This window comes from Pararhizobium sp. LjRoot235, from assembly GCF_964254145.1.
GTDB lineage: Bacteria > Pseudomonadota > Alphaproteobacteria > Rhizobiales > Rhizobiaceae > Pararhizobium.
Map to the genome: position 1 here is coordinate 3,221,898 of NZ_CAXUSP020000001.1, position 899,073 is coordinate 4,120,970.

The window sequence follows — 899,073 nt, forward strand, 5'->3', positions numbered from 1 at the left end:
CTTCGGCACCGACTGGTAGCCGCCTTCGGTGATGGCGCGGGCGCCATAGGACAGGCGCTTGCCGCCCTCGAAGGTGCCGCGGATCGCCGGATGCGTCTTGAAGCGCTGGAATTCCTCAAACGGATTGAGATAGGGGTTCTTGTAGTTGAGGTGAACGACGAAGCCGACGGCGACCAGGTTGTCCTCGAGATGATAGAGGAACGAGCCACCGCCGGTCTTCATGCCGAGCGGCCAGCCGAAGGAGTGCTGCACCAGGCCCTGTTTGTGGTTCTCCGGCTTCACCTGCCAGAGTTCCTTGATGCCGATGCCGAATTTTTGCGGCTCGCGGCCCTTCTGCAGATCGAATCTGGCGATCAGTTCTTTGGCGAGTGAACCGCGCACGCCTTCGCCGATCAGCACGTATTTGCCGATGAGTTCCATGCCGCGGGCGAAATTCGGGCCAGGCTCGCCGTTCCTCTCGATGCCCATGTCCCCGGTCGCAACGCCGATCACTGCACCCGCATCATTGTAGAGCACTTCGGTCGCGGCAAAACCCGGATAGATCTCGACGCCGAGCGCCTCGGCCTTTTCGGCCAGCCACCGACAGACGAGACCAAGCGAGACGATGTAATTGCCGTGATTGTTCATCAAGGGCGGCATGGCGAAGTTCGGCAGGCGCAGCGACCCGGCGGGACCGAGCAGCAGGAACTGGTCGTCCGTTACTTCGGTCTTGAAGGGATGCCCCTCCTCCTCGCGCCAGCCCGGCAGCAACCGGTCGATGCCGATCGGATCGACGACGGCGCCCGACAGGATATGCGCGCCGACTTCGGCGCCCTTTTCCAGGACGACGACCGACAGCTCCGGATTGACCTGCTTCAGACGGATGGCCGCTGATAGGCCCGCCGGACCGGCGCCGACGATCACCACGTCGAATTCCATGCTTTCGCGCTCGGGCAGTTCCATCGCCTCGGTCATTTGATTGTCTCCAGTCCTGTCCCGGCGTTTACCCGGTTTGTTCCCAATTCTTGAATTCCGTCATGACAAATACAGGAAACCTTGTCGAGCCGGTCTGCGACAGCGGGCCTGCGAATTGCGCATGAGGTCATGCACTGCGCACCATAATATATAACGTGTACGTAAACGTCAAAATTTGTTGGTGCACTGTGGGATGATGCGGCTTACCTTACGCCGCCGCCAGCCCTGTTGCCGAAGTCGATCTTCCAGGCCGCAAAATCCAACCACGCCTTGCTTTTGCCCTCTCCCCGTGCGAGGAGGCGCGCCTCAAAACGCGTAACGCATTCGCCATCTGCGAATGCCCCCTACCCCGACCCCTGCGTGCGATGTCCGGCGTCAATTGACGATGCGGCGTTTCGACGCGTGGGACTGAAGAACATGCACTGATGAGCACTGGAGACACTTATGACCAAGGCCCTCGGCTTCGATTTCGGCACGACCAATTCGGTGCTCGCCGCCTCGCATGGCGACACAACCCAATCGCTGAGTTTTACCAGCACCGCCGGAACCAATGACTCCATGCGCACGGCCCTGTCCTTCATGAAGCACGCGCAGTTGGGTGCTGCGGCCGTGAAGATCGAGGCCGGACAGGCGGCGATCCAGCAGTTCATCGACAATCCCGGCGAAGCACGCTTCCTGCAATCGATCAAGACCTTTGCGGCAAGCCCCCTCTTCCAGGGCACGCTTATCTTTGCCCGGCGCCATGGCTTCGAGGACCTGATGCGCTCCTTCCTGACACGGATCGCGGACTACGCCGGTGATGGCTGGAAGCAGGAATACGGCCGCATCGTCGTCGGTCGACCGGTGCGGTTTGCCGGCAGCAATCCGGACGAAAAACTGGCGCTCGAACGTTACGACCGGGCGCTGTCGTCGTTCGACTTTCCGGAAATTCACTACGTCTATGAACCGGTGGCAGCCGCCTTCTATTTCGCCCAAAACCTGAAGAAGGACGCGACCGTGCTGGTCGCCGATTTCGGCGGCGGTACGACGGACTATTCGATCATCCGCTTTGAAAGCCATGCGGGCGAGCTGACGGCGGTTCCGGTCGGCCATTCCGGCGTCGGCGTCGCCGGCGATCATTTCGACTTCCGCATCATCGACAACGTCGTTTCGCCACTGATCGGCAAGGGCAGCCAGTTCAAGAGCTTCGACAAGCTGCTCGACGTGCCCTCCAGCTACTACGCCAACTTCGGCCGCTGGAACCAGCTGTCGATCTTCAAGACGCTGAAGGATTTTGCCGACCTGAAGCAGTTGGTGCGCTCGGCCGTCGAGCCGGAAAAGCTCGAAACCTTCATCGATCTCGTCGAGCACGATGAGGGCTATCCGCTGTATCAGGCAGTCTCTGCCACCAAGATGCGGCTGTCGCGCGAGGAGGAAACCGAGTTCTACTTCGCGCCGCTTGGCGAAAAGAGCCGGCGGACCGTGCGCCGCAGCGATTTCGAACGCTGGATCGCGCCCGATCTGGCCCGGATCGAGGAGGCGCTTGACGAGGTGCTGGCGACAACGAATACGCCAGCCGGCGGTATCGACAAGGTGTTTCTGACCGGCGGCACATCCTTCGTGCCCGCCATCCGCCGGCTTTTCGAAAACCGTTTCGCCGGCGATCGCATCGAAAGCGGCGGCGAGTTGCTGTCGATCGCCCACGGACTGGCTCTGATCGGCGAGCGCGACGATATCGAGCGCTGGACGGCCATGGCTGCGTGAAATGGCAGAGGACGCGGCGACTTTTCCGCTTTCCCGGCGATCGGCCGTTCTGTAGAAGGTAGAGCATGATCTCCAGCGACAGGATGACACCGGCCGAACTTGCCGCCCTTCTGCATTTCCATGCGGAAGCAGGCGTCGAATGGCTGCTGGAACAGGATCCGGTCGATCGTTTCGCCGAGTTCGTGCAGGCAAAAGCGGCGCGTGGCAACATCGGCTCGCAAGCCGTGCAAAAAACGCAGACCTTTGTACAGAACGATACGCCACGTCCGTCAACAAATCGGGACACTTCCAACCCGTCTGGCAGTCGCATGGCCACGTCAGCGGCCGCCGTCCCGCAAATGGCCATCCCGGACGAGCAGGCCATCGTCGAGGCACGTTTTGCGGCCGAATCGGCCTCCTCGCTTGCTGAATTGAAGAGCGCCATGGAGGTGTTTTCGGGCTGCAACCTCAGAAACAGCGCCCGCAACATGGTGTTTGCCGACGGAAACCCGTCGTCCGGCATCATGGTGATCGGCCCGATGCCGAATGGCGATGACGACCGGGAAGGCGTTCCCTTTTCCGGAAAGCAGGGGCAGATGCTCGACCGCATGCTGGCGGCAATCGGGCTTGACCGGGCCTCGGTGCTGCTTACCAACGTCATTCCCTGGCGGCCGCCGGGAAACCGGGTGCCCTCGCCGCGCGAGACCGATATCTGCCGGCCCTTCATCGAGCGCCAGATCGTCCTGGCGGAGCCTCGGCTTATGCTTGTTCTCGGCAATTTCGCCGGCCGCTTCTTCTTTGGTGGCACTGACACGATCCATCATATGCGCGGAGAATGGCGCGACGTCCCGGTCGGCGGACTGACCATCCCCGCCTTCGCCACGCTCCATCCGCAGGACCTGATGTCAGCCCCGGCGAGCAAGCGCCTCGCCTGGCAGGACTTGCTGGCGTTTCGTGCCCGGATTCGTGGTTAAGAGCGTCTCAACGCCTATCTGCCTGATTTATGAACAAACAATGAAGAGAGACATGCGGCCTACGCATATCAGCAACGCGAAATGATGCATTGCAGAATCGATGCTGCATCGCAATATACGGTCACGGGAGGACTGGAATAAGGAATTGAACCATGACCGCCCGTTTTCGTCCTCTGCACAGCGGCTTTGAGACGCTCCGCTACGCCGGTTCGGCGCTTCGCACCCCCTTCGCCAGCTTCGGCTCGGCGGCGAACGAACAGATGACTGCCGCAGGTTACGGCCGCACCACGCGCCCGGCGCAAATCTTTTCCGAATTCATCCAGCGTTGATAGTCAAGGGTGCGCGTCGCTTCATGCGCCCTTGCAGCATTTTCAGGTTTTAAGGGAATCCGATCATGTCAGCATCCATCCGCTCGCTCCGGGTTCTCCTCGATGACATCGGCACGGCGGTGCGCGCCTCGCGCGAATATAGCTGCCTCAGCTTGAATGCGCCGGCGAAACAGGCGGACAGGCTCGCCAACAGTGCCTTGCTGCCGAAGTAACGCGGGTTTACGTCCGGAAATTCTTCCGCCCCTACATGGCAAATAACTCACGTCATGGTGAAAAAGGCCACAGCGCCCTTTGACACCATTTCCGGAATTTGATTGATGGAATTTCCTTCAACCCTTGGTCGATTCTTCAATCACGATTTCCCGGAGTTTGCAAATCCATGCTGTTTCAATCGATTTTCATTATGCGCGGCAACTGGCAATATTACCTGACTTTCATCCTGATATTGCTCGGCGCCTATGCATTCGATGAAATCGACGGGAAATCGACGTCCGGCGGCGCAACATTCTGTTTGTGGGTGATGCTGGCGCGATTTGTCCACATGGCGGTGCTCTTCAACGGAAAGTTTGGTGAACTCAATTTCAGGGACCGGAAGTTCGGGACGTACTTTCTTGCCTTCGGACTTAAGGTCGTCGCGCTGATGATATTGAGTATCGTGATCACCTCACCCGTCCTTTTCATGACGATGCGAAAATCGGCGGGATCATCCACTGGGCCGGTCCTGTTGTTTATCTTGCTAAGCTCGTTCGTCTACGTTTTGATCCTTTCATTTTTGGGTACATGGCTTCCAGCGGCGATCTACGGCACCGGAAAGTCCATCTTGAACGCAGCGAAACGCGGATTACCTACGTTTTTTTCAACTTTCGGGCGGTTGTTTTTCGGGATTCTCGTTTTGCAAATTGCATCGCTTGCTGTAGCAACGGCGGGAAGCATCGTCTTGTCTTCGGCTACCGTTATCGTCAACGGCATGCCGAACATCCCATTGATCCTTGTCGTCGCATTCAACCTTTCCATCCAGGCCTTCAGCGTGACCTACGCCGCTGTTGTGCTGTCCAACCTCTACATGGTTAGTGAAGGATTGGCTCCAATTGCAAGTTCCCCGGCGAATGCATAAACGGCAAGACAGCGGGTCAAATGAGCCGCCGCATTGCCCTCGCGGCACCTTTGCGCCACGCCCTGTCGCAATCGACAAGGCAGGACAGATTGTATAGAGCGACACTCGTCCTTCGATTCCAAGGGCGGCATGCCGTGCAATCCCGACAGTTCTGACCGCGCAACCGCTCCAACCAGTTTTCAGCACCTGCCTGACCGCTTGATCCCCATCAAGCCTCCGGCAGATACGGCCCCCGGGAGCGTCCATGCTGGCCAGCCTCAGATCCGTGTTCAGCCTGATCCTGTCGACGCTGCTGATGATGGTCGGCTTCGGGTTGGCGAGCTATGTGCTGCCGGTGCGCTCGGTGGTCGAGGGTTGGTCAACGCTGATCATCTCGCTGATCGCCACCGGCTATACGCTCGGCTTCACCCTCTCCTGCATCGTCACTCCGAAATTTGTCGCGCGTGTCGGCCATGTCCGGGTCTTTGCCGCGCTGATCACCTTGCTCAGCATCGCCATCCTGATGTGCGGACTGGTGGTCGACTGGCGCGCCTGGATCTTCTTCCGCGCTATTTCCGGCTTTGCCATCTCGGGAAGCTACCTCGTCATCGAGAGCTGGCTCAACGAACGGGTGACCAATGAAAATCGCGGCATGCTGTTTTCGGTCTATCTGATCACCACCATGGTCGGCACGATCGGCGGGCAGTATCTCGTGCCCTTGGGCGACCCCACGAATTCCTCGCTCTTCATTCTCTGCGGCGTCCTGTTTTCGCTCGCGCTTTTGCCGACAGCGCTATCCTCGTCCGCCATGCCGGCACCGCCTGCCCAGGCCGATTTCGATGTGCCGGGCCTTTTCCGCCGCTCACCGGTCGCGGTCGTCGGCGCCTTTCTTGCCGGGGCCATGGCCGGCGCCTGGCTCAATCTCGGCGGCGTCTTCACGCAGAAAATCGGCCTTTCCACCGCCGAAGGGGCGACCTTGCTGGCAGCCCTTCTCACCGGCAGCGCGATCTCGCAGATCCCGATCGGCCGGGCGTCCGACAGAATGGACCGCCGCATCGTCATGGTCGCCTGCGGTATCGTCGGGGTCGCGTCCTGCCTCGCCATGGTCGCTTTCGTCGATGCAAGCCCGATGGCGCTTTACATGATCGCCGCCTTCGTCGGCTCGGTGCTGTTTCCGATCTATGCCCTCAATGTCGCCCATGCCAACGACCTTGCCCGGCCGAACGAATATGTCGAGGTCTCCTCGGGCATGATGATCACCTATGGCATCGGCACGATTTCAGGCCCGTTGATGGTGGGTCCGGTGATGGACAGGTTCGGTCCCCCTGCTCTTTTCGTGGTGCTTGCGCTCTATTTCGCGCTCTACGCGGCCTATGCAACGCTACGCATCGCCCGGCGCAGCCAAAAGGACGGCCTGGTCGCGAAGACCGACTTCCAGGCAAACACCGTGCCGACGCCGGGCATGGAGGCAGTGAATGCGATGAACCAGGCGATACGCCCCGCCGGCCTCGTCGAAGACGACACGGCTCCGGCAACATCATCCTGACCCTGCCATCCTTGCTTCTATCCCTGTGGCGTGACGTGCTTGCGCGCGCCTCGGCGCTCGAGACCCAGCCGATGTTCCCGGAAAATGATGAAGATGCCGGCGCCGACCACGATCGCCGTACCGATCAGCATGACACCGGTCGGAACATCGTCGAAGAGGAAATAGCCGATGATCAGGCCGAGGATAATCGACGTGTATTCGAAGGGCGCGATGGTCGACATGTCGGCATAGCGATAGCTCTGCGTCAGCAGGATCTGCGCGACACCGCCGCAGAAACCGGCCCCCATCAGAAGCAGGAAGGAATTCCATGACAGCGGCTGCCAACCGAAGGGCAGCGTCAGCAGCGAGAAGCAGGAGGCCGAAAGGGAGAAATAAAGCACGATCGTGTGCGTGCGCTCCTTGGCGACGAGTTTTCGCACCAGCACCATCGCGACAGCGCCAAATGTTGCCGATAAAAGCACCGCCAGCGCGCCGAGCGCTTCCCCGGATCCGAAGCCGCCATCGCGCAGCAATGTCAGGCGCGGCCAGGTGATGATCATCACGCCGACAAGGCCGATCAGGACCGCCGACCAACGGTAGACCCGCACCGTTTCCTTGAGAAAGACCGCCGCAAAGACAACAGCGAGCAGCGGCATCGCATAGCCGATGGCGATCGCCTCCGGCAGAGGCAGATGCACCAGGCCGTAAAAGCCGAAGCTCATGGCGAGAATGCCGATGAAGCCGCGAGCCAGATGGCCGAAAATATCCTTGGTGTGAAAGGCGGTGCGCAGATGGCCCTTGAAGGCGAGGTAGGCGAGGATCGGCACCATGGCGAAGGCCGAGCGGTAAAAGGTGATCTGGCCCGTGGCGATCCCCGTGCCGGCCGCCTTGATCAGCGTCGACATGCAGACGAAAACCAGTACGGACAGGACCTTGAGGGCAATGCCCTTCATCGGGTGGGAAAATTCGGCATCCATATGCGGCACGCTCAGCGGACAAGACGGCAGCGAGCCGAAAGCAAAAGCACGACGGGCTGCGGGGAGGATGCGAGCGGAGAATCCGTCGCTCAGGCGGGATTAGTCTAGCGCGTGATGAACGGAAAGGGCGATCAATTTTCTTGATGTGAGGCGGAAATATTTGATGCCTCCGCGTCAATGTCCTACGCTGGAACCAGCGGCAGAAAGCGCTGCGATCGTCGGCGGGTCAACAAACATGAACGTCCGCCGGGAATTTGCGCAATCTGTGCCAAAAAGACACGCCCGATTTAAATATTGTTAGGGCGAATTTCGTAAGTCTCTGATGCAAGATTTGGGAGCGGGACAGATCGGACGGACGGGAACACAGCGCCGGCCACCGAAAAGGACCTATCCTACCACGCCGAAGCTCCGCAGAATGCGCAGCCTCTTCACGATGACCAAGCCTCTTCCCGAGCATGATATAGCGGGAGATGCCAGCGGGACAGACAATGCGAACAGATACGGGCGAAATCATTCATCTGGAAGACTACCGGCCAACGGATTTCGTCCTCGAGAGAGTGGATCTCACCTTTGAACTCGACCCGAAGGAAACCAAGGTCGAAACGCGGCTGATCTTCCACCGGCGCGAGGGCGTCAGCGCGGAAGCGCCGCTGATCCTCGATGGCGACGAACTGAAGATGACAGGCCTGCTGTTCGACCAGGAAGAGATTCCGGCGGCAAATTACGAAGTGACCGAAGACAGCCTGACCATCCGCAACCTGCCGCCAACAGCGCCTTTCGAGATCACGGTCACAACGGAACTCAACCCGGAAGCCAACACCAAGCTGATGGGGCTTTACCGCACGAGCAATATCTATTGCACCCAGTGCGAGGCGGAGGGTTTCCGCCGCATCACCTATTTCCCGGACCGTCCCGACGTGCTCGCGGTCTACACGGTCAACATCATCGCCGACAAGGAAACAGCGCCGCTGCTTCTGTCCAACGGCAATTATCTCGGCGGCGCCAATATGGGCGACGGCCGGCATTTCGCCGCCTGGTTCGATCCGCACCCCAAGCCGAGCTACCTGTTTGCACTGGTCGCCGGTGATCTCGGCGTCGTCGAAGACACCTTCACGACGATGTCCGGCCGCGAGGTTGCGCTGAAAATCTATGTCGAGCATGGTAAGGAGCCGCGCGCGATCTACGCCATGGATGCGCTGAAGCGCTCGATGAAGTGGGACGAAGAGGTCTTCGGCCGCGAATACGATCTCGACATCTTCATGATCGTCGCCGTTTCCGACTTCAACATGGGCGCGATGGAGAATAAGGGGCTGAATGTCTTCAACGACAAGTACGTGCTTGCCGATCCCGAGACCGCGACCGATGCCGATTACGCCAATATCGAGGCAATCATCGCGCATGAATATTTCCACAACTGGACCGGCAACCGCATCACCTGCCGCGACTGGTTCCAACTGTGCTTGAAGGAAGGCCTGACCGTCTATCGCGACCACGAATTCTCGGCCGACCAGCGCTCGCGCACGGTCAAGCGGGTCGCCGAAGTTCGCCATCTGAAGGCCGAGCAGTTCCCGGAGGACGCCGGCCCCCTCGCCCATCCGGTTCGCCCGACAAAATACCGTGAAATCAACAACTTCTATACGACGACGGTCTACGAAAAAGGCAGCGAAGTCACGCGCATGATGGCGACGGTGCTTGGAGCGGACCTCTTCAAGGAGGGCATGGACCTCTATTTCGACCGCCACGACGGGCAGGCGGTGACGATCGAGGATTTCGTCGCCTGCTTTGCCGAGGTCAGCAAGCGCGACATGACGCAGTTCTCGCTCTGGTATCATCAGGCCGGCACGCCGCTCGTCACCGCTTCGACCGCTTATGACGCGGCCAAGCAGATCTTCACGCTGTCGCTTGAGCAGATGGTGCCGGCGACGCCCGGGCAGAACGCCAAGGAGCCGATGCATGTCCCGCTCAGGCTCGGGCTGTTGTTGGAAGACGGCTCCGAGGCCGCCCTTTCTTCCGCCACCGGCGCCGAAATCACGGGCGACGTTCTGCACCTCGTCGAACGCAAGCAGACCGTCACCTTCACCGGCATCGTCTCGCGCCCAGTGCTGTCGCTCAACCGCGGCTTCTCCGCGCCGATCAACCTGCATTTCGAGCAGACACCGACCGACCGCGCCCATATCGCCCGGCATGAAAGCGACCTGTTCGCCCGCTGGCAGGCTTTGAACGACCTCGCCCTGCCGAACCTGGTGGCAGCGACTGCCATAGCCAGGGAAGGCGCAAAGGCAAGATGCGACCGGGCGCTGATCGACGCGTTGCTCGCTACGGCGGCCGATGCGCGGCTCGAGCCCGCCTTCCGGGCTCAGGCACTGGCCTTGCCAAGCGAGGCCGACGTTGCGCGGGAGATCGGCAGCAACAACAACCCGGATGCCATCCACGCGGGACGTCAGCAGATCATGACGGCGATCGCGAAAGCGGGCCGGGATATCTTTACGACCCTCGCGGACGAAATGGTGGTCGATGGCCCCTTCAGCCCGGATGCGGCAAGTGCCGGGCGCCGGGCACTGCGCAATACCGCCCTTTCCTATCTTGTCTATGCCGAAAACCGACCCGGCCGGGCGCTGGGAGCATTCAAGTCGGCCAACAACATGACCGATCTCAGCCAGGCGCTGACCATCCTCGCCCACCGCTTCCCCGATGACAGGGAGACGGTCGAAGCGCTCTTCGCGTTCAAGACACGCTTTGCCGACAATGCGCTGGTCATAGACAAGTGGTTCACCATCCAGGCGACGATTCCCGGGGCGGATGCGCTCGGCCGCGTCAAGACGCTGATGGCCGATCCGCTGTTCAACAGCTCCAACCCGAACCGGGTCCGGGCACTCGTCGGCACCTTCGCCTTCTCCAATCCCACCGGCTTCAACCGGGCCGACGGCGAAGGCTATCGTTTCCTCGCGCGCCAGATCCTTGATATCGACGCGCGCAATCCGCAGTTGGCCGCGCGCATCCTGACCTCGATGCGCTCGTGGCGGTCGCTGGAGGACGTCCGAGCCGAGCATGCGCGCAACGCGCTGCGCGAGATCGCCGCCGCGCCGAAGCTGTCCGTCGATGTCAGCGACATCGTCGAGCGGATGCTGAAAGGCTAGGAATTATCAAGCGGATGCCGCCGAACACCCCGCGATTGCGGGGTTTTTTCGTCTTTTGTGTGCGCGCCGTCCGCAGCAGTATGATTTTCCAATGACGATAAATGGTTAATAAAGTTTTACATTTTCCGCTGGACAAGCCGAATCACAATTGATTCATTGGGTCAGGTTCGAGCGAGCGGCGCATCGAATCACATGAGGACTTACAGAATTGACGAAGATGGCGGAAGCGCAGCGGGGACGCGCGGCCGGCGAGCGGTTGCGGCCAAAATTTCCAGGTTTCCTGAACCTGGAGAAGGACGTCATCCAGCACGCGCGGATTTTTAGGGAGCCGGCAGCGCTGCGCCTTGCGCGCGCCGAGCCGCTGCTGAAGCGTTCCATCCCGATCCTGATCACCGCCTTCCTGCTCGTCGTCGCGATTTCCCGCGTCAACGGCATCATGGTCGAACATGCCCGCATGGAGGCAAGTTCGCGCCAGACAACGGTTCTTGCCGCCGCGACCGCAAGTGCGGCCCTGCAGGGAAACGCCGCGACCCTTTTCGACAAGGCTCAAAGGTGGGATGTAGAGCAGCGCCTCAGCACCTTCCTGCCGCCAGATATGCTTGAGCCCGGCGCGTTCGTTTTGACCATTCGCAATGACGGGCGAATTTTCGCAAGTTCCGCGGAGGGCGTCGCCTATACCGGGCGCACGCTTGCGGCTGTCGCGCCGGAAGTCGCCGCCTTTCAATATTTTGGCGAGCGGTCGACAGTGATGAAAACCTTCATCGGCGACGTCGAACATGTCGTCGCGCTGATGCAGGTGCCTGGCGGTGCCGGAACATTGCTCGTTGCGACGCCGCTGGCGCGGATCGAAAAGCTTTGGCGCGACGAGGTATCGTTGAACGTCACGCTGTTTGCCGGCATCTCGGCCATCCTGCTCGTCGTGCTCTATGCCTATTACATCCAGGCAAAGCGCGCCCGCGACGCGGACCAGATTTTTGCTGAATCCAACCTGCGCGTCGAAACGGCGCTGTCGCGCGGCCGCTGTGGTCTTTGGGATTTCGACATGCCGAACCGGCGCCTCTTCTGGTCGCGGTCGATGTACGAAATGCTCGGCATGGCTCCGCAGAGCAGCGTCCTTTCCTTCGGCGACGCCGCCCGGCTGATGCATCCGGATGACGGCAGTATCTACAAGGTCGCGCGCACCATCGCCAAGGGCGATGCCCGGCAGATCGACCAGGTCTTCCGGATGCGCCATGCGGAAGGTCACTATGTCTGGATGCGCGCCCGTGCGCAGGTGATCCGCACCGCATCCGGCCGCGTGCACCTGATCGGCATCGCCATGGATGTGACCGAGCAACACCGCCTGGCGCAGCGTTATGCCGAGGCCGATCAGCGACTGGCTGACGCCATCGAGTGCACCTCCGAGGCTTTCGTGCTCTGGGACAAGAACGATCGCCTGGTTATGTGCAACACCCACTATCAGCAGGCCTACAAGCTGCCGGACCACGTTCTCGTGCCCGGCACCGAGCGCTCCGTCGTCAACGCGGCCGCAGCCCGCCCGATCATCGAGAGGCGGATTGCCGATCCCGACCGCTCCAATCATTCGCAGACATCCGAAGTCCAGCTCGCCGACCAGCGCTGGCTTCAGATCAACGACCGGCGTACCCGCGATGGCGGGCTGGTTTCCGTTGGCACGGATATCACGCTGCTGAAGCGCCATCAGGTGCGGTTGCGTGAATCCGAGCGCCGTCTCATGGCGACCATTGGCGACCTCTCGACCTCCCGCATCACGCTTGAGCGTCAGAAGGCCGAACTCTCGATTGCCAACGCCAATTATCAGGCCGAGAAGGAACGGGCCGAAGCGGCCAACCGGGCAAAGTCCGAATTCCTTGCCAACATGTCGCATGAACTGCGCACGCCGCTGAACGCCATTCTCGGCTTCTCCGAAATCCTTCAGAACAAGATGTTCGGCCCGCTCGGCTCCGAGAAATACGACGAATATTCCCACGACATCCATGACAGCGGCAAACATCTGCTGAACGTCATCAACGACATCCTCGACATGTCGAAGATCGAGGCCGGGCAGATGAAGATCAACCGTGAGACGATCGATCTTGCACCGCTGATCGAGGAGACGCTGCGTTTCACCACCATCCCGGCGAAGCAGAAGAACATCTGTGTCGACCAGCAGGTCTCCTCCGGCCTGACGCTGGTTGCCGACCGGCGCGCGATGAAGCAGATATTGCTCAATCTCCTGTCGAATGCCGTCAAGTTCACCAATGAGGGTGGCAAGATTTCGCTCAGGGCCCGCAAAGTGGCCGGGGCGGTGACGCTCACCATCGCCGATACCGGCATCGGCATCCCGCGGGCGGCACTCCAGAAGATTGGCCAGCCCTTCGAGCAGGTACAGAGCCAGTATGCCAAGAGCAAGGGCGGCTCCGGCCTCGGTCTGGCCATTTCACGGTCGCTGACCGATCTGCATGGCGGGGCGATGAGGATTCAGTCGTTGGAAAACATCGGCACGATCATTTCGGTCAGGATTCCCGACGCGGCCACTAACCGCACCGGAAGCGAGAGCTCTGCTAAAAAAAGCACAGGGCAAGACCAGGCCGATAAGGACAGCGAGTGATCCCGGAAACGGCGCCTCCGGGATCGAACTTCAGTCCAAATTCATGGCAGCGAGTATCGTTTCGGATGTGCTAACTGGAACTCAGGATATAGCGTCGATTGGTGGTGAGCGCCGGGCGCGCATTCATCGAATAGAGCGCCGTGAATTTCTTGATATCGGCTGCTGCGACCTCGATCGGGTCCTTCGCCACCATCCAGTCGACGATTTCGGAGCAAGGCGGCGTGGTCAGCGAGCCCTCATAGGCCCAGTATCTGAGCGACGCGGGCAGCAGGCCGCTCGGATCGGTATCGTCGACCGCCGCTTCCTCTCCCGCCTTCGCCGGAAAGGCAGCGGCGAGCTTCGCAAAGGTGTTGTTTGCCGCGCCCGGAACAATGAACACGCCAAGCACGCCAAGCGCACCATTTTTCTCATTCTTGTGCACGAAATGCGCCTCCATCGGGAAATGCCTTCCATCAACAAGATGCTCGCTTGGCGCGTGGAAATGATACTGCACGAGTTCATAGATCTTGTCGCCCCGGCGAAGCTTGCTGCCAGCCGGCACCTTGACCTGGATCGTGTGCCCGTTGTTTAGGACGGTTCCGCCCTTCTTCCATTCCGTCCTGATATCCGGCATATCGGCCTTGATCGCACCGGTAATATCGAGCGGCGACTGCTGCGAGCCTGCCGAGCAAGCGGCATTCTCGGCGCTCAGTTCGCCCCAATGCTCAGGCCCCGCCTGGCCTTCATAGCTCCAATGCGCGCCCTCGGCCGCGAAGGCCCCTTTCGTGCAGAGCGGGCAGGCGGCCAGCAAGGCCAATCCGCGTAGGAAACTGCGTCTTTCCATGTCTAATCCTTTAGGAATTGAAACTCACGGCGCTCTGCATCCTCAAATGTGCAGGAAACCGCAACGCGTTGAATTTCTGCATGATTCAGTTCTTGAGCCAGTGCGGATACAAGAATTCATGCAGTTATAAAACCAGCCCCGGAGCGGCATCTTTCAAGTAAGGACCGCACTGTCAATTCCCCAGGAACGAAGTACGAGAAAATGTTCGCAAAAGCGAAAAAAGCTGCGCAACTTGGATAAGCACAGGCGCTTTCGCAAGGCTTGCAGCCATGGCGGAATACCTGGTGGCCGGCGATCTTCCCTATGTGTTGATCACGGTCGCCTGAAATATCCGCCGCACCGCCTTGGACAAGCGTCGAACGTCTGCTTCCAGATGTTTCAGGTCCGGAGAATCCCCAGCCCGGCAAACGAGGTCGATCAGCCCGGAAGGCGCTTGCGGATCAAAATCGCCGTCGACGCAGAGCCGGATGATCTGCGACAACTCCGTAAAGAGCGTCAGCGCTTCGATCGCCGTACCGAGATCGTTCGGATCCATCAATGCGCCGCCCATGGCCTTCAGGACATCGGCGGTATGCGTTCCGGACAGCGGCGGCGAAATGCCCCTCGCCGGTGCGACCAGCGCGAGGTACTGCGCCACGAACTCGATGTCGACGAGCCCGCCCGGAATAAGCTTGAAGTCCCAGATTTGATTCGGCGGCTTTTCCTTGTCGATCAGTTCGCGCATTTCGATAACGTCGGCAGCGACTTTCGCCACATCACGTGTCTTCCCAAGGATTTCCGCGAAGATCGCCTCCGCCTCGGCGACCAGACCGGCATCGCCGCAGACGCACCGCGCCCGCGTCAGCGCCATGTGCTCCCAGGTCCACGCCTCTTCCCGCTGATATTTGGCGAAGGCGTTGATGCGGGTCGCAACCGGCCCCTTGTTCCCGGAGGGTCTCAGCCGCATGTCGACGGCGTAAAGAACACCCTCCGAGGTGGGCGCGGCGAGAGCGGAAATCAATCGTTGGGTAATGCGGGTGAAATAGCGCGTCGGATCAAGCGGTTTCGCGCCGTCGGATTCCGCCGCGTCGCTGTCGTGATCGTAGAGGACGATCAGATCGACATCGGAGCCGGCGGTCAGTTCGTGGCTGCCGAGCTTGCCCATGCCGATGACGGCGACACGCCCACCGGGAAACTTTCCGTGCGCGGCATCAACCTCACGCAGCACGGCGTCCAGTGCTGCCGCAATGATCAGGTCGGCGAGATCGGTAAGCGCATACCCCGCCTGCACCCCGGTGATCACCCCCGTCAGGAGCCGGATGCCTATCAGAAACCGCTGCTCGGAAGCCGTAATACGCAATCGGTCGAGAATGTCCTCGTAGTGCCGCGCGCCGGAAAGGAAGCTGTTGATGCGATCAGCCAGATACGCACGCGTCGGCAACTCCACGAGCAGGCGCGGATCCAGCATGCCGTCGAAGACATGCGGCTTGCTGGCGATGATGTCAGCAAGCCTCGGCGCCGACGACATGATGTTGACGATCAGCGAAAGCAACCCGGGATTATTGCCGAGCAGCGAGAAAAGCTGGATGCCGGCTGGCAGGCCTGCGATGAACTGGTCGAACCGGAGCAGCGCCTCGTCGGCCCGCTTGTTTTCCCCGAATACGTGCAGAAGTTGCGGCGTCAGTTCCGTCAGCCGCTCGCGCGCCTCCACAGATTGCGTTGCGCGGTAACGGCCATAGTGCCAGGTGCGGATGGTTCGCGAAATATCCTGCGGCCGCTCGAAGCCGAGTTTACTCAAGGTTTCCAGGGTGTCCGGATCATCCTTCTGTCCAGTGAAGACGAGGTTGCCCGTCTCCGCCGAAAGTTTCGCCTCCTGCTCGAAAAGCTGGGCATAGCGGCGCTCCACCGTCTTCAGCACACGCGACAATTCCGCCGAGAACGATGTGACGTCGGCAAAACTCATCATATAGGCGATACGCTTGAGCTCCGCCTCCGTCGCCGGCAACACATGCGTCTGCTCGTCGCGCACCATCTGCACCCGATGCTCGACATCGCGCAGGAACCAATAGGCGGAAATCAGCTCATCTGCGGTTTTCGCATCGATCCACTTGGCCCGCTCCAATCCCTCGAGCATCGGCTCGGTCGCGCACAGCCTTAGTTCCGGCATCCGGCCGCCAGCGATCAACTGCTGCGTCTGGACGAAGAACTCGATCTCGCGGATGCCACCGCGGCCGAGCTTGATGTTGTGGCCTTTCACGGCAATCTCACCATGCCCCTTATGGGCGTGGATCTGCCGTTTGATCGAGTGGATGTCGGCAATCGCGGCATAGTCGAGATATTTGCGGAACACGAATGGCGTGAGTTCGCGCAGGAAGGCCTCGCCGGCCTTCAGGTCCCCGGCAACTGGGCGGGCCTTGATGAACGCCGCCCGCTCCCAGTTCTGTCCCCTGCTCTCGTAATAGAGCATCGCCGCCTCTACGGAGATCGCGAGCGGCGTCGCCCCGGGATCTGGCCGCAGGCGCAGGTCGGTACGAAAGACATAGCCGTCACCGGTTCTCTCCTGCAGGATGCGGATCAGCCGGCGCAGCAGCCGGCCGAATGTTTCGGGCGCTTCCTGTGGATCGATGATCAGCGGCGCCTGCGGCTCGTAGAAGACGACGAGATCAATATCGGAAGAGTAGTTCAGCTCAAAGGCACCAAGCTTGCCCATGCCGAGAACCACGACGCCGGAGCTTTCGCTCGGTTGTTCCCCATCGACGACCTTGAGCTTGCCGGCGTCATGCGCGCTGAGCAGCAGGTGATCCATCGTTGCCGAGACGGCGACACCGGCGAAATCGCTGAGCCAGCGCGTCGTTTCGCGCGCATCGAACAAGCGTGAGAGATCGGCCAGCGCAATGGCGAATGCGATATCACGCTTGGCGTTCCTGAGCCGCGCCATGATCTCGGCATCCGACAAGGGTTTGCCGGCCTCAGCGCCTCTCCAGGCGTCCCTTGCCGTTTGAATGCATCTTTCCAGGTGCAGCGCGATAGGCTCGGCCAGAGCCCGAACGAGCACCTGTGGATGCGAGACCACGGTATCCCGCAGATAAGGCGACAGGGACAGAGCCGCGACGATGAAGTCCTTCAGCGGCGTTTGCGAGGTTAACAGATCGGCAATTTCCGGATGCTGTTTGCCGATATCCTTGAGACTGGAGAGGACGGACTTCGCATCCGTCTGGCTCATCGGCCGCAAGGTGCATGTGGCAATATCCGCCAAACGCCGCATATCCGTCTGCATCGTCGCCCTCCTAAGCAGGTTTCGACTTCGGCTCCCATGCCTATCAGCCGGCGGGCTTCGCGAAAACCATGCTGGCGGTCAAACCATGATTGTTTTCAGCATCCGGCACCGTATCGCTCAATTCCAGGCGCCCCTGATGCATCTCCATGACGGCCTCGACCAGTGACATGCCAAGCCCTGTTCCCGGCTTGCTGCGGCTTTCGTCCAGCCGCACGAAACGAGCTACGACATCGCCGCGCTTGTCCGCCGGAATGCCGGGTCCATGGTCTGCCACCGATACCACGATCGTCCCATTACGTTTCGCAAGGCTGACCTTGATCAGCGGATGGTCACTTCCCTCTGAATATTTGATGGCATTGTCGATCAGATTGCCGAGCGCCTGCCCGATCAGCTCGCGATTACCGGACACGTGGATATCGGGCGGCACATCGGCTTCCAGCTTCAGCGCCTGTTCGTCGGCCAGCGGTTCGTAGAGCTCGACGCAATCGGCAACGCTCTGTGAAAGATCGACATCGCTCATTTCCGCAGCCGCCGACCCCGCCTCGACGCGCGAAATCATCAAGAGCGCGTTGAACGTGCGGATGAGTTGATCGGATTCGCCGATGATCTCTTCCAGTGAAGAGCGGTAACCGGCATTCGTCGCCTTGTGTGCCAGTGCCGCCTCCGCCTTGTTGCGCAGGCGCGCCAACGGCGTCTTCAGGTCGTGGGCAATGTTGTCGGAAACCTGCCGCAAGCCCTCGTTCAGCTTTTCGATCCGGCCGAGCATGGCGTTGAGCGATTCCGAGAGCCGGTCGAACTCGTCGCCGGAGCCGCTCATCGGCAGCCGCTGCGACAGGTCGCCGGCCATGATCCGCGTGCTGGCATCCGACATGCGGTCGATCCGCCTCAGCGCGTTCCGGCCGATGGCAAACCAGATGATCAGCGCGCCGACACCCATGATGCCGAGGGCAACGACCAGCGCCTGGCGCACAAGCACCCGAAATTTCTCCGGCTCCTGCAGGTCGCGGCCAACGAGGATGCGCAGCCCGTTGTCGAGCACCAGGACATGCGCAAGCGCCACATGGGTCTCCTTGCGGCTTTCGTCGGTGTAGCGCTGATAGCGGAAGGCTTCGCCCGTCCAGCCCTCCTGATCCAGAAGCCCAGGCTGCAGAGAAGCTACGTTGCCGGCAAGAATTTCACCGGTCGGCCCGGCGATAACGTAGAGATTGGCGCCTGGCTGGCGCGCGCGACGTTCGAGCGTCCGCAACAACCCATTGACGCCCGCCCGGCTGTAGATCTCCTCGATCTGGGAAACTTCCGTCGCCACCGCATCCTGCGTCTGCTGCTCCAACAGCCGCTGCGACATGGCCGTGACGTAAAAGACGAGAAAGGCTGCGCACAGCGAAAAAAGCAGGAGATAGAGCGCCGAAAGGCGCAGCGCGGTCGTGCGGAAGAGAACGCGCAGTCTGCTCATGCCTCGGTGCGTCCATCTTCCTTGATCATGTAGCCGGCACCGCGAACCGTGCGCAGCAGCGGCTGGTCGAAGTCCTTTTCGATCTTCGAACGCAATCGCGACACATGCACGTCGATGACGTTGGTCTGCGGATCGAAATGATAGTCCCAGACATTCTCCAAGAGCATCGTGCGCGTCACGACCTGGCCGGCATTCTTCATCAGATATTCGAGCAACCGGAATTCACGGGGTTGCAGGAGAAGCTCGCGCCCCTGGCGGCGTACCGTGTGCGAAAGCCGGTCGAGCTCCAGATCGCCGACGCGATAAACCATGTCCTGCTCCGGCGCGCCTTTGCGGCGGCCGAGCACCTCGACACGGGCCAGAAGCTCGTTGAACGCATAGGGTTTCGGCAGGTAGTCATCACCGCCGGCGCGCAGGCCGGTCACGCGGTCATCGACCTGACCAAGAGCTGACAGGATCAGCACAGGCGTATGAACGCCCTTGCGGCGCAACTCGGAAATGACGGAAAGCCCGTCGCGGCGCGGCAGCATCCGGTCGATGACCAGCACGTCGTAGCTATTCTCGGTGGCCATGAACAGGCCGCTTTCGCCGTCGCTGGCCTGATCCGAGACGATCCCCGCCTCGCGAAACGCCTTGGCCAGGTAGGCGGCGGCCTCCAGGTCATCTTCAATAATCAGAATCTTCATGCGGATGACCATAGTCCCGGACCCCTGTCTTCCACAACCGTTGCCTTCGGGAACTCGTGTCCGCCTGCTGCGTCGTGCAGCAGGCAAGCCTGGCCCGAAACGCCGGGCGCCGCGAAAACCTTGTCAAGAGGTCCGCGGCGCCCGGTTGTTCGATGGACCGGGTTAGCCCTGGCTGATCGGCAGCGCCACGAAGCGGCTGGCGTTATCGGCCTCGATCTGGAACAGCGCCTTGGTGCGGCCGTCCTTCCTGGCTTCCTCGATCACCTTGAGGATGTCGTCAGCCGACTTGACCTCCTGGTTGTTGACGGAAACGATCTTCTCGCCTTCCTTCAACCCGCGATCACTGGCGTCGGAGTCCGGATCGACCGAGGAGATGGTCACGCCGTTGCCGTCCTCGGACGGCGTCACCGTGACGCCGAGATCAGCCAGCGCCTTCTCGCTCGAAGGCAGCTGCTCTTCCTGCTGCTGCTGGTCGGGACCGGCGGAGGCTTCCTTGGTTTCGGCCGGCAGCGTGCCGATTTCCAGCTTGACGCTTTCGGCCTTGCCATCGCGCCACAGCTCAACGTCAACGCTCGTGCCGGGGCGCATCCTGGCGATCGTGCGCGCCAGTTCCCGCGGGCCCTTGATCGTGTCGCCGTTGACGGCAGTGATCACGTCACCCTTCCTGATTCCGGCCTTTTCACCCGGCGATCCAGCCTGCGGTTCGACAACCAGCGCACCGCTTGCCTCGGCAAGGCCGAGCGATTCGGCAACGTCCTTGTCGACCGGCTGAATCTGCACACCAAGCCAGCCGCGGGAGACTTCGCCGTCCTTTATCAGATCGGCTACGACATCCTTGGCGACGGATGCCGGGATAGCAAAGGCGATACCGACGTTACCACCGGACGGCGAGAAGATCGCGGTGTTGATGCCGACCACTTCGCCATTGAGGTTGAAGGTCGGGCCGCCCGAGTTGCCGCGGTTCACCGCAGCATCGACCTGCAGATAATCGTCATAGGGACCAGAGCCGATGTCGCGGCCACGGGCCGAAATGATGCCGGCAGTCACCGTACCGCCGAGACCGAACGGATTACCGACAGCGACGACCCAATCGCCGACGCGTACCTTGCTGTCGTCGGCCCAGTTGACATAGGAGAACTTGCGCTTGTCATCGACCTTCAGCACGGCGAGATCGGTGCGGCTGTCCTTACCCACCAGCTTGGCATCGAGCTCGGAACCGTCGTTCAGGATAACGGTGAAAGCCGAACCGTCGGAAACGACGTGGTTGTTGGTGACGAGATAACCATCCTCAGAGATGAAGAAGCCGGATCCCTGCGATGTCGGGCGCAGGCGGCCAGGCTTGCCGTCGCGAGGGCCATGGCCCCGTTCGGCGCGCTTGTCGTTATCCGGGCCGCCGTTCGGGCCGCCGAATTCCTTGAAGAAGCGCTTCAGCGGATGGTCATCCGGAAGTTCGTCCAGGCCGCGGCCGCCGAAATCGAAGCTGAAGCCGTTGCTGACTTCGTCGGAAACTGGGTTGGCGCGCGACTGAACACGAACGGAAACGACAGCAGGCGAAACAGCGTCGACCACGTTGGCGAAGCTCGGAACCTGCGGCGCTTCGATCTTCACCGGAGCGGCAAAGGAATGGGTGACGGCGGCGGGAATGCCGGTCGAAAGCATGACAGCCGTGATGCCCGCAACGGTCGAGGTCTTCAGAATGGTCTTGAGGGAGGGACGCAGTGCGTTTGTCGTAAACATTCGATTTGCCTTTTCTCTTCATGTGTCTGGCTGACTGGAGGAACAGCCGTTGAGAAAGGAATAGCCGAACGCACCTTACTGACTTGTGTCTGAAAAATGAACTTTTGGTAATGTTGGGGTCGGTAGTCGGTAGTCGGAGAAATTGGCGTTCAATCGCCACAGCCCTGCAACTACTCACTGTCCCTCAAGACCGCATCCAGCTTTGCCCGCTCTTCGTCCGACAGCGGCGTTCCGGTCGCCTTGCCGCTCCGTCGCCGGGCGGAGACAATCATCGCCACAGCACCCGCCAGAAGCAGAACGATCGGTGCGCCCCACAAAAGCAGCGTCTTTGTCTCGAAGCGGGGCTTGAGCAGCACGAATTCGCCGTAGCGAGAAACGAGATAGGTGATGACCGCCTCGTCGCTGTCCCCGGCGGTGATCCGCTCACGCACAAGAAGGCGCAAATCCTTGGCCAATTCCGCGTTCGAATCGTCGATCGACTGGTTCTGGCAGACCATGCAGCGCAATTGCGCCGAGAGCGCCCGGGCGCGCGCCTCGAGCGCCGGCTCAGCCAGGACTTCATCGGGATTGACGGCAAAAACCGGCGACGCCGACAGCAACAGTAGCAGAACGAGGACCAGCCGTCGGATCATTGCGCAGGCTCCAGAACGGGCTTTTTCACTTTCTTCGCCCGCGACGGCGCGCCGATCCGCAGGCGCCGGTCGCTCAGCGAGACCGCGCCACCCATCATCATCACAAGCGCGCCGCCCCAGATGCAAAGGATCATCGGTTTCCACCAGATCCGCACGACAACGCCGCCGTCCGCCATACCATCACCAAGCGAAACGTAAAGCTGGCTCAAACCGAACGTCTTGATGCCCGCTTCGGTGGTCGGCATCCGCCGTGCCGTATAAAGGCGCTTTGACGACCAGACCTCGGTCACAACGACGCCCGCGCGCATGACGGTGAAATGCCCGGACTGCTCGGTGTAATTAGGCCCCTTGCCGTCCCGCAATCCGTCGAAGCGCAACGTATATCCGCCAGCGTCGGCCATCATGCCCGGCTTCATTTCGACAATATGCTCGGTCTGGAAGGCGGTGACTGCGACAATCCCGATCAGCGTGACGCCAAGCCCGATATGCGCCAGCGCAGTTCCGAAAACCGAGCGCGGCAATCCCGCAAGACGCCGCAGCGCCACCGATCCCGCCACTTTGCCGACACCGGACCGCAGAAACAGTTCCGTCAGCGAACCGGCGATCATGTAGGCTCCCAGCGCCAGCCCGAACAGTGCCATGACCGGCCCGCCATGCTGCGCATAGTAGATCGCACAGCCGGCAACCAGACCGATCGCCACTGCCACGAACAGCCGTTGGCCAGCCCCGAGCAGGTCGCCGCGCTTCCAGGCCAGCAACGGTCCGAACGGCACCGCCAGCAGCAGCGGCAGCATCAACAGCCCGAAGGTCATGTTGAAGAAGGGCGCGCCAACCGAAATCTTGGCACCGGTCAGCGCTTCCAGCACGAGCGGATAGAGCGTACCGGTCAACACGGTGGCCGCCGCGGTCGTCAGGATCAGGTTATTGAGAACCAGCGCCCCCTCGCGCGAAATCGGCGCGAACAGCCCGCCCGCCTTGAGATGCGCAGCACGGAACGCGAACAGCGAGAAGGCGCCACCGATGAAGAGGATCAGGATCATCAGAATGAAGACTCCGCGCGTCGGATCGGTCGCAAAGGCATGAACCGAGGTGAGCACGCCGGAGCGGACGAGGAACGTGCCGAGCAGCGACATCGAGAAGGTCATGATCGCAAGCAGCACGGTCCAGATCTTCAGTGCCTCGCGCTTCTCCATCACCAGCGCCGAGTGAAGCAGCGCGGTCCCGGCAAGCCAGGGAATGAAGGAGGCGTTCTCGACCGGGTCCCAGAACCACCAGCCGCCCCAGCCAAGCTCGTAATAGGCCCAGTACGATCCCATCGCGATGCCCGCCGTCAGGCAGGTCCAGGCGGCGAGCGTCCAGGGCCGCACCCAGCGCGCCCAGGCCGCATCGATGCGGCCCTCGATCAGCGCCGCAACGGCAAAGGAGAAACAGACGGAAAATCCGACATAGCCGAGGTAAAGCAACGGCGGATGGATGGCCAGCCCGATATCCTGCAGCACCGGGTTGAGGTCGCGTCCCTCGCCCGGCACGTCGACGAGCCGGTTGAACGGGTTCGACGTCAAGAGAATAAACAGCGAAAATGCGCTCGCGATCCAGGCCTGAACGGCAAGCACATTGGCTTTCAGCGTATCCGGCAGATTTTCCCCGAACATCGCGACGAGCGCCGAAAAGAAGGTCAGGATCAGCATCCAGAGCAGCATGGAGCCTTCATGATTGCCCCAAACGCCGGAGAACTTGTAGATCAGCGGAATCTGCGAATGCGAATTTTCCCAGACGTTCTGCACGGAAAAATCCGAGGTCACATGGGCATAGGTGAGAACGCCGAAGGAAAGCGCGACGAGCAGGAAGGTCGCCTTCGCCGCGACCGTGCCGATCTCCATCAGCGCCCGGTCGCCACGCGCCGCACCGAAGACGGGCATGATCGCCTGCAGGACCGACACGCCAAGCGCCAACACCAGCGCGTAATGACCGAGCTCGATGATCATTGGATGTTTTCCTTGCCCCCGAGCGATACGCCCTGTGCCTTCAGCCGGTCCGCCACGTCCTTCGGCATATAGGTCTCGTCATGCTTGGCGAGCACTGTATCGGCCACGAAGACCGGGCTGCCTGCCACGAAGGCTCCTTCGGCAACAACGCCCTGCCCCTCGCGGAAGAGATCCGGAAGAATGCCCGTGTAAGTCACCGGCACGCGATCCAGGGTATCGGTCACGCTGAAGCTCACCGTCATGCCGTCGCCGCGTTTGACCGATCCCGCCTCGACCAGCCCGCCCAGCCGGATGCGGGTGCCCGGCGCCAGATGCGCCTTGGCAAGATCGCCGGGAACATAAAAATAGGCAACGGCCTGGCTGAAGGCGAACATTACCAGGAGCACGGCGGCGACGATGAAGCTGACGCCGCCGCCGATGATTGCCAGACGCTTCTGCTTACGGGTCACTTCACGCCTCCATCCACCGTCAGGCCGAGTTCGCCTGCCAGAGCCAGCAATTGTTTGCCCTGTTCGCCTTCGGCCGGAAAGGCGCTCAAACCATGTTTCAAGGCCTCGGCAGCCTTGTCTTTCTGCCCAAGCACGGAATAGGAACGGATGATCCGCATCCATCCATCGAAGTTTTTCGGATCGTTCTTCAGTTTTTCGGAAAGGCTCGCGACCATGCCTTCGATCATGGCGTTGCGATCGCCGGCATTGATGATCTGCGCTGCGGCGACGTCATCGGCCGTAGGACCACCCAACGCGGTACCCACCTGATCCCCGGAGGGGACAGCGCCGTCAGCCTTGAGGCTGGCGATATGCTCGTTGACGAGCGGCAGCCAGGGCGCGTCCGCCGGGGATGCCCTGACGATCTCCTGGAACGCAGCGAGCGCTTCCGCGGCCATGCCTTGCTGTTTCAAGGCCAGCGCCAGATAGAATTGCGCGCGCGGATCGTTCGGCTCGATCGCAAGCGATTTCCGCAGTGCCTCCTGCGCCTCGTTCGTGATCAAGCCGCCGGAAAGCGCAATCAGGCTCTCGGCATAGCCGCCGAGGCGCGCGGGCGTCGGCCCGAGAATACGGAGGGCATTGCGAAAAGCGGCGGCAGCATCCTCGATCCGGCCGCTGCGATAGTAGATCGGCGCCAGAACATCCCACCCTGCGCCGTCTTCGGGGTTGGAGACGAGCTGCTGTTCGGCCCGCGCGATCAGAATATTGATGTCGTCGCCCGGATTCGCCAACCGCGCCGCCAGCGGCGCATCCGGCAGGTCCGGATTTCCCGTCCTCAGGTAAAGACAGAGGCCGATGGCGGGCAGGACGAGAACGACAGCGATCTGCGTCAGCCGGTTGCTCCTCCGCGCAGGCTGGGCGGTTCCCGCGGCCTTCACCGCATCCGTCGCCGCCAGCAGCCGGCGCGCCACTTCGGCGCGGGCAAACTCCGCATCCTCGCCAGAAATCAGGCCGTTCTTCTCGTCGCGCTTCAGCTCCTCGAGCTGGTCGCGATAGACTTCGACGTCATGGGATTGCGGAACCTCTGCGCCGGCGGCAGCACGGAGCAGCGGGAGCAGCAGGACAACGGCAACAGCCGCCGTCAGGGTGGCAACAAGGATCCAGAACAGCATGTGCGCTCAATTACTATGCGCGACACGCCATTCCAATCGGAAAACGCTAAATGACGGAAATTTGAGGCGTTTCGCCGCAATGCGAGGCAGATGTCACGTCAGCGGCGTCCAGGTGCCGTTCGGGTTGCGGCAGGCGGCACCGCGCGCGATGCTGGCCAGGCCCTTGATCGTCACCGTATGGCTGTACTGGCGGCAGTTTTGCGAACCGACCTGATAGGGTGCCGCGGCCACGACGGTACCGCTGATGCCCGATCCCTCCCAGACGACCGGCTGTCCGCCGCGCGCCGCTTCCAAGGCGCGGTATTCCGCTTCCAGCGCGCGCTGTCGGTCGGCCTTGCTGATCGAAAGACCGGCCGTTCGCCCGATCACACCGTCGCCCAGCGCCGCGATATAGGAAGCCGACGTTTCCGGCGTCATGGCGCCAGCAGTCTTGCCGGCATCACGCGTGGCGCAACCAGTGAGCAGCGACGAGGCAATCAGGCACGCGGCTGCGGGAGCGGAAAAGAGCGTGGTGAAACGGGCCTGGTTCTTCATCGTGCGGGGCTGCTCTCGCGATTTCCGTTGTATCGGCTCGCCATGGCCGGCGAGACACCGATTCCGTGGCTGACCACCTTTTTACATTCCGCGGCTGGCCAGGCAACAAAGAGCGAGCCCAAAGCTGAACCGTTTCGAGATTTTGCCCGTAACTCAGTCAAAAAAGTCACGCCACACATGAACGGGGCGTCCCATCATGAGACAGCCGGTAGCAGGATCCGCGCATTCAGCCCGCCGCGCGGACCGCGTGACAGATCGAGCGTCCCCTGATATTCCCCGGCGATCTCGCTGACAATCGAAAGTCCGAGCCCCGTGCCAGGCTTGCTTTCGTCCAGCCGCCTGCCGCGCTTGATCGCCACGGCGATCTGGTCCGGGTCAAGACCGGGACCATCATCGTCGACCTCGATGGCGATCCAGCTCCGCCGCCCCGGGTCCCTGCCCTGCAATCCCTCCGGCGCAATCTGCGCCGTGACGCGCACCTGGCCGGAGGTGTAACGCGCGGCATTGTCCAGGAGGTTGCCGACCGTTTCCTCGACATCCTGCTGCTCCATCGCAAGGACCAACCCGGGCGTCGAGACTGTCAGCAGGAAGGTCTTTTCCGGATGCAGCCGGCGCATCACCCGCACCAGCCGCTCCAGCACCGGCTCGACCTCGGTGCGCGCCAGCACCGACTCGCGCTGGGCGGCGATCCGCGCCCGGTTGAGATAGGATTGAACTTGCATCTGCATCGCCCCGGCCTGCGCCTTGACGAGATCGCCATGCGGCGCCTCCAGCACCCGCGCCTCGTTCATGAGAACTGCAATCGGCGTCTTCAGCGAATGGGCGAGATTGCCGACCTGCATGCGGGCACGCTCGATGATACGGCGATTGCTGTCGATAAGGGCGTTGACTTCGCTTGCAAGCGGCTGAATTTCGCGCGGAAACTCGCCGTCCAGCCGCTCGCTCTCGCCGGCACGGATCTTTTCGAGCGAGCGGCGCGCCTGATCGAGCGGTCTGAGGCCGAAGAGGATCGCCAGCGCATTCATGCCGAGGCCGCCAAAACCGAAGATCGACAGGGCCAGATAGAGATTACGGTTGAAATCGTTGATGTCGGCTTCCAGCACGTCTCGATTGCCCGCAACCCGGAAGCGGGCCGTATGCCCCTGGATGTCGAGCACGACTTCCGTCTCGGCCACTTCGACTTCGTTATTGAAGGAATCGACCGTTGTATAGAAGCGCTCGTAGCGGATATCGAACGGAACGTCATCGAGGCTGGCAATCGGCAGCTTGCCGGACCCCAGCGAGGTCGACATTAAGGGCGGCGTATTGAATTCGCCGATTGGCTCGACGATCCAGTACCAGCCGGTCTGCGGCTGCGAAAACCGCAGGTCGCCCAACTGCGGGCTGCCGGCCAGCTCCGACTTGTCGTTGACGACAATCGAATTGATGACGTTGTAGAGCTGCGCGCGCAACAGGTCCTGAAAGCCGCGCTCGGAGCCCTGCCGGTAAAGCGCCGAAATCACCAAGCCGATCACCACCAGCGCCGCCACCGCCCAGACGGTGGAGACGAGCAGTACGCGCGCGGTGAGCGATTGCGGTCGCAGCCTCATGGATAAGATCGATGCGGCTCGGGGCGAAACGTTTCGCGCGCCGGGCCAGCGCATGCACGCATGGCATGCTTCGGCGTAGCGAATGTGAAAAGCCCGTTGGTTTCGGTCATGTCGATCCCGCTCAGGATTTCGCTTCCTTGCTGGCCATGCCCGGCGGCTGCATACGATAGCCGAGGCCGCGCACGGTCTCGATCAGATCATTGCCGATCTTCTTGCGCAGCCTGCCGACAAAAACCTCGATCGTGTTGGAATCGCGGTCGAAATCCTGGTCATACATATGCTCGACCAGTTCGGTGCGCGAAACCACCTGTCCCATATGGTGCATCAGATAGGAGAGCAGCCGGAACTCGTGCGAGGTGAGCTTCAGCGCCACGCCGTCGACAGTCGCCTTGGAACCTTTGGTATCCAGGCGGACCGCCCCGCAGACGATCTCCGAGCTTGCATGCCCGGCGGCCCGCCGGATCAGCGCCCGGATACGCGCCAGGACCTCTTCGACGTGGAACGGTTTCGTAACATAATCGTCGGCACCCGCATCGATACCAGCGACCTTGTCGCTCCAGCGGTCGCGCGCCGTCAGGATCAGAACCGGCATTGCCTTACCGGCGCCACGCCATTTTTCAAGCACGGTGACACCGTCCATTTCCGGCAGGCCGATATCGAGTATGACCGCGTCATAAGGCTCGCCATCACCGAGATAATGGCCTTCTTCGCCGTCAAAGGCCTGATCGACGACGTAACCCGCCTCCTTCAACGTATCCGTCAGCTGACGGTTGAGGTTGACGTCGTCTTCGACCACCAGAATGCGCATGAACAGACCTTTTCCCTTTCAGCGAGCGCCCGTCCGCCGGATCGAGCTGCGCGCTGCCACACGAGACTCAATGAATATCCTATTCGATCCGGTTCGAGAACATTTTCGATGTGCGCCTGCGGCTCCGTTACATCGGCACCCGCATCGTCACCTTCTTCGGCCGGCCGCCATTGCCGGGAATGAGAACGGTCACGACACATTGACCGTCGCTGGTCGGCTGCGCAGACAGAAGTTCGCCGCCGGTCTTTGCCACCACCTCAGCGGCAGCCTGGCCGCAATCGCCGTCCACCTCGACAACCGCCGATGGCACATCAATCGCTGGCGGCGCGAATCCGGAAAGGCCCGCGGCTAGCGTTGCTATGATCAAGGGTGAGGACATGGACGCACTTTCGACTTGGGAAGCATCATTGCAAATTTAATAGACGATACAGTCTGAATGGCAAATGAATGTCCTTCTAACGCCGCGATTTGCCCCTCATCGGGCATATCTCTAGCGCAATCGCTTTGTCGCCGAAATTCGGCCCCAGATTGCCACCAGCCCGCCCGCCGCGGTAGCAAGTGCGGTCAGGCCGTCCACCAATCCACTCTGGTCGTCCAAGCCTATCTCCACCCCGAGAAGATGACTGCACGAAGCAAGGATCGCAACCACGCCACCCCACACGGTCTTCGACATATACCAGTTCTTCAATTCACCCATCGCATTGTCCCTTTCCGTTTGCTGCTTGTTTCCGTCACAGGTTCAGCGTGGCCTGCGCCGGTACCCCAAAGGCAACCTTCTGCCCTTTCTGCCGCACGCGGACCGACAAGACCGTCTGCTGTGTGCCGAAATCGTCCATTTCAAACGCGGCCGCGTAGGCGAACACCGGTTCGGACACATCCACGGCCCGCTTCACCGTCAAGCCATCGAGAATTTCGATCCGATAGCGCTCTAGCGGTTCGTCCAGCGCAACGTCGCCGTCCAGCCAGTGATCGGCATCGCGCCGGGCGCAACGGGTCCAGTTGATCCGGATGCCGCCGCTTTCCAGACGTCGCGCCCGCAGGTGCACCGGCGCAACCGGCGTTTCGGCCCTCAAGCCACCGGCGAATGCGAACGGCCCGGCCGGCCCGGTCGTCTGCCCGCCCGCCTCCACGATCCAATTGATCATGCGCCCAGCCTCGTCGGCACTCAGCCCGAGCGGTTTGAGCGCCGCATTGAGTACGACGCAGGGCGCGCCGACGCTGGAACCCGCCATCGTCGCATCACTCGTCCCGTTGAGCCCGCGCAGAAGCTTCGATAGCCGCCAGCGCCCGGCAGCGATTTCCTCCGCAACGCTGAAGCCGATCACCTCCCAGACGCCGTTCTCGGCAAGGATCGCGATGCGGTTCTGCCCGTTCAGCACGGACAGTCGGCCCGCTGAAGACAGGCCGCCGAAATGCAGGTCGAGCGTGATCGTCCGGGCCGCGTCGAACCGGCCCAGCACCCCTTCAGCCAAAGCCTCTGTCAGCGCGCCCGTCTGCGCCGGCTGGTCCAGCCTCGCGCGCGCTTGATATCCTTCCGTGGTCGCAGACGACGAGAGCAAAGCGGTGCGCCAGGGCCGCGCGAAGACGGCGCCCCGGGCAAAACTGGCCACCTCGCCGGCCTCGTATTGCGGCAGATCCATCAGATGCACGACCGGCGAAAACCCGTCCGAGGGCGTGCGCGGCCGATCGACAGAGCGCGCTTGCGGGCTCGGTCCTCCGCCACCGCTCGACGGCACGAAGGCCCGTGCCTCGACGGAGCGCACCGCCCCGTCCTCGATCCGGCCGACGATGAAGTTTCCTGCAGGCCCGTCATCGAGCGCCCCACCCTCGAACGCAACGACATCGCCCGGCTCGAGGTCGATCGCCGCCGGCGAAAGCGAAAAACGGATACTGCGGCGCGAAATCTGATGATCCCGAAGTGCATCCTCGACGGCAGATGCGGCCGCGCCGTCATGCATGGCGCCGGGCACGGAAAGGCGCAAGACCCGGTCATTCGCAGGCGTCACGCGCCGCGACCGGGTCGTTGTCCGCTCATAGGCATTCGCCGGATCAAGATGATCGAGAATCGCCTCGCTGCCGAAATCGCTGTCATGGCCGCGCATCTCCTCGAACAGCGGCTGCTTGTCGATGTCCGCCAGCACCGAAATCGGCCGCGCTTGTGACGCCTGCTTCATGCGCGAACGAAACCGCAGGGTCGCACCCTCTTCCACCGCATCGATCTGCAGTGCCGCCATCAGCGGTTCCAGCACGTCCCGGGCCGAGGCCTGCTCCGATTGCACATAGCCGCTAAGATCGCCGCTGACGAGCCGCGTGTCGCCAGTCTTAAAGCCATGATCGGCAAGGATGGCGGCAATCACGTCCGCTGCTGTCGATGCCCCGAGCCGTCCGTTCAGCCAGTGCCCGGTCTGCCAGTTGCCGCCATCGGACCAGAGGTCCGTATTCTCCGGAAAGGCCGGCACCGGCCGCGCGTCCCAGGTCCAGACGAACATATGATCCGGATCGACGCCATCAGGCGCATCCGGCCCCTGCCAGAATGCATGCTGCGCCTCCAGAAAACGTCGCTGCATAGCGTCACATCGGGCGCCATTCGAAAAATACGGAACCGCCGTCTCCGACGATTTCGGATCGGTGAAGACATTCGGCTGATTGGCCCCCTTGTCGATCGCCGGGCAGCCAAGCTCGGTGAACCAGACAGGTTTGGAGGCCGGAACCCATGACGTCGGCGTCGTCTGCTCTGCGCCGCCCACCCGGTTGCGATGCGCCCGCCCCCACCAGTTGGCGATGTCCTTGTAACGATAGACCCACGGCTTGCCCGCCAGCCCATCCGTGATCGGCGTGCGGACCCGATCCCGGCGATCCGCATCATCCGCATAATACCAGTCATAACCTTCGCCGGACGCGACCATCGCCCGCATCGCGTCGGCGTCTTCCGCAAGCGCAAATCCATCCGGATTGCCTTCGGAAAGATCGCTATCGCGCCAATCGGAAAGCGGCATGTAATTGTCGATACCGATCGCGTCGATACCGGCCGATGCCCAGAGCGGATCGAGATTGTAGTGGACGTTGCCCGAGCCATCGGCCGGGTGATAGCCGAAATACTCGCTCCAGTCGGCCCCGTAGGTCAGCTTGGTCCCTGCGCCGAGAATGGCCCGGACATCGCCTGCCAGCGCAATCAGCTGCTCGACGAATGGAAAGGCGCCTGCCCCATCGCGCAACTGTGTCAGCCCGCGCAACTCCGAACCGATGATGAAACCATCGACGCCGCCCGCCACCTGCGCCAGTAAAGCATAATGAAGGATCAGACGCCGATACCCCTCGTCGGCAGCCGCCGACGTCACCGAAGACCCGGATACCGAAAAATCCCCGGCGTCCGTCGCCCCGCAGAATGCCTCGACCTGCACCCGCGCCGCAGCCGACTGATCGGCGGTCCCCGGCAGTCCCGGCGCCGGATGCGACGTGATGCGCCCGCGCCACGGATAAGCCGGCTGGCCCGTCCCGCCGTAGGGGTTCGGCAGCGTGTTGCCGGCCGGAATGTCCATCATCACAAAAGGATAGAGATAGACCTTCAGGCCCCGCGCCTTCAGGTCGGCGATTGCCGCCGCAACGCTGGCATCGCTCGGCGTGCCACCATAGGCCGGCCCGCCGTTATTCCGGCTGACCACCATCGCCTTGCTTCGCGCTGTTCCCGAGACCGACCACGGCCGGCTTTCGTCGTCGCGCGCCGCCGTCTCGACGCCCGGCAAAATTCGGCAATGACCCGTCCTCAGATCCGTCCCGAACCAGGAGACCACCAAGGCCACGCGCTCAAGATTGGGGCAGAGCGCCTGCAACTCGTCGATCGACGCGCGCCAGTCCGAACTCGCATGGAAAACATTGCGGTTAATCAGCCGGCTCGCGCCGGCACCCGTCTTTTCCTTGACGACGGCCGGATCGTAGCCATGCTCGCTCGAGCCCGGAATGATCGTCACCGCCCGGATCGCCCTTTCCAGCGCACCAACCGGCCTCAGCACCTCGAACTGGATCACCGGAATGCGGTTGCCGTAGCCGTCCAGCGGAAAGCGCTCGAACACCACATAGGCAAGCCCCCGATAGGCCGGCACCTTGCCAGTTCCCTGCTTGGCCTCGATCAGCGGATCGGGGAGCTGGTCCTGCGTCCCGCGATAGAGCCGCATCTCGACCCCGCTCAGGTCGATCTCGCGCCCGTCCGCCCAGACCCGCCGCACGCAGGCGATCTCGCCCTCGCAAATGCCGAGCGCGAAATTGGCATAATACCTGAAGGTTTCGACCCGTGGCCCGCTCGCCTTGCCGCCCTGCCGCTCGACGCGCACCTCCTCTTCGAACCGCGTCGCCCAGATCAGCGTGCCGCCGATCCGCACGGTTCCATAGGCCCGCGTGATCGCCGTTCCTTCCTCCGCCCCCGGTATGCGCGCGTCACCGAGGCGCGTACCGGAGATCGTCGTCATCCCGTTGATGATCGAGCGGTCAATGACCGACCCGGCAAGTGCACCGGCAGCGCGGCCCAGCACCGCGCCGACCGGACCGAACACGCTGCCGAGTGCCGCGCCCGCTGCCTGCAGAAGGATGGTTGCCATCGATGTCAGACCTTTTCGGGAAAACGAAAAATCCCGCCGATGCGCCGCCGCCACGACGGCACGAGCGCGGATTCGATCACTGCCGCCTGCTCATAGGCGTGAATGAAACGGTCGGAGGCGCTCAAAATTCCGGCATGTTTGGCCGGCAGCTCCGGCCGCCAGCAAAACAGCACGAGATCGCCCGGCCGCATCTCAGCCACCGCGATCTCCGCCCCGAAATGCCGCCGCGCCGCGTCCCGCAGCCGATCCTCGCCGCTGCGTTCGGCCCAATCCGGCTGATAGGCCGGCGGCAGTTCCGGCTCGCCACCATGGATCTCGCGCCAGACGCCCCGCACCCGCCCCAGGCAATCGCAGCCGACACCCTTGAGGCTCGCCTGATGCCGATACGGCGTCCCGATCCAGCTTCGCGCAGTCTCGACAATCCGATCCGCAAATGCCGACGATACTTGAAGGACAGGGCTATCGCAGGCGGTTTTGCGGCTATCTCCCTCTTCTCCCCGGCGGGGATAACGTGGCCCGAAGGGCCGGATGAGGGGGGCGGTTTGCACCGAAATCGCAGACAAAGCCCCCTCATCGCCTCGAGGGTCGGCGCAAAGCGTCGGGGTGGGGTGATCCGCCGAACTCATCTCACTCATAGAGCGCCCGCCCGTCATGCACCGTTTCCCCATCCGCATAGCCGAACGCGAAATCCGTTCCGGGCATATGAGGAAACCCCTGAAAATTCAATGAGTTGGAAAATTTCCGGCGACAGGTGGCAAAGCTCTTGTCGCACCCGGCCGTCACCGTAAACGCATCCCCCGCGGCAAGCGGCAGCGGCGGCGGCAGCCAGAGCGACAGCGTCACTGCGCCATCGTCCTTCCGGTGGTCCTCGATATCGCAGACATGCCCCGTATTCGCCCCCGTCGCGAACCGAAACACCCCGTATCGGTAGAACCCCGCTGTTGCCGCATTAAGCCCCGTCACCCGCACCCACGTCTCGCCAAGAACGGTCGCAACCGCACCCTGGCCGCGATAAGCTGGATTATCGAGATTGACCTTGCAGCGCCCGTCGCCAAGCACCGCGTCGCAACGGCGCCCGTAAATCCGCCCCTGCACCTGATCCAGCCGATGCGTCATCCGCCGCAATTCAGCCCGGAACGCCCCTCCTGCCCTGACGACATCGCCGATGTCCTGCACACGCAGCAGGACATGCTGCTCCGGCGCCTGCCAGTTCACCTGGAACACCTCGACTTTGGCGCCGTCATAACGGCCGGCGAGCACATCCGCCTCGCTGATCGCCGCACTCGAAAATCCGCCCGTAACCTCGCCCGCCTCGACCGAAAGCCCGTTCGCCGCCTCGCTGTCGGCCGCCTGGAAACCGCTTGCGGCCAGAAAATTTGTCCCGGCGAAAGTGAGATCATGGTCATGCTCGGTAAATCCAAGCACAACGCCATCCCGCCGCGTCACCCGCCAGCAATGGCACATTGTCGTGGCGTCGCCCGAAAGATGCGCGGCAAGCGCCGTTGGAAGCGTTCTCATGGCTTGATCTCCACCAGAGGAATCGACGGAATACGCCCCGCCTGGAATTGCGCCAGATCGACCTCGATCCGGTCGGTATCGAAGCGCACCGGCACATCGAATTCGTAACCGGCGTGAATTGCCGCGCCGCTTGCCGGAATTTTGGCGGGTATGAACGTCACCCTGCCGGTCGTGGCATCGAGCGCAAAATCGCCCGGCCCCGCCAGGACGCCGCCCACAGAAACGGCCACGCTCCCCGCCACCGGCTTTGCGATCTCGCGGACGCTCGCGCCGCCCGCATCGCCATAGGTCTTGATCAGCTGGAAGGTTGCGGTCACACCGTCCCCCGTCCCGATCCCCGCGTCGTTCGCTGTCACCGTGTCGCCGGGCCGACAGGATTTGAAATCAAGCGGATCACGAAACCGGAAGCCATAAAGCTGCCCCGCCCGCGCCTCGAAAAATTCAAGCACCGCATAGAGGTCTGCGATCGACTTGATCCCCGACCCCGCATCATAGTGCCGGCGTGCATCGCGCCAGCGCCGGTTGCGGTTTTCCCGCCCGTTCGAAAGGCTGACGATATCCGTCCGCCTGACCGGCCCGCCGCTCGTCCCGAGCGCCAGGCGCAAGGGAAACCGGACCTCGTGAAATCCTGTCGCCATGATGTTTCCCGTTGTGTCTTGAATCGGTTGGCTGGAAGTCTTCAGGGATCACTGGATGCAGCGCCGTGGAATGCCCCTCATCCGGCCTATCGGCCACCTTCTCCCCGTAAACGGGGCGAAGGGACAAGCGGCAATCTCCGTCGTTGCATATCCGCCTGCGGAGGACAGCAAGCTCGGTCGTCCCCTCTCCCCGTTCACGGGGAGAGGGCTAGGGTGAGGGGCATCCGAGGACGACAAGGCATCAGAAACAATCTCAAAGCCCCCGCCGCCCGCGCCCGACCGTCCGCGTCAACATCGCGGCGATCTGGCCCTCGGATTTGCGAAAACTCTGCGCGTCGGATGCGGTGACGTTGAAGACGACATTCATCGGTGCCGCACCGCCCGAAGCGGCCACACCAAGCGAACCATCGGATCCGCGTTTCAACGGCAAGATCGCCTCCGACCCCGCCTCGCCCATCAGCCCCATCTCTCCGCCCATCGGAAAATAAGTGGGCGCCGAAACGACACCGCCGGCGGCAAAAGGCGTCACCCGCCCCGGCACCCCGCCATCGGCAAAGGCTGTCGTTCCACCCAAGCTCCCCGCGAGCCCCGACAAGGCCGAGCCAAGCAGCCCCTCCAGCGGCTTCAAGCCCGCCGAAAGCGCGATCTCCGTCAGCCTGAGGCCAGCGCTGCGCAAGACATCTTCCAGACCCTTGCCGCCGCGCGTCGCCGAAGCCAGAGCACCCGTCAGTGCCGAGCCGAACGAGCGCGAGCGCCGCTCCAGATCGTCGAGCACATCCTTCAAAGCCTCCGCATCGTCCGCCGCTGCGGAAAAATCCGTCTCGTTGGTCATCGTGTCTCTCCTGCTTCTGCCTTGGCGACAAAATTCCCTGCTCACTACTCACTACTCACTATTCGCTATTCGCTGCCCGATCCGGAAACGCCCCCATCAGCGCCTCAAGCCCGGCGCGCTCCGGCACTGAAGCACGCGGCCGCAACCCGCCCAGCGCCGCCTGCAGCTCGCGCGGCGTCATCGCCCAGAAGTCCTTCGCTGGAAGCCGCAGCAGGCAAAGCCCGGCATGCATCGCCGCGCCCCATGGAAAGGGTTGAGGCCGATGATCCCGCTCGCCCGCTGCGGCCCTCAAGGGTTTGGCAGTTCCTCCGCCCCGCCGAAGGTCGCCGTCAGCAATTCGGCCGTCAGGCGAGCCAGCCCGGCAATGCCGCCCTCGACGCTCATCACCGCCACGTCCTCGTCGGAGACCAGATTGCCGCCGCCACGCAAACCGGCGCCGAGGATGCGGATCATATCTTCCGCCTTCAGCCGGCCGGAGGAAAAACGAACCGCAAGCGCCATCAGATTGTCGGCCGCGAATGCTGTTTCCAATTCGGCCAGGCTGCCCAGCGTCAGGCAGAGAATCCGCCGCTCGCCACCGATCACCGCCTCCACCTCGCCGCGATGCCGGTTGGCCCGGCCCGTAGCCATATTGTGCCGCGCCATCGTCAGAGCGCCGTAAAGGTCAGCGCGCCGGCGGATTCGAGCGCGGTCTCGAACAAGATCTCGCCATTGTACTGGCCGGAATATTCAAGCGCCGCCACCTGGAAGGCCCCCGTCAGCGTGCCGAAATCCGGAATGACGATCTGCCAGTTGAGGATCGATCCGTTGAAGAAGGCTGCGCGCACCAAAGCATCCGAACTCTGGTCCTTGAAAATACCGGCACCCGAGACGGAAGCCCGCTGCACGCCCGCCCCGCCCAGCAGTTCCCGCCACCGTCCGGCCGATTCCGCGTCCGTCGCATCGACCGTTTCGGCATTGAACGCCAGCCGCTTGGAGCGAAGTCCCGCCACCGTCACGTAGCTGCCGCCATTGTCGATCTTCAACAGAAGATCCTTCCCCTTCTGCGCCACCATGCCTTGATCCTTCCTGAAACGAAAAAAGCGCCCGATGGGGCGCCGACAACATGCTCCTCAGCGAAACGTCACTCCGTCACCGCCCGAAACACCATCTCCGCAATATGCCCCTTAACCTTGGCGTTCCTGCCAATCCGGGTGCGCCGGTGAAACAGGCTGACGAACGCGAAGCCGTCGAGCACAAGTTCGGCGTCATCCAGCAGAACCCGAACGCGTGCCGAAATCTGCTGCGCCGACCGGTTGCCGCCTTCGCCGGTGCGAACCTCCAGCGTCACAAGATGCTCTTCGCCCGCTTCGCTCGCGGTCGAGGCATCGCGGCTCTCCAGGCTGACAATCCAGACGCCGGGCCGGTGCGACGCCGTCTGCAGATGATCCCGCACGCCGCCTTCCCCGATCAGCGCGATCAACGCGGCGTCGCCTGCCAACCTCTCAAAAATCGCCTTCTGCAAGGCCGCCGCAGCGCTCATTGTCCCTCCTCCGTGCACTGGCAAATGAGATACCGCCTCATCTCGTCCGGGTCGTAAAAAGCCCGCACGACGAAAATCCGCAGCCCCTTGCGAAACCGCATGCCCGTCGCGAGGTCGTCACGAAAGCGGATCCAGAGGCGGTGCGTCACCGCGAAAATCTCCTCAGCGCCGCGCTCCTCCTGCTTGACCGAGACCGGTTCGATCCGCGCCCAGAGAGATGCAACGGGTGCAAAACCGGACACGATACCGCCCTGCCCGTCGCTTACGTCCTCGCGTATCTCCAGGGTAAGCCGCGCCGACAGCTGCCCGGGATCGAGGGTGGTCGCCCGCATGGTCACAGCCCCCGCCGGCGAAACGGCGCAATCAGCCGGTCATATCCGGCAGGCACCGCCGCCGGCTGGTCGTCCAGCGCCACCGCGCCACGGAACTCGTAGAGCAGCGCCAGATGCAACAGCATCGCCCGCTTCAGCGTGTCCGGCACGTCGGCGCCGGTCGCGCCGAAACCGGCGGAAAAATCGATCTCGATGCCATTGATCGCCCGTCCCGGCTTAGGATGCTCGGGCAGGACAAGCCGCGCCGGACGCGCCTGCCCGTCAAGCACGAAGCCGGAAACGTCGATCTCGCCCGGCATGCCGTCCGCATCGTAAACCGTAACCGCTTCAATCGTTTGCACCGGCCCTCTGAAAATCTGAATCACGCGCGACCGGGGCCAGTCGTCGAGATAAAGCCGGAAGGTGCGGGTCAAGAGCGCCAGCCCCGTCTCCCGCTCCAGGTGCTCGCGCACCGTGCGCATCAGGGATGAAATCAGGTCGTCCTCGGCGCTGCCGTCGATGCGCAGATGCGCCTTCGCCTCGGCCAGCGTCAGCGGCTCGCCTGCAGACGGCGCCAGTTCCGTAATCGTCATGGGGATCTCCGTCGTGCGTCGGGGAAATGGGCGGACGCGGCGGGAGGGAGCCGCGTCCGCCCTCGCGCCATGCGGCAGGGAAGGCCGCCGGCGCGAATGATCGACATCCTTCTGAGAAAGGGTCGCCTTGCGCCTTTTTCAAGATGTCGCGAATTTGACGAGCTTGATAGCCTCGAAATTTTGCACCCCGCCGCCGACGCGCTTGGTCGTGTAGAACAGTACGTAAGGCTTGGCGGAATAGGGATCACGCAGCACCCGCACCCCGGTCCGGTCGACGATGAGATAACCCGCAGCAAAATTGCCGAAGGCGATCGAGGTGCTGTTGGCGGCAATATCAGGCATGTCCTCGGCCTCGGCGATCGGGAAGCCCATCAGCGAGGCCTGCTGGCCCGCAGCCGCCGGCGGGTGCCAGAGATAATTGCCGTCGGCATCCTTGAACTTGCGGATTTCGGCTTGCGTCTTGCGGTTCATCACGAACGAGGCATTCTGCCGGTGCCCGGCCTTCAGCGCATAGATCACGTCGATCAGCGTGTCGGAGGGGCCGCTCGCCTTGAAAGCGCCGGCGGCACCCGTGGCGATATAGCCGATATTGCCCCAGCTCCAGCTCGCCTCGGCGACGTTGGTATAGCTGAGGAACCCCTTCGGCTTGTTGGTGCCATCGCCGGTAACGAAGGCCGTGCCCTCCTGCTCGCCGAAAGCGATATCGACCTCGGAGGCGATCCAGTTCTCGATATCGACCGCCGCGTCGTCGAGCAGTGCAGCCGTCGCCGCCGGCATGGCGTAGAGCTCCATCGTCGGGAAGGACAGCTCGGCCAGCTGCGGTGTCGTCGTCTGCGGCCGCGCCGCCGTCTCCGCCACCCATCCGGTCGCCATGCCGGCAAGCGCAAACGGCTTTTTCAGCACCGCGCCCGAAACCTGCCGGACCGTCGCCATACCCCGGATCGGCGAAACCACCGAAAGGCGGCGGCCGATCTCGCTGTCGGTCTCGTTCGGCACCAGGTAGCCGCCATCGCTCGCCGAGCCGATCGAAAGCGCCTTGGCCTCCAGCTCACGCAGCGCCTGCTCGTCGCCGCGGCGGATGTAGCTTTCGAAAGCCGCCTTGTGCTCCGCCGCTTCGAGACTCGTCTCGCCGCTGCGGCCGAGGGCCGGGCGTGCCTTTTTCAGCGCCATCTGGTCGATCAGCCGCTTCTGCTCGTCCATGCTACGCGAGATGCGGTCCATCTTGTCGCGGGTGACGACATCGGCCGTCAGCTTGCTTTCCAGCTCCCCCAGCCGCCGGTCATTGGTTTCCTTGAACGCCTCGAAGGCACCCATGAAATCCTCGAAGGCGGCGGTCATCGTCTCCGGCGGCCCCGTCTTGATCTCAGGGGCTATCTTGATCTCAGGCGCACCCTTGATCTCGGGCGCCACACTGCTCGTCTTATTCATTGGCATATCCTTGTTTCAGAGCTTCATCATCCGGGCCGCCCGCCGCATGGTGCGCACGAGCTCCGTTTCCTTGTCGCGGAAGAACCGCGCATTCTTGACGTTCGAGACCCTGGCCGATGGCAGCATCGGAAAGGTCACGATCGAGATTTCCCAGAGGTCGGCTTCGAGGATGCGGCGCACGCCGCTCCTGTCGGTTTTCGCCTTCACGGTCTGGAAGCCGATCGACAGCCCGTCGAGCGCGCCCGCCTTCATCAGCTGGTGCACCTCCTTGGCGCGGGTGACGCCGGGCGAAAGCAGCCCCTCGACATAGAGCCCGCGTCCATCCTCGCGGATCGTCTTCCAGGCGCCGAGCGGCTCGCCCGGATCGTGCTGGAACAGCATGCGCACGCCCGCGGCGCCACGCCGGGCAAGAGACTGCGCAAAGGCCCCCGGCTCGATCGCATCCTTGCCGAGGTCGACCTCGCCGAAGATGCTGGCATAGCCGGAAAAACGCCCCTCGCCGGTCACCCCGGCAAGCGTCAGATTGGCAAACTTCTTCGTTCGCCAGACAGGCAAGCTGTCGGTCGTCATGTGATGTCTCCGATATCTGGAATGCGGCGCCGGTTGCCGCCGTTATCTTCTGCCGTAGCGTTCCGCTACCCGCGCCACGGCGCCGAGCACCCACCAGGCCGACAGGCTGGCAGCCGCCGATCCGGTCAGCATGACCTCGGTGCCGGACAGACTGCCGGCAATGCCGAGCTTGGTCACAATCCACAGGCCCACGGGCCCGCCGAAGATCAGCCCGCAGAGCAGGCCGCTAAAGAAACGAGAGCCCGCCTCGCGCTTGCCCTTCGGCAGCATGTAAACAAGCGACACGGCAGCGCCTGCCGCAGAGCCGATGCCCTTGGCCGCCCAGAGGCTCGCATCATTGCCAAAATCAGCCATTTGTTAAGCCCTTGATGCTACTGTTGGAATTGATCATTGCTGACGCAACCGCAACCTTCTCACCGAGGGTCAGGGATCGCTTGACGCTGCGTCAGCCACGGAAATTCCCGAGTCTTTTGAATCGCTTGGCCACCCCTCTTCGAAGAGAGATTCACGGCGCTCAGAATTTGATTCAAAGCCGTGGGAGATTGAGTCCGGATCGCCCGTCAAACCTCTGAACCATTGTGCAATTCAGCCTCGCGGCAGTCCTCAATACCCCACCGCCTGCCGCTTCTCTTCGTCCGTCAGGAAATCCGCGTCCTTCATCCGTGCCCAGACCTCGCTGCGCTCTCCCGTCAACCCGGTCACCTGGTCGAGGTCCGGCACCAGCTTCAGCGCCTCGCCGAAACGCGCCGACAGCCAGCCGGACAGCGACGAGGCCGTGCGGCCGATCAGCGGCAGCACCGTCAGACGATAGAAGGCCCGGTTGGCCTCCTGGTAGTTGGCATAGGTGTTGTCGCCGGGAATGCCGATCAGCATCGGCGGCACGCCGAAGGCGAGCGCCACGTCGCGCGCCGCCCCGTTCTTCGCCTCGACGAAATCCATGTCCTTCGGCGAAAGCCCCATCGCCTTCCAGTCGAGCCCGCCTTCGAGCAGCAACGGGCGGCCCGCCCGCATCGGCCCTGAATAGCCCTCGTCGAGCTCCGTCTTCAGCCGGTCGTACTGGTCGGCCGAAAGATTGCCGCCCTCCTTCGGCTGATAGACGAGCGCGCCCGAAGGCCGGGCCGAATTGTCGAGCAGCGCCTTGTTCCAGGTCGCCGCCGCATTGGAGAGATCAAGCGCCATCTGTGCTGCCGCCAGCGGCGGAAATCCTAAGTGATCGTCGAGCGGATGAAAAAGCCGCAAGTGCAGCAACCCGCCCTCGCCCGCCGCGATCCGCCGCACATGATTGCCGACTCGGTAGTCATAGGCCTCCGGCCAGCCGTCGCGTCCCTCGCGAATGCTCACCCGGTCCGGCCGCAGCAGATGCAGCTCGCGCAGGTCCTCGCCGATATTGACCGCATCGACATAGGCATTGCCCGAGAGCAGCAGATGGCCATAGAGCGTCTCCAGGAAATCGACGCCGGCCATGCGGCCATTCGGCCGCGAGAGCAGCGCAAGCAGCGGGTGCTCACTGCGCTCCTCGGTCCCCTCGTAGAGCAGCAGCGGCACCGCTGCCGCCGCTTCCGAAATCAGCCTGACGGCCCGGTGCGCCACCGGATTCTTCATGAAGCCCTCGCGCGCCAGCGCCGCATAGGACCGCCCGGTCCAGTGCGCCCGCCCCTCATGCGCGATCGCGATGAAGCCGGAAGCAGCCTTTGTTTCGCGCAAGCGCTCACTCTCCGCCGGGCGCCGCCACGGCAGACGAAATGGATTTTTCATTGTCTCGATCCTCGAATGCACCAGTGGGTGGGTCTGAAACCGCAATAGCATCTCCCCCACAAGGATGGAGATTGGGGGACTCGTGTTTCCGATGTCCCCCTCAAGGGGCAGAACATTGCATATCGATATTGCGGCTTGCTACCTCTTCTCCCCGCGGGGAGAAGGTGGCGCGAAGCACCGTATGAGGGGGTCGGCTGGCTCCGAAGTTGCCGAGAAAAACCCCTCATCGCCTCGCATGCGCTCGGCACTTCTCCCCGCTGGGGAGAAGAGGGTGCCTGTCGCAGCGCCTTCGATCCACAATGCGACGCCAGCCCTTCCGTTGACCGGGGAGAAGTGGCCGGCCTTCTTCTCAAACAAAGAGTGGCATCATTCGAACACAGCGCTTAAGCGGCAGACCGGCCGACCGCCGGCGGCGCGCCCGATGCCAGCCTGAGCGCTGCGAGATACTGTTTGCCGTAGCTCGCCACCAGCTCCGCCTTGTCGCGGCCGTTGATGATCCGCCGGGCGCCCGTCCAGCTCTCGCGGGAAAGAGAGAAATAGTCGCCGAGTCTCTTGCCGGTGAAGGCGCCGCCCTGCATGCCCGCAAACAGGATATCGACAGCGACCGCAAGCTCCATCGCCCGCTCCGGATGCGCCACCAGGTCGATCCCCGTCGCCGCCGCCATCTTCGCGTAGTTCTGCCTGTGCGTCAGTTGCACCAGCCCGCGCCCGAGCCAGCTTTTGCCGTCCGCGTCCCGCCGCCAGTAGGGCGTGGACACCGACGGCAGCCGGCCCTTGTGGAACTGAGCCTCGAGAATGGCGATCGCCCGCTCGTCGCTCCTGGCAAAGGTCTCGCGCAAAGGCTGCATCGTCCGCCCCGTCTCGTGATGCGCGGTCGCCAGCATATAGGCGAGCCAGCGCCTGTCCGCCGGCGCCGGCATCCGTGCCCAGCGATCGAGAATCGCCGTCAACCCGTCGACCTGGCCCTGCTTCAGGACTTCGTCGAAAAGTGATGCACGTACCGCTTTGAAAAAGATTGCCCTATCCATCGCTGTTCTTCCTCCACTGCCGTTCACCAGGTCGGAAAAAAGTCGTGTCTCTAAATCGATTTAACCGATTTAAATCGTTTAAAATATTTAATCTGCTGATTTACTTTGTCTTTCGGATGTGGAACTTGAAGACAGTAATATGACATTGCCCTTTCATCGAGGAGGATCGCATGAACGCAGAGACGAAGATACAAGCCGACCCCACCCGCGCCACTGTCCCCCAGCACATCCTCGACCGCTTCGAAAACGCATGGCAGCAGATGCGCCTCAACGCCTCCTCCGCCCAAAAGCCGTCCACCAGTACCGACGACAAACGCTGATCATCCCATCCTGATTTCTTCCACCGCATTGCCTCGTCCGGCCCGACGTTTCGGCGCCTCGACGCCACCGGTGGCTGCAAAACCAAAGAGAGGATCGCCCATGCCGGCCCAGCAAATCTCCCAGGCCCAGTTCGAACGCCTCGAAAACGAATGGCGCCAGATGCGCGAAAGCGCTTCCGAAACCCCAAAACCTTCCCCTTCCACGCCGCGCAAATAGCCGAGCGTGCGCTCCTCTTGAGGGGGAGGGTCGGAGCGAAAGCTCCGGGGTGGGGTGACTTTCCGCGACACGCAAATGGATCACCCCCACCCGCGACTTCGCCGCGACCTCCCCCTTCAAGGGGGAGGTAGATCAAATCCCCCTGACCCGCGGCTCGCCGCCGCCTTCCAGCATCAGCGCCGTCAGCGCCCAGACCAGCGCGTCCAGCCGGTCCGGCGAGCGTCCCGATGATAGCCCGTCCGGGCCGAAATCGCACATCTGGTCCTCAAGCACCGGAAACGAGCCGGCATGCACAACCCGCCCCTGCTCGTAGAGCGCGGCGACCGGTTCTGCCCGCAGCCATTTTCCGCGCGAGGCCCTCACCGCCGTCACCGGCAGTTGCGCGTCGATGCCCTTCAATACCGCCTGCACCATGTCGCCGCCCTGGTTAACCTCGGCAACGATCCGGTCGGCATCAAACCGCCGATAAGCCTTGACCACGGCACCCGCCCATCCGGCCGGGCTCGCGCCCTCGACCGAGCAGTCCGCCAAAACGACGCCGCGCCCGGTCCGGTCGAGGCCTGCCACAATGATACCACAACAGGATTCCCGTCCCATGCCAGACGGCGGATCGACCGCGACGACGATGCGGCCGAGCGGCCCGGCGTCGCGCAGCTTCAACGCCTCGATCGCAGCCCGCGACCAGAGCGCATCCTCGCGGTCCTCGATCATCTCGCCGTCGAGTTCCTGCCGCCCGAGCCGCGTGCCGCCATAGCGCCCGGCCATGGCGTCGAGAAATCCGGGCGCCAGATTCTTCGCATTGTCGCTCGTGCGGATTGTGCGCGTCAGCGTGCCGGGATCGGCGATCAGCGCCTTCAGGACCGGCACCGGCCGCGGCGTCGTCGTCACCAGCGCCCGCGGATCGTCGCCAAGCCTCAGCGCAAACTGCAGCATGTCCCATGTTTCCTGCCCATGTTTCCATTTGCCGAGTTCGTCGCACCAGGCATAGTCGAACTGCGGCCCGCGCAGGCTTTCCGGGTCCTCGGAGGAAAAGATCTGCGCCACCGTGCCGTTCGGCCAGACGAGCCTGCGCCGCGACGCCTCGAACTCCGGCCGGTTTTTCCAGGCGATCCGGCAGATGCCGGAAACGCCGTCGATCATCACCTCGCGCGCATCCCCCAGCGTCTCGGCCACCAGCGCGATCCGCAAGCCCGACCGAGCGGTTTTGCCCGCCGCCAGTTGCTGCACCCATTCGGCGCCCGCCCGCGTCTTGCCCGATCCGCGCCCGCCCATCAAAAGCCAGACCCGCCAGTTGCCGGAGGGCGGCATCTGTTCGTCGCGCGCATTTTCCGTCCAGCACCGCATGAACCTGAAGAGGTTCGGTCCTGTATGGATTGGTTTTCCCACAGTCTCCTCGACCGTGGCGCTGCCAACTCCGGCCAGCGGCTCCGCAGTGCTCGGCAACGGGCCGCCCTCGTCCGCCACTTTCGGCCCCCTATCGTCGCCGTCTGGCGCTGCATCGTATGAGGGAGCCTCAACCGCCACGCCGTCATCCACCGCTTTGGAAGTCGTTAGCGGCGGCGTAAGTCCAGCGTCGAGTGCCTCGATCAGTTGCCGGCCATTGTTTCGCCCTTCCAGCACTTTGCCCATTTCCCGATCGAGATCATCTTCCAGCTCGAAAAACTGCCGCGCCGCGTCGACGAGCCACGGCTCAGGAGGGTCCGCCGCCTCGCGGCACGCCGACGGCGTCCGTAGCAGGCGGGTGCTCTGCCGCAGCATTCTTTGCCGCGCCTTCAGCTTCTTGGCGCTCTCGCGACAACCGGATGGCCCGCTCCTCGACGCGGTTGTTGAATTCGCGCACAAGAGCGTCGTACCCTTCTTCATCCAAATTCTGCTCCGCCTGCAGTTCCCGGTCGCGGACGATCGTCCTCTGCAGGCTGTCGATCTTTTCGAGTGTCCGCACGATCAGCGACATCGCCTCGATGCTCGCCTTGGCGTCGGCCTGGATCAGCTTGCGATCGATGTCCCCCTCGGCCTCCGCCTCCCGTTCACGCGCCGCCTCGCGCAGCCGCTGGAACTGCTGCATCTGCTCGCGCAGTTCCTTGGTCATGCCGTTCAGCATGTCCTGCAGATCGTCGAGCGAGGTGCGCTCGGCCTTCGTGTCGAGAATGACGTGCCGCGCCATGGCCTCGAGTTCCGCCTCGCCGCCCGGCCGCAAGCCATCATAAACCGGCGCCTTCGGCCAGAAACCAAAGAACTCCGGATCGAAATCCAGATCAGATGTCATCGCAATGTCCTTGAGAGCAGCGTATCGTTACGCCGATGATGCAGGCGCCGGATATCACCCCTCCCCTTGAGAGGGAGGGTCGGAGCGAAGCTCCGGGGTGGGGTGACCCTTTCGAAGAGAGGGCGAAACCGCCACCCCACCCGCACTTTTCCGACTGTGCCATAACCCTATCAAACCACCGTCACGGCTTCAAGGATTATTTTCCTATACGGGATAATTTTCTTAATTTTGTACATTTAGCGATGCGTGGTAATCTTCCGCCATGAGAGCCGAAGACTTGGAAAAGCGGGCTTTGAGCCTGCCGGGCGCGGTGGAAAGCGACCATTTCGGCAAACGCGATTTTCGCGTTGGCAATCGCATCTTCATGTCCCTGCCGGAGGCCGGCCGTGCCGTCTTCAAGTTCACGCCCGATCAGCAGAGGATGCTGATCGAAACCGAGCCCGGCGTCTGCGCCGCCGTCCCCGGCGGCTGGGGCGAAAAGGGTTGGACCTCCGTCTGGTTCACCGATGCCGAAGAGGACATCATCGACCACGTGATGGAAACCGCCTGGCGCAACGTCGCCCCAAAAAACCTGCAGAAAAACGAGGTAACCCTGCAGAAATCCGAGGAGCCTGCCGAATAACCCCGCGCTTCAGCCTTTTGCGCCTACCATCAGCGGCCACTCCACCAGATAGTCCTCGAAATCCTCGACATCGACATTATCCTCGCTCACCGTGCGGCCGCGCACGGAAATGCCCGCCTGATGCACCGTCTCCGGGTCGCCGGACACAAGCGGGTGCCACCAGTAGAGATCATGCCCGTCGCGCACCAGCCGGTAGCCGCAGGTCGGCGGCAGCCAGGCGAGCGTCTCGACCTCCTCCGGCGTCAGCCGGATGCAATCGGGCACCGTCGCCTGCCGGTTCGCATAGTCCTTGCAGCGACAGCTCTCGCCATCGAGCAGCGTGCAGCCGATATTGGTCCAGGCGATCTCGCCCGTCTCCCAGTCTTCAAGCTTGTTCAGACAACAGAGCCCGCAGCCGTCACAGAGGCTTTCCCACTCCGCAGTCGTCATCTCAGCCAGGCTTTTCGTCTTCCAGAAGGGCTCGGCGCCCATGATTTTCACACTTTCAGGTGTTGGATTTCAGCGACAATTTTACAAAAGATTGCCGGTTTTTTAAGGCTCATTATCGATATCGCCATAGAATAGAAACCCGCCCCATGCAAATATCGGCCGGAGATGCCGAGCCATCAGGACGCGAGACCGCCGTGCAGGATCCACGCCAAGACGACAACCGGACGGAGGAGGACAGCGGCCCGCCGGATGACCGCCCGCGGAAGCGCCATATCCTGCTGCGCATCGACAGCTGGATCGATTCGACCGTCTGGAACGCCGGCTTTAGCCTCGGCGTCTGGTGGGAGGACATCACCATCTTCTTCCGCCGCTTTACCGTGCGCGGCTGGAAAAAGGCGCTGTTCGAGGTGCTCGGCGAGTGCATGACCTGGGGCACCGCCGGCTCCGTGCTGATGCTGGCGCTGGCGTTGCCCGCCTTCGAGGAGACCAAGGGCAACTGGCGCGCCCAGAGCGATTTCGCCGTCACCTTCCTTGATCGCTACGGCAACGAGATCGGCCATCGCGGCATAATCCATGAAGATTCCGTGCCGATCGACGAGCTGCCGGACACGCTGATCAAGGCGGTGCTGGCAACGGAAGACCGCCGCTTCTTCGACCACTACGGCATCGACTTCCTCGGCCTGTCGCGCGCCATCTCGGAAAATGCCCGCGCCGGCGGCGTCGTCCAGGGCGGCTCGACGCTGACGCAGCAGCTGGCCAAGAACCTGTTTTTGTCGAACGAGCGCACCATCGAGCGCAAGATCAAGGAGGCCTTCCTTGCCGTCTGGCTGGAAAGCAACCTGTCGAAAAAGGAAATCCTGCGGCTCTATCTCGACCGCGCTTACATGGGCGGCGGCACGTTTGGCGCGGCCGCGGCCTCGCAGTTCTATTTCGGCAAGGCGATCACCGATATCAATCTCGCCGAAAGCGCCATGCTCGCCGGCCTGTTCAAGGCGCCGGCGCGCTACGCACCGCATGTCAACCTGCCGGCTGCCCGCGCCCGCGCCAACGAGGTCCTGACCAACCTCGTCCAGGGCGGCCTGATGACCGAAGGACAGGTGATCGCCGCCCGCCTCAACCCCGCGACCGTCATCGATCGGGCGCAGGTCCGTGCCCCCGATTTCTTCCTCGACTGGGCCTTCGACGAGGTGCAGCGCATTGCCGCCCCCTTTGCCCAGCACTCCCTCGTTGTGCGCACCACGATCGACATGGGCCTGCAGCAGGCCGCTGAGGAATCGGTTGAATCGAGCCTTCGGCAATATGGCGAAAGCTACAAGGTCAAGCAGGGCGCGTTGGTGATGGTCGAGAATGGCGGCGCCCTGCGCGCCATGGTCGGCGGAAGGGACTACGGCGAAAGCCAGTTCAACCGCGCCACCAAGGCGCTGCGCCAGCCGGGCTCGTCCTTCAAGGTCTACACCTACACGGCCGCCATGGAAAAAGGCTTCACGCCGGAATCGGTGATCAGCGACGCGCCGATCACCTGGCGCGGCTGGTCGCCGCAGAATTACCGCCGCAGCTATTCCGGCCGCGTCACGCTTCTGACCGCCATCGCCAAATCGATCAACACGGTTCCGGTCCGCCTCGCCAAGGATGAACTCGGCACCGAGATCATCGCCGCCACGGCAAAGAAGATGGGCATCGAAACCCCGATCCGCACCGACAAGACCATGCCGCTCGGCACGTCGGAAGTGACGGTGCTTGACCAGGCGACAGCCTACGCCGTCTTCCCGGCCGGCGGCCTTGAGGCCCGCCGCCACGGCGTCAGCCAGATCCTCAATTACGACGGCGATATCCTCTACGATTTCGGCCGCGACGCGCCACCGGCCAAACGCGTCGTGAGCGAGAAAGCCAACGCCAATATGAACTCCATGCTGACCCAGATCCCGATTATCGGCACCGCCCGCAAGGCGGCGCTCGACAACGGCATCGTCGTCGGCGGCAAGACCGGCACGACGCAGGCCTATCGCGACGCCTGGTTCGTCGGCTTCACCGGCGACTACACGACCGCCGTCTGGTTTGGCAATGACGACTATACCTCGACCAACAACATGACCGGCGGCTCGCTGCCGGCCATGACCTTCAAGCGGTTGATGGATTACGCCGAGCAGGGCATCGAGCATCGCGCCATCCCCGGCATCGAAAACCCGCTCCCGGGCCCGGACGCCAGGAAGAAGGAGGCCGAGACCGCCGCCGCCAAGCCCGAGGACGAAAACGCGCTCCCGCCCCTCGTGCGCCCCCGCTCGCTCTCGTCCAACGTCACCCGCCTGTTGAAATCGATTGCCGAGAAATTCAACAGCGCGCCGCCCCTGAAAATCCCGCCCGACCTACCCGGCAAGGTCGCCGTGATCGATCCCCAGCGTACCGGCGAGATCGTCAAGGGAGGGCGGAATGCGGGACGCTGATGTTTGCAGGTCCACCCTCCCCTTGAGGGGGAGGGTCGGCGCGAAGCGACGGGGTGGGGTGACCCCTTGTGCGTTCCTGACGATCACCCCCACCCGCGGCTTCGCTGCGACCTCCCCCCTCAGGGGGGAGATGTCCCGGAGGGACAGAGGGGGGTACGCCGCGACGAACTCAAAGCGCCGTTCGCCTGCCATCCAACCTTCATCCCCAAGGTAACCCTCTTGTTCCGCATCCCGTTCCTCGTCGCCCTTGCCCTGTCCGTCGCCTTCGGCGTCGGTATCGCCTCGACCGTCTCCGCCTTGAAGGCGACTGTCGGTTTCGGGGCGATCGCGCTTGGGCCCTGGGTCGCCTTTCCGGATGTGCAGACAGAAAACACCGACCCTTATGCCAAGGCGCACCGGGCGCGCGCGGGCAAACTTCTTTACGGCAGCGCCGAAGGCCTGCAGTTCACCGCCGCCATCGACAGCGACGGTAAAAAGCTTTCCTCCGGCTGCTCCTACGACATCACCGGCATCACCCCGCCCGCCCGATTCTGGACGCTCTATGCCACCAATGCCAACGATCAGCCGATGAAAGCCGATCCGGCGCTTCCGGGCGCGATCAATGCCTGGACCGTGCTCAGACAGCCGGACAGTTCTTTCATCATCCACGTCTCCCCAGTCGCTGAGCCCGACAACTGGCTGGCAATCCGCCGCGTCGGTGCCTTCAAGCTGGTGCTGACGCTGCTCGATACCCCGACCGCCGGCTCCTCCGGCCTCATCGATCTTACCATGCCGAAGATCGTCAAGACGGGGTGCCCGGATGCGTAGCATTCTCTTCGCCATCCTCGTCGGCCTCGTCGGCGCGGCACTCCTGCACATCGTCATCATCCTTGCGCTGCCGCAGTTCACCGGCAAGGATGCCTATAGCCGGGTGCTCGGCCTCTACGAGATGGACAGTTTCTTCCCGCTCACCAGCGAGCCGGGCCCGACCGGCCTTGCCAATGAGGATCCGTTTCTGCGCGTCGCCGTCTGCGGCTTTTCAGTCAGCACCGGCCCCGCCCGTTTCATCGCCAAGGGCGCGGTCCCGTTCTGGTCTCTGTCGATTTATGACGCTGATTCCAATGAGATTTTCAGCATGAACGACCACACGGCGGTCAACGGCAATCTCGATCTGGTGATGGCGACGCCGATCCAGCTGGTCGATCTTAGAAAAACGCCGCCCGAAAGCCTTGCCCAGTCGATCGTGGTCGAGATGCCGGATGAGGAAGGTTATGCCGTCTTGCGGGCGCTCGCCCCAAGCGGCAGTTTCGAAGAGCCGGTGCGCAACTTTCTCGCCGAGTCGAGCTGCGAGCCATTCCGGCGCTGAGCCCTGGCGCTGAGGCCTGGCGCTGAGGCGCAAAAAGTCGAAAGTCGCTTGATCGTGGCTCATGCCGCCGATCGAGCCGCAAATGCCGCGGCCGCTGTCGAATATCCAGCGGTTGTCTCTCATCGCAGGGCATGTGCCAGAAAAAGTGCCACGGCGGGGATGAGCGGCACCGGCCTGAAACATCTCGCTATTTCTTGGTATCTCAGTGTTTCTTGGTATGGTCGGGAACCGGTTGCGGCGGCATTGCGGCGTGATCGCCCTCCAGCCGCTCGTAGCGGATGCCGGTAAACAACAGGACGACGGCGTTGCTCGGCGCAACGGAACCCATCGCCGGTTTTGGCGGTGCCCGCGTGAGACGGTCCTCTATTCGAATAACTTCTGCCATGCTCGTCTCCAAAAATCTGGTTGAGACGGATGAACTATCGTTTATCTCACCCTGCCCGTTCTGCGGGCCGACGCGTTCCTTCAAGCTTTCGCCCGGACATCTGCGCCTTTCTCGTTTGCTCCTTCTTCCGGGACACCCGGATCTCATGCCATTCGTGAAAGCGAGTCGCCTGGATCGAGTGATCTGCCAGGCTGTCCGATTGAGCCATACGATAGTTAATAGCTCCTTAACCGTCAAAACCCTAATCCTAGCGATAGAAATCGCTGTTGCCGGTGATCTGACCAACTTTGCCCGGACGATACCACCGGACAGAGCCTTGCGCTTTCAAAAACGACAATAGACGAGCAATTGAAGCGCCGCCGTTCCGAAGGGAACAGGGCAACACCCGGACGGGTCACCGCCTTGCCAACAATCCGATGACGAAAGCGACCCCGGCGATCGCCAGCAGGGTCGATACGGGCTCCTCGCGGACACGCTCGCGCAGACGCTCGGTCAGCACTTCGGCTTCGGACGTCACGACGGCCCTCGCGCCCGTGCCGATGGCTGAAACAGTTTCTGTCAGCCGGGCAATCTCGGCGCGCAATTCGGCGATCTGGTTGTCGAGATCGACCCGTGCGGCACTCGCCTCGACGTCGACTTCGTTCGGTACGGATGCGAATTTCTTTTCGACCATGTCAGGGCTCCTCTTCCAACGTCGCTTCAACGCGCCAGCCTGTCTTTGGTTCCCGTTTTTTTCAGCTGCCCCGTTCCCGGCAGGCGCCATTCGCCCTCTCCTCGCGCCCCTCCCCGGAACGAAGGGCCTGGCTTTCGCGTTTCTCCGTGAAACGCGCACGGCCTTTAATAGGTGTCATCTCAAAAAAGACATAAAAACAAAGGTGTGTGCGAGGAATGGCGCGGCCGCGAGAGCAGACCGACGCCGCATCGATAGGGATGGATAGTTGATGACGACACATCGAAAATACGCATTGAAGGCCGCTTTTCTAGCGATAGCTGCGTTTCTGCTGCCCGCCGCTGCACACGCGGCAGCAGGCTTTGCTACCGCCAACGTCAACATGCGGTCAGGACCGAGCACGCGATATCCGGCAGTCGCCGTCATTCCCGTCGGCACGTCGGTGGAAATCCATGGCTGCCTTGCCGACATCCCCTGGTGCGACGTGTCCTTCTACTACGGTCGCGGCTGGGTCGCCGCCCGCTACGTCCAGGTAGAGTACCGGCAGAGCCGCGTCTACCTGGAGCCCGATTATTACGACACGCTCGGCATTCCGTTTGTCACCTTCGAGATCGGAAGCTATTGGGATCGCCACTACCGCAACCGCGACTTCTACAGGCAGCGGGACTATTATCGCGGCGATCGCTACTACCGGAACCGCGACTACTACCGCCGTGATACCGACGGGGATCGCTATGATCGCGATCGCCGCATACGCCGCGACTACGACAACTTCGACCGCATGCGCCGCGGCGATGACGACGGGATATTCATCGAGCGGCCCCGCCGTGATCGCGACCGTATCGAGCGCCGTGACCGCGACAGGGATCGCATCGACCGCCTGCGTCGTGACGATGGCAATATCGAGCGTCCACGCCGGGATCGGGACCGCGCCGAGCGCCGGCGCGGCGATGACGCCCGGGAATTCCGCGGCAGCCGCGAACGTGACAGGGACAGGGTTGGCCCGCGCGTGCAGCGCCGTGACACCGACAACGACCAGATCCGGAAACGGGATAGCCGCCGCCGCTGCCGGCCCGGCGACGACCGTTGCAACTGATCTGGGTTCCCGCGAACATGACGACGGGCGGCATGGTGCCGCCCGTTCTGCGTTTCAACGCAACCCTCCGGCCGACAGGCCGTGGCAGGCATCTGCGTAGAGGATGTCGCACAGTACACGACAGTTGCCGTCTCACTCCTATCGGCATCTCCTCCCTTTAGGGCAGGGGAAATCGCATTCGGACTTGCGCTTCTCCCCCTCTTCTCCCCAGCGGGGAGAAGGTGGCCCGCAGGGCCGGATGAGGGGGGCGCTGGCGCCGAGATCGCGGCCCCCCTCATCGCCTCGCATGCGCTCGGCACTTCTCCCCGCTGGGGAGAAGAGGGGAGCTTGTCGCAAGCACCTGCGCTCCAATGCCATAGCCCTGCCTTCTGGGGGATGTCTGCCGACACCGTCCTTCCCGATCGGTAAACGGAATGTTAACCACGTCGCCGTACTCTCTCCCAATCATTCAGCCATGATCGGCAGGGTCGGCATGAACTGTGCAGGTGCCAATGTTTTCAGTGCTTTAACGGTATTGACACTGGTGTCGGCCACGACGTTCGAAGCAATCCCTCCCGATTTTGCCTGAGATTTCGAGCTCCCTTCGGATAACCGGGCAGACCGCCGGTCCGAAATCGGGACAGTGTGGTGTGCGTACGAGTGGGTGTATCCGTGGCGGACCGGTTTCGTGAGTTGGAAAGGCCGCAGGCAGGACGGCTGAAGGACGTCGTCCTGATGGCGACCGTGACCGGTTTCGAGGGATTGCGCCATCCGCGCCGGTCCGACCTCAAGCAATTTGCCGAGTTGTTCGAGCCGCTGTTTGGCGCCTCCAGCGACGAGGCCCGCCGCCAGGCGGCAGCCGCTCTCTCGCAATGCCAGCACCTACCGCAATCGGTGGCGCTCGTGATCGGCAACGCGCCCATTTCCATTGCGGCGATTTTCCTCACCCGCTCGACCTCGATCAGCGACACAACGCTGTCGCAGATCATCCGCGCCCAGGGTCCGGCCCATGCCACCGCAATTGCCCGCCGCGAGAATTTGTCGGTTCACATCGTCGATGCGCTGGTCGAGCGCCGCCAGACGGCCAGTGCACCGGCAAAAGCGGTTGACATCCCTGCCGCTGCGGAAAAACGCCCGCCGGAAACCGTTGCACCGGATGCGGCGAAACGGTTGCGTGAAGAAAAATTGCGCGGCGATATCAGGGCGCTTGCCCGCGTGACCAAACAGGACCTGCCGGCCGATCCGGCCATCGAACCGCTAAGCCCGCTGCACGAGGCGCTTCTTGTGCGCTTCGCCCGCTCCGGCGAGGCCAATCTTTTCGCCGCCAGCCTTGCCGCCGCCCTGTCGACCAGCCCGGAGTTCGGTGAACGCATCCTCCTCGACATATCCGGCCAGCATCTCGCCATTGCGCTCACGGCGCTTGGCATGCGACACGCCGATACCCTCTTCGTGCTTGGCGCGCTCTATCCGGATCTTGCCGAACGCTTCGGCGGTGCCACGCGCGGCGATGCCCTCATCGCTTCGCTCACGCCAGAGACAAGCCGCGCCAGCCTTCAATCCTGGCTGCGCGCGGTGCAGGACGAAACGGCGACCAAGCCCGAACACCAGCCCTATCTTGCGCCCGAACGCGGCACAGATCCGCGCCGGACGCCTGTCGCCAAGGAAACGACCGTGCGCGACGGCGCTGTCACCCAACCGAACCGGGCCTTCGGTCGCGGACGCTGAAATCCGGCGTCAGCTTTCCCTTTCGGCGACGACATCGAACAGATCGCCGCGGCCATCGACCTCGATTTCCACCACCCAGCAATCCGGATCGAAGCGGACCTCGCGGGCAATTGCTTGATCGACAGCCTCACCATCGGCTTGCTCAAGCCGGATCTCGAACAGCCGGCCAGGTGCGCGATCATCAAAGAAACTTTGAGGTGCGGGGGCATAAAGCGTTTCGTGGCCAAGCCGCGACCGCTGCCGGATGAAAATCGCCCCGGCGTCTTCGGCGCCTTTTCGCAGTACGGCGGCATAACCCCCGAGGTTGAACACCCGGCGAAGCAGAGCGGAAACGAAGAGTTCGGATTTCAGACGCATGGCAGGCAGATACACCGACGCAGGTTGCAGCGCAAATGTCGCGACAGGTCGTGGTGAAAACATACGAAGCGGCGTGCAATGCCCCTCATCCGCCCTGTCGGGCACCTTCTCCCCGTTTAACGGGGGAGAAGGGACGAGCGGCAAGCTCCGTCATCCCCTCTCCCCGCTTGCGGGGAGAGGGCTAGGGTGAGGGGCAAAGCGAGCCGGGAATTTTCGTGACTTATACCCTCCTCAGAGCGCGCCGATTTCCTTCATCTTCTTCAGCACCTTGTCGCTCGGCTGGCCGGTTTCGGGCAGGCGGTAGTGCTTCTCGAAATGGCGGATGGCCGAGCGGGTCTGTTCGCCGGCCACGCCGTCGATCGAGACGTCGGTATAGGCAAGGTTGCTCAGGCCCTTCTGGATGTTCATCACCAGTTCGCTCGAGGCCGGGATATCGACCTTTGGAATGAACTGAGGATCGATCTCGGCATTGCGGATCGCGGCGGCAACCGGGTCGAGCTCACCCTTGCCGCCCTTGATGTTCTGATAGGGCCGATCGGCAGGCCGGGCAGCAGTCAGCGCCCTGCCCTTGGCCGGCTCCTTCTGCAAGGCGGCGAACAGCGTTTCGTTCGCAACGCCGGTTTCCGGGCGGCCGGCCTGCTTTTCGAAGCGCAGGATCGCGGCTGAGGTCTTCGGGCCGGTCTTGCCGTCAGCGGGGCCGTCATAGAGGCCACGCCGGGCCAGTTCCTTCTGGATGCCCGCCACCAGCGCCGAGCCCGTCACCGGCGTTGCTGCCGGCTGGACTTGCGCCGCTTCCGCTGCAGGTTCCGGCTTCTGCTTATCGATCGGCGCCGCCGCGGTGTCATCCTCCCGCTGGATGACGAAGGTCGTCACCTTGCGCGGCGAAGCGCCGGCCGGTTCCTCGTCCAGACCGGCGGTCTGCGGATGGGTGAACGGCAGGCGGGTGCGCAGGAGCGGCGACGGATGGGCACCCGGCTGGTACCACATCGCATTCGCCGCGACGAAACTGAACGCCACAACGAAAGCCGCAGAGCCGCCGAAAATCCCGGGATTGCGCACCGCGAGGCGACCGGCGGCGGTGAGACCGCGCGTCGCAAGGCCGAGCACTACAAGACCAGGCCCGCGCTGCGCCTTCTTTTTCCGCTCAGGCTGTTTTCGCTTGCGAGCCGTCATGGCCAGCGCCTCCAATCGTCACGTCAACTTCCGCCCGGTCCGCTTCCGCAAGCGCCCGGCCGTTCGTCGTCTTACCCGTGCGCTCCTTCAGGCGCGGCGGAAAGTCCACCATTGTCTGTCCCATGACTTCACGCTCGTCGGCGACACGGATGCCGGAGCCGTCAAGCGGAATTGTGACCGCGATCACCGTACCCTCGCCGGCACGGCTGGCCAGGTCGAACTGGCCGCCATGCAGCGCCACCAGTCCCTTGACCAGCGACAAGCCGAGGCCGGTTCCCTCATATTTGCGGGTATAGTCGTTCTGGATCTGCACGAAGGGCTCGCCGAGCGTCGCGAGCTTACTCTCGGCGATGCCGATGCCGGTGTCGCTGACGGTCAGCTTCAGGTCGCTGCCGGAAACCTCCGCGTCGATGGTGACGAGGCCGCCGCGGTCGGTGAACTTGATCGCATTGCCGACAAGGTTGATGAGGATCTGCTGGAGGGCGCGCTGGTCGGCATTGACCTCACCCACCGTGCGCATGATGCGGCTGGTCAGCTGCACGCCCTTTTCACGCGCCTGAAGGCCGAGCATCGCTTCGCAGGCATTGACCACCTCCGATACCCGGAACGGTTCCGGCATCAGTTCGTAGCGGCCCGCTTCGATCTTGCTCATGTCGAGCATGGTGTTGACGACCGACAGGAGATGGGCGCCCGACTGGTTGATCAGCGCCACATACTCCCGCTGGCGGTCGTTTTCGAGCTTGCCGAAATATTCGCCGGCAAGGATGTCGGAAAAACCGAGGATGGCATTGAGCGGCGTGCGCAGCTCGTGGCTGACGGCGGCCAGGAAACGGGTCTTGGCGTCGTTGGCGGTTTCTGCGAGCCGGGTCTTCTGCACGGCCTCGGCACGCAGGCGCGCCTCCTCGGAGACGTCGCGCGACTGGACAAGAATGGAAGAAAGTCGGTGCCGTTCATTACCGAGCGCGGTCATCTCGCAGCGCATATGGACGAACTGCTCGCCCTCGGCAAAGACATTTGGCCGCTCGAACCGGATGTCGATCGTCGCCTCGCGGCTGCCCTGACGCAATTCATCGATCGCCTGCAGCAACAGGATGCGGTCGGAAACGTGGATCTGCTCGATAAAGCCGCGCCCCAGCGGATTGCGCATCCAGGCAAGATAGCCCTCCGCATCCCGCCCGTGAATGGCGGTCACCGAGCCCCTGACATCGTGGATCGTGACGAGACCGGCGAAGCAATCGTAATGCCGCGCGCCGTTGTCGGCAGGCGCAGGCTCGGATCCGGCCGCCGGCAGGACAACCGGACGGTTGTGCACATAGGCGATACCGCCTGCCACCGTCATCAGCGCGGTAGCGGCGACGAGTGCCGCACCGACGGGCAAAGCCAGCGAAACCGGCAGCGCAGCCGACAGCGCCAGCGGCACCGAGGGGAAGGCAACAAGAGCGGTCGCGGCAACGGCGCGAACAACGGCGAGTTCACGGCTTCTCTCCGGCTCGCCGGCCACCTGACGCGGCAGCCACAGGCGTGCAGCGTCGTCCACGCGGGACGCCATCCTGCCAGCAATGTTACGCAATACGCTCACGTTTAACCCTGTACGCTCGTTTTTTCGCGGAATCCGTCATGGTTCCGTCCTTATGCGAGGCCGTCATCTCGGGCCCGAAAACGGGCTGGCCGGAAGATGACTTCACCTATCCGAATTTCGCACCGGCGGCTTAATGAAAGGATAAATCAAATTGCTGCAAACCCCGCGGAATCGCCCGAAAGTCCCATTCCGGGACAAATCGCAACGGCTTCGTCTTTTGTGGTTAATGGGGCGTAAGCAACGGATTTCAGGCGGTTTTTCCCACGACATTAACCTTTGTGGCAACACCACCCTGACCGCGACCCAGCGTTTGCGGGACAGCCGGACAGGCCCTCGCCATGATCCTTAATGGCGTCTGTTAAATTGCACGTAAAATGCAGTTCAAATGCCGATATCGACAATTTTACGAAAAGACGGTGCAAATGCGAACGGTTTTGGCAAAGGCATGTTCCGAATCCCCGCCTAAGGTGTGATGACAAGGCGCCAGGAAGCGAAACCGGCAAAGACCGGACGCCAGGCGCCGGACCAAATGCCGGACCAAAGGCCGGACCAAAGGATTGGGCAAAACAATGTGGTTTCTGATCAAGGGAACATTCTGGTTTTCGCTGGTGCTGGTGCTCTTGCCGTTCCTCGACCCGTCGAGCAGCGCGACGCTTGACAAGGGTCCGAAGGTGGATGTCGGCGACACGATGTCGGCCGCGACAGAGGCGTTCGGCTATATCGGCGCGCTCTGCGTGCAGAAGCCGGACGTCTGCGAAAAGGGCGCCGAGACCTTCGTGGCGCTCGGCCACCGGGCCCGCGAAGGCGCAAAGATCGCCTATCTCTTCCTCGACCAGCAATTCGCCGAACCAAGCGACACGGTAACAACCGGCACCATCATCGCTCCCGTCCCGGCAGCCGCCGTCACGACTGAAGAACCCGCCTCCACCGAAGCCGAGCCGCTCTTCAACAAGGTGCCTGTGCCGGAAAAGCGCCTCGATCCGAAGGCGGCGGTTGCGCAGTAAAACATAATTGAAAGCAGACAGACACCGAGCGTACGTCTTCCCGGACCTATTGGACAGCCGAACCATTGAATAGATGGCGCTGCCGTTTTCATGCCGGGGGCGGTCTTACGACCGTCCTTTTTACCGTCCGAACAGCTCAGAATGCGTGCCCAGCCTGACGAATTCGACGAAGTCGTCATCTGCATCATAGACGAGGAGAAAATCACCTCCGATATGGGCTTCCCTTGCGCCTTTCCACTCGTTACCGGAAAGCTCATGATCAGCCCACTCCGCTCCAAGCGGCTTTTTCAGAATAATCTCAGTCATCAGTTCGATGACGCGATTCATGTCCATTTTGCCGGCCTTGTTGTACCGGTCCCAGTCTTTTCGAAATTGCTTGGTATACTCAGAGGCTCTCGGAAGAGAGGCTCGTCTAGCGGCGCCTGATTTTTTCAAGTTGCTTTCTCGCAGAACTTGGAGTCGAGGCTAGTTCCTTCTTGCCATCGAGATCGGCGAAAAGCTCCTCTGGCGTCGCAAAGCGGGCCTTGCGAGCTTTCCTGATCTCACGAGCCTCTGCAAGAGCGGCACGGGTCGTTTCGTTGGGGACCTTGAGTTCAAGCGGAAAGCTCTGGCTTACGACGACACGATGGAGAAACACTCGAACGGCCTCTGAAACCGAAAGACCGAACGATCCAAGAACCGACGCAGCTTCTTCGCGGATGTCGTCATCGACCCGAACGTGAATCATTTTTGTGTTAGCAGCCATATTAGGACTCCCATGCCGTGATTAGCTACCTGTCGGCCACTCACCTCAGTGGCGATTGGTCAGCTAATGGTCAACCTATATGTATCTCAACTGCGATACAGTCAAGGCCTGGGATTGCCAGCGGCGATGATGATGGCGAGAATCACGGTAGCTCCCATTTTTTGTAGCATTTGCTTGGCCGCGACACAGACTTCGGGGACAATTTTCCGACGGCGCGACACCAACAACGCGCTGTATTGCGCAAAAACACTTCACACTCCCCGGCATCACGCCTATATGAAGGGCATGGATCAGATGAACATATCGCGGATCACGCCGCTTGCCGAGATCGTCGACAATTGCTCCTTCCTGGACGATTGGCAGGACCGGATGAGCTATGTCATCGAGCTTGGCCGCAAGCTGCCGGAGATGCCTGAGGAGAAGCGGACGGCCGAGACCAAGGTGCATGGCTGCGCCAGCCAGGTCTGGCTGGTCACCCATGCCGATGGCGCAAGCCGCGATCCGATCCTTACTTTCGAAGGCGAGTCGGACGCGCATATCGTGCGCGGCCTCGTCGCCATCGTGCTGTCGATCTTCTCCGGCAAGCCTGCCTCGGATATCCTCAAGATCGACGCGCTCGACCTGTTCGGCCGTATGGGCCTGATCGAATACCTGACTGCCCAGCGCGCCAACGGCCTGCGCTCGATGGTCAAGCGAATCAAGGACGAGGCTGCCCGGCGGCTGGCGGCCTAGGACCGGTCAGATACCGGTCACCAGGCCGCTGCCATCCGGCCGATACCCCTCCGCTCCCCAGGCATGGCTGTGCCTGCTCGCGGAACGCGGTGGCGCATAGTGACGGGCAAGCGCCATCAAGGCGGCGCGCAACATCAGTTTGGCGGAGCGCGCCGGCCATTGCCGCTCCCGCTCGACAAGCTCCAACCCCTTCTGAAAGCAGCAGACGTCGAGTGCGACGCCGCAGAGCTCCGGCCCGATCGCCTCCATCGCCTTGGCGACGCGCATCCGCGCGGCAAGCGCCGTGTCGCAGAGATCGGCCGTGCCGCCGGCACCTCCCCTGGCCTTCGACGCAAGCCGCGGCTCGTAGGCCATGGTCAGGCGCGGCTGCAATTGCGCCCGGGTGAAATCGGCATGCAGCCGCTCTCCCGCGGCAAGCGCTTCGGGGGGCAGGAAGGCCTGGCCGGATTTCTCCTTCAGCCGGGCAATGGCGCCGAGCGGTGATTCCAGCGCGTTGACCCGCACGGTCTGGCGGATGCCATCGACGGAAACGGTGCGGTTTTCAGTGTCCCGATGTTGCTCCTGAAATGCCTCTTCCGGCGCCAGCAGAGCCCGGCGCAAGAAGGCCTGCGCCTCGGAGGTGGCGCGAATGCGGTCGCCGTCGCGGACGACGAGGCCCAGGGCGCAGGCCCGCTCCAGCGCGGCTTGCGGGAAATGCCGCGGCGGCTGGCCAGCACCGGAAGAGAGCGCCACGCCCCCATGCAAGGGCGCCATGAAGACTGCCGGATGACTTGCGGCATACCGGACAAGGCGGACGATGATCTTGTGACCGGCATCACTCATGCTCGCGGCCTCCCGGCGCACCGAAGACCGAAATGACGACACGCTCGATCGAGGCGATGAAATCATCGAAGGCCGGGTCGTCGCGGCGGTCCTCGACGACATTGCAGGCATGGCTGACGGTCGTCCGGTCGCGGCCGAAAGCGTAGCCGATATCGGTGAGCGAAATCTGCAGCACCACATGGCAGACATACATGGATACCTGCCGGACATGGCAGCTGGTGCGCCGGCGGTCGCGCCTGAGCGGTACGCGCTCACCGACCAGCATCACCATCTCCGCCGTCAGCTGACGCACGACGCGGCAGCGCAGATGGACGGCGACGGGCAGGACCGGCCCCCAGGGCTCGGCAATGTTGATCGCATCGCCCAATGGCGATGGCGACGTCAACTTGATTTCCGGTGGCGGGCGCTGGCCGGCCGCCGCACGGGTGCTCGGCGGCGTAAACTGATAGGCGGAAAAGGGGACAATTTTGCCGAGGCGCATGATTTACTCCTTTGAATAGGAAATAATTCATACACCCTAGTGTGATTGCGGGGATGAAAGGAACGGCCTTTCCGCAATCAAGCGTTGTTTTTTTGATGTTTCTCGTTATTTATCCGAAAAAAATAGGTATATTTTCCTCTTGCCGCGAATCTGATGTCGGGTTCTTGCCGCTCGCGGGTGATAAAAAACCGGCCTGGTCTCGCCGGGCCGGTTTGCTGTTCAAAGTGCAGGCGGCCCTGCCCTTACTTGCCGCGACGCTTGCGGCGCTGGCCGAGACCCATTTCCTTGGCGAGGCGCGAACGCGCTTCGGCATAGGCCGGAGCCACCATCGGATAATCGGACGGCAGGTCCCACTTCTCGCGGTACTCTTCCGGCGACAGGCTATGGTGCGTCATCAGGTGGCGTTTCAGCGACTTGAAGGTGCCGCCGCATTCCAGACATGTGATCTGGTCATCCTGAACCGACTTGCGCACGGAAACGGCCGGCTTCGGCTTTTCAACGGCGACAACGACCGGAGCCGGGCTGCTGGTATTGTTCAGGGCGGCATGCACATCGCCGATCAGCGTCGAGAGTTCGGCGACCGGTACGACATGATTGCTGACATAGGCTGCAACGATCTCTGCGGTGAGTTCGACCAGAAGATCGTGGCCCGAGCCAAGCGTTAGATCCGTCATTCTTTCTTTCTCCTATCGGAATTCTTCCAACATGCACGCGACGGGAATCGCGTGCACAACCAAAACATGCGAAGAAAATGTCCGAAAACCGCGTTAAACGACTCTGATCCGAAGTTTTCCCTCGACAGAAACCGTAAAACCGCGACAAGCTCTCATATTACTCCAAATTCCGGGGTTTGAATACATCGCCAAAGCGCCGGGACATACCGGCTCCTCAAAGCAACAATCAATATTCACAACCCATGCTGGAAATTTAGAACGAATTAATATGGAAATGGACACTTTGCTTTTACTCGATTAACACTGATCGAAGAAAAGTCCAATAATAATTTGCGCGAGATCTAGCCTATTCATCTTGAAATGCGGCGAAGATCCTCACCTTGATGGAAACATTACGTTACGTCGCAAAAAGACGTAACGTCGTGTCGATGGACGAGCGGTTCTCTTCGTCCAATCTGCTGCAATTTCTTGCGGACATCAGAGCTTATCGGACTTCCGCTTTTCCAATGGTAATTGGTCGGTGACCGAAAGATTGGTGAGCTTGTATCCCGCCTGATGGGCGGCCTTGGCGAGAAGATGGGCGGAAATCGGCGCCGTCAAAACAAAAAAGGCGAATCCGGCGAGCGCTCTAAGCAGAATGGCGATATCGAGCGCATGCAGCCCCGCCGCCAGCAACAGCAGCCCGGAGCCGACGGTGCCTGCCTTCGAGGCCGCATGCATGCGCGTGTAGAGGTCCGGAAAGCGCAGAATTCCAAGCGCTGCCAGCAAGCTGAAGATCGAGCCGACCACCATGAGCACGCTGACGGCAATCGCCACGGGCATATCCGGACCGGCGCTCATCGGCGGCCTCGCTTTTTCTGGCGCCGCGCCGGTGCCAAGGCCTTGCCGCGCTTCGGTGCCGGCACCGCACGGCGGTCGGTCCCGAGGCGGCTCTCGGATTCCGGCGACAGGCCGCGGGCCAGAATGAAGCGGGCAAAGGCGACGGTGGCAAGAAAGCCGACAAGGCTCAGCGCAATGGCGATGTCGATATAGAGATTGAAGCCGCTGCGGATGGCAATAACGGCAATGAACCCGATGGCGATGGCGACCAGCATGTCTAGCCCCAGCACCCGGTCCGGCAGGGTCGGGCCACGCACGATCCGGCCCACCGTCAGCAACAGGCCGAGCGACAGGGTGACAAGCGCGAAGGTGGTCGAGAAGGAAAGGATGGCGGACGCGCTCATGCCGGAAAAGCCTCCCGGATGCGGCGTTCGAAGCCGCTGGAGATCGCCCGCCTTTCGGCCGCCGGATCATGGCAATCGAGCGCGTGCACATAGAGCATCTTTCGGTCGTCCGAGACATCGACCGACAAGGTGCCGGGCGTAAGCGTGATCAGATTGGCGAGGAGGGTGATTTCGAAATCGCGCGTGATCGTCAGCGGAAAGGCGAAAATGCCCGGCCGCAGCCGCATGTTCGGCCTGAGCACCATGACCGCGACCTTGATTGCCGACAGCGTCAGTTCCTTGAAAAACAATCCTGCCAGCAACAGCACCTTCACCGGGCGGACGCGATGCAGGCTGGCCGGCAGCCGCTCGCGCACCAGCACGAGCGACAATGCGCCGATCAGGAAGCCGAGCGCCAGATTGTGAAGGGTGAAGCTGCCGGTGACGACCGCCCAGACCAGGGTCAGCAGCACATTGACGATGAGGAACCTCATGGCGCGCTCCCGGCCGGAAAGACGGAATGGAGATAGGCGGACGGCTCGTTGAGCGTCAAGGCGGCCTTCTGGACGAGGCCGAGCAAGGTCTCTGGAAACAGTCCGACCAGGATGCTCACCGTCGTCAGGGCAATCAGCGGCAACAGCGCCGTTGCTGGCAAGGCGGCCTCCCCCGACGGTGCGCCCGCGCCGGCCGGCCGCCAGTAGGCGAGCAGGAACAGGCGCCCCGTGGCGATCGTCGTCAGAAAGCCGGTGGAAAGCAGCGCCGCCGCCAGCCACCAGGCGCCGACGTCGAGGGCCGACTTGACCAGCATCACCTTCGGCCAGAAGCCGGAAAACGGCGGCAGGCCGGAGACTGCGAAGAACAGCATCAGCGATACCGCTGAAAACAGCGTATGACGTGTATAGAGCCCACCGAGCGAGGCCAGCGAAAAGCCGCCGCCGAGACGGGCGGCAAGCCCTGCCGCCAGATAGAGCGCCGTCATCACCACCATGGAATGCAGTGCGTAGAAGACCGCACCGCCGACGCCGCCAGGGCCGCCGACGGCAATACCGGCCAGCATGGAGCCGATGCCGGCGATGACGAGGTAACCGAGCAGGCGCCGCGTGTCGGTCTGCGCCAGCGCCCCGAGCGCGCCGGTGATCATCGTCAGCGCGCCGACAAGCGCAATGACGAAGCTGAGCTCTTGCCGCTCTACCGGGAACAGCATGACGGAAACGCGGATCAGCGCGTAGATACCGACCTTGGTGAGCAGACCGGCAAACAGCGCCGAGACGACGACGCGCGGCGTATGGTAAGAGGCGGGCAGCCAGAAGTTCACCGGAAAGGCAGCGGCCTTCATGCAGAAGGCAAGACTGTAGAGCGCAACCAGCGTCGTCAGCGGCGCGGTGCCCTGCAACTCGCCGGCCTTGGCCGCGATATCGGCCATGTTGAGCGTGCCAAAAATGCCGTAGAGATAGCCGGTGGCGATCAGGAACAGCGTGGTGGCGACCAGGTTGAGGAAGCCGTATTTCACCGCCCCGTCGATCTGCGCACGCTCCGAGCCGAGCACCAGGAGCCCGAAGGACGAGATCAGCAGCACCTCGAACCAGACATAGAGGTTGAAGATGTCGCCGGTCAGGAAGGCACCGCTGACGCCGGCCATCAGGAGCATCAGAAAGGGATAGAAGCCGTAGCGGCGGCCGCTGTCGTTGATATCGGTGACGGCGGCAACGGCGCCGGCGAGCGCCACCAGGGCCGCCATGAGCGCAAACAGCGCGCCGGTCAGATCGACCGTAAAGGCGATGCCGAAGGGCGGCAGCCAACGGCCCATGACCATCGTCACCGGGCCGCTTTGAGAGACATGCCACAGGAGCGCAGCATCAAGCCCGGCCAGAACGCAAAGTGCCGCAATGGCGATCAGCGGCTGGAGAAAGGTCCGTGGCCGAACCATCATCAGCACCGCTCCGGTGCCGATGCACCAGGCGACGGGCAGGATCACCAGCCAGTCGAGCGCTGCCACCGGCTCAAGAACCAGCGCTGCGGACAGATCGGCGGGGGGCGAGGAAACGGCCATGGTTGCGTCAGTATCCCAGCGGCGGCAGTGCGGCGTCTTGCGGCTCGGCCACCCGCATCTCATCGGTGTTGTCGGTGCCAAGCGTGCTGTAAGCGCGCCACGAGAGCACCAGCAGGAAGGCGAAGAACGAGAAGGAAATCACGATCGCCGTCAGGATCAGGGCCTGCGGCAGCGGATTGGCGACCGGCCCGGCCGGCACGTCGAGACCCGGCCCGATCACGGGCGGCACTTCTCGCATGATCCGGCCGCTGGTGAAGATCAGAAGGTTGACGGCATTGCCGAGGATGGCGACGCCCATCAGCATGCGGATGATGAACTTCGACATCATGAGATAGATGGCGATCGTCAGGAAGATGCCGGTCAGGAGCGCGAAAATGGGTTCCATCAATCCTCTCCCCTTTCCTCGAGCGACAGGGCGACGGAGGTCACCGCGCCGACGACGACCAGATAGACGCCGATATCGAAGGTCATGACGCTCGACAGCGGCACCTCTTCGCCGAGGATGACGGGGTAGGTCCAAAGCCCCGACATGAACGGCACATGGAACACCATCGACACGAGGCCGGACAGCGTCGAAAGCAACAGCCCTGCCCCGGCAATGGCCAGCGGATGAAAGACGATCGCCCGGCGCACGGTTTCGACGCCGAAGGCGATGCCGTAGATCGACAGGGCGGCAACCGCGATCAGCCCGCCGATGAAGCCGCCGCCTGGCTCGTTGTGGCCGCGCAGGAGCACGAAGATCGAAAACAGCACCATCAGCCCGACGATCAGCGGCGCCACCGTGCGCAAGATCAGCGATTTCATCGGCTCGCATCCTCCGCATCGGGATCATTGTCGGCGATGCGCCTGAGCGAGCCGGCCCTCAGCCGCACCAGCGACAGGATCGCCAGCGCGGCGATCATCACCACGGTGATTTCGCCCAGCGTATCCGTGCCGCGGAAATCGACGATGATGACGTTCACGACATTGGCGCCATGGGCGATCGTCTTCGAATACTGGTTGAAGAAATCGCTGAGCGCCGTGTCGAACGGCGCTTCCGTCACCTTGAGCAGAAAGAGCGTCGCACCGAGCCCGCAGGCCAGTGCGATTGCCATATCCGGCAGGGTCTCGCGACGCGGACGATGATCGGACGGCGACAGCCTGAGCCGCGTCATGACCAGCGCCAGGATGACGACAGCGAGCGTTTCGACCATGAACTGGGTGAAGGCGAGGTCCGGCGCACCGAAGAGCAGGAAGATCACGGCGACCGAAAAGCCCTGGATGCCGAGCGAAACGATGGCCGTCAGACGGTCCTGCGCCAAAACGACCGCGACGAGCCCGATCGCCGCGATGACCATGATGGCGAGTTCATGCAGCGGAATGTCCTGCGGGAAGACCGGCGCCCGGGCCAGTTCGCCGTAGAGGAAGGGCGGTGCGATGAGGACGACCGCCAGTAGAAGGAAGGTGGCTGTCATATAGGTGTCGAGCCGGCCGGTCTGCAGCCGCCGCGTCACCGTCGCGGCCAGGCGGATGAGGCCGCTTATCGCCTGATCGAAGCCGCGGTCCGGCCCCCAGCCGATCGCGGCGAGAACGGCAGCGATCCCGCCACGAAAACGCGCAAGCGCAAGATAGATGCCGATCCCGAGCAGAACGGTAAGGGTCGAGAGCGCCAGCGGAACGCCGATATGCGGCACCAGCGAGATGGTCACCACCCGCGCCTCGCCGGCAATGGCGGATGCCATCGGCGACGTAATCAGTTCATGGACGGTGCCGGAAAAGAGTGCGACCGTCAGCCCCTTCACCGCCAGAACGGCAGGGCCGAGCCAGAGCAATATGGGAGCCTCATGGGGAGCCGTCGGCGTTTTCACCTGTTTGCCGACGAACGGCTTCAGCGCCACCGCGAAGGCGACGGCGAACATCAGGGCATTGCCGACAACAGCCAGCGCCGCGAAAATGATCGCGCGCCCGTCGAAGGACGACAGCGCCATATAGATTTCTTCCTTCGCCAGGAAGCCGGAGAACGGCGGCAGGCCACCCATCGACATGGCGGCGGCGAGTGCGATGGCAAATGTCAGTGGCATGGCGGAACGCAGACCGCCGAGCCGGGTGACGTCTCGCCCTCCCGTTTCGTGATCGATGATACCGGCGACCATGAACAGCGCCCCCTTGAACAGGGCATGGGCCACCAGGTAGAGCGCTGCCGCCTCGATCGCGTGGGGCGCCCCGAAACCGGTCAAGAGAACCAGAAGCCCGAGCGACGACATCGTCGTATAGGCGAGCATCAGTTTCAGATCTGTCTGGCGCACCGCCAAAAGCGCCCCGACGACGAGCGTCGCGGCGCCGAAAACCGGCAGGATGACCTGCCACTCAGCCGTGCCGCCCAGCACCGGGTAAAGCCGCATCAACAGATAGACCCCGGCTTTCACCATGGTCGCCGAATGCAGATAGGCCGAGACCGGTGTCGGCGCTTCCATGGCGTTCGGCAGCCAGAAATGGAAGGGAAACTGCGCCGATTTGGTGAAGGCGCCGCCAAGCACGAGGATCAGCGCAGCGAGATAGAGCGGGCTTGCCTTGACCGCCGGGCCGAAGGCGGTGAGCAGCGAAAACTGGGTGATGCCGGTGATGTTCCACAGGAGGAGCAGCCCGGCGAGCAGGAACAGCCCCCCGCCGCCCGTCACCACCAGCGCCTGAAGGGCTGCGCGGCGGGCCGCTTCGCGCTCATGATCGAAACCGATCAGCAGGAACGAGGTGATCGAGGTCAGCTCCCAGAAGACGAACAGCATCAGGAAACTGTTGGATGCCACCAGTCCCAGCATCGAGCCCATGAACATCAGGAGGAACGAGAAGAACCGGCCCTGATGCGGGTGCCCCTTCAGGTAACCGCCGGAATAAAGCACGATCAGCGCGCCGATGCCGGAAATCAACAGGATGAAGGTCAGCGACAGCCCGTCGACCAGCCAGGAAAAGCTGACATTGAAGGACGGCACCCAGACATAGCCGCCCGTCACCACCTCGCCGCGCGCAATCTCAGCCGAGAAGCCGCAAAAATGCAGGAGGATCGCCACGGGAATGAGTGCCAGCACCCAGGCGGCATTGTGACCGAGGATGCGGGTCAGGAGCGGTGCCACGATTGCGCCCAGGAACGGCAAAAGGAGAGCCAGAAATGTCAGATCGGCGACATTCATGGTTCCGGTTGTTCCTTTCAAGGGTTGCGGGCTGCGGCGTGGCAGGAGACGGCAAGGAAGCCCGGCGAACGAATGTTGATGGCGAACACTCTTGGGGATAAGCCAAGCGAGCAACGAACTCAAGCTTATGGCCGGAAAAACGGCCCTTCTCCCCAGATTGCCACGGGCTGGCGCGCGATTGCACGCCGCAGACGGGGTGATTGCCGGAACGCCCCATCCCTCCTATATCTTTGCAGCAAATCAGGGAGAGACCGATGAGCGACACCAGCACCTTGAAAATATTCAAGACCGATGAGGAATGGCGCGCGCAGCTGACGCCGGAACAGTACCGCATCACCCGTCAGCACGGCACCGAGCGCGCCTTCTCGAGCCCGGATTTCGACTTGAGCAAGAAGGGTGTCTATCACTGCGTCTGCTGCAACCGGCCGCTCTATCGCTCGCAGGCAAAGTTCAATTCCGGTACCGGCTGGCCGAGTTTCTACGAACCGATCTCGCCCAACGCCGTGACGAAACACCACGACACGTCCTATGGGATGAGCCGGACGGAAATCCGCTGCGCCGATTGCGACGCGCATCTCGGCCACGTCTTCCCCGACGGGCCGCCGCCGACCGGTCTGCGCTACTGCATGAACGGAGTGGCCCTGACCTTCGAACAGGAATGAATTTGCCCGCCGGGCGCGGCTCAGAACAGGGCCGCGCATATCACGATGGTAGCCTGGTGCTTTCAATGACAGTCTCCGACGCGGACGGCAGGCCGAAGACATGGGCAAACAGAGCGTAAAGACAGAGCACCAGGACGACCAGCGCCATCAAGGGCACGAACAGGAAGACAAGGATGACCGACCAGTTGCGGCCCGACGTCATCTCTTCGTCCGCCTCGCTCCACAGGGGAACGCCCTTGTCATCAACGCCGTAGTCCGGGCGCTCACTTGAGATGTTGCGGTTTGCGGCATTGCGTGGCTCAGACATTCGCCCTCTTTCTCGGTGCGTCTCCACCGTTTTGACTCAAGAATGCATGTCTTCCGGCAAGGTGTTCTATAGCACTAATATACAGCGTTGGTCGCTTAAGCCTTACCACAGTTACCCCAGGTGCCCTCTACGGTTCCAGTCGAAAGATGGTTTTTCAACCCCTTGTTTTTTTCTTGCGATTCGCCGTGAATACTTTTCCGGCGCGCTCCGTCTCAAATGAGAACACAATGGCCGCCTGGCGGCGTACTGCAACAACGGAGGCGGCCTTGAGACATGCGCTGTTGCTGACAGCAGCCCTTTTTTCAAGCTCGCCCGCCCTCGCCGCGGACGATTGGACGCGCTATTCCAATCCCCGTTTCGCATACAGCGCGGCCGTACCGCCGGGGTTCACGCGTCAGCAGGAAGCCGACAACGGCGACGGTGCGACCTTCCGCTCCGACGATGGGCGTTCCGAGCTTTTGATCTACGGCACGATGATCGAGGATGGGGAATTTGCCGGCGCGGCACGCAATCGCATCGACCGGGACAGGGCTGACGGATGGACGATCACCTATGACAAGGTTACAGAGGGCTGGGCGAGCTATTCCGGCTCGCGGGTGGCAGATGTTCTCTATGTCCGCGGCATCGCTCTCTGCGATGGAAACGCCGCCTATTTCCACCTTCGCTATCCGCGCGACGCGCTGAAAACGTTCAACGGCGTGATCGGCCGGATGGTGAAATCGCTGCGGCCCGCCACGGGATGCGATCAGGCGCCACGGCAGGCTCCCGGCGCTGCGCCGAACTGACATCCGGTGAGACGGCGGCTCAGGCCGAAGCGCTACTGATGCAAGTCAGGACCGCGGAATAGTGCACGGCGGACGCCGTTACCACGAAGCCGTGCCAGATGGCGTTCTGGAAGCGCAGCTTTTCCCAGACATGGAAGATCACGCCGCAGGAATAGATGATGCCGCCGATCAGGATGAGGATCAGCGTCGTTTCCGTCAGCTGCGACAGCAGCGGGCCGGCGGCAAACACGCCGCTCCAGCCCATGGCGAGATAAAGCAGGATCGCCACCTTGTCGAAGCGGCCGGGAAAGACGCATTTGATCAAAACGCCGACAAAGGCGATCGCCCAGATGCCGATCAGCATGCCGAACAGATAGGGATCGTCCCAGCCACGCTGCAGGAACGGCGTATAGGTGGCGGCGATCAGCACGAAGATCGACGAATGGTCGAAGCGGCGCAGGAACCATTTCGTCTTCGACACCGGATAGAGATTGTAGAGGAAGGAGATCGACAGCGTCGTAACCAGCCCGGCGCCGTAGATCCAGGCAGCGACCAGCTGGCCGGACGTGCTCCAGAGGGTCGCATAGAAGATCATCGCCGTGACGCCGATCAGCGCAAAAGCAAGGCCGATCCCGTGGACGACGCCATCGGCGATCAGCTCAGAGCGATCATAGTTCCAGTTGACGCCCTTGATTTCCACCAGAGCCCCCCTCGACACTTCATTTCAATTCGGTTTCACGATGCTGCCAGCAAATGCCCACCATATTTCGCAACACCATACCGCTACCGCGAGAGCGTGGCAGCCTGACAATTTGACATAGGCAGGCGAGCGAAAAAAGGGCCGGAAAGATCAAACTTTGCAACAGATCGACATTTTGGCGGCCACGTGCGTTGTTCCCGGGAGACTTGCGAAAGCACCGCTTTTCAACAGAATGAAACCCGCAAAGATGTTCCGGCAGACCAGGCATGGCGTTAAATCAAATCGCACATCCAGGCCCTTGCCCGCCACGCTGCTAACCACGTGCTGACGAGCGATACTCACAGGCGCGACAAACAACCATGTAGAAAGCGACAACGGCCATGAGCGAACCGAAGGAAGTAAAAGGAGGCGATTCGCCCTCTCAACTGATAGATGCAAGAATCAAGGAGCTGAGTGATTGGCGGGGCGAGACGCTCGCTCGGGTCCGAAGTCTCATCAAGCAGGCCGACCCCGAAGTGATCGAGGAGTGGAAGTGGCGAGGGGTTCCGGTGTGGTCGCACGCCGGGATAATCTGCACCGGTGAGACCTACAAGACTGCCGTGAAGTTGACCTTCGCCAAGGGCGCTTCGCTGGCGGACCCTTCAGGCCTCTTCAACTCCAGCCTCGAAGGCAACACCAGACGTGCCATCGATTTCCATGAGGGCGACAAGATCGACGAAGAGGCGTTGAAGGCGCTCATTCGCGCCGCCGTGGCACTGAACACGTCGGTGCGATCTGCCGCTCGCCCCGTCGGTTCTCAGAGGGGGCCAAAGAAGTAAAATGTATTCTGCGCGACCCATTCTAAAGAAAGACACTGAAAATCTGGTTCGGCTCTGGCGACAAACATGGATTGCTACCTACACGGAAAGCCTTGGCGCGGATGCTTTGGAAGCCATGCTATCCAACCTTGACGCCCATGGTGCTTCTGCATTGTTGCCAGACAATGGTGAGCACGGTTACTGCGCGGTTGTGGAAGATGAGATCGTTGGGAGTGCGATCTTTGCGGATCGAGCCGGCACGGCCTACCTTTGGGGCATGTACGTTAGCCCTCTCCGTCAACGAGGAGGGGTCGGGACCCTTTTGCTGGAAGCCGTTTCATCCGCTTCAAACAGCGATCGTCTTGAAATTCGCGTATTGTCGAACATCGAGCCAGCACGGAGCTTTTACACCAAGCAAGGTTTTAAGATCACAGGCCATGAAGAGACCGAGATCATGCCCACCGTTCACGCGAACTGCCTGATCATGTCCCGCAACATCGATCGTTCGCAAAAATCCTAGATTCGCGACTATTGCGATGCGAGGAAGTTGGCTGCGCTGTTGTGGGCTGCCTTAGTCTGCCCTGTTCCTGCGCGGGAGCCTGTTCTGCCGGGCCGACACTGCTGCGACAATCTGCCGAGCGAGATGCCGAGCACACCCGCAGCCGCCGCCTGCAGCTTTCGCTCGCCATCACGTTCCAAATCTCGCCTCAGCGATCGATCAGCACCGCGCATTTGCAATGGCTGGCGACGCGGCTTGCGGTGGAGCCGATGAAATAGTCGATCAGGCCCGGCCGGTGCGAAGCGATGATGACCAGGTCGCCCTCCATCTCCTCGGCAAAGGCGTTGATGATGCCGGCCGCGCCGCCGACGCGGACTTCGACGCGGCCCTTGACGCCATGTTTTCGCTTGAGATCGGTCAGCGTCTGGGCCGCATGCTTGCGCGAGGCCTCGATCATTTCCAGCGGAAAGTCGACAATCATGTAGCCCTGCGCATAGGCGTTCAGATCCTCGACCACATTCAGCAGGATGATTTCGCCGCCCTCGTCGAGCAGCGACTTGGCGCGCTCCAGGACCTTTTCGCCATGCTCCAGCTGGTCCATGGCAATCGGGACGATAATTCTCGAATACATGACTGTCTCCTCGGGTTCGCCGTGCCGGCAGAGAGACAAGATGTCCTGCCTCCTTAGCCGTTGTTTTCGCCAACCTGCCTGGCGCGGATAAATAGAATATAGATGTGCGCGGGAAAAAGTCACAACCCGCCATGCGGCCGCAAGCGATTGTCAACAGGCTGAGAACGGTACTTCCTCAATACGCCCCCTTTCGTGGACGCCGCAGGCGCGCCATATAGTTCTGCAAGAGTTTCAAACGGGAACGCGCCATGGCCAGCTTCGACAGACGCACCTTCATGAAGTTATCGGCGACAGCGCTGGCAACGGGAGCCGCCACAGCCAAGGCAGAAAGCATGACGATGACAGAGCACGCCTTAACCCACGCCGTGCGCATGCCGGCCTATATCGATCACTCGCATCTGGTGGTGCGCGACTTGGCCATGGTATCGTCATGGTATCAGCAGATCATGGGCCTGGCGCCGATGGAAAAGACGGCGAGCGGAGAGACGCTTGGCGTTGCCGGACGTCCGCTTCTGACGCTGACGACCGAAGGCAATGCCGCCGTGGCGCCGCGCAACGTGCCGGGTCTGTTCCACACCGCCTTCCTCGTTCCGGATCGCACCGAGCTTGGCCGCTGGCTCGCCCATGTCGCCCACAACAACGTGCCGCTGCAGGGCGCGTCGGATCATCTGGTAAGCGAGGCGATCTATCTCGGCGACCCCGAAGGCAACGGTATCGAGGTCTATCGCGACCGTCCGCGCGAGGAATGGACCTATGTCGAGGACGGCATGGTGAAAATGGCGACGCTGCCGCTCGACCTGCAGGCGATCTACGACGAGGCGCAGAAGGACAAGTGGGACGGCATGGCGGACGGGACGGCGATCGGCCATATCCACCTGCAGGTGTCGGACATTCCGCAGGCCAACGCCTTCTTCCGCGACGTGCTCGGGCTCGACCTGATGGCGACCTATCCCGGCGCCAGCTTCTTTGCCTCGGGCAAGTACCACCACCATGTCGGCGCCAATATCTGGAATTCGCGCGGTGCTCCGAAGCGGCAGGGCAACATGACCGGCCTTGCCGACTACACCGTGCATTTCAACGATCCGGCCAAGCTGCAGGCGGCAGTCGCCAAGCTCGACGAGCTGGAAATTCCGGTGACGCGCAACGGCGCCACCGTCTCGCTCGTCGATCCCTGGGGCATCGGGCTGAAGCTGGTGGGGTGATGAAACGGCCTGAAGCTTGCAGCCAGCCTTGAGCAGACGGTTGGATTTGCGGAGGCCAGTGAACTTGCCAGAGTGCGCCGGACAGCGCGCTAGAATGCGCCGCCGCAGGCGGCCGCCCGGCGAAGCAGGAAGGCCTTTTCGCGCTCGTTGCGCGTGAGCGCGGCCGCGCGCTCGAACTCGGCCCTGGCTTCAGTCAGCCGGCCCGCCCGGAACAGGAAGTCCCCCTTGGCCGCCGGCATCGGGGCATAGTCGCGCAAGGTCCCTGCCCGCTCGATCTCTTTGACGAGGGCGAGGCCGGCTTCTGGCCCGAAGGCCATGCTGTGGGCCACGGCCCGATTAAGATCGACGACCGGTGACGGCATCACCTCAAGCAGCGTGTCGTAGAGCGCGGCGATCCTCTGCCAGTCCGTCTCGTCCGCCTTGCGCGCCCGTGCATGGCAGGCGGCGAGTGCTGCCTGCAGGGCGTAGGGGCCGCCCGCACCGCCGAGCGCTTCGGCACGCGCCAATGCAGCTAAACCCCGGCGGATCAGCAGCTGGTCCCAACGGGCGCGGTTCTGTTCGGTCAAGGGAACCGGCGAGCCGTCCGGCGCCGTTCGGGTGTTGAGGCGCGAGGCCTGGATTTCCATCAGCGCCAGAAGGCCGAAGACCTCGGCTTCGCCCGGTGCCAGCCCGGAGAGGATGCGGCCCAGGCGCTGGGCCTCGGCGCACAGGGCCGGACGGATCAGGTCTTCGCCGGCGGTGGCCGCATAACCCTCGTTGAAGATCAGGTAGATGACCTCGAGCACCGAGGCGAGGCGTTCCTTTCGTTCCGGCCCGCGCGGCACCTCATAGGTCAGGCCGGCCTTGCCGAGCGTCTTCTTGGCCCGGACGATGCGCTGGGCGATGGTCGCTTCGCTGGAGAGGAAAGCGCGGGCGATCTCGTCCGTCGTCAGCCCGCCGATCAGGCGCAGCGTCAGCGCCGCGCGCGCCTCGGGCGAGAGCACCGGGTGGCAGGCGGTGAAGATCAGGCCGAGCAGCTCATCGCCAAGGTCGTCATCCATGGCCGTCACGATATCCGCGACAGGATCGACACTTTCGCCCTCGAGATCCCGGCCGATCTCGGCATGCTTGCGCGCCAACATTTTCTTGCGGCGGAACCCGTCGATGGCCCGGCGCTTGGCAGCGGCCATCAACCAGGCGTCTGGGTTTCTCGGAACCCCGGTCTTCGGCCATTCGGAGAGGGCAGCCACGAGGGCGTCCTGCGCCAGGTCTTCGGCGAGACCGACGTCCCGCACCATCCGGACCAGGCCCGCGATGAGCCTGGCCTGTTCGATCCGGAAGACCGTCTCGATCGTCTGGTGGGTTTCAGTCGCCGCCATGTTTCCCGCTTACGGGAGATGCGAGGGCCGCGTCAAGCGGCAGTGGCGACGCAAGGCGGCGCAGCGTTAGAGCATGATGCCGAAAAGTGTAAGCGGCTTTCGGACGACATCATGCTCTACTTCTTTGATTCCAGAGCGGATTCATATTTCAGGTCGATTCGACCTAAAATCATCCCGCTCTAATGGCCGGCCAGCTTCTCGCGCTGACGCTCCTCCCGTTCGGCGAGCTCCGGCGTCAGCGCATCGCCGAAGTCGGCGGCCTCGAACACCGGGCGGATCTCGAGTTCGCTCGGGCCTGGCATCGGATTGGGGCAACGCTTCGCCCATTCGACCGCCTCGGCCATGTCCTTCACTTCCCAGATCCAGAAGCCGGCGACCAGTTCGCGGGTCTCGGCAAAGGGGCCGTCGATAACGGTACGGCCGGGGCCGTCGAAGGCGATACGCTTGCCTTTCGAGGAGGGATGCAGCCCCTCGCCCGCCAGCATGACGCCGGCATTGATCAGTTGCTCGTTGAACTTGCCCATCGCCTCCAGAAGCTCGGTCGTGGGCATGATCCCCGCTTCTGACTCCTTTGTCGCCTTCACCATAACCATGACGCGCATCGTCTTTCTCCTCTGATTGACGGAAGCCACAATGGCTTTCTGATCATACGACGAACGCGTGTCAGGAAAATCGACATGCCGGAGAAATTATTTTCAAGGAAAGTAGCGACGCAGTTGCAATGGGCTGCAGCCGGCGTCAAGGATCATTGCCGTCAGGCAGGTATGCGGCTGCCGATGGCGGTCGGGCTCCAGTCCAGGGAGCCCGAACGTCTCCATTCAAACCGTTTTCTTCTCGCTGAAGACCCCGCGTTTCTTCAGCTGACTGATGAATGCGGTGGCGATGCCGGTCAGAACAATGAGTGTTGCGAGGATGGCCACATACCGGGCATCGGGGATCTGAACCGAGCCGCCAACGTGCTCGTACATTTCCGCCAGCAGCAAGGTGATCAGTGCGGCCGATGCGGTTGAATAATCCTTGGCAATGACCCGCTTGAAATTGAAGTCCATGCCCTCAGTAGCCTCGGAAAATTTGCCGAAGCGCGGTAGCCAGCGCGGGACATCGGCGCAGTAGACCTTGTAGCCTTCCCCGAATTTCCCCTCAAGGAACGCCTCTTCGGCGTAGACGATGCACTGGTACATGAAGCAGAACAACAGGATACCGATGACAGTCACCACCGGGTTGCCATGCAGGAGGAAGACCGCGCTGTAGATCAGGACGTTGCCGACATACAAAGGATTGCGGCAGATGCTGAACATGCCTTCGGTGACAAGATTTTTGGCGTAGACCTTCTTATTTAGGCCGCCCCGCTGAATGTAGGCGTAGCCGATAACGACCGCGCGGAACGCCAGCCCGCAAAAGGTGATCAGCCATGCGACCATGTCCTTGGCATTTTCGAGCTGCTTGCTGCCAAACATTTCCGTTTCCGGCGCGGCGGAGAGAAAGAGCGCGACGATGATGACGGGAAATAGCTGGTTTCGATACCTGAACAGAAAGTTGCCGATGGAGATCATCAAGGATTTCATTTTTTTCTCAGCTATTTGACCGCTATGATGCCGCAGAAATTGTACCAGCGGAAAAACACCTCGACGTGCTTGAATCCTGTTTCCCTGAGAAGCTGGATATTCTCTTCCAGCCGGTACGGGATGAGAACATTTTCCAGCGCTTCCCGTTTCTTCGATATCTCGATCTCCGAATATCCGTTTCGCCGCTTGAAGTCGTAGTAATGCTGGATGAACAGGCGGTTGAAGGTCGTGTCTTCGCTCGTCAGCTTTTCGATCAGGATCACGCAACCCTGTTCGTTCAAACCGGAGTAGATCATCTTCATCATTCGCTCTCGGTAGAGCGGACGAATGAACTGAAGCGTCAGCAGCATCGTGACGACGCTGGCATTCTCCATATAAAGGCCCTTGTGCAAATCGGCCGTCTGCAGCTCGATCGGCCTTTGCGTCCCGGTCTGGGCGATCTTCTGCCGTGCCTTCTCCAGCATGTCGGGGGCGTTGTCGACGCCAATGAACTTGACACTGGGATCCAGAACGGGATCGAGGGCCAGCAGCGTGGTCGCAGTCGAGCAGCCGATATCGTACAAGCTGGTATTGGGGCTGGCAAAATCCAGCGCCAGTTCGCAGACCATCCGCTGCATTTCTTCGTAGTGCGGCACCGAGCGGCTGACCATGTCGTCAAACACGTCAGCCACCTTGGCATTGAAGGAAAAATCGCCGACCGGCGGCTCGTCCTGACCGAAGACAGTGTCCCTCCGCTCGGTCTCAAGGACAATATGCAGTGCGTTCTTCGTCATGTTGTCCCTCTGTCCCGACAGGCCCGGCACGGCCGCCTGGCCGCACAGATGATGGAGAGGAAACCAAAAAACTGACACCCACCTGAACGCGTCCTGATGGAGGAGGCGGGCGCAGACACCGAAATCCGCGCCTTCATCGGCGACGCCGGGGCGAGCCTGAGGGAAAGATGGGCACAATGGACTGATCCTGGAACCGATCCAGCGCGCGAAAACGGCCGCAGGTCCATCGACATGCGGCCGTTTCCAGATGTGGTGCCTTGGCCGGAGGTTCAGGCCGCGTAACGGGTACGCTGCTGCGGCTGCGACGACCTGCCTGTTTCCTCCAGCTTGAAGCGGGCAAGCAGGGTCTGCAGCTGGCGGCTTTCGTCGGCGAGCGTCTCGCTGGCGGCCGTCGTCTCCTCGACCATGGCGGCGTTCTTCTGGGTCATCTGGTCCATGTGGTTGACCGAGGTGTTGATTTCGGCAAGCGCAGTTGCCTGTTCGCGCGCCGCGGTCGCGATGCTGTCGACATGGTCGTTGACGCGCAGGACGAGCTTCTCGATTTCCAGCAGGGCATCGCCCGTTGCCCGCACCAGCGAGACGCCGCCTTCGACTTCCGAGGCAGACGCGCTGATCAGCGTCTTGATCTCCTTGGCGGCATTGGCGGAGCGCTGCGCCAGTTCACGGACTTCCTGGGCGACGACGGCAAAGCCGCGGCCGGCTTCCCCTGCCCGCGCCGCTTCGACGCCGGCGTTGAGGGCAAGCAGGTTGGTCTGGAAGGCAATTTCGTCGATGACGCCGATGATCTGGCTGATCCGGCTCGACGAACCCTCGATGCGGCTCATGGCGCTGACGGCATCGCGGACGATCTCGCCCGACTTGCCGGCGCTCTCCTTGGTTTCGCGCACCATGTCGCGGGCTTCGTTGGCGCGCGAGGAGGAGGCGCGGACGGTGGCGGTGATCTCGTCGAGGGCTGCGGCGGTTTCTTCCAGGGCTGCAGCCTGCTGCTCGGTGCGCTTCGACAGGTCGTTTGCGGCGGAACTCAGCTCGGCGGAGCTTTCCTTGATGGTACCGGCGGCGCCACGGACATTGTGCATGGTCGAACGCAGCGTCAGCATCGTCGCATTGACGTTCTGCTGCAGCTCGGCAAACGCGCCGAGGAACTGGCCTTCCATGCTCTGCGACAGGTCCGCATCGGCAAGGGCCGCAATGACGCGGCGCACTTCGCTGACGGCCTGGTCGATGCTGCCGACCAGTTCGTTGACGCTGCCGGCGAAGCGGTTGAGATCGTCGTTCTGGTAGTCCTTGCCAATACGGCCGGTGAAATCGCCGGCAACGGCGGCCGCCACGACGGCGCTGATGCTCGATTGCAGATCGCTGCTGAGCGCATGAAGGGCTGCTTCCTGAGCCTTCATGTCGCGCATCGCCAGCGCATTGCGGCGGAAGACTTCGACGGCGCGGGCCATTTCGCCGATCTCGTCCTTGCGTTCGGCATCCGTGCCCGTGTTGTCGAGGTTGCCCTCGGCAAGGCGGCTCATGGCCGCCGTCAGGCTGCGCACAGGTGCGGCGATCCCCCGGCGCGCGACGAGAAGGCTCGCCACTGCGCCCAGCACGATGCAGGCCGCGGCCGATGCGAGGGCGATGACCAGTGCCAGCGACGAGGACTGGAGAGCGTCCGCGCGGGCCGTGGCAAGCGTGTTGCCCGAATAGGCGCTGTATTCCTTGACGGCGCTGGTGACGGTCTTTTGGGCGACGAGCGCCTTGTCGAGCCCGGCCTTGATCGCAGCGCCGTCCTTGCCGCTCTTTTCGGCCACATCGACCATGGCGCGGATTTCGCCGAAATAAGTCTCGAGCGTCGCGCGGATCGTCTGCAGCTGCTTGAGTTCCGTTTCATCGGCCGCCGCTTCGATCTTCGGCAAACGCTCCAGCATTTCCTTCGAGCGTTTCTCCGTTTCCGCGCGGAAATCGGCCGCCTTTTCAGGCTCTGCGGCGAGCTGGTAGGTCATGCGGCTGATGGCGATGATATCGACACGCAGGTCCATCGCCTCGCGCGCGACTTCCTCTTTCGCGCCGACCGACACGATGGCCCGCTCCAGTGCGGAGATTCCTTTCGCGCCGACAAAGGCGATGACCAGCGAGGACAGCCCCATGACGAACACGACGAGGCCGATCTTCTGGAGAATGGAGAGATTGCGAAAGGTCATGACGGAACTCCGGCAGGGCCGACGGCCCGCAAGCTGAACGAAAAAATGGGAGGTTCAAGGCATGATGCCTCTGACAGAGCGCTGGGGGAAACCGACATCGCGCCTGAGGCGCAATCTGAAGGAATTGCGCTAACGTACGGTTAAAGCTTTTCTATGTGAAATCGCGGCCTGCGGATCGAAGATGTTTGCGACAAACTCCCTCTTCTCCCCGGCGGGGAGAAGTGCCGAGCGTATGCGAGGCGATGAGGGGGTCTTTCGGCAAATTCGGTGCCAGCCGCCCCCCTCATCCGGCCCTTCGGGCCACCTTCTCCCCACTGGGGAGAAGAGACAGGCGGCGGCCTCCGTGATCCCCTCTCCCGCTTGTGGGGAACGCATGGGGGCGAAGGCGATTGCGACGAACTCCCTCTTCTCCCCCGCGGGGAGAAGTGCCGAGCGCATGCGAGGCGATGAGGGGGTTTTCTCGGCGATCTCGGCGCCAGCCGCCCCCTCATCCGGCGCTTTGCGCCACCTTCTCCCCCCGGGGAGAAGAGGCAGCAAGCCGTAAATCCATATGTGACAGGCCCCGCCCTCAACCGGGGGAGATTGGCGCAAGGAGGCCGCCCACGCAGATCTCTGCAACAGCGCGCGCTTTTTCCTTGAACCTTGCGCACCCGGCCTCTATCTCCGGTGTACAACCCTCGCATTTTCCCCGGAGTCATCCTTGTCCATTTTCAAGAATCTGCCCGCCGCTCCCGCCGCTCAAAAAAAGCCGGTCACGGACACCCGTCATGGCATCACCCGGACGGACGACTATGCCTGGCTGCGCGCCGACAACTGGCAGGCGATGTTCAAGGACCCCTCGATCCTCGATCCGGACATCCGCAAGCACCTCGAAGCCGAGAACGCCTATATGAAGGCGGCGATGGCCGATACCGAGGCGCTGCAGAAGACGCTGTTTGCCGAAATGAAGGGCCGCATCAAGGAAGACGACAGTTCCGTGCCGATGAAGGACGGACCTTTTGCCTATGGCACGTTCTTCGTCACCGGCGGCGAGCAACCCCGTTATTTCCGCATCCCCCGCGATGGCGGCGAACGGAAGGTCCTTCTCGACGGCGACAAGGAGGGCGACGGCAAGGCCTATTTCCGGCTGGCCGGCATCGACCACTCGACCGACCATAGCCGCGGCCTCTGGGGCTATGACGACAAGGGATCGGAATATTACACGCTGCGCATCCGCGATCTTGCAACCGGCGAGGACCTAACCGACGTCATCGAGAACACCGGCGGCGGCGGCGCCTGGGCGCCGGATGGCAAGAGCTTCTTCTACACCGTGCTCGACGACAACCATCGACCATCGAAGATCTTCCACCACATCATCGGCACACCGCAGAGCGACGACCGGCTGGTCTACGAGGAGGAGGATCCGGGCTTCTTCATGGGCGTCGGCGGTTCGATGCTCGATGATTTCATCTACATCGACATCCACGACCACGAGACCAGCGAATACTGGCTCTTGCCGACGTCGGACCTGATGGCCAAACCTAAGCTTGTCGCGTCGCGCGAAACGGGTCTCGAATATTCGCTGACCGAGGGCGGCGATGTTTTCTATATCCTGACCAATGCGGACGGCGCCAAGGATTTCAAGATCATGCAGACGCCGGTTGACAAACCCGGCCGCGAAAACTGGACCGACGTGGTACCGCACACGCCGGGCCGGCTGATCCTCTCGCACATGGCCTTTGCCCGTCACCTCATCTGGCTGGAGCGAGAAAACGGCCTGCCTCAGATCAAGATCCGCGACCGCAGGAGCGGCGAGGAACACGCGATCGCCTTTGCCGAGGAAGCCTATTCGCTGGGCTTGTCCGGTGCCGGCGAATACGACACCGACGTGATCCGCTTCTCCTACTCCTCGATGACGACGCCGAGCCAGCTCTACGACTACAACATGGCGACGCGCGAGCGCACGCTGCTGAAGACGCAGGAAGTGCCGTCCGGCCACAATGCGGATGACTACGTCACCCGCCGCGTCATGGCGCCGTCATGGGATGGTGCGGAGGTTCCGGTCACCCTGCTCTATCGTCGGGATACGCCGCTCGACGGCTCGGCACCTTGCCTGCTCTATGGCTACGGCGCCTATGGCATCAGCATTCCGGCCGGCTTCAACACCAACTGCCTGTCGCTTGCCGATCGCGGCTTCGTCTATGCCATCGCCCATATCCGCGGCGGCAAGGACAAGGGTTTCCAGTGGTACGAAGACGGCAAGATGGAGAAGAAGACCAATACCTTCAAGGACTTCATCGCAGCGGCCGACTATCTGAATCAACAGAAGTTCACCTCTTACGCAAACATCGTCGCCGAAGGCGGATCGGCCGGCGGCATGCTGATGGGCGCGATCGCCAACATGGCGCCGGAGAAGTTCAGGGGCATCATCGCCGCCGTGCCCTTCGTCGATGTGCTCAACACCATGCTCGACGACACGTTGCCGCTCACCCCGCCGGAATGGCCGGAATGGGGCAATCCGATCGAGAGCAAGACGGCCTATGAGCGCATGGCGGCCTATTCCCCTTACGACAATGTTTCGGCAAAGCCCTACCCGGCCATCCTGGCGCTCGGTGGGCTCACCGATCCGCGCGTCACCTATTGGGAGCCGGCCAAATGGGTGGCCAAGCTGCGCGAAAAGACCACCGGCTCCCAGCCGATCCTGATGAAGACCAACATGGACGCCGGCCACGGCGGCGCCTCCGGGCGCTTCCAGCGGCTGGAGGAGATCGCGTTCGAATATGCGTTTGCGATCAAGGTTGCGGGGAAGATGTAGGCGTACGCATCAAGGCCTCATAGTCCCGGCTTCCCGACAGGATGTTCGTGATGCGGATGGTTTCGTTTTGAACGACGTAGAGAATGACGATACGATGCTCGAAGACAGCCATCCGCAATCCCGGCCAGATGTCAGGACGCTCCACATGGGCAAGTGGCGCGATACCGATCTCTTCGCATTTCCTTCGGATGCGTCGCACATAGTTCAGCGCGGTGTCACTACTGCCGCTTTTTTCCAGAACATACGAGAAGATCATGCGCAAATCCGCATGAGCGGTTTTTCTGAAAACCACTTTGTGCGGCTTCATCAATGGCGATTTTCTTCGGCCAGTTTTTCCAGCCAATCATCCATCTCGTCCATACTGATGTCCGCAGAGCCATCCCCCAGCGACCCGGCAATTTTCGACCGGATCGATACCAGCCTGAGCTCATCGTCACTTTCACGTTGAAGCAACAGTTCCACGGCCTCCTGCAGCACATCACTGGTGGAGGCATAGCCGCCAGCCTTCACCCGGCTCTCAATAGCGTCCACCATCTCGGACGGCAATGATATCTTCAATATCTCGTTCATGGCCGATCTCCAAACCCGACAGCCAAAGTAAGGCGAGCGTGACAAGTTGGCAATTCTTCAGCAACAATTTCGGGAACCGACTGCGGCGGCTTGTGAGCAGACCGAGGCCGCATCCGGCGGTACGGCCTGATCAAGAAGCACCGCCTGGGGCCTGTGCTGCTTGATTGGCAAGGGCGCCTCTCCGCATTAATCTGCACCCGACATAGTAATGGAAAGAGAGATCATATGCCTGTCCATATCGCCCTTCTGCGCGCCGTCAATGTCGGTGGAACCGGCAAGCTTGCCATGAGCGACCTGAAGGCGCTTTGCGAGAAGGCCGGCTTCTTGGACGTGAAGACCTTTATACAGAGCGGCAATGTGCTGTTCTGCTCCGATCTCTCCGCCACTGATGCCGCGAGCGTTCTGGATAAGGCGCTCGCCGAATTCATGGGCAAGGCACCGGGCGTGATGGTGCGCAGCCGCAGCCAACTGGAAGCGATCGCTGAGAACAATCCCTTTCCGGATGCCAAACCGAACTACCTGATGGTCAACTTTCTGCCGGAGGCCGCGCCTGCCAATGCCCTCGACAAACTCGTCGCGCCTGATGGCGAAGAGGTGCACGTGGCGGGCCGAGAGATCTACGTGCATTATCCCAATGGCTCCGGGCGCTCGAAACTGAAACTGCCGGCGCTGAAGCATGCAACATCGCGCAATCTCAATACGGTGCGGAAACTGGCGGAGCTTGCGGCGGAGATGGAAGGCGCCGGCGGCTGAGAGGCGATGTTGTTCCGGCGCCTGGGTCTCAGGCGCTGCGGACCAGATGGGAAATTGCAGCGCCTGCCCGGCAACAGACGATGGAAGGCGAAATCCGCAAAGAAGCGTTTGCGAAAACCCATAAAATCTTAATGGTTTCTTTCATCTTTCTAACATTAGAGATCAGTAACATTCCCTCTTAATTGCCAGTCCATATAGAGGGGGTAGCTATGCGGGGGCCATTCAAAGCGTATATCGATCATTTCCTTGGTGACGAATCGGGTAATTTTGCCACTCTGACTGCCATTGCATTCGTTCCGGTCATCGGAGCCGCTGCTGTGGTGATTGATCTTGGAGCCGCCCACGTCGAAGCAGCGAAACTGCAAGCGGCGCTGGACAGCGCGGCCCTTTCGGCAGTCCGCTCCTTCGGTGAAGGCTCCAGCGAAGACGAAACGACCAAGGAAGCAAGTGACATCTTCTTTGGCAATTTCACTGTTCCGGCAAATTCCGAGCCGTTGCCCGAGGAAGACGGCTTGTCGAGTTTCAGCCTGACGCTCGCTCACGGCGCGTTCGAGGATACGGCAACCGCGGCCTACGGTTTCAACTACAAACCCATGTTCCTAGAGCGGCTTCCCTTCGAAATCAGTAAACGCGCCGTTGCCGCCCGGGTGCCCGGAATAGAAGCGTGCATCCTTGCCCTCCACCCGACGCAATACAGGTCATTCGAGGTGAGCGGCAGCGCGGATATCGATATGAGCGGCTGTACCATCACGGCAAACTCCACCGACGCACAGGCGATCTATGTCGGCGGCTCGGGCCGCTTGAAAGCCGAGTGCCTCTATTCTGCCGGCGGCATATCGATCGATCCCAATGCGGTACAACTGGCCTGTCCCGAACCGCATGAGAAATCGTCAAGGGTTCCGGATCCATTCAAGTACAAGAAACTCCCGCCGGCCAGTTCGTGGATCAGCCTCTCGGGCTGCGGCCAGAATTTCGTCGGCGGCGGTGGCGGCAATGGAAATTGCAACGGCACCGGACGGACCCCGAACGGAAACAATGCCGGTTATGTCGTCACCTTGAAGCCGGGAACCTATGGCGGCCTCGACCTCAAGGGCAAAATAAATCTCGAGCCAGGCTCCTACCTCATCGATGGCGGCTCCCTGCAATTGACCAGCCAATCGGTGGTGACCGGTCACGGTGTCACGTTTTTCCTGATGAACGGCGCCAGCCTCCTCATTCACGGCGGCGCCACATTCGATATCTCGCCATCGCTCTTGGGAGACTGGGCCGGGTTTTCGATCGTTGCGGAGCATGGAAACACGCAATCAGCCGTGATCAACGGCAACAGCTCGTCCTCGCTGACCGGGATCGTCTACATGCCGGACACGCAGGAGATCCAGTATTCCGGGAACGGCGCCACGGGCGGAGAGTGTATTCGCCTGGTCGCGCAGGAGATCACCCTGACCGGAAACAGCTATTTTAAAATGAACTGCGACCCGGAGCTGGCAAATACGACAATCAACAACCCGGGTGCGATCCGCCTCGTGCAATGACAAAGGCGCGGCAGTGCCAGCCTCTCGACATCGAGGGGCTGGACCGCACGCTCGGCGGGACGCCGACACGCCAGCCCTGAGCAGTCAGGCACACGGGGCATGACTCCATCGAACAGCGGCGGAAAACAAGGCCTTGCAATGCAAGCCCGCACGCACGATATCCGGCTCACCAACCGTTAGCGGATGCGATATCATCGGCAAGCCGCTGACCGAGACGGTATTCGGTGTAGAGGACAGCATGGACCATAGCCAACCGAAATCCGAGAGAACCGCCGCGATTGCGCCGATCCCCTTCGACAACAGCTATGCGCGGCTGCCGGAGCGTTTTTTCGCGCGCGTCCATCCGACGCCGGTGGCGGAACCGTGGCTGATCAAGTTCAACCGGCCGCTGGCTGAAGAGCTTGGCCTTGATGCGGATGCGCTGGAGCGCGATGGTGCTGCGATCTTTTCCGGCAACAGTGTTCCCGAAGGCGCCGAGCCGCTGGGCATGGCCTATGCCGGTCACCAGTTCGGCCAGTTCGTGCCGCTGCTCGGCGACGGGCGGGCGATCCTGCTCGGCGAGGTGATCGACAGAAACGGCGTGCGTCGCGATATCCAGTTGAAGGGCGCCGGCAAGACGCCCTATTCACGCCGCGGCGACGGACGCGCGGCGCTCGGACCGGTGCTGCGGGAATATATCGTCAGCGAGGCGATGCATGCGCTCGGCATCCCGGCGACCCGGGCGCTGGCGGCCGTCGTCACCGGCGAGCCGGTCTATCGCGAGCGAGTGCTGCCTGGTGCTGTCTTCACCCGCGTCGCGGCAAGCCATATCCGCGTCGGCACCTTCCAGTTTTTCGCCGCACGCGGTGACGCCGAGGGCATCAGGACGCTGGCCGACTATGTGATCGACCGACACTATCCGGAAATCAAGGGACAGGAGCGCCCCTACCTGGCGCTGCTTGAGACCGTCGCCGAGCGGCAGGCTTCGCTGATTGCCCGCTGGCTGCATATCGGCTTCATCCATGGGGTGATGAACACCGACAATTGCGCCGTCTCCGGCGAGACGGTCGATTTCGGCCCCTGCGCCTTTCTCGACGCCTATGATCCGGCCAAGGTGTTCTCCTCGATCGACCAGGGCGGGCGCTATGCCTATGCCAGCCAGCCGGCGATCGGCCAGTGGAACCTGGCGCGGCTGGCCGAAACGCTGTTGCCGCTGTTCGACCCCGACGCTTCCGAGGCCGTCAATCTCGCCAATGACGTGATCGCCGGCTATGGCCCACGCTTCCAGACCCATTGGCTCACCGGCATGAAGGCCAAGATCGGCCTGACGCAAGACGAAGACGGCGACCTCGATCTCGTCCAGGGCCTGCTGTCGCTGATGAAGGACGGACAGGCGGATTTCACCCTGACCTTCCGGCGGCTTGCCGACGCGGCCGAAAGCGAAGCGGCACAGAAGGCATTTACAACGAGCTTCCGCGACCCGGCGGCGGTGACGCCCTGGCTTGCCGACTGGCGCGCCCGGCTGTCGCGCGAGGCGCAGACGCCGCATGAACGGGCACAGGCGATGCGGCTGGTCAATCCGGCCTATATTCCGCGCAACCACCGGATCGAGCAGGCCATCCGCGCTGCCGAGGACGAAGGCGATTTCTCGCTGTTCGAGGCGCTATTGAAGGTCCTTGCGAAGCCCTACGAGGATCAGCAGGGCTTCGCAGCCTATGCCGCGCCGCCAACGCCCTCCGAGGAAGTGGTGAGGACGTTCTGCGGCACGTGATGCCCATTGAAAGCCTATTCCCAGTCCGTGCTTCCGATTGCCGTGCAGCCATAGGGCGGCAGGCGGTCGTGGAAATTCGCCTTCAACTGGGCGCAGCCCCATTTGCGCAATGGTTCCGGCATGCGGCTGTTCAGCTCGATGCCGACTTCGTCCAGCGGGTCGCTGGTATTGGTGACATAGATCCACCAGCGCGCCCCGATCACCGCGACAACGGCAACAACTGCAACCAAAAGAACAAACAGCAATCTCTTCATATCAGCCTCGTTGTGAATCACGATGCCGACGATTTACTGCATAACTTCCAAAATCGGAATCGATTTAAGGCGTTACGCGGCTGTTTCAAAGTGCTACAGCGCCCTTTACACCTCATACGGCGCGGCGCTGTATCCTATTTCGGATCGCGGCCAAAATCCTTCCGCAATTCGCCCTTGGCGTCTTCCAGAACCTTCTTCTGCTTCTTCGGCAGGTTCTTGCCGGCCCGGTTGATGTAGAAATTCAGCATCGACATGGCGGATCGAAACGGGTTCGATTTGCGCCGGTCGCTCTCCTCGGCCGAATGCTTCAGGGATCGCGCGATTTCTTCGGGATCATGCGACCGGAACACGTCCTTTTCCAGATCCAGGGCGTTGCTGGTCTCGGTCACGTGTTTGGACCATTTCTTCTGCTTCTTTTTCGGCATTGTCCGCTCCTTCGATGACGTTCGAAGAAAACCGGCTGGCGCGCTCGATTGTTCCATCAATGCACGGAGCACACGAGGCCCGTGTTGCCCATAGGTACAGGAAATTTCCCGGGGCGGCCCGTCACGCCATCGCGACGATCAGTTTGCCGACCTCGGCGAAGATCGGCTCGAGCTCCTTCACCTTCCTCGTCGCCTCGGCGATATAGACCGAGGCCAAAATCGTGTGGCCCTCGCGCGGCCGCATGAAGCCGACATCTCCCGCTTCCCCATGGCCGCTGGTGCCGGTCTTCTCGCCGATCGTCCAGTTGGCGGGAAGCCCTGCCCTCAGCCGCCGGTCGCCTGTCCTGTTGGCGACGAGCCAGGCGGCGAACTGGTCGCGGGATGGCGGCGAAAGCACGTCTTCGAGCAGCAGTTTTCCCAGTGTTCGCATCATCGCAGCCGGCGTCGTCGTATCGCGCGGATCGCCCGGCTTTGCCTCGTTGAGGGCGGGTTCGGTGCGGTCGAGCCGCGTCGTTTCGTCGCCGATCGACCGCAGCCAGGCCGTCAGCCCGTCCGGCCCGCCGAAACTCGCCAGAATGAGGTTGGCGGCGGCATTGTCGCTGTAGGTGACGGCTGCGTCGCAGAGCTCGCCGACCGTCATTGTGTCGCCGACATGTTTTTCGGCGACCGGCGAATGGGAGTGGAGATCCGCCTTCGCAACGGCGATGCGCCGGCCGAGCATCTCCTCGCCCTTGTCGACACGCGCCAGCACGAAGGCGGCAGCAAGCGCCTTGAAGGTCGAGCACATTGCAAAGCGCTCGTCCTGGCGATGAACGAAGGAAGCATTGCTCTTCGTATCGAGGACGGAAACGCCGAGACGACCGCCGGTGCGCTTTTCCAGGCTCGCAAGCTGCAGAGTGATGTCGTTTTCGGCGGAAAAGGCGGTGCCGGCATCGAGGCCGACGGCGGGAAGAAACAAACCGGAACCGATGACGAAGGACCGGCGGCTGAGCGTGAACGACATGCGATGGGTTCTCCCGTGATGAATCTGGAAGCGACGGCAAGCCATTGATAAGAAGTATGAATATTAGGCACTTCTCAATGCACGACGCTGTCGCTGGTCAACGATCGGTAGGCCGCGAATGTGGCTGCTCTTTGCTGGATGGCGCCTGCCGATCTTGTTTCGACCATAAAAATTAACAGCGGCTCGATTTCCGGTTGACAAAATTCCGGAAAAGACGAAATTGCCCGCCATGATCAGAACCGTAAACATCGCCCGTTGGTATTTTACGCTGCTCCCATAGGTGCGGCTGACTGATCTCGTTCAACAAGCCGCCATCAGGCGGCTTTTGTTTTTGGACGGCACCTGATGGCGGGAAGCCCTTCAGGAGCCTCGACATGCTGCAGACCGCCATCCCGACACATCATGCCCATCCCGCCACGCGCGCGCCGATGGTGACCATCCGCACCGCCAAGCCGCGCGACTTGGCCGAGCTCCGCGAGATGATCACCGAGCTTGCCGCTCATCACGGCGATGCCGCTGCTGTCACCCCGGAACATCTGGAACGCGACCTGTTCGGCCGCATGCCGTGGATCACCGCGCTGGTCGCCGAAGCCGCGGGCGAACTCATCGGTTACGCCATCCTCGTGCCGCTCTACCGCGCCCAGCAGGGCGCGCGCGGCATGGAATTGCATCAGCTCTACGTCCGCCCGGCCCACCGCGGCACCGGCATCGGCCGCCATCTCGTCGCAAAGGCCCGCGAGCATGCCCGCATGGCAGGCGCCACCTACCTCTCCGTCAGCGCCGCCACCGGCAATTTCCAGGCGCACCGCTTCTACGAATCGGAAAATTTCACGCCTGGTCCGGTGACCGGCATGCGCTATCTGCAGACGCTGGCGTGAGGAAGCGCGGTTTCGAGGCTCCAAGGCGATAGGCGCGTCCGCAAGGTCGCGCCTTGCAGTCACGACAGAGGAAGGCCCAGTTCAAGCCGCTTTCGACGCCGCGGCTTTTGCCAGCACCTCTGCCGCCCATTGATTGAGGCTTTTTCCCGAGAGTTCCGCCGCCTTGGCTGCCTGGGCATGCACCTCCGGATCGACACGGAACATCATCTTGCCGGAATAGGGCTTCTGCGGGTCCTTGCCGATCTTCGCGCAGGTTTCGATATAATCGTCCACCGCCTCATGAAATGCTGCCTTCAGGTCTGCCACCGTGTCGGCGTGGAAACTGATGCCATCGGTAATGCCCGCAAGCTTTCCGAAGAAAATCTCGTCCTCCGCATCATATTCGATACGGGCTGCATAGCCCTTGTAGGACATAGTGTTCATGGGTTTACTCCTATGCGAAGCAGCAAGTCCCGCGCCGCGCGCACTTGATAGCGCTTGGCTTCCTTCGCTGGATGCGGACGGTGAAAACTCTCCACATCAGTTGCGAAGGAAAATCTTACACGCGATCCGTTGCCCTCGATGACGGTACATCCGACAGCCACAAGAAGGCTTTCGATGTCTGCCCAGTCGATCGTGCCGGATACCGGTTCCTTGAAGATCGCGGCAAGCGTCTTCCTGTGCTTGCTGTTCATGCTATCACTTTAATGAATGCTAGCAATAATCGCAAGCGCTTCACTACTCCCTCCCCGGCACCGCCTTCAAATAGGCCCCAATCGCCTCGCGGTCGCTGGCGGGCAGTTTGGCCATGTTCTTCTGCACCTCGACCATCGTCCCGCCGACCGAATCGAAATCCGGCGTGAAGCCGGTTTCGAGGTAGTTGACGATATCGCTTTCGCTCCAAGCGCCGATGCTCTTCGAGCCCGGCGTGATGTTGGGAATGCGGCCTTGACCTTCCGGGTTTGGCGCACCGGCCAGCCACTGGTCGGTTTCGAAGCCGCCGAGGGCGTTGCGCGGGGTGTGGCATTCGCCGCAATGGCCTGGGCCTTCGACGAGATACTGGCCGCGGGCGAGCTTCGGATTGCCGGTGTCAACCGTCGCGCGCGGCTTGTCGGTGAAGAACAGGAGCTTCCAGCCGCCGAGGACCACGCGAATATCGTAAGGAAACGGCAGCTCGTGCGGCGGCGTAATATTGGCGCTCTTCGGCAGGGTCTTCATGAAACCCCAGAGATCGTTGATGTCCTTCTGCGGCAGCCGGGCATAGGAGCCATAGGGAAAGGATGGATAGAGATGTTCGCCGTTCCTGCCGACGCCGCGTGTCATCGCATTGCCGAAATCGGCGAGCGTCCAGCTGCCGATGCCGGCGGTTTCGTCCGGGGAGATATTGGGAACGTGGAAGGTGCCGAACGGGCTCTTCAGCGGCAGCCCGCCGGTCAGAACCAGCTTGGCGTCGCCTTCCGATTTCGGCGCCGCGTGGCAACTGGCGCAGCCGCCCGCCCAGAAGACCTGTTCGCCATTGGCAAGATCCGGTTCGCCGAGGCTTTCCCAATGGGCGGCCGGCCAGGGCTCGGGCTTCATCAGGAACCAGGTGACACCACCGGTCATCGCGCCGAACAGCACCACCGCCGATATCAATTTGCGAACCCGTGCGCCCATAAACCCTGCCCCCTGCTTCATCCGGAAAACACCTTTGGCGCGCCAGGCTCAGACCCGGCGCGCCAAAGGATTATATATTCGGGGGGATGCGACGCGCGTCTCACTTCTTGAGGCGGTAGGTCTGATGACAGTCGCCGCAATTCTTGCCGATGACGCCGAGGGCTGCGCCGACAGCCGCCTGATCGGCCGGAAGCTGGGCGAGCGTCGCATCGATGTCGCTGCCAAGCTTGGCGGCCTTGGCCTTGAAGTCGGCCATGTTTTCCCAGATCTTCGGGCTGGCTTCCGTCTCCATGCCGGTTTCCGAGCCTGCCGGGAACTGATCGGGGAAGGCCTTGACGTTCTTGCTGATCGTTTCCAGCGACGCCGTGACCACGGCGCCGTCGTAGGGTTTTTCCCCCTTGGCGATGGCGACAAGCGCGCCCACCGATTGACCGACCCCCTTCATCAGACCCTGGCGGACCTCCTGCGGCTCTCCGGCCGCCATCACTGCGGACATGCCGCAGCCAGCGATCGCAATGGCAATAAACACGGTTCTCAGTTTCATGAAATTCTCCTGGTCCGACGCGGCCGCAACGGATTCCGCCTCGGCCATTCCTCTCAATGCGCCGGCATGATTGCATTTTGCGTTCACGAAGGAAGTAACATTTTTTTGAGACCGAGTTTATGACGGGTTGCCGCAACAGATTGAATTAACGGGAGTTTCTCACTCATGTTTTTTTGACGTTGCCTTAAGCAATGGACCTCCAGCCCTGCCAGGCGGTCAGAGCCGCGACGACAATCAGGACCACGCCGGCCATCTTCCCGATCAGCGCCGTTCCACGCGGGCTGGCGACCAGCATGTCGCGGCTGCGCCCGGCAGCAAGTGCAAGGCTGCCATAGACCGCCAGCTGTGTGACCGAAATCATCACCGCCATGATCAGCGCCTGCGACCACAGGGGACCAAACTGCGGTTTCAGGAACTGCGGATAGACGGCCAGCATGAACAGGTAGGCCTTGGGATTGAGGATGCTGGTCAAGGCACCGCGGCGAAAGCTCGTCCACAGCGACAGCCGGGCACCCGGTTCGACCGAGGCGATGGCGATGCTGCTTCTCACCAAGGAAAAGCCGATCCAGCCGATATAGGCGGCCCCGAGCAGCAGCAGCACGTTGAAGAGTTGCGGCACCATGTGCAGCAGCAGGCCGACGCCGAGCGCCGCATAAAGCGTGTGGAAGACACCGCCTGCCATGATGCCCGCCGTCGCCGTCAGGCCAGACGCCCGGCCGCCCGTCAGCGCATTGGCCATGACGAAGACCATGTCCATGCCGGGCACGATGATGATGCCGAAGAGAAGGGTGAAGAAGAGCCAGAGATTTTCCGCGTAGGTCATGTCAGTTGTTCCGTCCGTCAGGAGATGTGCGCAATTGGCGCACTGTTTGTTTTTCAAGCACTTGCGGACATGCTATAGCGTCACCCAACTGACAGGGTTCTGTCAGGAGCGTTTCGTGGCATGAGGAAAACCGTGCGCAAGGCATCGCGACTGTTCGAGATCATCCAGATCCTGCGGCTGGCGACGAAGCCGGTGACCGCGGCACAAATCGCCGAGAACCTCGAAGTCACCGTCCGCTCGATCTACCGCGACATCGCGGCGCTTCAGGCAATGCGGGTGCCGATCGAGGGCGGGCGTGGCATCGGCTATATCTTGAGGCCCGGCTTCGACCTGCCGCCGCTGATGTTTTCCATCGAGGAGACGGAGGCGATCGTGCTGGCGCTGGCGCTTCTGGAGCGCACCGGCGACGACGAATTGAAGGACGCTGCCAAGCGCGTCAACCAGAAGATCGCCGGCGCCATGCCCGCGCCGCTCAGGCAAGCCATGCGCTCCAACGCGCTGCATGCCTGGGGCACGATTGCGCCGCCACCCTCGGGTCTCGACTTCGCCATGGTGCGCCGGGCGATCCGCGACGAGCAGAAACTGCGCATCGATTATCGCGACGAATTCGGAAGGCCAAGCACGCGCACGGTCCGGCCGCTGGCGCTGATCTATTATTCCGCGACCGCCGTAGTGGTCGCCTGGTGCGAGCTGCGCACCGCTATCCGCAATTTCCGGGCCGACCGGGTGGAACGTTGCGAGATGACGGACAGTCATTTTCGCGGCGAAGGCGACGGCTTGCGGGATTTGTGGATCAGGGGATGGCGGGTGAACAGTGCGGTGCCCTGACACGGGGGGCTCCCGCTGCCGCTCCCCCAATGTCGTCATCCTCGGGCTTGACCCGAGGATGACGGAGGCAGCGGCCTTCCCACGCCGGATGAGAATGCCCCCAGACCGCCGCGGAGTGCCGGCTGAGTCCCCCCTCAGTGCATCATCGCCAGCGCGGCCGTGAAGAAATCCTCGCCGCCGAAGTTTCCGGATTTCAGCGCCAGGAGCATGTCGCCCTGCGCATTGCCGACCGTTCGCAATACCGGCACGCCGGGCGCGATCTCCGGGCCGATCAGGAAGGCGGGAATGGCGAGCCTGTCGACCGCGGCGCCGGAGGTTTCGCCACCGGCGATCACCAGGCGCCGCACGCCTCTTGCCACCAGTTCGGCGGCGATGATCGACGTCGCGGCTTCGATCGCGTGACCCGAGGCTTCCCGTCCATATTGCGATTGCAGCCGCGAAACCGTCTCCGGCGACGCGCTCGCGGCAACGACGACGGGGCCGGCGGAAATGCGGTCTCCAGCCCAGGAAATCGCCGCGGAAATCTCGTCCGGGCCGGCAAGCAGCTTTTCCGGGTCGAGCCGCAGGACGGGCATCGAGCGTTCGGCCACTTCGAGCTGCCGCAGCGTCGCTCTGGAGCAACTGCCGGCAACGATCGCCGAAAGCCCGCCGACGGGGCGAATGGCGTCGGCCGTGTTTGCGGCTCCAGAAGGTACCTGGCCGGAGCGGACGAGCGCGCGGGCAAGGCCGAGGCCAAGGCCCGATGCGCCGGTGGATACCGCAGTTTCAAGCGCGATCTCGCCGAGCGTTTCAAGATCCCGTTCGAAGATCGCATCGGCGATGGCCGCGGTGACGCCCGCCTCACGCAGGGCATCGAGCCTCGCCTTGACGGCGCCGGGTCCGGCCGCGACGGCAGCAAGATCGACAAGCCCGATGGCGCCTTGTGATTGTCGGGCGAGAACCCGCACGAGATTGGCGTCGTGCATCGGATTGAGCGGGTGGTCCTTGAGCGGGCTTTCATTCAGCGGCTGTCCGCCGACGAAGAGATGGCCGAGATAGACGGTGCGGCCCGTTTCCGGAAAGGCAGGTGTCGCCAGCACCAATCCGCCACCGGCAGCAGCGCTCAGGGCCTCCGTCACCGGACCGATATTGCCGGCATCGGTGGAATCGAAGGTCGAGCAGATCTTGTACAGCACATGGGTCGCGCCCCGCTCGCGCAGCCATCGGTCGGCTTGCGTCGCCGCAGCCACGGCGTCGGCGGCCGCAACCGAGCGGATTTTCAAGGAGACGACGACCGCGTCGACATCAGGCAACGCCAGGGACGAATCGGGAATGCCGACCGTCTGCACGGTGCGAAGGCCGTTCCTCGTCAGCGTGTTGGCAAGGTCTGACGCGCCGGTGTAATCGTCGGCAATCGATCCAAGCAGAATGGTCATCAGCTAGCTCCGTGCAAAAGGTCTGAACCAGTCGAGGCCGTCCAGCGTGTGACCCCGGGGGATGTATTCGCAGCCGACAAAGCCGCTGTAACCGAGCCTGTCGATTTCCTCAAACAGATAGGGATAGTTCAACTCCTCCCCGTCCGGCTCGTTGCGTGACGGCACGCTGGCGATCTGGATATGGCCGGTGATCGGCAGGAGGCGGCGCAAGGCCATGACGACGTCGCCATGAAGGATCTGGCGGTGATAGATGTCGAACTGGAGCTTCAGGTTGGGCAGGCCGAGTTCCGCGATCAGCCGCTCGGCGGCGCCGAAATCATTGAGGAAATATCCCGGCATGTTTCGCCCGTTGATCGGCTCAAGCAGAAGATCGATGCCTTTTTCCGCAAGCCGCCCGGCGGTATAGGCGACGGAGCGCCGGTAAGATAAGGCGGCGTCCTGGTCATGGGGATCGGCAAGGCCTGCCATCAGGTGCAACCGCTTCACGTCTGTCGCCGCCGCATAGTCGAGAGCGCGCTCGACATCGACTTTCAACGCATCGAACCGGCCGGGAAGCGCCGCGATACCCCGCTCGCCTCCTGCCCAGTCACCCGGCGGCAAGTTGAACAGCGCTTGCTGCAGATTGTTGCGGGCAAGCCGCTCGGCGATTGCCTCCGGTTCGGCTTCATAGGGAAAGAGATATTCGACGGCGGCAAAGCCGGCATCGGCCGCGGCGTCGAAGCGGTCGAGAAACGCCCATTCGTTGAACATCATCGTCAGGTTGGCGGCGAAAACCGGCATGGTGGGGTTCCTTTACGGCTTCTGCGGCTCTTCGGCCGCACCGGGCAACGCTGCGCCCGAGAGCTGGGCATAGAGGCGCGCTAGCGAGGAATCGTCATCACGGCCCATGCCCGCGCCGGAGGCGGCGAGATACATCTGCAGGGCCGCGGCCGCGAGCGGCACCGGATAGCGCTCGGAGCGGGCCATGTCCTGAACGATGCCAAGATCCTTGACGAAAATCTCGATGCTGCTGAGCGGAGTATAGTCTCCGGCCAGCACATGCGGCACGCGGTTTTCGAACATCCACGAATTGCCGGCCGAGGCGGTGATCACCTCATAGACCTTGTCGAGATCAAGGCCCTGCTTGGCGGCGAAGGTTATCGCCTCGCAGGCGGCTGCGATATGCACCCCGGCAAGAAGCTGGTTGATCATCTTGAAGGCGGCACCGGTACCGGCCGCGTCGCCGAGTTCGTAGACCTTGCCGGCCATGGCGTCGAGCGCCGGGCGGGCCGTGTCGAACGCCTGTCTGGAGCCGGATGCCATGATCGTCAGTTGGCCGCTCGTCGCCTTGGCCGCGCCGCCCGAAATCGGCGCATCGAGGTAATAGAGGCCGAGAGCCTCCGTCCGCTGCGACAGGTCGCGTGCGACGGCGGGATCCATGGTTGCCGAGGAGATGAAGACGGCACCGGGCTTCATCGTGCTCGCAATACCCTCGGGGCCGAACAGCACGGCCTCGGTCTGGGCACCGTTGACGACCACGGAAACAACGATATCGGCCCCCTCTGCCACACCGGCGGGGGTGGCTGCGCCACGACCACCCTCGGCGACGAAGCGGTCCACCGCCGCGGGCGTGATGTCATAGCCGACGACGTCGAGACCCGCGCGCTTCATCGACCGGGCCATGCCAAGCCCCATGGAACCGAGACCGATGACGGCGGCGACGACGGTGCCTGAGCTTTCAGCAAACGGTGACATGACGTTGTTCTCCTGTCTTGTGATGGGAAGAGCTGCCCCTCCGGATGTGGCCATCCGGAGGGGCAGATGTCTAGCGATTGACGGTTTTCGCCGGAACCTTCAACACGGCCACCGAACCAATGACCAGAGCTGCCGCCAGAAGATACATGCCGGCGCTGTTGGTGCCGGTAAGGTCTTTCAGATAGCCTACCAGGAACGGCCCGAGAAATCCGGCGAGGTTGCCGACCGAATTGATCCAGGCGATGCCGGCCGCAGCCCCCGCGCCGGCGAGAAAAGCCGTCGGAAGCGACCAGAAGAGCGGCGCGCAGCTGATGGCGCCGGCAGCGGCCAGCGAGAGGCAGACGATCGAGGCCGTCGTGCTCGTTGCCATGGTCGCGGCGACAAAGCCGCCGGCGGCGATGAGCGCGGGAATGACGAGGTGCCACCGGCGCTCGCGCAACCTGTCGGCGGAGCGTCCGAGCGCCAGCATGGCGACGAACGTGCAGATATAGGGGATCGCGGAAATCAGGCCGATATTCACGTTTCCGGTGACGCCGGAGGCCTTGACGATGGACGGCATCCAGAAATTCAAGCCATATTGCCCGAGCACGAAGCAGAAGTAGATCAGGCACATCAGCCAGACACGGCGGTCGGTCAGCGTTCCAGCAATGCTGTGGGGGCTTGCGACCTTGGCCTTGTTCTCCGCCTCGATATTCGCCGTCAGCACAGCCTTTTCCTCATCGTCCAGCCATTTCGCGGCACGGATCGTATCGTCGAGGTAGAAGAACGTGGCGACGCCGAAAAGGATGGCCGGAATGGCTTCGATGAGGAACATCCACTGCCAGCCGGAAAGGCCGTGCGTGCCGTGGAAACTGTCCATCAAGAGGCCCGAAAGCGGATTGCCGAAAATGGCGGATATCGGGATCGCGGACATGAAGGTGGTGATGATCCTGGCGCGGCGATTAGCCGGATACCAGGCGGTCAGGTAGAGAATGATGCCGGGGAAAAATCCGGCTTCGGCAACGCCCAGCAGAAAACGCAGGACATAGAACACGGTTTCCGACGAGGTGAACATGAAGGCTGCGGAAATGATGCCCCAGGTCAGCATGATACGGGCGATCCACACCCGCGCGCCGACCTTGTTCATGATGACGTTGCTCGGCACTTCGAACAGAAAATAGCCGATGAAGAAAATGCCTGCGCCGATGCCATAGGCCGCTTCCGAGAGGCCGAGTTCGCTCGACATCTGCAGCTTGGCGAAGCCGACATTGACGCGGTCGAGATAGGCGACCACGTAGCACAGCATCAAAAATGGCACGATCCGCCAAAATACCTTGCCATAGGCACGATCTTCCACCGCCTGTGCGGCGTACACGCCATCGACTGGCGCCTGCGTTTGCAGCGTCATGATTTTCTCCTCCAGTTGTTGCCGCGGCTCCCGAAGGTCCTCCCGCGGCACGCCAAGCCATCTTTTGGCAGCGCTGCCATTTTCTTTAACGCATTTTGGCAGCGCTGCCAATACAAAATTGGTAGCGCTGCCAAAAAATTCTTGCTTCTTGGCGCGAGCGGTGAAAAATGAGGGCAGCGCGGCGAGCGTCATCGAACGGATGATTGCTTAGTGGCTGAAGCGTGCGCCCCAAGGCTGGGTCAAAAGTGACGATGGAATTCAAACACCAGGCGACAGTGACGCTTGCCGAGGTCGCCGAAGCGGCCGGCGTCGGCGAGAGCACGGTGTCGCGCGTGCTGCGCAACCACGGCTCGTTTTCCGGCAAGACGCGGGACCGGGTGATGGCTGCGGTCGAGCGGCTGGGCTATGTGCCGAACCGGATCGCGGGAACGCTGGCCTCCACCTCTTCGCGTCTTGTTGCCTTCGTCATTCCCTCGCTGTCCAACATCGTCTTTCCCGATGTGCTGCGCGGCGCCAGCGCCATTCTGGAGGAAAACCGGTACCAGGCGGTTTTCTCCGTCACCGACTATGATCCGGGCAAGGAGGAAGCGCTTGCCGCCGCGATGCTCGCCTGGCGGCCGGCGGCCGTCATGCTGGCGGGATACGAGCACACAAACGGCACCGTGAAGATGCTGCGGGCAAGCGGTTGCCGGATCGTCGAACTGCTCGATGTGGACGGTGATGCGCTGGATCTGGCGGTCGGCTTCTCCAACCGTGCGGCCGGACGCGAAAGTGCCGCCTTCCTGCTCAAGCGGGGCTATCGCCGGATCGGCTATGTCGGCCACGACCTGAACCGCGATACCCGCGCCGGCAAGCGGTTTTCCGGCTTTTGCGAAACGCTCGGCGCGGGCGGCGCCCCCCTCGCCGACCGCGAAATCCTCGTGGGGGCATCATCCGTGGAGAACGGCAGGCTGGGGCTGGAGCGGTTGCGTGCCCGGACGCCCGGGCTCGATGCGGTTTATTTCTCGAACGACGACATGGCACTGGGCGGTTATTTTCACTGCCTGGCGCGGGGGATTTCGATCCCTTCCGAGCTTGCCATATTCGGCTATAACGGCCTCGATATCGGCCGCGCGACGCCGCAGCCGCTTTCGACCATCCGCACGCCGCGCGTGGCGACCGGTCAGGTGGCGGCACAGCTTGTCGTCACCAACGCGCCACCCCAGGTTGTCGATCTCGGCTTCGAACTGATCGAAGGGGCAACCGCCTAGTGCGATAAGTTCCCTCTTCTCCTCCGCGGGGAGAAGTGCCGAGCGTATGCGAGGCGATGAGGGGGGCTTCTCGGCGATTTCGGTCGCCAGCCGCCCCCTCATCCGGCGCGCAGCCTGTCCTCGGGCTTGCCGACGGCAAGACCCGGGGGCGCCACCTTCTCCCCGCCGGGGAGAAGAGGCAGCAAGCCGCAACTCCATATGCATAAACCTGCCCTTTAAGGAGAGATGCCCGAAGGCTACTGTCGTGTATTGTGAACTGAACCGCTCTGATACTGGAGGAATTGTCATGTCCGACGCGCGTCTGCGTGAGGAAATCTGCCGCTACGGCCGCTCGCTGTTCGAGCGCGGGCTGACGCCCGGTTCGTCGGGCAATATATCGCTGCGGCTGGAGGACGGCGGCTGGCTGGTCACGCCGACCAACGCCTCGCTCGGTTTTCTCGACCCGGCCCGGATCTCACGGCTGGATGCTGGAGGCCGGCTCCTGTCCGGTGACAAGCCGACCAAGGAAATTCCGCTTCACACTGCGCTCTACGACACGCGCGGCAGCGCCCGCGCCATCGTCCATCTTCACTCCACCCATGCGGTGGCGCTGACCATGCTGCCGGAAATCGATCCGCGCGCCGCCCTGCCGCCGATGACGCCTTATTATCTCATGCGTGCCGGCGAGACCGCGCTGGTCCCCTATTATCGTCCCGGTGATCCGGCAGTGGCCGACGCGATCCGCGGGCTGGCGGGAAAATATTCGTCGGTGCTTCTGGCCAATCACGGACCGGTTGTCGCCGGCGACAGCCTGGAGGCGGCAGTGTTCGCGACCGAGGAGTTGGAGGAGACCGCGAAGCTCTATCTGCTGCTGCGCAATCTCAACCCCCGCTATCTCAGCCCGGCGCAGGTCAGCGATCTCACCAAGACCTTCGGCCTCGACCTGCCGTCGCATCACGGCCACGACCACGATTGAACGCGCTGCTGCATTGTTCCTTAAATCGGAATCCCTTTGGGGCAGGACTATCGCCAGGAGCGAAGGCGGTTGCGACAAGCTCCCTCTTCTCCCCCGCGGGGAGAAGTACCGAGCGTATGCGAGGCGATGAGGGGGGTTCTCGGCAATTTCGGTGCCAGCCGCCCCCCTCATCCGGCCCGCAGCCTGTCCTCGGGCTTGCCGAAGGCAAGACCCGGGGGCGCCACCTTCTCCCCGCCGGGGAGAAGAGGGAGCAAGCTGCAAATCCCTATGCGATAGCCTTGCCCTCAAGGGGAGATCGGGAGCAGGAGGGGCCAACTCCATGACGCGCGCCGCCGTATAGCCTGAAACGGGCACTCATTCCTTCACCGCCCCGGTCATGGACGACACGTAATAATCGACGAAGAAGGAATAGAGGATCACCACCGGCAGCGAGCCGAACAGCGCACCGGCCATCAGCGCGCCCCATTCGAACACGTCGCCGCGCACCAGTTCCGTCAGCACGCCGACGGGCACGGTCTTGTTTTCCGAAGACTGGATGAAGGTCAGCGCATAGATGAATTCGTTCCAGGACAGCGTGAAGGCAAAGATGCCGGCCGATATCAGTCCGGGGACGGCAAGCGGCAGGATGATCTTGATCAGGATCTGCCAGCGCGTCGCGCCGTCCACCAGCGCGCTCTCCTCGAGCTCGAACGGGATCGACCGGAAATAGCCCATCAGCAGCCAGGTGCAGAAGGGGATGAGGAAGGTCGGATAGGTGAAGATCAGCGCCAGCCTGGAATCGTAGATGCCGAACTTGAAGACGATGAACGCCAGCGGGATGAAGAGGATCGAAGGCGGCACGAGATAGGCGAGAAAGATCATCAGGCCCACCGGCCGCGAGCCCGAAAACCGCACCCGCTCGATCGCGTAGGCCGCAAACACGGATGCCGCCAGCGACAGGAATGTCGCGCAGGTCGCCACCAGCATCGTGTTCCACAGCCAGCCCGGATAGGAAGTCTCGAACAGCAGGTACTTGATATGATCGAGCGTCGGCCCGACCACCCAGAAGGGGCTGTAATTGTTGTAGTCGGTCAGCTGCGAATTCGGCTTAATCGCCGTGATCGCCATCCAGTAGAATGGAAAGAGCAGCACGAAGACAAACACCGCCATCGGCAGATAAACCATCACGATCCTGCGCGGCAGGCGGTTGAGATAGGTCATGCCCTGTACGTCGTCGGTCAGAACGGCATCTTCGGATTTCACGGTCATCGTCATTCTCCCCAATCAATCCTGGCCGCCCTGCTGCCATTTGCGGCGTTGCAGACCGAAGAAGCTGAACATGATGGCGGCAAGCAGGAAGGGGATCATCGCCACCGCGATCGCCGCCCCCTCGCCCAGCTGCCCGCCGGGAATGCCGCGCTGGAAGGAGAGCGTCGCCATCAGATGCGTCGCGTTGACCGGCCCGCCCTTGGTGAGCACATAAATGAGCTGGAAGTCGGTGAAGGTGAACAGCACCGAGAAGGTCATGACGACGGCAATGATCGGCGTCAGCATCGGCAGCGTCACATAGCGGAAGCGTTGCCAGCTCGTCGCACCGTCCAGCGACGCCGCCTCCTGCAGCGAGGCCGGAATGGTCTGCAGACCAGCCAGCAACGAAATGGCGACGAAGGGAATGCCGCGCCAGACATTGGCTGCGATCACCGAGGCCCGGGCATTGACCGGATCGCCGAGGAAGTTGATCGGGCTGTCGATCACGCCGAGCTGCATCAGCGACCAGGAGATGATCGAGAACTGCGCATCGTAGATCCACCAGAAGGCAAGTGCCGAAAGCACGGTCGGAACCACCCAGGGCAAGAGCACGATCGCCCGGAAGAACGACTTGAACGGCAGGTTTTCATTCAACAGGAGTGCCAGCCAGAGCCCGAAGACGAATTTCAGGATCGATGCCACGACCGTGTAGAGAAGCGTGTTGAAGACCGAGAGCCAGAAGACCGAGTCCTCGGCAAGGAACACGTAGTTCTCGAGCCCGATGAACACCCCGTCGCGGCCGATGCGCGTATCGGTGAAGCCGAGCCAGACGCCGAGACCGAGCGGATAGGTCAGGAAGCAGACGAGGAAGACGGCAGCCGGAAGCATGAAGAGGAAACCGATCATGTTCCTGTTCTGCATGAGCGAGGCCATCGCCGATGGCGGCTTCCTGGATGACACTGAGGACATCGGACATCTCCCGTAAAGCGAATTGGGGAACGGCTATCGGCGGCATTTCCGCCGATAGCCCGTCTCAGCGACCCGTGCGAGCCGCTTTGGGATCTAGACCCGGTAGTAGCGGTTTGCTCGGCGCTCAGCCTCGACAATCGCCTCTTCCGGCGTCATCTGCCCCGTGACGGCGCTGGCGAACATGTCGACCAGCACATAATCGGCCATCACGCCGGCGGACGCATAGCCGAGCGGTCCGGCATAGCCGTTAGGACGTAGCGTTTCCGAGGCACGCGCATAGGGCGCGTGGATCGGATCGGACGTCCAGACGGGATTGTCGGCGAAAGCCTTGAGCGGCTGGCAGCAATAGGCGCTGGAGCCCGTGATCCAGGCGTTCATCTGATCGGCCTCCATCATGAACTTGATATAGGCCTTGGCCGCTTCCGGATATTTCGTGTGGTTGAACAACAGCAGCGAACTCGTCTGGTGCAGCTCGACGCTCTGGCCGACCGGGCCTATCGGGAAGTTCGTCGTACGGATATCGGCCGAGAGTTCCGCCATCGCCGGGTCTTTTTTCGACGCGTAGTAGAGCGAGACGCCGTTTGCCGTCAGCGATATCTGGCCCGCCAGGAAGGCGCGGTTGTTGTTGATGTCGAGCCAGCTCTCGGTACCCGGAATGAAGGTCTCGTAAAGCGACTTGGCGTAGTTGACCGCCTTCAGCGTTTCAGGGCTGTTGATGACGACTTTGCTGCCTTCGTCGACCATCTTGCCGCCGTGGCTCCAGAGCAGCCAATGGGCATAGTTGTTGCCGTCGCCAACGGCCTTGCCGTGCGGGAAACCGGCCGGCGTTCCCTTGGCCTTCATGGCCTTGCAGAGTTCGAGGAAGCCGTCGGTGTCCTTCGGAAATTCGCTGAAGCCGGCCGCCTTCATGTGACTGTCACGGTAGCAGACGGCGTTGCCGATGGCCGTCAGCGGCATGGCGATGAACTTGTCGTCGCGCGTCGCATAGCCCTTCAGGCCGTCATACCAGCCGCCATATTTGCCGCCGAGATAATTGGCGAGCTCGGTCAGATCCACGAGCTTGTCGGGATATTGATGGGCGTCGTCGAACCAGCACATCACCAGATCCGGCCCGGAACCGACATTGGCGGCGACGGCCGCCTTCGGGCGAATGTCCTCCCAGCTTTCCTTGTCGATGCGGACCTCGACGCCGGTCGCTTCAGTGAATTTCGCGGTGTTCGCCAGCCATGCATCCTCGTCGCCCTTGACGAAGGGTGTCCAGCGCAACAGCCTGAGGCTCGCCCCTTCCTCCGGCTTGTAGGCCGGCTCCGCACCTTGCGCGAAAGACGGACGGATGCCGAAGGGCGAAAGGCCGGCTATCCCCGCCAGCGCGGCCGATGCGGTGAGAAAATCACGTCTCTTGAAAGTCATAATGCTCCTCCTGGTGACACGGGACCTGGTCCTTTCGGCACTCGCCGTCCCGTTTGGCGAATGCTGCAACAAGGGCTTCCGGCACCGCCGGAAACGCCGACCCGAAACGGGATGCGTCAGGGCTCCTCTCCCGACGCAGCCGTAAAACGGGGCGGTATCAGTCGATCAGCCGCACGCCGGTTTCTGCGTCGAACAGGTGGACATGATCGGCATCGATCGACAGATGGATCGCCTCCCCCGGTTTCGCGGTCACGCGCTCGCGGAAAACGCAGGTGACGTCGGTGCCACCGAAGCGCACGATCAACTGCGTCTCGTAACCGGTGGGCTCGATCACGGCGACGGTCACGGGAAACCCGTTCGGGTCGAGCGACATATATTCCGGCCGCAGACCGTAGATTAGATCGCGCCCCCTTGCCGCCGAGGGCGGCCGCGCGACCGGCAGCGCCATGCCGTCGGTTGCGATGAAGCTGTTCGGATTTTGCGGGTCCAGCCTGCCCTTGATCATGTTCATCGCCGGCGAGCCGATGAAACCGGCGACGAAAAGATTGGCAGGATTGTCGTAAAGGTCGAGCGGCGCGCCGATCTGCTCGACAATGCCGTCATGCATGACGACGATCTTGTCGGCCATGGTCATCGCTTCGATCTGGTCATGCGTGACATAGACGGTGGTCGTCTTCAGCCGTTGGTGCAGTTCCTTGATCTCGGCGCGCATCGCCACGCGCAGTTTCGCGTCAAGATTGGACAGCGGTTCGTCGAACAGAAACACCTGCGGATCGCGCACGATCGCCCTGCCCATCGCCACGCGCTGGCGCTGGCCGCCGGAGAGCTGGCGCGGATAGCGGTCGAGCAGCTTGGAAAGCCCGAGAATGCCCGCTGCCGTGCCGACACGCTTGTCGATCTCGGCTTTCGGCGAGCCGTTCAGCATCAGCGAGAAGGCCATGTTGTCGGCGACCGTCATATGCGGGTAAAGCGCATAGTTCTGGAACACCATGGCGATATCGCGATCCTTGGGCGGCAGGGCGTTGACCACCTTGTCGCCAATGCGGATTTCGCCGGCCGAAATGTTTTCGAGACCCGCCAGCATTCGCAGAAGCGTCGATTTCCCGCAGCCGGACGGGCCGACAAGGATGACGAATTCGCCGTCCTCGATTTCGATGTTCACGCCCTTGATGACGGGAAAGGCTCCGAATGATTTTTTGACATCGACGAAATCAACGCCTGCCATATGCTTTCCTCCCATAGGAATTTCATCTGAAATCGGCGGTCGTCCGGCGGCCTTTCCTTATGCCGTTTCCGGACGACCGCCGATTCCCTGCCCTTACCCCCGCCCGACCAGCGGCATCTTCGTTGCCATCACCGTCATCGTCAGCACGTTGGCGTCGAGCGGCAGGCTCGCCATGTAGACGACGGCGTCGGCGATATGCGCGACGGGGATCGTCGGCTCGCTGGCGGTCTCGCCATTCGCCTGCAACACCCCGGAATTCATCTTCGACGTCATGTCGGTCGCGGCGTTGCCGATGTCGATCTGGCCGCCGGCGATATCATATTCCCGCCCGTCGAGGGCGGTCGACTTGGTCAGCCCGCTGATCGCATGCTTCGTCGCAGTATAAGGAGCGGAGTTCGGCCGCGGCGTCTGGGCCGAGATCGAACCGTTGTTGATGATCCTCCCACCGCGCGGCGTCTGCGCCTTCATCAGCCGGAACGCCTGCTGCGTGCAGAGGAAGGCGCCCGTCAGGTTTGCGGCAATAATGCCACTCCACTGGTCGAACGTGACCTCCTCCAGCGGCACGGGCGGGACGTTGGAGCCGGCATTGTTTACCAGCAGGTCGAGCCGGCCGAACTCTGTATGGATCGCTTCGAAAAGGCGGGCGACCGCATTGGGATCGCCGATATCGGCCCTGACCGCACGCACGGTACCACCCGTTTGCGATGCCATGTCGCTTGCGGCTTTCTCGAGCACGTCGGCACGCCGGCCGGTGATGACGACGGTATAGCCCTCCTCGCTCAGGGCTTGCGCGATGCCGCGTCCGACGCCCGTGCCGCCGCCCGTAACCAATGCGATCTTGCCCTCGCCGGGCTTAGAACCACGCGCCATTTCAGATCTGCCCTCCGAGCTCGTCTTCGATATGGATCCTGATGATCTCGTCGAACGTGGTCTCGGCCTTGAAACCGAGTTCGGCCGCGCGGCGCGCATCGAAATCGGCCGGCCATCCTGACACGATGGAGCGGATAACCGGGTCGGGCTTGCGGCGGATCAACTTGACGGCCTTGTCGCCGGCGGCGCGCCGCAGCGCCTCGATCTCCTCGCCAACGAGGGCGGAAAGGCCGGGCATGGTGAGATTGCGCCTCGGTCCGATCAGGGACGTATCCATCCGCGCCGCATGGACGAAGAAGCCGACCGCAGAACGCGGGCTTGCAAACCAGTGGCGCACATCCTCGTCCACCGGCAACACCGCCTCATGACCGGCGAGCGGCTCGCGGAGAATGTTGGAGAAGAAGCCGGATGCCGCCTTGTTGGGCTTGCCCGGGCGGACGCAGATCGTTGGCAGGCGAATGCCGACGCCGTCGAAAATATCGCGCCTCGAATAGTCGGCGAGAAGCAGTTCGCAGATCGCCTTTTGCGTACCGTAGCTCGTCAGCGGCGTGGTGAAGAACTCGTCGCCGATCTTCTCGGGGAACGGCTGGCCGAAAACGGCGATCGATGAGGCAAAGATGACGCGCGGAATGTAGGGCTCCCGCAGCCCCTCATGGCGGATCGCCTCGAAGAGCGCTCGTGTTCCGTCAAGATTGACCTTGTAGCCCTTGTCGAAATCAGCCTCCGCCTCGCCGGAAACGATCGCCGCGAGATGGAAGATCACGCCGGGCCGCAAATTGACGAGTTTCTCGGCGGCGCCATCCTTTGAAAGATCAAGCGCAAACGTCGTCGCAACGGCAGACAGCGCCTGCGGCACCGGCGGCTCGATGACATCGACCAGCGTCAGACTGGAAATATCGTAGCCAAGCGCGCCCTCCTCCGCGGCGAACTTTTCCACCAGCTTGCGGCCGACCATCCCGGCCGCTCCTATTACCATGACATGCATTGTCGGCGAACCTCCCTGTCTGCCATTCGGCTACAGCGCCGCGCGTCAGACATGACGCGCAAAAGTCGCTGTAGCACTTTGAAACTGCTGCATAATTTTGTCCTCAAATCGAACGGAATTATGCAGTATGCCGTCTCAACTTGTCGTCCCGCTCTTTTCCCGCTTCGGCTGCCCGCTCATGCGAGCAGCTCCTTCGTCGTGTCGTGGATCCGCGTGAGATGCCGACGAAATGCGGCGACCACCGCATCCCGGTCGCGCCGCTCCAGCGCCTCGACGATCTCGGTGTGATCGTCATAGCTGGCATCGATGGCGCCCGGCCGTGACATGGCGCTGCGCCGGTAGTTCATCATGTAGGTATAGAGATCGGTGACGAAATCGGAGAGCAGCGGGTTTCCGCAGGCCCGGTAGATCGCCACATGGAATTCGCGGTCGCAGATCAGGAAGCGCATGGCGTCATCGCCACAGAGCTTCTGCGCGTCGAGCAGGCTTCTGAGTTTGCTCACGGTGTCTTCATCGATCCTCTCGGCCGCATCGCCGACGACCTTCAGCTCTATATGCAGCCGGGCCGCATGAACGTCCTCGAGATCGTAGCTGTCGATGGCATTGGGCGAAGCGATGGTAACGGTGAGATGGCTGAGATCAACATTGCAGACCCGCGTGCGGCTGCCGTGGGACACCTCGACGATGCCCCGCGCGGCCAGCGTCTGGATGGCGCCACGCACCGTCTCGCGGCTGACATGAAGCACATGGGCGAGTTCGCGTTCACCCGGCAGGACGTCGCCCGGGCGCAGCATGTTGGTAGCGATCAGCACCATCAGCTTGTCGACGATGACATCGCGCGCCGTGCGCCGGTCAAGGCTCTGCCCGACCTTCGGCACCTGGGTGAGTATCGGTTCCATCGCCGGCTCCAACTGACCTACTGGTTGGTCCAGCAGATCAGTTGCGATAGAACTGCCAAAAGCCTGCCACGTCAAGGCAAGTTCGTCGCTGCACTGCATCAAAAATATACTCGGAATACGTGTATATTCAGCCTGAGCGGAATGCAAGTTTTAGTCGTACATTGGCCGCCTGAAACGGTACGCGATTATCCGCGAGATGCCGGCAGGGACCAACTCATGTTTCCTTGGATCGGAGCCGACCCAGGATAAAAACATCCAGCACTTTGTGACATCTCCCCCCAAGGACAGGGCTATCGCATATGGAGCGAAGGCGACTGCGACAAACTCCCTCTTCTCCCCGGCGGGGAGAAGTGCCGAGCGTATGCGAGGCGATGAGGGGGCTTTCTCCGCGATTTCGGTGCCAGCCGCCCCCTCATCCGGCCCTGCGGGCCACCTTCTCCCCGCTGGGGAGAAGAGGGAGAAAACCGCAAATCCAGTGAGAAAGAAGCTCCGCCGCGCCGGACCTCAGCCAAGCGGCGTCAATGTCCGGCGCGTATTTTCCGGTTACTTGCAGATCGCCGCGGCCAGGAAGCCGCGCATGGCATCGCCGAAGGGCGGACGCATCATATATTCCGCCTCCACCATCTTGCTCTGGTGATAGACCGCGCGCGGATGCGAGAACGTCAGGAAACCGAACTTGCCGTGATAGGCGCCCATGCCGGAATGGCCGACGCCACCGAAGGGCAGGCCTTCGGCCGTGACGTGGCTCATGCAGTCGTTGACCGTCACGCCGCCGGAGGTCGTATTGTTGAGGACGCGGGCCTCCTCTTCCTGATCCTGGCTGAAATAATAGAGAGCGAGCGGCCGCGGCTTGGCATTGATGCGGTCGATGACGTCGGCGATGTCGCGATAGGGAACGACCGGCAGAACAGGCCCGAAGATTTCCTCCTGCAGCACGCGCATCTCCTCCGTGGGGTCGAGGATCAGGGTCGGAGGCATGCGGTGGGCGGATTGCTGCGAGAAATTCTCACCCGCGGGATTGATCTCGACGACGCGCGCGCCCTTGGCGCTGGCATCGTCGATCAGGCCCACGACGCGGGCGTGGTGGCGGGCGTTGACGATCGAGGTGTAGTCCGGATTTTCCTTCAGCGCCGGGTACATCGCGCCAACCGCTGCGACCGCGTGTTCGGCAAAGGCCTCGACGCTTTCCTCGGGCACATAGACATGGTCCGGCGCAAGGCAGATCTGGCCGGCGTTCAGCGTCTTGACCGTCATGACGCGGCGCGCCGCATCGGCGAGATCGGCCGAGCGGCCAATGACGACGGGCGACTTGCCGCCGAGTTCAAGCGTCAGCGGCGTCAGGTTGTCCGCCGCCGCGCGCATGACATGGTGGGCGATCGCCGTCCCGCCGGTGAAGATCAGGTGGTCGAAGGCAAGGCTGGTAAAGGCCGTGCCCGTGGCAGGGCCGCCTTGAACGACGGCGATTTCGGTTTCATCGAAGGCGCCGGCGATCAGCTCCGCCATCAGCGCTGCCGAGGCCGGTGTCACCTCCGACGGCTTGATCATGGCGCGGTTGCCGGCGGCGAGAATGCCGGCGAGCGGCGCCAAAGCGAGCTGATAGGGGAAATTCCAGGGGCTGAGGATCCCGACGATCCCTTTCGGCTGATAGACGACCTCGGCCACCGCGTCCGGGAACAATGCCTCGTGCTTTTCCGGCTCCAGCCATTCGGCGACATGGGCCTTGGCATATTTCAGCGAGCCGACGCAGGTGAAGACGTCGAGAAGCAGGCTCGCCTCGACGCTGCGGCTGCCGAAATCCTGCGAAAGGGCCGTGGAAATCGCGTCCTTGTTGTCGACGAGCAGGGCGATGACGCGGTCGATGCGGTCGACGCGGGTTTCGATGCTTGGTGGGCCATCGTTGAGGAAGGACGCCCTCTGCCGGGCAAGCAGCGCCTTCATGGCTTCGGGACTGGTGTCGGCGGCAGTGATCGGGGTGACGGTGTTCATTGTTTCCTCCCTTGAACGGTATCAGACGGCCGGCTGGCGCACGACCGGTTTCAGCACGATGCCTTTCTCCGAATCCTCGACCGCCTGGTTGATGTCGGCGAAATCATAGAATGTGACGAGCCTGTCGAAGGGGAAGCGGCCCTGCCGGTTAAGATCGATCAACAGCGGGATCAGCACATCCGGATTGGAATCGCCCTCGACGATGCCGCGGACACGGCGTCCGCCGGACAGGATATGCGTGAGGTCGAGCGTCAGCGTCGCACCGGCGGGCGAAGCGCCGACAATGCCGCAGGTGCCGCGCGGCGCCAGCACGCGCACGCACTGGTCGATCACGGCCGGCACGCCGGAGGCATCGATGGAATAGTCGACACCCGCGCCGGTGAGCGCCATGATGGCGGCGACCGCATCGCCTGCCCTGCCGTTGACGATGTCGGTCGCGCCAATCTCTGCGGCCAGCGCAAGCCGCGTCTCGTTGACATCGACGGCGATGATCCGTGACGCGCCGACGACCCGCGCCGCCATCACCGCGGCAAGCCCAACCGAGCCCATGCCGAAGACCGCCAGCACCTTGCCCGGCTCGACCTTGAGGGCGTTCATCACCGCGCCAGCGCCTGTCTGGATGCCGCAGGCGAGCGGTCCGAGCAGCGCCAGGTCGGCATCCTCAGGCACTTTCACAACATTGCGTTCATGGCAGAGAGCGTGGCTGGCGAAGGAGGATTGTCCGAAAATATTGCCATGGACCGGCACGCCCTCGCAGGAGATCCCGCTCGAACCGTCGGCGCGCGACCCGAAGAAATTGCGCGGGAAGAATTCGTGACAATAGGTCTCCTCGTGATCGTTGCAGCTCGGGCAATGACCGCAGGAATTGAAGGTCATGACCACGTGATCACCCGGCTTCACCTTGGCAACGCCCGGCCCGACGCGCTCGACGATGCCGGCACCTTCATGGCCGAGCACGACCGGCTGCGGCACCGGCAGATGCTGGTCGCGCATGACGATATCGGTGTGGCAAACCCCGGTCGCCACGACGCGGACGAGGATTTCCCCCTCGCGCGGTTCCTCGAGGTCGAGCCTTTCCAGGGAAAACGGCATATGCGGCGCACGCGCCACCGCGGCATGGATTTTCATTGTTTTCCTCCTCCCGATGGTCAGCCCGCGAACGGCCCGGCGAGCCGGGCCCGTTCTCTCAGCGGGCGCGTTTGTAGGCGCCGAGCCCCGGCTGATAGGTCTTGTCGTCGAGGAACTGCTTCAGCCCCTCGTCGCGCCCTTTGGTCTTGTCGAGATAAAGCATCTGCTCCAGCTTGGCGTAGATGTAGTCGTCGGCGAGATCCCACGGCAGGTCGCGCACGCGCTTGTAGGTGTCCTTGGCGGCCTTCAGGGTCACCGGGTTCTTTTCGAGCAGGCTGGCGCAGATCTTGCGGACCCTGGTTTCGAGGTCTGCAAGCGGCACGGCTTCGTTGACGAGGCCCATCTCGGCGGCCTTGCGCCCATCGAAGAGTTCACCTGTCATGATGTAGTAGAGAGCGTCGCGATGGCGCATGACTTCGGCGACCGCACGGGTGACGTTGCCGCCCGGCAGGATGCCCCAATTGATTTCGGAGAGGCCGAAATTCGCCTCCTCGGCGGCGATGGCGAGATCGCAGGAAACAAGCGGCGTGAACGCGCCGCCGAAGCACCAGCCGTTGACCATGGCGATCGTCGGCTTTTCAAAATACATCAGCCGGCTCCACCAGCCGCCCGATTGCCGCCGCGCCTTCAGCGTGGCGTCGCGCGGCTTGCCGTCGTTGTCGCGGAAATATTCCTTGAGATCCATGCCGGCCGACCAGGATTCGCCGGCACCCCGCAGGACGAGAACGCCGCAGCGGTCGTCACCCTCGAGCTCGTCGAGCACTTCGAGCATCCGGGCGTTCAGGGCCGGGTTCATCGCATTGCGCTTTTCCGGGCGGTTGAGGGTCACAAAGGCAATGCCATTGTCGAATTCGACCAGAACCGGCGATTTCACTTCAGTCATAAGGTTACTCCATAGGTTTCGGGGTGAATGGCCGGAGCCGCTTCACAAAGCTTGTCGTTGAAGGATTTCGTCGGAATGGGACTGGCGCAGAACATGTTTCTGCACCTTGCCGGAGGCCGTGCGGGGAATTGTCTCGACAAAGAGGATGCGGGCCGGGCGCTTGAAGGCGGCGAGCCGGGCCGCGCAATGACCGGCAATCTCGTCGCCCGTTGCCGTCGCGCCGGGCCGCAGCACGATGTAGGCCAAGCCGCACTCGCCCCAGCGACTGTCGGGAATTCCAACCACGACGGCGTCGAGCACGGCCGGATGGCTTGCGAGCACTGCCTCGACCTCGGCGGGGAAAACATTCTCGCCGCCGCTGATATACATGTCCTTCAGCCGGTCGACGATGCGGTAGAAGCCGTTTGCCTCGCGCCGGCCGAGATCGCCGGTGCGATACCAACCGTCGGTAAAGGCGGCGGCCGTTTCCCCTGGCTTGTTCCAGTAGCCGGGCGTCACCGCCGGCCCGCGCAGCCAGAGCTCGCCGATCTCGCCTTGCTTGACCTCGCGGCCCACTTCGTCGACGAGGCGAATGTCGAGCAATGGCGCCGGAAGACCAGCGCTACCGGGGTTGTCCTTAACCGCGCGCCGGTCGATCGGCACATGCAGCACGGTTCCGGCCTCGCTCATGCCGTAGCCGTTGACCAGGGCCACGCCGTCGGCGAGATAGCTTTCGATCAGCGCCTGCGTGAGCGGCGCGCCGCCGACGAACAGCGCGTGAAGGCCGGCCAGTGCCGCGGCGCTATAGGCGGGATCGTTGCGCAGCGCGAGCGCGATCTGCGGCACGGCGAAATAGTGGGTAATGGCAAGCTCCCGGTCGGCAAGCGCCGCGAGCGTCCTGGCCGGCGTGAAGCGGTCGGAGATGACAAGCGTGCCGCCCAGCATCAAGGTGGTGCGGGCAACCGCGATCAGCCCGATGGTGTGGAAGAACGGCAGGTCGCACAGGGCAACCGAACCGGGACCGATCTCTCCGACGAAGGAAAAATTGACGGCGGCGAAAAAGGCGTTGCGGCGGGTGATGATGACGCCCTTCGGCTGTCCCGTCGTGCCCGACGTGTAGAGAAGGATGCAGGCCGCATCGCCATCGCCGGGCACCGGTACGGCCGGATGACTTGCCTCGATCCGCGCGGCGAGACCCTCCGGCCCGTCGGCGGTGGATATCGTCGTCATCTGCGGAACGGCGCTCGCAACGCTCGCCGCCATTGCCGCAAATTCCTCGTCATGGACCAGCAGAGCAGGCGTACAATCGGCAAGGATCGGCCGCAGCTCGGCGGCGTTGAGGCGCCAGTTGAGCGGCACGTAAACGGCGCCGGCGCGCTGGCAGGCAAAGGCAAGCACGATCGACTCCAGCGAGTTGCGCGCCAGCATGGCGACACGCGCACCGTCCCGACGCGGCCCGAGCACCTCTGTCAAGAAGCCAGCACAACGGGCGATGCGCGCATCGAGCCCGGCATAGGTAAGCTGCCGGCCGGTGGCGATCTCGTAAAGGGCCGGACGATCCGGCCCGACGCGGGCGCGATAAAGGATTGGATCGTCCTTTACCAGTCCGCACTCCACCGGCGAAGCCATCCCGAAGAAGGATTGTGCCATTTTCTCCTCCCATGCCCGCCGCCCCTCCGCGCCAGGCATTTAATTTGTATGTAACACATACTAATATTTTTTGGACGGAATGCAAGGGGCTGCTGGATGCAGCCGGGAAACATTCCTGCCCGTCTCGATAGGTTATTGACGAAACCGCTCGTTTTGATGGTTATGATGGCTGGCAAGGCGAGGGCAGAACGATGAGCAAAAAACCGCAGGACGGTGTCGAGAGCGACGACGCTCACGCAATGCCGAGGCTTGACGTCGGCCGGCTTGGCGACCTCTTGGGTTTTCATCTGCGCATGGCGCATGTCGCCATCTACCGCGACTTTGCCGAAACCACGGCGGACCTCGCCCTGACGCAGAAGCAACTCGCCGTGATGGAACTGGTCGCAGCCAATCCGGGCACCTCGCAAATCGACCTCGCCCATACGCTCGGAACCGACCGGGCGACGATGATGGCACTCGTCAATCGGCTGGCAGCCCGCGACCTGATCGAGCGCCGCCCCTCATCGGCCGACCGCCGGCGTCAGGAGCTTCACCTGACGAAAGAAGGACGCGCAATGCTGACCCGGGCGCGCAAGCTCATCGACATCCATGAACAGCGTTTCGTCGACCTTTTTTCGCTCGCGGAGATGGACGCGTTGCTGGCCGCCCTGAAACGGATATACGAAGAGCGCTGATCGGTCCAAGGCGGCGGGGACCGCGACGATCCTTTCGTCCCGAACAATATGTCGATGGAATCGAATTTTATCGACACCTTATGCGGGACGTGTCGTCGCCATCGACACATGGGAGGCTGTATCGACCAATCGGCGGCGCGCTCAAAGCCGTTGCAGCAAGGCGCGGCCGATGGTTTTTGGTGGTTCGCTGCGCAGGACGAGCGATGTCGTCACCGCCCCGTATCTGGCGATCGTGTCGACGATCGTCTCCAGTTCTCCCGGTGTCGGAACCAGCACCTTCAGGAGAAAGCAATCCTCGCCGGTCAGGCGCAGAACCTCCATGACGTGCGGCATTTCGGCGAACAGCTTTAGGCAGGCGCGAATATGTTCATGCGTCGTGCGCAAGCGAATGACCGCCATCATCCCGAGCCCCAGGGCCGCCGCGTCGATGCGCGCCCCGTAGCCGGAGATGACGCCCTTCTCCTCCAGCCGCTTGACCCGCTCCGATGTCGCCGGCTGGGATAGCCCGACCCGGCGCCCCAATTCCGAAATCGCGATGCGTCCGTTCTCCTGCATCACTTCGATGATGGCGATGTCGGTCGGATCGAGCGCGGACCGGTCCGTTTCGGCAGTTCCCATGTTTCACCTTCAATCCATCGTCAATCGGCAGCGTTTTCCGATGGGTTCTCATTCAAAACCACCCGCGTGTCCATCATCTTCGCACTGGCCCAGATATTTCAAGGCCAGATATTTCAAGGCCAGATATTTCAAGGAGAGACCATGACGGACATCATCATTCTGCCGGGGATCGGCGGATCGGGCGAAGGCCACTGGCAAACGCATTGGGAGAAGATAAATCCGCGGATGCGGCGCTTCCGGCCATCGGATTGGGACCGGCCGGACCTCGAGGACTGGATCGCCGCGCTGGAGCGCGAGGTCAAGCTGTCGGCGGCTCCGCCGTTACTGGTGGCGCACAGCCTCGCCTGCCTTCTTGTCGCGCATTGGCAGCAGGCATCCGCCCTGCCTGTCGCCGGAGCGTTTCTGGTCGCGGTTCCCGATCCCCGCACGCAAGCCTTCCCTGAGGAGGCGCGCGGCTTCGCCGATCCACCAGACGGTCCGTTGCGCATGCGCTCGTTGATCGTTGCCAGCAGCAACGATCCTTTCGGCACGACGGGCCATGCGAGAGAACGGGCCGAAGTGTGGGGGAGCGGCCTCGTCGGCATCGGTGCGGCCGGTCACGTTAACGGCCAAAGCGGCCTCGGCGACTGGCCGGTTGGCAGGAACCTTTTGACAGCGTTTGCCACCGGGCTTGCGGCGCCACGTTGCTGATGGAGACCGGAAAAAAACCCGGCATCGCTGCCGGGTTTCGTGTCCGTCGTAACGGAAAACTTATGCAGCGGCTTCGTAAAGCTCGAGCACGTAGTCCCAGTTGATCAGGCTGTCGACGAAGGCTTCGAGGTACTTCGGACGGGCGTTGCGGTAGTCGATGTAGTAGGAATGTTCCCAGACATCGACGCCGAGGATCGGCGAGGCACCGTGAACCAGCGGGTTTTCGCCGTTCGGCGTTTTGGAGATTTCAAGCTTGCCGTTCTTGACCGAGAGCCAGGCCCAACCCGAGCCGAACTGGCCGGTGCCGGCTGCGATCAAATCGGCGCGGAACTTGTCGTAGCCGCCGAGATCGGACTTGATGGCCGCGTCGAGCTTGGCCGGAAGCGCGGTGCCGCCGCCGCCCTTCTTCATCCACTTCCAGAAATGCACGTGGTTATAATGCTGGCCGGCATTGTTGAACAGCGGCTGGTTGGTGCCGTAGGACTTCTTGACGATTTCTTCCAGCGACAGACCGGAGAGACCGGCTTCCTCGGCAAGCTTGTTGCCGTTGGTCACGTAAGCGAGGTGATGCTTGTCGTGGTGATACTCGAGCGTTTCGCGCGACATGTAGGGCGCAAGCGCGTCGTAGTCGTAAGGCAGGTTCGGCAATTCGAAAGCCATGATGGTATCTCCTCTTCGTGGCTGGGTCCATGAAAGCCGGGCTGGAATTCATGAAAGAAATCGGTGAGGCGGAACATAGGGACCACCGCTGAAACAGGCAACCGCCGCCATGCCAAATTTCGCTACAGCCATGGAAAATACTTCTCGCGCGTGATTGTTCCATCCCGCGTGGACACAGGCGTAGCACCCGTGTTGACGCCAGCGTGGCAAACCGTCATGTCTGACGGCGGTGCCCTCTCCAAGGAGAATGATACATGTTGTTCCGTGGTCTCTCCGCCTTCCCGATCACGCCTGCCGACCCCCATGGACGCGTCGATGGCGCCGCTCTCAGCGCCTTACTTCGCCGCATCGCCGATGCAGGCGCCGATTCCGTCGGCCTGCTTGGGAGCACCGGCTCCTATATGTTTCTCAGCCGTGGGGAGAGACGCCGGGCCATTAAAACGGCTGTTGATTGCCTTGGCGGGCGCACCCCCATCATCGTCGGCGTCGGGGCTCTGCGCACCGACGAATCGATCGCCCTTGCCCGAGACGCGCGGGATGCCGGTGCGCAGGGGCTTCTGCTCGCGCCGGTATCCTACACACCGCTTGGTGACGACGAAGTCTTCGAGCACTTCGCTGCGGTCGCGGCAGCGACAGACCTGCCCGTCTGCGTCTACAACAATCCGGGCACGACGCATTTTTCCGTCAGCAATGTGCTTCTGAGGCGCCTCGCCGAGATCCCGACCATCGTTGCGGTGAAAAACCCTGCGCTGCCGGCCGCGGACATGCCCGCCGCTCATCGGGCGACGCAAAGTGCGCTTCCCGCCGATTTCGCGATCGGCTACAGCGGCGACTGGCTCGCGGCCGATGCGGTCCTGTCCGGCGGCGTTGCCTGGTACAGCGTCATCGCCGGGCTGCTGCCTGAGCCGGCCGTCAAGCTGATGCGGGCGGCGCAAGCCGGCGATCGCGCAGAAACACAGCGCATCAACAGCCTTTTCGAGCCGTTCTGGGCACTGTTTCGGGAATTGAGCAGCTACCGCGTCGTTCACGCCGCGGCAAATCTGCTCGATCTCAGCCACTTCGACCCGCCAAGACCGATCCTGCCGCTTTCGCCGGCCGATCGGCAGAGGGTGAAGGCAGCGCTCGACACGTTGTCGCCGGTCTAGCAGCGCCGTCAGTCACGCTCTGGCCGGAAAAAGATTGCCGGCGCGCTACCATTTGCGCGGGTGCTGCTCCAATTTCGATTGCGCAAACGCCTTGGACATATAAGTTCTATGCGGTTCCGGCCGGCATCGCTTCGATGCGCGAGGTCCCGGCGCCAAGCGTTTTCAGGTCTGCATATTTCATTCGGCGTTCGAAGATCGTTCAATCACGCGAGGGGAATTTCCATGGCCAATCCGTTGTCCACGCTCGGCATTATCCATACCGTCATCAGCGTCGTGCCTGTTGTCGCCGGCCTCTACGGCTTTTCAAAATACGGGGCAATCCTTCCAAAAACCGACTCGGGGCGGATCTATGTCATCACGCTCGTGCTTTCAGCCCTCACCGCCTTCGGCCTGTCGAGCACCGGCGGCTTCAATGCGGGGCATGCGATCGGCATCCTTGCCCTGCTGTCCGTCGCCTTCTCGCTAATCATCGCCTGGATCGGCTGGTTCGGTCGCCTCAACCGCTATCTGCAGGCGCTGTCGATGTCGTTCACCTTCTTCCTGCTGCTGGTGCCGGCGATCAACGAGACGCTGTCGCGCGTGCCGCCCGCAAACCCGATCGGCAACGGCCCGGACTCGGCCCCGGTGCAAACGGTGACGGCCATTTGGGCGGTGATCTTCCTGATCGCCATCTGTCTTCAGGCCTGGGCGATGCACCGCCGCGGAGGCATGGCGATGCCGGCCTGACGGTCTTCAGCAACGCCCGGAGCGCGGGAAGCCATGCGTCGGGCATCAGCGACCGTCACCCGTCCGTCGCCGAATGGTGCGGAATCCGCCCATTCGGCAGCCTTGATTTCGCCGGTATTTTAAGGGTTTGTTAAGCCAAACCAGCCGGAGAAATTCCATGGCGCTTGGCGCATCGCATCGCTTGCAGGACGGGATCGATGCCGTCGAAACCATGACCCGTTTTGCGCTGGCGGTGCTGGCGCTCGCATCAGGCGTCTACACCTATCTCGGGGTCCGCTCCATCCTCGACGGCTCGGCCACCGCCGTCTTCTTCGCGGCGCTGATCTATTCCAGCGCCGTCTCCGTCGCCATCTACGCCTTCTGGACCTATATGGCGCGGTTCTATCCGCATATCACCGGCGCTTCGGCACGCACCGCGATGCTCGGCATCATGGCGCTCGGCTGCCTGATGATCATCGCCATGGCAAGCTGGCTGAATGCCGCCGCCCTTGCCGGCTCGGCAGCGCTCGAACAGCATCTGGCCGAAACGGTCGAGGACTACACTGCCGATCTCGACCGGGCGCACCAGAATGCCCTTGCCGCGCAAAGCCTCTTGCCCGACATCCAGCGCACTTCCGAGCGCTTTCAGCGCCTGTCGGATCAGGAGCGCGAAAGCGGCGCACTGACCGGCACGACCGGCGCCGGCAGCGTCGTCCAGCTTCTCGGCCAGATGGCGGCGCAGCTCAAGGAGCTCGAAACCGGCATCTCGGCCTCGCGCGAGCGGGTCACCTCCCTCTTCGACGAAGGCCGCGCCCATCTTGCCACCATGCGCACGCTGGTCTCGGCGCCCGGCGCGATCGATCCGCGCGCCGAGCAATTCGCAGCCGAAGCCGTGGCACTGACCGGCACCATCACCTCGCTGGAGCAGACCTCCATCGCCGCCTCGGTCAAACGGGCGGCGGAAGACCTGTCGCTCGGCTTCATTGCCCCCGTCGCAAGCGGCGCCGAGGCCGATCTCGCCAACCGGCAGGACCAGGTGATGGAAACCATCCGCACCTCGGTCGCCGCCCAGTCCAAGGTGCTGTCGGAGGCAGCCGACCAGATCCTGACGCGCGAACCGGTCGACGAACGCCGCTTCGTGCCGCTCTCGTCGGCCGCCGCCGTGCTGCGCTATGCCTCTGATTTCATTCCGAGCTGGGCCGGCGCCATCTCCATCGATCTTTTGCCCGCCGTCCTCGTCTTCATGCTGTCGATCGCCCATGGCGCGCTGCGACGGCAGGAGCAGAAGCTGCCCTTTGCCGAGCGCATCACCGCAGCCGAGTTGCTGGAAGCGCTGCAGGTACAGAAGGCATTGCGGGCAAATGGGATCGATATCGAAGCCGCCGTTGCGGAAGCGGATGCGCAATCCAACATCGCCAGCTTCGACCTCTCCGGCAAGGGGCCGCGTAAATGAAAGGATCGCGCAAATGACGACGCGCGCACGACTGGAGGGTCTTGGGCAGAGGCTGAAAACCTATCTGCTATCTGCCGATGACGGCACGCTGATGCGCCATGTCTTCCAGGCGTTGCTGGCCACAGCCGTCGTCTTCATCCTCATCGACTGGAACGAACTGAGCGCCGCCAACCGGGACCTGTCCGGTTTCGACCCGCCGGAAACCATCCCCGTGCTGCCACCGGCGCTGACCGACGGCGAGCCGCAGAATGCGCCGTCCGAGCTTACCGCCGATCCGCAAACGCTGAAGCAAGCCATCCGCTTCGAGCTGCAGCCGGGCGGCATCCTCTCGGCGCAGGGTTCGATCGAACCGGGCGCCGCCGGACGTTTCGCCACGGAGATCGAGGCGCGCGGCGAATATGTCAAGACCGTGCTGCTCAACTCCCCCGGCGGCGCTGTCGGCGATGCGCTGGCGATCTCGAAGCTGATCCGCGACAAGAAGCTCGGCACCAAGGTCGCAAGCGGCGCGCTCTGCGCCTCCTCCTGCCCGATCATCATGGCCGGCGGCGTCATCCGCGAAGCCGAACAAGGGGCCGTCATCGGCGTGCACCAGATCTTCAACGGCTCGAAGGAAAAACTCTCGGCCGAACAGGCGATGTCCGAGGCGCAACGCACGACCGCCGACGTCAGCCGCCATCTGGAACAGATGGGCATCAAATCCGGCGTATGGCTGCACGCGCTCGAGACGCCGCCGGACCGGCTGTATTATCTGACGGCGGAGGAGATGAAGGACTTTGCGCTGGTGACAGATGGGGTCGGGGCGGTGGCGAAGGCGAGGTAGCCGAGGCGCTTGCCTGCGCTTCTTACTCGGCCGCCGCCACCTCGACGGAACCAGCGGAAACAGCCTCATCTACCGCCAGTTCGGCCATGGCGAGAGCAGCCTCGCGGGTCCGGGCGGCGGCAACGAAGCGGCCGTTATGGCAGAAGCTCGCCCCCTTCACCCCGCACGCCGCCTCCAGATCACCATTGGTCAGACCAGCCCAGGCGGCCGGCAGATCGGCCCGCGCCTCAAAGCCTTCGTCGGCGCGGCGGATGGTGGTCAGGCACCAATCCTTGTCGCGCGGATGAACGACGAACAGCAGGTGATCGGCGCCCGCCTTGACGATGGCGGGACGGAACGGCATTCCCATCGGCAGCTCCAGGATGCGCGCTTCGCCCGCATCCACAATGGCCTGGTGCACCAGCGCCTCGGCCCGCAGCTTTGCAGCACTTTGGGCGATCCTTGCCTCGACAAAACTGCGGGCAATGGCGAATGCCGCGTGGAAAGCGTGATCGTCGGCTTCAGGATCGGTCTCGTCGAAAACGGGCTTCAAGGTTTCCAGTAGTGCAGGCAAGGTGAGCCCCGCCAGCTTCCCGGCAACGGCGGGGCTGAGCGCTCCATTGTCCACCAGATCAACCGGCAGCACGAAGCTGGCATCGAAAGAGCCATGGATCGTCTCGACATGCGCTTCCGGAACGCCGGAAGCGGCGAGGTAGTCGCGGCCATAGTGCTTCCAGATCAATCCGAACGAACTGTAGGGCTGGCCGTCGTCGCGCAGCGGCGCACCGCGCTGATGGTGATCGAAGATGCGCGCATCAGGATCATAGGCGCCGCCGACATCGTAAATGATGCGGTCTGCACCGGGTGCGAGCCATTCCGGCGCCCGGCTGCGGATGAGACGCGCCTGCGGGAAAAGCCGGGTGAGGATAACGCTGGACAACAGCTCGTCGGCATGGAAGCCACCGGAATGGGTGACGAGGAATTCTGGGATCATGCCTGGATGCGCCTTGTTGCTTGCGGGGGCCGCTGGTGATGGGCACCAGATAACCATTGCGGGATGCCATCTCAACCCGTCTTTTGCGTTCGGTGTGCTTAGCGGAGACTTTCCTGCGAACGCAGGTGGCAACTGGCGCCCAGAAGCCGACGCAGCGCATTTCGAGGCTGGCGGCTGGAATCGTGAAGAGTTTCGGGCGCCGGCAGGCGTACGAAAGTCCCCGAGGAAGGAACCCGCGGTCCACAGGCGATGGCGATGGCTATGGGGATTTCAGATTTCCGCCAGTGGCGTCGGTGGCGCGAGCGCCGTCAGGAAGGACCAGGTGGATGGGGACAGACGATTTTGTTGTGCCCTTGCGCCGTGTTGTTGGCACGTCGCGCGGCGGGACGCGCCTGCTTCAATGTCGATCATCGGCATAGACTCGTGTGGGTTCGTTGCCTGAGGCTGAGTGCCTGCGGCTGGAGGCCGGATCATTTCATGCCGGGTCATGGGGTGGTCTCCCGGTTCGGTGTGGTTTTGTCCGGCGGTCCACGCGGCTGCCTCCACCGTTCGAACATCTCGATGATAATCATGCGTCCGCCGCAGCATGGGCATGGCGGGCGGAAGTCGTCCGGTTCGTCTGGGGTATCGTCATCAGGTGGCGCGGCGACGTTCAGCAGTTCGCGAGCGAGCGCGAGGCTGGCCTTGCGGGCGGAGCCGGCGAGGAGGCCGTAGTGCCGAATGCGGTGGAAGCCACGCGGCAGGACATGGATGAGGAAGCGGCGGATGAACTCGTCGGTTGCGAGCGTCATCACCTGCTGACGGTCGGCGCTGTGGCGGCGATAGTCCTTGTAGCGGAAGGTGATGCTGTCCTTGTCGAAGCGGATGAGGCGGCTGTTGGAGATCGCGACCCGATGGGTGTAGCGCGACAGATAGGCAAGCACGGCTTGAGGCCCGGCGAAGGGCGCCTTGGCATAAACCACCCAGCGCTTCTTCCGGACGGGGGCCAGGTGCCGCTGAAATGCCCGCCGGTCGGTGAAGTGCGCCATCGATCCGAAGAAGGTAAGCCTGCCGGTATCGTGCAGCCCGAGCAACCGAGTGAGGAACAGCCGGCGGAACAGCTTGCCTAGTACCCGTACCGGGAGCAGGAAGGCCGGGCGCGACGATACCCATCGGCTTCCGTCTGACGCGATGCCGCCACCCGGCACGATCATGTGGACATGCGGATGGTGCGTCATCGCCGATCCCCATGTGTGGAGCACGGCGGTGATGCCGATGCGCGCGCCGAGATGCTTTGGATCCGCCGCGATGGTCAGCATCGTCTCCGATGCCGCCTTGAACAGCAGGTCGTAGACTGCCGCTATGTTCTGGAACCCGATGTGGGCGACCTCGGCGGGCAGCGTGAACACGACGTGGAAGTAGCCGACCGGCAGCAGGTCGGCCTCGCGCTCGGCAAGCCATGTCCGCGCCGCGGCACCCTGACACTTCGGACAGTGCCGGTTGCGGCAGGAGTTATAGGCGATCCGCCACTGGCCGCAGTCCTCGCAAGCCTCGACGTGACCACCGAGGGCCGCGGTGCGACACTGCTCGATCGCCGACATGACCTTGAGTTGGGTGAGGCTCAGGTGTCCTGCATGGTCGGCCCGGTAGGCGGGGCCCGCCGCGCGGAAGATGTCGGCGACCTCGACAGAGGCGCGCACGGCTCAGCCGTCGGGCGATATCTCTCCCCGCTTGAACAGGCCGAGCTTGTCGAGCGGGCTTGTCACCGTTCGCACCGTGCGGGTCGCGACCTTGGTATAGAAAGCGGTGTTGTTCAGCTTGGCGTGCCCGAGCAGGACCTGGATGATCCGGATGTCCGTGCCGTCCTCCAGCAGGTGGGTGGCGAAGCTGTGGCGCAGCGTATGCGGCCCGACCCGCTTGGCGATGTCGGCGGCCTGGGCCGCCTCAACGACGATGCGATAGAGCTGCCGCGTGCTGATCGGCTTCATCGCGTGCTGTCCGGGGAACAGCCAGCCATCGCGGTGCATCACGCCCTGCTGCCGCCCGACCCGCCACCACTGGCGCAGCAATAAGAGCAGGTCTTGCGACAGCATGGCGTTGCGATACCGGCCGCCCTTGCCGCGCTCGACCCTGAGCAGCATGCGCTCACTGTCAATGTCGGCGACCTTCAGCATCGACACTTCGGCGACGCGAAGACCCGCACCATAGGCGACTGACAATGCGGCCTGGTGTTTCAGGCAGGTGGTGGCGTTTAGGAGGCGGGCAACCTCGTCGCGGCTGAGCACTACTGGCAGCGTGCGTGGGTGCGCCAGTCGAACGAGCTTGCGCGCCAGATCGGGACGATCAACCGTATGAGTGAAGAAGAAGCGTAGCGCCGACACGATGCTGTTCATGGTCGGCACGGGAACGCCGTCCTTCTGCTGCTCGATCTGGAACCGGCGCAGGTCGTCGGAGGTCGCTGTGCCTGGTGAGCGCCCAAGGAACGTCGCCAGGCGCCCGATATCGCGGAGATAGTTGCGCTGTGTCTCCCGTGAGAAACGCCGCATGTTCATGTCGTCGATCAGCCTCTGGCGCAGCGGGCTGATGGGTGCATCAAGAACTGAATGGGACATGGTCAGGCTCCTTGTTGAAGAAGCCCGTCATGGTCTGCTCACACCGAACGACGCTCAATGCATGCGCCACGACCGGTTGTTGATCTCTACCTCAACTGCGGGCGCCCTCCCGCGCAGCGGGTTCGTTCCACGGCGCAAAGCGGAAGTCCGATCCGGTGCATAATTCAAAAATGTTGAAATTGCCGGAAGGTATGACCGGAACATTGACGCAGCGAGCTCACTCAGCGCGAGGGCCAGGCGGGGATCGGATCGCCTGTCTTAGAAATTCGCCGCGGCCCGATTCCCGCGTGCTCACGACCGTGCCGAAGACTAACGGCCGTGCTATCATGCAAGGGTATGAGATCCGCGAAAGGAGGACCAATGAAACCTCAGATCGACGTGATCACGCTGGCCGTAGAGAACTTAGAGCGGGCGCTTGCCTTCTACCGGGCGCTTGGGCTCGAGTCGCCCGGTGTGACAGCAACCGAATTCGCTGGCGACGACACTCACCCCGCGGGGGCAGTAGTCATGTTCCGCCTCAACGGGGGGCAGATCCTCGCCCTCTATCCGCGCAGCGAACTCGCGAAAGACGCAGGCATCACGCAGGGGCCAGCGCAGAGCGGCGAGTTCAGTCTCGGTCACATTGTCGCGACTCGCGACGAGGTGGACGCGCTCTTGGCCAATGCCAGGGCGGCGGGGGCGCCCGTCACCGCCCTACACGACCGGCCCTGGGGCATCTACTCCGGCTACTTCCGCGACCTCGACGGACACCTGTGGGAAATCATCCACAACCCAACTAGCACCGACGCCACCACCTGATCGGGCTATATCGAGTGCAGAGACGGTCGCAGTCGAGGCCACAACCTAATTAGGTTTGGCATCCGCATCGACCTGATCAATTAGAGGCTTGTTAAAGGGGCAAAACACCCCCCTTGTCCTGCCGCCAAGAGCCATCCGCTTTCCGGGCGGATGGCTGATCTGCAGCGTCCTTACAAATCCTGCCGGCCTGTCGAATGCGCCCAGTCCATATAGGCATCCTTCGCCTTGGCGGCGATCGGGCCGGATTGCAGGTCGCGGTCTTCGAGGCGGGTGACGGGCAGGACCTTGGAATAGTTGCCGGTGGTGAAGATTTCGTCGGCGGTTTCGAAATCGGAGACGGTCATCGTCGTCTCGACTACCTCAAAGCCGGCGTCACGCAACAGCCCCATGACGCGCAGGCGGGTGATGCCGGCAAGGAAGGTCTTGTTGGCGGCCGGGGTAAAGACGACGCCGTCTTTCACCATGAAGACGTTGGAGGAGCCGGTTTCGGCGATGTTGCCGAGCATGTCGCGCACCAGCGCATTGTCGAAACCGCGCGATTGCGCCTCGCGGATGATGCGGCCGTTGTTGGGATAGAGGCAGCCGGCCTTGGCGTCCGTCGGCATGCATTCCATCGTCGGCCGGCGGAAAGGCGAAACGGTAAGCGAGGAGCCGCCATGACCGTTGCCCATCGGAGCCTCGAACAGGCAGAGCGCAAAGCGGGTCGATTCCGGATCGGCGGCGACAACGCTGCCGGACGAGCCGTGCTCGGCCCAGTACATCGGCTTGATATAGAGGGCGGTCTTGCCATCGAATTTCTTGCAACCCTCCCAGGCAAGGTTTTCGATATCCTCGGCGGTCACCACGGGCTTGAGGCCGAGCGCCAGCGCCGAGCGGTTGACGCGCTGGCAATGCAGGTCGAGATCGGGCGCGATGCCGTCGAACCAGCGGGCGCCGTCGAACACGGTCGAGCCGAGCCACATGGCATGCGAGGCCGGGCCGATCAGCGGCGGATTGCCGGAAAGCCATTCGCCATCGACATAGGTCCAGGTGGTGCTGCGCGGGGATGTATCGACGGCCATGACGGTCTCCTGTTTTTGTCTGATATCCGCAATAGCCGGAAAATCGAGAAGTGGGGTAAATAGGTACATCAAAAAAAGTCATGTCAGGCAATGGAGCGCAACGCATACCTCTCCCCTTGTGGGAGAGGACGCAAAATCAACATCTTAGCCGTAGGCTAAGTGTTAGATTTTGCTGGTGAGGGGATATCTCTGTTTCCCGGACCAACCCCCTCTCTTGCAATTTCTAGCACTTAGCTAAAGCTAAGATGCTGAAATTGCTTTCTCCCCCACCGAGGGGGAGATAGGAACGACTACGGCTGCCGCCCAAAGCACAAAGGACCATCCGATGAAAGCCATGTATTACGACGCCTTCGGCACGACGCCCGATATCCGCATGCTGCCCGACCCGACACCGAGCAAGGACGGCGTCGTCATCAAGGTCGAGGCGACCGGGCTTTGCCGCAGCGACTGGCATGGCTGGATGGGGCATGACCCGGACATCGCCCTGCCGCATGTGCCGGGCCACGAACTGGCCGGCACCGTTGCCGCCACCGGCAGGCAAGTGCTGCGCTACAAGGTTGGCGACCGGGTGACCGTTCCCTTCGTCTCCGGCTGCGGCCGCTGCGGCGAGTGTCATTCCGGCAACGCCCAGGTTTGCCCCAACCAGTTCCAGCCCGGCTTTACCCATTGGGGCTCGTTCGCCGAATATGTCGCGATCGACTTTGCCGACCAGAACCTCGTGCACCTGCCCGAAAACCTCGATTACGCCACGGCCGCCAGCCTTGGCTGTCGCTTTGCCACCTCGTTCCGCGCCATCGTCGACCAGGGCCGGGTGCGCGGCGGCGAGTGGGTGGCTGTGCATGGCTGCGGCGGCGTCGGCCTGTCGGCGATCATGATTGCGTCTGCGCTCGGCGCCAATGTCATCGGCATCGACATTTCCGAGACGAAGCTTTCCTTCGCCCGCGAGGTCGGCGCCGTCGCCACCATCGACGGCAGCGTCACCGGCGATATCGCTGAGGCGGTGCGCGAGATCACCAAGGGCGGCGCGCATGTCTCGATCGACGCGCTCGGCTCGCCGGTCACCTGCTTCAACTCGATCAAGAATCTCCGCCGCCGCGGCCGCCATGTTCAGGTCGGCCTGATGCTCGGCGAACATGCGGCGCCGCAGATCCCGATGGCGCAGGTGATCGGCCACGAACTCGAAATCTACGGCAGCCACGGCATGCAGGCCTGGCGCTATGAGGCGATGATGGCGATGCTCGAAACCGGCAAGCTCAACCCGCAAAAACTGATCGGCCGCCACATCAGCCTCGAAGAGGCGGTGCCGGCGCTGATGACGATGGACACGGCGCAGGATCTGGGGATCAGCGTGATCACGCAGTTTTAGCTCAAAGGGCAGAGCGGGCTATCGGGCGGCGTGTATGGTCCCCGGCGGCCAATGCGGCCTTCACGGCTTACATTCGGCGCGAAGCTCCCTATTTAACCATGGTGGTTGCAACGCGTCGTTGCTCATGGAGTGTGATAAATGGCATTATCCATGCTGATCAGTCTTGTGGTCACGGTTCTCGTCATTGTGCTTGTCCTCTATCTTGTCGAACGGCTGCCGATCGACGGCCGGATCAAGCAGCTCGTCCAGATCGTCGTGATCATCATCGGCATTGTGTCGCTGTTGAAATACCTCGCGGTCTTTTAACGGCGGCGGAGAGCAATCTCCTCTCCCTGCCATCAGCATTGCAAAGCGAGTTCATGGATTGACCGATAAAACCGACATCAAGGCTCCCGGCAAGGTCTCGGTGCGACGCAGCCAGGACGAAACCTCCGCGGCCGCCCTTGCAATCATCAAGGCGGAACTGGTGGCGCGAAACAAGAAGACAGCCATGCTGAAAGCCTTGCGGCTCGCACAGGAGCCCATCGCGGCAAAGCCGGTCAAAAAGGCCGCCGCGAAAAAGAAAAAGAAGTGAGGTTTTTCCCGCCTTTCCAGAGCGCCGGTCACAGCAATTGATTTCCCCTATTTCTGAAGTGCGCCGTGTCCACGGCGCGCAGACGTCGGGTCGATGGATCGAAGGCGATTTACGACAAATCTCCCTCTTCTCCCCGGCGGGGAGAAGTGCCGAGCGCATGCGAGGCGATGAGGGGGTTTTCTTAAGCGATTTCGGCGCCAGCCGCCCCCCTCATCTGGCCTTGCGGGCCACCTTCTCCCCGCTGGGGAGAAGAGGGAGCAAGCCGCAGACCGGTCTGCCGGGGTAAATTACGCCGCCCGGCGATACGCGAAGGTCTTGCCGCCGTCGGCGGTCGAGATCAGGCCCATGCGGTAAAGCGAGACGAGCACGCTGGAGACGGCGGGCATGACCTTGCGGCCCTGCTTGAAGGAGGAAGCGATGGTGCCGGCATCAAGCGCTGCGCCCGACGAGATGAGCCCGTTCATGACGAGGCCCGTCTGGGCGATATCGTCAGGCGGGAAGGCGGGCTTGGGGCCGGCCTTTTCGGTCGGTTGCGCGGCGATGCCGAAATCGGCTTCCAGCTGCTTAGCCTTTTCCTTTTCCGAGCCGAAGCGGGGGATCTGATAGTCCGGGCGCAGCCAGCGGACGGTAAGGCGGCAGATAGCCAGCGATATGGCGCGTGAAGACAGGCTGGAGGCGCCTTGGTCGGGGACTGATACGGTACCCTGCATTCGCCTTCGATATGATCGATCTGGGCTCATTCTCGAATACAAGCAAATGATTGAGCCTGACTATTTCGACAAGAAAACCCTCTATCACCTCGGCTTTGGTGGCTGACGCAGTATGTTCTCTAGAGTATTGGAACAGCGCGTAGTTCGCCCGCTCCTGCCCGCCTTCCTGCCCCTGCCAGCGCGTGATGAACGTCTCGACTACGTGCGTCAATGAATGCCATGCTCCCCTGTCGCCATCCTTTTTAAATCGGGCTGGCGATCTTGCAAGCGGCAAAACGTCCGCAATGTCGGCGGCGCGCGAGATCACCAGACGGCGTGCATGTCCCCGATCGACGGGCTCTACAGGCGAACGCTATTTTGAAGGCGTGCTTGCCGCCATCTCAGCCGGGGGCAGGACCTGGCCAAAGGGCCGGCGCGAAAGAATGCCGCGCCGAACGGTCAAAGCGATCTTGCCGGCGAGGATGCCGGTCACGGCCCCCACGGCCTTGACCAGGGCGTCGTCGAAACGCGCATGCCGGGTCGGGGAGAGTTCCTGCAGTATTTCAATTGCGAACGACGAGGCGACGAGAAACAGCGCCAGCGACATCCATCTCTTGGGGTAGGCGACGGCAAAGACCGCGCCTGCCAGGAAAAACGCGAACCCGCGATCCAAGCCGACCGTCATTATCGTTTGAGGGCGAAGCCCGATGGGCGAGACGGTCACAAACACCAGGGCCGCCAGCACGGCCCATGCCAGCCACTTGAAAAACTTACCTGTCATCATCCCGTCACAATAGCGGAGAGCATGCATATTGCAATGCACAACAGAATTATTGCAATGCGCAATTTGCCATACCAGGGACGCCGTCGCGTATCCGCTTCGGTGGATGACGACCCCGCAGCCCACTACCCTTGCGCGATGATCCGGTTTTTTCGCTTTCCCCTTCCCGCACGCGCCGCTATTTTCATATGGGCAACGGAATCAACGAGGCGACCATGGCACTTGCAGTTGAAAGGCGGGCGGCTGAGAGGCAGGCGGATGCGCTTTACACACCCTTGCTCGACACCAATCCGCCCCATCCGAATGGCTGGCCGATCAGGCTGATCGTCGCGTCGCAGACCGAGGCGCGGCACAATCGCGCGCCCTGGGCGCCGAGCCACCTGATCTCGATCCGGGCGCCGGGAACCAAGCTTCTGTCGATGATCGACCTGCCGGCTGAGCGGCATCTGGAATTGCTGTTTGGCGATGTCACCGATCCGGACGAGCCGGATGCGGCGCGGCCAGACGCGATTGAGCGGACCTTCGCCTTCATCGACGGGCTGCCGGAGGATGCGCATCTCTTGATCCACTGCCTGCGCGGCATCGGCCGCTCGACGGCTTTGACGCTCGGCATTCTTGCCCGCTACATGGAGCCCGAGGAGGCCGCGGCGGCGCTGCATGGCTTAAGGCCGGAAGCAAAGCCGAACCGGCATGTGACCGGCCTCTGCGACACGGCGCTCGGGCTCAAGGGGCGCCTGGCCAAGCAGGCGCTGCGGTTTCCGGCCAAGGTGTGGAAGCCCGCAAAGAGATCCACCTCGTCATCAGGTTGATCCACTTCGTCAGAATGATTGACATCAGAATGATTGTGCAATGCACAAATTTTTGACATGATCCCGGCAAAGAACCGTATGCAAGCGGCGATCAGGGTGCTGCCGCCTCTTTCACATCTTGAAAGGGACCGGCGCGAAGGGAATGACGGGAGGTTTTGATGTCTCATGCGGCCTATGTCTTTGATGCCTATGGCACACTGTTCGACGTCCACGCGGCCGTGCGCAAACATGCGGGCGCGATGGGGCCGGACGGCCAGGCGTTTTCCGATCTCTGGCGCGCCAAGCAGCTCGAATATTCCTGGATCCGCACCCTGATGGGCACGCACACCGATTTCTGGACGTTGACAGAACAGTCGCTGGACTACGCTTTTGCCCGGTTTCCCTCGGCTGACCGCAAGCTTAGGGCCGCACTGCTCGACGCCTACTGGCATCTCGACTGCTATCCGGAAGTGCCGGCCGTGCTGAAGAACCTGAAGCATCGCGGGGCGCGCATCGCCATCCTGTCGAACGGCACGCCGCAGATGCTGCAATCGGCGGTCAAGAAGGCCGGCCTCGACCTTATCATCGACGACATCTTCTCTGTCGAGACGGTGCGGGCGTTCAAGACCTCGCCCGCGGTCTACGACATGGTGACGACCACTTACCGGCTCTATCCGAACGCCGTCTCGTTCCAATCTTCCAACCGCTGGGACGTTGCGGGCGCCACCAAATTCGGCTTCCGCACCGTCTGGATCAATCGCGGCGACATGCCCGACGAATATGCCGATTTCGGTCCGGCGCTGATCCTGCCGTCGCTGGAAAGCCTTTAAAGGCGCAAGGCGCATTTTATTTTTGTCTTGCGCATGTCCGTGACCCCAAAACCGCCGCAGACTTGGGCAACATGCGTTAGCGCCAGAGGAGACAGCCGATGGCCTGGTCCGCCGAACAATACATGAAATTCGAGGACGAACGCACCTGGCCGGCGCGCGACCTTCTGGGACACGTGCCCAATCTGCCCGAGGGGGCCCTCTACGATCTCGGCTGCGGGCCCGGCAATTCGACCGAGCTCGTCCAGGACCGCTTTCCAGCCTATTTGCTGACCGGCGTCGACGCCGACGAGAACATGCTGGCGGCAGCGCGAAAGCGGATGACCCATACCCGCTTCGAAAAAGGCGATCTGGCGCGATGGACACCGCGCGAACCGGCCGCGCTGTTCTTCGCCAACGCCGTCTTCCACTGGCTGCCGGACCACCTTGATGTCTTCGACCGGCTGATGGATGACCTGGTCCCCGGCGGCACGCTTGCCGTGCAGATGCCGGACAATCTCGACGAACCGGCGCATGCCTTGATGCGGGAACTGGCCGACGATCGCCGCTTTTGCGAATTCTACGTCAACCGCGGGCGCCGCAACGCCCTTGCCGCCCCCGCCGTCTATCTCGACCGGCTGGCGCCGAAGTCGATCAAGATCGATGTCTGGCACACGATCTATTATCATCGCCTCGCCGATGCCGAAGCGATCGTCGAATGGGTGAAGGGCACCGGTCTGCGCCCCTATCTCGACGTTCTGCCGCCTGATGTGCGTGAGGCCTATCTTGCCGCCTATCTCCGACGGATCCGGGAAGTCTATCCGCCGCTCGCGGACGGTCATGTGCTTTTGAAATTCCCGAGGCTGTTTCTCGTCGCGGTCAGGCGGTAGGTGTCGCGCTTTAACCAATAAGAAAAATTGTCCCTCTGGCGCGGCGGGCCGTATCAGGGCATCCTGTGAGGGCCGAGAATTGTAGTTATGGCAGGTGGAGGACCGCCCATGCGCTGCTTTACTGTACTTGGACCCTCGCAAACCGGAAAATCGACGATCGTGGAGAAGCTCGGCTCGTTGGAGGGAGCGCCGAGAAAATCCAATTCCCCCTATGGATTGAACCTGACGGAATTCAGTTTCGGAAACGAAGCGTGGTGTGCGCTCGATGCGCCCGGGGGAAACGAAGCGCTGGTGCATGCGCAGCATGCGCTTCTTGCCAGCGACGCCTGCATCCTATGCGTTTCGCCAGCGCCCGACGAGGCCGTGCTCGCGGCGCCCTATCTGCGGGTGATCGAAGCCTCGGGGACGCCGTGCATCCTTTTCGTCAACCGCATGGATGAGCCGAGGGGGCGGCTCAGGGACGTGATCGCGGCGCTCCAGGACTATGCCGGCCACACACTTCTCCTTCGCCAGATTCCGATCCGCGAAGATGACAGGATCGTTGGCAGTTGCGACCTGATTTCGGAACGGGCATGGCGCTACCGGGAAGGCCAGACGTCGGCGCTGATCGCTATCCCCGAAAGTGCAGCGGAGCGCGAAAGCGAGGCGCGTACCGAACTCCTGGAACACCTGTCCGAATTCGATGACTGGCTTCTTGAGGAACTGATCGAAGACCGCGAGCCGCAAAGTGACGCACTCTACGCCATCTCCTCGCGGGTCCTGAAGGAAAACCGGATCATCCCGGTGCTGATCGGTGCCGCAAGCCATGGCAACGGCATGATGCGGCTGATGAAGGCGTTGCGCCATGAGGCGCCGCCTATCGACATGCTTCGCAAGCGCCTTGCCAGCGCCGGAACTGTCGACGAAGGCAAGCTGACGGCCGTGAGCTTCCACGCCTACCATCGTCAGAATGTCGGCAAGACGGTGCTCGTGCGCGCCCTTGGCGAGGGCTTGAGGCAAGGCGTATCACTGGGCGGCGCCAGTCTGGGCGCTGTGCAGGATCCTGCAAACGGCCGGTCCAACTCGGTCGTCTTGCCAGCGCCGGGGGAGGTTTTCGCAACCGTCAAGTCCGACCACCTGCCCGTTCCATCGCTTCTGACCTCCGACGCGGCTGTGGCCGCACCGGAGTGGACGGAACCACCGACGCCGATGCTGGAAAGAATCCTCGTGCCGGGCAGCGAACGGGACGAGAACAAGCTCTCCGAAACACTGGCAAAGCTTTCCGAGGCGGACCGCGGCCTCAAAGTCCGCCAGGAGGAAGGGACCGGTGCCCAGCTCGTCTGCGCCCAGGGACCGGTGCACCTGCGCGATCTCTGCCGGACCCTGTCCGACGTGTTTCACATCGCCGTCACCGACCGGACACCCAGCCCGATCTACCGCGAGACGATATCGAAACCATCGGAGGTTCACTACCGCCATCGCAAGCAGACCGGCGGCGCCGGGCAATTCGCGGACGTGAAACTGAGCATCCATCCCAACGGGCGCGGCCAGGGGTTCACCTTCGGTGAAACCGTCAAGGGTGGCGTCGTTCCGCGCAATTACATCCCGGCCGTCGAAGCGGGCGCGCGCGAGGCGATGGACAAAGGCCCGCTCGGCTTCCAGGTCATCGATGTCGGCGTGACGCTGACCGATGGGCAGCACCACACCGTCGACAGTTCGGAATATGCTTTCCGGACGGCGGCGAAAATGGGGGTGCGGCAGGCGTTGTCGGAAGGATCGGCCGTCTTGATGCAGCCGGTCTTCCGCAGCGAAATCCACATTCCGTCGGTCTATTCGGGCAACCTCGTGCAGATCGTCTCCGCCCTCAAGGGGCAGGTGCTCGGTTTCGACCGGGATGAAACCGCCAAGGGATGGGACATCTTCCGGGCTCTCGTTCCCGGCGGCGCGCTCGACGAACTGGCCCGGGCGCTACGCTCGGCGACGCAAGGGATCGGTTATTTTTCCAAGACCTTCGATCATTTCGAGGAGCTCTACGGCAAGGAAGCGGACGCCATCGTCAAGACGCACGGTATGCAGCGCGCCGAGCACTGAAGCGACGGCATCAAACGCTACGACACCTTCCCTCTGCGCGGGTGGATGGTTTCGCCGCGGGCGAGCATGGCGACCAGTTTCTCGATGGTCCGCTCGCGTGTTTCCGATTTCGTCGCAGTCTGGACGCGGTAGAGCACGGCATAGCGGTTAGCGCTATCCAACGTGTCGAACAGGTTCTTTGCGCTTTCGTTTTCATCGAGTGCCTGTTGCAGATCATTCGGCACCGTAGCGTTACCTTGGGAATCATAGGCCGCCTCCCAGCGTCCGTCCGCCTTGGCCTTTTCGATCTCCGCAAGCCCAGTCGGACCCATCCGGCCCTCCTTGATCAACGCCTGTGCCCGCTTGCAATTGATCGCCGACCACTTGCTTTTGGGCCGGCGCGGCGTGAACCGGATCAGCCAGTAGTTCTCGTCGAAGGGCTTGAGCTGGCCGTCGATCCAACCATGGCAGAGGGCCACGTCGATGGCCTCCGGCTTCGAGACACTCGGCACGCCAGAGGCCTTCTTTGCGAATTTGAGCCATAGCCCATTCGCGGAGACGGGCTGGCTTGCAAGCCAACTCTCCCATTCCCCGGCGGTCCTAAAGGCCAACACAGGCAGGTCGGATTGATTGTTCGGCATGACGTCTCCCTCCAGCTCGCCACAATGACGACGCGTCGGTTTATCGATGGATCGACCTGATCTCGTCGGCCACAAGCTGTTGCAGGCGCCAGAGATTGCGGTCGCGAATGCCGAAATCCTCGAGATGAGAGACGGTGTTGTAGAGATATTCCGCGCAGGATCCGAGATGACCGCAGGCGCGCGCAAGGATGCCTGCGACCTCATCCAGTGGCCGGCGGGAGAGGATGCGCTCGCCCGTCGCCCCGACCCAGAACCCCAGTGCCCGGCAGGGGCCGCTCTCGGATTTTAACGGCAGCCACTGGACAGCATCGATATTCTCGAAAGAACTGACTTCCCGCCGCAGCATGCGCTCGATCTGCCCGACGCGATCACCGTCCGGCAAACGATAGATGACGCCGTCGCACCGCCCGCCGCGCTCCAGCGCCATCATCAGCCCCGGCTGCTCGCGCGAGCCGCGCCAGCGATTGATGTGCAGACAGAAGGATCGATGCCAGCCGAACGCGGTCGCCCGTTGCCTGTCGATCGCCTCGAACTCCGGCTTCCAGATTAGCGAGCCATAGGCGAACACCCAAAGCGGCTGCCCCAGGCTTTCCCGATCGAGCCGTCCGGCGAGTTCCCCATAGCCTTCATCGCTGATGGCGGTCCAGCGTCCGTCAGGACCGGGATCGACAATGTCGCGGTGACAGAGCGCCACCAGATCGGGCGTCAGGGACATTTCTCGCAGCTTGGGCATGTCGTCGGGACTCGGCATCGGCAAGGAAGCATGGGGTGGATCGTACCGCGTCAAATTGCCAGAGCCATCCTGCCAGTCAAGCCATGAGCGAGATGCATCGTGAAAGGCGCAAATTGACCGAAATTTGGAGAGCATGTCTTTACGGGTTTCACGTATTTCTAAGGCTGCGAAACATACGATTGCCGGGCTCTGGGGAGACGGGAAGAGGCGTTGCGATGCTCTGCAGCCGCGCTCAGCCAGGCGCTTTTTTCGAACCAAACTGACAACGGACATTTTTCAGCATCAAACGCTGAACCCTTAAGGAAGCACCTGATGAAAAAGACCTTTGCCGCGGCCGTCATCGCCGCATTCCTGCCGGCAATTTCGCACGCCGCGACCCTGAATTTTCCGAGCGATGCACCCGTCGCATCGATCACGATCCCCGACGACTGGGGGCCGAAGGAGACCGAGACGGGTATCGACGCCACATCGGACGATAACGCCATCTATATTTCCATCGACGTCGCCGACGGCGAAACGAGCGACAAGGTGGTCGAAGATGCCGTCGCCTTCCTTGAGAAGAATGGCGTCAAGATCGACGCGTCGACACAGAAGGAAAGCAGCGAGAAGCTCAACGGCATGGAGATGACCAATCTCGACTGGTCAGGTAGCGACAATGATGGCGACGTCAGCGTCGGCCTTTCGTTCCTGTCGCCGAAGGCGGGCAAGCTTCTGGTCATTACCTATTGGGGTACGAAGGGAATGCAGGAACAGCATGGCCCCGAACTCCAGGCGATCATCACATCCCTGAAGGCTGCCGAATAGGCGATTGAACCTCCGGCGGGCGGTGGGCGTCCGCCTTTTTCGTCATACCCGCTCGGCCAGAAAGTCGATGAACGCCCGGATGCGGGCCGCGAGATGTTCGTGGCCCGCAAAGACCGCGTAAAACTGTTCCGGCTCGATCGGGTTGTAGTCCTTCAGCACCTCGACCAGAGCGCCTTTTTCGAGGTCCCGCTCGACGTGGAACTTGCCGATGCGGGCGATGCCGAGCCCCTGCAGGCAGAGATGGCGGGCAATCGAGCCGCTCGCCGCCTGCACATTGCCCGAAACCGGGCTCAGATACACCGAGCTGCCGCCGGGGTCACGGAACGGCCATTCGCCGGGCGTCCTGCCGAAGGCGAACGTGATGCAGTTGTGGCCGGCCAGATCAGCGGGCGTCTTCGGCTCGCCGCGACGCGCGAGATAGCCGGGCGTGGCGACGGTGATGCGATGGCTGTCGAGCAGCTTCCTCGCTTTCAGGGATGAATCGCGCATCGGACCAACGCGGATCGCCACGTCGGTTCTCTCCTCGATCAGATCAATGAGGCTGTCCGATAGCGAAAGTTCGAGCCGGACCTCCGGATAGAGCGCCAGGAATTCGCCGGCAAGCGGCAGGATGTAGCATTCGCCGAAACCGACCGAAGCATTAACGCGCAGCAGGCCGCGCGGCGTTGCCTGGCCGCCCTCGGCGACAAGCCGCTCGGTCTCGGCGATGTCTGCCAGGATGCGTTGCGCCCGGTTGAGGTAGATTTCCCCTTCCGGCGTCAGGAGCAGCGAGCGGGTCGTGCGCACCAAAAGGCGCGTGCCGAGCCGGTCTTCGATGCGGGTGACGAGCTTGCTGACGGCTGACGGCGACAGCTTCAGCCGCCGCCCGGCTGCGGAAAAGCTCTTCAGCTGCGCCGCCGTGACGAAAACCTCCATTTCCCCTGCCCGGTTATCCATCGCCGCTCCATGTGAATTGGTTTCACAGGTATTTATCCATTCATCACAATTATCGCGCAAGTGCCTTTGGCCCATAGTCCGCCCAACGAAACCCAGCGACGGCCCGGAGATCCTGTGTGCCGCCACCAACCCGCCCGGCCTCCCACGGGCAACCAAAGGTGTTCCCATGCCTCTTGCCCTCTATGCACTGACGATCGCCGCCTATGCGATCGGAACCACCGAATTCGTCATTGTCGGCCTGTTACCGACGGTTGCTGTCGATCTCGGCATCACGCTGCCCCTCGCCGGGCTGATCGTGTCGATCTATGCGCTCGGCGTCACCTTCGGTGCGCCGATCCTCACCGCGTTGACCGGCCGGATCGAGCGCAAGCCGCTGCTTCTTAGCCTGATGATGCTGTTCATTGCCGGCAACGCGCTGGCGGGCTTGAGCTCCTCCTACCAGATGCTGCTGGTCGCCCGCATCCTCACCGCCTTCGCGCACGGCGTGTTCTTCTCCGTCGGCGCGACCATTGCCGCCGATCTCGTGCCGGCAAACCGCCGTGCCTCGGCCATCGCGCTGATGTTCACGGGGCTCACGGTCGCCATCGTCACCGGCGTTCCGCTCGGCACCTTCATCGGCCAGACCTTCGGTTGGCGTGCCACCTTCTGGGCGGTTGCCGGCCTCGGTGCCATCGCGCTCACCGCGATTGGCGTGCTTCTTCCGTCCGCGCTGTCCAAGGCGGCCCCGGCCAGCATTCTCGACCAGGTTCGCGTGCTCGGCTCGGGGCGCTTGCTTCTCGTCTTCGGCATGACGGCACTCGGCTATGGCGGCACCTTCGTCACCTTCACCTTCCTTGCGCCGATGCTTGAGGAAATCACCGGCTTTGCCGCCTCTTCGGTCAGCCTGGTGCTCGTGCTCTACGGCCTGGCGATCGCGGCCGGCAACATCATCGGCGGCCGCATTGCCGACCGCAGTCCGGTGAAGGCGCTGACCGGGCTGTTTGCGGCGCAGGCCGCCGTGCTGGTGATCTTCACCTTCACCTCGGTCTCGGCGATCCCTGCCCTGATCACGCTTGCGGCCCTCGGCTTCCTGTCCTTTGCCAACGTGCCCGGCCTGCAGCTCTATGTCGTGCAGCTTGCCAAGCAACACCGCCCCGGCGCCGTCGACGTCGCCTCGGCACTCAACATCGCCGCCTTCAACCTTGGCATTGCTGCCGGCGCCTGGATCGGCGGCCTGGTGGTCGCCTCGCCGCTCGGCCTGCAGGCGACGCCATGGGTGGGGGCAGGTCTGGTTGCCGGTGCTTTGGTTCTGACGATGGTCAGTAGTGCGCTGGACCGCCGACCGGGCGCCATCGCTCAAACCGCATGATCCGGCCGCATGATCCGGCCGCTAGATCCAAGGGCCGCTTGATCCAAAGGCGGCTTGACCCGGCCCCAGCGTGCCACATCTATAGATTTGAGCCTTTCAAACGCCCGGCAGCGCTCGCCGGGCAGCCTCGAAAAGGAGAGTTTCATGCAACCGATTGTCAACGCCAACGGCGCCATCATTCCGGCCCTCGGTTTCGGCACCTTCCGCATGTCAGGCCCCGACGTGCTGCGCATCGTACCGGAAGCCCTGAACATCGGCTTCCGCCATATCGATACCGCGCAGGTCTACGGCAACGAAGCGGAAGTCGGCACCGCCATCGGGCAATCGGACATCCCCCGTTCCGATATCTTCCTCACCACCAAGGTCTGGGTCGACAACTACAGGCAAGGCGCCTTTTCCGCTTCGGTCGATGAAAGCCTGCAGAAGCTCAAGACCGACTATATTGATCTCCTGCTCCTCCACTGGCCCGGAAGCCCCGTGCCACTCGCCGAGCAGATCGAGCGCCTCAACGCCGTCCAGCAGGACGGCAAGGTTCGCCATATCGGCCTCAGCAACTTCAATACCCACCAGATGGACGAGGCCGCACGGCTGAGCGTAGCGCCACTGGTCACCAACCAGGTCGAATATCATCCCTATCTCGATCAGTTGAAGGTGCTTGAGGACGCCGAACGGCTCGGCATGTCGATCACGGCCTATTATGCGATGGCCGATGGTCGCGCGCCGAGGGATCCGGTACTCAACGATATCGGCAGCCACCACGGCAAGACCGCCGCTCAGGTCGCGTTGCGCTGGCTGATCCAGCAGTACGGCGTTGTCGCCCTGACGAAGACCGCGACGCAATCGCGGCTTGCCGAAAACTTCGATATCTTCGATTTCGTGCTGTCGGCAGACGAGATGAAGGCGATCCACCTGCTTGCCACGCCGGACGGCCGCATCGCCAATCCGCAGGGTCTCGCCCCGGTCTGGGACGAAGCCGCCTGAACGGCAAAACGTTGCGGCCGCCGGGTATGATCCGGCGGCCGTTTTCCCAGACTCTAGCGGACCAGATCGGCGACATCGGCAATCAAGCCGTGCGTATCGGCCAGGGCTGCCAGCGTCGCCCGATGCAGGTTAGCTGCATGTACGACGCCCGACGGCAGCGGCAGGTCGCGCGTGGCGCAGGCGTCGCCCGCGACCGTGATCGAATAGTCGCGATCACGCGCGGCCCGGACGGTGGACGAGACGCAATTGTGGGTCATGAAGCCCGCGACGACGATCTTCCGGCCGGCCGGTCCGATGAGCGCTTCAAGCCGGGTTTCGGCAAAGGCATTGGCCCGGGTCTTTTCAACGACCGCCTCGCCTTCCACAGGCGCGACAGCCGGGATAAAGGCACCCCTGAACGCGCCCCGGTCGAAGAGACCGTCCGCCTCGCCCCGATGGGCCACATGGATGATCCGCGACCCCGCCGCGCGTGCGGCCTGCAAAAGGATCGCCGCCCGCTCCACCGCAACCTCCGCCCCAACCAGCGCCAGCGGTCCGGAGAGATATTCATTCTGGTAATCGATCAGGATCAGGGTCGCGTCCGAAAGGACAGGTGGCATCAAAACCACACCGGCGAGCGAGAGGATTGTGGTGGCGGGCATCGTCGTGTCGGTCATGAAAAACTCCCTTGCAGATTGGAATGGCCAAGACTACCAATCTGCACGGACACAGGCATACCCGAAATTTTCAAGGACAAAGCTGCATGAATGCAGGTTCATACTGGGCCGATCTGGAACTTCTCGATCACATTTTGCGGCATCGCACCTTATCCGGTGCTGCCGCTGCTCTCGGCGTCGACCAGACGACAGTGTCACGCCGGCTCGCAGCACTCGAGCGCCGCATCGGCAGCGCGCTTTTCGACCGCATCGACGGCAAGCTCGTTGCCACCCCGCCGCTTTCCGGCATCATCGACCGGCTGCGGACGATCTCTCAGGAGGCTTCGCTGTCGATCTCCTCGCTGATGCGGGCGACTGCAGAATTGAAGGATCATGTCCGCGTCACCAGCGTCGGCTTCGTCCTTTCAGCCTTTCTCGCTCCGGCGCTCGATATTTTCGTCAGGCAGAATCCCGGCATCAGCCTTGATTTTGTCGCTGACGATCAAGCCCTGAGCTTCGAGCGGCGCGAGGCCGACATCGCGCTACGTTTTGGCAGGACGGCAGAGCAGGACACGAAGATCCGCAGCCTCGGAACCCTGCGTTTCCATCTCTGCCGCCCATCTGGCGTCGACGAACAAACGGCTGGGCAGGTTGTGGTGCGCTATGGCGAGCGCCTGGCGCATGTTCCGGAGATGCAGGCGCTGGACCGATTGCGGCCGCATGCCCGCACGGCGTTGACATCGACCCGCCTCGACGTGCTGATTGCCGCCTCGCTGGCTTTGGGTGCCGATCTCATGCTGCCGGAGAGTTTTGCACGCCAGGACGCGCGATTCGATCTTGTCGTGGAGCCGAACGCCACCGCAGAGCGCCCGCTATTCCTGCTGACGCATCCGGAGCGCGCCAAGGTGCCGGCGGTGGCGCTGACGGCCGAATGGATCGCCGAGACCGTCAAGGCCTGGCAGAACTGATCAGCGCCGGCACCGGTGGTGTTCACGGCCGCCTTCGCCTCGGCGACGCGGCCATGAACGGTTTCATTCAGATATCAGACGAACTGGCTGAGGCCTGGTACCGAAGCGACCACTTCGTCAACGACGTCGTCGCCGGCCTTTTCCTTGGCATAGCCGATGGTTTCCTTGGCGAGTGCGGTGATTTCGCCCATGCCGAGGCCTTGCGACATCAGCTGCTGGCCGAGCGCCATGACGCCGCCGCCGGCACCGACGGCGCTGAGCAGTCCACCCAGCAGGCCGCCGCCATTGCCCGAGCCTTCGCCATTGAACTTGGCGACCATTTCGGAAGCGCCGGGAATGGCTTCGATCATCCTGGCGACCGGGCCGTCGGCTGCTTCGCGCTGCAGGAAGCCGAGCATCATGCCGATGGCCTTTTCAGCCGTTGCCGGGTCGATGCCGACGTTTTCCGCAACGCGGGTGACCAGTTCGTTCATGGGTGATTCTCCTCGTATTTTGACGTTGACGTCAACGTAAATTATCTCGGCTTGAGACTCAAGCGCCGTTCGAACCGGCTGTCCACAGCGCGAACCCGACCATCGTTTCATGCATCAGGAGCGATTACAATGCGGCTATCGGGCACGGCAACCGCGCCGTGTGGCCCAATCCTCCTGTTGCCGGTGGCACGCACTGCTCCTATAACATCCCTTGGAAAACAATGTGATGAAAACCCTGCGCCGGTCAGCGAGCCGCGGCTTTCATTGTCAAAACGGAGACAAGGCCCCATGCTTGAGGACGGGAAGCTCTATATCGGCACGAGCCGGAAGCCGGACGACACGATCAACAAGCCGGAATATCTCGATTTCAAGTTCGGCAACCGCCATGGCCTGATTACCGGGGCGACCGGCACCGGTAAGACCGTGACGCTGCAGATCCTTGCGGAAAGCTTCTCCAATGCCGGCGTGCCGGTCTTTTGCGCTGACGTCAAGGGCGACCTTTCCGGCATCGGCGCGATCGGCGAGGAGAAGGACTGGGTGAGGAAGCGGGTCGAGCAGATCGGCTTTACCGATTTCAGTTTCCAGGAATTCCCGGTGATCTTCTGGGATCTCTATGGTGAAAAAGGCCACCGCGTCCGCGCCACCGTCTCGGAAATGGGGCCGCTGCTGCTGTCGCGCCTGATGAACGCCAGCGATGCGCAGGAAGGGGTGATCAACATCGCCTTCAAGATCGCCGATGACGGCGGCCTGCCGCTGCTCGACCTCAAGGATTTCCAGGCGCTGCTCACCTACATGGGCGAGAACGCTTCCGAGCTTTCCAACAGATACGGTTTCATCTCGAAATCCTCGACCGGCTCGATCCAGCGCGAACTCTTGATCCTCGAACAGCAGGGCGCCGAGCACTTCTTTGGCGAGCCGGCGCTCAAGGTTTCCGACATCATGCGCACGACCCGCGACGGCCGCGGCGCGATCTCGGTGCTTTCCGCCGACAAGCTGATGATGAACCCGCGTCTCTACGGCACGTTCCTGCTGTGGCTGATGTCGGAACTGTTCGAGGAACTGCCGGAGGTCGGCGATCCCGACAAGCCGAAGCTGGTCTTCTTCTTCGACGAGGCTCATCTGCTTTTCAATGACGCGCCAAAAGTGCTGCTCGAGCGCATCGAGCAGGTGGTGCGGCTGATCCGCTCCAAGGGCGTCGGCGTCTATTTCGTCACCCAGAACCCGCTCGACGTGCCGGACACGGTGCTGGCGCAGCTCGGCAACCGCGTCCAGCATGCGCTGCGCGCCTATACGCCGCGCGAGCAGAAGGCGGTGAAGACGGCGGCCGATACCTTCCGGCCCAACCCGGATTTCGACTGCGCAACGGTTATCACCAATCTCGGCACCGGCGAGGCGCTCGTCTCGACGCTCGAAGGCAAGGGCTCACCGTCGATGGTCGAGCGCACGCTGATCCGTCCGCCGTCAAGCCGCGTCGGCCCGCTGACCGAGGCCGAACGCGCCAACATCATGAAGATCAGCCCGGTGGCCGGGCTCTACGATGAGGATTTCGACCGGGAATCGGCCTACGAACTGCTCGCCAAGCGCGCCGCCAAGGCGGCCGAACAGGCTGAAGCTGCGCGCGAGACCGAAGAGGCCCCGGCCTCCCCCGGCGGCAGCCGCTGGACCCTGCCCGGCTTCGGCGACGACGAACCGGCATCGACGCAGGCAAGGCCGAGAGCCCGCTCCGGCTACCAGCGCGAAACCGTCGCCGAGGCGGCGATGAAATCCGTCGCCCGCACAGTCGCCTCCTCGCTCGGCCGTGCGCTGGTGCGCGGGATCCTGGGGAGCTTGAAGCGGTAACGGGCGAGACGGCCTTGATCGAGCAGTGGCATGAGGAAATGGGCAACGTCGTCAACCGGGCGCTGGAGCGGGCGGGGCAGGCGCAGCGAGCAGAGGGCCGAGACGATTGTGAAGGCCGAGGAACCCCGTGCCGCCAATGACAATGTTCAGGCCCGCGTGTTCGATCTTGCCACCGCCCGGCTCGACCGCGATCCGGAGGCGAAGATCGGCGCTATCGCCATGGCGCTGGAGCGCCGGGCGGGCCAAGCGAGCGCGGCCAGCTCTAGCGCGCGGTCGTTGGCCGGAATCTGGATCGGTTCAGCGGGTGGATCGCGGTACGCGGACTGCGGCTCGAAGAACTATGGGAGAGGTTTGAAAGGGCGATGAACGAGACGGGGAAGTCCGTCAAGGGCCGGTCGAGCAGCCACAGTTCACGCCCGAGCAGCGTGACAAGCTGCTCGGTACGAATCGGGGTCCGGCAGGAAAAGAGCGGTCCGGCAAGGATGAGCGAGAGAGATAGGTAGTAGCGATATAGTCTGGATCAAAAATCCTCGATCACGAATGGTGCGTTCTCGTCAGTGTCGTTGCCGAAGAAGTTAATGCGCTTAAATGCGCCGCTCAAATGCCCTCGTTCTCTGAACGTTTCGACAGCATAATCGGCTCCACCAGTCCGGTGTGTAGAAAATGGGATTTTCATATCACGTAATTTTTCGAGCATAGAGAATAAAGATTGGCTATTTTTGGCGTCAAAAAATAGTAAATTTCTGTCAATGTTGTCTTTTTTAAATCCTAATTTTTCAAACATCCTTAAATCAGTCTCACTTGAGAATTTTATACCTATATATTCTGAGCTAACTATAGTTACACGAGTCGGTTTGCCCATTTTTAATTACTCCAACCAAAATATTCTCCGAGAGTCTTTACTCCGCCCCTGTCTTTGGTCGATGCTCGATCGCTAATCGTCAACTCCGGTCCTCCGCCTGGCAAGCCCTTATTTCCTCCTAAGAGTCGGACTCGAAAAGGCTTCAACGATATCCATATCTTGCAAGGCGTCTTGTGAGCATGCGGATGTGGGCGATGGTTATCCACGCTTCTGCTGAAGCGACGGATTTTTCGAAGTCCTTGGCCAGCCTGCGGCATCGCCCCAGCCAGGCGAAGGTCCGCTCGACGACCCAGCGGCGCGGCAGGATTTCAAAACCCTTGGCCTTGTCGGAACGTTTGATGATTTCGAGTGTCCATTTCCCGATTTTCTGTAGCCGCTTTTTGAGCTTGTCGCCCGCATAGCCGCCATCAGCGAAGACATGAAGCAACCACGGCCACCGGTTTTTGACGGATTTCAGGAGATCGGGAGCGCCGTCGCGATCCTGGATATCGGCGCTGTGCACCATGAGGCCGACCATCAGCCCGAGCGTGTCTACAATGATGTGGCGCTTGCGGCCCTTGATCTTCTTCCCAGCATCAAAGCCACGGATACCACCGCTTTCAGTCGTTTTAACGCTTTGGCTGTCGATCACGCCTGCTGTCGGCGAGGCTTCTTTCCCCTCCAGTTCCCGCGCCTCCATGACGAGGTGATGGTTGATCCGTGGCCAAAGACCCATTGCCCGCCATTCATAGAAATACCGCTGCACCGTCGAACAGGGCGGAAAGTCCTTCGGCAGCATCCGCCACTGGCAGCCTGTCGAAGCGATATAGAGAAGGGCGTTTAAAACATCGCGCAAATCAGTCTTGCGCGGACGGCCCAGACGCCGTGGCGCAGGCATGAACGGCGCAACAAAATCCCATTCCCGATCCGTGACATCGCTTGCATATCCGCTCGTCCGCCGGACATAATTGCGCCGGGTGGTTTCAGTCCAGGCCATCGTGATCTCCATCGAATCTTTGCAAATCCGACGGAATCACAACTGACTGAAATCACTCAAATCTTTTTGAGGCAGCCTCTCAGAAGCTCTGGTTTCCTTGGACAGGCGAGCCGACGCCTCTGGATTTTAGGTCACTAATTTCGCGTATTTTAAAGCCAATACGGTTCACATAACGACTCTGATGGCGTTTTTGATGTTGACGGGCGGTGGTGGCCTGTCGGCTTTTCGTCGGACAGGGAAGTTACTCATCTTGCGTTTGACGCCGCGTTTGTTTCGGCGATGAGCGCGGGGTGGGACGCGCTCCTGGAGGATCTCGGCGAGGATGGCGCTATGCAGGGCGGCTCGACGCCGAGGGGGGAATAGCGCCGAAGGCGGGGAGCTTTCGGCGGATGACGCGAACTGCGTGCAGAAAGGAGAGCCGATCGGGGTCCTCGTCGGCCTGGAGGGCGGCTTCATGCATGAGACCGCGAATGGCGAAGTGGGCCATCAACAGGCCGAAGACCTCCTGGCGCACCAGGTCGGGGGTTTTGCTGCGCAAGACGATCTTGGCGCCGCGCAGGTGGGTCTTGAGTTCGCCCAGGGCGGTCTCGATTTCCCAGCGCTCGTGATAGAGCGCGGCCAGGTCTTCGGCGCCGGCCTTGGCGTGGTCGAGAACCGTGGTGGCCAGGCGATAGATGGGCTCGGCACCCTCGACGCCGTCCAGGCGGTAATCGATGACGCGAACTGCGACGCCCTTGGTCTTGCGCCGGCGATCGGTCTCGGACGGATAGATGTGGCTCAGATAGGAGCCGTCGGGCAGCCGTTGCTCGTCTTTCAGGCGCGCATTCTGCTTGATCCTCCAGAGCAGGTCGGCTCCGGTGGCGCTGGCCTGGGTCCACATCGCGTAGCCAAAGAAATTGCGATCCGCCAAGCAAAGCATGCCTTGGCGCAGGGCTGGCAGAACCTCTTTGGTCAAGGCGATCTCGCTGGTGGTGCAGCCAGCCATCTTCGTGCCGAACAAGACATGCGTGCCGTTCTCCACCAAGGAGACGAAGCGGACTTGCGGGAAGGCGCTTTCGCCATGACCCGCGCCCGGCCGACCGAAGGCGGCCTCGAGAGCCGGATCGTCGGCGACGTCGAACGTGCTGCCGTCGAGGCTGACCAGACGCCACGCCCCGAACCAGGCCCCCTTGGTCCCCCGTGTCGCGATGGGCTGCACCATCGCGTCATGCAGGCGCTGCACCGCCTCGAAGCCGAGCCGCGTGCGGGCTTGGGAAATACCCGATTTTCCCGCCACCTTGAGCGCAGCCCCCGGCCCGCTCAGCCATTGGACGCCCTCCAGCATGCACCGCAGCACCTCTTTACAGGAGGCGTTCATGAACAGCGCCAGGGCGATGACGTAGTAAACCACCACATGAGCCGGCAGATCGCGCTGGCGGATGCTGGTCTTGCCCGACGCGGCCAGAACCTCATGCACCTTGCCGATCGGAAATGTCTTGGCGATCACCCCCAGACCGATGAAATCCGTGATCCGGCGTCCCGCCGCAAGCCCCGCCACCGTACGCCCCATCAATCCCACCCCCGATTCGCAGGTGGGCATTGATTCACAGCCATCGTTAACTGAATGTTAATTTTACTCTAAGTGAACCGTATTGATTTTAAAGCCGCTTTTCCGAAGACTTCCGGATTCCAATCCTAAAGCGTCCTCCAGTCGCGCAACCGTTCTTGAATCCAGCCGAGACGAATCCAATTTATTGAGCGGCCCCAAGACATCTTCTAGTGCTTTTCTGTCGGTTACGAACGTTTCATATCGGCCGATCTTATCGAAATCTTTATCGTAGCTTCTTGGCGAAATATTGTACCCGATGTTGTCTTTCAAAAGAGTGTCTGCTCTGGCTCTTATGCCCTCCTGACGGGCGGCCGCACCCATGATCGCCGCTCCAGCCATGGTAGCTGCCAACCCTCCAATACCGGGGTGGCCTAAGTTCGGACTGACATCATGAATTTGTATTTCTTGATCATTTATGCCGGGGTGTGAGTCCAAAAAGTCAGGGATATTATCCCCGTCAAGGTCCGTAGGGTCGAGGGGCGGACCGCCATTGTGGCCCATCTGATGGCCATTCGGATCGCTTTTATTGACCGGGTCATTGCCGGAATAGGCATAGCGGTTGGTGCCCACGCCCGACATTGTCGGGTCCATGGTGTCCGGTGAAATAAAGCGGGCATTTGCCGCCGAGCCGAAGGACACGGACAGCATGCTGCAAATGAGCAGCAGGCTGAGAATGCGGGTCTGAAACCCGCTGGAAAAGCACTTCATGAACGATCCCCCACTTGAATCAGATCGTTATTACACCTGGCCATCCTGCGGCCGCCACCCCACGGATTCCGCCCTGGCCTGCGAAAACCGCTCGATCGGCAGAGCGCCAGAACGGCTATGCGAAGAATTCTCTTGAACTGTCCCGACGATTTATTCAACCATGGGTAGCTATTTGACTGGTTGCAGTCAATGGACAGAGTCGGACTTCCGTGGATTTTCCTGATATTAACCGGGGACGCCGCCGAAGGGACCGCACCATCCGCCCGTCGCATTGCATCGCTGCATCCCAGGTCGTTGTCATCGTTTTCAACTTTTCCGGAAGGTGTCTCTCTCCACGAAAAAAGCCCGGCGGATCGCTCCACCGGGCTTGTCGGTTCGAGACGGTGGTTCCCTCAGGCAAGGGTTGCCGGGATTTCCGTCGAGGTGCGCAGCGCGTGGCTGTAGGGGCAGACGATGTGGGCGGCGGCGACCAGCTTTTCGGCGACGTCGCGCTCGACGCCCGGCAGGTTCACGGAAATCGAGGGGCTGATGTAGAAGCCGGTACCATCCTCGCGCGGGCCGATGCCGACGGTTGCGGTTACGGTCGCGTCAGCCGGGATCGTAACCTTTTCCTTACCGGCGACGAATTTCAACGCGCCGAGGAAGCAGGCGGAATAGCCGGCTGCGAAGAGCTGTTCCGGATTGGTGCCGGTGGCACCATCGCCGCCGAGTTCCTTGGGAACGGTGAGCGTCACATCGAGGACACCGTTTTCGCTGACGGCGCGGCCGGCGCGGCCACCGGTTGCGGATGCCTTGGTGGTGTAAAGAATGGGCATGGTCTGTCTCCTTGGTTCCAGGTGGTTGATTACGGGAGCAATTTGCTGCGGAATTATCAATAGCGTATAATTTAATCGGACACAATATAATTTTGCAAATTGCAAAACGGCGACAAAACTGCGAAGATGCGAGCTATGACCGACGATAGTGACACCCATAAGGACGATCTCAAGGACGGCGAGGCCCTGGCGCTCGGCCAGCAGCTTTGCTTTGCGGTCTATTCCGTGGCGCACGCGTTCAACCGCACCTACAAGCCGCTGCTCGACCGCTTCGGGCTCACCTATCCGCAATATCTCGTGCTTCTGGCGCTCTGGCAGCACGACAATATGACGGTCAAAGGCATTGGCGAGGAACTGGGGCTGGATTCCGGCACGCTGTCGCCGCTGCTCAAGCGGCTCGAAACGGCCGGCTTCGTCAGCCGCACGCGCGACAAGGGCGACGAGCGGCAGGTGATCGTCGCGCTGACGAAAAGAGGCGTGACGCTGAAGACCGATGCCTTCGGGGTCCTGATGGAAATCGGCAAGGCAACCGGATGCAGCATGAAGGAAGCCGCCGCCCTGCGCTCGGCGCTGCACGACCTCAACCGGCATCTCGACGAGCACAACGGGGTTTAGCGTCTTCTACACAATTCCGAGGAATTATGTTGCAATTTCAAATCTCTACCGCGCGCCACGAGCGGCGGCAGGCGCGCATGGCCGGGCGCGAAAAGTTTCAAATCACCAGGATCGGCGCGCCGTTACGGACGCGGTCGTAGAGATCGATGACGTCCTGGTTGATCAGGCGCACGCAGCCGGAGGACACTGCCTTGCCGATCGATTGCCATTCCGGCGATCCGTGCAGGCGATAAAGCGTGTCTTCGCCGTTCTGGAAGATGTACATCGCCCGCGCGCCGAGCGGATTGTCGATGCCAGGGGCCATGCCGCCATTGGCGATCGAATATTGTACCAGCTGCGGCTGGCGGGCGACCATCTCGTTCGGCGGCTTCCAGCGCGGCCATTTCTGCTTCCACTGGATCACGCCCCTGCCCGACCAGGCAAAGCCCTCGCGGCCGATACCGACGCCGTAGCGCATGGCCGAACCATTGGACAGGATGAGATAGAGGAAGCGTTCGCCGGTATCGACGATGATCGTGCCCGGCTTTTCGCCGAAGGTGTTGGGCACCTCCTGGCGATAGAAGCGCGCATCGATCTGCTCATACGGCACCGCCGGTATGTTGAAACCATCATCGATCTTTGGCCCGTACATCTCGGCATAGTAGGCCGATTGCAGCGGCAGACCGCTCGGCTCCCCGCCATAGACCGGCCCCTCCAGTTCCGCTCCATAGCGCGGGTCACTGAAACGGCCTTCCAGCGCCGGATTGCGAAAATAGGGCGCTGTTTCGGCACGGAACCGGTCGGTGTTCATCGAGGAGGTGCATCCGGCAAGGCCGGCCGAGGCCATGGCAAGCCCGGAGATATTGAGGAACTGCCGGCGGGAGAGTGATTTGGACAGTATCATTGAACTCTATATATGTCGTTGACGCGGATTGGCGAACACGCGGCCGAAGACGCCACGCAAAAAATTGCTCCGGCAGCTATGCACCGGTCCCCGCCACAAGTATGGCAATTGCGGCTGGATCGGGGCTTGCGCCGATCAAGGCTGTTCACGACTATGAGAGTGCGCATCGACCGTGTCCAGTGCGCAACAGTCCGGCGGCGCGGTCACGCCAGGAGGGCGGCAAAGGCGGCGGGTGTCACCGGCCGGCTGACGAAATACCCCTGCACGTCATGGCAGCCGCTCGCCTGCAGGAAATCGACCTGCGCCTGGGTCTCCACCCCTTCGGCAATCACCTCGATCTGCAGCTTTTGCGCGAGTGAAATGATCGCGCCGGTGATCGCCTTGTCGTCGTCGTCGCCCGGAATATCCTGAATGAAGGACCGGTCGATCTTCAATCGCCGGACGGGAAAGCTCTTGAGCGCGCTGAGGCTCGAATAACCGGTACCGAAATCGTCGATGGCGAGATGGACGCCGAGCACCTGTAGCTCGTGCATTGTGGCGATCGCCGCGCCGACATCCTGCATGATCAGACTTTCGGTCAGCTCCAACTCGAGATAACAGGCTTCCAGCCCGCTTTCCGCCAGCGCTTCCGCGACCCTCGACACCCAGTTGCGCTCCCGGAACTGGCGGGCGGATACGTTGACGCTGACGACGATCGGCGGCAGGCCGGCCTCCTGCCAGGCCTTGTTCTGCCGGCAGGCCTCGTTCAGCACCCAATCGCCGATCGGCACGATCAAGCCTGTTTCCTCGGCCAGCGGGATGATTTCCGCGGGTGAGACCAGGCCGCGCTCAGGATGTTGCCAACGCAGGAGCGATTCAGCAGCGAAAACCCTGCCGGTTTTCAGATTCATCTGCGGTTGATAGTGCAGCACGAATTCACCGCGAGCGACCGCATCACGCAGTTCCTCATAGCGCTGCAGCTTTTCACGCGCCTTCGCCGCCATTTCAGCGTCAAACAGTTGCAGATTGTTGCGGCCCACTTCCTTGGCCCTGTACATGGCCGAGTCGGCACTAGCCAGCAACTCGGTCGCCGTCTGGCCATGGTCGGGATAACAGACCACGCCCATGCTGCAACTGACCTGCAGGCTGCGCCCCGACAGAGCGAGCGGCGCGCCGATCGCCGTGCGAATATCCTCAAGCCGGGAGGTGACGACGCCGCTATCCGGCGGCAGGCAGGTCAGGAGAATGATGAACTCGTCGCCGCCGACCCGCACGATCATGTCCGAGTTGCGCACGCAAGCCAGCATGCGGCCTGCGACGAGACGCAGGAGTTCATCACCGGCGTGATGACCCAGCGTATCATTGATCAGCTTGAAATTGTCCAGATCGAGAAAGGCGAGCGCCACCCACTGACCGCTTGCCCGCGCCTGCTGCAGCGCGCCGGCGACACATTCATCGAACAGCACCCGGTTCGGCAACCCGGTCAGCGCGTCGTGATGCGCCATGAACTGGATGCGCTCTTCCGATTGCCGACGCTCGATGGCGATGCCCGCCAGATGCGCAGCCATCGAAATCAGTTCGGTCTGTTCCGCCGAAGGAAGGCCGACCTCGCGCGAATAGAGCGCGAATGTTCCAAGCACCTTGCCTTGATAGGAGTGGATCGGCGTCGACCAGCAGGAGCGATAGCCGAACGGTCGGACGATATCGACAGCATCCTCCCAGAGGGGATCGGAGAGGACGTCGGCGACCACGACCGGCTCGCCGCGCCAGGCGGCCGTGCCACATGAGCCGGCCTTGGGACCTATGGCGATGCCATGAACCGCCGCATTATAAGCCTCGGCGAGGCTGGGGGCTGCCCCCATCAACAGATGCTGTCCGTCCGGCGAAAGAAGCAGGATCGAGCCGACAATGCCGGGCAGATGCCCCTCGATCATCAGGATCAATTCGCGGAAGAACTCGGTGAGCGGTGTGCTCTTGGCGATCAGTTCCAGCAGCCGGGCCTGGCCGATGAGAAGGCGCTCTGCCTTCTTGCGATCGGTTATATCGCGCGAGACGCCGACGATGCCGATGGTTGCGCCCTGCTTGTTGCGCAGCGGCACCTTCGACGTCATCAGCCAGCGCTCTTCCTTGCTGACCGCATTCAACTCCTCTATCCCGAACATGGGTTCACCGGTTTCGATCACCCGGCGCTCAGCTTCGGCAAAGTGACGGGCGTTTTCCGGCGTATGGATATCAAAGTCAGTCTTGCCGACGATTTCATGGGCTTCCCGGAATCCGTTTTCCGTCACTGTCGCCTGGTTGGCGACCAGGAAACGACCTTCAAGGTCCTTGGCGTAGATGTAATCAGGAATGTGGTTGACCATCGTCTCGAGCCAATAATGGCGATCGGCGATGTCTGGCTCGGACGCCAACATGCGCGAGACTTCCGTCGCCAGGCGCTGGCCTGCGGCCATCAGGCGCTGCGTGTCGTCGTTGCCGACGACCTTGGTTCGGCTATCCCTCCAAGAGTAGTCCAAGTTCTTTGTCAAGCAAGCCTCCGGAGACAGTTTGCCCGTTCAAGCTGTCTTTCCTGATTTCCTGCCCAGATTTCTACCAGCCAGAGGTTATTCTTTGCTAAAGAAGTACTTGTAAATAGACGAATACTGCCGCTGCCCTTCTGAATTCCAATGCCTCATCCAGTTTGCCGGCAACATTTCGTATCATTTCGGCACATCGGACATTGGCATGATTGACGCTTGTAAACGCAAGAGATTTGCCATGTTGAACCGGCGCCTGCTTCTGTCTTCGATCGCCTCGATGTTTTGTTGCCCGGCAGCCGGAACCGCCATGGCTGCAAAACCGGTGCCGGATGGCATGCGCGGTACGATCGATATCTCCGGCTACGGCGTCGGTCCCGATGCTGCCGCAGATCAAGGCAAGGCCCTCAGCCGTCTTTTCGAGGATGCGGCACAAACGGGCATGCCGGTCTTCCTGCCTGCCGGCGACTATCTGCTTTCCGGCATCACGCTGCCCGACAATCTCCGGCTGAGCGGCGTTCCCGGCCGGACGCGGCTGACCTATGCCGGTGGCGGCGGGTTTCTGAGCGGCGAAGGGCTGGAGCGCCTGACGTTATCGGATCTCGTTCTTGACGGCGGCGGCAAGGAACTCGGTGACAATGCCCAAGGGCTTCTCAACCTGCGCGGCGTCGCCAATCTGGCGATCGAAAACTGTACCATCACCGGCTCGCCGAAACACGGCATCAATGCCGAGCATTGCGGCGGCCGGATCGAACGCAACAGCATCTCGCAATCCGCCGCCGGCGGCATCTATGCGGTGGAAAGCGAAAATCTCTCGATTGCGGCCAATACCGTGTTCGACTGTGGCAATGGCGGCATCCTCGTGCATCGCTGGGAGGCCGCGGAAGACCGGACGATGGTCAGCGGCAACCGTATCTTCCGGATCGCCGCCAAGGACGGCGGCACCGGCGAGAACGGCAACGGCATCAGTATTTTCCGCGCGGCAAACGTCATGGTGACGGACAACCATGTCTCCGACTGCGCCTTTTCCGCCATCCGCGCCAACAGCGCGACGGACGTGCAAATCGCCAACAACCAGTGCCAGCGCTCCGGCGAAACGGCCATCTACGCGGAATTCGGTTTTCAGGGCGCGCTCGTCACCGGCAACCTGATCGACGGCGCCGCCAACGGCATCCTGATCGTCAACTTCGACGAGGGTGGGCGGCTGGCGACCGTCAGCAACAACATCGTACGCAACCTGCATATCGATGGCCCCTATATCCATGACGGCGCCGGTTTCGGCTTCGGCATCGCCGTGGAGGCGGATACGGCCGTGACCGGCAACGTCATCGAGAACGCGCCGAAATGGGGGCTGATGCTCGGCTGGGGACCTTACATGCGCAATGCCGTCGCGACCGGCAATCTGGTGAGGAACGCCGGCGGCGGTTGTGCGGTGACGGTCGTCGAAGGCTCGGGCACCGCGCTGATCGCCAACAACCTGTTTCAGGACGTCCGGGACGGCGCCATTCTCGGCTATCGCTGGAACGAGAAGGTCACCGGGGACCTCATGACGAGCGGAAGCGAAGCCTTCGCCCACCTCACCCTTTCCGGCAATCGCCTCAGCTAAACATCAAAAGATTTCATGGCTGATATCAACGGTCTCGGCTTCAACCGCTGCCGCGCCTGCCGTAGCCTGCGGGGCATTTTCGGCGAAAGGGGAACAACCATGCTGACGATCTATGGCGTCTACTGCTCGCGTGCCTCGCGCAACTATTGGATGGCGGAGGAACTGGGTATTCCGTTCAAATCCGTGCCGGTGATCCAGGCGCGGCTGCTTGTCGACCCGCTGGCACCCGACGCCCGGCTCAACACCAAATCGCCCTCCTTCCTCGTCGTCAATCCGATGGGCCAGATCCCGGCGATCGACGATGACGGGCTGGTGCTGACGGAATCACTGGCCAACAATCTCTACCTCGCCCGCAAGCATGGCGGACCGCTTGCCGCCACTGACATCAGCGAAGAAGGCGAGATGCTGACATGGACGCTGTGGGCGGCGACGGAGGTCGAACCCCATACGGTCAAGATCGTATTGACCTATGACAATGCCGCGGAAAATACGCCGGAGGGCAAGGCGGTCATTGAGGCTTCGGTCAAGGGGCTGGAAAGGCCGCTCGCACGGCTGGAAGCGCATCTTCAGGCGCGGGATTGCATCGTCGGCAACCGCTTCACCGTCGCCGACCTCAACCTTGCCGAAGTGCTGCGCTACGCCATGAGCGAAACCTATCTGTTCGACAGGCATCCACGCGTAAAAGCCTGGCTTTCCCGTTGCCATGCGCGGCCAGCCTTCGAGAAGATGATGGCGGGCCGGCGCAAGGAGGCGGAGGCCGCCTGAGCCTGCACGCTCGCTCAGACAAAGCCGAGACGCTGCATGCTCTCGGCGATCTCGTCGCGCACCCACTGCTTGAAGGCGGAAACCGTCTTCGTTTCACGGCGCGACGGCGGGGTCACGAAATAATGCGCGAACCCGGTCTTCACCCGGATGGGGTATGGCATGACCAATCGCCCCTCGACGATCGAATAACCGGCGAGCGTCTGCCAGGCGAGCATCACGCCCTGGCCGGCAATCGCCGCGTCGAGGCAGAGCGAGGCATCGTTGAACACATGCCGCGCGGTCATCTGTTTTCCGGAAAGACTAACTTCGCGCAGCCAGGTTTCCCAACTGAACATCGAGCGGCCGTCGATCACCGCCGGAACGTCCAGAATATCCTTCGGCTCCTTTAGTTTTTCTGCAATGGCCGGGCAACAGACCGGAAATATCTCCTGTTCCAGCAGCAATTCGGCCCTGACGCCCGGCCAGTTGCCCGAGCCGACGCGGATGCCGACATCGACGCCGGATGTTTCGAGATTGGCGAGAGCCGTCGTCGCATCGATGCGCAGGCGGATGTCGGGATGTTTCTCGGTGAAATGATCCAGCCGGTGAACCAGCCAGCGTGCCGCGAAAACCGGGGCGACCGAGATCGTCAGGATTGTCTCGTCGCGCCTGCGGGCCGAGGCGACCGCGTGATCCAGCATTTCGAAACCGCCGGTCAGCCGCGGCAGGAAGCCCTCGCCGAAAAGGGTCGGCACGAGGCCGCGCGGGCTGCGTTCGAAAAGGATGCGGCCAAGTTGTTTCTCCGTCTTGATGATCTGCTGACTGACCGCGCCGATGGTGACGCCCAATTCTTCAGCCGCCGCCTGCAGCGAACCGAGCCGACCGGCAGCTTCGACGGCGCGCAATCCGTTGAGATGAACGGCGTTCAGATTCTTCATATAGCTTTCCTATATTGCCATCGCGGCAATCTCAATTGAAAATTGCACCATACGAGAGGACTATCACCTCACCGACGAAGGATGGTGATGCCATGTTGAAGATTTTCTCCAGTTTCGGCCAGTTGCTTTCCGGCTCCGCAGCGGCAAACGAAGACACAGACACGGCCTGGGTCTGCGACTTGCTGCGCCACCCGGACATCGCCCGCATGGACACGCGCGAACTCGGCGACCTGCCCTTTCCCGGCCCGGTTATCCGAGCGACGCAACTCCCGGGAGATCGCTGCGGCGCCTGATACTTGCCTTGAGGGTCGTTTCGTTCGAAGCTCCCGGATATCGCGAGCGTGACCATGACCGGCAGCCATGAGACGGATTTCGAGCGGATCGTGAGGCTCGCCCAAGCGGCGGGCCTTGCCGAGGTGATGACCGGCACATGTTACGGAACGCCTGCCCTTGCCGTCCGGGGCAAGACCTTCGCGCGGATGAAGGAGGCGGGCATTCTCGTCGTGATGTGCGCCAGAGAGGAAAAGGAAATGCTGATCGAACTGGCGCCCGAGCTCTATTTCGAGACCGGCCACTACAAGGGCTGGCCGGCCATGCTGGTCCGCCTTGGTGTCATCAGCGATCTGGAACTGACGCAAAGACTGATCGCCGCCTGGCGGCAAAAGGCGCCGAAGCGGCTTGCCGCCAGCTTCCCTGGCCCCGCCAGCCCGTAAACTCAGGCGTTTACGACGCTCAAAACCTTCTTGACGGCCGGGCGCTCGGCCATGCGCCGGCGATGATCCAGCACCTTCGGGAAGCGCGCGGAATCGACACCGTCGCCCTCCAGCCAGCCGGCAACGGTAAACAGGTAGGGATCGGCGATCGAATAGGTTTCGCCCATCACCCACGGACCGGCGGACATGCTGGTTTCGATCAGGTCGAAACAGTCGCCCATATTGCTCGCGACCTTCTGCGTCATCGCCTCGATCGCCGCAGGATCATCAGCCCAGCGGCTGGCGCGGCGCTTGTGCGCATGGGCCACATGCACCGTCGAGCAGAGGTAGGAATTGAAGGACTGGATGCGGGCGAACGCGAACGGATCGGCCGGTACGCCGATCGGCGATCCCGGAAAACACTGGCCGAGATAGGCAAGGATCGCCGGGGTTTCAGTGAGCACGCCGCGATCCGTCACCAGCGCCGGCACCCGGCCTTTCGGATTGACGCGCAGGAACTCGGGCGAACGCTGTTCCTGCTTTGAGAAATCAATGCTTTGTGCTTCATAACGTGCGCCCGATTCTTCAAGCGCGATATGCGAGGCCAGCGAGCAGGTGGCCGGCGTGAAATAAAGCTTCAGCATCTCAATCTCCATCGCTCGCCACGGCAGGCGAGCTTTCCGCGCAAGTAATAACAATCACGCCGGATGTTTGCCAGCCGGTTCAGCGCCGATCACGCCATTGTGGTCACGGCGCAGCCCGGCACGTCTTCCAGCCGGAAATAGACCGGAATTCCGCGCTCCCTGGCGATGCGAACATCATTGTTCGCTCCCCTGGAGTCGCCGGGCAAGCGCAAGACGGCATCGCAAAGCTGCAGAAGCCGCCCAGCGACGGGATGAAAGATCTTCTCATAGAGATCATCCCCCACCTCGCGGCCTCCCGCCGTGCGCCAGACCGGCAACGCCACCCATTCGCCGATCATCGGCACATGGCCCGCCTGAAACAGCGCATGAGACGGCGCCTCCAGACGCTCCAGATTGGCCGCCATTTTTTCAGGCTCGTCACCAGTGCCGGAGCGATATGGGCCCGCAATCAGAATAAGCATGTTTTCCTCCACAATCGCACGAACATTCCCGTTTTATCTGGGATATTTCGTGATAAACATGCAATATCGTGAAGAGTCAAGAATGATTTGGAGATCGAAATGCTGACTTCGCAGCGGCGCGCGCTAATTTCCGCGCGGCTTGCCAATGACGGGCAAGTTGTTGCCGGGGAACTGGCGGCGGAACTGAACCTCTCGGAAGACACGATCAGGCGCGATTTGCGCGACATGGCAGCGGCCGGTCTTCTGAAACGGGTACACGGCGGAGCACTGCCGATCGCGCCGCCACTCCCCGACTTGGAGGCCCGGCAGACGATTTCCGCCGATGTCAAGAAGCGCCTGGGGCGCAAGGCGGTAGAACTGATCCGCACCGGGCAGCTTATCTTCCTAGACGGCGGCACCACCAATGCCGAGATCGTCCGCGCCCTGCCCCGCGAGATGAAGGTGACGATCGCAACGCACAGCCCGGCAATCGCATCGCTGCTGGCGAAACACCGCGCCGAGGTGATCCTGATTGGTGGCAGCCTCTACAAACACTCGATGGTGGCGACGGGTGCTGCGGCGCTCGCCGCAATCGGCATGCTTCGCCCTGACATCTTCTTCCTCGGAGCGACCGCAATCCATCCCGCCCACGGGCTCTCGACCGGCGACTACGAGGAAGCGGCCATCAAGCGCGCCATTGCGGCGCGATCGGCCGAAACCATCACGTTGCTGACGGAGGAGAAATTCGGTGCCGTCTCGCCGCACCATATCGCCGGCATCGACGAGATGGCTGGACTGATCGTGCCGGCCGGCATGGATCCGCACGTCCTTGCCCCCTACAGAGGTCAGAACGTGCAACTTATCGAGGCGTAAAATAATCGCGACGACCGGATACTACGGCTCGCCTATCCGCTTGCTCATGTTGATGCCCGTGGTCTGGAAGCCTGATGTCTTGTAGACGTGCTGGGCGCGCTCGTTGTCAGCAGCGACACGCAGGCGGATTTCCGCGATGCCGCTCTCGGCGAGGTGCGTTTCGAGCGCGTTCAGGGCCTGCCGGCCGTAGCCCCGTCCCTGATGCGCGGCGAGGATATGGAAATCGCTGATGAAGGCCGAGCGCTCACCCGGAGCCGGCCGATACCAGAGATAGCCGACATGGTCGTCCGCCTCGTTCACAATGCAGAGCAGCACCTCGCCCGGCGTCTGCGGCCCGTCGGGCAAATGGTCGGCGATCTCGCGGCTTGCCCGCGCGAAGCCTTCTGTCTCCGAAAGCCCGTAGTTCGCCGCGATTTCAGCAGCATAATCCCGGATGAAATAGGCCAGATAAGCGGCAAATTCGGTGGCTTTCATGGGCCGCAAGGCGATCATCGATCATTGTCCTGTCGCTTGGGGCCGATCGTCAAGGCAATTCGGTTCAGTGGGAAAAGGCATCCGTCACCCGGACATCGCCGACATGGATGCCGTTCCAGTTCCTCATCGAATGGTTGGCCTCAGCCATCAGGGTGGCGTGCAGCGCGGGCTCATCGCGGAAGAAGCGGGCAAGCGTGGCGGCGACCATCGCCTCGGCGGCGCGGGTGGTGCCGTCCTCGCATTTGAGCGCTATGGCGATCCCCATTTCCGGGATGGCTGCGCAGAACACGCCCTCGGCGCCGGTCTTGGCAAAAATGCGGCCGGGTGCCGTCTGCATCAGGCGGGTACAGGCACGTTTGCTGCCGGCGACATAGAAAGGTTCGGCCGTGCAGGCCTCTATCAACCGTTTTGACGCCCTGGCGCGGACCGGCTCCAGCCCTTGGCCCGTGATCATCTTGGCAAAGCCATGGGCAAGGCTCTTCAACGGCACGGCATAGGTCGGGATCGAGCAACCGTCGATGCCGCAATTGTCGTGCGCGAGCGCTGCCCCGGTCAGACTTTCCATCACGCCGCGAATTTCCCGCTGCAGCGGATGATCGTAGGTGACGTAACCGGCCGTTTCCTCGCCGCTATGGCAGCAGGCACAGACGAAGCCCGCATGCTTGCCCGAGCAATTGTTGTGGAGCTGCGTCGGGTGCTGGAGCGACCGGGCTTGGGCGATGAGCGTTTCCTGACTGGGCGACCAGTGTGCGCCGCATTCGAGCGTCGCGACGTCCCTGCCGGCGGCCGCCAGCATCGCGGCGGCGAGCGCCACATGCTCCGGCTCGCCATTGTGCGACGAGCAGGCAAGCGCCAGTTCCCTGTTGCCGAATCCATAGGCGTCGGCGGCGCCCGTCTCCATCAACGGCAGGGCCTGCATCGCCTTGCAGGCCGAGCGCGGGAAGACCGCCGCATCGGTGTCACCCAACGAAAAGACGGTTTTACCGGAGCCATCGACGGCTATTACCATGCCGCGATGACGACTCTCCACCAAATTGCCACGGGTGACCTCAACAAGTACCGGGTTCGACATGCCTATGCCCTCAAAAATCCAATTTCTGCCCGTGTCTTTAGACCAAGATCGCGCAACACAAAACCCCGGACCCGCGCATGAAATTTCCTCACAGACTGCTCCTCAGACAAACAAAAAGGGCCACCCTAGGGGCGGCCCTCCATGAGTCTTGGCCAGGTAACAGGCCCGGACCGCATCCGTTGAAGGTGCGACCCGCAGGAAGGTTGGGTTCAGATCGAGGGCTGCCTCGTCTCTGCCACCACAATTCCCATGTCCGTTACGAGGTTCGAAAGCTCATTAGACACTGGATCACCTTCCTTTCTTTACGTTGAAGATAGGCTGAAGGTAAATCCGATTCCTGGCGATTGCAAGGATGACGGTCTTAGACTTTAGAATGCCATGACGATCTTGCCGATGTGATCGCCGGCTTCCATCAGGCGATGCGCCTCGGCAACATTCGAGAACGGCACCACGGCGTGCATGACCGGGTGAACGTTGCCCTCGTCCAGGAGCGGCCAGACATTGTCCAGGAGATCGTCGCGGATCGCCTCTTTCTCGACCGCCGTGCGCGGCCGCATGGCAGAGCCCATGACATGCAGGCGCTTGGCGAGAATCGGCGCGATATTGGCCTTTTCCACTGTGGCGCCACCGAGGAAAGCAATGATCGACAGGCGGCCGTCCTTGGCGAGCGAAGCGATGTTGCGATCAAAATAGGGCGCGCCGACCATGTCGAGAATGACATCGACGCCGTAGCCTCCGGTTTCCTCCAGGATGACCGCCTTGAAATCCTCTTCGCGGTAGTTGATCGCTCTCCTCGCACCCAGCGACACGCAGGCGTCACACTTGTCCTTGGCGCCGGCGGTGACGAAAACCTCGGCGCCGAAGGCACGGGCAAGCTGGATGGCCGTGGTGCCGATGCCGCTCGAGCCGCCATGGACGAGGATCTTCTCGCCCTCCATCAGATCGGCCATCTGGAAGACGTTGGCCCAGACGGTGAAGAAGGTTTCCGGCAAGGCCGCAGCGCGGGCCGCGTCATAGCCCCTCGGCCAAGGCAAGGCCTGTGTCGCCGGCAGGGCGCAGAATTCGGCATAGCCGCCGCCATTAGCCAAGCCGCAGACCTTGTCTCCGATCGTAAAACCCTTGGCGCCCTCGCCCAGGGCCACCACTTCACCGGCAACCTCGAGCCCGAGGATCGGGCTTGCGCCCGGCGGCGGCGGATAGTGGCCCTGCCGCTGCAGCACGTCCGGGCGATTGACACCGGCAGCCTCGACCCAGATCAGGATATCGCCGGGCTTGATCCCAGGCAGCGGGCCTCGTGCCAGCACCATCTTTTCCGGCCCGCCGGGAGACGGAAGATCGACATAGGTCATTTCAGTCGGAAGGGTCACGGGCGTTCTCCTCGTTTGCAAGAATACCGGTTATCTAGCGCGGCGGGCGAGAAGGGCAAAGCTGTGTTTTGGCCGCCAGGCATGGCGCACGTGAACGATGTGGCAAAACGATATCGGCGCGGCAGATGCTGCGCTGCATCATGGCAAAAATAGGTCATCCAAGGCCCTGCAAAAATTAAGTTTCTTTAATTTGAACGGCGCGGAAACTGGGTCTAGCTTCATCCTCGAAACCGGGAGACGCCGGCGGTTTTCCCAGCCGCGACGCGACGGCTCCGGACGGTTTCACGACAGACGGTCCACAATGTAGGGACCAAACAAGGACGACACCCATGCGTGCTCTTCTGACCTCATTGACCATCATCTCCGCAATTTCCCTCTCGTCAGCCGCTTTTGCGGCCAGCACCACAAGCAGCACGATCCGCGCCCTCGACACCAAGGCGATGACGCTGACGCTGAAGGACGGCACCAGCTACAGGCTGCCTGCCGGCTTCAAGGGTCCGGGCCTCAAGGTCGGCGAAAAGGTCACGGTTGCCTATGAAATGATCGGCAAGAAGCATCAGGCAACGGCTGTCACGCCGGTGCAGTGACGCGCGGATCGTCGCATGAGGTTTCCCGATCACGGCTAGACGCTTTGGGCTCATGCAACGGGCTGGAATCCATCAGGGGTTCCAGCCCGTTTTCTTTTCCGTGCACGGCTGCGGCGATTACCGTGGCACCCGGCCAAACGTGTCGAAGACCAGGCCAGTTTCGCTTTCCTTTGCCTGGCTCTTGATTTCGGCAATGCGGGCGCTGACGGCCTGGGCATCGGAAAAGACGAAGCCTTCCGGCAGGATCAGCACCGCGATCGAACAGCGCATCAGCGGGAAGCGCGTCGCTTCGCCGCTGCGGCCATGGCCGGTCATGCAGCCCGCCGTCTGATGCTCCCGGGAATAGAGCTTACGGACATCGCTGCAGAATTCGGAGAGAACCCGGGTCAGCACAGCAGCGACATCCTCCTGCGTCCAGCCGCTGACGCCGATGAAAAAATCGTCGCCGCCGACATGGCCGAGAAACTTTTCCTCGCCGATGAAATGCCGGCGCATCAGGGCTGCAAACAGCGAGATGGCCAGATCACCCTTCTGGAAACCGTAATGGTCGTTGAAGGGTTTGAAGCTGTCGAAATCGCAATAGCAGAAATAGCGGGCCTCATCGCCGTCGAGCGCGGCGTCCTGCACGTAGTCGCGGATAGCGCGGTTGCCGGGCAGGCCGGTCAGCGGGTTCTGCTCCTGGGCACTCTTCAATTGCTTTTCGCTGATGATCTTCAGCAACGAGGAAGCCGACAGGATGCCGGCATAACGCATGTTCTCCGTCAGGATGACGCAGTCGCTGCCATCCATGCCGGCAAAGATCTTCAGCATCTCGTCGGCCGGCGTCTCGAGGTCGGCGATCGGCGCCGGGCTGACGAAATGCGAGATGTGCCGCTGGTACATGTGGTTCTTCAGGAGATCGCGGCCGAAGGGATGATAGATCATCTCCTTGACGTGATATTCGTGCAGCACGCCGCGCGGCTCGCCATTGGCGTTGAGCACCGGAAAGAAGCTGCGCTGCGGCGAGCGGCGGAACAGTTCGAACACTGAATCCAGGTCGTCGTTTTCCTTGACCGCCGGAACCTGCTCGATCTGCTTGCGGATCAGGATGCTATCGAGCGAGGCCGACTGGCGCCGGGCGCCGGCGGTCTGCTCCAGATGCGGATAGGCGGGCTGCAGGTCGGCGAAATGCACCGTCGGGCGGGCGATGAAATAACCCTGGACAAGGTCGCAACCGAGGTCGCGACAGGTGGCGAATTCGGCCTCCGTCTCGACGCCCTCGGCAATGACGCGGGTGCCGAGCACATGGGCGGTGTTGACCGTGTGGCGGACGAGATGGCGCTTGCGCGGGCTGGCTTCGATGCCGGAGATGAAATGCCGATCGATCTTCACATAATCCACCGGCTGGTCGCAGAGCAGCTTCAGTCCGTTGAACCCGACGCCGAAGTCGTCGATCGCCAGCTTGAAACCGGCGAGCCGCAACCGCTTCACGAGGCCGGAAAAGTCCGGCATCTTGCCGCTGTCGAAACGCTCGGAGAGTTCGAAGCAGATCGACGACGGCGGAATGTTCGAGCGCTTCAGGTGATTGCAGAGCCGCTCGACGACACCGCCTTCCAACCCGATCAGGCGGCTGTCGAAATTGACGAACAGCGTGCGTGAGGCGAAATCCGGCAGGCTGGCAAAAGCGGCAAAGGCGCGGCTATTGACCATATGCTCCAGCGCCATCAGTTGCCCCGCCTCCTCGGCCTTGTCGAGAAGTTCGAGCGGCGACTGGAAGCCGAGCCGCTCGAAGCCGCGCATCAGCGTCTCATAGCCGAAAACAGCACCCGTCGCGATCTCGACGATCGGCTGGAAGGCATTCTCGATCACCAGCTTGGCGAGCGTGACGATCTGGTCATCGCCGAAGCGGCGCAGGGAGAGCATTTCGGCAGCGGCGGACATGCGTAAACTCCGGATACGGATAATGAGATTGCACGAAAGATCGCTTCCGGGCTTAAATTTTCCGTTTCCCCAGCGTGACAGATTTGTGAAAGTTCAATGACTGGCAGGAGTTAGCCGCAGGGCACAACCACTTTTTCCAAGCAGCAAAAAACCGCCGTCAGCCCTTGGGGAGAACACGAAGGCGATCAGCGCGCTGATGGCCTGGGCATCGAAATGACGAAGCCTTCCGGCGTGGGGGAAGATCTTCGTTTCGCCACCGCGATCATGGCCAGTCATGTAACATAAAAGGCTTATCCCGTTTGCACAGGGACACACCGGATATCGTTATATTAGCGATGCTTAATTCTCTGTCCTTTGGGACACGGCTAGAACCTTAGATAGCAACATGGCTGGAGCTATGACTTGTAGGAACCACGAAATCAGATTCGTCCCGCGATGAAAGCGGAGGTTAACGCTTCTGGGCAATACTACGATTCCCGGGATTATCCGAGGCGGAGAACTGGAGAATGACGCTCAAGATGGAGGGGCAGCCCTTTCTCTTACAGTTTGCGGTGTGGGCTTGCGTCATCGTTTTCGTCGTAGGCTTCTTTACGGCTCTCTATGCCAACCTCCTCGTGATCAGCAGGACCGGGGTGTTAATCAATCGGGCAGAAGATCAAGGCCTTAATTGGGGTGAACGGCAGGGGCGCAAGTTCAGCCGCTTCAATAGGTTTTTTGTCGGCGACGAGTTTCGGTCGCTACGCAGATTGTCTTTCGGCGCATGGACGAGCGCGGCCGTATCCTTTGGCCTTCTCTTGTCGTTGGTGTTGTTGTTTGGAGAGCGGACGTCTCCTTAGGGTCGAAGAACGACTGATCGTATATGGTGGCGCAGCGTTCATTTCTATTGGATCAAGTATAATTCACTTATACACGAGTCTTTATTATAAAAATTCGGCATGCGCGATCGCATCTCTGATTACAGGAACCATCGGGCACACAATCTTCAATTACTATGCGAACAGATTTATTGTTGACCCAGGCTACATTGAGCTCGCCATAACCGCTTGGGTTATGTCATCCACGTTTGGGCTTGCACTGTTCATTGCGTTTAAACTGGAGAGGAAATTATTGACTACGTAGCCGCTGTTCAACGGCTTTTGATCAGCCTGCTTGGGGGCATCAGCCCTTGGCGAGAACGCCGAAGGCGATCAGCGCAAGGCCCTGCATCACCAGGTCGATGGCGAGGAACAGGCCGAGGATCCACAGGCTGTCGACCGGCCAACGGGCGGCGATGACGAGGCCCGCAAGTGCTGTGACCACGCCGCCAAGGGCAATCCAGCCCCAGCCTTTGAGAGGCCGCAGGTTGTAGGCGGACCAGATGCGGAAGGCACCGGCAATCATCAGCGCGACCGCCATCAGCAAGGTCAGGATAGCGGACGCCAGGAGTGGATTGAGAACGGCGAAAATGCCGGCTGCGGTGTAGCATGCGCCGCTCAGGCTCCAATACGCCAGCCGCTCCCATCCCCTGACGCGGGAGGCATGGGCAAGATGCAGCAGGCCGCCTGCCAGCATGACGATGCCGACGGTGTAGACGGAGGCGACGGTGGCAGCAAGCACGTTGCCGAAGGCGATCCCGCCGCCCATGATCATCAGCACGCCGAGCGCCACGAACCATCCCCATTTGTCGCTGGGTTTTCCGGCGGGATCGAATGCCTGGGTCATGACGCAACCTCCAATTCCCTATGGACAATCTTCGAGTGTGAATAGAAATTCACTCTACGATGAAATCAAAGGAAAGATTTGGAATATTTTTATTGATTGATGGATCAATCAAAAATACACTGCCTTCATTAGAGGGATCGAAAATGCCGAAAATCGGGATGGAACCGGTGCGCCGCAAGGCGCTGGTGGACGCCGCACTTCGCGTGATCGGCGATCAGGGCACGCTGTCGGTGACGATGTCCGACATTGCCCGCAACGCCGGGGTTTCGGCAGCACTTGCGCATCACTATTTCGGCAGCAAGGAGCAGCTGCTGATCGAAACCATCCGCTCGCTCTTAAGGCAGTTGCGCGACGATGCGGTGACGGCGCTCACGGCGGCCAAAACCGCTCGCGAACGGCTTTCGGCCATCGTGCGCGTCAGCTTCCAGGCCGACCAGTTCGCGCCGGAAACGATCGCCGCCTGGCTCGCCTTCTATTCCGAAGCCCAGTGCTCGGATGAAACCCGGCGTTTCCTTGTCATCTATGCCCGCCGGCTGCGCTCCAATCTCGTCGCCAACCTAAAAGCGCTTTGTGACGCGGATGATGCCGTGCGCGTCGCCGAGGGTACGGCAGCGATGATCGACGGGCTCTATATTCGCCGCGCGCTCGGTTCCTCGCCGGTGACGGCGGACGCCTCGATCGCGCTGACCGACGATTATATCACGCTCAACCTGAACGCACTTGCTTGGCAAGGATATGCTGCATGACTGCTCGCCGGCCGAACATCCTGATCATCATGGTCGACCAGCTGAACGGAAAGTTCTTTCCGGACGGCCCGGCGGAGTTCCTGGTAGCGCCGCATTTGAAGGCGCTCGCCGCCCGCTCGGCCCGTTTTCGCAACAACTACACTTCCTCACCGCTCTGCGCCCCCGCCCGTGCCTCCTTCATGGCCGGGCAATTGCCGAGCCGCACGCAGGTCTATGACAACGCGGCCGAATACGCCTCCTCGATCCCGACCTTTGCGCATCACCTGCGCCGCGCCGGCTATTACACGGCGCTGTCCGGCAAGATGCATTTCGTTGGCCCGGACCAGCTGCACGGCTTCGAGGAACGGCTGACGACCGACATTTACCCGGCCGATTTCGGCTGGACGCCGGATTATCGCAAGCCGGGCGAGCGGATCGACTGGTGGTATCACAATCTCGGCTCCGTCACCGGCGCCGGCGTCGCCGAAATCACCAACCAGATGGAGTATGACGACGAGGTCGCCTTCCTCGCCAACCAGAAGCTCTATCAGCTTTCGCGCGAACAGGACGATGCGAACCGGCGCCCCTGGGCGGTGACCGTTTCGTTCACCCATCCGCACGACCCCTATGTGGCGCGCCGCAAATTCTGGGATCTCCACGAGAGCTGCGAGTACCTCACGCCCGAGCTTGGCGCGATTTCCTTTGCCGAACAGGATCCGCATTCGCAGCGCCTGATGCTCGCCTGCGACTACGAGAGCTTCGCCCTGACGGAGGAAAACATCCGCCTTTCGCGCCAGGCCTATTTCGCCAATTTATCCTATCTCGACGAGAAGGTCGGCGAACTGGTCGACACGCTGACCCGGACGCGGATGCTGGATGACACGCTGATCCTGTTCTGCTCGGACCATGGCGACATGCTCGGCGAACGCGGCTTGTGGTTCAAGATGAATTTCTTCGAAGGCTCGGCTCGCGTGCCGTTGATGATCGCCGGCCCCGGCATTACCCCCGGCCTGCATCTGGCACCGGTCTCCAATCTCGATGTCACCCCGACGCTCTGTGACCTCGCCGGCATTTCGATGGACGAGATCATGCCCTGGACGGACGGCGAGAGCCTCGTGCCCGTTATCAACGGCGCCGAGCGCACCGCGCCGGTCCTGATGGAATATGCCGCGGAAGGCTCCTATGCGCCGCTCGTCTCAATCCGCGAGGGTAAATGGAAATATGTCCATTGCACGCTCGATCCGGACCAGCTTTTCGACCTCGATGCCGATCCGCTGGAACTCACCAATCTCGCCAGGGATCCCATCGATCCGGTGGTCAAGACGACGCTCGACGCCTTCCGGCAGATGCGCGAGGCGCGCTGGGACATGGACGCCTTCGATGCGGCCGTCCGCGAAAGCCAGGCGCGGCGCTGGGTGGTTTATGAGGCTTTGCGCAACGGCGCTTACTATCCGTGGGACCACCAGCCACTGCAAAAGGCGTCCGAACGCTACATGCGCAACCACATGAATCTCGATAATCTCGAAGAATCCAAACGCTTTCCGCGAGGGGAATAAGATGAAAGCCCAACCGCCAGCCTCCCACTTCATCGACGGCGAATATGTCGAGGACACCGCGGGCACGCCATTCGACAGCATCTATCCGGCGACCGGCGAAGTCATCGCCCGCCTGCATGCGGCAACGCCCGCCATCGTCGAAAAGGCAATTGCTGCGGCCAAGCGCGCCCAGGGCGAATGGGCGGCAATGAGCCCGACAGCGCGCGGCCGCATCCTCACGCGCGCGGCCGGGATCATGCGCGAGCGCAACCGCGAACTCTCGGAGCTCGAGACGCTCGACACCGGCAAACCGATCCAGGAAACCATCGTCGCCGATCCGACCTCCGGCGCCGACGCCTTCGAATTCTTCGGTGGCGTCGCGGCGGCGGCGCTGAACGGCGACTATATTCCGCTTGGAGGCGATTTTGCCTTCACCAAGCGCGTGCCGCTCGGCGTTTGCGTCGGCATCGGCGCCTGGAACTATCCGCAGCAGATCGCCTGTTGGAAGGGTGCGCCGGCGCTCGTTGCCGGCAACGCCATGGTGTTCAAGCCGTCAGAAAATACCCCGCTCGGCGCGTTGAAGATCGCCGAGATCCTGTTTGAGGCCGGCCTGCCGAAGGGTCTCTACAACGTCATACAGGGCGACCGGACGACGGGGCCGCTGCTCGTCAACCACAAAGACGTTGCCAAGGTGTCGCTGACGGGCTCGGTCGAGACGGGCCGCAAGGTGGCGGGTGCTGCTGCCGCGCAATTGAAGCACGTCACCATGGAACTCGGCGGCAAGTCGCCGCTGATCATTTTCGAGGATGCCGATCTCGAAAGCGCGATCGGCGGAGCGATGCTCGGCAATTTCTACTCGACCGGCCAGGTCTGCTCCAACGGCACCCGCGTCTTCGTGCAGAAGGGCATCAAGGACAAGTTCCTGTCGCGCCTCAAGGAACGCACCGAGAAGATCATCATCGGCGATCCGATGGACGAGGCGACGCAGCTCGGTCCGATGGTGTCGCGCGCCCAGCTCGACAAGGTCTTTTCCTATGTCGAGAAGGGCAAGGCGGAGGGTGCGACGCTGGTGACCGGCGGCGGCATTCCGAATTCGGTCTCGGCGCAAGGCACCTATATCCAGCCGACGGTGTTTGCCGACGTCACCGACGAGATGACCATTGCCCGCGAGGAAATCTTCGGTCCGGTGATGTGCGTGCTCGACTTCGAACGTGAGGACGAGGTGATCGCCCGCGCCAACGGCACCGAGTTCGGCCTTTCGGCCGGCGTGTTCACGAGCGACCTCACCCGCGCGCACCGCGTCGTCGATCAGCTGGAAGCTGGCACGCTGTGGATCAACACCTATAATCTGGCACCGGTCGAAATGCCGTTCGGCGGCTCGAAGCAATCCGGTTTCGGGCGGGAGAACTCGCTGGCGGCGCTGAACCACTATACCGAGCTGAAGAGTGTTTATGTGGCGATGGGCAAGGTCGAGTCGCCGTATTGACCTTTACCTCTCCCTTGAGTGGAAGTCGCAGCGAAGCTGCGGGTGGGGGTGATCCACTATTTTGCTCAGAGCATCACCCCACCCCGGACCTGCGGTCCGACCGGTAGGGTGAACAAGGCCCCTCATCCGGCCTGTCGGCCACCTTCTCCCCGTAAACGGAGAGAAGGGACATGCCGCAACCTCGGTCGTCCCCTCTCCCCGCTTGCGGGGAGAGGGCTAGGGTGAGGGGCAATCTTTTTGAACTGGGAACACGTCATGCAACAGGCAGACTACATCATCATCGGCTCGGGCTCCGCCGGCTCCGCCCTCGCCTACCGCCTCTCCGAGGATGGGAGGAACACTGTCATGGTGCTGGAATATGGCGGCTCGGATTTCGGGCCGTTCATCCAGATGCCGGCGGCCCTCGCCTGGCCGATGAGCATGAAGCGCTACAACTGGGGCTATCTCTCCGAGCCTGAGCCGAACCTCAACAACCGGCGCATCACCGCCCCCCGCGGCAAGGTGATCGGCGGCTCGTCCTCGATCAACGGGCTGGTCTATGTGCGCGGCCATGCGGAAGACTACAACCGCTGGGAGGAGCTTGGCGCGCAGGGCTGGGCCTATGCCGACGTGCTGCCCTATTTCAAGCGGCAGGAGACCTCCCAGGGCGGTGAGGCTGGCTGGCGCGGCACCGACGGCCCGCTGCATGTCAAGCGCGGGCCGGTAAAGAACCCGCTGTTTCACGCCTTCATCGAGGCCGGCAAGCAGGCTGGCTTCGAGCTGACGGACGACTATAACGGTTCCAAGCAGGAAGGCTTCGGTCATATGGAGCAGACCGTCTGGCAGGGGCGCCGCTGGTCGGCTGCCAACGCCTATCTGAAACCGGCGATGAAGCGGCCGAACGTTGAGCTCGTCCGCTGCTTCGCCCGCAAGATCGTCATCGAAAACGGCCGCGCCACCGGCGTCGAGATCGAGCGGGCTGGCCGGATCGAAGTGATGAAGGCCAACCGCGAGGTGATCGTCTCAGCCTCCTCCTTCAACTCGCCGAAGCTGCTGATGCTCTCCGGCATCGGTCCTGCCCAGCATCTGCGGGACATGGGCATCGAGGTGAAGGTCGACCGGCCGGGCGTCGGCGCCAACCTGCAGGACCACATGGAGTTCTATTTCCAGCAGGTCTCGACCAAGCCGGTCTCGCTCTATTCCTGGCTGCCCTGGTTCTGGCAGGGCGTTGCGGGCGCGCAGTGGCTGCTCCTCAAGCAGGGTCTCGGCATCTCCAACCAGTTCGAGGCCTGTGCCTTCCTGCGCTCGGCGCCCGGCGTCAAGCAGCCGGATATCCAGTATCACTTCCTGCCCGTTGCCATCAGCTATGACGGCAAGGCGGCCGCCAACACGCACGGCTTCCAGGCGCATGTCGGCTACAACCTGTCGAAATCGCGCGGCAATGTCACCCTGCGCTCCTCCGATCCGATGGCCGATCCGGTCATCCGCTTCAACTATATGAGCCATCCGGAAGACTGGGAGAAATTCCGCCATTGCGTGCGGCTTACCCGCGAGATCTTTGGTCAGAAGGCTTTCGACCACTATCGCGGGCCGGAGATCCAGCCGGGCGAAGCGATCCAGAGCGACGAGCAGATCGACGACTTCCTGCGTGAGCATCTGGAAAGCGCCTACCACCCCTGCGGCACCTGCAAGATGGGCTCGCGCAACGATCCGATGGCCGTGGTCGACCCGGAAACCCGCGTCATCGGCGTCGATGGTCTGCGCGTCGCCGACAGTTCGATCTTCCCGCACGTCACCTACGGCAACCTCAACGCGCCCTCGATCATGACCGGTGAGAAAGCCGCCGACCACATTCTCGGCAAGGGCATGCTGGCGCGTTCGAACCAGGAACCGTGGGTCAATCCGCGCTGGGCGGTGAGCGACCGGTAGCGGCGGCTCAGTGGTAATCATCCTCGCGCTGGTGACGGACGGCGAGGATGGTCACAGTGTCGCTCTCGTCTATTTCGAAGAGAGCGACATACCCCGATGATCCGAATGGAATCAGTAATTCCCGCAGAAAAGAATTGTCCGGGTCCGGCTTGCGAGCAGAAAACGGAAAATCAGCAAGCGCTGCAACCGCCTTGCGAATTGCCAAGGTGGCGCGCTCGGCAAGTGCTATGTCTAAAGGCAGAAGATAGTCATAGTGTCGATCAAGGTCATCCAACGCTTCCCGGGTGAACTGCAGGCGAAAGCTCATTTGTCAGGTTTCGCCTTGGCCGCAGCAATCTTAGCTTCCAGATGAGCCAAGACATCTTCAGAACTGTAGTACACTCCCGTGCGCTTCGCCTCCTCGCGCGCCCTCAGACCCCGCGCAATAAACTCCGCCTGTGTCCTGCGATAGTGAATCTGCGACCGCAGCGAGTTTTCGACGAAGGCGGAGAGCGTCTCTCCCTCTTTCAGCACGCTTTCGGCGGCGGCGCGCAATTCCGGATCGACACGCAACGAGGGAATGGTGGCAGTTTTCATGGGATGCTCCATGCGTTGCAATTGCGATGCATGATAGCCCGGGAATGAAAGACATTCAACCGACGAAAGTTAATATGACGTGCGGGCATTGCTCACAAGAAGCCGATCCAGCGGCCAGCAAGCAGCGCGGCGAGCCAGAGGGAAAAGGACAGGAAGGCACAGAGCCGGACGACACCGCCTACGGGTGCGCCGGATGCGACGGCATGCCACGCACCGCTCATATGCAGGAAGCCGAAATTGGCGATGGCGGCGGCGAGCAGCATGATCTTGATGAGAAAGGCCTGATTGGCGATGTAGGCGACCGGGCGCACGGTAAAGAGCCAAAAACCGGAAAGAACGGCAAGCATGACGCCGCAGGCCGCCGCACGCGACAGGAAAGGTCCGACCGCTGCGACGGGCGGCGAGCGCACGAGGCCCATCAGCCGCAGGTCAAGCGGTAAGATAGCGCCGAGGATCAGCCCGATGCCGAGGATATGCGCGGCATTCACAAACAGATAGGCGACACTGGAGCGGCGCAGGAACACCGCGCCCGGCCACCCCGCCAGCCATTGCAGCAGATCCGGCCCGCTCATCAATTCGTCCGTATCCGCTCCGGATAGATGTCATAGACCTTGCCCGACACCGTGATCCGCACCGCTTTCATTCTCTTTTCCTTGGGATCGAGCGAGCGATTGCCCAGGGCGACGATCGGGTCGCCTATCTTGGCTATCCCCTCGACGAAGCCCGATTGTTCGGTCCGCCCCGGGTTGCCCAGTTCGACCAGCCAGACGCCGTCCGTTTCCGTGGCGACATGCAGCGTCGGATGCGGCGGCGCCATCGAGATTTCGCGGATCGTGCCTTTGAGCTCGATCTGGTCGGCCTCCGCCCAGGACCAGCCGTGATGGGCATAGGCGCTGGCGGCAAACATCATCGCGATCAGGCCGCCCGCAAAAACGCGCGCGAGAAATGTTCCATCCATCTCATGTCTCCTCCTTGCGACAGGCGATTGCGGCAAAACTGGCGCTGGCGATGAAAAGGGAAAGGGAAAGGGAAGATCACCGATTTTTGAATGGAAGATGCCGCGACCGAGCATGGCCGCCGCGCACGCCTTCGACGCATCCATCTCCGGTCGGGCCGCGATGCGAGAATAATCTATTAAATTACTAGGTTTTCTTAGAATTTTCCGCTTCGGAGAGATATTTGCTCTGATCCGCCGCGTTTAGAAATCCGTTTTTCTGTCTTTTGTCATAGAGGGCTGCGATATTCCGGACAACAAAACCAGGATTTCCTCCCATGACATCCGCGTCACTCGAAAATCGCGCCTCAGCGCTCAACAAGCAGCTCGAAAGCCTCGACCTTGCCGGCCGGCTGGCTCTGGTCGCCGGCCTCGAGGGCAAAGCGGTCTTCACCACCAGCCTCGGTATCGAGGATCAGGTGATCACCGCCGCGATCGGCACGAGCAAGCTCGGCATCGAGGTCTCGACGCTCGAGACCGGTCGTCTCTTCAGCGAGACCGTCGCGTTGATCGACGAGACCGAAGAAACCTACGGCCTGCTGATCAAGCGCTTCTACCCCGAGCAGGACGACATCGACGCCTTTGCCGCCAAATACGGCATGAACGGCTTCTACGACAGCGTTGAAGCCAGGCACGCCTGTTGTGGCGCGCGCAAGGTGAAGCCTCTTGCGCGCGCACTCGAAGGGACAGCCTTCTGGATCACCGGCCTGCGTCGCGGCCAGTCGGGCAATCGCGCCGATACGCCGTTTGCCGAAGCCGACCCCGACCGTGGCCTGATCAAGATCAACCCGCTGGCCGACTGGGATATCGAGACGATCCGCGCCCACGTGGCGCGGCAAGCGATCCCGGTCAATCCGCTGCATGCCCGCGGTTATCCCTCGATCGGCTGCGAACCCTGCACCCGTGCCATCAAGCCGGGCGAGCCCGAGCGGGCCGGCCGCTGGTGGTGGGAAAACGACGAGAAGCGCGAATGCGGCCTGCACGTAGCGGAGACCGCCGCCTCGGCCATTCCGCAATCGACACCTCTTGCAAGCAGCCCCCTTACCGGCAATTAGGGCGCGATAACCCGCGCGGCTTGCCTCACAGATACCCCGGAGACTTGAAATGCCTCATACCCTTCCGGAAACGGAACTCCACAATCCGCAGTCGGCCAAGACGCCGCTCGATCCGCATCTGAAGGCGCTCGAGAACGAAGCGATCCACATCTTCCGCGAAGTCGCCGCCGAGTTCGACAAGCCGGTGATGCTCTATTCGGTCGGCAAGGATAGTTCCGTGCTGCTGCACCTGGCGCGCAAGGCCTTCTATCCCGGCCGCGTGCCCTTCCCGCTCCTGCATGTCAACACGGGCTGGAAATTCGCCGAGATGATCGCGTTTCGCGACGAGACCGTGAAGAAGTACGATCTCGACTTCATCGAGCATATCAATCCGCGCGGTGCGGCTGAAAACGTCACCCCGTTCACGCATGGTTCGGCGCTGTTCACCGACATCATGAAGACGGAAGGGCTGCGCCAGGCGCTCGACGCCGGCGGCTTCGATGCCGCTTTCGGCGGCGCCCGTCGCGATGAAGAGGCAAGCCGCGCCAAGGAACGCATCTACTCGTTCCGCACACCGGAGCATCGCTGGGACCCGCGTAACCAGCGTCCGGAACTCTGGAACGTCTACAACGGCATGATCCGCAAGGGCGAAAGCGTTCGCGCCTTCCCGCTGTCGAACTGGACGGAAGTCGATATCTGGCGCTACATCCAGGTGGAAGAAATTCCGCTGGTGCCGCTCTACTATGCCAAGAACCGGCCCTACGTCGAACGCGACGGCATGATGATCCTGGCCGAAGACCCGCGTCTGGAGCTCCTGCCCGGCGAAATGCGCAAGGAAGGCTCCATCCGATTCCGCACCCTCGGCGACTTTCCGCTGACGGGCGCGATCCCATCTAAGGCCATAAACCTTGAAGAGGTCATTGCCGAACTGGAAATCGCCACGGTTTCCGAACGGCAGGGCCGCGCCATCGACCGCGACCAGTCCGGTTCGATGGAAAAGAAGAAGCGCGAAGGATATTTCTGATGACCGTTTCCGCAATCGCACAGGCCGCACTCGCCGAGGCAGGCATCGGCACCGTGACCGCCTTCCCGGCGATCGAGCCCGCGCGCCTGCCGCGCGACACGCGTCCGCTGCGCCTCATCACCTGCGGCAGCGTCGACGACGGCAAGTCCACGCTGATCGGCCGCCTGCTTTGGGACACCAAGGCTGTCAAGGAAGACCAGGCAGCGACCCTGCGCCGTGACTCAGGCAAGCAGAACGATCTCGGCCTGCCCGATTTCGCGCTCTTGCTCGATGGTCTCCAGGCCGAGCGCGAACAGGGCATCACCATCGATGTCGCCTATCGCTATTTCGCCACCGACAAGCGCTCCTTCATCGTTGCCGACACCCCCGGCCACGAGCAGTATACCCGCAACATGGCAACCGGCGCCTCGACAGCCGATCTCGCCGTGCTGCTCGTCGATGCCCGCACGGGCCTGCTCGAACAGACCCGCCGGCACGCGACGATCGCGACGCTGATGGGCATCAAGCAGTTCGTGCTCGCCGTCAACAAGATCGACCTCACCGGTTACGACCGCGCCCGCTTCGACCAGATTTCGCATGAATTCAAGGAACTGGCCCTGTCTCTCGGCGTTCGCCAGATCACCGCCATCCCGGTTTCGGCGCTGAAGGGCGAGAACGTCGTTTACGACGGCAAGGCCTCCATGCCCTGGTATGACGGCCCGACGCTTGTCGAGGTCCTGGAACTCGCAACCGTGCGCTCCGCCCAGACGGTCGGCTTCCGCCTGCCGGTGCAGCGCGTCTCGCGCCCCGGCGAAAGTTTTCGCGGCTATCAGGGCACCGTTGCCGGCGGTTCGGTGAAGCCCGGCGACAGTGTCGTCATCCTGCCTTCGGGCATGGTTGCCAACGTGACCAAGATCGTCACCTTCGACCTGGTGCGCAACGCCGCCGTCGCGGGCGACGCTATCACGCTCGTTCTCGACCGTCAGGTCGACGTCTCGCGCGGCGACATGATCGTTTCGCTCGAAAGCCAGCCGCAGACGGGCCTTGCCTTCGATGCGCAGCTCGTTGCCCTGCAGCCGGATGGCATCCAGCCCGGCAAGCGCTACTGGCTGAAGAGCGGCTCGCGCCGCCAGCGCGTCACCGTGCAGCCGTCCAGCCTGCTGGACCTGAAGAGCGGCAAGTGGAACCACTACGCCGATGCGCTCGCCATGAACGCCATCGGCAAGGTGCACCTCTCCTTCGACGAGCAGGCGGTGTTCGACAGTTATGAGCAGAACCGCACTACCGGCGCTTTCATCCTGATCGACCCCGACACCAACAACACGGTGGCCGGCGGCATGATCACGGCCAAGCGCTCCTCGCTCGGTGGCATCCACACCGAGGAGCGCCGCGTCATCCTCTCGCTGCCGGCCGATCTCGCCGATCAGTTGATGGCGACCGAACTCTTCGCCAACCGCCGCGAGGAAGCCGAAATCCGCCGCGTTTCCGCCGGAAAGGCAAGCGAAGTGTTCGACGACATCGACGGCTGATCGCAGCGTTTCCGATACGCCTATGAAAAGGGCCAGTCGTTCTGACTGGCCCTTTTTCGTTTCCTGCGCAACCGTTTGCTGCACAAGCCGCCGCCGAAAGGGGCAAGCCTTTTCATTCAGCTTTGAAATCCGGCCGATGCGCCTCGACAATCGCCTTCAGCTTCTCGATATCGGCGGCTTTCAACGCGTCCGGCTCCATGTCGCGCACCGGCTTGAACCAGGCCGCAGCCTCGCGCATCGGGGCGGCATAGGGCGGCGGGTATTCGCCAAGGCCAAGGGCCCATTCGCGCACGGTTTCGCGCTCCATGCGGCCGGCATGGTAGCGGTCGTGGATGCTTTTGGCGGAGGCGATCAGGTCGTCTATCTTTTTCAATGCATGTCCTCGAACGGCGGTGCACGAAGCCATAGCATCTCGGCCGTGAGAAATCTTCCTAACGGATGAGAAGCGCCGTCCCGAACATGCCCGCCGCAAAAATCGTGTGGCTGACAAGATTGAGCACGCGCACCCGGTTGGCATTCGGAAGTTTCGAAGCCGCCCAGCCGAGCCCGAGACCGGGCTGCAGCAGGAACCAGCCCGCGCCCACCGTGGCGATGCCGAGGATCCAGGCCGGCAGAAATGCCGGCGCAGCAAGCCAGGATGGGCCTGTGAAGACGATCAGAAGGATGCCGTAGAGGATGCCGACAGCATAGTGGCTGATCCAGCCCAGTGCCAGTTCATGCTCATAGGGTGGGGCCTTGCCGATATCCTCGTGGAAGATCTTTCCGGAGCGGAGATGCCAGAACCACCGTCCGACCGGCGCCCAGTTCGGCCATCGCTGACCGGGCAGGACGGACAACAGGATGGCCCAGAGATCCATGAGAACCGTGCCTCCAAGACCGATGGCCACGCTACGCAATAGGATATCGAACATGTGCAACCCGGCTCCTGGTCAGTGCGCCGGGCACGCGAGCCACCTGTCTGAAGGTGCTACGTGAGCCGCGCGAAAATGAAGGTGCGCATCTGCGGGCAGGCCTGAACTGCAGCTGCAAAGCCGTTGTAGTTCATCTCTGGTTTTTCGGTCAAGAAAGACGACGTCGGCAAGTAATGCCGGCACCGATGGTCCTGTATATCGGAAAAACAGGTGCGCACGGCATGCCACCGCATGGGGTTCATGCAGAGCTACGGGGATCGAGGGCTTCGCGCCGGGCACGGTTGACACTGTAGAGACTTTTGCCGGGCAAAGACGCTGCTGCCGTGGCGGGACGGTTGCGCCGTCAACGAGAGACATGCGGAATAAGGACGGTCACGTTCTTTCGTGACAGCGGGAGAGACGTCAATCTGCCCACCCGGCCCTATTCTAAATTTAATAGCGGCCGCGTCCGGCCCTTGCAGGCGAGAGCCTTTTGGCAGATTTTCATCCCAATTGATACTGCTCGCCCACTTGATACTGCTCGATTGTTCGGGCTGCCGGGATTGCGCACAATAATCCGGCGTTCCGGCAGTATGCCGCGCGCCTGCTGAAACCGCACGGCTTGCAAACGTCCAGTCGCCAATCCGGCGATGGATTTTCGAGATCATTCAAGGATTTCCGGGAATTTCAAGCTGGTCGGAGTGAGAGGATTCGAACCTCCGACCCCGTCGTCCCGAACGACGTGCGCTACCAGGCTGCGCTACACTCCGTGACCAGCGGCGCCTCTATAGAACAGCATTTTCGTTTGGACAAGCGGCAAAATCGAAAAAACGCAAAGTTGGCTAAAAACAATGCGGTAAGGCCGGCCTTGGCTGTGACCAACTCCGGCGCGCCAAAGGACACGATAGCATCGGAAATACCCCCTCTGTCACTTCGTGACATCTCCCCCTCAAGGGGGGAGATCGGGAGCTGGAGGCCCGCCCGGCGCCAATCTCCCCCCTTGAAGATGCCCGGCAGGGCAGAGGGGGGTGAGATGGCCACTGTCGTGTACTGTGCCGGCACGCCATCCCCCGAGCTGGCCCTCCCCCTCCCTCACCCTAGCCCCTTTTTCTTAAACAAGGAGGGCAGGATGACGCCAACAGGAATATCGCCGCCCGTGGTGAAACGCCTGCTCGCTGGGGCGTTTCGGCAACGCTTGCGAATTTATGCGCGGACCTGCGCCTATAAGTCATTCTGGCGATTTTCTTTCATAAGCTTTGGCGCTAGAGGCAAGGTCGAAAGCCTTGGCTGCTCGCATGTTGCGCCGCCTTGGCCGCGCCCATTTCAGAACGAACGCCAAAGGGACTTGAGACATGAATTTCCGCTTGATGACCGTCGCCGGCCTTGTGCTGGCGCTTGCCGGCTGCACGACCACGGGGCCGGCTCGCAATGCCGTCGAATCGCGCTGGAACGGCCAGCCGGCCGGCACCTTCTTCGCCCAGTTCGGCCCGCCGCAGTCCGACGCCGAGAGCGGCGACATGACGGTCTATTCCTGGAAGGGCGGCTACAAGAAGCGCACCGTTCCGGCGCAGTATGCCGAGGCCAAGGACGGCAAGAAGGGCAAGAAGATCGCCTCTGCCCGCACCGAGTTCCTCAGCTGTTCCGTCCAGCTGACGGTCTCCTCCGACTATGTCATCCGCTCGATGCATGTGCTCGGCGACCGCAAGACCTCGACCGGCCCGAGCTGGTGCGACGAGTTCCTGGCTGGCGACAAGGCGAAGTAGCGCCACCTCGCACAAACAGGGTGATACGATGCGCCCGCCGGCCCTCCTCCCGGCGGGTTCGTTTTTGTCCGGCATTTTCATCCGGCATGCCGCGATTGCCCTTGACCGGGCGGATATCCGGCCCACCTCTCCGCTCAAGGAGTAATCCAAGGAGAGGAAGATGAGAAAGGTTGTTGCTGCAACATTCCTGAGCATCGACGGCGTCATGCAGGCCCCCGGCGGGCCGCAGGAGGACCCGACCGGTGGTTTTACCCATGGCGGCTGGACCGTCCCCTACTGGGACGCAGTAACGCGCGAGGCGATAGCCGAGACCTTCTCCGAGCCCTTCGACCTTCTGCTCGGCCGCAAGACCTACGAAATCTTCGCCGCGTACTGGCCCTATGTCGATAAAGACGACGCGATCGGCTCGTTGTTCAACCCGGCGACCAAATATGTCGCCAGCCGATCGAGGCAGCCGCTTGCCTGGCAGAATTCCGTCGCGATCAAGGGTGATGTCACCGCCGAGGTGAAGAAACTGAAGCACGGCGACGGACCGGTCCTCCTGCTGCAGGGATCGAGCGACCTCATCCAGACCCTGCTTGCCGCCGACCTGATCGACGAATTCAGGCTGCTGATCTTCCCGCTCGTGCTCGGCCGCGGCAAGCGCCTGTTCGGCAACGGCGCCATGCCGGTTGCGCTGAAACTGACGGGCTCGAAGGTGGCGACCACCGGCGTGACGATCAACACCTACGTGCGTAACGGCGAGATCAAGACGGGGTCGTTTGCGCAGGAGGAACCCTCGGCGGCGGAAATCGAGCGGCGGGCGAAGATGGCGCGGGAGGGGTGAAAGATAGTGGATCAAGTGGATCAAGGCAGGTCGCCCCCATCCATGGACCGTTCGGAGTATCGCCGGCCCTGTTGCCTTCACCAATAGTAGAGATTTAACTAATATAAGCCTTCGGTTACTATTTGGCGCAGACCTTTGGGGGAAGGATCATGCGTCATCACCAGTTCGATCGAAAGCCGCAGCGCCGCTCCCTGCTCGCGTCCATGGCAGCCGCGCCGGGGATCGCGCTCAGCCTTGTCGCATTCGGGGCGGCCGGCATCATGAGCGCCGACGATCTGCTTTTGTCCCTCAGCGGTACTGCGAAGGACTGCAATATCAAGGGCAATATCAGCATCGAGACCGGGGAACGGATTTTCCATGTTCCCGGACAGGAATACTACGCCGCGACGAAGATCAGCCCGCAATATGGCGAGCGGTGGTTCTGTTCGGAGGCCGAGGCCTGGGCGGCGGGTTGGCGCAAGGCGCGGAATTGAGAGACATCGAATGGCTGGGGCGCCTGGATTCGAACCAGGGATGGCGGTACCAAAAACCACTGCCTTACCGCTTGGCTACGCCCCAACGCTTGGCGCTCGGCAAATCGCCCGGCCAAATCGAGAGCCGGTTTAGCAAAGCCGCACGCAGGCGACAACGGCTAAGTTGGGCTTTGGGCGGATTTTTCGTGCCTTGGCATCCGGGGAAAGCCCCTCATCCGGCCTGCCGGCCACCTTCTCCCCGTGAACGGGGAGAAGGGATATGCGGCAACCTCTGTCGTCCCCTCTCCCCGCTTGCGGGGAGAGGGTTAGGGTGAGGGGCCGTTCTCGACCCGCGTCGAGGCCGTTCATGGAAGTATAGCAACGCGATGAAAAGACGTGAAGCTCGGTGAGGGAAATCCATTCCTGTCGCCGGTTTTCTGCGCTAGGGTCCGGTGGCAATCTGGAGACCCTCATGAGCATTTTTCGCGCCCGCCCGCCTGCCAAGCCGACGCTGCTTCTCGATGACGAGATGGTGCGGATCACGCGATGGGATTTCGAGCCGGGGGCCGATACCGGCCATCATGTGCACGGCATGGGCTATGTCGTGATCCCGATGACCGATTGCCGCTTCCTGCTCGAGGAGCCGGGCGGCGAGCGGCGGGTGGATATCGCCAAGGGCGCGGCCTACCGGCGCGAGGCGGGTGTCGAGCACAATGTCATCAATGCCGGCCGCGAGTTCATGTCCTTCATCGAAATCGAGTACAAGTGAAGAGACGGCGCATGGACGGCCCGGATTTCAACCTTGATTTTCAACCCGCCCATGGCGAGGCGGTGACGGTGGCGGCCGGTGTCCAGCGCATCACCGTCAACAATCCCGGCCCGTTCACCTTCCACGGCACCAACTCCTATATCGTCGGCGGCAAGTCCGTCGCGGTGATCGATCCGGGGCCGGAGGATGAGGCGCATTTCCAGGCGCTGATGACGGCGCTGAAGGGCCGCGAAGTCACCCATATCGCCGTCAGCCACACCCATCGCGACCACTCGCCGCTTGCCCGCCGCCTGAAGGCCAGGACCGGCGCGCTGATTGTCGCGGAAGGGCCGCACCGGGCGGCAAGGCTCCTGCACGAGGGCGAGATCAACCCGTTCGCCGAAAGCTCCGACATCGATTTTGTGCCCGATATCGCGCTTGCCGATGGCGACACGGTGGAAGGCGACGGCTGGTCGCTGACGGCGCTGCTCACCCCCGGCCACACCGCCAACCACGCCGCCTTTGCGCTCGGTGGCACGGTTCCGGGGGACACCGGCATCGTCTTTTCCGCCGATCACGTCATGGCCTGGGCGACCTCGATCGTCGCACCGCCGGATGGATCGATGACCGACTATATGGCATCGCTCGAAAAGCTGCTTGGCCGCGACGACCGGCTCTATCTGCCCGGCCATGGCGGCCCGGTGACGGAGCCTGCCGCCTTTCTCCGGGGCCTGCGCGCGCACCGGCGGATGCGCGAGCGCGCCGTTATGGAACGGCTGCGGGCCGGCGACAGGCTGATCGCCGACATGGTCAAGGTGATCTACCAGACCACCGACCCGCGGCTGCATGGCGCAGCCGCTCTTTCGGTCCTTGCCCATATCGAAGACCTGGTCGAGCGCGGTCAGGTCGAGACCGACGGCCCACCGTCGCTTGACCGCATCTATCGGCTGGCGCCCGGCGGTGCCGCCTGATGCTGTCGCGTCCGGCCTACAGCTATCGCAGCGATCCGGCCGTGCCCGCCTTTGCCGACGATCACCCGATCATCGTCTTCGACGGCGAATGCATCTTCTGCTCCGGCTGGGCGAACTTCGTGCTCCGGCATGACAAAAAGGGCCGCTACCGTTTCATCACCGCGCAATCGCCGCTCGGCGAAGCGCTCTACCAACATTACGGCCTCGACAGCCGCTACTACGAGACCAACATGCTGATCGAAAACGGATCTGCCCTTGTGAAATCGCAGGGTTCGCTGCGCATGGCGGCGGGTCTCGGCTTGCCCTTCAGCCTCGTTTCCGCGCTACGCCTCATTCCCCGGGCGCTGCGTGACCCGCTTTATGAATTGGTGGCGCGCAACCGCTACCGCATCGCAGGAAGGCGCAATGCCTGCTTCGTACCGACACCGGAGCATCGCAGCCGGTTCATTGCATGAGCGCCAAGCGGTTGCGCATCCTCGGCGGCTGCGGCACGTTTGGCGCCGGCTGGGGTGGCTGCCTTGCGACGACCCGCGGCTGACGCTGCTGCGGCTGCCGCTTCCTCTGCATGCCGCCGCCGCTGTTTCTGGCGCCGGCTTGCCTGATAGGCCGCCGAACCGTCAATCCCCCGCAATGCCGAGCAATTCCGCGTCGAGCGCATGCAGGAATTGGTTAGCAAACGCGGCGCCGAGGCCAAGGTCGTGCGGGCCGTAGCGGGAGGCCACGCGCATGTCGACAAAGGTCGTCTCGGCCTCTTCGCGCAGCCTGATCAGCACATCGAAGCGGAAGCCGGCGATCAGCGTGCGCCATTCGCCCTGCAGCAGGATATCGGACGAGCGTCGCCCGGTGCTCATCTCGCCCGGCATCGTCTGCGGGCGCGACAGCGGGATCGGCACGTCGCCCGGCTCGCTGTCGGTTGGCGCTGCATCGTCCGGCTTGACCGCCATGTCCTCCAGGTCAGGCTTAGCGTTTTCGACGCCCTCCTCATCGACGATGCCGATGCCGGTTTTTTCGGCAACGATCTTCACGCCCCGGTAGACGCGGTCAAGGGCACCGTCATAGCGGCGGCCGGTGAGCCCCGGATAGGCGGATATCTGCGCTTCACGGTCCTCCGGCGTCACGACGGCCGGGCGTTCGAGCCAGCCCTGCATCGTATCCGGCGGCTTGATCCAGGCAGGCGGCGTCACGGTGTCGGTGCTGACATCGTAGATCGCCGGCTTGGAGAGATATTCGTTGAGCGCGAAGCCGGCGGCGGCGATCGGGATAGCCGCATACACAAGCGCGACGAAGGAGGCGACGCCGCCGACGGCCGCGACCTGCCAGAGCCGAACGAAGCCGATGGCGGCAAGCACCACGGCAAGAGCCGCCAATCCCGCCGAAAACACCATAAGCGCCACGAAATGCGGCGTGATCAGCGGGCCGAAGCGATGCGCCAGCAGCGCCACGGCGAAGAGACCGAAGGCAAAGCGGGCGGTCCTGCGCGCCCAGCGGGCGGCATGAGACGTGGGGCGCTCATACTTGATCATCATCTGGCAGAATCAATCCCTTGACCCGGACGCGGCAACTTCTTCTCCTGTTTAGAGCATGATGGAGAAAAGTGGGAAGCGGTTTTCGGCAAGATCACATCGCAGCAGCGAATGAAGCGGGCAAGTGCCTGCCAAGTGCCTGCCAAGTGCCTGCCAAGTGCTTGCAAGTACTGGGATCGCCGCTCGCGCCGCAAATTCGCCATTCTCGTTAACCATGTCTTGGGAACGGGGATCAGGCGTGTTTCCCGGTCCTCAAGCCACCGGACCGGTTTGCACAGACATCAAATTTTCAAAGCACCCGGGAAGCGACCGCTTTCCGGCGCTTGAAAGGAGAGAGAGCATGCTGTCATCCGAACCCAAACAGGCATCCACCGCTGCCCAGGTTACCGTGCCGCCATCGGATGCGAGCCTGACGATGGAACTGCTGGAGCTTGAACTCTCGCTGGACGGATTTACCACGGGCGCCGAGGGTTTTGCGGCCCATGTCCGTGCCGCTGCCGCCGCGATCGACGGCGCATTGCTCTTTGAACTGCCGGCATCAGGCCTCATTGCCGATTGCGACCGGATCGCCGTCCTGCGCATTCCACAGGATGGCACTGCAGCGACGACCACCGTCTTTGCCTGCCTGGAGAGCGACGGAACGACGATCCGCATCGAAAAGCCGAATGAGGAGACGGCAGACCTGAAAAATTTCGCGGAAGCTTTTGTGGATGTGCTGCAGCGCATCTGATAGTTGATCGGATCTCGCAGCACATCACAGGGACTGATCATGCATATTCGGAGACTAGTGTTGCTGGCCGCTCTTGGAGCGGTCCTCTCCGGTTGCGCGACGATGACGCCGGAAGAGCGCCGCGCCGCCGACGAGAAGACCTGCCTGTCCTACGGCTTCCGCCGCAATACCGACGCCCTTGCAACCTGCCTGCAGCGCATCGATCTGGACCGCCGGGCCGAATCGCGTGCCTTCCGCTATGGAAACGATGCCATGATATGGGGCTGGGACAGGCCGGTCGTCGTCCGCCGATAATTTAGGCGATATCTACCAACAAGAAAATTTCCCGTTCAACGCGAAAAGGCGCTTGCTTTGGCAAGCGCAAATCGCGCCTATTATGCACGCGACATCGACGGGAGATTTTTCATGACAGCCGTACTGAAAATATTCTGCGCCCTCTTCTTTCTCTCCGCAGCGCCTGCACTTGCTGCGGAACGCTGGCAGGAACTGCCCGAACCTGCCCCGCTGCCGCACGCGGCGAAGACGGGCAAGGCCCCTGTCAACGACATAGAACTCCATTATGCTATCTACGGCTCCGGACCGCCTGTCCTCTTGATCCATGGCGGGCTTGGCTACAGCGAGGTCTGGGGCGCGCAGGTTGCCGACCTCTCGAGGGACCATACCGTCATCGTCGCCGATAGCCGCGGCCACGGCCGCTCGACCCGCAATGCCGAACCCTACAGCTACGAGTTGATGTCGTCGGACTATCTTGCCCTGCTCGACTATCTGAAGATCGAGAAGACGGCGCTGGTCGGCTGGAGTGACGGCGGCATCATCGGCCTCGACATCGCCATCCATCATCCCGAACGGCTGACGAAGCTCTTCGCCCAAGCCGCCAATTCCAAGGTGGGCGGGGTCATTCCGACCGTGATGGAGGACAAGACCTTTGCCGCCTATGTCGAGGAGGCCGGCGAGGTGTACAAGAATATCTCGCCGACACCGGCGGAATACGACGCCTTCGTCATCCAGATCAGCAACATGTGGGCAAGCCAGCCCAACTGGAGCGACGAAGACCTGAAGAAGATCACGACGCCGACCGCGATCGTGCTGGGCGATCATGACGAGGCGATCAGCCGCGAGCACACGGACTATCTGGCAAAGACCATCCCTGGCGCCAAACTGGTGATCCTCGAAAATGCCAGCCATTTCGCCATGCTGCAGGATCCGGAAGGCTACAGCAAAGCGGTGCGGGACTTCATCGATCAGTAAGTAAATCGGCAGAGCCGGCGGGCTTGGCCCCCGCCGGATAACCGGATCGGCCGTTCACCCCTTGCCGTTGATCGCCGCCTGCGCGGCTGCAAGCCTTGCGATCGGCACGCGGAAGGGCGAGCAGGAGACGTAGTCGAGGCCGGTTTCCTCGCAGAAGCGGATGGATTCCGGATCACCGCCGTGTTCGCCGCAGATGCCGAGCTTCAGGCCGTTCTTGGTGCGGCGGCCGCGTTCGGCGGCGATCTGGATGAGTTCTCCGACGCCGTCAAAGTCGAGCGAGACGAAGGGGTCCTTCTCGACGATGCCTTTCTGGATATAGGTATTGAGGAACTGTGCGGCGTCGTCGCGGGAGATGCCGAAGGTGGTCTGCGTCAGGTCGTTGGTGCCGAAGGAGAAGAAATCGGCGGATTCGGCGATCACATGGGCGCGCAAGGCCGAGCGCGGCAGCTCGATCATGGTGCCGACGAGATATTCGATCTCCATGCCCGATTCGCCGATCACCTCCTTGGCCACCGCATCGATGCACGCCTTGACGTAATCGAGTTCGGTCTTGAGGCCGACCAGCGGCACCATGATTTCCGGAACGACCGCAGCGCCCGTCTCACGGGCAGCCTGCACCGCCGCCTCGAAGATGGCACGGGCCTGCATCTCGGCGATCTCGGGATAGGAGATCGCCAGCCGGCAGCCGCGATGGCCGAGCATCGGATTGAACTCGTGCAGTTCGTCGACACGCTCGCGCAGTTCCGACGGCTTCAGGTCGAGCACGGCCGCGACATCGGCGATCTCCTCGTCGGTCTTCGGCAGGAATTCATGCAGCGGCGGGTCGAGCAGGCGGATCGTTACCGGCAGTCCGTGCATGATCTCGAAGAGTTCGGTGAAGTCCGAGCGCTGCATCGGCAGGAGCTTGGCAAGCGACGTGCGCCGTCCGGCCTCGTCAGTGGCAAGGATCATTTCGCGCATGACGTTGATGCGGTCACCCTCGAAGAACATGTGCTCGGTGCGGCAGAGCCCGATCCCTTCGGCACCGAAGGAACGGGCGGCACGCGCATCCGCCGGCGTCTCGGCGTTGGTGCGCACGGTCATGCGGCGACTGGCGTCGGCCCAGGCCATGATCTTGCCGAAGTCGCCGGAAAGCTCCGGTTGCAGCATCGGGATTTCGCCCTTCAGCACCTGCCCTGAGGAACCGTCGATGGTGATGACGTCGCCCTTCTTCAGCGTAATGGAGGGAGCGATCAGCAATTCGTTGCGCGCATCGACACGCAGGTTTCCGGCGCCGGAGACGCACGGAATGCCCATGCCGCGTGCCACGACGGCCGCATGGCTGGTCATGCCGCCGCGCGATGTCAAAATGCCCTCGGCCGCGTGCATGCCGTGAATATCTTCGGGGCTCGTCTCGACGCGCACCAGGATGACCTTGCGGCCTTCCTTTTGCGCCATCACTGCCTCCTCCGAGGTAAAGACGATTTCGCCCGTCGCCGCTCCCGGCGAGGCGGGCAGGCCGGAGCCGATGATATCGCGCCGGGCATGCGGATCGATGGTCGGGTGCAGCAGCTGGTCGAGCGAAGCCGCATCGATGCGGGCGACCGCCTGCTCCTTGGTGATCATTTTCGCTTCGGCCATATCGACGGCGATCTTCAGCGCCGCCTTGGCGGTGCGCTTGCCCGCGCGGGTCTGCAGCATCCAGAGCTTGCCGCGTTCTATGGTGAACTCCAGATCCTGCATGTCGCGATAGTGCGCTTCCAGCTTGTTGCAGATGGCCTGGAACTCCTCGAAGGCTTCCGGCATCAGCTTTTCCAGCGAGGGCTTGTCGGAGCCGGAGGCGATGCGCGCAGCCTCGGTGATGTTCTGCGGCGTGCGGATGCCGGCGACGACGTCCTCGCCCTGCGCATTGACGAGAAACTCGCCATAAAGCTCGTTCTCGCCGGTCGAAGGGTTGCGGGTAAAGGCAACGCCGGTTGCCGACGTGTTGCCGAGATTGCCGAAGACCATGGCCTGCACGCTGACGGCGGTGCCCCATCCGGCTGGAATATTGTGCAGATGACGATAGGTGATGGCGCGCGGATTCATCCAGCTGGCAAAGACAGCGCCGATCGCGCCCCAGAGTTGCACTTCCGGATCCTGCGGAAAGGGTTCGCCGAGTTCCTCCTCGATCATGCGCTTATAGAGCGAGATGACATGCTGCCATTCGACGGCGGAAAGCTCGGTATCGTTTTCATGGCCGAGGCGCCCCTTCTCGTCCTCGAGGATTTCCTCGAAAACCTCGTGATCGAGCCCCATCACCACATCGGCATACATCTGGATGAAGCGTCGGTAACTGTCCCAGGCGAAGCGGGCATCGCCGGCATCGTGGCCGAGCGCCTCCACCGTGTGGTCGTTGAGACCGAGATTGAGGACGGTATCCATCATGCCCGGCATCGAGGCGCGCGCGCCGGAGCGCACGGAAAGCAGCAGCGGGTGTTGCGTGTCGCCGAAGACGCGGCCGGTAATCGCCTCCATCTTCTCGATGCCGGCTTTAACCTGGCTCTTCAATTCCACGGGAATGATGCGGCCGTCGTCATAATAGCGCGCGCAGGCATCGGTCACGATCGTCAGTCCCGGAGGCACCGGCAGGCCGAGATTGCACATCTCCGCCAGATTGGCGCCCTTGCCACCCAGGTGATCGCGATCGCCTGCACTGCCTTCGGCTTCTCCCCCGCCGAAGGTGTAAACCCATTTCGTCATATTCATTCTCCCACCCATAAGGCTCCCACCTGACGCTACATTATCCTCTTCACGTTTAAAATGCATCGGTGGCGGAAATTTGCTGCATTGCAACAAATCTTGAGACAAAAGTGTGAGGGACGAAAGAAGAAAGGGATCAAGCCGCGACCCGGCGGCGGCGCCAAGTCATTCCGACAGGAGCCGCGAAACCGGCGTTCGGGCAAGGATCGGCCGGCGCCAGCCATTTCACATGCGGCTTGTGAAATCCGTCAAGCTTCAAGTCCTCGACAGCCCACCCATCCGAAAGGCGTAGCCGATACCGTACGCCCGATATATGAAAAATCTTCTTATCAGGTGACGAAGTGTTTAAGATGAATGCCGGAGGCAGATCGCCGGAAGGCGATCGATTACTGTTTCGACTGCGCTTTTGTCCTTGTGCAAGGAACGATAAAACTTCCGGCCGCCCGTTTCCTGATGGATGGGAGCGTTTCAAAATGCAGGAGATCGCAAAAAGGCTATTGATGGCGCTGGCGTTCGTCTTGTGGGCGGGTGTTTCGACTTCTCACGCGGCAGACGGCCGGCGGCTCGCCCTGGTTATCGGCAGCTCCGCCTATGAGGCAGCCGGCAACCTGCCCAATGCCGTGTCCGACGCAAGGCAATTCGGCGCATTCCTCTCCAGCCAGGGATTTGACACGGATATCGTCACCGACGCCGACCGCAGGGAGATGGCGGACGCCGTGTCGCGCTTTGCACGCAAGATAGGCGCCGACGACGTCGCCCTGTTCTACTTCGCCGGCCATGGCATGCAGCTTCGCGGCGAAAACTATCTCGTCGGCACTGATGCACGGCTTGCGAGCGAATTCGATGTCGCGGCCGAGACGCTGGCGCTGACGGATGTCATCGGGGCAATCGAGAAAAAGTCGAAGATCGCGCTCTTCTTCCTCGACGCATGTCGCAACAATCCGCTCGCTAACCGGCTCAACCAAGAGGTCGAAGGCGCCACCAGAAGCATCGCCACACGCGGACTGGCACCTGTCGAAACCGAGAGCGCGGGCACCATGGTCGCGTTCGCGGCGGCACCCGGACAGGTCGCGTCCGACGGCAGCGGCAAGAACTCTCCCTTCACCGTAGCGCTGATCGGCCATCTCGCAGGCCCCGGCCTCGAGATCGGCACCGCCTTCAAGCGGGTGATCCGCGATGTTCGAAAGGCGACCGATGGCAAGCAGTCGCCGCAGATTTTGTCGTCGCTGGCACTGGAATTCTATTTCAACACCGCGTTGCCGGAGGTGGAGGCGCAGCTGCCAGCCGCTACACCCGCCATCGATCCGGAAAAGGTGGAGGCCGAGGCGGATTTTGAAAAGGCGCTGCGGATCAATACACCGCGCATCTGGAAATTCTTTCTCGCCAAGCATCGCAGCGGGGAGCAGTCTAACCTCGCCCGGCAGATCCTGTCAGTCATGGAGCCGACAGCACTTTCCCCCCTGTTCCCGACGCCTGAGCAAGCCGAGAACGAACTTGCCCTCAACAGGACTGATAGAAGCAAGATTCAGCTGGCTCTTGCCGCAAAGGGCTTCGGTGCGGGAAACGCGGATGGCGTGTTTGGCGCGCAGACCCGCAGGGCCATCACCGACTACCAGAAATCCGCCAGCATTACCGGTACCGGCTACTTCAATGAAAAGACGGCGAAGGCGCTCGGGATTGATGTGAGCAAGGCCGAGGACGGCCTTTACTCCTCGCCCATGGCGCGGCTGTACATGCCGAAGGATTTCGCAGGGTTGGAAACCGATGCACGCGTCTTGAAGGCAGTCGACTGCGATCCGTGGCAGGAAAAGGTCTACGGCTCCTTCGAGGGGCATATGTACGTGGTGATACGCGCGCAATGGACGACGTGGAAATCGGCGGCACTGGCGGCCAAGCGCTGCGGGGGATATCTGGCAACTGTGACATCCGAGGCGGAGAACAATTTCATTGCATCTCTTTTCAACAAGGATTCACGTCTATTCCAATCCGGCTACGACGCATCCACAAACACTTCTTACAAGATGGGTCCCTGGATCGGCTTGATCCAGGATCCCGCAGGCCGGGAGCCGCGCGGCGGTTGGCAATGGGAAAGCCGCGAGCCCATGAGCTACGCCAAGTGGTACAACGACATCCCGAACGAATACAAGCCCGGCGACGACTACGCGATGTTCTACGCACATCGGCGCGGAAAAGCGGATCTTGGAGCTGTGTACGTCGATGCGTGGGACGATATGGGCGAGACCAATAGCACCCATAGCTTCGTCATCGAATTCGAATGATCACACCGCTTCGCGCAGTTGCTCTGCCGTCTGCAGATCAACCGAGACAAGCTGGGAGACACCCTGCTCGCCCATGGTGACGCCGAACAGGCGGTTCATGCGGGCCATGGTGATCGGATTGTGGGTGATGATGACGAAGCGGGTCTCCGTCGAGGCGGCCATCTCGTCCATCAGGTTGCAGTAGCGCTCGACATTGTGGTCGTCGAGCGGCGCATCCACCTCATCGAGTACGCAGATCGGCGCCGGGTTGGTGAGGAACACGGCAAAGATGAGCGCCATCGCCGTCAGCGCCTGTTCGCCGCCGGACAGAAGCGTCATGGTCTGCGGCTTCTTGCCGGGCGGCCGGGCGAGGATTTCGAGACCGGCATCGAGCGGATCGTCGCTTTCGATCAGCTGCAGTTCGGCCGTACCGCCGCCGAAGAGATGGGTAAACAGCCGCTGGAACTGGGCGTTGACCACGTCGAAGGCGGCGAGAAGGCGCTCGCGGCCTTCTCGATTGAGGTTCTGGATTGCCGACCGCAGCTTGCGGATCGCGTCGATGACGTCCTCGCGCTCCTTGAGCATGGCGTCGAGCTTGTCCGACAGTTCCTTCTGCTCTTCCTCGGCCCTGAGATTGACCGCGCCCAGACGCTCGCGCTCGATCTTCAGCCGCTCCAGATCACGCTCGATCTGGCGCATGTCCGGCAAATCGCCATCGACCGGAAGGCCGGTGAGGCGCATCACCTCATGCGGGGCGCAATTCAGCGCCTCGCGAATTCGGGCTTCAATCTCGATGCGCTTTTCGCGGGCGGAAACGAGGCGCTCTTCGGCGCGTCCGCGTTTTTCACGCGTTTCGGCAAGCTCCGACAGCGCCGTCGCAGCCACCCGGTCGGCATCGCGCTGGCGGGTTTCAGCCGCAGCCAGAAGGTCCGCCGCCTGCCGGCGCGCCTCTTCCGCCTTCGACAACTCGTTCATCAGCGCGCGACGTTTCTCGTCGAATTCGTCCGGCGCCTCAAGAAGTTCTTCCGCCTCCTCGCGTGCCTCGCTTTCGCGCTCGCGCAGCGTTTCGATATGCTCCTGCGCGCTTGCCGCCCGCGCATTCCAGGTCTGCCGCTCGACGGTGATTGCCCCGATGCGGCGCTCACGCGCCTCGTTTTCGCGAGCCAGGCCGTCGTTGATCGCACGCGTTTCGGCAACCCGCGCCCGATCGGTCGCGACAGTCGTCATCTGGCCGTTCAGCCTGCGCTCCAGCTCAGCGAGATCCGGCGCATCCTCCAGCGCCTCGCGCGCACCTTCCATCTGCTCGCCGATTTCCTCGACCTGCAAGGCCAGCTGGCTGCCCGTCTCAGAAAGGACCGCACGGCGGCGGACGAGATCACCGGATGCCCGCTCGGCTGCCGCCAGCGCATCGCGCGCCTCGGCAAGCTTGCGCATGACCATGCGCTGCTCTTCCCGCGACAGCCGCAGGCGTTCGTCCCCGGCGCGAATGCGCGCGGCGGCGGCGGTAAGCTCCGCCGCGTGCAACTCCAGCTGATGGCGGGCATCGACAAGTTCGGTTTCGAGTTCAGCCAGCCGGTTCTTCTGCTCCAGCCGCAAGGCAGCCGCGCTCGGCGCATCGGCACCGGTCACGTGACCGTCCCAGCGCCAGACGGCACCCTGGCGCGTCACCAGCCGCTGGCCGGCCTTGAGCATCGGCAAAAGCGCCTCGGCCATCGCATCGCTGTCGACGATGCCGATCTGGCGCAGACCACGATCGAGCGCCTGCGGGGCACGCACATGCCCGGCCAACGGCACCGCGCCGTTCGGTAATCGCGGATCGTCCGATCCATCAGCCGGCAGGCGCCAATGCGCGGGCGCGCTCGGATCGAGCGGAGATTCAAGGTCTTCGCCAAGGGCAGCGCCCAGCGCGGTCTCAAAGCCGCGATCAACTTGCATGTCATCGACAATCGGAGGGGCCGTGCCCTGTATCACCGTGGCTTCGAGCATGCGCCGGATGGTGCGTGCTTCCGTCTCGATGCCGTTCAGCCGGGCGCGGGCCGCCTCGACAGGCGGGCGGGCCTCGACTTCGGCGAGACGCGCGGCATTCAGCGCATCCTCGATATCGGCGATCGCAGTTTCCGCCTGCTCCAGCGCCGCTTCGGCCGCCTCGACCTCCTCGCGCTTTTCCTGCGGGTCGGGAAGGGCCGAAATCTGCCGGTCGAGGTCGTCCAGATCGCCTTTCTGGTCCGACAATTGCCGGGCAAGCCGCGCCTGCCGCTCGGCGAGATCACGGATGGTCTTTTCAAGCTGGTTGCGCGCCGCCTGTGCCTCGGCCTTCTCGGCGGTCAGAAGCCCCAGTTGCCGCTCGCTTTCGCCCAGTGCTTCGCTCGCCTCGACCAGCCGCTCGCGCGCCTCTTGCGCCCGCTCGCCGGCTTCGGAGAGGAGATCGCGGAGCTCTCTCTCCTCTTCGTCCAATCGGGCCAGAATACCGGCATTGTCGGCCACGAGGCGCTCCTCGCGAATGATGTCCTCGGCGAGCTGCGACAGGCGGCGCTGCAGCTCGTCGCGGCGGCGCAGGATGCGACCGGCATCTTCCTCGAGCTGCGCCTTGGCGATCTGCAGCCGCTGCAGGGCGGCCGCCGCGCGGGCCTCACCTTCGCGCAATTCCGGCAGCTTCAGACTGGCGATGCCTTGCGCCTTGGCCGCCTCCATCTGGCCTTGCGCCTTTTCGGCAACCAGCGATGTCGCCTGGTTGAGGTGGCTGTCGGCTTCGGCTTCGGCCTCCTTCGCCTGCGCCCAGCGGATATGCAGAAGCGTCGCCTCGTGACGGCGGATATCCGCCGACAGCATCTTGAAGCGATTTGCCTGGCGCGACTGGCGCTTCAGGCTTTCGATCTGGCTTTCAAGCTGGGATGTCACGTCCTCCAACCGCTCCAGATTGGTTTCGGCGCCCCTGAGGCGCAGCTCGGCCTCGTGCCGCCGCGAATGCAGCCCGGAAATGCCCGCGGCTTCTTCCAGCAGTTGCCGGCGGGCCTGCGGCTTGGCGGCGATCAATTCGCCGATCCGCCCCTGCCCGACCATCGACGGCGAGCGGGCGCCGGTCGAGGCGTCGGCGAACAGGAGTTGCACGTCCTTGGCGCGCGCTTCCTTGCCGTTGATGCGATAGACCGAGCCGTTTTCCCGCTCGATCCGCCGCGTCACCTGGATTTCATCGCTGTCGTTGAAGGCGGCGGGCGCGGTGCGGTCGGAATTGTCGAGGTAGAGGCCGACTTCGGCGGTGTTGCGGGCCGGGCGCTTGCCGGAACCGGAAAAGATTACGTCGTCCATGCCGGACGCGCGCATGTTCTTGTAGGAGTTTTCCCCCATCACCCAGCGCAGCGCTTCGACCAGATTGGACTTGCCGCAGCCATTCGGCCCGACAACGCCGGTCAGCCCGCGCTCGATGACGAATTCGGAGGGTTCGACGAAGGACTTGAAGCCGAGAAGACGGAGTTTTGTGAATTTCATGGAGCCACCCTCCCCTTGAGGGGGAGGGTCGGAGCGGAGCTCCGGGGTGGGGTGGCCTCTTGCGACACCCAAAGTTCACCCCCACCCGCGCGTTCCGCGCGACCTCCCCCCTCAAGGGGGAGGTAAGGAAAAACGGGCGCACTGAGGCGCCCGCCGGTCGTTCTCAAAGAGCGCGAAGGATCAGAGCATCGTGTCGATAAGGGCCGACATGGTGTCAACCGACATTTCTCCGGAATATTGCTTGCCGTTGATGAAGAAGGTCGGGGTGGCCTTTACCCCGTATTCCTTCTCGCCCTTCTGCATCGTTGCCTGCACATCATCGAGAAGTTTCTGGTTCGTCAAGCAGGCCTCGAAGCTCTCCTGTGTAAAACCGGCGAGTTTCGACATCTGCAGCAGCGCATCGCGGCCGTTCGGGGCGGCAGCCCAGGTTTCCTGCTGCTTGAACAGCATCGAGACCATCGGGAAATACTGGCCTTCCGGCGCGCAGCGCGCCAGCATGAAGGCAGCGGCTGCCCGCGGATCGAACGGGAATTCGCGAACGACGAAACGAACCTTGCCGCTGTCGACATATTTCGCCTTGATGGCGTCGAAGGTCTCGTTGTGGAAGCGCGCGCAGTGCGGGCAGGTCATCGACATATATTCGACGATGGTCACCGGCGCATCGGCCTTGCCGATCGCCATTTCCGGCAGCGGGCCTGGCTCCATCAGCTTGGCGACATCGACTTCGCCCTGAACCTCGGGCAGCTCGACCTTCGTTGCCGGCGCGGCGGCTTGAGCCATCTGCGTCTGATTGGCGTCGGCAGTCGCGGGCTTCATCGCCGACGACATGGTGGACGAGGTCGTCGTGCCGTCGACGGGCTTGGCTTGCGTCGTCGTGGCGGCCATCATCGAGCCACCGTCGGCGGGTTTCATCGCCGTTGCCGACGACATCATGGAACCGCCGTCAGCCGGCTTGACCTCGGTCTTCGCCGCCGTCGTTTCCGTTGCCGGAGCGTTGGAAGCCGCGTCCTTTTTCTCGTCGCTGCAGGCGACAAGCGTCACGGCAATGGCGGCCACGGCGACGCCGCTCAGGAGGCGCTTGAAAGGGCTCAGTTCAGAAAAGGACATGGTTTCACCTGTGTAAGGGGATGAATGAAAACGGTCGAAAATTCGATAACTTGCCTTGCCTTGGGCGACAAGGGCCTGCCGCTCACCAATATTCAAACAATCGTGACCGCCGCCATCATTTCTTTCGGTCGGACATGACAGCGGTGCCAAGCCGCGTCAACGCCGCCTTCAGCGCCTCGCTCTCGATACCACCGACCAGTTCTTCCAGATGCCGCGCCCGAGCGCCGGTCAGCGGTTTGGGCTTGCGATTGTGCTTCGGCGGCGGCGCGACCGGTTTCTGCACGATCCGCATCTGGCTGATTGCCGGAAAACCGAAGAAGCCGTTGATCCGCTGGATCAGTTCGCCCTGCGCATGGGTGAGAAACAGGGCGCGCGCGCCCTCGCAGGCGACCGTCAGGACACCGGGCTGATAGCCGCCCTCGCCCGCCATTTCCGAGGCCCGCCGCGGCCAGGCGATCTTTTCTGGGCGGGTGCAATCGGCAAACTCCTCGCCGGCGATCTCGTCCCAGGAGCCGAGCAGCAGCGTGTTGATGCCGGCGCGCTTGGCAAGCACCGGGTCGATCAGGCCGTTGGCGACCTCGCTGATCTGCACGACGCCCTTGCGGGTATAAGGTTGTTTCAACAGAACGGCTTTCAGTTCTCGATTTCGCCTTGAAGGATGGCGAACACTCCGCCAAGTATAGGACCCAACCAACCTTCCGGCAAATGATGCAGCACATGTTCAACGCGGCCGATGCGGCCAACCGGCTTCTTGCCTGGTACGACCGGCACCACCGCGATCTTCCCTGGCGCGTCTCACCGCCGATGGCAAGGGACGGCGTTGTCGCCCATCCCTATCACGTCTGGTTGTCGGAAGTGATGCTGCAGCAGACCACCGTGCAGGCGGTCAAACCCTATTTCCACAAGTTCCTGTCGCTCTGGCCCAAGGTTACGGACTTGGCGGCGGCGGACACCGAAGAGGTGATGAAGGCCTGGGCAGGGCTCGGCTATTACGCCCGGGCACGAAACCTGAAGAAATGCGCCGAAGCGGTCTCCCGCGATCATCAGGGCGTGTTTCCCGGCACCGAGGAAGGGCTGAAGGCGCTGCCGGGGATCGGCGACTATACAGCCGCGGCTGTTGCGGCCATCGCCTTCAACCGTCCAAGCGCCGTGCTCGACGGCAATGTCGAGCGGGTGATTTCCCGGCTGCATGCGATCGAGACGCCACTGCCCACGGCCAAACCGCAGATGCGGGCGCTGGTGGCCGAGATGACCCCAGTCGGCCGGCCGGGCGATTTCGCCCAAGGGATGATGGATCTCGGCGCCACGATCTGCACGCCGAAACGGCCAGCCTGCGCGCTCTGTCCGTTCAACGATCTCTGCCTGGCGCTGAAGACCGCCGATCCCGAAACCTTTCCGCGCAAGGCCGCCAAGAAGGACAAGCCGCTGCGCGTCGGCGCGGCCTTCGTCGCCAGCTGTCCGGAAGGCGCGGTCTATCTGCGCAAACGGGCCGAAACCGGCCTGCTCGGCGGCATGACGGAGGTGCCGGGCACAGCCTGGACAGCGCGCATCGACGGCGAAACCTCGGTCGAGGCGCAGCCTTTTGCCGCGAGCTGGGAACCTTGCGGCGCGATCACGCATGTTTTTACGCATTTTGAATTGCGCTTGTCGGTCTATCGCGCGAATGTCGCCAACCGGAACAAAAGCGGAAACGGCTGGTGGGAGCCGCTCGCCTCGCTGGAGGCGCAAGCGCTGCCGACCGTCATGAAAAAAGCAATCGCCCAGGCTATACCGCATGCTTTCCGCGGCAAGAGTGATAGAGGCCGGGAACAGAGGAACGTCTGATGAGCAGCGTCGCGATCCGCCACATCGTCTTCGACATCGGCAAGGTGCTGATCCACTACGATCCCGATATTCCCTTCAGCCGGATCATTCCGGACGAGGCCGAGCGCAAATGGTTTTTTGCCAATGTCTGCACGCATGACTGGAACATCGAGCAGGACCGCGGCCGCGGCTGGCGCGAGGCGGAAGACCTTTTGATCGCCGAGCATCCGGCGCAGGAAGAAAACATCCGCGCCTTTCGCAGGCACTGGCACGAGATGGTGCCGCATGCCTATGTCGAATGCGTCTCGATCATGGAGTGCCTGATCGCCAAGGGCTATGACGTGACGCTCTTGACCAATTTCGCCTCCGATACCTTCAAGGAGGCGCAAAAGCTGTTTCCGTTCCTGACGCTGCCGCGCGGCGTCACGGTCTCGGCAGATGCGCAGCTGATCAAGCCCGACGTGGCGATCTACCAGGCACATGCCGAAGCCTTCGGCCTTGATCCTTCCGCGACACTGTTCATCGACGACAACATGGTCAATGTCGAAGGCGCCCGGGCGGCCGGATGGCATGCCGTGCTTTTCACCGACCCGCAGACGTTGCAGGCCGATCTTTTGGCCTATGGGGTCAATGTGTGAGAATGGGTGTGCAGCCAGCCCTTGATCCCGTCGCGCTGGTGCGGCGGTTTCATGCCGCCATCAGCGCGCTCGATTTCGCCGCGATCGAGGATTTCTTCACGGAAGATGCCACCTATTCTTCTGGCAAAGTCGGCGGCCTCAAGGGGCGTGCCGAGATCATGGCGGCATTCCGGCGCTATTTCGCCGAGTACCGTGACCAGGTCGCCGAAGACTGTCTGATTGAACCGCTGTCCGCCGTTTCGGCACGCTCGATCTGGCACCTGACGGCCACCAGTGCGCTCACCGGAAAACAGCTTCGGCGGCAGGGCGAAGAGATCATCACCTTCGACCAGGGCGGCAGGATCGTCAGCGTCGACGTGACCGACCGCTGACACCAAAAGCCCTTTTTCATATCACCAAATCGCCGCAATTGGTTCAGCCATCATTCACCTTGTCGGCTGCATGATCCGCTTCAGAATTCAGCGGTTTAACCGAAAGGCCCAGCGTTATGGCGACAATTATCAATGGCACCAGTGGCGACGATTTCTACCAGCAGGACAGCGATGTCGACGTGGAGATCTATACCTACGGCGGCGATGACGATATCTATCTCAATCGCACCGACGATCTGGGCGGCTTTAACTATGTCAACGCCGGAACCGGCCATGACTACGTGCTGAACTACTTCGAAGGCGGCAACGACATCTTCCTCGGCGATGGCAATGACCTCTATGTCGCCGACATCCGTGCAGGCGATGCGAGCGACTACGACGTCGTCAAGGGCGGCACCGGCAACGACAAGTTCGTCGTCGATACCGAAGCCAGCAAATATTACGGCGAATCCGGCAACGACACCTTCAAGTCGATTGGTGTCGACAACTATTTCAACGGCGGCACCGGCACCGACACGATCAGCTACCAGTTGCAGGACGAATATGATTCGCAGCGCGGCAAGGGTGTCACGGTCGACCTCGGCGGACAGGAGGCCACGACCGGCAGCGGCCATGTCGAAGACCTGATCAGCATCGAAAATGCGATCGGCACGAACTATGGCGACGACGACATCACCGGCAGCTCGGCGGGCAACATCCTGAAGGGCCTTGGCGGCAGCGACATCATCGACGGCCTTGGCGGCGCCGACGATCTCTATGGTGGCACCGGAAACGACGATCTCGACGGCGGCTCGGACGACGATCTCCTGGTCGGTGGCACGGGCTTCGACTACCTGACCGGCGGTACCGGCGAGGATACGTTCGACTTCAACTCGATCAAGGAATCCGCTGTCGGTACCAAGCGCGATGTCATCACCGACTTCCACCGCTCGGAATTTGACGTCGTCGATCTTTCGACCATCGACGCCAACACACGGAGCAGCGGCAACCAGAAGTTCACATTCATCGGCGCCCAGTCGTTCCACGACAAGGCAGGTGAACTTCGGTTCAGCAACGGCGTCATCTCCGGCGATACCAACGGCGACGGCGTTTCCGACTTTCAAATCAAGATGAGCGGCGTCACCAAGATGTACGCCGACGACTTCTTTCTTTAAGCCGGCGGCAATTCGTCAAACATCGAAGGGCTCCACTGCGGAGCCCTTTTGCTTTGCACCATTGCGAAAGTCCGCAAACAGAAACGCCCAGGACCTTTTCGGATCCTGGGCGTTTAAGTCTCCCTCCGGGACTGAAGGTACGAAACCGGACGAAAACTATCTCTGAACCGGGCAGCCTCGGAGGCTGTCCTACCGGGCAATTTGCGGGTTTGCCCCGCGCGCCTCGCGTGGTTGATCACGCGGTCGTCCTGCCTGCCATCAGAGTATCCGCGGGATGGTTAAATTGTTCTAAAGGACATGCGAGCGCCAATAGTTTTCGGCTGCGAATTCTCCGGATTATCCGTCAGAAATTTGCGGTTGGCGATCGCATGCGCGGGGGCCACGGGCGTTCTGCATCGGGTCGCCAGAACCGCCGATGCAGGACGCAAACGCCGCGCCTCCTTGCGGATAGCGCGGCGTCAGGAATGCTTTTCCGTGGTTCTTGCTTATCCGCTCAGTTCAGCTTGGCCATATCGGCGCGGATGACGGCGCGCAGGTCGTCGATCGGACGCAGCGCCGTGCCGTCGTCATAGTGCCAGAAGGTCCAGCCGTTGCAGGCGTCGAGCCCCTGAACCCTGGCGCCAAGACGGTGGATCGAGCCTGCCTCGCCGCCGCTGGCGATGGTGCCGTCGGCGCGCACAATGGCGCTGTAGCGGCGCCTGGCATCGGTCAGCACCGTGCCGGGCTTGATCATGCCGCTTTCGATCAGCGTGTTGAAGGCGACGCGCGGTTCGGCCTTCTTGCCGGTCATGACCGACAGCGTTGCCTTGCCGAGCGGCTCGACGGCGGCGATGCGCTCGGCGGCGGCATCGATATAGCTCTGCTCGCGCTCGATGCCGACGAAATGGCGACCGAGGCGCTTGGCCACGGCGCCCGTCGTGCCGGAACCGAAGAACGGATCGAGCACCACGTCGCCCGGCTTGGTCGAGGCCATCAGTATGCGGGCGAGCAGCGCTTCCGGCTTCTGCGTCGGATGCACCTTCTTGCCGTCGTCGCCCTTCAGCCGCTCGCCGCCCGAGCAGATCGGAAACAACCAGTCGGAGCGCATCTGCACGTCGTCATTGGCGGCCTTCATGGCGTCGTAGTTGAAGGTGTAGCCCTTGCCCTTGGCGCTGGGGCTCGCCCAGATCAACGTCTCATGGGCGTTCTGGAACCGCCGGCCCTTGAAGTTCGGCATCGGATTGGTCTTGCGCCAGATGATGTCGTTGAGGATCCAGAAATTCAGGTCCTGCAGCGTCGCGCCGACGCGGAAGATGTTGTGATAGGAGCCGATGACCCAGAGCGTGCCGGTCGGCTTCAGGACGCGGCGGCAGGCGAGCAGCCAGGCGCGGGTGAAGGCGTCATAGGCCTCGAAGGAGACGAACTGGTCCCACTCGTCATCGACCGCATCGACCAGCGACTGGTCGGGCCGGGTGAGCGCACCGCCTAGCTGGAGGTTGTACGGCGGATCGGCGAAGACGACATCGACGGAATTGTCGGGAAGCGCCTCAAGGGCTGCGACGCAATCGCCCTTGATGATGGAATCGAGCCAGCCGGAGGGGCTGACGCCGCGGGAGATTTCGGCCAACGAAACAACTGATGACATGGACAACTCGCACCTACGCTTACTCGGAACTGATCAGTGCTTATGGTTACCGAACTTGGTTACCAAATGCTGAAGGCGGGCGCGAAATCTGCGAGATGGTACACGAGGATGGAAAGTCCATCGCCGATACGGTATCTTGTTTTCATGATCAAAAGCGACGCCATAGCAAGATTGCGGGAGCAAGCCGATACCGTTCGCGGGATGGGTGCAACCGCGCTTTATCTTTACGGCTCGACGGTGCGGAACGGGGCGCATGCCGCCAGCGATCTCGACCTGTTCATCGACTACGATCAAGAGAGCCGATTCAATGCCTTCGATCTGATCGGGATAAAATTACTTTTGGAGTCGGAACTTGCGGTACCGGTTGATATCACCACGCGGGACGGGTTGCATCCGGTGCTGAAATCCGAGATCGAAAAGTCCGCTGTACAGGTTTTTTGATGGCTCGGGAGTTTCGTCACGCGCTTGGCGACATGCTCGATGCCATCGCGGGCATCGAGCGGTCGGTCGCGGGCAGGACGTTGGCGGACCATCAAAGCGACTGGCTTCTGAAACATGCCGTGCAACGAGCAATAGAAATAATATCAGAGGCAAGCCGCGCGCTTCCTGATGACGTCAAAGAACTCCGTCCTGAAATTCCCTGGCCGCAGGTGCTCACAATCGGCAATGTCCTCCGGCACGAATATCATGGGCTTTCTGACAGGATTATTTGGGGCGTTGTCGTTGACGAACTGCCAGCCTTGAAAATCGCTGTCGCGGCTCTGAACGAGAAATTCAAGACACATTAAGGTCGGCCTTTGGAATGATACGCCAGCGCGTACGTCCCACATCCTCATGAAACGCCCGGCTGTCCTCGGGCGCCTCGTCGCGCTCCGTCATTCCATAGTCGCGGATGACGGAGGCGATGCGGAGGCGGTAATCGGCGAAGGTGCCGTTGCGGCCGGCATGCTGGGCCGCGCGGTGCTCGGTGCCGTTGCGCCATCTGGCGATCGCCGCCTCGTCGCGCCAGAACGACAGGGACAGGATCTTGCCCGGCATCTTCAGGCTTTCGAACCGCTCGATCGACAGGAAGCCGTCGATCTTGTCGAGGCGCGCATGCAGTTGCGCAGCAAGATCGAGATAGGCGCTGCGCCGGTTATCGGCCGGCGTGACTTCGAAGATGACGGCGATCACGGCGAGACTCCCCTGGCATGCGGCAGCGAAACGTTCTTCAGGAAAATCCGGTCTTCCTTGAGGATGAAGCGCTCCCTCTTGGCAAGTTGATAGTTCTCGGCACCGAGCGGATCGGCTGCAAGCCTTGCGCGATAGGCCTCGTAGGCGGCAAGGCTTTCGATGTTGTAGACGCCATAGGCGGTCGTGGCCGAGCCTTCATGCGGAGCGAAATAGCCGATCAGGTCGGCGCCGTTGCGCGGGATGGCCTGACCCCAGTTGCGGGCGTAGGTGGCGAATTCCTCTTTCTTGAACGGATCGATCTCGTAGCGGATGAAGCAGGTGATCATTGTCTTTTCTCTCGATGTTTCCCGGCCTCGTGACCTTCGATGAACCTTTTTGCCACCTTGAATGCGCTCGATGCTTCGGTTAGCATCGAAGTATGAAAGAAGGACCAGACATTGCCCAGATCGGGTCGCTGATCGGCGATCCCGCCCGCGCCAACATGTTGACCGCCCTGATGGGCGGCAAGGCGTTGACGGCGACCGAGCTTGCCGGAACGGCGGGGATCACGCTGCAGACGGCGAGTTCGCATCTGTCGAAACTGGAGGCCGGCGGGCTGATCAGCCAGCGCAAGCAGGGCCGGCACCGCTATTTCGCCCTTGCCGACGACGATGTCGGTCTTTTGCTCGAAAGCCTGATGGGGTTTGCCGCCCATCGCGGTTTCACCCGACACCGCACCGGCCCCAAGGACCCGGCGCTGCGCAAGGCGCGCGTCTGCTACAATCATCTCGCCGGCGACTACGGCGTGCGTTTGCTCGACAGTCTTGTCGCCGAGGAGGTGATCACCGGTGCGGGCGACGACCTGTCGCTGACAGAGACCGGCGCAGAAAAAATGACGGCGCTCGGCATCGACCTTTCGGCGCTCACCAGATCGCGGCGCCCGGTCTGCCGCACGTGTCTCGACTGGAGCGAACGCCGCTCGCATCTCTCCGGCTCGCTCGGCCAGGCGCTGCTCACACTGTTTCTCGACAAGGGCTGGGCCAGGCGCGAGACCGACAGCCGCGCCATGCGCTTCACCGACACCGGCGAAAAGGAATTCGCAAAGCTCTTTCCCCTGCCGGCCTGATCAGCAACTGGGCGACGCGATCAGCACGCCGTCGAAGCCTGAAGCGGCAATGCTGGTGCACAGCGGCGACCATTCGCAGCGGACGCATCCCTCGCGGATGGTGCCGGCGCTGAAAGCCTCGCGCATCCGCCGGAGAAAATTCGCATCCGGGAGGATCGACTGGCCGGCGCCCGCCGACATCCCGAGCAGGCCTTCCACCGCGGCACTTGCGCTGCGATCCCGTTCCGTCACGGTGTCGCACAGACAGTGGTTGTCGACCTTGTCAAGCATCGGCGCACAGATATCGTCCGGACCGTCGACCACAAGAATATCCTCGCCTGCGGAGAGGCGGGTGGCGATGCGGATGTAGTTCTCGGTGAAAGCCGGCGTGTATCCCTTGCCGATGAAGGTCAGCATGCAGAGCAGATGATGCGGGCGCAGGCGGACGGTCATGGAGGCCTTGGTGCCGGAGGAAAACAGGTGCAGAAGCGTGTTTTACCTAGCCCGCATATACGCTGGACGCAACAATTTCGGTTTCCGCCGCCTCGCCGGCGCCCAAAATGCCCAATCCCGCCCTTCCTGCATGACAGCTTCCCATGCCGCGCGGTTGAGCTTTCGAGGCGTATCGTGTACATCGCCACGATCTCCTCCCCCAAAGGCCTTCCCGACATGAACAGCATTGATCTCATCATCTTCGACTGCGACGGCGTATTGGTCGACTCGGAAATCATCGCCAGCGAGGTCGAGGCGGAACTCCTGACCGAAGCCGGCTATCCGATCAGCACCGAGGAAATGGCCGAGCGTTTTGCCGGCATGACCTGGCACAACACGCTTCTTGCCATCGAGAAGGAAGCCGACATCCCGTTTTCGGCCCAGCTTCTCACAAAGAACGAGGCCATCCTCGACAAACGGCTGGCAAGCGACGTGCAGCTCATTGACGGCGTCAAGCCGGTGCTGGCACAGCTCACCCTGCCGCACTGCATCTGCTCCAACTCGACTTCGAAGCGTCTCTCGCTGATGCTCGGGAAGGTCGGCATCAAGGATCATTTCGGCACGCATATCTATTCGGCCCGCGATCTCGGCGAAGACAAGGTGAAGCCGAAGCCGGACATCTTCCTGCACGGCGCCAGGCAGTTCGGCATCGAGCCGTCTCGCGTGCTGGTGATCGAGGATTCCGTCCACGGCATCCATGGCGCCACCGCCGCCGGCATGCGCGTGGTCGGCTTCACCGGCGCGTCGCACAGCTACCCCTCGCATGCCGACAAGCTGACCGAGGCGGGTGCGGAGACCGTGATCTCGCGCATGAGCGCCCTGCCGGGCGTGATTGCCGCATTGTCGGAATGGTCGGAAACGCTGATCGCTTGATGACGGCATTCTCGCGCCGTTTCGAGAGTTGAGAGGCTGAAGGCCATCCCCTTCTCCGTCATCCTCGGTCAAGCCCGAGGATGACGGAGTTTGGAGTGCGGCTCCCGAAAATAGACGACTTCGAGCCCTGCGACGCTGACAACAAAAAGCCGGCACGAAAAAACCGTGCCGGCTCTCTTAATGCAGCAGCAAAAATCCGGTTTATTTCTTCTTCTTCACCGGACCTTCGTCGAAGCCGACATAGACCTTGGCAAAATCGCCGGCGCCGCCGGGCAGCGCGACGTTCGTCTTGGTGAAGATGAACTGGGTGGTGCCAACGCCGGCCGGAACTTCGACCGGATATTGCGTCAGTTCGGAATAGAGCGTGTTCTTGCCATCGGTCGCGGCGACGCGGATCGGCAGGGTGACGCTGCCGGCGCCGCCGGCGGGGCCGGCAACCACGCGGCCCTGGACGACGACGGTCATCACCAGCTGGCTTTCGTTCTGGACGCACTGGCGGGTCGTGTCGGCCAGCGACGCCTGGTAGACGATCTTGGTCGGATCATCCTTGGCGCCCTTGGCATAGGTGCGGTAGTTCGCCGTTCCGTCGAGCAAGTAGACCTGCGGGCAGGCGCCCTGGATGACGGCGGGCGTTGGTGCGGCCGCGCTGCCGCCGGCATCGATCGCTCCGCCGGTATCCGTTTTGTTGCAGCCTGCTATGACGACGAGAAGTGAAATTCCGAGAAGACGGCTGGAGATTTTACCAAACACCTGAGTTGACCCTCTGCCTTGCACAATTGATGTCGCGGGACAGGACTGACCGGAAAATAAGGATTTTTTCCGTCGCTTCCCCCTGCAACTCAGGCCTTTCAAGACCCTTGGCGATGGTCTATAGCAGCGACGCATCGAAAAATCGATTGGAGTCTCAAAGCGCAAGGTCAATTTTTCAGCACCCGTCAAAACGCGACGGGAGGCGGCTGGAAACGACCAACGGCGGAGCTGCAATGCGATATTTCCGTCGGCTTCGCCAAGGGCCGACGCAAAAAGAACCGCGATTTCCATCCGGTTCGAATAGGGTGCCGATCAATTCTCGCCGCATCCTCTGCGGCAACACAGACGACGAAGGATGGTCACGGTGAAGTATGTCTCGACGCGGGGCGAAGCCCCTTCGCTCAGTTTTTGCGATGCGCTTCTGGCGGGTCTTGCCCGCGATGGCGGCCTCTACGTGCCGAAGGAATGGCCGCGTTTTTCCAAGAAGGAAATCCGGGCGCTGCGCGGCAAATCCTATCAGGAGATAGCCTTCACCGTTCTTTCGCCCTTCGTTGACGGCGAAATCCCCGACGACAAGTTCAAGGCGATGATCGACGAGGCCTATGCCACGTTCCGTCACCCGGCAATCGCGCCGCTCGTCCAGACGGGGCCGAACGCCTTCATCATGGAACTGTTCCACGGCTCGACGCTGGCCTTCAAGGACGTCGCCATGCAGCTGCTCGGGCGGCTGATGGATCATGTCCTTACCGAGCGAAACCAGCGTGCCACCATCGTCGGAGCGACTTCCGGCGATACCGGCGGTGCCGCGATCGATGCCTTTGCCGGACGCGACCGCGCGGACATCTTCATCCTGTTTCCGCATGGCAAGGTCTCGCCGGTGCAGCAGCACCAGATGACGACCTCGAAGGCTACCAACGTGCATGCGCTGGCGATCAAGGGCAATTTCGACGACTGCCAGAACCTCGTCAAAGCCATGTTCAACGACGTTGCCTTCCGCGATCGCGTGGCGCTTTCCGGCGTCAACTCGATCAATTGGGCGCGCATCATGGCCCAGATCGTCTACTACTTCACCACCGCCCTTGTGCTCGGCGGGCCGGACCGCAAAATCTCCTTCACCGTTCCCACAGGCAATTTCGGCGATATCTTTGCCGGCTACGTCGCCATGCAGATGGGACTGCCGATCGACAAGCTGATCGTCGCCACCAATGAGAACGATATCCTCGCCCGCACGCTGAAGACCGGCCGCTACGAGATGCGCGACGTCAAGGCGACCACCTCGCCTTCGATGGACATCCAGATCTCCTCGAATTTCGAGCGGCTGCTATTCGAAGCCTATGATCGCGACGCTTCCAAGGTGCGCGGCGCCATGGCGAGCCTGGGGCAGTCCGGCGCCTTCGAGATCGAGGAAAAGGCGCTGAAGACCATCCGCAAGGTGTTCCGCGCCGGCCGTGCGACCGAAAAAGACGTCGCCAAGACCATCCGCTCGACGCTCGAGGCAACCGGCTATCTTCTCGACCCGCATACGGCGATCGGCGTTTTCGTCGCCGGCAAGCATGAAAAGCCGAATACGCCGATGGTGACGCTTTCAACCGCCCATCCGGCAAAATTCCCGGCCGCAGTAAAATCGGCCAGTGGTATTGACCCGGCGCTTCCAACGTGGCTTGCTGATCTGATGGTCAGGGAGGAGCGTTTCGATATTCTGGAGCCGGAACTGAAAATCGTTGAAAACTTCATCAGCGAGCACGCCCGCATTCGGAGCTAAGGACGCAGAAAGACGTATGATGAAAGTTGAGTGCACCCGGCTCCAATCCGGGTTGACCGTCGTCACCGAGAACATGCCGCATCTTGAAAGCGTGGCACTCGGTGTCTGGATCAAATCCGGTTCACGCGATGAAACCACGGACGAGCACGGAATTGCCCATCTGCTGGAACATATGGCATTCAAGGGCACAGCGCGGCGAACCGCCCGCGAAATTGCCGAGCAGATCGAAAATGTCGGCGGCGAAGTCAACGCAGCGACTTCAACGGAAACCACGTCCTATTACGCCCGCATCCTGCAGGACGATGTTCCGCTCGCCGTCGATATCCTTGCCGACATCCTGACGGAATCTTCCTTCGAGGAAGAGGAGCTGCAGCGCGAAAAACATGTGATCCTGCAGGAGATCGGCGCCGCCAACGACACGCCCGACGACGTCGTCTTCGACAAGTTCGCCGAAGCCGCCTTTATCAACCAGACGATCGGCCGCCCGATCCTCGGCACGCCGGAAACGGTTCTTTCCTTCACGCCGCAACAGATCCGCACCTATCTCGGCCGCAACTACACCACCGACCGCATGTTCGTCGTCGGGGCTGGTGCGCTTGATCATGATAGTTTTGTGCGGCAGGTTGAAGACCGCTTTTCGAGCCTTCCGCAAAAGCCGGCCACAGCGCCGGTTACCGATGCCGCCCGCTATACCGGCGGTGACGTGCGCGAGGATCGCGACCTGATGGACGCGCAGGTCCTGCTCGGTTTCGAAGGCAAGGCCTATCACGCGCGCGATTTCTACTGTTCGCAGATTCTCGCCAATATCCTTGGCGGCGGCATGTCTTCGCGCCTCTTCCAGGAAGTACGTGAGCATCGTGGTCTCTGCTATTCGGTCTATGCCTTCCACTGGGGCTTTTCCGACACCGGCATCTTCGGCGTTCATGCCGCCACCGGCGGTGAAAACCTGCCGGAACTGATGCCGGTCATCATCGATGAACTGCGCAAGTCGTCGATGAAGATCGAGCAGCAGGAAATCGACCGCGCCCGCGCCCAGATCCGCGCCCAGCTTCTGATGGGCCAGGAAAGCCCTGCGGCCCGCGCCGGCCAGATCGCTCGTCAGATGATGCTCTACGGCCGGCCGATCCCGAACGAGGAACTGATGGAGCGCCTGTCCGGCATTACCATCGAGCGCCTGACGGATCTTGCAGGGCGGCTGTTCTTCGACACGGCCCCGACGCTTTCGGCGATCGGACCGGTCGAAAAGCTGGCGCCGATGGACGACATTCTCGGCGCACTTTCCAACAAGACCGTTCAAGCTCGCGCCGCCAACGGTTAATTCTTATTTTGAAGGGCGACCTCCGGGCGTTCTTCGAGCGCCCGGCACTCTCGCATCACGGCAACACTTACGCCCTGCGGAGGCTTATATGACACGATCGGTCTTTCGGTTTCTGTCACGGCAGCCGGACCCGGTCGAGATTGCCAATGCCGCGTATTTGCTGCGTTTGCCGAAGACATCCGACTACCGGCAATGGTATCGGCTGCGCAGCGAAAGCCGCGCCTTTCTCGAGCCGTGGGAGCCGACCTGGCGCGCCGACGAGATGACCGAGAGCGCTTTTCGCAACCGCGTCATTCGTAACGAGCAGGAATTTGCCTCCGGCCAGGCCGTGCCGCTGTTCGTTTTCCTGCGCGCCGAGGACCAACTGATCGGCGGGCTGACCATCGGCTATATCCGCCGTGGAGCCGCCCAGTGCTGCATGATCGGCTACTGGATGGGCGAGCGATATGCCGGCAACGGCCATATGGCGCAGGCCGTCAAACTGGCTATTCCCTACATCTTTTCGACCCTTCAGTTGCACCGTATCGAAGCAGCCTGTATTCCCGAGAACCACAGAAGCATCCGGCTCCTTGAAAAGGCCGGGTTTAAGCGCGAAGGCTATTTGCGGGAATACCTGAAAATCAACGGGCAATGGCGGGATCACTTGATGTTTTCCCTTCTCTCGCAGGACTGCGTGCAACCTAAGAATTTGAGTGATTGATGTCTTTGAACTGCCTGCCGCTTCACCCCTCAGCACGAAGGCTTCTGGCGCTTCTGGCCGCCGTGATGGCCATGATCTGCCTGATGGGTAGCGGCGCGGCGTTTGCCACGGAGCCCGTCAAGATTTCGCGCGAGGACACGGCGCTCGACCTGACGGCGACGACGGAAATCTATACGGGCCGTGGCGAAGCCTTCCAGGTCTCGACCGCCCCCGGCACGGACGGTATCGTCCGGCGCATCGAGGTGCGATCGAGTGCCGAGAACCACCAGGGCGACTGGGCCGTTTTCGCGCTCGCCAATGTTTCGGAAGAGCAGCTGGAACGCGTCATCGTCGCGCCGCATTTCCGTTTGGTGAATTCCAAACTGTTCTGGCCGGACCTCGGTTCGCAGCGCATCCTCTCGATCACCCCGAGCGAAGGCTTTGCGCTCGACCGGCAGCCGAGCGACGAAGCGGACGTCTTTCGCATCACGCTGAACCCGGGCTCGGTCATCACCTTCGTTGCCGAACTGGCGGGACCAGACCTGCCGCAGATCTATCTCTGGCAGCCGGACGCCTACAAGGACACGGTCAACGCCTTTACCCTCTACCGCGGCATCGTGCTGGGTATTGCCGGCCTGCTTGCAGTGTTCCTGACGATCCTCTTCGTCGTCAAGGGAACCTCGATGCTGCCGGCGACAGCCGCACTTGCCTGGGCGGTGCTCGGCTATATCTGCGTCGATTTCGGTTTCCTGTCGAAGCTGATCAGCATTACCGCGGGCGATGAACGCGTATGGCGGGCGGGAACGGAGGTGTTTCTCGCCGCCGGCCTCGTCATCTTCCTGTTCACCTATCTCAACCTCAACCGCTGGCACCAGCATCTGAGCTATGCGACGCTCGCCTGGATCCTCGGTCTCGGCCTCCTGTTCGGCGTCGCCATCTACGACCCGGCGATCGCATCGGGCATCGCGCGGCTCTCCTTCGCGCTGACCGGCACCTGCGGCATCGTGCTCATCGCCTATCTCGGCTTCAATCGCTACGACCGCGCCATCCTGCTCGTGCCGGCCTGGCTCCTGATCCTCGTCTGGCTGTTCGGCGCGTGGCTGACCGTCACCGGCCAACTTGCCAATGACATCGTCCAGCCTGCACTCGGCGGCGGCCTGGTGCTGATCGTGCTGCTGATCGGCTTCACGGTGATGCAGCACGCCTTTGCCGGCGGCGCCTATAGCCAGGGTCTGTTCTCCGACCTCGAGCGCCAGTCGCTGGCCCTGACGGGCTCGGGCGACACCGTCTGGGACTGGGACGTGGCGCGCGATCGCGTCGTCACCATTCCCGACATCTCGGCGCAACTCGGGCTCTCGCCCGGCACCATGCACGGCGCTGCGCGCAACTGGCTGCCGCGCCTGCACCCCGACGACCGCGACCGGTTCCGCGCAACACTCGACGTGCTGCTGGAGCATCGCAAGGGGCGGCTCAATCACGAATTCCGCGTTCGCGCCGAGGACGGACATTACCACTGGCTATCGATCCGCGCCCGGCCGGTGCTTGGCGCCAATGGCGAAATCATCCGCTGCGTCGGCACCATCGTCGATATCACCGAACAGAAGAACTCCGTCGATCGCCTGCTGCACAACGCGCTGCACGACAATCTGACGGGATTGCCGAACCGTCACATCTTCCTCGACCGGCTGCAATCCATCCTGTCGCTGGCGCCGGGCTCAAGCGTTGTCCGGCCGACCGTGCTGACGATCGATATCGACCGCTACAAGCAGGTCAATGACGTGCTCGGCATCGCCGCTGGCGACAACATCCTGATCGCGCTGACCCGCCGCCTGCGCCGGCTGATGAAGCCGCAGGACACGCTGGCCCGCCTCGGCGGCGACGAGTTCGGCCTGATCCTGATATCCGAGCGCGATCCCGCCAAGGTCGCCGATTTCGCCGATGCGGTTTCCAAGGCGATCATGGTGCCGCTCAATTTCGGCAATCGCGAAATCAACCTCACCGCCTCGATCGGCCTCGTTTCCTGGGTTGATCAGCAGGAAAATGCCGCCGGGCTGCTCGACGATGCCGAGCTTGCGATGTTCCGGGCCAAAAAGGCGGGCGGCAACCGCGTCGAACCCTTCCGTCCGGCCTTCCGCGCCTCCGGCACCGATCGCCTGCAGCTGGAAAACGACCTGCGCCGCGCCATCGAGCGCAAGGAACTAAGCCTCGTCTATCAGCCGATCGTGCGCCTGGTGGATGCCGAGATTGCCGGGTTCGAAGCCCTGATGCGCTGGGAGCATCCGAAACGCGGCAGCATCTCGCCATCGGAGTTCATCCCGATCGCCGAAGGCTCCGATCTCATCAACCAGCTCGGCATGTTCGCCTTCGAGAAGGCGACCAGCGACCTGACCGAATGGCAGCTGCAAACCGGTGACCTGCCGATCTTCGTTTCCGTCAACCTGTCGAGCGCGCAACTGCTCAACAACGACCTGCATGATGATGTCCGGGCGGTCTTGAACAAGAACCACTGCGATCCAAGGAAGGTGAAGGTGGAACTCACCGAAAGCCTCGTGATGGAAAACCCGGAGCAGGCCCGTCTCGTGCTGGAGAAGCTCAAGGATTCCGGCCTGAAACTGGCCCTCGACGACTTCGGCACCGGCCATTCCTCGCTTGCCTATCTCACCCGCTTCCCCTTCGATACGATCAAGATCGACAAGGCGCTGGTCAAGGATCCGAGCGACAAGCGCGCGATCCTGCTCCGCTCCGTCATCACCATGGCGCGCGAACTCGACATGCAGGTCGTCGCCGAAGGCATCGAATCCGAGGAAGATGCCATTCAGTTGGCCCAGATGGGCTGCGATTTCGGCCAGAGCTTCCTCTTCGGCCCGCCGATCGGCTCGGAATCGATCCTGCGGCTGTTGAAGGAACGCTTTCCGCTGATGAAGCGGGCGTAACTCGTAGGCAGTAGGCAGTAGGCCGTAGGCCGTAGGCATTAGAATATCGCGGCCTTGGCCTGGAAGGCGACAGCTATTGCCTATTGCCTATTGCCTATTGCCTATTGCCTATTGCCATTGCCTATTGCCTGCCCGCGCTATCAGCCGGTTGATAAAATCCAGCTTCTGCACCACCGGCGGCGAGAGCACGAAAGGGTAGCTGTCGGGCTGGCCCATGCTGCGCTGGATGCTGTTCAGCGCCATGCTCAAGGGGATCCAGGCATCGACCAGCGCCTGGGCGCTCGCGGCACCACGATAGGGATCGAAATCGACCTCTGCCGCCATGCCCTGGTGGCGGCGCGGATCGGTAGACAAGCCGAAGGAATGCGCCGTTTCCAGCGCATCGACGATGTGGAAAAAATGTGCCCAGCATTCGGCGAAATCTTCTGCCGGATGGGCGCTGGCGTAGGTACTGATGAAACTGGCCTGCCAGTCTGCCGGAGGCCCCTCCTCATAATTGCGGCGAAGCGCCTCCGCGTAATCCGTCCGCTCGTCCCCGAACAACTGCCGGGCTTCGTTCAGCGTCTGGTCGTCACGGACAAGCTGCGCCCAATAGAAGTGGCCGATCTCGTGGCGGAAATGGCCGAGCAGCGTGCGGTAGGGCTCGTTCATCGACACACGCACGCTTTCGCGCGTGGCATCATTGGCTTCCGCCGCGCGCAGGCTGATCAGGCCGTCTTCATGACCGGTGATGGCCGGCACCAGATTGCCATAGGCATCAACCTCGTCGGCGAGAAAATCGAAGACAAGCCCGGCCTGCGGGTCAACGTCACGGCCCGGCCGCGGCAGATTCCAGCGCAACAGGGAATAAAACAGATGCCGCTGCGCCTGGCCGATCTTCTGCCAGCGCGCCAGCCCTTCCGGGTTATCGGTGACCGGCACGATGCGGTTGTAGCGGCAAGCCTGGCAATAGGCATGATTGTCATTGGTGGAGATCAGCCAGTTGCATGTATCGTGGGCTGCATTGGCGCAGAACCGGACGTCGGCCTCCTGGCGCGCCGGCAGCTGCCACAGGTCGCCACCTGCCGGCATCAGCGCCTGCATCGCCATGGCCTCCGGCAGGAAGCCGAGCCGAGAGCCACAGTTGATACAGACACGATTGTCGAAATGGACCGGGTTTCCGCAATTGCCGCATTCGTAAAGTCTCATGAAAGACGTCCGTCCAGTGGTGGGCATGGAATGTCGAAGACATCGAATGCCCTATTCAAAAAAACAAAACACACACCCCCAAAGGAATGCCCGCCGGCGCGAAGCACAGCGGGCATCGGCGCTAAAATCTTCCATCCAGTTGAACCCGTCAGGACAGTCGATCCGCGCACCTTGAAGCTGTCCCGGCTTTATAACACGCCAGGACAACAAACCGGACTACACGCGGTCGCCCTTCACGGCGCCTTGACCGCCGGGAATTCTTGTCGGCGAGGACAAGCGTCATGTCCTTGCGTTCAGGAAACGGTGGGCACATGAAATTGTTCCGGCAAAAAACCAAAGCGGAAAAATCGGCCGGTCAGGCGTGGCCGGCATCCGGGGAGAGCATGGCTGGAGAAACGCCCATCAGCGCCAGCGCCCGATCATATTTGTCGCCGAGATCGCGGTCGAAGATCAGTTCCTCGCTCGCCGGGCAATTCAGCCAGCCATTGCTGGCGATCTCGCTTTCCAGCTGGCCGGCACCCCAGCCGGCATAACCCAGCATCATCATCGCCTTGGACGGCCCCTCGCCGCGCGAGATGGCCCGCACGATATCGAGCGTCGCCGTCAGGCAGATGTCATCGCTGACCGGAATGCTGGATTCGCTCAGGTAGTCGTCGGAATGCAGGACGAAGCCGCGGCCGGTTTCAACAGGCCCGCCGGTCTGGATCTGGAAATTGCGGGTGAGCGGCGGCAAACGGATGGCTTCGGCCTGATCGATGATCTGCAGGTGAAGAAGCACATCCGGAAAGGTCAGTTGCTGCGGACGGTTGAGCACGAAACCCATGGCGCCGTCACTGGAATGGGCGCAGACGAAGATGACCGTGCGGGCAAAATTGCTGTCGAACATGCCGGGCATGGCGATCAGGAACTGACCGTCTAGCAAACCGCGCTCGCGTTTCTTCTGGAAAGTCGCCATCATGGTATCAGCCTTGTGGGTCGAATGAAAAATTTTCCACCCTCGTCTCTGGTTTTGAGGCTTTTCCCGGGTTTCCCCGTTTCGCTCCCATCAAGAGAAAATGATCGGAGGTGAAAGCGGGCATCTTTAAACCACACGCCAAAACCGGTAAGCCTCATCCACATGAAACATTATCGTCTCCTAGAGAATGTGACTCATTTGGCGGCGCTGGCAAGCCTTGCCGGATATTTTTTTATTGCGTTCAGTGCGGACGCCGCGCAGAGCGACTGGGCGCATTCGGAAGGTGGCGCTATCCGCATCGTGGCTGGCAGGCCGCAGCCGGACGGGACGATCCCGGCCATCCTCGACATCCGCCTGAAACCCGGCTGGAAGACCTATTGGCAAGCCCCCGGGGCAAGCGGCATCCCGCCGCAAGTGAGCATCGACCCGAAGGATGGCATCTCCTTTTCCGGCATGCGCTTTCCGGCACCGAAGAGCTTCGGCGACGGTGTGGGGCAGTACACCGGCTATGATAAATCCGTGGCTTTTCCGCTCCTATTGAAGAGCAAGAAGAGCGGCGACCTGTTTCTCAAGGCCTCGGTTTTCCTCGGCATCTGCCAGGACATCTGCATCCCCGTCCAGGCCGAGCTTAGCCTTTCGCTGATCGAAGGTGCCGCGGACAATCCGCTCGACAAGGCGCGGATTGACGATGCCGTTGCCGCCTTGCCGGCGCAACCCTCCGAGACGTTCAAGGTCAGGGCCGCGTCCTTCGATGCCGCCGGCAAGCGCCTTCGTCTCTCGCTGGTGATGCCCGGCGCGTCAGCCGAAACACCGCCCGAACTCTTCCTCGCCGGCCCGCCCGGCTACAGCTTCGGCAAGCCCGAAAACATCGGAGTCGCAAACGGCGCGCTTACGGCGGATGTTCCGGTGCGGGTTCCGGCAAAAGGCGGCGCGCTGAAGAGCGGATCGGTCCTGCTCGTCGTCCGGTCCGGCGAGCGCAGCATGGAAACCCCGCTTGCCTTTGACTGAGGCAATTCTATATTCCTTCCCGACCCAACGGAGCGCCCGATCCAACGGAGCGACTGCGCTTTTGCCTTTCCGAAAAGCCTCAAGGAGTAAGACCGTGACAATTTCTGTCGGAGACAAGCTGCCTGCCGCCACCTTCAAGGAAAAGACCGCCGACGGCCCGGTCGAGATCACCACCGATCAGCTGTTTGCCGGCAGGAAGGTCGTGCTGTTCGCGGTTCCCGGCGCCTTCACGCCGACCTGCTCGCTCAATCACCTGCCCGGCTATCTGGAAAACCGCGATGCGATCCTGGCCCGCGGCATCGACGACATCGCGGTCGTCGCCGTCAACGACCTGCATGTCATGGGCGCCTGGGCGACCGCATCCGGCGGCATCGGCAAGATCCACTTCCTCTCCGACTGGAACGCCGCCTTCACCAAGGCACTCGGCATGGACATCGACCTCTCCGCCGCCACGCTCGGAGTGCGCTCGAAGCGCTATTCGATGCTGGTGGAAGACGGCGTCGTGAAGACGCTGAACGTCGAGGAAAGCCCCGGCCAGGCAACCGTCTCGGCCGCCGCGGCCATGCTGGAACAGATCTGAGGCAAAACGGCCGACTCCGGCATCGGAGCCGGCCGTTTTCAGTTCATATCTGGGTCATACCGCCATCGACGCTCAGTTCGATGCCGTTGACATAGCCGGCATCAGCCGAGGCGAGAAACGTAATCGTGGTCGCGATCTCTTCCGGCTGAGCGACGTAGCCAAGGGGCACTGCCTGTTCGGCATGGCTGTGCAGTGCGGCGATCTGCTCTTCGTCCATCTTCAGGCCGTTTTCCAGGATTGGCGTGCGCGTCAAACCGGGGCTGACGGCGTTGACGCGGATTTTTCGCTCCTTGAGATCATTGGCAAGCGTTCGGGCAAAGGAGCGCACAGCCGCCTTCGATGCATTGTAGAGGCTGAGTTCCGCCATCCCCTTGTTGGCAACGATCGAGGCGTTGAGTACGACGGCCCCGCCATCCGGAACGAGCGGCAGTAGGGTCTGGACGGTGAAAAACAGGCCTTTGACGTTGATATCGAAGGTCTTGTCGAATTCGGCTTCGGTCGTTGCGCCGAAGCTGTTCTTTTCCGCTATGCCGGCGTTGGCGAAAAGCACATCGACATTGTCGCCGCGCTCCTCGATTTCCGCCTTGAGCTTCTCGATATCGCCGATTTTCGAGACATCCGAGACCACCGGAACGGCACGCTCGCCGAGTGCCTCCACCGCGGCATCGAGGCTTTTGCGGGTGCGCCCGGTGATATAGACGCGCCTTGCCCCTTCTTTCAGAAAGGCACTCGCCGTCGCCAGACCGATACCGGTCGAGCCACCCGTTACAACCACCACCTGATCATCAAATCTCTTCGTCATAAACAGTCCTTCCTTATTTCCGTATTACGGTATTTCGACATTACCGAAATATTGAAGTCTGTCAATCGATGTGTTATCTGCGGTGGATGAGCCAGTTCTTTCATCCGTCGCGAGACGACATAACCCTAACAGGCGTCATGACCGCGCTCGGAGACCCGACGCGGCTGGCGATCGTAAAGACGCTCTATTGTTCAGCGGACGGCAGGAATTGCGGCGAAGCGGCAGCACCTTTTCCCGACATGGCACGTTCGACCCTTTCGGGCCACTTTCGGGTCCTGCGGGAATCAGGCGTTATTCAGACCACCAAGAAGGGTGTCGAGAATATCAACGTGGTCCGCCTCGATGATCTCGAAGCCCGCTTTCCGGGGCTTTTGGCAAAGATCATGTCCTATTGACGACCTGGCCGGAGCGGCGCCCAAAATAAAGCACGAGCGCCGCCGGCCCGCCGACCCTCAGACCGCGCGGTGTTCGACGAGTTTGGCAAGCTGCTCAATGACGGTGCCCCAGCCGTCGTAGAAGCCCATTTCCGCGTGCATGTTCCGGTCCGCATTGTTCCTGTGCATCACGTGGGCGGTATAATCCGTGCCGTCCGGATGGTCCTGCAGTGTGATAATCGCCGTCATGAACGGCTGTTCGGCAGGCCGCCATCCGCCGACCAGCGCATTGGTAAAGACGATCCGCTCGCCATTGGCGATGTCGAGGAAGCAGGCGTCCAGATGCGGCGTGAAGTCGCCGCCGTGCTCGCTCATGCGGGTGACGAACGCGCCGCCGGGGCGCATCTCCATGTCCACGACCTTGCATCTGGCCGGCGCCGGTATCCACCATTGTTCAAAGCTGGCGGGATCGGTCCAGGCGCTCCAGACGAGCGAACGCGGTGCCCTGATGACGCGCGAAATCGTCAGGTCGAGATCGGCATTGAAAGATCGGGTCATTGGGTTTCTCCCTTCTTTTGAGCGGCGATGACAAACTGCTCAAGCCTGTCTGTGCGGCCCTCCCAGAGGGCGCGCTGTTCGGTGAGCCACGCTTCGACCGCGGCAAACTGCTTCTTCTCGATGACGCAGGTCCTGACGCGGCCTTCCTTGCGCGTCCGGATCAAACCGCTGCCTTCAAGAAAATGGATGTGTTTCATGAACGATGGCAAAGTCATCTCGAACGGCCTTGCGAGATCGCTGATGCTTGCCGGCCCCCGGCCCAGCCGCGCCAGCACAGCGCGCCGGGTTGGGTCGGCCAGCGCCTGAAAAATGCCGTCAAGTCGATCTGAATACTGTTCCATAAGGCTAAGTATCATCACAACACACTTAGCGCAAGAGCTAAGTATGTGGTGTGCGGATCGGGTTTTGGTAACGGCGGCTGGAAAAGGTAGGCGCCGTGTCCGATATTTCGCTTTTCCTGATTTATCAAAAGGAGCAAACTGCGCGCCGTGGATGCTTTTGGTGAGCATCTCCTCAAAGCTATGGGGGGTATCGTGACACTTGCAATCAATGATCTCGCGCCGGATTTCACGGCAACGACCACTGAAGGGGACATAAGGTTCCACGACTGGATTGGCGATTCCTGGGCGGTGCTTTTCTCGCATCCCAAGGATTTTACGCCGGTCTGCACCACCGAGCTGGGATACATGGCCCGGATCAAGCCCGAATTCGACAGGCGTGGCGTCAAGATCATCGGCCTGTCGGTCGATCCGCTGGACCGTCATTCCGGGTGGGTGAAGGACATCGAGGAAACACAAGGGTTCGCGCCGAACTTCCCGATGATTGCCGACACGGACTACACCGTGTCGAAGCTCTATGGCATGCTGCCGGCCGCGATATCCGGCGATCCGACCCAGCGCACTCCGGCCGACAATCAGACCGTGCGCAACGTCTTTGTCATCGGACCGGACAAGAAGATCAAGCTGATCCTCGTCTATCCGATGACCACCGGCCGCAATTTTGACGAGGTGCTGCGCGTGATCGACTCGCTGCAACTCACCGCCAAACACAAGGTCGCCACGCCGGTAAACTGGAAGCAGGGTGACGACGTAATCATCGCCGGCTCGGTCACGGACGAGGACGCGAAGAAGCAATACCCGCAAGGCTGGCGCGCGCCCAAACCCTATATCCGGATCGTGCCGCAGCCGCAGGAATAGCGTCGATGCTCCGCGCCGACCGAAGAGATGCGCAAAGGAGCCGGTGATGATCTTCCGTCAGCTGTTCGACAGCGTTTCCGGCACCTATACCTATCTCATTGCCAGCCGGCATGGAGGCGAGGCGCTGATCATCGACCCGGTGCTGGAAAAGGTCGACCGCTACCTGCAGCTGGTGCGCGAGCTCGATCTCAAGCTGGTCAAGGCCGTCGATACGCATCTGCACGCCGATCACATCACCGGGCTCGGCGCGCTGCGTGACCGCACCCACTGCATCACGGTGATGGGCGAGCAGACGCAGGCCGATGTGGTCTCGATGCGCGTGGCCGAAGGCGACCGCGTCGCGATCGAGGGCCTGAGCCTCGACGTGCTCTATACGCCCGGCCATACGGATGATTCCTATTCCTTCCTGCTGGGCGGGCGTGTCTTCACCGGTGACACGCTGCTCATTCGCGGTACCGGGCGCACCGATTTCCAGAACGGCGACCCGCGCCAGCAATATGATTCGATCTTCAACAGGCTGCTCAAACTGCCGGACGAAACGCTTGTCTTTCCGGCCCACGACTACAAGGGCGATACCGTCTCGACCATCGGCGAGGAGAAACGGTTCAACCCGCGGCTCAGGGTTCGATCAGTCGACGAGTATGTCGACATCATGAACAATCTCAACCTGCCGAACCCGAAGATGATGGATGTGGCCGTGCCGGCCAACATCCATGTCGGCCTTCACCAGGAGGAGATCGCGCGAAAGGGCTGGGCCGTTTCGGCGGCCGAGGCAGTGGCGCTCAGCGGCCGCCCCGACATTGCGATCGTCGACCTGCGCGAGAAGGCCGAACGGGAAAAGCATGGAACCATTCCGGGCGCGCTGCATGCGCCCTATCCGGAGCTGCAGGAAAACATCGGTGCGGGCGGCATGCTGCATGAACTGGCGGCAGCCACCGGCAAGCGGATCGTCTTCTATTGCGCCTTCGGCGAGCGTTCGGCGATGGCGGTCGAGGCCGCGCAGGATGCCGGCCTGACGAGCGCCTGCCACATCGAGGGCGGCATCGACGCCTGGAAGAAGGCGAACGGGCCAGTGGTCCGATAAGCAGAAAAGCAGCGGTCTCCCTCAACCCGGAAGCTTGAGGTCTCTTATGCCAAGGCGTTCAGGCTCCGCGACCTTTTCGAAAGTGCTGAATTGGAATTTCTGCACGGATCCCCATGGGGTTGTGTGTTGATGGCGCCGCGTTGCAGCGAGCTTGAACTGTTCGCCAAGAACGGCCCGCAGGCTTTCCGCATCGTAGCGAGCAACAGGCAAGCCGCTGCATTTCTCCGGTCCGTCCGGCGCAAAGGTGCCGATCACGGCCTTGCCACCGTCCTTGAGAGCCTGCACCAGCACGCGAACATAGGCCTGTTGATCCTCCACCGCCGTCAGGAAATGAAAGGCGGCGCGGTCGTGCCAAAGGTCATACCGGCGGTCGGGCGTCCATGCGGTCACATCCGATACGACCCACTGCACCCGATCGGCATTTGCCAATCTGGCTTTCGCCGTCTTGAGCGCGGCGGCCGACAGATCAAGGACCGTGACATGGGCCTGACCAGACGCCTCCAAAGCATCCACCAGCCGCGACGTGCCGCCGCCGATATCGATAACGGACATTTCCGGCGTCAACCCAGCTTCGCGCAACAGGGCGAGCGATAGGTCGGGCGTGTCCTCAAACCAACTGACGTCGGTCTCAGCCTTGGTCGTGTAAACATCTTCCCAATGCGTTTGCCGGTCGATGGCGATCATGACATCATCTCTTCCCACAAAACCTCCACAGCGGCTCTCGCGAAACTTCGGACCTATGTTAACCTGCTTCAGTCGGAACGACTACCGAGAGTGATGCGCGATGGACGCCTCGCCGGCGCGACTGAGTGGCTACTGCATAATTCCTTAAATCGAAATCGATTTAAGGATAAAATTATGCAGCAGTTTCAAAGTGCTACAGCGTCCTTTGCGCGTCAGGTTGACGTGCGGCGCTGTAGGTGGATTGCCGCAATGAAACCGTTATGGGCGCTTTTTGTTTCCTTCTGTCTTCTGGGGGGAAACGCGTCCGCTGAACAATATCCTGTTGATCTGGAACTGGTTATTGCCGTTGATGTCTCTTACTCAATGGAAATCGATGAACAGCGTATCCAACGAAAAGGCTACGTGGACGCATTCCGCAGGCCGGAGATCGTCAAAGCCGTACGGAGCGGAGCGCGCGGCAGCATTGCGGTCACCTATATCGAGTGGGGCGGCTCGGCTGTCCAAGTCGTGCCCTGGACGCTAATTGACGGCCGGGAGACCGCGGCTCAGTTTTCTGAAGCGTTGCGCCAACAGCCGATCAGGCGCATCTCCTTCACGTCGATCTCCAACGCGCTTGCGTTTGCCCGAAAGCTCTTTCAAACCAGCCCATTTCGAGGGGGCCGGCGCGTGATCGATGTATCCGGCGACGGACCCAACAATGCCGGGGTCCCGGCGCCTGTCGGCAGAAATACGACCATCGCTCAGGGCATCGTCATTGACGGCCTTCCGATTATGTTGAAGACCGCGCCGGATTCGGCATCAATCCCGGACCTCGATGTCTATTATCAGGAATGCGTCATCGGCGGAGGTGGGGCATTTTTGTTGAAGGTCAAGGATGTGTCCCAATTTGCCGAAGCTATCCTGCGCAAGCTCGTCATTGAGATTTCCGGATTGGAGGTCAGCGGCCCTCCGCAGCGCCAAACGGGGCTGGTGAAGGTTGAATATCCTCAGCCCTATAATTGTTTTATCGGCGAAGAGATGCAGGAGCGTTCCATTGGAAAATAGCCCGGTCTCACTTCGGCCATCTACAGCGCCGCGCGTCAAACATGACGCGCAAGGGACGCTGTAGCAGGGTGAAATCCTCCACCCTACCCTCACCGCTTCTTCTTGAACGGCTCCATGCCCTTGCGGGCGAGTTCGTCGGCGCGTTCGTTTTCCGGGTGGCCGGCATGCCCCCTCACCCAATGCCAGGTGACCTTGTGGCGCTGGTTGGCGGCATCGAGCGCCTGCCAGAGTTCGCCGTTCTTCACCGGCTTCTTCTCGCCCGTTTTCCAACCGTTCCGCTTCCAGCCATGGATCCATTTGCCGATGCCGTCCATGACATATTTGCTGTCGGTGTAGAGATCGACCTCGCAGGGCTGCTTCAGCGTGTTGAGCGCCGTGATCGCGGCCAGAAGCTCCATGCGGTTGTTGGTGGTGTCGGGCTCGCCGCCGCACAGGTCCTTCTCGACTTCGCCATAGCGCAGCACCGCGCCCCAACCGCCCGGTCCGGGGTTGCCGGAGCAGGCGCCGTCGGTGAAGATATCGACATGTTTCATGCGGGCCGGGCCTCTTCAGTCAGGCCATATTCGGCTGCAGTTGCAACAGAGCGATGGAACTGCAGTTTCTTCAGATATTCGAGCGGGTCCTTCTTCACCACCAGGGCCCCAGGTGGCGTCGTCAGCCAGTCGTAGAGCCTGGTCAGGAAAAAGCGCAGCGCCGAGCCGCGCGCGAGAAGGGGCAGAGCCTCAATCTCGGCTGCTGTCAGCGGCCGCACGCTCTGGTAACCGGACAAGAGCGCCATGCCCTTGGTCATGTTGAAGGCGCCGTCCTTTTCGAAGCACCAGGCGTTCAAGCAGACGGAGACGTCATAGGCGAGGAAATCGTTGCAGGCGAAATAGAAATCGATCAGGCCGGAGAGCGTTTTGCCGAGGAAAAAGACATTGTCCGGGAACAGATCGGCGTGGATGACGCCCTCCGGCAGGTCCTTCGGCCAATTGGCTTCGAGGAAATCGAGCTCGGCGGCGATCTCGGCCTTGAGGCCCGGCTGCACCTCGTCGGCGCGGTCGCGCGAATTGTTCCACAGCGGCCGCCAGCCATCGACCGACAGGGCATTGCGGCGGCGGATCTCGAAGCCCTCGGCCGCCACGTGCATCGCCGCTAAGGCCTTGCCGACCTCGCGGCAATGATTGGCGTCAGGCTTGCGCAGCCACATGCCTTCGAGAAACGAGATGACAGCAGCCGGCCGGCCGGAAAGTTCGCCGAGCAGTTTACCGTCGGCGCGCGGCAAAGGTAGCGGGCAGGACAGGCCCTTGTCCGCCAGATGGTGCATCAGTCCCAGGAAGAACGGCAGGTCGTCTTGGTCCACGCGCTTTTCGTAAAGCGTCAGGATGTAGGCGCCCTTGGCGGTGTGCAGCAGGAAATTGGTATTTTCCACGCCCTCGGCAATGCCCTTGTATGACGTCAGCATGCCGACGTCATAGGCAGTCAGAAAACGGGAAAGGTCGTCTTCCGTGATGTCGGTGTAAACTGCCAAGTCTGTTCTCGCGGTTGTAAGTGTTGAAATTGTTCAGCCGGGATATGGATCCTCGGGCCAGGCCCGAGGATGACGGAGAGAGGGAGCAATCGCAACGGCGACAGCAGGCTTCAGAATGGCAGGAAACCCAAGGTCGTCATCCCAGGGCCGAGGACCAACGCCACTGCCCTCATACCTCTAATCTCCATTCACGAACGCCATGTCCTGCGCCGTCAGCGGCACGTGGCGAAGCTCGCGGTTGACGAGGAAGTTCTCGGTTTCCTCGACCGTATCGGCAAGCTCAACCGAAGCATCGTAGCGCTCGCGAAAAGCCTCGATGATTTCGTTGACGATGACTTCCGGCGCCGACGCACCGGCCGACAGGCCGACGCTGGAGATATCGCCGATGTCATCCCAGTCGATTTCCGAGGCGCGCTGGACAAGCACCGATTTCCTTGCACCGGCCCGAAGCGCAACCTCGACCAGCCGCTTGGAATTGGACGAATTCGGCGCACCGACGACAAGGAAGAGGTCGCAGCCGGGAGCAGCCTGCTTCACTGCTTCCTGGCGATTTGTCGTGGCATAGCAGATCGAATCGGCGGCGGGTGCCGTCAGATTGGGAAAACGCTCATGCAGCCGCTTGATGACGCCGGCCGTGTCATCGACCGACAGCGTCGTCTGGGTGACGAAGCCGAGATTGTCCGGATCCGACGGCACGTAATTGTCCGCGTCCTCGATGGTCTCGATCAGCGAAACGGCACCTTCCGGCAATTGCCCCATGGTGCCGATAACTTCCGGGTGACCGGCATGGCCGATCAGCACGACGTGCCGGCCGAGGCGCTGGTGACGCATGGCCTGCTTGTGGACCTTGGAAACCAGCGGACACGTGGCATCGAGATAAAACAGATTGCGGCTCTCTGCATCGGCGGGCACCGACTTCGGTACACCATGAGCGGAGAACACCACCGGCTGCTTGCGATGTTCTTCGGGAATCTCGTCGAGTTCCTCGACGAAGATTGCGCCCTTGGCTTCCAGACCCTCGACGACATAGCGGTTGTGAACGATCTCGTGGCGGACATAGACCGGTGCGCCGTATTCCTTCAGCGCCAGAACGACGATCTGGATCGCCCGGTCGACGCCGGCGCAAAAGCCGCGCGGACCGCAGAGGCGAATGGTGATCGGTTTCTTTGCTAAGGAGGATGCCATGGATCAGGATGCCAGAACAGTGAACAAGAGTGCCAGGATCGCCGGGCCGCCCTGCACCAAAAGGATGCGCGGCTTGACCGACCATGCGCCATATATAGCGGCAACGATCACGCACACAAGGAAGAACAGCTTCAGCTGAAAGGCAAATTCCGGCGGCGACGCAATCAGCGACCAGAGGAGGCCGGCGGCGAGAAAGCCGTTGTAAACCCCCTGATTGGCCGCCAGCACCTTCGTCGCTTCCGCGCGTTCTTGAGACATGCGGAAGACCTTTCGGCCTTGCGGCGCGGTCCAGAGAAACATTTCGAGCACGAGAAAGCCGATATGCAGCAGGGCTGTTACGGCAATCAATAGAATGGCGATGATGGTCATGAGCTCCCCCGGCAGTCATTCAAGGCAACCCGCCCGATTTATCGCTTTCGCCGGAAGATGAACACGCCGGTGACTGCGACCAGCGCCGCGGCCAGGCCGTACCATGTCACCGCATATTGCAGATGGTTGTTCGGCAGATCGAATTGCGTGACGCCGCCGATCGGCATGCCGCCGGGATTAGGCGCTGCATCCGCATCGACGAAGAACTGGACCGTGCGGGCAGGGTCAAGACCGACACTCGCGGCCATGGCGTCGAGATCCTTCCAATAGAAGATATTCTTGGCGACATCGTTGTTCGGCACCGCCCAGGACGGCTTTTCGGTGAGCTTGACGCGGGCAAGGCCGGTGACGGTCTGTTCGCCGGTCAACTGCCCCTGCTTGCGCATCTCCGGCTCCTTGCGCTCGAAGGAGACGAAGCCGCGATTGACGAGGAGGACGCGGCCATCGGCACGCTGCAATGGCGTGTAGACGTAGTAGCCGGTCCGGCCTTCATAGGTTGCGAAGAAGTGCCGTTCCTTGTTGTTGATGTAGGTGCCGGTGACGCGCACCGTGCGGTAGTCGATGTCCTCGCCGGCCTTGGCCATTGCCTCGATCGTCTCCAGATCGACCGGCGGTGCTGCGCGGCGCTCGGTAATTGCTGCCAGCAGGCCTTCTTTCCAGTGGAGCCGCTGCATCTGCCATGTGCCGAGCGACAAAAGGATGGCGAGCGCGATCAGGACGAGCACAATGCCCACGGCGCGGCCGAGTAGGCCGCCGCCCTCTCTTCCGCTGGCCGTCTCAGCCACGATCGATCTCGCCCTGCCGCGCATTGTTGCGGTATTGCAGGTTGATCAGAATACCCTTGAGCATGCGCATGAGGGCGAGGCTGAAGATTGTGGCGAGCGGTATCCAGAGAAGGAAATGCAGCCAGAGCGGCGGGTTGATGTTGACCTCCATCCACAGAGCCGCGCCAACCACGATGAAACCGACGATCAGGATGACGAAGACCACTGGACCATCGCCGGAATCGGCGAACGTGTAGTCGAGGCCACAGCTCGTGCAGGCCGGTCTCATCTTCAGGAACCCGTCGAACAGCTTGCCCTGGCCGCATCGCGGGCAAAGCCCCTTGAGCCCGGCCTTGACCGGATCGACGGGTGGAAAATGTGCGCTGTCTTCGTTCATGGTTTTACGTCCTGTTTGCCGTCCACTTTCCATAACGCATTCGTTGCGCAAGGGATATATCGGCCACCGCGACCTTTGGGCTCATTCGATCGCTCACGACGGCGTTGCAATAAAAAAGGCGGGCGCCGTTGCACCCGCCTCAGATATTCGAATCCAGACCCGATCAGCCGTGGGCGAGCGGGGCGCCCCAGCCGCCCCAGACGTAGATCGAGAAGAACAGGAAGAGCCAGACCACGTCGACGAAGTGCCAGTACCAGGCGGCGGCCTCGAAGCCGAAATGGTGCTTCGGGGTGAAATCGCCCTTCAGCGCGCGCAGGAGGCAGACAAGCAGGAAGATCGTGCCGACCAGCACGTGGAAACCGTGGAAGCCGGTCGCCATGAAGAAGGTCGCGCCGTAGATCGAATCCTTGAAGGCGAACGGTGCGTGGGCATATTCGTAGGCCTGGACAGTCGAGAACAGGATGCCGAGCAGCACGGTCAGCGTCAGGCCGCTGACAAGACCCTTGCGGTCGTTGTGCAGCAGCGCATGGTGCGCCCAGGTAACGCAGGTGCCAGAGAGCAGCAGGATCACGGTGTTGTAGAGCGGCAGATGCCAGGGATCGAGAACTTCGATTCCCTTCGGTGGCCAGACGCCGCCGGTATAGGCGGCGCGGGTCGCCTGGATGGCTTCGCCCGAAAAGAGGCTTGCGTCGAAGAAGGCCCAGAACCAGGCGACGAAGAACATCACTTCCGAAGCGATGAACATGATCATGCCATAGCGCAGATGCAGCGACACGACGCGGGTATGATGGCCCTCATGCGCTTCCTTGATCGTGTCCGACCACCAGCCGAACATCGTGTAGAGAACGACGGCAAGCCCGATGAAGAACACCCATGGATTGGCAAGTTCGAGACCGAACATCTTGAACGAACCACCGGCCAGGTAGCGCATGTAGGCAACGCCGCCGAAGGCCATGATGAAGGCACCGATCGAGGCCAGAAGCGGCCAGGGACTCGGGTCGATGATGTGGTAGTCGTGGTTTTTCTGGTGCGCATCGGCCATGTGAAGTATCCCCGATAAGTCTTTCTCGTGTCGTTTCCGGCTTAGCCGAAAACGGTGATCTGTCAAAGTGTGTTGTCAGTCTCGGCCGGCTTCACCGTCAGGCCGGCAATCGGCTTCGACGGTTCGCGGGCGTAGAAGGTGTAGGAAAGCGTCAGCGTGTTGATGCCCTTGGTCTCGACCGTATTGACGATTTCCGGATCGACGAAGAACACCACCGGCATCGTCATCTTTTCGCCGGGCTGCAGCGTCGTCTCGGTAAAGCAGAAGCACTGCACCTTGTTGAAATAGGCGCCGGCTGCCATCGGCGTGACGTTGAACACCGCCTGTCCCGTCGTCGGCTTCTTCGACAGGTTCGTCGCCTCGAACTCGACCTGCACCGTTTCGCCGATCTTCAGCTCGATCTCGCGCTGAACCGGCTTGAAGTCCCAGGGCAGGCCCGGCGCCGTGTTGGCGTCAAACGTCACCTTGATGGTCCTGTCGAGGATGACGTCGGACGCTTGCTCGACGCGCTTCGTCGTGCCGTTGTAGCCGGTGACCTTGCAGAACACGTCGTAGAGCGGAACGGCGGCATAGGCCATGCCGACCATACCGAACGCGAAGGCGAGACAGGACGCGACGATGACGCCGTTTGCCCGGTCCTTCTTCTGGTCTGTGTTGTTCGCCGTAGCCATGGCCGTTCGATCCTAGTGAGCCATGCCGCTGGTGAATTTGATCAGCGTCACGACATAGAAGGCAGCAACGAGACCGAAGAGCACGAGGCCGAGCGCGATGTTGCGGCCGCGGCGCGATTTCTTCTGGGCGTCCGTCAGTCTCACGAGTTCCATCAGGCAACCTTTCCGACAGTGAGCCACAGCGTGGCAATCAGATGATCGACCATCAACGCGGAGAAGATCGCGAAGAGATAAAGGATCGAGAAGGCGAAGAGTTTCTTGGCCGGGATCATCTTCTCGTCACCCTCCGGCATGCGGTGAACGCCGATCGAATACCAGATGAAGCCGAGGCCCAAACAGAGAGCGATCGCGCCGTAAGCGTTGCTGGCGAAACCAAGCGTGGTGGGCACGACGCCGATTACGGCGGTCAGCACGGCATAGATGACGATCTGGTTCTTGGTCGCCGCCTCGCCGCAGACATTCGGCATCATCGGCACGCCGACTGCGCCATAGTCGCGCATCTTGAACAGCGCGAGCGCCCAGAAATGGGCGGGTGTCCACAGGAAGGTGATGAGGAAAAGCACGATGCTTTCGATCGAAATTCCATTCGTCACGCAGGCCCAGCCGATCATCGGCGGGAATGCGCCGGCGGCTCCGCCGATGACGATGTTCTGCGGCGTCGAGCGCTTCAACCACATCGTATAGATGACGACGTAGAAGAAAATGGTGAAGGCGAGCAGCCCGGCCGACAGCCAGTTGACGACGATGCCGAGAATGCAGACGGAGAAGGCCGAGAGCGTCAGGCCGAAGGCGAGCGCTTCCTTCGGCAGGATCTTTCCCGCCGGGATCGGCCGCTTTGCCGTGCGGGTCATCACCGCATCGATATCGGCGTCGTACCACATGTTGAGGGCACCGGAGGCTCCGGCGCCCACGGCGATACAGAGGATCGCGATGAAGCCGATGAAGGGATGGATGTGGCCCGGCGCCAGCACCATGCCGGCAAGCGCGGTGAATACCACCAGCGACATGACGCGCGGCTTCAAGAGCTCAAAGAAATCGCGCGCAGAGGCTTCCGAGAGACGAACGCCGCCCTCCGGACCCATTGCTTCGTGATTTTCGATGACCGTCATATCTCATCCTTGGATCGTTTCGGCACTTATCCTGCGCCGTCTTGCCGTTGTCCCCGGCGTGGAGCGAAGCCGCCGTTACCGGCGGCTTCGGATTGAAAGCGGCGCTTACTTGATGCGCGGCAGCTGTTCCCACTGGTGGAACGGCGGCGGCGACGTCAGCTGCCATTCCAGCGTGTTCGCACCCTCGCCCCACGGATTGTCGCCGGCAACGCGCTTCCTGGCGAAGGCCTCGAACACGCTGAACAGGAAGATCAGGACGCCAACGGCAGAGATGTAGGAGCCGTAGGACGATACCATGTTCCAGCCGGCATAGGCATCCGGATAGTCGATGTATCGGCGCGGCATGCCGGCAAGGCCGAGGAAGTGCTGCGGGAAGAACACGAGGTTCACACCAACGAACATCACCCAGAAGTGCAGCTTGCCGAGGAATTCCGAATACATGTAGCCGGTCATCTTCGGGAACCAGTAGTACCAGGCGGCAAAGATGGCGAAGACGGCGCCGAGCGACAGAACGTAGTGGAAGTGGGCGACCACATAGTAGGTGTCATGCAGCGAACGGTCGAGTCCGGCATTGGCGAGCTGAACGCCCGTGACGCCGCCGACGGTGAACAGGAAGATGAAGCCGATCGCCCAGATCATTGGCGTGGTGAAGCGGACCGAGCCGCCCCACATCGTCGCGATCCAGGAGAAGATCTTTACGCCCGTCGGAACCGCGATGACCATCGTCGCGAAGACGAAGTAGCGCTGCGTGTCGAGCGACATGCCGACCGTATACATGTGGTGCGCCCAGACAATGAAGCCGACGGCGCCGATGGCGACCATGGCATAGGCCATGCCGAGGTAACCGAAGATCGGCTTGCGCGAGAACGTGGAGATGATGTGGCTGACGATGCCGAAGCCGGGCAGGATCAGAATGTACACTTCCGGGTGACCAAAGAACCAGAACAGGTGCTGGAACAGGATTGGGTCGCCGCCGCCTTCAGGCGCGAAGAAGGCCGTGCCGAAGTTGCGGTCGGTCAGGAGCATCGTGATGCCGCCTGCCAGAACCGGCAGCGAGAGCAGGAGGAGGAAGGCGGTGATCAGAACCGACCAGGCAAACAGCGGCATCTTGTGCAGCGTCATGCCCGGAGCGCGCATGTTGAGGATGGTGGTGATGAAGTTTATCGCGCCGAGGATCGACGAGGCGCCGGCGATGTGCAGGCCGAGGATCACCATATCCATGGCCGGCCCGGGTTGGCCCGATGTCGAATAAGGCGGATAGATCGTCCAGCCGCCGCCCGAACCATAGGCACCCGCCGGACCTTCGACGAACATCGACAGAAGCACGAGCAGGAAGGCCGGAACGATCAGCCAGAAGGAGATGTTGTTCATGCGCGGGAAGGCCATGTCCGGCGCGCCGATCATGATCGGCACCATCCAGTTGGCGAAGCCGCCGATCAGCGCCGGCATGACCATGAAGAAGATCATGATCAGCGCGTGCGCAGTCGTGAACACGTTGAACATGTGCTTGCCGCCGTCGATGGCAGCCTCGCCCTCGAAGCCGTAGACCATGGAGGCCAGACCGTGGAATATCTGGATGCCCGGCTCCTGCAGTTCGGCGCGCATGAACACCGACAGCGTACCGCCGATGATACCCGCGATGATCGCGAAGATCAGGTAGAGCGTGCCGATATCCTTGTGGTTGGTCGAGAGGAACCAGCGCTGAAAGAAGCTCAGCGGCTTATGGGCGTGATCATGGTCGTGCCCGTGTCCCTGATGGGCGCTGGGGGCGTGATCATGAAGGTGATCGTGTTGCGCGGTTGTTCCGGCCATGGGTCGAGTTCCCCTTCGAATTCTGTAGGGCGAATTACTGTGCAGCGTTTGCAGCGACGTCTACGGTCTTTTCCGCGCCGTCGATGGAAGCCATGAGTGCCTTGTTCGCGTCACCGATATTGGTGGCGGCGGCAGCAAGCCAAGTGTTGTACTTGTCTTCGCTGACCACGCGGATGGCGATCGGCATATAGGCATGATCCTTGCCGCAGAGCTCGGAACACTGGCCATAATAGAGGCCTTCGCGGTCCGCCTTGAACCAGGTTTCATTGAGGCGGCCGGGAACGGCATCGATCTTGACGCCGAACGCCGGCATGGCGAAGGCGTGGATGACGTCAGCAGCAGTCACGAGAACGCGCACGGTCTTGCCCACCGGCACGACGACTTCGTTGTCGACCGCAAGAAGACGCGGATATTCCGTCTTGTCTTCCTTGCCGAGCGAAGCGCGGTCATCTTCCTTCATCAACAGGCTGTCAAAGGTAAGCGGGCTGTCGCCGACTTCATATTCATAGGACCAGTACCACTGATTGCCGGTCGCCTTCACCGTCAAATCCGGATTCTGCGGCGGCGTGAGCTCCGCCGTCAGGAGCTGGAAGGAGGGAATCGCCAGGAAGAGCAGGACGAGGACCGGGCCGACCGTCCAGGCGATCTCGATCATCGTGTTGTGGCTGGTCGTGGACGGAACCGGATTGGCCTTTTCACGGAAGCGGAGCACGATCCAGATCAGCAGCGCCAGGACGAACAGCGTGATCGGGATGATGAACCAGAGCGTATAGTGCTCGAACCATGTGATTTCTTCCATGATTCCAGTTGCTGCCGTCTGAAAATTGGTCTGCCAAGCGACCGGCTTGTCGGCAAAGGCGTTCGTAGCAAAAAGCAGACAGGCAATGGATGCCAGAACTGCATAAGCCTTGTTTTTCACAATATGTCTCCCTGGGCGCTTGATCAGGATCAAACCAAAACGCAGAATCCTGCGATACTGAAGCGCTTCAAACCACAGTTTGATGAGCGCCGCAACATCTGTCCATTCAAGCCCATGCGGCATTTTTGCGCAAACCGTGCTTTTCGCACAGGCTCTTGAGCGATGCGGTCTTTCAAAGGCGCGCGGCGGAGAAGACCGCACCGGCACCATCCGGCATTTCATGTCGATGCCGGACCCTATACCATATTTACCTCAGCCGGCACTACGCCGATGCCATCTTATATTGAGGCTTCACCACGCGTCTTGCCGCCTGCGCCGCCTGCAGGAGCCCCATTTCCGCCACACCGGGCTGGAATGTACCGCACCGGGGCTTTTCATTTGCCTGCACGCACTTCAAGAATAGCCGGACTGATTCTTAAGTTTGAGGTTTACATGGGCCTGCCCCTCCTTTCCCGGCTGCCGATCGCGGCGTTCGGACTTGCCGCCACTCTTCTGTCCTATACGGCGGCGGCCCAGCAGACCGGAGCGCAACAGCCAGGCACACCCGGTACTGTAAAGTCAAACCATGGCGCATGGTCGATCGTCTGCGATCAGCCGGCGGGTGCAACCGCCGAGCAATGCGCCCTGATGCAGAACGTCATTGCCGAGGATCGTCCGGAAGTCGGTTTGTCGGTCGTGGTGCTGAAGACCGCCGATCGCAAGGCGAAGATCCTGCGCGTGCTTGCGCCTCTCGGGGTTCTGCTGCCCAACGGCCTCGGCCTCAATGTCGATGGCAAGGATATCGGCCGCGCCTATTTCGTCCGCTGTTTTTCCGACGGCTGCTATGCCGAAGTGGTTCTGGAAGAGGAACTGTTGAAGACCTTCCGAAGCGGCGCGACCGCCACCTTCATCGTCTTCCAGTCACCGGAAGAAGGCATAGGCATCCCGGTCGACCTCAAGGGTTTTGGCGAGGGGTATGACGCGCTGCCGTAAGTGCGCACCTTCCTCTTCTCCCCAGCGGGGAGAAGTGCCGAACGCAGTGAGGCGATGAGGGGGTCTAACGACACATTCTGCAGTTGGGGCCCCCCTCATCCGGCGCGCAGCCTGTCCTCGGGCTTGCCGAAGGCAAGACCCGGGGGCGCCACCTTCTCCCCGCTGGGGAGAAGAGGTGCAACGGGCTCCTTGCGTGTTCATCACAGACGACCAGAGCGATGTAGCGCCGCCTACCATCATTGGCGTACATCTCCGCTTGCCCCTCCCCGAACCTGTCCCTACATAAAGCACCATATCCTTAAGCATCTGGAGCCCTAGCCCATGAACACCGATCTCATCAAACTGTTCGACAGCGACGAGGCGGCTGTGCGCGAGGTGCTGGCTAAGACGCTTTCCGGTGCCGACGACGGCGAACTGTTCATCGAGCACAGCCAGTCGGAAAGTTTGTCGTTTGACAATGGCCGCCTGAAGGGCGGCAGCTTCAATACCGATCAGGGCTTTGGCCTGCGCGCTGTTGCCGGGGAAGCGGTCGGCTATGCGCATGCGGGCGATCTTTCCCTCTCCGCGCTGAAGCGGGCGGCCGATGCGGTCGGCGCGGTAACGCGCGGCTATTCCGGCACCTATGCTGCAGCGCCACAGCGCACCAACAAGAAACTCTACGGCGACGAGAACCCGATCGGCGAACCGAGCTTCGAGGCCAAGGTCTCGCTGCTTGCCGAGATCGACGCCTATCTGCGGAGCAAGGAATCGAAGGTGCGGCAGGTGACCGCTTCGATCGCCGCCAGTTGGCAGGTGGTCGACATCCTGCGCGCCGACGGTGAACGCATGCACGACATCCGGCCGATGACGCGCCTCAATATCTCCGTCGTCGTCGGCGAAGGCGACCGGCAGGAATCCGGCACCTACGGCGTCGGCGGCCGCCGCGGCTTCGGCGATTTCGTCGCCACCGACAACTGGCAACGCGGCGCCGACGAGGCTTTGCGGCAGGCGCTGGTCAACCTGAGCGCCATCGACGCGCCGGCCGGCGCCATGGATGTGGTGCTTTCCTCCGGCTGGCCGGGCGTGATGCTGCATGAAGCCGTCGGCCATGGCCTCGAGGGCGATTTCAATCGCAAGAAGACATCGGCTTTTGCCGGACTGATGGGCAGCCAGGTCGCTGCGAAGGGCGTGACCGTCGTCGATGACGGCACGATCGAAGCCCGGCGCGGATCGCTGACCATCGACGATGAGGGCACGCCGTCCGGTTACAACGTGCTGATCGATGACGGCAAGCTGGTCGGTTACATGCAGGACCGCCAGAACGCCCGGTTGATGGGCATGAAGCCGACCGGCAACGGACGGCGCGAATCCTATGCGCATGTGCCGATGCCGCGCATGACCAACACCTATATGCTTTCCGGCGACAAGACACCCGAAGAGATCATCGCCTCGGTGAAGAAGGGCATCTATGCCGTCTCCTTCGGCGGCGGCCAGGTCGATATCACGTCCGGCAAATTCGTCTTCGGCTGCACCGAGGCCTACCTGATCGACAACGGCAAGATCGGCGCGCCGGTGAAGGGTGCGATGCTGATCGGCAACGGGCCGGATGCGATGCAGCGCATCGCCATGATCGGCAACGACATGAAGCTCGACACCGGCATGGGCAATTGCGGCAAGGGCGGCCAGTGGGTGCCAGTCGGCGTCGGCCAGCCGCATCTGAGGATGAACGAGATGACCGTCGGCGGCACGCAGGCCTGACGGCAGGCCCCGCCACCGCGGCTCAGACAATCATCACCCGCGCCACTGCTGCCGATGCGCCTGTCACATAAGTAGACACATCGCGTGAAGACCGGGCTCTCTCTTTTTGTAACGCCTAGTCGCGGATTCAACAGGTGTTAACGCCGCTGCCGCTACAGTCCGGTCGTCTAAACTCGATCGCCAATCGCCGGAAAAGCCCGTGAAAGCCATGTTGCGAAGATTCGTCAAGCGCGCCGCCATCACCGGGGGGCTCGAAACCGCGCGGCTGGTGAATGCCGCCGGCGTGATGCGGCGGGCGCGCGGGCGCGGAGCGATCTTCACGCTTCATCATGTTCGGCCGAAAAAGCCGCGTCTATTCGATCCCAACGCCCACCTGGAGATCACGCCGGAGTTTCTCGACATGGCGATCACCCGGCTGAAGCGCGATGGATACCGGTTCGTTGCGCTCGACGCGCTCCCCGCCCACCTCGCCTCGAGCGATCCTCAGCCCGTTGCGGCGTTCACGCTGGATGACGGCTATTGTAACAATCTCGAATATGCGGCCCCGATCTTTTCCAGCCATGGCGTGCCCTTTACCGTCTTCGTCGCCGGCGGTTTTATCGATCGGACCGAAATCCTCTGGTGGGAGGTGCTTGCCGACCTTTTGCAGCAGCAGACGAGCCTCAAGTTCCAGTTCGACAAGCAGATCGAGACGCTGCCAGCCGCAACGCGGCAGCAGAAGCAGGCCGCCTTTGATCGTGTCGCCGCCTTCATCCATGCGATCGATGAAACGGTGGCGGTGGACCGGCTGAAAGTCTTGGCCAGCCTACAGGACGTCGATGCACTGCAGCTGACGGCCGACCTCACGCTGGACGAAGCCGGCCTGAGGACACTCATTGAAAACCCCTTGGCCAGCCTTGGCGCCCACACGATCACGCATCGGGCGCTCGCGCGTCTGACCGACGATGCTGCACGAACAGAGATGGAACGCTCGGCCATGCGCGTCGAGCGGATCACCGGTTGCCGGCCGGCATCATTTGCCTATCCCTACGGCTATACCGGCACCGTTTCGCCACGCGATCACCGGATCGCGAAAGACCTCGGCTTCGCGACCGCCGTTACCACGCAGCCGGGCACGCTGACCGATGACATTGAAACAGCCGCACTGCCCCGCATCTCGCTGAACGGCCATTTCCAGAAGGCGGGCTATGTCAGCGCGCTTGCCTCCGGCACTGCCTTCAGGCTGATGGGCGGCAGGTAGCCGCGATCACGGATACATCCTGACCTTGCTCCAGTTGCCCTCCGGCGCATCGCGGCAGAACTCGATGCGGTCGTGCAGGCGGAAGGCGCCGTCTTTCCAGAATTCGATCGACGTCGGCTTGATCCTGAAGCCGGACCAGTAGTCCGGGCGGGGGATTTCACCGATGACATAGCGGGCGGTATATTCGGCCACCGCCTTTTCCAGCGCGAAGCGGCTTTCGAGCGGCCGCGATTGTTTCGACGCCCAGGCGCCGATGCGGCTGCCGCGGGCGCGGCTCTTGAAATACTCGTCCGCCTCTTCGTTGCTGACAATCTCGACGGGACCGCGCACCCGCACCTGACGGCGCAAGGTCTTCCAGTGAAAGCACATCGCCGCCTTCATATTGCCGAGGAGTTCCTGGCCCTTCCTGCTCTCGAAATTTGTGTAGAACGTGAAGCCCCGCTGATCGAAGTCCTTCAGGAGGACCATGCGCACATCCGGCAGGCCATCCGCATCGACCGTTGCCAGCGCCACGGCAGTGGGATCGTTGATCTCCGATGCCTCGGCCTCTTTCAGCCATGTGCCGAAAAGGGAAAAGGGCTCGTTCTCTTCCGTGAAGTCACCGGTTGTTAACCCAGTCTCGCTCATATTGTCTTCCAGTGCCTTGATGTGTGGCGCGGACAGAGCCCGAAGGTCCCGCCCGCCAAGAATAAAGTGTCAGAGCCTGCCGATGCGTCCTTGGACATCGAAGCCGCTCTTTCGAGTCTGACAGGTATACCGTGCAAGACATAGCAAAGTGGATCAAGGACACAAAGGTTTTCTCCCGGTCGACGGGATTGGCCGCCCTGTGTCTCGCGGCTGGCGCCTTGTCGGGATGCATGGGTGCCGGCCTTGGCCTTGCGGGCTCGTCGGATGTCGACAGGACCGTTGCGACCGGCTCCGTGCCGCAGCCGCAAAATGACGAGGACAGCGCCGACGCCATTACGGTGCGCAACGCCGTCTCCTCCGCCGATGTGACGACGATTACCGGCAACCCGATCCCCTGGGCGAATTCAAGCTCCGGCAGCGCCGGTGTCATCAGCAGCATCGCCGAGGAAGAGGTGAACGGCACCGTCTGCCGCAGCTTTACCACGACCCGCCATTCCTACCAGGGCATCGCCAAATTCGACGGCAAGACCTGCATGCTTGGAACCGGCGAATGGTATCTCACCAGTTTCGGCCCGCGCAGCTAAGCCGAAATCGCTGAATTCCGCTACCTGCCATTAACCACGCTTCGACAAAGGCGCGCGCCGCAGGGCCGCGCAATGCCATTGCGGCCAGGCGGCTAACCGATATTTAAGAAGCGGCTTCCCATCATCGCAACCATCAGGGGCGTGCCCGGCGCGGCGCGGTTTCCTCGTTGTTTCAACAGGGCTGGAACGGACCGCTGGATGCGGTGCCTCGGTCCTCAAAAGCGGTGACATGCATGCGTGATCCCTATTCAGTGCTCGGCGTCAGACGCAATGCCGGACCGGACGAGATCAAGGCCGCCTGGCGGGCGGTGGCGAAGGCCGTGCATCCCGACCAGAACAAGGACGATCCGCTGGCGACCCAGCGCTTTGCCGAAGCTGGCCGCGCCTACGAGGTGCTGAAGGACCCGAAGCTGCGCAACCGCTACGACTATGCACGCCGCGAGGCAGAACTGCGCCGCATGGAAGAGATGAAGCGCAGGAGGCGCGGCGCAACCGAGGAAGAAACCATCGATCCGGAAACGGCCGAGGAGATGATTTCGCGGATCTTCGGCGCTGACAATCGCGTCAAGCCGCAGGAGACCGCCAAGCCGCAGGAGAGAAAGCCGGCCGCGGCCGCACCGCAAGCCAAGGCCGAGCCGAAGCCGGAAGCGAAGGCCGAACCAAAAGGCGAGGCGGTGACCGAACCTGACGCAAAGCCGGAAGCGAAGGCAGAAACAGCGGAAAAACCGGCAGGCTTCGGCGGTTTTCCCCGCGCTGCGGCGCCTGCCGCCGAACTGGTCTCGGCCATCGTCCGGCGCATTCGCGGCACGGCGAACAAAACCGCCGACAAGGTGCCGGAAATCTTTTGCGACGTCTCCGTCTCTGTCGAGGACATTTTTCGCCGCGAGAAGGCAACGGCAGAGCTGCCGGACGGTCAGACCCTGAAGGTCAGCCTGCCGGCCGGCACGACCGACGGCAGCGTCATTCGTCTCAAGGAACAGGGCTACCGGCTGAACGGCATGCTGCGCGGCGACGTCGTCGTGACCGTCCGTATTGCCCAGGATGGCACATTCCGGCCGGATGGCATCGACCTGCGCACGACGCTGCCGGTAAACATCCAGGACGCCGTGCTCGGATGCGAGACCACGGTGGAAACCCTGACGGGCCCTGCCAAGGTGATGGTTCCGGCCTGGTCTGGCTCGGACCATGTGATCCGCCTCGAAGGCCACGGACTACCATCTGCCGATGGCAAACGCGGCGATCTACTGGTCGAGTTGCGGCTTATGCTGTGGGAAAAACCGGACGAGAAAGTCACCGACCTTATGCGCAGCCTGCGCAACGGACTGTATTTGTAACAATCCCGGTGGACGCTGACCCATTATTACCGGGACTAACAGTTCCTGATCTGCACCACGCTTGAACCACAATGGCGGCTATGCCATAGCCATTGCTCGAAAATTCAGGATCGGCGCGACCAAACGGCGGCGCGGGTTCCGGCAGGTTTAACGATGCGGAATTTCCACCGGCAACTGCTGAGGGAAACACAGGCAATATTGGGGACATAACATCATGTCGCAAACATCCGGTCTGATGAAGGGTAAACGCGGCCTTATCATGGGCGTCGCAAACAACCGGTCGATCGCATGGGGCATTGCAAGGGCAATCCACGCGCAGGGCGGCGAGATCGCGTTCACCTATCAGGGCGAAGCGCTGAAGAAGCGCGTGGAGCCGCTCGTCGCCGAAGTCGGCGGCTTCCTGGCGGGTCATTGCGACGTGAGCGACGAAGCCACCATCGATGCCGTCTTCGACGAACTCGAAAGGACCTGGGGCAAGATCGACTTTCTCGTTCACGCGATCGGTTTTTCCGACAAGGACGAACTGACGGGCCGCTACGTCGATACATCGGCTGAAAACTTCGCCAAGACGATGCAGATCTCTGTCTATTCGTTCACCTCGGTCGCACGCCGCGCGGAAAAGCTGATGACGGATGGCGGCTCGATGCTGACGCTGACCTACTACGGCGCCGAGAAGGTCATGCCGAACTACAACGTCATGGGCGTTGCCAAGGCAGCTCTCGAAGCCAGTGTCAAATATCTGGCTGTCGACCTCGGCCCGCAGAACATCCGGGTGAATGCAATCTCCGCCGGCCCGATCAAGACGCTGGCTGCCTCCGGCATCGGCGACTTCCGCTACATCCTCAAGTGGAACGAGTACAACGCACCGCTGCGCCGTACCGTCACCATCGAGGAAGTGGGCGATGTCGGCCTCTACATGCTGTCTGATCTCTCCCGTTCGGTGACCGGCGAAGTGCATCACGCCGACAGCGGCTATCACGTCGTTGGCATGAAGGCCGTCGACGCGCCTGACATCGCCGTCATCAAGGACTGAAGCGACACGAAAGAATTCCGGGGCTCCGGCCATGCGCCCGTGCCCCGGCTCACTTGCATAAGGGCCGATGGTCCCTGCCCCGGAGTCACTCCGTGCTCATTTACATGATCCGCCACGGACAAACCGACTGGAACGCGCAGATCCGCCTCCAGGGCCAGAAGGACATTCCCCTCAACGACACCGGCCGGCGGCAGGCTAGCGGCAATGGCCGTGCGCTTCTTTCTCTTCTCGGCAGGCAAGCGGAAAATTTCGATTTCGTCGCAAGCCCGCTGCATCGGACCCGCGAGACCATGGAACTGGCGCGGGAAGCCATGGGCCTTCCCCGTTCCGGCTACCGCACGGATGAACGGCTGAAGGAAGTCTCCTTCGGCGACTGGGAAGGCTATACGCTGGCGGAACTGGAACTGGAAATGCCGGAGCGCGTGGCCGAGCGTGAGCTGTCGAAATGGGATTTCATTCCACCGGGCCCGGATGCAGAGAGTTACGAGATCCTCTCCTGGCGCGTCGGCGCCTGGCTCTCCAGCGTTTCTGCGCCCACCATCTGCGTCAGCCATGGGGGCGTGATCCGCACGCTGTTCAAGATGTGCGGCGCGATGGACGCAGAAGAAGCCGCCCTTGGCGCCATTCCTCAGGACCGGATTTTGAAGATTGAGAACGGCGCGATCGGTTGGCTTTGAGAAAGCCTGCGCCGTCACGGTAAAAGCATCGGATTACGACGGAAGAAACGGAAATTACTGAACAATTTCCAAATCGTTGATGACGCGCTTGCCATCGACTTCGGTGTAGAACACCAGAACCTTGACGCCTTCTTTCAAGCCATCGAAGTTGAATTCCTCGGGCGCCTGGTAGCTCCTGCCGTCATCGAGGGAAAGGCTCAGCTTGTCGGTATCGACGCTCGTAATGACAGCTTCGACATCCGCACTCTCGGCAAACACGGCGAGCGGCGAAAAGAAACTGGCTGCGGCCATCAATGCAGCAACGATGAAACGCATCTGTCTTGCCCTCTTCAGTGATTCATTCAATTTGGTAATGCCCACTATTTGACCCTCGATTGTGGCAAAAATCGCCCGCTGCCATGACTTTTAAAAGTTTAGCCGATCGGAATTTTCATGGCGGGCCATTCTTGACCGACGTACACCATCTGAACGGCGAAACGGCGATTTGATAGCAGGATCAGTCTCTAAAGCCAATCTTAAGACTCCATGTTTACCGTCACGCCGGGGAATATGGGGTTCTTGAACGTTGACCAAAAGCGCTACAATCCGTCACCGCGCCTCGACGCTCGCGAGGCTGGCGAAACCGTCGCTTTTTCCCGCCGTCATCGCTGCCGCCGTCGTCTTCACCGGCGGCTATTTCTTTAAAGAGCAGAACCGTCAAAACTTCCACAGCGAACTGAAGAGCAACGTCGAGAGCGAGCTCAACCTGATTTCCACCCGGCTGCAGAGCGAGATCAACAACAACATCACCGCCCTTCGCGGCTTTGCCAATAATATCTCCGTCGCCCCCGACATGCCGCAACCGGTTTTCGACCAGTTGGCGACCAAGCTGCTCCTGCAGAATCCCCAGATGGTGCGTGTCAGCGCCGCGCCCGATGCCGTCATCCGCAGGACATTTCCGCTCATCGGCAACGAGCGGATGATCGGCACTGATTTCAAGAAATTCCGTTCCTCCAGGGTCGCCGTCGATCGCGCCCAATCGAAAGCAAAGCCGATCATCGCCGGCCCGGTGAGGCTGCCGAGCGGTCGCACCGGCTTCAACCTCTTCTCTCCCGTCTTCACGAAGAGCAATGAAACGGTGGCCTTCTGGGGTTTCATGGAAGCCGTCATCGACGAAAAGGAGATCTATCGCAACGCGCGGCTCTTTCATGACGGCAATCCCGAAGAGGAAGCCAGTCGCGGGCACCGGCATACGGATATCCAGTTGGCAATCCGCGACATCTCGGTGAAGAACAATATCCAGGATGCCTTTTTCGGCGACACCTACATCTTCTCGAAGGAGCCGGTCATTCGCCAGCTCGATCTTCCCGGCGGCACCTGGGAACTTGCGGCGATCCCATCGGGTGGCTGGGCGCAGCAGCCGGCCAACAGCAGTTGGCTGGACATCGCCATCCTTATCGCTACGACGATCATCATTGTTCCTATTTTGCTGACCGGCGGCCTCGTCAACGAACGCCAGCGCAACATTGCCACGCTGCGGTCGCGCGAACGAGAACTCCTGACCGTATCGCACCGGCTCAACCTGGCGCTCGAATCCTCCAAGATCGGCATCTGGGAGATCGACCTCGACACGCAGCACCGATCCTGGGACAAGCGGATGTATCACCTGCACGGCATGCCGCCCGGCGATGGCGCACCAGGCTACGCAGACTGGCGGCGAACCATTCATTCCGACGACATCACCACGGCCTCGCTCACCTTGTTCAAGGCGCTGGACGAGGACCTCGAATACCGGTCGCAATATCGCGTCATCATGCCGGACGGCAGCGTCCGCCATGTGCGCAATGCCGGCTCGACGCATACCGGCGCCGACGGCAAGGCGAAGATCACTGGCATCAGCTGGGACGTCACCGACGACGTGCTGATGACCGAGCAGCTCAGAACCGCGAAGGCGCTGGCGGAAGCCAAGAATGGCGAGCTCGCCGAAGCCAAGGACCGCATCGAGCACAACGCGCTGCACGATCCGCTGACCGGGCTTGGCAATCGCCGCATGCTCGACAAGGAGCTGGAAACGTTGTCGGCTGCGCGCAAGGACGGCCTGCAGAACATCTCCATCCTGCATATCGACCTCGACCGCTTCAAACAGATCAACGACACGCTTGGCCATGCGGCCGGCGACGCGATGCTGGTGCATGCGTCGAAAATCCTCCGTTCCAATATGCGCGCCGGCGACATGGTCGCCCGCATCGGCGGCGACGAGTTCGTCGTCCTGGTGGCCGATCCGCCGGACAAGGCCTCTCTCTCGAACCTCGCGGAACGCATTATCGCCGAGATGCGCCAGCCGGTCGATTACAACGGCTTTTCCTGCCGCTTCGGCGTCAGCATCGGCATTGCGGTGGCCGGCGACATGGCAATCGACGAACGGCAGCTTCTGGTCAATGCCGATATCGCGCTCTACCGGGCCAAGGAAAACGGCCGCAATCGCTGCGAATTCTTTACCGAAGCGCTGCAGGCGGAAATCATCACCACCAAGCGCATTGCCGACGAAATCCTTGAAGGCATCGAGAAGAACCAGTTCGTCGCCTGGTACCAGCCGCAGTTCGAGGCGGGCACCCTGAAGCTCTCCGGCGTCGAAGCGCTGATCCGCTGGAACCATCCGCGCGACGGCGTGCTCACCCCCGACAAGTTCCTTGGCATTGCCGAAGAGCTCAACGTTGTCGCCACGCTCGACCGGATCGTCCTTGACCGGGCCTTGATCGACGCCATGCGCTGGGCTGCGATGGGCATCGATGTGCCGAAGGTCTCGGTCAACGTCTCGGCCAAGCGATTGAGCGACGACACGCTGTTGAATTCGCTGCGGGGCCTTTCGTTCAAGCCGGGCCAGCTCTCCTTTGAACTGGTGGAATCGATCTTCCTCGATGAGAGCGACGACATCGTCACGGCCAATATCGAAGGCATCAAGAGGCTCGGTATCGATATCGAGATCGATGACTTCGGCACCGGCCACACCTCGATTGTCAGCCTGTTGAAGATCAAGCCGAAGCGGCTGAAGATCGACCGGCAGCTCGTCGCTCCGGTTCTGAAGGCCCGCAGCGAGCAGGCGCTGATCCGCTCGATCATCGAGATCGGCCGCTCGCTCGGTATCGAAACCGTGGCCGAAGGCGTGGAGACCATGGCGCATGCGGAAATGCTCGGGCTGCTCGGTTGCGATCTGCTGCAGGGCTATGCCTTCGCCAAGCCGCTGACCTTCGAGAAATTCGTCGCGTTCGCCACCAATGAAGCCCTGCAACTGGCGTCCTGATCGTTCCCTCCCTGACGAGACACACTGTTCACGCGCCAATTGCCATATTTTGCCAGAAAGGTTTTCCCTTTCGGGCATTTTCCAACTAATAGTCACGGCCGAATGAATGTCGCAATCCGGCGCCTTGAACGCCGGCGGTTTACACATCGGTTCTGGACATGTCGCACAACACCTTCGGTCACCTTTTCCGCGTCACCACCTGGGGCGAAAGCCATGGACCAGCGCTCGGCTGCGTCATCGACGGCTGCCCGCCCGGCATTCGCTTCACGCTTTCCGAGCTTCAGGCCTGGCTCGACAAGCGCAAGCCCGGCCAGTCGCGCTTCGTTACCCAGCGCCGCGAGGATGATCTGGTCAAGGTGCTCTCCGGCGTCATGCTGGATACCGACGGCGAGACGATGATCACCACCGGCACGCCGGTCTCGATGATGATCGAGAATACCGACCAGCGCTCCAAGGATTATTCCGAGATCGCCAAGAGCTACCGGCCGGGCCATGCCGACTACACCTACGACCTCAAATACGGCATCCGCGACTATCGCGGCGGCGGCCGCTCGTCGGCCCGTGAGACGGCGGCGCGGGTCGCCGCCGGCGGCCTTGCGCGCAAGGTCGTGCCGGGGCTTCTGGTACGCGGCGCGCTCGTTCAGATCGGCAAGCACAAGATCAACCGCAACAACTGGGACTGGAATGAAGTCGGCAACAACCCTTTCTTCGCACCCGACCCGGCCATCGTGCCGGTCTGGGAGGAGTATCTCGACGGCATCCGCAAGGCCGGCTCTTCGATCGGCGCGGTCGTCGAAGTGATCGCCGAGGGCGTCCCGGCCGGCATCGGTGCGCCGATCTATGCCAAGCTCGACCAGGACATCGCCGCGAACCTGATGTCGATCAACGCCGTCAAGGGCGTCGAGATCGGCAACGGTTTTGGCGCCGCCGAAATCACCGGCGAGGAAAATGCCGACGAGATGCGCATGGGCAATGACGGCAAGCCGATCTTCCTGTCGAACCATGCCGGCGGCATCCTGGGCGGCATTTCGACCGGCCAGCCGGTGATCGCCCGCTTCGCCATCAAGCCGACCTCCTCGATCCTGACCCAGCGCCGGTCGATCGATGCGGACGGCAACAATGTCGATGTCCGGACCAAGGGCCGTCACGACCCCTGCGTCGGCATCCGCGCCGTGCCGATCGGCGAGGCCATGCTTGCCTGCACGATCGCCGACCACTACCTGCGCGACCGCGGCCAGACCGGTCGACTGAAATGACCTGGTCGACTGAAATGACCGGACGCCTCAAGTAACCATCCAAGGAAGAATTCCATGCCCTTTGACCAGAAGCGCGTTGCCGATGCCATCCGGGCCTTCGAGGCCGGCGAGATCGTTGTCGTCATCGACGACGACGGCCGCGAGAACGAAGGCGACCTGATTGTAGCCGCCGTTCACTGCACGCCGGAAAAGATGGCCTTCATCGTCCGCCACACCTCGGGCATCGTCTGCGCGCCGATGCCGAGGCAAGAGGCCAAGCGCCTCAACCTCAACGCCATGGTGGCGGAAAACGATTCGGCCCATACCACTGCCTTTACCGTATCCATCGACTTCAAGCATGGCACGACCACCGGCATATCGGCCGACGACCGGACGCTGACGGTGCGCAACCTCGCCAACCCGAATGTCGGCGCGGCCGATTTCACGCGTCCCGGCCATATTTTCCCGCTCGTTGCCCGTGAAGGCGGCGTGCTCATGCGATCCGGCCATACCGAAGCGGCCGTCGACCTCTGCAGGCTTGCCAGCCTGCCGCCCATCGGCGTCATCTGCGAACTGGTCAACGACGACGGTACGGTCACGCGCGGCCCGCAGGTCACTGAATTTGCGGAAAAACATGGCCTGAAGCTGGTTTCCGTCGCCGACCTCATCGCCTATCGCCAGCGCAAGGAAACGCTGATCCAGCTCGAGACGAGCTTCGACGTCGACACGCCCTACGGCAAGGCCAAGGCCCATGCCTATTCGCTGCCGTGGGACCCGATGCAGCACCTCGCGGTGGTCTTCGGCGACATCCGCGACGGCGTCGACATTCCGGTCAGGCTGCATCTGGAAAATGTCGCGGCCGACGTGTTCGGCAAGGATTGCGCGCTCGATGACATCATGAAACGCATGGCCGAACAGGGCCGCGGCGTCATCGTCTACCTGCGCGAAGGCTCCGTCGGTGTCGGCGTTTCACAGACTGCGCGCAAGGGCAATCATGACCGCGAGGGCCATGACGAGGCGCAGGCGCGACAAAGCGAATGGCTGGAAATCGGCCTTGGCGCACAGATCCTGAAAGATCTCGGCATCACCTCGATCAAGCTGATTTCCTCGCGCGAACGCCACTATGTCGGCCTCGAAGGTTTTGGCATCCAGATCGCGGCGACGGAGATTTTGTAAGCGCGCGGCAATAAGGGGCACCGGCTGTTCGTGCCGGTGTCTTTTTACCGTGACGGCACGCTTCTGTGCGGCCCTTTAACCGAGAGGCGTCGGAGCTCGCACTTCGACCAATCCCGGTCAGGCGCGAACTCACCTGCACCGCTTGCTCCATCGGCCAGCGAAAAGTATCTATCTGAACCTGGTATTTTCCAGAATGGCCGAAACCGGCCTGCAATAATCGACCGCCTCTTGCGGGATGGCTTGCCGAGCAACCAAACTCATGATTCGACAAGGATCACGATGGACTCCGGCACCACGCCATCATAAGCCATCGCTTCAGCAGCTGCCGTGCTCTCCAGCGCCTTCTTGAGGACGTCCATGTCCGGAACGTCCATAAGAACGGCAACCCGTGTCGAGTCCTGCGCGTCAACGAATGTTCGAATGTTGGTCACGCCAAGTGGACCAAAAAGCTCTTTGCGCTTTGGCGATTTGAGCCAATGTTCGGCGCCCTTTGTGATCTTGTGGTAGGCAACAATTGTCGGCATTGTATCCTCCCTCTTGCGACGTGAACGTCTGGCGTCAACCAGGAGTGCCAAAATCCGTCCACGTCGCTTCACGGAACGCCCTATAACTTGGACTGTCAAGCAGCGTCAGGGGCGCAACGATTTAGAAACAACGATGGCCAAGACGGGTCGCTTCCCTTGAAGTACGGCCGCGTCCGGCGGCCATTTGGCGCGAGCGAACAGCTGGTCAACGACTGCGCCCCCTATCGTCCATCCGTGAACTGCACGAGATCCCATAAATTTCCATAGAGGTCCTCAAACACAGCGACAATGCCGTATGGGGCTCGCTTCGGCTCGCGTGTAAATCGGATGCCCGCTTCGAGCATGGCCGCATAATCTCTGCTGAAATCGTCAGTCCGCAAGAACAGGAAGACCCGACCACCGGCCTGGTTACCTATGAACGTTTCCTGATGGGCGGAGGACGCGCGTGCGAGAAGCAATGAGGTGCTGCCCTCGCCTGCGGGCCTGACGACAACCCAGCGCTTGTCCTGCTCTGGCTGGTAGGTGTCCTCAATCAGAGTGAACCCCAATTTGTTGACGTAAAAGTCGATTGCTTCATCGTAGTCGCGAACGACAATCGCGATAAGTGCAATAGCTTGATTCATGGCGCCTCCGCTGGTCCGACAATGATGTCTGTGGTTGCAGAATTCGGAAGCGAATACGAGTCCGCTTCAGGTCAAGCGGGCATCCGCGCTCAGCGGGCCTCCCACCCATCCAGAAACACCATCTTCTCGACGCCCGCGAACTTCGCCACCCGTGCAAGTTCCGCTTCCAGCCGCTCCATCCGGCCCGATGACGTCCGCACGCCCTTTTCCCACCAGATCCGCTTGACGTCGAGCGTGCCCGCCTTGCGGTCGGCCTTCATGTCGATGCGGCCGACGAGGCGGTCGCCTTCGAGCAGCGGGAAGACGTAATAGCCGTATTCACGCTTGGGCTCAGGAACGAAGACTTCGATGCGGTAATAGAAGCCGAACAGCCGCTCCGTGCGGTTGCGGTCGCGGATCAGCGGATCGAAGGGGCTGAGCACGCGCAGGCGGGCGGGCGGTTCCGGCAGGTCGCGCAGTGCGTCGAGGCCATCTGCGAAGGCGAAGGAAGTGCGCGGCTTGCCGTCGACCGTTTCGATCGCAACCTCCTCCAGCTCTTCGCGATGGCTTTCCACCCATTGCCTGGCTTCCTGCGGCGTCACCAGATCGAAAAAGGCGGCGATCTCGCCGGACGTGGCAAAGCCGAGCCGCTTCAGCGCCTCGCGGCAAGCAAAGTCGGCGAAGGTGTCGTGATCGACTTCGGCCTCGTAATGCTCCTTCGGGATCACCCGCTCGGTCAGGTCATAGATCTTCTGGAAATTGTCGCGCCCCGCGATCGAGAGTTTGCCGGTATGCCAGAGGAATTCGAGCGCCGTCTTCGAAGGATGCCAGTTCCACCAGCCGCCCGACTTGTGATCCTCGGCTTTCACGTCCCGCGCCATGACCGGACCGTTCGCCCTGATCCGCTCATAGGTTTCCTCGAAGGCCTGATCAAAGCCCTCTCCCTGCCATTTTCGCCAGTTCTCGCGGATCTTGGCTTCGCGCCGCACGAAGCGATGCTTCCAATATGGGAAAAAGGCCGCAGGAATGATCGAGGCGTCATGCGTCCAGTGCTCGAACAGCGCCCGGTCCTTCTCGATCAATGCCGCCAGGTGTTCCGGCCGGTAGGTCTGGTTACGCGAGAAGAGAATCTGGTGATGGGCGCGTTCGACCGTCGAGATGCTGTCCACCTGGACGAAGCCGATATCGTGGATGAGATCGAGCAGTCCGTCCTTGCCGAGTGCCCGGTGCGGCGGCGCGGCCAGACCCTGCTTGTTCAGGAAAATGCGCCGCGCATCGCGGTTTGAAACGAGAATCGCCATAACGACAATCTAAGCGAATGTTCACACTTTGTTCAAGTCCCCAACCGAACGCCTCTTTTCAACGGACAGGAATTCGTCCTATAGAGCCGGCCTATCGACAAGCGGAGGACGCGGATTGGACATACGCTTTTCCGGCGCATCCGTCAGCTTTGGCGAGCGCACGGTTCTCCGGCCTCTGACCCTGACGCTCACCGAGCGGCGCATCGGCATCATCGGCCTCAACGGATCCGGCAAGACCACCTTCGCGCGGCTGATCAACGGCCTCGTCAAGCCGACAACCGGTACCGTTTCCGTCAATGGGCTCGACACGGTGCATGACGATGGCGCCGTGCTCGCGGCCGCCGGCTTCATCTTCCAGAACCCGCAGCACCAGATCATCATGCCGATCGTGCACGAGGACATCGCCTTCGGCCTGAAGAATCGCGGCCTGAAGAACGACGAGATCGAGCGGAAGACCGCCGCCGTGCTCGCGCGGTTCGGCATCACGCATCTGGCCAGGCGGCGGGTCCACGAACTCTCGGGTGGCGAAACGCAACTCGTCGCCATTTCCAGCGTCGTCGTGACCGGCCCCGGGATCCTCATCCTCGACGAACCGACCAACCAGCTGGATCTGAGGAACCGCCGGCTGATCGAAAACACCATTGCCGGCCTTGATGAGCACACCATCGTCATCAGCCACGACCTGCCGCTGATCGAGCATTTCGAGCGTGTGCTTTGGTTCCATGACGGCCAGCTTGTCGCCGATGGCCCGGCGCAGGAGACCATCTGCGCCTATCGCGAGGCGGCCGAATGCTGAACGGGCTGAATGTCGAGGGCAATACGCCGCTGCATCGGATGTCGGTGCGCATGAAGCTCGCCATCCTGCTCGTTCTCGGCCTGGCGCTTTATTTCGTCTCGTCCTTTTTCGTGCTTGTCCCAGCTTTTGTGCTCGCCGCCGGCACCTATTTCACAACCGGCCTACCCGTCCGCGATGGCCTCAGCCGCCTGAAACCCATCCTTTTTACCCTCCTGATCCTGCTGATCGCGACGGCTTACCTCGCCTCGATCCGCGAGGCGACTGAGGCTTTCTTCCGGCTGATGGCAATCGTCCTGTTTGCGGGTGCCGTGACTGCGACGACGGCGACCGGCGACTTCATCGACGAGATCACGCGGCTGCTGCAGCCGCTCGACCGGCTTGGCTTGGTGCGGGCTGCCGATATCGGCCTCGCCTTCGGCCTGGTGCTGCGCTTCGTGCCCGATATCTTCAACCACTACCAGGCGATTCGCGAGGCGCACCGGGCGCGCGGCCTGAAGGTCCGGCCATTGACGATCCTTGCCCCATTGATCATCCTGACGCTCAAGGACGCCGATACGATCGCCATGGCGATCGACGCGCGCGGCTTTCGCCGGGACCGCGCCGGCCCGAACGGATGATTTGCGCAGCTTTTGTTGCGCTGCCGGCTTCCCTTGGAAGGGAAGGCGCTTTAGATCCAAGGCTCTAGGAGACAAAGGACCCGTCATGAAAACCAGAGACCTTGTGCTTGTTGCCCTCTTCACCGCAATCATCGTGGTTCTCGGCGTCATCCCGCCCATCACGCTTGGCTTCATCCCGGTGCCGATTACCGCCCAGTCGATGGGCGTGATGCTGGCCGGCTGCATCATCGGCGCCAAGCGCGGCGCACTCGCCTATGTCCTGTTCGTGCTGCTCGTGGCAGCCGGCCTGCCCGTGCTTTCCGGCGGCAGAGGTGGTCTTGCCATCATCCAGGGACCGACCGGCGGCTTCATTCTCGGCTGGATCGCCGCCACCTACGTCACCGGCCTGATCGCCGAGCGGCTGGTGAAGGACGGGCAGAACGAGATCAGGCAGTTCGCGGCCTTCTTCATCGCCTCCGTCGTCGGTGGCATCGTGGTGCTCTACGCCATCGGCATGCCGTGGGTGAGCATGACGACCGGCACGCCGCTTGCCGATGTCGCGACCGGTTCGCTTGCCTTCATCCCCGGCGATCTCCTGAAGGCCGGCATCGCGGCGCTTGCCGCCCGTGCGGTCCTCATGGGCTATCCGCTCCTGCCGCACCGCGCCTGATCTGCCTTTGGCAATCCCGCAAGCACGGCAGCGGGGGATTTGCCGATCCCCGCTGTTGAAAACGCCGCAATCGCCCTACCTATGCCATGGACCTTGCCCCACCGAAGCCATAGGTTTCCGCCATGACCACGATCCTGTTCGAAAACCCGATCTTTCTGGAGCACAAGGTTCCAGAAGGTCACCCGGAACGGCCCGACCGGCTGAAGGCGCTCAATCTGGCGCTGGAGCACGAGCGTTTTTCGTCGCTCTCGCGGCTCGAGGCGCCGCAGGGCAATGAGGATCTGGTGCTGCTTGCCCATCCGGAAGAACATCTTCGCGCGGTGATGTCCGTCATTCCCGAGGAAGGCATCAATGGCTTCGAGGCCGACACCTTTGCAAGCCCCGCCAGCCTTCAGGCCGCATTGACCGCGGTCGGCGGTGCGGTCGCTGCCGTCGATGCGGTGTTTTCCGGCAAGGCCGACAATGCCTTCGTCGCCGCCCGCCCCCCCGGCCACCATGCCGAGAGAAACAAGGCAATGGGCTTCTGCTTCTTCAACACGATCGCCATCGCCGCCCGCTATGCGCAGCAAAGACACGGCGCCGAGCGGGTCGCCATCGTCGATTGGGACGTGCATCACGGCAACGGCACGCAGGATATTTTCTGGGACGATCCGTCGGTGCTGTTCTGCTCGACCCATCAGATGCCGCTCTACCCCGGCACGGGCGCCAAGACCGAGACGGGCGCCGGCAACATCGTCAATGCGCCGCTCTCGCCCGATACCGGCAGCGAGCATTTCCGCGAGGCCTTCAAATCGCGCGTGCTCCCCGCGCTCGAAGAATTCCGCCCGGATTTCATCCTGATCTCCGCCGGCTTCGATGCCCATCACCGCGATCCGCTGGCGCAGATCAACCTGGTTGCCGAGGATTTCGACTGGGCGACCGGGCGGCTGCTCGATGCCGCCGGCAAGACCGCCAACAATCGCATCGTCAGCCTGCTCGAAGGCGGCTACGATCTCCAGGGCCTGGCCGAATCGGCCGGCACCCACATCTATCGCCTGATGAGAGGATGACCATGAACACCGCCCCGCAACCCGCCGCGACCGACGTTTCCTCTCTCTCCTTCGAAAAAGCGGTCGAAGAACTGGAAGCGATCGTGTCGGCGCTCGAACGCGGCGACGTGGCGCTCGACAAGTCGATCGAGATCTATGAGCGCGGCGAGGCGCTGAAGAAGCATTGCGAGGCGCTGCTGAGTGCTGCCGAAAACCGCATCGAAAAGATCAGGCTCGATCGCGCCGGCAAGCCGCAAGGGGTTGAGCCGCTGGATGGGGAGTGAGGCCTGAATTCTGAACTTGATTTCTCAGACGCTGGAGCCTAAAAAGGTCATATATGACCCCCTTAATGGAAGGTTCTATGTCGACAATCAGTCTGAAAGACGCGAAAGCGACCTTTTCCAACGTCATCGACAAGGCGGCGTCTGGTGAATTTGTGACGATTACGCGGCATGGTCGCGCGGCGGCGGTGCTGGTCAGCGTAGGGGCTGCGGAAGCCGCAAAGAAAGCGCTCGGAACCGACCGGCCGAGCCTTGTCCGCTACCTCAAGACGTTCCCGATCGATCTTGACCTTGGTGACGATGTGTTCGCTCGCAACTCTGCCCCGACGAGAGAGGTGGACCTGTGAGCGGCTTCCTTCTGGACACGAACGCAATCTCGGTGTTCGCCCCTTCCAGAACAGAGCCATCGGAGGCTTTCGCGGCATGGATGGACGAGCAGGAACGGTTAAATGGCATTTACCTTTCTGCCATAACAATCCATGAAATCAAAAAGGGCATCACGATATTGGAGCACAGGGGAGCCAAATCGAAAGCCGAGGTTCTCGGCATCTGGCTTCTTGGCCTCACATCCGCCTATGCTGAAAATATCCTGCCTCTCGATGCTACCGTTGCTAGAATTTCGGGGGAATTGGAGGCTATTGCCGTGTCGGCAGGCCACGCCCCCGGTGCAGCGGACGCCATGATCGCGGGCACGGCAAAGGCCCATGGCTTGACGGTCATCACCAACAATCTCAAAGATTTCAAGCCCTTTGCTATATCTGCCAAGTCGCCCAATCAAATCGCAGGCTGATTTCGGCAAACAACAGTTGACCCAAGGCGCAACGGCGTCCCATCATCTGGCCATACGAGATAACGGAGCGGCTGTCAGAACTCCGCCAGGCTCGATCCATAGAGAGAGTGCCACGCCATGAGCTTCTTTCCCGGACCAGACCCCCTCGTCGGTGATGCGCCGGCGTGTGATGCGATCGAGCATCTGATCATTCCGCGCACCAGCGACATCGGCAATCTTGAGGTGCGCCGCGCGCTGCCGACGGCAAAGCGGCGGCTGGTCGGGCCGTTCATCTTCTTCGACCGCATGGGCCCGGCGCTGCTCAAGGCCGGTGAGGCGCTCGACGTGCGGCCGCATCCGCATATCGGGCTTTCGACCGTCACTTATCTCTTCGACGGTGAGATCAAGCACCGCGACAGCCTCGGCACCGAAATGGTCATCGAGCCTGGCGACCTCAACCTGATGACGGCCGGTCGCGGCATCGTGCATTCGGAACGCTCGCCGGAAAATCTGCGTGGCAAACCGCAGTCGATCTCGGGGATGCAGACCTGGCTGGCGCTGCCGGATCAATACGAGGAAATCGATCCGATCTTCACCCACACCGAAAAGCGCGACCTGCCGTCCTTCAACGCGGACGGCATGGAAGGCCGCGTCGTGATCGGTACATTCGAAGGCATGCGGTCACCGGTCTCGGTGTTTTCCGACACGATCTATGTCGACCTGAGGATCGAGCCGGGCAAGAGCGCACCGTTCGGGGCGGACTGGGAAGAACGTGCGCTCTATATCCTCGAAGGTGAAGCGATCATCGCCGGCGATCATTTCGCCGACAACCAGCTGCTGGTTTTCCGGGCGGGCGACGCGATCACCGTCACGGCCGGCCCCAAGGGTTGTCATGTCATGCTGTTCGGGGGCGCGGCGCTGGGCTCGGCGCGGCATATCTGGTGGAACTTCGTTTCCTCGTCGAAGGAGCGGATCGAACAGGCCAAGGAGGAGTGGCGCACCGGCCGCTTCGACATTGTGCCGGGGGACAGCCAGGAGTTTATCCCTTTGCCGGAACGGTAATATTCGCTAAACTCCTTGTTTGCGCCGCAAGAAAACCCGTTTTTGCAATCCATAACGATTCCGTTTAAAGACGCGGGTTCCTGCGGACACCCACATTTGATATCGCGGCTCTTCGACGGCCGCGGGAACGAAGGCCTTCAGCGTGACACAACTGCCAGTCAATCCCATGCCGGCGACTCCCCTTCTCGATCAGGTGACCTATCCCGATGATCTGAAGAAGATCGACGACAAGGATCTGCCGCAACTGGCGACCGAACTGCGCGCCGAAATGGTCGATGCGGTCTCGCGCACCGGCGGTCATCTGGGCGCGGGCCTCGGCGTCGTCGAACTGACGATCGCCATCCACAAGGTCTTCAACACACCGCATGACCGGCTGATCTTCGACGTCGGCCACCAGTGTTATCCGCACAAGATCCTGACCGGCCGCCGCGACCGCATCCGGACGCTGCGGCAGGAAAACGGCCTTTCCGGCTTCACCCGCCGGGCGGAAAGCGAATACGACCCCTTTGGCGCCGCCCATTCCTCGACCTCGATCTCCGCCGGCCTCGGCATGGCGGTTGCGGCCGATCTTTCCGGCGAGCCGCGCAATGTCATCGCCGTCATCGGCGACGGCGCGATGTCGGCCGGCATGGCCTATGAAGCGCTCAACAATGCCGGTGCGCTCGATGCGCGGCTTATCGTCATCCTCAACGACAATGACATGTCGATCGCCCCGCCGACGGGCGCGATGAGCGCCTATCTGGCGCGGCTTGCCTCCGGCCGCACCTATATGGGCTTCCGCGAACTCGGCAAGAAGCTGACGGCCTATCTCGGCAAGTCGGTGGACCGGGCGATCACCCGCGCCGTCGAGCATGCGCGCGGTTATGTGACCGGCGGCACGCTGTTCGAGGAGATGGGCTTCTATCATATCGGCCCGATCGACGGTCATTCCTTCGATCATCTGCTGCCGGTGCTGCGCAATGTGCGCGACAATTCCAAGGGTCCGGTGCTCATCCACGTGGTGACGCAGAAGGGCAAGGGCTATCCGCCGGCGGAGGCTGCCGCCGACAAGTATCACGGTGTCAACACCTTCGACGTCATCACCGGCGCGCAGGCCAAGGCCAAGCCGAACGCACCCGCCTATACCTCGGTCTTTGCCGAAGCTCTGACGCAGGAAGCGGGCTACGACGACAAGATCGTCGCCATCACCGCCGCCATGCCAACGGGCACCGGGCTCGACAAATTCGCGCTCGCACACCCCTCGCGCTGCTTCGATGTCGGTATCGCCGAGCAACATGCGGTGACCTTCGCGGCCGGCCTCGCCTCCGAGGGCTACAAGCCGTTCTGCGCGCTGTACTCGACCTTCCTGCAGCGCGGCTACGACCAGGTCGTGCACGACGTCGCGATTCAAGGGTTGGCCGTCCGCTTCCCGATCGACCGCGCCGGTTTCGTCGGCGCCGACGGGCCGACGCATGCGGGCTCGTTCGATACGACCTATCTCGCCACCCTGCCCGGCTTCGTCGTCATGGCGGCGGCCGACGAGGCAGAACTGAAGCATATGGTGCGCACGGCCGCCGCCTACGACCAGGGGCCGGTCTCGTTCCGCTACCCGCGCGGCGAAGGCATCGGCGTCGAGATGCCCGAGCGCGGCCAGATTCTCGAAATTGGCAAGGGCCGGATAATGAAACAGGGCTCGAAGGTGGCGCTGCTTTCCTTCGGCACGCGCCTTGCCGACTGTCTGCTTGCCGCCGAAGATCTCGATGCCGCGGGTCTTTCGACGACGGTCGTCGACGCCCGCTTCGCCAAGCCGCTCGACCACGACCTGATCCGCCAGCTTGCCCGCCATCACGAGGTGCTGATCACCGTTGAGGAAGGCGCCGTCGGTGGCTTCGGCAGCCATGTGCTGCAATTCCTCGCGCATGAGGGTCTGCTCGACAATGGTTTGAAAATCCGGCCGATGGTTTTGCCGGACATCTGGATGGAACAGGCCAAGCCCGAGGCCATGTATGCCAAGGCCGGCCTCGACCGCGCCGGCATCGTCTCGACGGTGTTCCGCGCTCTCGGCCAGAAGGAAATCGGCGTCGGCGCGGCGGGCTGACGGTCCACTCCGGCACCGAGATCACCCTGACCCGCCGCGCGGGCCTGCTATCCGGCATTATTTGCCGTTAAACAGCCCAAAAGCCTTGCCATACGGGCCTCGACGCGCCATGACGGGCCATGTCAAACGAACCCAAAACAACCGTCCGCCTCGACCAGCTGCTCTTGAACCTGGGGCTTGTCGCCAGCCGTTCGCGCGCCCGCGATGCGATCCAGCGCGGCACCGTCACCGTCAATGGCCGCACGGTCACCAAACCGAGCTCCACCTTTCCCGAGGATGTGACGATCGGCATCGACGACCCGGTCCAGGCCTATGTTTCGCGCGCGGCGCTGAAGCTGAAGGCTGGTCTCGAGCATTTCCAGCTGTCGCCCGAGGGGCTGGACTGTCTCGACATCGGCGCCTCGACCGGCGGCTTCACCGAAATCCTGCTGCATAACGGCGCGGCGCATGTCATCTCGATCGACGTCGGCCATGGTCAATTCCATCCGCGGCTGGAAGCTGATCCACGCGTCACCAATATCGAGGGGCTGAATGCCCGGGTGCTGGACGAGGACCATCTCGATGGCCATGCCATTTCCTTCGTTGTTTCGGACGTCTCGTTCATCTCGCTGAAGCTTGCCTTGCCGCCGGCGCTCGATCTTGCCGAGCCGGGCGCCCACTGCATCCTGCTCGTCAAGCCGCAGTTCGAGGCCGGTCGCGAGGCCGTCAGCAAGGCGGGCCTGCTCAAGGATCCGGACAGCGCGCCGGCCGTCGCTGCCGAACTGGAGCGCTGGCTCACCGAGGACATGGGGTGGGAAAGCCTCGGCCTTATCCCCTCGCCGATCTCCGGCGGCGATGGCAATGAGGAATACCTTCTGGCCGGCCGCAAGCCGCTGGACGACGACGCCCCCTTGGACGAAGACGCCCCGTTGGACGATGACGTATGAGCACCGAGACGCTTACCATCGAGAAGCTCGGCATGTCCGGCGACGGCGTGACCCGCGGCCCGTTCGGGCCGGTCTACGTGTCCTTCACGCTGCCTGGCGAAACGGTGGCGCTGGCGGTCAACAAGGACAGGGGCACGGTGATGTCGATGTCCCATCTCTCGCCTGATCGTGTCGAGCCGAAGTGCCGGCATTTCGGGCCGGATGGCGAAAACGGCGCCTGCGGCGGCTGCAGCCTGCAGCATGCCAGCGACAGCCTCTATCAGGATTTCAAGCGGCAATTGGTCGTCGATGCGCTGAAATCGAAGGCGCTGCAGGCCGAGGTCGCACCGCTTGTGCTCGCCTATCCCGGCGAACGGCGGCGCACGGTGTTCACGGCACGGCGCACCGAGAAGGAACTGCTGCTCGGCTACAACCAAGCCGAAAGCCACCACATCGTCTCGATCTCAGAATGTCCCATCGCAAGCCCCGGCATCGTGTCGCGGCTTGCAACCATCCGGACGATCGCCGATGCCATGGCCGTCAACGCCGAGCCGTTCCGCATCATCGTGCTGGAAACCCTCTCCGGCCTCGACCTCGCCTTCGAGGGCATCAAGGCGATGGACGACCGGCAGCGGCGCATGGCGATCGAAACCGTTCTTAAGCAAAAGGGCGTGGCCCGGCTCAGCCTCAACGGCGAAATTCTGGTCGAGCCGGTCAAGCCCGTCATCGATTTCGGCGGCGTTTCAGTCTCGCCGCCTCCCGGAAGCTTCACCCAGGCGACAAAGCCCGCGGAAGAGGCGATGGCGGAGCTGGTGATGGCCCATCTCGGCAAGGCCAAGCGCGTCGCAGACCTTTTTGCCGGTTCCGGAACCTTCTCGCTGCGCATGGCCAGAAAAGCCCGCGTTCTTGCAGTCGATGGCGATGACAAGGCGTTGAAAGCGCTTGATTTCGCTGCCCGCAACACGCAAGGCTTGAAGCCGGTCACGGTGGAGAAACGCGACCTTTTCCGCCGGCCGATGATGGCCTCGGAATTGAAGGTCTATGACGCCATCGTCTTCGACCCGCCACGCGCCGGCGCCGAAGTCCAGACGAAGGAAATCGCCCGTTCCGGCGCCAAGAAGGTCGTCGCCGTCTCCTGCAATCCGGTGACGCTGGTGCGCGACCTGCGCATCCTCGTCGATGCCGGCTACAGGATCACCTCCGTCACGCCGATCGACCAGTTTCTCTGGTCGTCGCATGTCGAGCTGGTGGCGACGCTGGAGAGATAACGGCACTCGAAGCTCTCCTGGCAATGTTCACTTTCTATTGAAGCCCCTCAACGCCCCAGAAATAGAAGGCACGGCTTTCACCACTAAGCTTTCGTCGCGCCGGAAAAAAAGCCTTCCAGCTCCGCAAAACCCATCGCTGCGTCGGAGAACCGAAAGGTGCCCCCCGATTTCATTTCCCGCGCGGCATTCACGAATGCTCCGAATGCGAGTCTCACCAAGGCGGAACCGACACTGATACGTTTGACACCGGCCTCCGCCAGTTCCGTTACGCTGAACGTTGCCCCAGGCATGCCCATCACAACGTTGACTGGCTTTGTCACAGCGCGACATACTGCCTTTATCGTGGCGAGGTCGTGCAGTCCCGGAGCATACAATACGTCGGCTCCGGCCTTTTCGAATGCCAGTAACCTTCGAATCGTGTCATCCAGATCGGTGCGGCCCCACAAGAAATTCTCACACCTTGCCGTCAGCACAAAATCATGCGGCAAGGATCGACGTGCCTCTACGGCGGCCTCGATCCGTTCGACCGCCAAGGAAAAATCGTAGATTGGATCATTAGGGCGGCCGGTGTGATCTTCGAGCGAGCCGCCAGCCAAACCGATTTCAGCAGCGGCGCGGATCGTCGCCGCCGCACTTTCTGGACTATCACCAAAACCCTTTTCGAGATCAGCGGAAACCGGCAGCGGCGTTGCCGAAACGATGGCGCGGCAGTGACTGAGGGTTTCCTCTGGGGACACGCGGCCTTCCGCCACGCCAAAGGAAAATGCCATGCCAGCGCTGGTAGTTGCAAGCGCACGAAAACCCAAAGCGGCTAAAATGCGCGCCGTCCCGACATCCCAAGGATTGGGGATGATGAATGCTCCAGCGTCCTCGTGTAGCATTCGAAATGTCCTGCCTTGATCTGTCATCACTTCTCCCAATCTTCATATTCCCAATTTCGTCAGAACATGACGCAAAATCCAGAACAAATAAAGAACATTTTTAAGGAAGCGATTTTCAAAGAAACCCGATTGTAGGCGATGTTTTCGCCTGATTGTTGCAACAACGGAATTCACCCGCAGCAGGGTCGCTGCGGGTGGATTCCGTTGTTATTCGGATCAGATTTCCCCATTTATCCTAGTGGTTAGGATTTTTGGCGGCCCCTCGCGATCCGTTTATTCCGCCTGTCAGGCCGCGCGGCGACCATATACCTGTTGCCTCGCAACAGGTGCCACCTGGCCATCACCCAGATTGAACTGCGAGAGCAGTTCGTTGAGCGCCGCAGCCTCAGAGGCCAGGCCGTGGCTGGCGGCCGTCTGTTCTTCCACCATGGCAGCATTCTGCTGGGTGCCCTGGTCCATGGTGTTGACAGCCGTGTTGATTTCCTGAAGGCCGGTCGACTGTTCGCGGGTTGCGGTCACGATGGCGCTGATATGGGTATTGATCTCCTGAACCTCGGAGACGATCGCCTGCAGCGACTTGCCGGTTTCGCCGACGAGCGTCACGCCGGCACGAACCTGCTGGCCGGACGTGGTGATCAGCGCCTTGATCTCCTTGGCGGCATTGGCCGAGCGCTGGGCGAGTTCACGCACTTCCTGGGCGACGACGGCAAAACCCTTGCCTGCATCTCCGGCCCGGGCTGCCTCGACACCTGCATTGAGCGCCAGCAGATTGGTCTGGAAGGCGATGTCGTCGATCACACCGATGATGTTGCTGATCTCGCCGGAGGACTTCTCGATGCCCTGCATGGCGCTGACGGCGTTGCGAACCACTTCACCGGACTTTTCAGCTCCGGCGCGGGTGCGGGCGACCAGCTGGCCGACTTCCTCGGCGCGGCGGGCCGAATCTTTGACCGTCGTGGTGATCTCCTCAAGCGCCGCGGCGGTTTCCTCGACGGAGGCGGCCTGCTGCTCGGTGCGGCGGGCGAGATCGTCGGCGGCATGGCGGATTTCACTGGCGCCGGCATCGATTGCCCGGGCGTTGGTTCCGACAGCCTGAAGCGCGTCGTGGAGCTTGGCGACGGAGTTATTGAAGTCGGCGCGCAGGCGGTCGAGATGCGAGACGAAGGGGACGGAGATGCGGTAACCGAGGTCACCATCGGCAAGACGGCCGAGACCGGTTGCCAGCGCTTCGACGGCCTGCTGGATGTCAGCGGTTTCCTTCGCCTTCAGCGCTTCACGCTCGCGGCGCTCCTGTTCGGATAGCGAACGGCCGGCTTCGGCTTCACCTTCGAGACGCACGCGCTCGATGGCATTTGTGCGGAAGACGGCGACGGCGGCAGCCATTGAGCCGATCTGGTCGCGACGTTCCTGGCCGGGGATTTCAGCCTTCAGGTCGCCGCTGGCAAGCCGCTCCATCGCGCCGGTCATATCGGTGACCGGGCGGATAACGAGACGGCTGAGCAACGTCGCAAGGAAGCCGATCATCACGGCGACGGCGAGAAGCGTTGCAATGGCGGCGGCGATCCGGAACTGGCCAATGGCGGAATAGGCGACATCAGCATCGACAGCGAAACCGACATACCATTCGACCGAGGGCAGGCCCGCAACCGGCACGAAGCTGACGAGCATCGGCTTGCCGTCAAGCTCGGTTTGCGTGATCGAAGAGCCGATCGATGGCGTGGTCGCCGGGAAGGCGTCGGCGAGCGTCTTGGTAACGAGCTTCGCCTCCGGGTGAACGAGGATCTGGCCCGACTTGTTGACGAGGAAGGCAAAACCTTCGCCGCCGACATCGACGGACTTGATCATGTCGACGAGGGTCTTGAGCGAAAAATCGCTGCCTGCGATGCCAAACAGCTTGCCATCGCGCTTGACCGGAGTGGCCGCGCTGATGATGAGGTCGCCGCTCGATGCGTCGATATAGGGATCGGTCAGCACGCTGCTATCGGCCTTGGCGGCCTGCTGATACCACGGGCGCTTGCGCGGATCATAATCCGCCGGCAGCGGCAAATCCGGCCAGCTGGTGAATTTTCCGGTCTCATCGCCGACATAGGTGCTGAGGAATTCCTTCTCCAGAACACCATTCTTGAGCGCGCCTTCGAGGCCTGCCTGATCGGCGGCGTTGCCGGCAGCGTTGGCTGCCATCGCCGTCAGCGTGACGCGGCCGTTCAGCCAGTTGGCAACGCTCTGGGCCGCCTGCTTGCCGGAGGATGAGATGTTTTCCTCGACCGCACGTGTCGTCACATCATGCTGGAGACTGTCGATATAAACGGAGAAGCCGGCAAAGGCGGCGACGACAACGAAGGACGCGGCGACGAGGATGCGCGTCATCAGGTTCGATCTTTTGGACAAGGCAGGCTTCCTTATTGCGGTGCGGCTTTTGTGCAAGCGGAATCGCCACCGGAGCGATAGCGCGGAGTCATTCCTACAGCGCCGCGCGTCTTATCAGACGCGCAAAGGTCGCTGTAGCGCTTTGAATTGCTGCATGATTTTATCCTTAGATCGAATAGGATCTAAGGAATTATGCAGGAGATTTGCAAAGTGAAGACATGCCCGAAAGGGCGAGGGGCAGCACGCGTCATGCGGCCTGGCAGGAACCGGACGTGCCGGGACCCGTGATAGCTCGACCATATCGGGCCGTACTTAAGGCACCGTTAAATTTTCATGGCCGGAAAAACGAGGATTTCAAGGATATTTCGCCTATTCGGCTGCCTGTCTCAGGGCCGACAGCAGGACCGGTTTTTTCAGCCCCCAGGCGGTCGCGAGATGCATCGACGAGGAAATGCCGGCATCAAGCATGAAGGGACCCGGTGTATCCGCCATCATCCGTGAGGCGGGTCTCGGCTTCAACGGCGTGCCATGCCCCATCCCCTCGATCAGGTAGAATTCGACCGCGACCTTCCCGGTAGCCGTCTTCCAGACGCGGCGGATGTGACCATCGACCGCACTCTGCGTGAAAGCATCGCGTTCCAAACCATGCACATCGAGCCATTGCTGCAGCAGCGCCTCTGCATTCGACAGCGAGACGGTGTGATCCCGCGTCCCGTGCCAGATGGAAACCGTGGGAAAATCGCGATTTACAGGCGATGCGGCGCGCACGAGATTACCCCATTCCTGCGGTGTCCGCTCCGGCGCATTCTTCATGGCGTCAAGCGCCCGCTGCACGTCACGGGCTGCGCCATAGGGCAGGCCGGCAATGATGCCACCGGCGCGAAACACTTCGGGATAGGCAGCGAGCATCGCCGCCGTCATCGCGCCACCAGCCGAGAGGCCGGTGACGAACACGCGCTTGCGGTCGATGCCGTGGGTCGATGCCATCTTGGCGACCATCTGGTGGATCGACATCACCTCGCCGCGATCGCGCGCGACATTGCTCGGGCGGAACCAGTTGAAACAGAGATTGGGGTTGTTGGAACGCTTCTGTTCGGCATAAACGACGGCAAAGCCGCGTTCCCGCGCCAGCGTCGACCAGCCGCTGCCCTGATCATAGGCTTCAGCCGACTGATGGCAGCCGTGCAGAACGACGACGAGCGGCGATGTCTTCGGCAGGCCTGCAGGGACATAGCGCAACATGCGCAAATGGCCGGGATTGCTGCCGAATGCCTTGACCTCTTCCAGCCTGCCGGCCGATCTCGGCTTTACCATTGCCGGGACTGGCGACGATGCCGGTGCCGACGTGGCAGAGACAAGCGCCTTGCGCGTGACCTTGACAGCCTTGGCGAGGGTCCTTTCCCAGCGCCGGTGCTGCCTGAGCATGTCGGTGAGGGAAAGGTTGAAACGAGACCGCATGGACGAATCCTTGATTTGCCGGCACGCCTCCCATGCCGAAATTCCTCCACGCAACAGGCTGCAATATGGGGCTCATCCCGGCATCCGGCAAGGCAGGGCCGCAGATAATCGCCTTGGACCAATCGTCGCGCGTCACTCAGCGGCGCATGAAAGCCTCGAAGGCGGCGCGCGCTTCGGCGCTCTTCAGTTGCGCGGAAAAGTGTCTTGCCTCTTCGTCAATACGCGCAAGCACGTCGGACCGATCTCCGCGAATCAATTGGCGGGCAATGCGCAGAGCTTCCGGCGGTTTCCTGGCGAGGTTCGCGGCGAGCGCCAGAACCTCGCCCTCGATCGCGTCGGCGCCGGTAATCTTCCAGATCAGGCCGGCCTCCTGCGCTTCCTCGGCCGTAAACGGCTCGCCCGCGGCCAGAAGCGCAAAGGCGCGCTGGTGGCCGGCGATGCGCGGCACGATGAGGCTGGAGGCTGCCTCCGGCACCAGCGCCAGATCGACGAAGGGCGTCTTGAAGACAGAGCGTGCAGAGGCGATCGTCAGGTCGCAGTGGAGGTGAATGGTGGCGCCGATGCCGATCGCCAGGCCATCGACACCGGAGACGACGGGCTTGGCGGCCCCTGCCAGCGCGCGCAGGAAATCGAGCACCTCCTGCCCCATGGTTCCGCCCATGGCAAAGGCCATGAAATCGGCCATGTCGTTGCCGGCCGAAAAGCAGCCTTCGGTTCCGAGAAAGGCGGTGACGCGGACGGCGTTATCGGTGCCGGCGACGGTCAGCGCATTGGCCATCTTGGCGTACATCGCCCTGGTGATGGCATTCTTCTTGGCCGGCCGGTTGAAGCGGATGAGCTGAACGCCGGGATAGTCTTGCGGCCGCTCGATCAGAACGTCGTCGGTCATGGCAGTCTCCTTCAGGGCCAAATGTTCAGGCCACGTGTTCGGGGGCCAAGTGGTCAGGCCAAGTGATCAGGCAAGTTGGTCGGGCCAGTGGTCAGGCCAGGTGGTCAGGCAAGGGCGATGCGGGCGGCGGCAAGGCTTGCCGCGCCGTTGATAATGCTGCTCCTGAGTGCTGCAGTTTCGGACAGCAGGTTCTCGGCGGCGAAACGGCAGAGAGCGATGCGGGCATCGCGGCTGCCCTCGCCCGCCTCCGCCAGACCGCCCTTGGCGAGGTAGATACCGGTCAATGCCAGGCCGAACAGCCGCTGATAGGCCGTGGCGCCGGCGAGCGCCTCGGCGGATTTGCCTTCGGCCAGACGGGCGAGCAGCCACTCGGTCGCCGCTTCAAGATCAGTGATCGCGTCATTGAGGCAGCGGCCGGTCTCGCCGAAACCGGCAAGGTTCGAGGCGCCTACCGCCTCGGCAACCGTCTTCAGTTCCCGGATGAAGCCGCGCACGTGACCGCCATCGGACAAAGGCAGTTTGCGGGTCACAAGATCGATGGCCTGGATGCCGTTGGTGCCCTCGTAGATCGGCGCGATCCGGGCGTCGCGCAGATAGCGCGCAGCACCGGTCTCCTCGATGAAGCCCATGCCGCCATGGACCTGGATGCCCATCGAGGCGACATCGACGCCGACATCGGTGCCGAAAGACTTGGCAATCGGCGTCAAGAGGCTGGAGCGTTCCTGCCAGTAACGCGCGACCTCGCCTTCCGATACATGCGCCCGGTCGACAGCGCGGGCGCAGACGAAAGCGATGGCGCGCGCACCCTGCGTCAGCGCCTTCATGGTCAAAAGCGTGCGGGCGATATCCGGATGTTCGATGATCTGGCTCATGCCCGTTCCCTTCCAGCCAGGCGCCTTGCCCTGCGTGCGTTCGCGGGCATAGTTGAGCGCGTGCTGGGTTGCCGCATCCGCCATCGCAACACCCTGGATGCCAACGGCAAGGCGCGCGTTGTTCATCATCGTGAACATGCAGTTGAGGCCCTTGTTCTCTTCGCCGACCAGATAGCCGATAGCGCCCTTCTCGTCGCCAAACCTGCCGTCGCCATAGACCATGGTGCAGGTCGGCGAGGCATGGATGCCGAGCTTGTGTTCGAGCGAATGGCAGAACAGATCGTTGCGCGGGCCAAGCGAGCCATCCTCATTGACGAGAAATTTCGGCACGAGGAACAACGAGATGCCGCGCGTACCGTCCGGCGCGCCGGCAAGGCGGGCAAGCACCAGATGGACGATGTTGCCGGTCATCTCGTGCTCACCCCAGGTGATGAAAATCTTCTGGCCGAAAATGCGGTAGGTGCCGTCGTCGCGGCGTTCGGCGCGGGTTTTCAGGACGCCGAGATCGGAGCCGGCATGCGGCTCCGTCAGGTTCATCGTACCGGTCCATTCACCGGAAATCATCTTGGCGAGGAACATCGATTTCAGCGCATCGGAACCGTGCTTTTCCAGCGCATCGACGGCGCCCATGGTCAGCATCGGCGCGAGCGCGAAGGCCATGGAGCCAGCATTCCAGAATTCCATCGTGGCGATATGCAGCATATGCGGCAAGCCCTGGCCGCCGAACTCCTCCGGTGCCGTCAGGCTGTTCCAGCCGCCTGCTGCCCAGTTACGGTAGAGATCGCTCCAGCCATCCGGCGCCCTGACCTTGCCATCGATCAGCTTCGAACCCTGCTTGTCGCCGATATCGGCGAGCGGCGCCACTTCCTCGTTGGCGAAGCGGCCGGCCTCACCAACAATGGCATCAACGAGGTCCTCGTCCAGATCGCCGAAAACGCCCTCGGCCAAGTCCTCGCTAAGGCCGGCCACCTGCTTGAGCGTGAACAGAACGTCGTCCACCGGTGCCTTGTACATTGTCGTCTCCTCCTGCAATCACATGACAACATGGCCGCCCGACAGTCCAGCAATGGCATGTTCGTTGGCTCGAGAAATTATTGATTTTTACGTAAACGTCAATATTCGATTGTTCAGCGAATGGAGGACGCAATGGCCGGCCCGTAACAAAACTGTCATGAAACCTGAATAAAGCGAAGTCCGGCCTCCTCCCGGGATCACGCCTAAATGAATCTCATCTCCTCGGAAATCCCAGGCCTCGTCTGGGGCTATCGTTTTCTGCCGCGCGACAGCCGCTGCCTGCGGATCGCCACCGATTCCTCCATCGATGCGCTGATGGAAGGCGAAGGGTGGGTCTGGCTGCATCTGGCGCTCAGCGATGCCCGTACCCCTGCCCTTATCGAACGTATCACCACCACCCTGCCGCAGAGCGCGCTTTCGACGCTGGCCAGCCATGACACGCAGGCGGCCGTCACCGTCTCAGACGACATGGTCTATGGCACGCTGGTCGATTTCGAGCGCACCTTCGACGCCGAGACGAAGACCATCGGCTGGCTGCATTTCGCCGTGACCGAAAAGATCATCATCACCACGCGGCTGCATCCGCTGCGCAGCATCGACCGGGTCAAGGTCGCCGTCGAGAAGAACGCCCGCTGCGCCCGGCCGATCGATCTGTTCGAAATGATGGTGGTCGAGTTCCAGCGCACCCTGATCAGCCTCGTGCTGGAGCTGACCGAAGACCTCAACGTCATCGAGGACGACGTCTATGGCGAGGCGGGCCACAACCACCAGCCGCGGCTGGCCCCGCTGCGGCGAACGGCCGTGCGCCTGCACCGGCATCTGCGCACGCTGCTGGCCTTGTTGCGGCGCGCCGGAACCTCGGAGGAGGATGAAGTGCCGCCGGGCTTCAGCGACGTCGCGGAGCGCCTGTCAGACCGGCTGGAATCCGTCGATCGCGATGTTTTTGCACTGCAGGAACGCGCCCGCCTGCTGCATGAAGAAATCGACAGCAAGCTGTCCTCGGAAACCAACCGCCATCTCTACATCCTGTCGCTGATGACGGCGTTCCTGCTGCCGCCGACGCTGGTCACCGGCTTCTTCGGCATGAACACCAGCAGCCTGCCGTTTGCGGGCGGCGCGCACGGCACATTGCTCGCCGGGTTGTTCATCCTGCTCTCGATGGGCCTTGCCTGGACGATCCTCAGGCGGATCGGAATTCTCTGACACGCGCAAAAAAAGCCGGAGACAAATGCCTCCGGCCAGTTGGTGCGTGTAGGCGACATCAATACGGCGAAATGCACTGCCTGCGCGGGCCGCCATATGGCTGATACGTGTTGTCGTAAGCGCGGTAGCTGCGATAACGGTTGTAGCACCATTCGACATGGCTGCCGCCGTAGCGCACAGGCGGCCGGGCAATGGCGCCGCCGATGATCGCGCCGGCCGTGAAAGCTGCGAGCGGGAACCAGAAGCCGTTGTATTCGCGGTAGCCCGGGCGGTAGTAGCGATAGCCGCGATGACCGCGGTAGTAGCTGTAACCGCCGCGGCGGTAATATCCATCGTAGCCGCGGCGACGCTGGCCGTCGCGATCACGCCACCGTTCCTCGTCACCGCGATAATACTGCACGGCCTGGACATCACTTGCGCGCTCTGCCTTTACCGGTACCGGAATCTGGGGGAAAGCCTGCGATGGAGTGAAAGACGTCGCCAGCATCATGGCCGAGAGGGCCACCGACGCCATTTTTAATCCGAAAACACCCATGGGTTTCTCCATTCGATTTTGTTGTCGACAAGATCGTCTTGCGCAATGAACGGTCCGCGGGCTTTTTTGTTCCGCGAACTACCACAGATAAGCACGTCCGCCGAATTCGCGAGAGACGTGTTGCAACTCCAAGCATTCACTCCTATGCGGCCAGTCGCAGGGGCTTTTGACTTGCCGGCGATTTCCGAACGGCGCAATCGAAGGGCGTCGAGGCGAAAATCGCCCGCAAGGCTCGAGGCATTAACACTCGGTTAACCCTGTTTCAGCACCCTCTTGTGATGGAAAAGCGCCGGTCTATCAGCTTGGGCATGTTTTTCCGCCTCGCCGCTATCCTCGGCGTCGCGCTGTTTTCTCTCGGGGTTGAAGCGCGCGACATCATGCCGTGGAAGTCCAGGGACAATGCGCTCGTCATCGACGCCTACGAGATGAACATCATCGACTGGGATGAGATGCTGAGGGACAAGCGCATCGCCGGCTTCATCTCCAAGGCGTCGGACGGCCTGCCGGAGAGTTTCGCCTGCACGGGAGATCATGGCGGCGATACCGTCGCCCACTGCAAGACGATGTGGCGGAAATATGCGGTCAGCCGCGAGCTCTACCAGACACGGCGGCTCATTGCCCGTGCAAACGGCTTGCTCTGGGGTGCCTATCACCTCGCCCGCCCCGGCAATCCGATCGATCAGGCCAATCATTTCCTCGACTATGCCGACCCCCGCGACGACGAATTGATGGTGCTCGACATCGAAGGCATCGACACGGAAAGATACATGTCCTTGGAGGATGCCGCCATTTTTGCCGGCCATATCAGGACCCGCACCGGCCGCTATCCGATGCTCTATACCAACCACGCGACCGCCAAATACATCGCCGCCAACCGCGACCGTTTCCCGATCCTGTCGCGCCTGCCGCTCTGGTATGCCCGCTACAAGCCTGGCATCCGCAATGTCTTCCCGATGGGAAACTGGGACGGTTACGCGCTCTGGCAGTTCTCCTCGGCGGCGAATTGCGGCAAGCGGCGCTGCCCCTACCGCGTCGCCGGAACCCTGACCGACATCGACGTCAACGTGGCAGCGATGACTGCCAAGGCCCTCAAGGCCGTATGGGCGAAGGGTGAACTCCTGCCGGCAAAACCGCTCGACAAGCCGTTACTGATCGCCACCGGCAAAGGCAGCATCTCCGCAGGCGCAGGCATTGGCGTCGATCTGACTCTGACGGGATCAATCCACCGGGTTTCAGGCGCCCTGGCTTTGCGGTAGGACACGGGCGATTTTCCAGCCGCTACAGCGCCGCGCGTCAAACATGACGCGCAAAGGACGCTGTAGCACTTTGAACCTGCTGCATAATTTTGTCCTTAAATCGATTCCGATTTAAGGAATTATGCAGTTGTCGAACGGGGTGGCACGAGGCTCATCTCCCTCAGTCTCTCATCCCCCTCGGCGATCTCTCCTCGATGGGGCATTGGCGGCGGCGGCCGTTGCCACCGCCGTTTGCTCGATACTACACGGCCGCCGAGGCCCCGCGTTGATGTGATCGACCGTAGGGAAGCGGCGCTGCCATGATTGCCGGCATGCTTGCCTCCAGGCATGCGGCAATGAACGCCTCTCGTGCCACCGCCGCCGGCGTCATCCGGTTCAGCGCCCGCCTGCAGGAGGAGACGGCGCAATCGTAGCGCTCTCCTCGCTTCAACGGCCATTCGTTTTCCAGGAAATCAAGGGCTTCATAGACGCTGCCGAACGTCCGTTCCAAACCGGAGCGTAAGGTAACTTTCAGTGGATGGTTCCACGGGACATCGCGAATAGTCATCTTTTTTCCTCCTTTTTGGCTACCTCTTCGCGGGTATCGGAGGATAATATTGGTAACGAAATCAGACCTTTCAAGGGGCTCTTCAGCGGTCCGGAACTGCCGGGACCAGACAATCGAAGGCCCCCTCCTACCAGGAAGGGGCCAAAGGCATACGTTCTGAAATCGGCGCAAGATACGTGTCTCTTGCATATCGGATTTTACTCTATCGTCGCGCTTCAACAAGTAACGTTTTCCGACAGAGGGTGTTCTGTCCGTTACTGAAGATGCCGGAATGGGATTTCGTTGCGGTGCGGCGACGTTCCGCTGGTGGCGAGGTAAGCCGTGTCCTCAGCCTGATTTCGGGGCTTCGTCAGCGGCACGCCCTTTTTCCTGCCAGGCTGGTTCATGGATTGGTGTTGATGCCCCATGCCGGGGCACCACCCTCACATGTCCATCCGGTCAAGCCTGCCCTCACGCCTCGATCTGCACATCCCCCAATGGCCGCGAACAGCAGGCGAGGATATAACCTTCATCGATTTCGTCGTCGAGGATGCCGCCATTGTGGTGCATCTCGACCTCGCCGGAGACCTTCATGACGCGGCAGGTGCCGCAGAGGCCGCCTTCGCAGGCGGCACCGATGCGAACGCCTGCAGCGCGAGCCGTCTGCAGGATGGTCTGGCCGGGCTGGCACCTGGCCTCCTTGCCAGCCATCGTGAAGGTGACGGTGGCGGCGGCGGCATCGACCTCGGTCCCTCCCCCGATCACGAAGTCTTCAGCCGCCGGTGCCGTCGCCGGCTGGAAGCTTTCCTCGTGATAGCGGTTCATGTCGAAGCCGACGCTTTCCAGCATCGACTTCACGCCGCGCATGAAAGGTTCCGGCCCGCAACAGAAGACGGTGCGGTCGCGGAAATCCGGCGCAAGCAGAGCGAGCTTCGAGGTTTCGATGCGGCCGCGCAGACCATGCCAGCCGTGGCGCGGTGCATGCGTCTCGACGATGAAGCCGAGATTGAGCTTCGGCATGTTGCGCGAGATGTTCTCGAGCTCGTCACGGAACAGCAGATCGTCCGGCTGGCGGGCGCAGGAGAGGAAGGTCACGTCGGTCTGTGGCGCGCAATCAGCCATCCAGCGGGTCATCGACATCATCGGCGTGATGCCGGAGCCCGCTGAGATGAACAGGTACTTTTCGCCCGGATGACGCACGAACGAGAAATCACCGAGCGGGCCGAAGGCCTTCAGTTTCATGCCGGGCTTCAGGTTCTCGAACATCCAGCGCGTGCCGATGCTCGATGCCTGCGCCTTGACGGTCACGGCCACCGAGAAGGGCCGCGACGGCGTCGAAGACAGCGTGTAGGTGCGCATCACCGGATCGTCCGGCTTAACCGGCAGCTCGAGCGTGACGAACTGGCCCGGCAGGTAGCGGAACCAGCTGTCCTTGTCGGCCTTGAAGCCGAAGGTCATCACATCCGGAGCCTCGGCGGTGACGGAGATGCATTCCAGGAGATGCTGCCGGTCGTTGAACGGCAGCAATTCGTCGAAGTGCCGGAAGGATGAAGCAATCGTCATGTCAGGCGACCCGGACCAGAGGGGTGGAGGCTCCATGCAGGCGATCCTGCATGAAATTGACGTACCATTCGACGAACTGCATCACGCCGCCTTCATGCTCCGGCGAATAAGGGCCGGGCTGATAGGCGGGCGAACGGATGCCGAAGGCGTTTTCCTCAACGATCTGGCGATCCTGGTCGTTGGTCTCGGTCCAGACATGAGTCAGTTCCTCGAGGTTATAGTCGACACCTTCGACGGCATCCTTGTGCACCAGCCATTTCGTCGTGACCTGGGTCAGTTCAGGGCCGAGCGGCAGGACGCGGAAGGTGATGGCGTGGTCGGCCAGGATGTGGTTCCAGGTGCTTGGATAGTGGAACATCAGCAGCGTGCCGATATGGCTCTGGCTGACATCGTCGGAGAGCTGGCGCTTGACGGCTCGCTTGCCGGAGATCGTGTAGCTCTCGGCCTCCTGGATCAGCGGCATGCGGGCGATGCGGAACTGGCCGGTCGGCGACATTTTGAATTCGCTTGGCAGGCCTTCGGCTTCGCATTTCGCCCAATGGGCAGCGATGATCGGATCGTCCTTGGCGCCCTGCACGCCGGTCGCGGTCGGCGCTTCCGGATAAGTGCGGCAGAGTTCGGGATGGTTGGCGGCGCAGTGGTAGCACTCGCGGTTGTTTTCCCAGACGAGCTTCCAGTTGCCCTTCTCGATGATCGTGCTTTCGAAGGCGACCTTGGTGTCTTTCAGATTGTGCGGCGTGACATAGGACGACACCATGTCGCGCACCGGCTGGAAATCCATCGGCTCGTCGGCGAGGCAGATGAAGATATAGCCGCCGATCGTTTCGCAATGGATCGGCTTCAGGCTGTGCTGCGTCTTGTCGAAATCCTCGCCCATCTGGCGGGCGAAGAGTAGCTTACCGTCAAGCTCGTAGGTCCACTGGTGATAGGGACAGACGAGCTTGGCCGACGAGCCCTTCTGGCCGGCGCAGACGCGCGAACCGCGGTGGCGGCAGGAATTGTGGAGCGCCCGGACAGCGCCCTGGCGATCGCGGACGACGACGACCGGATAATCGCCGACCTGGACGGTGAAATAGTTGCCGGCCTTCGGGATTTCACAGTCATGGCCGATGAACAGCCAGTCCTTGTACCAGATCTGCTCCATGTCGAGCTTGTAGAGATCGGGGTCGGTGTAGAATGCCTGTTCCAGGCTGTGCCCGTCGCGGCGGGTCTTGAGTTTGCGGAGGACTTCGCTGCGGAGATCCATGTTCGTTTCCTTGTGCTCGCCACTTTTCGGTTGAGCGGACAGGAAAGGAACCACCACCGCGCCGGGAATGCGCGTGGATATGCTGGTTCGCCTTCCGGCTGCCCGCCGCAACCAAGACATCAATTTCGCCACAAGGCTGGTTTCCGGGCTCAGGAGCTGTCCTTTCGGACCATCGCGGCGCCTTCCCGGATCTCTCCAGTGGCCTTTTGCCGAGGTTTCGCTCCACCACCGTTGCGGGGGCAGCGCCGGATTTCGACCGGCTTCCCAATTCTCCGCCCTCCCTATAAAGGCGGCACCTTGAGTGTCTTCATCTAATCTTCCGACGCGGCCGGACAGCCGCCGATTAGCGACATCCGTTTCCAGAATGACGACACATGCACAGCTGCGTTTCCAGACGGCCACATGGCTATTTTATAAGCAGAAACAATGGCGTCTCCTGTTTTTTCGGCAGATGACGCCTTTTCCGCCACGCACCGTCAAATTCTGTGCAGAGACGGTCTCTTTGCGACATATTGCGGCGCCACAGCCCGGTTGAAAGCGCAAGCCTCGCACCATGGCGCGCCGGTAATGCTTGGAAAGACTGCGTTAACCCTCGTAATATAGTTCCTCATAGATATTTCCGCCGACAGTGCATCCAGCACGCTGGCGCAATCTGGTGCAGGCCGATGCCAAACTTGAGATATTTCGACGCTGCTACCGTCAAGAAACGGGTTCAATCGCCGAAATCAGCTGTTCACACAGAGTTCCTGCGCACCGGACGCATCGACCGGCACCAGCAGCAATGGAGTGCCGAGGAAAAGCGCTACCTGACCCATCAGGAAGTGGCCACCCGCACCGGCCGCAGGCTTGAGGCTGCTGGAACGGTGACGCACGAACGCATCAACGGCTTCCATGCCTCCATCCGCTTCCCGAAGCTGATCTTCCATCGCACGCTTTCAGGCAGGCCGCATCTCGGCTATTGCCATGTGACCACGGCACGGACGAAGTTCGCCAAGTTCGACGATGTCCGGTGGTCGTTCTATATCGCCAACTTCTTCTCCGACATCGGCGCCAACGAGCATTTCTTCGAGAAGATCAAGCTGGGCTATTCGCGGATGTATTTTGCCGTCGCGACCGAACTTGATGCGGAAGAAGGCAAGCTGACGCTCAACCGTACCATTCACGACAACGGTCTCCTGTTTCGCACCCGCGATCCGAAAGAAGCCTTGAAGAACGTGCTTTTGCTCGGCGCCTGCAACGAACCGCTTCGCAAGATCATCAGCAGTCTTTGACGCCTTACAGCGCCGCGCGTCAAACCTGACGCGCAAAGGACGCTGTAGCACATTGAGAGTGCTGCATAATTCTATCCTTAAATCGAATCCGATTTAAGGAATTATGCAGTAGCGGCAGCCGCCTATCGCTTGTAGATCAGCCAGTCCCGCCCTGTCGGCTGCTCGTCCTCGCCTCCATGAACGACAGTGTAGTCGCCACCCTTGGCCTGTGCCTTGGCCAGCGCCTTTTCGGCCGCTCCGACGAGATCGAACGCATTGCCGGCACCATGCGACATGCACACACCGACCGAGAGCGTAACACTGCCAAGGCTGCGGCCGGTTTTCGGGTGCTTGAAATGGACACCGCGCAAAGCCGATCGCAGCAGCGCCATCAGGCGGACAACTTCCCGCTCCTCGCCCGCGTTGATCAAAAAGCCGAAGCGGACGCCGTCGAAACGCGCGGCGAGCTCGCTCGGCGGAAAGGCCTGCTGAGCGATGCCGCCGATATGGCGGGCGAGATGATCGGCGATCGCGGCGGCCTGTTCGCCGGACAGCCGCTGGCTGGTGTCCGGCTCGGCAATTGCGACGGCGCAGGACAGCGGCAGGTTGGAATCGGCATAGACCTTGGCGAGCGCCTTGTTGAAGGCGCGGCGGTTGGCCAGGCCCGTGACCGCATCCGAGAATTTCGTCGCCTCGAAATCGGCAAGCTCCTTCTGGACGCCGACGATGACGTTGGATTGCGCCGTGACACTTTGTTCCAACTCGGCATTGTGCGTGACCTGCCGCTCGGTTGCCCGTTTCAGGGCCTGGATCGAGTTCTTTAACGCCGCCTGGCTTGCCTCGTCCGAAACGACGAGCGCCTTCGACGCCTCGCCGATCAGACGGCCATAATCGTCGAGCGAGTTCTTTTCGCGCGAGAGCAAATTCATGAAGTTGCTCATCTCGTCGCGCACGATCGTCGTCGAGCGCGCAAGGACGCTTGCTTCGTGGTGGTGCGGCAGGTATTTGCGGCCGAGTTCGTCGAGTGCGGCCTGCGACTTGTATTTGCCGAGCGCGATGAAGTCCCGCACCAGCTCGGGATTGGCGCCGGCATAGGCCTCGTAGACCAGTTCGTAGTTTCTCGGGACAGCGTCGATGCCCATCTGGTGCATGGCGGTGGCGATGCGCAAGGCAAGGTCGTTCGGCATGGATTTCTTGTTGGCCATTTGCGCTCCGGCAGGGTGTAGAACGCAACATCTAGCATGCCCAACTTTCAGCTCCGCTAATCGAAGCTGTCGCATTTTAAGAAACTTGAAGGGGGCTGTATCGATCGGGCACAGTCAGGGCGACCAGCCGAATGCGCTTGGCAATATCCCGCCGAGCCCTGTAATAGAAACCGCAAAGCCCTGCCCTCACGGACGGCCCTCGATTTTTTGGAAGCTGCATGACCCTCATCATCGACACAAGGACCGAACCGGAGCGCGCATTGGCGGTGGCTTGCGAGACGCTGGCCCAAGGCTTGCCGGTCGCGATCCCGACGGAGACGGTCTATGGCCTGGCAGCCGACGCGACGAACCCGGACGCCATCAGCCGCATCTACGAAATGAAGGGGCGGCCCCGCTTCAACCCGTTGATCTGCCATGTCGCCGATTTTGACATGGCACGGTGTTATGTCGACTTCGACCCGATCTCGCAAAAGCTGGCGCAAGCCTTCTGGCCGGGACCGCTGACGCTGATCCTGCCGATGAAGCCGAGGAGCGGCGTTCACCCGCTTGCCTCCGCCGGTCTCGACACGCTCGGCATCCGCATGCCCGAAGGGTTTTCGCGCGCGGTGATCAAGCGCTATGGCAAGCCGCTGGCAGCCCCGAGCGCCAACACCTCCGGCAAGATCAGCCCCACCAGCGCCGAGCATGTCGCCACCGATCTTGGCGGCAAACTGGCGCTGATCCTCGATGCCGGGCCGGCCGAAATCGGCCTGGAATCGACAATTATCAAGGTCGACGGCGACGAAATCCGGCTGCTGCGGCCGGGCGGGCTCGATGTCGCCGATATCGAAAAACTGACCGGAAAGACCCTGCTGCGACCGGAAACCGCAGGGGCGGCAATCGAGGCGCCGGGCATGCTCGCCTCCCACTACGCACCGGCGGCCGCGGTGCGGTTGAACGCGGCCGATGTGAAGCCGGGCGAAGCATTGATCCGCTTCGGCGGCGCGGCTCTGCCCGGGGAAGAAAAGGCCGCTGTGGTACTTGATCTCAGCCCGTCCGCCAGCCTGCGCGAGGCGGCTGCCAATCTGTTTGCTTATATGAAAAAGGCCGATGCATGCGGCGCCACGACGATTGCCTTCGGACCCATTCCGAGTGAGGGGCTCGGCGAAGCGATCATCGACCGGATTGAAAGGGCAGCTGCGCCAAGGGATATTCCGGAAGCCGCCACATAGCTCCGGTCGAGGCATTGGACCGACTCGGCTTCTCTATATTCAACTTCACTGATATATTTTCCCGGTTGGCCTTTTACGAAAACAGGGAGGGCATGGGCATGATGGCGCCGGCATGGATCTGCGTGATGAGCATAGCCGTGTCAGGGTTTGCAAATAGCCTGCCGGCCGCTCCCTACAGCGACCACGTCCTCGTGAGAGGCGACAGCGATCTGGTGGCACAGGACAAACGGATCGAGAAGATCAAGCGGGGCAATTGCAAGATTGTCCGTAAATGGAAAGGCGACACGTTTACGGAAAAGAAGAAATGCAAGGGAGACAGCCAACCGACCTGAAGGCGCGTGGGATACGCCCCGGTGACGTAATCAGGATCGCATCATCGCAAGGCAAGGAATGGTGGCGTTTCGCAGAGCATGCCTTATAAGTTTCGGCATCATGACCAACATTCTCCCCTCGCCCGACCTCATCGCCCGCCTTGCCGCCATCGTCGGCGACCGCTATGCGCTGACAGGTCAGGCGGAGATTGCACCCTATCTCATCGAATCCCGCGGCCTCTACAAAGGCAACACGCCGCTGGTGCTGAAGCCGGGCAGCGTCGACGAGGTCTCGCAGATCCTCAAGCTCGCCAGCGAAACCGGCGCTGCGATCGTGCCGCAGGGTGGCAATACCGGCCATGTCGCCGGCCAGATCCCGCGCACCGGCGCGGCCGATATCGTCCTGTCGCTGGAGCGGCTGAACCGTATTCGCGATATCGATCCGATCGGCAACGTCATTGTCGCCGACGCAGGGTGTATCCTTGCTGACATCCAGAAGGTAGCGGAAGCGCACAACAGGCTGTTTCCGCTTTCGCTCGGCTCGCAGGGCTCCTGCCGGATCGGCGGCAACCTCTCCACCAATGCCGGCGGCACCGCCGTTCTTGCCTATGGCAACATGCGGCAACTGTGCCTCGGCCTCGAAGTCGTTTTGCCGACCGGCGAGATCTGGGACGGTCTCCGCCGCCTCAAGAAGGACAATACCGGCTACGACCTGCGCGACCTGTTCATCGGCGCCGAGGGAACGCTCGGCGTCATCACCGGCGCGGTGCTGAAGCTGTTTCCGCAACCGCTTGGCCATCAGGTCGGCTTTGCCGGACTGAAAAGCGTTGCCGACGCACTTCCTCTTTTCGACAAGGCATCGAGCCTCTGCGGCGCTGCCCTGACAGGCTTCGAGCTGATGCCGCGGCTTGGCGTCGAGTTCACGGCGAAACACATTCCCGGCGTCCGCGACCCGCTGGACACGGTGCATGCCTGGTATGTGCTGATCGACATCTCGACTTCGGATTCGGCAGAAACTGCCGAGCGGATGATGAGCGAACTGCTGGAGACGGCGATTTCAGGCGGCCTCGTTGAAAATGCAGTGGTGGCCGCCAACGAGGCCCAGCGCAAGAGCCTCTGGCACATGCGCGAAAGCATGTCGCCGGCCCAGAAGCCGGAGGGTGGCTCGATCAAGCATGATGTCTCGGTGCCGGTATCGAGCATCCCGGCCTTCATGGCGGAGGCGGATGCGGCGGTGGTGGCGGCCATTCCCGGCGCCCGCATCTGCGCCTTCGGCCACATGGGCGACGGCAACATCCATTACAACATCTCCCAGCCGGTCAGCGCCGACAAGGACACCTTCATTTCCCGCTGGCCCGAGATGAACGCCATCGTGCATGGCATCGTCATGAAATATAACGGCTCGATCTCGGCGGAACACGGCATCGGCCAGTTGAAGCGCGACGAACTTGCAAAGGTCCGTTCGCCGATCGAGATCGACCTGATGCAGCGCATCAAGCGCGCCTTCGACCCAGCCGGGATCATGAATCCCGACAAGGTGCTGAAAGCCTGACGAACGGAATCAGGCGCCGCCGCTGCGCAGTTGCGAGAGGCTCAGAAGCGTATCGGCACTGATGCCGTTGCGGCCGCTTCCCGACATGATCAATTCAGCGGCCGAGACATCGCTGTTGTTCTCGACGTCATAAAGCGCGGTGAAGCGCACGAGCAGTTTTTCCAGTTTTTCCGGATCGTGCAGGTCTTCAACATCGAGGACCCGATTGATATAGGCATATTGGATATCCACATCGGCGCTCGACATTTCGTCCGGGATGCTGAACGTCGTCTGGATGACCTGAAGCAGCGCGCTGTCGGCCAAAAGATCGTAAGCCGTGCTGACGCCGGAGGCCATGCGGCGGAAGTAGAGCGCAAGGCGCACGCCTGCATTATCCTCGCCCTCCTGTTCTTCCAGCGTCTGGTTGAGGTAGAGATCCTCCGTCTCGAGCAGGCCACGCCTGGTCTGTATCCCGCTTGCCGGCTTTGCCAGATTGCCTTCGCTGTCAAAATTGTAGGAGGCGACGATTTCCTTGAAGATCACCGTGTTCGGCCCGGTGTTGATGAAGCTCTTGGGATCGTCGAAATCGGATTCGAACATCTGCCGGACATCGTCCGAGGTGTACTCCTCCGGATCGAGGCCGGCGGAGACGAGAATGAAATCGACCAGGCGCCGGTTCGACAGCAGATCGCCCAGAGATTCGATCTTCGCGATCTCGGCACTGTAGTACTGTGATTCCTTCGTCGCCTTGGTCTTGTCCTCCTCGGTGCCGAAGCGGCTCTTTTCGACGACATAGGACTTGGCGGTGTTGAGGATTTCCGATTCCGACTGCGCCAGCATCGGCACCCCGAGCGTTCCGTCGGTGTTGAAGCTGAATGCCTTGGCCAGTTCGACGTAGCGGTCATCCTTCAGGGTATAGACATAGCTGTCCGGATCTGCGAGGTCGCTGGTCAGCACCTTCTTCAGCTTACGCGTCGTATCGCCTTCATCGTGAAGGCCGACCGCTGTCAGCGCCAGTTTCATGATCTTGGTGTCAGCAAGCAGATCGTCGACATCCGCCACGACGCCGATCAGGGTCTTGTAGGAGGCGATCAGACTCTCATCGGCGGCTTCGTCCGCGTCGTTATAGCGATCGGTCCAGTAAGCGGAGGTGGTTGCGGTCTGCTCCGCCGTCTGCGCCGTGTCGCCGGAGGCAAGCGTTCCGTCGGTCTGGAAGTTGAATGCTGCGGCGAGTTCCTTGTAAGCGGCGTTGTTTTCGCCGCCTTGCGTATTGGCGTAGCTCGTCGAATCGCCAAGATCGCTGGTCAGGATGTTCTCCATCGTCGACGTCAGGAGGCTCGACGGCAGGCCGTAGGCGATGCGGATATAGGCGAACAACCGGCTATTGCCCAGAATATCGTCGACCGTTGTCACGCTTCCTATGGTCGAACCATAATATTCCTTGTTGAGCTGGGCAGCGGACGAGGAAAGCCGCGGCTGCGCGAAAGCATAGGCCTCGCTGACCGATGCCTTCTGGCTGTCCGTCATCGGCAGATCGCCGGCGGCCAGCGTCCCATCGCCCTGGAAATTGAAGGCGGCGGCAAGCGGTGTATAGTCGGGTGCATTGTCGATCGCTGATTGATATTGGGCGATCAGCTTGCTCGCCGTGCTCGTGCTGTCTGCAAGCTCCGCGGCCGTCGCGCTGGCTGTCACGGCATCGATCTTATCCTGGTAGCCCTGCTCATAGGCCGCCGCCGCCGTATTCACATAGCTGTTCGAGTCGCTGACATCGCTGGTCACCACGCCTTTGAAATGCGCATAGGACATATAGTCCGGGTCGAAGCCGAGCGCCGTCAGGACGTAATTCTTAAGCTTCTCGTTCTGCCAGAGTTGATCGGCGGTCGTGACCGTGTCGATCGCTGCGTTAAAATAGTTCGTGTCGGCCGCAACTGCATCATCGAGATTGGCGATGCTCTGGTTGTAGAGGCCGATAAGCGCATCTTCCTGTGCGTCACTTTGGACCACCTCGGTGGACTGCGAGAAGCTGAAGGCCATCGCGAAATTGCGGTAGCGTTCATCCGTCAGCATGTTGGCGTAGCTATTTTCGTCGGTGAGGTCGCTTTCCATGACCTTGCGCATGAAGGCCTTGGCATAGGTCATGTCTTCGAGGCCATGCGCCTTCATGGCATAGGAATAGAGCCGGTAGTCGTCGAGGAACGCGTCAATCGAGGTGACTTTGCCGATATTCTCTTTGTAGTACTCGGTTTCGCGGGCAACCAGAACCTGCTCGGCAGTGCGCCGAATGCTCGTCTTCATATCGCGGGTAATGAGGTTGTAGTCGATAAAGGTGGAAACCATTGCCGCTCTGCCGATCGCCTGAAATGCCTGACGGAATGCCGTCCGGGCGGGACGCAACGCCGCGCAATGCGGCCATAATCTGCGGCACCATGGCCTTTAAGCCTTGTGCGTGGCTTTTCCGCGGAGCCGCGGCGTCGCGCCTGCGGATCGGCAGAATGCCGCTGATTTTCTTCAGATTTGGGAAACCCTACCGCGTTGGTCTTTGCTAACCATCAGGAAATGCAAAGTTTTTTAACTGCAATTTTTAAGCGGTCTCAAACGGCCGCCGCCTATGCTCCAGCCATAGAGGACGAAAAGTCCCAAAGAGAAGACCGGGAACCGGCTCTCAAGGAAAACAAGGGCGATTGACATGCTGAAGACACTTTCCCAACCGGCTTGGGTTGAAACCACGCTGCGACTGGATCCCAAACGCTTCCCTCAGCAGGCAAGCTACTGCTTGCACGGACAGTCAAGCAATGTCACCATCAGTCTGGACGAGCGCGGAGCGGTTTTGCGCAAGGTCCTGCCGTCAAGCGGACTGCCCCTCTCGATCGCGCTGCCGGCACGCGCCTTCAAGGGCGTTGCAGCCCGTGCGATAGACCATGGAGACGGAGAAGTAACCGTGACGCTGGAACTTCATCATGACGACCCGGATCTCTGCATTCCGCTTCTGGTCGCACATGACCTATCCGACATCGCCGCCGATTGGCGCGCATGGTCGGAAGCTTACCGCACCCCGATGTTGATGGTGGAGGCCGACGGTGTTGCCCGACCTCTGGAAGAGCATCTCGGCGAAGTGCGCACCCGCGAGATCAAGCCGCGCCGCCGCCATTCGCTTTTCAACGATCGCCGCCCGCGCTTCCTGATGCGCCGCTCCACCCGCAGTCTCGGCGTCAACATGAAGATCGACGGCCGGGAAATTATCGCCCGCAGCTAATTTTCGACACAATTTCCGCGTGTTCCTCCAGCGCGAAAAACCGGCCGTCCCTGCGGCCGGTTTTTTGCTTTTGTTTTCAGGCCGTTATCAACGATTTTTTTTGGAAGACGCGGGGAATGCCTTTTTGATGCCGTATGCAACTTGCACATTGCCGGCACGAGAAGGAGACACCCATGCGCAAATTCATCCCGCTGCATAATTCCTTAAATCGAAATCGATTTAAGGGTAAAATTATGCAGCAAATTCAAAGTGCTACAGCGTCCGTTGCGCGTCTTTTGACGCGCGGCGCTGTAGGGGCCATCACCGCTCTTTCCGCCCGCCTGGCCAAGAAGAAGAACAACCGCGACGCGGAATTGAGCTGGGCCTGAAATTTCGTTTGCTGCGGTGGACCCTTGCCCTCCGGTGATCCGGAGGGTTTTTTATAACAACCGCACCAGCAGCGCGGCACAAAGCCCCGTAAAGACGATCAATCCGACAACACTGTTGAACTTGAACAGGGCAAGGCACTGCGTCGCGTCGTGGATGTCCAGCACGAGGATCTGATAGAACAGCATCACTGCTGCGACGAGCAGGCCTGCATAGGCGAGAATTCCCGCGCCGGCGATCGCGAACGAAACAAACAAAAGCAGCACTGTCAGGCCGTAAAGACCGAACAGCCAAGGCCGAGGATTCTCGCCGAAGCGCCGCGCCGTCGAGCGCACCCCGATCAGTTCGTCGTCTTCCCGGTCCTGATAAGCATAGATCGTATCATAGCCGACCGTCCAGGCGATCGCGCCAAGATAGAGAATGATCGCGGCCATCCCTACCCCGCCGAATTCGGCGGACCACCCCATCACGGCACCCCAGGAAAAAGCGAGGCCGAGGAAGAATTGCGGCCAATCGGTAAAACGCTTGGCAAAGGGATAAACCGCGACGAAGACCAGCGAGAAGACGCCGAGGAAGATCGAAAAGCCGTTGAACTGCAGGAGCACGAGAAGGCCGGCGAGAGCCTGCAGCGCCATGAATATCTTCGCCTGTGGCCGCGTCACACGGCCCGACGGTAGCGGCCGCGAGCGGGTGCGCGCCACTTCCATGTCGATGTCGTGGTCAACGATGTCATTATAGGTGCAGCCGGCCCCGCGCATGGCGAGCGCGCCGATGAAGAACAGCATGAGATGAAGGACGAAACGACTGAACGAGAACGTGCCGGCCGAAGCCGCCGCGTTCGCCGCCAGTGCCGCCGACCAGAAGCAGGGCCACATCAGCAATTGCCAGCCGATTGGCCGGTCCCAGCGGGCAAGCTGCGCATAGGGCCAGAGCCGCCTCGGCAGGACGCGGTAGACCCAATTGTTGGACGGCGCATCGTGGACGCGCCCGGAATCGGCTGGACTGGTGCTCATACGATGTGTTTGCAGCGCCAGCCGTCTGCGGTCAAGCGATCACGAGCTTTGGTCGAGAGCCGTAAACTCAATCCAGCGTGAAATCGAAACGATAGGTGGCGGAAAGGCCGACCATGAACTGGTTGCGGCTACCGCCTTCCTTGACGATGCTCGAATCCGCGGCAGGGCCCATCAGCCGCTTGTATTCGGCAAAGGCGCTGGTCTCGAGCTTTTCGGTTGCCTGCCAGGTGATGGCGGCTCCGGCGCCCACCGAGTTCAATCCGCCGGACGGCGTATATTTCGAGTAGCCGGATTTTGCCGCTTCCGATGAGCTCACACCGTAATAGGCATCGAAATAATCGCTCGTCGCCGCCGACAGGCGGGGACCGGCGGAGACACGGACATTGTCGCTGACATCGACGAAGCCATCCGCTGCGACATCGGCGACCAGGCCGTGATGGCTGCGAATACCCTGGCGCAGTTCGGCACGGATGCGCAGCCAGTCGGTCGGGTAGACTTCGGCGAAGCCGCCGAGTTCGCCGCCGAAGCGGACGGGGTCGAGACCCTCGAGCTTGGAGGAAGTATCCTCGTCGCGCTCGAAAATCAGCTTGCCGACGACGCCGGCGCGGAAGGCACCCTTGTCTACGAAAGCAAAGGACGGGTTGTCGTTGCGCGAGGAGAAGCGCACGGTGCTGCCGGCGCGCCCGAGCGAGATCAGCGGTGCGGCCTGGAACAGGCGGTCGGAGCCGCCGTCATATTTCGGTCCGAGGAAGCCCGCCGCACCGACTTTCAGATACCAGTCGCCCGACCAGAAATGCTGGCCATCCTGAGCCTGGGCGGCGGAAGCGAGACCAAGAACAACACCAACGGAAAGGGAAAGGGCAAATCGGCGGGACAAGTCGGAACTCCGGATACAAAACCCCTTCGAGGCCAGACACCAGCGCAACACCGGCGGCGGAGACGGGGCAAACTGAAACGGTTCGTTTCGGCGCGGTTGTAGGCCTTATCTCACTACCATTCCGTTAACCAGAGACCTTCAGGCTTTCTTTTCCATATTCGCGCAACGCGATATAAAGAACCGTTTATTTACAAAATGATAGAAACACTGCGATTTCCGGATTCAGGGCGCGGAGTGGCAGAATTGCATCGTCAGGCAGTGCGCGATTTCAGATAGCTGCTGGGCGGACTGCCGAGCATGCGGCGAAACATCGTGGTGAAGGCCGCAATGTTTTCGTAACCGGCATCGAGCGCAACATTGGTCACCGGCTCGCCTTCGGCCAGGCGTGGAAGCGAGGCGAAGATGCAGGCCTGCTGCCGCCAGGTGACGAAGCTGACGCCGGTTTCGGCGCGAAACAGCCGGGTGAAGGAACGACGGCTCATACCAAGTGTCCGCGCCCAATCGTCTATGCCGGCATTAGCATCCGGCGACTTCAGGAAATGGCGGCAAAGGCGGCCGAGCCGCGCATCGCCCGGAAACGGCAGGCCGAGCGGCCGCTCCGGCAATTGGCCGATCTCATCGAGCAGCAACTCCATGATCAGGCGTTTACGCCGTGGCGAGAGTGGCTTTTCATCCGATTGCACCAGTTCCTCGATCAGGCTGCCGGCAAGCGCCGTGATTGCCAGCACGCGCGGCACATCCGCCGTGACAGCCGACGGATCGACATAAATGGAATGCATCCGCACTTCACTGATCATCTCGCTCGAATGCTCAAGTCCGGCCGGGATCAGCAGACCGTGGCCAGGCGGGATCATCCAGCGGCCGTCGGCGGTGCTGACGAGAACGACGCCGTGGCGCGCGCACCAGAGTTGCGTCTTCGTATGGCTGTGAGGCTGTCCGCGAAAGCGCGCGGCATAGACACGGCCGAGCGCAAGGACCGGCTCATCGGAGCTTTCTATCCACGAAAGGCTGGCGAAATGCTCATCATCGCCTTCTTTGTCCTGCCCCGTGAGATCGACGATCCGCATTTGGCCCACCCTCGAAAGATTGCGACCAGAACACAAAAGCAGGCCAGACTCAAGCCGTGTAAAGACAGGGCACAATCACAATACGGTATTCGACGGGCGAGGAAGACACATGGCGAGCGTATCATCGGTCAACGGCATCAGTGTGGAAAAGACGGCTTTCTCCGTCATCGTCGCCGCCAGTTTCTGCCATATGCTGAACGACATCATGCAGTCGCTGCTGACCTCGCTCTATCCGCTCCTGAAAGAGAACTACGCGCTCGACTTCGTGCAGATCGGCCTTCTGACCTTCGCGTTTCAGGTGACCGCATCCTTGCTGCAGCCTGCCGTCGGCGTCGTCACCGACCGCTGGCCAATGCCCTTTTCGCTGCCCGCGGCCATGCTTTCCACCTGCGCCGGGCTGATCACGCTCGCAAATGCCCAGCACTTCTATGTCCTGGTCGTCGGGGCATGCCTGATCGGCATCGGCTCTGCGATATTCCATCCGGAGGCGTCGCGTGTCGCGCGCCTTGCTTCCGGCGGCCGGCACGGCCTTGCGCAGTCGCTGTTTCAGGTGGGCGGCAATACCGGTACGGCGATCGGGCCGCTGCTGGCAGCCTTCATCGTCATCCCGCGCGGCCAGGGCAGCCTCAGCTGGTTCTCGATCATTGCTCTGACCGGCTTCATGGTATTGTCCTGGGTCAGCGTCTGGTATACGCGCCATCGCCGCAATTCGGCGGGCCGCAAGATTGTCAGCCGCACGCTGCCCCTGCCGCGCAATCAGGTCATCTCGACGTTGATCATCCTCGTCATCCTGACAGCAACGAAGAATGCCTATCTCTCCAGCCTTTCCAGCTACTTCACCTTCTTCACCATCGAGAAATTCGGCCTCGGCCTTCAGGACGCCCAACTGCTCCTGTTCCTATTTCTCGGCGCATCCGCAGCCGGCGTGATCTTCGGCGGGCCGATCGGCGATCGTTTCGGTGCGCGTTTCGTCATCTGGTTCTCGATCCTCGGTGTCATTCCCTTCGCACTGCTCTTGCCCTACGCCAACCTGTTCTGGACCGCCGCGCTCGTCATCATCATCGGCTTCATCTTCTCCTCCGCGTTTTCGGCCATCGTCGTTTTTGCGCAGGAACTCGTGCCGGGCCGTGTCGGCCTGATCGCCGGCATGTTCTTCGGCTTTGCCTTCGGCTTCGGCGGCATAGGTGCTGCCGTGCTCGGTGTGGTTGCCGATCACAAGGGCATTTCGTTAGTCTACACGATCTGCTCCTACATGCCGCTGCTCGGCCTCCTGACGATCTTTCTGCCGAAGCTCCCCAGCCATCGGTAGGGGAATATCCGAGCCGCCAACCAGTACCAACCCACCGCATCCCCTTGTAAGTATTCATCAAGCATTGCGAGCTAAGGTTCACCTCGGGGACTTTCGGGGTAACATTGATGCGCAAGACGTTTATTGCCGTTTCCGTCGCGTTGGTCGCGCCGGTCGTTGCTTGCCCAGCACACGCGGAAACGCTGAACCTGTTGATCTGGGAATCCTATATCGACCAGAAGATCCTCGACCGCTGGACGGAGAAGTCCGGCGTTGCCGTCAACCAGACCTATTACGATAGCGGCGACGCGCGCGACGAACTTCTTTCAGACCCGAACAGCAACATCGATCTCGTTGTCATCGGCGAGAACGGCGCAGAGCTTTTCGGAAAACGCGGCATTCTGGAGCCGCTGACGGAAAAGAACCTTCCTGCGCTTAAAGACTACAAACCCGAGTGGACATCACGATGCGCCGGCTACGCCATGCCCTATCTGTGGGGGACGATGGGCATCGCCTATCGCTCCGACATGGTCACGACAGTGCCCGCCTCCTGGAACGACCTGATGTCGCCGGCGCCGGCGCTGAAAAAGCACATCGCCATGTATGACGATCACAACGAGGCGTTCATCGCGCCTCTGGTGCTGCTCGGCAAGTCGATCAACGCCAACGACAACGAGACGCTGAAGCAAGCCTTTGAGTTGATGAAGAAACAGGCACCGTTTGTGCTGACCTATGATTACGTCATCACCTCGGTCCAGAACCCCGACCTCGGCAAGGACATCTACATGGCGATCGCCTATAGCGGCGACCAGCATGTGCTCAACGACAAGGCCGGCACGCCCGGCGTCTGGCGCTACGCGGTGCCGAAGGAAGGCACGTTCTCCTGGCTCGACTGCATGGCCGTGACGGCAGCGTCGCCGCGCAAGCAGATCGCACTGAAGCTGCTCGATTTTATCAGCTCGCCGGAAAGTGCCGCGGCCAATGCCGAGGCGCTGACCATGCCGACGGCAAGCGAAGCGGCGCTGAAGCTTATTCCGGCCGAGATGCGTTCGAACACGGAAATCTATCCGCCCGCAGAAATCCTCAAGAAGAGCCAGTATCAGAAGGAACTCTCCGTCCAGTCGATCCAGACCCGCCGGCGCATCATCAGCTCGATGGCAAGTTTCCAGTGACGCTCGGAAAACGTGCATTTTTCCTGATATTTCCTGTAGTGCTGACGGGATATCTGCTCGCGGCGCTGTCGGTCTATATCGCGCAAAGCCATTCGGTGCTGGCGCTGGAGCGCGCGCGACTGTCGCAGCAACTCGACCATATCGCTGCCCTGTTCCGAAACGAAGTCAACCAGAGCCGGAGCTTCCTCTATTCACTCCTTGAGGGCAACGCCGTCCGGTTGTTCGTCTCCGAAACCGATGAAGCCTACCGCAACAATGCGCTTGGGCTCAGGCTGCAGCAGAGCATCCGCTCGCTCTCCGACGATCCGGAGAAGTTCATCTCCTTCGCCATTCTCAATCCGGACTTGACGCCCGGTTACTATTTCGAAAACAGCGACGACCCCTTTGCTGAAATCGGCAAGGCGCAATTTGCGCTGGCGCGCAGGCTCGCCGGCGGCAGCCAGCTCCGGGACTGGACCTATCTTCATGACGGACAGGCCCGCCCGCTGATCGTCTATTCCGAATTCATCGACCCTGTGACCTTCAGCCGCCCGCTGCCGAGCGCCAAGAAAGGCGCGCTTCAGGTTCAGGTGGCGGTCGAGCCGACCCAGTTTCTCGGCATGCAACGTAAGCTGCAGGATGAGTATCAAACCGCAATCGCCTTCACCACCACGCCACAGCAACCGGTACCCGGCGACCTTTCGGCATCCGTGCGGCTGGCACCGTCGCTGTTTGCGACGCTGGCAGTTCCGCCGTCTCACGATGCAGGTCAAATGGGCCGGTTGAAGCTGCTCCTGAGCCTTGGCGCGCTCGCCATGAGTCTCGTCTCCGTCGGCCTGATGATCATCCTGATCCGCCGTTTCATCACCAATCCGATCTCAGCGCTCGACCAGCAGGTCACGGCGGTGATGAGCGGCGAGAACGACGGCATCACGGAAACAGGCGCGGCCGGCGAAATTGGCCGGTTGACGGGAAACATCAAGCAACTGCACGACCAGTCCCAGCGCGCGCTGCACCTGGTTCAGCATGCCTCCTGGACCGACACGTTGACCGGCATCAGCAACCGCGGTCACTTCAACATGCGCGCAGCAGATGTCGTCCGCAAGGTCACGGCCGAGGGCGGGCATTGCAGCCTGCTCTTCATCGACATCGACAACTTCAAGTTCGTCAATGACAAATACGGCCATGAGGTCGGCGACGAGCTCCTGAAGATGCTCGCGCTCAGGATAGAAAGCGCCGCCAGCGAGATCATCATGCGCCGGTCGCTTCCACAGGTCATCTTTGCGCGTCTCTCCGGCGATGAGTTTGCCGTTCTGGTACAATCGCCATCCGGCGACGGCACGATCCGTGAAATGTGCACCGTCATCCTGGCACTGTTTTCCGACGGTTTTGAAGTGCTCGGCAAACACTACCCGATCACCGCCAGCATCGGCGTTGCCGTCTGTCCGACGGATGCAACAAACCTTGCCGAGCTGATTTCGAATGCCGATGCGGCCATGTACCAGGCCAAGACCAACGGCAAGAACCGCTCGTCCCGCTTCTCGCGTGCCCTCCAGGACAAGCGCGACCGGATCCGCCACATTCAGGAAGAACTGCGGCTGGTCGATCCGGACGAAGAGTTCCACCTCGTCTACATGCCGATCGTCGATACCCGCGGCAAGGTGACCGGCTGCGAGGCGCTGTTGCGCTGGGTTTCCCCGACGCTTGGCAACATCACGCCGGACGAATTCGTGCCGATCGCGGAAAGTACCGGCCAGTTCACCAAGATCGACTGGTGGGTGATCAACCGGGCGATGTCGGACCACCAGCGCCTGAAAGCGCTGTTCGGACAAGAAACCGTGCTCGCCATCAACATCTCGTCGGCGGAACTGCATTCGAAATCGATCGGCGACTATTTCAGCGATTGCCTGGAACGGCACCGGCTGGATGCGCGGACGATCGAGATCGAGTTGACGGAGACCTATGCTGTCAAGCTCGGTGATCAGTTGCACCGAAATATCGAGGCCCTGCGTGAAAAAGGTTTCCGCATCTCCATCGACGATTTCGGCGCCGGCTATACCTCGGTGCAGCAGATCATCGAATACACCGCCGATACGATCAAGCTCGACCGGGCACTGGTGGAAACCCTTGCCAACGAAGAATCGCTGCCGGCGCTGAAGGCAATGATCGCGCTCTGCCACGCGCAGGAGATGTCGGTAATCGGCGAAGGCGTCGACAGCTATGAAAAGCTCGCTTTGCTGACGGTGGCCGGCTGCGACCATTTCCAGGGCTACCTGATCAGCAAGCCGCTTGCGCTGCCTGACCTTTCGATCTGGGCGCTGAAGCAGGCAGCGGAAATCGCTGGCCGCGATGAAGACCGCGTGTTCCTCAGCAGCGGCAGGCGCCGCGCGGGATCCTCCAGCCTGCTCTGAACCGCCAGTCAATCGCGCATAATTCCGATTTTACCTTGACCTTCAGCGGCCCTCGCCTTAACCGCACCTCAACACTTCGGGCTGCGGGAGTAGGCGATGAGAGTTCTGTTGATCGGGTCGGGCGGACGCGAGCATGCGCTGGCATGGAAACTGGCGCAATCGCCGTTGCTGACCGCGCTTTACGCGGCGCCTGGCAATCCCGGCATTGCCGAACATGCAGAGCTTGCCGACCTCGATACCGCCGACAACGGCGCCGTAATTGCCTTCTGCCGCGACAAGGCGATCGATTTCGTTGTTGTTGGCCCCGAAGCGCCGCTGGTGGCGGGGCTTGCCGATACGCTGCGCGCGGGCGGCATTGCCGTCTTCGGCCCTTCGGCGGCCGCGGCCCAGCTCGAGGGCTCCAAGGGCTTCACCAAGGACATCTGCGCCAAATACAATATTCCGACCGGCGCCTATCAGCGCTTCACGTCCGCGCAACCGGCCAAGGCCTATGTACGCGAACAAGGCGTGCCGATCGTCATCAAGGCCGATGGGCTTGCCGCCGGCAAGGGCGTGACGGTGGCGATGACGCTCGACGAAGCGCTTGACGCCGTCGACAGCTGTTTTTCCGGCGCCTTCGGCGCCGCCGGTGCCGAGGTCGTGGTTGAAGCCTATCTTGATGGCGAGGAGGCGAGCTTCTTCTGCCTCTGCGACGGCAAGTCCGCCTTGCCGCTCGCCTCGGCGCAGGACCATAAGCGCGTCGGCGATGGCGATACCGGACCGAACACCGGCGGCATGGGCGCCTATTCCCCTGCCCCCGTGATGACGGCGGAGATGGTCGAGCGGACGATGCGCGAGGTCATCGAGCCGACCATCGCCGGCATGGCCGACAGCGGCCATGCCTTTACCGGCGTCTTGTTCGCCGGGCTGATGATCACGGCCAAGGGCCCCGAACTGATCGAATACAATGTCCGCTTCGGCGATCCGGAATGCCAGGTGCTGATGATGCGGCTGACGAGCGATCTTTTGCCCCTGCTTTATGCCGCCGCGACGGGAACGCTGGCCAATGTCAGTGCAAAATGGCGCGACGAGGTGGCGCTGACGGTGGTGATGGCGTCGAAGGGCTATCCGGGTTCCTACGAGAAGAACACGCCGATCAGGGCATTGCCCCCTGAAGACGCCGCGACCAAGGTCTTCCATGCCGGAACGGCACTGAAGGACGGGCAACTGGTGGCGACCGGCGGCCGCGTGCTGAACGTCACCGCCATGGGCGCGACCGTCAGCGCAGCCCAGGAGACGGCCTATGCCGTTCTCGACCGGGTCGAGTGGGACAACGGCTTCTGCCGCCGCGATATCGGCTGGCAGGCGGTCGAGCGCGAGAAGGCCTGACGGCGGAAATCGAAAAACTCACTCAATTTTTACCAATTCTCCTGACGGGAACGTAACGGAGAATGAATATTCTCCTCGCACGGATTATCGAGGAGAATGCCGATGCGCACCCTGTTGTTCACAGTCACCAGCCTGATTGCCGCCGGTTCAGCCAGCGCATCGTCGGTTGAAGTCGTGAAGACCGGACAGGACGCTAACAACAGCATTTCGCAGCTTTCCTGCGCCCATTGCCCGCCCCCGGTGGTCACGAAGAAGTCGAGTTATGTCGTTCCCGACGTCGCTCTCGGCACGGAACGGCTGGAACTCAAGCAAATCAACGGCGAGATGAAGCTGATGCGAACCGAGGCCTGGCTCGGCGGCTCGCCGGTCGTCTTCATCACCAAGGCTTCGGAGGAAGCCATCAAGGCGGCGCAACTGGAAATGGCGCCGGCCGAGCATCTGGCGGAGGCCGCAACCGCCGATGGGCTGCCGGCCAAAGCCGAGGCAGCCGCCGCCCTTTCCATCGTCGACGACACGGTAAAGACCAGCGCGGTCTCCACCGCGTCGATGGCCGGCATGGCCGCGATAACGCCGCAAGACAGCCCTTCACAAGAAGTTGATCTGGAAAATTTCCAACTTCGGCTAAAATAATCCGGGAGTTCCCTGTCCCTGCCCTAGCCAGCCGAAACGGCTGATCGGGCATTCGCCTTCCAAGGCGAGAAATTGCGCCCCTGAGAGAAGCAGGGGCGTAATTTTTTTTGAGCGCTGCAAGAAAGCGGCATTTGTCGGCTGGCGGATAGGCTTTTCTTAAGCACGTTCAGATTAACTAATCTTGGAAATGATTTCCGGTGGCCGCGGCGTGCGACCTGCCCTTAACCCTGCATCGTTTAAATAGATTTGCCGGCGATCCCTTGGCTGCCGGTGTTTGGATCGCGTGAACACCATGAAGAATCTCAGGATTTCGCGGCAGCTTCTGCTGCTGGTTACCGGCCTTTTCGTTGCTTTCGCAGCGGCCGTCTATTTTCAGATATCGGCCTCGAGCGAAGCGCTCTACCAGGCCCGCTATGACACGCTGCGCACGCAGGTGCAGTCGGCCGTATCGGTGCTCAAGGCTTTCCACGAACGGGAGACGGCAGGTGAACTGACCCGCGAAGAGGCACAGGCGCAGGCCTTCAAGACCCTGACGGCTATGAAGTTCGATCCGGACGGATATTTCTTCGGCTACGACTACGATGTCGTCATGAAATTCCACCCCGACGCCCGCAAGGTCGGCAAGAGCGCCAAGGGCGCTGCCGATCCAAAGGGCTACAAGTTCCGCGACGAACTGGTCAGGCTTGGACGCGCCGGCGGCGGCCAGACAAACTTCTATGCCAGCAAGCCTGGCGAGCCGGACGACGCGTTCTTTCGCAAGAGCGGCTATGCCGAAGCCTTCGAGCCCTGGCAGGTGGTTGTCGTCACCGGCCTTTATATCGACGACCTCGATGCGCAGGTCAGCGCCACCATCTGGAAGGCCCTGTCCATCGGCCTGATCGTTTTCGGCTTTGGCATCGGCGCCGCCTGGTACGTCATTCGCGGCATCACCAAGCCGCTGCAGGCGATCCACACGGCGCTCCAGGCCGTTGCCGACGAGGATGTTTCGATCGACATCCCGCATACGAACCTGCGCAACGAAGTGGGTCTGATGGCGACGGCGACGCAATCGCTGCAACAGAAGGTCCGCGAACGGCACGAGATGACCCGCCGCCAGGCCGAACAGCAGGCCGAGATCAACGCCGAGCGCCAGCACAATCTCGACCTTCAGCGCGAGGAAGCGGAACTGCAGGCGCATGTGGTGGCGACGATCGGCGAGGCCATGGAGGTTCTGGCGACCGGCGACCTGACCATCCGTTGCGGCGATCTCGGCCCCAGCTATTCGACCTTGCGCGAACACTTCAACAATGCACTGGTGCGGCTCGAGGCTGCCATGTCGAGGGTCAACGGCAAGGGTGCCGATATCGGCGGCAGCAAGGAAGAAATCCGCAACGCATCGCTGGAACTCGCCCGCCGCACCGAGCAGCAGGCGGCCAATCTCGAAGAAACCGTCGCCGCGGTCGACGAACTGTCGGTCTCCGTGCGCCACACGGCCGAGGGTGCCAGCGAGGCGAGCAAGCGGGTGCAGGCCGTCAGCGCCGACGCGTCCCGCAGCGACGCCATCGTCTCCCAGGCGATCGAGGCGATGAGCGGCATCGAAAAATCCTCCGACGAGATCTCCAAGATCATCGGCGTGATCGACGAAATCGCCTTCCAGACCAACCTGCTCGCGCTGAATGCCGGCGTCGAGGCGGCGCGGGCGGGCGAAAGCGGCAAGGGTTTCGCCGTTGTGGCGCAGGAAGTGCGCGAACTGGCGCAACGCTCTGCCGCCGCCGCCAAGGAGATCAAGGAACAGATTTCCCGTTCCTCCGCCCAGGTGGTCAACGGCGTCAAGCTGGTCGGCGAGGCCGGGGAGGCGTTGAAGCGGATTGCCAGCCAGATCCAGGCGGCCAACGAAATCGTCGCCAAGATCGCCTACAGCGCTTCGGAACAGGATACGACCCTGCGCAGCATCAACGGCTCAATGAACCAGCTCGACGTCGCCACGCAGCAGAACGCCGCGATGGCGGAAGAAACGACGGCGTCGGCCCAGGTACTGGCCGACGATACGGAAGAGCTCCTGAACCTCATCCGCGGATTCCGCATCTCCGATCGCGGCGTACCCACTGAGACCCGCCGGCAACCCCAATGGCGCAAGGCGGGTTGATCCGCCCAAGATACGAAAGGAAAGGCAGCGCTCGTGGGCGCTGCCTTTTTATTTCGGGCGGCCCGGTAACGTTCAGTCGGAACGGGTTATTGCCTCGACGAGAGCGTCGATATCGCGATCGGAAAAGACCTTAATGCCGTTTTTCCTGAGAAGGGCTGCCGTCACCCCCTCGCCCGGCTGGCGGTCACCGGAAAACCTGCCGTCATAGACGAAACTTGAGCCGCAGGACGGGCTGCCGTCGATCAGGAGCGCATAGGCGCAGCCGGCCTCGATTGCCAGCGCCAGGGCATTTTCCGCCCCTTGGCGGAACTCGGCCGTCACATCGCCGCCGTTGCTCTCCAGCACGCGGGCATCACTGGCGAGAACCTCGTCAGCCGATTTTCCCGGCTGGATCTCCGCCGGCAGCCGCGGCACCGGCATGCCGGCCGACATTTCCGGACAGATCGTCACCAGCCGCCCTTCCGCGCGCCAACGATCGAGCGCCGGATGCACAAGCGGCTTTGCCTGCCCGTCATAGCGGACGGCATGGCCCATGAGGCAGGCGCTGACGAGGATTTTCGCCCCCATCGGCCCGTTCCCTCAGCCGCTGATCTTCGAGAAATCCGCAACCGTTCCCGTTGCCGAGCGGATCAGGCCGAGCAAGGCCAGGCGGTTGGCGCGGATTACCGGGTCTTCGTCGTTGACGAGGACGTCGTCGAAGAACTGGTCCACCGGGCCGCGCAGCTTCGACAGGGCTGCCATGGCCGAGCGGAAATCTTCCCCGGCGATGGCGGCAGCCGCTTCCTGCGACGCCTCGGTGACGGCTTTGTAGAGCGCTTTTTCCTGATCGAGCCTGAAGAGCGACGGATCGACTGCCTCCGCGACTTCCGTGCCCTTCTTTTCCTCGGCCGCGAGGATCTGCGTGGCGCGCTTGGTGCCGGAAAGCAGGTTCAGGCCGTCTTCCGACGTGATGAAGGCGGTCAGCGCCTCGACGCGACGCGCGACCATAAGCAGGTCATCGTTTGCAATTGTGGCTGCGCCCCCCTCATCCGCCCTTCGGGCACCTTCTCCCCGCTGGGGAGAAGAGGTCTCTGCCGCAATCCTTTGCTCCCTCTTCTCCCCGACGGGGAGAAGGTGGCCCGAAGGGCCGGATGAGGGGGGCGCAGCCAGCACCGCGTCGATCAGATCGTAGCGGGCGCCGAGATCGCGGAGGTAGACTTTCAGGCGGTCGTGGAAGAAGGCGAGGAGGTCTGCTCCCTCCTTAATGGCGGCGGGGAAAGTTGCATCTGCCCAAGCCTCGGCATTTTCAGAAAGACGATCAATCTGCGAATTGGCTTCACCGGCTTCAAGAAAGCCGCGTTCCTCCAGCGCCCGCATAGTTTGGAGAGGCACAACGAAGCCGTTGACCAGATTATGAGACCATTGCCGACCGATGAGTCGAAAGAACAGGCTGGATAAGTCGATGCGCACGCCTCTTTCTAAGACAATGCGGATGGAACCTAACGCAGCGCGACGGAGCGCAAAGGGGTCCTTCGAGCCCGTCGGTTTTTCACTAATCGCCCAGAAGGCTATGAGCGTGTCGAGCTTGTCGGCAAGCGCCACGGTGATGGCCACCTTGTCGTCCGGCACCCGGTCCGAAGGGCCCTGCGGCTTGTAATGATCCTCGATCGCCGCAGCAACAGAGGCATGCTCGCCCTGCAGGAGCGCATATTTGTGGCCCATGATGCCCTGAAGCTCGGGGAACTCGCCAACGGCCTCGGTGCGCAGGTCGGCTTTGGAAAGCACGACTGCGCGATCAACCAATGCGGCGTCGGCCCCTGTCACCTTCGCCAATTCGGCGGCGAGTGAGCGGATGCGCTGAACCCGATCGCCCTGCGTTCCCAACTTAGCATGAAACGTCACGTTCAGCGCGTCGAGCTTGGCCATGCGCTGGTCGAGCGGCTTTTTCAGGTCGAGGTCGAATTTCGCAGCCGAGGCTTCGAGCGTTTCGAGGTCCGGCAGGTTGCCCTGGTCGCGGGTCCAGAAATGCTTGGCATCCGACAGGCGGGCGCGCACGACCTTGCCGTTGCCGTGGACGATTTCCTTGCCGCCGTCCTTCGCCTCGATATTGGCGATAAGGATGAACTTGTTCGAGAGCACACCCTCCCCTTGAGGGGGAGGGTCGGCGCGCAGCGACGGGGTGGGGTGATCTTCCACAACACCCAACGGGTCACCCCCACCCGCAGCTTCGCTGCGACCTCCCCCCTCAAGGGGAAGGTGGGAGCCAAGCACGCGCGTGACGAAACATTTCTGGTTGGTCTTGATCGTCAGGCGGATGATTTCCGACGGGATCGCCAGATAGTCCTCCTCGAAGGTGCCCATCAGCACGCGTGGCCATTCGACGAGGCCGGAGACCTCTTCCAGCAGCGCCTCGTCCTCGACCAGTTCAAGGCCGTTGGCGAAGGCGATGTCGCGGGCGTCATGGAGGATGATATCCTTGCGGCGCTCGGCATCGAGCACGACGTTGGCCTTTTCCAGCTTCTCGGCGTAATCGGCAAAACGGCGCACGGTGATCGCTTCCGGCGCGTGGAAGCGGTGGCCGTAGGTGACGTTGGAGGCGGCGATGCCGTCAACTTCGAACGGGATGACCTGCGTTTCCTCGTTTTCCGGGCCAAACAGGCAGATAATCGACTGCAGCGGCCTGACCCAGCGCATGGCGCCGGCCTTGGCCGAGGCGGCACCCGAGCGCATCGATTTCGGCCAGGCGAAATTGCGGATGATGCCGGGCATCACCTCGGCGATGATCTCTTCCGCCGGGCGGCCGGGCTTGACGATATGGGCGACATAGAAATCGCCTTTCTTCGGATCGCTGTGCACATGCGCCTGATCGATCGACGTCAGCCCGGCGCCGCGCAAAAAGCCTTCGATCGCCTTTTCGTTGGCGTCGGTGCGCGGGCCCTTGCGCTCTTCGCGTACATCGGCCGAGCGGGCATTCAGACCGCGGATATCGAGCGTCAGCCGTCGCGGCGTCCAGTATTCCCGCGCCCCCTCATAGGTCAGCCCCGCCTCGACCAGTGCATCGGTCAAGAGCTTCTTCAGGTCGCCGGCAGCCTTGCGCTGCATGCGAGCCGGGATTTCCTCGGAGCGGAGTTCAAGCAGAAGATCAGGCATGGAATGGATGCTTTTCTAAGGGATCGATTGACTGCGGGGGACTTAGCAAGCCCGCCAGCAAAAGTCATCCAGTCAATGGCGGAAAAGTCAGCACTCAGGCGGCGTCACGTACAGGAATGCGTTCTATCTCGTCGCGCTTTCGCTCGGCCTCGATCTTCAGATCGTAACTCATTTGCAGATTCATCCAGAGTTCGGGTGTCGTGTCGAAGAATCTCGCAAGGCGCAACGCGGTGTCGGAGGTTATCCCGGTCTTGCCAGTGACGATACGTTCGATGCGGGTCCTTGGAACATTCAGCTTCTTTGCCAGCGTACCGGCACTCATTCCCAATGGATCGAGATAGAGGTCCTTCAAGATTTCGCCCGGATGGATTGCCGGCAGGCCGATATCGCTCATCTGAATTTTCCTCAGCCTTAGAGCATGATGCCGAAAAGTACATCAAACTGGAAGCGTCAAGTATCCTTCGAGTGATCCGCTTTTCCTGAAATGGGGCGGCCACTTACCACCCTCCCCCACCCCCGCCACCGCCACCTCCGCCTGAGAATCCGCCGCCGGAGCCGCCGCTGCTCGAAAATGCGGAGGAGGAGCTCTTCGGTGGCGGGGGGAGCGAGGAGGTCATGGTATCGGCCATCGAGCCGGCAAAGCCGCCCATGCGGTCACCGAAGGAGCCGGCGGTGAAGCGGTCGCCGTGGTACCAGGCGGGTTGGTAGGCGGCGGCGCCGGCGGCAGCGGTGAGCAGCCAGCGGTCGAAGGTTTCCGACCAGGGCTTTTCAACGCCGAGGGCAACGGCGTAGGGAAGCAGCTTTTCGAAATGCTGCGGCGACATCTCCGGCGCGCCGGCCATGTTCATCCGCTCCTTTTCGGCGAGCGTCAGATATTGCCGAAGACCGTCGATGCCATCCGTCAGCTTGGCACCAAGCGGGGTTGGCGCGCCGATGAGGAAGAAGAACAGGAGATTGACCAGAACGATGCCGCCGACGGCGATCAGAAGCGGCAGCTGATGCGAAGACACCGCCTCGAAAACGAGGAAGGCGAAGACGCCGGAAAACACCGAGACTGCGACGAAGCCGATGAAGCCGATCACCAGGATGGAGAGGATGCGCGCGGCAAGGCTCGCCTGCCTGCGGAAGGATTTGCCGAAACCGACGGCGAAGACCGAGACGAAGAACGCGGCGGCGACAGGCACGATCACGAGGCCGATGTTCTCCTCATCCAGATTGCCGAAGAGGAAGATGGCGGCGAGAAACAGGAGCGACAGGACGACGCCACCAACCACATAGGCCGTATTGGCCCTGTAATATTTGCCGCGATGCTCGCGCTCCATGGCGCTGCGGAAATCGGCGCCGGCCTTCTGGACGATCTTGCCGTTTGCCTTGTCGATCACGAGCGTGCCGCCCTGCCCTTCGACGGCCTTCAGAAGCGTCGCCTCGCCGGTCGGCAGCCCGGTTGCTTTTGCTTTGCCCGTCTTCGTGATGACCAGCGCATTCTTCAGGTCCTCCAGGACAACATGGCCGCCGACGGCGAGATTGAGCGCTGCGGCAGACAGCGCCGTCCAGCCCTCGCCGGAAAAGCCCTTGTTATCGACATAGTTGACCAGCGCCGGCGAGATGCCGTCCGGCGCGTCCCAGCGCGGCACCATTACCCCACGGGCCGGATCTCGACCGAGCTTCAGCCACATGCGCGAATAGTAGAGCGCGACAATGACAAGCCCGGCAATGGCAAGGGCCGGCGCCAGGTTGTCTTTGAACCACCAGAGCTTTTCCTGTGACGCGGATGGCGGATCGATGCTGCCTTTCGGCATCTTGACGGCGATGGTCAGTCCCTCGCCCGGTTCGAGGCGGCGCGTCGTGGTGAACACCAGCCGATCGCCATCCTCGAGCGCGCGGGCATTCTTGTCGGTCGCCCCATGGCGCCCCGTGAAAACATCGAGCGCCTGCGCCTTCACGTCCCCCGGGAGGGTTACGGTCACAGATACTTCCTCGATCGGAAAAGCCCATTGCGTGCCGGTGACGTTCCAGTAGAGTTCATCATGATCGTCGAAAAATCGGATCTGGCGGGCGGTCTCATAGGTGAACTGGAAGGTGTGCTCACCGCGCGGCAGGAAAACGTCGGCATCGCCGGTATAGATGCGGATGCCGCCCTTGATGCTCTCGGTGCGATAAGACTCTGCATTGCCATCGCGCTCGACCGAGACGAGCGTGAAATCGACCTTGGCGGTGCGGCCTTTGGCATCGGTGAAGGTCAGCGGAAAATCGCGATAGATGCCGCGTTTGATCTGGTCGCCCTCGACATTGGCCTTGATCGTCTCCGATACCGTCAGCGTGCCGCTTTTGGCGACGTCGATCGCCGAATGATAGGACGCGAAGAACTCCTCCGGCCGTGCAGCGCCGGCCATGGCCAGAAACAGCCAGATGATGCCAAGCGCAGCGCAGAGACGTTTCATGCGAACGACCTTCCGATAGGGCTACTGCATAATTCCTTAGACCGTATTCGATCTAGGGATAAAATTATCCAGCAATTCAAAGTGCTACAGCGACCTTTGCGCGTCTGATAAGACGCGCTGCGCTGTAGCTGACGTTGAACGCGACGCTCACGGCCGGTCGCCCTCAAATTCGACGCCGAGCGAGGCGAGCTCGTCCCAATAGCGCGGATAGGTTTTCGCCACACAGCCGGGATCGAGGATGGAGATGCCGTTGATCTTCAGCCCCGCCAGCGCAAAGCTCATGGCGATGCGGTGATCGGCGAAGGTGTCAATGTCGGCGGGCAGCGTCTGGCCGGCGAGCTTCGGATCGGAGGCCACCAGCAGGTCGTCGCCCTCCTCGATGCCGAGTCCCGGGCGGATGTTCGACAGGCCGGTGGAAAGCGCCCGCACCCGATCGCATTCCTTGACGCGCAGATTGGCAAGCCCGGTGAAACGCACCGGCGTCTCGTTGAAGGCAGAAAGCACGGCAAGCGTCGGCACCGCGTCCTGCATCTGTGAGCCGTCGATGATGGCCGGCATGTGCGGAAAGCTGGCGATCACCTCATAGGACTTGGCGTCGGGCTGCGAGAACGAGGTCGCGGCAACACCGAGATCGATGCGGCCGCCGGTCAGCACTTCCGCCGCCCAAAGATAGGTGGCAGCCGAGGCGTCCGGCTCGATGACATAGTCGGTAGCGCGATATCCGGTCGGGGCGACCTGCCAGATCGACGGGCTTATTTGGCGGACCTCGGCGCCGAAGGCACGCATGGCGGCAACGGTGAGATCGATGTACCCGCGCGCGCCGATCTCTTCGCCGGCCAGCTCGATATTGACCGGGCGAGAGCCTCCGGCTGCCGCCATCAACAAGGCAGAGACATACTGGCTGGACAGGCCGGCATCGATGGTGACGCGATCGGTAGCGAAATCGCCGGTGCCGGAAACCGTGACCGGCGGGCAGCCCGTTTCGGCCTCGATAGCCACGCCGAGCGAGCGGAGCGCCGTAACCAGCGGCGCGATCGGCCGCTTGCGCATATGCTGATCGCCATCGACCACCACCGTGCCATCGACCAGAGCCAAGGCCGCCGTCAGGAAGCGTGTCGCCGTGCCGGCATTGCCGAGGAAGAGCGGCTTTTCCGGCGGCAGCAGCTTGCCTTCACTGGTGACGATGAAGGTCGTATCGTCCGGCTCGGAAATCGCGACACCCATGGCGCGCAGGGCGTCTGCCATGTACCGCGTGTCGTCGCTCTTCAGCGCGCCGGTCAGCCGGCTCGTGCCCTTGGCGAGCCCGGCGAGCAGCAGCGCCCGGTTGGTAATCGACTTCGACCCGGGCGGGCTGACGCGGCCTTCAAGCGGACGGCCTGGCGGGAGGATGGTCAATTTCTGGTCAGCGTTGCTCATGCTCGTATCTCTTGATGCCTGCGGCACACCGCCTCATCCCGGCGGCGCGCCCTCTATCGATTATCAACAGCCGTCTACGACGGAACGACGTTTCGGGATAGATCAAAACTTCACGACCGGGACAGTGCGGTCTGCTTCGTTGGTGATCTCGAAAAAGGCGGCCTTGACGAAACCGAAGGGGCCAGCGATCAAATTCGACGGAAAGCTCTCCACCTTGACGTTCAGGTCGCGGGCCGCGCCATTGTAGTAGCGGCGGGCCATCTGCACTTCACTCTCGATTTCCTCCAGCGATTGCTGCAACTCGGCGAAATTCTGGTTGGCCTTGAGGTCCGGATAGGCTTCCGCCAGCGCAAAGAGCTTGGCGAGCGCCTGGCCGAGCATGCCTTCGACGGCCGCCCGCCCGGCGACATCGCCCGAGGGCACGGCCTGCGCCTTGTTTCGCAGTTCGACGATCTCCTGCAGCGTGCCCTTCTCGTGGGCGGCATAGCCTTTGACGGTCTCGATTAAATTGGGAATGAGATCGGCGCGGCGCTTCAACTGTACGTCGATGCCGGACCAGGCCTCCTCCTTCACCTGCCGCGCCTTGACCAGGCCGTTATAGATCAAAATCAGGTACAGGATCACGACCGCAGCGATGGCAAGAACGATCATCGAGATTTCCTTCCGCAAACATATGTTTTCCGCAACTTAAAGATCGTCCGCCGCCGTTGGAAGACAATTTTCTGCTGCCGTTTCTTCACCCGCTTCTCGCACTGCCATCACGCCCTCCCTGTTCCTCCGGGAACCGCGCCGCGGCACCGTTTGATCGATAGTAGGCGCATCAGATCAACGCCAAACCCGAAAAGAACGGCACCATGAAAACGCTCGCAACCTTCATCAACGTCATCGCCTTCTCGGCCTTGTTCGTCGCCTATGCGAGCGTCACGCCAGTTGAAAAGCCGACCGGCGTCCGCCGCGCCCTGCAGACCTATTCCGGCCAGCTTTCGACCGGCGCCTATCCGACCCTGAAGCCGGTGTGGAAGATCGGCGTCGATGCCAGCGATCTGGTCTGAACGCTCTGCACGCACCAAACACCGACCGATAAAGGACGGGCCGCAAATCGCAATCGGAGCGATTTTGACGGCCGGCTTACGTGCAGACGCACTCGCCGACGATCAAATGTCCAGGCTGCGATAAAGCCCCATATCGGCCTTGATGCCGAGACCGGCCATCGCCTGCTGGCGATCGATGCCTTCCTGGTGATCGAACGCGGCAAGGGCGGAAACGATGTTCTCGATCACCTCCGGTCCACTGAACTCGATCGTGGTCACGAAATTGAACACGCCGGGGCCGGACTGCTGCTCGAGGATCTGGTCCGCGACGAAACCCTCCTGCTTGCGCAGGACCGCATGCGTTCTGGCGATCAGATCCAGAAAGTCGTCGCGGCTTTCTAAGGGTACCGAGAATTTGTTGATGCGATAAAGCGGCGCTTGGTCGGATTGCTGGATGCTCATCTGCGTCTCCATTGGCTCGCGGCCACACATCGCGGCCCGACGCCGGAATGCCTACGACCTCAAGCAAAGTTGAGGTCAAGAGCGCGACCGTCAATTTTCTGAAAAAAGGCACACGCGGTTCATCGGCGAATCGACTACCACAGCGTGCGCAACAGATGAGCCGGCGAACAATCTAGTTATAACTCGCGATTGCAGGCCGCCGGGTAAGGCGTATCCTTAACCGATATTTTGCGCATACACGGCCAATTGTGGCCCCGGCAAGGATGGCCGCCGAAAACCTTACGGCGCAACGCAGGGCAAAAGCGTCGCCAAAGTCTTAATGAAGTGCGACATGAACCATGACCATTATCTCCATGATCACCCTCTCGGCACTGGTTCTCATCGGCCTGAGCCACATGGCAGCCAGCCGGGCGCAGAAACTGGACCAACGGCAGAAGAGCCTCGTGCCGGTGCACATCCATAAGGGCAGGCGCTGAGTACACCCAAGGCTGCCGTCAGCCTCCGATCCTTGGCGTAGACCGCCGAGGCCACCCGGCCTCGATCGGCTACTGCATAATTCCTTAAATCGGAATCGATTTAAGGATAAGATTATGCAGCAGTTTCAAAGCTCTACAGCGTCCTTTGCGCGTCAGGTTTGACGCGCGGCGCTGTAGGCGTTGAAGCTGCCAATCAAGCGGCCGTTTCCGCGAGGTTCACGCCGCCTGCATCCGTCAACAGAAACGCCTCGCCGCAGGCTTTGGACAGCGTGCGCACCCGCAGGATATAGCTCTGGCGCTCGGTCACCGAGATCACGCCGCGTGCGTCGAGCAGGTTGAAGACGTGGCTGGCCTTGATGCACTGGTCGTAGGCCGGGAAAACGCATTTGTGCAGCGTCGCGTTCGAGCCGGCATCAGGCGCGCCCGCAGCCAGGAGAGCCAGACATTCCTTTTCCGCGTCGATGAAATGCTGCTGCAACATGGCGGTGTTGGCATATTCGAAATTGTGGCGCGAATATTCCTGCTCAGCCTGCAGGAAGACGTCACCATAGCTGATCTTCTCGTCGCCTTCGCGGCCGTTGAAATTGAGATCGTAGACGTTGTCGACGCCCTGCACATACATGGCAAGGCGCTCGAGGCCGTAGGTGAGTTCGCCCGAGACCGGCGAGCATTCGATGCCGCAGACCTGCTGGAAATAGGTGAATTGCGAGACTTCCATGCCGTCGCACCAGCATTCCCAGCCCAGCCCCCAGGCGCCGAGCGTCGGGCTTTCCCAGTCGTCCTCGACGAAGCGGATGTCGTGCAGCAGCGGGTCGAGCCCGATTGCCGCGAGCGAGCCGAGATAGAGTTCCTGCAGGTTCGACGGGTTGGGCTTCAGGATCACTTGATACTGGTAATAATGCTGTAGGCGGTTCGGGTTTTCGCCGTAGCGTCCGTCGGTCGGGCGGCGCGACGGCTGCACGTAGGCCGCCCGCCAGGGCTTCGGCCCAAGCGCCCGCAGCGTCGTTGCCGGGTGAAAGGTACCGGCGCCGACTTCCATGTCGTAGGGCTGCAGAACCGCGCAACCCTTGTCTGCCCAGTAATTGTGCAGCGTCAGGATCAGCGCCTGAAAGGAGCGCTTGGGGTTCATATGGTCCGGCAGGGCGGCGGTCGTCATGGCGTCAGTCCAGGTTGAAATGTGCTGGCTGTCTGGTGCCATGCCGGGTCGGAGGGGTCAAGGGGCGTGGTGGGTGGCGCGGGGCGGATCAGCGCTCTCCTCGCCTGTTCCGTTGCAGCAGGTTTGCCGCCTGTGATAGGCTTGCATTGAAACGAGGATCTGCGCATGACCGTCAAAATCTCCATCGAACTGGATGAGAGCCACCGTGAGTTCGCCGAAAAGATGGTGAAGGACGGCGTATATCCGTCGATTTCCAGCGTCGTTCAGGCCGGCATCGAGCAGATGATGCTGAATGACGAGGTTCCCGCGGATGCCTTGGCCGGAATGGCGGACGAAATCCGGCGGCGGATGGAACTGCCTAAGGACCAGTGGATTCCCCTAGAGGGTGACAGGATGTTTGAGGAGGTTCGCGCTCTTATCCGCCAAAAAAAGGCTGAAAAGCAGAATGGCGTATAAGGTTATCCGCCATCCACTCGTCAAAAGCGATCTTTTCAAGATAACCATTTTCATCGGTGACTATGCCGGATACGACATTGCCGAAGAAAAAGTTGACGAGATCGAAGGCAGTCTTCTCTCCTTAACCGACTTTCCGCGTATCGGCACCATCCGCAACGAAATCTATCCGGGACTTCGCGTCATTCCCGCCTCGGGTAAGGCCGTCATCTGCTTTACGGTCGACGATGAAAGAAAAGTAGTGGACGTCATCTGCATCACCTACGGCGGAGCAGACTGGCAGGCACGCATACTTGAACGTCGCTGAGACCGCCGTTCAAGTCGCGGCTGCTAGCTTCATCGCGCAATTACGCCTCCGGCTTCTTCAGCCTGTATTCCCCCGTCACCGGGTCCTTGACCAGCGTGCCTTGGGTGCCGGTTTCTTTCCGGCGGCGGACGTCCTGCTGGTTGCGGGCGAGCTTTTCGGCGTCGGCAACGAACTTGCGGTAGCCGATCCAGGCGATGGCTGCAAACAGCAGCAGAAGGATGATTTGCGGCATTCGCTTCTCCCTCCTCAGGTGATCAAAGGCCGAAGCGAGCCCATAATGCTCTTTCTTCGGCCACCTCCGCAAGACCGGAAATGGCAGAAGCCGCGACGTGCTCGGCTATTCCGCCCGCAACAGACGCTCCGGGCAGCCGCCTGCCGAACAGGCCGCGCGACGCGGAGACGAGCTGCAACTGGGTTTTCTCGCCGAAACGCTTCTTCAACTCGCCGCGCATGTCGCCAAGACTATCGACAAGGCCGAGTTCCTGGCCGCGCTTGCCCGTCCAGAACAGGCCGGAGAAGATATCCGGCGTATCGGCAAGCAGATGGCCGCGCCGCGCTTTGACCATGCTGATGAAGATGTCGTGGATTTCGAGCTGCAGGCCCTTCAGATACTCGATGTCCTGTTCCTTTTCCGGCTGGAAGGGATCGAGCATCGCCTTGTTGGTGCCGGCCGTGTAGACGCGCCGCTCGACCCCGATCTTCTTCAGAAGCTCCGGAAAACCGAAGCCGCCGGAGACGACGCCGATGGACCCGACAATCGAGGTCGGGTCGGCGATGATCTCGTCGCCGGCCAGCGCGATCATATAGCCGCCGGACGCCGCGACGTCCTCGACGAAGATGATGACGCGCTTCTTCTTCTCTTCGGCGAGATCGCGGATGCGCTGGTAGATCAGCCGCGACTGGACAGGCGATCCTCCAGGAGAGTTGATCGAGATGGCGACCGCCGGCGTGTCGGTCATCGAAAAGGCCTTGTCAAGCACCGGAGCAACCGAGGCAAGGTTGAGCAGCGGGCGAAACTGGCTGCCACCAGCCATGATCACACCGTGCAGCCGGACGACCGGGATCGTCATACCCTCCTGGCGAAAACGCCTCGGCAACAGCTTCCTGAAAAATCCGGCCATCTCAATTCCCTGCATCATTCTCTGGTTGCGTGATGGCATGTATGCATTGACAGGCCAAACGCAATGGCGCCGCTACGAAAATCATCGCCGCCGGCGATAGGCGGCGCGGCCGTTGTTCAGATCATCCACGAATGCGGAGAATTTGTGGGTATCCTCCTCGTGCATGATCAGCGGTGCCCGCAGCGTCAACCGGGCGCGGCTCTGCTTGATGGCGGTCACGAGGATGCGCACCGCGTTTTCGCCCGTTCGCGGATGCAGGGCGGTGATCTCGATGCCGCCGAACCGGCGGCCGCAGGCGGAAATGATCGTAGCGATCGATTCCGGCCGGGCGATCAGCGACAGTTGCCCGCCGGGTTTCATGATCGCGCCCGCGGTGCGGACCCACATGTCGAGCAGACCATCGATCATTGCATGCGCCTCGGCCTTCAGGGCGTCGGGGGTCTTGCGGTCGGATGCATCGTTGAAGGGAGGGTTCATGATGACGTGGTCGAAATAATCGTCGGCGAGGCCGGCAGCGACCCGCGCCCGGCCGGTGAGCGCGACATCGGCTTCAAGCACGGACACGCGGGAACTGAACCGCTCGTTCTCTACGAGCGCAAGGCTCTTGCGGGCGAAATCGGCCATCAGCGGCGAGCGTTCGACCAGCAGCACCTCGGCATTTTCCAGTCGCGAGGCAACGGCCATGCCGGCAGCGCCCGCGCCTGCGCCGAGGTCGGCAACCCGGCACGGCTTGTCCGAGGCAACCAGCGAGGCGAGCAGCATCGCGTCCATGCCGGACCGGTGCCCCTGCCCCAGCGGCTGGATCACGCGGAATTTGCCGCGATGGAAAGAATCAATGGTTTCGTTGCTCATGCCGGAAGGCCCCTGGCACATCCGCATTTGTGGTTGACACCCCCCCCTCTGTCCCTCCGGGATATCTCCCCAACAAGGGGGAAGATCGCCACAACCGCGGCCAGCACACCCAACTCCAACTCCAGATCGGCGAGGGAAAAGAACCATCTCCCTCCTTCTGGGGGAGATGTCAGCAACGCTGACAGAGGGGGGTTACTGGGCGAGAGGAGCATTATAGGACTCAATCCCGCAATTCCGCGGCCAACCCCGCATCGATGAGGATCTGCCGAGCCTCGTCGGCCTCCTCGTCGGCCACCAGAAAACGGCGGGGCAGAAGGCCGAGCGAGCCTTCGAGGATACTCATGCCCTGGTCGGCGATGAAACAGCCGATGCCTGCTTCTTTCATCAGGCTTTCGGCGAAAGACAGGACGACGGCGTCGTTGGTGCGGATCAATTCCTTCATTCCGGGTCGTTTTCCTGCCTTATTTGAACAAGCGGGACAATTCGCCTCTTGCCGCCACAAGTCCCCCTTTCTATTGTCCGAACTGGAATTTGAACAGGAGTCCCTTGCGTTGGGCGTAGTGATACCGCTGGAAGACAGCAAAAACAAACAGGCATCTGTGAAGCCGCTCGTCGACTTGACGAAGGCGGACATGGAACGCGTCAACCAGTTGATCCTGTCCAAGGCCGGTTCCGACGTCCAGATGATCCCGGAAGTGGCTAACCACCTGATTTCATCGGGCGGCAAGCGCCTGCGGCCGATGCTGACACTCGCTTCCGCCTCGATGTTCGGCTTTAACGGCGATGCGCATGTAAAGCTCGCAACCAGCGTCGAGTTCATGCACACCGCCACCCTGCTGCATGACGATGTCGTCGATGAAAGCGATCTCAGACGCGGAAAATCGACGGCGCGGATGATCTGGGGCAACCAGGCGAGCGTTCTCGTCGGCGACTTCCTGCTCGGCCAGGCTTTCCGCATGATGGTCGATGTCGGCTCGCTGGAGGCGCTCGACGTGCTTTCGACGGCTGCTTCGGTGATCGCCGAGGGCGAGGTGCTGCAGCTTTCCGTCGCCAAGAACATGGAGACGACCGAAGACGACTATCTCTCGGTCATTCGCGCCAAGACGGCGGCACTGTTTGCTGCTGCCGCCGAGGTCGGCCCGATCGTCGCCAAGACCGACAAGGCGAGCCGCAACGCGCTGAAATCCTACGGCATGAATCTCGGCCTCGCCTTCCAGCTGGTCGATGACGTGCTCGACTATGGCGGCAAGGCCGCCGATCTCGGCAAGAATGTCGGCGACGATTTCCGCGAGGGCAAGATCACGCTGCCGGTCATTCTCTCCTATCGCCGCGGCACCTCTGACGAACGCAGCTTCTGGCGCGAGGCGATCGAGGGCGGCAAGAGCGACGACCAGAACCTGGAAAAAGCGCTTGGCCTGATCACCCGTTACGGCGGCTTGAGCGATACGATCGCCCGGGCGCAGCACTACGGCACCATCGCCCGCGATGCGCTGGCGCCCCTGCCGCAGTCCCCGTGGAAAGCGGCGCTTCTCGAGGTGATCGATTTCTGCATCGAGCGGGTGAGCTGATCCGGCGATCGCCGCTGCGGCGGAGGCCTTGGAGGAAATTCTTGCCGCACCGCGCCAAAAAAGCCATTCTGTACGTCCATGATGGCATCGTTGCCGCGTCGCCAAAGGCGGTGAAACTGGGGCGGCATGTCGAATTGCGTTTTGCTCCGCGTTCAAACCGATTCCGGTTTAAGCGGTTATGCGCTAATGATTTAGAACTGATTCCGCGCGAATCCGGCGCCGGCGCCAAGGGGCGCCGCCCGTAACGAAAGGCCTGTCATGCGGCAAACACACCTTCTTCGCCTGCTCAGCGGCGCAGCGTTCCTGGCCCTGGCGTCGTTTTCCGGCGCTTCCCAGAGCTTTGCCGAGGAAACGGCTGCCGTGGAGGAAAGCAAGCCCTTCGACGTGGATTCGGTCAACAGCTTCTCCGGCTCCTTCCTCGCCGCCCGGACCGCCGATGTCGATCACGATCTCGATACTGCGACCAAGCTCTACCGGACGGCGCTCGAATTCGAGCCGGATAATGTCGAGGTCAAGCAGCGCTTGATGATCACGCTCCTGATGAACGGTGACTTCGATGAAGGTGTGAAGATCGCCGAAGATTTGAAGTCCGACAGTTCCGTCGAGCGCATCACGACGATCGCCCGCGCGGTCGAAGCGATCCGCAAGCGCGAGTACCGCCATGCGCAGAAGATCCTCAACTATGACGGCCCGAACGATCTCGACCGGCTGATGAACGGCCTGCTGCTCGGCTGGTCCAAGGCCGGCGAAGGCAAGCCGAAGGACGCGATCGCCGCGATCAGCGCCATGGACGGCCCCGAGTGGTTCAAGATCTTCAAGTCCTATCATGCAGGTGCCATCGCGCTTGCCGCCGGCGACAAGTCCACGGCGCGTTCGAAGCTGAACGATGCCGTTCTTGACCGCGAAGGCGGCAGTGCAGCTCCGGATACCTTCATGCGCGCCGTCATCGCGCTGGCGAAACTCGAAGCGCGCGACGGCAACAAGCGCAAGGCGCTCGACGCCATTTCGGTCGGCGAGGGTTTCATCAGCAACTATGCGCCGCTGAAGGCGCTGCGCAAGAATATCGAAGATGGCAAGCCGCAGGAGCAGCAGGTGCGTAGTGCGGCCCAGGGTGCGGCTGCGGTGCTCTTCTCGATCGGTGCAGCCCTTAACCGCGACGGCGCGGAAGACATCGTTTCGCTCTATCTGCAAACAGCCCGGGCGCTCGATCCGGAAAGCGCCGATATCCTCCTCATGCTCGGCGGCATTGCCGAAAACCTGAAGAAGCCGGAACGGGCAATCGCGCTCTACAGGAGCGTGCCGGAAAATTCGCCGATGCGGCGGATTTCCGAGATGCAACTCGGCTTGAGCCTCGCCTCGATCGGCAAGGTGGACGAAGCCAAGAAGCACCTGAAGGCGCTGATCGAGCTCGATCCGAAAGACGTGCGCAGCTATATCGCCTATGGCAGCGTGTTGTCCGACGCCAAGGATTACAAGGAGATGGGCCTGGTTTACGACCGCGCCGTCGAGGCGATCGGGCCGGTGCCGCAGCGCGGCGACTGGACGATCTTCTTCCAGCGCGGTATCGCCTACGAGCGCCAGAAAATCTGGGACAAGGCCGAACCGAGCTTCAAGAAGGCGCTTGAGCTCAACCCTGACCAGCCGCAGGTTCTGAACTACCTCGGCTATTCCTGGGTCGATATGAACATCAACCTCGATGAAGGTCTCGGCATGATCCGCAAGGCGGTCGATCTGAAGCCGGATGACGGCTACATCGTCGATTCGCTCGGCTGGGCCTATTACCGGATGAACCGCTTCGATGATGCCGTCGTCGAACTCGAGCGTGCAGCCGAACTGATGGCCGGCGATGCGACGATCAACGATCATCTCGGCGATGCCTACTGGCGCGTCGGGCGCAAGCTCGAAGCCGTGTTCCAGTGGAACCAGGCGCTGGCGCTGAAGCCGGAAGGGGCAGAGATCCCGAAGATCAAGGCGAAGATCGAAAACGGCCTGCCGCCGGTCGAGGCCAAGGTTCCGGCAGCTGCCGAAACCCAGCCCGAGAAGGTGACGCCGGACGCGGCATCGGGCAAAAAATCCTGATCCTGCCTGCCCATGGCACGTGAAAATGGCATTCCAGGTTTCGCGCTGACGCGGCTTGCGCCGGCGAAGGTTAATCTCGCGCTGCATGTCGTCGGCCAGCGGCCTGATGGCTATCATCTGCTCGAAAGCCTCGTGACATTCGCCGATGCGGGAGACCGCGTCGGCTTCTCCCATGCGACGGACGATCGCTTCACCGTCTCGGGCCGATTTTCCACCGACCTGCCGCTGACGGGTGAAGGCGCGTCCGGCAATCTGGTGCTCCGGGCACGGGACCTCTTGCGGGCGCATCTGGTCGAAAGAGATATCGCGGCGGGGCCGGTTCATCTCCATCTCGAAAAAAACCTGCCGGTCGCCTCCGGCATCGGTGGCGGCTCGGCGGATGCCGCAGCGGCGCTTCTCGGATTGCAGGAGCTGTGGGGCGCTTCTGCGGATCGCGGCAGCTTGCAGGAAATGGCGCTGAAACTGGGCGCGGACGTACCGATGTGCCTGGCGGGCCGGCCGGTCATCGCAAGCGGCATCGGTGAAAAACTTGAGCCGATACCGTTGCCATGCTTTCCCATGCTTCTCGTCAACCCGCTCGTTGCCCTATCGACACCGTTGATTTTCCGGATGTTGACGAACAAGGCCAATGCAACGCTTGATATTCCCCGTGGTGCCGTCGCTGCGAGCGGCTGGATCGAAGCTTTGAAATGCACGCGCAACGACCTTGAGCCACCTGCCCGACTGCTGGAGCCGGCGATCACCGCGGTGTCAGATGCACTTCTTAGCGCCGGCGCTGCATTCGTCCGCATGTCCGGCTCCGGCGCCACCTGCTTCGGGCTGTTTGCGACGACTGCCGAAAGAGACGCCGCTGCCGCCGTCCTTTCAACGCAGAACCCGAACTGGTACATTCTTGCCTGCAACAGCGTCAGTGGAGTGGATCATGGCCGGCATTGACGAGACGAGGCCCTTCGTTCCCCTCGGCATCGCCGTGCTGACGGTTTCCGATACCCGCACGCTCGCCGACGACCGCTCGGGCGATACGCTCGCGGCCCGCATCATCGATGGCGGTCACCGGCTGGAAGCGCGCGCCATCGTGCCTGACGACAAGGCGCGGATTGCCGCTCAGGTCGAAGCATGGACACTGGACGACACGATCGATGTCGTGATCACCACGGGTGGCACGGGCTTTACCGGCCGCGACGTCACGCCGGAGGCGCTAGAGCCGCTATTCGAGAAGCGCATGGATGGCTTTTCCGCCGTCTTCCACCGCATCTCCTACGAGAAGATCGGCACGTCGACGATCCAGTCTCGCGCAACCGGCGGCGTCGCCAATGCCACCTTCATCTTCGTGCTGCCGGGATCGCCCGGCGCCTGTCGCGACGCGTGGGACGGCATTCTGAAACAGCAACTCGACTACCGGCACATGCCCTGCAATTTCGTCGAGATCATGCCCAGGCTCGGCGAACATTTGAAGCGCAGCTGAGACGCCTCTCCCTTCGCCCGCTGCTCTCCCTGTTCCATCCGGAACAGCGCCTGCGCGCGCCCTGCTATAGAACTCTCCTCATCGTTAACACGGGGTGAGGAAACCGCACATCGCACCGAGACGCAACGACCGATCCACTCCTGCTGCGCAAAAGCTGCAGACCGGAATACTGCGGGAAGTATATGACGGCGCGGCTTCGGCCGCTCGGCAAGGCCTTTTCAGCCATTCATTTTCATCAAGTCCGGGCAGGCCTGAAAGGGCCTGCTCTTTTTGCTGTTTCCAGGGTCAGGAACCAAAAGACAAATGTCTTCGTACATCATTCATCCATATAGTTGACTGATGACCTGCTGCATGATAATTCATCCATATGGTTGAACGATCCGACTCCGACCAGCTAACCCTGATCCTCAAGGCCGCAGGCGATGTCACGCGCCGCGCGATACTGACGCACCTCGCGCAGGAAGGCCCCGCGCGCGTGACGGATATTGCCGCCCGTTTCGATATGAGCCTGAACGCCGTGTCAAAGCACATCATGGTCTTGGAAAGAGCCGGGCTGGTCTGCCGCCGCACCCAGTGGCGCGAACACCTGATCGAAGTGCAGATGGCGCCGCTGGCCGAGATCGACCAGTGGTTTTCGGGGCTGCGGTCGATCTGGGACCTCCGCCTCGAAACCCTTGGAACACTGTTGACAAAGGAGCCGGACAATGACTGACCTTAGCCTCACCTGCCGCCGCACCATCAAAGCCAGCCCCGAGCAGGTGTATAATGCCTGGCTCGATCCCGCGATGATGACCCGTTTCATGTCGCCGCGCCCGGACATGCATGTCGCCGAGGCCCGCTCGGATGCCCGCGAGGGAGGGCGGTTCTTCGTGCTGATGGTGGGTGACAAGGAATATCCGCATGAAGGTACCTACAAGGAACTGACCCCGTTCTCGCGGATCGTCTTTACCTGGGAGGCGCCCTGGTCAGCCCCTGATACGCAGGTCGAACTGGTGCTGAACCCGATCGCGGACGGCACGGAAGTGGTGCTGACCCACGTCAGGTTCATGTCCGAGGAAAGCCGCGACAACCACGAGAAGGGATGGAATGGCATTCTGGGCAAGCTCGACGCGCTGCTGTCGTGAAGGCGGCGCTGCTGTCTTGCCTCTAGCAGTCGTCCGCGCCGGGACGATTGCCGATCGCGACCCAGGCAGGCACGAGTTCGCTGCCGAGGCGGCGCACCGCCCGGCCGGTCGCGAAATCGCTGAGCCGCATGCCCGATTTTGCGATCGCCGTCGCCTGCTGCCGCGACAAGAGGAAACCAAGTTCGAGCGGCGCCAGGCGGGTCACGACGCGTTTCAGGAACGGCCGGCGATGCAGCCGCGAGGGTGAAAAACGCGCCGGTGTCTTGCTAAGGGACATATATTCCGCCAAGTCATCAATCCAGCGGCCTGCCGGTCTTGCACCCGCCTCCAGCAGCAACAACCAGTCGCCTCGCGCGGAGCGAACAATGTCCTTCATATCCCAGCTCGTGCAGAAACGCGCACCGGCGGCATCGGCGACACGGCTCGAACCGTCCCGGGAGCCGTGATCGAGGATGATCACGTCGCTCACCAGGCCTTCAACGGCACCTGCGACCAGCGCCGACAGCGTCTGCGCCAGTTCGGCTTCGTTGTTGCGGGTTTCCATGATGATCGTCAGCATCGCCGTCCATACCGCATCGCACTGGCAATTTCCATAAACCCTTCGTTTTCCGCCGATTAACTTTTCATTCATGATGAATCCGCGCGCGAACGAAGGTGGAATTGGCTGTCCGCCTCAGCCCCGCCACGCGCTCACGACGCCGTTTCCACAATTTTGTTCTTGTCTTGTTCTCTTTTTTGGGCTAGGAAAATAATCAGAGGATAATGGATCGTCCGCAAGGGCAGTCCCCGGAGAACCCCATGAACGAGCTGTCTCAGATCAGGCAGGGCGCCCTTGCGCCCGGCAACACGGCAGATATGGCCGAGGCGATGATTGCCGGTTCCGGGCTGCGGATCGAGATCGACCGCAGGCGTGGCCGCGGTGCCGCCCTCAATACGTCAGGACGTTTTGAACCGACCTCCCGCGTGCTTGAGGATGACGGCTGGGACTCTCTGGAGGATCTGCCGGCTTTCAAGACCGATGTTCAGGTCGAAAAGCCGCGCGCGATCATCAGCCGCAACGATTCTCCCGACCTGCCTTTTGATCGCTCGGTCAATCCCTATCGGGGCTGCGAGCATGGGTGCATCTATTGCTTCGCGCGGCCGACCCACGCCTATATGGGCCTGTCGCCGGGGCTCGATTTCGAGACCAAGCTCTTTGCCAAGCCGGATGCGGCAAAGCTGCTTGAGCGAGAACTGGCAAAGCCGGGCTACAAGGTGCGTCCGATCGCGATCGGCACCAACACCGATCCCTACCAGCCGATCGAGAAGGAATGGCGGATCATGCGCCAGGTCCTCGAAGTGCTGAAGGCCTGCGACCATCCGGTGATGATCGTCACCAAATCGGCGATGGTCATGCGCGATATCGATCTTCTCGCACCGATGGCCGAGAAGGGCCTGGCAAAGGTCGGCCTATCCGTAACGACGCTCGACCGCAAGCTCGCCCGCCTGATGGAACCGCGCACGTCGACGCCGGCAAAGCGACTGGACGCGATCAAGGCGCTATCGGAGGCCGGTATTCCCTCTACGGTGATGATGGCGCCGGTCATTCCGGCCCTCAACGACCACGAGATCGAACGGGTGCTGGATTCCGGCAAGGCCGCCGGCGCCACGCATGCAAGCTACGTGCTCCTGCGCCTGCCGCTCGAAGTCAGCCCATTGTTTCGCGACTGGCTGCTGCGCCACTATCCGGACCGCTACCGCCATGTCATGTCGCTGGTGCGCTCGATGCGCGGCGGCAAGGACTACGACGCCGAGTTCGGCAAGCGCATGAAGGGTGCCGGACCCTATGCCTGGCAAATCGGCCGGCGCTTTGAACTGGCAGCCAAGCGGCTGGAACTCAACGTGGCAAAGCGCCCGCTGAACTGCGACCTGTTCGTTCCGCCACTTGGCACCGGCGTTCAACTGTCGCTGCTCTGATGATGTCTTGATGTTTTGTCCGGGCGTCTCCCGGATATCGAAATACCGATCCTGTTTCCGCCCCGAGGCACGATCGGTCCATCCTCCGGCAGCCCGCCTCATTGCCGGAGGGCTTGCAGGGAATCGGGCTTGTGTGCGAGTTTCGCCGCATGTCACGAAGCACACCGCCCGATTCCCCCTTGCTTTTCGAAACCATCGAAGGACCCGACTTCAGCTTCGAGGCCAGCGCCCGGCGAGATGGTCTCTGGCCGGTGGCCGGAACGGACGAGGCCGGGCGCGGACCGCTTGCAGGCCCGGTGGTTGCGGCTGCGGTGATCCTCGATCCGGACAACATTCCGGAGGGGCTGAACGACAGCAAACAGCTCTCGGTGTCCCGGCGCGAGGAACTGTTCGACATCATCCTTTCCTCGGCCGTCGTGTCGATCGCCTCCTCGGCAGCGGGCCGAATCGACGAAACGGATATCCGCAAAGCCAGCCTCGATGCCATGCGCCGTGCGGTTCTCGGGCTGTCGACGCGCCCGGCCCTGGTGCTCGCCGATGGCCTTGACGTGCCGCCGGGGCTTCCCTGCCGGGGCAAGGCCGTCGTCAAGGGCGACGCGCGATCGCTGTCGATCGCCGCTGCCTCGATCGTTGCCAAGGTGGCGCGCGACAGGATGATGATCAGGGCCGACCTCGTATTCCCCGCCTATGGCTTTGCCATGCATGTCGGCTATGCCACCGCCCGCCACCGCAAGGCCATCGATCACCACGGCCCCTGCCCTCTCCATCGCATGAGCTTCCGTCCGCTGCGGCAGAATGGGGAAGAGGCGCCAGACGACGACTTTGCCTTCTGACCGCAACTTTTACCGGGCGGGACTACAAAGTCACCCGCGCATCGCGGATTTTAGACACCACTCATAAATACCTGCGGAAAACCCCGATATCTTCTCTGCCACACGTTTCCGCTGTAACAAACCGGCGGTCTGCTGCGTTATAGACTCCGTGCTTCTGGCTCGCGAATCACTCGAAAGGATCGGGATCTTGATCTTTGGCCTGATGATGTTGGCAATCACCGCTGCGACGGATGCGTCGGCAGCCCCCTCGCCGACCGCGGATGCCCTCCAAGCCGACCTGCAGACAGCCTATGCCTGCAAGGAAATCGATGGCCGCAAGGTCTGGAAGGGCGGGCTGGCCTATTACATCCAGTCCTATGTCTACGACGGTCAATCGACGGATGACGCAACCGACGTTGCCACGGACGCAGTCCTGCCGGCTGACAACGCGCCGGAAACGATGCGGGAGTTCGAGGAAGCCTGCCTCACGCTTGCGCCAACGGCAATCAACGGCAACTAAACGCCTTCCCGCTTTCGCCGTGCGGAACCGTGTGATGGGCGGGAAACCCCCGCGTCCATAACAATCATCATTCCCGCTGTATCATCCACGACCGCCTCCAACGGAACTTTGCCCCAGGAACAATACGGATCGTCGACGTCTCGCATTTCTAAATGCGCTCGTCAGCTAACCCATTTTTCGCTATGGATGATCAAGACATGCAGCGGCAATATCACCGTCAATAGCGTGAACGCCCTTTTGGACTATCGTTGAAGTATCCTTTTCAAGAGATTGCCGATTGCCAAGAGTGCGAGCAGGACCGGCAACACCCCGTAGATGAATCCGATTAGGACGTGTGTAGGCTCGTACTCTCCCGAAAAGAGAGGCGGCAAGCGGTAGTCAGTAAAATCGTATGTAATGAAGCAGGGCGTCTCCCCTGTTGCCAAAACACCCCATGCGAGAGATCTGTTCGTGTAGAAAAACAACACGAGTACAGCGAGGATCGCCATGCCCCACACCGCGTCCTTTGCAAGCCGCTCTCGCGTTGCGGAACGAAAGACCTTGCCGGATAGGACTAGAATAGAAAGCATGAGGAGGGGAGCGCTGAACATTGCTCCAACATAGAAGCTGTCAGTATCCCCATCCGTGCAGGTTTCGGAGTATCCTAGAGTTTGAAGGAGATACCCGATTGCTGACGACGCAAACGCTATCTCGCTCGCAAAAGCTTTGAGTCGTGCGGTGAAGGCTGGCAGGTTTTGATCCGCTTCATATCAAGGAAAACCGTACACACACTTCGTCCGCTGCAACGCGCGAAGGCGCTGCCGCGGCCCAAAAGTTTACTATGATTCTCAATACTTAGCAGCGCATTTCAAGGACACCAAGGATTTCTGCAGTCGGGCGGCGAATTATGCACAGGCCGCGGCGTTTGCGTGCGCAATAAGGACAGGACTGTGCAATTTGAAGCTCCCACGAGGTCTCCTGGCCTCGTTCGCTTTGAGTGCGTCAAGACCCGCCGAGTTGCTGCCATTTCCGGGGCCTGCGAGCCGGTTGAAGTCGGACAGTCTGCCGTGGTCGTCTTTGGCTCTTGCAGGCGCCACGCACAACAAAAAAGGCCGGCGCGAGCCGGCCTTCTTCCATTCCTTGTAAAACAACCGCTCAGTTGAGGCGGGTTTTCACGTCGTTGACAGCCTTGGCGAACAGGGTCGCCTGCGTTGCGGCGTCCGACTTCTCGGTGATGACGCTTTCAGCGGCGGCAATCGCGATGTCGACAGCGATCGCGCGGACCGAGTTGATGGCGTCGGTTTCGGCCTGCTTGATCTTCTGTTCCGACAGAGCCGTGCGGCGGGCAACGAACTCCTCGGTCTTCTGCTTGGCTTCGGCGGTCAGCATTTCGGCTTCGCGTTCGGCGGCTGCGACGATGTGGGCTGCTTCCGCTTCGGCTTCCTTGCGCTTGCCCTGGTATTCGGCCAGCAGCGACTGGGCTTCGGCGCGCAGGCGCTTGGCTTCGTCGAGTTCATGGGTGATGCGGGCGGCGCGGTCGTCGAGCGACTTGGCCAGCATGCCCGGAACCTTGAGATAGACGATCAGCGCGAGGAAAAGCACGAGGCCGACGAAGGCCCAGAATGTGGCCAGTGAGGTCATATCCATGGTGCTCTCCTTACTTCGCCGATGCCTTGACCGCGGATGCGATCTCGGCCTTCGATACCTTGCCGCCGATCAGCTGCTCGACGACGGCGCTTGCCGTTTCCTCGGCGATCGAGCCGACGTCGGCCAGCGCCTTCGCCTTGATATCGGCGATGCGGGCTTCAGCGGCGGAAATCTTGTCGTTCAGGCTGGTTTCGACCGCGGTGCGGTCGGCCGCAGCCTTTGTCTTGGCGGCTTCGCGGGCGGTCGCGGCAATTGCGTTGCCCTTGGCCTTGGCTGTTGTCAGTTCCTGCTCGTAAGCGGCAACTGCAGCGTCTGCCTCGGCCTTCGAGCGAGCGGCGTCATCGAGATCGCGGGCGATCGTGTCGTGGCGCGTTTCGAGAATGCTGCCGATGCGCGGCATGACGACCCTCGACATCAGAAGGTAGAAAAGACCGAAGCTGATCGCCAGCCACAGGAGCTGCGAAGCGAATGTCGAAGAATCGAAGGGCGGGAACACTCCCGAGCCATGTTCGCCTTCATGGGCTACACCGGTCTCGGTGTGGACCTCGCCGGCGGCGGCGTCGTGGGTCTCTGCGCCTTCGGTGGTGGTTGACTGGGCGTAGGCCGCGGTCACAAACATGCTCACCTCCAGGTGCATTCAGAAAAGATGCGGGCCGCGGCTTAAACCGCGACCCTGCCTTCAAGCCGATCTTAGACGGCGAAAAGGAGCAGCAGGGCTACGAGCAGCGAGAAGATGCCCAGAGCTTCCGTAACGGCGAAGCCGAATACGAGGCGGCCGAACTGGCTGTCAGCAGCCGACGGGTTGCGCAGAGCGCCGGACAGGTAGCTGCCGAAGATGTTGCCGAGGCCGAGAGCCGTGCCGGCCATGCCGAGGCAAGCGAGGCCTGCACCGATGAACTTTGCTGCTTCCGCTTCCATGATTTTCTCCTTCGAAATGGTTGTTGCGGCTGACGTTGGCGGCTTCACCGGTCAAGACCGGAAAAGCCCACGACTTTATTCCTTAGTGGCCACCCGGATGCACTGCGTCGTTGAGGTACATGCACGTCAGCACCGCAAAGACATAGGCCTGGAGGAAGGCGACGAGGAATTCGAGACCCGTGAGGGCCACGGTCATGATTAGCGGCAGAACCGCCCCTCCGATACCCAGTGCGCCGAGCGTTCCGAGCGAGGCGACGAAGCCCGCGAACACTTTCAGCGTGATGTGACCGGCCAGCATGTTCGCAAAGAGACGAACGGAAAGGCTGATCGGGCGGGACAGGAAGGAGATGATTTCGATGGAAATCACGAGCGGCAAAAGAATGCCGGGTACGCCAGCGGGCACGAACACGTTGAGGAAGCCAAGGCCGTGCTTATAGAAACCGTAAACCAGAACCGTGCCAATGACGAAGATCGCAAGCGCAAAGGTCACGATGATCTGGCTGGTAATGGTGAAAAAGTAGGGAACCATGCCGAGCATGTTTGCCGTCAGGATGAACATGAACAGCGAGAACACCATCGGGAAGAATTTCATGCCGTGGGAGCCGGCGCCTTCGCGCAGCATGGAGGCGATGAATTCATAGGAAAGCTCGGAGACGGACTGCAAGCGGCCGGGAACCAGGCTGCGCGTCGACGTCGTGAAATAGAGGAAGCCAGCGGCAACGGCGAGGGTTGCGACCATGAAGAGCGACGAATTGGTGAAGGAGAAATCAATACCGCCAATTTCGATCGGAACGATCTTGTTGACCACAAACTGGTGTACCGGATCTACCTTGTCGCCTGCCACAGCCGCTCTCTCTCGTTCTGGACCGCCAATGTGGCGGACATCCCTGTCTTTGCAACAGCCGCTTACGCGCCGTCACCCTCGTTATCGCCGCCCCTGCCCGGCCGATCCGCGGGATGGGGCGCTGCCACCATGCCCGCCGAACGCAGGACGTTCAGCACACCGGCACAAAAACCAAGGAGGAGGAGTACGATCATCCCCCACGGCCCTGTACCCGCAAAATGATCCAAAAGATAGCCCAGAAGCGCACCGACGATGATGGCTGCCACAAATTCGCTCGAAAGCTTCACTGCGACCTGATAGCCCCTGCGGTTCTCCGCCGCCCGCGCCTCGTCCGCAGCATACTTCGGATCTTCCTTGCGCTTTTCCGACAGTTCCGAACCGAGGCGTTTCAGCCGTTCTTCCAGACCTTCTTTCCGGTGGTCCGTCATGTGGCACCCTCCTTTTTGTTTCCTCTCGCGGCGATAAACCGTGAGCTTGGTCACACAAAGGCCGGATTTGAAGCCACGTTTCGGCCCGTTTGAAGTCGGCCGCAACATAGTTTTAGGTGCCGCTATAGTCAAGGCACCAAAGGCCCTTGTTAGGGCACAATATTATCACATAAAAACAATATCTTATACAATTTCCAGGGAGCTGGCGCGGAAATCGTGGGGAATCGCGACGCACTTCCCGAGAACCGTAAATGGCCGGCGTTTGGCCGGCCATAGCCAATCCCCGAACGATTTCAGCTCCATCCGCCGCCATAGGTGCGGTAGAAGACGTGCTTACCGATCTTGGCGACCCGTTTCATCGTCGGCCCCCAGTCCGGCTTTACATAGGTCGCGTGGTAATGCGTGGCGGAGCCGACTTCCGGCAGCCAGATCTTGCCGGCCGTAACCGCAAGGGCGATCTCCCTGGCCGTCTGCCAGTGCGAGCGCGACCAGACGATATCGGGAATGCGGTCGCAGGCGAACGAGAACTGGCAGCGGTTGTACCAGCCCTTGTTCTGGTAGACGACCGCGCAGATCGTATCTGGATAGGCGGGATTGCGGACACGGTTAAGAATGACCTGTGCCACCGCCGCCTGGCCCTTGACCGATTCGCCGCGGGATTCGAAATAGATGCCAGAGGTCAGGCATTTCTGCTCGGCTTCGGAAAACACCCATGCCGGCAGCGGGTTTGCCGCCCAGGCGTGGTCTTGCGGCGATATTTCGGGAATGAAGCGGCCGCCGGTCCTGTCGTCACGCAGGATGGAATCGAACGGCGAATGGCGGGCATAATCCGGCTCGGCCGGTGCATAGGCGGTCGCAAGCACGTCTGCCGAATTGTTGGTCACCAGGCTTGCCAGCATCGGCGAAATGGCGGAGTCCCGCTTCGGCGCCTGCTTCTTGTAGAAGACCGTGGCAATCTCGATTTCCTTGCCCTTGATCCTGGGCTTGGAAAACACCATGCGCGCCTCGATGTCGAACAGCGGGGGCGTCAGCGAACTGGTGCGCTGCAGGATCGAGCCTGCGGTAAAATCCTTCGGCGGCGTCATCGGCGCCACGGCGACGATACGGCCTTTCTTGTCCTTGCGGTTTACGCGCTCCTCGTCTGTGCGCGGATCGGCCTGTTTTTCGGCCGCCGTCAGCGATACCTTTGCGCCGTCCGGCATGACGACCCCTGCCCCGTCTGCAACCGCGCCGGTGGTGACCGGGTCGTTGAACACCATCTCCACTTCGTGCAGCGAACCTGCCGGCGAGCGGGTCATGTACATGCGCCAGCGTTCGCCGCCGCGATTGATGCCGGAGAGGAAGGTTGCGAGATCCGAATGGGCCGAGACCGAAGGGAAGCCGGCGAAAAGACCGATGCCGAGGATCAAGGGGGCGGTCCAGCGCGCGGGCGTCAAACGGAACTTCATACTCATACGCACCAACCCTGCTCCACGCACCGGCAGACACGGGTCTTCATCCGGCAAAACGGCTCCGGAACGCATTTCCCCGCGAATGTGAATCGGACAAGCGGCAAGCCGGCACTCGTCCGCGCCTTTGCCGCTTCAACATGGTTCGACAATGAAGCATTAACCTTGATGCTTGGTTAATGACGGCCGCCGGGAATTTGGGGAATGGAACGCAAAACGCCTCCCGCGGCGCTCTGGCAGCAGGAGGCGTTCGCGTCGACGCAGCCGTGTCAGATGATAACGTGCGAACCCAGTTCCACCACACGGTTGGTCGGCAGGCGGAAATAATCGGAGGGATCGATTGCGGCGTTGGCAAGCGCGATGAACAGCTTGTCCTGCCAATAAGGCATCCCGGACTGCGCATCCGGCACCAGCTTGCGCCGCCCGAGATAGAACGAGGTCGACATGATGTCGAACTTCAGGCCGGTCTTGCGGAACAGGCCGAGCGCCTGCGAGACGTTTTGAGTTTCCATAAAACCGAAATGCATTTCCAGGAGGCTGAAGCGCTCGGAAATGCTGCTCGCCGAGACGCGCTGGTCCTTCGGCACAATCGGAATGCTCGCCGTGCGGATCGTCAGGATGAAGTTCTGCGCATGGAGGACGTGGTTGTGCTTGATGTTGTGCAGGAGCGCCGCCGGAGTCGATTCCGGGTCGCTGGTCAGGAAGACGGCAGTGCCGGGCACGGAGACCGGCGCGTGCTCGCTCTTACGCTCGATCGATTTCACGAAGGATATAAGCGGAATGTCGGTATGGCGCGTCTTGTCATGCAGGAGTTTGGTGCCCCGCTTCCAGGTCCACATCAGAACGATGAAGGTGACAGCAATCAATATCGGCACATAACCGCCGTCATGAATTTTCAGAAGATTAGCACCAAGGAATACCAGTTCCAGCAAAAGGAGCGGCAGAAGGACCAGGCAGGCTGCATAGAGCGGCCAGCGCCAGTGCAGACGAACGAATTCGAAGGCGAGCATCGTCGTCACGACCATCGCGCCGGTGACGGAGACACCATAGGCGGTGGCGAGCGATTCCGACGAGCCGAACATGAAGACCAGCGTCATCACGCCGAACAGAAGCAGCGTATTGACGTTGGGGAGATAAATCTGGCCAGTCTGGGTCTCGGAGGTATGGAAGATCGCCATGCGCGGCAGGAAGCCGAGATGGATCGCCTGGCGCGTCAGCGAGAAGGCGCCGGTAATGACCGCCTGGCTGGCGATGATCGTGGCTGCCGTCGCAAGAATGACCACCGGCAGCAGTGCCCATTCCGGAAACATCAGGAAGAACGGATCGGACATGGTTGCCGGATTCTTCAGCACAAGCGCGCCCTGCCCGAGATAGTTGAGCGCCAGCGCCGGAAAGACCAGACAAATCCAGGCCCACTGGATCGGCTTGCGGCCGAAATGGCCGAGGTCCGCATAAAGCGCCTCGGCGCCCGTCACCGTCAGGAATACCGCGCCGAGGACGACGATGCCGACAAAGCCGGCGTGAAACAGGAAGTAGACGGCGTAGTAGGGATTGAAGGCAGACAGAATGCCGAAATCGTCACGGATGTGATCGATCCCGGCAGCGGCTATGACCAGGAACCAAACGACGGTAATGGGCCCAAAGAAGTTCGATACTGCTGCCGTGCCTTTCGACTGGACCGCGAAAAGCACCACAAGGATGACCACGGAAATCGGCACCACATATTCGGTCAGCGCCGGCGTAACCAATTTCAGGCCTTCCACAGCCGACAGCACCGATAGAGCCGGCGTGATCATTGCGTCGCCGATGAAGAGAGCAGCGCCCGCAATGCCCATGAAAAAAAGACGGGAGGCGTGGCCGTTGGCTGTTTTCATCAACAGAGCAAGCAGCGACAGCGTACCGCCTTCACCCTGGTTGTCGGCGCGCAGCAGGAACAGCACATATTTGAACGTGACGATGATCGTCAGCGTCCAGATCATCAGCGAGATCAGGCCGATCACCTCGAAGCGGGTGACGCCGTCGGCCGCCACCGGGCGCAGCGCTTCACGGAAGGCATAGAGCGGGCTTGTGCCAATATCGCCGTAGACAACGCCGACCGAACCAAGTGCGAGCAACAGAAATTTGCGCAATTCGTTTTCGCGGCTTGCAGGTTGAGCTACCGAGTGGGACATGTGAATTCCTCAGGCTCCTAGAGCCAGCCTTTCCAGCGAAAGAAGTAGTAAGGGACGATTGCGGAAATCACCATGGCAACGACCGCCATGGGATAACCTAAGGTCCATTTCAGTTCAGGCATGACATCGAAATTCATGCCGTACAGCGAGGCAACCAGGGTCGGTGGCAGAAATACAACGGCCGCGATCGAAAAAATCTTGATGATGGCGTTCTGCTCGACGTTGATCAGCCCGAGAGAAGCGTCGAGCAGAAAGGTGATGTTTCCCGAGATGAATGAGGCGTGCTCCGACAGGGACTGGATATCGCGCGAAATCGCGCGGCAGAGTTCCGTTGCCTCCCTGTTTTCCTGGATGGACGGAACCGTATAGAGAAACGTCAGAACGCGAGAGAGCGAGGCCAAGCTGTCACGCGTCTTTGCCACCAACCGGTGATGCGAGGCGACGTCCATCAACCTGGCTTCCAGATAATGGGGCGGGCGGCGTTGTCCGACTGGACGATCGCCAAAAACCTGCAGTGACAAGGCATCGATTTTCGCAACCGCGGTCTCGAGGATCTCCGCCGTGCGATCGGTGATGGTCTCAAAGAGGCGCGTCGCCAGGATCGTCCCGGTTGCACAGCCGCCGGGAATCCGGTGCATCGCAGCCGTGAACAGGTCGAACGCCCTCGGCTCCTCGTAACGGACCGTGATCAGCATCCCCCGCGCCAGGACGAAGGCGACATCCGTCAATTCCGGACGACTGCTGTCGGCCTTGCAGACGAGTGACGCCGTCATGAACACAGCATCCTTTGCCGTGTAGAGGCGGCTGGAAGGTTCGATGTCCTTCATGTCTTCGCGTGTCGGCACTTCGATGCCGAGGAAACTTTCGACCAGAAAATCCTCCGCCTTGTCCGGACGCAGCATGTCGATCCAGACGATATCGGACGGCAGGGCAGCAGGCGGCTTCACCGCGCTCACCACAACGGCTTCGCCATTGTCACGATAGACAGTGATCATTCCGCCGCCCTTGCAAGCGCGCCATCGCAGCCGCCGCAATCGACCGACACACTGACGTGCGCACGGGAGGAAATCAGGTCCTGACTGTAGCGAACCGGACAAACCCGGCGGTATGACATCAAAGCTGCGCGCGGCAGATCCATATGGAAACTCTCGTCGTTTACGACAAAACCTCAAACAGTCATCATTGTCATGCGGATCCCGACGGAGGGCAGCGCCGCTGGTACATCCTTGCGGACGCGGGGAGGCATATGGAACAAGGCACATTCAAAATCAATGGAGAAAGTGGCAAAGCGCCACATTGTCGCCCAAAGACTTAACGACGCTAACCGATCGATTGCCATTTGTCACCGCGGATGCGGTGCATTTCCGAAATGCAATGGATGCATAGCGAGGTGCGGTTACAGCGCCGCGGGTCACATTATGACGCGCAAAGGACGCTGTAACATTTAAGTCTGCTGGATAATTTTATCCTTAAATCCCGATTTAAGGAATTATGCCGTAGCTACTCGAAGACGATGCTGGGCATGGCGCGCGACGTGTCGGCCTTCTGCGCCAAGATCTGATCCCAGACTTTTCGGGCGATGTCGCGGTAGACCCCGGTAATTTCGCTGTCCGGCTCGGAGGCCACCACCGGCGTGCCGGCGTCGGAGGTTTCGCGGATGCCGATCGTCAGCGGCACTTCGCCGAGGAACGGCACGCCGATGCGCTCGGCCTCCTTGCGGGCGCCGCCATGTCCGAAGATGTCGTAGCGCCTGCCGGTATCGGGGGCGATGAAATAGCTCATGTTCTCGACGATGCCGAATACCGGCACCTCGACCTTGCGGAACATCGCGAGCCCCTTGCGGGCATCGACCAGCGCCAGGTCCTGCGGTGTCGAGACGATGACGGCGCCGGCGAGCGGCACCTGCTGGGCCATGGTCAGCTGTGCGTCGCCGGTGCCTGGCGGCATATCGACAACGAGCACGTCGAGATCGCCCCAAGCCACTTCGCGCAGCATTTGCAGCAGTGCCGACTGGATCATCGGGCCGCGCCAGATCATTGCGACCTCCTCGTCGACGAGGAAGCCCATCGACATGACCTTCAGGCCGTAGTTTTCCATCGGCCGGATCATCCGGCCCTCGATCTGCTGCGGGCGGCCGGAAATCTTCAGAAGGCGCGGCATGGACGGGCCGTAGATATCGGCATCGAGAATGCCGACGCGCAGACCGTTGGCTTTCAGCGCCAGGGCCAGGTTGACCGAAGTCGTCGATTTGCCGACGCCGCCCTTGCCTGATGCGACAGCGATGATCGCGCCGACGCCCGGAATGCCGGCCTTGGCCGGGCGCTGTCCGGAAGGTGCCGGATGCGCATGCTCCGCATGGGAATGTCCAGCATGCGCCGGCGCTGCGGCGGGCCTCTGCACCGGCGCGGAGGAGGGCGTAGCCTTCCTGTCGGCGGTCAGCGCCACCATGGCGCCTTTGACGCCGGGGATCTCCTTGACCACGCGCTCGGCGGCGGCGCGCAGGGGATCGAGTTCGCGCGCGCGTTCAGCCGGTACGGTGATCGAGAAATAGACTTTGGCGTCGGAGATAAAGACGTCGGAGACGAGCCCCAAGTCGACGATATTGCCCTCCATATCCGGCCCCAGCACACCCTTCAATTTCTCAAGGACCTGTTCCTTGGTGACGTCTGCCATCTCATTCACTCCTGCCGCCGGCGCGGCTGGGTCTGCCTGCCGCCTGTATTCAACCGTGATGCGTGACATTTAGATAGTCGAGCGGGAGTGTTTCGCCAATGCGGTCACCGAGAAAAACAGGCTGCAAAGAAAAAGCCGCTTCCGGCCGTGTGGTGTCCGTACATCCGGGATCACCTCAGGCTGAAAGCGGCCTTGTTTGTCGCGACCTTCATGGGCGCAGTTTTATTATTGCAGTCCCCTCTGGACCTGCTTCTTGGAAAGCAGGAACCGTGCCAGTTGAGAAAATCCCTGAAATGCAACGGTTCGCGACATGGATTGCTGCAAAGCACCATCCGAGCCGCATAGTTATTGTGCAAATGCGTTGCGTTCCTGCCGGATTGCCGAATTTTAGGACAAGTGCATCTGCGGTTGCAGATATCGTCCAACCGTTTCGCCCGGACAAACGCACATGCGCGTCTCGGCGCCGGAAATCCACCACATGAGATCAGCTGATATAGCCCTTCTTCATCGCCTTGACGACGGCCTGGGTGCGGTTGACGGCGTCGAGCTTCTTGCTGACATGGTTGAGATAGTGATTAACGGTGTGCTCGGACAATCCGAGAATTCCGGCGATCTCCGAACTGGTCTTGCCCGCCGCCGTCCAGTTGAGGCATTGGATCTCTCGCTCCGACAGGGCGACGCTGGGGTCTTTCCAGAACGAGCCGATCTCCGTCAGACGGTTATAGACATGGATGGCGATCATCTGCAGTTCCATCATCGCCGTCATTGGCAGATCGACGCGTTTTCCCATCCAGATGACAGTGGCGCGGCTGCCGTCAGCGTCGTGAACCGGGAAATAGTTGGCCTGGAAGATCCCATGCTCCCGCAGCATCGCGATGTATTCGTTTGTCTGCGCTGGCCTGCCGCTCTCCTTCTCCCAATCCTCGACCGTCAATTGAAACGGCGTCGTGGTTTCGCGCAACCGGCGGATGCCGGTTGAGTGCTTGAGGACGGAGATGCTGTCGTACTTGCTCATCAAGTCTGCCGGCATATTCGACAGGATCGAGGCGCTGGCCAGTTTCTCCGCGTCGAAAGAGGGCACCATGCAAACGAGGAACGTCTTGAAGCCGAAAGCCTGGGTCGTTCTCTTCATATAGCGGATCGCGTCGAACTGCGTTTCCAGCGCAGCGATCTCGGATGCGAAATCGCCGCCCCGCGGCGGCTCTTTTTCCACCGGCTCCGCCATCACGTTGTCACGCATTCACAGTCTCCGCCGCACCGTCGGGCGCATTGCGTGTCGACCAGTCGTCCGCTGTGCCTGTCGTGCACTCCACCCACGATGCCGGTTTTCCTGCTCGTATCCATATTGCATTTTCTCAGTTGATCAGTCCGGCGCGGATCGCCTTCGCCACGGTCTGCACACGATTGACGGAATCAAGCTTGCGGGTTGCACGGCTCAGATAGTGATTGACGGTATATTCGGAGAGATCCAGAATTTTTGCCATTTCCGTGGTGGTCTTGCCTGCCGCTGCCCAGTGCAGGCATTCGATCTCGCGGCGCGACAAGCCTCCGGGTGCCCGGTTGCGGATTTCCCGTATCTCGCTGAGGCGGCTGAACAGATAGGCGGCGGCGAAGGTCAGTTCTTTCAATTCGCCAGCGCCGACCACCTCGCGGTCGCCGCCGAAACCAACGGCGCCGCAGGTTCCGTGCACATCGTGAACCGGGATGTAGACCCCCCGCCGGAGCTGGGCGCGTTCGAACAGGCCTTGCACGGCATTGCCCTTGCCGTCCGGCCGCTGGCGAGACTCCAATTCCGTATCATAGGTAAATGGAATGGTGCTGCGGCGCAGCTGCTTGATCACCGGGCTGCCGGCCATCAGGCTGGCGGCATCGTAGCTGGCCAGGAAATCCTTCGGCCAATTGGTCATGACCACCGATTCCGACAGCCTGCTGGAGCTCCTGGCCGGAACGATCATGACCACAAATCCATGAAATCCGTAAGCGTCCGTGACCTGCTGCAGCGCCTGGCGGACATCTGCTTCCCGCTTCATTGTTCCGCCGATCCGCGAATCGGCGGAGAGCGCGACGGATGAGAGATGCCCCCTGAAATCGACCATTTTCACTCTTCCAGACTCGCGGCCTATCGGCTCGACGTTCGTAAGAAACCATTCCGCTGCCGCTGCGTTCGTTTACCGGGCGATCCCGGCGAAGCCATTTCGAAGCGGCAATCGAACGTCAGCAAGCACCGAATCTGATTTGTTGAAGCTACAACTCCGCTTTCCCTGCGTCCAGCCGATTTGCCTAATTTAACCGAACAGGGATGATCGAGACTACCGCCCCGGTCCCAGACGAACCTCCACATCTTCACGAATGGCCATCGCCGCCTGGCGGACAAGTTGGGCCCATATCTCAAGTTGTTCCATCGTTACCCGGTAAGCCGGTCCCGTCACGGAAATACCGCCGACGAGATCGAAACCGGCATCGTGGATAGGGGCGGCAACACAGCGAATTTCCGTTTCATGTTCTTCGCGATCAAAGGCATAACCGCGCAGTCGCGCCTCGTCCAGATCACGTTTCAAGGAAGCAACGGAAAGGTGTGTATTGGCGGTAAACCGATGAAATGTCAGCTTGTTCAGCGTCTCGGCGAGGCGGTCTTGCGGCAGCACGGAGAGCGCCGCCTTGCCAAGCCCGGTGCAATAAACGGGTGATGCATTGCCGATCTGCGATTCCATCCGAACCGTCTGCCGGCTCTCGACCTTGTCCACGTAGATGATTTCCGTGCCGCGCAGGACGCCCAGATGAACCGTCTCGCCAGTTTCCTCGTGCAGCTTGCGCAAATGCGGCGCCGCGACCGCCCGGAACTGGTTTTTCGACCAGGACCGGTAGGCGAATTTCAACAGCCGCAGGCCCGGCTCGTAGCAGAGGTCGCGGCCCTGGATGAGAAGTCCCTCCTCGACCAGATGCGAGAGCTGGCGATGCAGCGTGCCGCGCGGCTGGTCACACAAGGCGAGGATTTCGCTAAACCGAAGCGGCCGGTCCGAACTAACCACGACCTCAAGCACGGACAGAGCCTTGCCCAGCGTGCCGGTGCCGCTATTCTCAGTCCCTGGAGGAGAGCCTTCGCGATCCATGATTTCCGTTTCGTTCACCGGTCGCCGCCGGCGCGATCTTGACAAGCGATCAACGACGGCGCGATAATTCCAAATAATAGGAGTATGTTCCATATAATGGAACGACATGGATGCAAATGCAAGCCGGTTTTCGGGATGCGGCGCATCAGGGAGAGCAATACACAATGGCCTTGCCAGCCGCACAGTTTCCCGACCTCAAGGGTCGCGGCGTCCTGATCACCGGCGGCGGCTCGGGCATCGGCGCCGCCCTCGTCGAGGGCTTTTCCCGGCAAGGTGCACGGGTCGCCTTCGTCGACATCGCCGAAGCGGAAAGCCGGGCGCTGGTGGAGCAGCTCGCACCGGTTGTCGCGCACGCTCCGGTTTTTGTTCGGGCCGATCTTCGAGACGCGCAGGGTATCACCTCCATTGTCGATCAGGCCGCTGAAACGGTCGGCTCACTCAGCGTTCTCGTCAACAACGCCGCGCGTGATGACCGGCAGCCGCTGGAGGATGTCACGGAAGCAAGCTGGAATGAAAGCCTGGCCGTCAACCTGCGGCACGTCTTCTTCATGAGCCAGGCAGCAGTGCCGCATATGCGCCGGGCGGGCGGCGGTTCGATCATCAATTTCTCGTCGATCGCCTTCATGCTCAACATGGGCGAGATTCCTGCCTATGCGACGGCCAAGGCCGGCATCATTGGCCTGACCAAATCGCTTGCCGGCAAGCTCGGGCCGGAGGAAATCCGCGTCAATGCCCTCCTGCCGGGCATGGTCGTGACCGAACGGCAGAAGAAGCTCTGGCTGGACGAGGCCGCAATTTCCGGCATGCTGGAAAAACAATGCCTGAAGCACACGCTCGTCGCGGAGGATATGGTGGGGCCTTGCCTTTACCTCGCCTCCGATTGCTCGGCGCGGATGACGGCACAGACGATGATCATTGACGGGGGCGTATTTTAATGACGGCAGCTTGCTATGCGGCGGTGGACTGGGGGACATCGAGCTTCCGCCTGTGGGTCGTCAGCGAGAGCGGCGAAGTCTTGGCCGAGCGCCGCAGCGGCGAAGGCATGACGACGGCGGCAAAGACCGGCTTCTCGCCGATCCTCGAAACACATCTCGCCGCCGTTTCGGCACCGCCGCACCTGCCCGTAGTGATCTGCGGCATGGCCGGGGCACGTCAGGGCTGGGTCGAAGCGGGCTATCTCGATACCCCGGCACCCTTGACCGGCATCGTCAAGGCGGCGGTCACCGTGACTGACGCCAATCGCGATATCCGCATCCTGCCGGGGCTTGCCCAACGCAGCGAGGCCGCACCCGACGTGATGCGCGGCGAGGAAACGCAACTGCTCGGCGCCATATCGCGGCTCGGAAGCGGCAGCCATCTCGTCTGCATGCCCGGAACGCACAGCAAATGGGTGCGCGTCACCGGCGGCATCGTCGACGGGTTCTCGACCTTCATGACCGGCGAACTGTTCGACGTGATCTCCAAAAATTCGATCCTCAGTCACGCGGTTGCCGATGGCGGCTCTTTTGAAGCCGATGATCCCGTGTTTCTGGGTGCTGTCACAACAGCCGCGAAAAGCCCGGCGCTCGCCACCAACCTGGTGTTTACCGTGCGCAGCGGCCAGTTGCTGCACGGTCTGAGCGCCAGGGCCGCCAAGGCGCGGCTCTCCGGCACATTGATCGGCCTTGAAATTGCCGGCGCGCTCTCGACCGCCAGACCCGGCAGCAGTGTCTGTCTTGTCGCCTCCGGGGCGCTTGCGGGGCTTTATCACTCCGCCCTGTCGGCCCTCGACCTCAAACCCGTCATCATCGATGCCGATGAAGCCGTTCGCCATGGCCTTGCCGCTGCGGCCAACGCCATCTGGCCTGCCTGAAGAAAGAGACGTCATGCACCGCATCCCCTTCCCGCAGATGAAATATCCGTTGATCGCCATCCTGCGCGGGGTGAAGCCGGAGGAAACGCAGCGCGTCGTCGGCGCCCTGATCGAGGCAGGCTTCACCGCTATCGAGATCCCGCTCAATTCGCCCGATCCGTTCCGGTCGATCGAGACCGCCGTGAAGATGGCGCCGGCCGGCTGCCTGATCGGCGCGGGCACGGTGTTGACCACCGAGCAGGTCGAACGGCTGGACGGCGTCGGCGGCAGGCTGATGGTAAGCCCGAATGTCGAAACGGACGTGATCGCGCTGGCCGCCGCCCGCGGCATGGTCACCATGCCCGGCGTCTTCACCCCCACCGAAGCGCTGGCGGCCGCCCATGCCGGCGCGACGGGGCTCAAGTTCTTTCCCGCCAGCGTGCTCGGTCCGTCCGGCATTTCGGCGATCCGCGCCGTGCTGCCGCCGGAACTGGAAATCGCCGCCGTGGGCGGTGTTTCGGAGGCCAATTTCGCCGACTACGCCAAGATCGGCGTCAAAAGTTTCGGCCTCGGCTCCAGCCTGTACAAGGCCGGCATGGATGCCACTGAGGTCACCAAGCGTGCACAGGCGACGATCAAGGCCTATGATGCCGTCTACGGAGCGTGACCATGACCGAGACCATCGCCTTTTCCGGCAAAATCCTGTGCGAAGCCACGCTTGAACTCGGCGAAGGACCGACCTTCGATCCGGCCACCGGCACCGCCTGGTGGTTCAACATCAAGGGCAAGGAGCTGCACGCGCTGCATCTCGAAAGCGGCCGCAAAACGGTTCATCCGCTTCCCTTCATGGGCAGCGTGATGGCCATCATCGACCCTGAGCAGCAGCTCATCGCGTCGGATCAAGGGCTGTTCATTCGCAACACGCAAACGGGGGCTTTCAAGGCATACGCGACCCTTGAAGACAACCCGGAAAACCGTTCCAACGACGGGCGCATGCATCCGTCGGGAAGTCTCTGGATCGGCACCATGGGCAGGCGCGCGGAAAAAGGCGCCGGCGCGATCTATCATGTCGCCAAGGGAACCGTGACGAAGCTCTACAGCAATATCAGCATCCCGAACGGTATCTGTTTCTCTCCGGACGGCTCGACAGGATATTTCGTTGATTCGGCGGTCAATTACATCATGAAGGTGGCTCTCGACCCCGAAACCGGGCTGCCGACCGGTGATGCCGCCGTACTCAGCGACCAGAGCGGCAACCCCGGCGATGTCGATGGTTCCGTCTGCGATGCCGACGGCCTGATCTGGAATGCCCGCTGGGGCCAGGGGGCCGTTGATGTGTACACGCCGGATGGCATGCGGGTGGCCCGCTACGCCGTGCCGGCGACGCAATCGAGCTGCCCGGCTTTCATCGGCGCTAAGGCCGACCGGCTGCTGGTGACATCCGCGTGGCAGGACATGGACGCGAAGGCGCGCGCAGCCGACCCGAATGCAGGCAAGACCTTCGAACTCGGCGCCCTCGTGAAGGGCCGTTTCGAGCCCATCTACCGGCCCTGAAACCGCCACATGGAACCGGTTTACAGGTATTGCCGCAAAAAGTAATACAATTGACTTCAGGCGCGGATTGCCTGACCCAAGGGAGTGCTCCGATGAGCGACAACAAGAAAAAAGAACTGAGAAGTCGGCACTGGTACGGCGGGACCGACAAGGATGGTTTCATTCACCGTTCGTGGATGAAGAACCAGGGTTTTCCGGATCACGTCTTCGACGGGCGGCCAATCATCGGCATCTGTAACACCTGGTCGGAGCTGACGCCCTGCAACAGCCACCTGCGCATCCTCGCCGAAGGCGTGAAGCGCGGCGTCTGGGAAGCGGGCGGCTTTCCCGTCGAATTTCCGGTTTCCTCGCTCGGCGAGACGCAGATGCGGCCGACGGCGATGCTGTTCCGCAACCTGCTTGCCATGGATGTCGAGGAGGCGATCCGCGCCTATGGCATCGACGGCGTCGTGCTGCTCGGCGGCTGCGACAAGACCACGCCCGGCCAGCTGATGGGTGCGGCCTCGGTCGACCTGCCGACCATCGTTGTTTCCTCCGGTCCGATGCTGAACGGCAAGTGGAAAGGCAAGGATATCGGCTCGGGCACCGACGTCTGGAAATTCTCCGAGGACGTGCGCGGTGGCAAGATGAGCGTGCAGGAATTCATGGCGGCCGAAAGCGGCATGTCGCGCTCGCCCGGCGTCTGCATGACCATGGGAACCGCGACCACGATGGCCTCCGTCGTCGAGGCGATGGGCCTTTCGCTGCCGACCAACGCGGCGCTTCCCGCGGTCGACGCCCGCCGCATGGCGCTTTCGCACATGACCGGCAAGCGCATCGTGCAGATGGTGCATGAGGACCTGCGCCTGTCGATGGTGCTGACCAAGAAGAACTTTGAAAACGGCATCATCGCCAACGCCGCCGTCGGTGGCTCGACCAATGCGGTCGTACATCTGCTCGCCATCGCCGGCCGCGCCGGTGTCGACCTGACGCTCGATGACTTCGACCGCGTCGGCGGCCAGATCCCCTGCATCGTCAACTGTATGCCGTCGGGCAAGTACCTCATCGAGGATCTTGCCTATGCCGGCGGCCTGCCCGCTGTCATGAACCGGATCCAGGACATGATGCACGCCGATGCACCGACCGTCATGGGCGCGCCGATCTCCGAATACTGGAAGGACGCCGAAGTCTACAACGACGACGTCATCCGTCCCCTCGACAACCCGCTGCGTGAACGCGCCGGCATCCGTGTGCTGAAGGGCAACCTTGCGCCGAACGGCGCCGTTATCAAGCCGTCTGCCGCGAGCGAGCATCTGCTTGCGCACGAGGGCCCGGCCTATGTGTTCGAGACCATCGAGGATCTGAAGGCGAAGATCGACGACCCGGACCTGCCGGTGACCGAGGACACGATCCTGGTGCTCAAGGGCTGCGGCCCGAAGGGGTATCCGGGCATGGCCGAAGTCGGCAACATGCCGATCCCGCGGCGTCTCGTGGAAAAGGGCGTGCGCGATATGGTGCGTATCTCCGACGCCCGCATGTCCGGCACCGCCTTCGGCACCGTGGTCCTGCATGTAAGCCCGGAGGCCAATGCAGGCGGGCCGCTCGCCATCGTCAAGACCGGCGACCGCATCCGCCTCGACGCGATGAAGGGCGAACTCAACCTTCTGATCGGCGAAGAGGAGTTCGCCTCGCGCATGGCCGCCTGGAAGGTGCCCGAACAGAAATGGACACGCGGCTACTACAAGCTCTATCACGACACCGTTCTGCAGGCCGACAAGGGAGCTGACCTCGACTTCCTGGTCGGCGCAAGCGGCAGCGAAGTCTTCCGCGAAAGCCACTGACCGGGTCAGATGAACGAAATGAAGAGCCGGGTTCGTCGCCCGGCCCCCAAACTGAAATGTGGAATCAAAGTAGAACAATGGTGCCGAATCCGCTTGCAGCCCTGATATCGCATCGCCACACGTGATCGTTGATGAGCCCGATCGCCTGCATGAAGGCGTAGACGGTGGCTGGGCCAACGAAGGACCAGCCACGCCTTTTCAAATCGTTCGATAGCGCAATTGAAGCTGCGCGGCCGCGCACCAGCGGCAGCGCAGCCGCCCGTCATGGCCCTGGAAGGTTTCGCCCATCGATCATCCTTTCAGGAAGACAAGTCGTTCATCAACGCGGCCTGGCGTGACTTCATGGATCTCGGCACTCACCACACGCTCTGCCACGAACGGATCTTCCTGCACGAGCGCATCAAGATTTTTCCGATCAATATTGTGGGCGAGGAGTGTCCCGCCCGCGTTCGGCTGGAGGCTGCCTGCAAGAAGAAAAGTCCCGCTATCGAAGCCTCTTTTGATCCAGGCATTGTGTCCCTCAAGGAATTGGGAGGCCCGCGTCTTGTTGTCCGAAAACCTGAGAAATACGATAAACATGAACTGTCCCGTTTTTTGAGCAGTGATGGAAAGAGAAAGGCCTCGCCGCGCTCTGACGCGTCGACCGGTTTATTCGAAGGCAGCTTGCCCCCGGTCAGTTTTGGAGCCCTCGGCCGCGATATCCTTCAGCCAGTCCTTCATCTGATCAACCTCGCGCTGAACGAAGTCTGTATCCCGAAAAGCATTGAAAAGGGTCGCGGCGCCTTGGCTACGGGAGAGAAGATGCATGGCAAGCGCATCCGCATCAGCTTCTCGGCCGAGTGCGACGAACTGACGGCGAAGCCAAGTCCGGAACAGCATGAACAACCTGCTGGCGTCTGCCTGCGCTGCATGGCTTAGCTTCGCAAGCTCGCTCGTTAGCGTTCCGATTGGGCATCCATACAGTTTGATATTATCCCCATTCACGATCAGGATGTCGATGAAGCTGGTGATCCGCTCTACCGGTGTCTTGCCCTCTATCTCCCATCGCTCCAGCATCGCCTTGCGGTCCGTCAGGCGTTTCTGGATCACCGCTTCGAGAATGTCGTCCTTCGTCTTGAAATGATGATAGAAGTTGCCACGCGAAATCTTCACGAGCTCGGCGATGTCTGCAAAGGATGTGTGATCAAATCCCCGGCGGTAGAACAGATCGTCCGCTACGCCGACAATCTCCTCGCGTGTCGCCCGATTTCCCATCGTAGTGTTTCCCTGTTGGTCTTTCGGTGCCTTTTAGGCAGCAGAGGCCTCTTCGCCCGTGAAGAACGGATAATCAGTATATCCGGCCTCGTCCCCACCATAGAAAGTCGCCGGTTCAGCCGTGTTCAACGGCAACCCCTGCCGATAACGCCGCACGAAGTCGGGGTTGGCGAGGAAGGGCAGGCCGAATGCCACGAGATCGGCATCACCATTTGCGATTGCCTGTTTTGCACATACTCAAATCATTGAGCTGGAAGGCACTGAACAGATCGACGGCCATGAATGTTCCTCTCTAGGTCATTTGTCCTAGAAGGACTATTAGGTCATTTGTCCTAAATCCGTCAAGCCTCCTAATGAAGCCAACCAGAAAACAAGCAAAAGGAGCGGAAAAATCCTAACCTTCGCAACAGAATCACCGGCTCTGAAAACTCACGATGATTTCTGCAGCAAAACTCAATCGCAAAATTCGAAGGGATGCGATCAATTTTTGCTACAAGCAAGTATTCCACATTTCCGTTAGAGGCAGGGGTTCGCCGTCCGGCTCTCTTTTAAAAGCAACCATTCCGAGCCGAAATCTACGACCACTAACCTATCGCCGGCATTGCACGTTCGACAAAGCGCGGCGCGTAAAGTTCCATCGCGCGTTGCATATCTTTTTAGGGAACTACTGGCGGCCTTGGACGTTTTTTAGATGTCACCGGTGCGGCGGAACCGTATTGAACCCCGCGCCCTGATCGACAAGGAACGAAAAGGTAGGTTTTGACATGACCAGAAAACTCGTAGCTTCCGTCGCCGCGGGCGCACTTTTTGCAGGCGTGACCGCCTTTGCGCCGCTCGGCTTCGCACAGGACCAGCCGGCTACCCAGCCGAAAACCATGGAAACACAGCCGATGACCGGCGAGCAGCCGGCTGACGCGGTCAAAAAGCCTGTAGAGGCAGCGCAGGCACCTGCCGCGGGTTCCGGCTATTTGACCGAACAGGCTGAAGGCCAGATTTCGGCCAACACCTATATCGGCCAGCCGGTCTACAATGCGGCCGATGAAAGCATCGGCGACATCAACGACATTATCTTTACCATGGACGGCTCGGTTGAGGCGGCTGTGATCGGCGTCGGCGGCTTCCTTGGCATAGGCGAAAAGAACGTCGCCGTGCCGCTCGACACCATCGCGGTTTCCGAGGTTCCGAATTCCACCGATCTGAAGCTGACGACGCAGGAAACTGCCGACACGCTGAACGCTGCACCGGAATTCAAGACCAAGGCGCAGAAGATCGCCGAGCAGAACGTCAATGCGCCGGTCGATACGACCACCACGTCGTCCACGGCACCGGCAACGGATGTACAGCCGGCTGAAAAGCCCGCGACCAACAACTAACCGTCTCTATGGTTTGAGAGACGGCGGTGCGAAAGCGCCGCCGTTTCTTCCTTAGAACAGCACGCCATAGCGAAGCGCATCATAGATTCCTGCATGGATGTTGCGGCTTGCCACGGCATCGCCGATGCGGAACAGGTCGAATCGTCCTTCCGGATTGCGCATCCGGATCGGGTTTTCCTGGCGGATCAGCGCCTTGTAATCCACCGCGCCGAGATTGCGCGACAGGGGTTTCAGCTCGAGATAGAGATCGGCCATCGGCAGAGTACCGTGCTCGACCACGACCTGGGAGACGCGCCGTTCGACCGAAGCTGTTTCGGAGAAATCCGAGCCAAGCACCGCCACCAACTGGTTGCCCTCGCGGCGGACCGATTTCAGCCGCGTGTTGATCGTCACCCGGACATTCTTCTCAGCAAAGGCCTTGGCATATGGCACATGGTTCATGCCGCCGATTTCCGGGGCAAACATGCGCTCGGGCGAAACGATTTCCAACTCCGCTCCGGTCGCCGCGATCATTTCAGCCGCTGTCATCCCCGTGTGGGCCCCATTATCGTCGTAGAGCAGCACCGGTCCCTCGGGCTTGATCGCTCCCGCGATGATATCCCAGCTCGAGACCACCAGTTCATCGCCCGCCTCAAGCACCGGATTTTGCGCAATGCCGCCGGTGGCGATCACGACCAGATCGGGCTTGCGTTCAAGCACGTCACTTGCCTCGGCAAAGACATTGTAATGAATGGGAACGCCGAGCCGTTCGAGTTCGGACAGGCGCCAATCGACGATGCCGATCATTTCCCTGCGGCGCGGGTTGCGGGCTGCGAGAAGAATTTGCCCGCCGGCTTCGCCGGTTGCCTCCAGAACTTCCACGGAATGCCCGCGTTCAGCAAGCACCCGCGCCGCTTCCAGTCCGGCCGGTCCCGCCCCCACCACAACGGTTTTGCGGATGGGACCGGTCGTTTTCGAGATCACGTGCGGAATGGTCGCCTCGCGGCCCGTCGCCGCATTGTGAATACAGAGCGCACCGCCGCCTTCATAGATCCGGTCGAGGCAGTAGGTCGCGCCGACGCAAGGACGAATCTGGCTTTCGCGGCCTTCGATGATCTTCTTGACGATATGCGGATCGGCAATGTGGGCGCGCGTCATGCCGACCATGTCGAGCTTGCCCTCGGCGATCGCATGCCGGGCGGTGGCGACATCGGCAATGCGGGCGGCATGGAAGACCGGGAACTTCGTTGCGGCACGGACTTCGCCGGCAAAATCCAGATGCGGCGATGACGCCATGCCCTGGATCGGGATGACATTGGTCAGATGCGCGTCATGATCGATATGGCCACGGATGATATTGAGGAAATCGACCCTGCCGGAACCGGCTAGCCGTTTGGCGATTTCGATGCCCTCCTCCTTCGAAAGGCCGATATCCCATTGCTCGTCGGCCACCATGCGGATGCCGACGATGAAATCCGGGCCGACGGCCTTGCGCACCGCGTCCAGCACCATGTTCGAGAAGCGCGTGCGGTTTTCCAGCGAGCCGCCATATTCGTCATCGCGGTGATTGGTAGCGGGCGACCAGAAGCCGTCCAGCAGATGACCGTATGCCTCTATCTCGATACCATCGAGCCCCGCTGCCTGCATGCGTTGCGCAGCGCTCGCATAGTCGCCGACGATGCGCTCGATGTCCCAGTCCTCGATTTCCTTGGGAAAAGAACGGTGCGCCGCCTCTCGAACGGGAGAGGCGCTGAGAACCGGCAGCCAGTCACCCTTGTTCCAGCCGGTTCGGCGGCCGAGATGGGTGAGCTGGATCATCACGGCGGCGCCGTGCTCGTGACAGTCGTCGGCGATCTTCTTCAGCCAGGGCACGATCTCGTCTGAATAGGCATAGAGATTGCCGAAGGCAGGCGGCGAATCCTCCGAGACGATCGCCGAGCCCGCCGTCATGGTCAGTGCAATGCCGCCCTTGGCTTTTTCGACGTGGTAAAGCCGGTAGCGGTCCTTCGGCATGCCGTCTTCGGAATAGGCCGGCTCATGCGCGGTCGACATGATCCGGTTTTTCAGCGTCAGGTGCTTCAACTGGTAGGGCTGGAGCAGCGGGTCTTTCGAAAGGGTCATGCTGTTTCCCCGGCAGGATCGATACTGGGCTTAATACCAGGCATCCGCCATGCTGTTCTTGCGTCTCGCAATATAGTCCATCAGCGCCTCGTCGGTTGCCACATCCAGAGGCGGCGCTTCGTATTCGGCCAGCGTCTTTTTCCACCGCTTGTTGGCGCGCGCCGCCATGTCCGTCGAACCGCCCTCCTCGCTCCATTTTTCAAAAGGCTCGTTGTCCGAGAGCGCCGAATCCCAGAAGGCCGTCTGATAGTTGCGCATCGTATGATCGCAGCCGAGGAAGTGGCTACCCGGCCCGACCTGCAGGAAAGCATCCATGGCAAGCGTGTTGTCATCGACAACGACGCCTGCGAGATAGGAATGCAGCGCGCCGCAGAAATCCGTGTCCATCACGAATTTCTCGTAAGACATTGCCAGCAAGCCATCGAGGAAGCCGGCCGAATGCAGGATGAAATTGGCGCCGCAATGCACCGCCGACAGCATCGACATGACGCCTTCCTGCATCGCCTGGGCATCCGGCCGCTTGGAGTTGGAGAAGTTGCCGGCACAGCGCAGCGGCAGCTTCAGCCGCCGGGCCAGTTGGCCGATCACCATCGAGCCGATGGCAGGCTCCGGCGTACCAAACGTCGGCGAGCCCGAGCGCAGCGACATGGAGGAGAGGAAATTGCCGAAAATGACCGGTGCCCCCTTTCGCTCCAACTGGGTCAGCGCACAGCCCGCCAGCGTTTCGGCATAGGATTGCGCGATCGCGCCGGCATTGGTGACCGGCCCCATGGCACCGCCGAGGATGAAGGGCACGATGACCGCCGCCTGGTTGGCGCGGGCGTAGGCGCGCAGCGACTTCGTCATCGTGCCATCCCAGACGAGCGGCGAGTTGACGTTGACATTGCCGAGTATGACGCAGTTCCTGTCGACGAAATCGCGGCCGAAGACGAGGCGCGTCATGTCGATCGAATCTTCCGCCCGCTCTTCCGCCGTGATCGAACCCATGAAGGCGCGGTCGGAATATTTGATGTGGCTGTAGACCATGTCGAGATGGCGCTTGTTGACCGGAATATCCACCGGCTCGCAGATCGTGCCGCCGGAATGGTGCAGCCACGGGCTCGACTGGGCGAGCTTGATGAAATTGCGAAAATCCTCCAGCGTGCCGTAGCGTCGGCCCTTGTCGAGATCCATGACGAAGGGCGAGCCGTAGGCCGGAGAAAAGACGACATTGCTACCGCCGATCTCGACATTGCGGGCCGGGTTGCGCGCATGCTGGGTGAACTGCGAAGGCGCGGTCGAAACGATTTCGTTCAGCATGCCCGGCTCGAAGCGCACGAGCACGCCCTCGACCTTCGCTCCTGCCCGCTTCCAATGATCGAGCGATGCCGGATCGTCGCGAAACTCGATGCCGACCTCCGACAGGATCCGGTCGGCGACGCGCTCGATCCTGACGAGATTTTCCTCACTCAGGATATCGTAGGTCGGAATGTTGCGGACGATGTAGGGAACGCCCGCAATCTTTGCCGCATTGTCGCGCCGCGCCGGGCGCGCCGACCGTGTGCGTCTTGCCGGTTCTGCTTCTGCCACAAGCGTTGTCATTCGTTTCCTCCCATTGTCTCAGTCGAGGCTACCGGTGAAAAAGGTCACTGTAACGCTGGAAAAATTCAACACATGATATAAGCTGAATTTATGGAAACCCTGCGCCGCCTACTCCCCTCCGCTTCCAGCCTGATCGTCTTCGAGGCGGCGGGGCGGCATCAGAATTTTACCCGCGCCGCCCATGAGCTGGCAATGACGCAGGCCGCCGTCTCCTATGCCATCCGGGGGTTGGAGGAGCAGCTTGGCGTGCCGCTGTTTCACCGGGTCCACCGTGCCGTCCAGTTGACGGAAGCTGGAGAGAAATTCCATGCCGACGTGTCACTCGGGCTGTCGCGGATTCAGAAATCCGCCGAGGACATCCGGGCAAAACGGCGCGAGAGCAACGTGACGCTGGCCGCCTCGACCGCTTTTGCCTCGATGTGGATGCTGCCGCGGCTGACGAAGCTGCGCGAGGACCTGCCCGAGATCGATCTGCGCATCCAGACCAGCGTGCGCGATCTCGATCTGGAGGAGGAGCCGATCCCGCTTGGCGTGCGCGGCGGCGGTGATCCCGCCAACTGGCCGCGCTATCACTCGGCCCTGCTTGCGCCGGAGGTAATCAGCGCCGTCGCCTCACCCGCTTTCGTCGAGGCTCACGGCATGCCGCAGCGGCCCGCCGATCTACTGAACCACCCTCTGATCCATCTGGAAGAGCCGGTCAGGCGCGCCTATAGCTGGCAGGAATGGTTTGCCAGCGCCGGGATATCCTACCCGGCCCAGTCGCGGCGGCTGACGCTCAACGACTATGTGCTTGTTATCCAGGCGGTGCTTGCCGGCGAAGGCATCGCTCTCGGCTGGAACCATCTGATCGAGCGGCAGGTTCGCTCCGGCGCACTTGTTCCGGTCGGCAATCATGTGCTGAAGACGGATCTGGCATTCTACGTGGTCTGGCCTCGCTCGCGCGAACTCAACCAGCAGGCCCGGCGGGTGCGCGACTGGCTTCTTGCGGAAGGGGGCCGGGAAATGCGCAACAGCGACGATGGCTTGCTTCAGATGGATACGGACAGCGATGGCGTCGGCTCGTGATATTTTTCCGCGAGAAAGCGAAGCGTCGTGACCGCGTCGGCCGGCTTTCCATAGAAATACCCCTGCCCCATGCCGCAGCCGAGATCCTTCAGTTTCGAAGCTTCGGCCAAATTCTCGATGCCCTCGGCAACCACCTCGAGATCGAGACCCTCGCACATGGCAATGATCGCCTTGACGATATGTTCCGACGCGCGATCGGCGGCAATGCGCGAGACGAAGGCGCGGTCGACCTTCACCTTGTCGAAGGAAAAATCACGCAGGCGGCCGAGGCTGGACTGGCCGGTGCCGAAATCGTCGAGCGAGATGCGCACGCCGGCGGCCCTGAGTTCCGTGACGATCTTCTGGGCCACGTCGGCATCGGTCATGACGGCGGTTTCAGTGATTTCCAGCTCAAGGCGACGAGGGTCGAGGCCGACGCGATTGATGATCGCCAATACGTCGGCGCTCGTCGACGGGTCCATCAGTTGCGCCGAAGACAGGTTGAACGAGAGAAAGAGTTCCTTCGGCCACTGCAGCGCGGTCTCGGCAGCCTTGCGCAGCAGCGTTTCCGAGAGGGAATCGATGAAACCACGCTCTTCGGCGAGCGGCACGAAGACGGCCGGAGAAACGTAGCCGAGATCTGGATCGCACCAGCGCGCCAAAGCCTCGAAACCGACCACCGTGTCCGTCTTCAGATTGACGATCGGCTGGAAATGCACATCGACCTCGTCGGCGATGATGGCGTTGCGCAGCGCCTGCTCGAGCTGCGTCGCGCGCCTCATCTCCTGGGCGATTTCCTGGGAGTAGACTGTGATCTGTCCGCGGCCTCGGCGCTTCGAGCGATAGAGTGCCGTGTCGGCGCTTTTCAGAAGATCCTCGAACTCCTCGCCGGCGAAAGGATAAACGGCAAAACCGAAGGAGGCAGACAGGCGGACGTTGCGCTCGCCGAGATCGAAGGGGGCCGACAGCACCTCCTTCAGCATATTGCCGACCTTCTCGGCCGCCTTTCGCTCGAATACCAGCGGCAGCACGAAGGCGAACTCGTCGCCGCCTGCGCGAATGACGGTCGCACCATCGGGAACGCAGGCGAGCAGCCGGCTGGCGACTTGGCAGAGGATTTCGTCGCCGGCATGCGGCCCAAAGAGATCGTTGATCGGCTTGAACCCGTCGAGATTGGCAAGGCCGATGGTAAAGGGCGCGGGATCGCTGGCGCGGTCGGCAGCGATTTGGCGCACCTTGTCGCGCATCCTGTATGAATTGCCCAGACCGGTCAGCGGATCGGTATAGGCCATGGCATGCAGATCATTCTGGCTTACGTGCTGAGACGATGTTTCAGCAGAATTCATAACGCATTCCCGGGCTTGGCTCTAAGGCATTGTCAGGAATAGACGATGGACAGCGAGGGTTAAGATTTCGAAAGCATCGCCTTACCAGTTTCCACAGTGCCCTCCCCAATTCCTGGGAATTGACACGGGATATCGGCGAAATCTGTCCGGCTCCTTCCATTTCCTGGTCACCCACGGCTGCTCGAACCGGTAGCCGATGTCAGCCCGCCATGCGTTCGGGTCTGGTGACCACGAACTTGCGGTAGACGGCCTCTATCATGTCCGGGCTGATCGGCTTGGTGATGTGGTCGTCCATGCCCGCCGCCTTGCTCAGTTCGATATCGATATCGAGCGCCTGGGCCGTCACGGCAATGATCGCCGTTTGGAAAGCGACCGATTTTTCAGCTGCGCGAATCGCTCGCGCCGCATCGAAGCCGTTCATCACCGGCATCGAAATATCCATCAGGACGAGAGCTGGCCGGTATTGCTGCCAGAGCCGAACGGCTTCCTCGCCATTGGCCGCGATGCGATAGGAGATGCCGAGACCCTCGAGGATCTGGGCGAAGACGAACTGGTTGATCTCATTGTCTTCGGCGACGACGACTTCGACTTCCGGCACGGGCCGGGCGGCAAGCCCGCCATCCGGCACGATGATGTCCCAATCGGCCGGGTAATCGACCGTATCCGCGCCACCACGGCCTGATCCGTCGCCGCAAAGCGCTAGCAGGCTTGCGCGCAGCTCGGATACTTTCCAATTCCTTGCCAATTGCAGGGATGGCGACGCGTTCCAGTTGGTGATGACGTCTTGCGCCCCAGCCATCGCGCCATCGACAATCAGTGCTGCAATCTCAATACGGCGCGCCGCGCAGATGTCTTTGAACGCTGTCAGTTCCGCTCTGTTTCTGACCGCACATGCATCGAGGCCCCATCGGCGCAATTGCGGCACAAGGCTCTGCTCGAGAGCAACCGCAGGCGTCATCAGCAGGACCCGGTGCCTGATTGCGGAAACCGGCTCGATGATCGCACCGGCTTCAACGAGGTGCTGCATATCGATCGACCGGAACGGGTCGTAGCAATTCTGGGCCGGGGTAAAGGCGCCGTAATCCCTGACGTCCAGAGGCGAGCGACCCGACGCGATGCCGTCAAGGTCTTTGTAGCCGACGACCAGACCGGTCACATCGTTCATGCAGGTGACGAGCAGATATTTTCCCGGATCACCGACGCGGAACTTGCAGGTGACGACCCAGAGGTCCTCGCCATCGGCCTGAACGATCTGCTCGGGCAACGAATGGATGACCCCGGTTTCCAGCGTCGCGCGGTCTGAGCGTTCGAATTTTTCGGCGAGTTCCGGCTCTAGCAGGTCCCATACGGAGCGCCCCAGGATGGCCTCTGCCGCCATGCCATGGATGGCGCAGAATGCCTTGTTGACGGCCACATAGTTCAGGTTACGGTCTTTCACGCAGATCGGATTGGGCAGGCAATCGAGGATGCCCTCGGTCAGTTCGATCCGTTCAAGATCGAGCTGCATCTGTTCTTCGCGCTTTTTCTGCTCCGAAACGTCGCTGATCCAGACGATGCCGAGGCCGTTGGAAAGCCGCCGTTTGCGCAAGCTGATCCAGCGATGGCGGCCAATGCGCTCCACCACTTCGAAGCGCTCGCGCCAATGATGGGAGAGATGTTCGGAAATCCATTCGTCGCGATTGGCATGCCTGCGGCTCGTTTCCGGGGCAGTGCCGCTGCGGACGCCGGAATCGAAGACGGCGCCGAGAAAATCCTTGAGCCGCGTTCCGGTTTCCAGGAACTGCGCCGGGATGGGATAGAACTGGAGAATGGGCCGGCTTGCAAAAATGATCTCATCATTCTTGTCGCAGACAAGAATAGCTAGGCCGAGCGCGTCGGACGTCGCTTCGAGCACCGTTTTCTGGATGTTCGCGCCGAAAGACGCTACATCAATCATTGCATAGCCCTCATATACCTTGGTGGCTTCTCTTTCCGGACATGCTGACGAACGTGCCTCTTTGGGGGCCGTATCTGGGATGGAAGCCTTGGGCGGCCAGCTGCGCCACAAGCACCAAATGACAAAACCCGTGTTCATTCAGGTTCTTGGCGAAAGTCGCAGCTTTGTATTAAGGCCTGATTAAACCCGCCTGACATTATCGGGCACACCGCCTTGGATGACATTCGGGGATAGAATGCACGACCTACTTTCCATGCGGCGCCGAATCCCGGACAATAGGCCATGCCCATCAAACAACTCTCCGAGACCCTCATCAACCAGATCGCTGCCGGCGAAGTCATCGAACGGCCGGCGAGTGCTGCCAAGGAGCTTATCGAGAATGCGCTCGACGCCGGCGCGACGCGCATCGAGATCACCACGGCAGGCGGCGGCAAGACGCTGCTTCGGGTCATCGACAATGGCTGCGGCATGGGGCCGGACGATCTCGAACTGGCGGTGCGCCGTCACTGCACCTCCAAGCTCGACAACAATCTTCTCGATATCCGGACGCTCGGTTTTCGCGGCGAGGCCCTGCCCTCGATCGGTTCCGTCGCGCGGTTGGCGATTGCCAGCCGACCGGCCGGCGCAAGCCATGGTGCCGAGATCGGAGTGATCGGCGGAAAGCTGCAGCCGGTGAAGCCCGCGGCCGTCAATCAGGGCACCGTGGTCGAGGTACGCGATCTGTTCTTCGCCACCCCGGCACGGTTGAACTTCATGAAGACGGAGCGGGCCGAAGCCTCGGCGATCTCCGACGTCGTCCGACGCATGGCGATCGCCTTTCCGGGCGTTCGCTTCGTGCTGTCCGGCTCAGACCGGACAACGCTCGAATTTCCGTCCACCGGCGACGACCGGCTTGCCCGCATCGCCCAGGTGCTCGGCCGCGATTTCCGCGACAACGCCATCGAGATTGACGCAGAACGCGAAGGCGCGCGGCTCAGCGGCTTTGCCGGTGTACCGACCTTCAATCGCGGCAACTCGCTGCAGCAATATGCCTTCGTCAACGGCCGCCCGGTACAGGACAAGCTGATCTGGTCGGCACTGCGTGCCGCCTATGCCGAGACCATTCCTCAGGGCCGCTATCCAGTCGCGGTGCTGGCGCTGACCGTCGATCCCGACGTCGTCGATGTCAATGTGCATCCGGCGAAATCGGATGTCCGCTTCCGCGACCCGGGGCTCATTCGCGGCCTGATTATCGGCGCCATCCGGCAGGCGATGGCCGAGGGCGGAGACCGAGCCTCGACGACCGGCGCCAGCGGGCTGATGCGGGCGTTCCGGCCGGAACCGCCGCGGCCGAGCGGCGGCTGGAGCGCTTCCTCATCTCCCTACCGGCCGATGGCATTCGATGTGACACCGCGCGGATTTGGAGAGGCGCCGCAGGCTGCCTTTGCCGAGATGACAACGCCATCGGCCCGCGCGCCAACATTTGAACAAGAAGCGATAGCCGTTTCGCAACCGGAAAAGTCCCATCCGCTCGGCGCGGCCCGGGCGCAGCTGCACGAGAACTACATCGTCGCCCAGACCGAGGATGGCCTTGTCATCGTCGATCAGCACGCAGCCCATGAGCGTCTGGTGTTCGAGGAACTCCGCAAGGGACTGAATTCAAGGCCGATCCCGGCGCAGGCGCTGCTCATTCCGGAAATCGTCGATCTGCCGGAAGACGATTGCGACCGGCTGATCGGCCATGCCGGCGAATTTTCACGGCTGGGGCTCGGCATCGAGCGCTTCGGCCCCGGCGCCATCGCCATCCGCGAAACACCGTCGATGCTCGGCGAAATGGATGCCATCGGACTGGTGCGGCAACTGGCCGACGAGCTTGCCGAATGGGATACGGCAAATGGGCTTGCAGGCCGGCTCGACTATCTGGCGGCGACCATGGCCTGCCACGGTTCCGTGCGCTCCGGCAGGCGGCTCAGGCCGGAGGAGATGAATGCACTGCTCAGGCAGATGGAGGCAACGCCCGGCTCCGGCCAGTGCAATCATGGCCGGCCGACCTATATCGAGTTGAAGCTGTCCGATATCGAGCGGCTGTTCGGACGCAGTTGACGATGCGACACGTCAATTGCGCTGGAAATTTGGTGTTCTGCGCGCTAGAGCATGACTACAACAGGTAGCGCCTGGATAAGCAGTTGCTCGAGGCCTTAGGCGCATCCAAGGATGCCGGCCAGCATGCACTGCGACAGTGGACGACAAAAATGCGAGGTCGAAGGACAATGAACCGGTTTGAAGGCAACGGTAACAGGGAAGCCAAGATCCGCTATCTCGATGGCGACTTCCAGATCGTCCTGCCCGGATCATATGTCACCTGCGCGGTGACCGGCGCTGCAATCCCCATCGACGAACTGCGTTACTGGAGCGTCGCGCGGCAGGAAGCCTATGCCGATGCAGAGGCGTCGTATCAAGCCGACAAACGCGCCGGGATCCTGCCGAACCAGAAATCATAAGGTCGCCCGTCCTTATTTCCTGCCCTTGCGCAGGCTGCGCGCCCGGGCGGCCATCAACGCCGCATCGATGATCTTGCCAGGCGAGGCCGGATCGTCGAAACGGACTTCGACATCGATCACCCGGCTCCTTTCCATCAGTTCCACAGCCCGGCCATGACCTGGTTCAAGCCGCACCATGTCCTTTGCCGTCGTCACGAGCTGGTGGCCCTTGGCATGGGCGTGATCGAGCAGATCGGCAATCTCGTCCTCGGAAAAATGGTGATGATCGGGAAAGCTGCGACTTTCAGCGAGGACCGCCCCGGTCTCTCGCACCGTGCGGAAGAATTTTTCCGGATCTGCAATGCCCGCCCAAGCGAGAACCGGCACGTCCTTCAGGCCGCCATCGTCGAGATGCATGACATTGGCTTCGTAGATCTGCTTGCCGGCGCGGGCCGCCCTGCGGATCAGCCCATCAGCACGATCACCGTTGCCGATCTTCAGAAGCGCCGAGGCGTGGCGTATCTGCTGGCGGATCGGCGCGCGGACCGGGCCGGAGGGGATCAGGAACCCGTTGCCGATCCCCCTTCGGCTGTCGATCACCAGCAGCGAAAAATCGAAGGCCAGCCGGGCGCTCTGGAACCCATCGTCCATGATGATCAGATCGGCCCCTTCCCCCACCAATCGGCGGGCGCCCTCGACCCGCCTGCGGCAGACCACAGCAAGGCCCTCGCGGGCCAGAAGCAGCGGCTCATCGCCGACATCGCGGGCGCGGTGGTGGGAAAGGTCGACCACCGTCGTCACGTCGAGCGAGCCGCCATAGCCACGGCTGAGGAACCCCGGCTTCAGGCCACGCTTGCGGGCGGCCCGGGCAAGCGCAATCGCTGTCGGCGTCTTGCCTGCCCCGCCAACGGTAAAATTGCCGACGCAGATGATGGGAACCGGGACGGAGGCGCGCCGTGCATGGTCCATGCGCCAACCGGAAATGCGGCCATAAATCCAGGAGAAGGGCCAGAGGCCATAGGCGCGCCAATCCGCTTTGGTCCACCAGAACGGCGGTGCTTCAGAAACCATCAGTCTTTCCAGGCCTCCCAGCCCACCGGTTGCCGCCTTTTGCGACGCGGTAAAAATTTTTTCCCGTTGCCGAAACAGATATTTCTTGCGGAAAACCGCTTTGGCTGGCGACACAAAACGGCAGATTGCCGGGAATTGCAAGCCGTCGCGCTGTCCGCCGTGGCAAATGAACAGGCCTCGTGACCCGTCGAAACGCGCGACTGGCACCGGCGAAAGTCAACGGCGTCGGACGCCTGGTGGATGCCGATATGAGGAGCTTTGACCAGGCTGAAAGCCGTCACAGGTTCAACTCGCCGTCCAGGCGCTGAACATCGCAAACACCGCACCGTCGCTGCTGATGCATGTTCCAGTAAGCGAGCAGGTCAGCCGAACGTCAGATCAGAACGGTCTCGAGCTCGGTGATATCGTTGAGGCAATGATCTGACGCCGCCGCGAGCGACTGTGGTGAGCCGGTGCCGGTCAGAACCGCCACCGTGAGGCCGGCGCCGGCGCTGCGGCCCATATGCAGATCGTGGTTGTTGTCGCCGACAACCGCCACCTGATGCGGCTCAAGCCCGGTCGCGGCGCAGAAGCCATGGACCATGCCGGGCTCAGGTTTGGTGCCGAAGCCGCTGTCGTAGCCCGCGACGTAGTGCAGATAGCCGTCGAAGCCGAAACGCTTCGCGGTCTCGCGGATCGAGCGCTCGTTATCGCTGGAGGCGACACCGAGCCAATAGCCCTTGGCGTGCAGTCCGGCAAAAAAGACGGCGAGATCGGTAACCGGCACGGCAAAGGCGGCCGAATTGGAAAAGAGCCCGTCGAGCTTCGCCGTCAGTTCTTCCACCGTGTAACGGGCGCCGGCGGCGACCATGCCGGTGGCGATCTCCACCGTGTTGCCGGCCGCCAGAAGGCTGTCCGGCGTCACATAGCCCGTATCGGGATCCATGCCGCCAGCAGCCAGCAGGCGGCGCGCAAGGTCCTGATCACCATCAGCAGCGATGCTGGCAACCTCGTAATTCACCGGAACCCAGCTTTTGACATAATCGAGCAGCGTCCCGTCCTTGTCGAAGAGGATTCCGGATATCACTTTTTCACGCGTCATCGGACTTTCCCCCGGAAAATCAGGTCTCGCCGCGGGGCTGCAGCCGCGCCTTCACCGTCAGCGGATTGATATAGGGCTCGAGCCCCCTGATCGTCGCCGACAGTGCTCCACGCATTTCATGCACGGTTTCGAGCCCGGCATCGATCATCTTGCGACGCACCTCGTCGTTGACGAGCAGATAATTGACGCCCTTGGCCAGCATCTCGACATCGCGAATGATCTTGGCGCTGCCGTTCTTCGCGAGCATCTGGTAGGTGTCGCGGAAATTCTGGACATTGCCGCCGGACAGGATGGCGCAGCCGAGCATCGCCGGCTCCAGCGGGTTCTGTCCGCCCTCGGCAAACAGCGATCGGCCGACAAAGGCAACTTCGGTCAAGCGCAGATAAAGTCCCATTTCGCCAATGGTATCACCAAGGAAGATGTCCGTCTCCGGCGTGATCGGATCATTGCGCGTGCGCCGCGCGACCGTTAGCCCCTTGGCGTTCAGCATCGCCTCGATCGCGTCACAGCGCTCGGGGTGGCGCGGCACGATGATGGTCAGCAGTCCGGTGCGCTCCTTCAGCGCGCGATGGACGACGCCTGCGGCATTCTCCTCGCCTTCGAAGGTCGAGATCGCGGCCCAGGTCTTGCGGTCGCGGACCTGCTGGCGATAGTGCTTGAGGACCTGCCCGTCATGCGGCGGCGCATCGGTATCGACCTTCAGATTGCCCGACACCATCACCGGCAGCGCGCCCAGCGTGCGGAACCGCTCGGCATCGAGGTCCGACTGGGCAATGACCAGCGCCAGGTTTTCGAATAAGGCATCGGCAAGCCACGGACGCTTCTTCCAGCGGCCGAAGGTGCGATCGGACAGGCGGCCGTTGACCAGCACCTGGGGAATATGGCGCTGACCGAGTTCGACGATGGTCATCGGCCAGATTTCCGATTCTGCGATGATCGCCAGATCCGGCTCCCAATAATCGAGGAAGCGGGCGACGGCCGGCTTGAAATCGAGCGGCACATATTGATGGATGATGCCGGGTCCAAGGCGGTCTGCGGCCAGACGCGCCGACGTCGTTGTTCCCGTCGTCAGCACGATGGCGATGCCGCGGCGCGATACTTCCCTGATCAGCGGAATGACTGCCGTGGTCTCGCCGACGCTGGCGGCATGGAACCAGACCAGCGGCCCCTGCGGACGCGGCGCGCTGGCGTGGCCGTAGCGTTCCTGGCGGCGGGTGGAATCCTCCTTGCCCTTGACGGCGCGAGCGGCAAGATAGGACCAGACGAGCGGATAGATGGCCGTGCCGATCCAGCGGTAGCTGGACAGCGCCAGCCGAGCAAGGATGCGGCTCATGAGAAGACGTCTCCGCTTTCGCGTTCAGGCTTTGAAAGCCAAGCGCTTCCGGCAGCACGCGTTGAAGGCGTGGCCTGTGCGGACCGGACCGGCATCAAGCCTGTTCCGGATCGAGCAGCCGGTGCATGTGCACGATGAAATAGCGCATATGGGCGTTATCGACGGTCAACTGCGCCTTGGATTTCCAGGCGGTCAGGGCGCTGTCGTAATCGGGGAAGATGCCGACGACGTCGAGCTTTTCCAGATCGCGGAACTCAACGCCGGTCAGCGTCGTCAGTTCACCGCCGAACACGAGATGGAGCCGCTGTTTCTGTTCCGAGTTCTGAGCCATCTGACCTTCCGATTTTCTTGACGTATTTTGCCCCGTGTTTGCGGCATTCAGCCGGAAAGGTCAATGGCCCTCCAGCCCCTGTGACGCGGCAATCAGCGCCGGCAAAGCGGGCATTGCAGCGGCGCACAGGATGGTATGGCGAACATTGGGGCGATTGTAGGAAAGCGGCTGCCCGTCGAGGCCGAAAAGCGCGCCACCGGCTCGCTCCAGGATGAGGTCGGCGGCGGCGAGATCCCAGTCGTGGGAATTTTTCTTGACAATGGTGCCGTCGATCCGCCCATCAGCGATCATGGCGATCCTATAGGCAAGGGAAGGCACATGGGCAATGCGCGAAACGCTTGTCCGGTAGCCGTATTCCAGTAATCCAACGGCGTCTTCGGCCAAGGCAATCCTGAGCGTCGAGTCCACGCCTGCCCTGACGTTGATCGCCGCTCCGTTCTTTTGCGCATCACCCGTCAACGTCGCCTGGAACAGTTCATCAAGAGCCGGCGCAAACAGCACGCCGGCCACCGGGCGGCCAACATGCACCACGGCGACGCTGACGCACCAGACATCCTTGCCGGCAATGAAGGCGCGGGTTCCGTCGATCGGATCGACGACGAAGACGGTATCGCAGCCGAGCCTTGCCTCATCGTCATCGGTCTCCTCCGACAGCCAGCCGTAATTGGGGCGGGCCGTCAGGAGCTTTTCCTTCAGGATGTCATTGGCGGCATAATCCGCTTCGCTGACGGGCGAGCGGCCTTCATTCTTCCATTGGACGTCCGGATTCTTGCGGAAATAGGACAGCGCCTTTTCACCTGCGGCCTTCGCCGCTATCGTGATGAGTTCCAGATCGGTGATCCATTGATCCGGCGATGGACGAACGGCAGTCATTCAGTCTTTCCATTTCCCGCGGCCGCCAGCCGCGTTGAAGATCGATAAGCGGATCGCGGCTCACTTGCCCGCGAGTGTCATGCCCTCGATGGCAAGCGTCGGCGCGGCGATACCGAACTTGCGATCGATGTCGTCTGCCAGCGTGAGGCCAAAGAACATCTGCTTGAGGTTCGAGGCAATGGTGACTTCCGATACGGGGAAGGTCAACTCGCCGTTCTCGATCCAGAAGCCCGAGGCGCCACGGCTGTACTCGCCCGTCAGCATGTTGACGCCATGGCCGATCAGCTCGGTGACATAAAAGCCGGTGCCAACATTGCGGATCAGGTCCTCGCGGGAGATATCTCCGGGCTCCAGCGCGAAGTTCGTCGACGAGGGCGACACCGCAGGGCCGCCGCGCACGCCGCGTCCGTTGGTTTCCAGCCCAAGTTCCCTGCCGGTCGACGTGGACAGGAACCATTGCTTGAGCACGCCATTCTCGATCATCGACAGCCTCTCACCAGTCACGCCTTCCCCATCGAACGGGCGCGACGAGGCGCCGCGCACCACCAGCGGATCGTCGGTGACATGAATACCCGCCTTCATGACCGGCTTTCCCATCACGTCGCGCAGGAAGCTCGTCTTGCGGGCAACCGCCGCGCCGTTGATCGCGCCGGCGATGTGCCCGGCAAAGCCGCGCGCCATGCGCGGGTCGAAAACGACGGTGACATTCTTCTGGGTCGGCACCTGGCGCGGACCGATACGGGCAACCGCCCTTTCACCGGCGGTGCGACCGATCTCGGCGGCCGGTTTCAGGTCGGCGAAAAAGAGCCGGCTGTCGAAATCATAGTCGCGCTCCATCTTCGTGCCGTCGCCGGCAATGACGCTGACGGAACAGCCGAAGCGCGTGCCCATATAGGCGCCGGAAAAACCGTGCGAGGTCACCAAAACCATCCCGCCCATGCCGGCGGACGCGCCGGCGCCACTGGAATTGGTGACGCCGTTCACGGCAAGGGCTGCCTCTTCCGCCTCCAGCGCCGCCGCCGTCAGGGTCTCGGTCGATATTTCGGTCGGATCGAAGAGATCGAGATCGGGATAGGATTTCGCCAGGCGCGCGGCATCGGCGAGGCTGGCGAAGGGATCCTCCGGCGAGGCCTTGGCCATGGCCACCGCGCGCTCGGCCAGGACCTTGAGGTCGAAGCCCGGATTGGCCGAAACGCTGGCGACGCGGCGGCCGACGAAGACGCGGAGCGAAAAATCGTCGCCTTCCGACGCCTCTGTTCCCTCGACCTTTCCCAGCCGCACCGAGACGGAGCGGGACCGGGAGCGAATCGCCACGGCATCCGCCTGGTCGGCGCCAGCCTTCAGCGCCAGATCGACAAGCTCGGCCGCACGCTTCTGGAGAACGCCGGAATCGATAATATCGGACATGATTTAGCCTTTCATTCCTGCCCCATTTATTGTGCACTGGGACGAGCATCAAGGGCATACCCTGATTCTTGGCCGCCGCCCCGGCGAAATACCCGATCACGGGCAATCTCTTGCCCATGAAGAAGATGAGATAGCCCGTTTGCACAGCAACGGGCAGGAAAGAGCAGACATGTCGACGACACCCGTCCTCATCTCCCAGGCCCTGCTGCTGCTCGGCGGCGCCGTCGTGGCAGCCCCGATCTTCAAGAAGCTCGGGCTCGGCACGGTTCTCGGCTATCTGGCCGCCGGCGTCATCATCGGCCCGCTGCTGCACCAGATCACAGAGGGCGAGCAGATCCTCGGTTTTGCAGAACTTGGCGTCGTCTTCCTGCTGTTCATCATCGGCCTTGAGCTAAAGCCATCGCGCCTTTGGCAGATGCGGCGCGACATCTTCGGGCTCGGCACCGCGCAGGTGCTTCTGACCGGCGCGGCTGTCTCGGCGATCCTCTACGAGCTTGGACTGCTCGACTGGAGCGGCAGTGTCGTCACCGGGTTCGGGCTGGCGCTATCATCGACGGCCTTCGCATTGCAGATCCTCGATGAGAACGGCGACACCAATACGCGCTACGGCCAGCGGGCATTTTCTCTGCTCTTGCTGCAGGATCTGGCAATCGTGCCGCTTTTGGCGCTGATCCCGTTGCTCGCCCTGCAAGCGCCCGAAGATACCAGCCCGCCACTCCAGGACTTCGGCATCGCTGTCGGCGCAATCCTGATCATGGTGGTTGCCGGCCGCTATCTGCTCAATCCCCTATTCCAGATCATCGCCCGCACGGGTGCGCGCGAAGTCATGATCGCCGCTGCGCTGCTGATCGTGCTCGGCGCAGCGACAATGATGCAGCTTGCCGGTCTCTCGATGGCGATGGGCGCCTTTCTCGCTGGCGTCCTGCTCGCCGAGTCCTCCTACCGGCATGAGCTGGAAGCCGATATCGAGCCGTTCCGCGGGCTGTTACTCGCCCTGTTCTTCATGGCCGTTGGCCTTTCGCTGGAGATCGACGTCATCCTTCAGAACTATCTGCTGATCCTGTTCGCCGTGCCGGCGCTGATGCTGATCAAGGCGGTGGTCATCTATACGCTGTGCCGCGTAACGGGCTCGCCGCACAATGACGCGGTGCGCATCGGGCTGCTCTTGCCGCAGGGTGGCGAATTCGGCTTCGTTCTCTTCACCGCCGCTGCCGCAGCCGGCGTGTTTTCCGCCGGCTGGGCATCGCTGCTGATCGTCATTATCACGCTCTCCATGGCGTTGACGCCTGCCGCCGCGGCGCTCGCCGGATTGCTCATGCATGCGCACGAGGAGATGACTGAAGAACTCGAGGAGGACTTCGACGGCGCCGGCGCCGATGTGCTGATGATCGGCTTCTCCCGCTTCGGCCAGATCGCGTCGCAGATCCTGCTTGCTGGCGGCCGCAACGTGACGATCATCGATCATTCCGCTGCCCGCGTTCGCCAGGCCGCGACCTTCGGATTCCGCATCTATTTCGGCGACGGCACGCGGCTCGACGTGCTGCGCGCTGCCGGCATCGAGCGCGCCAAGATCGTCGCGGTCTGCACCCAGAAGATGGAGATCACCGATCGCATCATCGATATGGTGCGGGCGGAATATCCGAACGTCCGCATCTATGCCCGCGCCTACGACCGGCTGCACACGCTGTCACTGCGGGCGCGCGGCGTTGACTACGAGCTGCGCGAGACCTTCGAGTCCGGTCTCGTGTTCGGTCGCAAGACGCTGGAAGGGCTGGGGGTCGGCGACAATGCGGCGCAAGAGATCATGGACGATATCCGCCGGCGCGACGAGGCGCGCCTTTCGGTGCAGGAAGCCGAAGGCATCAGCGCCGGCCGCGACATGCTGCATTTCGAACCGGTCAAGCCGGAGCCGCTGATAAAGCCGAGACGCGAGGCGGCACCTTCGCTGGAACCGGGCGATGATATCCTTTCGGCCACGGCAAACATCAAAGCCAGCCCGGAAAACGACGTCTTGGCCGACGCGGACTGATCCCGCTCAGGCCCGGCTTTTCGCCTCAAAGGCTGTGTCAAGTGCAGCCTTGAGCTGGTCCTTGACCGGCGCCGTCGCGGCCAGCACGTCCTGCGCCTTGAGGAAGTCCATTACCCGGAAGCGGTTCACCTCGGGCCGCAGGAGAATGTCCGGCGGATGCGCCTTCATCTTCATGGCGATGATCGACTGCATCATCAGCTGGCTGGCGCCGAACAGGCTATCGATCCAGCTCGGCATGGTTTCACCGTCGCCATCCGGCCCGCCGACGACGTCGACGCCGATGACGATATCGGCCAGACCTGTGAGATGATCGAAGGGCACCGGATTGTAGATGCCGCCGTCGATCATCACGCGGCCATCGATCCGAACCGGCTTGAACAGGACCGGAAGCGCGGCCGAGGCCGCCAGCGCCCGATGCAGGTCGCCGGACTGGCAGACGCGCTCGGTCTGACCGTAATAATCGGTGGTCATCACCTTCAGCGGGATGTCCAGGCCAGAGAAATCCTTCGGCACGCTCTCAGGCAGGAAAGCGGGAAGGATGCGCTCGATATTGAACTGGCCGACACGAAAGCCGTTCGCAACCGCCTGGGAAAAACTCGATGGCCGCAGGCTCCATAGCCGATTGACGACCTCCTTGCGGCGCCCGACCGTTGCCAGCGTGTGATCGCGGATTTCCTGGCCGCTAAGGCCGGCCGCCATGCCCGCCCCGATGATCGCACCGATCGAGGAGCCGGCGATCGCGACCGGGCGGATGCCGAGTTCGTCCAGCGCCTCAATGACATGGATATGCGCGAGACCCCGCGCGCCGCCGCCACCGAAGGCGACTGCAACAGTCGGGTCAGCTGATTTCATCACTGTTTCGAGGCCTTGCGTCATGCTCAGCGCCTTTCCGGTACCACGCGGCGCGGTAACGGTAGAAATGCATCTTCGTATCGCCGAACAGGCGGTCGTCGATCACTTCGAAACCATCCTGCAGCACCGGTTGAACATCGGCCCGCTCTTCGAGAATGGCAAGAGCGCCCGGCACCAGCCATCCGCCTTTGGCGGCCGAGGCGAGCGCTTTTTCACCAAGGCCCTTGCCATAGGGCGGATCGGCAAAGACGAGGTGGAACGGCTCGACGGTGCCGGCCGGTCCAAGATCGGTCGCATCGCGCCGGAAGATGCGCGCCCGGCCGGTCAGGCCGAACGCCTCGATATTGGTGCGCAACAGGCCCCTGCCCTCGGCGCTCTGCTCGACGAACAGCGCCTGGCGGCAGCCGCGCGACAGGGCTTCCAGGCCAACCGCGCCGGTGCCGGCGAAGAGATCGAGGATGCGGGTGCCGTCAAGGGCATCCGCATAGGCATGGCTCAGAATGTTGAACAGGCTTTCGCGCGTCCGGTCCGTCGTCGGCCGGATGTCATTGGATTTGGGCGTTGCGAGCCCGCGCCCGCGAAACTCACCACCGACGATCCGCACGTTCGCTTAGTTCCCGCGTCCGCGCGGCTTGCCGCCACCCGCCGGGCGTCCGCCGGAAGGCTTGCCGCCCCCCGGTTTGCCACCACGCGGGCCGCCCGATTTCGCACCGAAGGACTTGCCGCCGCCCGGCTTGCCGCCAAAGGACTTTCCGCGTGGTTTATCACCGGCCGGGCGATCTCCACGCGGTGGACGGTCGCCGAAGTCCCGCGGCTTGCGGTCACCATCCTCGCGGGAGAAAGACTTCTCGCCGAACGGCTTGCGCGGGCGGTCACCCTGTGGACGATCGCCTGGCGGCCTATCACCTTGGGCCTTGGCGCTTCTCGGCCGATCGGAGAAAGAGCGAGCGCCTTCAGCACGGGGCTTGCGATCGCCAAACGGCTTGTCACCGTCTCGGCGCGGTGGGCGGTCACCGCCTTCACGCCGGGCCGGACGATCACCGAAGCCGCGTGAATCGCGGTCGCCGCCACGCTTGCGGTCGCCGCCGCGGCCTTCGTCCCTACTCGTCTCTTCGCTGGCCCTAATCCAGTCACCATCGTCATCGGCTCGGTTGACCACGACGCGCGGTCCGCGATCTGGGCGATCGTAAACCGTAGACTTCTTGCGGTCCGGGTCGAATTTCTTGTTGGACTTCATCGGCAGACCGTCCTTGGTCCGGCCGTAGCGCTTGGTCGCAGGTGCGCCTTCGGGTCGCTCACGGCGTACGGGCTTTTCAGCCACATCCGCCGCCTGCGCATCCTTGGGTTTCTTTTCGGCGATCGGCCGGGCACCCGGCGCCATCCAGACATTGGCCTTGCGCGGGCGCTGGGCGGGTTCGCGCCTCGGACGGTCGTCGAATTTCGCCTCCCCGCCACGGTCCTTGTGGTCGCCACGTCCGCCGCTTCTGTCGTCGCGCTTGGTATCGAGGCGGGAGAGTGCCCGCTCGCGCTTGTCGCCTGCCTTTTCGCGGAAGCCGCCACGTTCCCTGGCTTCAGCCTTTCCAGCCGACCATTCGTTTTTCTGCGGTTTTTCTTCCTCAGCAGCTGCGGCGTCGAAGATCGGCGCGTCGAAATTCGCCTTGGCGTCCTCGATCAGGCGCGGGCCGAGCTGGTCGCGCAGCGTGCGACCGCGGATTTCCTGGGCGTGGCCTTCCGGCAGTTCGCCCAATTGGAACGGACCGTAGGAAATGCGGATCAGCCGGTTCACGTCGAGGCCGAGCGCGCCCATGACGTTTTTGATTTCACGGTTCTTGCCTTCGCGCAGGCCCATCGTGATCCAGACGTTCGAGCCCTGGACCTTGTCCAGCGTCGCCTCGATCGAGCCATAGAGCACCCCGTCGACGGCAATGCCGTCCTTCAGCTTGTCGAGTGCCGCCTGGTCGATGGCTCCATGGGCGCGCACGCGGTAGCGGCGCAGCCAGCCGGTCGACGGCAGTTCGAGAACGCGCGCCAGACCACCGTCATTGGTGAGGAGCAGCAGGCCTTCGGTATTGATGTCGAGGCGGCCGATCGACAGCACGCGCGGCAGGTCGTCCGGCAGGTTGTCGAATACGGTCGGACGTCCTTCCGGATCGGAATTGGTGGTCACCAGGCCGGACGGCTTGTGATAGAGCCAGAGCCTGGTGCGCTCGATGCCGCGGATCGGCTGGCCATCGACCTCGATCGTGTCGGCGAGCGTCGCGTTGACAACCGGCGTGTCCAACACCGTGCCGTTGAGACTGACGCGGCCTTCCATGATCATGCGCTCGATATCGCGCCGCGAGGCGACGCCGGCCCGCGCCAGAATCTTGGAAATGCGCTGCGGCACGTCCGCCTCGACGGTTTCCACCGCGGCCGCTCTCGGCTCGCGCGGCTTTTCCGCTTCGGTCTTTTCAGCACCGGAATGCGCGGCTGCGGCCTTGCGGGCGCCGGTGTAGGGCTTCTTATCGCGGCCGGCCGGCTTGCCGCCGGGCCGCTGGGGCTTGTCTTTGAATGTCATTTGTGTTGCCTGCCTTTTGAGGCTGTCCTATCAGGTCGCAGCCCAAGGGTTAAGAGAAATTATCGCGGGTTCCAACGATGGCTGAAACGAACCGCTTCATGGATTTGGCCTTGGCAGAGGCCCGGCTGGCGGCGGCACGCGGCGAAGTCCCGGTCGGCGCCGTGCTTGTCCTCAATGGCGAGGTCATTGCCAGTGCCGGAAACCGGACCCGGGAACTCAACGACATCACCGCCCATGCCGAGATCGAGGTGATCCGCGAAGGCTGCCGCATTGTCGGCGACGAGCGGCTTCCCGGCGCCGACCTCTATGTAACGCTCGAACCCTGCACCATGTGCGCCGCGGCCATCTCGTTTGCCCGGCTGCGGCGGCTCTACTATGGTGCCGAGGATCCGAAAGGCGGCGGCGTCGACAACGGCGTGCGCTTTTTCAGCCAGCCGACCTGCCATCACGCGCCCGAGGTTTATTCGGGTTTTTCAGCCCAAGCGGCGGCGGATATCCTCAAGCAGTTTTTTGTAGAGAAGCGTTGAAAGGCGGCTCAGCCGGCGGCAAAGCTTTCGAGCGCGGCTCCGGACAGACGATAGCGGGTCCATTCGGTCAGCGGCTCGGCACCGATCGCCTGATAGGCCTTGATCGCCGGCTCGTTCCAGTCGAGCACGCTCCACTCGAACCGGCCGCATCCCTTTTCCACCGCGATCCGCGCCAGATAGCGCAGCATCAGGCGTCCGGCGCCGGTTCCGCGCTGTTCAGGCGTGACGTAGAGGTCTTCGAGATAAAGGCCGTTGCGAGCCTGCCAAGTCGAATAGCTGAAGAACCAGACGGCAAAACCGACGGGAACGCCGTCGCGCTCGCAGATCGCCGCATGCGAAACGGAATTCGGGCCGAACAGGGATTCGGTGATGGATTCGACCGTCGCCTCGACTTCGTGGCCGGCTTTTTCATAAATTGCCAGTTCGGTGATGAAGCGCAGGATAGTTCCCGCGTCGGCTGGCGTCGCCTCTCGAATATCAAACATCGCCGATCAGAAAATGTCCCACCACTTCTTGCCGCTGCCGGCAATCGCGGCTTCCTTCTTGCGGCGGCGCGCCTTGACCTGCTCCGGTTCGCCGAGATCCGCCACGGCCTCTTCCGGCATCTTGCGGTATTCGAGCGGCGGGTCACTCAGGAAACGGCGCTTGTCGGCATAGGCGCCCATCTGGAGCTTGCGGGCTTCGCGATAGGCTTCCTGCTGTTCCTTGGCGGTCAGGCGACGGCTATTGGCGCTTGATTTGGCCAGTGGCGAAACGTAGGTCGGGCTGTCGGCATTGGCATCGGCTTCGTCGCGCAGGCGCTGACGCGTTTCTTCCGGCGACTCAAGCCACTGCGGATTGTCCTTGGCAAGGCTCTGCTGTGGCTGCACCAGCGCGGCGGTCTCGCTTGATGGAGGCAGGACGAGGCCGGGCCGCGGTTGATATTTGAGGTTCTTGGACTTGGTCGTCTCGCCAATGCTGACGGCACTGCCGAGGTCGTCCATCAGGTGTTCACCGGCGGTCTTGTCCGTGCCGTAGGTCGGGCCGCCAATGCAGCCGGTCAGGACGAGGCTGCCAGCCACAACGCCGAAAATACCGGCATACACTCGAAACTCTCGCGTCATTCCCATGAAAACCCTTCCAGCGGCGCCGGCACGATCGATCTCTGAGGCGGCATTGCTGCGCCCTTGACGGATAAATCCGCCGATTTTCAGGCAGGTTCTACCGGATGAGCGGCAAAAGAGCAATTCACCCGGCAGACTATCCATCAACAGGCGAAGCCAAGCTCGCGCAGCGCCGCCGCATCGCGGGCGGACACATCCGGGAAAGCAGGATCGGAACCGACATCGGCGGTAATCCGCCAGGAGCGGGCGCATTTGACGCCTTCCGCCAGTCTGGGCTCGACGCTGACTGTCGACAGGTCATCCAGGCGGAAGGCGCCTTGCGGCCCCTTGCCATCGACGACCGCGATGCCGGAAGTGATGCAGATTTCAGCGAAATCCTGGCCTTCCAGCGCCTGCAGCAGACCGGCGTCGGCGATGTGGACGACCGGAGCCGCTTCCAGCGAGGAGCCGATGCGCTTGTCGCGACGCTCGACCTCCAGTGCACCGGTGACCGCCCGACGTACGTCGCGGACCTTCTTCCACTTCTCTGCCAGCGCCTCGTCGCGCCATTCGGCCGGCACGATCGGGAACTGTTCCAGGTGGACGGAAACCGCCGACGGATCGCGCGACAGCCAGGCCTCTTCGGCCGTGAAGGGCAGAACCGGTGCAAGCCAGGTCACCAGGCATTCGAACAGCTTGCGGATGACCGCGAGGCTGGCGCGGCGGCGCAGGCTCGACGGCGCATCGCAATAGAGCGCGTCCTTGCGGATATCGAAATAGAAGGCCGAAAGCTCGACATTCGAGAAATCGATCAGCGCACGGGCGATGCGCTTGAAGTCGAAGGCGTCATAACCTTCGCGGACGATCTGGTCCAGTTCGGAGAGGCGATGCAGCATCAGCCGCTCAAGTTCGGGCATGTCGTTGAAGGCGATGTCTTCTTGCCTGTCATGCGCCAGCGTGCCGAGCATCCAGCGGATGGTGTTTCTGAGCTTGCGATAGGCGTCGATGTTGGTCTGGATGATCGTCTTGCCGACGCGCAGGTCTTCCGCATAGTCCGACGTCGCCACCCAGAGACGCAAGATATCGGCTCCGGCGTCCTTCATGACCTCCTGGGGCGATGTGACATTGCCCTTGGACTTCGACATCTTCTCGCCCTTCTCGTCCATGGTGAAGCCATGGGTGATGACGGCGTTGTAGGGTGCGCGGCCACGTGTCGCTGCACTTTCGAGCAGTGAGGAATGGAACCAGCCGCGATGCTGGTCGGAGCCTTCGAGATAGACATCCGCCGGCCATTTCAGGTCAGGGCGATCCTCCAGCGTGAAGGTGTGCGTCGAGCCCGAATCGAACCAGACGTCGAGGATGTCCATCACCTGCGTCCAGCGGGCATGATCATGATCAGGCCCAAGGAACCGATCCTTGGCGCCTTCGGCGAACCAGGCATCCGCACCTTCCTGTTCGAAGGCGTGGAGGATGCGGGCGTTGACGGCCTCATCGACCAGCACTTCGCCCTTTTCGTCGGCAAAGACGGCGATCGGCACGCCCCAGGCCCGCTGACGGGAAAGCACCCAATCCGGACGGTTCTCGATCATCGCACGCAGGCGGTTCTGGCCGGCTGCGGGCACGAAGCGGGTCTCGTCGATGGCTTTCAGGGCGCGCGAACGCAGCGTCTTACCGTCGGCAAGCTCCTTGTCCATATAGACGAACCACTGCGGCGTGTTGCGGAAGATCACCGGCTTCTTCGAGCGCCAGCTATGCGGATAGGTATGCTTCAAGCGGCCGCGGGCAAACAGCGTGTGGCGGGCGATCAGCGCCTTGATCACACGATCGTTGGCATCGCCCTTCTTGCCCGTGTCATCGATGACACGGGCGGCCCCACCTTCGGCGTCCGGGCCGAAGCCCGGCGCATCGACGGTATAAAAACCAGCGTCGTCGACGGGAAACGGGATCGTCGAGGAGATGCCGCGCGCTTCGAGCGCCCGGGCATTCTCCATCCAGGCGTCGAAGTCCTCGCGGCCGTGGCTGGGAGCCGTATGGACGAAACCGGTACCGGCGTCGTCGGTGACGTGGTCACCGTCGAGCAGCGGCACCTGGAAGTCATAGCCGCCACCGAGGCCGTGCAGCGGATGGGCGCAGGTCATGGCCGCCAGTTCGTCGGCGCCGACTTCGCGAACAAATTTGAACGTGACCTTGGCTTTGGTTGCGGCTTCGTCGGCAAGACGCCTGGCGAAGATCAGTTTTTCGCCCGGCTGCGGCCCGAAGTCGTTCTCCGCGCTTGCGACCTCAAAGAGGCCGTAGGGGTAGCGCGAGGAATAGGCGATCGCGCGGTTACCGGGGATCGTCCAGGGGGTCGTGGTCCAGATGACGACGGACGCCTGCCCAGCCAACATATCCGGAAACTCGAACTTGCCGTCTTTAACTTCAGCATCACGCATAGCGTCCATCACCGGGAACTTCACCCAGATCATGTCGCTCTCGACGTCCTGGTACTCGACCTCGGCTTCCGCCAGCGCCGTACGCTCGACGACCGACCACATGATCGGCTTCGAGCCGCGATAGAGCTGGCCGGACTTGGCGATCTTCAGGAGTTCGCCGGCGATGCGGGCTTCGGCGTGGAAGGCCATCGTCGTATAGGGATTGTCGAAATCGCCCTCGATGCCGAGGCGCTTGAACTCTTCCGACTGGATCTTGATCCAGTTGGCGGCGAATTCGCGGCACTCCTTACGGAACTCGTTGACCGGAACCTCGTCCTTGTTCTTGCCCTTGGCGCGATAGGCCTCCTCGATCTTCCATTCGATCGGCAGGCCGTGGCAGTCCCAGCCCGGAACATAGTTGGCGTCATAGCCGCGCATCTGGAACGAGCGGTTGATGATGTCCTTCAGGATCTTGTTCAGCGCATGGCCGATGTGGATGTTGCCATTGGCATAGGGCGGGCCGTCATGCAGCACGAATTTTTCACGGCCGGCAGCCGAGGCGCGGAGCTTCTTGTAGAGCTCCATCTTCTGCCAGCGGGCGACCGTTTCCGGTTCCTTCTGCGGCAAACCGGCGCGCATCGGGAATTCGGTTTCCGGCAGATAAAGGGTCTTCGAATAGTCGAGCTTTTCAGCGGTATCGGTCATGGCTTTTGCAATCGTCTCTGAGCGCGTTTCGCCGCGCATGCGAACGGGATATCTTCAAGGGATAGCGGAGGCGTTTATTTCAAACGCCGAAAACCCGGACCTTCCGGCGACATTCAAAGCGCTGGGAAGGCCGGGCCAATAATTCGCTGATCTATCATCAATTGACGATATCGGGTCATGGTGGCCGGTTGTTTAAGACGTTTTCAGCCGAAAAGGAAGAGGCTTGCAGCTGGCGCTGCAGGTTTGCGCACCCCCGTTGCCGTGCCACGTCAGCGTGCTTCCTGTTTATTCGGGCTCGACGCTATTTACGCGCCGGGTTTGCTCTGCATCACTGCTCGCAACGCGTCGTTGATGCGATCCTGCCAGCCCGGCCCATCCTTCTGAAAATATTCGAGCACGGCGCTGTCGATCTTGATCGACACAAGCTCCTTGGTCTCCGGCAACGCGCGCCGTTCGACTGCAGGCGCTACCGGCTTTTTGGCCGGCTTGAACAATGCTTCAGCGGCATCCATCGGATTTACGGGTCGGCGCGGCGTAGTAGCCATCGAACTCTCATTCCTGTTGGGTTTTGTGACTTTGGTCAGGCACAGTACGCGACCAATTTAGTCCGAACGTCAACCAGGTCACGGCTTAAAACGCAATCTGCAGGTCGATCTCGCTGAGCGGCCGCACGCCCGAGAGCAACGCCCGCGCCTCCGCCTCATCCCGCTTCATCTGCACCACCAGCGGATCGAGGCCGTCGAATTTGAGCTCGTCGCGAAGGTGACCGAAGAAGGAGACGGAACAGATTTCGCCGTAGAGATCGCCGGCAAAGTCGAAGACGAAGGTTTCGAGCAGGGGGACGCCATCGCTGTCGACCGTCGGGCGCTTGCCGAAACTGGCAACGCCGTCATGGAGACTGCCGTCGGCGCGGCGGAAGCGCACGGCGTAGATGCCGTTGCGCAGTTCGACTTCGGGGGGCAATTGCATGTTGGCGGTGGGATAGCCAAGCGTGCGGCCGAGCTTCTTGCCGCCGATCACTTCGGATTCCACCGTATAGCGATAGCCCAGCATTCCGGCTGCCTCTGCGACGTCACCCTCGCCGAGCAGCCCGCGGATATGGCTGGAAGAGATCACCGAGGCGTTTTCGTCGCGAAAGGCATCGACCAGCGTGACGCCAAAACCGTTTTCGCCGCCGGCCGCCATCAGGAAGGCGGGGCCACCTTCCCTGCCCTTGCCGAAATGGAAATCGAAGCCGGTCACGACGTGGCCGGCGTGCAGCCAGTCCATCAGCACGGAGCGAATGAAATCGGAGGCGGAAAGCTCAGAAAACGTGCGGTCGAACGGATATTCGATGACGGCGGAGAAGCCCATGCCTTCGAGGATGCGGGCCTTGAGCGGCGCCGGCGTCAGACGGAAGACCGGATGGTCCGGGCGAAAGACCGTGCGCGGATGCGGCTCGAAGGTCAGCACCAGGGCCGGAACGCCGCGCGCCCGCGCCTCCTCCAGCGCCCGATTCAACACCGACTGGTGGCCTCGGTGCACGCCGTCGAAATTGCCGATGGCAATGACGCCGCCCCTCAAGGCTTGCGGCAATGGTTCGCGCGTCTCGTTGCGATGGAAAACCGTCATGTCCGTCAAACCAGTCTCGTCTCTGGGCCAATACGATCAAGCCCGTCCTTTAAGCCAATCTGGGCATCCACCATTTCGGCGCGGCACCCTCGTCTTTCAGGAAAGCTGCAAGTTTCGTCTCGTCCGTCTTTTCAGCATTCATATATTCGAGCGCATGAATTCCGGCGCTGATATAGAGAATATCAAGGCCGAAATCCTGCGCACCCTTGACATCGGTCGGCATGCCGTCGCCGACGGCGATCACCCGCGACAGATCGAGCCCCCCGCGAACGGCCTTGGCCTCCGACAGCGAGGCGCGGTAGATCGGCACGTAGGGCTTTCCGGAAATCCGGGTCTCGCCGCCGAGTTCCGCATAGACCTTGGCGATGGCACCGGCGCAGGGGATCAGCCTGTGGCCGCGTTCGACGACAAGGTCGGGGTTGGCGCAGATGAAGGGCAGCTTGCGTTTGGCCATGCCGGTAAGTGTTGCGCGGTAGTCGTCCGGAGTTTCGGTCTCATCGTCGAAAAAGCCGGCGCAGACGATGATCTCGGCATCCTCGGAAGAAACCATTTCGACACCGAGGCCATCGAGCAGCGGCAGGTCGCGTTCGGCGCCGATGAAATAGATCTTTTTCGGGCCAGCGGCGATCAGTGCGCGGGTGACGTCGCCGGAGGTAACGATGCGGTCATAGGCGGTATCGGGCACGCCGAGGCCGCGGATCTGCGTGATGACGCCGGGATGCGGGCGCGGAGAATTGGTAATGAGGACGACGGTCAGGCCCCTGGCCCGGGCTTCCGTCAACGCCTCGCAGGCTTGCTTGAAGGCCGCAACACCATTGTGCAGCACGCCCCAGACATCGCACAGAACGACATCGTAACGGTTGGCGATGTCGCGAAAACTGTTGATCCGAACGGCCATGCTGGTTTCCCGCAGAAAAAATATCCGGCGTGACATCGCAGGCAGGCGCCGAAAATACAAGACTCCCTGCGGAAATTGGCGGCCGAATCCCAAGGATTCGGCCGTAAAATATGGATGGGCCTTTTAAAAGCTGCTGATCAGCCAGCCAGCGCCGGCGCAGACGACAAGCGTGGTTACGATCCCGCGTTTCAGCTTGAAAAGCATGAGAACCGCCAGAAGCGTCAGCAGCAATGCTGCCGGCTGGAACGTCTGCCAAACCGGAAGCGGCATCGACAGCGGCCCGGCCACATGCCGGCTTACCTCTGCAAAAAGGATGTGCAGGCCGAACCAGAGCGCCAGGTTGAGGATGACGCCGGTGACCGCCGCCGAGATCGCCGCCAGCGCACCCGAAAGCGCCCTGTTGTTACGCACGGTCTCGACATAGGGCGCACCGAGGAAAATCCAAAGGAAGCAGGGAATGAACGTGACCCAGGTGGCAAGCATCGCTCCGAGAATGCCGGTCCAGAGAGGATCGAGCCCGAGCGGCGCGCGAAAAGCGGCCATGAAGCCGACGAAGGAGAGCACCAGCACCAGAGGGCCAGGCGTCGTTTCGGCCAAGGCCAGACCATCGAGCATTTCACCGGGCCTCAGCCAGTGATAGGTCTCGACCGCCTGCTGGGCGACATAGGCAAGCACGGCATAGGCGCCGCCGAAGGTCACCACCGCCATCTTGGAGAAGAACAGGCCGATGGCAGTATAGACATTGTCGAAGCCGAGCATTGCGCCGATGACGACGAACGGCGCGACCCAGAGCGCCGCCCAGACGCCGAAAACCCGGACCGCCCGGCCCCAGGACGAGACGACGTCCGGGAAATTGCTGTCGATGACCGAGGGCTGGTCGGCCAGGGCCTGCTTTGCCGCCGCCATGGTTCTCCGTTCCACCGATTGCGCGTGGGTGGCGACGTAGCCGGCCACACCCGCCGCCAGGACGACCAGCGGAAACGGTAGATCGAAAAAGAAAAGCGCAGCGAAGGCGAGGGCCGCGACGATCACGGCAAAGCGGGTTTTCACCCCCCGGCGGCCGATGCGGATGACCGCTTCGACGACGATCGCCAACACCGCCGCCTTCAATCCGAAAAACACAGCGGCGAGCCAATGCGTCTCCTGGAACAGCGCATAGGCCGACGACAGGCCAAGGATGACGAAGAAGCCCGGCAACACGAACAGCGTGCCGGCCACGATGCCGCCACGCGTGCCGTGCAGCAGCCAGCCGACATAGATGGCAAGCTGCTGCGCTTCGGGACCCGGCAGGAGCATGCAGAAATTCAGCGCATGCAGGAACCGGCTCTCGGAAATCCAGCGGCGTTCCTCCACCAGTTCCCTGTGCATCAGGGCGATCTGGCCCGCCGGGCCTCCGAAACTCAAGAGCCCGATCTTCGCCCAGACCCTGATGGCCTCGGCGAATGTCGGATGCGCCGGTGGCGCCTCAATCTGCACCGCCTCATTCATTGTCTTTGACCTTCTTCGCGACGTGCGACATCCATTCGTGTTTTTCCTGCATGGCGTCACGTGCCCAGCGATAGAAGGATCGTAGAGCATCATGCCCGCTTCCAGTTGCTCCAGATCGTCGGCAAACATCCGCGAGAGACCGAGCGACGCCGGCATTCCGCAGCCAAGGCGGCGGCTCCTTCGCTGAGCTTCTTGCCTTTCTGGCAGACCACACAACGACCAGCGGCCGCGATAATCCACCGCCCATTGCCGCACCTCGGCATAGGACCGCCGGAAAGACGCGGGCAGAAGAAGCGGCTGCGGCGAAATCCTCATTGTCGCGCGCATCGATGACCACCGGCCCCCCGGGGGTGCCGATCAGGCGGACAAGTTTTTCGGTGGAAATAGCATTATACGAGGCCATGGTTTACGTCCTTTTCGTGGGATTGGACGCGAAGTGATGGCATGACGCCTCGTGGGGCAGTTCGCAACCCCATGCAGAAATTAGACAAAAAAGCCGAAACCAAGTCAATCAATTTCCCGCTGCAAAGAATCTTGCCGGCCCATTCTTGACTCAATCGACAGCCATCCTTATCTCCGGGTCGCTAGCACTCACGCAACAGGAGTGCTAACATCCATCCATCGGGTCGGTTCACGATCCGTGAAGTCATTTGATCGAGGGATTAGACAATGACAAGCACCAATTTCCGTCCTCTGCATGACCGCGTCGTCGTACGCCGCGTCGAGTCTGAAGCCAAGACCAAGGGCGGCATCATCATTCCGGACACCGCCAAGGAAAAGCCGCAGGAAGGCGAAATCGTCGCCGTCGGCACCGGCACCCGTGACGACAAGGGCGCTCTCATCGCTCTCGACGTCAAGGCTGGCGACCGCGTTCTATTCGGCAAGTGGTCGGGCACCGAAGTCAAGCTCAACGGCGAAGACCTTCTGATCATGAAGGAAGCCGACATCATGGGCGTTATCGGCTGATCCTAGCCGGTTCCCTTCTTCTCAATTCCATAAAACCAATTGGGCACCAGCCCGGGAGTTTTTAAAATGGCAGCCAAAGAAATCAAGTTCGGCCGCACCGCGCGCGAAAAGATGCTGCGTGGCGTCGACATCCTCGCTGACGCAGTCAAGGTAACGCTCGGCCCAAAGGGCCGTAACGTCATCATCGACAAGTCGTTCGGCGCACCGCGCATCACCAAGGACGGCGTTTCCGTCGCCAAGGAAATCGAACTCGAAGACAAGTTCGAGAACATGGGCGCGCAGATGGTCCGCGAAGTTGCTTCGAAGACCAACGACATCGCCGGCGACGGCACGACGACTGCAACGGTTCTCGCTCAGGCCATCGTTCGCGAAGGCGCCAAGAGCGTAGCCGCCGGCATGAACCCGATGGACCTGAAGCGCGGTATCGACCTCGCTGTTACTGCCATCGTCAAGGACATCGTTGCCAAGTCCAAGACGATCAGCACTTCGGAAGAAGTTGCCCAGGTCGGCACGATCTCTGCCAACGGCGAGACGGAAATCGGCCAGTACATCGCTGACGCGATGCAGAAAGTCGGCAATGAAGGCGTCATCACGGTTGAAGAAGCCAAGACCGCCGAAACCGAGCTCGAAGTCGTCGAAGGCATGCAGTTCGACCGCGGCTACCTCAGCCCTTACTTCGTGACCAACCCGGAAAAGATGGTTGCCGAACTGGACGACGCCTACATCCTTCTCCATGAGAAGAAGCTCTCCAACCTGCAGGCGATGCTTCCGGTTCTCGAAGCTGTCGTTCAGACCGGCAAGCCGCTCCTCATCATCTCGGAAGACGTCGAAGGCGAAGCGCTTGCGACCCTCGTCGTCAACAAACTGCGTGGCGGCCTGAAGATCGCTGCCGTCAAGGCTCCGGGCTTCGGCGATCGCCGCAAGGCCATGCTCGAAGACATCGCGATCCTGACTGGTGGCCAGGTCATTTCCGAAGACATCGGCATCAAGCTCGAAAACGTCACGCTCGAAATGCTCGGCCGTGCGAAGAAGATCTCGATCTCCAAGGAAAACACCACGATCGTCGACGGTCATGGCCAGAAGTCCGAGATCGAAGGCCGCGTTGCCCAGATCAAGGGGCAGATCGAGGAAACCACCTCCGACTACGACCGCGAAAAGCTGCAGGAACGCCTTGCCAAGCTCGCTGGCGGCGTTGCGGTCATCCGCGTCGGCGGTGCGACTGAAGTCGAAGTCAAGGAAAAGAAGGACCGTATCGACGACGCCCTCAACGCAACGCGCGCTGCCGTTCAGGAAGGCATCGTTCCTGGCGGTGGTACGGCTCTGCTGCGTGCCTCGATCGTTCTCAACATCAAGGGTGCGAACGACGACCAGACGGCCGGTATCAACATCGTCCGCAAGGCGCTGCAGTCGCTGGTTCGCCAGATCGCTGAGAACGCCGGTGACGAAGGTTCGATCGTGGTCGGCAAGATCCTCGAAAGCAACACCGACAACTACGGCTACAATGCCCAGACCGGCGAATATGGCGACATGATCGCCATGGGTATCGTCGATCCGGTCAAGGTTGTCCGCACGGCCCTGCAGAACGCAGCTTCGGTTGCCGGTCTGCTCGTCACCACCGAAGCCATGATTGCAGAGCTTCCGAAGAAGGAATCTGCCGGCGGCGGCATGCCTGACATGGGCGGCATGGGCGGCATGGGCGGCATGATGTGATAAGGCGTCCGCCTTATCACGAGTGACGACCATACAGCTTCGCCCATGATCCAAAGTGCTTCAGCGCGCCAAGCGCGCTGAAGTGGCGGCATGGGCGGCGTCTGCCTTATCACGAGTGACGACCACAAGGCTTTCCGGGTTTCCGGATTGAGAAAGGGCGGGCCGCAAGGTCCGCCCTTTTTCGATCACGATACAAAAGTTGATGGATGTCCCCAGGAAAGGTCCGCATCTACGGCATTTGACCCATTGCCTAGTCACATGCGAATCATGTTCTGATTGCACAGATCGAAACGAATGCAATCGCAGATATATGCTTCAGGCCGCAAAAAGTTTGCCAGAAAGACCATTGAAGCTACAAGCGAACCACAGACCTGAATGCAAGAAACTGGAAAAATAGACAACAGGGTTACTCATTTTTCTACAATAACGATGCGCCTAAATCGCTTTTATCCAAATAATAACGCAAATATATTCTGATATATTTTCATTGCATTATAATTTACTTCATCATGAACGCGATGGCGATAGGGATTTAAACTTACGTCTCTTGCCGATCGCAGGTTACAGAACTGTTAACGTATTTTACGCGTCACTTTTACTTTATTGAAAATTGGAAATAGTTTCTTTCAAACCTTTGACGGGAGCAGCGAATGAACTTCGGACGTTGCGCATATTCTGGAGCCGCCCGTGTTTAAGATTGCAACAACGGGTCTTTCTTCACTTCCAGACGCAGATTCCTTTGCCCTTGGCGAAAGCGGGCAGAAGTTGCTGAACCAGTTCTGCTTTTCAGACGAATGGGCCGGCAATCTCTCGAGCGGACTGTTTCGGCTCGGTGAAACCGCCGCGGCGATGCACGGCCTGCGTCAGCCCGAATGCGGCCTGCTCAATCTCGTGCGCTGTTATGACAACGCCGACCGCGATCATGTCTTCCGGCTTTTCGAACAGGCGGCAACGACGTCCTCGTCCTTTTGCTTCTCAACCACCATCATGCTGACGTCCGGCCAGAAGCAGCCGGTTTTCTGCATTGGTGAATCGAGCGGGCTCGCACAGCGCTATTCCGGGTCGATGCTCGGCGTCTTCTTCTTTCCCCGTTTCCAACTGGAAACAAAGGGACGGATTTTCAGCCACCACTCGTAGGGTGGTGGCCGCTCAAGGCAACAGCGACTTCAAGTCCGCTTCAGGATTTTCGAGGATGGCGCGGTCCGGCGTCAGCCCCTGCTCGAGCAGTTTCTTGCCCGTCACATAGGCCTTCGCATCATTGAGCGCATCGACCGCGATCAGCTTGCCCTGCATGAAATACCAGACGGAGACGCTGCCCTCGCGCTGGCCCCTGCGTACGATCGTTTCGTCGTGGCCGAGACCGAAGCCGGCGATCTGCAGCTTGACGTCGTACTGATCGGACCAGAACCAGGGTTTCGGATCATAGGGTGCCTCGCCGCCGGCGAGCAGGGCAGCCACCGCCTCCGCCTGATCGACGGCGTTCTGGACCGATTCAAGCCGGATGCGCATCCCCTTCCACGGCAGCACGGCGCAGTCGCCCATGGCGCGGATCGAGGGATCAGAGGTGCGGCCGAATTGGTCGACGACGATGCCATTGGCAACCTCGAGGCCGGCGTCGTGGGCCAGCGCGTCATTGGCCGTCACGCCGATACCGACGATCACCAGATCGACCGGAATGGTCGAGCCGTCGGTCAATTGGGCGGCGGTCACGTGTCCATTCGTGCCGGTCAGCTGGACAAGCCCGGTGCCTTCGCGAATATCGACGCCGCGTGTCTTGTGGATATCACGCACCAGATGAGAGGTCGCGGCCGAGGCGACGCGTTGCAGGATGCGATCCGCCATCTCGATAACCGTGACTTCGAGCCCGCTCGAGCGCGCGATGGCTGCGGCTTCCAGGCCGATATAGCCCCCGCCGATGATCAGGGCGTGCCTGCCGGGCTTCAATTCATCCGCCAGGCGGTCGGCATCGGTGAAATCGCGCAAGACGAACACGCCCTCGAGATCACCACCGATGCTGGCGGGCAGTTTCCGCGGGGTCGAGCCCGTCGCAAGCGCCAGCACATCATAATCGAGTTTGGAGCCGTCGCTGAGCCTCACGGTCTTGGCGGCGCGATCGATGGCTATGACCGTCGTCGAAAGACGCACATCGACGTTGTGCTCGGGGTACCAGCTCTCCGGCCGGTACAGCAGCCGGTCGAGGTTCATTTCGCGCAGCAGATATTTTTTCGACAGCGGCGGGCGCTGGTAGGGAAGACTGGCTTCCGCGGCGACGATCGTCACCGGACGTTCGTCCTTCAACGCCCGAAGCTTGGCTACGAGGGCAAAGGCCGTCTGACCGCCGCCTGCAACAACAAGTCTACCTGCCACGTCTGTTCCACCCGTCGAGAAAGCTTCATTTCCCGAGAGGTAGCCTGTCCGCCCAAGTCACGTCAACACAGGCCCCGTCAACTCGGGCGGACGGATGGACAAGCGCGATCATTCGCGCCCGGGGATTTCCATGCCCTTCTGCGTGGCCGGGCGTGCAAGGCCGCGATCGACCCAGGCCATCACATTCGGGAAGTTCGAATATTCCAGCACATCGGCGCCGCCATAGAACTTGCGGGCACCCTCGATCCAGGGATAGGTAGCGATATCGGCGATGGTATATTCGTCGCCCATCAGCCACTGGCGGCCCGTCAGCCGGCCTTCAAGAACGCCGAGCAGGCGCTTGGCTTCGTCGCGGTAGCGCTCCATCGGATAGGAATTGTTGGCGACCTTGTCGGCGGCGAATTTGAAGAAATGGCCGAACTGGCCCAACATCGGCCCGACGCCGCCCATCTGGAACATCACCCAAGAGAGCGTCTCGTAGCGTCCGGCGGCATCGGCCGGGATCAGCTTGCCGGTCTTTTCCGCCAGATAGACGAGGATGGCGCCGGATTCGAACAGGCCGATCGGCTTTCCGTCCGGACCATTGGGGTCGATGATCGCCGGGATTCGACCGTTCGGATTGAGGGAAACGAACTCCGGCGTCTTCTGGTCGTTATTGCCGAAATCGATGCGGTGCGGCTCATAGGGCAGACCAAGTTCTTCCAAGGCGATGGAAATCTTCACGCCGTTCGGCGTCGGCAGGGAATAAAGCTGAATGATATCGGGATTTTTGGCGGGCCAGCGGGTGGTGATCGCGAAGGAAGAAAGATCGGCCATGGAGAACTCCTTGAAGTGGGAGTTACCATATAGGACAGTCGTGTCCAAAATGTTAGACTAACGGGTGTAACTTGTTCCAGTTTTTGCAGCGCGCTTCTCCAACAGACCCTTCCGACTGTAAACCTATCCGAGAGCCCCGCGCACCGCATCGATGATCCTCGCCACCAGCGGATCACCCTCATGCTCCGGCTTGCGCGCTCGCACCAGGCAAGCCTCGGACCTAAGCATGACGCCGTCCGACAGGATTTTCAGGTGATTGGCCTTGAGCGTCGAGCCAGTCGAGGTGATGTCGACGATGATATCGGCGGAGCCTGAGGCGGGCGCACCTTCGGTGGCGCCCAAGCTTTCGACGATGCGGTAGAGCTGGATGCCGTGCTTCGCGGAAAAGAACTGCTGCGTCAGCCGCCAGTATTTAGTCGCGATCGCCAGCCGGCGCCCGTGGCGGGCGCGGAAATCGGCGGCGACGTCGCCGAGATCGGCCATGGTATCGACATCGAGCCAGATTTCCGGAACGGCGACGACGACATCGGCATGGCCAAAACCGAGCCTGGCGCAGAATTCGACGCGCGAATCCACCTCGGATAATCCTTCGCGGATCAGGTCTTCGCCGGTGACGCCGAAATCGATCGAGCCGTTGCCGATCTCGCGGGAGATTTCGGAAGCCGACAGGAAGGCGATCTCGACGTCATCCAGACCTTCGACGCGGCCGCGATAGGAGCGCTCGTTGCCGACGGCGACGATCTTCAAACCCGCCTTTTCGAAGATGGCCGAGGCGTCGTCCTTCATCCGGCCCTTGGAAGGCAGAGCGATGGTGATGGTCATCGGGTGGCCTCCCCTTCGCGCTGCGCCAGCGCCCGTTCGATCCGGTCGAGCCAGAGCGCGAAGCCGACGGCCGGGATGCGCGTCCTGGCGCCGAGCAGCGTCATCAACCGGTCAAAACGGCCGCCACCGGCCAGCACCGCCGTAGAGCCGTCGATGACGATCTCGAAGACGAGACCGGTATAATAATCGAGCGGACGGCCGAAGGCGGCGCGGTAGGTGAGGAGCGCCGGATCGACACCGGCATTGCCGAGCGCCGCGACCCGCGCATCGAAGCGCGACAGGGCGCCGTCCAGCGTCAGGCCGGATTTTTTCGCGAAAGCAAACAGCGCCGCCGGGGCGTCGGCAAGCGGTATGCTGACCGACAAGAATTCCCGCAGGAGGCCGAGCGTGCGGCTATCAAGCGCAGTCTTTTCCAGCGCCCGCTTCTCCTTCAGCCGCGCAGCAATTTCCTTCGGACTGCGGCTGGCATTGGTGGAATAGCCGGTTGCTTGCATGGTCTCGTCGAGATGGGCGATCAGCGTCGCGTCATCGCCAGAGGCGAGCAGCGCCTCGATCTCGGGGTTGAGGCCCGTCACCGGCTGCGGGTTCGAGAGCCGCGTCAGTAGCCCGTCGATCTGCGCCGAATTGCCGAACGCGTGGATCAGCCGCTTCTGCCAGCCGGCGGGCAGGCCGCAGGCGGCGACCACGGCTTCGAAGACGGACTGGTCACCGAGCGTCACCCTCAGGGGCTTCCCGGGCAGACGGGCGGCGAGGATTTCGACGGCGTTACTGATGGCACGGGCATCGGCGCCGGCCACATCCGTTTCGCCCAGGTCCTCGATGCCAGCCTGATAAAATTCGTTGGCGCCTTCCCGACGCTGGCGAAAGATCTCGCCGAGATAGGAATAACGCTGCGGCGTGCCGGTCGCAGTCTCGATATGGCGCAGGCAGACGGGAATGGTGAATTCCGGGCGCAGGCACAGGCTTTTTCCCGTCTCGCTTTCGGTCATGAAGATGCGGCGGCGCAGGTCTTCGCCCGCCATGTCGAGGAATGGTTCGGCCGGCTGGATCACCGGCGTATCGACGCGCAGCGTCCCCAGCCGCTCGAAATCGGCGAGCAGATCGGCGGCAAAGGCTGGGAGGTTGATCAGGGGCATGATGTGAGACCCTCGTGGACTGGGCAAGCATACCCCCCTCTGTCACTGCGTGACATCTCCCCCTCAAGGGGGGAGATCGGGAGAGAGCCGCTTCGATCCTGCACTCCATCCTGCCGAAAAAGGCCAGCATGGGAAAAGAACAATCTCCCCCCTTGAGGGGGAGATGTCAGCAACGCTGACAGAGGGGGGTAAACCCTCCGCACGCTCAAGCGTCCTTGCCGTTCCGCGACCGGTCCTCGGCCTGCGCCGCCAGCATCTCGCGGACCTTGGCGACAAGGTCGCCTTCCGGCACCGAGACCTGCGCGACACGGGCTTCGCGCCACGCGACGTTGTCCTCGATCTCGCCGGACAGGCGCTTGCCCTCGATCAGGTCCTTGATCTGGACGACACCCTGCGAGCGCTCGTCGCCGCCCTGGATGATGGCGAGCGGCGAGCCGCGGCGGTCGGCATATTTCAGCTGGTCGCCAAAATTCTTCTTGTTGCCCTGGTACATTTCGGCGCGGATCCCGGCGTGGCGCAATGCCTGCGTGAACTGCTGGTACTTGCCGAGGCTTTCGGTATCGCGGTCCATGACGCAGACGACGACCGGCGCGATCACCTCCTCCATTCCGAGCTTGCCAAGGTTCTTCAGCGCCGTCATCAGGCGCGAGACGCCGATCGAGAAACCGGTCGCCGGCACCGGCTGCCCCATGAAGCGCGAGACGAGGCCATCGTAACGGCCGCCGCCGCCGACGGAGCCGAAGACGACCTTTTCGCCTTTTTCGTTGGTGACGGCGAACTGGAGTTCGGCTTCGAAGACGGGGCCGGTGTAGTATTCGAGGCCGCGGACGACTGAGGGGTCGATTTGGATTTGATTGCGGCCGTATCCGGCAGCATCGGTCAACTTTGCAATAGTGCGAAGCTCCTCAATTCCTTCCGCAAGACGCGTGCTGGAACTTCGAAAAGCTTCGGCAAACCCATTCACGACCTCTTCGTTGGACGAGGTCATATTAGTTTCAAGGCGGGACTTTTCAAAACCAGCCACTGGAGCATATTGCAGAGACTTCCAGCTAAGATACTGAATGACCGCCTGTATTTGGTTCTGATCGAGTCCGGCCCCCTTGGTGAAGTCACCGGATTCATCCTTGCGGCCTGGGCCGAGCAGCAGCTTGACGCCGTCGGGACCAAACTTGTCGAGCTTGTCAATCGCGCGCAGAACCGCCAACCGCGCATTGGCATTCTCATCGCCGCCAAGCCCGATCGCCTCCAGCACACCATCAAGCACCTTGCGGTTGTTCACCCGGATCACATAATCGCCGCGCTTGATGCCGAGCGCTTCCATCGTGTCGGCCATCATCATGCACATTTCGGCATCGGCCTGGACGCCGGCGGCGCCGACCGTGTCGGCGTCGAACTGCATGAACTGGCGGAATCGGCCGGGGCCGGGCTTCTCGTTGCGGAAGACGTAGCCGGCGCGGTAGGTGCGGTAGGGCAGCTGGATCTCGTTGAAATTTTCCGCGACATGGCGGGCGAGCGGCGCGGTCAGGTCGTAGCGCAGGCTCATCCACTGCTCGTCATCGTCCTGCAGCGAAAAGACGCCTTCATTCGGGCGGTCGGCGTCGGGCAGGAATTTTCCCAGCGCATCGGTATATTCGAACAGCGGCGTCTCGACCGGATCGAAGCCGTAGCGCTCGTAGACTTCGCGGATCTTGCCCGTCATCTCGTCGACGGCGCGGATATCGGCGGCGGAGCGATCGACGAAGCCGCGCGGCAGGCGGGCTTTCAGCTTCTGGGGCTTATTCTTTTTGTCGTTCATGGAGGTCCGCACTTTCAGCGTCGATCGGTCATGGTTGATCGGTCATTTTGATCGGTCAGGGGAATTGGCGCTTTCCCTATCCGATCAAGGCCAAGGCGGCAAGTCTCTGCGCGCTTTCGAACGGCTTCAAGCGCATCGTCCGGCGCGCTTTGGCTGGGGCGACATTTGCTTTAAAGCGGCCGCGACAGCGTATCCCAGTTATGGACCACCGCGCCCTCGGCCATCGGCGCCTCGGTCTGCGGGATGAGGATCGAATGGGTATCGCCACGGATGACGCCTTTGAGTTCTGACTGGAAGCTCATCCGCTTGAACTGCACGAAGCCGTCCGGAATGGTCGTCACCGACATTGAGGCCCCGCCGTAGAAATCGATACTGGCAAGCTCGCCCGCCTTGAGGCTCGAAACGATGGCGCGGTCTTCGAGGAAATCGTGGTAGAGCCCGATAATGTAGCGACGGATGCTCTTGCCGACCATCTCCCGCATCAGCGGCGTTTCAGCAAACTCCTGCCGCGAGCCGGCGAGATAGCGGATATCCTCGCCTTCCCAGAGGTTGCGGCTATCACGCGCATTGACGATCGACCGCAAAAGCACGTTTCCTGCATAGACATCGGCCCGGCGCAGGAAATCGACGATCGCGCCAGTGGCGCGCAGGTCGGGTGTGGAGATGCCGCGCTCCCAGCGCGAAACCGTCGGCAGGGAAAAGCCGAGCTTCCAGGCGATATCGCCCTGGCTGAGGCCCGCCTTCAGCCGGTAATCCCGAAGCTGCCTGACCAACTCACCCTGCACCAAAATCGTCGACATGCCGTGTTTTCCAAAATCCAGGATTGAGTAGCTTACAGAATCAAAACCAAAAGGTCAGTAAATGATCAATCCATGGCATTTAAGTTGCGGTTTTTGTGCAGTATTTTCAAATCCACAGGCGTTTCCGGCAGTCCGAAGCGGAACGATGAAACACAAGAACAATTCTTTTTTCCCGGCGGGTAAAGCCCTATTTCATAGGCGCAACCGCCTTGATGGCAAAAACGGTCTCGTTTTTGCAAAAGCCGCCCGTGCGGCGGGAGAGCAAGGAGCGGAAGACGACATGCTGCAGTTGATGAAACCGGGATTCGGCACGATCCTGCCAGGCGACAGCCGCGCCCACGAAGAATGGGTCGCGGCGCTGGTGGGGCGGGACTACGTTATCGAAAGATGGCAGTGCGACCTTTCGACCGGCATATTTTCCGTCGGTGAGACAACCAAAACGCGGCACTGTCTTGGCGACAGGCTCTGCGGATTGCTGGATATCATCCGCAACTATCATGAGGACCATCACAAGACGGTGCTCAACATCCTCGAAGAGGCCACCGCTGCGGCGTCCTCCTTCTGCTTCTGCACGATGCTGCAGGAAGAGGATGGCAGCGCCCTGCCGGTGTTCTGCGTCGGGACCTCGACCGTGGGCGCCTCCCCGGCCGGCGGTCGCATGCAGGGCATCTTCGCCTTCGCACCGGCAGACGGCTGAACATCTTTTCAGGAAAACGCGCCGCCTGTCTTTTCTTCGGTCAGCCACACTCCTATCTTGACGGCCATGCGCGCCGTCATCCTCGTCACCGCCCTCTTCTGTGCCCTGATCAGCGGCTGGACGGCTTCGCTCGCCCGGGTGCAGAATCTGGATGGCATGGTGACCATGCATCATAGAGGCGCAGCCGCGGGCCGTGGCACATCCTCGCCCTTTGGCCATGATCGCTGCGCGCCGGATACGACGAACTGCGATCATCATCCGCAGACGGTGCATCCGCTGCTTTGTGCTGCCTGTTTCGCCGTTGTCCTCGAGACGCCCAGCCTCGGCCGCGACGGCGTTGCCAACGCGGTCATTCGCCCGCTGCCGCAGAAGCCGCTGCAGGAGACGGCCCCCGAGCCGCAGTTCCCGCCTCCCAAGATAGTCCCCTCGGTTTCCTGAACGCGGACCGTCTCCGCACATCACGAATTTCAGAAACGAAAGAGAGGACAGGATGTCCCTGAGACCAATCATGGCCGCCGCGATGCTGGCCCTAACCTTCACCGCCCCTGCCGCCGCGCAGGAGATGATGGACCACGGATCCATGCAAGGCATGGCGCAGCCCAAGGGCGATACAGGCCCCTCCAGCCAGGCGTTCGCCGAAGCCAATGCGACGATGCATGCGGCGATGGACATTGCCTTCAGCGGCAATGCCGATGCCGACTTCGTGCGCGGCATGATCGCCCATCATCAGGGCGCGATCGACATGGCGAAGATCGAGCTCGAATACGGCAAGGACGAAGACCTTCGCAAACTCGCCGAAAACATCATTTCCGCCCAGGAAGCGGAGATCAAGATGATGAAGGTATGGCTTGCCAGGAACGGCGGCTGATCCGTCGTCGAGATGACAAGAGGCGCCGGAGTTTGTCTCCGGCGCCTTCTTGACAGCCCTGTTCACCCCACATTGACCGAAAACCGCCGCCGGCACATAATTTCAACCAGTGCGTGGGAGGACGTCATGAAGATCTTCAAGAATATCGCCGGCATCTTCGCCATATTGCTCGGCGGGATCTGGATGTTGCAGGGGTCCAATATCATTACCGGCAGCCCTATGTCCGATAACAAGGAATGGCTGGTGATCGGCGCTATCCTGGTGATCTTCGGTGCGGTGCTTCTTTACATGAACAACAGGCCAGCGGCGCCAACGTACTGACGCGATGCCCAGCTATTTCATGGGCCCGGTAATATTTCATGGGCGCGCGAATGACGCGCGCAACTGCTCAACCTTTGCTCGGCAATAACACCCCTCGATATGGTCGTTGACCAGTCCCATCGCCTGCATGAAGGCGTAGACCGTCGTCGGACCGACAAAGGTCCAGCCGCGCTTTTTCAGATCCTTCGATATCAGTACCGAGGTCGGCGTCGTCGGATTGGCGTGTATCGCTTCGTAGGTCGCGGCCTTCGGGCGCTCGTTCGTGCCTGGCTCGTGGCTCCAGAAATAGCGGGCGAGCGTGCCGAATTCGGCTTTCAATTCCTGCGCCCGCCTCGCATTGTTGATCGTCGAGACGATCTTGCCCCGATGGCGGACAATGCCGGGGTCGGCAAGGCAGCGCTCGATATCGGCATCGCCGAAGGTGGCGACCACTTCGAAATCGAAGCCGGCGAAGGAGGCGCGGAAGGCTTCACGCTTTCTGAGGATGGTCAGCCAGGACAGGCCGGACTGGAACCCTTCGAGACAGATCTTCTCGAACAACCGGATGTCGTCGGCCATCGGCCTGCCCCACTCTTCGTCATGATAACGCTGATAATCCTCCAGATTGGCATGCCAGGCGCAACGGTCGCGACCGTCCCCGCCGGTGATGATTCCCTTTGCCGTCACGCAATTCTCCCTGTTTTTCCGGGCTTTACCATTTGCCAACCATAGTCCTAAAGCGAGCAATAACCCTACCCAAAGCTTTACCCCGCCGAATGCCTTTTAATGAACCGGCATTTACCATTCGGTCGTCCCCCGATGCCACCATCGTCCCATCCCGCCAAGCTTCTTGGCGTTCATATCCAGCCCGCCCTTCGCCTAGTCTGCGGACGGCGAAGCTATGAGACAGTACCGGCGAAAGGTAGCGTAACCGTCCGATGATGAAGAAAACCCTGATCCTTGCGACGTCCCTGCTCGTTGCATTTTCCAGCCTTGCGGAAGCGCAGGACCGCTATCAGAACCGCCCGCCGGTCATCATCAGCCCGGACCTTACGGCCCCCTGGGTGACCCAACTCGGCGGCAGCGTGCAGCCGGTCGTCTACCGTCAGCAGCGCGCTATAGACGTTCAGGGCGAGCGCGCCACCCGAAAACAGTATCTGTTCCAGCGCCGTGTCAAGCGCTCCGGCACTGCCGTCGCGCAACCCGTCGCCATGACGCGGGCACAGAAGCCGGCCCAGCGCCAGCTCGATCCGCGGTTCCTGCCGCAAACGGTCGCTTATGAAACGCAGGAAAGACCGGGCACGATCGTCATCGATACCAACAGTCGTTTCCTCTATCTCGTTACCGGCAATGGGCAAGCACGGCGTTACGGCGTCGGCGTCGGCAAGCCGGGCTTCGAATGGGCTGGCGTCCACAAGGTGACTCGCAAGTCCGAATGGCCTGTCTGGACACCACCATCCGAAATGATCGCCCGCGAGGCGACCAAGGGGCATTACCTGCCTGCCAGCATGGAAGGTGGCCCGGCCAACCCTCTCGGCGCGCGCGCCATGTATCTCGGCTCGACGCTCTACCGCATCCACGGCACCAACGCCCCCTGGACGATCGGCTTTGCCGTCTCGTCCGGCTGCATCCGCATGCGCAACGAGGACGTGGTCGATCTCTATGAACGCGTGAAAATCGGCACCAAGGTCCTCGTGATCTAAGCCACCGCTGCCCGCTGAAGGGCCATAGCGTGGCCTTTCAGCAACAGGGGTTCCCGGGGTTACAGTCCTGTCGGTCACATTTACTCTATCCAAGAGCCGTTAGACTTGCGTAAAACGCAATATTGAATAGCGTTTCGCAGCCTGGGGCTGGAGAGGGAATCTTTTAGATGAAATATGCCTTGAAGACATTGGCCGCAATCGGTTTTGCGGCCGCTGTTACATTTGGCGCGTCGAGCGCTTCGGCTTTCATGCCGGCTGAAACCGTGAAGTCCACGCCGGATATCACGCTGGTGGCGATGGAGAAGAAACCGGCAAAGCAATTCTGGCGCACCAAGGTGCGGCTGAGTACCGACGAGGCGCCGGGCACGATCATCGTCGATACCAACAACAAGTATCTCTATTATATTGAGGGCCCGAACAGGGCGACCCGCTATGGCATCGGCGTCGGTCGCGAGGGCTTCGGCTGGTCGGGCGTCGTCAAGGTGCAGCGCAAGGCGGAGTGGCCGGGGTGGACGCCGCCGCCGGAAATGATCATCCGCGAACGCAAGAAGGGGCGCATCCTTCCGGCCTTTCAGGAAGGCGGCATCGACAATCCGCTCGGCGCCCGGGCGCTTTACCTCTACAAGGGCAGGAGCGATTCCGGTTTCCGCATCCATGGCACCAACCAGCCTTGGACGATCGGCCAGAACATGTCTTCCGGCTGCATCCGCATGATGAACAAGGATGTCGAGCACCTTTATGAACGTGCCGGTGTCGGCACCAAGGTCATCGTCATCGGTCCCGGCAACAAGCAGGGTGATGTTTCCTATGACGATCGTGGCGTGGATATCCTGCGCACCATCTTCGGCGGTTGACGGTCAGCCACCCCCACCCGTCGCTGCACAACGCCCCTCCCCCTCAAGGGGAGGGTGAAACAGCAGCCGGTTTTTCGCCGCCATAGGCCCAGTCGAGCAGTTCCACCGTGTGCAGGATCGGCATCTTCGTACCGGTGGCGATCTGGGTGATGCAGCCGATATTGCCGGTGGCGATGATATCTGCCTTGGTCGCCTCGATGTTCTTGACCTTGCGCGCCTTCAGCGTTGCCGAAATCTCCGGCTGCAGGATGTTGTAGGTCCCGGCCGAACCACAACAGAGATGCCCTTCCGCCGGATCGCGAACGGTAAAGCCGGCGTTCCTTAACAATAGCTTCGGCGCCACGGTGATCTTCTGGCCGTGCTGCATCGAGCAGGCCGAGTGGTAGGCGACCGTCATGTTTCTCGCCTCCTGCCGCGGCAGGTCGAGACTTGCCAGATATTCGGTGATGTCCTTTGCCAGCGCCGACACGCGGGCGGCCTTTTCCGCGTAGGCCGGGTCGAGACGCAGCATATGGCCGTAGTCCTTGATCGTCGTGCCGCAGCCGGAGGCTGTGATGATAATCGCGTCCAGCCCGCCTTCGTCGGCCGCCTTGATCCAGACATCGACATTGCGGCGAGCGGCGACGAGCGCCTGTTCCTCGCGGCCCATGTGATGGACGAGCGCCCCGCAACACCCCTCGCCTTCCGGCACCACGACCTCGACACCGAGCCGCGTCAGAAGCCGGATCGTCGCCTCGTTGATCTCCGGCCTCAGGACCGGTTGGGCGCAGCCGGTGAGAATGGCGACTCGGCCGCGCTTTTCTGCGTCTGCGGCCCGTGTTCCCGGTTGGGCTGCGTTGGACGGTGGCGCAAGGAGACGTGGTGCCAGATCGAGCATGACGCCGAACGTCTTCAGGAACGGCATCCCCTTCATCAACCCCGCAAAGGGTCTGCCGAGGCGGGCAGCCTTGAGCGCCAGACGGAAGCGTTGGGGATAGGGAAGCACCGCCGCCAGCGTGGCCCGCACCAGCCGATCCTTCAGCGGCCTTTTGTAGGTGTTTTCGATATGGACGCGGGCGTGATCGACCAGATGCATATAGTCCACGCCGGAGGGACAGGTGGTCATGCACGCAAGGCAAGAGAGGCAGCGGTCGATGTGGGTGACCACTTCTTCATCTGCCGGCCGGCCGTTTTCCAGCATGTCCTTGATGAGATAGATGCGCCCGCGCGGGCTGTCGAGCTCGTTGCCGAGCGTCACATAGGTCGGACAGGTGGCGGTGCAGAAGCCGCAATGCACGCATTTGCGCAGGATCGATTCGGATTCTGCGACATGCGGATCGGAGAGCTGGGCCGGGGTGAAGTTGGTTTGCATCAGGCGTGAGGCTCCGTGGGTGCGGAAGCATACGCCCCTCTGCCCCTCTGGGACATCTCCCCCTCAAGGGGGGAGATTGGCCGCATGCTTTGGCCCTCCCCTACAAACGCCGCGTGGGAAAAGAACGATCTCCCCCCTTGAGGGGGAGATGTCACGAAGTGACAGAGGGGGGTAACGCGCGTCATACTCAAATACCCATCTTTCCCGGATTGAAAATCCCTTTCGGATCGAACTTTTCCCTCAATCGTGCCGACAACGCGGCAACGGACGAAGCTTCCGGTTCGAACGCCGGCGTCACGGCGCGGATGACATCCGAAGCCCGCACCAGCGTCGCATGTCCGCCGCCCAGACCCCTGATGTAACGGCGCAGCAGATTGGCTTCGGCGTCGGCTTCCATGCGCAACCAGACGAGACCGCCTTGCCAGTCGTAGAAGGCATCGACACCTGCCTCCAGCCGGAGGGCAGCCACCAGTCGATGCCCGGCGGAGGGGGCGACGGAAACACGCCAGAGCGGCTTTTGTGTGCCGTCGGCATAGGGTTTGACATCGCGGACCTCCCGCCAGAAGGACGTTGTCGCGTCATGATCGAGGACGGTTACAGGGGCGATCGACGCGAAGGCGGCAACGAGCTTTTCGCGGCGGACGGTGACGGAAGCGGCCAGCCCCTCGAGCCTGAGCATCGTTGCCGCGCCGTCCGGCAGGGCGCCGCCGACAAACCTGCCCTTCACGCTTTCCGGCAAATGCGCAGCACCCGAAACCTCGACCGGCAGGGCCATTGCCCTCGCCATGGCGGCTGCGGCTTCTCCATCATCCAGCCCGGACACGACGATCGTCGCCGAGGCCGGCGGCAGCGGCAGAACCTTGAACGTGACCTCCGTCAGAAGCCCTAAAGTGCCGTGCGAACCGCAGAGCAGCTTGACGAGATCGAGGCCAGTGACGTTCTTCATCACCCTGCCGCCGGACTTGATGACCTCGCCGGCGCCATTGATGAACCGGATGCCGAGCAGGTGATCGCGCGCCGCGCCCGCCACGAGGCGGCGGGGGCCGGAGGCGTTGGTGGCGAAGACGCCGCCGATCGTCGGCTCGCCGGCAGTCGCCATGACGCCGCGATAGTCGAGCGGCTCGAAGGCGAGCATCTGACGGTTTTCACGAAGCGCCGCCTCGATTTCGACGACCGGCGTTCCGGCCATTGCCGTCATGGTCATTTCGGCCGGATTATACGAAACCACCCCCGAGAGTTTTCGCGTCGAGAGGACCCGGTCAGCGGCCACCGGATTGCCGAGGCCCGCACGCGTCGCGCCGCCCTCGATCTTCAGCGTCAGGTCATTGCGGGAGATGGTGGCGACGATACCGGCCGCTTCTGTTTCGGTTTCCGGCTCGAATATCGGGATCATGCGGCAGGGCGCCCCTCGAGCGGAAAGACCTTGGACGGGTTCATGATCCATTGCGGGTCGAAGGCGGCGCGGGCGGCCATCTGCTGGTCGAGGTCGACTCGGCTGAACTGATGCAGCATCAGATCGCGTTTTTCGATACCGACGCCATGTTCGCCGGTCAGGCAGCCGCCGGCATCGACGCACAACTTGAGGATATCATTGCCCGCAGCTTCCGCGCGCGCGGCATCTGCCGGATCGTTGATGTTGTAGAGGATGAGCGGATGCATGTTGCCGTCGCCGGCATGGAAGACATTGGCCACACGCAGGCCGTAGCCGTCGATGATCTCGCTGGTTTTCTTCAGCACATAAGAGAGCTGACCGAGCGGCACCGTTCCATCCATGCAGATATAATCGGCGATGCGGCCGGTGGCGCCGAAAGCCGACTTGCGGCCCTTCCAGATCAGCGCTGCCTCGGTCGCCGACTGGCTCTCCCTGATCGTCGAGACACCGTGGCGACGGGCGATCTCGATGATGCTCGAAAGCATCGCCTCCATCTCCGCGTCCGAGCCCTCGACCTCGATGATCAGCAGCGCCTCGACATCCATCGGATAGCCTGCATGCGCGAAGGCCTCGCAGATGCTGATGGCAGGCTTGTCCATGAATTCTATGGCAACCGGGATGATACCGGAGCCGATGATTTCGGCGACGCAGGAGCCGGCTTCTTCCGAGGAAGGGAAGCCGAAAAGAACCGGTCGTGCGCCTTCCGGCTTGGCAATCAGCCGCACTGTCGCCTGCGTCACGATGCCCAGCTGGCCTTCCGAACCACAGACGAGGCCGAGCAGGTCATAGCCTGGCGCATCCAGCGCCTTGCCGCCGAGTTCGATTACCGTGCCGTCGAACAGCACCATCGTGACACCGAGCAGGTTGTTGGTCGTCACCCCGTATTTCAGGCAATGGGCGCCGCCGGAATTCATGCCGATATTGCCGCCGATGGTGCAGGCAAGCTGCGAGCTCGGATCCGGCGCATAGAAGAAGCCATCGGCCGAGACCGCTTCGGAAATGTTGAGGTTGGTGACGCCTGCCTGAACCGTCGCGGTGCGGTTGGCAAAATCGATATCGAGAATACGCGACATCTTCGACAGGCCGATCACCACTGCATCCGCCTGCGGGATCGCGCCGCCGGACAGCGACGTGCCGGCACCGCGCGGCACGACGGGAATGCCGTAGCGGCTGCAATATTTCAGGACGGCCGCCACCTGAGCCGTCGTTTCCGGCAGGGCGACAGCAAGCGGAACCTGGCGATAGGCGATGAAAGCATCCGTTTCGAACGGTACCAGCTCGCGTATCTCACTGATCAGGCAGCCAGGAGGCAGGAGGTCCGCGAGGTCTTCGACGATGGCTGCGCGGCGGGAAAGGACGCTTTGTTTTGGCTCCAGAAAGGCGATCGTCTCCGGCATTTCGTCCCTCCGACCCGCACTTCACGCGAAAATTGGTATTTTTTCTTTACCACTATCGTCATAATGGAGCAAATGTTAATCAGTTTTTCCGTTTTCGAAACAATGGTCAAGATTGATGACAAATCTGGGCGATCTCGAGGTCTTCACCCGCGTCGTGTCGACGGGCAGCATGTCGGCCGCCGGCCGAGCGCTCGGTTTTTCGCCTGCAGTCATTTCCAAGCGGATCAAGCGGCTGGAGGACCGGCTTGGCACGCGATTGCTGCAGCGGACGACGCGGCAGATTTCGCTCACCGAAGCGGGACAAGGTTTTTACGATCGCGTGCTCGGCGTTCTGGCCGGCGTCGAGGACGCCGAAGCCTTCGCCTCCGGCCGCTCGGCCCAGCCACAGGGTACGCTCCGTGTCACGGCGCCGACCTCCTTCGGTCGCATGCATGTCGCGCCGCATCTGGCCCGCTTCATCGAGAAGCATACCGAGCTTGTCGTCAACATCGTTCTCTCGGACGACTTCACCGACATCGTCGCGGAAGGTTTCGATCTGGCGATCCGCATCGGCGAACTCGACGATTCCAGCCTCGTGGCACGGAAACTGGTGCCGGTACGACGCATCCTCTGCGCCTCGCCCACCTATATCGAGCGCTACGGCGTACCGGAAACCGTCGATGATCTCAGCCGCCACGTCTGCCTGCGCCAGCACAACCACGACACATGGAAGCTGGAAAGTCGGCAGGGATCGCTGAGCTACAAGCCGCAGGGCCGGCTGATCACCAATTCGTCGGAAGTCGTGCGCGAAGCGGTGCTCTCCGGCGCCGGCATCGCCCTGCGCTCGACCTGGGATATCGGTAGTGACTTGAAGTCGGGGAGGCTGATGCAGGTCCTGCCCGCCTGGGAAGGTTCAAGCAATCTCTTCGTCTCCGCCCTCTACCCCAGCCGCCAGTTCCTGCCGGCCAAGGTCCGGCTGTTCATCGACTATCTGGCCGGGCTCTACGGGCCGCAGCCCTATTGGGAGCGGTAAATTTCCGGCGGGACGAACTCCCAGAAACCGTATTTGCGGCCGTGCTCCTTCCGCAAGGCGGCAACATAGGCATCATGTGATATCAATCCGTCATTGCCACCGGGACGCGCGGCAAGCGTGAAGAGCGTTGCAAGATAGTCTGCGCCGTACCCATAGGCCTGAGACAGGCCTCGCTCGATGATGCGGTCGAGCAGAGCCCTGTAGAGAACGGTTGCCGCAGCCGGATGATCCTCTTCGAAAGCCCTGGCGGCAGGCAGCAGAAATTCATAGAACTCCCCCTCCCAAATGTCGGCTCTTGCGACGACATAGCGCGCAGCAAGATCGAGCCTTGGCCATGCCAGATAGAACCGCAGCGCCGCATGGGGATTGCTATGGCGTTCAACGAAGGCGAAGGCCTTGTCGAGAGCCTCGAATTCCTCGAAGTCACCGGCCTTGGCGATGTATTCGCGCAGCATCTCGACATCGAGCCGCTGTTCGAAGGCCTGCCAGCGCAGTGCTTGTGAAGCCGGACGATCCTTCAGACCATCGAGAATGGCGGCCTCAAGGCGTTCCCTGTCCGGGAGCGGCTTCAGATCGCCGCTGAGGATATCGGCGCGGCGGGCAAAGCCAATTCGGGATTTGCGGTGCTTGCGAACCCAGATCAACGCTTCCGCATGGCGGCCAGCGGTAAAGAGCCGTTCGGCAATGACAGTCGGTTCGCGCAGCGGTTCCGGCAGGGCTTCCTCGATCGCCACATAGCTGTCGAGATCACCGCGCGCATCGGCAATGGCGCGGCGCACGTAAACGAAAGCCGGCAGAAAGGCCGTTCCGGCCGGTATCTCCATGGTCGCGGCAAGCGTTTCGTCCCATGATTTCAGCACGTCCGGCGACAGCACGGCGGCAATCCGCACCGCAAGCAGCGTCTTGAAGCCGTGATAGTCCATCCCACCAAGGGCCGGCGTAATCAGCATGGGGATCTGCGCCTGCTGCTCGGCAGATGCCGCCTGCGCCAATCGCCCGGCAGCTTCGCAGGCCTGGCCGTAAATTCCGGCGATGCGGCCGCTGGAATCGTTGACGCGCTCGGCGATACCCTCATAGCCGAGCACGAACCGGATCAACCGCTCCAGCGCCATGCCGGGGTCAACTGCGCCGAACTCCTTGACGATGCTTGCCGAGATACTTTCGAGATCGTTGCCGAAGGCGCGTTCCTTTTGCCAGCGGATGCGCGCGCGGGCTTTTTCCAGCATGGCCAAACGGTTGTCGATCAATTTCGCGACGCCCGCAGCACCGCCGATGCCGGCCAGCGCCGCATTCAACCGCTTCTTGAAGGACGGATTGAGCGCCGCTTCATCCAGCGCGATCTGCACGAGCCTTTCAAGGCCGAGCACAGTCAGCCCATCCCGGTCCAGTTTCGCCTTCTTTGCCGCTTTCGCCATGGTTCCGAACAGACCGAATCTTTTTCAATATGGCTTAGACTTAGAGGCTTTCACGGTCCTCGTCTGCATGGTGCTTGCGGATCGAGCGGACGACGAGCCACATGGAGATCACGGCGACGGGGACGAAGAGACCGGTGAGCACGCTGGATTTCACCGGCAGGCCCTCGCTTTCCAAGGCTTTAGCGAGGTAGCCAAACAGTCCGACGACATAATAGGAAATGGCGGCGACAGACAGGCCTTCGACGGTCTGCTGCAGGCGCAGTTGCAGCTTGGCGCGCCGATCCATGGAGTTGAGCAAAACGCCGTTTTGCCGTTCGAGTTCAACGTCGACCCAGCTTCTGAGCAGAGCGGTGGCACGCGTCAATTTCCGCGACAGGTTGGCCTGACGTTCTTCGACTGACTGACAGGTGCGCATGGCTGGCGCCAGCCGCCTTTCGAGGAAGGTGCCGAGGGTTTCGTAACCCGGTACACCGGTTTCCGTCAGCGAGCGGATACGCTCCTGGACGATGCCGTAATAGGCACGGCTGGCGCCGAACCGGTACAGGCTGAGGGCTGCGCCCGCCTCCAGTTCGGCCGCGAGCAGCGTGATCTCGGCGAGCATCTCATCGGCCTTTTCGCGGACGCTGCCGCGCATCTTCTGGGTGACGCCGGTCAGGCCGTCCTCGATGCGGCGGATATCCGGCGACAGCGATTGTGCCAAAGGCAGGCCGAGCATGGCGAGCGTCCGGTAAGTCTCGATGTCAAGCAGCCGCTGCACCAGCGCGCCCGTTCCCGCCTCCGTCATGCCCCGGTCGATAACGAGGATCTGCGTCAGGCCGTCACCATTCTGGCGGAAATCGGTGAGCACCACCGCCTGGCCATTTTTGACGTCGCTGTAACACAGGCTGGTGGGATCAAACGCGCTCATTGCCGCGCGGGTCTCTTCGGTATCCGGCCGGATTTCGAGGCGGATGCCGGAAATCAGGTTTCCCGGTGGGGAAAAACCATCGCCGAAAGGATGGGTGGTCACCTCGCCGCCGAAACGGTCGGGAATGACGCCGTCCCAGAAATAGGTCGAGAATTCGGTATGCCGCTCCCAGCGTAGCGTGCCCTGCCCCCAGGACACGGCATGATGGTTGGCTTCGCGACTCGGCGGCGAGACGCCGCGGGCGCGCGACAGTTCGGACAGGACGGCATGATCGACGGCAGAGCCGCCGTCCGTCATGAAGGCGAGCTGGAAGATGACGCGAGGCGATGTGACCAGCGCATAGGGACGCGAATGGATCTCGCCCAGCGCCTGCGCGCGGGCCGGTGCCGACGGAAATGCAAAACTACCCTTGCCCATGAGGCGTTTTCCCCTCTCACGCGTCAATCAGAACCCTCTTATCAACAGGCTGAGCAAAAGGGAAAGGACGCTTTGACGCAGTTACAACTTTGTTTGCCAACAGCATTTCACAAAGTGGCTAAAGAAATTGACCACTTTGGCGCAGATGACTAGATTGGCGCCAAGGAGAAAGCCCGCCGTGACTGACGACACCCTTGATGCCTATGCCCGCATCCCTCACAGCCGGACATCCGCCGAAATCATCCAGCAGATCGAGCTCCTGATCCTCGAAGGCGTGTTGCGCGACAACGAGCGGCTGCCAAGCGAAAGGGAGTTGTCGCGCCGGTTCGACGTTTCCCGGCCCATTTTACGCGAGGCGCTGAAGGAACTGGAAGCACGTGGATTGCTGATCAGCCATCACGGCGGCGGCACCTTCGTGGCCGATGTCATCGGCCAGATCTTTTCCAAGCCGGTGATCGAACTGATCGCGCGGCACCAGAAGGCGACACAGGACTATCTCGAATATCGCCGCGAACTGGAGGGCATGACGGCCGAGTTTGCCGCCCGGCGTGCCACCCGCTTCGACAAGGAAATGTTGACGCGCATCATGGAAGAGATGCGCGCCGCGCATCTCGCAGGTTCGGCGGAAGGCGGGCTGAAGACCGATGTCGAACTGCACAGCGCCATCGGCGAATGTGCGCACAATATCATCCTGCTGCATACGCTGCGGGCCTGCTACCGGCTCTTGAGCGGCGGTATCTTCTTCAGCCGCGAGATGCTGTTTGCCGCGCCCGGCGCGGGTGACAAGCTGCTCGCCCAGCATGAAGCCATCTACCAGGCCATCATGGCTGGTGATGCGCAGGCCGCGCGGGAGGCGGCGCAGGCCCATATCGATTTCATCATCACCGCAACCCGAGAGGCAGAACGGACGGGAGAATGGGCCCGCATTTCGCAACTGAGGCTGCAACAGCGGGGCGGCCAGACAACAGGCGCCTAAACCCGGAGACATCTTACCAGCCGTGACCCCGATCCGTCCGGCCGCTGAACAAATTTCGGTGCGCATGGCGCCATGCCGCAAACAAGTTCTAAAGCGGCGCGAACGGCACATTTTTTTTACAGTCCAATCCTACTAAATTGCCGTCTTCCGCGCCTCCGCCCTCTTCTTCTGGGCGCCGCGAAATACTATATGTGTTTGATAAAATCTGTGCGTTTACAGGCCGCATAATGCGAGCATAATCAAGCGATATTGCAGATAGATTGATTCTCTTGTTTTGAAAGGATGCCCCGACGTTGAACATTCTGAATCGCATAGCCGCAGACGTCCGCCTGATGTTCCGCCGTCCGGTGAGAATGCAATGTGCCGCACTGTGCTATCGATTCAAGAAGAAGAGCGCGGTGCCTGAAATGCTGCTTATCACCAGCCGCGACACCGGCCGCTGGGTCATTCCCAAAGGATGGCCGATGGAAGGCAAGATGTGTCATGAAGCCGCCGCACGCGAAGCCTATGAGGAAGCTGGCGTCAAGGGCGAAGCCGGGGCAGAACGCATCGGCTTCTACATGTACGACAAGGCCATGGATCACGGCCTGAAAATCGAGTGCATGGTCCAGGTTTATCCGCTGGTGGTTCTGGACATGCTGAAGAACTTCCCGGAAAAGGGCACGCGGACGATGGAATGGGTAAGCTTCGCAGAAGGCGCCAATCGCGTCGTCGAGCCGATGCTCAAGGATATCATTCTGAGCTTCGAACAGCGTCTGCTTGCCACCATGAACCCGGCCCCGCAGGCCGTGGCACGATAAGCTCCCGACATCACATGGATAGCTTGACGCAAGCTACGTCTGATCCCGCTGCGCCTTTTAGCGCCTCGATGCATGAACTGGAGAACAGACGGTGGCAAAGCCGCGCCCGCGCCTCGAAAAATCGACGCTCGACGAATATCTGGACAAGGTAACGCTTACTGAACAGGCCACGCAGCATGTCCTGAAGCCATGGGCGGGCGTTGGCCTTGGCATTCTCTTCCTTATCGTCAGCATGATTTTTGCCGCTGCCTATGTGTCCGAGCAGCCGGGTTACCTGATCATCATAGCCGCAGCCGCGGTCGCCGGCTACATGGCGATGAATATCGGCGCCAACGACGTCACCAACAATGTCGGCGCAGCAGTGGGATCGCGGGCAATCACCATGACGACGGCGCTTGTCATCGCCGCCATCTTCGAGGTCGCCGGCGCTGTGTTCGCTGGAGGCCGCGTCGTCGCGACCATCGAGGCCGGCATCGTCGATGCAGCCCAGATACCGACAGGCCCGTCCTTCGTCTGGGTGATGATGGCGGCGCTGGTCTCGGCTGCGGTCTGGATCAACATCGCCACATGGTCCGGCGCACCGATTTCGACCACCCACTCGATCGTCGGCAGCATCCTCGGATCCGGTGTCGCGGCTGCAGGCTTTGCTGCCGTGCATTGGGTATCGCTTGCAGGAATAACGGCAAGCTGGATGGTTTCCCCTATCCTCGGCGGCGGCATCGCAGCGCTGCTTCTTGCCTTCGTCAAGACGTTTATCATCTACCGTGAAGACAAGATTGATGCGGCGATCTTCTGGACCCCCATCCTGATCGCCACGATGACGGGGGCCTTTGCCGCTTATCTGGCGGTGATCGGGCTGGAAAAAATCGTCGACGTCTCGGTGGTCAACGGCATCCTGACGGGCTTGGTCGTGTTCGTCCTCACCATCGTCGCGGCCAGGCCATGGATCGTCCGCCAGGCCCAGGGGCTCGATAACCGCAACCAGTCGCTGCGCAAGCTGTTCCGGATGCCGCTGATCCTCTCGGCAGCGCTGTTGTCCTTCGCCCATGGCGCCAATGACGTTTCGAACGCGGTAGGTCCACTTTCGGCGATCGTGGCAAACGTCAATGGTTTGGCGATCCTGAAGACAACGCATGTCCCCCTCTGGGTCATGCTGATCGGCGCATCCGGTATTTCCTGCGGCCTGCTTCTGTTCGGGCCGAAACTGATCCGCGTCGTCGGTGAGGAGATTACCAAGCTCAATCCGATGCGCGCCTATTGCGTCGCGCTGGCAACGGCGATCACCGTCATTCTGGCAACCTCGCTCGGCCTGCCGGTCTCGACCACGCATACGGCGGTCGGGGCGGTGTTCGGCATTGGCTTTTTCCGTGAATGGTATACCCGCAACTCCGTGCGACGCCTTGAATATGTTCGCCAGAAGAGCGGGCAGGCGGAGTTCGAACGACGCGTCGCACACAGCCCGGAGGAATCGAACCGGCGCCGGTTGGTGAGACGATCGCATTTCATGACGATCGTCGCCGCATGGGTTATTACCGTTCCGGTTTCAGCACTGCTTTCGGCTGCCGTCTATTCCGTCTTTTCGGCGCTGTTTATCTGAGGACTTTGAATGCGCGCCAATTTCCGTATGCAGCGGCTCTTCATCGACACGCCACTTTCCGCCGGCGCCGTTTACGAAACCGGCAAGGAACAGTTCAACTACCTCGTCAACGTGTTGCGTTTCCAAGAGGGCGACGCCGTTCTCGTCTTCAATGGCCACGATGGCGAATGGCGGGCGGAGCTTTCCTTTCCGAGCAAGAAGCGCCTGCACTTGACCGCGACCGAGCAGACGCGGCCGCAGCCCGCTCCCTGTGACCTTCACTACCTGTTCGCGCCGCTGAAGGTCGGCAGGCTCGACTATCTCGTGCAAAAGGCCGTCGAAATGGGCGCCGGGCTGTTGCAGCCGGTGATGACGCAGCATGTGCAGGGCAAGATCACCAGCATGGACCGGGTCCGGGCCAATGTCATCGAGGCCTCCGAGCAATGCGGCGTTCTCGGCATTCCGCAGGTGGCGGAGCCGCGCCGGCTGGACGACGTTCTGGGAACCTGGCCCGAGGACCGGCGCATCATCTTCTGCGACGAGGGCGAAGCGGGACAAAATCCGTTGCCGGTTCTTGCCGGCGTGAAAGAGCGCAAGCTGGCCCTGCTGATCGGTCCCGAGGGTGGCTTCTCCGATGCGGAGCGCACCTTGCTGCGCAGTCGCGATTTCGTCACCGCCATCCCGCTCGGACCGCGCATCCTCCGAGCCGATACTGCCGCCGTCGCTGCCATGGCGGTGATCCAGGCAACGATCGGCGATTGGCGGTAGCGGCTGTGTCATTTCAGTGCCGATAAGGTGTTGAAAATTTGAACCGGCCTTGAAACAATTTCACTTGCACGCCACCTCAATCCGGTTCAATCACCCTCCTGACATCTGCCGCCCGGCAGGTTCCGCCTGTTCAAAAGAAGACGCCCATGGCCAGAGATACCACCGACCAGACGCCGGTTACCTCCGTCGCAGACCTCACCGAATACCTGGCTCAGGGCAACAAGCCGAAGGAGCGGTTCCGCATCGGGACGGAGCATGAGAAGTTTGCCTTCTTCAGAGCGGACAACAGCCCTGTCCCCTATTTCGGCGAGGCCAGCATCTCGGCGCTCCTGAACGGGATGGCGGAAAAAAGCGGCTGGGAGCCGATCATCGACGCCGGCAATATCATCGGCCTTGCCGAGCAATCCGGCCAGGGCGCGATCTCGCTCGAGCCCGGCGGCCAGTTCGAGCTTTCGGGCGCCCCACTCGAAAACCTGCACCAGACCTGCAAGGAATCCAACCAGCACTTGGCCGTGCTGCGCGAAGTCGCCGAGCCGCTCGGCATCCGTTTCCTCGGCATCGGCGGTTCGCCGAAATGGACGTTCGCCGAAACACCGCGCATGCCGAAATCCCGCTACGACATCATGAGCCGCTACATGCCGAAGGTCGGCAGCCAGGGGCTCGACATGATGTACCGCACCTGCACGATCCAGGTGAACCTCGATTTCTCTTCGGAAGAAGACATGCGCCGCAAGATGCAGGTGTCGCTGAAGCTACAGCCGCTGTCGACGGCCCTGTTTGCAAGCTCGCCCTTTACCGACGGCAAGCCGAACGGGCTGCTCTCCTGGCGCGGCAGTATCTGGCGCGACACGGACAACCAGCGCGCCGGCGTGTTGCCAGTCGCCTTCAACGCGGATTTCGGCTTCGAAGACTATGTCGAATGGGCACTCGACGTGCCGATGTATTTTGTCGTGCGCGACGGCCACTACCATGACTGTACGCACGTCACCTTCCGCCAGTTCATGACCGGCGCTCTGAAGCGCGAACTTGCCGACTGGGAGCCCAATATGGGCGACTGGACCAACCATCTTTCGACGCTGTTCCCCGATGTACGGCTGAAACGCTTCCTCGAAATGCGCGGCGCCGACGGCGGCCCGTGGCGCCGGATCTGTGCGCTGCCGGCCTTCTGGGTTGGCCTGCTCTACGACGATGCAGCGCTTGACGCCGCCGAGGACCTGACCCGCTCCTGGACCTACGAGGACACGATCGCCATGCGCGACGCCGTGCCGGCACAGGCACTTGCAGCCAAGCACCGGGGCACGCCGCTGTTCGACATTGCCCGCGAGGTCCTGTCGATTTCGCGTCTTGGCCTGAAGAACCGCAACCGGCTGAACGGCGATGAGGTCGACGAAAGCATCTTCCTTGCGCCGCTGGACGAAGTGCTGGCAAAGAAGGCGACACTCGCCGAAGACCTGCTGTCGCTTTACAACGGCCGCTGGAACGGGTCCGTCGATCCGGTTTTCACTGAGTACCAGTATTAGGCTAGAAGCGCTTTTTCAGAAAATATCTTGGAATGGCATTCGACCCGCCTTCGAGCTCGCCGAACACCTTGTAGCCAAGCTTTTCGTAAAAGGGCCTGGCCTGAAATTCGAAGGTATCCAGCCAGACACCGAGATAGTCGCGGGCGCGGGCAATAGCTTCCGCTTCCTCTATCAGGCGCGAACCAAGGCCCTGGCCACGGTACTCCTCCGGTACTGCGAGATATTTCACGAAGGCCCAGCCGTAACCGTCGATGCCGTAGAGCCCGCCGACGACCTTGCCGGTGTCCGGTTCACGGATCAGGATCGCGAAATCAGCCTTGTCCTCGACCGCACCCTTGCTCGCCTCGTTATAGGCGGCCAGTGGCGCAACGATTGCTGCGCGGTGCTCCGGGTCAGGATTTTCGGCAATGATATCGATGATGGGCGTTTTCATGCGTATTTCCGATTTCAAAACAGCAATCAGCATAAGCGCCCATCGACAGCTTGGGAAGTGGCAATAGGTCTTCACACCGGGGCGCCTCTCCCCCTTTTGTCCCGGCCAATAAAAAGCGTTTCCACGCGGCCTTTTCCCGTTATAGTGCAACGACATGCGTTATGCTGTCTGCAGGAGAGGACCGGACATGATCCCGCTTTTTGACATGATGATGCAGGCGCAGAATGGCAATGCCATGGACGTGATGGCCAAGCAATTCGGCCTTGCCCAGGAACAGATGGCCAAGGCGACTGCCGCGCTGATGCCGGCCTTCTCCACCGCGCTCAAACGCAATGCCGCAAACCCTTATGATTTCGGCGCTTTCCTGACCGCCATGTCGAGCGGCAACTATGCGCAGTATTTCGAGGACATGAGCAAGGCCTTCACGCCGCAGGGCATGGCTGACGGCAACAGTGTTCTCGACCAGCTTTTCGGCTCCAAGGAAATGTTGCAGGCGGTCTCCGTGCAAGCGGCCCAGATGACCGGCGTCGGCCAGGAAATCTACAAGCAGATGTTGCCGGTAATGGCGAGCGCGATCATGGGCGGCCTGGTCAAGCAGGCCTCCGGGCAGATGAGCGGCATGCAGAACCCCTTCGCCAACACGCCGATGGAAGCCATGATGAAGCCTTGGTTGGAAGCCTCCGGATTTATCAAGAAACCGCAACCGGCGCCAAATCCGTTCGACAACCCCTTCACGCAAGCCATGCAGGGCTTTTTCGGCATGAGCAAGCCCGAGGAAAAGCCGCAGGCCGCACCCGACATGTTTGCCGCAAACCCCTTCATCAAGGCTTTCCAGGACATGATGAGCGGCGGTGCGGCAGCGAAGGAGCCCGAACCGAAGCCGGTGGAAAAGGACCCGACGGCGCCCTTTACCGAGATGCTCAACACGATGTTCGACAGCGGCATCGAAGCGCAGAAGGAATATCAGAAGAGCATCGACAGTCTTTTCGAGACGTATCGGAAGAATACGACTGCCTGATCAGTTCCCGGGAGGCATCGCCCTTTTGCTCAATGAACAAAAAAGCCCGGTGCCGATCCTCGAGACCGTACACCGGGCAAGCAGCAGGGCATATTGGCTCTAACCCTGCGGGGAACGGTAACGCGCAGAGGCGGCTGCGCGTCCCTGTTGCGCGGAACGTCTTTCAACTGGTGCGCAACAGAACTCTCAGTTGCTGCGAAATTCCTGGACCGGTTGCTCAAGAACCTGCACAGCAAAAGCGTACGTCAATCGAGGCGCACACTCCTGTAGAACGTGTCCGTCCGGTTGCGCGACGCCCGGGTCAAGTGACGGCCCGGATCATCGAAAAACGACGAGGTCAGCGCCTCGCGTACTTCTTCACGGCAAAGCCCGATATCCAGCAATTGATGATCATCGAGGTCGTGCAAGCTGCCGATCGCTTTTCGGTTTCGCAGCAGGCGCCAAACCGATTTCAGCACGCCCGTCAGCCCCGTCTGGCGGGACGTCGCGGACAGCTTCCCGGTAAGGGTGAGATCGAGGGTGTGGTCGGTCGTGCGCATGAGACTACTCCTTTTTTCAGGCACGACAGCGCGGCACGTCTTTCAGACGTGCCAAGGTCGCTGCGATTAAAAATTTTGCATAATTTTTCCTTAAATCGTTCCCGATTTAAGGAATTATGCAAGGCGACCCGTCCCGCCGCAGGGAGGTCGGCGCGGAGGAGGGTCGAGACTTGATGACGATCCGGCGCGCCAAATGCGGACCGGAGCGATGATTGGTGTGTTTTGCAGGACCAAATTCGCAAATCCGTATTGATCAGTCCAACGAATGTTTCTAATGATATTCATCAAACAATTTTATGGGTAACCTTTTGGGGACTTGGACCATGTCCGCACCGCTCGATATCGACCAGCTTCAGACTTTCGTTGCCATCGCCGATACCGGCAGCTTCACCAAAGCGGCCGACCGGGTATTCAAGACCCAGTCAGCCGTCTCGATGCAGATGCGCCGGCTGGAGGAACGGATTGGCAAGCAGCTCTTTGCAAAGGACGGCCGTGGCAACCGGCTGACGACGGAGGGTGACCGGCTCCTGAACTTCGCGCGGCGGATGATCCGTCTCAACAACGAGGCGATCGCCTCCTTCGACGACAATCGGCTCGAAGGCACGCTGCGGATCGGCACGCCCGACGACTACGCCGACCGCTATATGCCAGAGATCATCGTCCGCTTCGCCAAGACCCATCCGAACGTCGAGCTCTTTATCGTCTGCGAGCCTTCGGTGGACCTTGCCGAGAAGATGGCGAAGGGCGATCTCGACATTGCGCTCGTCACGCACAACCCGCGTGCACGCGCCTCGGATGTGGTACGGACCGAGCCGCTCTGCTGGGTATGCTCGATCAACCACCCGCTGCCGGAGAACGCACCCGTGCCGCTCGCCGTCGGCAAGCGCGATTGTCAGTGGCGGCAGGCCGCCTGCGCGGCGCTCGACGCGACCGGCAAGGAATACCAGATCCTGTTCACCAGTTGGTCGTCGACCGTCGTCGCCGCTGCGGTTCTCGCCGGCATGGCCGTTTCAGTGCTGCCGGAATCGGCGCTGCGCACCGGCATGAAGGTGCTGACCCAGGCCGACGGGTTCCCCGCGCTGGCTCCGGTGCAGATCGGCATCATGAAGCGGCCCGGCCTGTCGCCGTCGCTGTCGAATGCCATCACCAATCACATCACGGCCTGTCTCGACAACATCACGCCGACGACCGCGACTGACGACCTCGACGGCGATATCAAGAACTTCCCGCGCTACCCGCGACTGCGGCAAAGCCATATGCTGCCGGGCTGGTAAGCCACACATGCGCTACAGTAAACAAAAAGGCCGTGCTTCCCTTCGAAGCGCGGCCTTTTTGTATTCCCCAATATAATTTCCGGCCATAAAATTAGCCGTTAAAACTGATGCAATATGATTTGGTCATTTAGCCGTCCCCAACGAGCCGACTGGAATCCTATACTCCAATCTGGCGAGCCGCCAAAGATGGAGAGGATGACCATTTTTGGGTCAGTTACACCTCTCGGGAGCAACCAAAGGCCTTGGCGAAGGTCATCTCCTGCCGCGCCACCGCTGGCCAGTTCTTAAGCCAGCTTTGCCTTCAGGAACTCCACGGTCCGGCGCCAGGCAAGATCGGCCGCCTTCTTGTCATAGCGGGCAGCAGAGGTATCGTTGTTGAAGGCATGGTTGACGCCCTCATAAACATGGATGCTGAAATCCTTGTCATTGCCGGTCAGTGCCTTCTTATAGGCCTCGATGCCGGCATTGATGCGCTCGTCCAAGCCGGCATAGTGCAGGAGCAGCGCCGCCTTGATCTTCGGCACATCTTCGGCCGGTGGCTGGGCGCCATAATAGACGACGCCTGCTTTAAGATCAGGCGAGGCGACCGCCAGGTTGTTGACCAAACCGCCGCCCCAGCAGAAGCCGACCGCGCCAACCTTGCCGGTCGTTGCGTCATTGCCTTCAAGGAAGGCCACGGTCGCCACCGCATTGTCTACCGTCTGCTTTTCATCCAGTGCGCTGATCATTTCGCGCGCCTTGTCCTCATCGGCCGGCGTGCCACCCGCTGGTGACAGAAGATCCGGTGCTAGAGCCACGAAACCCTCCAGCGCGACGCGGCGGGCGACGTCGCGGATATGCGGATTGAGACCGCGGTTCTCGTGAATGACGATGACGGCGGGCAGTTTGCCTGCAGCATCGGCCGGGCGCACCAGATAGCCCTTCATGTCGCCGGCAGCGCCGGGATAGGTGATGTCCTCGCCCTTCAGTCGCGGGTCCGCTTCGGGCACGATTTCCGCCTGCGCGCTGTTGGCCGCAAGCAAGGGCGCGATGGCCGCCGCACTTGCCGCCGATCCGGTCAGCGCCGTCAACTTCCGCATGAAGGATCGTCTGTCGAGAGAGAGATGGGTGTAGTCGTCGTAAGCATTGATCATCGCCTGGGTAATGGCGGGCTTATCCATGACTTCCTCCTGATGCTTGAACCGATGACAAGAGAACTGTGTCATCGGTTCAAGGGTCAAGGTCATGGGGAGTGGATTGACGCGAAAGTGATTGACGGCGGCAGCCCACAGCCAACTGTTCGCAAAACGCATCTGCAGTGGCAGGCGACCGTGGATCGGAATGAGCGGCGCGACATTGATTAAAGTCAGAACTGCGAGAAAGATGCGAAAAATGCATCTTCAAGATGTACCAAGAACCGCGACAAATCGGAACCGCGGCAGGCTCCGCGCTTCCGGCCTCCGGTCTTACTGCATGTACCAGCCGTGGCTGACGACGAGCGACTGGCCGGTCAGCGCATTGGTCTCGAAACCGGCAAACAGCAGCGCCACCTCCGCGACGTCATCAACCGTGGTGAACTGCGTGTCGACCGTGCCGCCGAGCATCATCTTCTTGACGACTTCTTCCTCGGAGATGCCGAGCGCCTTGGACTGCTCGGGGATCTGCTTCTCAACGAGCGGCGTCTTGACGAAGCCTGGGCAGATGACGTTGGCGCGCACCCCGTCCGGTCCGCCCTCCTTCGCGACAACGCGGGCAAGGCCGAGCAGGCCGTGCTTGGCGGTGACATAGGCCGATTTCAGCGGCGAGGCCTCGTGCGAATGCACCGAACCCATATAGATGATCGCGCCGCCCTTCTGCGCCTTCATATGCGGGATGCAGGCCTTGGTGGTCAGAAAGGCGCCGTCGAGATGGATGGCCAGCATCTTCTTCCAGTCGGAAAACGCGTAGTCCTCTATCTTGTTGACGATCTGGATGCCGGCATTGGAGACGAGGACATCCACCCTGCCCCATTTTTCGATGGTGGCAGCGACGCCTGAATTGACGGCTTCCTCGCTGGTGACATCCATGGCAAGGCCGATCGCCTCGCCTGGCCCCGCCGCCGTCAGATCTTTGGCCGTCGCTTCCGCCGCCTCGAGCTTGAGGTCGGCGATGACGACCCTGGCGCCTTCGGAGACGTATTTCTTGGCAATTGCCAGGCCGATACCACTGGCAGAGCCGGTAACGATGCAGACCTTGTCCTTGAGTTTCATGGATGGGACTCCCTATTTTGCAAGATAATCATGGACCACTTCGCCGAGACCAAGCGTCAGGTCGGAGAGGATATGGACGGCGGACTTGACTTCGAGCACCGGCAGGTCGGCAACCGGCGCCAGTGCATGCGGAAACAGTGCCAGCGCGCCCGGCCCCTCCCAGGCGCCCTTCACGGTCAGATCCTCGAGATAGTATCGAACCAGTTCGCAGATGCGCGGCGTGCAATCGACATGCGGCATGATTTTCAGCATGAAGTTCGGCTGCTTCAGCGTCTCCAGAACCTTCGCCTTGTCGAGCGTGCGGTGCTTGAAACCCATCGTCGCCGTCGCAACCCGTTGGCCGCCATAGTCGAGCGTGCCGACCAGTGCATCCTTCACCGATGCCAGCGAGGGTTCCGCGAGCTTCTTCGGAAAGCCCCAGATCTCACGGCCGCCGGCGATCGGCGCGTCGTCATTGAGGTACATGGAGTGGACATAACCGCCATGCATGCCGTTGAAACTGACGGGAATGACCTGGCCGGATTCCGTGTAATCGCCAAAGCCCGTCGAATCCGGCATGCGGATGAACTCGTATTTCACCAGCGGTTCATCGAATTGTAGCGGCTCCGGCACCACGCGGCGCAAAGCCTCCGGATCGGTGCGGTAGGTAATGATCATGTACTCGCGATTGACGAAGCGGTAAGGCCCCGGCGGATAGGACGGGCTGGTCAGCGGCATAGCGAAGGCATTGCGGACCACATCTTCGATCTTCATGGTTTACTCCTGCGCAGCCGTTGTTCGGCAAGGTCGAATACACGGATTCCATTCTTGGGCCGGGTTCGGCCCTGCCAGTCCGGGTGGTTCAGTGTCTCGACCACATCGTCGTGCCCGGCCTTCCAGTGTTCCTCGACGGAGAGCCTTGAAAACTCGTAGTCCTTGGACTGGCCCTCATAGGCAGCGTGGCGATAGATCAGGTGCACCATGGTCACGGCGCAATCATTTCCGATCTTTTCCAGGAGCCGCGCGTCGGGATCGTCCTTCAACTCTTCCGGAAGCTTTTCCATTAGCCGCTTGGCGGCCATGCGGATGCCCTGCAACTTGCGGAATTGATCGGTGTTCAAGCGCGTGCGGCTGGAAAAACGGATTTCCTTTTCCCGTGCCTGGACGTCGAAAAGATCCTTCGGCAACTGACCCGTCGCGCTGAACAGGTCGACTTGGAAGATGCAGAGATCACTTTCCAGTTCAGGCCCCGAGAGAATCCGCTGGAGCGGCGTATTGGAAACGATGCCGCCGTCCCAATAGTAACGGCCGTCGATCTCGACCGGTGCGAAGCCCGGCGGCAATGCACCCGAGGCGGCCACGTGCTTGGCCGAAAAGGTGCAGTGGTTGTTGTCGAAATAGTTGAAGTTTCCGCTCACCACGTCGACAGCGCCGAGGCTGAGGCGGACGGCGCCGGAATTGATCAGGTCGAAATCGACGAGATCGGCAAGCGTTTCCTGCAGCGGCCCGGTATCATAGAGACTGATGACCGCCATCGGATCGCCTGGAATGTTCCACGGCTTGAAGACGCGCGGCTTGAAGAAGCCAGGGACGCCTGTCAGTGAGCCGAGAAGGGCGGAGGATTCGTTGAACCACTTCCGCATCATGTCGCCGTTTCCGAGGAAATGACCGGACAGGCCGGAGGAGACCCGGTGCCAGAAGGTGCGCAGATTGTCGATGCGGCGATTTACCGGGCTGCCGGCAATGATCGCCGAATTGATTGAGCCGATCGAGATGCCGGCAAGCCAATCGGGCCGGATTCCCGCTTCGTGCAGGGCTTCATAGGCGCCAGCCTGATAGGCGCCGAGAGCACCGCCGCCCTGAAATACCAGCACGGTTTTCTCTGTCGGTATGGTGCTCACCGGATGCTTCCCTTCAGATGCTGCAAGTGCGAAGCGATAACGGCCAGACGGCTATCAGGTTCCATGCAGGCAGATTACGTTTTGGTAATGCGGAAAAGCGTTGAGAGGGACGATGTTCAATTCAATTCAAGGACTTGGACATACGGACGGCGTGCCGTTCCTGCCGCCGGAACCGGATGATAGTGCAGCTTCCGAGAGCATGCAATGCAACAGAATGTGACAGGACAACCACCTCAGACACCGGCGATATGATGGTTACGATCGCTGGAAACCCAGCCAATAAAAGAAAAGCGGCGAAGACATCTCCGCCGCTTCGTCAACTTGAGACATGACGCGCTATTTTCAAGCGCCGCCGGGATAGTTCGGGCTTTCGCGCGTGATCGTCACATCATGGGTATGGCTTTCGCGCAGGCCCGCGCCGGAGATGCGCACGAAGGTGGCGCGTTCCTGGAAGTCCCTGATCGTCTTGCCGCCGACATAGCCCATCGACGCCTTGAGACCGCCGGCCAGCTGGTGCAGCACGCCGGAGACCGGGCCCTTGTAGGGCACCTGGCCTTCGATGCCTTCCGGTACCAGCTTCAGCGTATCGCGCACTTCCGCCTGGAAATAGCGATCTGCCGAGCCGCGCGCCATGGCGCCGACAGACCCCATGCCGCGATAGGCCTTGAAGGAGCGTCCCTGATAGAGGAACACTTCGCCCGGGCTTTCGTCGGTGCCTGCCAGCAGCGAGCCGATCATGCAGGCGGAGGCGCCGGCGGCGATGGCTTTCGCCAGGTCGCCGGAGAACTTGATGCCGCCATCGGCAATGACCGGAATATCGGACGCCTGGGCGGCTTCGACCGCTGCCATGATTGCCGCGAGCTGCGGCACGCCGACACCGGCAACGATGCGGGTGGTGCAGATCGAACCCGGGCCGATACCGACCTTGACCGCATCCGCGCCGGCATCGATAAGTGCCTTGGTGCCATCGGCGGTGGCGACGTTTCCAGCCATGATGCGCACCGAGTTCGACATCGTCTTGACCTTGGTCACCGCATCGAGAACTCGCTGCGAATGGCCATGCGCGGTATCGACGACGATCAGATCGACGCCGGCCTCGATCAGCCGCTCGGCCCGTTCGACGCCATCATCGCCGACGCTGATGGCGGCTGCGGCACGCAGGCGGCCCTGCGCGTCCTTGGAAGCATTCGGATTGAGCTGCGACTTCTCGATGTCCTTGACCGTGATCAGGCCGACGCAGCGTCCGTCGCCATCCACCACCAGCAGCTTTTCGATGCGGTGCGTATGAAGCAGACGCTTGGCTTCCTGCTGGTCGACGTTCTCCTTGACCGTAATCAGGTCTTCCCGGGTCATCAGTTCATAGATCTTCTGCGTCGGGTCCGATGCGAAACGAACGTCGCGATTGGTGACGATGCCCACGAGCCGACCAGGCTTGCCGCCGCTTGCGTTTTCAACGACCGGAATGCCGGAGATCGAGTACATCTTCATCAGCGAGAGCGCGTCGGCGAGGGTGGCGTCCGGGCCGATCGTCACGGGATTGACGACCATGCCGCTTTCGAACTTCTTGACCTGGCGAACCTGCTCGGCCTGCTCGACCGGCGTCAGATTGCGGTGGATGACGCCGATGCCGCCGGCCTGCGCCATGGCAATTGCGAGGCGCCCTTCGGTGACGGTATCCATGGCGGAGGAGAGGATCGGAAGGTTGAGTTCGATATCCTGGGCGATGCGGGTGGCGATGTTGGTCTGCCCCGGCATGACCTCGGAATGTCCCGGTTGAAGGAGCACGTCGTCGAAGGTCAGAGCCTCCAGACCGGTTGCCGTTTCAATGATGCGAGCCATGGCCAATCCCTTCGATAGATGAAACGCTTCGCGGACGGTCTTGGGAAACGGTCCGGCGAAAGACTTGCAAGAGTTTCTTGGAAGTTGGCGAGGGCTCGTAACACGGATATGACGGGATGGAAAGTGCAAAGACCCGGCGAAAACGCCGGGTCTGCCAAGAATCGATAACCCTGATCGAGCTTTTCGATGAAGCCGACCGCGGGGAACGGCATGTAATAACCGACAAAGGGCTCGACGGCTACGTCCGATCACGTTGAAGCTGGCGCTGACCTCCTACATGGTATCGCCGGCGATCTTCATTTGCTGATTTCGGCCAGCACGCTGTCGGCGGTCATCCCGCTGATCGGCACGTCGAAGGCAGCGGGCGCCTCGTTTCCCGTCACCGGATGCGCCGGAGCCGGAAACGGAAACGATCGCCGTCAAATAGCTTGGGCGTGAACTATTCCGGACGCTCGCAGACTGCGGAGAGCTTGTTGCCGTCGGGATCGCGGACATAGGCCGCATAGAAATTTGCGTGGAAAGGTCTGAGGCCCGGTGCGCCCTCATCGGTGCCGCCATGGGCGAGTGCCGCCTCATAGAACGCATCGACGTCCGCCCGGCTCTCGGCGTCAAGCGCCACCATCGAACCGTTGCCGATAGTCGCGGCATTCTGGTCGTAGGGCGTGACGACCCACAGCCGGCAGCGCGTATCATGTCCGGCCCCATAGCCGATCTCGACATCGTCCTGCTTGCGGCGCTTCAGGCCGAGCGGGGCAAGCGCCGCGTCATAGAAAATTCGCGCCCGCTCCAGGTCATTGGTGCCGATGGTCACGTAGAGCAGCATGCGATCACTCCGCCGGCGCTTCGTCGAGATTGTCCGGTATGTCTTCCCGGGTCGCTGCAACACCCGCTCGGCGTCCCTTGAACCCCTTGGCGAGCAGGAACATTTCGACCGATTCGGCCCGCGACGAGGCAGGTTTCACATGGATAACCTGCTTGAAATTCTGCTTCAGGAGATTGAGAAGTTCGCGCTCGGTTCCGCCCTGGAAGGTCTTTGCGAGAAAATGCCCGCCCGGCGCCAGGACGTCGACGGCGAAATGGGCCGCGACCTCGCAGAGATGCATGGTGCGGATATGGTCGGTCTGGCGGTGGCCCGTCGTCGGCGCAGCCATGTCGGAAAGAACGAGGTCCGGCGTGCCGCCCAGGGCCTCCATGATCTTGTCCGGCGCCGCCGGATCGAGAAAATCGAGCTGCAAGATGTGGACGCCCGGCAACGGATCCATCTCGAGGAAATCGATGGCGACGACTTTCGGCTCCGCGTCGGTCGAGCGCGTCACGTTGGCGGCAATCTGCGACCAGCTTCCGGGAGCCGCCCCCAGATCGATGATGCGCCGCGCGCCTGAAAGAATCTTGTGCTTCTCGTCGATCTCGAGCAACTTGAACGCCGCGCGGGCGCGATAGCCCTCGAGCTGCGCCCGCTGCACATAGGGATCGTTGATATGTCGCTCGATCCAGCGCCGCGACGACGCCTTCAGCTTGCCCTTCTTGACCTTCTGGCCAAGCTTGCGCCCGGTGCGGTTTCCGCCGATCGGGGGTTTGGTCATTGCGTATTTCCTTCGTGGGAACCGTGCGGCCCGCGCGTATGCCGGCGCGCGCGGCCGCGGCGCCAGACGCCGTCATCGGCCATCATGTCGGTGAGCAAGCCTTCGCGTAAGCCGCGGTCGGCAACGCGCATGCGCTCCGACGGCCAGCGGCGGCGAATGGCTTCGAGAATGGCACAGCCGGCAAGCACCAGATCGGCGCGGTCCGGGCCGATGCAGGGATTGGCGGCTCGCGCCGAGAAATCCCATGACAGAAGGCGTGCCTGCATGGCCGAAACCTCGTCATCCGACAGCCACAGCCCATCCACCTTGCGCCGGTCATAACGCGGCAGATCGAGATGGACGCCGGCGAGTGTCGTCACCGTGCCGGACGTGCCGATCAGGTGGAAGCCGTTCTCGTCGCCGGGATTGTCGAGCGCGTGGATTTCCGGGCAGTCGAATTTGGCGAGCATGCCCTGAACTTCGACGACCATCGCCTCGAAACTTTCCGGTGTGACATGCTGGCCGCCATGACGTTCCGACAAAGTCACGACGCCGACCGGCAGCGACGTCCAGTGGGTGATGTGGTTGGCAAGGCGGCTGGAGCGGTTCTCGCCGATCTTGATGACGGCGATCTCTGACGAGCCGCCGCCGATATCGAACAGCACCACTGATTTCGTCTCGCGCCCGACCAGAGACGAGCAGCCGGACACCGCAAGCCGCGCCTCCGTCTCGCGCGTGATGATCTCAAGTTCCAGTCCGGTTTCGGCCAACACCCGTTCAAGAAAGGCCTCGCCGTTTTCGGCAGCGCGGGTCGCCTCGGTGGCGATGAGCCGGGTTTTGCGAATCTCGCGGTTTTTCAGCTTCGCGGCGCAGACCTTCAACGCCTCGATCGAACGGTCCATGGCATCCTCAGACAGGCGGCCGGAGGCACCGAGCCCTTCGCCAAGCCGCACGATGCGCGAAAAGGCGTCGACGACGCGGAACTGGCCCGGCCGCGTCGGCTGCGCAATCAACAGGCGGCAATTGTTGGTGCCGAGGTCGAGCGCTGCATAGAGTTGCGATGCCGAATCAAAGCCGTGGGGCGAGGCCTGGCCGCCGCCAAAGCGATCGTCTTGCCCTTTCTGGGAAAAGGCCGGACGCTCCACCGGCCGCGCGGCGGAGGCGGGACCCTGTGGCTGCGGTCTGGATGCGACGTCGGCAACGGGCCGCGCCTTGTCGGCAGATGCAAGGGGACGTCCCTGCAGAACGCGGCGCTGCCGGTCCTTCTTGCTATGCTTCCGGCTTGGGTGGTATTCGACGACGGAACCCGCGGGCTGCTTCGCCGCGGAAACATCGGTGATGCGATTTGCGGCAGCCGCCTGCTGAACCTGCCCGGATTTGGAGCGGCGCCTGCGCTTGCGTTTGCGCACCGGTTCCCCGGACGCATCTTTCACTTCGGGACGCCCTGTTTCTCCGGAATGGCCGGAGGAACTGGCATTCGCAGAGGCCATGCGCGACGGTTTTCCCCGTCTGCGCTTTCCTTTGCCGGAACGGGACGGTGTGTGCCCCTCGTTGCGGCCTGCTGCCGACGCCCCGGAAACGGACGGCTGTTCGCCGCTGTCGGGGTCTCTCACGTGTCTGTCCATTGCGCCGCGCGGAACGATAGCCGCTCAAGGCGCTCTCTTGATTTTCGTTGGGTAGACTTTACCAGCGCCGTCCGCTTTCGCCAAATTCTTTTTGCGCCACGCCCCAATGCCTAAATTCCCGCGTCATCGCATGGATCGCACCGCTGCGAATTGCAGGGGCGAACTACATTTTTTCCCAAAATCTATTTGCATCCGCCGATCTTTTGTTTATAAGCCCGCCTCACCGGCTGGACGGCACGATCGCCCACGCAGCGTTGGGGAATAGGTTAACGGTAGACCCACGGACTCTGACTCCGTTAGTCCTGGTTCGAATCCAGGTTCCCCAGCCAAACTTTTCCTAAAGAAAAACAATCACTTATAAGCCGGCCTGCGTCCTTGTGGTAGCGGATTTTCGATCGCGCAACATACCACGAATTTCCCAATAATTACAACGGCTCCCACATGGTGCCGGCAGCTCCGTGGCACATGAATGGCACATAGAGCCCGCCGTAAAGACATGAAAATGCACTAGAAGGGGCCATGGTGGACGTTCCCCCACCGATCTGGCATCCTTTGCGCCATGCCCGCGCCGTCGAAACGAAAACCCATCGCTGATCCGCACCGCACCTTGCGCGCCGTCTCCGTGGAAAATCCCTATTACAGCCGCGCCCATGCCGGTAACGCCACAAACCCGCGTGTGATACCGGCTATCATCAACATCAAGGAAAGCGCAATCACGATGCTGTATTCGCGCGGTCGCCTAGACGACGCTCAGCTCGCCGCCGCCACCAAATTCCGGGCGCTGTGGGAAGCGGTATGTCGGGGCACGCGGGCAATCGATTACGGACGGGAACCCGTAGACGGCGGCAGGCGCGCTGATCCCATAGGAGAGCGGCAGATGCACGCTGCCGACCAGCTTCGGCGCGTCCGCCCTCTGCTTGGCGAGCAGGGTTACTGGCTGGTATCGCGGATCTGTGGCGAAGGGTATTCCTTGGGGGAAGTCGTCCGCCCTGGTTCCAGCAAACGGGCGAAACTCAACGCCGCTAATGATCTCCGCTCCTCCCTCGATATGCTCTGTGAAATGTGGAACCTAGCGACCCGGCGCTGATGGCCCGCTTTGCCGCCTGAGGGCACCGTCAGCGCGATTTGTGGGTATAGCCCAGGGAAAGATACCCGCCGTGAAAATGGCCGCGTAGAACGCCGACAAAAGCACCCGCCTGCGGCAGAACGATAGTCTTATGTCACTGCTTAATCGTCCTCGACATACAGGTCGAACCACTTCCGTACTTTCCAGAACACTCACCCATAACTGATAAAGCGCAACTAATTTTTTTTCCCTCCGCCGCCCCCGTGCACCAACCTTTGGTTGTCGCGTTGCATTGTGCCAGCTTCTCCTTGCAGTAATTAGCCCGGGTGAGGGTATGCGGCGGACCACTATCAAGAGCCAAAGCGACCCCGCCCCAGAGAAGCCCTCCAACGCACAATGCCACAGGGACCGAGTATTTATGAAACTGCATGGTGACCTCCATCGCCGATCCTACGTGAATACGAGTGGCCCCACCTGATAGTCCGGCGACAAAAAGATCATGCGCTTGCGCGCATAACTGAGCTGCCTATCGTGGGCGAAGGGCCCGTTCTAGATTTTGCCTGTCCTCTTGCACCTATGGTATTGGTTGGTGCAGTTCTTCGTGCAGGTCCTCGTTACCTGCTGTTTTGTGCCAAGGGCCTCGTAGCAATCGCTCACACACATATTGAGAACTTCGTCGCAAAACTGCTTTTGCGGCGATGAAGTCGTTGTGTCGGGTTGCCTGCGCGTTTCCGCGTCGGAATGTGTGGACGAAGTCAGCATGATGAGCATCGCCGCGACTGCCGTGGCAAGGTGTTGTCTCACTTGAGGTTCTCCTTCCAACGGCATCGGAACCGAAACGAATCGTCCTCCTACCGCCGCCGTTTGGCAATTAGTCACTTCGGGGGTGGCCGGAGGGTAAAACGGTTCTTTCGATTGACGATGAGGACGCGAAGCTCACCCCCTGGGGACGAACGCCCGGCGCATCCCGCGCCCGCGCTGTCCGCCGCGAAAACCGCCAACTCGCTATCGTGGTCATGGCGGGCAATGTCGGTCGAGGCGGCCTATTCGGAGATTCGGTCGAAGGCCAAGGCGCAAGAGCAAAGCGATGTTCGGCGGACAGGTTTCCTCCGTTCTCGGCCAGGATCAGCGAGGCCACATCGACGCCGTTCAGCCGCTCGCGCACTATTTCGCAGAGACACTGCCTTTCATCGAGGGGTGAATCATGCATTTGAAATCATGCTTACCAGCGGTGGCGATCCTCACGGTGGCATTCTTGCCCGTGGCAAGCCGCCCGGTGTCGAAGGAGCCGTCCAGCGCCGTGGCGGTATGGCGTCTGGAATCGCCGTTGGTGAAGGTGATCGTGTCGCCGACGGCAACATTCAGCCTGGCCGGATTGAATTTCATGCCCTTGATTTGGACGGCGTGACCGGCGGCATAGGCGGGCAACGCAAGGGCAAGCATGGCAAGTGTCAGAGCGGCAACGCGCATTGTGAGTTCCTCCTCTGGTTTACTACCCACAGACGCTTCTGACGGACGATTTATTCCCGACCTGCCGCTGCTCGTCGGGGCGCAGCTGATCTTCGACAAGAACAGCGCCCGCCGGGATTTGACCACCGGGCAAAAGGCGCTCGCCTATGCGTTGCTGTATCCTGAGAAGGAAAAGCCGGGGCCGAAAGCTGTGGGCCAGAGTTTCCCCACAAATGGGGAAATTCCTACGCAACGCATCGCGGACGCGCGGGCAATCGTCAAATATGCGCCGGGCGATATCGAGGCGATCAAGCAGGGCGACGAGCGCGATGGCTCGGGCGATGCTTTATCCTGAGCCGGAAAAGGGCGGGCGCGACAGGAAACAAATAAAGGCAGTCAGAAACGCTTTAGAAACTAAAGCATTCAGCGAAGCCCTTCTCTCCCAAGCCCGCACCGTCCTCGATCATTCAAAGCCGCTGGCCGATGCCGTGCTCGCCGGGTTGAAGCCGCTCGACGTCGTCTATCAGGAGGCCCTGATCACCAGTGAGAATTCAAACCGCCGTCATCTCACACCCAGCCAGCGGGCGATGGCAGTGGCGTTCGCCCATCCAGAGCCGGTGAAGTATAAGCGCGGAGGCAGTCCTTTGGCGGCCAAAGATTTGAGCGCTACGACGCTGTCACAGGCCCGCACTGTCAACCGCGAAAACCGTCAACTCGCCATGGAAGTCATGGCTGGCACAAAGTCCGTCGAGGCGGCCTATTCGGAGATTCGCACGAAAGCGAAGGTCCAAGAGCAAAGTGCTTTGATTTCTGTATACCGATCTTGGGACAGTTTCCCGCGCTCATGCCCCTTACGCGGCTTCCCTTGGTCTCGGCGCGTATTTGCTCCAGCCGAATTTGCACCGAAGCACGAATTCGACCGCCCGCAGTGCCACATCATCATCGCCTCCGGCAATCTGATAGAGCCGCCAAGCTAGCGCGGCTTCAAGCCGAGCGGCACCTTTGTCGAGTTCGCGCCGATAGCGTAGCCTCAAAGTTTTCGGGTCGATCTGAAGCACGCGGGAGATTTCCGCCTGCGAAATGCCGTTGGCAGCAAGTAGTTCGACAAGACGGCGGCGGGTTGGATTAGCGTGGTGCGCGGGTCGTCCACCTATGCTTTTTGGCGTTTCCATGGACGGTAGGGAAAAACCTCTCAAATGATTTTTCTGACGCCAGAAAAAAAATCCGGGCGTGAGATCGGCGCGGGTCTTACGGCGGCGTCACTCTTGGCTTGAACCCTCCCCCCCCAGTTTTAGAAACTAAAACTGATGCTTTCAGCTTAGGGATTCGGACCCAGCACCAGATAAGAGTTCAGTGCAACCTGTTCGAAGGCGCATGGGGTTCGATGAAAAACCTGAAAAGGGCGTCGATAATTAGCTCACGCTCTCGCAGGGTCGGGGCGCGTCCGAAGCTGCCGTAAAATGCGGCAACGACATTCTCGCAGGTAGCTTTGATCTCCGCGCGGCTGAAGGAGATGGTCGTGGTCGTGGTCATGGTCGTGCCTGCCGTGTGGGTGCCACGATGCGGACGACAGTCTTGCTCGCCTTGGCGATGCCTGCCTGCGCCTCCAGAAAGGTGATGCGCTCCTCCAGCGGCTCAATCTGACGGCGGAGGTAATCCTTAACGATTTCAACGACTTCCTTGCCAAATTTTTCACCATTGAAAGCCATTTGTGTCTCCTATTAGCCGCTGCTGGCGGCGATGAAGCCGACGCTACCCGGTCGAGCGACCTGCCAGTTTATGGCCCGCTCAGCGAGGATTCCGACCGCGTTGGCTTGCCAAGAATTGACCATCGTGGTGCCGGTGCCGTCCGTGGCGTCCTGCTGGAGCGAACTATCCAGCATTTCGACCGAAGCCGAAGTCGAGATGCTGACGGCGGCAGTGCCTTCGCCCAACGCAACCCCGCTCGGATCGACCAGCACGATGACGCCTTCGGGCACGTTCCTCGAACAGATGGTCGGCACGCCCAGCATCTCGCCGCCTCGGGCTCCGATGTTCGGACGGTCGGCGCTCGACAAGCCAGCCGCCGTCGCCGGGTTCATCACAAACACGGCGCTACCAAGGTCTCCGCCGAAGTCGGCCACCAACCCCGGAAGATCGGCGGACGGCGTCAGACCGTTAACCACCGAAGCTGGCATCACATCGGCGACGCCAGCGTTCGCCGGATCAATAAACGCACCGTCGAGTGCATCGGTCATGGCGCGGACGAGATCGGTCCTGATTACGGATTCCGCTGCTGGATCAGAGCTTTCGAGCAGTTCGCGCGTGACGATCGAGAGCGCGATCACCTTGCGCGACGGCAGCAGCGAGTCGCCGAATATCATGGCGCTAACCGGCTTTGGCTTGCCTTCCCCGACCCAGTGCGCGGTGCTGCCGCCGATGACCGAGATCGCGCGAGTCAGCAGCGGCATTCGCCGCAGCCCGGCCATGCGTCCGATAATGCTGCGCTCGGCCACGAGATTGAAGAACTCCATCGAGGCTGTCGCGAGATCACCTGCAAGTTCACTGCCCCAAGTGCCGGAACCGCCACCCAGCTGGCCAGCGCCGATGGCATCTTTCACGACGCGCGCTGCGGGCGACATCGGACCCCAACGCGCAGAAGCAACCTCGGCTGCGTCGGACAAGTCGCCTTTCGTGATGGCGAGCGCCATCGCAAAGCGGATGAAAGCCGAACCCTTCGGTTGGAGCGAAATTGACGACATAGGCGGCGTCCCTTGCTGAACATTTGGTGACGCCGGAAGTATCGGCCCGAGCAGCGCCTGCTGGAAAGTCGGTTTCGGGCGGTTTCGGGCGGTCAGTCGTCACTTTCGCGGTCCAAAAACGCCGCCAGATCGGTAATCTTGTAGAACACCCGTCCGCCAAGGTGGCTAAACCGCAACGGGCGCGCGCCCGAGCGCCAATTGCGGAGGGTCGTCGGCGCTTTGCCGAGAAGCGCGGCGGCGTCGTTTTCGCCGACGCGGCCATCAGCCGTAAGGATCATTCCGCGCTCGGCGCATGCCATCCGCAACATCGAAACAGTATCGGCCTCGTCGATGCTCTGCGCCCCTGCGCGCTCGGCCATCAGCCGGAGCTTCTGCTCGATGCGGTCAACCCGCTCGGCTGTGCGCCTTTGCTCCGCGCGCAACTGCTCGATCTGGCTGAGCGTGTTATCCGTCATGGCGTCGCCGTTCGAGGACCCCCTCGATATCAGCGAGGTCACGCCGCAATTCCGCGACCAAATCCGGCCAGCTTTCGGCCGGTACCGCGCGTGCGAGTTCAAAAACGAATTCACGGTGACGCATTACACAGCGGTTGATGGGGTTGATGGGACCACTGGAGAGTTGAAGCGGCGGCGATGCAGGAGGGCGCGCCTTGAGCGGCTTCTGCGCCGCTAGGTCGCTCTTGACCTTGGAAAGTTGCTCCGCTTTGGGAACATGCCTCAGACTGTCGAGATAAGCGCCGGTATCGAGCTTCGTGCCGCGGACGGCGGCAAGTGCCTGGTCGATGATCTTTGCCCCGCGTTCGGCACTGCGCTGAATGGAGCGCTCGCTCTCCCCGGTCTTCGCGGCGGTGTCGGTGGTGAAAGCCGCCGCCAACTTGTCGTCGGCTGCGCCTTGCCGGAGGTGCCCTTGTCTGACTTGCGCCTTGGCTTCCGGGTGCAGCGCTTCATAGGCGTCCTTGCGACGACGGGTGAACAAAGCCTTTTCGGATTGCGTCAGCGCGGGTCCGCACAGGTTTTCATCACATTCGGCAATCTGCCGCTCCAGGTCGGAAAGCGCAACGACATAGGCCGGTATCTCCAGCATCCCCAGCCGCTTGCACGCCTCAATCCGATGAGCACCAGCGACGAGCCCATAGCCTTCGACCGGACGGCCATTGTGGATGAGCTTGCTTTCATAGACGGTAATCGGATTGAGGAGACCGACAACGGCGATGCTCGCCGTGAGCGTTTCAACCTGTGCCTCGCTGATATCGCGCAGGCGACGTTCAACTTCGATCTGTTCAATTGGAATTGTCGTGATCATGGCAATTCATCCTCCTTTCCCGCATGAGGCCGGGCGGCGAGAAGCCCGTCGCCCGGCTCCGGCATTAATCAGCTACTCCAGGGCAACGAGGGGTATTTGGCCCGCATCTCGGCCTTCTTAGCAGGCGACGGGATGTAGGCGATGGTGTTCATCGAGGCTCTGTTGAAGGCAGTCTCGATGTCCTCGTCACTGAGCGACGGGAACTGTGCACGGATGCGAAGGCGCATCGCCGCGTCGAGCCGCTTGCCCTCATCCGCGTCAATCTCGTCCTCATCGGTCGTGCCCTCGCCGAATGGATCACGTAGCCCGATGGCGGCGAAATTGCCGTCGATGTAGCCGACGATGAAGTAGGTGGCTTTCTCTAGGTCGTCAGTCATTGCTTTACTCCTTTCGTGACCGGGCGCGGGATTGCGCCCGGTTTCTTCTACGTTTCAGCGTCAGGATTGCTTTTCCCTCAGGGTCTGCCGTAAGGCGTCGGAAACTTCGACCCGCTCCTGCGAATAGTCTGGTGGCGGCCTTGGCAGTGGTTGCGTTCTTGCTGGGGCCGGAAAGTTCGCCCGCAGCTTCCGAAATCCTTCGGCGATCCGCGCCCGAGCCGCGTCATCATGGGGCGCGCCGAGTTCTTCCGGCCATGCGTATCGCCTTTGCTCCATCTGCGCCCGCCGCTGGCGCTCTAGGTGCGGCTTCGTCAGGCGGTCGATTTCGCGTCGCAATTCCGATGGCGTTGGCATGTAGGGATGGCCAAGTGAGCCCTGATAAATAGCTCTTTCTGCCTCGAATAGGCCCCATTCGGTGGTGCCTTCAAGCGACATCAGGTAGGCGCGCCTGACGAGCGTAAAGTCGTTTGGCGCTCGGCTGGGATATGCCGCGAACAGGCAGGCAAGGACAGCAAGTTTTTGAGCCTCACTGGCCGCGCGAGATACATCCGGCCCGATCTTCGGTGGGTTCGTCAACGGTCAATCCTCCCGTTCTGTTCTCTCTCGTGGGTCTGGCGTGCGTCTTCCTTAAACTGCGCGGCAATGTCCCTGCGATCCGACCCTTTCCGCCCCGCCGCTTTGGCGGCATCGTTCCGCGCCCAAATTCTCCAGGTTGCGGCCCAATCGAGCTTCCGACCAGCGGCGCCGGGCCTGCCTTTCCAATAGTCGACGAAATTTGCGGCGCTTCGCCTCGCCTCCTGAGAGGACATGCCTTCGGACAGGGCCACGGCGATATCTGGGCTGAAATTCTCAGGGATGCGGGTGCCGCGCTCGGTGGTGGCGTGCTTGCGCGCCTCCTCCTTTTCCGTGTTCCCTTTTCCAAAGTGTTCAATAAGAGAGGTACCGGCATCTGACTGCCGGTACATTCGTGCCGGTATGCCGGTAGTCGCGTCCGCTTTGGCTGCATCAGGCTGCCGGTAGTCACGGCCCGCAAAGCGATAGTGGTTTTTCGGTCGCCCGCGCTTTCTCGATCCGGTTCGCTCGATCCATAACCAGCCGCAGGCGCATAGGCTGGTAATCGCGTTACGAACCGTGCGCTCGCTCAGTCCCGTTTCAGCAATGATTGTTTCCTGCATAGGAAAACAATCGCCTGTAGCCGCGTCCATGTAATGGAGCAGGCGGTAGCCCACCCTGAAATCAGTCGCCGACAAGCGGCGATCAGCCGACAGCTTGTCGAGCAGAGCGAATTTCCAAGCGCCAAAACCTTTCATGTCGCGCCCTCCGCCTAGGTCCGGATCGCCAGCCGGTCGTGGAGGTCGGCAAGTCGTTGGCGCTGCTTGGGCGTTAGCGGTCCAGACAGTTTCGACACGAAGAATAGGAAACCGCGATCGTCTCGTGAGACCCTCCCAGCGCCATGATCAAGGCACCATTGCGCGACCTCGGGGTCGGTCATACCGTTGGCGTCGTGCGGCGGCCGCCATTCCGGCAGGGAAATGGTGGTCTGTCGGTCGAGGCCGAAAGCCTGCGGCTTGGGAGAGGCTCTCTTGCGGCCCGGCGCGCGCTTCGGAAGAACGATTGTGTGGTTTGCTTTAGTGGTCATTTGCGGCTTCCTCACGGGGAAACCGCCGCGATCTTGCGCGTGGGCCTAGATGAGACTAAATTCTGGGCACTTCCCGATGTCGCAAGTCTCTATCGAGGCGCCGCGCCCTTCGCGGCGGTCTCGTTAGGACTGTTCGCCCGCTAGACGCGTGCGCAGCTTCGTTTTCGAGGCGACCCAAGTCCCGCAGACCTTCTGGGCAGGCAGTTCGCCCTTCTCCAACATGTAGTATGTCTGACGGTCACTGCGCCCAATTTGCAGGGCGATGGCGGGTCCGCCCCACACTAGATCATCCTTCAATTCCGTCTCGGTCATTACCTGCATCATCTGCGTGATCCTTTCCGTCCTGAACCACGCTAACCGGAACACGAACTCTCTCGGTCAGATTTGTTTCCTTTTTTGTCCGTGATTTATGCAGAAGATCGTAACGTACGAAAGCAGGTTGCGCCAAGCGTAAAGGTCCGTTATTTTCTCCATATAGCGAACTTACCAAAAAGTCCGTAACAACGAGGGCGCGCATGATACCGATCAAACTGCACTGGAAACGTTGCGTTGATGGATTTGAGCGAGATGCAGCGAAGCCCGATATCTTGCATGCCCGAAGCGAGCGGACTGATCCTGTGACCTATGAACTTGCCGACCTGGAAAATCCGGTCGTCCTGCATCTGATGAACTGCCAAGCCGACGAAGATTACATCGCATTCGTCAGCCGCTTCGGCCCCGTGATGCGAATGAGTAACAAGACGGTCTTGTCCGTTATCAGGACAATGGCCGAGAACATCAAAACCCGAGCGCTATTTACGATTGACAAGCGCGCGCACCGTGAAACCGGGGCAAACTTCATCAACAGGCTAGTGCGCGACGTTTCCTTGCGGCCATCCTACGTATATTCCGAAGCGAGCGGCCGAGGGCGGCTTGTTATGCAAGCGACCTCACTCAGCCATTTCATGGCGATGGAGTTTATAGCTATCCACGAGGCCGGAGCAGTTGCGACCACCTGTGAGCACTGCGACCGTATTTTCCTGACCGGCCCGCTCACTGGCAGGCGATCTCACGCAAAATATTGTTCTGACCGATGCCGGGTTGCCGCTATGCGCGCCCGCAACGCTGCGAAGGAGGACTGATCATGTCGGTACGCAAGCGGAAATGGACAGGTCCGAACGGGGCTGAAAAGGAAGCATGGCTCGCCGATTATACGGACGCGAAAGGCGTCCGGCACCGGAAGACCTTCACCAAGAAAAAGGAGGCTGACGCCTTCACTCAAAAGGCGAAAGTTGAGGTCCGCGAGGGCGTGCACGTTGCCGACAGCGCCACGCTGACCGTCAAGGAGGCCGGGAAGAAGTGGCTTGAGACCGGCACCAACGCAGGCCTAGAGCGCTCGACGCTCGATCAGTATCGCCAACACCGCGGCGATCACCCGGGTCGGCTAGGATGCGGCCCTATATATGAGTGGGGGACGGGGCGTAACCATGGAATGTTTCCGGATCGATGAAAGCGGTTACACCGGGTTCGACCTGCTCAACCCTCAGCAGCGTCTCCAAGGTGCCGCAGCGATCGCGATCAGCGACGAGGACGCCGCCCGCCTGATCGAGGAACACTTTCCGCGCCGCCAAGCCCCGGAGTTGAAATACCGCGCCCTGTCGCGGCGCCCTAGCAGCCGACCCCATCTGCTGGCGCTGCTGCGAGATCTACTGCAGAGCTACAAGTGCGTCACCCACGTCTTGGACAAGCGCTACATGCTGATCCTGATGTTCTGCGACTACGCCGTGGAGCCCTGGTACTATGAGCGCGGGGCCAACTTCTACGCTGACGGCCAGAACTACGCGATGGGATCGCTGCTGAGCGTCATGGGACCGACGATGCTGGGGGCTGAGCCGTTCGAGGCCATGCTGGCGGTCTTCCAGCGCGCGATGAAAGAGAAGACTCCCGAGAGTATCAACGCCCTCGTCGCCGCGGCGCGCCGTACCAACTGGCGGGCGTTTCCCGAAGCGATTGGGCCCCTGGCGAGAGATGCGTGCCCGGACTGCCTGAGAGCGATCGCCACGCCGGGTATCTCGACTGACCTCGCCATGGTGGTCATGCAGGCGTTGATCAGCCGGATGGAAGTTATGGCTGACGGCCCCTATCGCGTTGAGCACGACGAGTCGAAAAATCTAGCCACCTACCATGACCTACTGCAGGCCTTCATCAATCACACTGATGAAGTCGAGCTGCGGCAGACGGCGATCGCAAGCTTCAAGTTCCCCTTGAAACTGACGGAGGTGACCCAGGTCAACTCCAAGACCAGCCCCGCTATCCAGTTGGCGGACATCATGATCGGTGCCGTGCTCGAGGCGGGCAACATCATGACCGGCCAGCGCACGGAAGGCCTCGACCCAGATGCCCTCCTGCCTCTCTTCAAGGATGATCAATTGATCCATATGCTCCCGGACCTCGATTTTGAGGCGCAGAAGGAATTCCGCAGAGGCACGCAGGCGTCGGAGGTGATCGACTACGTCGCTGCGAACTTCGCCTCCAAGGGTAGGGTGTCCTGATTATGGCCGGAAAGATGTGGAAGGCAGCCAAGGCCCGCAACCCTGCCGAGGTCTATACTGAGAAGCGGCGGATCATCTTCGCCCAGATGCAGAAGGACCCAGCGGTCGCCAAGACCTGGCTCGACGGCTACCGCAACACGCTCGGTCCGGCGGGTTATGCGGGGCTGAAGGCGGAGGTCGCGTTCTTCGAACAGCACTGCAAGGACCTCAATCTAATTGTCGCGGCCGACATCGGCGACGCGACCGACTTTGTCGGCGTCGTGGACGGCGCCATGCACCTGATTGACGTCACGACCAATATCGCTTTCAAGCGACTGGCCTCCTACGAGCCCCTACAGTTGGACGGTGCACTCTATAAGGTCGCCGTGTTCGATCAGGGCCGCTTCGACCTCGTGGACATCAACTTCCCATTTTGCGAGCACTGCCAAGGCGGCCGTATCCTGCCGACCGCCGTGCTGATGGAGGAGAACCACAATCGGCACGGCGACAGCCAATGGTCGAACGACCAACTGCTGGTCAATATCTGCAGCGCGTGCGGCGAGGTCGAGGTTGCCGATCGCATCACCACCCCATTCCTTTACGACTTCGGGTCACTCTACCGCGACCTCGACAAGGCTAAGCACGAGGCCGAAGACCTCGATGAGGCGCCGATCGATGTCCGCGCAGAGGCCGCCGCGTATGCGCGTCGCGCCAGCCGCTACCTGTCGGACGTCTTCGGAACCCGCCTGGTCGCGATCGGCGGCAAGAGCTACGAGATCACAAATCCACGCGACGGCGACGGCTACTGGACGGTGAGGTTTGAGGACCAGCTTCCGCTCGTGCAGGAGCACCTGCAGGGCAAGTATCCATGGGACCTCTCAAACGGCTGAATGCCGCGATCGGACACGGTGCCGATCGATCCAGAAACGCCCGCCCTTTGAATCTAGCGACTGAAAGCCGCCCTTCTGTTCCCCGGCCCCTTATCGGTCATCTGGCCCCGGCGTAGCGCCGTCCGCTTCATAGCGCGCTGTGGATGTGGCCGAGCCTAAGACGACACTGAATCCAGGCAACCGCTACGGCGCTCTGTATGACCGACGGGTGGACGCGATGTAGCCGGGCGCGTTATGGCCGACAGGCAGCTAGTTCGAAGTCGGACAGCGGAAATTATTGCCGCTCGCCCGTGCAGTTGACTGTGGCCCAAAGCCAGGGCACAAAGGTGGCATCCACGGTCGCTCGCGGCGGGAAAATGTAGGGAATTCAAAGGCTGTTTCGCTAAGCCATTGAAATCATGTGAGAATCCAAGGTCCCCAGGCAGGCACAATTTGGACTTGTAACGCTCGATTTTCTGGATCACCGACGTCTTTCGGATTCCCCCGATTTTGCAGTTACTTCCACTTCTTTCTGGCAGGTGGCCCCATTTTGTTGTCATGCGGGAACTGCAATCTACGATCGCACAAGAATTAGCTGGGACCCGGTTCCCTAAAACACGATCTTCCGCTTCGCGCCAAGAACTGTCATCCGCAAGCCGGTCGGCGCAGGCTCGTTTCGACCCACGACTGCCATTCACGAATGACTATCGTAATTTCCGGTGATGGCGCGCAACCAGACGTTCTCGCCGGAGAACGATTGGTTCGCTCCACCTTGGTCGCCGGCACGGCTTCAGCGATCGGGCGGTATCGTTCACTCGCTCTCGGCGCGTCGCACGGTCGCACCGTGGTATTACAGGCGCGGATTGGGTGTAACAGCCACCGAGCTTTCAAGCCAGGGTCATGCCGCCGTCGGCATGAAGTTCGATCCCGTTGACGAAGCTGCCCGCGTCTGAGGCGAGGAAGAGCGCGGCGCGCGCCAGCTCCTCCGGCCGCCCCATCCGCCCTGCCGGGATGAGCGACGCCATGTGATCCTCGAATGCGGGGCGTTCGGCCTCGGATACGCCGAGCTTACCGAGGATTTCCGTCTCGACCGGCCCCGGACTAAGTATGTTGACGCGGATGCGCCGTGCCTTGAATTCGATCGCCCAATTCTTAGCGAAGGCGGCGACGGCGGCCTTCGAGCCGGCGTAAACCGCGTGGTCCGGCAACACCTTTGTCGCCGCCAGCGAACTCGTGACGATGATGCTGCCGCTATTGCGGATTAGAGGCGCGATCGTCTGGACGCCGAAGAACACGCCGCGCGTGTTGATGGCGAAATGCCGGTCGTAGTCTTCCGACGTCACAGCACCGGATGCGGTGAGATTAATGATGCCGGCATTGGCCATGTAGATGTCGAGGCCGCCGAAGCGGTTCTGGATCATGTCCGCCACCCTTTGGTGATGTTCGAGGTCAGAGACGTCACCCACGATGCCCATGGCATGATGGCCGATGTCGCGCATCGCCTGCTCGACGACATCCTGGCGCCGACCGGTGATGATGACCCGCGCGCCTTCCTCGGCGAAAAGCTTGGCGGTCGCCCTGCCGATGCCGCTATTGCCACCGGTGATAACGGCGACCTTGTCTTTGAGATGTTGCATTGTTTATCTCCTTTCAACTGAGCTTGAGATAAACGCCGGCACTGTCATCCACTAGATCATGGGCCGGCACATGATCTATGCTGCGGAGTTGCAAATGCCGAACCTGCTGAACGAGACTTCTGGATTGATGGCCTTTGTGCGAACGGTCGAGGTGGGTTCCTTCAGCGCCGCGGCGCGCGATCTCGGTACTACGCCATCGGCGGTGTCGAAGAGCGTGGCGAGGCTTGAAAAGAAGATCGGCGCGCGTCTCTTCCTGCGCTCCACCCGGGCCCTGACGTTGACACAGGACGGCCAGATTTTCTTCGAGCGCGTCGCACCGCTCTTGCGGGATCTGGATTCGAGCGACGAGGGGATCGGGTCCGATGCCGCACTCTCCGGCCGCCTGCGCGTCAGCATGCCAAGTGAGCTGGCGCCCCTGCTGCTGCCGCGGCTGTTTACAGGCTTTGCGGCTGACAATCCCAACTTACATCTCGATATCGGCCTTACCGACCGATTCGTCGATCTGATCCGGGAGGACTACGATGTAGTGTTGCGCGCTGGCAATCCGACGCAAGGGGATTTGATCGTCCGCCATCTGGCCGATCTACCGATGGCGATCGTGGCATCTCCGGCTTTTCTTGAGACCTGGGGCAATCCGCTGCCGGTTAAAGGCTTGGAAGCCATGCCCTTTGCCCGCTACGCGCTCGGCGGCTTGATTCAGCCCGTACGCCTGGCAGACGGGAGTAGCTTTGTGCCCGCCGGCCGCGTCGATTGCGATTCGGGCGCCGCACTCATCCAAGCGGCGCTTGCTGGGTTGGGCGCCGCCTATCTGCTGCGGTGCTTGGTGGCGAAGGAACTGCAAGCCGGCGTGCTTGTCACGCCCGCGCCGAAGATCGCACTTCCGAGACTGCCATTCAATGCGCTACACGCCTTCGGCCGCACGGTGCCCTCGCGCGTCAAACTGTTCTGCGACTTCATAGCCCGTGAGGCGAGAGCCATCGAAACGATGTGAGTACAACATCATCGGCGACATCGGTATCCTTGGGCAGGATCGATCCCGTCAGAACCAGGCGCCGGTCTCGCGCATCGCCATGGGCAGCGTCTCCCAAGACCTGATCAACTCCCCGATCGACCCGGCCTCCATCTTGCGCATGACATTGGCACGGTGCAGCTTGACCGTGACCTCGCTTATCCCGAGATCGAAGGCGATCTGCTTGTTGAGTCGCCCCCGCGCCACTTCGCGCAGGATCTCGCGCTCGCGGTGCGTCAGCGTCTCCAGGCGTTCGATATTGCGCCTGACGACCACGGCGCTGGCCCGTCGCGTCGCGTCGAGCGCGATGCCGGCTATCACAGCGTCGAGCAGCGTCTGGTCCCGCACCGGCTTGGTGAGGAAGTCCACAGCGCCGGCTTTCATCGCCTCGACCGTCATCGGAATGTCACCGTGGCCGGTCAGAAAAATGATCGGCTTGAGATTACCGCTTCGTGCCAGATGGTGTTGCAGATGCAGTCCGCTCGCCCCGGGCATGCGCACGTCGAGGATCAGACAGCCTGGGCTGTCCAGTACGCCAGCGTGGAGCACTTCCTGGGTCGAGGCAAAACTGACCGGCTGGAAGCCTGCCGAGAGAATTAACTCCGACAAAGCCTCCCGCACGGCTGCATCGTCATCGACAATAATGACGGTGGGCTGCTCTGCATCATTCCTGTGCTGCGCTAGAAGCGGCGCAAATTTCCGGGGCTGTTGTTCCATTCTCATGTCACCCTCCATTTTTCGATTTTTGCAAGGTCTCTGCGATGGCTGCAAGCAGGGTAGGAGCGTCGAAAGGCTTGCGGAAAAAGCCGCTAATGCCCTGGGCGCGACCCTGGTCCGCAATTTCGTGGCGGCCAGTAACCAGGAAAACCGGCAGTTCCGGACGCGCCTTCTTCACAATTTCACGAAGTTCAAAACCGTCTGTTCCGGGCATGCCGATATCTGTTATGAGCACATCCAGATCCGCCAGTCCGCGGACAAGCAGATGCCCCGCCGACGGAAAGCAGGAGGCCGCATAGCCGGCGGATTCCAGCAGCTCTTCCAGCGACTCGAGCAGCCTTGGATCATCATCGACCACGGCGACGATCGGTCTTGTCTTCTTCATGCCTAATTTCCTCCCCCTCGACGCGAGTGGGTGATCGGTATCTCCAATCTCTCTGCAATACGTACGAGATCGGCGAGCGATGCTGTTCCCATTTTCTGCATCACATTCCTTCGATGAATTTGCAGCGTAACTTCGCTGATCCCCAGTTCAGACGCTGCCTGCTTGTTGAGGAGCCCGCTGACCACGAGCGGCAGAACCTCGCGTTCCCTGGGTGTAAGTTCCAGATATCGTTGTCTGAGCTGGCTCAGTTCAGCGCGTTCCGATCGTTTTTTCCGATCCTCCGAAATCGCCGTGTGAACTGCCACCATGAGGTCCCCATCGCTGAACGGCTTGGTGAGGAAATCCACCGCGCCACGCTTGATCGCACGTACCGAGGACGGAATATCGCCGTGCCCGGTGATGAAGACGATCGGCGGGTGATCGCCCTCGGCGATCTGCCGCTGCAGTTCGAGGCCATTGATATCGGGCAATTCGACGTCGAGGATAAGGCAGGCGGGAACATCCGGCTTCTCGGCCTTTACATATTCGCCCGCAGACCCGAAGGCGATGGCGCGCATACTATGGGCCTCCAGGAGTTCGCCGAGCGCCTCCCGGATGCGTCCGTCATCGTCCACGATGAACACAACATGGTCATCCGTCGTCATGGCGCCGCTTTCGTTGCGATCGGCAAGGTGAAAATGAACCGCGCGCCGCGCGGCTCATTTTCTTCGGCCCATAATCGCCCGCCATGTGCCTCAACGATCGATCGGCATATGGCGAGACCCATTCCCATTCCGTGCTGTTTCGTCGTGAAGAAGGGCTCGAAGATGCGGTCGGGAGAGCCGATGCCGCGTCCACAGTCGATGATTTCCGTCTGAACCTCGCTGCCCACTCTACGCGCCTGCACCTCAAGAACCTTTTCACCTGCAATAAGATCCATCGCATCCATGCCGTTGCGGATGAGATTGATCAGGACCTGCTGAATCTGGACGGAATCCAGCGTGACGGGAGGAAGGTCGTTTTCGACGGAAATGTCCATCCGAACGCGACGCCGAGCCCCTTCCTCGGCCATAAGGCCGCCAGCCTCGGTAATGACACTCGCAAGCGTCGTGCTGTTCCTGGTCTCCGTGGATTGCCTGAAAAGCGCGCGGATGCGGCTCACGATATCGGCCGCCGCGTTGGCGTCCCGGATAATACGCTCGGCGACGGTCGTCGCGCGCTCCACGTTCGGAGGCTCGACCGACAGCCAGCGATGGCATGCATGCGAATTGGCGACGATGGCGGCCAGCGGTTGGTTCACCTCATGGGCGATCGATGCGGAGAGTTCCGCGAGGCTTGCCGCCTGCGACGCGACCGCAAGTCTCTCCTGCGTCCGGCGCAATTCCTCCTGCGTGCGCACGTCGTCGTCGATGTCGAAGCTCACTCCGTACCACTGCAGGATGGTGCCATCCGTATCGCGGAGCGGTTCTGCGCGACCGATGATCCAGCGGTAAGTGCCATCGGCCCGACGATGCCGATATTTCATGGTGAAGGTTTCGCCTGTCGTGAACGAGTGAGCGAGAGCCTGGCCGACGGAGGCGGCATCGTCGGGATGGACGGAGTTCTGGATCGCCATCTGTAACCGGCTGGCGTCGGGCGAATCGAGATCGACCAATGTCAAACCCACATATTCCGCCAGTCGCCTGTTCAAATAGGTTGGCTCTCCATCCGCAGCGGCGGCCCAGATTAATGTCGGCAGCGCATCAACGAGCCTCCGAAGCTGCCTCTCGCTCTCTCGCAGGGTTTCCTCTGCGCGGAGCTGATCGTCGATGTCGTGCGAAAGGCCGTACCACTGGACGATCCGCCCGCTTTCGTCGCGCAGCAGTTCGGCGCTACCGTCCACCCAGCGATAGACGCCGTCCGCCCTTCGCAACCGATAGCGCATGGAAAATCGCTTGCCGGTCGCCAAGCTGCGGTTGAGCGCTTTCGCCATTTCCGCCGAGTCGTCGGGATGGATGGCCGATTCGATGATGGCTACCCTCCCGCTTGTGTCCAGCTTGTCCGCTTCCCTCGGGTCGACGCCGAAGAAGTCCATCATGCGTTTGTTGAAGAAGGTCGGCTCGCCGGTAGGACTAAGCCGCCAGAGAAGGCTCGGCACCATGTCCACGAGCTGCGAGAACTCTCGTTCACGGTTGCGCAACGCCTCCTGCGCCTGCATTTCGTCTTCGATGTCGATTGACGCGATATACCATTGCACAATCGCGCCGTCGGCAGCGCGCAGCGGCTGGGCGCGCGCTTCTATCCAGCGATACACGCCATCCTTCGTGCGCCCGCGAAACCGATTCACGAAAGGCTGGCCGGTCGCGAAGCCATTCGTTGCTCTTCGAAACATGGTTGGAAAATCTTCAGGGTGAGCCACGTCCCGAGCCAGCGCATCGAAGTCCTCGATGTCGGGCGTCGGTGAACCAACGCTGTCCAGATATCGCTTGCTGGCGTAGGTCATTCTGCGCGAAGGAGAGAAACTCAGGACGTTGATGGGCAAGGCGTCGATCATTTGCTCCAATTGCCGCTTGCTGCTCTTCAGCGCTTCTTCGGCCTGCACCTGATCGTCGATGTCGATGGACACCTGATACCATTGCACGATCGCTCCATCTCGATCGCGCAAAGGCTGCGCGCGCGCCTCTATCCAGCGATAGTTGCCATCTTTCCAACGCCGGCGATACCGCATCATGAAGGCGTCGCCAGTTTTAAGAGAGCTGGCTGACGCTCGCAGCACCTCGGGGGCATCTTCGGGATGAACCAGCTTTTGCGCCACCCGGACGGTATCTTCGAAGTTCGCCTTGGAAAGGCCGAGATCCTCTAAAGATCGCTTGTTGACGTAGGCCAGCTCGCCAGCAGGCGTCCAGCTCCAGATGTGGACTGGCAAGGCGTCCACAAGCTGCGAGAGCTCCCGCTCCCGGTCGCGCAAGGCCTCCTGCGCGCGCACCTCATCATCGATGTCGATGGAGATTGCGTACCATTGCAAGATCTTCCCGCCTTCGTCTCGCAGTGGTTCCGCCCGGCCATCAACCCAGCGATACACGCCGTCCGCGCGGCGCATGCGATATTTCATCGAGTATGGTTCGCCTGTGGCGACAGCATGGCGCACCTCCTGCAATAGACTGAGCGCATCATCTGGATGGACAAGAGTCTCAATGTTTGTCACCAGTTGGCTTGTGCCCGGCCTGTTCAACTGTTGCAGATCAAGCCCGAAAAAATCCACCAGGCGCTTGTTGAAGAAGGTCGGCTCGCCTTCGGGCGTGAGCCGTCTGATGTGGACTGGGACCATGTTCACGATCTGCGAAAGCTCCCGCTCTCGGTCGCGCAGCGCCTCCATGCTTTGGCGCAACGTCAGCAACGCGAGCTGGTGCTGCCGGGATATGGCGGCCACGACCAAGGCCGAAAATGCCGAGATCGCCAGGAAGAGTTGCAGCATGATCTGGTTGTGGCGCTGATTCTCGGCATTGCCGGCAAACTGGTTGGCGCCGGAGATTGTAAAGACCGCGGTTATGAGCGCGAGGAGGGCGAGGGTAACGGCAGCCCCCTTGAATTCGAAACGCACAGCAGCCCAAAGCAGCGGAGGCATGATGATATAGGCAAAGGGCAGGTAGCCGCTCAGCGAAAGGGCCGCGACGCCGAGAAGGATAAGTCCGACGGCACACGCTTCTATCCATCGCGCAGCCGATAGCTCAGCCTTGCCGTTCCAGTTCTGGAGCACGACCAGCGCGAGCGGCGCGACGATCAGGACCCCAGTGGCATCCCCGATCCACCAGAGAGGCCAGGCCCCTAAGAAGGTTTGCGACAATATGCCGAACCAGGCAAGCGTCGCACTTCCGACCGTCGCGCTCACCGCCGGGGCAGCTCCAGCGCCCAATACGACGAATACAAGAACCTCCCCCAAGGTTTCGAGCCGAACCGGCCGACCCAAAGCCCGGTTTACGAGCCACGCGCCGACCATGGCTTCGAGCGCGTTGCCGGCATAAATCAGGAGGGCGGCAGGCAGCGGGCTGTGGAACCACAGGGCATTGCCGACCAGCTCGCCGAGGCAGCCGACCAGCACCCACCACGGCCAGCTCTGCTTGGGTGCGAGGATTAGGGTTGCAATGAAAAGCCCACTCGGAGGCCATATGGAAATGCCTGTTCCGGGTACGATTGCAAGTGCCTGTGCGAAGCCGCAACTCAGCACATAGGCCGCAAAAAACAGACCCAGGTGCAGGAGTTGGGGGCGGTACGACCAGACGCGCGTCATCGGCGGCTCCTGCAGGGAAAATAAAGCTTAGGTGCCGCCAGCATATCGAGTGGCTAGCCTCGATATCAGCGTCAGCGGTCCCGCGTCGTACACTATTCGCGCCACTGTACGGCCGCAACTTATGGAAATCCATGAATTGGCGGTGATGCCGTCGCTTGGCCGCCCTGGTAGAACATCCGCTTGGATGGTCCCTGTCTCAGTCCAAAAGCCGCAGGGGAGTGGCATTCTCGCCGAAGTCCGTCGACCGGCTGACCTCCTTCCACTGGAGCGCGGCTGTCGATCGGACCACGTCGTTCTGGGCAATTCGCGCCAGCGCGTCGCTTCCGAGGACGAGCTGCTCCGGCGGATCGTCCAGGCGTGAAAGATCGAAGATGACGGCGGCCACCTTGTCGGGGTCGCCGGGCTCGGTACCGGCATAGCCCTCCGTCATCCGCATGATCGCGCCGATGGTTGGCTCGTATTCCGGCAGCAGCGGCGGGACGTGGCTGCGGGCGACCCGTGTCCAGTTCGTGCGGATGCTGCCCGGCTCGATGGCGACGGCTTTGACGCCGAACGGCTTGACTTCCTTGGCGAGCGAAGCGGTGAAACCACTCACCGCCCATTTGGCGGCGGTATAGGCGGCGGAGCCGGGACTGCCGAAGCGCGCCGAGCTGGACGAGATATTGATAATATGTCCTGATCTTTGCCTACGCATCACCGGGAGTGCTGCGCGGGTCAGATTGACCACGCCGTAGAAATTGGTGTCGATCTCCGCCTTGAAATCATCCTCAGAGACCTGTTCGAAAGGGCTGAGATGCGCATAGCCGGCATTGTTCAGTAGCACGTCGAGGCGTCCGAACTGTTCCATCGCGGTTTCGACTGCGCCGCGCGACGCCGACATGTCCGTCACATCGAGTTCAATGAGGACAGCCTGCTTGGCGTAGCGGCGCGCAAGGTCGAGGAGGTGGTTGACGTCTCGGGCTGTCGCGACAAGGTTGTCGCCGCGTGCGAGCACGAGTTCGGCCGTGCTACGGCCGATTCCGCTGGCGCTGCCGGTTATGAGCCAAGTCTTCGGCATTTTGGATGTCCTATAAAAAGGCGATGATGGAAAAGCTTGAGGAAGTGGCGCGGCCTTGCCGCGCCACTTCCTGGCGGGATGCGGAGCACGGCGGTCTGCTCCGCAACCGTGGGGGTCAGGCCTTGAGGAAGGCGAGCAGGTCGGCGTTGACCTGGTCCTGATGCGTGGCGGTGATGCCGTGCGGCGCGCCGGGATAGTAGATGTCCTTGGCGCCCTTGATCAGCCGGGCAGACTTGACGGCGGAATCCTTGACCGGAACGATCTGGTCGTCCTCCCCGTGCAGGACGAGCGTCGGCACATCGAACTTCTTTAGATCTTCGGTGAAGTCGGTTTCCGAGAATGCCTTGACGCATTCATAGGCGTTCACGAGACCCGCCTGCATGCTCCAGAGCCAGAATTGGTCGAGGGTGCCTTGGGAAACGTTCGAGCCGGATCGATTGGCGCCGTAGAATTGCGGGGCAAGGTCACGGTAGAATTGCGAGCGATCCTTGACGAGGCCGGCGCGGATCGCGTCAAACGCCTCGATAGGCAAGCCTTCCGGATTGGCCGCCGATTTCACCATGACCGGTGGCACGGCGGCGATGAGGACGGCCTTGGCGACGCGCTTCGTGCCATGCCGGCCGATATAGCGGGCGACCTCGCCGCCGCCGGTGGAGTGGCCGACCAGCGTTGCGTCCCTGAGGTCCAGCGCCTCGATAACGGCGGCCAGATCGTCGGCGTAGCCGTTCATGTCGTTCCCCGACGTCGGCTGGCTGGAGCGTCCATGGCCGCGGCGATCGTGCGCCACGACGCGGAAGCCGTGCTGGGCGAGGAAGAGCATCTGGCTGTCCCAGGCATCGGAGCTCAGCGGCCAGCCGTGCGAGAAGGTGACGACCGGGCCGGTGCCCCAGTCCTTGTAATAGATTTCTGTGCCGTCCTTGGTGGTGATCGTGCTCATTGCTTGCTTTCCGTGATTGATGGTGGCGGGGAGAGGCTGCTTCGGTGTCTTTGCGGCGGCAACCGCGGGCAAGCCCGCTGCGATACCGGCGGTGAGGCTTCCGAGCAGAGCGTCGCGGCGTGAGACGCCGACAATCGATGGGTTTGAAATGTCCTGCATATTTTATCCTTCACGATGGTTGAAATGCGAACGAGGATGGCGACCGCCCGCCCGGAAGACTATTGGCCGAAGGCATCTGCGGACTGTGCGAAAGTTTAGAGGCGGAACGTCTGCGGACCGACAATGCGACGGTTCACCGGGCGGATGCGGCTTCTTCGATGAGAGCGGTGACCTCGCCGGGATGCGAGACCATGAGCGCGTGCGAGGCCCCGTCGACCACGACAGTCCTTGCGGCGTGTGCCCGCTCGGCCATGAACTGCATGACTGCTGGCGGAATGTTGCGGTCGGCGGACCCGTAGATCACGTAGGAGGGCAGCAGCTTCCACGATGCGGCGCCGGAGGATTCGGCGAGCGCCGCGTGGGCGACCGGACGCTGCGCCGAGGCCATCAGCGCCGCCTTGTCATCTGAAACGTCGGCGGCGAACTGGAGATGAAATTTGGACGGCTGGATATAGAGGTCCTGCGTGCCATCCGGCAGCGTCACGGGCGCAAGAGCGCTGGCAAGCGTACCGCCCGGAAATTTGCCCGACAGGGTGAGGCTGGATTCGCCGGTATCCGGCATGAAACCTGCAACATAAACCAGGGCCTTCACGTTCGGATTGCCGTTTGCGGCTTCGGTGATGACCGGTCCACCATAGGAATGGCCCACCAGAACCACCGGTCCATGGATGGCGCGAACGACGGCTGCGACGGATGCTGCGTCCGACGCGACGCTGCGAAGCGGGTTGGCCGCCGCGATCGCAACATAGCCATCCTTGGTCAGGCGGGCAATCACAGCATCCCAGCTCGATGATTCGGCAAAAGCGCCATGAACGAGAACGACTGTCGGCTTGAGATCGTGATCTTGGGACTGTGCGCTTGCGACAGTCAGCGTGGCGATCGCGGCGCCAAGCGCCAAGACCTTGATAATTTTGAGCATCTGCTTTCTCCTAACGCTGCGGTTGCCTATGCCGGAGAATGCAGGGGTTTGCGGTCGCAAACCATTCTACGTGGGACGCGCCTATCCACTGCCGAAGTATAGGAGGAGCTGGCCCAAACGGCGAGAAACCTGATCGGTCGGCAAGGCTCAGCTCCATCAGATGTTAACCGGGCGTGCCTTCCGGACAGATGGATGATCCGCGATGCCGGGGATAGTTGGTGATCGGGGCGACGCGCGTAGCTTCGACCCGATCGCAATCAATCCACGGAGAGCAGGATGACCAAACGCTTGAACATATTGGCCAGGAAGAATGACGGCATCGATGGCCTCGTTGCCGTCGAGGCCTGGATTGCCAAGAGCTTCGATTCCAAACTGATGGAGCTCGTCAAGGTGCGGGTGTCGCAGATCAACGGCTGCGCTCATTGCCTGCACATGCATCGTCATGACGCGCTGAAACAGGGCGAGACGGAAGAGCGTATGCTTCTTCTGAGCGCCTGGCGCGAATCGCAGCTCTACAGCGACCGGGAGCGCGCAGCACTCGCCTGGGCCGAGTCGCTGACCAATATCGCCGAGAGCCGTGCGCCGGATGCGGATTATGAAGTTGCCAAAAGCACCTTCTCGGAAGACGAACTCCTGGCGCTGTCTATCGGCATCGCCATGATCAATGCCTGGAACCGGCTGGCGATCGGCTTTCGGCTGCAGCATCCGGCAGACCACAAGCGCGCCGCTTGATCGCCGAGCAGACGCGAACGCGCCGGGCGGATTCATCCGCCCGGCAAGGTCCAATGCAAAGCTCTGCTCCTTCGTGCCAGCCTCTTCACTGCCAAATCTCCGCTGCGGCCGCATTGAGAGCATAGGCTACCCTATCCTCAGGTATGGCCTTTCCTCTTCCTTGGCCGGATCGACCGCCAAACGCGCCTCAACATAAAATCTGCGCCGTGGCTTGTAACCGACACGTTTCAATCACCCAAAACAGGAGCGCATTATGTCGCAGACAGAAACGAAACCCCATTCGATTGCTCAGCAGGAGACCAACATGAGCTTGGACAACAACTCACAACTCGGCAGAACGGGACCCGAAGAGTTGGTCCCGTCGCGCTACGCTGTGCGGGTCGGCGAGATTGACGTGCTGGTGGTCAGCGATGGGGTGCTACCGCTCCCAACTGAAATGCTGGGACACAACGCTGATCCAGCCGCCCGGGCGGCCTGGCTGGGCGAGATGTTCTTGCCAGCGGATGCTTTCGACTGGTCGCTCAACGTCGCCCTGGTGCGCAGCGGGGATCGGACCATCCTGATCGACGCCGGGTTGGGACTGGATCCGAATTTGAACCTCCCGCGGGCTGGCCAGTTGGTGAGGCGACTGGACTCAGCCGGCATTGATCTTGGGTCTGTGACCGATATTGTGCTTACCCATTTGCACATGGACCATATCGGCGGTCTCCTCGTCGAAGGTGTGAAGGACCGGCTGAGACCAGATCTGCAGATTCACGTGGCAGCCGCCGAGGTCAAGTTTTGGGAGGCGCCCGACTTTACCCACGTCCATATGCCGCAGGGATTCCCGGACGCGCTTTCGGCAACCGCCAAGCGTTTCATGGACGAATACCGGAGCCATCTGCGGCAGTTCGATGAACTACACGAGGTGGCACCAGGCGTGGTCGTCCAGCGCACCGGCGGCCATACGCCGGGGCACAGCGTAGTTCGTCTGGCATCTGGTGGTGACCGGCTGACATTTGCTGGCGATGCCGTTTTCACGGTCGGCTTCGATCACCCCGACTGGTTCAACGGTTTCGAGCACGATCCCGAGGAAGCGGCTCGCGTTCGCGTCCGTCTTCTGACGGAGCTGGCACGGACTGGCGAGCAGCTCGTCGCCACTCACCTGCCGTTCCCGTCCGTTGGCCGGGTGGCGATCGACGGCGATGCGTTTCGCTGGGTTCCGGTCTTCTGGGATTACTGACCGCTTATTGGTTCAGAGCGCGCCCGGCTCTGCCGACAGATCCACGGCTTCGCAGGGCCGGCCTGGACCAAAGACCTTCGAAAACGAACAAACAAAGCGGCGCACCGAGTGGCCGCGCATGGAGAAGCTCATGAAAATCGTCATCATCGGCGGAACCGGACTGATCGGTTCAAAGACAGCCGACCGCCTTCGCAAGCAAGGCCATGAAGTCATTGCCGCCGCTCCGAACACCGGCGTCAACACGATCACGGGTGAAGGTCTCGCCGAGGCGCTCGCCGGGGCTTCCGTCGTTATCGACCTCGCAAACTCGCCGTCCTTTGAAGATAAGGCCGTGCTCGAATTCTTTGAGACGTCGGGCCGCAATCTGATGGCTGCGGAAAAGGCAGCCGGCGTAAAGCACCACATCGCGCTTTCCATCGTCGGCGTCGATCGGTTGCCGGACAGCGGCTACATGCGGGCCAAGGTCGCCCAGGAAAAGATCATCCGGGAATCCGGCGTCCCCTATACGATCGTCCACTCGACGCAATTCATGGAATTTCTCAGCGGCATCGCCCAGTCCGGCACGATCGGCGACACGGTGCATCTGTCGCCAGCCTACGTCCAGCCCATCGCCTCGGACGATGTGGCCGACAACATGGCCGCCATTGCGACGGTCGCGCCGATCAATGGCGTTGTGGAGATCTCGGGGCCGGAGCGTGTCCGGCTGAACGAGCTCGTCGCCCGCTACCTCAAAGCAATGGGCGATGCCCGCAAGGTCGAGGCAGATCCGGAGGCGCGCTACTTCGGCGCCAAACTGGAAGATGGCTCGCTCGTTTCCGACAACAATCCTCTCCTCGGCCGGATCACCTTCGAGCAGTGGTTCGCAACCTCTGCCCGCAAATGAATGGATGACGGTGTGCCGCCCCATGCGGTGCACCATCCAGCCCTCAAGAAAGGAATTCGACATGATGAAGCCAATCCTTGCCCTTGCCGTAGCTGCCCTCTTGTCTACGACGGCTACTGCCCACGATGCCGGTGAGAAGGACGCCAAAGTCACCCTAGTCTACGAGCACGAATTGCCGAACGCCCCGGGCAAAAGCATGAAAAGTGTTCTCGTTGAATATGGTCCAGGCGGCTTTTCCTCGGCCCACACTCACCCAAGCTCCGCCTTCATCTATGCGACTGTCCTAGAGGGTGCCATCCGCAGCCAAGTCAATGACGGTCCTGTAAAGGTCTACAAGGCGGGTGAAAGCTTCTCCGAGATGCCGGGCGATCGGCATGGCGTCAGCGAAAATGCCAGCACGACCAAGCCTGCCAAGCTGTTGGCTGTTTTCGTCGTCGACAGCAGCGAGAAGGAACTGACTTTCCCGATCAAGAAGTAGGCGAAAGGGCCAGCGGTCGTCGCGGCATCCGGCCCTTTCCCCATCGTTAAAAATCACCGCTGGTGAGCTCGGCCATGTTCGGCGAAGATCATTTCCTGCCGCTTGTCCTAATCAATATTCTGGGGCTCGCCGGCATTCTCATATGGCACATTCAGGGACGCAGCCGTCCGACCGGACGGCTGATCGTGCAAATTCTTTTCTTCGCCACGATGAGCCTCGTGCTCGGGCTGGGCGGAATTTCACCTTACCAGCTCGACCAGACCGAGCTTGTGGGCACCGGCCTATTGATTGCCAAGTCGGCAAGGATCCTCTGGTGGACCCATCTTGCGTGGACGATCATCGGCTTCGTGCACATCTATATCGGTCTCAACCGTAGGCCGCGGGAGGCACATCTCCTGCAGGATCTGATCGTCGCCGTCGTTTATCTCGGCGTGGCGCTGTCGATCATTGGCTTCGTCTTTGGCGCGCCAATAGGCCCATTGGTTGCCACCTCGGGCGTGGTCGCCGTCATCATCGGCCTGGCGCTGCAGAATACGCTTGCCGACGTCTTTTCGGGGATCGCGCTCACGCTCGGGCGGGCTTATGTCATCGGCGACTGGATCCGACTCAGCGACGGCACGGAAGGGCGCGTCGCCGAAACCAACTGGCGCTCGACGAATCTGCTGACCGGCGCGCACAATGTGGTGGTGGTACCCAACGGCGTCCTGGCGAAGCAAGGGGTAACCAATCTCAGCCGTCCTGACGAAACGCACTGGATTGCGTTTACCGTGCACATTGCCGCCACTCACGCGCCGTCCGTCGTTGAAGAGGTCATGCTGGGCGTTCTGCGGGACTGCGAGCGAATCGTCAAGGTTCCGCCGCCGGCCATCGCGCTCAAAGCGATTGATGCGATGGCTATCGAGGTTGAGCTGCAGTTCTGCGTGGCGAGCCCGGCGAGCCGAATGCCGGCCAAAAATGAGGTCATCGATCTCGTCTATCGCGATTGCGAGACGAACGGCCTTTCTCTGGCAATGCCGCCCGAGAGCCTGCTCTGGGGGCCAGCCGTTACGGGCGGTGAGCCCGCAGCTATCGTCAGGCCGCTCTCATCCGGCAATGCGCGTGCTTCAGACTATAAATGATCAGCCATGGACATCGAACTGAGACGCAGGATTGACGAGCTTGAGCAGCAACTGCGCTCCGCAGCGGCCGAGAATGCCAACCTGCAATTGAAGCTTGCGATTGCGCTGGAACGCCAGACCGTCACCGCGCAAATTCTCAACGTCATCTCCATGTCGCGAACCGACGTGCAACCGGTTTTCGACGTCATTTCTGAGAGCTCCCGGCGGCTACTCGGCGGTCAAACGGCGCTTGTGACGCGCGTCGTAGGTGGCATGCTTCATCTGGCGGCATGCACGGCGGGAAGCTGGGCCAGCCACGAGGAGATCCGGGCCTCATTTCCTACCCCGCTGACATCCTCAGGGATCCACAGCCGAGCCGCAATGAACTCGGCCATGGCGTTCCGCTCCGATATCGAAACCGAACCCGGCGTCTCTCAAGCGGTCAAGGAGATGGCGCGCATCAGGGGATACCGAAGCATCATCGTAGTGCCCATGCTTCGCGAGGGCATCGCTGTCGGCACGATCGGTGTTTCGCGTGTCGAGCCGGGGACCTTCAGCGACAGCCAGATCAACCTTCTCAACACGTTCGCCGATCAGGCCGTAATCGCGATCGAGAACGCGCGGCTGTTCGAAGAAGTCCAGGCGCGGACCGCGCTGCTCGCCAAGTCTCTTGACGATCTGCGCGCCGCACAGGACCGTCTGGTGCAGACCGAAAAGCTGACCTCGCTCGGCCAGCTCACTGCAGGCATCGCGCACGAGATCAAGAACCCGCTCAACTTCGTCAACAATTTCGCAGCCCTCTCAGCCGAACTGACGGATGAGTTGAATGATGCGCTCGCGCCCCTCGCGCTCCCGGATGATGTTCGCGACGAACTCGACGAACTACGCGGGCTCTTGAAGGACAATCTGCAAAAGATCGTGCAGCACGGCAAGCGAGCCGATTCCATCGTCACGAACATGCTCTTGCATTCGCGCGGAGGCGGCGGCGAACACCGGCCAACGGACGTGAATGCTCTGGTCGAAGAGAGCCTCAACCTCGCTTATCACGGCGCGCGCGCCGAGAAGCCGCTGTTCAACGTGACCCTTCGACGCGAGTTCGATCCCGACGCCGGCATCGCCGAGATGTTCCCGCAGGAGATCACGCGCGTGCTGCTGAACCTGATGTCCAATGGCTTCTATGCCGTGGCCAAGCGCAGTGGCGAAAACAGCCTCAGCTTTGAAGCCGAGCTCAGCGCCAGCACACGCAACCGTGGCGAACATGTCGAAATCCGCATCCGCGACAACGGCGTCGGCATTCCGCCAGAGGTCAAGGAGAAGATGTTCGATCCATTTTTCACGACCAAGCCGCCTGGCGAAGGCACTGGCCTCGGGCTTTCCATGAGCCACGACATCATCGTGAAGCAACACGGCGGCAGCATCGATGTCGAGACCGAGCCAGGTGTGTTTACCGAGTTCACCATCCTGCTGCCGCGCGGGAGCAATTTTTCGCACATTAGGAGAGGTGAGCCGTGACTGAATTGGTTCTGGTGGTGGATGACGAAGCGGACGTCGAGGTCTTGTTCCGTCAGCAATTCCGCCGCGACCTTCGCGCCCGACGCTTCGTGATGGATTTTGCCGCCTCAGCAGCGCAGGCCCTGACCCGAATTGCCGACACTGGCGAGCAAACACTGGTTCTGATTTTCTCCGACATTAACATGCCTGGGATGAACGGTCTCGACATGCTGTCGGAGATGCGCGCACGGCGGCCAGATGTTCCAGTCATCATGATCACCGCCTATGGAGTTGCCGAGACGCGCAGGACTGCGCTGGATCGAGGCGCGGAGGGCCTGCTGACCAAGCCGATCGACTTCGGCCATCTCCGCCAGGTCATCGATGCGAGACTGGGACCGGCCGCATGACTGCAACTATTCTCGTGGTCGATGACGAGCCAGACCTGGTGACGCTTATTCTGCGGAAATTCCGAAGGCAGGTTCGCGACGGGCGCATCAGTTTCGTGTTCGCGCTTGACGGTGTAGAGGCGCTCCACGCGATCGAGCAGCATCCCCATGTTGATCTTGTGATCATGGACATCAACATGCCGCGGATGGATGGGCTCTCACTGCTGGCGAAATTGCAGGAGCGAGAGGACAAGAAGTCGGCCATCATCGTCTCGGCCTACAGTGATATGAGTAATATACGCACCGCGATGAATCGCGGTGCGTTCGACTTCCTAACCAAACCGATCGATTTCGCCGATCTCGAAGCAACGATCCTGAAGACCATCCGTCACGTCGAGGTCTTGCGTGAGGCACGGCGCCGCCAGGCGGAAGCGGAGCGCGCGCATGCGTCGTTGTCGCGCTATTTTTCGCCCGAACTTGCTAGGCGCCTTGCCGCCGGCGGCGATGACGATGACATGCAGGTACGCTGGCGCGACATCGCTGTGATCTTCACGGACATCACGGGCTTCACCTCGCTCGTCGAGACAGCCGTTCCCGAGGTGCTGGCGGAATTGCTCAACGAATATATCGGCGGCCTGACGGATGTCGTCTTCGCGCATGAAGGAACGGTGGCCAAAGTGATCGGCGATGCCGTTCAGGTGCTGTTCAATGCACCTGGCGACCAGGCCGATTATGCAACCCGCGCGATCGCCTGCGCACAAGCGCTCGACCAATGGGCAGAGGCGTTTCGCGAGCGCTGGAAGCAGAAAGGCGTTGGTTTCGGGACCACACGTATTGGCGTTCACGCAGGCCCCGCGCTGGTCGGCAATTTCGGCGGCGATCGCTTCTTCGATTTCACCGCCTATGGCGACACAATCAACACTGCCGCGAGGTTAGAAGCCGCGAACAAGACGCTGGGCACGCGGATTTGCGTCAGCGACAGTGTCGCGAGCGGGGCAAGGAAATTCAGTGGGCGGCCGATAGGCGATCTTGTCCTGCGCGGACGCAACGAGCCGTTGCGCGCTCACGAGCCCTTGTCGGCGGCGCAGTTCGATGCGCCGGTCACGGCGCAGTATATGACAGCCTTTACCAAGCTCGAGCAGAATTGCGCCGCCGCCATGCCGGCTTTCGCCGCGCTGGTTGGAATGCACTCCGATGATCCGCTCGCCAGCTATCATTTGAGGCGGCTACTCAACGGCGGCAAAGGCATTCGTATACAGGTGGCATGATTGAGCATGAGGTTAACGAGTCTGCCGCAAGCGGCGATCCGGCGTCCGATCGTCGCGCCTTCGGATTGCATGAAGATGATCTGCGTGGCGCGCGGCGACTTTGCCACCATCCGACGGAATCGCGAAAGTATTCCAATGCGGACGACGAGACGGCGATGGCGTCGATATTGGACAAGACACCGCTAGCCACACGCGCCATCGCCACGCGAGCGGCTTAGACCTTCCATCCATCTTTGCTGATGCTAACCAGCCAGCGAAGGCGCGCTCTGGGTCCAGAAGCGGAAATAATTGCCGCTATACCCCTCCTGTTGACTGATACCCAAAGCCAGGGCACAAGGGTGGCATCCACGGTCGCTCTCGGCGGGAAAACAGAGGGAATTTCAAGGATTTTTCGTTAAGTCATTGAAATCATGTGAGAATCCAGGTTCTCCAGGCAGGCGCAATTTAGGCCTGTAACGCTCTTTTCCGGACGGACTATCGTCTCAAAAATTCTGTAATTTTTACAGCTATTTACTCACATTTTCACCCCAATACTTACCGCGTCACGCTTCTCGCTGTTGCAATCTACGATCGCACAAAATGTTGGCTGGGGACCCTGTTTTGAACAGCAGCAACCGTTTCCGCTTCCCGCCACAAGCGGCCTCCCAGCTCCCACGCAATTAGCGGAACAGCAACACGACGTTTTCGGAGTTTGAGTTCGCGATTTGCAGCGATTGAATACCAAGTTGCTCCTGCGTCTGTAGCGCCTTTAGCCGGGTGGATGCCTCGTTCATATCTGCATCGACTAGGCGTCCGATGCTTTTGTCGAAGCTGAACATGAGTTTGCTGGTAAAGGCGGACTGCATATCGATGCGATTCTGGAACGCACCGAGGGTCGCGGCTCCCTCGATTATCCTCTCTGTGGCGATCTCGATGTAGTCGATGTAGGTCGAGAGCTTATTCGAGTTTGTCGCGATATCGATTGCCAAGAAATTTATCGTCGGGATCGGCTCGATATTGACACGAATGCTGTCGAACTCGATACGCGTTCCACTTCCCCATTTGCGATCCGTTGCCGGATCGGACTTCATCATGATTGTGCTAGGAGATGTCGCCTCAATGATGAGGTCAGGCCAGTCGGCGTCGATCAACGAGTGAAGTAGGATCGCCATTTCCTCGGCCGTCTCGATCTTACCGCTATCTTTTCCCAGTAGCTCGTTCACATAAGTGCGATTGAAGGAATGGCTCGTTGCCGGGCCGCCATTGACCGAAAAGGTAAAGTTTATCTCCACGCCATCGAGATTCTCGCCGTCCTCATGGACAATGAAATCCTCGAAATACAGCTCCATACCCGAACCTCTGGACCCGAAGTCGAAAGATTCTTTAAGGCCGCCGGCGCTTACGCCGACGCTGCTGAGATTGGCTATCTCGACGTACGACCCGTCGCCGTGGGCCTGGAGCGTCTGGATGCTCATCATTTTGGGATCGTGGATCCAGTTGCCGGAACCGGGCGGAACATAATGACCATAGTTAGCAGAGACGTACGCGCCCTCTACATTCAGCACGGAATTAAGAACCGCCGCAAACTCCGTGTTCGTCGTTATAACTCCGCCAAGGCTTGGATCGAAAGCGTCCACATCCGCCTTGGTGATAGTGATCAGCTTGGGATATTAGTATGGCCCCGGCAGTTCTTCCAATTCTGCAGCAGTACCGCTGTAGTTGTTGGGATTCGACGCTTCCTTATCCAGAATGATATTGAAGCTGATCTGCGCGCCGGGCACAGTGAAGTCCAGCGGCGACCCTACAGGGAAATCGTCCAAGTAGAAGATGCCCGGACCGCCTGCGCTGCCTTCGGGAAGCATCCAACCTGAACCATGGCTGCCGTCATACACAGTTGAGTCCGATGTAAGAGGCTCGTCAGAGCTGAACCGTCGCATGCCGCCAAGTGTCTCAAGGTCTCGCGCGTCCGCCTGCAGCAGTCCTCCGCCCGTGCTATTGAAGCGCGAAACAGCCGAGAGGTGAAAATCCATGGCGCGGACAGCGACACCTCCCGATGCCGCGCGCACGAATGCGGATGCGCTGGAGGCCTTGTTGAGATCGAAATCGTATATGTTGGCTATGTCGGTGTTCAGCCAGTTCTCGCCGCTGAAGCTGGCCGAGTGGGCAATGCTTTGAACCTCCCGCTTGAGCTGTTCCAGCTCCTTCTGGATTTTTCCTTTGTCTACCCCGCCCTCCCTTGCCATCACCAATTTGGACTTGAATTCACCGAGTACATCAATGACGGCATCCAGAGCTGCATAGGCGGTATCGGCTTTTGCCGCGGCAAAGCTGAGCGCGTCCGCGACGGCCGAAATCGCCATACTGTCAGACCGCATCGTTGTCGAAATCGACCAGTACGCGGCATTGTCGCTGGCTGTCTGTATTCTCCAGCCGGAACTCACCTGGCCTTGGGTGGTGGCGATGCTGGAGCCGATAGATCGTAGAGTCTGGAGCGCAGAAATTGCACCCGCATTGTTAAGAATACTGGTCATATTAGATCTTATTAAAATTGATTTGCTGCCTATCATGGGCGTGAGGGTTGCATCCATACAACCAGATTTTTGGTTAATGAATGTTTAAAGGTGAACAGATTTATCAAACATCTCAACGCGCTAATACCGTCGGTAGTTGTGTTAGCCGCCGATCAGTCTCGCGTCACCTTGGTCGGCGTGGCTGTGCGAAAAAAGGCTCCCATCACCAACCTCCAGGGTTTCCGGCCGGAACCCCATCCCTGCCAGGGCAGGTGGGGCCAGGCACCTTCGGGGGCTGAAAACGGAAATAATTGCCGCTAAGGCCTCCTGTTGACTGAGGCCCGAAGCCAGGGCGCAGATGGCATCCACTGTCGCTCGCGACGGAAAAACAGAGGGAATTCAAAGGCGATTTTGATAAGCCATTGAAATCATGTGAGAATCCATGTCTCCCAAGCACATGCAATTTTTGCCTGCATAAGTTCTCGGCATCCCACGATTCTCTTCAGGTTGACTACCGATCTGGTCGCCCGCAATTGCTCGACAGCAGTTTCGTCTTTTTCAATCTGCGATCGCAACCCGTGCTGACTGGGACCACTTGTCGGCTTCCCCCGGCCTAAAACAAGCAGGTTTAACGCGACATGCGAGAAGCTGCGCTGCCTGCGCGCCCTCTACGTGGTAGAATAAGCGGCGGCGGTCCCCGTACGACACCGAAAGGGCGGGCAGAGATATGGAGAGGCGGCTCACCGCGATACTTTCTGCCGATGTGGTCGGCTATAGCCGCCTCATGGGAGTGGATGAGGGCGGCACGCTGGAGCGGCTGAAGGCCTGCCGCCGGGAGTTGGTCGATCCCACGATCAAGGAGTTCCACGGCCGCATCATCAAGCTCATGGGCGATGGTGCGCTAGTTGAGTTCGCGAGCGTTGTTGACGCCGTCCAGTGTGCCGCCTCGATCCAGCGGAAAATGGCTAGCCGCGATCAGGGAGTATCCGAGACCCAGCGAATTCAGTTTCGCATCGGCGTCAATCTCGGCGACATCATCGTCGAAGGGGATGACATCTACGGCGACGGCGTCAACATCGCCGCGCGCCTGCAGGGTATTGCCCAGCCCAGCGGGATTTGCATATCCGGCACCGCGTTCGATCACGCCGCGCACAAGGCCGAGGTCGGCTTCTCAGCGCTCGGTGAGCAGCATCTGAAGAACATAGCCGATCCCGTTCGCGTCTATCGCGTTCTGCTCGACCCCGGGGAGACGGGCAAGGTCGTCGCCGTCGCCCGCAGGCCCAGCCGACGGGCCATGATCCTGGCAACGTTCGCAGCGCTGCTGATCGCGGCCGCTGTCATTGCCGTCGGTTGGCAACGGGCGTTTGCGCCGCAACCTCCATCCATCGCGGTGCTTCCTTTCATCAACTTGAGTGGCGACCCCGGCCAAGACTATTTCACCGATGGTATCACCGACAACCTGATCACCGATCTCGCCAAACTTTCGGACCTCGATGTCATCTCCCAGAATTCGGTGTTTGCCTACAAAGGCAAGCCCCACGTTTTGTCAGACATCAAACGCGATCTCGGTGTGAGTTTTATCGTCGAGGGAAGCGTGCGGCGGGCCGGCGACCAAATCCGTGTGAATGCGCAACTGATCGACGCAGCAAGTGGCGACAATCTGTGGGCCAACCGGTTTGCCCGCGGCGGGGCCGACGTGTTTGCCATCCAGGACGAACTGAGCCGGCAGATCGCCGAAGCGCTCGGCCTGGAACTGACTCCGTCCGAAGCCGAGCGGATTGCCCGGCCGCCGACCGCCAATCTCGAAGCCTACGACTACTACCTGCGTGCCGAGCAGGCGACGCGGAACGGCCGCCGCTCCCGGCTGCTGGAGGCGCTGGCGCTCTTTGACAAGGCGGAGGCGCTCGATCCCGGTTTTGCCGAGGCCTTCGCCGCCGACGCGCACGCTACCGCCTATGTCTGGCGCAGCGCCTACGACGACGTTCTCCAAAGCGCGCCGGCGCGAAAAAGGGCCTACGACAAGGCAAGTCGCGCCTTGGCTCTCGACCCAGAACTTCCATCACCGTACGCTGTCCTTGCCGTCATGCAGGTCGTGGACCGCCGTTACGAACAGGCAATCACCTCAGCGCAGAAGGCGGTATCACTTGGATCCGCCGATGCTGAAGCTTATATGGCGCTCGCATACGTTCAACTGGTCTCCGGTAATCATGACGGAGCCGCTGCGGCCGTCGAGACGGCGCTCCAGCATGATCCGAACCTCTCTGCCATCGACCGATACACTGCTGGTCTGGTTTTTTATCTGCTGCGCGACTACGCGAAGGCCATCGACAATTTCGAGCGCGCCAGAGATGGTTCGCCGGGAAATGGCGAGCTCGTTACCCCTCTCGCCATGGCATATGTCCGTGCCGGCCGCCTTCATGACGCCCGCGCGGCTGTCGCCGAGGGAGTCCGCCTTCAGGCCGGGCGCGATTGCCTGGCAGGCTGGCGGCTCAGCCACGCCCACTTCCGCAAGCAGGATCTTGCGTTTATCCTCGATGGCTTGCGCGAGGCCGGCTTGGCGGAGTGGCCGTTTGGTTTCAAAGGCGACGAGCGTGACCGGCTGAACGGGGAAGAAATCGCAAGCACCGTCATAGGCAAACTGCTGCGGGGTAAGACCGAGCCCTCGGGAAGCCCGGCACTCATGCAAATCGGCCTCGATGGCAACGCGGCATTCCGCTCGGCGACGCAGTTGATGACCGAAACGGTTTCCATCAATGGAGACATGCTCTGCGAGCAAAGCGAGAATGCATTCGGTCAAGCAGATTGCGGTCCGGTCTACAGACGTGCCAACTCGCCCGACGAGACCATCTATGCCTATGTGAACTCGACCAAGGTCTTCTATTTCTCACCCGTGAAATAGATGCGGTCGATCTTCGGTCAGTGATACTGATCCATTTCGAGATCGGCCGCGACCTTCGGCCAATTGCCGTCTGCCTTCGCCACGGCGTCTTCCGCGTGGGCGGCGAACCCCTCCGCATGCTTCTTGTCGTAGATCAGGTAAAGCTTGCCGTCGATGATCTTGAAGGCTTCCGGATCGATGTTGACCGTGACCGACCCATTGATCACCTCGCCCGCGCAGTAGCCACCATACTGAGGCGCGTATTTGAGAGGCTCACTTATAAACATGTCGCGGTGTTCGGCGTTGGCGAAATGCCACGGCGTCCCCAGCCATTCGTAGGAGAATTTCTCTGATCCCTTCATCGCCTTGCCTGCGGTGAAATAGGCGACAGTGTCGTATCCCATGATCGCCACACCGCCGAAGTAACCCGTGTTCACCGAGTCATCGGCGAAGGCGGACGGCCCAGGCGCAGCCGTTCCCGCGAGCAGGGCGAACAGCGCCGCAAAGCCAGAAATCCCTCGTGGAAAGCCTCCTGTGATTACCGCATCCATCTGTGCCTCCTGTTCAATCGTGGATTTCCATGCATTTCGCATAACCCTCGTCGCCGAGGAGGCTGGCCGAAGCGCACGTCGCGCCATGCCGCTTGAACAGCCGGACTATGTCCGTGTTACCCTTCCAGAATGCCCGCGTGATCGGCGTGTAGCCGTGAACCTCCGCGTGACCGACATCGGCCCCCTTGGCGATCAGAAACTCGGCAAGCGTGACATGGTTTTCCTCCCCCGCCACCATCAGTGGCGTGACACCCGCTTTATTGGCGGCGTCGTCGAGCGTCGCACCGCGGCCAATGAGTAGCTTGCTGATCGGCACGCTGCCGGAAAATGCCGCGGCATGAAGCGGCGTAAAGCCTCCCGAGTTGCGCGCCATGACGTCGGCACCTTTGCCGATCAGCAGTTCGGCTATGGCGACTTGGTCTGCGAGAGCGGCGGTTATGAGGGGCGTTGCCTGGTCGCGTGTCCGGCTGTCCACATCGGCACCCGCTGCCAGAGCCTGCTCAACCGCGGCGGTTTCTCCGGCCACAACGGCATCGAACAAGGGATCACCCGCGACCGCCATTGTCGCCGCGAAAATCAATACTACCGATGCCAGCAACCCGCGCATGAGTGAACCTCTGAGATTGCTAAAATAACATGGCCCCTGGATAATGGGTAGGCAGCGCCTCCGAATTAGCAACAACCAGCCTTGCTTTTATAAATTCGATGCCGGGTCTATTACTGCGCGGAGTGGACACTTTAGGCGGGGCGCGGCCCGCTGGAGCACCTAGTCGCGCTTGCCCAAACCGAGTCCCTCAAGTTGCTCGACTATCACCGCTTCCGCCAAAATTTGCGTCGATATAACAAGGCAATGTGGTCCGGACTTTCGAAGCGTCTCTGTAGAGGGCGGCACCTTTTGGGGCCAGAAGCGGAAATTATTGCCGTTTTGCACACCTGTTGACTGAGGCTCAAAGCCAGGGCACAAAGGTGACATCCACGGTCGCTCGCGATGAGAATACATAGGGAATTTCAAGGTGATTTCGTTAAGCCTTTGAAATCATGTGAGAATCCACGTCCCCGCCGGAAAAAGTGACGTCTTTGCAGCTACTTGGCGCTATTTCGAGTTATAAACTTTGTTACCTTCTCCGGATCGTTAGAATGCCTAGAGCCTGTAAAAGGCGGCTGGGGACCGTGTTCGGCTGCCTCAAACAGGCCGTGACCGACGACGGTGTTGGGCCGAAGAACGAACCCGCTGCGCGGGAGGGCGCCCGCAGTTGAGGTAGAGATCAACAACCGGTCGTGGCGCATGCATTGAGCGTCGTTCGGTGTGAGCAGACCATGACGGGCTTCTTCAACAAGGAGCCTGACCATGTCCCATTCAGTTCTTGATGCACCCATCAGCCCGCTGCGCCAGAGGCTGATCGACGACATGAACATGCGGCGTTTCTCACGGGAGACACAGCGCAACTATCTCCGCGATATCGGGCGCCTGGCGACGTTCCTTGGGCGCTCACCAGGCACAGCGACCTCCGACGACCTGCGCCGGTTCCAGATCGAGCAGCAGAAGGACGGCGTTCCCGTGCCGACCATGAACAGCATCGTGTCGGCGCTACGCTTCTTCTTCACTCATACGGTTGATCGTCCCGATCTGGCGCGCAAGCTCGTTCGACTGGCGCACCCACGCACGCTGCCAGTAGTGCTCAGCCGCGACGAGGTTGCCCGCCTCCTAAACGCCACCACCTGCCTGAAACACCAGGCCGCATTGTCAGTCGCCTATGGTGCGGGTCTTCGCGTCGCCGAAGTGTCGATGCTGAAGGTCGCCGACATTGACAGTGAGCGCATGCTGCTCAGGGTCGAGCGCGGCAAGGGCGGCCGGTATCGCAACGCCATGCTGTCGCAAGACCTGCTCTTATTGCTGCGCCAGTGGTGGCGGGTCGGGCGGCAGCAGGGCGTGATGCACCGCGATGGCTGGCTGTTCCCCGGACAGCACACGATGAAGCCGATCAGCACGCGGCAGCTCTATCGCATCGTCGTTGAGGCGGCCCAGGCCGCCGACATCGCCAAGCGGGTCGGGCCGCATACGCTGCGCCACAGCTTCGCCACCCACCTGCTGGAGGACGGCACGGACATCCGGATCATCCAGGTCCTGCTCGGGCACGCCAAGCTGAACAACACCGCTTTCTATACCAAGGTCGCGACCCGCACGGTGCGAACGGTGACAAGCCCGCTCGACAAGCTCGGCCTGTTCAAGCGGGGAGAGATATCGCCCGACGGCTGAGCCGTGCGCGCCTCTGTCGAGGTCGCCGACATCTTCCGCGCGGCGGGCCCCGCCTACCGGGCCGACCATGCAGGACACCTGAGCCTCACCCAACTCAAGGTCATGTCGGCGATCGAGCAGTGTCGCACCGCGGCCCTCGGTGGTCACGTCGAGGCTTGCGAGGACTGCGGCCAGTGGCGGATCGCCTATAACTCCTGCCGCAACCGGCACTGTCCGAAGTGTCAGGGTGCCGCGGCGCGGACATGGCTTGCCGAGCGCGAGGCCGACCTGCTGCCGGTCGGCTACTTCCACGTCGTGTTCAAGCAGGAAGGCCGGGCGCGACGATACCCATCGGCTTCCGTCTGACGCGATGCCGCCACCCGGCGCGAACTGCTGAACGTCGCCGCGCCACCTGATGACGATACCCCAGACGAACCGGACGACTTCCGCCCGCCATGCCCATGCTGCGGCGGACGCATGATTATCATCGAGATGTTCGAACGGTGGAGGCAGCCGCGTGGACCGCCGGACAAAACCACACCGAACCGGGAGACCACCCCATGACCCGGCATGAAATGATCCGGCCTCCAGCCGCAGGCACTCAGCCTCAGGCAACGAACCCACACGAGTCTATGCCGATGATCGACATTGAAGCAGGCGCGTCCCGCCGCGCGACGTGCCAACAACACGGCGCAAGGGCACAACAAAATCGTCTGTCCCCATCCACCTGGTCCTTCCTGACGGCGCTCGCGCCACCGACGCCACTGGCGGAAATCTGAAATCCCCATAGCCATCGCCATCGCCTGTGGACCGCGGGTTCCTTCCTCGGGGACTTTCGTACGCCTGCCGGCGCCCGAAACTCTTCACGTGAGCCGACCGTCAACTCTTGGCGACCGCAAAACGATAGCGGACTTTTAACCCTGAGGATTACAGTTTCATTTCCGCCTTTGCTGACATTCGCTGCAGCAATCTCACGGCAGCCTCGGCCTAGACCATGTTCACCGCCGGTGAGAACCCCGATACGGTGACGCTGACACGCACCCATGACCGCACTGACCTCTTCGGCTGACGGTGTTGCGTCCCGCCGATAAATTGATGTCATCTATAGTGACACCGATTGACAGGCCTTGATTTTGGTGGCACATGGCGTGTCGCTAAATTTGGAAAGCCTGCCATGTCCGGTACCACACGAGCCTACAACAGCCCTTTGCGAGAGAAGAAGGCGCGGCAGACGCGCGAGTCGATCCTTGCTGCGCTCTATGCGCTGATGGGCGACACTGATGCACCCGACGAGATCGGCATGGAGGCGATCGCGCAGAAAGCTGGCGTGCAGCGGCGCACGATCTTCCGTCACTTCGCCACCAGGGAGGAACTGCTTTGCGCATTCTGGCCGTGGCTCAATGCGAGGATCGGGGCTTCCCCAGCCCCGCACAGCGTGCGCGACGTGGTCGACGGCCCGCGCGAAGCCTTCCCGCGCTTTGATGCGCATGAGGCGGCGATGCGTGCTGCGCTCCACTCGCGTACCGGGCGCGAGATGCGCATGGATACCGTCACCGGACGACGCGCGCTGTTCGCCGGTGCGTTGGAGCCCGTCCTCTCTCAACTTCCGCCAGCCACGGCCCGCAAGGTCGAGGCGCTGGCGCACCTGCTCTTCTCGGCCTCCGCTTGGGAGGTCCTGAAGGACTACGGCGGTCTCACCGGTGCCCAGGCCGGCGAGACCGCATCCTGGGCGCTCGAGTTGATCCTGTCCGCGGTCGACCCGAGCCATGCAAAGGCGGACGTCCCATCGCAAACAAAGGAGAAAAAGCGATGAATCTCGACGTCATCCCCGCGAACGGAGGCGAAACCCTGTGGGTTGTCGCCGACCGCATTCGCTTCCTCGGCGGCCTTCCGGGTTCAAACCTTGAATTACTCGATATCGAGGTGCCCCCGGGCTCTGGTACGCCACCTCATACTCATGTCTCGCCCGAAATGTTTCATATTCTTGAGGGCGAACTCACCGTCCGCGAATTCGGCGCCGGAGGCGCGCCGCAGGCGGTGCTGGCAGGTCCCGGCACGGCGGTGCGCATTCCGTCAATGCTGCCGCACAACTATTCCAACGATAGTGGCGGGCCAGTGCGCATGCTGGTGCTGATCGAAAAGACGATGATCGACTTCTTCCGCGAGATCGGCGCAGCCGAACCACAGGGCGAACCCGACTTCGCGAAGATCGGCGCGGCCATGCGGCGCCACGGCATCGAGCCGCTCACCATGGCCGCGTGAGGAATCCTGCGCGAAATGATCAGCCGGTCGCGGAAACAGTTGGTTCGCGATCGGCTGGCGGCAACATTGCAGTTGCCGCCGGTTAGACCCCGCATTCTCGATAAATCGACTGCCCGGCAATTCGTCTCTGAGAAAGTCACGCGCAGCTCGACTGCTTCATGGAGAAATCCAAAATGGCGAGAGTCGTCGAATGAACCGAGCGAATCTGCCTTATCTCGAGCGCTTAGGGCTGACGTGCCCGACGACCGCCGAGCTGCTCTCTATTCGCCTTGAGAATACGGCACACTTGGCGCTGGCTGATCTTCGAAAAGGCGCTGCCGCACTGGAGAGGATTGACGATCGGCTGATGTCTCACTTCAAGGCGAACTAGTCGGGGTTCGAACGGGAAATGATGGCGGGCGGTGACTGACGAGCCGCGCACCTGATGGGGAAGGGCCTGTCGCGCGATCTTATGCTTCGAAATCAATATTTTGCCGCCGAGGCGACCTGGGAAGAAATCGGCAGATTACTCTACGAGGAGTTCCGTGCAGAAGCTTTGAAAGCTGGGCCGTTCGAAGTTCCGCTGGAGAACGCGGTCGCCAAGCATCAATTGAGACTCAGGAACGCAATACAGCAGCAGGAAGGCATCGGCGGGAGCGACGATGAGCCGCTTTGCGCCAATTACAGTCCAGACCTGCAAATCCGTATTCTCCGGCTCGAGCCTTCGGAAGCGCCAGGCCCCTTGCTCGACATGGGATGCGGCGAACGAGGCGATCTTGTTTTCCACCTTCACACCCTCGGGCGTTCGGATGCGTTCGGCTTCGACCGTCTTTGTGAGACCGCGGGCCCGCTCATCCAGGCAGGTTGGTTTGAGGTTCCCTGGCATATGGACGTCCTTCGCGCCTTGCGACCTGGCGGCAGTTTCCGGTATGCCCCCGCTTGAGGATCTCCTGCCGACCGACGAATGGCTGATAGAGAGATGGCCAGTGGGACCGGGTTTTGAGGCGGTCTCCGTAACGCGGTCTGTGGGCCGCGGTCGCGCTCACCAGAAAAAATGAATCCCGCCGCAGGCAAATGACCGCATTTGCCTCGGACGCGCTGGCGCAATCTGTCTCGTTCGCCAGACAGTCGAGATCACAACCGCAACCGCGTCCGTAATGTCAGCCCTTGGAAACCGTCCAAAACACACCCAATGACCGAGATGAGGGTGCAAAGAGGAAATAATTTCCGCTCTCGGCTGCTGGCGGGTACGGGGCCGAAAGCCGTTGTCGGCTTCCGGGCTCCGATTTTCGAAAGCAGAGCTTGAGCCTGGCGGGCGCGTGATCTGACGCGAAGTGGACGTTCGGTCGCCCTCGGCCGAACGCACGCGCCGACGACCCCCTTCGTAAGTCCGAAATCCTTGGTTTCAGTCCCATCATTTCAGCTATAAGGTGGGAGACATCGCCCAAAGGGGATTCAAGGCCAATGCCCCCAGAGAAAAAGGACCGTTCGCCTGTTGCGCTGGAACAGCGTGACATAAGCGCCGACCAGCGCATGTTCTCACCTTCCGTTGCGCGAAATTCGGCGCCGATCCTCGCGGTCCTAAAACGTGTCCTTCCAACACGTGGCGCCGTGCTGGAGATTGGATGCGGGACCGGCGAGCACGCCGTGTGTTTTGCGGGAGCAATGCCCAACCTCACCTGGCAGCCGAGCGATCCGGATGCCGACGCCCGCACCAGCACGTCTAGCTGGATCAAATTCGCAGGGCTGAAGAATGTGCTGGCACCGCGGGATATTGATGTGTGCTCAGGACAATGGGGCGTCGAACAAACGGGGCATTTTGACGCCATCGTGTCGATCAATATGATCCATATCGCGCCATGGGCGGCAAGCTTAGGATTGTTCGCAGGAGCTGGCCGTTTGCTTCACGCTGGTGGGCTTCTTCTTCTCTACGGCCCATTCATGCGCGACGGGGCACACAACGCCCCCTCGAACGCTGCTTTCGACGCGGCTCTAAAGGAGCGCAACCCATCCTGGGGTGTGCGTGATATCGCTGATCTTGAACAAGTGGGTGAGGCCGCTGGACTTAATCTCCGCGAGACGATCGAGATGCCTACCAACAATATGTTGCTGGTCTTCTCCAGCGGTAGTGCCTGAACGACAAGCGGGCGCGAAAGAGACGTGGGCCTATAGCAGCATTCGGGCCCTTTGCTGCCGTTCGAGGTCGATCCGAGGAACGTGCGGTATGTGCTAGAATGCGGCCGAAGGCGGAACGCGACAGACGCACTGCGAGGGGCGGTGTGATCGAACCGGAATTCGCGCGACCGAGTGCCGACGTTGTGCTCTTGGAAGGGGAGACGAGGACGATGCCAGAGCAACCCAGTCTAATAGTTCGACAGAAATCCCCACAGAACATCGAGTTTCCATTTGCGTCGCTCTCCGATTGGCTGATCCCAACCGAGCTGTTCTTCGTACGAAACCATTTCCCGTCGCCGGACCTCGATGCGCGAGACTGGAGATTGCGCGTTGGCGGGGCGGTGGAGCGGCCGATCGAACTTGACCTCGACAGCATCAAGGCGATGCGGAGCACGACTTTCACCGCCGTCGTCGAGTGCGCAGGGAACGGCCGCGTCTACTATGTGCCACCGAAGGAGGGGTTGCAGTGGCAGAACGGAGCCGTCGGCAATGCCGCCTGGACAGGTGTTCTTCTGCGCGAGATTTTAGAAATGGCGGGCGTTAAGCGAACCGCACGTGAGGTTCTGCTCGTAGGCGCAGACAGCGGCGTCGTCGACACGAACAGGAAAACGGCTTCTCCCGGCCCCATCGCGTTTGCGCGCAGTTTACCGCTTGAGAAGGCTCTCGCTGACAGCACGATCCTTGCCTATTCGATGAACGAGGAGCCGTTGACGCGCGATCACGGCTACCCGCTACGCGCGGTTGTGGGTGGCTGGTTCGGCATGGCTTGGGTCAAGTGGATCACGCATATCACGGTTGTGGAGCAACCGTTCCTTGGCTACTGGCAGGCGCGCGACTATTTCCGTTGGGAGCGCAGCCTCGGGGAACCCAGGCTGGTCCCCCTCGCGGAGATGGAGGTCAAAGCGCAGATCGCGCGGCCCGTGCAGGGGGCGCGGCTCATCGCCGGCCAACCGTATCGGATTTTCGGAGCCGCCTGGAGCGGAGAGACTGTTATCCGGCAGGTGCAGGTCTGCACCGGAGATGGCAGGGGCTGGCGCGAGGGAAGGCTCCTCGAAACAGAACGTCCCTTTGCATGGCGCTTGTGGGAGTACATGTGGACCCCTGAAGAAGTGGGGCGATATAAACTGCGATGTCGCGCGATCGATGGGGCGGGGTGCGTGCAGCCCGACCTCCAGTGTTCCGACTGCGAGAGCTACGCGGCCAATTGGATCGTTCCGGTGGAGGTTACGGTCGTTCCCGAGCCACAGACGTACGACGAGGAATTCGTGATCTAATCACCCGCATGGGGCGGAATGGCTTGGCGCAACTGCGACCCGCGTTGTCACTGCGTCATGTCCGTTTTGCTGCAACGGCGGCCGGTGGCTCGATGACCACTATGAGAAGGCGCAAAGCGGTCATGCATGCGGTGATCCGCCAGACGGCGCCTTTGGCCCCGATAGCGGAAATAATTGCCGCTATACCTCTCCGGTTGACTGAGGCCCCAAGGCAGGGCACAAAGGGGGCATCCACGGTCGCTCGCGATGGGAAAAACGAGAGGATTTCAAGGCAAATTCGTTAAGCCATTGAAATCATGTGATAATCCAGGTTACCCAGGCAGACGCAATTTATGCCTGTAGCGCTTGATTTTCTGAATCTCTGAAGTCGTGCAGATTCTCTCGATTTTGCAGCTACTTACTGCTTCGCCCTTGCTGGTCGCAACATTCTGTTGCGGGTAAGAACCGCAATCTAAGAGCGTATACGAAAATAGCTGGGGACCCGATTCCAGAACCTCTTCTACGTTGCGCACCGTGATCGGGCCTTGTTGGTGCGAGGCAACACCAACAGACCTACACCAACCAATCAACCGACCGATCGCAGCCGCAGGGCGTCTACGACCACTCTGAACGCGGGCGAATTCTGGTGTCGGCTTGGGTAGTAAAGATAGTAGCCCGGAAAGGGCGGCGACCAGTCCTCAAGGACGGCTACGAGCCGACCGGCTTCAACGTGATGGTTGACGAGATCATCCGGGACATAGGCAATGCCGTAGCCAGCCAATGCCGCGTCAACCATCGGGAGAGAGCTGTTGAGCGTCAACTGACCATCAACACGTACACGCAATTCCTGGCCGTCCTTTTCGAACTCCCAGGCATAGGTACCGCCTGCCCTTGCCTGCCGAATCCGGATGCAGACGTGCTGGATAAGTTCTTGCGGATGGAGCGGCTTGGAGTGGCTCTCGAAGTACGATGGGGATGCCACCGCAAGCAGCCGCCAGTCCGGCCCGATGCGGACGCCGATCATGTCCTTTTCCAGGCTCTCGCCCAGTCGCACGCCCGCGTCGTAACCGTCTTCGATGATGTTTCGAAAGCCGTTGTCCCGATCAAGCTCGACCTTGATGTCGGGATATTGGGATAGAACATCCCGCAATTTCGGCCAGACCAGACTTTCATAGGCGTGATCGGACAAGGTGATCCGGATTGTGCCGGATGGCGTGTCGCGCAGCGACATCAGCGCGGCGAGATCGGTTTCGATCTCAAGCATCCTCGGCGCAAGGCTCTGCCGGAGCCGCTCACCCGCCTCGGTCAGCCCGACATTGCGCGTCGTGCGCGTGAGCAACCGCAGTCCTAGGCGGGTTTCCAGCCGCTTGATCGTATGGCTGAGGGTGGATTGTGCGATGCCGATCTTGGCAGCTGACCGGGTGAAGCTGCGCTCCTCGGCCACCGACAAAAACCACAGGAGATCGTTGAGATCCTTTCTGTCCATGTTCCGCAATTTATGCCGCAGATCGATAAATGCAAGCGGATTGGAGCATCTAATCTTTGGAACACCCCGCTGCTAATTTCAGGGCATGACAAAAGCCGAGATTGAGGGAGCCATGCCCGACACCAGCGCAAGGATCGAAAAAACATTCCCGGCCGCCTGGGGTGCCGTGTTGTCCATGACACTCTGCGTCGCCGTCCTGATTGCCTCGGAATTCATGCCCGTAAGCCTGCTGACGCCGATCGCGGCAGACCTGCAGTTGACGGAAGGACAGGCAGGGCAGGCAATCTCGATCTCCGGCCTCTTCGCCGTCCTTACAAGCCTGTTCATAGCCGGCCTGACCCGCAACATCGATCGTCGTCAGGTGGTGCTTGGCTTTTCCGCATTGCTCATCGTGTCCGGGACAATCGTCGCTTTCGCTCCCAACTATCCGGTGTTGATGTTCGGTCGCGCCCTGCTCGGCATGGCGATCGGCGGTTTCTGGTCGATGTCGACAGCCGTCGTCATGCGGCTTGTACCTGAAAAAGACGTGCCGCGCGGTCTTGCCATGCTTAACGCCGGCAATGCCGTGGCCGCAACCATTTCGGCGCCGCTCGGAAGCCTGCTGGGCGATTATATCGGCTGGCGCGGCGCGTTCTTCTTCGTGGTGCCGCTCGCGGTACTCGCGCTGGTCTGGCAGATGATCCGCCTGCCGTCCCTGCCCCCGTGCCGACGCCATGCGCAAGGCAATGTCTTCCGCCTTCTGGGCAATCGTCAGGTCGCGTTTGGCATGACGGCGATCCTGCTGCTCTTCATGGGGCAGTTTTCGCTCTTCACGTACCTGCGCCCTTACCTCGGAACCGTCTCAGGCTATTCGATCCCCGCATTGTCTCTGGCATTGCTTCTCATGGGATTGGCCGGTGTCGTCGGGACATGGTGCATTAGCCGCCTGCTAGCGGAAAAACTCTACCCGATCCTGATCGCCATCCCGCTGATGATGGCCGGAATTGCGGCGCTGTTGATCGAGTTCAGCGCATATCGATGGGTCGTCGCTGCTCTGCTCGTTGCCTGGGGATTTTTCGGCACGGCCGCCCCTGTGGGCTGGGGAACATGGCTAAGCCGTGTGCTGCGCCACGATGCGGAGGCGGGCGGCGGCCTGCAAGTTGCCGTCATCCAGTTCGCCATCACCATGGGCGCCGCTATCGGCGGGCTCCTCTTCGACGGTGCTGGCTGGTGGAGCCCCTTCCTACTTGCCGCGGTCCTGCTAACCGGATCGTCGGCAATCGCGCTCGCAGCCTGGTTCGAATGGGAGAATGGCGATGCAACCGAAACTGCTTGAACGTCGCGCATTTCTGCGGGCCGCAGCCATCGGCCTCATCGGCCCCGGTATCATGGGGTCGTCCGAACATGCCTATGCAAAGGAGACCTTTATGAAAATCAAAGTCACGTTCGAGGGCCACAGCTTCACGGCATCGCTCTTCGACAATCCCTCGGCGCGGGACCTCGCTTCCATGCTGCCACTCGACCTTAAGATCGAAGACTATTCCAACAACGAAAAGATCACCTACCTGCCCCGCAAACTGACCACGGAGGGCAGCCGCCCCTTCGACAACGAGCGGCCCGGCGACCTCTGCTACTATGCGCCCTGGGGCGACGTGGTCTTCTTCTATGCCCCCTACCGTTACTCGTCCGGCCTGATCCGACTTGGCCGCCTCGATGGCGATATCCAGCCCCTGCTCACGCGCGGCGAATTCCCACTGCGCATCGAGCGTGCCGAATGATCTGAAAGGAAGGTAATTCCCATGCGTGCAACCGTTCTCTACAGCCCCGGCGACGTCCGCTGCGTCGAAGTCGCAGACCCGAAAATCATCGAACCCACGGACGCGATCATCAAGCTTACCGCGACATGCATCTGCGGCTCCGACCTCTGGCCCTACCGCGGTCTTCAGCCCGTTAATGAACCAGCCCATATGGGGCACGAATATTGCGGAGTGGTGACGGAAGTCGGCAGTGCCGTAAAGACGGTCAAACCCGGCCAGTTCGTCGTCGGTTCGTTTGTGATCTCCTGCGGGACCTGCGCCAATTGCCTGGGCGGCTGGCCGTCGTCCTGTGTTAATCGCCAGTTCATGTCCGGCGGGCAGGCGCCGTTTGCGCGCGTTCCCTTTGCTGACGGCACGCTGCTGGCCACCCCCGAAATGCCTCCCGAAGACCTGATCCCGAGCCTGCTTGCCGCGTCTGACGTGCTCGGCACCGGCTGGTTCGCAGCAGATGCGGCGCGCATCCAGCCCGGTTGCACGGCAGTCGTCGTAGGTGACGGCGCCGTTGGTCTGATGGGCGTTCTGGCTGCCAAGCAACTGGGCGCGGAACGGATCATCGCCATGAGTCGACACAAATCCCGTCAGGAACTGGCGCTGGAATATGGCGCGACGCATATCGTCACGGAGCGTGGCGACGTGGGCGTGGCGAAGATCCGCGAATTGACCAACAGTATCGGGGCGGACTCGGTACTGGAATGCGTCGGCACGCAGGAATCAATGATGCAGGCGATCAACGCGTGCCGGCCGGGTGGCTCTATCGGCTTCGTCGGAGTTCCCCATGGTGTATCGCTTGATGGGCAGATGCTGTTCTTTGCTCAGAAGAACCTGCTCGGCGGCCCTGCCCCGGTGCGCCGCTACCTGCCCCATTTCTTCGACCTGATACTCAGCCGGAAAATCAATCCCGGCAAGGTCTTTGATCTCGAACTGCCGCTTGAGGACGTGGCGGTAGGCTATCGCGCAATGGACGAGCGAAGGGCAATCAAGACGCTGCTGCGCGTATGAGGCCGTATTATCCGGATTAGGAGGAGTTACTGCGCGCGGTCCTTAGACGGCGCACGGGGAAATATCCGTACGGTCACTGACCGGAAAACACTCGTGAAACAGCATGGAGGAAGCGCTGCTTTCCGCCCACGGCGTTCCCACGCCTAACGAAAGGTTTGAAGCATGAGCCCGAAATTCTGGGGTTGTTCTGCCGTGATTGTCGCGGCCACAAGCATCGCCACTGCAACCGCAACGTTTTCGCCGAGTTCGTTCGCTCCGATGCCCGCCTTCGCAGAAGCCAACCAGGTCAGCTTCCCGCCGCTTGACGATCTGGAACACTATACCACCGTGCGTCGCGGGGTAACCCGCGAACACATGCTCACCAGCCGCGCGGCACTCAACGCGATCGAGGCCGGCCAGCCGATGCCGCCAGGCACGCATGTTGTGCTTGTCGACTACCAGAGCGATGTTCTGACACGCTATCTCGTCGCCCAGAAGATGGGTGACGGCGCGGAGGACTGGCAATATCAGTGGTTCTGGCCGGATCGCGCGGTGAAAGCCGATGAAAACGTCGCCCAGTGTTATTCCTGCCATCGGTCGCGGGTGGACAACCAGTTCCTGTTCACCTTCGACGACGCCGTGAGCTTCCAATGACGCGTGTGCTCGTCGATAGACTGGCAATCCCGGCGGCAATGGCCTGTCTGCTGATGCTGGCGCTCGCCTACTGGTGGCTCGATAACCTGCGGCACGAGCTGTTCGGCACGGCGCTGTACGCGCTGCTGATCCGGCATCTCGTCGCCAACTGGGCCTGGTTCCGGAATCTCGGTCGCGGCCGGTACGATGCGCGCCGACTGGCCATCCTCGTTCTGCACGCGGTCTTGATCGTCAACATGACCGTGCTTTTGGTCACGAGCCTGGCGATTTCGCAATCGGTAGTTGCTTGGCTGCCGCTGGCAGACATCGCCTACCTGCGCGAGATCCATTGGTTTTCCGCCTACTGGTTGATCGTGATCGTCGGCCTCCATATCGGCGTGCACTGGCGCCGGATCATGGCGCTCGTGGCAACGTCGCTGCGGCTCAAAGCGTCGCCTTTGGGTGAGATTTCGCTACGACTGCTCGCCGTCCTGCTGGCAATCTGCGGAGCGTGGAGCTTCACTGCCCTCGGCGTCTGGACGAAGCTCACCTTCGCCTACAGCCTGGAATTCTGGGATTTCACCAGCTCCGTATCACCGTTTTTCGCCCATTGGACAGGCGTGATCGGGCTCTTCGCAGTCATCGGGCATTGCGCCCCACGGCTCCTGAAGAGGCCCCCACGCTCACCCGCAGCAACCAAGTTCCATCGAACAGAAGGAGTTCAGAAATGGACATCGTAAGACTTGGCACCCAGCCCTCAGGCAAGGGCCCTGAAGACTGGTTCACCGGAACCGTGCGCATCGATCCGCTTTTTGCAGCAAACGCGGCGCGAAGGGGTGCGGCGGCGGCCGTCACCTTCGAGCCCGGTGCGCGAACCGCATGGCACACCCATCCCCTGGGACAGACCCTGATCGTCACGGCCGGTCTCGGCCGGGTTCAGCGCGAGGGTGGTCTGATCGAGGAAATCCGTCCGGGCGATGTCGTCTGGTTCGAGCCCGGCGAGAAGCACTGGCATGGCGCCTCGCCTACCGTCGCCATGACCCATGTCGCCATTCAGGAAAACCTCGACGGCAAGGTCGTGGACTGGATGGAAAAGGTCACTGACCAACAATACCAGGACCAATGAGAGCGAAAGGAGAGCTTTAAATGAGTGAACAAGATCAATTCGATACATTTGACCAGCCGGATACGGGTCGCCGCACCTTCCTCAAGATGACGGGCATCGGCGTTGCTGCATTGAGCGTCGCAGCGGCAGCAGGAGACATCGCCATGGCCCAGAGCTCCGAGACCTGGGACAAGACTTTCCCCAAAAGTGAAAGCGTCGACCACGAGAAGGTTACCTTCCGCAATCGCTACGGCATTACGCTTTCAGGGGATATCTACCTTCCAAAGAACCGTGCGAACGGCAAGCTACCCGCAATCGCGGTCGCCGGCCCCTTCGGCGCGGTCAAGGAACAATCCGCCGGCCTCTATGCCCAGACCATGGCCGAGCGCGGCTATGTCACTGTCGCCTTCGATCCGTCCTATGTCGGTGAAAGCGGTGGGGAGCCCCGGAGCGTCGCGTCGCCGGACATCAACACTGAAGACTTCATGGCCGCCGTCGATTATCTCGGCACTCACGAGGCCGTCGATCGCGAGCGCATCGGCATCATCGGCATCTGTGGCTTCGCCGGGATGGCCTTGAATGCTGTCGCCGCCGACAAGCGCGTCAAGGCGATCGCGACCACCAGCATGTACGATATGTCGCGCGTCATGGCACGCGGCTACTACGACGGCCTGACACCGGAACAGCGCACCCAATCCCTCGAGCAGATGAGCCGGCAGCGCTGGGCCGATGCCGAGAGCAAGGCTGCTCCGAAACTCGCCGGCGGACTGCCAGATACGCTCGATGGCGTCGAGAATCCCGTCATCCGCATGTACTTCGACTATTACAAGACACCACGCGGCTTCCATCCCCGCTCCGTGAACTCGACCACCGGCTGGACCGTGACCACGCCGCTGTCGTTCATGAACATGCCGCTCCTCACCTACATCAAGGAAATCTCGCCGCGGCCGATGCTGATCATCGCTGGCGAAAACGCCCATTCACGGTATTTCAGCGAGGATGCCTACAAGGCCGCAGGGGAATCCAAGGAGCTGATGATCATCCCAGGGGTCGACCACGTCGCTCTCTACGACCGGATGGACGTCATCCCCTTCGACAAGCTGCAGTCGTTCTTCGGTGAACATCTGGCGTGATCCAGATACGGCGCCTGCGACAGAATGCGGGCGCCTATCTACGCTTCTCCCTCTTCCGCCTACGCCGATTGCGGCCATGATATTTAAAGACCGGTACCGCACAGTCTCGACAAAGAGGCTGAACACTTGGCATGAATGCCGCCTGCTGGGATGGTACAGATGATATCCGGGAAGCGGCGGCGTGCTGGTCCGGCGTTCGGATCAGGCGTCGATAGCGGAAATAATTGCCGCGAAATCCCGCCTGTTGACTGAGGCCCAAAGCCAGGGCACAAAGGTGGCATCCACGGTCGCTCGCGGCAGGAAAATTATAGAGAATTCAAAGGCGATTTCGGTAAGTTATTGAAATCATGTGAGAATCCAGGTTCCCCGGCCAATTCTCCCTAAATCCCCGTAATTCCTTGATTTTCCAGTCGTGCCGGATCCCGTTTTGGCATCTTCGGCGACCTGATGCCCAGAACTGTAGCCCACAGGTGATGCCCACGGTTTTGAAACCGGAATCATCAGTGGCTCAGCGAAGGCCGTCAATGTGATGGCGATCCGCCACGAAGTCGAAAATCTGATCCGCCGCGGAAACATCTTCTACTGGCGGGCGCGTCTTCCCAAGTGCTTCATCAACTGCGAGTCCGGAAGCCGCCTTTCACTCAGTCTTCAGTCTTCCGATCATAAGAAGGCAAAGATCATTGCCCGGCAGCTCAACATGCGGCTCGCCGAACTGAAATTGAAACCGAAGAACGTTATGGCCGACAGGGAACGGCTTCAGAAACTGTTTGAGCATGTCCGCGACGAGATGCTGGCGAAGCTCGATGATATCAGCACGATGGCCAAGCGGAATGGTCGCGCGAGCGATGTCGTCGAGATGGAACTCGACCTGGAGGCTGGCTGGGCCTACCAGCTATTGGCCAAATTCGGCACGAGCAGGGATCTTACCCTCGAAGGCGATTGCTCTTTCGGGAGTCAATGAAATTGTATTTTCTGCGTAACAATAATTACACGACAGAAATACAATCCATTTAGGCAAACACTGCTTCTCGCCCCATGCACCTCGGCTTTGAAGGACATGAAAATTGCGTGACTGACATGGCCGCTCAGTTTGCGACGAGCGTTGCAGCACGGTGGCTAAGTGTTTGTTGGATAGAGCTCTTATCGAGGTTGGGTAGCCATCCAACGACAGGCATTGGGGCGTTGGACAATGTCGTCCCACACGGCGCAAACTCGTCGAAGCACGCAGCGGAAAAAGCGGCATTGACCGTCAGCGGTACGGTGCTCGATTGAGCACGGCTGTTATCGTTGAAGAGCCTGTGTCAACCAGCTGGCAGTAAAGTCCGCGACTGCGGATCGTTTGGCGTCGACCGGCACCAGGATGTTATATCGGCCTTCCGCCTCAAACTCGGTGTCTCCGACCTTGACGAGGCTACCGTCTGCAAGGAATGTTTTAATGAGCGTATCCCACCCCAGAGCGACGCCCTGACCGGCCCTCGCGGCATAGACCGTTTCCGTGTAGTGGCTGAAGCGGAGCATCGATCGCAAATTGTCCGGCTTACGCCCGAGGCGGGCAAACCAGTCCTCCCATCTGTACCAGCTTCTATTCGGAACCTCGGTTTCGATCAGCTCATAGTCCCCAGTGGGGAAATCCGGGACGCGATGAGAGGCGGCGTAATGGGGAGAGCAGACTGGGTAAAGTCTATCGCCGCAGGACGCCAGCACTGTCCCATCGTTGAAAGGCGGCACTCCATATCTGATCGCGATGTCGATGCCGCCATTGCCCAGATCAAGTTTGCTATCTTGTGAAACGACACGAATCTGAATCTCGGGATTGAGCTGACGGAATTCCGCTATCTTGGGAAGCAGCCAAAACGATGAAAATGCAATCGTGGCGCCTATCGTCACCAGGTCGGTCACGCTTGCGCGCACGGCATCCACGCTATCTGCAATATTGGAGAAACTGTCTGCCAGCGTCGCGCCAAGAATAAGACAGGCAGGCGTCGGCTCAATCGATCGATGCCCGCGATTAAACAGAGGCCTTCCGAAATCGTCTTCGAGAAGGGCAATCATACGACTCACCGCAGCCTGGGTTACTCCTAGTTCGTTGGCCGCCGCGGTAAAGCTGCGATGTCTGATGGCTGCCTCGAGGGCCACAAGCGCAGTGAGCGAGGGTAGTTTCTTGCGGAATTGCATATCAGGAGACTCCAAGCACGTTTCGCATGATATTTAATTATGCCATACCCAATAATTTATGCCGTTGAAAACAAGGGATTTTGCCGCATTCTCTATGCCAGTAGCATAAGAGGATATCATGCTAAACAAATTTCCGTCTTCAATCTCCGCCATCCTCGATTCTCGCGCCGAGGGCTATTCGCTTCCCGCAGGTCTTTACACGCGCGATGACGTCTTCCAGGCTGATCTCGACGTCTTCTTTCGCAAGCACTGGATTTATGTCGGCCTCGAATGTGATGCCCCCGAAGCCGGCGACGCGACCGTCATCGACATTGGCACGACGAGCCTGATCCTTTTGAGGGACGATGACGAACAGATTCGTGTGGTGCACAACGTCTGTCGGCATCGAGGCACCCGGCTTCTTGACGGCGGTCCAACTGTCATCTCGAAACTGGTTTGTCCCTATCACCAGTGGACTTACGAACTTTCCGGCGAACTCATCCATGCGCCCCACATGGGCACGGATTTCGACAGGTCCTGCCGTAATTTGAAGCCAGTGAATTTCAAGTCGATCGGCGGGCTGATCTACGTCTGTCTCTCCGACACACCGCCGGAAGATATCGGCAATCTCGAACGGGTGATGGAAGAGCGCCTCGCGCCGTACGACATCCGTAATGCCAAGATCGCCTATCAAACGGATGTTATCGAGGCCGGAAACTGGAAGCTGACGATGGAGAACAATCGCGAGTGCTACCACTGCGCGGCAAATCATCCGGAGCTTTGTGTCTCGTTCATCGATCTCGACTTTGGCTTCGACCCTGCAACGCTCAGCGAGGAGGATCGCGCGGAAGCAGAGGAGCATCAGCGGCTGTATGCCGAGCGTACAGCGGCATGGGAAGCGGATGGCTGTCCTTCATCGCGTGTGGAGCAGTTGTCCGGCTATGAGACAAACTTCCGAACGCAGCGATTGATTATCTCAGGGGCGGGGGAATCCCAGACGCCGGACGCAACCGCTGCATCGGCAAAACTTCTCGGTACGATGACGCGAAAAGACCTCGGCGACACCCATCTCTGGGGCCATAACTGCTGGAACCATTTCATGGGCGACCACGCTGTGACCGCCATGGTTATTCCGCTTTCGGCAAACCGCACGCTCGTTCGCACGAGGTGGCTCGTGCACAAGGATGCGGTCGAAGGCGTCGACTACGATCTGGAAAAGCTCACCAATGTCTGGATTGCAACGACCGATCAGGACGCAGAGCTCGTCAGCCGCTCGCAGTTGGGCGTCGAAGACCCTGCGTATGACCCTGGCCCATACTCGCGTTTCACCGAGGGGCAGTTGGACGAGTTCGCAACCTGGTATGTCGAGCGGATGCGCGCCAATGGATACTAAGGTCACAAATTCCGCCGGCTTGCCCATTGATCGGACATATTGGAATCCGGACATCGACAACGAGCTTCTCTGCATCGATGTCCACCAGGAAACACATGATGTGAAAACCTTCACCTTTATCTCAAGGGATGGGAAGCACATCGCATTTGCAGCCGGTCAGTACTTCGCCCTAGATGTCGGACTACGCGATGACTTGGAAACGCGGTGCTATAGCATTTCTTCCTCACCGCTCCGGACAAACGCGATTTCGATCACCGTGAAGCGTGTCGTGGGCGGCAAGGTTTCCAACTGGCTTCACGACAATCTTGCTCCGGGCACCATTGTCCAGACAAGCGGACCACTGGGTGTGTTCATCCGGCCGGCCCGGCCTAACCAGAAATATCTGTTCCTGAGCGGTGGGTCTGGAATCACACCTGTCATGTCCATGGCGCGGGAACTCGCAGATGCAGCACTGCCGGTAGATGTGATCTTTCTGCACGCCGGCCGGTCTCCGGGTGACCTTGTTTTCCGTAGCGAACTGATAAACCTGGCGACGAGGCTCAAGGGATTTCGCCTTTACTTTCTGCCGGAGACCCTGACTGGAGAGACGTCATGGTCCGGTCTAAGTGGCCGGATATCGCGCGACTTGTTCCAGCTCATCATTCCGGACATTTCGGAAAGGGTCGTCATGTGCTGTGGTCCAGCCCCATTCATGGCGGCTGCTCGAAAGATTTCCGCAGAGCTTGGTGTTCCAACGGAGAACTACATTGAAGAGAGCTTCGATGCCGTGGTGACCGAGGACGCGCCGCTTCCCTCAACTGAGCAAGCAGAGCACAAATCCTTCAAAGTCGAGTTCGCAATGCAGAGCCGTACGATCGACGTGACGCCTGATCAGACGGTGCTCTCGTGCGCAAAGAAGGCTGGAGTGAAAATTCCGTCTTCCTGTTCAAATGGACTGTGCGGCACTTGCAAGTCGAAACTCGCCAGCGGAACAGTCGATATGAAACACAACGGGGGTATCCGGCAGCGCGAAATAGATGCTGGATTTTTCCTGCCATGCTGTTCGAAACCACTTAGCGATCTGGTTATCGAGCGCTAGATTCGACGCTGACCTTCGCAATCGTATGAAACCAAATCCGACTCTTATCCGACACGAACTGTCAATTCGGAGAACTATCTAAAACAGAGGGTATTAATCCAAGGTCACAGGCAGGCGTATTTTACGCCTGCAGACCCTGCCTTTAGACCGACAAATCTCCTGACGAAAATTTCGTGGCAAGCCGCTCGGCGATTTCGTAGACCGGAAAACACATTCTACAGGTGTACGAAAACTGGCTGGGGACCCAATTGTTGCGCCAGCGATCATTCCTTCTTCCGCTCCTGCTGATTGCTGGCAGAAGGGGGATTGCGTTGGGTAACTCGTCCTCGCAATCCAGCCGCTAACGGATCAGTATATGGCAAAGGCAGGGCGTCTCCTAATGGGCCGCCCTGTTAGTCTGTTTTTGGGATGATTAGAGCTTCCGAGCAGTTCGCGTGTCCGCTTCAGCGTCGACAACAGGGCGGCCTTGTAGCCGTTTTCGCCGTTGAGCCGAGCCTGCTGGGCCTGCTCCTCAAGGGCATTTGGCTCTTTGCCGCGCATGCCCATGTAGCAATAGAAACGAAACTGCAGCGCACCTTCCTCATCTTCGAACAGCTCGTTGATAATAGCGCCCTCACGAGGGCCGGCTGCCTGGAAGAAGGTGATCTTGCTTCCCGGCTCAAGCGTGACGATTTCGCGCAGATCGTTACCACCGATCGTGGCTTCGCGCACCAAGTGGGTCGCACTTTCCTCGACAACCTCACAACGGCTGCAGAGACCTGGTGCGAGGAACAAGCGCGCGTCGCGTGCTTTGAGCTCAAGCCCCTTCCACGCCTGAGCGCGCGTCAACCGAGGTTCGCCTTCCGGGTTAACCGGAACAGTGGCGGTTGAATAGATCATGGTGATAGACCTTTCGTGAGTGCTGTTGCTTTCGTCAGGCGGAAGCAACAGTTTCCGAGGCGAAGTCACGATATTGGCGCAGCGGGCGGCCAAGGAGCGTGGTCAGGCGCTCGACGTCGCCAGCTTCGGGAAGCATACCGTCGATCAAGAAGCGTTCGCCCATCAGACGCATGTCGTAGGCCATCCAGGCGGGCACGAACTGCTTGAGATTTTGCTCAAAGCCTTCGGTATTATTGCCGCCGTAGCTGATCTGGCGGGCGAGCACGTCTGACCAGATAGCGGCAATATCCGTCCCAGTCAGTGCCTCTGGACCGACGAGGTTGATCCGGTCGAGCGCAAGCGGCGCTGCAGCCTGTTCGCGGCGCAGCAACTCAAAGGCGGCGATTTCGGCGATATCACGGACGTCGATCATGGCAAGGCCCTTCGCCCCGATAGGCATCGTGTAAGCGCCGTAGCCGGTGATCACGTCTTTGACCATGAGATCGTTCTGCATGAAGTAGGCAGGGCGCAAGATCGTGGCCTTGAAGTCCATCTGCTCGATCATGCGCTCGACGCCGAACTTGCCCGCGAAATGCGGCACGTTCACGTAGACGTCAGCGTGGATCACCGACAGATAGACGATCCGTTCGATGCCGGCCGATCTGGCGACGTTCAGCGCAACCAAAGCCTGGGTGAATTCGTCCGGGACCACGGCGTTCAAGAGAAACAGAGTGGAAACTCCAGACATGGCCTTGCGCAGCGAATCGACATCGAGAAAGTCGCCTTGCACGACGGATACGCCTGCCTGGACGTTGGCTTTCGACGGATCGCGGACGAGAGCACGTACATCAGCGCCGCGCTTGACGAGGTGTTCGACGATTTGGCGGCCAACATTGCCTGTAGCGCCGGTAACTAAAATGGTCATGAATTTCTCCGTGTCGGGTTGCTTGACACGTCTAATATGTGTGGTTCACTGACAGTCCAATAGACGGAAATTTTAGACACACCGTCTCGCTGGTGGAACACGCATGGATCTTCTTGCCCTCGCCGATTTTAACCTCGTTGCCCGCCATGGTGGCTTCGGCAAAGCGGCAAGGGCCACCGGCCGGCCTAAGGCGACCCTGTCCCGGCGCGTTGGAGAATTGGAAAGCAGTCTTGATCTGCGCCTGTTTGAGCGTGGCGCGCGGACCCTGAAGCTGACCGAAGAAGGCCGGGCTCTCTTTGAGCGGACAGGGAGGTTGCTCGCCGAACTCGACGAGACGGCTGCAGCCATTGCATCTGGTGGCCACACGCCTAGGGGAAAGCTGCGCATCAGTGCGCCGGTGCTTTTCTCTCAGAGCGCGATGGGCAAGATCGCAGCAGCGTTTGCCCTGATGTATCCAGAGGTCAGACTGGAGGTCACGACTGAGGATCGTCCTGTAGACATGATCGAGGAAGGCTACGATCTGGTAATCCGGGTTAATCCGGATCCTGACGAAAGCCTAATCGGGCGAGCGTTTCTCCGCGACCGGCTTGTTGTGGTGGCGAGCCCCGATCTTCCCCGTCCGACAAAAGATGTTGCTGCTCCTGGCGTGGTGCGTGGCGCAGGCGAGCGACAAACATGGCGCGTGAGGGCACCAACCGGCGCGGCCACAATTTTAATCGAACCTGTCCTTGGTCTGGCATCCCTCATCATGGTCAGGGATGCGGCGCGGATCGGAGTCGGTGCGGCACGTCTTCCCATTTCGCTGGTGGCCCATGACCTGGCGGAAGGAACACTGGTGAATTGGGGAGATATTGACGGTCCCGAAATCGCTCTTTGGACGCTCTATCCATCTCGTCGGTTGCTCAGTGCACGAGTGTCTGCGTTCCTGGATTTTCTAAAACAGGCCTTCCCAAATGGGACACCGGACGAGCTGGCCGCCTACATCGGCAGATGATGATTGAGGCTGCTTTCTGTCTAAAAGCCATGCACAGATACAGCGGTCCCATCGACAAAATCGGAGCTAGCTTGGGAGCTCCATCAAGCGTCTCTTTCATGAGACGGACTGTCTCATCTCAACGACTTGTAGCGCGATTTGGAACGAATACCTTCTGCCGGGAAGGAGAAACACATGAACAAATCCAATGACTTCAAGCGCGCCGATTCCATATTCGAACCGCAAACCTACGGCCGTGCCCTAACGTCTTCAAGCCTATGGTGGCCCCGAATCTCTGACGGTCGATCGGGTACTGGCGCCTGAGCCGGGTCCTGGGAAGGTGTTGGTCCAAGTCATGGCCGCCGCGGTGAACGGCCTCGACTGGAAGATCCGTGAAGGCCACGTCCGCAACATCTTCTGGGCGATGTGGTGTTGGTGGATGGCGATGGGACGTTCCTGAAATTCAACCAGACCGCCTCTGGCGCATGAGACAAGCCCTTTGCTTCGCCGCATAGTGTACAAAGTCGAGCTGAGACGTAGCCTTAATCAATAGTATCGGGGCGTTAGCCTAAATCAACAGTATCCGTCAGAAGCGGACGTATTTTTAGCTCCGACTAATGCATCGTAAATGTGCAAGCCTAGGCGAGCCTTTCCGTTCTCACATAGCGTTCAACACCAGAATGAGAGCCATGCGCTCTATGTTAGCCAAACGAGCGCGCTGGCGTCCATGAAGCCGCCTCGGGCGGCCTGCTTCAATGCAGCCCGAACAGTCCCAGCAGTTCCTCGCGTTGGCGGACGAAGCCCGGCGCGCTGCGGTCCCTCGGCCGGGGCAAGTCCACATCGATGAGCTGTGGTTCTCCTCCCCTTTCACGCGGGAGGATGAGGATGCGATCGGCAAGGAAGATCGCTTCCTCGAGGTCATGGGTGACAAGCACCGTCGTCACGTCTTCATCCTTCCAGATGCGCGCCAGTTCCTGCTGCATGCCGATCTTGGTCATGGCGTCGAGCGCGCCGAGCGGCTCATCAAGCAACAGGATTTCCGGCTGGACGGCGAGCGCCCGCGCGATGCCAACGCGCTGGGCCATGCCGCCCGACAACTGGCGGGGATAGGCCGTCTCGAAGGCCTTCAGGCCGACCAGCTCCACATAGCGGCGGGCCTGGCCCCGGGCTTCCTCGCGCGACAGGCCTTGGGTCTCCAGGCCGAAGCCGACATTGTCGATGACCGAGAGCCACGGCAGGAGCCGGGGCTCCTGGAAAATCACCGCGCGCTCTGTGCCGACGCCGCGCACACGACGACCATCAATCAGGACGTCGCCGCCATCGGCATCTTCGAGACCCGCCAGGATCCTGAGCAGGGTCGTCTTGCCGGACCCGCTCGCGCCGACAATGGCGAGGCTCTCGCCCGACCGGATGGTAAGGTTGAGGTCCTTGAGGACCGATAGAGGCTCGCCGTTCAGGGTGAAGGACTTGGAGAGGTGACGGACCGTCACCTCTCCGCGGATGTCTTGTGAAGAAGCCATGGTCCCGCCTCAGTTGCTGGCCGTGTCAGCGGAGTAGAGGATGTCCTTGGCAGCCAACTGGCCCTCCTTCAGCTTCCCCTCGCGCACCAGAACGTCGATCCAGAATTGCAGATCGCGTTCGACCGCCTGGCCACCTGGCCGCACGCCGTAGCCGCGGAAGTACTGGGCGATTTCGGGATTTTCACCGCGTTCCGCGAGGGCCTTGGCGAAGATCTTCTTCGTCTCCTCCGGATGCTCGCGGGCGTAGTCGAGGGCGCGCTGGGACTGCTCGACGAAGACCTTGGCTGCGTCCTGATGCGCCTCAATGAAATCTCGCCGCAGAACGATGAAGCCGCCGGCGATTTCCCCGAGGACATCGGTGTCGTCGAACACGGCGCGGATCCCGCCATTCTCTTTGGCCGCACCTGCGAAGGTCGTCTGCCAATAGCCGAATGCGGACACATCCACTTGGCCAGTGCGCAGCACCTGCTCGAGTTGCGGTCCCGGCACGACTACCTGGTTGGCCGCGTCGGTCGGCAATCCAACCGAATGAAGCGCTTCGCGGATGGTGTAGTCGAGGTGAGCACCCAGCGTATTCACGGCAATGCTCTTGCCGGCGATGTCCTTGATGCTCTTGATCGGGCTGTCTTCGAGCACGTAGAAGATGGACTGGACTTCGTCGTTGATGCCGTTGGACGGATAGGCGGCGATGAAATCGTTGCCGCCGATGATCGAGTTCAGGACCGCGGACGTTGCGGCGCTGCCGATCTCCACGTCGCCTGAGGCGAGCGCGATCAGGGAAGCGGGGCCACCCGTCGCATAGCCGACATTCTCGACCGTGATGCCGGTGCCCTCGAAGTAGCCGAGTGCGGCTGCCAGTTCGTGAGCGGAGAGTCCACCCTGGCCTGCGAGATAGCGGAACTTGACCTCTTCGGCGGCGAAGGCAGAGCCGGACAGACCGATGGCGATGGCTGCTGACAAGAGGAGCTTACGGGAATGGAGTGTCATGGAGCGTGTCCTTTCAGAGACTGGGTTGAGTGAGTGGGCTGGTATCAAGCTTGAGGTTGAGCCCAACGGCAGAGCTTTCGCTGCAGGAGAACGAGGGCTGCGTTGGCAGCGAGACCGAGCAAAGCGAGCAGCAGGATGGCGGCAAACATCAGCGGTATCTGGAAGTTGTACTGCGCATTCATGACTTGGAAGCCGATGCCCTTATTCGCCCCGATCATTTCTGCGGCGATCAGCAGCAGCAGGGCGGTAGTCGCCGACAGTCGCAGACCGACGAAGATTGCCGGCACCGAGGCAGGCAGGACGACGCGCCGGAAGACGGCGAGCGAGCCGGCTCCGTAGGTGCGCGCCATCTCGATCAGCTTGCGATCCACCTCCTTCACGCCGCCGATCGTAGACAGCAGTATCGGGAAGAGCGTGGCCCAGAAGATCACGAAGACCTTCGAAGCTTCGCCCAGGCCAAGCAGCAGGATGAAGACCGGATAAAGCGCAAGTGCCGAGGTCTGCCGGAAAAACTGCAGGAGCGGATCGAGCGCCTGCTCGATGGCACGTCCCTGCCCCATGAACAGACCGAGCGGAATCCCGATCGCGACGGCTGCGAGGAACGCGATGCCGGAACGCTGCAAGCTGATAGCGATGTCGTCAACGAGCGCGCCTGTAGATATCCCCTTCCAGAGAGCCGACACGATCTGATCCAGAGGGGGGAACACTGCAGCATTGACCCAGCCCAGCTTCGTCGACACCTGCCAGAGCACAAGAAAGCCGATCACCAGTCCGTAGCGGGACAGGACAGGTGACAGGGCGGCCGAGACTTGCGGCCAGATCCGTAACGGCAAAGGGTTGGCCCGGGCACGGCCCATGCCATAGGCACGACCGTGATCGATATCTTCATACGACATGGCTGACCTCACTCCGCTGCCTGGACGACCGAGCGCGCGGCTGTCCAGCGGTTGACGGGAAATGGCAGGCCGAGGTTTTCGCGCAGCGTGCGGCCCTCATATTCGGTGCGGAATAGTCCGCGGCGCTGGAGTTCCGGGATCACCAGGTCGACGAAGTCGTCGAGCCCGGTCGGCAACCATGGTGGCAGGATGTTGAAGCCATCGGCCGCCTCATTCTCGAACCATTCCTGCAGTGTATCGGCGATCTGTTCGGCGGTGCCGACAATCGTGTAGTGGCCGCGGGCCGATGCGACCCACTGATAGAGCTGGCGAATGGAGAAATTGTTTTCGTCGGCGATCTGGCGGATGAGCGCCTGGCGGCTTTTCATGCCTTCCGTCGGTGGGGCCGGAGGCAGAGGTCCATCCAGATCGTAACCACGCAAGTCGAGTGTGCCGCCCGTCAAACCATTGAGCAGACCGATACCGTCTTCCTTGAGGATCAGCGAGGTAAGACGATCGTATTTCTCGCGCGCCTCGGCTTCGGTGCGGCCGACGAAGGGCGATACGCCGGGCATGACCAGGACGTGATCGCGATTGCGACCGAGCCCACGGGCGCGGGCCTTGATGTCGCGATAGAATTCCTGGGCCGTTTCGATGTGCTGATGCGCCGTAAAGATGACCTCCGCCGTTGCTGCGGCAAGCCCACGGCCATCGTCGGATTGCCCGGCCTGGACGATAACCGGATGGCCCTGGCGCGAGCGCGACACGTTCAATGGACCGCGAACCTTGAAATGCTCGCCTTGGTGATCGGTATCATGCAACCTGGCCGGATCGAAGAAGACGCCGCTTTCCTTGTCGCGGACGAAGGCGTCGTCTTCGAAGCTGTCCCACAACTTCTTGACGACCTCAACATGCTCGGCGGCACGGCGATAGCGTTCCGCGTGGGGAAGCTGCGTGTCTCGATTGAAATTCTGGGCGGTGGCATCGCCCGTGGTCGTGACGACATTCCAGCCGGCACGGCCGTCGGAGATGAGATCAAGCGAGGCAAACTTGCGCGCAGTCGTGTAGGGCTCCTCGTAGGTGGTAGAAGCCGTAGCGATGAAGCCCAGATGGGTGGTGAAAGGAGCAAGGCCGGAGAAGAGCGTCACCGGTTCGAAGCCGGCAACCCTTGCATTGCCTCCTTCGCGAGCACCGCCAAACCCAACCGCCAAGCCGTCCGCTAGGAAGTAGGCGTCGAACAGCCCTCGTTCCGCCGTCTGAGCAAGCTGCTTGTGAAACTCGAAGCTGACGGCTCCGTCAACCGGCTGCTCGGGATGCCTCCAGGAGGCAATGTGCTGTCCACCACCGGGTAGAAACGCGCCGAGTCTGATTTTCCGTGTCATGGCTGGTCCTCTCTCTTCGCTCGATCGAATGAAGTCAGCCTACTTTGTCTATAATTTATATAGAGAAACAGAATTGCAAAGATTCATGAGACAGGCGAATTGATTTCTGATCGACGGCATGAAGCCGAACACGGCATACTGCATGTGTCTCAGCGCCGGATGAGGGACAACGCTTAGCGGAAATCGAGCTTGAACGGTTAATTCAGAAAAACTCTGTAATTTGGCATCAATTCAATCGCGATGGCCTCCCCCGGATTTCCTCAATGCTCACCAACAAAGGTAAATACGGGCTGAGAGCTCTGGTCGACCTGGCAGGGTTGGAGCCGGGGCAGACCGCGTTCGCGACCGACATCGCGAGGCGCAATAACATCCCGAAGAAGTTCCTGGACACAATTCTGCTCGAGCTGCGCAACAGCGGGTTCTTACGTTCGAAGAAAGGCCGTAAAAGAAAGTCCTGAACGTGTCAGCCGCGACATCGGATGACCAGATCTCCCAGCATGACCCGGCTATAGATTGCCCGGCGCTGCTCCGTCGTGCCCGTGTTGAGCAATGAGATGTTCGACCAGACGATCGGCCGTCTGGGGATGCCAAGACGATAGTCAGCTGCCGTGTCCGCGACCACCGCATTGGAAATGTCGGCTCCACGAAACTCCGCGGGAATGGAAATTGCCAACAGGCCCGACTTCGCCAGAACACCGATCATGCTTTGTACATCTGGGGGTACGGATTGGACGACTGCCTCGATCGTGGCGGGGACCTGGCTTTCGGTAGACAACGCGGCCGGCACGGGACCCTATCGGTCAGCGATCTACGTCATCATTGATGACCTCGGCGCGGGAGCATGTGGCATCGTCAATCGACCGCGTGGTACCGCCCGTTCTGATATAGCAGGGAGCTTCCCCGGCCAAGGCGGATGGCGAGAACTTTGCCGATAACGATGACATGGCTGTGCCTTTCGATCGCTTCCTCCACCTCGCAGTCCAACGCCGCCACCGCATCCTCCAGGACCGGCGCCCCGCTGGCAAGCCGTGTCCACTCGGCGCCTCGATAGCGTTCGCTTCCCTTCAGTCCGCCCAAGCCCGCGAAGCGGCCCGCCAGGGCTTCGTGCTGAGATCCGATCACATTGACGGCAAAGTGACGGAATCGGTCCACCACCGGCCAGGTAGACGAGGACCTGTTGAGGGAAACGAGCATGCGCGGGGGATCGACGGACAAGGCCGTGGCAGAGGTGACGGTCGCCCCAGACCTCAATTCCCCCTCGCCAGCGGTGATGACGCTGACGCCACCACCCAATGTTCTCAAGGCCTTTTTCAGATTGCTCGCGTCTGCCGGCCTATCAAACACCGGGCGGATCTGAGGCTCCGCGAACTCTGAAGCGATGAAACTGCCCATGCCTTCCTCTCCATTCCTCTTGATGACCTGAGCAAGGGATAACAACCGTGGAACGGAACCTGTAGACAAGCATTTTTATTCTCCATATATTTTATAGAAAATATGCCTAAACCGACCCCCGAGAAACGGAAGGAAGGCTGCCATGTTGAAAATCAGGATATCCTCGCCGCGAACGACGGCTGCCCAATGCGGAATCGGCTGCAGGGTCGCGGTCATCGGCGGCGCGCTCGCGATGGAAAAACATAGGGAATTCAAAGGTCATTTTTCTAAGCCTTTGAAAAAATCCAGGTTCCCAGCCGGCTTTCATTGTTAAATTTCAATAAATTACGACATAATCCCAATGCTTGAAACGTTGGCGGCGAGGGCTGAGACGCACAATGCGGCCCTCTCGGCCAACGCACGTCGTCTCGCAGGCTCGAGTTCGGATTGGCGTGCAACGCGGGCAAAGCCTATATTCGGTTGATGCCCCGATAACGCTATTCCATGGAGAGGTTGAATGAGACACGACCCTTATGACATTTTGGGCGTGAAGCGGGACGCCACACAAAAGGATATCCAAAGCGCATTCCGCAAGCTTGCGAAGAAACATCACCCAGACCTCAATCCGGGCGACAGACCTGCGGAGGAGCGTTTCAAGGAAATCTCCACGGCCTATGAGCTTTTGAGCGACGAGGAGAAACGTGCTCGATTTGATCGCGGCGAGATCGATATATCAGGTGCCGAGCAGGCCCCGCGCCACTATTACCGTGATTATGCGTCGGCGAGTGGTCCCAGCGATCCTTATCATAACAGCGCCAGCTTTGCCGATTTTGGCGAAACCGAAGATCCCTTTTCCGCCTTCTTTTCTCGTCGCACGAGCGGTGGGCAATTCCGTTCGAAAGGGCAAGATCGTTATTTTTCCATGGCGGTCGATTTTCTCGATGCCGTAAACGGCGCCAAAAACCACGTGATGCTGCCGGACGGTACCGCCCTTGAGGTTCAAATCCCGGCAGGGACACGTGATGGACAGACGTTGCGTCTTGGCGGCAAGGGAGAGCCGGGAGTTGGCGGCGGGCCTCCCGGCGATGCGCTCATAGAGGTTCATGTGCGGCCGCACCGCTTCTTCCAGCGCGACGGCGACGACATTCGCCTGGAACTGCCGATTACGCTGAACGAAGCGGTCCTGGGCGCCAAGATCCGCGCGCCGACCCCAACCGGTCCGGTGACGCTGACGGTCCCCCCGTATTCCAACAGCGGGAAGGTCTTGCGTCTGAAGGATAAAGGCGCGCCGAAGCGGGGCGGCGGCCGTGGCGATCTCTTTGTAACCCTGAAGATCGTGTTGCCCGACACGCCCGATCCGCGCCTCACCGCCTTCATAAAAGAGTGGTCCGAGGCAAGCAGACAGGATCCGAGAAAGAGCATGGGGACGGCACCATGAACGAGCTTGAATTTTGCCTGAAGCTGAAGATCGACGCGCCAGTGCTTGCAGTATGGATCAAGCAGGGGTGGCTTGTTCCCGAGACGACGGGCTCCGAGCCGCAATTTCGCGATGCGGATTTCGCACGCGGCCGGCTGATCGTCGAGATGACCCGCGACATGGGTGTCAACGAGGCAGGCGTGGATCTTGTCATGGAGCTCGTGGATCAGCTTCACAGCCTGCGGCGCACCATGCGAGACCTGCTCGCTGCACTCGGCCAGCAGGACGAAGAAACGCAGCTCAAGATTCTCTGCTCTGTTGATCGCGACACCTGACCAAGCGGGGCCATGACAGACGGAAGAGTGCGTTGCCAATTAAAAACGAGGTGCGCGTTTTTGATCCAGGTCAATAGGCAATTCCCGGCGATACATATGCTAGAATAGCAATTGGACGGTCGCAGCCATCGCATGCGGAAGGTATCGCAGGTTCAGTCGACCGAGTGAGAAGAAAAATGAATATTGCAGAGATCAAAAGGGGTCTCGAAGATCGGCGTGGCGGCATTGAGCGGCGGCTGGCGGCGATTGAAAGCGACCTGGGAAAAAAACTGGACGCCGACAGTGCCGACCGGGCGATCGAAACCGAGAACGACGAAGTTCTCATGACCATGAAACGGACCGGCCACGACGAATTGAAGGCGATTTTATCCGCGCTTGATCGTATAAACAGTGGCGCCTATGGCCGATGCGTCCTTTGCGGAGCGGAAATTGGTGAGCAGCGGCTCGAAGCTCTGCCTTTCACGCCTTATTGCGTGGAATGCTCGCGTAACGCCGCCTGATCGAAATCGAGACCGCCGGAACCTCCAGAAATCTCGCTTGAAACGAAAGAACGGCGTACAAGGCACTATCAGATAGAAGGCCATCGCCCCTTCCGGGCAGGCCTTCTGCCGAAATCAACGAAAGGCCCATGCCAATGCGAGCGATGGTCCTTGAAGCAATTGGCGGGCCGCTGCTGGCGGTCGAGCGGCCGCGGCCGTTGCCGCATGCCGGTGAGATCCGAATAAGGATCGAAGCCTGCGCCGTTTGCCGCACGGACCTTCACGTGATTGATGGCGATCTGCCTCAACCCAAACTGCCGCTGATACCGGGCCACGAGATCGTCGGCATCGTCGAGGCGGTCGGTGGCGATGTTGACGCGATGAGAATCGGCCGCCGCGTCGGCGTGCCCTGGCTCGGCCATACCTGCGGGACATGTTCCTATTGCCGATCGGATGCGGAAAATCTCTGTGATGATCCTTTGTTCACCGGCTACACCCGCGATGGCGGCTTCGCCACGCACGCCATTGCGGACGCGGACTATGCGTTCGATCTCGACCTCGAAGCCGATGCCGTATCGGTAGCGCCCCTGCTCTGCGCCGGCCTGATCGGCTGGCGCTCACTGAAGCGGGCCGGTGACGGTCGAAAGGTCGGGATTTACGGTTTCGGCGCGGCGGCACACATCATCGCTCAGGTCTGCATCTGGCAGGGGCGGAACGTCTATGCATTTACCCGTCCCGATGACGCGGCGGCCAAGCGCTTCGCCCTCGAGCTTGGTGTCACCTGGGCCGGTGGTTCGGATGAGCCGGCGCCGGACCCACTCGATGCCGCAATCATCTTTGCGCCGGTCGGCAGCCTCGTGCCGCTAGCGCTCAAGGCGGTGCGCAAAGGCGGGCGCGTGGTCTGCGCAGGCATCCACATGAGCGACATCCCCGCCATGCCTTACGCCGTGCTTTGGGGCGAGCGGGAACTCGTTTCCGTGGCGAACCTGACGCGTCAGGATGCACGGGAGTTTTTTGCGGTGGCCAAGCAAGCCGGAGTACGCACGCACACAACTGTCTATCCACTCGAAAACGCCAATACCGCTCTTTCCGACCTTCGGGCAGGCAGGATCAGCGGCGCGGCCGTTCTCGTCCCCTGACGAAGAACCGCCTGCTGTTTCGATTTCCGAACGGCCGCTTGCGGGCACACGTGTTGGGGAACTTGTGGCCCCGCGCTTGGCGATTTCCTCGACAAATCGAAAATTCCATTCACGGCGCGGCCGGCGAAGGCTATAGCCGTTTGTCACGAGCTATAAAAATGGACCTGAGCCCATGACGGACACCGTTGTCGATCGTTTCCTTCGCTATGTCGTCATCGATACGCAATCGGATCCCAAGTCATCCGCGCAACCCTCGACCGGGAAGCAGAAGAACCTCGGCCGCGTGCTGGTTGCGGAATTGCAGGCAATCGGCCTGACCGACGCGCATATGGACGAGCATGGCTACGTCTATGCGACCATTCCGTCCAATGTCGACAAGCCTGTACCGGTGATCTGCTTTTGCTCGCACATGGATACCGCTCCCGATTTTACGGGAACAAACGTCAAGCCGCAAATTGTCCAGGACTACAAAGGTGGCGACATCCAGCTTTCAGGCGATCCGCAGCAGATCATTCGCGTCAGCGATAATCCGGCGCTGCGCGACCAGGTCGGCAACGATATCATCACGACTGATGGCACCACCCTGCTCGGCGCCGACGACAAGGCCGGCCTTGCCGAGATCATGACGGCCGCGCAGGTCCTGGTCGACAATCCGGACATCCGGCATGGCACGATCAAAATCCTCTTCACGCCGGACGAGGAAATAGGCCGCGGCGTCGACAAGGTCGATCTCGGAAAGCTGGGCGCCGCGTTCGCCTATACGGTCGACGGGGAAACAGCCGGGCATATCGAAGATGAGACCTTCTCGGCCGATGGCGTCGAGATCACCATCCAGGGCGTCGCGATCCACCCCGGCTTCGCCAAGGGCAAGATGGAGAATGCGGCCAAGATCGCCGGCGCAATTCTCGCCCGGCTGCCGAAGAACATAGCGGCCGAGACGACCGCCGGCCGGGAGGGTTTCGTTCACCCGACCGGTGTGACCGGCTCGATGGAAAAGGCAGTCCTGAATTTCATTGTCCGCGATTTTGACGATGAGGGCCTTGCCGCAAAGGAAGCCATGCTGGAGGCGCTCGTCAGGGGCGTGATGGCGGAGTATCCGGGCTCGTCCTACACCTTCGAGGTCAAACAGCAATATCGTAACATGAAGGCCATCCTGGACCGTCATCCGCAACTCATCGAAAACGCCATCGAGGCAATCCGCCGCGCCGGCATGGAGCCCGTGCGCGGCAGTATCCGCGGCGGCACCGACGGTTCGCGCCTATCCTTCATGGGCCTGCCCTGCCCCAATATCTTCGCCGGCGGCCACGCGTTTCACTCGCCGCTCGAATGGGTCAGCCGACAGGACATGGAAAACGCCGTCAAGACGCTCGTCGAACTGGCGAAAATCTGGGAAGAACGCGCTTAGCCAACAGTGACCGTCGGCCGATTGACAACAAGACTTCAGCTCGTTCGGGCAAGGTGACGCACGAGACCGCGCCTGCCGCGCTCCATGACCACGTTATGATTCCAGCGGAAGATCGGCTTCAGAATGAATGAAAATTCGACCATCCAGGGCTTTGTCACCTTGACGATCCAATCGTAGCGCACATGACATTTGGGGCCTTCGGGTCGCAACGTCCACCGGCCGATGCCCTCAAGCTCGCCGGAGGCCCGGCCCTCGATAGTGACAAACGGCTCCACCCTGATCGTCTGCATCTCGAACGTGAGCTCGTAGGGCAGCGCGGTGGACCATCGCATCCGATGGACGGAACCGACGCCCGCCTCGTCGCCTTCGCGCAAAAGATCGACCTGCTTTACGGACGGCCACCAGTCAGGCCAGGCCTCAGGCGTATTGAGCACCCGCCAGACATCTTCAACCGATGAATCGACGATCCATTCCGTAACAAGATGAAACTCGGTCGATGACATCGTGCATCCAGCCCCGGGCATTTTAAGACGCGGCAAGCGCCAGAGGCGCTTACGACATTATACATGAACACCACTTGAAAACAGCGGCTGAGTGCCAGCCGCTCAACCGCGCAGGCCCGGCGCCTCCTGGCCGGTGCGGGCCACATATTCCGTGTAGCCTCCGCCATATTGGTGGATGCCATCGGGCGTCAGTTCCAGCACCCGGTTGGAGAGCGCCGCGAGGAAATGCCGGTCGTGGGAAACGAACAGCATGGTGCCCTCGTATTCGGACAGCGCCTTGATCAGCATCTCCTTGGTGTCGAGATCGAGGTGGTTGGTCGGCTCGTCCAGCACCAGGAGGTTCGGCGGGTCGAACAGCATGATCGCCATCACCAGCCGCGCCTTCTCGCCGCCCGACAGCACCCGGCACTTCTTCTCTACATCGTCACCGGAAAAGCCGAAACAGCCCGCCAGCGCCCGCAATGGCCCCTGCCCCGCCTTCGGGAACGCGTCTTCCAGCGACTGGAACACCGTGCGCTCGCCGTCCAGGATATCCATCGCGTGCTGCGCGAAATAGCCCATCTTGACGCTGGCGCCCAGGGCGACTCTGCCCTGATCCGGCTCGGCCGAGCCTGCCACCAGCTTCAGAAGCGTGGATTTGCCGGCGCCGTTGATGCCCATGATGCACCAGCGCTCACGGCGGCGCACCATGAAGTCCAGCCCCTCATAGATGCTGCGGCTGCCATAGCTCTTGTGCACGTTCTTCAAGTTGATCACGTCCTCGCCCGAACGCGGCGCCGGCTGAAACTCGAACGCCACCGCCTGGCGGCGCCTGGGCGGCTCCACCCGTTCGATCTTGTCCAGCTTCTTTACGCGGCTCTGTACCTGGGCGGCATGCGAGGCACGCGCCTTGAAGCGTTCGATGAACTTGATTTCCTTGGCGAGCATCGCCTGCTGGCGCTCGAACTGGGCCTGCTGGTGCTTCTCGTTCTGCGCCCGCTGCTGCTCATAGAAGGCATAGTCGCCCGAATAGGTCGTCAGCGATCCGCCATCGATCTCGATGATCTTGGTGACGATGCGGTTCATGAACTCGCGGTCGTGCGAGGTCATCAGAAGCGCACCCTCGTAGCCTCTCAGGAACTCCTCCAGCCAGATCAGGCTTTCGAGATCCAGGTGGTTGCTCGGCTCGTCGAGAAGCATGGCATCCGGCCGCATCAGCAGAATGCGGGCCAGCGCCACGCGCATCTTCCAGCCGCCCGACAGTTTGCCGACATCGCCGTCCATCATCTCCTGGCTGAAACTCAGGCCCGCCAGAACCTCGCGTGCGCGGCCTTCCAGGGCATAGCCGTCCAGTTCCTCGTAGCGCGCCTGCACCTCGCCGTAGCGCTCGATGATCGCGTCCATCTCGCCGGCGCGGGCGGGGTCCGACATGGCGGCCTCGAGTTCGTGCAATTCCGCGGCAACGTCGCTTACCGGGCCGGCACCGTTCATCACTTCGGAGACGGCGCTGTGCCCCGCCATCTCGCCAACATCCTGGTTGAAATAGCCGATGGTCATGCCCTTATCGACGGACACCTGGCCCTCGTCGGGCTGCTCCTCGCCAGTGATCATCCGGAAGAGCGTTGTCTTGCCGGCCCCATTGGGGCCGACGAGGCCGATCTTCTCACCCCTGTTGAGCGCCGCGGAGGCCTCGATGAAGAGCAGCCGGTGGCTGTTCTGCTTGCTGATATTGTCGATGCGGATCATATGCGCGCGAGGTCCAAAACGTTGCGATGCCCTTGGAGATGTGCCGCGGGGCGTATCGCAAATTTTCCGCAGCGTAAATGGCCGTGTCGCTGCGGACCTGAAACCGGCAAGCCCGGCCTTTCAGAAAAGCAGTGTATTCCTCGCGCCCACAAGGATGGCGGCGACCGGCGCCATCCCGCAGCCAGGAGGCGTTAACGCGGCCGAAACCGGAAGGGCGTTGTCAAAATCGACCCCTTACCGCGCCTCTTTTTCATAGAGGTGGGCATGGATCGAGGCGAAGATCATAAGGATAATGAGCACCACCAGGCCGAAGATCTGGGCGATTGCCATGGCAAAAGCCCTCACTGGGATCAGGGCAGATCTCCGGCCAAAGACTGCAGGCTGTTGCGCAGTTGTCACCATATCCACATCTGGCGTGACCTTGATTGCATTCGCTCTCAAATGCTCCGTCAGTTTCCGATTTATCTCCGCATCGGTTGCGTCGCCATCGACGTTCAGACTTGGCCCGTGATTTCGGGCTGGTGCCTTGGTCATGGGAAGCCCTTCTGCCAGTATTCTCCAGCTTCACTGTTGCACGATCGGCACCAGTCGGGCCTCGTCACTGGGTTACAGCCACGGGCTCGACCTTGACGACGTCGCCCGGCAAGACCAGCGTCCCTTCGTCTGCCGGTATCTTCGTCGACTTTCCATCCTTTTGCCGGACGATGGAATAGGTGATGCTCGCAGCCGCCCCGGCTTGCGGCGTCTGGGCCGCGTCGGCCGATTGCAGGAGTGCTTCGGTCATGAGATCGCGACTGGTGGTGAGCTTCAGGTCCAGCGTATCCAGTTCCGCTTCGGTATTCTGCAGTTCCTGGGCAAGTTGCGCATCCCAATCATTTCGGAGATTGGTTTCGTCCTGACTTGCCTTGCTGACGTCCTGCTTGGCTTTCAACGAGGCCGTGTCGATGTCAAGCAGGGCCGCCTGCAGTTCCGCGGCCCTTTGTTCGACGGTGAGCTTGCGCGCACTGAGCGCAAGCCCCTTTTCCGCCAGCGTATCGACCTTGTCCTTGTCTTCCATGACCAGTTCCAGTTGCCGGTTCTGGGTGACGGACTTCTTGCCGAGGGACTCGATTTCGTTCTGCAGCAGGGATTTCAGCTCCGCCAACTGCGTCAGTTGAAGCTTCAGGCGTTTGTCGCGCGAGACCATCAGGGCCTTTTCGCTCTCGACGAGACTTGCGGCATCGGCGGCATTTTTTAGTTCCGGGGGAACGGCAATGTCGGTCTTTTCGGCGATCTCCGCCTGAAGCCGCGCGCGCCGGACGAGAAGCCTGTTTCTCTCGGCGATCCGCACGGAGGATTCGCCCTGAGCCGTGATGAAATCGCGCGCGAAACGCTGACCGCTTTCGGCCCGCCGCAGTCCGCCGCCAAGGCTCACCGCCTTCAGCACAGTCATCTCCGGCGCGAACGGATATTCTCCAGGCGTCTGGACGTCGCCGGCCAGATAGATTGGGCGGTATTGGGCAAGTTCGACCGAGGCGGAGGGACGATCCGGCAAGCCGAACAGTTTTTGAAGCTGCAGCCCGACTTCATCGGCGATCTCGGTCGTCGTTTTCCCCGAGGCAGGCAGGGTCCCCAGAAACGGCAGGGAAATGCCGCCCGAAGCGCCGACCGTATAGTCGCCACTGATGGCAGACCAATCCCTGACGGTTCCTTCGGCAGTCTGCCACTCCGCAACGCGGATTCTCAACTTGTCCATGGCGCCGAGCGTGTAATCGTCGGCAAAAGCCAGCTGGAGACCCGAAGCGCTGATTGCGAGCGCCAATATGGAAAGGCGCGCCGCACCTGCGGCTCGCTTGCCAAGGGCAGGAAGTCCAAGACTTAGACTTCTTTTCATAAAAATCCCTCACTTAATTAACAAAGCCGATCCCGGCGTGAAGACGGAAGCGGCGTATTACGAGACAGAAGGCTGAGGTCAGTAGCTGCCTCGGGACAAGCAGACGGCCGGAATTGTCTTTGCAACGATGACGACATCGTTGATCAGCGACCAGTTTGTGACGTAGTGCGTATCGAAGGCGATCCGTGCAGCATAGGAAACATCGTTGCGACCGCTGACTTGCCACAGTCCGGTCAGACCGGGGCGTGACTTCAGATAGTAGACGGCCGAGTTTTCATAAAGTTCAAGCTCGTCTTCCACGACGGGACGCGGGCCGACGACGCTCATGTCACCGCGGATGATGTTGAGGAGTTGCGGCAGCTCATCAAGACTCAATTTGCGCAGCACGCTGCCGACAACCGTGACGCGCGGGTCGTCCTGCAGTTTGCGGGTCGCCTGCCATTCCTCATAGGCTTTGGGGTTTTTGCGCAGGTGGTCCTGCAGAATCCTGTCTGCGTCCGGCGCCATGGTGCGGAACTTCAGGCACTTGAAGAAGCGGCCATTGTGACCGACGCGGCGGTGTCCATAAAAGACACTCCCGCCATCCGAAAACTTCACCAGAGCCATGAGAAGCAGAAAAATCGGACTAAAGACGACGAGCGCCAGAGACGCTGCAGCGATGTCGAACCCCCTCTTTGATATTCCCCCTATCGGCCGGTGTGCCCCGGCTTCGATGGTCGTAAAATACGGCGAACTTGCCGATCGAGTCGCAGACTTCATGGGAGGTAACTCCATTTGCGTTTGGCGATTGGTCGGGTCCCCTTGGGGCGCATGGCATCAATTACACGAGGGAGTGTAGAGGCAGATTTTGATTTTTAAAGGCAGATTTCATGCCGCATTTCGCTCCACCATGGGTCTACGCTTAACTTAAAAATGAAAATATCGGTTATTACTTCGTCAAATCGACACGTACACATCGCCAGATAAAGCATTATCCGGGAATTCCAAATTTAGACAAAATTTATCTGGAGCAATACCGAGGATTTATTCTTATTTTAAGCGTTTCAGGCGCCCGCATTTATAGTTCACCACTCTTAAAATTTTCAATATTACACTTAATTTGTTCGCGTTTTTTCGCTTGTTTTTTGCGGTGCACCATTATTTTGCACTGCACATGGTTTTATTAAAAATAGCTAATTTTGTAACAAAAGTTGACCAATTAAGCTATTTTTATGCAACCTGACACGTACCTAAATTGCATACTTTTACCCTTGATTGTATCTCCGGAAGAGAGCCCGGCGGAAATGTGGCGAAATCCTGCTCCGTGCACTGATTTGCGGTCAGTGGTAGCCGCACGTCGATGTCAGGTGGTCGGCGGATATGTCTTCCTGTCTGACGGCACCAAAAATGTTTCCCATTGTCGCGCAATCTACAGATGAATTTAAATGCGGGCTAAGATTTGATGCGGTAAATGGTCCTGACCAGGATGAACATAGTGTTCTGGCGGCGGTTGAATCTGCGGGCCACGTTCGATATGTTAATAATTGCCTAAGAGGAGAAGGTGGCTTTTTCCATGATGCTCGCAAATCAAGATGTAGCTTTGAGGGTATCCTGATGTTTGCACCACGTGTTTTTGTCAGCATGGTGGGAGCCTTGGGCGTTTTTGCCATAGGTACCTACATTCTGACTGGCTCGGCATGGACAACTGCCTGGCAGACACTGGCCTGCGCCGTTCTGTTGCAGGCAGGATACTTCATCGCCGTCCTGGCGCTGGTAACAAAAGAAGGCAGGGATCGCCGGACAGTCGCACAGGGCCAGTCTGCTGCTTCGGCATCGACCGCTGACGACAAAGAGCCGAAAACCCTTCACGTTCCACACAATCCGCGCCACTTCAACTCCTGAACGCGACGACAGAACGCCCTGATTTTTCTCGTTCTCTGCATCTCCTCGAGGCACCGAAGACAGCCAAAGCTTCGCAACTGCAACATCGTGCCTTGTCGCCTGTTCAAAGCCGGCCTAGTTTCGGCATGACAGCGATAGAGGAAGACGATCATGAAACCGAATGCCGATGTCTGCGTCATCATCGCCGCGAAAAATGCGGCCGGGACGATCGGCCGCGCGATCCAGTCAGCGCTGGCGGAACCTGAAACCGCGCAGGTGATCGTCGTCGACGACGGCTCGAGCGACGGCACTGCGGACGTTTCCCGGCAACTGGACGATGGTACGGGCCGGCTGACCGTCGCAAGCTTCGACATCAACAAGGGACCGGCTGCCGCCCGCAATCACGCCATCTCGCTCTCGAAGGCGCCAGTGCTTGCGATCCTCGACGCCGATGATTTTTTCTTTGCCGGCCGACTGAAAAACCTTCTGTCGCAGACGGACTGGGATTTCATTGCCGACAACATAGCCTTTGTCGACGAGGAACGGGCATCGAGCGCGCATCTGGCGCTTGAAGCCTTCCCGGCCGCGCCGCGTACGCTTGATCTCAGCGAATTCATCGAGGGCAATATCTCAAAACGTGGTGTGCGACGCGGCGAGATCGGATTTCTTAAACCGCTGATGCGGCGTGATTTTCTGGATGCGCACAAGCTTCGCTATCAGGAAAGCCTGCGGCTGGGCGAGGACTACGACCTCTACGCCCGTGCGTTGACGAAGGGCGCACGCTACAAGATCATTCACAGCTGCGGCTATGGCGCGGTCGTTCGCGGCAATTCGCTGAGCGGCAGCCACCGCACAGTCGATTTGAAGCGGCTCTACGAGGCGGACAGGGCAATCCTGTCGCAGGCCGGCCTTTCCGACCAGGCAAGAGCGCTGATCGGCCGGCACGAGCGCCATATTCGCGGACGATACGAGCTTCGGGAATTCCTCGATATCAAGCGGCAATCCGGCCCGAAGGCCGCCCTGCTCTACGCGCTCGGCAAGCCAGCCGCGATCCCGGCGATTGCCGGTGGCATCCTTGCCGACAAGACCGAACGTTTTCGCCGGCAGCCTGAAGAGGCGCCGGTGGCGCTTGGCGGATCGGGCGCTTTGCGCTACCTCCTGCAGCCGCCATCAACTGCAGCCTGAAGCTGGCATCGATGGCGGCTCGATCGTCGAGGCCGCGGCTTATAAATAGGCGCGGCGCACGCTGTCGATAACGTCCAGAAAGCGCTCCTTGCGCTCCGCCAGAACATGATCGGCGCTCAGCTGCGGGGTGGCGCGCGCCGCCTGCCACAGCGACAGCGCCGATGGTGCGGCGAGCAGCTGCTTTGCGGCAACACGCAGCGAGGTCTGCGTGGGGTCGCGCACCGCGACCATCGCACTGTCGTCGATCTGCCGCTTGTTCGGGTCTTCCAGCGCGGGTTGCCGGGCGTGGAAGCCGATGCCCCAGAAGCGCGCGCCCTTGGCGATCGCTTCGGCACGGGTCGATACGGGGACATGACGCGGACGATAGGTAACGCCGACGGTCTCAGCCCAGTCGTTCCATTTGAAGCTGTTGATGCTGTTGGACGTCGTAACCGCTACCCATGGCACGCGAAACGCGTCGGAGAGAATGGCGCCATGCATCGATTCAGCGATGATCAGCTCCGATTGGGCGATCTCGCGAATGACCTCCTTGGCGTCGCCACGCGGATCGATGTAATGCAGGCCGACGGTTCCGCAAATGACTGGCCATATGCCGGCAGCTGCCGATTCCCAGTGGGGAACGAAGCTCTTCTTGTGTTTCTTCGGCAGATTTTTGAATTCGGGCATTTCGGCAACCATGACGGCCGGGTCGATGATGCCGAGTCTTGGATCGATGCCCACCTTCTGCGCCGTCAGGGGACCGCGCACGCAACGGATGTCCCATTCGCGTCTATCGCTCATATCCGGCAGCGTGCCGTAGCCGAAGCCGCTTCCCAGCACCAGCTTGTGCCGGCCCTCCGGCAGAAGCGCGCGATTGAGGACCGTACCGACGCCGACGAGAAGGGTTTCCGCGTGGACTTCACGAAAGCCCGGGATCAAAAAGTCCCATAGCCACAGATTGAGGTCGTCGCCGAAGTTTCCGTGCTGCGATTCCCAGTAATAAGGGTCCATGACATCTCCTGTGTGCATCGCCAAGGGACTTGAAAGGACACGACATGCCTCAGGCAGGTCGCGCATGTCAGTGTGCGCGGCAAAAAAATGCTGCACCTGCGAAGGCTAACGTGATAATTTGCCGACGGCAAGCTGAAGCGCACTTTGCAAAAGTCTCGGATCGCGCCAGACCCAGCGTGCGAGGAGATCGAACTGCGGCATCTTCCGCCGCTTGACCCGACGCGCCTGACTCCAGAGGGCCTGTTTCCTTGCGGTATGCTTGTAGGAGTGGATGGAAGCGGCTTCCGCTGTCTTGCGCGCAAATCGCCCCTCCAACGTATCGAGTGCAACCCAGGTGTTGAATTGCTGCGAGAGAAACTGCGGAGAATCGCTATCGATACTGTGGAAGATATTGACGCCCTCGCCCCGTACCGCGCCAGGGTCACTGCAAAGGACGACCCGCTCGGCGGTGATCGCGCAGTCGCAAAAGAACAGCACGTCTTCCGCTGCCAGGCGAAGCTCCGCTTCAAAGCGAAGGGCCTCGAACAGTTTTCGCCCTATAACCATGCAGGACAGATGCAGGAAGCTCCAATCCCGGAGCATGACCTTGGGGAATTCGGGAACTTCAAGAACCAGCGGGCTCTCGGAAAGTCGGATGACCGTCTCGGATTTCTGCAGCTCGGCCACGCCGAAATGATAGTAAAAGGCGTCTCCGCCGGTGATCGAGGCCCAGTAGCAATCCGATCCGAAGCGCGTCATCGCGTCGTGGGCGTTCGTGAGATGATCCTTGATCCAAACGTCGTCGGAATCGAGAAAGGCGACGAAATCCGTTTGCGCCGCAACATTGTTAAGACCCGTGTTGCGCGCTCCGCCCGGCCCGGCGTTCGGCTGTTTGATCACCTTGATGCGCGCGCGTTGCTCCTCCGGCAGGCTGTCGAGATCGACTTCCACCGGGAAGGGAGACTGATCATCGACGATGATGATATCGAAATTCTGGTAACTCTGCGCGAAAACGGACTCCAGCGCCCGTCGCAGAATTCCAGCCTGTTTCTGGTAGTAAGGAATGATAACCGTAAATTTCGCCATCTTTTCGTCCTTGCGGTTTGTCTAGAAGATGTTGCTGGTTTCCTCCCTCAGGCTGCGCCCCGCCTCAGCGCCACTCCTCTGCCTTGATCCTCCCATCGACACACAGGATTTACGCCATGCCCCCTAGAGTGAACGTCAAATCCGTCACGAGCAATGTCGGTTGGAGCATTTTATCCAAGACAAGCACATTCGGGCTTAAGTTTGTCACCGTGCCGATTCTTGCCCGTATCCTCACGCCGCAAGAGTTCGGTGCCGTTGCCGTGGCGCTCACCGTCGTCCAGTTTCTCGCCATGATCGGCGGTGCGGGACTGACCTCGGCGCTCGTCATTCAGCGAGAAGAGGACATGGAAACGGTTCATTCCGTCTTCTGGGCAAACCTGGCGATTTCCTGCCTCATGGCGCTTGGGCTCTATGTCTACGCGGATTTCTTTGCGGCCCTGCTTGGCGCTCCCGAAGCCGCTTACCTCTTGAGAATCATGAGTTTTCTCATCCCCCTTCAACTTGGCGGCGACGTTGCCTATTCGCTCCTTGCCCGGCGGATGAACTTCAGCAAGGATGCCGTCTGGAGCATGATCTCCGAATCGCTTGGTGCCGTCGTCGCCGTCGTGATGGCGCTTCTCGGCTGGGGCGTATGGGCATTGATCGCGCAGCTTTTCGTGTCGGCACTGGTGCGCGTTTGCGGCCTTTATGCCGTCTCGCACTATAGGCCGCGCTTCGTTTTCCACCCCGGCCGGGTCGTCGGATTGAGCCGTTTCAGCCTTGGCATGATGGGCTCGGAAATCGCCAACTTCATCACCTTCCAGTCGCCGATGGTGATCATTTCGCGTTACCTCGGCCTTGCCGACGCGGGCGCCTATTCGGCCGCCAACCGGTTTGCCAGCATCCCGAACCAGGTCGTTCTTTCGGCCGTCATGGGCGTCCTTTTCCCGGCCTTCAGCGGCATGATGGATGACAAGCAGCGCCGGTCGCAGGCGCTGATGTTCAGCACCCAGGTGACGACCGTCCTGCTCGCTCCGATGATGTTCGGTCTCTGGGCCCTCGCCGAACCTTCGATGCGCGTTCTCTTCGGCCAGCAATGGGCCTATGCCTGGCCGGTGCTGGGGCTGCTTGCGCTTTCGAAAGGCATTCTGACGCCTTGCAGCACCTTCATACCCTATCTGAAGGGCGTCGGGCACGGCCGCTCGCTGTTCTGGTCCGCCGTCGTTCGCGCGATCGCTACCTGCGCGGCGGTCGCCTATGGTGCGAGCACCGGTAAGCTGATCGACGCGATGATCTGGCTTTGCATCGTCAATGCCGTAACGCTGGTCGCCTATTCCTGGGCGGTCTTTCGCGCGGACGGGACACCTTTCGTCAAGGGCCTCTATGTCAGCAGCCGCCCCATGCTGATGGCGCTGGTGATGGCGCTCCTCATACGCTACCTCCTCGATACGTTCGGCTCTCTCTTGCCCAATCCGGTGCTGCAGATCGTTGCCGGTGCGGTGATCGGCGGGCTTGTCTACACCGCGTTGGTGGCCCTTACGGAACGGTCGCTGCTTAAAAAGATCTACGAACTCGTCAAGAACAGGCGTCGCAGAACCGAAGCGGAAAATACCGGAGCGTGAACTCTGATAATTCGTCTCTTCAAGGTTGTGGGAGCGCCTTAATTCGGGACACATCCGCACCGAGCAGAGCGGGCTCATAAACCTTAACGTGCATATTCGTGTATTTTTGAATAAAATTTTTCCGGCAAAAATATGTGCCGAGCGGCTCTTATCGGAATATTCGCATATTCTTCAAACCGCTGTGACTCGATCATTTTTCGGAAACATCGGGGCAAAGATTGCTCCCCTGGCGGGTATTTTTTCCCCTCCAAGCTGCGTGCATTGCAGCATGACAGGTCATTTTTCTGCTGCGGTGCCATATTTTTTGACCCGCACTGCCCTATCTTCCACGACGCAGGTTCAAGTCTGCTCTGGTTGAAACGGCCGCTTTGGGGGGAGTGGCCCAAACAGGGGATGTCGTCTTGGTTATCGACGCGAACATATCATCGCGGATCAATCTGATGCGCATCTTGCTCATCTCGGGGATCGTCTTTGTCCACGTTCCCTATGATCCGCAGACCAGCCCATATCTCGGTGCCAATGGCTTCATCGATTGGATCCGTGTTTTCCTGGGGGATAGTCTTTTCCGCGTCGGCGTTCCGTGCCTGAGCGCGATTTCCGGTTATCTCCTGTTCCGCCGCGGGCTTGATGCCTTCGACTATGGCAAGACGATCCGCTCCAAGGCGCGGACGGTTCTCTTACCGTTCCTGATCTGGAATCTCGCTTTCCTGGCATTCGTCTATATTGCACAGGGACAGGGCGTAGGCTTCGGCTATCTTCCGGATGCGATCAATGCGGCGCCGCGCGAGTTGGCGACCCTTGCCTTTGCAAGCGAAGCGCCGCCGATCAACATTCCGCTCTATTTCCTGCGCGACCTGCTTCTCTGCATCCTGCTTGCGCCGGTTCTCGGGCGGCTGATCAAGCGATACCCGCTGGCGACGCTGGCGATTTTCTTCATCTATGCCGTCTTGCCGATCCCCAACGGCCTTTTTCTGAAGAAATCGATCCTGTTCGGCTTCAGCTGCGGCATCTATGCGAGCCTCCACAAGATCGATGTCCGCATGCTGGACCCGCATGCGGAGAAAATTTCTGCGCTGTTTCTGACGGCTGCCGTATTGCTGGCGACCGCACTCTATTGGACCGGCCCGGATTTCCCCGCCGTGATCGACATCCTGCGCAACCTGACGGCGATCGGCGGCATTTTCGGTTCCTGGGCAATTTCGGCGATCCTGGTGCGCTCACGCCTTGGCATGCGGCTTTCCCAGACGGAAGGTCTCAGCTTCTGGATCTTCTGCGCCCACTACCCGCTGCTGGTCGGCTTCTGGATGTTCTGGAACAAGGCGGCGGAGCCGGAGCTCTACCCGCTCTTCTATTTCTCAACACCGCTTCTTGCCCTTCTCATTCTCATCGCCTCGCACAATGCGGCCAAGCGCATGACGCCACGGCTGCACGCTGTCCTGACCGGCAGCCGGGCGGGCCGGCCCGGTTCCGCGCCGAAGCGCGCGACGCAAAGCGGAGTGAACCAGAAGGGGTGGCCCGAAACCTATTCCGCAGAGGAAAAAGCGACACGATGACAAAACCGATCTCGAAAACACTGACCATTCTTGCCGCTCTTTCCGCCAGCCTTCCTGCGGCCGCCCTTGCACAAGGGGCGAACACAGGGACATCCTTTGTCGAGAATTTCGACAAGATCGATCGAAAGATCTGGTACGTTTCGGACGGCTGGGACAATGGTGCCCACCAGAACTGCACCTGGTCGAAGAAACAGGTCACGGTTCAAAATGGCGTGCTCGAACTGACCTTCGAACAGCGCAAGGCCGGCAAGCGAGACTATGTCTGCGGCGAGATCCAGACCCTGAAGCGCTTCGGCTATGGCACCTATGAGGCGCGCATCAGGACCGCTGAAGGCTCCGGCCTGAACTCCGCCTTCTTCACTTATATCGGACCGACCGACAAGAAGCCGCATGACGAGATCGACTTCGAGGTCCTCGGCAAGGATTCCGGCAAGGTTCAGGTCAACCAGTATATTTCGGCCAAGGGCGGCAACGAGAGACTGGTCGATGTCGAGGGCGGCGCGAATGCGGCGTTCAACGATTACGCCTTTGTCTGGGAAAAGGACCGCCTCCGGTATTACGTCAATGGGACGCTGGTGCAGGAGATTACCGACCCGGCGAAGATCCCCGTCAACGACCAGAAAATCTTCTTCAGTCTCTGGGGAACCGACACCTTGAGCGACTGGATGGGCAAGTTCGACTACCAGGGGCCGGCAAAGATGCAGATCGACCGCTTCGCCTACACCGCGCCCGGTGACAAGTGCCAGTTTCCGGAATCCATCACCTGCAAGCTTGATTAAGTCTTGTTCGCACTCGCAATATGAATGTTGCGACGCACAAAAAGCTGAACTAGGCTCGGTTAGGGCTGAGCGGAAAACAGGAAATTTTCATGCTGGACGTATTGTACCTGGCACATGATGTGGCGGACCCGGCCATCAGGCGCAGGACCCTGACGCTTGAAGCAGGTGGCGCCAAGGTGACAGTGGCGGGGTTCCGGCGCGGTGGGGACGCTCCTCCCGCAAATGGCGTCATCGAGCTTGGCATCACCAGGGACGGAAAGTTTGCCCAGCGGATCGCCGCGGTGGGCAAGGCTGCGATGGTCCTTGGCGGCAAGCTTCGCGGGGTCACCAGGCCCGGCATCATCATTGCCCGCAATCTCGAGATGCTCGCCCTTGCCAACAGGGCGAATGCGATCTTCGGCGGCGACATCCCGATTGTCTACGAATGCCTGGACATTCACCGTCTCCTGCTGCGCAAGGACTTCGCGGGCCGGGCCTTGCGTGCTGCCGAACAATATCTCGGGCGCAATGTCAGCCTGCTGGTCACCAGCTCGCCTGCCTTCATCGAGAATTATTTCCGGCCGATCTCGCAACTGAAAGCCCCGACACTGCTTCTGGAAAACAAGGTTATCGACCTTGGCGATGGAACGGCAGCAAAACCAGCTTTGCCGCGGCCGCCCAAGCCCGGCGCACCCTGGAAGATCGGCTGGTTCGGCGCCCTGCGCTGCCGGAAATCCCTGAGACTTCTCGCAGAATTCTCGCGCGCCATGGACGGAAAGTTCGAAATCGTATTGCGTGGCCGGCCGGCCTATTCCGAATTCGACGATTTCGATGGCTTCGTGAAAAGCGAACCCTTCATGACATTTCACGGACCATATAAAAACCCCGAGGACCTCGCTGCCATCTACCATGAGGTCCATTTCTCCTGGGGCATCGACTTCTTCGAGGAAGGGCTGAACTCCAGCTGGCTGTTGCCGAACCGCCTCTATGAGGGATGCCGGTATGGGGCGGTCCCGATCGCCATGAAAGGCACGGAGACGGCCCGCTTCCTCTCGGCAAAACATATCGGCCTGTTGCTGGATCGTGCCGAAAGCGCCGTGCTCGCCAGCCTCCTGGGCGACATGGCGCCCGCGCGGTACCTCACAGAATTCGACCGTGTTGCCGCCACCGGCTCGGAGAGCTGGGTCTTCGACAGGGCCGACTGCCAGCGGCTCGTCAACCGGCTTACGGCCCTGCGCGCGAACGACGCACAACACGCATTGATGCAAGAGCCTTCCCAAACGCAAAGCAATAAGGGTGGACTGCTATGAAAGCCGATGATCTGAAACATGGCCGTAGCCTTATCGTCATTCCCTGCCTCAACGAGGCGAAATACATCGAACCCCTGATCGCCAGGCTCAGAGGCGCCTTGCAGGACCTCGACGCCGATCTCGTCGTGGTCGACGGCGGGAGCACCGACGGCACGCGCGATATTGTCCAGCGGATCGCCGGCGTCAATCCGAAGGTCAAGCTGCTCGACAACCCGAAGAAAATCCAAAGCGCGGCTGTCAACCTCGCGGTCGCGACGCTGGGTGCGAACTACGACTACATGATCCGCATCGACGCGCATGGCGAATATCCGGTGGATTATTGCCAGCGCCTGATGGAAGACGCGATCGCGACCGGTGCCGATTCTGTGGTGGTCGCCATGAAGACCGTCGGCATCAGCACGTTCCAGAAAGCCACGGCCTTCGCGCAGAACTCCAAGCTTGGCAATGGTGGTTCGAAGCACCGCACGGGTGCGGCCGGCCATTGGGCGGATCACGGCCATCACGCGCTGATGCGGATTTCCGCCTTTCAGGCCGTCGGCGGCTATGACGAAATGTTCAGCCATAATGAGGACGCGGAATTCGACTACCGCCTGCACAAGGCTGGATATCGAATCTGGATGACCGACAAGACGAGCATGATCTATTATCCGCGCAGCACGGCCGGAACGCTGTTTCGCCAGTATTTCGGCTACGGCCGCGGGCGCGCAAAGAATTTTCTGAAGCATCGCGCCATGCCGAGCATCCGTCAGATGCTGCCGCTTGCTGTGGTGCCGGTCGCAGTCGGTGCCCTGCTTGCCGTGATTAATTGGGCCGCGGCCATTCCCTTCGTTCTTTGGGCCGTCGCATGCCTTGGCTACGGCGCCTGGATGGCGCTGGGGCAGAGGAATCCCTATGGGCCGCTCGCTGCCGTCTCCGCCATGGTGATGCATTTCGCCTGGTCGGCCGGGTTCTGGCGCGAGCTTCTCGACGTCCGCAATCGACGGGTCGCCTCATGACAATGCAGATGGACCGGAAAGAGCCCCTTCTCCGCATCGACGTCGGTGTGTGCACCTATCGGCGAACGGAGCTTGAACAGACGCTGCGATCGCTGGGCGCGATCGCCGTTCCCAACGACGCGGAAATCCGCATCATCGTGGCCGATAATGACGATGTCCCCAGCGCCGAAGAACGGGTGAACGCCTTGCGCGCCTTGGTGCCGCACCAGATCGTCTATGTGCATTGCCCATCCTCGAATATCTCGATCGCCCGCAATGCTTGCCTCGATAATGCCACTGGGGATTTCCTTGCCTTCATCGACGACGACGAGACGGCCAGCGAAGACTGGCTCGTCAGGTTGATTGAAACGGTAGAGGCGACCGCGGCGGATGTGGTGCTCGGTCCGGTCAAGGCCGTCTACGACCAGGACGCGCCGCACTGGATGCGCCGGGGCGATTTTCATTCGACGTTTCCGGTCTGGATTGGCGACCGGATCATCACCGGTTACACCTGTAACGCCCTTCTGCGTCTCGCAGCGCCCTCGCTCGCCGGACGGCGCTTCAGCCTGGCGCTCGGCCGCAGCGGTGGAGAGGATACCGAGTTCTTCACGCATATGCACCGGATGGGCGGCACGATCGCCTATGCGCCGGCGGCTTGGGTTCAGGAACCTGTTCCTGCCAAGCGCGCAGCCTTTTCATGGCTCGCCAAGCGGAAATTCCGCTTCGGCCAGACGCATGGCCGCCTGATCGAGGCGGGATCCGGCTTGGCGGGCAAGATGCGCCAATTGGCGCTTGCAGCGGCCAAGAGCGGTTATTGCGCGCTTGCCAGCGCCGTCTTCCTCTTCTCTCCGGTTCGCCGGAATCAATATATCTTGCGTTGCTCGATGCATGCCGGCGTCGTTACAGGGCTCCTCGGCATGCGGGAAATCGAGCAGTACGGTGCGGCGGAGGTCAGCTCGTCCTGATGGAACATCATCCGCAAGCGACATTCATCCTGGCTGCGTTCAAATCGAGCGATACCATCGAGCGCGCCATCGACAGCGCGCTGGCGCAGACCGGCATCAGTGTCGAAGTCATCGTCATCGATGATTGTTCGCCCGACGACACGGCCGAGATCGTCAATGCTTATACCGATCCGCGTGTCCGGCTGATCCGGCTCGAGAAGAACCGCGGTCCCGGCGGCGCGCGCAATGCGGGCCTTGCGGCCGCACGCGGAGACTGGATCGTCATCCTCGATTCCGACGACGCGATTTCCCCCGGCCGCACGGCGCGGATGATTGCCCGGGCGAAGCGTGCCGGCGCCCAGATCGTCGTCGACAATCTCGACGTCATTACACTCGATGGGGAAACGAAGAGGATGTTTGAGGAGGCGGAGCTTTCCAAACTGGAGACGCTGACGCTTCCGGCCTTCATCGGATCGAACGTGCTGTTTCAGTCCGAGCACAATTACGGCTACATGAAACCGATCTTCGAGCGCCGTTTCCTGGAAGAGCACGGGCTTCGCTTCGACGAGACCTTGCCGATCGGCGAGGACTATCTGCTTCTGGCCTCGGCCCTTGCCAAGGGCGGCCGCTGCGCCGTCGAGCCGAGCGCCGGCTATACCTATTACATCAGAACCGGCTCCATCTCCCGGGTGCTGAAACTGCATCAGGTGGATGCCATGCTGGCCGCCGACGCCGCGTTCTTGAAAACCCATCGGCTGGACGAGGCATCGATGGCCGCCCAGATCCGGCGTCACCGCAGCATCGAAGACGCACGGTCGTTCATCATCCTTGTCAATCAGATCAAGGCCCGGTCCCTCTCCGGCGCGGTGAGAACCGCGTGGGGAAATCCGGCGGCCATTCGGCATCTGCGCATGCCGATTGCCGTCAGATTGCGGCGCCTGATGGCGCCGTTCACTGCACTTCGCCGTTTCGGCAGTTCGCCGAAGACGATGAGTAGAACCACCCCGGGCAACAGCCCGCACAAAAGCAAAGGATAGTTCTATGGCTCCTGTCAAATCCGTTCGCAAAGCCGTTATCCCCGTGGCCGGAAACGGCACGCGGTTTCTGCCTGCAACCAAGGCAATGCCGAAGGAAATGCTGACCATCGTCGACCGGCCCGTCGTGCAATACGCCGTCGAAGAAGCAATGCAGGCAGGCATCGAGCACATCGTTTTCGTGACGGGCCGCAACAAGCAGGCGATTGAAGATCACTTTGACGACGTGCCCGAGCTGATTTCGTCGCTGACGCGATCGGGCAAGGATGCCCAGATTTCCGAGCTCGCGCGCATGCTGCCGGCTGCCGGCTCCGTCAGCTTCACGCGTCAGCAGGCGCCGCTTGGCCTTGGCCATGCCGTCTGGTGTGCCCGCGACCTGATCGGCGACGAGCCGTTCGCGCTGCTTTTGCCCGATATGATCTCCTATGGCGCCCGTGGCTGCATGGCCGGCCTGATGGACCTTTACAACGACGTCGGCGGCAACGTCGTCGCCGTCGAGGAATGCGCGCCGGAGGAAACCTCGAAATACGGTATCGTCGGCATGGGAGCCAAAACACGGCATGGCTTCGAAGTCACGCAGATGGTCGAGAAGCCGCCTGTGTCCGAAGCGCCGTCGACCTATTACCTGAATGGCCGTTACATCCTTCAGCCCGAGATCTTCTCGATCCTCGCGCACCAGCAGCGCGGCGCCGGCAATGAGATCCAGCTAACCGACGGCATGCTGCGCCTTTCGGTCACCCAGCCGTTCCACGCCCATCCTTACGAAGGCCGGACCTTCGATTGCGGCTCCAAGCAGGGCTTCATCGAGGCCAACGTCGCCTTTGCGCTGGCGCGCGCGGATATCGGCAATCTCGTGTTCGAATCCGTTCGCGAGATGGTGCTGTCGCACGAACAGGCAATTCAGGCAGCATAAAAAAGACGATTTTCCGGTGACTTAGCACCGGGGAAAAATCTGGTCTCACCCCTGACGTGATTTGGGGGTGAGATATGAATCCAAAAGGCATCCGGAGACAAAGCGGCCCATGAATCCAAGACCCCTTCCGTTGAACACTGTTCCATCGCTCCGGAGCGATGATTCCGACTCGTTCATCGATTTGAACCGGCTGACCGCGATTGCGGCGCGGCGTTCAAGGGTCGTGGCCGTCTGTGTTGTCGTGTGCTTCCTGCTCGGGGCGATTTACCTCCTGACGGCGACGCCGGTCTACACGTCGCAGACGCAGATCCTGCTCGATGATAATCTATCGAAATATGCGGAAGAAGCGCCTTCGCCGCAGAGCACGCAGCAAGCCGACACGCAAATTTCCAGCGCCGTCGAAATTCTGAAATCCGGCGAACTTGCCTTGCATGTCGCCGATTCCGAGAAGCTTTGGGAAAACGATACCATCCTCAATCCGCCGCAATCGCTGATGTCGATGCTGAAATCCACGATCAGATCCGTCACCGGCGTCTTCAGCGGCACGCCCGAGATATCCGACGCCGCGGTGCGCAACAGCAGGCGCGAAACGGCCGCCGCCTATATCCAGCAGGCAATAACGGTCGAGCGGGTGGCCCGAAGCTCTGTCGTCGCGCTTTCCTATAAATCGATAGACCCGCAGCTCGCGGCCAAGATCACCAGGGCTTATGCGAATGCCTATCTGACCGATCAGCTGAACGCCAACTTCGATGCCACCGAACGCGCCTCCGTCTGGCTGCAGGAACGCCTGACCGATCTTCGCCAGCGCGCGCAGGCAGCCTCGCTGGAAGCGGAAAAATTCAAGACGGAACACGGCCTGACCTCGACGCGTGGTGAATTGATGTCGGAACAGCAGCTTTCCGACCTCAACAGCCAGCTGATCGTCGCGCAGGCAGACACTGCAAGCGCGTCCGCCCGCTACGATCAGTTCAAGTCGATCGTTGAACAGGGTCCCGACAATGCCGTGAACAATGCTACCATTTCTTCGAAGGAGACCGACAATACGGTCATTCAGGATTTGCGAACCCGCTACCTGGCCGTGACCAAGCGCGAGCAGGCTGTTGCCCAGAACTTCGGGGCTGATCATCCTCAAGCGGTGAGCCTCAGGACCGAGAAAGCGGAGCTTGCCGGCCAGATTTTCCGTGAACTGGAGCAGATTACGGCAAGCTACCGCAACGAATTCGAAGTGGCGAAGTCCCGCGAGGCGTCGCTGCGCCAGAGCATCGAAGGTGTCGTCGGCAACAATTCGGAAGCCAACAGGTCGCTGATTGAGCTGCGCGAAATGGAACAGCGGGCGACAGCGCTCAAGACGCTTTATGAATCCTATCTCGGCCGCTATGAGGAAGCCGCACAGCAGCGTTCCTTCCCAATCGCCAAAGCCCGCATCATCTCGGATGCCGGTGTTCCCACATCGCCGTCAAGCCCGAAGAAGACGATGGTTCTTGCTCTTTCCATCGTGCTTGGCTTCATGGTGGGTGCCGCAATTGCAGGCGTTCAGGAGTTCCGCGAACGCTTTTTCCGCCTGGAGGAGGAAGTCCGCTCCATCCTCGGACACAAATCGCTCGGTTATCTGCCGCTGATCGGGAAAAAGACCAGCACCCTTTGGGACAAGACGCGCAGCCGCCTTGCAAAGGAGGACATAAACAAACCCGAGCCCGAAACCGACATTCCCCTGACGCGCATGACCCGGATTGCCGTGGAATCGCCGCGCTCGGCCTTTGCCGAGACGTTGCGCAACGCCAAACTTGCCAGCGACGTCATGCTGCAAGGCCGGCCAAACCGGGTGATCGGCATTGTCTCAGCTTTGCCGGGAGAAGGAAAATCGACGATTGCCGCGAACTTTGCCGGGTTGCTTGCAGCCAGCGGCAAGCGAACGCTGCTGGTCGACGCGGACCTCAGGAACCCGGCAATCAGCCGGATGATTTCCCCGCCGCCGAAAACCGGGCTGTTGGAAGCCGTGCTTGGCGAGAGCGAGTGGACGGCGGGTCTCAGGGTCGATCCGCAGACGCGGCTGGCGATCCTGCCGATTGCACCGCGCGAACAGCTTTATCACACCAACGAACTGCTTGCCTCGCCGGGCATGGAGGCGCTCATCGCCAATGCGCGCAAGGCCTTCGACTATATCGTCGTCGATCTCGCCCCCCTTGCGCCGGTCATCGACGCCAAGGCCTTTTCGCCCTACGCCGATGGCTTTCTGATGGTGGTGGAATGGGGCAAGACGCCGTCTCGCCTGGTGCGGGATGTGTTGCAATCCGATCCGCAGTTCAACGCCAAGATCCTCGGCGTGATGCTGAACAAGACCGATATGGATGAGCTTGGCAAATACAGCGACTTCGGCGCAGCCGAAAAATATCGCAAGAGCTATGAGAAATACTACATCGAACAGCCGTTGAGGCGGCCCGGTAACCCTCTGCCTTCAGGATCGGGATCCTAACGCCTGTGTCGCCCATCAGGCTCGCGATCGAGCCTGAAAATGGCCACCAGTGCCATGAGAATGACGAAGGCAACGAACCCGGCCAGGTACAGAAGACTGAAAACGAGATATTCGACGAAGCAGGGCATGAAAAGCAAGACCCGCAAATAGGCGGGTTGAGCGCGCGCCCAGCCATGCATGCCGTTTTGCCGGAAGTTCTCGAAACGTCGCGCGATATACGTCATCCGTATCGCTCCGCGAGTTGCCTCACGTTAAGATAATACCAAAACGGCGGACCGGCGCAATCAGCCGAGCAGCACAGCGCGCAAATGCGGGAAAATGGTTTGGCCGAATATCCCAGCCACCGCGCGAGCGCACACGCGAAGCACGCGGTGGCCAGAAAATTTCACGATCCGAACGGCTGCCGACCCCTTGCACCCGCAGCGGGCCCGGCAAGCCGTGCGGTCGTCGCCGTGCCTCGGCTTAAGCCAGATCGTCCAGCGTGTAGGCGCGGATGTAATCGATCTTCATCTGCGATCCATCGGCGAAATCAGTGCCGGGGGTGCCGGCCGTGCCGCCGACCGCCAGGTTGACCAGCATATACATCGGCTTATGCATGTCCGACGGCGTATCGGCGTGCGCGACGGCGACGTCATCGAAATACCAGACAATCTCGTCTTCCTGCCACGACACTCCGTAAGTGTGAAACCCGTCGGTGCTGGCGACGTTGACGGCGCTCGTGACAGAGGTCTGTTGCCCGGTTTCGTTCGAGTGCACAGTGACATGCACCGTATTTTGATCCTGGCCGCGCATTTCCACGACGTCCAGTTCCGGCGGCCAAGAGCCATCTTCGGGAAGCAGCCAGAAGGCCGGCCAAGCGCCCTGGTCGTTGGGCATGTCGGCACGAATTTCGAAATAACCGTAGGTCTGGGCAAAGGACGCGTGTGTCGTCAGCATGCCGGAGGTGTAGTCATAGCCGTTGACCTCGGCACTGATCGAGTCCGGCGTCTCTTTGGCCGTGATCGTCAGCACGCCGTTGTTGATGGAAAAGGGATTGGCGACCGCGGTCGGCGCATAGGACGGATTGATATACCACTGCAGTTCTCCAGACAACGTAGCGCCCTTTTCCGGCGCCCACCAGTATTTCGCTTCCCATACCCCGGTCGTGCCATTGTACAGTTGGAGCGTATTGAAGTCGTCGCCAAACGTCTGCGTGAGAGCCGAGCGATCAAGGCTCAGCTCGAATTGACCGGCATGAAGATCGCCGATTGCCTCATTGGCAAAGACCAGGCTTTCCCCGTCCCCGAGATCAAGCCGCAGATTTGCGCCTTCCTGCGTTATGTTGTCGAGGAGCTGATCGAAGGATGTGAGCGAGTAGCCATTCAGCCGGACGATGTCATCCGTGCCGAGATCCGTGATCAGGTCGCTGCCGTTGCCCTTGCTAAAGATGAAGGTATCGGCACCTGCCCCACCCGTCAGCACATCATTGCCACCACGACCGTCCAGCGTTTGCCGGCCGGACGAACCCTTGATGATATTGTCTTCGGAATTGCCGAACGCATAGCGCAGATTGCCGGTCACCGTCAGGTTTTCGAAATTCTCCGGCAGGGTGTAGCTCATCCAGGTACTGATGGTGTCGATGCCCGCGTTGGCAGCCTCCTGCGCGCGGTTGATCGACGAATAGAGGTAGTAAATGTCGTCGCCCGTGCCGCCGATCATGGTCACGTTGACAGAGCTGTCACCCCACATGGAATCATTTCCGGCAGTGCCGTAAAGGGTCGGGCCGGAGCCCGTCGCCGAAAAAAACGCTGTCGAGCTGTCGCTGTAGAACAAGGGTTGCCCGAGAGCATTGAGAACGCTTTTGCGCATCGACTGTCTCCGTGAAAGTTGCAGGCCTGATCCGGCCAAGGGTAACACGCAAGCAAGAGTAGCACTCTGCTTTGCAGCGGAACTATTGCAACGCAGCAATTTCAGGCCGGAATGGTGCTTATCGGCGTTAAACTGCGATGGGCGTTAACACGACGGTAACCGATCCCGTCTTGAGGCAGGCGATCTTTCCCTGGACGGTGCGTTGTGCCTATTTGGGATGCAGAATGCCGTCGACGATTGTCCGCCATCAGATTTCTTCCGCTGGGACAGCCTTCGACCAGGCCGTGGGCTTCGCAGACTTGAAGAGTTTTGCGAGCGGGCGCTCGAGCAGGATGTAAGCGCACGAGCCGAGGACGGCGCCGCCTACGACCGCGACGGCAAATGTGATGCCGGGAGGTAGGCCAATGGACCCGCCCAGCTTTGCGATCACCGAGATCGCGAACGTATGCCAGATATATATCGAGTAGGAGGCGTTCCCAAGGAAAGTGAGTACGCGCCACCGGCCTATTCTACCGGCCGCCTCGAGAGAGAGTGTTCCCGCGACAAGACTGATTGCGAGGGGACCGCAGTTGAACTCGTTGAATGGAAGCTTGAAGGCCTGGATCGCCAGAAAGCCGCCGATGGCAAGGGTGACAAGCGACAGCCCGAACTGCGGCCCAAGAACCTTCCCCTTCAGCCAAGCCTGCCCGATGAACATGCCGGCAATGAACTCCAGCATGATCGGCCGTGTATAGGTGAGAAATATCGGGTTCTGCGTGCTCATCACCAAGCCCGAAAGCACAAGGGCTGTGAAAACAGCCGCGACCGCCACGAGGCGCCGCCTGCGCTCGAGAAAGAGTGAAAGCGCAAAGATCAGGTAGAAGAACATTTCGAAGTTCAGTGTCCAGCCTTGCACCAGCACCGGCCAGATTTCGCCGCTACTGGGTGAGCGGACTGGAATGAAGACCAGGGATGAGACGATGTGCCGCGTGGTCAGCGCCAGATTTGGAAAGAGGCCGAGAATGCCGCCGGCAACCATTACCGTCGTCGCCAGCCAGTAAATGGGGGCGATCCGACGGACGCGCTCGTAGAGAAAGGCAGCTGGCGTCAGCGCACGCCGGTCGCTGATCACCCACATGATGAAGCCGCTGATGACGAAGAAGATATCAACGCCAGCGGCACCGATCGCGAATGGATGACCGGTTTTCTCGGCGGCGTGAAACACGACAACCGCCAGCGCAGCAAAGGCCCGAAGATACTGAATCCCGTAAATCGTCTTCATCGCACCTCACCTGCCCTGTCTGTATCCATGAACGCCGGAGCGTGAACGTGCGCCTGCCGATAAGGTCGTGCGAAAGCAGGCCGGGATGCCCTGACAGTGAGCCGCCCGGCTGAAAAATAAAGCAGGAAGGATCCGACATGGTAGGGGTTCAGAATATCCACCTCGACGAAAGCACGCATGAGAAGGAGGATGGCCACACCGAAAAGCACCGACGATTCCGTTGCCAGCGCTTGCGAAAGCAAGCGCTTCAGGTGTCCGCAGACGGTGATCAAGAGGATGGAGCACAACAGAAACAGGCCGATAGCGCCTGTCTCCACCATCGTTTCGATGAAGGTGTTGTGAAAGTGGAAGCCGCTGCGCGACCCGATATAGAATTCCTCCCAAAGCCGCTCGGCTTCCGAGAAACCCTGAACCCAATAGGCCTGATAGCCGACGCCGATCAACGGGTATGCGCCAGCAGCTTCGATGCCCTGCTGCCAGAGATAGGTCCGGCCCGTCAGCGTCGAATCCTTGCCGAATATGCCAAGGACGCTGTCCACCGCGCCGCCATAGACAGCGCCGACCACGGCGATCACGCCAATCACGATCACCGCGAGGAAAACCGTCTTGCGCGTTTGCGGCGAAAGCGCCGCCAAGACCTGCAGGCCTAGGCAAATGCCAAGCACGGCCACTGTCGTCAGCGCTGACGTTGCCGATTGAGCGGCGTAGAGCGAATAGCAGGCGATGAGGCCAACGCCGGCAGCGGGCGCCAGCCAAATTCGCCTTTCGCCAAGCGTGAAAAAGGATGCGAAGGCGAAATAGACCCCGAGGGAGGCATAGAACCCTAGCTGGTTTTTGGAGGCGAAGGCGCCAACGAAGCTATAGGTGCCGTCCAGCGGATCGAAATGATAAACTCCGAACAACAACGAATACATCAGAACGACGCCAATACCGGTGACCATACCGAGCGTCAGCGTCCTGATATCGACGACCCGCATTGCGATCAGGGCGCAGATGATATGGGAGAGATACTGCAGCCCGGCTCTAGCCGTCACCGCCGGTGCGGCCGACCAGGAAAACGAGAGACAGGCAAACACTGCGAACGCAAAGATCCATCCGTATCGGCCAGTGCCGGCAAGGACGCGCCGGTAATCGACCAGCACCAATGGAAGCCATAAGGCATAATAGAGGAGGATCGAAACCTGGCCGAAACGCGAGGAATAGGCGAACACGAACAGCGACAACGCGACCGCCGCAATGGCATAGCCGCTGTTCTCACCCGGGCTGACGAGACTGGCTTTGGCAACTCTCATGATCGGCCCTCGAAAGCGTGCTCGCCTTTGCATCGGCGCTGCGAAGGAAACGGCAGGGCGCTCTTGTTCCCGTTACCGGTGAGCCGAGAATACGCGCTCCCGGCGGCGAGGTATTCGTTCCATCTGGTCGCGCAGACGTGAAAGACTGCTGTCTGGTCAAAGTTCAGAGTGCTCTCCGTATTCACCGTTGGCACCGCCGCCAGCATAGGACATCATCTTGTGCATCGCAACAAATTCCATCCGAACGTGTCCCGTTCGCGTGCCGACAACGCGGCAACCCGGGAGCCACCCTGCCACCGATATCTGTCATGAATGTGTTTCCTCGGCCATTAAATGGGGCAAAAACAGGCCTTTGACCACCGCCTTCCGCAGAGCGTGCCATTGAGGCAACAGGGGCCATGGCACACTAGATCGCCAGCACACCTTGCATCGTCATCGTTTCGACTTATATTGCACCGCACTCGTCTCTCGCTCTGCAAGGCGAGTATCTCAATGGCTGCAAGCCACCTTCACGCGCTGAGATCAGCTCGGCGTGAACAACCGAAGGAGTCATTTCATGACCATCTCAATCAACAACGCCGACGTTTCCGGCAACGCTGGCATGACGCCCGTTGACATCGGGGACGCTGTCAGGCGTTTTCGTGAAGCTTCAGGCTACAGCGTCGAGGACCTTGCCGTGACCTGCGGGCTGACAGACGTTGAAATTTCCAGGATCGAGACCGGCGAAGATCTCGATCCCGGCCGGGTAAAGCGCATTGCCGCTGCACTTCAAATGCCGGCCGCGGCTTTCGATTCCCTTTAAAAACCAGGGTGTCGCGCCGAAATTTGGCGCGATGCCTGCTCTGGCGCATCACCTTGGCAGCCGTTTCCCCGACCAGGGTGAATAACCGGTCGACATCGCGCTTGGGCAGTTTGCATGGCGGGTGCATATACCGGGCATAGCATCAATGCTACAGGTTGCCGGACACGGGCGCCGATGCGCCTCATCGTTATTGGCATATTGTCGAAAACTGGTCCGAGACGGCCGGCATCGGCTTTTGCCGGGACCAGCATCCCGAAAGGCGCCGTTCATGGCCGAGAAATTCATCGTTGTTCCTTATCGCAAGGTTCGTGGTGGGATGGCGCCGGGGGAGATGCGTCAGGCGTCCAACGCCGCAAGCGCTGAGAAGATCGCGGCAGCGATGGCAGGCCGCTTTGCCGGCGTTGCCGCCTATGCGGTCGAGGTCGATGAGGAAACCGGCGACATGACGAGCCCCCGCCTTCTGGCGCAATACGGAGAAATCGCCGAACTTCCGTCATCCTGACGTCTGTGCGGCCCCGCCAGACCGATGCCTCGTCCAAGCCCCTTGCCAGGCGAGATTCTTCTCAGTATTTGGAAAGAAAAGCTGCAATTTCAGCCTCTTTCGTGCGCACAAATCGTCTTTCGCGGAACTTTCGTCCCCATGCGACGTTTTAGGGAGCAGTTGCCTTCAACGTTTGCGGGCAGAGGCTCCATTTCTCGAAAGGACATGAACGTCATGAATCAACGTTTTGACCCCAGTGAAAATCGCAACGTCAATCCGGCGGCATGGCCTGCCGACAAGGCAAACCAGCCCGCAACGGATCCGTTGGCAAACCAGCGCCGGCCGGAAGATATTGAACCCCGTTCTAAGCGTTCAAGCTGGCCGATTTTGATCATCCTTTTGGCAGGTCTGGTTCTGGCCTTGCTCGTCTGGCTGCCGGCCGAGCTTTCCAATGACCAGACGAATGATGCGGCTACGCAGCCGTCGACAACGCAACAAACGACGACGCCGCCGGCGGACAACAGCGCGACGCCGGGGACCGCAACCCCTGACACCAGCGCCACGCCAGGCACTTCGGCGACGCCGAATGTCACGCCGGCAACTCCGGATACACAGACTCCGGCCACAGGCACCGACACACAGACGCCTGCTACCGGCACTGCTCCGCAGAACTGATTTGCGCGTGAAAAATGACGGGAGGGCGGAGCCTCTTCAGCGGTTCCGCCATTTTTGCGTCCGCAGCATGCCGGATACGCGGGGAGGCACAAAACCTCCCTCAAATGAACCAAAAAACGCGCCGTCCGTTTCTCTTTGTGATAATATTAAGACGAGGAATGAGCGATGAAACCCAAAACAACAAAAACGACGGGGCGTGAGGAAGACTACCGCGACTACGAGGAGCGCGACCTCGATGAAGGCTGGCCGTATGCCGACGCCACATCCGGATCGGACATCAAGATCGGAAACACTTCCTATGGTCAGGCCGACCAGAACTTCGACGAAGCGGGCAACCCCGGCTTTCAGCGCAGCAGCGACACCATAATCGAGAGCGCCGACGGCCCGGATCTTTTGAACGACGATGTCGAGGCGGACGTGGAGGACGATGCGCTGGAGGACACGATCGCCAACGCGCTGATTGACAGCGACATAGACACTTCGGGTATGGACCTTAAAGTCCGGCGCGGCATTGCGCTTCTGACCGGCGAGGTGGAAACCGCGCAAGACCGCCGCCGTATCGAGCGGTTCATCTACGATACACCCGGCATCTCGGATGTGCGCAACGAACTGACGCTGCGCGGCGCCGACGGCAACATTCCCAGCGATTGGGACGACTGAACACGATCACCAGTGCGATCGGCACTCTTCCTCAGACGGCGATGTTCACGCCAGAAACCGGTGAGGCCTGTAGGGCTTGATATCGATCACTGTCTTCTCCCCCGTCATCGCTTCCGCAAGTGCGCGGCCGGTGACAGGCCCAAGCGTCATGCCGTGATGGGCGTGGCCAAAGGCGAACCACAGGCCTTCATGGCGGGGCGCCTTGCCTATGATCGGCATCATGTCCGGCGTGCAGGGGCGTGAGCCCATCCAGGGTTCCTCATCGCGACGTTCGGCAAGCGGGAAGAATTCCCGAGCGACCCGCTCGGCACGGGTCAACTGCACCGGCGTCTTCGGCGCATCCCGGTGGGCGAATTCGGCGCCGGTCGTCAGGCGGATGCCGCGCAGCATCGGCGCGAGGAAATAGCCCCTCTCTGCATCAAGCACCCAGTTGTTGAGTTGCGCCCCATCTTCCGTACCGTAATGCATGTGATAGCCGCGCTTAACGGCGAGCGGGAAGCGGTAACCGAGTTTCTTCGTCACCGTATCGGCCCAGGGACCGAGCGCGACCACCACCTCTTTTGCCTCCAGCGGGCCTTCCGGTGTCGCGACGCGCCAGCCGGCGCCTTCGAGAATATGCTCCAACGTGGCAGCGTCGCCCGAGACGAGGCGTCCGCCGAGCGACTGGAAATAGGTGAGATAGGCCTTGTTGAGGCTGTGCGGATCGCGGATCGACCAGGGATCCGTCCAGCGCAGGCCGCCGGTCAATTCGGCCGTGATCGACGGTTCCATCGTCTTCAATTCGCTGCTCGACAGCTTATGATGATTGACGCCGAAGGCCGAGGACAGTTTTTCCGCATCCTTGTAGGCCGCATCACGGGCAGCCTCGGTGCGGAACACCTTCATCCAGCCATCCTTGCGAATAAGGTCGCCGGCACCGGAGGCTTTGATGAGGTCATCGTGCTCGGCGATAGAATTCTCAATCAGCGGCGCATACATCGATGCGATGTTTTCGTGCTGGGTGAAGCCGGAGTTCCACCAGTAGCGCAGCAGGAAGGGTACGAGGCCCGGCAGCGCGCGGAAGTGGTAGCTCGCATCGATGGTGTTGTTCAGTGCGTAGCGAAACAGGGCGCCGAAGTCGTGCGGGAAACCATAGGGGAACACGCCTTCACGCTGGATCAGGCCGGCATTGCCGAAGGAGGTTTCCTCGCCGGCGCCACGGCGGTCGAGAAGAATGACGGATTTCCCCCGCCGAGCCAGGTGAATGGCCGTCGACAGGCCGACGATGCCTGCGCCCAAAACAACGACGTCTGTCTTCATATGCCGGTTCCCCATTTTCTTTGCCTGTTCTCCAGTCTGCTATGATCTACCCCAGGAACCGAGCATCGGTGCTGACCACGAAGGCACCAACATCGATTGCTCGCCGCCATGAGACATCGACAAAAAGCGCGCTGACCGAACCGATAGACCAACCGGAGCCAGCGGCTCGACAGGCTGATCCTTTCAACACTGAGTTCCAGCAACTTCATGCTGCACGCGGCTCCGGAATGTGCCGTTGCGAAATATCCTGGTCATGCATAGCCAAGCCAATTGCCTTCGGCAAGGCACAAGCAGGCTACGCCTCGCGCCGCGGCCGAACGCAGACAAGAAAAAGGGAGCAGCGCTCATGCACCGCTCCCTTTCATCCGCATCACTTGATGGATCAGGTCCTGCGCATCAGGCCAGCCACCAGCGAAATAATCAGGAAAGCCAGGAACAGGAAGAACAGGATCTGTGCTATGCCAGCAGAAGCTCCGGCAATACCGCCAAATCCCAGCACTCCCGCGATAATAGCGACGACGAGGAAGACAAGAGCATAGTAAAGCATGACACTCTCCTTGATTTAAGCTGTCGGAATTTAAACGCGGAAAGGATAATTTTGTTCCAGCAAAAGGCATGAGGCAGCTTCTCGTTAAGATTGAAACTATTTATTAACCATACCCGGAAAACTGCCCCGAATTGACACGGATTAGCCATTCGCATTGCGGAACCTTCCCGGCGTGGGGAACGTTGTGAAGGCACACAGCCCATGCGAGATCTTAAAATGACCGTAGCTACATCGAGCATCTGGAAGTCCGCGGCAGCGGCGGTCCGCCAGCCGGGCCGAACGCTTGAAAAGAACCTGCATATCGGCAGGACTTTGCGCGATCTCTATGCCATTGAACAGATGCCCAAGACGAATGACGCCTTTACCGACCTTCTCAAGCAACTCGACGCGGCGGAGGAAGCCGCGAAGACGCGTGGCCGAAGATGAATTGGACCCGCGCGATCAAACGAAAAAACGGCGGCTATGCACGCCCGTTTGCCTCGCAAGTGAATCATTGTGCGCGGCCACCGGCACGACGCCGCAGATGACCGGCCCGGACAATCCGACGATCGATCCGGTCACCAAAGCCTCCAATCCGCTTCAGGAAATGAACCGCATTGCTGCGCCAACACGGAACCTTTTTTGCCGGGCCGCGTTTGGAAAATGCGTCAAGGAATGCCTGGCGTGACTTGGTGAACACCGGATACGCGATCCAAACCCGATTGCGCCTGCCTCAGACAACCAAACTCCTCAAGGCATCATTGCTGGCGCGCTCAAGGATGTCGGCAATGTTACGTCCCCCTTCGGCCCATTGGCTTTCCCAGGATCCGGGCATGAAAACAGTGCTCATCCACGGAATGGTCATGGCGCCGGCCTTCTGGAGTTGTTTCGCCCCCAGTATCGTGCGGGAAGGCAAGGCGGCAGCCTATCCTCTGCCCGGGCACGGTCCCTGGACGCTGGACGGCCTTTCCGGAGCGCTGAATACCGCCGATATCGTCAATGCCTATGCGGCGGCGATCGAACGCGATTTCGATGGACAACCCGTGACCCTGATCGGCCACTCGACCGGCGGTTTCGTGTCGCTGCTGCTGGCGCGCCACCGTCCTGATCTTGTCAGCAGTGTCATTCTCATGGGTGCGTTCGCCTGCGGCCGGTTTGTCGGCCAGGAAAGGGTGGCGGCCCGCATCCTCAGGCTGCCGCTGCTTGGCCGCATTCTTTTCATCCGGCTCTTCACCAGCTGGATTGCCACGCGCGAAACCTTCCGCTGGGGATCGCTCGAATGCGTGTTCGACAAGAGCGTCGGCTGGGAGACGGAAGAAACCATTACAACCATGGAACAGGTCCGCGAGCACCTCATGAAGTCGCGGGCGGACGACATCGTCGCTTTCGTTACCTGGATGTCGCAGGCGTCGGTCATCGATGAACTCGCGCTCATCGACGTGCCGGTGCTCAATATCATCGGCGCCCGTGACGCGATCGTTCCACCGGCGCATCAGATCCACCTGTCCGGCCGCCTGCCGCGTGTACATACCGTCATTCTCGACAAGGTCGGCCACCTGCCGATGGCGGAGGCCCGCGAAAACGTCGACCAGTTGGTCGGCGCCTTCCTCCTCTTCGGCCCACTGACGGCAAACCGTAAGAACGACCTTGCCAAACCAGCGAAGCCGGCGCCTCTCCATCTCCCCGTTCCGCTCGGATCTTAGTTCACAATCGCTCGTTGGAACAAAATTGCGTCACATACGTTTCCGCAAGCAGCACTACGTGGCCCCAAAGTCCGAACCTGGAGAGGAAACATCATGCTCGGTACAATACTGCTGATCGTCCTTATTCTTTTGCTGATCGGTGCGCTTCCAAACTGGGGCTACAGCCGCGGTTGGGGCTATGGGCCCTCGGGAGGCCTGGGGCTGGTCGTCATCATCATCCTCATTCTCCTGCTGATGGGCCGTATCTGATCGGCCGCCTTATTAGACGCCTTGTTAAATTATCAACGATCCTTGAAAAGGAAGCCATCATGAAAAAGATACTCCTCGCAGTTGCCCTTATCCTTCCCCTTGCAGCCTGCACCCAGACGGAAAGAGGTGCCGGTATCGGCGCAGCATCCGGCGCCATCATCGGCGGCGCTGCAACCGGCAAAGTTCGTGGCGCAGCAGTGGGAGCCGCGGTCGGCGGTGTCGCCGGCGCGCTGATCGGCAGTGCCAGTGAGCCTGGCCAATGCTACTACCGCGATCGCTACGGCCGTCGCTACATTGCAGCTTGCTGACCATCGTCACCGGCCACAGCATGAAGACAGAAAAACGGGCCTCGGCCCGTTTTTTTGTGCATGTCGAAGGGTCACTTGCTAAATCGCGTATCAGAGCCGCTATTTGCCGGTTTGCTCGGCCCCGTCCAGCCTTTCGAGAAGATCAAGAAACAAGTCGGGAATCGGCTCCTGCTCGATTGCGCTGTAAAGAGCTCTCAGCTTGGAGGCAATCTGGTTGTTGGGGTCCATCATGCCACTACCCGCCCTGCCTCCGGGCCGCCGCCGATTTTCCGGGATGTCACTCATAAACGTCTCACTCCTGACACCAAAGCGGCAATCGCCGGGCGGTGACGCGTATTTTTGATACGCTTAAATCCTTGATATATTACGAATTTTTAGGGGTTTTGCTTCGGCCTGTGCATAATTCGTCCCACTTCAAAACTTCCCATAAACCATAAAACATGTTCAAACCAATGCCGCGTTTCGACTCGCATTAGCGTTGGGCACCGGAAAATGTCGGCGCCATCATACTGAAGGAAGTCCTAAATGTCACTTTCCACACGGATCGCAGCCCATCTTCCCTATCTGCGCCGCTTTTCCCGCGCGGTGACCGGATCGCAGGCTTCGGGCGACGCCTATGTGGCGGCGGTTCTGGAGGCGCTAATCGCCGACATCACGCTTTTTCCACAAGGGACCAATGACCGGGTCAACCTGTTCAAGCTGTTTTGCTCGCTGTTCGAGACAATCAACATAGATCTCCCGGATGCTGCTTCACCCTACACCTGGGAAAAGCGCGCGGCAGCCAACCTTTCAGCGATGCCACCCGCCGCTCGCAAGGCGTTCCTGCTCGTCTCCGTCGAAGGGTTCACGCCGGACGAAGCCGCTGATATCCTTGGCGTCACCGATACAGAAGTCGCCGCGCTGTTGCGCGAAGCGTCCGAGGACATTTCCAGCCAGGTCGCCACCGAAATCCTGATCATCGAGGACGAACCGCTGATCGCCATGGATATCGAGGACATGGTGACGAGTCTTGGTCACAAGGTCGCCGGCGTGGCGAGAACCTATAGCGAAGCCATTGCGCTTTTCGAGAAGACCACGCCGAAGATGATTCTTGCCGATATCCAGCTCGCCGATGGCAGTTCCGGCATCGACGCGGTCAACGATATCCTGAAAAGCATTGCGGTCCCCGTGATCTTCATCACCGCGTTCCCGGAACGTCTGCTGACCGGCACGAAACCGGAGCCGACCTTTCTTGTCACCAAGCCGTTCAATCCGGAGATGGTCAAGGCGCTGATCAGCCAGGCGCTCTTCTTCGACGAAAACGCCCGCTCGGGCAAACGCTGACGTGTCGATCGCGCCCGCGGCCTCTGTCGCGCGATCCACGACGCAATTGTCGCCCTTATCCTGGAAGCTGCCGTTCGGGGTGGCTGGACCGCACCTCGTTGAAAATCGTCATTGCGATCAGCGACAGCGGCAGCGCCAGCATGGCGCCGACCGCGCCCCACATCCACGTCCAGAATATAATGGCCAGGAAAACCAGAAACGGGTTGATCTCCAGCCTGTGCCCAAGGATCGCCGGCGTCACCAGGTTTTCCATCATCAGATGCAGCATGAAGAAGGCGGCGGCCGGCGCCAGCGCCAATAGCAGCGCGTCATGCGTCATCAGGCCAGCGGACAGAAGCGCGATCGTCATTGCCGTGACGCCAAGATATGGAATGAAGCTGGAGACGAAGGCGAACAGCCCCCAAAGCGGCGCCACTGCCAGACCGCCGGCAAATGCGATCACCGCGGTGATCGTGCCAAGGACGAGATAGATCACGCTTGCGGTCGAAAAATAGAACCCAACGGCATGTTCGGTGGCGTTCATGATGCGGATCGCAGCAAGGCGGCGATCGCGTGTTGCAAAGGCAAGAATGATCGTCTTGCGCAGATGCGCGCGCCCCACGAGGAAAAGCCCGAGCGCGGCCAGAAAGATCAACGTCTGGACGAAGGCTGGCGTAACCCCCGCCGCGACAAGCCCGAGCATGGCGCCGGCGTTCTGGATGGCAGCATCGGTTACGGCTTTTTTATCGGTGCCGGCGATCGCCACCTTTGCCCATTCGAACCGCTCGATAAAGGGAAGGATCCGTTCAATTGCCCGTTCGAGGATGCCGGGCGCCTGGCCAGCAAGTGATGTCAGCGGCTCGATCAGGGCGTTGATGAGAAAGAACAGCCCGACGACGAAGATGATGGCGAGCAAAAGTCCGCCAAGCACGGGAGGCAGTCCGAATTGTGCCAACCGGTCTGCGGCAAGCCCCAGAACCATGCCGATGACGATGGCAAGCGTGACCGGCATGAGAATCGCTTCCATCGTGTAGATCACCGCCGAGGCGAAGATGATGAATGTGCCGACGATGCTCCAGGCCACCACCAGATCGAGCCCGGTTTTCAGCGACGTTTCCGGAATATCGGCCTCCGCCGCCTGCGTCTCGATTTCAGCCTGCCTCAAGTGCTGTCGTTGCTTGAATATCCCACTCCCCGGCAAGGCAGGACTCATCTTTCATCTCTCCCAAGGATCCGGCGTGGCCCGGACTGACAATTGCCCGTTGCGCGCAAAACGCCGAAGCGGTGTGCCACCGTCAGCGCTTTCTCTGGCATCTCATAACGGCTTGCCGGACCAAAGGTTCCAACGCCCTTTCGCCGCCACTGCTCCTCTCACTCGAGCCATTCGCTGCCGCTATGAGAACAAGAGCGAGAACGACATCAAGGTCCAATTTTTGATGAACGGCTCAGGCTGCAACCGTACAGCGTTCGCCGGATAAAATGCCGCTTCATGCGTCAATGTCCACGGGCAACATTAGTATCGACCCGGGGGAAAAACATGAAGCGTCAGCGAGAACAGACCAAGGCCGAGGGCCACCACGATCAGCGTATTGGCAATGTCCTCCGACGTTGCGGGCAGGGCACCAAAGCCCACAACCGCAGCAATGAACAGGAACAGGCATAGCCTTGGCAGCCAGTACAGCATGGCACATTCCCTTGCGGTCGAGCGCATTCCCGAGAAACGCACCGGCTAACGCGGGAGCCGTGGATTTGTTCCGGCCACTGACACGAAAGATCCTCGCGAAGACGGTCAAACGCCATGGCCGGGCGACGACTGTTCTCTTCCGAAGATAAAAAAGCCGGCGTCCTGGAGGAGCGCCGGCTCGAATTCCGCGTGCGGCACCGGCAAGCCGGCCGCCGTCATTTCCTGCGCCTTAGAGGGCCGCGATGACGATAACTTCGACGAGGTATTCCGGGCTCGCGAGCTTGGCTTCGCCGGTGGCGCGCGCCGGGGTGTTGCCCTGCGATGCCCAGGCGTCCCAGACAGCGTTCATCTTCGGGAAATCGACCATGTCGGCAAGCCAGATCGTCGCCGACAGGATACGGCTCTTGTCGGTGCCAGCGAGCGCCAGCAGACGGTCAACTTCGGCAAGCGCCTGCTTGGTCTGCGTCGCAACGTCGTCACCGGCGTTGCCAACCTGGCCGGCGAGATAGACCGTGCCGTTGTGCACGACAGCCTGACTCATGCGCGGGCCGGTTTCGAAGCGTTTGATGTCCATCTTCATAGTCCTCGTGATGTGCGGCAGGCCGCATCTGTGATTGTTGTGACGCAGGCGATTTATCGCAGATTTCCTGCAAGCGAAACCGTCATTGCGAAAAAGGTCGGCGCCATTCCGCCCAGTTGGAAATCAGGCAGCCTTTCGGGCAAGGCGCGCCTTGATGCTGTCGACATCGGCGCGGGGCGTCGCAGCGAAAAGCGTCTTGGTATAGCTGTGCTTCGGATCGCTGAAGACGTCCTCGCGGCTGCCGTATTCCACGGCTTCGCCGTAATACATGACCATCACGTCGTCGGCGATATAGCGCACCACCGACAGGTCGTGGCTGATGAAGACATAGGTCAGCTGGAACTCGTCCTGCAGATCGGCGAGCAGATTGAGCACCTGCGCCTGCACCGAAAGGTCGAGCGCCGAAACCGGCTCGTCCAGCACCAGAAGCCTCGGGTTAAGCATCAAGGCGCGGGCAATGGCGATGCGCTGGCGTTGGCCGCCGGAGAACATATGCGGATAGCGCCCGTAGTGTCTTTCCTCAAGCCCGACCTTCGTCAGCATGGCCATGGCCTTGTCGCGCCGGTCGCCCGCGTTCATGTTGGTGTTGATGATCAGCGGCTCACTGAGAATGTCGCCGATCTTCTTGCGCGGGTTGAGCGTGCCGTAGGGGTTCTGAAAAACAATCTGTACCTTGCGGCGCATTTCCGCGGTCAGGCCGTGCCTGGCAATATCGACCTTTTCCCCGTCGATCAGCATCTCACCCGACGTGGCCGGGTCGATCATCGTGACGATCCGGGCCAAGGTCGACTTGCCGCAACCACTCTCGCCGACGATGGCGAGCGTCTTGCCCTGATCGACCGCGAAGCTCACGCCCTTGACGGCATGGACGATCCTACCCCTTTTGAGTAGGCTACCCGGGATATGATAATCGCGGACGAGGTTTCTTGCTTCAAGAACAGGGGTCATCATACAGCTCCTGCAAAAATCTGGTCGTCGCTGAGAAATTCGGCAATCGTCGGCAGCCGGTCGCCGGTGGCATTCTCCGGCAAGGCCGAAAGGAGCGCGCGCGTATAGGTGCTTTTCGGGGATTCGAACAGCGACAGCACGTCCGCCTCCTCGATCTTGCGGCCCTTGTACTGGACGATGACGCGGTCGGCGGTTTCAGCCACCACGCCCATATTATGGGTGATGATGATCATCCCCATGCCCTGCTCCGCCTGCAGCCGCATCAGGAGGTCCAGAATCTGCTTCTGGATCGTCACGTCGAGCGCGGTCGTCGGCTCGTCGGCAATCAATAGTTTCGGATTGCAGGACAGAGCAATCGCGATCATGACGCGCTGGCACTGGCCACCGGACATCTGGTGCGGGAAATGGGAGAGCCGTTCCTCGGGATTGGGGATGCCAACCAGTTCGAAAAGCTCGATGGCGCGCGCCCGGCGGGCCGCCTTGTCGAGGCCGAGATGGATGCGCAGCACCTCTTCGATCTGGTAGCCAACCGTGAAGCAGGGATTGAGGCTGGCGATCGGCTCCTGGAAGATCATGGCAATGTCCTTGCCGACGATCCTGCGGCGTTCCGACGGCGACATGCCGAGAAGATCGATGCCGTTGAACAGCAACTTGTCGGCCGTCACCTTCGCGGTCCAGGGCAAAAGGCCCATCGCCGCGAGCATGGAGACGGACTTGCCCGAGCCGGACTCGCCGACGATTGCCAGCACCTCGCCCTTGTCCACCTTGAGCGAGACACCGTTCACGGCGCGGAAAGGACCGGACGCCGTCTGGAATTCGACAACCAGATTTTCGACTTCAAGAAGGGACATCACGACCTCTTCAACTTGGGATCAAGCGCATCGCGCAGGCCGTCCCCCATCAGGTTGATGGCGAGAACGGTAATGAGAATGGCAAGGCCCGGAAAGGTGACGACCCACCAGGCGCGCTGGATGAATTCGCGGGCTTCGGCCAGCATCGTCCCCCATTCGGGCGTCGGCGGCTGGGCGCCCATGCCGAGAAAGCCCAGAGCCGCCGCATCGAGGATCGCAGACGAGAAAGCAAGCGTTGCCTGAACGATCAGCGGCGCGAGGCAATTGGGCAGGATGGTCAGGAACATCAGCCGCAGCGTCCCGGCCCCTGCCACCTTCGAGGCGATGACATAATCCTTGGTGCGCTCGGTCATCACCGCCGCACGCGTCAGGCGCACGAAATGCGGCAGGTTGACGAGCGAGATGGCTATCATCGCGTTAAGCAGCCCCGGCCCGAGAACGGCCACCAGCACGAGGGCGAGAAGCAGCGACGGGAAGGCCAGGATGATGTCCATCACGCGCATGATGATCGTATCGGTGCGGCCGCGAAAATAGCCGGCGATCAGACCGACGAGCACGCCCCATATAACCGAAAGGCTGACGACTACAACGCCGATGAACAGCGAGAAACGCGCGCCATAGATCAGGCGGGACAGGATATCGCGGCCGACGGCGTCGGTTCCAAGAAAATAGGCCAGCCTGCCGCCTTCGACCCAGGCCGGCGGCAGCAACAGGACCTCGCGGTTTTGAATGCTCGGGCTATGCGGCGCAACGAACGTTGCGAAAATGGCAAGCAACAGGATGATCAGGAAGATCGCAAACCCGATCACGGCGCCCTTGTTGCGTGAAAAATAGAACCAGAACTCGGCGAGACCGGTCGGCGGCGCGATGGTTTTGATTTCGACAACAGCCATCGGAACCTCCTAGTACCGGATACGCGGATTGATGAACCCGTAGAGCACATCGACGATGAGGTTCACGACCATGATCACGGCGGCAATCAGCATCAGCCCGCCCTGCACGACCTGGTAGTCCCGCTTGAACACCGAATCGACCATCCACTTGCCAATGCCGGGCCAGGAGAAAATGGTTTCGGTCAGGATCGCTCCCGCGAGCAGAACCCCCACCTGAAGTCCGATGGTGGTGACGACCGGGATCAGGGCATTGCGCAGCGCGTGGATGCCGATGACCCGGAACGGCGACAAGCCCTTTGAACGGGCCGTGCGGACATAATCCTCGCCAAGCACTTCCAGCATCGCCGAGCGCGTCTGGCGGGCGATGACGGCGAGCGGAATGGTTGCAAGCACGATGGTCGGCAGGATCAGATAGGTCGCCGCCGATTTGAAGGCGCCGGACTGACCGGACAAGAGGCTGTCGATCAGCATGAAGCCGGTGACTGGCGGGAAGAAGTACATCAGCGAAATACGGCCCGAAACGGGCGTCCAGCCGAGATAGCCCGAGAAGAAGATGACGAGCAGCAGGCCCCACCAGAAGATCGGCATGGAATAGCCGACCAGCGCGGTTCCCATCAGGGCCTGATCAAGCCAGGTGCCACGCTTGACCGCCGCCAGGACGCCGGCCGGAACGCCGAGACAGACCGCCAGAATGATGGCGCAGAGCGACAGTTCGACGGTTGCCGGGAACAATTGCAGGAAATCGGCGAGCACCGCGCGTTTGGTGACGATCGAACTTCCGAAATCGCCCTGCAACAGGTTCAGGAGATAGTCGAAATACTGAATGTAGATTGGCCGGTCGAGACCAAGGTCGGCCATCAGCTGGGCATGGCGTTCGGGAGACATCACACGCTCGCCCGACATCAGCATCACCGGGTCACCGGGCAGCAGGCGGATGAACGAGAAAGCGATAATGGAAACCCCGATAAACGTCGGGATGAGGACGGCGAGCCGTCCGAAAATGAAGCGCAACATGGGCGTTAGTCCGGTTGTGAAACCGGCGGCCCGAGGAAATCGAGCCGCCGGTTACTGCCACCGCACATGCGGCGGCAAAGGTAGGATGGAAGGATTATTCTGCGATATCAACGCCGTTGAAGCGGTGAATACCGAGCGGATCCATGACGAAGCCGGAGACCTTCTTGCTCAGCGGAACGAAGACCAGCGAGTGGTCGAGCGTGTTCCAGGGGGCTTCCTTCTTGAAGATCACCTGGGCTTCTTCATAGTACTTCGTCCGCTCTGCGACATCGGCGGTTGCCTTCGCCTTGGTCATCAGGTCGTCGAACTCCTTGTTGCACCACTGGGCGCGGTTGTTGCCGCCGACGGCGTCGCAACCGAGCAGGGTATCAAGGAAGTTGTCCGGGTCGCCGTTATCACCGGTCCAGCCGAGGATGGCCGCACCGTCGCGATCCTTGGCGGAGGAGAGTTTCAGGTATTCGGCCCATTCGTAGGAGACGATTTCGACAGTCACACCGATCGCGGCCAAGTCGGCCTGCATCAGTTCGGCTGCGCGACGCGCGTTCAGCATATACGGACGGGCGACCGGCATGGCCCAAATCTTCATCTTGAGATCCTTGACGCCAGCGTCTTCAAGCATCTTCTTTGCCGCTTCCGGATCGTATTTGTCGTCCTCGATGGCGTCGTTATAAGACCACATTGTCGGCGGGATCGGGTTCTTGGCGACCTTTGCGGCCCCCTGGAACACGGCGTCGACGATCGCCTGCTTGTTGACGGCCATATTGAGCGCCTTACGCACTTCAACCTTGTCGAACGGTGGAACGAGCGTGTTGTAGGCGAGGTAGGAAACGTTCAGGCCTTCCTGCTCCAGAACCGTCAGGTTCTCGTCCTTCTTCAACTCGGCAACGTCGGCGGCGTTCGGATAAGCCATGACGTGGCACTCGCCAGCCTTCAGCTTCTGCGCGCGGATTGCGGCATCGGTCGTGATGGCGAAGACGAGATCGTCGATCTTTTCCTTGCCGGCCCAGTAATCCGGGTTTGCCTTGTAGCGGATCGCCGCGTCCGTCTGATAGGCGACGAAGGCGAACGGACCGGTACCGAGCGGCTGCTGGTTCATCAGTTCCATCTTGCCATCGGCGGCGAGCTTGTCAGCATATTCCTTCGACAGGATCGAGGCGAAGTCCATGCCGAGGTTGGCGAGGAACGGCGCTTCGGCTCGCTTCAACTTGAACTTGACCGTCAGGTCATCAGCCTTGGTGATCGACTCGATCAGGTCCGGGAAACCCATGCCCGAGAAATATTCCCAGGAAGCGCCGGCAACATACTTGTTCCAGGCGTTGTCGGCCTTGTACTGGCGCTCGAACGAGAAGATGACGTCGTCAGCGTTGAGTTCACGCGTCGGCGTGAAGAATTCGGTGGTCTGGAACTTGACGCCAGGGCGCAGCTTGAAGGTGTATTCAGTGCCGTCGGCCGAGACTTCATAGCTTTCGGCAAGGCCCGGCTCGAGTTCCGTCGAGCCATGCTTGAACTCCACCAGGCGGTTGTAAACCGTGCGCGACGACGCGTCGAACGTCTGGCCGCCTGTGTAGAGGCCCGGATCGAAGCCTTCCGGTGATGCTTCGGAGCAATAAACCAAGGTCTTTGACCATGCAGAGCCGGCCATCAACGTGGCGATTGCGGTCGCTGCAAGGAGAGTAGAGAGCTTTTTCATCAGCTTGTTTCCCAGTTTTGTTCTTGTTCTCATATTTTTCTGACGCAGAACACCATTGCTTCCGGTCAAGGCCGGATGGAACGACATTTGATCGGGCAATGCAATAAGCGACCAAAAAAATTTGTCCAATTGGAAAATTCTTCCGGATGCGATAAAAAGGACGCTGTGCACGGCTTTCTTTTCGCCGCCGTCCGTCAAACGAATCGATTTCGTTTCACCGTCAATGTCAATCCCAAGTTACACGGATAGCGATCAGGCTTCCGTCATGGCATGAGCCTTTTGTGGGGCGGGAGGACTGCCAAGCCGAAGTCTGCAGGCGGGGATAGACGAAGCGACCAAACGCAGCCCTCCCTCTTCCCGCCGGTCTCCCGATCGTGATGCGTCAAAACCGCCGGCAACCGCCTTTTCCGCTGAACTACTGGTTGCTTAAAGTGATCCGCGCGGTACACTTCTATTGCGGGATACTGGGGACGACGGCGTCGTGGCAACCCTTTTGAAAAACCACCGGCGATACCACTTCGACAGCGATTTGGAGAAAGCTCTCAATCGGGTCGATTTCTTTCGAATTTTCCACGCGATGTCGCTGCGTTTCGGCTTCGACCATTTCGGCATCCTGCAGCTCGGAAACGAAGGCGATGCCTGCATGCTGTCGAACCGGCTTGTACTGCATGATCTGCCGTCAGGCCTCGCGGAGGAGTATGACAAGCGTCATCGCTTCGCCGATTCCGCCGCCTCCAAGAGCCTCCATGCCTCAACCATTCCGTCCGTATGGAAAGCCGACGACCCCCTCGGCCAAGGCAGCAACCTGGTGGACCAGCTCGGTTTCGAAATGCTGGTCTGCGTGCCGGTGACCGGCCTGAACGGCGCGCGTTACGCGGTGCTGTTTCTCGGCGATTGTGAGGACATAGACCAGCAGGCGCATTTCGAGCTCTGTTATGATGCGATCTGTGCGTTCGACTATCTTTACCGGCTGGTTCTCTCCAACAAGGCGGGCTTGGGCCTGACGCCAAGGGAAACGGAAATACTGCGCTGGATCTCGCATGGCAAAACTGCAAGTGAGATTGCCCTGATCGTCTCCGTCTCCGAACACACGGTCAACTCGCACACGGCGACGATCCTGAAGAAACTCGATGTGGTCAACCGAACCCAGATGGTAGCCAAGGCGATACGGGAGCAGATCATACAGTGATATCCAGATCGCAACCAAAGAAGGGCCTACCGCCACTCTTCTTCATCAGCCATTCCATCAAGCCGAACAGCAGATCATCATGACAGAACCGATTCACATCTTGCTCGTTGACGATGATCCGGTCGAGAACCTGATCATGCGAGGCTTGATTAAAAGGGTTTCGAGCGCAGAAATCCGTCTGCATTATTGCGAGACGATCGACGCGGCCCTCGACTTCATCAAATCCGGGAAGCCCGTATCCATGGTACTGATCGACAACCGGCTGCAGCCGCAGGCGGATTTTCGCGAAACCGTGCCGGTCATACGCCAACAGGGTTTCATCGGCCCGATCGGGGTGATTTCCTCGTCCCTCGCCGACCCCTATTTTCAGAAATTCGAGGAGTATGGGGCCGATTTCCGTATCGACAAGGCGGAACTCGATCCGACCGCGATCGAGTTCATCCTCAGGGAATATGTGACACCGAAATAGGGCCAGCAAAAAGCCCGGATAAACCGGGCTTTGATAATTCCGACAGAGTTAGCCTCAAGCGGCCATCAAGCGGCCGTTTTCGGATGTGTGATCTGATCGAGGCCGAGCAGGAAGTTGATCTGTGGCCGGGCCTTCACCAGGTCGTCGATCGAATATTGCTGCAGCACCTCGAAGAACGCATTCAGCGCCTTGCGCAAGGCCGTGTTCAGGCCGCAGCTATCGACGAGCGGACAATCGATCTCACCCGCCTCGAAACATTCCGCCATGGAAAAGCTGTCTTCGGTCACCTTGACGATGTCGAAGAGGCTGATCTCGGCGGCGGGCTTCGGCAGGCGTACACCGCCGTTACGGCCCCTGACCGTCTCGACAAGGCCGGCCTTGTTGAGTGGCTGCAGAATCTTGAATAGAAAGAGTTCGGATACGCCATAAGCCCTGGCGATTTCCGGAATGCGGCTCAAATGGCCATCATTGGCAGCGCAATACATAAGCATGCGGACTGCGTAGTTCGTTTGCTTCGTCAGGCGCATTCTTTGCTCCAAGCTTTAAATTTCTGCACCCCCCGGTTCAAGCGAACCGCAGAGCCCTACCGGTACGTCGAAAATCACAATCTATGGCGGCGACTCTGCCGGTGATTTCATGACTGTAATCCTCATATAGAACGGATGACAGTTTGGAACAATTCCAAAAAGCAGAAAATCATCTCAATGTGATCATCATCAGTTTCTTATGGGCTGCCCACCCCCGCCCCACAAAGATGAGAGGCTTGGTAAGTGAACGCGAACATTCCTGTGCCACCCTAATTCGCGACCTGCTCCTGACGCAACTTCGCCTGGTAATCGAGGATCGCCTTCTTGCGAGTTCATCAGTGAGCGTTCCCTCCGGTTGCGCGAAGGCATTCGGACCGATCGCGCCACCTTCCCGGGAGTTCAACCCATAGGCCCAGGCGATCACAACGAAAAAGGGCCTCCGAGAGGAGGCCCAATTTGCGGAAGATGAGGAAGAAGCTTATTTCATCGTCGGCATGACGAATTCGGCATCGTCCTTGACACCCGACGGCCAGCGGCTCGTGACCGTCTTGGTGCGGGTCCAGAACTTGATCGAGTCCGTGCCGTGCTGGTTGAGGTCCCCGAAGGAGGAGGACTTCCAGCCGCCGAAGGAGTGGTAGGCGAGCGGAACCGGGATCGGAACGTTGACGCCGACCATGCCGATATTGATGCGGCTTGCGAAATCGCGGGCCGCATCGCCGTCGCGGGTGTAGATCGCGACACCATTGCCGTATTCATGCTTCATCGGCAGGTCGAGGGCTTCCTCGTAGTTCTTGGCGCGAACGACGGAGAGAACCGGCCCGAAGATCTCGGTCTTGTAGATGTCCATCTCCGGCGTCACGTGATCGAACAGGCAGCCGCCGATGAAATGGCCATTTTCATAGCCCTGCAGCTTGAAATCGCGACCGTCGACGACGAGCTTGGCGCCTTGTTCGACACCCTTGTTGATCAATCCCAGAATGCGCTCATGGGCTTCCTTGGTGACGACCGGACCCAAATCGGCCTTCTCGTCGGTATAAGGACCGATGCGCAGGCTTTCAACCATGGGGGTCAGCTTGGCGATCAGGCGGTTGGCGGTTTCCTCGCCGACCGGGACGGCGACCGAGATCGCCATGCAGCGCTCGCCGGCGGAACCGTAGCCCGCACCCATCAGGGCATTGGCGGCCTGGTCTAGATCGGCATCCGGCATAATGACCATGTGGTTCTTGGCGCCGCCGAAGCACTGGGCGCGCTTGCCGTTCATCGCAGCCGTGCCATAGACGTAGCGGGCGATCGGCGTCGAGCCGACGAAGGAAACGGCGGAAATATCCGGATGGGTGAGGATCGCGTCAACCGCGCCCTTGTCGCCATTGACGACATTGAGGACACCTGCCGGCAGACCCGCTTCGATCATCAGTTCGGCAAGGCGGACAGGTACGGACGGATCACGCTCGGACGGCTTCAGGATGAAGGCGTTGCCGCAGGCGATCGCCGGCGCGAACATCCACATGGGGATCATGGCAGGGAAGTTGAACGGCGTGATGCCCGCGCCGATGCCAACGGCCTGGCGGATCGAATACATGTCGATGTTCGGGCCGGCGCCTTCGGTGAACTCGCTCTTGGCGAGATGCGGAATGCCGATGACGAACTCGCAGACTTCCAGGCCGCGGATAACGTCACCCTTGGCGTCCTCGATGGTCTTGCCATGCTCCTTGGAAAGCATTTCAGCCAGTTCGTTCATGTTCTCGTTCAGAAGCTGAACGAACTTCATGAAGACGCGGGCGCGGCGTTGCGGGTTGGTCGCGGCCCACTTTGGCTGTGCAGCCTTGGCATTCTGCACGGCTGCAGCCACTTCCGCGTCGCTTGCAAGCGCCACGGTGGCCTGAACTTCGCCGGTTGCCGGATTATAGACGTTGCTCGTGCGGCCGCTGGTACCGGCAATGCGCCTGCCGCCAATGAAATGACCAATCTCATACATGGGTGATCCTCCTGATCTTGATTATGCCGAGAGTGTCGCACTACAATATACACAAATCAATGCGCGATATTCAGGAACCGTTGTGCAGGAATTAAAGCTCGATGCAGGCGGATCGTGCTGTAAGCGCGCAATAACCTCAACAACATAGGGTGTCGATCAAATGGCGACAGCAGGCAGTGAGAGAATGGCGAGAATGGCGGAACTCGACATAGAACCCGACAAGCTCGAAGCCTATTGTCGGCTGCTCAGCGAAGAAATCGAGGCTTCCGTCGCGCTGGAACCGGGCGTCCTGATGCTGCACGCCGTCGCGCTGAAGGATGAGCCAGGAAAGATTCGTATCCTGGAAGTCTACGCCAACCAGCGGGACTACGAGGCGCATCTGCAGACGCCCCATTTTCTCAGATATAAGAAGCTGACCGCCGGCATGGTCAGGTCGCTGACGCTTGTTGACGTCGCTCCCATCGCCATGCGCGCGAAGCCGGCCACCTTTGCCGCATCGTGAAAACCGAGGGAACAGATGAACTGGGATGACGTGCGCATGTTCCTGGCCGTGGCCCGAACCGGCCAGATCCTCGCCGCCTCGAAGCGACTCGGCGTCAATCACGCGACATTAAGCAGGCGGGTGACGGCGCTGGAAGAATCGTTGAAGTCGCGGCTTCTGATCCGCCGCACGAATGGCTGCGAGTTGACGGCCGAAGGCGAGATCTTCGTGCACGCCGCCGAGCGGATGGAAACCGAAATGCTGGCCGCGCAGGCGCAGATCGGCCGCATCGACACGGCGATCGCCGGAACGGTGCGCGTCGGCGCGCCGGACGGTTTCGGCGTCTCCTTCCTCGCGCCGCGCCTTGGCCGGCTGACGGCGCGTTTTCCGGAACTGCGTATCCAACTCGTGCCTATCCCGCGGTCTTTTTCGCTGTCGCAACGCGAGGCCGACATCGCCATCACGCTGGAGCGGCCGGAACAGGGCCGGCTGATTTCCTCGAAACTGACCGACTACACGCTCGGGCTCTACGCCTCGCAGGAGTATCTGGCGGCCAATGGAATAATTGAAACCATCGAGGACCTGAAGAGCCACCGCCGCATCGGTTATGTCGAGGACCTTATCTTCACGGCCTCGCTCAATTTCACCGGCGAAGTGATGCGCAGCTGGGACGCAGCCTTCGAGATTTCCAGCGCAATGGGCCAGACCGAGGCGGTGCGCTCCAGCGCCGGGATCGGCATCCTGCACAATTACATCGCCCGCCAATATCCCGAGTTGATCCGCATCCTGCCCGACACGACGATCAGAAGGGCTTACTGGACAACCTACCACGAAAGTGCCCGCGATCTCGTCCGCGTCCGCACAGTAGCCGATTTCCTTCAGGAACTGGTGACCGCGGAACATCACATTTTTGTTTGAACATGCAAGTGCCCGCGCGGACGCGACAGAGCAGGATACCGGGCGGGCCACGACCGAATCTTTGAAATGCCGGAGGGATGTCTTGCAGACGAGATACCCTACTCGGCAGCCATTGCCCTCGGCGGTTCCAGTTCTTCAATCGTTTCTACATGGTTGCCTTCCTCCGTTGGCTTGATCCGGAACCACACAGCGTACAGCGCGGGCAGGAAGAGGAGGATCATGACTGTGCCCGCCGCCGTTCCGCCAATCAGGGTGTAGGCCATCGATCCCCAAAACACCGAGTGGGTCAACGGTATGAAGGCCAGGACCGCTGCGAGCGCGGTCAGGATGACAGGGCGTGTCCGCTGCACAGTCGCCTCGATCACAGCGTGATAGTCATCGAGACCGGCCGCCTGATTTTCCTTGATTTGCTCTGTCAGGATCAGCGTGTTGCGCATGAGGATACCCGCCAATCCAATCAACCCGAGAATGGCATTGAAGCCGAAGGGCTGATTGAACAGGAGCAACGTTGGTACCACTCCGGCAAGTCCAAGGGGTGCGGTCAGCATCACCATCGTCATCGTCGACAGACTGCGAACCTGCAGGATGATGACGATCAACGTTGCCGCGATCATAAGCGGGAAGACCTGGACGAGTGCGACATTGGCTTTGAGGGACTCTTCGATATTGCCACCCATCTCGATCCGGTATCCGACGGGAAGCGATGCGATCAGCGGCTGAAGTGCCTTCATGACCTGCTGTGAAACCTCAGGTGGTTGCGTCGCCTCGTTGATATCGGAGCGTATCGTGATCACCGGCATTCGATCGCGACGTTTCAGGATCGGTTCCTCAAAACGGATCTCGGAATGCCCGATCTGATCGAGTGGAACCTGACGGCCGTTCCTGCTCATCAGCGAAAAGTCGGCGAGCCGTGACGGATCGAGACGGTTTTCGCCAGCACTTCGTGCGACGACAGGGACATTACGGATGTTGTCGCGCACCTGGGTGACTGGGATGCCGCTCAGCAGCAACTGCATCTGCTGGGCTGCTTCCGAGGGTGACAGACCGATCAGATTGAGCCGCCCCTGATCGGGGACGAAGCGTAGCACCGGGGTGCGGTTACCCCAATCCCGGTTGGCCTGCCGGACATCGGGCACACCTTTCATAATTGCCAGGGCCTGCTCGGAAATCTTGTAGAGTTCGTCCTGATCCGGTCCCATGATCCGAAACTCGACCGGGAAAGGTGTGTACGGCCCGAATACTAGCTGCGTTACGCGCACGGACGCCTCGGGAACAAGCCCATCCGAAACGGCGGCACGAAGGCGGTGCTTCAATGCCTCGCGAGCATGGGCATCGGGCGTCAGCACAACGACTTTGGCGAAGGCAGGGTCGGGCAATTCGGGCGCCATGGCGAAGAAGAAGCGCGGCGCACCCTGCCCTACATAGCTGGTGACGATTTTGGTTTCCGGCTGGGTTTGCAGCCAGTCTTCGACTTTCTCCACTGCGGCTGTCGTGGTTTCGATGCTCGTGCCCTCAGGCATGCGAACTTCGACCAACACCTCGGGCCGATCCGACGTTGGGAAGAACTGTTGTTTTACGCCTCCCATCCCGACGACCGAGACAGCCATCGTGATGCCGACCACGGCGCAGGTCATGAATTTATGGCGAACCGCAAACTCGATGAGCGAGCGCAGGCGACGGTAGTTCGGCGTATCATAGATGGCGTGGTGTCCGCCCTCGACCGGTTTGATGTCAGGCAGCATCTTCACACCGAGGTACGGCGTAAAGATCACCGCAACAAACCAGGAAACGATCAGCGCGAAGCCCACGACCCAGAAAATGTTGCCAGCGTATTCACCTGCAGTCGATCTTGCAAAGCCAACGGGCATCAGCCCAATGATTGTCACGAGTGTGCCGGACAGCATCGGCGCCGCAGTATGGCTCCAGGCATAAGCGGCCGCCTTAACGCGGTCCATGCCCTCCTCCATCTTCACCACCATCACCTCGATCGCGATGATGGCGTCGTCGACGAGAAGGCCCAGCGCAAGGATCAACGCGCCGAGCGTGATGCGATCGAAGAACCGGCCGGTTTCCAGCATGATGAGGAAGACGACGGCCAGCGTCAGCGGCACAGCAAGCGCAACCACGATGCCGACGCGCCACCCCAGTGCGACCAAACTGACGAACAGCACAACACCGAGCGCCATGGCGAACTTGAGCATGAATTCACCGACCGCCTCGTCGATGTTGACGGCTTGATCGCTGACTTTGGCAAGCGTCATGCCCAGCGGCAGTGTCTCAGCAATCGCGGCGGAACGCGCCTCAAGCGCCTTGCCGAGCTCAAGGCCATTCCAACCCGATTGCATCACTGCACCCAGCATGACTGTCGGCTCGCCCTGATGGCGGATGATGTAGGTTGCGGGATCCTGATAACCGCGCCGCACCTCCGCCAGATCGGAGAGCTTTAGCGTCCGTCCGCCCGCCACGATCGGCGTATCGGCGATTGCCTGCACGCTGTTATAAGCGCCGTCGAAACGGATGAAGACCTGTGGCCCACGCGTGTCTATCGAGCCTGCCGGCGTGACCGTGTTCTGTCTTTGCAAGGCTGCGGCGATATCCTGGGCCGATATTCCGAGCGTTGCCAGCTTGGCATAGGAAAATTCGACGAAGATCTGTTCGGGGCGTTCTCCGAGAATGTTGATTTTTTTGACCCCCGGCACATGCAGGAGATCCTGACGGATGACCTCCGCTTGTCGCACCAGGTCGCGCATCGGCATCCCCTTCGCCTTCAGTGCGTAAAGGCCGAAGCTCACATCGGAGTATTCATCATTGACAAAGGGGCCCATGACGCCGGGCGGGAGATTTCGGGTTTCGTCGCCGAGCTTTTTGCGAGCCTGATAGAACTCTTCTGCGACGGCGCTCGCCGGAGTATTATCCTTCAGTGTCACGGTGAGGAAGGCATAGCCTGGCCGCGTCGTTGTTTCGACACGGTCGTACCAGGTGAGTTCCTGAATGCGCTTCTCAAGGGGCTCGGCGACAAGATCCTGCATTTCACGCGCTGTGGCACCCGGCCAGACTGAAGTGACCGTCATAGTTTTGATAGTGAAGGAGGGATCTTCGGCGCGTCCCAGCTTGACGAAGGCGTAGACGCCCGCAGCGGCCAGCAGAACGATAAAGAATAAGGTAACGGCGCGTTCGCGAACCGCGATGGCGGAAAGATTGAAGCTCATTACTTTGTCACCTCGTCCTGCACTGAGGTCCTGACTGCCGCGCCATTTTCAAGTAGATGCGCGCCCAGAGCGACAACTTGCTCACCGATTCCAATTCCGGTGACAAACGCCGTCTCTTCACCGATCCGTTTGATCTCGACAGGAAAAAAGTTCACCGTCGACGTGGCGCGATCGACAACCCACACGCCTGTCTTGCTACCGTCGTCCAGGATCGCGCCGACTGGTACGGCGACCTCCGACTGCCGATCCGCGTCCAGGATTTTTATCGTCACCGTCGAGCCGAGCGGAGCAGATGCGGCGGCGCCATCGAGGACATAACGTGCCTCGTAAGTACGTGTTTGGGGATCAGCAGCATCGGAGATCTGTCGCAAGCGGACCTTTCCGCTGAGACCGCCGCCTCCATAGACACTGGCCTGTGCTTCGGACCCTATGTCGGGCCGCAGAGTCTCAGGTAGCCAGACGACAGCTTCACGGGGCCCAGACTGCGCGAGTTGAACGACAGTTTGGCCCGCAGCCACGACCTGTCCGGAATCTCCAAGAGTATCGACAACTGTTCCATCCGAATTTGCAACAAGGACGGTATATGTGGCTGCGTTTTCGGCAACCTTGGCGTCAGCTTCGGCCGCGGCAAGTTGTGCCGAGGCCGTGTCGAGAGCCGCCTTTGCCTGTTCATAGCGCTGTGGAGTGGCAGCCAATCCGTTTTTCACCAGGGCTGCGTAGCGTTTCTCATCCGCCTCTGCCTGGATCAGGACGGCACGGGCTGCGGCAACCGTATTGCGCTTCGCTGTCAGAGCGAGTTGGAGATCGGTTTCATCGATGCGCATCAGGGCCTGGCCTTGTCTGACCTCTTGGCCCACATCCACCATCCGCTGGACGATCTTGCCCGGAACCCGAAACCCAAGGTTGCTCTGTACCCGCGAAGCGACCGTGCCGGTAAATGATCGCTCCGCCGTTTCAGTCTTCGTCGCCTCTGCCACCCTTACCAGTGGTGAAGCAGTCCTTGGGTCTGCAGCCTCGGCTTCCCGTTTAGTGGTTTCGAAAACGAGGAGAAAGGCGGCGGCCCCCGCCGCTGCCACGAGACCCACGAAAGCCAGGACATGTTTGCGTTTCATTTTAAGTTCTCTTCTTGACCAGCGACCTGGATGATTTAGATTGCGATCTAACTCTATTTGCGCTATAGATGTCAAATGAAATCTAATCGGAGACCAATATGAGAGTGAGCCGAGCACAGGCCGAGGAAAATCGGGAAACGGTGATCAACGTCGCCAGTCGTCTGTTTCGAGAGCATGGCTTCGATGGTATTGGCCTGAAGGATCTGATGAAGGGTGCCGGCCTTACACAAGGTGGGTTCTATAAGCAGTTCTCGTCCAAGGACGATCTTGCCGCCCAGGCATCCAGGCGCGCAATGGAAAGTGCTACACGCAGGTGGTCGACCGCGGCAGCGACAAGCTCTGATCCACTTGAGGCGGTCATGGAGTTCTACCTCTCACCGGGCCATCGTGGAGAAAAGGCCGACGGTTGCCCTTTGGTGGCATTGGGGTCGGACGCGGCGCGGCAAAGTGAGGAGGTCAGGCGCCCGTTTGAGGATGGGGTCCGAGCTCATTTTGAGGTCCTGCATGAGCTGGTGGACGGCGTCAAGAGTTCCAATCCCAGCCACAAGGCAATGGCTATACTATCTCTCATGGTGGGCGCCGTCATGCTATCCCGCATCATGCAGGACGAGGATCTGTCGCAAGGCATCCTCGACGCAGCCGCTGGCGAAGTCAGGCGCATTGCGCGCGGTGAAGGTGTCGCCTGAAGGCTATCGCAGGATTCGATGACCTGATGCGGTGAGGGCCCGAGTTGAGCTGCTGCCAGAATGTGCGGGCAACAGCCTCTTTTAAACCCTTGCGCAAACTGCATGTTTTGAGAACGGGCACTGGCCGCATCGTCGGCCGGCACTGTTGAGGCTTGCCTATTTTTAATGAGAAGACAGGTGGAAAATAGATGCGTCGTATCGTTGTAACAGGAATGGGCGCTGTAAGTCCCCTTGGAGCGAATGTCGGTATCTCCTGGTCGCGCCTCCTCGCGGGTCAGAGCGGCATCCGGCGACTGGGGGACGATGTCGTCGGTGACCTCCCGTCGAAAATAGGGGGAGTGGTCCCTTCAATCGCTGAAGACCTCGAAGGAGGCTTCGATCCGGATAGGGTCCTGGCTCCGAAGGATCAACGCAAGGTCGACCGGTTCATCCTCTTCGCACTGGCGGCAGCTGAAGAGGCGCTCGCCCAGGCGAGCTGGAAGCCAATTTCCAATGATGACCGGCTGCGAACCGCGACAATCATCGCTTCGGGCATCGGCGGCTTTCCAGCGATAACCGAAGCGGTTCGCACCGTCGATCAACGCGGTGTCCGTCGTCTTTCGCCCTTCACCGTGCCGTCGTTTCTCGTCAACCTCGCAGCGGGACAAGTCTCGATCCGCTATGGCTTCAAAGGCCCCCTCGGCGCACCGGTAACTGCGTGCGCTGCCGGTGTTCAGGCGATCGGCGATGCCGCCAGGCTTATCCGATCCAATGAAGCCGACATTGCTATCTGCGGCGGAACAGAAGCCTGCATGAATATCGTCAGTCTCGGTGGCTTTGCCGCCGCGCGGTCGCTGTCGACCGGCTTCAACGAAACGCCGAGCCGGGCATCGCGTCCCTTCGATATGTCGCGCGACGGGTTCGTCATGGGCGAGGGAGCGGGTGTGTTGGTCATCGAAGCGTTGAGCCATGCGTTTGCTCGCGGTGCCACGCCGCTTGCCGAACTGGTCGGATACGGTACGACAGCCGACGCCCATCACATCACCTCCGGTCCCGAAGACGGAAACGGCGCGCGCAGAGCCATGGAAATCGCCATCGCGCAGGCTGGTATCGCTCCGCTTGAGATCGGTCATCTGAACGCACACGCGACCTCGACGCCGGTCGGCGATCTCGGTGAAATCAGGGCTATCAAGAGTGTGTTCGGTTCCGACAAGACCGTTGCAGTCAGCGGGACGAAGTCAGCAACGGGACACCTGCTCGGCGCGGCCGGAGGGCTGGAAGCTATCTTCACGATTTTGGCGCTCAGCAACCAGATCGCACCACCGACCTTGAACCTGAATGCTCCGGATCCGGAAGCCGCCGGTATCGATTTCGTCGCGAACGAAGCGCGACACGTAGACGCTGAATACGCCATATCGAATGGCTTCGGTTTTGGCGGGGTCAATGCCAGCGCACTCTTCCGGCGCTGGACAGAAGGGGGCGCTGGTCGCTCACCCTCCGTTAGCTGATGCTAATTTTCGCGCCCACAACAATGTCAGATTGTGCCGCTGCTAAGGAGGTCGGGCCGCTATGACCTACAATGGTTACCTCCGCAAAACATCATGAGCTAACGCCAAAGATCGCAGCAGGTTGGACCAGCAAACCTACCTCAGACTTCCTGAAGCTGGCATTGAGGCTGAACGATTCCGGCCGCGCGGGATAGAAGTCTTGGTGCCGGCGCGCCGTGCAAATCGCGGCGCACTCTCGAATCTTGCAGATGACCATGCTGAGATCGGCTCGGTATCATACCGTCGGCCCTATCCGGGAATCAGTTCGAAACCAATTCTGTGGACAAACGCAGGCTTTATCGGGGCTACGGCGATTGGTATGGTGACGGTATCGCTCGTCGGAGGGGATGTAAAACTAGGGCTTTGTGGCTTCCCTAGAGTTTCTTAAGGTACTGATTTTCCGAAGAAGAAAATGGTACGGTTGGGGGGTCTCGAACCTCCGACCTCAGGTGCCACAAACCTGCGCTCTAACCAACTGAGCTACAACCGCACATTAAGACAGACACACGAACCATCGTCCGGTGCCGCTTTCCGGGTCAAATACGGGCAGTGCGTATTTTTTGCAAGACATAACTTGCCGTTTGATGTGAAAAAACCGGGTGAACGGGTCACCCGGTTTCCGTGATGGGGGCTCAACCGGCTAACCGGCGCCGGCCAAATCAGTTTTTCTTGAAGCCGGAGATGACCTTCTCGGCGGCGTCCTTGCCGGGCTTCGCGACGTTCTCGGCAACCTTGCGGGTGGCTTCCTGCATCGACTTGGCCTGCTCGACGGCAAGCTCGGCCTGCTTGCGGAGGAAGGCGGTCTGCAGTTCGAAGAATTCGGAAACGGACTTGACGCCGAGCAGCGATTCCAGATGCGAGAGCGAGTTCTCGGCATTGGTGCGCAGGGCTTCGATCGCCTTGAGGCCGAGTTCGACCGTGCCGGACTGGGCGCTTTCGAGCGTTGCTTCAACGGTCTTCGTCGCGTCCTCGGCGGCGGTCTTCACCTTCACATAGGCTTCCTTCGACTGGGCGGCACCCTTTTCCGCGAAATCGCGGAAGGTTTCGGTCACCTTGGTCGGGTCGAATGCAGCCAGCGAAAAGGCATCGTCTGTTTTCTTGGTAGCCATGATATGCGCTCCTTGGTTTGGGCCCTCTCCTGAGGCACCCGCGTTGAGATGATGTCTATATAGGCGATTTCGTTGTGCAATGCAATATATTTGTGCATCGCACAAATCAAAACTGACGGACATTAACCTTTCGCGCCGAAAGGCATGTGGCCTGCCGCCTGCAAGCTAGACCCCTGCCGCCGCGGCAGGTATTAATACACTGTTAACAATCCCGTCCGCGTGACGGTTTTAAACCAGGTCAGCCGATGCCCGCAAAATCGTATCCCTTCATCGACATCGCCGTTCACGAGCGGGTGCGGGAGCATTTTGCCAGGGGCGACGCGGCCGTCTTGTTTTCGCCGGACATGAGCCGGGTGCTGTGGTCGAATGGCGAGGGCGCTTTCCTGTTCGGCCAGCCGTCGATCTATGACTTCATCGACAACGGCGCCAACCGCAACGATGCCGCCTACCGCCAGATGGAAACGGCGGCCCGGCAGCTCGAACGCAGCGGCGACAAACGGTCCTTCCTGATGCGCATTGCCTCGGGCTTCCAGCGCCTTTCCGTCAACGCTGCGGTGGAGATGATCACCGTGCGGCCGGGCGAAACCGCAATCCTTTTCGCAGCCCCGCGCACCGGCAAGCCGCTGTCAGCGGAAGAACGCGCCGCCCGAATGATCTCCGGCTTCGACGATCCCGATACGCATATGGCGGTCCTCGATGGCGAAGGTTCGCTTCTTGCCGCCTCCCCCGGCTTCGACGCTCTTTCCATGACGCCGCAGACCTGCCGGACGCTGGTCTCCGCCGTTGGCCGCGACAGCGACTGGCTGGTCAAGCGCCCGGTCCCGACCGGCAAAGGCCATCTGCCGGCGGCGATCGGCAAACTGTCTGAAAACCCTCCCCTGCACCTGCTTTTCGCCGTCGAGACTATTCTCGGCAATCTCGATGCGGGCGCGGATTTCCGCGAAATCGAGGAAGCCGAGGAAGCGCCCGCACCATCCGCCGCAGCCGCACCGCTTCTTTCGGCAGCAAGCCTGCCGGACGATGTTATCGACGAGATTGAAGCGATCGAGGAAATCCCGGCGGAAATGGAAGCGTCGGCCGATGATCTGCTGGAAGCGGAAGACGATGCCCTCGCAGATACGCTGGTTTCTGCCGATGAGACCGAACAGCCTTCCATCGACGGTGACGTAGCACCTCGCGACATTGCACAAGCAGACGACACCGATGCCGAACCGCAGCCGAACTTGCCCCCCGCCGCCGCGATGGAACAAGACGACCTCGCCGAGGTCGGCGAAGCCATCGCCGCAGGGGCCGAGGACCTTACCGAACAAAAGGGCGTGACAGTCGCGGATAAACCGTTGAATGAGACGGAGCAGGACACGCCGGACGAGGAGGCGGCTTCGCCTGCCGTTGCGCCGGTTGCGGCCGCTCCGGAAGAAGCATCTCTGGACGAGGAAGCTGCCATAGCGCCGGTCGAAAATGCATCGGAAAAGGCATTTCACGACGAGCCCAGTGCAGACGGTGCGGCGCAGGGTTTCGTCTTCGAGCCGAACAGCCGGGCCGTGCGTTTCGTCTGGAAGATCGATTCCGACGGACGTTTCAGTGAAATTTCCGAGGAGTTCGCGACCGCAGTCGGGCCGAAATCCGCCAATGTCGGCGGCCAGCGCTTCACCGAGCTGGCGGCTCGGTACCATCTCGATCCCCGCAACACGATCGGCGAATTGCTGAAGCGGCGCGATACCTGGTCTGGCAAGACCATTTTGTGGCCGGTCGAAGGGACCAGCCTGCAGGTTCCGGTCGATTTGGCGGCCCTTCCGACCTATTCGCGCAATCGCGAATTCGACGGCTTTCGGGGTTTCGGCATCGTGCGCGTGGCCGATGCGATCGAGGACGAACAGGCGATCGGCCTGACATTCGGCGAGCCGGTGGCTTCCTCCATCGACGAGAACGCACCCGCAGAAATTGACGGTGGAACCGTTAATGCGGCGGACGTGGACGATGGTCGCGGCGATCAGGGAGGCGCGGTTAACGGCTTGGCCCTGGACGAAACCATCGTGGATGACGGGATCGCGGGCGACGGCACCGACGACGGTGTTGAAACTGCTGACCCCGCGCAATCTACCGCTGATCTTGCTGGCGAAGCCGAACCGAAAGAATCCGACGAGGAAGACCTGTTTGCCGGGCTGGAAGACGAGCAGCCTGCAGCAGAGCTTCCGCCAGAAGATCCATTCCGTGGTGAGCGTCCGGCGTTGAAGCTGGTCGAGACGCCGAGGCGCCGCGCGTCCGACAAAGTGATTGAGCTCAACAGCCACCGGCCACCGGGTACCGAGGCTTTAAGCCGCAGCGAGCAAGCCGCGTTCCTCGAGATCGCGCGTCAGTTGGGCGGAGCCTTCGAAAAGCGCGCGAACGAAGATAGGCCGGCAACTGACAAACCCGTCGCCGACGAGCCTATGATCGCCGATGCGGTTGCCGAGACAGCACAAGTGGGGGCTGACGGCACCGGCACGGATGCTCTTGTTGATATCGATGGCGCGGCGACCCCGGCCACCGAGACCGCCCTGCCCGACGCGCTTGCCGCAATCGTGCCGCCGCGCGCCAGCAGCAACAGCAGCCTGACGGCGGAACTGCTCGATAATCTCCCGATTGCCCTTCTCGTTCACAGCGGCGACGATCTGTTCCATGCCAATTCCGAGTTCCTCAAGCTCACCGGCTATTCCAGCCTGGACGAATTGCGGGAAGAAGGTGGGATCGATGCTCTCTTCGCCGGCGATGAGGATGGCCTCCTCGACATGCCGGACGGCGCCTTGATGGTCATCCGCAATGACGGCAATCTGGTTCCTGTGACGGCGCGATTACAATCGATCCGCTGGGAAGGCAAGAGCGCCCTGATGATAGCGCTTTCGGCGGTGCATGCGCCGTCAACACCAGTCGCAACCGAACCCTCGCCGGCAGACACGGCACCGGAGGCAGAAAATAACCCGGAAATCCAGGCGCTGCGCATGGAGACCGAGGAATTGCACTCGATCCTCGAAACGGCGACGGACGGCGTTGTCGTTGTCGGCGCCGACGGAGAAATCCGCTCACTGAACCGCTCGGCGAGCGCGTTGTTCAACTATGATGAGGGCGAAATCCGCGGCAAGCCCTTTGCCATGCTGTTTGCCCATGAGAGCCAGAAGGCCGTGCTCGACTATCTCTCTGGCCTTTCCGGCCATGGTGTCGCCAGCGTACTGAATGATGGCCGCGAAGTGATTGGCCGTGAAGCATCCGGTGGTTTCATCCCGCTGTTCATGACGATGGGGCGCCTTTCCTCCTCCAACGGCTTCTGCGCCGTCATCCGCGACATTACCCAATGGAAGCGGACGGAAGAGGAACTGCGCAATGCCAAGCGCGCCGCCGAAACGGCGAATGCCCACAAGAGCGATTTTCTTGCCCGCGTCAGCCATGAGATCCGCACGCCGCTGAACGCGATCATCGGTTTTTCCGACATGATGGCGAGCGAGCATTTCGGCCCGATCGGCAATCCCCGCTACATCGAATATGCCAGCGACATCGGCCGCTCCGGTCGCCATGTGCTCGACATCGTCAACGACCTGCTCGATATTTCGAAGATCGAAGCCGGCGAGATGGATCTGGAGTTCACCGCTGTCGAGATCAATGATGCGGTCTCGGAAGCCGTGTCGCTGGTGCAGCCGCAGGCCAACAGCCAGCGCGTGATCATTCGCACATCACTGTCGGGTTCGGTACCGAACGTGGTTGCCGACAACCGCTCGATCAAGCAGATTGCCCTCAATATCCTGTCGAACGCCATCCGCTTCACGCCGTCGGGCGGCCAGATCGTCGTCTCGACGGCCTACGAGGCCAATGGAAGCGTCATCCTGCGCATCCGCGATACCGGCGTCGGCATGACCCGCACGGAGCTCGAGCAGGCGATGAAGCCCTTCCGGCAGGTGACGACCGGCGCTCGCAAGCGCGGCGACGGCACCGGCCTCGGCCTGCCGCTGACCAAGGCCATGGCGGAAGCCAACAGGGCCCAGTTCTCGATCAGTTCGGCACCGAACGAAGGCACGCTTGTGGAGATTTCCTTCCCGTCGCAGCGGGTGCTCGCAAATTAGCCGGCCGCAGACGCTCAAGCCTCTAGAATAGCAGATAAAAAAAGAGGCAGCTGAAAAGCTGCCTCGATAATTTGAATGCTAAACAGGTGCTCGAGAAGTAGTGATGCCATTGTCCGCGCCGGCATCGCTGCCGAAAGAAACTCTGACATCGGGTAACCTCAAGTTGAGGACAACATTCGCTGCAATTTGTAAACAAAACCTTTCCGCCACATCCGCAAATTTTAGGCATTCGCGGCAAAGACGTAAGCCTTGGTTAATTCGGCGGGTCCGAAATCCTTAACGGAGCCGGTCAACTCCGCAGTTCCGGAAGGTTCGCGTAGAGGTCAAGCGCTTCCGGATTGGCAAGCGCCTCCTTGTTCTTGACCGGCCGTCCATGCACCACTTCGCGCACCGCAAGCTCGACGATCTTGCCCGATTTCGTGCGCGGGATGTCGGCAACGGCGATGATTTTCGCCGGCACGTGGCGAGGCGAGGCGCCTGTGCGGATCTTGGTCTTGATCGCCTTGACGAGTCCGTCGGTCAGTTCCCTGCCCTTTGCCAGGCGCACGAACAGGATGACGCGAACATCGTCTTCCCATTCCTGGCCGATGCAGATCGCCTCGGCGATATCCTCCATCTGCTCGACCTGATTGTAGATTTCCGCCGTGCCGATGCGCACGCCGCCCGGATTGAGCGTCGCGTCCGAACGGCCATGAATGATGATGCCGCCATGCTCGGTCCATTCGGCGAAATCGCCGTGGCACCACACGTTGTCGAAGCGCTCGAAATAGGCCGCCTTGTATTTAACGCCCTGCGGATCGTTCCAGAACATCACCGGCATGGAGGGGAATGGCTTGGTGCAGACGAGTTCGCCCTTCTCCTGGCGGACTGGCTGACCGTCGTCGTTCCAGACATCCATGGCAAGGCCGAGACCCGGTCCCTGGATTTCGCCGCGCCAGACGGGTTTAAGCGGGTTGCCGAGCACGAAACAGGAAACAATATCGGTACCGCCGGAGATGGAGGCCAGTTGGATATCAGGCTTGATGCCTTCATAGACGAAGGAAAAACCTTCCGGCGACAACGGCGAGCCGGTTGATGTCATCAGGCGCAGCGACGAGAGATCATGCGTCGAGACCGGCGTAAAGCCGCCCTTGCGCACGGCGTCGATATATTTCGCCGAGGTGCCGAAGATGGCGAACTTCTCATCACGGGCATAGTCGAACAGCACGTTGCCATCTGGATGGAACGGCGAGCCATCGAAAAGGCAGAGCGTCGCGCCCGAGGCGAGACCGGACACCAGCCAGTTCCACATCATCCAGCCGCAGGTGGTGAAGTAGAAGAGCTTCTCACCCTCTTTCAAGCCGCAATGGAAGCGGTGCTCCTTCAGATGCTGCAGCAGCGTGCCGCCGGCCGAATGGACAATGCATTTCGGAACGCCGGTCGTGCCGGAGGAAAAGAGAATGTAAAGCGGATGCGAGAAGGGCAGCGCCATGAATTCGAGAGGCTTTTCGGCAAAGGCTGCGATGAAGGCAGAGAGGGCTTTGCCGTTCTCGATCGATGCTGCGAGCGCATCCGCATTGCCGGCATAGGGAATGATCAGGGCAGGCACGCCGAGTTTCTTCGTGACGGCCTGAACCTTCGTGGAAACGTCCTGCAGCTTGCCGGCATACCAGTAACCGTCGCAGGCGATGAACAGCTTGGGCTCGATCTGACCGAAACGATCGAGCACGCCCTGTTCGCCGAAATCGGGGGAACAGGACGACCAGATCGCTCCGATGGAGGCACTGGCGAGCATCAGTGCGATGGTCTCGGGCATGTTGGGCATCATTGCGGCAACGCGATCACCCTTGCCGATGCCCGCGGCCTTCAAGGCCTGTTGCAGCCGGGACACCAACGCCCGCAGTTCATCAAAGGACATGCGCGATTGCGCCTTGTCCTCGCCCCGGAAGACCAGTGCGTCTCCGCTTCCCGTATTCCGCAACAGGTTTTCCGCGAAATTGAGCGTCGCGTCGGGAAAAAACCGGGCTTCCAACATGCGATCGCCATGGATCAGCGCCCGCTCGCCCTTTTCGCCGATGACACCGCAATGGTCCCAGACCGCCGTCCAGAAATCGGCGGGCTCGCTGATCGACCAGTCATGGAATGCATCATAATCGGCAAAGCTCTTGGAAAAGCGCTGTTCACACCAATCAATGAACGCCTTCATCGGCGTCTGGTCGATGAATTCACGGGACGGTGTCCAAAGGGGGCGATCTGATTGCATGCTTTCCTCCTACCCAAGCCAGCCTCTATATCATGCTGCGACGCCAGATAAACAGGCCGCTCAAATGATGACTGTGGCCGTTGCGACATTTCCCCGCTTCAATCGTTTGATTTCTCCCCGGCGAAAGCCTATCCATCGGCCTTTCAGAACGTGTGAGCGCCGAACGGCAATGAAGCAATTCCTCGATATCGCCAACAACAAAGCAGGGCTCCGCAGGCTGCTTCTATCGCGCATGCTTGCCTTCCTGCTTTTCGGCGTGCTGGCGCTCGTGATGCTGTTCAAGGTCGCCTTGCCGTTGTTCGTTTCAACGGCCAGCGTCAAGCTTAATATGGAGCGAGCGCTTTCCTCCTGGACTGGGGCACGCGCCAGCATTGCCAGCGATCCGGATATCAGCTTCTGGCCGCACCCGGTGTTGACGCTACACGCCGTGACCTTCGAAGGCGGCGATACCGCCTCCCCGGAATTGCTGGCGAAAGCCGACGCCATCGCCGCCGGGTTCGATCTCCTCGCCGCCTTGCGCGGCACGCCGGTCTTCTACGACTTCCGCCTGCTCAACCCGGTGTTCAAAATAGAGCGCAGGATCGACGGGAGCCTCAACTGGCGTCGAGCCGGCTGGATGGCCGACGCCATCGCCAGCGCGTCGTTGAAGACGAAATCATCACCGCGCAACACGCCGATTGGCGACATCGACATTGAAAACGGCACGCTCGAACTGACCGACCGCATCACCGCCGGCGTCTATCGGGTCAACGATATTTCCGGTTCGATCCAATGGCCATCGCCAGCTGCGGGGATCAGTGCACGTCTTTCGGCTCTCATGAATGGCGAGAGGGTCGAGTGGTCGTTCGTCTGCGATGAGCCGATGATGCTGCTTTCGGGGCACAACAGCGCAATCCAGACATCGTTCGCCGCCGCGCCGCTGAGCTTCAGTTTTGATGGAACCGGCAACGCCTCCACTCATCCCTTCGCCTCCGGGCAACTGCAGCTGACGGCGAATTCCCTTCCAACATTGAGTGGTTGGTATGGAGCGGCCACGCCACTGCCGCCAGCGACTGGAACCATCTCCATGGACACCAGCGTGACGATGTCCGCCGGGACGTTGAAGATGGACAACCTCTCTCTCGCAGTGAACGGATCCAGTGCAACGGGTGTTCTCGACGTTGTCTGGCGCCAGCAGCACAGCCCGCGCATTGATGGCACACTTGCCTTCGAACGGCTCGATCTAACGTCTCTTCTCGCTTCCTTCTTGCCAGCGCATCCGGCAGCCGCCGCCACCGGCACGCCGGACATGTCATTTCTCAAGCAGGTCGATCTCGATCTCCGGCTTTCGGCTGAGGAAGCCAGCTACGGCGCGATTACGCTCACCGACATCGCCGCGGGCGTCATAACAAACAACGACCGGGCCTCCCTCGATATCGGCGACAGTACCTATTCCGGCGGCTCGCTCAGTGGCCGCATCGCGCTTGCAAAAGACGGTGCCAATGGTGGCCAGCTGCAACTTTCGCTGAAGAATGCCAATCTTGCCCCTGTCGCTGCGAGCCTCGGCCTGCAGGGGCCGCTGCCGCTGGGCCGCGGTGTCGTGAGCATCGATCTTGCGACCACCGAACCGCTGCAGTCGATGACGATGGGCGGCGTTTCGGGAGAAATCCACTATTCCGCAGTCGACGGTGCGCTGACAGGCTTCAACGGACCGGAATTCGAACGGCTTGCGGGGGAAGGTGGTTTCTTCAACATCAGCCAGGCCGGCGACGGTTCGTTTGCGTTTGGCACGGCGGAAATCACTGCAAGGCTGCGCGGAGGCGTCGCCGAACTGACGAAGGCGGATATTCGCGGCGAGGGACGAACCCTGTCCCTTGCGGGGCTCATTCCCTATCGCAACGGCAGCCTGGCGCTCGCCGGCGCCATCCGGCCCGATGATGCCACGGTGCCGCCGGTTCGCTTCTTTGTCGGCGGCTCCTGGCCGAATGCAATCATCTCACCACTCGCGACGATCCCCGCCCTGCCATTATCCATCACATCCACATTGCGGTAGGGCCTTCTAAAATAAGCTGCCGAATCAGCCCACAGGAGATGTGTCCGTGCTGCTTTTTCTTGCCGCCCTGTTCAAGATCGCCTTGGCATCGTTGCTGACAGGCGCCGCGCTAACGCTCGTCAACAACTCCTGCGGCAGGCGGGGCTCACACCGGCGGTTCTGTGGACCTACCTTCTGCGCTTGACCGGCTGGGCGCTGCCAAACATCCTGCCCGGCTCGATGATCGCGCTGCCCGTCTGGCTCTTGACCTATGTCTTCCTGCCGCCACGCGAAAGGGAGCGCGAGCGCGACTGAAGCAGGGGGCTCGCGGAGATCACAGGGCGAAGGCCGCCTGCTCGTCCTTGACCCGCTGGATTTCACGACGCCGCGAGACGACGGAAGCGATCAGCACACCTATGGCAACGATGCCGATCAGGAGCGTGCAGACTGCGTTGATTTCCGGTGTCACTCCCAACCGCACCTGGCTGTAGATCTTCATCGGCAGCGTCGTGGCTCCCGGCCCTGAGGTAAAGTTCGAAATCACGAGGTCGTCCAGCGACAGCGTGAAGGCGAGAACCCAGCCAGAAAAAACGGCCGGCGCGATGACCGGCAAGGTCACCTGCAGAAAGGTGGCGACCGGGGTGGCGCCGAGATCCATCGCAGCTTCCTCGATCGACCGGTCGAAACTCAGCAAACGGGACTGCACGACAACGGCGACGAAGCACATGGTGAAGGTGATGTGCGCCAGCGTCAGCGTCCAGAAACCGCGATCGAAGCCAATGGCGACGAACAAGAGCAGCATCGACAGGCCGGTGATGACCTCCGGCATGACGAGCGGCGCGTAGATCATGCCGGAAAACAGCATGCGCCCGCGAAACCGGGTGTAGCGCGTCATGGCCAGGGCCGCGAGCGTGCCGAGCACCGTTGCCACGGTCGCCGAAATCAGGCCGACCCGCACCGTCACCCAGGCGGCATCGAGCAGCGCCTGGTTATGCAGAAGCTGGACATACCACTTGGTCGAGAACCCCGCCCAGACGGTCACCAGTTTCGATTCGTTGAACGAAAAGATGACGAGAAGAACGATCGGCAAATAGAGGAAGGCGAAACCGAAGACGATCGAGGCGATGTTGAAGCGCGACCACTTGACCATAATTACTTGCCCTCGCCGTCGGCCTTGGCCTGCGCGTGTTGGAAGAACATGATCGGCACGACGAGGATGAGGAGCAGGATCGTCGCCACCGCCGCGGAGATCGGCCAGTCACGATTGGCGTTGAACTCATTCCAGAGCGTCTTGCCGATCATCAGCGTCTCCGACCCGCCAAGCAGATCCGGAATGACGAATTCGCCGACCGCCGGGATGAACACCAGCATGCAGCCGGCGATCACGCCGGGCATGGAGAGCGGAAACGTCACGCGCCAAAAGGCCCTGATCGGCGTGCAGCCGAGGTCCAGCGCCGCTTCCGTCAGGCTGTGATCCATCTTTTCCAGAGATGAATAGATCGGCAGCACCATGAACGGCAGGTAGGAATAGACAATGCCGATATAGATCGCCCAATTGGTATTGAGGATGATCAGCGGCTCGTCGATGACGCCGAGCGTCAGCAGAAACTGGTTCAGGAGGCCTTCCGGCTTCAGAATCGCGATCCAGGCGTATACACGGATCAGGAAGCTCGTCCAGAACGGCAGGATGACCAGCATCAGCAGCGTCGGGCGGATCGAGGTCGGCGCCTTTGCCATGCCGTAGGCGATCGGATAGGCAATCAGCAATGTCACAATGGTCGAGATGACGGCAATCTTCAGGCTGGAAATATAGGCATTGGTGTAGAGCGCGTCGCCGGCGAGAAATACGTAGTTGGCAACCGACAACTCGCCGAGCCTGTCGACGATACCCGAGATGCCATCCGCCAAGTTGAACACGGGCAGATAAGGCGGCATCGCGATGGCGGTTTCCGACAGCGATATCCTCAGAACGATGAAGAAGGGTGCGAGGAAAAAGACCGTCAGCCAGACATAGGGGATGATGATCACCAGCCGGTTGAAGATTGCCGATCCGAATTTTGACATGGCCTCAATCCCTCAGCACGACGCCGGCGCTTTCATCGAAGGAAATCCAGACCTGCTGATCATAGCCAAGCGGGTCCTCGACCGCGCGCACCGCATTCAGGGATGACGCCTTGATCACCTTGCCGTCCTTCAGGCGCACATGGAAAATCGTCATGTCGCCGAGATAGCCTATGTCCCAGATCTCGCCCTCAGCAGCATTGAGCGGGGCGCAGGCCGGCTTATCGCGGCTAACGCGGATTTTCTCCGGACGGATTGCAAGTCCGGCCTTCGTTCCGACGCCGGGCGGCTCGGCGGATGCGAGACGCACCGTCAATCCCGCTTCCGTCGCAATCTCGACCGTGCCTGGGCCGGCGGATGAGACCGTGCCATCAAAGATGTTCACGTCACCGATAAAGTCGGCGACGAAGCGTGAATTCGGCGCCTCGTAGATTTCCGGCGGCGTTGCGACCTGGATGACCTTGCCATGCGCCATGACGGCGATGCGGTCGGCCATGGTCATTGCCTCTTCCTGATCGTGGGTGACGACGACGAAGGTCAGGCCGAGTTGCTGCTGCAGGTCCATCAGTTCGAACTGGGTTTCTTCGCGCAGCTTCTTGTCGAGCGCGCCCAGCGGTTCGTCGAGCAGCAACACCTTCGGCCGCTTGGCAAGCGACCGGGCAAGAGCCACGCGCTGTCGCTGGCCGCCCGACAGTTGATGCGGCTTGCGCTTGGCGAATTTGTCGAGCTTGACGAGCTTCAACATCTGGTCGACGCGCTCGGCGATCTGGGGCTTCGGCATGCCATCCTGCTTCAGGCCGAAGGCGACGTTGTTCTCGACCGTCATATGTGGAAACAGGGCATAGGACTGGAACATCATGTTCACCGGCCGCCGATAAGGCGGAATACCGGCAAGGCTCTGGCCATCCAGCACGATTTCGCCTGATGTCGGCTGTTCGAAGCCGGCCAGCATGCGCAGGAGCGTGGACTTGCCGCAGCCGGAGGCGCCAAGCAGGGCGAAGAACTCGCGGGGATAGATATTGAGCGACAGATTGTCGACGGCGACGAAATCACCGAATTTCTTGGTGACGTTCTTGACGGCAATGAACGGCACGGAGGCGGGATCGGCCCAAGGGGCAAAGGAACGCCGGATACTGCCAAGTGACTTCATCATCTATCCCCGAATGACATGCAAACAGCACGGGTGTGGTTGGTCCGTGCCCCATACGAAAATTGCCCGGATTTTTCATATCCGGGCAATTTGTTTGGCTTTACTGGCCGGTGACCACCTTGGTCCAGAGGCGTGTCGCCACGCGCTGCGTTTTCGGATCCCACGGCGAGATCGTGTAGAGCTTCTGCATCGTCGCTTCATCCGGGTAGATCGCCGGGTCTTGGAGCACGTCCTTGGAGATGAATTGCTGTGACGCCTTGTTGCCATTGGCATAGAAGACGTAGTCGGTCGCCTTGGCGATGACTTCGGGCTTCATCATATAATTCAAAAAGGCGTGGGCCTCCTCGACATGCGGTGCATCTGCCGGAATGGCCATCATGTCGAACCACATCTGCGCGCCCTGAGACGGAATGGAGTAATTGACTTCGACACCGGCTTTGGCTTCAGCAGCGCGATCACGGGCCTGAAGGATGTCGCCGGAATAACCGAAGGCGATGCAGATATCGCCATTGGCCAGGGCATTGATATATTCGGACGAGTGGAACTTGCGAATGAACGGTCGCACGCCGGCCAGAAGCTCGCCTGCCTTCCCAAGCTCGGCGGGATCATGGCTATCGGGCGGCAGACCGAGATAGGTCAGCGCGGATGGGAGCACGTCCTTTGGTGCATCGAGCACGTGGATACCGCAGTCCTTGAACTTTGCCGCGATCGCAGGATCGAAGATCACCTCAAGACCGGGCCGAACGTCCGGCCCTAAGATTTCCTTCACTTTGGCGACATTGTAGCCGATGCCGTTCGTGCCCCACATATAGTCGATGGCGTATTCGTTGCCGGGATCGTATTTCGCCGTGCGCTCCATCACCATGTCCCACATATTGGACAGATTGGGCAGCTTCGACTTGTCGAGCTTCTGGAACACACCCGCCTGAATCTGGCGCTGGAGGAAGTCGGCGCTCGGAACGACCACGTCGTAGCCGGAGCCACCCGCCAGAAGCTTAGTTTCCACGATCTCGTTCGAATCGAAGACATCATAGACGACCTTGATACCAGTCTCCTTGGTGAAATCCTCCAGAATGCTGGCGTCGATATAATCGGACCAGTTGTAGACGTTGACGACGCGCTCCTGCGCGGTGGCAATAGTTGCAGACCCGCCAAGGAGCAGCGCGGCAAAGGCGGTGATGATCTTTCGCGACATGGATTCCCCTTTTCTTATCGAGCCTGCTGCGGCGCGCCAATGACGCGCGTCCACCGGCAGAGCCCGTATGCGTTTGGAAGTTAGGCATGTTTTCTGGCAACCACAAGCGCTTTTACGCGGTGGCGAAGGCATGAATGCATCAGCCTGGATTTTAGGAAGCGCTGCAAAAATCTAGCTCTTTTCAGCACCGGGCATCGCCGCATCCGCCCGTCATCCGGGAAGCTATTGCTACTGGAAATCGAAGGCGCTCAAGCCGGTCACCATCTCGTCGAGCCCGAGCGGCCGGGTGACCGGTGGCTCGGCGCGCGCAAGACAGCCCTGCCGCTCACAGAGGCGGCAGGCGGTGCCACCGGCAACGGTGGCGAGCGGCGCCTCTCCGTAGACGGTTTCCGGCGCATGGGCAGCATCGCAGCCGATCAGGATCGCCGTGCGCCGAACACGCTCCTGAAAGCTTGCGCGGGGGCCATCGACCGTCCGGGCAATTACCAGGAACTCCCCGCCCCCAAAAATCTCCACGCGATCGGCCAGGATCTGGCCGGCCTGCACAAATGCCGCGTGAATGTTGAGCTTCGGACAGTTGCCGCCGAACCGCGCCTGAGGGAAGCCTTGAGCACCCGCCTTGCGCAGGCGGTATCCGGCATGATCGATCTCCATCAGGAAGAAAGGCAGGCTGGAGGCTCCCGGACGCTGTAGTGTCACCAGCCGGCTTGCCGCCTGCTCGAAGGACACCTGGAAGCGGACGCTCAGAACATCAAGGTCGTATTTCGCTCGCTGCGCCGCCGCAAGAAATGCAGCATAGGGCATCATGATCGCGTGCGCGGCGTAGCGCGCCAGTTCGAAACGGCCGATGCGCCGGGCTTCGCCCGTTGAGAATGCCAGTTGATCGAGATCGGCGGCGATCGCTTCCGGAAGGGCAATCTGGGCCGCTTCCATGGCGATCTCGCGCAACTGGTCCTGTGCGGACAGTCTCTCCGACAGGAACAGCCGCATGGAGTGGCGGTCGAAACGGCGGCGCAGGTCGGGCATGACATGCAGCGGCAGAGCGCGGACTGTGAGGCCGTGCTCTTTACGCAGCCAGTCCTTCAGCGCTCCGGCAAGATCATCGCCGGGCGACAGCCGCGCATGGAACGCTTCGGCTGCCTCGTCGATACGCGCAAAAAAATGCGGGCGGTTTTCGAAGACCTCGCGCACTTCGTCCATCGGCAATCGTGCATCGGACAAGGCCGCCATATGCCCCTGGCCCGACAGGAGGCCGCTCAGATCCTTGAGCCGTAGGGATTGTTCGCGATAGGCACGATAGAGCTTGAGGATGCCCGTCGCCACGTTGGGCGCGGCCTCGGCCACCTCGATCAGTTCCTGATCTCCCGGCAACTCGCCGGCGAGCAGTGGATCAGCGAACATCTCGCGCAACTGCGCGACGCTGCCGGACGCCTCCCCCTGCAATTCGTCGAGGTCGACCTTGTAGACGGAGGCCAGTTTCAAGAGCAGTTGCACCGTCAACGGCCGCTGATTGCGTTCGATCAGATTGAGATAGGACGGCGAGATGCCGAGCGCCTCGGCCATCGCCGTCTGCGTCAGCGACAGGCCATTGCGGATGCGCCGCACACGGGCCCCGGCGAAAATCTTGTTTTCAGCCATTTGTCATACCTTTTACAAACTCGCGCCAGAAATGAATGTTTACAGAATTTACAAAATTACAGAAGCGCGCTGTAAAAGACAAGACATTATAACCCTTTTTGCAGGCGCAAAAATCCATTTACTGTAGCGGCTTTGTGCAGCGCACTGTAAAACTAGTTACATCAAATTCGGGGACTGAATGCGCGTTCAACAAAAGTCAAATCCCGTCTAAAATTTGCAGGAGGATCCTTTATGACTGATTTTTACAATCTCGTTCCAGGTGCACCGCAGGGCCGATTCGACGGCATTGAGCGCCCGTACACGGCAGAAGACGTCACGCGTCTGCGCGGCTCCGTCCAGATCAAGCACACGCTGGCCGAAATGGGTGCGAACCGGCTGTGGCAACTCATCCACGAGGAAGATTTCGTCAATGCGCTGGGTGCGCTCTCCGGCAACCAGGCCATGCAGATGGTCCGCGCCGGCCTCAAGGCAATCTACCTCTCCGGCTGGCAGGTCGCTGCCGACGCCAATACGGCATCCGCCATGTATCCCGACCAGTCGCTCTATCCGGCCAATGCCGCGCCCGAGCTTGCCAAGCGCATCAACCGGACACTCCAGCGTGCCGACCAGATCGAAACCTCGGAAGGCAAGGGCCTTTCCGTCGATACATGGTTCGCCCCGATCGTTGCCGACGCGGAAGCCGGTTTCGGCGGGCCGCTCAATGCCTTCGAAATCATGAAGGCCTTCATCGAGGCGGGTGCGGCCGGCGTCCACTACGAGGACCAGCTGGCATCGGAAAAGAAGTGCGGCCATCTCGGCGGCAAGGTCCTGATCCCGACCGCCGCCCACATCCGCAACTTGAACGCCGCACGACTTGCCGCCGACGTCATGGGCACGCCGACGCTGGTCATCGCCCGCACCGATGCGGAAGCCGCCAAGCTCCTCACCTCCGACATCGATGAGCGCGATCGGCCCTTTGTCGATTACGACGCAGGCCGCACCGTCGAGGGCTTCTATCAAGTCAGGAACGGCATCGAACCCTGCATCGCGCGCGCCATTGCCTATGCGCCGAGTTGCGACCTGATCTGGTGCGAGACCTCGAAGCCGGATCTCGAACAGGCCCGCAAGTTTGCCGAGGGCGTGCACAAGGCGCATCCGGGCAAGCTGCTTGCCTACAACTGCTCGCCGTCGTTCAACTGGAAGAAGAACCTCGACGACGTGACGATCGCCAAGTTCCAGCGCGAGCTGGGCGCGATGGGCTACAAGTTCCAGTTCATCACGCTCGCCGGCTTCCACCAGTTGAACTTCGGCATGTTCGAACTGGCCCGCGGCTACAAGGATCGCCAGATGGCCGCCTATTCGGAACTGCAGGAGGCGGAATTCGCCGCCGAGGTCAACGGATACACGGCGACCAAACACCAGCGCGAAGTCGGCACCGGCTATTTCGACGCCGTATCGATGGCCATCACCGGCGGCAAGTCCTCGACCACCGCCATGCACGAATCCACCGAACACGACCAGTTCCGCCCGGCGGCGGAGTGAGGAGACCCTCCCAACCCGGATAAGGGTTGGGAGAGGCTTTGAAATAGACATCAAGAACCCCATCAGAGGAGAAATGCCATGACACTCCAGACACGCGTCAAGGAACGGGCCGAAGAACAGTCGTCGGCCATGACACCGGAACAACAAGCGATGATCCGCATGGTCGCCAACGACCTGCACCGGCTCAACCAGGCCGTCATGAAGGCGGTGGACGCCGGCGTCTCCGTCGAGCTCGTCCGCTCGGCCCGCCATCACGGCGGCGAAGGCAACTGGGGCGACCTGCTGATCCCCGTCATCGTCACGCAGGGTCGCGGCTGAGCGATAGTCATCAGTCTTAGGCAAACCCCGGCGGGACCGATCCCGCCGGGGTTTGCTTTTGGCGGTCCGGCCCGCAATCGCGACCTGAGAGCTAGAAACTCCGGCTCGGCCTTTTTCCGGCGAAGAGATCGGCATGACTCTTCACCAACCGATAGAGACGTTCGGACACGGTGCGGATCTCGCGCCGATGGCGGTCCTCGCTGTTGGTGACGATCCACTGTCCGTGGCGAAGCTGTTTCAGCTCGTCGCCGGCTCGCTCGAGGCCCGGATCGAGATCGCCGACGAAACATGGCAAAACCGCCTGCCCCGCGCCTGCTCTCGCCAAATCGAGCAAGGATCGCGGGCGGCTGACGACGACGGCGATCGAGGCCGCCGCCTGTTCATGCGGCCAGCGCAAATAAGGCGAGATCGCATCTTCCTCCGACACGGCGAGCCAGGCCGTTGCCAGCCCATCGGGTGCGTTGCGCTGACGGTATGGGGCATAGGCGACCTCGCCGGCATGGCGGCTGGTGAGATGGGGCTCCTCCGGCGCGACGGCCCGGACGCCGACATCGCTTTCCCGGTGCGCCAGCGTCGCCCGCCGCTCGGAAACGGACATGTCGAGCCGGAAGCCGTCGCGTTCGCTCCAGATGGCCTGGATATTCTCGCAGACTAGCCAGGTCACCCAGGTCCCGGCCATCAGCCGCACCACCGCCGAGCCGTGCGCTTCCTGGCGCCAGGTCTCCACCCTTCGAACCACGGCATCCATGGCCTGCAGCTGCTCGAACAGCGCCTGGCCGTCCGCAGTCAATCGATAACCCGTCTGGCTGCGCAAGAAGAGCTGCCGGCCGATTGTCTGCTCGAGATCGAGTACGCGTCGGCCGACCGTCGCGGGGCTGACGCCGCTCGCCTGCGCGGCGCCAGTCAATCCGCCATGGCGTGCGACGGCCAGAAATGTCTGATAGGCGTCCCAGCTGATGTCTTTCATTGATGAAAAACATATAGCAGTTTCTTCCGTTTATAAATCGATTTTTGAAGCATAGATTTGAGCCCGTAAACCAAGCGCGGCCAAGAGCCGCACAATCCTAATCGAAGGAGGCTGCATGCAGGACATCGGTCCGGCACCGGTCTCCTGTTGCCCCAAGGAAACGCACAATGCCGGAGATGATAGGAATAATCCTGTTGGCGGAAATGCTGTCGAAAGACGGCCGCAGGCGACATGAGTTCGAGGAATTGCGCAACCGGAGCCGACTGCCTGGCCGGTTTGCGGCCGCAATTCAGAGGTTTCGCGTACGCTGGTCGCAGTAATGTTGTCAAAAACAAAGACCCGGCCGACGCCACTTCGGCGTCGGCCGGGTCTTTCTGTCTTTCAGGACATGCCGCTCAGGCGGCGCGGCCGACCTGGCGGGCGGCATTCGCCGGCTCCAGCCGGAACTGCTCGACGAGCATCATCAGCGTGTCGGCCTGGTTGGCGAGTTCGCGGCTGGCGCTGGTCGCCTGCTCGACCATGTTGGCGTTCTGCTGGGTCATCTGGTCCATCTGGTTGACCGAGCCGTTCACCTCGTGCAGCGCAGCCGCCTGGTCGCGGCTTGCGGTCGCGATCATCTCGACATGGCTGCTGACCGAGACGATCTGCTGGCTGATAGAGGCCAGCACCGCGCCGGTTTCCTGAACCAGTTGCGACCCGGAGTTGACTTCGGTGGTCGACTTGTTGATCAGCCCCTTGATCTCGCGGGCGGCTCCAGCCGAGCGTTGGGCGAGTTCGCGCACTTCTTGGGCAACCACCGCGAAGCCCTTGCCCGCATCGCCGGCGCGCGCGGCCTCGATGCCGGCATTCAGCGCCAGCAAGTTGGTCTGGAAGGCAATCTCGTCGATGACCTCGATGATCTGCTCGATCTGGCGCGAGGCGTCCTCGATGCGGCCCATCGCGGCAATCGCATTGCTGACGACGACCGCCGAGCTGTCGGCGCTCTTCTTGGTATGCGTCACTGCGACATTGGCCTCGTGCGCCCGTTCGGCCGACGAGCGCACCGTGACGGTGATCTGGTCGACGGCGGCAGCCGTTTCCTCGAGCGACGCGGCCTGCGCCTCGGTGCGCTTCGACAGCGAATCGGCGGAGGTATGCATGTCGTTGCCGCTGCGCTGGATCAGAAGCGCGTTGTTGCGGATCTGCACGAGCGTGTCCTGCAGGCGGATCAGCGAGCCGTTGAAGTCCGTGCGCAGCTGCTCGAGGCGGCCGGTGAACGGCGTTTCGATCTGCTGGGAAAGATCACCCTGCGCCAGGCGGCCGAGACCAGCTGCAAGCTGGCTGACGGCGAAATCAATCTGGCTGTCGAGCGCCCGTTTTTCGGCATCATTGCGCATGCGCTCAGCTTCTGCCAAGGCGCGCTGCTCTTCGCTCTCGGATTCGATGCGAACCTTGGACAGGGCGTTTTCCTTGAAGACACCGAGAGCGCGGGCCATGTCGCCGATCTCGTCGCGGCGCGCGCCGCCGTCGATCGACGTATCGAGCGCGCCGTCGGCGAGACGACGCATCGCCGCAGTGATCTGGCCGATCGGGCCTTTCAGCGTCAGCACCAGCGCGCCGCCTGCGAGGAGCGCGATCAGGATGCCGACAACAGTTGCGAATACGGAAACCTGGTTAGCTTTGTCGCGCTCGACCGATGCGGTCGTCTTCTGTCCCTCGGCAAAAGCCGTCAACTGGCCCCAGATGTTGTCGATCTCGGCGGCGGCGGCGGCAAACTCCGCCTGGCGCTTCTGGCTGAGGTTGACCAGCGCCGTGCTATCGTTGGTCATCTTCTCGATGATCGGCTTCAATGCATTGACGAGTTTCGAGAAGAACTCCAGATCGCCCGCCGTCCCGGCGAGGCTCTGTATATCCACTTCCATGACCTTAAATTCACGGGCCAGGCGCTGGCGGCCTTCCTCGTCGGATTTTTCAAGGAAACTCGCGGCGGCGATGCGGATCGAATAGACCGAATTGACCAGCTTGCGCGTATCCGTCAATACCGCTCCGGCCTTGACAAGGGGCGCGTCGAGCTTGCCGAAGGTTGCCGTCGCCTCGCGCATCTTCAGGCCCGCGGCAGTGTGGAGCTGGATGCTCGTCTGGCGAAAGCGCGCCATGAGCTTGCCGATCGCGGCCGCCGTTTCGTCGCTCTTGTCGCCACCGTCGACCAGCGCCTTGATCTCGCCAATCGTCTTCTTGAAGGTTTCGGCAACCGCCTTCTGGTTTTGCGGCAGGCCGGAGCTGATCTTGCGCAGCACCTTGGTCATGGCACCATAGGACTCGGCCGCGACCTTGACTTTGTCTTCAGCGTTGGCGGCCCTGCCGAAATTCGAATTGAAGGCAACCAGCGTATCGCTGGAGGAGGTCAGGCGCTCGGCTTCGCGCAGCAACGACTTTGCGGCTTCCTCGTCCTTGCGGACACCGCGCTCCATCTTGGTCGCTTCCTCCAGCACCTTCATCTGCTCGCCCAGCAGCTCGCCAAGGCTTGCGGTGATGGATTTGCGCAGGCTCACTTCATTCTCGTAAAGCATCCAGAGCTGTCCGACCCGGTCGCTGATCTTCGTGCTGCCGTCGACGGCCTGTTGCAGCTGCCGCCGGCCCTCATCGTCCACCACCTGCGACAGCGTGTCCGATAGAACCCCTTGCTGCGCTTCAAGTTTCGCGACAACCACCTGTCGTGTTTCCTCCGATGTGTTCTGGAGGAAGGTATTCATGCCGGCATAGACATCCTTGAAACCGCTCAGCGACTGCAGCACGCTGTTGGAGATTTCCATCCGCCCCTGCAACAATCCCGACGCGTAGAGCCCGGTGATACCGACGGCGCAGATGCTGACGACGAAGGGCAGGATGAACAAGAGCACCTTCGTCTGGATTTTGAAGCGGGCAAGAATCTTGTCGATGAACATGAATGCACCTTGGCTCGCAGCCTGCATCCGCCCTCCATGAAGCCCTACAGACTTTCCCGGTGCGCCGACAAGCTGATGATTTGACTGAAATCCATGCGGCGTCGCGCCGCCAGCCTGCCAGGCATTCATTGCATGACCCGCCACTCCCCATGGGCGAGATCACGGCAGACTCCGTTGTGATGCATTCTTCGACGGGAAGAATTAATATTTGAATAAATGCGACTTAATTCGTTTCAAACACGCCGCGAAGATGACGGCGTGGACAATCGCAACTGGAAATGCGTTACCAGTCGCTGCGCATTGACGCTTGAGGTTCAGAAGGACCAGAACAAGGGAAGTGCGGCCAGTGCGGTGAGAGCACCGAGCGCGACGACGGCGGCGCGGATCAGCATGCTCTTCCGCGTTTCGCGTTCATCAGCCTTCGCGATGGCGATAGCACGGGCTGTGGAGCGGCTGCGATACTGGTTCATGGCGTCATGTCCTTTCGACAAAGCAACGATAGACCCGGATGATCCGGACCGCCAGCCCGCTTCATGTTGCAACTGCACATGAAAGAGAAAAAATGTCGCTTTTCTGATACATTTTCCGAAAAGCTCATCTTTTTCTGTCCGGACCGGTAGTGCCAGCTTATGGAACAGGTTCCGCCAGATATCTTAACAATGGCTGAAGGCTCGCGAGACCTTTTGGGATTGGCTATGCTGTCTGCCCCGCAGAAAAGCCCGATGCCCAGGCCCATTGGAAATTATAGCCGCCGAGCCAGCCGGTGACGTCGACGCATTCGCCAATGAAATAAAGCCCAGGAAGATCACGCGCCTGCATCGTGCGGGAATCGAGCGCCTTGGTATCGACGCCGCCGAGCGTGACCTCTGCGGTGCGGTAGCCTTCCGAGCCGGCCGGGGTGATAGCCCAATCCTTGATACCGGCGCAAAAACCGTCGATCACCTTGTCGGAGAGATCGGCAAGCGACCGGTTGATCAGGCCGGCGGTCTCGGCAAAGAACTGTGCCAAGCGTTTCGGCAGATGCTCTGAGAGCGCCGTCTGCAAGGCTTGGCGGCCATTTTCGCGGCGCGCCTCTTTAAGCATCGCTGCGATATCGACACGTGGCAACAGGCAAAGCCGGATGTCGCCACCCTCGCGCCAATAGGAGGAAATCTGCAGGACTGCCGGACCACTCAGGCCCCGATGAGTGATCAGCACAGCCTCCTCGAACACCGTCTTGCCGGAGCGTGCCTCCGCTTCCACCGCAACGCCGGAAAGAGCGCTCAGGCTTTCCAGTTGCGCCGGATCGAGCGTCAGCGGGACTAGCGCCGGGCGGGTCTCGATCAGCGGCAGGCCAAACTGCTCGGCAATTCTGTAGGCGAAACCCGTTGCCCCCATTTTCGGGATCGACTTGCCGCCGGTGGCAATAATCAGGGCAGTGGTGTCGATCACGCCGTCCGTCGTTGCCAAGCGAAAACCGGAAAGTCCCTTGTCGGCGGATTGGACCTGCACCCCCAGCCGCAGCACGGCGCCGGCTCCTTTCATTTCCGACAGCAGCATACGGATGATGTCCTTGGCGCTGTCGTCGCAGAATAGCTGACCAAGCGCCTTTTCGTGCCAGGCGATGCTGTGGCGCTCGATGAGCGTGATGAAATCCTGCGGCGTATAGCGCGCCAGCGCCGACTTGCAGAAGTGCGGGTTTGCCGAGAGAAAATTCTTCGGGCCCGCATGAAGATTGGTGAAATTGCAACGCCCGCCGCCCGAAATGCGGATTTTTTCTCCCGGCGCCTTGGCGTGGTCGAGCACCAGCACCCGGCGGCCACGCTTGCCCGCCTCGATCGCCGCCATCATGCCGGCGGCACCCGCGCCGATTATCACCACGTCATATTGTTCAGCCAAGGCATCCGGTCCTGTTTCGACTTCCTTTTCCGGGCAGTGGCTTGAAAGTCAATCACTCACTGCTCCGGGGTTTGCAAATACAGCCTGTGCGGGCTGGAAAGTCCCGGTTTTCACCCTGTTCAATTGCCAAACTCCGGCTATGATGGCCTATCCGAACCCAAACCCGGTGATTTATGCCTGCCAGAAGAAGCATTACCCGACAAACAGCAAAGATCAGCAAGACTTCAAAAATTCCCCCCGCCCTGCAATCTGCCCGAGGAGTCAGTACCTGGAAGGAAGCCGCCGACTGGTTGAGAATCCGCGGCATCGAAGACATCGAGTGCATCACCCCTGATATTGCCGGGGTACCGCGCGGCAAGATGATGCCTTCCTCGAAATTCACCTCGAACACCTCGCTCGCCCTGCCATCGGCGATTTACCGCCATACTATTTCGGGTGAATACCCGGAGGAAACGGGCGAATTCCGCTACGATTCCCGCGACAGCGACATCAAGCTGGTGCCCGACCTCTCGACCCTTTCGATCGTTCCCTGGGAAAGCGACCCGACGGCGCAGGTTATCTGCGACATCGCCGGCTCCCAGGGCGAAAAAGTTCCCTATACGCCGCGCAACGTTCTAAAGCATGTGCTCGATCTCTATCACCAGAAAGGCTGGAAGCCGGTGGTGGCGCCGGAAATCGAATTCTACCTGGTCGCCAAAAACGAAGACCCAGACTATCCGCTGAAGCCGCCGACCGGCCGCTCCGGCCGCGCGATCCTTGGCGGTCAGGGGTACTCCATCGCCGGCGTCAACGAATTCGACGAACTGATCGACGACATCTATCATTTCTCCGAAAAGCAAGGTCTCGAGATCGACACGCTGATTCATGAGGAAGGTCCGGCGCAGCTGGAAATCAACCTTCGCCATGGCGATCCTATCGAACTGGCCGATCAGGTCTTCATGTTCAAGCGGACGATCCGGGAAGCCGCGCTGAAACACGGCATCTACGCCACCTTCATGGCCAAGCCGATGCAGGGACAAGCCGGTTCGGCCATGCATATCCATCAGTCGGTCATCGAGATCAACACAGGCCGCAACCTGTTCTCCAACAACGATGGCTCCGCGTCGAAGGATTTCTTCTCGTTCATCGGCGGCATGCAGAAATATATCCCGAAGGCGCTCTCGATGATGGCGCCTTATGTGAACTCCTATCGCCGTTTGACGCCCGACATGTCGGCGCCGGTCAACAACGCCTGGGGCTATGACAACCGCACCACGGCTTTCCGCGTGCCGGTTTCGGAGCCGGTCGCGCGGCGCGTCGAAAACCGGCTGCCGAGTTCGGACGCCAATCCCTATCTCGCCCTCGCCGCCTCCCTTGGCTGCGGCTATCTTGGCATCCTTGAAGGGTTGGAACCATCGGCGCCGTCGGATGACACGGTAAACGGCGGCACAATCGACCTGCCGCGCGGTCTGCTCGAGGCTATTTCCCTGCTTGAGTCGGAGCCGGCTTTCGCCGAAGTCTTCAGCCGTGAATTCATTGCCATCTATGCCGGGGTGAAGCGTGGCGAGTTCGAAACCTTCATGCAGGTGATCAGCCCTTGGGAACGTGAGTTCCTGCTTCTCAATGTCTGACCGGAAAGGTTGAGGCCATGCCTTGGCAAAGCCCGATCTCGCCGGGAATCTCCTGGTATGAAGACAACGTGCCGGAGCGGCCGGAATATCCGGCGCTGTCCGGCTCGGTCGAGACCGACGTCGCGATTGTCGGCGGCGGTTTCACCGGTCTGCAAGCCGCCTACAATCTCGCGCTGAAAGGGGTTCGCGTCACGCTGATCGACGCCTGCCGCTTCGGCGACGGCGCTTCCGGCCGCAACGGCGGGCAACTCGGCACCGGCCAGCGCTGGTCGCCGGAGGACCTGGAGGATTCACTTGGTTTCGAGCGTTCGAAGGCTTTGTTCGGTCTAGCCGAAGATGCGAAGAAATACCTCCTCGACTTTGCTTCCACGCATGGCATCGACATCGAATATGTTCCGGGCCAGCTCAACGTCTCTCACAGGAAGAGCCTTGAGAAGGATTACCGCGACTGCGTCGAGATTGCGGCGTCTCGCTACGACTATCCGCACCAGAGCTTCATGGATCGTGACGAAACCGTCGCCCGGCTCGGTTCGGAGCGCTATTTATTCGGCATCCGCGACACCGGCACCGGCCATATCCAGCCGATGAAGCTGCTCGTCGGCCTGGCGAAGCAGGCGGCGCTTGCCGGCGCCTTGCTGCATGAGAAGACCAAGGCGCTGAAAGTCAGTCAGAACAGTGGCCGGATCATCATCGAAACCGAGAGGGGCAATATCCGCGCGGACAGAGCGCTGATCGCCTGCAACGGCTATATCGGCAATCTCGAACCGGTGACGGCGCGACATGTGATGCCGATCCGTTCCTTCATCGGTGCAACAAAGGTCCTCGCCGATTTCCCGGATGTGCTGCCCGGCGCTGAGGCCGTTGCCGATTCGCGCTTCGTCGTGCGCTATTTCCGCAAATCCAAAGACGGCCGGCTGCTGTTTGGCGGTCGCGAGGCCTATACGGCCGACAATCCGCGCGATATCACCGATCATATCCGGCGCCAGATCACGGAAATCTACCCGTCGCTGGCCAACATCGACATGACCCATGCCTGGGGCGGCTCCGTCGGCATCACCATGCCGCGCCAACCCTTCGTGCGCGAAGTCATGCCCGGCGTCACCTCGATCGGCGGCTATTCCGGCCATGGCGTCATGCTGTCGAACTACTGTGGCAAGCTCTATGCCGATCTCGTGACCGGCAACCGGTCGGATCTCGACCTTCTCAGGGACTTGAACGTTCCGGCATTCCCGGGCGGCACGCGCTTCAGGTCCGTGCTTTTGTTCCTCGCGCTCAGCTGGTATGCCTTGCGCGACAAATTCTAAAAGCCGTGCCGTGTCATTTTATTGCATCGCACCCTAGCGCTTTTAAATCGATTAGATTATAAACTCCTCAGACCAGAACGAGATCGAGATTTCTCATGAGCAGCCAGATCATCCCTGTGGAACCCTTTGACTATGTGGTTTTCGGAGGCACCGGCGACCTTGCCGAGCGTAAGTTGCTTCCCGCCCTCTATCATCGCCAGCTGGACGGCCAATTGAGCGATCCGACCCGCATCATCGGCGCATCGCGCAGCGCTCTCAGCCACGAAGAATACCGAAAATTTGCCCAGGACGCGCTCAAGGAGCATCTCAAGCCGGGCGAATATGACGAGGCTCAGGTCAAGATTTTCGCCGACCGCCTCTTTTACGTTCCCATCGACGCCAAGTCTGACAATGGCTGGGACGAGTTGAAGCATCTGCTCGACGAAGGCAAGGATCGGGTCCGCGCCTTCTATCTCGCCGTTGCTCCGGCCATCTTCGGCGACATCTCGGAAAGGATTCGTGACCACAAGCTGATCACGAAGACGACGCGGATCGTCGTCGAAAAGCCGATCGGCCGAGACCTTGCTTCGGCGCTCGAACTCAACGACACAATCGGCAAGGTGTTCAAGGAAGAGCAGATCTTCCGTATCGACCACTATCTCGGCAAGGAAACCGTGCAGAACCTCATGGCGTTGCGCTTTGCCAATACGCTTTATGAGCCGCTGTGGAACTCCTCCTATATCGACCATATCCAGATCACGGTTGCCGAATCCGTCGGTCTTGAGAGCCGCGCGGGCTATTACGACAAGGCGGGCGCCCTGCGCGACATGGTGCAGAACCATATCCTGCAGCTTCTCTGCCTTGTCGCCATGGAAGTGCCGCCGTCGATGAATGCGGAAGCCGTGCGTGACGAGAAGCTGAAGGTGCTGCGCGCGCTGAAGCCGATCACCCCCACCAACGTCGAGAAACTCACCGTGCGCGGTCAGTACAAGGCGGGTGCTTCCGCCGGCGGTGCGGTCAAGGGTTATCTCGAGGAGCTTGACGGCGGTGTCTCCAACACGGAGACTTTCGTCGCCATCAAAGCGGAGGTCGACAATTGGCGCTGGGCCGGCGTTCCGTTCTACATTCGCACGGGCAAGCGCATGGCGGGCCGCATGTCGGAAATCGTCATCACCTTCAAGCCCATCCCGCACTCGATCTTCGACGAGGCAGCGGGCCGCATCGCTGCCAACCAGTTGATCATCCGGCTGCAGCCGGACGAAGGCGTCAAGCAGTCGCTGATGATCAAGGACCCGGGTCCGGGCGGCATGCGACTGCGCAACGTTTCGCTCGACATGACCTTCGCGGAGGCTTTCAAGGCCCGCAGCGCCGATGCTTACGAGCGCCTGCTCCTCGATGTGGTGCGCAACAACCAGACGCTGTTCATGCGGCGCGACGAGGTCGAGGCCGCTTGGCGGTGGATCGATCCGATCCTGAAAGCATGGGAAGCCGTCGGCCAGCAGGTTCAGGCGTATACGGCCGGCACCTGGGGTCCGAGCCAGGCGATCGCACTGATCGAGCGTGACGGCCGCACCTGGCATGAAGTGATCTGAGGGAGATGGAATGACGGCTGCGATGCATGTTTTCGATAGCGGTGCTGCCCTTGCCGAAGGGCTGGCCGGCGCCGTGGCCTCAGCGCTCTCGGCGGCCATCGCCACGCGCGGGCAAGCCTGCATCGCCGTCTCGGGCGGCTCGACCCCGAAGGCCTTCTTCAAGGCCCTGTCCGGCAAAGCGATCGACTGGTCCAAGGTAACGGTGACGCTGGTGGACGAACGTTTCGTCGACCCCGACAGCGACCGCTCGAATGAGAGGCTCGTTCGCGAAAACCTCTTGGTCGATGCAGCCGCGGCGGCCAGGCTTGAACCGCTCTATTATCCTGCGTCGACCGCCGAAGAAGCGGCTGCGGCTGCCGCGAAGCAGACGGCCGGCATCGGCTGTCCCTTCGATGTCGTCATCCTCGGCATGGGTGGCGATGGCCACACCGCTTCCTTCTTTCCCGGCGGTTCGCGCCTTGCCGAGGCGCTTGACCCCGCCACGCCACGCGGCGTGATGACGATGGAAGCAGAAGGGGCCGGCGAGCCCCGTCTGACATTCACATTCTCCAGCCTTCAGGACGCCCGGTTTCTCGTGCTCCATATCGAAGGCAACGGCAAGAAGGATATTCTTGCCAAGGCAGAAGCGCCCGGCGACGAGGCGGAGATGCCGATCCGGGCGATGTTGCGCCGGGCTTCGTCTCCGCTTCAGATTTACTGGGCACCCTAAAGCACGTCGCGATCTTTCAGATTCGCTAACCGCGCTTTAGGTCTCTGATTTTACGCATGTCGTTCTCGCAAAACCGCTGCACACTTTTGCGCGACATGCTTTAAGCCAGGATCCGGGGTCCCAAGGCCCGGATTGACCGCAACCATGCTGACCAGAGGAGTCACAAGGACTCCGGAACAGGATATGCCATGTCCGCCGATTCCCGCATCGCCGCTATCACTGCCCGCATTGTCGAACGTTCGAAACCCTTCCGCGAACCCTATCTCGAGCGCGTGCGCAACGCAGCAGCCAAGGGTGTGCATCGTTCGGTTCTCGGTTGCGGCAACCTTGCGCACGGCTTCGCGGTCTGTTCCCCCTCCGAGAAGGTCGCCCTTTCGGGCGACACGGTGCCCAATCTGGGCATCATCACCTCCTACAACGACATGCTGTCGGCGCATCAGCCATTCGAGACCTACCCTGCCCTGATCCGCGAGGCGGCGCACGAAGCAGGCGGTATCGCGCAGGTGGCAGGCGGTGTGCCGGCCATGTGCGACGGCGTTACCCAGGGCCAGCCGGGCATGGAGCTTTCGCTGTTTTCGCGCGACCTGATTGCCATGGCGGCCGGCGTCGGCCTGTCGCACAACATGTTCGACAGCACCGTCTATCTCGGCGTCTGCGACAAGATCGTGCCTGGCCTGATGATTGCCGCCATGACCTTCGGCCACCTGCCGGCCGTGTTCATTCCGGCCGGCCCGATGACCTCCGGCCTGCCGAACGACGAAAAGTCGCGTGTGCGGCAATTGTTCGCCGAAGGCAAGGTTGGCCGCGACGAACTGCTCGAAGCGGAATCGAAGTCCTATCACGGCCCCGGCACCTGCACCTTCTACGGCACGGCAAACTCCAACCAGATGCTGATGGAGATCATGGGCTTCCACCTGCCCGGCGCCTCCTTCATCAATCCGGGCACGCCGCTGCGCGATGCGCTGACCAGGGAAGCAACCAAACGGGCCCTGGCGATTACAGCACTCGGCAATGAATTCACGCCGGCCGGCGAAATGATCGACGAACGCTCGATCGTCAATGGCGTGGTCGGCCTGCATGCAACCGGCGGCTCGACCAATCACACCATGCATCTCGTCGCCATGGCCCGCGCGGCGGGCATTGCGCTGACATGGCAGGATATCTCGGAGCTGTCCGATATCATCCCGCTGCTTGCCCGCGTTTATCCGAACGGACTTGCCGACGTGAACCATTTCCATGCCGCCGGCGGCATGGGCTACCTGATTGGCCAGCTGCTGAAGAAGGGCCTGCTGCATGGCGACGTGCGCACCGTCTTCGGCCAGGGGCTCGACGCCTATGCGATCGACGTGAAGCTCGGTGCCAACGGCGCCGTGCACCGCGAACCGGCACCGGAGCAGAGCCATGATCCGAAGGTGCTCGCGACGATCGAGCATCCGTTCCAGCCGTCGGGCGGCCTGAAGATGCTGACCGGCAACCTCGGCAAGGCCGTTATCAAGATTTCCGCCGTCAAGCCGGAACGCCACGTCATCGAGGCGCCAGCCAAGATCTTCCACGACCAGTCGGAACTGCAGGCGGCGTTCAAGCAAGGCAAGCTTGAGGGCGATTTCATTGCCGTCGTCCGCTTCCAGGGGCCGAAGGCCAACGGCATGCCGGAACTGCACAAGCTGACGACCGTGCTCGGCATCCTGCAAGACCGCGGCCAGACCGTGGCGCTTGTTACCGACGGGCGCATGTCCGGCGCCTCCGGCAAGGTTCCCTCGGCGATCCACATGACGCCGGAAGCCAAGGAAGGCGGGCCGATCGCCCGTATCCGCGAGGGTGACGTCATTCGCCTCGACGCCATCCACGGCACGATCCAGCTGCTTGTCGATGCCGCGGAGCTTGAAAGTCGCGCGCCGGCCGAAGCCGACCTGTCCCAGAACGAGTTCGGAATGGGCCGGGAAATGTTCGCACCGTTTCGCGCCGCGGTCGGCGCTGCGGAACACGGCGCCAGCGTCTTTTTCCAGTGAAAGCAGGAGCCCTCGGCGTTGAACCGAGGGCTTTCCTCTCCAGAAAATTTGATCAGGGCAGCGGACCGGGGTGCATATCGCTGCGGCCGTCATAACGCTCGATCTGCAAGTCGAAGATATCGATGCCTTCGATGCAGCGGGCATTGATCGACACGCGCTCGCCGGGATAGCCGGTGCGCATCAGGGCAACGCCGCATGTCGGACAGAAATGATGGCCTTCGGTGACGCAGCGCCAGACATAGGTGGACATGCGTCGCCGCTCGCTGAGCAGCGTTATCTTGTTGGCGGGAACCTTCCAGTGGAGGAAGCCGGAGCGCCGGCACGCCGAACAATTGCATTCGATCAGCTCGGAAATCTCTTCATCGACTTCAAGGCAGATATCGCCGCAATGACAGGATAGGCGATAGGGTCGTTCCATCAGGGATCATCTCGCTTTGCCGTGTCCGATGCCTATCAATCCGCCTCTTGCGAGCGGAGTCAAGCGCGGGCAACAACCGGCCGCGCCAATCGCGCGGAAGTGAAACGATCAGCTATAGATGTCGAGCACACGGTTCCGGTGGTTGGGATGGGTGCTGTAGACAAAGATGCGGTTGAGGTCTCGCTCCGACATCAGGCGCAGGAAACGCGCTTCGAGGATGTTGTTGGCATGGACGCGCTTGACGATGCAGCCGATCATGCCGATGCGGGCGCTCGGGATATCGAGATAGAAATTCTGCGGCAGCTTGAACTGCGTGGCGATGCCGATAATCGCGCTGCTTTTGGAGATTTGCAGCAGTTCGCAGCGGCGCGAGGAGAGGTTGAGCATACCGTTTTCGGTATATTCGATGCGCGCCTCGTTGCGGGTTTCCTCCATCGGGAAGTTGGCTTCCCGATCGTACATGAAGGATTCTTCGCGGTTGAGATATGTCGGTTTATCGGATGCCTGTCCCCGCATCGATCTGCTCCCTTAATGTGTTTCCAACAGATTAGCGGCGGAGGTTTAACAGAGAGTGAGTCGGGGGCTGGAAATGGTACCGGTTGCAGGAAAATCCGGCCGAAAAGGACTTCCGGACGGATCCTCCGAGGGCTTGGCTTGCCCTATACGCGATAGGTTTTGCCGTTCGCGTCGAACAGATGCAGCTTGGCCTTGTCGGCCGTGAACCGCACCTTGTCGCCACGCTTGATATCGAGAATGCCGGGTATCTTGGCGATGATCGGTTCGTTGGCAACCAGGCCCTCGATATAGAGAAGGGTGACTTCGCCCAGCGCTTCGATGATCGCAACGGTACCCTCGAACAGAAAGTTGTCGCCGGGCGAAACCCGCAGGTCTTCCGGCCGGACGCCGAAACTTGCCGTCTTGCCGTTTTCGGAGGCCGGGGTCCCGATGTCGAGAACATCCCGCTTGCCGCCGGTCAGTTCGACCGTCGTTTCCGCACCTGTGCCGACGATCTTCGCCGGAATGATGTTCATCGCCGGAGAGCCGATGAAGCGAGCGACGAAAAGGTTGGCGGGGCGCTCATAGAGTTCGAGCGGCGGGCCGACCTGCTCGATGTGGCCGGCCGAAAGAACGACGATGCGATCGGCGAGGGTCATCGCCTCCACCTGGTCGTGGGTGACGTAGATCATCGTCGTATCCGCCATGGCCTCGTTCAGCTTGGCGATCTCGATGCGGGTGGCGACGCGAAGGGCAGCGTCCAGGTTCGACAAGGGCTCGTCGAACAGGAACACCTTTGGATCACGGCAGATGGCGCGGCCGATGGCGACGCGCTGGCGCTGACCGCCGGAGAGCGCCTTTGGCAGGCGGTCGAGATATTTGGTGAGCTGCAGGATATCGGCGGCGGAGCGGACGCGCCGGTCAATCTCCTCCTTCGATTCCTTCGCGATGCGCATGCCGAAGGCCATGTTGTCGTAGACCGTCATATGCGGATAAAGCGCGTAGGACTGGAAGACCATGGCGATGCCGCGCTGTGAGGGCGGCACGTCGTTGACCAGGCGATCGGCAATATACATTTCGCCGCCGGAGATTTCCTCAAGCCCAGCGATCATGCGCAAGAGCGTGGACTTGCCGCAGCCCGAGGGACCGACGAACACCACAAACTCGCCCTGCTTGATCTCCAGATCAATGCCGTGAATGACGTCAACCGCGCCATAGGACTTGCGGATATCTTTCAGTTGCAAACCCGACATGTCATCCTCCCCTTCATTTCTCTCATTTTCGGCATTCATGATGCCCGCTTGATCCGACTATTCGACCCGGGCGAAAAAGCCGCTCCAGGCCGGCAGCGTGATCTTTTCGTCACCCAGATGTGATCTGAAACCGTGGCCTTCGAGCACGTCGAGCTTTTCAATCGGCCGATCGATCGCAGTTGCCTCGCCGCTCATGTTGAACAGGCACAGGATCGTCTCGTTGCCGAATTTGCGCTCGAAACCGAGCACCGGCGCCTCATAGGGCCGGAACTCTATCTCGCCCTTGGCGAAGGCCGGATGCAGCTTGCGGAAGGCAAGGAAGCGCCGGTAGTGATTGAGCACCGAGCGCTGATCCGCCTGCTGGACCGAGACCGCGCGGGCCAGATGCTCCTGCGGCATCGGCAACCACGGCTTGCCGTCGCTGAAACCACCATTGACGGCGCTGTCGTCCCAGACCATCGGCGTGCGGCAACCGTCGCGACCCTTGAAATCCGGCCAGAACTGGATGCCGTAGGGATCCTGCAGATTCTCGAAAGCAAGGTCTGCCTCAGTCAGGCCGAGTTCCTCGCCCTGATAGATGCAGACAGAGCCGCGCAGCGTCATCAACAGGCTGGCGAGGAATTTCGCATGCGCCTCGTGGTCGGCGATATCGAGCCCCCAGCGACTGATGTGACGCACCACGTCGTGATTGGAAAACGCCCAGCAGGCCCAACCTTCCGGCGCCGCCTTCGCAAAATCATGCAGCACCTGCGCTACGCCTGCCGGCGTCAGCGGATCGGGCGCCAGGAATTCGAAGGCGTAGCACATGTGCATCTTGTCGCCGCCGGAGGTGTACTGCCCGGCGATCTCAAGGCCGATCTGGCTGTCACCGACCTCGCCGACGGCGGCGATCGCCGGGTACTCGTCCATCACGGCGCGAAAGCGCTTCAGGAACTCCAGATTCTCCGGCTGGTTCTTGTCATAGAGATGTTCCTGATAATTATACGGATTGACTGCCGGCGCCGTGTTGGCATTGCGGCGTTCCGGCGCCAGCGCCGGGTTATCGCGTAGCTCCTTGTCGTGGAAGTAGAAATTGATCGTATCCAGCCGGAAGCCATCAACGCCGCGTTCCAGCCAGAAACGCTCGACGGCAAGCAACGCGTCCTGGACCTCCGGATTGTGCAGGTTGAGGTCCGGCTGCGAGGTCAGGAAGTTGTGCATGTAGTATTGCAGCCGCGTCGGGTCCCATGCCCAGGCCGAGCCACCGAAGATCGACATCCAATTGTTCGGCGGCGTACCGTCGGGCTTGGAATCCGACCAGACATACCAATCCGCTTTCGGATTGAAGCGGCTGGAGCGGCTTTCAACGAACCAGGGGTGCTGGTCCGAGGTATGCGAGAGCACGAGATCGATCATCACCCGGATGCCGAGGCGGTGCGCCTCGGCGATCAGGTCGTCGAAATCGGCAAGCAGACCGAAGATCGGATCGACGCCGTTGTAGTTCGAGACGTCGTAACCGAAATCCTTCATCGGCGAGGTGAAGAACGGTGAGATCCAGATGGCTTCGACGCCGAGCGAAGCGACATGCGGCAGGCGGGCGGTGATGCCCTTCAGGTCGCCGATGCCGTCGCCATTGGAATCCTGGTAGGAGCGCGGATAGATCTGGTAGATCACCGCGCCGCGCCACCAGTCACGATCGGCCGTTAGAATGGAACCACCCGCCTGGGTCATGCTCATGTTCATTTCAGTCCAATTCCCATTTTTGAAAGGTCAGCCGCCCTTGACCGAGCCCGCCAGCAGCCCGCGCACGAGATAACGCTGCAGGCTGAAGAAGACGATCAGTGGAACGATGATGGTGATGAAGGCGGAAGCCGTCAGGATTTCCCAGTTACCGCCGCGCGAGCCAAGCAGATTGACCAGGCGCCCGGTCAGGACGAGCGAGTCGTTACCCGTGCCGAGAAAGACCATGGCGACCAGCAGGTCGTTCCAGGTCCAGAGGAACTGGAAGATGGCAAAGGAGGCAAGCGCCGGGAAGGAGAGCGGCAGGATGATCTTGATGAAGATATCGAAGTCACTGGCGCCATCGACGCGGGCGGATTCCATGATTTCACGCGGCAGCCCGGCCATATAGTTGCGCAAGAGATAGATGGCGAGCGGCAGGCCGAAGCCCATATGCGCCAGCCAGATGCCGACATAAGTCTTGGCCGGAACGCCCAGGAATGCACCGACGCCGTTGTAGAGCTTCAGAAGCGGGATCAGCGACATCTGCAGCGGCACAACCAGAAGGCCGACCACGACGGCGATCAGGATCGCCCGGCCGGGAAACTTCATCCAGGCCAGCGCATAGGCGGCAAACGCGGCGACCAGGATAGGGATGATCGTCGAGGGTATGGCCACCGTCAGCGAATTGATGAAGGAGGCTCCGATGCCTTCGGCTCGCAGGACTTCAAAATAATTGTCGAAGGTGAAGCGCGGTGGAACGGCTGCGGTATAGAAGATGCGCTGGCCGCGCGTGCCTTCCATCGCCTTGTCGGAGGCGATTTCAAACGTACCGTCAGCCTGTACGGTCAGCTTTTCGCCATCGCCGAGATCGGCCGTCTGCCCCGGCTGGAATGCCGCCGGTTCGCGGCTGTTGAAGCCGAACGCCGAGACCTGACCGGTCGACTGGCCTTCGAGCAGATTGCCGGAAATGACAAACTTCCCGTCCTTCTCCACCTGTTTGTCGGCGCCGGGTGCGCGGTAGACGAGGCTCTGTGTCGAGGTGGAAAGAGCGGTCCACCAGCCGGAGACGGCGAGCTGGTCCTTGTCGCGAAGCGACGAGATGAGCAGACCGGCGGTCGGCAGCGTCCAGAGCAGAACCAGCAAAAGAACCGAGAGATGAACGAGCCAGATAAGTGGCGAGCGGGAAGAAGCAATCATCTCAGCGGCCCTCCATTTCCTTGGCAGCGTTGCGGATGTTCCAGATCATGATCGGCACCACCAGCACCATGATCACGACGGCAATCGCAGCACCTCGCCCGAAGTCGCCGCCACCCCGGAACATCCAGTCGAACATCAGGTTGGCGAGGACCTGGCTTTGCCACTGCCCGTTGGTCATGGCGAGAACGATATCGAAGACCTTGAGCACTAGGATGGTGATGGTGGTCCAGACGACGGCGATCGTGCCCCAGATCTGCGGAATCATGATCTTGAAGAAGATCTGCAGGCCATTGGCACCGTCGATGACGGCAGCCTCGATCGTTTCTTCCGGAATACCGCGCAGCGCGGCCGAGAGAATGACCATGGCGAAACCGGTCTGGATCCAGATCAGGATCACCATCAGGAAGAAATTGTTCCAGAAGGGCAGCGTCATCCATGCTTCCGGCGATCCGCCGAAAGCAACCACGAGCGCGTTCAGAAGACCGATCTGCTCGGAACCCTCCGGGCGGAAATCATAGATGAACTTCCAGATGACCGAGGCGCCGACAAAGGAGATCGCCATCGGCATGAAGATCAGCGTCTTGGCGATATTGCCCCACCAGATGCGATCGGTCAGCGCCGCGATGATCAGGCCGAAGAAGGTGGCCGCTGCCGGAACGACGAGCAACCAGAGGAAATTGTTATAGATCGACTGGTGGAATTCGCCATCATTCATCATCCAGTGAAAGTTACTCAAGCCGACGAAGTTCTGCCCGGACTTGCCGTGGAAGCTCAGCCAGACGGATTCGATCACGGGGTAGATCAGGTAAATCGTCAGCGACGCCATTGCCGGCCCGAGGAAGAGCCAGGGGCGGATGGTGTTGGTGATGCGCAGGTTGCGCGACGCAACCTTGCCGGCCAGACCTTTCGACGGAAAAATCCGGTCAAGAATCCAGTTCGCCCCGTAAAAATAGCCGACGCAGGCGAGAACTCCCGCGGTCATCGTCGTGACGGCAAAAAGCAATTGTTGCATGGCAACTTCCCTCCCCAGGAATACATGGCCGTCGGCGCGGCCTGTCCACCCGTGTCGCTCGATACCAGCATCGCCGGGATCCCGCGACAGGCTGAACGGTCAGCTGCCCGGCGATGATTGTGGCATCACACGCCCGGCAGGCCGCGTCCGTTCACAGACGCCCTTTCGACATCCGCTCTTCCCGATACCGGATCGAAGCAGAATCTCGGGCCTTCCAGTCTTTTTTGATTGTGGTGCCGGAACAGATCCCGGCACCGTTTTGTTGGCGGGTCGGCAGGCTGGCGGGCCACCCTGCCAAAATGCTTCGGTCTTACTTGATCGCGTCCCAGGCCTTCTGGACGTCGGCTGCGACATCAGCCGACGACTTGCCGCCGACATAGTCGACCATCCCGGTCCAGAATGCGCCCGCACCGATCTTGCCCGGCATCAGATCGGAACCATCGAAGCGGAAGGTCGTGGCGTTGAGCAGGATTTCGCCCTGCTTCTTCATCGGACCGTTGGCATAGGTATCCTTGTTGACACCCTTGAACGGGGTCAGGAAGCTCGATTGCGCCATCCAGACTTCATGCGCGATCGGCGTCTTCAGGAACTCGATGAAAGCGCGCGACGCCGGCGTGTCCTTGGTGATCATGGCGAGCGTGCCGGCACCCAGAACAGGGTTGCCGAGTTCGGCCTTGCCTGCGTAGGGCGGCATATAGAAGAAGTCCGCATCCTCGCCGACAACCGTGCCTTCCGGGAAGAAGGACGGGATGAACGACGCCTGATGGTGCAGGTAGCACTTCGGCGGGGACGAGAAGAGGCCCTTCGGGCTATCGCGGAAGTCGGTGGAGGCAACGGCTGCGGCACCGCCATCGACATTCTTGTCGTTCTTGGCAAACCAGCCGAATTCATCGATCGCGCCGGTTACGGCCGCATCGGTGAAAGGAATGGCGTTGGTGGTCCACTTGTCGTAGACGTCGGCCGGCTGCGTGCGCAACATCATGTCTTCGACCCAGTCGGTTGCCGGCCAGCCGGTAGCACCACCGGAGCCGAGACCGATGCACCAGGGCGTGCCGCCGTCAGCAACGATCTTCTCGGTCAGCGCCTTCAGCTCTTCCATGGTCTTCGGAACTTCATAGCCCGAATCCTCGAAGTTTTCCGGCACGTACCAGACGAGCGACTTCACGTCGATCTTGTAGGGAAACCCGTAGAGTTCCTTCTTGCCGTCCTTGCCGGCATAGGTCGACAGATCGACCCAGGACTGGCCGGCAGCGTAGTTGTCGAGAAGCCACTTCTGGGTCTCTTCGCCGAGCGGCGTCAGATAGCCCTTCGAAGCGAGATCGGCGATAAGGCCCGGCTGCGGCAGCACGGCGACATCCGGCGGGCTGCCGGCCTGCGTATCGATGACGATCTGCTGCTCGTAGTTTTCCGAGGACGAGTATTTCACGTCCACGCCGGTCGCCTCGCGGAAATAATCAAGCACCGACTCGACCAGCGCCTGGTCTTCGCCGCGCCAGGGGCCGAAGATCGTCAGCGTCTGCCCCTTGAGGTCGTGACCCTTCTTGAATTCTTCGTAGCTCCCCCAGTTGAATTTTGAATCTTCGCCCGGCTTGAATTTCAGCTCAGCTGCATTTGCGGCACCCGCCACAAGAGCAATCGCTGCCACTCCCATCAAGAATGTTCTCTTCACGTCATTTCCTCCCAAGAAAGACCCAGCCCATTTGACGCCGGGCGGACATCATTGCGCCCAAAATTCAAAGCGCTTTGAGATTGCTAACAAATCATTTCGACTAGGAAGAAGTCAAGGCCTTTCCCGTAAATGGCGAAGAAAGGCCAAATTTATGCACTGCAGCGAACATTTGCAGTGCAATGAAGCGGATTTTTCTGGTTGATTGCCGCCACCGATGATACAAAATCCGCTGCGCGCTGTGGATGGGAAGTGAGAACCAAATTGAAATCAAAGCGCTTTGGGAGGACGCGCTGGTCATGAATGTGAATTTGAAACAGCTCGCAGAAATGCTCGGCCTGTCGCAAACGACGGTCAGCCGGGCGCTCAACGGATATCCGGAAGTCAACGCCGAAACACGCCAGCGGGTCTTGAGAGCCGTGCGCGAAACAGGATACAGGCCGAACCGCGCTGCCCAGAGGCTGGCAACCGGCCGGGCCGGCTCTATCGGCCTCGTCATGCCGATCGCACAAGGTATCGACTCCGACGTCCATTTCGGCGAGTTCCTGGCCGGACTCGGCGAGGAATCCGTCAGGCATGATTTTCATTTCGTCATCAATCCGAGCGCCCCCGACGACGAGGAGGCAACCTTCAAGCGGTTGGCCGCCAGCGGCAATGTCGATGCTCTGTTCCTCGCCTATGTGCGCGCCAATGATCCGCGCATCGCCATGCTGAAATCGCTGTCGATCCCCTTCGTCGTCCATGGGCGGGCGATTGGGCAACCGGCCGACTACCCCTTCCTCGACATCGACAACACGGCGGCCTTCCATGACGCGACGCGGCTTTTGATCCAGCTCGGGCACCGGCGGATCGCACTGATCAACGGCCCGGCCAATCTGACGTTCTCGATCCGCCGCAAGAAAGGCATGCAGCGCGCACTGGAGGAAAACGGCCTCTCATTTGACGAGAGCCTGTCGCAGCATTCGCTGATGACGGATGAATATGGCCACCGGGCGATGCAGCTGTTTCTCGAACGCGAAGAGCCGCCGACCGCCGTTCTGTGTTCCAGTACCGTGATCGCGCTCGGCGCCGTCAGGGCCATCAACAAGGCCGGACTTCAAATCGGCACCGATATCTCGCTGATCGCCCATGACGACGTGTTGCCGATGCTGAAACCGGAAAATTTCAGCGTTCCGTTGACGACCACGCGCTCGTCGCTCAGGGCAGCCGGCTCGCGCATCGCAACCCGGCTGATTTCCCGCATTCTGAAGACCGGGGACTATCCGGAACAGGAACTCTGGCGGGCGGAACTGATCGTCAGAGCCTCGACCGGCCCTGCCACGAAACGGTGAAAGGCCGACACGTCAGAATTTCGGCGCCTTCTTGCCGGCCTTGCGGTAGGCCGCAATGACCGTATTGGCCATCAGCATGGCGATGGTCATCGGACCGACGCCACCCGGAACCGGGGTGATGACCTCGGCAACTTCAGCGCACTCCGCGAAGGCGACATCACCGACCAGGCGGAACTTTCCCTCGCCCCTTTCGGGCGCGGCGATGCGATTGATGCCGACATCGATGACGGTCGCCCCGGGCTTCACCCAGTCGGCCTTGACCATTTGCGGGCGTCCGACGGCGGCAACGAGGATATCGGCGCCACGGCAGACGCCAGGCAGATCCTTTGTGCGCGAATGCGCAACCGTCACCGTCGCATTGGCCGCAAGCAGCAACTGCGCCATCGGCTTGCCGAACAGGTTGGAGCGGCCGATGACAACAGCATTCAGCCCGGAAAGATCCTCGCCATGCGTGCGCCTGACAAACACCATGGCACCGGCCGGCGTGCAGGACACGAGACCGCCATCGAGATCACCGGTCGCGACCTTTCCTGCATTGACCACATGCAGGCCGTCGACGTCCTTTTCCGGCAGGATGGACTGGATGATGGAGTCGGAATTGAGGTGCTTAGGCAGCGGAAGCTGCACGAGAATGCCGTGCAGGCTCTCGTCCTTGTTCAAAGTCTGAACCAGCGCCGCAAGCTCTTCCTGCGTCGTTTCCTCAGACAGCGTATGCTGCACCGAGGTGAAACCACATTCCTTCGCCATCCTGCTCTTGGCGGAAACATAGGCATGGCTTGCCGGATCGTTGCCGACGATGACGACGGCCAGACCGGTCTTGACGCCGGTCTCGTCCTGCAGCGCCTGCGACGCGGTTTTCACGGCGTCGATTACCGAAGCTGCAACTTGCTTGCCATCAATCACGGTCGTCACGGCATTCTCCCAGATTTTCGCTTGTTCCGTTTCACTCTAGTTTCGGTGAAAAATATGAGTGGCCTCAATGCGTCCTATGCTGTCCAGATTAGATAAATTCAAGCCCGATCGGGCGGCCGCGGTGCCGAAACACGACCGGCTTGCGATTTTCTATCATTGTTGCAGAATGAAGCTGAAGACCGCTCGCCATGAGCCGATCCGTTTTACAAAGTACAACAGTCGACTAACGCTGTTCGCCGGCACGCGATCTCGCATAGCGCTCGACACGGGCGCGCAGCGCGCGCAAATCCTCTTGGAACTGCGCCATGTTGCCGCTACCCCGATCCTGCTGATGCAGACAATCGCTGAGAATAGACGGCGCTGTGTCCTGGCGCGCGGGGAAGGCTGAGAGCGCAGCCGCCGAGGCAGCCGCATGATGCACCGACGCCATCCTCGCCCGGTGTTCCGCCAGCAGGGGCAAGTCTTCAAAGTCTTCCGAGGATCCCTGGCCGTCCGGATGATGATCATCCTTCCGGGGTGGATCGCGCTGCGGATAGGGGCTCGCCGGTTGATTCGACCGCTGGAACAGATCCCTCAGGCTCCGGTAGGCGCCGAGCGCGATACCCAGTCCGACGCCTGCCATGAACCCTGCAATCAAGCCGCCGATCGCGATCAGCTTGCGTGACGGGCCCTTGGCCTGCAGCGGCGGTTCCGCAGTAGAGATCACGCGGATATTCTTCGAGGTCAGCTTTTCCTCCTGGCCGGTTTCGCTTGCCCGCTTCAGGAAGGATTCGTAGATGGTTCTGGTCGCATTCGCCTTGCGCTGCAGTTCGCGCAATTCGATGAAGCCGGTAGACGAATTGACCTGTTGCGCCTTGCGAACCGCCAATTGCTGGACGAGATCCTTCTCCGTGCGGATCACGCGCTGCAGTTCGGTCTGCGCGGTTGCCTCGATGCGACGGAGCTCGTTGCCGATTTCCGAACGCGCAACCTCGAGCGACTGAACAGCGGCCAACCGCTGGGGATGGCGCGGCCCAAGGCTTGCGTCCAGCGCGCCGAGCTGCGCGCGCGCCGTCGAATACTGCTTGCGCAATTCCTGCAGGGTAACCGAACTCAACTCCTCCGGAAACGCGCCGGTAAGCACGTCGTTGAGCCGGGTCTTGGTGGCAACATCCGCCTTGGCTCTGGCCTCGGCTATCCGGTTGCGCACGGCGGCAACCTGATCGTTGAGAGCAAGAAGCTGCTTGTCGGAAATCAACTTGCCGTCAGCGTCGACGATGTCATGGTCGGCCTTGTATTTTTCGACGGCATTTTCGGCAGTGTCCAGTTCCTTGCGCAGCTCGGCCAGCCGGCTGTCGAGCGCAGCCGTCGTCTGCTGGAAGAAGCCGGATTGGGCGGCCTGCTCTTCCGCGAGGAATGTGGAGACAAGTCGGTTGACGATCAGCGCCGATTTTCCCGGATCGCGGGTCTGCACTTCGACGGTGACGATGAAGGTCTTCGGATCGCGCGACACGCTCACGGCCTCGCTCAATTTTTCGAGCGCGCGCGGATTGACGCCCGATGCCGGCGCCGGCTTTCCCTTGCCCGGAGAAACGATCTCGCGGACGACGTCGATCCCTGCCGCCAGACCGCCCGTGCTGGCAGCTTTTCCACCGAATTCCAGATCGCGGTCGAGACCGAGGTCAATGGCGACTTTTTCGAGAACCGTGCGCGATCGCAGCACTTCGAGCTGGCTATCAACCAGGGCGAGAATGGCCTCGGTCGCAAGGCTTTCCTTGGACAGATCCGAATCCGTCAGCCGCACCTCGCGCGGATCGATGTAGAGCTTGCTCTCCGAGACATAGACGCTGGGGGTCGACATGGCGAGCAGCACGCCACTTACGGCACCGGCGACCGTCAACGCCACGACAACCTTGCGAAGCTGCCAGACGGATTGCAGGATCGTGGCAAGATCGATCAGCGGCCGATCCGGTCCCTCCGGTGTCACTCTGAAGGAGGAAGACACCGCCGGCGAGGAATAGGCGGCAGCAATGGTCTGCGCCTCCGGTTCTCGTGCCGGCTCCAATTTTCCGCTGCCACGCCTGAACCAGCCGGCAAGGAAACTGCGGGGCTGCTTGGGCTCGTATACGGTCTCGTGGTGCGCGGGCCGCTGGCTTTTGCGGGCCTGTGCCGTTTGCGGTTCGACCTCCGGGCTGCCCAGCCGGCTCAACAGGGCAGCGGCGCCATGCACAGGTGCGCGACGTTTCGCAGCGGAGGATGATTGCGAACGGCGCGACGCCTCCGCCCCGCTTGACGAAACGTCAAGCGGGGCGCGGCGAACCACAGGGCGTTTATTGTCATCCGGATCGAACATCAAGGCCTGCAAGCGCCCGCGATCGGGCAAAAGGAAATTGTGAGCGGAGCTTAGGTTTTTATGGAAAACAAACCGTTAACACCCGGCCGCCGGCGCACCGTGAATGCTTCGAACCCACCGCTTCAAACTGCTCATTAAGCTTTAGCGGCTAGAAACGGGACAGCACATCTGGACCCCGCCCGTGATCGATTTCGCCAAGACCCTCTATGCGCGCCACAGCGGCGTGATCCACGCCTATCTCTCCATGACGGGCGGGTCGGCCGGCCGCCTCGTGCTGTCGCTGGTCTATTTCATCTGCGTCGCCAACGGGCTTTCGATTGCCGAGTTCGGCTTGTTCGCAACGGCGTCCGCCGCCGGCATCATGATCTCGCGGGTGCTCGCCTTCGGCTTCATGTCACCACTCTACCGCGTCGCCACCGTCAAGCCCTTGCTGGTCGGCACCTATACCGCCGGGTTTATGGCCGGGGCGCTGCTGTCGCTACCGCTGCTCGCAATTCTTTGCCTCGCCATCTACTATCCCGTCTTCGGGCGTGACATGGCGCTTCCCGTCTTCCTCGCCCTCATGGCCGCCGAAATCATCTGCTGGCGGGGGCTGGAGGTCGTGGCCATCGTGCTCAATGGGCTCGGGCGCTTCGGCCGTGCCGCGCTGCTGGTGGTCATCGGCACGGGCATCCGCACTGTCGCAGCGCTCGGCTTTTCATTCTCGCATTGGGCATCGCTCGAAACTTGGTCGCTGTTTTACCTTGCGGCCAACGGGCTCGCGCTGTTGATCGCCATCATCTGGTTCTTTCCCAAGGTGCGGCTGCGCTGGCGAACGGAACTCTATATTCGCCGCTGGGGGGATTCCGTCTCGGTCGCAGGCGCCGAGGTGCTGTTCTACATCCAATCGGAATTCGACAAGATCGCCGTACTTGCCATCGGCGGCCCTCAGGTTTCAGGGATCTACGCGATCATCATGCGGCTTGCCGACCTGACGGCGTTGCCCGTTCGTTCGTTCAACATACTGCTGGTGCAAAAGATCATGCGCACGCCCGGCACGATCTCATCCTGGCGGACGCGACTGACGATCGAAGCTCTGGTCGCTGCGGTGTCCTTCCTGGCGATAGCGGCGATGGCCCTCTATCTCTGGATTTTTCCAAGCGGACTTGGAAACAACGTCGCGGAGGCGGCACCCTATCTGATGGCGGTGCTTCTGGTGCCCTCGTTCCGCAATCTGGTCGAGTATCACTCGGAACTGCTCTATGCGACGGGCCGCACGGTGCGCCGGATGTTCAACCTTGTGATTGCAGGCGTGGTGAAGGTCGCCCTGCTCGCCGCAGTCTTTACTGCCAGCACCGATGCCTCCTATTGGGCGCCCCTGCTCAACGGCGTATATCTGGCGCTCTATGGTGCGTCTTTCGTGCTCGCTTATAGCGCGCTGAGCCGCGAAGCGGCCCGGGTGATCTGAGGAAGATCAGGCCGCGCGTTCGAGAACGATGTTGCGGATGTCGGCGAGATCGTGCCCGACGAAGGATTGCACGCCAATACCGATGTGATGCGGCGACATATCGGCGAGGAAATGCCTAAGGCCACTGATGTCGCGTGCATAGCTGTCGCCGAACCAGAGGACGTGGCAGAGCCCATCGGATGACGCCACATGCCCCTCGCCCTTCAATACTTCGTCTACAAAACGGCCGTAAATCATGCATTCCGAAAACTGCCGTGAGCGGACGATCGCACGGATCCAGTCGCGCCCATGCAGCGTCTCTATGTGATCGAGCAGTAACTGGCAGCTATCGGTGCGCCAGGCGATCAACGTGTTGATATGATCGTTGGCGGGCAAGCTGAAGGGGCCGATGCCGAGCAGCCTGTCGGAATGGGCAAGCCATTCGAGATGGTTGGAGCGTATACGCTCGCCGATCGCCCCGTCCTTGCGGTAAAGCGTCAAACGGTCTCGCTGCCAGAGGTTTGCAGGATCGAAGTCACGCAGGAAAACCACATCGGAATCGACTGCGAACATCGTCTCTTCCTTGATGTGACGGCACAGTGCCAATCGGCGCAACTGCTGCACATGCCAGCCGCGCAAGGGAAGGCTGTAAGGACTGATCCAGAGCTTGCGGCGGCCAGCCGACATCGGATCCGGCACGGCACGCAGCCACCAGGGCAAAAGATCACTCTCGCTGATGACCTGACGGCGAGAGCCTTCCAACCGGCGAAACAGGGCAACGTCAAACGGGGCAACAAGCAGGTAATGAACCCAATCGCCCTTCAGCCGCATATCCATGCTTTCGCACAGCAGGCGGCAACGCTCGAAATCATTGGCATATGAGGCCGTCACGACAGCGGTGCGCATCATGGTATCCGTCAGAACGATCGAGATCCGGCACGGTGCCCGCTGACGGGCAAAGCCTTCGCGCCCCCTCCCAGCTTGTGGCGGACAATGTAATACATAAACAGCGGATTTCCCAAGAGGTAGCGGCGCCACAGGCGCTTCGGCTCGTGAACCAGCCGGTGCAGCCATTCCAGCCGCAACCGTCGGACGCTCGCTGAGGCGCGCGGCACTTCGTCCGCCATGAAATCAAAGAGTGCGCCGACACTGATCACCAGCCGCGCATGGCCAGGACCAACGTGGCGGTCGATCCATTTCTCCTGCTTCGGGCTCCCCATAGCGATCAACAGGATGTCCGGCTGGAGTTCGCGAACCCTCGCCATCGCTTCGTCCGATTGTGCCACGTCCAAAAAGCCGTCGGAGACGGGGATGAACTCGTGCCACGGCGAATGCTTTAGGAAATTCTCCGCGGCGCGCTTGAGGATTTCCGGGCGGGCACCGATCATCGCAACGCGTCTCGGCGTCGTCATATAGGTCATCAGCGCCGGCACGAAATCGGTACCGTTCAGATTGGCCGGAAAGATCTTCCCGTGGAACAGCCAGGAAGCGATATCGACGCCGTGACCGTCGGGCAGGACGATGTGGCGTTCGAGAGCGGCCCGGTACTCCGGATCGCGCATCATCAGATTGGCATTGTTGGCGTTGAGGAACGAAATCACCGTCTGCCCGATCGGCAGCGACGCGATCTCGTCAGCGAAGGCGAAGGCATCTGCCCAGCCGAAGTCGCAGACCGGCATGTCGAGAATCACCCGTTGCGATGCAATGATCGATGTGCCCGGGGAGACATTCATTATGATTTTCCTCCCTCGTGCACGGCAAACCCATGAGACGCAGTGCCGGATTTCTTTTTCATTGGTGGCGCCGCTTGCTCTTTGGAGAGACGCCGAGCGGGCTCTGTCACGGGCTTTACCAACCCGGCAAGACCCCGTTCGAGCGTTGCGAGCAACCTGGCTTTCTGCGCCCGGTGGAAGGTTGCGCCCGACAGGCGCTGGCGATTGCCGGCCCGGACCTGCGCGACCTTCCCGGTCAGCAACTGCGCGAATTCGACCGGCTCATCGGCGATTGAACAATTGGCAGGAATCTCGCCAATGCCGCGCAGGGAGGCGCGCGTGGCGACGCTCGGCATGCCCAGTTCGAAGGTCTCGATGGTTTTCAGCTGGACGCCCGTGCCGCCGCGGCTGATCAACGGAATAACGGCGCCCGTTTCGACAAAGGCACGGGCATCCGGCACCCGGCCAAGGAAACGCAGACCGGGATGGGAAACCGCGGGCACATCCGGTATCTGACCGGCAATGCCGATGGACATATCGGCAGGCAGAAGCGGCATGACCTCGGAGAGAAACCAGTCGAGCCCGATGCGGTTTGGTTTCCAGCTCCACGTGCCGATCAGGGCCAGGTCGTATTCCGGCAGCCTTTCCACACCGCTTTCCGGCAGTTCCCAACCCGTCACCAATGGCAGGACGGCGGCGCGGTCCGAGACCGCGTGGCCGAAACCGAAACGGTCTGCCTCGGCGAACGTCCAGATCGCCGAAGCGGTCTGTGTGAGCTGCCGCTCGACCTGTTCAAGGAGACGTGCCTCACGCCTGAACAGAAACCGTTCCAGCAATCCGGATGCCGATGCTGCGTTTTCAAGCGCGGAGTCGGCTTCGACGTTATGGGCGACGTAGATCGTCGGGTGTTTCTGGAACACGGCGGAGAATGCGCCCGGCAGCTGCACGGAATTGAGGATGATTGCGTCGAACGGCTGCAGGCCCTGCAACAGCGTTTCGACATGCCGGCGACCGGCCTTCAGCATCTTGGCCGAAGACAGGGTCGTGCGGTTGAGGACAGCCGTTGCCAGCCAGCGAAGTTTCGTTGCGGCACCAACCTTCGCGTTGGCAACTTCAAGCTCGCCCAGAAGATACGTCTCGCCATCCGCCGCGACGCTTTGGCCCGGCTGCAGATAGCCAATCACGCTCACCCGGTGGCCCAGTGCGCAAAGGCCGTCGAGTACGGCGCGATTGGCAATATCGAACCCCGATGAAGGGTTCTCCACCGGCACCAGAGAGGAAACCAAAACCAGATGCATGCTGCCACACGAGACTTGAGAACAACTGCCCAAACTGTAGCAACGCGGCGTGAAATGACCTTTAAATCATTCATTCAAAAGCGAATTTGGAAATTCAGTATCTGTTTAGGAAGATTTGCTTTAGTGTTTGTCAAAGCTTTGCCTTCAACAGGTTCCGATCATGACCCCGCCTGCCCCGGATGTGACTGTGTTCTGCCAAACGACGGTCGATGCGGCGGAGAGCGTCGAGTTCGTCGTCACCCTGCCGACATTTCGACGGCCCGAACATCTGCTAAAAACCCTGAAAACCGTGATTTCACAGGAGCCTGGCAGCCCCTTTGCGATCGTGGTGATGGAGAATGAGGCGGACGGCCTTGAAGGGGCCGATGCGGCAAAAGCATTTTTTGCCGCCCATCGGATCAACGCCCTGGTGGTGATCGCGCATCAGCGCGGAAATTGTCACGCCTACAATGCCGGCTGGTCGATGGCGCTCGCCACCTACACCAATCTGCGCGCGATCGCCGTCATTGATGACGACGAGATTGCGGCACCCGATTGGCTCGATAGTCTCATATCGGTACACAGACAGACCCAAGCAGACCTCGTGGGCGGACCACAACTGCCCGATTTCGAAGACCAGGGGCGTAACGATCAGAAGCGCCACCCTGTCTTCCTGCCCCACTACGAGACGACCGGCCCAGTCCCGATCCTCTACTCCTCCGGAAACGTACTGATCACGCGGCCCGTGCTCGACGCCATGCCGCGGCCGTTCCTCGACCCGGTGTTCAATTTCATTGGCGGAGGAGACAGCGACTTTTACCGCCGCTGCAAGGAAAAGGGCTTCACATTCGCCTGGGCGGCGGAGGCCTGGGTGGCCGAGACGATCCCGGCGCGGCGAACGGAAATGTCCTGGATCAGGGCACGAAGCCTGAGGAATGGCGCGATTTCGGCGCTGCTCGAACATCGCGCGGCGCCGGGGTTTGCCGGCCGGATGAAGACCATTGCCAAATCGCTGATGCTGCTTGCTGCCTCGCCCTTTCGCGGTATTTCCCTATGGCGATCAACCAAGCTGCCGTCGGCCGGGCTTTATCATTTTTACGTGGCGTGCGGCCGGCTGATGATGGAATTCGGCCTGGTCAACGAACAGTATCGCAATCCGGAGAAAAACTGAAACCGGCGCCGTTCCGCCTCAACGGGCGGCGGCCGCGGCGCGCCTTTCGGCCTCCGGGATTTCATCGTGAGCCGTTTCTCCGTTCTTGTCGACAATCGCCACAGGCTGTTGCTGCGGCTGGCTTGCACCCTTGGCAATTCGGGCGACATCCGCCTTCGACAGATATTCCAGCTGCTCGACAAGCACCTCGAATATCACTTCGTCGCGCATGTCTTCATTCAACCCTTCCTTCACGGCGGTCTTGAACTGGGCAAGGTCGAAACTGTTGCTGTCGGCAACGTTGACCAGCTTTTGACCGACGAGAATCTCAAAAAGCGCGTTCGTCACCGTCTCTTTGAGAGGCACGTCCAGGTGCTTGATCTTGTTTTTGTCGACGGCGAAGGACAGTTTCGTCAGGAAATAGCCCTGTACCGCACCATCGGTGATCACCGGTACCGTAATAAGCTCACCGGGGACATATTGCTGCAATGCGCGGCGGTCCGCCTCCGCATCCGATTCCACCGGTGCCGAAGCATGCTGGATCGAGAAATAGACCGATCCGAGCGTCACCGCGCAGACCCAGACACCGGTGAAAACAAGCTTCAGCATCAAAAATCGCCATACCTGAACTGATGCTCGGAATAGATGCCGTCCGCATCCGCTTCCTGCACGGCGGTCTTGAGGATTTCCACCACCGACCGGCAGGCTTCCATGTGCGCCTTCACCTTCTGCGAGTTTGCCATCAGCTTGGACCTGATATGCCGGGTCTGGGAAACGAAGGATGGCGAAATCTCGCTCGGCGAAGCGTCGCGATGCAGCATCGTCAGTTCATACAGGCAGCGGCTCTTGCGCGCGTTCGATGCCTTCAGGTCGAAGCTCGGATCGAGCCCGATCCGGCTGTTCTCGTTATCGAGGATCATTTCCAGGCGTCCCAGGACGTTCTGGATACGCACGTCACTCGATGCTGCAACTTCCATCATTTCGCTCCCGTTGGCGCTTGCATCACGCGGGTCCTGTGGCCGTCGTGATGCTCTGCGCGAAACTCATGTGTCGGGCCGGCCCGGGCAATCCGCCGGAACAGCCTCAGGCCTGTCTGTTCTTGCCGCCGGTTTCCATGAAATCGGCGACGGCTTTGCGCTCATATTCCTGCACCATGCTGAGCGCGACGTTGCTGTCGTTACCATCGAGCGATGCGTTCACGCGATCCGGACCTTCCGAACCGACGATCCGGTCGGTGACCATGCTCTGCGCGATGCCGACGCCGTCGCCCTGCGCCATCACGTTGCCGATCTGCTCGGCCATCATGCTCTTCCACATGTCTCCGGAGATGCCCTTGCCGTAAACTTCTTCGCTTTCAGCGGGCAACATCGATTTCACGAAGTTCTGCAGGACCATGGCTTCGAACTTGCGGTAGCTTTCCGGAATCTTCTTGGCCTCGGCGCGATTGTTGATGTCGCCAAGGCTGTTGGACGGACTGTCCTGGTTCAGGACCGCAACCGTATTGGCAAAGCCGGTTCCGTTTTCAGCAAGGCTTGTCGCTTGGAAAGCGGCGCGATTGGCCTTTAGCCGCGCTTGCGCCTCCTGCACTTCGGCCGGATCTGCGGCGCGCACGACATCCAACACCAGGTCGCTTGGAGGAGAAATGGCCATGCGGTGTCCTCTCGGTCACGGAGCACAACCGGCGCGATCTTCGCGCCAGCGATAACTCCATAATTTCAGCAGTTTAAACAAGCGGTGCGGACGCTGAGACGGCCGATCCTGAAGCCGCACTATGACCGGCCAACCTTACCGGAAGCTGGTGGCTTGGCCATCACGTGCTGATCGACGAGATCGTAGATGGCATTGTCGGCCTCGGTGCGATCTTCGAGAACGCGCGCTTCCTTCATGTTTTCCTCCAGCCGGTCGCCCTTTGCCCGCTCCTTGAGGACGCGGGTTTCGTGGACCTGCTGGATACCAAGGAGCATCTGGTCCTTCTGGGCAAGGCGGCCGAGTTGCGAAGCATAATGCCCGGAGAACATCGCATGCAGCGGACTTGCCGATCCCATGGCGTCGGCGACGACATCGATGGTTTCGGCAAGGTCGCGGCGCTGTCTCGCCGTTTCCGCAAGCTCGCTTTCCGCCATCTGCTCGAGATGCCGCTGCACGGCAACGAGGCGCTTCAGTTTTTCCGAGCGGCTTTTCACCGTGGCTAGCTCCCTTGCATCACCGGCGCAAAGCCGTCGGCGAACAGGCGCAGCATCGCGGCGATGCCGAGATAGAGAAGGAACATGCCGCCCATGATCAAATAGGGCAGCGAGATGAAATAGAGCGGCATCTGCGGCGCCAGCTTGTTGACCATGCCGATGGCGACGTTGAACAACAACCCATAAATGAGGAAAGGGCTCGCCAGGCGAAGCATGATGTAAAACGTCGTTTCGAGCGCATTGGTGAGCGTTATCAGTACGCCCTGCGGGTCAAAGCCGGCCCCGAGCGGCATCACCTTGTAGGAATCGACGAGGCTCGACAGGATGACGTGGTGGAAATCCAGCATGAAGAGGACCATCACGCCTGCAAAGCTGATCAGGTTGGTCAGCTGGTTCTCCGCCGTATCTTCGAGAACGTCGGAGGTTGGCGGCGCGTTGAAACCGATCATCATCGTGATGACCGTTCCGGTGAACTGCAGCCCGAGCACATAGTAACGCGCGATCAGGCCGATGACGCTGCCGACCACCGTTTCGGTGGCGATGATGTAGATATAGGTATGCCCCTTGCCGGAAATCTGCGGATAGATGTCGTTCCACATGATCGGCAGCACGGCCATCGAGATCGCCACAGCCACGAAAAGGCGGATCTGCACGGGGACGCGCGCCGTCGAGAAGCCTGGCATGATCATGATGCACGCGCCGATCCGGCAGAATGCGGCAAAAAGCGCCAGCACCGTGCCTTCAGGATCGGAGATCATGAGATGGAGCCAATGATCTTTATCTCGAGACCCTTGGCAAGCTCGACGTGGCTGAGGACGGGCAATGTGGCAAACAGGCGCTCGATGATCATGCGCACATAAGACCGGGATTCGGGCGAACTTACCAGTACGAATGGCATGCCGCGATCGAGATGTTCGCGGATAACCTTGGTTGCCTGCTCGCTGAATTCTTCCAGATGACGCGGATCGATGTCGAATTCCACGACTTCGCCCTTGGCGTCACGCTTCAGCGCCTGGTGGAAGACCATGTCCCATTTGTTGCCGAGACGCAGGACGCGCAACGTGCCGTTGTCGGCGAGATCGCCGCAAAGTTGCTGCGACATGCGCACGCGCACATGTTCGACGATCTGCTCGGTCTTCCTGACATGCGGGGCGAGTTCGGCAACCGCTTCCAGAATGAGATGCAGGTTGCGGATCGAGACGCGCTCGGCGAGCAAGAGCTTCAGCACCGCCTGCAGACCCGAATAGGACATGTGCGAGGTGCAGATTTCGTCCGCCAGCTTGCGATATTCCGGGTCGAGGCGCTCGATCAGGATCTTGACGTCCTTGTAGGACAGGAGCTGCGGCAGGTTGTTGCGGATCACTTCGGAGAGATGCGTCAGCACTACCGAGACGTTGTCGATCGGATGGAAGCCCTCGCGCTTCAGGTCTTCGGTGAAGGTTTCCAGGATCGACACGGCCGGCATGCCGAATGCGGGTTCGCGGATGTCGTCCCCCGGGACACTGGGTTTACGGCCGCCGCCGGTCACCACGATAACTTCGCCGACACGGACCGTGTTCGAGGCGATCGTCGTTCCATGGATACGGATATGATAGGCCTTGTCGGGAATGCCGATATCGTCCGACACCTTGATTTCCGGAACGATGAGGCCGTACTGACCGGCGAACTTGCGGCGCATCTTGCCGACGCGGAAGGCCAGTTCCTGATGGGCGCCGAGGAGCCGGGTGGAGACCTGCTTGCCGAGCAGAAGCTCGATTTCCGCGGTCTTGAGGACGGATTTGACCGAGTCCTTCTCGCTGTCCGTCTTCTGCTGGGCGGTTTGCTGCTCCTGTGCGCGCTTGAGCTTGTTGGCCGCTTCGAGTTGACGCGGGATCATCCAGCCGAGGAAAGCCATGCCGCCGCCAAGGAAGGCGAACGGAATGAAGGGAAGACCCGGCATCATGGCCAAGAGCAGGAGCAAGCCGGCCGCCACCATGAGAGCGCGCGGATAGCCGCCGAGCTGGTTGACGACCGCCTGGTCCGTCGATCCGCTCGTGCCGCCGCGCGATACGAGCAGACCTGCGGCCAGCGATACGATCAGCGCCGGAATCTGCGACACCAGACCGTCGCCGACCGAGAGCTTGACGAAGACATCGGCGGCCTCGCCAATGGACATGTCGTGGCGGGCATAGCCGATGATGATGCCGCCGAAGACGTTGATGGCGGTGATCAGCAATCCGGCAATCGCATCACCGCGCACGAACTTCGAGGCACCGTCCATCGAACCGAAGAAGGAACTTTCCTCTTCCAGTTCACGCCGGCGCCGTTGTGCTTCCTTCTCGTCGATCAGGCCGGCGGAGAGGTCCGCGTCGATCGACATCTGCTTGCCGGGAATGGCATCGAGGGTGAAGCGGGCGCCGACTTCGGCAATACGCGTCGCGCCCTTGGTGATGACGATGAAGTTCACCGTGATCAGGATCAGGAAGACGATCAGACCGATGACGAAATCGCCGCCCATGACGAGCTCCGCGAAGCCGGCGATGACGCCACCGGCTGCGTCGTGTCCTTCATGCCCATGCGAAAGGATGACGCGCGTCGTCGCGATGTTGAGCGACAGACGCGTCATGGTGGAGATCAGCAGAATGACCGGGAAGGACGAGAAATCCAGCGGTTTCTGAATCCACAGGGAAACCATCAGGATCAGAATGGAGAATGCGATGGAAAAGGCCAGCCCGATGTCGATCAGGAACGGCGGTATCGGCAGAAAGAGGATCGACAGGATCGCCACGATGCCGAGCGCAAAGCCGATATCACGGCCTTTCGGTGCGACCTTCGGGATGACCAGAGCAGGAGGTGTTGCCATCGGAAGTTCCGTCTCTTCATGAGAGGCAGGCAGCATTCATACCTGCTGCCAATACTGACAACAGACCTAACGCTTCAAACTTGCGCGAAGGTGGCATCGATGACGGAAAGAAAGACAAAGACGCTTTTCATGACGCCTGTTTTGCCGGAGGTTTGCCAGCGGCGCGTCAGAAACCGGTCTGGATGCGGGAGAAGACGATATCGGTGAAGATGGAAATCTGCGAGCCGACAAAGGAAGCCGAAAGCGCAACCGTCACCAGAACGGCGAGAATTTTCGGCACGAAGGTCAGGGTCATTTCCTGAACCTGGGTCAGCGCCTGAATGAAGGCGATGACGACGCCGACGACCATGGCGGCGAGAACGGCAGGCCCGGAAGCGACGACGACCGTCCAGATCGCCGCCTGCACTATATCAAGGGCATCCGCCTCATTCATCAGCTATCACTTCACGGTAACACCCGGGCCGACGGCAAGCTCCTTGCCGGTATCAAGCACCGCGATGATTCCATCCGAGTATAGCTTCACTTCCTTGACGACGCCAGTTGTCTTGCCGTCTGCACTCGTCACCGTCTTGCCGATGACGGCATTGGCTTCGCTGAGCGAGGTGCGCTGCAGGAGGCTTTCGAGGTTGGTGTTGGTCTTGATCGTCTGCTCGACCTGCGAGAAGGTCGCAAGTTGCGCGATCTGCTCGGTCGAATCCATCGGCTCGGTCGGATCCTGGTTTTTCATCTGCGCTACGAGCAGCTTCAGGAAGCTGTCGTAGTTCAGGCTGGCCGAAGCCGCATCCGTGGTCGAACTCGAGGTCGTCGTCGACGCAGTGGTGGTGGTTGACGTTACGCCGCTTACCGCCATGGTGCGATCTCCTTGCGAATCTGCTCGACCGTTGCCGGGGTGATTTCGTGGTTGTTGAGGATGCGATCCTCGACGGCGTAGAGCCCGCGGATCGCCTTCAGGGCGTCGAAGGCCCGGCCCTGCGTGACCATGCTGTCAATGCGCTTGAGTTCCGCCACGACGTCTTCGTTCTTGAAGCAGTTCAGCAGCATGACCACCGACTTGCGGAACATGTTGGTCGACTGTTCGGCACCTTCCGGATTGATCAGGATCATCTGGGCGATGAAATAGAGTTGCCTCAGCGGCGTGTTGGCATCTTCCGGCTGCAGAACATGGTTTTCGAGCAGGAATGTCACGTCGTTCAGGAATTCGACAGCGACCTTACGGTCGACCCGCAACACCGCCCCGTTGACAAAAATCCGTTCGCCCGACTTCAGCGAGATACGCAGTGTGCTTTTCATTTGAGTCCATCCCTGATGATGGTTGTGATGTCTATGATGCCCTGGAAATTGGAGGATTCGCGTTTGCGAATCTTTTCCGTTTCGCCCAGAATCCAGATGGCGATGGAAATAAGGTTGGCGCGCAGTTCGTCGTTCAGCTGATTGTCCGACGCGCGAAGATCCTCGATGAACCGGATCCAGACCCGCCGGGTGTAGTAAATCGCCTCGATGGCCTCCCTCGAGTACCCTTTCTGCTGTTTTGCTGCTGCCAGCAGCGCAATCGAGCGGTCGAGCACTTGCCGTTCGCGATCCTTGGAGTCGGCGACGCCGTCCTCCATGATCTCGGCGTATGAAAACTGATACATTCAGACATCCTTCATGTTTGTCCTGGTCCCCGCCGCATCAGAGGAAATTGATCAAGCTCAACTGCTGAAGCCGCGAGGTAAGCGTGTAAGAAGTCTCGATCTGCGTCAGCAGCGTGTTCATGCGCGTCGACGCTTCGTAGGTATCGATCCCCTCAAGATCGGAAATATGCGTCGTGACGAGTTCGATCTGTGCTTCGAGCGCGGTATTGGCCTTCTTCACCCGTGCCTCGGAAATACCGAGATCGCTGCGTTGCGCGTCGATCCCGGAAATTGCCTCGCCGATATAGCCCATCGCCGCGGTGCTGACGGTGGCGCGGACTTCGGCGCTGACAGCCGCGCCAAGCAGTTCCGTGGCAATCACACTCGCCAGCGCGAACTTGCGCATTCCGCCGGAATTGGCGGTTGTCGAACTCGATACAACCTCAGTTGTCGAGATACGGCTCGTCATGGTCCGGTCGGATGCCTGAGACCAATCGGTTGTCCACTGCGTCCCCATATATAAGGGTTCGAGCGTATTCGTGATGAAGTCGTCCATCTGCGACTGCGTAAAGTCGCTCATCGATGCGATGCCGTTTACCGACATGTAGGTCGCAAGTTCGGTATCGAAGGTTGTCTTCGCAGCTGAGACGGCGGGATCGTTGTAATCGGCAATTGGTTTCACGTCGGTATTGACGCCCGAGAAGAGGTATTCTCCGTTGAAAGAGGTATTCAGCGCCGAGCTGAAGATCGAAAGAGCATTGGTGACCTCCGTCTTGGCGATCGCCAACTGATCGGCCGCTTCGCTTCCGCTCAGGCCGATCAGCACTTTGTTGATGGACTGGGCCGCATCGGCGACCGTCTCAAGTGCCTCCTGTGACGCGGCAAGACGCTGCGTGACAACGGCGTTGGTGGTGTTCAGCGTCTTCATCCGCGCCATTTCGCGCTGGAGGTCGAGGGAGCGCGACGTTGAGCCGCCGAGAGCCACGCCGACATCGGCGTGACGACCGGTCGTGACTTCCTCCTGCAACTTGACCACTTCCGCCTGCGACTGCTGGATCGTCAGCCGCATCGCATTTTGGACAGCCAGGTTCGAAACGAAGGACGTCTTCATGATTACCTCACAACTTCCAGCAGGGCCGCCATCATGGCGTCCACGGTACTGACCAATTTGGCCGATGCCTTATAGGATTGTTCCAGGTCGAGCAGCAGCGAGAGTTCCTCGTCCATGCTGACGCCAGTCTCGTTGTTCAGCGCTTCCTGGGTGCGGGACAGCAGCGCCGTTTTGTTGTCATTCGCGGTGGAAGCGCTGCTGCGCAGGTCTTCGAGCCAACCGACGGACGACGTTGCGAAATCCAGAATGGTGCTATCGCCGTCAAGACCTGTCGCCGTATCGAAGGCCAGGTTACCGCCCATGGCGGCGACATAGCTGTCGATCAGGTCTGAATAGCCCGCGCTGCCACCCGTGTTCTGGATATAAGTAACGCCGTTGAAACCACCGTCGCGAACGAGCAGCGGATCAGAAAGCGCCAGCGCATTGACCTGGAGCGTGGCGGCGATACCTGGCTCCACGGTTCCGGCGACGGGCACGGTCGCGGGCGGCGTCGTCGGCGTCCAGGTGAAAAGACCGGGCAAGACGGTCGTGCCGTCGTCTTCCTTGAACAGTTCCACCAGTCCGCGCGCAACTTCATCCAGCTGCGACTGGAATTTCGGCGCGATCTCATCACGCAATTGCAGCAGTGCTGAAAGCTTTCCTTCGCCGGAGGTGTTTCCGCCCGTACCGGCCGCCACCGGAACGCCATCGATGAAAATCTTCTGGCCCGCCGTCGTCGCGCCGAAACCGGCGGTTGAAGCGAATGTGACGCTGCGGGCCGTATTTTCGAACAAAACCGTGCCGTCGGACGTGTAGATGACAGTGTCGTTGTTTGCCCGCGACACTGTCGAAATGCCGACGATCTCAGAAATCTGCCGCAGCAGCTTGTCGCGCTGATCGAGCGCTTCGCTGGCATCCGCACCCGAAGCGGTCGCTGTCAGGACGCCGTTGTTGGCCTGTTCAAAATCGGCCAGCAAACCGTTCAGCGTATTGACCGAACTGGCGATTTCCTTGTCGGCTTCCAGCCGCAGGTCCTGAACCGCAGCCGAAGTCTTGTTAAGCGAGTTCGCCAGGTCGTTTGCATCCGACACCAGCGTTGCCGCTATCGTCGTGTTGCCCGGCGTTGAAGCGAATGTCTGCAGGCTGTCGCGAAACGTCGCCAGATAGGTGGAAGGCGACGTTTCGTAGTCGTTTCCGCCGAGCGAGGATTTCAGCGTCTCCAGGCCCGCAAAGAGTGTGCCCTGCGCGGAAGCCTGGGAGATGCTGACAATGTTCTGCTTGAGCAATGCATCATTCTGCGCCCGCTGAATGGAGACAACCTGCGCTCCATTCAGGCTGGTGCCGAGCATTGCCAACCGCCGCGAATAGTCCGAATTGCTGGCATTCGCGATGTTCTTCGACACGATCGCGGTCTGCTGCGCCGTGTTGCTGAAGATCGAATTTGCGGTGTTTATCGCAGATGACAGAGACATGGCAGAGCCTGTACTTTCAATTACCGCTTCAGGTTCACAAGAACGTCGAGCAGGTCGGCGCCAGTCTGGAAGACCTTCGAGTTCGCTGTGTAGCTGCGTTGGGATTCGATCATCGCCGTCAGTTCGTTGGCGATGTCGACGTTCGAGCCTTCAAGCGCGCCCGACTGGATGCTGCCGAAATCGCCGGAACCGGCGAAACCCGTGACGATGACGCCCGAATCCACCCCCTGCGAATAGACGTTGCCCGACTGTGGGACGAGGTTGTCGGGGCTCTGAACGTTTGCAAGCGCCACGCGGTAGCGCGGATCGAGATCGCCGTTCTCGTATTTGACGTAGACTATGCCTTCGTCGTCGATCTGGAAGCCAGTCACCTTGCTCGGCGCATTGCCGTCAATGGAGCCGCCATCCGGATTGAACTTGTAGCCGAGCTGTGTGGTCTTGCTGAGGTCGATGGTCAGCGATGCAAGGTCGGCGCCGGTGCCTGGTATACCGCTTATCGCAGTCGTCGTTACGGAGGTGTCGGATGCGGCCGCCAGACTCCCGTCGGCGTTAAATACGAGATTTGCCGTGCCGAGCGACGCTGCGGTTTCACGATCTACCACGTCCAGCGTCCACGTGTTGTCGGCGGTTTTTGTGTAGGTAAAATCAAGCAGACGCGCATTGCCCTGGCTGTCGAAGACGCTGAGCGATGTGGTCGACGGATCCGTTACCCCGACTACATCCGCCGAGTTGAGGTTGGCACCCATGGAACCCGTGGTGGAGCCGGAGGCGATCAGACCGTCGGACGAAAGATTGACCTTCGTCAAACCGTCGAAGCCGTTGACGACGACTGTCGGGTCGACGCCTTCTTCGTATTCATAACCCATCAGGGTGTAGCCGGCGGAATTCACCAGATTACCGTCGCCATCCGAAACGAAGGCGCCCGCGCGGGTAAGGAAGTTCGAGCCGTTTTCGCCCGAAACGATGAAGAAGCCGCCGCCGTTAATGGCCATATCGGTGCCGGACGTCGTAAAGGTCGTCGGGCCCTGCTCGGAAATGCTGTAGCGGACTTTCGTTTCAACGCCGCCGGAGTTGTAGGCGCCGTTGCTTGATGGCAGGATCAGGGACGAGAATTCCGTCGATGCCCGTTTATAACCGGTTGTATTGGCGTTGGCGATGTTTTCAGAGACGGTGCTGAGGCGGTTTGCCTGAGCATTCATCCCGGAACTACCGGTTCGCATCATTCCGAAAAGACTCATGTCCGATCCTCGTTTTCGTCGTTATGGCAACTCTAGGAAGTGGGCCTTGCGTGAACCTGTCTTGGGAGGCCGGATCGGATGCCGCCACATCCGAAACCGCCGACATGACAGTCCTCAGCTCCAGTCGATGCAATAGCCGAGGAACCGCTTGGAATCGATCGGATCGAAGCCGAGCCGCTTGCGCAGCTTCTTGCGCAGCTTGCTGATGTGGCTTTCCACGACGTTCTCTTCGACGTCCTCATCGAAAATGCCGTAGATGGCGTTGAAGATCTGGGTCTTGGACACACGCCGTCCGCGGTTGGAGACCAGATATTCGAGAATACGGCGCTCGCGGCGCGGAAGGGCGAAAACTTCGCCATGCAATTCCGGATCCCGGCCGTCGGAGAAAACCCGGATCGGGCCTATGTCGGTGTAGTTCGCCAAGGCCTTGAGGCGGCGGCGGATGGCCGCTGCGCGGGCAAGGATTTCCCGGGGATGAACCGGCTTGCGCACCACGTCGTCGACGCCGCAGTCGAAGAACGCCAATGTCGTCTCCAGCGAGGGAGAATCGCTGATGGCGATCACCGGCGCCGAAGACCGGTCCCGGATGGCACGGGGGAGGCTCATCGCCTTCTCGCCCTGGCCGATCAGAAACGCCTCGACGGCATCGATATCGGTGTCCGCCGCTGTTGAAACCCAGTCGCCAAATTCACTTGGATGGAACCCTGTAGAGGGCACGCCCTCCCGTCCAAACAGTGAAGTATATCCGTCTTTCACAAGCTCTCGCTCATCAACCACTACGATCATTCGTCCGCCTCCGAATCAGTATGGTGCCTCGATGGGACAAGAGATACGAATCGGCGGATTCCTGAACAACTATGGGAAGTTAATGGCTGAAATTAATACTAGATTAAGATTTCTGTACCGATTTGATCTATATGTAGTACGTACGCCAGAATGGGACACTAAAATTTATGAGGAAACGTTAACGCTTCATTAAGAAAAGCGTTTGCGGTCATTTTTCGAACGCAATGTTGACGCAATTAGACGGCGCATAAAAAGATCAGGGGGAATCTCCTTAAGGTTGCGTCAACGGCAGAAATTCGAGGCGTTTGGCGTCCACTTTCCATAGCCTGTAGCCACCAGATTTGCGATCACGCGGCAGACATACTTCTTCTGCGCGGGGTCATTGTTGGGGCCGGCATGATACCGGGCAACGGCCATCGTCCAGGTCTCGTGCCTGGCATGGAGATTAGCTAGGAAGCGGGCGGCGTATTCGACGTTTTTCCTCGGGTTCAGCATCTCGTCCGGCGAGGCAAAATTCTCGCCGTGGAAATGGTAGTTGATCTGCATGCAGCCGAGGTCGATCAGCTTGGCTCCTTGCGCACGGGCGGCGGCAAATCGCTGCAACACCTCTTCGGCGCTGTTGGCGAAATAGGCCCTCCCCTCGATGTTCATGGCAAAAGGCTGGAGCGATCCCTTGCGGCCGGTTTCCGTCAGACCAACGGAATAAAGAATACCGGCCGGAATCCGGTATTTCGCGGCGGCGGCCGCGATCTCGCTCTCGCAAGCGCCTGTATTGGCTTCAGCGTTACATATAGACGTCGCCAGTCCGGCCAGGCTCAGCACCAGAAGACCCGTCGCTCGTACCTTCATTGCCCGTCCACCTTCCGCCACCCTGTTCCTGGCTGCCACTACCGTTGCGCTGCTCCCTGCCCGGGGCCGGACCGTCTCCGGCTGCCTCTCGGCCTTGCTGGCCCATCTGGGACTGTTCCTGCGGATTGTTGCCGCTGGAGCTATCCGAGTTGTTGAAGACAACGCTGACCTGATCCACGGCGAAACCCTGCGCACGAAGCGCCTTCACCATCGCATCCTGATCGTCGCGGAGCTGGCGGAAGGCGTCGCCGGTCTCCACCTTCAACTCAACCTGCAATTCGTCGTCCTTGAGCCGCAGCGTGGCCGTCACTGTGCCCAGATCGATCGGATGCATCTGGATCTTCAGCGTGTTGAGAACCTTGCCGGTAGAAGCCTCCGTCAGCGGAGCCGAAGCCGCCGTGCTCTGCTGGAGTGCGTTCACCCATTCCGGATTGCTAGCGATCTGGCTCGTTATCGCCGACGCATTGCTGGTGGGTGCCAGGCCGAGATAGCGGCGCGCTTCAACGACAGTCACGGTTTCTGTCTTGGCAGTTGTCATTGACGCGGCGCCTGCCTTGTCCTCATCCGACGCCACATTCATGGACAGAACCTGACCCTTGCCACCTGCGCGGGCGAAGCGGAACAGCTGATCTGACCCTGCCTGCGCAGCGTCCTGGACGGCGTTGACGTTAGCCTCCGAGCGGACCGGCGCTTTCGCCGCCGCGGCGTCCTTCGAAGCTGCCTTGGTCTTGCCGGCACTCTCGGCCAGCGCCTGGAACTCGGACAGGATCGGCGTTGTGTCCGCCTGCGCCGTTGTGCCGGCGTCCGTCGGCTTCTGCGCGGCGCCAAGGAGCGCAAGCAGATGGCTAACATCGGCGGGCGCGGTATCCATCGCCGCATCGGCGTTGTCGAATGAATTCGCCTGCAATGTTTCGTCCGACGTCGCTGCCTTGGCATCGCTGCGTTTCGAGAGCTGCGCCTTCGGATCCTTCAAGAGGCCCTTCAACTTTTCGCCAGCCTGCTCATCCAGTGTCTCACCGGCACCGGCTGTCGCATCCACGCCAAGATTGGCTAGACCGATGGAGGCCAGGAGACGGGCTTTGTCCTCGGAAGGCGTCAAAGTGAACTGTCGGCCCGGAGCTTCCTGTTCAACGGTTGGCTCTTTCCCGCTCTGCGGCATCAGCATCTGCTTCGCAGCAGCACGGAAAGCGGCATTGGTGCTTGCCAGCGCGGACTTCATCTCACCGTCACCTTCCGAACCGGGCAAGGACAGCGAGTTGTCCAGCTCGAGCGCGACGGTATCGCCAATGGACACGGCATCGGTCGTGATGACAGCGGTCGTCGGCGCCTGCGTGCCGGTTTCCGTCGCCGTCTTTCCGCTGATCGAAATCATCGGCTGCTTTTTTTTGCCGGCATCGGCAAAGGCATTTTCGAAAGCCGAACGCTGACCCGCCGCGTCCGCTTCGTTTTGCTTGCCGCCAGACTTGGCTGAGCGGATCGGGGCCGTGCCCAAAAGGCTGTCGTCCACAAATGCCATTTCTAGTCTTCCCCCTTCAGGAGAGAATCGATCTCGTCGAGTTTCGAGCGACCTGTGCTCAGAAATGCATCGAGAACCGGATCGGGCGGGCTCGCTTCTAATGCTGTCATCGGCTGTGTCTCTCCCGCTTGCGCGGCACTCAAGACCGCACCGGACGCCGGTGCAGCAAATGGGCTTTCGCCGCTGCCCGTCTCCGGTCCGCTTTCCCCCACACTGATTTCGGAAGCGACATTAGAAACGGACGCTTGTGCCAGGCTTTCTGGATCGGGCGCACGCAACACTTCCTGTGCGACGACTGTTGCGGCCTCACGCAACGCGCGGTCACGCGGAGAGAGCTCCGCGTCAGGGATGGAGTTGATCCCCTTCACCGCTTCGAGGATATCCTGGGACGGAACGCCGGCGAGCCCGGAATAGAGGTTGGCCAGCGCCTTTGGGCCTCCATCGGCGACGTCCGAAAGTGCTTGGGCACGCCGGGAGGCAAGGGTCGCGAGTTCCTGCATACCGCCGATAGCCGCGCGCCGGGCAATGCGCAGATAGACCTCGCGCTGCCGGGGTCTGTCCATGAAACCGAGAATTTCCTGGATCTTATCCTGTTCGGCGTAGTTTGCGACCGCCAATTCGACGAAGACATCGGCGAACTGACTGGCATAAGGAGATGTCAGGAAACGTCGCGCATAGGACAGGGAATAGGCAAATCCCTTGTCCGGCATGTGGCCACGGGTCGCCAGCGCGATCGACCGCCGCAAGGCGGCTTCCTCGATATTCGTGCCCGGCGCCGTCAGCCGCGCCCAATCGTAGTCTCTCATCGATGCGGCGGGGTCCTGCTGCGCCGTGCCGTTGCCGAGAACCAGATAAAGATAGGGGCCAATCCGCGCGTTCCGGTATTCCGGAATGGCCTTCTCGAGGTTCTCGACCATAAGCCCGCCCTTGCCGGCGAGGTAGTGGCTCAGCGCATCGACGACGCGGCTGTCGAAATTGCCTTCAATATCGCGGTCCGCAAGATAGGACAGCGTTTCCGGGTTGCCGCCGCTCATCGCGTAGATGAAAGCTGCGTCCACGTTTCTCGGGTCATCGAAAACGGAAGGATCCGCAGATCGCAGGCGCTTGTCGATCGCGCCGAGCATGAAACGTTGCATCTCGCCGGCTGAATGATCACCAAGCACGATCGAATCCTGGATATACTGCAGGGACCGCAGCATCTTGTACGGCGCCAGATCCTCCAGAGCGCCGGCATGCGCCGCGAGGCCCGGAAGTGCCCCGATGGCACAGGCGCCGAGAAAGAGGTTGCGGATCGCCTTCAGCATCGGTCAGCCCTGATTTGTCTGCAGCAGGATTTCGATACGCCGGTTTGCCGGTGCCAGCGGATCCTTCGGAACCTGGAGACGCTTGTCCGCGAAGCCGCTGATCTGGCTGACACGGCTTTCGGCGAGACCACCGCGAACGAGCATGTAATAGGCGCTCTGGGCACGGTCGGAAGAGAGCCGCCAATTATCGTAGACGCCCTTCTTGAAAGGACGGCCGTCGGTATGGCCGCGGATAGCGATCGCGCCCGCGCGCTCGGACAATAGCTTGCCGATCTTCTCCATGGCGATGACCATGTCCTTTTCAGGTACGGCCGAGCCGACACCGAACATCGGCGTGTCTGCCTGCTCGCTGATCGTGACAAGAAGCCCGCCCTCCGTCGGCGTCACCAGCAATCCTTCGGCAAGCTTGCCGGCAGACCCACCGATTTCCTTCTCGATCTCGGCCTTCAAGGCCTTGGCGGCATTGTCATCGGGGTTGGCCGACATAACCTGTTCGGGCTGAGCAGCCTGGTCTTTCATTGCCGCGCCGGACTGGCCTTGTGGAGCGGTAACCGAGGCGGCCTCTTTCGAAGCGTCGGCCGGCCCATCTCCGGCTTTAGCCTCGAGGCTGTCGCCGCCCTTTTCAGCATTCTGCAGTTCGACCTGCTTCGTCCAGAAATCCGGATCGAACGGGTCGCGATAGGCCTCGCCGCCCTCTGCGCCCGTCGCCGGACCGGAGGTAGACGCGCCACCATCGCCCTTGGCGCTGATATTGGCATTGCGGCCCGTTTCGTTGACGATTTCGGACAGGACCGAATAGGGATTTTCGAAGAAATCGGCGTCGGAATACTGGGTTTCCTCACCCGACGTCGCCGTCAGGTCATCGCCATTTTTGGCCGAACCGCCGGTCCGCGTCTCGGTACCGTTTACCTTGGACTTCATCTGGTCTTCTTCACCCTTGGCGTCCTTGGCCGGCTGCTTGACGCCCTTTTCGGACGGCTTGGCATCGGTGAGCTGCACAGGGTTGAAATAGGAGGCAAGTGCTGCCTTGGTCTGAGGGTTGGCCGCATTGATCAGCCACATGACGAGAAAGAACGCCATCATCGCCGTCATGAAGTCGGCATAGGCGATTTTCCAGGCGCCACCATGATGACCGTCGTGGTTGCCGCCATGACGCTTGACGATGATGATTTCGTTCTTGCCATGGTGGTGGCTTTCGTTCTCGCTCATGCCAGCACCTTCCTGACCGTATCGGCCCAGGCAGCCATTCGTGTCACCAGGATCGAATCGCCGAACTCAACCGAGAGGTCGATATCGGCAGTTTCCTGATGGCGGAAGATCAGTGTTTCATCGTCGAGACGACGTTTAAGCGCCTCGAACAGAGTTAAAGGCCCCTTCACCGTAATTTTGGCGCCCTCGCCGGCACCGACCGAGTGGGCGATCATGCGCGCCAGATCATCGACGGATTTGCTCAGCAGCACCTCGTCCATCACAGGTGCCAAGACACGCGCCGTCTGGCCGGAAAGCATGGTGGCGAGTTGGGACCCCATGTCGGAGAAGCGATCATAAATCATCGCTGCGATTTCATTGTCGCAGCGTATGCGCATGGCCTCCAGTTCTGCAGCGTGGCGCGCGGTGAGCGCGGCGATTTCCGTTGCGTGCAACGAAAGCTGCTCGGCTTCCGCTTCCCGGCGCCCTTGTGCGAATGCGTCTCGGCGCTCTGCCTCGATATCGATCTGCGGTTCGGCCTGCTGCTTCATGGCGAAAGCACCGTCGGCTGGAAAGTCGTCATCGAGGTCCGGGAAATATCGCGGCGGAACCATCGAGAGATCGACCTTGGGAGCGCTGAAATCCTTGAGGTAGCGGGAAATGGAAGCGCTCATCGGATGCCTCCCGCGGTACAGGCCATCGTTTCGGTCACGGCTTGGCCCGCCCCCTTTTCGGTTGCTGGCGGCATTTGGCTAACGGGCCTGAAAACAATCGACTGTGACACTTCCGGAATGTCTCCTTCAGGACCCTGCGTAACGGCAACGCCGCACGGCCCGAACATTTTCAATCGGTACCGGCTCGCCGCCCGGAGAGCCCGGTGGCGCAGGCCGCATACAACGGCAGCACAATATTCATATTGCCTGGCAACCCGGACGAGGATGGTTGCGGTTGGAGACTACCCAGCCAAACTTGTGCGAAAATGTAGGTCGGAAATGTAATGAGAGGTCTCGATGACAGGCTCCTATCATCGAGACCTGCTATGAGGTGTTGGACCGCGCTCGGGCAATTAGCGCGGTCCAACCGTTTCCAACCACACCGATGACCGGCGGCACGGCGGAAAGACTTGGTCGCGGCCCCACAAGGGGGCGGCGATGAGCTAGAATGACGCAGCCCGGAACTTTGCCCACCGTTCCGTGCGCGAAGAGGAAACTTACTGCTGGAACAGGCGCAGGATGTTTTCGGAGTTGGTATTGGCGATCGAGAGAGCCTGGATGCCCAGTTGCTGCTGCGTCTGCAGGGCCTTGAGGCGCGTTGACTCTTCGTTCATGTCGGCATCCACCAGACGGCCGACACCCTTGTCGATCACGTCCATCAGGTTGGCGACGAAGTTTTCCTGCATGTCGATGCGGCTGGTGATGGCGCCGAGGGTCGATGCGGCGTCCGTCAGGTTGCTGAGCATGGCATCGACGGCGCTGATCATGCCTTCGAGATCAACATCGAGGGTCGCGGATGTGAGATCGACCAGCACCGAGCCGGTCGGCGCGGTGCCGCCGGAAACCAGGATAAGGTGATAGGTCGCGTTAGCCGTACCGGTGCCGACAGCAGTGCCCTGCTCGACGGCGACGCCCTTGGTGAGCTGGCCGAGCGAGGCGTCCTGGGTGTCGATCAAGATCGACTCAGCCGTGTCGTAATCCAGCGTCGTGACGGAAACCGAACCATTGGTCGAACGGTTGAAGGACGCCACGATCGACTTGGTTCCCGCCGGTGTCGTCGTGTCGTTGTAAAGCCAGTTTTCGCCAGAGAAAGATGCCGATTCGGCAGCGGATGCGAGCTGGTTCTTGAGTTCGCTGAGTTCCTTGTTGATCTTGGTCTTGTCGACGCCCGGTTCGCGCGCGGCGACCAGCTTTGCCTTTATCTCGGAGACGACGTCGATTGCCGAACTCATGCCGGCGTAGGATGTGTCGACCTTGGCAGCACCCAGCCCGAGCGCGTCCTGAACGGTCGACAAGGCGGCGTTGTCCGATCGCATCGTGGTCGCGATCGACCAGTAGGCGGCGTTGTCCGCTGCAGTCTCGACGCGATAGCCGGAGGAGATGCGGCTCTGCACGTCTTCCATGTTCGTGTTGATCGAACGTAATGTCTGGAGGGCGGCCATCGCCGCAGAATTGGTGAGGATGCTGGTCATTGGTCATTGCCCCAGTTCGAAAATTAAACGGAACATTCCGGATTGATGACCGGTAGCGACGGGACCAGCGTCATGCAAACTGCCCCATGTTTAGCCCAAGGGCAGCCTGTCGCTCTTAACGAACACTTAACGGTCACATGGTTAACAAACACTTAACGTCGTTAGCAAGTGGGTAATCAAAATGAACGAAAATAAACCTGAATTGCCGAATCCTTAACGCCGGTGACAGCCAGAGCACAAAAATCGCAAAAGCCGCGCCCCTTGCGGGACGCGGCCTATTGGATAACCGGCGGGGGATTCCCGCCGGCTTTGTCGTTTCCCTGATCCGATTAACGGAAGAGCGAGAGGATGTTTTCCGAGTTGGAGTTGGCGATCGAGAGAGACTGGATGCCAAGCTGCTGCTGCGTCTGGAGGGCCTTGAGGCGGGTCGACTCTTCGTTCATGTCAGCGTCGACGAGACGACCGACACCCTTGTCGATCACGTCCATCAGGTCGGCCATGAAGTCGTCCTGCATGGAGATGCGGGTGTTGGTGGCGCCCAGCGTCGCGGCGGCATCGGTCAGGCTAGTCAGCATCGCGTCAACGGCGCTGATCATGCCTTCGACGTCATCGTCCAGGGTCGTTGCAGTCAGCGCAACCAGCACCGAGCCGGTCGGAGCTGTACCGCCGGAAGCGAGAACGAGGTGGTAGGTGGCGTTGGCGGTACCGGTGCCGACAGCCGTACCCTGCTCGATGGAAATCGCCTTGGTCAACTGACCGAGAGAGGAGTCCACGGTATCGATCAGAACCGAGGTGGCAGCGTCGAATTCCAGAATACCAACCGCAACCGCGCCGTTGGCGCCACGGGTGAACGAGCCGACCATTTCCTTGGTGCCGAGGGCGGCGGCAGATCCGGAGTCGCGGTAGAGCCAGTTTTCACCGGAGAAGGAAGCCGACTGGGCGGTCGAGACCAGCTGGTTCTTGAGCTCGGTGATTTCCTTGTTGATCTTCAGTTTGTCAACGCCGGGTTCGCGGGCAGCGACCAGCTTGGCCTTTATTTCGGAGATAACGTCGATCGCGTTGTCGAGGCCGGTATAGGCCGTGTCCGTCTTGGCAGCGCCGAGACCGAGAGCGTCCTGAACCGTGGAGAGCGCCTTGTTGTCCGACTTCATGGTCGTTGCGATCGACCAGTAAGCGGCGTTGTCCGCAGCCGTTTCGACGCGCAGGCCCGAAGAAACGCGACCCTGGGTCGTTTCCATGCCGTCGTTGATCGAACGCAGGGTGGAGAGTGCTGCCATTGCAGCCGAATTGGTGAGAATGCTCGTCATAGTAAACTGCCCCTTTTGAACAGGTGAAATGGAAGGGACATTCCGGTCGTTACCCGGGAAACAGCAGCCAGCTTCATGCCTGCTAACGCGTTAAATTTCTTGGTTAACCCGCCGTTTCGATGGTCATAGAAAACACCAACATGGTTAAAGAAAACCTAAAGGCGGAAATTAATTTTTGACGGCCAAGAAAAAACCGCACCTCTTGCGAGATGCGGTTTTCTGGAGGTCGCGAAGCGGCCGTTTGGGGGGATGACCGCCCCGCGCCGTTTTCGATTAACGGAACAGCGACAGGATGTTCTGCGAGTCCGAGTTGGCGATCGAGAGTGCCTGGATGCCGAGCTGCTGCTGTGTCTGCAGGGCCTTGAGGCGGGTCGACTCTTCGTTCATGTCGGCGTCGACGAGGCGGCCGACACCCTTGTCGATCACGTCCATCAGGTCGGCCATGAATTCATCCTGCATGGAGATGCGGGTGTTGGTGGCGCCCAGCGTCGCAGCCGAGTCGGTCAGGCTCGTCAGCATGGCGTCAACGGCACTGATCATGCCTTCGACGTCGGCGTCAGCAGTCGTGGAGGTCAGAGCAACGAGGGTCGAACCGGTCGGAGCCGTACCGCCGGAAGCGAGAACGAGGTGGTAGGTGGCGTTGGCGGTACCGGTGCCGACAGAAGTGCCCTGCTCGACCGAGATAGCCTTGGTCAGCTGACCGAGCGAGGAGTCCACGGTGTCGATCAGAACCGACGTCGAAGCGTCGAATTCCAGAACGCCGACCGCAACCGAGCCATTGGCGCCGCGGGTGAACGAGCCGACCATTTCCTTCGTGCCGAGGGCGGCGGCAGATCCGGCGTCGCGGTAGAGCCAGTTTTCACCGGAGAAGGAAGCCGAAGTTGCCGTCGAAACCAGCTGGTTCTTGAGCTCGGTGATTTCCTTGTTGATCTTCAGCTTGTCGACGCCCGGTTCGCGGGCAGCGACCAGCTTGGACTTGATTTCGGAAACAACGTCGATGGCGGCGTTCAGACCGGTATAGGCCGTGTCCGTCTTGGCAGCGCCGAGACCGAGAGCGTCCTGAACCGTGGAAAGAGCCTTGTTGTCCGAACGCATGGTCGTTGCGATCGACCAGTAGGCAGCGTTGTCGGAAGCGTCGCCAACCCGCAGACCGGAAGAAATGCGACCCTGGGTCGTTTCCATGTCGGAGCTGATGGAGCGCAGCGTCGAGAGCGCTGCCATTGCAGAAGAGTTCGTCAGGATGCTTGTCATGGGGTTGTCCCTCTAGATACAAAATACAAGATTGGGGGACATACCGGACTAAAATACTTACCGGTGATGACGGCTCGGCATCATGCCACTCGGCCACCTGTTCGTCAGGCGGTCCAAATCCGTCATGTGAGGGTAATGTCGCAGGCAAACATTGCAATTTGTTTAAACGCAATCGCAATATTAGCTATTACTCATTTAATAAACGAACACAGCCGAACCAATTCGACCTTCAATTTCTACATATAATTCAATGGCTTGATTTATTCCACCCAAGCGCACGCGTGGTCGGAAATTGACCGTCCGTTAACCACGTCAATGAGATCAGCTGAAAGACCGCACGAGGCTGCCGACGAGCAGGTTCCAGCCATCGATCAGCACGAAGAAAAGGATCTTGAACGGCAGCGAGATCGAGGTGGGCGGCAGCATCATCATGCCCATCGCCATGGTGATGGTCGCGACGATCAGGTCGATCACCAGAAACGGTAGCATGATCAGAAAGCCGATCTCGAAACCGCGTCTGATTTCCGAAATCATGAAGGCCGGCACGACGGCGCGAAGATCGACCTTGCTGTCGACGACGACGGTCTGGCCCTTCTCCCTGGCAATGTCGATGAAGAGCTGCAGATCCTTGTCGCGGGTATTGGCGAGCATGAACTCCCGGAACGGCTCCGAGATGCGCGTCATCGCCTCGGTTTCGTTGATCTGGTTCTGCAGCAGCGGATTGACGCCGTTCTGCCAGGCACGATCGAAGGTCGGCGCCATGACGTAGAAAGTCATGAACAGGGCGAGGCTGACCATGATCATATTCGAGGGGGTGGTGGCGAGACCCATGCCGGACCGCAGGATGGCAAAGGCAATGACGAAGCGCGGAAAGCTCGTCACCATGATCAGGATACCCGGCGCGACCGACAAGACGGTCAGAAGGCCGAACGTGCGGATGATCCAGGACGCAACAGAGCCGTCGATGGGTGTTTTCAGGATGTCAGCAGGAAAGCCCTGCGCTCCCGCGATACCCGACATCGCCATCATGGCGGCTATGAATGCGATGGTCCGAATCATTGAATAACGAATGTCCTGAAGATAACATTGGTTACGCGCCCTTCGGAGCGCAGGTCAACCCGTTCTTCTATGTCATCCTTCAGATACTGAAATCCGCGCGGCCCCTGGATCTGCTGCAGCGACACGGTCTTCATGTAAGCCGCAATATCCTGATGGATCTGCTCGGCCATGGCGACGTCAGGTGCGCCCTTGAAAAGCAGCGCGATTTCGAGCCGTATCCAGTTTTCGGTAGGGTAAGCAAGATTGGTCGTGATCGCGTCGAGTTGAACGACGCCGTTGGCTTCGGTGGATATCCGCGGCAAACCTTCGTCTTTGTTGTTGCCTTCTTCGCCGCCCGCCTCCTTGGCTTTCTTGTTGGCAACTGCGGCTTTCGCCTCCTCGATCATCTTGGCTTCTTCCACACTCAGCGGCTTTGGCGCAAGGGCGCCGCCCACCATCCATCCGCCACCGCCGGCCAACAGCGTCAGAACGACAAGCGCAGCGATCGTCATCACCTTCGATGACCCCTTGGGCGCAGGCGAAGCCGTGTCGAGATCTTCCATGTTCAAATCCATCTCGTGTTGTGCCGCGGGACGCGGCGAGCGCCGTCAGATCGGCGAGACGATGTCCATGACCTGCTGGCCCCACGGCGGTTGCTGCACTTCGCTCAGACGGCCGCGGCCGCCATAGGAAATGCGTGCCTCGGCGATCTTGTCGTAGGAGATCATGTTCTTCGCATCGACGTCATAGGGCCGGACGATACCAGCCACGTTGAGAATGCGGATCTCGTGGTTGACGCGCACTTCCTGCGAGCCACTGATCAGAAGGTTGCCGTTTTCGAGCACTCCGGTCACGACCGCCGCGACGAGCAGAGCCAATTTTTCAGACCGTTCGGTCGTGCCCTCCCCCTTCGTCTTGGTGTTCGAACCGTAGTCGAGGCCGCCCTTCCAGCCGAAATCGCTCGATTCGGACTGGCCGTTGGCGCCGATGTTGAACCCGCTGTCATTGGTCCGGCTACGATCGGTCTTGTTGTCGAACGAGGCCTTGTCGTCGATGCGGATATCGACGGTCAGGATGTCGCCGACCTTGAGAGCGCGCGCATCCTTGAACAGCGCCGCCTGATTGTCGCTCCAGAGCGAAAAACCGTTGGCGACCTGGCGCGGCTCCTTCGGATACATCGCCATCTGCGGTGTCTGCGCATATTGCAGGCCGCTGCCGATCGGGCTCATCGAAGGTGCCCTGCCGATTTCATTGAACGTCTGGTTCTGGCATCCCGACAACAGGCTGGCAGCGAGAAGGACCGAAAGCGGATATCTCATGACGGTTCCTTCGATGTTGTTGAATCGCTGGCGCTGGAAATAATGTTGGTTAGGACGGCCGCCTTGTCGCTGCTCATCTCGCTGAGGATGAGGCTCGATTGACGCGGGGGCAGCTTCATGACGATCGCCGCGGCGATGGCGGGATTGACCAGCTCGAGCTGCCCTGCAGCCGCATCCGCCTTCATTGTCTTGTAGATATCAACGAGGCCGAGCTCGGCCTGCTTCAGGAAATCGTTGCGGCGCTTCAGCCAGTCCTCGTATTCGGCGCGGCGCTGCTCGAGCTTGGCGATGCGGGCATCGACCTTGGCCTGCAGCTCTTCCAGATCCTTCTTCTGCAAGAGGTAACGCTGGTCGCGGGCGGCATCGGCAATATTGGTGCAGAATTGCTGGATTTCGTCGCCATTCGCCGGAATGGCTGCCGCCGGTGCTGCGACTTCCTGCGCGAAGGCGCCGGGCATGGCAAGCATGGTGCAACCGGCCGCCAGCATCATCAGGCGGCGGCGCAGGCTGTTCGCTTGAGCAGAGGGACGAGGTGCGGTCATTGCAATACGAGCTCCGCCTGGAGGGCACCGGCCGTCTTGATGCCCTGGAGAATGGAAATGATGCCGTCAGGCTTCACACCGATGCTGTTGAGCCCGGCGACGAGAGATCGCAGGTTCGACCCGTCGAGAATGGCGACGGTTCCGCCGTCCTGTGCCGCGTCGATGGTCGTGTTCGGCTCGATCGCCGTTTCGCCGCGCGAAAAGGGCTCCGGCTGCACGACGGTCGGCGTCTCGCTCACTTGGACCGTCAGCGTGCCGTAGCTGACGGCAACCTTGTTGATCCGCACGTCCTGCCCGATCACGATCGTACCGGTACGCTCGTTGATGACGACACGCGCGGGAACGTCGGTCTCGATGACGAGGTTTTCGATATCGGCCATCAGGCGGGAGAGATCGGCCATCTTCGGCTTGTCGATGACAACCGTCTGGGAATCCTGCGCCTGAGCGATATTGCCGCCAAACTGGGTCTTGCTGTAGCGGTTGATCGCTGCCGCCATGCCGACGGCGGTCGAGAAGTCGGGGTTTCTCAGCTGAAGAACGAGATTGAACGCATCCTTGAACTTCGCCGGTAATTCGCGCTCGATGATGGCACCGTTCGGGACGCGGCCTGACGTGGTGACACCCTGCGTCACCGAAGCCGCATCCCCCTGTGCATTGAACCCCGTGACGACGACCGATCCCTGCGCTACCGCATAGATCTGACCATCGGCTCCGGAAAGCGAGGTCATGACCAGCGTGCCGCCGCGAAGCGAGGTGGAGTCGCCGAGCGATCCGACGGTCACGTCGATGCGGCTGCCGGCGCTCGCGAAGGGGGGCAGATTGGCGGTGACCAGAACCGCGGCGATATTCTTCGCGCGCGATTCATCGTCCTGCGTCGAGATACCGAGGTTCTGCAGCATGGCTCGCAGCGATTGCGCGGTGAATGGCGAGGAACGCAAGCTGTCGCCCGTTCCCTGAAGGCCGACGACGAGGCCGTAGCCGATCAGCTGGTTTTCGCGTCCTGACTGCACCGAGGCGACGTCCTTGATGCGCGAGGCAGCCGCGACCGGCATGATCGCCATGGCGAAGACCGCGATGAAGGCCAGGCACGATTTGCCGAAACGAGAGATCATTTTGCCACCACATGAATTGTTCCGTCTTCCATCACCGTTCCGGAAACGATGATGCCGGAATCCGTGTTGCGCACGCGGATCAGGTCGCCGACCGCGGCGTTCTCCAACGGAGCGCCGCCGGCCGTTATCGTCAGAGGTCCGTTGCTGAAAACGATCCGCACCGCCTTGCCGCGCTCCACCGCATAGGGATCGCGCAGGCCCGACACGAGGATGACGCGCCCCGCAAGCAGCGTGCGGCTGGTCACCTTGCCGATGACCTGGTCCGTGGACGTCGCGTAGTCGCCGGTGAGCGACGGGTTCGTCACTTCCACTTCGTCGAGGCGGTTGGCATCGATGATTTCGCCGGGATAGATCGTCTGGACGGGAATGACCGCCATGCGCTTTTCGGCGTGTGCCAGGCCAGGCGACATCAGACAGGTGCAAAGAGAACCGGTCACCGCCAGCGCCCGCAGAAGAAATCCTCCGCGGGTGGCAGCAGCTGTCAATATCGATGCGTTGGCAGTCCGGCGAAACGTCATGTTTGCCATTCCTCTTTTATCTCAGGTTCTTGCTGACCGTCGCGGCCATTTCGTCGGCGGCCTGGATGATTTTCGAGTTCATTTCATAGGCGCGCTGGGCGGAGATCAGGTCGGTGATTTCCTTGACCGGATCGACGTTCGACGCTTCGAGATACTTCTGCTTGATCTGCGCGTAGCCCGGATCGGCCGGCGTGCCGATGACCGGTTCGCCGGAGGCCGGCGTCTGCTTGAACAGATTATCGCCCTGTGGCTCGAGGCCCGCCTCGTTGACGAAGTTGGCGATCGTCAGCTGGCCGATTTCCTGCGGAACGGTGTCGTTGCCGATACGGACAGTGACCTGACCGGACGAACTGACGGTGATTTCGCTCGCATTCTGCGGCACGGTGATTTCCGGGATGACCGTATAGCCGTCGATGGTGACGAGTTGGCCGTCGGCATTGGTGTTGAAGGCGCCGGCGCGGGTATACGCCGTCTCGCCGTCCGGGGTCTCGATCTGGAACCAGCCGCGGCCGATCAGAGCCAAGTCGAGGTCATTGCCGGTGCTGACGAGGCTGCCCTGCAGATGCAGATTGCGCACGGCGGACGTCTGGACGCCGAGACCGACATTGGCGCCTTCCGGCACGATCGCCTGGTTGGCGCGGTTCGGTACGCCCTGGGCGCGCTCGGTCTGGTAGAGAAGGTCGGAGAACTCCGCCCGCGCCCGTTTGTAACCGGTGGTGTTGATGTTCGCGATGTTGTTCGCGATCACTTCCAGGTTCAGCTGCTGGGCGTTCATGCCGGTCGCGGCGATGGAAAGAGCCTTCATTTTATCTGTTCCTTAGATCGGCATGCGTGCGATTTCGAGGTAGGCGCTGACCACCTTGTCGCGGATGGCGATGGCGGTTTGCAGCGACTGCTCGGCATTCATCACCGCGTCGATGACTTCGCGGGTATTGGCCTCGCCACGGATGCCCTGGATGGAAGCCGCTTCCGACTTCTTCAAGCTGTTGGTCATCTCGACCGCCATGCTGCCCATGACGTCGGCAAAGCTCTGCGAGGTGCCGGCCGTTGCCGCACCACCGAGGATTCCTTGTGCCGACGAGGTGCTCGATGTGCTCGTCGTATCCTTGACGGTCGAAATCGCCGCGCTGATGGTCTCGATTGCGTTGATCATTATTGCGAAGCCTTCAGGAGGTCGATGGTTGCGGAAATCAGGTCGCGTGCCTGCTTCGTGGTCTGGAGATTGGCTTCATAGGAGCGGTTGGCTTCCCGCATGTCGGCCATTTCGACCAGCACGTTGACATTCGGCAGTTTGACCATGCCCTTGTCGTCGGAGGCGGGATTGCCCGGATCGAACTCGATGTTGAAATCCGAATCGTCGGTTCCGAGACGCTGGACCTCGACGGTGGAAGCGCCGCTGACGCGATCGATTTCTGCCGCGAAACTGACGGTCTTGCGGCGATAAGGATCGGTTCCCGGCGCGTCGCCGGTCGAACGGGCATTGGCGATGTTTTCCGAAACGACGCGCAACCGCGTCGATTCCGCTTCGAGACCGGAAGCCGAAACCTTGAGAGCTGAAACCAGAGGATCCATCGCGCTTATTTCCGTACCGTCATGAGCATCATCCGGTGAAACGCCTTCACGAGCCCGGTATTGAGCTCGTAGTCACGCTTGACTTCACCGGTTTTCATCAATTCCTCTTCCAGCTGGACGCTGTTGCCCGACTGCTGGACCTCGGCATCGTTGATCATGCTGGTTTCGGTCACCTGCGCCGCCGCGCTTCCATCAGTGAAGTGGGCGGGATTGGTAGCTGCCATCTGAAAGCCGGTTTCCTGCAGGACGCTTTCGAACGGCTTGACGTCCTTGGCAGCGTAGTGCGGCGTATTGGCATTGGCGATATTGCCGGCGACGACATTCTGGCGGACTGCCAGCCATTGCGCCTGCCGGGACGCGAGGTCAAAAAGCTGTATAGGTTGCATCATGCGACTCCATGCTTGTTGCTGGAGAACCTAAGCAAGCAATCTTGCGTGGGACTGAATTGAAAAGCCGTGTGCTGCAGGCGCTAACTACCGCTTTTCAAGCGACAGCTTCGCATTGCATACGCTCATCCGGGACCAAAAAACGATGGGAGGGGAATGGTTTGGCATGCTTCAGCACCTTTGCAGCCACAAACCATCGCGCGGGACCGGCAATGCGCAAGGTTGACGGCGGCGGATCGTCGAAGGGCCGAATCACTCAGCCTGCTGGATTTCGCCCTTGGAGGTGATCATCACCCAGCGCCCGTCGCGCTGCTCCAGTGTGGCAAGACGACTGTTGTCCGGCAGGATCGAGCCGATCCGGACAATGTACATGCCGCTGCTGTCTTCGATCAGCGCGCGGCCATTTGCGACATGAACCAGCTTGAAGCCTGTCGCCGCCGGGAACGGCTGCTCCAGGCCATCTTCCGGAGCACTGCCCAGTTTCCTGCTCTCGCCCTCCGGAACCGTCGCCGTGGTCAGCAGATCAATCGCCGCCTGGGTCGCTGCATCGCGGTCCGTCATGGCCAAAGGCGAGGAGGTACCGCCGGAACCGGCGCGACCGGGCACATCACGAGTGTTGCCTTGCCAAAGCGAGGGCAACGAAAACTGGTCCTGGTGCAGGAATGCATACCAGGGAAAGAAGGTGGCAAGCGCAGCAAGGACGACACCGGTCGCGCCCAGGGCCTTGTCGATCAGCGGCGTACGCTCGCTACGCTTTCGCTGCGGCACGATTTCGTCGGCCTCGTAATCCATCACCCCTTACCCCCTTCGCATGTTCTGCGCCTGGCCGATGTTCGCCGCCGCCTTCAGCGCATTTGCAAGGTCGGTGAACGCATCGAAAGCCGGCCGCTCGCCCGGCGTCTGTTTCAGAATGTCGTAGATGACCGGCACCTGCTTGATCGCCATGTCGAGATCCGGGTCGCTGCCCGCCCGATAGCCGCCGATCAGCCTGAGGTCGCGCGTTTCCTCGAAGCGGTGGATCAGCGACTTCAACCGCGCGACCAGCTTTTCCTGATCCGGCGTCCAGGCCTTGCGGGCGAGACGCGAGACCGACGCAAGCGGATTGACCGGCGGATAGCGGCCTTCTTCGGCAAGGCTGCGGTCCATGACGATGTGACCGTCGAGAATACCGCGGGTCGAATCGGCAATCGGGTCGTTATGGTTGTCGCCGTCGACGAGGATGGAGATGATCGCGGTGATCGTGCCCGCCCCTTCAGCTCCCGGGCCGGCACGCTCGAGCAGCCGCGGCAGTTCGGTGAAAACGGATGCCGGATAGCCACGCGCGATCGGCGGTTCGCCGGAGGCTGTTGCGACCTCACGGATGGCGTGGGCAAAACGGGTGACGCTGTCGATAATCAAAAGGACGTTGTCGCCCTGGTCACGGTAATGCTCGGCGATCGTCATGGCCGTCAGCGGCGCCATCTTGCGCAGCATCGGGCTTTCATCGCTGGTCGCCACCACAGCAACCGATTTGCCGAGGTTTTCACCAAGCGTATCCTCGATGAATTCGCGCACTTCACGGCCGCGTTCGCCTACCAGCGCGATGACAACCTTGTCGAAGGCATCGGCGCGGGCGAGCATCGACAGAAGCGTCGATTTGCCGACGCCGGAGCCCGCGAAGACGCCGAGACGCTGACCGAGGCAGAGCGGGGAAAAGATATCGATCGCCCGGACACCGGTGCGAAAGCCATGCTCGACGCGCTTGCGGGTCATCGATGGCGGCGCCGTATTGGAAATCGATCGGCGAATATCGCCCTGCAGCAGCACGCCGCGACCGTCGATCGGCTCACCGAGCGAATTGATCGTGCGGCCGCACCAGGATTCTGTCGGCGCGATGCGGAAAGCGCCCTTGCGGATCACGGTGTCATGAATGCCGATCGGGTCGCCCGGCTCGATGGGGCAGACGACAACCGTTTCCAGCTCGACCTTGACGACTTCGCCAAGATGAATGCCCGTCGCGCTCTTGTGGGCGACAAAGTCACCGAGGCGAACATGCCGGGAAAGCCCGGTCACCGTATAATAACCAGCTGAAATCGTCTGAACATGGCCACCGGGGGCAATCGAAAACTCCGGATTGGAATAACGCCCGACAAGCCCTGCGAGCGCTGCAAGCGATGTCGAGGAATTGCGGATCTGAAGTTTCTCGTTCTGCATTCCGGTTCCTGCCGTCTGCCCTGCTCCACCGAGCATCTGTGGCCTGGCTTAGTCGTTTCAAAAAGGTGGAGCTGCTACTTGCTGCCGCCGAGCGTCTTGATCGCCTCATCGAGCGAGCCTTCACTGTCGCGCATCAGCGAGGTGATATTTTCGAAGGCGCGCGACACCATGATCAACTGAGACATTTCCTGGACCGGATTGACGTTCGATTCCTCGACATAGCCCTGCATCACGCCGACATCGAACCGATCAATGACCGGCTCGGCTGCAGTGTTCGGGATCACAGCGCTATTGTCGTAGCGGGAAAAGCCGTTGGCGAAATTGGCTTCATAAAGCCCCAACGCGGCAACCTGCGTTCCATTCTGCTGAATGGCGCCGTCGGCACCCACTTTGATTTCGCTCGCCTGAGGGTTGAGCCGAATCGGCGCACCGCCTGCATCGAGAACCGGATATCCGCGGAGTGTCACCAGATCGCCTGTCTCCGTGAGTGTGAAGCGGCCGTCTCGGGTCAATGCGGGGCCGGCGGGCGTGTCGATCTGGAACCAGGCATCGCCCTTGATGGCAAAATCCAGCTCGTTACCGGTCCTGTTCAGGCCGCCATTGTTGGTATTGAGGAATTCCTGCCCTTCCGACACGAAGGACACCTTGGTCGGCCGCGTATCGCCAAGCAGCTGGTTGAACTTCACCTCAGTCGAACGGAACCCGACCGTGCTCGAGTTGGCGACGTTGTCGGCCAGCGTGTTCATGCGTTTTTCAAGCGCCATCTGGGAGGAGACAGCAACATAGAGACCGGTTTGCATATCAGCGTCCCCCGAGTTTCAGCGTATTGATGGAAAGAAGAAGATCGGAGGAGATTCCGTAGCCGCTGTGTGAGCCGAACAGGGCGAGCGGATCGTAGGGGTCCGATGAATTGTTAATTTCCCAAAGGGCCGTGAACCGCTCGAGCATCTTCGACAGCTTGGCCGGATCCTGAAAATCCTTGATGTCGATCGCGTTCTCGATTGCGGCCGCCTGCTTGTCGATGTCGGAAGCAGCGAACTCATCGGGCATCTGCAGGAGCGTGCGTGTGACTTGCGCCAATGCCTCGTCGGCGAGCAGCCCATAGGCATTGGTGATCGACGGCGCCATGCGTTCAAAGTAGAGCGCCAGGCGAACGCCGGAATTTTCCTCGCCCGCATTCTGTTCCAGAGTTTGGCGCGCATATTTATCGACGACGCCCTTCTGGGCCTTCTCGAACGACGTCGCAGCCGTGCCGTTGCGGGCGAAGTTGAGCGATTCGACCAGATCGGTGTAGCGGCTGTCAGTCAACTGCTTGGCGAAGGCATCGTCGGTGTCGATGCCTTCGGTCAGCACCTTGCGCATGAAGGCCTTTGCATAGCCCATGTCTTCAAGGCCGTGCGCCTTGATCGCATAGTTATAAAGCCGCGCGTCGGCGAAGAAGTCGTCAATCGTTTTGACGTTGCCGATATTGGCCAGATAGTATTCGGTCTCCCGCGCAACATCCGGCTGCTCGGATACCCGTTCCAGCGATTTGGTGAGGTTGCCTGCAATCGTCTGGTAGGTGGTGTAAGTCGTCGTCACGACATTTCCCCGTTCATCCATGAGACATGGCGCAATACGCGCCGCTTGGGCGGAAACCTGCCGGAGCTTGCTTGCGCGAACCTGTTTGCCGCAGAAGCCTCAAAAGGGGGCCGACAGCCAGCCTCACGCAAGGCTGACGGCCTAACGATATGGTCGAAAATCCACCTTTGCGGCAGGTATCGAAATGAACATCATCATCGGGCTCGTCTTGACGATCGGCTGTATCCTTGGCGGCTTCATTGCCATGGGCGGCCACATGGAGGTCCTGAACCAACCTTTCGAGCTTGTCATCATCGGCGGCGCCGGCCTCGGCGGCTACATCATGGCCAATTCGATGAAGGTGCTGAAGGATACCGCCAAGGCGCTCGGTGAAGCCTTTCGCCACAAGGTGCCGAAGGAGCGCAACTATCTCGACACGCTCGGCGTTCTCTACAGCCTGATGCGCGACCTGCGCACGAAATCGCGCAACGAGATCGAAAGCCACATCGACAACCCGGACGAATCCTCGATTTTCCAGTCGGCCCCGACGGTGCTGCAGAACAAGGAACTGACGGCTTTCATCTGCGACTACGTCCGCCTCATCATCATCGGCAACGCCCGCTCACACGAGATCGAGGCGCTGATGGACGAGGAAATCAACACGATCACCCATGACAAGATGAAGGTCTATCACGCACTGAACACGATGAGTGACGCCTTCCCTGCGATCGGCATCGTCGCCGCCGTACTCGGGGTCATCAAGGCAATGGGCGCGATCAGCGAGGCTCCCGAGATCCTCGGTGCCAAGATCGCTGCCGCCCTCGTCGGCACCATGCTCGGCATCTTCCTCTCCTACTGCATCACCAGCCCGGTGATCGCCAATATCAAGGCCGTGCGCGACAAGCAGAACCGTCTCTACATCATCGTCAAGCAGACCCTGCTTGCCTACATGAACGGTTCGGTCCCGCAGGTGGCACTCGAATACGGCCGCAAGACCATCTCCGCCTATGAGCGTCCGTCGATCGACGCCGTCGAGCAGGAAATGATGAACCCCGGCGGCGGCGGCGAAAGCAAGGCGGCTTGATCCATGACGGCAGCATCGAGAAACAACGTCCATACCTTCGACCGCAAACTGCTCGCCCGCATGACCGGCGCGCTCGGCGATACCAAGACGATTGGCAAATTATGCAGTGAAATCGGCCATGTCTTTGCCGAGTTCCTGCCGGATATCTTCCAAAGCGAGACCGGCCTCGATATCGAGATCGGCTATGCCGGCTTCGACATGGGCGTCAAGTCGGAGTTGATCGCCAGACTCGGCAATGGCGTGGCCCTGTGTGACACGTCGCTGCGCAACTGGTGCCCGGAACTCGTCCTCAGCTGCGACAGCCCGGTGATCATCACCCTGATGGAAATCCTGCTCGGCGCGCCGCCGACCACTATCGATGAACCGAAGCCGCGCACGCTCTCCAACATCGAGCTCGATGTTGCCTCCATGGTGTTCGAAAAAATCGCCGATGTGCTGAAATCAGCCGTCAGCGCCGCCGGTGGCTTCGAGCCCTCCGTCGGGCGGCCTTGCAATGCCACCGAGCGGCCGGCTCCCGACCCGGACATCGCGGATGTCTTTGCCGCCTGCATCAACGTGACGATGGGGCTGGGTCCGGTTCTTTCGACGTTCTCGATCATCGTTCCGCAGCAGGTCTTGCTGAAGACCACCGTTGTCTTCCCGAAGGGCGTCGGACAGGCCCGCAAAGCCAAGGGCGCATGGGGCGAACAGCTGGAGCAGCAGATCCGCCGCTCCGCGGTCAATCTCGAAGCCCGCATCCAGCTGCAGAGCCTGACGCTCGATAAGATCAGCCGTCTGCAGCCGGGCGATGTCATTCCCTTCCAGGACGCCAAGGACGTGCGTGTCGAAATCAATGCCAACGGCCGCGACCTCTATGTCTGCGAGCTCGGCCGGTCCGGCGCAAGATATACGGTCCGGATCAAGGATACGCACGGTTCGGAGAGCGACATTCTCCACCATCTCATGAGTTAAAAAACCCCTGCCTTACCCGGCAACATGGTTGGGGCAAGTTTCAACTGGAATAGTTCGCACATGGCACCGAAGAAAGCACGAATTGAAGACAAGACGATCCTGGGCGCCGGCGATGCCGAGCTCGATCAGGCCATCGACGATCTGCGTGGCGTCCTGCAAAGCGATGCCACCGGCACGGCTCCGGCAACGGATTTCGGCATGGATTTCGCGACCACCTCGACGCTTGGCGAAACAGCTGATTTCGGCAGCCCGTTCGATGCGTCCGAGACCGACAGCTTCGGCGGTGATTTCGGCGGCAGCAGTAGCTTCGGCGATCTCGACCAGGGCACAGCAGCGTCATCGTTTGACGCCGGATCTTTCGGCGGCGATTCCTTCGGTGGTTCGAGCGGCTTCGAGGAGATGCCCGCCACCGAGCCGGGCAGCGGCATGACGGCCAATCTCGACCTGATCATGGACATCCCGATCGATGTACAGATCGTTCTCGGCACCAGCCGCATGCAGGTCTCGGGCCTGATGAACCTGACGGAAGGCGCAACCATAGCGCTCGACCGCAAGATCGGCGAGCCGGTCGATATCGTCGTCAACGGTCGTGTGATCGGCCGCGGCGAAATCACCGTGCTCGATGAAGACGAAACACGTTTCGGTGTAAAACTCATCGAAATCAAGGGTACCAGTAAAGTTTGAACCCGGTTACGGGTTATGGGGATCAATCCATGATGGATTTCGACAATTTTGAAGCATCGGCGCCGACGAGGCCTCTCAGTCAGATGGACAAGGCCGCAGCCGTTCTGCTCGCAATGGGCAAGCCAATTGCTGGCAAGCTGTTGAAATTCTTTACGCAAAGCGAGCTGCAGGGTATCATCGCCTCGGCCCAGTCGCTTCGGTCGATCCCGCCCCACGAACTGGAGATCCTGGTCAATGAGTTCGAAGACCTGTTTACCGAGGGCGCCGGCCTGATGGACAATGCCAAGGCCATCGAAGGCATTCTCGAAGAAGGCCTGACACCCGACGAAGTGGACGGCCTTCTCGGCCGCCGGACAGCCTTCGCAGCCTATGAAGCCAATATCTGGGACCGCCTGCAGGATTCCGACCCGGTCTACGTCGCCGAGCATCTCGGCAAGGAGCATCCGCAAACGATCGCCTATGTATTGTCGATGATGCCATCGACCTTCGGCGCCAAGGTACTGCTGCAGCTGCCCGAAAGCAGCCGCGCCGATATCATCAACCGCGCCGTCAACATGAAGAATGTCAGCCCAAAGGCCGCCCAAATCATCGAGACACGCGTCATGGAGTTGATGCGCGACCTGGATGCAGACCGCAACTCGGCCGGATCCATCAAGATCGCAGAAGTGATGAACGAACTGGAAAAGACCCAGGTCGACACACTTCTCGCATCGCTCGCATCGATCAACACCGAATCCGTCAAGAAGGTCCGTCCGAAGATCTTCCTCTTCGACGATGTGCTCTACATGCCGCAGCGCAGCCGCGTGCAACTTTTCAACGACGTGTCCAGCGACATCATCACCATGGCGCTGCGCGGATCGAACATGGAATTGCGCGAATCGGTGCTCGCTGCCATCGGCGCCCGACAGCGCCGCATGATCGAATCGGACCTGGCAGCCGGCGATACCGGCATCAATCCGCGCGATATCGCGATTGCCCGGCGCTCGATCACCCAGGAAGCCATCCGTCTCGCCGCCAGCGGCCAGATCGAACTCAAGGAAAAGGAAGCCGCGGCCGCCTGACCCCGCAAAGGTCGCCCCTTTTCCAACAGGCCTTTGAGCCCCGGTTCAAGGGCTTTTTGCTGGTAGCATCGTGGTTTCTGTGAAGCGCCGCGTTTCCGCCCATATCTTTCTTGCATCGCCTGCGGCCGCGGGTCACAACCGTTTGACGGCAGCGGCCGTCCCCAGATGCAAGAGGTCTTCATCCGATGTCGGACGATCAGGACAAAGACAGCAAAACAGAATCGCCGTCAGAGAAGAAGATGACCGACGCCATCGAGAAGGGCAACACGCCCTTCTCGCGTGAAGTGACGATGTTCGCCTCGGTCGTCGCCACTTACATTTTCATCGTCTTCTTCCTCCCCCAGGGCTTCGCAACCGTCGCTGAATCGCTCAAGGACATTTTCGAGCAGCCGGAGGCCTGGCGCATCGACACCGCGACGGACGCGGTGGCGCTCATCTCGCATCTTCTGTGGAAGGCGAGCGCGCTGATGATCCCGTTCTTCACGCTGCTGATCGTGTTTGGGATCGGCTCGTCCATTCTGCAGAATCTGCCGACGCCGGTGTTTGACCGAATCGCGCCTAAGCTCAATCGCATTTCCCCGATGGGCGGCTTGAAAAGGATTTACGGCATCCAGGGCCTCGTCGAATTCGCCAAGGCTCTGTTCAAGATCCTGGTCGTCTCGGTCATCATCGTCCTGACGCTCTGGAACGACTACTACGCGTCGCTCGATTCGATGTTTTCCGATCCGCTAACTATCCTCGCGACGATGTCCGGCGACCTCAACCAGATCATGATCGTCATCCTGATCTCGACCTGCATCATCGCTGTCGCGGATTTTTTCTGGACGCGGCATCACTGGTATACCGAACTCAGGATGACCAAGCAGGAAGTCAAGGAGGAACTGAAACAGTCGCAGGGCGACCCGATCATCCGCGCCCGGCTTCGCTCGATTGCCCGCGACCGCGCCCGGCGGCGCATGATCACGTCGGTTCCGCGCGCCACGCTCGTCATCGCAAACCCGACGCATTATGCCGTTGCACTGCGCTATGTGCGGGAGGAAGGCGATGCCCCGGTGGTGGTTGCCAAGGGGCAAGACCTTGTCGCGCTGAAGATTCGCGAGATTGCCGAGGAAAACGGCATACCTGTTTTTGAGGACCCGCCTCTCGCACGCTCAATGTTTGCGCAAGTCTCGGTGGATAGTGTGATTCCACCGGTGTTTTATAAGGCAGTTGCCGAACTCATTCACCGGATCTATGCCACGCAGCCGAAACGGGTGACGTAAAAGACATGAAAAAATGCGAATATTCCGAACAGCGCGAAAAAATTGTAGCCGATGCGATTCGTCCTGTTGCGACCGAATTGCGTCTGGTCGATGCGGCCGATTATATCGCGCTGCTTCGCTTTGAATCCCATGGCAGCCTCGCCGACCTGGTGTCATCCGCGGCGGAGCTCTATTTTCTTCCCGGCACGGTAAATTTCGGGATTGGCGGCAACTACTCGCTGGACTGGGATACCGAGCCGGAAATTTCGCTCGATCTCGAATTGAAGCCGGACGGCGTCACGGTCTATGCCCGGCTGGCGCTCGGCAAGGACACGGCCGGCGTTGAGATCAACCACATTGCATTCAAGAGCCCGTCCAGCGATCCGGACGAAAATACCGCGTTCCTGGCAAAGAGCCTCGACGCTGCGAAATTCGTGAAATCCTATCCGACCGCCCTCGCGAGTTGAGTCGTGATACAGGCCATGACGGCCAAAAAAATCAGCTGATATAACCGAGACGAATGGCCTTGGCGATCGCCTGGATTCTGTTGACCGAATCCAGCTTGGTCGTTGCAGCGCCGAGGTAAGCATTGACCGTATGGACCGACAGCCCCATCTTCTCGGCGATCTCTTCGCTGATATAGCCATCGCCGGCCATCTGCAGGCAGCCGATCTCGCGGTCACTCAGCGACTCGGCCGGCAGCATGCGCCGCTCGTCGGCGGCAAGCAGACCGGTCATGATCTGGCAGCTGCGGCCGTGCAGATCGATGATCGCCTCGCTCGTAAGGTCGATATAACTGCCCGTGAACGCGACATAGCCATTGCCCTGCGCGCCGAGCCTGACCGGCAGTGCAATGCCGGAATAAGGCAAAAGGCGTGCCTCGAGCCGACGGGTGAAGCGACCGAAATCCGGCGCCTCCGCCGCCTGGTGCTCGCCCATGCCATTCCACAGCACCGGCAGCAGCGAGGCGTCCAGATGCTGAAGCATCTCGTCACCGTAGGCCGCCACCAGCTCGTGCGCCGTCGCTTCGGCGGCGGCGCCCCAGTTGTCGAGCACGCAGGTCAGCTTGCGCGACGCCGGCAGGCCGTTACCGTTCAGCCGCAGAACCGCAAAGTTCTTGGCGTTGATCTGTTTCTGCATGCCCTGAAGCCGCGCGACGAGCGTTGCTGCCCGCGACGCCCTGGCCTGCAGCCGTCCGGCCTTGCCGTCATCTGCAGCGCGGGTATTCGGAAGGAAAAAGGTCATGGCCGCATTCCTAGACGAGGTTGTTGCGAACAGCGTAGGCGATCGCCTCGGAGCGGGTCTTCGTGGCGGTCTTGCGCATCACGCTGGTGATGTAGTTGTTGATCGTGTTACGGGAGATGCCGAGGATGACGGCGATCTCGTCACTGGTCTTTCCCTCGGCAATCCAGAAGAGGCATTCCAGCTCACGTTCCGTCAGCTCGAACTCGCGATCGGTGCGCACGCCGTGTTCATTGGTGAAGCTCGCGAAATAACCGGTCAGCAGGCCGATATCTCTGAGGCTTTCCTGCGAGAGAATAACGTCCTGAGGGAAGAGCAGCATCAGCGACAGCCGGGTGCGGCCGACGTTGAAGGTGATGGCGCAATACTCACGACTGATGCCGCGGCTGACGTCGATGTCATCCGGCAGGCTCATGAACACCGGCTGCATGACCGAGAGGCACTTCTCCATCTCGTTGGTCTTGGAATGGAGCTGTGACATCACTTTGCCGAGCCGCCTGACGACGTCGAACGGCCAATCCGAACACACGACGAAGTCCAGCCCCCCATCCTGCGACAGATCATAGCGGGCGAGAAGATAGTGGCTCGCCCCCACGTAATCCGTCAGGGCGGCAAGGCCACGGCTCAGGTTGCCGCGTTCGGCAAACTCACCGAGCCTGCGGATCAATTGTTCTTTTGAAAGTGCCCGTCCGGCACCGCGCAGCGACGCGACCGGCGCCGGCCAGATCGCAATCTCTGTCTGTAGAGCATCCATGACATTACCCCCCGTGATGGATTCGTCCGTGCTCATTCAGGCGCTTTTTTGCCGCCGCCGGCCCTGGGTCGAGGGATTCCGCCTTCCTCAACTCGACGCAAATCAGTACGCGAATCACTACACAAAATGTACATCGCTCCCTGCGAAAAACTACTGCCCCCCTTTTTGTGATTTACTTCTGGCAACGCCCGTGCCCCCGGTTCGAAATCATCCCATCGACAGGTGGATCGCAGGACAAGCATAAACCGACACTGTCAATAAATACCTGAAATTTAAGCGTTTTAATGTTGTCATACTTTTTAAAGCGCAGAATACCGCCGATAGGCTTGCACGATGTTCGTTCAAGCACCCAAAAACGCGCCCCGCAAATCAGGCTTTTAAAGCCAAATCTAATTTGTCAAGTTTTCATTTTTCTATTTGTTTTTTCACGTTGTTGCAGAATTGCACCAGCGCGCCTGACGTCTAGATTGGCCGTGCTACAGGACTCCTAAAGTATAATTATCAATATTATTTCTGTAATATTTCCAATTTTGCGGACATCGTTGGATTTACCGATTCAATACATGAAACACGGCTAGCAATCGTTCAGACCAGAGCGGTTCTTTCCCGGGAATAAATTAACGATCTATTAAATATAATGAATCCCGGCGCGCCGCGTCGGCTGACTTGTTGACGCGCGATTCTTGCCGGCCGGCCAAAGATCCGCGGCAATACATTGAATGGCTAGGCGTCTATTTCCAGCGCGCGGGACAGCATACCGTTCCGCTAAGGCGCGGCCCTGAAACGCGAAACCCGCCGAGACGGCGGGTTGGTATTTCGGGGGACGTTTCCTGAGGAATCACGCTGCTTTTTCGGCTGCCCACTTGCGAAGAATCTTGGCGGCGCGTTCTTCGCTGATCTCCACCATACGGGCGAGCCTGCGCTCGGGACCTTCCTTGACCCGGCGGTTGAAGCCGCCTTCGCTGTCGTCGCCGAGGCTGAGCAGGTCGTCGGTGCTGTCGAAGCCGAAGTCGGAGCCAAAGCCTTCCATGAGTGCCCCGCCCGCTGCGCCTGTCGTCGCAGGCGAGAAGTCCGGCAGTTCGAGGCCAACGGCTTCGTTCTCGGCGAGCGCCGTAGCGCCTGTGCCGATCCCCATCGAGCGGGCGAGCGGGCGCATGCCCATCCAGACCATCAGGAAGGCGACAGCGACGAAGGCAAGGGCATTGATGATGCCACCGATATTGCGGGTCAGCGTCTCCATGATGCCCGGACCGGAGACCGGCTCGTCGAGCAGCTGCGTGTTGACGAAATCCATGGCGGTCAGCGTGATCGCATCGCCGCGGGCAGGATCAAGGCCGACAGCCGACGCGACGATTTTCTGCATGTCCTGGATATAGGCATCGATCTTCGCCTGGTCCGCGCCTTCGCCGACCATAGCGGCGACACGGCCGCGATTGACCACCACGGCGACGGAGAGCTTCTCGACCGTATAGCTGCTCTTGACGGTCGCGACGGTCTTCGAGTTGATTTCGTAGTTGGTCTGCTCTTCCTTCTTCGCGGTCTGGTCGTTCGACTGAGGTCCGGCAGTGCCGCCCTGCGGAGCCGCCTGGGGCACGTTCTGCTGAACGGTCGCCGCATTGTCCGCCTGCTGCTGGCTGGATTTTTGTTCTTCCTTGGTAACGCGGGTCGAACGCTCGACGCGGGATTCGGGATCGAAGACCGTTTCCTGGATCTGCTGGGTATCAGTGTTCAATTGCGCTGTGACGCTGGCGCGGAAATTGTCCATGCCGAGGAAGGGTGCGAGCGCCTTGTCGATATTGCTTTCGATTTCGTTCTGAACGTTCTGAACGATGCCCAGCGACTGGTTCATGGCGCTGTTGGCCGGATCGTCGCCGGACGCCAGAAGCTGGCCGGCGGAATCGAGAATGGTGACGTCATCGATGCTCAGCCCCGGAACGGACGAAGCCACCAGATGGCGGATCGATGCTGCAGCGTTGCGGCCGATATTGGCGCTCGCCCGGATCATCACCGAGGCCGTCGGTTTCTGCTCCGTCTTCCGGAAGCTGCCGCGATCGGCCATGACGATGTGGACACGGGCGGCTGCAATTCCGGAAATCTGCTGAATAGTGCGGGCGATTTCGCCTTCGAGTGCACGAACACGAGTGACTTCCTGCATGAAGGAGGTAAGGCCCAGCGAACCGACATTGTCGAAGAGTTCGTAACCGGCGTTGGCGCTGTTGGGCAGGCCACGCTCGGCGAGATAGAGCCGGGCCTTGCCCGTCATGCCAACCGGCACCTGCAGGCTCGCACCATCGGCTCCCACTTCGAAATCCATGTTCGCTTCGGCAAGCGCGACGCTGATCTGATTGAGGTCGCTGCTTTCCAGCCCGACATAAAGCGTTTCATAGGATGGCTTGTTGACGTAAAGGCCGGCGGCGAGAACGATCCCGACTGCAACCACTCCAGCTGCTATCAGCGCGATGAGCTTACCCTGCCCGAGACCCGCCAGGTTTTTCGTGACCGTCGAAAGTTGATCCAACAGATTCATTCTGTTTCCGCACCCAGTGGCGCATGTTCCGTACAGGCAACATCGCCCGGGACATGCGCAGATCCAAACATTCGGGATTACTGGACGATCCGGCCTGAGGCCTTCGTCAAATCAGGCTAAATCTACCAGTCCCGATTGGCACACTAGGAAACGAAACTTGCGCGAACTTGTCTTGAAAGCCCGCGTTAGACGGCGGTGCAAAAACAATTTCCGGAAAAGGACCGCCCAAAACGCAATCGCCGCCCCGATGCGGGAGACCAAGGCGGCGTTAACGGACCGCCTAGAAGGCCTCGAAATCCCCGGCAGCGTCCGTCAGTGGCTGTGAATGACCATGCCGGAGCATGCCGTTGCCGAGCGATTTCTGCATGTCCGCAAGCTTGACGAGGTTGAGGGCAGTCGTCACGTCCACCAGCCAGTGCTGCGGAATGGCTGCAGTCACCGTGTCGATGAATTCGGCAAGGCCGCGTGTCTTCTGAACGGCGAGATCGATCCCTTGCAGAACCTTGACACGGTCGGCTGAATCCAGAACGGCTTCACCGTCGATATCGCTCAGCATCGGCTCGATCCGCTCGATCAGATAGGCCACGTCATAGAGCTCGGAGACGATGCGCATCATCACATCCGGGAGCGCCTCGTCGATGTGAGGCATATGGCTCTTCAATTCAGTCCGCATTACTCGCCCTCACGCTGGCAACAATTGCCGTCCAGGATTACTTGACGGCCCACGCTAAACATTTTGCCAAAGCCGCGCCCCGGATGAAGACCCCGAGGTCGCTGCCCGGCGCTAGAAAAACTCGATCGTGTTGTCGACCGGCTTCGGCGCAGGCCGGGGGCGCTGCTCCTGGGCCACGGCCTTCTGCGCTTCGACGCCCGTCAAGGCATATTGCCGGGCGCGGCCACTGAGCGGCCAGTATTCGAGCTTGCGACCATGATCGCCGCCGGTGCTCTCACCGACGACCTGGATACCTTCGTCCATCAGGAACTGCCGGGCAAACAATGCATTCTGCTCGCCGACGTTGGAAAAGCGCGCGATCGTCTTCGCACCACCGAAAATCTTCGCTTCCAGCCGTTCTCGACGGGCACCCTTCTTCAGCAGTCCATTGATCAGCAGTTCCATCAGATGCACGCCATACCGCGTCGCATCGCCGCCTGAGGAGAGAGCATCTGCCGAGCCCGGCAGCAGAAAGTGGTTCATGCCGCCGACACCCGCGACCGGATCACGCATGCACGCCGCCACGCAGGAGCCGAGGATAGTCGAGAGCACGACGTCCGGATCGCTGACCACCTTCCATTCGCCCTGAATGACATGCACACGTTTGGTCGCAGCGTCCGTGATCATTTCAGCGCCCCGAATACAGCCTCGATCGCAGCCTTCATCTTTTCGATCGTGAAGGGTTTTGCGAGTACGTTGTTGGCGCCAAGCGCCGCTGCCTTGGTCACCAGCGCGCGGTCGCCCTGCGCCGTCAGAATAATGAAAGCGGCCTTCTTCGTCGCCGGATTGTTCCGCACTGCCGCCAGGAGGCCCAGGCCATCCATCTTCGGCATGTTGAAGTCCGAGATCACCAGGTGATGGGGCTGCTGGGCCATGATTTTCATGCCCTGTTCGCCATCACCGGCGGCCGTGATCTGCTTGAAGCCGAGTTGCTGCAGCGCGTCACCGAGCAGCAGGCGACTGGTGACCTGATCGTCGACGATCAGAACTTTGATTTTTTCCGCTAGGGACATGTTATTCGCTTCCTTCTCTTCGGGCGGCGGTGCTTTTCAATACTTCTTCCCCGATTGAGCTGAGGGGTAGTTGGGTTTCGACGGCGCCCAGTTCAAAGGCAACCCTCGGCATTCCATACACGACACAGGTCTTTTCATTCTGACCGAATGTGCGGGCACCTGCGTGGCGCATTTTCAACAGACCGGATGCGCCGTCGCGGCCCATCCCGGTCAGGATCACACCGACTGCGTTGCGGCCCGCGAGCTCCGCGACGGAATCGAACAGCACGTCGACGGATGGGCGATGGCCATTCACCGGTTCGCGGTCCAACAGACGGCAGCATGGCGACGAAGGATTGACGACCTGCAGGTGGCGTTCGCCACCCGGTGCCAGATAGATCTTTCCGATCTCGAGCCTAGCGCCGTCCGTCGCTTCCTGCACCGTCGGGGCGCAGAGGCGGTTCAATCGCTCGGAAAAGCTCTTGGTGAAGGTGTGCGGCATGTGCTGCGTGATCACTGTTGGCGGACAATTGGCCGGAAACCTCTGCAGAACGGCGATCAGCGCCTCGACACCACCGGTGGACGAGCCGATCGCGACGATCTTCCTGCCTGCCCTGTATTCCGAGGTCGCATTGGCGTTGGCGGCGCTTGGCGCGGCGGCCTTGTTCCCGGTGAGGATGTACTTGCGCTGCGAGCGTGCCGCCGCCTTCACCTTGTCGGCAAGATCGCAGAAGGGCCGGGGGTCGCCCGGAAGCGGCTTTCCGACGCAATCGAAGGCACCGATTTCCAATGCGGCGATCGTCGCTTCCGCACCCTTGTGTGTCAGTGTCGAAACCATGATCACCGGCATCGGACGCAGCCGCATGATTTTCTCGAGGAATTCCAGCCCGTTCATATTGGGCATCTCGATGTCGAGCGTGATGACGTCCGGATCGAGATCCTTGATCGCCTGGCGCGCCTGCATGGCGTCGGCGGCCTGACCGATAACCTCGACCTCGGGGTCACTGCTCAGTATGGCAGTGATCAATCCGCGCATGGTGGCGGAATCGTCGACAACAAGAACGCGTGCTGCACTCATGAGCGTCCTCCCTTGCCGGTATAGCGATAGGTTGTGATGCCGATATTGTCGAAGACAGACTTCGCGTCACCGGAAACACGCTCGGAATGACCGATATAAAGGTGCCCCTTGGGCGTCAGCATGCCGGCAAAGCGCGACCAGATCTTCATCTGGGTCGGCTCGTCGAAATAGATGACGACGTTGCGGCAGAAGATGACGTCAAACTGCCCCTTGAACGGCCACTGCGCCATCAGGTTCAGTTCGTTGAAGGTGATGAGCCGCTTGACGCGATCATCGACCTGCCACTTCTGGCGGCCGTTGACAGCGGTTTCCGAGAACCACTGCTTGCGCATCGCCGGACTGACAGTCTCGAGCGCGGTCGCGTCATAGGCACCGGCACGGGCGAGTGCCAGGATCTTGGGGTCGATGTCGGTCGCGAGAATACGGAAGTCGTAGTCGGCCGCGTTGGGCATCATCGAAAGAACCGTCAGCGCGATCGAATAGGGTTCCTGCCCATCCGAGCAGGCCGCCGACCAGATACGCACCCGGCCGCCATTCTTGGCGCGGTTCAGAAGCTCCGGCAGAACGTCCGACTTCAAGTGTTCGAAATGATGGTTTTCACGGAAGAAGCGCGTGAAGTTGGTGGTCAGATGCGAAAGCATGTCCCGCCGCTCGGCGGCACCGGCCGGCGAAGAGACGAGCTGGCAATATTCCCGGAACCCCTTCAGGCCAAGATTTCGGATGTGCTTCGACAGGCGCGAATAGACAAGCGAGGCCTTGGATTCGTTCAGGTAGATGCCGGCGTCGGCATAGATCATCGCAGCGATCTCGGCGAGGTCGCGGCGCGCCAGCGGGTATTCGCCGCTCGCCAGACACTCATCCGGAGATAATCTGCTGTCAAAGGCGGCCGACATGCTCATGCAGCTTCACTTTCCATATGGGGGAACACAGCTTCCAGTTCGATGAGACAGATCATGCGGCCTTCGATCGCCAGGACGCCGCGAGCGAAAGTCCGTTCGAACTCCGACGACATGTCCGGCGTCGGCTGGATATCCTCGTCCTTGATCGTCAGGATGTCGGAGACTGCCTCGACGAGGAGACCCACGACCTTGTTCTCGACCTGCGTTACGATGATGACATGACGCGCGGTCGGTTCGGCCGGCTTCATTCCAAGCCGCGCCGACAGGTCGATGATCGGCAGCACCGCGCCGCGCAGATTGATCACGCCCAGCACGTATTGCGGCGCATGCGGCATGGGTGTCGCCGGAGTCCAGCCGCGGATTTCCCGCACGGACATGACATTGACGCAGAATTCCTGATTCCCGATGCGGAACGCGATGAGCTCGCGCCCTCCATTCGTCAGATTTTTTGCGAGATACGTCATTGGTCTTACCCAGCGGCAGCAAGCGATGTTTCAAGGTTAAGGGGATGGCCGCGCGACGCAGAGACAACGGCATCGACGTCCAGGATGAGAGCCACGCGGCCGTCACCGAGAATGGTGGCGGCAGCAATGCCCGGCACATGCGTGTAATTGGCTTCCAGGCTCTTGATGACGACCTGGCGCTGGCCCTGGATGGCGTCGACCATCAGGGCGCGCTGGCCGCCGCCTTCGGATTCCACCAGAAGGGCTACGCCTTCCACCGGATTGGCCTGGGTCGCACGGAAGTTCAGGATACGGCCGACATCGACCAGCGGGCAGAAAGAGTTACGGATCGAGATCAGCCGCTGCGTCGCACCGAAAGAGTGGATCGCCGCAGCATCCGGCTGCAGGGTCTCGACAATTGCCGTCAGCGGCACGACCAGCGTCTGGCCGGCAACCGTGACGACCATGCCGTCGAGGACGGCGAGCGTCAGCGGCAGGCTCATGGTGAAGACGGAACCCTGGCCCGGCTTCGACGAGATGTTGATGCGGCCGCCAAGCGCCTGGATCGAACGCTTGACCACGTCCATGCCGACGCCGCGGCCGGAAAGGTCGGAAACCTTGTCGGCGGTCGAGAAGCCGGCATGGAAGATCAGATTGTCGATTTCCTCGTCCGACAGGTTGGCATCGGCCGCGATCAGGTCGTTGTCGATGGCCTTCTGGCGCACTTTCTCGCGGTTGATGCCGGCACCGTCGTCGGACAGTTCGATGACGATTCGGCCCGAGCGATGCTTGGCGGTGAGCTTCACCGTACCCTCGGCGCTCTTGCCGGCGGCAATACGTTTTTCCGGCATTTCCAGGCCGTGGTCGACGGCATTGCGGATCATATGCGTCAGCGGCTCGGCCAGCTTGTCGATAACCGTCTTGTCGACTTCGGTGTTTTCACCCTCGGTCACGAGGCGGACAGACTTGCCTGTGATATCGGCAATTTCGCGAACCGTGCGGGCCATGCGCTGGAAGACCGGCTTCACCGGTTGCGCGCGGATCGCCATGACCGAGTCCTGGATTTCGCGCGTCAGCTGCTGGAGTTCTTCAAGCCCCATATTGATCGAGGAGACGCCGTTCGAGTCGTTCTCGATGACGCTCTGCGACAGCATCGCCTGGTTGATGACGAGCTCGCCGACGAGGTTGATCAGGCGATCGACACGATCGAGATCGACGCGGATCGTCTGACCAGCCGCGGACGAGGCCTGCTGGGCGTTGTTCTGGGCAGCGGCAGCAGCGGCAGCAGCGGCAGCCCCCTTTTCGGCGGCAGCGGCACGCGATGCATTGCCGACCATCTGGACGACATTGGATGCGGTTTGGGCGGCGGCGATCTGTTCCTCTTCCTCGACGACACCAAGCGGCGCCTGCGGCTCTTCGTCGAGTGCTGAAAGGTCAAACGGAACCGGCTGCATCGGCAATTCTTCGGATTCGCTGCCGGCGCTCCCGCCTCCGTCCGCGGCAGTCACTTCAAGCTCACAATCCCACTCGGCGAATTCAAAGACGGAGCGAATCGCATCTTCACCCTTGTCGGTCTTGATCGATACCTTCCAGGAGAAATAGGCGGCTTCCGGATCCATCTGATCAAGCGGTGGAAGGCTGTCCATGTTGCAATGGATACTCATCTCGCCGAGACGGGAGAGATCGCGCAGCAACAGGGCCGCTTCGTTGCCCTTGGTGTAGAGGTCCGACTTCGGCTTGAAGACCACCTCATAGGCCGGATGTTCCACCACGACTTCGTCTTCGTCACCGAAATCGTCAAAGGAGAAAGCAACCGGGACAAATCCCTCGTCATTGGACGCAGCTGCCGCTGCAACAGGTGCGGGCTTTGGTGCCGGTGCAGCCTTGAGGGCAGCTGCGGCCTTTGGTGCCGGAGCCTCGGCAGCCGGCGGCGCCTCGCCCTTGGCAAGCGCCTCGAGCTCCCGGATCAGTTGTACCGAGCGGGCTTGGTCGACACTGCCGCCGTCGCGGGCGACATTGGTCAAATCCGCGAGAACGTCGGCCGATTTCAGCATGACCTTCAGGACGTCCTGGGTCGGTTCCAGCTTGTTGGAACGAACGCAATCAAGCGTGGTCTCAAACACGTGCGCGAAAGAGACCAGATCATCCAGTGCGAAAGCCCCGGCGCCACCCTTGATCGAGTGCACCGCGCGGAAGACCGCGTTCACCGTTTCCGGATCACGGTCGCCATCATTGAGCCGCAGGAGACCGGATTCCAGTTCAGCGAGCTGCTCCTCGCACTCCTGGAAGAAAATCTCTTTGATTTCGTTCATATCCATGGGTGGGATCCTGGCGTTAGGCTGTTACGCGCTCGATGGCATCGATCAGTTTGGTCGGATCGAACGGCTTGACGATCCAGCCGGTCGCGCCTGCCTGGCGGGCGCGGTTCTTCTTTTCCGCGTCGCTTTCCGTCGTCAGCACCAGGATCGGGATGGCCCGGAACTTCTCGTTCTTGCGCACACCCTCGATGAAGCCGAAACCATCGAGACGCGGCATGTTGATGTCGGTAACGATGACATCCGGATTGGCATCCTCGAGGACTTCGAGCCCCTCGATGCCATCTTCCGCCTGGATCGTTTCAAAACCGGCATTGTTCAGCGTGACGAGAAGCATGTTCCGGATGGTTCTGGAATCATCGACCGTGAGAACTTTCTTTTTCATGTCTCAAATCTCCTTTGCCATCAGGTGATCAATGTTCACCCCGATGAGCTGCGTCGTTTTCGTGAATGCATCCGATACCTTGGAGAAGGCGAAGGAGTGCTTGTCCTCGTCCCAGCTTTTCGCTCCGGCCATCAGCACCTGAACGCAAAGCGCCCCGACGCGCTCCACCGCAGAAGCATCGACGACCAGATTGCTGCCACGCAAACCCATGAGCTTGCTGTGCAGCGCGTTGGCCTCGTTCAGATCGAGGACCGGCGCGAGACTTAGACTTTTCGGAGCGGCCTTCTTGGGTGCCATCGCTACTTTCCTTGTCTGACTGCGAGTAATTTACACGGATGGTTCAACGCATATTCCGCGCGGCAGTGCGCGTGGACACGCCGGAGTTCGAAGATCGCCGGGGCCGGTTGGTTGTGTTTGCGGCGGCCTGGCATCAGCGCCCCCATCCGGCAAGCCGGCCCTGAAGGCCGTAACCGTCGTCGAAACTGTCGTTTGCCGCGTCGGCCTCTTCCTGGCCGGCGATCGCGAGAGGAACAGCAGACCGTGCCGGAGCCATCTTCGGCGCCTGCCGCTGGACATGGAACTGGCGGATCGTCTGGCCGAGTTCGAGGATCACCGAATGAAGGTCGTCGCACGTCTCCTTTGCGCCGAGGGCCTGTCCCGCGCTGACGCCGATCTCGGTGCCAATGCGGCCGAGCTCGGATGTCGCCGACTGCAGGCCGGCGACCTGTTCTGCGGTTTCGTCTGCGATGCCTGCGATGGCGTCGTTGATGCCGCGAACCTGCTCGACGATGCTGCTGATCGCATCCTGCGTACGACCGACCCGCTCAACGCCAGCCTCGACTTGCGATTTCGTGTTCGAGACGAGCTGCTTGATTTCACGAGCCGCGTCGCCGGAGCGCTGTGCCAAAGCACGCACTTCCTGCGCCACCACCGCAAAACCACGACCGCTTTCACCGGCGCGCGCCGCCTCTATGCCGGCGTTGAGAGCCAAAAGGTTGGTCTGGAAGGCAATCTCGTCGATGACGCCGATGATCTGGCCGATCTTTTCGGCGGAAGCCTCGATATCAGCCATGGCGGAAATCGCCTGGCCGGCGATCTCGCCGGTGTGCTCGACCGATTGCCGTGTAGAGGCAACGCTCTTTTCAGCCGCGCGTGTTTGAGCGGCATTCCGTTTGACGCGATCGGCGATGGCGGCAAGCGAAGCTAGAGTATGTCCGAGCGCTGCGGATTGCTCCTGCGCCTTCACGGCGAACTGGCCGGTTTGGCCGGCGAGCGCCTGCGACGAAGATTCCATCGTGCCCGCCTGATCCGACAGCCCGATGACCTGTCGCTGCAGCACATCGAGCGCGCCGTTCAGTTCCTGTGCCAGCGGCTGGTAGGCGGCGGAAACGTCAGTCGGGGTGCGAACCGAAAGATCGCCACGGCCAAGCGCCTGGGTGACATCACCGAAGAGGGCGAGCGCTTCGGCTTCACCCGCCTTGCGCTGCTCGGCGAGCTGTCGCTGGTGACTGTGGCGTTGTTCGTTGAAGCGAAGGGAAACGGCGATTTCGGTATCGACGAAGACGGTGCGCACCAGGGCGGCGACCAAGTCGTTCAGTTCCTGCCTGCGCGACTTGCCGAGCGGCAGAACGGATTTCGGCCACAACTCCTCGATCATCGAGCAGATCAGGCGTTCAAGGACGATCGCATGACCGGCGATCTGCCAGCGCGGATCAAGCCCCATCTTGCTCTCGGCATCGGACAAGACCTTGACGCGCTCCGCATAGAGGCTGTCGAAACGGGCGTCGGTCAGTACGCTCCAATGCGAGGATTGAAGATCATGCAACCGCTCGATCTGGCGATCGCTGGTAAAATGGCGGGCGGCCTCGGGGAAGGTCTGCAGGCGCTGGAAAAGATCGCGCAACGCCAGTTCGACCTGGGTGCCCAGCGACTGGCGGTTCCTGCGCAGGACATCGGTCTGGCCGTCGTCGAGGCCGGCAAACCGCAAGCGCTCGAGCAGACTGCCTGCCTGCGCCTTCCTGGTCTGATCTGGCGACGTATCCTGCCTCAACGCTGTTCCCCGGTCCGGTGCGCAACTCTGGAAAACCGGCGCGGCTTTCAGAGGGTATTTCCTAGAATTCGAACTATTGCAGTGCCTCCGACATGCCTTGACGGCGCGCGGTGCCTTTCATGCCGACGGATAGACTGAAGGGGCGATGCCCAAGCGCGCCGAGTTGCAAGATGCGCGTGGAGACGGCGCGACGCCATCCGGCCACGGCATTCGGCCGCTTCGTTCCCAAGAGGTATCCGGTGAGGTGCATACCGGATCAGGACCGGTTCGTCGGTACGGCGTCATGCCTTGTCGGGAAGTAGAATTTCCCACTCCGACGTGTGGGATCATGTTTATGGTTAATTCCTTGCTTGAAGGTTAACGGGTGATACTCCCCTCCGGCTTTAGCTAAAATTAGCCCCGTATCGGCACAACCGGCCGCAACCGCATGCCGCCTGCGGGTTTGCCTGTGACCAAGAAACAACAGGTTCTGAATGGTAAAACTTGAGAGTTGATCTTACGAGCGCCGCTCGTTAACTACAGCCTATTCTGACCGGCGCAAGCCATGCACAAGCATAGCCGGCCACGTTGAAGCGACATCATGAGGATGACGTAGAAGGAACGAGCAATGATTGTTCTTGGACTGAGTGCCACGCTGATCGCCACGCTGACGCTGGCAGCAATCTCGGTGCTCCTCAATATCGAAGAAGACCGCAAGTCAATGAATTCGCGGGTCTTTTAAGAGATTCTTCGAAATCTTCTCACGCGCAATAGTTTTCACGCCTGACATTGCTGCACGTCCGGCTGATTGTTCTCACGCTGTTTCAGGCCGCCCGGCCTCAGCCCGCCATTTTTTTGCATAGGCCCTGTAAGTCTCAGATACATTGCCGCCGAACGCTACCGTATGAACCTGTGCCCGACTGCCATCCGCGAGACAGGCGGCGCCGAGGCTCGTTCCCGTAGTGCTCTGGCTGCCGGTCAGCACCGGTCGCCCGGTTGCGGCGCGCAGCATCCGCAGATAGGTCGGGTTCGCTGCAAACGGTCCCTCAACGACGATTTCCCCCTCAGCGCCGATCAGATCGAGGCACGTTGAACTCATCATCGCCAGATAAAAGGACACGACGGCGAAACGCTCCGCGCCCGTCAATGCATCCTCTTCGCAAGTCCATCGCGCCTTTGCCTGGGGGAAAGGTCCGGAACCTTCCGGCACGGCCGGCAGCAGCATGCATTGGCGGGCCGCCATTTCCGCTTCTATGTCCCCGGAAACGGTGATCGCCGGGTCAGGGATCAAGGTGGCAAAAGCGCGGCCGCCCATGAACCGCGCCGAAGGCACGGGATCACCGAGTGCATTGACGTTGACCAGCGTGTCGCGCGCCTCATCCAGCACCATCTTCCTCGCACCCATCGCCATGATCACCACCCAGGTTCCGGTGGAGACGACGGAAAAAGGCGCTTGGCGTGTCAGGACATGGGGTAGCAGCGAGGCATTGGAATCGTGGATGCCGCAGAAGACCGGCAGGCCTTCCCGCAGACCGCTGTCCTTCGCCGCCTGAGGTGTCAGCCCGCCGAGAAGATCGCTTGCCCGGCGCACGGGCGCAAACAGCGGCCGCCAGCCTCGGGCGTCGACCATCGTCGAGAAATCGCCGGCATAGGGGTTCCAGAGATCGGTGTGGCAACCGAGCGATGTCAATTCCGTCGAGAGTACGCCGCTTAGCCTACAGGACCAGTATTGCGCATAGGTAAGGATCGTTACGACATTGGCGAACAGCTCCGGGAATGTCTGTTCCTGCCAGTAGATCTGTGCGCCGATATTCAGCCCCATCGGCAGCCGCGCCGTGCCGGTCTCGGCAAAGGGCGGTCGGACCTTGTCGTAATCTGCCGCCAGGGTGTCCGGCCCGGCAAATTCATAGTCGAGCAGAGGAAGAGCGAGATCGCCGTTTTTGTCGAGCAGCACGGCCGTCGCCCCGTGGGTAGTCACCGAAATCGCGTCGATCGGTGTTTCGGCATTGAGCGCGGCAAGGCTTTCGACGATGAAGCGCCACAGCCGCTCCACGTCGAAATGCGGGTAGAGGCCCTCGACCGTCACGCCATTGGCCGTCTTGCGCACGGCGATTTCCTCGAACCGATCGAGATCGACCCGCGCGACCTTGGCATTCGTCTTGCCGATGTCGATGACGGCGATGGTTTTCATGGCGTTACTTCATATGAAAGACGGTGACGAGCGGTACGGCGACCGGCTCGTTGTCGGCCTTCGTCTCCATGATGTCGGCCATATAGGCCCACCATTTCTGCATCACTGGATGCTTGGGGAGATCGGCCATCGTGTGGTCATCACGCCGCCAGAGGACACCGAACAGGAGATCGGTCTCCTCATCGAGGTGGATGGAATAGTCCGACACACCTGCGGACTTCAGAAGCTCCGACAGTTCAGGCCAGATGGCTTCATGGCGGGCCTTGTACTCGGCTGCCATGCCAGGATTGAGCCGCATGCGAAAGGCGTATTTTTCCATGGATCGTCCTCAATGCGCGGGGCGGCGGCGGGCGCGGGCCCACAGGATCGGCAGGGCGATGACTGAAATCAAAAGCACGCCGATGAAGATCGACATGACGATGCCTGGAACGTTCAAGAGCCCGAAGCCGAAGGTGACCATGCCCATGATGAAGGCCGCGAGCACAACGCCCGGAATGGTGCCGGAGCCGCCGAGAATACTGACGCCGCCAAGTACGACCATCGTCACGACTTCGAGTTCGACGCCAAGCGCGATCGAGGGCCGGGTCGAGCCGAGCCGCGAGGTCAGGCAGATCGAGGCGATGCCGGCCATCACGCCCGTCAGCAGGAATAGGATGAACTTGACCCGGCCGACGCGCACGCCAGAGAACAGCGCTGCCGTCTGGTTACTGCCGATTGCATAGACAGCGCGGCCGAAATTCGTCTTGTGCAGCACCACGCTGTAGATCGCCGCGAAGATGGCGAAGAGAACAAGCTCGAAGGAAAACACCCACCAGACGTAGCCCTGCCCGAAATAGGCGAAGCTCGCAGGATAGCCGGTAAAGGCCTTGTCACCGAGAATGATGAAAGACAGGCCGCGAAAGAGGCTCATCGTACCAATGGTGACGACGATCGACGGCAGGCCGAGGCCGGTGATCAGCAGACCGTTGATCATGCCGCAGAAAAGGCCGGTGCCGAGGCCGATGACAATCAGCGTGGGCGTATCGAAGCCGAAGCTGACGGCAAGCCCCATGGCCGTCGAGGAGAGCGCGATGATCGACGCAACCGACAGGTCGATCTCCCCTGCGATGATGACCAGCGCCATAGCAAAGGCGATCATCGCCTTTTCGGTGAAGTTGAAGGTTGCGTCGGACAGGTTCCACGGGTCGAGGAAATAGGGCGAGGCGAAGGAGTTGATCGTGAAGATCAGCACGGCGACGACCAGAAGCAGGCTTTCCCAGCTCTTCAGCAGCCGATTGCGCCGGCTTTGCAGCCGGTCGGGAATGACCCGGGGTGAGAGATGTGCTTCCGCCATCAGACCGCCTCCGCTTTCTTGAGGATGACACGACCCTTGCGCTTTTCTGACCGGGCGTTGACGGCGACGGCAATGATGATCACCGTGCCGGAAATTGCGAGCTGCGCGAAGGGCGAAATGTTGACGACCGGCAATGCGTTTTTGATGACACCGAGGAACAGGCTGCCGAGTACCGCACCGGGCACCGAGCCGATGCCACCGGCGATCGAGATGCCGCCGATGACGCAGGCCGCGATGATGTCAAGCTCGAAACCGGCGGCGATATCGACGTAGGCGACGGCGTAGCGCGAAACCCAGAGATAGCCCGAGAGACCTGCCAGTGCGCCAGACAGGCAATAGGCAAGGAAGCGCGTGCGGCCGACATCGATGCCGGTGTAGACGGCCGCATGCGGATTGCCGCCGACGGCATAGAAGGCGCGGCCGACCGGTGTGCGCGTCATTAGCAGGTAGACCGCGGCGATTGCCAGAACCGAAAGCCACGACAGCACCGGCAAGCCGGCAAGCGGCGCACGCGGCAGCGCCTTGAAGGCGTCGCTCATCTGATGGGCATTGATCCAGGCGCCGTTGCTCAAAAGGAAGATGGTGCCACGATAGATTGTCAGCGTGCCGAGCGTCACGACGATCGGCGGAATGTCCAGCTTCCAGACAAGCAGGCCGTTGATCGAGCCGAGAGCCGCCCCGAGGATAACGACAGCGAGAATGACCAACGGAATTGGCACGCCGGGAAAGGCGGCATTGATCATCGCTGCGACCATGCCGCAGAGCGCCAGGTTGGCAGCCATGGAGAGGTCGATGCAGCGCGTCAGGATGACGGCCATCTGGCCGAGCGCCAGGATGATGAGGATCGACGTGTCATTATAGACCCGGGCCAGATTGGCAGGCGCGACAAAGCCGGGGAAGCGCAGGGTGATCGCCACCAGCAAGGCGGCGATGGCGATGACGAGAAGGATTTCGCGGTTCTTCAGAATTTTGGCCATCACGCAGCCTCCGATATGCCGGCCGCAGCCCGCACGAGCTTTTCCGCCGTGAGTTCGGAGCGTTCGAAACGCCCGGCGATGCGGCCTTCGCGCATGACGATGACACGGTCGGCCATGCCCATGATTTCGGGAATTTCGGAGGAGACCATGATGACGCTCAAGCCCTGCCCCGCCAGTTCGCTCATGAAGGCGTGAACTGCGGCCTTGGAGCCGATGTCGATGCCCTTGGTTGGTTCGTCGAGGATGATCACCTTCGGCCGGGTCGCCAGCCACTTGGCGATCACCACTTTCTGCTGATTGCCGCCCGACAAGGTGCCGACGTCCTGATCCAGCGATGCCGCACGCAAATCGAGTCGTTGGGTATATTCGCGCGCCAGTGCGAACTCGCTGGCGAGCTTGAGGAAGCCTGAACGCGAGGTCCGGTGCAGCGAGGGCAGCGTGACGTTCTGGAAGATCGGCAGGCCGATGATCGCGCCCTGGCGGCCACGTTCTTCGGGCACATAAACGATCCCCGCTTCGATGGCTTCGGCCGGCGAGCGGATGACAAGGACTTCACCGTCCAATTTCACGGCACCGGCCGAGGGCCGGGTGATGCCGATCAGCGACTGCATGAACTCGGAACGGCCGGCACCAATCAGGCCGTAGAAACCGAGGATCTCGCCGCGGCGAAGCTCGAAATTGATATCCTCGAATTCGGTCGGGTGGCGATAGCCGGAGACGGTCAGCACAGGTTCGCCGATCGCCACATCCACCTTCGGAAAGACCTGACCGACGTCGCGGCCGACCATCATCTTGACCAGCTGATCCTGCGTCACGTCGGCGATCAGCCCCTCGCCGACCATGCCGCCGTCGCGGAACACCGTGTAACGATCGGCGATCCGAAAAATCTCGTCGAACTTGTGGCTGATGAACAGGATAGCCTTGCCGTCCGCCTTCAGCCGGTCGATCAGTTCATAGAGCTCATGGATCTCCTTGTAGGACAGGGCTGCCGTCGGCTCGTCCATGATGACGACGCTGGCGTCGATCGACAATGCCCGGGCGATCGCCACCATGTGCTTGTTGGCGATGCCGAGATCGCGAAGCCGGATGGTCGGATCGATATCGGCTCCGACCCTCAAAAGCAGCTTGCGGGCGTCGCCGTGCAGCTTCTTCCAGTCGATCAGACCGAAACGGTTGCGCGGCGCATGGCCGAGAAAGATATTCTCCGCGACCGACAATTCGTCGAACAGCACCGTTTCCTGATGGATGGCCGTGACACCGGCGTAAGCGGCGGACTGGGCCGTCGGGAAATGCGTTTCCTCGCCATCGACGCGGATCACGCCAGCGTCCGGCTGATAGATGCCCGTCAAAATCTTGACGAGGGTCGACTTTCCGGCGCCGTTCTCGCCGATCAGCGCCGTGACGGAGCCCGGATAGAGCGTCAGCGACACGCTGGAAAGAGCGCGCACGCCCGGAAAGGATTTGGAGATGCCCTCCAGTGCGATAGCGGGTTTCATCCGCGATGTGGTCGTTTCCTGCAGCAAGAGGCAATCCACCAGTGAGATTGAATTTGAAATGGTTAGGCATGTTGCTAACCGCGCACTTCCTCTTCTCCCTAGCGGGGAGAAGTGCCGAGCGCCAGCGAGGCGATGAGGGGGCTTTCCGCAGACGCTGTGTTTGCCGAGCCGCCCCCTCATCTGCCCTTCCAGATCAGAAGATCTTGGCGAATTCCTCGACGTTCGAGGCATCATACACGAACGGGTCGGCCATCGCGCCTTCGTTGTTATCGTCGAGCTTGACGGTGCCCATACGGCCCATCTTCAGCTCGGCGCCCGGCTTGGCTTCGGCACCGCCGATCAGGTCATAGGCGATCATCGTTGCGGAATAGCCGAGGTCGATCGGGTTCCAGATCGCGAAGGACTTGGACGAACCCGCCTTCACATGGCCCGCCATTTCCGAAGGAAGGCCGAGGCCGGTGACGTTGATCTGGCCGACCTTGCCGGCATCCTCGACGGCTTGGGCTGCAGCAACGATACCGACCGAGGTTGGCGCGATGATCGCCTTCAGATTCGGATAGGACTGAATGAGGCCTTGCGTTTCGCGATAGGACTTGTCGGCAAGGTCGTCGCCATAGACCGTTGCTACGACATTGATGCCCTTGTAGTTGCCCTGGACCTTCTTCATTTCCTCGATCCAGGTGTTCTGGTTCGTGGCAGTGGCGGAGGCCGACAGCACGGCGACATCGCCGCCGTCCGGAAGGTTGTCAGCCGCGAGCTTGATGATCATGTTGCCGATCAGCGGGTTGGACGACGGGTTGAGATGCATCAGGCGACCCTCGGGCGCAACGCCGCTGTCCCAGGAAATGACCTTGATGCCGCGATCCATCGCCTTCTTCAGCGCCGGAACCAGCGCGTCCTTGTCATTGGCCGAGATGGCGATTGCATCGACCTTCTGCGCTACCAGCGAATTAATCACCTCGATCTGGCCTTCAGCCGTCGTCGACGTCGGACCGGTGTAGATCACCTCGACGTCGCCGAGTTCCTTGGCTGCTTCCTGCGCGCCCTTGTTGGCGGCTTCGAAGAAACCGATGCCGAGCGCCTTGACAACGAGGGCGATCTTCTTGTTTTCCGCATGCGCGGCGTTTGCCATCAGCGCCAGCGAAACCGCTGCGGTGACCATGAGTGACTTCCAAATCTTCATTGACGTTCTCCTCCCTCAAGCCGCGCAGTCACAATGACCGCGTTCATCCGGCTTTATGCTCTAAAAGTCTGCCGGCCCGGCCTCGCAGCCTTGGAGACCGGCGGTTTTCCATTCCTCTTTCCGCCAGCGTCAGGCCGACGAGGAAACAGCCTCCTCAACTGTGCCGGCCTTCATATTGGCGACGACCAAATTGACGCCGGCATCCTCGAGCATCCGGACGTGCCTGTCCTCGATGCCCGAATCCGTGATCACCGTGGTGATACGCTTCAGCCCGCACAGGATGAGGCTGGAGCGCTTGTGAAATTTTGACGAGTCGATCAGCACGACGAGTTCGTCGGCCTGGTCGATCAGTTTCTGTTCCGCCTGGATGAGCAGCGGATCGCCCTCCATCAGGCCGAGGGGCCCGAGCCCCTGCGCGCCCATGAACATGCGGCGTGCGTAGAAATTGCGCGTCACGTCATTGTCGAAGGGACTGAGAATGATGTTCTGCTCGCGGTAGATCGTGCCGCCCGACAGCATCACCGTGTTCTTCGAATGCTTGAGCAGATGTTCTGCGATCGGAAAGGAATTGGTGAACACCTGCATGCGGCGGTTAGCCAGGAAATGCACCATCTGGAAGGTTGTCGTGCCGCCATTGATGATGATCGGCTCGCCATCCTGGCAGAGCGCCACCGCCTCCTTGGCGATCGCCTGCTTCTGGCGGGCATGCAGGCCTTCATTGACGCTGAAGGGTCGGCCGGCAAGACCGACGAACTGCGGCGGATTGATCGCTTCTGCGCCACCGCGCACCCGCCGAAGACGTTTCTGCACGTGCAGAGCGGCAATATCCCGGCGGATCGTCGCCTCGGAACTATCCGTCAATTCGACCAGTTCAGGCACGGTCACGACCGGCTTGTCCTGAACCGCCGACAGAATGATCCTGTGTCGCTCTTTTTCGTGCATTTCGTCCTCCAACGATGCCTATGCTTCCATCACCGATCGTGCATTGTCAATCACTTTCAATCATATTTTTTCATTGTGCACTGCAATATGACTGAATTTGATCGTTTCTGATTGACACGATGCCGATCTTTGTGTGATCTGATCACAATGAATACGCCCTTGCCCACTGGCCGGCGCGGAATTGACCGGGAGGAATGATCGATGCTCGACAAGCAACAAGGCGCGCGCCTTGCCAATCTCTGGGATGACAGCAAGGCAGCCGGGATGAGCGAGCCGGAACGGCTGCTCTATCGCTCCAACCTGCTCGGCTCCGACAAGCGCATCACCAATTACGGCGGCGGCAACACGTCCGCCAAGGTCATCGAAAAGGATCCGCTCGGCGGCGGCGAGGTCGAGGTTCTCTGGGTCAAGGGCTCCGGCGGCGATGTCGGCACCATCAAAATGGATGGCTTTTCCACCCTCTACATGGACAAGCTGAATGCGCTGAAGGGTCTTTATCGCGGCGTCGAATTCGAAGATGAGATGGTCGGCTACCTGCCGCATTGCACCTTCAACCTCAACCCGCGCGCCGCATCCATCGATACGCCACTGCATGCCTATGTGCCGAAAAAACATGTCGACCACATGCATCCGGACGCGATCATCGCAATCGCCGCCTCGAAGAACAGCAGCGAACTGACGCAGCAGATTTTCGGCGATGATATCGGCTGGCTGCCGTGGAAACGCCCCGGCTTCGAGCTCGGCCTGTGGTTGGAAAAATTCTGCAAGGAAAATCCGAACGCCCGCGGCGCCGTGCTGGAGAGCCACGGTCTCTTCACCTGGGGTGATACCGCGAAGGAAGCCTACGAAACCACGATCGAGATCATCAACAAGGCGATCGCCTGGTTCGAGACCGAAAACACCGTCCCGGCCTTCGGCGGCGCTGTAAAGCCGGTGTTGCCTGCCGCTGAGCGCCGCGCAGTCGCGCAAAAACTGATGCCGGTCATTCGCGGCATGATCAGCGCCGACGAACGCAAGCTCGGTCATTTCGACGACAGCCAGGCCGTGCTCGATTTCGTCACCTCGAAGAATCTCGAACCGCTGGCAGCGCTCGGCACCTCCTGCCCCGACCATTTCCTGCGCACCAAGATTTGCCCGCTGGTCGTCGATTTCGATCCGGCCAGTCCCGATATCGACAAGACGCTCGCCGGCCTTGAAGCGGCAATCGCCGAATATCGAGCCGGTTACGCCGCCTACTACGAGCGTTGCAAGCGCGACAACAGCCCGGCGATGCGCGATCCGAACGCGGTCGTCTATCTCGTTCCCGGCGTCGGAATGATCACCTTCGCCAAGGACAAGGCGACCGCCCGCATTTCCGGCGAGTTCTACGTCAACGCCATCAACGTCATGCGCGGCGCCTCCGGCGTCTCGACCTATGTCGGCCTGCCGGAGCAGGAAGCCTTCGACATCGAATATTGGCTGCTCGAGGAAGCCAAGCTCCAGCGCATGCCGAAGCCGAAGATGCTGGCCGGCAAGATCGCGCTGGTCACCGGCGGCGCCGGCGGCATCGGCAAGGCGACGGCGAACCGGCTGATGGCGGAAGGCGCCTGTGTGGTGCTCGCCGATATCGACGAAACCGCTCTCGCTGCCGCGCATACGGAACTCGGCAACCGCTACGGCAAGGATTTCGTGCGCGCCGTCAACATGAACGTTACCGACGAAGCGGCGGTCGAGAAGAGCTTCGCCGACTCACTCCTGGAATTCGGCGGCCTCGACATTCTCGTCTCCAATGCCGGCCTTGCCTCCTCCGCTCCCATCGAAGACACGACACTGGCGCTCTGGAACAAGAACATCGACATTCTCGCGACCGGCTATTTCCTGGTGTCGCGCGAAGCGTTCCGGATTTTCCGGAGCCAAAAGGCCGGCGGCAACGTCGTCTTCGTCGCCTCCAAGAACGGCCTTGCCGCCTCCCCCGGCGCATCCGCCTATTGTACGGCGAAGGCCGCCGAAATTCACCTCGCCCGCTGCCTCGCGCTCGAAGGCGCGTCCGCCCAGATCCGCGTCAACGTCGTCAATCCGGATGCCGTGCTGCGCGGCTCCAAGATCTGGTCTGGCGAATGGAAGGAACAGCGCGCCGCCATCTACAAGACCGATTCCGAGGGATTGGAGGCCTTGTACCGCGAGCGCTCCATGCTGAAGCTCAGCGTCTTCCCGGAAGACATCGCTGAAGCGATCTATTTCCTCGCCTCCGACATGTCGGCCAAGTCCACCGGCAACATTATCAATGTCGATGCGGGCAACGCCCAGTCATTCACGCGCTGATCCGGAGAGCCACATGATACGGATGATCAACAAGGACGTCATCGACGCCGACAACGCGGCCCGTCTTGCCGATCTGAAAGCCGACTACGACTATCTCGGCACGCAACTGTCGCGCCGGGGCATCGACATCGGTGCCATCAAAGCGAAAGTATCTGCTTACGGTGTCGCTGTACCCTCCTGGGGCGTCGGCACCGGCGGCACGCGCTTTGCCCGCTTTCCCGGTACCGGCGAGCCGCGCAACATCTTCGACAAGATCGAGGATTGCTCGGTCATCCAGCAACTGACGAGAGCGACGCCGTCCGTCTCCCTGCATATCCCGTGGGACAAGGTCGATGATCTCAAGGAACTGAGGGAGAAGGGCAACGCGCTCGGCCTCGCTTTCGACGCGATGAACTCCAACACTTTCTCCGACGCGCCGGACCAGCCCCATTCCTATAAGTTCGGCTCGCTGTCCCATGCCGACGCCGCCACCCGCAGCCAAGCCGTCGATCACAATCTCGAATGCATCGAGATCGGCAAGGCGCTCGGCTCCAAGGCGCTAACCGTCTGGGTCGGCGACGGCTCCAACTTCCCCGGCCAGAGCAATTTCACCCGGAGTTTCGAGCGCTACCTCGAGGCGATGAAGGTCATCTACAGGGGCCTGCCGGATGATTGGCGCATCTTCACCGAGCACAAGATGTTCGAACCGGCCTTCTATTCGACCGTGGTGCAGGACTGGGGCACCAACTATCTGGTCGCCCAGGAGCTCGGCCCGAAGGCCTGTTGCCTAGTCGATCTCGGCCACCATGCGCCGAACGTCAATATCGAGATGATCGTCGCCCGGCTGATCCAGTTCAAGAAACTCGGCGGCTTCCACTTCAACGATTCGAAGTATGGCGACGACGATCTCGATACGGGATCGATCGATCCCTACCGCCTGTTCCTCATCTTCAACGAACTGGTGGATGCGGAGACGCGCAACGTCGAAGGGTTCGCGCCTGCGCATATGCTCGACCAGAGCCATAACGTCACCGATCCGATCGAAAGCCTGATGAACTCGGCGATGGAAGTCAGCCGCGCCTATGCACAGGCGCTGCTGATCGATCGCCAGGCGCTTGAAGGCTATCAGGACGGCAATGACGCGCTGATGGCGACCGAGACGCTGAAAGCCGCCTTCCGCACCCATGTCGAGCCAATCCTCGCCATGGCCCGGTTCGAGGCCGGCGGCGCGATCGCACCGGTTGCGGCCTATCGGGCAAGCGGCTACCGCGCCAAGGTATCGAGCGAGCGCCCGGCTTCGAAGAGCGGCGGCGGCGGCATCGTCTGAGCAGCGCCCGATTCGCGAAACAGCCCGGCGGCTGCCGGGTCGTTTTGTGAAGGCAACAAGCATGGATTTTGGCCCGTCCAGATCGGAAATGCCGCCGCCATGCCGTCTTTCAACCTATTGAAAGCAAAAAAACTTCGAAGATCCAATTTCCTTCTGACGCGGCTCTCTTTTCGCTCTATCCTGCTTCTTGCCGATACAACGGAAAGGAACCATCCATGGGTATCGAAAGTATCGTCGTTTTTCTGATCGTCGGCGCCATTGCCGGCTGGCTTGCAGGGTTGATCGTATCGGGTTTCGGCTTCGGCCTGCTCGGCAACATCGTTATCGGCATTATCGGGGCCCTCATTGCCGGAGCACTGTTTCCGCGGCTCGGCTTCGGCGTCGGTGGTGGCGTCCTCTGGGCGATCATTCATGCCACTCTCGGCGCTGTCATCCTGCTCGCGCTGATCAGGATCGTCAAACGCGCGTGACGCAGACCCATGCGAATAACCCGCGCAACCACGCGGGCTATTCCTGCATTTCTCAGGAGTTATCATGCCCGACCTTTACGATCCCCAGATCGAACAAGCACTTCAATCCTTCATTTCCGATCATCCGGGAATGGATACCCGCAACCAGGCCATCGCCGCCATCCTGACCAACTGGTTCACCAACCATGGCTACCTGCCGCACGATCAGGAAGGCATCCGTCCGGAAAATCTTGACGCATCGAACGACGACTGAAACTATCGCCGGACAGCTCACGTGACGGTTGAGCGCCCGGAGCATTTACCGTCACTCCTCCCCATATCCGGATAGGCCGCATGTGTGGCTTCGATCCGAACGGACCGGTTGCAGCACCATGAGCCTTTCCTCCGTGAAGTCGTTCTTCGCCGAAAACGCCCCCGACATAGACGTCATCGAACTTCCGCAGAGCACCGCCACCGTCGCTCTGGCTGCCGAGGGACATGGTGTCGAGCCGGCGCAGATCGCCAAGACGCTGGCGCTCAGGGTCGCCGACGAAGTTATCCTGATCGTGACGCGCGGCGACGCCCGTCTCGACAATAAGAAGTACAAGGCCCTTTTCGCCACAAAGGCCCGCATGCTGGGCTTTGACGAGGTCGAGCAGGAGACGGGCCATCCCGTCGGTGGCGTCTGCCCCTTCGGGCTCGTAAAGCCGCACAAGGTTTATTGCGACATTTCGCTGAAAGCCTTCGACGAAGTCGTGCCAGCGGCCGGTGCGCCGCATGCGGCCGTCAGAATCAATCCTGACCGGATGGCGGCCCTCTCATCGGCCGAGTGGATCGATGTTTCGGATATCGAGCGCGCCATTCCCGCCTTTGAATGGACACAAAGGTTTCCTTGAAGTTACTGCACAAGCCGCGCGGCGCAGTAATGTCAGTGTCCGCCAGCACGTCCCATGAAACACGCTTTGCGGTTTCCTTTTCTGGCTGACGAAGGAGTAGACGGCGCGATGAACAGGCTTGTTTGCTTGGGCTTGCTTACCGCTGCCATCACGGCACCGGCGGCAGCCATGGACCGGTCGCTGATCAAGCAGTTCAAGGAACTCGATCCGCAGACCCGCCTGGAACAGCGATGCGATACCGAAGCGATGTGGGAGATCAACGCTGGCAAGACGTTGTTCAAGCCGGACAAGGTGATTGCCTATACCTTCGCGGATCCCGTTGTCGAGAACGACAAGATCCAAGCGCCGGGCGCGGTTTTTCGCAGCAAGGGGGAATGGTACAAGCTGAAATACCAATGCAGCACCGGGCCTGACCATATCGAGGTGCTGTCGTTCAATTATACGATCGGCGACCTTGTTCCCCATGATGAATGGGAGGCGCACTATCTCTATCCGTGAGCCGAAGGGGCTCCGGCTTGCCGTTATATTACAGGACGATGAACAGGATCATGAAGGCGCCGAGCGACAGCGCAACCATGATGTTCAAGAGCGTCTTCATGATATGGTCAGTCATGTCGAGCATCCATTTTCCCTCCGCAGGATCGCGCGAGACCGTACGGCTCCCGCCCTGCGGGGATCTTCGCCCAGCCCGGCAAGTTTTGGTTTGCCGAGACGCCAAATCTCCTCTCGCACAACGGATCAGCAGTCGTTTTGATCCCGTCGAAAGGCGACTCTGCCTTAATTTGCGCCTAAACTGTTAAAATAGCGTCACATTCGGTCGAGCAATTGGCATTTGTTAATCATATGCCTCCGACTGAACGGCGGAAAGTTCTCCGAAGGTGGAGGGATCAGAACTTTCAGGTGCTTTGGCGATGACTCTCGTCATCCGATCGTATCACGCGGAATATCGTCAACGCGCAAACACGGCGCTCTACCGGAGCGGCATATTCGGCAACGGCAGCAGCTGCACCCGTCCTGATCAGGACTTTGGCGCCTGCTCCTCGCGGAGCGCCTCTTCATGGTACCAGTTGCTGTAATCGACCACCGGAAACTGCCTGGGCCGGAAATCGGTAACCGTGCCCGCCTGCTCGAAGCGGCGCCGCCCCAGTTTCCTGCCACCAGCGGGGAATTCGTAGATTTTGGCGGTATCGCCCCTGGAAATCATTGCCATCTATCGACGTTCCTTCGTTTTCGAGCCTGCACGTATCGAATTTGGCGAAGATAGCAGATTTGCGCGGGTTTTGCGCGGATTGATTAAAAAAAATACAGGCAGCCTAAAAAATAGGCTATTTTTTAGGCATCGAATTTTTCACAGGACTTTCGCGACAAATTTTAAGCGTTTGCACGCCCGCCAAATTGTCGCAAGTTTTGCGTAAATTTTGCGCAGAGCCTGCGGTTTTTGCCGAAAACGGGCGACAGATCCTGCGAAAACTTTCCATAACCGGCCGGAAAAGGCTAATTTTGCCAGAGATTTCGCACGTCCGGACGATACCGGCTTGCCGGAACCCGATGAGCGCCGGATTTCGCCGGTCACGCCGCGAGATCGGCCAACTCCGGCAACTGGCACGCCCCGTGCATATACGTCGTCAGCCGTTGGCGGCGAAGCACGGTTCAGTTTTTCCTGGTGCTGCGCATCATCAACCCATGAGAGGTTCGAAATGACGAAATACAAGCTCGAGTACATCTGGCTCGATGGGTACACACCGGTACCGAATCTTCGCGGTAAGACACAGATCAAGGAATTCGAAACGTTCCCGACGCTCGAACAGCTGCCGCTGTGGGGCTTCGACGGTTCGTCGACCATGCAGGCCGAAGGCCGCAGCTCGGACTGCGTGCTGAAGCCGGTTGCGATCTATCCGGATCCGGCCCGCACCAACGGCGCGCTCGTGATGTGCGAAGTCATGATGCCGGATGGCGTCACGCCGCACGCTTCCAACAGTCGCGCCACCATCCTCGACGATGAAGACGCCTGGTTCGGCTTCGAGCAGGAATACTTCTTCTACGAAAACGGCCGTCCGCTCGGCTTCCCGGAAAGCGGCTACCCCGCTCCGCAGGGCCCGTACTACACCGGCGTCGGCTACTCCAACGTCGGCAGTGTCGCGCGCGAGATCGTCGAAGAGCATCTCGACCTCTGCCTCGCAGCCGGCATCAACCACGAAGGCATCAACGCCGAGGTGGCAAAGGGTCAGTGGGAATTCCAGATTTTCGGCAAGGGCTCCAAGAAGGCCGCCGACCAGATCTGGATGGCGCGCTACCTGCTTCTGCGCCTCTGCGAAAAATACGGCATCGACATCGAGTTCCACTGCAAGCCGCTCGGCGACACCGACTGGAACGGTTCGGGAATGCACGCCAACTTCTCGACCAAGCACATGCGCGAAGTCGGCGGCAAGGAATATTTCGAAGCGCTGATGGCGCAGTTCGACAAGAACCTGCAGGCCCACATCGACGTCTACGGCCCGGACAACCACCTGCGCCTGACCGGCAAGCACGAGACTGCCCCGTGGAACAAGTTCAGCTACGGTGTTGCTGACCGCGGCGCTTCGATCCGCGTGCCGCACTCCTTCGTCAACAACGGCTACAAGGGTTACCTGGAAGACCGCCGCCCGAACAGCCAAGGCTGCCCCTACCAGATCGCCTCCCAGATCCTGAAGACGATCTCGGAAGTTCCGCTCGAAGGCAGCGTTTCGGCTGCTGCCTAAGCGATTTCTCGTGGCGCCGGTTCACCAATCGGCGCCACGATTCTGTTTCAGCGGCACCGCGTCGACTGCCCGATCCTGGCCGTACCCCTTACTCTTTGCGATCGGCACCGCCTCCCCCTAACTTAAGATAGACCCCACACTGGTATTCCGGTCTCGCGGTGACTAAGTTTACAGTCCAGAACGCCGACGATCATGACGGGGTGTAGTTATGCAAATTCCATCCAGCGCCACTGCCGGCCTGCGTCCCGGGAGCGCAGACCTGCTGCCAGGCGACAGAAGCGGCATCTTCGAATGGCTGATGACCGAGACGCGCGACGAGCGTTTCATCGACAATATCTTCGTGGAGATGTGCGACAAGCTCATCGAAGCCGGCGTGCCGGTCTCGCGCGGTACGTTGCATTTCCGCATACTTCACCCGCAATGGCTCGGCGCCCGTATCCTGTGGCTGAAGGGCATGAAGGAAGCCGAGATCCGCACCTTCGGCTATGGCGTCGAGGACACCGCCCAATATCAAAACAGCCCGATCAACGAGCTCAACAGCGGCGCGACCGTCGTGCGCCAGCACCTTGAGCCAGGATTCGGCAACGCATCACCCTACCCGCTTTATGACGAACTGCGCGCCGAGGGGCACACCGACTATGTTGCCTGGCACCTGAAGCACACGCTGGGCAAACGCCATATCATCACCTTCGCCAGCGACAGGCCGGGCGGCTTCAGCGATGCCGAAATTGCATTCCTGGCCGATCTGCTGCCCGCTTTTGCCCTTGTCAGCGAAATCCGCCTGAAAAACCGTCTAGCGCGCACGCTTCTCGAAACCTATGTCGGCCCGCATGCCAGCGAGCAGATTCTCGCCGGCGCGACAACCCGCGGCAGCGGCGTGACTGTCGGGGCGGCAATCCTGATCTGCGATCTGCGCGACTTTACCGCCATATCCGACATGTGGCCGCGCGATGACGTCATCGAACTTCTGAACGGTTATTTCGATGCGATGGCTGAACCGATCGAGCGGCACGGCGGTGAAATCCTGAAATTCATGGGCGACGGCCTGCTGGCGATCTTCCCGCTCCGCAATCCCAGTGCGTGTCATGATCTGCTGAGCGCCATCCGCGAAGGCCAGGCCGCAATGACGGCGCTGAACGAGGAGAACCTGAAGAAGGGCCACGAACCTCTCGGATATGGCATCGGCGTCCATGTGGGCGACGTCATGTACGGCAATATCGGCTCGCGCAGCCGCCTCGACTTCACCGTCATCGGTCCGGCGGTCAACATTGCCTCGCGCCTGGAAACCCTGACCAAGGAACTCAAGCGCCCCGTCCTTCTGTCGCGCGCCTTCGTCGAGATGGCGGGATGCCAGGCTCAATTGGAGGATCTGGGCTTACATGCGTTGCGAGGGCTTGGCGAACCGATCAAAGTGTTTGCATTTTAAGCGGACCGGAAAACGCACGACATCCAGTGAAGAGAACAGCGTCCGCACGAAGAGCCCCGGGGTGGTGGGCGGACGCTCCTCCAGCGCGAGTGGTTGGCAGCGATGCCCCCAATTTTGGCTATTCTCGGAAAATCCAGTTCAATGCTAATATTAGCGTGGTAACAAATAGGGGGAATCCGGAATGCCGCGCGTCGCTCAGCTTTATTTCAGAACAGCCATCATCTTCCTGATCATCGGGATTTCCATGGGCCTGCACATGTCCATCGCAGGCGATCATAGTGCGATCGGTGCCCACGCTCATTCGAACCTGCTCGGATGGGTCACCATGGCGCTTTTCGGCGGATACCACGCCCTCAATCCGGCCAAGGCAGAACGCCGGATCGCGATGATCCAATATGCCGTCTATACGACCGGCGTGGCTTTGCTGGTGCCGGCGCTCTACCTCATGCTCACTGGAAACCCGTCGCTGGAGCCCGTTGTTGCAGTTGCATCATTGATCACGTTTGCCGGCGTATTGATGTTCGCGGTGATCATTTTTAGCAGCGGGACTGCCGCAGAGCGCCCGGCTGCCACGGCGCATTAGCGTCATCTATCTTCGCCAAGACGCCGGCAGCGACCTATTCTTCAATCGTGTCGCTCCCTTGGCGCGTGCGCTGATGTCCGCATGGCCTGCCGGTTACTTACGGATGCCCCTGCGTTCCAGCTCCTTGCGCACACGCCGCCACTTGCCTTGTTCGAAGTTCTCAGAGTAGCGCCAAGCGCGGTCTTCTTCGATGGCTGCAAGTTCTTCGGCGCGGTCACCATAAGCCGTGGCCAGTTCATCGGCCACGCGCGCGATCTCGGAGTGCGGGATGAACAGTGGCCGGATACGGCCTTGCCACTCCACCCAGAGGAAGACAGCGAGCGCGAAGCCGACGATAACGAAAAGAGGTAGATAACTGGCGCTGACTGGCATTAAGGATAACCACAAAATGAAGGGTTCCACGACGCCACAATGTACATAGACCCGTGGTATTTGTCAGGAACAATCTGTTCCTATGGAATCATTTGCGGCGAATCTGAAAAAGCGTGCGTATGAGCTTGGACTATCCAATGCTGAGGTCGCGCGTCGTGCGGGACTTACTGAGCGTCGATACGGCAACTACATCACGGGCCGCAGAGAGCCTGATCTAGCGACGCTAGTGCGAATAGCTAACGTATTGGAAAGCACTCCGAATGCGCTGCTGGATTTCGAGAAGGACGCAACTCCACGGACAACTGGTGATCTGCTCAAAGCAAAAATCGCATCTGCTGTAAATGCGTTGAAGGATAGTGATCTTGAGGTAGTGGCAATAGCAATCGAGGCTGTGGCGAACCATCGGACGAGATAATCTGAGATTTTCCCTGACAACTCCTTTGTGGTCATCTTAATAAATAGATCGTCTTGAGCAGACAATGGAGAAGTAAGGCGCATAAGGCGAAGTCGAAAGCTCCATGCTGCACTCCATGGAGACATGCAGCAATATATCCCATACTGGGATAATTCTAAATCGGGATTATTCCGTCCGCTTCAGAAATCCTTGGGCTTCGGAGCGCGTGACAAAATCCACCCACACCCCCGAGTACCAGCGCCTCATCGCCATCCTCACCGATGCGCGACACAAAGCTGTGCTGACCCAGCAACAGGTCGCCGACAGGCTGGGTAAGCCGCAATCCTATGTGGCCAAGGTCGAGGGTGGAGAACGCCGAATTGACGTCGTTGAGTTCATCATGTTGGCGCAGGCGATGGGTCGCGAGCCGACAACGCTTTTTCGGATCGTACTCGCTGAAATCGATAAACCATAGCCCGTCTCGGACGGATAGAAGCCATAAGCAATCAGATGACAGAAATTTTGAATACTGTAATAATATTGCATATTTCTGATTTTCAGCAATAGCCTTAAATCGCGGGGTCCTAAAGATGACGGTCCCTTCAAAACGGAGGGTAGCGTTTGGAACTCAGAAAGATTTTCGGCAGCAATGTCCGCCATCACCGAAAGGCATTAAGCCTGACGCAAGAAGCACTTGCCGAAAAGGCCGACATTTCGATTGAGATGATGGGACGCCTTGAACGTGGCGAAGCCTCACCATCGTTCGAGACCGTTGAAAGCATCGCGAAAGCCTTGAGCCTTCCTGCCATTGCCTTCTTCGGTTCCGGCGCTGTTATTGCACCTGAAGGCGAACGAGGTCGCCTACTTCATCGAGTCAATGCGGCGCTGGCAAACATGAATGAAGACGACCTCGCGCGTGTTACACGCATGCTGGAAGCCTTCGCCGGCAAGTGACCTTGGGCTTTCCCTGGAGCGGGAATTTTTTGCAGCTTGTCGTGTAAATACAAGGCATTCCGGGCGCGGAAAGCCGCTCAGAGAGCGCGCGCTCGCGGGCCACAGTTACCGATCAAATTGACGGCCGAGATTTTCGACAGCGGTTTCAGGAAGCTCCGTCAGAAGTCGCCGAGTTGGCGACTGCATATGCCGTTACTGTTGAACGAGATTGATTTCCAGCTTCGCGCCGGTTGCCTCGGCGTAGCGCCGCAGCGTGACGAGCGAGGGCGATACACCGCCGCCTTCCAGCCTGGCGATGGCCGATTGCGTGGTGCCGATACGGCGCGCCACCTCGGCCTGAGACAGCTTGGCTTTGGTGCGGGCGCGAACCAGCGCTTCGACGAGTTGGAATTCGGCGTCGGCCTTCTCGTATTCCTGCCGGAATTCCGGATTGTCCATCAGCCTTTTCTTGAGATCTGCTATCTTGGTCATGACCGTAGCTCCTTCAGCCGCGCTCTGGCGATTTCGAGGGCGCCCGCCGGCGTCTTCTGGGATTTCTTCACAAACACATGCAGGACGATCACCTTGCGGCCGGTCACCGTCACATAGATGCCACGGGCTATACCTTCCGCCGCCTTGGCGCGCAGCTCCACAGCTTGCCGTCCAGATGCTTGACATGCGGTTCGCGCAACTGCTCCAGCCCAACGGCTTCGACCGCTTCCATAAGTCGGATCAATCGGGCTTGAAGACCGGGCGGCAAGGCCTCGATCTCGGCATCTGCAGCCTCAAGGGTTTCGACCGACCATCTCATCGATGCTATATAGCGAATATGATATTATTCGGCAAGGACAAAAGCGTTCCGGGCGAGAACGCTGTCCGAGAAAATATCGCAGGTGACGACATTCAATGGTCGACATTTGTTCTCTTGCGCGAGGACTTGAACCGCGCCAGGTTTGCCGGAGGCCATTGTCTATTGTCCTTGCATTGCCCCCGCATGCCGCGTGCCATTAGGACGACCCAAACGCGTCCTACGCAGCCACGCCCACTACGCGACCACATCACAACAATTTGATTTTCTTGAGGAAAAATGGTGCCCGGAGGCGGATTTGAACCACCGACACGCGGATTTTCAATCCGCTGCTCTACCAACTGAGCTATCCGGGCATCCCTGCTTTTAAGCAGTGGTTCCGCTTGAAGAACCGTGGGGCGGTTGGTTGCGCCCCGGAAGCGAGCGGGGTTATAACATCTTGTTCGGCGGTGTCCAGCACCAAATGACGTTTTTTCGACAGGAAAATGTCATTCGTCGCAAATATTTGAAAAACAACGGATATCCGCGAAATTTTCGGTCGCGTTATTCCACTTCGTTGGCTTTCGATTCGTCGTCGGCTACCGGAATTGCATAGGAACCTTTGAGCCATCTGTTGAGATCAACGTTACGGCAGCGGTCGGAACAGAAGGGGTAGTGTTCGCGGTGCGATGGGCGCCGGCATTCCGGGCATGGCACGATCTTGCGAAGCGGCGCAACGTTCGATGCGCCCTTATTTCCTTCAGAACTCATGGCCTCAGCCCTTCATCCAGCTCTCATGCACGTCATAACCTTCGCCCATAAGCAGGCTCACGGTCTCATACAGTGGCAATCCGACGACATTAGTATAGGAGCCCACCAGCTTGACGACGAAGCTGCCGGCGATGCCCTGGATGCCATAGGCGCCCGCCTTGCCGCGCCACTGGCCCGACGCGAGGTAGCTGTCGATATCGTGGCTCGAGAGCCGCTTGAAACGCACCTTGGTGTCGATGACCTTCTGGCGCACCGTCTTGTCCGGCGTGATCAGGCAGACGCCGGTATAGACCCGATGGCTGCGACCGGAAAGAAGATGCAGCGCGCTCGACGCTTCACTGACCAGTTCCGGCTTGCCGAGAACGCGGCGTCCAACGGAGACGACGGTATCGGCGGCAAGGATGTAGCTCCCTTCCCAGCCGGGCTCACCCTTGATAGCGGCAAGCGCTGCCCGCGCCTTCTCGGACGACAGCCGCCAGGCGAGTGAGCGCGGGTGCTCGGTGCGCTTCGGTGTCTCGTCGAGATCCATCGGCATCAGGCGCGCCGGTTCGATGCCCGCCTGCGCGAGCAGTTCGATACGCCGCGGCGAACCGGAGGCCAGGATCAGCTTGTGTGTCAACGCCATCGCAACAGGGCCATCGATCTCGAGTTTTGCGGCAAACAGGGCGCGCCGCGCTTATTTGAAGCGATAGGTGATACGGCCCTTGCTCAGGTCGTAGGGCGTCATTTCGACAAGCACCTTGTCGCCGGCGAGAACACGGATACGGTTTTTGCGCATGCGACCGGCCGTATGGGCGATGATCTCATGCTCGTTTTCAAGCTTGACGCGGAACGTCGCGTTGGGAAGCAATTCGGTGACTACGCCCGGGAATTCAAGGACTTCTTCTTTCGCCATGTAGGGTATTTCTTTCTGTGCTTCTCTGTGGACGCTGCCCGCGCCCTTCAAAATTTGGCGGAAACTACACAATCGCCGCGGTTTTGTGAACAGCAGCGGCCCGTCTTTTCCGGTTTTGCCATCTTTTCCGGTTTTACCATCTTTTCCGGTTTTACAGGGGCGCTATGCCATCTTGTCCGGCATTTGTCCAAGCAAACGATGCTTGAGCAGCATGGCAATGTGATTTCGAACGTCACGATAGGCCGCAACGATCTGCTCGCGCGTGCCTGTCGCAACCGTCGGATCCGGCGTCGGCCAATAGACCACATCGATCGCCATCGACCGCGTCAATTCCAGCGCCGCATGATGCGCCTCCGGTGCAAGCGTGACGATCAGATCGAAATAATCGTCCTCAAGTTCGTCCAGCGTATGTGGCTGATGCCGGCCGGCCGTCAGCCCGATCTCCTCCAGCACCACATCCACGAAGGGATCGCGCTCTCCTGGCCTGACACCGGCCGAGGCCACATAGGTCCCCGCTGGCAGCATCGCTCTTGCCAGCACTTCGGCCATCGGCGAGCGGATAGCATTCATTCCGCACATGAACAGCACCGACTTCGGCGCTTTCCCGGTCTGCTGCGGCAGGTTGGGGGACGCTGCGACCGCCACGGCTATCCCCGCCAATAGAGCACGCAGACGAGCGTGAACAGGCGCCGTGCGGTGTCGAAATCCAGCTTGATCTTGCCCGACAACCTGTCCATCAGCGTCTGCGAGCCTTCATTGTGAATGCCGCGACGCCCCATGTCGATTGCCTCGATCTGGCTTGGCGTCGAGGAGCGGATCGCCTGGTAGTAACTTTCGCAGATCATGAAATAGTCCTTCACGATCCGGCGGAACGGCGTCAGAGACAGGATATGGGTCGCTACGCCAGTGCCTGTCTCGGTGGTGATCACAAAGACCAGTTTGGAATCGATCAGCGACAGGTTGAGCCGGTAGGGGCCTCCGGCATGGCCGGCCGGCTCGAAAAAATTCTCCTCGATCAGATCGAAGATCGCAACCGCCCGCTCGTGTTCGACGTCGGGCGTCGAGCGGCCGATGGTCTCATCCAGCACGACATCGCAGAGGCGGTGACTGCCCGTCATCCCTCGCCCCCGAGATTGAGGCGGATGGCGACCGAGCGCGCATGCGCTTCCAAACCTTCGGCGCGCGCAAGCGCAATCGCTGCGGGCCCAAGGTCACGCAACTGATCGGAACCGAGGCGCAGGATCGATGTGCGCTTCATATAGTCGAGCACGCCGAGGCCGGAGGAGAACCGGGCGGAACGCGCCGTTGGCAGCACATGGTTGGAGCCGCCGACATAATCGCCGATCACTTCCGGCGTATGGCGGCCGACGAAGATGGCGCCGGCATTGCGGATTTTCGGGATCATCGCGTCGGCATCGGCGAGCGCAAGTTCCAGATGCTCGGCGGCGACGCGATTGGCGAGCGGCACCGCCACGTCGAGATCAGGCACGAGGATGACCGCGCCGAAATCACGCCAGCTGGCGCTTGCGGTCTCGCCGCGCGGCAACGTGCGAAGCTGGCGCTCGACGGCCGCCTCGACAGCCGCGGCAAGGGGCGCGTCATCGGTGATCAGGATCGACTGGGCGCCGACGTCATGCTCTGCCTGCGCCAGAATGTCAGCGGCAATCCAGTCCGGATCGTTGTCACGGTCGGCAATAATGAGCACTTCGGATGGGCCGGCGATCATGTCGATGCCGACAGTTCCGAAGACCTGGCGCTTGGCGGCCGCGACATAAGCGTTACCTGGCCCCATGATCTTGGCGACCGGCGCAATGGTCTTGGTGCCATAGGCAAGGGCGGCGATCGCCTGGGCGCCGCCGATCCGGTAGATTTCCTCGACGCCGGCCATGCGGGCGGCGGCCAGCACCGCCGGATTGATGACGCCGCCATTGGCGGGCACGACCATGACGATACGCTCGACACCGGCAACCCTGGCCGGCAGCGCATTCATCAGCACCGAGCTTGGATAGCTCGCCGTACCGCCCGGCACGTAGAGGCCGACGGCATCGATCGCCGTCCACCGCGAGCCGAGGCCGACGCCCATCGAATCCTCGTAGATATCGTCCTTCGGCCGTTGCCGGATGTGATGCGCCTCGATGCGAACCGCAGCGACCTTCAGCGCGCCCAGAACCTCGGAGGGAACCATCTCGATCGCCGCGTCGATCTCTTGCGGGGTGACGGCCATGCCGGTCACTGTGAAATCGAGGCCGTCGAATTTCCGCGTATAATCGGCCAGCGCCGCATCGCCGCGAAGGCGCACGTCATCGATGATCGCCCGCACAGTCGCATTCACGTCGTCCGAGACTTCCCGCTTGGTCGTCAGAAAGGCGGCGAACTGTTCTTCGAAGCCGGGCGTGAGATAATCAAGGCGGATGGCCAATGGAGAAAATCCTCGATGATGGTCTAAAGAAGCGTGCGACTATAAGCGGCCGGCGGGCAGGAGATCAGGCTCCGGCCGGATGGCGCGGCATGAAACCGGTTTCCCATGCGCCGCCGGTATCTGCAAGCTGAACCTCGATACATTCCACATCGAGCGTGACCGAGGCGCCGCCGGCGAGGACGAATTCGACGGTTCCATCCGGCCCCTCGCCGTTCTGCCTGAACTGGATAGCCAGCAGCAACAGCACCTGTTCGCCATCCCGGCGATCAAACCCGATCGAGCGGACGGCGTTGACGCGCTTGAAAAGAAGCACGCTGCGGCAGCGCTCGAAGGATTTGCCGCGCCCTTCCGCCGTTTCCCAGACAAAACGGTTGATCACGAGCGACAGCTGGCGTGAGCGTCGCGCATAGGCGAGACCCGATACCTTGAAGACCGCGTCCTGCACATGGGCCGAAACGATCGCGAGGTCTTCCTGATCCAGCCCCATCAGCTTCAATGCGTCCATGCCATCCATCCCTTCACCTGTCGCCAAAGGCGGGTCAGTCATGACAAAGGAGATAAGATGCCGCTATCGAATCCGCAACAGCAAGTGGCGTCGCAAGCGGTCGATCAGTCGCTCACGCGCTCGACCTTGGCGCCGCAGCGATTGAGCTTTTCTTCCAGCCGTTCGAAACCGCGATCGAGGTGGTAGACGCGCGACACCATGGTCTCGCCTTCGGCCACCAGGCCGGCAATGACCAGGGACACGGAGGCGCGCAGATCGGTCGCCATGACCGGTGCACCCTTCAGGCGCTCGACACCCTCGATCTTGGCGGTCTGGCCCGACAGCGAGATTTTCGCGCCGAGACGCGCCAGTTCCTGCACGTGCATGAAGCGGTTTTCGAAGATGGTCTCGGTGATATGCGAAATGCCGCTCGACTTGGTCATCAGGCCCATGAACTGCGCCTGCAGATCGGTCGGGAAGCCCGGGAAGGGATCGGTCACGACGTCGACGGGCTTGATGCCGCCGCCATTGCGCACGATGCGAAGGCCCGTCTCGGTTTCGGAGATTTCGGCACCGGCGCGGCGGATGGCTTCAAGTGCTGTATCGAGCAGCTTGGCGTTCGTGCCTTCAAGCACGACATCGCCGCCGGTCATGGCAACTGCCATGGCATAAGTGCCGGTCTCGATGCGATCCGGCAGGACGCGGTGGCGCGCACCCGACAGCGAGGTGACACCCTCGATGGTGATCGTCGATGTGCCGGCACCGGTGATTTTCGCGCCCATGGCGTTGAGGCAGCGGGCAAGATCGGCCACTTCCGGCTCGCGCGCGGCGTTGCCGATCGTGGTCGTGCCATTGGCAAGCGTCGCTGCCATCATCATCACGTGGGTGGCGCCGACCGAGACCTTCGGGAAGACATAGCGCGCACCGATCAGGCCGCCCTTCGGCGCCGTCGCGTTGATGTAGCCGCTATCGATCTCGATCGTGGCGCCCAGCGCCGCCAGGCCCTCGATGAACAGGTCGACCGGCCGCGTGCCGATGGCGCAGCCGCCCGGCAGCGAAACCCGTGCCTTGCCCTCACGCGCCAGAAGCGGGCCGATTACCCAGAAGCTGGCGCGCATCTTCGAAACCAGCTCATAAGGCGCAGTCGTATCGACGATGTTGCGCGAGGTAAAATGGATCGTCCGCGAATAGCCTTCACTCTGGCGCTCGCGGCGGCCATTGACGGAGATGTCAGCGCCATGATTGCCGAGGATGCGGATCAGTTGCTCGACATCGGCAAGATGCGGAACATTCTCTAGCGTCAGCGTGTCATCCGTCAAAAGCGAGGCGATCATCAGCGGCAAAGCGGCGTTCTTGGCGCCGGAAATCGGGATGATCCCGCGAAGTTCATTGCCGCCGGTAATTCTGATGCGATCCATAGGGTACCTTACGGGCGCCGCCCGCCTTTCCTGACATTCCGTTCTTTAGAGATTGGCGCCTCCATAAAGGAAGTGCCGTGAAATGAGAAGCAAATTGAAACGATGACGGCGAAGCGCATCCGGATGGATGAAAACCGACATCTGCACGCTGACATATAGATCTCGCCCGCGCAGCCGTGGATCCGGCACGCCGGACCTGAAAGAATAACCCTGCCTTCCATGCGGATCCGCATCCGAACCCGATCGATGGTGATGAAGGCCGATTATTCCGTCGATTCGTCCGATTTTGCGGCAGGAAGCCCGGATGTTTCATCGGCATCGCCAGCACGCCGCGCCCGCCCCTGCTGCTTGCGCCGCAACAGGTTTTCCCGCAACGTCTTTGCCGCCCGCTCGCGGCGCGCCTCCGCCTGCCGCCGCGCCTCCTGGCCGCGCTCCCCCTTGCCTGATCCCTGCGGCCTGGTATCGTTCTTCCGTTTCTGATCGTCTTCATCTTGCATGAGCGCTGAAATACCGCAAATCCGCATGGCCGGGAAGCGTTGCCGCTGTTTCTCCCAACCTGTCCCACGAAATATGAGATTTGCGGCTTGCGCTTCGCAACAAGCTATGGCAATAGGCCCTCGCTCGCGCCGGACAACACTGATCCGCCGCACGATGCTGCTATAGCTCAGGGGTAGAGCACTCCCTTGGTAAGGGAGAGGCCGAGAGTTCAAATCTCTCTAGCAGCACCAGTTTTCTCTTAACTTTTAATACGTGATGCGGAACCAGCAGCGACGAAGAAGCCCCGCATGAATGCGCGGAAGATTCCATGAATTGCACGGCTGAACCGTGCAAAAGCCATGCACTTTGTTCTCATCTGTTCTCGTAGCGAGCCTGGCAACCAGTTGAACCTGATGGGCCACGATCTCGATTTTTTAATGTGTCTCACTGTAGAGATTGTCCACAGTGCCCCTGATCGAGGAAACCTGCCGTGAAATTGTTCGACTGGCTGATAGGATATAACCCGGCGCCGAAGGGCGTGGACCGCCAATCGACGGCAAAGCTTCGCAATGATCTTCTCGCTATCAATAGAAAGACTGCGCCGTTCATCGTTCGTGACGGCAAGCCGGAAGGCGTCGATCTCGTCGCTGAATGGAAGATCGTTGATGCCCGCTGGTACGAACTATTTGCCAAAGCCGGGCTGCAAAAGGTGTTCAAGGTGTTGATGAAATTCGATGCTTCCAATTGCGAAGTCCGCGCCGTCGATCAGGAATGGTCCGTCGAATGGCGCGCCGGCGTGCCCACGCTTGCGTTGAGCGCTGATGCGTTTCGCGGTCGAAAGTGGGAAAAAAGCTTCGGAACGGCCTTCGCCTTCAAGGAAGATTTGTCCTACGGCAAGGTTTACGAATATCACTTCGATACCGCTGAAATAAAGACGCCCCTAATTGACGCCGCTCATCAAGCCGGCTGGGGTTGGAGAGGCGTGGCGTTCGGGAAGTTATGAGCCAGCGTCTAAACCGCGCCACCCTGCCTGCGACGAACTCCACTCCGGCTGAGTTCAGAGCCTTGGTCGGAAGCGAGGTCAATCCGGGGACAACATCGCGCCTTACTGTCAAGAACTCTCGGGAAGAGCACCACTTGTTTGGCCGAAGTTATCAAGCCTACTGCGGTCCACGGGGCGTACAACCCGGCGATATTAGAAACATTTCTTGAAGATGCGACGCGGCTATTACTCGCTATAGCGAAGTAAGCCAGTTCGGATACCCCTAGCAGCACCAGTTTTCTAACTATAAATAACAATAATCGGTACCATTTGCTTGCTGTTATTCGCGTCTGTTCTCATCGCGATGGCAAAGCTGTTGATCCGCGGCTAGCTCCAACCCGCAAATCGAACTCGCGGGGTGAACCGCGGAGCCCGCATTGACGCGCGCGCGACGGAACAAATTAGCGTCTCCTTATGTTCTAGAACAAAAAGGAGGATACGATGAAAATCGACCACGACGTCGCCATGGCGCATTATGCCTGGACGATAAAAACGCACGGCCGGCGGGCCGTTCGCAGGGTCACCACCCTCCCGGAGCTGCACGACGTTCTGCAAATACTGAAGCTGCCGGGAATTGCCCCGCCGGAATGGGTCATCAAAGCAGCGTGGCGCGATCAACGCGGCGGACGCGGCCGCTATGTCCACAACGAAGGCGGCAAGGATGAATGGTCGCTCACCTGGATGAAGGTCGATGACACATCGGAACCGGGGGTTGAGCCACATTAAAAAAGCACGGGAGGGGGATGCTAACCGGAAAAAATAAGATGCGTGCCTTCAAGGGTGTAGCAGATCGGGTTGTCCGAGGACGTCAATCCATACTCGCCCGGAGAGCGCCGCAGATGTCGCGTGATTGTGGGGAATAAACTGGCGTTCTGCCATACATCTGGCCATAGTACCGCATGAGGCAGATAAGCCAAAGGCAGCGCCGTGCGCATTCTCTACGTCTACATTGCGATGTGCGCAATTTTGAGTGGGCTCGCCATATGGGCCGCATACCACGCCGCTTCCACGTCGGAAGAAACTGCCCGGCCGGCAACGGGATTGCCTCACACAGATTCCGCGGACAAGCCCTTCAAAGGAGCACGAAGAGTATGTGCCCCTGGCGCCATATGCCCCTGAGTTCCGGCTGAAGGGAGACGCCTATTTTCATTCGCAAGTATCTCAGCGCCCACCGCCGCCGATCATCTATGTTGACCAATGCTCAAAATTGCGTGTTTTGGTAGCAGATGTTAAAAACAATGCGCGGGAAACGCGGGCCCGAGTCGGCATCTCCCGAGGACCGCCTCTCTGACGACAGCGGGGCTACGTATCTCTTCGCGGTCGAGCGGCATTGACGAGGACACTTTCCGCGATAGTTCTGAATTAACTGGCAGGTTGGAACGACAGTAAGGCGCCTGAATGGATGCAATCGCAGATGGATTAGCGCAAGCACGACTCGGATGGCACGCAACAGAGGGGAGACGCAATGCAGGACGCTGATACGACGTTGTCTGCTTCATCGTCGGTCGAACGTTATTCCTTCACGCAATCGGACGAACTTGTCTCGCTCTACGACGAAAGCTTTCACCTCATCGACTGCTCGCCAAGGCACAGCAAGACATACGTTGTCGATTCTCTGGTCGATGCAACCTTGTGGCACGTCTATCCCGAGCTCCTGGCCCCAAAACCCAAATCCGCTGTTGAATTCGTGATCGCAAGCGGCGTGCCGCGGAGCGTTGAAATTGCCGATGCAACAACGAAAGATCGTCGCATCCTCCTCATCTTTCGCACGACTCGCGGCATCGGGGTCATCGAAACGGAAAGCAGCGCCACCCATCGTGAGACTTCCCATCAAAGTGACAACGACCGCGCGCTTCTTCTTCACCAGGCAACCCATGATGTTCTGACAGGATTGCCAAACCGGCGTCAATTCAGCGACCACTTACGGGGCGCCCTGCCTGTACCAATCGGGGCGAAGCTGGCCCTCATGCAAATAGATCTTGATGATTTCAAGCCGATCAATGACACGCTGGGCCACGGCGCTGGTGATGCCGTTCTGAAAATGGCGGCCGAACGAATAAGGGGCGTGCTTGGGGAGCACGCGTTTGCCTATCGGCTGGCAGGCGACGAATTTGCAGTCATCCAGTGGAAAATCGACCAGCCTGGCGAGGCAGAGCGGCTGGCAGATGCGCTCGTCAACGCCTTCCAGGAGCCGTTCACGGTCGAGGGCATCAATGTCTTCGTCGGAGCGAGCGTGGGGATTGCCTTCGCCCCTGGGGACGGAAACGAGATAGAGCACTTGATGAAGGCCGCCGACATTGCGCTCTACGCGGCAAAGACGGATGGCCGCGGTCGCGCAAGGACGTTCAGCCGCTCGATGCTCATCGTCCTGGAGCAGCGCGAAATGTTGCGCCGCAGCTTGCGGACCGCCCTTCAAGAGGGGCAGTTCTTCGTTGAGTACCAGCCTCTCGTGAGACCCCCATTTTCGATTGTCGGCTTTGAAACGCTCTTGCGATGGCGCCATCCCATCGTGGGCCTGATCCCGCCGAGCGTCTTCATTCCCATGGCCGAATCCGACGGCCTGATGAGCGAAATCGGGCAATGGGTGTTGGAGCAGGCGTGTCGAACGGCGACGACCTGGCCCGCCCATTGCACGGTCGCCGTCAATCTTTCTCCGGCGGAATTTTTGCGTGAAGGGTTGACGGATCGGGTCGCCCAGACACTCGATGCGGTCGGTCTGCGCGCCGATCGGCTCGAGCTCGAAATCACCGAATCCGTGCTGCTGGAGCGAACGATAAACAATCTAGATACGCTCAATACGTTGAATGTCCTCGGCGTTCAGATTTCGCTCGATGACTTTGGAACTTATTATTCTTCTTTGAGCTATCTCAAGAACTTCCCCTTCGACACGATCAAGATCGACAAGTATTTCATCAAGGATCTCGAGAACGACGAGAAAAGCCAGACGATCGTCCGATTTATAATCGCTCTCGCACATGGCTTGGGAATGCGCGTCACCGCCGAAGGGGTGGAGACGCGAGGTCAGATGACTTGGCTCCAGAAGGAGGGATGCGATCAGTTGCAGGGATATTTCTTGGGAATTCCGATGTCCTCAGGAGCGATAGGTGCGTTCCTCCGCCAGGCGTCATTGGTTTTCTTGTAGCAGGGCTTTTCGCGCTCTGTCGTACGCCTCGGTGGCGCGAGGTACGAGAGTTAAAACGGGCCCGTCGCAGCGTTCAGATGCGGACCGCGCGTTCGAGCGGGTGACAAATCGGTGCGGAGAGTCTAACGACGCCGTGACAGAATTCTGCTCGTGGAGAAGGTGGTGGTATGGATGTAGCCAGAAAAGAACCCACGGAAGCAGCCTTCGAGCCCTTGCTTCAGCTTGAGATGGAGATGGGAACGTTCCTTTCGGACTGGCTGCACTGCGATCAGCTGTCGACCTTCGTGGCCCGGATGATCAGTCACAACCGGGCGGATCCCGTTCGCCACTCGAACTTCTTCTCATCGGCGCTCAACGAGCTATTGGAGGTCTTGTTTCGCGGCGGCTCGCCCGACGGCCAGATCGGCTGTGCCATCTATCGGCATGGTCCGACGGAACGGGTGAAACTCACGTTCCCATGCCCTCCCCGCCACAGGCATTTTTTTAGCGAAGCTGTGTCGAACACACGCCGGGAGGACGCGCTCGCGCGCTATCTCGATTCCATTTTGACGGACTTGGTACCAAGCCGGGATGCCGCTCTTCTGGATCTCGCGATCAACTTCGATGCCCGGATTCACCTGGAAGACAGTGTTGCCTCGTCGATAACCCTCGTTGTGGACTTGCCTCTTGAAGGAATTGTGAGTTGAGCTCGGCACGCGTTTCCGCACCCTTCAAGGCAGAATTTGACGCCAACAGCCAAGAGTTTTCTCTGACCGGCGTCGTCCGTCCGCGTTCGATCGACGAGGTCGCAGTGAGCATATCGATACTCAAGGAGGCGATCGACGAGGTGCGAGGTGTTCTCTACATCAATGTGAAGCGCCTTGTTCAGATGAACAACACGGCTTTTCACGCTTTTGTGCGGGTGGTTCTCGACGCCTGCCAGGCGAGGCCGGATCTTCGCTTCGTGATCCTCACTTCGAGCGTCGTCGGCTGGACCACCCGGATGTTCGCGCATTTGCACAAGATCGAGCCGCAGATTACGGTCGAGGTCTACGATTCCACATTCTACCCTGGGCAGGACTTCGTGGAGAATACGAGCTTCATTCCGATACTGCGCACGCAAACCAAGATGACATGGCGTCACGAGCGTGCAATCCTTCCCCGTCACGGCATGCGCCCGGGAATCGCGATGGCGGACATCTGCTGCGGCATCGGCGATTTCGCCGTGCTTGTACAAAAGGAGTTTCAGCCGGCGCGGATTGTCGCGCTTGACCATTCGAAGGCAAGTCTTGCGTATGCGCGCGAGGTGGCAGCCGGTTTCGGCATCTCCGGTATCGAATATACCTATGGCGACGCAGCCGAAATGTTGCTCGAGGACAACCAGTTCGACTTCGTAAGCTGCCGCCATTCGCTGCAGATATTCAACCGGCCAGACGTGCTTCTGGCGGAACTTTACAGGATTTGCAAGCCTGGAGGGCGGGTGTACGTAACCAACGAGAAAAACTCGCATTGCCTCGGCGAACCCCGATCACAGACCATTCAGTGGACATATAGCGAGGTCGCGAAGCTGTTCAGCCATTTCGAGATGGACGTGGAACTGGGGCCCAAAAGCCGCCGGTATCTCGCCGACGCCGGCTTCGACGACATTGTCGTGGAGTCGTTCATGGTCACCAATCTCGACGGGGATCCGCAGGACTTCGCCGACGTTATCGCTGCCTGGGAAAATGTCTACGCCGGCGAAATGGCCGTCAAGCGTGGCGATTCTCCTGAATTCATCCAGCGCTTCCGCCAAGGCTTCCAGGACCATATCTTCGCTGCGCTCCATCCCAAAGGCTATGCCGGCTGGCCGATCTGGGTGGGATCTGGACGTAAACCTCTATGAACCCGCCGCTGCCCCACACGCCCCGTCTTGGTCTGCGCTCATTCCGCGCCAAGTTCGTCCTTGTCGTTGGAGGCGCCGTGCTGTTCGATCTGCTCGTCAGTGGCGGCCTTGCGCTCTGGAACGTCCAGAGGCTCTCCCGTGATGCCACGGCAGAGGTGGGACAGGGTTTGGAGCGGGCCAATCAGGACTACATCCGCTCCTACGCGGAAACGACAGCCGCCCGCGTCAATCTGCTACTGGATCAGGTCCATTCCGATGTCGGTACTTTGGCCGGCGTCCTGCAGGCGCAAATCGACCGGCCGGTGAGAGAGAGCCAGATTGGCGAGGCGATGGCCCGCAGCGCGCCCAACGCGGTGACAGTCACCTACGATGCGAAGGGGCGATGGGCCCAGAACCGGCCCGGACCTTTGTCCGTCGTCAGCGTCTGGGGCTATCTTCTCGATTCAAGTCACCGACCGCTTCCCAAAGTCCAGGCGGACATTGAAAACAGTGCGGTCCTGGACCTCGTTGCTCCGAGCCTGCTGGCAAACGGTCAGTCAAAGCTGCAGATGTATTATATCGGTCCGAGGGAGCGGCCAATCTTCAGGACGGCACCCTATACGGATCAAGCTCAGACTTTCGACAAGCTCTATCCGGGTCATAACGAGGCAGACTTCTGGACATTCTTCTTCCCGGGTCTTTACGAGTCGTGGCAAGAGTGGGTCCAGGATCCGGGCCTACGTCCGGTAAACGACGACATTACCCAAACTGCGCCATACACAGACGCGATCACCGGCAAGCTCATCGTCAGTTTCTTTCAGCCGCTGTTGTCTCGTGATCGCAAGAACATGGCAGGTGCCGCCGGAGCGGATATCACGCTCGATCAGTTGGCCGAAATCGTCGAGAACGTCAAAGTGGCCGATCACGGCTTCGGCTTCCTGACGATGTCAGATGGCAATGTTGTCGCCATCAACCCGGTCGGAGAGAAGGTGATTGGCCTTCGGGCATCGAGCGCTGCCAACAGCCAAGGCGTGACAGGTCTCAACCGTTCTTTGCGCAACAGCGCACAGCCGCAGATCGCACAATTGCCACTGGATCAGAACGGGTTGCTGCAACATATAATGCTTGACGAAAACGGCGAGAAAGTACCCTATCTCGTCGTCTTGAAGCAGTTGCAGCCGACAAACCTGTGGGTATCCGGTCCCGTTCGGAGCGAAACCATGTCGCTTGGCATCGTCGTCCCCGAGCGCGAGATCTATGCCGCTTTGTTTGCCGCACAGGCGAAAATTTCAGAGGCTACGAACAGGATCCTGATCTATCAGATCCTGGCGCTGCTCGTATCTCTGCTTTTCGTGATTGGGGCTGTGTTCGCCATATCCAAGCGTATAACCGGCGGCATCAGTGCCCTTGCCGGTGCAGCCAAGCGCATCCAGGCCAAGGATTATTCCGTCAGGGTCGATATCCCGACCCGCGATGAGGTCGGCGAGGCCGGCGCCGCATTCAATCGCATGGCCGAGCAGATCAGTTTTCATACTGAGAATTTGGAACAGCTGGTAGAGGATCGCACGCAGGAGATAGAAGAGGCGAACCTGCAGATCTCGGAATTGAACACGCAGTTGCGCAGCGAGAATTTGCGCCTCGGCGCAGAACTGGCGGTCGCCCGCCGGATCCAGATGATGGTTCTGCCCAAGATTGGCGAACTCGAGGAAATCACGGATATGGAGATTGCCGCCTACATGCGGCCCGCCGACGAAGTCGGCGGCGACTATTATGATGTGTTGAGAGACGGACACCGGCTGAAAATCGGGATCGGCGATGTCACGGGGCATGGCCTGGAGAGCGGCGTGTTGATGCTGATGGTTCAATCGGTTGCACGCGCTCTGCAGGAAGCGGGCGACATGGACCCGTCGCAATTCCTCAATTCCGTCAACCGCGCCATCTACAAGAATCTCGTCAGAACCAGCACCAACAAGCATCTTTCCCTAGCATTCCTTGATTACGAGGGAGACCGCCTGACGCTTTCGGGCCAGCACGAGGAACTGATCGTGGTTCGCAATTTCGGCGAGGTGGAGCGGATCGACACCCTTGATCTCGGTTTACCCATTGGCTTGGAACCAGATATCTCGGCGTTCGTGGCGACACGGGAAATCTCGTTCAGCCACGGTGATATGGTCATTCTCCACACCGACGGGGTCACGGAGGCGGAGAACGGGGACGGGGAGCTTTTTGGCATAGAGAGGCTTTGCGAGAGCGCGCGTCTGCTATACGGGCGAAGCGCTGAAGACGTCAAATTGGGGATCATCAAGGATCTCATGGCGCATATCGGCACGCAGAAGATCCACGACGATATCACTCTCGTAGTCATGAGACACAGGTGAATGATGATGACGACCTTGTATGGACTGGCAGACCTGACAATCGGGGCAGGCGAAAACGTCGCCCGACTTCGCCTGTTCGAAGGGCCGCTGGATCTCAGCTTCAAGCACTGCGCCATCACTTCGGATTTTGTCGCGGAGTTCGTCGCCTTGCGCTACCGCGCGTCCCGCAGCCTTCACCGAGAGGTGCGCCACAACGTTGGCTACCTGACCAACGAGCTCATAGAAAATGCCGTAAAATTCCGCAGGGGTGGTGAAATTCTCGTGGAAGCCTCGATCGAGGCCAACACCTTTCGGACAAAGGTTTCCAATTTCATCGACAGAGCAACGGCGCAGCGATTCCAGCATTTGCTTTCAGAAATCACAACCGGGGATCCCGGCGAGCTCCTCATAGAGCGGATCGAAGCGAATGCGACGAGCGCGAGCATGAGTGACTCAGGGCTTGGACTTCTCACACTGATGAGCGACTATGGTGCTCACTTTGCCTGGGTTTTTGGTTCCAGGGAACACGATAGCAAAATCCCGCTGGAAACTTATGCGTCCATCGCGGTCCCCGACATCTCGAACTGATAGGCAGACAAGAATATGGAAATCAAGGAAGAAGAGTATCGCGTTTGGTCAGAAGACAAGGAAGTCTACTTCGATGGGACCATGCGCCTGCCGGGTGCGGAGGCTTATGCCCCGATTTTCGCCCTTGTCATGAGCGTTCTTGAGGCCGAGCCCGAGCGCGTCATCATAGACCTGACGGGACTGCAGTTTCTCAATTCGTCCGGGATCAACCTGCTTGCCAAGCTCACCATCGAAGCGCGCAACAGGCCCAATGTCCATCTGACGGTGCGCGGAACCTCAGAGTTTCCATGGCAATCAAAGTCACTTCCAAACCTGAAGAAGCTGCACCCCGCGATCGAGCTCTTGATGTGTTCGCCGTCTTAGGATTGCGCGGACGTTCCGGTTTGCGATCCTGAGACAAGCCGCATTCAGATTGACCAGACGTTCCGGCGTTCTTGACATCTTCCTCAAACAAGAACATAACATGAACATCCAATGCGACATGTGCCGTGGTGACTGACGTGCCCGCTAGGGCTTCTCCGTCCCGGTTCAACGTGATCGTAGATCGTGCGGCAAACTTTTGAGGTCAGCGATGCGCCATATCGATGAAATTACTGAACGGACTCAGGCTGTGCTCGCCCAATCGCGGGCCTTCAGGGAGCGTTCGCGGGCGATGCGGGAAGAGCATAAGGCTCTGATCGAGCGCGCTGCGATCAAGTCCGGCCAGCTTCATTTCGTATTTTCATCCCCAGATTCAGATAGCGCCAAACACTGATCCTGGTGGTGGCGATGCCGAGCCTCAGGGCGCCGATTTTAAAATAGAAAAAACGTCGCGATACCGCCGGCCGATCTTTCCTGCGCGCTCCGTTGCCTTCCACTTCGCCCCACTTCCGCTATCCGGCTGCAGCCGATGCGTCCGCCACGCCGGCGGCAACCCAGCTTCTCCACAACGGTTACGGTGTGTTTCCATAAGTGTTTTGGGGCACATGTATGTTCGCATAACAGGGTTGAAAGCTGGAGAACATGGGTTAAAAGGACACTAATATAGGCGGCTTCCCAGTGAAGAGGGGGTCGCTCCTGCCGGAGCGGGAATGAGGTTCCGATTGCTTTTTCGCGTGATAGGTGCAATCAGCAGGATAACCCACAGCAGTTTAGAGCGTTCGATACAATATGACAGTTGAAATCATAGGGCGTGCATGTCTCGCCCCGGGAGCCAATTCGCCGCAGGCGCTGTTTGGAATTTTGCGCCAGGGCAAGTGCACCGTTACGCGCATACCTTCGGACCGCTGGGACCTTGCTCGCTTCTGGCATCCGGTTATTGGCAACCCGGGCAAGACCTATTCTTTTGCGGCCGGTGTGCTTGACAGCATCTATGATTTCGATCCGGCCGTCTTCGGCATGTCGCAGCGCGAGGCCATGTATATGGATCCGCAGCAGCGCGTCCTGTTGCAACTCGCCTGGCGCGCTCTCGAGGACGCCAATATCGCGATTACGTCGCTGCATGGCGAGAATGTCGGCGTCTATGTAGGTGCCTCCAGCCTCGACCATGCGAACCTGACCGTCGAGGATCCGGCCGCAGCCGGGCCTTATTTCATGACCGGAAACACGCTTTCGATCGTTTCCAATCGCATTTCCCATATCTTTGGTCTCAGCGGCCCGAGCATGACGGTCGATACCGCCTGCTCCTCGTCGCTGGTCGCGCTCGACCAGGCGATGCGGGCGCTGAATGCCGGTGAAATCGACACCGCGATTGTTGGCGGCGTCAATATACTGGCGCACCCGCTTCCGTTCGTCGGCTTTGCCCAGGCGCGCATGCTGTCGCCTGCGGGCCTGTGCCGCGCCTATGACAATGACGGCGCCGGTTATGTGCGTGCGGAAGGCGGCGTCGTCTTCGTTTTGCGCCGCTCGGACAGGACTCGCCACGAAAAGGACCGCAGCTACGCCAAGATCGTCGCCACCGGCGTGAATTCTGCCGGCCGCACCAACGGCATTTCGCTGCCATCCCGCGAAGCCCAGGCCAACCTGCTGCGCTCGATCTACGAGGGCAACAATATCGATGTCAATCAGGTTGCCTTCGTCGAAGGCCACGGCACCGGCACCAAGGTTGGCGATCCCTCCGAAGTCTGGTCGATCGGCACCGTGATCGGCGCCAATCGCCGTGCGCCGGTTCCGATCGGCTCGATAAAGTCAAATATCGGCCATACCGAACCCGCCTCCGGCCTGTTCGGCATGCTCAAGGCCATCATGGCGCTTGAAAACAACTATCTGCCCGCGTCGCTGCATTTTGAGACGCCAAACGACAATATCGACTTCGATGGGCTGAACGTTCGCGTCACGGCGAACCCGATCGAACTGCTCCGCGGCAAGCGCGCCCGTCTCGCCGGCATCAATTCCTTCGGCTTCGGCGGGGCCAATGCCCATGTCGTCATCAGCGATCCGGATCCGGTTCAGGACGAGCGCAACGGCAACAACGCCACCGGCCACGTGTTCATGGCGAGCGCCCATACCGTCAACAGCCTCGAAGAACTGCTGAAGTCGTACAAAGCGACCTTCGCCAAAGCTTCGCAGGAGGAAGTTCGCTCCATTGTCGCTGCGTCCGGTTCCAACCGCACCCAGATGCGCTACCGTTTTGCCGCGCGCAGCGATCATCCGGAAGACATTGTCCGCGCCATTGCCAGTCATCTCGAAAAGCCTGCATCCGGCATCGGCGAAACCGGCGAAGCTGTGACAAAGGATGCGAAGGTTGCCTTCGTTTTCTCAGGCAACGGTTCGCAATGGGCAGGCATGGGTGTCGAGGCATTCCGCGAGAACCTGCACTTCCGCCAGTGTTTCACCTCCGTCAGCGCATTGTTCAAGTTCCACTCGGATATCGTGCTGATCGACCTGCTCACCGATCCGGATCTGGATAGGAAGCTCGCCGACACCAAGGTTGCCCAGCCGCTGCTGTTTGCCGTCCAGGCAGCGCTGTCGGACTCGCTGGTCGCCATGGGCATCAAGCCGACGGCTGTTTTCGGCCATTCGGTCGGCGAAATCGCCGCGGCCTATGCGGCCGGCGCCCTTTCGCTCGTCGATGCGGTTGCGATCGTTGCCAAGCGTTCGCTGCACCAGGACCTGCTTGCCGGTCAGGGAACGATGGCCGCGGCAATGCTCAGCGAAGAGGCTGCAAACGCCTTTGCCAAGGCGCGCGGCCTCGAGCAGGTTTGTGTTGCTGCAGTCAATGCCCATAACTCGGTGACGATCTCCGGTCCGGCGCACGAAGTCTCCGCCTTCCGTGACGCGGCGCGCAAAGCCAAGATTCCGGTCCAGATTCTCGACATCAACTATCCGTTCCACCACCCGATCATTGATCAGGCAAAGAAGGCGTTCCTCTCCGATATTCCGGATATCGCGCCGCGCAAATCGGAACTCGCCTATCTCTCCACCGTCACCGGCGACCGGCTGGATGGCACGCAGCTTGACCCCGATTACTGGTGGAAAAACGTTCGCGAGCCGGTCCGTTTCCAGGCGGCAACGGAAGCTGCCATCGAACTCGGCTGCAGCCTGTTCATCGAAATCTCGCCCCGCCCGATCCTGTCGTCCTATCTGAAGGAAACGGTGAAGCAGGCCGCCATTCCCGGCATGGTCGTGCCGACCCTGCTGCGCGATGCCGGCGAAAAGGGCCAGGATCCGATCTCGCGGGCCATGGCGCGTGCCATCGCTCACGGGGCCGCATTCGATGAGGCACGCCTGTTCGGCAAGCGCAACGCCTTCGTCCGCCTGCCGAACCTGCCGTTCGAGCAGACCGAACTGCGTCCGGCAACAACCAGCGATGCAACCGACCTGTTCGGCCGCGGCTCCAGGACCCCTTATACGCTGGCGGGCTGGCGCGCCGATCTGAACAGCGGCAGCTGGAAGAATCATGTCGATGCGCATCTGTTTCCGGATCTCGCGGAACACGTCGTCGATGGCAAGGCCATCCTGCCGGGCAGCGGCTTCATCGAAATCGCCGTTTCCGCCGCGCAACAGTATTACGGCACGCCGGACGTCGACATCACCAATCTGGAAATCGTGCGGCCGCTCGAGCTTGCCGACAACCGGATGATGGAACTGTCGACCATCCTCTCGCCGGAGACCGGGGACATCGAAATCCGCTCGCGCGAGCGGCTGTCGGAGGACGATTGGGCCGTGCACGCCGTGGCGCGCAGCCGCAAGCCCATTCCCACGGATGAGCCCGCCTCCGGAAACCGGTTCGCCGGCCTTGAGAAAACGGCAACCGTAACGCCTGCGAAGGCCTATGAAACCGCACGCCAGTTCGGCCTCGACTACGGTTCGCGGTTCCAATTGATGGCGCGCGCCGTCTGCTATGGCGATCGGCTCATCGATGTCGAATTGAAGGATCCGGAGGAAGCAGGGCACCCCTTCGTTTCCTACAGCCTCAACCCGATCTCCGTCGATGCGACGTTCCATGGGCTGGTTGCGCTTTTCGACCGCTTCACCGGCGACGCCGGCGGCGCGCCCTATATCCCGGTGCGTTTCGGGTCGGTGCGCGTGACTAATTCGGGCATGACCGTCAAGCGGGCGCTGGTCGAGATCGAACGCATCAGCGCCAATTCGATCAAGGCCAAGTTCCGTTTCTTCGGCAAGGGCGGCGAAATCATCGCCGCTTTCGACGACTGCCGTTTCCGCCGGACTTATCTTCGCCAGCACAAGACGCTGGACATGTTGTCCTTCCATTACGAGGCAGTCCCCGCAGATCGCGCCGCGCCGCTGGCGACAACTCCGCGCATCGCCCTGTCTCTTCCGTTAATCGCCGCCTCCGAAAGTGCCGGCATCGACAACACGACCCTGCTTTTCAACGCGGCGATCTATCGTGCCTGCCACGAAATCGCGCTCAAGCTCGGCAAGAGAAGCGGCCAGGTCGACACACGGTCTCTGCCCGGCGATTTCGCCTTCCGGTGCTTCCTGGCCAACTGTCTCTATGTTCTGGAAGACGCCGGCCTATGCGAACACAAGGGCGGCAACTGGAAGATTGCGCCTGAATTCTCGCTGCCTCCGGTCGGCGACATCCTGAAGGAACTTTACAGCGAACGCTCGGAACGCGCCGTCGAAGCCGTTTTGATCAACAATGCCTATGCCGAGGCATTGGACCGCATCGACAGCCTGTTTGCCTCCGAAATATCGGGCAACGAGGCCGATGTCGCAGCCAAGCCGCAAGGTTTCATCAGCGACGCGACGCTCGACCATCAGACGGTTCATTCCGAGTCGACGCGTCAAAGAATGAATCTGGTTCTGTCCGCAGTCGAAAAGGCGCTCGCAAACAGCAAGGGTGATCTGCGGATCGTCGAGGCCGGTACCGTATCTGCCGGCTTCACGCGCGGTCTTGCCACGCTGGCTGGCAAATACAACGCCTTGCTGTTTGTCGTCGAACCGCGCGAAAACGCGCAGCGAAACCTCGAGATCGCATTCGAGGAAGACGCTCATGTGCGTGTCCTGAAGAAGGAAGCCTTCGCGACACTTCCGGCTTTCGACCTCGTCGTCAGCGCCTCCGATACGATTTTTACTTTGATCGATGAAGACGTCGCGATCCGCAACGCGATGCGTGCCTGCCTCCAGGAAACCGGCGCCCTCGTCGCGGCGACCAACGCACCGACAGTCTTCAGCGACTTTGCTTTCGGATTGATCGAAGGCTGGTTCGCCCGCACCCAGGCGGTGGAATTCCCGATCGGCAAGCTTCCCACCGTAACGCAATGGCAGAAATGCCTGAGCGATCTCGGTCTGCGCAGCATCTCTGTCGAAGACCATGAATTGTCGCATGGCAATATCACTGTGGTCGAAGCACAGGGCGGCCAGTTTACAGATGCCGCGCTGGCGGCGGAGGAAGAATCGGTTGCCAACCCCGTACTTGTCCTCCACGAAGTCAGTGTTGCAGCCCTTCATAGCATCCTGCCCTCAGGGAAGGATGCAATCCAGGCGCCTCTCGTCCCGGTTCAGTTGACCGGCGACCTCGATGCCGACAAGGATAAAATCGCAGAAGCGATCGAAGGGCTCAACGAAAAGCCGGTGCGTGCTGTCTACCTGTCGTCGGCGACCGCCGGTGACCGGACCCAGGATTCCGCCGTGCTGCAAAACCGGGTGCTGTCGCTGAGCGCCTTTGCCGAGGCGCTGCGTCAGTATTATTCCAATGCCGAGCCTGCCGCCAGACATCGTCCGCGTCTGATCATCGCGGCTCCCGGTGGTTCGCCGATAGTGGCGGCTTCGCGTGGCAAGGATGAACCGGGTTCGAGCATCAACAGCGGCCTGTGGGCATTCGCCCGCGTGCTGCAGAACGAATATGATTTCCTCGATATCCATTCACTCGACTTCACCGGCGCCAAGGCAGGCACCGGCAATCAGCTTGTCGCAGCAATCGCGATGCTGGCAGACGAGGGCACCAACCGCGAATGGCTGCTCGACGGAACGACCGGAATTCTTTCGGAAATCCGCGCTGTTCCCGGCCCGGTCGATCGGAGCTTGCGCAGGACAAGTACCTTCAAGGCGGCAACCATCCGCCAGCGCGTCAGCTCGCAGGTCGGCAGCATCGCCTGGGAAGAATGCGACATCCCGCAAGCAGGCCCCAACGATGTCGTCGTTGAAGTTGCCGCCACCGGCTTGAATTTCCGTGACGTCATGTGGGCCATGGGACTTCTGCCGGAAGAGGCGCTCGAAGACGGTTTTGCCGGCGCAACCATCGGCATGGAACTGTCGGGCCACGTCGTGGCTATCGGCAGCGGCGTCACGGACCTCTCGGTCGGCGACGCGGTGATGGCGATCGCGCCTGCGGCCTTCTCCACCCATGCCGTCGTTTCGCGGTCCGGGGTTGCAAAGCTGCCGGAAACCGTCAGCCCGGTGGCCGCCGCAACCGTGCCGGTCGCGTTCCTCACTGCCTATTACGCGATGATGGAACTTGGCCGCATCCGCGCCGGAGAGACCATCCTCATCCACGGCGCTGCAGGCGGCGTTGGTCTGGCTGCATTGCAGGTGGCAAAGCTTGCCGGCGCCAAGGTTATCGCAACGGCTGGAACGCGCGAGAAGCGCCGGTTCCTGAAAATGCTCGGCGCCGATCACGTCTTCGATTCCCGCTCGCTCGCCTTTGTCAACGACATCCGCGGCGTAACCGCCGGCGCGGGTGTGGACCTCGTCCTGAACTCGCTGTTCTCCGAAGCGATGGAGCAGAGCCTGTCGCTGGTAAAACCGTTCGGCCGGTTCCTCGAACTCGGAAAGCGCGACTACTACGCCGACAGCAAGATCGGGCTCAGACCGTTCCGCCGCAACATCAGCTATTTTGGCATCGACGCCGACCAATTGCTGGTCAACGCGCCGGATCTGACGAAGCGCATCTTCACCGAGATCGGCGCACTGTTCGAAGAGGGCAAGCTCGTGCCCCTGCCCTACCGCGCCTTCGGTTTTGACGAAATTGGCAACGCCTTCCGTCTGATGCAGAATGCCGGCCATATCGGCAAGATCGTGGTCTTGCCACCTGTTGCCGGACGCGATGAAGTTGCCAAACGGCCGGCCCGCCGACTTTCGGTCGACAGCCACGGTGTCCATCTGGTCGTCGGAGGTATAGGCGGTTTCGGTCTTGCTGCGGCAAACTGGTTGGTGGAAAAGGGCGCACGCAACATTGCGCTTGCGACCCGCCGTGGCGTTGCGGATATTGAAACCCTGGAGGCGATCAAGCGCTGGGAAGACAAGGGCGTTTCGGCGACTGTTCATGCCTGCGACGTCACCGACGACGCAGCCGCAGACGCGTTGCTCAGGACGCTACGGCAGGTCGGCCCGCTGAAAACGGTCGTCCATGCGGCCATGGTGCTGGATGACGCGCTGATCAACAATCTCAGCCGAGAACGCAACCGCCCGGTCATCGACGTGAAGGCCAAGGGCGCCGCGGTTCTCGACAAGCTGACGCGCTCGGACCCGCTTGAACATTTCATCCTGTTCTCGTCGGCAACGACGCTGGTCGGCAATCCCGGTCAGGCCAACTACGTGGCCGCCAACGGCTATCTCGAAGGCCTTGCGCGCGCACGCCGTCTTGAAGGTTTGCCGGGCCTGGCGATCGGCTTCGGTGCGATCGCCGACAAGGGCTATCTGGCCCAGAACACCGACGTCAACGATCTCCTGTCCAAGCGTATCGGCAAGACGGCTTTGAAGGCGCAGGCCGCACTTGACCAGGTCGAGAGCTACATCCGCTCCGATCCGGGCACGGTCGACGCGGCGGTGGCAATCATCTCGGAACTCGATTGGGCGGCGGCGCGCAACCTGCCGGTTGTCCGCAATACCCTGTTCGAGGTCATCCTGCGAACCGCAGACCAGCATTCGGCCGGCACCGACGGCCAGACGATGGATCTTGTCGCGATGATCGAAGGTAAATCGCCGCAGGAAGCCGAAGACATCCTTTATGATCTGGTGGCGGGCGAAATCGCTGCTATCCTTCGCGTCTCCAAGGATACGATCTCGCGCGCCAAGGTTCTCAAGGAAATAGGACTCGACAGTCTGATGGCCGTGGAACTCGGGATCAGCTTCCAGCAGAATACCGGCTTCGACATGCCGCTGAGCGGTGTTGCCGATAATACCACCGTCGGCGACGTCGCACGCAAGCTCTATGAGAAGGTCAGCAAGCGCGATCACGGCAGCGACGACGACAACGCGCCGGCAGACAACAAGATCGTCAAAGATCTCGCCCAACGTCACACCGGCACCGACACTGGCACGGAGAAGGCAGCGAGCCAATGAGCAAGAACGAGGAACGCCACAGCGTTTCGAAGATGAACAGCAGCCTGAAGGAAAATCTGCTGGACCGGATGCGCAACACGCATCAGACTTCGGAAAAAAGCCGCATGGCTCGCTCCGAGCGCGACGTTCCTCCGCCGGTCAGGCGCAAGCAAATCAAATTCGAGGATTTGCCGGAATACAAGCAGGTCCTCACCCAGAAGGCGGCGAGCGAACAGCTCGGTATCGACAATCCCTTCTACCGGGCGCATCAGACGGCAGCTGGCGCGACGACGGTGATCGACGGTCGCAAGCTGATCAACTTCGCCTCATATGATTATCTCGGGCTCAACCGGCATCCGCACGTGCTTTCACAGGCGCGCGAAACGATCAATTCCTTCGGCATCTCCGCCTCGGCCAGCCGGCTGGTGGCGGGCGAGCGCCCGGCCCATGCCGAACTGGAGGAGCGCATCGCTGCCTTCTACGGTGTTGAGGCATCCGTCTGCTTCGTCAGCGGCTACCTCACCAATGTCGCGGCGATCAGTTGCTTGATGGGCCCGAAGGACCTCGTGGTCCATGACGAATTCATCCACAACAGCGCGCTGGCCGGAATCAAGCTGTCTGGCGCCACGCGGCGCCTGTTCAAACACAATGACGCCAGTGACCTTGAGCATGTGCTGCGCACCGTTGCCGGTGACTATCGCCACATCCTGGTGATTGTCGAAGGCGTCTATTCGATGGACGGCGACGTCGCCAACCTGCCGGCGATCATGAAGCTGAAGGCGGAATACGGTTTCTGGCTGATGGTCGACGAAGCCCATTCGCTCGGCATTCTCGGGCGCCGCGGGCGCGGCACGTTCGAACATTTCGGCATCGACCCGCGCGAAGTCGATATCTGGATGGGCACGCTCTCCAAGACGACGTCAAGCTGTGGCGGCTATATCGCTGGAAGTGCGGCGCTTGCTGCCGTTCTCAAGGCGAGCGCCGGCGGTTTCGTCTACAGCGTCGGGCTTGCTCCGGTCCTGACGGCGTCCGCGATCGCCAGCCTCGACATTCTGGAAGCTGAGCCGGAACGTGCAGCCGCATTGAAACGCAATGGTGCGCTGTTCCTCAAGCTCGCCCAGGAAGCGGGTCTCGACACGGGGTTGAGCGCCGGCTTCTCGGTGGTTCCGGTGCTGGTCGGCGATTCGCTGCGCGCCGTGCAGCTGTCCAACGATCTCCTTGCCGCCGGTGTCAATGCGCTGCCGATCATTCACCCAGCCGTGCCGGAAGGCATGGCGCGCCTGCGGTTCTTCATCACCAGCGAGCATACCGAGGAACAGATCCGCCAGACGGTAGCGCTGACAGCAGAGAAGCTGAAGGACCTCACCGAGCGGAATTTCGGTCTCGCGTCGATCGATATCCAGCAGATGATGAAGATGCTCGCCTCCCGCTAGAGCCGGATGATTTTAGGTCGAATCGACCTAAAATCTGAATCCGCTCTAGAATCAAAGAAGTAGAGCATGATGTCGTCCGAAAGCCGCTTACTCTTTTCGGCATCATGCTCTAAACTTGGCGGCTCTGAACAAGCACGCGAATGCCGATGAACCGGGCCGGTCTTAAAGCATGACTCATGTGATCATTACAGGCGGCTCAAGCGGCATCGGTCTGGCACTCGCCCGGTTCTACGCTTCCAGGGGTGCGCGAATATCCCTTCTCGCAAGAACGCTGCCTCTCCTTGAGGCGGCTCACGCCGTACTCGCCAAGAGCGGCAATGCTGACGCAATCCACGTCGAAAGCGCCGATGTCGCCGATGAAGGCCAGATAGGGGCCGCAATCGCCCGGTGCGAGGAAGCCTTCGGCCCCTGCGATATCCTGATCACCTGCGCCGGGATCGTCCAACCGGGCCTGTTCGAGGCGGTCTCGCCGGATGCATTCAATCGCCAGCTCCAGACCAATCTGTTCGGCAGCATCCATGCGGTGCGCTCGGTCTATGCCGGCATGAAGCAGCGCCGTGCCGGCAGGATCATGCTGGTTTCCTCCGGCGCCGGCCTGATCGGCATCTACGGCTATACCGCCTATTCCGCATCGAAATTCGCCCTGCATGGCTTTGCCGAGGCTCTTCGCTCGGAGGCCAGACCGCATGGCGTGAAAATCTCCGTCTGTTTCCCGCCGGATACGGAAACGCCGCAGTTCATCCGCGAATTGGAGCACCGTCCACTTGAAGCGGCCGTGATCATGGGGCGCGTCGCTCCGTGGACGTCCGATGCCGTGGCAGGCCGCATCGCTCGCGCGATCGACAGAGGCCGTTTCGAGGTGTTCTTCGGCTGGACGCTCTGGGCTCTCGGCCGCTTCGGCTCGACGGCGAAGCCGTTCCTCAACTGGTGGTTCGACCGTGCCATCCTGCGTATCGGCCGCAGCCGGTGAACAAGGACAAGTCTGCTTGTGTCCACCGGAAATAGCATTTAAGTGTCGCTCTGTCGCGGCGGTACAGGAAAGGCCGGCGGCGGATTGTAGATCGCAAAGGTATCCGTTTGGCGTTGACGTCGTTCCATATGCATGACTATCCGCTGACGCTGACTGTTTTCTGCTACGCCTTGTCCTGCGCTGTCATCCTGTTTACCGACAGATTTGCGCTGCCCAAACGCCAGCGCAAGAAGAACCGGCCGCCCTATAGCCGCCGGCGCGCGGCCATGGATATCCTCGCGCGGCTTGCGATCATAGCCCTGGTCTTTGCAGGGTTTTTTGCGATTTCCTGGCGCCCGCTTTATGCCGGCGCAGGCGCTATGAGCTTCTTCGTCATCTTCACCGGCATATCGCGCGCGAAATTCAAATTCATCCGCGAGCCCCTGGTGTTTTCCGACATCGCATTGGTCGCCGACGTCTTCAAATACAAGTCGATCTTCTACGCGAACTCGCTGAACATCGTGTTCTGGACAGTCGCCTTCCTCTATGTGTTCGGCGTCTCTGGTCTTTATATGTATTTCGAACCGAGCCTGCTGCCGTCAGACAGCAAGCTCTTCTGGGTCATCGTCATGATCCTCGCGGCTGATCTGCCGTGGATCCTCTTGTTCTACGGTCCGGTCAACAGGCCGGTCGCGGACTCTGTCCAGCATCTGGTCGGCAAGCCGAACGTCAAGGTCAGCACCGTCCGCTTTGGCACCTTCGCTTCGGTGGTGTTTCATTTCATCATCTGGCTCGGCCGCCGTCGCGAAAAGATCATTGCCGACCTTTCCGAGCGCTTCTTTGCGGCCGTCCACGACCTGATCGGCCATGACGCTGACAACAAGGCGCCACTCATCATCGTCTGGCAGTCGGAATCCTTCATCGACATGCGGCATTGCGGCGTCGACCACGTCAAGCTGCCGACGATCGACCGCCTGCAGAAGCTCGCTGTGCAATGGGGCCGCCTCGCGACCGTCTTCGAAGGGGGTTATACGCTACGAACGGAGTTCGCCGTACTCAGCGGGCTCGTTCCGGATGATCTCCACATCGATGCCAGCTACCCGTATTTGCGGGCGAGCCACTATACGAATATCGTCTGGCCGACGAAACTGAAGAACGCCGGGTGGGGCACGCATTTCATGCATCCCTACGACAGGACATTCTTCCTGCGCCACAAGGCCATGCCGCAGCTTGGCTTCGAGAAGATGACCATGCTCGATGAATTCGATCATGATCCGACGCGGGACGGCCCCTATGTCTCAGATGGGGCGCTGGCACGCAAGGTCATCAAGGATGTCGAAAAACAGGGAGACGCCAAGGGCAGTTTCCTCTTCGTTGCATCGATGGCCAACCACGGGCCGTGGGAGCCCAACCGCGTCGAGGGGAAGACCGATCCCGTCGAGATATATCTTGAAATCCTGCAGCAATCGGACAAGGCACTTGGCGAGTTGGTGGATCATTTGAACAAACTCGACCGGCCCGTGTGGCTCGTGTTTTACGGTGATCATGCGCCACTGCTCAAATCTTTTGCCGATCCTTTCCCCGATCCCCGCACGGACTATTTCATCGTGCCCCTGGCTGCGGCCCGGAAGCCGCATCACAGCCCGACCCACCCCCGCAACGAGGCGCCCTGGAAACTCCTGGAAGCGATGCTCCGACATGCCAAGTTGCACAAAGACGAGTTGCACTAGTGCCGGCGCCTTGTGTTGAAAGTCGCTGACGATGGTTTCGCAACAGTCGTCGACGCGTGTCTTCCTTTTCCTGCAAGGGCCATCATCGCCGATCTTCGCGAAGATCGCGGCGCGGCTGGAAGCGAGCGGACATCGCTGCTTCCGGATCAACCTCAATCCCGGCGACCAGATTTTCTGGCGGCGGAAGGGCGGCTATGACTACCGAGGCCGCGGCGGCGAGGTCTGGCGTGCCTATGCGGGCTCGTTCATGGACCGCCACGCAGTCACCGACCTCGTCCTCTTGGGCGAGGAGCGCTCCTACCATCAGCTTGCAATCGCGGCGGCACGGGAACGCAATATAGCGGTTTGCGTCATCGAAATGGGCTATCTGCGGCCTGACTGGCTGACCCTTGAACGCGGTGGCATGTCGTCCAACTCACATTTCCCCGTCGATCCGCAGCAGATCGTCGATGCGGCCCGCACCCTGCCCGAGCCGGATTGGAAACGGCGCTACTCTCAGAGCTTCCTTGTCGAGGCAAGCTATGACCTTCTCTACAATCTGCCGAACGTTTTCCTGTGGTTCCTCTTCCCGCATTATCGCCGCCACGCCCTCTTCCATCCGCTTGCGGAATATGCCGGCTGGGTGATGCGTCTGGCTGGCAGCAGACGAAGGAAAAAGGCGGCAAGTCAGCTTATCGACCGTCTCGTTGAAGACGGGGCGCCTTTTTTTGTTTACCCGCTGCAATTGCAAACTGATTTTCAGTTGCGCGCGCACTCGCCCTATAACGACCAGCAGGAGGCCGTCGGCCAGATCCTGACATCCTTCGCCTGCCATGCAGGACGCGATACCCAACTCATCGTCAAGATACATCCGCTCGACAACGGCCTCATCAACTGGCGAAAGCATGTGGTCGATTTGGCAGCCAAACTCGACGTCGGTGAGCGCGTTCACCTCCTTGACGGCGGCGATCTGAATGCGCTGCTGGAAAGAGCTCTGGGCACCGTTACGGTCAATTCCACCGTCGGCCTGCATGCCTTGCAGCTGGGAAAGCCCGTGAAGGTGTTGGGCGCCGCCGTATTCGATATTGCCGGGCTTAGCGACCAGGCGCCGCTCGAGCAGTTCTGGAGCGCGCCCAGGCCGCCGGGAGCTCCCCTGCGGACAGCGTTTTTTCGCCTGCTTGCAGCGGCAATCCAGGTGCGTGGCAATTTCTATTCAGAGGCGGGCACCGACGCCGGCGCCGCGGCGATTGCCGAACGGCTGCACAACCGGTCAGTCAACCAGCCAGATGCCTTTATCGATCCGCCACCGAGAAAAAAGCCGGAGAAGAATACCCTTCGCCGCCCCTGACTGGCGCGACAACCCGAATGCCGGGCCTTCACAGGTTGCTCCCACGACCCGCCGGTCATTTGTCGAAGGGGTACAAAATTTGCCCGATCAATCTGAATTTCGGATTCGACAGCTCCCGAAAGAACAAGATCGGGTCTTCTCGATAGCTCTGCGCGTCGCGGCCGTGGCCGATCCTGGCGATCACAGGTGACAAGAGCGGCGTCATCAAATGACGCCAGCCAAGAATACCGTAAGCCCCCCAAGGCCGCCATCGCGGCCCGGACGAGCGCGGTTCGGAAAGAGCCTCCCCAGCGGAAAAATAACGCAGAATTCCATCGACCGTTTCTTCAAAGGAAACCTCCCTGCCCGTGCGGGGGTCGAAGTAGCGCGGATAGAGAAGATAGGCACCCGCAAACAATGCCTCGATCGAAAGGGGCCGCCCACGGCGCGGATTAGGCTGCCGATCGTCCGTCAGCCCCCAGCCGGCGTAAAATGGACATCCGTATGCGGTGACCTTTATCCCCCGCAACAGGGCCTCGAAGCCCGCGAGCGAGGTGATCGTATAGACGTGATCGATCGTTTCAAAGGCCTGTGCCATGGCCAGAGACTGAGTAAGGATCTGACAAAGATGCCGCACGTCTTGCGGATTGGATTGCGCGAGACGAACACGGTTCAGGATGTCCGGATGCGGCTTGTAGATGATCTGGGCGCCGGGATTTTCCTGCGCTGCGAGCCGGACAAGGTCGTTATTGGTCACCGGCGGCAGGCAGCCGAACTGGATAGAGGCATCGTCCTCGACCTGGCCGATCACCAGCACCCGCTTGCCGGACTTTGGACCGTAGAGGTTCTCGATGTCCGTTTTGGCACCGCTATTGTACTTGCTGACGCCCGTTTCCAGGAGAAATCGAATGCCCGCCGCTGCCCGCCGCAAAAGGTCCGGCGAGCTATCGAAGTCGTAGGTAGCGAGCAACCTCTCCAGATCTGACGGCGTCCGGCAGTCGAAATAGGCTGTTCCCGTGTCGAGCGCCAGAGACAGGGGTGGCGTCCGGCTGGCATTGGCCTCAACCGAACGAATGAACCCGTCCTCGATGAAGAAGACCGGGATGCCGTGTTCTTCCGCAAAGCTCCGCAATCCGTCCGGCGCCCTGAGGCTCCAGACAAAGATCTGCGGATTGTCCGCCTTGAGGATGCGGGCGGACCACTCCTTCTGGAATTCGTCTTGCCGCGTATACATGGGAACGAAGGTGAAGCTGCGATCCGGAAAATAGCGCTGGAAAACGGCCTGCTTCCAACCATGGATGTGGAATGCGAATGTGGGAATTGCACCGCCCGGCGCCATCGACGCCGCCGGCAACTGACCATTTGCCCGGTCACCCAGACCGGGAGGAAAGGATTGGTGCCGTTCAGACAAGGATATCTGCTCGCAAAGCCGTTTTTCCTCGCTTACGCAACGCCGGCGCGGAGCAGGTCGTGGACGTTCAAGATGCCACTCGGGACCCCAAGGTCATCGATCAAGAACAGGACGGTGACTTTCTGCGCCTGCATGAATTCCATAGCCGCACTGGCCAGAACACTGCCGTGGATGACGCGCGGATTGTGCGACATGACCGCATCCACCGTTTCGAGCAGCAGGTCGCGCGACATGTGGCGGCGCAAATCGCCATCGGTGATTACGCCGACCAGCTTTCCCGCCTCATCGGTGATGCCGACGACACCAAAACCCTTGGACGACATCTGGATGACCGCGTCGCCCATGGGGCTGCCGAGCGGCAAAAGGGGGATCGCCTCGCCTGCATGCGCAAGCTCGCGGACGAGAAGCAACTGCGAGCCCAGTTTGCCGCCCGGATGAAACGTCTTGAAGTCTTGGGCCGAGAAACCACGGCGCTCGAGAAGCGCGATTGCCAGCGCATCGCCGACGGTAAGCTGCAGCATCGCCGATGTCGTCGGCGCCAGTCCGTGCGGGCAGGCCTCCTGCACCTTTGGCAGCGTGATGGCGACGGTGGAGTTGCGCGCCAGCAGGCTTTCGGAATTGGATGTCACCGAAACAATCGGAACGTTGAAGCGTTTGGCATAGGTCAGCATGTTGCCAAGCTCGACGGTCTCGCCCGACCAGGAAAGCAGAATGAGCAGGTCTTCCGATGTGATCATCCCGAGATCACCGTGGCTCGCCTCCGTTGGATGCACGAAATAGGCCGAGGTTCCGGTGGAAGCCATGGTCGCGGCGATCTTGCGGCCGATATGCCCGCTTTTCCCGACCCCCGAAACGACGACGCGGCCGTTGCGGCGCGCGATCAATTCAACGGCGTCGATAAGACTGCGCGAAAGGCTCTGGTCGGCGGCGAACCGGGCGGCAAGCGCATTGATGCCGTCGACGGCGGTGGCGATGGAACGTCCGATCGATTCGGCGACAGCGCGTTCCTTCGGGGTATTCATGTCAACTTGCCTGAGACCAATCATTGCCGCTCCAAGACGAAAAAGGAAGCATCCGGTTATCGCGAGGGCGCTCCCAGATCAAATCAAATTGGCCAAATGATGCCCTTTTCCCGCAATTCCGGCAAAATATCGCGAGAAATCGAAGAATACCGGGCTCAGCCTCAGCTTGCGCGTTTCGCGATGAGTTCATCTTCCGGGAGAATCGGCTGACCCGGATTGCTGACAAAATCTTCCAGTGTCATCGTGTCGAGAATATCGGCGACGGCGTCGCGGACCATCGTCATCGATCGGCGGACCTCGCAGGTATCCGGGTCGTTACAGTCGTCGCAGACTTCATAGGCCGTGCGGCTTGCGCAACGGATCGGCGCCAGCGGGCCGTCGAGCGTGCGCACGACCTGACCGATGCGGATTTCAGACGCCGGACGCGACAACGAGTAGCCACCGCCAGGACCCTTCTTTGAGCGCAGGATACCTGCGTTCCTGAGTTCCAGGAGAATGGTATCGAGAAATTTCTTCGGAATATTGTTGCGGCTCGCAATTTCGGTAATGAAGGCGGTCTCGCCCGGATCGAGGCGGGCCAAATCGACCAGAGCCTTCAATCCGTATTTTCCCTTTTTCGTCAGCATCGCAATTCGCTCTGTTCACAAACAGGCACTGAAAAACGGCGCCTGTCTGCTGATTGCCATCACATAAATCGGCATATCACATGAGAAGCCGTGCCAGTATACCGATTTAGTGAAAAGATGGCCCAACTGCGGTTTTCGCGCAGATTTGTCGCTTACGCGACGGCGTAAGCGACCGCTGAGCCGGGAGACTGCGACACAGGCCGCCGCTCTCTCTGCGAAGCCATCAGATTACGGACCGCCGCCCTGGCCTCGTCAGCCGAGTGGAAGTACCGCGAATCCAGATCCCAGACGTGATACTTCACCGCGACGAACTTCAACCGGCCCGCATCCGGAACCACGACACCAACGGCTTCTCCGCCGAACTCTATTACCTGCTTATTCATGGAATAACGCTCCTTCCGCGGCGAGCGCGGATCATTCAAAATCGTGCACAAATTCAAAGAAGGACTGCTTGGATTCACATTCGCCAGAGAGGACAAATGCAGAGGTCTTTCATTGCGCGACAATAGGAACGCGTGCCTCGGAAGGCGGCGATGTGGTCATTGGCAAACATGGCTCTCTCCTTCGGCTGGACCCGGTTGGTGTGTTTTCCGGGCAAGTTACAGACGGCCGCTTCGGTTCAGCCGACAGCGGATGATCACAAATTAGAATAGACCACCAATTTAGTCAATTAAAATTGGCAATATTTGGAAAATAATACTCTTTCGTTCGCCATTCCCGCCAGACGCAGCAGATCGTGTTCGAAAACTGCGACATCGAAGAATGAAAATCTAACTTCGGAGCATTTCTCCCGTCCATTCGTGGAAACTATGTAGGCCGTCGATGGGACAAAAAAAGGGCAGCCGAGGCCACCCTTTCGATTTTTTCATATTTAGAGCGATCAGTTCTTCGCGGTCTCGACCGCCGGCGCACGGGTCGCTTCGCGATCCTTCCACCAGCGGCTGAGAAAGAGAAGGATCGGTCCGCCGATATAGATCGACGAGGTCGTGGCGACAATCACGCCGAAGATCATCGGCCAGGCGAAGCTCTTGACAGTGTCGCCACCCCAGATCGCCATCGGCACCAGGGACAGCGCCGTCGCCGTCGAGGTGAAGATGCATCGCGCGATCACCTGGTTGATCGACATGTCGATCAGGTCGGCGAACGGCATCGACTTGTATTTGCGCATGTTTTCACGCATGCGGTCATAGACCACGACCTTGTCGTTCACCGAATAGCCGATCATCGTCAGAAGGGCGGCGATGGCCGTCAGGTTGAAGTCGACGCCGGTCAGCGCGAAGAAGCCGATCGTCTTGGTGATGTCGAGCAACAGTACAGCGATGGCGCCGACAGCAAAGTGCCATTCGAACCGCCACCAGATGTAGAGCAGGATCGCCAGCATCGCGAGCGCGACTGCAAGGAAGCCGGAGCGGGCCAGTTCCGCTGAGATCGTCGGACCGACGACTTCGGTGCGCTCGAAGCTTGCATCGGGCACGACCTTGGCGACCGTGTCCTTGATCTTGTTGAGCGCAACCGTCTGCTCCTGCTCGCCGCCTGGCTGACGCTGGACGCGGATCAGGACCGACTGTCCCTGGCCGAATTCCTGCAGCGCCACTTCACCGATATTGAGCCCTTCGAGTTCATGGCGCAGGGTTGCCAGCTCCAGCTTGTTCGTCGACGTGGTTTCCACCTGGATACCACCGGAGAAGTCGATGCCGTAGTTGAGGCCCGGCGTGAAGAACAGGACGACCGAGCTGATCGACAGGAAGGCCGACATGCCGATGGCAACATAGCGACCCTTCATGAAGGAAATCTTCGGCAGATGCGGCACACCGCCGAACAGCGACGGAATCTCGAGCCTCTTCATCTTCCGGCGCACAACGACTTCGCGCATCAGAAGGCGGACGATGGTCACCGACGTGAACATCGAAATGACAATGCCGAGCATCATGGTGACGGCAAAGCCGCGAACCGGGCCGGTACCGAACATAAAGAGCAAAATGGTGCCCGAAAGCGTCGTAACGTTACTGTCGATGATGGTGGCATAGGCCTTGTTGAAGCCGATATCGAGGGCTTTCATCGCCCCTGCCCCGCCTTCCGTTTCCTCTCGGATACGAGCGTTGATCAGGATGTTGGCGTCGACTGCCATACCGATACCAAGGATGATACCGGCGATACCCGGAAGGGTCAGCGTCGAGCCGAGCATACCGAGCACGCCGATGGTGAGAATGGTGTGCAGCAGCAGGCCGACATTGGCGATCATACCCCAGGCACCGTAAAGGATGACCATGAGGACGACAACGAGGGCGAAACCGGCGAGACCGGTGTAGATGCCCATACGAATCGAATCCGAGCCAAGGTTCGGGCCGACGGAACGCTCTTCGATGATGGTGAGCGGTGCCGGCAGGGCGCCGGAGCGCAGCAGAGCCGAGAGAACCGTTGCTTCCTGGGCGGTGAAGTTGCCGCTGATCTGGCCCTGGCCGCCCGGGATCGGTTCGTTGATGCGCGGCGCCGTCAGAACCTTGCCGTCAAGCACGATCGCGAAAGGCAGGCCGACATTGTCGCGGGTGATTTCGGCGAACTGCCGCGCACCCTGGCTGTCGAAGGTGAAGGAGACGATCGGTTCGTTGGTCTGCTGGTTGAAACCGGCCTTGGCGTCGGCGAGACGTTCGCCGGAAATCGCCACGCGGCTTTCGACCGCGTATTTCGCTCCGTCATTGGCGCCGGGCAGAATATCGACGCCGCGCGGCGGTGTCGTCGTGTTCGGATCGACCGAGGTATCGACCATATGGAAGCTCATCTGCGCGGTCGAGCCGAGAAGCTGGCGCAGGCGGGTCGGGTCCTGCAGGCCGGGCAGCTGGACCAGAATGCGGTCCGAGCCGACACGCTGGATCAGGGGTTCGGCAACGCCGACCTGGTCGACACGGCGGCGGATGATCTCGAGGCTCTGCTCGACCGCGGCCGTCATGCGGTCGCTGAGGCCCGCTTCCGTCAGCTTCACCGTGATCGTGTCATCGGCCGTCATTACTTCGATATCGGAACTGGACGAGCCGAAACCGAGCGCGCCGACAGGGGCCGCCAGTTCCTGGATCTTCGGCAGGACTTTTTCGCGGTCCGCCTGATCGGCGATCTTGACCGCCACCACGTCACCGGCAATGCGGGCCGAGGAGGTCGGCACCCGCTCGGCGCGAAGCGCGCCGCGGATATCGTTGAGAAGCGTGTCCAGCCGGGCCTTGCGAAGGCCGGCCGCATCGACTTCGAGAACCAGATGCGAGCCGCCCTTGAGGTCAAGGCCGAGGGTGACCGGCTTGACCGGCAGGAGGGCGGCGTATTGCTGTTGCACAGCCACCGGCAAGACGTTTGGAAGCGCCGCGAGGATCCCGAAGAGGGTAATCGCGACATAGGCCAGGATGGCCCATTTGGAAGTGCGCATATTGATGTTCCATTATAACCCGCGTCGCTCAGGCAAAGGCCCCGGACAACGGGTGGTGATGCGTAAAGAGAAAGTCGCGCTGGCGCGCAACACTGCCCGCAAGGGCAGCATTCAGGCGCTAAACACCGGGGGGCCGCGAACGCGGGTAGTGTTACCCTGCGTCCCTGTTATCGCCGCATGGGCAAAAGTGATGACGGGCATTCTGCCGTAAGCCACGGCTGAAACGACGATCGGCGCCGGTAGCACGAACGGCCCCGGCCCGCCGGGCGGGACCTTGCCATCGCTGCGATCCGTCATGAAGCGAAGATCGGCAACGGGAAAGGCCCGAACCACATGACGAGAAAGCGTCGTGTCGGAGGTGCCGCTTTCGGGAATCGAAAAATTGCCGGTGTTCTGCTGAGCGGAAAAGCGTGACGAGAATATCTGTGCCGATGCCACGAACTGCATGGCAAGTGCTGCCGCCAGAATCCAGAGCACGGCAAGAAGCTTGCCCGCCTGGCTGCGATCGATTCTTTTGCCGTTCATGCCCATCAAGGACATCGTCCTTCCCCTTGGCGGCAGTTTTCACTGCAAATCGCCGGACTGCGTACCGATTCAGCACGCAAGCGGGCCTAAAAACCACCAGACGTGGCCAAAGTCAAATCTTACCACCCGGTGCCGCGATTGAACATTCTCGCTGCCAACATCCTCAAGCCGTTACCCCCGCCGTTCGCGTCTGATGGATTTCGATCAGTGACGGACCGCCGCGTTTGCGAGCCTCAATCATGGCCGCCGCAAGATCGCCGGCCTTCGAAAGCCGCACTGCGGGCACCCCATAGGCTCCGGCAGCGAGCAGGAAATCGGGCGCCGATGGTTTGACGCCCTCAGGGGTGATCCCGGCCTCGACCATGTAGCTTTCGATCTCCTGATAGCCGTCATTGTTCCAGACAAGGAAGATCACATTGGCACCGGCATCTGCCGCCGAACCGAGTTCCGCCAGCGAAAACTGGATCCCGCCATCACCGACGAGGCAGACAACGGGCTTTTCCGGATCGGCCACGGAAGCCCCGACAGACGCAGGCGGTGCATAGCCAAGTGCGCCGAAACCCGTCGCCGAATTGAACCAGGATTTGGCGCGCGGCGCATCGCAGTAGAGGTTGCCGGCATAGACGGCCTGTGTCGAATCCCCGACGATCGTGCAATCCGGCAAGGCCTGAAAGATCGCGTCGATGACGGCGATCTCCATGCGCATCTTGGCCGTCAGCTCGGCCAGCACCGCCTTGCGTGTTGCCGCCGCCCGCTCCTTGCCCCTGACGGCGGGCCTCGCCGTCAGGAACACCAGCATACCCGCCGTTGCGGCCTTGGCGCCAGACAGGATCGACAGCGCCGCGTGGGGACCGCGTGCGAGCTGGGCGGCATCGATATCCGTGCGGATCAGATTGCCGAGGATCGGAAAGCCGCCATCGGCATACATGTCGTAGTCGGTCTGGCCCATTTCGGTCCCGAGCGCGATCACCAGGTCCGCGTCGGAAATCAGCGACCGCACAGCCTTCAGGCTCGGGCTTGCGGGCACCCGCAGCGGATGGCCCGCCAGCATGCCGCGCGCATTGACGGTCATGATCACCGGCGCGCCGATGCGCTCGGCCAGTTCCGTTATTTCCGCCTCGGCCGTGATCGCACCACCACCGCAGATGATGACCGGGCGCTGCGCATCGCCGCACAGGATCGCAGCCTTCTGCAGGGTCTCGGCATCGGCGCGCGGCCGCGTCGCGGTGGCCTTGCGCAGGACGGGTGGCGCTATCTTTGCGCTCATCACGTCGGTCGGAATTTCAATATGTACCGGCCCCGGCCGTCCCGAGATCAGAATAGCGAAAGCGCGCTCGACGACCGGCGCAAGATCGGCCGGATTGAGCAGCGTCTGCGAATAGAGCGCCAGCGTCTTGATCATGCCGTGCTGGTCTGGCAATTCGTGCAATAGGCCGCGGCCATGACCGAGCGAATCCCGCCGGTTGACGCCGGAGATGACCAGCATCGGGATCGAATCCTGCCGCGCCTGCGCCATCGCCGTGATCGTGTTGGTGAGCCCCGGCCCGGTAATGACGAGGGCAACGCCCGGCTTGCCGCTCACGCGCGCATAGCCGTCTGCCATGAAACCCGCACCCTGCTCATGGCGCGGCGTCACATGGCGGATCTTCGAGGCGGCAAGGCCGCGATAGAGCTCGACGGTGTGCACGCCCGGGATGCCGAAGACGACTTCGACGCCGTTGGCTTCGAGCAGATTGACCAGTACCTCGCCGACAGTCCTCGTTTCCGTCATGCGCGGCGCTCCTTGGGCGAAAGAAGCCGGATCACTAGCCGTGCAATCCTTTCGCACGATTCATCGATCATGGCATCCGGCACCGTCAGGCTGACCCGGATGAAGTATGTTGCCTCCTTGCCGAAGGACGCGCCCGGCATGACCGCGACATGCTCTTCCTCCAGCAACATCCAGGCGAAGGCGTCGCCCGTCAGACCGGTGCCGGCCACGTCGATGAGGATGAACATGCCGGCTTCCGGCGGCAGCGGCACGATCCCGGGCACGTTCTGAAGTCCCTGCACGATCCGGTCGGCCCGCGCCTTGTAGGCGGTGCGCATGGCAGCCGCCGTGCCGATCTCGTGGCTCAGCGCATAGGCCGTCATGTCGGCAATGAAGGGCTGGACGCCGAACAGCATGGTTTCGGATACCGGCAGCAGCCGGTTGGCGAAGTCCACCGGGCCAATGGCCCAGCCGCTGCGGAAGCCTGGTGCGGCGTGCGATTTGGAAATCGACGAAACGACGATGGTCCGCTCGGCAAGGTCCGGATTGTCGAAGGGCGAAGCGAACGCCCCGCCGAAAATCAGCTCCTCATAGACCTCGTCGCAGACGATCCAGAGATCGTGCCTGCGGCAAACGTCGCCAATGGAGGCGATTTCCTCAGCCGTCAGCACCGCGCCCGTCGGATTATGCGGCGTGTTCAAGAGCAGCACCCGGCAGGCCGGCGTCACCGCCCTTTCGAGATCGGCAGCCTGCATGTGGAACCCGTGTTCTGGCTTCAGCGGCACGGTGATGCGGTGCGCCCCGGTCGACTGGATGACGCCGTCATAGGTGGCATAGAGCGGATCGCCGACCAGCACGCCGTCACCCGCTTCGACGAGGCCGAGCATGACGGCAAACAGCGCCGTCTGCGTGCCGGGAAAGCACAATACGTTTTCCGCCGTCACGTCCGGGCGCCGCTTGGCGTAACGTGCCGTCAGCGCATTGACGACTGAGGGTTCGCCGCGGCCGTTGGAATAGCGGTAGCGCCCAGCATTCATCGCCCGCTGCGCCTCGGCAAGCAGCGAAGCATCCGGCGGCATGTCGGGCTCGCCGATCGTCAGCTGGATGACGTCGGTTCCGCTCGCCTGCATCTGCCGGGCGCGGATATGCAGCGCCCATTTCTCGGATCCGAGATCGGCCAGGCGGTCGGTGATCGATGAATAGCGCATGGGTGTCTCCTGCCCCTCAGTCAAATTGTTGCGGCGCGTCCCGGTGGATGCGCGGCCCTATTGTTCGCCCCGGCCGAGCGGCAGCCCGAGCAGCGCCTCGATCGACGACAGCGCGATCGTCACCAGTTCTGCCTCCTCGAACAGTTCGCCCGCAAGGCATCCCTCCAGCCAGAGCCCGTCTATCATGCCATTGATGGCAATCGCATGGCGGCGGCAGTCCGCCTCACCTGCCGGCCGGCCTTCCGCTTCGAGAAAATCGCGGATCAGCCCCTGCAGGTCATTGCGAAAGCCGAGATAGCCTTCGCGGTGAATCGCGGCCAGTTCCGGGTCCAACCGCACCTGGCTGATGAAGGAAGCCCAGAGCGACAGGCTGTGGCTGTCGGCGACCGGAGCGGTTAGGTTGAGGGTGATAAACGCCCTCAGCCGCGTCCTCGGGTCGCCGGCGATATCCGCCGCCTTTGCCGCGAAGGTCGCCAGCATGAAACGATAGGCCTCGGCCACCATCTGGTCCTTCGACGCGAAATAGTGGCGGACCAGTCCCGCCGTCACGCCGGCCCGGACGGCGATGGCGCGCACCGTCGCGCCTCTCAGGCCAAGCGCGGCGATCGTATCGAGCGTCGCCCGGATCAGTTCCTGCCGCCGCTCTCCCTCCGGCGCACGATGGAACGTCCGACGGTTCATGCCGCCCGCCTGAGAACCGGCCGCGTCAGGCAGGTCGGGCCACCCTCGCAGGCGATGCAGAGCGCATCGGCCTCGAAGGTCTCGACCTTACAGCCGGCCGCTTCCATCGCCGCCTTCGTTTTGGGGAAGCCCGCGACCATGATCACCTCGTTCGGGCGGACCGGCAGCACGTTGAGGCTCAGCCCGTTGCTGGCATGGAACTCATCGGCGGGCGCCTGGATCAGGGTTATGCCCCATTCCTTCAGCAACTGATAGAAGGAAGCCGGCAGAAGCGGCGCAAAGACCAGCGCCAGATCGCGCGACAGCGGGCTCATCACCGACATCAGATGCAGGCAGGCATCCTCGCCGTGCCAGAGCGGCAGGTCGTAGCCGAGAACGGTAATGCCACGCGGCTCGAGGATTTCCGAGAGCTGGGCGATGCCCTCCTCGTTGGTGCGCACGCCGCGGCCGACGATCAGCGTCTCGGCATCAAGCCAGATGCAGTCGCCGCCTTCGACCGTGCCGGGGTGCTCGATGCGACCGAGGATCGGGATGCCGGCCTTCTTGTAGGCCGCCTCATGCAGCGCCGTTTCCTTCTCGCGCAGCGGCTTGCCCATGCGCAGGAGGATGGCGCCATGATCGGACATCAGCGACGGATCGTGGGTGAACATGGCGTCGGCAAGACCGTCGCCCTTGTCTTCCAGCCACAGGATCTCAGCACCCGATTTCTCGACGAGACTTGCGAATTCGTGATACTGCCGTACGGCCTTTTCGCCGTCAAAGGTCGGGCCGTAATGCCACTTCTCAGGGTCGGCCGAAGCAAGGCTCGCACCCGGCCGACGCATCAGCACGCGCATCAGATTGGCCGACATCTCCTGCGAACCATAAGCCGTCATTGTCTACTCCTGTTGGAAATTTGATCATCTGAAGGGACCGCCAAAAAATGCAGCGTCGGCGTTATTATACGGTTGAATAATTTCCGCACAAGTGCCACGATGGCCTTCATGGAACAGCGTGACAGGCAAAAATGCCGCACGAAAAGAAAACCAGGGGAACTGTTTTCATGCGTTCGACACCGACTCTCTGCCTCATCGGGGCAGATTTTTCATGACGAAACCAGCCCAGGCGATTGCGGTTACAAACCTCCACAAACGTTTCGGGCCGCTCGAGGTGCTCAAGGGCGTTTCACTGACGGCAAATGAGGGCGATGTCATCGCCATCATCGGCGGCAGCGGTTCGGGCAAGTCGACTTTCCTGCGCTGTATCAACATGCTGGAACTACCGACGTCCGGCTCGGTAACGATCCATGGCGAAACCATCGCCATGAGGAAGGACGGCCATGGCGGCCTGATGCCGTCGGACCGCAAACAGGTCCAGCGGCTGCGCACCCAGCTCGGCATGGTCTTCCAGAGCTTCAATCTCTGGCAGCACATGACCATCCTCCAGAACGTCATCGAAGTTCCGGTCCATGTGCTCGGCAAACACAGGGACGAGGCGATTGCAACGGCCGAGGCGCTCTTGCGCCGTGTCGGGCTGTTCGACAAACGCGACGCCTATCCCGCCTTCCTGTCCGGCGGTCAGCAGCAGCGCGCAGCGATCGCCCGCGCCTTGGCGATCCAACCGCTTGTCATGTTGTTCGACGAGCCGACCTCGGCGCTCGATCCGCAGCTCGTCGGCGAAGTGCTGACCGTCATCGGCGACCTTGCCAGGGAAAAGCGCACCATGATCCTCGTCACCCATGAGATGAAGTTCGCGCGCAACGTCGCCAATCACATCGTCTTTCTGGCCGATGGCGTCATCGACGAACAGGGTTCGCCGGACGAGATCTTCGGCGCTCCGAAATCCGAACGCCTGAAAAAATTCATCAGCTCCATCCACTAAAACAAAAAAGGGAAACAGCATGAAGAAGACGCTCAAGACCATCGCCAAGACCATCGCATTGTCGCTCGCTCTCGGCATCGCTGCCGCCGGTGCCGCTTCGGCCGAACCCGTCAAGGTCGGCTTTGCCGCCGAGCCCTATCCGCCTTTCACCTCGCCGGATGCCTCCGGCAACTGGGAAGGCTGGGAAGTGGAATTCCAGAAGGCCGTCTGCGCCGAGGCCAAGCTCGACTGCGTGATCACGCCCGTCGCCTGGGACGGCATCATTCCGGCGCTGACCTCGAAGAAGATCGACATGATCATCGGCTCGATGTCGATCACCGAGGAGCGTCTGAAGACGATCGATTTCTCCGACAAATACTACAACACCCCGACCGGCATCATCGGGCCGAAAGGCGAGGCCTTCGACGCCACGCCGGAGGGCCTGAAGGGCAAGACGATCGGCGTCCAGGTCTCGACCATCCATCAGGATTACGCCAACAAATATTTCGGCGAGAACGGCGCTACCGTGAAGGAATACCAGACGCAGGACGAGGCCAACAACGACCTCGCCGCCGGACGCATCGATGCGGTGCAGGCCGATGCGATCGCGCTCGATGCCTTCCTGAAGAGCGACCAGGGCGAGGACTGCTGCGAGGCGAAAGGCAACGTCAAGGACGACCCGGCCATCCTCGGCGCCGGCGTCGGCATCGGCCTGCGCAAGGGTGAGGACGAGCTGAAGGCCAAGCTCAACGCCGCGATCAAGGCGATCCGCGAAAACGGCACCTACGACACCTTCTCCAAGAAGTATTTCGACTTCAACATCTACGGCGGCTGAGGGGGTTCGGTGAGGGCTGTTAACGCAAGCCCCTCATCCGCCCTGTCGGGCACCTTCTCCCCGCGAACGGGGAGAAGGGACAAGCGGCAAGCTCCATCGTCCCCTCTCCCCGTTCGCGGGGAGAGGGCTAGGGTGAGGGGCAAACACCTGCGCAAAGGTCGAGGTCAATGGCAGTCGACTCGTTCATAAACTGGGGTCTTCTCGCGCTCGAACCGCCCGGCTGGGGCGGCGTGCTGCTGCACGGCCTGCTGAATTCGATCCAGATCGCCATCGGCGGCTATGCCTTCGGCCTGCTGCTCGGCGTCGGCGGCGCGTTCGGGAAGCTTTACGGCGGCCCGATCCTGCGCGATCTGATGGAATGCTACACGACGATCGTGCGCGCGGTTCCCGAACTCGTTCTCATTCTGCTGCTCTATTATGCCGGCACCGACGCCATCAATCACGTACTCGGGCTGATCGACATCGGGACCGTCGATATCAGCGGCCTTGCTGCCGGCATCTTCGTCATCGGCGTCGTTCAGGGCGCCTATTCCACCGAAGTCCTGCGCGGTGCCATCAAGGCCGTGCCTGCCGGGCAGATCGAGGCCGCCCGCGCCTATGGCATGTCGCCGTTCAAGGTCATGACGCGCGTCACCCTACCTGCCATGCTGCCCTATGCGATCCCCGGTCTTTCCAATCTCTGGCTGATCGCCACCAAGGACACCGCCCTTCTCGCGGTTGTCGGCTTCTCCGAACTGACGCTGGTCACCCGGCAGGCGGCCGGCGCGACAAAGGCCTATATCCTGTTCTTCTGTGCCGCCGGTGCCCTATATCTGGCGCTGACGCTTGTCTCGAACGTCTTCATCAAAATCATCGAACGCCATGCCCGGCGCGGGTTCGTGGAGCAGGCATGACCGACACGACCACGCCCGATCTTACGACGCACGCTATGGCGGTCACGCCGGAAGACCTGCCGGCGGCCGGCAGCTTCTTCAAGCCGCACCGCATCGTTCTTCTGCTCATCGCCGCTGCCCTCGTCTTCTGCGTCGCCTGGTTCATGCGCTGGGACTGGCTACCGCAATATCTGCCGCGGCTCGGCTACGGGATTATCGTCACCCTCGCCATGCTGTTCAGCACATCGATCCTCGGCTTCCTGCTTGCGGTGCCGCTCGGGCTCGTGCAGGTGACCGGCCCCTGGCCGTTGAAGGCAATGGCCAGCGGCTTCTGCACGATCATCCGCGGCACGCCGCTGCTCCTGCAACTCTGGCTTCTCTATTACGGCCTCGGCTCGGTTTTCCCGCAGTTTCCGGCTATCCGTCATTCCTTCCTCTGGCCGTACCTGCGCGAATCCTGGCCCTATGGAGTCGCGGCGCTGACGATTTCCTTTGCGGCTTACGAAGGCGAAGTCATGCGCGGCGCCTTTGCCGGCGTTCCCGCCGGAGAGATCGAGGCTGCCCGCGCCTATGGCATGGGCCGCTGGACCCTGTTTCGCCGCATCTGGCTGCCCCGCGCCATCCACCGCGCGCTGCCGACACTGAACGGCGAGACCGTATTGCAGTTGAAAGCCACGCCGCTCGTCGCTACCATCACGGTCATCGACGTCTATGCCGTTATTTCCAAGGTGCGGCAGGACACCTACATCACCTATGAACCGCTTCTGCTCCTGGCGTTGATCTACATGTGCCTCACCGGCATCCTCGTCGTCGCCTTCCGCACTCTCGAAAACCGCATACCAACCCGTGGTGCCTGACATGACCTTGAACGTTACCCTGGCCAACTCCATGCCGGAACTGGTCGCCATTCGCCATGATCTCCATGCCCATCCGGAACTGGGGCTAGAGGAAGTTCGCACCTCGAATTTCGTCGCGACCTGTCTCGAGGGTCTCGGCTATACCGTCACGCGCGGCCTCGCCAGGACCGGTCTCGTCGCCACGTTGAAGAATGGCACGAGCAGCCGCTCGATCGGCATCCGCGCCGATATGGATGCCCTGCCGATCTTCGAGGAAACCGGGCTCGACTATGCTTCGAAAACCCCGGGCCTCATGCATGCCTGCGGTCATGACGGACACACGACCATGCTGCTCGGCGCCGCACGCGCGATCGCCGAGCGCAAGAATTTCGACGGCACAGTGCATCTCATCTTCCAGCCGGCCGAGGAGAATTTCGGCGGTGCCAAGCTCATGATGAACGACGGGCTGTTCGACAAATTCCCCTGCGACGCCGTCTTCGCCCTCCACAACGATCCCAGCCAGCCCTTTGGCCAGTTCGCTTTCCGCGAAGGCCCGGTCATGGCGGCCGTCGATGAATGCAAGATCATTGTCCACGGCCGCGGCGGCCATGGCGCCGAACCGCAGGAAACCGCCGACCCGATCGTCTGCGGCGCCTCGATCGTCATGGCTCTGCAGTCGATCGTCTCGCGCAATATCCACCCGATGGATCCCTCCGTCGTCACCGTGGGCTCCTTCCATAGCGGCTCGGCCAGCAACATCATTCCCGCACGCGCCGAGATCGTCATCGGCATCCGCTCCTTCGATCCGAAGGTCCGCGATGAACTGGAACGCCGCATTCGCCTCATTGCCGAAAACCAGGCGACAAGCTTCGGCATGTCCGCGACGGTCGATTACCAGCGCAGCTACGATGCGACGATCAACCACAAAACAGAGACCGCTTTCGTCCGTGACCTCGCCGTGCGCTTCGCCGGCGCCGACAAAGTCGTCGATCTCGCCCGCCCCTACATGGGCAGCGAGGATTTCGCCTATATGCTGCAGGAAAGACCGGGCACCTATTTCTTCCTCGGCTCGGCGACGACAGATGACGAAAGACCGCTGCATCACCCCGCCTACAATTTCAATGACGACCTGCTGCCGATCGGTGCCGCCTTCTGGACAGAACTGGCGGAAGCCTATCTGGCGCGGCCGTAAAACAAAAAAAGGCCGCAGGAAGGGACATTCCTGCGGCAAGTCGGGACAGTCTTGGGCAAAAGTCAGGATCGAAGCTGCTGCTTCTTTCGCGCGGCACCGATCAATCGAAGAAGCGAACCGAACGCAACGCGGCGAAGCTGTAGCCGGTGTCGCGGCGTTTCACGACCGACGCCTGGCGATGGTCGAGAACGAACTCGCCCCTCGACGTCGCAACGATCAGCACGGAATGGCTGCGGCCTTCCGGCGTCGAAACGCTGGCGAGGCGAAGGGCGCCTGCCGGCAGGCCGGCCCGGATCAGCTGGCTGCGCTTCATCATCGCATGATCGTCGCCGGCCCCCGGCAGCGGATTGAAGGAAAGGAATTCGCGGCGCGCCCGGATGTCCGGCATGACGCGGTTGACGCTGCGGTTGACCGAAGCCAGCACCGTGCGCAGCTTGCTCGTATAGGCGACGACGTTGCGGCCCGAGGTGCGGCATTCATTGCCGTATTGCAGGCAGAAAAGCCGATTGGAAAGTGACGCCCGCTCACTGAACTCGACATTGCGAACCAGCATGGAAGCGCTGATGGAGCGGGCGGCGGAGGAAATGCTCATGGCCTGCGATGGTGCCGTGGCCGTGGCGGCGATACCGATCGATAGGGCGATCGCGATAGAGATTCGTTTCAACATGACCCTGTCCCTGGTTTTGTTCCGTCCGCCGTCCCTGTCCGGACAGCGTCGGTTTTATATCCCGGATTCATTCCAGGCGGCGGGGAAGCGCGTCATGCAGCGGAACCGTTTGGCCGGTTTCGTTCTCCGATAGGACGACCATAGCCATGACAGTTTGCAGGCCGCTTAAGCCGATATCTACAATTTTACGCAATTCGCATTTTTAAGAAAATCCGATTCAAAACCCGCGACAAGTTGACGAAAATGCGCCCTGTCGCAATCGTCACCAGGCCGGACGCAACTATGCCGCAGGCGGGAGATTGTCGCAGTGCGACACTATGGTTGCAGCGATGTCATTGACGTTTCGCACCTCTGCCGCAGATTATGTCTCAAGGGTTCAGGCGCCGAGCATATCCGTTACGGCCGGGGACAGGCCATGGCGGGGAGGCCAAGGGACGGCGACCACCCTCGAAAGGATTGTGCCGTGTTCGAGAGCTTTGACGCGACGTTGCTCGCCCGTATCCAGTTTGCCTTCACCGTATCGTTTCACATCATCTTCCCTGCCTTCTCCATCGGCCTTGCGAGCTATCTTGCGGTGCTCGAAGCGTTGTGGCTGTGGAAGAAGGATCAGGTCTACATGGACCTGTTCAATTTCTGGAAGACGATCTTCGCCGTCGCCTTCGGCATGGGCGTGGTCTCGGGCATCGTCATGTCCTATCAGTTCGGCACCAACTGGAGCGTCTTTTCCGACAAGGCAGGGCCGGTCATCGGGCCGCTGATGGGGTACGAAGTGCTGACCGCCTTCTTCCTCGAAGCCGGGTTCTTGGGCGTCATGCTCTTCGGCCTTCACCGGGTCGGCCCGAAACTGCATTTCCTCGCCACGTTCATGGTCGCCTTCGGGACGCTCATCTCGGCCACCTGGATCCTTGCGGTGAACTCGTGGATGCAGACGCCCGCCGGCTTCGGCATGAACGAGGCGGGGCAGTTCATTCCGCTCGACTGGTGGAAGGTCATCTTCAACCCGTCCTTCCCCTATCGCCTCGTCCATATGGTGCTTGCCGCCTACCTGACCACTGCCTTCGTCGTCGGGGCGGTCGGAGCCTGGCACCTCCTGGAAAACACGGCGCCCCGCCGCTCGCGCACGATGTTCTCGATGGCCATGTGGATGGCGACGATCGTCGCGCCGATCCAGATTCTGGCCGGCGACTTCCATGGCCTCAACACGCTGGAACACCAGCCCGCCAAGGTCATGGCGATGGAAGGCCACTATGAGAGCCATCCCGACGGCGCACCGCTGATCCTGTTCGGCCTGCCCAATTCGGCGGAGAAGCGGATCGACTACGCGATCGAAATCCCGAAGCTCTCCAGCCTGATCCTGAAACACGAGCTGAATGCGCCGCTCGCCGGCCTCGACACTATTCCGGACAACCTCCACCCGCCAGTCGCCGTGATCTTCTGGTCCTTCCGCGTCATGGTCGGCCTCGGTTTCGCCATGCTCGGCATCGGCCTTTGGAGCCTCTGGTGTCGGGCGAGGGGCACGCTCGACAACAGCGACTGGCTGCATCGCGCCGCCGTAGCGATGGGCCCCGCCGGCTTCGTCGCCGTGCTCGCCGGCTGGATCACCACCGAGGTCGGCCGCCAGCCCTATACGGTCTACGGCCAGCTCCTGACGGCCCAATCGATCTCGCCGATCGCAGCACCCGCCGTCGCCGCCTCGCTGATCGCCTTCATCATCGTCTATTTCCTCGTCTTCGGCGCCGGCACCTTCTACATTCTCAGGCTGATGAAGCGCCTGCCGCGCGATCCGATGCCTGATCTCGACGAGGGACCGATCCGAACCTCGGGCATCATGCCCGGCCCCGCCGCCGCGCATGCCGGAAGTACCCATGGGAGCACGCATCATGGCCATTGATCTTCCCTTCGTCTGGGCTGCCATCATCGCCTTTGCGGTGCTCGCCTATGTCATCCTCGATGGCTTCGATCTCGGTGTCGGCATCCTCTTTCCGTTCTTTCCGGAAAAGCGCGACCGTGACGTGATGATGAATTCCGTCGCTCCCGTCTGGGACGGCAACGAGACCTGGCTGGTGCTCGGCGGCGGCGGCCTGCTTGCCGTCTTTCCGCTGGCCTATTCGATCATCCTGCCAGCCCTCTACGCACCGATCATTGCCATGCTGCTCGGCCTGATCTTTCGCGGCGTCGCCTTCGAATATCGCTGGCGCACCAAACGCGGCGAGTTCCTGTGGAATTGGGCCTTTGCCGGCGGCTCTGCGCTCGCAGCTTTCTCACAAGGGATCGCGCTCGGTGCGCTGGTTCAGGGCATCCCGGTGGTCAACCGCGCCTATGCCGGCAGCTGGTGGGACTGGCTGACGCCGTTCTCGATCGCCACCGGCCTTGCGGTCCTGATCGGCTATGCCTTGCTCGGCTCGACCTGGCTGATCATGAAGACCACCGGCGAGCTTGCCGAAAAGGCCCGCAGGATTGCGCTGCGCACCTGTTTTTCCACCATTGCGGCCATGGGCATCGTCAGTCTCTGGACGCCGTTCCTCAAACCGCAATATCTGGAGCGCTGGTTCGGCTGGCCGACCGCCATCTTCAGCGTCATCGTGCCGGCTCTGGTGCTGGGATGCTTCGCTCTGCTCGTGACGGGCATCCGCGGTAAGCGTGACGCCCAGCCCTTCCTTGCGGCGCTCGGCCTGTTCGTGCTCGGTTATGCCGGCATCGGCATCAGCTTCTATCCTTTCATGGTGCCCCCATCGGTCACCATCTGGGATGCGGCTGCGCCGGATTCGAGCTTGTCCTTCCTGCTCGTCGGCGCACTCGTGCTGGTGCCGATTATCCTGATCTATACCGTCTATGCCTATTGGGTCTTCCGCGGAAAGGTCGATCCCGAGGAGGGTTACCACTGATGACCGAGAACAGCCTGCCGAAAAAGCTCCTGTGGTTCGCCGCTCTCTGGCTCCTCGGCGTGGCCACCGTCGGCATCGTCGGCTTCGCCATCAAGCTCACGCTCGGCGCCTGATGCAAAGCCTCGCTCAAGTTTCCTGCGCTATCTCTAAGGCACATATCAGCAGGCAATGGCTTCCAGTGGGAGACAGGACCGCACCCTCCTCCGCGCAGATGCTGCTTGCCTGCTGATGTGACCATTTTCCGGATTGGCCGCTCGCTTCGGCCATTTCGGCAAGGACCGCGACAGGCACGAGGCAAGTCATGACCAAACTCTCGATCTGCATTCCCGTGGAAAAGGCCGCGCAGGATGCCCTGCCGCTCGTGACCGCAATTCTGGATAACCGCAACGCGGATCTTGAGATCGTTCTGGCGAAACCATCGGATATCTCCCTCTCCGACGCGCTTCTCGGCGCCGCCTCCAGCGATGGACGCATAAGGATCACCGATACGGGCCAAGGCACGACCCGCCAGTTCCTCTGGCGCCGCGCGGTTTCCGCCGCGACGGGCGATTGGGTGACGCTTGTCAATCCCGATGATATGCTCGAAAGCGACCTGTCGATCATGGTCGCCTTTCTCGAAACCAGCTCGCCCGGCGCCGATGCCCTTGCCTGGAACGCCTTCCAGATCGACCGCCATGCCGAGCCAGGTAAAACAGCCTCGGTCGCGATCCCGGCGAGCTCTCATATCCAGACACTCGACAAGACCGCCATGCTGAAGGCCTTCTTCTACTGGGAGGATAGCCTCAACTGCCCAAAGATGCCGTTCGGCCTCTATCACGCCGCCATTCGCCGCTCGCTGGTCGACACGCTGCTGCAATTGCCCGAGCCGCAGGACTGGTCGACACCGGTGCCGCAATATGAATGGGCTGCAAAGGTGCTCCTGTTTGCAAACGAGCTTGCCTTCTCGCAGCGCCCCATGTCGGTGATCAGCGTAACGCCCTTCGTGGGTCAGCCATCCCTGCACCCCTGGAACTTCCCCTTCCATTCTGGCCTCGGCCTTGCCGGCGCCGTGACCGAAGTGCAGTTCCATGTGCTTCGCGAACTCGGCAGCGCGTGGGCCGGCGGCAACGAGGCCTTCGTGCGCGCACTGATGATCGATTGCATGATGGAAACCGACCGGGACTCGTACAAGGACAAGGGCAATGCCTATTTCGCTGCGCTTGGCCAATTCGAAGGCGGTCGTCTGACGCCACTGTTTCTTCCGGAATTCCACGAAGTCCGGGCAAAGGATACACGGCGCGGCCTGCATGGCCGGGCGCTGCTGGTCGACCGCTTCGTCGGCGGAGCCCAGACACCGGCCGAATTCTACGCGATCGCCAAGAAGATGATGGCTCCGGTCGGACTGATCTGCGGGGGCGTCCTGCGCGACGAAAGCGGCAAAGCGGCATGAACGCGAAGATGCCGAGAATTTGCTACACCAAGCCGTCGATCACCGAGCTTGAGGTTGCCTACGCTGCAGACGCGGCCGCAAACGGCTGGGGCGAACGTTGCTATGACTATATCGTCCGGTTCGAGGACGGTTTCCGCAAGCATCTCGACGTAAGTCACGCGATCGCCACGTCGAGCTGCACCGGTGCCATGCATATGGGGCTCGCAGCCCTCGGCATCGGTCCGGGCGACGAAGTGATCCTCGCCGATACCAACTGGATCGCCACCGCTGCACCCATCGTTCATCTCGGTGCAACGCCGGTTTTCGTCGATATCCAGCCCCACAGTTGGTGCATCGATCCGGCAGATGCAGAACGCCATATCACGGCCAGGACCAAGGCGATCATCGCCACCCATATTTACGGCAATCTCTGCGACATGGACCGCCTGCTCGATATCGGCCGCCGTCACGGCGTCCCGGTTATCGAGGATGCCGCGGAAGCGATCGGCTCGGTCTGGCACGACCGCCGAGCCGGATCGATGGGCCTGTTCGGCACCTTCTCGTTTCACGGCACCAAGACGCTAACAACCGGCGAAGGCGGCATGTTCGTTACCAGCGATGCCGATCTCTTCGAAAAGGTCCTGACGCTCAGCAATCACGGCCGGGCGCGTGGCCAGGTGAAGCAGTTCTGGCCCGACGACGTCGGCTTCAAGTACAAGATGTCCAACATCCAGGCTGCTCTCGGCTGCGGCCAGCTGGAGCGCATTGAAGACCTCATCGCCCGTAAGCGAGAAATCCTGGCAAGCTATGCCGAGAAGCTCTCAGCCTATCAGGGCATCAGCCTGAACCCCGAGGAAGCGGGCACGGTGAACGGCGCCTGGATGCCGACCGCCGTCTTCGACCGCGGCATCGGCATTACCCGCGAAATGCTGCAGCAGGCTTTTAGCGAAGCCGGTATCGATGCCCGCGTCTTCTTCCATCCGCTATCCAGCCTGCCGATGTTCGTAGAAAAACGCGGCAACCGCCACGCCTGGGACATCCCCGAACGCGCCGTCAACCTGCCCAGCTACCACGATATGACCGAGGGCGAGATCACACGCGTGACCGACGTCATCCTCGGTCTAATCGAAAATCGTGCCGCCGGTGAACCACTCCTGGCGAGATCCGCTTGAAACGACGGCGTATCGCTCGCCGCCTTCCGCACGGCGTAGACATCTATTTTGAAAGACAAAGGCGCTAATCACATGACAGCCAAAGACGATCGCCAGGAATTCGAAGCGCACAAGCAAGAAATGTGCCTCGCGCTTGGCAGGGACAACGACGCATTTCGCCAGTCCGTCGAGACCATCGTTGCGCTCGACAAATACGACTATTCCTATCTCTGGTCCTTTCTCGGCGTGCCGATCATCCAGATGCCGGCCGACGTCATGGCGACGCAGGAAGTCATCTGGGCAACGAAACCGGACGTCATCATCGAAACCGGTGTTGCACGCGGCGGCTCGATGATCATGATGGCGGCCATGCTGAAGCTGATCGGCAAGGGCAAAGTGATCGGCGTCGATATCGATATCCGCGCCCATAATCGCGAGGCGATCGAAACACACCCGATGTCGCCGTTGATCGAACTGATCGAAGGTCCGTCAACCGCGGCAGAAACGCTTGCCAAAGTGAAGGCTTCCATTCCCGCAGGCGCCTCCGTCATGGTCGTTCTCGACAGTGATCACAGCCGAGATCACGTGCTCGACGAACTGCGCCATTACGGCCCGCTGGTGACCGAGGGGCAGTTCCTCGTCGTTGCCGACACACTGCTCGGGCGTGTGGAAGCGGCGCAAACACCGACGAAGCGCTCCAAGATCTGGCATCCCGGCGACGAGCCGCTGACAGCATTGAATACGTATCTTGGCGAAACCGATCGCTTCCAGCCCGATGATGTCATCAATGGCAAGCTTGTCTTCTCCAGCTCCCCCGGGGGATATGTCCGGTGCATCCGCAAATGATCGGCTTTCCCGCAGCAGGCGAGGCATCTATCGTCCTTCGCCAGCCGCTGGACACCGATTTCGATGTCCTCGCCGACATTCGCCGCGATCCGGCGATCCAGGACATGCTGATGGCGATCCCGGACGCGACCGACGACAATGCGGTGAGAAGCTGGATCGAGCGACGGCGCAGCGACGGCGCATTCCGGATTGTCGCTGACTCCACGACCCATGAGGCTCTTGGTTTTGTTCAAATCAGCCAGATACACCGCCGCAATCGTCACGGCTATGGTGGGCTTGCCCTGCTGAATAGCGCCCGTGGACACGGGCGCGGCCATGCTACCGTAGCACTACTGACGAGACTTGCCTGCAAAGAGCTGGCGCTGGCAAAGCTTCTTCTGGAAGTCCGGGAAGATAATCTCGTTGCACTCAAGGTCTATCACGCAGCCGGATTTCGGGTCGTCGGTACGCTGGAAAATCATTTTCTGGATCGCGACGGCAACGCGCATCATGTCCTGCTACTGGAGAGGCTCCTGGCAGAAGTGCGCCCGTAGCGGCTGCTTGTTGTGCCCCGAGGTTCTCGGACAATCACCGCGATCCCGGGTCTATCGGGTGAATTCTTTCCAACCGATCGTTCCCGATCCGATCATCTTGGTGCCTTCCACACCGCAATTGGCGACCAGGTCCAAGGCCGTCACGTAAGGCGTAAAGTCGCCGTTCAATTGCGGATAGGGTGTCCGCTCATACTGCATATACTCGACGGAAATGCCCTTTTCTTCGAAGAGGGCGTGGTTCAGATAATTCCGTGCGCCGTGCCCGGTAATATAGACAGTCCCCTCAAGGTGCTCGACTATATCGCAGACACGCTCGCTGCTTGCACCGGGTATCGGCAACGTATGCGACGAGAGAAAATGCGCCCTGTCCAGGCCGAAATAAGCGGCAAGCTCCAGCATGGACCGGCGTGAGATATCCGCGACCGTCGCAGCCTCCTGCGAAAAGACGCGATCCACAATCGCCAGCATCTCCTCGCGAAACGGTGCTTTGAGGTAGGCCTGACGCAGGATCTCCCGATGTTTGCTCCGCCAGTCCGTCCTCTCGTCAAGCATCACCTCGTCGATCCGCTGCCCGAGGTGATAGTCGCGCAACGGCAAGGTCATCCAGCTGACGCCGTTCACGCCCTTCACCTGGACTCGATTGCTGAAGCTGCCCTTGGAGTATTGCACGTCGTCGTAATGCACAAAGACGTCCGCGAGCCGGATCTGTTCCAGGAGACCCACCCAGGGAAAATACATCGACTGTGAAATAACGATATTCCGGCTCATGACCCGTTCAAGCATTGGCCGATATTCTGCCCGCAGAGGCGCCACCATAGCGGCCGTCACCAGACAATTTCGACAGGGAGAAACTATCGCCAAAGCCTTTCGCGAGGCTGGCTGTTGTTTCACCGGTCAGCCGTCGATCCAGACGAGATCCAGTCCCGGCCGGTTCAGCACTGCCTGTCCGGCGATGGCGGTACGCGCCTTCAGCGGATTGAGGCCGACGAAGACCACATCGACGTTGTCGTCGAGGTTTGCTGGCGCCAGTACTGGGCGATTTAAATGCGTCGACCCCTGCAGCTTCGGGTTCTGGTCGAGGAAGACACGGAAATCGACATCCGCCTCGATCCGGCTGCAGATCCAGCTGCCGTAGAAGCCCGAGCCGTAGACTGCCGCGCGTTTGCCGGAAAACTGCTTGGCCGCACCGTCGAGCCTTTTGGTCGCCTGCTTCCAGAAGGTGCAGATTTCCTTGGCTTTTGCGGCAGCTACCGATATTTCCTGCCCGTTTCTGTCGATCGCCACAGGCTCTTCGGAACGGATGGCAATGGCAAAGAAGGCGCCGGGAAAAGCGTCGCCATCGATCGTTTCCAGCGCAAAGCCGGAAAGCTGGAACGCCCGTTTCAGCGACGCTCTGCTGAAATGATTGAGATGATCGGCTACCGTCATGTCACCCGGATTGGCGGCCACGTCCGGCATCGAGAGAAGCGCTCGTCCGCCCGGCGTCAGAAGTGCCCGCAGCGTCTTGAGGAAACTGACGGGGTCGACGACGTGCTCGATGACGAAATGGCTGATAATGGCGTCGAACCGGCCGGCCCAAGCCTCCGGCACGGTATAGGTCGCCTGATCTTCGCGCGTGACCCAGCCATCCCACGCCGGCATGTAGTCCCGGCTGACATCGAAGACATGAGGATGCAGGTCCGGCCGTGCCGTGCACATCTTGCGCAAGGTCGTGGCCTTGCCCGCGCCATAGTCGAGAATGGTGGCCCCCTGCGGCAGGTCCAGCAAGCGCAGGCCGATCGCGGCCTGATGGTCGGCGCGATAGATTGGCGTTCCATCCGCAGCCATCGCGAAGATCTGGTCGTGGTCATCCGATTCCAGCGAAATCCGGTAGCTCGTGTCGTAGAAGGACTCGAGATCCGGCAGGTCGGCGCCTTGCGCATGGCCGCAGTCGTCACAGACATAGGCGAGCGTCGGAATGTCGATGAAGGCCATCATCGACGTCAATGCAGGCGCTGACGCCTCATAGGAAGCCTTGGCGATATGCGATCCACAAATGCGGCAGGCCGTCATGCCGCGGTCTCGCCATCCATCACCAGTTCCGGCAGGATCTTGGAAAAATCGACGCCGGCTGCGAACGAGCCGCACCAGCCGATGCGGATGCCTAAGGGATCGGCATAATTGAAATAGCGGAACTGCAGGCTCCAGCGCGGCATGGCGGAGACATTGTGGCCACTTTGATGCATGGTGAGGAAGTCCATCAGGATCAGATCGCCCGGCTGGGTCAGCGGTGCCACAGTCCCGTATTTCGCCAGACGCTCCTCGACGCCGTCCAGGAACAGCGCATAGGCGCCGCTCTTGCCGTGTCCGGCGTCACTACGGTGGACGGGAATAAGGCCCTCCGCATGCGAGCCCTCGGCAATCTGCACCGGCCCCATTTCCTGCGTCACGGGCAGGAGCGGCGTCCAGAAGACGATGCCGTCAAGGCTTCTGAGCTGGCCTGGAAACTCCTGATGCCATTGCGCGCGGAACTTCTCCTCGCCCGGATTGTCGATGCGGATGCCGTAGCCGCCGGCCGCGATGCCTGGAACGGAGCCCGGACGCAGGTTTTCAAAGACAGTCAGGTTCTTTGCCTTGGTAACCAACATCATGAAGGCGGGAATCTGCTTGATGGCGTCATAGACCTCGCCGCCCCAGGCGCGGTTCTTGGCGATCAGCGCCGGATAGGCCTTGGTCATTGCATTCCAGGACGTATCCGTCGGGGCATCGACATTATATTTCCGGCACATCAGTTCCAGGATGACGCGGATGCCTTCCTGGATCGGCGCGACGTCGCGCTGCGCATCGTAGAACTGCGGCAGCATCGTATAGCCCTTGGTGATGAAATCTTCCTTCGCCGAAGCGGGAATGAGTACTTCATTCTGAATCATGCTTTGGATCCTTTTCGCTGTCGGTACCAGGTCTGCCGTGGAGCGGGACAATGCCGCTTAAAGCTTTCCGCAATTCTTTCCCGACCGGTCATGTCGGGCCTCATGCGGACTTGAAGTGCTCGTTGAAGTTCAGGTCCAGCGCTTCCTGGTGCGCCAGCATCTGATTGACCAGATGGTAGAGTTCTGCCGGCGTCTGTACGCCGCCGATCTCTTCGTCGATATACAGATTGTTGTCGGAAACGCCGGTGAAGAACAGCGTTCCCGTTGGCTCGATATAGTCCACTGGTTTGAAATGTTTCAGATACTTCCCGCCCTTCCATTTCCCGAAAGCGGCACGGTAGCCTTCGACAGTCCTGTCGTAGTCCTGCCGGCTTCCCATGATGCCACAGCTCATGCCGCAGGCTTCGGCAAAATTGGCCTCCCAGCCCGCCATCGGGCTGTAGCCGTATTGTGACAGGAACCAGTGCTGCGTCTGCGCGATGCAGGCGGCCAGTCCCAAGGCCGAAGGAAAGGGGAAATCCTTCATGTGCGGGTCTTCATCAATGTTGCGCCCCGTCTCGATCATGAAGGCCGCGTGCAGTTCCTTGACCTTGTCGATTATTTTGATTTTCGCCGAATTGCTTTCCGCGCAGGAGCCGAGAACCGAGAAGGGGCGCTCCGAATAAAACATATGCTCGGCTGTCACGAGAATCTTGCAGACGTTCTCGAAATCGACGACCGGGTATTCGCAGTATTTTCCACCGAACTTCGCCTTGATCTTGTCCATCACGCGCTTGGAGACCGCGCCGTGATAGAAGCCGAAGGCCATATTGGGGGTCGCCGTGTTTCCTTTCCAGGAGAAGAACTCCTGGTACAGCCACGCCCGAGGCAACCTATGCACGCTGGTGCCGAGCGGTGCCGAGACGTTGCAGTGATGCGGACGATTGCCGGGCCAGTTGTAGGTGAGGCGGCTCCAGACGAATACGTCGATGACGTTGTGCTCCACCTGCGAGCGGCTGATCAGGTCCACCACATTGGCATCGACATAGTCGTCATCGCCGATCATGCAGATGAATTCGCCGGTGGCCGCCTCCACGCAGCGATCCCAGTTCTCGACCATGGGAAACACGTGATCGCCCGACGGGAGGTATTTGACGCGCGGATCGCCGATCACATCTTGCATGAAATCGTTCATGATGGAGGCATCGTCGGAATTGTCGGCAAACACATATTCGACATCTGGCCGCAGGTTCATCAGCTGGCTTCTGATGGTTTCCTGGAAATAGCGCTGGCGGTTCCGCGAGGGCACACAAATCGTCAGTTTCGGCTGGGCGAACATGAAATTTCTCCGTTTGTCGCACCCTAGCGGTGAGGGCTTTCGTGAACCTTGCTCGCGACGCATTGAACCGGCCTGGGGTTTTCGGCTTTTCAGGAGCAGGATCGCTTGATAAGCAGCGTTGGATTGGGCCTTGTCTTGCAGCAAGCCGCCCGTGAGACATGACACCCGGAGAACCGCATGCAGAAAAATCCGGCAGACTGCACCTCGATGGCGGATATCCGCGCCGAGATTGACCGGCTGGACAGGGCGCTGATGACGTTGTTCGCGGAACGCTGGGCCTATATCGACCGGGCGGCCGAGATCAAGAAGCCTGCAGGTCTGAAAGCAGACATCCCGGCGCGCGTGCATGAGGTTCGGCGCAACGCGCGAAAAAACGCCGAGAAGGCCGGGCTGGATCCCGACTTCTACGAGGAAATCTGGACGCGGCTCATCCAGCATTCGATCGAGCGCGAGCAGGTTGTGCTCGGCGAAATCGAAACGTGAAGCTTCGCGATCAGCCGATCTTGGTGACGGGCGTATCCGCCTGCTTCACCGGCATATCGACGGCAAGCTGAGGCAGATCGGCGAGAGCGCCATCGGCTACGGATGCACCGTCAGCTTCGGCACCGCCGTCACGAACTTGCCACCCCAATCGCTGATATACGAAAGCTGCTGTTTGATTTCGGCCTGTAGGTTCCATGGCAGGATAACCACCCTTTCTGGTTTTTCGGCTTTCAGGACGTCCTCCGTGACAACCGCGATGCGGCTGCCCGGGAGCAGGGTTCCCTGCTTGGCCGGATTCTTGTCGACGACGAATGCCAGGAGATCGGGCTTGATGCCGGCGAAATTGATGAGCGTGTTGCCCTTCGCCGCGGCGCCATAGGCCGCAACCTTCAATCCCGCCCGCCTGCTCTCGATGAGGAATTCAAGGAAGCCGTCGCGCACGGTCTGCGCCGCCTCCTGGAAATTCGCATAGAAGGCATCCTCGAGCATGCCAGCCACGCGCTCGGCATCCAGCGTTTTGGCGACGGCTGCCGTTTTCGCATGCGTCCCCGTATCGCTGCGCTGCGCAAATACGCGCAGGCTGCCGCCATGCCACGGTGTCGTCTCGATATCGAAGACGGAGAGACCGTTTGCCTCAAAGACGCGCATCACGGCGGTCAGTGACAGATAGGAATAATGCTCGTGATAGGCCGTGTCGAACTGCGCCTCGCGCACCATGTTGAGGAGGTGCGGAAACTCGAAGGTGGCAACGCCGTTGGCCTTCAGGAGATGCGTGAAGCCGGAAACGAAATCGTTGATGTCGGGCACATGGGCGAGCACGTTGTTGGCCGCCATCAGATCGGCCGAACGCCCCTCCGCCACCAGTGTCTTGGCGAGTTCGACGCCAAAGAATTCCTCGACGATGTCGATACCCTTTTGCCGGGCAGCCGATGCCGTACTTGCGGTCGGCTCGACGCCGAGGCAGCCGATGCCACGCTCTTTGGCGTATTGCAGCAGATAGCCGTCATTGGCGGCGACCTCGACGATGTGCGACGCTTCGGTCAGGCCGAAACGGGCCTGCATCTCGGTGACATACCGCCTGGCATGAGCAAGCCAGGAGGTCGAGAAGGAGCTGAAATAGGCATAGCTCGACGAGAAGAACGTCTCGCGGTCGGCGAAATCTTCCGTTTGCACCAGCCGGCATTCCTGGCAGCAGCAGATCACCAGCGGATACCAGAGTTCCGGCATATGACGGTTGGCGGGATCGACATAGGAGTTCGACGGCGGAGCAGTGCCGAGATCGAGAAACGGCACCATGTGCGTCGATCCGCAGTGACGGCATCTCATGCGGCAACTCCGCGATAGTCCGGTGACAACAGGGGATGCGCTGCATCGCGCGGCGAGAGATTGATTACGGGCAGCGGCCAGTTGAGAGCGAGTGCCGGATCTTCAGGGTTGAGCCCGCCTTCCGCCTCGGCGGCATAGGGCTCAGAATGGGCGTAGATCATGCGGACATCATCGCTCAGCGCCTGGAAGCCATGGGCGAACCCCTTGGGGATCAGCAGCGAACAGGCGTTGTCTTCGGAAAGCTCAACGGCGAAATGCCGGAGAAAGGTCGGTGAATCCTCGCGGATATCGACGGCGACATCGAGAATGCGGCCGCGCGTGCAGCTCACCAGCTTGATCTCGGCGTGCGGCGAGCGCTGGAAATGCATACCGCGCACCGTGCCCTTGAACGTCGTGCCGGTCTCGTTGAGCTGCACAAGGCGCCCCTGCCAGCCGAAGGCGGCAAGATCGTCCTCGCAGAACAGGCGCGAGAGGAACCCGCGCTCGTCCGCCATTTTCCTGCGGGTCAGAACCAGCAACCCGTCAAGAGGCGTTACACTCGCCTCGAACCGCCCGCTCATCCGGCCGCCCTCAAAGGCTCGTCTTGAACGGCCAAGCCGGCGAAATCCCGGATATCGGCAAGGCAGAGATCGAGCGCCGCCCGGCCATCGCCCTGCGCCCGGTACCATTCCATCGTCCGCCTGACCGTTTCCGCCAGCCGCCAGCGCGGCTGATAGCCGAGTTCGGCCCGCGCCTTGGCACTGTCGAGGACGAGATACCCCGCCTCGTGCGGACCGTCCGTTCCGTCGCCAAGCATCATCGCGCCGCCGCCGAAATGCTGCTCCGCCATCTTCAGAACCGCGCCGACCGATGCGGCTTCGCCATGATCCGGCCCGAAATTGTAGCTCTCGACCCCCTCCGGCGCCTGCCACAGCCGTTCTGCAAGGCCGAGATAGCCGCCAAGCGGTTCGAGCACATGCTGCCAGGGCCGCACCGCCCGCGGACGGCGCACCTGCAATGTCTCGCCGCTCTGCCACGCCCTGACTGCATCGGGAACAAGCCGGTCTTCCGCCCAGTCACCGCCACCGATAACGTTGCCGGCGCGCGCCGTGGCAAGGCCGATCCTGCGGGCTGAAAAGAAGGAGGCGCGATAGCTCGCCGCGATGATCTCCGCCGCCGCCTTGCTGGCACTGTAGGGATCGTGGCCGCCGAGCGGATCGCTCTCCATGAAGGCAAGCCCCGTCTCGGCATTGTGGTAGACCTTGTCGGTCGTCACGACCACGATCGAGCGCACGTCCTCCGACAGCCGCAGGGCGTCCAGCAGATTGGCCGTACCGAGCACGTTGACGTCATAGGTTTCGGCCGGATTGCGATAACCGGCCCTGACCAGCGCCTGGGCGGCCAGATGAAAGACGATCTGCGGCTTGGTCTTCAGCACGTAATGGTTGACGGCGTCGCGGTCACGGATATCGATGATGCCCGGCCCCTCCATCGCCCCACCGAGCAGCAGGTGCAACGAAGGCTCGGCCTGCGGCGCCAGCGACAGGCCGGCGACGTCGGCCCCCAGTTCGCGCAGCCACAGCGCCAGCCAACTGCCCTTGAAGCCGGTATGGCCGGTAACCAATACGCGTTTTCCGCGCCAGAATTCTTTCGTCATCGGCATCACCACGTCTTCCACGGCGGGGCGCCGCTCTGCCATAGGCTTTCAAGATGATTCTTGTCGCGCAGCGTATCCATCGGCTGCCAGAAGCCTTCATGGAAATAGGCCTGCAACTCGCCGTCCTTGGCCAGTCCCATCAGGGGTTCCCCCTCCCAGCTTGAATGATCCGCTTCGATCCGGTCGATGCAGCGGGGCGAAAGAACGAAGAAACCGCCATTGATGAAGCCGCCCTCGCCTTCCGGTTTTTCGACGAAACCCTGGACCTCGTTACCGTCCAGCTGCAGCGCGCCGTAGCGCGCCGGTGGCCGCACGGCCGTTACCGTCGCCTGCTTGCCGTGGCTCTTGTGGAAGGCGATCGTCTTGCCGATATCGACGTTGCTGACGCCGTCGCCATAGGTGAAGCAGAAGGCTTCCTCGTCCCTGAGATAGGAGGCAACACGCTTGAGGCGGCCGCCGGTCATCGAGTTCTCACCCGTATCGACCAGCGTCACACGCCAGTTCTCGGCGCTCTGGCGATGGAATTCGATGCTGTTCTGCGACAGGTCGAAGGTGATGTCCGACATGTGCAGGCCGTAATTGGCGAAATATTCCTTGATCATGTAGCCTTTGAAGCCACAGCAGATGATGAAGTCCCTCACGCCATGGGCATAGTAGAGCTTCATGATGTGCCAAAGGATCGGCCGGCCGCCGATCTCAATCATCGGCTTCGGCCGCAGGTGCGTTTCCTCGGCAATGCGAGATCCCAGACCACCGGCAAGAATGACCACTTTCATCGGGTCCTCCAGCTACGCGCACAAGCGGTCGCCAGCGGCACCGGCAATGACGTGGCGCAGGGAAAACGGGCCGAGGGAAACCTGCTTTGAGGCGGCCGCACAGCTCCCAGCCCACGCGCCGCCTTCGACCGCACAGCCAATGGACTTGCCGTCATATGGCTTCTAAGGCGGGAAAACTCCATGATGCTCCAGGTCCAGTCAGTCAATCCTGACAAGCACCCTAGAGGCTGAAACTGTCGTCAAACTGGAGAGGCTGCCGGCAAAAACGGCCGTCCTGTCTTCCTGGCCGACTATCAGGCCAGGAAGATATCAGTATATTGGATTTCAATGAGCATTCTTCCGCACCAGATGCTGTTCCCAATCAAGCGCACTGCGGATGATGCCGTTCAGATCATCATATTCCGGCACCCATCCGAGTTCTTGTCTGGCAAGCGCCGGATTTGCGACGATCATCGCTGGATCGCCCGCCCGGCGTTCCGCAAAAATGACCGGAAAATCGGCCCCATGCACCTTGCGCACCGCATCGAGCACCTCAAGCACCGAGAAGCCGTGGCCGTAGCCGCAATTGGCAGCGAGCGAGCCGCCACCGGCGCGCATGCGCTGCAGCGCCTTCAGATGCGCCTGCACCAGATCCCAGACATGGATGTAGTCGCGCACGCAGGTTCCGTCCGGCGTCGGATAGTCTGTGCCGAAGACGCTCATGGATTGGCGCTTGCCAAGTGCCGTGGCGCAGGCGACCTTGATCAGATGCGTCGCCACCGCCGAGGACTGGCCGCTGCGTCCCTTCGGATCGGCCCCGGCAACATTGAAATAACGCAGCGCCGTATAGGTGAAATGGTGTGCATTGGCCGTATCGCGCAGCATGATCTCGGTCATCAGCTTGGACGAGCCATAGGGGGATTCCGGTTTCAGAGGAACGCTTTCGGTCACCGGCTCCAGAACCTCCGGCGTTCCGTAGACCGCCGCCGTCGAGGAGAACACGAAATAGGGAATTCCGGCCTCGACGGCGCTGGCAATCAGGCTGCGCGACTTGCCCGTGTTGTTCTCGTAATAGCCGAGCGGATCGGCGACCGATTCCGGCACGACGATCGAACCGGCGAAATGGATGATGGAATCGATCTCGTTTTCCGAGAATATCCGCCGCATCAGACCGGTATCTGCGATGTCACCTTCATAGAAGCGCGCTTCGGGCGCAATTGCCCAGCGAAACCCGGTTGAGAGACGATCGATGACGACGACCTGTTCACCGGCATCGAGCAGCGCCCAGACCATGTGGCTGCCAATATAACCGCCGCCGCCTGTTACCAAAACCGCCATCCGTGTACTCCCGCATTGTTGAAGTCAGCGGGATATGACCCGTTGGCGGCACGATACACAAGGATTTTGTGCAGCGCCGAACAGTCAAATGTCGCTCAAAGGGAGGCGATATAGCCGGCCAGCCGCTCAGCGGCCGTTGCGATCTGGCCCGGATCACGCAGGAAACAGGCGCGCATGAACAGCGACCCGCCCTCGCCGAAGGCCGTGCCCGGTGCGAGCCCGACGCCGGACTTGTCGACGATGTCGAGGGCGGCGCGGCGCGCATCCGTGACACCGTCAATCTTCAGGAAGGCATAGATCGCGCCGTCCGGCTTCAGGGTCTGGACGCGGTTCGTCGCAATCAGTGCGTCGCACAACAAGTCGCGCGAGCGGGCCGCCTTTGCGACGTTTTCGGCGATGAAGCCATCGCCATGATCGAGCGCCGCGATTGCACCCGCCTGGATGAACTGCGCCACGCCGGAGGTCGAATACTGGATCAGGTTTTCGAGCACCTGGCCGATTTCCGGCGGCGCTACGATCCAGCCGGCGCGCCAGCCGGTCATCGACCAGTTCTTGGAGAAGGAATTGACGAAGAGGATGCGGTCGTCCTGTTGCATGATGTCGAGGAAGGACGGCGCCCGGCCATCATGGAAATAATAGAGCGCATAGATTTCGTCGGCGATGATCCAGAGACCATGCCGGCGTGCCAGATCAAGGATCGCCTTCAGATCGTCATGCGATGCGGTCCAGCCGGTCGGGTTGGAGGGCGTGTTAACGAACAGCGCCCGCGTCTTCGGCGTGATCGCACCTTCGAGCCTGCCTATGTCGAGCTGCCATTTTCCTTCTTCGAAGCTGAGCGGCACCGCAATCGCCCGCGCGCCGGAAAGCTCCGCACTGGCCGCGAAATTCGGCCAGGCCGGCGAGAGGAAGGCCACGTCGTCGCCAGGTGAGGTCACAGCCTCGATCGCAAGCTTGATCGCCTGCATGCCCGAGCCCGTGACGTAGAAGTTGTCAGGGGAAAGCGTCTTTCCGAAATGACGCTGATAATAGCGGCCCAGCGCCTCGCGCAGCGGCGGGATGCCGCGCTGCCAGGTGTAGAAAGTCTCGCCGGCCTTCAGCGAATCCTGCGCCGCCTGCGAGATGAAATCCGGCGTCGGCAGGTCGCCCTCGCCGACCCAGAGCGGAATGAGGCCGTCGCGCCCGCGCGCATAATTCACCAGTTCGACGATGCCGCTTTCGGGTGCTGCGAGCGATCGGGGGCTGAGGCTGGCTAGAATGGTCATCGGCGGGCTCCCGATGCATAACCCGAAATCGCATCGATTTTCGGGTTATGCATAATATCAAAGGGGAGAGCGTCCTTTGCGCGCGCGGCGCTCTCGTTGCCCGCCGCTTCTAGCGGTTTTTCAGATCGCGATCACGCGATATTCGCTGACGAATTTATCGATTTTGGTGATGTATCGCCTTACGCTCTCTGCTTCAGCAGGTCGCGGATTTCGGTCAGCAGTTGCACATCGACCGGCGGCGGTGCTGCGGGCTCCTCGTTCTTCTGCCTTTCCAGCGAGGCGCGCATCTTGTTGACCGCCTTGACCAGCAGGAAAATGATCCAGGCGAGGATCAGGAAGTTCAACACCACGGTGAGGAAATTGCCATAGGCGAAGACCGCGCCCTGCTCACGCGCCGCAGCGAGCGATGTCGCGGTCACGGTGTTGGAGAGTGGAAAGAAGAAGTTGGAGAAATCAAGCCCGCCGGTGATTGCACCGATGACCGGCATGATGATGTCTTTGACCAGCGAATTGACGATCAGCGTGAAAGCACCGCCGATAATGATACCGACGGCAAGGTCCATGACATTGCCTCTTGCAATAAACGCCTTGAACTCGTTCAGCATTAGAGTCGCTCCTCATCTTCTACGGAAGCCGGCTGGCCGCCTGTCCTCGCCCCGCCGGATAGCGGGGAGATGCTACTTGAAATCACACTCAAGTAAATCGTGCATCGGAAAATGGACGTGAAACTCACCGATTTCGTGCCGTTCCAAAAACAGATGTCCGTTCTTTGACTTAAGGCTAAGGCACGCCTGATTTTCTTCCCCTTCGTCTTGTCCTATGCTGATGTGAGGACAAGGAAGAGGCATGCTTTCGGGCTCGATCATCTTCGCGGCCGCGTTCGCCTATCTGCTGCTGCTGTTTGCAGTCGCAAGCTATGGCGATCGCAAGGCGCGCAGCGCCCCTGCCGGCAAGGGCAGGCCGCTGGTCTATGCGCTGAGCTTGGCCATTTACTGCACCTCATGGACGTATTTCGGCGGGGTCGGCCTCGCTGCCGAGCGCGGGCTCGAATTCACTGGCATCTATATCGGCCCCATCCTGATGTTCACGCTCGGCCTGCCGGTGATCCGCCGCATCATCGCGCTGGCCAAATCGGAAAGGCTCACCTCCGTCGCCGATTTCGTCGCCGCACGCTATGGCAAGAACCCAGCGGTTGCCGCCATCGTCGCGCTGATCTCGCTGATCGGAGCTATCCCCTATATCGCCCTGCAGTTGAAGGCGGTTTCCAGCTCAGTGTCGGTTATGGTCGATACCAGCGGCTATGGCATCGGCGCCGGCGAGAATTTCATCGACCTGCCCCTGCTCGTCACGCTTTTCCTCGCCTGTTTCGCCATCGTCTTCGGCACGCGCCACACCGATGCCACCGAACACCAGGATGGTCTCATCCTGGCTATCGCGATGGAATCGGTGGTCAAGCTCCTGGCGCTGGTGACGGCCGGCCTTTACGTCGTCTTCTTCCTTTTCGACGGCCCGGGCGACCTTTGGACCAAGGCGATCTCCAACAGCCAGGTGATGTCGGCGCTCGAATACCAGACGCCACTGCCGCGCTGGATCCTGCTGGTCGTGCTTTCGGCCTTCGCCATCATCATGCTGCCCCGGCAGTTCCACGTCACCGTCGTCGAGAATCGCACCGAAAAGGACCTGCGCACCGCCGGTATCCTCTTCCCGGTCTACCTGATTGCCATCAATCTCTTCGTACTGCCGATCGCCATCGCCGGCATCCTGACCTTTGCCGGCAGCGGCGAGGCAGACCTCTATCTCCTGACGCTGCCGCTCGCCGCCGATATGCCTATTCTGACGCTGATCACCTTCATCGGCGGCTTTTCGGCCGCGACCGCCATGGTCATCGTCGCCTCGGTCGCACTGTCGATCATGATTTCCAACGACATCGTCATGCCGGTCTTCCTCAGGCGCAACCTGATGGGCCGCGGCGGCTCGCAGGATGTCGCCGGCACGCTGCTCAACGTCCGGCGCACGGCGATCTTCGTGGTCCTGTTGCTAGGCTATGGCTACTATCGCTCCGCCGACATGAGTGCAGGCCTCGCCTCACTCGGCCTCCTCTCCTTCGCCGCCATATCGCAGATGGCGCCGGCGCTGTTCGGCGGCCTGCTCTGGCGCCAGGCCAATGCCCGCGGCGCGATTGCCGGGATGACACTCGGCTTCCTCGTCTGGGCCTACCTGCTCTTCCTGCCGAGCCTCGGCGGACCGGACAATTCGCATGTCGCGACAACCGTTCTCGGCTTCCTCTTCCCCTTCACCGCGATCTTTTCCGGCCCCGCCGCCGACCCGCTGGTCAACGCCTGCGCACTCAGCCTGCTCGTCAACGGGATCGCCTACGTCATCGGCTCGCTGACCCGCGCGCCAAAACCGCTCGAGCGGCTGCAGGCCGGCGTCTTCATCCGCCGCAAATCGCGCTCGGAAAAGGCGTTTCGCGGCCGCAAGACCAAGATCACCGTGCTCGACTTGAAGACCACGATCGCCCGCTATCTCGGCGAGGAGCGCATGCAGCGCTCGTTCCAAACCTATGAGCGCCAGTCCGGCCGCTGGCTGGAAGATAACCAGCACGCCGACATGGCGCTCGTCCATTTCTCCGAGCAGCTGCTCGGCAGCGCCATCGGCTCCTCCTCCGCTCGGCTCGTGCTGTCACTGGTCCTGCAGCGCATGGACGACACGTCTTCCGATACCGCCTGGCTGCTCGATCAGGCATCGGAAGCGCTGCAATACAATCAAGACATGCTGCAGACGGCGCTTTCGCAGATGGACCAGGGCATTGCCGTCTTCGACAGCTCCAACAACCTGATCATCTGGAACCGCCGCTTTCGCCAGTTGCTTGACCTGCCGGAGAGCGCCGGCCAGGTCGGCTTTCCGCTGGCCGAGATCGTCTCGATGCTGAGCAAACGCGGCGACATCCGCAAGGAGCACGAAAAAGCGCTGATCGCCAACTTCCTGACGCTCGACAAACCCTTCCTGCTCGAACTTTCCGGCGGCGAACGCATCATCGAAGTGCGCACCAATGCCATGCCGGACAAGGGCATCGTTACCACCTATACCGACATCACCCAACGCGTCGCCGCCGACATGGCTCTGAAGCAGGCGAACGAAACGTTGGAGTTGCGCGTGGCCGAGCGAACCGGTGAACTGACCCGGGTCAACAGGCAAGTAGCCGAAGCCCGTGCCGCGGCAGAGGAAGCCAATATCGGCAAGACCCGCTTCTTCGCCGCCGCCGGCCATGACATCCTGCAGCCTCTCAACGCCGCCCGGCTCTATTCCTCGTCGCTGGTCGAGCGTCTCGGCGATTCTGAAAACAGCGTGCTCGTTCAGAACATCGATTCCTCGCTGGAATCGGTCGAATCCATCCTCGGCGCCGTCCTCGATATTTCCCGGCTCGATACCGGCGCGATGAAGCCACGCCTTCAATCCGTGCCGCTCAACGACCTCCTGCGCCGAATCGAAACGGACTTCGCCCCCGTCGCCCGCGCCGCCAATCTCAGGCTCACCGTCATGCCGACATCGCTGACGGTGCGTACGGACCCGAACCTCCTGCGCCGCCTAATCCAGAACCTCGTCTCCAATGCGATCAAATACACGCCAAGGGGCAAGGTCCTGGTCGGCGTGCGCCGCGAGGGCGGCAACGCCGTCATAGAGGTCATCGATTCCGGCATCGGCATTCCGGCGTCGAAGTTCCGCACCGTCTTCAAGGAATTCGCCCGCCTCGACGAGGGCGCCAAGACGGCGTCTGGCCTTGGTCTCGGCCTGTCGATCGTGGACCGCATTTCCCGTGTCCTCAACCACGCCGTCGACCTGCAATCCAAGCCCGGCAAGGGCACACGCTTTCGCGTGACGATGCCGATCGACCGCGCCACCGGCACGATCAAGACCGCTGCCGCGGCACCGGTTGGAACCGCGCAACCGCTCCACGGCCTGCGGGTCCTGTGCATCGACAATGAGGCCCAGATCATCGAAGGCATGAAACTTCTGCTCGATGGCTGGGGCTGCACGGTTTCGACCGCGCTGTCGCTCGCAGCCTGGCAGACCGACACGGCCAACCTCACCCAGCGTCCGGACGCGATCATCGCCGACTACCACCTCGACAAGGCAACCGGCATCGCCGCAATCCAGGCGATCCGCGACCATTTCGCGATTGCCATCCCCGCCCTCCTCGTCACCGCCGATCGCTCGCCGGAAGTCCGCGCCGCCGCCGAACGCGACGGCATTGCGTTGCAAAACAAGCCGGTTCGCCCAGCCTCGATGCGAGCCTGGCTGACGCAACTCTCGGTGTCGATAAAGGCGGCGGCGGAGTAGAGAAAGCGCATAGAGAAAATTGATTTTTATTTAATAGTGAAAACGCTATATTGGTTCTCGAAGAACTTCGTGTCTCCCACGACAACAACACGTACCGGACATACTATCTTGCGAACTACGACGAGGCAGTGGTCCTTATCGATGCAGGCATGAAGAAATCGAAGAAGGACGGCGAAATTCCGGCGGAACAGGTTGCGCGACTGCTGGAGAGAAAACGCCAGGCAGATGAGTTTTATGGCGAAAATCGTGCATTGCTGCGCAAACGTTACGACATAAGACAAAAGCGAAGAGAGTTGGCATAGGCGAAGACAATGACAGACCCGGCTACTGGAACGGCAAAATTGGGAAGCGGGAATTATCTCAAGGACCGCGGATATGCCGACCCCGCGGAGATGCGGATCAAGTTTCTGCTTTCGAATGAAATTGCTCTGTCCATCGAGGACAAGGCGCTCAGCCAGAAAGCGCCTGCGGAACTGACCGGCTTGAAGCAGCCTGACATTTCCAGAATTGCAAATGGCAATGTTGGTGACTACTCGGTGTGGAGGCTTATGCGAACCCTGTCCTTGCTCGGCAAGGACATCGTCATCGACATTCACCAATCGAACCACGAGCAAGGCGACATCAACGCGAACATCGCCCCTGCAAAACAGGCGGCAGGACGTTGATCCAGATCAAGCCGCGACGGCCGAAATCTTCCCCAACTGGATCACCGCCTGCGTGCGGCTATCGACGTTGAGCTTGAGCAATATCGCCGAGACATGTGCCTTGATGGTCGCTTCGGAGACCCCGAGTTCGTAGGCGATCTGCTTGTTGAGCAACCCTTCGGCCAGCATGCCAAGGACGCGCGATTGCTGCGGCGTCAGTGTCTGCAGCCGATGCAGGAGATCCGCCACTTCCGGCTCATGCTCCATGCCGCGCTGGAAGCCCGGCGGCGTGAAGATGTCGCCGGCCAAGACCGTTTCGATGCCCTGGCGGATTTCCTCGACGCCGGCGGATTTAGAGAGGAAGCCGGAGGCGCCGAGCTCCAGCGCCCGCTGGATCGTCGCCGGATCGTCCTGAGCCGAGACGATCATCACCGGCAGGCTTTGGAATTCGGCGCGAAGAGCGATCAGGCCCGACAGTCCGCTGACCCCCGGCATGGTAAGATCGAGCAGCATCAGGTCGGCGGAGACATTGTCGATTGCCGCCTGACGTGCAGCTGTGAAATCGCCTGCTTCGACGATGGTCGGACTACCGGTCATGCCGGTCAGCGCCTGGCGCATGGCGCCGCGAAAAAGCGGGTGGTCATCCGCAATGATGATGGTCAAATCTGACGTCATGACGCTCCCTCCCAAGAGCCGGCGCATTACGGCGCCGCGCGTCTCCTCAGACGCGCAAAGGTCGCCGTCACCCTTTGAATCATTGCTAATTTTACCTTAAATCGATTTCGATTTAAGGAATTATGCAATAGGCGAAGCCTCCCATTCACCGCTGCGCCGCATGGAACGTCCGGGATCCGGTCAGGTCTTTTGGGGCACGCTCTCCGTCCCATCGGACTCGCGTTCCAGATCCTTCACAATTCCCATGAAACTGCGCATCATTCTTTCCATGATGCTCATTGTCTGGTCAATCTCTTCCTTCGTCGGAAGCCGTGGTTTCAGCGCAGCTTGCCCCTCGCCGACCGTTTTTTCCAGCGCTTCGATGCGCTTTGTCAGCAGATCGAGCTCAACCTCGAAGGCGGTGCGCTCATCGGCGGCCATCCGGCAGACCATTTCGCCTTTGCCCTCCTGGCAGAGCGACACCTCACCCGTCTGGGTATCCAGCCGCGCAATACCGCTTTCGGTCTTCTGCATGGCGTAGCGCCCCGGCACCGGCTCCTCGGCAAAGGCCGCGATGGCTGCAAGGAATCCGCCAAGGGCCAAGACCGGTATCAGCATCCTGTTCATCGCAACCTCCAATATCCGCCGAAAATCCGGGATCGCACCCGCTTGCCGGTGGACTTTCGCAGAAGATTGCGGCAATCCCGCAAAACACTTCGTCCAAAGTCCAGGAAACGGCGGCATGACCGACATTATCTACAAAATCGTCCCGGCAACTCTATGGCAGGATGCGCTCAACGCTGGCGAATTCAAGGGCGCCTCGATCGATCTGACGGACGGCTACATCCATTTGTCGACGGCCGAGCAGGCACAGGGAACGGCCGCCCGCTATTTTGCCGGACAGGAAGGGCTTCTGCTTGTTGCCATCCATGCCGAAAAGGTCGGCGACAAGCTGGTCTACGAGGCCTCTCCCAGCGGTACGCTGTTTCCGCATCTCTACGCGCCGCTGTCCCTCGATGCGGTCCTTTGGGCAAAACCGCTGCCGCTCGGTGCCGACGGCGACCATGTCTTTCCGGAGCTTGACCGATGATCAATGCCATTCAGTCGCTCGCCCGCCGCGGCCTCTTCCTGCTCGATCCGGAAGCCGCCCACGGCCTTTCCGTCAAGGCGCTGAAAACCGGCCTCGTGCCCGCCTGCACCGCCCCCGCCGATCCGCGGCTCGCGCAGATCGTCGCCGGCCTCACCTTCACCAATCCGCTCGGCATGGCGGCCGGCTACGACAAGAATGCCGAGGTGCCGGAGGCGCTGCTCAGGCTCGGTTTCGGCTTCACCGAGATCGGCACCGTCACGCCGAAGCCGCAGGCCGGCAACGACAAGCCGCGCATCTTCCGTCTGGTCGAGGACGATGCCGTCATCAATCGTCTCGGCTTCAACAATGAAGGCCATCAGGCCGCGCTGACCCGGCTTCGTGGGTGCTCGCGCGACGCGATAATCGGTGTCAATATCGGCGCCAATAAAGACAGCGCCGACCGCATCGCCGATTACGTCACCGGCATTCGCACCTTTTACGGCGTCGCCCGCTATTTCACCGCTAATATCTCCTCTCCCAACACGCCAGGCCTACGCGACCTGCAGGCGCGCGAAAGCCTAGCGACGCTCCTGTCGGCCGTGCTCGCCGCTCGCGACGAGGAAGCCGCAAAGACGGGAATGCGGGTGCCGGTCTTCCTCAAGATCGCACCGGACCTTACCGAAGAAGGCATGGACGATATCGCCGCCGAAGCCCTGTCGCACGATCTCGACGGGCTGATCGTCTCAAATACGACGCTGTCGCGCGACGGCCTCAAGGACCAGCGCCAGGCCAAGGAAAGCGGCGGACTATCCGGCAAGCCGCTGTTTGAAAAATCGACGATCGTGCTTGCCAAGATGCGCCAGCGTGTCGGACCCGACATGCCCATCATCGGCGTTGGCGGCGTCTCATCTGCGGAAACGGCAGCGGAAAAAATCCGCGCCGGCGCCAATCTCGTCCAGCTCTATTCCTGCATGATCTATGAAGGCCCATCGCTGCCAGGCAGGATCGTCCGCGGCCTGTCACAACTCTGCGACCGCGAAAAGCTCTCGTCGATCGCTGACATCCGCAGCAGCCGCGTGGACTATTGGGCCACCAGGGCATGATGCCGAAAAGTGTGAAGCGGTTTTCGGGTCACATCACACCCTTATAGAATGTCTGAGCCGAACGGCGTGGCACCAGCGCCATCAGGAAAAGGCCGCGAAACACCAGGAACAGGTTGAGCGACGCCCAGAGCCCGTGATTGCCGAAGGTCGGCACCAAGAAACAGAGGGCGGCAATATAGCCGGCGAAGGCGGCAAGCATCATGTTGCGCATGTCGCGCGACCAGGTGGCGCCGATGAAGACGCCGTCCATCAGAAAGGCCAGCGCCCCTGCCAGTGCTGTGATCGCCGCCCAGGGCATATAGACATAGGCTTCCGCCCGCACATCTTCTGCCGTCGTCAACAGATCGACCAGCCTGTCGCCGAAAATCAAAAAGGCGATGGTGGTAAAACCGGCCAGAACGAGAGACCAGATCGCGGTCATCCTCAAGGCCCGATCGAAGGCCGGCCGGAAGCGTGCGCCGATCGCCCGGCCCGTCAGTTGTTCAGCCGCGTTGGCGAGCCCGTCGAGATAATAGCCCGCGACGAGGAAGATCGTCATTAGCACCGCGTTGGCGGCAAGTGTCACCGGCCCGAGAGAGGAGCCGATACGTGTCATCAGCGTGAAGGCGCCAAGAAGGACGAAGGAGCGGATCATGATATCGCGGTTGAGGCCGAACAGTGGCTTCAGGCGATCGTGGGCGATGATCGATGCCCAGCTCGGCGAAACCGTGCGGTCGAAGCGGCCATAGACGACTGCGAATCCGACGATCGCGCCGACCACCTCGCCCGTCACCGTCGCCAGCGCAACCCCCGTTACGCCCCAGCCGAGGTAAAGCCCGAGGACAATGCACAAGACGATGTTGATGCCGTTGATCAGCGTCTGCAGCACAAGTCCCGTTGTCCCCTGCCCGCGCCCGAGCACGTAGCCGAGGATGGTGTAGTTGGCGAGCGCGGCGGGACCGGAAAGAATGCGACAGAGGAAATAGGCGCGCGTCACCGCCGCCACCTCCGGCCCCGGCGCCATCAGCCATAGTCCGAGGGCCAGCAGCAACGGCGATAAAAGGATGATGGCGGTTCCGCAGACCACTGCGATGATCAGGGAGCGCCAGAAAACGGCCTGCTCTTCCGTCTTATCGCCGCGCCCGAAAGCCTGGGCGACAAGGCCGGTTGTGGCCGAGCGCAGGAAATTGAAGGTGCTGAACAAAAGATCGAAGAGGATGGCGCCGATCGCAAGACCGGCAAGCAGCGTTGCCTGCCCCATATGTCCGACGACGGCCGTATCGACCAGCCCGAGCAGCGGCGTCGTCAGGAAGCCCAGTGTCATCGGCACGGCGATCGACAGGATCAGCCGGTTGGTGACAAGAAAGGGACCTCCCCCTTGGGTGTTTTCGCCGATATCGGCCGTATGCGCTGCCGTCATGCTTCGTCCTCAAGAGCCAGCCGCGAATCCAGGAATCAAATCAGGCGGTCGAAAGCACCATGGCCCAATAGGGCCGGTTTCCGGAAGCCGGATTTCGCATGACTGCGACGCCGAGGCCGCCATAGTTCGCGCCTAGCATATTCTCCAGATGCTTGGGCGAATGGTACCAGGCGGCATAGACGTTTTCGGCGCTGTCCTGGCCCATGGCAATGTTTTCTGCCGCCGGCAGGGCGACGCCCTCGCCCTTCATACGCTCGAGAAAACTGTCGCCCATGCCGATCAGATGCGCCATCTTGCCGGACCTGGCCATGCGGGCCGCCTGCGACAATGCCGCCTGCGCCGCCGCCGCGTCGCGCACCAGCGGCTTGACGCCGTTCTGTTTTCTGAGGTCGTTGACATAACCGAGCGTCGCTTCCGTCTGATCGCTGCCGTTGCCGCTCGGGGTCACCCTGGGCGTGCCGCAACTGGCAAGAAAGCCGAGTGAAAGAAGCGCTCCAGACCGCAGAAGAGCGCGCCGGGGGGCGAGGAAGTCCTGATCGTGCATGTTACCGCCGGTAGTTGAGAATACGCAGGATGATGAAGACAGGAATGACTATGGCCGCACCAAGCAGCAGATAGTCTCCGATGCGGCCGAGCGCCGCGAAGCCGGAATGCCAGAGGTCGAGAACGAAGTCGCGGGCCGTGTAGAGAATGCCATAGGGCGTCCAGCCGAACACCGCCATGACGAAACCGACGATGATTGACACCACCAACAGCTTGACGATCACCCGGCCGGGCGTATCGCCCAGAAATCTGTTCACTCCATCGGCCATGGCCCATGATTCTCCTGTTTTGCCTGACATAAGCCGCCACGGCGCCGCTCGCAAGCCGCGAAGATTGGCGAGACCCCTTGCCGTCCCAATCGCCGCTTGCCATTTCTACCCTCACACGCAACAACCGGTCAAAGCCCAAGGGCACAATCGAGGCGCAGAAACCATGAACCTCAACCAGCTTTCCTCCGGCGACCTGATTGCCGACCGCCGCGCCGAATATGCGCACATGCTTGCCGACAGTGGCGATCACGCCGGCGCCACCGACCTGATGTCCCAGGCACTGGAGCTTGTTCCCGACTGGGCGGCCGGCTGGTTCCGTCTCGCCGACTATCAGGAGAAATCCGGCCGCAAAGAGGCGGCAATCGCAGCCCTGAGGAAAGTTCTCGAGCTCAACCCCGAGGATATTTTCGGCGCCGGCCTGAAACTCGCTCTCCTCGGCGGCGCCGAGATACCGGAGCAGCCTTCCAGCCTCTATCTGGCGCAGCTCTTCGACGACTACGCCGACCGCTTCGACAAGGCGCTGGTCGAGAAGCTCGATTATTCCGTTCCTGCAAAACTCGCCGCCTTGATTGCGATCGATGCGGGCAACGATCGCTTCGCCCATGTGATTGATCTTGGCTGCGGCACCGGCTTGTTCGGCGAGCGCATCCGCGACAAGGCGGATCATCTCGAAGGCTTCGATATCTCGACCAACATGCTTGCCAAGGCCGAAGACAAAGGCATCTACGACCGGCTTGCGCAGGCCGACCTTTCCCTGCCGCCCGAACGTTCCGGCCTGTTTGCCAAGGGCAAGGTCGCCGAAAACCGTGCCGACCTCGTCACCGCTGCCGATGTGCTGATGTATCTCGGCAATCTCGACAGCGTCTTCATCATCGCGTCGAAGCTGCTTGCCGGTGGCGGCCTGTTTGCCTTTTCCGTCGAGGACGGCGGAGAGGACCGCGATTTCGTTTTACGCGAATCCCTGCGCTACGCGCATTCGGAAAGCTACATCCGGCAGCTCTGCAAGCGCTTTGGGCTCGACATACTCGAAATCCTTAAGACCACGATTCGCAATGATGGCGGAAAACCCGTCTCCGGCATTCTTTTCCTTACGAAAAAACCAGCCTGAGCGAACTTTTCTTGCGAAATTAAAATAGGTCAGCATTGCTTACATATTTTGCTTGATCGAACGGCGCGAATTCCGATAATTGCTGCATTGCACACAAGCGTTGCTGTCGATCATCACCGCCGCGCACCTGCACCTTCATTCATAGATTTCACCCGTTCGGGCCAGCCCGGATGCGTAGCGGCCTTCGGAGATCGAGCCATGAGCCTTATCAATGCACTTGGTTTCTGGAACACCAGTGCAACGCGCCACACGCCGATCGAGGATGTGCAGGGCATCTTTTCCGGCAGCCTCGTCGCAGCACTCGGTCTCTACGTGCTTGCCAGCGCCGGTCTTCTGACGGGCAGCACCGCCGGTGTCGCCTTCCTCCTGCATTATACGCTGGGCGTCAATTTCGGTCTCGCCTTCTTCCTGCTCAACCTGCCGTTCTTCTACCTGTCGTGGAAGCGGCTCGGCATGGCCTTCACGCTGAAGACGTTCATCGCCATTGGCATCACCTCGCTGCTGACCAATGTCCAGGGCCAGGTGTTGCAGATCGCCAGCATCCACCCGGCCTGGGCAGCCCTTCTCGGCGGCCTGCTGCTCGGTTACGGCGTGCTGGCGCTCTACCGCCATCGCGCCAGCCTCGGCGGCGTCGGCATTCTCGGCATCTACATGCAGGAGCGTTTCGGCATCCGTGCCGGTCTCGTCCAGCTTGCCATCGATCTCTGCGTGCTGGCCGCCGCCTTCTTCGTCACCGCGCCGCCGGTCGTCTTCTATTCAGTGCTCGGCGCCGTGGTGCTCAATCTGTTTTTGACCATCAATCACCGTGCCGACCGCTATATCGCGCTTTAAAGACTGCCCCTCATCCGCCCTGTCGGGCACCTTCTCCCCGTAAACGGGGAGAAGGGACAAGCGGCAGCCTCCGTCATCCCCTCTCCCCGCTTGCGGGGAGAGGGCTAGGGTGAGGGGCTTTTCCCTCAAGCAGCCTTTGCCGGCTTGTCGATCGGATGCTGCGAGCGGAAGCCGACAGCGATCCGGTTCCAAACATTGATGGCGCCGATGGCGACGGTGATCTTGGCGATCTCTTCGCTCGAGAAATGCGCCTTCAGCGTCTCGTAGGCGTCATCGGGAGCGCCTGTCTGGGCAATGTTGGTCACCGCATCGACCCAGCCGAGCAGAGCCCGCTCGCGGGCATCGTAAACCGGCGATTCCCGCCAGACGCACATTAGGTTGATCCACTGTTCGCTCAGACCATCATGACGCGATTCCCTGACGTGCATGTCGACGCAGTAAGCGCAGCCGTTGATCTGCGACGCGCGCAGCTTGATCAGGTGGATGAAGCGGCGCTCCAGCCCGGAGTTCTGGACGAAATTTTCAAGCGCGAGCACGGCCTTGAAGGCTTCCGGCGAGGCTTTGGTCATATCGAGACGAGTCTGCATCGGTCTTCTCCTTTGTGATGGCTCAGCGAGCCGTTTTGCGTTCATGGATTTCAAGGAAGGCGCAGCCCCTGGCTGCGATCCCGCCATCATCGACCTCGACCAAAGCGCGCCCGAGTTCGGCAATCGTGGTCTTTGCCAGCTCCGCCCTGTAGACCTGCTCGGCCTTCAGCATGGCGGCGGAGATGCCGCAGGGCTTGGCGAAATACCGGCTCGGCAACGGGTTCGGCCCGCGCTGGCGGATTTCGCTGCAGCGGAAGGCCGGCACCGGCCCTTCAACGGCAAGCACGATGTCGAGCAGCGTGATGTCGGCCGGCTTCCTTGCCAGCCGGTAGCCACCTTTCGGCCCCGGCATCGTATCGAGAATGCCGGCGCCTGAGAGCGCCTGCAGATGCTTCAAGAGATAGCTGGTCGAGACACCATGAAACTCGGCGATCGCTGCAGCCGAGAGCACCCCGCCCTGCGAAAGGCCCGACAGCATCGCAACACTGTGAATGGCCTGCTCGACACCCTCACCCAGTTTCACCGGTCTCTCCCTTTCAAATCATGGATATTTTTTATCCATGATAGTCGCACGTGTCAACCGCCAAAATCCGCCCCCCGCGCTTGCCTTTGGCAAAGCGGAGGATAGAAGGGAATTTCCAAGAGCAAGGGGCAGACAAAAATGATGGCAACACCGGCAAAATCGGTCTTTGCGACGCTGATGGCTTCGAGCGCCGAACGGCACTCGATTGCCGATGATGTGCAGGGCGTTGTCTCCGGCAGCATGCTTGCGGTGCTCGGCATCACGCTCCTGTCCAGCGCCGGGCTGTTGACGGGCGGCGTGCCGGGCATCGCCTTTCTCATCCATTACGCAACGGGCTTCAGCTTCGGCGCCAGCTTCTTTGCTGCAAACCTGCCCTTTTACTATCTCGCCTTCCGCCGCATGGGCCTTGCCTTCATGCTGAAGACCTTCGCCGCCGTCGCCATCACCGCAACCCTGTCGGAAGTCCTGCCGCGGGCGCTTGGCCTCACCCACGTCGATCCGCTCATCGGGGCGCTGTTCGGCGGCCTTGTCATCGGCGCAGGCCTGCTGGCGCTCTTCCGCCACCGCGCCAGCCTTGGCGGCATCGGCATTCTGGCGCTCTATCTCCAGGACCGCTTCGGCTGGCGCGCCGGCTTCGTCCAGCTCGGCTTCGACTGCACCATCGTCGCCTGCTCGTTTTTTCTCGCCAGCCCCTACATCATCATCTGCTCGATCGCCGGCGCATTGGTGATGAACATCACGCTGGCGGTAAACCATCGCAAGGATCGCTATATCGCGATGTAAGGGGCACGCCCGACCTTCCGTCGTTCAAGGCGTCATTGCAAACCATCATGCTTTTTCAGCTGATCGATGGCGTTCAAGGCATCATAAGGAGACCACCCCGCATCGACGGCGGCTTCCACCAACTTGGTTTCCACTTCCTGCTCGAGCTTCTGATAGAGTGGCTCGAGTGCCTCCTGCACGGTCAGGATATGCTCGTCGGGCGGAATGACGGTTTCACCAGGTGCTGACAACGGCATGCCCCTCTCCTTTCTGGTTTTTTGCAAGAATAGTACCAATGCGGAGAGAGCGGAAGTGTTCTCTCATCGCGGCATGGTCATTCGCCCCGCAAACCGCACTCTTCAAATCCACGCTATTTGATCTACATTCACCCGCGTGAACCAGATCGATTCCGCCGCGCGTGCAGTAACCTCGCTGCTCCTCCCTCCGCCCTTCCTGCGCTGGTTCGCGGACAAGGGGTGGCAGCCGCGCGCGCATCAGTTGGAGCTCCTCTCCCGCGTTGAGGGCGGCGAAAGCATGCTGCTGATCGCGCCGACCGGGGCAGGCAAGACGCTCGCCGGGTTTCTCCCGTCGCTGGTATCGCTGACGGGGCGCGGAAAAATTCCGCCGGGCTCGACCTTCACCGGCATCCACACGCTCTACATCTCGCCCTTGAAGGCGCTCGCGGTCGATATCGAGCGCAATCTGATGAAGCCGGTCGGCGAGATGGGGCTGCCGGTGCGCATCGAAAACCGCACCGGCGACACGCCGCAAGCCAAGCGCCAGCGCCAGAAGCTCAATCCGCCGGATATTCTCCTGACGACACCGGAGCAGGTGGCGCTTCTGCTTGCCAATGGCGAGGCCGAGCGCTTCTTCAAGGATCTGAAATATGTCGTGCTTGACGAGTTGCATTCGCTCGTCACCTCCAAGCGCGGCCATCTCCTGTCGCTCGGGCTTGCGCGTCTCAGGAAGCTTGCGCCCGGGCTGCAGGCGATCGGCCTCTCCGCCACCGTCGCCGAGCCGATGGACCTGCAGCGCTGGCTCAGCCCCCAGAAAGCGGGCGAAAACAATCATGCCGGGGTGATCACGGTGACCGGCGGCGCGCGGCCGGACATCTCAATCCTCTCCACCGAAGAGCATGTCCCCTGGGCCGGCCATTCCGCAGCCTATGCGATCGGCGATATCTACCGGGCGATCGGCGGACAGAAGACCACTTTGCTCTTCGTCAACACCCGCAGCCAGGCCGAACGGGTGTTCCAGGAGCTCTGGACGATCAATGACGACAATCTCCCGATCGCCCTTCATCACGGCTCGCTCGACGTCGCCCAGCGGCGCAAGGTCGAGGCGGCGATGTCGGAAAACCGGCTGCGCGCCGTCGTCGCCACCTCGACGCTCGATCTCGGCATCGACTGGGGCGATGTCGACATGGTCATCCATGTTGGCGCGCCGAAGGGCGCCTCACGCCTGGCCCAGCGCATCGGCCGCGCCAACCACCGCATGGACGAGCCGAGCCGCGCCATCCTGGTGCCGGCCAACCGGTTCGAGGTGATGGAGTGCCAGGCCGCCCTCGACGCCAACTATATCGGCGCGCAGGACACGCCGCCTGTCGGCAAGGGTGCGCTCGACGTGCTTGCCCAGCATGTGCTTGGCATGGCCTGCGCCGCCCCGTTCGATCCATTGGCGCTCTACACGGAAATCACCAGCGCCTCGCCTTATGCCGATCTCACCTGGGAGACCTTCGAGCGCATCGTCGATTTCGTCGCGACCGGCGGCTATGCGCTCAGGAGCTACGAGCGTTACGCCAAGATCCGCAAAACCAAGGAAGGCCTCTGGCGCGTCTCCAACCCGCTGATCGCCCAGCAATACCGCCTGAACGTCGGCACCATCATCGAATCGCCGATGCTCAACGTGCGCATGGTCAAGCGCAATGCCCGCGGCGCGCTCGGGCGCGGCGGCATGCCGCTCGGCAAGGTCGAGGAGTATTTCCTCGAAATGCTGTCGCCGGGCGATACCTTCCTGTTTTCCGGCAAGGTACTGCGCTTCGAAGGCATCCGCGAAAACGAATGCCTGGTGTCTCAAGGGTATACGCTCGATCCCAAGGTGCCTTCCTATGCCGGCGGCAAGTTTCCGCTGTCCACCTACCTCGCCCAGCAGGTGCGCAAGATGCTGGCCGATCCCGCTCGTCATGCGAGCCTGCCGGACCAGGTGCGCGACTGGCTGTCGCTGCAGAAGGACTTCTCGATGCTGCCGAAGGAGGACGAACTGCTGATCGAGACCTTTCCGCGCGGCAGCCGGCATTACATGGTGATCTACGCCTTCGAGGGGCGGCTCGCCCACCAGACGCTCGGCATGCTTCTGACACGGCGGCTCGACCGCGCCGGGCTGAAGCCGCTCGGCTTCGTCGCGACCGACTATTCGCTGGCCGTCTGGGGCCTGGAGGATCTCGGCGCGGCCTTTAGGGGACATCGCCCCTCGCTGGCCGACCTGTTCGACGAGGACATGCTGGGCGACGACCTGGAGGCCTGGCTGAACGAGAGCTTCCTCCTGAAGCGCACCTTCCGCAACTGCGCGATCATCGCCGGACTGATAGACCAGCGCCATCCGGGCAAGGAAAAGAGCGGGCGGCAGGTGACGGTGTCGGCCGACCTCATTTATGACGTCTTGCGCGGCCATGAGCCCGACCACATCCTGCTCGAAGCCACCCGCAACGATGCCTCGACCGGACTTTTGGAAATCGAGCGGCTTGGCGATATGCTGTCGCGAATCAAGGGCCACATCACCCATCGCCCGCTGACGCAGATTTCGCCGCTGGCCGTGCCGGTCATGCTCGAGATCGGCAGGGAAGCGGTCGGCGGCGAAGCGCAGGATTTCCTGCTTGCCGAAGCCGCCGACGAATTGTTTGGCGAGGTGGTGGCCACAGTGCCGCGCGTCAGTTGACGCGCAAAAGGTCACTGCAGACCCTAGAAAGTCATTGAACAGAAGACAAAGCCGGAACCATGCATCGCATAGCCCACGCCATCGCCGCCCTGCCGGACAATCCGGCGCTATCTGCCCGCACCGTGATCAACGGCGTGGCGGCCGTCTGCGATCCGCTCGGCGGCCTCTACCTGCCCGATCTCGACATTCTCGTCGTTTCCGACCTGCATCTGGAAAAGGGCTCGGCATTTGCCCGGCGCGGCATGCTTTTACCGCCCTATGACACGCTGGCGACGCTGCGCATTCTCGACGCCATCATCTGCCGCCACAATCCGAAGATGGTGATCAGCCTCGGCGATAATTTCCACGACCGCGTCGGCTCGGCCCTGATGCCGGAGCTTTTCCGCCAGATGATCGAGACGATGGCCCGCGGCCGCGAATGGATCTGGATCAATGGCAATCACGATCCAGACGGCACCGTCAGTCTGCCCGGCTCATCCGCCGACGAACTTCACTACGCCGGCCTGATCTTCCGCCACGAACCGGCGAAGGACGCCGCCGCCGGCGAGATTGCCGGACACCTCCACCCGGCAGCGACCGTCACCCGGCGGGAAAAGAGGGTCCGCCGCGCCTGTTTCGCCACCGATGGCAGGCGCCTGATCATGCCCGCCTTCGGCGTCACCACCGGCGGCCTTGACCTTCGCCACAAGGCTATGCACGGCCTCTTCGACCGCCAGAGCCTCGTCGCCCATATGCTCGGCCGGGACCGTATCTATTCGGTGAGATACAGCAACCTCCTCGGTTAGGCCGCAGACTTCTCCGTCTCGTACCGCAGAATAACGCCACCGGACTGCAGCGGCCTGGATTCAAGCAGCTTGAGCGGCTTGCGTTCGCCCGCGGGCTTGAAGAGCGGCGTTCCCTGCCCGAGCAGAACCGGCACGATGCAGACCATGATCTCGTCGATCACCTCATCCGCCAAAAGCGAGGCGACCAGTTCGGCACTGCCGAAGATGTAGATGTTCTTGTCCGAAGCCTGCTTCAGACGCTTGAGTTCGGCGGTGACGTCGGTGGCGACGCGGCTGTTGTTCCAGTCCGCCTCCTTCAACGTGCGGGACGCAACGATCTTCGGCAGCGCGTTCATAAAGGTCTTGATCTCGGTCTCGTCCTCCGTTGCCGTCCAATAGGCCTTCATGCCCTCATAGGTCACGCGGCCGAAAACCAGCGCCTCGGCATTCGCGCCGAGCTCCTTGCTCAGCGCTTCCAGCTCCGGCCCCCAGACCAGCATGTGGAAATCCAGGTCCCACTTTTTTGCGCCTTCGAAATAACCGTCGAGCGACATCAGATTCCAGACGACAACCTTACCCATCTCGCTTCCTTCTCCGATAACCGATTTCGTTTCGCAACTGGTTTACGGTAAGAAATCCGATTTCAAAATGCAAACGGTTTTTCTGGCGGCAAATCGCGCAGAGCGCATATGCGTTTTGAGCGCTTCAAAGCGGGTGCCAAAACGTTTGGAAACATGGAAATTTTGCGCCGGATTCACATGTCCGGCGAGCTCTCGCGCGACCGCATGCAACGGTTCAGATCACTCCGAAGACGTGCATGCCGAGAAGACATCCGGCGGCGGCCGGACCGCGCAGGCCTGCTAGAACGCGTTGAACGTCAGCGTCGTCAGCGAGCGGTTGATGCCCGGAACCGTCGCGATGTTGTCGTTGATGAACTTGCCGATGTCCTCGCCTTCCTCGACATAGACCTTGATCAGCAGGTCGTAATCGCCGCTGGTCGAATACATTTCCGAAACGATTTCCTTCTTATAGATCACGTCGGCGACCTCGTAGGTCTTGCCGGGCGCGCATTGCAACTGGACGAAAATCGGCTTCATCGGACAATCCTTTCGTTGGCCTTTCACCGGCCTGCTGGCGGCCTTTCGATGCTTCTCGACCGCAATAGCCTGTTTTTCCGCTGCGGCAAACCCGTATCAGTCCCGGCGGAAGACGATGCTTGCCAGCCAGCCGGTGACGACGGCGAGAAGCACGGCGGTAATGCCGTAGAAGAGCGGCTTTTCATGCGCGGCACGGGTGATTGCCTGTTCGAGACCGGTCTTGACGACCCGCAGCGGCAGCGCCTTGGCGGCAACGAAAACACCATCGCGGAAGAGGTAGGCGCGCACGATGTGAACACCGTTCGGCACGTCGGCGGGCAGCCGCACCGAGGCCTTGAACAGGCTGGAACTGATGAACTGCACGCCGCCCGGGTCGCGCTGGTAGACGCCCGTCGTTTCCTTCAGGCGCCGGAAGGCGTCGCGGAATTCGGTGAGATTGCTGCCGTCGCCGATATAGCCGATCGGCGTCAGCGGCATGTGCGCGACACCAATGCCCATATTGTTCATGTCGCCGGGCGGCGCGATCGTCTCGATGTCGCGCGTACTCGACAGCGAATAGGATTCCGGCACCAGCTCGAAGGTCATCGAATTGGTGTTGATCCAGATGCCGAAGATACGCTCCTTCTTGCGCACCGTGGTGTTTTCCTTCGGTCCTTCGAGAGCAACGACGATGTTGTATTTGCCCTGAGCCAGAAGGTTGGTATTGAAGCCGTCAATGGCGCCGAAAATCGTCAGATCAGCGCCGCGGAAGTCCGAGGTGATGGAAATCTCGTCGGTCGAGATGCCGATGTCGAGCTTCTCGGTAAAGTCCATCGGCTCTGCATGCACAGCGAGCGGGGCAACGAAGCCGAGACAGAGCAGCAGAAGGCGCGCGACGATCCGCATCAGAAGCCGAGCCCCGCGGAAACGACCGAATAAATTTCCTTCGGCGGGATGACGAGTTCGATGGCAAGACGGATGCCGACGGCCAGGACCAGGAGCGCCAACAGCGCCCTGAGCTGCTCGCCGCGCAGCCTCTGGCCGACGCGCACGCCATATTGCGCCCCGATCACCCCGGCGATCATCAGCACGAAGGCGAGCACGATATCGACCGTGTAGTTGGCCGTCGCCTGGACGATCACCGTATAGGCGGAAACGAAGACGATCTGGAACAGCGAGGTGCCGACGACGACACTGGTCGGGATGCGCAGCAGATAGATCATCGCCGGCACCATGATGAATCCGCCGCCGACCCCCATGACCGAGGTCAGGACGCCGATGCAGAAGCCGAGCGTGGCGACCGGGATGACGCTGAGATAGATCTTCGATTTCTTGAACCGCATCTTCAGCGGCAGTCCGTGGATCCAGTTGTGTTGCCCTGGCTTGCGCAGCGTCACCGTCTCGTTTTTCGCAGCACGGCGCAAGGCGATGATGCTTTCCCACAGCATCAGCGCGCCGACCGTGCCGAGCAAGATCACGTAGGCGAGCGAAATGACCAGATCGAGCTGACCCATGCGCCGCAGAAGCGCGAAAAGCCAGATGCCGAGCGTGGCGCCGGCCAGGCCACCGCCCAGCAGCACCGTTCCGAGCTTGATGTCGATGGTGCCGCGACGGAAATGGGTGATGGCGCCGGAAATCGAGGAGGCAACGACCTGGTTTGCGCCCGTGGCGACTGCGACGACGGGCGGGATATTGTAGAAGATCAGGAGCGGCGTGATCAGGAAGCCACCGCCAACGCCGAACATGCCGGACAAGAAGCCGACGGCCGCGCCCATGCCGAGAATGATCAGAATGTTCACCGACAACTCTGCAATGGGCAGATACACCGTCACGGCCAGACCTCTAAATACGCCAATAGCCCGCAAGGCGGGTGGAAAACATCAAAGTGGCAAGTGATTCACCACAGGAGATTTGGAATGGAACAGGCCTGAAAACCAATTCGAAATTGCGAATTCAACGTCGTTCCGTCATGCGCCCCGGGGCTTGAGCTGTCAACCTTTTGCAAGGCTTGAGGCCTAACCCGTTGCAGGCATCCTTGTCCGGCTGGTCTGCGGCATTATTGCGGCCGCAGACGCCGTTTTGGAAACTCTGCCGGTCAAAAGCGATCGCCTCCAAAACTTCAGCCGTTTCGCTTCAGCAGTTCCTTCACCAGCGCGTCGGTGATCTCGCCGGTCGGCTCCTGGCCGAGTGATTTCTGGAAGGCCTTGATGGCGGCAATGGTCTTCTTGCCCATCTCGCCGTCCGGCTGGCCGGCATCGAAGCCGTTGTTGTTGAGGATGGCCTGGATGTTGCGCAGCGCCTTCTTCATGTCGATCGAAGCGGTCTTCACGCCCTTGCCGACCCAGGTGTCGGGCACGTCGACCGAATTGGCCGTGGCGTCGAGCGGCGTCAGCTTCCAGGTCGCGAACTTCGCCTTGGCGCTCGTCAACTGCTCCACACTCATGGCCTTGGCCACCTCATCACGCTTCTGGCCGGCATCGGCATCTCCATCGCGTGCGGCAACTGCGAACCACTTGTAGGACTCTTCCAGATCCTGCTTCACGCCGTTGCCGCGTGCATAGAGGATAGCGAGATTGAACTGGCTGTCGCGGATGCCGCGATCGGCCGCCATCGCAAACCATTTTCCGGCCCCGGCAAAATCCGGAGCCCCTTCGTCGCCGCTCGCAAGCATGACGGCGAGATTGTGCATGGCGCTCGCGTTACCCTTCTCGGCGGCCTGCAGATAGAGCGCGCGCGCCTTGTTCAGGTCGCGGGCAACGCCGGTGCCTTTTTCATAGAGGCTCGCCAGCCGGTATTCGGCCGGAACGACGCCCGCGTCGGCAGCGCGCTGATACCACTTCGCCGCCTCGGCAAGATCGATCTTGACGCCGCGCCCCTCGGTGTAGACAGCGCCGACCTCGAACAGCGCCAGCGGATCGCCTTTCCGGGCGGCTTCGGCGAGCGCCTGCGACTCGATCTCGGCGGGAACGATGACTGCGGTCTCGGTACCGGCGGAGGGCGTCAGGGGTCTGGTCTTGCCCGCCTCATCCTTGGCGACATCCAGTCCGACCGCCGCATCAGTGGGTGTCAGCGAGGCTGCGGGCGAAAGCATCTGCGCCGCGCCAGTCACCGTTTCCGGTTTGGCCTCCATGGCCTCCGGCAGCTTCGTCTCCGTTAGGGAGGTTTCCAGTTGCACCGTCTGCGGCGCGGCGGCCGGCTGTCCGGCCTTGGCTTCTTCCTGCTGCAGCGTGCTTAGTGGCTCGACGTCGTTGTCGCCGCCCGCCGTCGCCGCGGCAATATTCGCGGTTTCCTGCAAGTCGCTGGCCGCGGGCTGTTCGATGACAGCAACGGGTACCTCGACCGGCGCCCGGTCGCCGCGGATTAGCGTGTTGACCAGCGGATAGGACATGATCGCCAACAGCACGGCACCGACCGCCATCAGGATGGGGCGGCGATGACGGGCAAAGGCGCCGCCGACCGGAGACGCGGCAGCACCGCTCTTGCCGCGATTCAGCGCATCGGCTTCTTCGGCGGCGAGTTGGGCCGCGCGCCTGGCGGCCGCGATGAAATCCGCCTTGTCCGCCTCGCTCGGTGGCGCATTGCGGTCGGCCTGGCCGGCCCGCACGCGCTCCAGGATCTTCTTGACGTCGGGCACGCCGGACCCGGGCTCCAGCAATTGGTTGGCGACTTCCGGCTCGATGACTTCCGATGCGTCGATCGGCGGCGTCGGGTAGACGACCTGGCGTTCCGCCGCGCGCGCCGGTTCGCTGCGCTTGCCGGAGAACCGCTTGGTCAGGCCGGCGAGAAGACCGGTCTTGACGGACGGAGCCGCCTTCATCTTCACATCGTCCTGATACACGCTGGCCTGTTCGGAAACGATCTGAACCGCCTCCGCGACCTCTTCGCGCGATGAAGCCGACGCATCGGTATCGGTTTCTGCCGCAAGCCCATGCAAGTTGCGCTTCAGTTCCTCGTGATGGTGGCCGAAATCAGTCTCGGTGAAGGGCTCGTCCTCCATCTCGAAAACCGGTTGCGCCGCCTTCGGCATGTGCGGCTGGCTGTCCTGCCCGCGTGTGCCAAAGGCGCGCGGGACCTCCTCGCGCTCGAAGCCGAGTTCTTCCAAACGCTCGAGCTTTTCGGCGATATGAACCAGCGTCTCATGCAGAGCTTCGAAGGTCCGCGCCGTGCGCTCCTCGCTCGAACGGCTCAGGTCTTCGAGAACCTTCAAGTCGTCGGCAAGCGCCGAGATGGCTGCCATGTCCGTTCCGCCGGAAGCCGTGTGTACGACACCATTTCTCGCATAGGCCTCCATCACCGCCTCGGCCGCCTGCCGAGCGGCCTCGATGATATATTCGTCGCTGGTCGCCAGATAGTCCTCGAGCGCGCTCATCCGGCCTTCGAATTCGGCGGGGACGGCCTCACGCGGCTGGCTGACGAGGCTTGACAGGTTGGCGACCTGGTCCTGCAGGCTGCGCAGGATCTCGCTGTCGTCGTAAGGGGCGGCATGGGTTTCTTCGAGACGGATGGCGATATCCGAAAGCTGGCCTTCGAGCCGGGTGAAACGGTCCTCACCGTCATAGCCGGCGGAAGGCGTATCCAGCCGGTCGATCCGGCGGGCGAGGTCGTCGAGACGCTCGGCCAGAACATCGTTGACGAAGCCCCGGTCGAGTGCATCGATCTTGCGGGAAATATCGGAGAGGTGCCCTGTCAGATCCGGCTGGGCGGAGACCTTCTGCGCACGCTCCAGCATCAGCGACAGCTGGTCGAGGCGCTCTTCGAGACGCACCGCCGCTTCTTCGTTCGTCAGTTCCTCGACCCGCGCGGCCAGAGCTTCTATGCGGGCACCGAGGCCGGTGTCGGATGGGAGCTGGAGACTGTCGATCTGCCGCGAAAGGTCGGCAAGGCGACCCTCGACGCGGTTCACACCGGTATTGTCGGGGCCGGCAGTGCGGCCGCTCGCAACGATGGCACGGCTGATTTCATCGAGACGCGCATCGAGATCGGCGAATTGCGAGGCGAGGCGGCGATCGTCCGGCTGCATATGGCGGCCGATTATCTCGATTGCCTGGGCAACCGAGACCAGCTTGTCTTCCAGGGCATGCAAGGCCGGGCCGCTGTTCATCGAGCCAATGTGCGACTTGATTTCGTCGAGCCGGTAGGCGAGCGCCACCAGTTCGTCGTCGCGGTTCGAATCGAAGGCATTCATCCGGTCTTCGACGCCGGTCCAGCGGCTTTCGATGCGGCGCACGCTGTCTTCGCGGGCAAGGCCGTCGATCATGGCGCGCATTTCGTCGAACTCGACCTTGAGCGCGTCGGCCTGCGACGGGGATGCCTGTCGGCCGAGTTGGTTGATGCTGTCGGAAAGCCTCTGCAGGTCGCCGCGAATATCCTCGGCCACCGACTGGTCCTGCGCTGCATCGACCGTGATGCCACGGATTTCCGTGCGCAGGGCATTCATTTCGCGGGAAAGTCCGTCGGCGATGTCCTTCTTCAATTCCTGACGCAGGCCGACCAGAGCCTGAGCAATCTCGGTCATCGCCGGATCCGGACGCTGCGGCTCGCTTCGGAATTGCTCCGAACGCAGGGCCTCGTTACGAACGGGCTCGCGGTGTAGGAACTCCTGGCGCTGGGGTTCCTGGCGCTGGGGTTCCAAACGGTGCGATTCTTGACGCGCGGGTTCGTGGCGCAGCGGCTCCCGGCGGACCTGCTCGCTGCGATGGGGCTCGCTGCGATGGGGCTCGCGGCGCAGCCGTTCGCTGAATTGCGGCGAAGCCGGCACGTCGCGTCCCGGCGTGACCTGTGGCTGGGCTGGTGCGGCGCGGCGCTCGTCATAGCTGAGTGGCTCCGGCCCGCGCTGTTGCACACGTTCGCGAACGACATCGCGCTCGCGGGTCGCTGTCAGAGTGCGCTGGCGTTGCATGATCTCCGCGATCGGGTCGGGCCGGGCTGCGGGAATATCGCTTTCGATCGCGGCGCGTCCGCGCGGATCACGCGCGGTGGTTCCCATCAATCCCTCGATCCGCGCTTCCAGCCCTTCGATCGTGCGGTTCAGCGCATCAAGGGACGACCTGTCGCCATAGGACTGGGCGCCAGGGCGTGGGGAATTTGATCGCGATGCGTTCATCGTTCTTCGCCTCTTTCATCGGCCTTGATCGGAATCCCGGCGTCAGCAAGGCATGTCCCGCCTCAGAATACTCCGGCACCAACCCGGGCAAAGCTGCAACGAAGACAGAACAGATGCAGCTTTGACCATCTCAGCACGCACTTTCGGCAAACGTGGTAAATAAGCCGTTAACCAGGCTGAAAATTTTTTAACGATTTCCGCGCATGCTGGTCCCCGGGGAGGCTTTCAGGCGGCGATTTTCGACACATCCATATGCGGGCCATAGACAGGGCCGAGCGGTAAAGTTATCGCCTCCTTCAATTTTGACGTTTACGCAAACGTCAAAGTTTTGTAGCATGTTGAAATTGACATGGTGCACCCGTGATGGTTTGCCCCGTGACAGGGTTAGAGGTGAGGAACACGACATATGCCCAGCTACAAGGCCCCGGTAGAAGACACGCTTTTCATTCTGAACGACGTGCTCGGCATCGAGCGCTACAACAATCTTCCCGGCTTTGCCGATGCGACGCCGGACATGATCGAAGCGATCGTCGGCGAGGCTGCCAAACTTGCCGAGGAAGTCCTGTTCCCCGTCAACCTCTCGGGCGACCAAGAAGGCTGCAAACGCCACGATGATGCTACGGTGACGACGCCCAGGGGCTTCAAGCAGGCGTTCGATCTGTACCGCCAGGGCGGCTGGCTCGGACTTGCCGTGCCGGAGGAATTCGGCGGCCAGGGCCTGCCCTACACGCTGCACACCGCCGTCGGCGAGTTTATGTCCTCGGCCAACATGGCGCTGATGATGTATCCGGGCCTCACCCAGGGCGCGATCGCGGCGCTCCTCGTTCACGGCACCGACGCCCAGAAAGAAACCTATCTACCGAAGTTGGTGACGGGCGAGTGGACCGGCACCATGAACCTCACCGAACCCCACTGCGGCACTGATCTCGGCCTCCTGCGCACGAAGGCTGTGCCGCAGGCTGACGGCTCCTACAGGATTACCGGCCAGAAAATCTTCATCTCCGCCGGCGAACACGACATGGCCGACAACATCATCCATCTTGTGCTTGCCCGCATCGAAGGCGCGCCGGAAGGGGTGAAGGGCATTTCGCTGTTCATCGTGCCGAAGTTCCACGTCGAGGCTGGCGGCTCCGTTGGTGGCCGCAACACGGTCTCCTGTGGCGCGATCGAGCACAAGATGGGTATCCACGGCAATTCGACCTGCGTCATGAACTATGACGACGCGACGGGCTATCTCATCGGGGCGGAGAACACGGGCCTGAACGCCATGTTCGTGATGATGAACGAAGCCCGCCTCGGGGTCGGCATGCAGGGCCTTTCGATCGCCGAAGTCGCCTACCAGAACGCCGCCAACTACGCGCGCGACCGTATCCAGGGCCGCGCGCTCTCCGGCGCCAAGGCACCGGAGAGACAAGCCGATCCGATCATCGTCCATCCCGACATCCGCCGCGTCCTGATGACCATCAAGGCCTTCAACGAGGCAGGCCGCGCCTTCACGCTCTGGACGGCACTCCAATCAGACATCGCCCATCGCAGCGACAATGAAAAGGATCGCCAGATCGCCGACGACATCCTCGGCCTGATGACGCCGATTCTCAAGGGCGTGCTAACCGACAAGGGCTTCGACCATGCCGTCATGGCCCAGCAGGTCTTCGGCGGCCACGGCTATATCGAAGAACACGGCATGAGCCAGTATGTCCGCGACGCCCGCATCGCGATGATCTACGAAGGTGCCAACGGCATCCAGGCGCTCGACCTCGTCGGCCGCAAGCTGGCGCTGAACGGCGGCCGGGCGATCACCGCGCTGTTCAAGGAAATCGGCGATTTCTGCGAGGAAAACCGCTCCGACGAGAAGCTTAGTTCCTATACCAAGGGCCTGAAGAAGGGCCTGAACGACCTGCAGGCCGCGACCATGTGGTTCGTGGGCAACGGCATGGTCAAGCCTGACAATGTCGGCGCCGGATCGACCGACTACATGCACCTCTTCGGCCTCGTCGTCCTCGGCTACATGTGGGCGAAGATGGCCAAGACCGCGGAAGAAAAGCTTGCCGCCGGCGACACGACCCGCGAAGTCTATCTGAAGAACAAGCTGGTCACGGCCAAGTTCTTCATGGAGCGCATCATGCCGGAAACCACCCTGCGCAAGGCCCGCATCGAAGCCGGCGCCGATACGCTGATGGCGCTCGACGCGGATGCGTTCTGATTGAGCTTGCCTCTTCTCCCTAGCGGGGAGAAGGTGGCCCGAAGGGCCGGATGAGGGGGCGCAGAAGGCGCGGCTTTTTCTGGCTCCGGCTTTACCGGAGACCCCTCATCGCCTCGCGTTGCTTGGCACTTCTCCACGCTGCGGAGAGGAGGAAAACAATGAATTTACGGCCAATCGCCGATAGGGAGAAAACACAATGACCGAAGTCTTCGTTTACGACCACGTGCGCACGCCGCGCGGGCGGGGCAAGAAGGATGGCGCTCTGCACGAGGTGCCGACACCGCGGCTCGCGGCTCGCGTGCTGCAGGCGATCCGCGACCGCAACGGGCTCGATACGTCCACCGTCGACGACATCATCATGGGCTGCGTCGATCCCGTGTTCGAAGCCGGTGCCGTCATTCCGAAGGCGGCCGCCTTCGAGGCCGGCTACTCCACGAAGGCGCCGGGCATTCAGATCTCCCGTTTCTGCGCGTCGGGCCTCGACGCCATCAACTTGGCGGCCGGGAAGATCGCCTGCGGCGCCGACGACATCGTCATTGCCGGCGGCGTTGAATCTATGTCGCGCATCGGCATGGGCATGTCCGGCGGCGCCTGGTATATGGATCCCTCCGTCAATTTTCCCGGCTATTTCATGCCGCAGGGCGTTTCGGCCGACCTGATCGCCACCAAATACGGCTTCTCCCGCGATGACGTCGATGCCTATGCCGTCGAGAGCCAGAAGCGCGCCGGCCATTCCTGGGACAATGGCTATTTCGACAAGTCGGTCATCCCGGTGAAGGACCAGAACGGCCTGACGATCCTCGCCAAGGACGAGCACATGCGTCCGACGACGACGATGCAGAACCTCGCGAGCCTCAACCCGTCCTTCCAGATGCCCGGTGAGATGGGCGGCTTCGAGGCCGTCGCCATCCAGGCGCATCCGGAAATCGAGAAGATCACTTACGTCCACCACGCCGGCAATTCATCCGGCATCGTCGATGGCTCGGCCGCCGTCCTCGTCGGTTCGAAGGCCGGCGGCGAGGCGATGGGGCTGAAGCCCCGCGCCCGCATCAAACATTTCGCCAATATCGGCTCCGATCCGGCGCTGATGCTGACCGGGCCGGTCGATGTCACCGAAAAGCTCCTGAAGCGCGCCGGCATGTCGATCGCCGATATCGATCTGTTCGAGCTCAACGAGGCCTTCGCCGCCGTCGTACTGCGTTATATGCAGGCATTCGACATCTCGCATGACAAGATCAACGTCAACGGCGGCGCCATCGCCATGGGCCATCCGCTCGGCGCCACCGGCGCGATGATCCTCGGCACCGTGCTCGACGAACTGGAGCGCCGCGACCTGAACACCGCCCTGGTCACGCTCTGCATCGGCGCCGGCATGGGCACCGCCACCATCATCGAACGGGTGTAGCCCCAGCCCTCCGTCATGGTCGGGCTTGACCCGACCATCCACAGCCCCGCGGCATGGATCCTCGGGTCATCCTCGGGTTTAACCCGAGGACGAGGATGACGGAGAGGAGAAGGCGCGAATAACCGGACCAGAATTTCGGGGAAGAGGAATCCCATCATGAGCAGCTACACCAATTTCACCATCGAAACCGACGTTGACGGCATAGCCCTTGTCACCTGGAACATGCCCGACAAGTCGATGAACGTCTTCACGGCCGAGGTCATGAAGGAACTCGACGCCATCGTCGACGAGACCACGGCCGACGAGGCCGTCAAGGGTGTCGTCTTCACCTCCGGCAAGTCCACTTTCTCCGGCGGCGCCGACCTGTCGATGATCAAGGGCATGTTCACCTTCCAGCGGGAACAGAAGAAGCTCGATCCGGAAAACGCCGCGCAAAAGCTGTTCGACCTGACCGGCCAAATGACCGGCCTGTTCCGCAAGCTGGAAACCTGCGGCAAGCCCTGGGTCTCCGCCATCAACGGCACCTGCATGGGCGGCGCATTTGAATTGTCACTGGCTTGCCACGGCCGGATCGCCGCCAATTCGAAATCGGTGAAGCTGGCGCTTCCCGAGGTCAAGGTCGGCATCTTCCCCGGCGCCGGCGGCACGCAGCGCGTTCCGCGGCTCACCAACGCGCAGGACGCCCTGCAGATGATGACCACCGGCTCCTCGCTTACCCCGCAGCGCGCCAAGGCCATGGGCCTGATCCACGAGATCGCCGAGCCGGCCGAACTGATCAATGCCGCGAAAGCCATGATCAGGAACGGCCTCAAAGCCGTCCAGCCTTGGGACGAGAAGGGCTACAAGGTGCCCGGCGGCGGCATCTGGACGCCGGCTGCGGCCCAGCTCTGGCCGGCCGCCTCCGCCATCCTGCGCCGCGAAACCGCCGGCAACTATCCGGGCGGCCTTGCCATCCTCAAATGCGTCTACGAGGGCCTGCAACTTCCCTTCGATACGGCGCTCAAGGTCGAACAGCGTTATTTCACCGAAATCCTGCAGACCACCGAGGCCTTCTCGATGATCCGCTCGCTGTTCATCTCGATGCAGGAGCTCGGCAAGGGCGCGCGCCGCCCTTCCGGCATCGCGAAATCGGAGCTGAAACAGATCGGCGTCGTCGGCGCCGGCTTCATGGGTGCCTCGATCGCCTATGTCGCCGCTGCCGCCGGCATCGAAGTCACGCTGATCGACCGCGACATGGAAGCGGCGAACAAGGGCAAGGCGTACTCCGAGGGATTAGTCAAGGATTCTATCGGTAAGGGGCGACTGACGCAGAATGAGGCAACCGCGCTTCTTGCCCGCATCACCCCGTCGGCCGATTACAACGACCTGAAGGACGTCAAGCTCGTCGTCGAGGCCGTGTTCGAGGATCGCCAGGTAAAGAAGGACGTGATCGAGAAGGTCGAGGCCGTGCTGGCTGAAGACGCCATCTTCGCCTCCAATACCTCGACCCTGCCAATCACCGGCCTTGCGAAGAACTCGAAGCGCCCGGCGCAGTTCATCGGCATCCATTTCTTCTCGCCGGTCGAGAAGATGATGCTGACGGAAGTCATCCTCGGCAAGGAAACCGGCGACAAGGCGCTGGCCACAGCGCTCGATTTCGTCGCCGCGATCAAGAAGACGCCGATCGTCGTCAACGACACGCGCGGCTTCTACGTCAACCGCTGCGTCTTCCGCTATATCCACGAAGCCTATGACATGCTGATCGAGGGCGTTCCGGCGGCGATGATCGAGAACGTCGCCAAGATGGCCGGCATGCCGGTCGGACCGCTGTCGCTCAACGACGAGGTGGCGATCGACCTTTCCCAGAAAATCCTCAAGGCCACCGTTACCGACCTCGGCGAAAAAGCCGTCGATCCGCGCCATCTGGCGCTGATCAACACGCTGGTCGACGACCTCGACCGCCGCGGCCGCAAGAACGGCAAGGGTTTTTACGACTATCCGGCCAAGCCCGCCAAGAAATCGCTCTGGCCGGGCCTCAAGGACCTCTACGAGCAGAAGCCGGCAGACAGCTTCAACGTCGAGACGATCAAGCAGCGCTTCCTCGTCACCATCGCGCTCGAGGCCGCCCGCACCATCGAGGAAGGCATCGTCACCGACCCGCGCGAAGCCGACGTCGGCTCCATCCTCGGCTTCGGCTTTGCCCCCTACACCGGCGGCACGCTCTCCTACATCGACGGCATGGGCGTGAAGACGTTCGTGGAACTCTGCGAAAAGCTGGCGGCGAGCTACGGCGACCGCTTCCAGCCGACGCCGCTGCTCAAGGACATGGCCGCCAAGGGCGAGACGTTTTATGCACGGTTTGATCCGTATGGGGCGGCGGTCAAGGCAGCGTAACGAATTACAAACGATGAGCGATCAGACAGGCCTTCGGGCCTGTTTTTTTTGTGAGGTTCCGTTTGGCGGCCAAATGCGGCCGTAGAACGAAGAATGAGAGAGGCAACGCGTTATGACGCATGACAGCGGTCCCCCGCCCGCGGCATACTCGGAACTCTCGGACACGCCCCTCTCTCCTCCGTCATTCCTGTGCTTGTCACAGGAATCCAGCAGCGCCGCGTCTGCGGCGCGAGAGACTCTCCTCCACCAGGTCCCCTCACCGCGCGGACGCGCGACGGCTGGATCCCTGTGACAAGCACAGGGATGACGGAGTGTGGGGCTCGCTCTCGCCAACCAATGACACTCCGAGACGCAGCCGTTCCGCAATGCCGTGGACGAATAATCGCCATCGCCGCGGAATCACGTCAATCGTTCCAATAGCTTGCCCGGCAGGCCGGGAAAATTCATCCCGGCTCATCCCCGCCCCGAAAACCTGCCCCATACTCACCCTTGCCTCCACCGCCGGAGTGTTTCGCGAGACGGTCGCGGGCAGGTGGGAGCCGGCGCTCTGGGTGGAACCGTAACGTGCGGGAAAATCCAGGGATGCTTTTCGTCACGCGGCCAATCGCTACCCAACTCGGATTCTGGCGCGATTGCCCCATGCCAGCCTGCCGCCGGGCAAAAGCCTGCCGCGCCCGCTTTCGCGCCGGCAAGCACTGCTCCATGCGGGAAGCGACGCTTCCGCCTTGCGCGCTGAGAAGGCCGGACGGCTGGAAGGCGGTGGACGACTATTGCCGCGCCGTGGAGGCCAATGGTTTCGGCGACACGTCCGAAAATCCACTCTCCCGTTGAGGGGCGGGTCGGAGCAAAACGCCGGGGCGGGGTGATTCATGGGGCCGCTGCTTCCCCTCCACCAAGGAGAAGCAAGGCACATCAAGCCGCCATGCCCTGGATGGCCGAGACCTGCCAGTCACCACCGCGCTTGCGCAGGAAGGTCCACAGTTCGACAGCTTCGGTCGGATGGTCCGGATCGCCGTCAACGACGCGGCCGGTGGCGCGGTCGCGCGTCACGTCGATGCTCTCGTAGCGCATGGCAACCGTCGCATAATCGGCGCCATCCTCGCGCCAGGCTTCCGCCACGTCGCCTTGCACCAGGTGCACGTCGCTGACCTCGTTCTTCAGGCCCTTGGTGGCGTTCTCGCTCAGTTCTTCCGCCAGCCAGGACATCGCCTCCGGCGTCGTCAGCTTGCGTAGCGCCGCATAGTCCTCGGTGGCATAGGCCGCCTGCACCTGCTTCAGCATCGTCTCGAACTGGTCGAGATCCTGCTGGCCGACGCCGATCTCATCCGCCGGTTGAGATGTAGTCCGCGCCGGCTCCTGCCGTGCGCCGCCGCCGATCTGCGGAATCTTAAAGGAGGGCATGCCCGCGGCCATACCGGGGCCGAAACCACTGCCCGACTGGCCGAAACTTCCGGCATCGCGTGGCGAATAGGCGGCGGCGGCCGGTTCATTTCGGCGGCCGAAGAAGCGCATGGCGAGCATGACCCCACCGAAGATCAGGCCGACCTGCAGCAACAGGCCGAGGAAACCTGCAGCGCCGCCAAGGCCGTTGCCCATCAGCATGCCGATCAGGCCGCCGAGTGCCAGGCCACCGAGCAGCGAGCGGCCGAAACCGCCAAAAAGACCCGGGCGCTGGGCAGCGGGGCGTGTCTGGCCCATAGTCTGCTGGCCGGCCGCCTGACCCGGGTTCTGCTGCGGCGTCATCGTGCGGTTGATCGGCGCTGCGTCACCCGGTGCCGTGCGGGTGATCGGCGGCGTCGAAAACGTCCGTGTGCCGCGACTGCCGAAGCCGCCGCCGGCCCGCCGCGCCTCGGCGAGATCGACCGCCGTCAACATCACCATCGAAGCGACCGCAACCGTCGCCAGAACCCGTCCAACCTTGAACATCATACCCATCCTGTTGTCTCTTCCGGCGCGCGAGAGCGCGCTTGTGAAGGACATATGGGGACATCCCGCCCGGATTTGAAGTCGTTTGCCTCTCAGTTCACGGTAAAGCGGCGGCGAAGCGGCCCGTCTCGGAGAAATTTCGCGGGGCTGCGCCATCAAAAATCCCCGGCTACGTTTTCCCTACGATAATGGCCTCGTGATTGTACCGAAAGTCGCAGTTGCAGGATTATTTTCCTTGCATGCTTTACTAAAGGGCGCATTTTCGCTAATGTTCCGGCCGAACGGCAAGAAGCCAACAGCAGAAGAAAGCGTCACGCTTCACGCCTGCAGGATGCGCAACGATGTTTTCACATGACCGGATCTGGGGCGCAATCGATGCGCTCGCCGAGCGTCACCAGCTATCGCCTTCGGGTCTTGCCCGGCGGGCTGGGCTCGATCCGACGTCGTTCAACAAATCCAAGCGGCACTCCGCTGACGGGCGGGAGCGCTGGCCTTCGACGGAATCGATCGCCAAGATTCTCGATGCCACCGGCTCGACGATCACACAGTTTATGGAATTCCTGCGCCCCGGACCGGCGTCCGGCTCCTTGCCTGAAGGCGCGTTTCCGCCGCAAACAGGCTCTATCCCCCTGCTCGGCTTCGCCCAGGCCGGTGCCGGCGGCTTTTTCGACGATGGCGGCTTTCCGGCCGGCCAGGGCTGGGACGTGGTCGAATTTCCGGCCGCACCCGGCGCCAAGGCCGGCGTCTATGCGCTGGAAATCCAGGGCGACAGCATGCTGCCGCTCTACCGCGACGGCGACGTGCTGATCGTCGAACCCGGCGCCCAGATCCGCCGCGGCGACCGCGTCGTGGTGAAGACGACCGAGGGCGAGGTCATGGCCAAGGTGCTGGTGCGCCAGACCGCGCGCAGCATCGAGTTGCTTTCGCTCAATCCGGAGCATGCCAACCGCACATTCGAGCTCAGCGAGGTCGAGTGGATAGCCCGTATCATCTGGGCGAGCCAATAGGACAGTTTTCCTCATGAAGCGGCACCTCATCACCGCCGCCGGCGGATTGCTCGGCATTTTTCTGACGGCCGCGCTTCTGCAAAACGGCGCATCGGTCATTCAGGGACGGCAAAACACAGCAGCCCCCGAATTCACGCTCGAGACGCCGGACCTGAGCGACGTGCCCGATTTGGGTGAGGCGGAAACGGACAGTGGCGAGGCCGTGCCGATCGATCCCGCTGAAAGCAGCACGGCCGGCCCCGAGGGCAAATCCGTGCGTGACATCGCGCCGGAACAATTCGCCTTGTCGGAGGAGGTGACGGCAAAGCCGCTCGAGCGGATCGAGGCCCGCCAGGCCCTGTCCGATCCCGTGGCGAAACCGGAACCCATCCCGTCCGTCCTTCGCCACCCGGTCGCCCTGTCGGCGGGTCTTATCCAGTTCGACGGCGACCGCCTGCTGCAGCTTGACGGGCTTATCGCGCAGACGGCCGGGCGGACCTGCGAGGCTAACGGCAAGACTTGGCCCTGCGGCGCCGTAGCGCGTACCGCATTCCGCAATTTTCTCAGGGCTCGTGCGCTTTTATGCGACGTGCCGAAAAACGGCTGGGAGGGCACCCTGACTACCACCTGCACCGTCGACAGCACCGATCCGGCAGCCTGGCTCGCCGAAAACGGCTGGGCCGAAGCCAAGGCTGGATCGCCGCTCGAGAACAAGGTGGAAGCGGCAAAGAGATCCCGTCTCGGCTTTTTCGGTGACGATCCCCGGGATTTGAGCGCGACCCCGGTGCTGCTTGATGAAACCGCGGTGCCTGGGGGACTGCAAACCGACGCCGATACGCTCGAGCCGGACTTGTAAGAAACAGCGCCAGTCCATACCTCTTTGCCAGTCCCAGCAGCACGGATATGTCATGCCCGAACAACTCAGCCCTCAGGAAGCTCTCATTTATGTCATGGTGATGATGTCGGCGGTCGACAAGACCATGACCGATGGCGAACTGGAACGCATTGGCCGGCTTGCCCGCTTCCTGCCGGTCTTCGACGGTTTCGACGATGACCGGCTGGTGCATGTGGCGCGGGAATGCGGTGCTCTCCTCGACGGGCCGGAAGGGCTGGATATCGCGCTTGAGGTGGTGCGGGAGGCGCTCCCTCCCCGCCTCTACGATACTGCTTACGCCGTCGCCGTAGAGCTTGCCGCCGCCGACCATTCCATCCGAAACGAGGAAATCCGGCTGCTGCAGCTTCTGCGCGACCGGCTGGATCTCGACAAGCTCACCTGTGCCGCCATCGAGCGCAGCGCCATTGCCCGCTTCCGCAAGTAAGGGTCGGCGAAGAAACCGGCTCGGATTGCGGGTTCAATCTCTCCATATAACTGTTGCTTTCAACCTGTCCCTGCCGGCGCGGCTTGTCTGCCCGCTGCTCCTTACGTTTCCAAAGGCATGAAGGGGTCGCGATCAATAGATGCCAGCGGGAAAATACCGCAGATAGATTTCGTTGAGCCGGCCCTTGCGGGAGAGTTCAAGCAAAGCGTGATCAATCGCCTGCGTGAGCGCCGTATCACCCTTGCGGTTCATGATCGCAAGGCCCTCCCCCAGAAAACGCTGCGAGAAATAGGCGCCGTCGAGGAGCGTGCAGCAATTGGCAGCGTCGCTGCCTGCCGTCCAGAAGGACAGTTGCATGCCATCGGAGAAGACCACAGCAACCGTCCCCTCCTTCAGCGCCGCAAGCATGGCGTCGCGGGTCGGAAATGACTTGACCACGAACGTCGGAAAAAACGCCTTCAGCATCGCTTCGTGCGTGGTTCCCGCCACCGCACCGATCGGCTTACTGCCAAGGGCGCCCACCGAAAGATCGTCGCCCGTGGCCTGCCGATTGGCCGCGAACCGGGCCGGCAGCTTCATGAAGGCGCGGGAAAAGGCAAAGCGCTGGCGAAGCTCGGGACTGATGCCGATACCCGCGACAATTGCCTCTCCCTGCCCGTCTTCAAGCGCGGGCTGCAGTTCGGCAAACGTCACGGCCTGGATCTGGCATTTGGCCTCGATCTCCAGTTCCCGGCAGATTTCCCGCACCAGATCGACATGGAAGCCTGAAAGCTTGCCCGACTGATCGATGAAATTGAACGGTGGAAAATCCACCGTTGTCAAAAAGCGCAGTCGCGCCAGACCGCTCAAGTCCGGCTTCGCGATCCGCTCGCGCGCGTCAAACAACAAAGGCAGGTCGTGAACGCCGGCGGCCCGTGAAAGGGCCGAAAAAGATGCAACCGTCAGCACGCAAAGCGTGAAAAACCCACAGAATTTTAGGAATGCACGGAACGCGTGTGCCATTATGATTATTCTCAGGGTTCATACAGGGGATATTGCCGCCCATGCGGCAATGGGGTTTTGATGCGTTTCGGAGAATATCCGGACAATTCCGGAATGGCTACCGCAAATGAGGCGCCGGCCAGGCGAACGCCGCCTGCCGCAACGGCGCAGCTATTCTCGCTGGCCTTGAAACGGGAAGGCCGTCTGTTGCTGCAGATGGGCATCGGCAAACCCTTGATTGCGCAGGCTATGCTGCTGGCTGAAGAGCACGGAACCACTGTCGAGGAGGAACTTCTCGCCTCCGGCGAGATCAATGAAGCCATTTATTTTGAAGCGCTTGCCGAACGACTCGGGCTCGACTTCGTGCCCGGCATCGACCCGAACCGGGTGCAAGATATTGCGGGGCTGGATACGCAGATCATACGGCCCGAAATGCTGCGCGTTCATCATGCAAGCCGGCCGCCGACTACCGTGATCGTTCCTTCGCTCTCCCGGCTGGAGGAGACGGCGGCGCTTCTTGAACGCACACCGACGCTGCGCCAGTCGCTCGCCGTGTCGACCCCATCCGTCATGCGCAACGCCGCCTGGCAGGCTGGGCGCCTGCGCCGGGTGACTGCGACAACGCGAGCACTGTTCGAAACGACCCCGCTTCACAGCGCCCGCATCACCTTCTGGGGGAAACAGGGATTTTATGCCGGTATTATGCTCTGCGCGCTGATCGGCGCCGTCATCACGCTGCCAATTATCAGCCTGTTGATCCTGCATATCGTGCTGACGCTGTTCTACCTGGCCAATTTTTCCGTGCGGCTTTACGCGCTGGGCTGTGCCTTTCTGCAGGAGCGCTCCACACCAAAAGCGCGCGCGGAGGCAGGGCCGGCCGGGCCTGTGCCCGTCTATTCGGTACTGGTTGCGCTCTACAAGGAAAAGAGCGTCGCCGCCCAGTTGATCGAGGCGCTGGACCGCCTCGACTGGCCACGCTCGCGTCTCGATATCAAGCTGATCTGCGAAGAGGATGACGAGGAAACGATCGCGGCATTGCGCGCCCTGCCGCTCGCGCCCGAATATGAGATCGTGCTCGTGCCGGTGCATCTGCCGCGCACCAAGCCGAAGGCTTTGAGCTATGCCCTGCCCGGCGTTCGCGGCACCTTCGTCACCGTCTACGATGCCGAAGACCGGCCGCATCCGGGCCAACTGCGCGAGGCCCATGCCGCGTTCATGGCAGCGCCCGAGCGCGTCATCTGCCTGCAGGCACCTTTAATCGTCACCAATGCACGGCAATCCTGGCTGAGTGCGCTGTTTGCGGTGGAATATGCCGGGCTGTTTCGCGGGCTGCTGCCGATGCTATCGCTGACCGGGCTGCCGCTGCCGCTCGGCGGGACATCCAATCACTTCCGGACTGCGCAACTGCAGCGGATTGGCGGCTGGGACCCGTACAATATGACCGAGGATGCCGACCTCGGCATGCGCCTGCATCGTCTTGGCTACCGCTCGCGCGTGATCTTCAAACCCACCTTCGAGGAAGCGCCGGTGACGCTGCCGGTCTGGCTCGGCCAGCGGACGCGCTGGTTCAAGGGCTGGCTGCAGACCTGGCTGGTGCTGATGCGCAAACCTGCGCAGTTCTGCAGGGAAACGGGCTGGCCGTCCTTTGCGGTCTTTCAGATCCTGATCGCGGGCATGCTCGTGTCGTCGCTCTGCCACCCCATCATCATCGGGTTTCTCCTCTATCTGACATGGCTGATGTTTCAGCACAGCACGCACGTGGACGGTTCGCTGGCATTCTGGCTGTTCCTCTGCGATATCGTCAATCTCTTCGGCAGCTACGCCGTCTTCATTGCGCTCGGACGCAACCGCATGGGAGCCAGGGAAAGGCGTGCCGTCGGAATGCGCTGGGCCTTCGTGCCCTTCTACTGGCTGATCATGTCGCTCGCAGCCTGGAAGGCACTGCTTGAGCTCCAGACCAATCCGTTCTCCTGGAACAAGACACCGCATGTTCCGGTCAACGAAACAAGGCGAACCCGCACGAACAGCCTTGATACCGTTGCGAATTCGAACGTTGCCGAATGATGATGGGCGGTTTGTGCCGCCGAGAGGAGAAGCCGGCCGGGGTCGCGGAGGAACCATTCACCGGATGGTCGGTTCACCGTGATAGCGGCGCTTCGACGGCTTCGAGACGCCAAACCCGACCTCCATCATCAGGCGCGGGGACTGTTTTGCCAATGTCCCTCTATGAAAGCCAAACGGGTCTTCGACAAAACCTGTGCCGGCCTTTCCGGTCAAGGTGATGGCGCTGTCCTCACCGTAAAAGCTCAATACCTCGTCTGCAGGATGCCCCACGAGCAGCGTCAATTGATGCTTCAATCGCCGGCGGTTGTGACTTCCTCGCACATAGACATGCGGGCCGGCATCGGCATCGACGTCAGAGAGATAAAAAAAGAATTTCAGCATCCGCCAGTCATCGAGATCGAAGTGGAACTTGAACGAGGCGCGGCTGAGATCAGACTCTGACGCAGACTTTGCCGGGAAGCTCCACCATGTCCGCGTCGTGATCAATTTGGCTTCGCCGCCGAGATAATGCCGTGCGACATCGAGAAGCAATGGGTCGCGCTGCACGGCAATGGCGGCATCACATTGCAGGACCCGCTCGAAATGATGACCGCTCAATATCGTGCGGCCAAAACGCCGCTCGGCGGATGCGTGCTCACCAGCGAGAAACTCGAGCCTGCGCTCGAAATTTCCAAAACACGGCGTTTCGTGTCCGAAGCGGGCAATTTCCTCCTGGATCGGCGCTGGCAATGTGAGGCCGACAAAGATACCGGTCCGCCTGAGTTCGGTCGCGATGGCCTTTGCCTGAAGGTTGCCGAACATCGAAGGCGTAGCACCCGCGCTCGATCGCACCGGCTTGGCTGTCAGCCAATGTGCTTTGCGGAACGGCATTGTCCGCGCCAGCAGAAACATCGGTAGCCAGACCGGATTCTCCCGCACATCCGTGAGATAGGTCGGTATGCGCGCGGCCATGCGGCGCAAAACGCCGCCGCTGCGAGCAATGGTTTCTAAGTCCTGCGGTTGGGATTTGGGTGCGTCAAGCATCTGATATCCTTACATTACATACGACAAGGTCTTTTTGACAAACCCCGTCCCTGATCCCACGCCCGACCCAAACAATACCGTCTAATTGCATTTGCTGCAACGCAGCAAAATAGCCCCTCCGAGCGAATTCCGCACTGTGACGACCTGCGCGGGGCGGCGGCACTCACCGCGGGGCCTCGGAACGAGTCAGCGCGAAGCCACATAAAGGGCGAGGAGACCAGACCGTTCCAAGCCGCTTGAAACCGGGCCATCCAATCGTTCACAAAGCCCTGGAAACAAGGTGGAGCGGGTAGCGGGAATCGAACCCGCACGATCAGCTTGGGAAGCTGACAAGCTACCACTACATCATACCCGCAACGGCTGCGAGGTTTTCACCAAGCGCTGCCGGCTGTCAAGGTGGCATCCGATATTACGGACGCCTTTTATTCCGATCGGAAATGCTTGGAGAGCTTCAGGCCCTGCGCCTGGTAGTTGGAGCCGAGGCCGAGACCATAAAGGCCTTCCGGCCGCTCCATCATGTACTCATAGACCAGACGGCCGACGATCTGACCATGTTCCAGGATGAACGGAACCTCGTGGCTGCGGACTTCGAGAACCGCGCGGCTGCCCGTTCCGCCTGCAAAGGCGTGGCCGAAGCCGGGGTCGAAGAAGCCGGCGTAGTGGACACGGAATTCTCCGACCAGCGGATCGAACGGCGTCATTTCGGCGGCATAGAGCGGCGGCACGTGCACTGCTTCGCGCGAGACGAGGATGTAGAACTCATCTGGATCGAGGATCAGTTCGTCGCGGCCGCGGCTATAGAGCGGCTCCCAGAAATCGAAGACGCCATGCTCGGCCTTCTTGTCAACGTCGACGACCGCGGTGTGATGCTTGCCGCGATAGCCGATCAGCCCGTCGGCGCCGGTCCCCTTGAGGTCGATCGAAAGGGCAATGCCGCCGCCGGAAACGTTCGGCTTTTCGCTGGCGACCAGCACGTCGCTCTCATGCAGCGCGAGGACCTCGGCTTCGCTCAGAAGCGCATGGCCGATGCGGAAGCGGATCTGCGACAGGCGCGAGCCGCGCCGCACGATCACCGGGAAGGTGCGCGGGCTGATTTCGAGATAGAGCGGGCCGGAATATCCGGCCGGGATCTTGTCGAATTCCTGCGCCCGGTCGGTGATGACGCGGGTGAAGATGTCGAGGCGGCCGGTCGAGCTCTTCGGATTGGCCGAGGCCGACATGTCGGCAGGCAGGTCGAGGCTTTCCATCAGCGGCACGATATAGACACAGCCGGTCTCGAGCACGGCCCCTTCGGAGAGATCGATGACATGCAGCTTCAGCCGGTCGAGCTTGTCGGCCACGAGGTGGCTGGGACCGGGCATGAAGCTTGCGCGGACGCGAAAGGCTTTCGAGCCCAGACGCAGATCGAGGCTTGCCGGCTGGATCTGATCGGTATCCAGCTTGCTTTCGCTTTTCAAACGCCCCGCGTCAAACAGCGCTGCAATCGCGCGATCGGCTAGAATGCCTGTGGCCCTCGTCATTCCCATTTCCTTTTTGCCGCAAACGGCACGTCATAACCCAAATTGTCTCCGTGACATATCTTCTTGTTCCCGGGAATTGACGCAAGCGCGGCTAGTCAGTAAATACTGACTTATCCCGTGGTGATTTGGCCGGTCGGCTTGCAGCCACGTTAAACAAATAGCTAAAAAGGCCGGGTTCGAAACCGGCTTGCTTTTGCGGCCGGTTTTTTTGTTTGTGAAAGCGACGATCCGATGAGCAAAAACTGGCGCCCGGCAACACAGCTCGTTCATGGCGGCACGACCCGTTCCAACCACGGCGAAACCTCCGAAGCCATCTTCCTGACGCAGGGCTTCGTCTATGAAAGCTCGGAAGCTGCCGAGGCGCGCTTCAAGGGCGAGACCGACGGCTTCATCTACGCCCGTTACGGCAGCCCGACCAACGACATGTTCGAGCAACGCATGTGCATGCTGGAAGGCGCCGAGGATGCCCGCGCCACGGCATCCGGCATGGCCGCGGTTTCGGCCGCCATTCTCTGCCAGCTCAAGGCGGGCGACCACATCGTCGCGGCCCGCGCCCTCTTCGGTTCCTGCCGCTGGGTGGTGGAGACGCTGGCGCCGAAATACGGCATCGAATGCACGCTGATCGACGGCCGGTTCCTCGAAAACTGGGAAAAGGCAGTCAAGCCGAACACCAAGGTGTTCTTCCTCGAGAGCCCGACCAATCCGACGCTGGAAGTCGTCGACATCGCCGGCGTGGCGAAGATCGCCAATGCGATCGGTGCCAAGGTGGTGGTCGACAACGTCTTTGCGACGCCGCTTCTGCAGAAGCCGCTGGAACTCGGCGCCCATATCGTCGTCTATTCCGCCACCAAGCACATCGACGGCCAAGGCCGCTGCCTCGGCGGCGTGATCCTCTCCGACAAGGAATGGATCAACGAGCACCTGCACGACTATTTCCGCCATACCGGCCCGGCGCTGTCGCCGTTCAATGCCTGGACACTGCTGAAGGGCATGGAAACCCTGCCACTGCGTGTGCGCCAGCAGAGCGAGAACGCGTCGCGGGTCGCGGATTTCCTTGCCGAGCAGCCTCAGGTCGCCCGCGTGATCTATCCGGGCCGCAAGGATCATCCGCAGGCCGATATCATCGCCCGGCAGATGAAGGGCGGTTCGACGCTGGTCTGCTTCGAACTGAAGGGTGGCAAGGAAGCGGCCTTCGCGCTGCAGAACGCACTCGACATCGTGCTGATCTCCAACAATCTCGGCGACAGCAAGAGCCTGATCACCCATCCGGCGACGACGACGCACAAGAATCTGTCGGACGAAGCCCGCACGGAGCTCGGCATTTCGCCCGGCACCGTGCGCTTCTCGGCCGGCATCGAGGATAGCCAAGACCTGATCGAGGATTTCGCCCGCGCGCTGAAATCCATAAAGGCCTGATTTTCCGCTTTCTGCTTCGAACGCCCGTGTCCAGCCGGACGCGGGCGTTTTTCTACGCCTGCGTTTCAGTCCTGAAACTCGCTCGCCTTGCCTGCGCAATCAAGCCGCTTCTTGAAGTGACCATCGAGCATGCTGTGCCCTATCCTAACAGTTTACGCTGTCCATTATTCTTGACGAAACCATCTTGCTGTAGAATATCGCCCATAGACTTGAAAAGGGTTTGCATATGTACCGCGCGCTAACTCGCGATATCGAGGTGACCGTAGAGCCTTACTATCTGGAGGAGCAGTCCGATCCGGAGGACAGCCGTTATGTCTGGGGCTACCGCATCCTGATTTCCAACTTTTCCGGCAAGACTGTGCGGTTGATGACCCGTTACTGGCACATCACCGACGAAAACGGCCAGGTCGACGAAGTCAATGGCCCAGGCGTCATCGGCGAGCAGCCGGTTCTCAATCCCGGCGACACCTATGAATATTCATCAGGCTGCCCGCTCGACACGCCGTCGGGCGTGATGTTCGGCCACTATTCGATGGAAACACCGGAGGGCGATACCTTCACGGTCGATATTCCCGCCTTCTCGCTGGATTCGCCCGGCCAGGCTCGGACCTTGAACTAGGGCCGCAGCTTTTCACTGCGGCTTCACTTCCGTTGCCTCGAAACGATAGGTCGTCGAGCAGAACTCGCATGTGACCGAAACCATTCCGTCCTGCGCCGCGTGATCAAGATCCTCCTGGCTCAGACTTGCCAGCACGTCGCGGAGTTTCTCGCGCGAGCAGCTGCACTTGTCGTAAACCGCCTGGGGCGGATAGACCTTGACGCCGCGCTCATGGAACAGCCGGTAGAGCAACCGCTCGGTTCCGACCGTCGGATCGGTCAGTTCGTCTGCGTCGATACTCTGGACCATGACGCTTGCCTCGCCCCAGAGATCGTCGACCCCAATGGCATGCTCGCCGTTGTCGCCATCCCCCCCGTGAAGATCCGCCTGGCGCATGCGCTCCGGCGCTTCCGGCAGGAATTGGGCGACCATGCCGCCGGCCCGCCAGCGATGGCGCGGCTGGCCGTTTTCATCGCGGTCCAGCAACTCAGCGACACCGAGGCGCACCTTGGTCGGGATCTGTTCCGACTGGCGGAAATAGACGCCGGCGATCTCCTCCAGCGAGGCGCCATCGAGCGGCACAATGCCCTGATAGCGCTGCGTGTGGGCGCCCTGGTCGATGGTGAAGGCGAGAATGCCTTCGCCCAGCAGATGCTCCGGTTTGGTCAGGCCGTTTTCTTGGGCGCGCGACAGGGCTTCCTCGTCGTAGCGGGCATAGGCACGCACCCGGTCCGGCGTCGAGAAATCTGCGACGACCAGATCGACCGGACCGTTGCTTTTCGTCTGGACGATCAGCTTGCCTTCGAATTTCAGCGAGGTACCGAGCAGGACCGTCAGCACCACCGTTTCGGCAACGAGACGGGCGACCGGTAGCGGATAATTGTGGCGTTCGAGGATGGCGTCGAGCATCGGGCCGAGCTGGACGGCACGGCCGCGCACGTCGAGGCCCTCCACCTGAAACGGCACGACATGATCGTCGCCGGCAAAATCGAACTGGCCGAGGCCCGGGTCTACTTCCGTCATCACTCTGCTCCTTAGCCCTCGGACATCGACAAGCCGAAGGCTGGAACCTTTGGCGACGTGATGCCCGATGCTCTCTTATTGATCCTGCGCAGGCCCGTTTTGTCCAGATCGTCACTCGGAAAAACGGCTGCTTGCTCTTCTCCGCACCCGCTGCAGACAGCGGCACGGATGGCTGGATATTCTGAACGCGAATGACCGGCACGGAGGCTGAGCTACCCGCCGGTCATCCAATTGCAGCATAGATCGTGTGCCGCGGTCCCGTTTTCAATATGCGCGGTAGCGCGCTCGTCAAAGCGCGCCGAGGCACCAGGCGAGAACCGATTTCTGCGCATGCAGGCGGTTTTCCGCCTCATCGAAGACCACTGACTGCTTGCCGTCGATCACGTCGTCCGTCACCTCCTCGCCGCGATGGGCAGGCAGGCAATGCATGAACAGCGCGTCCTTTTCGGCCTTCGCCATCAGCTCCGCATTGACCTGGAAGGGCTGGAAGACGTTGTGACCGCGCGCCCGGTGTTCCAGGTTCATCGACACCCAAGTGTCGGTCACCACGCAATGGGCGCCGACAACCGCCTGATCGGCGTCATGATAGAGCTTGATGTCGCCGCCATTGTCGCGGGCCCAGTTGAGGATCTTGTCGTCCGGCTCGGAACCAAGCGGAACAGCCATATTCATCCGATAGCCGAAACGGGCGGACCCTTCGACGAAGGAATGCAACACATTGTTGCCATCGCCGGTCCAGGCAATGGTCTTGCCCTTCACCGGGCCTGCATGCTCCTCGAAGGTCATGATGTCGGCCATGATCTGGCAGGGATGTGTCGTGTCCGTCAGGCCGTTGATCACCGGTACGGTTGCATGCTCGGCAAGTTCGAGCAGCCGGGTGTGATCGGTCGTGCGGATCATGATGGCATCGACATAGCGCGACAGCACCTTGGCCGTGTCGCCGATGGTTTCGGCGCGGCCGAGCTGCATTTCGGTACCGGAGAGGAACAGTGTCTCGCCGCCGAGCTGGCGCATGCCGACATCGAAGGACACGCGCGTGCGGGTCGATGGCTTCTCGAAGATCATCGCCAGCATCTTGCCGGCAAGCGGCTTTTCGGCCGTGCCGGCCTTGGTGGCAGCCTTGCGGACGCGGGCGTCTTCGATGATCGCCCGCAGGTCGGCTGCCGTCATGGCAGAAAGATCGAGAAAGTGTCTGGCCATTTCTATTCAAAGTCCTGTGTTTTCAGCATGGGAAGGGGAACGTCGTTCAGGCCGAGGCCTTTCGTCGTTCCGCCGTCAGCTGTTCGGCCGCCCGCTCGAGCCGCGCCAAGCCTTCGCGAGCTTCCTCGGCCGTCGTTACCAGCGGCGGCAGCAGGCGGATGACGTTTTCACCCGCAGGCACGGCCAGAAGCCGCTCGGCGCGGATCGCCTTGAGCAGGTCTGCGGACGGTACCTTGGCCTTGATGCCGAGCATCAGGCCTTCGCCGCGGATTTCCTCGATGACATCGGGGAAACGATCGGCAAGCGAAGCGAGGCCCTGGCGGAAAACCAGCGCCACATCGCGGACATGCTGCAGGAAACCATCGGCCAGGACGATATCGAGAACGGCATTGCCCACAGCCATGGCCAGCGGATTGCCGCCATAGGTCGAGCCATGCGTTCCGGCGACCATGCCGGAAGCCGCATCCGCCGTCGCAAGGCAGGCACCGAGCGGAAAACCGCCGCCGATCCCCTTGGCGACGGCCATGATGTCGGGCGTGAGACCTGCCCATTCATAGGCAAACAGCTTGCCGGTCCGGCCGATGCCGCACTGGACCTCATCGAGGATCAGAAGCAAGCCGTATTCGTCGCACAGCGAGCGCACCTCCTGCAGGAATTCCTTCGGTACCGTGCGGATGCCACCCTCGCCCTGGATCGGCTCGATCAGGATCGCGGCGGTTTCCTCCGTGATGGCCGCTTTCAGCGCCGTCATGTCGTTGAACGGAACCTGATAGAAACCCGGCGCCTTCGGACCGAAACCCTCGAGATACTTTGCCTGACCGCCGGCCGCGATGGTCGCCAGCGTCCGGCCGTGAAAGGCGCCTTCGAAGGTAATGATGTGGAACTTTTCCGGATGCCCCTTGGAGAAGTGATAGCGCCGCGCGGTCTTGATCGCGCATTCCAGTGCTTCCGCACCCGAATTGGTGAAGAATACCTTGTCGGCAAAGGTGGCTTCAGTCAGCCGGCGGCTCAGGCTTTCCTGTCCGGGAACCTCATAGAGATTGGAGAGATGCCAGACCTTGTCCGCCTGCTCCTTCAGCGCCGAAACGAGGTGCGGATGGGCATGGCCGAGCGAATTGACCGCGACACCGGCGGCAAAATCGAGATAGCGCGTGCCATCCTCCGCAACCAGCCAGACGCCTTCGCCGCGCTCAAACCGCAAGGGGGCGCGGGCATATGTGTCATAAAGCGGCGTGGCATCGGCCATGGCGCATGTCTCCTCAATCATCACGGTGATTGTTTCGGTTGGCTCAGCTCGGACTGAGGTCAGCCCTTAAAAAATCAAAATGCCGCCTCGCGGCGGCAAAATCACTATCTTCATTTCGCACCGCAATGTCAACAAAAGCCGGCAATTTGCGGCAATTCACGCCGCCATCGCGACATCGATTTTTTTGACCGCACGCTCTTGCAAAAATGCCACGCATGCCAAGCAAGTTGGGGAAAACTCGAAAATCGATTCGCTCGGATTCCGGGGACTCTTGTCAGCGAGTCCCCCTACCTCTACCTTAACAACTAATTACTAGAACGCATGCGGCGGACCTAGTCACCAAAAGAGTTATCGCGTTTCAGCCTCGGAGTCCGTCCGGGGTACGGTGGAGGATTCGACCATCACCAACGCTGTGAATGGAGAAAAGACCATGAACTGGACTGACGAGCGGGTCGAGAAACTCAAGAAGTTGTGGTCAGAAGGATTGAGCGCGAGCCAGATCGCCGCGCAGCTCGGCGGCGTCAGCCGAAACGCGGTCATCGGCAAGGTGCACCGGCTTTGCCTGCCCGGCCGTGCCAAGGCTGGCGGCAGCACGGCAACCACCGCCCGCGCCAAGCGTCCGGCGACATCCGCACCGCGCGCGCCGAACTACGCTGCGCGCGTCACCAACCGCACCGTGACACGCACCACGGGCGCCACCGTCATGAAGGAAGAGGTGGAAATCGACGCCATTGAGGACCAGTACGTCGCACCGGTCAGCAACGTGGTCGTGCCGATGTCCCGCCGCCTGGCGCTGACGCAGCTTACGGACCGCACCTGCAAGTGGCCGATCGGCGACCCGATGAAGGAAGAGTTTCATTTCTGCGGCAATGACTCGCCCGATACATCGCCCTACTGCACCTTCCACGCAAAGCTGGCCTATCAGCCTTCCGGCGAACGCCGTCGGGCTCGGTGAACGCCGCAAACCACTAAACATAAAAAGGGGCCGGCCGGCCCCTTTTCCGTGTTTCACTCAAGTGCAGTCAGCTTTCCAGGGAATAGCCCGCGCCTCGCACGGTGCGGATCACATCCTGCATGTTGGAGAAGTTCAGCGCCTTGCGCAGGCGGCCGACATGGACGTCGACGGTGCGCTCGTCGACATAGATGTCGTGGCCCCAGACGCCGTCGAGCAGCTGCGAGCGCGAAAAGACGCGGCCGGGCGAGGTCATGAAGAATTCCAAGAGCCGGAACTCGGTCGGTCCGAGGCGGACCTCGCGGGTCTTGCGGTGAACGCGGTGGGTTTCGCGATCGAGCTCGATATCGCCGCATTTCAGCAGCGTCGACAGCACTTCCGGCTTCGCGCGCCGCAGCATCGCCTTCACCCGCGCCATCAGCTCCGGCGTCGAGAACGGCTTGACCACATAGTCGTCAGCGCCCGTGGCAAGGCCGCGGACCCGCTCGCTCTCTTCACCGCGTGCCGTTAGCATGATGATCGGCAGGCGCTCGGTTTCGGAGCGTTGACGAAGCCTGCGGCACAACTCGATGCCGGAGACGCCCGGCAGCATCCAGTCGAGGATCAGGAGATCCGGCAGGCGCTCCTGCAGCCGGATTTCCGCTTCGTCGCCGCGGTTGATCGTATCGACTTCAAAGCCTTCGGCCTCAAGATTGTAACGCAGGAGAACGCTCAGCGCTTCCTCGTCTTCGACAACGGCAATTCTTGGCAGCATGCGGTCTCAACTCCTTGACGCCTTGCCCTCATTGCAAGGGGCTCGTCCGGCGGCCCGAAAGCCGTCGGGCAGTCAAATGCCTAGATTTCACTTACCTATTTCCGATCCGGCGCGGCGATCAGTTGCCGATCGCGCCGACGGTATTGGCGGTATCGTCCTTCGGACGTTCCCCGGCCGGCTGGGAGCCGGTCGCCATGTAATAGATCGTTTCGGCGACATTTGTCGCATGGTCGCCGATGCGTTCGATATTCTTGGCGCAGAACAGAAGATGCGTGCACGGCGTGATGTTGCGCGGATCTTCCATCATGTAGGTCAGGAGCTCGCGAAACAGCGACGTGTAGATCGCATCGATTTCATTGTCCCGCTCACGGATGCTGTTGGCCTTTTCCGGCGACCGCGACGCATAGACATCGAGCACTTCCTTCAGCTGCATCAGCGCGAGTTCGGCCAGGTGCTCCAGCCCGCGAGCCAGCTGCCGCGGCAAGCTGGCGCTCGAAACGGCGATCACCCGCTTGGCCGTGTTCTTCCCGAGATCGCCGACACGCTCAAGATCGGCAGCAATACGGATGGAGCCCATCAGTTCGCGCAGGTCGGATGCGACCGGCTGGCGTCTTGCGATGGTGACGATCACCTTCTCGCCGATCTGGCGTTCGGCCTCATCCATGATGGCGTCGTCGGAGATGACCTTCTGGGCGAGCGCGAGGTCCGCGTTGACCAGTGCCCGCACGGATTCGGCGACCATCTGCTCGGCAAGGCCGCCCATCTCGGAGATGCGCCGGTTCAGGTATTTGAGATCTTCGTCATAGACGGAAGCAATGTGCGTGGACATGATCGTTTTTCCTTGTGTTCATGGTCCCGGTTCAAAGCGCGCCACCGCTCCCTACATCGGAAAGCGGCAAGATATGCGTCAGCCGAAGCGGCCCATGATGTAATCCTGGGTGCGCTGGTCATCCGGATTGGTGAACATCTTGTCGGTATCGTTCTCCTCGACCAGATTGCCGAGATGGAACATGGCGGTGCGTTGCGAAACGCGTGCCGCCTGCTGCATCGAGTGGGTAACGATGACGATGGTGAAGTTGGTGCGCAGTTCGTGGATCAGTTCCTCGACTTTGGCGGTCGCAATCGGGTCCAGAGCCGAGCAGGGTTCGTCCATCAGGATGACTTCCGGGCTGACGGCAACGGCGCGCGCAATACACAGACGCTGCTGCTGACCGCCGGAGAGACCAGTGCCCGGCTCATGCAGGCGATCCTTCACCTCGTTCCACAGACCTGCCTTATGCAGGCTGGTTTCGACGATCTGGTCGAATTCGGCCTTGGAGCGCGCCAGGCCATGGATCTTCGGGCCGTAGGAAACATTCTCGTAGATCGACTTCGGGAACGGGTTCGGCTTCTGGAAGACCATGCCGACGCGTGCCCGCAGTTCGACCACGTCGATGGCCGGATCGTAGATATCCTCCTCGTCAAGCGTGATCTTGCCGGTGACCCGGCAGTTGTCGATCGTATCGTTCATGCGGTTCAGCGTGCGCAGGAAGGTCGACTTGCCGCAGCCGGACGGGCCGATCAGAGCCGTGACTGTGTTTTCACGAACGTTGAGGTTCACGTCGAAAAGAGCGCGCTTCTCGCCGTAATAGACCGACACGTCCTTGCCGTTCATCTTGAAGGGAACAGTGTTCATTTTCTGATCCAGCGCCTTTTCAACTGCTGCTTCTGACATCATGTTCATGTTCTTACCTCACTACCAGCGTCGCTCAAAGCGACGCCGCAACAGGATTGCGCCAAGATTCATGACCACGAGGAAGATCAAAAGGATGATGATCGCGCCCGAGGTCCGTTCGACAAATGCACGTTCGGCTTCATTGGCCCACATGTAGATCTGCACGGGCAATGCGGTAGACGGGTCCATCGGCGAGCCGGGAAAATCGACGACGAAGGCCACCATGCCGATCAGGAGCAGCGGCGCCGTTTCGCCGAGCGCGTGCGCCAGACCGATGATCGTGCCCGTCAGCACGCCTGGCATGGCGAGCGGCAACACGTGGTGGAAGATGGTCTGCATCTTCGAGGCGCCGAGGCCGAGGGCAGCCGCGCGGATCGAGGGCGGCACGGCCTTCAGCGCCGCACGCGTGGCGATAATGATCGTCGGAAGGGTCATCAGCGTCAGCACCAGGCCGCCGACCAGCGCTGCCGAGCGCGGCATGCCGGCGAAGTTGATGAAGATCGACAGGCCAAGCAGACCGTAGACGATCGAGGGGACGGCGGCGAGATTGTTGATGTTGACCTCAATGAGGTCCGTCAGCCGGTTTTTTGGCGCGAACTCTTCGAGGTAGATGGACGCGGCGACGCCGATCGGCAGCGCCAACACAAGTACGATCAGCATCATGTAGAGCGAGCCGAGGGCTGCCACACCGATGCCTGCTGCTTCCGGGCGGCTGGAGGCGCCGAAGGTGAAGATGCCGGTGTTGAAGTCCTTCGTCAGGGCACCGCTATCGGTGAGCGTCTTCATCCAGGCGATCTGCTGGTCGTTGACCTTGCGCTTGGTTTCATCGATCTTGAGGTCGATCTGGCCCTTGTTGGCACTGTCGATATTGCCTTCGGCCAGCAGCGGCACGTTCACCGTGGTGCCGATTACCGACGGATTGGCAATGACGATGTCGCGCAGTTGGGTGCGGGCACTGGCCGAAACCATTTCCGTTGCCTTCTTGACCAGGGCGCGGTTGGCCGGATCGATGCCCAGTGCCTTGACGAGGGCGTCGCGCACCAACAGCGGATAGTTGGCCGTCATCAGCTTCGTCGGCTTAGTCGCTCGCTCGTTCTTCGGATCGATGACCTTTTCGGCAAACTCGATCGGCAGTGTGATCGTCGTCTGCTGGAAGGCCGTGTAGCCGTTCGAAATGACCGTCCAGAGAAGGACGAACAGGAAGAACAGGCCGGTGAGGATCGCCGCCACGCCATAGGCACGGAAGCGGCGTTCGGCGGCGTAGCGGCGCTTGATGCCGATATCGCGTTTGGCTACAGCGGGGCGCACGGAGGCGGGGGACGAAGAGGAAACGATCTCGGTCATTCGTACTGTTCCCGATATTTGCGCACAATGTAGAGTGCATAGATGTTGAGGCCGAGCGTGATGCAGAACAGCGTGATGCCAAGCGCGAAAGCCACCAGCGTCTGCGGCGAGTTGAACTCGAGGTCGCCGGTCAGCTGATTGACGATCTTGACGGTCACCGTCGTCATCGCCTCGAAGGGATTGAGCTGCATGCGCGCGGCAACACCGGCGGCAAGCACCACGATCATGGTTTCACCGACGGCACGCGATGCGGTCAGGAGCAACGCGCCGACGATGCCCGGGAGCGCTGCCGGCAGAACGACCTTCTTGATCGTTTCCGACCGGGTGGCGCCCAGCCCGAGCGAGCCATCGCGCAGGGCACGCGGCACCTGCGTAATGATGTCATCGGAAAGTGAGGACACGAACGGGATCAGCATGACGCCCATGACGATACCGGCCGTCAGCACGCTCTGCGCCTGAATGAAGGAGACGTAGTTGCCGGTAACGAGCCCATTCAGCTGGGCGGAAATATCGCGCAGGAACGGGCCGACAGTGACCAGGGCGAAGAAGCCGTAGACGATGGTCGGGATACCGGCGAGGATTTCGAGCAGCGGCTTGGCCGTCGAGCGGATCGCAGGCCGCGCATATTCGGACATATAGATCGCCGCGAAGAGGCCGATCGGTACTGCAAACAGCATGGCGACGAAAGCGATATAGAGCGTGCCTGCGAGGAGCGGCAAGAGGCCGAACTGGCCCTGCGTCGCCTCGCTGCCGGCGGCGGCGAAACGCGGGTCCCAGACCGTGCCGAAGAAGAAGCTGGCCGGCGAGACCGAATTGAAGAAACGGATCGCTTCCGACAGCATCGAGCCGACGATGCCGATCGTCGTCAGGATCGCGATCGACGAGGCAAGCATCAGAGTCCAGAGCATGACGCGCTCGACCTGGTTGCGAGCGCGGAAGGGGGCGGAGATGCCGCGCAGCGCGAAGATGGCGCCGGCAACCGAGATCAGGAGAACCACGACCGCCATGACGATGCGGCTTGTCGAGATCATTGCATTGAACTGGGTGGCGGATTTGATCATGTAGGATTCGCCGTCGCCGGCAAGCGGAACACCCTTTGCCGCCAGCACGTCGCGCAAATCGGCGGAGCCATTGTTGAGCGCGGCCAATTCCGCGTCATCCAGCAGGTTCAAACCGTTGGCGACAGACTTTACCTGGCCGAGTGCGAGTTCGGTGGTCGCCGCGCCCTGGCTGAGCACCGCTTCCGGAAGGCCGCCGCGCACGCTGCTGTCGATATAGGCGGGTGCTGCAATGGCCCAGACGCCAAGAACAATCGCTGCCGGGATGATCGCACAGATAGCCGCGTAGGTGCCGTGATATCCGGGAAGGGAATGAAGGACAGAAAGCTTGCCGTTCGTGGTGGCAATTGCCCGGGCGCGTCCGGCGAGAAAGGCCGCAAAGCCGATAATCAAAACAAGCAAAAAGAGAAGTGATGTGTTCATCGACATGTCCCCCCGGCCTCCAATCATGGAAAACCGGCAATCCGAACTCGGGATGTCCGGCACGGCAAGATTGCCGTGCCGGACATTGCTCAATGGATTAGAGCATGTTGCCGGCTTCGAAAGCCTTGCGGCCTTCTTCGCGCTCAGCGTCCGGGGCCGAAACCAGGCCGTAGGCTGCGAGCGGGCTGTCCGGGCCGATCATCTGGTCGTCAAGGAAGAACTCGACATATTCCTTGAGGCCCGGGATCACGCCGAGATGCGCCTTCTTGACGTAGAAGAACAGCGGGCGGGAAACCGGATAGTCGCCGGAAGCGATCGTTTCGACCGACGGGGCAACGCCGTTGACTGTTGCGACCTTCAGCTTGTCAGCGTTGTTTTCAAAGAAGGCCAGACCGAAGACGCCGATGCCGTTCTTGTTGGACGCGATGCGGGCAAGCGTTTCGGTATAGTCGCCGTCGATGTCGACAGCCAAGCCGTCCTTGCGGACTGCGACGCACTTCTTGGCAGCTTCTTTCTCATCGGCGATGAGGCCCTTGATGACGTCCTTGGCGCCGTTATCCTTGCAGCCGGCAGCCAGGATCTTCTCTTCGAAGACTTCGCGGGTGCCGTGCTTTTCGCCCGGGATGTAAGCAGCGATTTCAACGTCCGGAAGGTCCTTGTTGACTTCCGACCACTTCTTGTAGGGATTGGCAACGAGCTTGCCGTCAACGACGATTTCAGCGGCCAGAGCGAGGTAGAGGTCCTTCGGAACCAGCTTCAGCTCGGCATTGCCGGCGTCGGTCGCGAAGACGATGCCGTCATAACCGATCTTGACTTCCTGGATCTCGGTAACGCCGGCTGCCTTGCAGGTTTCGAGTTCGCTGTCCTTGATCTTGCGCGAAGCGTTGGCGATGTCGATCGTGTCCGGGCCAACACCCTTGCAGAATTCCTTCAGGCCGCCGCCGGTGCCGCCCGACTCAACGATCGGGGTCTTGAAGTCGGGGAAAGTTTCACCGAAGGTTTCAGCGACGATCTTTGCGTAAGGCAGAACGGTCGAGGAACCGGCAACCTGGATCTGGTCGCGTGCAATCGCAACGCCGGCAAAAGCGGCAGATGCAACCAGGGCTGCAACAGTGAGTTTCAAGGCTTTCATCAGAATTCTCCCAGAATGGGCTTGTGTGGGTGCGCTTTTCATTAGCGCTCGCTTTCGCCGTGTCGATCGGCCGCCCTAGTTAGCGCCCGATGGCCTCACCTTTTATGTCAATTTCACGAAACATTTGTGACAGTCTATCATCTTGAAATAGTTGAAATTTTTTCAATTTCGACGATTTAGACAACGAGTTTGTGTCAAAACCTCACGGTAAACACAGTGCCCTTGCCGATTTCGGATTGAACGAGCAATCTGGCGCGGTGGCGGGTGAGGATATGCTTGACAATGGCAAGCCCCAAACCCGTGCCTTTTTTCGAACGGCTGGCCTCTACGTTAACCCGATAGAATCGTTCGGTAATCCGAGGGACATGCTCGGCCGGGATTCCCGGCCCATAGTCCCGGACGGAGACTTCGGCCGGCTCGTCGCCACCACCGGAGAGGGTCACTTCGACCTTTTTCCCCTCCTGGCCATATTTGCAGGCGTTTTCTATCAGATTCTCGAAAACTTCGGTCAGTTCATCGCGATCGCCCTGAACGACGACGGGATCATCCGGTACGACCAGCGAAATCTCCACACCGACATCCGCTGCCAGCGGCGACAGCGCATCGCGCACATGACCGAGCAGCGGGGCGAGATCGACCGCCTCGTCCGGTGCGATGTGGGATTTGAGTTCCAGCCGCGACAGCGACAGCAGATCATCGACGAGGCGGCTCATCCGCGTCGCCTGCTCATGCATGATACCGAGGAATTTCTCATGCGCCTTGGGATCGCTGCGCGCAGGGCCCTGCAGGGTTTCGATGAAGCCGCGCAGCGAGGCGAGTGGCGTCCTCAGCTCATGGCTGGCATTGGCAACGAAATCGGAGCGCATCCGGTCGATGCGGCGCGCCTGCGATATGTCGCGATAGGACAGGATATAGAGCCTTTCCTTCAGAGATCCGAGTTCGGCCGGAGCGACGCGCACGATATAGACCGATTCCGACGGAAAACGCTCGGAATGTTCGATCTGGTTCGCCTTGCCGGTGATGATCGTCTCGCGAACCATGTCGAGAATGCCAGGCGAGCGAACCCGTGCAGAAAGGTCGGTCTTTGCCGGGATGGTACCGAATGTCTTTTCGGCCGCATGGTTCTGCAGTACCACGGTCTCATCGGGCGCGACCACCAGGATGGGCGTGTCGAGCGCGTTGAAGGCAGCGGCAAGCATGCCGAGGTCGGGCTCTTCCACCGCAGCCTGAACCACGGGCATGGCCGGCGGCGTGGGGTTTGCCGAGCGGTTGAACAGCGCCGTCATCCACACAAGCCAGAACAGCAACGCGGCGATCGTGTGAATGCCGGATAGAATAAGCGCGGCCGTGACGACAGTCGACAGGCCGATAATCCATTTTTCGGCGCGGGCCCTGTCCTTGAGGTGCTCCCAAACTGTTTTTGTTTCTTCCAAGATGCTCTCACTTACCGGTATGCAATCAACCGGTGATATCGGAGGTTCATGACAATGATTTTCACGGCATGCTTGAATTCGCAATTCAATTGTGGCCTCTTCCCATGAAATCGGCGAGTGGCCGCACAATGAAGCAGGGCGGACTCAATCATGGCAGGAATCGAAAAAAATCAGACGGTCGAACTCACGGTCAACGGCAAGGCACATGTCTTCGATATCGACAATGCTGCGCTTCCGGACTGGATCGACAAGGAAGCGCTCGCTTCAGGCGACTTCCCGTATGACAAAAAGCTCGATGCCGATACTTTCGATCGGACGCTGGAGAAACTGCAGATCGAGCTCGTCAAGGTGCAATTCTGGCTGCAGGCGACCGGCCGGCGTGTCGTGGCGATCTTTGAAGGGCGCGATGCGGCCGGAAAAGGCGGCGCAATCCATGCCACGCACGCCTCCATGAACCCGCGCTCCGCCCGCATCGTCGCCCTGACAAAGCCGACAGAAACGGAAAGGGGCCAATGGTACTATCAGCGCTATGTCACCCATCTGCCGACGGCTGGCGAATTCGTGATGTTCGACCGTTCCTGGTACAACCGTGGCGGCGTCGAGCCGGTCATGGACTTCTGCACACCGGAGCAGCATGCGCACTTTCTCAAACAGACGCCGCCGTTCGAGAAGCTGATCACCGGCGACGGCATTCATTTCTTCAAATTCTGGCTGGATATCGGCCGCGAGATGCAACTGAAGCGGTTCCACGACCGCCGCCACGACCCGCTGAAGGTCTGGAAGCTCTCGCCGATGGATATCGCCGCGCTGACGAAATGGGATCGCTACACAGAGGCGCGCGACACAATGCTCAAGGAAACCCATACAGAGCATGCGCCCTGGACAGTCGTGCGCGCCAATGACAAGCGCCGCGCCCGCCTCAACGTTATCCGCCATATGCTGAAGACGCTCGATTATGACGGCAAGGACAAAAGCGCGATCGGCGAGGTCGACAATAAAATCCTCGGCTTCGGGCCTGGCTTCGTGAAGTAGCCGCTCGCAAATACCCTGGTCATTGCCCTGGAAGGATGCGGACAGCGAACAGGCTGAGGCTGTTGCCGGCGCCGGTCACGTCACTGTTGATCAGGATATGGCCGGGCGCGCTTGGCGCCAGGCCGCGATCGAACGTGACCTTGAACAACATGTCGCTCTTTTCCTCGTTCACCGTGAACCGATGGCGGCCACAATCGCCGAGCGAGGAGAAATCGCACTCGACGGAGAACTGGGTCTGCTTGCCCGCATCCGCCTGGACGCTGAGCGCTACAGTCGACGTCTTGCCGGAAATCTGTCCAAGCACAGAAGCCGGAATTTCGATGAGGACATTGCCGTCCGCTTCCGCGGTCGCAGAGGTTATGCGCAGGCGCTGCCCGTTCTCGTCGCTGACCTGATCGGCCGAGGCGCGGCTTCCAGCCGTGACATTGGCGGCGTCGGCGGGCTTGAAAACCTCGGCCCAGTTTCCGGAAAAGCCCTGCTCGCTTCCAAGCGTCTTCAGCCCTTCTGCGCCGTCGAAATCCTCGGACTGCACGGTCGAGGGCGGATTGGCGACGCTGGTGTCGCGCTCGGCGGCCGATTTCAAAAGACCGCTGGTTTGCACCCACCAAGCCGCCGTGCCGAAGGCGGCGACGAGGGTCGTCACGACCATGACGAAGGACAGGAAACTGCCGCGCTTGCGCCGGCGGGGCTTTGGCGGGACAACCTTGGCGCCTTTGCCGCGTTTTCCGGAGACCGGTTCGACGGCGGCGGCCGGTGCGCGGCTTGCCTCGCGGCGGTCGGGACGCAGACCGGCAAGGCCGCCGTCAACGACGGGGCTTACGACTTCGCCGGCGACCCCTTCCGGCGGCTTATGGATGCCGTCATCCAGTTCCGGCGAGGGGGCATGATTCTCCCGGCTGTCCGTATCCATGCGGACCGCCGGCGCCACGGACGCAGCCTTCAGCGCTGCGCGTTCCTCCACTTCAATGGCATGAATGATCGCTTCGAGGCGGTGCCGCTGCTTGGCGATCACGTCCGGATCGTGCACATCCTGCTTGCGCAGGCCGGCCTCGAGCGCGTTTCGCGCCGACTGGTAGATGCGTGCGCGCGTTTCGGAATTCGTCCGCTCGGAGCGCTCCAGCGCATGTCTGATGGCAGTTTCCAGTCCGCTCACTGTCCGTCCTTCTTGATGCAGACGACCGGCATCGGTCGCTCCGCAAGGGCATGTCGCGCTGGGGCCGAAGCCCGGAGCCGGGCAGACATGCAATCAACATCGCCCCGAAAACGTTACGATACGGCAGCGCTCCGGTTCCAACAGCATCCTTTGTCGCGGCCATCGCTCCCCGTGAAACCCGGCGCGCTTTTGGATGTGTTAACAATTGGGTAACGGTTGACGCCGCGATCTGCAAGCCTCGCACGTCAAACTTGACGGCCGACGCCGGGAAAAACCCGGAGGATCTACCCGACTTGCCGCACCAACGCGGTTCAAGCACCCTTTGCAAAATCCATCGGCGCTGATAACATTCTTACGTTTACGGAAACGTCAAAAATTGAAACGGGAGCGAAATCTTGTCCTTGCCAGCCATCCTCACCGGCACTACGCGGCTGCCAGTCTTCGCCGCTCCCTTGTTCATCATCTCGCATCCGGCACTGACGATCGCGCAGTGCAAGGCGGGCGTCGTCGGCTCGTTTCCGGCGCTGAACGCCCGGCCGGAGGCGCAGCTCGATGAATGGCTGGCCGAGATCACGGAAGAACTCGCCGCTCACAACGCCCGCAACCCCGGCAAGCCGGCCGCGCCGTTCGCCGTCAATCAGATCGTCCACAAATCCAACAAGCGGCTGGAACACGACCTGATGCTTTGCGTCAAATACAAGGTCCCGATCGTCATTTCCTCGCTCGGCGCCGCGCCCGAGGTCAACGCGGCGATCCATTCCTATGGCGGTATCGTGCTGCATGACGTCATCAACAATCGGCACGCCAACTCCGCTATTCGCAAGGGTGCCGACGGCCTGATCGCGGTTGCCGCCGGCGCCGGCGGCCATGCCGGAACGCTGTCTCCGTTTGCCCTCGTCCAAGAAATCCGCACATGGTTCGACGGGCCGCTCCTGCTCTCGGGCGCCATTTCGACCGGGGGTGCCGTGCTTGCCGCACAGGCAATGGGCGCCGACATGGCCTATATCGGCTCGTCCTTCATCGCCACCAGCGAAGCGCGCGCCAGCGACGCTTACAAACAGATGATCGTCGACAGCAGTGCTGGCGACATCGTCTATTCCAACTATTTCACCGGCATCCACGGCAACTACCTGAAAGCCTCGATCATCGCGGCCGGCATGGATCCGGCACAGCTGCCGGAGGCCGACCCTTCGAAGATGGACTTCGAGACCGCAACGACAGGCGCCAAGGCCTGGAAAGATATCTGGGGCTGCGGCCAGGGCATCGGCGCCGTCACCGAGATCGTGCCCGTCTCTTCGTTGGTTGATCGGCTTGCGCGCGAATATGACGAAGCGCGCCAGAGACTGTCACTCTAAAACAGCACCTTTCCGTCGTCCCGAGGTTTTTTCCGGTTCTGCAAACTGATGGCTTGAAATCCCATCGGTTTGCAGGTATCAGCCCCTCACACATCGCTCCGCTGCATCGCGGGACGTTTGCGGGCCGCTTTAGCTCAGGTGGTAGAGCACATCATTCGTAATGATGGGGTCGCAGGTTCGAGTCCTGCAAGCGGCACCATAGGTCACTAAATTTGTTCTTCACTCTACAGAAAGTTACGTTGAAGGCCCCGGCATCGTCCGACCGCGCCTTTTATTGCAGTTCTATTGAGCAATAAATAGGTCTCCGACGTCGACCTGCATTACATTTGCAATTTGCTCAGCCGTTTCGATCGTCACGTTCATCTGGCCGGCTTCTATTCGGCTTATATAAGCTTGGTCCGCACCTATGCGCATGGCCAATTCCTCTTGCGAGATGCCGATTGCATTCCGCTTTTCTTTTACGGCCTTTCCGAAGCGTTTCTTGACTTCCATGAACGGCACATGGGCGCTTCACAGAAATTTTCTCCATGTATTTTAATACATATTTGTTTGAGTTATAGTATGCTCGATAGGTCGTGGGGCTAAGGCAAATGGGCGATTACAATTTCTGGGCGGACTTGCTCGACACGTTCCAATCCTCGCCGGACTGGATCAAGGCGCTCTGGCTGCTCATCCCGCCCGGCTTCCTGCTCGCCTTGATCGCTATGCTGATGCACTACCGGGTCGCGAACAGACGGGCCGACAACACGCTTGACGGCGAATTGGTCTATTCGCTCCGTCGCGGGGTTGACGACCAGCTCCATATCCTCAGCCACGCCCCGCAAATGGACGGAAAACCGGCCCTCATCCTCCTCGACCCACCACGTGCCCAAACCGGGGAGGCAGGGTGGTCGTGAGGAGCTTGCAACGCGGCGGAGATCGATCGCACCATGTCTTCGGTATCGAGCGGCAGGTGAGAAACCCCGAGGTCTCTTACCGTCTACTAGCGGCGGTGACCTCGTCCTTATGAGCGGCGAAGGCTGCCAGGACTTCATCCTTCTCGCGTTTCGGGACCTTGAAAAAGTCAAGGGTCCGTCCGAGTTCCGCTACAACCTCATCGAATTCTTCAGAGGAGATCCGGAGATTCCGGTGGGCCTCCTCGAGACCGAGCGGCGTCGTGCCGGGCTTTGTGGCCTTGAACTCGAAGGGTCCACCCGCAACGTCGCAGACCCACAGAGTCCGCATGAACTTCAGGCCGGGCAACCTCTCCAGGTTCTTGGTGTGCCATTCCCGCAACTGCGGGTTCTTGGACTGCTGGCCGACGACTGGGTTTTTCACGACGGCGTCGCTGAAGTGATCCACGACCGCCGCAATGGCGAAGACGCCGCCCAGACGCTCGTACAGACTTTTCTCAGGCATGGATTGGTTGGCCCGCAAATTATCCGTCCCTGCCAAAACAGCCACGGAAGCGGCGGTCAGCGTTAGGCCTGCGACCACGCTTCGTCTTGTTATAGAAGTCGAAACAGCCTGTGTCATGGTCACATCCTTGGTTGCGTCCACGGCTTAGCCCTAAGCTCGGGCCGGGTGACGATTCAGTTAATTAGCATTTTCTAATTTAGATATAGCATGACAGACACTTGGCGATCGAGATCAATCTCCTTCATCGGCGCGCTGCGGTTGCCAGTGGTCGCCGAAGCTTCGGCCTTGAACGTCGCGCTGCGACGATTATCAATGGGTGCTGCCGTCCAGTCGGCATCGGCACGCCTTTGGGTTCAAAGGAAAAACGGGCTGGCCAAGCCCGGCGCAAGCAAAGCGTCCTAACTTGTCCCACCACCGGCATGACGCCGGGCAGCGAAGGACAATGACATGTCGAACACGATCGAACACCCGCCCCACCCGCAAGACGCAACAATCGCGCTGTTCCTGCAGGAAGATAATGCGGACAGGCTGACCGACATCCTTGTCGATGCGCTCGATGAAGCCTTCAGAATTCTGAACGACGAACTGGTTTCCCGTCCGCTGCACTGACTTGCCACAATGAACCGGCGGTATGACACACCTCCGACGCAAGGATGTCATATCTACCCCGTATGATCGTCTCCCGTCATGCGGGTAACTGCGCTACAAATTTACTCCGGCAAACATGGTTAATTTTTAACTATTTTCCGGTTAGCAGCGTAGAACTTCGGCGGATTGGCCGTTGATGCGAAAACCGGGAGGACCTTAGATGATCTTCAATCTGCGCAAGCGCAAATGCGACGATACGGCAGACACAGGCACCTATGCCGACGGCGTTTTCGAGTTGCCGGTCATCGAGATCAACGCCACTCCACGCCGCCTTCGCGGCCATGTCGCACATCAGCGGGATTATGGCAGCGACCGTGCCATCTCGCCGATCCCTGCCGGCCTTGCCTGAGGCACTCCGGCAGGCGAACGCTGCGGCCGCGAGTGCTCAGGCCCGCGGCTTCAGCTTCATGTGGCGGTTGACGTCCTTGTAGAGCAGGTAACGGAACTTGCCGGGGCCGCCAGCGTAACAGGCCTGCGGACAGAAGGCGCGCAACCACATGTAGTCGCCAGCCTCGACCTCGACCCAATCCTGATTGAGCCGGTAAACCGCCTTGCCTTCCAGCACATAGAGGCCATGCTCCATGACATGGGTTTCGGCAAAGGGGATGACCGCCCCTGGTTCGAAGGTGACGATCGTCACATGCATGTCGTGGCGCAGGTCGGCGGTATCGACGAAGCGCGTTGTCGCCCATTTCCCATCGGTGCCCGGCATCGGGGCCGGCGCGATGTCGGCTTCGTTGAGGAAAAGCGCCGGCGGCACATCGAGACCGTCGACCAACTCATAGATCTTGCGTATCCAGTGGAACCGCACCGGTTTGTTGCGGGTGTTGCGTACGGACCAGTTGCTTGCCGGCGGAATGAAAGCGTACCCGCCGGGTGACATCTGATGGACCTTGCCGTCCAGCGTCACGGTCAGTTCACCCTCGACGATGAACAGAACGCCCTCTGCGTCCGCATCCGGCTCCGGCCGGTCGCTGCCGCCTCCCGGCGCCACTTCCATGATGTATTGCGAGAAGGTCTCGGCGAAACCGGACAGCGGCCGCGACAGGACCCACAGGCGTGTGTCCTCCCAGAACGGCAGATAGCTGGTGACGATGTCCATCATCACGCCCTTGGGGATGATGGCATAAGCCTCGGTGAAGACGGCGCGATCGGTGAGCAGTTGCGTCTGGGCCGGAGCGCCGCCGGTAGGGGCGTAGTAAGTACGGTTCATCGGATTTCCTGAACTCTCGAATGGATTGGCCTGGGCGGCAAGCCGTCGCAAGGCGCAGGCAATCATTAGCGCAACGGCGCATCGAGATCACGCGGCAATTCTCCCCGTCTACGGATTCAGTTTCGTCAAAAGGGAAGAGGTCAGCACCAACTTGATGTTGCCTGCGCGTCAGCGGTCAGCGGCGCAGCTTATTTGATGATCGCGCCTGGCGGTGGCGGCGGGTTCGTCACTTCGTGCAACCATTCCCGCCAGATCGCCACCAAAAGCGCCATCAGCACCGGCCCGACGAAGAGGCCGAGGAAACCCATGGTCTTGACGCCGCCGACGAGGCCGAAGAAGGTCGGCAGGAAGGGGAGGCTGATCGGTCCACCGACAAGCCGCGGGCGCAGGGTCTTGTCGACAATGAACAACTCGATGGTTCCCCAGGCGAACAGGGCGGCGGCGGCAACTGGCGAGCCGCTGGCGAAAAGATAAATCGACACCAGGGTGAAACAGAGCGGCGCGCCGCCAGGGATGAGCGCCATGATGCCGGTGATGATGCCAAGGGTCACCGGCGAGGGAACCCCTGCCAGCCAATAGGCGACGCCAAGCACGATGCCTTCGCCGATGGCGATAACACCCATGCCGGTCACTGTCGAACTGATGGTCAGCGGCACGATGCGCGACACGCGCTCCCAGCGCATCGGCAGGATACGTTCTCCGAGACGGTCAAGCTGGGCGACCAGTTTCTCACCGTCGCGATAGACGAAAAACAGCGTGATGAGCATGAAAAGCAGCGTCAGGAACGACTGGAACGCGGAAGCGCCGACGACGAGAACGCCACGGTAGATATTGCCGATGTTGGAGCCGCTGACGAGCTGCACCAATTCGCCGATGGCACCGGGATGGCCGACATATTTCGCCCATTGCGTCCCAAGCCAGACACCGGCGCCGGGAATCTGCGTCAGCCAGACCGGCACAGGCGCACCGAACTTATTGGTCTCGATGGTCCAGGCCACCCACTCGCGGACTTCATCGACCGCGTAGACCGCGGCCAGCGAAATCGGTGCGACGATAAAGGAAATCACCGCAATGATCGCAATGGTCGCTCCGAGCGTCCGGTTGCCGCCGATGGCAGCAAGCAGGCGGCGATAGATCGGCCAGGTGGCAAAGCCGATAACCAGTGCCGCCAGCACCGGCACCAGGAAACCATGGAAGAAATAGACGCCGGCGAGCAGCACGAAGACCAGCAGCCAGCGCGCGGCCGAAATCGGCCCGACAAGCGCCGAGCGTTCATAGGCCGGACGACCGAAAAGACGCGGCTCCGACGGTGCCTCGTCCCGTTCACGATTGCTCAGCTGCAAAAGGCATTCCTCCACATCCCGTCAAGATGACAGCAAAACTCACGGCTTACCACATGTTTCCGTTTCCCTGCGGCAACCCCGGAAACATGCGGCATAAGTAAGTATGACCGCATGGTCAACACAAGCGGATGACAATCGAATTTCCAACGAAGAACCGAGAGCCAAATTCGAGCGTTTCGTTGTGGAAGGCCAACCGTTGCCCATTCGACCGGTCAACCGGCGACAGGAGGACATCGATGCCGGCGACCGGTGCCGAATCTGGTTGTTAAAATGGAAAGCCCCGGCGTGAGAAGAGCCATTGGCTTATTGCAACGCAATATATCTTTTTTGCATCCGCTCGCAAACATTGCTGCAAAGCACATGTCGCGAAATCTGTTCAGGCACGACCAAACGACCGGGCGATATATTGACGTTTACGTCAAGGTCATATAATCCGGAATGTGCTTGATGGGGCGACACAAAAGCTTCATCCTGATCAGGGTGGACGATCTGGAGGGATTGTTCGCTCATGCGCAACGGCTGCCGGAGACATTTTCGGACAGGCCGTGCGGGAAAAGGGAGAAACGCTGCGCAGCCGTCTTGCGGCGCGGCGGCGGTTGCATCAGGGAGAGAGACCATGCCGGACACATTGATTCAGACGCCCGGACCCCAGGCCGCCAAGCCCTGGTTGCAGTCCTATCCGCCGGGCATGCCCGCGGAGATCGCCCCGTCGCCGCACAACTCCATCTGCGAGCTGTTTGCTGAAGCCTGCGTGAAATACGCCTCGCGGCCTGCCTTCACCTGCATGGGCAAGACGCTCACCTTCGCCGAACTCGACGCCGAGAGCCGGAAGATCGGCGCCTGGCTGCAATCCACCGGCCTTGCCAAGGGCGACCGCGTCGCGGTGATGATGCCGAACATCCTGCAAAACCCGGTGACCGTTTACGGCATTCTACGTGCGGGCTATGCCGTCGTGAACGTCAACCCGCTTTATACGCCGCGCGAACTCGAGCATCAGTTGCAGGATTCCGGCGCCAAGGCGATCTTCGTATTGGAAAACTTTGCCCATACCGTCGAGCAGGTGGCGGCACGCACCGACCTCAAGCACATCGTCGTCGCCACCATGGGCGACCTTCTGGGGCTCAAGGGCCTGATCGTCAACATCGTCGTGCGCAAAGTCAAGAAACTAGTGCCGGAGTGGTCGCTGCCCGGGCATCTGTCCTTCAAGGCTGTCCTGGCAAAGGGAAACAGCGCAACGCTGAACAAGGTCGATGTCAAGCCGGGCGATGTCTCCTTCCTGCAATATACCGGCGGCACCACCGGCGTTTCCAAGGGCGCGACGCTTACCCATGCCAATCTTCTTGCGAACATGGACCAGATGGGCCTGTGGCTTGAAACGGCCTTCCTGAACAAGAAGCGGCCGGATCATCTCGTGTTTCTCTGCGCGCTGCCGCTTTATCATATCTTCGCGCTGACGGTGAATTCACTGATGGGCCTTAAGACCGGCGGGCAGAATATCCTGATCCCCAATCCGCGCGATATCCCGGCCTTCGTCAAGGAACTGGCGAAGTACAAGGTCAACATCTTCCCGGGCCTGAATACTCTGTTCAACGCGCTGATGAACAATGCCGAATTCCAGAAGCTCGATTTTTCCGATCTGGCGCTGACCTTCGGCGGCGGAATGGCGGTGCAACGGCCGGTGGCCGAGCGCTGGGAGAAGATGACCGGCTGCCCGATCAAGGAAGGTTACGGCCTCTCGGAAACCTCGCCCGTCGCGACGGCCAACCGGCTGGACCTGGCCGAGTTCACCGGCACGATCGGCCTGCCCCTGCCCTCGACCGAGGTTGAAATCCGCGACGAGGCCGGCAACACGCTGCCGCTCGGCGATATCGGTGAAATCTGCATCCGCGGGCCGCAGGTCATGGCCGGTTACTGGCAGCGACCGGACGAAACCGAGAGGGCCATCTCGGCCGATGGCTTCTTCCGCACCGGCGATATCGGCTTCATGAATGCGCAGGGCCTCGTCAAGATCGTCGACCGCAAGAAGGACATGATCCTCGTCTCGGGCTTCAACGTCTTCCCCAACGAGATCGAGGAAGTGGCGATGACCCTTGCCGGTATTCTCGAATGCGCCGCCATCGGCGTTCTGGATGAGCACTCCGGCGAAGCCGTGAAGCTGTTCGTCGTCAAGAAGGACCCGAACCTTACCGAGGCCGAGGTCAAGGGGCATTGCGCCGCCAACCTCACCAACTACAAGCGGCCGAAATTCGTGGAGTTCCGCACCGAACTGCCGAAGTCGAATGTCGGCAAGATTCTGCGCAAGGATCTACGCGGCTAGGCGGGATTTAAATCCATTTAAAAAGCGCGGGCTTTTTTGCCGTTTGCGACGGGACAGGCTTGATTTGCGGTGGCCAAAGCGACTAGCTATCGCGACCTACCCGCGACGCAAGGAGCCCTCGCCATGAACGCGCCCGCCACCACCGCGCTTGTCAGCCAGCTGAAATCCACCGTCACCGACACCAGCGCGACCGATATCCGGGCCGCTTTCGCCAGCGATCCCAACCGCTTCTCGAAATACAGCGTGACGCTCGACGACATGTTGTTCGACTATTCGAAATGCGCCGTCAACGAGAAGGTGCTCGATGGCCTCGAAACGCTAGCCACGGCAGCCAAGGTCGCGGAAAAGCGCGATGCGATGTTTGCCGGCGAGACGATCAACATCACCGAGGGCCGCGCCGTTCTGCACACGGCGCTGCGCAACCGCTCCAACACGCCGGTCATCGTCGACGGCCGCGACGTGATGCCGGATGTCAACGCCGTGCTCGACGCCATGGGCGTCTTTTCCGACGGTACCCGCTCGGGCGCGCTGAAGGGCGCGACGGACAAGAAGATCACGGACGTCGTCAATATCGGCATCGGCGGCTCCGACCTCGGCCCGGTCATGGCGACGCTGGCCTTGGCGCCCGACCATGACGGCCCGCGGCTGCATTTCGTCTCCAACGTCGATGGCGCCCACATCGCCGATACACTGAAGCTGCTCGATGCCGAGACCTCGCTGTTCATCGTCGCCTCGAAAACCTTCACCACCATCGAAACGATGACCAATGCGGCGACGGCCCGCGCCTTCATCGCCGAAAAGCTCGGCGAGAAGGCGGTCAGCAAACATTTCTGCGCCGTCTCCACCGCCCTCGACAAGGTCGCCGCCTTCGGCATCGACAGCGACCGGATCTTCGGCTTCTGGGACTGGGTCGGCGGCCGCTATTCGGTCTGGTCGGCCATCGGTCTGCCGCTGATGATCGCGATCGGCAAGGAGAATTTTGGCGATTTCCTCGCCGGCGCCCATTCGATCGACAATCACTTCCGCACGGCGCCGCTGCGCGAAAACATCCCGATGCTGCTCGGCCTTCTCGGCTTTTACCATCGCAACGTGCTCGGCTATCCGACCCGCGCCATCCTGCCCTACGACCAGCGCCTGTCACGCTTCCCGGCCTATCTGCAGCAGCTCGACATGGAATCGAACGGCAAGGGCGTGACGCTCGAGGGAACGCCGGTCGACGGCAATTCCGGCCCGGTCGTCTGGGGCGAGCCCGGCACCAACGGCCAGCACGCCTTCTACCAGCTGATCCACCAGGGCACGAGCGTCATCCCGACGGAATTCATGATTGCCGCGAACGGCCACGAACCGCACCTGCGCCACCAGCACCAGCTCCTGATCGCCAACTGCCTGGCGCAGTCGGAAGCGCTGATGAAGGGCCGGACGCTCGCGGAAGCCAAGGCGCAAATGGCCGCCAAGGGGCAGGATGCCGCCTTCATCGAGCGCATTGCCCCGCACCGGGTCTTCACCGGCAACCGCCCATCACTGACCTTCGTCTACGATCAGATGACCCCCTTCACCTTCGGCCGCCTGATCGCAATCTACGAACATCGTGTCTTTGTCGAGGGCGCGCTGTTCAACATCAACTCCTTCGACCAGTGGGGCGTGGAATTGGGCAAGGAACTGGCGACGGGGCTTTTGCCGGTGGTCGAAGGCAAGGAGAGCGCCGAGGGACATGACAGTTCCACCGCTGGCCTCATTGCGGCGCTGCTGAAGGCGGCGAAGTAAATCCTCACCCTCCCCTTGGGGGAGGGTCGGCGCGCAGTGCCGGGGTGGGTGATCTTGCGGCGCCCTTGACTGTCACGCCCACCCGCCGCTTTGCGGCGACCTCCCCCTCAAGGGGGAGGTGGAGGGTGCCAGCTCCGGCATCTTCATCGCAGCCCCTCTTCTCATCAACCGCACGCCGTGAGCTGAATGCATGGTGAACGCCCAATTCAGCCTATATTCCAACACAATGCCCTATCCTCCCTATCGCAGAACAAACCAGAGAGATCTCCGGTGGCGCAGGGCTTTGGGGGAGCATCGTGCAGCACTACTTTTTCGATTTGCACTTCGGCGACGAACAGATCGTCGATGAAGACGGCATCGACCATTTCGATGAGGGGTCCGCCGTCTATTACGGACAGAGGGTCGCCGACAAGATCGGCCGCGACGCCGATTACAGATCATTGAAAGTGCATGTACGGTCTCCCGACGGCTGCATGCTGGCGATCATTGCCGCCTCTGCCGGCCGCGGTTGCGAGCAGGTGGCGTTGATCGGCCGTTGAGTTTGTTAAATTTCACCGTTGTTGTTCAGTGGGTTCCTCACCAGCACCCGAGGAGCGAAAGGGGCCGACGAGAGCAAATCATCCGCTTGTCATCGAATCATGATCAAAAAGCCTTGATGGCAGCCGCCAGACGATTCGACCATCAGCAAGTGCCCCGCCAGCGCGGAGCCGCGTCCAGGGGCGCATTATGGAAAAGACCGTCCTTGTTGTCACCGATGCCTGGCATCCGCAGGTCAACGGTGTTGTCCGCACCCTCGATGAACTTGCCCGATCGGTGAAGGAACGGGGGACCGCTATTGATTTCCTGACGCCGGAGCGGTTCACGACCTTTTCACTGCCATTTTACTCCGATATCCGGCTTGCGCTTCCGACCCGGCGGCAGGTGGCCGAGGAGATCGATGCACTGGCGCCAGACTATATCCATATCGCGACGGAAGGGCCGCTCGGCCTCGTGGCGCGCGGCATCTGCCTGCGCAGGGGGCTGCCATTCACGACGAGCTACCACACGCGCTTTCCGGAGTTCGTCAGCGCGCGACTGCCCATTCCGGAGAGTTGGAGCTACCGGTGGCTGCGCCAGTTCCACAATTCCGGCGATGGCATGATGGTGGCGACCGCATCGCTCGGCACCGAAATGGCGGCACGCGGCTTTCACAACATCAAGCGGTGGACGCGCGGCGTCGACACAGTTCTCTTTGATCCGGCGCGCCGCCGGAACTTGCCGTTCCCCCGCCCGATATTTCTCAACGTCGGGCGCGTGGCCGTGGAAAAGGGCCTTCCGGCCTTCCTCGATCTCGACCTGCCTGGCAGCAAGATCGTCGTCGGGGACGGCCCCGATCTCCCCCTGCTGCAGCAAAAGTATCCGCAGGTGCATTTCCTGGGGCGGCGCATGGGAACGGAGCTCGCGACGATCTACGCATCGGCAGATGTCTTCGTCTTCCCGAGCCGCGTCGATACCTTCGGCAACGTCATTCTGGAGGCGCTGGCGAGCGGCTGTCCCGTCGCCGCCTTTCCGGTCACCGCGCCGAACGACAATTTGGGGGAGGGCGGCGGCGTTCTGTCCAGCGATCTGCGGCAAGCAGCCCTCGATGCACTCGCATTATCGCGGGAAGATGCCCGGCAAAAGGCGCTCACATTCAGCTGGAGCGAATGCGCGGGGCAGTTTCTCTCGAATCTGGCCGGGGTTCCCCGCGGCGCGTTTGCGGGCCGCGGCCGGCGGTTGCGATCGATATCGTAGGTCTGCCCGGTATCGTCCGTTTCTTGCGCTGCAGCCCGCCGCAATACCACTCAGCCCGCTGTCGCGTTATCTAACCGATAGCCGGGGAGCGCTCTTTCACCCTCCCCATCGGGGAGGTCGGCACGCAGCCGGGGTGGGGTGACCTGCACGTATCTCGGTGACAATGGGTTTCGAGGCTCACCCCACCCGCCGCTCCGCAGCAACCTCCTCCCTCAAGGGGGAGGTAAATTACAGGCCGATTTCGTAGCTCCAGGGCGGGTTTGCACCGGCGCGCGACACGGTGACGGCGGCGGCCTTGGCACCCAAGGCCAGCGCATCGCGCACGGCGCTCTCGCTCAAGGTAGCGACCTGTTCCTTGGTCAGGAGGTTGTTCATCTTCAGCGAGGCGAGAATCCCGGCGTCAAAAGTGTCACCGGCACCGACCGTATCGACGACGGTGACTTTTTCACCGGGCACCGAAACCTTGCCGCGCGCCGTATAGCCATCGGCGCCATCGGCACCCTTGGTGATGACAATGAGCTTCGGGCCGCGCTGCAGCCATTTGCCGACCAGTTCCTCATGTGTGCCCTCCTCGCCGAACCAGTCGAGATCCTCGTCGGAGAACTTGACGACGTCGGACATCGCCGCCATGCGGAACATGCGGGCCTTGTGAGCTTCCGCGTCCTTGATGAAGCCGGGGCGGATATTGGGATCAAAGGAAATCACCCGCTTCTCGTGCTCGCGGGCCATCAGCGCTTCGTAAGTCGAACCGCACGGTTCGGGGATCAGGCTGATCGCGCCAAAATGCAGCGCTTCGCAGAAATCGCCGAGTGCCGGCAGGTGATCCTTGGTGATCATCCGGCCTGCGGTGTTCTCGTCGAAGAAGGCGTAGGTCGCCGAGCCGTTGACCAATTTCACGAAGGCGAGAGTGGTGTGCAGCGGTAGCGTCGCGCAGGGGCCGAAATCGACATTGCTGGATGCCAGCGTCTCGCGCAGCATGTCGCCGAACATGTCGTCGGAAAGGCCGGTGAAGAAGCCGGTCTGGATGCCGAGGCGGCCGAGCGCGATGGCCGTATTGAAGATCGCGCCGCCCGAATAGGGCGCAAAAGCCATCTCGCCTGCCGTCGTCTGACGCGGCAGCATGTCGATCAAGGCTTCTCCACAGCAAACGATCATGGCGATCTCCTCCCGTCCAAAATTACATTTCAATCGATTAGACCAAGACGGCTGAAAAGGCCAGTCCCGTTTTCAGGCGGCTGCAAGCGCGCTGACCCCGCCATTGCGCCCGGACCATTCGAGTGGCGCGTTGAGGAAGGATTCGACCTCCGACAGGGTCTTTTCATCGAACAGTTTCCGCGCCTTGGCGACTGCGAGAACGTCGCGCCAGGTGGCGATATTGTGCAGCGTCACGCCCTTTTCCTGCATCTCGGCGCGGGCCTTCGGGAAGATATCATAGTAGAACAGAGCGATACCATGATCGACCACGCCGCCGGCGGCGCGTATGGCGTCGATGAACGTAAACATCGAACCGCCGGCCGTGGTCAGATCCTCGATGACGAGCACGCGCGCGCCGTCGGGCATATGCCCTTCGATCTGGGCGTTGCGGCCATGACCCTTCGGCGCCTTGCGAACATAGATCATCGGCAGCGCCAGCCGTTCCGCGAGCATCGCTGCAAAGGGAATACCCGCCGTCTCGCCGCCAGCGATAACGTCGAACTGCTCGAAACCGGCTTCGCGCAATACGGTCGCAGCGGCAAAATCCATCACCGTCGAGCGGATGCGCGGATAGGAGATCAGCTTGCGGCAATCGATATAGACCGGGCTCGCCATGCCAGAGGCAAGCTTGTAAGGCTCATCGGCACGAAAATGCACCGCCTTGATTTCCCAGAGCATCTTGGCGACCAGCTCGGCCATCACGACCTTGTCGGGAAAGGATGTCTGGATCATCGGCGGTCTCCTGCAGCTTGGATTTTTGTATCCCGCGCATAGCAGTTCAGGCCTGCGAAAGCCAGAGGCGGAACGAACCGCTGGCGGCAGTGTTCGCCACGATTTGCGCCAATCAAGCGGTTCGCCGTCTTCAATCAGGCGGCCGGTGCTGGACCATACTCGTTGTCGCCAGGTGTGCCGGGCGTCGCGTAGAAAATGATCAGTACGACAAGGCCAACGATCGTGAGACTGATCAGCACCCACCAGCCGGTCCTGTCGGTATCGTGCAGGCGGCGAACGGCGACGCCAAGGCCGGGCAGCAGCAGAGCCAGTCCCGCCACAATGCTGAAAAGCTCGATGCCGATGCTGTTATCGACAGTCGTCGCAGCTATCGCAACCATGGTATTGAAAAGGGCGAACCACCAGAATTCCGGGCGGCTCGCCCGGCCCGTAAAGACGGCGTATTTGGAAAATGCGGTTATAACGGCCTGGTTGAAATTCATGACTCCCCCCCTGACGGTTAGCCGGAACCGGACGCGCTATTTCGTGCGCGCATTCCCGGAGGCCCGGACGTCAGAAAGAGAATATTCACAAACTCCGATTGAAAGAAGCGCTTTTTTCTCGCGAGAATTCAGCGTTCCGCGACGGTCCAGTGCAGCGGGAACATCGGATCGAAGACGGTGACGGTGCCTGCCTCCGTCTCGATCTTCTCCGGAAACTCTACCCGGTCCGCCTGTTTGCGCAGCGTGATCGATTCCTCGTTGACAGGCAGGCGGTACCAAGCCGGGCCGTTCAGCGAGGCGAAGGCTTCCAACTTGTCCAGAGCATTGTCTTGCTCGAACACATGGGCAAGGCAGCTCATCGTGTTGATCGAGGTATAGATGCCGGCGCAGCCGCAGCCGCACTCCTTCAAGGGGTCGACATGCGGGGCGGAATCGGTGCCAAGGAAGAAGCGGGCGTCGCCGGACGTCGCTGCGGCGCGCAGGGCGAGGCGATGCACTTCGCGTTTGGCAACCGGCAGGCAGTAATAATGCGGGCGGATACCGCCGACGAGAATGGCGTTGCGGTTGATGATCAGGTGATGGGTGGTGATCGAACCTGCGAGATTGGCCTTGGAGGACTTGATGTAGTCGATGCCGTCCCTGGTGGTGACGTGCTCCATCGTCACCTTCAGTTCCGGCAGGCGGGCGCGCAGCGGGTCGAGCACGGTTTCGATGAACATGGCTTCGCGGTCGAAGATGTCGACCTCCGGAGTGGTCACCTCGCCGTGAACGCAGAGCGGCAGGCCGATCTTCGCCATCCGCTCCAGCACCGGCATGGCATTTTCAAAATTGCGCACGCCGCTTTGGGAATTGGTTGTAGCGCCGGCCGGATAGAGCTTGACCGCAGTGATCAGGCCGCTCTTGTGCCCGGCTTCGACATCGTCCGGGTTGGTGCCTTCGGTGAGATAAAGCGTCATCAGCGGCTCGAAGCGGTCGCCTTTCGGCAGGGCTGCCATGATGCGCTCGCGGTAGGCCCTTGCGTCAGCGGTGGTGACGACCGGCGGCACCAGATTGGGCATGATGATGGCGCGGGCGAAATTGCGGCTGGTATCGCCGATCACGCCCTTCAGCATGCCGCCGTCGCGCAGATGCAGGTGCCAGTCGTCGGGGCGGCGGATCGTGAGTTCGGTTACGGCGTGCGTGCTCATGACGGGATCTCCAGGCGCAATCAACTGGCGCATGGTTCCAGGGCATGCGCTGACCGAAGGTTCGGATAGCATCATTATACGCGGGAAAACAATGATCGATCGACTGCAGGCCTCAGGCCGTTTCGAAAATCTCGATGGCGATGTCGGCCGGCCGGGAATTGTCGATGATCCGCTTTCCGTTCGGCAGGTCGTTGCCGTAGAGCTTCCATTCGATGCCGGCGGTATCGAGGCCGTAGTGGATCCAGCGCTGCCGCAGGCGTTCCTCCAGGACCTCATAGGACGGACCGACGAAGATCGTCAGGTCGAACATGCCGGCAAGCCGCGACCAGGGAGCCTCGTCGAGCAGCAGATAGTTGCCTTCCGCCAAGATGATGCGCGTCTCCGGCGCGATCACCCGGGCCGAGGCAATGGCGATCTCGCGGGCGCGGTCGAACACCGGCACGAGAACCTCCTCGTCTGCCTTTCGTACTGCCGCGACGATATCGATAAAGGCGCGAACGTCGAAGGTTTCCGGCGCGCCCTTGCGTTTCAGCAGGCCGCGCGCTTCGAGGACGCCGTTGTCCATGTGAAACCCGTCCATCGGCAGGACGGCGGATTTTTCGCCGCGCCGCGTCAGCTCTTCCTGGAGGGCATCGGCAAGCGTGGATTTGCCGGCCCCGGGAGGGCCGGCAATGGCGACGACGAAACGCGGCAACGTCCCGGCCTTCTCGACGACAGCGTCGGCAATGGCCGCAAGCGTCGTGGTCATGCGGCGAGCGCCTCCGGCGGCACCTTGGCGCCGGTCATGAAGGCAACGGCATCCGACATGGTGTATTCCTTCGGATTGATGACGCAGAGGCGTTTGCCAAGCCGGTGGATGTGGATGCGGTCGGCCACCTCGAACACATGTGGCATGTTGTGCGAGATAAGCACGATCGGCAACCCGCGGGCGCGCACGTCGAGGATCAGTTCCAGAACACGGCGGCTTTCCTTCACCCCAAGCGCTGCCGTCGGCTCGTCGAGGATGATGAGCTTGGAGCCGAAGGCTGCGGCGCGGGCCACGGCCACGCCCTGGCGCTGGCCGCCGGACAGCGTTTCCACCGCCTGGTTGATGTTCTGGATCGTCATCAGACCGAGTTCCGACAACTTGTCGCGAGCGATCTTTTCCATCGCCGCATGATCGAGCATGCGAAACACCTTGCCGAGCGGCCCGGATTTGCGAATTTCCCGGCCGAGGAACATGTTGTCGGCGATCGAGAGCGCCGGCGACAGAGCAAGGTTCTGGTAGACAGTCTCGATGCCCGCCTTGCGCGCCTCGATCGGCGAACGGAAGTTCACCACCTCGCCGTCCAGGCGGATTTCACCTTCGTCCGGATGGATGGCGCCGGAAATCGCCTTGATCATCGAAGACTTGCCGGCGCCGTTGTCGCCGATCACGGCCAGGATCTCGCCCTTGTAGAGATCGAAATCGGCATGGTCGAGGGCGGTGACGCGGCCGTAGCGCTTGACGATGCCACGCGCGGTGAGAATGGGTTCCTGAGCCATCAGCCTGCCACCTTTCTGATCCATTGGTCGATTGCAACGGCGGCGATGATGAGCACACCGATCAAGAGATAAGTCCATTGCGGGTCCGTGCCGATCAGGCGCAGGCCGAGCTGGAAGACGCCGACGATCAGCGCCCCGAACAGCATGCCCATGATCGAGCCGCGGCCGCCGAAGAGCGAGATGCCGCCGATCACCACCGCGGTGATCGATTCGATATTGGCGAACTGGCCCGCCGTCGGCGAAACCGAGCCGATGCGGCCGATCAAGGTCCACCCGGCAAGCGCGCAGATCAGGCCCGACAGGATATAGACCGACATCAGCATCTTCTTGACGTTGACGCCTGAAAGCTCGGCGGCCTCAGGGTCGTCACCAACCGCGTAGACATGCCTGCCCCAGGCGGTCTTGTTCAGCACATACCAAAGGATGCCGACGAGAAGCACCATGGCGATCACGCCGTAGGTAAAGACGGCATTGCCGATGCGGATATTGGTGCCGAAGAACTGGAGGATCGGCGCGCTGGTGCTGATGTCCTGGGAGCGGATCGTCTCGTTGGCGGAATAAAGGAAGTTCGACGCCAGCACGATCTGCCACATGCCGAGCGTGACGATGAAAGGCGGCAGCTTGATGCGCGACACCAGCCAGCCGTTGACGGCGCCACAGAGCCCACCGACGGCAATACCGCAGATCACCGCTATTTCCGGCGGAAAGCCGTAGCGGAAGGTAAATTGCCCCATCACCACCGACGAAAGCACCATGATCGCACCGACGGACAGGTCGATGCCGGCCGTCAGGATGACCAGGGTCTGCGCTGCGCCGACGATGCCGGTGATTGCCACCTGCTGCAGGATCAGCGTCAGGGAAAAGGCCGAGAAGAACTTCGAGCCGAGTACCGATCCGAAGACGATCAGCGAAAGGACCAGCACGATCAGCGGCACCGCCGCCGGCCTTTTATGCAGAAAGTGCTGGGCCCTCTGCAAGGGTGTCTTGTCATGCGTATCAAAGGAAGCAACCTGCTTCGAACTGCCACTCAGGACCTTTTCGAATTCCTGTGATGGCTGTGAGGCTACTGTCGGTTCGCTCATGAAAAATTCCTCCCGCCTCTTAAAACCGTTCCCGTCGGTATGGGCTCTCCCACCCCATGCCCCTGCGCAGCGCACCGACAGGTGGTGGGCAGGGCAAGAGTGGAAGTGTGCCCACGGTTATGGCGTTTTGTCAAAATGACAGGGTCATACCTTAAACGAAGGGCGGCCGAAGCCGCCCCTCGTCCCATTCAATGACGAGGCATCAGCCCCAGCACTTGTCCGTGCCAGCCTTGGTGTCGATCGATTCAACGCCAGCCGCGGGCTTGTCGGTCACGAGCGACACGCCCGTATCGAAAAAGTCCTTGCCTTCGGTCGGCTTCGGCTTTTCGCCGGTGTCGGCGAATTTCTTGATCGCTTCGATGCCGAGCGAGGCCATCAGCAGCGGATACTGCTGGGACGTCGCGCCGATGACGCCCTCGGCGACGTTCTTGACGCCCGGGCAACCGCCATCGACCGACACGATCAGCACGTCCTTCTCCTTGCCGACGGCCTTCAATGCCTCATAGGCACCGGCAGCGGCAGGCTCGTTGATCGTATGAACGACATTGATGGACGGATCCTTCTGCAGGAGGTTTTCCATGGCGGTGCGGCCGCCTTCCTCATTGCCGTTGGTAATGTCGTGGCCGACGATGCGCGCATCGTCTTCGTCGCCGATCTTGTTGGCATCCTTCGGATCGATGCCGAAGCCAATCATGAAGCCCTGGTCACGCAAGACGTCCACGGACGGCTGGGACGGCGCCAGATCGAGGAAAGCCACCTTGGCGTCCTTGGCCTTGTCGCCGAGGGTCGCCGCAGCCCACTGGCCGATCAGCTTGCCTGCGAGAAGATTGTCGGTTGCGAACGTGGCATCGGCGGAATCGGCCGGCTCAAGCGGCGTATCCAGCGCGATAACCAGAACACCGGCGTCGCGCGCCTTTTGTACGGCCGGCACGATACCCTTGGTATCGGAAGCCGTCAGCAGAATACCCTTGGCACCGTCGGCGATGCAGGTTTCGATCGCCGCGACCTGGCTTTCGCTATCACCGTCGATCTTGCCGGCATAGGACTTCAGCTCCACGCCGAGTTCCTTCGCCTTGGCTGCGGCACCTTCCTTCATCTTGACAAAGAACGGGTTGGTATCGGTCTTGGTGATCAAGCAGGCCGAAACATCAGCGGCCTGCGCAGGTGCAGCAAAAACAACGCCGAGCGCAAGCGCGCCGAGAGCGGCGGAAACAATAGTCGTCTTCATGAAATCCTCCCAAGGATTGAAAATAGGAACCGGTCTCCCGGCTCGTCAGGCCTCGCCCGCCACAACATCTCCACTGCTGCGGTTGGCGCTTCCGGTCACAAAACAAACACCAAAATCAAATCCTGTCAATAAATAAATCAAATTGAATTATTAAAAAATTGTGGCATTCTCTGGCCAGAAAATGTGCATGCGCTTTTCACCAGAGCAGCGCGCGCACAAGATGGAATGAAGGCGCAATCAGGAGGCCTGTCCGAAAAACACCCAGTTCGGACAGGAGGTGGCGCTGACGGGAGGATCAGGGGCATGACAAGACAAGCCGACTCCGGCACTGCCCTGCCGATACCGGACGTTCTGGATCCTGGCGGCGGCGCAAACCTCAGCCGTGTCCGCGCCTATAACGAGCGACTGGTCATGTCGCTGGTGCGCCGTCACGGCAGCCTCTCGAAAGCCGATATCGCCCGGCGCTCCGGCCTCTCCGCACAGACGGTCTCCGTCATCATGCGGGCGCTCGAAAAAGACGATCTGCTGATGCGCGGCGATCCGGTGCGCGGCCGTGTCGGCCAGCCCTCCATTCCCATGCGGCTCAATCCGGATGCGGTCTACTCCTATGGCGTCAAGATCGGCCGGCGCAGCTGCGACCTGGTGCTGATGGATTTCGTCGGCAATATTCGTCTGCAACTGCACCAAATCCACGCCTATCCGATGCCGGACGAGATCCTGTCCTTCATCGCCGAGGGAATACCGAAGCTCGAAAAGATGCTGACGGACGAGCAGCGCGGACGCATTGCCGGTGTCGGCATCGCAACCCCCTTCCAGCTGTGGAGCTGGGCCGACGAGACCGGTGCGCCAAGGGAGGCGATGGAGAGCTGGCGCGGTTTCGACCTGCGCGGCGAAGTGGCCGCGCGCACGCGTCATCCCGTGCTGATGCAGAACGATGCCACAAGCGCCTGCGGAGCGGAGCTCATCTTCGGCGTCGGCACATCCTATCCCGACTTTATCTATTTCTACATCGGCTCCTTCATCGGCGGCGGCATCGTCTTGAATTCCTCGCTGTTTTGCGGCCGCACCGGCACGGCCGGCGCCGTCGGGCCGCTGCAGGTTTCCGACAAAAACGGCAAGCCGCAGCAGCTGCTGAAGATCGCATCTATCTTCGTGCTTGAAAATCTGCTGCGCGAAAGGGGCATCGATCCGAAACCGCTCTGGTACTCTGCCGATGAATGGATCGACTTCGGCGAGCCGCTCGAGACCTGGATCCAGTTGACTGCCACAGCCCTCGCCCAGGCGATCGTCTCGGCCGCCTCGATCATCGACTTCGGCGCTGCGGTGATCGACGGCGGCTTCCCCGACTGGGTGCGCGCGCGCATTGTCGTCGCCATCCGCAAGGCCGCAGGCGAGCTTGATCTCGAAGGCGTCATCATGCCAGAAATCATCGAGGGCGCCGTCGGCGCCCAGGCCCGCGCCATCGGCGGAGCAAGCCTGCCGCTTTTCTCCCGCTATCTCATCGATACGAACGTTCTTTTCAAGGAAACAGTCTGATGCTGAAAGGTCTGAACCCGATCCTGAGCCCCGAGCTTCTGGCGACGCTACGGGCAATGGGTCATGGCGACGAAATCGCGCTGGTCGACGGCAACTATCCGGGCCTCGAACATGGCCGCCGGTTGATCCGGCTCGACGGTCATCATCTGATCCCGGTTCTCGACGCAATCCTGAGCGTCATGCCGATCGATGATTTCGTTCCGGAGGCGATTTTTCGCGCCACGGTCAAGCAGGACCTCAATGCGCTCGATCCCGTGCATCGCGACATCATCGCCTGCTGCGCCAAGCATGAGCCCGATCGCGTTGTCACGCCCCTGCTCGGACCGGACTTCTACCCAAGGGTCAAGGCCGCGCATACGGTTGTCCAGACCAGCGAACCCCGGCTCTACGGCAATGTCATCCTGCGCAAGGGCGTAATTTACCCCTGATGCTTGCTCCAAAACAAAAAAGCCCGCCGGATGGTCCGGCGGGCCTTTTTTCTGTCAGTCTGCCAGTAGTCAGGCGCGGCCGGCGTTGGTCGACAGCCCGGTGCGGGCATCGACCGAGATCGATCCCGGACCGAAGGCAGCGAGAACCAGGAAGCCGCCGGCGATCGTGATGTTTTTCATCATCATGATCTGGTTGAACATGCTCAGCATGCCGTTTGCCTCAGGCGAGAAGGTCGGAACGTTGATCGGCCCGCCGTGAAAGACGAAAGCGGTGAACACGCAGAAGGCAGCAAGCAGATAGGCGGCGATGCGGGTCTGGAAACCGACCAGAACGGCAAGTCCGCCGATCAGTTCGAACAGGCCGGCGAGGTAGGTAAGAGCCGTTGCTGCCGGAAGGCCAGCATTGGCGATCATGCCGGCGGTCGAGCCAGCGTCGGTCAGCTTCGAAAAGCCGGACATGATGAAGATGATGGAAAGCAGAATGCGTCCGACGAGGACAACGGCGTTTTGCGGCATGGAAAAGACTCCGGTTTTTGGTTCGTTCTGGCGCTAGATTTATCTAGCAATTCCAAATTCATCCAGCCCATCAAGACGAAACAGATCGTTCACAATAACAAAACAGCGAACTCAGGTCGTCAACATTGCGTGATTAGGTGCCCGCTCAGGAAGCCGACCATCGCAATTCCATTGGAACCGCATGGAGATATGGCGCCCAATCTATTTTCATGGTCTTTTTTGTTGCAACCCCTTGAAGACTGGGAGAAGAATTTCGCAGCGACGGAAATGAACTTGGGGACGGGGAAGCAGATGAGTGAAATCAATAAAAGTCCCGCCTTCTGGCGTTCCTTTCCGATCTTTGAAGAGTTCGACAAGGAGACGGTGGCGGCTGTCGCAGCCCTTGCGACCTATCGCAAATGGACTGCAGGGACGGTGATCTTCCAACGCGGCGACGAAGGCAATTACATGATTGCCGTCCTGTCCGGCCGCATCAAGCTCTCGCTGATCACCCCGCAGGGGCGGGAATTGCTTCTTCGCCACATCGAGGCTGGCGCGCTGTTCGGCGAAATGGCCATTCTCGATGACCAGCCGCGCTCGGCCGATGCGACCGCGATCGCCGTCACAGAAGGTTATGTCATCGGCAAGAGGGCCTTTCTCGACTTCATCACCCATACGCCGAACGCCGCCGAATCGATCATCCGCTATCTCTGTTCACAGCTGCGCGATACGACGGACCGGCTGGAAACGATCGCGCTCTACGACCTGAATTCGCGTGTTGCCCGCTTTTTCCTGGCGACGCTCAAGCAGATTCATGGCAACGAACTGCCGGAAAGCGCCAACCTGCGCTTGACACTCAGTCAGTCTGACATTGCCGGCATTCTCGGCGCCAGCCGCCCGAAGGTAAACCGCGCCATCCTGGCGCTCGAGGAATGCTCGGCCATCAAACGGGCCGACGGCGTCATTACCTGCCATATCGGACGGTTGAAGAAGATCGCGGAACCCGAAGAGGAATAACGCCTTGAAAAGCTTCCGCCTGCCCCGGGTCAGGCCGCTCTTCGCCGGAGCGGCGGCAAGCGTTTTGAGTGCATTGTTCCTGTTCTTCTCCGCAGGGCCGGTGCTCGAAACACAGCGAGAGCTTTTCTTCGATTCGCTCACCCAATGGGTGCCGGCGCCGCAATCCGATCAGATCGCTGTCATCGACGTGGACCGGAAATCGCTGCAGCAGACCACGGAGAAGAGTTGGGGCCGGGCCGAAACGGCCGATCTTCTTTCCCGGTTGTCGGCAGCCGGTGCGAAGGCTGTCGCGATCGATTTCATTTTCAGCACGGCCTGCGATCCCGCCGAGAAATCCAATGCCGCGCTGACGCAGGCGATTTCGCGCGTGCCGGTCATCCTCGGTTTTCTGATCGCGGATGGCGGCCCCGAGCATCCGGCGCCCGTTCCGCCCGTCGCGGTCCGGCGGCCAGTGGCGATCCCCGACCTGTGGTTCATCGATGGCGCCGAAGCCTCCTGCCCGTTTCTGCAGAAAGCCTCACGTTCTGCGGCCGCCGCTTTTCTCGTTGGCGACGAAGATGCCCGCATCCGCCGGGTCCAGGCCTTTTCGATCCTTGGCAACGATGCCTATCCGGCGCTCGGGATCGAGGCGGCACGCCTGGCTGCAGGCGGCCGCACGCCGATCCTCGGCGGGCAGCCGGCCTGGTTGAAGCTCGAAGCCCGGCTGATCGAACTGGATGAGGATGGCAGCCTGCGGTTTGCCGCGAGCCCCGCGGCCACGATTGCCGCAAGGACGGTATCGGCGGGCGACGTGCTGAGTGGCGCCGTTGCGAATCAGCGGTTCAAGGGCAAGACGGTCTTCATCGGCAGCAGCCTTCCCAATCTCGGCGGCTTGCGGTCCACCGCCTCGATGCCGCTCGAACCCTCCGTGCAAATCCATGCCGACATCGCCAATGCCGTGCTGACCGGCTTCATCCCCAAACGCGATGCGCAACTGCCGCTCTATGAAGCGGCTCTGGCCTTGATCGGCGGGCTGCTGGTCGCCTTTGTTGCCACCCGCCTGCGACCAGTGACATCAGCGCTGCTGGGTCTCTCGGCGATTTCCGCGACGATTGCGGCGGCCGCGGCGATCTATGCCACCTCGGCGCTTCTGGTCGATGCCGTCGGCATCAGCCTCGCCCTCGTCTTCGTGCTCTCCGTCACCAGCGTGTTGCAGTTCGCCCGGGTGCGGCGGGCGGAATCGGCGGCGCGCAGCAAGTTTTCGCAATACCTGCCGCAATCCGTTGTCGCCCGCTACATCGACAACCCGGATGACGGCCGCGTTGCCGGCGAGGAGCGCCCGGTGACGGCACTTTTTACCGACATCGAGGGCTTTTCCACCCTGTCTCAGAAGCTTGCGCCGCGCGACCTCGTGACCCTGCTCGATATCTATTATGCGGAGGTGAACGGTCTGGTCGCCCGCTATGGCGGCATGGTCGACAAGGTGGTGGGGGACGCTGTGCACGCCTTCTTCAACGCGCCGGAGGATCTTGCGGACCACGTCAACAAGGCGATCGACTGCGCCGAGGCGATCCGGGCGCTGACGGAGGAAATGCGTCGCCGGCCGGGCTTCGTCGAACACCAGTTCGGCCGCACGCGCATCGGTATCGAAACGGGGATCGCCATGCTCGGCGAAGTCGGAGCCGGCGGCAAGCTGGACTATACCGCCCATGGTGACGCCATCAACCTTGCTGCCCGGCTTCAGGAAGCCAATAAGTTCCTCGGGACCGCCATCTGTATCGGCCCGGAGGCTGCGGTTCAGAGCGGCCGCGGGTTGCGCTCGCTCGGCATGCACGAAATCCGCGGCTTCGGCGAAATGGAACTGTTCACCACCGAAGCCTGAAGCGACCTCAACGCCTCAGGCCGACACTCGCATAGGCTTCGACGATTCTGGCTTCCTTCCAGACGACGGGCTCCGTCGGCGCATCGCCTGGTCGGGCGATCTCGACACCTTCGCCGGCGCCCACCAGCCGCTCAACGCCGCCGCCATCGACCGATACCTGGCCATGTTCGACGAAGACAGCAAAAACGCCGCGGTTCGGGCCGGCGAAGAATTTCGTGCCGCGCACGCCGATCATGCCGAAGGTGGTGCGCAAGGCGAGATCGATCTTCGCAAGACCTTCCGGCCGGTCAAAGACCATCTGCCCCATGCCGAGTTCCATGGTACCGCCCTGGCCAGCGATGAAGCTGTCGATCAGCAGTTCCGTCTCGCTGCCGAGCAGGATACGGGTATCCTCGAGTTGCAGGTCGGCGAAGCTTTCCGCGGCGGTCCGGACAAAGTCGTTGTCCATGATCTGCGCGCCCGTCGCCAGTCCCTCTTCCTTCTCCGCCCGCTTGAGGCTGACCTTGCCACGCACGTCGGCCGCCTTGCCGATGACAGTGCTTGCCTGCGTTGGAATGGCGGTAAAAACGCCTACGGCCAAAGCGCAACCGGCAACGAACGTTCGCCGTCCGATAAGGACCTGCCGCACCGGGATATCATCACGCGTCATTGCCCTTCTCCTTGTTCAAACAATCCGGCTTTCGAAGCAGATCCGAGCGACAGACCGGGAAGCCTGCATGCGAACACGCCCCTTGGGCGGGTTGTTTTCATTCTTCCTCCCTGGCGAGACGAAACGCTGTTTCCCAAGGAACAGCCGTGAACCGGGCTGTCTCATAGGGTCGCACAAACACCAGGGAGAACGCCATGAAAAACGAAACCGACACGCGCATTTCAGTGATCAACGCGATCCTGCTCGCCGCCGTGAGCCTGCTTTCGGTTGCAGCGATCGCCATCCCCTCCGCCCGTGCTGCCTCGCCGATGCTTGCCGCCGACCAGTGCGATGCCGAAGCCGGCAGCGAACACGACCTGCAGCGCAACCTGTCCTTTCGTCCGGTGGCGACCGAGAACCTGCGCATCGGCGTTGCCCTTTCGGCTTGCCGCGAGGCGTTCAACCAGGGCAGCGGCCCGCGCCAGACCTTTCAGCTCGCCCGCGTGCTCCATGCCGCCGGCCAGCATACGCAAGCCTTTCGGATGCTCGAAAAAGCGTCGGAGGAAGGGCATGCGGTTGCGATGGTGAACTATGCGGTCATGCTCGGAGAAAGGGGCGATCACGAAACCGAATTTTCGCTCTACCAGAAGGCGGCCGCCACAGGGAACATCCTCGCTGCCTACAATCTCGGCGTCGCCTATCGTGACGGCGTCGGCACTGCTGCCAATGGTGCGCTTGCCGCGCGGTGGTTCGAAAGGGCATCAGTCGCCAAGGACAATCTCGGCGCCTTCAACCTCGCCGTCATGCTGGATGAAGGCACGCAGATTCCGGAAGACAATCAAAAGGCCGCACAATTCTACAGGCTGGCCGCCGATCGCGGTAATGTCGACGCGATGGTCAATCTTGGCTTGATGCTGGAAAACGGAGAGGGCATGCAGGCCGACCCGGTTGCCGCCACGGCCATGTTCGCGAAGGCTGCCGAGAGGGGCGACGCATTCGCCATGGCGAAGATCGCCAAGCTTGAGATCGATACGGCAATGACCGGCAGCATCGAGCCGAACGAACAGGCAAACCTCGTTCTGACAAAATCGGGCCGCATCAAGTGAGGCAGCCGCATCCGAGAAACCGCCCGCGGCCCGCCGATGCCGTTCAGCCGCGCGCCGTCCGCTGGCCGGGCAAGAAGCGCCCACTGCGCGACATGGTCGCCCGGTTTAAAACGTAAGTATACGCTGACGTATCCGTCAGCGTATTTCCCCGGCCTGCGGCCCCCAGGTATCGGTCAGCGCAAAACCCTCGGCCAGTGGATCGAACGGATCGAGCGCCACCTGATGCAGGCCGAAGGTCCAGCCGCGGCCGGAAATCGTTGGGATGATCGCCGGGCGACCTGCAACTTCGGTGACGCTTTCCAGCCCCACCTCGAATTCCGAGCCGATGATGGAACGCGACTTGAAGACATCGCCCACCTTTGCCAGGCCGCGTGCGTGCAAGGTTGCGAGATTGGCAGAGCTGCCGGTGCCGCAGGGCGAGCGGTCGACGCGGCCGGGCCACATCGTCGTGCAGGTGCGGACGGTCCCGTCGGCTTCGGTATCGCGGAACATCACATAGGCGACGCCCTTGATCTCCGGAATTTCCGGATGGACGACGGGGATCGTGCGGTTGACGAGGTCCTTCAGCATCATGCCGGCCTCGACGATCCGGCGGGCGTTGGCCTTTTCGATCGTCGTGCCGATCTGCGCGACATCGACCAGCGCATAAAAGACGCCGCCGAAGCAGAGATCCATTTGGATCCGGCCCCAGTCGGGCGTCTCCACCTCGACATCCAGTTGCTGCACGAAAGACGGCACCATGGTGAGCTTGACACGCTCACAACGGCCGTCGCGGCAGGTAGCCGTGGCCTTGACGAGGCCGGCAGCGGTATCGAGCATCACCACCGTTTCCGGTTCCTTCATCTCGACAATGCCGGATTCCAACAGCGCCGTCGTCACGCAGATCGAGTTCGAGCCGGACATGGCATGCGCCTGGTCGGCCTGCAGGATGATGAAACCGGCATCCGCCTCCGGCCGCTTTGGCGGCACCAGCAGATTGACCGAGCCGATCGAGCCCGAGCGCGGTTCAAGGCAGAGGAAACGCCGTAAGCTGTCATCGACGGTATTGATGTGGTTCAGCTGTTCGGCGATCGAGTTGCCCGGGATTTTCGGCACGCCGCCGATCGCCACCTTGCCGATCTCGCCTTCGCAATGAACGTCCAGCAACTGGATCGTGCGTTTCCATCTCATCACTTTACCTCCGATACGAAAAATCAGTTCCAGCCGCGCATCAGCGCCGCGTCTGCGGCAAGCTCGGCCATGAAGGCGCGTTGGTGTTGCAGCGCTTCTATCGCAGTGTCGCGCGTGGTGGCCTCAAATTGCAACCGCGCTCCCACCGGTGCCTGCGCCAGTTTCCAGAGGTCCGCCTCGATGACATTGGCGATCTTCGGATAGCCGCCACAGGTATTGGCCTCGGTAAGCTGGATGATCGGCTGGCCGTTCGGCGGCACCTGCACCGTGCCGGGCATGATACCATGCGAAAAGAGTTCTAATTTGCGGGTAAGCGTCAATTCCGGCCCGCTGAGGCGATAGCCCATGCGGTTGGCGTCATTGGTGATCAGCCAGTCGGTTTCATGAAATTTCGACAGCGCTTCGTCCGTGAAGGCCGCATATTCCGCGCTCGGCAGGACGCGCAGAAGTATCGCCTCGTCGTTTTCCGTCGCAAACCCGCGCAGCGCCGACACATCCGCGCCGTAGCCGCCTTCCATCCTCAACACTTTGCGAGACGTCCCGGCAAGCGCCAGCCTGTCGCCTCGGTGCAACCCGCGACCCTCGAACCCGCCGAAAACGCTCTTGAGATCGGTGGAACGCGAGCCGAGCACGAGCGGCACGTCGATACCGCCCTGGAAGGCGATGACGGCGCGGGCGCCGGAGCGCGGCAGGCCGAGCGTCAGCACCTCGCCCGCCTTGGCATTCATCGCCCACCAGCCGGGAACCTGCCGATCACCGAGCTTTGCCGGGCAATCGGCACCGGCCACGGCGAAGACCGTGTCGACGTCGAACCGCAACCGGAAGGGAAACAGAGCCACCTCGATGCCGGCTGCGCCTTTGTCGTTCCCAACCAGCATGTTGGCGACTTCGAGCGCCGGGGCATCCATCATGCCGGAGCGTCCGACGCCGGCATTGAGATAGCCGGTACGCCCGAGGTCCTGAACGGAATTGACCGCGCCGGTCGACAGGATTTCGATCATGCCCTGACCTCGATCACACGGAAGCGGATGCGGTCGCCCGGCCTGCAGGCCGACGGCGGATCGCGCAGCGGGTCGAACAACGGCACCTCTGTCTTGCCGATGATGTGCCAGCCGGAGGGCGCCGTGCAGGGCATGATGCCGGCCTGGGCGCCGCCGATGATCACCGAGCCGACCTTCACTTTCATACGCGGGACAGCGCGGCGCGGCATGGCGAGGGCGGGATCAAGCCCGGAGAGGTAGACGAAACCCGGCATCGCCCCGACAGCCGCCACCGAGTAGACCGCCTCCGAATGCCTGCGCACCACCTCATCGACGGTCAGCCCGGCATGCGCCGCGAGCGGGGCCAGGTCCTCTCCAGTGGCTCCGCCGTAAACAACAGGTATTTCGACATCTCGGCCCGCAATAGCATCCGGCACCACCGTTCGCCAGGCATCGAGAAGATGATGCTCGATGATGGCTGGCGGGATCAGGAGCGGATCGAACACGATCATCAGGTTGTTCATTCCCGGCACGGTCTCGGCCACGCCTTTGATGGCCAGCATCTCTGCCGCAACTGCCCAGATTCGCGATTGAACATCGTCCGAAAAAACGGCCCCGGCAGCGTCGAGCAGGATGGCCCCCGCGCCTTGCGTACTCAATCTGGGAGAGACAACTTCGGTCACCTGAGAAAATCCACTGAACGAAATCCAATCTGCCTACTGATATATCAGCTTTATGGTCTTGCCTAGCCACTATCGGGTTGAGCGGTTCAAGCGTGATGTCCACTCTGCCCGCTGTGCCGGCTTTTGCACCGCTGCCTTGGCTCTGGTGTCCGAGCACTTCGCGGGTTGGCGTATATCCGCTTCAAGCCTGGTTATTGGGATCGGTCGGTCAGAAGACCCCGCTGTTGTTGTTTCAAGAGCTTGCGCGAATTTGGCAACGATGGTGATCGTCGGGTTCCTCACCTGCCGTTCGATGCCGGAGACATAGGTCCGGTCTATCTCCGCACGATCGGCAAGCTCCTCCTGCGAAAGGCTCAACCGCTTCCTGGCTGCCTTGATGTTTCGAGCGAGTATCGCGCGCACGTTTTCCATGGCACGATAGGCGAGAAATGAAGACGATAAGACCACGGACAATGAGTCTCTATTTCTGCTTTCATCGAAGCCTTGTAGATTATGGGCTACATCGCGCTTTATCGGGTTGGTGCGATGTTCGATGTAGTTGCTTACGTGTTTTCGTGGCTGGTACTGATCGTCTTCGGCGGTCAGGTGCTTATCTTCATTGGCTTGGTCACGTGGATGGTCTGGACCGACGCCATCAAGCCGAGATTGATTCCCGCAGCCGAAATCGATCGCGTGGCCGACGGCATAATCGCTGGCTATCCGGACCCGGGGGAGGAAGCTTTCGCGCGGCACGAGCGCGCGTGGTATCGCAGCGATGGCGCGGGGCAGACCTACTGGCATCGAGTGCGGAATGCTGTCAGACGGCGGCTGGAGCCGCCGTGAAGCCCACTATTCGAACAGCGGCCCTATCCATCAGCCGCCTTGCGACGGGTCTCGTCTTCGCTGTTCACGACCACTCTGCGTGCCGGTTCTGGTCACGTGCATCACACGCACAATTCTGCGCCATCTGTAATTTGACTGGAGGCTTGCGCAACCCGTCAATCCTCCTTCGCGACTACCGAGCGGCGCATCCTGACATTTCCCTCGTTCGCGACATAGGCTAGGATCGACTTTGCCCGATCACCCAACAGCTGGAAAAAGCCTTGAACACCAAACCCTTGAGCGTCGATCTGAATTCCGACATGGCCGAAGGCTTCGGAGCCTACCGGATGGGCGACGATGATGCGATCCTGAACGTCGTCACATCGGCCAATATCGCCTGCGGCTTTCATGGCGGCGATCCGGAGATCATGGCGGCGACCTTTGCGCTGGCGAAGGAGCGCGGCGTCGCCGTCGGCGCCCATCCCGGCTTTCCCGATCTCTGGGGCTTCGGCCGCCGCAATATCCCCTTCTCGGCCGGCGAAATCGAACGGCTGGTCGCCTATCAGATCGGTGCGGCGCAGGCGATGTCTGCCTATGCCGGCCATCCGATCACCCATGTGAAGACACATGGCGCACTCGGCAACCTCACCCAGCAGAACGCCGAGGTGGCGATGGCCGTCAACCGCGCCATCAAGGCGGTCGATCCGTCCCTCGTCTGCCTTGTCATCGCGCTCGGCCACCAGCAGCGGCAGGCCAACGAGATGGGGCTTAAGACGGCATCCGAAATCTTCGCCGACCGGGCCTATACGGAAGAAGGTTATCTCGTCGATCGCAAGATCGCCGGCGCGGTGATCCACGATCCGGCCGAGGCCGCAGCGCGCGTCATCCGCATGGTCCGCACTGGTGCCATCGAGACCATCACCGGCAAGAGCATCGCGACCCCGATCCATTCGATCTGCGTTCACAGCGATACGCCGGCCGCCGTTGCCATCGCGGCGACCGTCCGCCGCGGCCTTGAAGCCGATGGCATCGCGGTAAAGAACTTCCTTTCCTGATCCCTGCCGAAACGAGACACTCATGGACCTCGACCTGATCGAACGGCTGATGCGCCTTCTGGAAAAATCCAGCGTCAACGAATTGGAGCTGACGGAAAACGGCACCCGCATCCGCCTGTCGAAGACGGTTGCAGCGCCCCGGCCAAGCGCTTCCAGCGCTGCGTCTTCGTCGGCCGGAACTCACGCGGACGCGACCGCCTCCGCCTCCGCGGCCGGACCGAAAGAACATATCATCGTCGCCGGTTTACCCGGCACCTTCTACCGCTCGCCGCTGCCGGGTGAAGCGCCCTTCGTCGAGATCGGCGCCCTTGTCGAGGACGGCCGCAAGCTTGCCATCATCGAGGCCATGAAGATGATGAACCCGGTGGAGGCGGACTGCGCCGGCCGTGTCAGCGCAATCCATGTAGCAGACGGCGCGTCGGTCAGCGCGGGCATGCCGCTGATGACGATCGAAAAGACCGTGTGAGCGATGCAAAGCGAAGACATCCAAAGCGTGATCGCACTGATGAAGCGGCACGGAATTGCCGCCTTCGACTACGAGCACGGATCCGTTCAGCTTCATTTGACGCTGGGTGCCGATGGCACAGCGGCGCCTGTCCCGGCCGGGACGTCAACTCCCGATACGATCCGCTCGCCCGGCGTCGGCATTGTTCTCCACGCTCATCCGGCAAATGCAGGTCCGGCGCCGGCGCTGCCGCGAAGGGCCGCGAAAGACGAGGTCGTTGCCTACGTCAAGACGGGCCTGACACTGCGCTGCGTTGTTGCCACGAGGGATTGCCGCCTTCACCGCGCTCTCGCCGCTGAAGGGACCGGCGTCGGCTATGGCGACGCGCTGTTTGAAGTCGCGCCGTGAAGGAATAGTCCCAATTATGTTGCTTGACGCCCGGGCCCGCCGCGCCCAAGCCTAGTGGTGATTGTTCGTAATTCCTTTATAACGGACTTACCAAAGATGACGAAGCTGATCGTCTTCACCGACCTGCATATGGTGCCCGAGGGCACGTCGATCATCGGGCTTGATCCGTTTCAGCGGCTGTCCGCCGGCATCGCGCATGTCAATCGCTATCACCCCGACGCGGACCGGGTGATCGTCATGGGCGATCTGGCGCACCAAGCTGACCGGCCGTCCTATGAGCGGCTCAGGGGTCTACTGGACCAGTTGGCCGTGCCGCTCGCCATCACCATCGGCAATCATGACCGGCGCGACATCTTCCTCGACGTTTTTCCCGGTGTCGCGCAGGACACGGACGGTTTCGTGCAGCAGGCCATCGATTTTGCCGATTGCCGTGTCATCATCCTCGATACTCTGTTTGCGCCGCCTTACGACTATCCGCGCAGCCATGCCGGCTTTCTCTGCACCAAGCGCCTCGCCTGGTTCGACCGGCAGCTGGAAACGGCCGGCGATCGGCCGGTACTGCTCTTCATGCATCACCCGCCGCACGCGACCGGCTTTACCGGCATGGACCTCATGCGGCTGATCAACGAGGTCGACTTCTACGACGTGGTCAAGCGCCACGGCAATGTGCTGCATATCTTTGCCGGCCATGTGCACCGGACGATTTCCGGTTCCAGCCGCGGCATCCCCTTCTCGGTTTTCAAGAGCCCGGTGCACCAGCAACCCATGCCCTTCGACGCGCCGGACGCCTCCCTCTCCGTTGACGAACCCGCCGCCTACGGCATCGCAGTCATGACGGATACGGGCGTTCTGGTGCATACCGAAGACTACGAGATCGCGGTTCGCGAAGCAGTGGTGGCTTGATTTTTCATCTTCTCCCCAGCGGGGAGAAGTGCCGCGTGAAACGAGGCGATGAGGGGGTAGTTGGCACATTCGGAGTTTGTGATTCCCCCTCATCCGGCGCTTTGCGCCACCTTCTCCCCGCTGGGGAGAAGAGGAAGGCCGCAGCCTTCCGCCTTTTCCCGATTCCATGCTACCCTATGCGTCATGACCCTTACCGTTCCCACCGAAGATTTCGACTGTCAGAGTTGCGGCGCCTGCTGCAGCTATTCCGAAGATTGGCCACGGTTTTCGCTGGAGACGGACGAGGAACTGGACCGCATTCCGGCTGAATATGTTTCCGCCGATCTCGGCGGCATGCGCTGCGAGAATAATCGCTGTTCGGCGCTGGACGGCAAGCTCGGTGTTCATGTCGGCTGCAGGATTTATGCCGTGCGGCCGATCGTCTGCCGCACCTGCATGCCGGGCGACGATGAGTGTCTGATGGCACGCCACAAGCTGTCACAGAAGGTCCTGCTCTGACTTAGGATCGTCCGGCAGGTTTCCAGCTCTGCCGTATGATACACGGCTATGGCGACTATGTTCTGTGAAATATTCGCCATGTGCGCCATTTTACCGGATGGATATTCTGGAACCTCTACCCTATTTTTGGGCAGGACTTGATGGCGCTCCGCGCCAGTTCAGAGGGACGACATCGATGAGCCAGCCGCAGAAGACCCCGCAGACCAAACCCGCCCCCCTGCCCTTCGAAAACTTCGCGCCGCCGATCGCCACGCAGACGACGCTTCGGCAAGCGATCACTGCCGCCTACCGCCGCCCGGAAACCGAATGCCTGCCTCCGCTGGTCGAGGCCGCGACGTTGCCGGACGATATCCGTGCCCGCGCCAAGGCCACCGCCCGCAAGCTGATCGCAGCACTGCGCGCCAAACACAAGGGCTCCGGCGTCGAGGGATTGGTGCATGAATATTCGCTGTCGAGCCAGGAAGGCGTGGCGCTGATGTGCCTGGCCGAGGCGCTCTTGCGTATTCCCGACACCGCGACCCGTGACGCGCTGATCCGCGACAAGATCGCCGACGGAGACTGGCGCTCGCATATAGGCGGCGGCCGCTCCCTCTTCGTCAATGCCGCCACCTGGGGCCTCGTCGTCACCGGCAAGCTGACCGCCACCGTCAACGACCGCAGCCTCTCCGCCGCACTCAGCCGTCTGATCGCGCGGGCCGGCGAACCGGTGATCCGCCGTGGTGTCGACATGGCGATGCGGATGATGGGCGAGCAGTTCGTCACCGGCGAAACCATCGAGGAGGCACTGAAGCGCTCGCGGCCGCTCGAAGCCCGCGGCTTCCGCTATTCCTACGACATGCTCGGCGAGGCCGCCACCACGGCGGCCGACGCCAAGCGCTACTATACCGACTATGAAAACGCCATCCACGCCATCGGCAAGGCATCGAACGGCCGCGGTATCTATGAAGGCCCTGGAATCTCGATCAAGCTGTCGGCCCTGCATCCGCGCTATTGCCGCGCGCAAGCCGCCCGTGTCATGAGCGAACTCCTGCCGAAAGTGAAAGCGCTGGCGGCGATTGCCAAGCGCTACGACATCGGCCTCAATATCGATGCAGAGGAGGCCGACCGGCTGGAGCTTTCGCTTGACCTGCTCGAAGCGCTGCGCCTCGATCCGGATCTTTCCGGCTGGAACGGCATGGGCTTCGTCGTCCAGGCCTATGGCAAGCGATGCCCCTTCGTGCTCGATTTCATCATCGATCTGGCGCGCCGTTCAGGCCACCGGATGATGGTGCGCCTCGTCAAGGGCGCCTATTGGGACGCCGAGATCAAGCGTGCCCAGGTCGACGGGCTCGACGATTTTCCAGTCTATACCCGCAAGATCTATACCGACATCTCCTATATCGCCGGCGCGAAGAAGTTGCTGGCCGCAATCGACGTGATCTTCCCGCAGTTCGCCACCCACAATGCGCAGTCGCTCGCGACGATCTATGAAATGGCCGGGCGTGACTTCGGGGTCGGCGACTACGAGTTCCAGTGCCTGCACGGCATGGGTGAACCGCTTTATGACGAGGTGGTCGGCAAGGCCAATCTTAACCGCCCGGCCCGCATCTACGCGCCAGTTGGAACGCATGAGACGCTGCTTGCCTATCTGGTGCGCCGCCTCCTGGAAAACGGCGCCAACTCCTCCTTCGTCAACCGCATCGCCGATCCGGCCGTGTCCATCGAAGAGCTGATCGCCGATCCGGTCGATACCGTCCGCTCCATGCCGGTGGCAGGTGCGCCGCATGACCAGATCAAGCGACCGGCCGATCTCTATGGCGGGCGCCAAAACTCCGCCGGTCTCGACCTTTCCAACGAAGCGTCGTTGTCAATGTTGTCCGATGTATTGAAAGCGAGCGCCGCGATCGAGTGGACAGCCGCCCCGCAGCTCGGATCACAGACCCTGCGCGGCGAAAGCCGGGCCGTGCTCAATCCCGGCGACCATCGCGACACGGTCGGCTCGGTCATCGAGACCGCCGAGGACGATGCCCGTCGTGCCGTCCAGATCGCCCTTGCCGAAGGCGCGAAGTGGAGAGCCGTGTTGCCGGCCGAGCGCGCCCGACGCCTAGTGCGCGCCGCCGATCTCATGCAGGCGCGGATGCCGACACTGCTCGGCCTGATCGTCCGCGAGGCGGGCAAATCGCTGCCGAACGCGATTGCCGAGGTGCGCGAGGCGATCGATTTCCTGCGCTATTACGCCGAACAGGCGACCCGCACACTCGGCCCGGCACATCAGGCCCTTGGGCCTGTCGTCTGCATCAGCCCATGGAACTTTCCCCTGGCGATCTTCACCGGGCAGATCGCCGCGGCACTCGTCGCCGGCAATCCGGTGCTGGCCAAGCCAGCGGAAGAAACGCCGCTGATTGCGGCCGAAGGCGTGCGCCTCCTGCATGAGGCCGGCATTCCGCCGGAAGCCTTGCAACTGCTTCCGGGCGACGGCCGCGTGGGTGCTGCCCTCGTTGGTGCAGAGAATATCGCCGGGGTCATGTTCACCGGCTCGACGGAAGTCGCCCGGCTCATCCAGGCCCAGCTTGCCGATCGCCTGTCGCCTTCCGGCCGGCCGATCCCGCTGATTGCCGAAACCGGCGGCCAAAACGCGATGATTGTTGACTCGTCGGCGCTGGCCGAGCAAGTCGTCGGCGACGTCATCGCGTCGGCCTTTGACAGCGCCGGCCAGCGCTGCTCGGCGCTGCGCGTGCTGTGCCTGCAGGATGATGTCGCCGACCGCGTTCTCACCATGCTGAAGGGCGCGCTGCATGAACTCGATATCGGCCGCACCGACCGGCTTTCAGTCGATGTCGGCCCGGTGATCAACGCCGAAGCCAAGGGCATCATCGAGAAGCATGTCAAGGCCATGTCCAGCCTCGGCGCCAAGGTCGAGCAGATCGCGCTTTCGCCGGCCACTGCCGAGGGCACCTTCGTGCCGCCGACGATCATCGAACTGAAGCAACTTTCCGACCTGAAGCGCGAGGTCTTCGGCCCGGTCCTGCATGTCCTGCGCTACGAGCGCGATGATCTCGACCGGCTGATCGACGATATCAACGCGACCGGCTACGGCCTCACCTTCGGTCTGCACACCCGCCTCGACGAAACCATCGCCCATGTCACGTCCCGCATCAAAGCCGGCAATCTCTACGTCAACCGCAACATCATCGGCGCCGTGGTCGGCGTGCAACCCTTCGGCGGGCGGGGCCTCTCCGGCACAGGTCCGAAGGCCGGCGGCCCGCTTTATCTCGGCCGCCTGGTCACGATGCCGCCGGTTCCGCCGCAGCACAGCTCCGTGCACACTGACCCGGTATTGCTCGATTTCGCCAAATGGCTGGATGGCAAGGGCCTCAAGACCCAGGCGCAGGCCGCGCGCGAGACCGGCAGCCAGTCGGCACTGGGCCTGACAACCGAGCTTGCCGGCCCTGTGGGCGAGCGAAATATCTATGCGCTGCATCCGCGCGGGCGCATTCTGCTCGTGCCGGAAACTGCAGATGGCCTCTACCGCCAGTTGGCCGCTGTCCTTGCCACCGGCAACAATGCCGTCATCGACACGGCGTCCGGCGTCAAGAACGCCTTGACCGCGCTTCCGGCCACGGTCTCGGCCCGGATTTCGTTCACCTCTAACTGGAAGGCGGATGCTCCATTTGCCGGGGCACTGACCGAAGGCGATGCGGACCGTATCCGCGCCGTCAACAAACAGATCGCCGCCCTGCCCGGTCCGCTGGTCCTCGTCCAGGCGGCGTCAACGGAGGAGCTTGCCCGCAATCCCGATGCCTATTGCCTGAACTGGCTGCTGGAAGAAGTCTCGACTAGCATCAACACCGCGGCAGCAGGCGGCAATGCGAGCCTGATGTCGATCGGGTAGGACGAAATGGAGTGTTTGGTAGCACCGGAGTTACCCCCTCTGTACGGCGCTCTCCAATCTCCCCCTTGAGGGGGAGATGTTACGAAGTGACAGAGGGGGGTTCCTTGCTCGATACATTCTTCCCTGCAATAACCCAACAATGTACACCCTGAAAGAAACTGTCACCTTCGCCCAGGAAATCAAGAAGAGCCGCTTCCTGGCCATCTGCGGCCCCGTCAGTAACGAGGACGAGGCCAGGGATTTCATCACGCGGCATTCCGACCCCACGGCCACCCACAACTGCTGGGCCTTCCGTATCGGCCAGACCTATCGCTTCAACGATGCCGGCGAACCGAGCGGCACGGCCGGAAAGCCGATCCTGCAGGCGATCGACGGCCAGTCGCTCGATCATGTCGTAGCCCTCGTTGTCCGCTGGTTCGGCGGCACGCTGCTCGGCAGCGGCGGCCTCATTCGCGCCTATGGCGGCACGGCGGCGATGTGCCTGCGCGCGGCGAAAAAGACAGAGGTGATCGAAACCATCGGTGGCACCGTCGCTTGCGAATTTGCCGACCTTTCTCTCATCAAGGCCCGGCTTGTCGGCATGGGCGTGACGATCGCTTCCGAGACCTTTACCGCCACCGGGGCAGAGCTTGCTTTGCAGCTCCCCAAAGGCAGTTGCCAAGCCGCCTCGGCCATCATCCTCGACCTCAGCCGCGGCAGGGCAGCCCTCATATTGGAAGACTGACTTATGCTTTCGCGGGAAAGCCATTTAACACATTGAAAATAATTCAGATTTCTCCACATTTGCACCGGTCCGGAAAGATTGAACGCTGGCCCCTCCGTCATATTCGGGATAGAAACAGCAGGTAAACAACGAAACCGGTCCTATTTGGCCGGATTTGAGAGCGGCGCGCGGCCGTCTGGCAAGGAATCACCCATGAAAAACAGAATCCTGGGGCGCACCGGCGCCACTATTTCCGAAATCGGCTTCGGCGCGTGGCAGATCGGCGGCGCCTGGGGCGATGTTCCCGAGGAAGACGGCAAGCGCGCCCTGAACGCCGCGCTCGATGCCGGCGTTACCTTCATCGACACGGCCGACGTCTATGGCGACGGCCGCTCGGAAAAGATCATTGCCTCGGTCCTCAAGGAACGCGGCGGCCAAAAACCCTTCGTCGCCACCAAGGCCGGACGCCGGCTCAACCCGCATGTGGCCGACGGTTACACCGCCGACAATATCGAGGCCTTCATCGACCGCAGCCTCACCAATCTTGGCGTCGAGACGCTCGATCTCGTCCAGCTCCATTGCCCGCCGACCGACGTCTTCTACCGGCCGGACCTGTTCGGCGCACTGGACGGTCTCGTCATCAAGGGCAAAATCCGCAACTACGGCGTCTCCGTCTCCACCGTCGAGGAGGGGCTGAAGGCGATCGAATATCCGGGCGTCGCGACGATCCAGATCATCTACAACATCTTCCGCCAGCGCCCGCACGACCTTTTCTTCGAACAGGCGCAGAAGAGGAATGTCGGCATTATCGTCCGCGTGCCGCTGGCTTCCGGCCTGCTCTCCGGCAAGATCACCGCCGACACCAGGTTCGCCGATGACGACCATCGCAAGTTCAACCGCCACGGCGAGTTCTTCGATGTCGGCGAGACTTTTGCCGGCGTACCGCTCGAGGTCGCACTCGAGGCGGTCGAACAGGTGCGGCCGCTGGTGCCACAGGGTATTTCCATGGCGCAGTTCGCGCTCGCCTGGATCCTTCAGAGCGCCGCCGTCTCCGTCGTCATCCCCGGCGCCCGCAATGAGGCGCAGGCGCGGGCAAATGCCGCGGCAAGCGACGTTCCCGCGATCCCCGAGGAAAAGATGGCGGAACTTGCCGATATCTATGAGCGTTTGATCAAGGTTCACGTTCACCAGAAATGGTGATGAACAACGCCGCGCCGAGATTTTGGCGCGGCTTTCCCGTGTGGTCGAGGTGCAGCCTATGAACGATGCCTATCGTCTCTCCCGCTTCATCGAGGCGCAGGAGCCGGTCTATGAAACAGTTCTTCGCGAACTGGAACACGGCCGCAAGGAAAGCCATTGGATGTGGTTCATCTTTCCGCAGATCGCCGGCCTCGGCCATTCGCCGACCGCACTGCGGTTTGCCATTTCCTCGCTGGACGAAGCCCGCGCCTATCTGGCGCATCCGCTGCTCGGCAGCCGCCTCATCCAGTGCACGAGCACCATCAACGCGGTGCGCAACCGCACCGCACACCAGATCTTCGGCTCGCCCGACGACATGAAGCTGTGCTCGTCGATGACCCTGTTTCGGCAAGCGGCAAACGATCCAGAGCCGTTCAAGACTGCGATCGAGCGGTATTTCGACGGTAAAGCCGATCCTTTGACATTGAACATCCTTGGCGGAGGTTAGCGCGCCGCGCGTCAAATCCTTCCCGCCCGGTTCCTGCGAAAGTATTTTGTCAGCGGCTTGCCGAGGTTTTGCCGAAAGGCAAGCACCAGATGGAGGAGGAAAGCCATGTCGCTCAAGGGAAAGGTGGCGCTGGTCGCGGGTGCGACGCGCGGTGGCGGACGTGGCATTGCCGTGGAGCTCGGAGCGGCAGGCGCCACCGTCTACGTCACCGGGCGAACGACACACGCCGAACAGTCCGAGTATCGCCGGCCCGAAACGATCGAGGAAACCGCCGAACTGGTGACCGCAGCTGGCGGCAAAGGCATCCCTGTCCAGGCCGATCATCTCGATGCTGGCGCGGTCAAACGGCTCGTCGAGCGCATCGGCCAAGAACAGGCGCGGCTCGACATTCTCGTCAACGACATCTGGGGCGGGGAAAATCTGTTCGAATGGAACAAGCCGGTCTGGGACCACAATCTCGAAAACGGCCTCAAAATGCTGCGCCTCGGCATCGACACGCATCTGATTACTGCCCATCACGCGCTGCCGTTGATGATCGAGCGCCCCGGCGGGCTGCTGGTGGAGGTGACGGACGGCACCGCCGAATACAATGCCGGCCACTACAGGCTTTCGCCCTTCTACGATCTCGCCAAAGTGGCGGCCAATCGCATGGCCTTCGCCCACGCCAGGGACCTTGCCCCCTACGGCGCAACGGCCATCTCCATCACGCCCGGCTGGATGCGCTCGGAAATGATGCTGGGACACTACAATGTCAGTGAAGACAACTGGCGCGACGCGACGCAAATGCAGCCGCATTTCGTCATCTCCGAAACACCCCGCTTCCTCGGTCGCGCCGTAGCCGCGCTCGCCGCCGACCCGGACAAGGCACGCTGGAACGGCCAGTCGGTCTCAAGCGGCGGGCTCGCCCAGATCTACGGCTTCACCGATCTCGACGGCTCGCGCCCGGACTGCTGGCGCTATATGGATGAGGTGATGGATCCGGGCAAACCCGCGGATGCGACGGGGTATCGGTGAGACGGGAAGAACCGCTGGACGCGGGACATGGTTTTGCGTCGTATTGAATACGCTGCGCCAAATGTCCAATCGTGGGAAAGAAATGGCGCGCTGGACGAGATGAAACTGGGAACTCGTATGTGATTGCCGCAGCGCTGTAATTTACGGAGCATCAGTTCGGCATCAGACCGCCGTATCGGCTTGGCTTTCAGCCTCCCAGAGCTGGCTTGTTACCGGGTTGGCCGCGTTTTCCCTGTCCCAGGCTTGAGCGGCGATACGCCAAACTCCCCTATCCTTGACGAGCAGCATCATTTCGACGTTGCGGTTAGTCTCGGTGGCATTCTCGATATTCTCACAAGCGATCACCGCAACCGCCACATTTCCGAAGACGTGTATCCTGCTTCCGAGAACCGTTTCGTCGAAGCTGCGCAAGGTTGTTCCCACCAGCCCATTCATGCGCTCAACAAATTGTTGAATCGATTGTGGCCGCAAAGGCCGAGCCGACGCGTAAAGCGGCGCCTCAGGAAGGAAGTCCGTCTTGAATGCCTCCCAGTCGGGCGCTTTGCCTTCCTCCCAGCTCGTGCTCTTAAACTGGCGGGCAACAAGAGAGCGGATCGCTTGGACGTCTTCTTGATTGCTGTTCATTACAAGGGCCTCCGACACGGCCAAGACGCGTCCCTGACCGGCGCTGACGACACTATATCAAAGATGCAGCCGCGAGTTGATAGGGCGTCGAGTAGTCGAAGCAATTCCAGTCAGAACTTACGCAATATGACTCGCGAGTTCCGACTTTTGTCCTCATCGGCTCCTGACAGAGCATGCATGATCAACGAGTTGGAAAAATGGCGCACCCGAAGAGATTCGAACTCCTGACCCCCAGATTCGTAGTCTGGTGCTCTATCCAGCTGAGCTACGGGTGCGTGGCACTGCGGTGATCACCGCTTGCGTGGCGATCCTCTAAAACGTCCAACCGGGGAATGCAAGCGAATTTCCGCAAAAAGATTCTTTTTTGCGCCGCAATATCGATATCATCTTGAAAAGACATTGAAATTCTCTTTTATGACTGTAGTTGCCTTGTCATTTTCGGCCGATCGGCGCCGGACGGCGCTCTTTCCGGTCAGGGCCGGGGCTTGGAGCGGAAGGCGTCGAGCGGCACTGGACGATCGGGCAGTTCGATGCGGAAGAGCGTTCCAGGCGTCGGCTTTTCGACCAGCGCGATGGTGCCGCCATGGGCAAGCACCAGTTCACGGGCGATCGCCAATCCGAGCCCCGTGCCGCCCGAGCGGGCCGAGCCGCGGAAGGCGGCGAACAGGTTTTCGCGCGCCTTCGGCGGCATACCGGGGCCGGTATCATCGACGGAGATGCTGACGACGCTGCCGGTGCGCATCGCCGAGACGGTGATGGTGCGCGGAGAGCCGGCCTCGCCCGGATCGTTCATCAGCGCCTGCACGGCGTTGCGGCAGATATTGTGGACGACGCGGAACAACTGCTCGCTGTCGGCATCGACCAGCACGTCGTCCGGTACCTGGATGCGGAAATCGATGCCGGCATTCGGGTCGATCGCCAGCATTTCGGCAACGTCGCTGACCAGCGGCCGGAGCCTGACGAAACGCCGATGCGGCGCCGGCTCGGTCGTGCGACCGTAGGAGAGCACCTCGGTCGTATAGCCGACGGCACGGTCGATGGTGCGCAGTAGCGTCGGGGCGAAGCGCTTGACGATCGGATCGTCGACATCGGCCAGCCGGTCCGAGATCAACTGCGCCGACGACAGGATGTTGCGCATGTCGTGGTTGATCTTCGACACCGCAAGGCCGAGATCGGCGAGGTTCTTCTGCTGCTTCAGGGTCTTCTGCAACTGCCGCTGCATGGCCGCCAGATGCTGGCCGGCAACCGAAAGCTCGTCTTCTCCGGGCGACGGCGCCAGCACACGGGCGGAATCGGCGGGATCGGCCGAAAAGTCCTGCATGTTGGCGGTCATCCGGCGGATCGGCGCGATCATCAGGCGGCGGATCGCGAGGAAAATCAGCGTGGCGGTGAACAGCGAAATCGCCAGCGAGAGGAAAAACACGTTGCGCGAATAGATCAGCATCGCCTTGCGCAGGCTCGCGTCCTCCATCACCACCTCGATGATCGCATCGCTTTCTCCGATGGGACCATAGATCCGCACCACCTTGTCGCCGCCGAACAGCAGCGTGTCGAAAGCGTCGCGGATGGCGGCAAGCGGTGTCATCGCCGCAACGTCGTACTGCGCGTCGACTTCCGGCGGCATGTCTTCGGCTGCGATCAGCCGTGATTCGCCCTTGCGGCGAAGCACGATCGCCTTGGTGCCGGTCGCCATCAGGGTTTCTTCCTGCAGCGGACGGGAGAGCTGCACATCCTGGAGGCCGTCGACCACCACGCCGGCCGCAGCCGCCGTGTTGAGCCGGTCTTCCAGCCAGCGGATGCGCATATTGGCAACGGAGGGCACGAAGATCAGCACTTCGGCGAGCATGACGAAAACCACTGTCAAAAGCAGCAGCCTGCCGGAAAGCCCGCGAAAGAAGCCGGTGCGCCGTGGTGGCTTCTGCAAGGCTGTGGCCCCTGTCTTTTCTGCCGTCATGTTCATGCGATCCCGCCGCTCACCCCCCAAACGCCGCAGCAGCCGCATGACGGCCCGGACGAACGGCTTATGTTTCAGAGTGTATAATAGGTGATGACCGCCCGTTTTCCAATCTCCGTCATGGTCGGACAGGATGCGATGGCCCGGCTCGAATGCCGATGCCAGGACCGGCGGCCTGATATGGATCATCTTGCGGCGCTGCATCTTGGACATGCAAAAATCCCGCCGCGATACTGGATCGCCGCGGGACATTTTTTCAGAGCGCTGGTGTGAACCGGATCAGAATTCTTCCCAGTTGTCCTTCGAGACGGCGGCGCTCGCCGAGCCGCCGCCGAACGCGCGGGCGACGGTGCCGAGCATCTTGCGGGCCGGCGAGGCAACCGGACGGGCATTTTCCCGGACCGGTGCGATGGCCCTGATCGCTGGCGCGTCGTTTAGCCTGAAGTGCGCGATCAGACGGGCAAGGTTGTCGGTTTCCGCCGAGAGCTTGTGGGTCGCGGCGTTCGCCTCCTCCACCATGGCGGCGTTCTGCTGCGTTACCTGGTCCATCTGGTTGATGGCGATGCTGACTTCGCTGAGACCCGTCGACTGTTCGCGGGCGGCGGTGGCGATCGAGTGGATATGGTCATTGATCTTCAACACCCGCGTTTCGATCTGGCCGAGGACCTGGCCGGTCTCCTGCACGAGCTTGACGCCGGTTGCCACTTCCGAGCCGGATTTGGCAATCAGTCCCTTGATGTCCTTGGCGGCGCTGGCGGCGCGCTGGGCAAGCTCGCGGACCTCCTGGGCGACGACGGCAAAACCCTTGCCCGCATCGCCGGCACGGGCCGCCTCGACACCGGCATTGAGCGCCAGAAGGTTGGTCTGGAAGGCAATCTCGTCGATGACATTGGTGATCTGGCCGATTTCGCTGGAGGCCTGCTGGATACGCCCCATGGCTTCGACCGCATTGCGCACCACTTCGCCGGACTGGGCAGCACTCTGCTTGGCCTCGGTGACCATGACGGTCGCCTCCTGGGCACGGTCGGTGGAATTGCGGACGGCGACGGTGATTTCGTCCAGTGCCGCCGAGGTCTGTTCGAGCGAGGCAGCCTGCTGTTCGGTACGCTTTGCCAGGTCGTCGGCAGCGGAGCGCAGTTCGGTCGAGTTGCCGTTGATCGTATCGGCCGTGGTGCGGATCTCGCGCAGCGTGTTCTGCAGGCTGGACAGCGTATCGTTGACGTTCTGCTGCAATTCGGCGAAGGCGCCGTGGAAGGTGCCGTCCATGTGTTGCGTCAGGTCTCCGGCAGCGAGGCTGGCGATCACGCGGCGGGTCTCGTTGATGCCGCTATCGACGCTGCCGACCAGTTCGTTGACGCTGGAGGTGAAACGATTGAGATCGGTATTGCCATAGTCCTTGTTGATACGCCGGGTAAAATCACCGGCGGCGGCGGCGGCAACGACCACGGCGATGCTCGACTGCAGGTCGGCGCTCTTTTCGCGCAACGCGGTTTCCTGGGCGTTGAGTTCGCGCACGGCAAGACCATTGCGCTTGAAGACTTCGACGGCGCTGGCCATTTCGCCGATTTCGTCCTTGCGGCCGGCAAAGGGAACGTCGGCGTCGAGATCACCCTCGGCAAGACGCTTCATCGTATCCGTCAGCTTGATGATCGGCTGGCTCAGTTCCTTCGTGCCGATGTAGAAGGCCGTACCGAGGCCGACGGCAAGACCGATGCCGGCCGTCAAGAGAACGATCAGGGTCATCTGCCTCTCGATGGCGCTCAAGTCCGCCTGGATTTCCTCCAGCGCGGCGCGGTCGGTTTCGACGACGGCGTCGATCTCGGCCTGGAAGGCCTTGCGGTTGGCGCGGTTGAGTTCGTTATTGCCCTGTTCGTTAGCAGCCTGCGGCGAGACTTCCTGGCTGAGGCGCGCCGTCTCGGTGCGGAACGTGCGGAATTCGGCGGCGCGCTTGACCACGGCCTCGAACGCCGGCAGATCTTCCTGCGGGACGAGAGGCCGCCAATCGGCGAGAAGTGTATCGATCTTGCCGAGGTTCTTCGTCAGTCCTTCGGCGAAGGACTTGGATTTTTCCACGGTCGGAGCCGCATAGATACCGCGCGATTCCATGACCACCGCAGTCACGAGGCGGTTCAGGCGTTCGCCGTTAAAGGCGCGATCCGAGGCGTTGTCGAACTGGACGAGCCTTGCGTTATATTGCGCGACCACAGTCAGCGCCATGCCCGTCACGGCGAGCGTGATCAGGCTCATCACGCCGACAATGAGATAGATCTTGCCTCGAATTTTCATGGAACACGTCTCCCTGGAACCGGCAACAGGCCTGACGAGGCAGCTGACAGGCTCGTTTATATGCAGGGACACTAAGGCAAAGATGATTAATGAAACGCTTACCAAACCAGTAGAATTCTAGGGGCTTCGGTTTAGGCGTTTCGTCATCGTCTTTATATTACGATACCCTAACTTTCAATCACTGGTTGAATCTGGCCCACCATGGTTTGCGCAGCAAACCATTCGTCCCGGCGCGCCCGAAGACAGGCAAATCCCAGCTTTTCCACGGCGGCAATTGACTTTCGCGCGTCTTTGCTCTTATAAGCCGCCCACGTCCGGACAGGTCCCCTTGCCCTGTGCAACGCCATGCCCGGAACGTAACGCTCCTTGCTCAAAAGCAAACCCAAGAAGGGCCGCACACCGCGGTATTAAAATAAATGACGAAGCGTACCTATCAACCGTCCAAGCTTGTTCGCAAGCGCCGTCACGGCTTCCGTGCACGTATCGCCACCAAGGGTGGCCGCAAGGTTATCGTTGCCCGCCGGGCCCGTGGCCGCAAGCGTCTGTCGGCTTAAGCCGATCGGGCCCGAGGAAAGAATGCGGGCACATGGCGTCAAATAATCAAAAATCGACTGTCGGGCGGCTGAAAAGCCGGCCGCAGTTTCTTGCTGTCCGCGAAGGAGAAAAGCGGAAAGGCCCGTTGTTCCTTCTCGAGGTTCTTGATCGTGGCGAACCGGAAAGCCCGCCGCGTTGCGGCTTCACCGTCACCAAGAAGCACGGCAATGCCGTGGAACGCAACCGGATGCGCCGGCGCCTGAAAGAGGCCGTGCGGCTGTCTGCCGGGTTTGCAATGGAGCCCGGACACGACTATGTGATTGTCGCCAGACGCGACCTCCTCAATGCTCCTTTCGAGCGGCTGGTGGGAGGGCTTCGCCAGCGCATCGAAAACAAGCAGAAAATTCAAGGCCGCAACCGGCCGGCTTCAGGAAAGAATGATGGAAAATAACCGCAATTACTTCGTGGCGATTGCCCTGTCGGTGCTGATCCTGATCGCCTGGCAGTTTCTCTATGTCAATCCGAAGATAGAGAAGGAGCGAATTGCAGCCGAGCAGAGCCAGACGACGGCACAGCAGACCCAGCCGACCGGCACCCCTGCCGTTTCGAGCCAGCCGACAAACGGCGCGGTGCCCGGCGCTGTCGAAACCCGCGACCAGGCGATCGCCAAGTCGGCCCGCGTGACCATCGACACGTCGGCGCTGAGCGGCTCGATCAACCTGACCGGCGCCCGGCTCGACGACCTGAAACTCAAGGAATATCACGAGACCGTCGACGACAAGAGTCCGCTCATCACACTGTTCAGCCCGTCCGACACCAAGGACGGTTATTTCACCGAGTTGGGCTACGTCGGCAGCGAGGCGACCGGCACGGTTCCAGGTCCGACGACCGTCTGGACGGTCAAGAGCGGTGACAAGCTGACAACCGCAACGCCGGTGGTCCTGACCTTCACCAACGAGAAAGGCGTGGTTTTCACCCGCACGATCTCGGTCGATGAACACTACATGTTCCAGATCGCCGATACCATCAACAACGGCAGCGGTGCTCCGGTTTCGCTTTCCTCCTATGGTCGCGTCACCCGCTTCAACAAGCCGACGACGCCGAGCATCTACGTGCTTCATGAAGGCTTCATCGGCGTCATCGGCGAACATGGCCTGAACGAAGTGGCCTATGGCAAGGTCGAGGACGAGGCTCCGATCCAGCCCGGCAAGACAACGACCGGCTGGCTCGGCATCACTGACAAATACTGGGCCGCGACGATCGTGCCCCCGCAGGCGACGCCGTATGAAGCGAAGTTCGCGCATTTCCCCGACGGCCGCCCGCGCTACCAGGCGGACTACAAGCAGGATGCCGTAACGATTGCGCCCGGCCAGTCGACCGACCTCAAGACGCTGGTGTTCGCCGGCGCCAAGCAGGTCCCGCTGGTCGATGGCTATGAGAAGTCCTATTCCATTCCGCAGTTCGACCTTCTGATCGACTGGGGCTGGTTCTATTTCATCACCAAGCCGATGTTCAAACTGATGGACTTCTTCTTCCGTTACTTCGGCAATTTCGGTGTTGCGATCCTTCTAACCACCATCGTCGTCAAGGCGCTGTTCTTCCCGCTTGCCTCGAAGCAGTACGCTTCCATGGCGAACATGAAGAAGGTTCAGCCTAAGATGGAGGAACTGAAGAAGAAGCACGGCGACGACCGCATGGCGCTGCAGCAGGCGATGATGCAGCTCTACAAGGACGAGAAGATCAACCCGATCGCCGGCTGCTGGCCGATCGTCTTCCAGATTCCGGTGTTCTTCGCGCTCTACAAGGTGATCTACGTCACCATCGAAATGCGCCATGCGCCGTTCTTCGGCTGGATCCAGGACCTTTCGGCGCCCGATCCGACCTCGCTGTTCAACCTGTTCGGCCTCCTGCCGTTTGCGGTCCCGCATGCGCTGATGATCGGCGTCTGGCCGCTCGTCATGGGCATCACCATGTTCCTGCAGATGCGCATGAACCCGACGCCGCCGGATCCGACCCAGGCGATGCTGTTTACCTGGATGCCGCTGGTCTTCACCTTCATGCTGTCCAGCTTCCCGGCCGGTCTGGTCATCTACTGGGCTTGGAACAATACGTTGTCGATCATCCAGCAGTCGATCATCATGAAGCGCCACGGGGTCAAGGTGGAACTGTTCGACAATATCAGAGGCCTCTTCTCCAGGAAACCGAAACCGGCCGAATAGGGCGAAACAGGTTAAAAGCAGAGGCCCCGGATCATCTCATCCGGGGCCTTTTGTTTGGACTTGCCGTCCTGGCGTCTAAGGCCGCCCAGGAGGCCAACGGTCCAGCTGCCGCGGCTCGGCGCGACATTGCGCTGGACGCTCGCGCCTCCAGAGCGCTGCGGTCGCTCGGCTTCGCTAATGACAGCTCGCACCCGACGCCTCGCACTTTGCCCACACCCCGCTTTCCGCCGTGGCCACGGCAGTTTACGACAGCCCTGTGTCGCGCCTATCAGCGTCCGCGCCGCAAATCGCCTCTACACTCCAGCCGTCTCCAACCGGGTTCTTGCCATGTCGCAACCTTCCGCCTTGCTGCAATCCGTAACTGCCGGATCACAAAACCCGGTTCAGGGCGCAATGCTGGTGCTCGGCTCGGCCATCGTGTGGAGCTTCGGCGGCACGCTTGCCCGGTTTCTGGACGAAGACGGCTGGACTATCGTCTTCTGGCGCTCGCTGTTTGCCGCATTGTTTCTCATCTGCTTCATGCTTTTGCGCGACGGCCCGCGCGGCACAGCAAAACTTTTCCGCAACATGGGCCTGCCCGGCATCGCCGTCGGGCTCTGCTTCGCCATCGCTTCGACCTCATTCATCCTTGCCCTCGCCTACACCACCGTCGCCAATGTGGTGCTAATCCAGGCGGGCGTACCGCTGATCGCCGCCCTCATCAGCTGGCTCGTCTTCCGTGAGCGTATTTCGCGCCTGACATGGCTCGCCATCGCAGCCGTGATCGGCGGCGTCGCCATCATGGTGTCGGATTCCGTGAGCGGCGCCGTCTCGCCGATCGGCGATGCGCTTGCCGTTCTGATCGCCTTCGTGTTTGCGCTCGCCACCGTGATCACCCGCCGCTACGCGCATGTGCGCATGACACCTGCCGCCTGCTTCGGCACAATCGTTGCCTGCACTGTTGCGGCCATCATGTCCTCCAGCCTCGCGGTCACCCTGCCCGAGCTCGGCATCCTCGTGACCTTCGGCGCGCTCAATTTCGGCTTGGGCCTGGCGCTGTTCGTCACCGGCGCACGACTCATCCCGTCCGCGCTCGCCGCCCTTCTAGGAACGGCTGAAACTGTCCTTGCGCCACTCTGGGTCGCCTTGATCCATGGCGAGATCCCGAGTTTGAATACCATACTCGGCGGAATGGTTGTGCTCACCGCCCTCCTCTCCTATCTCAGCGTCGAGATGTGGCGGCAAAGAAGAGCCCGCGACTGAGCAAAGTCACCAAGCTCGCAACTTTCCTTGACTTGACGGCGCAAAACCGCGAAGTCGTGGGCGAGACCAAGGACAGGACAGCCATGACAGACATCAAGCCGCAGGACGACAAGCCCCTCTTCGGGCGGCCGTGGATCTTCATTCGCGGCGTGCCGTCGATGAAGTTCCTGCCGCCGGAGGGGCCTTTCGAGATCGCCTTTGCCGGCCGCTCCAATGTCGGCAAGTCGTCGCTGATCAATGCGCTGGTCGGCCACAAGGGCCTTGCCCGCACCTCCAACACGCCGGGCCGCACCCAGGAACTCAACTACTTCGTGCCCGACGGCTTTTCCGGCGAGGCCGGAGACCTGCCGCCGATGGCGCTCGTCGACATGCCTGGCTACGGCTATGCGCAGGCGCCGAAGGAACATGTCGATGCCTGGACCAAGCTCGTCTTCGACTATCTGCGCGGCCGCTCGACGCTGAAGCGCGTCTATGTGCTGATCGACAGCCGCCACGGCATCAAGAAGAACGACGAGGAAGTGCTTTCCCTGCTCGACAAGGCGGCCGTGTCCTACCAGATCGTCCTGACCAAGACCGACAAGATCAAGGAGCCCGCGGTTCCAAGGCTGATTGCCGAAACGCTGGAAAAGATCCGGAAAAGGCCGGCTGCCTTCCCGGAAGTCCTCTCCACCTCCTCGGAAAAGGGCAACGGCCTGGAAGAGCTGCGTAGTGCCATCCGGACGGCAATCGCCAGCTAACCGGCAGTTACACTACCCCAGGACCAAATGTGCCCTATCTCCCGACGGGGTCGCCTTCCGGCCATCTTAGAGACGTCACGCCTTGAGGGAGAAACAACATGTCTGATCTGATTGTCATCGGCTTCGACAACATGGAAGAAGCCGACAAGGTGCTTCTGAAGCTGAACACGCTGAAGAAGGAATATCTTATCGACCTCGAGGATGCCGTCGTCGTCGTGCGGGACGAAACCGGCAAGGTTCACCTGAAGCAAAGCGTGAATCTGGCCACGATCGGCGCGACCTCCGGCCTCCTGAGCGGTTCTCTGTGGGGCGGCCTCGTCGGCCTGCTGTTCCTCAACCCGCTTGCCGGTTTTGCCATCGGCGGGGCGATTGGTGCTGGCACCGGCGCACTTTCGGGTTCACTTGCCGACTACGGCATCGATGACGATTTCATCAAGTCCCTGAGCGAGACCATTCCCAACACTTCCTCGGCGCTGTTCGTGCTCGTGCGCAAGGTGCAACCGGAAAAAGTGCTGGCGGAATTTGCCGGCCTGCGCGGCAAGGTGCTCAAGACCTCGCTTTCGCCGGAACAGGAAACGAGGCTACAGGAAGCTCTCTCGGGGACGCAGCCGGAATCGCCGGTACCAGGTACGTTCTAAAGGCCGCTCAAGCCGCCGTTGCCGGCGTAAACTTCATCGCCATGCCGTTGATGCAGTGACGCATGCCGGTCGGCGGCGGGCCGTCGTCAAAGATATGGCCGAGGTGGCCGCCGCAGCGGCGGCAATGGCATTCGGTGCGCGTCATGAACAGTGACGTATCCTCGCGCGTACCGATGGCATTGGGCAGCGATTCCCAAAAACTCGGCCAGCCCGTGCCGCTGTCATATTTCGCTTCGGACGAATAGACCGCCAGGTCGCAGCCGGCGCAATGGAAGATGCCCTTGCGCTTCTCGGTGTTGAGCGCGCTGGTGAACGGTCGTTCCGTGTCCTCATGACGCAGGATGCGATATTGTTCGTCTGTCAGTATCGCCTTCCATTCGGCATCCGTCTTCGTCACTTCGAATTTCTCGGCCGTCTCCGCCGCAACGCTATTCTGCGTGAAGCCGCGAAAGGCAGTGGCTGCCATAATGGCGGCGCCTGAAAGAAGAAAGTGGCGGCGGCGTGTCATGATCGTTCTCCCGTTTGCCGGACGCGCCCGGCAGTGCTTTGCAGTGAACCTAATGTTCCAAGTTGCGGACGGCAAAACAAATGCCGATCAATCCCGCGTGAGCAAAGCTTGAATACGGATGAAAAGGCCACCGGAAACGGCACCGGTAAATGCAGAAATTTCCAACCAGCTGAAATTGAAATGCTTTCTGCAAATCATCGGCAGCGATAACGAAAAATGCTGCGCAGCACGAGCGCAGCATCTGACCAGTCATGCCGAGCACAAAATCAAAACGTCACGGAAGCCGCGTCTTGCCGGCAGCGACGACAGGTCCCGTCGCGCTGCCTGTCGGCGAGCCGCCGAACGGTTCGACGCTGACGGCGAGCGTGACGCCCTCGCCGACCTTTGCGCGCAGTTCCGGCGCGATGACGATCTCGCCCGTCTGCGGCAGGACGCCGAGCGATTTGGCGGGATTGTCGCCTTCGATCAGCCAGACTTCCAGCGACTTGGCCTGCGCCTGCCTGGCAGCAACCGGCGTCACCCTCAACGCCCCGGTTCCGGTGTCGTACTGCGCCAGAAGATTGATCGCAGCACTGCCCTCCCCGGCAAGCTCGGCGACCAGCGGCCGCTTCTGGCGCGCAGGTTCAAGGATGCCGGATACAAAGGTGGCAATCGTGATGAACCCGGCGACGCAGACCAGCGTCAAAATCCGCCAGAAGGCCAGCGAGTTCCACAATCCGCGCCTCGCAACAGCCGGCTGTTCGGCGAAGATACGCCGCTCGATGGCGGTGACGACCTGCGGCGGCGGCGGCAGCGGCTCATAGGCGTCGTCGAAGGAGGAAAGATTATTTTGCCAGTGTTTGACCATGGCGGCGAAGGCGCGGTCGAGAACCATGCGTGCCTCGACCTTTCGGCGGTCGTCGGCAGAGAGAACACCAAGTACGTACTCGCCCGCGATCACCTGGTCGCGGCGGGAATCTCCGCTTTCGGGGTCTTGTGTGCTCATCGCTCCATGCACTCTCTCAGTTTGAGAAGGCTGCGGCGCAGCCATGTTCGCATCGTGTTCAACGGAACGCCGAAAAGCCCGGCAAGTTCCTGGGAGCTCAGCCCTTCGACACAGGCCTTGCGCACCGCATCCGCGCGGTCTGCCTCAAGTTCAGCCATACATTTGTCGATCTTGCGGCCTTCCGCTTTATGGAGGCAGATTTTTCCGGATCGGGAGCAGAATCGGCCAGATCATAAGCCTCGTTAATCGTATTTGCCACAGCCTTTCGCGCCCTCAGCTGACCGATCGCATGATTGCGCGCGATCGCCGAAAGCCAAGGCATCGCATTGGCCTCGCCAGCGGCGCAGCGGCCGGCCCGATTGCGGTCCTCGCCCCGTCAGCGGCGAAGATAGGGCAGAACCAGCGGATAAAAAGGAAGGTCCGGCAGATAAAGCCGGCTGCGAAAGCCATGTCACACCGGCGTTATCTTTGACGCGGATCATTCCCTCCACCGGAAACTTGCGCTAAACAGCATCCGGCTTTTTCCAGAGGTATTTCCATGTCCGCATCAGAGAGCGAAATCCAAGCAGATCTTCTCACCAAGGCACTGCCCTACATGCAGCGCTACGAGAACAAGACGATCGTCGTCAAATATGGCGGCCACGCGATGGGCAATCCCGAACTCGGCAAGGCCTTTGCCGCTGATATCGCACTCCTGAAGCAGTCGGGCGTCAACCCGATCGTCGTCCACGGCGGCGGCCCGCAGATCGGCGCGATGCTCAGCAAGATGGGCATCGAATCGAAATTCGAGGGCGGCCTGCGCGTCACTGACGCCAAGACCGTCGAGATCGTCGAAATGGTGCTCGCCGGCTCGATCAACAAGGAAATCGTCGCGCTGATCAACCAGACCGGCGAATGGGCGATCGGCCTCTGCGGCAAGGACGGCAACATGGTCTTCGCCGAAAAGGCGAAGAAGACCGTCAAGGACCCGGACAGCAACATCGAGCGCGTGCTCGACCTCGGCTTTGTCGGCGAGATCGTCGAAGTCGACCGCACCCTGCTCGACCTGCTCGCCCGCTCAGAGATGATCCCGGTCATAGCCCCGGTGGCCCCCGGCCGCGACGGCCATACGTACAACATCAACGCCGACACCTTTGCCGGCGCCATTGCCGGTTCGCTCAACGCCACCCGCCTGCTCTTCCTCACCGACGTTCCCGGCGTGCTCGACAAAAACGGCGAGCTGATCAAGGAACTCTCCGTCGCCCAGGCACATGCTCTGATCAAGGACGGCACGATCTCCGGCGGCATGATCCCCAAGGTCGAAACCTGCATCGACGCCATCAAGGCCGGCGTCCAGGGCGTCGTCATCCTCAACGGCAAGACGGCCCATTCGGTGCTTCTGGAAATCTTCACCGAACAGGGTGCGGGAACGCTGATCGTTCCGTGATTTGCGGTTGGGCAAAAACGGCGTCAGTCTGCATTGGAGGAGACCGCCCAAAAACGCAGTTACCCCTCACCTTGGCCATCTCCGCTTGCGGGAGGGCAATTGCAGATGGAGCGAATGCGAATGCGACGAACTCCCTCTTCTCCCCCGCGGGGAGAAGAGGGAGCGAGCCGCAACTCCACATGTAATTGCGCTGCCACGGGGAGAGGCCGAGGTTAGAGGCTGTCGCCAGAATCAACCGAGTTGATAAACTTTCGCCGCCTCGCCTTTCAGCCACTCGATCATCGCCCGATACGGTCCGGGCCCGTAGCTGACACGTCCGACACCAAGCCCGGCAAGCGCCATCACATCCGGCACGCCCGGCCGCATCATGATGTTGACCGGCAGTGCGACGGCCTCGCAGAGGCGGCCGATCAGGTCCGGGTTCGACAGGCCCGGCACGAAGAAGCCGCTGGCGCCGGCCTCGGCATAGGCCGCCGCCCGCTCGATCGCCTCGTCCACCAGGGGCGCGTGGCGCACGGGGTCGGAGAGCTTCAGGAACAGATCGGTGCGGGCATTGATGAAGAAAGGCACGCCCTTCTGATCAGCCGTCGCCCGGATCGCCTTGATCCTCGCCGCCTGTTCTTCCAGCGTGTGCAGCCCGCTGCCACCGACCACCTGATCCTCGAAATTGATGCCGGCGGCGCCGACGTCGATCACCCGCCCGACGTTCAGCGCTGTCTCGGCGGCATCCTCGGCATAGCCGCCTTCAAAATCGACTGACACCGGCCGATCGGTCGCTGCAACGATAGTGCGGGCGATATCGACAAGCTGCAGCAGCGGAATATCCTGACCGTCGCCATAGCCGTTGGCAGCCGCCACCGACCAGCTTCCGGTCGCCAGCGCCTTGGCGCCCGCCTCCGCCACGGCCCTGGCGCTGCCTGCATCCCAGATATTGTAGAGCACCACCGGATCACCCTTGCGGTGCAATTGCGCGAACACCTTTGCCTTCTCCACCTGGTTCATCGTTTTTCCTCCGAAAACAATCCCGTCGGCCTCATCCTGCCGCAAAAGCCAGTGCTGGCGCCAGAGGCCGCGGTCAGATTTCGCGGGTCTGTCGGGTCAAATCACCAGCAGCATGACGACGCCGAGAACGATCAGCAGGCAGCCGATCACCTCCAGGCGGTTGATCCATTCGCGGAAGATGAAGACGGCCGAGGCGAAGGTGAACAGCATCTCCACCTGCGCCACCACCTTGACAATCGCCGCCTGCTGCAGCGTCATCGCCATGAACCACCCGAAGGAGGCCGAGGCGCCGGCGAAACCGACCAGCAGGCTCGGCCGCCAGGCGGTGATCACGCGCTTCAATTCCTCCGGTTCGCGCACGAGAATCCACGCAAGCATTGTCACGGTCTGCAACAGAATGACGAAACCGAGCGTGAAACTCGCCTGCATGACGAAATCCGGCTCGGGCAGGCTGGGCGCTAACGCCAGAGACGCGGAGCGATAAGACACGGCTGATAGGCCGAAGAAGGTGCCGGACAGAAGCCCGACCCCTGCCGTGCGCGTAAAGACCGAGGTCACCAGCGATCGGACGCTGAGCGGCGTGCGCGCCACCGAAATGATCATCACGCCGACGACCGAGATCGCGATGGCGATCAGTGTTCCGCGGCTTGCCGTCTCGCCGAGGAAGATCAGCCCGAACAGCGCCGCCTGCGCCGGCTCGGTGCGCGAATAGGCGGTTCCGACCGCGAAATTGCGGAATGAAAACAAATGCACCAGAAGGAAAGTTGCCGCGATCTGCGCAAACCCGCCGACCACCGCCCAGAGAAAAAAATGCCCGTCCGGCACCGGCAGCGGCCGGTCGAAGCCGCGCCAGAGAATTGCCAGATAAAGGAGCGCAAAGGGCAGGCCATAACCGAAGCGTACAAAGGTCGCCCCGGTGGTGCCCATGACACCTTTCAGGTGTTTCTGCATGGCGGAGCGGATGTTCTGCAGGAAGGCAGCCGCGACGGTGATGATGATCCAGGTTTGCATGGCTTGCGGGCTAGCATGCGGGTCCGGACATTGCCAAGTACGGGGGGCGACTAAAGGCGGTTCAGCCCGAATTTTCCTGAGCCGCCGGCGCGGGCTCGGCCTGCCTGAATGTCAGCGACGGGACGTCCTCCTCGAATTTCTTCACTCGTTGGTCGTAGTCCGGCGAAACCGTGCCCAGGACGCGGTCCCAGAAGGAGAAATAGTTGCCGTAGTTGCAGCGGAATCCCGAATGGTGCAGGTCATGGAAGGTCGTGCACAACAACGGCGACGGGTACCGCGCCGTCGATGAGGCAAAATACTCAAACCCGCAGTGGCCGAACATGCCGTTGAAATGCTCGAACAGTCTTTGTCCCACCAGGATCGCCGGCGGGAACGGGACGACGAAGACGACGACGGCCGAAAAACTCTGCAGCAGAAAATTGTCCAGAACATCCTCCGAATAGGTGCTCCAGATCGTCGGTGCGACACTTTTATGATGAAGGGCGTGCAGCGGGTAGAGGCATTTCGTGTGCAGCAGCCGGTGCATGAAATAGAACCAGGTATCGTAGAGGAACATGACGAGGACAAAGAGCGGCAATGCCGCCCACCAGTTGAAGGCCCAGGGAGCCGGCGCCCAGCCCTTTTGCTGGGCGTAGAGGCCGATCGTCACCGGCAGGCAGGCGCTGAACATCGAAGCCAGGCTCTGGCGGATCTCCGCCTTTCGGCGTTTGCCGGAGCCGCGCCCTTTCTGGATCTTCCGCTCCGGATTGCGGTCATTGAGCCAGGTCAGGCCGTAGCCGAGACCGAAATAGGTAACGACCGTCGTGGCGTAGAACCCGAACAGAAATGCAAGATAGATGACTTCATCCGACATCTGTATCAGCAACTCCGAACCAAAATCGCCCCAGGCCGGGAACTTGCCACATCATGCCGGCAATTCAAAGTGGAAATGCCAACGGGCACGGCAAACCATTTCCTCGCCACAGTTGCCATGCCATAAGGCCGCTCCATCGACAGACTTTGATCCGGGAAATCTCGATGCCTGACCTGCACTATGAAAACCCCTTGCTGGCGGATATCTACGATCTCGACAGCGGCTGGTCGATCGACCGGGATTTCTATCTGGCGCTGGCTGGCAAGGAGCCGAAGCGCATTCTCGATCTAGGCTGCGGCACCGGGCTGCTCAGCGACGCCTATGCCGCTTTGGGCCACGCCGTCACGGGCGTCGATCCGGCGAAAGCCATGCTCGACGTCGCACGGCAAAAACCCAATGGCGCGCGAATCGAATGGGTGCAATCGCCAGCGCAGGCGTTCCGCTGCGAGCAGCAATTCGACCTGATCATCATGACCGGCAACGCCTTTCAGGTGTTCCTCGAAGATGAGGACATCCTTGCGACCTTCGCAACGATGCGAAGGCACCTTGCTCCAGACGGCATGATTGCGTTTGAAACCCGCAACCCCGCAATCGACTGGCCGGCACTCTGGAACAGGGATACCGATCTCGATATTGGCGGGCGCGCCATTCGCCAGTCCCGCCGGATCCTGAAGACAGGAAACAGCCGCGTCTCGTTTGAAACCCGCTATACGCTCGCTGATCGAACGCTTGTCTCCACGAGCGAACTGCTTTTCCTGTCGCGCCCGGACATCGAAGAGCGCCTCAATGCATCAGGCCTGCGCGCCGAAACCGTCTACGGCGATTGGCAGCACGAGCCATTCGACGGGGCCGTGTCGCACGAAATGGTCTTCATCGTCAGGGCCGCCTGACCACGCACGGCACATTTCCCGTTTGCGTCCGCTGCTGCCCGTGGCATAAGGCGCCCATGACACAGCTCGATCGCCTGCCGACCAAAGCCGACTTCGCCCATGTCACCGACTGGGTGTTCGATCTCGACAACACCCTTTACCCGCACAGCGTCAATCTGTTCTCGCAGATCGACCGCAATATGACGGCCTATGTAGCGGCCTTGCTGACGATGGATCCGGCTGAAGCCAGGACGCTGCAGAAGCAATATTACCGAGACCACGGCACCACGCTGCAGGGCCTGATGATCCATCACGGCATCGATCCGAACGACTTCCTCGAAAAGGCGCATGCGATCGATTACACGGTGGTGCCCGCTGACCCGGCGTTGGGCGACGCGATCCGCGCGCTTCCGGGGCGTAAGTTCATCTTTACCAATGGCAGCATCAAGCATGCCGAGATGACCGCGCGGGCGCTCGGCATTCTCGACCATTTCGACGATATCTTCGACATCGTTGCGGCCGACTATGTGCCAAAGCCGGCCGGCGACACCTATCACAAGTTCATGAGCCTGCACCGGGTCGATACGAACCATGCCGCCATGTTCGAGGACCTGCCGCGCAACCTCGTCGTACCGAAGGCGCTCGGCATGACAACCGTGCTGCTCGTGCCGCGCAATTTCGAATACGAATTCGCCGAAGCCTGGGAAAAGACATCCGACGGCGACGCTCAGGTCGACTTCGTCACCGAGGATCTGACGGGTTTCCTCGCGCGGCTTGTTTCCGAGAATTGATGAAAACCCCATCGAAAGATCGGCGCCTAGACCGCCGGTCTTTCTTACAGAGAGCGTCAACCTCAGGCCGGCATCCTACGCGGCCGCCTTCCGCCCTTTTTCCTCACGCGCATGTAAATCCAGTCCAGTGCCAGCATAACGACGAGCGAGACGCCGACCAGCGGGAACACGATCCCCCCGGCAACCAGCATCGCGATCAGGCCGCGAAACACCCCCCTGTCCGCCGGCAGCGGCGGTACGCCGAGCGAGCCCTTGGGCCGCCGCTTCCACCACATGACGCCGGCTGAAACAGCAAGCAGTACGATCAGCATGCAGACGATCGTCAGAACCACCTGGTTCAACAGACCGAATTCCTGGCCGAGATGGACATTGATGCCCCATTCCAGCGCCTTGCCGAGCGGACCATAATCTGCATAACTCATGTCGATCAACGGCTTGCCGGTATACTGGTCAAGGTGCACGACCCGCTGCTTGGCGAGGTCGTCCGGATAGACCGAGCCGGTGTAGACGCCATCGCTGGTCTTCGGAATGCTGACGGCATAGCCGCGATGCAGACCGAGCTGATCGAAGATCGCCACCGCCCGATCGAGACCGATCGGCTCGGCCGTCCCATGCGCAGCGGCGGAGGGCGATTGCGGGATTTTCGCCTGCTCCAGCGACCAGGAGGTCTTGGCAACATGGTCGAGATGCTCGTTCGACATCGGCACGGCAACGCGAACGCCGGCCGGATAGCCGAAATTGTTGCCGTTCGCCCATTCGTTGACCTTGGCGCCCCAGACGCCGGACCACGGCATGCCGCTGATCGCCAGGAAGACGATAAAGAAACCGATTAGGATGCCGCTGGCAGCATGCATATCACGCCAGAACACCCGCCGTTTCGGCGTACCGCGAATGCTCATCACGCCGCCGGTCTGGCTGCGCGGCCACCAGAGATAGATGCCCGTCGCAACCAGAAGAATTGACCAGCCCGCGGCGATCTCGATCAGCGAGCGCGCGAAGGAGCCGAAATATTTGAGGCTGTGCAAGGTGCGGATGGTCCACATGATCGTTCCGCGGTCGGGAAGCGAGCCCAATACCTTGCCGTCATAGGGGTTCACATAGACGGCGCGCTTGCCGGCATTCTCGGTGGTGACAGTGATTTCCGCCGAAGAGGTGGGGCTTGGCGGATCGGTGAATTTCACCGCCGTCCCGGGATAGGCCGCACGCGCCGCAGCGATCATCGCCGATGGCGCGGCTTTCGCGATGTTCTCGCTGATGGCAACGGTCTTCAGGTCGGCGTGGACGATGGCGTCGATTTCATCGCGGAAGAGATAGAGCGCGCCCGTCACCGCCAGGATGACGAGGAAGGGCAGCACCATGAGGCCGGCATAAAAATGCCAGCGCCAGACGGCGCGGTAAAGGTCGGACGCTGAACGCACGGCAGGGCCGGCGCGCCCGATAGTGATATCGGACATGAGATTTCTCCAGATGGGAAGATTTTGACCGCCGGCTGGCGGCCTTGAACGTTCACATGGCGGAGAAGACCGGAGGCGCCCGCGCCTCGGCAACAAGGCCGATTGCAGGCAACGGCGGCAGGAGATGGTCCGGGATGACCCCCACGGTCGTCTGGAGACGATGCGGCCGGACGAGTATGTCCGTCGCCACGGGGATTGCGATAACAGCCTGCGAATGCTGGCAGAGCGTGGCGCAGGGGCATTGCGCATGCTTGGAAGGCTTGTCGACCGGCGTCCTATGTGTCGCCGAACCAGGCTCATCGGCAAAACAGAGAATGTTGAACGGATCGGCCGCCGCCGCGGCGACGCCGCCTTGGGCGAGCCCCGCGGAGAGCCCCTGCAGCAATAGGACGATCGCAAACAGCGCTGAAATGGCGCTGGACGAAATCCGGTCTCTGACGATCTGCCGCAGGATATGCATGAAGGACGACATGCCACAGCACCGGCCGCGTGTCACTGCGGCAGAACGTGAAAATTCGCTAATACCGGCGAGCAATCACGCGCTAGCGAACGCCGTTTGCCATCGGCACCTTCTTGGGATCGATGGTCTCGTAGAATTTCGCGATGATCTCCCAGGCCTCGTCCGCCGTTTCGACGAACCGGACGAGTTCGATATCATTGGGCGCGATCGTACCGAATTCGGCCAGCGCCTCGAAATCGATGATCTTGCGCCAGAACGTCTCGCCGAACAGGATCAGCGGCACCAGCGCCAGGCGGCCGGTCTGCATCAGCGTGATCGTCTCGAACAGTTCATCGAGCGTGCCGAAGCCGCCGGGAAACACGACGACGGCCTTGGCGCGCAAGAGGAAATGCATCTTGCGGATGGCAAAATAGTGGAAGTTGAAGGAGAGTTCCGGCGTCACGAAGCGGTTCGGCGCCTGCTCGTGCGGCAGCACGATGTTGAGGCCAATCGAAGGTGCCCCGATTTCGGCAGCTCCGCGATTTCCCGCCTCCATCACGCCCGGCCCGCCGCCGGTGACCACGACATATTCCGTGTAGCCCGACTCTGCCGAATGCTGTGAACACAGCGTCGAAAACTTCCGAGCCTCTTCATAGTAGATCGAGGCGGCCGTCAGGTTCTTGCGCTGCGTCTCGTTCCTCGCCGCCCAGGCGTCGCCGCCGGGTTCGGGAATGCGCGCACCGCCGAACATCACGATCGTCGAATTGATGCCACGCTCGGAAAGGATCATCTCCGTCTTCAAAAGCTCGAGTTGCAGCCGCACGGGGCGCAGTTCCTCACGGGCGAGAAAATCGTCGTCCGTATAGGCGAGCCTGTAGGAGGGCGACATCGATTGCGGCGTCAGCGGAACGCCCGCTGCCTGTGTCCGTGCCTGCCGGCTGTCGACAAGGGGATCCCAGACCCCGCCCTTGCGCCGCAAATTCCGCTTCTTCATTCTTGCCATATCACACTTTCCTGCCGCAAACCGGCAGCCTTACATCGCTGCCGGATGCTCCTTCGAACATCCCGAACGCTACGGTTCAAATCACCGCAGCATTCCCGTGACATACACCTTCATCCATCGCCGACCGCAACCGAAAAGGCTTCAATTTTTCGGGATCATGCTCTAGAGCATGTTCACGATAGACGCCGAAGTTTAAGGAATTCCGATGACGAACCATGATCTCGCTTCCCTGTCCCAGACCATAGACACGGCTTTCGACAATCGCGACAGCATTACCACGTCCACCAGGGGCGAAGTTCGCGACGCTGTCGAAGCCGCGCTCAACCTGCTCGATAGCGGCAGGGTGCGGGTGGCCGAACGCGGCGCGGACGGCAACTGGACCGTCAATCAGTGGCTGAAGAAGGCCGTGCTGCTCTCCTTCCGGCTGAGCCCGATGGAGATCATCAAGGGCGGTCCCGGCGAAGCTGCCTGGTGGGACAAGGTACCCTCCAAGTTCGATGGTTGGAGCGTTAACGAGTTCGAAAGGGCCGGCTTCCGCGCCGTGCCGAACGCCATCGTCCGCCGCTCGGCCTATATCGCTCCCAACGCCATCCTGATGCCATCCTTCGTCAATCTCGGCGCCTATGTCGGCGAGGGTACGATGGTCGACACCTGGGCGACGGTCGGCTCCTGCGCCCAGATCGGCAGACACGTCCATCTCTCCGGCGGCGTCGGCATAGGCGGCGTGCTGGAACCGATGCAGGCCGGTCCGACCATCATCGAGGACAATTGCTTCATCGGCGCCCGCTCGGAAGTCGTCGAAGGCTGCATCGTGCGCGAGGGCTCGGTGCTTGGCATGGGCGTCTTCATCGGCAAGTCGACCAAGATCGTCGACCGCGCCACAGGCGAAGTCACGTATGGCGAAGTGCCGCCCTATTCGGTCGTCGTCGCCGGCTCCATGCCGTCGGGCAATGCTGTGATGGCGAACGGCCAGCCCGCACCGAACCTTTACTGCGCCGTCATCGTCAAGCGCGTCGATGAAAAGACCCGCTCCAAGACCGGCATCAACGAACTGTTGCGGGACTGACTGATGCCTGCGGAGGGGCGGCAGACCATGCAATGGCTGTTCTTCAGCCCCTCCGGCCGCCTGAGCCGGCTGCCCTATTTCCTCGGCTGGCTGTTTTGGGTGGCGGTCAGCGGCTTCGTTTTGGCACGCATGTACGCCAATGAGGAAAACGACATCGCGCTGGCGCTCTGGACGCTCGTCCTGGTTGTCACCAGTCTCGTCGCCGCCGCGTCGATCGTCATGCTGTCCGTCAAACGCCTGCACGATATCGGCTATCCCGGCGCGCTCGCCATCTGCATGTTCATTCCGGTCCTGAGCCCTGTCATCTTCATCACGCTCTGTCTTTGGCCGGGAAAGCCGGGAGCCAATGAATACGGACCGTGAGAACGCGCGTCCTGATTTTCAACGATCGCTGCCCTCTAGCCGATCGGCCACGGTACATGACGGGAGACCTCGAATTACCGCTGAATTGGTGATCGGCGGCACCGCCTGATGGCTGTTGGCGGCTTTTGCCTCCGATTTCAGGTTGGATTTCGTGGTGTCACTGCCCCTTTCGGGGTGGCGTGCATCATGCGGTGACGCGTCGTCCTTCGTGGAAGACATAGCGGAGCATGTTGTAGGCGATATTGGCCATGCCGATCTTTACCGTCGCCCTGCTGACACCAATGGTTCGAATGAAGAGCTTCATCTTGTCCTTTTGCCTTGCGAACACATGTTCGACGGCGGAGCGCACTTTCGAGCGGCGGCCATTGGCCCGCGACATCGCTTCCGGCATCGGTTTGCCCTTCGGCTTCCTTTGATGGATATCCGACTTCAGGCCATTGTCCTTCAGCCATTCCTCATTGGTCTTCGAACGATAGGCGCTGTCGGCCCAGACCGTCGATGCCGTGTTGTCCTTGGTCACAACGTTTCTGAGTTGAGCGCCGTCATGAGCAGACGCACTCGTCACCGTCCATCCGCGGATGAAGCCGTGCGCCCGGTCGATGCCCGCATGGTTCTTGTAGCCGAACATCGGAATGGCGATGTCGTGCTGCCGGGTCGCTGTTGATGTCGGCGTTTCTGTCGGTTGCTTCGCCTTGGAATACTTCATCGTCCAACGGGCGTCACGATCCTTCTGTGCGAGCTTGGCGGGCTTGTCCTTCCAGCCCTCGGGGATCTCGCCCGCCTTGATCGCCGCTTTCTCGTCCTGGCTATTGTGCTGCTTGGGAGCCTGAATGATCGTCGCGTCAACGATCTGACCGCCCTTGGCCAGATAGCCGGACCGCGACAGATGTTTGTCGAAACGGGCGAACAGATTATCGATGGCACCGGCCCGCACCAGGCTTTCCCGAAACAGCCAGATCGTCTTGGCGTCGGGCACCTTCTCGGACAAGGACAGGCCCAGGAACCGCATGAATGACAACCGGTCCTGGATGACGAACTCTGCCTGGTCGTCGGAGAGATTGTAGAGCGCCTGCAGCACCAGGATCTTGAACATCAAAACCGACGGGAAAGCAGGTCGACCGCCCTTCGATCCGTCGGATCGCTTCAGTGCCTTCGCCAAACGCTTCTCGAACACAGCCCAGGGGATAATCGCGTTGAGCTTCTCAAGCGGATCTCCTACCGCACTCAAGCGCTCGTAACGCTCGTCCAGATCCCAAAAGCCAGGCTGTCCCCGCATCATCCGCTCCCTGCAAATCACACTGCCGGAGTGAATCACGAATTCCGCAAAAAGGGGAGGTTTTTAGAGGTGTCCGACGAGCAAGCGGCTCACGCCACGGCTTCGTCGGCAAACCACATAATCACTTCGAAACCGTCCTTGCGCGCCGTCGCTGGTGACAGTACGTCGAAGCGGACATTCATCTGCTCCAGCAACCGCTCGGCGATCGACAGGCCGAGGCCGGAACCGGGAGACATGGTAGCGCCGCGGCCGAACCGCTTCCGGATGGTTTGAAGTTCATCCGGCGCGAGCGGCGCAACACCATTGACGATCCGCAGCACGCCGCCCTTCTCCAGCCGGATGTCCACCGGCTCCCCGGCCCGGCCGTGCAGCAGGGCGTTCTCGATCAGGTTGCGCAGCACGATGGCAAAGGCGTCCTCGCTGTAGGGGCCCTCCAGCCTGGCACCCTCCTGCCGCTCGAAACGCAGTCGTGACGAGGCTTGATCGCCACGCTCAAAATCAGTCAGCACCAGTTCGAGCACAGGGGCCAGATCGACATTCGTGCTGCCCGCGCCGATCCCCGCCTCGGCGCGGGCCAGTTGCAGCAGTTTTTCGGCCGTATGGCCGAGATTGACGAGCGAGGCTTCGATCTGCTCGGCCCGCCGCTTTTTCGATCCTTCGAGTTCGGCGATCAGCATCTGCGTCTGCGCCAGCGCGCCGGCAATCGGCGTGCGCAGTTCATGTGCGCTGTTTGCCGCAAACTCCCGCTCGGCATCGAATGCCGCCTGCAGGCGTGTCAGGAGATGGTTGACGGAACGGGCGATCGGCCGCAGTTCGCGCGGCAGCATGCGCGACGGGACAGGCGCCATGTTGCCTCCGTCCTTCTCCTCGATCGCCCTTCGCAGGTCGTCGACCGGTGCCAGCGTCCGGCGCACGATCAGCCAGATCAGGCCGATGCTGACGGGAATGAGCACCAGCACCGGCAGGAAAAGCGCCATGCCGCCTTCGGTGATCGCCTCGTTGCGGTTGGCGATCGCATCCGCGACCTGGACGAAGACCGTACCGTCGCCAGCGCTCGCGGTATAAAACCGATAGTCGGCATTTTCCCAGAAGCCGCGCTTCAGCGGCGCGGCGAACGGTTCCGCCGGCGCATCATGCGAGCGGATCAGGATATGGCCTTGCCTGTCGCGAACCTGATAAACGAGATATTCGTCGCCGAGGTCCTCGGTTTGCCCTTGAAGATGCTGCGGCGAGAAAGGTCCCTGCCATTGATGCAGATGATCGATGACGAGCGGCAACAGCCGCTCGGCCGTTTCCTTCAGCGAGGCATCGAAGACTTCGCCGAATTCATCCCGCATCACGGAAACACCAAGGCCGGCGGCGATCAGCCAGAAGGCCGTGGTTGCGCCCGTCAGCCAGAGGATCAGCCGCCGCGTCATGTTGTGCTGCCGGCTTGCTCTTTGCTGCGTCACGGCGATGCTCCGATCTTGTAGCCGACGCCGCGCACCGTCACCACATGATCCCTGCCAAGCTTCTTGCGCAGGCGGCTGACATAGACCTCGACCGTGTTGCTTTCGATCTCGGAGCCGAAAGCATAGAGCGCCTCCTCGATCTGCGCCTTCGAGATGATGGCGCCCGGCCGGGAAAGCAGTATGTCGAGCACCGCCCATTCACGGCCGGAAAGCCCGATCTCCTCGCCGCCGGCAAAGATGCGCCGGTCGACCGGGCTGATCTTCACATCGCCGAAACGGATCTCCGGCGCGATATTGCCGCCGTAGCGGCGGATGACCGCAAGCATGCGGGCACTGAGCTCGCCGAGATCGAAGGGCTTGACGAGGTAATCGTCAGCGCCGCTGTTCAAGCCTTCGATCCGGTCGGAAATCTGGTCGTGCGCCGTGAGGATGATGACGGGCGTGGCAGTGCCTGCCGCGCGCAGGTCCCTCAATAGCGCAATGCCGCTCCCGTCCGGCAGCCGCAGATCGAGGAGAATGAGCCCATAGATAACGGTGCGCATCGCGATGCGCGCATCCTCGAGCGTCTTCATCCAATCGACGGCGTGGTCTGCAGCCGCGACATGGTCGCGCACCGCCTCACCCAGAATGATGTTGTCCTCGACAAGCAGAACGCGCAAGCCGCTGGTCCTTCTTTCGGTCAGCTTCCCCCGCATTCTTATTTCCTCTTGGGTTTTCCCGTCAAACGGCTTTGACCGGCGCGACAAAACGTCCGCTTTCCGGGCAGGAAAAACGGACGCCGAATTTGCATCGTGGCCCTGCCGGTTACGAAGCCGCACCAGCCCGGCAGGACGACAGAACGTCGAGCGCCGGATCGTAGACCCTGGTAGCGACATTCATCATGCCGAGCACCGTATGGAAGAGATTGTCGTGGGACTGCGGTTCAATGGTCTTTGCAGCGACGCACGACGGCTCGATGCGGGCCTTGGCCTCCCGGCCGAGCCAGAGCACGAAAGGAATATGCGTCTGCTGGGAGGGTGCGATGAAATAGGGCGCGCCATGCAGATAAAGCCCATGCTCGCCCAGCGATTCGCCGTGGTCGGACATGTAGATCATCGAACCGGCCATCCGGTCCTCGCGGCTTTTCAGCTTGTCTATGATCGTCGAGAGAACCTGGTCGGTATAGAGCACGGTATTGTCATAGGCGTTGACGATCTCGTCGCGGCTGCAATTGCCGAGTTCCGACGTGCGGCAATCCGGCGTAAAGCGGCGGAAGGCATCTGGATAGCGCTGGAAATAGGACGGCCCGTGGCTGCCGATCTGATGAAGCACGAGCACACTGTCACCCTTGACGCCATCCAGCCAGGCATCGAGACCGTCAAGAAGCACGTCGTCGCGGCATTCGTGATCGATGCAGAAGCGGGGATCGTTCCGGTCCGAAAACGAGGTATAGGCGATACGATTGGCGATCGCCTTGCTGCCGGTATTGTTGTCCCACCACTCCGCCTTGATGCCGGCATGCGTCAGGACGTCAATGAGGTTTTCGGTCTCCAGGCCCTTTTCATGCGTGTATTCGCCACGGGTATAGACCGAGAACATGCAAGGCAACGAGACGGCAGTGGCCGTGCCGCAGCTCGTCGTGTCGCTGAAATAGCTGATGTCCTGGCGCGACAGTTCGGGGTTGGTCAGCCGCGAATAGCCGCCGAGCGAGAAATCGTCCGCCCGCGCGGTTTCGCCGGCAATGATGATGGCAACCCGCGGTTTGCCGGAAACGGCCGGCGCGATCACATGCGCATCCGTCCCGAGCGGCTGGACGACGATGTTCTTTTCCGCTCCGCTGGCGTTCAGATAGCGCACGGTGCTGGCGATCGGCATCACTGGGTTCAACGTCGCGACGAGATCGCGGTGCTGCCGGGTCGTGGCGGCGAAGGTCCGGACATTGGCAAGGGCGGCGGCGGCAAAAACCGCAAGGCAGGGCAGGATCACAGCGAGATTCCACAAGACCTTCTGGGCGATCGGCCGATGGCGGATGCGCACCAGCGCAATCAATAGGGAGGGCACAAGGGCAAATACGGTCATGTGGATGAGGAACCCCGCCGTCATCAGATGGCCGGCCTCCGAGCCCGTCGTCTCGGCGGCGTTGCGGATCATATCGAGGTCGATGATAGTCCCGTAACGGTCCATGAACCACGAAGCGGTCGCTGCGCTGGTGATGAGAAGGATGAACAGCGGCTTGGTCAGATATTTCACCGACACGGCAATGCACAGCGCCGAGAATAGCGCGGAGAGCCCTATGCAAAGCAGGATGAGGCCGAAACTCGGCAGGCCAAGGTAAGTCACCGCCTTTGCCCAGAAGGTGCCGTTGGTGACGAAGAGCAGATAGAGCGCCACCACCACGCTCAGCGTCGCGCTGCCGATTGCCGGGCGCGCCAGCCGCGGCGCCGTTGCCGGAAGGGTTTCGAGGGCCATTCATCGTCTCCTGCTTGGGTCACACGGGCGGGGTCCCCGGAGCGCTGATGCCGCGCCGCCGGTCTTGCACCGCGACATCTGGGCCGGTTTTCTGACAGGAACCTGAACGGGGGAATGAGCAGGACAGGTGGTGGCAGGGGCGGAGCCGACGCGCGCGGCAGGAGAGGTCCGGAAGCGTCCACGTTCAGCCAGTTGTCAGGATTGTCCGGCAGACTGGCAGCGGATACTGGAGATTATTGCTTGAAAGCGCGTCGAATTCCTCTGGGGCTGCTCTACGTCGCCGTTCTCATCCTCATCGTCACAACAATCCCGCTCGCCCAATTTGCCCGGCGGCAGCCGATCAACCACCGGCAATCGACAGCATTCTCGGTCCGGCTCAATCAGATGAAGATGTAGGAAGGCCTTTTGCGCGTCTGATAAGACGCGCGGAGCGGAGCGGACAGGCAGAGCCTGTCGCGATGACGGAGACGCCACCGGTCACTTGCGATCTGGTCGCAAGACCTCTCATCGGCCCCTTTGCACTTGGCCTGAAGGCATCCTATTATTCACTGCATAATTCCTTAGATCCTATTCGATCTAAGGATAAAATCATGCAGCAATTCAAAGTGCTACAGCGACCTTTGCGCGTCTGATACGACGCGCGGCGCTGTAGGAGGGTGGTAGGCCGCTTGGGAGGATTGAATGTCGGCACTGCCTTTCTCGAAGATATCGGCGCCACTAAACGGACTGCTCGCTGCGATCGGGCTCATGACGGTAGCGGCGCTCACGGCATCGGATATAGCCGGACGAACCAGGCTCGCTTTGGAGCTCCTGCTCGCTGGCATCTGGATCATCTATTGCCTGCAACTGACCGGGACGCTGTTTATCCAGCGGACGACAGACCTTCGGGACAGGATACCCGTAATCGCCGTCGATGTGCTCGCTGTTTTGGTCCCTCTCGCCGCGTTCCTGCTCGACGGTACGCGCGACCAGAGCCTTTACTGTGCCGTCTGGCTGCTCAAGCCGCTGCGCGATTCGACCTTTTTCCGGCTGGTGGGCCGGGTCCTCACCAACGAGGCGCGCAACCTGATCGGCGTCACCTCGGTCTTCGGCATCATCCTCTTCTCTGCGGCGCTGGTGGCCTATATCATCGAGCGCGACCTCCAGCCGGACAAGTTCGGCAGCATCCCCCAGGCGATGTGGTGGGCGGTGGTGACGCTATCGACCACAGGCTATGGCGACGTAACGCCACAAAGTTTCGCCGGTCGCGTCCTTGCCGGGCTGGTCATGATGTGCGGCATCGGCATCTTTGCGCTCTGGGCCGGCCTCCTTGCCACTGGCTTCTATGAGGAAGTCCGGCGCCAGGACTTCGTGCGCAACTGGCAACTGGTTGCGGCCGTGCCGCTGTTCCAGAAGCTTGGCTCGGCCGCGCTGGTCGAGGTCGTGCGCGCGCTGAGACCACGCGTAGTGCCGGCCGGCACCATCATCTGCCGCAAGGGCGAGACCGGCGACCGGATGTTCTTCATCGTCGAGGGCCGCGTCAGCGTCGCGAAACCGAACCCGGTGGAGCTTGGCGCCGGCAGCTTCTTCGGGGAGATGGCGCTGATCAGCGGCGAGCCCCGCTCGGCGACCGTCAGCGCCGTGACCGAAGTCTCGCTCCTGTCGCTATATTCGGTGGATTTCCAGATGCTGTCCAAAAACAGCCCGGAGATCGCCGACATCATCCGCAAGACCGCGCTCGAACGGCGCGGCGCGGTACCGGACCCTCCCCTTGAGGGAAATGACACAAAATCAACACCTTAGCCGAAGGCTACGTGTTAGAATTTGTTGATGAGCGGATCCGTCCGCGAGCCCGCAGTTTCCCCGCTGATCCCCGCCCTGAAAACCTGTGCCATGATCGTTGCGTTCCGTCATCGGCTACCCCGCGAGGCGTCGCGGCGAGACGGGACCGGTGCCGGATGCGGGAAGGACGTGAGCCTTCATCCGGTGGGCGATCAGAAAATGGTTCCCCTCCGCAGACTGTACGGCGCTGCGGGCGTGCCTGTGGGGTACATAAGGTCGGCGCCAATGCCGACCTCAGAGGAGCCGGAGTTGCCCGCCGACGACCATCGAACGGGGCGCTGGGAAGCGTCATATACATTACCTTCGTCTCGGCACTTTTCAGCGCCCCGGCCAGGTAAGAGATGAGGAAAACCACGGCGGAATTTTCCGGGCGTGGCTATTGGCCGTTGCGGTCGCCGCAAAGCGGCGGGTGGGGGTGAACCATTGCTTGACGCGAAAATCATCCCAACCCGACACCGCGAGCCCCAAGCAGACGCTGACCCCGTGACAGCCCGGTGGGGATCGGCTACACCAAGCCCTCGAAGACAACAGGCCTTTCTGATGACCGCTACCGATCCCGTCGCCAATCTCGCCACCCTGATCCGCTGCCCGTCCGTGACCCCTGCCGAAGGCGGCGCCTTGAGTGCGCTCGAAACAATGCTGAAACCGCTCGGTTTTGCCGTTGATCGGGTGATGGCCACCGAGGAGGGTACGCCGGACATCGAAAACCTCTATGCCCGCCTCGGCACCGGCGGGCCGCACCTGATGTTTGCCGGCCATACCGACGTCGTGCCGGTCGGCGACGAAACGGCCTGGACGCATGGCCCGTTCGCGGCCGATATCGCGGATGGCGAGATGTATGGCCGCGGCGCCGTCGACATGAAGGGCGGCATCGCCTGTTTTACCGCTGCTGTCGCCCGTCATATCGAAAAAAATGGCAAGCCGCCGGGCTCGATCTCCTTCCTGATCACCGGCGACGAGGAAGGCCCGGCGATCAACGGCACCGTCAAGCTGCTCGAATGGGCGGCGGCAAGGGGCGAGCGCTGGGATGCCTGCCTCGTCGGCGAGCCGACCAATCCCGACCGTCTCGGTGACATGATCAAGATCGGCCGGCGCGGCTCGCTGTCGGGCACCGTCACCGTGCACGGCGTGCAGGGCCATGCCGCCTATCCGCATCTCGCCGACAGCCCGGTGCGCGGCATCCTTGCCCTGACGCAGGCGCTGATGGATCCGCCCTTCGACGGCGGCACCGACAATTTCCAGCCATCCAATCTCGAGGTGACGACGATCGACGTTGCCAACAAGGCGGTCAACGTCATTCCGGCCAAGGCGTCGGCGCGCTTCAACATCCGCTTCAACGACACCTGGGACGCGGATAGCCTGAAGGCCGAGATCATCGCCCGCCTCGACCGCGCCAGCGCCGACAGCGTGCTTCGTCCCGGCCGCCCGCCCGTCAAATACGATATCGTGTGGAGCGAGCGGCCGAGCCATGTCTTCCTCACCCGCAACAATGCGCTGATCGCCTCACTGTCGGGCGCCGTCGAAGCCGTCACCGGCCGCGAACCGAAGCTGTCGACTACCGGCGGCACGTCGGATGCACGCTTCATCAAGGATTACTGCCCGGTCGTCGAATTCGGCCTGGTTGGCCAGACCATGCACATGGTCGACGAGCGCGTTGCCGTTGCCGACCTCGAAACGCTGACGCGGATCTACGAAACCTTCATCAGCCGCTGGTTTGGCCATGCCGCAGATTGAAGAGGTCGGCAATTACATCAAGGGGATCTGGTTGCTGATCCTCGGTGACAAGAGCGGATTCGACTGGCTCGACATCACCGCGCTCGGCGTCTGGCGCTCTTTCGCCGCCTTCCTCTGGTGCCTGCCGGCGATGGCCGTCGGCTGGGCCGCCTGGCGCCTCTACTATCTGGCGAACATGCCGCAGGGCGCCGAGACGGGGCTGATCTTCATTCTCAAACTGCTCTTCGTCGACATGGCGATGTGGGTCGTGCCACTGGTGCTCGTCGCCGCCCTCGCAAAGCCGCTCGGCTACGGCGAACTGCTGGCACCGATCATCATCACCAGCAACTGGCTGGCCGTGCCCACCGTCTATGCGATGGCTATCCCGCTTGCGATCAGGCTGGTCATTCCCAATAGCGAGGGCCTGACGAGCGTGCTGTCGCTGATCCTTCTGCTGGCGAATTTCACCGCAATTTTCCGTCTGGTGAAAACCATCGCCAACAACCAGACGCTGCTCGCCTCCGCATTGGCTGCCCTGCTGATCCTGCCGTGGCTGATGCTCGGTGAAAGTCTTCCGCGGGTGTTTGGCCTGATGCCGGCCTGAATTGCTGGTTGTCAGTAATCGACCTGCATGAAATAGAGCCCGTCAGGCGGCGCCACCGGGCCGCATGCCCTGCGATCCCTCGCCGCCAGTGCCGCGCGCACGTCCTCCGGCGTCCACTTGCCCTCGCCCACCAGCTTCAGCGTGCCGGCGAAGGAGCGTATTTGGTTGTGCAGGAAGCTCTGCGCCGTGGCGCGGATTTCGACAAGGTCGCCGTCCCGCGTCACATCGAGCCGGTCGATCGTGCGCATCGGGCTGTTGGCCTGGCAATGGGTCGAGCGGAAGGTGGTGAAGTCATGATGTCCGACCAGCGTCTGGGCTGCAACATGCATCGCCTCATGATCGAGCGTCTTCGGCACCCACCAGGCCCGCTTCGCCTCGAGCGCGAGCGGCGCCGGACGGGAGATGATGCGGTAAAGATAATGCCTTCTCAGCGCCGAAAAACGCGCGTCGAACTCGGGCATCACTTCCGCGGCGTCAATGATCGCAACCTGTTCCCTGGCAAGCCCGAGATGGGCATTGAGCGCATTGCGCAAGGTCGCGGGCTTCCAGTGCCGGGTGAGGTCGACATGCGCCACCTGCCCCTTGGCATGCACGCCGGAATCGGTGCGCCCCGCGCCTCGGATCGAAACACTCTCGCCGGTGAGGCTGAGGATCGCCTTCTCGACAGCGCCCTGCACGGAGGGGCCGTTCTCCTGCCGCTGCCAGCCGACATAGGCCGAGCCGTCATATTCGATCGTCATGCGGAAACGTGGCATCAGTGAAGCCTTGTGCCGGCCGGAATGGGCGTGCCGTGGCGGAAATCGTCGGCGTCGAGGACCTTGCCGCCCGCCTTCTGCAGACGGGTCAGACGCACCGAACCATTGTCGCAGGCAATCGTCAGGTCGTCGAACAGGGCGGTGCCGGTTTCACCGCCCACCTTTTCGACAACGGACGAGAGAACCTTGATCCGCTCCATCTTGCCGCCGATTTCGACCTCGAACCAGGCGCCAGGGAAAGGCGAAAGACCGCGAATATGATTGTGAACCTCGGCCGCCGTTTTTGAGAAATCGATCCGAGTTTCCGCCTTGCTGATCTTGGCGGCATAAATGACGCCATGCTCCGCCTGCGGCGTCAGCGGCAGGTCGCCACCATCGAGCTTTTCCATGGCGTCCTTCATCAGGTCCGCTGCAACCAGCATCAGCTTGTCGTGCAGTTCGCCGGCCGTCATCTCGTTGTCGATGGCTACGACCTCGGTCAGCGCCACCGGGCCGGTGTCGAGCCCCTTGTCCATCTTCATCACCATCATGCCGGTCTCGTGGTCGCCCGCCATGATCGCCCGCTGGATCGGCGCGGCACCCCGCCAACGCGGCAAAAGCGAGGCATGGCCGTTGTAGCAGCCGAGCCGCGTGCCGTTGAGGATTTCCTCCGGCAACAGCAGGCCATAGGCGACGACGACCGCCACATCCGCATCAAAATCGCGAAATGCCTGGCGGTCTGCCGCATCCTTGAAGTTAACCGGCGTCAGGACGCTGACACCGAGCAGTTCCGCTGCCTGATGCACAGGCGATTTCTGCAGGTCGAGGCCACGGCGGCCACCGGGGCGCGGCGGCTGGGTATAGACCGCGACGATCTCGTGGCCCGCCTCGGCGAGCGCCGACAATGTCGGAACCGAAAATTCGGGTGTTCCCATGAAGATGATGCGAAGCGGCACGGCGCGCGGACTCCCGTTCTGATCAGGCCCCTTCAAACGGGTTTATGAGCTTCAAATCAAGCCCCTCGAAGTCTTTTGTATTGCGTGTCGCAAGCGTCGCATCGTGGGACAGACAGATCGCGGCAATCATGGCGTCCTTGGTTTCCATCGGCCTGCCCTCCTTCTGCCGTTGAGCGGATAACTTGCCGTAGCTCGCGGCCACATTCTGCGTGAAACTCAGAATCCGCCCGGAAAACTCTTCTTCGATCCGATCGAAAGTTTGACGCAAACTCTCACGCCGAGCTCCCGGCTCCAGCAGGGCCACTCCGAAATGGATTTCCGCCATCGCGATCGCCGTTAGGAAGACGACTTCGCTGTCGTACCGGTCCAGCCATCGAAGGATCACCTCGCTATATCGTCGTCCCTGAAGTTCGGAAATGACGTTGGTATCTAGAACGATCATTTGAAGTCCGGCGGCGAGCGGTCGGGCTGTTTGCGAAACGCATCGATGGCGCGCAGTTCGTCATCATCGAATTTCGCATCGCCCAAGATGGCACGCAGCCGCTGCCCGGCCGTTTGACCTCGGCGCTGTTCCCGTTCTAAGGCGGACCGAATTTGCACAATGGCCTCGTCGGAAAGGCTGCGGCCGTTCCGGCGCGCACTTTCCTGCAATTCGACCTTCAGAGCGTCGTCAATTCCACGAAGAAGCAGATCGCCCATGCGCAACCTCCACGATGATATCAGTGATATCATAGGCGTGAAGGTCATCATTTTCAATGGAACCGTCAGATCGCCTTGGCGCCGCGGACCTTGGCGGCTTTGGTGAACTTGCGAATCACCATTTCGCGCTTGAGCTTGGAGAGATGGTCTATGAACAGCACGCCGTTCAGGTGGTCGATCTCGTGTTGCAGGCAGGTCGCCAGCAATCCATCCGCCTCCACTGTCTGCTGCTTGCCGTCGCGATCGACATATTCGACGGTGATTGCGGCGGGGCGCTCGACTTCCGCATAGTAGTCCGGGATCGACAGGCAGCCTTCCTCATAGACCGAGCGCTCGTCGGAAAGCTTCACGATCTGCGGGTTGATGAAGACCAGAGGCTGTTTTTCCTCGCCTTCCTTCGAAAGGTCGATCACGAGCATGCGGCGGGGGACGCCGAGCTGGATCGCTGCCAGGCCGATGCCAGGCGCGTCATACATCGTGTCCAGCATGTCTTCAGCGAGGCGGCGGACATCGGCATCAACCGTTTCCACCGGCTTGGAAAGCTGGCGCAGCACGGGATCCGGAAGAATGATGAGCGGCTTGATGGTCATCCGGCTCCCATAACTGATCTTTTGCGTTGATGGAATTCTCGTTTTCAAGATTTTGCTGGGAATGTGGGTGCTTATGTCACTTGATTCATCGCTGTTCTCGTTTTGATCTGGCCACAAACGTCGAATCCGCTTAGGTTGCGGCCATGGAACCTGTGACACTCACCCTCGACCAGCCTCTTTTCATCCTTGGGGCCTATCCGGTGACGCTCGGCATGTGCCTGTTCATTGCGATCGCGATCCTGCTGCTCGCCGGCATCCCCACCGTGCTTGGGCGGCGGCGGACACGGCAGTCGGTCCTGGAGGCGGAACAGCGGATGACGGCACTCTTGGCCGCTCAGACGGAGATGCAGGGCCGCATCGCGGCGATGGCGGACGTGTTCGGCGCTCGGCAATCCGAACTCAACCAGTCGATCAGCCAGCGGATCGACGGCATGACGCATCGGCTCGGCACGTCGATTGCAGAGCAGACCAAGGCGACGCACGAGAACCTGCGCCGGCTGCAGGAGCGGCTGGCGGTGATCGACACGGCCCAGACCAACATCCAGTCGCTGGCCAAGGACATGGCCGGGCTGCAGAGCATTCTTTCCAACAAGCAGACGCGCGGCGCCTTTGGCCAGTCACGCATGGAGACGATCATCGCCGACGGCCTGCCGATGGGCTACTACGCCTTCCAGACGACGCTGTCGAACGGATCGCGGCCCGACTGCACGATCCGGATGCCGAACGGCCAGCCAGTGCTGGTGATCGACGCGAAATTTCCGCTCGAAGGCTGGAATGCCATCCGCAGCGCTGGCGAGCCAGAGGCAGCCCGGCAGGCGACGCAACAGTTCCGCCGCGACATGGAGGTGCATATCCGGGATATTTCGGGGAAGTATCTGATCCCCGGCGAGACACAGGACACTGCTTTCCTGTTCGTACCCTCCGAATCGATCTTTGCGGAAATCCACGAGAATTTCGAAGGCATCGTCCAGAAGGCGCACCGGGCGCGGGTCGTCATCGTCTCGCCGTCGCTGCTGATGCTGTCGATCCAGGTCATCCAGGCTATCCTGCGCGATGCCCGGATGCGCGAACAGGCGCATCTGATCCAGGGTGAGGTGATCCGGCTGATGGAGGATCTGACCCGGCTCGACGACCGGGTGCGCAAGCTGCACGGCCACTTCCTCACCACGCAGAAGGATGTCGACGATATCCTCACCTCATCGGAGAAGCTCAAGCGGCGCGGCACAAGGATCGAGGCGCTGGACCTCCAAGCCGCCGGCGCACCGCCCGATGCCAAACCGGAACAGAAAACCTTCGACAATCGCAGGGGGCAATTGAATCTGAGGGTGGTTGACGAGGACTGACCGTCTCGGGCACTGTCCGGCAAAAATCGCCTGCCGGGGGAGACGCATCGGATGATTACAGTTTTCGGTTCCATCAACATGGACCTGATCGCCACCACGGCGCGGCTGCCCAAGCCCGGCGAAACCGTCGCCGGAACGAGCTTCGCGACGGCCGCCGGCGGCAAGGGCGCCAATCAGGCCTTGGCAGCGCGACGCGCCGGAGCGGCCGTGCGCATGGCGGGTGCCGTCGGATCGGACAGTTTTGCCGACGGCGCGCTGGCGCTTCTAAAACAGGCGGGAACCGACCTTTCTCTGACCAAAACGGTCAGCGAACCGACCGGCACCGCCCACATCCTCGTCGGAGGTGATGGCGAGAACGTGATCGTGGTGGTGGCGAGCGCCAACGGCACTGTCAGCGCAGGTGATGCAACCGCAGCCGTGGATATGATGACCGCCGGCGACACGTTGATGCTGCAACTGGAGATTCCGGCGGAATCGGTAGAACGGGCGCTGGTAAAGGCGAAAGAAAAGGGCATCACCTCGATCATCAACATCGCCCCGCTGACGAAAGACGCGGCGCGGCTCGGACGCATGGCTGATATCGTCGTTGCCAACGAGACGGAATTCGAGCTTTTGGCGGGCCGTCAAGGTTTGTCGGCCGAGGAGCGCATCGAGGCGATGCAAGGCCTTTCGCGCGAAACGGGGCAAACGGTGATCGTGACGCTCGGCGCCGAAGGCGTGGTTGCCGTGCGCAACGGCAATGTGCATCGCGCCAAGGGGCTAAAGATCGAGCCGGTCGATACCGTTGGGGCAGGCGATACATTCTGTGGCTATCTCGCGGCCAGCCTCGACGCCGGCATCGATTTCGACAAGGCGCTACGCCGTGCCGCTGTCGCCGGCTCGCTCGCCTGTCTGAAACCGGGCGCTCAGCCGGCCATCCCGGAAGCCGCCGAGGTCGACGCAAAGGTCTGATTGCATCGGACGCAATCGAGCCCCTGCGCAATCAGGACACTGAACGTCGTCGCTGTGGCATAAGCGTTTGATTTATCCGCGAAACGCGCGATCTAGCCCCATCGCGTTGTGCCAATTTTAATAAATATCGCGCTATTCAAGCGATTACAAAGGCCCGCCTTCCAGGATCAAGGGCGGCCTTACGATGTCGGTCGGCATCTGGCGCTCCATGACGGGGCATCTCCCAAACTAGATCGCGTCACGCCGCGGCTGTGAAACCCGCGGTCTTCACCATGCGGGGACATTCATGTTCAAGTTCCAAGCCAAATCGCTGGCCACCAAACTGATTGCGGTAACGGGCGGCATCATTGCGCTCGTCCTTCTTGCCTCCAACTATGTGCTGATTTCCCAGACCCAGGATCGTGTCGAAACGCTGGTGCTGGATCAGGCGCGGACCGAAGCGAAGGCGATCGCATCCGACATCGGCAGCAACATCGCCGAGCTTGCAGGCGCCGCCCGCTCGACGGCAGGCGTGATCGGCCGCGGCCACAAAGGCGGCTATCTCGACCGCAAGGGCGTCGTCGACATGCTGAAGGCCAATGTCGAGAAGAATGCCTTCGCGTTCGGCAGCTGGTTTGCCGAGGAGCCGAATGCCTTCGACGGCAAGGCCAAGGACTATGCCGGCAAGAAGGATTTTGGCGCCGCCAAGGATGGAACGCTCAATCCCTATTGGACGAAGGGCAAGACGGGTATCGACTTCTCGACCTTCGATTCCGACTACCCGGCTGAATGGTATGCTCTGGCGGCCAAGAGCCTCAAGGGCGCGATGACGGCGCCCTACACGGAGACGACGACGGGTGACAACAACTCGATGTCCTCGATCGCCTACCCGGTCATGTCGAAGGGCAAACTGCTCGGCGTCTCCGGCGTCGACGTTTCCCTGACGTCACTTGCCAATAAGGTGAAGGACATCCGTCCCTTCGGCTCCGGTCGCGTGACGCTGCTGTCGCAGACCGGAAAGTGGCTCGTGGCTCCGAACCCGGACCTTCTGATGAAGGACTATGACGGTATCGGCGCCGATGTGGTCAAGAATGCGCTTGCCGCCTCTCAGCCCGGCATGATCCACGACCTGAGCGATGACGGCCATGAGACCTTCGACCGCGTCGTCTATCCTTTCGCGCTGCCGGATGTGAACACGACCTGGGTCGTCCTGGTTGATGTACCGCAGACCGCGATCAATGCCCCGGTCGTCGACCAGACCTACATGATGATCGTCGGTGGCCTGATCGTGCTCGGTGCGGTGTTGCTCGGCCTCTATCTCGCCGTTCGCCGCTTCGTTCAGAAGCCGCTTGCCGGCCTGGTGAGCGACGTCGAAACCCTGAGCAAGGGCGTCTACACTGCCCCGGTTTCCGGCCAGGATCGCACCGACGAAACCGGTTCCGTTGCCACGGCGCTGGAAGGTTTCCGTCATCAGCTCGCCGATACCAAGCGGCTGGAGGCAGAGGCCCGGCACGAACGCGAACAATCCGAGCAGCAGCGCAGCCAGTCCGAGGCCGAGCGTGCCCAGTCGAACGCCACCCAGCGCGAGATCGTCGCCAAATTGGCGAAGGGCCTGTCTCAGCTCTCCTCCGGCGATCTCGCCTACCGGATCACCGAGGATTTCCCCAGCGAATATGCGCAGCTGAAGCGTGACTTCAACTCCGCCATGGAAAGCCTCGAAGAGACGATCCAGACGGTCAACACCTCCGTCGTCAATATCAGCACCGGCACCAGCGAAATCAGCAATGCGGCCAATGACCTCTCGCACCGCACCGAGCAGCAGGCCGCAAGCCTGGAGGAAACGGCAGCCGCGCTCGACCAATTGACCTCGCAGGTCAATGCCAGCGCCGACAACGCCAAGGTGGCGGCAAAATCGGTCGAAACCGCCAGCAACGACGCCGAGCAATCGGGGGAAGTCGTGCAGAAGGCAATTGCCGCGATGAAGGGCATCGAGCAGTCGTCCGGCGAAGTCAGCCGCATCATCGGCGTTATCGACGAAATCGCCTTCCAGACCAACCTGCTGGCGCTTAATGCCGGTGTCGAAGCCGCCCGCGCCGGTGAAGCCGGCAAGGGCTTCGCGGTTGTCGCCCAGGAAGTGCGCGAACTCGCCCAGCGCTCGGCAAATGCCGCCAAGGAGATCAAGACGCTGATCAACACCTCGGCTGGCCAGGTGCGCGAGGGTGTCGATCTTGTCGGCCGCGCCGGCGGAGCGCTGCAGAAGATTGCCGATCAGGTGGTTCAGATCAACGGCCTGATTCGCCAGATCTCGGGCTCGGCCTCCGAACAGGCGGTCGGCCTCAAGGAGATCAATACGGCCGTCAACCAGATGGACCAGGTGACGCAGCAGAACGCTGCGATGGTGGAAGAAACAACCGCTGCCAGCATGGCGCTGAACGACGAGGCGCGCACGCTGAGCACGCTCGTCTCCCGCTTCCACGTCGCGCGCCAGGCCCCGGCCGACATGCTGCGCAATACCGCCGAAAAGATGCGGGCACCCGCAAGGGCATCGGCACTGAGCTACAGCGCGCCTGCCAAAACGACACCGGCTCGCTACGTCGCCCGACCGCAAAAGGCAGCGCCGCAGGTTTCCGGCAATACGGCTCTTGCCCAGGACAACTGGGAAGAATTCTGAGCCGAAGGCCTGCGGGCGAACGACCGATACAAACGGCGTCCCTGTGGCGCCGTTTCTGCTTGATCCGCCCGAGCTGTTGCCGCGGCACTGAACTTTCGGCAGCGGGTCGCTTCGCCTCAGGGGCAGCCGCCAACCTATGGAGGAACTTTCGCGGCACTTCTGCGTTCAAGCTGCACTATCAAGCCGGAGGAACCAGAAATGCCCGATCGTGAACCAACAGTTATCAACACAGGCGGCGGATATACCGGATGGGTCGTGGCGATCATTCTGGCGCTTATCGTCATCGGCGCGCTCCTCCTGTTTACCGGCGTTATCGATCTCGGAGGCGGAGGCACCGGAACGGATGTCAATGTGAACGTCCCGGCCGTCGAAACTCCTTCGACGAACAAGCCTGCGACAGAAACACCTGCAACTGGCACACCTGCAACTGGCACGCCGGATACGGGCACGCCGGCAACTGGCGCGACACCCCAGCAATAAGGGAAGTTTGCGCCTCGCAGCTTGAGACGGCGCCCCGCGGCGCCGTCCATCCAAGCCAAAGGCTGGCCGTTCGGGCGTTTAAAGACGCGCCAAGCGCTCCGTCAAAAGGTCGAAGAAGCCCTGATCGTCGATCTCGCGCATGACCTTGGCATTGTGCTTGCGGCCGGTCACCTGCCACCAGTCGACTACGGTCATGCCGACCGTCAGATCCGATTTCGTCTCGATTTCGACATTGCAGTCGCGCCCCTTGAAAAGGTCCGGGCGCAGGAGATAGGCGATCACCGTCGGGTCGTGCAGCGGGCCGCCATCGGAGCCGTATTTCTCGATGTCGAAGCGCTCGAAGAATTCCAGCATCTCGGCCATGGCGATGGCAGCCGGCGAGCCGATGGCCTTGATCTTTTCGACGCGGGCCTTGTAGGTCAGCACCCGGTGGGTGACATCGAGCGGCATCATGACGATCGGGATGCCGGACTTGAAGACGATCTCGGCGGCATCCGGATCGACGTAAATGTTGAATTCGGCGGCGGGCGTGATGTTGCCGCCCTCGAAGAAGCCGCCGCCCATCATGACGAGTTCGCGCACACGCGTCGCGATTTCGGGCGCCTTGTTCAGCGCCAAGGCAATGTTGGTAAGCGCCCCCAAGGTGCAGAGCGTGACGGTGCGGGTTTCTTCTGCCAGCAGGGTTTCGATAATGAAATCGACGGCATGCTGCGGCTGCAGCGGCATGGTGGGCTCATCGACCACGGGTCCATCGAGGCCGGTCTTGCCGTGTACATGTTCGGCGGTCACGAGCTGGCGGACAAGCGGCCTGTCGGCGCCGGCGAACACCTTCACATCGCGACGGCCGCAGAGCTCGCAGATAACCCGGACGTTGCGGGAGGTGAGCGCGACGGGAACATTGCCCGCCACGGCCGTGATGCCAAGCACGTCGAGTTCATCCGGGCTGCCGAGCGCCAGCATGATTGCGGCGGCATCGTCCTGCCCCGGATCGGTATCGATGATGATCTTTCTCGGCATGCGGGTCTCCTTCGCAAGTCAGCGAGCGGACTATGATTTGCCTCTTCGCCCGGCGCAAGCGCCTTGCGCTTGCTGCGCACAGCTACCATATTAGAGGTCGCGGATGCCGCCTCGCGGGTCCGCAAAACGGTCGCTTGAGAGCCAAGGACTACTGTATGACCCGGATGACACCTTTTACGAGCCCCCTTCTGCTCGGTTTCGATGCCATGGAAAAGACCCTCGAGCGGATCGCCAAGGGCAATGATGGCTACCCTCCCTACAATATCGAGCGCATTCACGGTGATGATTCGTCCGGCGAGCAGGAGCGCCTCCGAATCACGCTGGCGGTCGCCGGGTTTTCCGAGGAGGACCTCGACGTCACCATCGAGGAAAACCAGTTGATCATCCGTGGCCGCCAGACCGAAACCGGTGAGCGCGACTATCTGCACCGCGGCATTGCGGCGCGCCAGTTTCAGCGGATGTTCGTGCTTGCCGACGGCATGCAGGTTTCCAAGGCAGAGTTGCGCAACGGTTTGCTGTCCGTCGATCTCATCCGGCCGGAACCTGTCCGCATGGTAAAGAAAATTAATATTTTAGTCCCAGAGTAGGATAACCGGCATGATTTGCCGGCCGCACAAAGGCACCCGGCAACCCAAGACAGCCGAGAAACTTCGTGCAGAAAATCAATGAGTTGCGGCTCCCGCATGGCCTTTCAGGGCAGAAGGCGCCGCAAAGCTACGGAGTACGTCTCATGGGATTGAAACACGTCAGCACAGCCCTGTCGAAAAACGACCTAGCGCATCTCGGCGCCGGTGAAGTCGGCTATATCCGCAAGATGCGTTCGGACGAAGTCTCGCGCGTCTTCCCGGAAGCCCCCGACATGGGCCCGGGCCTAGACCTGTGGGCGCTGTTCGGCGCCGACGGCACGCCGATCCTCCTGACCGACAATCGATCCAGCACCTTCTTCAAGGCCGCAGAAGACGATCTGAAGACGGTCAGCCTTCACTAGAACGCACGCGTTTCGGCTTCTTGCATGCCGCTATTCCAAGGCCACGGCACACGTATGGGCGACATGCACCAAGCTGCCGGCATTTTTCAGCTCATACCCGCCGGAACGTAAGATAGGCGGACTTGCGCCCTTCCCGACGCGCCTTGGCCTCGTAGCGCGTGCTCGGCCAGCCTGGATAGGGTGTCAGCCAGTCGGCAGCGTTCTGCGCCGTCCAGGCGAACGCCGCGTGATCGCGGCAGTGCAACAGCGTCCAGTTGACATAGGTGTCAATATCCGAGGCGAAGCAGAAGACACCGCCGGGTTTCAGCACGCGGGCAAACCGATCGAGATTAACCTTTGAAACGAAACGGCGCTTCCAGTGCTTCCGCTTCGGCCAGGGGTCCGGATAGAGCAAATCGATGTGGTCGATCGAAGCCTCCGGCAGCCAGTCGAGCACCTGCGTGGCGTCATCGTCGTAAAGCCGGATATTCTCAGCGCTGCACTTCTCGATGTGGCCAACGAGTTTCGCCATCGAATTGACGAAGGGCTCGACGCCGATGAAGCCGGTGGACAGGCTTTCGACGGCCCGATGGATCAGATGTTCGCCGCCGCCGAAACCGATCTCCAGCCTGACATTGTCGACGGGATGTCCGAACAGCGATTTGATATCCGGCGGCGCCGGCGCCGACAGATCCAGCCGCAGGAGGGGCAGCACCGTTTCGAGATGGGTTGCCTGCAGCGCGCGCAAGGGTTTGCCCTTGCGGCGTCCGAAGAAGGCTTCGGTCGAGCGGCTGCGGTGCTGTTCGGTCATGCGCGGTCTTTCACTTATAGAAAAGCGGGCGTCTCCCCGAAGGAAACACCCGCTCTTTACTGTCTTCTGCAGTCACCCGTCCAGAGGCGGATCAGGCAGCCTTCAAAGTGTCCTCTTTCAAGGCGTCCCTGAGCGGCTTCACCAGATCGAGCTTCTCCCAGGAGAAGGAACCGTCGCGGCCTGCCTTGCGGCCGAAATGGCCGTAGGCCGAGGTCTTGGCGTAGATCGGCTTGTTGAGGTCGAGGTGGCGGCGGATGCCGGAGGGCGACAGGTCCATCGTCTTGCGGATCGCCTGTTCGACCTGGTCCTCGGTCACCTTGCCGGTGCCATGCAGATCGACATAGATCGACAGCGGCTGGGCAACGCCGATCGCGTAGGCAATCTGGATCGTGCAGCGGTCTGACAGGCCGGCGGCAACGACGTTCTTTGCCAGATAGCGGGCGGCGTAGGCAGCCGAACGGTCGACCTTGGTCGTGTCCTTGCCGGAGAACGCGCCACCGCCATGGGGTGCTGCACCGCCATATGTGTCAACGATGATCTTGCGGCCAGTCAGGCCCGCATCGCCATCAGGGCCGCCGATGACAAATTTGCCGGTCGGGTTGATGTACCAGTTGCAATCGTCGGCGATCTCGATGTCGTGCAGCGCCTCGCGGATATAAGGCTCGACGACGGCGCGAACCTTGGCCGAGTCCCAGCTGCCGTCGAGATGCTGCGTCGACAGCACGATGGAGGTCACCGCCTGCGGCTTGCCGTTGACGTAGCGGACCGTTACCTGGCTCTTGGCGTCGGGGCCAAGCTTGCCGGCATCGCCCTGCCCTGCCTTGCGGGCGGTTGCGAGCAGGGCCAGAATGCGGTGCGAATAATAGATCGGCGCAGGCATAAGCTCGGCGGTTTCGCGGCAAGCATAGCCGAACATGATGCCCTGGTCGCCGGCACCTTCGTCGCCCTGCTTGTCGGCAGCGTTATCAACACCTTGGGCGATGTCGGCCGACTGCGGATGCAGCAACACATCGATCTTTGCGGTCTTCCAGTGGAAGCCGGCCTGTTCATAGCCGATTTCGCGGATCGCCTTGCGGGCGGCAGCCTTGAACTTCGCGGGATTGATCAGCGGATGCCCCGCCGCGTCCTTCGCGATATTTCCGTCTTTGTCTTTCTTCAACAGGGTATCAGGCACGCGGACCTCGCCGGCAATCACGACGCGGTTGGTGGTTGCCAGCGTTTCGCAGGCAATGCGGACTCCCCAAGGGTCAACGCCCGTCTTGGCGGCTTCACGATATACAAGATCGACAATTTCATCCGAGATCCGGTCACAGACCTTGTCGGGATGGCCTTCTGCCACGGATTCACTCGTAAACAGGTAGTTTGCGCGCATGCGGGAAGTCCCCTCAAAGAAAAAACGGCTACGAACGTATTAGTGATAATGCCATCAAAAAACAAGGACACAAGGACATAAATATATCTTTATATGTGGTGGACGGGAACGTTTTCCTCTTTTTTGGGGTTTTGACGAGACGTGTCATGGGAGATGGCGACCGCCCCATTGGCGCCTGCATCAGGCACAAAAAAAGCGGCACTATCCGGCCGCTTTTTTTAGTTCCGCCTCGCGTCAGCCTTATTCGGCTTCCGCTTCTGCCGCCAGGGCCTTGACCAGGTCCACCAGCTTGCGACGCACCTTGGGATCGCCGATCTTGACGAAGGCGCGGTTGAGTTGAAGCCCTTCCGAGGACGACAGGAAATCGACCACGTAGTTCGAGCTGGAGGCTTCGGCCATGCCAGACGGACCGGAGGATAAACCCTCGCCCGGTGCATCTTCGAAGAAGAAGGATACCGGAACATTCAGAATGCTCGAAATGTTCTGAAGACGGCTCGCGCCGACCCGGTTGGTTCCTTTTTCATACTTTTGGATCTGCTGGAAGGTGATCCCGAGGCTCTCTCCGAGCTTTTCCTGGCTCATACCCAGCATCGTGCGGCGAAGCCGAATCCGGCTACCGACATGTATGTCGATCGGGTTCGGCTTCTTCTTGTTCTCTATCATAACGGTTTCCTAATAAGCGAGTTTCAGTTGCCCCATAACCTGGCCACTTACAGAGAGCTGACTACACACGTTACGTTGTGATGCCGGGCGGAAACCCTCTGAACATAGGTAAGGATCATTGGTAGAAGCCACTATGCAATTTTAGGGGTTTTTGGTCAATTCTCCCGGAAAATAAAACTAACGCGGGAAATAATCGCGAGAGCGAAGAGTAGGCATGCGAGCAGCACTCCATTTCTCCCTTGTTCCGTGGGGCTCATTGGTGGAGCGGTCTTTCCCGGAAGGATTGTATCCACGAATCCCCGGCTGCCGAACGGAAAACCGGTGAGGATTTCACCGCGCGCGTTGACGATTGCCGATACGCCGGTATTGGCATCGCGGACCATCGGCAGGCCCGTCTCGACGCTGCGCAACTGCGCCTGTTGGAAATGCTGATAGGGGCCAGGCGTGTTGCCGAACCAGGCATCATTGGTGATATTGAGCAATGCATTTGCGGTAAGCGCATCATTGCCGATTTCCCGCGGGAAGATCGCCTCGTAGCAAATCAGCGGGTAGAGCGTCTTGCCGCCGGGCAAAGTCAGGAGCGAGCGTGTCGCCGAAGACGAGAAACCGCCGGGCATGGTCGCTGCGATCGCATTCAAACCCGCGGACATCAACAGGCTTTCGAACGGCAGGTACTCGCCGAAGGGCACAAGGTGCATCTTGTCGGAAGCGCCGACGATCTGGCCGCGATCATCGATCACATAGATCGAATTATAGTAGCGCCGTGGCAGGCCGGCTCCGGCATCCTCAGCCCGGACCGCACCGGCGATGAGGATCTGGCCCTCCTGCAGGACATCGGAAATCCTCAAGAGCGCATCCGGATTTTCGGTCAGGATGAACGGCACGGCGGTTTCCGGCCAGATGACGACATCAGGGCGCTTGCCGCCGTCTTCCGCTGGCGCCGCGGTGAGCTTCAGATGCTCTTCAAAGATCGATCGCCGCTCGGCGTCGTCGAACTTCTGTGACTGGTCGATCAGCGGCTGCACGAGGCGGATGGTGACGGCCGGGTCTGCCGGAGGCGACAATGGCTGGTTCAAACGGTAAACTCCGTAGCCGAAATGGGCCGCGACCAGAAGCGCCGCGATGCCCAAGCCGGTCCGCAATCCCTTGCGGGTACCGATCAGCGCTGGAGACGCAAAGACAAAGACGGCCAGCATGTTCATGCCGGCAAGACCGATCACCGCTGCCGACTGCATCATCAGCGGCACAGGCATGGCCGCATAGCCGATCGCGTTCCAGGGAAAGCCCGTGAGGATAAAGCTGCGCAGCCATTCGAACAGCCCGAAGGCGAAGGCAAGCGCGGCGATACGCCCCATGCCATCCGACCAGAGAAGACGGGCAAGCGCCGCCGAGAAGGCATAGAAGAAGGCAAGAAAGGCAGGTAGGCCGACAACGGCGAGCGGCACGGCCCAGGCGAATTCGTCGGCCTCGACGAGCAGCGCGTTGCCCAACCACCATAGGCCGCCGAGGAAATAGCCGAAGCCGAAACACCAGCCGACGAAGAACGCGGGAAAACTGCGCCTCAGCACTCCATGGTCAGGATTGCCGGATGCGCCGTCAATCAGCCAGACGAGAACGGGGAAAGACAGAAACGGCGCGGCGAAGATGCCAAAGGGCGGCAGGGCCAAGACGGCAACCAGTCCGGCGGTAAAGGCGACAAGCGCCCGGCGCGCACCCGATAACAGCATGATCCTGCCCGCAAGCCACTCCATTCATTCCCCCAAACCGGCGTGAACCGCACATTGCCATGCGAGGCGTGCGGTGGGCGCAAGCCGCCCATTCGAATCAACGCGCCCGCAGTCTTCCAAAAAAGTAGCTGCTTGTCGTGCTTCGAGACGGCGCGCGGTTACGGAAAACGAAGCTTTTATCCGGTGTCGCGCAGGGATTTTTCGTCACCGGCGAACGATGTTGCCTCGGGGGACGTATCCTCGTCGCCCTTGAGCGGGCGGCGGCGGGCCGGAGGACGCTTGCGGACGATCCGCACACGCTTCACCCGGCGGGGATCGGCATCGAGAACCTGGAATTCGAAACCCGGGATCGCCTGGACGACCTCACCGCGGGCCGGTATGCGGCCGAGCGAGGCAAAGACCAGGCCGCCCAGCGTATCGACGTCCTCAAGCTGCTCGCGCACATCGAAATCCGCACCGATCGCTGCGGCAATCTCCTCCAATTCCACGCGGGCGTCGGCAACGAACACGTCGTCGGAGGTCTTGGCGAACATGACTTCTTCATCGTCATGCTCATCCTCGATATCGCCGACAACCATTTCAACGATATCCTCGAGCGAGGCGAGACCATCGGTGCCGCCATATTCGTCGATGACCAGCGCCATCTGGATGCGGGCTGCCTGCATGCGCTGCATCAGGTCGGATGCATGCATCGACGGTGGCACGAACAGCACCTGGCGGATGATGCCTGCCTCTTCGACCGTCTTCGACAGATCGATGCGCCCCAAGTCGAAACCCGGCTTCGGCTGGCGCGCCGGCTTTTCTGTTTTTTCAGCCGTGTTCGCTGCAGCGCTTGCGGTGGAACGGTTGCCACTACGACGCTTGTTGCGCGCCTGCTTGGTGACATAGGAAAGCAGATCGCGGATGTGTACCATGCCGCGCGGATCATCGAGGCTCTCGCTATAGACCGGCATGCGCGAGCGGCCGGATTCGTCGAAGATGACCATCAGTTCGCCGATGGTGATCGTGAGATCGACAGCTTCAATATCGGCGCGCGGAACCATGACGTCCTCGACACGCACTTCACGGAAGCGAAGGATGTTGTTGAGCATGGCTCGTTCGGCCGGCGAAAAGGCCGCGTCGCCTTCGGCTCCGCCGGTCATCAGCGCATCAGCAAGATCGTCACGAATACTGGAGTTGCTGCCGGCACGCCAAATTCGGGCCGCGCGGCTCCAGAAGGAGGAGCCGGATTTGCCGCTCTCAGGTTTCTGCGCGGCGCTACTACTGCCCGCTTCGTCCTGACTGGAGGCTTCCGCCTCATCTCTTACAGCAGCGGCCGGCTGTGTTCTAAAATCGCTCATCGTTCCAAACTATCATACGGGATCACTGTCCCCATAGGGATCAGATAGCCCAAGACCGGCCAAAATGCGAGTCTCCAGACTCTCCATTCTTTCAGCATCGTTCTCTTCCATGTGATCATAACCGAAAAGATGCAGAAATCCATGCACCAGGAGATGGCTCAGATGCTCGTTGAAAGGCTTGCCGAGCGCCTGTGCCTCACGGACCAGCGTTTCCTGGGCGACGACGATATCGCCGAGCATCGGCCCCGGCATCTTGCCGGGGGTCAGCGGAAAGGCCGGGAATGAAAGCACATTGGTCGGCTTGTCCTGACTGCGCCATTCCGCATTGATCTCGCGGATGGAGGCATCGTCCGTGAACACCAGCGAGACTTCCGGTGGCATCTGCGGAAACGGCTGCTTTTCCTCGTGACGAAGGAAATTGGCAGCCGCACCGAGAATGCGCTCGCTCAGAGACTGGAGTTCGGCCTCGGAGGGCCAGGGGCCTTCCTCGACGCTGATCTGGATATCAAGGGTAGTCATGATTAACTACGACCGCCTTAGCGGTCGCTCTGCTCGCTTTCGTCATGCACGGCGGTCGATGCCTCGTAGGCGCGGACAATGCGGGCGACCATCGGATGGCGCACGACATCGGCATCCTTGAAGCGGACGACAGACACACCTTCAACACCGCGCAGGATCTGCAGCGCCTCGACGAGGCCGGACTTGACGCCGCGCGGTAGGTCGACCTGGCTCGGGTCACCGGTGACGATCATGCGGCCATTTTCGCCGAGACGCGTCAGGAACATCTTCATCTGCATTGCCGTGGTGTTCTGCGCTTCGTCAAGAATAACGGCGGCGTTTGCGAGTGTACGGCCGCGCATGAAGGCGAGCGGGGCGATTTCTATGACACCGGCGGTGATCGCACGCTCGACCTTATCGCCCGGCATCATGTCGTAAAGCGCGTCGTAGAGCGGCCGCAAATACGGATCGACCTTGTCCTTCATGTCACCCGGCAGGAAGCCGAGCCGTTCGCCCGCCTCCACCGCGGGACGCGACAGGATGATGCGATCGACAGCGCCGCGCTCCAGCAGCTGGGCCGCATGAGCCACCGCGAGATAAGTCTTGCCGGTGCCGGCCGGGCCGACGCCGAAGACCAGCTCGGACCGTTCCAGCGCGCGGATATAGGCATCCTGCATGGGTGTGCGGGCGGCGATGGTCTTCTTGCGGGTGGAAATCTGGGCGAGGTTCAGCTTGGCTTTCCTTTCCAGGGTCGGAAGCTGCAGCTGATCATCCGCAGCAACGGCCATGCGGATGGCGCCTTCGACATCGGAGACTTCGACGGTGCTACCGTTTTGCAGGCGGCCATAGAGATAGTCGAGCGCCCGGCGCGCCTGATTGGTGGCGACCATTTCGCCCGAGATCGCAACCGAATTGCCGCGCGGGCGCGCATCGATCCGCAGGCGCTGCTCGATCAGCTTCAGATTTTGGTCGAATTGGCCGAAAAGCTCACTGGCAAAACGATTATTCTCGAATGTGAGCACGAAGTGATTGACGTCTGTCGCGGATGTTTTCGACTGGCGCGGCGATGATGAGACCAATTCGTGTCCGTTCAAGCGGTCAGGCTCCTTCAGTTGGCGATCCCTCAGCTTACCACCTCGGCAAACAGACTGTTAGGGCCCGCACCAGTGATTCGTACAGTGATAATGTCACCGATTTGCGATGACTTTGCATCAACATTCACCGACTGCAGCCAGGGCGAGCGGCCGATCAACTGGCCAGGCATGCGCCCCGGCTTCTCCAGAAGCAGGTCGATGGTCTTGCCGATGCACTGCACGGCAAAGGCATGCTGCTGCTTCAGCAGCAAAGCCTGCAATCTTTCCAATCGGTTGGCCTTCACATCGTCCGGCACCTGATCTTCAAGATCGGCGCCCGGCGTGCCCGGTCGGGTCGAATATTTGAAGGAAAATGCCTGTGCATAACCGACCGTCTCGACAAGCCGCAGCGTATCCTCGAAATCCTCGTCAGTCTCGCCGGGAAAGCCGACGATGAAGTCGCCGGACAGCGCGAGATCGGGGCGCGCCGCCTTGATGCGGGCAATCAGCGCAATGTATTCGGCGGTCGTATGCCGCCGGTTCATCGCTTTCAGGATACGGTTGGAGCCGGACTGGATCGGCAGGTGCAGATAGGGCATCAGCTGCGGCAGGTCGCGATGCGCGGCAATCAGGCTGTCGTCCATGTCACGCGGGTGGCTGGTCGTGTAGCGCAGGCGGGCAAGGCCATCGATTTTGCTCAGGCGATAGAGAAGCTCTCCGAGACCCCATTTTTCGCCGTTCGGGCCAGTGCCATGCCAGGCGTTGACGTTCTGGCCGAGCAGCGTGATTTCGCGCACGCCGCCATCGACCAGTTTCTGCGCTTCGGCAACGATCTGGGGGACCGGGCGGGAGACTTCCGAGCCGCGCGTATAGGGCACGACGCAGAAGGTGCAGAACTTGTCGCAGCCCTCCTGGACGGTGAGGAACGCGGTGACGCCTCTTGCTTTGGTCTTTGCCTTGTCGGGCGCCGGCAGATGCTCGAACTTGTCCTCGATCGCGTAGTCGGTGTCGAGCACACGCTCGCCGCGCTTGACGCGTTTCAGGGCTTCCGGAAGCCGGTGATAGGTCTGTGGGCCGATGACGAGATCGACGGCTGGCGCACGGCGCAGGATTTCGTCGCCCTCGGCCTGGGCGACACAGCCGGCGACGCCGATCATCAGTTGGCGGCCTTCGCCGGCCTTTTTCTTCTTCAGCTCGCGCAGGCGGCCAAGCGCCGAATAGACCTTTTCGGCCGCTTTCTCGCGGATGTGACAGGTGTTGAGCAACACCAGATCGGCGTCTTCCATGGCGTCGGTCGAGACATAGCCATCCTTGGCCAGCGCGTCGGTCATCCGGTCGGAATCATAGACGTTCATCTGGCAGCCGTAGGTCTTCACAAAAACCTTACGGACTGCTGGGCTTTCGAGCGCCATTTCGGGCTTTGCGGACAAAACTGCTGTTTCCTGTGTCATGGCCGCTTCCATAGAGCAAAGAGGCGCAAAATTGAAGCCCTAAGAGACCGTTTGGGAATTGATGAGGCCGGGCTGCAAATGGCGTTTTTCTGCGCTCCTATGCTCACGTACTATAGGTACGCTGCGCTTCGGTGCTCGCAAACCACCATTTCGCCCGCGGCCTGACCAATTCCCAAACGGTCTCGTGGGCACTCAGCGGCCGCGCAGCTTGAGCGCCAGCATGGAACGGATGCTCTTTTCGACCTGCCGGCTGACAGTCTTGCGGTTGCTCTGCGGCGTGTAGGTGATCTGTTCGCCATAGATGACATCCACATCGACCGCACCCTCATAGAGGATGCCGAGCAGATGCGGTGCCAGCGCGATATCGCCGGGCCAGGCAGCGATCGGCCGATGGTAGCGCCCCATCGGCATGCCATGAATGCCGGTATAGGCGATGGCAACCGGCTGGACATGCACGACGCCCGTCGGCGACAGCGGCACGGCCGACGCCGCGGCACCAAACAGTGCTGTCTTGATTTCGAGCAGCCGGTTGCCGTCAGACGTCGTGCCTTCGGGAAACAGCACGACTATCTCGCCGTCAGCCAGCCGCTTGCCGATCTCGTTGACCTGATTGCCGGTGGTGCGCTTCTGATCGCGCTCGATGAAGATCGTCTTCTGCAGCCGGGCAAGGATGCCGAAAACCGGCCAGGCCTTCACGTCGGACTTGGCAACGAAGACCACATCGGCAATCGAGCCGAGTACGAGGATATCCTTCCAGCTCGCATGGTTTGACACCAGCATCAGCGGCCGCTGACGGTCCGGCATGCCGTGAACGCGGACCCTTATGCCGACCAGGCGGCAGGCCATTCGGTGCCACAGACGCGGAAGCCGGCGCCGCTGCGGCGTATCCAGCCAAAGAAAGACCAGTTGCGTCGGGATGAGGACGAGCGTCGCGACAACCAACAGTGTCATGCAGAGCGTGACGCGCAGCCAATTGATCACGCGCGCAAACTCCACGACTGCAGCCGGACGGCGCCGCGGCGTATGACTCGAACCGTGATTGTCTCGTCGGCGTGGCGGCGCAAGCGCGTCCCTCTTTCAAAGCCAGTACGGCTAGCCAAGATCGAGGCGCATGACAAGGGCTGCGGTTCTGGTCGCGCCAACACCTTGATAATAGGCCCGTCTTTCGCCGACATTGGCAAAACCGAGTTTGCGATAAAGGCCAATGGCAGCAACATTGGTTTCATCGACTTCGAGGAAGACTGTTTCAGCCGCCCGATCGCGCGCCTCGCGCAGCGCTGCCCGCATCAGCCGCCAGCCGAGGCCCAGGCGCGAAAAACGCGGATCGACGCCGATCGTCAGGATTTCCGCCTCGCCGGCGGCGACGCGCGACAGCACGAAGCCGCCGGTCAAAGGCCGCGCAGAGGCATTGCTCTGGCGCGCGATAAATCCGAAGACAGTATCCTGAACCAAAAGAGAATGCAGTTCACCATCGCTCCACGGGGATGTGAAGCGCAACTTGTGAACGGCAGCGGCGTGCGGCAGGTCGTCTGCTTCCAGCGGGACGATTTCAAATTCGGGCTTGCGGATAAAATAGTCGGTCAGCGACATCTTACGCCCGCGCCACGGCAAAGCCGGCCTGCGGCCTCACGTCCGGCCCGCGCAAATAGAGCGGGCTCGGCTTGCCCTGCGAGGGGTCGGCAACCACGCCAAGCCGTGCCACAGTGCCGATATCGGCAACGTCGATCTGTGCCACGTCCGGCAAAGGAGCATCGGTAAGATGCCTGGTGGCGGAGCCACAGATGACGCCGTCGAAATCCGCGAACAAACGCCGCGCATCGTCAAGCTCGAGGATCTGCGCCTCGGTCCGAGGCGTGCCGGCCGCCTCGAATATCTGGCAATAGAGTTCTTCGCGTTTCGCATCCATTGCGGCTAGCACCGGTCGTCCCGGGTATTTCTCAGCCGCGGATCTGGCGAGCGCTGCAAGGATGGAAACACCGACGGACGGCACACCCAGGGCCAAGGCGAAGCCACGCGCCGCGGCAACGCCGACCCGGATACCGGTGAAGGAGCCCGGACCGATGGTGACGGCAATGCGATCGATGTCGGACAGGGCCTTGCCGCTTTCGGCAAGCGCCTCATCGATGAAAGCCAGCAGTTGCTCGGCATGTCCACGGCCGATATCGGCGCCTGCGGACGCCAGGACGTTATCGTTGGTGCTGTCAAAAACGGCTGCAAAACAACCCGTCCCAGCCGTATCGATGGCCAGAACGATCATGGGTTGCAGACTCCAATGCGTGGTAGCGACACTGTTGGAACGCTCGCTCAGACAGCTTCGACTGCCTGCACTTCGGGAATGAAATGGTGCAAAAGGTTCTGCACCCCATGCTTCAGCGTCGCCGTCGAGGACGGGCATCCGGAGCAGGCACCCTTCATGTTGAGAAAGACGACCCCGTCGCGGAAACCCTTGAAGGTGATGTCGCCGCCATCCTGGGCAACGGCCGGGCGGACACGGCTTTCCAGCAGCTCCTTGATCGTCGCGACTATCGTCTCGTCACCTTCGTCGAAGAACTCACCGTCCAGATCGCTCTCTTCGGCGCGAGTCTGGACCGCCATGACCGGCTGGCCGGACATGAAATGTTCCATGATCGAGCCGAGAATGGCCGGCTTCAGGTGCTGCCATTCCTGATCTTCCTTGGTCACCGTGATGAAATCGTAGCCGAAATAGACGCCGGTGACGCCGGGAATCATAAACAGCCGGGAGGCAAGCGCCGAACCGGCTGCCGCTTCTTCCACATCACGGAACTCCGCCGTGCCGTTTTCCATTACCACCTTACCGGGCAGGAATTTCAGCGTCGCAGGGTTCGGGGTGGCTTCCGTCTGGATGAACATGTCTTTCTCCGCGTCGGCCGGGATGACGTTCAACCAGCCTGTTTAGAATTATTCAAAAGAATATAGGCCGTTTGAACAACCGCTTCAAGATGCACCAGGGACCGTTTCCGGCCGGCAAGGATCAAAACGGCTGATGCTGCCTTCAGCTCAGCGCGTCGATTTCCGCGTCCGTCAAACTGTCCGGGATGACCGTGACCGGGATCGGAAATGCCGCCGTCTTGCCGGCGATCGAAGACACCAGCGGCCCCGGACCATCCTTGGCAGAACCGGCCGCAAGCACGAGGATCGCGATATCCCGGTCCTCCTCGATCAGGCTGTAGATCTGCTCGGTTGCGCTGCCTTCGCGGATCACCATTTCCGGCTCGATGCCGATCGTCTCGCGCACCGTCTGGGCGATCTTGGCGAGTGTCGCCTCCGCCTCCTCGCGCGCCTCTGCCCGCATGATGCCTTCGACGCCAAGCCATTGCTGGAAGTCGCCATCGGCAATGACGTACAGAAGAACCATGCCGCCGTTGGAATTCTTGGCCCTCATGCCGGCATAGTGAACGGCCCGGCTGCATTCCGGCGTATCGTCGATCACCGCCATAAACTTGCGGCGGTGACCTTCCAGTCTTGAGAGTCGTGTTGAAACCATAGCGGGACTCTTACACCCGATATTTCTGGCTGCAAGGTTTCTTTTGCGGCGAATTATTGCAGGAAGCCGACGATTTCCCGGACCTGTTTCATCGTCACGTCCGCCCGTGCCCGAGCCCGCTCGCCACCATCGCGCAGGATGCCGTCGATGTGGCTCGTGTCATCCATCAGGCGGCGCATTTCGCCGGAGATCGGCGCGAGAACGTTGACCGCCAGATCCACCAGTGCCGGCTTGAAGACAGAGAACTGCTGGCCGCCGAACTCTTCCAGAACCTGGCTCTTGGTCTTGTCGGCGAGGGCCGCATAGATGCCGACGAGGTTGTCCGCTTCCGCCCGTCCCCTGAGGCCATCGACCTCGCCCGGCAATGCATCCGGGTCGGTCTTGGCTTTTCGGATCTTCTTCGAGATCGCATCGGCGTCGTCCATCAGATTGATGCGCGACAGGTCGGATGCATCCGACTTCGACATCTTCTTCGTGCCGTCGCGCAGGCTCATCACGCGCGGCGCCGGACCGTCGATCAGCGGCTCAACCATCGGGAAATAGGCATGAACCGGCTCTTCGCCGACCTTGATATCGACGCCGTAGCCGGTCTTGCGGATATGCTCCATGAAATCGATGTTGAACTTCATCGCAATATCGCGGGCAAGCTCCAGATGTTGCTTCTGGTCGTCCCCGACCGGCACATGCGTGCCGCGGTAGACGAGGATGTCGGCGGCCATCAGGCTCGGATAGGCGAGCAGGCCAAGCGACATCTGCTCGGCGTTCTTGCCGCCGGATTTGTCCTTGAACTGCGTCATGCGTTCCATCCAGCCTATGCGGGCGACGCAATTGAAGATCCAGGCAAGCTCGGCATGCTGCGGCACCGCCGACTGGTTGAAGACGATGTGCTTCTTCGGGTCGATGCCGGAGGCGATGAAGGCGGCGGCGATCGAGCGAATTTGATTGGGCATGTCGTCGTGCACGAGTTGCGCGGTGATCGCGTGCAGGTCGACGACGCAATAGATGCAGTCGTTGTTTTCCTGCAGCGCCACGAACTTGCGGATCGCGCCGAGATAATTGCCGAGATGGAGATTGCCGGTGGGCTGGACGCCGGAAAAAACGAGCGGCTTGAAGTCTGACATCGTGTCCTCATTCGGGCTTGTGGAGGGCCCGGCCTCTGTTGCTGTTGGCGGGCTTATGCACACAGGTGTGGCGGTGATCAAGAGGCGTCCACGCAGTTTGCGTATCTCGGCGCAAGGGCGGGTCTGCGGTGCCGATCGCCATCACTGGCCGTTCAGGCTGGCGCGAAGGCGATCCTCCCAACGTCAAACTAGAATTTTTTTCTCTAATTTAAAATTGTCTTAAATACCGAATCTAGCCTAGCCATGGGCTCCAAATCGGTTGTGCGACATTGCATTTCACAATTTTGCTTTATTTTGGATGAATTTACTATTTTGTCCGTAAGCCCCGCCTTTCAAGGGCCCTTTTCGACCGCCACGCCCCGAGATGCGTGGCGGGCCGTCGCCGTTTGCATGCCGCATCCGAAATCAACGTGCCGTGAGGCATTTGCCAAGGGAGACTGCTATGCGTAACGTTTTCTCGATTGCTCTTGCCTGCCTGCTCGTCCTGTCCTTCTTCACCAGCGCCGAAGCCAGAGATGGCAAGCGGCGCAAGGTCAAGCTTCCCGGCCACAGCATGACGGCAGCCTATGCCGTCCAGACCGCTTCCGTCATGACCAACTGCTTCTCGCCGCGACTGCAGAGCATATTGGCGCATATCGCAGCCGTCACGGGACACCGCCCGCTGGTCACATCAGGTCACCGCCCCCGCGCCCATCGCCGCGGCTCGCTGCACAGACTTTGTCAGGCGGCGGATATCCGCGTGCCTGGGGTGCCCGAAAGCAGGATCCTCGCCGCGGCAAGGACGGCACCAGGCATTGGCGGCATCGGCCGCTACTGCAACGGTATTGTTCACGTCGATACCGGCCCGCGGCGCCAATGGGTTCATTGCGGAAGGAGGGGAAAAGGCGGCCTCCTGGCCCTCAAGCGTCGGTCGGCGCGTCGGGCTTGACGGCTGCTTTCCGCTTCAAGTTCCGCCGGATCATGCCGAGATCGGCACCGCCGATCAGGAAGGCGACGGCGAAATAGACAATCATCGAGATGGCGATCAGCAGGCTGAGCGTACCGATCTTCGTCAGGAGTGACGCGCCGGAGGCAAGCGATGCCTCGAAGGCGTTGCGGAGATAATGGAGCACGCCGCCCATGACAGCCGCAGAAACGATGAGAAGAACTGTCCGGCGCATAAGCGCCCATTCCCAGACAAGGTGGCCACGGCGCAGCAGCGTCGTAAAGAGGAGAATGGTGCTGATCCACCCCGCCGTGGCTTCGGCAACCGCGATGCCCGGTGCGCCGAGACGGGGGAACAACGTTAGCGCGAGGCCGCAGTTGACCGCAACGGCGACGGCCGAGAAGCGCATCGGCGTCTTTGTGTCCTCGCGGGCGTAAAAGCCAGGCTGCAGCGCCTTGATCAGGACGAAGGCCGGCAGGCCGATGCCGTAGATGGCAAGGATCGAGCCGACGATAACCGTATTCTGCTCATGGAACGCACCGCGCTCGTAAAGCACGCGAATGATCTCGTCGGAGAGAATCCACAGTGCGAAGGCAGCCGGGATCGTCAGGAACAGCACGAATTCGATCGAGCGTTTCTGCAGGTTTCCGGCTTCGGTGAGGTTACCGCCCTTCAGCGCGCGCGACAGTTCCGGCAGAAGCACCACGCCGACGGCAATGCCGACGACGCCGAGCGGCAGTTGATAGATGCGATCGGCATATTGCAGGGCGGCGATGGCGCCGTCCTGGGCCGAGGCGATCGCCTGGCCGATCAGCTGGTTGATCTGGGTGATGCCGCCGGTGATCGCGGCAGGCACGGCAAGGATCAGCAGGCGCCTGACGTTGGGCGTGAATCGGGGAAAGCGCAGGCCGATGCTCATACCGGCATGAAGGACGCCGAAATAGACGACGGCAAGCTGCAGAACGCCGGCTGCCAGCACCCCCCAGGACAGATACCAGGCGGTCGCCAACGGATCGGCGCCTGTATAGAGCGCATAAAACAGCGCACCGATCATCACGACATTGAGGAAGATCGGCGCGACGGCGGCGGCGAAGAAATGATGCAGTGAATTCAGCATGCCGCTCATCATTGCGGTCAGCGACATGCACATCAGATAGGGGAACATCACCGCCGCCATGCTGATCGTGATGTCGAATTTCTCCGGATCGTCGGCAAAGCCCGGCGCGATGACGAAGCGCACCAGGAGTGGCATGGAAAGCTCCATCACGATGGTAAGGATGAGGAGCACCGAGAAGAGCACGCCGAAGACTTCTTCCGAAAACCGTTTGGCGCCCTCCGTGCCGTTCGCCTCGATCTCCTTGGAAAACAAGGGCACGAAGGCGGCATTGAAGGCACCCTCGGCAAAGAGGCGGCGAAAGAGGTTGGGGAAGCGGAAGGCGGCGTAGAAAACGTCGGCCATCGGGCCCGTGCCAAGGGCGGCCGCCATCAGCGTTTCGCGGGCGAAGCCGAAGATGCGGCTGCCGAGCGTGGCGCCGCCGACGGTCATGAATTTCCGGACGAGGCTCATGAATCCGCCTTGGTTTTCTTAGGAGTTGCGGCCGGACGCTGACTGTTCTGCGGCGCAATCATGCCCGACGGCATGCGGTCGCGCATTTCGTCGGCTTCGTCCGACATGACGGCCTTCAGGCGCGCGACGATATTGCCGTGCCGGGCCTCATTGGTGATCTTCTGACCAACGAGGTCGGTCACGTAGAAGGTATCGATGACCTTCTCGCCGAAGGTGGTGATGTGCGCGGAGGCGATGTCGAGCGAAAGATCGGAGAGCACGGCCGTGATCTCCGACAGAAGGCCGGTACGGTCGAGGCATTCCACCTCTATGACTGTGAACTTGTTGGAGAGGCTGTTGCTGATGGTGACAGCCGGCGGCACCGTGAAGGCCTTGTTGCGCTTGCGGTGCTTGGTGCGGCTGGCGATCACCTCCGGCAGGCGCCTCTTGCCCGACAGCACGTCCTCGATCATCTTGCCGATGCTGGCGGCACGGCGCGTCTCGTCGTCATCGACCGGGAACTCGCGGTTGACCAGGATCGTGTCCAGCGCCCGCCCGTCCGAGGTCGTGAAGATCTGCGCATCGACGATGTTGGCGCCGGCTGCGGCACAGGCGCCGGCGATCACAGCCAGCAGGCGCGGATGGTCGGGCGACAGCACGGTGATTTCGGTGATGGCGTGGAACTGGTGGGTCCTGACCATCGTCGCGAGCGCACGGCCTGCCTTGTCGGCCTCGCGGATGAAGCGGGCGTGGCGCAGTTGATCCTCCAGCGGCACGGAGAGCAGATAGGGCTGGTAGTGCAGCTTGGTGTAGGTCTTGCGGTCCTTCTGGCTCCAATCGGACAGCGCGTTGTAGAGCACGTCGGCGGCATGTGCTGCGCGCTCCTTGCGCGGCAGATCGGAGAAGCCGCCGGACAGGAGCAATTCGGTTTCATAGTAGAGCGTGCGCAAAAGCTGGCCCTTCCAGCCGTTCCACACACCCGGACCGACGGCGCGGATATCGGCGATCGTCAGTACAAGCAGCATTTTCAGCCGGTCGAGCGACTGCACCCTTTCGCTGAAATCGATGATCGTCTTGCGGTCGTTGAGATCGCGCGTCTGCGCGACCATCGACATTGTCAGATGTTCCTCGATCAGCCAGGCGACGGTCTCGGTCTGCTTCGGCGTCAGGCCGAAGCGCGGGCAGAGCTTGCGGGCAACCTTGGCACCCGCGACCGAATGATCTTCGGGACGACCCTTGGCGACGTCATGCAGGAGCACGGCGACGAACAGCGCGGTGCGATCCTCGACGTTCGGCATCAGCTTGACGGCGAGCGGATGCAATTCCTCGTCGCGGCCCTGGTCGATCCGGGACAGCACGTGGACAGCGCGCAGCAGGTGTTCGTCCACCGTATAGTGGTGATACATGTTGAACTGCATCAGCGAAACGATCTTGCCGAATTCCGGGATGAAGCGGCCAAGCACACCGGCCTCGTTCATCCGCCGCAGGATAAGTTCCGGATCGCGACGCGAGGTCAGCATCGAGATGAAGAGCCGGTTAGCCTCCTCGTTGTCGCGCACGGCTTGGGTGATCAGGCTGAGCGACCGGGTCACCTGCTTCAAGGCGGCCGGATGGAACTCCAGGCCATTGATATCGGCGACATGGAAGATGCGGATCAGGTTGACCGGATCGCGCTTGAAGATATCGGGGCTCGCGAGCGCAATGCGCCCGCCGTCATCGACGAATTCCAGCGTGCCGGCGATCTTGCGGACCCGGTGGGTGAAACGGCTGAGCGCCGCGGTGAAGCCCGGAAGCTGCTTGGCCTGCTGGTCTTCGAGCGCGGCACAGAAGATGCGCGTGAGGTCGCCGACGTTTTTTGCCACGAGGAAATAATGCTTCATGAAACGTTCGACCGCGGTCAGGCCGGGGTGATCATGATAGCCGAGGGCTTCCGCGATCTCGCGCTGGATATCGAAGGACAGTCGCTCCTCGGCCTTGCCGGTCAGGAAATGCATATGGCAGCGCACGGCCCAGAGAAAATCGTCAGACCTCTGGAAGAGAGTATATTCCTGGCGTGAGAGAACACCGAGCTTGACGAGGTCGGCCGAGTCCTTCACGCGGTAGAAATACTTTGCGATCCAGAACAGCGTGTGAATATCGCGCAGGCCACCCTTGCCCTCCTTGACGTTCGGCTCGACCAGGTAGCGCGTATCGCCAGCTTTACTGTGGCGTTCATCGCGCTCGGCGAGCTTGGCGGCGATGAAGTCCGGACCGGTGTTCTTGACGATTTCGCTGTCGAAACGGGTTTCCAACTCGTCCGCCAGCTCGCGCGAGCCGCAGATGAAACGTGATTCGAGGATTGCGGTGCGGATTGTCATGTCACCGCGCGCCAGCCGGATGCATTCGTCGATGGTGCGCGTGGCGTGGCCGACCTTGAAGCCGAGATCCCACAGGATATAGAGCATGAACTCGATCGCCGGCTCGGCCCAGACGGCCTTCTTCACCGGCAGCAGGAAGAGAAGATCGATGTCCGAGCCCGGCGCCAGCGTGCCGCGGCCATAGCCGCCGACGGCCGTAACGGCGATGCGGGCCGAGGGCTGCGCATTGGCCGCGTCGAAGACCTCGTTCAGGATGAAATCATGCAGGACAGTGATCAACTGGTCCTGCAGCCAGGAAATCCGCTCGGCGCATTTAAGACCGCTGCCATCCTGCATCAGCAGTTGCCGGGCGTTTTCGCGGCCGTCGAGATTGGCCTGCTTGAAAGCGGCGAGCAGTGCCCGGCGCATCAGGTCGCGTTGCTCCGCATGCGCTGAAGCGATGAAACTGCACTTGGCCCTCAGCGCTGCAACATTCACGATATCGGGGAATGACGTTTCATGCATGGTCATCAAAGGTCGATCGTCTTCCTATCCGGCGGGCTCCGCAAGCCGCTGCTAGAGCATGATGCCGAAAAGCGTAAGCGATTTTCGGACGACATCATGCTCTTTTGATTCTAGAGCGGATCCAGATTTAAGGTCGATTCGACCTAAAATCATCCGGCGCTAGCGCATGCGCTATAGACCTTTTGTCCGAGAATGGACAGGACTGTAGCTTTCAAGAATTGCCAAGTTGTTTCTTCAGCGCGTAGAGCGCATCCATCGCTTCGCGCGGGGTCATATCATCCGGATTGAGGCTTTTCAAAGCCTCTTCGACCTTAGACGGGCCGGCCTTGGCGTACTCCTCGCGGCGGATGGCGACCTGGAAGAGAGGCAGATCGTCGATCAGCTGGCTTGCCGGGTTCGTGCGGTCGGCATCCTCGAGCTTTGCCAGGACGTCCTTGGCGCGCGCGACGACCGATGCCGGCAGGCCCGCAAGCCGGGCGACCTGGATACCGTAGGAGCGGTCGGCGGCACCCGGGCCGACTTCATGCAGGAAAATGACGTCGCCGTGCCATTCCTTGACCCGCATGGTGGCGTTGGAGAGCCGCACCAACTTCTCCGAAAGCACCGTCAGCTCATGGAAATGGGTGGCGAAGAGGCCGCGGCAGCGGTTGGCCTCGTGCAGATGCTCGACAGCAGCCCAGGCAATCGACAGGCCGTCGAACGTGGCCGTGCCGCGACCGATCTCGTCGAGGATGACAAGCGAACGGTCGGTTGCCTGGTTGAGGATTGCCGCCGTCTCGACCATCTCCACCATGAAAGTGGAACGGCCACGGGCCAGGTCGTCGGAGGCGCCGACGCGGGAAAACAGCCGGTCGACAATGCCGATATGGGCGGAGCTGGCCGGCACGAAGGAGCCCATCTGCGCCATGATGGCGATCAGCGCGTTCTGCCGCAGGAAGGTCGATTTACCGCCCATGTTGGGACCGGTGAGCAGCCAGATAGCTCCATCGCCTTCGCCGTCATGTGGCGACAGATCGCAGGCATTGGCGACGAAGGCGGTTCCAGACTGGCGGCGCAGCGCCTGTTCGACGACCGGATGACGGCCGCCGTCGATGGCAAACATCTTCGACTGATCGACCAGAGGGCGGCAATAGGCCTGTTCTTCGGCCAGCGTCGCGAGGGCGGCCGAGACATCAACGACGGCGAGCGCCAGCGCCGCCGCCTTGATCGCCTCGGCTTCCGCGACAACGGCTGCGGTCAGCCTGTCGAAGGCCTCGAGCTCGATCGACAGCGCCCGGTCGGCGGCATTGGCGATCCTGGTTTCGAGATCGGACAGTTCCGTCGTGGTGAAGCGCATGGCATTGGCCATGGTCTGACGGTGAATGAAGCGGGCGCGGGCCTCGGGCCCGTCTGTCATCGGACCGGCATTGCCCTGCGTCACCTCAATGAAATAGCCGAGCACATTGTTGTACTTGATCTTCAGCGACTTGATGCCGGTTTCCTCGGCATAGTTCAGTTGCAGACCGGCGATGACGCGGCGGGACTGGTCGCGCAGCGCCCGCATCTCGTCAAGCTCGGGGCTCGCGCCATCGCGCAGGAAGCCGCCGTCGCGCTTCAAAAGCGGAAGCTCGTCGCCGAGAAGCGTTGCAAGTTTCCGCACAAGCTCGCCCGGCAGCGCTTTCAGTGCCTGCAGCGAGGCGGCCAGTTCCTCGGAAAGATTTCCGCTGCCAAGCAGCCGCGCGATTTCAACCGCCGCCTGGCAGCCCGCCAGGATCGCACCGAGATCGCGCGGACCGCCGCGGCCGAGCGAGAGGCGCGACAGAGCGCGCGGCATATCCGGCACATGTTTCAGCGCTAAACGCAGCTCGCTGCAGAAGGCGGGTTGATCCGAGAGAGCGGTGATCGAATCGAGCCGGGCGTTGATCCGCGCCGGATCCGTCAGCGGTGACATCAGCCGCTCGGCGAGCAGCCGGGCGCCACCGCCGGTCACCGTGCGGTCGAGCGCCTTCAGGAGCGTGCCGTTGCGATCGCCGGACTGCGTCTTGACGAGTTCGAGATTGGCGCGGGTGGCGGGATCGATGAAGAGCGTCGAGGCGGCACTTTCCCGCTCCGGCGTGCCGAGCGGCGGGCGCTCGGCGAACTGGGTCTTCTCGACATAGGAAATCGCGGCCGAGGCGGCCGCAAGTTCGGCGCGGGAAAAACTGCCGAAGCCATCGAGCGTCTTGATGCCGTAATAGCGAGTGACGCGGTTCTCCGCCGTGGCGCTGTCAAACAGAACCGAAGGCTGCGGGACGGCGACGCGGCCGAGAATGTCGATCACCGGGCGCATCTCCGGATCATGGAACACGGTGTCGGCGAGAATGAGCTCGCGCGGCTCGATGCGCAGGATATCGGCGAGCAGCCGCGTCTCCGTGGTTTCGGCAAGCCGGAAGACGCCGGTGGAAATATCGATCCATGCGAGCGCAATCGCCGGCTCCGAACTGCCGCGAATGCGGGCGAGCGCCATCAGATAATTCGATTCGGATGGCGAGAGCAGCTTGTCCTCGGTGATCGTGCCGGGCGTGACAAGGCGCACCACGTCGCGCTTGACCACCGACTTGGAGCCGCGTTTCCTGGCTTCCGCCGGGTCTTCGACCTGTTCGCAGACGGCGACGCGGTAGCCGAGCCCGATCAGCTTCTGCAGATAATCGTCGGCCGCATGCACCGGCACGCCGCACATCGGGATTTCCTGGCCGAGATGCTGGCCGCGCTTGGTGAGCGTGATGCCGAGCGAGCGCGAGGCTTCGACGGCGTCCTGGAAGAACAACTCGTAGAAATCGCCCATACGATAGAACAGGAGCGAATCCGGATTGTTCGCCTTGATCTCGATATACTGTTCCATCATCGGCGTGGCCGTGGCGCGGCTTTCCTCCGTCGCCAGTTGAACGGCGGTGAGAACCTCGGCGTTGCGGGTGATTGGCTCGGCTATAAAAGTCATGCTTGTCCCAAAAAAGTGGTGCCACACTATCCATGCGCGTTTATAGAAGACAACAACAAAGCGGCGCTTGAGCGCCGTCGCCCACAAAAGGTTGGAGGACCCATGCCGGCAAACGACAAGAGCAGTCGCAGCACGACCAGCGTAACGGACCAGGAAGCGCTCGACTTTCACTCCCAGGGCAGGCCCGGCAAGCTCGAAATTTCTCCAACCAAGCCGATGGCGACACAGCGCGACCTGTCGCTTGCCTATTCGCCCGGCGTCGCCGTTCCGGTGAAGGCGATCGCAGCCAACCCCGCTACTGCCTACGACTACACGACCCGAGGCAACATGGTGGCCGTCATTTCCAACGGCACCGCCATTCTCGGCCTTGGAAATCTCGGCGCACTGGCTTCAAAGCCGGTGATGGAAGGAAAGTCGGTCCTGTTCAAGCGCTTCGCCGACGTTGATTCGATCGATCTCGAAGTCGACACGGAAGACGCCGACGAATTCATCAATTGCGTGCGGTTCCTCGGCCCCTCCTTCGGGGGCATCAACCTCGAGGACATCAAGGCGCCGGAATGCTTCATCATCGAGCAGAAACTGCGCGAGATCATGGATATCCCCGTCTTCCATGATGACCAGCACGGCACAGCGATCATCGCAACCGCAGGCCTCATCAACGCGCTACAGCTAACGGGCCGCGACCTCAAGACCACGCGACTGGTATGCAATGGCGCAGGCGCGGCCGCCATTGCCTGCGTCGAGCTCATCAAGTCGATGGGTTTTGCGCCCGAAAACATCATCATGTGCGACACGAAGGGCGTCATCTATCAGGGCCGCACCGAAGGCATGAACCAATGGAAGTCCGCGCATGCGGTCAAGACCGACCGGCGGACGCTCGAAGACGCAATGGACGGCGCCGATGTGGTGCTCGGCCTGTCGCAAAAGGGTGCCTTCTCGGAGGCGATGATCCGCTCGATGGCGGCAAAGCCGATCATCTTCGCCATGGCCAATCCCGATCCGGAAATCACGCCGGAGGAGGTGTCTGCCATTCGCGACGACGTGATCATGGCCACCGGCCGATCCGACTATCCGAACCAAGTCAACAATGTGCTGTGCTTTCCCTACATGTTCCGCGGTGCGCTCGACGTCCATGCCTCGACCATCAACGAAGCCATGAAGATTGCGGCGGCCGAAGCCTTGGCAAACCTGGCCAAGGAAGACGTGCCGGATGACGTGGCCGCCGCCTACCAGGGCAACCGGCCGCGTTTCGGCCCGCAGTACATTATTCCGGTACCCTTCGATCCGCGCCTGATCTCGTCCATTCCGGTCGCGGTGGCAAAGGCTGCCATGGAGACCGGCGTTGCCCGAAAGATTATTCCGGATCTCGCGGCCTATGGCCGTCAGCTTTCGGCCCGCCGCGATCCGATCGCCTCGACGCTGCAGCGCATCTACGAGCGCGTCCGCCGCCAGCCAAAGCGGATCGTCTTTGCCGAAGGCGAAGAGGTGCAGATGATGCGCTCCGCACTTGCCTATGTGAACCAGGAGCTCGGCACGGCGCTGCTTCTCGGCCGCGAGGAGCAGATGCGGGAGATGGCCGACCGCGAGGGCATTGACCTCGACCGGCCCGGCATCCAGATCGTCAATGCGCGCATTTCCAAACGCACCGGTGCCTATACCGACTATCTCTACGCCCGGCTGCAGCGGAAGGGTTATCTCTTCCGCGATGCGCAGCGCCTGATCAACAACGATCGCAATCACTTCGCTGCCTGCATGGTAGCCTTGGGCGACGCCGACGGCATGGTGACGGGCATTACCCGCAACTATTCCACCGCGCTCGAGGACGTGCGCCGCTGCATCGATCCGAAACCGGGACACCGTGTCATCGGCGTGTCGCTGGCGCTTTGCCGCGGCCGTACGGTGCTGGTGGCAGATACCGCCGTGCACGACATGCCTTCGGCGGAAGAACTGGCGGATATCGCTGAGGAAGCGGCCGGTCTCGCCCGCCGGCTCGGCTATTTCCCGCGCGTGGCGATGCTTGCCTATTCGACCTTCGGCCATCCTTCCGGCGAACGTTCGGAGCGGGTCCGCGAGGCGGTCAACATCCTCGACCGGCGCCGCGTCGATTTCGAATATGATGGCGAAATGGGTGCGGACGTGGCGCTCAATGCCCGGGTAATGGAACAATATCCGTTCTGCCGCCTCTCCGGCACCGCCAACGTGCTCGTCATGCCGGCATTCCACTCGGCATCGATCTCGACCAAGATGCTGCAGGAACTGGGTGGATCGACCGTGATCGGCCCGCTGCTCGTCGGCCTCGACAAGTCGGTTCAGATCGTTTCGATGGCCGCCAAGGATTCCGACATCGTCAACATGGCGGCACTTGCCGCACACAACGCCGGCAGCTGATCGGAGCAACTCACACAACAGAAAAAAGCCCGCTCGGGAAAAACCGAAGCGGGCTTTTTCATGCGATATATCGATCTTGATCAAAAAATACCCAGGACGAACCTGCTGAATACTTGCTGTGCAATACTGCGACGCTGATCAAAAAGCTGCCATTCACGAGCAGACTGTATACAAAAATGCTGCACTGCGTCAAGGTGACTTGCAAAGAGATTTTTTTCTATCAGCTGGCGAAACGTCCGGCGTCAGCACCATAATAGTTGAGGTAGCGGCCGGAGATGTTGGTGATCGGCAGGACGATCAGAACATCCGTCGTGCGGAAGGCGTGATCGACGACAGCACCCTTGCCAACCATGGCGCCGAGGCGCATGTAGCCCTTGATCAGCGGCGGCAGGGCGGCAAGCGCCTTGCGCATGTTGATCGCTTCGGCCGGCATCAGATCCATGGTGCGAAACAGTTCCGGGCGGGCCGAGACGTCCCATTCCTCCGGCACCACCATGTTGTGATGCAGGAAGGAGAGGGCCAGTGCATGCTCTTCCGGAATGACGCCAGGAAAGGAACCGCAACCGAACATCGCATCGACACCGTATTTCAGCGCATAGGCCCAGTTGCCTTGCCACAGAAGTTCGACGGTGCGCTTGGTGCGATATTGCGGAAGGACGCAGGAGCGTCCGAGTTCCATGAACGTCTTGTCGGGGTGGCGTACCAGCAGCGAACCGACGGAAAATTCGGAGGCGGAATAGAAGCCGCCCGTCCTGGCTGCGACGTCCTGGCGAAGCAGCCGATAGGTGCCGACGATCTGGTCTTCCGGATCGCCCTCGATCGACGTGTCCAGCACCAGCAGATGATCGCAGACGGGATCCCATGCATCCGCATCACGCTTGCGGTGTTCAGCATCCTGCGGGATCTGCGCCTTCATTTCTTCGACGAAGACTTTGTAACGCACCGCCTGCGCGGCATCGATCTCCGACGCATTGCGGGCAAGACGGGTTTCCAGATTGCCGATACGGCCGAGCACATCCGACGCCGGGGCGTTGACGCTCCGGACACGGGTCTGCGGCTGGTCAGCCACGATCACCAGATCCAAAGATTCGACTGTCATTGCGCGTCATCCTGGTCACTAAAATCCTGTCCGGCTTAAACCACGTTTCTGCGACAGGATAGTGACATCGGCGCTACAAGCAAAGACCGGTCGTCATGGAGCGAGCAAGCGGCCGATTTCCACGGTCAGCGCCTTCGGGTCGGCAGGCTTCGAAAGGACCGCGCTCGCCCCGGCGGCCAGCAATTGTTCACGGGTATCAGCTTGGCTGTCGGACGTTAGCACAATGACCGGAACAGCCTTTCTTCCCGACTGGCGCGCTTCCTCGCGAAGCCGTTTCAGCATCGAAAATCCATCGCCGCCGGGCATGTTGAGATCGGTGACGATCAGTTCCGGGGCGATGCGGATTGCCGCCGGCGCATCAAACAAAGCAGCAGCGAGCGCTTCGAAATCCTCGACGACGCGCACCGGATGACCGGCGCGCTCCAGGACGGCGCGGACCATGAAGGCATTGACCGGATCGTCTTCCGCTAGGAGCACGCCGCCTTCGACCGGCTTTTCGAGCAACGCCGGGACGTCCCGCAGCACCGGCCGATTGTCGTTGATTGCGTCGCGCACTTCCATTCCCTTCATGCGGCCCCGCAGGACCTCGACCAGTGACCTTTCCCGCAACGGCCGAATGAGCCATGCATGATAGCCGTCCATGTGGTTGATCGGCCGACCGTTGCGTTCTTCCGGATTGACGAGATAGGTCTTGCGCAGCTTCTGCTGCTTAAGGCTTGGCACCTGCGCCAGGAGGCTCTGGAACTGCGCCGCGTGGCGGTGATCGACGATGATGTCCGTCAGCAATGTTGCCGCCGAAAGCGCACGAGCAGCGACGGCCTGCGCATCTTCCAACGTTTCGGCGCATTCGCAGAAGCCGCCCAGTGTTCTGATCGTCGAAGACAATGCCTTGGAGGCAGGACCTGCAGGCGCCATCACCAACACACGCGAACCGGTGAGAACGCCCGTCCTGGCGAGCGCGGCAGCAGCGAGATCACAGCCAAGGGCCGGAAAGCGGATTTCGAAGGTGCTTCCCTTGCCCGCAACGCTGGAGACCGTCAGCGAACCGCCGAATTCATCTATGATGCGCCGCGAGATCGCCAGACCAAGGCCGGAGCCGAGGGAGCGCTGGGCGTTGCCGCCCGCCTGCTCGAACTCGTCGAAGACACGGGCCTGCTCCTGTGCGGTCATGCCTGGGCCACTGTCATCGATTCGGATGACGACGATCCCGCGCTCGATGGAGGCACTGACCAGAACGCCGCCAGTGTGCGTGAATTTGACGGCATTGCCAACGACGTTGAACAGAACCTGGCGCAGGCGGGCGGCGTCGAAATCCATCAGGCCCGGCACGTCCGCGGTGACCGTGGCACCGATTTCGATGCCCTTGTCATGTGCGCGGTGCGACAGCATCTCGACGACGCTTTCGATCGTCCCGCGCAGCGGCTCAGGCGCCGGGCGAAGCTCAAAGCGACCAGCCTCGATCGAGGAGAAATCGAGCAGGTCATCGACCAGTTGCACCAGCGCATGGCCGGACTGACGCATGCCGGCGAGATAGTTTTCCTGCTCGCTGGTCAACCGCGTATGGCTGATCAGATCGCTCATGCCGAGAATGCCGGACAACGGCGTGCGGATTTCATGGCTGACCGTAGCCAGCAGCCGCGACTTCGCCTGGCTGGCGATTTCGGCCTTGCGGCGCGCGTCCTCGCGTTCACGGGCAACCCGGCTTTCCTCGGTGACATCGCGGCCGATGCTGTGCAGCATGAAGACACCGCTCGCCGGCTCGCGAGCGATGACGTCGTGCCAGTCGAACAGCTTCATGCCAGCGGCGGTGACGATCCGCACGCTGTAGTGATTGGGGCCGGTCGCAGGTTCGAAGGCGATGCCGAGCGCCTCGCACGTCTTGCCCTCCGGCTTAAGCCAGCCAGTCAGACGGCGGAAGACTGTATTGGCCTGGACGATTCTGCCGCCCGGCTCGCGGATGATGGCGATGTCGCCGAGTGCGTCATGGATGATGGAGAGAAGTTGCGATGTCTCGCTGCGCTCCCAGTGTTTGTCGCTCGCCTTTTCCTTGCGGGCACGGCCATGGGCGGCAGTGGGTTTGGCGGAACGATACCAGTCCCTCAGAAGCAGAATGGCTCCGGTGACACCGGCGCCGGCAAGGCCTGCAGACAGCAGATAAAAGCCTGCATCGATACCAGCGCCAAGAATGGCAGCGGAGCAGAGGAGACCGATGCCTGCCAACGTCGGCTTCAGCGCCGGAAACTTTTCCTTCGGCACATCAAAGCCGTCCGGCTCCGGCGAATGGGGATCGTCGCTGGGCGCGACGCCGGACGCGCCCTTCTGCCCCAGCGTGCGCCCCGGCGCGCTGAACTCGTCTGCAATCCGCTTCTTGAGGTTTGACAGGTCGCTCATGACACCTGCCTACACGACAAGCGTTTTGATTGGCTTCAACCGGTCCTTAAAATTTTAGGCATCCTGCTTTTTCATATGCAGGATCTCGTCCAGGATGATCGCGCCGGCGCCGATGGTAATGAAACTATCAGCGAGATTGAAGACGGCGAATGACCAGGTTGCTGTGTGGAACAGCACATAATCGATCACATAGCCGAAAATCAATCGATCAACGAGGTTGCCCAAGGCGCCCGCAATGATCATTGCATAACCAAGATGCGCGAAGAACCGGTCTTTTGGAGTGCGCCGCCACAGCCAGAGGACGAAAGCGACGACGAAGAGGCGCATGGTGACGATGAACCAGCCTTCCATGCCAGACAGCATGGAAAACGCGACCCCGTAATTGTAGGTCCGATATAGCGCCAGCATCGGGACCACCGGCACAGCCTGCTGAAACGGCAACCACATCTCGACCGCAGCCTTGATTGCCTGATCTAGTAGCATCGCCACGACGACAAGAATGAGAATCGGCAGGGGGCGCGAAAAAATGGCCGTCTTTTCCATTATGCCTTGGCATCCAAAGTCAACAAATGGCGGCGCGCTTCAAACAGCATGATGCCGGTCGCGATCGCCAGGTTGAGAGAATCGGCGCGGCCCTGCTGCGGAATACGGGCGAGTGCCGTTGCCTCCTTTGCCAACTCTTCGGGCAGTCCCGCCTGTTCGTTGCCCATCAGGAGAACGACCGGCGCCTTGCGATAATCGATGGTGCGGTAATCGACGGCGCCCGCGAGATGCGTGGCGACGACCTGAACGCCGGCGGCCCTCTGCCATTTGATAAAATCGGCGACGTTGGCGCGGATGACCGGCATGGCAAAGACCGAGCCCATGGTCGCCCGCACCGTTTCCAGCGAGAACGGATCCGTGGTTTCGCCAATCAGGATGACGCCGGATGCCCCTGCCGCGTCGGCCGTGCGGATGATGGTGCCGAGATTGCCGGGGTCGCGGACGCGATCGAGCGCCACGTAGGTCTGGCCGAGTTCCGGCTTGATGTCCTTCAGGCTCGCATAGCGCTGCTTAAAGACGCCGACGACCATCTGCGGATTGTCGCGGCGGGTGATGGCGGACAGCACTTTTTCGCTGACTTCCAGCACCAGACCGCCGGTCGATACCGTCTTCAGCGCCACCTGCTCGACCTGCGCCTTACCCTTGGCCGCCTTGGCGTAGACAAGCGTCTTGATGGTCCAGCCGAGATCGAGCGCGTCGATGACAAGCTTCAGCCCTTCTGCGATGAAGGAATGGGTCTCGTCGCGATCCTTCTTGTTGGCAAGCGCCTTGATGTCCTTGATGATCGGATTGGCAAGGCTGGTGACTTCCTTTACCTGGCCGACCCGGCGGGGGCCGTGCTCCTTGTGGTCGTAGTTCATTTCGGCACCCATCGGCTGAAAAGGGAAGTGGAAAGCGCCCGGCCCGGTTCATTGCCGTCAAGCCCGCCTTCCCTCAGGATAAGTTCGCCCGATTCCACCACGCCGCCACGCCCGCGCATCGTCTCGCGCATCAGTTCGTGGATGGAATAGAAGCTCGCGCGGATCGAATAGGCCGTAAGGACAAGGCCCCTCGCCTCCGGTGACAGTATCTCGCGGCAGATGTCGAGCATCAGGGCGAGATGGTCGAAAAGCTGCCAGACCTCGCCGTTCGGGCCGCGGCCGAATTTCGGCGGATCTGTCAGGATGATGTCGTAGCGGCTGCCCCGGCGCTCCTCGCGCTGGATGAACTTCATAGCATCCTCGCAGATCCAGCGGATCGGCAGATGCTCGGCACGGCCCAGCGCCTGATTTTCCCGCGCCCAGCCGATCGCCTTCCTGGAGGCGTCGACATGCGTCACTTCGGCGCCGGCTTTCGCAGCAATCAGCGAGGCGACGCCGGTATAGCCGAAGAGATTGAGCACTTTCAGCGGCCGCCCGGCGGTCTCGATCTCACCCTTCATCCAGCTCCAGTGCGCGAGCTGCTCGGGAAAGACGCCGACATGGCGGAATGCGGTGAAGCGGCCGTAGAACTCGGCATCGAGGATCTGCATGGGCCAGGTCTCGCCAAGCACATCCTTCGGAAACCGCCAGCGCCCCATCCCATCTTCATCGGTGTCGCCGGTGAAGATCGAATCCACATTGTCCCAGACATGCGCCGGCAGCGTTTTTGGCCACAGCGCCTGCGCCTCGGGCCGCACGATGCGGTAGGGGCCGTATTGCTCCAGCTTCAGACCGTCGCCGCTGTCGATCAGATGATAGTCACGTGCGCCCCTCGTCTCGAGGATGACCGGGATGCGCTCCTGCGGTTTGGCTCCGCTGCGGACACGAACTTCGGCACGGGGCGGTTGGCTCTCGGGGGAAGCCGTCTTTGCGGCGGCCCTTTGGGCGACCGGCTTTTCTGCGCTTTTGCGAACGAAGGGAACGCCATCGCCACGCGCCGGATGTGCCTGCGATGTTTTCTTGGCCAACGGTTTTCCGGCGGCCGGCTTGGCGCGCACAGCCACCGTCTGCCCGGCTTTTCCCTTGGGCCGTCGATCTTTGTCTTTCACTGAGGGTCGTCCGTCATCTCTACGCTTCAAGCCTGCAAATAGCACCGCTCATCCTGTTGGCAAAGCTGTTTCACGTCTTACATAGACCAGCACAACCGCGACGAGGGAGAATCAGCATGGAAATGAAGGGGGAAGAGCGCATCGCCGCTCACCGGGATGCTGTCTGGGCGGCGCTCAACGACCCCGACATTCTCAAGCAGTGCATCCCGGGCTGCCAGTCGATCGAACGACATTCAGCAACCGAATTTTCGGCGTCGCTGAAGGTGAAGATTGGTCCGATCCCGGTGGTCTTCTCCGGCCATATCACTCTTTCGAATGTCAAAGCACCGAATAGCTATACGATTTCCGGTGAAAGTGCAGGCAGTGTCGCCGGTCTTGCGAAAGGCCGCTCGGAAGTGACACTGACCGAATATGGCGAAGAGACAATATTAGCCTATGACGCGCGTGCGGAAATCGGCGGCAGGCTGGCGCAGCTCGGATCGCGGCTGGTCGGCTCGAGCGCCAGCAGGCTGGCGGCAAAATTCTTTTCCGACTTCAGCGCCGCCGCCAACGCTGTGTCGGGAGCCTGAAGCCCTATTTCGATGAAACGGGAAGCATCGTCTGCGACGCCATGGTTTCTGCACGCGTGCGATGTTTCTCCGCTTCGGCGTGCCATTTGACTGCCTGGCTGGCCTCGTTGCGCGCCCGCTTGCGATACTTGCCCTGGCTGAACCAGGTGGCGAGCGACCCGAGGATCATTCCGAAGATCACCGCAAGAAACAGAAAAACGAAGAACGGCGCCGAGGCGGAAAGAACACTGTCTGCCGGATCGAACGGATTGAGCGCGAGCGTGACCATCTGCCTGTTGGCGACAGACAACACGATCAGCACAATGGCGATCGGGACCAGCACCACGATATTCACCAGCTTCTTCATCATCATTCCGTCTCCGTCATTCCGGCAGCCCAATGCAGCGGCACTTCGACCTGCCGCAAAAGTTTGTCCTTAAATCGTCAGATACCAAGAATTACGCAGGGGCATCGAGCGGACCTGTCCGGCTCATTCATCATCTTCATCGTCGGAGCCGGGATTGAGCCGCTCGCGCAGTTCCTTGCCGGTCTTGAAGAAGGGAACCCATTTTTCCTCGACGAACACACTGTCGCCCGTGCGCGGGTTGCGTCCGGAGCGCGAAGGCCGGTTCTTGACCGAAAACGCGCCAAAACCGCGCAATTCGACCCGGTTTCCGCCGGCCAGGGCATCTGTGATTTCATCGAGAACTGCGTTGACGATATTTTCGACATCACGGTGATAGAGGTGCGGATTGCGAGCCGCAACAATCTGCACCAGTTCTGATTTGATCACTGTCGCCCCCTCTTTTTGAATTTACGTTTGTTCTTAGAGTGTTATGCCCATCGGATGGTCGTGTCCACCTGTTGTGCGGGATACCAGGCCGTTTTCAAGCCTCCCAAACGGCAGACAAGAGATCATCGGGTGTTTTCAATCGCTGCCAACCTGCCAAACGGAAACCAGACCGTCAAGAAACAACTTCTCGCGCCCCATTTTTTCGAGGCTCCCCAGGAGCGGAAAAGCTTCATATCCCAAGGATTTGAGCCATGCGGAGGCGGCCGACCCCAGCCCGAACGGCAAGGACGTGCCGGGTGCCTCCCACTCGATGATCTCAAGCCCCTTGGCGACCTTGCGACCGTCCAGAAAGGCACGGATCTCGTCATCGCCGCCAACTTCATCGACCAGCTTCAGCTTGAGCGCCTGGCGACCGGTAAAGATGCGCCCGTCGGCAAGCTGCCGGGCTTCGTCGCGCGATATTTTCCGGCGGTCGGCGACGAGATCGACGAACCAGTTGAAGCTGTCATCGATCATTGCCTGGATCACCGCCTTGGCTTCGTCGCTCGGTGGATGGAAAGGCGAAGGCTCGGCCTTGAGCGGCGTGGATTTGATCTCCTCGAGCGAAACGCCGACCTTGTCCATCAGGGTCTTGATCTGCGGGTATTGGAAGAGAACGCCGATCGAACCCGTGATCGAGGTTTCACCCGCAATGATGCGGTCACCGGCAAGCGCGATCATGTAGCCTGCCGAAGCGGCCAGTGTGCGAATATCGGCAACGACCGGCTTCTTGGCCGCCACCTTGCGGATGGCCTTGAACAGCACTTCGCCGCCATAGGTGGTTCCGCCCGGTGAGGTAATGGTGACGACCAGCGCCTTGACGGCATTGGTTTCGGCGATGCGATCCAGACGCTCCAGCAAGTCGCGGTCATCCTGGATGATCCCGGAGATATTGACACGCGCGATATGCGGGCGGCTGAAAGCGCCCGTCTCGCCCGCGGTCGCATAGACATAGGCCGCAATGCCCGCACAGAATATCAGAGCGATGGACGCGAGCCGCCAGAAGCTGAGTTTTCGCCGAAGCTGGCGCCGGTCGGCGATAGCAAGCTGATCCATGATCTTTCCTCCTCCTCAAAGGCCGCGGGGGCAAGCCGCTCCTTGCACGAAATGAACAATCCATAGCTGCGGCTCGACCGCGTTGTAACCCGGTTTGAACAAAATTCGAGCCTCCATTGTCGCGGAACAAAAAAATCTCCATATTCGCCGTCACTTACATCGCTCGGCCAGCAGGTCCTCTGTGCATCTGCCGCGCGACGATTTCGAACGACGGGCTATCTCATGTTGAATGACGTGCAACTTTCCGGCGCCTTGCCGCATTCGGGGCCGATCCTCGCTGACGCTTATACCGTTGCGGCGCGCCATTCCCGGTTGGTCAGGCGGCTGAAGATCATCCTGCCACTGGTGGCGGTCGTGATCGGCGCGATCTTCGTTGCCGTTTCAGTGGTGCGTGCCTTCCTGCCGGAAAACCTGCAGATCGAGAATGCGACGATCGAAAACGGCAAGATCGTCATGCAGAACCCGGCAATTTCCGGCCGCAACAAGCAAGACATCAGCTATTCGATGAAAGCGGTGCGCGCTCTGCAGGACATCGCCAACCCCGATATCATCACGCTCGAGACGATCCATGCGGAGATGCCCGTCAACGACACGCTTATCGCCACGGTCGAGGCGACCAGCGGCATCTATGACCGCGGCGGCAACATCTTGAATATGAACGCGCCTTTCAGCATCAGCATGAACAACGGCGTCGTTGCCGATTTCCAGACGGCCTACCTCGACATCAATGCCGGCGAGATGGAAACCAAGAAGCCGATCGCAATCAGCATGAACGGCGGTTCCATTGTTGCACAGTCGTTGAGAATGACGGATAAGGGACGCATTGTTACATTTGAAGGCATGGTGAAGGTCGTCGTCGATCCCAAAACCATCCGTAAAACCGCCAACTAGAAAAACCGGTGCACATATGTCGGCCAATTCCGCCTTTTCCTTTCGGCTTGCCGGAACATTCATTCTCTTAAGTCTTTTTGTCAGCACCTCCTTGTCTCCCCTTGCCGCCCAGGAGAAGTCGAGCAAGATGAAAGGGCTTCAACTTTCCAACGACGAGCCGATCCAGATCGAGAGCGATAAGCTCGAAATCAAGGACCCCGAAAGCAAGGCCATATTCACCGGCAATGTGAAGGTCGTTCAGGGGACGACGACGCTGCAGGCCGGAAACATGGTCGTCTATTATAAGAAGGGCGGCGGCGCGATTTCCAGCGGCAATGCCGATATCGACCGCATCGAGGTCGACAAGAAAGTGTTGCTGCAATCGGGCACGCAACAGGCGTCGGCCGATAGCGGCGAATTCAACATGACGGCGCAAACGCTGGTGCTGAAGGGCAAGCAGGTCGTTCTGTCGGAGGGCAGAAACGTCTTCACCGGCTGCCAGTTGAACGTCCAGATGGATACCGGCGAAGCGCAGCTCGAAGCCTGCGGCGGTCGCGTCCAGATTCAGCTCGACCCGAAGTCCCAGAAAACGAACTGATGCAGACGCCGACGTGAACATCCCCTTTCTTCACAAACACAAGCGGGCCGGCAAGCACGACGCCGCCACTCCGGCCCGCGTCGTCGACAAGGCACGTTACGAGGGCACGCTGATCGCGCGCGGCCTGACGAAAGCCTATCGCGGGCGAAGGGTTGTCAACGGCGTATCGCTGGTCGTGCGTCGCGGTGAAGCCGTCGGCCTGCTTGGACCCAACGGCGCGGGCAAGACGACCTGTTTCTACATGATCACCGGTCTGGTGCCGGTCGATGAAGGCTCGATCGAGATCAACGGCAACGAAGTCACGACAATGCCGATGTATCGCCGCGCCCGCCTCGGTGTTGGTTATCTGCCGCAGGAAGCCTCGATCTTTCGCGGCCTGACGGTCGAGGAGAATATTCGCGCTGTTCTCGAGGTTCACGACAAGAACCGCGACCGGCGCGAGAGCAAGCTCAATGAGCTGCTCGGCGAGTTCAACATCTCCCACTTGCGCAAGTCGCCTGCCGTGGCGCTTTCAGGTGGCGAGCGCCGTCGCCTGGAAATTGCCCGGGCGCTGGCGACTGACCCGACCTTCATGCTGCTCGACGAACCCTTCGCGGGCGTCGATCCGATTTCGGTTGCCGATATCCAGGCGCTTGTGCGTCACCTCACCTCGCGCGGCATCGGCGTTTTGATCACCGACCACAACGTCCGCGAGACGCTGGGCTTGATCGATCGCGCCTATATCATCCATGCGGGCGAAGTCCTGACGCATGGTCGGGCCAACGACATCGTCACCAATGCGGATGTCCGCCGCCTCTATCTCGGCGACAATTTCAGCCTTTGAGGCTGGCCCTCGCCGTTCGATGGTAAACGAAAATAACGGCGGCGGGCAAAATCTGCCGCTTCCGGGACATTTCCCTTGACCGTTAGCAGGATTTGCGCAAATTTTACTCACCCGCGGATGCTGCAGCGCAATATCCCAGCGGCAACCACCGCGTTTTCGCAGGGTCCGACAACATCGGCCCGCAGCATCGCAAGCCGAAAGCGGCTCCCGGCCAGTTGTTGTGCACTTTTTACATGCCTATTGCATAGAAAAATGCCCGGCCGCCGCAAAATTCGTCTTATCTCCTATCAGTGCTTGACCAAACCCCGTTAATAAGCAATTTTTGGGCCAATTGAAGAATTGGCGAATTCACTCCGAAAAAGATGAACGCCGGCTCGGAGAATTGAGGGGAGTTTCGCGTCCGCATGGCCCTGTCAGCCAGCCTCTTCCTGCGTCAAAGCCAGACCCTGGCCATGACCCCGCAACTGATGCAGTCCATCCAGCTGCTGCAGATGACGCATTTCGAGCTGAACCAATTCATCGAACTGGAAGTCGAGAAGAACCCGCTGCTCGAATTCGCCACGAATGATGATGGCTCGGGTGGGGCGGACCGCCTCGGCAAGGACGAGCTCCATATCACGCCTGATGAGCGCAGCGAGCGCGACGGCGACACTTCATCCTTCGACCCGCTAGGCGACGTCTACGACAGCACCACATCTGCGACCGGCGAACGGATGAGCGAGCAGCTCGACGCCAATTTCGAGAACGTCTTTCCCGACGACACGACGCCGCAGCGGGCCGACGCGCCGGAATTGCTTAGTCAATGGAAATCCATGCCGGGTGGTGGCGAGGGCGAAAGCAGTGACGGCTATAATCTCGATGATTTCGTCGCCAACCGCATCACGCTGCGCGATTTCCTCAATGAACAGGTGCCCTTCAGCGTGCACGGCGCGGCCGACCGGCTCATTGCCCAGCACCTGATCGACCAGTTGGACGAGGCCGGCTATCTGCACGCCGATATCGGCGAGATTGCCGAGCGGCTGGGCCGCGCGACGGCCGATGTGGCGCGGGTGCTCGACAGCCTGCAGCAGCTCGACCCGCCCGGCGTTTTCGCGCGAACACTGAGCGAGTGCCTGGCCATTCAGTTGCGCCTGCGCGACCGGCTCGATCCTGCCATGGCGGCGCTGCTCCAGAACCTGGAACTGCTTGCCCGGCGCGATTTCGCCAGCCTGAAGCGGATTTGCGGCGTCGATGAGGAAGACCTTATCGATATGCTGGCGGAGATCCGCAAGCTCGATCCGAAGCCCGGCACCAGTTTCGAGGCGAGCCCGTCCGAGGCGATCATTCCGGATATCGTCGTGCGCACGGCGCAGGATGGCAGCTGGGCCGTGGAGCTCAATCCGGACACGCTGCCCCGCGTGCTGGTCAACCAGACTTACTACGCCACTGTTTCACGCCACGCGCCCAAGAACAGCGCCGACCATGCCTTCCTGACCGAATGCCTGCAGACGGCCAACTGGCTGACCCGCAGCCTCGACCAGCGCGCCAAGACAATCATGAAGGTGGCGACCGAGATCGTTCGGCAGCAGGACGCCTTCCTCGTCAACGGTGTCGATCACCTGCGGCCGCTCAACCTGAAGACTGTCGCCGATGCCATCAAGATGCATGAATCGACCGTCAGCCGCGTCACATCGAACAAATACATGCTGACGCCGCGCGGGCTCTTCGAGCTGAAATACTTCTTCACGGTCTCGATCGGATCAGCCGAGGGCGGAGACGGGCATTCTGCCGAATCGGTGCGCCACCGCATCCGCAACATGATCGTTCTGGAAAGCCCCGACGCCGTGCTTTCAGATGATGACATCGTCGATATCCTGAAGAAGGGTGGTGTCGATATCGCTCGCCGGACCGTGGCGAAATACCGCGAGGCGATGAACATCCCCTCCTCCGTCCAGCGCCGCCGTGAAAAGCGGGCTATGGCCAAGGTCTCCGCCTGAGATCACGCGATCGGAACAACGAAATGGGATGGGGCGCCACAGGCGTCCCTGCGATCAACGGGCCTCAATCCCGCAGTCTCGACCTTGTTAAGTCTTCATTTGACTTTTAGAACAACCGGGAGTATCACGCGGCCGCAATGAGCATGGGTATAAGGCCTGCCTGAAGCATATCCCTCCAAATCCTGCCCCTTATGACGCAAAATTCTATTGCGCGCGTGAAACGCTTGGATGACGGATGCGGTTGGAATAGACTGGCTGCGCAAATCACGAAAAGAGAGGAAACTCCATGAGTGTGCGTGTATCCGGTAAACATATGGAAATCGGCGAAGCGTTCCGTCTGCGGATTGAAGACCAGATCGAACAGGCCGTAACCAAATATTTTGACGGAGGATATTCAAGCCAGGTCACCGTGGAAAAGTCTGGATCCCGTTTCAGCGCCGATTGCAAGATTCACCTGGATTCAGGTGCCGCCTTGCAGGCCAACGGCCAGGCGAATGACCCGCAAGCGGCGTTTGATGCGGCATCCGAGCGGATTGCCAAGCGCATCCGCCGGTACAAGCGCAAGCTCAAGGATCACCACAATGGCAATGGCAATACAGGATTTGCCGAAGTAGCCTACACCGTGATGGATTCCGTGCCCGATGAAGACGATGAGCTTCCGGACAATTACGCACCGACGATCGTCGCGGAGAGTTCAAAACAACTGAAGACGATGTCTGTCGCAAACGCCGTGATGGCGCTCGACATGACAGACGAACCCGTCCTGATGTTCCGTAGCCCCGGCAATGAGCAGTTGAATATCGTCTATCGGCGCAACGATGGAAACATTGGCTGGATCGATGCAGCCAATATCAAGGGCTGAGTGGATCGATTGAGCGCCGGCTTGCCGGTGCTCAATCGATCGCTTTTTCCTGGTGGATACAGACGAGACCGTTGACGGCCCGTCAGGAACCACCGAGAAAGATGGATGGAGCCACCGTCCGGCATTGCCTGCCGAACGCGGTTTCCACCGGCGAACGAGGACAAAAGAATGGCATTGGCAGGTTTGCTGCAGCAGAATGCGATACTTCCGGCCATGAAGGCCAATTCAAAGAAGCAGTTGCTTCAGGAATTGGCGGCAAAAGCATCCAAGATCACAGGACTTCCCGAACGGGAAATATTCGACGTCATTCTCCAGCGCGAGCGATTGGGTTCCACCGGTGTCGGTAACGGCATCGCCATCCCGCATGGCAAGCTCGCCCACCTGTCGTCGATCGTCGGCATTTTCGCGCGGCTGGAATCCCCGGTCGATTTCGAAGCCCTGGACGATCAGCCGGTCGACCTCGTCTTCCTGCTTCTGGCACCCGAAGGCGCCGGCGCCGATCATCTGAAGGCGCTGTCGCGCATCGCCCGTGTTCTGCGCGATCCCGATATGGTCGCCAAGCTGCGGGCAACGGATTCCGCCTCCGGCATCTACGCATTCCTCAGCGACGACCAGTCCTCCAACGCGGCCTGATCCCTACCTCAATGCAGCTTCTGCCGGTTGAAGTGCTCTATGCATATGCAAAAGAGCTCCGTCCGGCTGGAAATGGCCAGGCACCGGTATCGACAGCCGCCCTGCCGTCAACAATAATCCTCGCACCCGACAAACGAGGAGAACGGCGATGGCTGGCAGACTTTCCGGAAAGACCGCATTGATCAGCGGCGGCGCAGGGGGCTGCGGCCTTGCCGCTTCCCAGCTTTTCGCCCGCGAAGGCGCCCGCGTCGGCATTGTCGATCTGCCGCGCAGCAAGGGCGAGGAGGTGGCCGCGGCAATCCGCGCCGAGGGTGGGCAGGCGATCTTCGCGCCGGCCGACGTTTCCGTATCCTCCGAGGTGAAATCGGCGGTGAAGGCCGTCGAGGACGCCTTCGGCGATATTACCGTTCTCTTCAATCATGCGGGCATCCTGGCAGTCGGACCGTTCCTTGAGACCGAGGAAGACGAGTGGGACCGGCTGATGGCGGTCAATGTGCGCTCGATGTTCCTGATGACCAAGGCCGTGCTGCCTGGCATGCTCGCCGCCGGCGGTGGCAGTATCGTCTCCACGTCTTCGATTTCGGCGGTCGCGGCGACGCCGATGGAGGTGCTCTATGACACGACAAAGGGCGCTTGCCATATGTTTGCCCGGGCCATTGCCGTCGAATTCCGCGACCGCGGCATCCGCTCCAACGCCGTCTGCCCCGGCTTTATCGCCACCGATCATGGCAAGCGCGAGCTCGTGGGCCTTGCCAAACACGGCGTCGATGTCTCCGACGCGGCGATCGCCGCGCAACAGGGGCGGATGTGCGACCCGATGGAAGTGGCGCAGGCGGCGCTGTTCCTGGCAAGCGACGAATCCAGCTTCGTCAACGGCACGCATCTTTTCGTCGACAATTGTTTTACGGCTGTCTGAACACCAAAAGGGGAGAACGGGATCATGATGGAAGCAGGCGGTCACTGGCGAAACTGGGTGGGAAATCAATCGTGCATCGTCCGGCACAAGGGCGCGCCCGAGAGCGAGGCGGCATTGTCCGAGATGGTGAAGGAGGCGACGTCGAGCGGGCTGAACGTGCGTTGCGCCGGCTCCGGCCATTCCTTCACGCCGGTGGCGCTGACCAGCGGGCTGCATCTGACGCTGTCGAAGCTGCAGGGCATCACCAATATCGACGCGGCCCGCAAGCGGGTCTCGGTGCATGCCGGCACGACGATCAACACGCTCGGCAAGGCGCTTAAAGCAAATGGCCTGTCGATGATCAACCAGGGCGACATCGACAGCCAGGCGCTAGCCGGCGCGCTGACCACCGGCACGCATGGTACCGGCCTGAAGCTCGGCAACATGGCCTCGCAGATCGTCGGCATGCGGCTGGTGCAGCCGGACGGCCGCGTCCTCGTCATCGATGACAGCCAGCCGGATATGCTCAATGCCGTCCGCGTCTCCCTCGGCATGCTCGGCGTGATCTCGGAAATCACGCTGCAGGTGATGGAGAGCTACAATCTGCATGAGAAGCTCTGGCGCTGCACCTTCGACGAATGCATGGAGCAACACGACGATCTCGCTGCCAATCACCGGCATTTCGGCTTCTTCTGGTGCCCGGTGCCCGAAAGCCGCCATTGCTATTGCCTGCCGGATACGTCCTCCGTTTCGACCACGAATAGCCTGTCCGACGTCTGTGAGATGAAGACGATCGACATCACCGACCGGCCACCAACGGAAAGCGCCTTCGAGAAGATCGCCTATTCCTCGGAGATCTATCCGATCGAATATGTGCCGAACTTCCACGAACTGGAATATGCCGTGCCGGTGAAATACGGCAAGCAGGCCTGCATGGAAGTGCGCAAGCTGATGCTGGAGAAGCACCCGGCCTGCATCTACCCGATCGAATACCGCTTCACCGCCGGCGACGGCGGCTGGATCAGCCCGTTCTTCGAACAGGATTCGATTACGCTGTCGGTCTCCGGCGAGCCGGGCACGGATTACTGGAACTATCTCAAGGACGTCGATGATATCCTGCGCCAGTTCGGCTCACGCCCGCATTGGGGCAAGCTGCATTTTCTCCGTGCTGAGGATGTGACGGCGCTCTATCCGCGCGCGCGTGACTTCAAGGCGTTGCGGAACAAGCTCGATCCGGAAGGCCGTTTCCTGAATGATCATCTGCGGCAGTTGTTCGGATGAGTTTTACCTCCCCCTTGAGGGGGGAGGTCGCAGCGAAGCTGCGGGTGGGGGTGACGGTCAGGGGCGCACAAAGATCACCCCACCCCGGCACTACGTGCCGACCCTTCCCCTCAAGGGGAGGGTGGAAAATCAAGCCGCCGGCGTCTCTTCCATTGCCACCGCCTTCGGGCCGCCCTTGGCGACGCCGACCATGGCGGGGCGGAGCACGCGCTCGCCGATGGTGTAGCCATCCTGGACCACTTGGACGACGGTGTTGTTGGGCACTTCGGGGTTCGGAACCTCGAACATCGCCTGATGGAAATTCGGGTCGAACTTCTGGCCGACCGGTTCCAGCTTCTGGACGCCGTGGCGCTCAAGCGCCGAAAGCATGGCCCGTTCGGTCATCTCGACGCCTTCGACCAGCGTGTTGAAGCCGGTATCGCCGGCCGTGCGCGCTTCCGGAGGGATGGCGTCGAGCGCGCGGCGCAGATTGTCGGAGACGGCCAGCATGTCGCGGGCAAAGCCGGCGACCGAATAAGACTTTGCGTCCTTGACATCACGTGCGGTGCGGCGGCGCAAATTGTCCATCTCGGCAGCAAGCCGGAGGTAACGGTCGCGGTAGTCCGCGGCCTCGGCCCTGGCGAGTTCCAGGGGATCGGGTTCGACTGCGGCGGCTTCGACCTTTTCAGAGGCAGCTTCAGCATTCATCGCGGCTTCGTCGGCTGCGTTGGCATCTGCTGCATGTTTGTTCGTGTCGTCGGTCATGACGGTCTCCGGTATGTCACTATGTTAGGATTTGTAGCCGATATCGAGCTTTGAAGCCGAAAAATCAAGGGTTCAATCGAAAGAGCGCGGCAAAAACCGGCGTTTCGCCTATGGTCATCGCGACAGCCGCGACATCAATTGCGCAGTGTAGTCCACCATCGGCACGATACGCGAATAGTTGAGCCGGGTCGGACCGATGACACCGACAGCGCCGACGATCTTGTCGTCTCCATCCTTGTAGGGTGCAACGATCAGCGACGAGCCCGACAGCGAAAACAGCTTGTTTTCCGAGCCGATGAAGATGCGGACCCCGGGCCCGCTTTCGGCGAGATTGAGAATTTCGATGAGGCTGTCCTTCTTTTCAAGATCGTCGAACAGCATGCGCAGTCGGTCGATATCCTCGGCACCGGCAAGCCCCTCAAGCAGATTGGCGCGGCCGCGCACGATCAGCTTTGTCGGATTTCCTTCGGTTTCACTGCCCGACCATATGGCGAGACCTCGCTCGACCAAATCCTGCGACAATGTATCGAGCTCGCGCCGAACGGTTTCCTTGACCTGTTCGAGTTGGCTACGCACTTCGGGCAGCGTCTGGCCGGCGAGGTGCGCATTGAGGAAGTTGGCGGCTTCGGTCAGTTGTGAGCTCGTGACGCCGGCGGGCAGCTCGATGATGCGGTTTTCCACCTGATCATGATCGCCGACCAGGACGGCCAACGCCTTCGTCGGCGCAAGACGCATGAATTCGACGTGTTTCAGCACCGGATCGCTCTTGGCCGTGATGACCAGTCCCGCACCGCGCGACATGCCCGACAGCATCTGACTTGCTTCGGTCAGGAGGGTCTCGACCGGCTGATCGCGATCATTGCGGCGCACGTGCCGGTCGATCGACGCACGATCTTCCGCCGACAGGTCGCCCACCTGCATGAAGGCATCGACAAAGAAGCGCAGGCCGATCTGGGTCGGCAGGCGACCGGCGCTGATATGCGGGGCATAGATCAGGCCCAGATCTTCCAGATCGCTCATGACGTTGCGCACGGAGGCCGGCGACAGCGACATGGGCAACAGTCGCGACAGGCTGCGCGAACCGAGTGGCTCGCCACTTTCCAGATAGCTCTCCACGATACGACGGAAAATTTCTCCCGAACGCTCGTCGAGCGCCGAAAGCCTTTCCCGCATCGCAGATTTGTCCGCCATCATTCGAACGCAAAACCCATTCTGTTCAGATCAACTGAAATATAGTGATCCCGGCCCGGATAGCAAAAGGGAAATTGACGTCGGAAACCTTCGCCCCCAGCACCTCCCCGTCATTTGTTCTTTTCCTCGCAAGTGATTTCCCTTCCTCCCAACATAGGTTAGAAGGCTCCAAAACATCACAGGAGTTCATGATGCGGCCTTCCGGCAGAAAAACCGATCAGATGCGCAAAGTCTCGTTCCAGCGCGGCATTTCCAAACATGCCGAGGGGTCCTGTCTCGTCAAGTTCGGGGATACGCATGTGCTGTGCACCGCGAGCCTCGAGGAAAAGACGCCGCCGTGGCTGCGCAATAGCGGCAAGGGCTGGGTGACCGCCGAATACGGCATGCTGCCGCGTGCCACCGGCGAACGCATGAAGCGCGAGGCCGCCAGCGGCAAGCAGAGCGGCCGCACCCAGGAAATCCAGCGACTGATCGGACGCTCGCTCAGGGCCGTGGTCGACCTGCAGGCACTCGGCGAACGGCAGATCTCGATCGACTGCGACGTTATCCAGGCCGATGGCGGCACCCGCACGGCCTCCATCACCGGCGCCTGGATCGCTCTGCGCGACTGCCTTGCCTGGATGGAAGCGCGCAACATGATCAAGGTCGAGAAGGTCCTGAAAGACCATATCGCCGCGATCTCCTGCGGCATCTTCGCCAACCAGCCGGTGATCGATCTCGATTACCTGGAGGACTCGGCTGCCGAGACCGACGCCAACTTCGTCATTACCGGCTCCGGCGGCATTGTCGAAATCCAGGGAACAGCCGAAGGCAAGCCGTTCTCGGAAGAGGAATTCACCACACTGATGGGCCTTGCCAAGAACGGCATTGCCGAACTGGTCAGCCTGCAAAAGCAGGTGATCGAGGGTTAAGAACGGAGATTGCACGCTATGCAACTGGCATCGTCGCCCCTCATTCGCCCGTCGGGCACCTTCTGCCCGCTTGCGGGGAGAGGTTAGGGTGAAGGGCAGGACCAATGGCCGATGACCAGAGCATGGCGTTCGAAGGCGTCCTGGAGACGGCGCTCTATGTGGACGATCTCGACCGGGCGGAGGCGTTTTACGGCTCCGTGCTCGGGCTCGAGAAGATCAGCCGCGCCGGCGCCCGGCATGTCTTCTTCCGCTGCGGTCCGGGCGTTCTTCTGATCTTCAATCCGGCGGAAACGGTGAAACCGCCGCCGCCAGGAGGCCTGCAGGTTCCGCCGCATGGCACGCATGGGCCGGGGCATATGTGCTTCCGGGTATCTACCGGGCATCTCGATGCCTGGGAAGAAAAGTTGAAGGCGGCCGGTGTCGCGATCGAATCCAATGTGCATTGGCCGTCGGGCGCGCGATCCTTCTATTTCCGCGATCCGGCTGGAAACAGCCTGGAATGCGCTGAAGCGAGCCTCTGGAATTTAGATTGAGGGCAGACCGCCCGGATGAGAAAGACGCAGATGCGCAAACTTGAAGACAAGACCCTGATCGTCGCCAGCCACAATGCCGGCAAGATCCGCGAAATCCGCGACCTGATCGGCCCTCTCGGCTTCGAGGCGAAGTCCGCTGCCGACCTCAGTTTTGTCGAGCCGAACGAGACCGGCACGACTTTTGAGGAAAACGCGACGATCAAGGCGCTTGCGTCGGCGAAGGCCTCGGGCCTGCCGGCGCTTTCGGATGATTCCGGGCTTGTCGTCGATGCGCTGAACGGGGACCCCGGCGTCTACACTGCCAACTGGGCGGAAACCACCGATGGCACGCGCGATTTTGCCATGGCGATGGAAAAGGTCGAAAACGCCCTGCAGGACGCAGGTGCTACAACATTCGACAAGCGCACCGGTCGCTTCGTCTCTGTGCTCTGCCTTGCGTGGCCGGATGGGCATGTCGAGCTGTTCCGTGGCGAGGTGGAAGGCCACATCGTCTGGCCGCCGCGCGGGACGCAAGGGTTCGGTTACGACCCGGTCTTTCAACCGCTCGGTTACGACACCACATTCGGCGAAATGAGCGCCGACGCGAAGCACGGCTGGAAGCATGGCGATACGGAAGCGCTGTCGCACCGAGCCCGCGCCTTCAAGCTTTTTGCCGAAACCTGCCTCGGCGCCTGAAAGAACGAAACAGAATGGCCACTTTCTCCTCCATTGGCGACAGCACCGACCCCGGTTTCGGGGTCTATGTGCATTGGCCCTTCTGTGCTGCCAAATGCCCCTATTGCGATTTCAACAGTCACGTGCGGCATCAGCCGGTCGACCAGCCGCGCTTCGTCTCGGCGTTCCTGACCGAGATGGCGGAAGCCCGCCGCCTTTCCGGCCCGCGCACCGTCACCAGCATCTTCATGGGCGGCGGCACGCCCTCGCTGATGGATCCGGCAACGGTCGAGGCCGTGCTCACCGGTATCGCGAAATTCTGGCATGTGCCTGACGGTATCGAGGTCACCATGGAGGCCAACCCCTCAAGCGTTGAGGCAACGCGTTTTCATGGTTACAGGGCTGCCGGCGTCAACCGTGTCTCGCTCGGCGTCCAGGCGCTGAATGACCGCGACCTCAAATTCCTTGGCCGGCTGCACAATACGGAAGACGCGCTGAAGGCGATCGGGCTGGCACGCGACATCTTCCCGCGCATGTCCTTCGATTTGATCTATGCCCGCCCGAACCAGACGGTCGCGGATTGGGAACAGGAGCTGAAGCAGGCCGTCTCCTACGCCGTCGATCACCTGTCGCTCTACCAGCTGACAATCGAGGAAGGCACACCCTTCTACGGCCTGCACAAGGCGGGCAAGCTGGTGGTTCCGGATGGCGAGCAGTCGGCCGTGCTCTACGAGGCAACGCAGGAGATTACCGAGGGCTTCGGCATGCCGGCCTACGAGGTGTCCAATCATGCCGCCCCCGGCGCCGAAAGCCGCCACAACCTGACTTACTGGCGATACGGCGACTATGCCGGCATCGGGCCCGGTGCACATGGGCGGCTCAGCATGGGCCGAAACAAGATCGCCACCGCCACCGAGCGCAAACCGGAAGAATGGCTGAAACTGGTCGAGGAACACGGCCACGGCATGATCGACCAGGAGGTTCTGGGTCTCGATGAACAGGCCGACGAGCTGCTGCTGATGGGCCTACGGCTGAAGGAGGGCATCGACCTTGTGCGCTGGCAGAGCCTCTCCGGCCGCGAGCCCGATCCGGATCGCGAGCAGTTCCTCATCGAGCACGGCTTCATCGAACGGCTGGGCAATTCCCGCCTGCGCTGCACGCCGGCCGGCATGCTGATCCTCGATGCGGTGGTCGCCGACCTCGCCTGCTGATCCTATTCAAACTTCGAAAGATATTTTCTAAGGATCATGTCGAGCGTTGCCCGCTCATCCGGTTCGAGAAGCGCGGTTAGCCGATGCTGATTGGCGACATGGGCCGTGACGGCGCGCTCGACCAGATCGAGCCCTTCCGGCTTCAGGGCGATCAGGACGCTGCGCCGATCCTCGGGATTGGTCATTCGCTCGACAAGGCCAGCCTTCTCCAGTTGATCGATACGGTTGGTCATAGTGCCCGAGGTGATCATCGTCGTCGCCAGCAGATCACCGGGCGAGAGGCGGTAAGGCTTGCCGGAACGCCGCAGCGCTGCAAGTACATCGAAATTGGCGGACGTCAGACCAAGCTCGAGGAATGTCTTCTCGACCTCCCGCCCGAGATAGGTCGCGAGCCGCGCCAGCCGCCCGAGCAGCCCCATCGGCTCGACGTCTAGGTCCGGGCGCTCCCTGTGCCACTGTTCCAGGACTCTATCGACATGATCCTTTTCCATGATTACGGTCGTAGAAAAGTTTTATCTTGACGTCAAGATAAATGATGCTACGCTTATTTATCTTGAAATCGAGATACTTTAAATGAAGATAAAATCCGCTTCCCTCACCGATATCGCCCTGACAGCCGTCGCGCCGGCCATCTGGGGCAGCACATATCTGGTCACCACTGAACTCCTGCCGCATGGATATCCGCTTACGGTTGCCATGCTGCGCGCCCTACCGGCCGGCATCATCCTTCTGTTGATCGTCCGGCAGTTGCCGCGGGGCATCTGGTGGCTGCGGAGCTTCACTCTCGGTGCGCTCAATTTCTCGTTCTTCTGGGCGATGCTGTTCATCTCCGCCTACCGCCTCCCGGGTGGGGTTGCCGCGACGGTCGGCGCCATCCAACCGCTGATCGTCGTGGCGCTGGCACGCCTGCTGGTCGGCACGGCAATTAGGCCGCTGGCGATCACGGCTGGTCTGGTCGGCATGGCCGGAGTAGGCCTTCTGGTGCTGACGCCATCGGCGGCGCTCGATCCCATCGGCGTCATCGCCGGGCTGGCGGGCGCTGTTTCGATGGCCTTTGGAACGGTCCTGACGCGGCGCTGGGCGCCACCGGTTTCGAGCCTGACCTTTACCGCCTGGCAACTGACGGCCGGGGGGCTACTCCTGTTGCCGGTCGCTCTTCTGCTTGAACCCGCCCTGCCGACGCCGACACTGGCAAATGTCCTCGGCATTGCCTGGCTCGGCCTGATCGGCGCGGCCTTCACCTATCTCTTGTGGTTTCGCGGCCTTTCGAAGCTCGAACCGGCCGCCGTTGCCTCCCTCGGCTTCCTGAGCCCGCTGGTGGCGACGATGCTCGGCTGGGGCGTGCTTGGGCAAAACCTGTCGCCGGTCCAAATCATCGGCATAGCGGCCGTGCTGGTCAGCGTCTGGATGGGACAGCGGGCGCAGATGGCGCGACGATCGACCGCTCCGATGGCAGCCCTGCCCGTCAGGTCCTAACCACTGTTTTCCTCGCCACCGTAAGCTTGAAGATCAAAGCAGAGCCGCCGGTCAGCCGGCTCTGCCGATGATCCCGACGGTGGTCAGGCCCACTCGCCCTTACGCATCACGGGGACCTTTGCGCCGTCCGGGCGGATGCCGTCGATATCGACCTTACCGGAACCGATCATCCAGTCGATGTGGATCAGGCTGGAATTGCCGCCCTGCGCCTTGATCTGCTCCTGGCTCAGCGAAGCACCATCGAGGAAGCATTTCGAATAGCACTGGCCGAGCGCGATATGGCAGGAGGCATTCTCGTCGAACAGCGTGTTGTAGAACAGGACGCCGCTCGCCGAGATCGGCGAGGAATGCGGCACCAGCGCCACTTCGCCGAGACGCCGCGCGCCTTCGTCGGTATCCAGCACCTTCTTCAGCACTTCCTCGCCCTTGGTCGCCTTCGCCTCGACGATGCGGCCGCTTTCGAAACGAACCTGGATATTGTCGATCAGCGTGCCCTGATGCGACAGGGGCTTGGTGCTCGACACATGGCCTTCGACGCGAAGCGCATGCGGCGTGGTGAAGACTTCCTCGGTCGGGATATTCGGATTGCAGGTGATGCCGTTCTTGGCCGTCGAGGCGCCACCATGCCATTCATGGCCGTCAGCCAGGCCGACGGTCAGGTCAGTGCCCGGACCGGTGAAACGCAACGCGGCAAAGCGCTCGGCGTTGAGCCAGGACGAGCGCCGCGCGAGATTGGCGTTGTGCTCGGCCCAGGCCGCGATCGGATCCTCGACATCGACGCGCGAGGCGGCGAAGATCGCATCGGCGAGCTTTTCGACGGCAACGTGTTCAGGATCGCCCGGAAACATCTGCTTTGCCCAGGCCGGGTTCGGGTAGGAGACGATGTTCCAGTTGATGTCGAAATTGGAAATCTTCTCCAGCGCCGGCTTGTAAGCGATCGAATTGGCCTTGTTGGCGCGCGCGACCTTCGCCGGGTCCTGGGCTGCCAGCATCATCGGGTTGTCGCCCGAGATTGCCAGACGGGCGGCATTCTTGCCGTACGCCTTGGCCATGCCATCGTAGAGCCAGTCGGCCGCCCGGTCGAAGCTTTCCTCCGGCGCATGTTGATAGCGCGCGAGCGTCGTCTCTTCATCCGAATA

General features: G+C 61.1%; 880 protein-coding genes, 9 tRNA genes, 8 pseudogenes and 2 riboswitches (2 of these 899 running past the window's edge). Of the genes and pseudogenes, 382 read left to right on the forward strand and 515 right to left on the reverse strand.

All coding sequences use genetic code 11. The features are described 5' to 3' along the window. On the reverse strand, positions 1-954 hold the 5' portion of the coding sequence (locus tag ACSQ2Z_RS15765) for a 4Fe-4S dicluster domain-containing protein (protein WP_436082048.1). Its footprint begins 711 nt before the window's first position; the window shows 954 of its 1,665 coding nt (coding positions 1-954); its start codon is at positions 952-954; its stop codon lies off the left edge, out of view. A gap of 444 nt (positions 955-1,398) precedes the next feature. Here ACSQ2Z_RS15765 and ACSQ2Z_RS15770 point away from each other — a divergent pair, with 444 nt between their 5' ends. From ACSQ2Z_RS15770 to ACSQ2Z_RS15795, 6 genes are all read left to right on the forward strand, one after another. Beyond that, a complete protein-coding gene (locus ACSQ2Z_RS15770; RefSeq protein WP_436082049.1) occupies positions 1,399-2,697 on the forward strand; it encodes an Hsp70 family protein in 1,299 nt (432 codons plus the stop codon). A gap of 65 nt (positions 2,698-2,762) precedes the next feature. Next, a complete protein-coding gene (locus ACSQ2Z_RS15775; protein ID WP_436082050.1) occupies positions 2,763-3,650 on the forward strand; it encodes a uracil-DNA glycosylase in 888 nt (295 codons plus the stop codon). Positions 3,651-3,802: 152 nt separating this feature from the next. Further along, positions 3,803-3,979 carry a hypothetical protein gene (locus tag ACSQ2Z_RS15780; RefSeq protein WP_436082051.1) on the forward strand — a complete coding sequence of 59 codons (177 nt, stop codon included), beginning with the start codon at positions 3,803-3,805 and terminating at the stop codon, positions 3,977-3,979. Positions 3,980-4,044: 65 nt separating this feature from the next. Beyond that, the gene (locus ACSQ2Z_RS15785; protein WP_436082052.1) at positions 4,045-4,191 is read left to right on the forward strand and encodes a hypothetical protein; all 147 of its coding nucleotides are present in this window, start codon (positions 4,045-4,047) and stop codon (positions 4,189-4,191) included. Positions 4,192-4,358: 167 nt separating this feature from the next. Then, positions 4,359-5,093: a hypothetical protein gene (locus tag ACSQ2Z_RS15790; protein ID WP_436082053.1), complete on the forward strand. Its 735-nt coding sequence runs from the start codon at positions 4,359-4,361 to the stop codon at positions 5,091-5,093. Between the two features lie 244 nt (positions 5,094-5,337). Next, the gene (locus tag ACSQ2Z_RS15795) at positions 5,338-6,618 is read left to right on the forward strand and encodes an MFS transporter (RefSeq protein ID WP_436082054.1); all 1,281 of its coding nucleotides are present in this window, start codon (positions 5,338-5,340) and stop codon (positions 6,616-6,618) included. Positions 6,619-6,635: 17 nt separating this feature from the next. On the opposite strand, the gene ACSQ2Z_RS15800 is transcribed toward ACSQ2Z_RS15795, so the two are convergent. After that, complete coding sequence (locus tag ACSQ2Z_RS15800; protein WP_436082055.1) at positions 6,636-7,574, reverse strand: DMT family transporter; 939 nt, start codon at positions 7,572-7,574, stop codon at positions 6,636-6,638. Positions 7,575-8,062: 488 nt separating this feature from the next. Here ACSQ2Z_RS15800 and pepN point away from each other — a divergent pair, with 488 nt between their 5' ends. Next, complete coding sequence (pepN, locus tag ACSQ2Z_RS15805) at positions 8,063-10,711, forward strand: aminopeptidase N (RefSeq protein ID WP_436082056.1); 2,649 nt, start codon at positions 8,063-8,065, stop codon at positions 10,709-10,711. A 208-nt stretch (positions 10,712-10,919) separates the two neighbouring features. Then, positions 10,920-13,319, forward strand: a complete 2,400-nt coding sequence (locus tag ACSQ2Z_RS15810; RefSeq protein WP_436082057.1) for a PAS domain-containing sensor histidine kinase — start codon at positions 10,920-10,922, stop codon at positions 13,317-13,319. Between the two features lie 70 nt (positions 13,320-13,389). On the opposite strand, the gene ACSQ2Z_RS15815 is transcribed toward ACSQ2Z_RS15810, so the two are convergent. The 30 genes from ACSQ2Z_RS15815 to ACSQ2Z_RS15960 all read right to left on the reverse strand — a co-directional run bounded on the left by ACSQ2Z_RS15815 (position 13,390) and on the right by ACSQ2Z_RS15960 (position 43,209). Further along, entirely contained in the window at positions 13,390-14,142 is a 753-nt protein-coding gene (locus tag ACSQ2Z_RS15815; RefSeq protein ID WP_436082058.1) for a carbonic anhydrase, read from the reverse strand. 301 nt (positions 14,143-14,443) lie between these two features. Further along, positions 14,444-17,398, reverse strand: coding sequence for a bifunctional [glutamine synthetase] adenylyltransferase/[glutamine synthetase]-adenylyl-L-tyrosine phosphorylase (locus ACSQ2Z_RS15820; protein WP_436082059.1), 2,955 nt, complete (start codon positions 17,396-17,398; stop codon positions 14,444-14,446). A 43-nt stretch (positions 17,399-17,441) separates the two neighbouring features. Further along, positions 17,442-18,851, reverse strand: a complete 1,410-nt coding sequence (locus tag ACSQ2Z_RS15825; RefSeq protein ID WP_436082060.1) for a sensor histidine kinase — start codon at positions 18,849-18,851, stop codon at positions 17,442-17,444. Further along, positions 18,848-19,549 (reverse strand): response regulator transcription factor, encoded by a 702-nt coding sequence (locus ACSQ2Z_RS15830; RefSeq protein WP_436082061.1) that lies wholly within the window; start codon positions 19,547-19,549, stop codon positions 18,848-18,850. Before ACSQ2Z_RS15830 ends, ACSQ2Z_RS15825 begins: the two co-directional genes overlap by 4 nt. Before the next feature lie 150 nt (positions 19,550-19,699). After that, positions 19,700-21,274, reverse strand: coding sequence for a Do family serine endopeptidase (locus tag ACSQ2Z_RS15835; protein WP_436082062.1), 1,575 nt, complete (start codon positions 21,272-21,274; stop codon positions 19,700-19,702). A gap of 170 nt (positions 21,275-21,444) precedes the next feature. Continuing rightward, positions 21,445-21,906, reverse strand: a complete 462-nt coding sequence (locus ACSQ2Z_RS15840; protein WP_436082063.1) for a cytochrome c-type biogenesis protein — start codon at positions 21,904-21,906, stop codon at positions 21,445-21,447. Next, a complete protein-coding gene (locus tag ACSQ2Z_RS15845) occupies positions 21,903-23,891 on the reverse strand; it encodes a heme lyase CcmF/NrfE family subunit (protein WP_436082064.1) in 1,989 nt (662 codons plus the stop codon). The genes ACSQ2Z_RS15840 and ACSQ2Z_RS15845 overlap by 4 nt, the downstream gene beginning before the upstream one ends. Further along, a complete protein-coding gene (ccmE, locus tag ACSQ2Z_RS15850) occupies positions 23,888-24,340 on the reverse strand; it encodes a cytochrome c maturation protein CcmE (protein ID WP_436082065.1) in 453 nt (150 codons plus the stop codon). The genes ACSQ2Z_RS15845 and ccmE overlap by 4 nt, the downstream gene beginning before the upstream one ends. Next, complete coding sequence (ccmI, locus tag ACSQ2Z_RS15855; RefSeq protein ID WP_436082066.1) at positions 24,337-25,491, reverse strand: c-type cytochrome biogenesis protein CcmI; 1,155 nt, start codon at positions 25,489-25,491, stop codon at positions 24,337-24,339. Before ccmI ends, ccmE begins: the two co-directional genes overlap by 4 nt. A gap of 93 nt (positions 25,492-25,584) precedes the next feature. Then, positions 25,585-26,025 carry a hypothetical protein gene (locus tag ACSQ2Z_RS15860; RefSeq protein WP_436082067.1) on the reverse strand — a complete coding sequence of 147 codons (441 nt, stop codon included), beginning with the start codon at positions 26,023-26,025 and terminating at the stop codon, positions 25,585-25,587. 194 nt (positions 26,026-26,219) lie between these two features. Then, positions 26,220-27,608: an ATP-binding protein gene (locus ACSQ2Z_RS15865; protein ID WP_436083095.1), complete on the reverse strand. Its 1,389-nt coding sequence runs from the start codon at positions 27,606-27,608 to the stop codon at positions 26,220-26,222. 127 nt (positions 27,609-27,735) lie between these two features. Next, positions 27,736-28,422 (reverse strand): response regulator transcription factor, encoded by a 687-nt coding sequence (locus ACSQ2Z_RS15870; protein ID WP_436082068.1) that lies wholly within the window; start codon positions 28,420-28,422, stop codon positions 27,736-27,738. 127 nt (positions 28,423-28,549) lie between these two features. Next, positions 28,550-28,801: a hypothetical protein gene (locus ACSQ2Z_RS15875; RefSeq protein ID WP_349433498.1), complete on the reverse strand. Its 252-nt coding sequence runs from the start codon at positions 28,799-28,801 to the stop codon at positions 28,550-28,552. A gap of 111 nt (positions 28,802-28,912) precedes the next feature. Then, positions 28,913-29,119 (reverse strand): hypothetical protein, encoded by a 207-nt coding sequence (locus tag ACSQ2Z_RS15880; RefSeq protein ID WP_436082069.1) that lies wholly within the window; start codon positions 29,117-29,119, stop codon positions 28,913-28,915. Positions 29,120-29,153: 34 nt separating this feature from the next. Further along, positions 29,154-33,014 carry a baseplate multidomain protein megatron gene (locus tag ACSQ2Z_RS15885; protein ID WP_436082070.1) on the reverse strand — a complete coding sequence of 1,287 codons (3,861 nt, stop codon included), beginning with the start codon at positions 33,012-33,014 and terminating at the stop codon, positions 29,154-29,156. Between the two features lie 5 nt (positions 33,015-33,019). After that, on the reverse strand, positions 33,020-33,436 hold the full coding sequence (locus ACSQ2Z_RS15890) for an NlpC/P60 family protein (protein WP_436083096.1): 417 nt from the start codon (positions 33,434-33,436) through the stop codon (positions 33,020-33,022). A gap of 205 nt (positions 33,437-33,641) precedes the next feature. Continuing rightward, positions 33,642-34,532, reverse strand: coding sequence for a DUF2163 domain-containing protein (locus tag ACSQ2Z_RS15895; RefSeq protein WP_436082071.1), 891 nt, complete (start codon positions 34,530-34,532; stop codon positions 33,642-33,644). Next, positions 34,529-35,170 carry a phage distal tail protein, Rcc01695 family gene (locus ACSQ2Z_RS15900; protein ID WP_436082072.1) on the reverse strand — a complete coding sequence of 214 codons (642 nt, stop codon included), beginning with the start codon at positions 35,168-35,170 and terminating at the stop codon, positions 34,529-34,531. Before ACSQ2Z_RS15900 ends, ACSQ2Z_RS15895 begins: the two co-directional genes overlap by 4 nt. Positions 35,171-35,423: 253 nt before the next feature. Next, positions 35,424-36,002, reverse strand: coding sequence for a phage tail tape measure protein (locus ACSQ2Z_RS15905; RefSeq protein WP_436082073.1), 579 nt, complete (start codon positions 36,000-36,002; stop codon positions 35,424-35,426). 58 nt (positions 36,003-36,060) lie between these two features. Further along, the gene (locus ACSQ2Z_RS15910) at positions 36,061-36,294 is read right to left on the reverse strand and encodes a rcc01693 family protein (protein WP_436082074.1); all 234 of its coding nucleotides are present in this window, start codon (positions 36,292-36,294) and stop codon (positions 36,061-36,063) included. Beyond that, positions 36,291-36,632 (reverse strand): gene transfer agent family protein, encoded by a 342-nt coding sequence (locus ACSQ2Z_RS15915; protein WP_436082075.1) that lies wholly within the window; start codon positions 36,630-36,632, stop codon positions 36,291-36,293. The genes ACSQ2Z_RS15910 and ACSQ2Z_RS15915 overlap by 4 nt, the downstream gene beginning before the upstream one ends. A gap of 17 nt (positions 36,633-36,649) precedes the next feature. Continuing rightward, the gene (locus ACSQ2Z_RS15920; protein WP_436082076.1) at positions 36,650-37,057 is read right to left on the reverse strand and encodes a phage major tail protein, TP901-1 family; all 408 of its coding nucleotides are present in this window, start codon (positions 37,055-37,057) and stop codon (positions 36,650-36,652) included. Positions 37,058-37,125: 68 nt separating this feature from the next. Further along, positions 37,126-37,524: a DUF3168 domain-containing protein gene (locus ACSQ2Z_RS15925; protein ID WP_436082077.1), complete on the reverse strand. Its 399-nt coding sequence runs from the start codon at positions 37,522-37,524 to the stop codon at positions 37,126-37,128. Next, on the reverse strand, positions 37,521-37,856 hold the full coding sequence (locus ACSQ2Z_RS15930; protein WP_436082078.1) for a phage head closure protein: 336 nt from the start codon (positions 37,854-37,856) through the stop codon (positions 37,521-37,523). The genes ACSQ2Z_RS15925 and ACSQ2Z_RS15930 overlap by 4 nt, the downstream gene beginning before the upstream one ends. Positions 37,857-37,858: 2 nt before the next feature. Next, positions 37,859-38,428: a head-tail connector protein gene (locus ACSQ2Z_RS15935; protein WP_436082079.1), complete on the reverse strand. Its 570-nt coding sequence runs from the start codon at positions 38,426-38,428 to the stop codon at positions 37,859-37,861. Positions 38,429-38,566: 138 nt separating this feature from the next. After that, complete coding sequence (locus tag ACSQ2Z_RS15940; protein WP_436082080.1) at positions 38,567-39,856, reverse strand: phage major capsid protein; 1,290 nt, start codon at positions 39,854-39,856, stop codon at positions 38,567-38,569. 15 nt (positions 39,857-39,871) lie between these two features. Then, complete coding sequence (locus tag ACSQ2Z_RS15945) at positions 39,872-40,426, reverse strand: HK97 family phage prohead protease (RefSeq protein ID WP_436082081.1); 555 nt, start codon at positions 40,424-40,426, stop codon at positions 39,872-39,874. Positions 40,427-40,468: 42 nt separating this feature from the next. Then, entirely contained in the window at positions 40,469-40,780 is a 312-nt protein-coding gene (locus ACSQ2Z_RS15950; protein ID WP_436082082.1) for a DUF6107 family protein, read from the reverse strand. Positions 40,781-41,029: 249 nt separating this feature from the next. Next, the gene (locus ACSQ2Z_RS15955; RefSeq protein WP_436082083.1) at positions 41,030-42,181 is read right to left on the reverse strand and encodes a phage portal protein; all 1,152 of its coding nucleotides are present in this window, start codon (positions 42,179-42,181) and stop codon (positions 41,030-41,032) included. A gap of 383 nt (positions 42,182-42,564) precedes the next feature. Then, positions 42,565-43,209, reverse strand: coding sequence for a hypothetical protein (locus ACSQ2Z_RS15960; protein ID WP_436082084.1), 645 nt, complete (start codon positions 43,207-43,209; stop codon positions 42,565-42,567). 170 nt (positions 43,210-43,379) lie between these two features. Here ACSQ2Z_RS15960 and ACSQ2Z_RS15965 point away from each other — a divergent pair, with 170 nt between their 5' ends. Next, positions 43,380-43,529: a hypothetical protein gene (locus tag ACSQ2Z_RS15965; protein ID WP_436082085.1), complete on the forward strand. Its 150-nt coding sequence runs from the start codon at positions 43,380-43,382 to the stop codon at positions 43,527-43,529. Positions 43,530-43,878: 349 nt separating this feature from the next. Here ACSQ2Z_RS15965 and ACSQ2Z_RS15970 read toward each other — a convergent pair whose 3' ends face one another. Together ACSQ2Z_RS15970 and ACSQ2Z_RS15975 are read right to left on the reverse strand one after the other, a co-directional pair. Next, positions 43,879-45,090: a DNA-packaging protein gene (locus ACSQ2Z_RS15970; protein WP_436083097.1), complete on the reverse strand. Its 1,212-nt coding sequence runs from the start codon at positions 45,088-45,090 to the stop codon at positions 43,879-43,881. Between the two features lie 346 nt (positions 45,091-45,436). Further along, complete coding sequence (locus ACSQ2Z_RS15975) at positions 45,437-46,012, reverse strand: hypothetical protein (RefSeq protein WP_436082086.1); 576 nt, start codon at positions 46,010-46,012, stop codon at positions 45,437-45,439. 262 nt (positions 46,013-46,274) lie between these two features. Here ACSQ2Z_RS15975 and ACSQ2Z_RS15980 point away from each other — a divergent pair, with 262 nt between their 5' ends. Next, on the forward strand, positions 46,275-46,634 hold the full coding sequence (locus tag ACSQ2Z_RS15980) for an MmcQ/YjbR family DNA-binding protein (protein ID WP_436082087.1): 360 nt from the start codon (positions 46,275-46,277) through the stop codon (positions 46,632-46,634). Between the two features lie 9 nt (positions 46,635-46,643). Here the strand turns inward: ACSQ2Z_RS15980 and ACSQ2Z_RS15985 are convergent, their stop codons facing one another. Beyond that, positions 46,644-47,105 carry a YcgN family cysteine cluster protein gene (locus ACSQ2Z_RS15985; RefSeq protein ID WP_436082088.1) on the reverse strand — a complete coding sequence of 154 codons (462 nt, stop codon included), beginning with the start codon at positions 47,103-47,105 and terminating at the stop codon, positions 46,644-46,646. A gap of 104 nt (positions 47,106-47,209) precedes the next feature. Between ACSQ2Z_RS15985 and ACSQ2Z_RS15990 the strand changes: the two genes are divergently transcribed. The 3 genes from ACSQ2Z_RS15990 (at position 47,210) to ACSQ2Z_RS16000 (ending at position 50,849) form a co-directional block, all read left to right on the forward strand. Next, on the forward strand, positions 47,210-49,504 hold the full coding sequence (locus ACSQ2Z_RS15990; protein WP_436082089.1) for a transglycosylase domain-containing protein: 2,295 nt from the start codon (positions 47,210-47,212) through the stop codon (positions 49,502-49,504). 219 nt (positions 49,505-49,723) lie between these two features. Then, complete coding sequence (locus ACSQ2Z_RS15995) at positions 49,724-50,311, forward strand: DUF1214 domain-containing protein (RefSeq protein ID WP_436082090.1); 588 nt, start codon at positions 49,724-49,726, stop codon at positions 50,309-50,311. Further along, complete coding sequence (locus ACSQ2Z_RS16000; protein ID WP_436082091.1) at positions 50,304-50,849, forward strand: DUF1254 domain-containing protein; 546 nt, start codon at positions 50,304-50,306, stop codon at positions 50,847-50,849. The genes ACSQ2Z_RS15995 and ACSQ2Z_RS16000 overlap by 8 nt, the downstream gene beginning before the upstream one ends. Before the next feature lie 202 nt (positions 50,850-51,051). Here the strand turns inward: ACSQ2Z_RS16000 and ACSQ2Z_RS16005 are convergent, their stop codons facing one another. Together ACSQ2Z_RS16005 and ACSQ2Z_RS16010 are read right to left on the reverse strand one after the other, a co-directional pair. Further along, the gene (locus ACSQ2Z_RS16005; protein ID WP_436082092.1) at positions 51,052-51,234 is read right to left on the reverse strand and encodes a hypothetical protein; all 183 of its coding nucleotides are present in this window, start codon (positions 51,232-51,234) and stop codon (positions 51,052-51,054) included. 394 nt (positions 51,235-51,628) lie between these two features. Continuing rightward, positions 51,629-51,907, reverse strand: coding sequence for a hypothetical protein (locus ACSQ2Z_RS16010; protein ID WP_436082093.1), 279 nt, complete (start codon positions 51,905-51,907; stop codon positions 51,629-51,631). Between the two features lie 292 nt (positions 51,908-52,199). Between ACSQ2Z_RS16010 and ACSQ2Z_RS16015 the strand changes: the two genes are divergently transcribed. After that, positions 52,200-53,000: an SH3 domain-containing protein gene (locus ACSQ2Z_RS16015; RefSeq protein ID WP_436083098.1), complete on the forward strand. Its 801-nt coding sequence runs from the start codon at positions 52,200-52,202 to the stop codon at positions 52,998-53,000. Between the two features lie 624 nt (positions 53,001-53,624). After that, on the forward strand, positions 53,625-54,704 hold the full coding sequence (locus ACSQ2Z_RS16020) for a DUF2336 domain-containing protein (RefSeq protein ID WP_436082094.1): 1,080 nt from the start codon (positions 53,625-53,627) through the stop codon (positions 54,702-54,704). Positions 54,705-54,713: 9 nt separating this feature from the next. On the opposite strand, the gene ACSQ2Z_RS16025 is transcribed toward ACSQ2Z_RS16020, so the two are convergent. The 3 genes from ACSQ2Z_RS16025 to ACSQ2Z_RS16035 form a co-directional block, all read right to left on the reverse strand. Next, a complete protein-coding gene (locus ACSQ2Z_RS16025; RefSeq protein ID WP_436082095.1) occupies positions 54,714-55,061 on the reverse strand; it encodes a DUF1491 family protein in 348 nt (115 codons plus the stop codon). A gap of 231 nt (positions 55,062-55,292) precedes the next feature. After that, positions 55,293-56,234: a peptidoglycan-binding domain-containing protein gene (locus ACSQ2Z_RS16030; protein WP_436082096.1), complete on the reverse strand. Its 942-nt coding sequence runs from the start codon at positions 56,232-56,234 to the stop codon at positions 55,293-55,295. Continuing rightward, positions 56,206-57,783 carry a sensor histidine kinase gene (locus tag ACSQ2Z_RS16035; protein ID WP_436083099.1) on the reverse strand — a complete coding sequence of 526 codons (1,578 nt, stop codon included), beginning with the start codon at positions 57,781-57,783 and terminating at the stop codon, positions 56,206-56,208. The genes ACSQ2Z_RS16030 and ACSQ2Z_RS16035 overlap by 29 nt, the downstream gene beginning before the upstream one ends. 599 nt (positions 57,784-58,382) lie before the next feature. Between ACSQ2Z_RS16035 and ACSQ2Z_RS16040 the strand changes: the two genes are divergently transcribed. Continuing rightward, a complete protein-coding gene (locus tag ACSQ2Z_RS16040; RefSeq protein ID WP_436082097.1) occupies positions 58,383-58,817 on the forward strand; it encodes a DUF5330 domain-containing protein in 435 nt (144 codons plus the stop codon). 120 nt (positions 58,818-58,937) lie between these two features. Here the strand turns inward: ACSQ2Z_RS16040 and ACSQ2Z_RS16045 are convergent, their stop codons facing one another. Together ACSQ2Z_RS16045 and ACSQ2Z_RS16050 are read right to left on the reverse strand one after the other, a co-directional pair. After that, positions 58,938-59,252, reverse strand: a complete 315-nt coding sequence (locus tag ACSQ2Z_RS16045; RefSeq protein WP_436082098.1) for a type II toxin-antitoxin system YafQ family toxin — start codon at positions 59,250-59,252, stop codon at positions 58,938-58,940. Beyond that, positions 59,230-59,562 (reverse strand): type II toxin-antitoxin system RelB/DinJ family antitoxin, encoded by a 333-nt coding sequence (locus ACSQ2Z_RS16050; RefSeq protein ID WP_436082099.1) that lies wholly within the window; start codon positions 59,560-59,562, stop codon positions 59,230-59,232. The genes ACSQ2Z_RS16045 and ACSQ2Z_RS16050 overlap by 23 nt, the downstream gene beginning before the upstream one ends. Before the next feature lie 309 nt (positions 59,563-59,871). Between ACSQ2Z_RS16050 and ACSQ2Z_RS16055 the strand changes: the two genes are divergently transcribed. Then, complete coding sequence (locus ACSQ2Z_RS16055; RefSeq protein WP_436083100.1) at positions 59,872-60,294, forward strand: SufE family protein; 423 nt, start codon at positions 59,872-59,874, stop codon at positions 60,292-60,294. 6 nt (positions 60,295-60,300) lie between these two features. On the opposite strand, the gene ACSQ2Z_RS16060 is transcribed toward ACSQ2Z_RS16055, so the two are convergent. From ACSQ2Z_RS16060 to ACSQ2Z_RS16105, 10 genes are all read right to left on the reverse strand, one after another. After that, positions 60,301-61,116, reverse strand: a complete 816-nt coding sequence (locus ACSQ2Z_RS16060; RefSeq protein ID WP_436082100.1) for a DUF6456 domain-containing protein — start codon at positions 61,114-61,116, stop codon at positions 60,301-60,303. Continuing rightward, entirely contained in the window at positions 61,109-61,597 is a 489-nt protein-coding gene (locus tag ACSQ2Z_RS16065) for a helix-turn-helix domain-containing protein (protein ID WP_436082101.1), read from the reverse strand. The genes ACSQ2Z_RS16060 and ACSQ2Z_RS16065 overlap by 8 nt, the downstream gene beginning before the upstream one ends. 242 nt (positions 61,598-61,839) lie before the next feature. Next, entirely contained in the window at positions 61,840-62,271 is a 432-nt protein-coding gene (locus ACSQ2Z_RS16070) for a MucR family transcriptional regulator (RefSeq protein WP_436082102.1), read from the reverse strand. Between the two features lie 477 nt (positions 62,272-62,748). Next, positions 62,749-63,111, reverse strand: a complete 363-nt coding sequence (mnhG, locus tag ACSQ2Z_RS16075) for a monovalent cation/H(+) antiporter subunit G (protein WP_436082103.1) — start codon at positions 63,109-63,111, stop codon at positions 62,749-62,751. Beyond that, a complete protein-coding gene (locus ACSQ2Z_RS16080; protein WP_436082104.1) occupies positions 63,108-63,494 on the reverse strand; it encodes a cation:proton antiporter in 387 nt (128 codons plus the stop codon). The genes mnhG and ACSQ2Z_RS16080 overlap by 4 nt, the downstream gene beginning before the upstream one ends. Then, on the reverse strand, positions 63,491-63,967 hold the full coding sequence (locus ACSQ2Z_RS16085) for a Na+/H+ antiporter subunit E (protein ID WP_436082105.1): 477 nt from the start codon (positions 63,965-63,967) through the stop codon (positions 63,491-63,493). Before ACSQ2Z_RS16085 ends, ACSQ2Z_RS16080 begins: the two co-directional genes overlap by 4 nt. Continuing rightward, a complete protein-coding gene (locus ACSQ2Z_RS16090) occupies positions 63,964-65,523 on the reverse strand; it encodes a Na+/H+ antiporter subunit D (RefSeq protein WP_436082106.1) in 1,560 nt (519 codons plus the stop codon). The genes ACSQ2Z_RS16085 and ACSQ2Z_RS16090 overlap by 4 nt, the downstream gene beginning before the upstream one ends. A 7-nt stretch (positions 65,524-65,530) precedes the next feature. After that, the gene (locus ACSQ2Z_RS16095; RefSeq protein ID WP_436082107.1) at positions 65,531-65,908 is read right to left on the reverse strand and encodes a Na+/H+ antiporter subunit C; all 378 of its coding nucleotides are present in this window, start codon (positions 65,906-65,908) and stop codon (positions 65,531-65,533) included. Further along, the gene (locus ACSQ2Z_RS16100; protein ID WP_436082108.1) at positions 65,908-66,327 is read right to left on the reverse strand and encodes a Na(+)/H(+) antiporter subunit B; all 420 of its coding nucleotides are present in this window, start codon (positions 66,325-66,327) and stop codon (positions 65,908-65,910) included. The genes ACSQ2Z_RS16095 and ACSQ2Z_RS16100 overlap by 1 nt, the downstream gene beginning before the upstream one ends. Further along, positions 66,324-68,687 (reverse strand): putative monovalent cation/H+ antiporter subunit A, encoded by a 2,364-nt coding sequence (locus tag ACSQ2Z_RS16105; protein ID WP_436082109.1) that lies wholly within the window; start codon positions 68,685-68,687, stop codon positions 66,324-66,326. Before ACSQ2Z_RS16105 ends, ACSQ2Z_RS16100 begins: the two co-directional genes overlap by 4 nt. A gap of 254 nt (positions 68,688-68,941) precedes the next feature. On the opposite strand from ACSQ2Z_RS16105, the gene msrB (ACSQ2Z_RS16110) reads away from it, so the two are divergent. Further along, a complete protein-coding gene (gene msrB / locus ACSQ2Z_RS16110; protein WP_436082110.1) occupies positions 68,942-69,349 on the forward strand; it encodes a peptide-methionine (R)-S-oxide reductase MsrB in 408 nt (135 codons plus the stop codon). Between the two features lie 40 nt (positions 69,350-69,389). On the opposite strand, the gene ACSQ2Z_RS16115 is transcribed toward msrB (ACSQ2Z_RS16110), so the two are convergent. Beyond that, the gene (locus tag ACSQ2Z_RS16115; RefSeq protein ID WP_436082111.1) at positions 69,390-69,656 is read right to left on the reverse strand and encodes a hypothetical protein; all 267 of its coding nucleotides are present in this window, start codon (positions 69,654-69,656) and stop codon (positions 69,390-69,392) included. A gap of 227 nt (positions 69,657-69,883) precedes the next feature. Here ACSQ2Z_RS16115 and ACSQ2Z_RS16120 point away from each other — a divergent pair, with 227 nt between their 5' ends. Then, the gene (locus ACSQ2Z_RS16120; RefSeq protein WP_436082112.1) at positions 69,884-70,441 is read left to right on the forward strand and encodes a hypothetical protein; all 558 of its coding nucleotides are present in this window, start codon (positions 69,884-69,886) and stop codon (positions 70,439-70,441) included. A 19-nt stretch (positions 70,442-70,460) separates the two neighbouring features. Here ACSQ2Z_RS16120 and trhA read toward each other — a convergent pair whose 3' ends face one another. After that, positions 70,461-71,123, reverse strand: a complete 663-nt coding sequence (gene trhA / locus ACSQ2Z_RS16125; protein ID WP_436083101.1) for a PAQR family membrane homeostasis protein TrhA — start codon at positions 71,121-71,123, stop codon at positions 70,461-70,463. 377 nt (positions 71,124-71,500) lie between these two features. Here trhA and ACSQ2Z_RS16130 point away from each other — a divergent pair, with 377 nt between their 5' ends. Then, a complete protein-coding gene (locus ACSQ2Z_RS16130) occupies positions 71,501-71,938 on the forward strand; it encodes a DUF1801 domain-containing protein (protein WP_436082113.1) in 438 nt (145 codons plus the stop codon). Position 71,939: 1 nt separating this feature from the next. Then, positions 71,940-72,437: a GNAT family N-acetyltransferase gene (locus ACSQ2Z_RS16135; RefSeq protein ID WP_436082114.1), complete on the forward strand. Its 498-nt coding sequence runs from the start codon at positions 71,940-71,942 to the stop codon at positions 72,435-72,437. Between the two features lie 187 nt (positions 72,438-72,624). Here the strand turns inward: ACSQ2Z_RS16135 and ACSQ2Z_RS16140 are convergent, their stop codons facing one another. Then, positions 72,625-73,047, reverse strand: a complete 423-nt coding sequence (locus tag ACSQ2Z_RS16140) for a universal stress protein (protein ID WP_436082115.1) — start codon at positions 73,045-73,047, stop codon at positions 72,625-72,627. 332 nt (positions 73,048-73,379) lie between these two features. Between ACSQ2Z_RS16140 and ACSQ2Z_RS16145 the strand changes: the two genes are divergently transcribed. Continuing rightward, the gene (locus ACSQ2Z_RS16145; protein ID WP_436083102.1) at positions 73,380-74,249 is read left to right on the forward strand and encodes a VOC family protein; all 870 of its coding nucleotides are present in this window, start codon (positions 73,380-73,382) and stop codon (positions 74,247-74,249) included. Positions 74,250-74,338: 89 nt separating this feature from the next. On the opposite strand, the gene ACSQ2Z_RS16150 is transcribed toward ACSQ2Z_RS16145, so the two are convergent. From ACSQ2Z_RS16150 to ACSQ2Z_RS16170, 5 genes are all read right to left on the reverse strand, one after another. After that, positions 74,339-75,607 carry an RNA polymerase sigma factor gene (locus tag ACSQ2Z_RS16150; protein WP_436082116.1) on the reverse strand — a complete coding sequence of 423 codons (1,269 nt, stop codon included), beginning with the start codon at positions 75,605-75,607 and terminating at the stop codon, positions 74,339-74,341. A gap of 179 nt (positions 75,608-75,786) precedes the next feature. After that, positions 75,787-76,209, reverse strand: a complete 423-nt coding sequence (locus tag ACSQ2Z_RS16155) for a YciI family protein (RefSeq protein WP_436082117.1) — start codon at positions 76,207-76,209, stop codon at positions 75,787-75,789. 216 nt (positions 76,210-76,425) lie between these two features. Then, positions 76,426-77,172: a methyltransferase family protein gene (locus ACSQ2Z_RS16160; RefSeq protein WP_436082118.1), complete on the reverse strand. Its 747-nt coding sequence runs from the start codon at positions 77,170-77,172 to the stop codon at positions 76,426-76,428. 11 nt (positions 77,173-77,183) lie between these two features. Then, positions 77,184-77,945, reverse strand: coding sequence for a carboxy-S-adenosyl-L-methionine synthase CmoA (gene cmoA / locus ACSQ2Z_RS16165; RefSeq protein ID WP_436082119.1), 762 nt, complete (start codon positions 77,943-77,945; stop codon positions 77,184-77,186). A gap of 269 nt (positions 77,946-78,214) precedes the next feature. Then, the gene (locus ACSQ2Z_RS16170; RefSeq protein ID WP_436082120.1) at positions 78,215-80,128 is read right to left on the reverse strand and encodes a methyl-accepting chemotaxis protein; all 1,914 of its coding nucleotides are present in this window, start codon (positions 80,126-80,128) and stop codon (positions 78,215-78,217) included. A gap of 700 nt (positions 80,129-80,828) precedes the next feature. On the opposite strand from ACSQ2Z_RS16170, the gene ACSQ2Z_RS16175 reads away from it, so the two are divergent. Beyond that, the gene (locus ACSQ2Z_RS16175; protein WP_436082121.1) at positions 80,829-82,922 is read left to right on the forward strand and encodes a S9 family peptidase; all 2,094 of its coding nucleotides are present in this window, start codon (positions 80,829-80,831) and stop codon (positions 82,920-82,922) included. On the opposite strand, the gene ACSQ2Z_RS16180 is transcribed toward ACSQ2Z_RS16175, so the two are convergent. Next, a complete protein-coding gene (locus tag ACSQ2Z_RS16180) occupies positions 82,900-83,229 on the reverse strand; it encodes a type II toxin-antitoxin system RelE/ParE family toxin (protein WP_436082122.1) in 330 nt (109 codons plus the stop codon). The genes ACSQ2Z_RS16175 and ACSQ2Z_RS16180 overlap by 23 nt on opposite strands. Next, a complete protein-coding gene (locus tag ACSQ2Z_RS16185; RefSeq protein WP_436082123.1) occupies positions 83,229-83,492 on the reverse strand; it encodes a ribbon-helix-helix domain-containing protein in 264 nt (87 codons plus the stop codon). The genes ACSQ2Z_RS16180 and ACSQ2Z_RS16185 overlap by 1 nt, the downstream gene beginning before the upstream one ends. 225 nt (positions 83,493-83,717) lie before the next feature. On the opposite strand from ACSQ2Z_RS16185, the gene ACSQ2Z_RS16190 reads away from it, so the two are divergent. The 3 genes from ACSQ2Z_RS16190 (at position 83,718) to ACSQ2Z_RS16200 (ending at position 87,527) form a co-directional block, all read left to right on the forward strand. Next, positions 83,718-84,245, forward strand: coding sequence for a DUF1697 domain-containing protein (locus tag ACSQ2Z_RS16190; RefSeq protein ID WP_436082124.1), 528 nt, complete (start codon positions 83,718-83,720; stop codon positions 84,243-84,245). 209 nt (positions 84,246-84,454) lie between these two features. Next, positions 84,455-85,777, forward strand: coding sequence for a pilus assembly protein TadG-related protein (locus ACSQ2Z_RS16195; protein WP_436082125.1), 1,323 nt, complete (start codon positions 84,455-84,457; stop codon positions 85,775-85,777). Between the two features lie 238 nt (positions 85,778-86,015). Then, a complete protein-coding gene (locus tag ACSQ2Z_RS16200; protein WP_436083103.1) occupies positions 86,016-87,527 on the forward strand; it encodes a protein adenylyltransferase SelO in 1,512 nt (503 codons plus the stop codon). Between the two features lie 14 nt (positions 87,528-87,541). Here the strand turns inward: ACSQ2Z_RS16200 and ACSQ2Z_RS16205 are convergent, their stop codons facing one another. The 3 genes from ACSQ2Z_RS16205 to bla all read right to left on the reverse strand — a co-directional run bounded on the left by ACSQ2Z_RS16205 (position 87,542) and on the right by bla (position 89,209). Next, a complete protein-coding gene (locus ACSQ2Z_RS16205) occupies positions 87,542-87,781 on the reverse strand; it encodes a hypothetical protein (protein ID WP_436082126.1) in 240 nt (79 codons plus the stop codon). A 134-nt stretch (positions 87,782-87,915) separates the two neighbouring features. After that, the gene (locus tag ACSQ2Z_RS16210) at positions 87,916-88,206 is read right to left on the reverse strand and encodes a DUF3175 domain-containing protein (RefSeq protein ID WP_436082127.1); all 291 of its coding nucleotides are present in this window, start codon (positions 88,204-88,206) and stop codon (positions 87,916-87,918) included. Between the two features lie 121 nt (positions 88,207-88,327). Beyond that, a complete protein-coding gene (bla, locus tag ACSQ2Z_RS16215) occupies positions 88,328-89,209 on the reverse strand; it encodes a class A beta-lactamase (protein WP_436082128.1) in 882 nt (293 codons plus the stop codon). A gap of 374 nt (positions 89,210-89,583) precedes the next feature. Here bla and ACSQ2Z_RS16220 point away from each other — a divergent pair, with 374 nt between their 5' ends. Continuing rightward, a complete protein-coding gene (locus ACSQ2Z_RS16220; RefSeq protein WP_436082129.1) occupies positions 89,584-90,087 on the forward strand; it encodes an N-acetyltransferase family protein in 504 nt (167 codons plus the stop codon). A gap of 81 nt (positions 90,088-90,168) precedes the next feature. Here the strand turns inward: ACSQ2Z_RS16220 and ACSQ2Z_RS16225 are convergent, their stop codons facing one another. The 5 genes from ACSQ2Z_RS16225 to ACSQ2Z_RS16245 form a co-directional block, all read right to left on the reverse strand. Further along, complete coding sequence (locus ACSQ2Z_RS16225; RefSeq protein ID WP_436082130.1) at positions 90,169-90,510, reverse strand: type II toxin-antitoxin system HicB family antitoxin; 342 nt, start codon at positions 90,508-90,510, stop codon at positions 90,169-90,171. Beyond that, entirely contained in the window at positions 90,507-90,761 is a 255-nt protein-coding gene (locus ACSQ2Z_RS16230) for a type II toxin-antitoxin system HicA family toxin (RefSeq protein WP_436082131.1), read from the reverse strand. Before ACSQ2Z_RS16230 ends, ACSQ2Z_RS16225 begins: the two co-directional genes overlap by 4 nt. A 43-nt stretch (positions 90,762-90,804) precedes the next feature. Then, entirely contained in the window at positions 90,805-91,671 is an 867-nt protein-coding gene (locus tag ACSQ2Z_RS16235; RefSeq protein WP_436083104.1) for a c-type cytochrome, read from the reverse strand. 151 nt (positions 91,672-91,822) lie between these two features. Continuing rightward, positions 91,823-92,266 carry a c-type cytochrome gene (locus ACSQ2Z_RS16240; RefSeq protein ID WP_436082132.1) on the reverse strand — a complete coding sequence of 148 codons (444 nt, stop codon included), beginning with the start codon at positions 92,264-92,266 and terminating at the stop codon, positions 91,823-91,825. Positions 92,267-92,450: 184 nt separating this feature from the next. Continuing rightward, a complete protein-coding gene (locus ACSQ2Z_RS16245; RefSeq protein WP_436082133.1) occupies positions 92,451-93,089 on the reverse strand; it encodes a LysE family translocator in 639 nt (212 codons plus the stop codon). 132 nt (positions 93,090-93,221) lie between these two features. On the opposite strand from ACSQ2Z_RS16245, the gene ACSQ2Z_RS16250 reads away from it, so the two are divergent. Further along, entirely contained in the window at positions 93,222-93,917 is a 696-nt protein-coding gene (locus ACSQ2Z_RS16250; protein ID WP_436083105.1) for a helix-turn-helix transcriptional regulator, read from the forward strand. A gap of 134 nt (positions 93,918-94,051) precedes the next feature. Here the strand turns inward: ACSQ2Z_RS16250 and otnK are convergent, their stop codons facing one another. The 4 genes from otnK to ACSQ2Z_RS16270 all read right to left on the reverse strand — a co-directional run bounded on the left by otnK (position 94,052) and on the right by ACSQ2Z_RS16270 (position 98,453). Continuing rightward, positions 94,052-95,332: a 3-oxo-tetronate kinase gene (gene otnK, locus ACSQ2Z_RS16255; protein WP_436082134.1), complete on the reverse strand. Its 1,281-nt coding sequence runs from the start codon at positions 95,330-95,332 to the stop codon at positions 94,052-94,054. Between the two features lie 3 nt (positions 95,333-95,335). Next, positions 95,336-96,112, reverse strand: a complete 777-nt coding sequence (gene otnI, locus ACSQ2Z_RS16260; RefSeq protein WP_436082135.1) for a 2-oxo-tetronate isomerase — start codon at positions 96,110-96,112, stop codon at positions 95,336-95,338. 12 nt (positions 96,113-96,124) lie between these two features. Next, positions 96,125-97,066, reverse strand: a complete 942-nt coding sequence (gene ltnD / locus ACSQ2Z_RS16265; protein WP_436082136.1) for an L-threonate dehydrogenase — start codon at positions 97,064-97,066, stop codon at positions 96,125-96,127. Between the two features lie 70 nt (positions 97,067-97,136). After that, positions 97,137-98,453 (reverse strand): MFS transporter, encoded by a 1,317-nt coding sequence (locus ACSQ2Z_RS16270; RefSeq protein WP_436082137.1) that lies wholly within the window; start codon positions 98,451-98,453, stop codon positions 97,137-97,139. Positions 98,454-98,704: 251 nt separating this feature from the next. Between ACSQ2Z_RS16270 and ACSQ2Z_RS16275 the strand changes: the two genes are divergently transcribed. Continuing rightward, positions 98,705-99,703 carry a LacI family DNA-binding transcriptional regulator gene (locus tag ACSQ2Z_RS16275; protein ID WP_436082138.1) on the forward strand — a complete coding sequence of 333 codons (999 nt, stop codon included), beginning with the start codon at positions 98,705-98,707 and terminating at the stop codon, positions 99,701-99,703. A gap of 286 nt (positions 99,704-99,989) precedes the next feature. Beyond that, positions 99,990-100,658, forward strand: coding sequence for a 3-oxo-tetronate 4-phosphate decarboxylase (otnC, locus tag ACSQ2Z_RS16280; protein WP_436082139.1), 669 nt, complete (start codon positions 99,990-99,992; stop codon positions 100,656-100,658). Between the two features lie 354 nt (positions 100,659-101,012). Here the strand turns inward: otnC and ACSQ2Z_RS16285 are convergent, their stop codons facing one another. From ACSQ2Z_RS16285 to ACSQ2Z_RS16335, 11 genes are all read right to left on the reverse strand, one after another. Further along, positions 101,013-101,912, reverse strand: coding sequence for a carbohydrate ABC transporter permease (locus ACSQ2Z_RS16285; RefSeq protein ID WP_037124318.1), 900 nt, complete (start codon positions 101,910-101,912; stop codon positions 101,013-101,015). A 9-nt stretch (positions 101,913-101,921) separates the two neighbouring features. Further along, complete coding sequence (locus ACSQ2Z_RS16290) at positions 101,922-102,854, reverse strand: carbohydrate ABC transporter permease (RefSeq protein ID WP_436082140.1); 933 nt, start codon at positions 102,852-102,854, stop codon at positions 101,922-101,924. Between the two features lie 93 nt (positions 102,855-102,947). Further along, a complete protein-coding gene (locus ACSQ2Z_RS16295; RefSeq protein WP_436082141.1) occupies positions 102,948-104,264 on the reverse strand; it encodes an ABC transporter substrate-binding protein in 1,317 nt (438 codons plus the stop codon). Positions 104,265-104,421: 157 nt separating this feature from the next. After that, positions 104,422-105,489, reverse strand: coding sequence for an ABC transporter ATP-binding protein (locus tag ACSQ2Z_RS16300; RefSeq protein WP_436082142.1), 1,068 nt, complete (start codon positions 105,487-105,489; stop codon positions 104,422-104,424). A 93-nt stretch (positions 105,490-105,582) separates the two neighbouring features. Next, positions 105,583-106,359, reverse strand: a complete 777-nt coding sequence (locus ACSQ2Z_RS16305; protein ID WP_436082143.1) for an SDR family oxidoreductase — start codon at positions 106,357-106,359, stop codon at positions 105,583-105,585. A gap of 1 nt (position 106,360) precedes the next feature. Beyond that, the gene (gene denD, locus ACSQ2Z_RS16310; RefSeq protein WP_436082144.1) at positions 106,361-107,344 is read right to left on the reverse strand and encodes a D-erythronate dehydrogenase; all 984 of its coding nucleotides are present in this window, start codon (positions 107,342-107,344) and stop codon (positions 106,361-106,363) included. A 176-nt stretch (positions 107,345-107,520) separates the two neighbouring features. Beyond that, entirely contained in the window at positions 107,521-108,243 is a 723-nt protein-coding gene (locus tag ACSQ2Z_RS16315; RefSeq protein ID WP_436082145.1) for a FadR/GntR family transcriptional regulator, read from the reverse strand. 543 nt (positions 108,244-108,786) lie between these two features. Next, positions 108,787-110,229 (reverse strand): coniferyl aldehyde dehydrogenase, encoded by a 1,443-nt coding sequence (locus ACSQ2Z_RS16320; protein ID WP_436082146.1) that lies wholly within the window; start codon positions 110,227-110,229, stop codon positions 108,787-108,789. 21 nt (positions 110,230-110,250) lie between these two features. Next, positions 110,251-111,357 (reverse strand): NAD(P)-dependent alcohol dehydrogenase, encoded by a 1,107-nt coding sequence (locus ACSQ2Z_RS16325; protein ID WP_436082147.1) that lies wholly within the window; start codon positions 111,355-111,357, stop codon positions 110,251-110,253. 58 nt (positions 111,358-111,415) lie between these two features. Next, on the reverse strand, positions 111,416-112,240 hold the full coding sequence (locus ACSQ2Z_RS16330; RefSeq protein WP_436082148.1) for a p-hydroxycinnamoyl CoA hydratase/lyase: 825 nt from the start codon (positions 112,238-112,240) through the stop codon (positions 111,416-111,418). 42 nt (positions 112,241-112,282) lie between these two features. Beyond that, the gene (locus ACSQ2Z_RS16335) at positions 112,283-113,869 is read right to left on the reverse strand and encodes an AMP-binding protein (RefSeq protein ID WP_436082149.1); all 1,587 of its coding nucleotides are present in this window, start codon (positions 113,867-113,869) and stop codon (positions 112,283-112,285) included. A gap of 191 nt (positions 113,870-114,060) precedes the next feature. On the opposite strand from ACSQ2Z_RS16335, the gene ACSQ2Z_RS16340 reads away from it, so the two are divergent. Then, entirely contained in the window at positions 114,061-114,543 is a 483-nt protein-coding gene (locus tag ACSQ2Z_RS16340) for a MarR family winged helix-turn-helix transcriptional regulator (RefSeq protein WP_436082150.1), read from the forward strand. Positions 114,544-114,684: 141 nt separating this feature from the next. Here ACSQ2Z_RS16340 and ACSQ2Z_RS16345 read toward each other — a convergent pair whose 3' ends face one another. Beyond that, positions 114,685-115,161: an Lrp/AsnC family transcriptional regulator gene (locus ACSQ2Z_RS16345; RefSeq protein WP_436082151.1), complete on the reverse strand. Its 477-nt coding sequence runs from the start codon at positions 115,159-115,161 to the stop codon at positions 114,685-114,687. A 141-nt stretch (positions 115,162-115,302) separates the two neighbouring features. Between ACSQ2Z_RS16345 and ACSQ2Z_RS16350 the strand changes: the two genes are divergently transcribed. Further along, on the forward strand, positions 115,303-115,851 hold the full coding sequence (locus ACSQ2Z_RS16350) for an RBBP9/YdeN family alpha/beta hydrolase (RefSeq protein ID WP_436082152.1): 549 nt from the start codon (positions 115,303-115,305) through the stop codon (positions 115,849-115,851). 60 nt (positions 115,852-115,911) lie between these two features. Here ACSQ2Z_RS16350 and ACSQ2Z_RS16355 read toward each other — a convergent pair whose 3' ends face one another. Further along, positions 115,912-116,511: a superoxide dismutase gene (locus ACSQ2Z_RS16355; RefSeq protein ID WP_436082153.1), complete on the reverse strand. Its 600-nt coding sequence runs from the start codon at positions 116,509-116,511 to the stop codon at positions 115,912-115,914. Between the two features lie 254 nt (positions 116,512-116,765). Here ACSQ2Z_RS16355 and ACSQ2Z_RS16360 point away from each other — a divergent pair, with 254 nt between their 5' ends. The 4 genes from ACSQ2Z_RS16360 (at position 116,766) to ACSQ2Z_RS16375 (ending at position 120,634) form a co-directional block, all read left to right on the forward strand. After that, the gene (locus ACSQ2Z_RS16360; protein WP_436082154.1) at positions 116,766-117,656 is read left to right on the forward strand and encodes a dihydrodipicolinate synthase family protein; all 891 of its coding nucleotides are present in this window, start codon (positions 116,766-116,768) and stop codon (positions 117,654-117,656) included. Positions 117,657-117,878: 222 nt separating this feature from the next. Continuing rightward, positions 117,879-118,382: a hypothetical protein gene (locus tag ACSQ2Z_RS16365; protein ID WP_436082155.1), complete on the forward strand. Its 504-nt coding sequence runs from the start codon at positions 117,879-117,881 to the stop codon at positions 118,380-118,382. A gap of 157 nt (positions 118,383-118,539) precedes the next feature. Next, on the forward strand, positions 118,540-119,814 hold the full coding sequence (locus tag ACSQ2Z_RS16370; RefSeq protein WP_436082156.1) for a hypothetical protein: 1,275 nt from the start codon (positions 118,540-118,542) through the stop codon (positions 119,812-119,814). 13 nt (positions 119,815-119,827) lie between these two features. Then, positions 119,828-120,634 (forward strand): ATP-dependent Clp protease proteolytic subunit, encoded by an 807-nt coding sequence (locus tag ACSQ2Z_RS16375; protein ID WP_436082157.1) that lies wholly within the window; start codon positions 119,828-119,830, stop codon positions 120,632-120,634. A gap of 22 nt (positions 120,635-120,656) precedes the next feature. Here ACSQ2Z_RS16375 and ACSQ2Z_RS16380 read toward each other — a convergent pair whose 3' ends face one another. The 4 genes from ACSQ2Z_RS16380 to ACSQ2Z_RS16395 form a co-directional block, all read right to left on the reverse strand. Beyond that, positions 120,657-121,607 carry an MYG1 family protein gene (locus ACSQ2Z_RS16380; protein WP_436082158.1) on the reverse strand — a complete coding sequence of 317 codons (951 nt, stop codon included), beginning with the start codon at positions 121,605-121,607 and terminating at the stop codon, positions 120,657-120,659. Between the two features lie 270 nt (positions 121,608-121,877). Beyond that, positions 121,878-122,018: a hypothetical protein gene (locus ACSQ2Z_RS16385; protein WP_436081265.1), complete on the reverse strand. Its 141-nt coding sequence runs from the start codon at positions 122,016-122,018 to the stop codon at positions 121,878-121,880. A gap of 74 nt (positions 122,019-122,092) precedes the next feature. Then, positions 122,093-123,286: an IS91 family transposase gene (locus ACSQ2Z_RS16390; protein ID WP_436081266.1), complete on the reverse strand. Its 1,194-nt coding sequence runs from the start codon at positions 123,284-123,286 to the stop codon at positions 122,093-122,095. A 3-nt stretch (positions 123,287-123,289) separates the two neighbouring features. Further along, positions 123,290-124,198: a tyrosine-type recombinase/integrase gene (locus ACSQ2Z_RS16395; RefSeq protein ID WP_436081267.1), complete on the reverse strand. Its 909-nt coding sequence runs from the start codon at positions 124,196-124,198 to the stop codon at positions 123,290-123,292. Between the two features lie 360 nt (positions 124,199-124,558). Between ACSQ2Z_RS16395 and ACSQ2Z_RS16400 the strand changes: the two genes are divergently transcribed. Continuing rightward, positions 124,559-124,996 (forward strand): VOC family protein, encoded by a 438-nt coding sequence (locus ACSQ2Z_RS16400; RefSeq protein WP_436082159.1) that lies wholly within the window; start codon positions 124,559-124,561, stop codon positions 124,994-124,996. Between the two features lie 170 nt (positions 124,997-125,166). On the opposite strand, the gene ACSQ2Z_RS16405 is transcribed toward ACSQ2Z_RS16400, so the two are convergent. Beyond that, complete coding sequence (locus ACSQ2Z_RS16405; RefSeq protein WP_436082160.1) at positions 125,167-126,057, reverse strand: branched-chain amino acid aminotransferase; 891 nt, start codon at positions 126,055-126,057, stop codon at positions 125,167-125,169. A 325-nt stretch (positions 126,058-126,382) separates the two neighbouring features. Here ACSQ2Z_RS16405 and ACSQ2Z_RS16410 point away from each other — a divergent pair, with 325 nt between their 5' ends. From ACSQ2Z_RS16410 to ACSQ2Z_RS16420, 3 genes are all read left to right on the forward strand, one after another. Next, entirely contained in the window at positions 126,383-127,423 is a 1,041-nt protein-coding gene (locus tag ACSQ2Z_RS16410) for a zinc-dependent alcohol dehydrogenase family protein (RefSeq protein ID WP_436082161.1), read from the forward strand. Positions 127,424-127,561: 138 nt separating this feature from the next. Continuing rightward, positions 127,562-127,729, forward strand: coding sequence for a Thivi_2564 family membrane protein (locus tag ACSQ2Z_RS16415; RefSeq protein ID WP_436082162.1), 168 nt, complete (start codon positions 127,562-127,564; stop codon positions 127,727-127,729). A gap of 58 nt (positions 127,730-127,787) precedes the next feature. Continuing rightward, a complete protein-coding gene (locus tag ACSQ2Z_RS16420; protein WP_436082163.1) occupies positions 127,788-127,997 on the forward strand; it encodes a hypothetical protein in 210 nt (69 codons plus the stop codon). 287 nt (positions 127,998-128,284) lie between these two features. Here ACSQ2Z_RS16420 and ACSQ2Z_RS16425 read toward each other — a convergent pair whose 3' ends face one another. Together ACSQ2Z_RS16425 and ACSQ2Z_RS16430 are read right to left on the reverse strand one after the other, a co-directional pair. Further along, a complete protein-coding gene (locus ACSQ2Z_RS16425; protein WP_436082164.1) occupies positions 128,285-128,707 on the reverse strand; it encodes a hypothetical protein in 423 nt (140 codons plus the stop codon). A 352-nt stretch (positions 128,708-129,059) separates the two neighbouring features. Then, positions 129,060-129,431: a VanZ family protein gene (locus ACSQ2Z_RS16430; RefSeq protein ID WP_436082165.1), complete on the reverse strand. Its 372-nt coding sequence runs from the start codon at positions 129,429-129,431 to the stop codon at positions 129,060-129,062. A 251-nt stretch (positions 129,432-129,682) separates the two neighbouring features. On the opposite strand from ACSQ2Z_RS16430, the gene ACSQ2Z_RS16435 reads away from it, so the two are divergent. From ACSQ2Z_RS16435 to ACSQ2Z_RS16450, 4 genes are all read left to right on the forward strand, one after another. Next, positions 129,683-130,276, forward strand: coding sequence for a phosphatase (locus tag ACSQ2Z_RS16435; protein WP_436082166.1), 594 nt, complete (start codon positions 129,683-129,685; stop codon positions 130,274-130,276). A 158-nt stretch (positions 130,277-130,434) separates the two neighbouring features. Then, entirely contained in the window at positions 130,435-131,085 is a 651-nt protein-coding gene (locus ACSQ2Z_RS16440) for a haloacid dehalogenase type II (protein WP_436082167.1), read from the forward strand. Positions 131,086-131,183: 98 nt separating this feature from the next. Next, positions 131,184-131,951 (forward strand): trans-aconitate 2-methyltransferase, encoded by a 768-nt coding sequence (gene tam / locus ACSQ2Z_RS16445; RefSeq protein ID WP_436082168.1) that lies wholly within the window; start codon positions 131,184-131,186, stop codon positions 131,949-131,951. 108 nt (positions 131,952-132,059) lie between these two features. After that, complete coding sequence (locus tag ACSQ2Z_RS16450) at positions 132,060-134,021, forward strand: elongation factor G (protein ID WP_436082169.1); 1,962 nt, start codon at positions 132,060-132,062, stop codon at positions 134,019-134,021. Positions 134,022-134,038: 17 nt separating this feature from the next. On the opposite strand, the gene ACSQ2Z_RS16455 is transcribed toward ACSQ2Z_RS16450, so the two are convergent. Then, positions 134,039-134,641, reverse strand: coding sequence for a YdeI/OmpD-associated family protein (locus ACSQ2Z_RS16455; RefSeq protein WP_436082170.1), 603 nt, complete (start codon positions 134,639-134,641; stop codon positions 134,039-134,041). Between the two features lie 40 nt (positions 134,642-134,681). Then, a complete protein-coding gene (locus ACSQ2Z_RS16460; RefSeq protein ID WP_436082171.1) occupies positions 134,682-135,374 on the reverse strand; it encodes a gamma-glutamylcyclotransferase in 693 nt (230 codons plus the stop codon). Positions 135,375-135,686: 312 nt separating this feature from the next. Between ACSQ2Z_RS16460 and ACSQ2Z_RS16465 the strand changes: the two genes are divergently transcribed. Continuing rightward, positions 135,687-136,178, forward strand: a complete 492-nt coding sequence (locus tag ACSQ2Z_RS16465; RefSeq protein ID WP_436082172.1) for a histidine kinase — start codon at positions 135,687-135,689, stop codon at positions 136,176-136,178. 42 nt (positions 136,179-136,220) lie between these two features. On the opposite strand, the gene ACSQ2Z_RS16470 is transcribed toward ACSQ2Z_RS16465, so the two are convergent. Next, a complete protein-coding gene (locus ACSQ2Z_RS16470) occupies positions 136,221-137,114 on the reverse strand; it encodes a LysR family transcriptional regulator (RefSeq protein WP_436082173.1) in 894 nt (297 codons plus the stop codon). Positions 137,115-137,280: 166 nt separating this feature from the next. Here ACSQ2Z_RS16470 and ACSQ2Z_RS16475 point away from each other — a divergent pair, with 166 nt between their 5' ends. Together ACSQ2Z_RS16475 and ACSQ2Z_RS16480 are read left to right on the forward strand one after the other, a co-directional pair. Further along, positions 137,281-138,462: an MFS transporter gene (locus ACSQ2Z_RS16475; protein ID WP_436082174.1), complete on the forward strand. Its 1,182-nt coding sequence runs from the start codon at positions 137,281-137,283 to the stop codon at positions 138,460-138,462. A 144-nt stretch (positions 138,463-138,606) separates the two neighbouring features. Beyond that, positions 138,607-139,443: an aldo/keto reductase gene (locus ACSQ2Z_RS16480; RefSeq protein ID WP_436082175.1), complete on the forward strand. Its 837-nt coding sequence runs from the start codon at positions 138,607-138,609 to the stop codon at positions 139,441-139,443. Between the two features lie 53 nt (positions 139,444-139,496). On the opposite strand, the gene ACSQ2Z_RS16485 is transcribed toward ACSQ2Z_RS16480, so the two are convergent. After that, on the reverse strand, positions 139,497-140,099 hold the full coding sequence (locus tag ACSQ2Z_RS16485) for a cysteine hydrolase family protein (RefSeq protein WP_436082176.1): 603 nt from the start codon (positions 140,097-140,099) through the stop codon (positions 139,497-139,499). A gap of 86 nt (positions 140,100-140,185) precedes the next feature. On the opposite strand from ACSQ2Z_RS16485, the gene ACSQ2Z_RS16490 reads away from it, so the two are divergent. Continuing rightward, positions 140,186-141,046 (forward strand): LysR family transcriptional regulator, encoded by an 861-nt coding sequence (locus ACSQ2Z_RS16490; protein WP_436082177.1) that lies wholly within the window; start codon positions 140,186-140,188, stop codon positions 141,044-141,046. Positions 141,047-141,120: 74 nt separating this feature from the next. Here the strand turns inward: ACSQ2Z_RS16490 and ACSQ2Z_RS16495 are convergent, their stop codons facing one another. Next, positions 141,121-141,519: a hypothetical protein gene (locus tag ACSQ2Z_RS16495; protein ID WP_436082178.1), complete on the reverse strand. Its 399-nt coding sequence runs from the start codon at positions 141,517-141,519 to the stop codon at positions 141,121-141,123. A gap of 288 nt (positions 141,520-141,807) precedes the next feature. Here ACSQ2Z_RS16495 and ACSQ2Z_RS16500 point away from each other — a divergent pair, with 288 nt between their 5' ends. Continuing rightward, on the forward strand, positions 141,808-143,358 hold the full coding sequence (locus ACSQ2Z_RS16500) for a helicase HerA-like C-terminal domain-containing protein (RefSeq protein WP_436082179.1): 1,551 nt from the start codon (positions 141,808-141,810) through the stop codon (positions 143,356-143,358). A 30-nt stretch (positions 143,359-143,388) separates the two neighbouring features. Next, positions 143,389-143,724: a hypothetical protein gene (locus tag ACSQ2Z_RS16505; protein WP_436082180.1), complete on the forward strand. Its 336-nt coding sequence runs from the start codon at positions 143,389-143,391 to the stop codon at positions 143,722-143,724. A gap of 154 nt (positions 143,725-143,878) precedes the next feature. On the opposite strand, the gene ACSQ2Z_RS16510 is transcribed toward ACSQ2Z_RS16505, so the two are convergent. The 5 genes from ACSQ2Z_RS16510 to ACSQ2Z_RS16530 all read right to left on the reverse strand — a co-directional run bounded on the left by ACSQ2Z_RS16510 (position 143,879) and on the right by ACSQ2Z_RS16530 (position 148,307). Continuing rightward, positions 143,879-144,220 carry a hypothetical protein gene (locus ACSQ2Z_RS16510; RefSeq protein WP_436082181.1) on the reverse strand — a complete coding sequence of 114 codons (342 nt, stop codon included), beginning with the start codon at positions 144,218-144,220 and terminating at the stop codon, positions 143,879-143,881. A 142-nt stretch (positions 144,221-144,362) separates the two neighbouring features. Continuing rightward, positions 144,363-145,196, reverse strand: a complete 834-nt coding sequence (locus ACSQ2Z_RS16515; RefSeq protein WP_436080270.1) for an IS5-like element ISRm4-1 family transposase — start codon at positions 145,194-145,196, stop codon at positions 144,363-144,365. Positions 145,197-145,524: 328 nt separating this feature from the next. Then, positions 145,525-146,754, reverse strand: coding sequence for an IS4 family transposase (locus ACSQ2Z_RS16520; protein WP_436082954.1), 1,230 nt, complete (start codon positions 146,752-146,754; stop codon positions 145,525-145,527). Between the two features lie 54 nt (positions 146,755-146,808). After that, on the reverse strand, positions 146,809-147,492 hold the full coding sequence (locus ACSQ2Z_RS16525) for a hypothetical protein (protein WP_436082182.1): 684 nt from the start codon (positions 147,490-147,492) through the stop codon (positions 146,809-146,811). A 392-nt stretch (positions 147,493-147,884) separates the two neighbouring features. Continuing rightward, positions 147,885-148,307, reverse strand: a complete 423-nt coding sequence (locus ACSQ2Z_RS16530; protein ID WP_436082183.1) for an organic hydroperoxide resistance protein — start codon at positions 148,305-148,307, stop codon at positions 147,885-147,887. Positions 148,308-148,442: 135 nt separating this feature from the next. Here ACSQ2Z_RS16530 and ACSQ2Z_RS16535 point away from each other — a divergent pair, with 135 nt between their 5' ends. Beyond that, on the forward strand, positions 148,443-148,922 hold the full coding sequence (locus tag ACSQ2Z_RS16535) for a MarR family winged helix-turn-helix transcriptional regulator (RefSeq protein ID WP_436082184.1): 480 nt from the start codon (positions 148,443-148,445) through the stop codon (positions 148,920-148,922). Positions 148,923-149,019: 97 nt separating this feature from the next. Here ACSQ2Z_RS16535 and ACSQ2Z_RS16540 read toward each other — a convergent pair whose 3' ends face one another. Both ACSQ2Z_RS16540 and ACSQ2Z_RS16545 read right to left on the reverse strand, forming a co-directional pair. Next, positions 149,020-149,805 (reverse strand): L,D-transpeptidase family protein, encoded by a 786-nt coding sequence (locus ACSQ2Z_RS16540; RefSeq protein WP_436082185.1) that lies wholly within the window; start codon positions 149,803-149,805, stop codon positions 149,020-149,022. 203 nt (positions 149,806-150,008) lie between these two features. After that, positions 150,009-152,312 carry a sensor domain-containing protein gene (locus ACSQ2Z_RS16545; protein WP_436082186.1) on the reverse strand — a complete coding sequence of 768 codons (2,304 nt, stop codon included), beginning with the start codon at positions 152,310-152,312 and terminating at the stop codon, positions 150,009-150,011. Positions 152,313-152,541: 229 nt separating this feature from the next. Here ACSQ2Z_RS16545 and ACSQ2Z_RS16550 point away from each other — a divergent pair, with 229 nt between their 5' ends. Together ACSQ2Z_RS16550 and ACSQ2Z_RS16555 are read left to right on the forward strand one after the other, a co-directional pair. After that, positions 152,542-153,906 (forward strand): TIGR03808 family TAT-translocated repetitive protein, encoded by a 1,365-nt coding sequence (locus ACSQ2Z_RS16550; protein ID WP_436082187.1) that lies wholly within the window; start codon positions 152,542-152,544, stop codon positions 153,904-153,906. A 99-nt stretch (positions 153,907-154,005) separates the two neighbouring features. Continuing rightward, entirely contained in the window at positions 154,006-154,671 is a 666-nt protein-coding gene (locus ACSQ2Z_RS16555) for a glutathione S-transferase family protein (protein WP_436083106.1), read from the forward strand. A 14-nt stretch (positions 154,672-154,685) separates the two neighbouring features. On the opposite strand, the gene ACSQ2Z_RS16560 is transcribed toward ACSQ2Z_RS16555, so the two are convergent. Beyond that, entirely contained in the window at positions 154,686-155,588 is a 903-nt protein-coding gene (locus ACSQ2Z_RS16560) for a LysR substrate-binding domain-containing protein (RefSeq protein ID WP_436082188.1), read from the reverse strand. Between the two features lie 92 nt (positions 155,589-155,680). Between ACSQ2Z_RS16560 and ACSQ2Z_RS16565 the strand changes: the two genes are divergently transcribed. Together ACSQ2Z_RS16565 and ACSQ2Z_RS16570 are read left to right on the forward strand one after the other, a co-directional pair. Next, positions 155,681-155,881, forward strand: coding sequence for a hypothetical protein (locus ACSQ2Z_RS16565; RefSeq protein WP_436082189.1), 201 nt, complete (start codon positions 155,681-155,683; stop codon positions 155,879-155,881). 54 nt (positions 155,882-155,935) lie between these two features. Beyond that, positions 155,936-156,301: an MmcQ/YjbR family DNA-binding protein gene (locus ACSQ2Z_RS16570; protein WP_436083107.1), complete on the forward strand. Its 366-nt coding sequence runs from the start codon at positions 155,936-155,938 to the stop codon at positions 156,299-156,301. A gap of 2 nt (positions 156,302-156,303) precedes the next feature. On the opposite strand, the gene ACSQ2Z_RS16575 is transcribed toward ACSQ2Z_RS16570, so the two are convergent. Together ACSQ2Z_RS16575 and ACSQ2Z_RS16580 are read right to left on the reverse strand one after the other, a co-directional pair. Then, positions 156,304-156,924, reverse strand: a complete 621-nt coding sequence (locus ACSQ2Z_RS16575; protein WP_436082190.1) for a glutathione S-transferase family protein — start codon at positions 156,922-156,924, stop codon at positions 156,304-156,306. Positions 156,925-157,013: 89 nt separating this feature from the next. Next, positions 157,014-157,385: a DUF4406 domain-containing protein gene (locus ACSQ2Z_RS16580; RefSeq protein WP_436082191.1), complete on the reverse strand. Its 372-nt coding sequence runs from the start codon at positions 157,383-157,385 to the stop codon at positions 157,014-157,016. A gap of 99 nt (positions 157,386-157,484) precedes the next feature. Here ACSQ2Z_RS16580 and ACSQ2Z_RS16585 point away from each other — a divergent pair, with 99 nt between their 5' ends. Next, positions 157,485-158,237: a DeoR/GlpR family DNA-binding transcription regulator gene (locus ACSQ2Z_RS16585; RefSeq protein ID WP_436082192.1), complete on the forward strand. Its 753-nt coding sequence runs from the start codon at positions 157,485-157,487 to the stop codon at positions 158,235-158,237. A 21-nt stretch (positions 158,238-158,258) separates the two neighbouring features. Here ACSQ2Z_RS16585 and ACSQ2Z_RS16590 read toward each other — a convergent pair whose 3' ends face one another. From ACSQ2Z_RS16590 to ACSQ2Z_RS16600, 3 genes are all read right to left on the reverse strand, one after another. Beyond that, complete coding sequence (locus ACSQ2Z_RS16590; protein ID WP_436082193.1) at positions 158,259-158,729, reverse strand: GNAT family N-acetyltransferase; 471 nt, start codon at positions 158,727-158,729, stop codon at positions 158,259-158,261. 46 nt (positions 158,730-158,775) lie between these two features. Then, positions 158,776-159,783 carry an asparaginase gene (locus ACSQ2Z_RS16595; protein ID WP_436082194.1) on the reverse strand — a complete coding sequence of 336 codons (1,008 nt, stop codon included), beginning with the start codon at positions 159,781-159,783 and terminating at the stop codon, positions 158,776-158,778. A 368-nt stretch (positions 159,784-160,151) separates the two neighbouring features. Continuing rightward, complete coding sequence (locus tag ACSQ2Z_RS16600) at positions 160,152-161,150, reverse strand: NAD(P)H-quinone oxidoreductase (protein ID WP_436082195.1); 999 nt, start codon at positions 161,148-161,150, stop codon at positions 160,152-160,154. Between the two features lie 329 nt (positions 161,151-161,479). On the opposite strand from ACSQ2Z_RS16600, the gene ACSQ2Z_RS16605 reads away from it, so the two are divergent. Then, on the forward strand, positions 161,480-161,737 hold the full coding sequence (locus tag ACSQ2Z_RS16605) for a DUF1344 domain-containing protein (protein ID WP_436082196.1): 258 nt from the start codon (positions 161,480-161,482) through the stop codon (positions 161,735-161,737). Between the two features lie 117 nt (positions 161,738-161,854). Here the strand turns inward: ACSQ2Z_RS16605 and ACSQ2Z_RS16610 are convergent, their stop codons facing one another. Further along, positions 161,855-163,657 (reverse strand): GGDEF domain-containing protein, encoded by a 1,803-nt coding sequence (locus ACSQ2Z_RS16610; protein WP_436082197.1) that lies wholly within the window; start codon positions 163,655-163,657, stop codon positions 161,855-161,857. A gap of 506 nt (positions 163,658-164,163) precedes the next feature. On the opposite strand from ACSQ2Z_RS16610, the gene ACSQ2Z_RS16615 reads away from it, so the two are divergent. Further along, positions 164,164-164,493: a hypothetical protein gene (locus ACSQ2Z_RS16615; protein WP_436082198.1), complete on the forward strand. Its 330-nt coding sequence runs from the start codon at positions 164,164-164,166 to the stop codon at positions 164,491-164,493. A gap of 322 nt (positions 164,494-164,815) precedes the next feature. On the opposite strand, the gene ACSQ2Z_RS16620 is transcribed toward ACSQ2Z_RS16615, so the two are convergent. Next, on the reverse strand, positions 164,816-165,358 hold the full coding sequence (locus ACSQ2Z_RS16620; RefSeq protein ID WP_436082199.1) for an HdeD family acid-resistance protein: 543 nt from the start codon (positions 165,356-165,358) through the stop codon (positions 164,816-164,818). A gap of 143 nt (positions 165,359-165,501) precedes the next feature. Here ACSQ2Z_RS16620 and betI point away from each other — a divergent pair, with 143 nt between their 5' ends. The 4 genes from betI to betA all read left to right on the forward strand — a co-directional run bounded on the left by betI (position 165,502) and on the right by betA (position 171,012). Next, positions 165,502-166,104 carry a transcriptional regulator BetI gene (gene betI / locus ACSQ2Z_RS16625; RefSeq protein WP_436082200.1) on the forward strand — a complete coding sequence of 201 codons (603 nt, stop codon included), beginning with the start codon at positions 165,502-165,504 and terminating at the stop codon, positions 166,102-166,104. Further along, a complete protein-coding gene (betC, locus tag ACSQ2Z_RS16630; protein ID WP_436082201.1) occupies positions 166,101-167,639 on the forward strand; it encodes a choline-sulfatase in 1,539 nt (512 codons plus the stop codon). The genes betI and betC overlap by 4 nt, the downstream gene beginning before the upstream one ends. A gap of 1 nt (position 167,640) precedes the next feature. Next, positions 167,641-169,104, forward strand: a complete 1,464-nt coding sequence (betB, locus tag ACSQ2Z_RS16635) for a betaine-aldehyde dehydrogenase (RefSeq protein WP_436082202.1) — start codon at positions 167,641-167,643, stop codon at positions 169,102-169,104. A gap of 255 nt (positions 169,105-169,359) precedes the next feature. Beyond that, the gene (gene betA / locus ACSQ2Z_RS16640) at positions 169,360-171,012 is read left to right on the forward strand and encodes a choline dehydrogenase (RefSeq protein WP_436082203.1); all 1,653 of its coding nucleotides are present in this window, start codon (positions 169,360-169,362) and stop codon (positions 171,010-171,012) included. Between the two features lie 7 nt (positions 171,013-171,019). Here betA and ACSQ2Z_RS16645 read toward each other — a convergent pair whose 3' ends face one another. From ACSQ2Z_RS16645 to ACSQ2Z_RS16660, 4 genes are all read right to left on the reverse strand, one after another. Continuing rightward, positions 171,020-171,319, reverse strand: a complete 300-nt coding sequence (locus ACSQ2Z_RS16645; RefSeq protein WP_436082204.1) for a type II toxin-antitoxin system RelE/ParE family toxin — start codon at positions 171,317-171,319, stop codon at positions 171,020-171,022. Beyond that, positions 171,316-171,588 carry a YlcI/YnfO family protein gene (locus ACSQ2Z_RS16650; protein WP_436082205.1) on the reverse strand — a complete coding sequence of 91 codons (273 nt, stop codon included), beginning with the start codon at positions 171,586-171,588 and terminating at the stop codon, positions 171,316-171,318. Before ACSQ2Z_RS16650 ends, ACSQ2Z_RS16645 begins: the two co-directional genes overlap by 4 nt. 92 nt (positions 171,589-171,680) lie before the next feature. After that, positions 171,681-172,160, reverse strand: coding sequence for a DUF2214 domain-containing protein (locus ACSQ2Z_RS16655; protein ID WP_436082206.1), 480 nt, complete (start codon positions 172,158-172,160; stop codon positions 171,681-171,683). Continuing rightward, on the reverse strand, positions 172,160-172,498 hold the full coding sequence (locus ACSQ2Z_RS16660; protein WP_436083108.1) for a DUF6152 family protein: 339 nt from the start codon (positions 172,496-172,498) through the stop codon (positions 172,160-172,162). The genes ACSQ2Z_RS16655 and ACSQ2Z_RS16660 overlap by 1 nt, the downstream gene beginning before the upstream one ends. A 362-nt stretch (positions 172,499-172,860) precedes the next feature. Here ACSQ2Z_RS16660 and ACSQ2Z_RS16665 point away from each other — a divergent pair, with 362 nt between their 5' ends. From ACSQ2Z_RS16665 to cysN, 3 genes are read left to right on the forward strand one after another with little or no spacing between them, the layout of a single operon-like run. Further along, positions 172,861-173,637, forward strand: a complete 777-nt coding sequence (locus ACSQ2Z_RS16665; RefSeq protein WP_436082207.1) for a phosphoadenylyl-sulfate reductase — start codon at positions 172,861-172,863, stop codon at positions 173,635-173,637. A 49-nt stretch (positions 173,638-173,686) separates the two neighbouring features. Then, complete coding sequence (gene cysD / locus ACSQ2Z_RS16670) at positions 173,687-174,640, forward strand: sulfate adenylyltransferase subunit CysD (RefSeq protein WP_436082208.1); 954 nt, start codon at positions 173,687-173,689, stop codon at positions 174,638-174,640. Then, entirely contained in the window at positions 174,640-176,148 is a 1,509-nt protein-coding gene (cysN, locus tag ACSQ2Z_RS16675) for a sulfate adenylyltransferase subunit CysN (protein WP_436082209.1), read from the forward strand. Before cysD ends, cysN begins: the two co-directional genes overlap by 1 nt. A 112-nt stretch (positions 176,149-176,260) precedes the next feature. Here the strand turns inward: cysN and ACSQ2Z_RS16680 are convergent, their stop codons facing one another. From ACSQ2Z_RS16680 to ACSQ2Z_RS16690, 3 genes are all read right to left on the reverse strand, one after another. Then, positions 176,261-176,521, reverse strand: coding sequence for a hypothetical protein (locus tag ACSQ2Z_RS16680; RefSeq protein WP_436082210.1), 261 nt, complete (start codon positions 176,519-176,521; stop codon positions 176,261-176,263). 58 nt (positions 176,522-176,579) lie between these two features. Beyond that, on the reverse strand, positions 176,580-177,059 hold the full coding sequence (locus ACSQ2Z_RS16685; protein WP_436082211.1) for a DUF2938 domain-containing protein: 480 nt from the start codon (positions 177,057-177,059) through the stop codon (positions 176,580-176,582). A 672-nt stretch (positions 177,060-177,731) separates the two neighbouring features. Then, a tRNA-Pro gene (locus ACSQ2Z_RS16690) sits at positions 177,732-177,808 on the reverse strand. 582 nt (positions 177,809-178,390) lie between these two features. Here ACSQ2Z_RS16690 and ACSQ2Z_RS16695 point away from each other — a divergent pair. The 3 genes from ACSQ2Z_RS16695 to ACSQ2Z_RS16705 all read left to right on the forward strand — a co-directional run bounded on the left by ACSQ2Z_RS16695 (position 178,391) and on the right by ACSQ2Z_RS16705 (position 180,100). Next, on the forward strand, positions 178,391-178,801 hold the full coding sequence (locus ACSQ2Z_RS16695; protein WP_436082212.1) for a hypothetical protein: 411 nt from the start codon (positions 178,391-178,393) through the stop codon (positions 178,799-178,801). Between the two features lie 160 nt (positions 178,802-178,961). Next, a complete protein-coding gene (locus ACSQ2Z_RS16700; protein ID WP_436082213.1) occupies positions 178,962-179,627 on the forward strand; it encodes a dihydrofolate reductase family protein in 666 nt (221 codons plus the stop codon). Between the two features lie 149 nt (positions 179,628-179,776). Further along, positions 179,777-180,100, forward strand: coding sequence for a sunset domain-containing protein (locus ACSQ2Z_RS16705; protein ID WP_436082214.1), 324 nt, complete (start codon positions 179,777-179,779; stop codon positions 180,098-180,100). A gap of 11 nt (positions 180,101-180,111) precedes the next feature. On the opposite strand, the gene ACSQ2Z_RS16710 is transcribed toward ACSQ2Z_RS16705, so the two are convergent. Further along, a tRNA-Gln gene (locus tag ACSQ2Z_RS16710) sits at positions 180,112-180,185 on the reverse strand. A 366-nt stretch (positions 180,186-180,551) separates the two neighbouring features. On the opposite strand from ACSQ2Z_RS16710, the gene ACSQ2Z_RS16715 reads away from it, so the two are divergent. The 3 genes from ACSQ2Z_RS16715 to ACSQ2Z_RS16725 are packed head-to-tail and all read left to right on the forward strand — an operon-like array spanning position 180,552 to position 182,253. Then, positions 180,552-180,848, forward strand: a complete 297-nt coding sequence (locus ACSQ2Z_RS16715; protein WP_436082215.1) for a cupin domain-containing protein — start codon at positions 180,552-180,554, stop codon at positions 180,846-180,848. Positions 180,849-180,859: 11 nt separating this feature from the next. Next, positions 180,860-181,798 (forward strand): MBL fold metallo-hydrolase, encoded by a 939-nt coding sequence (locus ACSQ2Z_RS16720; protein ID WP_436082216.1) that lies wholly within the window; start codon positions 180,860-180,862, stop codon positions 181,796-181,798. 2 nt (positions 181,799-181,800) lie between these two features. Then, entirely contained in the window at positions 181,801-182,253 is a 453-nt protein-coding gene (locus ACSQ2Z_RS16725) for a thiol-disulfide oxidoreductase DCC family protein (RefSeq protein ID WP_436083109.1), read from the forward strand. A 162-nt stretch (positions 182,254-182,415) separates the two neighbouring features. On the opposite strand, the gene ACSQ2Z_RS16730 is transcribed toward ACSQ2Z_RS16725, so the two are convergent. Then, the gene (locus ACSQ2Z_RS16730) at positions 182,416-183,324 is read right to left on the reverse strand and encodes a DUF1499 domain-containing protein (RefSeq protein WP_436082217.1); all 909 of its coding nucleotides are present in this window, start codon (positions 183,322-183,324) and stop codon (positions 182,416-182,418) included. Positions 183,325-183,661: 337 nt separating this feature from the next. On the opposite strand from ACSQ2Z_RS16730, the gene ACSQ2Z_RS16735 reads away from it, so the two are divergent. The 3 genes from ACSQ2Z_RS16735 (at position 183,662) to ACSQ2Z_RS16745 (ending at position 185,299) form a co-directional block, all read left to right on the forward strand. Further along, on the forward strand, positions 183,662-184,051 hold the full coding sequence (locus ACSQ2Z_RS16735) for a hypothetical protein (protein WP_436082218.1): 390 nt from the start codon (positions 183,662-183,664) through the stop codon (positions 184,049-184,051). A 39-nt stretch (positions 184,052-184,090) separates the two neighbouring features. Further along, entirely contained in the window at positions 184,091-184,345 is a 255-nt protein-coding gene (locus tag ACSQ2Z_RS16740) for a hypothetical protein (RefSeq protein WP_436082219.1), read from the forward strand. Positions 184,346-184,456: 111 nt separating this feature from the next. Beyond that, positions 184,457-185,299: an alpha/beta fold hydrolase gene (locus tag ACSQ2Z_RS16745; protein WP_436082220.1), complete on the forward strand. Its 843-nt coding sequence runs from the start codon at positions 184,457-184,459 to the stop codon at positions 185,297-185,299. 54 nt (positions 185,300-185,353) lie between these two features. Here ACSQ2Z_RS16745 and ppdK read toward each other — a convergent pair whose 3' ends face one another. Continuing rightward, positions 185,354-188,020 (reverse strand): pyruvate, phosphate dikinase, encoded by a 2,667-nt coding sequence (gene ppdK / locus ACSQ2Z_RS16750; protein ID WP_436082221.1) that lies wholly within the window; start codon positions 188,018-188,020, stop codon positions 185,354-185,356. A 473-nt stretch (positions 188,021-188,493) separates the two neighbouring features. Here ppdK and ACSQ2Z_RS16755 point away from each other — a divergent pair, with 473 nt between their 5' ends. Continuing rightward, entirely contained in the window at positions 188,494-190,299 is a 1,806-nt protein-coding gene (locus ACSQ2Z_RS16755) for a caspase family protein (protein WP_436082222.1), read from the forward strand. Here the strand turns inward: ACSQ2Z_RS16755 and ACSQ2Z_RS16760 are convergent, their stop codons facing one another. From ACSQ2Z_RS16760 to ACSQ2Z_RS16770, 3 genes are all read right to left on the reverse strand, one after another. After that, the gene (locus tag ACSQ2Z_RS16760) at positions 190,300-193,764 is read right to left on the reverse strand and encodes a chromosome segregation SMC family protein (protein WP_436082223.1); all 3,465 of its coding nucleotides are present in this window, start codon (positions 193,762-193,764) and stop codon (positions 190,300-190,302) included. 180 nt (positions 193,765-193,944) lie between these two features. Then, entirely contained in the window at positions 193,945-194,592 is a 648-nt protein-coding gene (locus ACSQ2Z_RS16765; protein ID WP_436083110.1) for a DsbA family protein, read from the reverse strand. A gap of 394 nt (positions 194,593-194,986) precedes the next feature. Continuing rightward, positions 194,987-195,493: a DUF721 domain-containing protein gene (locus ACSQ2Z_RS16770; RefSeq protein ID WP_436082224.1), complete on the reverse strand. Its 507-nt coding sequence runs from the start codon at positions 195,491-195,493 to the stop codon at positions 194,987-194,989. Positions 195,494-195,579: 86 nt separating this feature from the next. Between ACSQ2Z_RS16770 and mutY the strand changes: the two genes are divergently transcribed. From mutY to ACSQ2Z_RS16790, 4 genes are all read left to right on the forward strand, one after another. Continuing rightward, complete coding sequence (gene mutY / locus ACSQ2Z_RS16775; protein WP_436082225.1) at positions 195,580-196,695, forward strand: A/G-specific adenine glycosylase; 1,116 nt, start codon at positions 195,580-195,582, stop codon at positions 196,693-196,695. Continuing rightward, positions 196,695-197,312, forward strand: a complete 618-nt coding sequence (locus ACSQ2Z_RS16780; protein ID WP_436082226.1) for an HAD family hydrolase — start codon at positions 196,695-196,697, stop codon at positions 197,310-197,312. Before mutY ends, ACSQ2Z_RS16780 begins: the two co-directional genes overlap by 1 nt. Positions 197,313-197,314: 2 nt before the next feature. Next, positions 197,315-197,683 (forward strand): nuclear transport factor 2 family protein, encoded by a 369-nt coding sequence (locus ACSQ2Z_RS16785; RefSeq protein WP_436082227.1) that lies wholly within the window; start codon positions 197,315-197,317, stop codon positions 197,681-197,683. Between the two features lie 116 nt (positions 197,684-197,799). Beyond that, positions 197,800-198,837, forward strand: a complete 1,038-nt coding sequence (locus tag ACSQ2Z_RS16790) for a calcium-binding protein (protein ID WP_436082228.1) — start codon at positions 197,800-197,802, stop codon at positions 198,835-198,837. Between the two features lie 493 nt (positions 198,838-199,330). On the opposite strand, the gene ACSQ2Z_RS16795 is transcribed toward ACSQ2Z_RS16790, so the two are convergent. Further along, a complete protein-coding gene (locus ACSQ2Z_RS16795) occupies positions 199,331-200,461 on the reverse strand; it encodes a site-specific DNA-methyltransferase (protein ID WP_436082229.1) in 1,131 nt (376 codons plus the stop codon). Between the two features lie 144 nt (positions 200,462-200,605). Here ACSQ2Z_RS16795 and ACSQ2Z_RS16800 point away from each other — a divergent pair, with 144 nt between their 5' ends. Together ACSQ2Z_RS16800 and ACSQ2Z_RS16805 are read left to right on the forward strand one after the other, a co-directional pair. After that, the gene (locus tag ACSQ2Z_RS16800) at positions 200,606-200,902 is read left to right on the forward strand and encodes a nucleotidyltransferase family protein (RefSeq protein ID WP_436082230.1); all 297 of its coding nucleotides are present in this window, start codon (positions 200,606-200,608) and stop codon (positions 200,900-200,902) included. Between the two features lie 32 nt (positions 200,903-200,934). Continuing rightward, complete coding sequence (locus ACSQ2Z_RS16805) at positions 200,935-201,249, forward strand: HepT-like ribonuclease domain-containing protein (RefSeq protein ID WP_436082231.1); 315 nt, start codon at positions 200,935-200,937, stop codon at positions 201,247-201,249. Here the strand turns inward: ACSQ2Z_RS16805 and ACSQ2Z_RS16810 are convergent. Both ACSQ2Z_RS16810 and ACSQ2Z_RS16815 read right to left on the reverse strand, forming a co-directional pair. Next, positions 201,236-201,634 carry an antibiotic biosynthesis monooxygenase family protein gene (locus tag ACSQ2Z_RS16810; protein ID WP_436082232.1) on the reverse strand — a complete coding sequence of 133 codons (399 nt, stop codon included), beginning with the start codon at positions 201,632-201,634 and terminating at the stop codon, positions 201,236-201,238. The genes ACSQ2Z_RS16805 and ACSQ2Z_RS16810 overlap by 14 nt on opposite strands. After that, the gene (locus tag ACSQ2Z_RS16815) at positions 201,631-201,960 is read right to left on the reverse strand and encodes an NIPSNAP family protein (protein WP_436082233.1); all 330 of its coding nucleotides are present in this window, start codon (positions 201,958-201,960) and stop codon (positions 201,631-201,633) included. The genes ACSQ2Z_RS16810 and ACSQ2Z_RS16815 overlap by 4 nt, the downstream gene beginning before the upstream one ends. Positions 201,961-202,052: 92 nt before the next feature. Here ACSQ2Z_RS16815 and ACSQ2Z_RS16820 point away from each other — a divergent pair, with 92 nt between their 5' ends. Continuing rightward, a complete protein-coding gene (locus tag ACSQ2Z_RS16820) occupies positions 202,053-202,739 on the forward strand; it encodes an ArsR/SmtB family transcription factor (RefSeq protein WP_436082234.1) in 687 nt (228 codons plus the stop codon). Here ACSQ2Z_RS16820 and ACSQ2Z_RS16825 read toward each other — a convergent pair whose 3' ends face one another. Next, positions 202,740-203,171 (reverse strand): DUF1284 domain-containing protein, encoded by a 432-nt coding sequence (locus ACSQ2Z_RS16825; protein ID WP_436082235.1) that lies wholly within the window; start codon positions 203,169-203,171, stop codon positions 202,740-202,742. A 216-nt stretch (positions 203,172-203,387) separates the two neighbouring features. On the opposite strand from ACSQ2Z_RS16825, the gene ACSQ2Z_RS16830 reads away from it, so the two are divergent. After that, entirely contained in the window at positions 203,388-204,083 is a 696-nt protein-coding gene (locus ACSQ2Z_RS16830) for an HAD family hydrolase (RefSeq protein WP_436082236.1), read from the forward strand. A gap of 201 nt (positions 204,084-204,284) precedes the next feature. Here ACSQ2Z_RS16830 and ACSQ2Z_RS16835 read toward each other — a convergent pair whose 3' ends face one another. After that, positions 204,285-204,833, reverse strand: coding sequence for a hypothetical protein (locus tag ACSQ2Z_RS16835; RefSeq protein WP_436082237.1), 549 nt, complete (start codon positions 204,831-204,833; stop codon positions 204,285-204,287). Positions 204,834-205,188: 355 nt separating this feature from the next. Here ACSQ2Z_RS16835 and thrC point away from each other — a divergent pair, with 355 nt between their 5' ends. From thrC to ACSQ2Z_RS16855, 4 genes are all read left to right on the forward strand, one after another. Then, positions 205,189-206,595: a threonine synthase gene (gene thrC / locus ACSQ2Z_RS16840; protein WP_436082238.1), complete on the forward strand. Its 1,407-nt coding sequence runs from the start codon at positions 205,189-205,191 to the stop codon at positions 206,593-206,595. A gap of 16 nt (positions 206,596-206,611) precedes the next feature. Continuing rightward, positions 206,612-207,913, forward strand: a complete 1,302-nt coding sequence (locus tag ACSQ2Z_RS16845; protein ID WP_436082239.1) for a M16 family metallopeptidase — start codon at positions 206,612-206,614, stop codon at positions 207,911-207,913. 88 nt (positions 207,914-208,001) lie between these two features. Continuing rightward, positions 208,002-208,613, forward strand: coding sequence for a GNAT family N-acetyltransferase (locus ACSQ2Z_RS16850; protein WP_436082240.1), 612 nt, complete (start codon positions 208,002-208,004; stop codon positions 208,611-208,613). Then, entirely contained in the window at positions 208,613-211,525 is a 2,913-nt protein-coding gene (locus ACSQ2Z_RS16855) for an EAL domain-containing protein (protein ID WP_436082241.1), read from the forward strand. Before ACSQ2Z_RS16850 ends, ACSQ2Z_RS16855 begins: the two co-directional genes overlap by 1 nt. A gap of 108 nt (positions 211,526-211,633) precedes the next feature. Here the strand turns inward: ACSQ2Z_RS16855 and ACSQ2Z_RS16860 are convergent, their stop codons facing one another. Continuing rightward, the gene (locus ACSQ2Z_RS16860) at positions 211,634-212,713 is read right to left on the reverse strand and encodes a zinc-binding metallopeptidase family protein (RefSeq protein ID WP_436082242.1); all 1,080 of its coding nucleotides are present in this window, start codon (positions 212,711-212,713) and stop codon (positions 211,634-211,636) included. Between the two features lie 355 nt (positions 212,714-213,068). Further along, entirely contained in the window at positions 213,069-213,671 is a 603-nt protein-coding gene (locus tag ACSQ2Z_RS16865; protein WP_436082243.1) for a YqgE/AlgH family protein, read from the reverse strand. Positions 213,672-213,830: 159 nt separating this feature from the next. On the opposite strand from ACSQ2Z_RS16865, the gene ACSQ2Z_RS16870 reads away from it, so the two are divergent. Both ACSQ2Z_RS16870 and ACSQ2Z_RS16875 read left to right on the forward strand, forming a co-directional pair. Continuing rightward, positions 213,831-214,676, forward strand: coding sequence for a protein-disulfide reductase DsbD domain-containing protein (locus tag ACSQ2Z_RS16870; protein WP_436082244.1), 846 nt, complete (start codon positions 213,831-213,833; stop codon positions 214,674-214,676). 94 nt (positions 214,677-214,770) lie between these two features. After that, the gene (locus ACSQ2Z_RS16875) at positions 214,771-215,256 is read left to right on the forward strand and encodes a peroxiredoxin (RefSeq protein WP_436082245.1); all 486 of its coding nucleotides are present in this window, start codon (positions 214,771-214,773) and stop codon (positions 215,254-215,256) included. 43 nt (positions 215,257-215,299) lie between these two features. Here the strand turns inward: ACSQ2Z_RS16875 and ACSQ2Z_RS16880 are convergent, their stop codons facing one another. Then, on the reverse strand, positions 215,300-216,058 hold the full coding sequence (locus ACSQ2Z_RS16880; protein ID WP_436082246.1) for an SDR family oxidoreductase: 759 nt from the start codon (positions 216,056-216,058) through the stop codon (positions 215,300-215,302). 86 nt (positions 216,059-216,144) lie between these two features. Here ACSQ2Z_RS16880 and ACSQ2Z_RS16885 point away from each other — a divergent pair, with 86 nt between their 5' ends. Further along, complete coding sequence (locus ACSQ2Z_RS16885; protein WP_436082247.1) at positions 216,145-216,453, forward strand: ArsR/SmtB family transcription factor; 309 nt, start codon at positions 216,145-216,147, stop codon at positions 216,451-216,453. A 57-nt stretch (positions 216,454-216,510) separates the two neighbouring features. Here the strand turns inward: ACSQ2Z_RS16885 and ACSQ2Z_RS16890 are convergent, their stop codons facing one another. Together ACSQ2Z_RS16890 and ACSQ2Z_RS16895 are read right to left on the reverse strand one after the other, a co-directional pair. Continuing rightward, positions 216,511-216,990, reverse strand: coding sequence for an SRPBCC family protein (locus tag ACSQ2Z_RS16890; protein WP_436082248.1), 480 nt, complete (start codon positions 216,988-216,990; stop codon positions 216,511-216,513). Beyond that, on the reverse strand, positions 216,987-217,331 hold the full coding sequence (locus ACSQ2Z_RS16895; protein WP_436083111.1) for an ArsR/SmtB family transcription factor: 345 nt from the start codon (positions 217,329-217,331) through the stop codon (positions 216,987-216,989). The genes ACSQ2Z_RS16890 and ACSQ2Z_RS16895 overlap by 4 nt, the downstream gene beginning before the upstream one ends. Positions 217,332-217,523: 192 nt before the next feature. On the opposite strand from ACSQ2Z_RS16895, the gene ACSQ2Z_RS16900 reads away from it, so the two are divergent. Both ACSQ2Z_RS16900 and ACSQ2Z_RS16905 read left to right on the forward strand, forming a co-directional pair. Beyond that, entirely contained in the window at positions 217,524-218,186 is a 663-nt protein-coding gene (locus ACSQ2Z_RS16900) for a peroxiredoxin (RefSeq protein ID WP_436082249.1), read from the forward strand. 46 nt (positions 218,187-218,232) lie between these two features. Beyond that, positions 218,233-219,270 carry an MBL fold metallo-hydrolase gene (locus tag ACSQ2Z_RS16905; protein WP_436082250.1) on the forward strand — a complete coding sequence of 346 codons (1,038 nt, stop codon included), beginning with the start codon at positions 218,233-218,235 and terminating at the stop codon, positions 219,268-219,270. A gap of 21 nt (positions 219,271-219,291) precedes the next feature. Here the strand turns inward: ACSQ2Z_RS16905 and ACSQ2Z_RS16910 are convergent, their stop codons facing one another. After that, a complete protein-coding gene (locus ACSQ2Z_RS16910; protein ID WP_436082251.1) occupies positions 219,292-219,954 on the reverse strand; it encodes a class I SAM-dependent methyltransferase in 663 nt (220 codons plus the stop codon). Positions 219,955-220,128: 174 nt separating this feature from the next. On the opposite strand from ACSQ2Z_RS16910, the gene ACSQ2Z_RS16915 reads away from it, so the two are divergent. Beyond that, entirely contained in the window at positions 220,129-220,998 is an 870-nt protein-coding gene (locus tag ACSQ2Z_RS16915; protein WP_436082252.1) for a DUF1194 domain-containing protein, read from the forward strand. A gap of 89 nt (positions 220,999-221,087) precedes the next feature. Here the strand turns inward: ACSQ2Z_RS16915 and rnhA are convergent, their stop codons facing one another. The 12 genes from rnhA to coxB form a co-directional block, all read right to left on the reverse strand. Beyond that, complete coding sequence (gene rnhA, locus ACSQ2Z_RS16920; RefSeq protein WP_436082253.1) at positions 221,088-221,531, reverse strand: ribonuclease HI; 444 nt, start codon at positions 221,529-221,531, stop codon at positions 221,088-221,090. After that, positions 221,528-222,508 carry a homoserine kinase gene (locus ACSQ2Z_RS16925; protein WP_436082254.1) on the reverse strand — a complete coding sequence of 327 codons (981 nt, stop codon included), beginning with the start codon at positions 222,506-222,508 and terminating at the stop codon, positions 221,528-221,530. Before ACSQ2Z_RS16925 ends, rnhA begins: the two co-directional genes overlap by 4 nt. A gap of 177 nt (positions 222,509-222,685) precedes the next feature. Continuing rightward, entirely contained in the window at positions 222,686-223,693 is a 1,008-nt protein-coding gene (gene ispH / locus ACSQ2Z_RS16930) for a 4-hydroxy-3-methylbut-2-enyl diphosphate reductase (RefSeq protein WP_436082255.1), read from the reverse strand. Between the two features lie 3 nt (positions 223,694-223,696). Continuing rightward, complete coding sequence (locus ACSQ2Z_RS16935; RefSeq protein WP_436082256.1) at positions 223,697-224,062, reverse strand: DUF1304 domain-containing protein; 366 nt, start codon at positions 224,060-224,062, stop codon at positions 223,697-223,699. Positions 224,063-224,100: 38 nt separating this feature from the next. Further along, complete coding sequence (locus tag ACSQ2Z_RS16940; RefSeq protein ID WP_436082257.1) at positions 224,101-224,871, reverse strand: SURF1 family protein; 771 nt, start codon at positions 224,869-224,871, stop codon at positions 224,101-224,103. Then, a complete protein-coding gene (locus ACSQ2Z_RS16945) occupies positions 224,840-225,223 on the reverse strand; it encodes a DUF983 domain-containing protein (protein ID WP_436082258.1) in 384 nt (127 codons plus the stop codon). The genes ACSQ2Z_RS16940 and ACSQ2Z_RS16945 overlap by 32 nt, the downstream gene beginning before the upstream one ends. Before the next feature lie 163 nt (positions 225,224-225,386). Beyond that, complete coding sequence (locus ACSQ2Z_RS16950) at positions 225,387-226,265, reverse strand: cytochrome c oxidase subunit 3 (RefSeq protein WP_436082259.1); 879 nt, start codon at positions 226,263-226,265, stop codon at positions 225,387-225,389. A gap of 62 nt (positions 226,266-226,327) precedes the next feature. Further along, complete coding sequence (locus ACSQ2Z_RS16955; protein ID WP_436082260.1) at positions 226,328-226,936, reverse strand: cytochrome c oxidase assembly protein; 609 nt, start codon at positions 226,934-226,936, stop codon at positions 226,328-226,330. 12 nt (positions 226,937-226,948) lie between these two features. Continuing rightward, complete coding sequence (locus ACSQ2Z_RS16960; RefSeq protein ID WP_436082261.1) at positions 226,949-227,089, reverse strand: hypothetical protein; 141 nt, start codon at positions 227,087-227,089, stop codon at positions 226,949-226,951. After that, complete coding sequence (locus ACSQ2Z_RS16965) at positions 227,089-228,045, reverse strand: heme o synthase (RefSeq protein ID WP_436082262.1); 957 nt, start codon at positions 228,043-228,045, stop codon at positions 227,089-227,091. The genes ACSQ2Z_RS16960 and ACSQ2Z_RS16965 overlap by 1 nt, the downstream gene beginning before the upstream one ends. Positions 228,046-228,150: 105 nt before the next feature. Further along, on the reverse strand, positions 228,151-229,857 hold the full coding sequence (ctaD, locus tag ACSQ2Z_RS16970) for a cytochrome c oxidase subunit I (protein ID WP_436082263.1): 1,707 nt from the start codon (positions 229,855-229,857) through the stop codon (positions 228,151-228,153). A 34-nt stretch (positions 229,858-229,891) separates the two neighbouring features. Further along, positions 229,892-230,776 carry a cytochrome c oxidase subunit II gene (gene coxB / locus ACSQ2Z_RS16975; protein WP_436082264.1) on the reverse strand — a complete coding sequence of 295 codons (885 nt, stop codon included), beginning with the start codon at positions 230,774-230,776 and terminating at the stop codon, positions 229,892-229,894. A gap of 432 nt (positions 230,777-231,208) precedes the next feature. Between coxB and ACSQ2Z_RS16980 the strand changes: the two genes are divergently transcribed. The 3 genes from ACSQ2Z_RS16980 to ACSQ2Z_RS16990 all read left to right on the forward strand — a co-directional run bounded on the left by ACSQ2Z_RS16980 (position 231,209) and on the right by ACSQ2Z_RS16990 (position 234,725). Beyond that, on the forward strand, positions 231,209-231,748 hold the full coding sequence (locus tag ACSQ2Z_RS16980) for an invasion associated locus B family protein (RefSeq protein ID WP_436082265.1): 540 nt from the start codon (positions 231,209-231,211) through the stop codon (positions 231,746-231,748). Positions 231,749-232,069: 321 nt separating this feature from the next. Next, the gene (gene tldD / locus ACSQ2Z_RS16985) at positions 232,070-233,485 is read left to right on the forward strand and encodes a metalloprotease TldD (RefSeq protein ID WP_436082266.1); all 1,416 of its coding nucleotides are present in this window, start codon (positions 232,070-232,072) and stop codon (positions 233,483-233,485) included. A 208-nt stretch (positions 233,486-233,693) separates the two neighbouring features. Then, complete coding sequence (locus tag ACSQ2Z_RS16990) at positions 233,694-234,725, forward strand: polysaccharide deacetylase family protein (RefSeq protein WP_436083112.1); 1,032 nt, start codon at positions 233,694-233,696, stop codon at positions 234,723-234,725. 6 nt (positions 234,726-234,731) lie between these two features. On the opposite strand, the gene pdxH is transcribed toward ACSQ2Z_RS16990, so the two are convergent. Continuing rightward, entirely contained in the window at positions 234,732-235,364 is a 633-nt protein-coding gene (gene pdxH, locus ACSQ2Z_RS16995) for a pyridoxamine 5'-phosphate oxidase (protein ID WP_436083113.1), read from the reverse strand. Between the two features lie 119 nt (positions 235,365-235,483). Here pdxH and ACSQ2Z_RS17000 point away from each other — a divergent pair, with 119 nt between their 5' ends. From ACSQ2Z_RS17000 to ACSQ2Z_RS17015, 4 genes are all read left to right on the forward strand, one after another. Next, positions 235,484-235,936 (forward strand): RT0821/Lpp0805 family surface protein, encoded by a 453-nt coding sequence (locus ACSQ2Z_RS17000; protein ID WP_436082267.1) that lies wholly within the window; start codon positions 235,484-235,486, stop codon positions 235,934-235,936. Between the two features lie 233 nt (positions 235,937-236,169). Continuing rightward, positions 236,170-237,270: a DnaJ C-terminal domain-containing protein gene (locus ACSQ2Z_RS17005; RefSeq protein WP_436082268.1), complete on the forward strand. Its 1,101-nt coding sequence runs from the start codon at positions 236,170-236,172 to the stop codon at positions 237,268-237,270. Positions 237,271-237,484: 214 nt separating this feature from the next. After that, positions 237,485-238,303 carry an enoyl-ACP reductase FabI gene (gene fabI / locus ACSQ2Z_RS17010; protein ID WP_436082269.1) on the forward strand — a complete coding sequence of 273 codons (819 nt, stop codon included), beginning with the start codon at positions 237,485-237,487 and terminating at the stop codon, positions 238,301-238,303. Positions 238,304-238,395: 92 nt separating this feature from the next. Next, a complete protein-coding gene (locus tag ACSQ2Z_RS17015; protein WP_436082270.1) occupies positions 238,396-238,980 on the forward strand; it encodes a histidine phosphatase family protein in 585 nt (194 codons plus the stop codon). A gap of 54 nt (positions 238,981-239,034) precedes the next feature. On the opposite strand, the gene ACSQ2Z_RS17020 is transcribed toward ACSQ2Z_RS17015, so the two are convergent. Next, entirely contained in the window at positions 239,035-239,295 is a 261-nt protein-coding gene (locus tag ACSQ2Z_RS17020; protein ID WP_436082271.1) for a DUF1344 domain-containing protein, read from the reverse strand. Positions 239,296-239,545: 250 nt separating this feature from the next. Here ACSQ2Z_RS17020 and ACSQ2Z_RS17025 point away from each other — a divergent pair, with 250 nt between their 5' ends. From ACSQ2Z_RS17025 to ribB, 3 genes are all read left to right on the forward strand, one after another. Continuing rightward, on the forward strand, positions 239,546-242,260 hold the full coding sequence (locus tag ACSQ2Z_RS17025) for a bifunctional diguanylate cyclase/phosphodiesterase (RefSeq protein ID WP_436082272.1): 2,715 nt from the start codon (positions 239,546-239,548) through the stop codon (positions 242,258-242,260). A gap of 158 nt (positions 242,261-242,418) precedes the next feature. Next, positions 242,419-243,516 (forward strand): chorismate synthase, encoded by a 1,098-nt coding sequence (gene aroC / locus ACSQ2Z_RS17030; RefSeq protein WP_436082273.1) that lies wholly within the window; start codon positions 242,419-242,421, stop codon positions 243,514-243,516. A 54-nt stretch (positions 243,517-243,570) separates the two neighbouring features. After that, entirely contained in the window at positions 243,571-244,671 is a 1,101-nt protein-coding gene (gene ribB / locus ACSQ2Z_RS17035; RefSeq protein WP_436082274.1) for a 3,4-dihydroxy-2-butanone-4-phosphate synthase, read from the forward strand. A 257-nt stretch (positions 244,672-244,928) separates the two neighbouring features. Here the strand turns inward: ribB and ACSQ2Z_RS17040 are convergent, their stop codons facing one another. From ACSQ2Z_RS17040 to ACSQ2Z_RS17050, 3 genes are all read right to left on the reverse strand, one after another. Next, positions 244,929-245,195, reverse strand: a complete 267-nt coding sequence (locus ACSQ2Z_RS17040) for a hypothetical protein (protein WP_436082275.1) — start codon at positions 245,193-245,195, stop codon at positions 244,929-244,931. Positions 245,196-245,416: 221 nt separating this feature from the next. After that, on the reverse strand, positions 245,417-245,818 hold the full coding sequence (locus ACSQ2Z_RS17045) for a VOC family protein (protein WP_436082276.1): 402 nt from the start codon (positions 245,816-245,818) through the stop codon (positions 245,417-245,419). 89 nt (positions 245,819-245,907) lie between these two features. Beyond that, positions 245,908-247,098, reverse strand: a complete 1,191-nt coding sequence (locus ACSQ2Z_RS17050) for a winged helix-turn-helix domain-containing protein (protein WP_436082277.1) — start codon at positions 247,096-247,098, stop codon at positions 245,908-245,910. Positions 247,099-247,213: 115 nt separating this feature from the next. Here ACSQ2Z_RS17050 and ACSQ2Z_RS17055 point away from each other — a divergent pair, with 115 nt between their 5' ends. The 11 genes from ACSQ2Z_RS17055 to ACSQ2Z_RS17105 all read left to right on the forward strand — a co-directional run bounded on the left by ACSQ2Z_RS17055 (position 247,214) and on the right by ACSQ2Z_RS17105 (position 256,550). After that, complete coding sequence (locus ACSQ2Z_RS17055; protein WP_436082278.1) at positions 247,214-247,894, forward strand: energy-coupling factor ABC transporter ATP-binding protein; 681 nt, start codon at positions 247,214-247,216, stop codon at positions 247,892-247,894. After that, positions 247,888-248,511 (forward strand): energy-coupling factor transporter transmembrane component T family protein, encoded by a 624-nt coding sequence (locus ACSQ2Z_RS17060; protein ID WP_436082279.1) that lies wholly within the window; start codon positions 247,888-247,890, stop codon positions 248,509-248,511. The genes ACSQ2Z_RS17055 and ACSQ2Z_RS17060 overlap by 7 nt, the downstream gene beginning before the upstream one ends. Positions 248,512-248,596: 85 nt before the next feature. Next, on the forward strand, positions 248,597-249,160 hold the full coding sequence (locus ACSQ2Z_RS17065; protein WP_436082280.1) for a biotin transporter BioY: 564 nt from the start codon (positions 248,597-248,599) through the stop codon (positions 249,158-249,160). Positions 249,161-249,282: 122 nt separating this feature from the next. Continuing rightward, positions 249,283-250,209, forward strand: coding sequence for a histone deacetylase family protein (locus ACSQ2Z_RS17070; RefSeq protein WP_436082281.1), 927 nt, complete (start codon positions 249,283-249,285; stop codon positions 250,207-250,209). Then, on the forward strand, positions 250,206-250,472 hold the full coding sequence (locus ACSQ2Z_RS17075; protein WP_436082282.1) for an exodeoxyribonuclease VII small subunit: 267 nt from the start codon (positions 250,206-250,208) through the stop codon (positions 250,470-250,472). The genes ACSQ2Z_RS17070 and ACSQ2Z_RS17075 overlap by 4 nt, the downstream gene beginning before the upstream one ends. 77 nt (positions 250,473-250,549) lie before the next feature. Then, complete coding sequence (locus ACSQ2Z_RS17080) at positions 250,550-250,816, forward strand: type II toxin-antitoxin system Phd/YefM family antitoxin (protein WP_436082283.1); 267 nt, start codon at positions 250,550-250,552, stop codon at positions 250,814-250,816. Then, positions 250,813-251,259: a type II toxin-antitoxin system VapC family toxin gene (locus ACSQ2Z_RS17085; RefSeq protein WP_436082284.1), complete on the forward strand. Its 447-nt coding sequence runs from the start codon at positions 250,813-250,815 to the stop codon at positions 251,257-251,259. Before ACSQ2Z_RS17080 ends, ACSQ2Z_RS17085 begins: the two co-directional genes overlap by 4 nt. 117 nt (positions 251,260-251,376) lie before the next feature. Beyond that, entirely contained in the window at positions 251,377-252,300 is a 924-nt protein-coding gene (locus ACSQ2Z_RS17090) for a pirin family protein (RefSeq protein ID WP_436082285.1), read from the forward strand. 166 nt (positions 252,301-252,466) lie between these two features. Beyond that, positions 252,467-254,377: a 1-deoxy-D-xylulose-5-phosphate synthase gene (gene dxs, locus ACSQ2Z_RS17095; protein ID WP_436083114.1), complete on the forward strand. Its 1,911-nt coding sequence runs from the start codon at positions 252,467-252,469 to the stop codon at positions 254,375-254,377. A 119-nt stretch (positions 254,378-254,496) separates the two neighbouring features. After that, positions 254,497-255,303: a TlyA family RNA methyltransferase gene (locus tag ACSQ2Z_RS17100; RefSeq protein WP_436082286.1), complete on the forward strand. Its 807-nt coding sequence runs from the start codon at positions 254,497-254,499 to the stop codon at positions 255,301-255,303. Further along, positions 255,300-256,550, forward strand: a complete 1,251-nt coding sequence (locus tag ACSQ2Z_RS17105; protein WP_436082287.1) for a class I SAM-dependent RNA methyltransferase — start codon at positions 255,300-255,302, stop codon at positions 256,548-256,550. Before ACSQ2Z_RS17100 ends, ACSQ2Z_RS17105 begins: the two co-directional genes overlap by 4 nt. A gap of 83 nt (positions 256,551-256,633) precedes the next feature. On the opposite strand, the gene ACSQ2Z_RS17110 is transcribed toward ACSQ2Z_RS17105, so the two are convergent. The 5 genes from ACSQ2Z_RS17110 to ACSQ2Z_RS17130 all read right to left on the reverse strand — a co-directional run bounded on the left by ACSQ2Z_RS17110 (position 256,634) and on the right by ACSQ2Z_RS17130 (position 264,031). Continuing rightward, positions 256,634-257,458, reverse strand: a complete 825-nt coding sequence (locus ACSQ2Z_RS17110) for an isocitrate lyase/PEP mutase family protein (protein WP_436082288.1) — start codon at positions 257,456-257,458, stop codon at positions 256,634-256,636. A gap of 258 nt (positions 257,459-257,716) precedes the next feature. After that, positions 257,717-259,819 (reverse strand): methyl-accepting chemotaxis protein McpU, encoded by a 2,103-nt coding sequence (mcpU, locus tag ACSQ2Z_RS17115; RefSeq protein ID WP_436082289.1) that lies wholly within the window; start codon positions 259,817-259,819, stop codon positions 257,717-257,719. Positions 259,820-260,167: 348 nt separating this feature from the next. Next, positions 260,168-261,256 (reverse strand): extracellular catalytic domain type 1 short-chain-length polyhydroxyalkanoate depolymerase, encoded by a 1,089-nt coding sequence (locus tag ACSQ2Z_RS17120; protein WP_436082290.1) that lies wholly within the window; start codon positions 261,254-261,256, stop codon positions 260,168-260,170. A gap of 136 nt (positions 261,257-261,392) precedes the next feature. Continuing rightward, positions 261,393-262,145 (reverse strand): crotonase/enoyl-CoA hydratase family protein, encoded by a 753-nt coding sequence (locus ACSQ2Z_RS17125; RefSeq protein WP_436082291.1) that lies wholly within the window; start codon positions 262,143-262,145, stop codon positions 261,393-261,395. Between the two features lie 104 nt (positions 262,146-262,249). Continuing rightward, complete coding sequence (locus tag ACSQ2Z_RS17130; RefSeq protein ID WP_436082292.1) at positions 262,250-264,031, reverse strand: acyl-CoA dehydrogenase; 1,782 nt, start codon at positions 264,029-264,031, stop codon at positions 262,250-262,252. A gap of 207 nt (positions 264,032-264,238) precedes the next feature. Here ACSQ2Z_RS17130 and ACSQ2Z_RS17135 point away from each other — a divergent pair, with 207 nt between their 5' ends. Further along, positions 264,239-265,234, forward strand: a complete 996-nt coding sequence (locus ACSQ2Z_RS17135) for a transporter (protein WP_436082293.1) — start codon at positions 264,239-264,241, stop codon at positions 265,232-265,234. A 58-nt stretch (positions 265,235-265,292) separates the two neighbouring features. Here ACSQ2Z_RS17135 and ACSQ2Z_RS17140 read toward each other — a convergent pair whose 3' ends face one another. Then, a complete protein-coding gene (locus ACSQ2Z_RS17140; protein WP_436082294.1) occupies positions 265,293-265,769 on the reverse strand; it encodes a BA14K family protein in 477 nt (158 codons plus the stop codon). Positions 265,770-266,047: 278 nt separating this feature from the next. Between ACSQ2Z_RS17140 and ACSQ2Z_RS17145 the strand changes: the two genes are divergently transcribed. Next, entirely contained in the window at positions 266,048-267,025 is a 978-nt protein-coding gene (locus ACSQ2Z_RS17145; RefSeq protein ID WP_436082295.1) for a glycoside hydrolase family 25 protein, read from the forward strand. A gap of 241 nt (positions 267,026-267,266) precedes the next feature. On the opposite strand, the gene ACSQ2Z_RS17150 is transcribed toward ACSQ2Z_RS17145, so the two are convergent. From ACSQ2Z_RS17150 to ACSQ2Z_RS17160, 3 genes are all read right to left on the reverse strand, one after another. Next, the gene (locus ACSQ2Z_RS17150; RefSeq protein ID WP_436082296.1) at positions 267,267-267,572 is read right to left on the reverse strand and encodes a DUF982 domain-containing protein; all 306 of its coding nucleotides are present in this window, start codon (positions 267,570-267,572) and stop codon (positions 267,267-267,269) included. 450 nt (positions 267,573-268,022) lie between these two features. Next, positions 268,023-269,114 carry a 2Fe-2S iron-sulfur cluster-binding protein gene (locus tag ACSQ2Z_RS17155; protein WP_436082297.1) on the reverse strand — a complete coding sequence of 364 codons (1,092 nt, stop codon included), beginning with the start codon at positions 269,112-269,114 and terminating at the stop codon, positions 268,023-268,025. Position 269,115: 1 nt separating this feature from the next. Continuing rightward, complete coding sequence (locus ACSQ2Z_RS17160) at positions 269,116-270,360, reverse strand: aromatic ring-hydroxylating oxygenase subunit alpha (RefSeq protein ID WP_436082298.1); 1,245 nt, start codon at positions 270,358-270,360, stop codon at positions 269,116-269,118. 117 nt (positions 270,361-270,477) lie between these two features. Next, positions 270,478-270,675, reverse strand: a riboswitch (cobalamin riboswitch). A gap of 350 nt (positions 270,676-271,025) precedes the next feature. Here ACSQ2Z_RS17160 and ACSQ2Z_RS17165 point away from each other — a divergent pair. Then, positions 271,026-271,631: a DUF6656 family protein gene (locus ACSQ2Z_RS17165; protein WP_436082299.1), complete on the forward strand. Its 606-nt coding sequence runs from the start codon at positions 271,026-271,028 to the stop codon at positions 271,629-271,631. Positions 271,632-271,753: 122 nt separating this feature from the next. Here the strand turns inward: ACSQ2Z_RS17165 and ACSQ2Z_RS17170 are convergent, their stop codons facing one another. Further along, positions 271,754-272,815 carry a diguanylate cyclase domain-containing protein gene (locus ACSQ2Z_RS17170; protein ID WP_436082300.1) on the reverse strand — a complete coding sequence of 354 codons (1,062 nt, stop codon included), beginning with the start codon at positions 272,813-272,815 and terminating at the stop codon, positions 271,754-271,756. 218 nt (positions 272,816-273,033) lie between these two features. Between ACSQ2Z_RS17170 and ACSQ2Z_RS17175 the strand changes: the two genes are divergently transcribed. The 3 genes from ACSQ2Z_RS17175 to ACSQ2Z_RS17185 all read left to right on the forward strand — a co-directional run bounded on the left by ACSQ2Z_RS17175 (position 273,034) and on the right by ACSQ2Z_RS17185 (position 275,889). Beyond that, a complete protein-coding gene (locus ACSQ2Z_RS17175; protein ID WP_436082301.1) occupies positions 273,034-274,026 on the forward strand; it encodes an L-threonylcarbamoyladenylate synthase in 993 nt (330 codons plus the stop codon). A gap of 98 nt (positions 274,027-274,124) precedes the next feature. Then, on the forward strand, positions 274,125-274,358 hold the full coding sequence (locus tag ACSQ2Z_RS17180) for a hypothetical protein (RefSeq protein WP_436082302.1): 234 nt from the start codon (positions 274,125-274,127) through the stop codon (positions 274,356-274,358). Positions 274,359-274,458: 100 nt separating this feature from the next. Continuing rightward, the gene (locus ACSQ2Z_RS17185) at positions 274,459-275,889 is read left to right on the forward strand and encodes an FAD-binding oxidoreductase (protein ID WP_436082303.1); all 1,431 of its coding nucleotides are present in this window, start codon (positions 274,459-274,461) and stop codon (positions 275,887-275,889) included. A 9-nt stretch (positions 275,890-275,898) separates the two neighbouring features. Here ACSQ2Z_RS17185 and ACSQ2Z_RS17190 read toward each other — a convergent pair whose 3' ends face one another. Continuing rightward, a complete protein-coding gene (locus ACSQ2Z_RS17190; protein WP_436082304.1) occupies positions 275,899-278,205 on the reverse strand; it encodes a DUF1217 domain-containing protein in 2,307 nt (768 codons plus the stop codon). 349 nt (positions 278,206-278,554) lie between these two features. Here ACSQ2Z_RS17190 and ACSQ2Z_RS17195 point away from each other — a divergent pair, with 349 nt between their 5' ends. Both ACSQ2Z_RS17195 and ACSQ2Z_RS17200 read left to right on the forward strand, forming a co-directional pair. Further along, positions 278,555-279,121: a DUF6101 family protein gene (locus ACSQ2Z_RS17195; RefSeq protein ID WP_436082305.1), complete on the forward strand. Its 567-nt coding sequence runs from the start codon at positions 278,555-278,557 to the stop codon at positions 279,119-279,121. Between the two features lie 173 nt (positions 279,122-279,294). Next, entirely contained in the window at positions 279,295-279,489 is a 195-nt protein-coding gene (locus tag ACSQ2Z_RS17200) for a hypothetical protein (RefSeq protein ID WP_436082306.1), read from the forward strand. A 51-nt stretch (positions 279,490-279,540) separates the two neighbouring features. Here ACSQ2Z_RS17200 and ubiA read toward each other — a convergent pair whose 3' ends face one another. The 3 genes from ubiA to ACSQ2Z_RS17215 all read right to left on the reverse strand — a co-directional run bounded on the left by ubiA (position 279,541) and on the right by ACSQ2Z_RS17215 (position 282,444). After that, positions 279,541-280,500, reverse strand: a complete 960-nt coding sequence (ubiA, locus tag ACSQ2Z_RS17205; RefSeq protein ID WP_436082307.1) for a 4-hydroxybenzoate octaprenyltransferase — start codon at positions 280,498-280,500, stop codon at positions 279,541-279,543. Positions 280,501-280,567: 67 nt separating this feature from the next. Beyond that, positions 280,568-281,377, reverse strand: coding sequence for a MipA/OmpV family protein (locus ACSQ2Z_RS17210; protein ID WP_436082308.1), 810 nt, complete (start codon positions 281,375-281,377; stop codon positions 280,568-280,570). 251 nt (positions 281,378-281,628) lie between these two features. Then, positions 281,629-282,444: an AraC family transcriptional regulator gene (locus ACSQ2Z_RS17215; protein WP_436082309.1), complete on the reverse strand. Its 816-nt coding sequence runs from the start codon at positions 282,442-282,444 to the stop codon at positions 281,629-281,631. A 109-nt stretch (positions 282,445-282,553) separates the two neighbouring features. Here ACSQ2Z_RS17215 and ACSQ2Z_RS17220 point away from each other — a divergent pair, with 109 nt between their 5' ends. From ACSQ2Z_RS17220 to ACSQ2Z_RS17245, 6 genes are all read left to right on the forward strand, one after another. Then, entirely contained in the window at positions 282,554-283,753 is a 1,200-nt protein-coding gene (locus ACSQ2Z_RS17220; protein WP_436082310.1) for an MFS transporter, read from the forward strand. Between the two features lie 107 nt (positions 283,754-283,860). Beyond that, a complete protein-coding gene (locus ACSQ2Z_RS17225) occupies positions 283,861-284,904 on the forward strand; it encodes a polyamine ABC transporter substrate-binding protein (protein ID WP_436082311.1) in 1,044 nt (347 codons plus the stop codon). Next, positions 284,901-287,294 carry a putative bifunctional diguanylate cyclase/phosphodiesterase gene (locus ACSQ2Z_RS17230; protein WP_436082312.1) on the forward strand — a complete coding sequence of 798 codons (2,394 nt, stop codon included), beginning with the start codon at positions 284,901-284,903 and terminating at the stop codon, positions 287,292-287,294. Before ACSQ2Z_RS17225 ends, ACSQ2Z_RS17230 begins: the two co-directional genes overlap by 4 nt. A 96-nt stretch (positions 287,295-287,390) precedes the next feature. Then, positions 287,391-288,662, forward strand: a complete 1,272-nt coding sequence (gene purD, locus ACSQ2Z_RS17235; protein WP_436082313.1) for a phosphoribosylamine--glycine ligase — start codon at positions 287,391-287,393, stop codon at positions 288,660-288,662. Positions 288,663-288,764: 102 nt separating this feature from the next. After that, positions 288,765-289,292, forward strand: a complete 528-nt coding sequence (locus ACSQ2Z_RS17240; protein ID WP_436082314.1) for a plant virulence effector HPE1-like domain-containing protein — start codon at positions 288,765-288,767, stop codon at positions 289,290-289,292. 292 nt (positions 289,293-289,584) lie between these two features. Continuing rightward, on the forward strand, positions 289,585-291,417 hold the full coding sequence (locus ACSQ2Z_RS17245; protein ID WP_436082315.1) for a methyl-accepting chemotaxis protein: 1,833 nt from the start codon (positions 289,585-289,587) through the stop codon (positions 291,415-291,417). A gap of 72 nt (positions 291,418-291,489) precedes the next feature. On the opposite strand, the gene ACSQ2Z_RS17250 is transcribed toward ACSQ2Z_RS17245, so the two are convergent. The 6 genes from ACSQ2Z_RS17250 to ACSQ2Z_RS17275 all read right to left on the reverse strand — a co-directional run bounded on the left by ACSQ2Z_RS17250 (position 291,490) and on the right by ACSQ2Z_RS17275 (position 299,054). Further along, the gene (locus ACSQ2Z_RS17250) at positions 291,490-291,984 is read right to left on the reverse strand and encodes a DUF523 domain-containing protein (RefSeq protein ID WP_436082316.1); all 495 of its coding nucleotides are present in this window, start codon (positions 291,982-291,984) and stop codon (positions 291,490-291,492) included. A 12-nt stretch (positions 291,985-291,996) separates the two neighbouring features. Further along, positions 291,997-294,546, reverse strand: coding sequence for a glycine--tRNA ligase subunit beta (locus ACSQ2Z_RS17255; protein WP_436082317.1), 2,550 nt, complete (start codon positions 294,544-294,546; stop codon positions 291,997-291,999). Between the two features lie 94 nt (positions 294,547-294,640). After that, positions 294,641-294,940 (reverse strand): HigA family addiction module antitoxin, encoded by a 300-nt coding sequence (locus tag ACSQ2Z_RS17260; RefSeq protein ID WP_436082318.1) that lies wholly within the window; start codon positions 294,938-294,940, stop codon positions 294,641-294,643. Between the two features lie 103 nt (positions 294,941-295,043). Next, the gene (locus ACSQ2Z_RS17265) at positions 295,044-296,987 is read right to left on the reverse strand and encodes a DUF2207 domain-containing protein (protein WP_436082319.1); all 1,944 of its coding nucleotides are present in this window, start codon (positions 296,985-296,987) and stop codon (positions 295,044-295,046) included. A 147-nt stretch (positions 296,988-297,134) separates the two neighbouring features. After that, complete coding sequence (aroA, locus tag ACSQ2Z_RS17270; protein WP_436082320.1) at positions 297,135-298,403, reverse strand: 3-phosphoshikimate 1-carboxyvinyltransferase; 1,269 nt, start codon at positions 298,401-298,403, stop codon at positions 297,135-297,137. A 102-nt stretch (positions 298,404-298,505) separates the two neighbouring features. Further along, the gene (locus tag ACSQ2Z_RS17275) at positions 298,506-299,054 is read right to left on the reverse strand and encodes a LemA family protein (RefSeq protein ID WP_436082321.1); all 549 of its coding nucleotides are present in this window, start codon (positions 299,052-299,054) and stop codon (positions 298,506-298,508) included. A gap of 203 nt (positions 299,055-299,257) precedes the next feature. Between ACSQ2Z_RS17275 and ACSQ2Z_RS17280 the strand changes: the two genes are divergently transcribed. Further along, complete coding sequence (locus tag ACSQ2Z_RS17280) at positions 299,258-299,455, forward strand: hypothetical protein (protein ID WP_436082322.1); 198 nt, start codon at positions 299,258-299,260, stop codon at positions 299,453-299,455. A 102-nt stretch (positions 299,456-299,557) separates the two neighbouring features. On the opposite strand, the gene ACSQ2Z_RS17285 is transcribed toward ACSQ2Z_RS17280, so the two are convergent. Further along, on the reverse strand, positions 299,558-299,896 hold the full coding sequence (locus ACSQ2Z_RS17285) for an antibiotic biosynthesis monooxygenase family protein (RefSeq protein ID WP_436082323.1): 339 nt from the start codon (positions 299,894-299,896) through the stop codon (positions 299,558-299,560). A gap of 338 nt (positions 299,897-300,234) precedes the next feature. Here ACSQ2Z_RS17285 and ACSQ2Z_RS17290 point away from each other — a divergent pair, with 338 nt between their 5' ends. Beyond that, positions 300,235-300,372 (forward strand): hypothetical protein, encoded by a 138-nt coding sequence (locus ACSQ2Z_RS17290; RefSeq protein ID WP_436082324.1) that lies wholly within the window; start codon positions 300,235-300,237, stop codon positions 300,370-300,372. A gap of 193 nt (positions 300,373-300,565) precedes the next feature. Here the strand turns inward: ACSQ2Z_RS17290 and ACSQ2Z_RS17295 are convergent, their stop codons facing one another. Further along, positions 300,566-301,528 (reverse strand): glycine--tRNA ligase subunit alpha, encoded by a 963-nt coding sequence (locus tag ACSQ2Z_RS17295; protein ID WP_436082325.1) that lies wholly within the window; start codon positions 301,526-301,528, stop codon positions 300,566-300,568. A 165-nt stretch (positions 301,529-301,693) separates the two neighbouring features. Between ACSQ2Z_RS17295 and ACSQ2Z_RS17300 the strand changes: the two genes are divergently transcribed. Both ACSQ2Z_RS17300 and ACSQ2Z_RS17305 read left to right on the forward strand, forming a co-directional pair. Further along, positions 301,694-301,984 carry a hypothetical protein gene (locus ACSQ2Z_RS17300; protein WP_436082326.1) on the forward strand — a complete coding sequence of 97 codons (291 nt, stop codon included), beginning with the start codon at positions 301,694-301,696 and terminating at the stop codon, positions 301,982-301,984. Further along, the gene (locus tag ACSQ2Z_RS17305; RefSeq protein ID WP_436082327.1) at positions 301,974-302,288 is read left to right on the forward strand and encodes a type II toxin-antitoxin system RelE/ParE family toxin; all 315 of its coding nucleotides are present in this window, start codon (positions 301,974-301,976) and stop codon (positions 302,286-302,288) included. The genes ACSQ2Z_RS17300 and ACSQ2Z_RS17305 overlap by 11 nt, the downstream gene beginning before the upstream one ends. A 40-nt stretch (positions 302,289-302,328) precedes the next feature. On the opposite strand, the gene ACSQ2Z_RS17310 is transcribed toward ACSQ2Z_RS17305, so the two are convergent. The 4 genes from ACSQ2Z_RS17310 to ACSQ2Z_RS17325 all read right to left on the reverse strand — a co-directional run bounded on the left by ACSQ2Z_RS17310 (position 302,329) and on the right by ACSQ2Z_RS17325 (position 304,703). After that, on the reverse strand, positions 302,329-302,520 hold the full coding sequence (locus ACSQ2Z_RS17310; RefSeq protein WP_436082328.1) for a hypothetical protein: 192 nt from the start codon (positions 302,518-302,520) through the stop codon (positions 302,329-302,331). Between the two features lie 22 nt (positions 302,521-302,542). Further along, a complete protein-coding gene (locus tag ACSQ2Z_RS17315) occupies positions 302,543-303,409 on the reverse strand; it encodes a S49 family peptidase (protein ID WP_436082329.1) in 867 nt (288 codons plus the stop codon). An 81-nt stretch (positions 303,410-303,490) separates the two neighbouring features. Further along, a complete protein-coding gene (locus ACSQ2Z_RS17320; protein ID WP_436082330.1) occupies positions 303,491-304,261 on the reverse strand; it encodes a tRNA1(Val) (adenine(37)-N6)-methyltransferase in 771 nt (256 codons plus the stop codon). A gap of 220 nt (positions 304,262-304,481) precedes the next feature. Next, positions 304,482-304,703, reverse strand: a complete 222-nt coding sequence (locus tag ACSQ2Z_RS17325; protein ID WP_436082331.1) for a DUF2007 domain-containing protein — start codon at positions 304,701-304,703, stop codon at positions 304,482-304,484. Between the two features lie 109 nt (positions 304,704-304,812). Here ACSQ2Z_RS17325 and ACSQ2Z_RS17330 point away from each other — a divergent pair, with 109 nt between their 5' ends. The 7 genes from ACSQ2Z_RS17330 (at position 304,813) to ACSQ2Z_RS17360 (ending at position 310,497) form a co-directional block, all read left to right on the forward strand. Then, the gene (locus ACSQ2Z_RS17330) at positions 304,813-305,829 is read left to right on the forward strand and encodes a polyprenyl synthetase family protein (RefSeq protein ID WP_436082332.1); all 1,017 of its coding nucleotides are present in this window, start codon (positions 304,813-304,815) and stop codon (positions 305,827-305,829) included. A gap of 41 nt (positions 305,830-305,870) precedes the next feature. Beyond that, a complete protein-coding gene (locus tag ACSQ2Z_RS17335; protein WP_436082333.1) occupies positions 305,871-306,074 on the forward strand; it encodes a hypothetical protein in 204 nt (67 codons plus the stop codon). Between the two features lie 13 nt (positions 306,075-306,087). Beyond that, positions 306,088-307,908 carry a tetratricopeptide repeat protein gene (locus ACSQ2Z_RS17340; RefSeq protein WP_436082334.1) on the forward strand — a complete coding sequence of 607 codons (1,821 nt, stop codon included), beginning with the start codon at positions 306,088-306,090 and terminating at the stop codon, positions 307,906-307,908. Positions 307,909-307,920: 12 nt separating this feature from the next. Beyond that, complete coding sequence (locus ACSQ2Z_RS17345; RefSeq protein WP_436082335.1) at positions 307,921-308,844, forward strand: 4-(cytidine 5'-diphospho)-2-C-methyl-D-erythritol kinase; 924 nt, start codon at positions 307,921-307,923, stop codon at positions 308,842-308,844. Then, on the forward strand, positions 308,831-309,373 hold the full coding sequence (gene moaB, locus ACSQ2Z_RS17350; protein ID WP_436082336.1) for a molybdenum cofactor biosynthesis protein B: 543 nt from the start codon (positions 308,831-308,833) through the stop codon (positions 309,371-309,373). The genes ACSQ2Z_RS17345 and moaB overlap by 14 nt, the downstream gene beginning before the upstream one ends. A 367-nt stretch (positions 309,374-309,740) precedes the next feature. Beyond that, a complete protein-coding gene (locus ACSQ2Z_RS17355; RefSeq protein WP_436082337.1) occupies positions 309,741-310,085 on the forward strand; it encodes an ArsR/SmtB family transcription factor in 345 nt (114 codons plus the stop codon). Further along, positions 310,078-310,497 carry an SRPBCC family protein gene (locus tag ACSQ2Z_RS17360; protein WP_436082338.1) on the forward strand — a complete coding sequence of 140 codons (420 nt, stop codon included), beginning with the start codon at positions 310,078-310,080 and terminating at the stop codon, positions 310,495-310,497. The genes ACSQ2Z_RS17355 and ACSQ2Z_RS17360 overlap by 8 nt, the downstream gene beginning before the upstream one ends. 22 nt (positions 310,498-310,519) lie before the next feature. Here ACSQ2Z_RS17360 and ACSQ2Z_RS17365 read toward each other — a convergent pair whose 3' ends face one another. Then, the gene (locus ACSQ2Z_RS17365; protein ID WP_436083115.1) at positions 310,520-311,056 is read right to left on the reverse strand and encodes a glycosyl transferase; all 537 of its coding nucleotides are present in this window, start codon (positions 311,054-311,056) and stop codon (positions 310,520-310,522) included. Between the two features lie 239 nt (positions 311,057-311,295). Here ACSQ2Z_RS17365 and ACSQ2Z_RS17370 point away from each other — a divergent pair, with 239 nt between their 5' ends. The 3 genes from ACSQ2Z_RS17370 (at position 311,296) to ACSQ2Z_RS17380 (ending at position 313,785) form a co-directional block, all read left to right on the forward strand. Next, a complete protein-coding gene (locus tag ACSQ2Z_RS17370; protein WP_436082339.1) occupies positions 311,296-312,453 on the forward strand; it encodes a PA0069 family radical SAM protein in 1,158 nt (385 codons plus the stop codon). A 149-nt stretch (positions 312,454-312,602) separates the two neighbouring features. Next, positions 312,603-313,286, forward strand: a complete 684-nt coding sequence (locus ACSQ2Z_RS17375; RefSeq protein ID WP_436082340.1) for a ribonuclease HII — start codon at positions 312,603-312,605, stop codon at positions 313,284-313,286. A gap of 187 nt (positions 313,287-313,473) precedes the next feature. Then, positions 313,474-313,785 carry a hypothetical protein gene (locus tag ACSQ2Z_RS17380; RefSeq protein WP_436082341.1) on the forward strand — a complete coding sequence of 104 codons (312 nt, stop codon included), beginning with the start codon at positions 313,474-313,476 and terminating at the stop codon, positions 313,783-313,785. A gap of 1,134 nt (positions 313,786-314,919) precedes the next feature. Here ACSQ2Z_RS17380 and ACSQ2Z_RS17385 read toward each other — a convergent pair. The 12 genes from ACSQ2Z_RS17385 to ACSQ2Z_RS17440 all read right to left on the reverse strand — a co-directional run bounded on the left by ACSQ2Z_RS17385 (position 314,920) and on the right by ACSQ2Z_RS17440 (position 327,003). Continuing rightward, positions 314,920-315,411, reverse strand: a complete 492-nt coding sequence (locus ACSQ2Z_RS17385; protein WP_436082342.1) for a F0F1 ATP synthase subunit B — start codon at positions 315,409-315,411, stop codon at positions 314,920-314,922. A gap of 10 nt (positions 315,412-315,421) precedes the next feature. Then, the gene (locus ACSQ2Z_RS17390) at positions 315,422-316,030 is read right to left on the reverse strand and encodes a F0F1 ATP synthase subunit B (protein ID WP_436082343.1); all 609 of its coding nucleotides are present in this window, start codon (positions 316,028-316,030) and stop codon (positions 315,422-315,424) included. A 71-nt stretch (positions 316,031-316,101) separates the two neighbouring features. Then, complete coding sequence (locus tag ACSQ2Z_RS17395; RefSeq protein ID WP_018330055.1) at positions 316,102-316,329, reverse strand: F0F1 ATP synthase subunit C; 228 nt, start codon at positions 316,327-316,329, stop codon at positions 316,102-316,104. Between the two features lie 82 nt (positions 316,330-316,411). Further along, positions 316,412-317,173 carry a F0F1 ATP synthase subunit A gene (locus ACSQ2Z_RS17400; protein ID WP_436082344.1) on the reverse strand — a complete coding sequence of 254 codons (762 nt, stop codon included), beginning with the start codon at positions 317,171-317,173 and terminating at the stop codon, positions 316,412-316,414. Between the two features lie 62 nt (positions 317,174-317,235). After that, on the reverse strand, positions 317,236-317,601 hold the full coding sequence (locus tag ACSQ2Z_RS17405; protein WP_436083116.1) for an AtpZ/AtpI family protein: 366 nt from the start codon (positions 317,599-317,601) through the stop codon (positions 317,236-317,238). Positions 317,602-317,894: 293 nt separating this feature from the next. Then, a complete protein-coding gene (locus ACSQ2Z_RS17410) occupies positions 317,895-319,055 on the reverse strand; it encodes a cell wall hydrolase (RefSeq protein ID WP_436082345.1) in 1,161 nt (386 codons plus the stop codon). A 263-nt stretch (positions 319,056-319,318) separates the two neighbouring features. Continuing rightward, entirely contained in the window at positions 319,319-321,220 is a 1,902-nt protein-coding gene (locus ACSQ2Z_RS17415; RefSeq protein ID WP_436082346.1) for a potassium transporter Kup, read from the reverse strand. A 17-nt stretch (positions 321,221-321,237) separates the two neighbouring features. Beyond that, positions 321,238-322,215, reverse strand: coding sequence for a magnesium transporter CorA family protein (locus tag ACSQ2Z_RS17420; RefSeq protein ID WP_436082347.1), 978 nt, complete (start codon positions 322,213-322,215; stop codon positions 321,238-321,240). A gap of 505 nt (positions 322,216-322,720) precedes the next feature. Further along, positions 322,721-323,893, reverse strand: coding sequence for an iron-sulfur cluster carrier protein ApbC (apbC, locus tag ACSQ2Z_RS17425; protein ID WP_436082348.1), 1,173 nt, complete (start codon positions 323,891-323,893; stop codon positions 322,721-322,723). Positions 323,894-324,377: 484 nt separating this feature from the next. Continuing rightward, a complete protein-coding gene (locus ACSQ2Z_RS17430; RefSeq protein ID WP_436082349.1) occupies positions 324,378-325,133 on the reverse strand; it encodes a LuxR family transcriptional regulator in 756 nt (251 codons plus the stop codon). Positions 325,134-325,248: 115 nt separating this feature from the next. Next, positions 325,249-325,989 carry a helix-turn-helix transcriptional regulator gene (locus tag ACSQ2Z_RS17435; RefSeq protein ID WP_436082350.1) on the reverse strand — a complete coding sequence of 247 codons (741 nt, stop codon included), beginning with the start codon at positions 325,987-325,989 and terminating at the stop codon, positions 325,249-325,251. A 213-nt stretch (positions 325,990-326,202) separates the two neighbouring features. Further along, on the reverse strand, positions 326,203-327,003 hold the full coding sequence (locus ACSQ2Z_RS17440) for an IclR family transcriptional regulator (RefSeq protein ID WP_436083117.1): 801 nt from the start codon (positions 327,001-327,003) through the stop codon (positions 326,203-326,205). A gap of 164 nt (positions 327,004-327,167) precedes the next feature. Between ACSQ2Z_RS17440 and ACSQ2Z_RS17445 the strand changes: the two genes are divergently transcribed. From ACSQ2Z_RS17445 to ACSQ2Z_RS17465, 5 genes are all read left to right on the forward strand, one after another. After that, positions 327,168-327,938, forward strand: coding sequence for an SDR family NAD(P)-dependent oxidoreductase (locus tag ACSQ2Z_RS17445; RefSeq protein WP_436082351.1), 771 nt, complete (start codon positions 327,168-327,170; stop codon positions 327,936-327,938). After that, positions 327,938-328,855: a 2-dehydro-3-deoxygalactonokinase gene (locus ACSQ2Z_RS17450; RefSeq protein ID WP_436082352.1), complete on the forward strand. Its 918-nt coding sequence runs from the start codon at positions 327,938-327,940 to the stop codon at positions 328,853-328,855. Before ACSQ2Z_RS17445 ends, ACSQ2Z_RS17450 begins: the two co-directional genes overlap by 1 nt. Before the next feature lie 13 nt (positions 328,856-328,868). Continuing rightward, the gene (locus ACSQ2Z_RS17455; RefSeq protein WP_436082353.1) at positions 328,869-329,501 is read left to right on the forward strand and encodes a 2-dehydro-3-deoxy-6-phosphogalactonate aldolase; all 633 of its coding nucleotides are present in this window, start codon (positions 328,869-328,871) and stop codon (positions 329,499-329,501) included. A gap of 2 nt (positions 329,502-329,503) precedes the next feature. After that, positions 329,504-330,388, forward strand: a complete 885-nt coding sequence (locus tag ACSQ2Z_RS17460) for an SMP-30/gluconolactonase/LRE family protein (RefSeq protein ID WP_436082354.1) — start codon at positions 329,504-329,506, stop codon at positions 330,386-330,388. 92 nt (positions 330,389-330,480) lie between these two features. Next, entirely contained in the window at positions 330,481-332,208 is a 1,728-nt protein-coding gene (locus tag ACSQ2Z_RS17465; RefSeq protein ID WP_436082355.1) for an IlvD/Edd family dehydratase, read from the forward strand. Positions 332,209-332,272: 64 nt separating this feature from the next. Here ACSQ2Z_RS17465 and ACSQ2Z_RS17470 read toward each other — a convergent pair. From ACSQ2Z_RS17470 to ACSQ2Z_RS17485, 4 genes and pseudogenes are all read right to left on the reverse strand, one after another. Next, a pseudogene (locus ACSQ2Z_RS17470) lies at positions 332,273-332,437 on the reverse strand (DNA-3-methyladenine glycosylase I); the annotation flags it as partial. A gap of 62 nt (positions 332,438-332,499) precedes the next feature. Then, positions 332,500-332,787, reverse strand: coding sequence for a YciI family protein (locus ACSQ2Z_RS17475; RefSeq protein ID WP_436082356.1), 288 nt, complete (start codon positions 332,785-332,787; stop codon positions 332,500-332,502). Between the two features lie 69 nt (positions 332,788-332,856). Continuing rightward, entirely contained in the window at positions 332,857-333,462 is a 606-nt protein-coding gene (locus tag ACSQ2Z_RS17480; protein WP_436082357.1) for a TetR/AcrR family transcriptional regulator, read from the reverse strand. A gap of 33 nt (positions 333,463-333,495) precedes the next feature. After that, entirely contained in the window at positions 333,496-333,657 is a 162-nt protein-coding gene (locus ACSQ2Z_RS17485) for a hypothetical protein (RefSeq protein WP_436082358.1), read from the reverse strand. A gap of 569 nt (positions 333,658-334,226) precedes the next feature. Here ACSQ2Z_RS17485 and ACSQ2Z_RS17490 point away from each other — a divergent pair. Beyond that, entirely contained in the window at positions 334,227-334,835 is a 609-nt protein-coding gene (locus ACSQ2Z_RS17490; protein ID WP_436082359.1) for a PRC-barrel domain-containing protein, read from the forward strand. Positions 334,836-334,886: 51 nt separating this feature from the next. Here ACSQ2Z_RS17490 and ACSQ2Z_RS17495 read toward each other — a convergent pair whose 3' ends face one another. Then, a complete protein-coding gene (locus ACSQ2Z_RS17495; protein WP_436082360.1) occupies positions 334,887-336,935 on the reverse strand; it encodes an FAD-dependent oxidoreductase in 2,049 nt (682 codons plus the stop codon). A gap of 30 nt (positions 336,936-336,965) precedes the next feature. Further along, positions 336,966-338,516: a trimethylamine methyltransferase family protein gene (locus tag ACSQ2Z_RS17500; RefSeq protein ID WP_436082361.1), complete on the reverse strand. Its 1,551-nt coding sequence runs from the start codon at positions 338,514-338,516 to the stop codon at positions 336,966-336,968. Between the two features lie 90 nt (positions 338,517-338,606). On the opposite strand from ACSQ2Z_RS17500, the gene ACSQ2Z_RS17505 reads away from it, so the two are divergent. Further along, positions 338,607-339,581: a LysR substrate-binding domain-containing protein gene (locus ACSQ2Z_RS17505; protein WP_436082362.1), complete on the forward strand. Its 975-nt coding sequence runs from the start codon at positions 338,607-338,609 to the stop codon at positions 339,579-339,581. Here the strand turns inward: ACSQ2Z_RS17505 and ACSQ2Z_RS17510 are convergent. After that, complete coding sequence (locus ACSQ2Z_RS17510; protein ID WP_436082363.1) at positions 339,545-340,906, reverse strand: putative bifunctional diguanylate cyclase/phosphodiesterase; 1,362 nt, start codon at positions 340,904-340,906, stop codon at positions 339,545-339,547. The two genes, ACSQ2Z_RS17505 and ACSQ2Z_RS17510, sit on opposite strands and share 37 nt — an antisense overlap. Positions 340,907-341,105: 199 nt before the next feature. Continuing rightward, on the reverse strand, positions 341,106-342,842 hold the full coding sequence (locus tag ACSQ2Z_RS17515) for a response regulator (protein WP_436082364.1): 1,737 nt from the start codon (positions 342,840-342,842) through the stop codon (positions 341,106-341,108). Positions 342,843-343,124: 282 nt separating this feature from the next. On the opposite strand from ACSQ2Z_RS17515, the gene mutL reads away from it, so the two are divergent. After that, positions 343,125-344,924: a DNA mismatch repair endonuclease MutL gene (mutL, locus tag ACSQ2Z_RS17520; protein ID WP_436082365.1), complete on the forward strand. Its 1,800-nt coding sequence runs from the start codon at positions 343,125-343,127 to the stop codon at positions 344,922-344,924. Between the two features lie 167 nt (positions 344,925-345,091). Beyond that, positions 345,092-345,322, forward strand: a complete 231-nt coding sequence (locus ACSQ2Z_RS17525; RefSeq protein ID WP_436082366.1) for a DUF2093 domain-containing protein — start codon at positions 345,092-345,094, stop codon at positions 345,320-345,322. A gap of 12 nt (positions 345,323-345,334) precedes the next feature. Here the strand turns inward: ACSQ2Z_RS17525 and lpxK are convergent, their stop codons facing one another. From lpxK to ACSQ2Z_RS17555, 6 genes are all read right to left on the reverse strand, one after another. Continuing rightward, a complete protein-coding gene (lpxK, locus tag ACSQ2Z_RS17530; RefSeq protein WP_436082367.1) occupies positions 345,335-346,372 on the reverse strand; it encodes a tetraacyldisaccharide 4'-kinase in 1,038 nt (345 codons plus the stop codon). A gap of 373 nt (positions 346,373-346,745) precedes the next feature. Beyond that, entirely contained in the window at positions 346,746-347,453 is a 708-nt protein-coding gene (locus ACSQ2Z_RS17535) for an HAD family hydrolase (RefSeq protein ID WP_436082368.1), read from the reverse strand. A gap of 19 nt (positions 347,454-347,472) precedes the next feature. Beyond that, the gene (waaA, locus tag ACSQ2Z_RS17540) at positions 347,473-348,786 is read right to left on the reverse strand and encodes a lipid IV(A) 3-deoxy-D-manno-octulosonic acid transferase (protein ID WP_436082369.1); all 1,314 of its coding nucleotides are present in this window, start codon (positions 348,784-348,786) and stop codon (positions 347,473-347,475) included. A gap of 94 nt (positions 348,787-348,880) precedes the next feature. Continuing rightward, positions 348,881-349,117: a DUF4170 domain-containing protein gene (locus tag ACSQ2Z_RS17545; protein ID WP_436082370.1), complete on the reverse strand. Its 237-nt coding sequence runs from the start codon at positions 349,115-349,117 to the stop codon at positions 348,881-348,883. A 60-nt stretch (positions 349,118-349,177) separates the two neighbouring features. Continuing rightward, positions 349,178-349,990, reverse strand: coding sequence for a 3'(2'),5'-bisphosphate nucleotidase CysQ (locus ACSQ2Z_RS17550; RefSeq protein ID WP_436082371.1), 813 nt, complete (start codon positions 349,988-349,990; stop codon positions 349,178-349,180). Between the two features lie 60 nt (positions 349,991-350,050). Beyond that, entirely contained in the window at positions 350,051-351,397 is a 1,347-nt protein-coding gene (locus tag ACSQ2Z_RS17555; protein ID WP_436082372.1) for a TldD/PmbA family protein, read from the reverse strand. A gap of 169 nt (positions 351,398-351,566) precedes the next feature. On the opposite strand from ACSQ2Z_RS17555, the gene ACSQ2Z_RS17560 reads away from it, so the two are divergent. Further along, a complete protein-coding gene (locus ACSQ2Z_RS17560) occupies positions 351,567-353,426 on the forward strand; it encodes a monovalent cation:proton antiporter-2 (CPA2) family protein (protein WP_436082373.1) in 1,860 nt (619 codons plus the stop codon). 6 nt (positions 353,427-353,432) lie between these two features. On the opposite strand, the gene ACSQ2Z_RS17565 is transcribed toward ACSQ2Z_RS17560, so the two are convergent. Genes ACSQ2Z_RS17565 through ACSQ2Z_RS17575 form a run of 3 tightly spaced genes read right to left on the reverse strand, consistent with a single transcriptional unit; the run spans position 353,433 to position 356,835 of the window. Beyond that, positions 353,433-354,302, reverse strand: coding sequence for a patatin-like phospholipase family protein (locus tag ACSQ2Z_RS17565; RefSeq protein WP_436082374.1), 870 nt, complete (start codon positions 354,300-354,302; stop codon positions 353,433-353,435). Next, positions 354,265-354,882 carry a 16S rRNA (guanine(966)-N(2))-methyltransferase RsmD gene (gene rsmD / locus ACSQ2Z_RS17570; protein ID WP_436082375.1) on the reverse strand — a complete coding sequence of 206 codons (618 nt, stop codon included), beginning with the start codon at positions 354,880-354,882 and terminating at the stop codon, positions 354,265-354,267. The genes ACSQ2Z_RS17565 and rsmD overlap by 38 nt, the downstream gene beginning before the upstream one ends. Positions 354,883-354,888: 6 nt before the next feature. Then, positions 354,889-356,835, reverse strand: coding sequence for a pseudouridine synthase (locus ACSQ2Z_RS17575; RefSeq protein ID WP_436082376.1), 1,947 nt, complete (start codon positions 356,833-356,835; stop codon positions 354,889-354,891). A 77-nt stretch (positions 356,836-356,912) separates the two neighbouring features. On the opposite strand from ACSQ2Z_RS17575, the gene ACSQ2Z_RS17580 reads away from it, so the two are divergent. Continuing rightward, on the forward strand, positions 356,913-357,362 hold the full coding sequence (locus tag ACSQ2Z_RS17580; protein ID WP_436082377.1) for a nucleoside deaminase: 450 nt from the start codon (positions 356,913-356,915) through the stop codon (positions 357,360-357,362). Between the two features lie 8 nt (positions 357,363-357,370). Here ACSQ2Z_RS17580 and ACSQ2Z_RS17585 read toward each other — a convergent pair whose 3' ends face one another. From ACSQ2Z_RS17585 to chrA, 7 genes are all read right to left on the reverse strand, one after another. Beyond that, the gene (locus tag ACSQ2Z_RS17585) at positions 357,371-357,847 is read right to left on the reverse strand and encodes an N-acetyltransferase family protein (RefSeq protein WP_436082378.1); all 477 of its coding nucleotides are present in this window, start codon (positions 357,845-357,847) and stop codon (positions 357,371-357,373) included. A gap of 6 nt (positions 357,848-357,853) precedes the next feature. Next, positions 357,854-358,471 (reverse strand): hypothetical protein, encoded by a 618-nt coding sequence (locus ACSQ2Z_RS17590; RefSeq protein ID WP_436082379.1) that lies wholly within the window; start codon positions 358,469-358,471, stop codon positions 357,854-357,856. Between the two features lie 137 nt (positions 358,472-358,608). Beyond that, complete coding sequence (gene ileS / locus ACSQ2Z_RS17595) at positions 358,609-361,560, reverse strand: isoleucine--tRNA ligase (protein WP_436082380.1); 2,952 nt, start codon at positions 361,558-361,560, stop codon at positions 358,609-358,611. Between the two features lie 305 nt (positions 361,561-361,865). Next, on the reverse strand, positions 361,866-362,105 hold the full coding sequence (locus tag ACSQ2Z_RS17600) for a BrnA antitoxin family protein (protein WP_436082381.1): 240 nt from the start codon (positions 362,103-362,105) through the stop codon (positions 361,866-361,868). An 85-nt stretch (positions 362,106-362,190) separates the two neighbouring features. Next, positions 362,191-363,171, reverse strand: a complete 981-nt coding sequence (locus ACSQ2Z_RS17605) for a bifunctional riboflavin kinase/FAD synthetase (protein ID WP_436082382.1) — start codon at positions 363,169-363,171, stop codon at positions 362,191-362,193. 49 nt (positions 363,172-363,220) lie between these two features. After that, entirely contained in the window at positions 363,221-364,069 is an 849-nt protein-coding gene (locus ACSQ2Z_RS17610; protein WP_436082383.1) for a TIGR01459 family HAD-type hydrolase, read from the reverse strand. A gap of 123 nt (positions 364,070-364,192) precedes the next feature. Continuing rightward, positions 364,193-365,557, reverse strand: coding sequence for a chromate efflux transporter (chrA, locus tag ACSQ2Z_RS17615; RefSeq protein ID WP_436082384.1), 1,365 nt, complete (start codon positions 365,555-365,557; stop codon positions 364,193-364,195). Between the two features lie 669 nt (positions 365,558-366,226). Here chrA and groES point away from each other — a divergent pair. From groES to ACSQ2Z_RS17630, 3 genes are all read left to right on the forward strand, one after another. Beyond that, positions 366,227-366,523 (forward strand): co-chaperone GroES, encoded by a 297-nt coding sequence (groES, locus tag ACSQ2Z_RS17620; protein WP_037124760.1) that lies wholly within the window; start codon positions 366,227-366,229, stop codon positions 366,521-366,523. A 66-nt stretch (positions 366,524-366,589) separates the two neighbouring features. Continuing rightward, positions 366,590-368,233: a chaperonin GroEL gene (gene groL / locus ACSQ2Z_RS17625; protein ID WP_436082385.1), complete on the forward strand. Its 1,644-nt coding sequence runs from the start codon at positions 366,590-366,592 to the stop codon at positions 368,231-368,233. A gap of 687 nt (positions 368,234-368,920) precedes the next feature. Then, a complete protein-coding gene (locus ACSQ2Z_RS17630; RefSeq protein ID WP_436082386.1) occupies positions 368,921-369,370 on the forward strand; it encodes a hypothetical protein in 450 nt (149 codons plus the stop codon). A gap of 12 nt (positions 369,371-369,382) precedes the next feature. Here the strand turns inward: ACSQ2Z_RS17630 and ACSQ2Z_RS17635 are convergent, their stop codons facing one another. The 6 genes from ACSQ2Z_RS17635 to ACSQ2Z_RS17660 all read right to left on the reverse strand — a co-directional run bounded on the left by ACSQ2Z_RS17635 (position 369,383) and on the right by ACSQ2Z_RS17660 (position 375,969). Next, a complete protein-coding gene (locus tag ACSQ2Z_RS17635) occupies positions 369,383-370,600 on the reverse strand; it encodes an NAD(P)/FAD-dependent oxidoreductase (protein ID WP_436082387.1) in 1,218 nt (405 codons plus the stop codon). Between the two features lie 108 nt (positions 370,601-370,708). Next, positions 370,709-371,416, reverse strand: coding sequence for a glutathione binding-like protein (locus tag ACSQ2Z_RS17640; protein ID WP_436082388.1), 708 nt, complete (start codon positions 371,414-371,416; stop codon positions 370,709-370,711). 123 nt (positions 371,417-371,539) lie between these two features. Next, the gene (gene hisG / locus ACSQ2Z_RS17645; RefSeq protein ID WP_436082389.1) at positions 371,540-372,238 is read right to left on the reverse strand and encodes an ATP phosphoribosyltransferase; all 699 of its coding nucleotides are present in this window, start codon (positions 372,236-372,238) and stop codon (positions 371,540-371,542) included. Beyond that, positions 372,235-373,374: an ATP phosphoribosyltransferase regulatory subunit gene (locus ACSQ2Z_RS17650; RefSeq protein ID WP_436082390.1), complete on the reverse strand. Its 1,140-nt coding sequence runs from the start codon at positions 373,372-373,374 to the stop codon at positions 372,235-372,237. Before ACSQ2Z_RS17650 ends, hisG begins: the two co-directional genes overlap by 4 nt. 205 nt (positions 373,375-373,579) lie before the next feature. Continuing rightward, the gene (gene hisS / locus ACSQ2Z_RS17655; RefSeq protein WP_436082391.1) at positions 373,580-375,169 is read right to left on the reverse strand and encodes a histidine--tRNA ligase; all 1,590 of its coding nucleotides are present in this window, start codon (positions 375,167-375,169) and stop codon (positions 373,580-373,582) included. 170 nt (positions 375,170-375,339) lie between these two features. After that, positions 375,340-375,969, reverse strand: coding sequence for a helix-turn-helix domain-containing protein (locus ACSQ2Z_RS17660; protein WP_436082392.1), 630 nt, complete (start codon positions 375,967-375,969; stop codon positions 375,340-375,342). 280 nt (positions 375,970-376,249) lie between these two features. On the opposite strand from ACSQ2Z_RS17660, the gene ACSQ2Z_RS17665 reads away from it, so the two are divergent. The 4 genes from ACSQ2Z_RS17665 (at position 376,250) to ACSQ2Z_RS17680 (ending at position 377,855) form a co-directional block, all read left to right on the forward strand. Continuing rightward, positions 376,250-376,666: a hypothetical protein gene (locus ACSQ2Z_RS17665; protein WP_436082393.1), complete on the forward strand. Its 417-nt coding sequence runs from the start codon at positions 376,250-376,252 to the stop codon at positions 376,664-376,666. Positions 376,667-376,732: 66 nt separating this feature from the next. Continuing rightward, positions 376,733-377,104 carry a hypothetical protein gene (locus tag ACSQ2Z_RS17670; RefSeq protein WP_436082394.1) on the forward strand — a complete coding sequence of 124 codons (372 nt, stop codon included), beginning with the start codon at positions 376,733-376,735 and terminating at the stop codon, positions 377,102-377,104. Positions 377,105-377,156: 52 nt separating this feature from the next. After that, positions 377,157-377,534 carry a CopM family metallochaperone gene (gene copM / locus ACSQ2Z_RS17675; RefSeq protein ID WP_436082395.1) on the forward strand — a complete coding sequence of 126 codons (378 nt, stop codon included), beginning with the start codon at positions 377,157-377,159 and terminating at the stop codon, positions 377,532-377,534. Positions 377,535-377,660: 126 nt separating this feature from the next. Next, complete coding sequence (locus ACSQ2Z_RS17680) at positions 377,661-377,855, forward strand: hypothetical protein (RefSeq protein WP_436082396.1); 195 nt, start codon at positions 377,661-377,663, stop codon at positions 377,853-377,855. Positions 377,856-377,891: 36 nt separating this feature from the next. Here the strand turns inward: ACSQ2Z_RS17680 and ACSQ2Z_RS17685 are convergent, their stop codons facing one another. Next, entirely contained in the window at positions 377,892-378,521 is a 630-nt protein-coding gene (locus ACSQ2Z_RS17685) for a DNA-3-methyladenine glycosylase I (RefSeq protein ID WP_436082397.1), read from the reverse strand. 251 nt (positions 378,522-378,772) lie between these two features. On the opposite strand from ACSQ2Z_RS17685, the gene ACSQ2Z_RS17690 reads away from it, so the two are divergent. Beyond that, the gene (locus tag ACSQ2Z_RS17690) at positions 378,773-379,537 is read left to right on the forward strand and encodes a L,D-transpeptidase (RefSeq protein ID WP_436082398.1); all 765 of its coding nucleotides are present in this window, start codon (positions 378,773-378,775) and stop codon (positions 379,535-379,537) included. A 167-nt stretch (positions 379,538-379,704) separates the two neighbouring features. Then, a complete protein-coding gene (locus ACSQ2Z_RS17695) occupies positions 379,705-380,391 on the forward strand; it encodes a L,D-transpeptidase (RefSeq protein WP_436082399.1) in 687 nt (228 codons plus the stop codon). Between the two features lie 43 nt (positions 380,392-380,434). On the opposite strand, the gene glcF is transcribed toward ACSQ2Z_RS17695, so the two are convergent. From glcF to ACSQ2Z_RS17710, 3 genes are all read right to left on the reverse strand, one after another. Beyond that, positions 380,435-381,742, reverse strand: a complete 1,308-nt coding sequence (gene glcF, locus ACSQ2Z_RS17700; RefSeq protein ID WP_436082400.1) for a glycolate oxidase subunit GlcF — start codon at positions 381,740-381,742, stop codon at positions 380,435-380,437. A gap of 187 nt (positions 381,743-381,929) precedes the next feature. Continuing rightward, positions 381,930-383,135 carry a glycolate oxidase subunit GlcE gene (gene glcE / locus ACSQ2Z_RS17705; protein ID WP_436082401.1) on the reverse strand — a complete coding sequence of 402 codons (1,206 nt, stop codon included), beginning with the start codon at positions 383,133-383,135 and terminating at the stop codon, positions 381,930-381,932. Continuing rightward, a complete protein-coding gene (locus tag ACSQ2Z_RS17710; protein ID WP_436082402.1) occupies positions 383,132-384,571 on the reverse strand; it encodes an FAD-binding oxidoreductase in 1,440 nt (479 codons plus the stop codon). The genes glcE and ACSQ2Z_RS17710 overlap by 4 nt, the downstream gene beginning before the upstream one ends. A 115-nt stretch (positions 384,572-384,686) precedes the next feature. Here ACSQ2Z_RS17710 and ACSQ2Z_RS17715 point away from each other — a divergent pair, with 115 nt between their 5' ends. Then, on the forward strand, positions 384,687-385,583 hold the full coding sequence (locus ACSQ2Z_RS17715) for a LysR family transcriptional regulator (RefSeq protein ID WP_436082403.1): 897 nt from the start codon (positions 384,687-384,689) through the stop codon (positions 385,581-385,583). Here ACSQ2Z_RS17715 and ACSQ2Z_RS17720 read toward each other — a convergent pair. Continuing rightward, entirely contained in the window at positions 385,568-386,998 is a 1,431-nt protein-coding gene (locus tag ACSQ2Z_RS17720) for a DUF6880 family protein (RefSeq protein ID WP_436082404.1), read from the reverse strand. The genes ACSQ2Z_RS17715 and ACSQ2Z_RS17720 overlap by 16 nt on opposite strands. Before the next feature lie 40 nt (positions 386,999-387,038). Beyond that, positions 387,039-388,322, reverse strand: a complete 1,284-nt coding sequence (locus ACSQ2Z_RS17725) for a DUF3422 family protein (RefSeq protein ID WP_436082405.1) — start codon at positions 388,320-388,322, stop codon at positions 387,039-387,041. A gap of 178 nt (positions 388,323-388,500) precedes the next feature. On the opposite strand from ACSQ2Z_RS17725, the gene ACSQ2Z_RS17730 reads away from it, so the two are divergent. From ACSQ2Z_RS17730 to ACSQ2Z_RS17750, 5 genes are all read left to right on the forward strand, one after another. Then, positions 388,501-389,298, forward strand: a complete 798-nt coding sequence (locus ACSQ2Z_RS17730; RefSeq protein ID WP_436082406.1) for a FadR/GntR family transcriptional regulator — start codon at positions 388,501-388,503, stop codon at positions 389,296-389,298. 293 nt (positions 389,299-389,591) lie between these two features. Then, complete coding sequence (locus ACSQ2Z_RS17735; protein ID WP_436082407.1) at positions 389,592-390,098, forward strand: NUDIX hydrolase; 507 nt, start codon at positions 389,592-389,594, stop codon at positions 390,096-390,098. A gap of 91 nt (positions 390,099-390,189) precedes the next feature. Next, positions 390,190-391,695: an inorganic phosphate transporter gene (locus tag ACSQ2Z_RS17740; protein ID WP_436082408.1), complete on the forward strand. Its 1,506-nt coding sequence runs from the start codon at positions 390,190-390,192 to the stop codon at positions 391,693-391,695. A gap of 9 nt (positions 391,696-391,704) precedes the next feature. Next, positions 391,705-392,442 (forward strand): 16S rRNA (uracil(1498)-N(3))-methyltransferase, encoded by a 738-nt coding sequence (locus tag ACSQ2Z_RS17745; protein WP_436082409.1) that lies wholly within the window; start codon positions 391,705-391,707, stop codon positions 392,440-392,442. A 146-nt stretch (positions 392,443-392,588) separates the two neighbouring features. Beyond that, a complete protein-coding gene (locus tag ACSQ2Z_RS17750; RefSeq protein ID WP_436082410.1) occupies positions 392,589-393,962 on the forward strand; it encodes a glutamate--cysteine ligase in 1,374 nt (457 codons plus the stop codon). Between the two features lies 1 nt (position 393,963). Here the strand turns inward: ACSQ2Z_RS17750 and ACSQ2Z_RS17755 are convergent, their stop codons facing one another. Beyond that, positions 393,964-394,395, reverse strand: coding sequence for a GNAT family N-acetyltransferase (locus tag ACSQ2Z_RS17755; RefSeq protein ID WP_436082411.1), 432 nt, complete (start codon positions 394,393-394,395; stop codon positions 393,964-393,966). Positions 394,396-394,582: 187 nt separating this feature from the next. Between ACSQ2Z_RS17755 and ACSQ2Z_RS17760 the strand changes: the two genes are divergently transcribed. Next, complete coding sequence (locus ACSQ2Z_RS17760) at positions 394,583-395,413, forward strand: DUF937 domain-containing protein (protein WP_436082412.1); 831 nt, start codon at positions 394,583-394,585, stop codon at positions 395,411-395,413. A 245-nt stretch (positions 395,414-395,658) separates the two neighbouring features. On the opposite strand, the gene ACSQ2Z_RS17765 is transcribed toward ACSQ2Z_RS17760, so the two are convergent. Then, on the reverse strand, positions 395,659-395,952 hold the full coding sequence (locus ACSQ2Z_RS17765) for a DUF1127 domain-containing protein (protein ID WP_436082413.1): 294 nt from the start codon (positions 395,950-395,952) through the stop codon (positions 395,659-395,661). A gap of 323 nt (positions 395,953-396,275) precedes the next feature. On the opposite strand from ACSQ2Z_RS17765, the gene ACSQ2Z_RS17770 reads away from it, so the two are divergent. Beyond that, the gene (locus ACSQ2Z_RS17770) at positions 396,276-397,226 is read left to right on the forward strand and encodes a LysR substrate-binding domain-containing protein (RefSeq protein WP_436082414.1); all 951 of its coding nucleotides are present in this window, start codon (positions 396,276-396,278) and stop codon (positions 397,224-397,226) included. A gap of 284 nt (positions 397,227-397,510) precedes the next feature. Here ACSQ2Z_RS17770 and ACSQ2Z_RS17775 read toward each other — a convergent pair whose 3' ends face one another. The 8 genes from ACSQ2Z_RS17775 to ACSQ2Z_RS17810 all read right to left on the reverse strand — a co-directional run bounded on the left by ACSQ2Z_RS17775 (position 397,511) and on the right by ACSQ2Z_RS17810 (position 406,348). Continuing rightward, a complete protein-coding gene (locus ACSQ2Z_RS17775) occupies positions 397,511-398,386 on the reverse strand; it encodes a dienelactone hydrolase family protein (RefSeq protein ID WP_436082415.1) in 876 nt (291 codons plus the stop codon). 285 nt (positions 398,387-398,671) lie between these two features. Further along, a complete protein-coding gene (locus tag ACSQ2Z_RS17780) occupies positions 398,672-399,454 on the reverse strand; it encodes a 3-hydroxybutyrate dehydrogenase (RefSeq protein WP_436082416.1) in 783 nt (260 codons plus the stop codon). A gap of 12 nt (positions 399,455-399,466) precedes the next feature. After that, positions 399,467-400,207 carry an acetoacetate decarboxylase gene (locus tag ACSQ2Z_RS17785; RefSeq protein WP_436082417.1) on the reverse strand — a complete coding sequence of 247 codons (741 nt, stop codon included), beginning with the start codon at positions 400,205-400,207 and terminating at the stop codon, positions 399,467-399,469. Then, positions 400,204-401,334 (reverse strand): DUF3734 domain-containing protein, encoded by a 1,131-nt coding sequence (locus ACSQ2Z_RS17790; RefSeq protein WP_436082418.1) that lies wholly within the window; start codon positions 401,332-401,334, stop codon positions 400,204-400,206. Before ACSQ2Z_RS17790 ends, ACSQ2Z_RS17785 begins: the two co-directional genes overlap by 4 nt. A 342-nt stretch (positions 401,335-401,676) precedes the next feature. Continuing rightward, a complete protein-coding gene (gene guaB, locus ACSQ2Z_RS17795) occupies positions 401,677-403,173 on the reverse strand; it encodes an IMP dehydrogenase (protein WP_436082419.1) in 1,497 nt (498 codons plus the stop codon). 439 nt (positions 403,174-403,612) lie between these two features. Continuing rightward, entirely contained in the window at positions 403,613-403,996 is a 384-nt protein-coding gene (locus ACSQ2Z_RS17800) for a VOC family protein (RefSeq protein ID WP_436082420.1), read from the reverse strand. A gap of 4 nt (positions 403,997-404,000) precedes the next feature. Then, a complete protein-coding gene (locus ACSQ2Z_RS17805; RefSeq protein WP_436082421.1) occupies positions 404,001-404,756 on the reverse strand; it encodes an RlmE family RNA methyltransferase in 756 nt (251 codons plus the stop codon). Continuing rightward, entirely contained in the window at positions 404,753-406,348 is a 1,596-nt protein-coding gene (locus tag ACSQ2Z_RS17810; RefSeq protein WP_436082422.1) for a Ppx/GppA phosphatase family protein, read from the reverse strand. The genes ACSQ2Z_RS17805 and ACSQ2Z_RS17810 overlap by 4 nt, the downstream gene beginning before the upstream one ends. 267 nt (positions 406,349-406,615) lie before the next feature. On the opposite strand from ACSQ2Z_RS17810, the gene ACSQ2Z_RS17815 reads away from it, so the two are divergent. Next, positions 406,616-406,689: transfer RNA gene (locus tag ACSQ2Z_RS17815), tRNA-Gln, on the forward strand. Between the two features lie 230 nt (positions 406,690-406,919). After that, a complete protein-coding gene (locus ACSQ2Z_RS17820) occupies positions 406,920-407,447 on the forward strand; it encodes a hypothetical protein (protein WP_436082423.1) in 528 nt (175 codons plus the stop codon). A gap of 1,143 nt (positions 407,448-408,590) precedes the next feature. On the opposite strand, the gene ACSQ2Z_RS17825 is transcribed toward ACSQ2Z_RS17820, so the two are convergent. Continuing rightward, on the reverse strand, positions 408,591-408,896 hold the full coding sequence (locus ACSQ2Z_RS17825; protein ID WP_436082424.1) for a cupredoxin domain-containing protein: 306 nt from the start codon (positions 408,894-408,896) through the stop codon (positions 408,591-408,593). Position 408,897: 1 nt separating this feature from the next. Here ACSQ2Z_RS17825 and ACSQ2Z_RS17830 point away from each other — a divergent pair, with 1 nt between their 5' ends. Beyond that, positions 408,898-409,230, forward strand: a complete 333-nt coding sequence (locus ACSQ2Z_RS17830; RefSeq protein ID WP_436082425.1) for a hypothetical protein — start codon at positions 408,898-408,900, stop codon at positions 409,228-409,230. Then, entirely contained in the window at positions 409,205-409,852 is a 648-nt protein-coding gene (locus ACSQ2Z_RS17835; protein ID WP_436082426.1) for a hypothetical protein, read from the forward strand. Before ACSQ2Z_RS17830 ends, ACSQ2Z_RS17835 begins: the two co-directional genes overlap by 26 nt. Before the next feature lie 373 nt (positions 409,853-410,225). Here the strand turns inward: ACSQ2Z_RS17835 and ACSQ2Z_RS17840 are convergent, their stop codons facing one another. The 10 genes from ACSQ2Z_RS17840 to ACSQ2Z_RS17885 form a co-directional block, all read right to left on the reverse strand. Further along, entirely contained in the window at positions 410,226-410,408 is a 183-nt protein-coding gene (locus ACSQ2Z_RS17840; RefSeq protein WP_436082427.1) for a hypothetical protein, read from the reverse strand. Then, positions 410,405-410,584, reverse strand: coding sequence for a hypothetical protein (locus tag ACSQ2Z_RS17845; protein ID WP_436082428.1), 180 nt, complete (start codon positions 410,582-410,584; stop codon positions 410,405-410,407). Before ACSQ2Z_RS17845 ends, ACSQ2Z_RS17840 begins: the two co-directional genes overlap by 4 nt. A gap of 12 nt (positions 410,585-410,596) precedes the next feature. Then, complete coding sequence (locus ACSQ2Z_RS17850; RefSeq protein ID WP_436082429.1) at positions 410,597-411,475, reverse strand: phage major capsid protein; 879 nt, start codon at positions 411,473-411,475, stop codon at positions 410,597-410,599. Positions 411,476-411,708: 233 nt separating this feature from the next. Then, on the reverse strand, positions 411,709-412,071 hold the full coding sequence (locus ACSQ2Z_RS17855) for a hypothetical protein (RefSeq protein WP_436082430.1): 363 nt from the start codon (positions 412,069-412,071) through the stop codon (positions 411,709-411,711). After that, positions 412,061-412,918 carry a ParB N-terminal domain-containing protein gene (locus tag ACSQ2Z_RS17860; protein ID WP_436082431.1) on the reverse strand — a complete coding sequence of 286 codons (858 nt, stop codon included), beginning with the start codon at positions 412,916-412,918 and terminating at the stop codon, positions 412,061-412,063. Before ACSQ2Z_RS17860 ends, ACSQ2Z_RS17855 begins: the two co-directional genes overlap by 11 nt. 68 nt (positions 412,919-412,986) lie before the next feature. Beyond that, positions 412,987-413,295: a hypothetical protein gene (locus ACSQ2Z_RS17865; RefSeq protein WP_436082432.1), complete on the reverse strand. Its 309-nt coding sequence runs from the start codon at positions 413,293-413,295 to the stop codon at positions 412,987-412,989. A gap of 60 nt (positions 413,296-413,355) precedes the next feature. Further along, positions 413,356-413,871 (reverse strand): hypothetical protein, encoded by a 516-nt coding sequence (locus ACSQ2Z_RS17870; protein ID WP_436082433.1) that lies wholly within the window; start codon positions 413,869-413,871, stop codon positions 413,356-413,358. Further along, positions 413,868-414,605 (reverse strand): helix-turn-helix domain-containing protein, encoded by a 738-nt coding sequence (locus ACSQ2Z_RS17875; protein ID WP_436082434.1) that lies wholly within the window; start codon positions 414,603-414,605, stop codon positions 413,868-413,870. The genes ACSQ2Z_RS17870 and ACSQ2Z_RS17875 overlap by 4 nt, the downstream gene beginning before the upstream one ends. Positions 414,606-414,619: 14 nt before the next feature. After that, positions 414,620-414,934, reverse strand: a complete 315-nt coding sequence (locus tag ACSQ2Z_RS17880; RefSeq protein WP_436082435.1) for a hypothetical protein — start codon at positions 414,932-414,934, stop codon at positions 414,620-414,622. Between the two features lie 123 nt (positions 414,935-415,057). Continuing rightward, positions 415,058-415,258, reverse strand: a complete 201-nt coding sequence (locus ACSQ2Z_RS17885; protein WP_436082436.1) for a hypothetical protein — start codon at positions 415,256-415,258, stop codon at positions 415,058-415,060. A gap of 191 nt (positions 415,259-415,449) precedes the next feature. Here ACSQ2Z_RS17885 and ACSQ2Z_RS17890 point away from each other — a divergent pair, with 191 nt between their 5' ends. The 4 genes and pseudogenes from ACSQ2Z_RS17890 to ACSQ2Z_RS17905 all read left to right on the forward strand — a co-directional run bounded on the left by ACSQ2Z_RS17890 (position 415,450) and on the right by ACSQ2Z_RS17905 (position 418,334). Continuing rightward, the gene (locus ACSQ2Z_RS17890) at positions 415,450-416,055 is read left to right on the forward strand and encodes a hypothetical protein (RefSeq protein ID WP_436082437.1); all 606 of its coding nucleotides are present in this window, start codon (positions 415,450-415,452) and stop codon (positions 416,053-416,055) included. 2 nt (positions 416,056-416,057) lie between these two features. Next, positions 416,058-416,348: pseudogene (locus ACSQ2Z_RS17895) on the forward strand (site-specific integrase); the annotation flags it as partial. A gap of 52 nt (positions 416,349-416,400) precedes the next feature. Continuing rightward, positions 416,401-417,465, forward strand: a complete 1,065-nt coding sequence (locus tag ACSQ2Z_RS17900; protein ID WP_436082438.1) for a hypothetical protein — start codon at positions 416,401-416,403, stop codon at positions 417,463-417,465. 2 nt (positions 417,466-417,467) lie between these two features. Continuing rightward, on the forward strand, positions 417,468-418,334 hold the full coding sequence (locus tag ACSQ2Z_RS17905; RefSeq protein WP_436082439.1) for a hypothetical protein: 867 nt from the start codon (positions 417,468-417,470) through the stop codon (positions 418,332-418,334). 866 nt (positions 418,335-419,200) lie between these two features. Here the strand turns inward: ACSQ2Z_RS17905 and ACSQ2Z_RS17910 are convergent. Continuing rightward, positions 419,201-419,950, reverse strand: coding sequence for an SDR family NAD(P)-dependent oxidoreductase (locus ACSQ2Z_RS17910; protein ID WP_436082440.1), 750 nt, complete (start codon positions 419,948-419,950; stop codon positions 419,201-419,203). A gap of 58 nt (positions 419,951-420,008) precedes the next feature. Here ACSQ2Z_RS17910 and ACSQ2Z_RS17915 point away from each other — a divergent pair, with 58 nt between their 5' ends. Next, on the forward strand, positions 420,009-420,941 hold the full coding sequence (locus ACSQ2Z_RS17915; protein ID WP_436082441.1) for a LysR family transcriptional regulator: 933 nt from the start codon (positions 420,009-420,011) through the stop codon (positions 420,939-420,941). A 48-nt stretch (positions 420,942-420,989) separates the two neighbouring features. On the opposite strand, the gene ACSQ2Z_RS17920 is transcribed toward ACSQ2Z_RS17915, so the two are convergent. From ACSQ2Z_RS17920 to ACSQ2Z_RS17950, 7 genes are all read right to left on the reverse strand, one after another. Next, complete coding sequence (locus ACSQ2Z_RS17920; protein WP_436082442.1) at positions 420,990-421,682, reverse strand: response regulator transcription factor; 693 nt, start codon at positions 421,680-421,682, stop codon at positions 420,990-420,992. 1 nt (position 421,683) lies between these two features. Continuing rightward, complete coding sequence (locus tag ACSQ2Z_RS17925) at positions 421,684-422,061, reverse strand: response regulator (protein ID WP_264223745.1); 378 nt, start codon at positions 422,059-422,061, stop codon at positions 421,684-421,686. Between the two features lie 2 nt (positions 422,062-422,063). After that, a complete protein-coding gene (locus ACSQ2Z_RS17930; RefSeq protein ID WP_436082443.1) occupies positions 422,064-422,705 on the reverse strand; it encodes a response regulator transcription factor in 642 nt (213 codons plus the stop codon). Continuing rightward, positions 422,702-426,307: a PAS domain-containing protein gene (locus ACSQ2Z_RS17935; protein WP_436082444.1), complete on the reverse strand. Its 3,606-nt coding sequence runs from the start codon at positions 426,305-426,307 to the stop codon at positions 422,702-422,704. The genes ACSQ2Z_RS17930 and ACSQ2Z_RS17935 overlap by 4 nt, the downstream gene beginning before the upstream one ends. Positions 426,308-426,503: 196 nt before the next feature. Beyond that, positions 426,504-427,364, reverse strand: coding sequence for an SDR family NAD(P)-dependent oxidoreductase (locus ACSQ2Z_RS17940; protein WP_436082445.1), 861 nt, complete (start codon positions 427,362-427,364; stop codon positions 426,504-426,506). 115 nt (positions 427,365-427,479) lie between these two features. Then, positions 427,480-428,460 carry an alpha/beta fold hydrolase gene (locus tag ACSQ2Z_RS17945; RefSeq protein WP_436082446.1) on the reverse strand — a complete coding sequence of 327 codons (981 nt, stop codon included), beginning with the start codon at positions 428,458-428,460 and terminating at the stop codon, positions 427,480-427,482. A 133-nt stretch (positions 428,461-428,593) separates the two neighbouring features. Then, entirely contained in the window at positions 428,594-429,379 is a 786-nt protein-coding gene (locus ACSQ2Z_RS17950) for an alpha/beta fold hydrolase (protein ID WP_436082447.1), read from the reverse strand. Between the two features lie 276 nt (positions 429,380-429,655). On the opposite strand from ACSQ2Z_RS17950, the gene ACSQ2Z_RS17955 reads away from it, so the two are divergent. From ACSQ2Z_RS17955 to ACSQ2Z_RS17990, 8 genes are all read left to right on the forward strand, one after another. Next, positions 429,656-430,111 carry a carboxymuconolactone decarboxylase family protein gene (locus tag ACSQ2Z_RS17955; protein ID WP_436082448.1) on the forward strand — a complete coding sequence of 152 codons (456 nt, stop codon included), beginning with the start codon at positions 429,656-429,658 and terminating at the stop codon, positions 430,109-430,111. A 253-nt stretch (positions 430,112-430,364) separates the two neighbouring features. Next, complete coding sequence (locus ACSQ2Z_RS17960; protein ID WP_436082449.1) at positions 430,365-431,333, forward strand: MBL fold metallo-hydrolase; 969 nt, start codon at positions 430,365-430,367, stop codon at positions 431,331-431,333. Between the two features lie 130 nt (positions 431,334-431,463). Further along, on the forward strand, positions 431,464-432,216 hold the full coding sequence (locus ACSQ2Z_RS17965) for an SDR family oxidoreductase (protein WP_436082450.1): 753 nt from the start codon (positions 431,464-431,466) through the stop codon (positions 432,214-432,216). A gap of 61 nt (positions 432,217-432,277) precedes the next feature. Beyond that, positions 432,278-432,694: a cupin domain-containing protein gene (locus ACSQ2Z_RS17970; protein ID WP_436082451.1), complete on the forward strand. Its 417-nt coding sequence runs from the start codon at positions 432,278-432,280 to the stop codon at positions 432,692-432,694. 74 nt (positions 432,695-432,768) lie between these two features. Beyond that, positions 432,769-433,812, forward strand: a complete 1,044-nt coding sequence (locus ACSQ2Z_RS17975) for a mechanosensitive ion channel family protein (protein ID WP_436082452.1) — start codon at positions 432,769-432,771, stop codon at positions 433,810-433,812. Between the two features lie 6 nt (positions 433,813-433,818). Further along, entirely contained in the window at positions 433,819-435,303 is a 1,485-nt protein-coding gene (locus tag ACSQ2Z_RS17980) for an ATP-binding protein (RefSeq protein WP_436082453.1), read from the forward strand. Further along, positions 435,300-435,689, forward strand: a complete 390-nt coding sequence (locus ACSQ2Z_RS17985; protein ID WP_436082454.1) for a response regulator — start codon at positions 435,300-435,302, stop codon at positions 435,687-435,689. The genes ACSQ2Z_RS17980 and ACSQ2Z_RS17985 overlap by 4 nt, the downstream gene beginning before the upstream one ends. Beyond that, positions 435,686-436,936 carry an adenylate/guanylate cyclase domain-containing protein gene (locus ACSQ2Z_RS17990; protein ID WP_436082455.1) on the forward strand — a complete coding sequence of 417 codons (1,251 nt, stop codon included), beginning with the start codon at positions 435,686-435,688 and terminating at the stop codon, positions 436,934-436,936. The genes ACSQ2Z_RS17985 and ACSQ2Z_RS17990 overlap by 4 nt, the downstream gene beginning before the upstream one ends. Before the next feature lie 659 nt (positions 436,937-437,595). Here the strand turns inward: ACSQ2Z_RS17990 and ACSQ2Z_RS17995 are convergent. Both ACSQ2Z_RS17995 and ACSQ2Z_RS18000 read right to left on the reverse strand, forming a co-directional pair. Next, entirely contained in the window at positions 437,596-438,552 is a 957-nt protein-coding gene (locus ACSQ2Z_RS17995) for a flagellin (RefSeq protein ID WP_436082456.1), read from the reverse strand. Between the two features lie 33 nt (positions 438,553-438,585). Further along, the gene (locus ACSQ2Z_RS18000; RefSeq protein WP_436082457.1) at positions 438,586-439,446 is read right to left on the reverse strand and encodes a hypothetical protein; all 861 of its coding nucleotides are present in this window, start codon (positions 439,444-439,446) and stop codon (positions 438,586-438,588) included. A 706-nt stretch (positions 439,447-440,152) separates the two neighbouring features. On the opposite strand from ACSQ2Z_RS18000, the gene ACSQ2Z_RS18005 reads away from it, so the two are divergent. After that, positions 440,153-442,324 carry a tetratricopeptide repeat protein gene (locus ACSQ2Z_RS18005; protein ID WP_436082458.1) on the forward strand — a complete coding sequence of 724 codons (2,172 nt, stop codon included), beginning with the start codon at positions 440,153-440,155 and terminating at the stop codon, positions 442,322-442,324. Positions 442,325-442,341: 17 nt separating this feature from the next. On the opposite strand, the gene ACSQ2Z_RS18010 is transcribed toward ACSQ2Z_RS18005, so the two are convergent. After that, positions 442,342-442,854 (reverse strand): YHS domain-containing (seleno)protein, encoded by a 513-nt coding sequence (locus tag ACSQ2Z_RS18010; RefSeq protein ID WP_436082459.1) that lies wholly within the window; start codon positions 442,852-442,854, stop codon positions 442,342-442,344. 13 nt (positions 442,855-442,867) lie between these two features. Beyond that, complete coding sequence (locus ACSQ2Z_RS18015; RefSeq protein WP_436082460.1) at positions 442,868-443,461, reverse strand: ankyrin repeat domain-containing protein; 594 nt, start codon at positions 443,459-443,461, stop codon at positions 442,868-442,870. A gap of 741 nt (positions 443,462-444,202) precedes the next feature. Here ACSQ2Z_RS18015 and ACSQ2Z_RS18020 point away from each other — a divergent pair. From ACSQ2Z_RS18020 to ACSQ2Z_RS18060, 9 genes and pseudogenes are all read left to right on the forward strand, one after another. Next, positions 444,203-445,111 carry a tyrosine-type recombinase/integrase gene (locus tag ACSQ2Z_RS18020; protein WP_436082461.1) on the forward strand — a complete coding sequence of 303 codons (909 nt, stop codon included), beginning with the start codon at positions 444,203-444,205 and terminating at the stop codon, positions 445,109-445,111. Positions 445,112-445,114: 3 nt separating this feature from the next. Next, positions 445,115-445,411, forward strand: a pseudogene (locus ACSQ2Z_RS18025) (transposase zinc-binding domain-containing protein); the annotation flags it as partial. A 63-nt stretch (positions 445,412-445,474) separates the two neighbouring features. After that, positions 445,475-445,654 (forward strand): annotated as a pseudogene (locus tag ACSQ2Z_RS18030) (IS91 family transposase); the annotation flags it as partial. 74 nt (positions 445,655-445,728) lie between these two features. Then, positions 445,729-445,869 carry a hypothetical protein gene (locus tag ACSQ2Z_RS18035; protein ID WP_436081265.1) on the forward strand — a complete coding sequence of 47 codons (141 nt, stop codon included), beginning with the start codon at positions 445,729-445,731 and terminating at the stop codon, positions 445,867-445,869. 395 nt (positions 445,870-446,264) lie between these two features. Continuing rightward, complete coding sequence (locus ACSQ2Z_RS18040) at positions 446,265-446,903, forward strand: TetR/AcrR family transcriptional regulator (RefSeq protein WP_436082462.1); 639 nt, start codon at positions 446,265-446,267, stop codon at positions 446,901-446,903. Next, positions 446,900-447,352 (forward strand): cupin domain-containing protein, encoded by a 453-nt coding sequence (locus ACSQ2Z_RS18045; RefSeq protein ID WP_436082463.1) that lies wholly within the window; start codon positions 446,900-446,902, stop codon positions 447,350-447,352. The genes ACSQ2Z_RS18040 and ACSQ2Z_RS18045 overlap by 4 nt, the downstream gene beginning before the upstream one ends. Positions 447,353-447,776: 424 nt before the next feature. Then, entirely contained in the window at positions 447,777-448,274 is a 498-nt protein-coding gene (locus tag ACSQ2Z_RS18050; protein ID WP_436082464.1) for a hypothetical protein, read from the forward strand. 521 nt (positions 448,275-448,795) lie between these two features. Beyond that, entirely contained in the window at positions 448,796-449,467 is a 672-nt protein-coding gene (locus tag ACSQ2Z_RS18055; protein WP_341486399.1) for a DUF938 domain-containing protein, read from the forward strand. 209 nt (positions 449,468-449,676) lie between these two features. After that, on the forward strand, positions 449,677-450,780 hold the full coding sequence (locus tag ACSQ2Z_RS18060; RefSeq protein WP_436082465.1) for a sulfite oxidase: 1,104 nt from the start codon (positions 449,677-449,679) through the stop codon (positions 450,778-450,780). Positions 450,781-451,345: 565 nt separating this feature from the next. On the opposite strand, the gene ACSQ2Z_RS18065 is transcribed toward ACSQ2Z_RS18060, so the two are convergent. After that, positions 451,346-452,245 (reverse strand): LysR family transcriptional regulator, encoded by a 900-nt coding sequence (locus ACSQ2Z_RS18065; protein WP_436082466.1) that lies wholly within the window; start codon positions 452,243-452,245, stop codon positions 451,346-451,348. Between the two features lie 112 nt (positions 452,246-452,357). Between ACSQ2Z_RS18065 and ACSQ2Z_RS18070 the strand changes: the two genes are divergently transcribed. From ACSQ2Z_RS18070 to ACSQ2Z_RS18105, 8 genes are all read left to right on the forward strand, one after another. Continuing rightward, positions 452,358-453,560, forward strand: a complete 1,203-nt coding sequence (locus tag ACSQ2Z_RS18070; RefSeq protein WP_436082467.1) for an MFS transporter — start codon at positions 452,358-452,360, stop codon at positions 453,558-453,560. Then, a complete protein-coding gene (locus tag ACSQ2Z_RS18075) occupies positions 453,535-454,002 on the forward strand; it encodes a cyclophilin-like fold protein (RefSeq protein WP_436082468.1) in 468 nt (155 codons plus the stop codon). The genes ACSQ2Z_RS18070 and ACSQ2Z_RS18075 overlap by 26 nt, the downstream gene beginning before the upstream one ends. 21 nt (positions 454,003-454,023) lie before the next feature. Continuing rightward, positions 454,024-455,040, forward strand: a complete 1,017-nt coding sequence (locus ACSQ2Z_RS18080) for a zinc-dependent alcohol dehydrogenase family protein (RefSeq protein ID WP_436082469.1) — start codon at positions 454,024-454,026, stop codon at positions 455,038-455,040. A 162-nt stretch (positions 455,041-455,202) separates the two neighbouring features. Continuing rightward, positions 455,203-455,673 (forward strand): hypothetical protein, encoded by a 471-nt coding sequence (locus ACSQ2Z_RS18085; protein ID WP_436082470.1) that lies wholly within the window; start codon positions 455,203-455,205, stop codon positions 455,671-455,673. Next, positions 455,670-456,392 (forward strand): DUF4405 domain-containing protein, encoded by a 723-nt coding sequence (locus ACSQ2Z_RS18090; RefSeq protein WP_436082471.1) that lies wholly within the window; start codon positions 455,670-455,672, stop codon positions 456,390-456,392. Before ACSQ2Z_RS18085 ends, ACSQ2Z_RS18090 begins: the two co-directional genes overlap by 4 nt. Then, entirely contained in the window at positions 456,380-456,778 is a 399-nt protein-coding gene (locus tag ACSQ2Z_RS18095; RefSeq protein ID WP_436082472.1) for a (R)-mandelonitrile lyase, read from the forward strand. Before ACSQ2Z_RS18090 ends, ACSQ2Z_RS18095 begins: the two co-directional genes overlap by 13 nt. 20 nt (positions 456,779-456,798) lie before the next feature. Beyond that, positions 456,799-457,890, forward strand: coding sequence for an alpha/beta hydrolase (locus ACSQ2Z_RS18100; protein ID WP_436082473.1), 1,092 nt, complete (start codon positions 456,799-456,801; stop codon positions 457,888-457,890). A 529-nt stretch (positions 457,891-458,419) separates the two neighbouring features. Next, complete coding sequence (locus ACSQ2Z_RS18105; protein ID WP_436082474.1) at positions 458,420-458,851, forward strand: DUF6538 domain-containing protein; 432 nt, start codon at positions 458,420-458,422, stop codon at positions 458,849-458,851. A gap of 320 nt (positions 458,852-459,171) precedes the next feature. Here the strand turns inward: ACSQ2Z_RS18105 and ACSQ2Z_RS18110 are convergent, their stop codons facing one another. After that, positions 459,172-460,065, reverse strand: coding sequence for a LysR substrate-binding domain-containing protein (locus tag ACSQ2Z_RS18110; protein WP_436082475.1), 894 nt, complete (start codon positions 460,063-460,065; stop codon positions 459,172-459,174). 118 nt (positions 460,066-460,183) lie between these two features. On the opposite strand from ACSQ2Z_RS18110, the gene ACSQ2Z_RS18115 reads away from it, so the two are divergent. Together ACSQ2Z_RS18115 and ACSQ2Z_RS18120 are read left to right on the forward strand one after the other, a co-directional pair. Next, the gene (locus ACSQ2Z_RS18115) at positions 460,184-461,437 is read left to right on the forward strand and encodes an aromatic ring-hydroxylating dioxygenase subunit alpha (protein WP_436082476.1); all 1,254 of its coding nucleotides are present in this window, start codon (positions 460,184-460,186) and stop codon (positions 461,435-461,437) included. Continuing rightward, positions 461,427-462,515, forward strand: a complete 1,089-nt coding sequence (locus tag ACSQ2Z_RS18120) for an FAD-binding oxidoreductase (RefSeq protein WP_436082477.1) — start codon at positions 461,427-461,429, stop codon at positions 462,513-462,515. The genes ACSQ2Z_RS18115 and ACSQ2Z_RS18120 overlap by 11 nt, the downstream gene beginning before the upstream one ends. A 423-nt stretch (positions 462,516-462,938) precedes the next feature. On the opposite strand, the pseudogene ACSQ2Z_RS18125 reads toward ACSQ2Z_RS18120, so the two are convergent. Continuing rightward, a pseudogene (locus ACSQ2Z_RS18125) lies at positions 462,939-463,394 on the reverse strand (AtaL-like protein); the annotation flags it as partial. 34 nt (positions 463,395-463,428) lie between these two features. After that, positions 463,429-464,298, reverse strand: coding sequence for an SDR family oxidoreductase (locus ACSQ2Z_RS18130; RefSeq protein ID WP_436082478.1), 870 nt, complete (start codon positions 464,296-464,298; stop codon positions 463,429-463,431). 103 nt (positions 464,299-464,401) lie between these two features. Here ACSQ2Z_RS18130 and ACSQ2Z_RS18135 point away from each other — a divergent pair, with 103 nt between their 5' ends. Beyond that, a complete protein-coding gene (locus ACSQ2Z_RS18135; protein ID WP_436082479.1) occupies positions 464,402-465,292 on the forward strand; it encodes a LysR family transcriptional regulator in 891 nt (296 codons plus the stop codon). Between the two features lie 731 nt (positions 465,293-466,023). Here ACSQ2Z_RS18135 and ACSQ2Z_RS18140 read toward each other — a convergent pair. Genes ACSQ2Z_RS18140 through ACSQ2Z_RS18155 form a run of 4 tightly spaced genes read right to left on the reverse strand, consistent with a single transcriptional unit; the run spans position 466,024 to position 470,035 of the window. Further along, positions 466,024-466,791, reverse strand: a complete 768-nt coding sequence (locus ACSQ2Z_RS18140) for an ABC transporter ATP-binding protein (protein ID WP_436082480.1) — start codon at positions 466,789-466,791, stop codon at positions 466,024-466,026. 9 nt (positions 466,792-466,800) lie between these two features. Continuing rightward, positions 466,801-467,778, reverse strand: a complete 978-nt coding sequence (locus tag ACSQ2Z_RS18145; RefSeq protein ID WP_436082481.1) for an ABC transporter substrate-binding protein — start codon at positions 467,776-467,778, stop codon at positions 466,801-466,803. Between the two features lie 44 nt (positions 467,779-467,822). Further along, positions 467,823-468,635, reverse strand: coding sequence for an ABC transporter permease (locus tag ACSQ2Z_RS18150; RefSeq protein ID WP_436083118.1), 813 nt, complete (start codon positions 468,633-468,635; stop codon positions 467,823-467,825). A 47-nt stretch (positions 468,636-468,682) separates the two neighbouring features. Continuing rightward, entirely contained in the window at positions 468,683-470,035 is a 1,353-nt protein-coding gene (locus tag ACSQ2Z_RS18155; protein WP_436082482.1) for an LLM class flavin-dependent oxidoreductase, read from the reverse strand. A gap of 263 nt (positions 470,036-470,298) precedes the next feature. Between ACSQ2Z_RS18155 and ACSQ2Z_RS18160 the strand changes: the two are divergent. Continuing rightward, positions 470,299-470,475: pseudogene (locus ACSQ2Z_RS18160) on the forward strand (RrF2 family transcriptional regulator); the annotation flags it as partial. Between the two features lie 23 nt (positions 470,476-470,498). Here ACSQ2Z_RS18160 and ACSQ2Z_RS18165 read toward each other — a convergent pair. Further along, positions 470,499-470,738: a hypothetical protein gene (locus ACSQ2Z_RS18165; protein ID WP_436082483.1), complete on the reverse strand. Its 240-nt coding sequence runs from the start codon at positions 470,736-470,738 to the stop codon at positions 470,499-470,501. A gap of 149 nt (positions 470,739-470,887) precedes the next feature. Further along, a complete protein-coding gene (locus ACSQ2Z_RS18170; protein WP_436082484.1) occupies positions 470,888-471,427 on the reverse strand; it encodes a flavin reductase family protein in 540 nt (179 codons plus the stop codon). Positions 471,428-471,923: 496 nt separating this feature from the next. Here ACSQ2Z_RS18170 and ACSQ2Z_RS18175 point away from each other — a divergent pair, with 496 nt between their 5' ends. From ACSQ2Z_RS18175 to pepT, 5 genes are all read left to right on the forward strand, one after another. Continuing rightward, positions 471,924-472,844 carry a DnaJ C-terminal domain-containing protein gene (locus tag ACSQ2Z_RS18175; protein WP_436082485.1) on the forward strand — a complete coding sequence of 307 codons (921 nt, stop codon included), beginning with the start codon at positions 471,924-471,926 and terminating at the stop codon, positions 472,842-472,844. Continuing rightward, on the forward strand, positions 472,841-473,158 hold the full coding sequence (locus tag ACSQ2Z_RS18180; RefSeq protein WP_436082486.1) for a chaperone modulator CbpM: 318 nt from the start codon (positions 472,841-472,843) through the stop codon (positions 473,156-473,158). Before ACSQ2Z_RS18175 ends, ACSQ2Z_RS18180 begins: the two co-directional genes overlap by 4 nt. A gap of 176 nt (positions 473,159-473,334) precedes the next feature. Next, positions 473,335-473,658: a TraR/DksA family transcriptional regulator gene (locus tag ACSQ2Z_RS18185; RefSeq protein WP_436082487.1), complete on the forward strand. Its 324-nt coding sequence runs from the start codon at positions 473,335-473,337 to the stop codon at positions 473,656-473,658. 134 nt (positions 473,659-473,792) lie between these two features. Then, a complete protein-coding gene (locus ACSQ2Z_RS18190) occupies positions 473,793-474,776 on the forward strand; it encodes a zinc-dependent alcohol dehydrogenase family protein (RefSeq protein ID WP_436083119.1) in 984 nt (327 codons plus the stop codon). Positions 474,777-474,948: 172 nt separating this feature from the next. Next, positions 474,949-476,181: a peptidase T gene (gene pepT / locus ACSQ2Z_RS18195; protein WP_436082488.1), complete on the forward strand. Its 1,233-nt coding sequence runs from the start codon at positions 474,949-474,951 to the stop codon at positions 476,179-476,181. Positions 476,182-476,216: 35 nt separating this feature from the next. Here the strand turns inward: pepT and ACSQ2Z_RS18200 are convergent, their stop codons facing one another. The 5 genes from ACSQ2Z_RS18200 to ACSQ2Z_RS18220 all read right to left on the reverse strand — a co-directional run bounded on the left by ACSQ2Z_RS18200 (position 476,217) and on the right by ACSQ2Z_RS18220 (position 481,041). Then, positions 476,217-476,684 (reverse strand): SRPBCC family protein, encoded by a 468-nt coding sequence (locus ACSQ2Z_RS18200; protein ID WP_436082489.1) that lies wholly within the window; start codon positions 476,682-476,684, stop codon positions 476,217-476,219. A 102-nt stretch (positions 476,685-476,786) separates the two neighbouring features. Then, the gene (locus ACSQ2Z_RS18205) at positions 476,787-478,409 is read right to left on the reverse strand and encodes an ABC-F family ATP-binding cassette domain-containing protein (RefSeq protein WP_436082490.1); all 1,623 of its coding nucleotides are present in this window, start codon (positions 478,407-478,409) and stop codon (positions 476,787-476,789) included. A 234-nt stretch (positions 478,410-478,643) separates the two neighbouring features. Beyond that, a complete protein-coding gene (locus ACSQ2Z_RS18210) occupies positions 478,644-478,943 on the reverse strand; it encodes a hypothetical protein (RefSeq protein ID WP_436082491.1) in 300 nt (99 codons plus the stop codon). 64 nt (positions 478,944-479,007) lie between these two features. After that, positions 479,008-480,282, reverse strand: a complete 1,275-nt coding sequence (locus tag ACSQ2Z_RS18215; protein WP_436082492.1) for a polysaccharide biosynthesis/export family protein — start codon at positions 480,280-480,282, stop codon at positions 479,008-479,010. Between the two features lie 78 nt (positions 480,283-480,360). Then, positions 480,361-481,041 (reverse strand): sugar transferase, encoded by a 681-nt coding sequence (locus tag ACSQ2Z_RS18220; protein ID WP_436082493.1) that lies wholly within the window; start codon positions 481,039-481,041, stop codon positions 480,361-480,363. A 627-nt stretch (positions 481,042-481,668) separates the two neighbouring features. Here ACSQ2Z_RS18220 and ACSQ2Z_RS18225 point away from each other — a divergent pair. Together ACSQ2Z_RS18225 and ACSQ2Z_RS18230 are read left to right on the forward strand one after the other, a co-directional pair. Next, the gene (locus ACSQ2Z_RS18225; protein ID WP_436082494.1) at positions 481,669-482,163 is read left to right on the forward strand and encodes an exopolysaccharide production repressor protein; all 495 of its coding nucleotides are present in this window, start codon (positions 481,669-481,671) and stop codon (positions 482,161-482,163) included. 150 nt (positions 482,164-482,313) lie between these two features. Next, a complete protein-coding gene (locus ACSQ2Z_RS18230; protein WP_436082495.1) occupies positions 482,314-483,327 on the forward strand; it encodes a glycosyltransferase family 2 protein in 1,014 nt (337 codons plus the stop codon). Positions 483,328-483,366: 39 nt separating this feature from the next. Here the strand turns inward: ACSQ2Z_RS18230 and ACSQ2Z_RS18235 are convergent, their stop codons facing one another. Together ACSQ2Z_RS18235 and ACSQ2Z_RS18240 are read right to left on the reverse strand one after the other, a co-directional pair. Further along, positions 483,367-484,317, reverse strand: a complete 951-nt coding sequence (locus ACSQ2Z_RS18235) for a polysaccharide pyruvyl transferase family protein (RefSeq protein WP_436082496.1) — start codon at positions 484,315-484,317, stop codon at positions 483,367-483,369. Between the two features lie 105 nt (positions 484,318-484,422). After that, on the reverse strand, positions 484,423-485,382 hold the full coding sequence (locus ACSQ2Z_RS18240; protein ID WP_436082497.1) for a glycosyltransferase family 2 protein: 960 nt from the start codon (positions 485,380-485,382) through the stop codon (positions 484,423-484,425). Positions 485,383-485,498: 116 nt separating this feature from the next. Between ACSQ2Z_RS18240 and ACSQ2Z_RS18245 the strand changes: the two genes are divergently transcribed. The 9 genes from ACSQ2Z_RS18245 to ACSQ2Z_RS18285 all read left to right on the forward strand — a co-directional run bounded on the left by ACSQ2Z_RS18245 (position 485,499) and on the right by ACSQ2Z_RS18285 (position 496,942). Further along, positions 485,499-486,983 carry a lipopolysaccharide biosynthesis protein gene (locus ACSQ2Z_RS18245; RefSeq protein ID WP_436082498.1) on the forward strand — a complete coding sequence of 495 codons (1,485 nt, stop codon included), beginning with the start codon at positions 485,499-485,501 and terminating at the stop codon, positions 486,981-486,983. Positions 486,984-487,423: 440 nt separating this feature from the next. After that, positions 487,424-488,536: an acyltransferase family protein gene (locus ACSQ2Z_RS18250; protein ID WP_436082499.1), complete on the forward strand. Its 1,113-nt coding sequence runs from the start codon at positions 487,424-487,426 to the stop codon at positions 488,534-488,536. Continuing rightward, the gene (locus ACSQ2Z_RS18255) at positions 488,533-489,315 is read left to right on the forward strand and encodes a family 16 glycosylhydrolase (RefSeq protein ID WP_436082500.1); all 783 of its coding nucleotides are present in this window, start codon (positions 488,533-488,535) and stop codon (positions 489,313-489,315) included. Before ACSQ2Z_RS18250 ends, ACSQ2Z_RS18255 begins: the two co-directional genes overlap by 4 nt. An 89-nt stretch (positions 489,316-489,404) precedes the next feature. Continuing rightward, a complete protein-coding gene (locus ACSQ2Z_RS18260) occupies positions 489,405-490,604 on the forward strand; it encodes a glycosyl transferase family 1 (protein WP_436082501.1) in 1,200 nt (399 codons plus the stop codon). After that, positions 490,601-491,599, forward strand: a complete 999-nt coding sequence (locus ACSQ2Z_RS18265; protein WP_436082502.1) for a glycosyltransferase family 2 protein — start codon at positions 490,601-490,603, stop codon at positions 491,597-491,599. The genes ACSQ2Z_RS18260 and ACSQ2Z_RS18265 overlap by 4 nt, the downstream gene beginning before the upstream one ends. Beyond that, a complete protein-coding gene (locus ACSQ2Z_RS18270; RefSeq protein ID WP_436082503.1) occupies positions 491,596-492,543 on the forward strand; it encodes a glycosyltransferase in 948 nt (315 codons plus the stop codon). The genes ACSQ2Z_RS18265 and ACSQ2Z_RS18270 overlap by 4 nt, the downstream gene beginning before the upstream one ends. Beyond that, complete coding sequence (locus tag ACSQ2Z_RS18275; protein ID WP_436082504.1) at positions 492,543-493,559, forward strand: glycosyltransferase family 2 protein; 1,017 nt, start codon at positions 492,543-492,545, stop codon at positions 493,557-493,559. The genes ACSQ2Z_RS18270 and ACSQ2Z_RS18275 overlap by 1 nt, the downstream gene beginning before the upstream one ends. A 4-nt stretch (positions 493,560-493,563) precedes the next feature. Further along, positions 493,564-494,469 carry a UTP--glucose-1-phosphate uridylyltransferase gene (locus ACSQ2Z_RS18280; protein ID WP_436082505.1) on the forward strand — a complete coding sequence of 302 codons (906 nt, stop codon included), beginning with the start codon at positions 493,564-493,566 and terminating at the stop codon, positions 494,467-494,469. 109 nt (positions 494,470-494,578) lie between these two features. Next, complete coding sequence (locus ACSQ2Z_RS18285) at positions 494,579-496,942, forward strand: polysaccharide biosynthesis tyrosine autokinase (RefSeq protein ID WP_436082506.1); 2,364 nt, start codon at positions 494,579-494,581, stop codon at positions 496,940-496,942. On the opposite strand, the gene ACSQ2Z_RS18290 is transcribed toward ACSQ2Z_RS18285, so the two are convergent. The 4 genes from ACSQ2Z_RS18290 to ACSQ2Z_RS18305 form a co-directional block, all read right to left on the reverse strand. Continuing rightward, a complete protein-coding gene (locus ACSQ2Z_RS18290; RefSeq protein WP_436082507.1) occupies positions 496,939-497,166 on the reverse strand; it encodes a hypothetical protein in 228 nt (75 codons plus the stop codon). The genes ACSQ2Z_RS18285 and ACSQ2Z_RS18290 overlap by 4 nt on opposite strands. A 238-nt stretch (positions 497,167-497,404) precedes the next feature. Beyond that, entirely contained in the window at positions 497,405-498,790 is a 1,386-nt protein-coding gene (locus ACSQ2Z_RS18295; RefSeq protein WP_436082508.1) for a family 16 glycosylhydrolase, read from the reverse strand. Positions 498,791-499,037: 247 nt separating this feature from the next. Further along, positions 499,038-500,051 carry an acyltransferase family protein gene (locus ACSQ2Z_RS18300; RefSeq protein WP_436082509.1) on the reverse strand — a complete coding sequence of 338 codons (1,014 nt, stop codon included), beginning with the start codon at positions 500,049-500,051 and terminating at the stop codon, positions 499,038-499,040. Then, complete coding sequence (locus ACSQ2Z_RS18305) at positions 500,048-501,343, reverse strand: O-antigen ligase family protein (RefSeq protein ID WP_436082510.1); 1,296 nt, start codon at positions 501,341-501,343, stop codon at positions 500,048-500,050. Before ACSQ2Z_RS18305 ends, ACSQ2Z_RS18300 begins: the two co-directional genes overlap by 4 nt. A gap of 556 nt (positions 501,344-501,899) precedes the next feature. Between ACSQ2Z_RS18305 and ACSQ2Z_RS18310 the strand changes: the two genes are divergently transcribed. The 4 genes from ACSQ2Z_RS18310 (at position 501,900) to ACSQ2Z_RS18325 (ending at position 503,961) form a co-directional block, all read left to right on the forward strand. Next, positions 501,900-502,145, forward strand: coding sequence for a helix-turn-helix domain-containing protein (locus tag ACSQ2Z_RS18310; protein ID WP_436082511.1), 246 nt, complete (start codon positions 501,900-501,902; stop codon positions 502,143-502,145). 268 nt (positions 502,146-502,413) lie between these two features. Then, complete coding sequence (locus ACSQ2Z_RS18315; RefSeq protein ID WP_436082512.1) at positions 502,414-502,647, forward strand: hypothetical protein; 234 nt, start codon at positions 502,414-502,416, stop codon at positions 502,645-502,647. Between the two features lie 204 nt (positions 502,648-502,851). After that, positions 502,852-503,301 (forward strand): hypothetical protein, encoded by a 450-nt coding sequence (locus tag ACSQ2Z_RS18320; RefSeq protein ID WP_436082513.1) that lies wholly within the window; start codon positions 502,852-502,854, stop codon positions 503,299-503,301. Between the two features lie 165 nt (positions 503,302-503,466). Further along, the gene (locus tag ACSQ2Z_RS18325; RefSeq protein ID WP_436082514.1) at positions 503,467-503,961 is read left to right on the forward strand and encodes a BON domain-containing protein; all 495 of its coding nucleotides are present in this window, start codon (positions 503,467-503,469) and stop codon (positions 503,959-503,961) included. Between the two features lie 45 nt (positions 503,962-504,006). Here ACSQ2Z_RS18325 and ACSQ2Z_RS18330 read toward each other — a convergent pair whose 3' ends face one another. Next, the gene (locus ACSQ2Z_RS18330; RefSeq protein WP_436082515.1) at positions 504,007-505,260 is read right to left on the reverse strand and encodes an NAD(P)/FAD-dependent oxidoreductase; all 1,254 of its coding nucleotides are present in this window, start codon (positions 505,258-505,260) and stop codon (positions 504,007-504,009) included. Between the two features lie 382 nt (positions 505,261-505,642). After that, entirely contained in the window at positions 505,643-505,807 is a 165-nt protein-coding gene (locus tag ACSQ2Z_RS18335) for a DUF1328 domain-containing protein (RefSeq protein ID WP_037119568.1), read from the reverse strand. Positions 505,808-506,023: 216 nt separating this feature from the next. Here ACSQ2Z_RS18335 and ACSQ2Z_RS18340 point away from each other — a divergent pair, with 216 nt between their 5' ends. From ACSQ2Z_RS18340 to ACSQ2Z_RS18360, 5 genes are all read left to right on the forward strand, one after another. After that, positions 506,024-506,233 (forward strand): hypothetical protein, encoded by a 210-nt coding sequence (locus ACSQ2Z_RS18340; protein ID WP_436082516.1) that lies wholly within the window; start codon positions 506,024-506,026, stop codon positions 506,231-506,233. Then, a complete protein-coding gene (locus ACSQ2Z_RS18345; protein WP_436082517.1) occupies positions 506,220-506,474 on the forward strand; it encodes a hypothetical protein in 255 nt (84 codons plus the stop codon). Before ACSQ2Z_RS18340 ends, ACSQ2Z_RS18345 begins: the two co-directional genes overlap by 14 nt. Before the next feature lie 145 nt (positions 506,475-506,619). After that, a complete protein-coding gene (locus ACSQ2Z_RS18350) occupies positions 506,620-507,489 on the forward strand; it encodes an alpha/beta fold hydrolase (RefSeq protein WP_436082518.1) in 870 nt (289 codons plus the stop codon). 93 nt (positions 507,490-507,582) lie between these two features. Continuing rightward, entirely contained in the window at positions 507,583-507,738 is a 156-nt protein-coding gene (locus ACSQ2Z_RS18355) for a DUF3309 family protein (RefSeq protein ID WP_436082519.1), read from the forward strand. Between the two features lie 59 nt (positions 507,739-507,797). Next, positions 507,798-508,046 carry a YMGG-like glycine zipper-containing protein gene (locus ACSQ2Z_RS18360; RefSeq protein ID WP_436082520.1) on the forward strand — a complete coding sequence of 83 codons (249 nt, stop codon included), beginning with the start codon at positions 507,798-507,800 and terminating at the stop codon, positions 508,044-508,046. Positions 508,047-508,145: 99 nt separating this feature from the next. On the opposite strand, the gene ACSQ2Z_RS18365 is transcribed toward ACSQ2Z_RS18360, so the two are convergent. Continuing rightward, positions 508,146-508,331 (reverse strand): NepR family anti-sigma factor, encoded by a 186-nt coding sequence (locus ACSQ2Z_RS18365; protein WP_436082521.1) that lies wholly within the window; start codon positions 508,329-508,331, stop codon positions 508,146-508,148. 240 nt (positions 508,332-508,571) lie between these two features. On the opposite strand from ACSQ2Z_RS18365, the gene ACSQ2Z_RS18370 reads away from it, so the two are divergent. Further along, positions 508,572-509,369: a response regulator gene (locus tag ACSQ2Z_RS18370; RefSeq protein WP_436082522.1), complete on the forward strand. Its 798-nt coding sequence runs from the start codon at positions 508,572-508,574 to the stop codon at positions 509,367-509,369. 55 nt (positions 509,370-509,424) lie between these two features. Here the strand turns inward: ACSQ2Z_RS18370 and ACSQ2Z_RS18375 are convergent, their stop codons facing one another. The 8 genes from ACSQ2Z_RS18375 to ACSQ2Z_RS18410 form a co-directional block, all read right to left on the reverse strand. Next, positions 509,425-510,561 (reverse strand): AI-2E family transporter, encoded by a 1,137-nt coding sequence (locus ACSQ2Z_RS18375; RefSeq protein ID WP_436082523.1) that lies wholly within the window; start codon positions 510,559-510,561, stop codon positions 509,425-509,427. A gap of 300 nt (positions 510,562-510,861) precedes the next feature. Beyond that, positions 510,862-511,032: a hypothetical protein gene (locus tag ACSQ2Z_RS18380; RefSeq protein ID WP_436082524.1), complete on the reverse strand. Its 171-nt coding sequence runs from the start codon at positions 511,030-511,032 to the stop codon at positions 510,862-510,864. Between the two features lie 229 nt (positions 511,033-511,261). Further along, on the reverse strand, positions 511,262-511,606 hold the full coding sequence (locus ACSQ2Z_RS18385) for a RidA family protein (RefSeq protein ID WP_436082525.1): 345 nt from the start codon (positions 511,604-511,606) through the stop codon (positions 511,262-511,264). Between the two features lie 129 nt (positions 511,607-511,735). Next, on the reverse strand, positions 511,736-512,560 hold the full coding sequence (locus ACSQ2Z_RS18390; RefSeq protein ID WP_436082526.1) for a dipeptide ABC transporter ATP-binding protein: 825 nt from the start codon (positions 512,558-512,560) through the stop codon (positions 511,736-511,738). After that, on the reverse strand, positions 512,560-513,411 hold the full coding sequence (locus ACSQ2Z_RS18395; protein WP_436082527.1) for an ABC transporter ATP-binding protein: 852 nt from the start codon (positions 513,409-513,411) through the stop codon (positions 512,560-512,562). The genes ACSQ2Z_RS18390 and ACSQ2Z_RS18395 overlap by 1 nt, the downstream gene beginning before the upstream one ends. Further along, positions 513,411-514,304, reverse strand: coding sequence for an ABC transporter permease subunit (locus ACSQ2Z_RS18400; protein ID WP_436082528.1), 894 nt, complete (start codon positions 514,302-514,304; stop codon positions 513,411-513,413). The genes ACSQ2Z_RS18395 and ACSQ2Z_RS18400 overlap by 1 nt, the downstream gene beginning before the upstream one ends. 9 nt (positions 514,305-514,313) lie before the next feature. Beyond that, entirely contained in the window at positions 514,314-515,318 is a 1,005-nt protein-coding gene (locus ACSQ2Z_RS18405; protein WP_436082529.1) for an ABC transporter permease subunit, read from the reverse strand. Positions 515,319-515,412: 94 nt separating this feature from the next. Beyond that, positions 515,413-517,008: an ABC transporter substrate-binding protein gene (locus ACSQ2Z_RS18410; RefSeq protein ID WP_436082530.1), complete on the reverse strand. Its 1,596-nt coding sequence runs from the start codon at positions 517,006-517,008 to the stop codon at positions 515,413-515,415. Positions 517,009-517,489: 481 nt separating this feature from the next. Between ACSQ2Z_RS18410 and ACSQ2Z_RS18415 the strand changes: the two genes are divergently transcribed. Both ACSQ2Z_RS18415 and ACSQ2Z_RS18420 read left to right on the forward strand, forming a co-directional pair. Then, the gene (locus ACSQ2Z_RS18415; protein WP_436082531.1) at positions 517,490-518,197 is read left to right on the forward strand and encodes a helix-turn-helix domain-containing protein; all 708 of its coding nucleotides are present in this window, start codon (positions 517,490-517,492) and stop codon (positions 518,195-518,197) included. A gap of 79 nt (positions 518,198-518,276) precedes the next feature. Next, complete coding sequence (locus tag ACSQ2Z_RS18420) at positions 518,277-518,666, forward strand: response regulator (protein ID WP_436082532.1); 390 nt, start codon at positions 518,277-518,279, stop codon at positions 518,664-518,666. 65 nt (positions 518,667-518,731) lie between these two features. Here ACSQ2Z_RS18420 and rirA read toward each other — a convergent pair whose 3' ends face one another. Continuing rightward, the gene (gene rirA / locus ACSQ2Z_RS18425) at positions 518,732-519,193 is read right to left on the reverse strand and encodes an iron-responsive transcriptional regulator RirA (RefSeq protein ID WP_436082533.1); all 462 of its coding nucleotides are present in this window, start codon (positions 519,191-519,193) and stop codon (positions 518,732-518,734) included. 478 nt (positions 519,194-519,671) lie between these two features. Further along, entirely contained in the window at positions 519,672-521,168 is a 1,497-nt protein-coding gene (locus ACSQ2Z_RS18430; RefSeq protein ID WP_436082534.1) for a CoA-acylating methylmalonate-semialdehyde dehydrogenase, read from the reverse strand. A gap of 184 nt (positions 521,169-521,352) precedes the next feature. On the opposite strand from ACSQ2Z_RS18430, the gene ACSQ2Z_RS18435 reads away from it, so the two are divergent. Beyond that, entirely contained in the window at positions 521,353-521,670 is a 318-nt protein-coding gene (locus ACSQ2Z_RS18435; RefSeq protein ID WP_436082535.1) for a putative quinol monooxygenase, read from the forward strand. Positions 521,671-521,685: 15 nt separating this feature from the next. Beyond that, entirely contained in the window at positions 521,686-522,567 is an 882-nt protein-coding gene (locus tag ACSQ2Z_RS18440) for a LysR family transcriptional regulator (protein WP_436082536.1), read from the forward strand. A gap of 98 nt (positions 522,568-522,665) precedes the next feature. On the opposite strand, the gene ACSQ2Z_RS18445 is transcribed toward ACSQ2Z_RS18440, so the two are convergent. After that, positions 522,666-525,776, reverse strand: a complete 3,111-nt coding sequence (locus ACSQ2Z_RS18445; protein ID WP_436082537.1) for an efflux RND transporter permease subunit — start codon at positions 525,774-525,776, stop codon at positions 522,666-522,668. After that, entirely contained in the window at positions 525,776-526,888 is a 1,113-nt protein-coding gene (locus tag ACSQ2Z_RS18450) for an efflux RND transporter periplasmic adaptor subunit (RefSeq protein WP_436083120.1), read from the reverse strand. The genes ACSQ2Z_RS18445 and ACSQ2Z_RS18450 overlap by 1 nt, the downstream gene beginning before the upstream one ends. A gap of 98 nt (positions 526,889-526,986) precedes the next feature. On the opposite strand from ACSQ2Z_RS18450, the gene ACSQ2Z_RS18455 reads away from it, so the two are divergent. Together ACSQ2Z_RS18455 and fabF are read left to right on the forward strand one after the other, a co-directional pair. Continuing rightward, a complete protein-coding gene (locus ACSQ2Z_RS18455) occupies positions 526,987-527,574 on the forward strand; it encodes a TetR/AcrR family transcriptional regulator (protein ID WP_436082538.1) in 588 nt (195 codons plus the stop codon). Positions 527,575-527,762: 188 nt separating this feature from the next. After that, the gene (fabF, locus tag ACSQ2Z_RS18460; RefSeq protein ID WP_436082539.1) at positions 527,763-529,061 is read left to right on the forward strand and encodes a beta-ketoacyl-ACP synthase II; all 1,299 of its coding nucleotides are present in this window, start codon (positions 527,763-527,765) and stop codon (positions 529,059-529,061) included. Between the two features lie 452 nt (positions 529,062-529,513). On the opposite strand, the gene ACSQ2Z_RS18465 is transcribed toward fabF, so the two are convergent. Next, positions 529,514-529,590, reverse strand: a tRNA-His gene (locus ACSQ2Z_RS18465). A gap of 169 nt (positions 529,591-529,759) precedes the next feature. Next, positions 529,760-530,209, reverse strand: a complete 450-nt coding sequence (locus ACSQ2Z_RS18470; RefSeq protein WP_436082540.1) for a phasin — start codon at positions 530,207-530,209, stop codon at positions 529,760-529,762. A 245-nt stretch (positions 530,210-530,454) separates the two neighbouring features. Here ACSQ2Z_RS18470 and ACSQ2Z_RS18475 point away from each other — a divergent pair, with 245 nt between their 5' ends. Continuing rightward, positions 530,455-534,300, forward strand: a complete 3,846-nt coding sequence (locus tag ACSQ2Z_RS18475; RefSeq protein ID WP_436082541.1) for a PAS domain S-box protein — start codon at positions 530,455-530,457, stop codon at positions 534,298-534,300. Between the two features lie 289 nt (positions 534,301-534,589). Here the strand turns inward: ACSQ2Z_RS18475 and ACSQ2Z_RS18480 are convergent, their stop codons facing one another. Next, positions 534,590-536,542 (reverse strand): acetoacetate--CoA ligase, encoded by a 1,953-nt coding sequence (locus ACSQ2Z_RS18480; RefSeq protein ID WP_436082542.1) that lies wholly within the window; start codon positions 536,540-536,542, stop codon positions 534,590-534,592. A 169-nt stretch (positions 536,543-536,711) separates the two neighbouring features. Here ACSQ2Z_RS18480 and ACSQ2Z_RS18485 point away from each other — a divergent pair, with 169 nt between their 5' ends. Next, positions 536,712-538,574, forward strand: a complete 1,863-nt coding sequence (locus ACSQ2Z_RS18485) for an AsmA family protein (protein WP_436082543.1) — start codon at positions 536,712-536,714, stop codon at positions 538,572-538,574. A gap of 313 nt (positions 538,575-538,887) precedes the next feature. Here the strand turns inward: ACSQ2Z_RS18485 and ACSQ2Z_RS18490 are convergent, their stop codons facing one another. The 5 genes from ACSQ2Z_RS18490 to ACSQ2Z_RS18510 all read right to left on the reverse strand — a co-directional run bounded on the left by ACSQ2Z_RS18490 (position 538,888) and on the right by ACSQ2Z_RS18510 (position 544,597). Continuing rightward, complete coding sequence (locus ACSQ2Z_RS18490; protein ID WP_436082544.1) at positions 538,888-539,703, reverse strand: ABC transporter permease; 816 nt, start codon at positions 539,701-539,703, stop codon at positions 538,888-538,890. 2 nt (positions 539,704-539,705) lie between these two features. Beyond that, the gene (locus ACSQ2Z_RS18495; protein WP_436082545.1) at positions 539,706-540,617 is read right to left on the reverse strand and encodes an ABC transporter permease subunit; all 912 of its coding nucleotides are present in this window, start codon (positions 540,615-540,617) and stop codon (positions 539,706-539,708) included. 4 nt (positions 540,618-540,621) lie between these two features. After that, positions 540,622-541,764 carry an ABC transporter ATP-binding protein gene (locus tag ACSQ2Z_RS18500; protein ID WP_436082546.1) on the reverse strand — a complete coding sequence of 381 codons (1,143 nt, stop codon included), beginning with the start codon at positions 541,762-541,764 and terminating at the stop codon, positions 540,622-540,624. Positions 541,765-541,864: 100 nt separating this feature from the next. Further along, positions 541,865-542,959: a polyamine ABC transporter substrate-binding protein gene (locus ACSQ2Z_RS18505; protein ID WP_436082547.1), complete on the reverse strand. Its 1,095-nt coding sequence runs from the start codon at positions 542,957-542,959 to the stop codon at positions 541,865-541,867. Positions 542,960-543,187: 228 nt separating this feature from the next. Beyond that, complete coding sequence (locus ACSQ2Z_RS18510; protein WP_436082548.1) at positions 543,188-544,597, reverse strand: helix-turn-helix domain-containing protein; 1,410 nt, start codon at positions 544,595-544,597, stop codon at positions 543,188-543,190. Positions 544,598-544,828: 231 nt separating this feature from the next. Between ACSQ2Z_RS18510 and aceA the strand changes: the two genes are divergently transcribed. Further along, on the forward strand, positions 544,829-546,118 hold the full coding sequence (gene aceA, locus ACSQ2Z_RS18515; protein WP_436082549.1) for an isocitrate lyase: 1,290 nt from the start codon (positions 544,829-544,831) through the stop codon (positions 546,116-546,118). Between the two features lie 78 nt (positions 546,119-546,196). Then, positions 546,197-546,436 carry an SMc00767 family acetate metabolism repressor gene (locus ACSQ2Z_RS18520; RefSeq protein ID WP_436082550.1) on the forward strand — a complete coding sequence of 80 codons (240 nt, stop codon included), beginning with the start codon at positions 546,197-546,199 and terminating at the stop codon, positions 546,434-546,436. A gap of 91 nt (positions 546,437-546,527) precedes the next feature. On the opposite strand, the gene ACSQ2Z_RS18525 is transcribed toward ACSQ2Z_RS18520, so the two are convergent. The 4 genes from ACSQ2Z_RS18525 to ACSQ2Z_RS18540 form a co-directional block, all read right to left on the reverse strand. Beyond that, positions 546,528-547,403, reverse strand: coding sequence for a LysR family transcriptional regulator (locus ACSQ2Z_RS18525; protein ID WP_436082551.1), 876 nt, complete (start codon positions 547,401-547,403; stop codon positions 546,528-546,530). 395 nt (positions 547,404-547,798) lie between these two features. Continuing rightward, positions 547,799-550,327, reverse strand: a complete 2,529-nt coding sequence (locus tag ACSQ2Z_RS18530) for a methyl-accepting chemotaxis protein (RefSeq protein WP_436083121.1) — start codon at positions 550,325-550,327, stop codon at positions 547,799-547,801. A 314-nt stretch (positions 550,328-550,641) separates the two neighbouring features. Next, the gene (locus ACSQ2Z_RS18535; RefSeq protein WP_436082552.1) at positions 550,642-550,797 is read right to left on the reverse strand and encodes a hypothetical protein; all 156 of its coding nucleotides are present in this window, start codon (positions 550,795-550,797) and stop codon (positions 550,642-550,644) included. A 223-nt stretch (positions 550,798-551,020) separates the two neighbouring features. Continuing rightward, positions 551,021-552,205 carry an NAD(P)/FAD-dependent oxidoreductase gene (locus ACSQ2Z_RS18540; RefSeq protein ID WP_436082553.1) on the reverse strand — a complete coding sequence of 395 codons (1,185 nt, stop codon included), beginning with the start codon at positions 552,203-552,205 and terminating at the stop codon, positions 551,021-551,023. 173 nt (positions 552,206-552,378) lie between these two features. Here ACSQ2Z_RS18540 and ACSQ2Z_RS18545 point away from each other — a divergent pair, with 173 nt between their 5' ends. The 5 genes from ACSQ2Z_RS18545 (at position 552,379) to edd (ending at position 559,408) form a co-directional block, all read left to right on the forward strand. Then, positions 552,379-553,815, forward strand: a complete 1,437-nt coding sequence (locus ACSQ2Z_RS18545; RefSeq protein ID WP_436082554.1) for a glutamine synthetase family protein — start codon at positions 552,379-552,381, stop codon at positions 553,813-553,815. 17 nt (positions 553,816-553,832) lie between these two features. Further along, on the forward strand, positions 553,833-555,119 hold the full coding sequence (locus ACSQ2Z_RS18550) for an NAD(P)/FAD-dependent oxidoreductase (protein ID WP_436082555.1): 1,287 nt from the start codon (positions 553,833-553,835) through the stop codon (positions 555,117-555,119). A gap of 95 nt (positions 555,120-555,214) precedes the next feature. After that, positions 555,215-556,690 (forward strand): glucose-6-phosphate dehydrogenase, encoded by a 1,476-nt coding sequence (gene zwf, locus ACSQ2Z_RS18555; protein ID WP_436082556.1) that lies wholly within the window; start codon positions 555,215-555,217, stop codon positions 556,688-556,690. Between the two features lie 10 nt (positions 556,691-556,700). Then, the gene (gene pgl, locus ACSQ2Z_RS18560; protein WP_436082557.1) at positions 556,701-557,399 is read left to right on the forward strand and encodes a 6-phosphogluconolactonase; all 699 of its coding nucleotides are present in this window, start codon (positions 556,701-556,703) and stop codon (positions 557,397-557,399) included. Positions 557,400-557,587: 188 nt separating this feature from the next. Further along, entirely contained in the window at positions 557,588-559,408 is a 1,821-nt protein-coding gene (gene edd / locus ACSQ2Z_RS18565; protein WP_436082558.1) for a phosphogluconate dehydratase, read from the forward strand. A 52-nt stretch (positions 559,409-559,460) separates the two neighbouring features. Here the strand turns inward: edd and ACSQ2Z_RS18570 are convergent, their stop codons facing one another. The 7 genes from ACSQ2Z_RS18570 to ACSQ2Z_RS18600 form a co-directional block, all read right to left on the reverse strand. After that, on the reverse strand, positions 559,461-559,826 hold the full coding sequence (locus ACSQ2Z_RS18570) for a GFA family protein (protein ID WP_436082559.1): 366 nt from the start codon (positions 559,824-559,826) through the stop codon (positions 559,461-559,463). Positions 559,827-559,934: 108 nt separating this feature from the next. After that, a complete protein-coding gene (locus tag ACSQ2Z_RS18575) occupies positions 559,935-560,342 on the reverse strand; it encodes a hypothetical protein (protein WP_436082560.1) in 408 nt (135 codons plus the stop codon). Between the two features lie 143 nt (positions 560,343-560,485). Continuing rightward, positions 560,486-561,574, reverse strand: coding sequence for an ABC transporter ATP-binding protein (locus ACSQ2Z_RS18580; RefSeq protein WP_436082561.1), 1,089 nt, complete (start codon positions 561,572-561,574; stop codon positions 560,486-560,488). Between the two features lie 57 nt (positions 561,575-561,631). Continuing rightward, entirely contained in the window at positions 561,632-563,284 is a 1,653-nt protein-coding gene (gene bglA, locus ACSQ2Z_RS18585) for a beta-galactosidase BglA (protein ID WP_436083122.1), read from the reverse strand. A 39-nt stretch (positions 563,285-563,323) separates the two neighbouring features. Continuing rightward, positions 563,324-564,472: a carbohydrate ABC transporter permease gene (locus tag ACSQ2Z_RS18590; protein ID WP_436082562.1), complete on the reverse strand. Its 1,149-nt coding sequence runs from the start codon at positions 564,470-564,472 to the stop codon at positions 563,324-563,326. Position 564,473: 1 nt separating this feature from the next. Continuing rightward, positions 564,474-565,484: a carbohydrate ABC transporter permease gene (locus tag ACSQ2Z_RS18595; RefSeq protein ID WP_436082563.1), complete on the reverse strand. Its 1,011-nt coding sequence runs from the start codon at positions 565,482-565,484 to the stop codon at positions 564,474-564,476. A gap of 310 nt (positions 565,485-565,794) precedes the next feature. Beyond that, positions 565,795-567,153: an ABC transporter substrate-binding protein gene (locus tag ACSQ2Z_RS18600; RefSeq protein ID WP_436082564.1), complete on the reverse strand. Its 1,359-nt coding sequence runs from the start codon at positions 567,151-567,153 to the stop codon at positions 565,795-565,797. 296 nt (positions 567,154-567,449) lie between these two features. Between ACSQ2Z_RS18600 and ACSQ2Z_RS18605 the strand changes: the two genes are divergently transcribed. Beyond that, positions 567,450-568,481 carry a substrate-binding domain-containing protein gene (locus ACSQ2Z_RS18605; RefSeq protein WP_436082565.1) on the forward strand — a complete coding sequence of 344 codons (1,032 nt, stop codon included), beginning with the start codon at positions 567,450-567,452 and terminating at the stop codon, positions 568,479-568,481. A 12-nt stretch (positions 568,482-568,493) separates the two neighbouring features. Here ACSQ2Z_RS18605 and folD read toward each other — a convergent pair whose 3' ends face one another. Next, on the reverse strand, positions 568,494-569,393 hold the full coding sequence (gene folD / locus ACSQ2Z_RS18610; RefSeq protein ID WP_436082566.1) for a bifunctional methylenetetrahydrofolate dehydrogenase/methenyltetrahydrofolate cyclohydrolase FolD: 900 nt from the start codon (positions 569,391-569,393) through the stop codon (positions 568,494-568,496). 223 nt (positions 569,394-569,616) lie between these two features. Then, positions 569,617-571,725, reverse strand: a complete 2,109-nt coding sequence (locus ACSQ2Z_RS18615) for a GumC family protein (RefSeq protein ID WP_436082567.1) — start codon at positions 571,723-571,725, stop codon at positions 569,617-569,619. A 181-nt stretch (positions 571,726-571,906) separates the two neighbouring features. Here ACSQ2Z_RS18615 and ACSQ2Z_RS18620 point away from each other — a divergent pair, with 181 nt between their 5' ends. Then, positions 571,907-573,172, forward strand: a complete 1,266-nt coding sequence (locus tag ACSQ2Z_RS18620; RefSeq protein WP_436082568.1) for a lipopolysaccharide biosynthesis protein — start codon at positions 571,907-571,909, stop codon at positions 573,170-573,172. A 6-nt stretch (positions 573,173-573,178) separates the two neighbouring features. On the opposite strand, the gene ACSQ2Z_RS18625 is transcribed toward ACSQ2Z_RS18620, so the two are convergent. Genes ACSQ2Z_RS18625 through ACSQ2Z_RS18635 form a run of 3 tightly spaced genes read right to left on the reverse strand, consistent with a single transcriptional unit; the run spans position 573,179 to position 576,161 of the window. Beyond that, entirely contained in the window at positions 573,179-574,057 is an 879-nt protein-coding gene (locus ACSQ2Z_RS18625) for a DUF6492 family protein (RefSeq protein ID WP_436082569.1), read from the reverse strand. 11 nt (positions 574,058-574,068) lie between these two features. After that, positions 574,069-574,884: a WecB/TagA/CpsF family glycosyltransferase gene (locus ACSQ2Z_RS18630; protein WP_436082570.1), complete on the reverse strand. Its 816-nt coding sequence runs from the start codon at positions 574,882-574,884 to the stop codon at positions 574,069-574,071. After that, positions 574,884-576,161 carry a glycosyltransferase gene (locus ACSQ2Z_RS18635; RefSeq protein WP_436082571.1) on the reverse strand — a complete coding sequence of 426 codons (1,278 nt, stop codon included), beginning with the start codon at positions 576,159-576,161 and terminating at the stop codon, positions 574,884-574,886. Before ACSQ2Z_RS18635 ends, ACSQ2Z_RS18630 begins: the two co-directional genes overlap by 1 nt. Before the next feature lie 160 nt (positions 576,162-576,321). Here ACSQ2Z_RS18635 and ACSQ2Z_RS18640 point away from each other — a divergent pair, with 160 nt between their 5' ends. Beyond that, the gene (locus ACSQ2Z_RS18640) at positions 576,322-577,311 is read left to right on the forward strand and encodes a glycosyltransferase family 2 protein (protein WP_436082572.1); all 990 of its coding nucleotides are present in this window, start codon (positions 576,322-576,324) and stop codon (positions 577,309-577,311) included. A gap of 18 nt (positions 577,312-577,329) precedes the next feature. Here ACSQ2Z_RS18640 and ACSQ2Z_RS18645 read toward each other — a convergent pair whose 3' ends face one another. The 36 genes from ACSQ2Z_RS18645 to ACSQ2Z_RS18820 form a co-directional block, all read right to left on the reverse strand. Then, positions 577,330-577,899 (reverse strand): hypothetical protein, encoded by a 570-nt coding sequence (locus tag ACSQ2Z_RS18645; RefSeq protein ID WP_436082573.1) that lies wholly within the window; start codon positions 577,897-577,899, stop codon positions 577,330-577,332. Continuing rightward, positions 577,899-578,267: a hypothetical protein gene (locus tag ACSQ2Z_RS18650; RefSeq protein WP_436082574.1), complete on the reverse strand. Its 369-nt coding sequence runs from the start codon at positions 578,265-578,267 to the stop codon at positions 577,899-577,901. The genes ACSQ2Z_RS18645 and ACSQ2Z_RS18650 overlap by 1 nt, the downstream gene beginning before the upstream one ends. Positions 578,268-578,373: 106 nt before the next feature. Beyond that, positions 578,374-578,940 carry a rod-binding protein gene (locus tag ACSQ2Z_RS18655; protein WP_436082575.1) on the reverse strand — a complete coding sequence of 189 codons (567 nt, stop codon included), beginning with the start codon at positions 578,938-578,940 and terminating at the stop codon, positions 578,374-578,376. 119 nt (positions 578,941-579,059) lie between these two features. Beyond that, entirely contained in the window at positions 579,060-579,473 is a 414-nt protein-coding gene (locus ACSQ2Z_RS18660; protein ID WP_436082576.1) for a hypothetical protein, read from the reverse strand. 5 nt (positions 579,474-579,478) lie between these two features. Then, the gene (gene fliR / locus ACSQ2Z_RS18665; RefSeq protein WP_436082577.1) at positions 579,479-580,231 is read right to left on the reverse strand and encodes a flagellar biosynthetic protein FliR; all 753 of its coding nucleotides are present in this window, start codon (positions 580,229-580,231) and stop codon (positions 579,479-579,481) included. Continuing rightward, entirely contained in the window at positions 580,228-582,315 is a 2,088-nt protein-coding gene (gene flhA / locus ACSQ2Z_RS18670; RefSeq protein WP_436082578.1) for a flagellar biosynthesis protein FlhA, read from the reverse strand. Before flhA ends, fliR begins: the two co-directional genes overlap by 4 nt. 166 nt (positions 582,316-582,481) lie before the next feature. Continuing rightward, entirely contained in the window at positions 582,482-582,748 is a 267-nt protein-coding gene (gene fliQ, locus ACSQ2Z_RS18675) for a flagellar biosynthesis protein FliQ (RefSeq protein WP_264262964.1), read from the reverse strand. Positions 582,749-582,754: 6 nt separating this feature from the next. Further along, positions 582,755-583,165, reverse strand: a complete 411-nt coding sequence (gene flgD, locus ACSQ2Z_RS18680) for a flagellar hook assembly protein FlgD (protein WP_436082579.1) — start codon at positions 583,163-583,165, stop codon at positions 582,755-582,757. Then, on the reverse strand, positions 583,156-583,605 hold the full coding sequence (gene flbT / locus ACSQ2Z_RS18685) for a flagellar biosynthesis repressor FlbT (RefSeq protein ID WP_436082580.1): 450 nt from the start codon (positions 583,603-583,605) through the stop codon (positions 583,156-583,158). Before flbT ends, flgD begins: the two co-directional genes overlap by 10 nt. After that, complete coding sequence (gene flaF, locus ACSQ2Z_RS18690) at positions 583,602-583,949, reverse strand: flagellar biosynthesis regulator FlaF (protein ID WP_018324193.1); 348 nt, start codon at positions 583,947-583,949, stop codon at positions 583,602-583,604. The genes flbT and flaF overlap by 4 nt, the downstream gene beginning before the upstream one ends. 37 nt (positions 583,950-583,986) lie before the next feature. Next, positions 583,987-585,039 (reverse strand): flagellar hook-associated family protein, encoded by a 1,053-nt coding sequence (locus tag ACSQ2Z_RS18695; protein ID WP_436082581.1) that lies wholly within the window; start codon positions 585,037-585,039, stop codon positions 583,987-583,989. A gap of 2 nt (positions 585,040-585,041) precedes the next feature. Continuing rightward, positions 585,042-586,490 (reverse strand): flagellar hook-associated protein FlgK, encoded by a 1,449-nt coding sequence (flgK, locus tag ACSQ2Z_RS18700; RefSeq protein WP_436082582.1) that lies wholly within the window; start codon positions 586,488-586,490, stop codon positions 585,042-585,044. 20 nt (positions 586,491-586,510) lie between these two features. Beyond that, positions 586,511-587,728 (reverse strand): flagellar hook protein FlgE, encoded by a 1,218-nt coding sequence (locus tag ACSQ2Z_RS18705; RefSeq protein ID WP_436082583.1) that lies wholly within the window; start codon positions 587,726-587,728, stop codon positions 586,511-586,513. 114 nt (positions 587,729-587,842) lie between these two features. After that, complete coding sequence (gene rem, locus ACSQ2Z_RS18710; RefSeq protein ID WP_436082584.1) at positions 587,843-588,514, reverse strand: transcriptional activator Rem; 672 nt, start codon at positions 588,512-588,514, stop codon at positions 587,843-587,845. A gap of 282 nt (positions 588,515-588,796) precedes the next feature. Next, entirely contained in the window at positions 588,797-589,363 is a 567-nt protein-coding gene (locus ACSQ2Z_RS18715; RefSeq protein WP_436082585.1) for a transglycosylase SLT domain-containing protein, read from the reverse strand. Then, positions 589,299-590,879, reverse strand: a complete 1,581-nt coding sequence (gene fliK / locus ACSQ2Z_RS18720) for a flagellar hook-length control protein FliK (protein WP_436082586.1) — start codon at positions 590,877-590,879, stop codon at positions 589,299-589,301. The genes ACSQ2Z_RS18715 and fliK overlap by 65 nt, the downstream gene beginning before the upstream one ends. A gap of 2 nt (positions 590,880-590,881) precedes the next feature. After that, positions 590,882-592,183, reverse strand: coding sequence for a chemotaxis protein MotC (gene motC / locus ACSQ2Z_RS18725; RefSeq protein WP_436082587.1), 1,302 nt, complete (start codon positions 592,181-592,183; stop codon positions 590,882-590,884). Between the two features lie 3 nt (positions 592,184-592,186). Continuing rightward, complete coding sequence (locus ACSQ2Z_RS18730; RefSeq protein WP_436082588.1) at positions 592,187-593,392, reverse strand: flagellar motor protein MotB; 1,206 nt, start codon at positions 593,390-593,392, stop codon at positions 592,187-592,189. Continuing rightward, positions 593,389-594,045 (reverse strand): hypothetical protein, encoded by a 657-nt coding sequence (locus tag ACSQ2Z_RS18735; protein ID WP_436082589.1) that lies wholly within the window; start codon positions 594,043-594,045, stop codon positions 593,389-593,391. Before ACSQ2Z_RS18735 ends, ACSQ2Z_RS18730 begins: the two co-directional genes overlap by 4 nt. A 536-nt stretch (positions 594,046-594,581) precedes the next feature. Next, positions 594,582-595,556, reverse strand: coding sequence for a flagellin (locus ACSQ2Z_RS18740; protein WP_436082590.1), 975 nt, complete (start codon positions 595,554-595,556; stop codon positions 594,582-594,584). A gap of 329 nt (positions 595,557-595,885) precedes the next feature. After that, positions 595,886-596,863 (reverse strand): flagellin, encoded by a 978-nt coding sequence (locus tag ACSQ2Z_RS18745; protein WP_436082591.1) that lies wholly within the window; start codon positions 596,861-596,863, stop codon positions 595,886-595,888. Between the two features lie 273 nt (positions 596,864-597,136). Beyond that, complete coding sequence (locus tag ACSQ2Z_RS18750; RefSeq protein ID WP_436082592.1) at positions 597,137-598,114, reverse strand: flagellin; 978 nt, start codon at positions 598,112-598,114, stop codon at positions 597,137-597,139. Positions 598,115-598,435: 321 nt separating this feature from the next. After that, on the reverse strand, positions 598,436-599,173 hold the full coding sequence (gene fliP / locus ACSQ2Z_RS18755; RefSeq protein WP_436082593.1) for a flagellar type III secretion system pore protein FliP: 738 nt from the start codon (positions 599,171-599,173) through the stop codon (positions 598,436-598,438). Continuing rightward, positions 599,170-599,715: a flagellar basal body-associated FliL family protein gene (locus ACSQ2Z_RS18760; protein WP_436082594.1), complete on the reverse strand. Its 546-nt coding sequence runs from the start codon at positions 599,713-599,715 to the stop codon at positions 599,170-599,172. The genes fliP and ACSQ2Z_RS18760 overlap by 4 nt, the downstream gene beginning before the upstream one ends. 45 nt (positions 599,716-599,760) lie before the next feature. Beyond that, positions 599,761-600,471: a flagellar basal body L-ring protein FlgH gene (flgH, locus tag ACSQ2Z_RS18765; protein ID WP_436082595.1), complete on the reverse strand. Its 711-nt coding sequence runs from the start codon at positions 600,469-600,471 to the stop codon at positions 599,761-599,763. After that, a complete protein-coding gene (locus ACSQ2Z_RS18770) occupies positions 600,468-600,962 on the reverse strand; it encodes a MotE family protein (RefSeq protein WP_436083123.1) in 495 nt (164 codons plus the stop codon). Before ACSQ2Z_RS18770 ends, flgH begins: the two co-directional genes overlap by 4 nt. Before the next feature lie 47 nt (positions 600,963-601,009). Further along, complete coding sequence (locus tag ACSQ2Z_RS18775) at positions 601,010-602,074, reverse strand: flagellar basal body P-ring protein FlgI (RefSeq protein WP_436083124.1); 1,065 nt, start codon at positions 602,072-602,074, stop codon at positions 601,010-601,012. Between the two features lie 47 nt (positions 602,075-602,121). Next, on the reverse strand, positions 602,122-602,643 hold the full coding sequence (gene flgA, locus ACSQ2Z_RS18780; protein WP_436082596.1) for a flagellar basal body P-ring formation chaperone FlgA: 522 nt from the start codon (positions 602,641-602,643) through the stop codon (positions 602,122-602,124). 16 nt (positions 602,644-602,659) lie between these two features. Then, positions 602,660-603,448, reverse strand: coding sequence for a flagellar basal-body rod protein FlgG (gene flgG / locus ACSQ2Z_RS18785; protein ID WP_436082597.1), 789 nt, complete (start codon positions 603,446-603,448; stop codon positions 602,660-602,662). 12 nt (positions 603,449-603,460) lie between these two features. After that, a complete protein-coding gene (locus tag ACSQ2Z_RS18790; RefSeq protein WP_436082598.1) occupies positions 603,461-603,796 on the reverse strand; it encodes a flagellar hook-basal body complex protein FliE in 336 nt (111 codons plus the stop codon). After that, on the reverse strand, positions 603,796-604,215 hold the full coding sequence (gene flgC / locus ACSQ2Z_RS18795) for a flagellar basal body rod protein FlgC (RefSeq protein WP_436082599.1): 420 nt from the start codon (positions 604,213-604,215) through the stop codon (positions 603,796-603,798). Before flgC ends, ACSQ2Z_RS18790 begins: the two co-directional genes overlap by 1 nt. Before the next feature lie 5 nt (positions 604,216-604,220). Beyond that, entirely contained in the window at positions 604,221-604,601 is a 381-nt protein-coding gene (gene flgB, locus ACSQ2Z_RS18800; RefSeq protein ID WP_436082600.1) for a flagellar basal body rod protein FlgB, read from the reverse strand. 252 nt (positions 604,602-604,853) lie between these two features. Beyond that, complete coding sequence (locus ACSQ2Z_RS18805) at positions 604,854-605,393, reverse strand: flagellar protein (protein WP_436082601.1); 540 nt, start codon at positions 605,391-605,393, stop codon at positions 604,854-604,856. A 6-nt stretch (positions 605,394-605,399) separates the two neighbouring features. Further along, the gene (gene fliI / locus ACSQ2Z_RS18810) at positions 605,400-606,794 is read right to left on the reverse strand and encodes a flagellar protein export ATPase FliI (protein ID WP_436082602.1); all 1,395 of its coding nucleotides are present in this window, start codon (positions 606,792-606,794) and stop codon (positions 605,400-605,402) included. 74 nt (positions 606,795-606,868) lie between these two features. After that, positions 606,869-607,594 (reverse strand): flagellar basal-body rod protein FlgF, encoded by a 726-nt coding sequence (flgF, locus tag ACSQ2Z_RS18815; protein WP_436082603.1) that lies wholly within the window; start codon positions 607,592-607,594, stop codon positions 606,869-606,871. A gap of 1 nt (position 607,595) precedes the next feature. Continuing rightward, a complete protein-coding gene (locus tag ACSQ2Z_RS18820) occupies positions 607,596-608,375 on the reverse strand; it encodes a DUF1217 domain-containing protein (protein WP_436082604.1) in 780 nt (259 codons plus the stop codon). Between the two features lie 184 nt (positions 608,376-608,559). Between ACSQ2Z_RS18820 and motA the strand changes: the two genes are divergently transcribed. The 6 genes from motA to ACSQ2Z_RS18850 all read left to right on the forward strand — a co-directional run bounded on the left by motA (position 608,560) and on the right by ACSQ2Z_RS18850 (position 613,842). Continuing rightward, positions 608,560-609,438, forward strand: coding sequence for a flagellar motor stator protein MotA (gene motA / locus ACSQ2Z_RS18825; protein WP_436082605.1), 879 nt, complete (start codon positions 608,560-608,562; stop codon positions 609,436-609,438). Between the two features lie 3 nt (positions 609,439-609,441). Continuing rightward, entirely contained in the window at positions 609,442-610,389 is a 948-nt protein-coding gene (locus tag ACSQ2Z_RS18830; RefSeq protein WP_436082606.1) for a FliM/FliN family flagellar motor switch protein, read from the forward strand. Between the two features lie 60 nt (positions 610,390-610,449). Continuing rightward, positions 610,450-611,073 carry a flagellar motor switch protein FliN gene (fliN, locus tag ACSQ2Z_RS18835; RefSeq protein WP_436082607.1) on the forward strand — a complete coding sequence of 208 codons (624 nt, stop codon included), beginning with the start codon at positions 610,450-610,452 and terminating at the stop codon, positions 611,071-611,073. Between the two features lie 29 nt (positions 611,074-611,102). Continuing rightward, complete coding sequence (gene fliG, locus ACSQ2Z_RS18840; protein WP_436082608.1) at positions 611,103-612,134, forward strand: flagellar motor switch protein FliG; 1,032 nt, start codon at positions 611,103-611,105, stop codon at positions 612,132-612,134. Between the two features lie 185 nt (positions 612,135-612,319). Then, positions 612,320-613,396 (forward strand): flagellar biosynthesis protein FlhB, encoded by a 1,077-nt coding sequence (gene flhB, locus ACSQ2Z_RS18845; protein ID WP_436082609.1) that lies wholly within the window; start codon positions 612,320-612,322, stop codon positions 613,394-613,396. Between the two features lie 5 nt (positions 613,397-613,401). Next, the gene (locus ACSQ2Z_RS18850) at positions 613,402-613,842 is read left to right on the forward strand and encodes a hypothetical protein (protein WP_436082610.1); all 441 of its coding nucleotides are present in this window, start codon (positions 613,402-613,404) and stop codon (positions 613,840-613,842) included. A gap of 31 nt (positions 613,843-613,873) precedes the next feature. Here the strand turns inward: ACSQ2Z_RS18850 and visR are convergent, their stop codons facing one another. From visR to ACSQ2Z_RS18950, 20 genes are all read right to left on the reverse strand, one after another. After that, a complete protein-coding gene (visR, locus tag ACSQ2Z_RS18855; protein WP_436082611.1) occupies positions 613,874-614,620 on the reverse strand; it encodes a transcriptional regulator VisR in 747 nt (248 codons plus the stop codon). Positions 614,621-614,630: 10 nt separating this feature from the next. Further along, the gene (gene visN / locus ACSQ2Z_RS18860) at positions 614,631-615,371 is read right to left on the reverse strand and encodes a transcriptional regulator VisN (protein ID WP_436082612.1); all 741 of its coding nucleotides are present in this window, start codon (positions 615,369-615,371) and stop codon (positions 614,631-614,633) included. Between the two features lie 838 nt (positions 615,372-616,209). Further along, entirely contained in the window at positions 616,210-617,898 is a 1,689-nt protein-coding gene (gene fliF / locus ACSQ2Z_RS18865; RefSeq protein ID WP_436082613.1) for a flagellar basal-body MS-ring/collar protein FliF, read from the reverse strand. 280 nt (positions 617,899-618,178) lie between these two features. Further along, positions 618,179-618,571: a chemotaxis protein CheT gene (gene cheT, locus ACSQ2Z_RS18870; RefSeq protein WP_436082614.1), complete on the reverse strand. Its 393-nt coding sequence runs from the start codon at positions 618,569-618,571 to the stop codon at positions 618,179-618,181. Between the two features lie 111 nt (positions 618,572-618,682). Beyond that, a complete protein-coding gene (gene cheD / locus ACSQ2Z_RS18875) occupies positions 618,683-619,237 on the reverse strand; it encodes a chemoreceptor glutamine deamidase CheD (protein WP_436082615.1) in 555 nt (184 codons plus the stop codon). Further along, a complete protein-coding gene (locus ACSQ2Z_RS18880) occupies positions 619,234-619,623 on the reverse strand; it encodes a response regulator (RefSeq protein WP_037119756.1) in 390 nt (129 codons plus the stop codon). Before ACSQ2Z_RS18880 ends, cheD begins: the two co-directional genes overlap by 4 nt. A gap of 1 nt (position 619,624) precedes the next feature. Then, positions 619,625-620,680, reverse strand: coding sequence for a protein-glutamate O-methylesterase CheB (cheB, locus tag ACSQ2Z_RS18885; protein WP_436082616.1), 1,056 nt, complete (start codon positions 620,678-620,680; stop codon positions 619,625-619,627). Further along, positions 620,677-621,579, reverse strand: a complete 903-nt coding sequence (cheR, locus tag ACSQ2Z_RS18890; protein ID WP_436082617.1) for a protein-glutamate O-methyltransferase CheR — start codon at positions 621,577-621,579, stop codon at positions 620,677-620,679. The genes cheB and cheR overlap by 4 nt, the downstream gene beginning before the upstream one ends. Continuing rightward, positions 621,576-622,043: a chemotaxis protein CheW gene (locus ACSQ2Z_RS18895; protein WP_436082618.1), complete on the reverse strand. Its 468-nt coding sequence runs from the start codon at positions 622,041-622,043 to the stop codon at positions 621,576-621,578. Before ACSQ2Z_RS18895 ends, cheR begins: the two co-directional genes overlap by 4 nt. 5 nt (positions 622,044-622,048) lie before the next feature. Beyond that, complete coding sequence (locus ACSQ2Z_RS18900; protein WP_436082619.1) at positions 622,049-624,340, reverse strand: chemotaxis protein CheA; 2,292 nt, start codon at positions 624,338-624,340, stop codon at positions 622,049-622,051. Between the two features lie 16 nt (positions 624,341-624,356). After that, entirely contained in the window at positions 624,357-624,722 is a 366-nt protein-coding gene (cheY1, locus tag ACSQ2Z_RS18905; protein WP_037105517.1) for a chemotaxis response regulator CheY1, read from the reverse strand. 3 nt (positions 624,723-624,725) lie between these two features. After that, entirely contained in the window at positions 624,726-625,019 is a 294-nt protein-coding gene (locus tag ACSQ2Z_RS18910) for an STAS domain-containing protein (RefSeq protein WP_436082620.1), read from the reverse strand. 133 nt (positions 625,020-625,152) lie between these two features. After that, entirely contained in the window at positions 625,153-626,772 is a 1,620-nt protein-coding gene (locus ACSQ2Z_RS18915; RefSeq protein WP_436082621.1) for a globin-coupled sensor protein, read from the reverse strand. A gap of 793 nt (positions 626,773-627,565) precedes the next feature. Then, positions 627,566-628,942: an FGGY-family carbohydrate kinase gene (locus tag ACSQ2Z_RS18920; protein ID WP_436082622.1), complete on the reverse strand. Its 1,377-nt coding sequence runs from the start codon at positions 628,940-628,942 to the stop codon at positions 627,566-627,568. A 4-nt stretch (positions 628,943-628,946) separates the two neighbouring features. Beyond that, positions 628,947-629,261, reverse strand: a complete 315-nt coding sequence (gene rhaM / locus ACSQ2Z_RS18925) for an L-rhamnose mutarotase (RefSeq protein WP_436082623.1) — start codon at positions 629,259-629,261, stop codon at positions 628,947-628,949. 9 nt (positions 629,262-629,270) lie between these two features. Continuing rightward, positions 629,271-630,275 (reverse strand): ABC transporter permease, encoded by a 1,005-nt coding sequence (locus ACSQ2Z_RS18930; RefSeq protein ID WP_436082624.1) that lies wholly within the window; start codon positions 630,273-630,275, stop codon positions 629,271-629,273. Beyond that, on the reverse strand, positions 630,275-631,255 hold the full coding sequence (locus tag ACSQ2Z_RS18935; RefSeq protein ID WP_436082625.1) for an ABC transporter permease: 981 nt from the start codon (positions 631,253-631,255) through the stop codon (positions 630,275-630,277). The genes ACSQ2Z_RS18930 and ACSQ2Z_RS18935 overlap by 1 nt, the downstream gene beginning before the upstream one ends. After that, complete coding sequence (locus ACSQ2Z_RS18940; protein WP_436082626.1) at positions 631,252-632,748, reverse strand: sugar ABC transporter ATP-binding protein; 1,497 nt, start codon at positions 632,746-632,748, stop codon at positions 631,252-631,254. Before ACSQ2Z_RS18940 ends, ACSQ2Z_RS18935 begins: the two co-directional genes overlap by 4 nt. 193 nt (positions 632,749-632,941) lie before the next feature. Then, the gene (gene rhaS, locus ACSQ2Z_RS18945; RefSeq protein WP_436082627.1) at positions 632,942-633,931 is read right to left on the reverse strand and encodes a rhamnose ABC transporter substrate-binding protein; all 990 of its coding nucleotides are present in this window, start codon (positions 633,929-633,931) and stop codon (positions 632,942-632,944) included. A gap of 129 nt (positions 633,932-634,060) precedes the next feature. Next, entirely contained in the window at positions 634,061-634,873 is an 813-nt protein-coding gene (locus ACSQ2Z_RS18950; RefSeq protein ID WP_436082628.1) for a DeoR/GlpR family DNA-binding transcription regulator, read from the reverse strand. 201 nt (positions 634,874-635,074) lie between these two features. Between ACSQ2Z_RS18950 and ACSQ2Z_RS18955 the strand changes: the two genes are divergently transcribed. The 6 genes from ACSQ2Z_RS18955 to ACSQ2Z_RS18980 all read left to right on the forward strand — a co-directional run bounded on the left by ACSQ2Z_RS18955 (position 635,075) and on the right by ACSQ2Z_RS18980 (position 640,323). Continuing rightward, positions 635,075-637,174, forward strand: coding sequence for a bifunctional rhamnulose-1-phosphate aldolase/short-chain dehydrogenase (locus ACSQ2Z_RS18955; protein WP_436082629.1), 2,100 nt, complete (start codon positions 635,075-635,077; stop codon positions 637,172-637,174). A gap of 13 nt (positions 637,175-637,187) precedes the next feature. Then, positions 637,188-638,480, forward strand: a complete 1,293-nt coding sequence (rhaI, locus tag ACSQ2Z_RS18960; RefSeq protein WP_436082630.1) for an L-rhamnose catabolism isomerase — start codon at positions 637,188-637,190, stop codon at positions 638,478-638,480. A gap of 215 nt (positions 638,481-638,695) precedes the next feature. Further along, positions 638,696-638,950, forward strand: a complete 255-nt coding sequence (locus tag ACSQ2Z_RS18965; RefSeq protein ID WP_436082631.1) for a GlsB/YeaQ/YmgE family stress response membrane protein — start codon at positions 638,696-638,698, stop codon at positions 638,948-638,950. A gap of 64 nt (positions 638,951-639,014) precedes the next feature. Then, positions 639,015-639,203 (forward strand): hypothetical protein, encoded by a 189-nt coding sequence (locus ACSQ2Z_RS18970; protein ID WP_436082632.1) that lies wholly within the window; start codon positions 639,015-639,017, stop codon positions 639,201-639,203. A 118-nt stretch (positions 639,204-639,321) separates the two neighbouring features. Then, positions 639,322-639,825 (forward strand): YbaK/EbsC family protein, encoded by a 504-nt coding sequence (locus ACSQ2Z_RS18975; RefSeq protein WP_436082633.1) that lies wholly within the window; start codon positions 639,322-639,324, stop codon positions 639,823-639,825. A 108-nt stretch (positions 639,826-639,933) separates the two neighbouring features. Further along, complete coding sequence (locus ACSQ2Z_RS18980) at positions 639,934-640,323, forward strand: DUF930 domain-containing protein (protein ID WP_436082634.1); 390 nt, start codon at positions 639,934-639,936, stop codon at positions 640,321-640,323. Between the two features lie 520 nt (positions 640,324-640,843). Here the strand turns inward: ACSQ2Z_RS18980 and ACSQ2Z_RS18985 are convergent. Together ACSQ2Z_RS18985 and ACSQ2Z_RS18990 are read right to left on the reverse strand one after the other, a co-directional pair. Next, positions 640,844-641,035 (reverse strand): DUF2735 domain-containing protein, encoded by a 192-nt coding sequence (locus ACSQ2Z_RS18985; protein ID WP_436082635.1) that lies wholly within the window; start codon positions 641,033-641,035, stop codon positions 640,844-640,846. A gap of 138 nt (positions 641,036-641,173) precedes the next feature. Then, complete coding sequence (locus ACSQ2Z_RS18990) at positions 641,174-641,536, reverse strand: hypothetical protein (RefSeq protein WP_436082636.1); 363 nt, start codon at positions 641,534-641,536, stop codon at positions 641,174-641,176. Between ACSQ2Z_RS18990 and ACSQ2Z_RS18995 the strand changes: the two genes are divergently transcribed. The 3 genes from ACSQ2Z_RS18995 (at position 641,523) to ACSQ2Z_RS19005 (ending at position 644,572) form a co-directional block, all read left to right on the forward strand. After that, entirely contained in the window at positions 641,523-642,563 is a 1,041-nt protein-coding gene (locus ACSQ2Z_RS18995) for a glutamine synthetase beta-grasp domain-containing protein (RefSeq protein ID WP_113003572.1), read from the forward strand. The two genes, ACSQ2Z_RS18990 and ACSQ2Z_RS18995, sit on opposite strands and share 14 nt — an antisense overlap. Before the next feature lie 298 nt (positions 642,564-642,861). Beyond that, positions 642,862-643,989 carry an adenylate/guanylate cyclase domain-containing protein gene (locus ACSQ2Z_RS19000; RefSeq protein WP_436083125.1) on the forward strand — a complete coding sequence of 376 codons (1,128 nt, stop codon included), beginning with the start codon at positions 642,862-642,864 and terminating at the stop codon, positions 643,987-643,989. A 181-nt stretch (positions 643,990-644,170) separates the two neighbouring features. Further along, the gene (locus ACSQ2Z_RS19005) at positions 644,171-644,572 is read left to right on the forward strand and encodes a hypothetical protein (RefSeq protein WP_436082637.1); all 402 of its coding nucleotides are present in this window, start codon (positions 644,171-644,173) and stop codon (positions 644,570-644,572) included. Positions 644,573-644,665: 93 nt separating this feature from the next. On the opposite strand, the gene ACSQ2Z_RS19010 is transcribed toward ACSQ2Z_RS19005, so the two are convergent. Beyond that, positions 644,666-644,944: a hypothetical protein gene (locus ACSQ2Z_RS19010; protein WP_436082638.1), complete on the reverse strand. Its 279-nt coding sequence runs from the start codon at positions 644,942-644,944 to the stop codon at positions 644,666-644,668. A gap of 82 nt (positions 644,945-645,026) precedes the next feature. Here ACSQ2Z_RS19010 and ACSQ2Z_RS19015 point away from each other — a divergent pair, with 82 nt between their 5' ends. The 3 genes from ACSQ2Z_RS19015 (at position 645,027) to ACSQ2Z_RS19025 (ending at position 646,292) form a co-directional block, all read left to right on the forward strand. Continuing rightward, the gene (locus ACSQ2Z_RS19015; RefSeq protein ID WP_436082639.1) at positions 645,027-645,359 is read left to right on the forward strand and encodes a helix-turn-helix domain-containing protein; all 333 of its coding nucleotides are present in this window, start codon (positions 645,027-645,029) and stop codon (positions 645,357-645,359) included. A gap of 205 nt (positions 645,360-645,564) precedes the next feature. Beyond that, positions 645,565-645,813 carry a helix-turn-helix domain-containing protein gene (locus ACSQ2Z_RS19020; RefSeq protein WP_436082640.1) on the forward strand — a complete coding sequence of 83 codons (249 nt, stop codon included), beginning with the start codon at positions 645,565-645,567 and terminating at the stop codon, positions 645,811-645,813. 146 nt (positions 645,814-645,959) lie between these two features. Next, the gene (locus tag ACSQ2Z_RS19025) at positions 645,960-646,292 is read left to right on the forward strand and encodes a helix-turn-helix domain-containing protein (protein ID WP_436082641.1); all 333 of its coding nucleotides are present in this window, start codon (positions 645,960-645,962) and stop codon (positions 646,290-646,292) included. A gap of 192 nt (positions 646,293-646,484) precedes the next feature. On the opposite strand, the gene ACSQ2Z_RS19030 is transcribed toward ACSQ2Z_RS19025, so the two are convergent. The 12 genes and pseudogenes from ACSQ2Z_RS19030 to ACSQ2Z_RS19085 all read right to left on the reverse strand — a co-directional run bounded on the left by ACSQ2Z_RS19030 (position 646,485) and on the right by ACSQ2Z_RS19085 (position 653,542). Further along, a complete protein-coding gene (locus ACSQ2Z_RS19030) occupies positions 646,485-646,763 on the reverse strand; it encodes a helix-turn-helix domain-containing protein (RefSeq protein ID WP_436082642.1) in 279 nt (92 codons plus the stop codon). Continuing rightward, positions 646,760-647,082 (reverse strand): annotated as a pseudogene (locus ACSQ2Z_RS19035) (type II toxin-antitoxin system RelE/ParE family toxin). The gene ACSQ2Z_RS19030 and the pseudogene ACSQ2Z_RS19035 overlap by 4 nt, the downstream one beginning before the upstream one ends. Before the next feature lie 277 nt (positions 647,083-647,359). Then, a tRNA-Phe gene (locus tag ACSQ2Z_RS19040) sits at positions 647,360-647,435 on the reverse strand. A 187-nt stretch (positions 647,436-647,622) separates the two neighbouring features. After that, complete coding sequence (yacG, locus tag ACSQ2Z_RS19045; protein WP_436082643.1) at positions 647,623-647,829, reverse strand: DNA gyrase inhibitor YacG; 207 nt, start codon at positions 647,827-647,829, stop codon at positions 647,623-647,625. 4 nt (positions 647,830-647,833) lie between these two features. Further along, positions 647,834-648,454 carry a Maf-like protein gene (locus ACSQ2Z_RS19050; protein ID WP_436082644.1) on the reverse strand — a complete coding sequence of 207 codons (621 nt, stop codon included), beginning with the start codon at positions 648,452-648,454 and terminating at the stop codon, positions 647,834-647,836. Positions 648,455-648,505: 51 nt separating this feature from the next. After that, complete coding sequence (infA, locus tag ACSQ2Z_RS19055; protein WP_037119817.1) at positions 648,506-648,724, reverse strand: translation initiation factor IF-1; 219 nt, start codon at positions 648,722-648,724, stop codon at positions 648,506-648,508. A 162-nt stretch (positions 648,725-648,886) separates the two neighbouring features. Further along, entirely contained in the window at positions 648,887-649,303 is a 417-nt protein-coding gene (locus ACSQ2Z_RS19060; RefSeq protein WP_436083126.1) for a low molecular weight phosphatase family protein, read from the reverse strand. A 68-nt stretch (positions 649,304-649,371) separates the two neighbouring features. Continuing rightward, a complete protein-coding gene (locus ACSQ2Z_RS19065; RefSeq protein WP_436082645.1) occupies positions 649,372-649,842 on the reverse strand; it encodes a UPF0262 family protein in 471 nt (156 codons plus the stop codon). Further along, the gene (gene hisD, locus ACSQ2Z_RS19070) at positions 649,839-651,143 is read right to left on the reverse strand and encodes a histidinol dehydrogenase (RefSeq protein WP_436082646.1); all 1,305 of its coding nucleotides are present in this window, start codon (positions 651,141-651,143) and stop codon (positions 649,839-649,841) included. Before hisD ends, ACSQ2Z_RS19065 begins: the two co-directional genes overlap by 4 nt. A gap of 64 nt (positions 651,144-651,207) precedes the next feature. Beyond that, positions 651,208-651,648, reverse strand: coding sequence for a DUF2948 family protein (locus ACSQ2Z_RS19075; RefSeq protein ID WP_436082647.1), 441 nt, complete (start codon positions 651,646-651,648; stop codon positions 651,208-651,210). Positions 651,649-651,752: 104 nt separating this feature from the next. Beyond that, positions 651,753-653,045 carry a UDP-N-acetylglucosamine 1-carboxyvinyltransferase gene (gene murA, locus ACSQ2Z_RS19080; protein WP_436082648.1) on the reverse strand — a complete coding sequence of 431 codons (1,293 nt, stop codon included), beginning with the start codon at positions 653,043-653,045 and terminating at the stop codon, positions 651,753-651,755. A 263-nt stretch (positions 653,046-653,308) separates the two neighbouring features. Further along, a complete protein-coding gene (locus ACSQ2Z_RS19085) occupies positions 653,309-653,542 on the reverse strand; it encodes a hypothetical protein (protein ID WP_436082649.1) in 234 nt (77 codons plus the stop codon). Positions 653,543-653,698: 156 nt separating this feature from the next. Between ACSQ2Z_RS19085 and ACSQ2Z_RS19090 the strand changes: the two genes are divergently transcribed. The 15 genes from ACSQ2Z_RS19090 to ACSQ2Z_RS19160 all read left to right on the forward strand — a co-directional run bounded on the left by ACSQ2Z_RS19090 (position 653,699) and on the right by ACSQ2Z_RS19160 (position 676,636). Beyond that, a tRNA-Thr gene (locus ACSQ2Z_RS19090) sits at positions 653,699-653,773 on the forward strand. A 239-nt stretch (positions 653,774-654,012) separates the two neighbouring features. Continuing rightward, positions 654,013-654,525: a hypothetical protein gene (locus tag ACSQ2Z_RS19095; RefSeq protein WP_436082650.1), complete on the forward strand. Its 513-nt coding sequence runs from the start codon at positions 654,013-654,015 to the stop codon at positions 654,523-654,525. Positions 654,526-655,005: 480 nt separating this feature from the next. After that, positions 655,006-655,290, forward strand: a complete 285-nt coding sequence (locus ACSQ2Z_RS19100; RefSeq protein WP_436082651.1) for a hypothetical protein — start codon at positions 655,006-655,008, stop codon at positions 655,288-655,290. A gap of 739 nt (positions 655,291-656,029) precedes the next feature. Next, positions 656,030-657,706, forward strand: a complete 1,677-nt coding sequence (locus ACSQ2Z_RS19105; RefSeq protein WP_436082652.1) for a putative bifunctional diguanylate cyclase/phosphodiesterase — start codon at positions 656,030-656,032, stop codon at positions 657,704-657,706. Between the two features lie 167 nt (positions 657,707-657,873). Beyond that, entirely contained in the window at positions 657,874-658,392 is a 519-nt protein-coding gene (locus ACSQ2Z_RS19110; RefSeq protein ID WP_436082653.1) for a ubiquinone biosynthesis methyltransferase UbiE, read from the forward strand. Next, a complete protein-coding gene (locus ACSQ2Z_RS19115; RefSeq protein WP_436082654.1) occupies positions 658,389-659,567 on the forward strand; it encodes a methyltransferase domain-containing protein in 1,179 nt (392 codons plus the stop codon). The genes ACSQ2Z_RS19110 and ACSQ2Z_RS19115 overlap by 4 nt, the downstream gene beginning before the upstream one ends. Then, positions 659,564-661,924, forward strand: coding sequence for a SpoIIE family protein phosphatase (locus tag ACSQ2Z_RS19120; RefSeq protein ID WP_436082655.1), 2,361 nt, complete (start codon positions 659,564-659,566; stop codon positions 661,922-661,924). Before ACSQ2Z_RS19115 ends, ACSQ2Z_RS19120 begins: the two co-directional genes overlap by 4 nt. Before the next feature lie 6 nt (positions 661,925-661,930). Beyond that, the gene (locus ACSQ2Z_RS19125; RefSeq protein WP_436083127.1) at positions 661,931-662,491 is read left to right on the forward strand and encodes a slr1658 superfamily regulator; all 561 of its coding nucleotides are present in this window, start codon (positions 661,931-661,933) and stop codon (positions 662,489-662,491) included. A 15-nt stretch (positions 662,492-662,506) separates the two neighbouring features. Then, positions 662,507-662,854: a slr1659 superfamily regulator gene (locus ACSQ2Z_RS19130; protein WP_436082656.1), complete on the forward strand. Its 348-nt coding sequence runs from the start codon at positions 662,507-662,509 to the stop codon at positions 662,852-662,854. 208 nt (positions 662,855-663,062) lie between these two features. Continuing rightward, positions 663,063-663,245 carry a hypothetical protein gene (locus tag ACSQ2Z_RS19135; protein ID WP_436082657.1) on the forward strand — a complete coding sequence of 61 codons (183 nt, stop codon included), beginning with the start codon at positions 663,063-663,065 and terminating at the stop codon, positions 663,243-663,245. Between the two features lie 395 nt (positions 663,246-663,640). Continuing rightward, entirely contained in the window at positions 663,641-671,218 is a 7,578-nt protein-coding gene (locus ACSQ2Z_RS19140; RefSeq protein WP_436082658.1) for a type I polyketide synthase, read from the forward strand. After that, positions 671,215-672,630 carry an aminotransferase class I/II-fold pyridoxal phosphate-dependent enzyme gene (locus tag ACSQ2Z_RS19145; RefSeq protein WP_436082659.1) on the forward strand — a complete coding sequence of 472 codons (1,416 nt, stop codon included), beginning with the start codon at positions 671,215-671,217 and terminating at the stop codon, positions 672,628-672,630. Before ACSQ2Z_RS19140 ends, ACSQ2Z_RS19145 begins: the two co-directional genes overlap by 4 nt. A 169-nt stretch (positions 672,631-672,799) precedes the next feature. After that, positions 672,800-673,600, forward strand: a complete 801-nt coding sequence (locus ACSQ2Z_RS19150; RefSeq protein ID WP_436082660.1) for an SDR family oxidoreductase — start codon at positions 672,800-672,802, stop codon at positions 673,598-673,600. Between the two features lie 128 nt (positions 673,601-673,728). After that, positions 673,729-675,309, forward strand: coding sequence for an LTA synthase family protein (locus ACSQ2Z_RS19155; protein ID WP_436083128.1), 1,581 nt, complete (start codon positions 673,729-673,731; stop codon positions 675,307-675,309). A 31-nt stretch (positions 675,310-675,340) separates the two neighbouring features. Continuing rightward, positions 675,341-676,636, forward strand: a complete 1,296-nt coding sequence (locus ACSQ2Z_RS19160) for a capsule biosynthesis protein (protein ID WP_436082661.1) — start codon at positions 675,341-675,343, stop codon at positions 676,634-676,636. 55 nt (positions 676,637-676,691) lie between these two features. On the opposite strand, the gene ACSQ2Z_RS19165 is transcribed toward ACSQ2Z_RS19160, so the two are convergent. The 10 genes from ACSQ2Z_RS19165 to ACSQ2Z_RS19210 form a co-directional block, all read right to left on the reverse strand. Further along, on the reverse strand, positions 676,692-677,954 hold the full coding sequence (locus ACSQ2Z_RS19165; protein WP_436083129.1) for a capsular polysaccharide export protein, LipB/KpsS family: 1,263 nt from the start codon (positions 677,952-677,954) through the stop codon (positions 676,692-676,694). 104 nt (positions 677,955-678,058) lie between these two features. Then, positions 678,059-679,048 carry a KpsF/GutQ family sugar-phosphate isomerase gene (locus ACSQ2Z_RS19170; protein WP_436082662.1) on the reverse strand — a complete coding sequence of 330 codons (990 nt, stop codon included), beginning with the start codon at positions 679,046-679,048 and terminating at the stop codon, positions 678,059-678,061. Between the two features lie 161 nt (positions 679,049-679,209). Beyond that, positions 679,210-679,674, reverse strand: a complete 465-nt coding sequence (locus ACSQ2Z_RS19175; RefSeq protein WP_436082663.1) for an RrF2 family transcriptional regulator — start codon at positions 679,672-679,674, stop codon at positions 679,210-679,212. Positions 679,675-679,826: 152 nt separating this feature from the next. Next, positions 679,827-680,057, reverse strand: coding sequence for a hypothetical protein (locus tag ACSQ2Z_RS19180; protein WP_436082664.1), 231 nt, complete (start codon positions 680,055-680,057; stop codon positions 679,827-679,829). A 497-nt stretch (positions 680,058-680,554) separates the two neighbouring features. Next, positions 680,555-683,086, reverse strand: coding sequence for a protein translocase subunit SecD (secD, locus tag ACSQ2Z_RS19185; RefSeq protein ID WP_436082665.1), 2,532 nt, complete (start codon positions 683,084-683,086; stop codon positions 680,555-680,557). 111 nt (positions 683,087-683,197) lie between these two features. Beyond that, positions 683,198-683,626 carry a hypothetical protein gene (locus tag ACSQ2Z_RS19190; protein ID WP_436082666.1) on the reverse strand — a complete coding sequence of 143 codons (429 nt, stop codon included), beginning with the start codon at positions 683,624-683,626 and terminating at the stop codon, positions 683,198-683,200. A gap of 148 nt (positions 683,627-683,774) precedes the next feature. Continuing rightward, positions 683,775-685,382: a 5-guanidino-2-oxopentanoate decarboxylase gene (locus ACSQ2Z_RS19195; protein ID WP_436082667.1), complete on the reverse strand. Its 1,608-nt coding sequence runs from the start codon at positions 685,380-685,382 to the stop codon at positions 683,775-683,777. Continuing rightward, a complete protein-coding gene (locus tag ACSQ2Z_RS19200) occupies positions 685,379-686,569 on the reverse strand; it encodes a pyridoxal phosphate-dependent aminotransferase (protein WP_436082668.1) in 1,191 nt (396 codons plus the stop codon). The genes ACSQ2Z_RS19195 and ACSQ2Z_RS19200 overlap by 4 nt, the downstream gene beginning before the upstream one ends. 57 nt (positions 686,570-686,626) lie before the next feature. Then, a complete protein-coding gene (locus ACSQ2Z_RS19205) occupies positions 686,627-687,250 on the reverse strand; it encodes a TetR family transcriptional regulator C-terminal domain-containing protein (RefSeq protein WP_436082669.1) in 624 nt (207 codons plus the stop codon). Then, complete coding sequence (locus ACSQ2Z_RS19210) at positions 687,247-688,125, reverse strand: dimethylarginine dimethylaminohydrolase family protein (protein ID WP_436082670.1); 879 nt, start codon at positions 688,123-688,125, stop codon at positions 687,247-687,249. The genes ACSQ2Z_RS19205 and ACSQ2Z_RS19210 overlap by 4 nt, the downstream gene beginning before the upstream one ends. A 211-nt stretch (positions 688,126-688,336) precedes the next feature. Between ACSQ2Z_RS19210 and ACSQ2Z_RS19215 the strand changes: the two genes are divergently transcribed. From ACSQ2Z_RS19215 to ACSQ2Z_RS19235, 5 genes are all read left to right on the forward strand, one after another. Further along, positions 688,337-689,110 carry an ABC transporter ATP-binding protein gene (locus ACSQ2Z_RS19215; RefSeq protein WP_436082671.1) on the forward strand — a complete coding sequence of 258 codons (774 nt, stop codon included), beginning with the start codon at positions 688,337-688,339 and terminating at the stop codon, positions 689,108-689,110. A gap of 19 nt (positions 689,111-689,129) precedes the next feature. Next, a complete protein-coding gene (locus ACSQ2Z_RS19220; RefSeq protein WP_436082672.1) occupies positions 689,130-689,924 on the forward strand; it encodes a transporter substrate-binding domain-containing protein in 795 nt (264 codons plus the stop codon). A 167-nt stretch (positions 689,925-690,091) separates the two neighbouring features. Next, positions 690,092-690,817, forward strand: a complete 726-nt coding sequence (locus ACSQ2Z_RS19225) for an ABC transporter permease (RefSeq protein WP_436082673.1) — start codon at positions 690,092-690,094, stop codon at positions 690,815-690,817. Further along, positions 690,814-691,653, forward strand: a complete 840-nt coding sequence (locus ACSQ2Z_RS19230) for an ABC transporter permease (RefSeq protein WP_436082674.1) — start codon at positions 690,814-690,816, stop codon at positions 691,651-691,653. The genes ACSQ2Z_RS19225 and ACSQ2Z_RS19230 overlap by 4 nt, the downstream gene beginning before the upstream one ends. A 1-nt stretch (position 691,654) precedes the next feature. After that, a complete protein-coding gene (locus ACSQ2Z_RS19235; protein ID WP_436082675.1) occupies positions 691,655-692,824 on the forward strand; it encodes a M20 aminoacylase family protein in 1,170 nt (389 codons plus the stop codon). A gap of 100 nt (positions 692,825-692,924) precedes the next feature. Here the strand turns inward: ACSQ2Z_RS19235 and ACSQ2Z_RS19240 are convergent, their stop codons facing one another. After that, positions 692,925-693,491, reverse strand: coding sequence for a transglutaminase-like cysteine peptidase (locus tag ACSQ2Z_RS19240; protein WP_436082676.1), 567 nt, complete (start codon positions 693,489-693,491; stop codon positions 692,925-692,927). Between the two features lie 463 nt (positions 693,492-693,954). Between ACSQ2Z_RS19240 and ACSQ2Z_RS19245 the strand changes: the two genes are divergently transcribed. From ACSQ2Z_RS19245 to ACSQ2Z_RS19270, 6 genes are all read left to right on the forward strand, one after another. Then, on the forward strand, positions 693,955-695,382 hold the full coding sequence (locus tag ACSQ2Z_RS19245) for a cytochrome ubiquinol oxidase subunit I (RefSeq protein WP_436082677.1): 1,428 nt from the start codon (positions 693,955-693,957) through the stop codon (positions 695,380-695,382). Beyond that, entirely contained in the window at positions 695,372-696,376 is a 1,005-nt protein-coding gene (cydB, locus tag ACSQ2Z_RS19250) for a cytochrome d ubiquinol oxidase subunit II (protein ID WP_436082678.1), read from the forward strand. The genes ACSQ2Z_RS19245 and cydB overlap by 11 nt, the downstream gene beginning before the upstream one ends. Before the next feature lie 301 nt (positions 696,377-696,677). Next, a complete protein-coding gene (locus ACSQ2Z_RS19255) occupies positions 696,678-697,805 on the forward strand; it encodes a hypothetical protein (RefSeq protein WP_436082679.1) in 1,128 nt (375 codons plus the stop codon). Beyond that, the gene (locus ACSQ2Z_RS19260; protein WP_436082680.1) at positions 697,802-698,956 is read left to right on the forward strand and encodes a DegT/DnrJ/EryC1/StrS family aminotransferase; all 1,155 of its coding nucleotides are present in this window, start codon (positions 697,802-697,804) and stop codon (positions 698,954-698,956) included. The genes ACSQ2Z_RS19255 and ACSQ2Z_RS19260 overlap by 4 nt, the downstream gene beginning before the upstream one ends. Positions 698,957-699,028: 72 nt before the next feature. After that, a complete protein-coding gene (locus ACSQ2Z_RS19265) occupies positions 699,029-699,781 on the forward strand; it encodes a cephalosporin hydroxylase family protein (RefSeq protein ID WP_436082681.1) in 753 nt (250 codons plus the stop codon). Next, positions 699,766-700,314, forward strand: coding sequence for a GNAT family N-acetyltransferase (locus ACSQ2Z_RS19270; protein ID WP_436082682.1), 549 nt, complete (start codon positions 699,766-699,768; stop codon positions 700,312-700,314). Before ACSQ2Z_RS19265 ends, ACSQ2Z_RS19270 begins: the two co-directional genes overlap by 16 nt. Positions 700,315-700,365: 51 nt before the next feature. Here ACSQ2Z_RS19270 and ACSQ2Z_RS19275 read toward each other — a convergent pair whose 3' ends face one another. From ACSQ2Z_RS19275 to ACSQ2Z_RS19290, 4 genes are all read right to left on the reverse strand, one after another. Then, on the reverse strand, positions 700,366-701,082 hold the full coding sequence (locus ACSQ2Z_RS19275) for a WbqC family protein (RefSeq protein ID WP_436082683.1): 717 nt from the start codon (positions 701,080-701,082) through the stop codon (positions 700,366-700,368). 126 nt (positions 701,083-701,208) lie between these two features. Next, the gene (locus ACSQ2Z_RS19280) at positions 701,209-702,366 is read right to left on the reverse strand and encodes a class I SAM-dependent methyltransferase (protein WP_436082684.1); all 1,158 of its coding nucleotides are present in this window, start codon (positions 702,364-702,366) and stop codon (positions 701,209-701,211) included. Further along, entirely contained in the window at positions 702,363-703,223 is an 861-nt protein-coding gene (locus ACSQ2Z_RS19285; protein WP_436082685.1) for a phytanoyl-CoA dioxygenase family protein, read from the reverse strand. The genes ACSQ2Z_RS19280 and ACSQ2Z_RS19285 overlap by 4 nt, the downstream gene beginning before the upstream one ends. Positions 703,224-703,323: 100 nt before the next feature. Beyond that, a complete protein-coding gene (locus ACSQ2Z_RS19290) occupies positions 703,324-704,541 on the reverse strand; it encodes a glycosyltransferase family 2 protein (RefSeq protein WP_436082686.1) in 1,218 nt (405 codons plus the stop codon). Between the two features lie 177 nt (positions 704,542-704,718). On the opposite strand from ACSQ2Z_RS19290, the gene ACSQ2Z_RS19295 reads away from it, so the two are divergent. Next, complete coding sequence (locus ACSQ2Z_RS19295; RefSeq protein WP_436082687.1) at positions 704,719-705,024, forward strand: chorismate mutase family protein; 306 nt, start codon at positions 704,719-704,721, stop codon at positions 705,022-705,024. Between the two features lie 96 nt (positions 705,025-705,120). Here the strand turns inward: ACSQ2Z_RS19295 and ACSQ2Z_RS19300 are convergent, their stop codons facing one another. The 7 genes from ACSQ2Z_RS19300 to mscL all read right to left on the reverse strand — a co-directional run bounded on the left by ACSQ2Z_RS19300 (position 705,121) and on the right by mscL (position 711,946). Then, the gene (locus tag ACSQ2Z_RS19300; protein ID WP_436082688.1) at positions 705,121-706,350 is read right to left on the reverse strand and encodes a methyltransferase domain-containing protein; all 1,230 of its coding nucleotides are present in this window, start codon (positions 706,348-706,350) and stop codon (positions 705,121-705,123) included. Further along, positions 706,347-706,910 (reverse strand): dTDP-4-dehydrorhamnose 3,5-epimerase family protein, encoded by a 564-nt coding sequence (locus tag ACSQ2Z_RS19305; RefSeq protein WP_436082689.1) that lies wholly within the window; start codon positions 706,908-706,910, stop codon positions 706,347-706,349. The genes ACSQ2Z_RS19300 and ACSQ2Z_RS19305 overlap by 4 nt, the downstream gene beginning before the upstream one ends. Continuing rightward, positions 706,907-707,986, reverse strand: coding sequence for a CDP-glucose 4,6-dehydratase (gene rfbG, locus ACSQ2Z_RS19310; protein ID WP_436082690.1), 1,080 nt, complete (start codon positions 707,984-707,986; stop codon positions 706,907-706,909). Before rfbG ends, ACSQ2Z_RS19305 begins: the two co-directional genes overlap by 4 nt. Before the next feature lie 5 nt (positions 707,987-707,991). Then, a complete protein-coding gene (rfbF, locus tag ACSQ2Z_RS19315) occupies positions 707,992-708,762 on the reverse strand; it encodes a glucose-1-phosphate cytidylyltransferase (protein WP_436082691.1) in 771 nt (256 codons plus the stop codon). A gap of 324 nt (positions 708,763-709,086) precedes the next feature. After that, positions 709,087-710,079 carry a UDP-glucose 4-epimerase GalE gene (gene galE / locus ACSQ2Z_RS19320; RefSeq protein ID WP_436082692.1) on the reverse strand — a complete coding sequence of 331 codons (993 nt, stop codon included), beginning with the start codon at positions 710,077-710,079 and terminating at the stop codon, positions 709,087-709,089. A gap of 95 nt (positions 710,080-710,174) precedes the next feature. Continuing rightward, positions 710,175-711,341: a pyridoxal phosphate-dependent aminotransferase gene (locus ACSQ2Z_RS19325; RefSeq protein WP_436082693.1), complete on the reverse strand. Its 1,167-nt coding sequence runs from the start codon at positions 711,339-711,341 to the stop codon at positions 710,175-710,177. Between the two features lie 179 nt (positions 711,342-711,520). Beyond that, positions 711,521-711,946, reverse strand: a complete 426-nt coding sequence (gene mscL, locus ACSQ2Z_RS19330; RefSeq protein WP_436082694.1) for a large conductance mechanosensitive channel protein MscL — start codon at positions 711,944-711,946, stop codon at positions 711,521-711,523. Between the two features lie 241 nt (positions 711,947-712,187). Between mscL and ACSQ2Z_RS19335 the strand changes: the two genes are divergently transcribed. Genes ACSQ2Z_RS19335 through ACSQ2Z_RS19345 form a run of 3 tightly spaced genes read left to right on the forward strand, consistent with a single transcriptional unit; the run spans position 712,188 to position 716,347 of the window. Next, positions 712,188-715,682, forward strand: a complete 3,495-nt coding sequence (locus tag ACSQ2Z_RS19335; protein ID WP_436082695.1) for a PAS domain-containing hybrid sensor histidine kinase/response regulator — start codon at positions 712,188-712,190, stop codon at positions 715,680-715,682. A gap of 50 nt (positions 715,683-715,732) precedes the next feature. Beyond that, positions 715,733-715,984, forward strand: a complete 252-nt coding sequence (locus ACSQ2Z_RS19340) for a type II toxin-antitoxin system RelE/ParE family toxin (protein WP_436082696.1) — start codon at positions 715,733-715,735, stop codon at positions 715,982-715,984. 9 nt (positions 715,985-715,993) lie between these two features. Then, on the forward strand, positions 715,994-716,347 hold the full coding sequence (locus ACSQ2Z_RS19345) for a helix-turn-helix domain-containing protein (protein WP_436082697.1): 354 nt from the start codon (positions 715,994-715,996) through the stop codon (positions 716,345-716,347). Between the two features lie 6 nt (positions 716,348-716,353). On the opposite strand, the gene ACSQ2Z_RS19350 is transcribed toward ACSQ2Z_RS19345, so the two are convergent. Together ACSQ2Z_RS19350 and ACSQ2Z_RS19355 are read right to left on the reverse strand one after the other, a co-directional pair. Next, entirely contained in the window at positions 716,354-717,001 is a 648-nt protein-coding gene (locus ACSQ2Z_RS19350; RefSeq protein ID WP_436082698.1) for a response regulator, read from the reverse strand. Positions 717,002-717,181: 180 nt separating this feature from the next. Further along, positions 717,182-717,607, reverse strand: a complete 426-nt coding sequence (locus tag ACSQ2Z_RS19355; RefSeq protein ID WP_436082699.1) for a hypothetical protein — start codon at positions 717,605-717,607, stop codon at positions 717,182-717,184. Between the two features lie 115 nt (positions 717,608-717,722). Here ACSQ2Z_RS19355 and ACSQ2Z_RS19360 point away from each other — a divergent pair, with 115 nt between their 5' ends. Both ACSQ2Z_RS19360 and ACSQ2Z_RS19365 read left to right on the forward strand, forming a co-directional pair. Further along, positions 717,723-718,070, forward strand: coding sequence for a DUF952 domain-containing protein (locus ACSQ2Z_RS19360; RefSeq protein WP_436082700.1), 348 nt, complete (start codon positions 717,723-717,725; stop codon positions 718,068-718,070). Then, a complete protein-coding gene (locus tag ACSQ2Z_RS19365; RefSeq protein ID WP_436082701.1) occupies positions 718,067-719,152 on the forward strand; it encodes a quinone-dependent dihydroorotate dehydrogenase in 1,086 nt (361 codons plus the stop codon). Before ACSQ2Z_RS19360 ends, ACSQ2Z_RS19365 begins: the two co-directional genes overlap by 4 nt. Positions 719,153-719,180: 28 nt before the next feature. On the opposite strand, the gene ACSQ2Z_RS19370 is transcribed toward ACSQ2Z_RS19365, so the two are convergent. The 3 genes from ACSQ2Z_RS19370 to ACSQ2Z_RS19380 are packed head-to-tail and all read right to left on the reverse strand — an operon-like array spanning position 719,181 to position 721,363. Beyond that, on the reverse strand, positions 719,181-720,551 hold the full coding sequence (locus tag ACSQ2Z_RS19370; RefSeq protein ID WP_436082702.1) for an MATE family efflux transporter: 1,371 nt from the start codon (positions 720,549-720,551) through the stop codon (positions 719,181-719,183). Positions 720,552-720,591: 40 nt separating this feature from the next. Next, complete coding sequence (locus tag ACSQ2Z_RS19375) at positions 720,592-721,095, reverse strand: CAP domain-containing protein (protein ID WP_436082703.1); 504 nt, start codon at positions 721,093-721,095, stop codon at positions 720,592-720,594. A 1-nt stretch (position 721,096) separates the two neighbouring features. Then, on the reverse strand, positions 721,097-721,363 hold the full coding sequence (locus tag ACSQ2Z_RS19380) for a DUF6460 domain-containing protein (RefSeq protein WP_436082704.1): 267 nt from the start codon (positions 721,361-721,363) through the stop codon (positions 721,097-721,099). A gap of 163 nt (positions 721,364-721,526) precedes the next feature. On the opposite strand from ACSQ2Z_RS19380, the gene ACSQ2Z_RS19385 reads away from it, so the two are divergent. Both ACSQ2Z_RS19385 and ACSQ2Z_RS19390 read left to right on the forward strand, forming a co-directional pair. After that, entirely contained in the window at positions 721,527-722,471 is a 945-nt protein-coding gene (locus ACSQ2Z_RS19385; protein WP_436082705.1) for a methyltransferase domain-containing protein, read from the forward strand. 198 nt (positions 722,472-722,669) lie between these two features. Beyond that, the gene (locus ACSQ2Z_RS19390; protein WP_436082706.1) at positions 722,670-723,302 is read left to right on the forward strand and encodes a YitT family protein; all 633 of its coding nucleotides are present in this window, start codon (positions 722,670-722,672) and stop codon (positions 723,300-723,302) included. A 125-nt stretch (positions 723,303-723,427) separates the two neighbouring features. Here the strand turns inward: ACSQ2Z_RS19390 and ACSQ2Z_RS19395 are convergent, their stop codons facing one another. After that, complete coding sequence (locus tag ACSQ2Z_RS19395; RefSeq protein WP_436082707.1) at positions 723,428-723,889, reverse strand: carboxymuconolactone decarboxylase family protein; 462 nt, start codon at positions 723,887-723,889, stop codon at positions 723,428-723,430. A gap of 22 nt (positions 723,890-723,911) precedes the next feature. Continuing rightward, complete coding sequence (locus ACSQ2Z_RS19400) at positions 723,912-724,412, reverse strand: RrF2 family transcriptional regulator (protein ID WP_436082708.1); 501 nt, start codon at positions 724,410-724,412, stop codon at positions 723,912-723,914. Between the two features lie 141 nt (positions 724,413-724,553). Between ACSQ2Z_RS19400 and ACSQ2Z_RS19405 the strand changes: the two genes are divergently transcribed. Then, positions 724,554-725,195, forward strand: coding sequence for a YitT family protein (locus tag ACSQ2Z_RS19405; protein ID WP_436083130.1), 642 nt, complete (start codon positions 724,554-724,556; stop codon positions 725,193-725,195). 32 nt (positions 725,196-725,227) lie between these two features. On the opposite strand, the gene ACSQ2Z_RS19410 is transcribed toward ACSQ2Z_RS19405, so the two are convergent. Next, complete coding sequence (locus ACSQ2Z_RS19410) at positions 725,228-725,431, reverse strand: hypothetical protein (protein WP_037119950.1); 204 nt, start codon at positions 725,429-725,431, stop codon at positions 725,228-725,230. Between the two features lie 136 nt (positions 725,432-725,567). Between ACSQ2Z_RS19410 and ACSQ2Z_RS19415 the strand changes: the two genes are divergently transcribed. Beyond that, entirely contained in the window at positions 725,568-728,108 is a 2,541-nt protein-coding gene (locus ACSQ2Z_RS19415; protein ID WP_436082709.1) for a ligase-associated DNA damage response DEXH box helicase, read from the forward strand. Positions 728,109-728,167: 59 nt separating this feature from the next. Further along, the gene (pdeM, locus tag ACSQ2Z_RS19420; protein ID WP_436082710.1) at positions 728,168-728,893 is read left to right on the forward strand and encodes a ligase-associated DNA damage response endonuclease PdeM; all 726 of its coding nucleotides are present in this window, start codon (positions 728,168-728,170) and stop codon (positions 728,891-728,893) included. Here pdeM and ACSQ2Z_RS19425 read toward each other — a convergent pair. The 5 genes from ACSQ2Z_RS19425 to ACSQ2Z_RS19445 form a co-directional block, all read right to left on the reverse strand. Further along, positions 728,890-729,453: a dihydrofolate reductase family protein gene (locus ACSQ2Z_RS19425; protein WP_436082711.1), complete on the reverse strand. Its 564-nt coding sequence runs from the start codon at positions 729,451-729,453 to the stop codon at positions 728,890-728,892. The genes pdeM and ACSQ2Z_RS19425 overlap by 4 nt on opposite strands. A gap of 279 nt (positions 729,454-729,732) precedes the next feature. After that, entirely contained in the window at positions 729,733-729,969 is a 237-nt protein-coding gene (locus ACSQ2Z_RS19430; RefSeq protein ID WP_112847795.1) for an Lrp/AsnC ligand binding domain-containing protein, read from the reverse strand. A 96-nt stretch (positions 729,970-730,065) separates the two neighbouring features. Next, positions 730,066-730,854: a TIGR02186 family protein gene (locus ACSQ2Z_RS19435; RefSeq protein WP_436082712.1), complete on the reverse strand. Its 789-nt coding sequence runs from the start codon at positions 730,852-730,854 to the stop codon at positions 730,066-730,068. Then, positions 730,854-731,780, reverse strand: a complete 927-nt coding sequence (locus tag ACSQ2Z_RS19440) for a sulfite exporter TauE/SafE family protein (RefSeq protein ID WP_436082713.1) — start codon at positions 731,778-731,780, stop codon at positions 730,854-730,856. Before ACSQ2Z_RS19440 ends, ACSQ2Z_RS19435 begins: the two co-directional genes overlap by 1 nt. A gap of 287 nt (positions 731,781-732,067) precedes the next feature. Then, a complete protein-coding gene (locus tag ACSQ2Z_RS19445) occupies positions 732,068-736,051 on the reverse strand; it encodes a peptidoglycan-binding protein (RefSeq protein WP_436082714.1) in 3,984 nt (1,327 codons plus the stop codon). Between the two features lie 406 nt (positions 736,052-736,457). Between ACSQ2Z_RS19445 and ACSQ2Z_RS19450 the strand changes: the two genes are divergently transcribed. The 4 genes from ACSQ2Z_RS19450 to ACSQ2Z_RS19465 all read left to right on the forward strand — a co-directional run bounded on the left by ACSQ2Z_RS19450 (position 736,458) and on the right by ACSQ2Z_RS19465 (position 742,863). Continuing rightward, positions 736,458-738,254 carry an acyl-CoA dehydrogenase C-terminal domain-containing protein gene (locus ACSQ2Z_RS19450; protein WP_436082715.1) on the forward strand — a complete coding sequence of 599 codons (1,797 nt, stop codon included), beginning with the start codon at positions 736,458-736,460 and terminating at the stop codon, positions 738,252-738,254. 196 nt (positions 738,255-738,450) lie between these two features. Further along, positions 738,451-739,659 carry an acetyl-CoA C-acetyltransferase gene (locus ACSQ2Z_RS19455; protein WP_436082716.1) on the forward strand — a complete coding sequence of 403 codons (1,209 nt, stop codon included), beginning with the start codon at positions 738,451-738,453 and terminating at the stop codon, positions 739,657-739,659. 156 nt (positions 739,660-739,815) lie between these two features. Then, a complete protein-coding gene (locus ACSQ2Z_RS19460; RefSeq protein ID WP_436082717.1) occupies positions 739,816-742,032 on the forward strand; it encodes an FAD-dependent oxidoreductase in 2,217 nt (738 codons plus the stop codon). 582 nt (positions 742,033-742,614) lie between these two features. Continuing rightward, positions 742,615-742,863 (forward strand): hypothetical protein, encoded by a 249-nt coding sequence (locus tag ACSQ2Z_RS19465; protein ID WP_436082718.1) that lies wholly within the window; start codon positions 742,615-742,617, stop codon positions 742,861-742,863. A gap of 81 nt (positions 742,864-742,944) precedes the next feature. Here the strand turns inward: ACSQ2Z_RS19465 and ACSQ2Z_RS19470 are convergent, their stop codons facing one another. After that, complete coding sequence (locus tag ACSQ2Z_RS19470; RefSeq protein WP_436083131.1) at positions 742,945-743,958, reverse strand: Tim44 domain-containing protein; 1,014 nt, start codon at positions 743,956-743,958, stop codon at positions 742,945-742,947. Positions 743,959-744,299: 341 nt separating this feature from the next. Between ACSQ2Z_RS19470 and ACSQ2Z_RS19475 the strand changes: the two genes are divergently transcribed. The 3 genes from ACSQ2Z_RS19475 to ACSQ2Z_RS19485 are packed head-to-tail and all read left to right on the forward strand — an operon-like array spanning position 744,300 to position 746,263. After that, a complete protein-coding gene (locus tag ACSQ2Z_RS19475) occupies positions 744,300-744,965 on the forward strand; it encodes a S24 family peptidase (protein WP_436082719.1) in 666 nt (221 codons plus the stop codon). A gap of 13 nt (positions 744,966-744,978) precedes the next feature. Beyond that, positions 744,979-745,800 carry a thermonuclease family protein gene (locus ACSQ2Z_RS19480; RefSeq protein WP_436082720.1) on the forward strand — a complete coding sequence of 274 codons (822 nt, stop codon included), beginning with the start codon at positions 744,979-744,981 and terminating at the stop codon, positions 745,798-745,800. 52 nt (positions 745,801-745,852) lie between these two features. Further along, positions 745,853-746,263, forward strand: a complete 411-nt coding sequence (locus ACSQ2Z_RS19485; protein ID WP_436082721.1) for a tellurite resistance TerB family protein — start codon at positions 745,853-745,855, stop codon at positions 746,261-746,263. A gap of 132 nt (positions 746,264-746,395) precedes the next feature. Here the strand turns inward: ACSQ2Z_RS19485 and ACSQ2Z_RS19490 are convergent, their stop codons facing one another. Further along, complete coding sequence (locus tag ACSQ2Z_RS19490) at positions 746,396-747,265, reverse strand: transporter substrate-binding domain-containing protein (RefSeq protein WP_436082722.1); 870 nt, start codon at positions 747,263-747,265, stop codon at positions 746,396-746,398. 93 nt (positions 747,266-747,358) lie between these two features. Between ACSQ2Z_RS19490 and ACSQ2Z_RS19495 the strand changes: the two genes are divergently transcribed. Next, positions 747,359-749,308 carry a glycosyltransferase family 2 protein gene (locus ACSQ2Z_RS19495; RefSeq protein WP_436082723.1) on the forward strand — a complete coding sequence of 650 codons (1,950 nt, stop codon included), beginning with the start codon at positions 747,359-747,361 and terminating at the stop codon, positions 749,306-749,308. 57 nt (positions 749,309-749,365) lie between these two features. Here ACSQ2Z_RS19495 and ACSQ2Z_RS19500 read toward each other — a convergent pair whose 3' ends face one another. From ACSQ2Z_RS19500 to ACSQ2Z_RS19510, 3 genes are all read right to left on the reverse strand, one after another. After that, positions 749,366-750,331 carry a hypothetical protein gene (locus ACSQ2Z_RS19500; protein WP_436082724.1) on the reverse strand — a complete coding sequence of 322 codons (966 nt, stop codon included), beginning with the start codon at positions 750,329-750,331 and terminating at the stop codon, positions 749,366-749,368. Between the two features lie 281 nt (positions 750,332-750,612). Continuing rightward, a tRNA-Gly gene (locus ACSQ2Z_RS19505) sits at positions 750,613-750,686 on the reverse strand. A gap of 67 nt (positions 750,687-750,753) precedes the next feature. Further along, positions 750,754-751,851 (reverse strand): 2'-deoxycytidine 5'-triphosphate deaminase, encoded by a 1,098-nt coding sequence (locus ACSQ2Z_RS19510; RefSeq protein ID WP_436082725.1) that lies wholly within the window; start codon positions 751,849-751,851, stop codon positions 750,754-750,756. Between the two features lie 107 nt (positions 751,852-751,958). Further along, positions 751,959-752,037, forward strand: a riboswitch (SAM riboswitch). Positions 752,038-752,082: 45 nt separating this feature from the next. On the opposite strand from ACSQ2Z_RS19510, the gene ACSQ2Z_RS19515 reads away from it, so the two are divergent. Beyond that, complete coding sequence (locus tag ACSQ2Z_RS19515; protein ID WP_436082726.1) at positions 752,083-753,267, forward strand: O-succinylhomoserine sulfhydrylase; 1,185 nt, start codon at positions 752,083-752,085, stop codon at positions 753,265-753,267. Positions 753,268-753,493: 226 nt separating this feature from the next. Further along, positions 753,494-753,886, forward strand: a complete 393-nt coding sequence (gene apaG / locus ACSQ2Z_RS19520) for a Co2+/Mg2+ efflux protein ApaG (protein ID WP_436082727.1) — start codon at positions 753,494-753,496, stop codon at positions 753,884-753,886. 12 nt (positions 753,887-753,898) lie between these two features. On the opposite strand, the gene ACSQ2Z_RS19525 is transcribed toward apaG, so the two are convergent. From ACSQ2Z_RS19525 to ACSQ2Z_RS19535, 3 genes are all read right to left on the reverse strand, one after another. Further along, positions 753,899-754,888, reverse strand: coding sequence for an Hsp33 family molecular chaperone (locus ACSQ2Z_RS19525; RefSeq protein WP_436082728.1), 990 nt, complete (start codon positions 754,886-754,888; stop codon positions 753,899-753,901). Between the two features lie 288 nt (positions 754,889-755,176). Beyond that, entirely contained in the window at positions 755,177-756,088 is a 912-nt protein-coding gene (gene argF / locus ACSQ2Z_RS19530; protein ID WP_436082729.1) for an ornithine carbamoyltransferase, read from the reverse strand. A gap of 46 nt (positions 756,089-756,134) precedes the next feature. Then, positions 756,135-757,334, reverse strand: a complete 1,200-nt coding sequence (locus ACSQ2Z_RS19535; protein WP_436082730.1) for an aspartate aminotransferase family protein — start codon at positions 757,332-757,334, stop codon at positions 756,135-756,137. 430 nt (positions 757,335-757,764) lie between these two features. Here ACSQ2Z_RS19535 and ACSQ2Z_RS19540 point away from each other — a divergent pair, with 430 nt between their 5' ends. Next, complete coding sequence (locus ACSQ2Z_RS19540) at positions 757,765-758,289, forward strand: GcrA family cell cycle regulator (protein WP_436082731.1); 525 nt, start codon at positions 757,765-757,767, stop codon at positions 758,287-758,289. Positions 758,290-758,356: 67 nt separating this feature from the next. On the opposite strand, the gene phoB is transcribed toward ACSQ2Z_RS19540, so the two are convergent. From phoB to phoR, 7 genes are all read right to left on the reverse strand, one after another. Then, positions 758,357-759,040: a phosphate regulon transcriptional regulator PhoB gene (gene phoB / locus ACSQ2Z_RS19545; protein ID WP_436082732.1), complete on the reverse strand. Its 684-nt coding sequence runs from the start codon at positions 759,038-759,040 to the stop codon at positions 758,357-758,359. A gap of 118 nt (positions 759,041-759,158) precedes the next feature. Next, positions 759,159-759,869 carry a phosphate signaling complex protein PhoU gene (gene phoU, locus ACSQ2Z_RS19550; RefSeq protein WP_436082733.1) on the reverse strand — a complete coding sequence of 237 codons (711 nt, stop codon included), beginning with the start codon at positions 759,867-759,869 and terminating at the stop codon, positions 759,159-759,161. A gap of 78 nt (positions 759,870-759,947) precedes the next feature. Continuing rightward, positions 759,948-760,763, reverse strand: a complete 816-nt coding sequence (gene pstB, locus ACSQ2Z_RS19555) for a phosphate ABC transporter ATP-binding protein PstB (protein ID WP_436082734.1) — start codon at positions 760,761-760,763, stop codon at positions 759,948-759,950. A 12-nt stretch (positions 760,764-760,775) separates the two neighbouring features. After that, a complete protein-coding gene (gene pstA, locus ACSQ2Z_RS19560; RefSeq protein ID WP_436082735.1) occupies positions 760,776-762,098 on the reverse strand; it encodes a phosphate ABC transporter permease PstA in 1,323 nt (440 codons plus the stop codon). Next, the gene (pstC, locus tag ACSQ2Z_RS19565) at positions 762,095-763,579 is read right to left on the reverse strand and encodes a phosphate ABC transporter permease subunit PstC (protein WP_436082736.1); all 1,485 of its coding nucleotides are present in this window, start codon (positions 763,577-763,579) and stop codon (positions 762,095-762,097) included. Before pstC ends, pstA begins: the two co-directional genes overlap by 4 nt. A gap of 97 nt (positions 763,580-763,676) precedes the next feature. Beyond that, entirely contained in the window at positions 763,677-764,711 is a 1,035-nt protein-coding gene (locus ACSQ2Z_RS19570; protein WP_436082737.1) for a substrate-binding domain-containing protein, read from the reverse strand. A gap of 194 nt (positions 764,712-764,905) precedes the next feature. Beyond that, the gene (gene phoR / locus ACSQ2Z_RS19575; RefSeq protein WP_436083132.1) at positions 764,906-766,147 is read right to left on the reverse strand and encodes a phosphate regulon sensor histidine kinase PhoR; all 1,242 of its coding nucleotides are present in this window, start codon (positions 766,145-766,147) and stop codon (positions 764,906-764,908) included. A gap of 147 nt (positions 766,148-766,294) precedes the next feature. On the opposite strand from phoR, the gene ppk2 reads away from it, so the two are divergent. Continuing rightward, on the forward strand, positions 766,295-767,176 hold the full coding sequence (ppk2, locus tag ACSQ2Z_RS19580; RefSeq protein ID WP_436082738.1) for a polyphosphate kinase 2: 882 nt from the start codon (positions 766,295-766,297) through the stop codon (positions 767,174-767,176). Positions 767,177-767,195: 19 nt separating this feature from the next. Here ppk2 and ACSQ2Z_RS19585 read toward each other — a convergent pair whose 3' ends face one another. Then, positions 767,196-768,329, reverse strand: coding sequence for a biotin transporter BioY (locus ACSQ2Z_RS19585; RefSeq protein WP_436082739.1), 1,134 nt, complete (start codon positions 768,327-768,329; stop codon positions 767,196-767,198). A 395-nt stretch (positions 768,330-768,724) separates the two neighbouring features. On the opposite strand from ACSQ2Z_RS19585, the gene ACSQ2Z_RS19590 reads away from it, so the two are divergent. Both ACSQ2Z_RS19590 and ACSQ2Z_RS19595 read left to right on the forward strand, forming a co-directional pair. Beyond that, complete coding sequence (locus tag ACSQ2Z_RS19590) at positions 768,725-769,684, forward strand: NAD(P)H-dependent flavin oxidoreductase (RefSeq protein ID WP_436082740.1); 960 nt, start codon at positions 768,725-768,727, stop codon at positions 769,682-769,684. A 123-nt stretch (positions 769,685-769,807) separates the two neighbouring features. After that, positions 769,808-769,883 (forward strand) — tRNA-Thr (locus ACSQ2Z_RS19595). A gap of 83 nt (positions 769,884-769,966) precedes the next feature. Here the strand turns inward: ACSQ2Z_RS19595 and ACSQ2Z_RS19600 are convergent. After that, positions 769,967-770,176 carry a helix-turn-helix domain-containing protein gene (locus ACSQ2Z_RS19600; RefSeq protein WP_436082741.1) on the reverse strand — a complete coding sequence of 70 codons (210 nt, stop codon included), beginning with the start codon at positions 770,174-770,176 and terminating at the stop codon, positions 769,967-769,969. A 98-nt stretch (positions 770,177-770,274) separates the two neighbouring features. Between ACSQ2Z_RS19600 and ACSQ2Z_RS19605 the strand changes: the two genes are divergently transcribed. Further along, positions 770,275-770,580, forward strand: a complete 306-nt coding sequence (locus tag ACSQ2Z_RS19605; protein ID WP_436082742.1) for a hypothetical protein — start codon at positions 770,275-770,277, stop codon at positions 770,578-770,580. A 76-nt stretch (positions 770,581-770,656) separates the two neighbouring features. On the opposite strand, the gene ACSQ2Z_RS19610 is transcribed toward ACSQ2Z_RS19605, so the two are convergent. Continuing rightward, the gene (locus tag ACSQ2Z_RS19610; protein ID WP_436082743.1) at positions 770,657-771,199 is read right to left on the reverse strand and encodes a group I truncated hemoglobin; all 543 of its coding nucleotides are present in this window, start codon (positions 771,197-771,199) and stop codon (positions 770,657-770,659) included. Positions 771,200-771,529: 330 nt separating this feature from the next. On the opposite strand from ACSQ2Z_RS19610, the gene ACSQ2Z_RS19615 reads away from it, so the two are divergent. Together ACSQ2Z_RS19615 and ACSQ2Z_RS19620 are read left to right on the forward strand one after the other, a co-directional pair. After that, positions 771,530-771,691: a hypothetical protein gene (locus ACSQ2Z_RS19615; RefSeq protein WP_436082744.1), complete on the forward strand. Its 162-nt coding sequence runs from the start codon at positions 771,530-771,532 to the stop codon at positions 771,689-771,691. Between the two features lie 199 nt (positions 771,692-771,890). Then, positions 771,891-772,079: a hypothetical protein gene (locus tag ACSQ2Z_RS19620; protein ID WP_436082745.1), complete on the forward strand. Its 189-nt coding sequence runs from the start codon at positions 771,891-771,893 to the stop codon at positions 772,077-772,079. Positions 772,080-772,115: 36 nt separating this feature from the next. On the opposite strand, the gene ACSQ2Z_RS19625 is transcribed toward ACSQ2Z_RS19620, so the two are convergent. Together ACSQ2Z_RS19625 and ACSQ2Z_RS19630 are read right to left on the reverse strand one after the other, a co-directional pair. After that, the gene (locus ACSQ2Z_RS19625) at positions 772,116-772,943 is read right to left on the reverse strand and encodes a bifunctional allantoicase/(S)-ureidoglycine aminohydrolase (protein WP_436082746.1); all 828 of its coding nucleotides are present in this window, start codon (positions 772,941-772,943) and stop codon (positions 772,116-772,118) included. 188 nt (positions 772,944-773,131) lie between these two features. Beyond that, positions 773,132-774,286 (reverse strand): AI-2E family transporter, encoded by a 1,155-nt coding sequence (locus tag ACSQ2Z_RS19630; RefSeq protein ID WP_436082747.1) that lies wholly within the window; start codon positions 774,284-774,286, stop codon positions 773,132-773,134. Positions 774,287-774,902: 616 nt separating this feature from the next. On the opposite strand from ACSQ2Z_RS19630, the gene ACSQ2Z_RS19635 reads away from it, so the two are divergent. The 4 genes from ACSQ2Z_RS19635 (at position 774,903) to ACSQ2Z_RS19650 (ending at position 780,140) form a co-directional block, all read left to right on the forward strand. Continuing rightward, positions 774,903-776,603, forward strand: a complete 1,701-nt coding sequence (locus ACSQ2Z_RS19635; RefSeq protein ID WP_436082748.1) for a long-chain fatty acid--CoA ligase — start codon at positions 774,903-774,905, stop codon at positions 776,601-776,603. A 123-nt stretch (positions 776,604-776,726) separates the two neighbouring features. After that, positions 776,727-778,367 (forward strand): glucose-6-phosphate isomerase, encoded by a 1,641-nt coding sequence (gene pgi, locus ACSQ2Z_RS19640; RefSeq protein WP_436082749.1) that lies wholly within the window; start codon positions 776,727-776,729, stop codon positions 778,365-778,367. Positions 778,368-778,663: 296 nt separating this feature from the next. Further along, a complete protein-coding gene (locus ACSQ2Z_RS19645) occupies positions 778,664-778,906 on the forward strand; it encodes a DUF6894 family protein (protein WP_436082750.1) in 243 nt (80 codons plus the stop codon). A 187-nt stretch (positions 778,907-779,093) separates the two neighbouring features. Next, positions 779,094-780,140, forward strand: coding sequence for a glycosyltransferase family 4 protein (locus ACSQ2Z_RS19650; RefSeq protein ID WP_436082751.1), 1,047 nt, complete (start codon positions 779,094-779,096; stop codon positions 780,138-780,140). 228 nt (positions 780,141-780,368) lie between these two features. Here the strand turns inward: ACSQ2Z_RS19650 and ACSQ2Z_RS19655 are convergent, their stop codons facing one another. The 8 genes from ACSQ2Z_RS19655 to ACSQ2Z_RS19690 all read right to left on the reverse strand — a co-directional run bounded on the left by ACSQ2Z_RS19655 (position 780,369) and on the right by ACSQ2Z_RS19690 (position 787,569). Then, positions 780,369-781,295 carry a carbohydrate kinase family protein gene (locus ACSQ2Z_RS19655; protein WP_436082752.1) on the reverse strand — a complete coding sequence of 309 codons (927 nt, stop codon included), beginning with the start codon at positions 781,293-781,295 and terminating at the stop codon, positions 780,369-780,371. A gap of 72 nt (positions 781,296-781,367) precedes the next feature. After that, positions 781,368-782,066 carry an orotate phosphoribosyltransferase gene (locus tag ACSQ2Z_RS19660; RefSeq protein ID WP_436082753.1) on the reverse strand — a complete coding sequence of 233 codons (699 nt, stop codon included), beginning with the start codon at positions 782,064-782,066 and terminating at the stop codon, positions 781,368-781,370. A 134-nt stretch (positions 782,067-782,200) separates the two neighbouring features. Then, positions 782,201-782,548 (reverse strand): DUF805 domain-containing protein, encoded by a 348-nt coding sequence (locus tag ACSQ2Z_RS19665; protein ID WP_436082754.1) that lies wholly within the window; start codon positions 782,546-782,548, stop codon positions 782,201-782,203. A 128-nt stretch (positions 782,549-782,676) separates the two neighbouring features. Beyond that, positions 782,677-783,735, reverse strand: coding sequence for a dihydroorotase (gene pyrC / locus ACSQ2Z_RS19670; RefSeq protein WP_436082755.1), 1,059 nt, complete (start codon positions 783,733-783,735; stop codon positions 782,677-782,679). A gap of 112 nt (positions 783,736-783,847) precedes the next feature. Beyond that, positions 783,848-784,483: a nucleoside triphosphate hydrolase gene (locus ACSQ2Z_RS19675; RefSeq protein ID WP_436082756.1), complete on the reverse strand. Its 636-nt coding sequence runs from the start codon at positions 784,481-784,483 to the stop codon at positions 783,848-783,850. Beyond that, positions 784,480-785,259 carry a sugar ABC transporter ATP-binding protein gene (locus ACSQ2Z_RS19680; protein WP_113004600.1) on the reverse strand — a complete coding sequence of 260 codons (780 nt, stop codon included), beginning with the start codon at positions 785,257-785,259 and terminating at the stop codon, positions 784,480-784,482. Before ACSQ2Z_RS19680 ends, ACSQ2Z_RS19675 begins: the two co-directional genes overlap by 4 nt. Continuing rightward, positions 785,259-786,341, reverse strand: a complete 1,083-nt coding sequence (locus ACSQ2Z_RS19685; RefSeq protein ID WP_436082757.1) for an ABC transporter permease — start codon at positions 786,339-786,341, stop codon at positions 785,259-785,261. The genes ACSQ2Z_RS19680 and ACSQ2Z_RS19685 overlap by 1 nt, the downstream gene beginning before the upstream one ends. 202 nt (positions 786,342-786,543) lie before the next feature. Next, entirely contained in the window at positions 786,544-787,569 is a 1,026-nt protein-coding gene (locus ACSQ2Z_RS19690) for a sugar ABC transporter substrate-binding protein (RefSeq protein ID WP_436082758.1), read from the reverse strand. Between the two features lie 303 nt (positions 787,570-787,872). On the opposite strand from ACSQ2Z_RS19690, the gene ACSQ2Z_RS19695 reads away from it, so the two are divergent. Then, complete coding sequence (locus tag ACSQ2Z_RS19695) at positions 787,873-789,105, forward strand: ROK family transcriptional regulator (RefSeq protein WP_436082759.1); 1,233 nt, start codon at positions 787,873-787,875, stop codon at positions 789,103-789,105. Beyond that, the gene (locus ACSQ2Z_RS19700; RefSeq protein ID WP_436082760.1) at positions 789,105-789,533 is read left to right on the forward strand and encodes an RbsD/FucU family protein; all 429 of its coding nucleotides are present in this window, start codon (positions 789,105-789,107) and stop codon (positions 789,531-789,533) included. The genes ACSQ2Z_RS19695 and ACSQ2Z_RS19700 overlap by 1 nt, the downstream gene beginning before the upstream one ends. A 69-nt stretch (positions 789,534-789,602) precedes the next feature. On the opposite strand, the gene ACSQ2Z_RS19705 is transcribed toward ACSQ2Z_RS19700, so the two are convergent. After that, complete coding sequence (locus ACSQ2Z_RS19705) at positions 789,603-790,049, reverse strand: DoxX family protein (RefSeq protein WP_436082761.1); 447 nt, start codon at positions 790,047-790,049, stop codon at positions 789,603-789,605. Positions 790,050-790,340: 291 nt separating this feature from the next. Between ACSQ2Z_RS19705 and ACSQ2Z_RS19710 the strand changes: the two genes are divergently transcribed. After that, complete coding sequence (locus ACSQ2Z_RS19710; RefSeq protein WP_436082762.1) at positions 790,341-791,045, forward strand: Crp/Fnr family transcriptional regulator; 705 nt, start codon at positions 790,341-790,343, stop codon at positions 791,043-791,045. A 4-nt stretch (positions 791,046-791,049) separates the two neighbouring features. Then, a complete protein-coding gene (locus ACSQ2Z_RS19715; RefSeq protein ID WP_436082763.1) occupies positions 791,050-792,906 on the forward strand; it encodes a CHASE2 domain-containing protein in 1,857 nt (618 codons plus the stop codon). A 7-nt stretch (positions 792,907-792,913) separates the two neighbouring features. Here ACSQ2Z_RS19715 and ACSQ2Z_RS19720 read toward each other — a convergent pair whose 3' ends face one another. Next, positions 792,914-793,534 (reverse strand): FecR family protein, encoded by a 621-nt coding sequence (locus tag ACSQ2Z_RS19720; RefSeq protein WP_436083133.1) that lies wholly within the window; start codon positions 793,532-793,534, stop codon positions 792,914-792,916. Positions 793,535-793,749: 215 nt separating this feature from the next. Between ACSQ2Z_RS19720 and ACSQ2Z_RS19725 the strand changes: the two genes are divergently transcribed. Beyond that, the gene (locus ACSQ2Z_RS19725) at positions 793,750-794,640 is read left to right on the forward strand and encodes a tetratricopeptide repeat protein (protein ID WP_436082764.1); all 891 of its coding nucleotides are present in this window, start codon (positions 793,750-793,752) and stop codon (positions 794,638-794,640) included. Between the two features lie 135 nt (positions 794,641-794,775). Here the strand turns inward: ACSQ2Z_RS19725 and ACSQ2Z_RS19730 are convergent, their stop codons facing one another. The 4 genes from ACSQ2Z_RS19730 to ACSQ2Z_RS19745 form a co-directional block, all read right to left on the reverse strand. Beyond that, positions 794,776-795,810 (reverse strand): proline racemase family protein, encoded by a 1,035-nt coding sequence (locus tag ACSQ2Z_RS19730; protein ID WP_436082765.1) that lies wholly within the window; start codon positions 795,808-795,810, stop codon positions 794,776-794,778. A 23-nt stretch (positions 795,811-795,833) separates the two neighbouring features. Next, positions 795,834-796,811 carry a biotin-dependent carboxyltransferase family protein gene (locus ACSQ2Z_RS19735; protein WP_436082766.1) on the reverse strand — a complete coding sequence of 326 codons (978 nt, stop codon included), beginning with the start codon at positions 796,809-796,811 and terminating at the stop codon, positions 795,834-795,836. Beyond that, positions 796,808-797,473 (reverse strand): 5-oxoprolinase subunit PxpB, encoded by a 666-nt coding sequence (gene pxpB, locus ACSQ2Z_RS19740; protein ID WP_436082767.1) that lies wholly within the window; start codon positions 797,471-797,473, stop codon positions 796,808-796,810. Before pxpB ends, ACSQ2Z_RS19735 begins: the two co-directional genes overlap by 4 nt. A gap of 69 nt (positions 797,474-797,542) precedes the next feature. Continuing rightward, positions 797,543-797,884: a helix-turn-helix domain-containing protein gene (locus ACSQ2Z_RS19745; protein ID WP_436082768.1), complete on the reverse strand. Its 342-nt coding sequence runs from the start codon at positions 797,882-797,884 to the stop codon at positions 797,543-797,545. Positions 797,885-797,998: 114 nt separating this feature from the next. Here ACSQ2Z_RS19745 and ACSQ2Z_RS19750 point away from each other — a divergent pair, with 114 nt between their 5' ends. The 11 genes from ACSQ2Z_RS19750 (at position 797,999) to ACSQ2Z_RS19800 (ending at position 808,858) form a co-directional block, all read left to right on the forward strand. Next, a complete protein-coding gene (locus tag ACSQ2Z_RS19750; RefSeq protein WP_436083134.1) occupies positions 797,999-798,295 on the forward strand; it encodes a hypothetical protein in 297 nt (98 codons plus the stop codon). Between the two features lie 260 nt (positions 798,296-798,555). Then, positions 798,556-799,329 (forward strand): LamB/YcsF family protein, encoded by a 774-nt coding sequence (locus ACSQ2Z_RS19755; RefSeq protein WP_436082769.1) that lies wholly within the window; start codon positions 798,556-798,558, stop codon positions 799,327-799,329. Between the two features lie 22 nt (positions 799,330-799,351). Beyond that, positions 799,352-799,795 (forward strand): acetyl-CoA carboxylase biotin carboxyl carrier protein, encoded by a 444-nt coding sequence (locus tag ACSQ2Z_RS19760; protein ID WP_436082770.1) that lies wholly within the window; start codon positions 799,352-799,354, stop codon positions 799,793-799,795. Positions 799,796-799,822: 27 nt separating this feature from the next. Continuing rightward, positions 799,823-800,182 carry a hypothetical protein gene (locus ACSQ2Z_RS19765; RefSeq protein WP_436082771.1) on the forward strand — a complete coding sequence of 120 codons (360 nt, stop codon included), beginning with the start codon at positions 799,823-799,825 and terminating at the stop codon, positions 800,180-800,182. 96 nt (positions 800,183-800,278) lie between these two features. Beyond that, positions 800,279-801,085 carry a 2', 3'cyclic nucleotide phosphodiesterase SpdA gene (spdA, locus tag ACSQ2Z_RS19770; protein ID WP_436082772.1) on the forward strand — a complete coding sequence of 269 codons (807 nt, stop codon included), beginning with the start codon at positions 800,279-800,281 and terminating at the stop codon, positions 801,083-801,085. A 183-nt stretch (positions 801,086-801,268) separates the two neighbouring features. Continuing rightward, the gene (locus ACSQ2Z_RS19775) at positions 801,269-801,583 is read left to right on the forward strand and encodes a YkgJ family cysteine cluster protein (RefSeq protein ID WP_436082773.1); all 315 of its coding nucleotides are present in this window, start codon (positions 801,269-801,271) and stop codon (positions 801,581-801,583) included. Between the two features lie 175 nt (positions 801,584-801,758). After that, a complete protein-coding gene (gene putA, locus ACSQ2Z_RS19780) occupies positions 801,759-805,454 on the forward strand; it encodes a trifunctional transcriptional regulator/proline dehydrogenase/L-glutamate gamma-semialdehyde dehydrogenase (protein WP_436082774.1) in 3,696 nt (1,231 codons plus the stop codon). 139 nt (positions 805,455-805,593) lie between these two features. After that, a complete protein-coding gene (locus ACSQ2Z_RS19785) occupies positions 805,594-806,178 on the forward strand; it encodes an IMPACT family protein (protein WP_436082775.1) in 585 nt (194 codons plus the stop codon). 192 nt (positions 806,179-806,370) lie between these two features. After that, positions 806,371-807,357 (forward strand): aldo/keto reductase, encoded by a 987-nt coding sequence (locus tag ACSQ2Z_RS19790; RefSeq protein ID WP_436082776.1) that lies wholly within the window; start codon positions 806,371-806,373, stop codon positions 807,355-807,357. Positions 807,358-807,415: 58 nt separating this feature from the next. Continuing rightward, positions 807,416-807,844 (forward strand): DUF1810 domain-containing protein, encoded by a 429-nt coding sequence (locus tag ACSQ2Z_RS19795; protein ID WP_436082777.1) that lies wholly within the window; start codon positions 807,416-807,418, stop codon positions 807,842-807,844. A 105-nt stretch (positions 807,845-807,949) separates the two neighbouring features. Continuing rightward, complete coding sequence (locus ACSQ2Z_RS19800) at positions 807,950-808,858, forward strand: SDR family oxidoreductase (RefSeq protein WP_436082778.1); 909 nt, start codon at positions 807,950-807,952, stop codon at positions 808,856-808,858. A gap of 162 nt (positions 808,859-809,020) precedes the next feature. On the opposite strand, the gene ACSQ2Z_RS19805 is transcribed toward ACSQ2Z_RS19800, so the two are convergent. The 4 genes from ACSQ2Z_RS19805 to ACSQ2Z_RS19820 form a co-directional block, all read right to left on the reverse strand. After that, the gene (locus ACSQ2Z_RS19805) at positions 809,021-809,482 is read right to left on the reverse strand and encodes a nuclear transport factor 2 family protein (protein WP_436082779.1); all 462 of its coding nucleotides are present in this window, start codon (positions 809,480-809,482) and stop codon (positions 809,021-809,023) included. Between the two features lie 198 nt (positions 809,483-809,680). Beyond that, a tRNA-Arg gene (locus tag ACSQ2Z_RS19810) sits at positions 809,681-809,757 on the reverse strand. Positions 809,758-809,954: 197 nt separating this feature from the next. Then, complete coding sequence (locus tag ACSQ2Z_RS19815; protein ID WP_436083135.1) at positions 809,955-811,436, reverse strand: sensor histidine kinase; 1,482 nt, start codon at positions 811,434-811,436, stop codon at positions 809,955-809,957. 279 nt (positions 811,437-811,715) lie between these two features. Beyond that, positions 811,716-813,722 carry a methyl-accepting chemotaxis protein gene (locus ACSQ2Z_RS19820; protein WP_436082780.1) on the reverse strand — a complete coding sequence of 669 codons (2,007 nt, stop codon included), beginning with the start codon at positions 813,720-813,722 and terminating at the stop codon, positions 811,716-811,718. Positions 813,723-814,138: 416 nt separating this feature from the next. Between ACSQ2Z_RS19820 and rpmH the strand changes: the two genes are divergently transcribed. The 6 genes from rpmH to ACSQ2Z_RS19850 all read left to right on the forward strand — a co-directional run bounded on the left by rpmH (position 814,139) and on the right by ACSQ2Z_RS19850 (position 819,092). After that, positions 814,139-814,276: a 50S ribosomal protein L34 gene (gene rpmH, locus ACSQ2Z_RS19825; protein ID WP_037104763.1), complete on the forward strand. Its 138-nt coding sequence runs from the start codon at positions 814,139-814,141 to the stop codon at positions 814,274-814,276. Positions 814,277-814,308: 32 nt separating this feature from the next. Further along, positions 814,309-814,707, forward strand: coding sequence for a ribonuclease P protein component (gene rnpA, locus ACSQ2Z_RS19830; RefSeq protein ID WP_436082781.1), 399 nt, complete (start codon positions 814,309-814,311; stop codon positions 814,705-814,707). Beyond that, complete coding sequence (gene yidC, locus ACSQ2Z_RS19835; protein ID WP_436082782.1) at positions 814,697-816,475, forward strand: membrane protein insertase YidC; 1,779 nt, start codon at positions 814,697-814,699, stop codon at positions 816,473-816,475. Before rnpA ends, yidC begins: the two co-directional genes overlap by 11 nt. Positions 816,476-816,802: 327 nt before the next feature. Next, complete coding sequence (locus ACSQ2Z_RS19840; protein WP_436082783.1) at positions 816,803-817,717, forward strand: DMT family transporter; 915 nt, start codon at positions 816,803-816,805, stop codon at positions 817,715-817,717. 83 nt (positions 817,718-817,800) lie between these two features. Continuing rightward, on the forward strand, positions 817,801-818,454 hold the full coding sequence (gene yihA, locus ACSQ2Z_RS19845) for a ribosome biogenesis GTP-binding protein YihA/YsxC (RefSeq protein WP_436082784.1): 654 nt from the start codon (positions 817,801-817,803) through the stop codon (positions 818,452-818,454). A 98-nt stretch (positions 818,455-818,552) separates the two neighbouring features. Next, positions 818,553-819,092, forward strand: a complete 540-nt coding sequence (locus ACSQ2Z_RS19850) for a DUF1269 domain-containing protein (protein ID WP_436082785.1) — start codon at positions 818,553-818,555, stop codon at positions 819,090-819,092. Positions 819,093-819,099: 7 nt separating this feature from the next. On the opposite strand, the gene msrB (ACSQ2Z_RS19855) is transcribed toward ACSQ2Z_RS19850, so the two are convergent. The 3 genes and pseudogenes from msrB (ACSQ2Z_RS19855) to ACSQ2Z_RS19865 all read right to left on the reverse strand — a co-directional run. Beyond that, positions 819,100-819,600 (reverse strand): peptide-methionine (R)-S-oxide reductase MsrB, encoded by a 501-nt coding sequence (msrB, locus tag ACSQ2Z_RS19855; protein WP_436082786.1) that lies wholly within the window; start codon positions 819,598-819,600, stop codon positions 819,100-819,102. Positions 819,601-819,874: 274 nt separating this feature from the next. Beyond that, positions 819,875-820,585 carry an anti-sigma factor gene (locus tag ACSQ2Z_RS19860; protein ID WP_436082787.1) on the reverse strand — a complete coding sequence of 237 codons (711 nt, stop codon included), beginning with the start codon at positions 820,583-820,585 and terminating at the stop codon, positions 819,875-819,877. Continuing rightward, positions 820,582-820,943, reverse strand: a pseudogene (locus tag ACSQ2Z_RS19865) (sigma-70 family RNA polymerase sigma factor); the annotation flags it as partial. The gene ACSQ2Z_RS19860 and the pseudogene ACSQ2Z_RS19865, both read right to left, overlap by 4 nt. Before the next feature lie 180 nt (positions 820,944-821,123). Here ACSQ2Z_RS19865 and argB point away from each other — a divergent pair. Further along, positions 821,124-822,011, forward strand: a complete 888-nt coding sequence (gene argB, locus ACSQ2Z_RS19870) for an acetylglutamate kinase (RefSeq protein WP_436082788.1) — start codon at positions 821,124-821,126, stop codon at positions 822,009-822,011. Between the two features lie 231 nt (positions 822,012-822,242). Here the strand turns inward: argB and ACSQ2Z_RS19875 are convergent, their stop codons facing one another. The 3 genes from ACSQ2Z_RS19875 to ACSQ2Z_RS19885 all read right to left on the reverse strand — a co-directional run bounded on the left by ACSQ2Z_RS19875 (position 822,243) and on the right by ACSQ2Z_RS19885 (position 824,877). Further along, entirely contained in the window at positions 822,243-823,013 is a 771-nt protein-coding gene (locus ACSQ2Z_RS19875) for an isocitrate lyase/PEP mutase family protein (protein ID WP_436082789.1), read from the reverse strand. Positions 823,014-823,109: 96 nt separating this feature from the next. Then, positions 823,110-824,024 carry an EamA family transporter gene (locus tag ACSQ2Z_RS19880; protein ID WP_436082790.1) on the reverse strand — a complete coding sequence of 305 codons (915 nt, stop codon included), beginning with the start codon at positions 824,022-824,024 and terminating at the stop codon, positions 823,110-823,112. A gap of 61 nt (positions 824,025-824,085) precedes the next feature. Beyond that, the gene (locus tag ACSQ2Z_RS19885) at positions 824,086-824,877 is read right to left on the reverse strand and encodes a sterol desaturase family protein (protein ID WP_436082791.1); all 792 of its coding nucleotides are present in this window, start codon (positions 824,875-824,877) and stop codon (positions 824,086-824,088) included. Positions 824,878-825,041: 164 nt separating this feature from the next. Here ACSQ2Z_RS19885 and ACSQ2Z_RS19890 point away from each other — a divergent pair, with 164 nt between their 5' ends. Together ACSQ2Z_RS19890 and ACSQ2Z_RS19895 are read left to right on the forward strand one after the other, a co-directional pair. Next, positions 825,042-825,767 (forward strand): class I SAM-dependent methyltransferase, encoded by a 726-nt coding sequence (locus ACSQ2Z_RS19890; RefSeq protein WP_436082792.1) that lies wholly within the window; start codon positions 825,042-825,044, stop codon positions 825,765-825,767. Between the two features lie 56 nt (positions 825,768-825,823). Continuing rightward, complete coding sequence (locus tag ACSQ2Z_RS19895; RefSeq protein WP_436082793.1) at positions 825,824-826,537, forward strand: pyrimidine 5'-nucleotidase; 714 nt, start codon at positions 825,824-825,826, stop codon at positions 826,535-826,537. A gap of 62 nt (positions 826,538-826,599) precedes the next feature. Here the strand turns inward: ACSQ2Z_RS19895 and ACSQ2Z_RS19900 are convergent, their stop codons facing one another. The 3 genes from ACSQ2Z_RS19900 to ACSQ2Z_RS19910 all read right to left on the reverse strand — a co-directional run bounded on the left by ACSQ2Z_RS19900 (position 826,600) and on the right by ACSQ2Z_RS19910 (position 829,433). After that, on the reverse strand, positions 826,600-827,991 hold the full coding sequence (locus tag ACSQ2Z_RS19900; protein ID WP_436082794.1) for a PepSY-associated TM helix domain-containing protein: 1,392 nt from the start codon (positions 827,989-827,991) through the stop codon (positions 826,600-826,602). Between the two features lie 52 nt (positions 827,992-828,043). Continuing rightward, entirely contained in the window at positions 828,044-828,463 is a 420-nt protein-coding gene (locus ACSQ2Z_RS19905; RefSeq protein ID WP_436082795.1) for a hypothetical protein, read from the reverse strand. A 70-nt stretch (positions 828,464-828,533) separates the two neighbouring features. Beyond that, complete coding sequence (locus ACSQ2Z_RS19910; protein WP_436082796.1) at positions 828,534-829,433, reverse strand: LOG family protein; 900 nt, start codon at positions 829,431-829,433, stop codon at positions 828,534-828,536. 205 nt (positions 829,434-829,638) lie between these two features. On the opposite strand from ACSQ2Z_RS19910, the gene dapD reads away from it, so the two are divergent. Continuing rightward, positions 829,639-830,499, forward strand: a complete 861-nt coding sequence (gene dapD / locus ACSQ2Z_RS19915) for a 2,3,4,5-tetrahydropyridine-2,6-dicarboxylate N-succinyltransferase (protein WP_436082797.1) — start codon at positions 829,639-829,641, stop codon at positions 830,497-830,499. 3 nt (positions 830,500-830,502) lie between these two features. Next, a complete protein-coding gene (locus ACSQ2Z_RS19920) occupies positions 830,503-830,862 on the forward strand; it encodes a DUF805 domain-containing protein (RefSeq protein WP_436082798.1) in 360 nt (119 codons plus the stop codon). 184 nt (positions 830,863-831,046) lie between these two features. Here the strand turns inward: ACSQ2Z_RS19920 and ACSQ2Z_RS19925 are convergent, their stop codons facing one another. The 4 genes from ACSQ2Z_RS19925 to ACSQ2Z_RS19940 all read right to left on the reverse strand — a co-directional run bounded on the left by ACSQ2Z_RS19925 (position 831,047) and on the right by ACSQ2Z_RS19940 (position 836,037). Next, positions 831,047-832,138 (reverse strand): IS5 family transposase, encoded by a 1,092-nt coding sequence (locus ACSQ2Z_RS19925; RefSeq protein WP_436080166.1) that lies wholly within the window; start codon positions 832,136-832,138, stop codon positions 831,047-831,049. An 89-nt stretch (positions 832,139-832,227) separates the two neighbouring features. Continuing rightward, positions 832,228-833,556, reverse strand: coding sequence for an ATP-binding protein (locus ACSQ2Z_RS19930; RefSeq protein WP_436083136.1), 1,329 nt, complete (start codon positions 833,554-833,556; stop codon positions 832,228-832,230). Between the two features lie 29 nt (positions 833,557-833,585). Further along, on the reverse strand, positions 833,586-834,248 hold the full coding sequence (locus ACSQ2Z_RS19935; RefSeq protein ID WP_436083137.1) for a response regulator transcription factor: 663 nt from the start codon (positions 834,246-834,248) through the stop codon (positions 833,586-833,588). Between the two features lie 145 nt (positions 834,249-834,393). After that, positions 834,394-836,037, reverse strand: coding sequence for a phosphoethanolamine transferase (locus ACSQ2Z_RS19940; RefSeq protein ID WP_436082799.1), 1,644 nt, complete (start codon positions 836,035-836,037; stop codon positions 834,394-834,396). Between the two features lie 240 nt (positions 836,038-836,277). Here ACSQ2Z_RS19940 and ACSQ2Z_RS19945 point away from each other — a divergent pair, with 240 nt between their 5' ends. The 4 genes from ACSQ2Z_RS19945 (at position 836,278) to ACSQ2Z_RS19960 (ending at position 840,175) form a co-directional block, all read left to right on the forward strand. Continuing rightward, positions 836,278-836,433 (forward strand): hypothetical protein, encoded by a 156-nt coding sequence (locus ACSQ2Z_RS19945; protein ID WP_436082800.1) that lies wholly within the window; start codon positions 836,278-836,280, stop codon positions 836,431-836,433. A gap of 285 nt (positions 836,434-836,718) precedes the next feature. Beyond that, positions 836,719-837,819 (forward strand): cyclic nucleotide-gated ion channel, encoded by a 1,101-nt coding sequence (locus tag ACSQ2Z_RS19950; RefSeq protein WP_436082801.1) that lies wholly within the window; start codon positions 836,719-836,721, stop codon positions 837,817-837,819. Positions 837,820-838,398: 579 nt separating this feature from the next. Continuing rightward, positions 838,399-839,592 (forward strand): succinyl-diaminopimelate desuccinylase, encoded by a 1,194-nt coding sequence (dapE, locus tag ACSQ2Z_RS19955; RefSeq protein WP_436082802.1) that lies wholly within the window; start codon positions 838,399-838,401, stop codon positions 839,590-839,592. Continuing rightward, positions 839,579-840,175 carry a hypothetical protein gene (locus tag ACSQ2Z_RS19960; RefSeq protein WP_436082803.1) on the forward strand — a complete coding sequence of 199 codons (597 nt, stop codon included), beginning with the start codon at positions 839,579-839,581 and terminating at the stop codon, positions 840,173-840,175. The genes dapE and ACSQ2Z_RS19960 overlap by 14 nt, the downstream gene beginning before the upstream one ends. Positions 840,176-840,186: 11 nt before the next feature. Here ACSQ2Z_RS19960 and truA read toward each other — a convergent pair whose 3' ends face one another. The 5 genes from truA to def all read right to left on the reverse strand — a co-directional run bounded on the left by truA (position 840,187) and on the right by def (position 843,154). Beyond that, positions 840,187-840,930, reverse strand: a complete 744-nt coding sequence (gene truA / locus ACSQ2Z_RS19965; RefSeq protein ID WP_436082804.1) for a tRNA pseudouridine(38-40) synthase TruA — start codon at positions 840,928-840,930, stop codon at positions 840,187-840,189. Then, positions 840,930-841,865, reverse strand: coding sequence for a methionyl-tRNA formyltransferase (fmt, locus tag ACSQ2Z_RS19970; RefSeq protein ID WP_436082805.1), 936 nt, complete (start codon positions 841,863-841,865; stop codon positions 840,930-840,932). Before fmt ends, truA begins: the two co-directional genes overlap by 1 nt. 22 nt (positions 841,866-841,887) lie before the next feature. Further along, positions 841,888-842,307 (reverse strand): type II toxin-antitoxin system VapC family toxin, encoded by a 420-nt coding sequence (locus tag ACSQ2Z_RS19975; RefSeq protein WP_436082806.1) that lies wholly within the window; start codon positions 842,305-842,307, stop codon positions 841,888-841,890. Further along, positions 842,304-842,564 carry a FitA-like ribbon-helix-helix domain-containing protein gene (locus ACSQ2Z_RS19980; RefSeq protein WP_436082807.1) on the reverse strand — a complete coding sequence of 87 codons (261 nt, stop codon included), beginning with the start codon at positions 842,562-842,564 and terminating at the stop codon, positions 842,304-842,306. Before ACSQ2Z_RS19980 ends, ACSQ2Z_RS19975 begins: the two co-directional genes overlap by 4 nt. A gap of 65 nt (positions 842,565-842,629) precedes the next feature. Continuing rightward, on the reverse strand, positions 842,630-843,154 hold the full coding sequence (gene def, locus ACSQ2Z_RS19985) for a peptide deformylase (protein ID WP_436082808.1): 525 nt from the start codon (positions 843,152-843,154) through the stop codon (positions 842,630-842,632). Between the two features lie 143 nt (positions 843,155-843,297). On the opposite strand from def, the gene ACSQ2Z_RS19990 reads away from it, so the two are divergent. The 4 genes from ACSQ2Z_RS19990 to ACSQ2Z_RS20005 all read left to right on the forward strand — a co-directional run bounded on the left by ACSQ2Z_RS19990 (position 843,298) and on the right by ACSQ2Z_RS20005 (position 848,578). Next, positions 843,298-844,497, forward strand: coding sequence for a DNA recombination protein RmuC (locus tag ACSQ2Z_RS19990; RefSeq protein WP_436082809.1), 1,200 nt, complete (start codon positions 843,298-843,300; stop codon positions 844,495-844,497). 51 nt (positions 844,498-844,548) lie between these two features. After that, positions 844,549-845,448: a ribokinase gene (locus ACSQ2Z_RS19995; RefSeq protein WP_436082810.1), complete on the forward strand. Its 900-nt coding sequence runs from the start codon at positions 844,549-844,551 to the stop codon at positions 845,446-845,448. Positions 845,449-845,734: 286 nt separating this feature from the next. Continuing rightward, the gene (locus tag ACSQ2Z_RS20000) at positions 845,735-848,098 is read left to right on the forward strand and encodes a methyl-accepting chemotaxis protein (RefSeq protein ID WP_436082811.1); all 2,364 of its coding nucleotides are present in this window, start codon (positions 845,735-845,737) and stop codon (positions 848,096-848,098) included. 198 nt (positions 848,099-848,296) lie between these two features. Beyond that, a complete protein-coding gene (locus ACSQ2Z_RS20005) occupies positions 848,297-848,578 on the forward strand; it encodes a hypothetical protein (RefSeq protein WP_436082812.1) in 282 nt (93 codons plus the stop codon). A gap of 78 nt (positions 848,579-848,656) precedes the next feature. Here ACSQ2Z_RS20005 and ACSQ2Z_RS20010 read toward each other — a convergent pair whose 3' ends face one another. Beyond that, the gene (locus tag ACSQ2Z_RS20010) at positions 848,657-849,595 is read right to left on the reverse strand and encodes a nucleoside hydrolase (protein WP_436082813.1); all 939 of its coding nucleotides are present in this window, start codon (positions 849,593-849,595) and stop codon (positions 848,657-848,659) included. A 155-nt stretch (positions 849,596-849,750) separates the two neighbouring features. On the opposite strand from ACSQ2Z_RS20010, the gene ACSQ2Z_RS20015 reads away from it, so the two are divergent. After that, positions 849,751-850,182, forward strand: coding sequence for an Hsp20 family protein (locus ACSQ2Z_RS20015; protein ID WP_436082814.1), 432 nt, complete (start codon positions 849,751-849,753; stop codon positions 850,180-850,182). Between the two features lie 143 nt (positions 850,183-850,325). After that, positions 850,326-850,583 (forward strand): DUF1150 family protein, encoded by a 258-nt coding sequence (locus ACSQ2Z_RS20020; RefSeq protein WP_436082815.1) that lies wholly within the window; start codon positions 850,326-850,328, stop codon positions 850,581-850,583. Positions 850,584-850,674: 91 nt separating this feature from the next. On the opposite strand, the gene trmB is transcribed toward ACSQ2Z_RS20020, so the two are convergent. The 14 genes from trmB to trpS all read right to left on the reverse strand — a co-directional run bounded on the left by trmB (position 850,675) and on the right by trpS (position 864,123). Further along, complete coding sequence (gene trmB, locus ACSQ2Z_RS20025) at positions 850,675-851,373, reverse strand: tRNA (guanine(46)-N(7))-methyltransferase TrmB (RefSeq protein ID WP_436082816.1); 699 nt, start codon at positions 851,371-851,373, stop codon at positions 850,675-850,677. Positions 851,374-851,464: 91 nt separating this feature from the next. Further along, on the reverse strand, positions 851,465-852,745 hold the full coding sequence (metK, locus tag ACSQ2Z_RS20030) for a methionine adenosyltransferase (RefSeq protein WP_436082817.1): 1,281 nt from the start codon (positions 852,743-852,745) through the stop codon (positions 851,465-851,467). A 240-nt stretch (positions 852,746-852,985) separates the two neighbouring features. Beyond that, positions 852,986-853,408 carry a helix-turn-helix domain-containing protein gene (locus tag ACSQ2Z_RS20035; RefSeq protein ID WP_436082818.1) on the reverse strand — a complete coding sequence of 141 codons (423 nt, stop codon included), beginning with the start codon at positions 853,406-853,408 and terminating at the stop codon, positions 852,986-852,988. 155 nt (positions 853,409-853,563) lie between these two features. Continuing rightward, complete coding sequence (gene lnt / locus ACSQ2Z_RS20040) at positions 853,564-855,159, reverse strand: apolipoprotein N-acyltransferase (protein ID WP_436082819.1); 1,596 nt, start codon at positions 855,157-855,159, stop codon at positions 853,564-853,566. 152 nt (positions 855,160-855,311) lie between these two features. Next, the gene (locus ACSQ2Z_RS20045) at positions 855,312-856,475 is read right to left on the reverse strand and encodes a transporter associated domain-containing protein (protein ID WP_436082820.1); all 1,164 of its coding nucleotides are present in this window, start codon (positions 856,473-856,475) and stop codon (positions 855,312-855,314) included. A gap of 12 nt (positions 856,476-856,487) precedes the next feature. Further along, positions 856,488-856,994: an rRNA maturation RNase YbeY gene (ybeY, locus tag ACSQ2Z_RS20050; RefSeq protein WP_436082821.1), complete on the reverse strand. Its 507-nt coding sequence runs from the start codon at positions 856,992-856,994 to the stop codon at positions 856,488-856,490. A gap of 17 nt (positions 856,995-857,011) precedes the next feature. Further along, positions 857,012-858,067: a PhoH family protein gene (locus ACSQ2Z_RS20055; RefSeq protein WP_436082822.1), complete on the reverse strand. Its 1,056-nt coding sequence runs from the start codon at positions 858,065-858,067 to the stop codon at positions 857,012-857,014. Between the two features lie 29 nt (positions 858,068-858,096). Continuing rightward, positions 858,097-859,497, reverse strand: a complete 1,401-nt coding sequence (gene miaB / locus ACSQ2Z_RS20060) for a tRNA (N6-isopentenyl adenosine(37)-C2)-methylthiotransferase MiaB (protein ID WP_436082823.1) — start codon at positions 859,495-859,497, stop codon at positions 858,097-858,099. A gap of 192 nt (positions 859,498-859,689) precedes the next feature. Further along, positions 859,690-860,478 (reverse strand): lysophospholipid acyltransferase family protein, encoded by a 789-nt coding sequence (locus ACSQ2Z_RS20065; RefSeq protein WP_436082824.1) that lies wholly within the window; start codon positions 860,476-860,478, stop codon positions 859,690-859,692. 111 nt (positions 860,479-860,589) lie between these two features. Further along, the gene (locus ACSQ2Z_RS20070; RefSeq protein ID WP_436082825.1) at positions 860,590-861,087 is read right to left on the reverse strand and encodes a GNAT family N-acetyltransferase; all 498 of its coding nucleotides are present in this window, start codon (positions 861,085-861,087) and stop codon (positions 860,590-860,592) included. A gap of 1 nt (position 861,088) precedes the next feature. Beyond that, on the reverse strand, positions 861,089-861,754 hold the full coding sequence (gene tsaB, locus ACSQ2Z_RS20075; protein WP_436082826.1) for a tRNA (adenosine(37)-N6)-threonylcarbamoyltransferase complex dimerization subunit type 1 TsaB: 666 nt from the start codon (positions 861,752-861,754) through the stop codon (positions 861,089-861,091). A gap of 47 nt (positions 861,755-861,801) precedes the next feature. Continuing rightward, positions 861,802-862,368 carry a NifU family protein gene (locus ACSQ2Z_RS20080; RefSeq protein ID WP_436082827.1) on the reverse strand — a complete coding sequence of 189 codons (567 nt, stop codon included), beginning with the start codon at positions 862,366-862,368 and terminating at the stop codon, positions 861,802-861,804. A 142-nt stretch (positions 862,369-862,510) separates the two neighbouring features. Continuing rightward, on the reverse strand, positions 862,511-863,002 hold the full coding sequence (locus ACSQ2Z_RS20085; RefSeq protein WP_037125440.1) for a universal stress protein: 492 nt from the start codon (positions 863,000-863,002) through the stop codon (positions 862,511-862,513). A gap of 53 nt (positions 863,003-863,055) precedes the next feature. Continuing rightward, on the reverse strand, positions 863,056-864,123 hold the full coding sequence (gene trpS / locus ACSQ2Z_RS20090) for a tryptophan--tRNA ligase (protein ID WP_436082828.1): 1,068 nt from the start codon (positions 864,121-864,123) through the stop codon (positions 863,056-863,058). 442 nt (positions 864,124-864,565) lie between these two features. On the opposite strand from trpS, the gene ACSQ2Z_RS20095 reads away from it, so the two are divergent. Beyond that, on the forward strand, positions 864,566-865,051 hold the full coding sequence (locus tag ACSQ2Z_RS20095; protein WP_436082829.1) for a YcbK family protein: 486 nt from the start codon (positions 864,566-864,568) through the stop codon (positions 865,049-865,051). Here ACSQ2Z_RS20095 and murJ read toward each other — a convergent pair. The 3 genes from murJ to mutS form a co-directional block, all read right to left on the reverse strand. Then, a complete protein-coding gene (gene murJ, locus ACSQ2Z_RS20100) occupies positions 865,023-866,615 on the reverse strand; it encodes a murein biosynthesis integral membrane protein MurJ (RefSeq protein ID WP_436082830.1) in 1,593 nt (530 codons plus the stop codon). The genes ACSQ2Z_RS20095 and murJ overlap by 29 nt on opposite strands. Continuing rightward, a complete protein-coding gene (locus tag ACSQ2Z_RS20105; protein WP_436082831.1) occupies positions 866,612-869,461 on the reverse strand; it encodes a [protein-PII] uridylyltransferase in 2,850 nt (949 codons plus the stop codon). The genes murJ and ACSQ2Z_RS20105 overlap by 4 nt, the downstream gene beginning before the upstream one ends. A gap of 205 nt (positions 869,462-869,666) precedes the next feature. Continuing rightward, a complete protein-coding gene (gene mutS, locus ACSQ2Z_RS20110) occupies positions 869,667-872,411 on the reverse strand; it encodes a DNA mismatch repair protein MutS (RefSeq protein ID WP_436082832.1) in 2,745 nt (914 codons plus the stop codon). A 102-nt stretch (positions 872,412-872,513) separates the two neighbouring features. Between mutS and ACSQ2Z_RS20115 the strand changes: the two genes are divergently transcribed. Then, positions 872,514-874,799: an NADP-dependent malic enzyme gene (locus ACSQ2Z_RS20115; RefSeq protein WP_436082833.1), complete on the forward strand. Its 2,286-nt coding sequence runs from the start codon at positions 872,514-872,516 to the stop codon at positions 874,797-874,799. A gap of 220 nt (positions 874,800-875,019) precedes the next feature. Here ACSQ2Z_RS20115 and ACSQ2Z_RS20120 read toward each other — a convergent pair whose 3' ends face one another. From ACSQ2Z_RS20120 to ACSQ2Z_RS20140, 5 genes are all read right to left on the reverse strand, one after another. After that, entirely contained in the window at positions 875,020-875,898 is an 879-nt protein-coding gene (locus ACSQ2Z_RS20120; RefSeq protein WP_436082834.1) for a GNAT family N-acetyltransferase, read from the reverse strand. Positions 875,899-875,991: 93 nt separating this feature from the next. Next, on the reverse strand, positions 875,992-878,289 hold the full coding sequence (locus tag ACSQ2Z_RS20125; protein WP_436082835.1) for an ATP-binding protein: 2,298 nt from the start codon (positions 878,287-878,289) through the stop codon (positions 875,992-875,994). Between the two features lie 54 nt (positions 878,290-878,343). After that, positions 878,344-878,832, reverse strand: coding sequence for a signal peptidase II (lspA, locus tag ACSQ2Z_RS20130; RefSeq protein ID WP_436082836.1), 489 nt, complete (start codon positions 878,830-878,832; stop codon positions 878,344-878,346). Beyond that, entirely contained in the window at positions 878,832-879,692 is an 861-nt protein-coding gene (locus ACSQ2Z_RS20135) for a TrmH family RNA methyltransferase (RefSeq protein WP_436082837.1), read from the reverse strand. The genes lspA and ACSQ2Z_RS20135 overlap by 1 nt, the downstream gene beginning before the upstream one ends. Next, a complete protein-coding gene (locus ACSQ2Z_RS20140; RefSeq protein WP_436082838.1) occupies positions 879,689-880,840 on the reverse strand; it encodes a class I SAM-dependent methyltransferase in 1,152 nt (383 codons plus the stop codon). The genes ACSQ2Z_RS20135 and ACSQ2Z_RS20140 overlap by 4 nt, the downstream gene beginning before the upstream one ends. A gap of 116 nt (positions 880,841-880,956) precedes the next feature. On the opposite strand from ACSQ2Z_RS20140, the gene ACSQ2Z_RS20145 reads away from it, so the two are divergent. Continuing rightward, positions 880,957-881,409 (forward strand): CoxG family protein, encoded by a 453-nt coding sequence (locus ACSQ2Z_RS20145; protein ID WP_436082839.1) that lies wholly within the window; start codon positions 880,957-880,959, stop codon positions 881,407-881,409. Between the two features lie 4 nt (positions 881,410-881,413). Here ACSQ2Z_RS20145 and ACSQ2Z_RS20150 read toward each other — a convergent pair whose 3' ends face one another. The 3 genes from ACSQ2Z_RS20150 to sppA form a co-directional block, all read right to left on the reverse strand. Further along, positions 881,414-881,758 carry a DUF1049 domain-containing protein gene (locus ACSQ2Z_RS20150; RefSeq protein ID WP_436083138.1) on the reverse strand — a complete coding sequence of 115 codons (345 nt, stop codon included), beginning with the start codon at positions 881,756-881,758 and terminating at the stop codon, positions 881,414-881,416. Between the two features lie 120 nt (positions 881,759-881,878). Next, positions 881,879-882,181 (reverse strand): integration host factor subunit beta, encoded by a 303-nt coding sequence (locus ACSQ2Z_RS20155; RefSeq protein WP_018323897.1) that lies wholly within the window; start codon positions 882,179-882,181, stop codon positions 881,879-881,881. A 135-nt stretch (positions 882,182-882,316) separates the two neighbouring features. Beyond that, complete coding sequence (gene sppA, locus ACSQ2Z_RS20160) at positions 882,317-883,276, reverse strand: signal peptide peptidase SppA (RefSeq protein ID WP_436082840.1); 960 nt, start codon at positions 883,274-883,276, stop codon at positions 882,317-882,319. A 222-nt stretch (positions 883,277-883,498) separates the two neighbouring features. Here sppA and lptC point away from each other — a divergent pair, with 222 nt between their 5' ends. The 8 genes from lptC to ACSQ2Z_RS20200 all read left to right on the forward strand — a co-directional run bounded on the left by lptC (position 883,499) and on the right by ACSQ2Z_RS20200 (position 891,214). Next, positions 883,499-884,167: an LPS export ABC transporter periplasmic protein LptC gene (gene lptC / locus ACSQ2Z_RS20165; protein ID WP_436082841.1), complete on the forward strand. Its 669-nt coding sequence runs from the start codon at positions 883,499-883,501 to the stop codon at positions 884,165-884,167. A 16-nt stretch (positions 884,168-884,183) separates the two neighbouring features. Beyond that, a complete protein-coding gene (locus tag ACSQ2Z_RS20170) occupies positions 884,184-884,744 on the forward strand; it encodes an LptA/OstA family protein (protein ID WP_436082842.1) in 561 nt (186 codons plus the stop codon). Positions 884,745-884,763: 19 nt separating this feature from the next. Further along, positions 884,764-885,567, forward strand: a complete 804-nt coding sequence (gene lptB, locus ACSQ2Z_RS20175; protein ID WP_436083139.1) for an LPS export ABC transporter ATP-binding protein — start codon at positions 884,764-884,766, stop codon at positions 885,565-885,567. Between the two features lie 404 nt (positions 885,568-885,971). Further along, the gene (gene rpoN / locus ACSQ2Z_RS20180) at positions 885,972-887,543 is read left to right on the forward strand and encodes an RNA polymerase factor sigma-54 (RefSeq protein WP_436082843.1); all 1,572 of its coding nucleotides are present in this window, start codon (positions 885,972-885,974) and stop codon (positions 887,541-887,543) included. A gap of 286 nt (positions 887,544-887,829) precedes the next feature. Continuing rightward, complete coding sequence (gene hpf, locus ACSQ2Z_RS20185; protein WP_436082844.1) at positions 887,830-888,405, forward strand: ribosome hibernation-promoting factor, HPF/YfiA family; 576 nt, start codon at positions 887,830-887,832, stop codon at positions 888,403-888,405. A 168-nt stretch (positions 888,406-888,573) separates the two neighbouring features. Continuing rightward, positions 888,574-889,038, forward strand: a complete 465-nt coding sequence (ptsN, locus tag ACSQ2Z_RS20190) for a PTS IIA-like nitrogen regulatory protein PtsN (RefSeq protein ID WP_436082845.1) — start codon at positions 888,574-888,576, stop codon at positions 889,036-889,038. A gap of 148 nt (positions 889,039-889,186) precedes the next feature. Next, positions 889,187-889,954 (forward strand): SDR family NAD(P)-dependent oxidoreductase, encoded by a 768-nt coding sequence (locus ACSQ2Z_RS20195; RefSeq protein ID WP_436082846.1) that lies wholly within the window; start codon positions 889,187-889,189, stop codon positions 889,952-889,954. A 24-nt stretch (positions 889,955-889,978) separates the two neighbouring features. Further along, positions 889,979-891,214, forward strand: a complete 1,236-nt coding sequence (locus ACSQ2Z_RS20200) for a D-arabinono-1,4-lactone oxidase (RefSeq protein WP_436082847.1) — start codon at positions 889,979-889,981, stop codon at positions 891,212-891,214. Between the two features lie 129 nt (positions 891,215-891,343). Here ACSQ2Z_RS20200 and grpE read toward each other — a convergent pair whose 3' ends face one another. Then, positions 891,344-891,958 carry a nucleotide exchange factor GrpE gene (grpE, locus tag ACSQ2Z_RS20205; protein WP_436082848.1) on the reverse strand — a complete coding sequence of 205 codons (615 nt, stop codon included), beginning with the start codon at positions 891,956-891,958 and terminating at the stop codon, positions 891,344-891,346. Between the two features lie 114 nt (positions 891,959-892,072). Continuing rightward, the gene (gene hrcA, locus ACSQ2Z_RS20210; RefSeq protein ID WP_436082849.1) at positions 892,073-893,131 is read right to left on the reverse strand and encodes a heat-inducible transcriptional repressor HrcA; all 1,059 of its coding nucleotides are present in this window, start codon (positions 893,129-893,131) and stop codon (positions 892,073-892,075) included. A 209-nt stretch (positions 893,132-893,340) separates the two neighbouring features. Here hrcA and rph point away from each other — a divergent pair, with 209 nt between their 5' ends. The 4 genes from rph (at position 893,341) to hemW (ending at position 896,458) form a co-directional block, all read left to right on the forward strand. Continuing rightward, complete coding sequence (rph, locus tag ACSQ2Z_RS20215) at positions 893,341-894,060, forward strand: ribonuclease PH (RefSeq protein ID WP_436082850.1); 720 nt, start codon at positions 893,341-893,343, stop codon at positions 894,058-894,060. 104 nt (positions 894,061-894,164) lie between these two features. Continuing rightward, complete coding sequence (locus ACSQ2Z_RS20220; RefSeq protein WP_436082851.1) at positions 894,165-894,593, forward strand: VOC family protein; 429 nt, start codon at positions 894,165-894,167, stop codon at positions 894,591-894,593. 30 nt (positions 894,594-894,623) lie between these two features. After that, positions 894,624-895,268, forward strand: a complete 645-nt coding sequence (rdgB, locus tag ACSQ2Z_RS20225) for an RdgB/HAM1 family non-canonical purine NTP pyrophosphatase (RefSeq protein WP_436082852.1) — start codon at positions 894,624-894,626, stop codon at positions 895,266-895,268. Between the two features lie 14 nt (positions 895,269-895,282). After that, positions 895,283-896,458: a radical SAM family heme chaperone HemW gene (gene hemW / locus ACSQ2Z_RS20230; protein WP_436082853.1), complete on the forward strand. Its 1,176-nt coding sequence runs from the start codon at positions 895,283-895,285 to the stop codon at positions 896,456-896,458. Between the two features lie 2 nt (positions 896,459-896,460). Here the strand turns inward: hemW and ACSQ2Z_RS20235 are convergent, their stop codons facing one another. Next, positions 896,461-896,949 (reverse strand): MarR family winged helix-turn-helix transcriptional regulator, encoded by a 489-nt coding sequence (locus tag ACSQ2Z_RS20235; protein WP_436082854.1) that lies wholly within the window; start codon positions 896,947-896,949, stop codon positions 896,461-896,463. Positions 896,950-897,031: 82 nt separating this feature from the next. Here ACSQ2Z_RS20235 and ACSQ2Z_RS20240 point away from each other — a divergent pair, with 82 nt between their 5' ends. Beyond that, complete coding sequence (locus ACSQ2Z_RS20240; RefSeq protein WP_436082855.1) at positions 897,032-897,934, forward strand: EamA family transporter; 903 nt, start codon at positions 897,032-897,034, stop codon at positions 897,932-897,934. Between the two features lie 83 nt (positions 897,935-898,017). On the opposite strand, the gene ACSQ2Z_RS20245 is transcribed toward ACSQ2Z_RS20240, so the two are convergent. After that, positions 898,018-899,073, reverse strand: the 3' portion of a protein-coding gene (locus tag ACSQ2Z_RS20245; protein WP_436082856.1) for an aminopeptidase. The gene runs 198 nt beyond the window's last position; the window shows 1,056 of its 1,254 coding nt (coding positions 199-1,254); its start codon lies beyond the right edge, outside the window; it ends in the stop codon at positions 898,018-898,020.

Coding starts and splice junctions, on each gene's coding strand:
- ACSQ2Z_RS17800 (WP_436082420.1), bottom strand. CDS start 403,996: ATGCTGCTCTACGTGACCATCGGCACCAATGACCTGGAGCGGGCGCGA.
- fabI (WP_436082269.1), top strand. CDS start 237,485: ATGTCGCAAACATCCGGTCTGATGAAGGGTAAACGCGGCCTTATCATG.
- ACSQ2Z_RS19015 (WP_436082639.1), top strand. CDS start 645,027: ATGGAATCATTTGCGGCGAATCTGAAAAAGCGTGCGTATGAGCTTGGA.
- ACSQ2Z_RS18625 (WP_436082569.1), bottom strand. CDS start 574,057: ATGCGCACCGCTGTCGTGACGGCCTCATATGCCAATGATTTCGAGCGT.
- ACSQ2Z_RS18980 (WP_436082634.1), top strand. CDS start 639,934: ATGAACAGGCTTGTTTGCTTGGGCTTGCTTACCGCTGCCATCACGGCA.
- ACSQ2Z_RS17515 (WP_436082364.1), bottom strand. CDS start 342,842: ATGATTGATGTAGCGTCTTTCGGCGCGAACATCCAGAAAACGGTGCTC.
- ileS (WP_436082380.1), bottom strand. CDS start 361,560: ATGACCGATACCGCTGAAAAGCTCGACTATTCGAAGACCCTTTATCTG.
- ACSQ2Z_RS17875 (WP_436082434.1), bottom strand. CDS start 414,605: ATGAAAGGTTTTGGCGCTTGGAAATTCGCTCTGCTCGACAAGCTGTCG.
- ACSQ2Z_RS17390 (WP_436082343.1), bottom strand. CDS start 316,030: ATGTTTGTGACCGCGGCCTACGCCCAGTCAACCACCACCGAAGGCGCA.
- cheY1 (WP_037105517.1), bottom strand. CDS start 624,722: ATGAAAAAGAAAGTTCTCACGGTCGATGATTCCAGAACCATCCGGAAC.
- ACSQ2Z_RS19460 (WP_436082717.1), top strand. CDS start 739,816: ATGAGCAGCTACACCAATTTCACCATCGAAACCGACGTTGACGGCATA.
- ACSQ2Z_RS17420 (WP_436082347.1), bottom strand. CDS start 322,215: ATGATCACTGTCTATCGTGACAATGGCGAAGCCGTTGTGGTGAGCGCG.
- ACSQ2Z_RS19615 (WP_436082744.1), top strand. CDS start 771,530: ATGTCGAACACGATCGAACACCCGCCCCACCCGCAAGACGCAACAATC.
- ACSQ2Z_RS16655 (WP_436082206.1), bottom strand. CDS start 172,160: ATGAGCGGGCCGGATCTGCTGCAATGGCTGGCGGGGTGGCCGGGCGCG.
- ACSQ2Z_RS17905 (WP_436082439.1), top strand. CDS start 417,468: ATGGCCGGAAAGATGTGGAAGGCAGCCAAGGCCCGCAACCCTGCCGAG.
- fabF (WP_436082539.1), top strand. CDS start 527,763: ATGCGTCGTATCGTTGTAACAGGAATGGGCGCTGTAAGTCCCCTTGGA.
- ACSQ2Z_RS17075 (WP_436082282.1), top strand. CDS start 250,206: ATGACCATGAACACCGCCCCGCAACCCGCCGCGACCGACGTTTCCTCT.
- ACSQ2Z_RS19235 (WP_436082675.1), top strand. CDS start 691,655: ATGACCTTGAACGTTACCCTGGCCAACTCCATGCCGGAACTGGTCGCC.
- ACSQ2Z_RS17900 (WP_436082438.1), top strand. CDS start 416,401: ATGGAATGTTTCCGGATCGATGAAAGCGGTTACACCGGGTTCGACCTG.
- ACSQ2Z_RS16515 (WP_436080270.1), bottom strand. CDS start 145,196: ATGGCCTGGACTGAAACCACCCGGCGCAATTATGTCCGGCGGACGAGC.
- ACSQ2Z_RS17395 (WP_018330055.1), bottom strand. CDS start 316,329: ATGGAAGCGGAAGCAGCAAAGTTCATCGGTGCAGGCCTCGCTTGCCTC.
- ACSQ2Z_RS16440 (WP_436082167.1), top strand. CDS start 130,435: ATGTCTCATGCGGCCTATGTCTTTGATGCCTATGGCACACTGTTCGAC.
- ACSQ2Z_RS17325 (WP_436082331.1), bottom strand. CDS start 304,703: ATGAAGGAATTGATCCGCACCAACGACGCCGTCGTCCTGTCTTTCGCC.
- ACSQ2Z_RS15770 (WP_436082049.1), top strand. CDS start 1,399: ATGACCAAGGCCCTCGGCTTCGATTTCGGCACGACCAATTCGGTGCTC.
- ACSQ2Z_RS19120 (WP_436082655.1), top strand. CDS start 659,564: ATGAACCCGCCGCTGCCCCACACGCCCCGTCTTGGTCTGCGCTCATTC.
- ACSQ2Z_RS19060 (WP_436083126.1), bottom strand. CDS start 649,303: ATGTGCGGAATGAATGCTATCCGCTCGCCGATGGCCGAAGTGCTGGCA.
- cheT (WP_436082614.1), bottom strand. CDS start 618,571: ATGCGGACTGAATTGAAGAGCCATATGCCTCACATCGACGAGGCGCTC.
- ACSQ2Z_RS16815 (WP_436082233.1), bottom strand. CDS start 201,960: ATGATCACCTGCTTCATCCGCTACGAGATCGATCCGTTCAAGAAAGAG.
- pstB (WP_436082734.1), bottom strand. CDS start 760,763: ATGAACATGATGTCAGAAGCAGCAGTTGAAAAGGCGCTGGATCAGAAA.
- ACSQ2Z_RS16760 (WP_436082223.1), bottom strand. CDS start 193,764: ATGAAATTCACAAAACTCCGTCTTCTCGGCTTCAAGTCCTTCGTCGAA.
- ACSQ2Z_RS15780 (WP_436082051.1), top strand. CDS start 3,803: ATGACCGCCCGTTTTCGTCCTCTGCACAGCGGCTTTGAGACGCTCCGC.
- hpf (WP_436082844.1), top strand. CDS start 887,830: ATGAGTGTGCGTGTATCCGGTAAACATATGGAAATCGGCGAAGCGTTC.
- ACSQ2Z_RS17855 (WP_436082430.1), bottom strand. CDS start 412,071: ATGACGGATAACACGCTCAGCCAGATCGAGCAGTTGCGCGCGGAGCAA.
- ACSQ2Z_RS16705 (WP_436082214.1), top strand. CDS start 179,777: ATGCGTCATCACCAGTTCGATCGAAAGCCGCAGCGCCGCTCCCTGCTC.
- ACSQ2Z_RS16800 (WP_436082230.1), top strand. CDS start 200,606: ATGATCAAAAGCGACGCCATAGCAAGATTGCGGGAGCAAGCCGATACC.
- mscL (WP_436082694.1), bottom strand. CDS start 711,946: ATGCTGAACGAGTTCAAGGCGTTTATTGCAAGAGGCAATGTCATGGAC.
- ACSQ2Z_RS19110 (WP_436082653.1), top strand. CDS start 657,874: ATGGATGTAGCCAGAAAAGAACCCACGGAAGCAGCCTTCGAGCCCTTG.
- ACSQ2Z_RS19275 (WP_436082683.1), bottom strand. CDS start 701,082: ATGAGCCGGAATATCGTTATTTCACAGTCGATGTATTTTCCCTGGGTG.
- ACSQ2Z_RS18225 (WP_436082494.1), top strand. CDS start 481,669: ATGTTTCCCATTGTCGCGCAATCTACAGATGAATTTAAATGCGGGCTA.
- ACSQ2Z_RS16140 (WP_436082115.1), bottom strand. CDS start 73,047: ATGTATTCGAGAATTATCGTCCCGATTGCCATGGACCAGCTGGAGCAT.
- ACSQ2Z_RS16565 (WP_436082189.1), top strand. CDS start 155,681: ATGTTGAAGATTTTCTCCAGTTTCGGCCAGTTGCTTTCCGGCTCCGCA.
- cydB (WP_436082678.1), top strand. CDS start 695,372: ATGGCCATTGATCTTCCCTTCGTCTGGGCTGCCATCATCGCCTTTGCG.
- ACSQ2Z_RS18015 (WP_436082460.1), bottom strand. CDS start 443,461: ATGCGCGGGTTGCTGGCATCGGTAGTATTGATTTTCGCGGCGACAATG.
- ACSQ2Z_RS16400 (WP_436082159.1), top strand. CDS start 124,559: ATGAAACCTCAGATCGACGTGATCACGCTGGCCGTAGAGAACTTAGAG.
- msrB (WP_436082110.1), top strand. CDS start 68,942: ATGAGCGACACCAGCACCTTGAAAATATTCAAGACCGATGAGGAATGG.
- ACSQ2Z_RS16435 (WP_436082166.1), top strand. CDS start 129,683: ATGGCACTTGCAGTTGAAAGGCGGGCGGCTGAGAGGCAGGCGGATGCG.
- rirA (WP_436082533.1), bottom strand. CDS start 519,193: ATGCGCCTGACGAAGCAAACGAACTACGCAGTCCGCATGCTTATGTAT.
- ACSQ2Z_RS17575 (WP_436082376.1), bottom strand. CDS start 356,835: ATGACATTCAAAGACAAGCCCCAGCGGCCCGGCGGCAAGCCGGCCGGC.
- ACSQ2Z_RS19065 (WP_436082645.1), bottom strand. CDS start 649,842: ATGACGGGCAGTCACCGCCTCTGCGATGTCGTGCTGGATGAGACCATC.
- ACSQ2Z_RS16395 (WP_436081267.1), bottom strand. CDS start 124,198: ATGTCCCATTCAGTTCTTGATGCACCCATCAGCCCGCTGCGCCAGAGG.
- ACSQ2Z_RS16355 (WP_436082153.1), bottom strand. CDS start 116,511: ATGGCTTTCGAATTGCCGAACCTGCCTTACGACTACGACGCGCTTGCG.
- ACSQ2Z_RS18140 (WP_436082480.1), bottom strand. CDS start 466,791: ATGGCTTCTTCACAAGACATCCGCGGAGAGGTGACGGTCCGTCACCTC.
- ACSQ2Z_RS19730 (WP_436082765.1), bottom strand. CDS start 795,810: ATGAGATGGAAACGCACGATCCAGTTGCTGGACGTTCATTGCGAAGGC.
- ACSQ2Z_RS15785 (WP_436082052.1), top strand. CDS start 4,045: ATGTCAGCATCCATCCGCTCGCTCCGGGTTCTCCTCGATGACATCGGC.
- rnhA (WP_436082253.1), bottom strand. CDS start 221,531: ATGAAACATGTCGATATCTTCACCGACGGCGCCTGCTCCGGCAACCCC.
- ACSQ2Z_RS16415 (WP_436082162.1), top strand. CDS start 127,562: ATGGCATTATCCATGCTGATCAGTCTTGTGGTCACGGTTCTCGTCATT.
- ACSQ2Z_RS19800 (WP_436082778.1), top strand. CDS start 807,950: ATGTCGCTCAAGGGAAAGGTGGCGCTGGTCGCGGGTGCGACGCGCGGT.
- ACSQ2Z_RS16870 (WP_436082244.1), top strand. CDS start 213,831: ATGAAACATTATCGTCTCCTAGAGAATGTGACTCATTTGGCGGCGCTG.
- ACSQ2Z_RS20240 (WP_436082855.1), top strand. CDS start 897,032: ATGAAGATAAAATCCGCTTCCCTCACCGATATCGCCCTGACAGCCGTC.
- ACSQ2Z_RS16135 (WP_436082114.1), top strand. CDS start 71,940: ATGTATTCTGCGCGACCCATTCTAAAGAAAGACACTGAAAATCTGGTT.
- ACSQ2Z_RS17725 (WP_436082405.1), bottom strand. CDS start 388,322: ATGGGCAAGGGTAGTTTTGCATTTCCGTCGGCACCGGCCCGCGCGCAG.
- ACSQ2Z_RS16610 (WP_436082197.1), bottom strand. CDS start 163,657: ATGTCCGCCGCTGCCGAAATGCTCTCCCTGCGCCGCTTCGGCGATGAC.
- rpoN (WP_436082843.1), top strand. CDS start 885,972: ATGGCCCTGTCAGCCAGCCTCTTCCTGCGTCAAAGCCAGACCCTGGCC.
- ACSQ2Z_RS19465 (WP_436082718.1), top strand. CDS start 742,615: ATGCTTTTCGTCACGCGGCCAATCGCTACCCAACTCGGATTCTGGCGC.
- ACSQ2Z_RS16170 (WP_436082120.1), bottom strand. CDS start 80,128: ATGACCTTTCGCAATCTCTCCATTCTCCAGAAGATCGGCCTCGTCGTG.
- ACSQ2Z_RS15985 (WP_436082088.1), bottom strand. CDS start 47,105: ATGGGCGCCGAGCCCTTCTGGAAGACGAAAAGCCTGGCTGAGATGACG.
- ACSQ2Z_RS17295 (WP_436082325.1), bottom strand. CDS start 301,528: ATGACGACCGCCGCCCTGCCGGACCATATGAACCCCAAGCGCTCCTTT.
- ACSQ2Z_RS20195 (WP_436082846.1), top strand. CDS start 889,187: ATGGCTGGCAGACTTTCCGGAAAGACCGCATTGATCAGCGGCGGCGCA.
- ACSQ2Z_RS16405 (WP_436082160.1), bottom strand. CDS start 126,057: ATGGCCGTCGATACATCCCCGCGCAGCACCACCTGGACCTATGTCGAT.
- ACSQ2Z_RS20170 (WP_436082842.1), top strand. CDS start 884,184: ATGTCGGCCAATTCCGCCTTTTCCTTTCGGCTTGCCGGAACATTCATT.
- ACSQ2Z_RS19395 (WP_436082707.1), bottom strand. CDS start 723,889: ATGCAGACTCGTCTCGATATGACCAAAGCCTCGCCGGAAGCCTTCAAG.
- ACSQ2Z_RS18230 (WP_436082495.1), top strand. CDS start 482,314: ATGAAACCGAATGCCGATGTCTGCGTCATCATCGCCGCGAAAAATGCG.
- ACSQ2Z_RS17180 (WP_436082302.1), top strand. CDS start 274,125: ATGATGGCGCCGGCATGGATCTGCGTGATGAGCATAGCCGTGTCAGGG.
- denD (WP_436082144.1), bottom strand. CDS start 107,344: ATGCATGTCATGGTAATAGGAGCGGCCGGGATGGTCGGCCGCAAGCTG.
- ACSQ2Z_RS16205 (WP_436082126.1), bottom strand. CDS start 87,781: ATGAAGAGATTGCTGTTTGTTCTTTTGGTTGCAGTTGTTGCCGTTGTC.
- ACSQ2Z_RS19100 (WP_436082651.1), top strand. CDS start 655,006: ATGAAAATCGACCACGACGTCGCCATGGCGCATTATGCCTGGACGATA.
- lspA (WP_436082836.1), bottom strand. CDS start 878,832: ATGGAAAAGACGGCCATTTTTTCGCGCCCCCTGCCGATTCTCATTCTT.
- ACSQ2Z_RS17090 (WP_436082285.1), top strand. CDS start 251,377: ATGAGCTTCTTTCCCGGACCAGACCCCCTCGTCGGTGATGCGCCGGCG.
- pstA (WP_436082735.1), bottom strand. CDS start 762,098: ATGACCGAGATCGTTTCCTCTTCGTCCCCCGCCTCCGTGCGCCCCGCT.
- ACSQ2Z_RS16730 (WP_436082217.1), bottom strand. CDS start 183,324: ATGATGATCAAGTATGAGCGCCCCACGTCTCATGCCGCCCGCTGGGCG.
- ACSQ2Z_RS20095 (WP_436082829.1), top strand. CDS start 864,566: ATGCGTAACGTTTTCTCGATTGCTCTTGCCTGCCTGCTCGTCCTGTCC.
- ACSQ2Z_RS18655 (WP_436082575.1), bottom strand. CDS start 578,940: ATGGCCATTTCTCCTCCAAGCGACCTGGTGTTGGATGTCGTGCGCGCC.
- lpxK (WP_436082367.1), bottom strand. CDS start 346,372: ATGGTTTCTGAAGCACCGCCGTTCTGGTGGACCAAAGCGGATTGGCGC.
- ACSQ2Z_RS16595 (WP_436082194.1), bottom strand. CDS start 159,783: ATGTCGAACCCGGTACTTGTTGAGGTCACCCGTGGCAATTTGGTGGAG.
- ACSQ2Z_RS17300 (WP_436082326.1), top strand. CDS start 301,694: ATGACCGTCAAAATCTCCATCGAACTGGATGAGAGCCACCGTGAGTTC.
- ACSQ2Z_RS16245 (WP_436082133.1), bottom strand. CDS start 93,089: ATGACCTACGCGGAAAATCTCTGGCTCTTCTTCACCCTTCTCTTCGGC.
- ACSQ2Z_RS17580 (WP_436082377.1), top strand. CDS start 356,913: ATGGCTGAAACGAACCGCTTCATGGATTTGGCCTTGGCAGAGGCCCGG.
- ACSQ2Z_RS17105 (WP_436082287.1), top strand. CDS start 255,300: ATGAGCACCGAGACGCTTACCATCGAGAAGCTCGGCATGTCCGGCGAC.
- ACSQ2Z_RS16695 (WP_436082212.1), top strand. CDS start 178,391: ATGAATTTCCGCTTGATGACCGTCGCCGGCCTTGTGCTGGCGCTTGCC.
- ACSQ2Z_RS19255 (WP_436082679.1), top strand. CDS start 696,678: ATGACCAAACTCTCGATCTGCATTCCCGTGGAAAAGGCCGCGCAGGAT.
- ACSQ2Z_RS17190 (WP_436082304.1), bottom strand. CDS start 278,205: ATGGTTTCCACCTTTATCGACTACAACCTCATTACCCGCGATATGAAG.
- ACSQ2Z_RS18145 (WP_436082481.1), bottom strand. CDS start 467,778: ATGACACTCCATTCCCGTAAGCTCCTCTTGTCAGCAGCCATCGCCATC.
- ACSQ2Z_RS17220 (WP_436082310.1), top strand. CDS start 282,554: ATGGCGAGCGTATCATCGGTCAACGGCATCAGTGTGGAAAAGACGGCT.
- ACSQ2Z_RS18920 (WP_436082622.1), bottom strand. CDS start 628,942: ATGAAAACCATCGCCGTCATCGACATCGGCAAGACGAATGCCAAGGTC.
- ACSQ2Z_RS17310 (WP_436082328.1), bottom strand. CDS start 302,520: ATGCCGCAAATCATCCTTCTGCTGCTGTTTGCAGCCATCGCCTGGATC.
- ACSQ2Z_RS19540 (WP_436082731.1), top strand. CDS start 757,765: ATGAACTGGACTGACGAGCGGGTCGAGAAACTCAAGAAGTTGTGGTCA.
- flgK (WP_436082582.1), bottom strand. CDS start 586,490: ATGTCTCTGTCATCTGCGATAAACACCGCAAATTCGATCTTCAGCAAC.
- apbC (WP_436082348.1), bottom strand. CDS start 323,893: ATGGCAGACGTCACCAAGGAACAGGTCCTTGAGAAATTGAAGGGTGTG.
- ACSQ2Z_RS19050 (WP_436082644.1), bottom strand. CDS start 648,454: ATGGCGTTGACACACAAGCTGATCCTGGCCTCCGGTTCGCCGCGGCGT.
- ACSQ2Z_RS19355 (WP_436082699.1), bottom strand. CDS start 717,607: ATGAACAGGATGCTGATACCGGTCTTGGCCCTTGGCGGATTCCTTGCA.
- ACSQ2Z_RS15975 (WP_436082086.1), bottom strand. CDS start 46,012: ATGACATCTGATCTGGATTTCGATCCGGAGTTCTTTGGTTTCTGGCCG.
- bla (WP_436082128.1), bottom strand. CDS start 89,209: ATGTCGTTCACGCTCAGCCGCCGGTCCTTCGTCATCGGTTCCGGTTTG.
- ACSQ2Z_RS18500 (WP_436082546.1), bottom strand. CDS start 541,764: ATGAAGTCACTTGGCAGTATCCGGCGTTCCTTTGCCCCTTGGGCCGAT.
- metK (WP_436082817.1), bottom strand. CDS start 852,745: ATGCGCGCAAACTACCTGTTTACGAGTGAATCCGTGGCAGAAGGCCAT.
- ACSQ2Z_RS18170 (WP_436082484.1), bottom strand. CDS start 471,427: ATGGGCAGTTTCATCGCTTCAGAGTTCGCGGAGCCTCAGATCCGCCCG.
- ACSQ2Z_RS19535 (WP_436082730.1), bottom strand. CDS start 757,334: ATGGCCGATGCCACGCCGCTTTATGACACATATGCCCGCGCCCCCTTG.
- ACSQ2Z_RS19710 (WP_436082762.1), top strand. CDS start 790,341: ATGAGTGAAATCAATAAAAGTCCCGCCTTCTGGCGTTCCTTTCCGATC.
- murA (WP_436082648.1), bottom strand. CDS start 653,045: ATGGATCGCATCAGAATTACCGGCGGCAATGAACTTCGCGGGATCATC.
- ACSQ2Z_RS20105 (WP_436082831.1), bottom strand. CDS start 869,461: ATGACCATGCATGAAACGTCATTCCCCGATATCGTGAATGTTGCAGCG.
- ACSQ2Z_RS18360 (WP_436082520.1), top strand. CDS start 507,798: ATGAAAAAGATACTCCTCGCAGTTGCCCTTATCCTTCCCCTTGCAGCC.
- hemW (WP_436082853.1), top strand. CDS start 895,283: ATGGCCACTTTCTCCTCCATTGGCGACAGCACCGACCCCGGTTTCGGG.
- ACSQ2Z_RS18105 (WP_436082474.1), top strand. CDS start 458,420: ATGGCGATCCGCCACGAAGTCGAAAATCTGATCCGCCGCGGAAACATC.
- ACSQ2Z_RS16715 (WP_436082215.1), top strand. CDS start 180,552: ATGAGCATTTTTCGCGCCCGCCCGCCTGCCAAGCCGACGCTGCTTCTC.
- ACSQ2Z_RS17360 (WP_436082338.1), top strand. CDS start 310,078: ATGACTGACCTTAGCCTCACCTGCCGCCGCACCATCAAAGCCAGCCCC.
- ACSQ2Z_RS19495 (WP_436082723.1), top strand. CDS start 747,359: ATGGCTACCGCAAATGAGGCGCCGGCCAGGCGAACGCCGCCTGCCGCA.
- rnpA (WP_436082781.1), top strand. CDS start 814,309: ATGGCGTCAAATAATCAAAAATCGACTGTCGGGCGGCTGAAAAGCCGG.
- ACSQ2Z_RS19085 (WP_436082649.1), bottom strand. CDS start 653,542: ATGCAAGATGAAGACGATCAGAAACGGAAGAACGATACCAGGCCGCAG.
- msrB (WP_436082786.1), bottom strand. CDS start 819,600: ATGACACGCCGCCGCCACTTTCTTCTTTCAGGCGCCGCCATTATGGCA.
- ACSQ2Z_RS17045 (WP_436082276.1), bottom strand. CDS start 245,818: ATGAATCAAGCTATTGCACTTATCGCGATTGTCGTTCGCGACTACGAT.
- ACSQ2Z_RS17880 (WP_436082435.1), bottom strand. CDS start 414,934: ATGACCACTAAAGCAAACCACACAATCGTTCTTCCGAAGCGCGCGCCG.
- ACSQ2Z_RS19435 (WP_436082712.1), bottom strand. CDS start 730,854: ATGCGGATCGTCGCGCGCCTTCTGCTGCTCTGTCTCGGCTTCGTTGCC.
- ACSQ2Z_RS19375 (WP_436082703.1), bottom strand. CDS start 721,095: ATGCACGATCAGGACTTCCTCGCCCCCCGGCGCGCTCTTCTGCGGTCT.
- ACSQ2Z_RS20200 (WP_436082847.1), top strand. CDS start 889,979: ATGATGGAAGCAGGCGGTCACTGGCGAAACTGGGTGGGAAATCAATCG.
- ACSQ2Z_RS18455 (WP_436082538.1), top strand. CDS start 526,987: ATGAGAGTGAGCCGAGCACAGGCCGAGGAAAATCGGGAAACGGTGATC.
- ACSQ2Z_RS20125 (WP_436082835.1), bottom strand. CDS start 878,289: ATGAGCGACCTGTCAAACCTCAAGAAGCGGATTGCAGACGAGTTCAGC.
- cmoA (WP_436082119.1), bottom strand. CDS start 77,945: ATGACGAAGAACGCACTGCATATTGTCCTTGAGACCGAGCGGAGGGAC.
- ACSQ2Z_RS18435 (WP_436082535.1), top strand. CDS start 521,353: ATGGCGAGAATGGCGGAACTCGACATAGAACCCGACAAGCTCGAAGCC.
- ACSQ2Z_RS16590 (WP_436082193.1), bottom strand. CDS start 158,729: ATGATCGCCTTGCGGCCCATGAAAGCCACCGAATTTGCCGCTTATCTG.
- ACSQ2Z_RS18430 (WP_436082534.1), bottom strand. CDS start 521,168: ATGTATGAGATTGGTCATTTCATTGGCGGCAGGCGCATTGCCGGTACC.
- ACSQ2Z_RS17375 (WP_436082340.1), top strand. CDS start 312,603: ATGTCACGAAGCACACCGCCCGATTCCCCCTTGCTTTTCGAAACCATC.
- ACSQ2Z_RS17165 (WP_436082299.1), top strand. CDS start 271,026: ATGCCAAACTTGAGATATTTCGACGCTGCTACCGTCAAGAAACGGGTT.
- ACSQ2Z_RS20045 (WP_436082820.1), bottom strand. CDS start 856,475: ATGAGCGATTTTAGAACACAGCCGGCCGCTGCTGTAAGAGATGAGGCG.
- ACSQ2Z_RS17150 (WP_436082296.1), bottom strand. CDS start 267,572: ATGACTATTCGCGATGTCCCGTGGAACCATCCACTGAAAGTTACCTTA.
- rfbF (WP_436082691.1), bottom strand. CDS start 708,762: ATGAAAGTGGTCATTCTTGCCGGTGGTCTGGGATCTCGCATTGCCGAG.
- flgF (WP_436082603.1), bottom strand. CDS start 607,594: ATGCAAACCGGTCTCTATGTTGCTGTCTCCTCCCAGATGGCGCTTGAA.
- ACSQ2Z_RS16560 (WP_436082188.1), bottom strand. CDS start 155,588: ATGAAGAATCTGAACGCCGTTCATCTCAACGGATTGCGCGCCGTCGAA.
- ACSQ2Z_RS17980 (WP_436082453.1), top strand. CDS start 433,819: ATGGACATCGAACTGAGACGCAGGATTGACGAGCTTGAGCAGCAACTG.
- ACSQ2Z_RS17110 (WP_436082288.1), bottom strand. CDS start 257,458: ATGACAGATCAAGGCAGGACATTTCGAATGCTACACGAGGACGCTGGA.
- ACSQ2Z_RS17225 (WP_436082311.1), top strand. CDS start 283,861: ATGCGCAAGACGTTTATTGCCGTTTCCGTCGCGTTGGTCGCGCCGGTC.
- ACSQ2Z_RS18605 (WP_436082565.1), top strand. CDS start 567,450: ATGAATGTGAATTTGAAACAGCTCGCAGAAATGCTCGGCCTGTCGCAA.
- ACSQ2Z_RS17915 (WP_436082441.1), top strand. CDS start 420,009: ATGGGCCGGCACATGATCTATGCTGCGGAGTTGCAAATGCCGAACCTG.
- guaB (WP_436082419.1), bottom strand. CDS start 403,173: ATGGCTCGCATCATTGAAACGGCAACCGGTCTGGAGGCTCTGACCTTC.
- ACSQ2Z_RS16030 (WP_436082096.1), bottom strand. CDS start 56,234: ATGACGGCTCGCAAGCGAAAACAGCCTGAGCGGAAAAAGAAGGCGCAG.
- ACSQ2Z_RS18730 (WP_436082588.1), bottom strand. CDS start 593,392: ATGAGCGAGAACGAAAGCCACCACCATGGCAAGAACGAAATCATCATC.
- ACSQ2Z_RS18315 (WP_436082512.1), top strand. CDS start 502,414: ATGGCCGAGAAATTCATCGTTGTTCCTTATCGCAAGGTTCGTGGTGGG.
- ACSQ2Z_RS18200 (WP_436082489.1), bottom strand. CDS start 476,684: ATGTCATCGACCGAGTTTCATCTTGTTACGGAATGGATCGTCGATTCA.
- ACSQ2Z_RS16955 (WP_436082260.1), bottom strand. CDS start 226,936: ATGGCTACGGCGAACAACACAGACCAGAAGAAGGACCGGGCAAACGGC.
- ACSQ2Z_RS16315 (WP_436082145.1), bottom strand. CDS start 108,243: ATGGAACCGATACTCACCCAGGTGCCGAAGGTCGGGCAGAGCCTTGAC.
- ACSQ2Z_RS15990 (WP_436082089.1), top strand. CDS start 47,210: ATGCAAATATCGGCCGGAGATGCCGAGCCATCAGGACGCGAGACCGCC.
- ACSQ2Z_RS16085 (WP_436082105.1), bottom strand. CDS start 63,967: ATGAGGTTCCTCATCGTCAATGTGCTGCTGACCCTGGTCTGGGCGGTC.
- ACSQ2Z_RS19030 (WP_436082642.1), bottom strand. CDS start 646,763: ATGACCAAGATAGCAGATCTCAAGAAAAGGCTGATGGACAATCCGGAA.
- ACSQ2Z_RS19200 (WP_436082668.1), bottom strand. CDS start 686,569: ATGCGCTATTCATCGATCACCGACCGCCTGGCCGATCTCGGATCCGAG.
- ACSQ2Z_RS16305 (WP_436082143.1), bottom strand. CDS start 106,359: ATGGCGCGTGGTTCTAAGCCCGGCGAGGGCAAGATCGCATTGGTTACG.
- ACSQ2Z_RS17050 (WP_436082277.1), bottom strand. CDS start 247,098: ATGGCGATTCTCGTTTCAAACCGCGATGCGCGGCGCATTTTCCTGAAC.
- ACSQ2Z_RS18955 (WP_436082629.1), top strand. CDS start 635,075: ATGCTCGACAAGCAACAAGGCGCGCGCCTTGCCAATCTCTGGGATGAC.
- ACSQ2Z_RS16890 (WP_436082248.1), bottom strand. CDS start 216,990: ATGACCCGATCTTTCAATGCCGATCTCGACCTGACGATTTCGCGCGTC.
- ACSQ2Z_RS16850 (WP_436082240.1), top strand. CDS start 208,002: ATGACACGATCGGTCTTTCGGTTTCTGTCACGGCAGCCGGACCCGGTC.
- ACSQ2Z_RS16765 (WP_436083110.1), bottom strand. CDS start 194,592: ATGTCGTCGGCGATGAAGCCCGCGACTGCCGACGCCAATCAGACGCAG.
- ACSQ2Z_RS18240 (WP_436082497.1), bottom strand. CDS start 485,382: ATGGCGAAATTTACGGTTATCATTCCTTACTACCAGAAACAGGCTGGA.
- ACSQ2Z_RS18340 (WP_436082516.1), top strand. CDS start 506,024: ATGACCGTAGCTACATCGAGCATCTGGAAGTCCGCGGCAGCGGCGGTC.
- ACSQ2Z_RS16065 (WP_436082101.1), bottom strand. CDS start 61,597: ATGCGCCTCGGCAAAATTGTCCCCTTTTCCGCCTATCAGTTTACGCCG.
- ACSQ2Z_RS19620 (WP_436082745.1), top strand. CDS start 771,891: ATGATCTTCAATCTGCGCAAGCGCAAATGCGACGATACGGCAGACACA.
- ACSQ2Z_RS19695 (WP_436082759.1), top strand. CDS start 787,873: ATGACAAGACAAGCCGACTCCGGCACTGCCCTGCCGATACCGGACGTT.
- ACSQ2Z_RS18880 (WP_037119756.1), bottom strand. CDS start 619,623: ATGTCCCTAGCGGAAAAAATCAAAGTTCTGATCGTCGACGATCAGGTC.
- ACSQ2Z_RS17280 (WP_436082322.1), top strand. CDS start 299,258: ATGAAAACGCTCGCAACCTTCATCAACGTCATCGCCTTCTCGGCCTTG.
- trmB (WP_436082816.1), bottom strand. CDS start 851,373: ATGACCGAACAGCACCGCAGCCGCTCGACCGAAGCCTTCTTCGGACGC.
- mnhG (WP_436082103.1), bottom strand. CDS start 63,111: ATGAGCGCCGGTCCGGATATGCCCGTGGCGATTGCCGTCAGCGTGCTC.
- ACSQ2Z_RS16010 (WP_436082093.1), bottom strand. CDS start 51,907: ATGGTCGAAAAGAAATTCGCATCCGTACCGAACGAAGTCGACGTCGAG.
- ACSQ2Z_RS15800 (WP_436082055.1), bottom strand. CDS start 7,574: ATGGATGCCGAATTTTCCCACCCGATGAAGGGCATTGCCCTCAAGGTC.
- ACSQ2Z_RS19000 (WP_436083125.1), top strand. CDS start 642,862: ATGACCGAGACGCGCGACGAGCGTTTCATCGACAATATCTTCGTGGAG.
- ACSQ2Z_RS19975 (WP_436082806.1), bottom strand. CDS start 842,307: ATGATCGTTCTAGATACCAACGTCATTTCCGAACTTCAGGGACGACGA.
- ACSQ2Z_RS17720 (WP_436082404.1), bottom strand. CDS start 386,998: ATGGCGAAAGCGGCAAAGAAGGCGAAACTGGACCGGGATGGGCTGACT.
- ACSQ2Z_RS15895 (WP_436082071.1), bottom strand. CDS start 34,532: ATGAGAACGCTTCCAACGGCGCTTGCCGCGCATCTTTCGGGCGACGCC.
- ACSQ2Z_RS17910 (WP_436082440.1), bottom strand. CDS start 419,950: ATGCAACATCTCAAAGACAAGGTCGCCGTTATCACCGGTGGCAATAGC.
- ACSQ2Z_RS19380 (WP_436082704.1), bottom strand. CDS start 721,363: ATGGCCGATGGAGTGAACAGATTTCTGGGCGATACGCCCGGCCGGGTG.
- motA (WP_436082605.1), top strand. CDS start 608,560: ATGAACATCATCATCGGGCTCGTCTTGACGATCGGCTGTATCCTTGGC.
- ACSQ2Z_RS15880 (WP_436082069.1), bottom strand. CDS start 29,119: ATGGGTGAATTGAAGAACTGGTATATGTCGAAGACCGTGTGGGGTGGC.
- ACSQ2Z_RS19190 (WP_436082666.1), bottom strand. CDS start 683,626: ATGTCCTTGATGGGCATGAACGGCAAAAGAATCGATCGCAGCCAGGCG.
- ACSQ2Z_RS15830 (WP_436082061.1), bottom strand. CDS start 19,549: ATGGTCATCCGCATGAAGATTCTGATTATTGAAGATGACCTGGAGGCC.
- ACSQ2Z_RS19775 (WP_436082773.1), top strand. CDS start 801,269: ATGACCCTTACCGTTCCCACCGAAGATTTCGACTGTCAGAGTTGCGGC.
- ACSQ2Z_RS19285 (WP_436082685.1), bottom strand. CDS start 703,223: ATGATTCAGAATGAAGTACTCATTCCCGCTTCGGCGAAGGAAGATTTC.
- ACSQ2Z_RS17440 (WP_436083117.1), bottom strand. CDS start 327,003: ATGGATCGCGAAGGCTCTCCTCCAGGGACTGAGAATAGCGGCACCGGC.
- ACSQ2Z_RS18165 (WP_436082483.1), bottom strand. CDS start 470,738: ATGATCGGTGTTCTGGCGAAGTCGGGCCTGTTGGCAATTTCCATTCCC.
- visN (WP_436082612.1), bottom strand. CDS start 615,371: ATGGATGCTCTACAGACAGAGATTGCGATCTGGCCGGCGCCGGTCGCG.
- ACSQ2Z_RS15955 (WP_436082083.1), bottom strand. CDS start 42,181: ATGAAAAATCCATTTCGTCTGCCGTGGCGGCGCCCGGCGGAGAGTGAG.
- ACSQ2Z_RS19125 (WP_436083127.1), top strand. CDS start 661,931: ATGACGACCTTGTATGGACTGGCAGACCTGACAATCGGGGCAGGCGAA.
- ACSQ2Z_RS17555 (WP_436082372.1), bottom strand. CDS start 351,397: ATGTCCGATATTATCGATTCCGGCGTTCTCCAGAAGCGTGCGGCCGAG.
- ACSQ2Z_RS17065 (WP_436082280.1), top strand. CDS start 248,597: ATGAAAACCAGAGACCTTGTGCTTGTTGCCCTCTTCACCGCAATCATC.
- ACSQ2Z_RS19205 (WP_436082669.1), bottom strand. CDS start 687,250: ATGAACCGTCGGACGTTCCATCGTGCGCCGGAGGGAGAGCGGCGGCAG.
- ACSQ2Z_RS17510 (WP_436082363.1), bottom strand. CDS start 340,906: ATGAATTCTGCTGAAACATCGTCTCAGCACGTAAGCCAGAATGATCTG.
- ACSQ2Z_RS20085 (WP_037125440.1), bottom strand. CDS start 863,002: ATGGTTTCAACACGACTCTCAAGACTGGAAGGTCACCGCCGCAAGTTT.
- waaA (WP_436082369.1), bottom strand. CDS start 348,786: ATGAGCCGCATCCTTGCTCGGCTGGCGCTGTCCAGCTACCGCTGGATC.
- ACSQ2Z_RS18400 (WP_436082528.1), bottom strand. CDS start 514,304: ATGGCTGTTGTCGAAATCAAAACCATCGCGCCGCCGACCGGTCTCGCC.
- bglA (WP_436083122.1), bottom strand. CDS start 563,284: ATGACCCAGGCGGGTGGTTCCATTCTAACGGCCGATCGTGACTGGTGG.
- ACSQ2Z_RS17780 (WP_436082416.1), bottom strand. CDS start 399,454: ATGAAACTCAAGGACAAGGTCTGCATCGTTACCGGCTCTGCCAGTGGT.
- ACSQ2Z_RS16005 (WP_436082092.1), bottom strand. CDS start 51,234: ATGGCAGAAGTTATTCGAATAGAGGACCGTCTCACGCGGGCACCGCCA.
- ACSQ2Z_RS19895 (WP_436082793.1), top strand. CDS start 825,824: ATGACACAGCTCGATCGCCTGCCGACCAAAGCCGACTTCGCCCATGTC.
- ACSQ2Z_RS16490 (WP_436082177.1), top strand. CDS start 140,186: ATGAATGCAGGTTCATACTGGGCCGATCTGGAACTTCTCGATCACATT.
- ACSQ2Z_RS16050 (WP_436082099.1), bottom strand. CDS start 59,562: ATGGCTGCTAACACAAAAATGATTCACGTTCGGGTCGATGACGACATC.
- ACSQ2Z_RS19940 (WP_436082799.1), bottom strand. CDS start 836,037: ATGGCCCTCGAAACCCTTCCGGCAACGGCGCCGCGGCTGGCGCGCCCG.
- ACSQ2Z_RS16585 (WP_436082192.1), top strand. CDS start 157,485: ATGCTGACTTCGCAGCGGCGCGCGCTAATTTCCGCGCGGCTTGCCAAT.
- ACSQ2Z_RS19750 (WP_436083134.1), top strand. CDS start 797,999: ATGTTCGATGTAGTTGCTTACGTGTTTTCGTGGCTGGTACTGATCGTC.
- ACSQ2Z_RS18250 (WP_436082499.1), top strand. CDS start 487,424: ATGCGCATCTTGCTCATCTCGGGGATCGTCTTTGTCCACGTTCCCTAT.
- galE (WP_436082692.1), bottom strand. CDS start 710,079: ATGGCGGTTTTGGTAACAGGCGGCGGCGGTTATATTGGCAGCCACATG.
- secD (WP_436082665.1), bottom strand. CDS start 683,086: ATGCGCACTTCCAAATGGGCCATCCTGGCCTATGTCGCGATTACCCTC.
- betC (WP_436082201.1), top strand. CDS start 166,101: ATGACTGCTCGCCGGCCGAACATCCTGATCATCATGGTCGACCAGCTG.
- flgH (WP_436082595.1), bottom strand. CDS start 600,471: ATGAGATATCCGCTTTCGGTCCTTCTCGCTGCCAGCCTGTTGTCGGGA.
- ACSQ2Z_RS18085 (WP_436082470.1), top strand. CDS start 455,203: ATGAGCCCGAAATTCTGGGGTTGTTCTGCCGTGATTGTCGCGGCCACA.
- ACSQ2Z_RS16000 (WP_436082091.1), top strand. CDS start 50,304: ATGCGTAGCATTCTCTTCGCCATCCTCGTCGGCCTCGTCGGCGCGGCA.
- ACSQ2Z_RS18065 (WP_436082466.1), bottom strand. CDS start 452,245: ATGGACAGAAAGGATCTCAACGATCTCCTGTGGTTTTTGTCGGTGGCC.
- ACSQ2Z_RS18275 (WP_436082504.1), top strand. CDS start 492,543: ATGGAACATCATCCGCAAGCGACATTCATCCTGGCTGCGTTCAAATCG.
- ACSQ2Z_RS16550 (WP_436082187.1), top strand. CDS start 152,542: ATGTTGAACCGGCGCCTGCTTCTGTCTTCGATCGCCTCGATGTTTTGT.
- ACSQ2Z_RS18310 (WP_436082511.1), top strand. CDS start 501,900: ATGACCATCTCAATCAACAACGCCGACGTTTCCGGCAACGCTGGCATG.
- ACSQ2Z_RS16950 (WP_436082259.1), bottom strand. CDS start 226,265: ATGGCCGATGCGCACCAGAAAAACCACGACTACCACATCATCGACCCG.
- ACSQ2Z_RS18950 (WP_436082628.1), bottom strand. CDS start 634,873: ATGCACGAAAAAGAGCGACACAGGATCATTCTGTCGGCGGTTCAGGAC.
- ACSQ2Z_RS19430 (WP_112847795.1), bottom strand. CDS start 729,969: ATGAAGCCGATTTTCGTCCAGTTGCAATGCGCGCCCGGCAAGACCTAC.
- ACSQ2Z_RS19675 (WP_436082756.1), bottom strand. CDS start 784,483: ATGACCACGACGCTTGCGGCCATTGCCGACGCTGTCGTCGAGAAGGCC.
- ACSQ2Z_RS18305 (WP_436082510.1), bottom strand. CDS start 501,343: ATGAGAGTTGCCAAAGCCAGTCTCGTCAGCCCGGGTGAGAACAGCGGC.
- ACSQ2Z_RS17945 (WP_436082446.1), bottom strand. CDS start 428,460: ATGCAGGACATTTCAAACCCATCGATTGTCGGCGTCTCACGCCGCGAC.
- ACSQ2Z_RS18075 (WP_436082468.1), top strand. CDS start 453,535: ATGGCGATGCAACCGAAACTGCTTGAACGTCGCGCATTTCTGCGGGCC.
- ACSQ2Z_RS20010 (WP_436082813.1), bottom strand. CDS start 849,595: ATGCCGAGAAAGATCATCATCGATACCGATCCGGGGCAGGACGATGCC.
- ACSQ2Z_RS16450 (WP_436082169.1), top strand. CDS start 132,060: ATGCGCTGCTTTACTGTACTTGGACCCTCGCAAACCGGAAAATCGACG.
- ACSQ2Z_RS16080 (WP_436082104.1), bottom strand. CDS start 63,494: ATGAGCGCGTCCGCCATCCTTTCCTTCTCGACCACCTTCGCGCTTGTC.
- grpE (WP_436082848.1), bottom strand. CDS start 891,958: ATGACCGACGACACGAACAAACATGCAGCAGATGCCAACGCAGCCGAC.
- ACSQ2Z_RS16915 (WP_436082252.1), top strand. CDS start 220,129: ATGCAGCAGTTTCAAAGTGCTACAGCGTCCTTTGCGCGTCAGGTTGAC.
- ACSQ2Z_RS16865 (WP_436082243.1), bottom strand. CDS start 213,671: ATGATGGCGACTTTCCAGAAGAAACGCGAGCGCGGTTTGCTAGACGGT.
- ACSQ2Z_RS17930 (WP_436082443.1), bottom strand. CDS start 422,705: ATGACGACGGATGACCATGTTGTGTTCATCGTGGACGATGACGGACGC.
- ACSQ2Z_RS17650 (WP_436082390.1), bottom strand. CDS start 373,374: ATGCCCCTGATCAACCTCCCAGCCTTTGCCGCCGATCTGCTCGCCGAT.
- ACSQ2Z_RS19840 (WP_436082783.1), top strand. CDS start 816,803: ATGTCGCAACCTTCCGCCTTGCTGCAATCCGTAACTGCCGGATCACAA.
- ACSQ2Z_RS20120 (WP_436082834.1), bottom strand. CDS start 875,898: ATGACAGTCGAATCTTTGGATCTGGTGATCGTGGCTGACCAGCCGCAG.
- ACSQ2Z_RS17130 (WP_436082292.1), bottom strand. CDS start 264,031: ATGTACAAGGCACCGGTGGACGACGTTCTGTTCACGCTCAAGCAGGTG.
- ACSQ2Z_RS16480 (WP_436082175.1), top strand. CDS start 138,607: ATGCAACCGATTGTCAACGCCAACGGCGCCATCATTCCGGCCCTCGGT.
- ccmI (WP_436082066.1), bottom strand. CDS start 25,491: ATGCTGTTCTGGATCCTTGTTGCCACCCTGACGGCGGCTGTTGCCGTT.
- ACSQ2Z_RS19685 (WP_436082757.1), bottom strand. CDS start 786,341: ATGAGCGAACCGACAGTAGCCTCACAGCCATCACAGGAATTCGAAAAG.
- ACSQ2Z_RS15930 (WP_436082078.1), bottom strand. CDS start 37,856: ATGCGGGCGACCACCCTCGATCCCGGGCAGCTGTCGGCGCGGCTTACC.
- ACSQ2Z_RS19890 (WP_436082792.1), top strand. CDS start 825,042: ATGCCTGACCTGCACTATGAAAACCCCTTGCTGGCGGATATCTACGAT.
- ACSQ2Z_RS18645 (WP_436082573.1), bottom strand. CDS start 577,899: ATGCTGAAGCTTGTTTTCACCGGTGTCTGGGTCTGCGCGGTGACGCTC.
- betI (WP_436082200.1), top strand. CDS start 165,502: ATGCCGAAAATCGGGATGGAACCGGTGCGCCGCAAGGCGCTGGTGGAC.
- ACSQ2Z_RS16380 (WP_436082158.1), bottom strand. CDS start 121,607: ATGATCCCAGAATTCCTCGTCACCCATTCCGGTGGCTTCCATGCCGAC.
- sppA (WP_436082840.1), bottom strand. CDS start 883,276: ATGGATCAGCTTGCTATCGCCGACCGGCGCCAGCTTCGGCGAAAACTC.
- ACSQ2Z_RS16980 (WP_436082265.1), top strand. CDS start 231,209: ATGGGCCTGCCCCTCCTTTCCCGGCTGCCGATCGCGGCGTTCGGACTT.
- ACSQ2Z_RS18480 (WP_436082542.1), bottom strand. CDS start 536,542: ATGCAATCAGATCGCCCCCTTTGGACACCGTCCCGTGAATTCATCGAC.
- ACSQ2Z_RS16905 (WP_436082250.1), top strand. CDS start 218,233: ATGATCTTCCGTCAGCTGTTCGACAGCGTTTCCGGCACCTATACCTAT.
- ACSQ2Z_RS16040 (WP_436082097.1), top strand. CDS start 58,383: ATGTGGTTTCTGATCAAGGGAACATTCTGGTTTTCGCTGGTGCTGGTG.
- ACSQ2Z_RS17545 (WP_436082370.1), bottom strand. CDS start 349,117: ATGGCTCAGAACTCGGAACAGAAACAGCGGCTCCATCTCGTGTTCGGC.
- ACSQ2Z_RS17660 (WP_436082392.1), bottom strand. CDS start 375,969: ATGTCGACGATTTTGGTGCAGGGTGAGTTGGTCAGGCAGCTTCGGGAT.
- ACSQ2Z_RS16575 (WP_436082190.1), bottom strand. CDS start 156,924: ATGCTGAAGCTTTATTTCACGCCGGCCACCTGCTCGCTGGCCTCGCAT.
- ACSQ2Z_RS18135 (WP_436082479.1), top strand. CDS start 464,402: ATGGATCTTCTTGCCCTCGCCGATTTTAACCTCGTTGCCCGCCATGGT.
- ACSQ2Z_RS19760 (WP_436082770.1), top strand. CDS start 799,352: ATGGACCTCGACCTGATCGAACGGCTGATGCGCCTTCTGGAAAAATCC.
- ACSQ2Z_RS17465 (WP_436082355.1), top strand. CDS start 330,481: ATGAGCGACAACAAGAAAAAAGAACTGAGAAGTCGGCACTGGTACGGC.
- ACSQ2Z_RS20000 (WP_436082811.1), top strand. CDS start 845,735: ATGTTCAAGTTCCAAGCCAAATCGCTGGCCACCAAACTGATTGCGGTA.
- ACSQ2Z_RS16200 (WP_436083103.1), top strand. CDS start 86,016: ATGGACCATAGCCAACCGAAATCCGAGAGAACCGCCGCGATTGCGCCG.
- ACSQ2Z_RS15940 (WP_436082080.1), bottom strand. CDS start 39,856: ATGAATAAGACGAGCAGTGTGGCGCCCGAGATCAAGGGTGCGCCTGAG.
- ACSQ2Z_RS17445 (WP_436082351.1), top strand. CDS start 327,168: ATGGCCTTGCCAGCCGCACAGTTTCCCGACCTCAAGGGTCGCGGCGTC.
- ACSQ2Z_RS16485 (WP_436082176.1), bottom strand. CDS start 140,099: ATGACCGACACGACGATGCCCGCCACCACAATCCTCTCGCTCGCCGGT.
- ACSQ2Z_RS15885 (WP_436082070.1), bottom strand. CDS start 33,014: ATGGCAACCATCCTTCTGCAGGCAGCGGGCGCGGCACTCGGCAGCGTG.
- ACSQ2Z_RS20220 (WP_436082851.1), top strand. CDS start 894,165: ATGGCCGATGACCAGAGCATGGCGTTCGAAGGCGTCCTGGAGACGGCG.
- ACSQ2Z_RS17410 (WP_436082345.1), bottom strand. CDS start 319,055: ATGAGTATGAAGTTCCGTTTGACGCCCGCGCGCTGGACCGCCCCCTTG.
- ACSQ2Z_RS18190 (WP_436083119.1), top strand. CDS start 473,793: ATGCGAGCGATGGTCCTTGAAGCAATTGGCGGGCCGCTGCTGGCGGTC.
- visR (WP_436082611.1), bottom strand. CDS start 614,620: ATGACCTTTTTCCTTCCGAATACCCGCGCTGCAGATGACGGCAAGGCC.
- ACSQ2Z_RS19470 (WP_436083131.1), bottom strand. CDS start 743,958: ATGTTCAAGGTTGGACGGGTTCTGGCGACGGTTGCGGTCGCTTCGATG.
- ACSQ2Z_RS18220 (WP_436082493.1), bottom strand. CDS start 481,041: ATGAAGTCTGCGACTCGATCGGCAAGTTCGCCGTATTTTACGACCATC.
- ACSQ2Z_RS18910 (WP_436082620.1), bottom strand. CDS start 625,019: ATGGCACCCAAGAAGGCCGCTCCGAAAAGTCTAAGTCTCGCGCCGGTC.
- fliN (WP_436082607.1), top strand. CDS start 610,450: ATGGCACCGAAGAAAGCACGAATTGAAGACAAGACGATCCTGGGCGCC.
- ACSQ2Z_RS17955 (WP_436082448.1), top strand. CDS start 429,656: ATGACCAAACGCTTGAACATATTGGCCAGGAAGAATGACGGCATCGAT.
- ACSQ2Z_RS18335 (WP_037119568.1), bottom strand. CDS start 505,807: ATGCTTTACTATGCTCTTGTCTTCCTCGTCGTCGCTATTATCGCGGGA.
- ACSQ2Z_RS15965 (WP_436082085.1), top strand. CDS start 43,380: ATGAACGCAGAGACGAAGATACAAGCCGACCCCACCCGCGCCACTGTC.
- lnt (WP_436082819.1), bottom strand. CDS start 855,159: ATGGAGTGGCTTGCGGGCAGGATCATGCTGTTATCGGGTGCGCGCCGG.
- flaF (WP_018324193.1), bottom strand. CDS start 583,949: ATGTATCAGTTTTCATACGCCGAGATCATGGAGGACGGCGTCGCCGAC.
- fliQ (WP_264262964.1), bottom strand. CDS start 582,748: ATGAATGAGGCGGATGCCCTTGATATAGTGCAGGCGGCGATCTGGACG.
- miaB (WP_436082823.1), bottom strand. CDS start 859,497: ATGACACAGGAAACAGCAGTTTTGTCCGCAAAGCCCGAAATGGCGCTC.
- ACSQ2Z_RS16660 (WP_436083108.1), bottom strand. CDS start 172,498: ATGATGTTTGCCGCCAGCGCCTATGCCCATCACGGCTGGTCCTGGGCG.
- ybeY (WP_436082821.1), bottom strand. CDS start 856,994: ATGACTACCCTTGATATCCAGATCAGCGTCGAGGAAGGCCCCTGGCCC.
- ACSQ2Z_RS18590 (WP_436082562.1), bottom strand. CDS start 564,472: ATGATTGCTTCTTCCCGCTCGCCACTTATCTGGCTCGTTCATCTCTCG.
- motC (WP_436082587.1), bottom strand. CDS start 592,183: ATGCTGAAGGCGATCCGCAACCTCTTTCTCGGCGCCTGTGCCATCGGG.
- ACSQ2Z_RS17290 (WP_436082324.1), top strand. CDS start 300,235: ATGACCATTATCTCCATGATCACCCTCTCGGCACTGGTTCTCATCGGC.
- ACSQ2Z_RS16360 (WP_436082154.1), top strand. CDS start 116,766: ATGTTGTTCCGTGGTCTCTCCGCCTTCCCGATCACGCCTGCCGACCCC.
- ACSQ2Z_RS17215 (WP_436082309.1), bottom strand. CDS start 282,444: ATGCGGATCGTCGATCTCACGGGGCAGGACAAAGAAGGCGATGATGAG.
- ACSQ2Z_RS17600 (WP_436082381.1), bottom strand. CDS start 362,105: ATGGCTACTACGCCGCGCCGACCCGTAAATCCGATGGATGCCGCTGAA.
- ACSQ2Z_RS20135 (WP_436082837.1), bottom strand. CDS start 879,692: ATGAACTACGACCACAAGGAGCACGGCCCCCGCCGGGTCGGCCAGGTA.
- ACSQ2Z_RS17275 (WP_436082321.1), bottom strand. CDS start 299,054: ATGATCGTTCTTGCCATCGCTGCGGTCGTGATCCTGTACCTGATTTTG.
- ACSQ2Z_RS15835 (WP_436082062.1), bottom strand. CDS start 21,274: ATGTTTACGACAAACGCACTGCGTCCCTCCCTCAAGACCATTCTGAAG.
- ACSQ2Z_RS17820 (WP_436082423.1), top strand. CDS start 406,920: ATGCCCGCGCCGTCGAAACGAAAACCCATCGCTGATCCGCACCGCACC.
- ACSQ2Z_RS16990 (WP_436083112.1), top strand. CDS start 233,694: ATGTTGCGAAGATTCGTCAAGCGCGCCGCCATCACCGGGGGGCTCGAA.
- ACSQ2Z_RS16740 (WP_436082219.1), top strand. CDS start 184,091: ATGCATATTCGGAGACTAGTGTTGCTGGCCGCTCTTGGAGCGGTCCTC.
- ACSQ2Z_RS16370 (WP_436082156.1), top strand. CDS start 118,540: ATGGCGCTTGGCGCATCGCATCGCTTGCAGGACGGGATCGATGCCGTC.
- ACSQ2Z_RS18350 (WP_436082518.1), top strand. CDS start 506,620: ATGAAAACAGTGCTCATCCACGGAATGGTCATGGCGCCGGCCTTCTGG.
- ACSQ2Z_RS15970 (WP_436083097.1), bottom strand. CDS start 45,090: ATGCGGTGCTGGACGGAAAATGCGCGCGACGAACAGATGCCGCCCTCC.
- ACSQ2Z_RS16795 (WP_436082229.1), bottom strand. CDS start 200,461: ATGTCATCAGTTGTTTCGTTGGCCGAAATCTCCCGCGGCGTCAGCCCC.
- pepT (WP_436082488.1), top strand. CDS start 474,949: ATGACGGACACCGTTGTCGATCGTTTCCTTCGCTATGTCGTCATCGAT.
- ACSQ2Z_RS17495 (WP_436082360.1), bottom strand. CDS start 336,935: ATGACCCTTTCGAAAGACCCGCTGCTCCAGCCCTACCAGTTGAAGCAC.
- ACSQ2Z_RS19980 (WP_436082807.1), bottom strand. CDS start 842,564: ATGGGCGATCTGCTTCTTCGTGGAATTGACGACGCTCTGAAGGTCGAA.
- ACSQ2Z_RS16330 (WP_436082148.1), bottom strand. CDS start 112,240: ATGACTGAAGTGAAATCGCCGGTTCTGGTCGAATTCGACAATGGCATT.
- ACSQ2Z_RS17140 (WP_436082294.1), bottom strand. CDS start 265,769: ATGGGTGTTTTCGGATTAAAAATGGCGTCGGTGGCCCTCTCGGCCATG.
- mutL (WP_436082365.1), top strand. CDS start 343,125: ATGCCCATCAAACAACTCTCCGAGACCCTCATCAACCAGATCGCTGCC.
- ACSQ2Z_RS17835 (WP_436082426.1), top strand. CDS start 409,205: ATGGCTCGGGCGATGCTTTATCCTGAGCCGGAAAAGGGCGGGCGCGAC.
- ACSQ2Z_RS17160 (WP_436082298.1), bottom strand. CDS start 270,360: ATGGATCTCCGCAGCGAAGTCCTCCGCAAACTCAAGACCCGCCGCGAC.
- ACSQ2Z_RS18090 (WP_436082471.1), top strand. CDS start 455,670: ATGACGCGTGTGCTCGTCGATAGACTGGCAATCCCGGCGGCAATGGCC.
- ubiA (WP_436082307.1), bottom strand. CDS start 280,500: ATGAGCACCAGTCCAGCCGATTCCGGGCGCGTCCACGATGCGCCGTCC.
- ACSQ2Z_RS18505 (WP_436082547.1), bottom strand. CDS start 542,959: ATGTCGCGAAAGATCATCACCGCCTTTGCCGCGCTGCTCCTTGGCGGG.
- ACSQ2Z_RS19625 (WP_436082746.1), bottom strand. CDS start 772,943: ATGAACCGTACTTACTACGCCCCTACCGGCGGCGCTCCGGCCCAGACG.
- ACSQ2Z_RS17040 (WP_436082275.1), bottom strand. CDS start 245,195: ATGCCGACAATTGTTGCCTACCACAAGATCACAAAGGGCGCCGAACAT.
- ACSQ2Z_RS16345 (WP_436082151.1), bottom strand. CDS start 115,161: ATGGGAACTGCCGAAACGGACCGGTCCGCGCTCGATCCGACCGACATC.
- ACSQ2Z_RS18805 (WP_436082601.1), bottom strand. CDS start 605,393: ATGGATTACGAGGCCGACGAAATCGTGCCGCAGCGAAAGCGTAGCGAG.
- ACSQ2Z_RS17415 (WP_436082346.1), bottom strand. CDS start 321,220: ATGTCCCACTCGGTAGCTCAACCTGCAAGCCGCGAAAACGAATTGCGC.
- ACSQ2Z_RS16530 (WP_436082183.1), bottom strand. CDS start 148,307: ATGCCCATTCTTTACACCACCAAGGCATCCGCAACCGGTGGCCGCGCC.
- fliI (WP_436082602.1), bottom strand. CDS start 606,794: ATGCAGAACGAGAAACTTCAGATCCGCAATTCCTCGACATCGCTTGCA.
- ACSQ2Z_RS16300 (WP_436082142.1), bottom strand. CDS start 105,489: ATGGCAGGCGTTGATTTCGTCGATGTCAAAAAATCATTCGGAGCCTTT.
- ACSQ2Z_RS16035 (WP_436083099.1), bottom strand. CDS start 57,783: ATGGCGTCCCGCGTGGACGACGCTGCACGCCTGTGGCTGCCGCGTCAG.
- ACSQ2Z_RS16605 (WP_436082196.1), top strand. CDS start 161,480: ATGCGTGCTCTTCTGACCTCATTGACCATCATCTCCGCAATTTCCCTC.
- ACSQ2Z_RS18100 (WP_436082473.1), top strand. CDS start 456,799: ATGAGTGAACAAGATCAATTCGATACATTTGACCAGCCGGATACGGGT.
- ACSQ2Z_RS16275 (WP_436082138.1), top strand. CDS start 98,705: ATGGAATTCAAACACCAGGCGACAGTGACGCTTGCCGAGGTCGCCGAA.
- ACSQ2Z_RS18475 (WP_436082541.1), top strand. CDS start 530,455: ATGCCCGCAAAATCGTATCCCTTCATCGACATCGCCGTTCACGAGCGG.
- ACSQ2Z_RS16475 (WP_436082174.1), top strand. CDS start 137,281: ATGCCTCTTGCCCTCTATGCACTGACGATCGCCGCCTATGCGATCGGA.
- ACSQ2Z_RS19135 (WP_436082657.1), top strand. CDS start 663,063: ATGCGCCATATCGATGAAATTACTGAACGGACTCAGGCTGTGCTCGCC.
- ACSQ2Z_RS15950 (WP_436082082.1), bottom strand. CDS start 40,780: ATGGCTGATTTTGGCAATGATGCGAGCCTCTGGGCGGCCAAGGGCATC.
- ACSQ2Z_RS17585 (WP_436082378.1), bottom strand. CDS start 357,847: ATGTTTGATATTCGAGAGGCGACGCCAGCCGACGCGGGAACTATCCTG.
- ACSQ2Z_RS17605 (WP_436082382.1), bottom strand. CDS start 363,171: ATGACGGTTTTCCATCGCAACGAGACGCGCGAACCATTGCCGCAAGCC.
- ACSQ2Z_RS18985 (WP_436082635.1), bottom strand. CDS start 641,035: ATGGCAATGATTTCCAGGGGCGATACCGCCAAAATCTACGAATTCCCC.
- ACSQ2Z_RS19600 (WP_436082741.1), bottom strand. CDS start 770,176: ATGGAAGTCAAGAAACGCTTCGGAAAGGCCGTAAAAGAAAAGCGGAAT.
- ACSQ2Z_RS19635 (WP_436082748.1), top strand. CDS start 774,903: ATGCCGGACACATTGATTCAGACGCCCGGACCCCAGGCCGCCAAGCCC.
- ACSQ2Z_RS19335 (WP_436082695.1), top strand. CDS start 712,188: ATGCTTTCGGGCTCGATCATCTTCGCGGCCGCGTTCGCCTATCTGCTG.
- fliF (WP_436082613.1), bottom strand. CDS start 617,898: ATGAATCTGTTGGATCAACTTTCGACGGTCACGAAAAACCTGGCGGGT.
- ACSQ2Z_RS19815 (WP_436083135.1), bottom strand. CDS start 811,436: ATGACGGCAGAAAAGACAGGGGCCACAGCCTTGCAGAAGCCACCACGG.
- ACSQ2Z_RS16185 (WP_436082123.1), bottom strand. CDS start 83,492: ATGAACGAGATATTGAAGATATCATTGCCGTCCGAGATGGTGGACGCT.
- ACSQ2Z_RS19350 (WP_436082698.1), bottom strand. CDS start 717,001: ATGACGTCAGATTTGACCATCATCATTGCGGATGACCACCCGCTTTTT.
- dapE (WP_436082802.1), top strand. CDS start 838,399: ATGACCGCTACCGATCCCGTCGCCAATCTCGCCACCCTGATCCGCTGC.
- ACSQ2Z_RS15920 (WP_436082076.1), bottom strand. CDS start 37,057: ATGGTGGCGCAGAAGGGGAAGGATCTTCTGTTGAAGATCGACAATGGC.
- otnK (WP_436082134.1), bottom strand. CDS start 95,332: ATGACCATTCTGCTTGGATCGATTGCCGACGATTACACCGGCGCGTCA.
- ACSQ2Z_RS16325 (WP_436082147.1), bottom strand. CDS start 111,357: ATGAAAATCCATGCCGCGGTGGCGCGTGCGCCGCATATGCCGTTTTCC.
- ACSQ2Z_RS17430 (WP_436082349.1), bottom strand. CDS start 325,133: ATGCGTGACAACGTGATGGCGGAGCCGGTGGAAAAAGAGCCGCCGCGG.
- ACSQ2Z_RS16240 (WP_436082132.1), bottom strand. CDS start 92,266: ATGAAACTGAGAACCGTGTTTATTGCCATTGCGATCGCTGGCTGCGGC.
- ACSQ2Z_RS19175 (WP_436082663.1), bottom strand. CDS start 679,674: ATGCTGACGAAAAAGGGAAAATACGGATTGAAGGCTCTGGTCGATTTG.
- ACSQ2Z_RS19305 (WP_436082689.1), bottom strand. CDS start 706,910: ATGAGCGGGCGGTTCGAGGCGAGTGTAACGCCTCTTGACGGGTTGCTG.
- ACSQ2Z_RS19605 (WP_436082742.1), top strand. CDS start 770,275: ATGGGCGATTACAATTTCTGGGCGGACTTGCTCGACACGTTCCAATCC.
- ACSQ2Z_RS20235 (WP_436082854.1), bottom strand. CDS start 896,949: ATGGAAAAGGATCATGTCGATAGAGTCCTGGAACAGTGGCACAGGGAG.
- ACSQ2Z_RS16285 (WP_037124318.1), bottom strand. CDS start 101,912: ATGACGATGACCGTGAAATCCGAAGATGCCGTTCTGACCGACGACGTA.
- ACSQ2Z_RS18040 (WP_436082462.1), top strand. CDS start 446,265: ATGTCCGGTACCACACGAGCCTACAACAGCCCTTTGCGAGAGAAGAAG.
- ACSQ2Z_RS16820 (WP_436082234.1), top strand. CDS start 202,053: ATGAAAGAAGGACCAGACATTGCCCAGATCGGGTCGCTGATCGGCGAT.
- ACSQ2Z_RS18445 (WP_436082537.1), bottom strand. CDS start 525,776: ATGAGCTTCAATCTTTCCGCCATCGCGGTTCGCGAACGCGCCGTTACC.
- ACSQ2Z_RS18410 (WP_436082530.1), bottom strand. CDS start 517,008: ATGAAAAAGCTCTCTACTCTCCTTGCAGCGACCGCAATCGCCACGTTG.
- pepN (WP_436082056.1), top strand. CDS start 8,063: ATGCGAACAGATACGGGCGAAATCATTCATCTGGAAGACTACCGGCCA.
- ACSQ2Z_RS17525 (WP_436082366.1), top strand. CDS start 345,092: ATGAACCGGTTTGAAGGCAACGGTAACAGGGAAGCCAAGATCCGCTAT.
- ACSQ2Z_RS16090 (WP_436082106.1), bottom strand. CDS start 65,523: ATGGCCGTTTCCTCGCCCCCCGCCGATCTGTCCGCAGCGCTGGTTCTT.
- ACSQ2Z_RS15795 (WP_436082054.1), top strand. CDS start 5,338: ATGCTGGCCAGCCTCAGATCCGTGTTCAGCCTGATCCTGTCGACGCTG.
- ACSQ2Z_RS16805 (WP_436082231.1), top strand. CDS start 200,935: ATGCTCGATGCCATCGCGGGCATCGAGCGGTCGGTCGCGGGCAGGACG.
- moaB (WP_436082336.1), top strand. CDS start 308,831: ATGGCCGGCATTGACGAGACGAGGCCCTTCGTTCCCCTCGGCATCGCC.
- ACSQ2Z_RS17175 (WP_436082301.1), top strand. CDS start 273,034: ATGACCCTCATCATCGACACAAGGACCGAACCGGAGCGCGCATTGGCG.
- ACSQ2Z_RS19665 (WP_436082754.1), bottom strand. CDS start 782,548: ATGAATTTCAACCAGGCCGTTATAACCGCATTTTCCAAATACGCCGTC.
- ACSQ2Z_RS19930 (WP_436083136.1), bottom strand. CDS start 833,556: ATGACGCGGCGGCTGATCCTCTGGCTGACGGGCGCAACCACGGCCTTC.
- ACSQ2Z_RS17450 (WP_436082352.1), top strand. CDS start 327,938: ATGACGGCAGCTTGCTATGCGGCGGTGGACTGGGGGACATCGAGCTTC.
- ACSQ2Z_RS18745 (WP_436082591.1), bottom strand. CDS start 596,863: ATGACGAGCATTCTCACCAATTCGGCTGCAATGGCAGCACTCTCCACC.
- ACSQ2Z_RS17960 (WP_436082449.1), top strand. CDS start 430,365: ATGTCGCAGACAGAAACGAAACCCCATTCGATTGCTCAGCAGGAGACC.
- ACSQ2Z_RS19995 (WP_436082810.1), top strand. CDS start 844,549: ATGATTACAGTTTTCGGTTCCATCAACATGGACCTGATCGCCACCACG.
- zwf (WP_436082556.1), top strand. CDS start 555,215: ATGAGCAGCCAGATCATCCCTGTGGAACCCTTTGACTATGTGGTTTTC.
- ACSQ2Z_RS17145 (WP_436082295.1), top strand. CDS start 266,048: ATGGAAAAGCGCCGGTCTATCAGCTTGGGCATGTTTTTCCGCCTCGCC.
- mutS (WP_436082832.1), bottom strand. CDS start 872,411: ATGACTTTTATAGCCGAGCCAATCACCCGCAACGCCGAGGTTCTCACC.
- ACSQ2Z_RS16510 (WP_436082181.1), bottom strand. CDS start 144,220: ATGGGCAAACCGACTCGTGTAACTATAGTTAGCTCAGAATATATAGGT.
- ACSQ2Z_RS18365 (WP_436082521.1), bottom strand. CDS start 508,331: ATGAGTGACATCCCGGAAAATCGGCGGCGGCCCGGAGGCAGGGCGGGT.
- ACSQ2Z_RS17925 (WP_264223745.1), bottom strand. CDS start 422,061: ATGAAGAAGACAAGACCGATCGTCGCCGTGGTCGATGATGATCCAAGG.
- ACSQ2Z_RS17890 (WP_436082437.1), top strand. CDS start 415,450: ATGATACCGATCAAACTGCACTGGAAACGTTGCGTTGATGGATTTGAG.
- rhaS (WP_436082627.1), bottom strand. CDS start 633,931: ATGAAGATTTGGAAGTCACTCATGGTCACCGCAGCGGTTTCGCTGGCG.
- ACSQ2Z_RS18185 (WP_436082487.1), top strand. CDS start 473,335: ATGAATATTGCAGAGATCAAAAGGGGTCTCGAAGATCGGCGTGGCGGC.
- ACSQ2Z_RS17975 (WP_436082452.1), top strand. CDS start 432,769: ATGTTCGGCGAAGATCATTTCCTGCCGCTTGTCCTAATCAATATTCTG.
- ACSQ2Z_RS18370 (WP_436082522.1), top strand. CDS start 508,572: ATGTCACTTTCCACACGGATCGCAGCCCATCTTCCCTATCTGCGCCGC.
- ACSQ2Z_RS15935 (WP_436082079.1), bottom strand. CDS start 38,428: ATGACGATTACGGAACTGGCGCCGTCTGCAGGCGAGCCGCTGACGCTG.
- ACSQ2Z_RS19490 (WP_436082722.1), bottom strand. CDS start 747,265: ATGGCACACGCGTTCCGTGCATTCCTAAAATTCTGTGGGTTTTTCACG.
- ACSQ2Z_RS19990 (WP_436082809.1), top strand. CDS start 843,298: ATGGAACCTGTGACACTCACCCTCGACCAGCCTCTTTTCATCCTTGGG.
- ACSQ2Z_RS16615 (WP_436082198.1), top strand. CDS start 164,164: ATGACGCTCAAGATGGAGGGGCAGCCCTTTCTCTTACAGTTTGCGGTG.
- ACSQ2Z_RS18290 (WP_436082507.1), bottom strand. CDS start 497,166: ATGACGTATATCGCGCGACGTTTCGAGAACTTCCGGCAAAACGGCATG.
- ACSQ2Z_RS19960 (WP_436082803.1), top strand. CDS start 839,579: ATGCCGCAGATTGAAGAGGTCGGCAATTACATCAAGGGGATCTGGTTG.
- ACSQ2Z_RS19215 (WP_436082671.1), top strand. CDS start 688,337: ATGACGAAACCAGCCCAGGCGATTGCGGTTACAAACCTCCACAAACGT.
- ACSQ2Z_RS19405 (WP_436083130.1), top strand. CDS start 724,554: ATGGCAACACCGGCAAAATCGGTCTTTGCGACGCTGATGGCTTCGAGC.
- ACSQ2Z_RS16895 (WP_436083111.1), bottom strand. CDS start 217,331: ATGGAACAGTATTCAGATCGACTTGACGGCATTTTTCAGGCGCTGGCC.
- pgl (WP_436082557.1), top strand. CDS start 556,701: ATGACGGCTGCGATGCATGTTTTCGATAGCGGTGCTGCCCTTGCCGAA.
- ACSQ2Z_RS19225 (WP_436082673.1), top strand. CDS start 690,092: ATGGCAGTCGACTCGTTCATAAACTGGGGTCTTCTCGCGCTCGAACCG.
- ACSQ2Z_RS17340 (WP_436082334.1), top strand. CDS start 306,088: ATGCGGCAAACACACCTTCTTCGCCTGCTCAGCGGCGCAGCGTTCCTG.
- ACSQ2Z_RS18325 (WP_436082514.1), top strand. CDS start 503,467: ATGAAACCCAAAACAACAAAAACGACGGGGCGTGAGGAAGACTACCGC.
- ACSQ2Z_RS16825 (WP_436082235.1), bottom strand. CDS start 203,171: ATGACCGTCCGCCTGCGCCCGCATCATCTGCTCTGCATGCTGACCTTC.
- ACSQ2Z_RS17185 (WP_436082303.1), top strand. CDS start 274,459: ATGACCAACATTCTCCCCTCGCCCGACCTCATCGCCCGCCTTGCCGCC.
- ACSQ2Z_RS16340 (WP_436082150.1), top strand. CDS start 114,061: ATGAGCAAAAAACCGCAGGACGGTGTCGAGAGCGACGACGCTCACGCA.
- ACSQ2Z_RS19910 (WP_436082796.1), bottom strand. CDS start 829,433: ATGGCAAGAATGAAGAAGCGGAATTTGCGGCGCAAGGGCGGGGTCTGG.
- ACSQ2Z_RS17665 (WP_436082393.1), top strand. CDS start 376,250: ATGCTGCAGTTGATGAAACCGGGATTCGGCACGATCCTGCCAGGCGAC.
- ACSQ2Z_RS15960 (WP_436082084.1), bottom strand. CDS start 43,209: ATGGATAGGGCAATCTTTTTCAAAGCGGTACGTGCATCACTTTTCGAC.
- ACSQ2Z_RS16505 (WP_436082180.1), top strand. CDS start 143,389: ATGAGGAAATGGGCAACGTCGTCAACCGGGCGCTGGAGCGGGCGGGGC.
- ACSQ2Z_RS17020 (WP_436082271.1), bottom strand. CDS start 239,295: ATGCGTTTCATCGTTGCTGCATTGATGGCCGCAGCCAGTTTCTTTTCG.
- ACSQ2Z_RS16155 (WP_436082117.1), bottom strand. CDS start 76,209: ATGCGCGTCATGGTTATGGTGAAGGCGACAAAGGAGTCAGAAGCGGGG.
- ACSQ2Z_RS17775 (WP_436082415.1), bottom strand. CDS start 398,386: ATGGATAAGCCCGCCATTACCCAGGCGATGATCAATGCTTACGACGAC.
- ACSQ2Z_RS17490 (WP_436082359.1), top strand. CDS start 334,227: ATGACCAGAAAACTCGTAGCTTCCGTCGCCGCGGGCGCACTTTTTGCA.
- pgi (WP_436082749.1), top strand. CDS start 776,727: ATGAACGCGCCCGCCACCACCGCGCTTGTCAGCCAGCTGAAATCCACC.
- phoU (WP_436082733.1), bottom strand. CDS start 759,869: ATGTCCACGCACATTGCTTCCGTCTATGACGAAGATCTCAAATACCTG.
- ACSQ2Z_RS18790 (WP_436082598.1), bottom strand. CDS start 603,796: ATGATCAACGCAATCGAGACCATCAGCGCGGCGATTTCGACCGTCAAG.
- ACSQ2Z_RS17500 (WP_436082361.1), bottom strand. CDS start 338,516: ATGACAACGCTTGTGGCAGAAGCAGAACCGGCAAGACGCACACGGTCG.
- ACSQ2Z_RS18740 (WP_436082590.1), bottom strand. CDS start 595,556: ATGACCAGCATCCTCACCAATTCTGCGGCGATGGCCGCCCTCCAGACA.
- ACSQ2Z_RS16470 (WP_436082173.1), bottom strand. CDS start 137,114: ATGGATAACCGGGCAGGGGAAATGGAGGTTTTCGTCACGGCGGCGCAG.
- ACSQ2Z_RS17590 (WP_436082379.1), bottom strand. CDS start 358,471: ATGGGAATGACGCGAGAGTTTCGAGTGTATGCCGGTATTTTCGGCGTT.
- ACSQ2Z_RS18525 (WP_436082551.1), bottom strand. CDS start 547,403: ATGAAAGACATCAGCTGGGACGCCTATCAGACATTTCTGGCCGTCGCA.
- ACSQ2Z_RS19445 (WP_436082714.1), bottom strand. CDS start 736,051: ATGAACGCATCGCGATCAAATTCCCCACGCCCTGGCGCCCAGTCCTAT.
- ACSQ2Z_RS17965 (WP_436082450.1), top strand. CDS start 431,464: ATGAAAATCGTCATCATCGGCGGAACCGGACTGATCGGTTCAAAGACA.
- ACSQ2Z_RS19300 (WP_436082688.1), bottom strand. CDS start 706,350: ATGAGATGCCGTCACTGCGGATCGACGCACATGGTGCCGTTTCTCGAT.
- ACSQ2Z_RS16130 (WP_436082113.1), top strand. CDS start 71,501: ATGAGCGAACCGAAGGAAGTAAAAGGAGGCGATTCGCCCTCTCAACTG.
- ACSQ2Z_RS18050 (WP_436082464.1), top strand. CDS start 447,777: ATGGGGAAGGGCCTGTCGCGCGATCTTATGCTTCGAAATCAATATTTT.
- ACSQ2Z_RS16060 (WP_436082100.1), bottom strand. CDS start 61,116: ATGAGTGATGCCGGTCACAAGATCATCGTCCGCCTTGTCCGGTATGCC.
- fliK (WP_436082586.1), bottom strand. CDS start 590,879: ATGGCATTTGTGGACGACAGCCTTTTGGGCACGGCCCCGATCCGCTCA.
- ACSQ2Z_RS18375 (WP_436082523.1), bottom strand. CDS start 510,561: ATGAGTCCTGCCTTGCCGGGGAGTGGGATATTCAAGCAACGACAGCAC.
- purD (WP_436082313.1), top strand. CDS start 287,391: ATGAGAGTTCTGTTGATCGGGTCGGGCGGACGCGAGCATGCGCTGGCA.
- ACSQ2Z_RS16025 (WP_436082095.1), bottom strand. CDS start 55,061: ATGCGTCTGAAATCCGAACTCTTCGTTTCCGCTCTGCTTCGCCGGGTG.
- ACSQ2Z_RS18470 (WP_436082540.1), bottom strand. CDS start 530,209: ATGGCTACCAAGAAAACAGACGATGCCTTTTCGCTGGCTGCATTCGAC.
- ACSQ2Z_RS19650 (WP_436082751.1), top strand. CDS start 779,094: ATGGAAAAGACCGTCCTTGTTGTCACCGATGCCTGGCATCCGCAGGTC.
- ACSQ2Z_RS19295 (WP_436082687.1), top strand. CDS start 704,719: ATGCAGAAAAATCCGGCAGACTGCACCTCGATGGCGGATATCCGCGCC.
- copM (WP_436082395.1), top strand. CDS start 377,157: ATGTCCCTGAGACCAATCATGGCCGCCGCGATGCTGGCCCTAACCTTC.
- ACSQ2Z_RS16160 (WP_436082118.1), bottom strand. CDS start 77,172: ATGAAATCCTTGATGATCTCCATCGGCAACTTTCTGTTCAGGTATCGA.
- hisG (WP_436082389.1), bottom strand. CDS start 372,238: ATGACCATCACCATCGCTCTGCCTTCCAAGGGCCGGATGAAGGACGAC.
- ACSQ2Z_RS18735 (WP_436082589.1), bottom strand. CDS start 594,045: ATGAGCGCTTCCATTTCCCGCTACCTCAAGGATTTCAGCGCTCCCAAG.
- ACSQ2Z_RS19920 (WP_436082798.1), top strand. CDS start 830,503: ATGCCTGCGGAGGGGCGGCAGACCATGCAATGGCTGTTCTTCAGCCCC.
- ACSQ2Z_RS18130 (WP_436082478.1), bottom strand. CDS start 464,298: ATGACCATTTTAGTTACCGGCGCTACAGGCAATGTTGGCCGCCAAATC.
- ACSQ2Z_RS17405 (WP_436083116.1), bottom strand. CDS start 317,601: ATGACGGACCACCGGAAAGAAGGTCTGGAAGAACGGCTGAAACGCCTC.
- ACSQ2Z_RS16180 (WP_436082122.1), bottom strand. CDS start 83,229: ATGAAGCCGCACAAAGTGGTTTTCAGAAAAACCGCTCATGCGGATTTG.
- ptsN (WP_436082845.1), top strand. CDS start 888,574: ATGGCATTGGCAGGTTTGCTGCAGCAGAATGCGATACTTCCGGCCATG.
- ACSQ2Z_RS20115 (WP_436082833.1), top strand. CDS start 872,514: ATGCCGGCAAACGACAAGAGCAGTCGCAGCACGACCAGCGTAACGGAC.
- infA (WP_037119817.1), bottom strand. CDS start 648,724: ATGGCGAAAGAAGAAGTCCTTGAATTCCCGGGCGTAGTCACCGAATTG.
- ACSQ2Z_RS20070 (WP_436082825.1), bottom strand. CDS start 861,087: ATGTCGCTGACCGACTATTTTATCCGCAAGCCCGAATTTGAAATCGTC.
- ACSQ2Z_RS19280 (WP_436082684.1), bottom strand. CDS start 702,366: ATGACGGCCTGCCGCATTTGTGGATCGCATATCGCCAAGGCTTCCTAT.
- ACSQ2Z_RS18115 (WP_436082476.1), top strand. CDS start 460,184: ATGCTAAACAAATTTCCGTCTTCAATCTCCGCCATCCTCGATTCTCGC.
- rfbG (WP_436082690.1), bottom strand. CDS start 707,986: ATGACGAAAGAATTCTGGCGCGGAAAACGCGTATTGGTTACCGGCCAT.
- dapD (WP_436082797.1), top strand. CDS start 829,639: ATGACGAACCATGATCTCGCTTCCCTGTCCCAGACCATAGACACGGCT.
- ACSQ2Z_RS18695 (WP_436082581.1), bottom strand. CDS start 585,039: ATGAAGACGTCCTTCGTTTCGAACCTGGCTGTCCAAAATGCGATGCGG.
- ACSQ2Z_RS19705 (WP_436082761.1), bottom strand. CDS start 790,049: ATGCCGCAAAACGCCGTTGTCCTCGTCGGACGCATTCTGCTTTCCATC.
- ACSQ2Z_RS18940 (WP_436082626.1), bottom strand. CDS start 632,748: ATGAAACCCGCTATCGCACTGGAGGGCATCTCCAAATCCTTTCCGGGC.
- ACSQ2Z_RS18280 (WP_436082505.1), top strand. CDS start 493,564: ATGGCTCCTGTCAAATCCGTTCGCAAAGCCGTTATCCCCGTGGCCGGA.
- ACSQ2Z_RS17200 (WP_436082306.1), top strand. CDS start 279,295: ATGCGCAAATTCATCCCGCTGCATAATTCCTTAAATCGAAATCGATTT.
- ACSQ2Z_RS17100 (WP_436082286.1), top strand. CDS start 254,497: ATGTCAAACGAACCCAAAACAACCGTCCGCCTCGACCAGCTGCTCTTG.
- ACSQ2Z_RS16580 (WP_436082191.1), bottom strand. CDS start 157,385: ATGCTTATTCTGATTGCGGGCCCATATCGCTCCGGCACTGGTGACGAG.
- ACSQ2Z_RS18000 (WP_436082457.1), bottom strand. CDS start 439,446: ATGACCAGTATTCTTAACAATGCGGGTGCAATTTCTGCGCTCCAGACT.
- ACSQ2Z_RS17990 (WP_436082455.1), top strand. CDS start 435,686: ATGACTGCAACTATTCTCGTGGTCGATGACGAGCCAGACCTGGTGACG.
- ACSQ2Z_RS17860 (WP_436082431.1), bottom strand. CDS start 412,918: ATGATCACGACAATTCCAATTGAACAGATCGAAGTTGAACGTCGCCTG.
- ACSQ2Z_RS17710 (WP_436082402.1), bottom strand. CDS start 384,571: ATGCCGGAGACGATCGCCTTTCTGGAGCCAAAACAAAGCGTCCTTTCC.
- ACSQ2Z_RS16735 (WP_436082218.1), top strand. CDS start 183,662: ATGCTGTCATCCGAACCCAAACAGGCATCCACCGCTGCCCAGGTTACC.
- ACSQ2Z_RS18035 (WP_436081265.1), top strand. CDS start 445,729: ATGATCGACATTGAAGCAGGCGCGTCCCGCCGCGCGACGTGCCAACAA.
- rdgB (WP_436082852.1), top strand. CDS start 894,624: ATGCGCAAACTTGAAGACAAGACCCTGATCGTCGCCAGCCACAATGCC.
- ACSQ2Z_RS19925 (WP_436080166.1), bottom strand. CDS start 832,138: ATGCGGGGACAGCCTGGCTTTTGGGATCTGGACGAGCGTTACGAGCGC.
- ACSQ2Z_RS18215 (WP_436082492.1), bottom strand. CDS start 480,282: ATGAAAAGAAGTCTAAGTCTTGGACTTCCTGCCCTTGGCAAGCGAGCC.
- yihA (WP_436082784.1), top strand. CDS start 817,801: ATGACAGACATCAAGCCGCAGGACGACAAGCCCCTCTTCGGGCGGCCG.
- fliG (WP_436082608.1), top strand. CDS start 611,103: ATGATGGATTTCGACAATTTTGAAGCATCGGCGCCGACGAGGCCTCTC.
- ACSQ2Z_RS16525 (WP_436082182.1), bottom strand. CDS start 147,492: ATGAAGTGCTTTTCCAGCGGGTTTCAGACCCGCATTCTCAGCCTGCTG.
- ACSQ2Z_RS18255 (WP_436082500.1), top strand. CDS start 488,533: ATGACAAAACCGATCTCGAAAACACTGACCATTCTTGCCGCTCTTTCC.
- ACSQ2Z_RS15820 (WP_436082059.1), bottom strand. CDS start 17,398: ATGCAGACGGATATGCGGCGTTTGGCGGATATTGCCACATGCACCTTG.
- trpS (WP_436082828.1), bottom strand. CDS start 864,123: ATGTCAGACTTCAAGCCGCTCGTTTTTTCCGGCGTCCAGCCCACCGGC.
- ACSQ2Z_RS17265 (WP_436082319.1), bottom strand. CDS start 296,987: ATGAAACGTCTCTGCGCTGCGCTTGGCATCATCTGGCTGTTTCTGGCC.
- ACSQ2Z_RS17805 (WP_436082421.1), bottom strand. CDS start 404,756: ATGACCAAACCCCCGATCGGCGGAAACCGCACCGGGCGCAAGCTTGGC.
- ACSQ2Z_RS16230 (WP_436082131.1), bottom strand. CDS start 90,761: ATGAACAGCAAGCACAGGAAGACGCTTGCCGCGATCTTCAAGGAACCG.
- ACSQ2Z_RS18490 (WP_436082544.1), bottom strand. CDS start 539,703: ATGGTCAAGTGGTCGCGCTTCAACATCGCCTCGATCGTCTTCGGTTTC.
- ACSQ2Z_RS16425 (WP_436082164.1), bottom strand. CDS start 128,707: ATGCAGGGTACCGTATCAGTCCCCGACCAAGGCGCCTCCAGCCTGTCT.
- ACSQ2Z_RS15915 (WP_436082075.1), bottom strand. CDS start 36,632: ATGGCTACGGGCCGGGCCAACCGGCATCGCGGCGAGGTGGAGGCGGTG.
- ACSQ2Z_RS19150 (WP_436082660.1), top strand. CDS start 672,800: ATGACTCATGTGATCATTACAGGCGGCTCAAGCGGCATCGGTCTGGCA.
- ACSQ2Z_RS17950 (WP_436082447.1), bottom strand. CDS start 429,379: ATGCTCAAAATTATCAAGGTCTTGGCGCTTGGCGCCGCGATCGCCACG.
- ACSQ2Z_RS19610 (WP_436082743.1), bottom strand. CDS start 771,199: ATGACACAGGCTGTTTCGACTTCTATAACAAGACGAAGCGTGGTCGCA.
- mutY (WP_436082225.1), top strand. CDS start 195,580: ATGCAGCACATGTTCAACGCGGCCGATGCGGCCAACCGGCTTCTTGCC.
- flhB (WP_436082609.1), top strand. CDS start 612,320: ATGTCGGACGATCAGGACAAAGACAGCAAAACAGAATCGCCGTCAGAG.
- ACSQ2Z_RS19745 (WP_436082768.1), bottom strand. CDS start 797,884: ATGGAAAACGTGCGCGCGATACTCGCTCGAAACATCAAGGCAGCCAGG.
- edd (WP_436082558.1), top strand. CDS start 557,588: ATGTCCGCCGATTCCCGCATCGCCGCTATCACTGCCCGCATTGTCGAA.
- ACSQ2Z_RS16225 (WP_436082130.1), bottom strand. CDS start 90,510: ATGAACACTATGTCCTACAAGGGCTATGCAGCCCGTATCGAATATGAT.
- ACSQ2Z_RS18080 (WP_436082469.1), top strand. CDS start 454,024: ATGCGTGCAACCGTTCTCTACAGCCCCGGCGACGTCCGCTGCGTCGAA.
- ACSQ2Z_RS18635 (WP_436082571.1), bottom strand. CDS start 576,161: ATGCATCTGGTTTTGGTTTCCTCTCTGGTGCCGGTGGAGAACCCTTCA.
- ACSQ2Z_RS17250 (WP_436082316.1), bottom strand. CDS start 291,984: ATGGGGGCGAAAATCCTCGTCAGCGCCTGCCTCATGGGCCATGCCGTC.
- ACSQ2Z_RS15870 (WP_436082068.1), bottom strand. CDS start 28,422: ATGCGCATTCTGGTGGTCGAAGACGACGTCAACCTCAACCGTCAGCTG.
- ACSQ2Z_RS15845 (WP_436082064.1), bottom strand. CDS start 23,891: ATGATCATCGAGCTCGGTCATTACGCGCTGGTGTTGGCGCTTGGCGTG.
- ACSQ2Z_RS17920 (WP_436082442.1), bottom strand. CDS start 421,682: ATGAGAATGGAACAACAGCCCCGGAAATTTGCGCCGCTTCTAGCGCAG.
- cysD (WP_436082208.1), top strand. CDS start 173,687: ATGCCTCATACCCTTCCGGAAACGGAACTCCACAATCCGCAGTCGGCC.
- ACSQ2Z_RS18380 (WP_436082524.1), bottom strand. CDS start 511,032: ATGCTGTACTGGCTGCCAAGGCTATGCCTGTTCCTGTTCATTGCTGCG.
- pstC (WP_436082736.1), bottom strand. CDS start 763,579: ATGAACACATCACTTCTCTTTTTGCTTGTTTTGATTATCGGCTTTGCG.
- ACSQ2Z_RS18285 (WP_436082506.1), top strand. CDS start 494,579: ATGAATCCAAGACCCCTTCCGTTGAACACTGTTCCATCGCTCCGGAGC.
- ACSQ2Z_RS16375 (WP_436082157.1), top strand. CDS start 119,828: ATGACGACGCGCGCACGACTGGAGGGTCTTGGGCAGAGGCTGAAAACC.
- ACSQ2Z_RS16620 (WP_436082199.1), bottom strand. CDS start 165,358: ATGACCCAGGCATTCGATCCCGCCGGAAAACCCAGCGACAAATGGGGA.
- ACSQ2Z_RS17345 (WP_436082335.1), top strand. CDS start 307,921: ATGGCACGTGAAAATGGCATTCCAGGTTTCGCGCTGACGCGGCTTGCG.
- betB (WP_436082202.1), top strand. CDS start 167,641: ATGAAAGCCCAACCGCCAGCCTCCCACTTCATCGACGGCGAATATGTC.
- ACSQ2Z_RS18965 (WP_436082631.1), top strand. CDS start 638,696: ATGGGTATCGAAAGTATCGTCGTTTTTCTGATCGTCGGCGCCATTGCC.
- ACSQ2Z_RS17845 (WP_436082428.1), bottom strand. CDS start 410,584: ATGGCTTTCAATGGTGAAAAATTTGGCAAGGAAGTCGTTGAAATCGTT.
- ACSQ2Z_RS19735 (WP_436082766.1), bottom strand. CDS start 796,811: ATGATCGAAATCCTGTCGACCGGCGCGGTCAATTCCGTTCAGGACCTC.
- ACSQ2Z_RS19220 (WP_436082672.1), top strand. CDS start 689,130: ATGAAGAAGACGCTCAAGACCATCGCCAAGACCATCGCATTGTCGCTC.
- ACSQ2Z_RS18495 (WP_436082545.1), bottom strand. CDS start 540,617: ATGTCAAAATTCGGATCGGCAATCTTCAACCGGCTGGTGATCATCATC.
- ACSQ2Z_RS16880 (WP_436082246.1), bottom strand. CDS start 216,058: ATGACGAAGAGATTTGATGATCAGGTGGTGGTTGTAACGGGTGGCTCG.
- phoB (WP_436082732.1), bottom strand. CDS start 759,040: ATGCTGCCAAGAATTGCCGTTGTCGAAGACGAGGAAGCGCTGAGCGTT.
- ACSQ2Z_RS16115 (WP_436082111.1), bottom strand. CDS start 69,656: ATGTCTGAGCCACGCAATGCCGCAAACCGCAACATCTCAAGTGAGCGC.
- ACSQ2Z_RS18450 (WP_436083120.1), bottom strand. CDS start 526,888: ATGAAACGCAAACATGTCCTGGCTTTCGTGGGTCTCGTGGCAGCGGCG.
- ACSQ2Z_RS18850 (WP_436082610.1), top strand. CDS start 613,402: ATGAAAAAATGCGAATATTCCGAACAGCGCGAAAAAATTGTAGCCGAT.
- ACSQ2Z_RS19820 (WP_436082780.1), bottom strand. CDS start 813,722: ATGAAAATTCGAGGCAAGATCTATCTCATTGTCGGCGTGATGAGCCTG.
- ACSQ2Z_RS20145 (WP_436082839.1), top strand. CDS start 880,957: ATGGAAATGAAGGGGGAAGAGCGCATCGCCGCTCACCGGGATGCTGTC.
- ACSQ2Z_RS18575 (WP_436082560.1), bottom strand. CDS start 560,342: ATGCGGGGACAGGCATCCGATAAACCGACATATCTCAACCGCGAAGAA.
- ACSQ2Z_RS18640 (WP_436082572.1), top strand. CDS start 576,322: ATGACCCCGCCTGCCCCGGATGTGACTGTGTTCTGCCAAACGACGGTC.
- ACSQ2Z_RS17315 (WP_436082329.1), bottom strand. CDS start 303,409: ATGGCCGGATTTTTCAGGAAGCTGTTGCCGAGGCGTTTTCGCCAGGAG.
- ACSQ2Z_RS15945 (WP_436082081.1), bottom strand. CDS start 40,426: ATGACGACCGACAGCTTGCCTGTCTGGCGAACGAAGAAGTTTGCCAAT.
- ACSQ2Z_RS19850 (WP_436082785.1), top strand. CDS start 818,553: ATGTCTGATCTGATTGTCATCGGCTTCGACAACATGGAAGAAGCCGAC.
- ACSQ2Z_RS16410 (WP_436082161.1), top strand. CDS start 126,383: ATGAAAGCCATGTATTACGACGCCTTCGGCACGACGCCCGATATCCGC.
- fliP (WP_436082593.1), bottom strand. CDS start 599,173: ATGATTCGGACCATCGCATTCATAGCCGCCATGATGGCGATGTCGGGT.
- ACSQ2Z_RS16780 (WP_436082226.1), top strand. CDS start 196,695: ATGAGCAGCGTCGCGATCCGCCACATCGTCTTCGACATCGGCAAGGTG.
- ACSQ2Z_RS19165 (WP_436083129.1), bottom strand. CDS start 677,954: ATGGCGCCGGGCGGTGCAATTCCCACATTCGCATTCCACATCCATGGT.
- ACSQ2Z_RS20035 (WP_436082818.1), bottom strand. CDS start 853,408: ATGATAGAGAACAAGAAGAAGCCGAACCCGATCGACATACATGTCGGT.
- ACSQ2Z_RS18995 (WP_113003572.1), top strand. CDS start 641,523: ATGACGAAATACAAGCTCGAGTACATCTGGCTCGATGGGTACACACCG.
- rph (WP_436082850.1), top strand. CDS start 893,341: ATGCGGCCTTCCGGCAGAAAAACCGATCAGATGCGCAAAGTCTCGTTC.
- ACSQ2Z_RS17770 (WP_436082414.1), top strand. CDS start 396,276: ATGTCCGCACCGCTCGATATCGACCAGCTTCAGACTTTCGTTGCCATC.
- tsaB (WP_436082826.1), bottom strand. CDS start 861,754: ATGATCGTTCTGGCCATCGATACGGCTGGGACGGGTTGTTTTGCAGCC.
- ACSQ2Z_RS16720 (WP_436082216.1), top strand. CDS start 180,860: ATGGACGGCCCGGATTTCAACCTTGATTTTCAACCCGCCCATGGCGAG.
- ACSQ2Z_RS18595 (WP_436082563.1), bottom strand. CDS start 565,484: ATGCAACAATTGCTTTTTGCCGTCACGACGATGACCGCGGGAGTTCTC.
- ACSQ2Z_RS16940 (WP_436082257.1), bottom strand. CDS start 224,871: ATGCGCGGCAGGGCGAGATCGATCGTGGCTGAGACGGCCAGCGGAAGA.
- ACSQ2Z_RS18020 (WP_436082461.1), top strand. CDS start 444,203: ATGTCCCATTCAGTTCTTGATGCACCCATCAGCCCGCTGCGCCAGAGG.
- ACSQ2Z_RS16095 (WP_436082107.1), bottom strand. CDS start 65,908: ATGGAACCCATTTTCGCGCTCCTGACCGGCATCTTCCTGACGATCGCC.
- ACSQ2Z_RS16460 (WP_436082171.1), bottom strand. CDS start 135,374: ATGCCCAAGCTGCGAGAAATGTCCCTGACGCCCGATCTGGTGGCGCTC.
- ACSQ2Z_RS18060 (WP_436082465.1), top strand. CDS start 449,677: ATGCCAGAGCAACCCAGTCTAATAGTTCGACAGAAATCCCCACAGAAC.
- flgB (WP_436082600.1), bottom strand. CDS start 604,601: ATGCAACCTATACAGCTTTTTGACCTCGCGTCCCGGCAGGCGCAATGG.
- ACSQ2Z_RS16935 (WP_436082256.1), bottom strand. CDS start 224,062: ATGACCATCATCGCCATTCTATTGATTGCCGTAACAGCCCTGCTGCAT.
- ACSQ2Z_RS18010 (WP_436082459.1), bottom strand. CDS start 442,854: ATGGATGCGGTAATCACAGGAGGCTTTCCACGAGGGATTTCTGGCTTT.
- ACSQ2Z_RS18265 (WP_436082502.1), top strand. CDS start 490,601: ATGAAAGCCGATGATCTGAAACATGGCCGTAGCCTTATCGTCATTCCC.
- ACSQ2Z_RS19360 (WP_436082700.1), top strand. CDS start 717,723: ATGACCGACATTATCTACAAAATCGTCCCGGCAACTCTATGGCAGGAT.
- ACSQ2Z_RS19805 (WP_436082779.1), bottom strand. CDS start 809,482: ATGAACAGCAATCAAGAAGACGTCCAAGCGATCCGCTCTCTTGTTGCC.
- lptC (WP_436082841.1), top strand. CDS start 883,499: ATGTTGAATGACGTGCAACTTTCCGGCGCCTTGCCGCATTCGGGGCCG.
- pyrC (WP_436082755.1), bottom strand. CDS start 783,735: ATGAGCACGCACGCCGTAACCGAACTCACGATCCGCCGCCCCGACGAC.
- ACSQ2Z_RS15900 (WP_436082072.1), bottom strand. CDS start 35,170: ATGGCGACAGGATTTCACGAGGTCCGGTTTCCCTTGCGCCTGGCGCTC.
- ACSQ2Z_RS17365 (WP_436083115.1), bottom strand. CDS start 311,056: ATGCTGACGATCATCATGGAAACCCGCAACAACGAAGCCGAACTGGCG.
- fliR (WP_436082577.1), bottom strand. CDS start 580,231: ATGATCTCCGATCCTGAAGGCACGGTGCTGGCGCTTTTTGCCGCATTC.
- ACSQ2Z_RS18615 (WP_436082567.1), bottom strand. CDS start 571,725: ATGTTCGATCCGGATGACAATAAACGCCCTGTGGTTCGCCGCGCCCCG.
- ACSQ2Z_RS19790 (WP_436082776.1), top strand. CDS start 806,371: ATGAAAAACAGAATCCTGGGGCGCACCGGCGCCACTATTTCCGAAATC.
- ACSQ2Z_RS18650 (WP_436082574.1), bottom strand. CDS start 578,267: ATGGAAGTTGCAGCATCGAGTGACGTGCGTATCCAGAACGTCCTGGGA.
- ACSQ2Z_RS16335 (WP_436082149.1), bottom strand. CDS start 113,869: ATGGCACAATCCTTCTTCGGGATGGCTTCGCCGGTGGAGTGCGGACTG.
- ACSQ2Z_RS18245 (WP_436082498.1), top strand. CDS start 485,499: ATGCCCCCTAGAGTGAACGTCAAATCCGTCACGAGCAATGTCGGTTGG.
- ACSQ2Z_RS19170 (WP_436082662.1), bottom strand. CDS start 679,048: ATGAATACCCCGAAGGAACGCGCTGTCGCCGAATCGATCGGACGTTCC.
- ACSQ2Z_RS17155 (WP_436082297.1), bottom strand. CDS start 269,114: ATGACGATTGCTTCATCCTTCCGGCACTTCGACGAATTGCTGCCGTTC.
- flgD (WP_436082579.1), bottom strand. CDS start 583,165: ATGGCGGTAAGCGGCGTAACGTCAACCACCACCACTGCGTCGACGACG.
- ACSQ2Z_RS17195 (WP_436082305.1), top strand. CDS start 278,555: ATGCTGAAGACACTTTCCCAACCGGCTTGGGTTGAAACCACGCTGCGA.
- ACSQ2Z_RS17785 (WP_436082417.1), bottom strand. CDS start 400,207: ATGAAGATCGAAGATGTGGTCCGCAATGCCTTCGCTATGCCGCTGACC.
- ppk2 (WP_436082738.1), top strand. CDS start 766,295: ATGGCAGGAATCGAAAAAAATCAGACGGTCGAACTCACGGTCAACGGC.
- ACSQ2Z_RS17940 (WP_436082445.1), bottom strand. CDS start 427,364: ATGCCGAAGACTTGGCTCATAACCGGCAGCGCCAGCGGAATCGGCCGT.
- ACSQ2Z_RS16350 (WP_436082152.1), top strand. CDS start 115,303: ATGACGGACATCATCATTCTGCCGGGGATCGGCGGATCGGGCGAAGGC.
- hisS (WP_436082391.1), bottom strand. CDS start 375,169: ATGAACGACAAAAAGAATAAGCCCCAGAAGCTGAAAGCCCGCCTGCCG.
- ACSQ2Z_RS18180 (WP_436082486.1), top strand. CDS start 472,841: ATGAACGAGCTTGAATTTTGCCTGAAGCTGAAGATCGACGCGCCAGTG.
- ACSQ2Z_RS16790 (WP_436082228.1), top strand. CDS start 197,800: ATGGCGACAATTATCAATGGCACCAGTGGCGACGATTTCTACCAGCAG.
- ACSQ2Z_RS18520 (WP_436082550.1), top strand. CDS start 546,197: ATGACACTCCAGACACGCGTCAAGGAACGGGCCGAAGAACAGTCGTCG.
- ACSQ2Z_RS19860 (WP_436082787.1), bottom strand. CDS start 820,585: ATGAGCACACAAGACCCCGAAAGCGGAGATTCCCGCCGCGACCAGGTG.
- ACSQ2Z_RS15980 (WP_436082087.1), top strand. CDS start 46,275: ATGAGAGCCGAAGACTTGGAAAAGCGGGCTTTGAGCCTGCCGGGCGCG.
- ACSQ2Z_RS17320 (WP_436082330.1), bottom strand. CDS start 304,261: ATGAGCAACGAAACCATTGATTCTTTCCATCGCGGCAAATTCCGCGTG.
- betA (WP_436082203.1), top strand. CDS start 169,360: ATGCAACAGGCAGACTACATCATCATCGGCTCGGGCTCCGCCGGCTCC.
- cheB (WP_436082616.1), bottom strand. CDS start 620,680: ATGAGTGCAGCACGCGTTCTTGTTGTCGACGATTCCGCCACCATGCGC.
- ACSQ2Z_RS16965 (WP_436082262.1), bottom strand. CDS start 228,045: ATGACGGTCATCGAAAATCACGAAGCAATGGGTCCGGAGGGCGGCGTT.
- ACSQ2Z_RS18070 (WP_436082467.1), top strand. CDS start 452,358: ATGCCCGACACCAGCGCAAGGATCGAAAAAACATTCCCGGCCGCCTGG.
- ACSQ2Z_RS19325 (WP_436082693.1), bottom strand. CDS start 711,341: ATGACCATTCTAGCCAGCCTCAGCCCCCGATCGCTCGCAGCACCCGAA.
- ACSQ2Z_RS16860 (WP_436082242.1), bottom strand. CDS start 212,713: ATGAGACTTTACGAATGCGGCAATTGCGGAAACCCGGTCCATTTCGAC.
- ACSQ2Z_RS17560 (WP_436082373.1), top strand. CDS start 351,567: ATGTCGACGACACCCGTCCTCATCTCCCAGGCCCTGCTGCTGCTCGGC.
- ACSQ2Z_RS16540 (WP_436082185.1), bottom strand. CDS start 149,805: ATGATACTGTCCAAATCACTCTCCCGCCGGCAGTTCCTCAATATCTCC.
- ACSQ2Z_RS16700 (WP_436082213.1), top strand. CDS start 178,962: ATGAGAAAGGTTGTTGCTGCAACATTCCTGAGCATCGACGGCGTCATG.
- ACSQ2Z_RS17680 (WP_436082396.1), top strand. CDS start 377,661: ATGAAGATCTTCAAGAATATCGCCGGCATCTTCGCCATATTGCTCGGC.
- ACSQ2Z_RS17120 (WP_436082290.1), bottom strand. CDS start 261,256: ATGCGGTCTCGTTTCAACCTTTCCCTCACCGACATGCTCAGGCAGCAC.
- ACSQ2Z_RS17765 (WP_436082413.1), bottom strand. CDS start 395,952: ATGCGCACGACCGACCACACCCTCGATCTCACCCTTACCGGGAAGCTG.
- ACSQ2Z_RS15925 (WP_436082077.1), bottom strand. CDS start 37,524: ATGAGCGCTGCGGCGGCCTTGCAGAAGGCGATTTTTGAGAGGTTGGCA.
- ACSQ2Z_RS16235 (WP_436083104.1), bottom strand. CDS start 91,671: ATGACCGGTGGTGTCACCTGGTTCCTGATGAAGCCCGAGCCCTGGCCG.
- ACSQ2Z_RS15875 (WP_349433498.1), bottom strand. CDS start 28,801: ATGTCCTCACCCTTGATCATAGCAACGCTAGCCGCGGGCCTTTCCGGA.
- ACSQ2Z_RS20005 (WP_436082812.1), top strand. CDS start 848,297: ATGCCCGATCGTGAACCAACAGTTATCAACACAGGCGGCGGATATACC.
- otnI (WP_436082135.1), bottom strand. CDS start 96,112: ATGCCGGTTTTCGCCGCCAACCTGACGATGATGTTCAACGAATGGGCG.
- ACSQ2Z_RS16320 (WP_436082146.1), bottom strand. CDS start 110,229: ATGAACACCGTCACCCCGATCACTGCCGCCGACACCAGTCCCGAAGCC.
- ACSQ2Z_RS19010 (WP_436082638.1), bottom strand. CDS start 644,944: ATGCCAGTCAGCGCCAGTTATCTACCTCTTTTCGTTATCGTCGGCTTC.
- ACSQ2Z_RS18420 (WP_436082532.1), top strand. CDS start 518,277: ATGACAGAACCGATTCACATCTTGCTCGTTGACGATGATCCGGTCGAG.
- ACSQ2Z_RS16100 (WP_436082108.1), bottom strand. CDS start 66,327: ATGAAATCGCTGATCTTGCGCACGGTGGCGCCGCTGATCGTCGGGCTG.
- ACSQ2Z_RS16885 (WP_436082247.1), top strand. CDS start 216,145: ATGAGCCAGTTCTTTCATCCGTCGCGAGACGACATAACCCTAACAGGC.
- ACSQ2Z_RS19475 (WP_436082719.1), top strand. CDS start 744,300: ATGTTTTCACATGACCGGATCTGGGGCGCAATCGATGCGCTCGCCGAG.
- ACSQ2Z_RS19155 (WP_436083128.1), top strand. CDS start 673,729: ATGCATGACTATCCGCTGACGCTGACTGTTTTCTGCTACGCCTTGTCC.
- ACSQ2Z_RS17755 (WP_436082411.1), bottom strand. CDS start 394,395: ATGAAAACGCCCATCATCGATATCATTGCCGAAAATCCTGACCCGGAG.
- ACSQ2Z_RS17455 (WP_436082353.1), top strand. CDS start 328,869: ATGCACCGCATCCCCTTCCCGCAGATGAAATATCCGTTGATCGCCATC.
- ACSQ2Z_RS18095 (WP_436082472.1), top strand. CDS start 456,380: ATGGACATCGTAAGACTTGGCACCCAGCCCTCAGGCAAGGGCCCTGAA.
- ACSQ2Z_RS17825 (WP_436082424.1), bottom strand. CDS start 408,896: ATGCGCGTTGCCGCTCTGACACTTGCCATGCTTGCCCTTGCGTTGCCC.
- ACSQ2Z_RS16535 (WP_436082184.1), top strand. CDS start 148,443: ATGACCGACGATAGTGACACCCATAAGGACGATCTCAAGGACGGCGAG.
- ACSQ2Z_RS15775 (WP_436082050.1), top strand. CDS start 2,763: ATGATCTCCAGCGACAGGATGACACCGGCCGAACTTGCCGCCCTTCTG.
- ACSQ2Z_RS18320 (WP_436082513.1), top strand. CDS start 502,852: ATGAACGTCATGAATCAACGTTTTGACCCCAGTGAAAATCGCAACGTC.
- tldD (WP_436082266.1), top strand. CDS start 232,070: ATGAACACCGATCTCATCAAACTGTTCGACAGCGACGAGGCGGCTGTG.
- ACSQ2Z_RS15840 (WP_436082063.1), bottom strand. CDS start 21,906: ATGATCCGACGGCTGGTCCTCGTTCTGCTACTGTTGCTGTCGGCGTCG.
- ACSQ2Z_RS19145 (WP_436082659.1), top strand. CDS start 671,215: ATGAGCAAGAACGAGGAACGCCACAGCGTTTCGAAGATGAACAGCAGC.
- ACSQ2Z_RS18775 (WP_436083124.1), bottom strand. CDS start 602,074: ATGGCGATCATGCCGGTCGCGGCTGCCTCGCGCATCAAGGACGTCGCC.
- ACSQ2Z_RS17550 (WP_436082371.1), bottom strand. CDS start 349,990: ATGACTGCCGTTCGTCCATCGCCGGATCAATGGATCACCGATCTGGAA.
- ACSQ2Z_RS18210 (WP_436082491.1), bottom strand. CDS start 478,943: ATGACCAAGGCACCAGCCCGAAATCACGGGCCAAGTCTGAACGTCGAT.
- ACSQ2Z_RS18120 (WP_436082477.1), top strand. CDS start 461,427: ATGGATACTAAGGTCACAAATTCCGCCGGCTTGCCCATTGATCGGACA.
- ribB (WP_436082274.1), top strand. CDS start 243,571: ATGCCCTTTGACCAGAAGCGCGTTGCCGATGCCATCCGGGCCTTCGAG.
- ACSQ2Z_RS19880 (WP_436082790.1), bottom strand. CDS start 824,024: ATGCAAACCTGGATCATCATCACCGTCGCGGCTGCCTTCCTGCAGAAC.
- ACSQ2Z_RS16210 (WP_436082127.1), bottom strand. CDS start 88,206: ATGCCGAAAAAGAAGCAGAAGAAATGGTCCAAACACGTGACCGAGACC.
- ACSQ2Z_RS17745 (WP_436082409.1), top strand. CDS start 391,705: ATGCGCGCCAATTTCCGTATGCAGCGGCTCTTCATCGACACGCCACTT.
- ACSQ2Z_RS19570 (WP_436082737.1), bottom strand. CDS start 764,711: ATGAAAGCCTTGAAACTCACTGTTGCAGCCCTGGTTGCATCTGCCGCT.
- ACSQ2Z_RS16190 (WP_436082124.1), top strand. CDS start 83,718: ATGCCTGTCCATATCGCCCTTCTGCGCGCCGTCAATGTCGGTGGAACC.
- ACSQ2Z_RS19795 (WP_436082777.1), top strand. CDS start 807,416: ATGAACGATGCCTATCGTCTCTCCCGCTTCATCGAGGCGCAGGAGCCG.
- ACSQ2Z_RS16465 (WP_436082172.1), top strand. CDS start 135,687: ATGAAAAAGACCTTTGCCGCGGCCGTCATCGCCGCATTCCTGCCGGCA.
- ACSQ2Z_RS15860 (WP_436082067.1), bottom strand. CDS start 26,025: ATGAAGAACCAGGCCCGTTTCACCACGCTCTTTTCCGCTCCCGCAGCC.
- ACSQ2Z_RS19900 (WP_436082794.1), bottom strand. CDS start 827,991: ATGTCCGATATCACTATCGGGCGCGCCGGCCCTGCCGTGCGTTCAGCG.
- ACSQ2Z_RS19385 (WP_436082705.1), top strand. CDS start 721,527: ATGAACCTCAACCAGCTTTCCTCCGGCGACCTGATTGCCGACCGCCGC.
- ACSQ2Z_RS19660 (WP_436082753.1), bottom strand. CDS start 782,066: ATGATCCAGACATCCTTTCCCGACAAGGTCGTGATGGCCGAGCTGGTC.
- ACSQ2Z_RS16150 (WP_436082116.1), bottom strand. CDS start 75,607: ATGGCGGCGACTGAAACCCACCAGACGATCGAGACGGTCTTCCGGATC.
- ACSQ2Z_RS19265 (WP_436082681.1), top strand. CDS start 699,029: ATGACAGCCAAAGACGATCGCCAGGAATTCGAAGCGCACAAGCAAGAA.
- ACSQ2Z_RS18330 (WP_436082515.1), bottom strand. CDS start 505,260: ATGAAGACAGACGTCGTTGTTTTGGGCGCAGGCATCGTCGGCCTGTCG.
- ACSQ2Z_RS19410 (WP_037119950.1), bottom strand. CDS start 725,431: ATGCCGTTGTCAGCACCTGGTGAAACCGTCATTCCGCCCGACGAGCAT.
- ACSQ2Z_RS17505 (WP_436082362.1), top strand. CDS start 338,607: ATGGAAACCCTGCGCCGCCTACTCCCCTCCGCTTCCAGCCTGATCGTC.
- ACSQ2Z_RS19195 (WP_436082667.1), bottom strand. CDS start 685,382: ATGACGGAAACGAGGACTGTCGGCGAGGTACTGGTCAATCTGCTCGAA.
- putA (WP_436082774.1), top strand. CDS start 801,759: ATGAGCCAGCCGCAGAAGACCCCGCAGACCAAACCCGCCCCCCTGCCC.
- ACSQ2Z_RS16650 (WP_436082205.1), bottom strand. CDS start 171,588: ATGAAAACTGCCACCATTCCCTCGTTGCGTGTCGATCCGGAATTGCGC.
- ACSQ2Z_RS18715 (WP_436082585.1), bottom strand. CDS start 589,363: ATGAAGGTACGAGCGACGGGTCTTCTGGTGCTGAGCCTGGCCGGACTG.
- groES (WP_037124760.1), top strand. CDS start 366,227: ATGACAAGCACCAATTTCCGTCCTCTGCATGACCGCGTCGTCGTACGC.
- ACSQ2Z_RS15825 (WP_436082060.1), bottom strand. CDS start 18,851: ATGAGCAGACTGCGCGTTCTCTTCCGCACGACCGCGCTGCGCCTTTCG.
- yidC (WP_436082782.1), top strand. CDS start 814,697: ATGGAAAATAACCGCAATTACTTCGTGGCGATTGCCCTGTCGGTGCTG.
- ACSQ2Z_RS17565 (WP_436082374.1), bottom strand. CDS start 354,302: ATGACGCAAGGCCTCGAAACAGTGATGAAATCAGCTGACCCGACTGTT.
- flhA (WP_436082578.1), bottom strand. CDS start 582,315: ATGGCAACACCTCCTGCTCTGGTCATCCCGAAGGTCGCACCGAAAGGC.
- ACSQ2Z_RS17865 (WP_436082432.1), bottom strand. CDS start 413,295: ATGACTGACGACCTAGAGAAAGCCACCTACTTCATCGTCGGCTACATC.
- flgG (WP_436082597.1), bottom strand. CDS start 603,448: ATGAAGGCTCTTTCCATCGCCGCGACCGGCATGAACGCCCAGCAGCTG.
- ACSQ2Z_RS17005 (WP_436082268.1), top strand. CDS start 236,170: ATGCGTGATCCCTATTCAGTGCTCGGCGTCAGACGCAATGCCGGACCG.
- ACSQ2Z_RS19515 (WP_436082726.1), top strand. CDS start 752,083: ATGAGCAAAAACTGGCGCCCGGCAACACAGCTCGTTCATGGCGGCACG.
- ACSQ2Z_RS19485 (WP_436082721.1), top strand. CDS start 745,853: ATGCCCGAACAACTCAGCCCTCAGGAAGCTCTCATTTATGTCATGGTG.
- ppdK (WP_436082221.1), bottom strand. CDS start 188,020: ATGACGAAATGGGTTTACACCTTCGGCGGGGGAGAAGCCGAAGGCAGT.
- ACSQ2Z_RS18545 (WP_436082554.1), top strand. CDS start 552,379: ATGCCTGCCAGAAGAAGCATTACCCGACAAACAGCAAAGATCAGCAAG.
- ACSQ2Z_RS18485 (WP_436082543.1), top strand. CDS start 536,712: ATGAAGCAATTCCTCGATATCGCCAACAACAAAGCAGGGCTCCGCAGG.
- ACSQ2Z_RS17260 (WP_436082318.1), bottom strand. CDS start 294,940: ATGAGCGATATCGGCCTGCCGGCAATCCATCCGGGCGAAATCTTGAAG.
- ACSQ2Z_RS17670 (WP_436082394.1), top strand. CDS start 376,733: ATGCGCGCCGTCATCCTCGTCACCGCCCTCTTCTGTGCCCTGATCAGC.
- ACSQ2Z_RS18175 (WP_436082485.1), top strand. CDS start 471,924: ATGAGACACGACCCTTATGACATTTTGGGCGTGAAGCGGGACGCCACA.
- ACSQ2Z_RS16555 (WP_436083106.1), top strand. CDS start 154,006: ATGCTGACGATCTATGGCGTCTACTGCTCGCGTGCCTCGCGCAACTAT.
- rpmH (WP_037104763.1), top strand. CDS start 814,139: ATGACGAAGCGTACCTATCAACCGTCCAAGCTTGTTCGCAAGCGCCGT.
- ACSQ2Z_RS16220 (WP_436082129.1), top strand. CDS start 89,584: ATGCTGCAGACCGCCATCCCGACACATCATGCCCATCCCGCCACGCGC.
- ACSQ2Z_RS16500 (WP_436082179.1), top strand. CDS start 141,808: ATGCTTGAGGACGGGAAGCTCTATATCGGCACGAGCCGGAAGCCGGAC.
- ACSQ2Z_RS17435 (WP_436082350.1), bottom strand. CDS start 325,989: ATGGTCGATTTCAGGGGGCATCTCTCATCCGTCGCGCTCTCCGCCGAT.
- ACSQ2Z_RS16105 (WP_436082109.1), bottom strand. CDS start 68,687: ATGAATGTCGCCGATCTGACATTTCTGGCTCTCCTTTTGCCGTTCCTG.
- ACSQ2Z_RS17305 (WP_436082327.1), top strand. CDS start 301,974: ATGGCGTATAAGGTTATCCGCCATCCACTCGTCAAAAGCGATCTTTTC.
- ACSQ2Z_RS16785 (WP_436082227.1), top strand. CDS start 197,315: ATGGGTGTGCAGCCAGCCCTTGATCCCGTCGCGCTGGTGCGGCGGTTT.
- ACSQ2Z_RS17750 (WP_436082410.1), top strand. CDS start 392,589: ATGGCCAGAGATACCACCGACCAGACGCCGGTTACCTCCGTCGCAGAC.
- ispH (WP_436082255.1), bottom strand. CDS start 223,693: ATGGCATCCTCCTTAGCAAAGAAACCGATCACCATTCGCCTCTGCGGT.
- flgC (WP_436082599.1), bottom strand. CDS start 604,215: ATGGATCCTCTGGTTTCAGCTCTCAAGGTTTCGGCTTCCGGTCTCGAA.
- ACSQ2Z_RS18055 (WP_341486399.1), top strand. CDS start 448,796: ATGCCCCCAGAGAAAAAGGACCGTTCGCCTGTTGCGCTGGAACAGCGT.
- ACSQ2Z_RS18440 (WP_436082536.1), top strand. CDS start 521,686: ATGAACTGGGATGACGTGCGCATGTTCCTGGCCGTGGCCCGAACCGGC.
- ACSQ2Z_RS20080 (WP_436082827.1), bottom strand. CDS start 862,368: ATGTTCATCCAGACGGAAGCCACCCCGAACCCTGCGACGCTGAAATTC.
- ACSQ2Z_RS19905 (WP_436082795.1), bottom strand. CDS start 828,463: ATGTCGTCCTTCATGCATATCCTGCGGCAGATCGTCAGAGACCGGATT.
- ACSQ2Z_RS19005 (WP_436082637.1), top strand. CDS start 644,171: ATGCCGCGCGTCGCTCAGCTTTATTTCAGAACAGCCATCATCTTCCTG.
- ACSQ2Z_RS16495 (WP_436082178.1), bottom strand. CDS start 141,519: ATGAACGAACTGGTCACCCGCGTTGCGGAAAACGTCGGCATCGACCCG.
- spdA (WP_436082772.1), top strand. CDS start 800,279: ATGACGAAGCTGATCGTCTTCACCGACCTGCATATGGTGCCCGAGGGC.
- aroC (WP_436082273.1), top strand. CDS start 242,419: ATGTCGCACAACACCTTCGGTCACCTTTTCCGCGTCACCACCTGGGGC.
- flgA (WP_436082596.1), bottom strand. CDS start 602,643: ATGACGTTTCGCCGGACTGCCAACGCATCGATATTGACAGCTGCTGCC.
- ACSQ2Z_RS16830 (WP_436082236.1), top strand. CDS start 203,388: ATGAACAGCATTGATCTCATCATCTTCGACTGCGACGGCGTATTGGTC.
- ACSQ2Z_RS19075 (WP_436082647.1), bottom strand. CDS start 651,648: ATGGACGCATTGAAGCTGATGGGGCTGGATCAGGAAGACCTCGCGATC.
- ACSQ2Z_RS16145 (WP_436083102.1), top strand. CDS start 73,380: ATGACGATGACAGAGCACGCCTTAACCCACGCCGTGCGCATGCCGGCC.
- ACSQ2Z_RS19345 (WP_436082697.1), top strand. CDS start 715,994: ATGACAGACCCGGCTACTGGAACGGCAAAATTGGGAAGCGGGAATTAT.
- ACSQ2Z_RS18155 (WP_436082482.1), bottom strand. CDS start 470,035: ATGACACGGAAAATCAGACTCGGCGCGTTTCTACCCGGTGGTGGACAG.
- chrA (WP_436082384.1), bottom strand. CDS start 365,557: ATGAATGAGGCGGTGCAGATTGAGGCGCCACCGGCGCATCCGACATTC.
- ACSQ2Z_RS17385 (WP_436082342.1), bottom strand. CDS start 315,411: ATGGATATGACCTCACTGGCCACATTCTGGGCCTTCGTCGGCCTCGTG.
- thrC (WP_436082238.1), top strand. CDS start 205,189: ATGGTCACGGTGAAGTATGTCTCGACGCGGGGCGAAGCCCCTTCGCTC.
- ACSQ2Z_RS17640 (WP_436082388.1), bottom strand. CDS start 371,416: ATGGCCGATCTTTCTTCCTTCGCGATCACCACCCGCTGGCCCGCCAAA.
- ACSQ2Z_RS16295 (WP_436082141.1), bottom strand. CDS start 104,264: ATGACTTTCAAGAGACGTGATTTTCTCACCGCATCGGCCGCGCTGGCG.
- ctaD (WP_436082263.1), bottom strand. CDS start 229,857: ATGGCCGGAACAACCGCGCAACACGATCACCTTCATGATCACGCCCCC.
- groL (WP_436082385.1), top strand. CDS start 366,590: ATGGCAGCCAAAGAAATCAAGTTCGGCCGCACCGCGCGCGAAAAGATG.
- ACSQ2Z_RS17760 (WP_436082412.1), top strand. CDS start 394,583: ATGATCCCGCTTTTTGACATGATGATGCAGGCGCAGAATGGCAATGCC.
- ACSQ2Z_RS19725 (WP_436082764.1), top strand. CDS start 793,750: ATGAAAAACGAAACCGACACGCGCATTTCAGTGATCAACGCGATCCTG.
- ACSQ2Z_RS19450 (WP_436082715.1), top strand. CDS start 736,458: ATGCCCAGCTACAAGGCCCCGGTAGAAGACACGCTTTTCATTCTGAAC.
- flbT (WP_436082580.1), bottom strand. CDS start 583,605: ATGAAAAGCACACTGCGTATCTCGCTGAAGTCGGGCGAACGGATTTTT.
- ACSQ2Z_RS17475 (WP_436082356.1), bottom strand. CDS start 332,787: ATGTTTATCGTATTTCTCAGGTTTTCGGACAACAAGACGCGGGCCTCC.
- ACSQ2Z_RS17535 (WP_436082368.1), bottom strand. CDS start 347,453: ATGACGCGTGAAAAAGTGATATCCGGAATCCTCTTCGACAAGGACGGG.
- ACSQ2Z_RS18930 (WP_436082624.1), bottom strand. CDS start 630,275: ATGGCGGAAGCACATCTCTCACCCCGGGTCATTCCCGACCGGCTGCAA.
- ACSQ2Z_RS18895 (WP_436082618.1), bottom strand. CDS start 622,043: ATGACGTATCTCGCAAAAAATCTGACGAATGGAGGGCGCGAGCTCATC.
- ACSQ2Z_RS16755 (WP_436082222.1), top strand. CDS start 188,494: ATGCAGGAGATCGCAAAAAGGCTATTGATGGCGCTGGCGTTCGTCTTG.
- ACSQ2Z_RS19500 (WP_436082724.1), bottom strand. CDS start 750,331: ATGCTTGACGCACCCAAATCCCAACCGCAGGACTTAGAAACCATTGCT.
- ACSQ2Z_RS16945 (WP_436082258.1), bottom strand. CDS start 225,223: ATGAACGAAGACAGCGCACATTTTCCACCCGTCGATCCGGTCAAGGCC.
- ACSQ2Z_RS17285 (WP_436082323.1), bottom strand. CDS start 299,896: ATGAGCATCCAGCAATCCGACCAAGCGCCGCTTTATCGCATCAACAAA.
- ACSQ2Z_RS17695 (WP_436082399.1), top strand. CDS start 379,705: ATGAAATATGCCTTGAAGACATTGGCCGCAATCGGTTTTGCGGCCGCT.
- ACSQ2Z_RS16070 (WP_436082102.1), bottom strand. CDS start 62,271: ATGACGGATCTAACGCTTGGCTCGGGCCACGATCTTCTGGTCGAACTC.
- ACSQ2Z_RS18900 (WP_436082619.1), bottom strand. CDS start 624,340: ATGGATATGAACGAAATCAAAGAGATTTTCTTCCAGGAGTGCGAGGAG.
- dxs (WP_436083114.1), top strand. CDS start 252,467: ATGCCGGCGACTCCCCTTCTCGATCAGGTGACCTATCCCGATGATCTG.
- ACSQ2Z_RS18385 (WP_436082525.1), bottom strand. CDS start 511,606: ATGGACATCAAACGCTTCGAAACCGGCCCGCGCATGAGTCAGGCTGTC.
- ACSQ2Z_RS19680 (WP_113004600.1), bottom strand. CDS start 785,259: ATGGCTCAGGAACCCATTCTCACCGCGCGTGGCATCGTCAAGCGCTAC.
- ACSQ2Z_RS18580 (WP_436082561.1), bottom strand. CDS start 561,574: ATGTCGGGTTTGCAACTGAAAGATATCCGCAAGTCCTATGGCGCGGTT.
- def (WP_436082808.1), bottom strand. CDS start 843,154: ATGACCATCAAGCCGCTCATCATTCTTCCGGATCCCGTGCTGCGCCAG.
- ACSQ2Z_RS19370 (WP_436082702.1), bottom strand. CDS start 720,551: ATGACGGCAGCGCATACGGCCGATATCGGCGAAAACACCCAAGGGGGA.
- ACSQ2Z_RS17355 (WP_436082337.1), top strand. CDS start 309,741: ATGGTTGAACGATCCGACTCCGACCAGCTAACCCTGATCCTCAAGGCC.
- ACSQ2Z_RS16120 (WP_436082112.1), top strand. CDS start 69,884: ATGGCCGCCTGGCGGCGTACTGCAACAACGGAGGCGGCCTTGAGACAT.
- ACSQ2Z_RS18205 (WP_436082490.1), bottom strand. CDS start 478,409: ATGATCCGCATCGACAATATCAGCAAGCAGAACAGCCACCGGCTGCTC.
- ACSQ2Z_RS18530 (WP_436083121.1), bottom strand. CDS start 550,327: ATGTTCATCGACAAGATTCTTGCCCGCTTCAAAATCCAGACGAAGGTG.
- ACSQ2Z_RS18045 (WP_436082463.1), top strand. CDS start 446,900: ATGAATCTCGACGTCATCCCCGCGAACGGAGGCGAAACCCTGTGGGTT.
- ACSQ2Z_RS19690 (WP_436082758.1), bottom strand. CDS start 787,569: ATGAAGACGACTATTGTTTCCGCCGCTCTCGGCGCGCTTGCGCTCGGC.
- ACSQ2Z_RS18705 (WP_436082583.1), bottom strand. CDS start 587,728: ATGAGTCTTTTCGGAATGATGCGAACCGGTAGTTCCGGGATGAATGCT.
- ACSQ2Z_RS19700 (WP_436082760.1), top strand. CDS start 789,105: ATGCTGAAAGGTCTGAACCCGATCCTGAGCCCCGAGCTTCTGGCGACG.
- ACSQ2Z_RS19240 (WP_436082676.1), bottom strand. CDS start 693,491: ATGTTGAAACGAATCTCTATCGCGATCGCCCTATCGATCGGTATCGCC.
- ACSQ2Z_RS17125 (WP_436082291.1), bottom strand. CDS start 262,145: ATGACCGACGACGTTCTGATCGAGCGGCCGCAAGACTATCCCGGCGTT.
- ACSQ2Z_RS19455 (WP_436082716.1), top strand. CDS start 738,451: ATGACCGAAGTCTTCGTTTACGACCACGTGCGCACGCCGCGCGGGCGG.
- ACSQ2Z_RS19210 (WP_436082670.1), bottom strand. CDS start 688,125: ATGACGGCTTATGGTTCGCAGGAGATGTCGGCCAATCTGATGCGCGTG.
- ACSQ2Z_RS17715 (WP_436082403.1), top strand. CDS start 384,687: ATGACAAATCTGGGCGATCTCGAGGTCTTCACCCGCGTCGTGTCGACG.
- ACSQ2Z_RS17885 (WP_436082436.1), bottom strand. CDS start 415,258: ATGATGCAGGTAATGACCGAGACGGAATTGAAGGATGATCTAGTGTGG.
- yacG (WP_436082643.1), bottom strand. CDS start 647,829: ATGAGTTCTGAAGGAAATAAGGGCGCATCGAACGTTGCGCCGCTTCGC.
- hrcA (WP_436082849.1), bottom strand. CDS start 893,131: ATGCGGGAAAGGCTTTCGGCGCTCGACGAGCGTTCGGGAGAAATTTTC.
- ACSQ2Z_RS16290 (WP_436082140.1), bottom strand. CDS start 102,854: ATGTCCTCAGTGTCATCCAGGAAGCCGCCATCGGCGATGGCCTCGCTC.
- ACSQ2Z_RS18150 (WP_436083118.1), bottom strand. CDS start 468,635: ATGGGCCGTGCCCGGGCCAACCCTTTGCCGTTACGGATCTGGCCGCAA.
- ACSQ2Z_RS19105 (WP_436082652.1), top strand. CDS start 656,030: ATGCAGGACGCTGATACGACGTTGTCTGCTTCATCGTCGGTCGAACGT.
- aroA (WP_436082320.1), bottom strand. CDS start 298,403: ATGAGCAACGCTGACCAGAAATTGACCATCCTCCCGCCAGGCCGTCCG.
- cheD (WP_436082615.1), bottom strand. CDS start 619,237: ATGATCACGGACGCTGCGACCAAACGTGTGCATGTCATTCAGGGCGAA.
- cysN (WP_436082209.1), top strand. CDS start 174,640: ATGACCGTTTCCGCAATCGCACAGGCCGCACTCGCCGAGGCAGGCATC.
- ACSQ2Z_RS15790 (WP_436082053.1), top strand. CDS start 4,359: ATGCTGTTTCAATCGATTTTCATTATGCGCGGCAACTGGCAATATTAC.
- ACSQ2Z_RS18750 (WP_436082592.1), bottom strand. CDS start 598,114: ATGACAAGCATCCTGACGAACTCTTCTGCAATGGCAGCGCTCTCGACG.
- ACSQ2Z_RS18405 (WP_436082529.1), bottom strand. CDS start 515,318: ATGTTGCGCTTCATTTTCGGACGGCTCGCCGTCCTCATCCCGACGTTT.
- ACSQ2Z_RS18270 (WP_436082503.1), top strand. CDS start 491,596: ATGACAATGCAGATGGACCGGAAAGAGCCCCTTCTCCGCATCGACGTC.
- ACSQ2Z_RS18770 (WP_436083123.1), bottom strand. CDS start 600,962: ATGATGCTGGCGGCCGGTTGCACCATGCTTGCCATGCCCGGCGCCTTC.
- ACSQ2Z_RS19655 (WP_436082752.1), bottom strand. CDS start 781,295: ATGATCGTTTGCTGTGGAGAAGCCTTGATCGACATGCTGCCGCGTCAG.
- ACSQ2Z_RS16195 (WP_436082125.1), top strand. CDS start 84,455: ATGCGGGGGCCATTCAAAGCGTATATCGATCATTTCCTTGGTGACGAA.
- ACSQ2Z_RS20020 (WP_436082815.1), top strand. CDS start 850,326: ATGGGATTGAAACACGTCAGCACAGCCCTGTCGAAAAACGACCTAGCG.
- tam (WP_436082168.1), top strand. CDS start 131,184: ATGGCCTGGTCCGCCGAACAATACATGAAATTCGAGGACGAACGCACC.
- ACSQ2Z_RS19365 (WP_436082701.1), top strand. CDS start 718,067: ATGATCAATGCCATTCAGTCGCTCGCCCGCCGCGGCCTCTTCCTGCTC.
- ACSQ2Z_RS18390 (WP_436082526.1), bottom strand. CDS start 512,560: ATGACCCCTGTTCTTGAAGCAAGAAACCTCGTCCGCGATTATCATATC.
- ACSQ2Z_RS19230 (WP_436082674.1), top strand. CDS start 690,814: ATGACCGACACGACCACGCCCGATCTTACGACGCACGCTATGGCGGTC.
- ACSQ2Z_RS17935 (WP_436082444.1), bottom strand. CDS start 426,307: ATGACGCGCGTCTGGTCGTACCGCCCCCAACTCCTGCACCTGGGTCTG.
- rem (WP_436082584.1), bottom strand. CDS start 588,514: ATGATCGTAGTGGTTGATGAGCGAGAGCTTGTGAAAGACGGATATACT.
- ACSQ2Z_RS16270 (WP_436082137.1), bottom strand. CDS start 98,453: ATGACGCTGCAAACGCAGGCGCCAGTCGATGGCGTGTACGCCGCACAG.
- ACSQ2Z_RS18970 (WP_436082632.1), top strand. CDS start 639,015: ATGCCCGACCTTTACGATCCCCAGATCGAACAAGCACTTCAATCCTTC.
- ACSQ2Z_RS17070 (WP_436082281.1), top strand. CDS start 249,283: ATGACCACGATCCTGTTCGAAAACCCGATCTTTCTGGAGCACAAGGTT.
- ACSQ2Z_RS16455 (WP_436082170.1), bottom strand. CDS start 134,641: ATGCCGAACAATCAATCCGACCTGCCTGTGTTGGCCTTTAGGACCGCC.
- ACSQ2Z_RS17690 (WP_436082398.1), top strand. CDS start 378,773: ATGATGAAGAAAACCCTGATCCTTGCGACGTCCCTGCTCGTTGCATTT.
- ACSQ2Z_RS18630 (WP_436082570.1), bottom strand. CDS start 574,884: ATGAATGTCTCCCCGGGCACATCGATCATTGCATCGCAACGGGTGATT.
- ACSQ2Z_RS16855 (WP_436082241.1), top strand. CDS start 208,613: ATGTCTTTGAACTGCCTGCCGCTTCACCCCTCAGCACGAAGGCTTCTG.
- ACSQ2Z_RS17970 (WP_436082451.1), top strand. CDS start 432,278: ATGATGAAGCCAATCCTTGCCCTTGCCGTAGCTGCCCTCTTGTCTACG.
- otnC (WP_436082139.1), top strand. CDS start 99,990: ATGTCCGACGCGCGTCTGCGTGAGGAAATCTGCCGCTACGGCCGCTCG.
- ACSQ2Z_RS17245 (WP_436082315.1), top strand. CDS start 289,585: ATGAAGAATCTCAGGATTTCGCGGCAGCTTCTGCTGCTGGTTACCGGC.
- ACSQ2Z_RS17080 (WP_436082283.1), top strand. CDS start 250,550: ATGTCGACAATCAGTCTGAAAGACGCGAAAGCGACCTTTTCCAACGTC.
- ACSQ2Z_RS19480 (WP_436082720.1), top strand. CDS start 744,979: ATGAAGCGGCACCTCATCACCGCCGCCGGCGGATTGCTCGGCATTTTT.
- ACSQ2Z_RS18395 (WP_436082527.1), bottom strand. CDS start 513,411: ATGTCCCTTCTTGAAGTCGAAAATCTGGTTGTCGAATTCCAGACGGCG.
- glcE (WP_436082401.1), bottom strand. CDS start 383,135: ATGATCCCGATATTCGAGCCGGAAACCGAAACAGAAGCGGCCGGTATC.
- murJ (WP_436082830.1), bottom strand. CDS start 866,615: ATGAGCCTCGTCCGGAAATTCATGACCGTCGGCGGCGCCACGCTCGGC.
- ACSQ2Z_RS19950 (WP_436082801.1), top strand. CDS start 836,719: ATGTCGGCACTGCCTTTCTCGAAGATATCGGCGCCACTAAACGGACTG.
- ACSQ2Z_RS18260 (WP_436082501.1), top strand. CDS start 489,405: ATGCTGGACGTATTGTACCTGGCACATGATGTGGCGGACCCGGCCATC.
- glcF (WP_436082400.1), bottom strand. CDS start 381,742: ATGCAAACCAACTTCACCCCGGCCCAGCTCTCCGATCCGCATGTCGCA.
- ACSQ2Z_RS17610 (WP_436082383.1), bottom strand. CDS start 364,069: ATGGCCGTTCGGATCAACAGTTTTCGCGACATCGCCAACCGTTACGAT.
- aceA (WP_436082549.1), top strand. CDS start 544,829: ATGACTGATTTTTACAATCTCGTTCCAGGTGCACCGCAGGGCCGATTC.
- ACSQ2Z_RS19525 (WP_436082728.1), bottom strand. CDS start 754,888: ATGACGGAAGTAGACCCGGGCCTCGGCCAGTTCGATTTTGCCGGCGAC.
- ACSQ2Z_RS17135 (WP_436082293.1), top strand. CDS start 264,239: ATGAATCTCATCTCCTCGGAAATCCCAGGCCTCGTCTGGGGCTATCGT.
- ACSQ2Z_RS18570 (WP_436082559.1), bottom strand. CDS start 559,826: ATGGAACGACCCTATCGCCTATCCTGTCATTGCGGCGATATCTGCCTT.
- ACSQ2Z_RS15815 (WP_436082058.1), bottom strand. CDS start 14,142: ATGGAAAGACGCAGTTTCCTACGCGGATTGGCCTTGCTGGCCGCCTGC.
- ACSQ2Z_RS17840 (WP_436082427.1), bottom strand. CDS start 410,408: ATGACCACGACCACGACCATCTCCTTCAGCCGCGCGGAGATCAAAGCT.
- ACSQ2Z_RS19885 (WP_436082791.1), bottom strand. CDS start 824,877: ATGTCGGATGAAGTCATCTATCTTGCATTTCTGTTCGGGTTCTACGCC.
- ACSQ2Z_RS17370 (WP_436082339.1), top strand. CDS start 311,296: ATGAACGAGCTGTCTCAGATCAGGCAGGGCGCCCTTGCGCCCGGCAAC.
- ACSQ2Z_RS18760 (WP_436082594.1), bottom strand. CDS start 599,715: ATGGAAGATCTCGACACGGCTTCGCCTGCGCCCAAGGGGTCATCGAAG.
- ACSQ2Z_RS17480 (WP_436082357.1), bottom strand. CDS start 333,462: ATGGGAAATCGGGCGACACGCGAGGAGATTGTCGGCGTAGCGGACGAT.
- ACSQ2Z_RS18535 (WP_436082552.1), bottom strand. CDS start 550,797: ATGAACCAGTATCGCAGCCGCTCCACAGCCCGTGCTATCGCCATCGCG.
- ACSQ2Z_RS19260 (WP_436082680.1), top strand. CDS start 697,802: ATGAACGCGAAGATGCCGAGAATTTGCTACACCAAGCCGTCGATCACC.
- ACSQ2Z_RS16685 (WP_436082211.1), bottom strand. CDS start 177,059: ATGTTCGATATCCTATTGCGTAGCGTGGCCATCGGTCTTGGAGGCACG.
- ACSQ2Z_RS18975 (WP_436082633.1), top strand. CDS start 639,322: ATGAGCCTTTCCTCCGTGAAGTCGTTCTTCGCCGAAAACGCCCCCGAC.
- ACSQ2Z_RS18355 (WP_436082519.1), top strand. CDS start 507,583: ATGCTCGGTACAATACTGCTGATCGTCCTTATTCTTTTGCTGATCGGT.
- ACSQ2Z_RS19425 (WP_436082711.1), bottom strand. CDS start 729,453: ATGGGTAAGGTTGTCGTCTGGAATCTGATGTCGCTCGACGGTTATTTC.
- ACSQ2Z_RS16910 (WP_436082251.1), bottom strand. CDS start 219,954: ATGATCGCCATCGACCGGCAAACGCATTGGGAAGATGTTTACACGACC.
- ACSQ2Z_RS19875 (WP_436082789.1), bottom strand. CDS start 823,013: ATGAACCAGGTGGAGAAGGCAAAGGTGTTCGCGCAATTGCACCGCAAG.
- ACSQ2Z_RS20150 (WP_436083138.1), bottom strand. CDS start 881,758: ATGATGAAGAAGCTGGTGAATATCGTGGTGCTGGTCCCGATCGCCATT.
- ACSQ2Z_RS17460 (WP_436082354.1), top strand. CDS start 329,504: ATGACCGAGACCATCGCCTTTTCCGGCAAAATCCTGTGCGAAGCCACG.
- ACSQ2Z_RS16845 (WP_436082239.1), top strand. CDS start 206,612: ATGATGAAAGTTGAGTGCACCCGGCTCCAATCCGGGTTGACCGTCGTC.
- ACSQ2Z_RS19290 (WP_436082686.1), bottom strand. CDS start 704,541: ATGTTCGCCCAGCCGAAACTGACGATTTGTGTGCCCTCGCGGAACCGC.
- apaG (WP_436082727.1), top strand. CDS start 753,494: ATGTACCGCGCGCTAACTCGCGATATCGAGGTGACCGTAGAGCCTTAC.
- ACSQ2Z_RS15905 (WP_436082073.1), bottom strand. CDS start 36,002: ATGACCAACGAGACGGATTTTTCCGCAGCGGCGGACGATGCGGAGGCT.
- ACSQ2Z_RS17060 (WP_436082279.1), top strand. CDS start 247,888: ATGCTGAACGGGCTGAATGTCGAGGGCAATACGCCGCTGCATCGGATG.
- ACSQ2Z_RS19390 (WP_436082706.1), top strand. CDS start 722,670: ATGAGCCTTATCAATGCACTTGGTTTCTGGAACACCAGTGCAACGCGC.
- ACSQ2Z_RS18235 (WP_436082496.1), bottom strand. CDS start 484,317: ATGGACCCTTATTACTGGGAATCGCAGCACGGAAACTTCGGCGACGAC.
- ACSQ2Z_RS19140 (WP_436082658.1), top strand. CDS start 663,641: ATGACAGTTGAAATCATAGGGCGTGCATGTCTCGCCCCGGGAGCCAAT.
- ACSQ2Z_RS16665 (WP_436082207.1), top strand. CDS start 172,861: ATGACATCCGCGTCACTCGAAAATCGCGCCTCAGCGCTCAACAAGCAG.
- ACSQ2Z_RS18110 (WP_436082475.1), bottom strand. CDS start 460,065: ATGCAATTCCGCAAGAAACTACCCTCGCTCACTGCGCTTGTGGCCCTC.
- rhaM (WP_436082623.1), bottom strand. CDS start 629,261: ATGGAAAAATACGCCTTTCGCATGCGGCTCAATCCTGGCATGGCAGCC.
- ACSQ2Z_RS17240 (WP_436082314.1), top strand. CDS start 288,765: ATGCGCACCCTGTTGTTCACAGTCACCAGCCTGATTGCCGCCGGTTCA.
- ACSQ2Z_RS18830 (WP_436082606.1), top strand. CDS start 609,442: ATGACGGCAGCATCGAGAAACAACGTCCATACCTTCGACCGCAAACTG.
- argF (WP_436082729.1), bottom strand. CDS start 756,088: ATGGCCAGACACTTTCTCGATCTTTCTGCCATGACGGCAGCCGACCTG.
- pdeM (WP_436082710.1), top strand. CDS start 728,168: ATGCATCGCATAGCCCACGCCATCGCCGCCCTGCCGGACAATCCGGCG.
- ACSQ2Z_RS16645 (WP_436082204.1), bottom strand. CDS start 171,319: ATGAGCTTTCGCCTGCAGTTCACCCGGGAAGCGTTGGATGACCTTGAT.
- rhaI (WP_436082630.1), top strand. CDS start 637,188: ATGATACGGATGATCAACAAGGACGTCATCGACGCCGACAACGCGGCC.
- ACSQ2Z_RS19180 (WP_436082664.1), bottom strand. CDS start 680,057: ATGAATAAGCAGGTAATAGAGTTCGGCGGAGAAGCCGTTGGTGTCGTG.
- ACSQ2Z_RS18295 (WP_436082508.1), bottom strand. CDS start 498,790: ATGCGCAAAAGCGTTCTCAATGCTCTCGGGCAACCCTTGTTCTACAGC.
- ACSQ2Z_RS16745 (WP_436082220.1), top strand. CDS start 184,457: ATGACAGCCGTACTGAAAATATTCTGCGCCCTCTTCTTTCTCTCCGCA.
- ACSQ2Z_RS19130 (WP_436082656.1), top strand. CDS start 662,507: ATGGAAATCAAGGAAGAAGAGTATCGCGTTTGGTCAGAAGACAAGGAA.
- ACSQ2Z_RS18300 (WP_436082509.1), bottom strand. CDS start 500,051: ATGAAGACGATTTACGGGATTCAGTATCTTCGGGCCTTTGCTGCGCTG.
- ACSQ2Z_RS18005 (WP_436082458.1), top strand. CDS start 440,153: ATGGAGAGGCGGCTCACCGCGATACTTTCTGCCGATGTGGTCGGCTAT.
- ACSQ2Z_RS19160 (WP_436082661.1), top strand. CDS start 675,341: ATGGTTTCGCAACAGTCGTCGACGCGTGTCTTCCTTTTCCTGCAAGGG.
- argB (WP_436082788.1), top strand. CDS start 821,124: ATGTCCGCATCAGAGAGCGAAATCCAAGCAGATCTTCTCACCAAGGCA.
- ACSQ2Z_RS16960 (WP_436082261.1), bottom strand. CDS start 227,089: ATGGAACTCGTGAGACTGACGGACGCCCAGAAGAAATCGCGCCGCGGC.
- ACSQ2Z_RS16385 (WP_436081265.1), bottom strand. CDS start 122,018: ATGATCGACATTGAAGCAGGCGCGTCCCGCCGCGCGACGTGCCAACAA.
- ACSQ2Z_RS18510 (WP_436082548.1), bottom strand. CDS start 544,597: ATGGCTGAAAACAAGATTTTCGCCGGGGCCCGTGTGCGGCGCATCCGC.
- ACSQ2Z_RS16365 (WP_436082155.1), top strand. CDS start 117,879: ATGGCCAATCCGTTGTCCACGCTCGGCATTATCCATACCGTCATCAGC.
- ACSQ2Z_RS17255 (WP_436082317.1), bottom strand. CDS start 294,546: ATGCCTGATCTTCTGCTTGAACTCCGCTCCGAGGAAATCCCGGCTCGC.
- ACSQ2Z_RS19510 (WP_436082725.1), bottom strand. CDS start 751,851: ATGACGAGGGCCACAGGCATTCTAGCCGATCGCGCGATTGCAGCGCTG.
- ACSQ2Z_RS20015 (WP_436082814.1), top strand. CDS start 849,751: ATGACCCGGATGACACCTTTTACGAGCCCCCTTCTGCTCGGTTTCGAT.
- ltnD (WP_436082136.1), bottom strand. CDS start 97,066: ATGTCACCGTTTGCTGAAAGCTCAGGCACCGTCGTCGCCGCCGTCATC.
- truA (WP_436082804.1), bottom strand. CDS start 840,930: ATGCCACGTTTCCGCATGACGATCGAATATGACGGCTCGGCCTATGTC.
- ACSQ2Z_RS17170 (WP_436082300.1), bottom strand. CDS start 272,815: ATGGCCAACAAGAAATCCATGCCGAACGACCTTGCCTTGCGCATCGCC.
- cheR (WP_436082617.1), bottom strand. CDS start 621,579: ATGAGCATGTCGGCCGCCTTTGACAGCAGATTATCTCCGGATGAGTGT.
- ACSQ2Z_RS18550 (WP_436082555.1), top strand. CDS start 553,833: ATGCCTTGGCAAAGCCCGATCTCGCCGGGAATCTCCTGGTATGAAGAC.
- ACSQ2Z_RS19785 (WP_436082775.1), top strand. CDS start 805,594: ATGTACACCCTGAAAGAAACTGTCACCTTCGCCCAGGAAATCAAGAAG.
- ACSQ2Z_RS16570 (WP_436083107.1), top strand. CDS start 155,936: ATGACCGGCAGCCATGAGACGGATTTCGAGCGGATCGTGAGGCTCGCC.